The following is a 652,281-nucleotide window of genomic DNA, read 5'->3' on the forward strand; positions in this document are numbered from 1 at the left end:
ACTTCGCCGCCGTCCCCGGCACCGACAAGGCGCCCGGCCGGGGGCGGACGTACACCTACCGGGTGGACGTCGAGAAGGGCCTCGGTCTGGACGCCGGCCTGTTCGCAGAGGCCGCGCAGAAGACGCTCAACGACGACCGGAGCTGGGCCCACGACGGGGCCCTCGCCTTCAAGCGCGTCTCCTCCGGCAAGGCCGACTTCGTGCTCACGCTGGCCAGTTCCGGCACGACGGCGAAGTGGTGCGCCAAGTCGGGCCTCGACACCACCGAGGACAACGTCTCCTGCGACTCGGCCGCCACCGAGCGCGTGATGATCAACGCCTACCGCTGGGCACAGGGCTCGAAGACCTACGGCGACGACCACATCTACGCCTACCGGCAGATGCTGATCAACCACGAGGTCGGTCACCGGCTCGGCCGTGGCCACGTCAACTGTGACGAGGACGGCGCGCTCGCGCCGGTCATGCAGCAGCAGACCAAGTTCCTCGACCACGACGGCATCCACTGCCTGGCCAACCCCTGGCCCTACCCGAAGGGTTGAGCCTGCCCGTGCGGTGAGCGCGCGGTGAGCCCGGGTGAGTGGGGCACTACCGGCGGGGGTGGGCGCGGCGGGAGGAGCGGGGCGACCGGCTGATGTCAGATTGACATGAGCCGGTCGCGCGTTCTAATTTCTGCGCATGTCGTCCCGCCGTCCCGCCTCCCGCGCCGCCATCGAACTGGCGCTCATCGGCGTGACCGCACTCTGCGTGGCCGACATTCACTGTCGCTGACACCCGCCCCGGCGCGCGTCGGCATCTCTCTCCGTCGTAATCGTCCGTTTCCGCCGCCGTGACCCGTCCTGTTCCGGTCACGTCCCTCGGCACGGCCCCTCGACGGCCTCTCCATGACGTGCGACGACCCGTCGCCGGGCAGACGTCTGCTTCTTTTCGTCTCACTCCTCGTGCGACCGTTCCGCGATCCGGGACGGCCCGTGAGAACTCCCCGAGAGGTCGTCAATCCGATGCGTCAACCGTCCCGCACCCGCACTCCACGCCGCCTGGCAGTGGCGTCCCTCGGCCTGGTCGTGGCAGCGGGTGTCGCCGCCTGCGGTCCGGAGGACAACGATGCCAAGAGCGCCGGAGGCGACTCCACGCCCCACAAGGGCGGCACACTCACCGTTCTGAACAGCCAGCCGCAGACGGACTTCGACCCGGCCCGGCTCTACACCTCCGGCGGCGGCAACGTCCCGTCCCTCGTCTTCCGCACCCTCACCACCCGCAACCGCGAGAACGGCGCCGCCGGAGCGAAGGTCGTCCCCGACCTCGCCACCGACCTCGGCCGCCCCAGCAGGCACGCGACCGTGTGGACGTACACGCTGAAGAAGGGCCTGAAGTACGAGGACGGCAGCGCGATCACGGCCGCCGACGTCAAGTACGGCATCGAGCGCTCCTTCGCCGCCGAACTCTCGGGCGGAGCCCCCTACCTGCGGGACTGGCTGGTCGGCGCCGCCGACTACCAGGGGCCGTACAAGGACAACAAGGGGCTCGAGGCGATCGAGACCCCGGACGAGCGGACCCTCGTCTTCCACCTGAACAAGCCCGAGGGCGAGTTCCCCTACCTCGCCACGCAGACCCAGTTCGCGCCCGTCCCGAAGGCCAAGGACACCGGCACCAAGTACGAGCAGCACCCCGTCTCCTCCGGCCCGTACCGGGTCGTGAAGAACGAGAACGACGGCGAGAAGCTCCTGCTGGAGCGCAACAAGTACTGGTCCGCCGCCACCGACGCCGAGCGCAAGGCGTACCCGGACCGGATCGACGTGCGCTCCGGACTCGACTCCTCCGTGATCAACCAGCGGCTCTCCGCCTCCCAGGGAGCGGACGCGGCGGCCGTCACGACGGACACCAACCTCGGCCCCGCCGAACTCGCCAAGGTCAGCGGCGACAGGAAGCTCGCCGCACGGGTCGGCACGGGGCACTTCGGATACACCAACTACCTGGCGATCAACCCCAAGGTGAAGCCGTTCGACGACCCCAAGGTGCGCCAGGCCGTCGCCTACGCCGTCGACCGCTCCTCGGTCGTCAACGCGGCCGGCGGCTCCGCGCTGGCCGAGCCCGCCACCACCTTCCTGCCGAACCAGAAGTCCTTCGGCTACACCCCGCACGATCCCTTCCCGGCGGGCACGTCCGGCAACGCGGCCAAGGCCAGGGAGCTGCTGAAGGAGGCGGGGCACCCGAACGGGCTGACCCTCACCCTCACCCACTCCAACGCCAAGGACTTCGAGACCAGCCCGGAGATCGCCACCGCCCTCCAGGACGCCCTGAAGAAGGCCGGCTTCACCGTCCGGCTGCAGGGCCTGGAGGACAACGACTACAAGGACCGGACCCGCGACACCAAGACGGAGCCCGGCCTCTTCCTCGCCCACTGGGGTGCCGACTGGCCCTCCGGCGGCCCCTTCCTCGCCCCGATCTTCGACGGGCGGCAGATCGTGAAGGACGGCGCCAACTTCAACTCCGGCTTCCTGAACGACAAGGCCGTCAACACCGAGATCGACGCCATCAACAAGCTCACCGACCTCGACGCCGCCGCGAAGCGGTGGGGCGCGCTGGACGAGAAGATCGCCGAGCAGGCGCTCGTCGTGCCGCTGTTCCACCCGGTCTACAAGCGGCTGTACGGCGAGGCCGTGAAGAATGTCGTGATCAGCGACTGGACCGGCGTCCTCGACATCTCCCAGGTTGCGGTGAAGTGACGCCGTGAGTGAGGCACTTCTCGCCTCCGAGGCCTCCGGGACGGGCCCGGCGCAGCACGCGCCGGCCCTCCTGGCGGCCTCGGGGGCACGTCGGTTCTGGCGGCGGCTGCGCACGCAGCGCGCCGCCCTCGTCGCGGGCGGCGTCGTCGCCCTGCTCGTCCTGGTCGCGCTCGCCGCGCCCCTGCTCACCGCGCTGGAGGGCCAGGACCCCACCACCTACCACCCCTCGCTCGTGGACTCCGCGCGCGGCGGCGTCCCGATCGGGCCGCTCGGCGGCATCAGCGGCGAGCACTGGCTCGGCGTCGAACCGCAGACCGGACGCGACCTGTTCGCCCGCCTCGTGCACGGCGCCCGGGTCTCGCTCGGCGTCGCCCTGGCCGCGACCGTCGTCCAGGTCGCCATCGGCGTGCTGGTCGGCGTCGCCGCGGCGCTCGGCAACCGCTGGCTCGACCAGGTGCTGAGCCGTATCACCGACATCATCATCGCCATGCCGCTGATGATCATGGCTCTCGCGCTGCTGGCGGTCGTCCCCGACGACTTCCCCCGGCCCGTGCTCGTCGCCCTGGTCATCGGATTCGTGGCCTGGGGCGGCATCGCCAAGATCGCCCGCGCCCAGACGCTCACCCTGAAACAGCTCGACCACGTCGCGGCCGCCTGGCTGAGCGGCTGGGGCACCTGGCGCGTCGCCCGCCGCGAACTCCTGCCGGGCCTGGCCGCGCCCGTCCTCACCTACGCCGCGCTCATGGTGCCGAACAACATCGCCATCGAGGCCGCGCTGTCCTTCCTCGGCGTCGGCGTACGGCCGCCGACGCCCTCCTGGGGAGAGATGCTGACCTCGGCCAACGTCTGGTACGCGGCGGCACCGCAGTACCTGCTGCTGCCCGCGGCCGCGCTCTTCGTGACCGTCCTGGCGCTCACCGTCCTCGGCGACGGCGTCCGTACCGCCCTCGACCCGCGCGCGGCCTCCCGCCTGCGGGTGGGCACCGGACGCCGACGGGAGAAGCGGGCGGCCAAGGCCTCCCCGGCCGGGGGCGAGGCCGCCACGGCGCCCCGGACCGGCGACGGACCCGGGAGTCCTCGTGAGGACGACGCCGTCAGGGAGACCGGGACGGGCGACGGATCCGGGAGTCCTCGTGAGGACGACGCCGTCAGGGAGATCCGGACCGGCGATGGCCCCCGTGAGCCCCGTGAGCTCCGGAAGCCCGGTAAGGAGGACATCGAATGACGGGCTTCACCGGCTTCGCGTTGCGGCGCGCCCTCGGCGCCCTCGTCACGCTGCTCGCCATCTCGGCGATCATCTACGTCATCTTCTACGCGACCCCCGGCAACGTCGCCCAGATCACCTGCGGCCCGCGCTGCTCGCCCGCCCAGGTCCACCAGGTCGCCGAGCAGCTCCGCCTCGACGACCCGCTCTTCCTGCGCTACTGGCACTTCCTCCAGGGCATCGTCGTGGGCCAGGACTACTCCACCGGCACCTCCGTCGAGCACTGCTCGGCACCCTGCCTCGGACTGTCCTACCGCAGCGACCAGCAGGTCACGCAGCTCATCCTCAGCAAGCTGCCGGTCAGCCTCTCGCTGGTGGCCGGCGCCATGGTGCTCTGGCTGCTGCTCGGCGTCGGCACCGGCGTGCTCTCCGCCTGGCGGCGCGGCCGGTTCACCGAGCGCGCGCTGACCGGCGTCACCCTGGCCGGCATGGCCACGCCCGTCTTCGTCATCGGCCTCGTGCTGATGATCGTCGTCTGCGGGCAGTGGGAACTGCTGCCGTTCCCGCAGTACGTGGCCTTCTCCGAGGACCCCGAACAGTGGGCGTGGAACCTGCTGCTGCCCTGGCTGACCCTCGCCCTCGGCGAGGCGGCCTTCTTCGCGCGGATGACCAGGGCGGCGGTGCTGGAGACCCTCGCCGAGGACCACATCCGCACCTTCCGCGCCTACGGCGTCGGCGAGCGGGCGATCGTCGCCAGGCACGCGCTGCGGGGGGCGCTCGCGCCCGTGATCGCGCTCAACGCCAACGACTTCGGCGCGGCCGTCGGCGGTGCCGTCCTGACCGAGACGCTGTTCGGGCTGCCCGGCATCGGACAGGAACTGGTGCACGCGGTGGACGTCGTCGACCTGCCGGTCGTGGTCGGCATGGTCCTGGTCATCGGCTTCTTCGTGGTGCTGGCCAACGCCGTCGCGGACGTGCTGTACGCGGTGGCCGACCGACGGGTGGTGCTGTCATGAGTCCGCTGGACCCGAGTCGGGTGGACGCGAGCCCGGTGGAGCCGAGCCCGGTGGAGCCGAATGAGGCCGAGCCGAGTGGGGCCGAGCCGAACGGGGCCGAGCCGAGTGGGGCCGAGCCGAGTGGGGTGGCCCCGGGTCCCTCGGCCCCGAGCCCCGAGGCCGCGAAGGCGGCGGACCTGGTGGCCGTGGACGGGCTGACCGTCGACTTCGGCGGGTTGCGGGCCGTCGACGGGCTCTCCTTCTCGCTCGCTCGGGGGGCCGCTCTCGGCCTCGTCGGCGAGTCCGGTTCCGGCAAGTCGACGGTCGCCTCCGCGCTGCTCGGGCTGCACCGCGGCACCGGCGCCGTCGTCGGCGGCGCGGTGCGGGTGGCCGGCCTCGACCTCGCGCGGGCCTCCGAGGAGGAGCTGCGGCGACTGCGCGGCGGCACGGCGGCCATGGTCTTCCAGGACCCGCTGTCCTCCCTCGACCCGTACTACGCGATCGGCGACCAGATCGCCGAGGTCCACCGGGCCCATACCCGAGCCACCCGGCGCACGGCCCGCGCGCGGGCCGTCGAGGTGCTCGACCGGGTCGGCATCCCCGAGGCCGCGCGGCGCTCCCGGGCGCGGCCGCACGAGTTCAGCGGCGGCATGCGGCAGCGGGCGCTCATCGCGATGGCGCTGGCCTGCGAGCCGGAACTGCTGATCGCCGACGAACCGACGACCGCGCTCGACGTCACCGTCCAGGCCCAGATCCTCGACCTGCTGCACGCGCTGCGGCAGGAGACGGGGATGGGGCTGCTGCTGGTCACCCACGACGTGGGCGTCGCCGCCGAGAGCGTCGACGAGGTGCTGGTGATGCGGCACGGACGGGCGGTCGAACACGGGCCGGCCGCCGAGGTGCTCGCGGCGCCCGCGCAGGCGTACACCCGGGAACTGCTCGCGGCGGTGCCGCGGGTGGACGCACCGCGGGTGGGACGGCCCGCCGGGGCCGCGGACGAGGCGGTCGCGGACGAGGCGGTCGCGGAAGGGGTCGGCGCCGGTGAGGTCGTGCTGGAGGCGGTCGGGCTGCGGCGGGAGTTCGGGCGCGGCAGGCGCGCGGTCACCGCGGTCGACGACGTGTCGCTGACGGTGCGCCGGGGCGAGACCCTCGGCGTGGTGGGGGAGAGCGGCAGCGGGAAGACCACGCTCGGCAGGATGCTGGTCGGACTGCTGGAGCCGACGGCCGGCGAGGTGCGGTACGAGGGCCGGCCGCACACGGGTGTGCGTCCCGCAGTCCAGATGGTGTTCCAGGACCCCGTCTCCTCCCTCAACCCCCGTCGCAGTGTGGGCGAGTCGATCGCGGATCCGCTCCGGGCGCGCGCGGCCCGCGACGGGAGCGCGCGGGAGACCCGTGAGGAACGGGAGGCGCGTATCCAGGGGCGCGTGCGCGAGCTGCTGGAGCGCGTGGGGCTCGACCCGGCGCACTACGACCGCTACCCGCACGAGTTCAGCGGCGGCCAGCGGCAGCGCATCGGCATCGCCCGGGCGTTGGCCGCTGACCCCCGGGCCATCGTCTGCGACGAGCCGGTCTCCGCGCTGGACGTCACGACGCAGGCCCAGGTGGTCGCCCTGCTCGGCGAGTTGCAGCGCGAGCTGGGCCTGGCCCTCGTCTTCGTCGCCCACGACCTGGCCGTCGTGCGGCAGGTCAGCGACCGGGTGGCGGTGATGCGCCGCGGCCGGCTCGTCGAGTACGGCCCGGCGGACCAGGTGTACGACGCCCCGGAGGACCCCTACACCAGGCAGTTGCTGGCCGCCGTGCCCGCACTCGACCCGGCGGTCGCGGCCCGCCGGCGCGCGGAACGGAAGGGCGCGGAGGCGCCCGGGACGCCGACCGGGACGGGTGAATCGAGGCACCCCGCGAAATCGGCGGTCGTATGACAAAACCCCATGTCGTGATCCCTTAGCGCGGCTCAACGCGGCCTGTCCGGGAAAGTTACGACGGTTCACCCCTTTCGGTGGCGCGACGGACAACCGTCCGTCGCGCCACCGGCATGTCCGCATACGTTCTTTCCGCTGCGGGCCGCCGGACAACGGCGGCTCCCCATACGGGAGATCGGGGATGCACTCGTGCGCATCGGACTGCTGACGGAGGGTGGCTATCCGTACGTGAGCGGTGACGCCAGGCTCTGGTGCGACCGGCTCGTGCGCGGGCTCGCACGGCACGAGTTCCGCGTCTACGCGCTCAGCCGCAGCCTGCGGCAGGAGGACGAGGGGTGGATGCCGCTGCCGCCTCAGGTGACCCGCGTCCGCACCGCCCCGCTGTGGACCGCCGTCGACGACGGCGCCGCTCACGGTCGCGACCTGCACGGCCGCCGTGCCCGGCGTCGCTTCACCGAGGCGTACGCGGACCTTGCCCGCGCGGTCTGCGAGGGCGGTGCCGCGGAGGGCCGCGCGAGCCGTTCCCGGGGGGCTTGCGCGAACGGCTGTGCGGAGGACGGAGTGAACGGCTGCACGGGCGACTGTGCGAGCGCTCGCCCGAGCGGCCGCACCGGCGACTACGGGGACGACCGCCAGGCGGACCGTTTCGGCAACGCGCTGTACGCCCTCGCCGACCTCGCTCGTGAGGAGGGCGGACTGGGGAGCGCGTTGCGTTCGGAGGGCGCGTTGCGCGTCTGGGAGCGCGCCTGCCGGACGCCCGGAACCGTGCGCACGGCGCACGGGGCGCGGGTGGGCGAACTCCTCGCCGTGGCCCGGCACGTCGAGCGCGCGCTGCGTCCCCTCTCCCTGGACTGGTACGAGGACGCCGAGCTCGGCGCGGTCGACCTGTGCCACGCCACGGCGGGCGGCTCCGCCGCGCTCCCCGCGCTGCTCGCCCGGCACTTCTCCGGGGTTCCCCTGCTGGTCACCGAGTACGGCGTCCCCCTGCGCACGCACTACCTCGCCACCGCCGACGCGCCCCCCGCCGTACGCGCGCTGCTCGCCTCCTTCCACGGCCGGCTCGCCGCCGAGGTGTACCGGCGGGCCGCCCGCATCACCCCCGGCAATGCCCACGTCCGCCGCTGGCAGGAACACTGCGGCGCCGACCGGGCCAAGCTGCGCACGGTCTACCCCGGGATGGAGGCGTCCCGGTTCGCCGAGGTGGTGGCCGACGTGGCCGACGCGGCGGAGTGGGCCGGGAGCGCTGAGCGGGCCGAGAGGGCGGAGCGGGCCGAGAGGGCGGAGCCGGCGGAGACGTCGGCGCCGCGCAGGTCGGAGCCGGGCGGGGCGGCCCGACGGGCGGCCGGGGCGGCGGCGACCACCGGCGGAACCTTCGAGCGTGAAGCCTTCGAGCGTGAGGCTTTTAAGCGTGAGGCCGCCGAGCGTGAGGCCGCCGAGCGTGAAGCCTTCGAGCGTGAGGCTTTCGAGCGTGAGGCCGCCGAGCGTGAGGCCGCCGAGCGTGAGAGCGCCGCCCATGAGAGTGCGAGTGGTGCCGGGGACACGCTCGTCTGGGTGGGGCGTGTCGAGCCCGCCAAGGACCTCGTTTCCCTTCTCCACGCCTTCGCCGAGGTCCGCGCGCACGTGCCGACCGCCCGGCTGCGCATCGTCGGCACCGCCGCGGGCGCCGAGGGGCGGGCCTACCTCGAGCACTGCGAGCACCTGGCCGCCCGGCTCTTCCCGGACGACGGCCATGAAGACACCCGCCCGTGCGGTGACCGCCCGGTCTCCTTCGAGGAGGCCGGCGCACCGGACGCACCCGACCTCGCCGCCGTGTACGCGGCGGGAGCGGTCGTCGTCCTCTCCAGCGTCGTCGAGGGCTTCCCCGTCAGCCTGGTCGAGGCCATGTTCTGCGGACGGGCCACCGTCTCCACCGATGTGGGCGCCGTGGTGGAGGTCATCGGCGGCACGGGCCTCGTCGTCCCGCCGCGCGAACCGGCGGCGCTCGCCCGGGCGTGCGTGGCGCTGCTGCGCGACCCCGCACGGCGTCGGCGCCTCGGCGAGGCCGCCCGCGCACGCGCCCTCGAACTGTTCACCGTGGAGCAGAACGTCATGGCCTTCGACGGCCTCTACCTCGACGTCGTCTCCCACTCCCCGCGCCGCCGGGTGCTCGTCGACGACAGGGGAGCGCCCCTGCCCTTCGGCACCCCCGCCGAGGCCCGCCTCCCCGGCAACTGGACCGGCCCCCGCCGCCCCCTCCGGCGCGCCCCCCTCTGGGCCTCGGACACCACCACCGCGCCCGCCGCCCCCGCGCAGCGGCCGGAACCGGTGGGGAAGGGCGCCGCCCGATGAACGAGCTGCACACCGACCCCGAGGCGACCGGGAACGCGCCCGCCACCCGTGGACGCGGCACCGGCACCAGTAGCGGCATCGGCACCGGCATCGGCACCGAGGCCTCGACCACCGACGGCCGGGAGCCCGCGACCGCATCGCCGGCCTCCGCGCCCGGCCCCCGGCCCGGCACCGCGGACCCCGTGAAAGCCCTGATGAACCGGCACCACGACCTCTGCGCCCGGGCCGTCGACCACCTCGAGATCGCCGCCGGCCTCGAGGCACACGGCGTCACCGACCGCACCGCCGCCCGCTTCCGTCACCGTGACGTCTTCTCGCTCGCCGAGGAGATGTACGCCCGCTTCCCCCGCGACCCCGACGCCCCGCCCCCTCACTCCGCCCCCGCCCACCGCCCCGGGACCGGCCGCCCCGCTCCCGCCCTGCTCGCCCTCCTCCCCGGCCTGCTGTGCGCGGCGACCGTCGTGGCAGCGCGGTCCACCGACGGGCGGTCACGCCTCGCCCTCGCCGTCCTAGGCACCCTGCTCGTAGGGCTGGCCGTGCGCACACTTCTGCGCCGGGGCCCCCTGGCCGGCCCGCACCGCGCCGCCTCCGGCACGCGCGGCTGGACCTTCTGGCTGCTGACCTACGCCTTCCTCGGCGACGGCCTGCTCGGCGAGGGACTGACCGGTGGCCCCGACGGCCCCTGGTCCCCTGCCACGGCCCCCCTCCTCGCCCTCGCTCTCGCCTGCGCCCCGGCCGTGTGGTGCGCCGGACTGTTCACCGCGCTGGCCGGACGCCGCCTCGGCACCAGCCGCGCCCTGGACGACTTCGCCGCCTCCGCCCGTCCCGTCCTCCTCGGTGCCTTCGCCCTCTTCCTGGGCGCCCTCCTCGGCCTCCTCGCACTGTGCGGCACACTCCTCGGCGAACACCCCGCGTACGCCGGCGCCGGCGCCCTCGGCGCGCTCCTCCTGCTCGCCCGGCTGCTCACCGCGCACGGCTTCCCGCACGCCCCGGCGGTCGCGCTCGCCACCGCCGGTGCCGCCGAGGGCCTGTCGCTGGCCACCGTCTTCGCCTCACGCCTCCCCGGCTGCTCCCTCCTCTCCGTCCCGGTCCAGACCGTCACCGACGCCTGGGGAGCCGGCAGCGTGCCCGCACTCGCCTGCGGCACCGCCGCCACCGTCCTGCTGCTGCACGCCACCCGCACGCTGACCCGGGCCTCCGCCCACGCCGTGCCGCACGAACCCCGCTGAGCCCTCGCCCCGGCCGGACCGGCGCACAGCGCCGAGGCCCCTCGCCACCGCACAACCCCCGAAGGAGAAACCCAGATGATCACCTCCCGATCCGGAACACCCGGTGAGTCCGTCCCGGGAGGCGCCCGATGAGGGTCCTGCTGATCGGAGCCAACGGATACATCGGCCGCTTCGTCGCCGACCGTCTGCTCGCCGACCCCGCCGTGCAGCTCACCGCGCTCGGCCGCGGCGACGACGCCGACGTACGGTTCGACCTCGCCACCGGCAGTCCCGGCGCCCTCACCCGGTTCCTGGACGCCGTCCACCCCGGAGTCGTCGTCAACTGCGCCGGTGCCACCCGCGGCGGAGCCCGCGACCTCACGCGCCACAACACCGTCGCCGTCGCCACCGTCTGCGAGGCCCTGCGCCGCAGCGGCTGCGGAGCCCGGCTCGTACAGATCGGCTGCGGTGCCGAGTACGGACCGAGCCAGCCCGGCTCCTCCACCGCCGAGGACTCGGTGCCCCGCCCCGGCGGCCCGTACGGCGTCAGCAAGCTGGCCGCCACCGAACTCGTCCTCGGCTCCGGTCTCGACGCCGTCGTCCTGCGGGTCTTCTCCCCGGCCGGACCGGGCACCCCCGCGGGGTCACCGCTCGGCCGGCTCGCCGAGGCCATGCGCCGCGCCATGCAGTCCGGCGACGGCGAGCTCAAACTCGCCGGGCTCGGCATCCAGCGCGACTTCATCGACGTCCGCGACGTGGCCCGTGCCGTCCACGCGGCCTCCCTCTCCGCCGCCCAGGGTGTGATCAACATCGGCTCCGGGCGCGCCGTGCGGTTGCGCGACGCGGCCGCCGTTCTCGCCCGCGTGGCCGGCTTCGGCGGCGCGCTGCACGAGATCGACACCCCGCCCGGCCCCGTCCGCGCCGTCATCGGCCACCCCCGCGGCGAGTCCGACCACGCCGGCCCCGCGACCCTGCCGTACCCGGACGGCTGCGGGAGCTGGCAGCAGGCGGATGTGCGCACCGCCCGCGACCGGCTCGGCTGGCGCCCCCGCATCAACCTCGAGGAGTCCCTCGCCGACATCTGGATGGAGGCCGCGTGCCGTATCTGACCGCCACGGCCACCGACACCAGACACACCCACGCCGGTCCCGGCGTCGGCGTCCCCGGCTACGCACATCCGCTGCTCGCCTCCGACCAGTGGAACGCACTCGCCCGCCCCGGCGCCCCCGTCCACTGGGCCGTCCTCAACGTGCACGACGGGCCCGGGATCTGTCCCGATCCGCGGTGCCTGGAGGCAGTCGGTCAACTGCGCAACGCGGGCGTCCGCGTCCTCGGCAGGCTTGACGCCGCGTACGGCAGACGCCCCTTTGACGCGCTGATGTCGGACGCCCGGCGCTACCTCGACTGGTACCGCGTCGACGGCTTCCTGCTGCGCCGCTGTCCCACGCACCGCGAGGCCCTTCCCGGCGTCCGGCGCACGAGCGCCGGACTCCGCGACCTCCACGCCGGGTGCCACCTCGTCCTCGGCCACGGCACCCACCCGCATCCCGGCTACGCCGCCCTCGCGGACCAACTGGTCACCTTCAGCGGCCCCTGGAGCGACTACCGCTGGTCCCAGGTGGCCGAGTGGACGGCCGACCATCCGCCGGAGCGCTTCTGCCACTTCGTCCACGGGCTGCCCCGCGGCCACCTCGACGAGGCCCTGCGCATCACCCGCTGGCACGGTGCGGCCACGTTCTACTTCACCGACCGCACGGACCGCGGCGGCACGGTGGACCCCTGGGAGACGATGCCCGGCTACTGGGACGAGATCGTCTCGCGCCTCGGAACGGGTGTCTCGGAATGAAGAAGGGCGTGGCAGTGTTGCAGGGAGAACAACCGTAGTGATTGACCGACCAACGGAGTCCCCGTGTCGCTGCCACCCCTGGTCGAGCCGGCCGCCGAGCTCACCGTAGACGAGGTTCGCAGGTACTCCCGCCACCTGATCATCCCGGACGTCGGGATGGACGGGCAGAAGCGGCTGAAGAACGCCAAGGTGCTCTTTGTGGGTGCCGGTGGCCTGGGCTCGCCGGGGCTGATGTACCTGGCGGCCGCGGGCGTGGGCACGCTCGGCATCGTGGAGTTCGACGAGGTCGACGAGTCGAACCTGCAGCGTCAGGTCATCCACAGCCAGGCCGACATCGGCCGCCCCAAGGCCGAGTCCGCGCGCGACAGCATCAAGGGCATCAACCCCTTCGTGAACGTGGTCCTGCACCAGGAGCGGCTCGAGGCCGACAACGTGATGGACCTGTTCAGCCAGTACGACCTGATCGTCGACGGCACGGACAACTTCGCCACCCGCTACCTGGTCAACGACGCCTGCGTGCTGCTGAACAAGCCGTACGTGTGGGGCTCGATCTACCGGTTCGACGGACAGGCCTCGGTCTTCTGGTCCGAGCACGGTCCCTGCTACCGCTGCCTCTACCCGGAGCCCCCGCCCCCCGGCATGGTCCCCTCCTGCGCCGAGGGCGGCGTCCTGGGCGTGCTCTGCGCGTCCATCGGCTCCATCCAGGCCAACGAGGCCATCAAGCTCCTCGCGGGCATCGGCGAGCCGCTGGTCGGCCGCCTGATGATCTACGACGCCCTGGAGATGCAGTACCGCCAGGTCAAGGTCCGCAAGGACCCCGACTGCGCGGTCTGCGGCGAGAACCCCACCGTCACCGAACTCATCGACTACGAGGCCTTCTGCGGCGTCGTGTCCGAGGAGGCCCAGGCGGCGGCCGCCGACTCCACGATCACTCCGAAGCAGCTCAAGGAGTGGATCGACGACGGTGAGAACCTCGAGCTCATCGACGTGCGCGAGCCGAACGAGTTCGAGATCGTCTCCATCCCGGGTGCCCGGCTGATCCCGAAGAACGAGTTCATCATGGGCAACGCGCTGGAGAACCTGCCGCAGGACAAGAAGATCGTCTTGAACTGCAAGACGGGTGTCCGCAGTGCGGAAGTCCTCGCGATCCTGAAGTCCGCGGGCTTCTCCGACGCCGTGCACGTCGGTGGCGGGGTCGTGGGCTGGGTCAACCAGATCGAGCCGGACAAGCCGATCTACTAGGGCGTGTTTCGAAAGTCCCGCCTGTCCGGCGACGCCTGGCACGCGCGCTCGCGGCGTTGTCGGGATCACCCCGATACATCCAGTATCGGGGCGCCCCTCCGCCTTGCGATCGCACGCACCAGACGCCGCCGGACCCGCCCTCCGGGCGAACGGCGCTACTTTCGAAACACGCCCTAGACCGCGCCACCACCTCCTGCCGCAGCCCTCGCGGGCCGCGTGACCCTTCGGGCGGCGGGGGTGCCGGACACCAGTGGTGTGCGGCGCCCCCTCCGTCCTCATGAACAGACCTTGCCGTCCTTCGGCACCGTGCCGTTCAGCAGGTAGGAGTCCACCGTCGTGTCCACGCAAGTGCTGCCACTGCCGTACGCCCCGTGGCCCTCGCCCTTCCAGGTGAGCAGCACCCCGACACCCTTGCCCAGTTCGTCGGCCATCCGCCGGGCACCCTCGTAGGGCGTGGCCGGGTCCCCGGTGTTGCCCACCAGCAGCACCGGATCGGCTCCCGGCGCGCTGACCTCCGGAGTGTCGAACTGCCCGGCCACCGGCCAGTCGTGACACCAGCCGGCCGTGTCCCAGCCCAGGTAGTCGCCGAACGCGGGGGAGATCTCCTCGAACCGGGCGAGTCGCTTCTTCGCCTCGGCGAGCGTCGGCCGCTGCTTGGCGTCCAGACACGATATGGCCCGTTGTGCGTGGCTCGACGTGCCGTAGTGCCCCGAGGAGTCCCGCTCGTTGTAGTTGTCGGCGAGGGCCAGCAAGGCGGAGCCGTCGCCCTCCTCCGCGGACTCCAGGGCGGTGGTGAGGCCGGGCCAGCTCTCCTTGCTGTACAGCGGGAGGATGATGCCGGTGAGCGCGAGCGTCTCGGTCAGATCGCGGCCGGACGAGGTCGGGAGCGGCTTCGCGTCGAGTCGGTCCAGCAGGTCGGTGATCTTCTCCGTGCCCCCCTTCGGATCCTGGCCGGTGGACTTCAGATAGTTGTTCAGCGCCCGCTGGAAGCCCTGGGCCTGGTTGAGCGCGTGTCCGAAGGTGTCCGCGGTCGGGTCCACGACGGCGTCGAGCACCACGCGCCCCACCCTCTTGGGGAAGAGGTGGGCGTACACCCCGCCCAGTTCGGTGCCGTAGGAGATGCCGAAGTAGTGCATCGCGTCGTCGCCGAGCACCTCGCGCAGCAGGTCCATGTCGCGCGCGGTGTCGGTCGTGGACACGTGGGACAGCAGCGAACCGGCGGCCTTCTCGCAGTCCTTGCCGAAGTCGGCCGCGTCCTCGAAGTACGCCTTCTCCTCGGCCGCGTCGTCCGGGGTGGCGTCGAGCTTCTCGGCCGCCCGGAGCTCCTTGTCGTCCCGGCAGCGCACGCCCTCGCTGGCGCCCGTGCCGCGCGGGTCCCAGCTCACCAGGTCGTAGCGCTCGTGCAGGCGGTCGGCTTTGCTCGCGTACCAGGGCATCGTGGACACCCCGGATCCGCCGGGCCCGCCGAAGTTGAACAGCAGCGAGCCGAGGCGCTCGCCCTTGCCGCCGGTGGCCTGCGAGCGGATCAGCGCGAGCTTCACCGTTTCGCCGTCCGGTTTCGCGTAGTCCAGGGGCGCCTTGATCGTCGCGCACTGCCATTCCTTGCCCGGCGCGGGGGAGTCGGCGGTGCCCTCGCACCGGCCCCAGTCGGGTTTCTGCCCGGTCAGCGAGGTCGGCAGTTTCGAGGTCGAGGAGCCGTCCGACCGGGTGTCACCGGGGTCCTCCCGGCCGCCCGACGTATCGGCGCTGCAGCCTCCCACCAGCAGGGCGGCGGCAGCCCCCAGAGCCGCCCACCGTGCGTGACGCGCCATGTGCCTTCCCCCTCACAAGCCGTCCGCATCGGTTGTACGGACCGCGGTCAGGCCATAGTAGGCGGACCACGCCGACCCTGCCCGCGCCTGTGGATAACCCTCTGACCTGCGATTTCGATGAGGGGAGGCGGCAGGAACCGGGACGACCGCGGCCTTTCTACAGCGCTTCGCGGCGCGTGAGGTGGTTGAAGAAGAGCCAGCCCGGCAGCACCGGCAGCCACAGCGTCAGCAGTCGGTAGAGCAGCACGGCGGGGGCCGCGACCTCCTTCGGCAGCCCGACGGCGATCAGGCCGACCGTCAGGGTCGCCTCCACCGCGCCCACCCCGCCCGGGGTCGGCGCCGCGGACCCCAGCGCGTTGCCGGCGAGGAAGACGACCGCGACGCTGGCGATGCTCAGCGAGGTCGACCCGTCGCCGAAGGCGCGGATCGAGGCGTCCAGGCACATCACGAAGCAGGCGGTCAGCAGCAGCATGCCGCCGATGCCCGTCATCAGCTTCTGCGGCCGCTGGAGCACGTCGAGCATGCGCGGCACGACGCCCGCGAACAGCGAGCGCACCCGGGTCACCACGAATTTCCGCAGGAACGGCACCGAGGTGACCACCAGCACCAGCACCGCGACCGTCAGCAGGCCCGCGATCACGGTCCGGGAGGGCGAGAGCGAGGGCGTCTTCTCGGTGCCGGTCAGATAGCCGAACGACAGCAGCATCAGGATGTGGCAGCCCAGCCCGAACAACTGGGAGGCGCCCACACTGGCCACCGCCAGGCCCGGCCGCACCCCCGCACGCTGCAGGAACCGCGTGTTCAGGGCCACCCCGCCGACCGCGGCCGGTGCGACGATCTTGACGAACGAGCCCGCCACCTGCGCGGCCACGGTCCGTGGGAACGGCACCCGCTCCGGCACGAAGCCCAGCAGGCTCATGGCCGCGGCAACATAGCTGAGCGCCGAGAAGCCCACCGCCGCGGCGACCCAGCCCCACTGCGCGTTCTCGAACAGAGTGTCGAACTCGATGTGGGTGAGCTGGGTGAGCAGGAAGTACGCGCCGATGGCGCCCGCGATGAAGCTGATGAGCGTACGGGGCCGCACCCGTTCGAGACGGACCGGCTCCACCGGGGCCTGCGGGCGGATCAGCAGCACCTGGTGGCGGATCTGGCTGAGCAGATCCTCCTCACGGGCATCCTCCAGCGCCTCGTCGATCGCCCGTTTCTGCGCCCGCTGCTCCGCCCGCACCGTCTTCTTGCCGGACCGGTCGCCCTTGTCCAGCGCCACGGCGGTGCTCCCGGACCGGTCGCTCTTGTCCAGCGCCACGGCGGTGCTCCCCGACCGCTCCTCCGGCTCGCCCGCCGGCTGCGGCTCGGGCGCCTCCTCCCGGCCGGGCCTGGACTGCCGGTACGCCTCGAGGACCGCCTCGCGCTCGCGTTCCGCACGCTCCCGGCCGAGCCTGCGCAGCGTCGCGCGCGTGACCCGTGTCAGCGCGATCGGCTGGAGCATCGGCAGGCAGTCGGCGACCGCGTCAGGCCCGAGGACCTCCACGGCCGAGGCGACCGCGCGCTCCGCGCCCACCCGCAGTCCGAACGTGGTCAGCAACTGGGCGATGTCCATGCGCAGCACCAGGTCGCCGGCGGCGATCTCCCCGCCGCGCAGGTCGGTCAGGATGACCGTGCCCGCACGGTCGACCAGGACGGCGTCCCCGGCCAGCCTGCGGTGCGCGATGCGGCGCGACTGCAGTGACCGCACCTGCTGCCAGGTGTCGTGCATCAGTTCGTCGGTGATGTGGGCGTCGTCCAGCGAGTCCAGGGTGCGGCCGCCGGTGTGCTCGTAGACCAGCATCACGGCGTCGGGGCCCAGCTCGGAGGTGGCGATCAGCTTGGGCGCGTTGGCTCCGGCCGCGATCGCCGCATAGGCCAGCAGGGCCTCCTGCTCCAGCGCCTGGCGCAGTGACTGCAGACTGCTCCGGGTGGTGATGCCGCGCAGCGTCAGTCGTCGCCAGGCCCGGTAGAAGAAGCCCTGCGCCTGCTGTTCCCGGTCGACGACCGTCACGTCCAGCGGCGGGCCGTCCTCCAGGGTGACGAAGTAGCGCCTGCCGCGGTCGCTGTTCTCGGCACTGTCCGGGAACTCCTCGCGGGCCGCCGTCAGCGGGCGGAAGCCGACCGTGCGCAGTCCCGCCATCAGCGTCCGGCCGGTAGGACGTACGTTCGGGGAGCCGACGGCGTAGAGGGTGCCGTAGGCGATGCTCCAGCCGATCAGCACGGTCAGGATGATCGAGAAAGGGGTGGTGTAGCCCGTGACGAGCATCGAGAACGCGTCCAGCATCAGCACCACCCACAGCACGGCCCGCCAGCGGGGTCTGCGGGACATGCCGACGGCCGTCATGTAGGCGATGACCGGGGCCAGATAGCCGTGCACCGGGTCGGTCAGGGCGTGCGTGTCGCCGGGGGAGGGCTGGGTGAGCGCCTCCTGGACGGAATGGGGAGCGGCCTGGGCGACCCACAGGTCGGTGGCGAGTGTCACTCCGTGCGCGAGGACGGCGGCCAGGACGCCGTCGGCGATACGCAGCCCGTCGCGTTTGATCAGCCGCTCGATCGCGAAGGCGACCGGGACCAGCAGGATGGCGATGCTCGACGCCAGTCCGGCGAGCTTGATCAGCAGATCGGGGGCCTGCCCGGTGCCCTTGTTGATGTCCTGTTCGAGCCCCGAGGTGGTGCCGTGGGCGAAGGCCGCGACCATCAGCAGCACGACGACCGCGAGGAGGCCCACCCCCAGCCGCACGAGGTCCGAGGGCCGGTGCACGCGCGCGGGCAGGAGCGGTTCGTCGCCCTCCACCTCGTCGTTGAAGATCTCCTCGGCCGGTTCCTGGCCGGTCCCGGACGCCTCCGCGGCGTCCCCGTCCTTGTCCGGTCCGGCGGTGTTCGGGCGCGACGACGCCTCAGAGGTGCCCTCCGCGCTCTCGGAATGCACACCCTGCTGTCTCATCGTCTCTTCTTGGTCTCGTATCACCTGTCACCGCCCGCACGATGGTGGCATGCCCGTCCGACATACGGGGTCATCAGGGTGCACAAGCGGGACCGCACAGTCTGCCCGACGCTCCCTTCCGGGGCGAGGGACGATCCCGGCCGCCCACGCCTCCCATTGTCGGTGGCGTCGTGCAGGATGGGGCGGATGAGCGAGGAGAGCCGTCCGGCGGACACGGTGCCGGAGCACGGGGACACGGTGCCGGAGTACCCGGAGTACCCGGAGTACCCGGAATACGTGGAACGGGTCCTCGAGGTGGCCGAGCTGATCCCGCCGGGGCGCGTGATGACCTACGGGGACGTCGCCGAGTGGCTCGAGGAGGGTGGGCCCCGGCAGGTGGGCCGGGCGATGGCCCTGTACGGGAGCGCGGTCCCGTGGTGGCGGGTGGTGCGCGCCGACGGCGTGCTGCTGCCGGGGCACGAGCTGAGAGCCCTCGGCCACTACCGGGAGGAGGGCACACCCCTGAAGGGGGCGAGCCGGTCCGCGGAGGGGCACATGCCCCGCCTCGACATGGCGCGGGCGCGCTGGGACGGCGCCGAGCCGGCTCCGGGGCGGGCTAGATGACCCCCGGCGGGCGTCGGGTGCCCCGCTTGCCCCGTACGGGGGACAGAGGGCACGTGTGGGACATGACGTACGTTCGTGCGGTGAGGAACGCATGCGATCCGTGTGCCCGCGGAGACGGCCGGGAACATCCGGACGGCGTCCTTCCGGCGGTGTCACCGGCGTAGCGTCGACGGCACGCGTCGCCCTCGCCCCACGGCCCCCGCCCGCCCCGCGCGGCACCCCGCCCCACCCGTACCAGCACCAGGACCGGCGAACCACGTGAGCTCCTCTTCCTCCACCAGGCGCCTGCCGCACCCCCCGGTGCGGCAGGGGAACCGTGGCGCTTACCGACTGGTGCGTACCCCGCCGCCCCGCCCGGCCCCCCCTCGTCTTGACGCCGCTCAGCGTGCGGTGGTTGACCACCGCACGGGGCCCCTCCTCGTCCTCGCGGGCCCCGGCACCGGCAAGACGACCACGCTGGTCGAGTCCGTGGCCGCACGCATCGCCCGCGGCACCGACCCGGAACGCATTCTGGTGCTGACGTTCAGCCGCAGGGCGGCCGTCGAGCTGCGCGACCGCATGGCGCTGCGGATCGGTGCGGAGCGGGCGCCGCGGGCCACCACCTTCCACAGCTTCGGCTACGCCCTGGTCCGCGCCCACCAGGACAGCGGCCTGTTCGTGGAACCGCTGCGGTTGCTGTCCGGCCCCGAACAGGACGTGACCGTGCGCGGGCTGCTGGCCGGCCAGCCGGAGCTGGAGCGCCTGGGCCTCGCCCATGTGCGCTGGCCCGAGGACCTGCGCGCCTGTCTGACGACCCGTGGCTTCGCCGACGAGGTGCGCGCGGTCCTGGCCCGCAGCCGCGAGCTCGGCCTGGACCCCGCCGCCCTGGAGGCGTTCGCCCGTCGCATCGGCCGCCCCGACTGGCTGGCCGCCTCCGCCTTCCTCGCCGAGTACCTGGACGTCCTCGACCTCCAGGGCGTCGTCGACTACGCGGAACTCGTCCACCGCGCGGTGCTCCTCGCCCGCCGCCCCGAGGTCGCCGCGCGGCTCGCCGCCCAGTACGACGCCGTCTACGTGGACGAGTACCAGGACACCGACCCGGCCCAGGTACGGCTGCTGCACGCGCTCGCCGGCGGCGGCCGCACCCTGGTGGCCTTCGGCGACCCGGACCAGTCGATCTACGCCTTCCGGGGCGCCGACGTCGGCGGCATCCTGGAGTTCCCCGACGCCTTCGCTCGCGCGGACGGCCGCCCGGCCCCGGTCCGCGTCCTGACGGCATCCCGCCGCTCCGGCGCCGCCCTGCTCGCCGCCACCCGCCTGCTCACCCGGCGGATGCCGCTGACCCGGCTCCCGGCCGAGAAGGTGCGGGCCCACCGGGAGCTGACGGCGGCACGCGAGGGCGGCCGAGTGGAGGTGCGCACCTACCCGACGCCCGGCACGGAGCTGGACAACATCGCCGACATCCTGCGCCGCGCCCACCTGGAGGACGGCGTTCCGTGGGGCGAGATGGCCGTCCTGGTGCGCGCCGGCGCCCGCGGCGTCCCGGGCGTCCGCCGCGCCCTCACCGCCGCCGGGGTCCCCCTGGACGTCGACGGCGACGACCTCCCCCTGCGCCACGAACCCGCCGTGGCCCCCCTGCTGACGGCCCTCAGAGCGGTCGCCCGCGCGGAGGTGACGGAGGGCGGTGCCGCCGAGGGGCCGGACGCGGAGGACGCGGCCGAGGAGCACGACGAGCGGAACGAGCACGACGAGCACGACGAGCGGGACGAGCAGGACGAACAGGGCGGAGACGACGCGCACGACGGGGGCGACACGAAGGACGACGCGAACACCGGCACGGCGGACTGCTGGCTCGACATCGAGACGGCGCTCGCGCTGCTCGCCTCCCCGCTGGCCGGCATGGACGCCGCCGACCTGCGCCGCCTCGGCCGTGCGCTGCGCGAGGAGGAGCGCGCCGCCGGCAGCCCCGTGCCGCCGCCGTCCGACGCACTGCTCGCGCGGGCGCTGGCCGAGCCGGAGCGCCTGGTGGCGCACGATCCGTCGTACGCGCGGGGCGCGCAGCGACTGGGCGCGCTGCTGAGGCGGACCAGGGAGTGCCTGGCCGACGGCGGAACCGCCGAGGAGGCCCTCTGGGAGCTGTGGAACGGCACCCCCTGGCCGGCCCGGCTGGAGCGGTCCTCCCGGCGCGGGGGCGCCGCCGGCCGCAATGCCGACCGCGACCTGGACGCCGTCTGCGCCCTGTTCGCGACCGCCGCGCGCGCCGAGGAGCGCGTCGGCGGACGCGGCGCCCTGAACTTCCTGGAGGAGATCGAGGCCCAGGACATCGCCGCGGACACCCTCACCCGCAGGGCCGTGCGTGCCGACGCCGTCCGCCTGATGACCGCGCACCGCTCGAAGGGCCTGGAATGGCACCTGGTGGTCCTCGCGGGCGTCCAGGAGGGGTTGTGGCCCGACCTGCGCCGTCGCGGCTCCCTGCTGGAGGCCGACCGCATCGGCCGCGACGGACTCGCCGAACCGCTCAGCCAGGGAGCGCTCCTCGCGGAGGAACGCCGGCTGTTCTACGTGGCGGCCACCCGTGCGAAGGAGCGCCTGGTCGTCACGGCCGTGAAGGCGCCCGCGGACGACGGTGACCAACCCTCCCGCTTTCTCACCGAACTGGGTGTCGAGCCCAAGGACGTCACCGGCCGCCCCCGCCGCCCGCTGTCGGTCTCCGCGCTCGTCGCCGAACTGCGGGCCACCACCGTCGACCCCGAGGCATCCCCGGCACTGCGGGAGGCCGCCGCCCGGCGCCTCGCCCGGCTGGCGGCGCTCGCCGACGAGGACGGGCGCCCCCTGGTCCCCTCCGCGCACCCCTACCGCTGGTGGGGCATGTTCGAGCCGACCGAGAGCAAGGTGCCGCTGCGCGACCGCGACAAGCCCGTCGCGCTCTCCGGCAGCGCACTCGACCAGCTCGCCCGCACCTGCGCCCTGCAGTGGTTCCTGGGCCGCGAGGTGAAGGCCGACGCGCCCGCCACCGCCGCCCAGGGCTTCGGCAACGTGGTGCACGTCCTCGCCGACGAGGTCGCCTCCGGCCGCACCCCCGCCGATCTGGAGGTGCTCATGGAGCGGCTGGACTCGGTGTGGAACGCGCTCGCCTTCGACGCCCCCTGGAAGTCCGCCCAGGAGAAGGCCCACGCGCGCGCGGCGCTCGAACGCTTCCTGAAGTGGCACGTCGACTCGGGCGGGCAGCGGGCCGGCCGGACGCCGGTGGCCAGCGAGCAGGACTTCGACGTCACCCTGGGGGCCGGTGACTACGAGGTGCGCATCCGCGGCAGCATGGACCGCGTCGAGACAGACGGCGAGGGCCGCGCCTACGTCGTCGACTTCAAGACCGGCAAGCAGGCGCCCAGCGCCGCCGAGGTCGCCCGCCACCCCCAGCTCGCCGTCTACCAGCTCGCCGTTCGCGAGGGGGCGGTCGACGAGGTGTTCGACGGCACCCGGCCCGAGCCCGGCGGCGCCGAACTCGTCCATCTGAGGCAGGGCGCCGCCAGGAGGGACGGTGGCGAGGAACTGCCCAAGGTGCAGGCCCAGGAACCCCTGGAGGGGCAGTGGGTCGGCGAACTCCTCGCCACCGCCGCCGGGAAGGTCCTCGACGAACGGTTCTCGCCGACGGCGGGGCAGCACTGCGCCCACTGCGCGTTCCGGGCGGCGTGCAGCGCCCGCCCGGAGGGACGGCACGTGGTGGAGTGAGCGGCGAGTGGCCCGCCCCTCCGTGCCCGGCCTCCGTCCCTCCGTCCCTCCGTACCCGTCCCTCCGTCCCTCCGCACCCGGCCTCCGCCCCTCCGCACCCGTCCCTCCGTCCCTCCGCACCCGGCCTCCGCCCCTCCGCACCCGGCCTCCGTCACGGCGTGACGTACGGCACCACCCGCCTTGACCTGGGCTTCTTCCGGTCGGGGGGTCGACCGGGGCCCGCGCTGTCAGTGGCCGCCGTTAGCCTCTCCCCATGCCCGCCCGTATCACCGACCCCGAGCAGCTCAAGGAGCTCCTCGGCATCCCGTTCACCCCGGAGCAGACGGCCTGCATCATCGCGCCGCCCGCCCCGCAGGTGATCGTCGCCGGAGCCGGTTCGGGCAAGACGACGGTGATGGCCGCGCGCGTGGTGTGGCTGGTCGGCACCGGCCAGGTCGCGCCCGAACAGGTGCTCGGGCTGACGTTCACCAACAAGGCCGCGGGCGAACTCGCCGAGCGCGTCCGCAAGGCCCTGGTCAGGGCCGGCGTCACGGACCCCGACGCGATCGACCCCGACAACCCGCCCGGCGAACCGCTGATCTCCACCTACCACGCCTTCGCCGGCCGCCTGCTGACCGACCACGGGCTGCGCATCGGCCTGGAGCCCACCTCGCGGCTCCTCGCCGACGCCACCCGCTACCAGCTCGCCGCCCGCGTGCTGCGCGAGGCCCCCGGCCCCTACCCCGCGCTCACCCGGTCCTTCCCCGACCTCGTCAGCGACCTGCTGGCACTGGACTCCGAACTCGCCGAGCACCTGGTGCGCCCCACAGAGGTGCAGGCGTTCGACGCCGAGCTCCTCGACACCCTGGCGGGCGTCCGGCTCGGCAACGCCGACCTGCGCAAGGTCCCCGAGGCGGCCGCCGCCCGCCGCTCCCTGGCCGGGCTGGTGGAGCGCTACCGCGCCGCGAAGCGCGAGCGGGACCTGCTCGACTTCGGCGACCAGATCGCCCTCTCGGCCGCCCTCTCGGGCCTGCCCGAGGTCGGGAGGATCTTGCGCGAGGAGTTCCGTGTGGTGCTGCTCGACGAGTACCAGGACACCTCGGTCGCGCAGCGGGTCCTGCTCTCCGGGCTCTTCGGGGGCGGCAGCGGGCACCCCGTCACCGCCGTCGGCGACCCCTGCCAGGCGATCTACGGCTGGCGCGGCGCCTCCGTCGCCAACCTGGACGACTTCCCCGCACACTTCCCGCACGCCGACGGCCGCCCCGCCGCCCGCCAGGCCCTCAGCGAGAACCGGCGCAGCGGCGGCCGACTCCTGGACCTCGCCAACGGTCTCGCCGCGCCCCTCCGCGCGATGCACGCGGGCGTGGAGGCGCTGCGCCCGGCCCCGGGCGCCGAACGCGAGGGGCAGGTGCGCTGCGCCCTGCTGCGCACCCATGCCGAGGAGATCGGCTGGATCGCCGAGTCGATCGCCCACCTGGTGCGCACCGGCAAGGAGCCCGGCGAGATCGCGGTCCTGTGCCGCACGGCGGGCGACTTCGCCGAGATCCAGGGCGCCCTCGTCGCCCGGGACGTGCCCGTGGAGGTCGTCGGCCTGTCCGGGCTGCTCCACCTGCCCGAGGTGGCGGACCTCGTCGCCGTCTGCGAGGTGCTCCAGGACCCCGGCGCCAACGCCTCCCTGGTCCGTCTGCTCACCGGCCCCCGCTGGCGCATCGGCCCCCGCGACCTGGCGCTGCTCGGACGCCGCGCCCGCCTGCTCGTGTCCCACACCCGCGTGGACGAGGACGACCCCGATGTGCGGCTCGCCGCCGCCGTCGAGGGCGTCGACCCGACGGAGGTCGTCTCGCTCGCGGACGCCCTCGACACCTTCCTCGAACTGCCCATGGAAGCCGGGCACGAGGACGACGGACTGCCGTTCTCCTCCGACGCGCGCGTCCGGTTCGCCCGGCTCGCCGCCGAACTGCGCGACCTGCGCCGCTCGCTGGCCGACCCGCTGATGGACGTGCTGCACCGCGTGCTCGCCGTCACCGGCCTGGAGGTCGAGCTGTCCGCCTCCCCCCACGCCCTGGCCGCCCGCCGCCGGGAGACCCTCGCCAACTTCCTGGACGTCGCCGCCTCCTTCGCGGCCAACGAACCCGAGACGAGCCTGCTCGCCTTCCTCGGTTTCCTGCGCACCGCCGCGCAGTACGAGAAAGGCCTGGACAACGCGCTGCCCGGTGGCGAGAACACCGTCAAGGTGCTCACCGCGCACAAGTCCAAGGGTCTGGAATGGGACGTCGTCGCCGTTCCCGGACTGGTCACCGGCACCTTCCCGAGCACCCAGGGCCGCGAGAAGTGGACCGCCCAGGGCAAGGTGCTGCCGCACCCGCTGCGCGGCGACGCGGCCACGCTCCCCGAGGTGGAGTCCTGGGACTCCCGGGGACTGCGCGGCTTCCACGAGGCGATGAAGGAGCACCAGCTCACCGAGGAGCTGCGCCTCGGGTACGTCACGTTCACCCGCCCGCGTTCGCTGCTGCTCGGCTCCGGCCACTGGTGGGGCCCGTCGCAGAAGAAACCCCGCGGCCCCTCCGACTTCCTCGTGGCCCTGTACGCGCACTGCGCGGCCGGGCACGGCGAGATCGAGGCCTGGGCGGAGCCGCCGGCCGAGGGCGAGGAGAACCCGGCCCTGCTCGCGGCCTCCGCCGACCGTGCCTGGCCGCTGCCGCTGGACGAGGCCGCGCTGGCCCGCCGCCGTGCCGCCGCCGAGACCGTCCTGGCACACCTGGAGCACACGGCCTCCCTCGCGTCCGCGTCCGCCGCGGAGACCGCCGCACCGCGGGCGGCGCACGACCCGTTCACGCACGAGGACCCGGACTGGCCCCCGCCGGACGAGGAGCCGCCGTACGACCCGGACGAGGAGCCCCCGTACGGGCCGCCGGACGACGACCCCCTCGACGGCCTGCCCGAGGAGGAGCCCTTCCCCGGTCCGCCCGAGGAGGGGGACGAGGACGGGTACGTGTACGCCGACCACGAGGAGGAGGAGCCGGGGGGCGGGACCGGCTCCCGGTCCGTCGGCCGCCCGGCGGACCGCCCCGTCGTGCCCCACCAGGCACCACCCCCCGGGACGCAGTCCGGCCCGGAACGGATCCCGCACTCGCGCACCGCGGACGTGCCCGGCGGCACACCGCTCACCCCCGAGGAGGCCCGCACGCTGGCTTCCTGGGACCGCGACCTCGACGCGCTCACCGGAGAGCTGCTGCGGGCCCGCGCGGGCGTCACCGAGGTCGTCCTCCCGGCCTCGCTGACCGCCTCGCAGCTCATGAGGCTGGCCGAGGACCCGGACGGGCTGGCACAGGAGCTTGCCCGCCCGATGCCCCGGCCTCCGCAGCCCGCGGCCCGACGGGGCACCCGGTTCCACGCCTGGGTCGAAAGCAGGTTCGAGGCGCTGCGGCTGCCGATGCTGGAACCCGACGAGCTGCCGGGCACCGAGGCCGAGATCGCCGACGAGCGCGATCTGGAGGCACTCAAGGAGGCCTTCGCCCGCACGCCCTACGCCCACCGCACCCCGTACCGGGTGGAGGCGCCCTTCCAGATCGGCATCGCCGGACGCGTCGTACGGGGCCGCATCGACGCGGTCTACCGCGAGGGCGAGGGCGGGACGGCGCGGTACGAGATCGTCGACTGGAAGACCAACCGGGCGCCCACCGCCGACCCGCTGCAGCTCGCCGTGTACCGGCTGGCCTGGGCCGAGCAGCGGGGTGTGCCCCTGGAGCGGGTCACGGCGGCGTTCGTGTACGTGCGCCGGGGCGAGGTCGTACGGCCGCCGGACCTGCCGGGGCGGGCCGAACTGGAGCGGCTGCTGGGCGCCGGGGAGAGCGGCGTGCCGGCCGCCGGGGAGCCCCGGACGGCGATCCGGGACGGGAGGCGGTACGAGGACGGCACCGAAACGATCACCGGCGTACCCGAAACGCTCACCGACGGTGTCCGGCCGCCCACCGACGAACCGCCGGGAGGGGATGTCGGCGCAGGCCGTTAGGCTCGTGGGTATGAGCACCACCCCGGACAGCGCCGTCCGCACGTACATCGACCGCCATCGTGCCGCCTTCCTCGACGACCTCGTGGAGTGGCTGCGCATCCCGTCGGTGTCCGCGCAGCCCGAGCACGCTCCGGACGTGCGGCGCAGCGCCGAGTGGCTCGCCGCCCGGCTGGCCGGGACCGGCTTCCCGACCGCCGAGGTGTGGCCCACCGCGGGCGCCCCGGCGGTCTTCGCCGAGTGGCCCAGCGAGGACCCGCTGGCGCCCACCGTGCTGGTCTACGGCCACCACGACGTGCAGCCCGCCGCCCGCGAGGACGGCTGGGAGAGCGAGCCCTTCGCACCGGAGATCCGCGAGGGCCGGCTGTACGGGCGCGGGGCAGCCGACGACAAGGGGCAGGTGTTCTTCCACACACTCGGCGTGCGCGCACACCTCGCCGCCACCGGGCGCACCGCCCCCGCCGTCCACCTGAAGCTGCTGATCGAGGGCGAGGAGGAGTCCGGCTCCCCGCACTTCCGCGCCCTCCTCGAGGCGAACGCGCACCGGCTCGCCGCCGACGCCGTGATCGTCTCCGACACCGGCATGTGGTCCGAGGACACCCCCACGGTGTGCACGGGCATGCGCGGGCTCGCCGAGTGCGAGATCGTCCTGCACGGCCCGGAGCAGGACATCCACTCCGGCTCCTTCGGCGGCGCGGTGCCCAATCCGGCGACCGCCCTCGCCCGGCTGGTCGCCGCGCTGCACGACGAGGACGCCCGGGTGGCGGTCCCCGGCTTCTACGACGGCGTGAGCGATCTCGCCGATCGCGAACGGGCCCTCTTCGCCGAACTGCCCTTCGACGAGGAGCGGTGGTTGCGCACCGCCAGATCCACGGCCACCCACGGCGAAGCCGGCTACACCACCCTGGAGCGCGTCTGGGCCCGCCCCACCGCCGAGGTCAACGGCATCGGCGGGGGCTACCAGGGCCCCGGCAGCAAGACCGTCGTGCCGGCCTCGGCCCGGGTCAAACTGTCCTTCCGGCTCGTCGACGGGCAGGAGCCCGACCACATCGAGAAGGTGGTCCGCGCCTGGGCCGCCGAGCAGGTGCCCGCCGGCATCCGGTCCGAGATCACTTTCGGCCCCGCCACCCGCCCGTGCCTGACCCCGCTGGACCACCCGGCGCTGCGCTCGCTCGTACGTGCGATGGGCCGGGCCTTCGAACAGCCGATCCGCTACACCCGGGAAGGCGGCTCGGGGCCCGCCGCCGACCTCCAGGAGGTGCTCGGCGCCCCGGTGCTGTTCCTCGGCATCTCGGTGCCGTCCGACGGCTGGCACGCGCCGAACGAGAAGGTCGAACTGGACCTGCTCCTCAAAGGCGCGGAGGCCGGCGCACACCTGTGGAGCGACCTCGGGGAGAGCTGGCGCCATGAGCGGTGACCGTCCCGCAGGACGGACCGGCCGCCGCGCCCTGCTCCGGGCGCGGCACACTGGGGAGGCCGCCCCGGACGCCCAGATCCCGCCGGACCCGGTCGCCTCCCGCCGTCCGTCCCGCTGAACCGCCCACCGATCCACCGCACCCCTGGGGGAGTTGGAAGCACCTGTGACCACCTGGACCGACCACACCGCCGACCGCGACAGGCCCGTCTCGCTCACCGCCCCGAGCGGCGTCGACCGGGCCGCCCATCACCGTCTCGACGAGGCATGGCTCGCGGCGGCCTGGAGCCACCCCTCGACGCGCTGCTTCGTGGTCTCCGGCGGCCAGGTACTCATCGACGAGACGGAGGACGGCCGGACCGAACTGGTCATGACCCCGTCCTTCGAGGCCCCGCTCACCGAGGCCCACCGCTACTTCCTCGGCACGGACGACGACGGAGTGAGCTACTTCGCCCTCCAGAAGGACACCCTGCCGGGCCGCATCGACCAGTCCGCACGCCCCGCCGGGCTCCGCGAGGCCGGACTGCTGCTGTCCCCGCGGGACGCGGGCCTCATGGTGCACGCGGTCGCCCTGGAGAACTGGCAGCGCCTGCACCGCTACTGCTCCCGCTGCGGCGAACGCACCGTGATCGCGGCGGCCGGCCACATCCGCCGTTGCCCGGCCTGCGGCGCCGAGCACTACCCGCGCACCGACCCCGCCGTGATCATGGCGGTCACCGACGACCAGGACCGCATCCTGCTCGGCCGCCAGGTGCACTGGCCCGAGGGCCGCTTCTCCACGCTCGCCGGCTTCGTCGAGCCGGGGGAGTCCATCGAGCAGTCCGTGCGCCGGGAGGTCTTCGAGGAGGCGGGCATCACCGTCGGCGACGTCCAGTACGTCGCCAGCCAGCCCTGGCCCTTCCCCTCCAGCCTCATGCTCGGCTTCATGGCCCAGGCCACCGACACCGACATCGACGTCGACGGCGACGAGATCCACGAGGCGCGCTGGTTCTCCCGCGAGGACCTGCGGGCCGGTTTCGAGTCCGGCGAGGTCCTTCCGCCCTACGGCATCTCCATCGCGGCCCGCCTGATCGAACTGTGGTACGGCAAGCCGCTCCCCACCAGGGCGGTCTGAGACGGCACGTCCGACGGCGGCGACGTGCGAAGGCCCCCGCGGCTGCTGCGGGGGCCTTCGCACGGAACGGGTCGGACCTCAGGCGGCCATGGCCTGCTTGACCTGGGCCAGGGACGGGTTGGTCATCACCGTCTCGGAACCGGACGGGGAGACGACGAGAACGGTCGGGACCGTCTGGTTGCCCTCGTTCACCTTCTCCACGAACGCCGCCGACTGCGGGTCCTGCTCGATGTTGATCTCGTTGTACGAGATGCCCTCACGGTCCATCTGACTCTTCAGCCGACGGCAGTAGCCGCACCACGTGGTGCTGTACATCGTCACAGTGCCCGACATGTCGGTCCGTGCTCCTTCTCTCGTCAATGAGCGGGATGCGTCATCGCTGCCGTGTTGAACGCATGTGAAGGACGTGTCATTCCCGGCCGGGCCGCCCTTCTCGCCGTGGACACGACAGTGGATCGTATTAGTACGACTACGTATGCCTCCCTGTGGACAACCCGCCGCATCCGTCCCCACCGACCTGGCAGCATGGCGGGGTGACAGCAGCAACGCATTCCACCCTCTTCCCACGGGTACCGGACTCCGCGGACGCCGTGCTCGACGGGCTCGACCCCGAGCAGCGCGCCGTCGCCACGGCCCTGCACGGGCCGGTGTGCGTACTGGCGGGAGCCGGCACGGGCAAGACCCGGGCGATCACCCACCGCATCGCCTACGGGGTGCGCGCGGGCATCCTCCAGCCCTCCAGCGTGCTCGCCGTCACCTTCACCAACCGCGCCGCGGGCGAGATGCGCGGCCGATTGCGGCAACTCGGCGCCGCCGGAGTGCAGGCCCGCACCTTCCACTCCGCCGCGCTGCGCCAGCTCCAGTACTTCTGGCCGAAGGCGGTCGGCGGCTCCCTGCCCCGTCTCGTCGACCGCAAGGTGCAGCTCGTCGCCGACGCGGCCGCCGCCTCCCGCATCCGCCTCGACCGCAACGAGCTGCGGGACGTCACCGGCGAGATCGAGTGGTCCAAGGTCACCCAGACCGTTCCCGGCGACTACGCGGCGGCGGCCGCCAAGGCCGCCCGCGACACCCCCCGCGACCCCGCCGAGATCGCCAAGCTCTACGAGGCCTACGAGGAGATCAAGCGCGACCGCGCCGTCATCGACTTCGAGGACGTGCTGCTGCTCACCGTCGGCATCCTCCAGGACCGGCGCGACGTCGCCGAACAGGTCCGCGCCCAGTACCAGCACTTCGTGGTCGACGAGTACCAGGACGTCAGCCCCCTCCAGCAGCGCCTGCTGGAACTGTGGCTCGGCGACCGCGAGGACCTGTGCGTCGTCGGCGACGCCAGCCAGACCATCTACTCCTTCACCGGCGCCACCCCCGACCACCTGCTCGACTTCCGGGTCCGCCACCCCGGGGCGACGGTCGTGAAACTCGTCCGCGACTACCGCTCCACCCCCCAGGTGGTCCACCTCGCCAACGGACTGCTCTCCCAGGCCCGCGGCCGCGCCGCCGACCACCGCCTGGAACTCGTCTCGCAACGCCCCGCGGGCCCCGAGCCGACCTACGCGGACTACGCCGACGAACCCTCCGAGGCCGAGGGCGCCGCCCGCCACATCCGCGCACTGCTGGACTCCGGGGTTCCCGCGGCGGAGATCGCGATCCTGTTCCGCACCAACTCCCAGTCCGAGACCTACGAGCAGGCACTGGCCGACGCGGGCATTCCCTACCAGCTCCGCGGCGCCGAGCGTTTCTTCGACCGCCCCGAGGTGCGCAGGGCGATCCACGCCCTGCGTGCGGCCGCCCGCTTCGGCGGCAACGACTCCCGGCTCGACGACGTGGTCGACCTGCCCTCCCAGGTACGGGCCGTCCTCTCCGGCGAGGGCTGGACCGGTGAACCGCCGGCCGGCTCCGGCGCGGTCAGGGAACGCTGGGAGTCGCTGGCCGCCCTGGTCCACCTCGCCCAGGACTTCGCCACCGTCAGGGCGGACGTCACCCTCGGCGACCTGATCACGGAACTGGACGAACGCGCGGGCGCCCAGCACGCACCCACGGTGCAGGGCGTCACCCTCGCCTCCCTGCACTCCGCCAAGGGACTGGAGTGGGACGTCGTCTTCCTGGTCGGTGTCGCCGAGGGCATGATGCCGATCAGCTACGCCAGGACGGACGAGCAGATCGAGGAGGAGCGCCGGCTCCTCTACGTCGGAGTCACCCGGGCGAGGGAACGTCTCTTCGTCTCCTGGGCGCTCTCCCGCTCGCCCGGCGGACGCCCTAGCCGCCGCCCCAGCCGCTTCCTCGACGGTCTGCGCCCCGGCTCGACCGCGACGGGGGGCAGAAGCGGCGGACCGGGTGGCTCCGGAGGCGTCGAGCGCGGCTACGGCTCGGCCGGCGGGCGAGGCGGTGCGACGGGTGCGGGTGCCGTGCCCACCGCCCGCCGCACCCAGCGGACGGTGGCCCGCTGCAAGGTCTGCGGACGCACCCTGACGGACGCCGGCGAGATGAAACTGATGCGCTGCGAGGACTGTCCCTCCGACATGGACGAGGGACTGTACGAGCGGCTGCGGGAGTGGCGGGCCGTCCAGGCCGGGCGCAGCGGACAGCCCGCCTTCTGCGTCTTCACCGACCGGACGCTCATGGCCATCGCCGAGACGGTGCCCGAGGAGCCGGAGGAGCTGGCACGGATTCCCGGTGTCGGCATGCGCAAGTACAGACGGTACGGAGCCGAGGTCCTGGCCATCTGCGCAGGCCAGGAGGCCGCGGGCGAGGAGGCGAAAGGTTGAGTGGAACTCGTCGCAAAAATAGTTTGCGCATGCCCCGGGAATCCCCATAGGTTCTAAGCCACGGGGACGGCGGCCTTCTCGAAGGCCCTGATCCCGTGGTCTACTTGCACATCCAGACGGATCGGCTCACCACCGGTCCCCGAGACGCCGAAGGGAGGCGATTTCAGTGATCAGCATCAACAGCAGCTTCGTCAGCACCGCCAAAGTGACCGATCGCTCGGCCGCCTCCGTGTGCCCGCAGGGCGTCTCCTACCTGGGCACCGGTGTGTCCGGCATCCGTGTCGACCGTCCGGCGTCCCTCCTGTCTCTCTCGGGCCTGCCCGTCCGTGAGCGCGATGAGCGACCGACCAAGGCACTGGAAGCGGTAGAGGCACAGGCGCAGGCCCATGCCTTTGCGGCGGCCGGTGCCGGATTCCGGAAGCAGACGAAGCAGCACCACCTGATGTGGGCCTTCCGCGGGCCTGAACCCTGGAGTGATCCAGCCTGATCGCCGATCAGGCAGGCGCCTTCAGGGCCGCGGAACCCAACCGGGATCCGCGGCCCTTCTGTTTGTCCCGCACCGGGACCGACGGACGAAGGACCTCGGAACAAGAACAGCCCCGGTACCAGCCGACTCCCGGCCCCACAGGGCCGGACCGACCAGACGAGGAAGACGAACCGTGCAACTCGAAGCGCACGTCCCGTCCGTACCGCCTTCCGACACGATCCCCAAGCCCGTCCTTCCGGAGGACTCCACCTTGACCCCGCTCACCACGCTCACCGCGCTCGACGACGCCATCGAGAACCTCGGTGTCGCCGTCCCGTGCCGCTCGTACGACCCGGAGGTCTTCTTCGCCGAGTCGCCGGCGGACGTCGAGTACGCGAAGTCGCTCTGCCGCACCTGCCCGCTGGTCGACGCCTGCCTCGCCGGCGCCAAGGAGCGGCGCGAGCCCTGGGGCGTCTGGGGTGGCGAACTGTTCGTCCAGGGCGTCGTCGTCGCCCGGAAGCGGCCGCGTGGCCGCCCGCGCAAGAACCCGGTCACGGCATGAACACCCCCGGCACGATCAACCGTCCCCTCACGCTCGACCCCACGAAGCAGGCCCCGATGAAGCCGTCCACGAACGAGCCGTCCGGCTCCGCGATCGAAGACGTCACCACCACCGGTGCGAGCGACTCGCGCCAGAACAGGACCCGAGAGATGCAACTCATCCCAGAAGCCCTGGCTCGTGCGCATATGCACGACCGACTGCGAGAGGCCGAGCGGGAACGCCAGGCCGTGCGCCTGGCGGTCGCCCGCCGGATGCAGCGCCGGGCCGAGCGCGCGTCGCTGCGCGCCCGCCGCGCGCTGGCCATGGCCGTCATGCAGTGACCCACCGCGGTCATCGACGATGAACCTCACCCGGGGGCCGGTCCACCAGGACCGGCCCCCGGTCGCGTCCCGGGGCCGGGAGCGCGCCGCGCCGGTTGCCGGGACCGCGCCGCGACTGCGCCGGGGCTCAGGCCTGCGAGGCGGACCGCTTCCCGGAGCCGTCACCGCGCCCGTCCCCGAGCCCCTGGCCGGTCCCGTGCGCCGGCTCGTCCCCGGGCTCCCTGCCGGATTCCGCCTCGGCCTTCTGCTGCCCGGGAAGCCGCACCTCCTCGGCCTCCTCGGCCTCCTCGGCCTCCTCGGCCTCCCCGGCTTCCCCGACCTCCTCCGTAAGAGCGAGGTCTGCGGCGTCCGTGTCCTCGGGCTCGACGAGCTCGACGGGCTCGTCCGTCTCCGCCGCCTCGAAGAAGTCGTCCTCCTCCTCGACGAAACCCGGAAGCCACTGCTCCAGTTCCTCCCGCAGCCGCACCGTCGCGCCCAATTGGCACAGCACGCCGATCGTGCTGAGGGTGACCCGGTGGATCAGCAGGTACGACGGGGGCAGATTGAGCTTCTTGCCGAGCTGGTAGGCGGGAGAGCGGACATCGGCGATGCGGGCCGCCTGGCTGCGGATCCAGCCCCGCGTGAAGGTGAACTCCTCGACCCTGGCGGGTTCGATGATCGGCAGGAGGTAGTCCAGGACCGCGTCCGGCTCCAGGTCGATGGACTCCTTGACGAATCCCTCCTCGCGCAGATGCGTGTAGACGAATTCGGCATCGCCTTCGAGCGTCATCCGCAGCGAGCGGCCGATCGGCGCGGGCAGCCCGCCGGGGAGCCGGTCGACGGTACCGAAGTCCAGGACGCCGAGCCTCCAGTCGTCCTCGCCCTGAGGACCGCCGGGCAGCAGCCGGAAGTTGCCGGGGTGCGGGTCGGCGTGGAGCAGGCCGGTGCGGGCCGGTCCGGAGAAGAGGAAGCGGGCCAGCAACTGGCCGGCCCGGTCGCGCTGCTCCTTGGTGCCCGCGGAGATGATCTCCGACAGGGGCGTCCCGTCCATCCATTCGGTCACCAGGACCTGCTCGCACTGATGGACCACCGCCGGGACGACCACGTCCGGGTCCTCCGCGAACTCCTCCGCGTGAGCCTGCTGGGCCTCCGCCTCCAGGCCGTAGTCCAGTTCCTCCGAGACCCGGTCGCGCAGCTCGGTGATCAGCGGCTTGATGTCCATGCCGGGGACGAGCGGACCGAGCAGCCGGGCGAACCGGCTGAGCTGGTTGAGGTCGGAGAGCAGCGCGTCGCCCGCGCCCGGGTACTGGACCTTGACCGCCACCTCGCGGCCGTCGTGCCACACCGCCCGGTGCACCTGGCCGATGGACGCGGCGGCCGAGGGCTTGTCCTCGAACTCCTGGAAAAGCTCCTGCCAGTCCTCGCCCAGCCGTTCCGCCAGTACGGCGTGGACGGTCCGGGTCGGCATCGGAGGAGCCGCCTCCTGGAGCTTCGTGAGCGCGGCTCGGTAGGGCCCGGCGACCTCCTCGGGCAGCGCCGACTCGAAGACGGACAGGGCCTGCCCGAACTTCATGGCACCGCCCTTGAGCTCGCCGAGGACCTTGAACAGCTGGTCCGCGGTGCGCTGCTGGAGCTCACGGCCCACGAGCTCCGCCGACTCGCCGACGATCCGTTTGCCGAGTCCCCAGGTCGCCCGTCCGGCGAAGCCGAGCGGGAGCGCCGCGAGCTTGGCGGTCCGGGTGACCGCCTTGCGGGGAAGATCAGACATGCGCCCTCCAAGTCCTGGACAGCCGTGTCGCCGGGGCCTTGCGGGACACCTCCGCCGACGGCTGCCGCACGGCCATTGTCGCGCGTGACCCGCCGTCCTCCGCGTCCCGTGCCCTGTTACCTTTCTCCACCTCTTCCGCGCGGCCCTCGGCCCCGTCACCGCTGCCGTCCTTCCGCGCCGCGCCGCACGGGCAGCCGGGATGGGCCCACACCGGGCGCGCGTGCCAGTCGAACCGGGGCACGGCGGCCTCCCAGCGGGCGCCGGCGCTCGCCGGGGTCCCGCCGTCGAGGAAGGTGAGCGCGTGCCCGGCGGCGAGCGATGCGACGGCGGAGGCCAGCGCCAGGTCACAGGCCTGTCCCGGGCGGGGGCGTCCCGAGCGCCACTGGGCCACCAGGCGCGGCCAGGTCTCGTCCCGGTCGCGGCGGTGCCGGTCCAGGCAGTCCGCGCAGGCGGTCTCCCCGGGGACCACGAGCGGCCCGACCACCCCCGTGCCCTCGACGACCCCCGCGTACAGATGGGGTGTTCCGGAGGCGAGCAGCGGCTCGACGGCGGCCGGATCGGGGGCGTGGACGGCGAGACCGTCGCGCGGGGCGAGCACCACCAGATCCAGACCGGGATCGGCGCAGCCCTCGCCCGGTGACCCGGCCGCCCGGCGGCCCGGGGGCCGATCGGGCGCTGCCCGGCGCACCGCCCTGCGGGCCGCCTCGTCGCGGCGTTCGCCGACCGACTCCGCCGGGAACCCGCCCGGTGCCACGTCCCACGGCTCGACCCGGCCGATGTCCCGCACGTCGACCTCGCCCACCCCCGCCCCGGCGAGCAGCGAGGCGAGGACGACGCCGACCCGCCCGGCACCCCTGACCCGCACCCGCAGGGAACGGCGGGCGGCGAGCCGGTCGAGTGCGGCGCCCGGCTCGCGGGCGAGGAGCGACAGGGAGGCGAGGTCGGGACGGAGCCGGTCGAGGACCTCCTTTCTCTCCCGGAGATCCGCGGCCTCCGGGCCACCGCCCTTCGCGTCGTCCAGCAGGCCCGAGGCGGACAGCCGCTCCACCAGCGTGTCCACGTGGCCGTCCGGCAGGCCCATCCGGCGACCCTCGTCCCGCAGCAGGGGCAGCCCCCGGGTCCCGTCGAGCAGGCCGAGCAGACTGCCCGTCGCGGTGTCCACCGGTCCCACCACCATGGCGTGTGCGGGCGCCATCCCGAACTGCACGGTGTTCAGATCCCGCCAGCCGCGCCGCAGCGCGGGCTTCACCATCGGATGCATCACATTCCCCCGTAGCCGTGTCCTCGCACCGATCCGTCGACGAGCCGATGAGTGGTCCACCGGGACGTGCTCCGCCGACGAGTGCGAGGGCCAGGATGCCGGGCCGACCGCGCAGCCCGTCCCGAGTTGTCCACAGGCAGAGGCATTCGTCGTACAAGTCATGCGATATGCAGGTCATGCGATTCGTGCGGATTGCGCACGGCGTGGCGCCCGCTACCCGCCGAGCGCGCCCGGAAGGGGGACTTCCCCCGTGCGCAGCGGGTAACGTGCGGGCGTGTCCGCCGATCCACCGCACCGCGCAGCCGAACCGCAGCGCAGCACGACGAACCCGCCGCAGGGCGGCCGGACGACGAGCGCGATCGAGGTCCGCAGGAGCGCGCGACGGCGCAGAACGGTCTCCGCGTACCGCGAGGGCGATCGCACCGTCGTGCTCATCCCCGCCCGGATGTCCGAGGCGGAGGAGCAGCGCTGGGTCACCGTCATGCTCGAGAAACTGGCCGCCCAGGAGAGCAGGCGACGCCTGGGCGACGCCGAGCTGGCCGAGCGCGCCGAGCGGCTGTCGGCGCAGTACTTCGAGGGGCGGGCCCGGCCCGCCACCGTCCGCTGGGTCACCAACCAGAACACCCGCTGGGGCTCCTGCACCCCCGCCGAGGGCAGCATCCGCCTCTCGCACCGCCTGCGGGACATGCCCGAGTACGTCGTCGACTACGTGCTGCTGCACGAACTCGCGCATCTGCTGGTCCCCGGGCACGGCCCCCGCTTCTGGCAGCTCCTGGAGGCCTATCCGCGCACGGAGCGGGCCCGCGGCTACCTCGAAGGGGTAGTGGCCGCCGGGCGGCTGCCGCACCAGCCCGAGTCGTCGGCCGAATAGCGTCGCGGGCGCCGGACGACGGTCCCGCGAGGCACGGCGGGCACTTTCGGACCCGGGCCCTGTTGTGTACCGGGTCTGTACCGGCCTCCTCCGTTGTCGGACTTTGCCGTTAGCCTGGCGCGACGCACTCGCATACGGGATGGGGGACGGTCGTACGCATGGCCAGGGAATTCCAACGCGGCCACAAGGCCAGGATCAGTGACCTCACCGCGGGAACGGATCTGTACGTGGGTGTGCAGATCGCCGGCCCCGGGCTGACGTTCGACATCAGTTGCTTCGGGCTCGACGCCGAGGAGCGGCTCTCGGACGACCGGTACTTCGTCTTCTTCAACCAGCCGAAGACGCCCGAGGAGTCCATTCAGCTGCTCGGCGCCCAGGCGGGCGACACCGAGTCCTTCCGGGTGACGCTGGACCGGATACCGCCTCACATTCAGAAGCTGTCGTTCACCGCGACGCTCGACGGCGCCGGCCAGATGTCCCAGATCGGCCCCGGCTACCTGCGCATCGTCGCGGGCGGCGAGGAGGTCGCCCGCTACCCGTTCAGCGGCTCCGAGTTCAGCACGGAGCGGGCCGTCATGCTCGGTGACTTCTACCTCAAGGACGTCTGGCGGTTCGCGGCCGTGGGCCAGGGCTTCGACGGCGGCCTCGACGCGCTGCTGAAGAACTTCGGCGGCGAGGTGGCCGAGGAGGAGGCGCCGGCGCCGCAGCAGGCCCCGCCGCCGCAGGCGGGCGCCGCCCTCGGGTTCGCCCCGCCCGCCCAGGCCACCGCGCCCCCGGCCTTCGGCGCCCCCGCGGCGCCCGCCGCCCCGGTGCCCCCGCAGCCCCCGGCCCCCGTGCCGCAGCCCGCCCCGCAGGGCTTCGCACCGCCCCAGGGCCCCGGCACGCCCCCGCCCGCGCCCTCGGTGCACGCCGCGCCGACCATCGTCGCGCCGTTGCACGCCCCGCCCACCGGCACCGTGCCCCCGCCCGCCCCCGCCCCGTACGCGCAGCCCCCCGGTCCGCCCGGGCCGCCGCCCGGTCACGGACAGCAGCCGCCCGCCCCGTCGGCCCCGATGCCTCCCGGCTACGGCCAGCAGGGTCCGCCCGCACCCCCCGGCTTCGGGCAGCAGCCCCCACAGGCACCCCCCGGTTACGGCCAGGCCCCCGCAGCGCCCGGTGTGCCGGGTGCGCCCTCGCCCTACGGCGTGCCCCAGGGCGCCCCGCAGGGCGCGGCGGGTGTCGCCGCGGCACTGCAGACCTACCGCGAGGCACCCACCGGTCAGCGCTGGACGCAGCAGAACCACAAGCTCGTCCGCGTCGACCTCGGTCTCGGCGGTCAGCCCGTGCTGGCCCGCCAGGGCAGCATGGTGCTGTACCAGGGCAAGGTGGACTTCGGCTACAAGGGCGCGGGCTTCGCCGGCCGCATCGTCGGCAACGCCACCGGCCAGGAGATGCAGCTGATGCGCTGCACCGGCCAGGGCCAGGTGTTCCTCGCCGAGGGCGCCGCCCATCTGCACCCCGTCGAGCTGCAGGGCGACGCGATCTGCGTCTCCGCGGAGAACGTCCTCGCCTTCGACGAGTCCCTCCAGTACGAGGTCCGGCGCATCGAGGGCCACGGCATCCCCGGCGGGGCGCTGTTCACCATGCAGTTCCAGGGCACCGGCACACTCGTCGTCAAGACGCACGGCACGCCGGTCGTGCTCCCGGTGACACCGACCACGTTCGCCGACTGCAACGCCGTCGTCGCCTGGTCCGCCGCCTCCCAGGTGATCGTCTCCAGCCAGGTGCGGATGCGCCGCAACGCCTATCCGGGGGACACCGGGGAGAGCGTCAACCTGCAGTTCCGAGGCGCGCCCGGCAACTTCATCGTCGTCCAGCCGTACGAGGTCTAGGGGAGCCCGTCATGAACCAGCCGCTCGCGGGCTACGCCCCCGCACCCGTCACCGCCCGCATGGGGAACCACGGCAACCACATGCTCAAGGTCGCCATGCAGAGCGGAAGCGACCTCCTCGCGCGCGTGGGCTCGATGGTCGCCTACGAGGGCTTCATCCAGTACGAGCCCAACCCGCCGGCCGTCCGGCAGATCGCCCGTGACTGGGCCACCGGCGAGGGCGCGCCCCTGATGAAGTGCTCCGGCGACGGACTGCTCTACCTCGCCGACTACGGGGCGGACGTCGTCGTCATCAATCTGGGCGGTGACGCGATCTCCGTCAACGCCACCAACCTGCTCGCCTTCGACGCGCACCTGACGTGGGGCGTCGAACGCGTCAAGGGCCTCGCCAAGTTCGCCGGGCAGGGCCTGTGGAACACCAAGATCTCCGGGCAGGGCTGGGTCGCGCTGACCTCCCGGGGCACCCCGATCGTCGTCGACTGCGGCGGCGGCGAGGACGAGACGTACGTCGACCCCGACGCGCTCGTCGCCTGGTCCCCGAACCTCAAGGTGAAGGGCAAGCGCAGCTTCAAGGCGGGCTCGCTCATCGGGCGGGGCAGCGGCGAGGCCTATCAGATGGCGTTCTCCGGGCAGGGCATCGTCGTGGTGCAGCCCAGCGAGGACAGCACCGACCGCCTCCGGATCCGGGGCTGAGGGGGAGCGACACACCATGCAGAGTTCTCTTTTCGCCCACAACGACCAGCAGACCCAGGAGCGCTACAGCCTGCAGAACCCGCAGCTGCTGCGCGTCGTCCTGGAGGGTCACGACGACCTTCTGGCCCGCAAGGGCAGCATGGTCGCCTACCAGGGGCTGGTCGAGTTCGACGCCGAGTACCAGCAGGGCGGGCAGCGGCGCGCACGGGCGTACACCGGCGAGGGCCTGGACCTGATGCGCTGCCACGGCCAGGGGATCGTCTACCTCGCCAACCTGGCCCAGCACGTGCACCTGGTGGACGTCGAGTCCGAGGGACTCACCGTCGACAGCGCCTATGTCCTCGCCATGGACTCGACGCTGCACCACGAGGTCATCGCCGTCGACAGCCAGTACGGCATCTCCGGCTCGGGCAAGTACCAGCTCAACATCACCGGACACGGCAAGGTCGCCCTGATGACCTCCGGCGCCCCGCTGATGATGCGGGTCACGCCCGACAAGTACGTCAACTGCGACGCCGACGCGATCGTCGCCTGGTCCACCGGGCTGCGCGTGCAGATGCAGGCCCAGACGCACTCCTCGGGGGTGTGGCGCCGCCGGGGCAGCACCGGTGAGGGCTGGGAGCTCAGCTTCATGGGCAACGGCTTCGCGCTGGTCCAGCCCAGCGAGCTGCTGCCGCCGCAGAACGCGGTGATCGGCCAGGGCATCGCCGCCCAGTTCGGCATGGGCCAGCAGGGCGCCCGCGGACAGAACCAGGGCAACGCCTGGAGCTGACCGCCTTCAAGGGCAGCGGTAAGGGGCACGCGCCCGGCGCGTGCCCCTTACCTTTGTGGGCTTGCCCTTATCGGTTCTCGATCACAGCCGGGCGCGGGTCGCCTCCAGCAGCCGCACGACCGAGTCGTCCGCCACGTCCGCCACCTCGGCGTAGGGGAACCAGCGCAGGTCGAGCGACTCCTCGCTGATCGCCTCGACCGCGCCCGCCGGGGCGAGCGCCGCGTACTGCACGTCGAGATGCCACGCGCACGGCGTCAGATGCCGGTCCAGGCGCACCGGACCGCCCGGCAGCAGCGTGAGCCCCGCGATGCCGGACTCCTCCGTCGCCTCGCGCAGCGCCGCGGCGGCCAGGGAGACGTCCCCGGGCTCGCAGTGGCCGCCCATCTGCAGCCACTTGCGGATCTTGCGGTGCAGGGTCAGCAGGACACGTCCGCCCGAGGGGTCGATCACCATGGCGCTCGCCGTGAGGTGGCCGTCCCGGCATGCCTTCCACAGGCCGTCCGGACGGGCGGCGAGATGGTCCAGGTAGACCCGGCGCAGTTCCTCCTGCTCCGGGGCGGCGTCCTCCCGGCGCTCCGCGGGGGTGTACTCCTTGAGGACCGCGACCGCGTCGTCGTGAAGGCTCACTCGGCGTCGTCGCCCTTCCCGCCGTCGCCGTTCTTGTCGTCGTTCCCTTCGGCGGAGGTGTCCCCGTCGGTGGAGGCGTCCTTGCCGTCCTTGCCGTCGTCGCCCGTGTCCTTGCGCAGGTCGGGCTTGTGCGCCGCCTCGCCGAGCATCTTGTCCAGCTCGGAGAAGTCCATCTGCTCGCGGTGCACGAAGCCGTCCGGATCGTCCAGGTCGGAGGCGGTCGGCAGCATGTCCGGGTGCGCCCACAGGGCGTCCCGGCCGTCCACCCCGCGCGCGTCCGTCAGCGAGGCCCACAGCCGGGAGGCGTCGCGCAGCCGGCGCGGACGCAGCTGCAGACCGATCAGCGTGGCGAACGTCTGTTCGGCAGGACCACCCGAGGCGCGGCGCCGGCGCAGCGTCTCGCGTAGCGCGTCCGCCGAGGACAGGCGCGGCTTCGCCGCCGCGTGCACCACCGCGTCCACCCAGCCCTCGACCAGCGCGAGGGCCGTCTCCAGACGGGCCAGGGCGGCCTTCTGCTCGGGGGTGTCCTCCGGCTGGAACATGCCCTGCTGGAGGGCCTGCTGCAGCTCCTCGGGGTTCTGCGGGTCGAACTGGCCGACCACGTCCTCCAGCTTCGCGGTGTCGACCTTGATGCCGCGCGCGTAGCCCTCGACGGCGCCGAACAGGTGCGAGCGCAGCCACGGCACATGGGCGAACAGCCGCTGGTGGGCGGCCTCGCGCAGCGCCAGGTACAGCCGCACCTCCTCCATGGGCACGCCCAGGTCCTTGCCGAAGCCCTCGATGTTGAGCGGCAGCAGCGCGGCCTTGCCGGCCGGGCCGAGCGGCAGACCGATGTCGGTCGAGCCGACGACCTCGCCCGCCAGGACGCCCACGGCCTGCCCGATCTGGCTGCCGAACATGGCACCGCCCATGGAACGCATCATGCCGATGAGGGGGCCGGCCATCGCCTGCATCTCCTCGGGCAGCACATCGCCCATGGCCGCGCCGACCCGCTCGGCGACCGGGTCCACGAGGTCCTTCCACACCGGCAGCGTCGCCTCGACCCACTCCGCGCGGCTCCAGGCCACGGCGGTGCCCGCGCCCGAGGGCAGGGACGTGGCGTCGTCGAGCCACAGGTCGGCCAGGCGGACGGCCTCCTGGACCGCCGCCCGCTCGGCGGGGCCCACGCTGGCGTCCTTGGTGCCGTTCGGCGCGCCCTGGGCCACCGTCTGGCGGGCGATCTGCTGGGCCATGTCCCAGTTCACCGGTCCGCCCTCGTAGGAGAGCATCTGGCCGAGCTGCTGGAAGGCGGCTCCCAGATCGCTGGGGTTCAGGGAACCGAACATTGCTGCGAACGGGTTGTCGGCGCCGGCGCCGCCGGCCCCGGGCGACCCGAAACCGAACGGGTGGGCCGGTCCCTGACCACCACCGCTCTGCTGGTCCTTCTTCTTGCCCTCGTCGCCGTCGTCCGGCTCCTCCGGCGGAAGGCCGAATCCGAATGGGGTGTCACTCACGGGATTCCTCGGCTGGTTGGGCCACCGGCTCTCACTCCGGCGGCTGGCTGCCCGACAACACCACCCAGCGTAGACACCCGGACCGGTTCGGGCCTCGGTGCGTCGCCGACTCCTGGGCTGCGGCAGGATGGATGCCACCCGGTGCGCACGCGTCCACCGCGTGCGTACCGTCGCGCTCGTACTGAAGACAACCGCTGGAGACGCCCGGTGAGTTCCCCAGATCCGCAGGTTCGCGCAGCGCGAAACCACACAACCGGCCCGGCCGGCCGCGGCCCCGTCGTCGCGGTCACCGGCGCCGCGACCGGCGTCGGAGCCCTGCTCACGGAGCGGCTGGCCGCCTCTGACGAGATCGGACGGGTGATCGCGCTCGACGAGCGGCGGGGCGAGTGCGCCGCCGCCGAGTGGCACGTCCTGGACGTCCGCGACCCCGCCATCGCGGAGAAACTGCGCGGCGCGGACGTCGTCGTCCACCTGGCGCTCGATCTGGATCTCGAGTCCGACGCGGCCGCCCGGACGGCCTACAACGTCCGGGGGACGCAGACCGTGCTGACCGCCGCCGCCGCGGCCGGAGTGCACCGGGTGGTGCTGTGCACCTCCGCGATGGTCTACGGGGCGCTGCCGGACAACGAGCTGCCGCTGTCGGAGGACGCCGAACTGCGGGCCACCGCCGAGGCGACCGGCGTCGGCGACCTGCTGGAGATCGAACGCCTCGCGCGGCGGGCCCCGCGCGCCCACCCCGGCCTCAATGTGACCGTCGTGCGCCCCGCCGTGCTGGTCGGCGGCACGGACACCGCGCTGACCAGGTACTTCGAGTCGCCCCGGCTGCTCGTCGTGGCCGGTTCGCGGCCCGCCTGGCAGTTCTGCCACGTCGAGGACCTGTGCGGGGCGCTGGAGTACGCCGTCCTGGAGAAGGCCGAGGGGGAACTCGCCGTCGGCTGCGAGGGCTGGCTGGAGCAGGAGGAGGTCGAGGAGCTCAGCGGGATCCGTCGCATGGAGCTCCCCTCGGCCGTGGCGCTGGGCGCGGCGGCGCGGTTGCACCGCATCGGGCTCACCCCCTCGCCCGCCGGCGACCTCGCCTACACGATGTATCCCTGGGTGGTGAGCGGGAGCCGGCTGCACGACGCGGGCTGGAGGCCGCGCTGGACCAACGAGGAGGTGCTCGCGGCGCTCCTGGAGGAGGTCTCCGGACGGCACACGGTGGCCGGACGGCGGCTGGGCCGCAAGGACGCGACGGCGGCGGGGGCGGCGGGCGCCACGGTGGCGCTGCTGGGTGCGGCGGCGGTGGTCCGCAGGGCCCGCAAGGCACGCCGGCGGTAGACGCCGGGCATCCGGCACCGGACACCGCGGACGGGCCGGCCGGCGCCCGGCCGCCCGGGCCGGGGCTGCCCGGTCGGCCTCACCGGCTCTCCCCGACTGTCCTCGGCCGGTCCCCGGCCGTCCCCGGTTGTCGGTGCCGTGCGGCACGATGGGGGCATGGCTGGTATCCAGGAACACCCCGGGGAGCAGGCGGCCGGGGATCCCATCAAGCTGCTCGGCATACGCGACACACCGCTCTCCGTCGACGAGGTCCTCCGGGCCGCGGGGGACGACGCCGCCGGCGGGACCGCGCTGTTCGTGGGCACGGTGCGCAACCACGACGGCGGGGCCGACGTGGACGCCCTGTCGTACTCGTGCCATCCGACCGCCGAGGCCGAGCTGCGGCGCGTGGCGGAGAAGGTCGTCGCCGACTACCCCGTGCGCGCCCTGGCCGCGGTCCACCGCGTGGGGGACCTGGGCATCGGCGACCTCGCCGTCGTCGTCGCCGTGTCCTGCCCGCACCGGGCCGAGGCCTTCGAGGCGTGCCGCAAGCTGATCGACGACCTCAAGCACGAGGTCCCCATCTGGAAGCACCAGAAGTTCGCGGACGGAACGGAGGAGTGGGTGGGCGCCGGCTCCTGCTGACCCTGCCCCTCCGGCGGCCGCCGCATCCGATCCCTCCGGCGGCCGCGGCTCCCTCCCTCCGGCGTGCGCGACCGTCCCCACCGGAGGACGCACGCCCCCGCTCCCGCGACACGCGCCATGCACCCCACCGGCCGCGTGACCCAGTCCCTGGCGTGCGCGTTAGCATGCGGATGATTAATCTGCTGATCAGTCAGTCGCGGACGCTCTAGGGGTTGGGAGGTCGGCATGGCGGCGCTCGTCTGGTTGCTGATTCCGTTGGTGGCCGCGATCGGTGCCGGACTGTGGGGCGGTTGGGCCGGCCGGAATCGCAAGACCATCGGTGACGGTTCCGAACTCGCCGGATACGCCCGCTTCCGCGAGGCCATGGAGAAGCCCCGCACCGAGGTCTGAGGCCCCCTCGCCGAACGCACGGCCCTGCCGGCACCTCCCGGGGCGCCGGCGGCCGCCGGGCCACGGACGGACGGCCCCGGCAGTGCGCCCACAGGTCTGTCCCGTACTGTCGTTCCATGCCACGCCGCACCGCGACGATGCTCGCCTCCACCTTGATGCTGATCGCGCTCCTGTGCGCGGGAGTGTTCATCAAAGTGCCGTACTCGGAGATGTCCCCGGGGCCCACGGTGAACACGCTGGGCGAGCACGACGGCGAGCCGGTGCTGCAGATCTCCGGGCGCAGGACGTACGGGACGAGCGGTCACCTGAACATGACGACGGTCCGGGTCACCAGCGCCGACTACAAGATGAACCTCGTGGAGGCCGTCTACGGGTGGCTCGCGCACGACGACAAGGTCGTGCCGCACAACACGCTCTATCCGGACGGCAAGACGGAGGAGCAGTCCACCCAGGAGAACGCGGAGGAGTTCAGCCAGTCCCAGGAGAGCGCCAAGGTGGCCGCCCTCAAGGAACTCGGCGTCCCCGTCGACTCCTGGGTGATCGTCTCCACCGTCCTCAAGGACTCCCCGGCCGAGGGCCGGCTGCACGCAGGTGACGTGATCAAGGCCGTCGACGGCACGACGGTGAAGGCCCCCGACGACGTCGCCGACCTGGTCACCAAGCACAAGCCCGGCGAGAAGGTCACCTTCACCATCGTCCCCGCCAAGGAGCAGGCCGCCGCCGAGAAGGAGCGCCGCAGGGCGAGCGCGACGCGGAAGGTGACGATCACCACCGCCGCCTCCGACGACACGGGCGCCCCGCGCGCCATCGTCGGCATCTCCGCCGGGACCGACCACACGTTCCCGTTCTCCATCGACATCAAGCTCGCCGACGTGGGCGGGCCGAGCGCCGGGCTGATGTTCGCCCTCGGCATCTACGACAAGCTCACCCCGGGCAGCCTCACCGGCGGCACGTTCGTCGCGGGCACCGGCACCATCGACGACGCGGGCAAGGTGGGCCCCATCGGCGGTGTGGAGATGAAGACCGTCGGGGCCCGCGACAAGGGCGCCCGCTACTTCCTGACGCCGAAGGACAACTGCGCCGCCGCCGCGAAGGACACCCCCGACGGACTCACCCTCGTCAAGGTGGACACCATCGGCGACGCCCTCGGCGCCCTCGAGGACATCCGGGGCGGGCACACCGACGCCCTGCCGAAGTGCACCACCAAGGGGTAGTTGCCGCAGGAGGGGCCTGACGGCCGGTCCGGGAGCGGGACGGCCGGCACGGGCGTGCCGGCCGTGCGCGCGGGGGGTCAGTCCTCGAACGTCGCCCCCAGCGCCTCCGCCAGACCCGGCACCAGGTCCGCCCCCGTGAGCACCTCCGAGGGCGCGTCCTTCTCGCGCAGCCGCAGCGCGGACTCGCGCGTACCGTCCCGCAGCACGGCGACCGTCATCCGCACCTCCTGCCGGTCCGGGTGCTCGGCGACCCACTGGTTCAGCCGGGCCCCGTCAAGGTCCTCGGGGACCGTGGCCTCCGCGGACGGGGGCAGCATCAGACGCTCCACGGTGAGGGCGCAGCCGGCCACCGCGTCGGGCCAGGCGATGGTGCCGAGGAACTCGTCCAGCGGCCGGTCGGCGGCGATCTCCTCCTGCTCGATGGGGGTGAGACCGACGGTGGTCTCGGCGGCGTCGTCCAGGCCGAGCTGGGCCGCGAGGGAGGGTTCCTGGGCCCGCAGCCGGGCGGTGTCGACGAGGGCGAAAAGGCGAGCGGGCTGGTCCCAGCCGAGGCCGGAGGCGTACTCGTCGATCTCGAGTACGGCCCGGGTGAGCGGGTTCGCTGCCATGGGAGTGTTGGACATGGTCACAATCCTCTCTCGTTAATCCCCGGATCCGGGAACCGCTTAAAGCATGAGTAAGTTGCATAGGTGAGGCCCCACGATCTCGACGGACGCCGGGGCCGGCCGACGAGGGCCCGCGTGCACTGCACGACAGCAGCGGGGGCCGACCGACCAACAGCGACTTCGAGGTGCACACCTTGGCTTTCCAGATGCCGGACCGCGGCGGAGGCCCGACGGGGCCACGGATCAGAGTGGGCCGCCCGTCCCGGCGTGTCCGGACCCTGCTGATGACGCTCGCCGTCCTCGCCGTCCTCGGCATGGCGTTCACCATGTTCGCCGGCTTCTGGACGGACTGGCTGTGGTACCGGTCGGTGAACTACTCCTCCGTGTTCACCACCACACTGTGGACCAAGATCGGGCTGTTCTTCGTCTTCGGCCTGCTGATGGCGCTCGCCGTCGGGGTCAACATCTGGCTCGCGCACCGGCTCCGCCCGCCGCTGAGCGCGATGTCCGCGGAGCAGCAGAGCCTGGACCGCTACCGCATGAGCATCGCCCCGTACAAGAAGTGGCTGCTGCTCGGCATCACCGCGCTGGTCGGGCTGATCGCCGGTGCCTCGGCGGCGGGCCAGTGGCGGACCTGGCTGATGTGGGTCAACGGCGTGCCCTTCCACCAGAAGGACCCCCAGTTCCACCTGGACGTCTCCTTCTACGCCTTCGACCTGCCCTGGTACCGCTTCCTGCTCGGCTTCGGCTTCGCCGCCGCCGTGCTCTCCCTGATCGCCGCCGCGCTCACCCACTACCTGTACGGCGGCCTGCGGGTCACCAGCCCGGGCGCGCGCGCCACGGCCGCCGCGACCGGACACCTGTCGGTCCTGCTCGGCGTCTTCGTGACCCTGAAGGCGGTCGCCTACTGGCTCGACCGGTACGGACTGGCGGTGAAGTCCAGCGACTTCAAGGCCACCGGCAACTGGACCGGTCTGCGCTACGTCGACGCCAACGCCTATCTGCCGGCCAAGACGATCCTGTTCTGCATCGCCGTCATCTGCGCGCTGCTGTTCTTCGCCACCCTGTGGCGGCGCACCTGGCAGCTCCCCGTCATCGGCTTCGGCCTGATGGTGCTCTCCGCCATCCTCATCGGCGGCCTCTACCCGGCGATCGTGCAGAAGTTCCAGGTCCAGCCGAACGAGCAGGCCAAGGAAGCGCCGTACGTCGCCAAGAACATCAAGGCGACCCGCGAGGCGTACGGCATCGACGACGCCGAGGTCTCCGAGTACTCGGGCAAGGGCAAGGAGACCGAGGGCGACCAGCTCCGCAAGGACGCGGACGCCGCGGCGAGCCTGCGAGTGCTCGACCCGAACATCGTCTCGCCGACGTTCCAGCAGATGCAGCAGGTCAAGAACTACTACGCGTTCCCGACCAACCTGGACGTCGACCGCTACACCGACAAGGACGGCAAGGAACAGGACACGGTCATCGGTCTGCGGGAGCTGAACCTCAACGGCATCCCGAAGAACAACTGGATCAACGACCACTTCCGCTACACCCACGGCTACGGCGTGGTCGCCGCCAAGGGCACCTCCGCCGACAAGAACGGCCAGCCGGTCTACACGGAGTCCGGTCTGCCCTCCACCGGTGACCTGCCGACGCACGAGCAGCGGGTCTACTACGGCGAGAAGACCACCACGTACTCGATCGTCGGCGGTCCCCAGAAGGAGATCGACTACTCCGACGACAAGGGCGAGAAGGCCTACACCTACCAGGGCGACAGCGGTGTCAGCCTCTCCAACCCGATCAACCGGGCGGCGTACGCGCTGGCGTTCAGCGAACCGCAGATGCTGTACTCCGGCGCCATCGGCGAGGGCTCGCGCATCCTGTACAACCGCACGCCCAAGGACCGCGTCGAGGCCGTGGCCCCCTGGCTGACGATCGACGGCGACGCCTACCCGGCGGTGGTCGACGGCCGGATCCAGTGGATCGTCGACGCCTACACGACCACCAACGGCTACCCGTACGCCTCCCGCACCACCCTGGGGGACACGACGGCGGACTCGCTCACCGCGGCCAACAACCAGCGCGCGGTGGTGGCCCAGCAGAACCGGGTCAACTACATCCGCAACTCGGTCAAGGCGACGGTCGACGCGTACAGCGGCGAGGTCAAGCTGTACGAGTGGGACACCAAGGACCCCGTCCTGAAGACCTGGATGAAGGCCTTCCCGCACACGGTCAAGGCGAAGAAGGAGATCTCCTCCGACCTGATGGCCCACCTGCGGTACCCGCAGGACCTGTTCAAGGTGCAGCGGGAGCTGCTCACCCGCTACCACGTGACGAACGCCCAGACGTTCCTCAGCGGCAGCGAGGTGTGGCAGGTGCCGGACGACCCGACGAACAAGTCGGGGGACGCGGTGCCGCCGTACTACCTGAGCATGAAGATGCCGGACCAGGACGCGCAGGCCTTCTCGCTGACGACGACGTTCACGCCCAACGGGCGTGACAACCTCAGCGCCTTCATGGCGGTCGACTCCGAGGCCGGGACGAAGGACTACGGCCGCATCAGAATCCTGCGGCTGAAGAGTTCAGCGGCCGACGGGCCCAAACAGGTGCAGAGCCAGTTCAACTCGAACTCCCAGGAGAACATCACCGACTTCATCAGACAGGTGAGGAACGGTGACTCCGAGATCGAGTACGGCAACCTCCTGACGGTCCCGCTGAACGACGGGCTGCTGTACGTGGAGCCGGTCTACGTACGCGGTGGCGGACTGAAGCTGCCTCTGCTGCGCAAGGTGCTGATGACCTACGGCGGCAAGACCGTGTTCGAGAACACGCTGGACGAGGCGCTGAACAAGCTCTTCCCGGGCGACGGTTCGACGACGCCGCCACCGGATTCCGACCAGGACACCACCAAGCCGCCGCCCTCGACGAGCAACCCGACGGTGAAGGAGGCCCTCGGCGACGCCCAGGAAGCCTTCACCACGGGCCAGGACGCCCTCAAGAACGGTGACTGGGAGGCGTACGGCAAGGCGCAGAAGGACCTCCAGAAGGCCCTGCAGCGGGCGGAGGACGCCCAGGCCGCGGCCGGCAAGAACGGCGACAAGGCCGACAAGGCCGATAAGGCTGATAAGGCCGACAAGACCGTCAAGAACACCGACAAGGACGGCGACAAGAACACCGACAAGAGCGACAAGGGCTCCGGCTCCGCCGGCGGCTGAGGCAGAGGCCCCTCCCGCGCCGTGGTACGGTGAACACACAACGGCGCGGGGTGGAGCAGCTCGGTAGCTCGCTGGGCTCATAACCCAGAGGTCGCAGGTTCAAATCCTGTCCCCGCTACTGAAACCGAAGGCCCGGATCCTCAAGGATCCGGGCCTTCGTGCGTGTGTCCTTCCGTCCTCGGTGCGAGCCGTCCCCGGCATGTCCGTGGCCCCGCGCATCCACCGCAGTCGTCATCCATGGCAGTCGTCATCCATGACCTGCGGAGGACCACCTTCCGGTGAGTTCGCTTTCTCCCCTCTGACACCTGCGAACGCATGTGCCGACCTGCGCGACAGCCTTGCCGTGCCGGGGAGTTGGGCGCCCTGTGTTTGACTTGTCTCTCTGTGGGCATGTCGACAAAACGCTGTAGTGACCTCACTGGCTGCGGTATACCAGGTGTACCCGGGTTGCAGGTGGTGCGACGATGGACGTTATGGGGGACAAGGCAACTCTGTTCGAGACGGGGCGGTTTGGGCGGGCTTTTGTGACTTCCGAGGTTTCCGAGGTTCCCGGACAGGACGAAACCACGGAGGTCGCCGAGGAGTTGGCCGAGGAGGCACGCCGGCGCGCGGCCGCAAAGGCCGGCGACGTCGAGGCGATGAGCGTCCTCGGCAGCATGCTGCTGCGCCGCGGTGATCTCGACGGAGCCGAGCCCCATCTGCGTGCCGCCACGGCCGCCGGTGACCGGGCAGCGGCCAACAACCTGGGAGTCCTCCTGCATCAGCGGGGCTATCCCGAGGAGGCCGCCGGCTGGTGGCGCATCGCGGCCGTCGCCGGTTCCACCGCGGCCGCGCACGCGCTCGGCCGGCACCACCGCGAGCGCGGTGACGAGCCGGCGGCCGAGTACTGGCTGCGCCAGTCCGCCGAGCAGGGCCATGTACTGGGCGCCTACGCCCTCGCCGACCTGCTGGAACACCGCGGCGACGCGGGCAGCGAGCACTGGATGCGGGTCGCCGCCGAGCGGGGCCACCGCGAGGCCGCCTACCGACTGGCCCGGGCCCTGGACCGCGAGGCCGACGCCGTGGGCACCGCGCTGGGCGCCGGGGGCAGAGGAGGGGCGAGAGGCGCCCCACCGGGCCTGCTGGACACCGACGCACGCCTGCGCCGGCTCAAGGGCGCCGACGGCACCGGGAACGTGCCCGAGGAGGCCGAACAGTGGTACCGCCAGGCCGCCGCGCGCGGACACCGGCGGGCCGCGCTGCACCTCGGCGCGATCCTGGAGAAGCGCGGCGAGCTGAAGGAGGCGGGCCGCTGGTACCTGACGTCCGCCAAGGACGGCGAGACGCGTGCCGCCTGTGCGCTCGGCTTCCTGCTGCGCGACGCCGGGGACAGTGAAAGCGCCGCCGTGTGGTGGCTGCGGGCGGCCCAGGAGGGCGACGGCAACGCGGCCAACGCGCTCGGCGCGCTGCACGCCGAGCGCGGGGAGACGCAGACCGCCGAGCGCTGGTACCGGGCCGCCATGGACGCCGGCGACGTCAACGGTGCCTACAACCTCGGGCTGCTCTGCGCCGAGCAGGGCCGGACCGGGCCCGCCGAGCAGTGGTACCGGCGGGCCGCTTACGCCGGGCACCGGGAGGCGGCGAACGCACTCGCCGTGCTGCTGCTCCAGGGCGGCGACGCGGCAGGAGCCGAGCCGTGGTTCTCCAAGGCGGCGGAGGCGGGCAGCGTCGACGCCGCGTTCAACCTGGGCATCCTCCACGCGGGGCGCGGCCAGGAGCGGGCCGCGCTCGGCTGGTACGAGCGCGCGGCCGCCGCCGGGCACACCGAGGCCGCCCTGCAGGTCGGCATCGCGCGGCTGCGGGACGGGGAGGAGCAGGAGGCCGAGCGGCACCTGCGCTGTGCCGCGGGGGGCGGCAGCGCGGAGGCGGCGTACCGGCTCGCCACGGTGCTCGACGCGCGGCGTCCGCCCGCGCCCGCGCACGAGCTGGGGGAGCCGGCCCGGGAGAGGTCCGAGTGCGAGGAGTGGTACGAGCGGGCCGCGTCCCAGGGCCACCGCCGGGCGCAGGTCCGGGTCGGCATGCTCGCCGCCGGGCGCGGCGAGGTCGTGGAGGCGGCGCGCTGGTACCGGCTCGCGGCCGAGGCCGGCTCGCGCAACGGCGCCTTCAACCTCGGCCTGCTGCTCGCCCGCGAGGGCAGCGAGCCGGAGGCGGCCCTGTGGTGGACGCGGGCCGCCGACGCGGGGCACGGACGTGCGGCGCTGCGGCTCGCGCTGGTCTACGCCCGGCGGGGGGAGCTGGCGGAGGGGCAGCGGTGGGCGGACCGGGCGGTGGAGCTGGGACCGGCGGAGGTCGCCGAGCGGGCGGCGCGGCTGCGGGACGCGCTGCGGCAGGAGCTGTCGGCGTGAGGGGGCGATTTGCTTCTGCTTCGCGTCTTGACGTAACGTTGCGTTTGTCGACGCGGGGTGGAGCAGCTCGGTAGCTCGCTGGGCTCATAACCCAGAGGTCGCAGGTTCAAATCCTGTCCCCGCTACTGAAGACCGAAGGCCGGAATCCGTAAGGGTTCCGGCCTTCGGCGTGTGCCGTACCGGCCCGGCCGCGCGAGGGCCGGCGTACGGAGGCGGGTGAAGGGAAAAGCCCCGGCGGTTCGCTGCCGGGGCTTTACGTCTGTGACCTGGGAGACGGGCGGGGCGGGCCGGTCAGGCCTTCGCCGCGCAGTTCGGGCACAGGCCCCGGTAGGTGACCTCGACGTCCGAGACCGTGAAGCCGAAGCGCTCCGAGTCCGGGAGGTCGGCCAGCGGATTGCCGGCCGGGTGGACGTCGCGGATCGAGCCGCAGCCCGCGCACACCAGGTGGTGGTGGGGGCGGTGCGCGTTCGGGTCGTACCGCTTGGCGCGCCGGTCCGTGGCGACCTCGAGCACCTCGCCGAGCGAGACCAGTTCGCCGAGCGTGTTGTAGACGGTGGCCCGGGAGATCTCCGGCAGCTTCGCCGCGGCACGCGCGTGCACCTCGTCGGCCGTCAGATGGACGTGCTCGCCGTCGAGGACCTCGGCCACCACACGCCGCTGTGCGGTCATGCGCCATCCGCGTCCACGCAGACGTTCCAGTAGGTCACTCATGGTTTCCAGACTAACAGCAAGGCCCCCCGATTCTGAACGGGTGTGATCCTGGAGCTCAACTTGACTTGGATTGAGTCCAACGTAGGATCGGGTATGGACCTGGCCCCGGGACAACTCGCGGCCGGGGCAATCGAAGTCGCAAGGCATCAAGCAGGAGGCGCACGTGACGCAGGGACCGCTCACCACCGAAGCCGGGGCCCCGGTCGCCGACAACCAGAACAGCGAGACCGCGGGCGCCGGCGGTCCCGTCCTCGTCCAGGACCAGCTCCTCCTGGAGAAGCTGGCCCACTTCAACCGCGAGCGCATCCCGGAGCGGGTGGTGCACGCCCGCGGCGCAGGCGCCTACGGCACCTTCACGGTGACCGGGGACGTCACGCGGTACACGCGCGCCGCTTTCCTCTCCGAGGTCGGCAAGCAGACCGAGACGTTCCTGCGCTTCTCCACCGTGGCCGGCAACCTCGGTGCCGCGGACGCCGTCCGCGACCCGCGCGGCTTCGCGCTGAAGTTCTACACCGAGGAGGGCAATTACGACCTCGTCGGCAACAACACCCCGGTGTTCTTCATCCGGGACGCCATCAAGTTCCCCGACTTCATCCACACCCAGAAGCGCGACCCCTACACGGGTTCGACCGAGATGGACAACGTCTGGGACTTCTGGAGCCTGTCCCCGGAGTCCACGCACCAGGTGACCTGGCTCTTCGGTGACCGCGGCATCCCGGCCTCGTACCGGCACATGGACGGCTTCGGCTCGCACACCTTCCAGTGGAACAACGAGGCCGGCGAGGTCTTCTGGGTCAAGTACCACTTCAAGACCGACCAGGGCATCAAGAGCCTCACGCAGGACGAGGCCAACCGGCTCGCCGGTGAGGACCCCGACTCCCACCAGCGCGACCTGCGCGAGGCGATCGAGCGCGGCGACTTCCCGTCCTGGACCGTCGGCGTGCAGATCATGCCCGTCGCCGAGGCCGCGCACTACCGCTTCAACCCCTTCGACGTGACCAAGGTCTGGCCGCACGCGGACTACCCGGTCATCGAGATCGGCAAGCTGGAGCTCAACCGCAACCCGGAGAACGTGTTCGCCGAGGTCGAGCAGTCGATCTTCAGCCCCTCCCACTTCGTGCCGGGCATCGGCCCCTCGCCGGACAAGATGCTCCAGGGCCGCCTCTTCGCGTACGGCGACGCCCACCGCTACCGCGTCGGCATCAACGCCGACCACCTGCCGGTGAACCGCCCGCACGCCACCGAGGCGCGCACCAACTCCCGCGACGGCCACCTCTACGACGGTCGCCACAAGGGTGCGAAGAACTACGAGCCGAACAGCTTCGGCGGGCCGTTCCAGACGAACCGCCCGCTGTGGCAGCCCCTCCCCGTCGAGGGCGCGACCGGCGACGCCGCGGCGCCCCTGCACGCCGAGGACAACGACTTCGTCCAGGCCGGCAATCTCTACCGGCTCATGACGGAGGAGGAGAAGGGGCGCCTGATCGGCAATCTGTCCGGTGCCCTGTCCCAGGTCACGCGCGAGGACATCGTCGAGCGCGCGATCGGCAACTTCCGCAATGCCGACCCCGAGTTCGGCAAGCGGCTGGAGGCCGCCGTGCAGGCCCTGCGCGGCTGAGCGGGAGGCGTTCGGTGCCTGTGCGGGTCCGCCCGTACAGGCACCGAACGCATGTCAGGAGGGCACCGGCACCGGCTGCGGGGCCGGGGCCCAGCAGCGCAGGATGTCGCGGACCGAGACGATGCCGGCGGGCTCGTCGCGGTCCATGACGATCAGGTGCCGGAAGCCGCCGTGGGTCATGGCGCGGGCCGCCTCCTCCAGGGTCCAGGAGGGCGCGGCGAAGACGACGTCGGTGGTGGTGTGGGCGTGGGCGGGTTCGGCGTCGGGGCTGAGGCCCCGGCCGACGGCGTTGAGGACGTCCCTCTCGGTGAGGATGCCGAGGCCGCCGGCATCCGGGTCGAGGACGACGGCGGCGCCGACGCGCCGGGCGGACATCAGTGCGGCTGCCTGCCGCAGGGTGTGTGCGGGGCCGATGGTCAGGACGACCGTGCTCATGGCGTCGCGGACGAGCATGGAGTGAGCCACCTCCTACGAGTTCCGGATCGGTCCACCCCCGCGCGCCGGGGACGGCGGCGCTCGCCCGTGAAGTGATTCACAAATTCACAAGTGGGGGGATTCTCAGAGTCGCAGGCACAGGGCCGGTCAACAAGAGGGCGCGTGCGGTGTTTTCGGGGGCGCTCGGCGCACCGCCCCGCTTCAGTACCGCTCGTTCAGGTGGTCGAGCAGCTCGTCGTGGAGCAGGCCGTTCGACGCGGCCGCGTTGCCGCTGTGCGGACCCGGGCGGCCGTCGAGACCCGTGAAACTGCCGCCCGCCTCCGTCACGACGATCGCCGTCGCCGCCATGTCCCACAGCGACAACTCGGGCTCCGCGCACAGGTCGACCGAGCCCTCGGCGACCATCATGTACGGCCAGAAGTCGCCGTACGCGCGGGTGCGCCACACCTTGCGGGTCAGGTCCAGGAAGCCGTTCAGGCGGCCGCGCTCCTCCCAGCCGCCGAGCGAGGAGTACGCGAAGGAGGCGTCCGCGAGCCGGGAGACCCCGGAGACCCGCAGCCGGGACGCCTGGGACAGGCTGCGGCCGGTGAAGGCGCCGTGCCCCTTCGCCGCCCACCAGCGGCGGCCGAGCGCCGGGGCGGAGACCAGGCCGACCACCGGCTGGAAAGCCCCACCGTCCGCCTCCGTGAGCGCGATGAGCGTCGCCCAGACCGGCACCCCGCGGACGTAGTTCTTGGTGCCGTCGATCGGGTCGACGACCCAGCGGCGGGGGCCGGTGCCCTCCACGCCGTACTCCTCGCCGAGGACCGCGTCCCGGGGCCGGGCCCGCTGGAGCTGCCCGCGGATCAGCTCCTCGGCCGCCTTGTCGGCCTCGCTCACCGGCGTCATGTCCGGTTTGGTCTCGACCTTGAGGTCGAGCGCCTTGAACCGGGCCATCGTCGCGGCATCGGCGGCATCCGCGAGGACATGGGCGAGACGCAGGTCATCGAGATAGTCGGCCATGACCGCACGCTATCTTCCCCCGGCGCGCCGGGGCCAGCAGGGCGCCGCGGCGGCGGCCCCCCCCGGAAGGCCCGCTTCCCCGCGCCCCGGGGCCTTGACAGTCCGTGTGGGGGCGTCAACTGTGGGCGACAGGAGTGCCGTATCCGGGAGGCGACGATGCCTGCAGCGCGGGAGTCCCTGCTCGACGCAGCCTTCGCGGCGTCGACGAGCCGGCCGTGGTCCGCCGTGCGCATGGTCGACGTGGCCGCCGCCGCGGGCGTCTCCCGGCAGACGCTGTACAACGAGTTCGGCAGCAAAGAGGGGCTCTCCCGCGCCCTGGTGCGGCGCGAGGCCGACGCCTATCTCGTGGGCGTCGAACGTGTCCTCGCCGCGCCCGCCGAGGGCCGCGAACGGCTCGCCGCGCTCGCCGAGTGGACCGTGTCCGTCGCCCGCAACAACCCCCTCGTGCGCGCCCTGCTCACCGGCTGCTGGGGCGAGCGGCTCCCCGCGCCGACGCTGTCGGCGGTGCCCTCGTCCTCCGCGGTGCCCGCGCAGCGCCGGGCCGACGGGCCCCTGCCCTCGCCCTCCGACCTCGTGACGCTGGTGCGCGACCGTGCCGTGGCCGCGCTGTCCGGGCCCGGCACCACGAAACCGGACCTCCTGGAGATCGCGCGGTCCGCCGAACTCGTGGCCCGGCTCTCGCTGTCCTGCGTCGCGGCCCCGCCGGCGGACGGCTCGGTCACCGACCTCGTACGCACCGCGCTGTCGCGCCAGTTGGGCCGGCAGGGCCAGTCGGTGCAGTCGCGATGAGGGTTCGGGAGGACTCCGGGGCCGTCAGTGCGCCGAACCGGAGAGCTGCAGGCCGATCACGCCGATGATGACGAAGGCGATGGACACCAGCTTGAGCGTGGACACCAGGTCGTCGAGGAAGACCATCCCGTAGATCGCCGTGCCCGCCGCGCCGATGCCCGTCCACACCGCGTACGCGGGCCCCACGTCCAGCCGCCGCAGGGACAGGGTGAGCAGACCGAAGCTGCCGAGGGCGAAACAGCAGAAGGCGATGGTGGGCCAGAGCCGGGTGAAGCCGTGGGACAGCTTGAGGCACACGGCGAAACCGGTCTCCAGGATTCCGGCCACTATGACCAGCAGCCACGCCATGAACTGTCCCTCCGTAACGTCGCGTGCGTCCGCCGCCGTCCTCCGCGTCCGCCGCACGCTCTGTGACTGCCTCGTTCGATCCGCCCGGCTGCGTCCGTCCGGTGCGATTATGCATTTACCTGCGCCGTACAGGCGCAAACACGAAGGTGGTCACGCGCCCGCGTACGCCGGGGGAGAAACGGTTGTGCGGCGGATCAGTCGCCCTCCGTGTGTTCCCGGACCGCCAGCAGCCGGCGCAGGGAGTACAGCCGCGCCGGATCGGCGTGGCCCTCGGCCACCCACGCGTCCAGCGCGCAGTCCGGCTCGTCGTGACTGCACGCGCGCGGGCAGCCCTCCGTGCCCCCCTCCAGGTCGGGGAAGGCGTGGATCACGCGCGAGGGATCGACGTGCGCGAGACCGAAGGACCGCACGCCCGGGGTGTCGACCACCCAGCCCCGGCCGCCCTCCAGCGGGAGCGCCAGCGCGGAGGTGGTGGTGTGCCGGCCGCGGCCCGTCACCGCGTTGACGTGGCCGGTGATGCGCCGTCGGCCCTCCGGCACCAGCGCGTTGACCAGCGTGGTCTTGCCCACCCCGGAGTGGCCGACGAACGCCGTCACCTTGCCGTCCAGCTCCGCCCGCACCCGCGCGGCCGCGTCGCCGGTCTCCAGTTCCTCGCGGCTCGTGACGACGTACGGGATGTCCAGGTCGCCGTAGAGCTCCAGCAGCTTCTCCGGCGGGGCCAGGTCGGACTTGGTGAGGACGAGCAGCGGGGTGAGGCCGCCGTCGAAGGCCGCGACCAGGCAGCGGTCGATCAGTCGCGGGCGCGGTTCCGGGTCGGCGAGTGCGGTGACGATGGCGAGCTGGTCGGCATTGGCGACGACCACCCGCTCGTAGGGGTCGTCGTCGTCCGCCGTGCGGCGCAGGACCGAGGTGCGCTCCTCGATGCGGACGATGCGCGCGAGGGTGTCCTTGGCGCCGGACAGGTCCCCGACCAGCGCCACCCGGTCCCCGACGACCGCGGCCTTGCGGCCCAGTTCACGGGCCTTCATCGCCATCACCGTCCGGTCCTCGACCAGACAGGTCAGCCGGCCCCGGTCGACGGTGAGGACCAGGCCCTGGGCCGCGTCCTCGTGCTTGGGCCGGATGTGGGTGCGCGGCCGGTTGCCCCTGCGGTTGGGGCGGCTGCGGATGTCGTCCTCGTCGGTGTGCTTGCCGTAACGGCGCATGATCCAGGTCCGCCCGTCAGTTCCCGAGCATCCCGGCCCACAGTTCGGGGAAGTCCGGCAGCGTCTTGGCCGTCGTCGCCACGTTCTCGATCTGCACGCCGTCCACCGCGAGCCCGAGGATCGCACCGGCCGTGGCCATGCGGTGGTCGTCGTAGGTGTGGAAGATCCCGCCGTGCAGCCTGCGCGGGCGGATGTGCAGCCCGTCGGCGGTCTCGGTGACGTCCCCGCCCAGCTCGTTGATCTCCTTGGTGAGCGCCGCCAGCCGGTCCGTCTCGTGCAGCCGCAGGTGCGCGACGCCGCGCAGGGTCGAGGGGGAGTCGGCGAGGGCGGCGACGGCCGCGATGCCGGGGGTCAGCTCGCCCACCTCGCCGAGGTCGACGTCGATGCCGTGCACGGCACCCGAACCGGTGAACTCCAGACCGCGCTCGGTCAGTTCGCAGGAACCACCCATCTCGGTGAAGATCTCCCGCAGCCGGTCACCGGGCTGGGTGGTGCGCTCCGGCCAGTCGGGGATGACGACCGTGCCCGCGGTGACCAGGGCGGCGGCGAGGAAGGGCTGGGCGTTCGACAGGTCCGGCTCGATCGTCAGGTCCCGGCCGAGCAGCGCGCCCGGCGTCACCCGCCACACGTTGGGCTCGCCGCCCGACTCCGGCGTGTCCACCTGCGCGCCGACCGCCCGCAGCATGTCCACCGTCATCCGGATGTGCGGCATGGAGGGCAGCGAGGAGCCGGTGTGGCGGACCTCGACCCCCTGGTTGAAGCGCGGCGCCGAGAGCAGCAGCGCCGAGACGAACTGGGACGAGGAGGAGGCGTCGATCTCGACCGGGCCGCCGTCCAGGCCGCCACCGCCGTGCACGGTGAGCGGGAGCGCGCCCCGGCCCTCGTCGTCGATGCGGGCGCCGAGGGCGCGCAGCGCGTCGATCACGCCGTGCAGGGGGCGCTCGTAGGCACGGGGGTCGCCGTCGAAGCGGACGGGACCGTCGGCCAGGGTGGCGACGGGCGGGAGGAAGCGCATGACCGTGCCCGCGTTGCCGACGTCCACCGTGGCGGGGCCGTGCAGGGTGGAGGGGATGACGCGCCAGGCCTCACCGGGCCCCGTCGGGGTGCCCGCGCCCGCGGGGGAGGAGCTCGAGGACACCGTCTCCTCGATGCCGACGCCCAGGGCGCGCAGGGCGCCGGCCATCAGCAGGGTGTCGCGGGAGCGGAGGGGGCGGCGCAGCCAGCCGGGCTCGGAGGCGAGGGAGGCGAGCACGAGCGCGCGGTTGGTGACCGACTTGGACCCCGGTACGTGGACCGTCGCGTCGACGGCTCCGCGCGCGTGGGGAGCGGGCCAGAGGGCGGTGTGGGCGGGGGTTGCGGTCATGGCCCGCATTCTAGTGGCCGGGGGATGAGGGCGAATCTTGATCGTGGGCGGCGATTAGCCCGCCCGGGGCTCCGAAAGCGCATCCGGGCTCACCGTTCCGGCCACGGCTCCGCGCGGGAGCCGCGCTCACAGGTCCAGCAGCCAGCGCGTGCCGCCGATCAGGGAGCACAGCGAGACCGCGTGGAAGAGGAACAGCCACAGTGCCGGAGGGACGTTCGTCAGCCGGGAGAGCTGGTCGGCATCGGAATCGCCGGCGTTGCCGCGCCGGCGCTTGGCCTGCAGCTCGAAGGCCGGGCGCACGCCGCCCAGCAGCAGGAACCACACCACCGCGTACGCGAACGCCGCCTGCACCTGCGCGCCGGTCAGCCAGGACACCGCGAGGAACAGACCGCCGGTGACGAGGACCGTCAGCACCCCGTACGCGTTGCGGATCATCACGAGCATCACCAGCAGCAGCGCCGTGGCCAGCCACAGCAGCGCCGTGATGTGCCCGGCCGCGAGCAGCGCCGCGCCGCCGAGCCCCAGCAGCGGCGGCGCGGTGTAGCCCGCGGCGGCGGTGAGGATCATGCCGAGGCCGTGCGGCTTGCCCCGGCTCACGGTGAGGCCGCTGGTGTCCGAGTGCAGACGTATGCCCGTCAGGGTGCGCCCCGTGAGCAGCGCCACCAGACCGTGGCCGCCCTCGTGGGCGATCGTGACGGCGTTGCGGGAGACCCGCCAGACCGCGTGCGGGAGGACGGCCGCGAGCGCGGCGACCAGCGTGGCCAGCACCACCCAGAGATCCGGGTCGGGCTGGGTGCCGAAGAGCCGGTCCCAGAGCTCCGGCAGCGAGGGGGTGGCGAGGGGATTCATGATCGGTGCTGACTCCGGGAGGTCGGGCCGGGCGGGGACGGCGCCCGCCACCGTCGTTGAGGGGCGGCGGGCCGGCCTGGCAGTGTGGCACGTATGTGCGGACGGTATGCGGCGAGTCGTGGACCCGAGGATCTCGCGGGGATCTTCGGGATAGAGGTGGGGGTGCCCTCCGCCCAGGAATCCCAGGAACCCCAGGAACCCAACGCGTCCCGGGAGTCCCAGGAGACCCACGACTCACAGGAGCCGCAGGGCTCCCAGAAGTCCCAGGAGTCCCGGGAGGATCCCGGGCCCCTCGTGCCCGACTACAACGTGGCCCCCACCAAGGAGGTCCTCGTCGTCCTCGACCGCCCCTTGAAGGACGCCTCCTCGCCGCGTCCGGTTCGCCAGCTCCGCCGGCTGCGCTGGGGGCTCGTGCCCTCCTGGTCGAGGTCCCCCGAGGGTGCCGCCCGGATGATCAACGCGCGGGCCGAGACCGTGCACGAGAAGCCCGCCTACCGCCAGGCCTTCGCCACCCGGCGCTGCATCCTCCCCGCCGACGGCTACTACGAGTGGGACACCGGCCGGGAGGAGCGGGAGCTGGAGGTCGAGGGCAGGCGGAAGCGGGCGCGCAAGCAGCCGTACTTCGTGACGCCCGCGGACGGCTCGGTGTTCGCCATGGCCGGTCTGTACGAGTTCTGGCGCGATCCGACGCTGCCGGACGGCCACCCCCGCTCCTGGTGGGTCACGTGCTCGGTGATCACCACGGAGGCAGAGACGGCTCCGCTCGCCGTGCCGCCGCAGGAGGGCCCGCGCTCGCTCGCCGACATCCACCCCCGGATGCCGCTGATGCTGACGCCGGACCGGTGGGACGCGTGGCTCGACCCCCGGCACACCGACACGGTGGAGCTGCGGGAGCTGCTCGCGCCGCCGCCGGAGGGGCTGATGCGGGCGTACCCGGTGGGCACCGCGGTGAGCAACGTCCGCAACAACGGCCCCGAACTGCTGAAGGAACTGTCCGGCCCGGAGGAGGGCACGCTCTTCTGATCCCCGGTTGATCCCCGGCTGACCCCTGCTTTTCCGGCTCCCGGCTCCGGGCTCCCGGCCCCTGGTCTCGGCTCCCCGGCTGCTGACCCCTGGTCCCCGGCCCCTGGTCTCGGCTCCACGGCTCCTGATCCCCGATGTCCGGTTCCCCCGCCCCGCCCCGCCCCGCCCCCCTCCCGCCCTCGCCCGCCCCTCTCCCGTCGGTCCCTCCGCCGCCGTGCCCGAGGCGGCACCATGGCCGCATGACGCCCCCCACGACCCCCATGCCTCCCGCCGACCCCTCGCCCCCCACGGGCCCCGCCACCCCCACCACGGAGACCGTCGCGACCCCGGCGGGCGAGGCCCGCATCACCTGGCACCCCGCCCCCGGACCCCGCCTCGTCCTCGCCGCCGGGCACGGGGCCGGCGGCGGCATCGAGGCGCGTGATCTGCGGGCGCTCGCCGCCGAGCTGCCCCGGCACGGGGTGAGCGTCGCCCTGGTCGAACAGCCCTGGCGGGTCGCCGGGAAGAAGGTGGCGCCGGCCCCGAAGACCCTGGACACCGCCTGGCGCGCCCTGTGGCCCGCGCTCGCCCGCCCCGGACTCCCGGTGATCGCCGCCGGCCGCAGCGCCGGTGCCCGTGTCGCCTGCCGCACCGCCGGGGAACTGGGCGCCCACGCCGTCCTCGCCCTGAGCTTCCCGCTGCACCCCCCGGGCCGCCCCGAGCGGACCCGGGCTCCCGAACTGCTCGGCACCGGCGTCCCGACCCTCGTCGTCCAGGGCGGCAGGGACCCCTTCGGCAGGCCGGAGGAGTTCCCCGAAGGGCCCTACGAGATCGTCGAGGTGCCGCACGCCGACCACGGCTTCGCCGTGCCCAAGCGCGCGGAACCCGGCCAGGAGGAGGCTCTCGCGAGGATCGCCGGGAGCGTCGTGCGGTGGGTCGCGTCACTCGGGTGACGCCCGGGAATGCCGGGCGCGGGACCCGTGTTGTGCGAATCGGACGGCACCCGCGGTGCGCGGTCGGCAGGTGGCAGGGGTCACCGCCGCCGGAACCGGCGGGAGCCACCACGCGGCACGGAGCGTCCCGTGCCACCGTCCGTAGAGAGGAAGTCCGCCGCATGGGTTCGACCATCTGCCCGAACCGTCGCAGCAGCGCCGACCTGGATTGGACGGTTCTGCACGCGACGAAGACCGCCCCTGTTCGGGCGGCGGGCGGGCCGGATCGTCGTCTATCCTCCGATTCGAGTGGGACCGGTCTCGGTTCCGCACGATCACTCGAGGAGGTGGGTCCGGTCACCGGTACCGACGCAGGGACCGAAAACGGCCAGGCGGAGCAGCCCGAGGGCCGGGGGACGAGCGGGGGACCGGCCGTCACGCCGGTCGCCGAGTCGACCGCGGAGCGCAGCGCGCGCTTCGAGCGGGACGCGCTCGAGTTCCTCGACCAGATGTACTCGGCCGCGCTGCGCATGACGCGCAACCCGGCCGACGCCGAGGACCTGGTCCAGGAGACGTACGCGAAGGCGTACGCGTCCTTCCACCAGTTCCGTGAGGGCACCAACCTCAAGGCCTGGCTGTACCGGATCCTCACCAACACGTTCATCAACTCGTACCGCAAGAAGCAGCGCGAACCCCAGCGCAGTGCGGCCGAGGAGATCGAGGACTGGCAGCTCGCCCGCGCCGAGTCGCACATGTCGACGGGTCTGCGCTCCGCGGAGTCGCAGGCGCTCGACCACCTGCCCGACTCCGACGTGAAGTCGGCGCTGCAGGCGATCCCCGAGGAGTTCCGCATCGCCGTGTATCTCGCCGATGTCGAGGGCTTTGCCTACAAGGAGATCGCGGACATCATGGGGACACCCATCGGTACGGTGATGTCCCGGCTGCACCGGGGCCGCCGTCAACTGCGCGGCATGCTCGAGGACTACGCCCGTGAGCGCGGGCTGGTCCCGGCCGGCGCCGGAGAGTCGAACGAAGCGAAAGGCTCGGGCTCATGAGCTGCGGAGAGCCGCACGAGACGGATTGCAGCGAAATCCTCGACCATCTCTACGAGTTCCTCGACCGGGAGATGCCGGATTCCGACTGCACCAAGTTCGAGCACCACTTCGAGGAGTGCTCGCCGTGCCTGGAGAAGTACGGTCTGGAGCAGGCCGTGAAGAAGCTGGTCAAGCGGTGCTGCGGCCATGACGAGGTGCCGACCGACCTGAGGTCCAAGGTCATGGGGCGGATCGATCTGATCCGCTCCGGCCAGACCGTGCCGGAGCACGACGTGGCCACGGGCTCGCCCGCGTCCCCGGGGCCCCAGGAGGCCTGAGCACCGGCCCGCGGGGCCCGGGCCCACGGCCCGCCGGCCCCCGAGGGGTGCGGCCCCCGTCGCGCACGGGGGCCCGCCGCACACGCACGCCCGCGGTGCACACCCGCCCGCGGCGCACGGCGTCCCGGCAGCGTGTTCCGCCTCCTCCGCACCGCCCTCCGTACGACGCGCGCCCGGCGCGCGCACCCTCGCTCCGCTCCCCGCGCCGAGGCCGTACTCCGGCCCGTGACGGGCCTTACCGCGTCCGTCGGTGGGTAACCCATGGGTAATGAGCGCCCGTCCGGCGGTACGTGGTTGGATGCGAGCAGGGCCACGTGCGAAGGGCCGCGGGGGCGGGACAGGACGAAAGGTCCGTGGCCACGCGGACGTCAGGGAAGCGACAGGCGGGAAGCGCAAGGACTGGCAGGCGGGAATCGTGAGGATCTTCGGCAAGGGACGGCACCGGCCCTCCGCCTCCTGGCGGCAGGCCACCGACCGCGCGTTCACGCTGATAGGGGACGGCCGCTACGAGGACGCGGGCGCGCTGCTGACCCGCGCGGCGGACCTGGAACCCTGGCTGTCGGAGTCCTGGTTCAACCTCGCCCTGCTGCACAAGTTCCGGCACGACTGGGAGCAGGCCAGGGCGGCCGGCCTGCGGGCCGTGGCGCTGCTGGACCGCGAGGCGGGCGCTCCCGACTGGTGGAACGTGGGCATCGCCGCCACCGCCCTGCAGGACTGGCCGCTGGCCCGCCGCGCCTGGCAGGCCTACGGGCTGCACGTACCGGGCGGTCCGAGCGTCGCAGGTGAGCCGGCCGGGATGGACCTCGGCAGCGCGGCCGTACGGCTCTCGCCCGAGGGTGAGGCCGAGGTGGTGTGGGGGCGCCGGCTGGACCCCGCGCGCATGGAGGTCCTGTCCATCCCGCTGCCCTCCTCCGGCCGCCGCTGGGGCGAGGTCGTGCTGCACGACGGGGTGCCCCACGGGGAGCGGACCACGGCCGCCGGGCACGCCTTCCCCGTCTTCGACGAGATCGAACTGTGGGCGCCCTCCCCGGTGCCCACCTGGGTGGTGCTCCTGGAGGCGGCCACCGAGGAGGACCGCGACGCCCTGGAGCGGCTCGCGGCCGAGGCCGGTTACGCCGCCGAGGACTGGTCGTCCTCGGTACGCCTGCTGTGCCGCCTGTGCTCCGAGTCCCGGATGCCCTCCGACGAGGGCGAGGGCGAGCACCTCGACCCGCACGACCACAGCGAACCCGGCCATCCCGGGCCGCTCGGCCACCGCACGGACGGCCAGCTCTGGGTGCCCGAGCGCGAGTGCGGTCTCGCGGCGCCCGCGGCGCTGGTGCGCGGACTGCTCGACGGCTGGGTCGCGGACTCCCCGGACTCGCGCGGCTGGCGGGACCTGGAAGAGGTCTGCTGAGGCGGAGTGCGGTTCGCGTACGGCGGGGTCCACCGAGGCGCTCCTCGCGGGGCGGGCGGCGGCTCCCCTTAGGCTATGCGGGAGAACTCGGCGCCCCCGGGAAGACCTCGGCCCCGAGACGACTCGGTCTCAGAAGACACAGTGCAGGAAGGCGTACGTCGGCCATGGCCCAGCAGGACACCGATCAGCAGCAGGCGGGCGTGCTCCCCGTCGACGACGAGGGGTACGTCATCGACACGGAGGACTGCGAGGAGCGCGAGGCCGCCTACCGCGAGCGCGGCACCTCCCGGCCGATCACCGTCGTCGGCAACCCGGTGCTGCACAAGGAGTGCAAGGACGTCACGGAGTTCGACGAGGAACTGGCGAAGCTGGTCGACGACATGTTCGCCAGCCAGCGCACCGCCGAGGGTGTGGGCCTGGCCGCCAACCAGATCGGCGTCGACCGGAAGGTCTTCGTCTACGACTGCCCGGACGACGAGGGCGTGCGGCACGTGGGTGTCGTCTGCAATCCCAAGCTCGTCGAACTGCCCGCCGAGCGGCGCCGGCTGGACGACAACAACGAGGGCTGCCTGTCCGTGCCGACGGCGTACGTGTCGCTGGCCCGCCCCGACTACGCCGAGGTCACCGGGCAGGACGAGAAGGGCAACCCCGTCAGGGTCCGCGGCACCGGCTACTTCGCGCGCTGCCTGCAGCACGAGACGGACCACCTGTACGGGTACCTGTACATCGACCGGCTCTCCAAGCGCGACCGCAAGGACGCGCTGCGGCAGATGGCGGAGAACGAGCCGCGCTATCCGATCGTGCCGAACGACTGATCCGCACGATCGAAGCAGACCGATTCCGATCGAATCTGATCGTATTTCAGTCAAGCCAGACTGATTGAAGGCTGAATAAAACCGCCTCAGAGTGATCGTGGTGATGTTCACGGCGCCCGGCCGGGAGACCCTCTCCCGGCCGGGCGCCGTTCTATGTATGTTCAAGTGCCACGTACGCGAGGAACATGCCAAATCCATTCCCAAAGTGGTCAGTTGTGTAGCTGAATGGAAAGTGCGGGGATACGCAAGGGCGCGCGCCCGGGCACGGGGGGAGCGGTGCGACGCCGACCGGCTGCTGAGAGGGGTTTGTTCGTGCCAGCTTTCCCACACAGCACTTCACCCACCACCACCGCGGTCGCGGTTCCACCGGCGCTCTCGCTGCCGGTGATCGAGGCCGCGTTTCCCCGGCAACGGCATCCGTATTGGCCCCGGCTCCAGGAGAACACCCGTTCCTGGCTGCTGGAAAAGCGGCTGATGCCGGAGGACAAGGTGCGCGAATATGCCGACGGTCTGTGCTACACGGACTTGATGGCCGGCTACTACCTCGGCGCCCCCGACGACGTGCTCCAGGCGATAGCGGATTACAGCGCCTGGTTCTTCGTCTGGGACGACCGGCACGACCGCGACGTGGTCCACCGCAGGCCCGCCGCCTGGCGCCGCCTGCGGGTCCGGCTGCACACGGCCCTGGACTCACCCACGTCCCATCTGCACCACCAGGACCCGCTGGTCGCGGGCTTCGCCGACAGCGTGCTGCGCCTGTACGCCTTCTGCGGACGGGCGTGGAACGCTCGCTTCGCCCGCCACTTCCACGCCGTGATCGAGGCCTACGACCGGGAGTTCCGCAACCGCCTGCGCGGCCGGGTCCCCACGGTCGAGGAATACCTCGAACTGCGCCGGCTCACCTTCGCCCACTGGATCTGGACCGATCTGCTCGAACCGAGCGCGGGACGGGAATTACCGGATACGGTACGGAAACATCCCGCCTACCGAAGGGTCGCACTGCTCAGCCAGGAATTCGCCGCCTGGTACAACGATCTGTGCTCGCTCCCCAAGGAAATCGCGGGAAACGAGGTGCACAATCTCGGTATCAGTCTCGTACGGCACCGGAAGATGACACTTCCGGAAGCCGTCACGGAACTTCGGCGGCGTATCACGGACTGCATAGACGAATTCCTGATCGCCGAGCGTGAGGCCCTGCGCTTCGCCGACACGCTCGACGACGGCACCGTCCCCGGCAAGGAACTCAGCATCGCCGTGAAGTCCTGCGTCATCAATATGCGGAACTGGTTCAGCGCCGTCTACTGGTTCCACCACGAATCCGGCCGGTACCGCGTCGACGCCTGGGAGGACAGCGCCACACCCCCGTACGTCACGAACGAAACGGAAGGTGAGAAATGACCCTGGAACCGAGCATCCAGCCGACGGCACCCGAGCCCCGCACCGCCGCCCCGCTGCCCCAGCCGCCCCTGGCGGGCGGCGCCGTCCCGCTCCTCGGCCACGGCTGGAAACTGGTGCGCGACCCCCTCGGCTTCCTCTCCCGGCTGCGCGCCCACGGGGACGTCGTACGGCTCACCCTGGGCCCGAAGACCGTGTACGCCGTCACCACCCCCGAGCTCACCGGCGCCGTCGCCCTCAGCCCCGACTACAAGATCGGCGGCCCGCTCTGGGAGTCCCTGGAGGGCCTGCTCGGCAAGGAGGGCGTCGCCACCGCCAACGGGCCCACCCACCGGCGGCAGCGGCGCACCATCCAGCCCGCCTTCCGGCTCGACGCGATCCCCGCGTACGGCCCGGTCATGGAGGAGGAGGCGCACGCCCTCACGACGCGCTGGCGCCCCGGCGAGACCGTCGACTGCACCTCCGAGTCCTTCCGGATAGCCGTGCGCATCGCCGCCCGCTGCCTGCTGCGCGGCGGCTTCATGGACGAGCGCGCCGAACGGCTGTGCCTCGCCCTCGCCACCGTCTTCCGCGGCATGTACCGGCGCATGGTGATACCCGCCGGACCGCTCTACCGGCTGCCGCTCCCGGGCAACCGCGCATTCGACCGGGCACTGGCCGATCTGCACCTCCTGGTCGACGAGATCATCGCCGAACGCCGGGCGTCCGGTGAAACGCCGGACGATTTGCTGACCGCATTGCTGGCGGCGAAGGACGGGAATGGCGAGCCCATCGGGGAACAGGAGATCCACGACCAGGTCGTCGCGATACTCACCCCCGGCAGCGAAACCGTCGCCTCCACGGTCATGTGGCTGCTCCAGGTTCTCGCGGCCCACCCGGAACAGGCCGAAAAGGTGAGCGCCGAGGTCGAATCCGTCACCGGCGGGCGGCCCGTCGCATTCGGCGACGTACGCCGCCTGACCCACACCAACAATGTCGTCGTCGAGGCGATGCGGCTGCGGCCCGCGGTATGGATCCTCACCCGCCGGGCGGTCGTCGACACCGAACTCGGCGGCTTCCGCATTCCGGCCGGCGCCGACATCGTGTACAGCCCGTACGCGATCCAGCGCGACCCCGAGTCCTACGAGCGGAACCTGGAGTTCGACCCCGACCGGTGGCTCCCGGAGCGGGCCAAGGCCGTGCCCAGGCACGCCATGAGCCCCTTCAGCACCGGCAACCGCAAGTGTCCCAGCGACCACTTCTCCATGGCCCAGCTCACGCTGATCACGGCCACGGTGGCGCGCACCTGGCGCCTCGAACAGGTGGCGGGTTCGAACGACACGACCCGGGTGGGCATCACCCTGCGCCCGCACCGGCTGCTGCTCAGGCCCGTCCCCCGGTGAGGCCGGGGCCCGCGCGGAGCTGACGCGCCCGAGGGGGCGGGTGCCCGGCACGTCGGGACACCCGCCCCCTCGGCTCAGGCCGCCGTCTCCGGCTCCTCGGCGCCGGGCCCCCGGAACGTGCGCCGGTACGCCTGCGGGGTCGTGCCCAGCGTGCGCACGAACTGGTGCCGCAGCGACGCCGCGTTGCCGAAGCCGGTGCGGCCCGCGATCGCGTCCGTCGTCTCGTCGGTGCCCTCGAGGAGCCGCTGCGCGAGCAGCACCCGCTGGCGCAGGATCCAGCGGTACGGAGTGGTGCCCGTCTCCTGCTGGAAGCGGCGGGCGAAGGTGCGCGGCGACATGTGGGCGCGGGCGGCGAGCTGCTCCACGGTGACCTCCTCGTCGAGGTGCCGCTCCATCCAGACGAGCACCTCGCCGACGGTGTCGCACCGGTTCCTCGGCAGCGGGCGCTCGATGAACTGGGCCTGACCGCCGTCCCGGTGGGGCGGCACCACCATGCGCCGGGCGATCCGGTTGGCGACCTCCGGGCCCTGCTCCTTGCGCACCAGGTGCAGACAGGCGTCGATCCCGGCGGCCGTGCCGGCGGAGGTGATCACCGGGTCCTCGTCCACGTACAGCACGTCCGGCTCGACCCGCGCCCGCGGGTAGCGCCGGGCGAGGTTGTCCGCGTGCCGCCAGTGCGCCGCGCAGCGCCGGTCGTCCAGCAGCCCGGCGGCGCCCAGCGCGAAGACGCCGGAGCAGACACTGAGCACCCGGGTGCCCCGCCCGGCGGCCTCGCGCAGCGCCTGGAGCAGCTCGGGCGGGAAGTCGCGGGTCTCGAAGCCGTCGCCCGCGGGCACGGCGACCAGGTCGGCCTCCGCCAGCCGCTCCAGGCCGTACGGCGTGGAGAAGGTCAGGCCCGGCACATGGGTGCCGAGCCGCGGGCCCTCGGCGGAGACCACCGCGAAGTCGTAGACGGGCAGCCCCTCGTCGCTCCGGTCGATCCCGAAGACCTCGCAGACGACGGCCAGTTCGAAGGGGTGTACGCCGTCCAGCATGACGGCGGCGACATTGCGCAGCATGGGGACAGTGTGCCGCGACGGTGGCAGGAAATCGAGGGTGTGCGGCAGTCCTGCCACTGACGCCGGGCGGCCGGCGGCGCGAAGGTGGAACACATGAACACGACACACGCACAGGCACTCGTCGGAATGCTGGCCGTCCTCGGCCTCCTCGTCCTGATCAGCCTGCCCGCCCTGACCGGCGTGGTCCACGACTGGCGCGTGGACCGGCAGATCAGGGCGGCCCGTCAGGAGCGGGAGGCGCAGGAGCGGGGGGAGCGGAGTGAGGAGCGGAAGGCGGCGGGAAGCGCTCAGAAGTCCTCGTCGAAGCCGACCGAGCCCTCCACCGCCACCTGGTACGCCGAGGCCCGCCGTTCGAAGAAGTTGGTCAGCTCCTGAACACCCTGGAGCTCCATGAAGGAGAACGGGTTCTCCGAGCCGTACACCGGCGCGAAGCCGAGCCGCACCAGCCGCTGGTCGGCGACGCACTGAAGGTACTGCCGCATGGACTCGGTGTTCATCCCCGGGAGGCCGTCGCCGCAGAGATCGCGGGCGAACTGCAGCTCCGCCTCGACGGCCTCCCTCAGCATGTCGGTCACCTGCCGCCCCAGCTCCTCGTCGAAGAGGCCGGGCTCCTCCTTGCGGACGGTGTCGACCACGTCGAACGCGAAGGACATGTGCATCGTCTCGTCCCGGAAGACCCAGTTGGTGCCGGTGGCCAGACCGTGCAGCAGCCCCCGGCCGCGGAACCAGTAGACGTAGGCGAACGCCCCGTAGAAGAACAGCCCCTCGATGCACGCCGCGAAGCAGATCAGGTTCAGCAGGAAGCGCCGGCGGTCGGAGCGCGTCTCCAGTCGGTCGAGCCTCTCCACGGAGTCCATCCACCGGAAGCAGAACTCCGCCTTCTCACGGATCGACGGGATGTTCTCCACCGCCGCGAAGGCCGCCGCCCGGTCGTCCGGATCGGGCAGGTAGGTGTCCAGCAGGGTCAGATAGAACTGGACGTGCACGGCCTCCTCGAACAGCTGCCTGCTCAGGTACAGCCGCGCCTCGGGCGAGTTGATGTGCTTGTAGAGGGTCAGCACCAGGTTGTTGGCCACGATCGAGTCGCCCGTCGCGAAGAACGCGACCAGCCGGCCGATCAGATGCCGTTCGGCGGGCGTGAGCTTCGCGAGGTCGGCGACGTCGGAGTGGAGGTCGACCTCCTCCACGTGCCAGGTGTTCTTGATGGCGTCCCGGTAGCGCTCGTAGAAGTCGGGGTAGCGCATGGGACGCAGGGTGAGCTCGAAGCCGGGGTCGAGCAGGTTCTTGACCGCCCCGACGGCGTCCGTGGTGGTGTCCGGGTGGGTGTTCACTGGCAGGCCTCGCAGTACTCGGGGTTCTCAAGGGAGCAGGCGACCGCCTCGGGGTCCGGCACGGTCGGCGCGGGGGCCTCGGCGGCGGGGCGCTGCGCACGGGCGGCGCGGGCGATCCGGGTGGCCGGGCGGGAGCGCAGGTAGTACGTCGTCTTCAGCCCCGACTTCCACGCGTAGGCGTACATCGAGGAGAGCTTGCCGATGGTCGGCGTCTCCAGGAACAGGTTCAGCGACTGCGCCTGGTCCAGGAACGGGGTGCGGGCGGCCGCCATGTCGATCAGGGCGCGCTGCGGGAGCTCCCACGCCGTGCGGTAGAGCCGCCGCACCTCCTCGGGCAGCCAGGTCAGGCCCTCCACCGAGCCGTTGGCCTCGCGCAGCGCCTCGCGGGTGTCGGCGTCCCAGCGCCCCAGCCGCTTGAGGTCCGCCACCAGGTACGGGTTGACCTGGAGGAACTCGCCCGACAGCGTCTCGCGCTTGAACAGGTTGGAGACCTGCGGCTCGACGCACTCGTGGACGCCCGCGATCGAGGCGATGGTGGCGGTGGGCGCGATCGCGAGCAGCAGGGCGTTGCGCATGCCGGTGACCGCGATCCGCCGGCGCAGCGCCGCCCAGCGCTCGGGCCAGGACAGCTCCACGTCGTAGTGGTCCGGGTGCAGCACTCCCCGGGCGGTGCGGGTGCGTTCCCAGGCGGGCAGCGGGCCGTTGCGCGCGGCGAGTTCGGCGGAGGTCTCGTAGGCGGTGAGCATGAGCCGTTCGGCGATGCGGGCCGAGAGCGCCCGGGCCTCGGGGGAGTCGAAGGGCAGGCGCAGCCGGAAGAGGACGTCCTGGAGGCCCATCACGCCGAGGCCGACGGGGCGCCAGCGCGCGTTGGAGCGCCCGGCCTCCTCGGTCGGATAGAAGTTGAGGTCGATGACGCGGTCGAGGAAGGTGACGGCGGTGCGCACCGTCGCGTCGAGCCGCTCCCAGTCGATGCCCGCGTCGGCGGTGCTCCTGCCGGCGGTGCCCGCGTCGGCGGTGCCCCCGTCGGCGGTGCCCGCGTCTGCGGTGTTCCCCTCCCGCACGAACGCGCCGAGATTGATCGAGCCGAGGTTGCAGACGGCCGTCTCGCCGTCCTCGGTGACCTCCAGGATCTCCGTGCAGAGGTTGGAGGAGTGGATCACGTTCCCGGGCTCCGCGGTCTGGTTGGCGGTGCGGTTCGCGGTGTCCTTGAAGGTCATCCACCCGGTTCCGGTCGACGCCAGGGTGCGCATCATCCGGCCGTACAGCTCACGGGCCGGCAGCGTGCGCACCGCGAGCCCCTCGGCCTCCGCGGCCCGGTAGGCGGCGTCGAACTCCGCGCCCCACAGGTCGGTCAGGCCGGGGACGTCGGAGGGGGAGAACAGGGACCACTGCGCGTCGGCCTCGACCCGGCGCATGAACTCGTCCGGGATCCAGTGGGCCAGGTTGAGGTTGTGGGTGCGGCGGGCGTCCTCGCCCGTGTTGTCGCGCAGTTCGAGGAACTCCTCGATGTCCGCGTGCCAGGTCTCCAGGTAGACGGCGGCCGCCCCCTTGCGCCGGCCGCCCTGGTTCACGGCGGCGACGGAGGCGTCGAGCGTCTTCAGGAACGGCACGATCCCGCCCGAGTGCCCGTTGGTGCCGCGGATGAGGGCGCCGCGGGAGCGGATCCGCGAGTACGCGAGGCCGATGCCCCCGGCGTGCTTGGAGAGACGGGCGACCTGGTGGTAGCGGGAGTAGATCGAGTCCAGTTCGTCCTCGGGGGAGTCGAGGAGGAAGCAGGAGGACATCTGGGGGTGACGGGTGCCGGAATTGAACAGGGTGGGGGAGGAGGGCAGGTACTCCAGACGGCTCATCAGGCCGTGGAGCGCGGCCACTTCCTCGACCGCGCGGTCCGCCCCCGCTCCGGCGAGGTCCGCCTCCTCGGCGAGGCCCGCGGCGACGCGCAGCAGGAAGTGCTGGGGCGTCTCGATCACCTTGCGGGTGACGGGGTGGCGCAGCAGATAGCGGGTGTGCAGCGTGCGCAGGCCGAAGTAGCCGAAGCGGTCGTCGGCGTCGGGGTCGACGAGCGCGTCCAGCCGTGCGGCGTGACGGCGGACGAACGCGGCGGTCCGGTCGGCGACGAGGCCCTCCCGGTGGCCGGCGGCCACGGAGGAGGTGAAGGACGTGACGCCCTGGGAGGCGGCCTCGGCCCGGATGGTGAGCGTCAGCAGGCGGGCCGCCAGCCGGGAGTGGGCGGGGTCCTCGGAGATGAGCCCCGCGGCCGCCTCGGTGGCCAGTTCCCGCAGTTCCTCCTCGCCGGCGTGGCGGGAGCGGCCGCGCAGGGCCGCCGCGGCGACCCGGCCGGGGTCGGCGTCGGGGAGGTCGGCGCTCAGTTCGGTGAGGGTCCGCAGCAGGGCGGCGCCGGGACCGTCGGGTTCCTCGGGCGCCGGGATCGCCGGGGCCGGAGCGGCCGGGGCGGTGGTCATGGGGAGCTCTCCCTCGTTCGGCGCGGGCCATGACGAGGGCAGGGAGCAACGGTGACGCAACGGATGCGCCGGGTCGCGTCCCCGGCCCATTCCACGAGGCCCGGACGTCGGGCGCCCGGACCGGACGGCCGGGCGCACTGCCGGCAGGTCCTCGGACTCAGCCCTACGCGCGGACGCGTGGATTCACCGTTGCGGGACAGTTCCGGATTCGCACCGGATTCCCCTGCGGCGGCAGCGGTGCCGAGCATACATGTAGTGCCGGAGAGCTGGTGACGGGCCCACATGTTGTGTCGGGCGCGATCGCCCCTGCGCATCCGGTGATCCCGAGGCGCACTGGCGGGAGGCCGCCGCACGCGAAAGGCCGCGACCACCCCCGGGGGCGGCCGCGGCCTTCACACGCCGAACGGGAGACCCTAGTGCGAGGTCCCCGCCGTGGCCGCCGGCAGCTCCTGCTCGACTCCGGGGTCGCCCGCGTCCGCCGTGTAGTCGTCCGCCGCCGTCTCGTCGATGCCCTCCGGCGCCTTCGCGGCCCGCAGGACGAACGTCAGGACCACCGTCACCACCACGTTCAGCACGAACGCGGTCAGGCCGATGTAGCCGATCTCCCCGATGCCGGGGATGTCGTCCGAGGAGCCGCCGAAGTGCTTCTGCGTCGGCGAGGCCACCCCGTACGCGGCCACCGTGCCGTAGATCATGCCGACCGCCCAGCCGCCGAGCAGCGCCCACCGGTGGAACCAGCGGGTGAACAGGCCGCCCACCAGCGCGGGGAACGTCTGCAGGATCCAGATGCCGCCCAAAAGCTGGAAGTTGATCGCCACCGTCTTGTCCATCGTCAGGACGAAGACCAGCGCGCCCACCTTCACCAGCAGCGACACGATCTTGGAGACCCGGGTCTCCTCCTTCGGCGTCGCGTCCGGCTTGATGAAGTCCTTGTAGATGTTGCGGGTGAACAGGTTCGCCGCGGCGATCGACATGATCGCCGCCGGCACCAGCGCGCCGATGCCGATCGCCGCGAAGGCCACGCCCGCGAACCAGTCGGGGAACATGTTCTCGAAGAGCTGCGGAATGGCGAGCTGGCCGTTCTTGACGCTGATCCCGTCCGCGATCGCCATGAAGCCGAGCAGCGCCAGGAGGCCCAGCATCAGCGAGTACAGCGGCAGGATCGTGGTGTTGCGCCGGATCACCTCGCGGCTGCGCGAGGACAGCGTCGCCGTGATCGAGTGCGGGTACATGAACAGCGCCAGTGCGGAGCCGAGCGCGAGCGTGGCGTACGTCCACTGCCCGCCCGCGGCCGGGACCACTCCACCCGCGCCCGCCTTGGCGAACTTCTCGCCCGCCGAGGCGAAGATGTCGTCGAAGCCGCCCAGCTTGATCGGGATGTAGATGATCGCCACCGCGATGACGATGTAGATCAGCGCGTCCTTCACGAAGGCGATCAGCGCGGGGGCCCGCAGCCCGGAGGAGTACGTGTACGCGGCCAGGACGCCGAAGGCGATCAGCAGCGGCAGGTCCTTCACGAACCAGTTGGTGTTCTCGCCGCCGCCGACGCCCATCACGTCCAGCACGGCCTGGATGCCGACGAGCTGGAGCGCGATGTACGGCATCGTGGCGAGGATGCCGGTCACGGCCACCGCGAGCGAGAGCCCCTTGGAGCCGAACCGCCCGCGCACGAAGTCGGAGGTGGTGACGTACCCGTGCCGGTGGCTGACGGACCACAGCCGGGGCAGGAAGGTGAAGACCAGCGGGTACACCAGGATCGTGTACGGGACGGCGAAGAAGCCGGAGGCGCCGGCCGCGTAGATCGCGGCGGGCACGGCCACGAAGGTGTACGCCGTGTAGAGGTCGCCGCCGAGCAGGAACCAGGTGATCCAGGTGCCGAACGAACGTCCGCCCAGGCCCCACTCGTCGAGGCTGTGCTCGTTCTCGGCCTTGCGCCAGCGGGCCGCGAGGAACCCGATGGCGGTGACCGCGACGAAGAAGAAGATGAAGACGCCGAGTGCGACGCCGTTCACGCCGTCCTTCATTCCGCCGCACCTCCCTTCGGGTTCGCCGGGGCGTCCGAGGAGGCCGGGGTGCCGAGGGCCCCCGAGGACGCTGCGGACGCCGCGGACGCGTCACGGGAGGCGGCGGCCCGGCCGCGCTGGTCGAGGTGCCACAGCTTGTAGGCGGTCATGGTCAGCGCGGTGGAGATCAGCACCCACAGCATCTGGTACCAGTAGAAGAACGGGATGCCGATGAACACCGGGTCGGTCTTGGCGTACGAACCGACCCACAGCATCGCCACGAACGGCGCGACGAGGCAGAGGCCGATGACCACCCGCAGGGGTGTCACCGCCCCTCTGCCGACTCCTGGGGCATCTGACATGTGCGGCTCCGTCCCCTCGCTGGTCAACCGGCAATGCGGAGGGAAATCTAGGTCACCGCGTCCAGGGAACGGAACCCTTGTCCGCATAACGGTTGGGGAAGGCAACGAAAAGGAGAGGAGCGGTGACGGTGGGTGAACCCCCCTCAGTCCACCGGCCGCTTCAGCCTGGCGACGAACTTGTAGCGGTCCCCCCGGTACACCGATCGCACCCATTCCACCGGCAGTCCCTCGCGGTCCAGGGAGTGACGGGAGAGCATCAGCATCGGCAGGCCCACGTCCGTGCCGAGCAGCCCGGCCTCGCGCGGGGTGGCCAGCGAGGTCTCGATGGTCTCCTCGGCCTCGGCGAGATGGACGCCGTAGACCTCGGCCAGCGCGGTGTAGAGCGAGGTGTACTTCACCAGCGAACGGCGCAGCGCCGGGAAGCGCTTGGCCGACAGGTGGGTCGTCTCTATGGCCATCGGCTCGGCGTTGGCCATGCGCAGCCGCTCGATGCGCAGCACCCGTCCGCCGGAGGTGATGTCGAGGAGCTCGGCGAGCCGCTCGTCGGCGGTGATGTACCCGATGTCCAGCAGCTGGGAGGTGGGTTCCAGCCCCTGGGCGCGCATGTCCTCGGTGTAGGAGGTGAGCTGCAGCGCCTGCGAGACCTTGGGCTTGGCGACGAACGTGCCCTTGCCCTGGATGCGCTCCAGCCGTCCCTCGACGACCAGTTCCTGCAGCGCCTGCCGCACGGTCGTGCGCGAGGTGTCGAACTCCGAGGCGAGGGTGCGCTCGGGCGGGACCGGGGTGCCGGGCGGCAGCGTGCGGGTCATGTCGAGCAGGTGCTTCTTGAGGCGGTAGTACTTCGGCACGCGCGCGGTGCGGACAGGTGCCCCGCCCTCGCTCTCCGCACTGCTGACGTCGGTGCTCATGCTCCGCCTTCCCGGCTCGGTGTGCCGAACGGGCCGACGACTCCCGCCGGTCACGGCTCACATCGTGGCACGGCTCCGCGCGGGAGACTCCGCACGTTCCGTGAGGGGATCCCGCACACGCGTGCCGGGGACCTCCTCTGTATACCGCCACGGGCCCCAGGTGGTCTAGTCCACGGGGTGCCCTGTGGTCCACCCAGTGGTATACCCGCCGGCACCCGCGCCGACCTGGTCTTTTCGCATCCTTCCTACGTAAAGGTTCTTGCATATGTAGGTCGCGTAACGGACGCCTCGTGCGGGGTCCCACGCCCTTGACACTCCTATTGGTCCGGGCCAAGCTCCCCCTACTGGTCTACACCACTGGACCAGGTCCCGGCCCCACGGGCAACGCACGTACGCGGCACTTCGCTTCAGCGCACTGGTCGCGGCACGCCGAGGGGGACAGGGGGGTTCGTGGCATCCCTGAGGAGGGTGGCGTGAAGCGCAAGCTGACAGCCGCGATCGGTATCGCGGGCATGATGATCTCCATCGCGGCGTGCGGGGGCAGTGACGACGGGGACTCGGCCAAGGGCGCGGACGCCAAGGAGCTGACCGTCTGGCTCACGGTGGACGCGCAGAACAACTGGCCGACGCTGGTCAAGGCCGCCGACAAGGCCGTGCAGAAGAAGCACCCGGGCATCAGGATCAAGCACGAGTACTACGGCTGGCCCGACAAGAACACCAAGCTCGACGCCGTCCTCGCCACCGACAAGGTGCCCGACGTGGTCGAGATGGGCAACACCGAGATGCTCGGTTACATGGTCAAGGGCGCCTTCGCCCCCGTCGAGGCCGGGAAGTTCGACAACTCCGGTGCCTGGCTGGACGGCCTGAAGGCCTCCGTGACCTACGAGGGCAAGACGTACGGCGTGCCGTACTACGCCGGCGGACGCGTCGCCAACTGGCGCAAGGACGTCGCCGCCTCGGTCGGCGTCAAGACGCCCCCGAAGACGTACAAGGAGCTGACCGCCGCCCTCGACAAGATCCAGAAGAAGGAGGGCGGGAAGTTCAGCGCCTGGTACCAGCCCACCCGTGACTGGTACGCGGCCATGTCCTTCGTCTACGACGCCGGCGGCTCCATCGCGAAGGAGGACGGCGGCACCTGGAAGGGCAGCCTCTCCTCGCCCGAGTCCCTCAAGGGCCTCACGGAGTTCAAGAAGGTCGTCGACTCCTACATGCACGGCGACAAGACCAAGGACGAGTCCGACCGCTACATCGTGTACGGCCAGGGCAAGTCCGCGATGATCTTCGGTGCCGCCTGGGAGGGCGCGACCTCCGCCGACCCGAAGAACGACAAGACCGGCAAGCTCAAGGACAACCTCGAGAACTTCGTGATGCCGGGTCCCTCCGGCAAGAACATGCCCGTCTTCCTGGGCGGTTCGGACCTCGCGATCCCGGTCAAGTCCAAGGCGCAGGGCGTCGCCGCCGAGTGGATCAACGCGTTCACCGGCAAGGACGGCCAGAAGGGCCTGATCGCCAAGGGCAACCTGCCCAACAACAAGACCGACCTCGCCACCCTGAAGGACGACCCGGCCACCGCCGTCCCGGCCACCGCGGCCGAGTCCAACTGGTTCGTGCCGATGGCGCCCGGCTGGGGCCAGGTCGAGAAGGCCCAGGTGCTGCAGAAGATGCTGCAGAACATCGGCACCGGCAAGAAGTCCGTCGAGGCCGCCGCCAAGGAGGCGGACGCCGCGATCGACAAGGTCATCAACACCAAGTAGCCCGCCCGGGGGCCCCGTCGACGCCGGCGGGGCCCCCGCCCGCCGTGCCACCGGCGGCCCCGCCGGAACGGTGACGGGGGACACGGGGGGACGGCCGTACGGCACGGGGGTCCGTACGGCCGCGGCACGGGCGCGCGCGGGGCGCGGACACGGACGCCGCGCCCGCGCCGCGGACCGGTTCCCGCCCGCACCCCCACCGGGCACCGCCCGCCCGGGCCACACCCCGTACGACCTGAGGGACCACCGAGGAGCGCGCGATGAGTGCCGCCAACACCACCACCCCCGCCAAGGTGCCGCCCCCGCGGCAGGCACCCCCGCCCCCACCGGACACACCGGGCCGCCCCCCGCGCAGGCGGCGCTCCGCCGCCGGGGGCGCCGTGCCCTGGGGACTGCTCGCGCCCTGTCTGCTGGTCCTCGTCGTCGTCCTCGGTTATCCCCTGGTCCGCCTGGTCACGCTCTCCTTCCAGAAGTTCGGCCAGTCGCAGCTCTGGGGCTTCCAGCCCGCCGAGAACGTCGGCTTCGACAACTTCGCCACCGTGCTCGGCGACAGCGAGTTCTGGGTGGTCGTCGTCCGCACCATCGTCTTCGCCGGCGGCAGCGTGCTCTTCACGATGGTCATCGGCATGCTGATCGCCCTGCTGCTGCAGCGGGTCTCCGGCTGGGTGAAGACACTGGTCAACATCGCCCTCGTGGCGAGCTGGGGCATGCCCGTCATCGTGGCCACCACCGTCTTCAAGTGGCTGTTCGACTCCGACTACGGCGTCTTCAACGCCCTGCTCAGCAAGCTCCCCGGCGTCGACGTCGTCGGCCACAACTGGTTCGCCAGCGGACCGCAGGGCCTCGCCGTGATCATGCTGCTCGTGGTGTGGGGCGCCGTGCCCTTCGTCGTCATCACGCTCGGCGCCGGACTCACCCAGGTACCCAAGGAGATGGAGGAGGCGGCCCGCCTCGACGGCGCCGGCGCCTGGGGCGTCTTCCGCTACGTCACGCTGCCGATCCTCAAGCCGATCATCGTGATGCTGACGACCCTCTCCGTCATCTGGGACATGGGCGTCTTCCCCCAGGTGTTCGTCATGCGCAACGGCCATCCCGAGGCCGAGTTCCAGGTCCTCACCACCTACTCGTACGACAAGGCGTTCGTGGTCAACGACTACGGACAGGGGTCCGCGATCGCCCTCGTCACCGTGCTGCTGCTGCTCGGCGTCGTCGCCGTCTACATGCGCCAGATGCTGAAGATCGGAGAGGTCGAATGACCACGACCGCCGCGCCGCCGAGGGCCGCCGACCGGCCCTCCACCCGCCCCTTCGTGCCCGCGCGCAAGCGGCGCGCCAAGGCCGGCTGGAACGTCCTCGGCCTGCTCGTCTTCCTCGTCGTCGGCTTCCCGGTCTACTGGATGCTCAACACGGCGGTGAAGCCCGCCAAGGACGCCATCGACCCCGACCCCAGCCTGCTGCCGACCGGGCTGACCCTGTCCAACTTCCGCCGGGCGCTGGACATCGCCGACTTCTGGGGACCGGTCGGCCGCAGCCTCGTCGTCTCCCTGACCGTGGTGCTCATCGGCATCGCCGTCGGCATGCTGGCCGCGCTCGCCATCTCCCGGTTCGCCTTCCGCGGCCGCAAGGTGGTCATCGTCGCCATCCTGGCGGTCCAGATGATCCCGCTCGTCGCCATGATCATCCCGGTCTTCCTGCTCCTCAACGACCTGGGTCAGTACGACAGGCTGTCCGGCCTGATCCTCACCTACCTGACCTTCATCCTCCCGTTCACGGTCTGGACCCTGCGCGGCTTCATCGTCAACATCCCGCGCGAACTGGAGGAGGCGGCCATGGTCGACGGCTGCTCCCGCACCGGCGCCTTCGTCCGCGTGGTCTTCCCGCTGCTCGCGCCCGGACTGGTCGCCACCTCCGTGTACGGGTTCATCCAGGCGTGGAACGAGTACCTCTACGCCCTGATGCTGATGAGCCAGCAGAAGCAGACCGCCACCGTCTGGCTCGCCAACTTCACCACCAAGCACGGCACGGAATACGCGCCCATGATGGCCGGAGCCACGATGATGGCCGTACCGATCGTCGTGCTCTTCCTCCTCGTCCAGCGCAAGATGGCCGCGGGTCTCACCGCGGGCGCCGTGAAGGGATAACGCCACCCGATGACGACTTTCGCCAGCGGCACCGACACTCTCACGCGCGACGCCCTCACGGTCCTGCAGCCCGGCTTCACCGGGACGACCGCCCCCGACTGGCTGCTGCGCCGGCTCGGCGAGGGACTCGCCTCGGTCGGCCTCTTCGGCCGCAACATCGCCTCCCCGGCCCAACTGGCCGCCCTCACCGCCCAACTGCGCGCCGAACGCGAGGACGTCCTCGTCGCGATCGACGAGGAGGGCGGCGACGTGACCCGGCTGGAGGTCCGCACCGGCTCCTCCTTCCCCGGCAACCACGCCCTCGGCGCCGTCGACGACACCGCACTCACCCGGCAGGTGGCCGCCGAGCTCGGCCGCCGCCTGGCCGCCTGCGGCGTCAACCTCAACTGGGCGCCCTCCGCCGACGTCAACTCCAACCCCGCCAACCCCGTCATCGGCGTCCGGTCCTTCGGCGCCGAACCGGAGCTGGTGGCCCGGCACACCGCCGCCTACGTCGGCGGGCTCCAGTCCGCCGGGGTCGCCGCCTGCACCAAGCACTTCCCCGGACACGGCGACACCGCCGTCGACTCCCACCTCGCGCTGCCGCGCATCGACGCCGACGCGGCCGTCCTGCGCGCACGGGAACTCGCCCCGTTCCGGGCCGCGATCGAGGCCGGCACCAAGGCGGTGATGAGTGCCCACATCCTCGTCCCCGCCCTGGACCCGCAGCGCCCGGCGACCCTGTCCGGCGGCATCCTGACCGACCTGCTGCGCAAGGAACTCGGCTACGAGGGCCTGATCGTCACCGACGGCATGGAGATGCGGGCGATCGCCGCCACGTACGGCATCGAACGCGGCAGCGCCCTCGCGATCGCCGCCGGCGCGGACGCCATCTGCGTGGGCGGCGGGCTCGCCGACGACGAGACGGTACGGCGGCTGCGGGACGCCCTGGTGGACGCGGTGCGCACCGGCGTCCTCGCCGAGTCCCGGCTGGCGGACGCGGCCCGCAGGGTGCGGGAACTGGCGAGGTGGACGGCGGGTGCCGCGGCCTCCGCCGCGGCGGAGGGCCCCGGTTCCGCCTCGGGGACGGACATCGGCCTGGTCGCCGCCCGGCGCGCGGTCACCGTCACCCGCTCCCCGGACTTCGCCCCGCTGACCGGGGCCCCCTACGTGGCCGCGTTCACGCCGGTCGCCAACATCGCGGTGGGCGACGAGACGCCGTGGGGCGTCGCGGCGGAGCTGGCCCGGCTGCTGCCGGGCACCACCACGGGCTCGTTCACCGGCGAGACGGCGGGGGAGCAGGCGCTCGCGGCGGCCGGCGGACGGCGCGTGGTCGCCGTGGTCCGCGACGAGCACCGGTACCCGTGGATGGCCCGGGCGGTACGGACCCTGCTGGCGGCGCGCCCGGACACGGTGGTCGTGGAGATGGGCGTGCCCCAGGCCGCCCCCCGCGCCACCCTGCACGTGGCCACCCACGGCGCGGCGAGGGTCTGCGGCATCGCCGCGGCGGAGGTCATCACGGCGGGGCGGGACTGAGCGCGGCGCCCCGGAAGGGGCGCGGGACGCAACGGGGAGGGGCGGCGGGCGAGAAGGACGGCCCGCCGCCCCTCCCCGTCAGATCCCCTGCCAGGCGGGCTTGTGGGCGAACGTGTGGCGGAAGTAGTCCGCCAGCTTCAGCTTCGACGCCGCCGCCTCGTCCACCACCACCGTCGCGTGCGGGTGGAGCTGCAGCGCCGAGGCGGGGCACAACGCCGCCACCGGCCCCTCCACCGTCGCGGCCACCGCGTCGGCCTTGCCCTCGCCCGTGGCGAGCAGCACCAGGTGCCGGGCCTCCAGGATCGTCCCGATCCCCTGGGTGATGACGTGGTGCGGCACCTGGGCGATGTCCCCGTCGAAGAAGCGCGCGTTGTCCACCCGCGTCTGCTCCGTCAGCGTCTTGATGCGCGTCCGCGAGGCCAGCGAGGAACAGGGCTCGTTGAACCCGATGTGCCCGTCGGTGCCGATCCCCAGCAGTTGCAGGTCCACCCCGCCGGCCGCCGCGAGCGCCGCGTCGTACGCCTCGCACGCCGCCTGCACGTCCTCGGCGGTGCCGTCGGGCCCCATGAACGCGTCCATGGCGATGCCGAGCGGCTGCAGCACCTCGCGCGCGAGCACGGAACGGTAGGACTCGGGGTGTTCGGCCGGCAGTCCCACGTACTCGTCGAGCTGGGCGATGCGCACGCGGGAGGTGTCCACCTCGCCGGCGCGCACCTTCGCGCCGAGCGCCTGATAGACGGGCAGGGGGGTCGAACCGGTCGCCACGCCGAGCAGGGCCTCGGGCTTGTGCCCGACCAGCCGGGCGAGGGCGTTCGCGACGAGCTCGCCGCCCGCCGCGGCGTCGGGGACGATGACAACTTCCACGCTGGCCTGCCGATCTGCCGAAAGGGTCGCTGTGTGGTTTAGACCAATCTAGCAGAGCCGCCCCCGCCCGGGCAGGGCCCGCGCACGCCCCGCGCGGGACCGGAACGGCAGGCCGGAAAAGTCGGAAGAAACATCCCGCCACGCATGGACACACCCGCGTGCGGCCAGCCACAATGGACCGTGGCCAGGCATGGTCTAGTCCACGCTCCGCCCCCTTCGGGAGGACGCGCGGAGGACCGTGCGCCGGCCGGCGTACTTCCGTCCTCCCCGCACAGGAGGGCGGACCGAGGAACCGGCGCTCTCTGCCCTGACTGCTCCGGCTCCTCACCTTCGGCCGAACGGGACCGCACACCCACGGCCGATGCTGCTCCGGGCTGCGGTGCCGGGAGGGTTGAGGGTCCCTCCCAGGCGCCGCGGCCCGCGGGTGCTTCCGGGCCCCGCTTCCGCCCCCTGCCCCCGCCTGCGAATCCGGCGATTCGGGCGGTGTCGGGCCCCCCGGGTACGCTCGCACCGTGCCCTCCATGAACGAACTCGTACGCCAGCACACGACCCTCGGCGACCCCGACCTCGAGTGGCTCCATCTGCTGGTCTCGGAGTGGCAGCTGCTCTCCGACCTGTCCTTCGCCGACCTCGTCCTGTGGGTCCCCACCAGCGACGGCACCAAGTACGTCTCGGTCGCCCAGATGCGCCCCAACACCGGCCCCACCTCGTACCAGGACGACATGGTCGGCCACCTCGTGCCGCGCGGCCGCCGCCCGCTGCTCGACGCCGCCCTGGACGAGGGCCGCATCGTCCGCGAGGGCGACCCCGAGTGGCGCGAGGAGGTCCCGGTCCGGGTCGAGTCCATCCCCGTACGGCGCGAGGGGCGCGTCCTCGGCGTCATCGCGCGCAACACCAACCTGCTCACCGTGCGCACGCCGAGCCGGCTGGAGCTGACCTATCTGCAGAGCGCCTCCGACCTCGCCCAGATGATCGCGGCAGGCTCCTTCCCCTTCCCCGACCAGCAGGTCGACATGGACGCCGCCCCGCGCGTCGGCGACGGCCTGGTCCGGCTCGACGCGGACGGCATCGTCCAGTACGCCTCGCCCAACGCCCTGTCGGCCTACCACCGCATGGGCCTCGCCTCCGACCTCGTCGGTCACCACCTGGGCCGGACCACCGCCGAACTCGCCCCCAGCCGGGGCCCGGTGGACGAGGCGCTCGCCAAGGTGGCCAGCGGCTGGGCGCCGCGCGAGTTCGAGATCGAGGCCCGGGACGGGGTGATCCAGTTCCGCGCCATCCCGCTCAAGCCCAAGGGGGTGCGCATCGGCTCCCTGGTGCTGCTCCGGGACGTCACGGAACTGCGCCGCCGCGAGCGCGAGTTGATCACCAAGGACGCCACCATCCGGGAGATCCACCACCGGGTGAAGAACAACCTCCAGACGGTCGCCGCGCTGCTGCGGCTGCAGGCCCGGCGCATCGGTTCCGAGCGCGGCCGGGAGGCGCTGGAGGAGGCCGTCCGCCGGGTCGGCTCGATCGCCATCGTCCATGAGACGCTGTCTCAGAACCTGGACGAGCGGGTCGAGTTCGACGAGATCGCCGACCGGGTGCTCGCCATGGTGGCCGAGATCTCCCCCGGCAAGGTCACCGGCCGGCGCACCGGGCACTTCGGCATCCTGGACGCGGAGGTCGCCACTCCGCTCTCCATGGTCCTGACCGAAATCCTGCAGAACGCGCTGGAACACGGCTTCGTCCAGGACGAGACCGGCACGGTCGAGGTCTCGGCGTTCCGCGGCGGCACCTCCAAGGAGGCCCGCCTCCTGGTCACCGTGCAGGACGACGGGATCGGCCTGCCCGAGGGTTTCGACCCGCACAGCTCCGGCAACCTCGGTCTGCAGATCGTGCGGACGCTGGTGGAGGGGGAGTTGGGCGGCACCTTCGACATGGTCCCGGCCTCCGGGCGCGGCACCCGCGTCCTCCTCGACCTCCCGGTCCGGGCGCACAAGTAGCCCGGCGGAGCGGACGCGGCTCTCCCGGCCGGGAGGTGCCCCCCCGTACCAGCGCGCCGCACGCACCACATGCATCGAGCCCCGGACCAGGAGGTCCGGGGCTCGAACTGCTGCTTGCTTCAAGCGCATCGGGTCACTGCGCGCTGCGGCTCGGGGGCGGGAGATGCGTGCTCGCTGCACGCGCCGCCGGGCTCGGGCTCGTAAGGGGCGGGTATGTCAGGCGGAGGCCTGACGGGCCCGGTTGCGGGCGGCGCGGCGCTTCATGGCACGGCGCTCGTCCTCGCTGAGACCACCCCAGACGCCGGAGTCCTGACCGGACTCGAGCGCCCACTGCAGACACTGATCCATAACGGGGCAGCGCCGGCAAACGGCCTTGGCTTCCTCGATCTGCAGCAGCGCAGGACCGGTGTTGCCGATGGGGAAGAACAGCTCGGGGTCTTCCTCGCGGCAAACGGCGTTGTGACGCCAGTCCATGGCTGCTACCTCTCCTTGGTATTACGTGCTGTTGCTTGTGAATGTGAACGCTTTCACGAATCCCCCGACAAGTGAAGGGCCGACCGACAGCCACACTGCGGCGGTCCTTGTTGCGAGGAGGGATTCGGGCTCTTAGGGGGGCCGGTGTTGCGCGCCGTCCCGAGCGCCACGTAGAGACTCGCAAACCTCAGCGGCGGATACAACCCCTTCAGGAAAGTTTTTTTTGATTCCTTGGTGTCGACTAGGTCACAGCCGTACTTCCAAGGGGTGGACCCTGGCCTAAACGTTCGAGTGAAAGGACTTTAAGCGCTTCTGCTCACACAATCACACGCAGTGCACGGCGTACGCCTGTGAACGCCACGCTGGTACGCAGTCCGAGGTGGTCGCCGTCCATCTGAAGGGGGAGCGGCACCTTCGAATGCAAGGTGAAGTCGGTCAGGTCGTGCAGGGTGACCGCATGCTTGCCACGGGGTCCGCGCTCGGGGGACGAAGTGAGCAACTGGGTCGCATACCGGGCAACCGCGGCCGTCGACATGCGGCTGAGCCCGAGTATGTCGAGCCCCGTGTCGAACGAGGCCTTAGGTGACGCGTACACCGGGCGATTGCCGAGAAACGTCCACGGCGAGGTGTTGCAGATGATCGACAGCACCAGATCCGTGACCGGGTCCTCGCCGGCCCGCTCCAGGGTGATCGTTCCGTGCCGGCGATGGGGTTCGTCCAAAAACTGACGTACGACCTGGCGCAGATACAGCGCATGGGTGGAGCGCCTGCCCCGCTCGCGCTGCTGTTCGACCCGGCCGACCACTCCCGCGTCGAAACCGAGTCCGGCGCAGAACGTGAACCAGCGGGAGGGCACCGCCTCGTCCTCGGTGCCGGGCACCCCCGAGGCACGGCCCAGACCGACCGTGCGTTCGCTGCCCTCGCGCAGGGCGTCGAGCAGGGCGCCGGTGGCCTCCACGGCGTCGTTGGGCAGGCCCAGGGCGCGGGCGAAGACATTCGTGGAGCCGCCCGGCACCACGGCGAGGCCGGGCAGCCGGTCGGGATCGGGGCCGCGGTGGAGCAGGCCGTTGACGACCTCGTTGACCGTGCCGTCGCCGCCCAGGGCGACGATCAGATCTATGTCCTCGCTGTCCGCGGCCTGCCGCCCGAGGTCGCGGGCGTGGCCGCGGTACTCGGTCATGACCGCCTCGAGCTTCATCTCACTCGCCAGCGCGTGGATCAGGACATCGCGCGTACGTGCGCTTGTGGTGGTTGCCGCCGGATTGACCACGAGAAGTGCACGCATGCGATGCAGGTTACCTACCGGGTGGTACTCGGCCCAGCCCGAGGGTGGGGGTCGGGGCCGGGAAACGGCCCGGGGACGGGCCCCGCGCCGGTGGCCGCAGGGCCCGTGGGGGACCTGTACGCGGCCCTGACGGGCCCGCCGGGCGGGGCTACCCTTTCAAGGGTGAGCACTGAGCAGAAATCCGTTCCGGAGACCGACACCGTCGCCCGGGAGCCCGACGGACCGCGCCCCGCGCGGCTGACCGCCGCCGCGGCGCTGTGCGCGCTGGAGGGCTGCGCCCTGGCCGCCGGCGGGGTGTGGATGCTCGTGCTGGGAGCGACGGGGGACTCCGGCGACCGGCAGCAGGGGGTCACCGGCGGCGTCACCCTGCTCGTGCTCGCGCTGCTGCCGCTGCTGGCGGCGCGCGGCCTGCTGATGCGCCGCGGCTGGAGCCGGGGACCGGCCGTGATCACGCAGATCATGGCGCTGCCGGTGGCCTACAGCCTGCTCCAGGCCGACAGTGTGGCGATCCCCGCGGGCATCGTCCTCGCCGTGGTGGCGGTCGCGGCGCTGGTCCTGCTGGTCAACCAGGCGACGACCAGAGCGCTGGGGATCAAGGGTCCGGGCCGGGCCGAACCGAAGTAGGAGCCGGGCGGCCGAACCGCCCGTGCCGTCGTCCGCTCGCCGGCCGGCCTACTCCTCCACCAGCAGCTTCTCCCGCAGCTGGGCCAGGGTGCGGGCCAGCAGGCGGGAGACGTGCATCTGGGAGATGCCGACCTCCTGGGCGATCTGCGACTGCGTCATGTTCGCGAAGAACCGCAGCAGCAGGATCCGCTTCTCGCGCGGCGGGAGGTCCTCCAGCAGCGGCTTGAGCGATTCCCGGTACTCGACGCCCTCCAGCGCCTCGTCCTCCGCGCCGAGCGTGTCCGCGACCGCCGGGGACTCGTCGTCGGTGTCGGGGACGTCCAGCGACAGCGTGGAGTACGCGTTGGCGGACTCCAGACCCTCCAGGACCTCTTCCTCGGAGATGGCCAGCTTCTCGGCCAGCTCGTGCACCGTGGGGGAGCGGCCGTGCAGCTGGGAGAGTTCCGCGGTGGCCGTGGTGAGCGCCAGGCGCAGCTCCTGCAGCCGGCGCGGGACGCGCACCGCCCAGCCCTTGTCGCGGAAGTGCCGCTTGATCTCGCCGACCACCGTGGGCGTCGCGTACGTGGAGAACTCCACGCCCCGGTCCGGGTCGAACCGGTCGACCGACTTGATCAGCCCGATGGTGGCGACCTGTGTGAGGTCGTCCAGCGGCTCGCCGCGGTTGCGGAACCGGCGGGCGAGGTGCTCCACGAGCGGCAGATGCATCCGGACCAGCCGGTTGCGCAGCTCCGCGTACTCCGGGCTGCCCGCCGCCAGGGAACGCAGTTCGACGAACATCGCCCGCGCGCCGCTGCGGTCCGTGGGGTCGTGCCGCGTGTGCTGCCCGTGCTGCGGGGCGTGCTCCGCGCGCTGCGGGGCCTCCGTGGGCTGCGGGGCCTCCCGCACGCCCTGCTCGGCGTTCCCGTTCCGCTCGTGCTCGCTCATCGTCTGGCCCGTCACCCTTCCCCGAGCTCCCGGTCCCGCTGGGACAGGGAAGACCCCGACCGGGGCCGACGCGGGCGCGCCGCGCGTGACGCCCGCCTGCCCCCGCTGTCCGCCGACCGGGAGACCGACCGCGGACGACTCGTCCTCCGGATGCGGCCGGGCCTGCTCGGGGATGCCGTCGATGCCTTCCGCCGCGCGCGACGGCCCGACCGGGCCGCCGTCGCCCCCGGCGGGCGGTTTCCGTGTGCCGCGCTCTTCGTCCTGCACCGGCCCGTCCCCGTTCGTCACGCCGGCCCGGGTCCCGCGCCGCGCTGTTTGTAGAGGCTGATCGACACGACCTTGTCGTCGGAGACGGCCGAGGAGACCTTGCCCGCGAGGGCCGACAGCACCGTCCAGGCGAACGTGTCGCGCGACGGGGCGTGGCCGTCGGTGGTCGGGGCCGAGACCGTGACCTCGAGAGAGTCGTCGACCAGGCGGAAGACGCAGCTGAGCACCGAGCCGGGCACGGCCTGCTGGAGCAGGATCGCGCAGGCCTCGTCGACTGCGATGCGCAGGTCCTCGATCTCGTCGAGGGTGAAGTCCAAACGGGCCGCGAGACCGGCGGTGGCCGTGCGCAGCACCGACAGGTAGGCCCCGGCAGCCGGCAGCCGGACTTCCACGAAGTCCTGGGTCGCGGGATCGCCTGCGATCTGGGACACCCTCACCTCCAAGGTGGTACAAGCATTCTGGGGGCCGAGGGTCGCCCCTCGGGTGGCGCACCACTGGTGCAGCGGTGACGCTACCGCGCTCGGCGTTCGTTGTCCCCGGGACCCCAGCCCCTTGCTGTCACTCATAGTAAACACGTGAACACGCACAGTGGCTAGGGGGTGGGCGGGCCCAATTGGGAAGAGCGCGCGCCGGATTGACGTACCCAGACGTCAGACCGCCGAACCGTCCGCCTCAGGGTCGCACGCCCGGCGGGCGGAGCGGGACGTTCAGACCAGCACATGGTCGACGAAGCACCAGCGCCAGTCCTCCCCGGGTTCGAACGTCCGCATCACGGGATGACCGCTCTCTTTGTAGTGCGCCGTGGCGTGCCGGTTGGGGGAGGAGTCGCAACAGGCCACATGGCCGCATCCCAGGCACATCCGCAACTGCACCGGGTGGGTGCCCTCCGCCAGGCACTCCTGGCACGTCTCGTGCGACGGCGCGGGTTCGGGGTGCGGCAGCGCGTCGGTGTGCGTGCACTGTTTCATGATTGCCAGGTTACGACGGGCCCGTGGGGGACCGCGCGGAAGAAAAGGGCGGAATCGGGACGATGCACGTATTGCCACTGCTGTTGCTGGTCGCGGGCAGTGCCGCGGTCGCCGGGGCGGCCCGGCGCACCCCCGTCCCCCCGCCCCTGCTCCTGGTCGCGGCGGGCCTCGCCGTCTCCTACGTCCCCGGCGTGCCCGGCTACGAGCTGGACCCGGAGATCGTCCTGCCGCTGCTGCTGCCGCCCCTCCTCCACACGGCGGCCACCGAGAGCTCCTACCTGGACCTGCGGGCCCAGCGGCGGCCGATCATGCTCCTGTCGGTCGGCTACGTGCTCTTCGCGACCCTGGCCGTCGGCTGGGTGGCCTACCTGCTGGTCCCGGGGCTGCCGTTGCCCGCCGCACTGGTGCTGGGCGCGGTGGTGGCGCCCCCGGACGCGGTGGCGGCCACCGCGGTGGCCCGCAGGCTGGGGCTGCCCTCCCGGCTGACGACCATCCTGCAGGGCGAGTCCCTGGTGAACGACGCCACCGCGATCACCGCCTACAAGGTCGCGCTCGCCGCCGCCGTCGGCGCGGGCGCCTCCTGGGCCGACGGCCTGGAGGAGTTCCTGCTCGCCGCCGTCGGCGGAGTCGTCGTCGGACTGGTGCTCATGGCGCCCCTGCACTGGCTGCGCACCCACCTCAGGGAGGCCCTGCTGCAGAACACGCTCTCCCTGCTCATCCCCTTCGTCGCCTACGCCGTCGCCGAGCAGGTGCACGCCTCGGGGGTGCTCGCCGTGGTCGTCGTCGCCCTCTATCTGGGCCACCACAACTGGGAGGTCGACTTCGCCACCCGGCTCCAGGAGGAGGCGGTGTGGAAGATGGTCGCCTTCCTGCTGGAGTCCTCGGTGTTCGCGCTCATCGGGCTGCAGCTCCCCGTCGTCCTGCGGGGCCTCGGCGAGAACGAGGGCACCCGTGCGGCGGTCTACGCGGTCGCCCTCTTCCTCGTGGTCGTCGCGGTCCGCTTCGTCTGGGTGTTCCCCAGCACCTTCCTGCCCCGGGCGCTCTCCGCCCGCGTGCGGCGCAACGAGGAGAACCCCACCTGGAAGAGCCCGCTCATCATCGGCTGGGCCGGCATGCGGGGCGTGGTCTCGCTCGCGGTCGCCTTCTCCGTGCCGCTCACCGTGCATGGCGGCGCCCCCTTCCCCGAACGCAACCTGATCCTCTTCCTGACGTTCACCACCGTGATCGGCACTCTCGTCGTGCAGGGGCTGACCCTGCCCCCGCTGATCCGCCGGCTGCGGCTGCCCCGGCCCGACCCGCAGAGCGTGACACTCGCCGAGGCCAACGCCCAGGCGCAGGCCTCCCGGGCCGCCGAGAACCGCCTGCGGGAGCTCCTGGACGACGAGCGCAACACGCTGCCGCCGCCCCTCGCCGACCGGCTGCGCGAGGTCCTGGAGCGTCGCCGCAACGCCGTCTGGGAGCGCCTCGGCGCGGTGAACCCGGTCACCGGGGAGAGCGTCGACGACACCTACCGCCGGCTGTCCCGGGAGATGATCGGCGCCGAGCGCGCGATGTTCGTCCGTCTGCGCGACGGCCGTTACATCGACGACGAGATGCTCCGCACCCTGCTGCGCCGCCTCGACCTCGAGGAGGCGGCGGCCTTCCGGGAGACCACCTGACGGGTCAGGGGAAGGGGCGGCCGGTGATCACCGCCGCGAGCGTCGTGCCCGGTGGGAAGGCGCCCCGTTCGGTCAGTACGAGGAGGGCGGACAGCATTTTGGCCACATACAGCCGCTCGACGGGCAGCCCGTGCCGCTCCTCGAAATCCTGTGCGAACGCCTCCAGTGCGGGCGTCGTGCGGCCGTAGCCGCCGCAGTGGAAGCCGTCCTCCAGCCACCAGTCACCGCGCCGCCCGCCGAAGGCCCGCTCCTGGAGCGCGGCCGTCTCGGCGGCCAGGAAACCGCCCTTGAGCACCGGTATCCCCAGCGCGCGCTGCCCCGGACCCAGACCGGCCGCCAGTCCGGCGAGCGTGCCCCCGGTGCCGCAGGGCACCGCCACCACGCCCGCACGGCCGCGCAGCTCCTCGCCGAGCGCCCGGCAGCCGCGCACGGCACGCGCGTTGCTGCCGCCCTCGGGCACCACATGGGCGTCCTCGGCCCCGGCGGCCCGCAGCAGCGCGGCCAGCGTCTCCGGCTCGGCCTTGCGCCGGTACGCCGCGCGGTCCGTGAAGTGCAGCCGCATCCCGTCGGCCGCGCAGCGCGCCAGGGAGGCGTTGAGGGGCCGCCCGGCCAGTTCCTGCCCGCGCACCACCCCGACGGTCTCCAGCCCCAGCAGCCGGCCCGCGGCGGCGGTGGCGCGAAGGTGGTTGGAGTAGGCGCCGCCGAAGGTGACCACGGGCCGCCCGGCCGCAGCGGCGAGGTTGGGCACCAGTTTGCGCCACTTGTTGCCGACCAGGTGCGGGTGGATCAGGTCATCCCGCTTCAGTGCGAGCCGCACGCCGTGCCGGCCGAACCGCTCGTCCTCCACGTCCCGCAGGGGCGAGGGCAGCAGGGGGCGCGGGGCGATGCCGCCGAGGGCACCGCGCGCCTCGTGCGCGCCGTCCGCGCCGGGCGTCTCGGGAACGTGGGCGTCGGTCACCCGGCCATTCTCCGCTCGGTCACCGAGGACCGCCCACACGGCCCGTCCCCCCGCCCGCACCCGCCGCGGGCGGGGCTACTTCAGCCGGTCCCGGATGCGCTTGCGCATCGAGGCCATGGTGAATCCCCGCGGGTCCACCTTCCCCGGCTGCCACTCCAGGTGCCCGATCACGGACTTCTCCGTCCATCCGTGGTGCCGGCACACGGCCGCCGAGACCCGCTCGACGGCCTCCAGTTGCGCCTTGGGCCACGGGTCCTCGCCGTCGCCCAGGTTCTCGCACTCGAACCCGTAGAAGTGCCGGTTGCCGTCGGTGTTCGCCTCGTTGTCGTGCGGCAGCGCCTTCTCCGCGACGACCGCGCGGAACACGTCGTCGTCCCCGAGCCCCGCGTGGTTGGCGCGGCCGTAACCGACGAGGTGGACCACGCCGTCCTTGGTGATCACCCCGTGGCACAGCGGGCCCGGCAGGTCCGCGTGGCCCTTGCGGCACAGTTCCACCGTGGCGGCGGCGCCCGAGGTGACCGTGTGATGGATCATCACACCGTTCACCGGCCCCCAGGGGCCCTTGTGGTTGCGGTTGTGGTGCTTCCAGTCGCCGACCTCGACGACGGTGACGCCCTCGTCCCTGAGCGCCTTCAGGAACGCGGCCGCGGACATGGGTGACGCCATGCCGCCTCCTCACGTGCTGTGGGTGGCCGCCTTTCGCGCCGCCCGCCACGAAGCCTTGTACCTGGGACGAGCGTCCCCAATCGCCGTTCGGAACGGCGTACGACGGGTTTCGGCCATTGAGTGGGAATCCGCCGGGGCGCCCCCAGTGCCCACACCCGCAATGATCCATTCCCCCTCTTTCGTGTAATAGCACCGCGACCGTCCGTGATGGAAGGCTTGTCCCCGCAGTTCAGTGCATGATCGGGAGGGCGAAAGTACATGTCGGTAGGCGAAGAGGTCCGCGCGGAGCAGACCCGTCCCCAGCAGAGTCTCGGCACATCCGCCGCGCGGAACCTGGCCACGACCACCAAGTCCGTGCCCCAGATGCAGGAGATCAGCTCGCGCTGGCTGCTGCGGATGCTGCCGTGGGTGGATCTCCAGGGCGGCACGTACCGGGTGAACCGCAGGCTCAGCTATGCGGTCGGCGACGGCCGTGTCACCTTCGTGAAGACAGGTGACCAGGTCAGTGTCATCCCCGCGGAGCTCGGCGAACTGCCGGCCCTGCGGTCCTACGAGGACGAGGAGGTGCTCGGCGAACTCGCCCAGCGCTGCAGGCAGCGCGAGATCGAGGCGGGCCAGATCATCGCCTCCTTCGGCAGCCAGGTCGACGAGGTGTTCCTCATCGCGCACGGCAAGGTCGAGAAGATCGGCAGCGGCCCCTACGGGGGCGACGTGGTCCTCGGAGTCCTCGCCGACGGCGCCTACTTCGGCGACCAGACGCTCCTGGACCCGGAGGCGATCTGGGAGTACACGGCCCGCGCGGCCACCGCGTGCACCGTGCTCACGCTGCCGCGCCGGGACGTGGAACAGATCGCGGAACGCGCCGAGTCGCTGCGCCGGCACCTGGACAGCCGCCGGTCGATCCCCGCGCAGCGCACCAACAAGTACGGCGAGAAGGAGGTCGACCTCGCCGCGGGCCACTCCGGTGAGGCGGACATCCCGCACACGTTCGTCGACTACGAGGCCGCCCCGCGCGAGTACGAACTCAGCATCGCGCAGACCGTGCTGCGCATCCACACACGGGTGGCCGACCTCTACAACCAGCCCATGAACCAGACCGAGCAGCAGCTCCGGCTGACGGTCGAGGCGCTGAAGGAGCGCCAGGAACACGAGCTGATCAACAACCGGGACTTCGGGCTGCTGCACAACTGCGAGTACGACCAGCGGCTCCAGCCGCACGACGGCGTGCCCAGCCCGGACGACATGGACGAACTCCTCAGCCGCCGCCGCGGATCCAAGCTGTTCCTCGCCCACCCCAAGGCCATCGCCGCCTTCGGCCGCGAGTGCAACAAGCGCGGACTGGTCCCGGAGAGCATCGACGTCGCGGGCAACCGCATTCCCACCTGGCGGGGGGTGCCCATCTACCCGTGCAACAAGATCCCGGTCAGCGACACCCGGACCACCTCGATCATCTGCATGCGTACCGGCGAGGAGGAGCAGGGCGTCATCGGGCTGCGGCAGTCGGGCATCCCGGACGAGATCGAGCCGAGCCTGTCGGTGCGCTTCATGGGCATCAACGAACAGGCCATCATCAAGTACCTGGTGACGGCCTACTACTCGGCCGCCGTCCTCGTGCCGGACGCGATCGGCGTCCTGGAGAACGTCGAGATCGGCCGGTGGAGGTGATCTCCGCACCGCGGCACGCCGTGTCCCCGCCCGACGGGGCGGGTACATCCCGGAGGCACGCGCCCGGCACCATTCCGGGCGTCACCGTCCGCCGGACCGCCCGGGGGGAGACCTCCCGGGCGGTCCGGCTCCGGCGAGGGGGAGCCCCATGGGCGAGATCATGACGGACGCCGCACGCAACCCGGCGCAGCCGGCGGACCTGCCGGCCCCGCTGGCTCCGGCGGAGGCCACCGGGGTGAGCACGAGGGCGCCCCGGGCCCGACCGGCCGCCGGCCCCGGACCGGCCGAGGGGCAGGAGGCTGAGGCCATCCTGGACCGGACCCGGGCCGTGGTCGACCCGGAACTGCGGCGGGCGGTGGACTCACTTCCGGAGTCCATGCGCCGCATCGGGCTCTACCACTTCGGCTGGCAGCACGCGGACGGCAGCCCGGCCGCCGGAAACGCGGGCAAGGCCATACGGCCCGCGCTGGTGCTGACCGCGGCCGCCACGCTCGGCGGCCATCGGCAGGCCGCGGTCCGTGCCGCCGCCGCCGTGGAACTGGTGCACAACTTCACCCTGCTCCACGACGACGTGATGGACCGGGACACCACTCGTCGGCACCGCCCCACCGCCTGGACCGTGTTCGGCGATTCCGACGCGATCCTCGCCGGGGACGCGCTGCAGGCGCTCGCCCACCGGCTGCTCGCCGAGGACCCGCACCCGGCGTCCGCGGCGGCGGCCGCGCGGCTGGCCTCCTGCGTCGTCGAACTGTGCGCCGGACAGCACGCCGACACGGCACTGGAGGAACGCCGCCCCGAGGACGTCACCCTCGAGGAGGTGCTCGCCATGGCGGAGGCCAAGACGGGCGCGCTGCTGGGCTGCGCCTGCGCGATGGGAGCGCTGTACGCGGGGGCCCCGCACGGGGAGGTCGAGGCACTCGACGCCTTCGGGCGGCAGGCCGGACTGGCCTTCCAGCTCATCGACGACGTCATCGGCATCTGGGGAGACCCGGGCCGCACCGGCAAGCCGGCCGGGGCGGACCTGATCGCCCGCAAGAAGTCGCTGCCGGTCGTCGCGGCGCTCGCCTCCGGCACCCCGGCCGCGGCCGAACTGGCCGAACTGTACGCGGCCCCGTTCCAGGAGGGGGACCTGGAGCGCACGGTGCTGGCCGTCGAGCGCGCCGGCGGCCGTGACTGGGCGCAGGCCCAGGCCGCCGACCGCATGGCCCGGGCCGTGGACGAACTGTCCCGCGCGGTCCCGGACCCGGAGTCGGCCGGTGGGCTGCTGGCCCTGGCCGAGTTCGTGACCCGCCGCAGCGCCTGAGGAAGCCCGGCGGCAGGCAGAACGGAAGGCCCGAGGGGAAAGGGGTGAGCGGGAAGGGGGAACGGCCGGAGGGGAGGCGCAGAGAGCAGGGGAGGCAGGGGAGGCAGGGGGGACGAGGGGGGAATGAGAAGCCCCGCGGGCGCACGGGCCCTGACCCCGTACGCCCGCGGACGGCGCCGTCGGGGCCGGATCGGCCGCTTCGGCCCGGCACCCGGTGCCGCTAAGGTCAACGCCCGTACGCGTGACCGTGGTTGGCGGCGGAGGGGCGGAGCACATGGACGTGGCGATCCGTAGGGCGGACCGGAACGACCGCGAGCTGGTCGTGCGGGTGCTGGACGAGGCGTTCCAGGGCGATCCGGTCAGTGGCTGGGTCTTCCCCGGGGAGGAGCACCGTCGTGCCACCCATCACCGGCTGATGGCCGCCTTCGCCGACACCGTCCTCGCCGAGGGGCGTATCGACCTCGTCGAGGACGGGACGGCGTGCGCCCTCTGGCTGCCCGTACCGGCGGCCCCGGTGGCTGAGTCCGCCGCGCCCGCCGCGCCCGCCGGAGCGGCCGACGCGGCCGGGGACGAGGCGGAGACGTTGCGGCAGGAGGTCGACCCGGAGAACGGGCGCGTCGAGTTGATCGCCCGGCTGATGGCCGAGGCGCACCCGGCGGATCGCGCCCACGAGTATCTGTGGATGATCGGCGTGGTTCCCGGGCATCAGGGGAGGGGCCTGGGCACCGCGCTGATCCGGCCCGTGCTGGAGCGCTGCGACCGCGAGGGGCTGCCCGCCTACCTGGAGGCGAGCAGCCCGCGCAGCGTCCCGCTGTACGAGCGGCTGGGCTTCGCCGCCCTCGACCGCACCCTCGACCTCCCGGACGGCCCGCGCATGTGGCCGATGTGGCGCGAGCCGCGCGGCTGATCCGGACGCGCGCTCATCGGCCCGCGGTACGGGGCTGGTTGAAGCGCAGCATGTTGCCGGCCGGATCGCGGAAGGCGCAGTCGCGGACGCCGTAGGGCTGGTCCGTGGGTTCCTGCAGCACCTCGGCGCCGGAGGCCTCCACGCGGGCGAAGAGGGCGTCGCAGTCGTCGGTGGAGAAGATGACGCCGCGCAGCAGTCCCTTGGCGAGCAGTTCGGCCATGGCCTGCCGGTCGGCGGGGGAGGCGTCCGGGTTGGCGGCCGGCGGTTCGAGCACGATCTCCACCCCGGGCTGCGCGGGCGAGCCGACGGTCACCCAGCGCATGCCCTCGAACCCGACGTCGTTGCGGACCTCCAGGCCGAGGACGTCGCAGTAGAAGGCGAGTGCCTTGTCGTGGTCGTCGACGGCGATGAAGCACTGCGAGAGTCTGACATCCATGCCCTCACGCTAAGGGACGACCCTCAGGCGCCGCGGCCCGTCCGCGGGAGGCGACCGTCCGTACGGCCGACGGAACCGGGGGCGCCGGACGGCTCCGTGAAGCGCGGCGGTGCGCCCGTGCGCGCGGGGCGGGTCAGGTTCTTGGCCACGCAGGGCGGGATCGGGGCGCTCTCGGTGTGCGGCCGGGCCCGGTAGGCGCTCGGTGTCTCGCCCACGAGTTCGGTGAACCGTGAGCTGAACGACCCGAGCGAGGTGCAGCCGACCGCGAGGCACACCTCGGTCACCGTCAGATCCCCGCGGCGCAGCAGGGCCTTGGCGCGCTCGATGCGCCGTGTCATGAGGTAGCCGTAGGGGGTCTCGCCGTAGGCGGCGCGGAACCGGCGCTGGAAGTGACCGGCCGACATGAACGCGGTCCGGGCCAGCTCCGCCATGTCGAGCGGCTCGGCGTACTCCCGGTCCATCCGGTCCCGGGTCCGCCGCAACCGCACCAGCTCATCGAGGTCCACGCGGCCAGCATCGCACGCCCCCCGGTCCGCCGGGGAGGGGCGAGGACCGCACACGAGAACCGCACCCGGCCCCCCGCGCGCCGGTGCGGCGAGCGGGGGGCCGGGTGCGGTCGGGCCGGGCCTGGGGTCAGGCCTTCTTGGTCTCCCAGAAGATCTTGTCGATCTGGGCGATGTAGTCGAGCGCCTTCTGGCCGGTGGCCGGGTCCTTGGACGCCTTGGTGGCCGAGAGGGCCTTCAGGGTGTCGTTGACCAGCTGGTGCAGCTCCGGGTACTTCTCGAAGTGCGGAGCCTTGAAGTAGTCGCTCCACAGCACCGAGACGTGGTGCTTGGCCAGCTCGGCGCGCTGCTCCTTGATGATGGTGGCACGCGTCTGGAAGTGCGGGTCGTCGTTGCCGGCCATCTTCTCCTGGACGGCCTTGACCGACTCGGCTTCGATCCGGGCCTGGGCAGGGTCGTACACACCGCAGGGAAGGTCGCAGTGCGCGCTGACCGTGACCTTGGGGGCAAACAGGCGGGAGAGCATTGAGCTGTCCTTCCTCGTGATCGTCTTCTCACGTGGGAGATTACTCCGTGGGGGACCGGTTTTCGCGAGTGCCCCCATGGGCTTACGACAAAAGTCCGGGGCCAGACTGGGACTGGTGGACCATAGACCGGGGAGGTGGCCGTGATGCCGGAGCTGTCGCAGGAGACCGAGAGCACCAGAGCCGTACTGCCGTTCGGGGCGGCCGAGGTGTCGGGGCCGTCGATGGTGCCCACGCTGCACCACGGCGACCGGCTCGTCGTCCAGTACGGGGCGCGCATCCGCCCCGGGGACGTCGTGGTCCTGCGGCATCCGTTCCAGCAGGACCTGCTGGTCGTCAAGCGTGCCGTCGAACGGCGCGAGGGCGGTTGGTGGGTGCTCGGTGACAACCCCTACGCCGGTGGTGACAGCACCGACTACGGGGTCGTGCCGCCGGAGCTCGTGCTTGCCAGGGTGCGGCTGCGCTACCGCCCGCTGCCCGAGGGGCGTTCGCCGCTGGCGCTGGTGCGCTGGGCGTTCTCGGTGGTGCGGCCGGTGCGGGCCGACCGGTCGGCCTCCTCGCGCTTGCGGGCGCGGTAGGCGGCCACGTTCGCCCGGGTGGCGCAGCGGTCGGAGCAGTAGCGGCGGGAGCGGTTGGTCGAGGTGTCCAGGTAGGCGTTGCGGCACGGGGCGGCCTGGCACAGGCCGAGACGGTCCACGCCGTACTCGGTCAGGTGGAAGGCGAGTCCCATCGCGGCGATCGCCGCGTAGCCGGCGGTCGCGTTGGACGGGTGGTCGGCCAGGTGCATGTGCCACAGGGGGCGGCCGTCGTCGTCGCGGTGGTCGTGGCCGGAGATCTGCGGGCTGACCGGGAACTCCAGCAGCAGTGAGTTGAGCAGGTCGACGGCGAGCGTCTCGTCCCCCTCGTTCGCCGCCTCGAACACCGCGCGGAGCCTGCCGCGGACCGAGCGGAAGCGCGTGACGTCGGCGTCGGTGGTGCGGCGGGCCGCCGACTGGTTGGCCCCGAACAGGGCGCGCACGGCCTCCACGGAGGTGAGCGCGTCCTTGCCCCGGGCCGGTTCCTCGCTGTTGATGAGCCGGAGAGCATAGTCCGAGTAATAGGCCAGTTCCACTTGTAGTCCTTACGGGCGCGCTCTATGGTCGTGCGTACGGATGAAGTAACAGCCGATCGTGCTCCCAGGGTATTACTCGTGTGCCCCGGGTGGTGCGCGAAGCGGTGGGACCGGGCGAACGACCACGAAGGAACACGAAGGACACGGAGGACGCGGACGACCATGACGACACTCGACACGGCCACGACGACCGGCTGGAACGCCTGGCAGGAGAGCTGGGACCGGCAGCAGGAGTGGTACATGCCGGACCGCGAGGACCGCTTCCGGATCATGCTCGACATGGTGGAGGCCCTGACCGGCACCGCGCCCCGCGTCCTCGACCTCGCCTGCGGCACCGGCACCATCACCGCCCGGCTGCTCGCCCGCTTCCCCGAGGCCACCAGCACCGGCGTCGACCTCGACCCCGCGCTGCTCACCATCGCCCGCGGCACCTTCGAGGGCGATGGGCGGGTGACCTTCGTCGAGGCCGACCTCAAGGACCCCCACTGGCCCGAGCGGCTGCCCCACGACTCCTACGACGCCGTCCTGACCGCCACCGCCCTGCACTGGCTGCACAAGGGCCCCCTCGCGGAACTCTACGGACGTCTCGCGGGACTCGTCCGCGAAGGCGGCGTCCTCATGAACGCCGACCACATGATCGACGAGACCACGCCCCGGATCAACGCGGCCGAGCGCGCCCAGCGCCACGCCCGCATGGACGAGGCCCGGCGGGCCGGCGCCGTCGACTGGGCGGACTGGTGGAAGCGGGCCGCCGAGGACCCGGCCCTCGCCGCGCCCACCGCCCGCCGCTTCGAGATCTACGGCGAGCACGCCGACGGCGACATGCCCTCCCCGGAGTGGCACGCCCGGACGCTGCGCGAGGCCGGGTTCGCCGAGGCACGCCCGGTGTGGTGCTCCCCCTCCGACACGCTGCTGCTCGCCCTCAAGTAGGGCCCGCGGCGGGGCAGGACGCGGTGAGGGGCGGTACGGATCTCCCGTACCGCCCCTCACCGCGTCGGCTCCGCGTGCCGGTGCGTCAGAGCACCTTCGACAGGAACGACTTCGTGCGCTCGTGCTGCGGGTCGCCCAGGACCTGGCGCGGGTGGCCCGCCTCCACGACCACACCGTCGTCCATGAACACCAGCGAGTCGCCGACCTCACGGGCGAAGCCCATCTCGTGGGTGACGACGATCATCGTCATGCCGTCCTCCGCGAGATCCCGCATCACGTCGAGCACCTCGCCGACCAGCTCCGGGTCGAGCGCCGAGGTCGGCTCGTCGAACAGCATCAGCTTCGGCTGCATCGCCAGGGCGCGCGCGATGGCCACGCGCTGCTGCTGGCCGCCGGAGAGCTGGGCCGGGTAGTGGCCCGTGCGGTCGCCGAGGCCGACGCGGTCGAGCAGCCGCTGGGCGCGCTCCCGGGCCACCGCCTTGGTCTCGCGCTTGACCTGGACCGGCGCCTCCATGACGTTCTCCAGCGCCGTCATGTGCGGGAAGAGGTTGAAGCGCTGGAACACCATGCCGATGTCCCGCCGCTGCGCCGCGACCTCCGACTCCTTCAGCTCGTAGAGCTTGTCGCCCTTCTGCCGGTAGCCGACCAGGTCGCCGTCGACGTACAGCCGGCCGGCGCTGATCTTCTCCAGGTGGTTGATGCACCGCAGGAAGGTGGACTTGCCGGAACCGGACGGGCCGATCAGGCAGAACACCTCGCGCGGGTTCACCTCCAGGTCGATGCCCTTGAGGATGTGCGCGAGCCCGAAGGACTTGTGCACGCCCTCGGCCCGCACCATCGGACCGCCGCTGCCGCCGGTGGCGACGTCCTTGCTCAGACTGGTCATCGGGACACCTCCGGGCGGCGGAACGAACCGAACAGGGCGAGGTTCTTCCGCAGCCGCTGCAGGGGGGTCGGCGGCAGCGTGCGGGACGAGCCGCGGGCGTAACGCCGCTCCAGGTAGTACTGGCCCACGCTGAAGACGCTGGTCAGGATCAGGTACCAGATCGAGGCGACGAAGTAGAGCTCCACCACCGCCAGCGAGGTGCTGGAGATGTCCGTGGACCGCTTGATCAGCTCGTTGAACTGCACCGCGTACGCCAGCGAGGAGGTCTTCAGCATGTTGATGAACTCGTTGCCGGTCGGCGGCACGATCACCCGCATCGCCTGCGGCAGCACCACGCGGCGCAGCGTCTTGCCCTGGGTCATGCCGAGCGCGTGCGAGGCCTCGGTCTGGCCCATGTCGACCGACTGGATGCCCGCCCGGACGATCTCCGACATGTACGCGGCCTCGTTGAGGCCCAGGCCCAGCAGCGCCGCCAGGAACGGCGTCATGACCTGGTTCATCTCATCCTTGTAGAACCCGAGGTTCAGGATGGGGAAGATGAGCGCGATGTTGTACCAGAGCAGGAGCTGGACCAGCACCGGAGTGCCGCGGAAGAACCACACGTAGAACCAGGCCACCGTGCTGGTGACCGGATTCGAGGACATCCGCATGACGGCGAGGACCACGCCGAGCACCAGGCCGAGCAGCATGGCCAGGACCGAGATGTAGAGCGTGTGCCAGACGCCCGACAGGATGGTGCCGTCGGTCAGGTAGTCCGGGATGACGTCGTAGTGGATCTTCGCGTTGGAGAACGCGATCCCGATCAGCACCAGGATCGCGAGGACCGCGGCGCCGGCCACCCAGCGGCCGTAGTGGCGCACCGGGATGGCCTTGATCTGCTCCGGCGGCACCGGTGCCGGAACCTTGTCGACAATGTCGGTCACGGTGACTGTCCCTCGCTCTCGTCGGTTCCGCGCCGAGGCTCAGGAGCCACCGTTGATCTTGGCCTCGGTGACGCCGCCGTCCGTGACGTTCCACTTCTCGAGGATCTTCTTGTAGTCGCCGTTCTCGATGATGGCGTTCATGGCCGCCTGGAGGGCGTCCCGCAGCTGGGTGTTCTTCTTGCCGACGCCGATGCCGTAGGGGCCGGCCTCGATCTGCTCGCCGATGACCTCGAAGTCCTTGCCGCCGCCGGAGGTCTTGGCGTTGTAGGCCGCCACGGGGAAGTCGTTGAGGTCGGCGACGGACGCGCCCTGCTTCAGACGGAGCAGCGCCTCGGGGTCGGTGTCGAAGGTCAGCAGCTTGATCGCCTTGCCGCCGTCCTTCGTGCACTTCTTGCTCTGCGCCTTGGCCACGCCCTCGGAGGTGGTGCCGCGCTGCAGGGCGACGACCTTGCCGCACAGGTCGTCCAGGGACTTGATCCCCTTGGGGTTGCCCTTCTGGACGAGGATCGAGGTGCCGGCGGTGAAGTAGTCGACGAAGTCGACGCCGTCGCCGGCCTTCTTGCCGCTGTCGGAGTCGATGCCGTTCTGGCGGTCCTTCGTGTCGTTCATCGCCGACATGATCACCTGGGTGCGGCCGGCCTGCAGACCCACGACGAGCTGGTCGAACTTGCCGTTCTGGAACTCGAACTTCACGCCGAGCTGCTTGCCGAGCGCCTCGGCGATGTCCGGGTCGATGCCGGTGGCCTTGCCGCCCTTCATGAACTCGACCGGCGGGTAGGCGATGTCCGAGCCGACCTTGATGACACCCGCCTTGCGTATGTCGGAGGGCAGCTTGTCGGCGAGCGGGGCGGAGGACGAGGCGCTCGAGTCCGAGCCGCCGTCGCTGCCCTTGTCGGTCTGGTCGCCGCAGCCGGCAAGCAGCAGGGTGCCCGCGACCGCGACGGCGCCGACCGCGGCTGTCCGGGAGCGCGCGGCGGTCGTACGACGGGTGATGCCTGCGGTCATGGTGGGTTCCTCCGGCGGGATGGGTGGTGCTGCCGATGGGTCGACGAGAACACACACCTTTGGGTGTCGCGACCTCGTGTGATGACCGCATCTTGCCATTCGGACTTCGCCAGTCAGGTGACTCTCCATGTCAAAATCGGATAACAGGTGACCCGGATCGTGCGGGCTCGGTCATCAGAGCCGGACCATCTGCCGAAATTCCTCCGGTCGGCCGCAGCATTTCCCGCCCGTCCCGGGATGTGGATACGTCGTGCCTCCGGCTTTGCCTCACCTTGCGTGTTTTACGCACACTTTGACAAGACTTGTCGTGCTGTGGGGCGACTGTCGCCGTCCCCCGCGGGTGACCTTTGCTTGCATGTGATCTTGGCTGTACGGGCTCGTCCGGACTCGTCGCCGACGGCCTCCGTCCGGTAAGAAGGTTCTTTACACCCCTCATCCGGGGCTCAGGGCGCGTGTGCGGCGCGCCCGTCGCGTCCGCGCCCACGCGTATCACTCATCGGGGCCTCACGCGGTGCCCGCCCACCCCTCACCAGGAGTGGTCACCCTCAATCCAAGAAGACCTAAGGGGTATCAAGAAGTGGCAGCCGAGATCGTCAACCCTCGCAGCGACAGCGGTGCGGCGCAGGACGGCGGGGCGGAGCCCCTCGATTCCTTCGACGCCTTCGACCCGGCGTTCGCGCTGCACCGCGGCGGCAAGATGGCCGTCCAGGCCACCGTCCCGGTCCGCGACAAGGACGACCTGTCCCTCGCCTACACCCCCGGTGTCGCGAAGGTGTGCAGCGCCATCGCCGAGCAGCCGGAACTCGTCCACGACTACACCTGGAAGTCCTCCGTCGTCGCCGTCGTCACCGACGGCACGGCCGTCCTCGGCCTCGGAGACATCGGTCCCGAGGCCTCCCTCCCCGTGATGGAGGGCAAGGCGATCCTGTTCAAGCAGTTCGGCGGCGTCGACGCCGTCCCGATCGCGCTCGACTGCACCGGGGTCGACGAGATCGTCGAGACCGTCGCCCGGCTCGCGCCCTCCTTCGGCGGGATCAACCTGGAGGACATCTCCGCGCCGCGCTGCTTCGAGATCGAGCGCCGGCTCCAGGAGCGCCTGGACATCCCCGTCTTCCACGACGACCAGCACGGCACGGCGGTCGTGACGCTGGCCGCGCTGCGCAACGCCGCCCGGCTGACCGGGCGCACCCTCGGGCAGCTCCGCGCGGTGATCTCCGGCGCGGGGGCCGCCGGGGTCGCCATCGCCAAGATGCTCATCGAGGCCGGCATCGGGGACGTCTCCGTCGCCGACCGCAAGGGCGTCGTCTCCCGCGACCGCGAGGACCTGACGCCGGTCAAGCGCGAGCTGGCCGAGCTCAGCAACAAGGCCGGGCTGACCGGTTCGCTGGAGTCCGCCCTGGCCGGCGCCGACGTCTTCATCGGCGTCTCCGGCGGCACGGTGCCGGAGTCCGCGGTGGCCTCGATGGCGGAGGGCGCCTTCGTGTTCGCCATGGCCAACCCGAACCCCGAGGTGCACCCCGAGGTCGCGCACAAGTACGCGGCCGTCGTCGCCACGGGCCGTTCGGACTTCCCCAACCAGATCAACAACGTGCTGGCCTTCCCCGGCATCTTCGCGGGCGCCCTGCAGGTGCGGGCCTCGCGGATCACCGAGGGCATGAAGATCGCGGCGGCGGAGGCGCTGGCGGCGGTCGTCGGGGACGACCTCGCGGCGGACTACGTCATCCCCTCCCCCTTCGACGAGCGGGTCGCCCCCGCCGTGACGGCGGCCGTGGCCGCGGCGGCGCGGGCGGAAGGCGTCGCCCGCCGCTGACGCGTTCGCCGGGTGTCCTCCGAGGAGGGCACCCGGCCCCGCACCGAGGCGGGACGCGTGTCACAGCGCGGGTCGGTTCCTCGCGGTGGCCGCGAAGCCTATCGTCGAGGGCATGTTCGCTGCCTATGCTGCTCGAATCGACCGTGACCAGCCGTTGTCGGGACTTGAGTTGGGGGAGCGTCCGGCCCCCGCGCGCACACCCGGATGGACCACCGTCAACGTCAGGGCCGCCTCCCTGAACCACCACGACCTGTGGTCCCTCAAGGGGGTCGGCCTCCCCGAGGGCGCCCTCCCGATGATTCTCGGCTGCGACGCCGCCGGCGTCGACGAGGACGGGAACGAGGTCGTCGTCCACTCCGTCATCGGGGAGACCGGCCACGGTGTCGGCCCCGAGGAGCGCCGCTCCATCCTCACCGAGCGGTACCAGGGCACCTTCGCGGAGCAGGTCACCGTGCCCACCTGGAACCTCCTTCCCAAGCCGAAGGAACTCTCCTTCGAGCAGGCCGCCTGTCTGCCCACCGCCTGGCTGACCGCCTACCGCATGCTCTTCACCAACGCGGGCGTACGCCCCGGCGACTCCGTCCTCGTGCAGGGCGCCGGCGGCGGGGTGGCGACCGCCGCGATCGTGCTCGGCAAGGCGGCCGGGCTCCGGGTCTTCGCGACCAGCCGCGACGAGGCCAAGCGCAAGCGGGCCCTCGAACTCGGTGCCGTGGAGGCGCTGGAGACCGGGGCCCGGCTGCCCCAGCGCGTCGACGCCGTCCTCGAGACCGTCGGCGCCGCGACATGGTCCCACTCCGTGAAGTCCCTGCGCCCCGGCGGAACCGTCGTCATCTCCGGTGCCACCAGCGGCGACCGTCCCTCCCACGCGGAACTCACCCGCATCTTCTTCCTTGAACTCAAGGTCGTCGGCTCCACCATGGGCAGCAAGGACGAACTGGAGGACCTGCTCTCCTTCTGCGCGGCCACCAAAGTGCGGCCGGTCATCGACGAGGTGTACCCGCTGGACCGGGCGCGCGAGGCCTTCACACGGATGGAGTCCGGCGAGCAGTTCGGCAAGATCGTGCTGACCAACGGCTGAGGCGGTCCGGCGCCCTCTCCCCCCTTCCCCCCCTCCCACCCACCACCCCACCCCTCCTCGTGTGTCAACCACGGTTGACGACCGTCGGGCTGTCAACCTACATTGACAGCATGACGGAAGCGACGGATCTCGCCGAGCGCGCCGGTGACCGTGATCCCCGAGTCGGACTGCGGGCGGTCACCGCGCTGCGCACCCTCCTCGAGCACCTCGAGACGGTCCAGGTGCGCAACGCGCGCGAACAGGGCTGGTCGTGGCAGGAGATCGCCGCGGAACTCGGCGTCAGCAGGCAGGCCGTGCACAAGAAACACGGGAGGCGATGATGTTCGAACGGTTCACCGAGGACGCCCGGGCCGTGGTCGCCGAGGCGGTCGCGCACTGCGCCCGCTCCGGGGAACGACGCGTGGACGAGACGCACCTGCTGCTCGCCCTTCTCGAACGCGAGGGCAGCCGTGGCTCCTTCGCGCTGGCGGCACTCGGACTGCCCGGCCGGCGCGAGGCGGTGGCGCGCGACCTGTCCGAGGCCCGCCGCAGGGGCGGTCTCACCCGCGCGGACGCGGACGCGCTCAACGATCTCGGAATCGACCTCACCGCCCTCGTCTCCCGGGTCGAGGAGACCCACGGACCGGGCGCCCTCGCGGCTGCGGGAAGAAGCATCGGCGGCCACCGGTCCCGGTCCGGCCGCCGGGCCTTCACCCCGGGGGCCAAGCAGGTGCTGGCGGGCGCACTGCGCGTCGCCCTCGCCCATCACGACCGGCGCATCGGCGACGAACACCTCCTGCTGGCCCTGACCGTCCGCCCCGGCGTCCCCGCCGAGGTGCTGGCCGACCACGGAGTGACCCACGCATCCGTGACCCGGGTCCTCTACGGCCCCGACACCGGCGAGGCCCGCGCGAGCTGACCCCGCCGGCCCACCCCGTGAGCCCGCGGCGGACCGGCCCTCCGGCCCTCGGGGCCCTCAGACCTTCGGGCTCCGGAGTATCGCGCCGATATGGGCTGCCGCGGTGGACAGATGGCGGCGGGCGTCACGGAGCTGGTCCTCAGTGACCCCGTGGTCCCGGGCCGCGTCGCGGACCTCGTCGCGGAAGCGGTCCAGGAGCCGGTCGAGGTCCCGGGCCGGTTCCCCCGTGGGGGACTCGTGCGCCCAGGACGGCTCGTAGGAGGCGGGGAAGTCCTCGGGAGTGACCGTGTACTCCGGTCCGGCCCCGCCGGAGGGAGCCTCGGCTCCCTGCTCCGTACGCCCGAAGCCGAAGTCCTTGCCGAAGACCTTCCCGAACTCGCCGAGCTCCTTGGTCAGTTCGGTGAGGCCCTCGCGGACGCCGGTGGGCCAGTCGCCCCGCTCGAAGTGCTCCTGGGCGTGTTCCTGGACCCGCTTGGCGATCCGCTGCATCTCCTGCTGCGCCTGGGCGCGCGCGTGCTCCTGGGCCTCCTTGGCCTGGCGCCGCGCCCGCTCGGCCTCCTCGCGGGCCCGGCGGCTCTCGTCCTTCGCGCGCCTGGCCTGCTCCTTCCACTCCTGCTTGACGCGCCGCATCTCCTCCTTCGCGACACGCCAGGACTCCCGGTCCTCGGCCCAGTCCCGCGCGTCCCAGGGCATCTCCTGCTTCTTGCGGCCACTGCGGGCCTGGCTGACCGCGGCCTGCATCTCCCGGCGCAGATCGCCGGCGGCGCCCCGGACGTCGGCACGGATCTCGGCGGCCAGTTCCGCCACCGACTCCCGGATCTCCAGTTCCAGGTCGGCCAGTTCACCACTGCGTCCGGCCAGCTCCGCGCGGCCGGCGTCGGTGATCGAGTAGACCTTGCGGCCGCCCTCGGTGGTGTGGGTGACGAGCCCCTCGGCCTCCAGCTTGGCCAGGCGGGGGTAGACGGTGCCGGCCGAGGGGGCGTAGAGCCCCTGGAAGCGCTCCTCCAGCAGCCGGATCACCTCGTAGCCGTGGCGCGGGGCCTCGTCCAGCAGCTTGAGGAGGTACAGCCGCAACCGGCCGTGGGCGAAGACGGGGGCCATGTCAGAGCACCTTCTTGTCGGTCGGGCCGTCCGCGGCCGGGGCCTCGGGGTTCTCGGGGGCGTCGGGTGTGTGCTCCTCGGCGGGGCCGGGCGGTGGCGCGTCCCAGGGCTCCTCGTCGCCCGGGCGGCGCAGCAGGGCGATGGAGCCTGAGACGGTGGTCGCCCTCAGCCGGCCGGTGCCGCCGCCGAGCCGGCCCGAGATCCGCTTCGTGCCCCACTGGCCGCTGACCCGCAGGTCCTCGAAGGCGTTGGAGACGGCACCGCCCGCCGTGTTGGCCTCCACCTCGACGTCGGCGGGGTGGGCGAGGCGGACGGCGATCTCGCCCGAGACGTTGGTCAGCCGGGCGTCCGTGGGGCCGCCGGTGGGGTCCAGGTCCAGGATGATCGCCCCGCTGACCGAGTCCGCCTTGACGGCGGACGAGGCGCCCTCGACGACGGTGAGGTCGCCGGAGACGGAGTTGAGGCGCTGTTCGCCGGAGACGGCCTGCGTCTCCACGTTCCCCGACACCGTCGTGGCCCGGAGGGGGCCGGAGATGCCGACCAGCGTCGCGTCCCCGGTGACGCCCTTCACCTCGGTGCGCTCCTCGATGCCCGAGACCATCGCGTGGGCGCCGACCACGCCGACCTCCACGCGGGTGCCGGAGGGCACGGCGAGGGTGACGTCCGCGGAGCGGTGCCAGCCCTTGCGGTCCAGCCACTTCAGGAAGCCCCGCCAGGGGAGGTCGTCGTAGGCGACGGTGAGGGTGCCGTTCTTGTGCGTCACCGTCAGCGGGGGACCCTCTATGCCGGAGACCTCCAGTCGGGCCGTGCTGTCCTCCGTGCCCATGACGTTCACCGTGCCGTTGACGATACGGACGTGCAGGGACGTCAGGGGGTCGTCGAAAGTGAGCTTTCCGGGCTCTGCGACGGACCACTCGGACATGGTGGTGACCTCCTCGGCGTCGGCCGGCTCCGGTTGTGTGCGAGGCGCGGCAGGGATCGCGTCATATCGCGTTCTTGGTTACACACGATATATCGTGCGCTCGCGAAGTCAAGACACCCGTCCAGGTGAACAGCCGGGGAGGAACCGGGAGGAAGCTGCCTACCGTGAGGGCATGTCGACGGATACGGGCTCCTCGCGCGGTGCGGCCGGTGGTGTGTTGCTGCTCTGCCGGGCCGGGCCCGACGCCGTCGCGCCCGTGGTGCCGCTGCTGCGCGAGCGGACGGGGATCGCGGGGGCGGGCGACGGGTGGACGCTGCTGGTGCCGGAGGGGGAGCCGTGGCGGAACGGGGAGACCGTCGAGCGGGTGGCCACGGGGTGGGCGTTCGCGCTGGCGGTGGGGGTCTCCTGGCCGGTGCTCGCGGTGTGGTGGGACGCGGACCGGAGCGGGTGTGTGCTGGCGTCCGGGTTTCGGCGGCCCGTGCCGTACGTGTGGCTGGGCAACGGGACGGCGGTGGGGGAGGACGAGGCGATGCGGACGTTGGGGGAAGGGTTGGGGCTGGGTGCGGGTGCGGGTGCGGGTGCCGGTGCGCTGCTCGCGCTCACGCGGCCGGAGCCCTCGGTGGACGGCATCGGGCGGCTGCGGGGGTTGCTGGCGGCGCTGGCGGGGCTGGGGCTGAGGTTGCCGGACGGGGTGGCGCCGGGGGAGACGGTGGAGGGGTTGCGGGAGGTCGTGCGGGAGGTGGTGCCGGAGGGCGCGGTGCGGGAGCGGGTCGAGGTGGGTGGGGGTGTCCGGGCCGCGGGAGCGGGGGCAGAGGCGGGTGGCTCGGGTGTGTCCGGTGGGACGGGGGCGCGGGTGGTCGCGTGGGTGCAGGTGGGGTTGGGGGTGCCGGTGCTGGTGTGGGGGGTGCGGCGTCGGCGTGCGGGGTGGGTGGTGGCGGGGTTGGTGCTGGTGGGGGACGGGGTGGTGGGGGGTGTGCGAGCGGGGGCCTGGGGGCGCGCGTAAGGGGGAGCGGGGGTTTTCTCGCCCCCGCCGCCCCTACCCTTCCCGTCCCTTCGAGGGGCTCTGCCCCTCGGACCCCGGGGTGGGGCCGACGGGCCGGGGTGGCCGGGTGGGTGGGAGCTCGGGTGGGCGGGGTGGTGGGACAGGTGCGGGTGCGTTCGGGCTGGTCGCGCGGTTCCCCGCGCCCCTGACGGCGCTTCCGCGTCCCTCTAGGGCGCTTCCGCGCCTCCGTCCGGTGCTCCCCGGTCCCTACTCCTCGTCCTCTTCGTCGTCCAGGCGGGCCAGCCAGGTGGCCAGGCGTTCGACGGGGATCTCGAAGTCGGGGTTGAGGTCGACGAACGTGCGGAGTTGTTCGGCGAGCCACTCGAAGGTGACCTCCTCCTCGCCGCGCCGCTTCTCCAGTTCCTCGATCCCACGGTCGGTGAAGTACATGGGTCAAGGATAGGGCGGGAAGGCGGACGGGCCGCACCCCGGGGAAGGGGTGCGGCCCGTCCGTCGAACCGGTGTCGGCCGGTTGCGCGGTTACGCCTCGAACACCTCGCGGACGAGCTGCTCCTGCTCCGCCTGGTGCCGCTTCGCGGAACCCACGGCGGGGGAGGAGGAGTGCGGCCGGGAGATGCGGCGCAGGCGCTCGCTGTGCGGGATGTCCGCGCCGACCGCCAGGTCCAGGTGGTCGATCAGGTTGAGCGCGATGAACGGCCAGGCACCCTGGTTCGCCGGCTCCTCCTGCGTCCACAGGTACTTCTCGGCGTTCGGGTACTTGGCGATCTCCGCCTGGAGCTCGGCACCCGGCAGCGGGTACAGGCGCTCGATGCGGATGATGGCCGTGTCGTTCGCGCCGCGCTTCTTCCGCTCGGCGGCGAGGTCGTAGTAGACCTTGCCCGCGCAGAAGACGACCTTCTTGACGGCGGCCGGGTCGACCGTGTCGTCGCCGATGACCGGGCGGAACTGGCCGGTGGTGAACTCCTCCGCCTTCGAGGCCGCCGCCTTCAGGCGGAGCATCGACTTCGGGGTGAAGACGACCAGCGGCTTGTGGTGCGGGTTGTGCACCTGCCACCGCAGGAGGTGGAAGTAGTTCGACGGCGAGGTCGGCTGGGCGACCGTCATGTTGTTCTGCGCGCAGAGCTGCAGGAACCGCTCGATGCGGGCCGAGGAGTGGTCCGGGCCCTGGCCCTCGTAGCCGTGCGGCAGCAGCAGCGTGACGCCGGAGGTCTGGCCCCACTTCTGCTCGGCGGCCGAGATGTACTCGTCGACCACCGACTGGGCGCCGTTGACGAAGTCGCCGAACTGCGCCTCCCACATCACCAGCGACTCCGGACGGGCGAGCGAGTAGCCGTACTCGAAGCCCATCACCGCGTACTCGGAGAGCAGCGAGTCGTAGACGTTGTAGCGGGCCTGGTCCTGCGACAGGTACAGCAGCGGGGTGTAGTCCTCGCCGGTCTCGCGGTCGATCAGCACCGCGTGGCGCTGGCCGAAGGTGCCGCGGCGGGAGTCCTGTCCGGACAGCCGGACCGGGGTGCCCTCCAGCAGCAGCGAGCCGATGGCCAGGGTCTCGCCCATGCCCCAGTCGATCGTGCCGTCCTCGACCATCGACGCCCGGCGCTGGAGCTGCGGGAGCAGCCGCGGGTGGACGGTGAAGTGGTCGGGGATGTTGACCTGGGACTCGGCGATCCGCTTGACGACCTCCGTGGAGATCGCCGTGTTGACGGCGACCGGGAACTCGGCCTGCGGGTCCGGCGAGTGAGGGGCGGCGGGCTGCGCGGTGGCCTCGCGGACCTCCGTGAAGACCTTCTCCAGCTGGCCCTGGTAGTCCTGCAGCGCCTGCTCGGCCTCTTCCAGGGTGATGTCACCGCGACCGATGAGGGACTCGGTGTAGAGCTTGCGCACCGAGCGCTTCTTGTCGATCAGGTCGTACATCAGCGGCTGGGTGAAGGCCGGGTTGTCCGACTCGTTGTGACCGCGGCGGCGGTAGCAGATGAGGTCGATCACCACGTCCTTGTTGAACGCCTGGCGGAACTCGAAGGCGAGCCGCGCCACGCGCACGACGGCCTCCGGGTCGTCGCCGTTCACATGGAAGATCGGGGCCTCGATCATGCGGGCCACGTCCGTCGCGTACATCGAGGAACGCGAGGACTCCGGGGCGGCGGTGAAGCCGACCTGGTTGTTGATGACGATGTGGACCGTGCCGCCGGTGCGGTAGCCCCGCAGCTGCGACATGTTCAGGGTCTCGGCCACCACGCCCTGGCCCGCGAAGGCCGCGTCGCCGTGGATCGCCACCGGCATGACCGTGAAGTCGGTGCCGCCCTTGTTGATGATGTCCTGCTTGGCGCGGGTGATGCCCTCGATGACCGGGTCGACCGTCTCCAGGTGGGAGGGGTTGGCGGCCAGCGAGACGCGGATCTGCTCGCCGTCGAGACCGGTGAAGGTGCCCTCGGCGCCCAGGTGGTACTTCACGTCGCCGGAGCCGTGCATCGACTTCGGGTCGAGGTTGCCCTCGAACTCGCGGAAGATCTGCGCGTAGGACTTGCCGACGATGTTCGCCAGCACGTTCAGCCGGCCGCGGTGGGCCATGCCGATGACGACCTCGTCCAGGCGCGACTCGGCGGCCGAGTCCAGCACGGCGTCGAGCAGCGGGATGACGGACTCGCCGCCCTCCAGGGAGAACCGCTTCTGGCCGACGTACTTCGTCTGCAGGAAGGTCTCGAAGGCCTCCGCCGCGTTGAGGCGGCGCAGGATGCGGAGCTGCTCCTCGCGCTCGGGCTTGCTGTGCGGGCGCTCGATGCGGTCCTGGATCCACTTGCGCTGCTTGGGGTCCTGGATGTGCATGAACTCGATGCCGGTGGTGCGGCAGTACGAGTCACGCAGCACGCCGAGGATGTCGCGCAGCTTCATCAGGGACTTGCCCGCGAAACCGCCGACCGCGAACTCGCGCTCCAGGTCCCACAGGGTGAGCCCGTGCTCGGTGATGTCCAGGTCGGGGTGCTTGCGCTGCTGGTACTCCAGCGGGTCGGTGTCGGCCATGACGTGGCCGCGGACCCGGTAGGAGTGGATCAGCTCGAAGACGCGGGCGGCCTTGGTGACGTCGTCGTCGTGGCTGGCGTCGATGTCCTTGAGCCAGCGGACCGGCTCGTAGGGGATGCGCAGCGCCTTGAAGATCTCGTCGTAGAACTCGTTCTCGCCGAGCAGCAGGTTGGCGACGATCCGCAGGAACTCGCCGGAGGCGGCGCCCTGGATGACCCGGTGGTCGTACGTGGAGGTGAGGGTCATCACCTTGGAGATGCCCAGCTTGTTCAGGGTGTCCTGGGAGGTGCCCTGGAACTCGGCCGGGTAGTCCATGGAGCCGACGCCCATGATGACCGACTGGCCGGGCATCAGGCGCGGCACGGAGTGGACGGTGCCCAGGCCGCCGGGGTTGGTCAGGGAGACCGTGACGCCGCTGAAGTCCTCCATCGTCAGCTTGCCCTCGCGGGCGCGGCGGACGATGTCCTCGTAGGCCTGCCAGAACTCGAAGAAGTTCAGCGTCTCGGCCTTCTTGATGCCGGCGACGACGAGCTGGCGGTCGCCGTTGGGCTTCACCAGGTCGATGGCCAGGCCGAAGGTGACGTGCTCCGGCTTGACGAGGGTCGGCTTGCCGTCCTTCTCCGCGTAGTGCCAGTTCATCGACGGCATGGCCTTGATGGCCTGCACCATCGCGTAGCCGATGAGGTGGGTGAAGGAGATCTTCCCGCCCCGGGCCCGCTTGAGGTGGTTGTTGATGACGATGCGGTTGTCGAAGAGCAGCTTCACCGGGACCGCGCGCACGGACGTGGCCGTGGGCATCTCCAGCGAGGCGTTCATGTTCTTCGCCACGGCCGCGGAGGGACCGCGCAGCGTCACGTACTCGGGGCCCTGGGGGGCCTCGGTGGCCGGCGTCGCCTTGGCGGCCGCGGGAGCGGCCTTCGGGGCGGCGGCGGGCTTCGCGGCCTGCTCGGCCGGTGCGGCGGCGGGTGCGGCCGCGGGCCGGGCGGGCTGCGCGGGCGCGGCGGCGGCCGGCTGCGCGGCGCGCTGGGCCGGGGCCGCGGGCTGCGCAGGGGCGGCCTGGGTGGGAGCGGTGGTGGTGCGCGCGGCCCCCGCGGCCGCGTCACCCGCCGAAGCCGGGGCGGAGGCCGCTCCGGGCTTGTAGTCCGCGAAGAAGTCCCACCAGGCGCGGTCTACCGAATTCGGGTCCTGGAGGTACTGCTGATAGATCTCGTCGACGAGCCACTCATTGGCCCCGAACGAGGCCGCGGGGTTCTTCCCGGCTTGGTCGGTCTCGGTGGAGATGCTCGAGTTACTGGGGGACTGTGGCGACACGGCGGCAACCGCCCTCTTCCGCTTCACAAGGTGATGGACAGCGGGAATAAAGGCTACGCCTCCGCGCCCGGGAAGGAGAGGTCGGGCCGGTTCATCGTCACGTACATCACATTCAAAACCGTGTTTCGCCGCTGGAATTGGCGGGAAACAAGCGCGGTTACGGTCGAAAAGGGTACGGGAGCCCGAGGGAGCGGCGCGCCGGCGCCGTCCCGCTGGAGCCGCGGTGGCGGCGCCGGGGGCTCCCGGTGCGCGCGCGGGGCCCGTCCGTCCACCGCCGTGGGCGGCGGCCCGGTGGCTCCGGCAGCGGCTCTCCGTACCGTCCTGCGGATTCCCGGAGTGCCGGTGATCATGCGGCTCCGCTGCGCACTTTACGTCAACTTGGTGAAGAGGGGAGCCCTGGAAGGGTGACTTGGATGCGGCAGCCCCGCTCGGATTCGGCCACGCGGATCCGGCCACCGTGCAGATCCACCGCCCAGCGGGCGATCGCCAGCCCGAGCCCCGTGCCGCCGTCGCTGCCGGGACCGTGCGGGGAGCGGACGGCGCCCCGGTTGAACCGCTCGAAGACGTGGTGCCACTCCGAGCGCGGGATGCCGGGGCCCTCGTCCAGGACCTCCAGCTCCAGCGAGTCCGGAAGCTGCCCGTGCCGCGCCTTGACCGTCACCCGGCCGTGCGGCGGACTGTGCTTGACCGCGTTGTCGATGAGGTTGGCCATCACCTGGTGGATGCGCTCGGGGTCGGCGTGCGCGGTCAGCTCCGGCGGATGCACGTCGAGGTGCAGATGGACGTCCTTGCGGGTGTGGCCGCCGGAGCCCGAGGCGATGCCCGCGCGTGCGGAGGCCACCATGTTGGCCTCCTTCAGCATCTCCGCCAGGTACGGCCACACCTCGAAGCGGCGCTTCTTCAGCGGGACGACGCCGTTGTCCAGGCGGGAGAGGTCCAGCAGGGTCTCCACCAGCCGGCCGAGCCGCTCGGTCTGCCGCAGCGCCGTGCGCATCGTCTCCGGATCGGCCTCGGTGACACCGTCCACGATGTTCTCGAGGACCGCGCGCAGCCCCGCGATGGGCGTGCGCAGCTCGTGGGAGACGTTCGCCACCAGTTCCTTGCGCCGGCTGTCCTGCGCCTCCAACTCGTCGGCCATGCGGTTGATCGTCTGCGCGAGGTCGCCCAGCTCGTCACGGCGGTTCTCGCGCACCCGGCGGGTGTAGTCGCCGTGCGAGATGGAGCCGGCCACCGCGTTCATCTCGTCCAGCGGGGCGGTCAGCGAGTGCGCCACGAACTGGGTGATCAGCAGGGTGGCGATGACCGAGAAGACGGTGATGAAGCGCAGCTCCGTCGCGGTCCGCACGGCGATCATCAGCAGACCGGTGGTGATGAAGACGGAGACGACGACCAGCGTGCCGAGCTTCGTCTTGACGGAGAAGGGCCACACGCCGCGCCGGGGGCGGGGATCCGCGCCGTACCCGGCCGTGCCTCCCGCCCTCGGGCCGCGCCCGGCGCTCCGGCCGGCCTGGCCGCGTCCGGGGCGCGTTCCGCGCCCCGCGGCTCTCGCGTTCCGCGCGCCCGCCCTGCGCCCCGCCAGGCGGGCGAGGACCGCGCCCCGGCGCGTGCCACCGGCACCGCTCATCGCTTCCAGCCCCCTTCGGCTGCCCGGCTCCCGCGGGTCCGGCGGCGCCGTCGCCGGGGCCGGGGGTCGGGAGCCGGGTGGGAAAGTCCGCTCAGGGCGTCGGCGTCTCCAGCGCGTAGCCCACACCGTGCACGGTGCGGATCCGCTCCGCACCGATCTTCCGCCGCAGCGCCTTGATGTGGCTGTCCACGGTCCGCGTCCCGGACGCGTCCGCCCAGTCCCAGACCTCGGCGAGCAGCTGCTCGCGCGACAGTACGGCACGCGGGGTGTTGGCCAGGCACACCAGCAGGTCGAACTCGGTGGGCGTGAGGTGGACGTCCTCGCTGCGCACCCGGACCCGCCGCTGCGCGTGGTCGATCTCCAGTTCGCCCAGGCGGAGGATGCCCGAGCGGGGAGTGGTCGCGGCGAGCGCGGCCCGCTCCACCCGGCGCAGCAGCACGTGCACCCGGGCGGCCAGTTCCCGCATGGAGAACGGTTTGGTCATGTAGTCGTCGGCGCCGACGCCGAGCCCGACCAGCATGTCGGTCTCGTCGTCCCGCGCGGTGAGCATGAGCACCGGCACCGGGCGCTGGGCCTGCACGCGGCGGCAGACCTCGAGCCCGTCGAAGCCGGGCAGCATGATGTCGAGGATGAGCAGGTCGGGCTGCCAGGCCTCGGCGGTGTCCACCGCGGACGGGCCGTCGCCCGCCGTTTGCACGAGAAATCCCTCGGCGCGCAGACGGGTCGCGATGGCGTCGACGATCGTCTGGTCGTCCTCGACCACCAGGACCCGGCGCTGAGCGCCGTTCGTCGTCGCCGTGCCGTTGTGGGAGGTGTGTGTCTGCTCCATCGCCCGCCCCTGGGGTTGCTTTCCGGAATCCGTGGGGTGATCCCATGTCTGCGGAGACGCGTCGTTGCTCCTTGAATGATCCGCGTCAGGGGAGCAGCGTACGGGCAGTAACACCGGCTCGGCTATCCAGGGCGGACTGCCAGGTGGACCACGTCGGGAACGCCCCGGGCAACGGGGATCTCTTCGGTACGCACCTGCTGGAACCCGGCATTCCGTAGAGTTCCTTCAAATTCCGGAGAGGGCTGCGCGGACCACACGGCGAGCACCCCGCCGGGCCTCAACACCCTTGCGCAGGCTGCCAGTCCGGAGGGCGAGTAGAGGGTCTCGTTGTCCTCGGTCACGGTCCAGGCGGGGCCGTTGTCGATGTCCAGGCAGAGGGCGTCGTATGTGTCCGATGTCTCATTGACGTAAGCGACGAGGTCCGCCGCGAGGATGCGGGTGCGCGGGTCGGCGAGGGCGTCGGCGGTGAGGGGTGAGAGCGGGCCCGCGCGGTGCCAGTCGATGACGGCCGCCTCGCGTTCGACCACCGTGATCGGTCCCCAGCGGGGGTCGGCGGAGGCGTGTGCGAGGGAGAACCCGACCCCGAGGCCGCCGATCAGGACGGCGGGAGAGGGGCGGCTCCCGCCGGGGGCGGCCGGGGCTTCGAGGGCTTCGAGGGCGGCGTCGACGAGTCGGCGTTCGGAGCGGCCGTCGGAGGTGTCCATGAGGAAGCAGCCGTTGGCGATGATCTGGAGATGGGCGCCGTGCCGGCGCAGGGTGATCTCGCCGTGCGGGCCGGTGCGGTGGTCGAGGGTGACGGGGGCCTCGGTGTCGGGGTGGGACATGGGGCCATTGTGGGCGACGGGCGGGGGCGACCCGGAGGGTTTTCGCCCCGGGCGGGCGCGGAACCGCCGACGTCACGAGGGTGCCGGGGTCTGATCGCTGTGGGCGAACGCGGCCGGCGGAACATTCGGGGGCTCACATGCATTGAGTCGGCATAGCTCAACTTCGATGTCGAGAGGAAGATCATGGCTGCTGAGACTGTGTCCTCCCCGTCGTCTCCGGACGCGCCTTCCGCCCTTCCCGTCCTGCCGCTCGACGACGAGGTCGTGCTGCCCGGCATGGTCGTCCCGCTGGACCTGAGCGATTCCGAGGTGCGCGCCGCCGTGGAGGCCGCCCAGGCCGCCGCCGGCACCACCCCCGGCAAACCCCGGGTGCTGCTGGTCCCGCGCATCGACGGCACCTACGCCGCCACCGGCGTGCTCGGCACCGTCGAGCAGGTCGGCAGGCTGGCGGACGGCGACCCCGGGGCCCTGGTCCGCGCCCGGAGCCGGGTGCGGATCGGCGCCGGCACCACCGGCCCGGGCGCCGCGCTGTGGGTCGAGGGCACCCGCGTGGCCGAGAACGTGCCCGAGCCGCTGCCGGGGCACGTCACCGAGCTGATGAAGGAGTACAAGGCCCTCGCCACCACCTGGCTGAAGAAGCGGGGGGCCTGGCAGGTCGTCGACCGGGTGCAGGCCATCGACGACGTCGCCGCGCTCGCCGACAACTCCGGCTACTCGCCCTTCCTGGCCACCGAGCAGAAGGTGGAGCTCCTGGAGACCGCCGACCCGGTCGCCCGCCTGAAGCTCGCCACCCAGCACCTGCGCGACCACCTCGCCGAGCAGGACGTCGCCGAGACGATCGCCAAGGACGTCCAGGAGGGCGTCGACAAGCAGCAGCGCGAGTTCCTGCTGCGGCGCCAGCTCGAGGCCGTCCGCAAGGAACTGCGCGATCTGGGCGGCGAGAAGGACGGCGAGGAGTCCGACGACTACCGCGCCCGCGTCGAGGCCGCCGACCTGCCCGAGAAGGTCCGCGAGGCCGCGCTCAAGGAGGTCGACAAGCTGGAGCGGTCCAGCGACCAGTCCCCCGAGGGCTCCTGGATCCGCACCTGGCTGGACACCGTCCTCGAACTGCCGTGGAACACGCGGACCGAGGACGCCTACGACATCCAGGGCGCCAAGGCGGTGCTCGACGCCGAGCACTCCGGCCTTGGGGACGTCAAGGAGCGGATCACCGAGTACCTGGCGGTGCGCAAGCGCCGCACCGAGCGGGGGCTCGGCGTGATCGGCGGGCGGCGCGGCGGCGCCGTGCTCGCGCTCGTCGGCCCGCCCGGCGTCGGCAAGACCTCGCTCGGCGAGAGCGTCGCCCACGCGATGGGGCGCGAGTTCGTCCGCGTCGCCCTCGGCGGTGTGCGCGACGAGGCGGAGATCCGCGGCCACCGGCGCACCTACGTCGGCGCGCTGCCCGGCCGCATCGTGCGGGCGATCAAGGAGGCCGGCTCGATGAACCCGGTCGTCCTCCTCGACGAGATCGACAAGGTCGGCTCCGACTTCCGGGGCGACCCGGCCGCCGCCCTCCTCGAAGTCCTCGACCCCGCGCAGAACCACACCTTCCGGGACCACTACCTGGAGGTCGAACTCGACCTGAGCGACGTCGTCTTCCTGGCCACCGCCAACGTCCTGGAGGCCATCCCGGAGGCGCTGCTCGACCGGATGGAACTGGTCCGGCTCGACGGCTACACCGAGGACGAGAAGGTCGTCATCGCCCGCGACCACCTGCTCCCGCGCCAGCTCGAGCGGGCGGGCCTGGCCGCCGAGGAGGTCACGATCGACGAGAGCGCGCTGCGCCGGCTGGCCGGGGAGTACACCCGCGAGGCGGGCGTGCGCACCCTGGAGCGGTCGATCGCCCGGCTGCTGCGCAAGGTCGCGGCCCAGCACGAACTGGGCGACCGCGAGCTGCCGTTCACGGTCGGCGCGGAGGATCTGCGCGCGCTGATCGGACGGCCGCACCACGTGCCCGAGTCCGCCCAGGACCCGGCCGAGCGCCGGACCGCCGTGCCGGGTGTCGCCACCGGGCTCGCGGTCACCGGGGCGGGCGGCGACGTGCTGTTCGTGGAGGCCTCGCTGGCCGACCCGGAGACGGGCGCGGCGGGGCTGACCCTGACCGGTCAGCTCGGCGACGTGATGAAGGAGTCGGCGCAGATCGCGCTGAGCTTCCTGCGCTCGCACGGCGCGGAGCTGGAACTGCCGGTGGGCGATCTGAAGGACCGGGGCGTGCACATCCACTTCCCGGCGGGCGCGGTGCCGAAGGACGGCCCGAGCGCCGGTGTCACGATGACGACGGCGCTGGCCTCGCTGCTGAGCGGGCGGCTGGTCCGCACGGACGTGGCGATGACCGGCGAGGTCTCGCTGACCGGGCGGGTGCTGCCGATCGGCGGCGTGAAGCAGAAGCTGCTCGCGGCGCACCGGGCGGGCGTGACGACGGTGATCATCCCCAAGCGGAACGAGGCCGATCTGGACGACGTGCCGGCCGAGGTGCTGGAGAAGCTGGACGTGCACCCGGTCACGGACGTCCGGCAGGTGCTGGAGCTCGCCCTGGCGCCGGCGGACGTCGCCTCGGACACGGTGCCGGCCGCCGCGTGAGGACGGCCGTCACCTGAGTGACGTGAGGACGGCCCTCACCCGAGCGAGGGGGCGGCGGAGCGGGAACCCCCCGCCCCGCCGCCCCCTTGTCCTGTCGCCCTGTCGTTCGAGGGCCCCCTCTCGGGGCCCTCAGCCGTTCGCCAGCGCCCGCACCCGGTCCAGGGCGCCGTTGAACTTGTCGTGGTCGCCGACCGTGGGCCCCGAGGACGTGTACTGCCACATGGTCTGGAAGGACCATCCGGCCGGGAGGGTGCCGACCGAGGAGGCGTAGCGGGCGATCCACAGGGGGTTGGTGGCGCCGAAGCCGCCGTAGTCGCCGGTGCACTGCGTCCACCAGCTCGTGGCCGTGTAGAGCACGGCGTCCCGGCCGGTGCGCGCCTTGTACCGGTTCAGGAAGTCCCGGATCCAGCTCACCATCCCGTCGGCCGACTTGCCGTAGCAGGCGTCCCCGTACGGGTTCCATTCGATGTCGAGCGTGCCCGGCAGGGTCTTGCCGTCGCGGGACCAGCCGCCGCCGTGGTCGACGAAGTAGTCGGCCTGGGCGGCGCCGGACGTCGTGTCCGGGGTCGCGAAGTGGTAGGCGCCGCGGATCATGCCGACGTCGTAGGAGCCGTTGTACTGCTGGGCGAAGGAGGGGTTGGTGTAGTACGTCCCCTCGGTGGCCTTGGTGTAGGCCCACCGCACGCCGCTGTTCCAGAGAGTGGACCAGGAGACGCTGCCCTGGTGGCCGGAGACGTCCACGCCCTCGGTCTGGGTGGCGGCGGTGGGCGCGGGGGTGCCGCCCCGGCCGTCGTGGGCGAGGACGCCCATGCCCATGTGGGCGGTGCCGCGAGCGGGGGCGGCGGCGTCGGTGGCCCCGGCGGGGTGGGCGGCGAGCAGGGGGAGTGCCGTGAGGGCGAGCGCCGCGGCGACGAGGCGCGGGGCGCGGGATCTCCGCTTGTGCACGGGCATGACTTCCTCCGAGTGGGGTCGGTGGTTCGGTCTGGCGTGCGCATGTCATTTTTCGGTGGAAGGTCCTGGCGGCGGACGACGCTACGCACGTAGACCCGGACAGGGAAGGGGGGCCGGGGGCCGCCGATGGTCTACGCCTGCGAAATACTGGCGGAACTGCGGCGACGGCCACGCGTGGCGGAAACTTTCAGTACGGCGAAACAAGCGGAACCAGCCCGGGAGTGCGGACGTGCACGAGGACGGAACGAGTCAGGACGGAACCGGCGCCGTCCGGACGGCACCGGTCGTGGACGGCGGAGGCCAGGCCCCGCCCGAATTCCTCGCCCTGGAGAGGGAGTTGACCGTTCTCATGCGGCGCGCCCGGTCCCAGCAGGGCGAGATGGCCCGCGAGGTGCACCCCGACCTCGAACCCGCCGCGTACGGACTCCTCGTCCGGCTGGAGGAGTGCGGCCGGCAGCGGGCCACCGACCTCGCCGCCTTCGTCGGGGTGGGCAAGGCCACCATGTCGCGCCAGCTCCGGGCACTGGAGGACCTCGGCCTCGTCGCCCGCGAGCCCGACCCGGCCGACGGCCGCGCCTGGCTCGTCCACCTCACCGAGGAGGGCGGCCGCCGGGTCGCCAGTGTGCGGGTGGCGCGCAGGGCGCGGTACGTGCGCAAGCTCGCGCACTGGGACGCGCGCGAGGTGGCCGAACTGGCGAGGCTGCTGCGCGAGCTCAACCAGGGGATCTCCGGACGGGAGGAGGAGGCCCCGTAGCCCGCCGGACCCGTAGCCCGCCGGACCCGTAGCCCGCCGGCCCCGTTGGCCGGCGCCCGCCCTCACAGCTCCACGAACACCACGGTCGCGTCGTCGTGCGTCTTCGCCCCGCCCAGCCGGACGCGGGCCTCGGCGTCCCCCCGCTCCAGCTCCCGCACCCGCTCCACCAGCGCCGCCGCGCCCCGCCCGCGCACCACCGCGAACAGCTCCGCCCAGTCGCCCTCGCCGAACGTCTCCGTCCACCGCGCCGCCCCGTCCGACAGGGCGGCCACCGCGCGCACGGACCCCCTCGGCACGGCTCCGCTCACCGCCCGTCGCGCCACCGCCGGGTCGGCCGCCGCCGTGAAGAAGCCGCCCTCCTTGTTGCGCAGCGTCCCGTCCACCACCGCCGCCGACCTGAGCGCCGCGCGCGGCAGCCGGGCCAGGCGGTCGTCCAGGACCGGGGTGACCGTGCCGTCCGGCGCCTCCAGCAGCAGTACCGCGTCGCACAGGACCAGGTACTCCACGACCGCCTCGTCCCAGCGCGCCGCGGCGACGGTCGCCTGAGGCGTGCGCGGGTGAGAAAGGTCACAGGTCGCGGCGTGCGCCTCCGCCGTGCGGGAGATCGCCGCGGACAGCACCCCGGGCAGCGTCAGATCCCGTCGGGAAACGGACAGTTCGGTCAGGGCGCCGCCCAGCCGGGCGCAGTACCACGGCACCGAGTGCGCGCACCCCGGCGCGACCGCCGGCGGGGTCACCCCGTCCAGCACCGCCAGCGCGCCGCCCTGTCCCGAGGCGGGCAGGGCGAGGGCGGTGAAGTCCTCGTTGGGGCGGTCGGGACCCGCGGGCTCCGAGATGAGTTCCGTACGCATCCGGCCAGTCTGCACGAGCCCTTCACAGGGTCCGCAAAAGCCCGCCATTCGCCGCCGGACGGGCACGGACACCCGCTCCCACCGCCGGTTTTGGCACCGATTGACAGCATCCGGTGAAACGTGGCGGCGAATATTGCCAAAGCGCGGCGCCGACGTCCAACCGGCCCGCCGCGGACCGTCGTGGCACAGGCCGGAGGAACTTGCCCGCCAACTCCCCGCCGGGGTTCACTCCTTCGGGTGGCGGGCCGGGCGAAGTGGGGCCACTGCCCAGCGTCACTGGGAGGGTCGGGAGCCGTACCGGGACGACCCTCCTCCCGTGACGGGACGTCACCCGGGCCCTTGGTAGACGAGTCAGGAATGCGAGCACCGGTGCAGAAAACGCGGCCTCGGCGCCCAGGCAAGCAGACGCCTCCCGCACAGGACGGCGCCTCCTCCGAGTCCGTGGGAAGGGGACGGCCCACGCACGTCCGCAACCGGCTGATCGTCGCGGTGGCCGTGGTGGCCGCCGCCGTCGCCGGTGCCGGCGCGCCGAGCGTCCTCGCCGCCTCGGGCGACCTCAACGACTCACAGAGCCTCGTCACCCTGGGCGAGCAGACCCGTGACGCGCTCTCCCTCGCCCACGCGCTGGCCGACGAGCGGGACCAGGTCACCGCCTTCGTCGCCGCCGGGCGCCCCCGGTCCGAGGCGCCGGGCGAACAGCGCAGCGCCCGCGTCGACCGGCAGGTCGAGGAACTGCGCGCCGACCCCGACCTGCCCGAGGCGCTGCGCACCGCCCTCCAGGACGTCGCCGCCGCCCGCCGGGCCGCGCTCACCGGGAAGAGCACCGCCCTCGAGACCCACCGCGCCTACACCGAGGTCCTCGGCGAACTGCACGCCCTGGCCGAGGATCTCGCCGAGAAGCTGCCGCCCCGGGCCGGGGGCGGCGACCACGCCCTGGCCTCGCTCGACACCGCCGTCCAGCAGGCCGCCGCCGCCCGCGGGCTGCTGCTCGCCGCGCTCGCCGTCCCGCACGGCACGCACACCGTGATCGACCCGGTCACCGGCCTGCCGAGCACCAGCAGCACCGGGACCCCCGCCGAGGCCAAGCAGCGCGACGCCCTCACCGCCGCCGCCCAGCAGGCCGACGTCCGCTCCGACGCGGCCGTCGCCGACTTCCGCGACACCGCCGGCTCCGCCGCGAAGAACACCTACGACACGACCGTGACCGGGCCCGAGGTGGCGAGCGCGGAGAAGTACCTGACCCGCCTCACCGACCAGCCCACCTTCTCCGACAGCGAGCTCAACACCAGCGCCACCAAGCTGGAGACGGCCCTGTCCGCCCGCGTCGAGGCGATGCGCGGCGCCGAGTCCTCCCTCTACGAGCGCCGCGGCAAGGACCTCGAACACCTCCGCGACGAGGACGTCACCTCGCTGGAGATCCGCGTCGCCGTCCTCGGCGCGCTCGTCCTGCTCGCCGTCGCCATCGCCACCGCGCTCGCCCGCAGCCTCACCCGCCCGCTCGCCGTCCTGCGCAAGGGCTCCGCGCGGCTGGCCGGCGACCCGGCGGGGGAGGAGCCGGTCAAGTTCACCGGCCGCAACGACGAGTTCGCGCAGGTCGTCCGTTCCGTCAACGCCCTGCACGCGCACGCCGTCTCCCTCCAGGAACGCGTCGGCACCCTGGAGTCCGACCGCAAGCACCTCATCGAGAAGCGCCAGAGCGTGGCCGACGAGCGGCAGCGCCTGCGCGAGGAACTCGAGGCGGCCACCGGCCGGCTGGAGGAGGCCCGCGGCACCGTCCACGGCACCTTCGTCAACCTCGCGCTGCGCACCCTCGCCCTCGTGGAACGCCAACTCGGCGTCATCGAGGGGTTGGAGGAGCGCGAGCAGGACCCCGAGCGCCTCGGCACGCTCTTCAAGCTCGACCACCTCGCCACCGTCATGCGCCGGCACAGCGAGAACCTCCTCGTCCTCGCCGGCGCGGAGCACGGGCAGCAGCACGCCGGGCCCGTGCCGCTGGTCGACGTGGTGCGGGCCGCCGTCAGCGAGATCGAGCGGTACGACCGCGTCCGCATCGCCGCCCTGCCGCCGCACGCCCATGTCACCGGCTTCGCCGCGGACGACCTCTCGCACCTGCTCGCCGAACTGCTGGAGAACGCCACCTCGTTCTCGCCGCCGGACGCCTCCGTGGAGATCTCCGGCTGGCTGCTGGAGAACGGCGAGGTCATGCTCTCCGTCCAGGACGAGGGCATAGGCATCACCCCCGACCGGCTGACCCGCCTCAACGCCCGGCTCACCGGCTTCGACCCCGAGCGGCCCTACGGGAGCGAGGACGGCGAGGGGCTCGGGCTCGGCCTGTACGTCGTCGCCCGCCTCGCCCACCGGCACGGGGCGCGGGTGCGGTTGCGCGCGCAGAAGCAGGGCGGCAGCACGGCGGTCACCGTGCTGCCCAAGGCGCTGCTGGCCGGCGCCGAGGCCACGGCGGTGGCGGCCCCCGGCACCCCGGCCGCGCCCGGCACGGAGTCGCTGCGTCTGCCGGGCGCCGGCGCGGAGGCCAACTCCAACGTGCTCCCGACCCGCGCGCGCCCCGCGCCGCCCGGCGAGGAGGACCCGCTGATCGCCGCGGCGGAGGCGACGGTCCGCGCCCACGAGGCGCGGACCGCGGACCCGGCCGCGGACGCCCCCGAGCCCTCGGACGCACCGGGGGCTCCGGACGCCTCCGAGACCCCGGTCGACGGGTCGTCCCCGGCGCCCGCGGAGGAGGCCGCCCGGGACGAGGCGCCCGCACCCCACGGCGACGCCGCCGGGGACGAGGCGCCCGTGCAGCACGGCGCGGCCGCGAGCCCCGAGGGCGGCGCCGGGCGGGACAGCCGCGAGGAGGAGGTCGTCACCTCCGAGACGACCATGGAACTGCTGGCCCCCGCGCCCGCGGCCCCGGAGACCGCCCCCGCCGGTGAGCGCTACTCCATAGGCCCCGACAGCCACGAGCGCAGCGTCGACGAGACCGACACCGACACCGAGACCGGGACCGGGACCGGGACCCCGGCACCCGCGCCGGGTCGCGCGCCCCGGCTCACGGCCAAGGGGCTGCCCAAGCGCACGCCCCGCATCTCCGCACCCGTCGAGGCCCCCCGGGCCAGGGCCGGCGGGGTGGACGCCGAGGCGCTGCGGCGGCGGCTCGGCGGCTTCCACCAGGGGGCGCGGAAGGGGGCCCGGGCCGCGGAGGCGGAACTCGCCGACCGGCCCGGCGAAACGGACCGGCCCGAGGGCACCGGCCGACCCGGGAGGACCGACCTGCCCGAGGGAACCGACCGGTCCCGGGGAACCGACCGGTCCCGGGGAACCGACCGGCCCGAGGGGGCCGTCCCGGCCGCACGGACCGGGCACGGCGCCGCACCTGCCACGGAAGAACACGGCCCGCTTCAGGACCCGGCGGCCGTGGACACATCGGGGGGCACTGTCGAGGAGGCAACCAGTTGACCGCGTCCACCACCTTCGGACTGAGCAGCGAAGCCCGCAATCTGCAGTGGCTGTTGACCAACCTGGTCGAGGAGGTGCCCGGCATCCTCTCGGTGGCGGTGGTCTCCTCCGACGGTCTGCTGCTGCTCTCCTCCGACCCCGGAGCCCTCGCCGCCGCCCGCACCGCCGGCGGTGACACCCCCGCCGGCCCCCGCGGTTCCTCCGCCGACCTCGCGACCGTCGTCTCCGGCATCGGCAGCCTCACGATCGGCGCCGCGAAGCTGGTCGGGTACGGCGAGGTCAAGCACACCATGATCGCGATGGAGGAGGGCAGCCTCTTCGTCATGTCGATCAGCGACGGCTCCCTGCTCGGTGTGCACGGCTCCGCGGACTGCGACATGAGCGTGGTCGCCTACCACATGGCGCTCTTCGTGGGCCGGGCCGGACACGTCCTGACCCCCGAACTCCGCAGCGAGCTGCGCCAGTCCCTGGAGACCGAGCAGCCCGAACCGGCCGGTCCGGGCGATCCGGCCGGGCGGCCGGGGGCCGCGCGATGAACGCGACCGGGAAACCCGCCACCGGGAAGCCGGGCACCGGAGAACCCGCCCCCGAGGAGCCTGCCGGCGGCGGGTCCGCCGCAGGGCGGCCCGGGCGGGGCCGACGGCGGCGGACCGAGGACGGCCCCCGCAGACTTCCCGTGCGCGGCGCCGACCGCGCGCCCGCCCGCGTGCGCCCCTACTCGCTCACCGGCGGACGGACCCGCTTCGGTCACGTCCTGCTCGTCGAGACCTTCGTGGCCGCTCTGGAACCCCCCGAGGAACGCCGCGAACTGACGAATGGTTCACTGGCCACCCGAGTGATGCCCGAGATGCGGGCCATCGTCGAACTGTGCCGCCGCATGCGGACGGTGGCCGAGGTCGCGGCCCTGCTCAGGATGCCGCTCGGGGTGGTCCGGGTGCTGCTGAGCGACCTCGCGGACCAGGGAAAGATCCGTGTGTACGGAACCGGTCACGGCCCCGGACAGCCGGACCGCGCGCTGCTGGAAAGGGTACTGAGTGGACTCCGCCGTCTCTGACGCCGCCTCCCCGGGCGTCGCCCCGCTCCTCGAGGACGAGGAGTCGCTCCAGGCCTGGCAGACGGACCGCAGCCGCGCTCCCGTCGCCACGAAGATCGTCGTCGCGGGCGGCTTCGGCGTCGGCAAGACCACCCTCGTCACCGCCGTCTCGGAGATCACGCCGCTGCAGACCGAGGCGCTGATGACCGAGGCGAGCGCGGGGACCGACGACCTCTCGGACACCCCGGAGAAGCTCACCACCACCGTGGCCATGGACTACGGCCGTCTCACGCTCGACGACGACCTGGTCCTCTACGTCTTCGGCACCCCCGGCCAGCAGCGGTTCTGGTTCATGTGGGACGACCTGGTGCGCGGCGCGATCGGCGCGGTCGTGCTCGCCGACACCCGGCGGCTCGCGGACTGCTTCCCCGCGCTCGACTACTTCGAGAGCTGCGGTCTGCCGTACATCGTGGCGGTCAACCACTTCGACGGCAGCGAGCGGTACGAACCGGAGGACGTGCGCGAGGCATTGACGATCCCGGCGCACATCCCTGTAATGATCATGGACGCGCGGAAGCGGATCTCGGCGATCGAGACCCTGCTGGGCCTCGTGCGGCACGCCCTGGAGATGTCGCCCGAGTAGCCGGCGCCCCGGCCCGCGCGCCGCGATCCCCCACCCCGAGCCGTAGCCGTAGGAGACAGCAGCCGTATGCGGAAGATACTCGTCGTCGGAGCCGGGCAGTCCGGACTCCAGCTCGCCCTCGGTCTCCAGTCGCACGGATACGAGGTCACCCTCATGTCCAACCGGACGGCGGACGAGATACGTTCCGGGCGGGTCATGTCGACGCAGTGCATGTTCCACACCGCGCTCCAGCACGAACGGGACCTCGAACTCGACTTCTGGGAGGCGAAGGCCCCGCGCATCGAGGGGCTCGGCGTCTCGGTCGCCGCCCCCGGCTCCTTCGAGAACGGGCCCGCCCGGCGCGCCGTCGACTGGGTCGGCCGGCTCGACGGGTACGCCCAGTCCGTCGACCAGCGGGTGAAGATGGCCGGCTGGATGGAGACCTTCGTGCAGCGCGGCGGCCAGCTCGTCATCCACGGGGCGGCCGTCGGCGACCTCGACTACTTCTCCCGCACCTACGAGCTCGTCCTCGTCTCGGCCGGCAAGGGCGAACTGGTGTCGATGTTCGGCCGTGACGCCGCCCGCTCCCCGTACCGCGAGCCGCAGCGCGCCCTCGCCGTCGCCTATGTGCACGGGCTCGGCCCGCGCCCGGAGCACCCCGACTACGACGCCGTCCGCTGCAACCTCGTGCCCGGCGTGGGCGAGCTGTTCGTGATGCCGACGTACACGGTGTCCGGCCGCGCCGACATCCTCTTCTGGGAAGGGGTGCCCGGCGGGCCGCTGGACGTCTTCCAGGGTGTCAAGGACCCGGCCGAGCACCTGTCGCTGACGCTGGAGCTGATGGAGCGGTACACCCCGTGGGAGTACGCGCGGGCGACGAAGGTCGAGCTGACGGACGCGGGCGGCACGCTGGCGGGACGGTACGCGCCCACCGTGCGGAACCCGGTCGGGGTGCTGCCGTCCGGGGGCCGGGTGCTGGGGGTCGCCGACGTGGTCGTCGCCAACGACCCGATCACCGGGCAGGGCTCGAACTCGGCGTCCAAGTGCGCGGCCGCCTACCTCGCCTCGATCCTGGAGCACGGCGAGGCGGAGTTCGACGAGGCGTGGATGCGCCGCACCTTCGCGCGGTACTGGGAGACGGCCTCCCACGTCACCAAGTGGACGAACGCCATGCTCGCCCCGCCGCCGGAGCACGTGCTGAACCTGATCGGGGCGGCGCAGGAACTGCCGCCGGTCGCGAACCGCTTCGCCAACGGGTTCGACGACCCGGCGGACTTCGAGGACTTCTTCTACGAGCCCGAGCGCACGGCCGCCTACCTGGCCTCGGTGTCCGGGGAGTGAGGTCCCGGCCGCGGCCCGTTCACCGGGGCGTGGTCACCGCGGTGCGGTGCGGGCGCGGAGGTGCGCGCGTTCGCCCTGGTGCCCCAGGAGGCTGAGGATCTCGACGGGGTGCTCGTCGGCGTTGCCGAACCAGTGCGGGGTGCGGGTGTCGAACTCGGCGGCCTCACCGGGGCCCAGGGTCAGGTCCTGGTCCCCGAGGACCAGGCGCAGACGGCCGTCGAGGACGTAGATCCACTCGTAGCCCTCGTGGCTGGCCTGCTCGGGTTCCGAGGAGCGCATCCGCGGCGAGATGATCAGTTTGTAGGCTTGCAGGCTGCCCGCGCGCCGGGTGAGCGGGAGCATGGTCATGCCGTGCCGGGTGACCGGCCGCAGGTGCACGCGGGGGTCGCCCGTCTGCGGCGCCCCGATGAGCTGCCCGATGTCCACGCGCAGCTCCCGGGCAAGCGGCAGCAGCAGTTCGAGGGTCGGGCGGCGCCCGCCCGATTCCAGGCGCGAGAGCGTGCTGAGGGAGATCCCGGTGGCCTCGGCCAGGGCCGTCAGCGAGAGGCCGCGCCGGGTGCGCAGGCCCCTGAGACGGGGGCCGACCGCCGCCATCGTCGACTGTGTCTCTTCGTCCATCGTTCCACCTTGCCACCGCGGCAAGGATCTTTGCGCATCCGCACGGGGCGCCCGACCGTGGAGACGACCGCCCCGGGCCTCCCCGGCCACCATCCGGAGGGCCGCCGCCCGTACCGTGCCCCGTGCGCGAGGGCGGGCGCCCCCTTTCACCGGGTCCGGCGGCACCCGACACCGCACAGGAACGAGTACGACCATGCCTCACGACCTCGCCGGGCAGACCGCCCTCGTCACCGGCGCCACCGCCGGCATCGGCCGGGCCACCGCCCTGGCCCTGGCCGCCCGCGGCGCCGACCTCATCGTCCACGGCCGTGACGAACGGCGCGCCGCCGACGCCCTCCGGCGCCTCGCGGACCTCGGGGCGAAGGCCCGCTTCGAGCCCGCCGACCTGTCCGACCCGGCGCAGGTGAACGCGCTGGCCGAGCGCGCCGGCCGGGTCGACATCCTGATCAACAACGCGGGCATCTTCCACTTCGCCCGCACCGCCCACACCACCCCGGCCGCCTTCGACGCCCACATCGCCGTCAACCTGCGCGCCCCCTACCTGCTCGTGCAGGCACTCGCCCCCGGCATGGCCGCGCGCGGACACGGCGCCGTGGTCAACGTCAGCAGCGGTGCCGCCCGGACGCCCGGCCTCGGCAGCGGTGTCTACGGGGCCACCAAGGCCGCCCTGGAATCCCTCACCCGCGTCTGGGCCGCCGAGTACGGCCCGGCCGGTGTGCGCGTCAACGCCGTCGCCTCCGGACCCACCCGCACCGAAGGCACCGCCGTCCACGGCGAGGCCTTCGAGTCCGCGGGGCGGGCCGTCGCCCTCCAGCGCCTCGCCGACCCCGAGGAGATCGCGGGGGCCATCGCCTTCATGGCCTCCGCCGACGCGAGTTACGTCAACGGCGCCACCCTCGACGCCATGGGCGGTCTACCCGCCCTCGGATAACGGCCCTGTCCGTCAACTCGCTTGTATACACGCGTAGTTGGTGAGAGCGACCGAGGGCGGCGGGGTGGCCCCGGAAGCGGGCGGGCGGACTCTCCCGCCGCCCGCGCGGCCGAAAACCGGTGCCGTCCGGTCCGGTTTGCCGGACCTGGGCGGGCAGATTCGGCCGTTAACTTGACGGGCCCATGACATCGCGGCCGACGGGGTGTCACTCTGCTGCGCGGATTCACCGTTCCTTCACGGACCCACCATGCGGCGCCGCCGCAGCGACTACCCCTCACCTCCTTCCCGCACGCCGTGCTGCCGGGCCGGCCCATCCCTGCCGGTCCGTTCCGATCGCGGCCCCACCATGGGCCGATGTTTCGAAGGAGAGCTCGTTGCCCCAGCGACACCACACCCCCGTGCGGCGCAGACGCGCCACCGCCCTCGCCCTCGTGGCCCTCGGATCCCTGCTCGTCGTGACCACTCCCCGGATCGCGACCGCCGCCCCGGCGGACGCCACCCCCGCCAAGCACCACGCCGTGCCCCGGGCCGGCGCCGCCCCCACCTTCCTCTCGCCCGCCAAGCACGCCGCCCTGATCAAGGAAGCTCGTTCCGGGGCGGCCGGAACGGCGAAGCGCCTCGGCCTCGGCGCCGAGGAGAAACTCCTCGTCAAGGACGTCGTCAAGGACGCCGACGGCACCGTCCACACCCGCTACGACCGCACCTACGCGGGCCTGCCCGTGCTCGGCGGCGACCTCGTCGTGCACGACAAGGGCAACCGCACGACCGTCACCAAGGCGCACGCGGCACGTCTGACCGTGCCCTCGCTCAGCCCGAAGCTCAGCGCGTCCGGCGCCGCCGACAAAGCCGAGGCCGTCTCGCGCGGCCGCGAGGTCAAGGGCCCGGAGGCCGAGTCCGAGCCCCGCCTGGTGGTCTGGGCGGGCGGCAGCGGCAGGTCCGTACTGGCCTGGGAGAGCGAGGTCCGGGGCGTCCAGGAGGACGGCACCCCGAGCGAACTGCAGGTCGTCGTGGACGCCACCACCGGCAAGCGGCTGCTCGCGGCCGAGAAGGTGCACACCGGCACCGGCACCGGCCAGTTCGTCGGCGAGGTCCCGCTCGGCACCACTCCCTCGGGATCGGGCTACCAGCTCACCGACCCCGACCGCGCCGGGCACAAGACCTACGACCTGAACCAGCGCACCTCGGGAACGGGCACCCTCTTCACCGATGACAACGATGTCTGGGGCGACGGCACCCCGTCCGACCGCCAGACCGCCGGCGTCGACGTGGCCTACGGGGCCGCGGCCACCTGGGACTTCTACAAAGAGGTCTTCGACCGCAACGGCATCCGCAACGACGGCGTCGCCGCCTACAGCCGCGCCCACTACGGCAACAACTACGTCAACGCCTTCTGGCAGGACTCCTGCTTCTGCATGACGTACGGCGACGGCGAGGGCGACAACCACCCGCTGACCGCCCTCGACGTGGCCGCCCACGAGATGAGCCACGGCGTCACCGCCTCGACCGCGGGCCTGATCTACTCGGGCGAGTCCGGCGGCCTGAACGAGGCCACCTCCGACATCTTCGCCGCCGCCGTGGAGTTCCACGAGAACCTCCCGGCCGACCCCGGCGACTACTTCGTCGGCGAGAAGATCGACATCAACGGCGACGGCACCCCGCTGCGCTACATGGACAAGCCCTCCCGGGACGGCGCCTCGCGCGACTACTGGAGCTCCACCCTGGGCAACGTCGACGTCCACTACTCCTCGGGCCCCGCGAACCACTTCTTCTACCTGCTCTCCGAGGGCAGCGGCGCCCGGACCGTCAACGGCGTGGACTACGACAGCCCGACCTCCGACGGCCTGCCCGTCACCGGCGTCGGCATCGAGAACGCCCAGGCGATCTGGTACCGCGCGCTCACCACGTACATGACCTCGACGACCGATTACGCCGGGGCCCGCACCGCGACCCTGTCGGCAGCCGCCGACCTCTTCGGCGCCTACAGCCCGACCTACCTGGCCGTCACCGACGCCTGGGCCGGGATCAACGTCGGCGACCGGGTCGCCCTGGGCGTCAACCTGGCCCCGACCGGCGACCAGATCAGCGGCATCGGCCAGGCCGTCGACCTGCGGCTCGACGCCTTCACCACCAACAACGGCGCGACCCTGAGCTACGAGGCCACCGGCCTGCCCGACGGGCTCACGCTCACCCCCGAGGGCCGGATCACCGGCACGCCGACCACCCTGGGCACCAGCGAGGTCACCGTCACGGTGACCGACAGCACCGGGGCGTCCGCCTCCCAGACCTTCGACTGGCGCATCGCCTACGTCTACGGCAGCAGCACCCGGGTCGACATCCCGGACAACGGGCCCGCCGTGGAATCGGCGGTGACCATCACGGGACGCGAGGGCAACGCCTCCGCCACCACCACCGTCTACGTCAACATCGTCCACACCTACCGCGGTGACCTCACCGTCGACCTGGTCGGTCCCGACGGCACCGTCTACTCGCTGCTCAACCGCAGCGGCGGCTCCGCCGACAACGTCGACCAGACCTTCACGGTCGACGCCTCGGCGCAGCCGCTGGAGGGCACGTGGAAGCTCCGCGTGCGGGACCGGGCGGCCGCCGACGTCGGCTACCTCGCCCGCTGGCAGCTCACCCCCTGAGCCCCGGCCTTCCGCACACCGCCTGAACGCCGCCGCCCGGCCCCCCTTCGCGGGGACCGGGCGGCGGTGCGCCGGTGGAGCGCCCTCACAGGGCGGCGCCGGGGCGGACGGCGCCGAGGACCGGGGCGGTGGCCAGGGGCGTCATGGTCACCGCCGCGCCCGGCCGCGGGGCCTGCACCACCATGCCGTGGCCCGTGTAGAGCGCCACGTGCGTGGCGTCGGGGTGGTAGAGCACCAGGTCGCCGGGGCGCAGCTCGTCCAGCGGGACGTGCGGGAGGCGGTCCCACTGCTCCTGGCTGGTGCGGGGGATCGTCCGGCCGGCCGCCCGCCACGCCTTCGAGGTCAGCCCCGAGCAGTCGTAGGAGGCCGGTCCGGCCGCCCCCCATGCGTAGGGCTTGCCGATCTGTTCGAGGGCGTAGCGCAGCGCGCGGCCGGCCGCCGGGGACGGCGGCCGCTCGTCGTCCCGCACGGCGCCCGAGGCCAGCAGCTCCTCCTGGGCGGCGGCGGTCCGCTCCTGCTCCAGCCGGGTCAGCTCGGCGAGCCGCGCGGGGCTCAGCGAGGCCAGCATCCGCTCGACCTCGCCGAGCCGGGAGCGGACCGTGTCGCGGTCCTTCTTCCGCTGCTCGGTGAGGGACCGCTGCCGGTCCAGCGCGCGCCGGGCGGCGTGCGCGAGGGCGTCGGCGCGGCGTTCCCCGCCGGACAGCCGGGTCACCGCCTCGGCCCGCTCGCGGGCCAGCCGGCCGACGACGTGGCCCTCGTCGAGCATCCGCTGGGGATCGCGGGCGAGCAGCAGCCGTACGTAGGGGGAGATGCCGGAGACGCCCTGGTACTGCTGCCGGGCGAGCCGGCCCGCCGCCCCGCGTCCGTCGTCGAGCGAGCGGCGGGCCTTCGCCAGCCGCTCGTCGAGTCTCCGCGACTCGGCGCGCTGCCGGGTGAGTCTCTCGGCCGTGGCGTTGTACGTCTCGGTGGCCCGCTCGGCGCCGCGGTACAGCTCCGAGAGGTCGGTCAGGAGCTCGGGCAGCGGCCGCTCCCCGGGCGCGGGCTCGGCCGCCGCGCGTCCCGGTGCCAGGACCACCGAGGCGGTCACCGCCACCGTGCAGACCAGACGGAGCAGGCGTCCTGACACGTCATCACCTCCGGGGCGGGCGGCCCCTCCGCCCGCGCACCGGCAGGATCAGATGATCGCGACCCGGGCGCCTCCCGGGTGGTCGCATCGGAGCAGCCGGGTCACCCTTCGGTGCGGTCCCCGCCGCTCCCCGGCGCGGCGTCCGGCCCGGAGTCCTCCGGTGGGGTACGGGGCGCGGTGGACGCGGGCCGGGACCAGGGCCATCGGGGGCCGTGCCCCCCGCTGTCGCCGCCCTCGTCGAACTCGTACCGCCACCCCTGGCTCAGCCCCAGCCGGCCCCCGCGCCCGTAGGAGGCCCTGCGGTAGACGAGCACGGTGACCGGACCGCCCTCGGCATCGGGCACCGGGACCCGGTAGGTCTTCGGCGGGTGCCCGGTCAGGCCCAGCAGGACGGGCAGGACGCGCCCGTCCAGCGGGCCGCCCACGAAGGGGGTGTCTGCGCTCTTCACCCCACCAGTCTCACCCGGTGGCGCCTCGACCGGGGGCGCGGGGCCTCACAGCAGGTGGGCCGCGTCGGCGAGGACCGCCGGCAGCCGGCGGGCCAGCACCCCGGCCGGGCCCTCGGCGCTCTCCATCGCCAGCGCCCGCCGCACCACCGCGGCCGAGGGGGCGTCGCTCCCCGCCGCGGTGACCAGGCAGGTCATGAACTGCTCGACGAGCCAGTCGCGCAGTTCCCCGGCCGAGGGCCGCTTGCCCTCGTCCAGCCAGATCAGGGAGGCCGCCTCCACCGAGGTGATCCACATCCGGACCGTCATCCGCAGCCGGGGGCTGGGCTCGGGGACGTCGAGGTGGTCGAGGATGTGCTCGGCGGCGGCCCGGCGCACCCCGTCGACGATCGCCGTCGTCCGCGAGGTCTCCACCACGCTGCCGCCCTGGAGCAGCGCGCTGAACCCGGCGTCGTGGCCGTCGACGAAGGCCAGGTAGCGGTCCAGGGCGCGGCCGAGGCGCTGGGTGAGCGGGCCCACGGCCGGTTCGGCGAAGCACTGCTCCAGCTCCTCGGCGGCCGAGCGCAGCGCGGCCTCGTAGAGCTGCTGCTTGCCGCCGGGGAAGTAGCGGTAGACCAGCGGCCGGGAGACACCGGCCGCCTCGGCCACGTCGTCGAGGGAGACGTCCTCGGGCACCCGCTGCGCGAAGAGCGAGAGCGCGGCCGTCAGCAGCTGGCGGCGCCGCTCCTCGACGCTGAGCCGGCGGTACGCGCGCGGCGCACGGGTCGTCGGTGCGGCCTCGGAGGTCATGGTGCCGAGCGTAACCCGGGGCGGCCCCGCACCTCCCGGGCGCTCGCGGCCGCACGCGCGTGCGGCCGTGCCTACGCCAGCAGTCCCGAGGACCTCCACAGCCGCCGGCCGACGCCCCGCAGCACGCCGATGTCGTCGAGGAAGTCCGTCAGCCGCTTGGAGCCCGTCTGCATGACCTCCTTGCGGTGGCCGCTCGCCTTCACCTGGGCCATCGCCTCCCGCCGGTCCAGACCGACGTTGGTGTACACCTCGGGGTTGACGAAGGCGACGGAGAAGACGCGGGCGAACTCGCCGGAGGTGACCCGGGTGAACTCCTGCGACCAGCGCGGCGCGGTCATCATCTGCCGGCGCAGCTCCTCACGGGCGTAGCGCACGTGCCGCGCCTCCTCGACCACGTGGATCCGCGTGACGCCCCGGATCAGCGGCTGGACCCGCTCGTCGGGGAAGGTGAGCCGCTGCATCCAGTCGAGGACCTCCTCGCCGAGCAGGGTCGCGGTGAAGGAACCGGGCGTGGTGGAGACCGTCTTGAACAGCCGGCCCAGGTTCTGGTGGATGCGGCTCACCGGGTACCAGGGCGTGCCGCCGCGCGAGATGAGCCGGGCGAACATCTTGGAGTGCCGGCACTCGTCCTCTATCTCGGTGAGCGCGTAGCGCACGTGGGCGCTCGTCGCCGCCTTGTCGTAGATGTGGCGGCACAGCAGCTGCATGAGGATGATCTCGAACCAGATGCCGAGCGAGGCGAGGGCCGCCGCCTCGTGCTGGGAGAGCAGGATGCGCTGCTCCTCGCTCATCCGCTTCCACAGCGGGGTGTCGTACAGCGACACCAGCTCCGGCGGCCAGAACCACTTGCCCTCCTCGAAGGGGGCCTCCCAGTCGAGCTCCTTGTCGGGGTCGAAGGAGTGCTTGGCGGAGGAGTCGAGCAGCCGCTTCGCCACCTGCTCCCGGTCCTTGAGCAGGCCGAGCGCGTCCCGCAGCACCTCGGCCTCCGTCACGGTCGTCATTCCTGTCCCACCTCTGCGTACGTGCGTACCTGCGTACGTGCGTCTGGAGTGCGCCTCGCCGCCCAGCGGGTACCCGGAGAGGGGTTACCGGTGGTTACGTGCGGCCCGACTCTTATGAGACTGCTTGTCAGCAAGGACGTCAATCCCCTGCGGCCACTTCCCTCGCACCCGCACACGGCCCCGGGCGCCGGACCAGGTGCCGCTCAGCGTTCGCGCGCCGCCCGGTCGCCGAGCACCGCCTCCATCACCGCGCGGGCGATCGGCGCCGCGTCCCCGCCCCCGCTGATCTCGCCCCGCCCGGCCCGCGCGTCCTCCACCACCACCGCGACCGCCACCGCCGGGGCCGGCGCGTCCTCGGCCCGCGCCCAGGAGATGAACCACGCGTACGGCGTCCCCGCGTTGCCCACACCGTGCTGCGCGGTGCCCGTCTTGCCGCCCACCACCGCCCCCGGGATCGCCGCGTTGGCGCCGGTGCCCTCCTCCACCACGCCCGTCATCAGCTCCCGCAGCCGCTCGGCCGTCTCCCGGCGCATCGCCCGGTGCAGGGTGCGCGGCCGGGCCGCGGACAGGGTGGTGCCGGCCGCCGTCGTGGTCCGCTCCACCAGGTACGGCACCGGGACCGAGCCGTCGCCCGCCACCGCCGAGGCGACCATCGCCATCTGCAGCGGGGTCGCCCGGGTGTCGAACTGCCCGATCGAGGACAGCGCGAGCTGCGCGCGGTCCCGCTTCGCCGCGGACGCCCCCGATGCCGCGAACGTCGACCGCGCCACCGCGAAGGGCACCCGCGGCCCCGGGGCGTCGAACCCGAAGGCGGCCGCCGTGCGGGACATCGCCTTCCAGCCCGTCTCCACCCCGAGCCGGGCGAACACCGTGTTGCAGGACCAGGTGAAGGCGTAGCGCAGGGAGGCGTCCGTGCAGCCCTCCACCTCGTTGGTCAGCCGGGTCCGGGTGCCCGGCAGGGTGTACGGGTCCGGGGAGTCCGTCGGCGCGTCCAGGTCCCCGGCCACGCCCGCGTCCAGCGCGGCGGCGGCCGTGACCACCTTGAACGTGGAGCCCGGGGGATAGGTCTGCCCGACCGCCCGGTTGAGCATCGGCCGGTCCGGGTCGCCGTCCAGCCGCCGCCAGGCCCGCGCCGAGGCGGCGCCCGTGCCCGACAGCTCGCCCGGGTCGTACGAGGGCGCCGACACGAGCGCCAGGATGCGCCCCGTCACCGGGTCCAGGGCCGCCACCGCCCCGTGCCGCCCGGCCAGCCCCTCGTGGGCCGCGCGCTGGGCCTCCGGGTCGATCGTCGTGACCACCGTGCCGCCGGTGCCGCGGGCGCGGGTGAGGCCGGACAGCAGGGGGAGCGCGGCGAGGCCCGGATCGGTGCCGGCCAGCAGCCCGTCCCGGGCGTGTTCGAGGAGCGTGCTGCCGTACACCTGCGAGGCGAAGCCCGTCACCGGGGCGTACAGCGGCCCGTCGGTGTAGGTCCGCGCGTAACGGAACAGCCCGCCGGTGTCGCGCGAGCCGGTCACCGGGCGGCCGCCGACCAGGATGTCCCCGCGCGGCTGACCCCAACGGGCGATGTCCGTGCGGCGGTTGGCCGGGTTGCCGGAGTACGTCTCGGACCGCACGAGCTGCACCCGCACCACGTTGACGAGCAGCGCCACCAGCAGCAGCGCGCACAGCAGCGCGGCGCGGCGGATGTACCGGGTCATGGTGCCGCCGTTCCGTCGTAGGAGGACGCGGCCGGGCCCGCCCCGGCCGCCGCCGCCTCGCCGCCGGGCGGGCGGGCGAGGTCGTCCTCGCGCTCGGCCGCGTCCCGGCGGGCGCGGTCGCTGAGCCGGACGAGCAGCGCGACGATGACCCAGTTGGTGACCAGCGAGGAGCCGCCCTGCGCCAGGAACGGCATCGCCATCCCGGTCAGCGGGATCAGCCCCGTCACCCCTCCCGCGATCACGAACACCTGCAGCGCGAGGATCGAGGCGAGGCCCACCGCCAGCAGCCGGCCGAAGGGGTCCCGCAGCGCGAGGCCCGCCCGGTAGCCCCGCTCCACCAGCAGCGCGTACAGCGCGAACACCGCGAGGAGCCCGGCGAGGCCCAGCTCCTCCCCGGCCGTGGCCAGGATGAAGTCCGACTTGGCGGCGAAGCCGATGAGGACCGAGTGCCCCTCGCCGAGCCCGGTGCCGAGCACCCCGCCCGCGGCGAAGGCGAACAGCGACTGGGCGAGCTGGCCCGGGCCCTGCCCCGCCTCGATGGAGGCGAAGGGGTGCAGCCAGTCCTCGACCCGCCCGTGCACGTGCGGCTCCAGCCGGCCCACGGCCACCGCGCCGGCCACCGCGAGCAGCAGCCCGGCCGCGACCCAGCCGGTGCGCCCGGTGGCCACGTACAGCAGCACCACGAACAGCCCGAAGAACAGCAGCGAGGTGCCGAGGTCCCGTTCCAGGACGAGCACGCCCACGCTGAGCAGCCAGATCGCCACGACCGGCCCGAGCACCCGCCCGGTGGGCACCCGCAGCAGCCACAGCCGGCGCCCGGAGTGGGCCAGCGCGTGCCCGTTGGCGGCGAGGTACCCGGCGAAGAACACGGCCAGCAGCACCTTGGCGAACTCGCCGGGCTGGAGGGAGAACCCGGCGAGGCGCACCCAGATCCGGGCGCCGTTCACCGCCGGGAAGAGGATCGGCGCGGTGAGCAGGGCGAGCGCCCCGAGGACGCACACGTACCCGTACCGGCGCAGCACCCGGTGGTCGTCCAGCGCCACGACCACCACGAGGAAGAGGGCGACGCCGAGGGCGGACCAGTTGAGCTGGGCGGGCGCGGCGGCCTCGCCCGGGGTCTCCAGGTCGAGCCGGTAGATGAGGACGAGCCCGAGCCCGTTCAGCAGCACGGCGATGGGCAGCAGCACCGGATCGGCGCCCGGCGCCCGGAACCGCACCGCCAGGTGTGCGAGCAGCGCCGGCACCGCGAGGCCCGCCCCGTACCCGGCGGCCCCCGGCGGCAGGGCCCCGTGCCGGGCGAGCCCGACCGCGCAGTACCCGTACACGGACAGCAGCACGGCGAGCCCCACGAGCGAGACCTCGACCCCACGCCTCCCGGTCTGCCTCATGGTCGCAACATACCGGGATCAAAGGTGCACAAGGTGCAAGCGGCCCCGGGAGGGCGGACGTCTTGCCCCCGCCGCGCACCGCCTGTTCCATGGAAGGAGGGGGTGAGCACCGCATGGACCCGCTCCGCGTCACACCGTCCCGCCACCGCACCCGGGACCGCCTCTACGTCCACCGTTCCGACGGCACCACCCTCGCCTGGTACGACCGCGACAGCGGGCACGTGAGCCTGCTGGACAGCGCCTCGCGGGACGCCGTCCTCCACTCGCTCACCCCCTTCCTCGCCGGCCCCGTCACCGTCGGACCGCCCCCCGCGCCCACCCCCGCCGACCTCGCCCGCCTCGCCCTCCACCCCGATGACGACCTCGCCCCCAACCGCCCCGGCGAGGCCCTCCTCGTCGCGCTGGACCGCGCGCCCGACCGTCGTACCGCCGCCCGCCTGCGCCCCGACCCCCGCCGCCGGGCCCTGACCGCCGAGCGGACGGTCGGCGGTCTCCTGGACGCCCTCGACGGCGCCGGCTGGCACGTCCTGCACTCCCTCCCGCTGCCCGGCGGCGACCGCATCCACCACCTGGCCGTCGGCCCCGGCGGCCTTCTGTGCGTGCACGCCCTGTACGCCCGCAAGCGGCGCGTCCTGGTCGCCGACCCGCAGGTCACCACCGGCCGCCACGAGGCCGAGCCGCTGCTGCGCCGGCTGCGCGCCGAGGCCCGCCGCGCCTCCTACGCCCTGACGGCCGAGGTCACCCCGCTGCTCGTGCTCGTCGCCCCCTCGCGTCTGGACGTCACCGCAGCGCCCCGCGACGGTCTGCGCGTCCTGTGCGACACGGAGCTGACCGGCGCCCTCACCCGCCTCGGCGGGGTCCTCAAACCGGCGGACGCCGAGTCCCTGTACGCCCTGGCCCGCGACCGCCACACCTGGACCCGGCTCTGACGCCCTCCCGGCTCAGGGCAGCACCCCCGCCCGCTCCGCGCCGAGCAGCGGCGCCATCAGATCGCCGTGCTCCCGCAGCCGCGGCACCAGGTCCCCGGCCCGGAGGGCGAGCGCCTCCGGCTCCCGGCAGCCGGCGACCTCCTCCCACGTCACCGGCGCCGAGACCATCGGCTCCTGGCGCGCCCGCAGCGTGTACGGGGCGGCCGTGGTCTTCTTCGCCGCGTTCTGGCTCCAGTCCACGAAGACCTTCCCCGGCCGCAGCGCGCGCGTCATGCGGTGCACGACCAGTTCCGGCATCGCCTTCTCCGCCTCCACCGCGAGCCGTTTGGCGTACTCCGTCGCCCGTTCGGACGGTACGGGGGCGAGCGCCGCCAGCAGGTGCAGCCCCTTGGATCCCGAGGTCTTCGCGTACGCCGCGAGACCGTCCGCGGCGAGCCGCTCGCGCAGCCAGAGCGCCACCTCGCAGCACTCCACGACCGTCGCGGGCGCCCCCGGGTCCAGATCGAGGACCAGCCGGTCCGCCTCGCCCGGCGCCCCGGCCCGCCACTGCGGGGTGTGGAACTCGGCCACCTGGTTCGCCGCCCACATCAGTGAGGGCAGGTCCTGCACGAGGACCTGCCGTGCCGGACCCTCGGAGCGGGGCACCTCGGCCGTGACGACCCACTCGGGGGTGCCCGGTGGCACGTTCTTGACGAAGAAGCGCTGGCCGTCCGGCCCGTCCGGATACCGCAGGAAGGACAGCGGGCGGTCGCGCAGATGGGGGAGCAGGACCTCGGCGGCGGTGGCGTAGTAGTGCAGCAGCTCGCCCTTGGTGAAGCCGGTCGCCGGGTACAGCACCTTCTCCAGATTGCTGAGCGCGAGCCGCCGCCCCTCCACCTCTGTCATCGGCGTCATAAGATGACAATCCCATGAAACCGGTACATATCCCCGGCTCGGTCGTCCCGGGCGGCAGTCCCGGGCAGTCGTCCTGAGCCCTCGTCCCGGAAGGAGGCCGTACGTGAGATCCATCTGGAACGGCGCCATATCCTTCGGCCTGGTCAGCATCCCGATCAAGCTGGTGAACGCCACCGAGAGCCACTCGGTCTCCTTCCGGCAGATCCACACGGAGGACGGCGGCCGCATCCGCTACCGCAAGGTCTGCGAGCTGGAGGACCGCGAGGTCACCTCCTCCGAGATCGGCAAGGGGTACGAGGACGCGGACGGCACCATCGTCCCGATCACCGACGAGGACCTGGCCCAGCTCCCGATCCCCACCACCCGCACCATCGAGATCGTCGCCTTCGTCCCGGCCGACCGGATCGACCCGCTCCAGCTCGGCGCCGCCTACTACCTCGGCGCGAACGGCGTCCCCGCCGCCAAGCCGTACACCCTGCTGCGGGAGGCGCTGAAGCGGAGCAACCGCGTGGCCATCGCGAAATACGCCCTCCGGGGCCGCGAGCGGCTCGGCATGCTCCGCGTGGTGGACGACGTCATCGCCATGCACGGCCTGCTGTGGCCGGACGAGATCCGTGCCCCCGAGGGCGTGGCGCCGGACGCGAACGTCACCGTCCGCGACAAGGAACTCGACCTGGCCGACGCCCTCATGGACACGCTGGGCGAGGTGGACCTCGACGACCTTCACGACGACTACCGCGAGGCCGTCGAGGAACTCATCGCGGCCAAGACCTCCGGCGAGGAACCCCGCGAGACGGCGGCCCCCGCCCGCAGCGGCAAGGTCCTCGACCTGATGGCGGCCCTGGAGAGCAGCGTCCGGGCGGCGCAGGAGTCCCGGGCGGGCGGCTCGGGGGGTGCCGGGGACGCCGGGGAGGCCGGTGACGCCGGGGACGCGGGGGACGCCGGGGAGACGGAGGAGGCCGAGCACGCGGAGGTCAGGGACCTCCGGAAGAAGAAGACCCCGGCGAAGAAGGCGGCCGGCGCGAAGAAGCCCGCCGCGGCCGGCGCCGCGAAGAAGACCGCGGCCAAGAAGCAGGCCGCCAAGAAGACGACGGCGAAGAAGTCCACCCCGCGCAGGCGCTCGGCGTGAGCCTCGGCGCGAGCGTCACCGGGCGGGGGGACTCGCCGCCGTTCAGCCCCACCTCCGCAGCGCCAGCACCGCGTTGTGCCCGCCGAAACCGAAGGAGTTGCTGAGCGCCACACCCCCCGGCCCCCCGAGCTCCCGCGGGGCGCCCCGCACCAGGTCCACCTCGATCGCCGCGTCCACGACCTCGCACCCCACGGTCGGCGGGATCAGCCCCTCCCGCAGGGTCAGCGCCGTCACCACCGCCTCCACTCCCCCCGCGGCCCCCTGGAGGTGCCCCACGTTCCCCTTGACCGCGGTCAACGGCACCGAGCCGCCCAGCACCGCCCGCAGCGCCCCGGCCTCGGCGAGGTCCCCCTCCACCGTCCCCGTCGCGTGCGCGTTGACGTGCACGACGTCCACCGCGTGCGCCCCCGCGTCCCGCAGCGCCCGCCGCAGCGCCAGCGCGACCCCGCTGCCGGTGGGGTCGGGCGCGGCGATGTGGTGGGCGTCCGCCGAGAGCCCCCACCCGGCGGCCTCGCAGTAGATCCGCGCGCCCCGGGCCCGCGCGTGCTCCTCCGCCTCCAGGAGCAGCACCCCCGCGCCCTCCCCGTTGACGAACCCGTCGCGGTCCTTGGCGAAGGGCCGCGACGGCGAGGTCCCCTCCTGGAGGCCGTGCGTGGACAGGGCCCGCATCGAGGCGAAGGAGGCCATGATCGCGGGCGTCACCACCGCCTCCGCGCCCCCGGCGAGGACCGCGTCCACGTGCCCGTACCGGATCCGGTCGACGGCCTGCCCGATGGCCTCCGTGCCGGAGGCGCACGCGCTGGTCACCGTGCGCGCCTCGCCGGTGATCCGCAGGTCGAGCGACACCTGGGAGGCGGCCTGCGAGGGCACGCACATCGGCGTGGTCAGCGGCGACACCGCGCGCGGCCCCTTCTCCCGCAGCGCCCGGTCGCCGCCGACGAGGACGGAGGCGTCGCCGAGTATCGCCCCGAGGGACACCCCGACCCGCTCCGGGTCGAGTCCGCTCTCCACGGTGCCGGCCTCGTCGAACCCGGCGTCCCGCCAGGCCTCCCGCGCGGCGAGCACCGCGAACTGGGCGGCGCGGTTCATGCGCCGGGCCCGGGTGCGGGGCAGCAGCGTCGCCGGGTCGAGGGGCACGGTCCCGGCGGTCCGCACCGGCAGCCCCGCGAACTCCTCGCCCTCCAGCTCGCCGATGCCGCAGCGCCCGTCGAGCAGGCCCTGCCACAGCGCGGGCACGCCGAGGCCGAGCGGGGTGATCGCCCCGAGCCCGGTGACCACGACCCGGCGCGGCACCACCGTGCCCGCCGAGCGCCGGGGGCGCGGATGGTGCCGCACGAGGCGGTCGGCGTGCGCGGCGTCCTCGGCCAGCCCTCGCAACTCCTCGTCGGACAACGGCTGTTCGGAGCGGTTCTCCAGGTCCCGGTACCAGCGGTCCCAGCGCCGTACCCAGGTCTCCTCCTCGGCGCGGGGGTCCACGGCCCGCAGGGTGGTGACGCGGTCGCCGTCCCGGAACTCCACGGCACGCAGATCGCTGGAGGTGACGACGGGGATGCGGTCGGCGTCCATGCGGCGGCACGCGACCGTCACCTCGCCGGAACGGGAGAGCGGTGCCTCGCGGTCCGTGCCGCCGAGCGGCGGGCGGAGGGTGACCCGGATCGTCTCCGGCGACTCCGGCACGGTGTGCGTCACCACGAACCAGCGGTCCTCGGCCACGTCCCGCTCGGAGAGGGCGAGCAGATCGCCGGGGACGACCTCGCCGCCGGTCACGGTGTGCGGCCGGAAGTAGGGGACGTGGGGGACGGAGCCGGTCTCGGGAGCGTTCTCGGTTGCGGGGGAGGCGGGGGAGCTGTCGGAGGCGGCGGTGCGGAACGAACGGCGTGGTGCGTCGTGCATGGGGAGGCTGCTTCCTGTGGCGTGGGTGGTGGCCGGCAGGGGGAACCGCCCTGCCGGGTACCCTCCTTCGCAGTGTGCCCGCCCGTCAGGACCGCCCGGTCTTCGGTACGCGGCCGCCACACGCCCAACTTCGGTGCTTTCCGGCCAAGTTCACGTCCGGGTGGCGCGAACGGTGTGCCAGATCTCACAATCCGGGCGAAAGGGATCTTGACGGAGCGTCGGTTTCTGTCGCCTCGGCCCCGCCCCCCCTGCCCGGCCGCCTCCCTCCGGTGGCACCCGGTCCGGCGACGGGTCTCAGCGTTCGCCCGGAGGGCCGGACGCGATGCGCATGCCCGGGCGGCGGCGGTGGACGGTGACGTAGGACAGGCCCTCGGGGCCCGCGGCGAGGCGGCGGGTCGAGCCGTGCGGCAGCCAGCACAGGGCGCCCTCGGTGAGCGGCACGGCGGCGGCGCTCCCGGGCGACTCGAGCCTGCCGTCCCCCGCGACGACGAGCAGCAGCACGTCGAGGTCCGGCTCCGTGTGGGTGTCGACCCCCTGGTCCGGCGGCAGGTGCACGAGGTTGGCGTCGAGTTGGCGTCCGGACTCGGCGAGCCGCCAGAGCGCGCCCGCCGGGGCGGAGGGCTGGGCGGCGAGCGCCCGGACGTCGCACAGCAGGCTCGGAACGGGGGCCGGGGCGGGTTCCTCGGCGGGGGTGGCCGGGTCGGGCTGTGCCTCGGGCATCGGGTTCCTCTCAATCCTCTCGGCGGTGGTCCGCCTTCCGGCGCTGTTCCGCCGCGTTTCTCGTGCGCCTCTGCCGCGCCTCCAGTGCGCCGAATTATTACATGTACGATTAGGAGAAACTCGGGAACCGAGGGCTCGGCGCTGAGGGCGGAGAGCGCAAGGGCGGAGGGAAGGATGGTCGCCGTGGTCACGCATCAGGAGGGTGCCCCGCTCTCCCCGCGCCGTCTTGCCGTGCTCGACGCCGTACGGGACGCGGGCGCCCCCGTAGGCATCGCCGAGGTCGCCGAACGGCTCGGCGTGCACCCCAACACGGTGCGCTTCCACCTCGACGCGCTGGTGACCCAGGGACGCGTGGAGCGCACGGTGGAGCAGCCCTCGGGGCCCGGCCGCCCGCGCACCGTGCACACCGTGCGGCACGGCATGGACCGGGGCGGCGCACGCCACTACCGGCTCCTCGCCCGGATGCTGGTCAGCCGGCTGGCGTCCACCGCTCCGGCCGCCGAGGCGGCGGCCGAGGCCACCGAGGCGGGCCGCGCCTGGGGCCGGCACCTGGTCGAACGGTTCCCCCCGGGGCGCCGCCCCACCGTGCGCGCGTCGGTGGCGCGGCTCACCGCCGTGCTCGACGAACTGGGCTTCGCCCCGCGAGCCGAGGGCGAGACCGACGGCCCCGCCGCGATCCGGCTGCGCCACTGCCCCTTCCTCGAACTCGCCGAGGAGTACCGCGGGGTCGTCTGCCCGCTCCACCTCGGCCTGATGCAGGGCGCCCTTGCCGAACTGGGCGCCCCCGTCGAGGCCACCCGCCTGGAACCGTTCGCGGAACCGGACACCTGCGTGGCACACCTGGCCCCCACCTGACCCGCCCTTCCGCCCCGCACCGCCCACCGTTGACGAAGGACAGCGAACGATGAACCCGACCTCCGCGGCCGTAGCAGGAGCCGTCACCTTCCTCTGGCTCGGCATGGTGCTGGCGATCTCCTTCCTGGAGGCGCCCCTGAAGTTCCGGGCGCCCGGAGTGACCGTCCCGGTCGGGCTCGGCATCGGCCGTATCGTCTTCCGCGCGCTCAACCTGGCCGAGGCCGTCCTGGCGGTCCTCGCGCTCGCGGCCGTGTCCGTGGGCGGCCCCCCGGCGGCGGTCCTCGTGCTCGGCGCCGTCGCCGCGGTGACGCTGGCCGGCCAACTGCTCTTCGTGAGGCCCCGGTTGAACCGGCGCTCCGACGCCGTGCTCGCCGGGGAGGACCCCGCCCTGCGCCGCTCCCGCGCCCACCTGTACTACGTCGCCCTGGAACTCGTGAAGGTGGCGGCGCTGCTCGCGCTGGGGTGCGCGGTCCTCGCGACGACCGCCTGAGCCGCCACGCGGTACCGGTCAGCCGCCGCGCCGGCCGCCCCCGGTGTTCCCGGCGGTCCCGGTGTTCCCGGTGTCCTTGTCGTCCGGGACGTCGTCCCGCACGTCGTCCCGCACGTCGTAGACCAGCAGTCCGTCCTCGCGCAGCCGGGCGCCGGGCGTGGGCCGGTGGGGGGTGAGCCGGCCGTCGTGCATGAGGTGGAACACCTCCACGCCCCGGGCGAGGACCGCGAAGTCCGCGACGATCCGGCGGTGGCAGCGCCACCACACCGACTCCGCGCACATCACGGCGGTGCGGGTCCTCGCGGACTCCCGCAGCAGCTCCTCCATCGCCGCGAGGAACGCCGGGTCCCGGGTGTAGCCGGCGTAACCGCGGAAGGAGGCGTTCTCCCAGAAGGTGTCGGGGGAGTCGGGCGCCGCCCGCCGGAAGCCGCCGAGCCGCTGCTCCCACCGGTAGCCGAGCCCCCTGCCCGGCAGCCACCGCGCGAGCGCGTCCCGCCCGGCGTCCGGATTGCGGCGACTGCCGGGGGCGGTGCGGACGTCCACCACCGCGCCCACCCGGGCACCGCCCAGCAGCCCGGCCAGCTCCTCCTCACCGGCGGTGCCGTGCCCGAAGGTGAGCAGGGGCTCCCGGGTCCCCTCCGCCGCGTCCGCCCGGCCGTCCACGTCCGCCGCGTCAGCCGAGCTTGGCCACGGTGAGCAGCACGGCGGAGTCCTCGACCGCCTCCAGCCCGTGCCGCGCCTGCGGAACGGTGAGCAGGTCCCCGTCCCGGCCCTCCCAGGACGTCTCCCCGCTGGTGAGCCGCACCCGCCCGCGCAGCACGAGCAGCGTCGCCTCGCCCGGGTTCTCGTGCTCGGACAGCGCGGTGCCGGCGGTCAGTGCGAGCAGCGTCTGCCGCAGCACGGTCTCGTGCCCGCCGTGGATGGTGGTGGCACTGCGTCCGGTGGAGGCGGCCGCGGCCTGTTCGAGGTGCTCGCGGACCAGGGCGTCGAGTGAGATCTTCTGCATGCCCCCAGTCTCCGCGCACCCGCCGGGCCTCCGCCAGCGGGGCCCGGCTCCGATGCCACGCCGGGGCCTGGGCGGTCTACCGGCCCAGTGCCTCCAGCACCCGCCCGAGCTGCCGGGCGGGCTCCGCGCCCGCCACCCGCAGGACGACCGTGTCGGCGCCGGCCGCCGCCAGGTCCCGTACGCGGCCGGCGGCCTCCTCCGGGCGGCCGGAGACGGTGAAGACCTCCTCCGCCGGGCGGCCGAGCCAGGCGGCCTGGCCCTCCGCGAGCGGGCGGAGCGCCTCGGCGGCACGGTCGGGGTCCTCGTCCACGCAGGCGAAGGCGAGCACCGTCATCGTGTGCGCCGGACCGGCACCGCCCCCGGCCACCGCCTCCCGGGCGGCCCGCACCTCGGCGGGGCCGTGCCCCTCCGCGATCACCGTGCCGTCGGCGACCCGCCCCGACAGCTCCAGCGAGCGCGGCCGCACCACCCCCGCGACGACCGGCGGCACCTCGGCCGGCGGATGCACCAGCCGGATGCCGTCCAGCCGCACCTCCCGGCCCTCCACCTCGACCCGCTCCCCGCGCAGCAGCGCCCGCACGGAGCCGATCGTCTCCTCGAGCAGCGCGAGCGGGGAGCGCGGGGCGAGGCCGACCGCGGTCATCCACTCCCGCACGCCGTGCCCGATCCCGGCCACCAGCCGGCCCGGGAACACCCGTGCCAGCGTGGCCAGTTCCATCGCGAGCAGCGCCGGGCTGCGCAGCGGCGCCGGGGTGATCCCGATGCCGACCCGCAGCCGCTCGGTCGCCCCCAGCGCGACGGCCGCCGCGGACACGCCCCCGTTCCAGCCGAGGTCCTCCACGACCCACAGGTCGTCCGCGCCGAGCGCCTCCACCTCGCGGGCGAAGGCGGGCAGCCCTTCGGGCGCCCAGTCCCGGTCGTACATCACGCCGATCCGGACGCCGTCCCGGGCAGCCGTCGGAGTCGTCGCAGTGGTCGAAGTCCTCGTCATGGACCGCAATCTATGCGTCGCCCGCACCGGTGATCAACGGTGCGGGCGGGTCGGCACACCGTCGGCGACCGTTTTCGTCCGCGCCATCGTTCCCACGCCGGGCATTCACCGCGACGGATCACTCTCGGCACGACATCCCGGCAGGTCACGGGCACACCACCGATCAGCGGGAGCTGACGACATGGGCAACGGACACCACCACCCCCACCCTCACAGCCACGGACACGGACACACCCACGGGCACGGTCACCAGGCGGCCGCCCCCGAGGCGGTCCCGGCGGCCTTCGACCTGACCGTCCCCGACGGGGAACTGTCGCCCGAACAGCTCTCCCGGCGCTCCCTGGTACGCCGTGCCGGTCTGCTCGGCGCCGGCCTGGCCGCCGGCGGGGCGCTCGGCGGCGTCGGCGCGGGTCAGGCCGCCGCGCAGACCCGGGCGGCCTCGGGCCACGCCCGCCGGGAGTCCCGCGCCGGCCGCTACCTGTGGCTGGCCGGCGACCACCACATCCACACCCAGTACAGCTCCGACGCCAAGTACCGCGTCGTCGACCAGGTCCGCCAGGCCAACGCGCACGGGCTGGACTGGATGGTCGTCACCGACCACGCCAGTGAGCAGCACGCGAAGATCGGCGTCGAGAAGGTCAACCCCGACATCGTCGCCGCCCGCGACGCGATCGAGGACACGCTCGTCTTCCAGGGCCTGGAGTGGAACATCCCGGCCGCCGAGCACGGCACCGTCTTCGTGCACCCCGGCCGCAACGAGGTGTCCGTCCTCAAGCAGTTCGAGGTCTCCTACGACGGCGGCCTGAACAAGGCCACCGGGAGCACCCCCGCCAACGAGGCCCTGGCCATCGCGGGCATCGACTTCCTCGCCGCGCAGGTGCGCCGCCGCACGGTCAAGGACGCCCTGTTCCTCGCCAACCACCCGGCCCGCAAGGGCATCGACTCCCCGCACGAGATCCGCGGCTGGCGCGACGCCCAGCCGCACATCGCGGTCGGCATGGAGGGCGCCCCCGGCCACCAGGCCGGCGGCCTGCCCGCCCCGTACGGCCCCGGCTCCGCGCGCGGCATCTACGACAACAGCCCCGGCGCCGACTCCTTCGCCGGATACCCGCCGGAGAGCTACCGCACCTGGGGCGGCTTCGACTGGATGACCGCCACCGTGGGCGGCCTGTGGGACAGCCTTCTCGCCGAGGGCAAGCCCTGGTGGATCACCGCCAACTCCGACTCCCACAACGTCTACGCCGACACCGCCGTACGCGGCCCGCACGACGACTTCGCGGCGGACGGCCGCCACGCCGACCCCGTCCACGGCGGCGGCCCCAACCTCACCGACACCGACTTCTGGCCCGGCCAGTACTCCCGCACGCACGTCGGCGCCGCCTCCTTCTCCTACCAGGCCGTGATGGACGGCATCCGGGCCGGCCGTGTCTGGGTCGACCACGGCGCCCTCATCAGCGGCCTCGACGCCCGGCTGCGCGGCGGCGGCCGGGAGACCACGCTCGGCGGCACCCTGCACGTGCGCAAGGGCGGCAAGGTCGACCTGGTCGTCGAGATCAGCCTGGCAGGCGGCCCCAACTGGGCGCAGTTCGTGCCGAAGCTGGCCCGCGTGGACGTCGTCCTGGGCGAGGTCACCGGCGCCGTCTCCGACCGGGACGTGTTCGCCACGCCCGACACGAGGGTCGTGAAGTCCTTCGAGGTGAACAAGTCCACCGGGCACGTCCGCCTGACGTACTCCCTCGGCCGCGTCGACCGCCCGGTGTACGTCCGGCTGCGCGGCACGGACGGCAACCGCTCGGCCGTCGGCGTACGGGGCGCGGCCGTCGACCCGGCGGGCCCGGCGATGGACGTCCTCGGCGACGCCGACCCGTGGAAGGACCTGTGGTTCTACTCCAACCCGATGTGGGTCCTGCCCGCATGACCCCCGCACCGGCCCCCGGCGTCCGCACCGTCATCGGCGTGGACGCCGGCTCCGGCCCCCTGCGCGAGGCCGACCACCTGATCCACGACCTGGTGACCGGCCTCGCCCTCCCCCCGGCCGTGATCGCCTGCACCCACCCCGTCCGCACCGGCCCGTGCCCCCACCTCGCCGTCTCCCTCGCCCTGCCGGACGGGGACACGGCGCGGGCGGTGTGGCGGCGCCTGACCGCCCACCTCGCGGCCACCGCCCCGGAGGCAGGGGCGGCCCTCGGGACCCTGCGGCACGGACCGCACGAGCCGGCCCGGGCGGCGGCCCGGGCGGCGGGCGAGCACGCCGAACGCACGTCCGGCCGGGCCGTGGTCTACCCCGGCGCGGACCGGCTCACCGGCACGCTCACCCTGGAACGGCTGCTCGCGGACACGGCCGTGGACGACGTCACCGTCCTCGGCACCCCCGGACCCCCCGCCCCCACCACGCGGATCGACACCCGCGGCCACGTCCGCCCCACCTGGCGGGGCGGCCGCCTCACCCTCGCCCTGAGCCCGGCCCCCGGCGGCCTGCTCGCCCCCTTCGAGGTCCCGAACCCGACGCCGTGCTGCGCGGACCACGGATGAGGCGGGGCGCCGGGTCCGCCGGGAGGCGTTCAGCGCTTGTCGACGGTGAGCCCGCCGTCCAGGAACACCATGCGGAGGGCGCGGAGGGCGCCGATGTCCGCGGTGGGGTCGGCGTCCAGGAGGAGCAGGTCGGCGCGCTTGCCGGGGGCCACCGCGCCGAGGTCCGGGCGGACGCACGCTCGTGCCGCCCCGCTCGTGCCCGCGGCCAGCACCTGCGCGGGGGACAGCCCGGCCGCCACCATGAGCTCGGCCTCCTCCAGGGTGTTGGCCCCGAACAGGCCCCGGCCGCTGAAGGTGTCGCTGCCCAGCGCGAGGCGCACACCGGCCTCGGCCACCTTCCTGAGGTTGGCGCGGGCGTCCGGGTGGGCGTCGTCGACCCAGAGCGTGGGCGTGTAGGTGACGTCGTGCGCGCGCATCAGCTCGAGCAGCGAGTCGTCAGTGAGGGGCTCGACGGTGACCCCGTGCTCCAGACCGTCCGCCCCGGCCTCGACCGCCTCGCGTGCCGCCGCCTGCTGGGCGGTGTGGACGGTGACCCTCAGACCCCGCTCGTGCGCGGCCTCGATGCCCGCCCGCAGGTCGTCGAGGGGAAGCCGCTCCAGCTCGACGGCGTCCGGGAAGGCGGGATTCCGCCAGAGGTACGCCGGCCCGCCGGAGTGCGCGCACGCGCCTTCCGACAGGAGCTTGATCGCGTCCACCCTGCGGTCGGCGAGACGGTGCACCAGGTCGCGGATGTGTCGCACGCCGTCGACCTCCGCCGCCCAGCGGGCGCGCGCCCAGGGGTTGCCCTTGAAGATGGTGGCGGCGGGATGCCCCTCGCGCCCGGTGATGCCGGCCCCGGTCGCCAGCAGCCGTGGGCCCCGCAGGGTGCCGGCGGCGATCCTGTCCCGCGTGTCCAGGATGCCGTCCGTCGGGTCGCCCACCGACTTGACGGTCGTGACCCCGTGGTCGAGGAACAGCCCGAGCCGTCCGGGCCTGTCCCGTTCCTCGAAAACCCGCATCGAGTCCGCGTCGGTGACCGCGTGCACGTCGTAGAAGTGGACGTGCGTGTCGATCAGACCGGGCACGACCCACCCCCCGGCCGCGTCCACCTCCCGCCCGCCCCGCAGCGGTGCGGCCGAGACGGCGGTGATCTCCGTACCGTCGACGCCGATGTCGTACAGGCCGTCGAGCGCCCGGTGACCGTCGAAGACGTGCGCACGACGGATCACGAGGTCGTGGGTCGCGGGGTCGTGGGTCACGGGGGTGTGGGTCGCGCGGTCGCGCGGGCCGGGGTTCACGGTCGCTTCGGACTGCTGGGGCATCGCTGCCGCTCCTGGTGTGCGTGTGCTGGGAAAGTGATACTGCAACCGCCTGGGTGGCAGTTCGGGCGTACGCCGGCACGCGGTGAACCGACGCGTCACCGCGTGCTGAGTGGGTCGGTGAGTTGGGTGGGCCGGTGGGCCGGGGGTCAGCGAGCCTTCGACGCGCTGTCGGCGTCCAGTACCTGCCGCAGCAGCCCGGCGATCGTCGTCCCGCGGAGCTGTTCCTCCAGCGCCCGTTCGGCACTTCGGAACTCGGCGTCGAGCAGATCGCCGATGTTGCGCCCGATCGCGCACGTCCCGTTGGGCGGATGGGCGTGCCGTGAGAAGACCTGCCCGTCCTCGACGGCCGCGTAGGCGTCGTACAGCGTGATGTCTCGCGGGGCCCGGGCGAGGGACCAGCCGCCGCCGCGCCCCTCGGTGGACCACACCAGGCGGGCGTCCCGCAGCCGGCCGAGCACGCGCCGCACGAGGACGGGATTGCTGTCGAGGCTCTCCGCGATCTCCGCGGAGGTCAGCGAACCCCCACGCCGGTTGGCCAGCATCGCGAGCGCGTGCACGGCGACCGCGCTTCTGCCGCTCAGCCCTGCCATGCCCCACCCACTCCCGCCGCCACCCCGATAACTGGAACCAACCTAGTTGCAGTATCCCTGGCGGTCAACCGAGCCGTGGCGGACTTCGGACGGAGCACGGACCACATGGGCGGTGTCAACCGCCGACCCCCGCCACCCGCTTGAGCCGGCGCATCATGTGGTCGCTGAAGAGGTGCCGGCTCCGGTCGAGCAGTTCGCCCACCTCCGGGTCGCCGCGCCGCTCGTCCGGGGAGGGGCGCCAGCGCCGCACGGACTGCGCGGCCCAGGTGCGCAGCTTGGAGTCCGGGTCCTGGAGCAGACCGACCGCCGCCCGCAGCGCCACGACGCCACCGCGCGCGTCGAGCAGCCGGAAGGCGCCGAGGCGGATGTGGCGCTCCCGGTCCGCGCCGGTGCGCGCCTGCAACTCCTCGGTGGGCAGTTCGGCGGACCAGGGCAGCAACGCGGTGACCACCTCGCGGACGACACTGGGGGAGGGGTCGTCGAGCAGTGGCCACACCTGCTTCACCTCGGCACAGTCCAGCGACCTCAGTCCCGCAACCGCCCGCGCGCGTACCCCGGCCGCCGGGTGCGCGAGCAGCGGCCGCAGCAGCCCGGCATCCGCGCGGTCGGCGCATTCCGCCAGCCCGATGACCGCACCCGGCGGCAACGCGGGATCGTCCGGTGCCGTGCACCGCTTCCGGTACCAGGGCACGGGGTCACCCCCCTGCTGTCGTACGACGTACCGGGCGCAGGCGCGCACGACGCCGGAACGGTCGCCGAGGAACGTCCACGCCTCCTCCGACCGCCCGGCCCTCCTCAGCGCGGTGACACCCGCCGAGCGGGTGCGCGGGTTGGCCGCGGACAGCAGGGGAGACAGCACGTCCTCGTAGACGTCCTCGTCCCTCAGTGACGCGAGTGCCGCCGTGGCGCACAGGTCCTGGACCACGGTGTCCTGGTCCCGGGCGGCCACGCGGGCCAGCTCGGCGGGACGCAGCAGCCGGCCCTCGACGGCCAGCCGGTACGCGAACCGCCTGGCCGGCCGGTCGTGAGCGGAGAAGAGCCGGGCGAGCCGCTCGTGGGACGCCCGGCGCAGGACCCGGCCGAGCACCTCGACACCGAAGGCGCCCCGGTCGCGGCGGCCGACGCGCAGGACGAGCGGCGCGATAGCGAGGGCGGTGTCCACGTCCAGCGTCTCGCCCAGCACCTGCCGGGCGTCCTCGCGTACGGGGCGGACCCAGTCGGCACAGCGGATCACGACCAACGACAGCAGCTCGGGATGCCGGACCGAGTGGCGCAGCGCCTCCTGACGGACCCGCCCGTCGCGGTGGCAGAGTGCGAGCGCGAGCCGTGCCTCGTCGAGCCCGGTCGGCTCGTCGGGCAGAGGGGCGGACCTCTCCCACCGTGGCAGGAACCGCGAGCGCTCCCACACCGCCTCACGCACCCCCGCGTCCAGCGCGAGCCAGTCGCCGGGATCGGTGACATCGAGCGTCTCCCGAAGCGGCGCACCTCCCGCCAGCCGCGCCGCCGCTGCCGCCCCGCCCTCAACACCCTCGACCATGCCCGTCCCTCCACCCCGTGTACCGCGTGATCGTAAAGCGCGGGACCCGCGTGGGACGCGTGAATTTCGGCGCGTGAGCGCCACGGCCGCCGCCCGGAATCCGGAGGCCCGCATACGAACCTCAACCCCTCACCCGGCACTCCGCCCACACCGTCTTCCCCGGCCCGTCGACGCGCGGTTCCGCACCCCAGCGGTCGGCGAGGGCCGCGACGAGGAGGAGCCCGCGCCCGGACTCGTGGTCGCCGGGCGGTTCCCGCAGCGACAGCAGGGGGACGCGTTCGCCGCGGGCGTCCGCGACCTCGACCCGCACGAGCGGCCCCGCCGCGAGAAGCCGCACCGCGAAGTCCCTTCCCGGCAACCGCCCGTGCCGCACCGCGTTCGCGGCCAGCTCGGCGGTGACGAGCGTGACGGTCTCGTTGACCTCCGAGCCGTACGGGAACCCCCAGGTGTCGAGCCGGTGCGACACGAGCCGCCGCGCGAGGCGCGCCCCGCGCGGGGTGGAGGTGAAGCGCAGGGCGAACTCGCGCCGCGCGGTGGCCGTTTCCGAGCCGGGGAGGGACTGTTCGTTCATGCCCCCACCGTCGGCGCGGCGGCACCCCCGTGACGAGCCCCGACGCGCCCACACGCACCCCTGTGGGCACCGCCGTGCCGCGTGTGGGCGGATGCGGGCGGCGGCGTCCACTCGATGGAGTGAGCGGGGACGGAACGGGGTGAATCCTGCGGTACGTTCCCCGGCGGGGGTGCGGTCGGGTGGCCGTCGGCGTCCCCCTGGCCCGCACGGACGGAGGCGCCCGCGCATGCGCGACGGACACGAGTGCGACGAGAACGACGAGGAACCTCCGGGTCGTCCGGCACCCGGCGGGTCTCCGGCGGACCAGATCCCCGGCGTCCTCCGCGCGTTCGGCCGCCAGCTCAAACGGTTCCGCCTCCGCGCCGGCCTGGACCGCCCCGCCTTCGGCGCGCTGGTGGGCTACGCCCCGAAGACGATCGCCGCGTACGAGCAGGGCCGCCGGGTGCCCCCGCCCGCGTTCATCGACCTCGCCGACGAGGTCCTGGACGCGGGCGGCGTCCTCGGCGAACTGAAGGAGGAGGTGGCGCAGGCGCAGTACCCGGCGTTCTTCCGGAGCGCCGCGAAACTGGAGGCGGAGGCTGTCGAGTTGCAGTCCTACGACACGCACATGGTGAAGGGCCTGCTCCAGACGGAGAGTCACACCCGGGCTCTGCTCCGTATGCGCAGGCCGCTTCTGGCCGACGAGGTCATCGAGGAACGCGTGGCGGCTCGCCTTGCGCGCCAGCGGGTCCTGGTGCCGGCGAACGGCACGCTGTTCAGCTTCGTGATGGAGGAGTCCGTTCTCCTGCGGCGTCTGGGCGGCGACCAGGTGTGGCGGGGCCAGTTGGAACAGATCCTGTCGGTGGGGCAGCAGCGCAATGTGGAAGTGCAGGTGATGCCGCTCGACCGCGAGGACAACGCGGGTGTCGACGGCAGTTTCACGCTGTACACGCGCGCGTCGGGTGAACAGGTGGGCTATCTCGAGGCCCAGGGTCGTGGCTCACTGGTCACCGACCGCGAGGAGGTACGGGTACTCGCTGTGCGCTATGGGATTATCCGAGCGCAAGCACTCGCTCCGCGTGAGTCGTTGGCCTACATCGAGAAGTTGTTGGGAGCGGCATGACACCTGACCGGGACGCCTCGACGGACCTTCCCCGGACGTGGACCAGGAGCACGTACAGCGGTGCCGAGGGCGGGGACTGCCTGGAGGCGGCCGTCGACCCGAACCGCGTCCACCTCCGCGACTCCAAGGACACCACCCGCCCCGGCCCCGCCGTGGGCCACCGCGCCTGGACGGCGTTCCTCGGCTTCGTCGCGGGCGGGGCGCGCGACTGAGCCGTCGGTACCGCCCTGCCGTCACTCGCCGCCGTAGAGGCGGTCCAGGTCGACGAGTTGGACGGTCGCGTCCCGGTCGGCGAGGGCGCGCAGGTCGCCGGTGAAGCCCGCGCCGCTGAAGCACAGCAGACGGGTCCGCTCGGAGGACCCGGTGCCGCGGGCGGTCAGCAGATCCCGGATGTGGCGGAGCCGTTCCAGGTGGGGGAGCCCCATCGTCTCGTTCCACTTGGCCTCCCCGAGGGCGAGCAACGTTTCGCGGCCGGGTGACTCGGCCTCGTCGAGGGGCTGGCCGAACACGGCGACGTCCACCTCGTGGCTGGTCCTGGCCGAGGGGTCGTTGACGGTTCCGGCGGCGACCCGCGAGGGGTGGCCGCCGTACGTCTCCGGCGCGGCGTGCCAGCGCGCCCATTCGCGGCACAGTCCCTCGAAGTGAGGGCCGAGAACCTTGCTGCGGAAGGTGGACTGTGCGCGGCGCCAGACGGCGGGTGCGCGGCCGGGGCGCTCCAGATCGCCCCAGTGGGGGCGCATGACGGCGTGGTAGAAGGCGATGAGTGGTTCGGCGATCCGGTAGGCGGAGCGGTTCCGCCGGAAGGCGTCGGGTTCGTGGCGGACCAGGCCGACATCCTCCAGCACATGGAGGGGGTGGGCCAGGTCCGTCGACTTGCGGCCCAGGTAGTCGGCGATCCCGCCGCGGGAGGCGTTGCCGGCGGACACGGCGGCCAGTACGGAGTGGTAGAGGGCGGTGTCGTGCAGTTCGGGCTCCTCGGCGAGGAGGTACCGGGCCTCGCGGAACAGGGGGCGGCCCGGGTTGAGGACGGCGCGCACCACCCAGTCGTCGAAGTCCTCCGGGCCGGCCGGGGTGTCGCCCTGCGTGAACTCACGTCGATAGGCCGGGGTGCCTCCGACGATGGCATGGGTGAGAGTGGCGGTGCGCGGATCGGTGACCTCCCAGAACCGCGCCGCCAGTCGGTAGTCGAGGGTGGGAACCACCAGTTCCAGCCCTGCCCGTCCACGCAGGGGCGCGTTGCCGGCGAGGAGCCCGCCCATGAAGGACAGCGCGGAGCCGCAGAGCAGCAGCCGTACGGGGGTGTTCCCGTGCCGTGCGCCGGGGTCGAGGGCGCGCTGGACGATGGACGGCAGGGCGGGCGAGGCCTTGGCGAGGAAGGGGAACTCGTCGATGACCGCGACCTTCGGTCCGTCCGTCGCGATGCTCATCAGGCGGGTGATCGCCTCGTCCCAGTGCGCGAAGCGGAAGGGGGTGCTCTCGCCGCAGTGGGCGGCGAGTGCGTGACCGAACTGGCGCAGCGCGTCGGCTTCCGTGGTCTCGGTGGCGGTGAACATGAAGCCGCCGGTGCTGCGCGTGAGCGCGTCCAGGAGGAACGTCTTGCCCTGGCGCCTGCGCCCGGACACGACGCCAAGGGTCGCCTCGCGGCCCGCGTACCCGGCGTACCTCATCAGCTCGGCCCACTCGAAGTCCCGGTCGAACATCTCAGTGGGTTTGTCCACGACGGATCACCTCCCTCTCACTTATATAGGTGCGGTTATTATAAGTGCAGTTATACATGCTCGCTTGCTGGCGTGAAGGCGGGCCCACCGCCAGCCCCTGGCCCCTTTTGCGCACGCCGCCCTACCGTGGCGTCATGAGTGATCACGCGGAGGTGCCCCTCGGGCCCGTGGGGGCGTTCGAACCCCCTTACTACGTCGCTGTGTTCAGCACCGTGCGGACCGCCGATCAGGACGGTTACCGCGAGACCGACGCACGCATGGAGGAGTTGGTGAGGGACGTCCCCGGGTTCCTGGGGATGGATCACGCGCAGACCCCGGGCGGGCTGGGCATCACCGTCGGGTACTTCCGCGACGCCGACGCGCTCGCCGCGTGGCGGCGCGACGCCGAGCACCGTGCGGCGCAGCGGCGGGGGAGGGAACAGTGGTACGAGCGGTACACGCTGCACGTGGCGAGGGTGGAGCGGAGCCACGCGTTCGTCCGGCCGGAGGGGTGAGGCCCGTGGTCGGCGGGTGAGGGCCGTCCGGCGGGGTGGGTGGGCCGTCCGGCCCATGCGGTGGCGGAAGGGGAGCCGGGATCATGGGTGGTGATCGGCAGGAGACCGCAGGCCGGGGAGGTGTCACTGGGCCCGTGTCCGGGTCCGCTTCCCGGGGTCACCGTCCGTTCCGGTCCGGTCTTCTCGTCTGCGGGGACCGGAACGGACGGGCGGGCTCCGCCGCCGGTCGCCGTCCGGGCCACCCGCCTGCCGCCCCGGACGGCCGTCCGCCCCGTCCCCGGTGCCGGTGCGTCCGTGCGCCGGCTGCCTCTGACGCACCCGGCCGCCCCGGGGGCGCGGCGGACTCACACGGGCCGGTGTCCCCCGGCCGGCCCGGGCGCCGCAAGTGGCGGAGTCCCTGCGGACCTTCCGCCACCGCCGAACCGTTCGCACCCCCGTTGTCAGACCCACCCCCTAGTGTCACGGCAAAGCCGATGCGGCCCCCGGGGCCGCCTGTTGAGGGGGAGTCGAGCCGTGCGCACACTGCCGAGGACCGAGGACGACTGGCCGCCCATCCTGGTGATCCGTACCGACTTCCGGGACGAGGAGGGGTGGCGGGCTGTGCGGGCCGCCCTGGACGTGCCGTGGGTCCTCGACGAGGACGACAGCGTCAAGGAGGAGGTCCTCTTCGTCGAGGATCCCGCGTGGGCGGACGCCGGGCCCGCCGAGATCCTCGACGCGCTCACCGCGCCGGGCGAGGGCGAGGGCGGGGAGCCGGCCGAGTGCGGCTGGAGGGTGGTCTTCCTCGCCGACCGTGCCGGCATGGACCACGAGAAGCCCTCGCTGCTCGCGGTGAGCACCGATCCGGACGAGGAGACGCCCTCTTTCCGCGTACTCGCCCGGGTCACCCCGCACGGGATGCACTGCAACCTGACGCTCGCCAACATGGACTTCTTCGAGTTCGAGGGGTGGGACGCGGAGGAGTTGGCGGAGTCGTCCTGAACCCCGCGCGGGTCACTTCCGGGACGCCGGCGGCCGGTACAGCTCGTACTCCGCGACGGTCTCGAAGCCCATCCGGGCGTACACCGGGGCTCCCAGGCCGCTGGCCTGCAACGTGCCGACGTGCAGTCCGCGCCGTCGGCCCTCCTCCAGCGCGGCGGCGGTGAGGGCCGCGCCGATGCCCCGGCGGCGGTGTTCCTCGGCCGTCGCCACGAGGTAGACGCCGGCCACGCCGTGGGCGTCGAACAGGAGCGAGGTGCCCACGGCCCGTCCGTCCTGGCGCGCGAGGAACCGCACCGCGCGGGGGTCCCGCGCCCACTCCTGCTCGAGGCCCACCACGGTGTCCACCAGCTCGGGCCCGACGCCGAAGGAGGGGCCGTAGGCCCGCACCCACGCGGCGCAGGTCCCGGGGTCGTCGCCCTCCAGCACCTCGATCTCCACTCCCGGCGGCGCCGGCACCTCGCTCACCCGGTCGAGCGACACGGCCATGACCGGCATGGCACCGACCCGTTCGAACCCGTGGCCGAGCAGCCGTTCGCCGGTGCCGGGCGCGCTGTCCGGCGCCACCCACCACATCCAGGGCACACCGGCCAGCTCCCGCCCGGCCCGGGCGAGGGCCTCCTCCGCCCGGTCGGCGTCCCGCAGCCGGATCACCGCGTTGAGCTGGGCGTGCGCGACACCGCTGCGGTAGTACGTGAGGTCGTCCTCGCCGCGGCCCTCGGCCCCCCAAGAGAGCCAGTAGGCGCGGCAGTTCGCGAGCTGGGGGGCGAGTTCGTCGATGCTCTTCACGGTCATGCCGGAAAGCTACCGGCCCGCCCGCGCCGCCTGCCGCCGCCCGCGCCGCGCACCGGCCGGGAGGGCACCGAACGGGATCAACTACCGTTTCGGTGGCGCGGAGGACGGCACCGGCGACGGGGCCGTGCACTCCGGCCCTCGCGGCCCTCCGGGGCCGTCCGACGACTGGACCCGACGACGCACGGAGGACCCATGGCCGCCCCCGCCCCTCGCCCCCGCCTGGACGCCCCGGCCCTCGACCGGGCCGCCGGTGTGCTGCTCGGCGCGGCCGCGGGCGACGCGCTCGGCGTGCCGTACGAGTTCCAGGCCACGCTCACCGAGGAGCAGCGGCCGGAGATGATCGGCGGCGGCCTCGGCCCGTACGAGCCCGGCGAGTACTCCGACGACACCCAGATGCAGGTGTGCATCGCCGAGGTCGCGGCCACCGGTGCCGACCTGCGGTCCCCCGAGGCGCTGGACGGCATCGCGGCGGGCTTCCAGCGGTGGCTGAGCGAGGGCGCCAGCGACGTCGGCGCGCAGACCCGCGCCGTGCTGCACGCCGCCGGCCGCACCCCCGGCACGCCCGGTGCCGCGCTGCGCGAGGCCGCCCGCGCCTTCACCGAGGCGAGGGAACAGAGCGCGGGCAACGGCTCGTTGATGCGCACCGGCGTCGTCGCCCTCGCCCACCTCGGCGACGCGGAGGCGATGGCCGAGGCGGCCACGGCGGTCGGCGCGCTCACCCACCCGGACCCCGACTGCGCCGACGCCTGCGTGCTGTGGTGCTCCGGCATCCGCACCGCCGTCCTGCACGGCACCTTCGACGGCGTGCGCGAGGGCCTCGCCCTGCTCCCCGCCGGGCGCCGGGAACGGTGGGCGGCGCTGCTGGACGAGGCGGAGGCGCATCCGCCGTACCACTTCTCCCACAACGGCTGGGTGGTGCACGCGCTGCAGGCCGCGTGGTCGGCGATCACCCGCACCCCCGTGCCCGGACCGGGCGACGAACAGGGGCGGCAGCCCTCGGCGCACCTGCGCCTCGCCCTGGAGGCGGCGGTACGGGCCGGCACGGACACCGACACGGTCGCGGCGATCGCGGGCGCGCTGCTCGGCGCGCGCTGGGGCCGCTCCGCCGTACCGGCCGAGTGGCGGGCCCTCGTCCACGGCTGGCCCGGCCTCGACGCCGACGCCCTGATCCGGTTGTCGGTGCGCACGGCACTGGGCGGCCGGGACGAGACGGAGGGGGAGGAGGCGCGCCCGGGCACCGCCGGCACGGACACGGGAACCGGCGGGGAGGGCACCGCGAGCCCGAAGGACGGGGCCGCGCGCACCCCCGCCCCCTTCGTGGAGCGCAAGGACGCCCGTTCCCGCGTACGGGGACTGCTCCTCGGGCTCGCCCTCGGCGACACGCTCGGCTCCGCCCGGGGCACGCTGCCGGCGCACGACGTCCTGCGGGCCGGGGTCAGCACACAGCTCGCCTGCTTCACCGCCGAGGGCACGATCCGCGCCCTCGTCCGGGGCGAGCACAAGGGCGTCTGCCACCCGCCCTCGGTGCTGTGGCACGCGTACTGCCGCTGGGCGGCCCTGCAGGGACTGGAGACGGAGCGCATGAGGGAGCGCTGGGCGTCCGCGTCGGCCGGCCAGGCGTGGCCCGACGGCTGGCTGTCCCGGGTGCCCGCCCTGGCGCTGCGGCGCGGCACGGCACCGGCGACGGTGGCCGCGCTGTCCCAGGACCGGCAGGGCAGCACCGACCGGCCGACGACCTCCAGCCGGGGCTGCCACGCCCTCACCCGCACCCTGCCGCTGGCCGCCGTCGCCGCGGGCAAGGACCCGGCGTACTGGACGGAACGCGCGTACGAGGTGGCCGCCCTCACCCACGGCGACCGTGCCGCGTGGTCCGCCACGGCGCAGGCGGTCGTCCTGCTCGGGCACTGCCTGACGAGCACCCCGGCCGAGGGGCTCGCCTTCGGCCCGCACGGCCGGGGCGACCACGACGGCACCCAGGTGCGCGAGGCGCTGCGGGAAGGACTGCGGCTCCTGGAGGCGACCGCCTCCGATCCGACGAGGAGCCCCGACCCGACGAGGGCTCCCGACCCGACGAGCGCCAGGGCCCGCGAGGCCCTCGACGCCGCCTTCCGGGAGGCGGCCGAGCACCCGGCGGACGCGCGCCGCCTCGCCCGGCTGGCCCCGGACGCCACCGCGCCCTCGGCACTGTTCGGAGCGGTGTACGTCGCCGCCTCGTTCCCGGAGCGGGCACGGCTCGGTGAGGCCCTCCGCTTCGCCGCCGGGGCACCGGACGGCGACTCGGTGGCCTGCGTGACCGGCGCCCTGCTGGGAGCCGTCCACGGCGCGGAGGCACTGCCGGTGGACCTGGTCGCCCGGCACGAACTGGCCTGGGTGCTCGACACGCTCGCCCACGACCTCGTCGCCCAGCTCGCCGACTCCCCGAGCGGCAGCGAGTACGTGCAGGGCTGGGACCCGCACTGGTGGGGCCGCTACCCGGGGTGGTGACCGCTGCCCGGGACGAACGGGCGCCGGAACGAGGGCCGTCGGCGGGACGCGCCCCGGGCCGGCGCCGGCCTCACCGCGAGCGGCGCTGCCTGGGGGGCGCCGACGTCACCTGGAGCGGCGGTACCGCGGACGGTGTGCGTCCCGCTCCGGCACGGTCTCCGGCGGGAAGGGCTCCGTCTCCTCGAACCCGAGGTCGGCATCGTCACCGAAATCCGGGGCGTGGAACGGGTCCGTGACCGGGGGCGGCGACGCCGCGGCGGAACCGCGGGGCGCCCCCTCGGGGGCGGAGAACAGCGAGGTCGAGTCGATGAGAGAGCTTCCGTTCATGACCGGGGGAGAGAGCGTGAGGACGCGCGGAAGGAACCCGCGACGACCCGTGCCGCCGCGCGCGAGGAGCGCGCGCGGCAGGCCTAGAGCTTGTTGAGCTTGGCGTAGGGGCTGGGGATCCGCGCCTGCGTGGCGCCGAAGTCGACGAGGGCCGCGATCCCCTCCTCCATGCCGACGACCCGGCCGAGGCCGTACATGTCGTGCGTGACCCTGTCGCCCACGGCGAAGTGCTTGGGCGGCGGGGGGACCGGAGCCTTGAAGGGGCTCGTGGGCAGATGGCGTCTGGGAACCGCTGGCTTTGTCATCCCCTCCAGTATGCGCCCATCCGGGCCCGCCGGGGCGATCCCGGCGGCTCCGGATGCCGGCCGGCCGCCCCGCGGCCGCCTCCCGGCCGCTCCCCGTCCTCAACGAATGGTGGAGACCACCGGGTGGGCCGGGGCAGCCTGGCGTGGAGTGGAGAAATCCATCATTGGATGGATGACAGGAATCGGGACGGCTGAAAAACTCAAGCCAGAGTTTCGCATTCAAACACCTCTGCCACCGGCGAACAGGCAGCGCTCCGGCGGGGGCTTGAACACGGGTCTCCCCAATGGCGCGACACCGCTGACACGCTGGTCCGATTTCCGTTTCGCAGCAGACCGGGGGAGTGGCTTGCGCATCAATATTCTGGGGCCCGTTTTCGTCGACGCCGAGGGACAGACACACGCCATTCGCGCCAACAAGGTGCGGGCCATGCTCGCCACCCTCGCCCTGGAGGCGGGTCGGGCGGTGTCCAGCGAGGATCTCGTCGACGAACTGTGGTCCGGGCACGCCATAGGCAACACCCGCAACGCGTTGCAGGCGACGGCCACCAGGCTGCGCAGGGCGATCGAACCCGCCGCCCGTCGGCGCGGGGGCTCCGTGCTGCGCGGGGTGAACAACGGCTACCTCCTGGAGATGTCCCCGGAGCACGTGGACGGCAACAGGTTCCTCGAACTGGCCGCGCAGGGGGCCGCGCATCTGCCGGCCCGGCCCGAACGCGCCCTGGAACTGCTGCAGTCCGCCCTGGACCTCTGGAGCGGCCCCGCCCTCCTCGACGCGGGCGACGGCCTGCGGGTACGGGGCGCGGCGGCCCTCTTCGACGAACGCCGGCTCACCGTCCGCGAGGACCTGGCCAGCGCCCTGCTGTCGGTGGGCGACGAGGCCCGGGCGATCGCGGAACTGCGCCGGCTCGTCTCCCTCCACCCCCAACGGGAACGCTTCTGCGAACTGCTCATGGTCGCCCTCTACCGCACGGGCCGCCAGGGCGAGGCGCTGGACCTCTTCCGCTGGGCCAGACGGCGGCTCGACGAGGAACTGGGCATCCGGCCGGGCGCCCCGCTGCAGCGTCTGCACGCGGAGATCCTGGCCCAGGACCCGGTGCTGCGGCAGCGCGCGGCGGTCCTGCCGAGCCGGCGCGAACCGGCGGTGGTCCGCTAGTGCGCCGCGAGGAGAACCGCCCGGGGGACGGTCCGGCGGGCGGCCCGGCGGAGGGCGGCCCGGCGGCGCCCGAGGCCGTGGCGATCGTGGGGATCGGCGCGCTGTACCCCGGCGCCCGGGGCCCGGGACAGTTCTGGGAATTGATCGGCCGCGAAAAGCCGGGAAACCGCGGATTCCCGGGCCCGGACCGCACGGCTCGCGATTCCACGGCCGGCGATTTTTCGGCTCGCGCATCGGCGGTTCACGAATTCGCGGTGCGTGAGGGGGCGGGGCGCGACGCGGAAAGTGCCGATCTCCCGGATTCCGCCGAGGCGGAACGGCGTTCCGGGGCGCGCGGTGCGGGGACGCGGAACGCCGCGTCCCCGTCCCGGAACGCGACGGGGCGGGCATCCACTCGCCGTGAATCCACGGGCCGCGAACCCACGGACGGAGGGCTTCCGGGCGGGGGTTCTCCGGGCCCAGGTCTGCCGGACGGGGGTTCTCCGGGCCGGGCGGTCCCGCGCCGGGTCTTCCCGGAGGAGATCTTCCCCGACCGGCCCGGAACGCTGGACGACATCCCCGTCGACGTCGCCCGGTTCGGCATCCCGCCGGCCCAGGCGGGCGCCATGGCCCGCATGCAGCTCCTCATGCTCGAAGCGGCCCACCAGTGCCTCTCGGACGCCGGTCACCCCGAGCGCCCGCTGCCCGCCGCCCGGACGGACGTCGTCACCGGTACCTGCTTCGCGCTGGACCGCCAGCACGCCAACGCGACCCGGATCGAGGCCGGCCGCTACGCCCGCGAGGTCGAAAGGGCCGCCGTGGCACAGGGTGTCGACGCGGCCACGGCACGGGCGGCCGCCGAGGAACTGCGCGCGCGGGTGGCACGGCTCACGGGCGCCTCCCCGCACGACCGGGTGGGCGAGATGGCGAGCACCGTCCCCGCCCGCATCGCCACCGCCTTCCGTCTGCACGGCCGCACGCTCGCCGTCGAGGCGGCGGACGCGACCTCCTTCCTCGCCCTCGACCACGCGGTGCACAACCTGCGCCGGGGCGTGTCCGACGCGGTGCTCGTGGTCGCGGGACAGCAGTGGGAGAGCCCCGTCGTCACCGGGGGTCTGCGGGCCAAGGGGCGGTTCGCCGAGGGGGCGTGGGAGGCGTCGGAGCCCGGCGCCACCGGCACGGGCGAGGTGCCGGGCCGCGCCGGTGAGGGCGTCGGGGCCCTGCTGCTCAAGCGGCTCTCCACCGCCCTGCGGGACGGCGACCGGATCTACGCGGAGATCCTCGACTCACGCCTGCGTCACGACCCCCGCCCCGGAGCCTTCCGTCCCTCGCGCGACGCCGGGCTGCGCCGCTCGCTCGCCCGGGAGTCCCTGCGTGCCGCCGGGGCCGACCCGGCGTCGGTGACGCACGTGGAGTGCGTGGACTCGGCGGAGCGGACCGGGGGCGGGGTGCGGGACCGGCTCGGCGACACCTTCGCCAACGCCGGACTCGCCGCCGTCACCGGGGCCGCCCTCGCCCTGCACCACCGCCGGAACCCGGCCGGCGCCGGACAGCCGTCCGGGGAGGAACCGTCCGGGGAGGAACCGTCCGGGGAGGGCGGCGCGGCGCCGCGCCGGGCGGTGGTGCGCGGGTCCTCGCTCACCGGCACGGTCTGCCACCTCGTCCTCCAGGAGCACAGGAGGAACGAGGAGACGGCGGCACGCGCCCCCGGCGCCCCGCGGCCCGCCCACGCCCCCCGCCAGGGGCACACCCCCCGCGCCCCGTCCTCCCTCCCCGAACCGATCGCCGTCGTCGCGCTGGCCGGCCGCTTCGCCGGGGCGGCCGACGCCGAGACCTTCTGGAAGGTGACCGCCTCAGGCGAGACCCGGATCGGCCCGGTCCCGGAGACCGTGCTCGAACGGGACCTCTACCACGCCCCGGGCGCCCTCAGCCTCACGCACAGCTACACCGACCAGGGCGGTCATGTGCCGGTGCCCGAAGGACCGTACGGCGACGCGCGGATCGTCCCGGTGCGGCGGGCGGCGATGGACGACACCCAGCGCCTCGCGCTCGCGGTGGCCGCCGAACTGTTCCAGGGACGCGGGGGGCCTGCGGCGCGTGCGGCGCGTCCGGCGGGCGGGCTCGCGGGACGCGGGATCGTCGCGATCGGCACCAACCTCGGGCTGACACGGGAGCGCCGCGCCCATGCGCGGGCGGTCCTGCGCGCCTGGGACGGTGCGGTGGCGGACCTGACCGCCCTCGACGGCCTGCCCCCACAACGGAAGGCGGCCCTGCGGACGGCGCTCCGCGACACATGGCCCGCGAACGACGAGCCGACGTCACCCGCCGCCCTCGACGGCTGCCTCGCCGGCGGTGTCGCGGCCCTGCTGGCCAACGAGTACCGGCTCGACGCCGTGCCCCTCGGCGTCGAGGCGGCCTGCGCCTCCTCCCTCGCCGCCCTCGACGTCTGCGTCGGCGCCCTGCGCCAGGGAACCGCGGACTTCGCCGTGACCGGCGGGGTCGAACTGGCCTGCACCACACGTGACATGGTGCTCTGCTCGGCACTCGGACTGCTCTCGCACAGCCGCAACGCGCCCTTCGACCGGGAGGCCGACGGCTTCACCCCCGGCGACGGCTGCGGCCTCTTCCTGCTCAAGCGGTACGAGGACGCCCGCGCCGACGGCGACGAGATCCTCGGCCTCGTCCGCGGCATCGGCGCCTCCAACGACGCCAAGTCGCTGATCGCCCCCGACCTGGAGGGCCAGCTCCTGGCGATGCGAAGGGCGTTCGCGGAGGCGGGCTTCGGACCGGCCGCGGTCGACTACCTGGAGGCCCACGGCACCGGCACCAAGGTCGGCGACCGGATCGAGATCGCCGCGGCGGGCCGGATGTACGGGAGCGAGCGGCGGGCCCGTCCGCTGCGCATCGGATCGGCGAAGTCGTTCTTCGGCCACACCTTCGCCGCCGCCGGGAGCGCCGGGCTGCTGCGCACCCTCCTCGCCATGCGGGCCGGGACCCTGCCGCCCAACGCCAACCTGCGCACCCTCAACCCGGCCCTCGGCCTCGACGCCGTCCCGGCCGTCGTCGACACCCGCCCCTCGCCGTGGACCCGGCAGCCCGGCCGGCCGCGGCGCGCGGCGGTCAGCTCCTTCGGCACCGGCGGCATCAACTACCACGTACTCGTCGAGGAACACCTGGACGGAGCCTCATGAACGGCGAAACGCCCCACCGCGAAGCGACGGGCCCCGACGCCTCCCTTCCCGGCACGCCCCTTCCCGGCACGCCCGTGCCCGACGTTCCCGGCTTCGGCGCCTCCGGCTTCGGCTTCGAGGGCGAGTGCGAGGAGATGTGCGCCACGGTCCTCGCCTTCGCCCGCCGCGAGCTCACCGCCCGGGGCAGGGCGGCGCACCCCGCCTTCGACGCCGGCGACTTCCGTCGGCGCTGGCGGCTGGCGGGCGCACAGGGCCTGGTGGGCGGCACGGTGCCGGTCGACTACGGCGGCAGCGGTCTGGACGCGGTCACCGCCTCCGCCGTCATGGAGGCACTCGGCCGTGGCACCGAGGACACCGGCTTCGCCTTCTCCGTCGCGGCCCATCTGTTCGCCTCGCTGATGCCGATCACCGAGTTCGGCACGGAGGAGCAGAAGCGCGCCTGGCTGCCCGCGCTCTGCTCGGGGGAGCGGATCGCGGCGCACGGCATCACCGAACCCGAGGCCGGGTCCGACGCACTCCGTCTGCGCACCCGCGCCGAACGCAAGGGCGACACGTACGTCCTCAACGGCGCCAAGTGCTTCACGACGAACGCGCCCGTCGCCGACGTCTTCCTCGTCCAGGCGGCGACCGAACCGGGCGGCGGCTTCTTCGGGCTGACGGCGTTCCTGGTCGAGGCCGGCACCCCGGGGCTCCGGGTCGGCGCCCCCTACGACAAGCTCGGCCTGCGCGGATCGCCCACGGCCGACGTCCACTTCGACGGCTGCGAGGTGCCGGCGAGCCAGGTGCTCGGCGCGGAGGGCGCGGGAGCCGCCGTGTTCTCCGCGTCGATGAAGTGGGAGCGCGTCTGCCTGTTCGCGGTCTACCTGGGCGCGATGCGCCGCGTCCTCGACTCCACGACGCGCTACGCCGGGGAGCGGGAGCAGTTCGGCTCGCCCATCGGCGGATTCCAGGCGGTCGGCCATCGGATCGTCGACATGACCCTGCGTCTGGAGGGCGCCCGGTCCCTGCTGTACCGGGCCGCGCGGGAGCTGGCGCGAGGCAGCGAGGACGAGATCGCGCCGGCCCTCGCCAAGCTCGCGGTGAGCGAGGCCGCCGTCCAACTCGGCCTGGACGCCGTGCAGATACGGGGCGGGCTGGGAATGGTCGCCGGGGAGGCGGAGGCCTTCCTGCGGGACGCCCTGCCCTCCCGGGTCTTCTCCGGCACCAACGACATCCAGAGGAACAACATCGCCCGGGCGCTGGGACTGGGCAGGGCGCCGGGCGGACGAGGCCGGCGGCCCGCCCCCTCGGCCTCCTCCCCGGCGTCCACGGCATCCGCCGCCCTCACCGCCCCCACCACCCCCACGAAAGGGAACACGCCTTGACGGTCATCATCCACCGCATCCAGCTCCTCGACTCGGTGGAACCCGAGCGGTTCGAGCGCTGGGTGCGGGAGGTCGACTACGCGGCCTGCCCCGAACTGCCCAGCGTGCTCGCCTTCGGTGTGCACCGGGTGGATGCCACTCCGGACACGGGTGCGGGAGGGCGCCCGCGCCCCGCGCACTACTTCGAGATCATCGAGGTGAGCAGCCCCGAGGACTTCGCACGGGACATGGACAGTGCCCGTTTCCGGCGGCTGGAAGCGGATTTCGGCCGGATGGCGAAGGTCGTCGAGGAAGTGGCCGGGGAGCGGATCGGTGAGGGCTATCGGGCGCACGGGGATCGCGCGTAAGGACACCCGGCGAGGTTTCCGACAGTAAGTTGAAAGGCTTACTGAATTTGCGTCAGGACGCCGCCGGAACTCGCCAGAAGGCCGTCAGGAGGTTTTCCGCACCGGGACCTCCGCGTCCTGTCCAATGACGGAAATGAGGCCCGACTCGTAGGCGAAGGCAACCGCCTGGGCGCGCGTCCCCACCCCGAGCTTTCTCAGCAGATGGTGAACGTGGGACCGTACCGTCGCCGTGGTTATGGACATCTTCTCCGCTATCTCGACATTGGACTTCCCCTGGGCGAGCAGCACAATGACCTCGGATTCCCGGGGGGTCAGCGTGGCCAGCAGTCCCGTGGCGGGCGCGGGGGAGACGATGTCCGGGAGGAGGTGCAGGCTCGGCCGGGCCTCCTCCGGCATGACGATGGCCGCGCCGGCGCTGACCGTCCGCAGGACGTGGATCAGCTCGTCGGGCGAGGCGTCCGGACTCAGCACCGCCCTGACGCCGACCCGCAGGGCCTCGATGGAGCGGGGCGCGAACTCGGCCTTCGCGATGAGCACGACCTTCGTGCCCTCCGACAGCGCGGCGAGCTCCCGTTTGTGCTCCACGGTCAGCGCGGGGGAGACGACCACGAGCACGTCGGGGGTCTGCCGCGCGGCGGCCGCCGCGGACTCGATGCCGGTCGTGTTGCCGACCACGGTGATGTCGGCCTGCTGGTCGAGCAGCGCGCGCATCCCGGCGCCCAGGATCGCATCCTCGCAAGCCACGAGTACGCGAATTGTCACCGACTGCCTCCCGTGAGGTGGGACCGAGTGGGTGCAAGGGTGGTCGACCCGGCTCGGCCCGGAGTGTGCGTTGGTCGCAGATGCCCTCATCGGGCGATGGCAGGTTTTACCGACCAGGTGAACCGGCAGGCGGTCTTTTCCGGTTGTGACGGCTTGCGGTCCTGCAAAGTACGTGCCTCCCCCGAGAGGGCGCCGCAGCGCTCTTCCGACACTCCTTGCTGCCTGGGGCGACTGATTGTGTCAGTCGTCTGTGACCCACGCAATATTCCGTATAGGTCGCCTTCGTTCACGGGGGAGCGAAATCGAGCCACCGCGGATTGTCGAAGTACGTGGAATGGCCGGTGTTCGCGGCCCGGAAATCCTCAGACGCGTCGCAGCGCGTGGGACGGGGAACGCCGGTGGGAGGACGGGAACGCCGTGACCGCGTACCCGAGCCGGCTCAGGAAGAGGGCCCGCCCCGGCAACGCGAGCCGCCGCTCGCACGCGTCCCGTACGTCCTCGTGCTGGAGCAGGACGCTCACCGGATGCAGCACCAGCCCGGCGCGGGTCGCCGCCAGCCAGTAGCCGGCCAGGGCGGCACCGGCGCGCAGGACGGACCCGGCGTCGGGCGTCCGGCCGCCGAAGCCGCCGAAGTCCCCGGGGTCCGACGGGTTCCCGGGGCGCTCGGAGCCGTCTGATCCGTCGGATCCGTCGAAGCACAGGGCGACGGCGGCGGGGGAGCGTCGTACCGCGGCGGCGAGTTGCCGGGCGAGGAACCGGTCGTAGCCCGCGTGACGCAGCAGCCGCATGGTGGCGGGCGTCAGCGCGGCCCGCATGCCCAGCCGGCGCGGTGGCGACAGCTCCCCGAAGAGCTGGCCGAGGGTGAAGCCGTCGCCGGCCCGCGCGGCCTCGGCCTCGTCGCGCCGGATGTACGCGTGTGTCTCCCGCCAGGCGGCGCGGTGGGCGAAGTCGCGTCCGCCGTGCCGGGCGACCAGCTCGGCGAGGGCGGCACGCTCGGGAGCGCCCACCAGGTGGCGTACGGCGACCGGGGCGCCCGGGGCCTGCTGCGCGCGGAGCAGCGCGGACTCGGTCGCGGAGGAGGCGAGTCGCGCCAGGACGCCGGGGTCGATCGCCTCGGGGCGGTACGGGCCCCGGTTGGTGTGCCGGGCGCCCACGGTCTCGCGCAGGGCGGCAAGGTCGCCCGGGGGAGCGGGCGCGGGCGAGAGCCGGAGGAGGCACAGCGGCTCCCAGGCGCGCGGCCACCGGTCGCCGCCGAACGGCGGTGCGCCGCCCGTCGCCCCCGGGCCGAGGAGGCGGACCCCGTCGGCCCGCCAGCCCTGGGCGGCCAGGGCGCGCGCCAGGATCTCCCCGTGGGAGCCGCAGCTCAGCAGCATCTCGGTGGCGTGGGCGGGCAGCGCGGTGAGTTCTCGCGCCCGGTCCAGGGCGAGGACCAGGTACTCGCTCCGGCGCGACGGGACGCGTCCGCTCCCGGCGGGCGTCCCGTCGGGCGCCCCGGCGGCCGTTCCCGCGGACCCCCCGTCCGGTGACACGGCCGCGCGGCCACCGGGTTCCCCCGCCGCGAGCAGTGCCGCCGCCGTGCGCCGGGTCGCCGCGTCGGTCGCCCAGCCGACGCCCCACGGCTGGCAGTTGTGCGAGGAGGGAGCGCGGGCGGCGATCGCGGCGGCCACCTGGAGGGCGTCGTGGAACGCCACCCCGCCCCGGCGCACCGGCAGGGGCGGCAGGGCCGCCGACGAGGCGGGCGAAGGGGAAGGCGAAGGGGAAGGCGAAGGGGAAGGGGAGGAAGAGGATGACGCGGATGCCGATGTCACTGGGCCGAACTCCTATCGCCACACCAACGCGACCGAATAGCCGTCGACTTCACGTGCCCAACTGTCGAACCGTGCCCCGTCGCCCCGGGGCACATGGCGTCCGAGACCCGGCCCCGCCCGCCACACGAAGCGGCCGTCGGCACGCCAGTCGGTCAGCTCGACCTCCCGGGGGTCGACGCGCAGGCCGAAGCCGAAGTGCTTGAGGACCGCCTCCTTGCACGTCCAGCGCAGGGCCGGGGGCATCGCCCGCAGCCCGGGGGACTCCGCGTCCCGCGCCGCGCCGGACGCCGGGGCGAGCAGTTCCGCGAGCGTCGGCGGCATCCGCCGGGTCAGTTCGACGTCGACGCCCACGGCACGCGGGCCGCACACCGCGAGGGCGAAGTCCACCGAGTGCGAGAGCCCGACCTCCACGGTCCCCCCTCCAGGCGCCCCGCCCTCCGCCGACGGCCCGGCGTCCGACCGGAGTTCGACCCTGGGGCGGCCGGCCCGCAGCCCCTCCGCCACGGCCCCGACGCGCACGTCACGCGTCCGGGTGCGCGCGCCGAAGTGCCGTGCGCGGTAGGCGCACACCCCGTGCTTGAGCGCGAGCCGCCCCGCCAGCCACTCCAAACGCCGCTTGGGGAGGGCGAGCCCCGCCGCCCGCGCCGCCTCGCTCGCGTCCAGGTGCCGGGACTCCAGGGCCGTACGGGCCGCTTCGCCGAGCGTGCGCAGCCGGGCGATCGACACGACGGCGAGCGTCAGGGGCCCCCGCACATGGCACACGTACAGGGGCCGTGCCGGATCGAGGACGAGGCCCTCGTCGAGGCCCGCCACCGCGGCGCGGGCCGGGGGCGCCGTCACGCCGGGGCCCATGTCAGCGCTCCACGGGCGGCGGCAGCAGGAACGGGTAGGGGCGGCGCAGCACCTTGAAGTGCCACAGCCGGTCGGCGGTGCGCAGGCGCTGGATCAGCTCCCACATCCGGGCGTCGCCCCGGTAGTAGGCGGCGACCTCCTCCGCCGTGATCGGCTCGGCGAGGCGCCCGTTGGCCTGGTCGAGGAAGGCCGGGACCAGCGCGTCCAGCCGCTCCTTGTGGAGGTTGCCGAGGAAGTCCAGGAGGACACCGCGGGTCGCGTAGAACTTGTCGAAGATCGACCTGCTCATCGACAGCCGTACGGCGTCGCGCAGCACCCACGGCAGGGAGGTGAAGAAGAGCCGCACGTCGAGCTTCTCCCGGCCCCGGGCGTCCCGCATGAGGGGCGTGGTGATGTCCAGGTAGACCAGCTCACCGTCCACGTCGACCCAGTTGGAGGCCTGGGCGTCGAGCCCCAGGGTGGGGGACACGGTGGCGTCCACCTGGTCGAGGAAACGGGAGAAGAAGTCCTTGGCCCAGGTCTCGTCCTCGGTGTGCAGCAGCCGGGAGCACAGCCGACGCTCCGGCAGCTCGCGCTGCACGCAGTACGCCACGATCCGCCCGCCGGGGTGCGGCGCGTGCCACACCTCGGTGTCGGCGACGTTCAGTCCGCTGTCGGTGAGGCGGCGCAGATACTCGTCGAGACCCTCGCGATAGCGCGCGAAGCGCGCCCGGTCGGGGAAGACGGGCAGCCGCTTGCAGGCGTACGTGCCACCCTCGGTCCGCAGCCGGAGCACCAGGGTGACCTCGCCGTGGCCCAGGATGTCCAGGGCGCCGTCGTCGGCGGTGCGCAACGCCTCCCGCACCCGCTGTTCGAGACGGGTGAGCGCGTCGTGGGGAACCGTGAAGGGCATGGGTATCGGACCTTTGCGTCGGGGGACCCGGCGGGCGCGCGGACCCTTACGTCGTCGTGTCCGTCCCGGCGTCGAGAGGGACGGAGGAGGAGCCGGCCGCGGCGCGGCGGTGCACCACGATCAGATAGATGCCGGCGGCGAAGAACGCGGCGTCGAGCACGAGGATCTGCGGCACGCTGCCCACCAGGATCAGCACGAAGCAGACCAGCATGAGGAGTTGGCCGTAGAGCGCGGCGAGGACCAGTTCCCGGTTGCGGAGCAGGACCAGGCCGCTCACCACCATCGCGGCCGCGACGAACACGGTGACGCCCGTCGGGTGGCCGTCGAGCCAGTTCGTGAAGCCGCCGAGCACGGCGACGCCGTCGTTGGCCTCGGCCGCGTCGTCCAGGCGCTGCTCCACCGACTCGATCTCGGGGAAGAACTTGCCGATCCCCGCGACGATGTAGAGGACGCCGACGACGCGCTGCAGTATCAGGATTCTTTTCGTCACCTGTCGGATTCTTCCGGTGTCGGGGCCGGCCGGCCGGGGGGCTTTCCGGACAAGGTCCGGCGGGTGGTCACGCGGCCGTCAGGACCAGCACGGCGTTCTGCCCGCCGAAGCCGAAGGAGTTGCTGACCGCCGCCCGCACCTCCCGCCGGCGCGGGGCCCCGGAGACCACGTCCAGTTCGACGGCGGGGTCGATCCGCTCCAGGTTGGCCGTCGGGGGCACGGTCCCGTGCTCCAGGGTGAGGACGGTCAGCGCGGCCTCGATCGCGCCGGCCGCCCCGAGCGTGTGCCCGAGGACGCCCTTGGCGGAGGTCACGTCCGCGTCCTGGCCCAGGACCTTGCGCACCGCCCGCGCCTCGGCGGCGTCGTTGAGCGGGGTGGACGTGCCGTGCGCGTTGACGTGGTCGATCTCCCCGGGCAGGAGGTCCGCCGCCGCGAGCGCCGTCCGCAGGGCCCGGATCACCCCACCGCCCTCCGGGTCCGGGGCGGTCATGTGGTGGGCGTCGGCCGAGGCCCCGTACCCGGCCACCCGCGCGCGGACCCGCGCGCCCCGGGCCCGGGCGTCCGCCTCCCGCTCCAGCACCAGCATTCCGCTGCCCTCGCCGATGACGAAGCCGTCGCGACCGGCGTCGAAGGGCCGGGAGGCGGTCGCGGGCCGGTCCAGCCGCGCCGTGGACAGCGCGCCCATCTGCGCGAAACCGGTCACCATGAGGGGGCTCACGCCTGCCTCGCCGCCCCCCGCGAGCACGACGTCGCAGCTCCCCTCGCGCAGGAGCTGCATCGCGGTGCCGATCGCGGTGGCGCCGGAGGCGCAGGCCGTCGCCGTGACGAGGTTGGGGCCCGTGGCGCCCAGGTCCATCGCCAGGTGCCCGGCGACCATGTTGGGCACCAGCATCGGGATCAGCAGCGCGGACACCGCGCCGGGCCCCTGCTCCAGCATCCGCCGGTGCTGGGCCTCCCAGGTGGCCACGCCGCCCAGGCCGCAGCCGACGACCACGCCCACCCGGGCGCCGTCCCACGTCGCCGGGTCCAGACCGGAAGCGGCCACGGCCTCGCGCGCCGCGGTGAGCGAGAGCTGGATGAACCGGTCGTGGGTCAGCGAGCTGCGCCGCCCCACGTGCTCGCGCGGCGAGAAGCCCGGGACCGTGCAGGAGATGTCCACGGGCAGCCCGGCCAGCCGCGGGTCACGGGCGGCCGTCGACGCCCCCGCGCACACCCCCTGCCACGTGGCCTCCGCGCCGATACCGGCGGCGGTGACCAGGCCGATCCCGGTGACGGCCACGGCGGGCGCGGTGCCCGCGGGGGGTGCGGTCATGACGAGGCCGTGGGGGCCGCGTGCCGTTCCAGGATCTCGGCGACCCGGCCGATGGTGTCGCCGGGCGAGGCCGCGTCGTCCTCGATCTGCACGCCGAACTCCGACTGGATCACCAGCAGCAGCTCCACCAGGAACAGGGAGTCCATGTCGAGTTCCTCGAACGTGGTGTCCGCGCCGATCTCCGCGCGGTCCACCTCGAAACGGTCGACGAGAAGGCCGACCAGCCTGTCGTACATCGCGCTCATGGGTGCGCCCCACCTTTCCCCAAGGCCCGCCCCGGCGGCCCGCCGGAAGCGGGAGCGGGACGAACGGGCGTTCGCGTGCCGGGTGTTCGCCGTACGAGTCTGTGCCGCCGGGCTGACCGCCCGCTGACCGATGACTGACGGCCCGCTGACCGGCCGGCCCCGCCGCATCCGGAACCGGGGCGTCACGGGCGGTACGCGCACGGCGGCGGCCCCCCGCGTCAGCCATCGGTCAGTGGCCGGTCAGCCATCGGTCAGGCCGCCGGGCGAGACTCGGGCTCGGACAGCGGCCCGGACGGCGGTCCCGGGCGGCGGCCGCGAGGACGGCCGCTGCGACCCGCGGCCCGAGGGGCGAGGGGCGAGGGGCCGCGTGACGGCGGCTCGGGATCCGGCAGACGAGGAGCTCATGTGGTGGCACGTCGTACGGATACGGACAGCAGGCGCGCCGCCGTCGTGGCCGGCGTCGGCAGCTGTCTGCCGGCCCGGACCGTGCCCAACGAGGAGCTGGCCGCGCGGCTGGACACCTCCGACGCGTGGATCCGCTCGCGGACCGGCATCGCCCGGCGCCATGTCGCGGCCCCGGGCACGGCCACGTCCGACCTCGCCGTCGGCGCGGGCGCCCGGGCCCTGAAGTCCTCGGGCGAACCCGCCGTGGACGCCGTCCTCGTGGCGACGACCACCCCGGACCGCCCCTGCCCGGCGACCGCCCCGCTCGTGGCCGCCCGGCTGGGCATGACGGGAGCGGCCGCCCACGACGTCTCCGCCGTCTGCACCGGCTTCGTCTACGCGCTGGCGAGCGCGGCCGGCCTGATCCTCGCGGACGTGGCCGAACGCGTCCTCGTGATCGGCGCGGAGACCTTCTCCACCCTCCTCGACCCCGGCGACCGCTCCACCTCCGTGATCTTCGGGGACGGGGCCGGCGCCGTGGTCCTGCGCTCCGGCACCGCGGGCGAACCCGGCGCGCTCGGCCCCTTCGACCTGGGCAGCGACGGGGAGAGCGAGGCCCTCATCACCGTGCCCGCGGGCGGCTCGCGCCAGCGCCTGTCCGGGGTGCCGCCGCGCCCCGGCGAGGAGTTCTTCACCATGTCGGGCAAGGAGGTGTTCCGGCACGCGGTCCGCCGCATGACCGGCTCCGCGAAGGCGGTGCTCGCCCGGGCCGGCTGGACCGCCGAGGACGTGGACCACATGGTCGGCCACCAGGCCAATTCCCGTATCACCCAGCACGTCGCGGAGGGCATCGGCCTGCCCCCGCAGCGGTGCTTCAGCAACATCGCCGAGGTGGGGAACACGGCCGCCGCCTCCATCCCCCTCGCCCTCGACCAGGCACACGCCAAGGGAGTGCTGCGGCCGGGCCAACGGGTGCTGCTCACCGCGTTCGGCGGCGGGCTGACCTGGGGCTCGACGGTGCTGACCTGGCCGCGCCTCGACCCGTCCTGACGGGCCGCCCACCGAGAACGGGAGAGAGCAGCAGCGCAAGCCCCCACCCGCCCACGCGCCGCCCGAGCCGCAAGGCACCGGCCACGGCCACCGCCCCCGCCGTCGACCCGTGGCAACCCGACCGAGGGCTGCCGGACACACAGCCGAGGACGACCATGAGCACCCAGCAGTCAATCATCGACCACATCGCCGAGGCCTGGCTCGACGGCGACGCCGACGGGCTCGACGCACAGGTCCCCCTCGCCGAACTCAACATCGTCGACTCCGCCGAGATCTTCTCCCTCGTGCACTACCTCCAGGACCGCTTCCGGATCACCGTGCCGCTGCGGGAGATCGCCCCGGCCAACTTCCGCGACGTCGAGGCGATCGCGGCACTCGTCGAACGGCTCCGGGGCGAGAAGGAGGGCGCCCGATGACGAGCGCCACCGAGGACACGCGGGACCGGGAAGCCGTGCACCGGCGGATCGTGGACATCGTCGCCTCCCGCACGCTGTACGAGGAGTCCTACCTCCAGCCCGACAGCCACTTCGAGGCGGACCTCGGGATCGACTCGGTGATCCTCGAGTCCATCCTCGCCTCGGTCAACGAGGACTTCGCCCTGAGCCCGCCGCTCACCGGGGACCCCACGACGATCCGGGAACTCGTCGACGCCGTGCGGCGGGCCCGGGGGGACGGCGAGGAGGACGCGCGGGGGGACGTCCGGGACGAGACCTCGGCCGACGGGGCCGAGACCACGGCCGAGGGCGACGCGGCGGCCGAGGGCGACGCCGTGCTGGAGACGGTGCTCGCCGCCGCGCAACGGCACACCGCCTACGCCCGCCACCAGCTCCCCGTCGACGCCGACCTGGAGAGCGAACTCGGCATCGACTCCGTCCTCCTCGCCTCCGTCCTCGCCGACGCCTCCCGCGACCTCGGCCTCGCCCACGGCCTCGCCGACGGCCTGGCGGACTCCCCCGGCGCGAGCACGCTGCGCGGCCTCGCGGACGGACTGCGCGCGGCCCGGGACGCCGGCGGACCCGCGGCGCCTGCGGCCCCCGCCGCACAGGAGGCACCCTCCCCGCAGGCGGCCCCCGAGTGGGACGGCCGCTCGATGAAGGACTTCGTCGAGAAGCGCGATCCCGACCTGTTCGCCAAGACCCGGAGCTTCGCCCCCTACCTGCGGCGGCGGGAGGCCGAGCACCTCTACTGGTACGGCATGCCGCTGCGCTCCCGGTGCGGCAACAAGGCCGTCATCCTCGACGAACAGACCGGCCGGGAACGCGAGTTCCTCATGTTCGCCTCCAACAACTACCTCGGCCTCGCCAACCACCCCCGGGTGGTCGAGGCCGTCTGCGAGGCCACCCGCTCCTACGGGGCGACCCACACCGGTTCCCGCTTCATCGGCGGCACCAACACCCTGCACAAGGAACTCGAACGCCGGCTGGCCGCCTTCAAGCAGCGCCCGGCCTGCATCGTCTATCCCGGCGGCTACGCGGCCAACCTGGGCACGATCTCCGCGCTGGTCAAGAGCTACGACACCCTCGTGGTCGACCGGCTCAACCACATGAGCATCGCCGACGGGGCCCGTCTCTCCGGCGGCATCCGCAAGATCTACCAGCACAACGACATGGCGGACCTGGAGCGCATCCTCAAGCGCGCCGACGACCGCTCCGGGGGCCGCCTGATCGTCGCCGACGGCGTGTTCAGCATGCACGGCGACCTCTGCGACCTGCCCGAGATCGTCCGCCTGGCCAAGGAGCACGACGCCCGCGTCATGATCGACGACGCCCACGCCACCGGCGTCCTGGGCGAACGCGGCACCGGCACCACCGAGCACTTCGGCCTCAAGGGCGAGGTCGACCTCGAACTCGGCACGATGAGCAAGGCGCTCGCGGGCATGGGCGGCTTCGTCGTCGGCGAGGAGGAGGTGATCGAGTACCTCCGCTACTACGCGAACTCCTACGTCTTCGCCGCCAACATCCCGGCCGGGGTGGCCGCGGGACTCATCGCGGCGATCGACGTCATCGAGGCGGAACCCGGACGGGTCACCCGGCTGTGGGACAACATCCGTTTCCTGCGCGGCCAGTTGGCCGATGCCGGCTTCGACCTGGAGAACACCCGCAGCGCCATCCTGCCCCTCGTCGTCGGCGACGAGCGCAAGGCCATGGAGATGGGCCGCGCCGTGCGGACCCGGGGGCTGTACTGCCAGACCGTGGTCTTCCCCGGGGTACCGCTCGGCGACGCCCGGCTGCGGGTCAGCGTCACCTCGGAGCACACGAGGGAGGACCTGGAGAACGCCGCCGGGATCTTCGTCGAGGCGGCCCGCGAGGTCGGCGTCCTGCCGTCGGCGGCGTGAGGCGGAGGCCACGGTGACACAGGCGGAGACGACGCACGCGGGGACGACGCACGCGCACACCGGGCGGGCCGCGGACGAGGAGGACCTCGCGCTCGTCCGGCTGCCCCGCCCCCTCCCCCCGGGGCGGGCGGCCCGCCCCGCCCTCGTGGGGGAGCGGACCGTGACCTACGGAGAGCTGAGCGGGACGGCCGACGCCGTGGCCGCGGCGCTCCTCGCCCTCGGCGCCGCGACCGGCGACCGCGTGGCCGTCTGGACGGACAAACGGCCCCGCTACGCCGAGGCGATCCTCGGCGCCCTCCGGGCCGGGTGCGCCTACGTCCCCCTGGACGGCGGCCAGCCGGCGAGCCGGGTCGCCACCGTCCTCGCCGACTGCGCACCGGTCGCCCTCCTCACCGACCGCCGGCACTGGGCCCTCCTGTCCGGTCTGCCCCTGCCGGGCTCGCTCCGGACGATCGTCCTCACGGAGGACACGGAGGACACGGAGGACACGGAGGACACGGAGGACACGGAGGCGGGTGTGGGCGCGGAGGCTGGTGTGGGCGCGGGCACGTCCACGGCCCCGGACCCGGGCACGTCCACGGCCCCGGCTCAGGCCCCGGACCCCGCGCAGGAGCCGTCGGCCGCCCCCGCCCCGCCCCCCACGGCCGTCCCCGTCCGCACCTGGGCGGAGTTCACCGCCGGACGGCGCCTCGCGCACGAGCCCACCCCGGGCCGCGACGACCTCGCCGCCCTCCTCTACACCTCCGGCTCGACCGGCACCCCCAAGGGCGTCCGCATCAGCTACCGCAATCTCGCCGCCTTCCTGCGGTGGGCGCGCTCCGAACTGCTCCCCGGCCCGGACGACGTCTTCGCCAACCACGCCTCGTTCAACTTCGACCTGTCCACCTTCGACCTGTTCGCCGCCCTGTCGGCCGGTGCCCGCGTCTGGATCGTCCCCGAGGACCAGGCCCGCGATCCCGGTGCCCTCGCCGCCGGCATCCGCGCGCACGGCGTCACGATCTGGTACTCCGTGCCCTCGGTGCTGCACCTGCTCACCGCCTCCGGCGCGCTCACGCCCGGGGTCGTGCGCACCCTGCGCCACGTCCTGTTCGCCGGGGAGGTCTTCCCGATCGGTCAACTGCGGTCCCTGGCCGCGCTGCTGCCGCCCGGCACGGAGCTGTACAACCTGTACGGCCCCACGGAGACCAACGTCTGCACCTACCACCGTGTCCGCCCCCAGGACCTGAACCGCACCGAACCCGTGCCGATCGGCCGCCCGGTCACCGGCGCCCGCGCGTTCCTCGTCGACGAGGACGGCCGCCCCCTCGACGGCCCGGACGCCCTCGGCGAACTGGTCGTGGAGGGCGACTGCGTCACCCCCGGCTACTGGGGCCGGGAGACCGGACCCGTCGCCGCGGACCACCGGCGGCACCGCCACGCCACCGGCGACCTCGTCGCCCGCGAGGGGGACGAACTGGTCTACCGGGGCCGCAAGGACCGCATGGTCAAGCTGTCCGGGTACCGCGTCGAACTGGGCGAGATCGAGGCCGCCGTGCTCCGGCACCCGGACGTCGCCGACGCGGCCGCCGTCCTCGACACGGCGGGCGGCGACCGCCGCATCGCCCTCTACTACACGCTGCGGACCCCCGGCCGGGGCCCCGGCCTCCTCGCGCTCAAGCGGCACTGCGCGCGGTACCTGCCCCGCTACATGCTCCCGCGGACCGCGACCCGCCTGGACGAACTGCCGCGCAACGCCAACGGCAAGACGGACTACCGCCTGCTGTCCGGGACGGCCGGCGCCGCCCGGCCCGCGCGGGCCCTGCCCGGAAGGTGACGGAGACGCACATGAACCAAGGCCCGACCGGCCCGTACGGGCGGGGCGCGGAACCGGCGACGGTTGCCGGGCTCCTGCGGCACCACCGCGAGCACCGCCCGGACGCCCTCGCCTACCGCTTCCTCACGGCCGCCGACGACGCGGGCCCGGACGGCGGCGAGTCGCTCACCTACCGGCAACTCGACCTGCGCGTCCGCGCGGTGGCCGCCCGCCTCCAGCGCGAGGACCTGACCGGGAAGCCGGTCCTGCTGCTGCACCCGCCGGGGCTCGACTACGTCACCGCCTTCCTCGGCTGCCTGTACGCGGGGGCCGTCGCCGTCCCCGCGTACCCGCCGGACACCCGGCGCTTCGGCCAGACCATGCCCCGCCTCGCCGCGATCGCCCGGGACGCGCGGGCCACACACGCCCTGACCACCCCGGAGATCTCCCGTTTCCTGGACGGCCGTCCCGAGGACCTCGCCGCGCTCGGCCTCGGCGGCCTGCGCCTGCTGGTGACCGGCGGCGCCGACACCACCGGCGCCGAGGAATGGCGGGACCCCGGCCCCGGCCGGCGGGGACCGGCGTTCCTCCAGTACACCTCGGGCTCGACCTCGTCCCCCAAGGGCGTCATGGTCGGCGACGACAACCTGCTGCACAACCTCCGCGCGATCCACCGCAGGCTGGAGCACGACGCCGGCTCCGGCATGGTCTCCTGGCTGCCGCCGTACCACGACATGGGCCTCATCGGAGGCATCCTCACCCCGCTGTACGGCGGTTTCCCGGCCCACCTGATGGCGCCCATGACCTTCGTCCGGCGCCCGCTGCTGTGGCTGGAGACCCTGTCCCGCACCCGCGCCTCCACCAGCGTCGCCCCCAACTTCGGCTTCGAGACCTGCGTCCGCAGGATCACCGAGGAGGAGAGCGAGGGGCTGGACCTCGGCCACTGGCGGCTCGCGCTGAACGGGGCCGAGCCGGTGCGCGCCGACACCCTGCGGCGCTTCACCGACCGCTTCGCCGCCCACGGCTTCCGGCAGGAGGCCCTCCTGCCCTGCTACGGCCTCGCCGAGGCCACCTTGATGGTGACCGGCGTCCGGGCCGACCGGGCCCCCGTCCTCGGCGCCTTCGCCACCCGCGACCTGGGCGCCGGCACCGTCCGGCCCGCCTCCGCCGCGGGGGACGGCCCGGCGACCGAGGTCGTCGGATGCGGTCCGCCGGTGGACGGCGTGGACGTCGCCCTCGTCGACCCGGACACCCGGCGAAGGATCACCGCGGGCGACCGCGTCGGGGAGATCTGGCTCTCCGGGGGCAGCGTCGCCCACGGCTACTGGCGCCGCCCCGACGCCACCGAGGAGACCTTCGGCGCCCGTATCGAGGGGGAGGAGGACACCCCCCGTCTCCGCACGGGCGACCTCGGCTTCCTGCGCGAGGGCGAGCTGTACGTCGTCGGCCGCACCAAGGACGTCGTCATCGTGCAGGGCCGCAACCACTACCCGCACGACATCGAGCTGACGGCGGAACGCACCGACCCCCGGCTGCGCACGGGCAGCGGCGCGGTCTTCTCCGTCGAGGTGGGCGGCGCCGAGCGGATGGTCCTCGCCCACGAGGTCGAGGGCCGGCGCGTCGAGGACGCGCCCGCGCTGCTTGCCCGGCTGCGCACCGCCGTCGCCGAGGCGCACGAGGTCACCCCGCACGCCGTCCTCCTCCTCAGACGCTCGACGGCGCACAAGACGACCAGCGGCAAGATCCAGCGCCGGGCGTGCCGGAGGGACTTCCTCGACCTGGGGCTGACGGTGGTGGCGGCGAGCGTCACCCGGGACGAGGCGGCCCCCGCGGACACGGTGCCGGGCCCGGACGGGCTCGCCGGGCTGCCCGCCGAGCGCCGCAGGCAACGCGTGGTCGAGGCGGTCACCGAGACCCTGACCGGGATCGCCCCGGCGGACGCCCCCCCGGACATCACCGGGTGGACGTTCGCCGAACTGGACCTCGACTACCCGGCGCTGCTGACCGCCGTGCGCGAGCTGGAGCGACGGCTCGGCGTGAGCGTCCCCTGCGGCGAACTGCTCGTCCGGCCACGGGTGGAGACGCTGCTCACCCTGTTCCTCGACGCGCACCGCCCCCCGGACACCCCGCCGGCGCCCGCCCCGGCCCCCACCGTGACGTACGGCCCCGAGGCGGTCGAGGAGTGGCTGGTCCGGCGCATCGGGGACCGTCTGGGGCTGCCGCCGGCGGCGGTCGACCCCACCCGCCCGCTGACCTCGCTCGGCCTGGACTCCCGGCAGGCCGTCGAGCTCGTGACCGAACTCGGCACGCTGACCGGCCGCCCTCTCACCACCGGCACGGTCTTCGAGCACCCGACGGTACGGGCGCTCGCCGGCCACGTCGGCACGGCATCCGAGGACTCCTCGGCCCGCACGGCATCCGAGGGCTCCCCGGCCCGCACGGCATTCGAAGGCTCCCCGGCCCGCACGGCATCCGAGGGCTCCTCGCCCCCCGCGGCCCGCACGGCGGTCGTCCCGGCCCCGCCGCCCGCCGCGCCCGCCCCGCCCGGCGCCGACGAGCCCGTCGCGGTCGTCGGGATCGGCTGCCGCTTCCCCGGCGCCCCCGACGCGGACAGCTTCTGGCGGCTCCTCGTGGACGGCCGCGACGCGATCACCGAGGTGCCCCGGGAGCGCTGGGACGCCACTCGGGTCGACGCCCCCGCGCACGGCGGATTCCTCGACGGCGTCGACGAGTTCGACGCCCGCCTCTTCGGCATGTCGGCACGCGAGGCCGCCCGCACCGACCCGCAGCAGCGGCTGCTCCTCGAAGTGGCCCGCCAGACCCTGGACGACGCCGGACTCGACCCGGCCCGCCTCGCCGGCACCGCCACCGGCGTCTTCGTCGGCATCAGCAGCCACGACTACTCGGCGCTGCAGATGTCCCGCCCCGAGGACATCGACGTGTACGCGGCCACCGGCAACGCCCACTCCGTCGCCGCCAACCGCCTTTCCTACACGCTCGACCTGCGCGGGCCCAGCCTCGCCCTCGACTCGGCCTGCTCCTCCTCCCTCCACGCCGTCCACCTCGCCTGCGAGAGCCTGCGCCGCGGGGAGTGCGACACGGCCCTCGCGGGCGGGGTCAACCTCATGCTCACCCCCGGCCTGTCCGTGGCCTTCGCGGCGGGCGGCATGCTCTCGCCGGACGGCCGCTGCCGCACCTTCGACGACTCGGCGAACGGGTACGTGCGCGGGGAGGGCGCGGGCCTCGTCCTGCTCAAGCCCCTCTCCCGGGCACTGGCCGAGGGCGACCGCGTCCACGCCGTGGTCCGGGGCTCCGCCACCGGCCACGGCGGCCGGAGCAACGGCCTGACGGCGCCGCGCGGTTCGGCCCAGCGGGCGGTCTGCGAACGCGCCCTGGACCGGGCCGGCCTCACCCCCGGCGAGATCCACTACGTGGAGGCGCACGGCACCGGGACCCCGCTCGGCGACCCCGTCGAGTGGGAGGCCCTGGCCGCCGTCTACGGCCGCGACCGGACGGCGGGGGAGCCCTGCCTCGTCGGGTCGGTCAAGACCAACATCGGACACCTGGAGGCGGCCGCGGGCATCGCCGGACTGATCAAGGCGGCCCTCGTCGTACGCCACCGCCAGGTGCCGCCGACCCTGCACCTGCGCACCCCCAACCGCCACCTCGTGCCCGGCGCGGCACTCGACGTCCCCACCCGGCTCACCGCGCTCCCGGAGCCCGCGCGGGCGGGCCTCGCCCGGGCCGCCGTCAGCTCCTTCGGGTTCGGCGGCGCCACCGCGCACCTCGTCCTCGAAAGCGCCCCCGAGCCGCCCCGGGACGACACCACCCCGCCCGAGCGCCCCGTGCACGCCCTGTGCCTCTCCGCCCACACCCCCACCGCCCTCACCACCCTGGCCACCCACTGGCGCACCCACCTCGCCGCCCACCCCGAGGCCGACCTCGCCGCCCTGTGCCGCACCGCCGACACCGGCCGCCCCCGTCTCGCCCACCGGGCCGTCCTCACCGGCGGCTCCGCCGGGGAACTGGACACCGCCCTCGACGCCCTGGTGCGCGGCGACACCTCGGCCGCCCTCGTCCGCGACCGCGTACGCACCGGCCCCGCGCCCAGGGTCGCCTTCCTGTTCAGCGGCCAGGGAACCCAGTACACCGGCATGGGCCGGGGCCTCTACGAGACCCACGGCGGCTTCGCCCGCACCCTCGACCGGGCCGACGCCGTCCTGCGCCCCCACCTCGGTCTGCCCCTGACGGACCTGCTCTTCGCCGACGGGGCCGGCGCGGAGCGGCTCGCCGGCACCCGTCACTGCCAACCCGCCCTGGTGGCCCTCGAACTGGCCCTCGCCGAGCTGTGGACGTCCCTCGGCGTACGGCCGGCCGCGGTGCTCGGCCACAGCATCGGGGCCTACGCCGCCGCCTGCGTGGCCGGGGTCATGCCGCTGGAGGACGCCCTGACCCTGGCGGCGGTCCGCGGCCGGCTCATGGACGAACAACCCGGCGAGGGCGCGATGCTCGCCTGCTCCGGACCCGCCGAGGTGATCCGCGCGGTGGCCGAGGGCTTCCCCACCCTCGCGGTGGCCGCCGTCAACGGCCCCGGCAGGCTCGTCCTGTCCGGCCCCCGGGAGGAGACCGACGCGGCCCGCGCCCTGCTCACCGAACGGGACGTCCTCGTACGGGAGCTGGCCGTCTCGCACGCCTTCCACTCCCCGCTGATGGCCGGCGCGGCCGAGCCGCTGCGCCGGGCGGCCCGCGCCGTGCGCTTCGCCGCCCCGCGCATCCCGTGGATCTCCGACGCCACCGGCGATCCGGTCACCGGACGCATCGGCGGCGGGGAACTGGCGGAGCACCTGCTCGGCACGGTCCGCTTCGCCGAGGGCTTCGCGAGCCTGCTCCGCCTCGGCTGCGACGCGTTCGTCGAGATCGGCCCCCATCCCACCCTGCTCGGCCTGGCCCGCACGGCGACCCCGCCGGACCCCGGGCGCCCGCGACTGTGGCTCCCCTCGCTGCGCCGGGGCGGCCCCGGGCCGGCGGGCACGCGCGACTGGAACACCCTCCTGGGCTCCCTCGGCCGCCTCCACTGCGCCGGCGGCGAGGTGGACTGGGCGGCGCTCGACGAGGGGCACCGGCGCCCGCGCGTGCCCGTGCCGCACACGGTCCTGGAGCGCCGGTCCTACTGGTTCACCTCGCCCACGCAGGAGGCCCCGGCCGTGACACCCGCACCCGCACCCGCACCGCAGCCCACCGCCGAGCCCGCCCCCGCACCGCAGCCCACCGCCGCACCCGCACCCGCCCCCGCTCCCGCCGATGCGGCCCCCGCACCGGACCACCGCCCCGACGTGCTCGCGGACGTCCTCGCCCACGTCGCCCGGGTCTGCTCCTTCCCCGTCGACCAGATCGCCCCCGAGGCCCACCTCGGCCGGGACCTCGGCTTCGACTCCCTCATGCGCACCGAACTGGAACGGGCCCTCACCCGCGCCCACCCCGGGGTCCTGGAACGGCACCGGGAGACCCTGCCGGAGGACCCGACCGTCGGGCAGCTCGCGGACCTGCTCGCCGCGCAGGCCCCGCCACCGCCCCCGCCCTCCCGCACCGCCGCCGCCCCCGCGGCCACCGCACCCGCCGTCCCGCTCCCGGCCGCCCCTCACCCGGCGCCCGCGCCCCCCGTCCGCCAGGAACGGGAGTTCGAGGAGTGGGCCGAGTACGCCGAGCTCCAGGGCCGGCTGCGCCAGGCCCGCTCGGGCGGCGCCAACCCCTACGGCCGCGTCCACGAGGGGCACAACGCGGGCCGCGCCACCGTCGACGGCCGTCCCGTGCTGAACTTCGCCTCCTTCAACTACCTCGCGCTCTCCCACCACCCCCGGGTGCGCCGGGCCGCGCAGGAGGCGATCGACCGTTACGGCACCTCCAGTTCCGCGACGCCCCTGCTGTGCGGGGAGACCCCGCTGCACCACGAACTGGACGCCGAGATCGCCTCCTTCCTCGGCACCGAGGACGCCATCGTCTTCGCCGGGGGCCACGCCACCAACGTGGCCACCGTCGGCCACCTCCTCGGCCCCGACGACCTCGTCCTGCACGACGAGTGGATCCACGACAGCGCCGTGCGCGGCAGCATCCTGTCCGGCGCCCGCCGCCGGCCCTTCCCGCACAACGACTGGCGGGCCCTGGACGCCCTGCTGGACGCCCAGCGGGCCCGGCACCGCCGGGCACTCGTGCTGATCGAGGGCGCCTACAGCCAGGACGGCGACATCCCCGACCTGCGCCGCTTCATCGAGGTCAAGAAGCGGCACGGCGCGATGCTGATGATCGACGAGGCGCACTCGATCGGCGTGCTCGGCCGCACCGGCCGGGGCATCGGCGAGTACTTCGGCGTCGACCGGGGCGAGGTCGACCTGTGGATGGGCACCCTCAGCAAGGCCCTCGGCAGCCTCGGCGGCTACATCGCCGCCCGCCGCCCGCTCGTGGAGTACCTCAGGTTCACCGCCCCGCTGCACATCTTCAGCACCGGCATCTCACCGGCGAACACCGCCGCCGCGCTGGAGGCGATCCGCGTCGTCAAGGACGATCCGCGCCGCGTGGCCCGGCTGCGCCGCCTGGCCGAGCACTTCCGCGACGAGGCACGGGCCCGCGGCTTCGACATCGGAGTCTCCCGCGCCTCCGCCGTGATCCCCGTCGTCATCGGCGACTGGGAACGCACGATGGCGCTCTCCCACACCCTGCTGGAGCGAGGCGTGAACGTCATGCCCATCGGCTATCCGGCCGTCGCCCGCGACCAGTGCCGCCTGCGCTTCTTCGTCAACGCCGACCACACCGAAGAAGACCTGGACCATTCCCTCGACCTCCTGGGACGTGCCATGGCAGACCACACGACCACGACCGGCGCGAGCACCGGGACCTCCGGGGCGGCGGAAGGGGAGGAGACGCCGGCCGACACCGCCTCCGCACCCCAGGCCGCCCCCGCCCCCGTCCACGCCCCCGTCCACGAGGGCGGCCCGGACGTCCTGGTCGCGGGCGCGAGCGGCTTCATCGGCGGGCACCTGACCCGGCGGCTGGCCGAACACGGCCACCGCGTACGGGTCCTGGTGCGGGACGGCAGCGACCGCTCCGCCTTCGACGGGGCCGACGTCGAGATCGTCACCGGCGACCTCGGCGATGCCGACAGCCTGCGCCGCGCCGCGTCCGGCGTCCGCCACGTCTACAACTGCACCGGCATGTCCGCCGACTGGGGCGCCTGGGAGGACTTCCGGAGCGTCAACGTCGACGGCAGCCGCCGGCTCGCCGAGGCCGCCCACCACGCGGGCACCGTCGAACGCTTCCTGCACGTCAGCACCACCGATGTCTACGGCTACCCGGCCGTCCCCTGCGACGAGTCCACCCCGCCCCGGGACATCGGGCTGCCCTACAACCGCAGCAAGCTGCTCGGCGAGCGCGCCGTGCGCGAGACGGCCGAGCGGACCGGGCTCCCGCTCACCGTCGTCCGGCCGGTCTCCGTCTACGGGCCGCGCAGCAAGGACTTCGTCATCGAGATCGCGAGCCTCCTGGTGGCCCGGCAGATGGTGTACATCCGCCGGGGCGACGTCCCCGCCGGGCTCGTCCACGTGGGCAACCTCGTCGACGGCATGATCGCCGCCTGCACCTCGGAGACCGCCGCCGGGCGGACGTACAACCTGCGCGACGCCGACCTGACGACCTGGCGCGAGTACGTCGAGGCACTGGCCCGGGGCCTCGGCGTCAAGGCGCCCGCCCTCAGCCTGCCGACCCCGCTCGCCCGCGGGGTGGCCACGGCCTCCGAGCGGCTCTACGGCGCCCTGCGGGTCAAGGCCCGCCCCGTGCTCACCCGGCACGCCGTCCACCTCTTCGACCGGGACCAGTCGTACCCGATCGACCGCGCCCGCGACGACTTCGGCTTCAAGAGCGAGGTCGGCTTCCAGGAGGGCATGGACCTCACCGTGGCCTGGCTGAACTCGCCCGAGGGCCGCAGGCACGTGCCCCGCTGACCGGCCGCCGTCCGCGCCTCCCCGCAGGCCGCAGGCGTCCAGCAGCCCCCCGCCCCCGCCCCGCCCACGAGAGGACCGACGTGCCCCTCACCCAGCGACCGCCGGGCCCCGCCACCACCCCGCGGCCCCCCGCCGCCGCATGGTTCCCCGGCCCCGGCCCCGGTTCCGGGCCCGGTGCCGCTCCCGCCCCCGCGCGCGGGACCGGGGCGGGGCCCCTGCGGCTGATCTGCGTCCCGTACGCGGGCGGCACCGCCTCCGTCTACCGGGGCTGGGAGACCGCACTGGGCGCGGACGTGCGGGTCGTCCCCGTCGCCCTGCCCGGCCGGGGGCCGCGCCTGCGCGAACGGCCGTACTCCGCCATGCGCCCCCTGGCCCGCGACCTCGCCGAGGCCCTCGTCGACTGCGAACTCGCCCACGACTACGCCCTGTTCGGGCACAGCATGGGTGCCCTGCTCGCCTACGAGGTCGCCTGCGAGCTGCGGGCCCGGGGCCACGAGACCCCCCGGCACCTCTTCGTCTCCGGCAGTGCCGCCCCCCACCTCTACGGCGACCGCCGCGACCGCACCCTGTCCGACGCCGACCTGCGGCAGCTCGTCCAGGACCTCGGCGGCCTCGGTGACGACCCGGCCGTCGCCGGCGCCTACCTGGACCGGCGGCTCCCCGTGCTGCGCGCCGACCTCACCGTCTGCGAGGAGTACCGCTGGACGCCCCGGCCCCCGCTGGACTGCCCCATGACCGCCTTCTCGGCCACCCGCGACCCCCTCGCCACGCGCCCCGCCGTGGAGGCCTGGCGCGCGTACACCGCCGGCTCCCTCCTCCACCACCACCTGGACGGCGACCACTTCTTCCTCAACGGCCCCGCCCGTCCGGCCCTCCTGCGCGCACTCCGCGAGGAACTCGCCCGGCACACCGCACCCACGGCACCCACCGCACCCGCACCCAGGACACCCACCGCACCCGCACCCACGGCCCCTTGTGCCACCTCTCCCACTCCTCCGACCCCCGAGCACGCGAAGAGGGACTCCTCATGGATCTGCTGAGCCTGGCCCGCACCGTCAAGCACCGGGTGGAGGCACCCCTCACCGAGGCACTGTCCCTGGCGAGGATCGCCGCCGACCCGCGCAACCCGGTCCTCCTGACCCTGTCGACCGCGCTGGTCAACCCGCTCTACCGGGCCGCCTTCCTCGCCTCCGCCGCCGGCTCCGGCGTCCTCGGCTGCCTGGCCGTGCGCCCCTGCGACCTGGAGAGCCTCGCCGAGTACCTTGAGGTCCCCCAGGAGGACCGCCCCCGGCTGCGGGCCTGGCTCGACACCGGCGTCGGGCTCGGCGAACTCGGCACCCGCGAGGGCTGCTACCGGCTCAGGAGCCCCGCCGCACGCCTCCTCGCCCTGCCCGGCAACGACGCCGTCGCCGCCACCCTGGAGGAGATCCTCCGCTTCCACGTGCCGGTGCTCCTCGACGCGCCCCGCATGCTCACCACCGGCCGCCGCTACTCCCTCGCGGACCAGGACGGCACCGTCATCGCCCGCTCCTCCCTGGCCCTGCGCGCGATGGTCGAGGCCGCCCTCGACCGCACCCTCGACCGCGAGGGCCCCGTCCGCCTCCTCGAAGTCGGCTGCGGCACCGGCGCCTACGTGCGCCACGCCGCCGAGGCCAACCCCCGGCTCACCGCGCTCGCCGTCGACCTCCAGGAGGACGTCGCCGCGCGGGCCGCCGACAACATGGCGGCCTGGGGCCTCGCCGACCGCGTGGAGACCCGGCAGGGCGACCTGCGCACGCTGGACCTGCAACCGCAGTTCGACCTGGTCACCCTGCACAACAACATCTACTACTTCCCCGAGGAGGAGCGCGTACAGGCGCTGCGCCGGGCCCGCGCCCTGCTCGCCCCCGGCGGCCGCCTGCTGCTCACCACCTCCTGCCGGGAGGGCGGCAACGCCGGCCTCGACGTGCTCAACCTCTGGTTCACCTACGCCGACTTCGGTGGCCCGCTGCCCCGGGCGGAGGAACTGACCGCACAGCTGGAGGAGGCCGGCTTCACCGACGTACGGGCCACCCGCCTCGTCCCCGGCCAGCCCTTCCGCGCCTTCACCGGCACCAGCGACGGCACCCCGGTGACGGACACCCCCGTGACCGAGGCCGCCGCCGGCATCAGCCGCACCACTGCCGCGCGCGCCGCCGCCCCGTCCGCCCAGAGCCTCTGACAGGGCTGATCAGGCCAGGAGACCCCCTGATGGAAACCCGCACCGACAGCTCCCGCACCGACGGCCCCCGGTCCGGCGGTGCCCGGGCCGCCTCCCGCCCCGCCCGGCCGGCCCCGCACGCGGACCTCGTGCTCGCCCTCGGCCAGGGCCGCGCCACCGTCGAGACGGCCGGGGGCAAGGCCGCCCGGCTGGACGAGATGACCGCGGCCGGCCTCCCGGTCCCGCCCGCCTTCTGCCTCACCACCGGCCTGTTCGACCTCTTCCTCCGCGAGACCGGCCTGGCCGCCGAACTCCGCGCCGCCGAGGCCCGCGGGGCCGACAGCGGCACCCTCCGCGACCTCGTCCTCTCCCGCGAGATCCCCGAGGCCCTCGCCCGGACCGTCCTCGCCGCCTACGAGGAACTCGGCCGCCCCCGCGTCGCCGTCCGCTCCTCCGCCTGCCGCGAGGACTCCGCGGCGCAGTCCTTCGCCGGACAGCACGACACCGTCCTCGACGTCTCCGGAGAGGAGGCGCTGCTCGCGGCGGTCAGGACCTGCTGGGCCTCGCTCTGGTCCGACCGCGCGGCCGCCTACCGCGAGAACGGCGCGGCCGGCTCCATCGCGGTGGTCGTGCAGGAGATGGTCCACGCCGACGTCAGCGGCGTGCTGTTCACCGTCGACCCGGTCGGCGGCCGCCCCCACCGCCTCGTCGTCGAGGCCTGCTGCGGCCTGGGGGAGGGGCTGGTCTCCGGACGGGTCTCCAGCGACTTCTTCGCGATCGACGACCGCACCCTCGAGGTCGTCGAGGAACGCGTCCGCTACAAGGTCACCAAGTGCGCCTCCGTCACCCCCGGCACCATCGGCATGACCAAGGTCGACGCCGCCGACCGCGACGCCCCCTGCCTCACCGGCGAGCAGCTCACCGCCCTCGCCCGGCTCGCCCTCGACGTGCGCGCCCACTACGGCACCGAGCAGGACATCGAGTGGGCCCTGCGGGACGGCGTGCTGCACCTGCTCCAGACCCGGCCCATCACCACCCGCCCCCGGGACACCCCCCGCGAGGAGCCCCACAGCCCCTACGTCTCACCCCAGCCGGACCCGGTGCGCAAGGGCACCCTGTGGTCCCGCATGGACATCGGCGAGATCTTCGTCGGCCTGATGTCCCCCCTCGGCCTCAGCTTCGCCCGCTACTACCAGCAGCACGTCCACCGCGACTGCGCCGCCGCCCTCGGCGTCCGCGACACCGGCGACGTCGGCCTGCACATGGGCTACCTCCAGGGCCACGTCTACCTCAACATCTCCTACACCGCCCACCTGCTCGGCCAGTGCCTGCCCACCCGCGACCAGCGGCACTTCACCAGCCGCTTCGTCAGCGAGGAGGCGGACCTCTCCACCTACGAGAACCCCTTCGGCACCTTCCCCGGCGGCCTGGAGGACCTGCTGTCCACCCTGCACTGGGTGCGCTCCACGGCCACCGAGATGCTGACCATGAAGCACCGCGCCGAGGAGATGGTCACCAGCCGCCTCTACGAGTTCGACCGGGCCCGGCGGCTGGACCTCACCCGCATGAGCCGCCGCGAACTGCACGCCGAACTCGCCCGCTACCTCGACTTCTTCCACGACGCCCACGTCGGCTACATGCCGTACTACATCAACGCCTTCGGCTTCTACGGCGTCCTGACCGAACTGTGCGGCAAGTGGCTCGGGGCCGAGGGCGCCAACCTCCAGAACCGCCTGAAGACCGACATGTCCAGCCTGCGGACCGTCGCCTCCGCCCAGGAGATCTGGAAGGTCGCCCAGGCCGCCAAGGCCCGCCCCCGCGTCATGGCGCTCATCGCGGACACCCCGCTGGAGGAGATCGCGGACCGCCTGCGCGCCGACGCCGAGGGCCGCGCCTTCTGGCAGGCCGAGATGGAACCCTTCCTGCGCGCCAACGGCACCCGCAGCCGCCAGGAGATGGAACTCACCCACCCCCGCTGGATCGACGACCCCTCCTACCTCTTCCAGATGATCCGCCGCTACGCCGCCGACGGCCTCACCGCCGAGGACATCATGGGCCGCAGCCGCGCCCGCGCCGAGGGCGACGTCCTGGCCGCCGTACGCGCCCTGCCGCTGCCCCGGCGTCGCACGCTGGAGACGGTCATCTCGCTCTACCAGCTCTGCAGCGAGCTGCGCGAGACCACCCGCATGTCGATGGTCACCTCGATCTGGCTGGTCAGGAACGTGGTCTACGAGGTCGGCCGGCGGCTGGTCGCCGAGGGCGTGCTGCACTCACCGGACGAGGTGGCGTACCTCGACTTCGAGGAGGTCCGCGCCTACCTGGCCGGCACCCGCCCGGCCCGCGATGCCTTCCCCCGCACGGCGCTGGACGAGCGCCGGCGCCTGCACGACTACCACAACCGGCTGCCCGAGCCGCCCCTGACGTTCATCGGCGAGCACGACCCCACGCGCCCGGCCCGGCGCGGAGCGGCCGCGGCCGAGGGCGCCCGCCTGGAGGGGCTGGGCTCCAGCCCGGGCCGGGTCGTCGGCCGGGCCCGCATCGTGGAGGACCTGGTCTGGCAGGCCGACGAGTTCCAGCCCGGCGAGATCCTCGTGACCCGCTACACCGACGCCTCCTGGACCCCGCTGTTCGCCATCGCCGGGGGAGTGGTCACGGACATCGGCTCGATGCTCTCCCACAGCTCCATCGTGTCCCGCGAGTTCAACGTGCCCTCCGTCGTCAACACCAAGGACGCCACCCAGCGCCTGCGCACCGGCGACACGGTGGTGGTCGACGGGGACACGGGCGTCGTCGAGGTCGTCGAGACCGCCGGGGCCGACGAGGTCGCACAGACCACCGAGGCGGCGTCGCAGGACCCGGCCGACTGAGCGCGCGGTGCCCGTCCGTCCACCAGCACACCGCGCCCGGTCCGACCCGGCGCGGTGACGAGAGGAGAACAGCCGGATGATCCCCAACCAGTGGTACCCGATCCTTCAGACCAGCGAGATCCAGCGCGAGAAACCCACCGGCGTCCGCCGCATGGGCGAGGAACTCGTCCTGTGGCGCGACCTCGACGGCACCCTCGTGTGCCAGACCGCCCGCTGCCCCCACAAGGGCGCCAACATCGGCGACGGCCGCCTGAAGGGCAACACCGTCGAATGCCCGTACCACGGCTTCCGCTTCGACGCCGAGGGCACCTGCAAGGTCGTGCCCGCGCTCGGCGCCGGCGCCCGCATCCCCGCCTCGCTCAAGCTGCGCACCTACCCGGTGCGCGAACAGCACGGGCTGGTCTGGCTGTGGTGGGGGGAGGAGCGCGAGCACCTCCCGGCGATCGAACTCCCCGCCGAACTCGTCGGCAACTCCCGTCCGTACGAGACGATCTCGTGGACCCGGCCCCTGCACTACACCCGCTACATCGAAAGCCTGCTCGAGTTCTACCACGTGACCTTCGTCCACCGGGACCACTGGACGAACAACATCGACTACACGTTCATGTACGGCACCGCGCGCAGGTTCTGGACGGACGGCCGCGACCGCTACCTCGCCGCCAACAAGATCGTCAACCACGAGGTCGAGGTGGACGGCACCACCATCCGCTCCACCTTCGACCAGTGCGAGGAGGCCGACCCGGAGAACACCTCCCACTTCCACCTGATCTACCAGGCCCCGGGCCTCACCCACGTCAAGACCGGGCTGCTGGAGATCACCACCTGGCTCACCCCGATCGACGAGGAGAACACCCTCGCCATCATGCGGCTCTACGAGTACCCGATGCTCCGGGCCATGGTCCCCTTCAAGCCGCTGCGCCCCTGGGTGCTGCGGGCCTCGCTGCTCATGGAGCGACTCGTCCAGGACCCGCAGGACGTCGGCATCATGCTCCGACAGGAGCCCAAGGTCAGCGAGCGGGGAGTCAACAAGTTCATCGCGGTCGACGAGATGAACGCCAAGTTCCTCCAGATGCGCGACCGCCTCAAGGCCGAGGCCGCCGCCCACGCGGACGCACCCGAGGAGACCCCGGCCCCGGCCGCGCCCCACGGCAAGGCCGCGGGAGCGGGCGGCAAGAGCACGGGCGCGGGCGGCAAGGGCGCCACGACCGCCCGGGGCAGGCGCACCGCCAAGACCGAGCCCCGCACCGACGACCTGGCCGAGGCCCGCCCGTAGACACCCGCACACCACCCACCGAGAGGAAGGGGAGCGCCCTCATGGCAGAGGCCGAGCCCGAGGACCGGACGAGCCCCCGCGACCTGCTCATGGAGACGGTCGCCCAGGCCATGCTCACCCTCGCCCGGGGCCGCGACGTCCTCGACCGCTGCCTCGACGGGAGCCAGGGCGTCGACGACTTCGGCTACGACCCCGAACTCACCGACGACCTGCTCCTGCCACCCCTGCGAGGGCTCTACGAGAAGTACTTCCGGGTCGACGTCGAGGGCCTGGAGCACGTCCCGGCCGAGGGCGGCGCCCTCGTCGTCGCCAACCACTCCGGCACCCTGCCGCTGGACGCCCTGATGCTCCAGGTCGCCCTGCGCGACCACCACCCCGCCCACCGGGCACTCCGACTGCTCGCCGCCGACCTGGTCTTCCGACTGCCGGTGCTGCGCACCCTGGCCCGCAAGGCCGGCCACACCGCCGCCCGCATGGACGGCGCGCTGCGGCTGCTGGAACGCGGCGAGCTGGTCGGCGTCATGCCCGAGGGCTACAAGGGGCTCGGCAAGCCCTTCGCCGAACGGTACCGGCTGCGCCCCTTCGGCCGCGGCGGCTTCGCCGCGGTGGCGCTGCGCACGGGGAGCCCTCTCGTGCCCTGCTCCATCGTCGGCGCCGAGGAGATCTACCCGATGCTCGCGGACGCCCGCCCGCTCGCCCGGCGCCTGGGCCTGCCGTACTTCCCGATCACCCCGGCGTTCCCGCTGCTGGGGCCGCTGGGCGCGGTGCCGCTGCCGACCAAGTGGACCATCCGCTTCGGCGAACCGATCCCCACCGACCACTACTCGGCGGAGACCCTCCAGGACCCGATGTTCGTCCACAAGCTCTCGGACCAGGTCCGCGACACCATCCAGGAGACGCTGACGGAGATGGTGCGCGGACGGAACGGCCTCTTCGGCTAGGGCGTGTTCCGAAAGTCCCGCCTGTCCGGCGGCGTCTGGCACGCCCGCTCGCCGCGTTGTCGGGATCACCCCGATACATCCAGTATCGGGGCGACCCTCCGCCTTGCGCTCGCACGCACCAGACGCCGCCGGACCCGCCCTTCGTGCGGACGGCGCCACTTTCGAAACACGCCCCAGCGGTTCGTTCGGCCGGCGTTCAGGACACGAGCCGCACGAACGGGGTCGCCTCACCGATCTTCCGGTAGGCGGCCTCGCTGCCGTCCGTGGGGAACCCCATGAGCTGGGCCAGCCGGCGGGCCGCCCGCGGATGCCGGCGGGCGTAGTCGACCATGACGTCCCCGCCCTCGGCGGCGGACAGGAAGTGCGCGGTGACGGCGACCCGCCGCCTCCCGAACTGGATGGCCACGTCCGGCCGCTTCCGCACGTTCCGGTACCAGTCGGACTTCGGCCCGAATCCCGAGGCGACGGTCCAGACGTCCTTCTCCCCGTCGTAGGAGACGACTTCGAGCACCACCTGCCGGGCGAGCCCGGACGTGCGCCCCACGTGGTGCAGCAGCAGGAACCGCTTCCCGAGCAGCGGCCCGAGCCCCGCCCGGTACAGCCGGATGGGCAGACGGAACGCCACCCGCCGCCATCCGGTGGGGGGCTGCGGCCGACGCGGGTTGTCCTCGTGCGACATGGTCACCTTTCCTTGGCAGGACGGGAGGGGACGGAAGAGGAATCGCCGGAGCCGGAGCCGGAGCCGGAGCCGGAGCCGGAGGCGGCAGCGGCAGCGGCAGCGGCAGCGGAGGCAGCGGCGGCCGAGCCGGGGGTGGGGGCGGTGCCGGAGACAGGAGCGGGGGCCGCCGGCCGGACCCGCTCCCGCGTCCGCACCCGGAAGATGACCAACCCCACTACCGTGAACCCGCCCGCCCAGACCAGCCCGAGCCCCAGATGCCCCCACAGGGCGGTGTCCCCGAAGCTGCCGCCGACCGCGAACTGCATGGGTCCGAAGGAGGGGAACCACTGGAGGACGGGCTTGTTGGCGAGCGGATTGCCCAGCGGGTTCTGCAGGAAGGTGTCCATGAGGGCGCCCATGATGATGAGGAAGAACCCCTCCAGGTCCCGCTTGACCAGCACCCCGAGCAGCAGCCCCAGGGCCCCGTAGGTGAGCGCGATGACGGTGAACCCGCCCAGCACGGCGCACCACCCGCCCACCGACGGCCGCCAGAACAGCAGCATCGCGAGCGCGGTGTAGAGGGCGATCGAGGTGGCGACCACCGCCACGGCCAGCGTCTTGGCCCCGATGAGCGTGGACTGCCGGAACCCGGCGAACACCAGCCGCCGGTCGAAGGCGACCGCCTTGCGGACGGCGTCGAAGACGACGAACCCCGCGATCATCGTCACGGAGTTGAGCCCCGCCGAGATGAGGGTGAGGCGGCCGCCCTCGACGTGCAGCACCTCACCGGTGGAGTACAGCCGGAACTCCAGTGTCTCGCCCGAGGCGAGCATGTCCATGAGCAGGTACCAGACCGGCACGAACACGGCGAGCAGCAGCCCGGCGAGCCGATTCCGCGTCTGGTCCCGCACGGAGAACCGCAGGGCCGTGGGGAACTGCCCGAACGCCGGCCGCCCCCCGCTTCCCCCGGACACGTCGGACACATCGGCCCCTTCAGACACGGACATGCCGCTCCCCGCCCTCCGCCGGCGCCGCCTCGCGCGGCGAGAGCCGCCCGTCCACGAGATCGGCCAGCACATCGAACCGGTCCTGCTCGAACACGAGATGGGTGATGACGACGACGGCCTTCCCCCGCCCCCGCAGTTCCTCGACGAGATCCCAGAACCGCAGATAGGTCTCCCAGTCGAAGCCCTGGTAGGGCTCGTCGAGGAGCAGCAGCCCGGGATCGTGCAACAGCGCGAGCGTGAGGTTGAGCTTCTGCCGCGTCCCGCCGGACAGCTCCCCGGCGGCGGTGTCGGCGTACCGCTCGTACCCGAGGAGAGACAGCAACTCCCGGCCCCGGCCCAGGTCGGGCAGCCGGTGGGCGGCGGCGAAGTAGCGCAGGTGCTGCTCGACGGTCAGCGCGGCATTGAGCACGGGCTCCTGCGGGCAGTACCCGAGCGCCCCGGCCAGGGACACCTCCCCGCGGTCGGGCGCGAGGGTCCCCGCGAGGATCTTCAGCAGGGTCGACTTCCCGGCCCCGTTCTCCCCGACGACGCCGACCAGCTCGCCCGGCGCGACGGTGAGCTCGGCCCCGCGCAGCACGGACCGCTTCCCGTACGACTTGTGCACCTCCCGCGCCCGCAGCAGGGGTTCGGAGTCGACAGGCATACGCACCTCTCAGGACGAGCGGACGAGAACCGGGACGGGACGGAAGGCCGGGGGCCGGGGGCAGGGGACCGGGACCGGGGCCGGGGGCCGGGACCGAGGGCCAGGACCGGGGCCGGGACCGAGGGCCAGGACCGGGGTCGGGACCGAGGGCCGGGGCCGAGGGCCGGGATAGGGTCCGGGGGACCGGGGGACCGGTACTAGGACGGACCGGCCGCCGGCCCCTCCGGGGGCGAGGCCCGCAGCCCACCCGCGTACACACTGAGCATCTCGGCCCCCCAGCGGGCCATCCCGTCCCCGGACAGGGGATCGACCCCGAGCGTCTCCGCGATCCGGTCCCGCAGCAGGAAGACGGCGAGGTCGTTGGCGAGCAGGAAGGCCGCCCGCACCTCCGCGTCCCGCCCGGCCACGGCGACCCCACCGGCCACCAGCCCGTCCAGGGCGCCCCGGCTCAGCTCGAACAACCGCTGGAACACCTTGCGCCCGGCCTCGGAGTCGCCGAGCAGCAGCCGCCGCAGATAGCCGGGCAGGGGCGATCCCTCGGGCAGATACCGCCCGAACACCTCGCTCAGCAGTCCCGAGGAGGCCCCGGGCTCGACCAGCCGGGCCCCGTCCTCCCCGGCGAGTTCGCCCAGCATCCCCTCGAACACGTCGAGGACGTACTGGTCGACCTCCTGCCGCAGCCCGTCCTTCGACCCGAAGTGGTGCACGACGAGCGCCGCCGACACCCCCGCGGCCTCGGCGATCTGCCGCACGGTGACCCCTTCGGGCCCCCGCACGGCGAACAACCGCAGGGCCTCGTCCCGAATGACGGCCCGCGCGGTCCGGTCTCCCTCGGCGACTGAACGCATGTACAGCATGCTAAACGGTCGTTCAGTCACCCGTCCAGAAGGGCGGCTGCCACGGGCTAGACTTGAAGAGTTCTTCAATTGACCAATTGCCTCGGCCGTTGTCCCGGTCGCGCGCGGCCCCGTCGCCGGAACGCCGCAGTGGACACACCCGGGCGCACGGAAGGTGAGTGGGATGCCGGTTCCGCTGTACGAGGCGAAGGCCGAGTTCTTCCGCATGCTCGGCCACCCGGTGCGCATCCGGGTCCTGGAACTCCTGCAGGACGGCCCCAGGCCGGTGCGTGAACTGCTGGCCGACATAGAGGTGGAGCCCTCCAGCCTCTCGCAGCAGCTCGCGGTGCTGCGCCGCTCCGGCATCGTCACCGCGACCCGCTCCGGCTCCACCGTCGTCTACGAACTGGCCGGCGGTGACGTGGCCGACCTGCTGGCCGCCGCCCGGCGGATCCTCTCCGTCCTGCTCGCGGGACAGCAGCGACTGCTGGAGGAGCTGCGGACGACGGAGCCCGCGGCGTGACCGCCGCCCGGCCGGACACCGACCCCGAGCCCCACGCCGACAGCACCGACGGAAGGAAGGACGCCCCGATGAGCCAGGAGACCGAAGGGGCCCGCCCCGGGGAGAAGGCCGCCGCGCGACCGGAAGCCGGAGGCGGCGACTCGGAACGCCGCATGGAGCGGGGCATCGCCCTCCGCGCCGGCTTCTACATCTTCGGCACCCACCTCTTCGCCGGCTTCGTCTGGCTGCTCTTCTACGTGGGCGAGCACGCGCACAAGTAGCCCGCCGCCGGCTTCCGGCGGCGGATTGGGCTACGCCCGCCGGTCCCCGCGCGGCGTCCCGGCCTGGAGGGCGGCGAGCAGTTCCTGCTGTTCGGCGAGCAGGCCGGAGAGGATGGAGCGCGCGACCCTGAGCAGCTCGGCGACCTTCGGGCTGGTCAGCGAGTAATAGACGGTCGAGCCCTCCTTGCGGGACACCACGAGGTTCGCCCGGCGCAACACCGCGAGCTGCTGGGACAGATGGGCCGGCTCGATCCCCACCTCGGGCAGCATCTCGGCCACCGCGTGCTCCCGCTCGCTCAGCAGCTCCAGCACGCGGATGCGCGCCGGGTGACCGAGCGTCTTGAAGAACTCCGCCTTCAACTGGTACAGCGGCGTACTCATCATGTCCTCGCTCTCCCCGCCCCTGGACGGGCGTCCCCGCCCCCACGGCCGGGCGTCCTCGGCGTCCGGTCCGCGGCGGAACGTGGCCGTCCCGCCGTCCTCGGCACGGCGTCCATCCTCCCCCGCGTCCCCCGGCACCCCGAAACCACCGGGCGAACGATCCCACACCACGTGCGCTCCGCGACGGACACGGCGGGCACGGCGGGGGCGACGGACACGGCAGGCACGGCGGGCGCGGCGGCGGGCGGTGTGGACGACGCCCTCACCGAGCCTCCGCCCCAGCCTCCGCCCCAGCCCCTGTCCCTGTCCCGGCATCCCCCGCCCGCCCTGTCCCCTGAGCGGGCTCCGAGGGCAGCACGCCGACCCGCTGCAGATGGGCACGCGCCGCCCGGATCGCCGCCGGCGTGCGCGCGTACTCGCACCCCTCCGGACGGAGGAGATCCAGCGCTCCCACGGAGTCGAGGACCTGGCGATGGCCGGCGCGGACCCCGGAGGCCATCACGACGATGCCGCGCCGGTTCAGCTTCTCCACGGCGTCCTTCAGGACCAGGGCGCCGGTGGCGTCGATGGTGGTCACCCTCGACATCCGCAGGATGACGACGCGGGCATCGGCGGCCTCGGCCAGTTCCAGCAGGAAGCGATGGGCCACCGCGAAGAACAGGGGCCCGTCGAACCGGTACGCCACGATGTGCTCGGCGAGCAGAGCGTGCTCCTCGGCGCTGTGGTCCCCGGCGTCCAGCGGCACCTGGTCCATGCGGGCCTGCTTCGCGACCGCCCGCAGAGCGAGCGCACCCGCGACCACGAGGCCGATGACCACCGCCTGCACGAGGTCCAGCGCGAGGGTGGCCACGGCGGTGAGCACCAGGATCACCGCGTCGGAGCGGGTGGCCCCGGCCATGGCCCTGAGCGAGCCGACCTCGACCATGCGGACGGCGGTCGCCAGCAGCACACCGGCCAGCGCGGCGAGCGGAATCCTGGACACCAGGGGCGCGAGCGAGAAGACGATCACGGCGAGGACGAGGGCGTGGGTGAGGGCCGCGAGCCGGGACGTCGCCCCCGACCGCACGTTGACGGCGGTCCGGGCGATGGCCCCGGTGGCGGGCACCCCGCCGAACAGCGGAGCGGCGATGTTCGCCAGCCCCTGCCCGAACAGCTCGCGGTCGGGATCGTGCCGCTGCCCGACCGTCATCCCGTCGGCGACGGAGGCCGACAGCAGCGACTCCAGGGCGGCCAGCGCCATCACCGCCACCGCCGAGGGCAGCAGCGAGCCGAGCGCGTGCACGTCGAGGAAGGCCAACGAGGGCGCGGGCAGCCCGGACGGCAGGTCACCGATCACCCGGGCCCCGGCCAGCCCGGAGAGCTGCGTGACCGCGGTGGCCCCGATCACCGCGAGGATCGAGAAGGGCACCTTGGGCCACCGGCGGGCACCGAGCAGCATGACGGCGGCCACCGCGAGCGCGAGCGTGACCGCGGTCCCGTCCGGGTGCCGCGCGAACTCCCGCACGGCACGCCATGTGACGACGAGCACCCGCTCGCCCTCGGGCTTGTCCACACCCAGCGCGTTCGGCACCTGCTGCAGGGCGATCACGCACGCGATGCCCAGGCTGAACCCCTCCACCACGGGCGCGGGCACGTACCGCATGTACTTCCCGGCCCGCAGCAGCGCCAGCGCGAGGAGCAGCACACCGGCGATCAACCCGACCGTCAGCACCCCGGAGGGCCCGAACTCGGCCACGATGGGCACCAGGACGACCGTCATGGCACCCGTGGGACCGGACACCTGCAGATTCGACCCGCCGAACACCGCGGCCACCGCTCCCGCGATCACCGCGGTCGCGAGGCCCGCCTCGGCCCCGAGCCCGGACGACACCCCGAAGCCCAGCGCGAGCGGCAACGCCACGACCGCCACCGTCAGCCCGGCGAGCAGATCCCGGCGCGGATCCCGCCGCACCTGCGCCACCTCGGCCCGCCCGGGCAGCAACCCCGCCAACCGAGCCCACACGGCACCGCACACCCCGCCCACCGCACCCCACCCTCCGCGCCCGGCCGCTCCAGGCTCCACACCTGACGAAAGCAGCATCTATGGAATTGCTAATTTTAGCAATTCCGCAACCTGCTCCGCCCCGCCCTGCGACGTGGAGGAGCCGACGGGCCCGGGCCCCTACAGGAGGTGGTCGGCCTTGCCCGCCTTGATCTCGACGATGAGGGTGCGCAGGGCGTCGAGCGAGTCGGTGAGATACCGCTCCTCCTGCCCGGCGACGGCTATGTAGGCGTTCCCGTCGTCATCGGTCCCGAGGCGGAAGCAGTTGTTTCCCTCGGCGCAGTACGGGTCTTCCCAGGTGATGCCGGACATGGGGCTCCTCAGAGTTCGCGGGTGACGGCGTGCACGAGCTCCCGGGAGTCCGCCGGACTCAGGGAGTTCGCGTCCATCCAGGCCAGGTGGGCACGGAACTTGGCGAGCTGGGCGTCGGCGTGCAGGAACTCGGGACCGTGCGTGGAGTCCAACTGCACCGTGTCGAGCTGGGGGACGGGCCCCTCCGCGTACAACAGCGCGTGACCTGCCCCGGGGAACCCGTCGGCGCCGACGGGAATGATCCGCAGGGTGATGTTGTCCCGCTCGGACATGTCCAGGAGGTGCGCGAGCTGGACCTGCGTGACCTTGCGCCCGCCGAACCGCATCCGCAGGGCCGCCTCGTGGACGTAACCGACGTACGGGAGTGAGAGTGGCTCCACCAGCACCCGCTGCCGCTGCATGCGGTGCTGCACGCGCAACTCGACCTCGAGGCGCGACAGTCGGGGCAACCCGGCCTCGAACACCGCACGGGCGTAGTCCTCGGTGTGCAGGAGGCCGGGCAGATGAACGATCTGCCCGGTGAGGAGACGGTTGGCATGCCACTCCAGCTCGGCGATGTCGAGCAGCCCGGACGGCAAGGTGCCGCGGTACTGCTCCCACCAGCCCGGCTCCGTCTCCTCGGCCATGCCTGCCAGTGCCTCGACATAAGCGCCGTCGGAGCAGTCGTAGTTGTTGGCCAGCGTCCGTACCCGTTCCGGGCTGGTGATCCGGGTGCCCGCCTCCATGTTGGAGATCTTCGCGCGATCCAGCCCCAGCAGGCCGGCCGCGTACTGCGTGCTCGCCCCCGCCGCGAGTCGGAGTTTCCGCAGTTCGGCCCCAAGCCGCTGCTGACGTTCCGTGGGCGCGCTTCGCATCGACACGCTGTCCTCTCTCTCCGGCCCCGTCAGTCTGCCGCGCCCCCGCATCCCCGGTCCAACCCGATAGTGGCAATTTGCCACCGAACTTGTGGCACCGTGCCGCAGTGGTCGCTAGCTTGAGTAGCGCGCCAGCAACACACCGCAACGCCGGAAGCGCACCGCGCGAGCATGCCCGTCCGCCCTGGGGCGGGTGCGCCCGCGACCAGGGCGGCAGGCCACCGGCGACCCCGAACCCTCACGCACCCGACCGGAGTTCGCCATGCCCGAGATCCCCCGCGTCCCCGCCCACTGGCACTTCCCCGCCGACGCCGCCTCCGTACCCCGCGCCCGCCGCGCGGTCATCGACTCCCTCCCGCACGCCCTCCGCCCCCACCTGGGCGAGGACCTCCGCCTGCTGACCTCCGAACTGGTCACCAACGCGATCAGGCACGGCACCTGCCCGAAGAGCGAGAGCCTCATCGAACTGGTCCTCTGGCCGGCCGACGGCCACTACTGGCTCGCCGTCTCCGACCCCGGCACCGGCAAACCCACCGTCACCCACCCCGACCCCACCTCGGAAACCGGCCGGGGCCTCCTCCTCGTCGACCACCTGGCCGCCACCTGGACGGTCCGCCCCCGCCCCACCCGCGGCACGTCGGTCATCGCGGGCCTGTCCCTGCGCCCCCACCCCTGACCCGCCGAACCGTCCCGGGGTGATCGACTCCGCCGCACTGGTCGGAGAACGCACCGGAATGCACCGTCTGCCCCCGCCCTCCACTCCGTGGGCACTACAGTCACTTGTGTGCGGCGCGTCACACTGTGTCGCTTGTCGGAGGGTCGGGGCTGGGGCACTCCAGTTCCCGACTTGCATTGTTTGGGGGGTAATCGTGCACGAAATGGTCAAGGGCTCGAACGTGGCCCTGTCGGCCCTGAGCGAGAACACCGGTTCCGTCCTCATCGGTCTGGGCTGGGGGAGCCCGACGGGTGAAGGCGACGCGGACGTCTCGGTCCTGCTCCTGGACCCGGACGGCAAGGTCCGCGGGGACACGGACTTCTACTTCTACAACAACCCGGTCGCCGAGGACGGGAGCGTGCAGCTCCTGGGCAAGACGCCGACGGCGGACGGGAACGAGGACAGGATCAGCTTCGACCTGACCGCCGTCCCGGCCCACGTCGACCGCGTCGTCGTGGCCGCCAGCCGGTACAACGGGGCGCGCTTCAAGGAGCTGGAGAACGTCCGGCTGTCGTTGGCCGACGGAGCAGGGGAGAACCTGCTGCGCTTCGCGCTGGACGACATCGACGAGATGAGCGCGGTCATCTTCGGCGAGCTGTACCGACGTGGAGAGGAATGGAAGTTCCGCGCCGTGGGCCAGGGCTACGCGACGGGTCTCGGCGGCCTGGCGACGGACTTCGGCGTCGACATCGAGGACGACGCGGAAGCAGTGGAGGCGGCGGTGGAGGCCGCGGCGCAGGCACAGGACAAGGCCGCGACCGAGGATCACGAGAACCCGCCGCCTCCGCCTCCGGGCGGGGAGCCCGACCGTCGGCCGACGACGACGGCGGCGATCCCGTCTCCCCGCCGGCCGGGGGACGAGACCGAATCGCCGAAGCGGACGGCTCGGCCGCGCACGGCGAAGAAGAAGGTCACCCTGCCCAAGGTGGCCAGGAAGAGCCTGGCGGAGAACGAGGCATGGAGGGAGGCGCGCCTCTTCCCGGTGTCGGCGCTGAAGAGCGACCGGGACCGGGAGATGCGGGCCACCTCGGTGCTGCTGTCGGTCATGGCGCAGGTACCGGAGTTCGGCAGGAGACTGACCGCGGCGTTCGGCGCTCCGGCGGGCCGCATGGAGACCTTCACCGAGGTCACGCTGCCGCACGGCGAGACACCCAGGCGTCCCGACGGGGTGATCCGCGTCGAGCGGGCGGGCAAGCTGTGGACGGCGCTGCTGGAGACCAAGACCAACGGCAACTGCCTCAAGAGCGACCAGGTGCAGGCCTACATGGACATAGCCGCACGCCGTGGCTACGAGGCCGTGATCACCCTGTCCAACGACGTGGCGCTGGAGGGCAGCCCGCTCGTCGACGTCAAGGTCGACGGCCGGCGCAAGCACAAGGTCGGCCTGTGGCACCTGTCCTGGGCCGAGGTCGCGCATCAGGCGCAGATGCTGATCCGCCACGAGGGCGTCGGCAACGCGGCACACGCCTGGCTGCTGCAGGAGCTGCTCCACTACCTGCAGCACGAGAACTCCGGCTGCCACGGCTTCCAGAACATGGGCCCGGCCTGGGTCCCCGTACGCAACGGCATCGACGACGAGACCCTGTGCCAGGGCGACGCACGCGCACTGGAGGTCGTCGAGAGCTGGGAGAGGCTCATCCGGCAGGTGTGCCTCGGACTCGGCGGCGAACTGGGACAGAAGGTGCTGCCGGTGCAACGCGCCAGACGCGGAACCGACCCGGGAGAACGCCGCAGCCGCTGCGCCGACCAACTCTGCCAGGACGGCAGGCTGCAGGCGGAGCTGCGCATCGAGGGAACCCCCGGCATCCTGGCGATCACCGCGGACCTCCGCACAGGAAGGCTGCGCACCTCCATCGAGATCCCGGCCCCGGAGCAGGGCTACCCCCTGTCCTGGGCGAAACGCCTCGTCCGCAGCCTGGCCGAGGCACCGTCCACCCTCCACGTCGAAACCCTCGTCGAAGGAGAGCAGGGCGGACCCCGAGCCACCCTCGAACGACTCCGCCCCGAGCCGGCCGACATGGTCCCGAAGAACAGCGGCGCCAAGATCACCGGCTTCCGTCTGTCCCTGATCAAGAGCATGGGCAGCAGCCGAGGCAACGCCGAGTCCGGCTTCATCCGCAGCGTGGACGACGCGGTGAACCGGTTCCACTCCACCGTGGTGGTCCACGTGAACCGCACGACACCCCGCCGAACCCCGTCCAGGACGGAAGCCCCGACAACCTGAGGAACGCCGAGGACACAAGCCGCCCCACCGAGCGCGGCCACCCCCAGCAGAACAACCACGCGGCCGGGAAGACACCCGGCCACCCTCAGCAGAACAACCACGCGGCCGGGAAGACACCCGGCCACCCTCAGCAGAACAACCACGCGGCCGGGAAGACACCCGGCCACCTTCCCGGCCGCGCACTCTCACTCAGCCCACTGACAACGCCCCGAACAGGCCGGGGCGCGCACATGCGCGGCACGGTGGCGCGCACGAAAACACACATGCGACCCCCGCCCCACCTCTGCGATCATCCGTCGAATGGCACACCCTCTGGAATCGCTGGTCCTCCGGCACACCCACCGCCTCGTGTCCCCGGACGGTCCCGCCGGAGAAGGAGCCGGTGCCGCCCGGCAGTTCGACGCGGCGCTGACGTCCGTGGGCTTCAAGCTCTCGACCGAGCTGCTGGAACGGCTGTCGGGACTGTCCGAGTCCGTGGTCCTCGACACCGCCCGGCAGACACTGAGCACCGTGAGCGAGATGGTCGGCGCTCACGTCCGGCACAACACGTACTTCATCGACTTCCCGGCCAACGTCCCGGACACCGAGGACTTCTGGGCACGATGCGTCGCCGAGGCCCTCGCCGACGACGACTCCCGCGAGAACGTGCTGACGCAGCTGACGCGAGGCGCCCTGAACCTGCTCAGCCTCCCCACCTACGGCCGCTACCAGCACACCTACGAGGAGATGCTCGCGGCCCAGGACGAACTGATCGCCTCGGCGGGCGACCGCGTCACCGTCCTGCACCTCGGCCGGGACCCGGACCACGAACTCACCGACCTCTACCTCTCCCTCGCCGGCAGCACGACCCCGCTGGGCGAGGACGACCTGCGCGACCTCGGGACCCTCGCCGAGTGGTGCGTCCTCGGCCCCCAGCCGGAGACGATCCCGGTCCGGGAGAACCGTGCGGTCGTCAACGAGGCCCGGCTCACCGTCGGCGAGGACCTCCTCCTCGACACCGTGACCGACGTACTGCGCCTCGCCTGCGCCCTGTCGGGCGGCGACGTCACGCTCCAGGAGCCGACCCGCTTCCGTACGCTGCCCCGCCCCCTGCGCCGGGCACTGCTCGCGGGCCTCGACGCCGTGATCGCGGCGAACCCCGCGAAGCTCGCCGACGTGAACCGGCACCGGGAGCCCTTCAAGCGGCTCGGCGAGCGCCTGCACCCGCACGAGTACCCGCGCTGGCCGCACGCCGCCGACGTGTTCGCGGTGGCGCGCGGCGAGAAGCAGGCACGCTCCTTCGACAGCCTGCTCGAGGAGCACCTGAACGCCTACGACGTCCTCGGCGCCGTAGAACTACTGAAATCCGCCCCCGGCAAGCTCTTCCGCGCCCTGGACCTCCTGCTGCGCACCGCCGCCGACCAGAAGGAACGGGACGCGGTGGTCGACGCCGCGGTGCGGGTCGCCCCCGACGTCTCCGGCCGGGTCGTGCTCTCGGTGCGCGAGCACCTCCACAACCGTGCCCGGGAGACCGGCGAACCCCGCATCTTCGTCAACCGCCGGGGCCGCGCCTGGGTCACCCCGGACGCCCGCCGGCCGGTACCGGCCGCCGACCGCGACCGCCTGATCGCCGCCCTCGACACCGAGATACGCCGCCGCCTCCCGGCACCGGACCGCCTGCTGATCGACCCCGAGATCCTCGACGTCGCCCTCCCCCTCACCGGCCGGGCGACGACGGCCGGCCTCGGCGTCCTCCCACGCGGCTCCACCTCCGCGGTCGACGGCAAGCGGCTCCGCTTCTTCGTCTACTGGAAGCAGACCGAGGAAAGAACCGACTACGACCTCTCCGCCCTGCTCCTCCGCGCCGACTACAGCACGGACGGCTGGCTCTCCTACACGAACCTCACAGCCGTGGGCGGCAAGCACTCAGGAGACATCACCGAGGCCCCCGACGGAGCCACCGAGTTCATCGAACTGTCCCTCGACCGTGTACGCGGCACCTTCATCGTCCCGCAGGTCAACATCTTCGCCGGCGAACGCTTCGAGGAGGTCGAGGAGTCCTTCTTCGGCTTCATGCTGCGCGAGCCGGAGCAGAAAGGCCGCCCGTTCGAGCCGCGCACGGTGCGCATGAAGTCGGACCTGCGAGGAGCGGGCCGAGTGGCACTGCCCCTGGTCTTCCAGCGCGGCGAGGACAAGCAGTGGCGCGCGAAATGGCTGCACCTCTACCTCACCGGCACCCCCTCGGCGAACCGGGTCGAGGAGAACCAGGTCTCCGTGTCAAAGCTGGTCCGCGCCCTGGTAGAACGCGACCAACTGACGGTCCGCCACCTACTCGACCTGATGCCCGTCGCCCCCGCGAACGTGACCCTCTGCACCGGCGCCTGGACACCCCCGCCCGACCCCGTGACCTACATCGGCCTGGAACCCCCAGAGGGCCTCCATCCCGACTCCCGCATCATCACCCTCAAAAACCTACGCGACCTGATCCCCGACTGACTGCTACGGTGACCAACGGCGAGGCCATGGAAGGGCTTCCTCCTCAACTCCTCTTCGAAAGCAAGCTCTTCCGCTTCCCTCGCCCTCGACCAAAACCGGGAGCCGCCCACTGGGCGGCTCCCGGTTTCGTCTCAGAGCACAGACACCCGGACACCGCCCTGCGGACGAACGCCGCAGCCCGCCTCGAGCCGGCAAGCCGGCGAGGCGAACAGCTTTCCCCACCGCCACACAGCTCCGGAGGCCGCTTCGGGCCAGCTCAAAGCAGCGGGTGGAGGCCCCTGCACACGGGGGGACGGAGCCGGCTCAGTCCACGAATCATCCACCGCTGTGGCCAAGGGCCCACGGGCCGGGCGGTTCCACAGAACCCGGCGTCCGCCGGTGCGGCTCGCCGTTCTCGGTGGTGGTCGTGAACGTGGGGGAGGCGGCGAACTACCCCGTCATTCCTCGGCTTCTCTCCAGTCGAGGCAGTTGCCGTGTATGTCTTGCAAGATGCAGAGTCGCATCCTCGCCAGAATCGGGTCGTCCCGGTCCACGAAACGTTTGATGATCCGGCCATCCTCGATACGGGAGACCCCGACCTGCCGGTCGTAATCGATCCCCATCTCGTTCTCGAGCGCCAGGTTCGCGATGGCATACCTGCGTTTCGCTTCCGGGTACCGCTCCGAGACCGCCCTCACTTCGTCGAAGAACGCGGCGTCTTCCTTGTGCTGGACTCGCTCGTTTGTGGTCATGCCTAGCTCCTGACATCGTCCTGAGCTGAAGACCCGCCCTCCTTCTATGCTGCCGCAAGGGCCCCAGCCGTGCCATTCGTCCGTTACTGCTACCGCTGCCGGCCAGGAAAGAAACGGGCTCGCCCGTGGCGCACCAAAGGCTGGTGACTCGGGGCTTCGACGACTGGCGAGACGGCCGGCAACTCGACCTCCAGGCACCCCCGGTGACCGTGGCTGATCGCGGCATCTGGCACGACAGCGGCACGAAGCTCAGCCGACGCCAGTCAGCCACGATGGCGGGCGCGTCGGCCGACCAGACGTACCCCACCAGCCTCCACCGCGCTGCCTCCGAAGCCGACCGGAGCAAGCGGCGACGGCCAACGACGATGTCTGAGCCCTCAGCGCGGGAAGCTGCGATCATTTGGCTGGTTCGGGCGCTGACCAGGCGCGAACGGATGAGGTGCGTTGGCTTCGGGCTCGGCCGGACTTCCCGTGGTTGCTGGCTCTTCCCCGCTCGATCTGTGCGGTTGTGGTGCTCTGGTATCCCATCGCAACGGGCCGTGGCCGCCCGGACGCTTAGCCGATGAGTTCGTGAATCGCCGCCACGACGTTGAACACCGCCGGCAGGACGAAGACGCCCCCGACGCCGATCCATACGCACCCGGCGGTTCGGTAGCCGCGGCTTGGCGGCGGCGGTTGGATCAGCCGATCGCCCGCTCTCATCGTCTCGTTCGGAGCGAGCAGGCTGCGTCCGGTGCGGCGTTGCCTCCGCCCCAGCCATATGAAGACGACCGCTGCCATCGCCGTGAAGGCGGCCAGCTGGAGGTGTTCACTCGGTGAATCGGCGCCGGCAAGCGTCACGGCCCTGTACGACACAAGACTCCTTCCCCAAAGGATCACGATGGGTGGATCACCTCACGACGGTTCAACCACGTCAAGCGGGATGAGCGCTGGTGCGTTACTCTCCACATGCTTTCCAACTGTGGTGGCCCCGGGAGCATCGGACGGGTCCGTTCACCTGCGTTCATGAGTGGTCGACTAGTGGGGCAAGCATCGTGAGCGGTCCCCGCTGAACGCCTCGATGGCGTACGGCGCCCAGACTGACGGCCGCTGGCTCAGTGCAGTCTGACTTGCCGGTCTACTGATCATCCCCGTGGCTGACCAGTGGTATTGAGGAAGCCCACGGCTCCGACCAGTTCGGATGCCGTGGGCTCTTCTGTCGTTGTTTGGGCGTCGACTGACCTTGGACGGCCCAGCGGCTGCCCCTAGACCACCCTGCCCTTGCCGAGCGAGTCACCCAGGAACTCGAATACCCGGCTCAGCCGCTCTTCCGCCTCCGCCGGCGGTTCCGGGACGGGGGCGCCAGCAGCGATGTGCTCACCCAACAGCCACAGCACCTCGTACAAGTCCTCGGCGGTAGCCCGGTCCAGGCGCAGGACAACGTCATCAGTCATGGCGGCAAGCTAGCCGACCAACCATGCTGGGAGACCAGGCGCCCAGAAGATGAGGGCACCGCCTTGCGGCGCCCCCCGCTCAGCCGGCGCCGCTGCCGTGGGTGGCCGCCGACGGCTGCTATCGTCCGCTGCCGTTGCCGTCAGTGCTGCCGTCAGTGCTGCCGTCACTGCCGTCGGCGGGCGCGGCCCGAAGACGTCTCCCGGCGCGGTCTATGCCAGCTACTGATGGGCGCCTTCGGCGTGGCCGCTCGAATCTCAGCTGACGATCTGACGACAGCCAGCTGCGACGGTGAGTGGTCGACCGACCGAACTACAGGCCTCACCACTACGGCGGCGTTATTCTCCCGTTCGCGCTCCTGCGGCGCCTCGCCCGCTTGCTCGCCCACCCGGTGAGGGTCCCAAACCGACCCGGTGAGGATGCGGGTAGCGGGGTGCTTCTCCGGGCAACTCGAATAGAATCTTCGATTTTTACTTATAGACAGAAAAGGTTAGTCGTGCGCAGAAGATCAGGTGCGGTCATCGCTTTGATAATCCTGGTGTGTGCCGGGTGTTCAGAGAAGAAGCCGGTGGACCCGTACGCAGCGGACACTGAGCCATTCGTGGCTCTTCCGAAGACTATCGAGTTCCGCAAGTGGCTCGACGATCATGGCGAGTCGTGGAAGGGGGTAACCAAAGTGGACAGTTCGGCGCCGGATGCGGCAACGATCCGCGTGAATTCCCCGTACGACAATGAAGATGGGGCTGAACGGCTAGTCCACCTATGGGGAAAGTACGTGGGCGTCAGTCCATCGCACCTAAACGTCAGCATATTCGACAATGATACCGGCCAAATCTACGTCAATTATGTCGCGAACTAATGTAATCGAGGCGGAACCGCAGAGTGCACTCGAGTCCGGTTCTTGTTGAGTTTTGGGCGTCGTGCTGTCTGGTCCTGCCGGACACCAATGCCATAGCGGATGCCAAAGTCCCCGGACCTTGATCGGTCCGGGGACTCTTGGCGGGTCCCCCCGGCCGGATTCGAACCTGCGACACCCCCTTTAGGGGTTCGGTCCTGGCCTTCCGGCCGTACGACCTCCGTCACGCGGGCGTCTCCCAGTGGCTCAACTCCGACGTACCCGCCCCGGAGGTCGCCGCTCGCGCAGGCCACTCGGTGGACGTCCTCCTTGAAGATCTACGCCAAGTGCGTCGACGGCCAGGAGAACGAGATGAACGACCGGATCATGCGAGGGCTGGGGGGGGGGTAGGCCCACTAACTGACACCCGACCACGACGAACCGAGGGAAGCCCCGGACTGCGAAACGTCCGGGGCTTCGGCCTGTCCGCAGGACTACGCTCAGGGTTCGGCGAAACGCCCGCTGACCTGCTGCGAAGCCTCCCAAGATCAACACGCTATTACAACGTGATCACTGGCAAACGGCTGCTTCCGGCGGCACTCGCCTGCACATATGACAAGACCCCGTTCTCAGCGAACTCGCTGATGGCGGGGTCTTTAGGCACCTAATCAAAGGTGCCCCCGGCAGGATTCGAACCTGCGCACACGGCTCCGGAGCCCAGGTGAGAGCGGGGACCGAGTGACGCTCTGACCTGCGCGAGTGTCGTTCGGCGCTCGACATCCGAGCAAGATCATTACGCCCCTATTACGCGAGCGCCCTGTCGGGCGGTGGGTCCGGCCCGTATCGTCGAAGCATGATCTCGGGCAGCAACGGGCGACCGGACGGCGGCGGCGCGGAGTTCACGGCGGAGGGCCTGGCGCCGGTCCTTCAGGAAGCATGCGCGACAGCCGGACTCGACTCCCGCGGCGTCGAGTTGCTGCGCCTCGGCTCGAACGCGGTTTACCGCCTGCCGTCGTTGCCGATCGTCGTCCGCATCGCCCGTGACCCGTCGCTCCTTGAGGAGATGGACCGTGCGGTGAAGGTCGCCCGGTGGTTGGAGGCGCAGGACTTCCCCGCCAACCGCGTGCCGACGTCGGTCGCTCAGCCGCTCGTGATCGGCGGCCTTGTGGTCACCTTCTGGGAGAGCGTTCAGGACAGCGAGGAGTTCGCCACCGTCGGTGAACTGGCCGATCTGCTGCGCCGCCTGCACTGGCTTGAAGAACCGGAGTCGCTGGGCCTGCCGTACTTCGATCCCCTGGCCAAGCTGACGGCGTCCCTGGAAGGGCTGGACGGCGTCGCGGGGGAGGACCGGGAGTTCCTGGAGCAACGCGCGGCCAAGCTCGCCAAGGACTACGACCGCCTGGACTTCGTGCTCCCCTTCGGCATGATCCACGGTGACGCCAACATCGGGAACGTCCTCCGCCATCGGGAGGGACACGCGGTCCTCATCGACCTGGACGGCCTCGCCCTCGCCCCACGCGAGTGGGACCTGATCCTGACGGCGATCTACTACGACCGCTACGGCTGGCACACGAAGACGGAGTACGCGGAGTTCGTCCATCGCTACGGCTTCGACCTGATGAACTGGCCGGGCTACGAGACACTGGCGGATCTGCGGGAGCTGATGATGGTCGCGTGGGTGGGCCACCAGGTCACGTCGAGCGAGCGGGCTGCCGCCGAATTCGCCCGGCGCATGCGGTCCCTGCGCACGGGCAAGGACCGGGATCAGTGGGGCCCGCTCTGAGGTCGACTGCGTGGGCCCCGGGGCTCAAACGCTGACGTGGGAGTCGGAAGCGATCCACAGCCTGTGTTCTCTGACTTGCTCGGTGAAAGTGCGCGCTTCCGCGCTGCGGCCGGCCGCTGACAGGTTCTGTCGGAACTCGGCGAGGTAGCTGACGCACCGCGCGGACTTGAGTTGTTCGCCGAGGTCGAGCGCATCGAGTGCTACGCGGCATGCTTCCTCGACGTCTCCGGCACGTAGGTGGGCGTCGGCCAGGACCATGGTGACGAAGAAGTCGCTCCGTACGTGGCTGCCGCTCATGGCGTTCTCTGCGTGAGTGACGGCCTGGCGGGCGCTGTCGACATCCCGGAAGCAGTGGGCGGCTTCGGCGGCAAGTTCGACCTCGTCGAAGTAGCTGATCCACTCCGGTTCGTCGTCGTTGTTCCGACTCTCCAGAGCCTTGGTAGCCGCGTGCAAGGCTGCTTCGCAGGCGCGGACATCGCCGGTTCTGGCGAGTGCGCGGGCTTCCATGGCGTGGAACTGAGCGCGGAGCGTCGGCGTGGCCACGGGGGAGATGCCCATGAGCGCGGCGCGGGCAAGCGTGGCTGCCTCCGTGTAGCGGCCGAGGAACGTCGCCTGGTGGCTCATGGCCGAGAGGATGCTTCCGGCGAGCCGGCGGTCGTTGGCGTCCTGAGCCAGGCGCAGAGCCTGGAGGAAGTACCGCTGCGCCAGGCCGTGACGGCAGGCGTCGTACGACATCCAACCGGCGAGGAGTGTTGCTTCCGCCACGGTGGAGAAGAGGGCCCGGCCCACCTGCTCGGTGTACTGCCCGCGCAAGAGTGGCGCCACCTCGGTACTGAGGTACTGGATGGCCGCATGCCGTGCGTGGTCACCGCCGAAGCGGTCGTCGAGTTCGGCGAACATGTCTGCGGTGGTCTTGATGGCGGCCACATCTCCGAGACCGACACGCGTCCCGTTCGTGCGCCGCCTGGGGATCGCCGGCTCGGGCGCCACCAGCCACCGGAGGGACGCCTCATTCCACGCGGGCTCGGACGGCTCGGCCTGTAAGAGAGGCTCGTACCGGTTGAGATCCGCACGCCACAGTTGGCCGACTGCCTCAATCGCGTCATCGGGGCTCGCCGGGTAGGTGACGTCCAGGAGCGATGCGTCCCGTCCACTCTCGTGGTGAAGTCCGAGTTCGGCGGCGCCGAGTCCGAACGCCTCGCACAGCAGCGGGCCGTAGAAGTCGTCCGGGACGCTGTGGCCGTTCTCCCAACTGGCGATGCGCCGTTTCACGCTGGCGTCCGCCGGGAGCTGGTGCCCGCGGTGGCCCGCGACCTGACGTAGCTCACGCACCAACCGCGGCTGACTCCAGCCTCGATCCGTACGGGCCTTCCGTAAGCGAACGTTGGTCGGCTGCATGGAAGTGGTGATCCTTCCTCTCCCCGCCAGAGCACTGGTGCAACTGCTGGGGTCCCTGACTACGTGGCCTCACCCCCGAATGTACGCGTGGACCGTCGTTGAGCGCTGCAGGTAATCGAAGATCGAGCACGGTCGGCCCGCGATGGGGGATGACGCGTTCACGGGTGACGCGTCATCCCCCGTCATCCCTCGTCATCTGCCCTGGTCAGGGGCCTGTGCCGGAGCCTGGACACAGGGCGGCATCGTGACCGCGACTGAGTCTGACTGAGGTGAGAAGACGTGCAGAGGATGACCACGAGGGGTGTCGAATGGCTCTCCGCGGCGGCAGACGATCCGATGGAATGCCGCGCGAAATGGGCGGATGACCCCCGAGCGCCGTTCGCGCTGCCGGTCGGCCGATTCTTCGACGTGGTGACGGTCGAGCAGCGGGTCGGTTTGGAGACCTTCGACCAACTTCTTCGTCATGGACTGCCATTCGGCCCGGTCGTGCTCGATCACAAGGCACGACGCGTGGGCTTCTTCCTCACCTCGCGCAGTAAGGAGACCTTCAAGCGTTGCTTGGCTGAGGCGGAAGGCGCTCCACCTCCGTACCGCTACCTCGGGTGGGGCTCGGTGGTAGTCGTCCCGGGGCCGATGCCTCTGAGCGGTGACCGCTACCAGTGGCTTCGAGCACCGACCCGGCGCCCCGTCGCCAATCCGCTGCGCCCTGTCGCCCTGGCCACCATGTTGGTTGGCGCGGCGGATTTGCTCGCCCGTGTGGACCGGTACAGCGAGCGCTACCCGTCTCCAGCGGCCCTCGCGATCCACCTCGATGAGGGAGCTCCGGCCGATGCGTGATGACGCCACCCACCAACACCCCGATGCGGCCGCCTGGTCCCCCCTAAACAGCGACGACTGGTACGCGGCACGCAACGCCGCAACCGCTCTCCGGGACGCTCTGCTCCGAGCCGGCCTGGAGAAAGACTTCCCGTATCTGCGAGCCGACCTGAACGCCTTCGGCCACGGCCTGGTCGACCTGGGGCGCATCTCGCCGACCACTGCCGAGCGCTTGGCAGAGTTGCTGCGTATGGCGCTGGTTGCGGGCCTGCGGCACCTGGGGGAGAGCAGCGATGGCACTGGTGACCACCACACAGAAGAGGACTGACGTCATGACCGATCGCCGGGGAGTCGTTGCCAAACGAGCGGAGAACTTGTCGCCGGACGTCCCCTACGTCCGCGGCTGGGCACGGGCTTGCCGCGGAGCCGGCGCCTTGGCCACGCAACTGACCGCCCTGGGCCTGGAACCGGACTTTCCTGGTCTCTCGGCAGACGTGAACGTCGCGGGGGACGGCCTGGTACGCCTCAGCGCCGTCCGCCCGGAAGCGGCCTTGTTACTGGCGGAACTGATCGTGTCGGGTCTCGAGGCGGAGATGGCGAACCGCGGCGAAACGCTGGCACAAGAGGCGGAGGAAGGTCGGCACAACTCGTCGGCGGCCTGACCACTGCGCCACGAAGAACGCCGGCCGACTGCGGTACGAGCACGCTCCCGCGGCTGGCCGGCCCGACCCCGTACGTCACCGTTCCCCCGGCGGATGGCGTACGGGGCCCTTTGCCGTCGCGGTGTCTCCCCGGTTGTGGTCTGCCGCTCGGCCGGGACCGGCGCCCCAGCGCCGCAGCCCGGACGAACGGCAGACCAACATGTGCGGGAGAATGCTCGGTTCGTCACGCTTCTTGCGCTGATCAGCCACACCGTGCGGCCAAGCGCTTAGAAGATGCGGGCGGGGGCTTGTGGGGCGCGCTGCCTGGCTGGCGCAGCTGCCGCGGGTGACCGCCGACGTCTACTGCCGTCCGCCGTCGTTGCCGTCACGACTGCCGTCAGTGCCGCTGGCGCGTACGACTCGGAGACGTCTTGTGGCGCGGCCTGAACTCGGCTGACTACGGGTGCCTTCGACGTGGCCCGAACCTCAAACTGGTTGCTGTACTTCGCTGCTGTAGTACAACCGTCAGGAACTGCCGGTGGCTGCCTCAAGCGCAGGCCCACGTTGCGAAAATGACCAGCCTCAAGCCAGCGAGTTCAGGCATACTCATCTGTTCGCCTGCCGGCGGGCCCTGCTGGACCAGGACGGTCCTTGCCTTGAGAGGCCGCTGATGCTCACTGCCCACGAGCCGCTGCACCGTGCTGCCGAAGACTTGGTCATGGCAGTCCTTTCCGAGTTGGCCGAGACGGTATCCGTGCCGCAGTTCGGCCTGCAACGGGACTACCACAGCTGGCGACGCTGCCAGCAGGAGACCTTCTTGGTGGAAGAACACGAACAGTGGCAGTGGCCGATCGAGTTCTCCTCACGGGAGTGGTGGTATAGCTTCCCGGCCTACAAGGCCCTACGTGACGTCATCCGGGATCACGAGGTGCTTCGGAGCCGGGTAGATACCTTGGTCGGCTACCCGTCCAGCCTCCTCCTGCGTCGCCTACAGGATGTCGTGGTTCGGTATCTGCTGACTCCTGTGGTAGAGAAGGTCCGTACCTACCGCTTCGACGGTGCTGCCTTTGAGGCTGCATACGCGACTGTGGAAGCCGGACTGTTCGCCAAGACTGTCCGCTTGGTCGAGTACGTTCCCCTGCTCGGGTTCGACATGTCGCAGGATGTGTCGGGTGCCCCGTTGCGTGACGCTCTCACGATACGGCCGATGACCGACGTAGAGGTTTCCGAAGCGCTGCGGGTGATGGGCCTCCCCATCGCCCAGCTCAGCAGCACTAACTCACTGAGCCTTTCCCGCCTCCATCAGAATGCCCTCGTACTTGAACGCGATCTACCGGTACACAGCGGTTACAACCAGCACCCGGAGGCAGGGGATCCTTCGCCGTTCCACGCCGCCGTCGACCGCATGCTCATCGCCCTGCGCATCGTGTGCGGCGGCTCGGTCACCTATGGTCGTCCGATGTGCATGCAGAGTCGGGAAGATTTTGACGCTCAGCCGCATGCTTCATCCCGCCTCACCGAGGTCCACCATCCGGTTGAGGACCGGCCAACTCTCCTTGTCGACGCTGTCACGTTGGGGAGCTTGTGTGAGGTGTATGACCTGCTGGGTAAGCCGAGTGTCCAGAGCAAGAAGTTTCTGCTCAATGCCCTGCGCCGCTTGACCATGGCGGGTGGCCGCGCCTTGCCTGAGGACAGGCTTATCGACTTGTGCATCACTGCCGAGTCTCTGTTCATCCAACACCCTGGCCTTCCGCGGAGGCGGGATAAGCGTGAGCACCTAGTGGCCGGGGTCATGTCCCCTGTCGTGGTGTAGGCGATCAGTCGTCTGACGTGGCGGGCAGGGCGGTTGGGGTATCGAGGTAGAGGGCGTCCATGCTCTCGTTGGAGAGGTAGCGGCGGGGGAAGGCGATCCACTCGTCGTGGAGTTCGGCGAGGACCGCGGTGGCCAGGCGGAGGACCGCGGGCGGGTTGGGGAAGACCTGGACGACGTCGGTGCGGCGTTTGATCTCCCGGTTCAGCCGCTCCAGCGGGTTCGTGGACTGGATCTTCTTCCAGTGCTGGTGGGGGAAGTCCGCGAACGCGGTCAGGTCTTCTTTCGCCTCCAGCAGCATCTCTCTGACCTTGGGGAACTGCCGGCCGAGCATGTCGGCGACGGTGTCGAGCTGGGTGCGGACCGCATCCGCGGTGGGCTGGGCGAAGACCGTGCGGATCGTCGCGGCGACCATCTCTGCCGAGCCTTTCGGGATCACGGCGAAGACGTTGCGGACGAAGTGGACCCGGCAGCGCTGCCAGGCGGCGCCGAGCATGACCTTGCGGATTGCTTTGACCAGGCCGCTGTGGCTGTCGGAGATGACCAGGCGGACGCCACTCAGGCCGCGTTCGCGCAGGTGACGCAGGAACTGGGTCCAGAAGGCTTCGGTCTCGCTGTCGCCGACCATGACGCCGACGACTTCGCGGCCGCCGTCCTGAGTGACGCCGGTGGCGATGACGATCGCCTGGGAGACGATGCGGTGGTCGACGCGGGCCTTGACGTAGGTGGCGTCGAGGAACAGGTAGGGGAAGCGGATGTGGTCCAGCGGGCGGGTCCGGAAAGCGTCGAGCTGTTCGTCGAGGTCCGCGCAGATCCGGGAGACCTCGCTCTTGGATATCCCGGTGTCGGAGCCGAGGGCTTTGACGAGGTCGTCGACGGAGCGGGTGGAGACGCCGTGAACGTATGCCTCCATGATGACCGCGTAGAGGGCCTGGTCGATGCGCCGCCGGCGCTCGAGGAGGCTGGGGAAGAAGCTTCCGGCCCGCAGTTTCGGGATGGCGAGTTCCAGGTCGCCGGCCTGCGTGGTCATGGTCTTCTCGCGGTGCCCATTGCGCCAGGTGGTGCGGGTGTCGGTGTGTTCGCCCCACTCGGCGCCGATCTTCGTGGTGGCCTCGGCCTCGATCAGTTCCTGCAGCAGCCGCTCGGCGACCTCGCGGACGAGTTCAAGACCATCGGCCGAACGTAGTGACTCAAGCAGGCGAAGTAGGTCATGCTGGGACAAGGCCACCGTGCACCCCCTGGGGTTGAACTGCCCGTTCACTCCGGACAGTTGCACGGTGGCCTGCCAGTTGAGCAGGGAGCAGACACCGGCAGACGGTGCACCCGAGGGAGCAGAACCCGCGCACTCAACCGCAAAGATCCCCTACACCACCAGGCGGGACGCCATCGTGGCCGGTGCGAAGGCTCTCCTGAGTGGTGACTCTTATCTAGGCGCACAGGATCAACACGTTGAGCAGCTGATCAAAGACGTCTATAGACGCCGCAACGCCGAGATGCACGGCGACGTAGGGCAGGCCGGCCCCTTTCGCCTCCTGGATGGAGCTGCGACTACTGATCTTCACGCCCTGGTCGACGATTTCGAGCGTCTTCTACGCCGCGCTGCTCACCTTTTCCTTATCCAAACCGTTGGCGGCGACGGTGGCCGGCCAGCGTAGCCAACCGACCCACGCTACTCACCCAATACTGCTGGCCTGACACCCGCTTTAGGAGTTTGATCGCCCCTCGGCGCTGCCGGGGAACCATCCGTCCACACTGGCCGTGCCGGGCCGCCCAGGACTGCTGGCGTCCGGGGTCGTTGATGTCACGCGTGGATGTCAGAGCGGAGCAACCCGCGCGCGTTCGCTGGCAAGATGATTGCGTGGTTGACCTGGAGCGCATCAAGGCAGAGACCGTGGCGTACTTCCGAGCACTCGAAGTGAGTGCCACCCTGCGGCACCACTTCCGCGCCACTGATGAGGATGGCGCCGTGTGGTACTTCGAGGCCGCGTCCGACGGCGGTGAGTTGATCGCCATCAAGCAGGCCGAGCTGACTCCGGCCGGCCAACTCCACCGATACAGCTGGGAGCATCTGGAGGACGATCACGGCTTCCTGACGGACCAGGCGCTCCACCCTGAGGAGCACCCGCTGGAAGCCATCCCGGCCGAAGAGTTCCAGCGGGTGTGGACTCAGTGACGAGGTTGGACAACCACTTTAGGAGAGAGGCTGGGGGACCTCGGGCCTGAGCTGCGGATTCGTCGGCCGGGGAAGCAGGCGGCTACTCGACCGCAGGGCACCGGCGTTGACCGTGGCTGCCCCCTGCATCTGGCACGGTTGTGGCACGAGCCTCCGACGGTGGACGCGCTGCAGGCAATCACCCCTCCGCGTGTGGCCGCTGTCGGGCATCCTGGTCTCTTTCGGTACCTGCTACTTGGAGCCGCCATGCCCCGCCACGCGATCAACGACGCGCTCACCGAGCACAACGGCATCAGGGCCTTTGCCATGAAATGGATCAAGAAGGAGTTCGACTCGACGTGGGAACGTCTGAGCGAGTCACGATGCCGCGAGTTGGAGGAGTGGCTGAAGTCGCAAGACATCGGCTACCTGTGCCCCGGAGCACATGACGGACATGACCGGAAGGCCTGCCCACTGCCCTCCGTGGAGACAGCCGAAGTCTTGCTTTATCAGAGAAATTCTGCCATCGGCGTGACTATCAGGCTGACATCCTTTGACACCCCACTCCGTCAGCAGCCGGCCGTCGTCGGCGGCATGCTCTCTATAATGGCAGGCGTTCTTGAAAGCACATTTAAGGGCGCTTTCAAGAACGGCCTCGACACGCTCGGCGATGGCTTGGCTGACCAGCGGCAGGTATGACCACGGGTGCCTATTGGTGCGTGGCGCTGCTGTGCGACGTGACTGCGCTTGTCCCCAATGGGCACCAGAGCACGGCTCCGGAGGGCTCTGGCAGATGGAGCGAATTCGCTGGTGGCAGCCTAGGGGGACCGAGAGGGAGACCCCGCTGTCCACGGATAGTCCACTGGGCTGCGTGGATGCTGCGAGCGCGACAGGGAGTGTCGGTGCTTCACCGCTAGCGGCACCTAGAGTCGGTGTCACTAGAGAAGGCTATAGCAGCCTCACAAGAGGCGTGTGTACCAGCGGTTTAGGGCCACTGCTCCTCCGCGAGTGGCGCATTATTCAACTGGTCACGAGTGCTACGCCAGTTCGGCGTGAACCTGTCCATCAACTTGGTGAAACGGTCGTCGTGATGGCGTTCCAGGTAATGCGCCATCTCATGGACGACGATGTACTCGAGGCAGGCTGGGGGTTTCTTGGCGAGCTCGACGTTGAACCAAACGTGCCCGGTCTCGCGGTTACACGAGCCCCACTTGGTCTTCATGCGCTTGATGCTCCAGCGCGGCACCGACACCTCGAGGACTGGTTCCCATTTTGCGATCATGTCCGGGATCACGTGTCGAAGCTGCTCTCGATACCAACGGTCGAGCAGCTCCCGCCGCCGCTCAGCGGTGGTGCCGGCCGGGACGTATAGCAGCAGTCGCTCACCGTCGAGCTCGACGTGGGCGCGTCCGGGGCGCTCAACGACCTTCATCCGGCGGCGAACGCCCCACACGTAGTGAGACTCGCCGGTGACCATCTCTCGCGTGGACTGGCGTGCGGCTGACTGGAGTTGCTCGCGCTGCTCTTTGATCCACGGCAGGCGCTGGATCACGGCTAGCCGCACCTGGTCATCGCCGAGCTGGTGCGGCGCCGCTACCCGAACACGCCCAAGGGGTGGATAGACACCGATGTGCAGGTTCTTGATGTTCTTGTAAATGACGTCGATGCCGATGCCACGGACGGTGATATAGGCGCTAGCGGTACTCATGACGGGCCTTTAGCAGTTCAAGCAGTTCGTCGAGTCGGTTAAAGTCGGCGGGCAACGCCTGAGCAAGCGCGCGCTTGACTTTCTTCTCCTTCATCGCGTTACCCACCCACGAATCGGGCTTGGTATGGAGGATGGTGGTATCCACCACCGCGGCCAGCTCCGGCGCCTGATCGAAGAAGTCGATCAGGGCGCGGCGGGCACCGTTGTTGGCCCACTCCGGGTACTCGGTGTCCGATTCGCCCTTACCGAGGTTCGTCGCGTGCTCCAGGAGCTTTTCGAGGTACTCCTTGTAGTCCAGAGCGCCCTGCCGTCGTTCCTCAAGTATGGCGTCGAGTAGTTCCGACATGTTGTCGTAGTACTTCGGGTTCATCGGGCGCTCATCGATGATCACCTTGCGCATGTTGTTGGTGATCGTCTCCGCCATCGCTTCGGGGTCCTTCTTGATACCCGCGGGAAGCTTGTCGAGCGCGCTAGCCCCCATCTCGACGATCAATTGGATCAGCCCAGTTTCCTGGAAGTCGGATACCACTTCGGAGGGACTGGCGCTGATGTATGTGTCGAGCAGATGCCGCATGCCGGCCTCGTACTGCTTGAAGTCGACATTCTCGCCAGCACCAAGTTTCACCTCGTCGCGCACGTTGGCGTAGTGGGCGATCTCTTTCTTGATCGCTGCCGCCTCGGCGCCTTCCATTTCGTTGGCGAGATTGCCGTACGCGCGGGTCACGGCCGCGACAGCCTTGTAAAGCTCAACCCGCTTGGGCTCGTTGGCCTTGAGCTGCTCAGCGTTGCCCTGCTCGCGGGCGCAGAAGTACTGCTGGTATTGGAGGGTGTCCTTCGGCGGTGCGACCGGCTCACAGAGTGCCCGGATCTTCTCCAAAGCCTCATCGAGGTCCTCACGGGCCTTGTCGATCCGGTCTGACAGCAGCCCCTCGATATCCTTCTTCTCATAGCCTTCGAGCGCGCCACCGGTGTAGTCCGTGATCGCGGACTCAAGGGAGTTGAACAGGTCTCGGTAGTCGACGATGTAGCCGTAGTCCTTGTCCTCGCCATCAAGGCGGTTCACCCGGCAGATCGCCTGGAACAGGCCGTGGTCCCGCATCTTCTTGTCGATGTACAGGTACGTCGCGCTCGGGGCATCGAAGCCAGTCAAGAGCTTATCGACGACGATGAGCAGCCGCATCTGGCCCGGGTCCTTGATAAAACGTTCCTTGACCTCTCCTTCGAACTGCTCGACCTTTCCCATTGCCTTGTCGGCAGGCTCGCTGAAGTGGTCGGCGAGCATCTGCCGGTAGATCTCGTACTGGCGGAGGCGCTCGGTGGCGCCGTGGCCGGAATCCTCCTTGGAGATGTCGCTGGCCTGTGGTGTGTAGGACGTGATGATGGCACACTTGCCCTTGAACCCAGCCTGCGTGAACAGCTCGTAGAACTTGCACGCCTGGTAGATGCTCTGGCTGACGAGAATGGCATTACCGCGGCCGTCCGAGAGGCGCGGCTTGATCTCCATATCGAGCAGAATGTCATTGACTATCTGTCGGGCACGCGGCTCGGAGCTGACAACCTTCTGCATGGTGCCCCAGCGCTTCTTGAGCTCGGCGCGGGACAGGTCCGTCATGCCGCGCGTCTTGGCCTCAAACCACTGGTCGACCTTCGCCGGCGAGGTCAGGTCCTGGTCGATGTTGCGTGCCTCATAGCGCAGGTCCAGGACGACTCCATCAGCCACGCCCTCGTCGAACTGATAGGTGTGGATGAAACTGCCGAACCTTTCTTCGGTAGTGGCTTTGTCCTCCTTGAGTAGCGGCGTCCCGGTGAAGCCGATGAACATGGCCCCCGGCATGAGTGCCTTCATGGCGTCGTGCATCTTGCCCGACTGCGTACGGTGGGCCTCGTCGACAAACACAAAGATGTTGCCCTTGGCGTGGAAGTCCTTGGGGACGGTCGCTTTCAGCTCACGAATGAACTCGCTCTCAGCCTCATGGCGGGCGGCCTCGTCTTCCGAGCCGCGAAACTTATGGACCAGCGAACAGACCAACCACTCCTCGCTCACATTCAATGTGGCGAGGAGGTCACCACCACTCTTGGTGCGATAGATGGACTCATTGACTCCCTGAAAGACCCTCTCAATCTGATCATCCAGTTCGGTCCGGTCAGTGATGAGGAGCACGCGGGCGTCCAGCTGGTTTTCGCGGATCCACTTGGCCAACCACACCATCGTCAGAGACTTGCCGGAGCCCTGGGTGTGCCAGATGATGCCACCCTCGCGCTTGGCGATCCGCTCCTGAGCGGCCTTGACACCGAAGTACTGGTTGTGCCGACACGTCTTCTTCTGCCCCGCATCGAAGACCATAAAGTCATGAACCAGCTCAAGTAGACGTTCCTTCGAGCAGAGCTGGGTCAAGGAGCGGTCGAGAGGATCGGCGATGTCGGATGGCTCCCGCCACGCCAGCCAGTACTTCTCCGCCGTGTCGATAGGGCTGTAGCGCAGCCCCTCCACGTCGTTGCCAGCCATGACGAGCTGCACCGTCGTGAAGAACGACCGAATGAACTCGGGACGCTGGTTCCCGATGCTCTGCCGGATGCCTTCAGAGACAGCGACCTTCGACCGCTTGAGCTCGATCGTCCCGAAGGCGATGCCGTTGACGTACAGCACGATGTCCGGGCGCTTGGCGTGCTGGCCCAGCACCGTCACTTCCTCCGCAAGGGCGAAGTGATTGGCTTCTGGCCGTGCCCAGTCGATGAGCCACACCGTCTTCGTCTGCTCGCCGACCCCCGGCTTGACCTTCACCCCGTACCGCAGCAGACCGTATACGTCACGGTTCGCCTCGTACAGGTCACGTCCACCGCCGAGCGAAGCGTCGCTCTTCAGCTTATCAACCGCCTTGTTGATGAGACTGTCGCTATAGCCGCGGGCACGAAGGTTTTGTGCGAGCAACTTCACCTCAACGTTGAAGTTTCCCTCGCGATGCGCCCAGTTGCCGAGGTACTCGTAGCCCAGCAACTCCTGGAAAAGCTGGACGACACGGTCTTGAGTCTTGCGTTCAGGTTGGCCGACGTTACTCATGCTGCGCCTTCCCTCACGGGTAGGCGTGTACGTCCGGTCAGGAGCTGCTGCATCATGCCAGTCTTAACGGCGCGAACCCGGGTGAGACGAACATTGAGAGCCGCGAGCTCAGACTCTGCATCCCGGAGCACCTCGACAATCGCCCGTTGCTCATCTACAGGTGGCAAAATCGGCTGCACTTCAAGCAGTTTGGTCTTCGCGATATTATATCTCGTGGCGCCTTGGGCCAACGAAGCCACCAATTCGCGCCCATTGCTGGAGCGAAAGAAATAGGCCAAGAATGTCGGATCGATGCGTCTCGTATCCTTTAGGCGATATCCGAAGCAGAAGCTATTCAGGTAGGTCGAGGGAGACGGATTGAATTCGACCACTGATGCGAAGGCGACCTCCTCGGGTGTCTCGGACGAACCATTGAAGAGGACGTCCCCCCGCTGCACTTGGTTTTGACGTTCACCTGGCCGAACGCGCACGCGCTCAAGTCTGTGACCGAGAAGCCTCGCGCTTGCCATCACTTCCATGAAGGTCACGAAGGATGCCGATCCAGCGCCGAAGTCGTTCTTGTCCTTGCCGACGAGGCCGCCGTATGTCGTGCCCTCGTCGCGGAGTTTCACTTCGCGCCATTCGTCAACGAAACCAGGGAGGCGAGTCTTGCCAGTCAGTAGCCGCTGCGTCAGGCCCTGCTTAATCGCCTGCTTCTTTTCCGTCAGCCGCTCGAGATTTGCGATAAGTTGATCTACCTCAGAGAGAGCCTTCCCAATGGACTCTTGCTCGGGAATGGGTGGAATTGGAAGGCAAACTTTTACTAGGTCAGACTTCTTGACGTGAACGAATGACGACTTGAAGCCATGCGCCTGCCTCTCGATCTCTTTCTGTACATTTTGAAGTACGAGAAACGAGTAATAAGGTGCGACCTTTGTCTTATCTGGGGTCACCTTGAAGATGTGTTGATTTAGAACCGCATTTGGGCCAGTCCAGATCCGAGCACCAAACGACGTTCCGGTTGTGCCAGACCACGCGAAGAGGATATCACCTGCCCGAATGCGATACTTCTCGCTGATTGGACCATCGTAGTAATTATAGGGACTATTGTCATCGTTTAGGTTTTGGATCCTAATAATAGGCGTTCCGTGAGTCTTCCACTCGCTCGGCCTAAATGCCAAACCATTGGTAAGCGTTAGTGTTTGGCCAATGGTGTAGTATTGCCAGTCACGTGGAAGCGCATCCATTTTTGCCTGTTCGGAAAGCTGTCCTAGTTCCATTTAGGCTCCAAATTCTGGAAGTGCCGTTGAGTTTGCCAACTCCTTGATGTTGTGTCGAGGCTCACACGACCCCCATGGCTTTTAGGTGAGCACTCACTTGACGGTTCAGTTGCATGATCCGGCTCTCAAGCTCTCCAACAGTCTCGACGTACCGTTCGCCAAGCTGCTGGATGCGACCAACCAACGTCGAAGTCAGGGCGTTTACCTCACCAACGATCCGCTCGCTGATGGTGCTCTTCCACTTGTCGTCTAGCACGAGGGACTTCACGTCAACCTCGGTAAGGTCGCCGTATTTCTTGAGAGTGGCGAGGTTTAGCGCTGCCTCGGCTTCCTTGGCGGTCTTCTTTGCGACAGTTTCATCGTTGTACAACCTGATCAGGTGCTGGAGAGCCCTGACCTCTTCTGGTTCAGCCCTTTCGTGTCGAGCCACCTTGAGCCGAGTCGAAGCGAGAACCTTAGAGATCTTGCCGTCCTCCATCGCTTCAGCAAGCAGGCCGTCTTCGACAGCGTGTTCCTCGACATATTCCTCAACGGCCCGGCCGGCCTCCTCGGCTGCCGCGTTCAGGGTGTCAACCCTGGCCTGCTCGTCCGCAAAGTAACGAGCCACGACGAGCGTCGGCGGGATGAGGTCCATCTTGTACTTGGTGGCACTGCGCCCGGAACCGATAATGAGATCCGGGATCTCGGAGAGCTTGCGCTCCTTGTCCTCGATGGTCTTGCGGGGCTTCGCCGCATCTAGCCATCCATCGTTCATGACAAGGAAGACATCGTCGTGCATCACGCCATGCCAGTAGGTCATGAGCTGCTCATAGACGTCGTACTCATCGAGCAGCGGAGCGTTCTTGAACCGAGCCAGCAGATCATCGCTGATATGAGCGATCAGGTCTTTTGGGACGGTGTCGGCATTGAGGGCCTCGAGGGTGGGTCGATGGACAACGAACCAATCGTCCACCTGGCCGCGTACATCGGTAGCGAACTTCTGGAACTCGTCGGAGTCCAAGATGGTCTGCTGCACCTCAGCAACACCGACCGCAAGATCGCTGTAGCCAGGGCGATTTTCCTTGAACAGTGTGGTGCGAAGACTCGGAAACGCGCTCCAGTACCCGCTGAGTGCGTCTAGATCACCGTTAGGGATCCCACCGTGGACGTGAGCATGAAGATCCTGGATGTCCTCCGGCTCGGAGGAGTCGATGTAGCGCGGAATATTGAGGTTGTAGTCGTTCTTCGCATCGGCGATCTCGTGCAGCGGCACCATACGCGAATAGCGCTCGATCTCGGCCTGCCTGTTGAATACATCGACGATCTTGTGGATATCCTGGCTACGGAGACGGTTCTTGTTGCCGTCCTTGATAAAGCCCTTAGAGGCGTCGATCATGAAGACGCCGGTGCGCGCCTGAGCGTTCTCCTTATCGAGGACGATGACGCAGGCTGGAATTCCTGTGCCATAGAAAAGGTTCGCTGGCAGCCCGATGATCCCCTTGATGTAGCCACGGCGCAGCAGCTCTTTACGAATATTCGCCTCGGCGTGGCTGCGGAATAGTACACCATGCGGCAAAATGACCGCGGCTTTGCCGCTGCTCTTCAGCGACTTGAGGACGTGCAGCAAAAAGGCGTAGTCACCGTTCTTCTCCGGCGGCCGGCCGAACTCGAAGCGACCATAGGCTTTCTCCAGGCCATTGCTCCACGACTTGATTGAGAACGGCGGGTTGGCGACGGCGAAGTCGAAGGTCTGGAGTCGTTCACCCTGGGTGAACTGCGGGTTGGTGATGGTGTCACCTTTGAGGATGTCGGCGTCCTCGTTGCCGTGAAGGATCATGTTCATCTTGGCCAGCGCCCAAGTGGCGTTGTCTTTCTCCTGGCCGTAGATGGTGAGACCGCGTGGGGCCTCGTCAGCTACCTTGAGGAGCAACGAGCCGGACCCGCACGTGGGGTCGTAGACCGTGTGGTCCTGCCGGGTGCCCGGTCCGATGCCGACGACCTTGGCGAGCACCCGCGAGACCTCGGCCGGAGTGTAGAACTGACCCTTTGACTTACCCGACTCCGTGGCGAAGTGCCGCATCAAGTACTCGTAGGCGTCGCCGAGTAGGTCGTCGCCCTCAGCCCGGCTTCCCCGGAAGTCAAGGTTGGCGAAGATGGTCACCAGCTTAGCCTCGCGCTTTCATGAAGCGTGGTGTCCGACGGGTGGTCAGACAAACGAAAAGTGCCTCTGACCAGCAAGAATGAGGATTGTCGAGGTCCTTGTTCCTGCCGCCGCCGGAGGCACTTCCCAGGTGAAGAAGCGTATCGGTTCCTATCCGCGTGTCCGCATCGAGGGCGGTGGCCGGGCGGTGGTCTCGCAGGCGGGTGGCGTCCTGCTGGTGGAGACGGCCCGGAAGACAGGGCTGGACCAGGCGATATCGGCGGCTCTGGCACCGTGGCGCAAAGCGCGGGCGGTGCACGATCCGGGGAAGATCCTGCTGGATGTGGCCCTGGCGGTCGCGTTCGGCGGGGACTGCCTGGCCGATGTGGGCATGCTGCGGTCCGAGCCGGCTGTGTTCGGTCCGGTGGCCTCCGATCCCACCGTCTCCCGCCTCATCGATGCCCTCGCCTCGGGCGGGCCGAAGGCCCTGGCGGCGATCCGCACCGCACGGGCCCATGTCCGCGAACACGTCTGGAATCTGGCCGGGCAGGCGGCACCGGACGCCGGCGGACAGGTGATCGTGGACATCGACGGGGTGCTCGTGCTGGCCCACTCCGAGAAGCAGGACGCCGCCGCGACCTGGAAGAAGACCTTCGGACACCACCCGCTGATGGCCTTCGTCGACCACGGCCGGGGCGGCAGCGGAGAGCCGGCCGCCGCTCTGCTGCGGCCCGGCAACGCGGGAAGCAACACCGCCGCCGACCACATCACCACCGCCCAACTCGCCCTGGCCCAGCTGCCCAAGAAGTACCGGCGTGGACGACAGACACTGATCCGGACCGACTCCGGTGGCGGCACCCACGAGTTCGTGGCCTGGCTCGCGAAGCCGGGCCGGTGGCTGTCGTACTCGGTCGGCATGACCATCACCGACGCCATCCACGCCGCGGTGCTCCGTATCCCGGCCACCGCATGGACGGTCGCCGTCGAGCCGGGCGGCGAGATCCGCGACGGCGCCTGGGTGGCCGAACTCGACGGCGACTGCCTCAAGGGCTGGCCGGCGGGGATGCGGCTGATCGTGCGCAAGGAACGCCCTCATCCGGGCGCCCAGTTGCGCTTCACCGACGCCGACGGAATGCGGCTGACCTGCTTCGCCACCCAACACCAAGGACATGCCGATCGGCGCCCTCGAACTGCGCCACCGCCAGCGCGCCAGAGCCGAGGACCGCATCCGCGCCGCCCGTGCCACCGGCCTGCGCAACCTCCCCCTGCACGACGCCGCACAGAACCAGATCTGGCTGGAGATCGTCCAGATCGCCCTCGACTTGCTCGCCTGGATGCCGATGCTCGCCCTGACCGGCCCCGCCCGGCTGTGGGAACCCCGACGGCTCCGCCTGCGACTGTTCTCCACCGCCGCCCAGCTCGTCACCACCGGACGCCGCCGCATCCTCCGCCTCGCCCGCCACTGGCCCTGGACCCACCTGATCACCGACGCCCTGGCCCGGCTCGACACCCTCCCGAACCCCGGCTGACCAGCACCTTCCCGTCCCTGCGAACAGCACCCCCTGCCGGAGCCGTGGAACCCGGCGCCCACCCGACGCGACAGCCGGGCCACCGGCATGCTCACCACCGCCCCAACACGCCGAAACGGCCCGCCAGTTGGACTGACGAGCCGTCATGAAATGCCGAGGTTAGTTGCTGGCTGCACCTGACGCGTCGTATTTCGTCCCGCTGGCGGACGGGCGTCCCAGGAATTGAGTCCGGTTCGTGCTCTACGCCTGGACTGCCGAGCTGGCGACCCTCACGGTATGGGGGTCTTACAAGAGAGGCCGCGGCGATTAGGTGGCGGGCAGTCTCGCTGCCCGCATTGCGGGCTGTTACAGGACCGGATGGCGACACTCGAACATGACTGGGTGCTGCTGGAGCCAGACATGCAACCGCTGGCTCACACCGTCCCGGCGGAGCATCGGTGGATCGAGCTGCCCGATGGACGCGTGACGGTCTACGGGGTGTGTCCGCCGGATCAGTTCCAGCGGTGTCGGATCGAGCACCGTCTAGCCTGCCCGGCACAGCCGCTGCCGGATCTGTGGCCGTGGTTGACGAGCCTGCGTGGGGAGAACGCGCGGCAGGCCGAGCGCCGGGACGACCCCAAGCCGCCTTCGCCTCCAGAAGAGTGGCCGGACGCCGGCTGAGTGGTCCCTCGGTAACCGCTCTAATCCTTGGCGTAAGCAGAGCGTAGGCTGGCACCATCAGGGTTCTCTTAGAACCACTTACGAGGAGCCCTTTGATGGCCTTCCAGTTCGACGGCTACCTGCTGAGCATCAAGCCCGCCCGACACGTGCTGACACTCATACCGGGCTGGGGTGTGCACCGCCTCACACTGTTTTTCGAGGCCGCCGGGACGGGCGACATCCCCGAGGGGCAGGCGCACCAGCTGTCGGGTGAGCTTTGGGTGAACGACATGGGGAACTCCGGGTGGCTGGGCCCACTAATGCAGCGGTGGCCGATGGAAGCGCACCCCGAGGGTCGAAACATCAGCTTCGATGTGGCGTTGACCGACGCGCAGATACTGGGCTTGGAGAAGGCCCGGAAGGGTCGGGAGTTGGAGTTGCGTGTGGACCTGACCGCAGTGCAACTCGGTGCCATCGCAGGCTGGCCGGCTCGCACGGACCAGCTGACCGTCCGGATTTCGCACGAGGAGTGGGCGAAGACCCTTGCCCAACTCGATGCGGGTGCGTTCGTTGACGTACTGGTTCCAGTTACAGAGGTGGAGAACAGGGCCACTGCCGCGCGGCGTCTGAGGGAAGCCAAAAGCCTGATCGGCGCGGGCAGATTCGAGGAGGCCGTTGGCAAGGCCCGTCTGGCATTGGACGCTGTGAGGGAAGCCTGCGACACCGTGAACGTGGTGAGGAACCTGCCGTCTGCGCAGCAGCGGTCCCAGGAACAGCGGTGGGGGATGCTGATCCAAAGTGCCTACCAGCTATTCAGCGGGGCGCAGCACGACGATTCGGGGACCACAGAGCACTTCACGTGGTCTCGGGCGGATGCGATAGCGGCAGTGGCGACCGCGGCCGGACTCCTGGCCCGTCTGGAAGACCTGCAGTAGCGGGGCTGGCCGCGCGTGGTGCTTCTGCGCGCGGGAGGCCTCTGATCTTCACGAGCCTGCGTGGGGCGAACGCGCGGTAGGCGGAGCGACCGGACGACCGCAAGCCGCCTTAGCCTCCGGCAGGGTGACCGGATGCCGACTGAGCGCTGCCTCGGAAATCCTGGAGCTGACCAGGAAAGATGCCCCAAGATCCTGTCCACGAATAGTCCACAGCCCTCGGCAGACGGCCGCTTTTGGCGGCACACGCCTGCACATACGCGAAGACCCCGGCCTCAGCGTTTCCGCTGGTGACGGGGTCTTTGGGCACCTCATGCTGGGTGCCCCCGGCAGGATTCGAACCTGCGCACACGGCTCCGGAGGCCGTTGCTCTATCCCCTGAGCTACGGGGGCGTGTCGGTCGCGTTCGGTGTTGCTCGCGGCGACGGGTAGAACACTACCAGCTCCTCCGTGGTGGTCATGAACGGGTTTTGATGTTGAGGGGGAGGGAGTGGGCGCCGCTCCCGCTGCTTGGCGGGGGGGGGTGCCTCTGGGAGGGCGGTCCAAGGCGGCGCGTCTACACGGCAAGCACTCCGCCCCCCTCACGGGGCAGAAGTCGGGAAAAGCCGGACGGGGCGGTGTGGCTCGACCTACTCTCGAGTTGTGCCAGGCGCGTCCGGCCGGGTTCTTGTTGTGGACGACAACAAGGTCATCCGGCAGCTGATCAGGGTCAACCTCGAGCTGGAGGGCATCGAGGTCGTGACCGCGGCCGATGGCGTCGAGTGTCTGGATGTCGTGCATCGGGTGCGGCCCGACGTCGTCACCCTCGATGTCGTCATGCCCAGGCTGGACGGGCTGCGGACCGCCGCCCGGCTGCGTGCCGACCCCCGTACCCGTGATCTTCCGCTCGCCGTCATCAGTGCCTGCACCCAGTACGAGGTGGAGAGCGGGCTCGACGTCGGCGTCGATGCCTTCCTCGCCAAGCCGTTTGATCCGGCTGATCTCGTGCGGATCGTGCGAGAGCTGTTGGAGCAAGGGAGGGGACGGGGGAGAGGGACTGGTGTCGGCGGGGGTGCTCCTCGTGGTGCCGGTTCCGGTTCCGGTTCCGGATCCGGGGATGCCGATCGGCCGACGGGTCAGGCCGGCCGGGCCGAGGCGCCGCAGTCGAGTCCCTGACCCGCCCCCCAGCGCACCCGTGCAGAAGCCTCGGCCGCAGTTGAGTCCCTGACCTGCTCCCCAGCACCCGTGCAGAAGCCTCGGCCGCAGTCCAGTCCCTGACCCGCCCCCCGGCGCCCTCCCCGCACAGGCGCCCCCGCCCCGGGACCCCACCCCCGTCCACATCCCGATACCCCCGCCCCCTCGACTCGCCCTCGCACCCCCCTCCTCCCCTACGCTTGTCCCGTGACCCCCGTAGAGCTCTCCCGTACCGTGCTGCGCGCGGTGCGGTCCGCTGTCGAGGACGGGGAGCTGGACGTGGTCGTGCCCTCGCGGGCCGTGGTGACGCCGCCCGGGCCCGGGGGGTCGGGGGACTACGCCACCAACATCGCGCTGCGGCTCGCCCGCGAGGCCGGGCGGCCGCCCCGCGACGTCGCCGAGATACTGCGGGCGCGGCTGTGCCGGGCCGACGGGGTCGCCGATGTGCTCGTCAGCGGGCCCGGGTTTCTCAACGTCCACCTCGCCGACGATCTCGCCACCTCCGCCCTCGTGCGGCGGATCCGGGCGGACGGGGAGCGGTACGGGTACTCCGAGGAGTGCGCGGGGGACGAACCCGTGCTGTTGCGGGTTCCGTTCGACGTGCGCGCCGAGGTCGTCGCCGACTCCCTCGTGCGGATCATCGCCAGTCAGGGCGGGCGTGTCGAGGTCGCGCACGGGGAGCCCGCCACGCTGCGCCCCGTGCCGGCGGCCGAGGATCCGGCGCCGCTCGGCGGGGACGCCTCGCGGTGGGCGCTGCTGCATCCCGCCGGGCACGACCGGCCGCGGATCACCGCCGAGCATCTCGTGCAACGGGAGAGCAATCCGCTGTTCCGGGTGCGGTACGCCCATGCCAGGACCTGCGCCCTCGCCCGCGCGGGCGCCCGCCTCCACCTCGTGCCTGAGCCGGGGGACACGGCCCAGACCGACGTGCGGCCCCTGCTGCGCGCGCTCGCCGAGTATCCGCACGCCCTCGCGCACGCCGCGCGGCACCGGGCGCCCGACCGGCTCGCCCGGCATCTCGTCGGCACCGCCGACGCCTTCCTCGCCGTCCAGCACACCGTGCTGCCCCTCGGCGACGAGAAACCCTCGGCCGCCCACCGTGCCCGGCTCGCCCTCGCCGAAGCCGCCGGGACGGTGCTGGCCGGCGGCCTGTCCCTGCTCGGCATCAGTGCACCCGTCCATCTCTGAGGGCGGTCGCGGGCGTCTTGTCCCCGTCACCGCCCGGTCTCAGAGCACGCAGTCGCAGTCGCAGAGAAGAAGAGTAGAGAGCTCGCCGCCATGAGTCGTTCCGCACATCCCGCCGGGCCCCGGCACGCCGACGTCCTCCCCGAGGGCCACTACGCCGCTCCGCCCGTCGATCTCAACGCCCTCGACCCCAAGGTGTGGGCGCAGACCGTCACCCGCGACGAGGACGGTGTCGTCACCGTCGGCGGGGTCGACGTCAAGACGCTCGCCGAGGAGGTCGGGACGCCGGCGTACGTCCTCGACGAGGAGGACTTCCGGGCGCGTGCGCGCGCCTGGCGCACCGCCTTCGGGCACGACGCCGACGTCTTCTACGCCGGCAAGGCCTTCCTCTCGCGTGCCGTCGTGCGCTGGCTCGACGAGGAGGGGCTGAACCTCGACGTCTGCTCCGGTGGCGAACTCGCCACCGCCCTCTCCGCCGGGCTCGCCCCGGACCGCATCGCCTTCCACGGCAACAACAAGACCCCGGCCGAGATCCGGCGGGCCGTCGAGGCGGGCGTCGGGCGGATCGTGCTCGACTCCTTCCAGGAGATCGTGCGGGTCGCGCACCTCGCCCGTGAGCTGGGCAAGCGGCAGCGGGTGCAGATCCGGGTGACCGTCGGGGTCGAGGCGCACACCCACGAGTTCATCGCGACCGCCCACGAGGACCAGAAGTTCGGCATCCCGCTGGCCGGCGGGCAGGCCGCCGAGGCCGTGCGGCGGGCGCTGCAGCTCGACTCGCTGGACGTCATCGGCATCCACTCCCACATCGGCTCGCAGATCTTCGACATGTCGGGCTTCGAGGTCGCCGCCCACCGCGTGGTCGGGCTGCTCAAGGACATCCGGGACGAGCACGGGGTCGAGCTGCCCGAGATCGACCTCGGCGGCGGGCTCGGCATCGCGTACACCAGCGAGGACGACCCCCGCGAGCCGCACGAGATCGCCAAGGCGCTCACCGAGATCGTCACCCGCGAGTGCGAGGCGGCCCGGCTGCGCACGCCGCGCATCTCCGTCGAGCCGGGGCGCGCCATCGCCGGGCCGACCGCGTTCACGCTGTACGAGGTGGGCACCGTCAAGCCGCTGGAGGGGCTGCGGACGTACGTGTCCGTGGACGGCGGCATGTCGGACAACATCCGCACCGCGCTGTACGACGCGGAGTACAGCGTCGCGCTCGTCTCGCGCACGAGTGACGCGGAGCCGATGCTGGTCCGTGTGGTCGGCAAGCACTGCGAGAGCGGGGACATCGTGGTGAAGGACGCGTTCCTGCCCGCAGACCTGGCGCCCGGTGACCTGATCGCCGTGCCGGCCACCGGCGCCTACTGCCGGTCCATGGCCAGCAACTACAACCACGCGCTGCGGCCGCCGGTGGTGGCCGTGCGCGAGGGCGAGGCGCGGGTGATCGTGCGCCGGGAGACCGAGGAGGACCTGCTGCGGCTCGACGTCGGCTGAGCCCGCACCCGCCCCGGGAGAGGGCGGGGTCGAAGCATGGGCGGCGGCGGGAGATCTTTCGTTCTTCCGCCGTCGCGGCAATGAAATAGATGTCTCACAATCCGGACCAAGGGCAGGAATTCCGGTCCGTTGCGTGAGACTGGTCCAACCTGGACGGTATGAGGAAACGAGGTCGGATGATGCGTACGCGTCCGCTGAAAGTGGCGCTGCTGGGCTGTGGGGTAGTCGGCTCAGAGGTGGCGCGCATCATGACGACGCACGCGGAGGACCTCGCCGCCCGGATCGGCGCCCCCCTCGAACTCGCCGGAGTGGCCGTCCGCCGGCCCGCCAAGGTGCGCGCGGGCATCGACCCCGCCCTGGTCACCACCGACGCCACCGCCCTCGTCAAACGCGGGGACATCGACGTCGTCGTCGAGGTCATCGGCGGCATCGAGCCCGCCCGCTCCCTCATCACCACCGCCCTCGAACACGGCGCCTCCGTCGTCTCCGCCAACAAGGCGCTCCTCGCCCAGGACGGCGCCGCGCTGCACGCCGCCGCGGGCGAGCACGGCCGCGACCTCTACTACGAGGCCGCCGTCGCCGGCGCCATCCCGCTGATCCGGCCGCTGCGCGAGTCCCTCGCCGGCGACAAGGTCGACCGGGTCCTCGGCATCGTCAACGGCACCACCAACTTCATCCTCGACAAGATGGACTCCACGGGCGCCGGCTACCAGGAGGCCCTGGACGAGGCCACCGCGCTCGGCTACGCCGAGGCCGACCCGACCGCCGACGTCGAAGGCTTCGACGCCGCCGCCAAGGCCGCCATCCTCGCCGGGATCGCCTTCCACACCCGGGTGCGCCTGGACGACGTCTACCGCGAGGGCATGACCGAGGTCACCGCGGCCGACTTCGCCTCCGCCAAGGAGATGGGCTGCACCATCAAGCTGCTCGCCATCTGCGAGCGGGCGGCGGACGGGGAGTCGGTCACCGCGCGCGTGCACCCCGCGATGATCCCGCTCAGCCACCCGCTGGCCTCCGTGCGCGGCGCCTACAACGCCGTGTTCGTCGAGTCCGAGGCCGCCGGACAGCTCATGTTCTACGGTCCCGGCGCGGGCGGCGCGCCCACCGCCTCCGCGGTCCTCGGCGACCTCGTCGCCGTCTGCCGCAACCGGCTGAACGGCACCACCGGACCCGGCGAGTCCGCGTACACCCGGCTGCCGGTCTCGCCGATGGGCGAGGTCGTCACGCGGTACCACATCAGCCTGGACGTGGCCGACAAACCGGGCGTACTGGCCCAGGTGGCCACCGTGTTCGCCGAGCACGGCGTCTCGATCGACACGGTCCGCCAGCAGAGCCGACCGGACGGAGACGGCGAGGCCTCCCTCGTCGTCGTCACCCATCGTGCGTCCGACGCCGCCCTCACCGGCGTCGTCGAGGCGCTGCGCAGCCTCGACACCGTACGGGGCGTGGCCAGCATCATGCGGGTTGAAGGAGAGTAACCAGCAATGACCCACCAGTGGCGCGGAATCATCGAGGAGTACCGGGACCGGCTGCCGGTCTCCGACACCACGGAGGTCGTCACACTCCGCGAGGGCGGCACGCCGCTCGTACCCGCGCAGGTGCTCTCCGAGCGCACGGGCTGCGAGGTCCACCTGAAGGTGGAGGGCGCCAACCCCACCGGCTCCTTCAAGGACCGCGGCATGACGATGGCCATCACGCGGGCCAAGGAGGAGGGTGCCAAGGCGGTCATCTGCGCCTCCACCGGCAACACCTCGGCCTCCGCCGCCGCCTACGCGGTGCGTGCCGGAATGGTCTGCGCGGTGCTCGTGCCGCAGGGCAAGATCGCGCTGGGCAAGATGGGCCAGGCCCTCGTCCACGGCGCCAAGATCCTCCAGGTCGACGGCAATTTCGACGACTGCCTCACCCTCGCCCGCTCCCTCTCCGACAACTACCCGGTGGCGCTGGTCAATTCGGTCAACCCGGTACGGATAGAGGGCCAGAAGACCGCCGCCTTCGAGATCGTGGACATGCTGGGCGACGCCCCCGACATCCACGTGCTGCCGGTCGGGAACGCGGGCAACATCACGGCCTACTGGAAGGGCTACACCGAGTACGCCGCCGACGGCATCGCCTCGCGCACCCCGCGCATGTGGGGCTTCCAGGCCTCGGGATCGGCGCCGATCGTGCGCGGCGAGGTCGTCAAGGACCCCTCGACCATCGCGACCGCCATCCGCATCGGCAACCCGGCCTCCTGGCAGTTCGCGCTGGCCGCGCGGGACGAGTCCGGCGGCGCCATCGACGAGGTGACGGACCGCGAGATCCTGCGCGCCTACCGGCTGTTGGCGGCGCAGGAGGGCGTCTTCGTGGAGCCGGCCTCGGCCGCCTCGGTCGCCGGCCTGCTGAAGGCGGCGGAGCAGGGCAAGGTCGACCCGGGCCAGAAGATCGTCTGCACGGTCACCGGCAACGGGCTCAAGGACCCGGACTGGGCCGTCGCGGGTGCGCCGCAGCCCGTCACCGTGCCGGTCGACGCGGCGACGGCCGCCGAGCGGCTGGGCCTGGCCTGACGATGCCGTCCGCGCCGTCGCCCACCCGGGGGCGGCGGCGCGGCGGTGCGGGGGTGCACGGCGGGGAGGCGACACGCATCGTGCGCCTCCCGTGCGCCCTATGTCGCCACTGAACCCACCTTCGATAGGCTGTACCGAACCCGCCCGCCGCATATGCCGCGGTGCCGCGCCCTTCGCGCGACCCCGCGCGGCCGGTTCCGGTGCCCGCCAGGCGCCTGCCGGGTCGTTCCGCGGACGTACGGCCGGAGGGTCCCGTACGTATTGCCCGTACGTACCGGGTACGTACTGCCCGTACGTGCCCGAACCCCGAGCCGTACAGATGTCACCGCATCACTCGCCTCACCGGAGTCACCCCGTCCCGCCGAGTCCCCACGTCCCGCAGCAGATGTCCCGAAACCGGACGCCGGTCGCGCGGCCGCCACGCGTCGCGCCCCGTCCGGAAGTCCCGCAGCTCAAGGAGAGTCATCGAGAGATGGCCGGTCCAGCGTTCCGCGCCGCCGCCGTCCGGGTGCGCGTCCCCGCCACCAGTGCCAACCTCGGCCCGGGCTTCGACGCCCTCGGCCTCGCGCTGGGTCTCTACGACGACGTCGTCGTCCGGGTGGCCGACTCCGGGCTGCACATCGACATCGCGGGCGAGGGCAGCGAGACCCTTCCCCGCGACGAGAGCCACCTCCTCGTCCGCGCCCTGCGCACCGCCTTCGACGTGCTCGGCGGCCAGCCCCGCGGCCTGGAGATCGTCTGCGCCAACCGCATCCCGCACGGCCGCGGCCTCGGCTCCTCCTCCGCCGCCATCTGCGCCGGGATCGTCGCCGCGCGTGCGGTGACCATAGGCGGCGAGTCCCGGCTCGACGACACCGCGCTCCTCGAACTCGCCACCGAGATCGAGGGCCACCCCGACAACGTCGCCGCCTGTCTGCTCGGCGGGTTCACGCTCTCCTGGATGGAGGCCGGCGCCGCCCGGGCCATCAGGACCGAGCCCGCCGATTCCATCGTTCCAGTGGTTTTCGTGCCCGGGAAACCCGTCCTCACCGAGACCGCGCGCGGCCTGCTCCCGCGCACCGTCCCGCACGTCGACGCCGCCGCCAACGCGGGCCGCGCCGCCCTGCTCGTCGAGGCCCTCACCCGGCGCCCCGAGCTGCTGCTGCCCGCCACCGAGGACCGTCTCCACCAGGAGTACCGCGCGCCCGCCATGCCGGAGAGCGCCGCACTGGTGGAACGGCTGCGCGGGGACGGCGTACCGGCGGTCATCTCCGGTGCCGGACCCACGGTTCTGGCCCTCGCGGACGCCGCGAGCGCCGACAAGGTGGCCGATCTGGCGGGCCCCGGCTGGGCCGCCAACCGGCTGGAACTCGACGGCACCGGGGCGAGCGTGCTGCCGCTCACGGCCCCCGGAACGGAAGCCGGCGGCGAGGCCGGTTCCGGGGCCGGCGGCGGGCAATAACCACCGACAGCGTCCGGTTGCCGGATTTCGAGAGGGGGAATGTTTGTTGGATCCGGTAGTGTTAACCTCAAGTCTGCACCCGACCCCGCCATGGCGAGGTGCTTCGTGTCCCCGTTCGGGACAGACATTCTTCCGGGAGCCTCCCAAGCCGCACCGTGTTCGGTACGACGTATGCGGGCAGTACGCCGTACGGCAACACTGAGCTGTTTGCCGGGCACGCTCCGGGACCGGCGTGAGCCAGCCGCGTGACACCGACACCAAGTGCCACCGCTCAGGCAAGCGTCATCACCAGAAATCTCCTCCGCCGCGTTGGCGGACCACCGCCCCGGCGCGATCCGACACCCTCGGACCGAAGCCGGACAGCACAACCGGTCGCCGAGCCAGACAGGCCGACGTCCGCTCCAGGGAAGGACCCTTCGTGAGCGACACCACCGATCTGATGGGCGCACGTGTCGAGGACACCGCTGCCGCGCCCGCCACGGACGCCTCCGCGCCTGCCACCGGTGCCGGCTCCCGGCGGCGCCGTGGCACCGGCCTTGAGGGCATGGTGCTGGCCGAGCTGCAGCAGGTCGCCTCGGGCCTCGGTATCAGGGGCACCGCGCGGATGCGCAAGAGTCAGCTGATCGAGGTCATCAAGGAGGCACAGGCCGGCGGGGGAGCCCCCGCCAAGGCCGCCGCGGACACCGCGGGCGAGACCAAGCCGAAGCGCCGGGCCACCTCCCGCACGCGCACGGGCGAGGAGGCCGCGCCCGCCGCGAAGAAGACCGAGGAGCCCGCCGAGCAGGCCGCCTCCCAGCAGCAGATCGACATCCCCGGTCAGCCTGCGGGTGGCGAAGCCCCCGCCGAGCGCCGTCGGCGCCGGGCGACCGCCGAGGCGGGCAGCCCCGAGACGGTCACCGCCGAGGCGCGCGGCGAGTCGAAGGCCGAGACCTCCGCCCCGCAGCAGAACCAGGCCCAGCAGAACCAGGGCCAGGGCCAGCAGAACCAGGGCGGCGAGGGCGACCAGGGCGGCGAGGGCCGTCAGGGCCGGCAGAGCCGCCGCGAGCGCGGCCGTGACCGCGACCGGGACCGTGACCGCGGCGACCGCGACCGCGGTGACCGGGGCGACCGGGGTGACCGCGACCGCCGCACCAAGGCCGACGACCAGGGCAACCAGCAGCGCGGCCAGCAGAACAACCAGCAGCGCGGTGGTGGCGGCCAGCAGGACGACGGCTACGACGACGACGGCGGGGGCCGCCGCGGCCGCCGCGGCCGGTACCGCGACCGCCGGGGCCGTCGCGGCCGCGACGACGTGCAGGAGCCGCAGATCAACGAGGACGACGTCCTGATCCCCGTCGCGGGCATCCTGGACATCCTCGACAACTACGCGTTCATCCGGACCTCCGGCTACCTGCCCGGCCCGAACGACGTGTACGTCTCCCTCGCCCAGGTCCGCAAGAACGGCCTGCGCAAGGGCGACCACGTCACCGGCGCGGTCCGCCAGCCCAAGGAGGGCGAGCGCCGCGAGAAGTTCAACGCGCTGGTCCGCCTGGACTCCGTCAACGGCATGGCGCCCGAACACGGCCGCGGCCGCCCGGAGTTCAACAAGCTCACCCCGCTCTACCCGCAGGACCGGCTCCGCCTGGAGACCGACCCGGGCGTGCTGACGACCCGGATCATCGACCTGGTCTCGCCCATCGGCAAGGGCCAGCGCGGTCTGATCGTGGCCCCGCCGAAGACCGGCAAGACCATGATCATGCAGGCGGTCGCCAACGCGATCACGCACAACAACCCCGAGTGCCACCTGATGGTCGTCCTGGTCGACGAGCGTCCGGAAGAGGTCACCGACATGCAGCGGTCGGTCAAGGGCGAGGTCATCTCCTCGACCTTCGACCGCCCGGCCGAGGACCACACCACGGTCGCCGAGCTCGCCATCGAGCGCGCCAAGCGCCTGGTGGAGCTGGGTCACGACGTCGTCGTGCTGCTCGACTCGATCACCCGTCTGGGCCGCGCGTACAACCTCGCCGCCCCGGCCTCCGGCCGCATCCTCTCCGGTGGTGTCGACTCCACGGCCCTGTACCCGCCGAAGCGCTTCTTCGGTGCGGCCCGCAACATCGAGGACGGCGGCTCGCTGACCATCCTCGCCACCGCCCTGGTGGACACCGGGTCCCGCATGGACGAGGTGATCTTCGAGGAGTTCAAGGGCACCGGCAACATGGAGCTCAAGCTCGACCGGAAGCTCGCCGACAAGCGCATCTTCCCCGCGGTGGACGTCGACGCGTCCGGCACCCGCAAGGAGGAGATCCTGCTCGGCGGCGACGAGCTGGCCATCGTCTGGAAGCTGCGCCGGGTGCTGCACGCGCTCGACTCGCAGCAGGCGATCGAACTGCTCCTCGACAAGATGAAGCAGACCAAGTCGAACGCCGAGTTCCTGATGCAGATCCAGAAGACGACGCCGGCGCCGGGCAACGGCGACTGAGCGCGTCCGCCGCAGCGTCACAGGCGAACGAAGGGGTGCACGGCCGGCCGGCCGTGCACCCCTTCGGCGTGTCCGGGGCAGCGGAACGGCGGTCGACGCGCACACCGGCGGCGGACCATCGGTGACAAAGCGCACACAGGGGGCACAACAGGGAGTGCAACCACATGTCGGCTTTCGCCGTCTCCCCGATCGGAGTGACCATGGGGGGACGACCCGCCGCCACCCGAGGCGAACAGAGGAGCACATGCCCGCCGACAGCACACCGGACGCCGTGACCCCGGACCACGGCCCCACGGGCCACAGGAGCCCCGAGGGCCCAGGGCGGGGCACGGGAGGCAGAGGCCGCCGCCGCAGGCCGCTCAGCGCGCGGCGCAAGGCCCTGCGCCTCACGTCCTGGGTCGCCTTCGGCGTCCTCGTGCTCGGCGGGAGCAGCCTGGGCTACCTGTACCTCAAGCTCAACGGCAACATCCGCAGCATCGACCTCAACCAGGCGCTGGGCGGCCACCGCCCCTCCGACGTCGACAACGGCTCCGAGGACATCCTGGTCCTGGGCTCCGACACCCGCTCCGGCGGCAACAAGAAGCTGGGCGGCGGCACGGACGACGGCACGGCCCGCTCCGACACCGCGATGATCGTGCACGTGTACGAGGGCCACAAGCGGGCGAGCGTCGTCTCGCTGCCGCGCGACACCCTCGTCGACCGCCCCGCCTGCACCGGCGCCGACGGCACCGCGCACCCCGCCGCCTCCGGCGTCATGTTCAATTCCGCTTACTCCACCGGGGGCGCCGCCTGCGCCGTCAAGACCGTGGAGAGCATGAGCGGCATCCGGATGGACCACTTCCTGGAGGTCGACTTCTCCGGCTTCCAGAAACTCGTCGACGAGCTCGGCGGCGTCAAGGTGACCACGACGAAGCCCATCGACGACCCCGACAGCCATCTCGACCTCCCGGCCGGCACCCACACCCTCGACGGGAAGCAGTCGCTCGGCCTCGTCCGCACCCGGCACGGTGTGGGCGACGGCTCCGACCTCGGCCGCATCCAGCTCCAGCAGGCGTTCATCAGGGCGCTCGTCACCCAGGTGAGGCACATCGGCGTCCTGACCAGCCCGAAGAAGCTCTACGACCTCGCGGACACGGCGACCAAGGCGGTCACCACCGACTCCGGCCTCGGCTCGGTCAAGAACCTGGTGTCCTTCGCGGGCGGCCTCAAGGGGATCGGCGCGGACCGGATGGACATGGTGACGATGCCGGTGCGCTACGACCCCGCGAACGGCAACCGGGTGCTGGTGGACCGGGCCAGGGCCACACAGGTGTGGGCGGCCCTGAAGGCGGACGAGGCGATCCCCGCGAGCGCCACCGAGGGGACCGCGGCGGGGGAGGCCGAGGGGGTCGTGGCGGGGACGGAATAACCGGCCGCTACCCCCCGTTTTGGGGGATGCGGCCAGTTGCTGGCAGACTGGCACGTCGGCTCCGGTTCACGCCTCCGCATCCCGCGGCTGCGACCCGGCGCCCTCCCGAACCTAGGAGACACCTTGAAGCGCGACATCCACCCCGAGTACGTCGAGACGCAGGTCAGCTGCACCTGTGGCGCGTCGTTCACCACTCGCAGCACCATCCAGTCCGGCACCATCCGTGCCGAGGTCTGCTCCGAGTGCCACCCGTTCTACACGGGCAAGCAGAAGATCCTCGACACCGGTGGCCGCGTGGCCCGCTTCGAGGCCCGCTTCGGCAAGGCTGCCGCTGCCAAGAAGTAGCGAGCCCACAGCGCCGGTCCCCGGGTCCCCGCCGATATGGCGGGGGCGCCGGGGCCGGCGCTTTGCGGTGCAGCCATTGTTCGTCATTTCACATGGGAGCCGGAGATGTTCGAGGCGGTCGAGGAACTCGTCGGTGAGCACGCCGACCTGGAGAAGAAGCTCGCCGACCCTGCCGTGCACGCCGACCAGGCCAACGCGCGCAGGCTCAACAAGCGCTACGCCGAGCTGACCCCGATCGTCGCCACCTACCGGTCCTGGAAGCGGACGGGGGACGACCTCGGCACCGCGCGCGAGTTCGCGGCCGACGACCCCGACTTCGTCGCCGAGGTCAAGGAGCTGGAGCAGCAGCGCGAGGAGCTCACCGAGAAGCTGCGGCTGCTGCTCGTCCCGCGCGACCCCAGCGACGACAAGGACGTCATCCTCGAGATCAAGGCCGGCGCCGGCGGCGACGAGTCCGCCCTGTTCGCCGGGGACCTGCTGCGCATGTACCTGCGCTACGCCGAGCGGGTCGGCTGGAAGACCGAGATCATCGACGCCACCGAGTCCGAGCTCGGCGGGTACAAGGACGTCCAGGTCGCCGTGAAGACGAAGCCTCATGGGGTCAGCCAGGGCGCCACCGAGCCCGGCCAGGGCGTGTGGGCCCGGCTGAAGTACGAGGGCGGCGTGCACCGCGTGCAGCGCGTCCCGGCGACCGAGTCCCAGGGCCGCATCCACACCTCCGCCGCCGGCGTGCTCGTCACGCCCGAGGCCGAGGAGGTCGACGTGGAGATCAACCCCAACGACCTGCGGATCGACGTCTACCGGTCCTCCGGGCCCGGCGGGCAGTCGGTCAACACCACCGACTCCGCGGTCCGCATCACGCACCTGCCGACCGGTGTCGTCGCCTCCTGCCAGAACGAGAAGAGCCAGCTCCAGAACAAGGAGCAGGCGCTGCGCATCCTGCGCTCCAGGCTTCTCGCGGCGGCGCAGGAGGAGGCGGAGAAGGAGGCCGCGGACGCCCGCCGCAGCCAGGTCCGCACCGTCGACCGCTCCGAGAAGATCCGCACGTACAACTACCCGGAGAACCGCATCTCGGACCACCGGGTCGGCTTCAAGGCGTACAACCTGGACCAGGTCCTGGACGGCGACCTCGACGCGGTCATCCAGGCCTGCGTCGACGCGGACTCGGCGGCCAAGCTCGCCGCCGCCTAGGCGGGCGCGGGCCGCAGGGCAGGGTCGGACGAACACAGTTACCGGAGGACGAGCGGTGCAGCCTAATCCCGGGGGGCGGACCCCCAGCCCCCGCAGCGTGCTGCTCGCGGAGGTGGCCCAGGCCACCCAGCGGCTGGCCGACGCCGGCGTGCCCTCGCCTCGCACCGACGCCGAGGAACTCGCCGCCTTCGTGCACGGCGTCAAGCGGGGCCAGCTGCACACCGTCAAGGACACCGACTTCGACGCCCGGTACTGGGAGGTCGTCGCCCGCCGCGAGGCCCGCGAACCGCTCCAGCACATCACCGGACGCGCCTTCTTCCGCTACCTGGAGCTCCAGGTCGGCCCCGGCGTCTTCGTGCCCCGCCCGGAGACCGAGTCCGTCGTCGGCTGGGCGATAGACGCGGTGCGGGCCATGGACGTCGTCGAGCCGTGCATCGTCGACCTGTGCACCGGCTCCGGCGCCATCGCGCTCGCCCTCGCCCAGGAGGTCCCGCGCTCGCGCGTGCACGCCGTGGAGCTGTCCGAGGACGCCCACGAGTGGGCGCGCAAGAACATGGAGGGGTCCAGGGTCGAGCTGCGCCAGGGCAACGCCCTGACCGCCTTCCCCGACCTCGACGGACAGGTCGACCTGGTCGTCTCCAACCCGCCGTACATCCCGCTCACCGAGTGGGAGTACGTCGCCCCCGAGGCCCGCGACCACGACCCCGAGCTCGCCCTGTTCTCCGGCGAGGACGGCCTCGACCTCATCCGGGGCCTCGAGCGCACCGCCCACCGGCTGCTGCGGCCCGGTGGTGTCGTCGTCGTCGAGCACGCCGACACCCAGGGCGGACAGGTGCCGTGGATCTTCGCCGAGGAGAAGGGCTGGGCCGACGCGGCCGACCACCCCGACCTCAACAACCGGCCGCGGTTCGCGACCGCCCGCAAGGCGCTGCCGTGAACCGGCCCGCGCCCCTGACAACGATGCAGTACGCGTACGAGGAGGCCCCCTAGATGGCACGGCGATACGACACCAACGACGCCACCGACCGCGCGACCGGGCTGCGCGAGGCCGCCGCCGCCGTGCGCCGGGGCGAACTCGTGGTGCTCCCGACCGACACCGTCTACGGCATCGGCGCCGACGCCTTCTCCGCGGAGGCCGTCGGTGACCTGCTGGAGGCCAAGGGGCGCGGCCGCAACATGCCCACGCCCGTCCTCATCGGCTCCCCGAACACCCTGCACGGCCTGGTCACCGACTTCTCCGAGATGGCCTGGGAGCTGGTCGACGCGTTCTGGCCGGGCGCCCTCACGCTCGTCGCCAAGCACCAGCCGTCCCTGCAGTGGGACCTCGGCGAGACCCGGGGCACGGTCGCCGTGCGCATGCCCCTGCACCCCGTCGCCATCGAGCTGCTCACCGAGTTCGGCCCGATGGCCGTCTCCTCCGCCAACCTCACCGGCCACCCGGCGCCCGAGGACTGCGACGCCGCCCAGGAGATGCTCGGCGACTCCGTCTCCGTCTACCTCGACGGCGGCCCCACCCCCGGCAACGTGCCCTCCTCCATCGTCGACGTCACCGGCAGGGTCCCCGTGCTGCTGCGCCAGGGCGCGCTCTCCCCGGAGGAGCTGCGCAAGGTCGTACCCGACCTCGAGGTGGCGAATTGACGGCCCCCGAAACCCCCGGGCTCCCGGCCGCGCTCGAGCAGGGGGGACCCCCATGCGTGGCATAGGCAACGGGGACGGCACGTGGAGCACGGCGCCCGCCGCTCCCGGTGCCACCTTCCGCATCCTCCACGTCAGCACCGGCAACGTGTGCCGCTCGCCCATCACCGAGCGCCTCACCCGGCACGCCCTGGCCGACCGGCTCGGCGACCCGCTGTGGGGCGGGCTCGTCGTGGAGAGCGCCGGGACCTGGGGGCACGAGGGCGCGCCCATGGAGGCCAACGCGGAGACCGTGCTGGCCGACTTCGGCGCGGACGCCTCCGGGTTCGTGGGCCGGGAACTGCTCGACGAGCACGTCATCGAGGCCGACCTGGTGCTGACCGCCACGCGCGACCACCGGGCCCAGGTGATCTCCATGGGGCACTCCGCGGGGCTGCGGACGTTCACGCTCAAGGAGTTCACCCGGTTGGTCAACGCCATCGACATGGCGACCCTGCCGCCCCTGGAGGACGGCGTGGTGGCCCGTGCCCGCGCGCTCGTCCGGGCGGCCGCGGCACTGCGCGGCTGGCTGCTCGCGCCCACCGCCGAGGCGGACGAGGTCTACGACCCCTACGGCGCGCCCCTGACGTTCTTCCGCTCCATCGGCGAGGAGATAAACGAGGCCCTGGACCCGGTCGTCACCGCCCTGACCGGAGTGCCCGCCCGCGCGTGACCCCCGGGCACGCGCGGGGTGCGCCCCTTGGCGCCGTGCCCCTCGCGGGGCGGCCCGCAGGCGCCTTCCCGCCCCCGGGCTTACCGTGGGAACACGCCGCCGTCGCCGCCCCCGGAGCACCCCATGACGGTCCTCCCGCCCGCGCCCCCCGCCGATCTCCTGCGCCACCAGGACCCCCGGGTCGCCGACCTCCTCCTCGGCGAGCTGACCCGGCAGTCCACCACGCTCCAGCTCATCGCCGCGGAGAACTTCACCTCCCCCGCCGTGCTGGCCGCCCTCGGCTCCCCGCTCGCCAACAAGTACGCCGAGGGCTACCCCGCCGCCCGCCACCACGGCGGCTGCGAGATCGTCGACGCCGCCGAGCGCCTCGCCGTCGACCGCGCCAAGGCCCTCTTCGGCGCCGAGCACGCCAATGTGCAGCCCCACTCGGGCTCCTCCGCCGTCCTCGCCGCCTACGCGGCCCTGCTGCGCCCCGGCGACACCGTCCTCGCGATGGGCCTGCACTTCGGCGGCCACCTCACCCACGGCTCGCCCGCCAACTTCTCCGGCCGCTGGTTCGACTTCGTCGGCTACGGCGTCGACGCCGACAGCGGCCTCGTCGACTACGCCCAGGTCCGCGCCCTCGCCCGCGCCCACCGCCCGAAGGCGATCGTCTGCGGCTCGATCTCCTATCCCCGCCACCTCGACTACGCCGCCTTCCGCGCCATCGCCGACGAGGTGGGCGCCCACCTCATCGCCGACGCCGCCCACCCCATCGGCCTGGTCGCCGGGGGAGCGGCGCCGAGCCCCGTCCCGTACGCCGACGTCGTCTGCGCCACCACCCACAAGGTGCTGCGCGGCCCCCGCGGCGGCATGATCCTGTGCGGCGGCGACCTGGCCGAGCGCATCGACCGCGCCGTCTTCCCGTTCACGCAGGCCGGGGCCCAGATGAACGCGATCGCCGCGAAGGCCGTCGCCTTCGGCGAGGCGGCGACGCCGGACTTCGCGGTCTACGCCCGCCGGGTGGTCGCCAACGCCCGCGCGCTCGCCGCCGCCCTGGCCGCCGAGGGGCTCTCGGTCACCACCGGCGGTACCGACACCCACCTGCTCACCGTCGACCCCGCCCCGCTGGGCGTCGACGCCCGCACCGCCCGCGGCCGGCTCGCCGCCGCCGGCCTCGTGCTGGACACCTGCGCGCTTCCGTACGGGGACGCCCGCGGCCTGCGGCTGGGGACGGCCGCGGTGACCACACAGGGCATGGGGGAGGCCGAGATGGCACGCATCGGGCGGCTGCTCGGGACCGTGCTGAAGCAAACCAACGAGAAGGCCGGGAAGGCGGAGGGCGCGCGGACCCGGCACGTGCGCGAGGCCGTCGTGGAACTCACCGGGAGATTTCCGCCCTACCCGGAGCAACTCGCCCCGTGATCCGGCGGTGACCGGGTAGGCGCGACCAGTGCACCGCCACACGTGCAACCATCGTCGCTACCCGTAAGTCCTCACCCATATGCACGACACAGCTAGGGTGTGGGGCTGAGGATGGCCAGCGAGACCTGTGGGGAAGCCCGTGCGTGAATACCTCCTGACGCTCTGCATCACGGCCGCGGTGACGTATCTGCTGACAGGACCGGTACGGAAGTTCGCGATCGTGGCCGGAGCCATGCCGGAGATCCGCGCCCGGGACGTGCACCGTGAGCCCACACCCCGCCTCGGCGGCATCGCGATGTTCTTCGGACTGTGCGCGGGGCTGCTGGTCGCGGACCACCTGACGAACCTGAACGCGGTGTTCTCCAATTCCAACGAGCCGCGCGCCCTGCTCTCCGGCGCCGCGCTGATCTGGCTGATCGGCGTGCTGGACGACAAGTTCGAGATCGACGCGCTGATCAAGCTCGGCGGCCAGATGATCGCCGCGGGCGTGATGGTGGTGCAGGGTCTGACCATCCTGTGGCTGCCCGTCCCCGGCGTCGGCACCTTCGCGCTCACCCAGTGGCAGGGCACCCTGCTCACGGTGGCGCTCGTCGTCATCACCATCAACGCGGTCAACTTCGTCGACGGCCTCGACGGTCTCGCCGCCGGCATGGTGTGCATCGCCGCCGCCGCGTTCTTCATGTACGCCTACCGCATCTGGTACGGCTACGGACTGGAGGCGGCCGCCCCGGCCACCCTGTTCTCGGCCATCCTGATGGGCATGTGCCTCGGCTTCCTGCCGCACAACATCCACCCGGCGCGCATCTTCATGGGCGACTCGGGCTCGATGCTCATCGGGCTCGTGCTCGCGGCGGGGGCCATCTCCATCACCGGCCAGATCGACCCGGACGCGATGAACCTCTTCTCCGGTTCCGAGCGGGCCACCGTGCACCAGACGGTGCCGGTCTACATCCCGCTGCTGCTGCCGCTCACCATCATCGCGGTGCCGGCGGCCGACCTGGTGCTCGCCATCGTGCGCCGCACCTGGCGCGGGCAGTCGCCCTTCGCGGCGGACCGGGGGCACCTGCACCACCGACTCCTGGAGATCGGGCACTCGCACAGCCGGGCGGTACTGATCATGTACTTCTGGTCGGCGCTGATCGCCTTCGGGACGCTGGCGTACTCGGTGAACTCGGCGTCGATGTGGATCGTGCTGGGCATCGCGGCGCTGAGCGCGGTCGGGCTCGTCCTCCTGCTGCTGCCCCGCTTCCGGCCGCGGGCCCCGAGGTGGGCGCAGCGGATCGTGCCGCCCCGGTACCGGCGGCGGAAGCCGGCACTCGCCACGGCGGAGTGCCCGGAGGCGGCCGGCACCGCGGCCGGGGACGGGGCCGAGTTCGCGGGCGGGGCCGAGGGGGCCGACGTGGAGCCGCGGACGCCGGTGGTGGCCGGGGCAAACGGGGCCAGCGCCTTGGGAGTTCGCGGGCGGAGGTGACCTTCGGCCGGCGTTGTCCGGGGCTCCCGCCGCCCGGTGCAAGACCTCCCCGTGAACTTCGCAAGGTAAGAATCTGACTAATGCGTTGCCAAGTCGTGGGGGTGCGTAGCGGGGCAATACCAGACAAGTGGGCCCCGTTTTTGCGCAGACGCGCAGGTTCACCCTCATGTGTGACAGCTAGCACACCAACCAGGTAAAGACCTCATCAAATAGTTTGTGATACGGTTCACGAGAACCCAGGACAGAGCCAGGAACCGTCAATCGGCGGCCTCTCGCCGGCCTCTCCACCGAGAGGTTCGGCCTCGTCCCGGGACTACGCTCGTCCATGACGACACCTGCCCCCACCAGCAATGCGGAGTAGCCGCCATGCCGTCCAATGACGCCCGGAACCTGTTGCAGACCGCTGTGCCCACAGCGGCTGCCGGTGCGATCGCCGTAGCGGTCAGTGCCGGGGTCGCCGGGGGCAAGGGCGCCATCGGCGCCGCGGTCGGCGCGGTGCTCGCCATCCTCTTCATGGGAATCGGCCTGTACGTCCTGCAATGGACGGCAAAATCGCTTCCGCACCTGTTCCAGGCCATGGGGTTGATGCTCTACGTCGCCCAACTCCTGTTGCTGGTGATCTTCATGGGGCTGTTCAAGGACACGAGTCTGTTCAACCCCAGGGCGTTCGCCGCCGGTCTCGTCGTGTCCACACTCGTGTGGATGGTGGCGCAGGCTCGGGCCCACATGAAGGCCAAGATCTTCTACGTCGAGCCCGACTCGGAGCACGGCGACCGGCCCACGACCACCGGGTCGAGGCCGTGAGGGATAGGGCCGAGATAAAGCCGGGTGGGAGATCCTGCTATCGTCCGGTGCCAACTGCGGCATCGCGGGCGCGGGCACAAGAGCTGACGCCTGCTCAATCGCGAGGCTCGATGCCCCCCGGCCGCCCCCACATCCGAAACACCAGTCCAGTGCCGACCCGCGGCCGCTTGCCGCGCCGACACAACGAGGTTGCCGTACCCATGCGCCACGCTGAAGGAGCCCGCGGTGAGTGCTGACCCGACGCAGGTGCTCGCCTTCGAGACCGACTGCCACATCTTCGACGGCTGTGGCTTCCCCGCTCCGGGCCTGCACTCGTTCCTGTTCGAGCCCCTGTGGGGCGACGGGGACAGCAACTTGTACTTCAACAAGACGATGCTGCTGGCCTTGCTCGGCTCGCTCGTCATCGTCGGCTTCTTCTGGGCCGCCTTCGCCAAGCCGAAGGTCGTCCCGGGCAAGCTGCAGATGGTCGCCGAGGCCGGCTACGACTTCGTCCGCCGCGGCATCGTCTACGAGACGATCGGCAAGCGTGAGGGCGAGAAGTACGTGCCCTTCATGGTCTCGCTGTTCTTCTTCGTCTGGATGATGAACCTCTGGTCCATCGTTCCGCTCGCCGCCTTCCCGGTGACGGCGATCATCTCGTACCCGCTGGTGCTCGCGGTGATCGTCTGGGTGACGTGGATCGCCCTGACGTTCAAGCGGCATGGATTCGTCGGCTTCTTCAAGAACATCACGGGCTACGACCCCTCGATCGGTCCCGTGCTGCCGCTGTCGATGACCATCGAGTTCTTCTCGAACCTGCTGATCCGGCCGTTCACGCACGCGGTGCGACTCTTCGCGAACATGTTCGCGGGCCACACGCTTCTGCTCCTCTTCACCATCGCCAGCTGGTACCTGCTGAACGGCATCGGGATCGCCTACGCCGGCGTCTCGTTCGTCATGGTCCTGGTGATGACGTTGTTCGAGCTCTTCATCCAGGCCGTTCAGGCGTACGTCTTCGTCCTCCTGGCCTGCAGCTACATCCAGGGTGCGCTCGCCGAGCACCACTGAGCACCCCGGCTCCCGCCCCTCCATCGTCCGGTGGCCAACCCCCACCGGTCCGCAAAGAAAAGGAAGAACTGGCATGTCCCAGACCCTTGCCGCTGTTTCCGGCTCGCTCGGCTCCATCGGTTACGGCCTCGCTGCCATTGGTCCCGGTGTCGGTATCGGCATCATCTTCGGCAACGGCACCCAGGCCCTGGCTCGTCAGCCCGAGGCCGCCGGTCTGATCCGCGCCAACCAGATCCTCGGCTTCGCCTTCTGTGAGGCCCTGGCGCTGATCGGTCTGGTCATGCCGTTCGTCTTCGGCAAGTGACCAGCTGATTCAGCCCAGCCGACTAGACGAAAGGCACTGATGTGAGCCCCCTGGTTCAGCTCGCGGCAGAGACCGAGAACCCCCTCGTCCCGCCGATCCCCGAGCTCGTCATCGGCCTGATCGCCTTCGTCATCGTCTTCGGCTTCCTGTACAAGAAGCTCATCCCGAACATCAACAAGGTTCTGGAAGAGCGTCGGGAAGCCATCGAGGGCGGTATCGAGAAGGCCGAGGCCGCGCAGACCGAGGCCCAGAGCGTCCTCGAGCAGTACAAGGCACAGCTCGCCGAGGCACGGCACGAGGCCGCGCGGCTGCGCCAGGAGGCGCAGGAGCAGGGCGCCGCGCTCATCGCCGAGATGCGCGCGGAAGGCCAGCGGCAGCGCGAGGAGATCATCGCCGCCGGTCACGCGCAGATCGAGGCGGACCGCAAGGCCGCCGCGCACACGCTGCGGCAGGACGTCGGGCGGCTCGCCACCGACCTCGCCGGCAAGCTCGTGGGTGAGTCCCTTCAGGACCACGCCCGCCAGAGCCGTGTGATCGACCGCTTCCTCGACGACCTCGAGGACAAGGCCGACGCCCCGTCGAAGGCCGAGGCGGCTCGATGACCACGCACGGAGCGAGCCGTGAGGCGCTGGCCGCCGCACGCGAGCGCCTCGACGCGCTGACCGACTCGACGTCCGCCGACCCCGGCGCGCTCGCCGACGAGCTGGCGGCCGTCACGGCACTGCTGGACCGCGAGGCCGGACTCCGGCGGGCCCTCACCGACCCGGCGCAGCCCGCCGAGGCCAAGGCCCAGCTCGCCCAGCGCCTGCTGGGCGGCCAGATCGGCGGCACCGCGCTGGACCTGGTCGCCGGCACGGTGCGCTCCCGCTGGTCGCGCTCGCGCGACCTGGTGGACGCGCTGGAGGAGCTGGCGAACATCGCCGACCTCACCGCCGCCCAGAAGAACGGCACGCTGGACGAGGTCGAGGACGAGCTGTTCCGGTTCGCCCGGATCGTCGTCTCCAGCGCCGGACTGCGGTCCGCGCTCACGGACAGCGCCGCCCCGGCCTCGTCCAAGAGCGAGCTGCTGCACCGTCTGCTCGGGGGCCGGGCCAAGCCCGTCACCGAGCGCCTGGTGACGCGACTCGTCTCCGCGCCCCGGGGACGTAGCCTGGAGTCGGGACTCGAGTCCCTGTCCAGGCTCGCCGCCGAGCGGCGGGACCGGATGGTCGCGATCGTCACCTCGGCGGTACCGCTGAGCGACCCGCAGAAGCAGCGCCTGGGCGCCGCCCTCGCGAAGCTCTACGGCCGCCCGATGCACCTCAACCTCGACGTCGACCCCGAGGTCGTCGGCGGGATCAGGGTGCAGGTCGGTGACGAGGTCATCAACGGGTCGATCGCGGACCGGCTCGAGGACGCCACCCGCCGCATGGCGAGCTGACCGGCGAGCCGGCGGCACCGCACACGACGTAGTAATACGGCCCACGTTGGGCCGTGCAGAGGATTCACCTCGTTCATGGGGGGAGTCCGGAGTCTTGAGAATCCCCCCAAAGTGAAACTTCGGGCCCAACAAGGAGAGCAGGGAACCCAGATGGCGGAGCTCACGATCCGGCCGGAGGAGATCCGGGACGCGCTGGAGAACTTCGTCCAGTCGTACCAGCCGGACGCGGCCTCGCGCGAGGAGGTCGGTACGGTCACCCTTGCCGGCGACGGCATCGCGAAGGTCGAGGGCCTGCCCTCGGCCATGGCCAACGAACTGCTGAAGTTCGAGGACGGCACCCTCGGTCTCGCCCTCAACCTCGAGGAGCGCGAGATCGGCTGCGTCGTCCTCGGCGAGTTCAGCGGCATCGAGGAGGGCCAGCCGGTCACCCGCACCGGCGAGGTCCTGTCGGTCGCCGTGGGCGAGGGCTACCTCGGCCGCGTGGTCGACCCGCTCGGCAACCCGATCGACGGCCTCGGCGAGATCGAGACGTCCGGCCGCCGTGCCCTGGAGCTGCAGGCTCCGGGCGTCATGGCCCGTAAGTCGGTGCACGAGCCGATGGAGACCGGCTACAAGGCCGTCGACGCCATGACCCCGGTCGGCCGCGGCCAGCGCCAGCTCATCATCGGCGACCGTCAGACCGGCAAGACCGCCCTGGCCGTCGACACGATCATCAACCAGCGCGACAACTGGCGCTCGGGCGACCCGAAGAAGCAGGTCCGCTGCGTCTACGTCGCCATCGGCCAGAAGGGCTCCACCATCGCCTCCGTGCGGAGTGCCCTGGAGGAGTCCGGCGCGCTGGAGTACACGACCATCGTCGCCGCCCCGGCGTCCGACCCGGCCGGCTTCAAGTACCTGGCGCCGTACACCGGTTCCGCCATCGGTCAGCAGTGGATGTACGAGGGCAAGCACGTCCTCATCATCTTCGACGACCTGTCGAAGCAGGCCGACGCCTACCGCGCCGTCTCCCTGCTGCTGCGCCGCCCGCCGGGCCGCGAGGCCTACCCGGGCGACGTCTTCTACCTGCACTCCCGTCTGCTGGAGCGCTGCGCGAAGCTCTCCGACGACCTGGGCGCCGGTTCGATGACGGGTCTGCCGATCGTCGAGACCAAGGCCAACGACGTCTCGGCGTTCATCCCGACCAACGTCATCTCCATCACCGACGGCCAGTGCTTCCTGGAGTCGGACCTGTTCAACGCCGGTCAGCGCCCCGCGCTGAACGTCGGTATCTCCGTCTCCCGAGTCGGTGGTTCCGCGCAGCACAAGGCGATGAAGCAGGTCTCCGGCCGACTGCGCCTCGACCTCGCCCAGTACCGCGAGCTGGAGGCCTTCGCCGCCTTCGGTTCCGACCTGGACGCCGCGTCGAAGTCGCAGCTCGAGCGCGGTCAGCGCCTGGTGGAGCTGCTCAAGCAGCCCCAGTACCAGCCGATGCCGACCGAGGACCAGGTCGTCTCCGTGTGGGCCGGCACCACCGGCAAGATGGACGACGTGCCGGTCGCCGACATCCGCCGCTTCGAGAAGGAGCTCCTGGAGCACCTGCACCGCAAGGAGCAGGGCCTCATGACCTCCATCAAGGAGGGCGGCAAGATGTCCGACGACACCCTGCAGGCCGTCGGTGACGCCATCGCCGAGTTCAAGAAGCAGTTCGAGACGTCGGACGGCAAGCTGCTCGGCGAGGACGCCCCGTCCGCCGCCAAGTGACGTAAGGAAGGGACCTGACTCATGGGAGCCCAGCTCCGGGTCTACAAGCGTCGCATCCGATCCGTCACCGCGACCAAGAAGATCACCAAGGCGATGGAGATGATCGCCGCCTCGCGTGTCGTCAAGGCGCAGCGCAAGGTGGCGGCCTCCACGCCGTACGCGACCGAGCTCACCCGCGCGGTCACGGCGGTGGGTACCGGCTCGAACACCAAGCACCCGCTGACCACGCAGGCCGAGACGGTCACGCGGTCCGCGGTGCTGCTGCTGACCAGCGACCGCGGTCTGGCCGGCGCCTTCAACTCCAACGCCATCAAGGCCGCGGAGCAGCTCACCGAGCGTCTGGAGCGCGGGGGCAAGGAGGTCGACACCTACATCGTCGGCCGCCGCGGCCTCTCGCACTACAACTTCCGTGAGCGCAAGGTCGCGCAGTCGTGGGCCGGGTTCACCGACGAGCCCTCGTACGCGGACGCCAAGCAGGTCGCGGCCCCGCTGATCGAGGCCATCGAGAAGGACACGGCGGAGGGCGGTGTGGACGAGATCCACATCGTGTTCACCGAGTTCGTCTCGATGATGACGCAGACGGCGCTCGGCGACCGGTTGCTGCCGCTCAGCCTCGACGAGGTGGCCGGAGAGTCGAGGGCGAAGGACGAGATCCTTCCGCTCTTCGACTTCGAGCCGTCGGCGGAGGACGTCCTGGACGCCCTGCTGCCGCGCTACGTCGAGAGCCGGATCTACAACGCGCTGCTCCAGTCGGCCGCCTCCAAGCACGCCGCGACGCGGCGCGCGATGAAGTCGGCCACCGACAACGCCGGGGAGCTCATCGAGACGCTGTCCCGGCTTGCCAACGCGGCCCGCCAGGCCGAAATCACCCAGGAAATCAGCGAGATCGTCGGTGGCTCCGCAGCCCTGGCCGACGCGACCGCGGGGAAGTGACAGGTAATGACGACGACAGTTGAGACGGCCGTTGCCACGGGCCGCGTCGCCCGGGTCATCGGCCCGGTCGTCGACGTGGAGTTCCCCGTCGACGCCATGCCGGAGATCTACAACGCGCTCCACGTCGAGATCTCCGACCCGGCCCAGGCCGGCGCGAAGAAGACGCTGACCCTGGAGGTCGCCCAGCACCTGGGTGACGGCCTGGTCCGCACGATCTCGATGCAGCCCACCGACGGTCTGGTCCGCCAGGCCCCGGTCACCGACACCGGCACGGGCATCACCGTCCCGGTCGGCGACTTCACCAAGGGCAAGGTGTTCAACACCCTCGGCGAGGTCCTGAACGTCGACGAGAGCTACGAGGGCGAGCGCTGGTCCATCCACCGCAAGGCGCCGAACTTCGACGCCCTCGAGTCGAAGACCGAGATGTTCGAGACCGGCGTCAAGGTCATCGACCTGCTGACCCCGTACGTCAAGGGCGGCAAGATCGGTCTGTTCGGCGGTGCCGGCGTCGGCAAGACGGTGCTCATCCAGGAGATGATCTACCGCGTCGCCAACAACCACGACGGTGTCTCCGTGTTCGCCGGTGTCGGCGAGCGCACCCGTGAGGGCAACGACCTCATCGAGGAGATGGCGGAGTCCGGCGTCATCGACAAGACCGCCCTGGTCTTCGGTCAGATGGACGAGCCCCCGGGCACCCGTCTGCGGGTGGCGCTGGCGGGTCTGACCATGGCGGAGTACTTCCGCGATGTGCAGAAGCAGGACGTGCTGTTCTTCATCGACAACATCTTCCGCTTCACCCAGGCCGGTTCCGAGGTCTCGACCCTGCTCGGCCGCATGCCCTCCGCGGTGGGCTACCAGCCGAACCTGGCCGACGAGATGGGCCTCCTCCAGGAGCGCATCACCTCGACCCGCGGTCACTCGATCACCTCGATGCAGGCGATCTACGTCCCCGCGGACGACCTGACCGACCCGGCCCCGGCCACCACCTTCGCCCACCTCGACGCGACGACGGTGCTCTCCCGTCCGATCTCGGAGAAGGGCATCTACCCGGCCGTGGACCCGCTGGACTCCACGTCCCGGATCCTGGACCCGCGGTACATCGCCGCGGACCACTACAACACCGCGATGCGCGTCAAGACGGTCCTGCAGAAGTACAAGGACCTTCAGGACATCATCGCGATCCTCGGTATCGACGAGCTCGGCGAGGAGGACAAGCTCACCGTCCACCGTGCCCGTCGTGTGGAGCGCTTCCTGTCCCAGAACACCCACGTCGCCAAGCAGTTCACCGGCGTCGACGGGTCGGACGTGCCGCTGGACGAGTCGATCGCCGCGTTCAACGCGATCATCGACGGTGAGTACGACCACTTCCCGGAGCAGGCGTTCTTCCTCTGCGGTGGTATCGAGGACCTGAAGAACAACGCGAAGGAGCTGGGCGTCTCCTGAGCCGTGTGCTCGCGGAGGAGGGGACGGGGGTCGTCCCCGTCCCCTCCTCCTCGCCCATTAGACTTGTAACCAACACCCGGCATCACCGCCGGGTGGTGACCCGAGGAGCCACCCTTGGCTGCTGAGCTGCACGTCGAGCTGGTCGCCGCCGACCGTCAGGTCTGGTCCGGCGAGGCCACCCTGGTCGTCGCGCGCACCACGTCCGGCGACATCGGCGTCATGCCCGGTCACCAGCCGCTGCTCGGTGTGCTGGAGTCGGGCCCCGTGACCATCCGTACGAGTGAAGGTGGGACGGTCGTCGCCGCGGTGCACGGCGGTTTCCTCTCCTTCGCCGACGACAAGCTGTCGCTGCTGGCCGAGATCGCCGAGCTGTCGGACGAGATCGACGTCCAGCGCGCGGAGCGGGCGCTCGAACGCGCGAAGTCGGAGGCCGACGCCTCCGCCGAGCGTCGCGCGGACGTCCGACTGCGTGCGGTGTCGGCACACTGACCGCCCCGCACATGCCCTGACGCCCTTCAGCCGCGGCCGGCACCGGAGCAATCCGGCGCCCGCCGCGGCTGAGGCGAATCCGGGAGTTTTTTCCGTTCCGTTACCTGATCCGACGGCCTGGGACATGGCCGGGGAGACGAGGAGGTCGGTGCCGATGGTCCTCGCTCTGACTGTGTGCGGGGCGGTGATCGTGCTCCTGGCCCTGGCGCTGTTCGTCTTCGGTCTCAGACGCCGGCTGATCCAGCGCTCGGGCGGCACCTTCGACTGCAGCCTCCGTTGGGACGTCGCCGAGAAGACCGACACCAGCGGCAAGGGGTGGGGCTACGGCATCGCCCGCTACAACGGCGACCGCGTCGAGTGGTTCCGCGTCTTCTCCTACGCGCCCCGCCCGCGCCGCGTCCTGGAGCGCTCGGCCATCGAGGTGGCCGGCCGCCGCGCCCCCGAGGGCGAGGAGGAGCTGGCGCTGCTGTCCGAGGCCGTCATCCTGACTTGTCTGCACCGCGGGGTGCGGCTGGAACTGGCGATGAGCGACGACGCCCTGACCGGCTTCCTGGCCTGGCTGGAGGCGGCACCGCCCGGACAACGGGTGAACGTGGCGTAGCCGCGTTCGACCGTTGGTCGGGGGTCCCCCCGGACGGAGTCTGGGGGAGGGTGAACGTGGCGTAGCCGGGTTCGGCCGTTGGTCGGGGGTCCCCCCGGACGGAGTCTGGGGGAGGGTGAACGTGGCGTAGCCGGGTTCGGCCGTTGGTCGGGGCGAACGTGGCGTGAGGCCGGGGGCTCCCCGGACGCGCATCGGCCCCCTTCCCGTGTGAGCGAGCGGGAAGGGGGCCGACGTGTGCGGTGGTGAGCCGGGGACTACTTGAGTCCGCCGTCGATCGCGCTCACCAGTTCTCCGTTGGTGGTGTCACCGCTGAAGTCCCAGAAGAAGGCGCCCTTCAGACTCTGGCCCTTCGCCCAGGACATCTTGGTGCCGATGGTGGCCGGGGTGTCGTAGGACCACCACTGGGTGCCGCAGTGCGCGTACGCGGTGCCGGCGACGGTGCCGGTGGCGGGGCAGGAGGTCTTGAGGACCTTGTAGTCCTCGATGCCCGCCTCGTACTTGCCCGGCGCCGGGCCGGTGGCCGAGCCGCCGGGGGCGTCCTGGGTGACTCCGGTCCAGCCGCGGCCGTAGAAGCCGATGCCGATGAGCAGCTTGTTCGCGGGCACGCCCTTCGACTTGAACTTGGCTATCGCGTCCGCCGTGGTGAAGCCCTGCTGCGGGATGCCGCTGTAGGAGGTGAGCGGGGAGTGCGGGGCGGTCGGGCCGTCCGCGTCGAAGGCGCCGAAGAAGTCGTACGTCATGACGTTGTACCAGTCGACGTACTGGGCGGCGCCCGCGTAGTCGGCGGCGTCGATCTTGCCGCCGTTGGTGCCGTCGGCCGTGGTGGCCGCGGTGACGAGGTTCTTCGAGCCGAACTTCGCGCGCAGCGCCTGCATCAGGTTCTTGTAGGCCGCCGCTCCGCTGCTGTCGCAGGACAGGCCGCAGGCGTTGGGGTACTCCCAGTCGATGTCGATGCCGTCGAAGACGTCGGCCCAGCGCGGGTCCTCGACCAGGTTGTAGCAGGAGTCGGCGAACGCGGCCGGGTTCTTCGCGGCCTCGCCGAAGCCGCCGGACCAGGTCCAGCCGCCGAAGGACCACAGCACCTTGATGTTCGGGTACTTGGCCTTGAGCTGGCGGAGCTGGTTGAAGTTGCCGCGCAGCGGCTGGTCCCAGTTGTCGGCGACGCCGCTGACGGACTGGTCGGCGGTGAACGCCTTGTCGTAGTCGGCGTAGGAGTCGCCGATGGCGCACTTTCCGCCGGTGACGTTGCCGAAGGCGTAGTTGATGTGGGTGATCTTCGCGGCGGAGCCGGAGGTCACGATGTTCTTGACGTTGTAGTTGCGGTCGTAGGTGCCCCACTCGGTGAAGTACCCGAGCTTGATCCTGTCACCTGTGTTGCCGCCGTCGCCGGGGTCGGTGCTGCCGCCGCCGGTGGTGTGGACCTTGACCGCGCCGCTGGGGGAGCCGGTCTGGTCGGCGGTGTCGCGGGCCTGGACGGTGTACGAGTAGTCGGTGCCGGCGGTGAGGCCGGTGTCCGTGTAGCTGGTGGCGGTGACGGTGGCGACCTTGGCGCCGTCGCGCAGGACGTCGTAGTTCTTGACGCCCTTGTCGTCACCGGCCGCGCTCCAGGAGAGCTTGACCGAGGTGTCGGTGACGGAGGAGGCGGTGGGGGTGCCCGGCGCGGAGGGCGGGTTGTCGCCGGGGACCGAGGGGCCGCCGTCGCAGCTCGCGCCGTTCAGGGTGCAGCCGCTGGGGGAGCCGGAACCGGAGCCGTTGAAGCCGAAGGAGACGGAGGCGCCGGGGGCGAGGGTGCCGTTGTAGGACTTGTTCTTGGCGGTCCAGTGGTTGCCGGAGTGGGTGACGTCGGCGTCCCAGGCGGAGGTCACGGAGGTGCCCGAGGGGAAGTCCCACTCGACCGTCCAGGAGCTGATGCCGCTCGTTCCGGTGTTCTTGACGGTCCACCTGCCTTCGAAACCGGAGCCCCAGTCCTGGGACTTGGCGTAGGTGGCGGTGGCAGATCCGGCGGCGTGTGCCGGGCTCGCGAGGCCGACGAGCCCGGCGAGGGGGAGGAGCAGGGTCGCGAACCCTGCGGCAGCCCGGTGTCTGAAGCGCATCCGCGCCTCCTTGTGTGGGGTTGTCGGGAGCATGACGGTGCACGCTGCCGCGAGAGTAGAAAGGTCTGGACCATCCGTCAATAGGTCTGGACCAGTGAGTGCGGCGGCCGCGCTTCCGACGGGGCGCTCGCTCTTTGCCAACTCAGCGCTTAAGTACGGAAGTTGACGGGTAGCGTGGGCGCAGCGGGCATGACCACAGGGAGGTCGTGAAGGTGCGTCGACGAGTACTGAGCCTGATCTCGGCCCTGGCCTGTGCCGGTGCCGTCGCGCTGGGCACGCCGTCCCCGGCGGGGGCCGCGGCACCGGAGCCCGAGACGGTCCCCATCGATCTGCTCCTGGCCGGTTCCTACGCGGAACCCGTCCGCGAGGCGATGCGGATCTGGAACACGTCCGTTCCCGGGATCAGGTTCGTCGAACAGAGCACTCCCGCGTCACTGCGCGTCAAGGAGTACACGACCGCGACCGGCACCGGCTCGCACGTCTACGTCAACGGCCTTGGCCGGGGCTGGGTGTACCTGGAGACCGGTGACGCACAGGTCTACCGGCCCACCCGGGTCGCCGTGCACGAACTGGGGCACATCCTGTCGCTCCCCGACCTCGGGCCGGGCAGCCCGTGCTCCAAGGTGATGTCGGGGGGATGGGCGGGGCCGGAGTGCGTCAACACCCAGCCCGACGCCGAGGAGATCTCCGAGGTGGCGGCCTTCTTCGCCGCTCACGACGTCGGCGACCCGGTACCGGGATGGCCGCCGCCCTCGGACGACTAGGGCCTGCCCGGAGACCCCGGTGACCCCGGTGGTCGTGGCGGCCTTCGGGGGCCCGCGGGCCGGGGCCCCGAAGGCCGGGACGCCGCCCGGTCCCCGGGCCCCGGTCGGGACGTGAGCCTCAGCGCTCCCCGCCCGGCACCCACAGCACGTCGCCGGTCTCCAGGTTCGCCACCCGGGCCAGGATGAACAGCAGGTCGGAGAGGCGGTTGAGGTACGTCGCGGTCAGCGGGTTCATCACCTCGCCGTGCGTCTCCAGCGCCGCCCACGTCGAGCGTTCGGCCCGCCGCACCACCGTGCACGCCTGGTGCAGCAGGGCCGCGCCCGGGGTGCCGCCTGGCAGGATGAAGGAACGCAGCTTCTCCAGCCGCTCGTTGAACCGGTCGCAGTCCTCCTCCAGCCGGTCGATGTAGAACTGCTCCACCCTCAGCGGCGGGTACTCGGGCTCCGCCACGACGGGCGTCGACAGGTCCGCGCCCACGTCGAACAGGTCGTTCTGCACACGGGTGAGGACCTGGACGACGTCCGCCTCCAGGTTGCCCAGCGCGATCGCGGTGCCCAGTACCGCGTTGGCCTCGTTGGAGTCCGCGTACGCGGAGATGCGCGGATCGGTCTTGGGAACGCGGCTCATGTCACCGAGGTTGGTGGTGCCCTTGTCGCCGGTCCGCGTGTAGATGCGTGTCAGATTGACCATGCGACCAGGGTATGTACGCCGCCACCCCGCGCGACCCGCCTGTGCGCACCGTCACGGCACGATCCGCTCTCCGCGGTCATCGCCGGCGCGTGGGACAGGACAGCGCGGACCGGCGCAGAGAGCGGCCGCGGACGAGAGCCGTGTGGTGGAGAAGCATCCCTGGTTCGTCCTGCGTTCCGGACGGAGAGGGGAGCGGCCTCGTCCAGGCCCGCGCACCCCGGCGGGAGCGCCCGTCAGCGCGTGCCCGGCGACCTGGGCCGCGCCGACGATTCTGCAATGCCGCCAATTTTTGAGCCACACCATCGAGCAGGCGCCGACCTACGATGAGGCCATGGCAGAGGGGCTCAGGGAGCGGAAGAAGCGTGAGACCAGGCAGCGGATCTCGGACATCGCCACCGGGCTGTTCCTCGAACACGGCTTCATGAACGTGACCATCGCGGACGTGGCCGAGGCCGCCGACGTCTCCGTCAACACCGTCTACAACTACTTCCCGGCGAAGGAGGACCTCTTCTTCGACCGCTCCGAGGGCACCGTCGAACAGCTCTCCCGCTGGGTGCGCGACCGGGACGCGGGGGAGTCGGCCGCGCGGGCCGTGCTGCGGGAACTGCGCGCCGAGGTGGAGGCCGTCTCGCCCCGGGTCGGACTCATGGAGGGTTACGACCGCTTCATGCGCTGCGTCCAGGAGGCGCCGCCGCTGCGCTCGCGGCTGTGGAGCATGCGGCAGGAGATCCACGCCCACCTCGAACAGACCCTCAGGGGGGAGACCGGGGCCCCGGCAGGCGACCCCGTACCGGACCTGATGGCGGGACAGATCTGCTGGATCCACCGGACCGTCTTCGAGGCCATCGGCCGGGAGATGGTCGCCGGACGCGCACCGCGGGACGTGTCACGGGAGGCGCTGCTCCTCCTCGACGACATCGAGGAGTTGCTGAGCGACCGCGTGCTCGGCTACGCCGTCCGGGGGACGGAACGACCCGCCCCGGTGTGATGTCCGTCAAGTGAGACGTGACCCGCGTTACTTAGCGGTCACAGGCGGGCGGACGGGCGCTAGGGTCCGCCGAGAGGCAGTGGTGCACGCAAGGACGCGTTAGGGGTCGCACAGTGGCAGGGAAGGTCGCCGTCATCGGAGCCGGGCTCATGGGGTCGGGTATCGCCCAGGTCGCCGCGGCGGCCGGCTGGGACGTCGTCCTGCGGGACGTCACCGACGAGGCGCTCACCCGCGGCACCGACGCGATCAGGGCCTCGTACGACAAGTTCGTGGCCAAGGGGACGATGGAGGCGGCCGAGGCCGAGGCCGCCCTGGGGCGGATCGGCACCACCACCGACCTCGACGCCGCCGCCGAGGCGGACCTCGTCGTGGAGGCGGTGTTCGAGCGGCTCGACGTCAAGCACGAACTCTTCCGCACGCTCGACTCGCTCGTGCGGGAGGACGCGGTGCTCGCCTCGAACACCTCGGCCATCCCGATCACGAAGATCGCGGCGGCCACCTCCCGGCCCGAACGGGTCGTCGGCGTGCACTTCTTCTCACCGGTGCCGATGATGCGGCTCGTCGAGCTCGTGCGCGGATACAAGACGAGCGACGAAACGCTCGCCACCGCGCGGCGGTTCGCCGAGTCCCTCGGCAAGACCTGCATCGTCGTCAACCGGGACGTGGCGGGCTTCGTGACCACGCGGCTCATCTCCGCGCTCGTCGTGGAGGCCACCAAGCTGTACGAGTCGGGTGTCGCCACCGCCGAGGACATCGACCTGGCCTGCAAGCTGGGCTTCGGTCACGCGATGGGGCCGCTGGCCACGGCCGACCTCACCGGCGTCGACATCCTGCTGCACGCCACCGGCAACATCTACACCGAGTCCCAGGACGAGAAGTTCGCCCCGCCGGAGCTGATGCGCCGGATGGTGGACGCCGGTGACATCGGCCGCAAGAGCGGGCAGGGCTTCTACACGTACTGACGCCCCGTCCGCACCCGTCGCCGGCCCGGCGGGTGCCGCTCGTGCGCGGCTCGCACGAACGGCGTACACCGGCACCGTACGCACTCAGGGGGGATCACCCGCAGGAGTGAATTCGGTATCGGTTCGCCAACAACCAGCAACCGGACCGCCGATCGGGCAGTCAGAAGTTGCATCGGAACGTGCATCGAAAGGTGCGTCGGACCGGAACCAGCATCGCACCACCGTGGCACCACCTTCGAACGCCGATCGAACGTCCGACGACGACGGAGTACGACAACCGCACTCTCGGGGAGCGCATATGCACATCAGGGGCGACCACGCCGGGCTGGTCGTCGGGGGCCGCCTCGACGTCCGCAGCGCGGCGGACGCCCGTACGGTCCTGCACTCGGCCGTCGACGACGGGGTCGGCGATCTGGTGCTCGACCTGTCCGGACTCGACTCCTGGGACGCCACCGGACTCGGCGTCATCATGGGGGCCCACCGGCGGGCCGGGCGGTGCGGCAGGCGGCTCGTCCTGCGCGGCGTCCCGCCCCAGATGCAGCGCCTGCTCGTGGCCACCCGGCTGCACCGCATCCTCGCCATCGAGGGCGGCATCGGCGTGGAGTCCCTGCCCCGCGTCTGAACCCCGCGTCCCAGCCCCGTGTCCGGGCCCGGCATCCGAATCCCGTGCCCGACCCCGTGCCCGCCCTCATGTCCGGACCCGTGCCCGACCCCGTGCCCGCCTCCGGGGCCGTGTCCGCCGCGCCGGTCAGGGGCGCACGTCTCGGCGCGAACCGTACGACGCGCCCAATCCTCACGAAGCCGTGATGTCTCGGATACCCCGGCACCCCGCCTGTTCCGCGATACTGCGGGAAGGTTTAGGGTTCGGCTGCCCGCCGCCCGTCAGCCCGGGCGGGTACCGGACCAGGAGCGACAGCGTCGCGGTGTGCGGCAAGGCCGGGAGGGTTTTCGGCACACGACGCTTTGGGGGCTAGGACCAATGGACCCGAACAACGCGGGACCCGAGGAGTACGGCCACGACGGTGACGGCCGTGACGGCCGTGACGGCCGCCGTGACGGTGCCGAGGGTCAGGCCCGCGGCGCCGGCCGGCGCCCGCCCCGGGACTCCCTCGCCGGCGATCTCGGCCAGCACGGACCCGCACCCGTCCGCACCGTCCGGCTCGTCGCGGGCGAGTTCCTGCTCACCGTCAACCCGGTGGACGGCAGCGAGATCGAGAACCGGCCGCCGGGGGAGCACCCGGAACGGCCGCTGAAGCACACCGCAGCCCGCCGCTCCGAGACCGCGCGCGCCGCCCGGCCGCCCGTGCCGCCGGGCCCCACGCTGCCCGACTCCGGACTGCTGCAGCGCGAGGAGGAGCGCGAGCGGCTGGTCGGGCTGCTGGCCCGCGGCCGCTCCGTCCGCCTCGTCGGCGCTCCCGGCTCCGGCCGCACCGTCCTGCTGGAAGCGGTCGCCGCGGACTGCGCCGACCTCGCCCCCGACGGCGTCGTCCGCCTCTCCGGTCACCGGCGCACCGCCGAGGACCTGAAGGACGAGCTCTACCGGGCCGTGTTCGACGCCCCCGAGTACCGCCCGGACCCCGAGGAACAGCGCGAGGCCCTCGCCGAGATCGGTGCCGTCGTCCTCCTGGACGACCTGGAGTTCGGCGGGGCGGCCCTCGACGAACTCCTCGACGCCACCCCCGAGTGCGCCTATCTGTGCGCCGTCACCCCCGAGGTGCCGGCCCCCTCGGCCGAGGCCGCCTTCGAGGACGTCGAACTCGGCGGGCTCGACCGCGCGGGCTGCGTCGAACTCCTGGAGCGGGCCGTCGGACGCGTCCTCACCGAGGAGGAGACCAACTGGGCCGGCGACCTCCTCTTCGAGTCCGAGGGGCTGCCGCTGCGCTTCAAGCAGGCCGGGGCGCTGCTGCGGCAGCGGGACCGGCTGCGCCTGGAGGCCGAGGCCTTCGACGAGTACGGCGTCTTCGAGGACGCCAAGGCGGAGGCCGCCGCCGTCCGCGACACCGTCCCCGAGCCCGTGACCGGCGAGGAGGAGCCGCTGCCCCCGCTCGCCGAGGCCGCGGCGGCCGCCCCGCTGCTCGCCTCCCGGCTGAGCCGCTCGGCCCGCGAGACCCTGCGGTTCGCGGTCGCGCTCGACGGCGAGGTGCCGCACCTCACCCACCTCCCCGCGCTCGTCGACGACACCCACGCGGACGCCGCCCTCGCCGAGCTGGCGGGCTGCGCGCTGGTCACCCCGGTCGGCGCCCGCTACCGGCTCGCCGCCGGGGTGCTCGAACAGCTCGTGGCCGCCGGGTACGGCGCCGCCACCGAGGAGCACCTGCTGACCGCGGCCCGGCACTACGCCTGGTGGGCCGGGCACCCCTCGGTCACCCCCGAGCGGGTCGCGGCCGAGGCCGACGCCGTGCTGGCCGCCCTCACCGCGCTCGTGCCGCTCACCACACCGGCCACCGAGGACGCCGAGGAACTCGAGGCCGGTGAGGAGGCGGAGGGCCCGATCGCCGTCCGGCTCGCCCGGCAGGCCGCGCCCGCGTTCGCCGCGGGGCTGCGCTGGAGCGCCTGGGAGCGGGCGCTGCGGGCCGGTGCGGAGGCCTCCCGGCTCGCCGGGGAGGTGGCCGAGCAGGCGTACTTCCACCACGAGCTGGGCGTCCTCGCGCTCTGCGAGGGCCAGTTGGACCGGGCCCGGGCCGAGCTGGAGACGTCCATCGGGCTGCGTGGAGCGGTCGCCGACCGGCGGGGCACGGTGGCGGGACGGCGGGCGCTGGCACTCGTCGACGACCGGGCCGGCACGGCACCGGGCACGGCGCTGGTCCTGGCCTCCGACGTCGTCTCCGCCGCCGCGCCGGCCGGCGGCACGGGCGGCTCCCCGGACACCGGGGACACAGGGCCGCGGGCGGCGGGCCCGTCCGCCGCATGGCCCCCGCTGACGGACACCGCGACCCTGGTGTCCACCCCCCGGGGTCACGCCCTCGCGGCACTGCCTCCCGGCCGGGGCGCGGGAGCCTCCGCCGCGGCCGGGGCGGGAACCGCCGCCGGTGCCGCCGGGCGCAGACCGGGCGGACTGAGGGGCATCGTGCACGGCACCCGGCGCAATCTGGTGGCCGCCGGGGCGGGCGCCGTTCTCGTGGCCGTGCTCGGCACGGTGGTGACGCTGGGCGCCACCTCCGGCAACCACAACGAGAACGCGCCCTCCGAGCGCGTCGGGGTCGATCCCTCGATCGGCCAGGACGGCGGGGACGACAGCCTCGGCACCGACAGGGCCAAGAAGGACGGCGACGGGGCCGGGGCGGGCGCGCCCGCCGCGACCCCGACGAACCCCGGGCCGGACGGCACCTACGGAACCTCGGACGACCCGTCCCCGACGACCTCGTCCTCGGCATCGGCGAGCCGCTCCTCGTCCTCGGACAAGGACCACGACGGGGGTGGCAAGGACCACGGCGGGGGCCACCAGTCCTCGAAGCCGGCCACGACCCCGAAGACGACGCCCCCCAAGGAGACGCCTTCCTCGTCGAGCCCGTCGAACACGCCGTCCCAGAGCGCCTCGCCCTCCGAGACGGCGGGCGACGACCCGTCGACGACCGACTCGGCGTCCGCGCCGTCGAGCACGACGGTGACGGGCGCGACGGTGACGAGCAGCGCCCCCCGCTCCGGTTCGCCGGCCGGCGCCCCGGTGATCTGAGCCCCGTCCCCGCGAGGGAACCGGGTGACCGCGCGTCCGCCGCGCGGTCACCCGCCGCTCAGAACAGCCGGAGCTTGTCGTCCTCGATGCCGCGCAGGGCGTCGTAGTCGAGGACCTGGCAGCGGATGCCGCGGTCCGTCGCCAGCACCCGCGCCTGCGGCTTGATCTCCTGCGCCGCGAACACGCCCTGCACCGGCGCCAGATGCGGATCGCGGTTCAGCAGGTCCAGGTACCGCGTCAGCTGCTCGACGCCGTCGATCTCGCCCCGGCGCTTGATCTCGACGGCGACGGTCCCGCCGTCGGCGTCCCGGCACAGGATGTCGACCGGTCCGATGGCCGTCATGTACTCGCGCCGGATGAGCGTGTAGCCGTCTCCCAGCGTCTCGATCCGGTCCGCGAGGAGCTCCTGAAGGTGTGCTTCCACGCCGTCCTTGATCAGCCCGGGGTCGACCCCGAGTTCGTGCGAGGAGTCGTGGAGGATCTCCTCCATCGTGATGATGAGCTTCTCCCCCGCCTTGTTGACGACGGTCCACACCCCGTCCTCCTCGCCGCTGCCCTCCTTGAGGGTGCAGGGCGGAGACATCCAGTTCAGAGGCTTGTAGGCCCTGTCGTCGGCGTGGATGGACACACTGCCGTCGGCCTTCACGAGGATCAGACGGGGCGCCGAGGGAAGGTGGGCGGTGAGCCGGCCCGCGTAGTCGACGGAGCACCGGGCGATGACGAGACGCATGGTGCGCAACGCTACTCGACGCGCCGGTCCCCGCGCGATCCGCCCATGCCCGCGGACTATTCGCGCACGTCGGCGGGGTAGTTGTCGTCTTCAACCCCTTTGCTGACCGGGCCTGTTCGCGGGATGGCCGATTGTGTGCCCACAGGGGGGCGGTCGTATCCGCGTTTTCCTGGTGCGGCCCCGTTCGGTTGCCTACCGTAGAAACAGGAGGTCGCGGGTCATGTACGCAGCGTATCGGCGACGCGGCCTCTCCGCCCTGTCCGTCGGCCCCCGCGCACCGGGGGTGTGAGAGGAGAACCCATGTCGCTCGACGTCTCACCGGCCCTACTCGAGAAGGCCGAGCGAGGCGAGGTCGACGAAGCGGAATTCGTCGACTGCGTCCGGACCTCCCTGCCCTTCGCATGGGAGATGATCAGCTCCCTGGTGGCCCAGCTGAAGGTGGACGGCGGCCAGTTCGCCGACAACCAGACGCCGCCGCCGGACGAGCACGCGCGTGGCCAACTGCTCCGCGCGCTCGCCAGCGACGCGATACGTGGCGCGCTGCAGCGGCACTTCGGGGTGCGACTGGCCTTCCAGAACTGCCACCGGGTGGCGGTCTTCCCGCTGGACTCCTCGGTGGACGAACGCCTGGCCCGTTTCACCTCGGTCCGCGCCCAGTTGCTCAACCAGTCCCCGGAACTCCGGGACTGCTGAGCGGTGTGACGCGGTACGGCCCGCCGCTCCGGACGCGGAAGGAACGTGTGTGCGGGGAGCGATCCCCGCTCCTCCCGCGACGGAGCGGCGGGCGCCCGGCCTACGGCACGGCCGGGGACTGCGCCCGCGGCGAGGGCCCCAGTCGGGGAAGCACCTCCGCGCCCAGCCGCCGGACGTTCTCCTCGGTGGCCGCCAGGTCCCCCGAGCCCTCCACGAGCAGCGCGAAGCGGGTGATGCCGGTCCGTTCCGACGTCGCCGCCAGCCGGTCGGCGCAGCGTCCCGGGGTGCCGACCGGGTGCAGTTCGCACAGCAGTTCCGTGTACGCCAGCGGATCGCGCATGGCGCGCACCCGGCCGTCCACCGTGACATGGGCGCCCAGGCCCTGCCGCAGCCAGCCGGGCATCGCCTTGGTGAGTGTCTCCACGGCCTCGCCGTCGCGGTCGGCGAGCTGGCAGACCCCCGCCGAGACGTGGGCGGCGCCCGCGATCACGTCACCGGGGACGCCCGCGGCCCGTGCGTGGCGTTCCCACAGGGACACCATCGCGGCCTTCTCCTCGTCCCCGCAGTGCATCCCGAGCAGCATCGGCAGCCCGCGCTCGGCGGCGAGCCGGACGCCGGCGGGGGAGGTGCAGGCGAGGACGACCTCCGGACCCGGGTCCTCCGTGAGCGACTCCGAGGGGCGGGGCACGACGGGCACCTCACGGAAGGTGAACCGTTCCCCCGAGGCGGAGACGGCGGGTTCCGTCAGCCAGCGCACCAGCAGATCGAGTGATTCCGGGAACCCCTTCTCGTACGCCTCGAGGCCGGCGCCGAAGACCTCCAGATCCACCCAGGGGCCGCCGCGGCCCACTCCCAGGGTGAACCGGCCGCCCGAGGTGAGGTGCAGCAGCGCGGCCTGTTCGCCGAGCGCCACGGGGTGCGCGGTGGGCAGCACGCTCACCGCGGTGCCCACGCGGAGCCGCCGGGTGCGGCCGAGCAGCAGAGCGGCCAGGGTGACGGCCGACGGGCAGGTGCCGTACGGCACGAAGTGGTGCTCGGCCAGCCAGACCGTGTCCAGTCCCGCCTCCTCGGCCACCTCCGCCGACCGCACTGCACGGTGCAGTGCCTCCCCGGGGCCCTGGCCCGGGAACTGGGCCGCGAGTACAAAACTTCCGACATGCATGGCGCTTCCTGCTTCCTTGGCTCCGACGTGGAGCTCCCCCGCAGGGCATAACTGCCTGACATGTGCCGAAGTCACGGCTCGACGGCGCAATTTGCGGATTGTCTTCTCAACGGGCCGTCCGGCGCCGTTCCCGGGCCGGTCAAGGCACCGACGGGCGGCCTTACGCGGCCCCGGGCGCCCGCCCGGCGCCGCGTAACCTGGACGGCACCCCGTACCCGGACCCGTGAGGTGTGCTGTGTCCCCGCGTCGCAACCGACCCAAGGGCGGCGGCTCGTCCGGCCGGAGCGCCGAGGAGGACGCGCCCGGCCGCTACGGCGGCTGGCACTCGGCCGAGAGCTGGCAGGGCGAGGAATGGATCGTGCGCCATGTCGCCGGCGCCTCGGCCCAGGGCAAGACCTACCGCTGCCCCGGCTGCGACCAGCTCATCCCCTCCGGCATGCCGCACGTGGTGGCCTGGCCCGACCACTCGGGCGTGGACGAGCGCCGGCACTGGCACAAGGCGTGCTGGAACGCGCGGGACCGCCGCACCACACGGGTGCAGCGGTCCCGGAACGCGCCCAGATTCTGAGGCGGGCGGCGTACCGCCGCTCCGCCCCCGGGCCTCACACGTCCCGCTTCTCCAGCAGCGCGTACGCGCCGACGAAGACGGCGGCGGTGAGGCCGAGCATGATCCACAGCGGGTCCCAGCCACTGGGGCCGCTCCGGCTCAGCGAGTTGTCGTAGAAGATGCTGAGCTGGTTCGGGATCGAGTACGTGAACAGCCCTTGCTGGACCCTGCGCAGGGACTCCGAGAACAGGAACAGCGCGATCACCAGCGGGGCGAGCAGGACGCCGATCATCAGGGTGATCGCGCCCGCCGAGTGCCGGATGACCGAACCGGCCAGCAGCCCGAGCAGCCCGAGCAGCGCGACGTAGAGCGAGATGCCGACGGTCGCCTTCAGCCACTCACCTCCGGTGGGCTCCCGGCCGCCGTGGTCGGTCAGGACCGACACCTGGAGCAGGGCGACGAGCGAGGTGGCCACCAGCGTCACCACGAACGCCAGGGCGAAGAACACGATCGACTTCGCCATGAGCACCCGGCCGCGGTCCGGGCACGCGGTCATCGTGGTGCGGATCAGGCCGGTGCCGTACTCGGAGGCCGTGGTGAGGACGCCGAGGGTCATCATGCAGATCGAACCGGTCAGCACGCCGGCGAAGCCCAGCTGCAGGGCGGACTCGCCCCCCACCTCGGCGTCCGAGGCGGCCACGACGAAGGTGATCAGCGCGCCCAGACCGATCACCAGGAGCAGGAACACCCCGATCGTCCACATCGTGGAGCGCACCGAGCGGATCTTGGTCCACTCGGAGGTGAGGGCATGCCCGAGATGCGTGCGCACGACGGGGATCGGCGAGGTGTACGAGGCTCCGGGCGCCGGGTGCCAGGAGGGAGCGGGCGCGGCCTGCTGCGGCATCGGGGGCTGGGGCGTACTCATCGGTTGTCCTCGCTGTCGCGCTGGGTGAGGTCGGCGGGGCCCGACGCGGCGGCGACCGCGTCGGCGGACGGGGCGGGCCCGCCGGGCCCGGCGGACGACGGGGCCGGCGGGGCGGACGGGGCGGCGGACGGCGGCTGCGCGGGGGCCGGCTGAGGTGTCGGGGCGGCGTAGGGGTTCGGGGCGCCCTGCGGCGCCGCGGGGCCCGGCTGGGCGTACGGGTTGGCCGGGGCGCCGTGCGGGGCCGCCGCGGGCGCGCCCTGCGGTCCGGGGCCGAACTGCTGGGGCGGCGGCGGGGCGTACCAGCCCGGCTGGCCCTGCCCCGGCACCGGCGTAGGCGGCTGCGCCCCGGGCGCCGGCGGCTGCGCGAACCCGGCCTTCTGGTCGGTGGTCGAGCGGTAGTCGACGGCGCCCTGCGTCATCCGCATGTACGCCTCCTCCAGCGAGGCCTGGTGCGGGGAGAGCTCCCACAGCCGTACGTCGGCGGAGTGCGCGAGCTCGCTGATCCGGGGCAGGGGCAGCCCGGTCACCCGCAGCGCGCCGTCCAGCTCCGGCAGGACGTGTCCGCCCGCCTCGGTCAGCGCCGAGGTCAGCTTCTCCCGCTGCTGCTGCTCGCCCTCGGGGGTGCGGACCCGGGCGAAGTCGGCGGAGTTGGCGGAGATGAAGTCCCGCACGCTCATGTCGGCGAGGAGCTGCCCGCGGCCGATGACGATGAGGTGGTCGGCGGTGAGTGCCATCTCGCTCATCAGGTGGGAGGAGACGAAGACCGTACGGCCCTCCGCCGCGAGGGACTTCATCAGGTTCCGCACCCAGAGGATGCCTTCGGGGTCGAGGCCGTTGACCGGCTCGTCGAAGAGCAGCACCTGGGGGTCGCCGAGGAGCGCGGCGGCGATGCCGAGGCGCTGGCCCATGCCGAGCGAGAAGCCCTTGGAGCGGCGCCTGGCCACGTCCTGCAGGCCGACGACGCCGAGCACCTCGTCGACGCGGCGCTGCGGGATGCCGGAGAGCTGCGCGAGGCTGAGGAGGTGGTTGCGGGCGCTGCGGCCGCCGTGCACGGCCTTGGCGTCCAGCAGGGCGCCGACGTGCCGGGCGGCGCTGGGGAGCCTGCGGTAGGGGTGGCCGCCGATGGTGACGTGGCCCGCGGTGGGGTTGTCCAGACCGAGGATCATGCGCATGGTGGTGGACTTGCCGGAGCCGTTCGGACCGAGGAAGCCGGTCACCATGCCCGGCCGTACCTGGAAGGAAAGGTTGTACACGGCCGTCTTGTCGCCGTAGCGCTTGGTCAGGCCGACTGCCTCGATCATTCTCCGCACCCATCGACAGGATCAGGACGTACGTCGGGGCGGACGCCCCCCGTAAGGGTTAGGAGAATATCGGGCCACTGACAGTTCCCGCCCGGTGACAACGGTTCGGGAACACCTTGCCCCCCGGGGCAACGCGAGGTGCCCCTCACGCGTCCCGGCGGCGCAGCACCGCGTAGCCGCCCACCAGGGCCGCCACGACCCACAGGAGCATGATGCCGAGACCGCCCCACGGACCGTACGGGGTGTCGTCGTCGAGGCGCGGCACCACCTGCATGATGCGGCTGCCCGCCTGGTCGGGCAGGAACTGGCCGACCTTCTTCGTCACCGAGACGTTCCCCAGGATGTTCGAGATCAGGAAGAAGAACGGCATCAGGATGCCCAGCGACAGCATCGGGGAGCGCAGCATCGCGGCCACTCCCATCGAGAACATCGCGATCAGCGTCATGTAGAGCCCGCCGCCGAACACCGCGCGCAGCACCCCCGGTTCGCCCAGCGACGTCCGGTGCGGTCCCAGCATCACCTGGCCGAGGAAGAACGCGAGGAAGCTCGTCACCATCCCGACCAGCAGGGCGAGCGCGGTCGCCACCCCGATCTTGCTGAACAGGAAGGTCGCCCGCCGCGGCACCGCCGCCAGCGAGGTACGGATCATTCCGGTGCTGTACTCGTTGGACACCACGAGCACACCGAACACGATCATCGCGAGCTGGCCGAGCGTCATCCCCGCGAAGCTGACGAACGTGGGGTCGAAGGTGGCCCGGTCGCTGCGGCTCAGATCGCCGAACTCGTGCCGGGACAGCGCCGAGATGAGCATGCCGAGCGCGACGGTGACCACCACCGCCAGCGAGAGCGTCCACACGGTGGACGCCACCGAGCGGATCTTCGTCCACTCGGAACGGATGACCTGGCTCGCCGCCATCGTCAGCCCACCTTCTTCCCGTGCTCCAGGTCCCCGCGCCACTCGCGGTCCGGGGCGGGCCCGGAGTGCGCGTGGTACTCCACGGACTCGGCGGTCAACCGCATGAACGCCTCCTCCAGCGAGGCCTGCCGGGGACTCAGCTCGTGCAGCACGAGATGGTGCCGCGCGGCCAGCTCGCCGATGGGCTCGGCCATGTCCCCGTCGACCTCCAGCGCCCCGCCGCCCGCCTCGACGACGGTGATCCCCGCCTGGTGCAGTGCGTCGCGGAGCTGCTCGTACTGGGGGGAGCGGACCCGTACGAAGGCGCGGGAATTGCGCGCGATGAAGTCCGCCATCGTGGTGTCGGCGAGCAGCCGCCCCTGGCCGATGACCACGAGGTGGTCGGCGGTGAGTGCCATCTCGCTCATCAGGTGGGAGGAGACGAAGACCGTACGGCCCTGTGCGGCGAGGGACTTCATCAGGGTGCGGATCCAGTGGATGCCCTCGGGGTCGAGGCCGTTGACCGGTTCGTCGAACATCAGGATCCGCGGGTCGCCGAGGAGGGCGCCGGCGATGCCCAGCCGCTGTCCCATGCCCAGCGAGAACCCCTTGGCCTTCTTGCGGGCGACGGAGGTGAGCCCGACCGTGTCCAGGACCTCGTGGACGCGGGAGGCGGGGATGCCGTTGCTCTGGGCCAGGCACAGCAGGTGGTTGTGGGCGCTGCGGCCGCCGTGCATGGCCTTGGCGTCGAGGAGGGCGCCGATGTACTTCAGCGGGTCCGTCAGGTCCTCGTAGCGCTGCCCGTCGATGCGGACGTGGCCCTCGGTGGGGCGGTCGAGGCCGAGCATCATCCGCATGGTGGTGGACTTGCCGGCGCCGTTGGGGCCGAGGAAGCCGGTGACCACACCGGGGCGGACCGTGAAGGTGAGGTGGTCCACCGCCAGTTTCTCGCCGTAGCGCTTGGTCAGGCCCTCGAGCTCGATCATGCGTGCCACGCTAGAACGGCGGGAAGCCCTCCGCCACCCGAAGTGACGAAGGACTTCCCGCACCGTGCGAAAGGGGAGACCTTCCGCGCTCTCCCGTGACAGCCGGGGCCGGTGGGCCCGGGCGCCGGAGCCCTACCGGGTCTGCTGGGCGGGCACCCCGCGGGAGATGGACTCGTCCTCGGACGGGGAACCGGCGGCGGCCACCGCGGCACCCGTGAGCGTCGCCAGCATCTCGCGCACGTTGGTGAGCTGCGCGTTGATCGAGTCGCGGCGGTTGGTGAGGGCGGCCAGCTCGCGCTCGGATTCCGAACGGATCCGGTCGGCCTTGGCGTTGGCGTCGGCCACGATGTCCTCGGCCTGGCGCTGAGCCGTCTCCACCGTCTGGCGGGCGCGGCGCTCGGCGTCCGTGCGCAGCTTCTCCGCCTCCAGACGGAGCTGCTCCGCGCGGTGCTCGATCTCCGCGAGGCGCTTCTCGGCCTTGGCCTGACGCGAGGCCAGGTCACGCTCGGACTGCTCGCGGCGCTTGGCCAGGTTCGTCTCGAAGTCGGCGGCGGCCTGCGCGGCCTTGGCGCGCGTCTCCTCGAAGAGGGCGTCCGCCTCCTCGCGCTTGGACTGCGCGTCCTTCTGGGCCTCGGCGCGCAGCTGGGAGGCGTCGCTCTTGGCCTTCTCGACGATCCGGACGCCCTCGTCCTCGGCCTTGGACTTGCGCTCGGCGGCGAACGACTCCGCGTCGTTGCGCACCTGCTGAGCCGCCGACTCGGCGAGCTCGCGGTGCTGCTCGGCGGCGCGCCGGGCCTCCTCGCGCAGGTCCTTCGCCTCTTCCTCGGCGAGACGCAGGATCTTCTCGACGCGCGCACCGAGACCGGCGTACGACGGCTCGGCGTCGGTGACCTGGGCCTGGGCGTTCTGCGTCTCGAGGTGGAGCTCCTCGATGCGCTTTTCCAGTGCGGTGATGCGGGCCAGCGCGCTGTCACGGTCGGAGACGAGCTTGGAGATGCGTTCGTCCACCTGAGCGCGGTCGTACCCACGCCGCACAAGCTCGAAGCCGTAGGGGGAAGTGTCGCTCATGGGGTTCCTGTCGAAAGAGACCGGTGAGGTGATAGAGGGAATCCTAGGCGCCTAAGCGGTGTGTCATCGAGCGGATACGTGTTTGATCTGGAGAATGACACCTCTTTCGGGTGGCTGACCGCCGGATCCCTTGCAGGCCCCGGCACGTTACGCCCCGTCGAGTACGGAATGTGCCGCCCCGGCTACCCCTCTGACGCCTTGCCACCCGAACGAGGACCGACCACCGCGGCCGTCTTGACGCCGTTCTCCTTGCCGCCACCCGGCGCCTCGAAGGACTCCAGCGCCTCCAGCACGTCCTGCACACGGGAGATCTCGGCGTTGATGTCCTGCCGCCTGCGCACCAGGATCTCCAGCTCCCGCTTGCCCTCCTCGACCGCCTGCCGCGCCTCGCGGATCGCCTCGGCCTTGATCGCCTCCGCCTCGGCGACCAGCGAGGTCTTCTTCTGCTCGGCCTCCTTGAGCAGCCCCTCGGCCTTCTTCACGGCGGCGATGCGCACCTTGCTCGCCTCGGAGTTGGCCTCCGACATCAGCTCCTTGGCCTTCTCCCGGGCCTCGGCGAGCTGCTCCTCGGCCGCCTTCACCAGCGCGTCGCACCGCTCGCCGGCCGACTTCATCGCCTCGGCCGACTCGCGCCGCGCCCGCTCGTGCAGCTCCTCGATCTCGGTGGTGATGCGCTCGCGCAGCTCCTCCGCCCGCTCCCTTATGGCCGTCGCGTCCCGGCGCGCGCCCACCAGCAGCTCGTCGGCGTCCGCGCGGGCGCGCTCCACCAGGCCGTTGCCCTCGATGGTCGCCTCCGAGACCAGCCGGTCGGCCTCCGTACGGGCGGCGCCCACCATGCTGTCGGCCTGGCTCTCGGCGTCCGCCGTGGTGCGCTGCGCGTTCCGCTGGGCGTCCGCGAGGAGCTTGTCGGCCTCCGCGGCCGTCTCCGTGATGAGGGTGTCGACCTGCTCGGCCGCCTCCGAACGCCGCTTGTTGGCCTCCTTGCGGGCCTCGTCCAGCGTCCGCTCGGCCTCCTCGCGCGCCTCGGTGGTGACCCGCTCCGCCTCGGCCCGCATCCGCTCCGCGTGCTGCTGGGCCGAGCCGACCGTCTCGGCGGCCTCGGCCCGCAGCCGCTCCGCCTCCTCGGTGGCCTCCCCGACCAGCCGCTCGGCCCGGGCCACGGACTCCGTCCGCACCCGCTCCGCCTCGGCGTTCGTCTCGCCGAGGACCCGCTCGGCCTCGGCGTTGGTCTCCGTGGTGAGCCGCTCGGCCTCCGCGCGCGCCTCGGTGATGAGGGTGTCCGCCTGCGTCGCCGCGTCCGAGCGCATGCGGTTGGCGTCCTCCCGCGCCTCCGCGCGGGTCCGCGAGGCGTCCTGCTCCGCGCCCGCGATGGCGTCCGAGGCCTCGGTCCGCACCCGCTGGGCGTGGTCCGCGGCCTCCGCGCGCACCCGCTCCGACTCGGCGGCCGCCTCGGCGAGCGTGCGCTCGGCCAGCGAGGCGGCCGTCTCGCGCTCCTCCGCCGCCTCCCGGCGCAGCCGGCTCGCGTCCTCGGCGGCCCGCTCCCGCTCGGCGTAGGCGTCGGCGCGGACCCGGTCGGACTCCTCCTCGGCCTCCCGCCGCGTGCGCTCGGCCGCGTGCTCGGCGGCACTGCGCAGCCCGGCGATCTCCTCCTGCGCCTGCTCGTGCAGCCCCGCGACCGCGTCGCGCACCTGCTGGGCGGTCTGCTCGGCGGCGGTGACCATCTCGGTGGCCCGCCGGTCCGCCTCCTCCACCAGGCGCTCGGCCTCGGCCTGCGCCTCCTCGACGCGGGCCCGCGCCACCGCGAGGAGCTCCTCGCTCTGCTCGCCGGCCCGCTCCCGCTCCTGGTCGGCCTCCCGGCGGGCGGAGCCGAGCAGTTCCTCGGCCTCGCGGCGGCGCCGGGCGGCCTCCTCCTGCGCGGCCGCCAGCGTCTCGGTGGCCTCCGTGTTGAGCCGCTCGGCCGCGGCCTGGGCCTCGGCCCGCACCCGGTCGGCGGTGTCCTGCGCCTCCGTCTTGATCCGCTCGGCCTCCGCCGAGGCCTCCGAGCGCAGCCGTACGGCGACGGCCTCGCCCTCCGCGCGGGAGGCGGAGGCGTCGGACGCGGCCTCGTCGCGCAGCCGCTCGGCCTCGGACTCGGCCTGCGCCTGGAGCGTACGGATCCGCTCGGCGGCCTCCGAGCGCAGCCGCTCGGTCTCCTCGACGGCCTCGCGGCGCAGCCGTTCCGCCTCTTGGCGGGCCTCGCCCAGCGCCTGCTCGGCGGCGGTGACCCGCTGCTCGGCCTCCTCCTTGAGTCGCGTCAGCTCCTCGGCGGCCTCCTCGCGGCGGGCCTCGACGCCCCGCTCGGTCTCCTCGCGCAGCTCGCGCGCGGCCCGCTCGGCGTCCTCCTTGAGCGCCTCCGCCTGCTCGGTGGCCTCGGCGCGCTGCCGCTCGGCCTCCTTGCGGGTGCGCTCCAGGGTCTCCTCGGCCTGCCGGCGCAGTGTGGCGGCCCGCTCGATGGCCTCGGTGCGCACCTTCTCGCTGTCCGTGGCCGCCGTGGCCCGCAGCTCGTCCGCGTCCGCCTTGGCCTTGGCCAGCAGCTCCTCGGCGGTCTTGGCCGCCTCCTCGATCTGCTGGACGGCCTCCCGCCGGGCCTCGGCGCGGATCTTCTCGCCCTCGGCGACCGCGTCGGCCCGCAGCTGCTCGGCCTCGCCGCGCAGCCGGCGGGCCTCCTCCTGCAGCTCGACCGTCTTGGCCCGGTACTCCTTGGTGTCGTCCTTCGCCGCGCCCTTGAGCTCCTCGGCGATGTCGTGCGCCTCGGCGCGCAGCCGGTCCGCCTCGGTCTCCGCCTCCCGGCGGATCCGCTCGGCCTCCTCGGCGGCGGCCTTGGTGGTCGCCTTGGCGTCCTCGGACGCCTTGTTCAGCACGTCCTCCGCCGTACGGGCGGTCTTGGCGAGCTGGGAGGCGGTCTCCTCGGCCGTGATGCTGCGGGCCTTCTCCGCCGCCTCCGCGACGATCTTCTCCGCCTCGGTGCGGGCGTCCGCGACGACCTGCTCGGCCTCGGCCCGGGTGGTCTCGGCCTCCTTGGTGGCCTCGCCGACCAGCCGGGCGACCTGCTCCTTCGCCGTGCGGGTCCGCTGCTCATTGGCCGATTCCGCGCTCGCCAGCGCCTTCGCGGCGGCCTCCTTGGCCTCCGCGACGACCTTGTCGGCCTCGGCGCGCGCCTCGCGCAGCGCCGTCTCGGCCTCGCTCATCCGCTGCTCGGCGCCCCGGCTCAGCTCGGCGGCCTGGCGCCGGGCCGCGTCGGACTCGGTCGCGGTGCTGCTGCGGAGCTGCTCGGCGTGGTCGGTGGCCTCCTGCGCCTGCGCGGAGGCGGCGTTCAGCAGCCGCTCGGCCTCGGCGCGGGCCCTGCGCAGGATCTGGTCGGCCTCCGCGCGGGCCGCCTCGGCGTCGCCCTGGAGGCGCTGGCGCGCCTCGGCGGCGATCCGCTCGGCCTCGGCGCGCGCGGCGGCCAGCGACTGCTCGGCCTCGGCGCGGGACTCGTCGAGAAGCCGCCGGGCCTGCGACTCGGTGCGGGCGCGGAGCTGCTCGGCCCAGGCCACGTTCTCGTTGACGTGCGACTCGACGGTCTGCCGGCGCTCGGCCAGCTCCTGGTCGAGCTGCTGGCGGCGGTTGACCGCCTCCTGGTGCAGCTCCGCCTGGAGGCGCGCGGCCTGCTCGGCGTGCTCCTGCAGGATGCGCTGGGTCTGCGCGCGGGCCTGGCTCAGCTCCCGCTCCGCCTCGCTGCGCAGCTGGTCGGCCTGCGCCTGGGCGTTGCGGAGCATCTGCTCGGCCTGATAGCCGATGTCCGTCCCGTCGTAGGCGGGCCGGGACATGAGCGTGCGGCGCGCCTCGTGCAGCTTGGCGCGCAGCACCTCGACCTGGTAGCCGAGGTCCTCGGCGTGCTGGATCGCCTTTTCCCGCTCGGTCTTCAGCCGTTCCATCTCGGCCTCGAACCGAGAGAGGTGGTCGACGTCAGCCGCCGGCTCTCGCTCCTGGCGTTCGTAGCCCCGCACTGCGCGGTCCCATCCGTCCCCTGGTCGCAAGCTTGATCAACCGAGCTCCGTCCATCCGCCGAACGGGGCCCCCGGGGAATGGTGTCAGATTCAACGGCGGAGCACGGGCTGCTGCCCCGACGCTCGTCCCCCGAAACCCGGACCCCGGCAAGCGGCCACGCGCTCCCGCAGATGCGCGGGAGGCACGACCGCCCCCAACCCTACCGGCCCCTATGTACGTCGGTCAGTGCTCCGCCGACTCAACAGCCGCCGAAGTGACCAGTTCTGTCAGTACGCCATGACAGTCCTTCGGGTGCAGGAAGGTGATCCGCGACCCCATGGAGCCGCGTCGTGGCTCCTCGTACAGGACGCGTACGCCCTTGTCCCGGATGTCCGACGCCTCGGTGTCCACGTCCGCCGTCCCGAACGCGATGTGGTGCACCCCCTCGCCATTTTTGGCCAGCCACTTGGCGACGGTGGAGTCCTCGCGGACGGGTTCGAGCAGTTGCAGGTAGGAGGCGCCGCCGTCGTCCGTGCCGTTGATCCGCAGCATGGCCTCGCGGACCCCCTGTTCCTCGTTGACCTCGGTGTGGAACACCTCGAAGCCGTACGTGGCCCGGTAGAACTCGACGGTCGCGTCGAGGTCGTGGCAGGCGATCCCGATGTGGTCGATTCGCGTCAGCATGGTGACAGTGGAGCGCTCCGCGGATGGTTACGCAACGTGCGCGCGATCACACTGGAAGAGCGGTGACGGCACGGAGTGCCACTCAGTACATTCGAAGTGAACCCTCGTTCACTCCCATCCACTCCTCGGCAGTGCAGCCGGTAAGGGGATCGCAGCTCATGAGCGCAACGAACAGCACGACCTCGGTGATCGTCGCGGGCGCGCGGACGCCCATGGGGCGCTTGCTGGGCTCCCTGAAGTCCTTCTCCGGAGCCGAACTCGGCGGCTTCGCGATCAAGGCCGCCCTCGACCGTGCGGGGATCGGCGGCGAGCAGGTGCAGTACGTGATCATGGGCCAGGTGCTGCAGGCCGGGGCGGGCCAGATCCCCGCACGTCAGGCCGCGGTCAAGGCGGGCATCCCCATGAGCGTGCCGGCGCTCACCGTCAACAAGGTGTGCCTCTCCGGCCTCGACGCCATCGCGCTGGCCGACCAGCTCATCCGCGCCGGCGAGTTCGACGTGGTCGTGGCCGGCGGCCAGGAGTCCATGACCAACGCCCCCCACCTGCTGCCGAAGTCCCGCGAGGGCTTCAAGTACGGCGCGGTGCAGATGCTCGACGCGATGGCCCACGACGGCCTCACCGACGCCTTCGAGAACATCGCCATGGGCGAGTCCACGGAGAAGCACAACAGCCGGCTCGGCATCGCCCGGGAGGCGCAGGACGAGATCGCCGCCCTGTCCCACCAGCGGGCCGCGGCCGCGCAGAAGAACGGCCTGTTCGAGGCGGAGATCACCCCCGTGGAGATCCCGCAGCGCAAGGGCGAGCCGGTCGTCTTCAGCAAGGACGAGGGCATCCGGCCCGAGACGACCGCCGAGTCCCTCGGCAAGCTGCGCCCCGCGTTCAGCAAGGACGGCACGATCACCGCGGGCTCCTCCTCGCAGATCTCCGACGGTGCCGCGGCCGTGGTCGTGATGAGCAGGGCAAAGGCCGAGGAGCTGGGCCTGGAGTGGATCGCCGAGATCGGCGCCCACGGCAACGTGGCGGGGCCGGACAACTCGCTGCAGTCCCAGCCGTCGAACGCGATCCGGCACGCGCTCGGCAAGGAGGGACTGGACGTCGCCGACCTCGACCTGATCGAGATCAACGAGGCCTTCGCGGCCGTCGCCGTGCAGTCAATGAAGGACCTGGGGATCTCCTCCGAAAAGGTGAACGTGAACGGCGGGGCGATCGCCCTCGGCCACCCCATCGGCATGTCGGGCGCACGGCTCGTCCTGCACCTGGCGCTGGAGCTGAAGCGGCGCGGCGGCGGGATCGGCGCGGCGGCCCTGTGCGGCGGAGGCGGTCAGGGCGACGCGCTGATCCTGCGGGTGCCGAGCGCCTGAGTCCGGTTGCTCCGTACCGTCTGGTCATCTGTTCTTCTGTACGTCTGTTCTTCGGCAGATCTGATTTTCCGAGTGTCTGCCGGTCTGCTGGTCCGCTTGTCCGAACGGAGCTGTGATGCAGGACGTCGCCACGCTGGTCGCCCAGGCGAGGGAGGGCCGGCCGCGTGCCGTGGCCCGGCTGATCTCGCTGGTGGAGGGGGCGTCCCCGCAGCTCAGGGAGGTCATGGCCGCGCTCGCCCCGCTGACCGGCGGGGCGTACGTGGTGGGCCTCACGGGATCGCCGGGCGTCGGCAAGTCGACATCCACGTCGGCGCTCGTCTCCGCCTACCGGCGGGCCGGGAAGCGGGTCGGCGTGCTCGCCGTCGACCCGTCCTCGCCGTTCTCCGGGGGCGCGCTGCTCGGCGACCGGGTGCGGATGTCGGAGCACGCCTCCGACACCGGCGTGTACATCCGTTCGATGGCGACCCGCGGGCACCTGGGCGGTCTGGCCTGGGCCGCGCCCCAGGCGATCCGGGTGCTCGACGCGGCCGGCTGCGAGGTGATCCTCGTCGAGACGGTCGGCGTCGGGCAGTCGGAGGTCGAGATCGCCTCCCAGGCCGACACCTCGGTGGTGCTCCTCGCGCCGGGGATGGGTGACGGCATCCAGGCCGCCAAGGCGGGCATCCTGGAGATCGGCGACGTCTACGTCGTCAACAAGGCGGACCGCGACGGCGCCGACGCGACCGCCCGGGAGCTGAACCACATGCTGGGCCTCGGCGAGTCGCGGGGCCCTGGCGACTGGCGCCCCCCGATCGTCAAGACCGTCGCCGCGCGGGGCGAGGGCGTCGACGAGGTCGTCGAGGCGCTGGAGAAGCACCGCGCGTGGATGGAGGAGCGGGGTGTCCTCGCCGAGCGCCGCCGGGCGCGGGCGGCCCGCGAGGTCGAGACGATCGCCGTCACGAGCCTGCGCGAACGCATCGGCGACCTCCACGGGGACCGCCGCCTGAGCGCGCTCGCCGACCGCATCGTGGCCGGTGACCTGGACCCCTACCGGGCCGCCGACGAACTGGTGGAGGGCCTCGTCGCGGGCTGAGGGCCAGGCAGCCCCCGGCCGCCCTCACAGACTCGGCAGCAGGTCCCGTACCGCGGCGGGCGCGGAGAGGAACGGGTGGTGGCCGGTGTCGAGTTCGACCACCGTGCCGGCCCGGCGGGCGTACTCGCGCTGCAGAGACGGCGGGGTGCCCCGGTCCCGGGCGCAGACGACGTACGTCGACGGCACCCGCTGCCACGCGGCCGCCCCCACCGGCTGACCGGTCACCCGCACGCTCTGCCGGGCGAGGTGGTCCGCCGCCCGCGCCCGGACCTCGGCGTCGCAGTCCTGCAGGAAGGTGTCCACGAGCAGCTCCGGGCGGACTCCGAAGGTGCCGGTGTCCGGGTCGACGTCGAGGAACGGGGCCGGGCCGCCGTCCCCGAAGTCCGACAGGCTCTGCCCCACCTCGGGCAGATAGCTGGAGACCAGCACGAGGTGGCGCACCGACTCGACGCCCGCGGCGGCCTCCGCCGCGACGATGCCGCCGTAGCTGTGGGCCACCACGACGGTCGGCTCCTCGCCGTCCAGGAGCGCGCGCCGCACCGCGGTGACGTCCTCCGCCAGCCCCGGTCCGCCGGTGCCCGCGGGCAGCTCCGTCTCGCCGCAGCTGGGCAGGGCCGGAGCGGTGCTCGACACGCCCCGCTCCCGCAGCAGCCCGGCGGTCCGGTGCCACCACCACGACCCGTCCCGCACGCACGCGCCATGCACGAACACGACCCTCATCACTGCCTCCGCGTCTGTCCCGGCCGGCCTCGGCCCCTCTGCGACCAACGGTAGACGTACTCGCAATTACGCGAAAAAATGGGCGGCATGGGCAGACGACCGCAGCCGCACCTCAAGGACCGGCTTCTCGACGCCTGCGCCGACCACGCCCTCGCGCACGGCCTCCCCGACCGGCTCGAACCGCTGGCCACCGCCACCGGCGCCTCGGCCCGCATGCTGATCTACCACTTCGGCACCCGCGACGCCCTCCTGCGGGCCGTCCTCGGACGCGCGCGCCAACGGCAGCTCGACACCTGGGGCGACCTCCTGCGGGCGCGGCCCGACGAGCCCTACACCACCACCCTGGAGCGCGCCTGGGCCGCGATCACGAGCGAGGACGGACGCCCGTACCTGCGGATGTTCGGTCAGTTGCGCGAGAGCGCGGAGCAGCGGCTGTGGCCCGACTTCCGGCGCACCGCCACGACCGACTGGCTGGGGCCGCTCGAGGACGGCCTGCGCGGCATGGGCCGGCCGGAACTGGCGACGCTCGTCCTCGCCGTCATCCGCGGTCTCCTCATGGACCTCGACGCCACCGGGGACACCGCCCGCGCCGACCGGGCCTTCCAGGAGTTCCTCGCCACGCTCGGGCACCCGGCCGGCGGTGACCGCCCGCGCGCCCACAGCCCCCGGGGGACCTCCCCCGGGGGGACGGCAGGCGCCGGTGCGGCCACCGGCCCGTAGACCCGGGGCGGTGGCCGCACCGCCCGTCACGGGTGGCCGGCGGTCACGTCCGCCCCGCGCAGGCCCACCGTCCAGTCCCGCTCACCGCCGCCGGAGGTGAGCGTCTCCGCCTCCCAGCCGCGCTCGTCCAGCTCGACGGAGGTCACGGTGCCCTTCGCGGCGGCCGCCCGCGCGGCCTCCTCCGCCGACGTCGACGCCCCCTTCAGGGCCGCCCACGCCTCCGCGAGGTCCTCGGCGTCCTCGTGCTCGGCGCGCACGCCCCGCACCTCGCCCGTGCCCGGGTCCACCCGCACGTCCCGCCAGGAGTCGTCCGAGGACAGCACCTCGACCGACCACACCGCGTCGTCCAGCTCCGCCGACACCACGGAGCCCGGGGTGTGCCGGAGCGCGGCGGCGATCGCCTCGGCGGCGGTCACCTTCGCGGAGGAGGCGGCGGCGGAATCGTCCTCGCGCCCGTCGTCGTCCCGCCCGTCCCGTCCGTCCCGTCCGTCGTCGTACCGCCCGTCGTGGTGGCGGTCGTGGTGGCGGCCGTCCCCGCGGTCGTCGTCGTAGTCGTCGCGGTCGTCGCGGTCGTCGGCGGCGTCGTCCGCGCGGTCCTGCCCGCTCCGCCCGGCCGAGGCGACCCGGTCGTCCGCGCCCGGCCCGTCGTCGTCCGCGACGGCCAGCGCCGTCGCGGTCCCACCGCCCGCCAGGACCGCCGCCGCGACGACCGCCAGTACGATGTTCCGCTTCATGATTCCTCCGTGACGTCCGGTGACCGTGCGACCGTGCGCGGTCGATGACGGGACCACCGTCGCCCACCCACGCTGAGGGCAGCCTGAAGCCACCTGAAGAACCCTTCAGGTTCGCTCTGTCAGTCTTGACGCGTGCGTCTGTTGATCGTGGAGGACGAGAAGCGGCTCGCCCTGTCGCTCGCGAAGGGCCTGACCGCCGAGGGCTATGCCGTGGACGTCGTCCACGACGGCCGCGAGGGCCTGCACCGGGCCACCGAGGGACCGTACGACCTGGTGATCCTCGACATCATGCTCCCCGGCATGAACGGCTACCGGGTCTGCGCCGCCCTGCGCGCCGCCGGCCACGAGGTGCCGATCCTCATGCTCACGGCGAAGGACGGCGAGTACGACGAGGCCGAGGGCCTGGACACCGGCGCCGACGACTACCTCACCAAGCCGTTCTCCTACGTCGTCCTCGTCGCCCGGGTGAAGGCCCTGCTGCGCCGCCGCGCCCGCCCGGGACCCTCGCCGGTGCACGTGCACGGCGGCCTCACGGTCGACACCGCGGCCCGCCGCGTGCTGCGCGAGGGCGTCGAAGTGGCGCTCACCGCGAAGGAGTTCGCCGTCCTGGAACATCTGGTGCTGCGCCCCGGCGAGGTCGTCGCCAAGGCGGAGATCCTCGACCACGTCTGGGACTTCGCCTATGACGGCGACCCCAACATCGTCGAGGTGTACATCAGCGCCCTGCGCCGCAAGCTGGGCGCCGAGCGCATCCGCACCGTGCGGGGCGCCGGGTACCGGCTGGAGGCACGGTGATCCGGCGGCGGCCCTTCGCCTCCGTCCGGGCCAGGGCCACGCTCGCCGCGACCTGCGTCGTGGCCGTCGCCCTGCTCGCCGCCGGGACCGCCCTGGTCCTCTCGCTGCGGGCCAACCTGGTCGGCCAGGCGGACACCCAGGCGGAGTCCGCCGCCCGGCGGGTCGCCTCCCAGCTCGCCGCGGGCATCGGCGGGGACAGGCTCGACTGGCCGGACGAGGAGGACCATCCGGTACGGGTCGAGGACGAGCGCGGCCGGACGGTGGCCGCGAGCGAGGGACTGCGGGCCGTCGACGGCGGCCCCGTGCGGCACCCGCGGACGAGCCCCGCCCCCGCCCCCACCGGCCGGGCCACGTCCGGCCGGGCCTCCGAGGACTCCGCCGACCGGGAGGAGTCCGACGACCGGGACGACTCGGACGACCGGGACGACTCCGAGGACCGCGGTGGCGGGCACGGCGGCCGGCACGGCGGCGAGGACCGTGACGAGGGGAGCGGTGGCGACGGCAAGGACCACGACGACGACGATCCCGCCGTCGGCGAGATCTCCGACGACGTTACGTTCACCGCGGGCACCGCCACCGTCGACGACGAGACCCACGACTACCGGTTCGCCGCCCTGGAGGTCACCACCCCCGCCGACGTCACCCTGACCGTCCGGGCCGGAGCCCCGCTCGCCGCCGAGCACGCCGCGGTGAACACCGCCCTGACGACCCTCTCGGTCGGGCTGCCCCTGCTGCTGCTCACCGTGGCCGGGGTGACCTGGCTGGTGACCCGGCGGGCGCTGCGTCCGGTGGAGGGCATCCGCGCCGAGATGGCCGCGATCACCGCCTCGGAGGACCTGGCCCGGCGGGTCCCCGTGCCCGCCACCCGGGACGAGGTCGCCCGGCTGGCCCGCACCACGAACCAGACCCTCGCCGCGCTGGAGAAGTCGGTGGAGCGGCAGCGGCGGTTCGTCGCGGACGCCTCGCACGAGCTGCGCAGTCCGCTGGCCTCCCTGCGCACCCAGCTCGAGGTGGGTGCCGCGCATCCGGAGCTGCTGGACGTGGACGGCGCCGTCGAGGACACCGTGCGGCTCCAGCATCTGGCCGCCGACCTGCTGCTGCTGGCCCGGCTGGACGCGGGGGAGCGGCCGGGCGAGGCCCTGGTGCCGCTGGACGCGCTGGCCCGTGAGGTGGCCCGGGGCCGGGAGCACGTGGTGGTGGAGTGCGCCGGGGCGGTCGCGGTCGCCGGCTCCCGGGGGCAGCTCGCCCGGGTGCTGGCCAACCTGCTGGACAACGCCGGGCGGCACGCCCACCGGCGGATCACGGTGAGCGTCCGCAGGGAGGGCGAGCGGGCCGTGGTCGCGGTCGGGGACGACGGTCCCGGCATCCCCGCCGAGCAGCGCGAGCGCGTCTTCGAGCGGTTCGTCCGGCTGGACGACGCCCGTGCCCGCGACGACGGCGGCACGGGTCTGGGGCTGGCCATCGCCAGGGACATCGCCCGCCGCCACGGCGGCACCCTGACGGCGGCCGAGGCCCCCGGCGGCGGAGCACTGCTCACCCTGCGCCTCCCGGCGGCGCCCGGCCGCCGGGCTTAGCCCCGGCCGGCGCCGGCCGGCCCCCTCAGCGGCAGGTCACGGCTTGCCGCGCTGGGTCCGCAGGCGCTCCGCGACCGGTCGCAGCGCGCTGTGCACATGCTTCAGGTCCTCCTCCGAGAGCAGGTCGATGAAGTGCCGCCGCACGGAGGCGACGTGGTGCGGCGCCACCTTCTGCATCATGTCCATGCCGTGCTCGGTGAGCACGGCGAACAGCCCGCGGCGGTCGGACTCGCAGTTCTCGCGCCGCACCAGGTCGGCGTTCTCCATGCGGGTGATCTGGTGCGAGAGCCGGCTCTTGGACTGCATGGTCGCGGCCGCCAGGTCGCTCATCCGCATCCGTACGCCCTCCGACTCGGAGAGGTTCACCAGGATCTCGTAGTCGTTCATTGTCAGGCCGAACGGCTGCAGGTCCTTCTCGAGCTGGTACGTCAACAGCCTGTTGACCTCCAGGTGGGTGCGCCAGGCGCACTGCTCCGCATCGGTCAGCCAGCGGGTGGCCGTCTCGGTCTCCATGGATGAAGTCTACCTAAAAGGTTGAATGGCGAACTAGTGAAGGGCGGTGACGTTGCTGACGTGCGCCGACGGGTACGCGCACCCGTTCGACGTCACCCTCCGCAGACTACCGTTCACAGCCCGAAGCGACGCTGGAGGTCGCCGAGCTGTCCGGGAAGGCGCGGTGATCCACCCCCCTGTGCCTGGCCCCCTGGCGCCCCACCCCCGCCGGGCACACCCGGCTCCGCCGGCACCGCCCCCGTGGCCTGCTCCGCCATCAGGCTCTCGGAGGACTGCAGCAGCACCGTGCCCGCCCCGACGAACTCGAACTGGTGCTCCTCGCCGGAGGCCCCGCCGAGGCCCGTCATCGCACGTAGACCGCCCATCACGCCCGTCAGATAACCGTGGTCGTAGTGGTGGCAGGGGGAGGGGCAGTCGGCCCAGCCGACCAGGGCCTGCGGGTCCACCCGGACGGGCGGCTCCATGAACACCACCGGCCCGTTGGAGGCCGCCACGAACTTCCCCGTGCCGATGAGCGTCAGGAACCCCGGAACGATCGACTGCTTGAGCGACAGAGTTGGCTGAAAAGCGAGAAGGTTGCCCGAGCGAATGGTCAGGTTGCCCTCGTCCAGGTCATAGGAATTGACGTCGAAGGCCCGGTCGGCGAGGAGCATCTTGCCCGAGCCCTCCGCCACCACCCAGTCGCTCGCGTGCAAAGGCGAATGGAAGGAGGTGCGCACGAGACGGTCCAGTCGGCCGTGCCCGATGCCGTTGAAGTCGATCGACCCGTAGTAGGCGATCATCTTCCCCTTCTGCAGGAACCACTGGCTCCCCTTGAGCTCCACGCAGAAGGTGTACGCGTCGACGTTGTCGTCGACCGGCAGCGTCAGGGGATCGTGGATCGTCGGTCCGCCGGACCCACCGGGCATTCCGTAGCCGCTCACAGCTTCTCCTCCGAGGCCTGCACGTACACCGAGCCGCTGCCGCTCAGCTCGAGCTGGAAGGCCTCGCCCGAGCCGCGGCCCACCATGTCGCGCCAGCCCAGCGCCGTCGACAGCTTGTTGCGGACGTCGCCGTGATGGGCGACGTAGGCCTGCGGGTCCACGTGGACCGGGCGCTGCGGGGTGATCGGCACCTCGAAGACCCCGCCGTGCGCCATCACCGCGACCGCCCCGTGCCCCTTGAGGCTGGTGGTGAAAAGGCCCTGCCCGCTGACCTGCCCGCGCACCATGCCCATCACGCCGCCCTGCGAGCCCAGGAAGACCGTGCCCTGCTGGAGCGAGCCGTCGAAGGCGAGCAGCCGGTCCGCCTCCACGTAGAGGGTGTCCCCGGCGAGTTCGATCACCTGGACGTGATGGCCGCCGTGCCCGAACAGGACCGTGCCGCTGCCCTCCACCGTCATCAGCGGCGTCGCCTCGTTCGCCACCCGGCGGCCGATCATCGACATCCATCCGCCCTGGCCGCCCCGTAGATCGGGCGTGAAGGACACCTCCCCCTTGTAGGCGAGCATCGCCCCGCGCTGGCTGAACAGCCGCTGCCCGGGCGTCACCGTCGCCTCGACCATCTTCGAGTTGATCTCACGGAACGGCATCTCACACATCCCCCGCGATCGTGTTCCGCTCGCTCGGCTGCACGTACACCAGGCCGTCCCCCTCGAACCGGATCTGGAAGGCCTCGCCGCCGCCCTCGCCCAGGAAGGTGCGGAACGTCACCCCCGACTGGAACGACTGCCGGACGTCGCCCTGATGGGCGATGTACGCCCCCGGGTCCACCGTCAGCGGGTACTGCGCGCTCACCCGGAGCACCACCGCCGGGCCGTCCGAGAGCAGGGCCGCCTGCCCGTGCCCCTCCACGGTGGTGGTGAACAGGCCGTTGCCCTGCGAGGCGCCGCGCAGGCCCGTGAACGTCGTGCCGGTGCGCAGGCCGGCGTCCGTCACGAGCAGATTGCTCGACTCGACGTACAGCTTCTCGCCCCGCAGGGAGACGAGGTTGATCTCGGAGGCGCGGTCGGCGAACCAGCAGGTCCCCTGTCCGCGCGCCTCCATCACGGTCATCTGCTCGCCGGTGAGCCGCCGGGTCACCATCCCCCGCAGTCCCTCACCGCCGCCGCTGAGCTTCTTGAAGGCGATCTGCCCGTCGTACGCGACCATGGAGCCGTGCTTCGCCTTCACGGCGTCGCCGGTAATGTCGACGGCCAGCACCTTGCTGCCCTGGAGTCGGAAGGTAGCCACGCTGCGAAGGTAGCCGTCCCCCGGGTGGAGAGAACAGCACCCGTGGGTGGACTTCGCCCCTGAGCCCACCCCTAGGGCCTCTCGTTCGCGGATCACCCAGGGGGATTCCCGCACCCGGGGGCCGGGCGCCCCGGACCCCGGGGGAGGGTCCCGGAGGGACAGTGCCAGAATGGGGCCGAAGCTTGTGCGTCCGTTCACAAGCCGTGGCGCGCCCGCGCCGCGCCCGCCCCGTCATCCGACGTCTCCCACGAGGTGATCCGTGGACATCAAGACCGCCACCGCCCTGCGCCGGCTCCGCCTGGTCTCCGCCCCCGAGGCCGTCTCCTTCCTGCTCCTCCTCGTCTGCTCGGTCCTCAAGCGGACCACGGACTTCAATGCGGTGCCCGTGATGGGCGCGGTCCACGGACTCCTGTTCGTCCTCTACGTCATCTTCTGGGCCGACGCCTGGAACCGCGCCAAGTGGGGCATCGGCACCGCCGCGCTCTACTTCGTCCTCTCCGTCCTGCCCACCGGCGGCTTCTTCGCCGAGCGTCGGCTGCGCCGCGAGGCCGAGGACGCGATCATCGCCTCCCGCGCCCGCCGCGAAGGGGTGGTCGGCGCATGATCGTCGCCTTCTCCGTGACGCCCCTGGGCGTCGGCGAGGACGTCGGGGAGTACGTCGCCGACGCCGTCCGGGTCGTCCGCGCCTCGGGTCTGCCGCACCGCACGGACGCCATGTTCACCTCGATCGAGGGCGAGTGGGACGAGGTGATGGACGTCGTCAGGCGCGCCGTCGCCGCCGTCGAGGCGCGCGCCCCGCGCGTCTCCCTCGTGCTGAAGGCGGACATCCGCCCCGGCGTCACCGACGGCCTCACCACCAAGGTGGCCACGGTCGAACGTCACCTCGCGGGGGACCCGGTACCTTCGGCGGACTGAGCGGCCCCGCCTCCCGCCGCCAGGGCGATCCCGAGCGGCGTGCGCTCGTAGAGCACCTGGTGGCCGTAGCGGCGGGACACGAGCAGCCCGGCCTCGCGCAGCGTCGTCAGGTGCGCCGAGACCGAGGAGGGCGCGAGCCGCAGCCGGTGGGCGAGAGCGGTGGTGCCGGCCGGCTCGTCCAGCGCGGCGAGCACGGCCGCCCGGCCGCGCCCCAGCAGCCGGGCCAGCGCGTCCGGCGTCCCCTCGGCCGGGTCCGCCCACAGCCCGCCGATGCCGCGCGCCGGGTAGACGAGCGTCGGCTGCCACGGCGGTTCGAAGGTGCTGACGACGTCCGGCCACACGAAGACGCTCGGCATCAGCACCAGGCCCCGCCCGTCCAGCCGGCGCTCGTGCTCACCCCGGTACTCGACGGTCAGCGTCCCCGCGTGCCAGCCGAACCGCCGGTTGATCTCCGGCAGCAGCCCCCCGAGCCCCACCTCGGCCAGCCGCCGCGAATGGAAGGCCACGTCGGCCTCGAGCAGCGCCCGCAGCCGGGGCCAGTCCGGGGCGACGAGCACGTGCCACGCCTCCTCGACGAGGTCGGCCAGCTCCTGGATCATCCGCGCCGGGTCCGCCAGCCAGGCCCGGCCGCGCGCCGACGTGAGCGCCCCCGGTGTGTCCGCCAGCGACGTGGCGGTGTCCTCGCGCGCCGCCTCCGGGTCGGCCGCGCGCACCGCCGCGATCTCCTCCTCGAAGCGGGCCGCGGGCCCGATCGGCGGCGGGGAGAGCCAGTCCGGGGTGTGTCCTGAGCGGGGCATCAGCAGCCACAGCGGCGTCAGGTCCAGCCGTTCCAGGGCCGGCGCGACCCGGCGCAGCCAGCGCGCGTGGTAGGCGTGCCGCTCCGGCCGTCGCAGGGTGCGCACGGCGTCCTGGGTCTCCCACAGGGGTGACACGGCGAACCGGCAGGACAGGAAGTCCTCCTCGGCGAAGTGGAGCCGCGAGGGCACGGGGACCTCCAGGATTCGGTGACAGCCGAAACTCTAGGCCGTGCGGCGCCCGGCGGTCAGGCTGCCGCCATGCCCGAAGACACCACCGCGCCCACCGGGGGACAGGGGAGCACGATCCCCGCGATCCCCCCGCGCACGCACGAACGGCCGCGCCCCGACGGCGACGGCGAACCGACGGCCACGAACGCCGACCGGGCCCCGGGCGGGGACCAGGCCCCGGACGCCGACCGGGCCGCGAGCGGAGACCGGGCCCCGGACGCCGACCGGGCCACGCACGCCGACCGGGCCCCGGGCGGAGACCGGGCCCCGAGCGGGGACCGGGCCACGGACGCCGACCGGGCCCCGAGCGGGGACCGGGCCACGCACGCCGACCGGGCCCCGAGCGGGGACCAGGCCACGGACGCCGACCGGGCCCCGGGCGGGCATCGGGCCCCGGGCGGGCATCGGGCCCCGGGCGGGGACCGGGTGCCCGGCGGGGAGGCGCCGGCCCCGGCGGGCACCGCCGGCGGCTACCTGCGCGTCCTGGGCATTCCCGAGTACCGCGCCGTCTTCCTCGCCCACTCCCTGTCCCTCCTCGGCGTCGTCGTCAGCGAGATCGCCCTCTCCGTCCTCGTCTACGACCTCACCGGCTCGCCCCTGCTCAGCGCGCTGACCTTCGCCGTGGGCTTCCTGCCCTACCTCCTCGGCGGCACCCTGTTCGCCGGGGTCGCCGACCGGTTCCCCGCCCGCCGCGTCCTCGTCGTCTGCGATCTGCTCTGCGCGGCCTGCGTGGCCGTCATGGCCCTGCCCGGCACCCCCATCGGCCTGCTGCTCGCCCTGCGCTGCGCGCTCGCCGTCGTCTCGCCCGTCTTCCAGGGCACCCGCATGGCGACCCTCGCCGACGTCCTCGGGGACGGTGACCTCTTCGTCCTCGGCCGCTCGCTGCTGCGGATCGTCTCCCAGAGTGCCCTCCTGGTCGGCTACGGCTGCGGCGGGCTCCTGCTCACCGTGCTCAGCCCACGCCACGCCCTGTTCATCACCGTCGCCACCTTCCTCGCCTCCGCGCTGCTGCTGCGGCTCGGCACCCGGCGCCGCCCGGCCCGCGCCGGCCGCGGCACCCCGGCCGACGGGCCGCTCACCGGCGCCCGGCGCGTGCTCGCCGACCGCCGGACGCGCCTGCTGCTCCTGCTGTTCTGGGCGCCGCCCCTGTTCTGCGTCGTCCCCGAGGCCCTGGCCGCCCCCTACGCCGACCGGATCGGAGCGGGCTCGACCGGGCTCGGGCTGCTGATGTGCGCGCTGCCCGTGGGCACCATCGCCGGTGAGCTGTTCGCGGGGGCGCGGCTGCGCCCGGCCACCCGGGAGCGCGTCGCGCTGCCGCTGCTCTGCTTCATGCTGCTGCCCTACCTCGGCTTCGCCCTCGCCCCCGGGCTCGGCTGGACCCTGTGCCTGCTGGTGCTCTCCGGCGCCGGGAACGCCTACACGCTGGGGCTCGACCAGTGGTTCGTGGCCGCCGTGCCCGAGGAACTGCGGGGCCGGGCCATGACGCTGAACACGGCCGGGCTGATGACCGTGCAGGGGGTGGGGATGGCGCTGGCGGGGGTGGCCGCCCAGTTCGCCGGGGTGCCCGCCACGGTGGCCGGCGCGGGGCTCCTCGGCACGCTCGTCTGTGTGCTGCTGGCGCTCTCGGCCCGCCGCGGGGCCGCACCGAGCGGTGCCCTCCGAAAGAATGAGCGACCGAAGTGCGAGACGGGGCTGACCACCATGTGACCGGCCGGTAAGGTCTGGTGCCGTGCCAAAGCCCCTCGGTCTCTCCTTCGACCCCATCGCGCGCGCCGACGAACACTGGAAGCAGCGGTGGGGCAGCGTGCCCTCCATGGCGGCGATCACCTCGATCATGCGGGCCCAGCAGATCCTGCTCGCCGAGGTAGACGCGGTCGTCAAACCGTACGGACTGACGTTCGCCCGGTACGAGGCGCTCGTGCTGCTCACGTTCTCGAAGTCGGGCGAACTGCCGATGTCCAAGATCGGCGAGCGGCTCATGGTGCACCCGACCTCCGTCACCAACACCGTCGACCGGCTGGTCACCTCGGGTCTGGTCGCCAAGCGCCCCAACCCCAACGACGGCCGCGGCACGCTGGCCTCCATCACCGACAAGGGCCGCGAGGTGTGCGACGCCGCCACCCGCGAGCTGATGGCGATGGACTTCGGACTGGGCGCGTACGACGAGGAGGAGTGCCGGGAGATCTTCGCGATGCTGCGGCCGCTGCGGGTGGCGGCGCACGACTTCGAGGACGAGTGAGCGCACCCCTCGTGGATGTCGCACGCCACCGGGGGTGCCGGAAGATCGGCCCCCGCCGGTCGTTAGGCTCGTACGCATGAAGAAAAGCGTGCTGACCCGCTACCGGGTGATGGCCTACGTCACCGGTGTGCTCCTGGTCCTGCTGTGCCTCAGCATGATCGCCAAGTACGGGTTCGACGTCGACGGCGCCGCCGACTTCACTCGGGTCGTGGCCATCGCGCACGGCTGGCTCTACGTCGTGTACCTCGTGTTCGCCTTCGACCTGGGCGCCAAGGCGAAGTGGCCGGTCGCCAAGCAGCTCTGGGTGCTGCTCGCGGGCACCGTGCCGACCGCGGCCTTCTTCGTGGAGCGCGGCATCAGCCGCGAGCTGGAGCCGCAGTTCGCGCAGGACGCGGCGCCCGCGCCGGCCAAGGCCTGAGGGTCCCTCCCGCCGAGGCCCGAGGCTCCCCGGGGCCGCCCGCGACGGCCCCGCCACCGCCGTACGGAGACACGTACGGCGGTTCCCCATCGACATTTACTTGGACGTCCTAGTAAATTCGGGGGTATGGACGCTGACGCCATCGAGGAGGGCCGCCGTCGCTGGCAGGCCCGTTACGACGCCTCCCGCACCCGCGACGCCGACTTCACCACGCTCTCCGGCGATCCCGTGGAACCGGTCTACGGGCCCCGGCCCGGCGACACCTACGAGGGGTTCGAGAGGATCGGGTGGCCGGGGGAGTACCCCTACACCCGCGGTCTCCACCCGACCGGCTACCGCGGCCGGACCTGGACGATCCGGCAGTTCGCCGGGTTCGGCAACGCCGAGCAGACCAACGAGCGCTACAAGATGATCCTCGCGGGCGGCGGCGGCGGACTCTCGGTCGCGTTCGACATGCCCACCCTCATGGGCCGCGACTCCGACGACCCGCGCTCCCTCGGCGAGGTCGGGCACTGCGGCGTGGCGATCGACTCGGCCGCCGACATGGAGGTCCTCTTCAAGGACATCCCGCTCGGCGACGTCACGACCTCCATGACCATCAGCGGGCCCGCCGTGCCCGTCTTCTGCATGTACCTGGTGGCCGCCGAGCGCCAGGGCGTCGACCCGGGCGTCCTCAACGGCACGCTCCAGACGGACATCTTCAAGGAGTACATCGCGCAGAAGGAGTGGCTCTTCCAGCCCGAGCCGCACCTGCGCCTCATCGGCGACCTGATGGAGCACTGCGCCGCCCGCATCCCCGCGTACAAGCCGCTGTCCGTCTCCGGCTACCACATCCGCGAGGCCGGCTCCACGGCCGCGCAGGAGCTCGCGTACACCCTCGCGGACGGCTTCGGCTACGTCGAGCTCGGCCTCTCCCGCGGTATGGACGTGAACGTCTTCGCCCCGGGGCTGTCCTTCTTCTTCGACGCGCACGTCGACTTCTTCGAGGAGATCGCCAAGTTCCGGGCCGCCCGGCGGATCTGGGCCCGCTGGATGCGGGACGTCTACGGGGCGACCTCGCAGAAGGCGCAGTGGCTGCGCTTCCACACCCAGACCGCCGGGGTGTCGCTCACCGCGCAGCAGCCCTACAACAACGTGGTCCGCACGGCGGTGGAGGCGCTGGCGGCGGTGCTCGGCGGCACCAACTCGCTGCACACCAACGCCCTCGACGAGACCCTCGCCCTGCCCAGCGAGCAGGCGGCGGAGATCGCGCTGCGCACGCAGCAGGTGCTGATGGAGGAGACCGGCGTCGCCAACGTGGCCGACCCGCTGGGCGGCTCCTGGTACGTCGAGCAGCTCACCGACCGCATCGAACGGGACGCGGAGAAGATCTTCGAGCAGATCAGGGAGCGCGGCCTGCGGGCCCACCCGGACGGGCGGCACCCCATCGGCCCGATCACCTCCGGCATCCTGCGCGGCATCGAGGACGGGTGGTTCACCGGGGAGATCGCGGAGTCCGCGTTCCGCTACCAGCGGGCCCTGGAGAAGGGCGACAAGCGGGTCGTCGGCGTCAACGTCCACACCGGCTCGGTCACCGGCGACCTGGAGATCCTGCGGGTCGGCCACGAGGTCGAGCGCGAGCAGGTGCGGGTGCTCGGCACACGGCGGGCGGCCCGGGACGACGCGGCGGTGCGCGGCGCGCTGGACGCGATGCTGACGGCGGCCCGGGACGGCTCCAACATGGTCGAGCCCATGCTGGAGGCCGTGCGGGCGGAGGCGACACTGGGCGAGATCTGCGGGGCGCTGCGCGAGGAGTGGGGCGTCTACACGGAGCCTCCGGGCTTCTGACCGGCCCGCGGAGGGACACGGGGTGCGGGGCCGCGACTCCGCGCCCCCGCCGCCGTCCCACCCCGCCCGGGACCTCCTCGGACGGCGACGGGAGAAGCCGCCGGGGAACTCACCCGGACCTCGTGGCCCCCTCGCGGGAGGCGTCCGGCGGGGCGTCCGGCGGGCCGCCGGCCTCCGCCGCGAGGGCCCGCCGGAATCCGCGCTCGTTCTCGGCCGGAGGCGCCGGAGTGAGAACGACGATCTTCCGTTCCGCCTCGCCGTCGGTCAGGACGTCGCAGTCCACGTCGATCGGTCCGCTCACCGGATGCCGGACGATCTTGTGTTCCTCCCGGTGCGCGCCGACCGCGCCGGAGGACCACAGTTCGGCGAAGCGCCGGTTCCCGGCCGTGAGGTCCCGGACCAGGGTGGCGAGCCGTTCGCTCCCCGGGAACCGGCCCGTGGCCCGCCGCAGGTCGGACACGACGGAGACTTCGAGGGCGGCCCGGTCGAGCGAGGTCACCGGCCACCGCGAGAGGCCCGGGGCGGCCCCGGCGGCGGGGAAGGTGTCCCGGGCGAAGTTGCGCAGGGCGGGCGGTGTCGCCTCCGGATCGCCCAGCAGAGCCGTCCACGAACGGTTCCACCGGATGAGCTGCCAGTCCGCGGCGAACACGGCGACCGCGGCGTCCCCGAGCCGGTCCAGCATCCGGCGCAGACCGGGCGGGAGGTGGTCGGGGACCTCTGCGTGGGGAGGGGCGAGCCCCGCCAGCCGGTAGAGGTGGTCGCGCTCGGCCGAGGTGAGCCGCAGGGCACGGGCGAGCGCCGCGGTCACCTGCGCCGACGGAGTCTCGTGACGCCCCTGCTCCAGACGCACCACGTAGTCGACCGAGATCCCCGCGAGCTGGGCGAGATCCTCCCGGCGCAGACCCGTGACCCGGCGCCTGCGACCGCCGGGCAGCCCCACCGCCTCCGGCGGAACCCGGTCGCGCCAGATACGCAGCATGGGGCCGAGTTTCGCGAGGTCGGCACTCATGACACCGAGTCTGTCACCCGGCGGCCGCCCGAGGGGGGTAGAGGTTTTCCCACGAAACCCCGTGACTGGTCCCCGGCCCGGCCACCGGCGAGCGTGGACCGCATGACTCTCGGCATCTCCCACGACCACGTGGGCATCACCGTCACGGACGAGGACCTCGAGGCCACGATCGCGTGGTACGCGCGCCACCTCGGGTTCGGCGTCGAGCGGCGCTTCGCCTCCCACGGCACGACCTTCGTCTTCCTCACCGCGGGCGGGGTCAGGATCGAACTCCTCGCCGGCGCCGTACGGCGGGCGGGCGAACCGGTCGACGACGTCCTGAGGAGCATGGACCCCTCCCGGCTGCACCACTTCTGCCTCGCGGTGGAGGACCTCGACGCGGCGGTGTCCGAGCTGCGGGACTCCGGTGTGCCGCTGGTCGGCGGACCCATGGACGTGCCCGCGATCGGCCGGCGCATCGCCTTCGTCACCGACAACGTCGGCACCGTGATCGAACTCTCCGCCCCCTCCGGACCTGCCCCCGGCCGGGAGACCCGCCGCTGACCACGCCCGCCGCCCGCCGCCCTCGGCCCGCCGCCCGCCGCCCTCGGCCCGTCGCCCGCCGCGCGGGGACGGCCGGCGGCGGGACCCGTTGTCAGACGCCCGCCAGGCCGTCCAGCAGCAGGCGGGTGAAGGCGCGGGCCCACTCCGCGTCCGCCGGCTGCCCGCTGACCAGCGTGCGGTGCACCACCGCTCCCGCGACCACGTCGAAGATCAGGTCCGCCGCCCGGCCCGCCGCGCCCGCGTCGGGCTCGTCCGGCAGTTCGCCGCGGGCCGCCGCCCGCGCCCGGCCCTCCACGACCAGCCGCTTCTGCCGCTCCACGATCGAGGTCCGGATCCGCTCCCGCAGCGGGGCGTCCCGGGTGGCCTCCGCCACGACCGCCATCAGGGCCGTCTTCGTCTCCGGCCGGTCGAGGATCGCCGCGAACTGCCGTACGACGCCCTCGACGTCCGCCGCGAGACTGCCCCGGTCCGGCAGTTCCAGCTCGTCGAAGAGGACCGCGACCGCGTCCACGACGAGTTCGTTCTTCCCGGCCCACCGCCGATACAGCGTCGTCTTCGCCACTCCGGCCCGGGTCGCCACGTCGCCGAGCGTCAGCCGGGACCAGCCCAGATCCACCAGTGCCGCCCGTGTCGCCTCGAGGATCGCGGTGTCCGCGGCGGCGCTGCGGGGGCGCCCGGAGGGACGGGACGCGGGAGGACGAGAGGGCATGTCAGTGACCATAACCGGCCGCTCGGCGACGGCAATGCGTCAGTGTTGTGAAGTCGTGAGGGAGATCACCGGGAGAGGGGCCTCCGGCGCCCCAGGCCCCGGTTACGCTACGACCCGTAGCGAAACGCGACGACCACGGCGCCGGGTGGGGACCCGGCGCACTCGTGCTCGATTCTCCCGGATCGGACGCGGGGACCACGCGTGTGCGCGGAAGGGGGAGGATGTACTCATGCAGCCACGGAACATGTCCATGAGCGGAGTCGTCGACCTCGCCGCGGTGAAGGCGGCCCAGGAGGCCAAGGCGAAGGCGGAGCAGGCGCGGGCCGAAGCCGCCCGGCGGGGCGACACGGGAGCGGTGTCCCCCGCGGAGCTGGTGCTCGACGTCGACGAGGCCGGATTCGAACGTGACGTACTGCAGCGCTCCACCGAGGTGCCCGTCGTCATCGACTTCTGGGCCGAATGGTGCGAGCCCTGCAAGCAGTTGAGCCCGGTACTGGAGCGGCTGGCCGTCGAGTACAACGGCCGGTTCCTGCTCGCCAAGGTCGATGTCGACGCCAACCAGATGCTGATGCAGCAGTTCGGCATCCAGGGCATCCCGGCGGTCTTCGCCGTCGTCGCCGGCCAGGCGCTGCCCCTGTTCCAGGGGGCGGCGGGCGAGCAGCAGATCCGGGAGACCCTGGACCAGCTCGTCCAGGTCGCCGAGCAGCGCTTCGGGTTGACGGGACTGACCGTCGACCCGGACGCCGTGCCCGGCGAGCGCCCCGCGGACGCCGAGGTCCCGGCCGGCCCCTACGACGCGATGCTGGAGGCCGCCGTCCGCGCCCTGGACTCGGGCGACCTGGGCGGGGCGGTCACCGCCTACAAGAACGTCCTGAGCGAGGACCCCGGCAACCCGGAGGCCAAGCTGGGCCTGGCGCAGGCCGAGCTCCTGCAGCGGGTGCAGGGTCTCGACGCGCAGAAGGTCCGTCAGGAGGCCGCCGAGAAGCCCGGCGACGTGGCCGCGCAGATCGCCGCCGCCGACCTGGACCTGGTGGGCGGTCATGTCGAGGACGCCTTCGGCCGGCTGACCGACACGGTGCGGCGCACGGCGGGCGAGGACCGGAACAGCGCGCGGCTGCGGCTGCTGGAACTGTTCGAGGTCGTCGGGGCCGAGGACCCCCGGGTCACGGCGGCCCGCAGGGCGCTGGCCCGGGCCCTGTTCTGACCGGTTTACGCGACTTGCTGATGACCTGTCGCTAAACACCGGTCGCTGTGATGCCCCGGTGAAAATTCGCCGACCGAGTGGCACAGGCGGCCGCGTTTTACCAAAACTTGGTAATCGCGGCCGCTGTTACTCCGAGTAAATCAACCGGGTCGGCCTGTCGGGCTCTGTCCGCAGTTCAACCGTTTTTTCGCCCGGTTCCGCGCAACCCTGCGTCGCCGTACGGCCCCGCCGGGCCGTGGCACGGTTACCCGGCCGTTACTAGCCAGTAACGAACCCCCTTGCGGGGGCGGCCGGAATGCACCACGATCGGCGACGCTCGGTCCAATGCCGTACCCCCGCAGCCAGCCGGGTCACGGAGCGTCTTGGGTCCCCACCGGGCAGGGGCCGGCGACAGTGACGCCGGCTCCTGGACAGGGGGGTCTCCGCCGTCCGGTGGAGCCTGTCCGGCAGGTTGTGCGTGATGCGTGTCAGGCGCGACCAGTGGTTGTCGCTCGGGGGTGATCGCCGGTGAACCGGGCGCGGTCCGTGCCCGCCACAGGCGCTCTCCTTACCGAGGACGTAGCACTTCTCCCATCCCTGCCCGGCCCGGCCGCCCACTCGGGGGACCGCCGGGGTCAGGAGATGTACGTCCGAGAAGGAGGAAATATGGAGTCCCAGGTGCGTGGCGGGACCAGATGGAAGCGGTTCGCTGTGGTGATGGTGCCCAGCGTGGCCGCCGCCGCAGCGATCGGAGTGGGTCTGGCCCAGGGCGCGCTGGCCGCGTCGTTCAGTGTGTCCGGCCAGGAGTTCAAGGTGAGTGCCGGCCACCTCGAGGGCACGGGATTCGCTCAGTACGGCGGCATCGACAGCGGTTACACGACGACCGAGGGCAAGGAAAAGACGGTTCACCCCGTCGCGATCTCGTCGTTCAAGAACGCCAAGATCACCAACATGTGCCAGTCGGTCAAGACGGAGATCCCGCTCATCGGGAAGACGTTCTACCTCCGTCTCGAAGCCGGTCCCGACGCCAACCACAAGGTCGAGGCGAAGAACCTCTACATCGACGTCGCCCAGCTCGACGCCGATGCGACGTTCAAGAACATCGACATCGGTGTGGCCGTCAAGGACCAGACCAAGGGTCCGGCCGTCAAGAGCGGCGAGAACGCGCTGCCGGGCGGCTTCGCCCAGCAGGCCGACTCGGCCGACCTGAAGGGCGTCAAGCAGACGGCCTGGGCGACCACGGCCGGCACCTTCAAGCTCAGCGGCCTGAAGATGCGCCTCGGCGCGGACTCCAAGCTCGAGTGCTTCTGACGGCTCCTGCGGCACGGGTGTCTCCGGGCAACTGAGACATCGAGGGGGTGGGGAGGCCACGGGCTTCCCCACCCCGGTTCCCGGCCGGCGCCGCGCGCCGGGCATCCTTGCAGACTTCGACTTCCGGCTTACCGCCCAAGGCCGAGCCGGTACGTACTTCCACCGGACCCAGGGAGCTGTTTTCCATGAGTGCCGAGACCCCGGTCCAGAGCGTCGGGACCTTCACCCGGGCGCGTCTGGGCTTCCGCAAATGGCGGGGCAGCCGGCCTTTCTGGGCGGGCCTTCTCACCGCGCTCGGCGGAGTGCCGATCGCCTATTTCCCGTATGCCACGCTCAAGCTGGGCACCATGTCCGTCACCATGTCCACCACGGCGGGCGCCGGCTCACTGATCATCGGTGTGCTGCTGGTCACGCTCGGCCTGACGATGTGGTTCCAGAAGGCCACGAGGGTCTTCGCCGGAGTCGCGGCGATCATCCTGGGCCTGGTGTCCCTGGTGGTGTCCAACATCGGCGGATTCGTGATCGGCTTCCTGCTGGCGCTGCTCGGCGGTGCCATGGCCGTCTCCTGGGTGCCCACCAAGGCCAAGCCGGAGCGGGCCGAGGCGGCGCCGGGCGCCGGGAAGCAGGACCCGGACGGCGAGAGCGCCGTCCCGCCCGCCGCACCCGCCCAGGGCGAGTCGGGGGCCGCGGACGGGCCGGCCGCGCCGTTCGGCGCGCGGCCGCCGGCCGGGGAGGGCACCGCGGACGCCCGCGCCTTCGAGGACCAGGACGGGGGGTACCGTGTCCGCTGACGAGGTGCGCGACATCGCAGCGCCCCCGAGAACAGGGCCGCGCCACGCGGCCCCGAAGAAGCCGCTGTTCACCCGCTTCCATGTGCCGGCCGGCAAGGCGATAGCGATCGCCGCGATGCCGACGGCGGTCCTCATGGGAATGGGGCTCACACCGACACTCGCCAGCGCCGACGACCACACGTCCTCCAAGCGCCTGACGGCCGAGGAGTACAAGGACTGCGTGGACGCGCTGGCCTCCGCGTCGGCCTCGCCGTCCACGTCCGCCTCGGAGTCCGCGGACGCGAAGGACGCGAAGGAGTCCGAGGAGTCCGCCGAGTCCGGGAAGGACGCGGACAAGGACGCCGGGAAGGACACGGAGTCGGGGAAGGCGGACGAGAAGACGGGCTCGTCCTCCGGCGAATCGGACTCCAAGTCCGGCACCGGCTCCAAGTCCGGCTCGGACACGTCGTCGTCTTCGTCCTCCTCATCCTCTTCGTCTTCGTCGTCCTCTTCGTCGGATTCAGGTTCCGACGACAAGGACGCCGAGGACGAGAAGGAGCCGTCCCCCTCCGCCACCGCGAGCCACGGCGGACTGCTGACCGGCATCGGGGACGCGCTGAAGGACATCTTCACCCCGGGCCACGGCTCCGAGGACGAGGACGCCTCCACCCCCTCGTCGACGGCCTCCCCGGCCCCCTCGGCGACCAAGGGGGCGGACGACGCCGCGACCAAGGCGAAGGAGACCACCAAGAAGGTCACCGGCACGGTCGAGGACACCGTCAAGGACGTCACCGACCCGGCGGCCGAGGCGGCGGGCGACGCGGCGGACAAGGCCGCCGAGAAGGCGAAGGAGGCGGCGGGCGAGGCCTCGCCGTCCCCCTCCGGCTCGCCCGACCCCAGCCCCTCGGCGACGAAGAGCGCCGACACCGACCCGGACGACTGCCCGGTGGCCACCGACGCCGAGGGCGGCGTCGACAACCAGCTGCTGCTGCCCGACGACCCCTGGCACCTCCAGGCCAGCTCGCTCACCCTCAAGGGTGCCGACTACCAGGGCATCGTGAAGGTCAGGACGGCCGACGGCACCGTCAAGAAGGTGCTCAAGTACGTCATCTCCGCGGGCACCGACATCGGCGACCTGCACCAGACGGTCAACGACCCGAAGAGCGGCAAGACGTACCACGTCCAGGCCGCCAAGGGCTCGACGTCCACCATCACCGACGGCGACACCGTCATGTACACCGAGAGCATCTCCGGCAACCTGCTCGGTCTGATCCCGATCACGTTCGACCCGGACAACCCGCCGCCCCTGAACATCCCGCTGATCTACTTCACCAAGGTCAACGTCGTCCAGGCCGGCCAGTTCGGCGGCACCCTGCACATCCCCGGTCTGCGCCAGTACACGACCGACAACTGACCCTCCCGGGAGCCGCGACGGACTGTGGCCCGGTACCCGCCGGTGACGGCGGTACCGGGCCACAGCCCTGCTGTCCTGCTCCTGTGCGCCCGCGGGGCGCGGTCGGGTCGTGGTGCTAGCGCGCCCCCTCGCCCAGGTGCAGCACGCGGACCATGTTGGTGGTGCCGGACACGCCGGGCGGGGAGCCGGCGGTGACGATCACGATGTCGCCCTGGTTGAACCGCTTGAGGCGGGTCATCTCCTGGTCGACCAGGTCGATCATCTCGTCCGTGCTGTTGACGAACGGCGTGACGTGCGGCTCCACGCCCCAGCTCAGCGCGAGCTGATTGCGCGTCGACTCGTCCGTGGTGAAGGCGAGGATCGGCTGGGCCGCGCGGTAGCGGGAGAGCCGGCGGGCGGTGTCGCCGGACTGGGTGAAGGCCACCAGGCCCTTGCCGCCCAGGAAGTCGGCGATCTCGGCGGCGGCGCGGGCCACCGAACCGCCCTGCGTGCGCGGCTTCTTGCCCGGCACCAGCGGCTGCAGCCCCTTGGAGAGCAGCTCCTCCTCGGCCGCGGTGACGATCTTCGACATCGTCTTGACCGTCTCGATCGGGTACGCGCCCACGCTCGACTCGGCCGAGAGCATCACCGCGTCCGCGCCGTCCAGGATCGCGTTGGCCACGTCGGACGCCTCGGCGCGGGTGGGCCGGGAGTTGGTGATCATCGACTCCATCATCTGGGTCGCCACGATCACCGGCTTGGCGTTGCGGCGGCACAGCTCGATGAGCCGCTTCTGCACCATCGGGACCTTCTCCAGCGGGTACTCCACGGCGAGGTCGCCGCGGGCCACCATCACGCCGTCGAAGGCCATCACGACGGCCTCCATGTTCGCCACCGCCTGCGGCTTCTCGACCTTGGCGACGACGGGGACCCGGCGGCCCTCCTCGTCCATGACGCGGTGCACGTCCTTGACGTCACCGGCGTCGCGCACGAAGGAGAGCGCCACCAGGTCGCAGCCCATGCGCAGTGCGAAGCGCAGGTCCTCGATGTCCTTCTCGGACAGGGCCGGGACGTTCACGGCCGCGCCGGGCAGGTTGATGCCCTTGTGGTCGGAGATGACACCGCCCTCGATGACGATGCTCCGCACCCGGGGGCCCTCGACGTCCAGGACCTTGAGCTCGACGTTGCCGTCGTTGATCAGGATCTGGTCGCCCTTGGAGACGTCACCGGGCAGACCCTTGTACGTCGTGCCGCAGATCGACTTGTCGCCCGGCACGTCCTCGGTGGTGATGGTGAACTCGTCGCCGCGCACGAGCTCGACCGGGCCCTCGGCGAAGGTCTCCAGGCGGATCTTCGGGCCCTGCAGGTCGGCGAGGACACCGACGGCCCTGCCCGTCTCCTGGGCGGCGGCACGGACGCGGTCGTAGCGCCCCTGGTGCTCGGCGTGCGAGCCGTGGCTGAAGTTGAAGCGGGCCACGTTCATGCCGGCCTCGATCAGCGCGACGAGCTGCTCGTGGGAGTCGACCGCGGGGCCGAGAGTACAGACGATTTTCGAACGGCGCATGGGGCGATCCTATCGGTTTGTTTCGCTACGGAATATTCCGTCTGGCGGAAGATACAAATGCGCGGGATGCCGCTCAGCTGTGATCCTCCAGGGCGGTCCCGTTCGCGACCAATGCATAGGTCTGGGTGGCGATCTCCATCTCCTCGTCGGTGGGCACGACGGCGACGGCGACCCGCGCGGAGTCCGGCGAGATCAGCCGCGCCTCCCCGGAGCGCACCGCGTTGCGCTCCTCGTCGACCGCCAGGCCGAAGAGTTCCAGGCCCTCGATCGCGGCCCGCCGCACCGCCGCCGCGTTCTCGCCGACGCCCGCGGTGAAGACCACCGCGTCCACCCGCCCGAGCACCGCGCAGTACGCGCCGATGTACTTCCGCAGCCGGTGGACGTAGACGTCGAAGGCGAGCTTCGCCTGCGCGTCGCCCGCGTCGATCCGCCGCTGGATCTCCCGCATGTCGTTGTCGCCGCAGAGACCGAACAGCCCGCTCCTCTTGTTCAGGAGCGTGTCGATCTCGTCCATGGACATCCCGCCGACCCGCCGCAGGTGGAAGATGACCGCCGGGTCCATGTCGCCGGAGCGGGTACCCATCACCAGCCCCTCCAAAGGCGTCAGCCCCATGGAGGTGTCCACGCACACCCCTCCCCGCACGGCCGAGGCCGAGGCCCCGTTGCCCAGGTGCAGCACGATCACGTTGACGTCCTCGGGCGCCCGGCCCAGCAGCTCGGCGGTGGCCCGGGAGACGTAGGCGTGCGAGGTGCCGTGGAAGCCGTAGCGGCGCACCCGGTACCGGTCGGCGATCCTGCCGTCGATCGCGTAGCGGGCGGCGTGCTCCGGCATCGTCGTGTGGAACGCGGTGTCGAACACGGCGACCTGCGGCAGGTCCGGGCGCAGCCCGAGGGCGGTGCGGATGCCGGTGAGGTTGGCCGGGTTGTGCAGCGGCGCCACCGGGATCAGCCGCTCGATCTCGGTGAGCACACTCTCGTCGACCACGGTGGGCTCGGTGAAGAACATCCCGCCGTGCACCACGCGGTGCCCGATCGCGGCCAGGTCGGGGGAGTCCAGGCCGAGGCCGTCGGCGGCGAGCTCCTCGGCGACGGCCTCGAGGGCGGCCCCGTGGTCGGCGATCGGCCCGCCGCGCTCACGGGTGGCGCGCTCCTCGCCGAGGCGGGTGTGCGTGAGGTGGGAGGTCCGCTCGCCGATGCGCTCCACCAGGCCGACGGCCAGCCGGCTGTGGTCGCGCATGTCCAGGAGCTGGTACTTCACCGACGAGGAGCCGGAATTGAGGACGAGGACGCGGGTCGCGGTCACGGTCGCTGATGCTCTCTGTCGAAGGTGACGGGGAAGTGGCGGGCGGAGGGCGGACCGGGGCGGTCCGCCTGTCCGGGCCGGCTCAGTCCGCCGGGGTCTGTGCCTGGATCGCGGTGATGGCGACCGTGTTCACGATGTCGCCGACGAGGGCCCCGCGGGACAGGTCGTTGACCGGCTTGCGCAGCCCCTGCAGCACCGGTCCGACGGCGATCGCGCCGGCCGAGCGCTGCACGGCCTTGTAGGTGTTGTTGCCGGTGTTCAGGTCCGGGAAGATCAGCACGCTCGCCTGCCCGGCCACCTCGGAGCCGGGCAGTTTCGTCGCCGCGACCGAGGGCTCCACCGCGGCGTCGTACTGGATCGGCCCCTCGATCCGCAGATCGGGCCGGCGCGCGCGGACCAGTGCGGTGGCCTCGCGCACCTTGTCCACGTCCGCGCCGGACCCCGAGCTGCCGGTGGAGTACGACAGCATCGCGATCCGCGGCTCCACGCCGAACCGCGCGGCCGTGGCCGCCGACTGGGTCGCGATGTCGGCGAGCTGCTCGGCGTCCGGATCGGGGTTGACCGCGCAGTCGCCGTAGACCAGCACCTTGTCGGCGAGGCACATGAAGAACACCGAGGAGACGATGCGGGCGTCCGCGCGCGTCTTGATGATCTCGAAGGCGGGCCGGATCGTCGCGGCCGTGGAGTGCACGGAACCCGAGACCATCCCGTCCGCGAGCCCTTCCTGCACCATCAGGGTGCCGAAGTAGTTGACGTCCGAGACGACGTCGTACGCCAGCTCGACCGTGACGCCCTTGTGGGCGCGCACGGCCGCGTACCGCTGCGCGAAGGACTCCCGCAGCTCGGACGTGGCCGGGTCGACGAGCTGCGCGTCCGCGAGGTCGACGCCGAGGTCGGCCGCCTTCTTGCGGATCGTGTCCACCGGCCCGAGCAGCGTCAGCTCGCACACGCCCCGGCGCAACAGCACCTCGGCCGCGTGCAGCACGCGCTCCTCGGTGCCCTCGGGGAGGACCACCCTGCGCTTGTCGGAGCGGGCCTGTTCGAGCAGTTCGTGCTCGAACATCATCGGCGTGACCCGGCCGGTGCTCGGGGCCGAGACACGGCCGAGCAGGTCGGCGGTGTCGACATGGCGTTCGAACAGACCGATCGCGGTCTCCGCCTTGCGCGGGGTGGCCGCGTTGAGCTTGCCCTCCAGGGAGAACAGCTCGGCGGCCGTGGGGAAGCTGCCCTCGGCCACCGAGACCACCGGGGTGCCGGGCGCCAGGCGGTCGGCCAGGGTGAGGATCTCCTGGCTCGGCACCTCGTCGAGGGTGAGCAGCACGCCCGCGATCGGCGGGGTGCCGGCGCTGTGCGCGGCGAGCGCCCCGACGACGAGGTCGGCGCGGTCCCCCGGGGTCACCACCAGACAGCCGGGGGTCAGCGCGGGCAGCAGGTTCGGCAGCATCGCGCCGCCGAAGACGAAGTCGAGCGCGTCCCGGGCGAGCCCCGCGTCGTCGCCCAGGACCACCGTGGCGCCCAGCGCGCTCACCACCTGCGCGACGGTCGGCGCGGAGAGCGCGGGCTCCTCGGGCAGCACGTAGCCGGGCACCGGGAGCAGCGGCCCGAGGCGTTCCGCCACGAGGTCGCGGTCGGCCCGCTCCACCCGGTTGGCGACCATCGCGAGCACGTCGCAGCCCAGGCCCTGGTAGGCGCGGTGGGCGTTGCGGGTCTCGGCGAGCACGGACTCGGCGGACTGGCCCCGGCCGCCCACCACGGGGATCACGGCCGCGCCGAACTCGTTGGCGAGCCGGGCGTTGAGCGCGAGCTCGTCGGGGAGCTGGGTGGCGGCGAAGTCGGTGCCGAGGACGAGGACGACGTCGTAGTCGCGGGCCACCCGGTGGAAGCGGTCGACGAGCGTGGAGACCAGCTCGTCGGTGCCGCGCTCGGCCTGGAGCGCGGAGGCCTCGTGGTAGTCCATGCCGTGGACGGTCGTCGCGTCCTGGGAGAGCCGGAAACGGGAGCGCAACAGCTCGAACATGCGGTCGGGGCCGTCGTGGACGAGTGGCCGGAACACGCCCACCCGGTCGACCCGGCGGGTCAGCAGCTCCATGACGCCGAGCTCGACCACCTGGCGTCCGTCGCTGCGGTCGATCCCGGTCACGTACACGCTGCGCGTCACGCGTGCTCTCCCTCTCGCTGGTGCTCGCCGGTACTCGCCGGTGCTGTCGCCGGTGCCGTGGCCGGCACGCGGGCCCGTGCCCCCGCCCGGCCGCCCCGCCGGTCCCGGCCGGTCGCCGGCCGGTGCGCGGAGAAGCCTCTTGACAGTATCCCCGGGCCCGGTCGGGGCGCCCGTCAGTACGGGTGACGGGGCTGCGCGCATCGGGTGAACCGGGCGCGCGCCGCAGCGTGTCGTGAGGCGTGAAAGAATCGGAGTGGCTCACAGGGACCGAAGCGAGCAGGAGACACAGCACGATGCGTATCGGAGTCCTCACCGCCGGCGGCGACTGCCCGGGGCTGAACGCAGTGATCCGGTCGGTCGTGCACCGGGCGGTGGCACAGTACGACGACGAGGTGATCGGCTTCGAGGACGGCTACGCCGGTCTGCTCGACAGCCACTACCGCACCCTCGACCTCAACGCCGTCAGCGGCATCCTCGCCCGCGGCGGCACCATCCTCGGCTCCTCCCGCCTGGAGCGCGACCGGCTCCGCGAGGCCTGCGAGAACGCCTCCGACATGATCCACGAGTTCGGCATCGACGCGCTCATCCCGATCGGCGGCGAGGGCACGCTGACCGCCGCCCGGATGCTGTCGGACGCGGGCCTGCCGGTCGTGGGCGTGCCGAAGACGATCGACAACGACATCTCCTCCACCGACCGCACCTTCGGCTTCGACACGGCCGTCGGCGTCGCCACCGAGGCGATGGACCGCCTGAAGACCACCGCCGAGTCCCACCAGCGGGTCATGGTCGTCGAGGTCATGGGCCGGCACGCGGGCTGGATCGCCCTGGAGTCCGGCATGGCCGCCGGCGCCCACGGCATCTGCCTGCCCGAGCGGGCCTTCGACCCCGCCGACCTGGTCTCGATGGTCGAGGAGCGGTTCGCGCGCGGCAAGAGGTTCGCGGTCATCTGCGTGGCCGAGGGCGCGCACCCGGTGGACGGCTCGATGGACTACGGCCACGGCGAGATCGACAAGTTCGGCCACGAGCGCTTCCAGGGCATCGGCACGGCACTCGCCTACGAGCTGGAACGCCGGCTCGGCAAGGAGGCCAAGCCGGTCATCCTCGGGCACGTCCAGCGCGGCGGCGTCCCGACCGCCTACGACCGCGTCCTCGCGACGCGCTTCGGCTGGCACGCGGTCGAGGCGGCCCACCGGGGCGAGTTCGGCCGCATGACCTCCCTGCGCGGCACGGACATCGTCATGGTCCCGCTGGCGCAGGCGGTCACCGAGCTGAAGACGGTCCCGAAGGACCGGATGGAGGAGGCGGAGTCGGTCTTCTAGGCCGCGGACACCTCTCTCAGGGAGGCGGGGAGGGAAGCGCGGGGCGGCACGGCCGCCCGCCCGCGCCCCTCAGTCCCCCCGCTCTGCGAACCCGCGCCCCACCGTCTCCCAGAAGACCTCCACCACCCGGGCGAGGAACTCCCGCCCCGCGTCCCCGGAGGCCGTGGCCGCGACGCCCCGGAAGCCTCCGGCCACCGGCCTCGGCACCAGTTCCCCCTGGTACGAGGCGTGCAGCTCGGCCAAGGCATCCTCGATCACCCGGCGGTGCAGCGGCACCACCTTCGCCACCTGCCGCACATATCCCTGCCACCGGGTGGTGACGGCCCCGCGCAGCAGTTCCGCGAGCCGCGCCTCCCGCCCCGTCAGTGCGACGAAGTCCGGCAGCGACAGCTCCAGCACCTCGGCCAGCACCGCCGACTGCCGGTCGGTGCCGCTCCACTCGCCCGCCTCCTCCATCCGCACGTAGGCGGAGAGGCCGAGCCCGACCGCGTGCGCGACGTCCTCCGGCGCGAGGCCCCGGGCCACCCGGTGCTCGCGCAGGGTGCGGGGCGCCCCCACGAGATCGCCGGGCGCGCACCACAGGACACCCGCGAGGGCGAGGAGTTCGGAGGAGGTGGGGGCGACGTCCCCGTGCTCCCAGGAGATCACGAGGTCGGGGCTGACGTACGGCATGCCGAAGGAGGCACGCATGCCGTAGGCGACGTGTTCGGGAGCCATGCCGAGGGCCGCGCGCAGACGGCGGGCGGCACGGGCGTCGAACGGGGCAGCGGGGGGCGGCGGCACGTGTGGTCGGTGTGGCACGGGCCACACCGTAGGGCCTCGGTGCTGCGGTGACTACGTTCTGTCCGGCCACAATCACAGATCGTAGGAACATACGGATTCTTGCCGTGGTCCCGCTCCCACGGGGGACGCCCCTGGCCGGGGCGTCCCCTTCAGCCGCTCAGCAGCGCCTCCAGCGCCCTTCCTGTCGCCGGATGACGGTCCGTCAGCACGGCCGCGCCGCCCGCCGGCACCTCGGCCGGTGGCCAGTTCCGCTCGCAGCCCAGCAGCCGCGCCACCGCGTCCGTGCTCGCCCGGTGCGTCCGCAGCAGCACACTGCCGGCCGCACGGGCCGCCGGTGCCGGGGACGGCGCGGCAGGGGCCTCCCGCCACGGCGGTATCCACGCGTCCAGCTCCGCCAGCCGCCCCGGGAAGATCCGGCCCGCCTCGCGGATCAGCAGCGGCAGCGGTCCGGGACCGCCCGCCCGCAGCGAGGTGATCAGCGTCGGCAGCCACGGCAGCAGCACCGCGTCCGGCAGCCGCCCGAAGGCGTTGGACACCGACTCCACGACGAACTCCGCGAGCTGCGGCACCGGCTCCAGCGCGTGCAGGAAACCGCTCAGATAGCGCGGGTAGGACGGCACCACCAGCGGGTTGCCCAGCAACTCGTCGCACCGCCGCCGCAGTTCCTCCCGCGACAGCCGGCCCAGGTGCACCTGCCCGGCCCACAGCAGCGCCACCTTCGCCGCCTCCTCGGGGTGCGACTGGGCCACCGCCAGCTCGAGCTGCGTCCGGTCGCAGCCCAGCGACAGCGCCAGCCCCTCCATGCCGAACAGGAAGCCCAGCGTCGCCGCGACCTGCGGCACCGTCGCCTCCTCGTCGGCGAAGGCCGTCGGCAGCAGCGTGCAGTAGTGGGCGTAGCCGGTGCGGACGAAGGACTCGACCCACCGGGGCAGTTCCGGCGCGGCGGTCCGGTAGTACGCCAGCAGCCGCCGCACCCGGCGCAGCACCTCGGGCGCGCCGTCCACACTGCGCTCGGTCGCCAGGACCTCCAGCGCCCGCGTGCCCAGCTCGTCGGCGAGGCGGTGGCTGCCCAGGTACAGCACCGCGTCCTCGACCGTCCCCAGCACCGCAGCCGTCGTCGCCCGCGGAGCGTGGGCCGTCCGGCGCAGCCGCTGCTCCAGGACCTGCTCGATGCTGACGCCCTCGTAGCCCAGCTCGATCAGGGCCCGCTGGTGGGTGCCGAGCGCCAGGTCCCAGGACTCCTGGAGCGAGCGCTCGCCCAGCGTCCGCTCACCCATGATGGGCCGGGCGGCGCCCTGCGGCAGCAGATACCGCAGCATCCACAGTACGTCGGAGCAGCGCTCCAGCTCCGGCTGCCCGGCGATGTCAAGGAGCGCCCGCTGGACCCCTCGCTGCTGCAGCTTCATGCCGAGCGGCGCGAGCCGGTCGTGCACGTCCCGGGCGAGCGGGGGCAGCGAGTCGTAGCCGACCTGCCCGATCCGGTCGCCGCCCATCATGCTCTCGACGAGCCGGCGCACATCGCGCCGCCCCGGCACCCTGTCCTTCTCGATGCAGGTGACGGCGGCGTCCTGGAAGTCGTACGGCGTCGGCCTGGCCCGGTCGCGCATCCCGGCGAGCAGGATCGACGTCTCGAACACCGCGATGGCGTCCGCCGTGGAGGCGAGGTAGCCGTTGCGGCGTGCGGCCCGCACGATCTCCACCGACCAGCCGAGCAGTTCCGCCTCGTCCACGGCGTCCAGCACGGGCGGGCGCCGCAGGAATCCGGACAGCCGGTCGGGCGCGGCGCCCTCGGCGGAGGGCGCGGCCGACGGGGCCGCCGGTGCCCGCTTCGCGACCGCCTTCTTCTTCGTGCCCGCCTGCCCGGCCAGCCGGTACGGCTTCACCTTGGTGCGCCGGACGTTCTTCGCCCACTCACTCGCCGCGATCGACACCGAACCGGCCGCGAGCCCGAACTGCGCCTCGATCGCCGCGTGGCTGGACGGGATCAGACCGTGCTGCCAGGTGCTGCCGCTGGGCGGGGAGATCGTGAACGTGTCGGCGCCCGCGACACCGAACTCGGCGACCCGGCTGGCCGCGTGGAAGGCCCCGCACACGTACAGGCAGTCCGCCGGATCCGCACCGGTCGCCGCCAGGTGCTCCCGCATCCGGGTCCACATGTACCGCTCGCGGTCCTCGTCCACCCGCACCCGGCCCGGGTCCCCGGGCGCCAGGCGGCGGAACAGGCTGCCGATCAGGAGCATCACCTGACGATAGGTGTCGTGGTCGGCGGCGGCCTCGCCGAGCGGCACCTCCACGTACTGGTGCCACCACTCCGACCAGTGCCGCACCCGTCCGTGCCGCAGCAGGTGCTCCTCCAGCTCGGCGAACCGGGGCCGCAGGTCGCCGATCTCCACGCCGACCGCGTCGCCGTGCAGCGCGGCCTCCTCCGTGGCCGGGGGCGCGTCCGGGTCGGCGGGCTCCCCGGCCCCGCCGGCAGGCGTCTCGCGGACCTGCCACTGGAAGACGTGGTCCGAGGAGCGGTCGACGAGGACCAGCTCCACTCCCGGTGTGTCCAGCGCGTACGCGATCGCCTGGTACTCCGCCGAGGCCTCGGTGATCGGCGCGACCACGGACAGCGGCGCCCACTCGGCGGGCAGCCCCTTCACCTCGCCGGCGAAGGCCTGCACCGCCACCGGCAGACGGCAGTTGCGCAGCTCGGTGAGGAGCGGCGCCATGTCCTCGCACAGCTCCAGGTACACGACCTTCGGCTGCTTCTCCCGCAGCCGCCGCGCCATCGCCAGCGCCGAGGCCGGCGAGTGGTGGCAGACCGGGAAGATCTCCAGCGGCTCGCGCAGCGCCCGGTCCACGTCGTCGACGATGCCGAGCAGGATGCCCTCCAGCGCGTCCGGCCCACCGGCGAAGGCCGTGGCCGCCTCGTGGAGCTGCCCGCGCAGCGCCTCGAACGTGCCCCGCCCCGTTTCGGCGGCGCGCGCGGACTCCGCCCCGGTCACGATCTCCGCCCCGCTCACGACAGGGTCGCGATCGCGTCGCGGCCGCCCTCGAGGAACTCCGGCCAGGAGCCGCCCTCCTCGACGCTGCGCGGCTCGACCACACCGTGCAGGTACTTGTTGAGGATGGCCAGGTCCTCCGGCGCGCGCCGGGCCAGCGAGCCGACGAGCGAGGAGGCGAGCGTACGGGCGTTCAGCGCGCTCTGTCCGAAGAAGTTGCTGTGCAGGATCGCGTCCTCCAGCACACCGATCTGCTCGGCGGTGGACAGTGCCGACTCCAGCTTCTCGTCCTCGCTGCCGGCCGCGGCGGCGGAGGCACGCAGATCGGCGAAGCTCCGCAGCAGCACGTCCAGCAGGGTGGGCGGCACGTCCAGCTCTATCCGGTGCCGGCGCAGCAGTTCCTCGGTGCGGAAGCGGACGATCTCCGTCTCGCTCTTCTTGTTGGTCACCACCGGGATGCGGACGAAGTTGAAGCGTCGCTTGAGCGCGGAGGACAGGTCGTTGACGCCCCGGTCACGGCTGTTGGCGGTGGCGATGACGGAGAAACCGGGCTTGGCGAAGACGATGTTGTCGCTGTCGGCGTCGCTGCCCAGTTCCGGAACGGAGATGTACTTCTCGGAGAGGATCGAGATGAGCGCGTCCTGGACGTCGCTGGTGGACCGGGTCAGTTCCTCGAAGCGGCCGATCGCGCCGGTCTCCATGGCGGTCATGATCGGGGAGGGGATCATCGACTCCCGGGACTGCCCCTTGGCGATCACCATGGAGACGTTCCACGAGTACTTGATGTGGTCCTCCGTGGTGCCGGCCGTGCCCTGCACCACCAGCGTGGAATTGCGGGAGATCGCCGCCGACAGGAGTTCGGCCAGCCAGCTCTTGCCGGTGCCGGGGTCGCCGATCAGCAGCAGACCGCGGTCGGAGGCCAGCGTCACGATGGACCGCTCGACGAAGCTGCGGTCGCCGAACCACTTCTGCGTCACCTCCCGGTCCAGGCCGTCGGCGCGCTCGGAGCCGAGGATGAACAGCCGGACCATCTTGGGCGACAGCCGCCAGGAGAACGGCTTGGGACCGTCGTCGATCGACTCCAGCCAGTCGAGCTCCTCGGCGTACTTGATCTCGGCGGGGGCGCGCAGCAGGTCGGACATGATGAGCCTTTCGGGAGGCGTGTGGGCGGGTGCGCGCACACGCGCGTGAAGAGGAAGGACGAGGAAGCGAAGAGGAACGGGGGGCGGTGGCGCGGGCGCGGCCCGTGCGGACCGGCGCCCTCCCGCTCAGGTCAGGAACGTCTTCAGCTCGTGGACGAGCTTGCGGATGTGACCGGAGAGCACCGGCGCGCCGAGGTCCTTGAACCGTTCCCGGAACCAGGGGTTGACGCTGCCGCGCCCCGAACTGGTCACCGAGCCGACCGGGATGAACTTGGCCCCGGACCGGTGGATCGCGGCCATCGACTCGAACAGCGGCTCGGTCTGCCACTCGTAGAAGTCGGATATCCAGACCACGACGGTGTTGCGCGGCTCGGCGATCTTCGGCTGGGCCAGCGCCATCGCGACCGTGCCGTCCGTGCCGCCGCCGAGGTTGGTGCGCAGCAGGGTCTCGAAGGGGTCGTGCACCCAGGGCGTGAGGTCGAGGGCCTGTGTGTCGTACGCGATCAGGTGGACGTCGACCTTGGGCAGCCCGGCGAAGATCGACGCCAGGATGGTGCAGTTCACCATCGAGTCGACCATCGAACCCGACTGGTCCACCACCACGATCAGCCGCTGCGGCGTCGTCTTGCGGGCGGTGTGCCGGTAGTAGAGGCGGTCGACGTAGAGCCGCTCCTCCTCCGGGTCCCAGTTGGTCAGGTTCTTCCAGATGGTGCGGTCCAGGTCCAGGTTGCGGTAGACCCGCTTCGGCGGGACCGACCGGTCCAGAGCGCCGACCGTGGTCTTCTCCACCTGGGTGCGCAGCACCTCGGCGACCTCGTCGACGAAACGGCGGATCAGCGACTTGGCGTTGGCCAGGGCGAGTCCGGACAGGTTGTTCTTGTCCCGCAGCAACTGCTCGATCAGCGACATGCTCGGGGTCAGCCGCGCGGCGAGCGCCGGGTCGGCGAGGACCTCGCGCAGCCGCATCCGCTTGACCAGGTCCGCCTCGATGGCGCCGAGTTCCGGGCCGATGGCCGGGACGAGGGTGCTCAGGTCGGGTGTGGGACCGCCCATACCGGTCCCGGTCGGGCTCACTCCGCCGGGGCGTCCGCCGCCGCGCAGCCCGCCCGGCCGGCAGCCCAGCGCGCGCTCCAGCCAGCCCGCGTCGGACTGCCAGCGCGCCAACTGCTCCGCGGTGACCGCCCCCGAGCCGGCGGAGAAGACGTTGAGCAGCACCTTCGACACCAGGGCCGCGCGCCGCACCTCGGCGGCCCGGTCGCGCCCCTTCCCGGCGGCGGCGGTGGCGGTGTCGTCGTTGTCGGGTTCGGGCACCATCAGCCGGTCGAACTCCTCGGCGAGTTCGGGGTGGCGCTGCACGATCGAGTCGACGGAGGACTTCGGGTCGAGGAGCGCGGGCGGCAGGCCGATGTCCTTGACGACGGCGAGGCTCGACGACTCCAGCGCCGGCTGCTCCTCCGGGTCGAACAGCCGGGCGAGCAGCCGCCAGTAGAGCACCTGGCGGCGGTTGTCCTCGGGGTGCGCCACGGCCGTTGCCGCGGGAGCCGGGGCGCCCGCGGCGCTCGCGGTGTCCCCGGCGGTTGCGGGGTTCTCGGGGTTCTCGGGGCTCTCGGGGGTTTGGGTGTTTTCGGCGTTCGTCCGGGCGGTCGTGGTCCCGGTCGGCCGGTTCGGTTCGGTCATTTCCGCAGCAGCTTTCCGGCGCGCTCACGCAGGACGGTGACGGCGGTCGTCGCCGCCTTCTCCGCCTTGATCCCGGCCTTGTCGGTGGTGCCCCCCGCCCACGCCCCGGCGTGCACGGCGACGGGCTTCTTCCGTACGGTCGTCTCCACGGCGAGCGGCTGGAGCCGGAACCGTCCGGCGTCCCAGCGCAGCAGCCCTATGCACGCGTGCGAGGAGGCCACCGCCTTCGGGGTGAGCGGTCCGGCGGCCGGCACCCGGTCGGTGTCCACGAGGAGACGGTGACCGGCGACCGTGAACGTGACCGCCCCGCTGTCCGCGTCCTGCTCGATCGCGTAGCCCTCCAGGAAGACCGGTTCCGCGAGGCGGGCGGGATGGCGGTCCAGCGGCGCGGTCGGCGCGGCGCTCGCGGTGGGCAGGACGACGCGGGCGGTGGCGAAGGCCTCGGCGGGCTCCCCGCGGCGGGCGTGCTCCTCGCTCCACACCAGGTCGCCCTCGCCGGTGACCGGCATGCCGGTGACCTCCACCGCGTGGCCCTCGCCGACCGCCCCCAGCAGCGAGAGGTGCGGGCGCAGCAACTGCCAGACGCCGGCTCCCACCACGGTGTCGGGCTTCGGCACCGAGACCCCGGCCCGCACCAGGCGTGGCGCCGAGCCGTCGGCGGGCTCCAGGACGGCGTGCACCTGGGCCTGCGCGGCCGTCGCGTGCTCGTGCAGATCGATCCCGAGCGGCAGCAGGCGTCCGGTGACGGTGCCGGCCGGGGCGCCGCCCGCGGCTCCCGGCACGGTCAGCAGCATCGCCCGTGACCACAGGTCGCCCCAGCGGCGCTCCGGCACGCGCTCCAGGGCGGCGCCCGGGCAGGACGCGGCCAGCTCGGTGGCCAGCCCGTCGAGCAGCGTCGCCAGTCGGCGCAGCGAGGGCTCGGGGAGCATCGCGGAGACCACGGGGGCGGCGCCGGCGACCACGTCGTGGTCGAGGTTGCGCCAGCCCGTGCGGGCCAGGTCGCAGAGCCAGGACCGGGCGGCGAGAAGCAGGTTGGCCGGCTGCTCGGCGCCGGTCTCCGGGTCCGCCTCGGTGTCGGCGTCCGCGTCGGGGGCGCGGCCGGTCAACTCCTGGCTCACGGCCCTCAGCGCGTCATGGACGGAGCCGAGCAGGGCGGTTCGGGCGGCGGCGAGCGCGAGGAGGTGGTCCTCGCCCGCGGTGCCCGCCGCCGCCTTCTCCGCCGCCTCCGAGGCCCGGGCGGCGAGGGGCGAACCCTCCAGGGCCGCGGCGAAGGCCCGCAGGTCGGCGCCCTGGGCCGGGCCCGGACGCAGCAGGCCGCCCGTGAGGACGCGGTCCAGGGCGCCGACCGCGTCCAGGGCCTCCGCAAGCCCGGGCACGGCGTCTCCGAGGGGGACGGAACCGGAATCCGGAGCCGCTTCCTCGGCGTCGTCGCCCGCCGGGGGAGCGCTGGGTTCCGTCGCGGCGGTCGCCGGGAACCAGTGCATCTCCGGGGACGGGGCCGTGGTGGGGGCGAACTCGAGGTAGGACAGGTGGCGAAGGAAGCGGCTGAAGACCGCGGCGGAGGCCTTGCTGTCGTCCGGCTCGGGCCGGCTCAGGCCCATGACCCGCGTGAGGCCGGCCGCGTCCGGCTCCTCGCCGCACTCGGCGGGATCGAGGCGGAGGTAGCGAGCGACGCGTTCGACGCCGTACTGCAGCGAGGCCTGCTCGACGAGATCCCTGATGTGGTTGCAGAAGCCGCCGCGGGCGCCGCCGCAGGGGCGGTTGTTGTTGGTCCGGCAGACGTAGGCGTACGTGCCGGCGGCGACCGACGAGACGTAGACCCGCTCGACCGACGAGCCGCTGGAGACGACGCCCTGCAGGCGGCCGTCGGCCAGCTCGACGAACGGGACACTGGCGAGTTTGCGTGGCCGGGCGGGCGGGGTCACCCGCACCGTGCTTGCCGTTTCCCACTCCGACAACGCGTCATCTCCCTTGTGTGAGCGTGGGGTCGCTGCGGCAGGGGAGGGCACGTCCGGGCATGGCGGGTGGACCCCCCTCGCGGCAGAACCGCGGTATGGGGATCAACGTAGTGGGGGGTACTGACAACGGACTCGCGAGCGGCGCGGGGGTGTGCGGGGCGGCGGTGCCGCCCCGCACACGACGCCCCACGGAGGGCTCAGGCGGGCCCGTTGCCGTCGCGCGCCCGTCCGGTGGCCGGGCGTGCCGCCGGCAGCCGTTCCCGCACCCAGGTCAGTACCTCCGGGGAGTTCAGCGCCGGGGTCCAGGCATCGGCATGCCCGGTGTCCCCGTCGTGCGGCACCCGGCCCACGCCGAGCACGCGCAGGCCCGCACGCCGGGCGGACTCGACCCCGGTGAGGGAGTCCTCGACGGCCAGCGCCGCCTCAGGGGGCACGCCGCACAGTCGCGCGGCCTCGGCGTACACGTCGGGGCACGGTTTGGGCCGTACCACCTGCCGGGGCACGCCGTTGCCCGGCTGCTCCGCCGTGAGGGGTTCCCCCGGCATCACGGTGGGGACGACGACGTGGCGGAAGTGCCGCCGCAGACCGGCACGGTCGAGGCTCTCCTCGACCACTTCCAGCGGGCAGTTGCTCGCCACCGCCAGCGGCAGCCGGCCGGAGAGGAGCCTGACCAGCTCTCCGGCGCCGGGCATGGTCAGCGGATCCTCCGCGACCAGGGACAGGAAGTGGGTGAGCAGCGCGGCGGTCAGGTCGGCCGCCAGGTCCGGCTTGTTGGTCTCGGCGGCCATCAGCCGCCCGCAGTCGAGGTAGTGCACGCCCTTGGCCCGCTCGGCGAACCCCGGGGGAGGCAGGAGTCCGAACTCGCGGAAGGCGCGGTTGCGGGCGTCCTGCCAATGGCGCTCGGTGTCCATGAGGGTGCCGTCGCAGTCGAAGACGACGGCCTGGGGCGACCAGTCGGGCAGGGAGTCTGACATCGGTGTCAAGGAGGGCCTCCTGGAGGTCTGCCGGCGGTCACGCGCGTCCGGGAACCGCGGGGTGGGGTGGGGCGGCCCCGGATGACGGGCCGTGAGGGGAGTCCGCGCCCGCGTCGATGTCGTCGACCGGGGCGGTTCGCATTCCGGGGCATAGGCCGCGAAGCGAAAACATTGCGACGACTACGTTATTTCTGCGGGAATTCATGGGCAATCACCGCTTCGAGTGCTTGCGGCGGGGGTTCCCGGCGAGTAAGCGGCCACGGCGTCACGGCCCGCCGCATCGCGGCGGAGCACCCTCATGTGCCCCCTCGGACGGGAGAGTTGGGGCATATCCACGGGGCATGAATCGCCTGCGGGCGCATGGCGGAAGGCTTCGGCCGAAGAGCCAGGAATGGCCAGCGGAAGGCCAGTTACCACTCCCAGGTGTTCGTATTCGAAAGAGATACGCAATAACCGCGCGCGGGCGATTCCTGATTGCGCCAGGCGTACGCGGGCGCACTACATTCTGCGTGGTTCATTTCCATGTCGATTGATGTCGATCCATGTCGAGCGAAGGTGCGTCGCAGCGTGCAGGAACGGGCCAGAGCAACCCGCAGATCACTCCTGGAGGCGGCCGCCTGCCTCTTCGCGCAGCAGGGCTACGCGGGAACCAGCGTCAACGACATAAGTGTGCGGTCCGGACGGACCAGCGGGTCCGTCTACTTCCATTACGCGAGCAAGGAGGGCATCGCCCTCGCCGTCGTCCGTGACGGCTTCGCCACCTGGCCGAGCCTCCGGGCGCACTACGAGAACCACAGCGTGCCCCCGCTGCACCGCCTGGTGACACTGAGCCACGAGATCGCCCACGCCCTCGCCGAGGACCCCCTCACCCGGGCGGGCGCTCGTCTGTGGGCCGAGCGCGGCACCATCAACGTCCGCCTCCCCGACCCCTTCGGCCTCTGGACGACCGCGACGACACGCCTGCTGGCCCAGGCCAGGAACCGGGGGCACCTGGCTCCCCATCTGCGCCCCGCGCCCACCGCGCGCACCCTGGTGCGCACCTTCTTCGGCTTCTGCACCCTCACGGAGGCGCTCGAAGGCCCTGACGCCCTCGCCGGACGCCTGGCCGACTGGTGGGAACTGACCCTGCCCTCCCTGCGGGGGCACCCGCGACCCGCCGCGGGAGAACCGCCCGAACCACCGCCCGCACCCGAGCCGCCCGCACCCGAACCCACCCTGCCCCAGCAGTCCGGCCGCCGCGGTGCCCCCTACGACGTCCAGCGGTAGATCAGCTCCGGGCGCCCCACCTGCCCGTACAGCGGGCTCCGCGTGGCGCGCCCGCCGGTGACCAGGTGCTCCAGGTACCGCCGCGCCGTGATCCGCGAGATCCCCACCGCCTCCGCGAGCCCCGTCGCGGTCAGCCCCTCGGGCGCGGTGTCGCGCAGCGCCCTGGTGACGCGTTCCAGCGTCGGTCCGCTCAGCCCCTTCGGCAGCGCCGCGGGACCCGGCGCGCGCAGCGCGGCGAGGGCGCGGTCCACCTCGTCCTGGCCGCTTGCCTCCCCCACGGACGCGTGGAACTCCGCGTACCGCACCAGCCGGTCCCGCAGGGTCGCGAAGGTGAACGGTTTCAGCACGTACTGCACGACGCCCAGCGAGACCCCCTCCCGGACCACGGCGAGGTCCCGCGCGGAGGTCACCGCGATGACGTCGGCGTGGTGCCCCGCCGCGCGCAGGGAGCGGGCGAGCTGCAGTCCGTGCACGTCGGGCAGGTGCAGGTCGAGCAGGAGGAGATCGACGGGCATGCGGTCCAGCGCGCGCCGCGCCTCCGCGCCGCTGTGCGCCTTCCCGACCGCGGTGAAGCCGGGCACCCGGCCGACGTACATGACGTGCGCGTCGGCGGCGACGGGATCGTCCTCCACGATCAGCACACGGATCGGCCCGGAGCCGCCCGCCCCGCCCGTCTCCCCGGCGTCCGCCCCCGTCACGCGTCCTCACCCCCGACGACGACCGCCCGCCCGGCCTTCGCACGGGCCGCGGGCAGGGGCAGCCGCACCTCGAACTCGGCCCCGCCCCCGTCCGCCCGGGCCACCGACAGCCGGCCCCCGTGCCGCTGCACGGTCTGCCGCACCAGGGCGAGCCCCAGGCCGCGCCCGCCGGGCCCGGCCGGCTTGGTGGACCAGCCGCGCCGGAACACCGCCTCCGCGTGCGCGGGGTCCACCCCCTCCCCGGTGTCCTGGACCCGCAGCAGCAGCTCCGGCCCGTCGGTGTGGTCGGTGTGGTCGGATTCGTCGGTGGTCGCGGTCACGGTCACCCGCGCGCCCACCGAGCCCTGTGCCGCGTCGACCGCGTTGTCGATCAGGTTCCCCAGGATCGTGACCAGGTCGCGGGCGGGCAGGGACGGCGGGAGCAGTCCGTCGTCGATGCCGCTGTCCTCGCTGACCACGAGTTCCACGCCCCGCTCGTTGGCCAGTGCCGCCTTGCCGAGCAGCAGCGCGGCCAGCACCGGCTCGCTGACGGCGGCGACGACCTGGTCGGTGAGCGTCTGGGCCAGCTCCAGTTCGGCGGTCGCGAACTCGACGGCCTCCTCCGCACGCCCCAGCTCGATGAGCGAGACCACCGTGTGCAGCCGGTTGGCCGCCTCGTGCGCCTGGGAGCGCAGCGCCAGCGTGAAGCCGCGCTCGGAGTCCAGCTCGCCCATCAGCGACTGCAGCTCGGTGACGTCCCGCAGGGTGACGACGGTGCCCCGACGCTCCCCGCCGGAGACGGGGGAGGTGTTGACCGCGAGGACCCGGTCGGCCGTGAGGTGGATCTCGTCCACCCGCGGCCGTGTGGACAGCAGCGCGCCGGTGAGCGGCGCGGGCAGCCCCAGATCGGCCACCGACCGTCCGAGGACCTCGCCGCCCGCCCCGAGCAGCTCCCGTCCGCCGTCGTTGATGAGCGCCACCCGGTACTGCCCGTCCAGCATCAGCAGCCCCTCGCGCACCGCGTGCAGCGCCGCCTGGTGGTAGTCGTGCATCCGGCTCAGTTCGGTGGCGTTCATCCCGTGGGTGGAGCGCCGCAACCGCGCGTTGATCACGTACGTGCCGACGGCGCCCAGCGCCAGGGCCCCGCCGGCCACTCCGGCGAGCGTGGTGACCTGGTCGTGGATGCGCGCGGAGATCGCCTCCACGCGGATGCCCGCGCTGACCAGGCCGACGATCTCGCCGTGGTCCCGGATCGGGGTGACGGCCCGCACGGACAGCCCGAGCGTGCCCTCGTACGTCTCCGTGAAGGTGTGTCCCGCGAGTGCCGGGGCGGTGTTGCCCACGAACTTCTTCCCGATCAGGTCCGGGGTCGGGTGGGTCCAGCGGATGGCCCGGGGATTCATGATCGTCACGAAGTCCACGCCGGTGTGCCGCTGGACGCGGTTCGCGTAGGGCTGGAGGCGCGCGGAGGGGTCCGGGGTGCGGATCGCCGCCCGGACGGAGGGGGAGTCCGCCACCGAGCGGGTCACGGCCAGCGCCTGCCGGGTCGCCGCCTCCTTGGCCTGGTCGCGGTCGCTGAGGTAGGTGAAGACCGCGTAGCCGAGGACCAGCACCGCGAGGAGCACCGCCTGCATGGCGAAGAGCTGTCCCGCCAGGCTGCGGGGTCTGGGCAGCCGGGCGAGCACGCCGGTCAGGGGGGCGGGGAGGCGCATGCCGCCAGTGTGCCTCTCGCCGTAAGCGTGAACTAAATGAACGGAAGCGTGACCGCCCTCACAGGGGCGGGAGATAGTCGCCGCATCCCCCGGACGTGAGCCGCACGCCGGTGATGCCGACGACGTCGTCAAAGGAGGGCAGCAGTGTCCAGCACCCCCGCCACGGCACATGCCGCACCCGCCCGCAAGCGGGACCGCACCCACTACCTGTATCTCGCGGTGATCGCCGCGGTGGTGCTCGGCGTCGCCGTCGGGTTTCTCGCACCGGACTTCGCCAAGGAGCTGAAGCCGATCGGGACCGGCTTCGTCAACCTGATCAAGATGATGATCTCGCCGATCATCTTCTGCACGATCGTGCTGGGCGTGGGCTCCGTCCGGAAGGCGGCCAAGGTCGGCAAGGTCGGCGGGCTGGCGCTCGGCTACTTCATCGTGATGTCCTTCGTCGCGCTCGCGATCGGCCTCGTGGTCGGCAACCTCGTCCACCCGGGCAGCGGCATGCACCTGACCGAGGCGGTCAAGGGCGTCGGCCACGAGCAGGCGGCGGCCGCGGCCGAGGGTCCCGTGGACTTCGTCCTCGGCATCATCCCGACCAGCCTGGTGTCCGCGTTCACCGAGGGCCAGGTGCTCCAGACGCTGCTGGTGGCGCTGCTGGTCGGCTTCGCGCTGCAGGCCCTCGGCGATTCCGGCCGGCCGGTCCTGCGCGGCATCGAACACATCCAGCGGCTGGTCTTCCGCGTCCTGTCGATGATCATGTGGGCCGCGCCCATCGGCGCGTTCGGCGCGATGGCGGCCGTCGTCGGGGAGACCGGCGTGGACGCGCTGAAGGCCCTCGCGACGATCATGTTCGGCTTCTACGCCACCTGTGTGCTGTTCGTGTTCGTCGTCCTCGGCGCGATGGTGCGCCTGGTCGCCGGCGTGAACATCTTCCGGCTCCTGAAGTACCTGGGCCGGGAGTTCCTGCTGATCCTCTCGACCTCCTCCTCGGAGTCCGCGCTGCCCCGGCTCATCGCGAAGATGGAGCACCTGGGCGTGAGCCGGCCGGTCGTCGGCATCACCGTGCCGACCGGCTACTCCTTCAACCTCGACGGCACGATGATCTACCTGACGATGGCCTCGCTGTTCATCGCCGACGCGATGGACCAGCCGCTGGCCCTCGGGCAGCAGATCACCCTCCTGCTGTTCATGATGGTCGCCTCCAAGGGCGCGGCGGGCGTCACCGGGGCGGGCCTGGCCACGCTGGCGGGCGCCCTGCAGTCCCACAAGCCGGCGCTGGTCGACGGCGTCGGGCTGATCGTCGGCATCGACCGCTTCATGAGCGAGGCGCGGGCGCTGACGAACTTCGCGGGCAACGCGGTGGCCACGCTGCTGATCGGCACCTGGACGGGCGAGGTCGACAAGGAGCGGGTGACCCGGGTACTGGCCGGAGACCTGCCCTTCGACGAGCGGATGCTGCTGGACAACGGCGAGGAGGCGCCCGCCGAGAACGCGCCGGAGGCGCCGGAGGCGCGGGAGGACGGTGGCAAGCAGCTCGCCAAGGCGTGACGGTCACGGCCCGATCGCCACGGCGCCCTCGCCACGGTGAGGACACCACCGCGAGAACTGCCCCGAGGCCCCCGAGGCCCCCGAGGCCCCCGAGGCCTCCGAGCCCCGCGAACACGCTCACCTGACGGAGCGGCGATACGGCCCCGTGCCCCCCGAGGGCGCGGGGCCGTACCGCGCCCGCGACTTCGGTGAAGTCCGAAGGGCTGCCGGACAGCCCTCGGGAATTTTCTTGCCTTGACGTCGGCGTCAAGGCTTAGCGTCCTCGTATGCGAATCGGCGAACTGGCGGCGCGGACCGGCACGACCACACGCACGCTGCGCTACTACGAGTCCCGCGGACTGCTTCCCGCACGACGCGGCGACAACGGGTACCGCACCTACGACGAGGCGGACCTCGTCCTCCTGAGGCAGATCAGGACCCTCCAGGACTTCGGGTTCGACCTGGAGGAGACCCGCCCCTTCGTGGAGTGCCTGCGCGCCGGCCATCCGTCCGGCGACGCCTGCCCCGCCTCGCTCGCCGTCTACCGCCGCAAGCTCGCCGAGCTCGACCGGCTCGTCGACGAACTCGGCGCGGTACGGCGGAAGGTCGCCGGGCAGCTGGAGCGGGCGGAGCGGGCCCGCGAGGAGCTGTCGGCCGAGGCGGAGGTTCCGGGCGGTCCGGAACCGGTGTGCGAACTGGGAGGACGGACGTCGTGAACAGAACAGCGGGTGTCACCGAGGTGACGGACGCGGACTTCGAGGAGCAGGTCCTCGGGGCGGACTTGCCGGTGCTGGTGGAGTTCACCGCCGACTGGTGCGCGCCCTGCCGTCAGATGGGACCGGTCCTCGGCGCCCTCGCGGACGAGGAGGGGCACCGCCTGAAGGTGGTGAAGCTCGATGTGGACACCAACCCCGAGACCGCCCGCGCCTACCGGGTGCTGTCCATGCCGACCTTCCTCGTCTTCCGCGAGGGGGAGCCGGTGCGGTCCATGGTGGGCGCGCGTCCGGGCCGCCGGCTGCGTGCGGAACTCGAGGACGCGGACGTGCTCTGAACGGCCCGCACCCCGGACGGGAACAAGAAATCCCCCGAGCAATTGCGCTCGGGGGATTTCTTCGCGTATATTGAACGATTCGCGACTTCGCCAAATGGGGTCGCAGAATTGATCGATGACCTCAGTATATCCGGCCGGGAGCGGAATTGTCAAACACGGGATCGCACACAGAAGCACGAACGGGATCGCACGAGAATGACGCCGATCAGGAATTGCGGCGCGAGCAGGAGTTCATCGACGACCTGTACGTGCGTGTGGACCGGCTGCGGGGCGCCACCGAGACCGCCGTCGAGGACGCGCTCGCCCAGGGCAGCACCCCCATGCAGGCCCGGCTGGAGCGGGACATCACCGTCGCCGAGCGCTCCGGGCTGCTGGCCGCGCTGAACGCCGTCGACGGCTCGCTCTGCTTCGGCCGCATCGACACCTCCTCGGGCACCGCCCACCACATCGGCCGGCTCGGGCTGCGCGCCGACGACGCCGAGCGCACCCCCGTCCTCGTCGACTGGCGGGCCCCCGTCGCCCGCCCCTTCTACCTGGCCACCGGGCACACCCCGATGGGCCTGCGCCGCCGCCGGCACATCGGCACCGACGGGCGCCGCGTCACCGAACTGCACGACGAGATCCTCGACCTCGCCGACACCGAACGCACCGGACACGAGGACCCCACCGGCGACGCCGTCCTGCTCTCCGCGCTCAACTCCGCGCGCACCGGCCGGATGAGCGACATCGTGCAGACCATCCAGGCCGACCAGGACCGCATCATCCGCGCCCCGCACCGCGGCGTCCTCGTCGTGGAGGGCGGCCCCGGCACCGGCAAGACCGCCGTCGCCCTGCACCGGGCCGCCTACCTGCTCTACGAACACCGCGAACTGCTCGCCCGCCGGGCCGTCCTCATCGTCGGCCCCAACCCGGCCTTCCTCGGCTACATCGGCGAGGTGCTGCCCGCGCTCGGCGAGACCGGGGTGCTGCTGGCCACCGTGGGGGAGCTGTTCCCCGGCGTGCGGGCCACGGCAGTGGACGGCCCGCGGGCCGCCGCCGTCAAGGGCGGCCTCGCCATGGCCGAGGCCCTCGCCCGGGCCGTCGCCGACCGGCAGGCGCTGCCCGACCCGGTCCTGACCATCGCGCACGACCGGGAGGTGCTCCTGCTCGACGACGGCCTCGTCCGGGTCGCCCGCGAGCGCACCCGGGCCGCGAAACTGCCGCACAACGCGGCCCGCGAGCACTTCGAGGGGTACATCCTCAACACGCTCACCGACATGGTCGCCGAGCGCATCGGCACCGACCCCTTCGACGGCACCAACCTCCTCGACCCCAGCGACCTCACCCAGATCCGCGACGAGCTGGCCGACAACCCCGAGGTGTGGTCCGCCATCGACCGGCTGTGGCCGGTGCTCACCCCGCAGCGCCTGGTCGCCGACTTCCTCGCCGCGCCCGAGGACCACCTGAGCGCGGAGGACGCCGACGCGGTCCGGCGGCCCGTCACCCGCGCCTGGACCCCCGCCGACGTGCCGCTGCTCGACGAGGCGGCCGAACTGCTCGGCGAGGACGACAGGGTGGTGCGCGCCCGCGCGGAACGCGAGCGCGCGGCGCAGGTGTCGTACGCGCAGGGCGTGCTCGACATGTCCTACGCCTCCCGGACCTACGAGTTCGAGGACAAGGAGGAGGGCGACCCCGAGAGTTCCGAGGTGCTCTCCGCGCACGACATCATCGACGCCGAACGCTTCGCCGAGCGCCAGGAGGAGGACGACCACCGCAGCGCCGCCGAGCGCGCGGCGGCGGACCGGACGTGGGCCTTCGGCCACATCGTCGTCGACGAGGCGCAGGAACTCTCGCCGATGGCCTGGCGATTGCTCATGCGGCGCAGCCCGACGCGCGCGATGACCCTGGTCGGCGACCCCGCGCAGACGGCGGAGGAGGGAGGCGTCGGGTCCTGGTCGGACATCCTCGAGCCGTACGTCGGAGACCGCTGGGAGCACACCCGGCTCGGCGTCAACTACCGCACGCCCGCCGAGATCATGGACCTCGCGGCGGCGGTCGTACGGGCGCAGGACCCGGCCTTCGAGCCGCCGGAGTCGGTCCGCTCGACCGGTGAGCGGCCCTGGATCCGCCGGGTGGCCTCCGGCGAGCTGCCCGGCGCGGTGGAGAAGGCGGTCGCCGAACTGACCCCGTCCGAGGGCCGGCTCGCGGTCATCGCCCCGCGCGGCCTCCACCGGTCGCTGGCCGCCCGCCTGCCCGGCGTCACGGCGGGCGCGGAACCGGACCTCACCCACACCGTCGTCCTCCTCGACCCCCGCCAGGCCAAGGGCCTGGAGTTCGACGCGGTCCTGGTGGTGGAGCCCGGCCACTACGGCACGAGCGACCTGTACGTCGCCCTGACCCGGGCGACCCAGCGGCTGGGCATCCTGCACACCGGGGACCTGCCGGCGGGGCTGAGCACCACCTGACGGGCGGGGCTCACTCCCGGCCGCCCCCTGTGCCCCGGGCGGCCGGGAGCCCGCCGCGCCCCGCCGGGTCGCGCGCCACAATGGCCCCGTGAACGACACGGTCGCGGTTGCCCTGATCACCTCCCTGTCCACGCTCACGGCCGCCGGACTGGCGGGCTGGGTCTCGGCCCGGACGAACGACAGGCAACTGCGGCACCAGGCCGCCCTGGCCCGCGAGGAACGCGCCGAGCGGCGCGCGCTCGACCGCCGCGAGCTGCGCCGCGAGACGTACGAACGGTTCCTGGCCCGCGCGGACGCGGCCTACCGTCTGCTGGACGAGTGGTGGCAGGCCCCGCCGTCCGCGCGGGCGGCGGCCGCGGAGGAGGGCTTCGCCGCGCGCAGGGCGCTGGACGAGGCCCTCGTCCGGGTCCGGCTGGCGGGCCCCGAGGAGGTCGCGGAGCGCGCGCGGGCGGTGGTGCGGGGCGTGGGCGAGGAGTTCCGCACCCACGCGGGGGCGGCGCGCACGCCCCCCGACACGGCGCACCGACCCGCCTCGTCCCCCGCCGGGTCCGCCCCGTCGTCCACCGCCTCGCCCCGCACCCGGGCACTGCGGAGCCGGGAGACCACGACCGACGCCTTCCTGGCGGCCGCCCGTACGGCCCTGCGGGAAGAAACCCCGTGACCCGGGGCCGAGGCCGCGGGTGGCTTGGCCCCCCTCGACCGGGCCGGAGGGCACTGTCACCGGCCGCTGATATCAAGGGCCGCATGAACACGGAACAGGCCTCTCCCGAGGACCTCGCGCTGCTGCGCGCGACCTTCCCGGCCGCGGGCGACCACCGTCCCCCGCTCGGCCGGGAGGCGGTGCGCGCCTTCGAGGCGGCCCACGGCACGGTCCTGCCGGAGCCCTACCGGACCTTCCTCGCGGAGATCGCCGGGGGCTCGCCCTCGGGCCCGCCCGCCTACGGGCTGCTGGGCCCGGCGGAGCTCCCGGCCGACTGGGGGGACGACCGGCCGCGCCGCGAGCCGGGCCTGCCCTTCCCCCTCACCGCCCCCTTCATGTGGGAGGGGCGGGCGTGGGAGGAGGACGACACCGACCTGGAGGAGATCGACGCGCTCATGGACCGCGTCTTCGACCACGGATCGGTCGTCCTCGGGACGGACGGGTGCGGCATGAACTGGCATCTCGTCGTCACCGGCCCGCACCGCGGGCACATATGGCTCGTCACCGGGGAGGGCGCGGACCCGTTCGGCGCGGAGTTCGGCGGCACCACGGCCGGGTCGGGCTTCGCGGGGTGGGTCAGGCACTGGGCCGAGGGGAAGGACTGGTACGACGCCTTGTGACGGGCCTCAGCCGGCCGCCCCCTCGCCGCCCCGGCGCGCGGGCCGTGCGGCGGACCGGCGGCGGGTGGCGTGGAGGGAGCCGAGGAGTTCGAGGGACTCGGCGCTGGGGCCGCCCGGCTCGGCCTGGTAGACGAGGAGTTGTTGCCCGGGTGCCTCGCGCACGTCGAAGGCCTGGTAGGTGAGGGTGAGCGCGCCGACCTCCGGGTGGAGGAGGTGCTTGGCGCCCCGGGTCTTCCCCGACACGGTGTGGGAGTTCCACACGGCGGTGAAGTCCGGACTGTGCGCGAGGAGATTGTCGAGGAGTTCCCGCAGCCTCGGGGCGTCCGGGTCGAATCCGTACGCCTCGCGCAGGTTCGCCACGGTCGCCCGGGCGGTCCGGTCCCAGTCGGCGTAGAACTGCCGTCCCGCGGGGTCGAGGAAGGTCATCCTGGCCAGGTTGTCCGCAGGGGTGAACGGGGCGAAGAGGGCCTCGGCCAGGGCGTTGACGGCGAGGAGGTCAAGGGTCCGGTTGATCACGAACGCCGGGGCGCCCGAGTGGCCGTCCAGGAGCATCCGCAGCGAGGGGCTGACCTGTTCGGTGGAGCCGGGCAGCAGGTCCCCCGGGACCGCCCCGGCCAGCCGGTACAGGTGCGCCCGGGCGTCCGCGTCGAGGCGCAGCGCGCGACTGAGGGCGTCGAGCACCTGGGGCGAGGGGTGGCGTTCGCGGCCCTGCTCCAGGCGGGTGTAGTAGTCGGCGTTCACCCCGGCCAGGACGGCGACCTCCTCGCGACGCAGTCCGGCGACCCGGCGGGCGCCGTGGCTCACCATGCCCACGTCGTCCGGCCGCAGCCCGGCGCGGCGTCCGCGCAGGAAGTCCCCCAGGTGGTTGTCGTCCATGGGTGCAGCGTAGGCGGCGGCCCGGGGCCGTGCCCGGGTGTGTCGCACCCAGGCAGCGGGTGCCCTGCCCGCGCGCGGACGGCCTGCGCAGACTCGGCGGTGGCGGTGGCGGTGGCGGTGGCGGTGGCGGCGGTGGGAGACCCCGCCGCACACACCACCACCCACCGTGCGGGCCGCCCGGAGGTGGTCGCCCCCGTGATCCTCTTCCTCGTCCGCGCCGGCTCCTCCTTCGTCACCGGTTCGGAACCGGTGATCGACGGCGGACTCACCGCCCACTGAGCGGCTCCGCCCCTGTCGTACCGAGGGACCGGGAGCCGTGATCAAGTTGGCCCGAATCGGACCCTGTTGAGCCTTCAACCGTGCATATGCTTCAAAGGTCAAGCAAATTCCGGTGCCGCGTCCGGTCCTCCGGGACCCGCTCGCGCCGTCACGGAGGTGCGGACCGAGCACGGCACGGCAGGCCGGAACTCCTCCACAGGAAGGCAGTCGGATGAAGATCGGCACTCTGGTGAGCGGCGTGGCGGGCACGGCGGCCGTGGCGGTGAGCGCGCTGGTCATGGCGCCCCCGGCCTCGGCCGCCGCTCCCACCACCGCGACCGTCCAGGTGGACTGCGGGGACTGGGGCACGGGCCGGGCCACGGTCACCGCCGAGCAGCGCGGGGGCGCCCCGGCCGTGACGTTCTCCACGCCCGTGGTGTGGGCCCACCACTCCATCCCGGCCGACTCGATCAGCACGACGGCGACGCTGTCCGCCGCCCACGGCCGGACGGCCACCCTGACCGGGAAGGCCAACCCCGCCTGGACGCTGCTCGGCCAGCCCTTCGACTCCGGCGTGCTGACGGGCACCGTCACCCCGGGCGAGGCCTACCGGTTCACGTCGATCACGAGCACCTTCGGCTCCCTGACCATCCACTGCACGGCCGTCTCCGCGCAGACCCCGGGACCGTTCGTCTTCTGACCCGGCCGACGCGCCTGTCCCGGCCCCGCGGGGGAGGGCCGGGACACGGAGGCCGCGGGTGCGGCTAGGCCGGCCGCAGCCACACCGTCGACAGCGGCGGCAGCGTCAGGGTGAGGCTGGCGGGACGGCCGTGCCAGGGGACGGGGTCAGGCTTGACCGGGTCGGCGTTCCGGGCACCGGAGCCGCCGTACCGGTCGGCGTCCGTGTTGAGGGCCTCGTGCCAGGCCGGTATCTCCTCCGGGACACCCAGCCGGTAGTTCTCGCGGGCCACCGGGGAGAAGTGGGAGACCACCAGCAGCGGGCTCCCCTGCGCGTCGTACCGCAGGAACGCGAAGACGTTGTCCTCCGCGGCGTCGCCGACCACCCACGAGAAGCCCTCGGGCGAGGTGTCGAGCTCCCACAGCGCCGGGGTGGCGCGATAGACCGTGTTGAGGTCGCGCACCAGGTCCCGCACGCCGCGGTGGTCCGGCTCCGCGCCGTACGCCGGGTCGAGCAGCCACCAGTCGGGGCCGTGCGCCTCCGACCACTCGGCGCCCTGGGCGAACTCCTGCCCCATGAAGAGGAGTTGCTTGCCGGGGTGGGCCCACATGAAGCCCAGGTACGCCCGCTCGTCGGCCCGTTGACGCCACCAGTCGCCCGGCATCTTGCTCACCAGGGAACCCTTGCCGTGCACGACCTCGTCGTGGGAGATGGGCAGCACGTAGTTCTCGCTGTACGCGTACACCATCGAGAACGTCATCTCGTTGTGGTGGTACTTGCGGTGGACCGGGTCGTGGCTCATGTAGTCGAGCGAGTCGTGCATCCAGCCCATGTTCCACTTCAGCCCGAACCCGAGCCCGCCGAAGCCGCCCGGGCCCTGGTGGTCGGTGGCCCGGGTGACGCCGTCCCAGGCCGTGGACTCCTCGGCGACGGTGACGACGCCGGGGCAGCGCCGGTACACGGTGGCGTTCATCTCCTGCAGGAAGGCCACCGCGTCCAGATTCTCCCGGCCGCCGTGCTCGTTCGGCGTCCACCGGCCCGGCTCGCGGGAGTAGTCGAGGTAGAGCATGGAGGCGACGGCGTCCACGCGCAGGCCGTCGATGTGGAACTCCTCGCACCAGTACACGGCGTTGGCGACCAGGAAATTGCGCACCTCGTTGCGCCCGTAGTCGAACTCCAGCGTGCCCCAGTCGGGGTGGGCGGCCCGCAGCGGGTCGGCCGGCTCGTACAGCGGGCGGCCGTCGAACTCGGCCAGCGCCCACGCGTCGCGCGGGAAGTGGGCCGGCACCCAGTCCATGAGGACGCCTATCCCGGCCCGGTGCAGCGCGTCGATCAAGTACTTGAAGTCGTCCGGAGTGCCCAGGCGGGAGGTGGGGGCGTAGAAGCCGGTGACCTGGTAGCCCCAGGAACCGCCGAAGGGGTGCTCCGCGACGGGCAGCAGCTCGACGTGGGTGAAGCCCAGGTCGGCGACGTAGGCGGGGAGCTGCTCGGCCAGCTGCCGGTAGGTGAGGCCGGGGCGCCAGGACGGCAGGTGGACCTCGTACACCGAGAACGGGGCCTCGTGCGCCGGGCGTTCGCCGCGCGCTGCCACCCACTCCGCGTCGTTCCACTCGTGGTGCGAGGCCGTGACGATCGACGAGGTGGCCGGCGGCACCTCCGTGCGCCGGGCCATCGGGTCGGCCCGCAGCGTGTGGCTCCCGTCGGGCCGGGTGATGTCGAACTTGTACAGCTCGCCCTCGCCGACGCCCGGCACGAACAGCTCCCACACCCCGGAGGAGCCGAGCGAACGCATCGGGAAGGCGGTCGCGTCCCAGAAGTTGAACGTCCCGGCCACGCGCACCCCGCGCGCGTTCGGCGCCCAGACACTGAACCGTGTGCCCCGCACACCCTGGTGCGTCATGGGCTCGGCACCCAGGACCCGCCACAGCTCCTCGTGCCGGCCCTCGCCGATGAGGTGCAGGTCGAACTCGCCGAGCGTGGGCAGGAAGCGGTAGGCGTCCTCGGTCTCGTGCGTGGCCCCCTCGTACGCGACGAGCAGGCGGTACTCCGGCACCTCGCGCAGCGGCAGCAGCCCGGAGAAGAAGCCCTCGCCGTCGTCCTGCAGCTCGGCGCGGAGGTCACCGGTGACCACGGTGACGGACCGCGCGTAGGGGCGCAGCGCGCGGAACACCACCCCGCCGGTGACGGGGTGCGCCCCGAGCACGGAGTGCGGGGCGTGATGCGTGCCCTCGAGCAGCCGCGCCCGGTCCTCGGCGTGCACGGCGGGGGACACGGCCACCTCGCCGACGGCAGGGGACTCCTTCGGCGGGGTCTTCCCGGCAGTGACCTTGTCCGCGAGGGTCTTCCCGGCCGCGGTCCTCTTCGCCGGTGTCTTCTTGGCCGCGGCCTTTTTGGCCGTGGTCTTTCCGGCGGGCGTCGTGTTCTGCTTCGCGCCCGCCTTCTTGAGGGCGGGCGCCCCCGCCGTGGCCGCCTTGGCGGCGGCCGCCCCGGCGGTGGCCTTCTTCGCCACCGCCTTCTTGGCGACGGTCTTCTCGGCCGGGGCCTTCTTCGCCGTGGCCTTCTTCGTGGCCGTCTTCTTCGTGCTCGCCTTCTTCGCCACCGCGGTCTCCTTCCTCACCGGGGCCTGGCGGGCGGCGGACGCCTTCTTCGCGGCGGCAGCCTTCCTGCCGCCGCCGGCCGGGGTTCCGGTGGCGCCGTTTCGGGGGTTGCTGTCGTCGGAGGAAGAGCGGGGGGTCACGGGTGGGGCCTCCTCGGCGGGTACGTCGGCAGGAAGGGCGGGGGCGGTACGGCGGTGCGGGAGCGACCGGTCACGAGGACGCGTCGGCGGCCAGCCGGCGCACCGCCGCCATCGGCACGGCCAGCCAGTCGGGCCGGTGCCGGGCCTCGTACAGGACCTCGTAGACCGCCTTGTCCGTCTCGTAGGCCCGCAGCAGCACCGGCTCGGTGCGCGGGTCCACGCCCGCGACCTCCCCGTACCCGGCGCAGTAGGCCGCCCGGCAGGCGTCCGCCCAGTCGCCGGCGCGCGGGGTGGCGGACGGCACGGAGTGGGCGGCGTAGTCGAAGGAGCGCAGCATCCCGGCGATGTCGCGGACCACCGGCTGCGGCAGCCGCCGCTCGGTGAGCGGCTTGGACGGCTCCCCCTCGAAGTCGATCAGCGACCACTCCCCGGAGGCCGAGCGCAGGCACTGCCCCAGATGCAGATCGCCGTGCACGCGCTGCGCGGTCCAGGTGTGCCCCTCGGCGGCGAGGCCGGCCAGCGCGTCGAAGGCCGAGCGCAGCGCGGGGACGTACGGCCGCAGCGCGGGCACCGCCTGCGCCGTCGCCTCCAGCCGCTCGGTCATGCCCTCGACCAGCGGCCGCACCTGCGGATGGCCCAGGGTGACGGTGGGCAGCGCGCGGGCCAGCGCGGTGTGCACCTCGGCGGTGGCCCGGCCCAGCGCCCGCGCCTCGGCGGCGAAGTCCTCGCTCTTGGCCAGCTCGCGCAGGGCCAGCTCCCAGCCGTCGGAGGCGCCCCGCACGAAGGGCTGGAGCACGCCGAGGACGTACGGCTCCTCGGCGGGGTCCGCCCCGGCCGCGAAGTCGGACCGGTCCGAGGTGTCCGCCCCCTCGGCGAGGTCGGCCAGCAGCCACCCGGTCGGGGCCGGCACCCGCGGGCAGTCCTCGCGGGCCAGCGCGAGCGGCAGTTCCAGATCGGGGTTGACTCCCGGCACGAGGCGCCGGAGCAGCTTCAGGATGAACGTATCTCCATAGATGATCGAGGAGTTCGACTGCTCCGCGGTCGCCACCCGCGGCACGAGTTCCTCGCGTATCTCCTGGCGTCCGTCCCGCTCGAAGCGGAGCGCGCCGATGCGGGCCCGGGTGCGTATCGCCTCCAGGAGCATGTCCGCGCAGCGGGGGTCGTGCAGCGCCTCGAAGACGGTCCGCCCGGCGAGCGGGCCCTGTTCCACGTGGCCGATCAGCGCGGGTGCCAGCCGGGGCGGCAGCACCTCGCGCACGCCTATGAGGAGCTGGTAGCAGTCCCCGGGGTGGGTGGGGGAGCCCTGGGCGTCCGGCTGGTGGGCCCGGACCATGAGGTGGAGCAGCCCGAGGCGGGAGCCGGCGGGCAGCAGCTCGGTCGCGGCGACCAGGGAGAACCCGGTGACGGGGCGGCCCTTGCCCGCGAACCAGCGCTGCCGGGGCAGCCACTCGCGCAGGAGCGGATCGAGGGACGCGAGGAGGCCGGGACTGGTCGTGACGGTGGTGGCACGGGTGACGGCTTCCGGCATGGCGTGCGTCCTTTCCCCGGGGTGGTCGGGGTGTCTCTACTGCGTGCCCCGGGCGGGACGAGGGAAACGCCCCGCCCGGGCCTGCCACATGCGCGTACCGGCTCCCCGGACCCCGTGCGGGGCCCCGGGAACGGCTCCCGGGCCGCAGCGCGGGCCGGGAACGAGGTCCGGCCGAGGATCAGCCGGCCTCCTTGCGGAGCCGGAACCAATAGAACCCGTGCCCCGCGAGCGTCAACAAATACGGAAGTTGCCCGATGGCCGGGAAGCGCACGCCGCCGATGAGTTCGACGGGGTGGCGTCCTTGGAAGGCCTGGAGGTCCAGTTCGGTGGGCTGGGCGAAGCGGGAGAAGTTGTGGACGCACAGGACGAGGTCGTCGCCGTGTTCCCGCAGGAAGGCCAGCACGGCCGGGTTGGAGGAGGACAGTTCGGTGTAGGAGCCGAGGCCGAAGGCGGGGTTCTGCTTGCGGATCTCGATCATCCGCCGGGTCCAGTGCAGCAGCGAGGAGGGCGAGGACATCGAGGCCTCGACGTTGGTGACCTGGTAGCCGTAGACGGGGTCCATGATCGTGGGCAGGAAGAGCCGGCCGGGGTCGCAGGAGGAGAAGCCCGCGTTGCGGTCGGGGGTCCACTGCATGGGGGTGCGCACGGCGTCGCGGTCGCCGAGCCAGATGTTGTCGCCCATGCCGATCTCGTCGCCGTAGTAGAGGATCGGCGAGCCGGGAAGGGACAGCAGCAGCGCGGTGAACAGCTCGATCTGGTTGCGGTCGTTGTCCAGCAGGGGTGCGAGCCGGCGCCGGATGCCGATGTTGGCGCGCATGCGGGGGTCCTTGGCGTACTCGGCCCACATGTAGTCGCGTTCCTCGTCGGTGACCATCTCCAGGGTCAGCTCGTCGTGGTTGCGCAGGAAGATGCCCCACTGGCAGTTGGCGGGAATCGCGGGGGTCTTCGCCAGGATCTCCGAGACGGGGTAGCGCGATTCGCGCCGCACGGCCATGAAGATGCGGGGCATGACCGGGAAGTGGAAGGCCATGTGGCACTCGTCGCCGCCGGTGCTGTAGTCCCCGAAGTAGTCGACCACGTCCTCCGGCCACTGGTTCGCCTCCGCGAGCACCACGGTGTCCGGGTAGTGCGTGTCGATCTCCTTGCGCACCCGCTTCAGGAACTCGTGCGTGGCCGGGAGGTTCTCGCAGTTGGTGCCCTCCTCCTGGTAGAGGTACGGCACCGCGTCGAGCCGGAAGCCGTCGATCCCCAGGTCCAGCCAGAACCGCAGCGCGGAGATCATCTCCTCCTGCACGGCCGGGTTCTCGTAGTTGAGGTCCGGCTGGTGGGAGAAGAAACGATGCCAGTAGTACTGCTTGCGGACCGGATCGAAGGTCCAGTTGGAGGCCTCGGTGTCGACGAAGATGATCCGCGCGTCCTGGTACTGCTTGTCGTCGTCGGCCCAGACGTAGTAGTCGCCGTAGGGGCCGTCGGGGTCCTTGCGGGACTCCTGGAACCACGGGTGCTGGTCACTGGTGTGGTTCATGACGAAGTCGATGATGACCCGCATGCCCCGCTGGTGGGCGGCGTCGACGAACTCGACGAAGTCGGCCAGGTCCCCGAACTCCGGCAGCACGGCCGTGTAGTCGGAGACGTCGTAGCCGCCGTCCCGCAGCGGCGACTTGAAGAAGGGCGGCAGCCACAGGCAGTCGACACCGAGCCACTGCAGGTAGTCGAGTTTGGCGGTCAGTCCCTTGAGATCCCCTACGCCGTCGCCGTCGCTGTCCTGGAAGGAGCGGACCAGGACCTCGTAGAAGACGGCTCGTTTGAACCAGTCCGGGTCCCGGTCCTTGGCGGGGGTGTCCTCGAAGGTGTCCGGGACGGGCTCGTTGACGATCATGGTGTGGGTGACCCTCCGATCTGCGGTGAGGACGGTCGCAGGACGGTCAGCACGTGTGCCGGCCTGTCGCCCGGCTCCAGCCGCACGTAATTGGCCCTGCCCCAGGAATAGGTGTCACCGGTGAGCTCGTCACGCACCGGCACCACCTCGTGCCAGTCGAGGCCGAGGTGCGGCATGTCCAACGACACCGTCGCCTCCTGGGTGTGGAACGGGTCCAGGTTCACGACCACCAGAACAATGTTCGATCCCCGCTGCTTCGAGTAGACGAGGACCTCTTCCTTGTCGGCGTGGTGGAAGTGCAGGTCGCGCAGTTGCCTCAGGGCCGGGCTGCGCCGCCGTATCGCGTTCAGTTCGGTGATCAGCCCGGCGAGGGTCCGGCCCTCGCGTGCGGCGGCGGCCCAGTCGCGGGGGCGCAGCTGGTATTTCTCGCTGTCGAGGTATTCCTCGCTGCCGGGGCGCAGGGGGGTGTTCTCGCACAGTTCGTAGCCGCTGTAGATGCCCCAGGTGGGGGACAGGGTCGCGGCGAGGATCGCGCGGACGGCGAAGGCGGGGCGGCCGCCGTGCTGGAGGTAGGCGTGCAGGATGTCGGGGGTGTTGGCGAAGAAGTTCGGCCGCATGTACGCGGCCGCCTCACCGGAGAGCTCGGTGAGGTACTCCGTCAGCTCCTCCTTCGTCGTCCGCCAGGTGAAATAGGTGTACGACTGCTGGAAACCGACCGCGCCCAGGGTGTGCATCATCGCCGGCCGCGTGAACGCCTCCGCCAGGAAGAGCACGTCCGGGTCCCGGCCGTTGATCTCCCCGATCACCCGCTCCCAGAACACCACCGGCTTGGTGTGCGGATTGTCCACCCGGAAGATCCGCACCCCGTGGTCCATCCAGTGCCGCAGCACCCGCACCGTCTCGGCGACGATCCCGTCCATGTCCGCGTCGAACGCGAGGGGATAGATGTCCTGGTACTTCTTCGGCGGGTTCTCCGCGTACGCGATCGACCCGTCGCTGCGGTGGTGGAACCACTCCGGATGCTTCTCCACCCACGGATGGTCCGGCGAGCACTGCAGGGCGAAATCGAGCGCGATCTCCAGACCCAGCTCCCCGGCCCGGGCGACGAAGGCGTCGAAGTCCTCCAGGGTCCCCAGCGCCGGATGGATCGCGTCGTGCCCGCCCTCCGAGGAGCCGATGGCCCAGGGCACGCCCACGTCCTCCGGGCCCGGCGACAGGGTGTTGTTGGGGCCCTTGCGGAAGGTGGTGCCGATGGGGTGGATGGGCGGCAGGTAGACGACGTCGAAACCCATCTCCGCGATGGCCGGAAGTCGTTCCGCGGCGGTCCGGAAGGTGCCGTGCACCGACGGGTCCAGTTGCCCGCTCTCGCTGCGCGGGAAGAACTCGTACCACGAGCCGAACAACGCCCGCTCCCGCTCCACCCGCAGTTCCAGCTCCTCCGAGGCGCTGACGGGGTCCCGCAGCGGACGGCGGGCCAGGACCCGGTCCACCTCGGGGGTGAGCGCCGCCGCGAGCCGGGAGGTGACGGGGCGGGCGGTGTCGCGCAGGGCGTCCACGGCGGTGCGCAGCACCTCACGGGCCCGCCCGTCCTCCTCCGGTACGCCCCCGGCGGCCCGCTCGTACAGCCGCGCGCCCTCCTCCAGCACCAGCTCGACGTCCTGACCTGCGGGAATCTTGATCCGGGCGTGGTGCCGCCAGGTGGTGACGGGATCGCCCCAGGCGTCCACCCGGAACGTCCAGAGGCCCTCGGTGGGGAGCGACACCCGGGCGCCCCAGCGGTCGGTGCCGGGGGCCAGCTCCCGCATCGGCGTCCAGGGCCCCGGACGGCCCTCCGGATCCGTCAGCACGACATCGGCGGCCACCGCCTCGTGGCCCTCGCGGAACACGGTGGCCGAGATCTCGAACTCCTCCCCGACCACCGCCTTGGCCGGACGGCGGCCGCGCAGGACGACCGGCGCCACGTCCAGCACGGGTATGCGCCCCACGGCCGGGGCGCGGGCCGGAGCCGGAACCGGTGTCGGAACCGGGTCCGGAGCGGACGTCGTGGCGGCGGCGGCCCGGGCGGACCCCGCCGGAGCCGGTTCGGTGCGTGCGGGGGCGGCCCCCGGCCCGGCGGCCGGTGGACGTGCGTCCCGGCCCGGTGGTCCGGCGCTCGCGGCGCCGGCGGGGCCGGTGGTCGGGGTTGCCGACGTGTGGTGCGTGGCGGGCATGACCGCTCCTGTCCGCTGCGAAACGTGGGTGGGCGGCTGGCGGGGGGTGGTGTGTGGTGCGGGGCCTGCGGGACGTACCGGAGGAGCCTGCCCACTCTGTTCGGGTGAGCAATCCGGCACTTTGTTAACTACTCACGCGTATGTCTGAGTTCAAACCCGGTCGAGTCGGCCATGTTCGAGAAGCGGCCGAATTTTTGCCGGGAGCGGACGGAAGCGGTACGGAGAAGGGCGGCACGAAGGAGGGGCCGGAGGGGCCGGAGGGACGAAAGGGGAGGGGAGTGGGGGACGGAGGAGTCGGTGCGGGCACGCGGGGGTGGCGTCGGCGCGGTCGAGAGTAGGCGCGCCAGGTGAAGGGCGGATTACCGGCGCGAGAGGTGCCGGTAAGCGCGCGCCCTCCGCAAGCCGGGCGCCCCCCTCACGGGCCGGGTGCCCGCGGGCCGGGCGCGCCCGGTGGTGAGCCCCGCGTGGTGGGCGTGTCCCCTGTGCCGAAAGGGGTGTTTTCCCCGCCGAGTGCGCGGTACTGACGCAACGCGCCGTCGGGCGCCGTGGTTGCCGGGCCCCCGGCGCCGTTACCGTCGTGAGTGACGAGGACCGTACGCACAGTGCGGTCCGAAGCCGCGTACGCCCCTGGTGAAGGTGGGACTCTTGAAGGCCATCCGCAGGTTCACCGTCCGTCCCGTACTCCCCGACGCCCTCAAGCCGCTGAGCGACCTCGCGCACAATCTGCGCTGGTCCTGGCATGCCGAGACCCGTGACCTCTTCCAGTCCGTGGACCCCGAACGATGGGCCGCCGCGGGCGGCGACCCCGTGCGGCTGCTGGGCAGCGTGCCCTCCGCGCGCCTGACCGAGCTGGCCGGGGACCACCGGTTCCTGCGCCGGCTGACCGCCGCGTCCGAGGATCTCGCCGAGTACACGGGAGGCGAGCGCTGGTACCAGACGCAGTCGGCCGGGCTGCCCGCCGCGATCGCCTACTTCTCGCCGGAATTCGGCATCACCGCCGCCCTGCCGCAGTACTCCGGCGGGCTCGGCATCCTGGCCGGTGACCACCTCAAGGCCGCCAGCGACCTGGGCGTCCCCCTGATCGGCGTCGGCCTGCTCTACCGGCACGGCTACTTCCGCCAGTCCCTCTCCCGCGAGGGCTGGCAGCAGGAGCACTACCCGGTGCTCGACCCGCACGAGCTGGCCCTCGCCCCGCTCACCGAGCAGGACGGCACGCCGTGCCACGTCACCCTCGCCCTGCCCGGCGGGCGGCGGCTGACCGCCCGGATCTGGCTCGCCCGGGTCGGCAGGATCCCGCTGCTCCTGCTCGACTCCGACGTCGAGGAGAACGACCTCGGCGAGCGCGACGTCACCGACCGGCTCTACGGCGGCGGCAGCGAGCACCGGCTGCTGCAGGAGATGCTCCTGGGCATAGGGGGTGTCCGGGCCGTGCGCACCTACTGCCGGCTCACCGGCCACCCCGCACCGGAGGTCTTCCACACCAACGAGGGGCACGCCGGGTTCCTCGGCCTGGAGCGGATCGCCGAGCTGTGCGAGGCCGGGCTCGACTTCGACGCCGCCCTGGAGGCCGTCCGCGCGGGCACGGTGTTCACCACGCACACGCCCGTCCCGGCCGGCATCGACCGCTTCGACCGGGAACTGGTCGCCCGCCACTTCGGCCCCGAGGCCGAACTGCCCGGCATCGACGCGCGGCGCGTCCTCCACCTCGGGAGGGAGACCTACCCCGGCGGCGAGTCCCACCTGTTCAACATGGCCGTGATGGGCCTGCGCCTCGGGCAGCGCGCCAACGGCGTCTCCCTGCTGCACGGCAGGGTCAGCCGGGAGATGTTCTCCGGACTCTGGCCGGGATTCGACGCCGAGGAGGTGCCGATCACCTCCGTCACCAACGGGGTGCACGCCCCGACGTGGGTGGCCCCCGAGGTGATCCGGCTCGGCGCCCGGCAGATCGGTGCGAAGCGCGCCGAGGACGCCCTGACCGTCGGCGACTCCGACCGCTGGGACTCGGTCGCCGACATCGCCGACCAGGACATCTGGGAACTGCGCCGGGTGCTGCGGGAGAAACTGGTGGGGGAGGTGCGGGAGCGGCTGCGCGCCTCCTGGCGGCAGCGCGGGGCCGGCACCGCCGAGCTGGGCTGGATCGACGACGTCCTCGACCCGGACGTGCTGACCATCGGCTTCGCCCGCCGTGTCCCCTCCTACAAGCGGCTCACGCTGATGCTGCGCGACCGGGACCGGCTGACGCGGCTGCTGCTGCACCCCGAGCGACCGGTGCAGATCGTCGTCGCCGGCAAGGCGCACCCCGCGGACGACGGCGGCAAGCGGCTCATCCAGGAGCTGGTCCGGTTCGCCGACGACCCCCGGGTGCGGCACCGCATCGTCTTCCTGCCCGACTACGGCATGGCGATGGCGCAGAAGCTGTACCCGGGCTGCGACGTGTGGCTGAACAATCCGCTGCGGCCGCTGGAGGCCTGCGGCACCAGCGGCATGAAGGCCGCGCTCAACGGCTGCCTCAACCTGTCCGTGCGGGACGGCTGGTGGGACGAGTGGTTCCAGCCCGACTTCGGCTGGTCCATCCCCACGGCGGACGGCGTGGGCACCGACGAGGACCGGCGGGACGAGCTGGAGGCGGCGGCGCTGTACGACCTCCTCGAGCACCGGGTGGCGCCCCGCTTCTACGAGCGCGGCGCGGAGGGGCTGCCCGACCGCTGGATCCAGATGGTCCGCCGCACCCTCACGCACCTGGGCCCGAAGGTGCTGGCCGGGCGGATGGTCCGGGAGTACGTGGAGCGCCTGTACACCCCGGCCGCCCGCGCCCACCGGGCGATGACCCCGCAGGCGGCCCGTGACCTGGCCGGATGGAAGACGCGGGTGCGCGAGGCCTGGCCGCGGGTCACGGTCGAGCACGTGGAGACGTCCTCGGCGGCGGACCGGGCCGAACTCGGCGCCGCGCTGGTCGTACGGGTCCGGGTGGGCCTCGGCGAACTGGCACCGGACGACGTCGAGGTGCAGGTGGTCTCGGGCCGGGTCGACGAGGAGGACCGCATCGCGGACGCGTCGGTGGTCCCGCTGAAACCGGCGGGCGGCGGCGAGGAGGGCCGCTGGGTCTACGAGGGCCCGCTCTCGCTGGACCGCGCGGGCCCCTTCGGCTACACGGTCCGCATCCTCCCCTCCCATCCGCTGCTGGCCGCACCCGCCGAGCTGGGCCTCCTCACCGTCCCCGCGGACGGCACGGGGGAGGGGGCGGGAGTGCTGATGCGGTGACCCGGCGAGGACCCGCCGGGAAGGCGGCCCCGCCCGGGGCCGCACCGGCGGGTCGCGGCGGGCGGCCGGGGCCGCGGGGCCGGGGTCGGGCGGGCCCGTACCGGCCGCCGTCAGGAGGTGAACGCGGCGGTGACCCCGCCGATGTGCGCGAACTCGGCGTGCACCGACATTCCCTCGGTGACCGGAAGGGAGGCGTGGAGCGCGCCGGCGAGCACGAGATCGCCCGGCCGCAGCGCACCTCCGAACTCGGCCAACTTGTCGGCGAGCCGGACGAGCCCGCGAATCGGGTTCCCCAGCACGGCGGCTCCGGCCGCCGTCGACACGACCTCGCCGTCGATCGTGAGGATCATTCCGATGGTGCGGAGATCGATTCCCGTTACGGGTGTCACCACGTCACCGCGAACGACCTTCGCGCACGAGGCGTTGTCGGCGATGGTGTCGGTCAGGCCGATCCTCCACGCGCTGATGCGGCTGTCGATCACCTCGATCACGGGCAGAGCCCCCGCGACCGCTGCGAGCGCGTCGGCTTCCGTGACGCCCGGTCCGCGCAGTTCGCGTGCCATGACGAAGGCCACTTCCGCCTCGACCCGCGGTTGGATCAGACCGGATACCGGGATCGGCCGGCCGTCGCCCACGAGCATGTCGTCGAAAAGGACCCCGTAGTCGGGTTCGTCGACGCCGAGTTGCTCCTGCATGGCCACGGAGGTCAGGCCGACCTTCTGACCGACGACGACACCGCCGTCCCGCAGGCGGCGGGAGACGTTCAGCTGCTGGATCCGGTAGGCGTCCGCGACGCTCAGCCCCGGGACCTGCTCCGACAGCGGTGGGATGGTGGAGCGGGTCAGCTCCGCACGGTGGAGTCGCGCCGCGAGGTCCTCGAGGCTCGGGGACTCCTGGCCCGGGTCCCGCTGTACCGGGGCCCCGAGCGGCGATTCGACCGGCTCGTCCCGCGCGGCGGATTCCGCTGCCCGGCCGGCGTCGACGCTGATGGTCCTCAACTCCCCGAGCACGGACATCGCCTTGCGCCGCACGGCCTGGTGCAGGTCGTCGGCGAGATACGTGTTCCTGCCGTCCACATCGTCGAACGTGAGGACGGCGGCATGGGTGAACGGGGCGGACGTCTCCGGGAAGTCCCGGTTCTCACTGATCGAGAGGCTCCTGACGGCGGGGATGGTGGCGAAACTCCTCATGCCCTCCAGGAGTTCCTCCACCTCTGCTCGCGACGCGTCCTTCCGGAACCAGAAGAACAACAGGTGGTGAATCACTACGCACTCCTTGCACAGGTTGATCGGGCCGAGGACGACGCGTCCGGCCCTCGAGGTCGTCCAGGGCGCGCCGACCCCCGTCGCCCACACCGCCGTCACCGGCTTCAGGCCACCCACCGCAGCTCGGTCGACAACCTCACGGCCGGGTCCCCTCCGACGCGGGAGCCGCGGAGTCGAAACTGGCGCCCAGCCCGACACTGGCGCCTCCGTCGACCGGGGTCACCGTGCCCGTCACGAACCTGGAGCCCGGTGAGACCAGCGTGGCGACGAGGTCCGCGAACTCCCGGGGTGCGCCGATGCGGCCCAGCGGCGCCATGCTCCCCAGCCGCTCCCTGGACAGTTCGGGCTGACGCTCCATGGTCTTGGCGAGCAGCGGCGTGTCGAAGTAGCCGGCCAGCAGTGTGTTGACGTTGATGTTCTGCGGACCGACCTCGAGCGCGAGGGTCTGCGCGTAGCCGATCACCGCCGACCACACCGTCGTCGGCGCGGCCATGCCCACGGCGGGACGCCGGGCGACACCCGACACCACGTTGAGGATGCTGCCGCCCTCGGCCGTCATGTGCGGCAGCGTGGCCCGCACGGACCTGACGACGTAGAAGAAGTGCCGCTCGAAGGCCTGCAGCCAGACCTCGTCGGTGAGTTCGGTGATCCGCCGGATCGGCGGTCCGCCGTCGTTGGTCACCAGCACGTGGACGGCGTCCCCGAACCGCTCCACCGTCGAGGCGGTCACCCTGTCCAGGTCCGCGGCGCTCGAGCAGTCGGCGGCCACGCCGAGGATCCGCTCCTCGCCGTACCTCTCGGCGAGCCGGCTCCGCGCCGCGGCGACCTTCTCCGCGCGCCGTGCGAAGAAGGCGACGTGGGCGCCCTCGGCCAGGAGGCGCTCGGCGATCGCGAAGCCGAGCCCGTCGCTGCCGCCACCGACGACGGCGACCTTGCCCTTCAGTCCCAGGTCCATCACGCCACTCCGATCTCGGCGAGGAACGCCTCGGCATTGTTGGTGAAGACGTCGTCGAGGACGTCGGCGGAGTAGCCCTCCTCGCGCCACTCGGCGACCAGCCGCTCGTGGCTGAGCATCGGGTAGTCGGCGCCGAAGAGGACACGCTTGCGCAGCCGCTTCCCGATCTCACGCTTGAGATCTTCGGGGAAGTAGCGCGGGGACCAGCCGTGGAGCTCCATCCAGACGTTCCCCTTGTGCAGGGCCGTCGCGATCATCTCCGACTGCCAGGGCCAGGCCACCCGGCCCGCGATCACGTTGAGGTCGGGGTGGCGCGCGGCCACCCGGTCGACGTACCGCGGATGGCTGCCCTCCAGGGTGATGCCCATCCCGCCGCGGGTGCCGGCGCCGGTCGCCGACATCCCGACGTGCACCAGGACGGGACGGCGGGCCTCGCGGCACAGGTTCAGGCAGGCCTCCCAGCCCGGCTCGTCCGGCGTGCCGGCCGGTGTGAGCGAGTGCACCGCCAGTCCGATCAGCCCGGGTCCGTCGCTGAGGCAGCGCTCCAGCTCCTTGACGTGGGCCGGCTGCGTCGGATCGATGCCGATCCAGTGGCCGAGGACGACGTCGGGGTGCCGGCGCGCGAAGTCGAAGGCGTAGTCGTGCTGCTCCCGGACGGCGCCGGCCTCCAGCGTGTAGGTGAAAGCGAAGTCCAGCATCACCCGGGCGTTCGCCGTACGGAACTGCTGGGCCTGCTCCTCGTCGCTGACGAAGTCCATGCCCCACTTGAAGTAGCCCCGCAGCGCTTCGCGGTCCGCCGCGGTCTCGTACGGACTGCCTCGCCACCCTCGTTCGGTGCCCCAGTGGGAGTGGAGGTCGATCAGGCGGGGGGTCGTGTCTGTGCTCAAGGCCGAGCGCCTTCCCTCGATGGTGGGGGGTCCGACGGGTCCGCGGGTGCGACGGGTCCGCAGGGCTGCCGGGTCAGTGGACATTGCGCGCCGAGTCGCGCCAGTAGGGAGCCCGCAGTGACTTCTTGTCGACCTTCCCGACAGGCGTCTGGGGCAGCGAGTCGACGACCACGACCTTCTTGGGCGCGTACATCGAGCCCTTGACCCGCTTGACGAAGGCCTGGAGCGCGGGCCCGTCGACCTCCTGCCCCGAGCGGGCCACCACGAATGCGGTGATGATCTCGCCCCACCGCTCGTCGGGGACGCCGATGACCGCCGCCGAGCTCACCGACGGATGGCCGGTCAGGGCCGCCTCGACCTCGCTGGCGTAGATGTTGAAGCCGCCGGAGATGATCATGTCCTTCTTGCGGTCGACGATGTAGAGCAGGCCCTCGTCGTCCTGGCGGGCGAGATCGCCGGTGTGGAGCCAGCCGTCCTTGAGCGCCTCGTCGCTCTGTTCGGGCAGGTTCCGGTAGCCGAGCATGACGCCGCGGTTGCGCATGACGATCTCGCCGACCTCGCCCACGGGCACGTCGTGGCCGTCGTCGTCGACCAGCCGGACGCGGTTGCCGAGAACCGGCCGGCCGCAGGACCCGAGCCGCTCGAGGTCGGTGGTCTCGTGGGCGGCCCTGGGCAGCACGGTCCCGAGGCCGGTCGACTCGGTCTGGCCGTAGAGCTGGGCGAAGACCGGCCCGATGCGCTCGCGCGCCTCGGCCAGCCGCACCGGCGACATCGGGCCGGTGGCGTACCAGAACACCTCGAGGCTCGACAGGTCCCTGGTCTCCGGCCGGGCGTGGTCGAGCAGCGCGTAGATCATCGTCGGGATCCCGATGAGGCAGTTGACGCGCTCCGCCTCGATCACGTCGAGGAAGCGGTCGGGGTCGAAACCCTGCTCGACGACGACCGTCCCACCGCGCAGCAGGGTCGGGACGACGCTGAGCACGGCGGCATGGGTGAGCGGCGCCGCGGCCAGGTAGCGCGGCAGGTGCGGCTGCTCGAAGTCCACCAGATGCGAGAGCGCCAGCTGCGCCATCGCCCGGTGCGGCAGCATCACGCCCTTGGGCCGGCCGGTCGTGCCGCCGGTGTACTGCAGCCACGCGACGTCGGACTCGGTGGCCGGCCCGGCATCGAGCGCTCGTACGGCGTAGGACTCGCCCTCGGGCGGGCCCCCTGCGGCCGGCACCACCAGCAGCCGGCGCAACGAGTCGACCCGGTCGAGGAGCTGCCGGCCGTGCTCCTCGAAGGACGCCGACACCACGAGCACGCTTGCCTCGGCGTCCTCGCAGACCACGGTGTGGTCCCGCACCGAGGCCAGGGCCTGGAGTCCCGTGAAGCGCCCTCCCAGGAGGTACGTCGCCGCCTGCACGATCCAGGACTCGGGCATGTTCGGGCTGATCATGGTGACGCCGACCCCGAGGCCGACGCCGCGCCGGCTGAGCGCGCCCATGTACTGGGAGACCAGGTCCCGCACCTGGGCGTAGGTCAGTCGCCGGTCGCCCGCGACGAACGCCTCCGACGAGCTGTGCCGCGTCAGCGACTGGACGATGAGGTCGCTCAGCGTCGCACCGGCCGAGGCCGTCGATGCCGGCGAGGGGTTCTGGGTGGTGGCCGAGTGAGTCACCCTTCCAGCGTGTTCTCCCGCACCGCCGGCCTGCCACCGAGGTTCCGCCAGGAAATACGGCTACCCCGCCAGCCTCTCACCCCTGGCCGCGGGAGGACCGGGCCGAGGAGCGATAGCGGCCGGGTGTCTGACCGACCAGCTCGGTGAAGGCGTCGATGAAGCTGCTGGGGTTCGCCCAGCCCAGCCGGATCGCCGTGTCGGTGACCGAGGCGCCCTCGCTGAGCTCGATCAGCGCCCGTTGGGTGCGCAGCAGGGTGCGCCACTGGTGGAAGCTCATCGACAGCTCGCTGCCGAACAGCCGGCTCAGGGTGCGTTCGCTGGCGCCGGTGCGGTGGCCCAGCTCGGCCAGGGTCGCCGGGCTCGCCGGGTCCGTGTGGAGCAGGTCGGTGACCGCCTTGAGGCGCCGGTCGCTCGGCTCCGGGAGGCGCAGCGGCTCCTGTGCGGCGCGGGCGAGCTCGGCGAGTACGACGTCGACCAGCAGCCGCGCACGAGGGCTCCGCAGCGGCTCGCCCTCGTTCATCAGCGCCAGATAGGCCTCGCGCAGCAACGCGCTCGCCACGAAGACCGACGGCTCGGCCGGCAGCTGTCCGGTCAGCGTCACGGGCAGCGACAGCACCCGGATGTCCGTCTCGCCGTACGCCGTGCTGCTGTGCACCGCGAAGGGGGGCACCCACATGATCCGACTGGCCGGGGCCACCCAGGTGCCCACCTGGGTCGCCGTGACCAGAGCCCCCCGCGCGGCGTACCGGAGCTGGCCGTGGTCGTGGAAGTGCGCGGCCACGTCGGCGCCGTGCGCCAGGAGCGCCGACAACGGCGCCTCGTCGGTGCAGAAGCTCGGCTCGTCGTTGAGGTCGGGCATGCGACCGAGGTTAACCGCCGCTGGCGGGTTTTCGGAAGAAACTGGCGCGCTATCGGTGGTGCGCCCGGCGCCGCGAACCGCATCGTCGAGGCATGTCACCACAGATCGAACTCAACGACGCCACGCCCGCCTCGTCCTCCCCCCACCGCCCCGGCACGATCGCGGTCTTCGGCGCGACGGGGCGACAGGGCGGGGCGGTGGTCGACGCGCTGCTGGACCACAAGGCGCGGGTGCGGGCCCTGGTCCGCGACCCGCACTCCGACCGGGCCCGGGCACTGGCCGCCCGCGGCGTCGAACTGGCGGCCGTCCGGACCGACGACCCGGCCACGCTGGTCGCCGCACTGACGGCGGTCGAGGCGTTCTCCTTCATGACACCCGAGGCGAACAGCCTCGAAGAGGTCGAGACGGAGATCCGCATCGGTACCGCGCTCGTCGACGCGGCGGTCGAGGCGGGCGTCCCGCACGTCCTGTTCAACTCGGTCCTCGGAGCGGACCGGGAGCGGGGTGTGCCGCACCACGACTCCAAGCACACGATCGAGGAGTACCTGGGGAAGTCCGGCCTGCGGGCCGAGGTGGTCCGCCCGGCCCCCTTCATGGAGGAGATGGCGCCGAAGCTGGAGCACGGGGAGATCGTGGTGCGGCTGCCGATGCCGGAGGACGCGCCCCTGAAGATGATCTCGGTCAGGGATCTCGGCCGGGTCGCCGCCGCGCTCCTGCTCGGCCTCGCGGAGGCGCCCGGCGGAGCCGTCGAGCTCGTCGGCGACGAGCTGACGGGCCCCCGGATCGCCGCGGCGTTCGGTGCGCGCGCCGGGCTCCCGGCACGGTACGAGGCCCTCCCGTTGAGCGTGCTTCCCACCGAGCTCGACAGGGTGATGTTCCGCGAGTTCGCGGAGGCGGGGGAGCACCCTTCGGACCTCGGGGCGGTGCGGGCGATCGAGCCGGACACCCTCGACCTGGCCGAGTGGATCCGAGTCACCGGCTGGACCGCGCCCACACACGTGGCCGGCTCCTGAGTTCCCGGGCCGGGACCGGTCGACGTGCCGGCGCGGCCGGCGCCGGTCACGGCCGAGTCGATCTCTCACCTGGGCGACAGCATTGGAGCAGCACATGAAGGCGATCACCTACACCGAGTTCGGCGGCCCGGAAGTCCTCCGCGTCGCAGAGGTCGACGAGCCGCACGCCGGACCCGGGCAGGTGCGGCTGAAGGTCGTGGCGGCCGGGGTCAACCCGCTCGACTCCAAGATCCGCAACGGGTGGCGGCCGCGGATCACACCGCCGTTCCCGGTGGTCCCCGGCGTGGAGGCGGCCGGCGTCGTCGACGAGGTCGGTGAAGGCGTGACCGGCGTCGCGTTGGGTGACGAGGTTCTGGGCTGGACCGTCACCGGCGCGTACGCCGAGCACGCCCTGGCCGTCGACTTCGGCCCGAAGCCCGCGGACCTCGACTGGGACCTCGCCGCGGCGCTGCCCGTCGCCGTCGAGACCTCGGTCCGCGTGCTCGACGCCCTCGGCGTCGGGGAAGGCGACACGCTCCTGCTGCACGGAGCCGCGGGTGTGTCCGGCGCCGCCGGTGTGCAGCTCGCGGTCGCCCGCGGCGCCACGGTCGTCGGCACCGCCTCCCTGGGCAACCACGACTACCTGCGCTCGCTGGGCGCGATCCCGGTCGCCTACGGTGCCGGCCTCGCCGACCGCGTCCGCGAGGCCGCACCGCAGGGCATCGACGCCGTGTACGACGCCGCGGGGGCGGGCGACCTGGAGGTCTCGATCGACCTGCGCGGCGGCACCGACCGGATCGTCACCATCGCCGATCGGACGGCCGCCGAACACGGCGTCACCTTCTCCGGCCCCGGCCGCCTGTTCGGCTCCCACATCGGTGAGTACGCCCGCCTCGCGGCCGACGGCGGGCTCACGGTGCGCATCGCGCAGAGCCTCCCGCTGGAGGACGCCGCGAAGGCGCAGGAGCTGAGCGCGAGCGGTCACGCCGCCGGGAAGCTCGTCCTGCGGCCGTAGCCCGGCGCCCGGCCGGCATGCAGGGGCAGAAGTGGCCCTAGAGCAGCCCCGCCTCGTTCTCCTCCGCCGTCAGCCGGCGCAGTACCGCTCCGCAGCGGCGGGCGTACGCGTGCTGCAGGCCCCGCACGGCCGGGCCGCCCGCCCGCGCGTACCACTTCGCCGGGCGGCTGAACGCCGTCACCGTCAGCCACACCGTGCCGTCCCCGGTGCGGTCGAGCACGAAGGACTCCTCGCCGGTCTCCGGGTGCCCCTGGAGCGTGCCGTACGCCCAGCCGCGCCGGCGCGGCTCCTCCACCGTCCACACCACCCGGCACGGCGCCTTGATCAGCCCGCCCAGGACGACGGTGACCTCGACGTCCGGGGCCGCCACCGGGGCCTCGGTGTCGACGCCGACGCCCACGGCCCGGTGCATCTCCCACCCGAACAGGGCCTCGGTGGCGCGGCGGAACACCCCCTCGCCCTCGCCCACGCGCGAGCGCACGTGCAGGCGGTGGAACCCCGGCGGGCAGTGCTCCGGATCCCGCGTGGCGCCGACATCCTCGTACGTGAACGACATGGGGCCCAAGGGTAGAGCCGCCCCCGGCGCGCGTCGCGCCGGGGGCGGCTCTACCTTCGGGCGTGCCGGGACACGGACTAGTTCACGTTCACGGCGCTCCAGGCCGCCTTGACCGCGTTGTACTCGGTGCTGCTGGAGCCGTACAGGGCCGAGGCCGCGCTCAGCGTCGCCGTGCGGGCGCCGGAGTACTTGGTGGTCGAGGTCATGTACGAGGAGAGCGCCTTGTACCAGATCTGCAGCGCCTTGGCGCGGCCGATGCCGGTGACCGTGGAGCCGTTGTACGTCGGCGAGTTGTAGCTGACGCCGTTGATCGTCTTCGAGCCGCTGCCCTCGGACAGCAGGTAGAAGAAGTGGTTGGCGACGCCGGACGAGTAGTGCACGTCCTTGTTGCCCACCGAGGAGGACCAGTAGTCGGCGGAGCCGCCGTCCTTGCTGGGCTTGTCCATGTAGCGCAGCGGGCTGCCGTCGCCGTTGATGTCGATCTTCTCGCCGATCAGGTAGTCACCCTTGTCGGACGCGTTGTCGGCGTAGAACTCCACGCCGGTGCCGAAGATGTCCGAGGTCGCCTCGTTGAGACCGCCGGACTCGCCCGAGTAGTTGAGCCCGGCGGTGGCGGCCGTGACGCCGTGGCTCATCTCGTGGCCGGCGACGTCCAGCGCGGTCAGCGGGTGGTTGTTCCCGGAGCCGTCGCCGTACGTCATGCAGAAGCAGCTGTCGTCCCAGAAGGCGTTGACGTAGTTGTTGCCGTAGTGGACCCGGGAGTACGCCCCGACACCGTTGTTCTTGATGCCGTTGCGGTTGAACGTGCTCTTGTAGAAGTCCCAGGTCTCCTGCGCGCCGTACGCGGCGTCGGCGGCCGCGGTCTGGTCGGTGGAGGAGCTGGACGCCGCGCCGGTGCCCCACACGTCGTCGGCGTCGGTGAACAGCGAGCCGGTCCCGGAGGTGCGGTGGGCCAGGTTGTACGTCTTGTGGCCGCCGCGCGTGGTGTCGTAGAGCTGGTACGTCGAGCCGGACTTGGTGGTGCTCAGGGTGACGGAGCCCGAGTACAGGGTCTTGCCGGTGCCGGTCTCGATGCCCTGGTACTCGTAGAGCTTCTTGCCGGTGGCGGCGTCAGTTATGACGTGCAGCTCGTTGGGCGTGCCGTCGTCCTGGAGGCCGCCGACGACCGTCTCGTAGGCGAGCACGGGGGTGCCGCTCGCCGCCCAGATCACCTTGCGGGGGGCGTGGTCGGCCTCGGTCCTGGCGGAGCCGGCGTCCTTCGCGGCGGTCAGCGCCTGCTTCTCGGCCTTGGCGGCGGTGACCTTCGCGGTCACCGAGGCGACCTTGATGTCGGCCTTGGTCGCCTTGGTCACGCTCTTCGTCGCGCCGGCGGCGGACTCGTGCACGACCAGGTCGCCGCCCAGCACCGGCAGGCCGGCGTAGGTGCGCTCGTAACGGGTGTGGACGGTGCCGTCGGCGTCCTTGACGACGTCTCTGGCGACCAGCTTCTCCTTGGCGCCGAGGCCTATCTTCCGCGCCGTCTCGGGGGCGGCGTCCTCGGCCCGCTGGATGAGCTCCGTGCGTGCGCTCGCCGACAGCTTCAGCGGTGCCGCGGCGAGGGTGGCTCCGCCCTGGTCGGCGGGGGTCTGTGCGGCTGCCCCGGTGCTCATCCCGGTGGTCAGCAGGGCTCCGGCCGCGACGGCGGTGGCGATGGCCAGAGTGGTGCGCTTGTGACGCGCGTAGAGGGGAGTCACGCAAGCTCCTTATGTGGGGGTGCCGGTGAGGCGTGGGGGGCCTCGCGGACAGACGAAGTTGCGGTGCGATGTGCCGTCCGTGCGCTGGAAGAGTGACATTGAAGACGTGTGCATGTCAGGACCCCCACGGGACGTTGGCCGAAAATCGTCCGGCCAGTGAACATCGGTGTACGCAATGCGGAAGTGATCTCTCTCCGGGGCGCCCCGAGCGTCGTGCGGGCGCCCGCACGACGCCGCCGACCGGCTCCTCGGGGCTCGTCGGGCGGATCCCGGCGCTCTGACCGTGAGTTGAGCGTCCGTCAGCAATCGGACGGATCACTTCCGTCCGTGCTCAGCCGACCGGCCCCGGCCGTGAGCCGCCGGCGGTCCCCGCCCCGGGCGCCCCTCCCGTCACACCGGCCGATTCGGCCCCCGTGGCCGAAACCTTTCCCTCGCCGTGCCAGGAGTGCCAGAGCGCCGCATACGTCCCGCCCGCCGCCACCAGGCTCTCGTGCGTGCCCAGCTCGGTCACCCGGCCCTCCTCCATCACCGCCACCCGGTCCGCGTCGTGCGCGGTGTGCAGGCGGTGCGCGATCGCGAGGACCGTCCGGCCCGAGAGCACCGCGGCCAGAGCCCGTTCGGTGCTCCTGGCACTCGCCGGATCCAGCAGCGCCGTCGCCTCGTCGAGGATCAGGGTGTGCGGATCGGCCAGCACCACCCGGGCCAGCGCCAGTTGCTGCGCCTGCGAACCGTCGGTGGCGTGCCCGCCCGATCCCAGTAGGCAGTCCAGTCCGCCCGGCAGCGCGGCGACCCAGCCGTCCGCCCCCACCGCGGTCAGCGCCCGCCACAGCTCGCCGTCGGGGGCCGAGGGCTCGGCGATCCGCAGGTTGTCCCGGACCGTGCCGAGGAACACGTGGTGCTCCTGGGTGACCAGTACGACCTGGCGGCGCAGCCGCTCCGGGCCGAGGGAGGAGACCGGCACCCCGCCCACGGTCACCGTGCCCTCGCTCGGCGCGTCGATGCCCGCCAGCAGCCGGCACAGCGTGCTCTTGCCCGCCCCCGAGGGCCCCACCACCGCCAGCCGCTCCCCGGGCCGCACCGTCAGGTCCACGCCGTGCAGCACCTCCTCGCCCCGGTCGTAGGAGAAGCGCACCCCGCGCACGTCGATCCGATCGTCCGCCGGCTCCGCGGCCGGGGCCCGCCCGGCCCCCTCCGTGCGCGGGGCGCCCGCCAGCCCCTCCACGCGCGCGAACGAGGCGCCGCTGCTCTGCAGTTGCTCCACGTGCGTCAGGATGGTGTCCAGCGGCTCGGTGAGCTGCCGCAGATACAGCGCCGCCGCCACCACCTCGCCGACGCTCACCAGCCCGTGGCGGTGCAGCACCCCGCCCGCCGTCAGCACGACGGCCACCGGCACGACGTAGGAGAAGTCCACCGCCGGGAAGAACACACTGCGCAGGAACAGCGTGCGCAGCCGGGCGGCACGGGAGGTGGCCAGCGCCTCACGGCTCGCCGAGATCCTGCGCCGGCCGAGCCCCAGCAGGTCCACCGTGCGCGCGCCCTCGGCGGTCGCGGCGAGGATCTCGGCCACGTCCGAGTTGGCCGCGCCCTCCGCGAGGTACGCGGTACGCGCCCGCCGCAGGTACCAGCGCAGCGCGCACCCGATGCCCACCGTGCCGAGCAGACCACAGACGCCGAGCAGCGGATTGAGCAGCAGCACCGCGCCGAAGAGGAACAGCACCTGCGCCGAGGAGATCAGCAACTGGGGGCCGGCGTCGCGCAGCGCGGTGCCGACCGCGGTCACATCGGCGGTGCCCCGGGCGGTCAGATCACCCGTACCGGCCCGCTCCACCACCGAGGCGGGCAGCGCCAGCACCCGGTCCACGAACTGCTCCCGGATCCGGGCCAGCGTGCGCTCGCCGAAGCGGTGGCCCAGGTAGCGGGCCCAGCGCGAGAGCAGCATCTCCACCAGCGCGGTCAGCAGGAGCCAGGGCGCGAGCCGGTCCACGGCGCCGGTGCCCGCCCCGGCCCGCACCTCGTCGACCATCCGTCCCACCAGCCACGGCCCGGCCAGGCCGACGAGGGCCGTCACCGCGTTGAGCGCGAGCACGGCACCGAACGCCCGGCCGTCGGCCCGCACCAGCCGCACCGCGGCCCGCCGCACCTCGGCGGCCCCGGCCACCGGGAGCCGCCCGGCCTCCCGCTCCCCGGCGCCGCTCTCCCGGGGGGCCGGTGCCGGGTGCGCGGGCGCGGTCACCGTACGGCCTCTTCCGCGTCCGCCTCAGCACCGGCGCCGCCGCAGGTCGCGACGGGCGCTCCGGGGTCATCGGGGTCATCGGGGTCATCGGGGCCATCGTCGTCCCGCGACACCAGCGCCCGGTACTCCGGGCTCCCGGCGAGCAGCCGCTCGTGCGGGCCGTGCGCCGCGACCTTGCCGTCGACGAGGTGGTACACCGTGTCCGCGCGCTCCAGCAGCAGGGGAGAACCGGTGACGAGCAGCGTCGTGCGCCCGCTGCGGACCTCCCGCAGCCGGGCCGCGATCACCGCCTCCGTGTGGGCGTCGAGCGCGGAGGTCGGCTCCACCGCCAGCAGCACCTCCGGATCGGCCAGCAGCGCCCGCGCAAGCCGCACCCGCTGCCGCTGACCGCCCGACAGATTGCGGCCCTGCGCGTCGATCGGCTCGTCCAGCCCCCGCGGCAGCCCCCGTACGACGTCCTCGGCCGCCGCCGCGCGCACCGCGCGGGCGAGTGCCCCCTCGCCCGGTCCGCCGGCCCCCGCCGCGCCGCCGATCACTTCGCGCAGCGGCCCGGCGAACAGGTCGGCCTCGTTGTCGGCGACCAGGATCCGCTCCCGCACCCGGGCCACGGGCACCGCGTCGAGCCGCGCCCCGCCCCACGTCGCCGCCGATTCCACGCACCTGCCCAGCCGGTCCACCACCGCCGCCGTGTCCGCGGGCCGGGCCCCGGCCAGCGCGGTCAGCAGACCCGGCACCAGCCGCACGCCCGAGTCCGGGTCGTACAGCTCGGCCGGTCCGGCGGGCGGCTGCGCCGTGCCGGTGTCCGGCAGCGGGGCGAGCCGCAGGAACGCCACGACCCGGCGGGCCGCGACCAGCCCCCGGCTGATCTGGTAGCCGCATTCCAGGAAGAACGCCACCGGCGCCACCAGCGCCGCCACATACCCGTAGACCGACACCAGTTCGCCCACCGTGATCGACCCCTGCGCCGCCAGCCGGGCCGCCGGCCAGGTCACCGCCGCCAGGAACAGCGTGGGCAGCCCCAGGCCCACCGCCTGCACCCAGCTCGTCACCGCGCCCACCCGGTAGCCCTGCGCGCGCAACCGCTCCGAGTCCGCCCGGAAGGCGTCCGCGAACAGCCCCTTGCCGCCCAGCCCGTTCAGCACCCGCAGCCCGCCCGCCAGGTCCCCGATCCGCGCGGTCAGCAGAGCCTGCCGCTCCCGGTACTCCGCCTCCGCGCCCTGCAGCCGGTTCAGCAGCGGGCCGACGACCAGCACCATCACCGGCACCCCGAGCAGCACCACCGCCGCCAGCAACGGTGAGACGGACAGCAGCAGCGCGGCCACCACGAGATACGCGACGACCGCGCCCACCCCCGGGCCCACCACGGTCAGGGACCCCGCGATCGTCTGGACGTCGCCCACGCCGATCGTGACCACCTCACCGGTCCCGACCCGGCGCGGCAGCACCACGCCCAGCCGCACGGCCTGCCCCATCACCACCTTGACCGTGCGGAAGTTGGCGTCCATCCGGACCCGGGTCATCACCCGGTGCCGCACGGCGCCCACCCACGCGTTGCCCGCCCCGACCCCCAGCAGCACCGCCGACCAGCCGGCCAGCGCCCCGAGGTCGCCGCGCTGCAGCCCGTCGTCGACCGCCCGGGACATCAGGTACGGGGTCACCGCCAGCAGCACCATCCACACCGTGCCGAGGACCGCCCCGGCGGCCGAGCGGCCCGGCTGGCGCGTCACCAGCCACCACAGATAGCGGCCGCCCCCGCGCGCGTCGGGCGTACCCGGGTCGCCCTGGGCGTCGATCATCCACTCCCCCTCGCAGTCGTCCGCCGCCGCTGCCTACGCGAGACTCTCCCGCCATGCCCGGTGCAGGTCCGAGAAGCGGCCGGTGCCCGCGATCAGGTCGGCCGGGGCGCCGTCCTCCACCACCCGGCCGTGCTCCATCACCAACACCCGGTCCGCGATCTCCACCGTCGACAGGCGGTGGGCGATCACCACCGCCGTACGGCCCCGCAGCACCGTCTCCATCGCCCGCTGCACCGCCCGCTCGCCCGGCACGTCCAGCGAGCTGGTCGCCTCGTCGAGGATGAGCACCCCGGGGTTTGCGAGCAGCGCCCGCGCGAACGCGACAAGTTGGCGCTGGCCTGCGGAGATGCGGCCGCCCCGCTTGCGGACGTCCGTGTCGTAGCCGTCCGGCAGCGCGGCGATGAAGTCGTGCGCGCCGATCGCCTTCGCGGCCCGTTCGATCTCCTCCCGCGTCGCCTCCGGGCGCCCCAGGGCGATGTTGTCGGCGACCGAGCCGGAGAACAGGAACGCCTCCTGCGTCACCATGACCACGCCCCGGCGCAGCTCCGCCGTGCTCAGCGTGCGCAGGTCGACGCCGTCCAGGAGGACCCTGCCCTCGGTCGGGTCGTAGAACCGGGCGAGCAGCTTCGCCAGCGTCGACTTGCCGGCGCCCGTGGAGCCGACCACCGCGACCGTCTGCCCGGCGGGCAGCGTCAGCGAGAAGCGGGGCAGCACCTCGCCGCCCGTGCGGTACGCGAACCGAACCTCCTCGAACACGACCTCCCGCCCCGGCAGTTCCGAGGGGGCCGGGGGCAGCGGCAGCGGTTCGGCCGGCTCGGGCACCGTGGGCCGCTGCGCGAGCAGCCCCGCGATCTTCTCCAGCGAGGCCGCCGCCGACTGGTAGGAGTTGAGGAACATGCCGAGCCGGTCGATCGGGTCGTACAGCCGCCGCAGGTACAGCACGGCCGCCGCCAGCACGCCCAGCGCCAGCGTGCCGCCGGCCACCCGGTGGGCGCCCCACAGCACCATCCCGGCCACCGCCGTGTTCGCCACCAGCCGGGAGCCGATGACATAGCGGGCCATCTCCAGCATGCCGTCGCCGTTCGTGCGGGCGTGCCGCTCGTTCAGGACGCGGAAGTCGGCCTCGTTGACCTCCTCGCGGCGGAAGGCGCGGACCGGGCGGATGCCGTTCATCGTCTCCGCGAACTTCACGATCACCGCGGCGATCGCCGTCGAGCGCAGCCGGAACACCCGGCCCGCGCGGCGCCGGTACAGCCGCACCATCCCGTACAGCGGGAGGAACGAGGCCACCGCCACCGCGCCGATGCCGAGGTCGAGCCACAGCAGCATCGCCGAGATGTAGACGAAGGAGAGGATCACCATGACCAGTTCCTGCAGCCCCTCGTTGAGGAGCTCGCGCAGGGACTCGACGTCGGTCGTGGAGCGGGAGATCAGCCGGCCGGAGGTGTAGCGCTCGTGGAAGTCGATGCTCAGCGCCTGGGCGTGCCGGAAGATCCGGCCGCGCAGGTCGAGCAGCACGTCCTGGCTGACCCGGGCGGAGGCGGCGACGAACGCGTACTGCAGGGCGCCGGAGACCGCAGAGGCCAGCAGGTAGCCGACCGCCACCGCGATCAGCGGACCGTGCCGGCCGTCCCGGAACGCCGGGACGGCCCGGTCGATGGCGTACGCGACGAGCAGCGGGCCGACCTGGACGGCGGCCTGCTGCACCAGGAGCAGCACGACGGTGAGGACGACACGGGGGCGCATCGGCGCGAGCAGGGAGCGCAGCAGGGTGCCGGTCGCCCCGGGCGGGGCGGGCAGCGCGTCCCGGTCGAAGGGGTCACCGGCGTCCGGTCCGCCGGGGGCGGCGGACGCGGGCCCCTTCGATCCCGCACCGGTGGCGTCCGCGGCGGTGGGGGCGCCCTGCGGGCTCTCCTCCTCATCGGGGCCGGCGGCCGTCGTGGGCGCCGTCATCGGCGGACCTCCTCTTCCGTGGCCGTCCTCGCGGCAGGGCCGCATCCGGCGCCGGACGCACCGGCGCCCCGGGCGGCCGGGTCCGGGTGCGGGGCCGGGCCCGGGAGGCTCGCCTCCGCTGTTGTGCCGGACATCAGATGGGCGTACTCGGCGTTCTCGCGCAGCAGTTCGTGATGGGTGCCGACGGCGGTGATCCGGCCGCCGGACAGCAGCGCGACCCGGTCGGCGAGCAGCACCGTGGAGGGGCGGTGGGCGACTACCAGTGCCGTCGTCCCGGCCAGCACCCTCCGCAGCGCCGCCTCCACGGCGGCCTCCGTGTGCACGTCGAGCGCGGACAGCGGGTCGTCCAGGACGAGGAAGCGCGGCCGGCCGACGACCGCGCGGGCCAGCGCCAGCCGCTGCCGCTGACCGCCCGAGAGACTCAGGCCCTGCTCGCCGACCTGCGTCCCGGTCCCCTGCGGCAGCGCGTGCACGAAGTCGGCCTGCGCCACCGCGAGCGCCCGCTCCAACTCGGCCTCGCCCGCCGTGTCCGGGGCGCCCATCAGGACGTTCTCGCCGACGGAGGCGGAGAACAGCGTGGGCTCCTCGAACGCCACGGCGACCAGCGTGCGCAGCTCCGCCCTCGGCAGGGAGGTGATGTCCCGCCCGTCCAGCGTGATCCGTCCCGCGCTCACCTCGTGCAGCCGGGGGACGAGCGCGGTCAGCGTGGTCTTGCCGCTGCCGGTCGCCCCGACCAGGGCCATGGTCTCGCCGGGCCGGATGTGCAGGTCGATCCGGTCCAGGACGGGCGGGGAGCCGGCCGGGGCGTCCGGATAACGGAAGCTCACCCCGTCGAACAGCACCCCGCCGACCGGCTCGGCGGCCTCCGCCCCCGCCTTCGCCCCCGCGTCCGGCACCCCACCGGTCCGTTCGGCCCCCGCCGTGACCGTGGCCGCCGCACCGTCCCCGGCGTCCGCGGCGTCCCGGGCGTTCTCCGTGTCCCTCGCGTTCTCTTCCCGCTCCGTCATCACCTCGAAGTACCGCGCCGTCGCCGTCGCCGCCTCCTGGCTCATCGCCAGCAGGAAGCCGATCGAGTCCACCGGCCAGCGCAGCGCCAGCGCCGTCGACAGGAAGGCCACCAGCGTGCCCGCGGACAGGCTGCCGTCCGCCACCCGCATCGTGCCGAGGACGAGCGCGGCACCGATGGCCAGTTCGGGCAGCGTGACCATCACCGCGAAGATCGACGCCAGCAGCCGGGCCTTCGCCAGTTCCGTCCCGCGCAGCGTGCGCGACAGCTCGCGGAAGGCGCGCGCCTGGCTGCGGTGCCGGCCGAAGCCCTTGACGATGCGGATGCCGAGCACGCTCTCCTCGACCACGGTCGTCAGATCGCCCACCTGGTCCTGCGCCCGCCGTGCGACCAGCGAGTACCGCCGCTCGAACATCGCGCACATGAGCACGACCGGCACCGCGGGGCCAAGGATCACCAGCCCGAGCGCCCAGTCCTGCACCAGCATGATGACGACACCCACGAGAATCGTCACGCCGTTGACCAGCAGGAACGTCAGTGGGAAGGCGAGGAACTGACGCAGCAGCATCAGATCCGTCGTCGCCCGGGACAGCAACTGCCCCGACGCCCACCGGTCGTGGAAGGCCACCGGCAGCCGCTGCAGGTGCCGGTACAGGTCGGCCCGCATGTCCGCCTCCACCCGGGTCAGCGGACGCGCCACCAGCCAGCGCCGCAGCCCGAACAGCAGCGCCTCGGCGATCCCGAGCAGCAGCAGGCAGAGCGCGCCCAGCCAGACGCCCCGCTGGTCCTTGTCCGCGACCGGGCCGTCGACCATCCACTTCAGGACGAGCGGGATCACGAGCCCGACGCACGAGGCGACTATCGCCACGAACGCGGCGGTGAACAGCCGCACCCGCACCGGGCGCACATAGGGCCACAGACGCGCGAGGGTGCGCACGGCGGAACGGTCGTCGGCGGGGGCAGGTGTCTCGGACATCACGAGCGACTGTACGGTTCGCCACTGACAGTGCCCACCGAGTTTCGGCCGGACCCGCCCCCGCCGAAGGTCCTACGACCGCAGGTCCGGAGCCCTCCGGGCGCCCGCCGCCCCGCCTGGTCGTAGCCCCGCATCCACCGATCGGACGATGCGGGCCCGAGCGGGACGGGCGATGTGCCGGGGGCCGTCCGCCGCGACCCTGAAGTCATGTCACCCACCTCGGCCGGGCCCGTCGTCGAAGTCAGCGGCCTGTACAAGTCCTACGGCGGCCGGACCGTCGTCGACGGCGTGTCCTTCACCGTCGAGGAGGGCGAGATCTTCGGCGTCCTCGGCCCGAACGGCGCCGGGAAGACCACCACCGTGGAGTGCGTCGAGGGCCTGCGGACGCCCGACGCCGGCCGCGTCCGGGTCGCCGGGCTCGACCCGGTCGCCGAGCACGACCGGGTCACCCGCGTCCTCGGCGTCCAGCTCCAGCAGAGCGAACTCCAGGCCAAGCTCACCGTCCGCGAGGCACTGGAGCTGTACGCCTCCTTCGCCCCGCACCCCGCCGACTGGCGCCCCCTCGCCGAACGCCTCGGCCTCGACAGCCGACTCGGCACCCGGTTCGCGAAGCTGTCCGGCGGCCAGAAACAGCGGCTGTTCATCGCGCTCGCCCTGATCGGCGACCCCCGCGTCGTCGTCCTCGACGAACTCACCACCGGACTCGACCCGCGGGCCCGCCGGGACACCTGGCAGCTCATCGAGGACGTCCGCGCGAGCGGCGTCACCGTCCTCCTCGTCACCCACTTCATGGAGGAGGCACAGCGGCTCTGCGACCGCATCGCCGTGATCGACAAGGGCCGGATCGCCGCCCTGGACACCCCCCAGGGGCTGATCCGCCGCTCCGCGGGCGCCACCGTCCTCAGCTTCACCCCGTCCGCCCCCCTGGACGAGGACGCGCTCGCCGCGCTCCCCGGGCTGGCCTCGGTGACGCACAAGGACGGCCGGCTCACCCTGTCCGGCACCGACGAGACCGTCGACGCCGTCCTCACCCTCCTCGCCCGCCGGCGCGTCACCGCCCACCAGCTCCGCGTCACCGACGCCACCCTCGACGACGCCTTCCTCGACCTCACGGAGACGAGCACGCCATGAGCAGCGCCCCGACGCCCACGACCCCCGCGCGCCGCGCCGGCACCCTGGTGCACCCCGGCGTCCTGCGCACCGAGATCCGGCTGTTCCGCCGCGAACCGGGCGCCCTCTTCTGGATCGTCTGCTTCCCCGCCCTCCTGCTCGCGATCCTCGGCTCGATCCCCTCCTTCCGCGAGCACGACGAGGCGCTCGGCGGCCTGCGCCTCGTCGACACCTACGTCCCCGTCACCGTGCTGCTCGGCATGATCCTCGGCGGGCTGCAGGCCATGCCGCAGGTCCTCACCGGCTACCGCGAGCGCGGCATCCTGCGCCGGATGTCCACCACCCCGGTCCGGCCCGCCGCGCTGCTCCTCGCCCACATGGTCGTCTTCGCGGGGGCGGCCCTCGTCTCCGCACTCCTCGCGCTCCTCCTCGGCCGGCTCGCGTTCGGCGTGCGGCTGCCCGCGCAGGGCTTCGGCTACGCCCTCGCGCTGCTGCTCGCCGTCGCGGCCGCCCTCGCGCTCGGCTCCCTCGTCTCCGCGCTGACGCCCACCTCGAGGATCGCCGGGGCGGTCGGCAGCGCGGTGCTGTTCCCGATGATGTTCTGCGCGGGTCTGTGGGTGCCGGTGCAGAGCATGCCGGACCTGCTCGCCCGGATCGTCGGCTGGACGCCCTTCGGCGCCGCCGCCCAGGCCCTGAACGGGGCCGCGGCGGGACACTGGCCCGGCTGGTCCCACCTCGGCGTGCTCGCCGCCTGGACGGTGCTGCTCACCGCCGGGGCCGCCCGCTGGTTCCGCTGGGAGTGAGGCGGGGGCCGGGCAGGAGTGAGCCGGAGGTGAGGGACGGCGTGGACGGGGGAGCGGGCGGGCCGGCGGACGGACCGGAGCGCGGGGCCGTGCCCGACACTGGGGCGATGACGAGAGCCGAGTGGTGGTCGCGCCGGACCACCTTCGCGGACTGGGGACCCTACGCGCTGCTCGGCGTGGCCGTCCTGACGGCGGCCGGCTCGGCGGGCGTGGTCGGCATGACCCGGGGCGAGCTGTACGCGGCCGCCGGTCTGGTGGCCGCCGCCCTGGTCCTGGAGGTGACCGGGACCCGGGTGACACGCGGGCGGCCGGAGCGCGGCCGGACGGGCGCCTTCCTGTACTTCCTGCGCTGGGCGATCGCCTTCGTCCTCACCTGGCTCAACCCCTTCTGCGCCTTCTACGCGGTGACCGGCTACTACACGGTCGGCAGACAGCTTCCCCGCCGGCTGATGCTGCCCGGCGTGTGCCTGACCGCCGTCACCATGGCGGGCAGCGAGATCGGCGGCATGCCGCCCCGCGGCGCCGTCGCCTGGACCGGCTTCGCCGTGGTCCTCGGCGTCAACATCGGCATGGTCTCCCTCTTCACCCGCTTCGCCGAGCAGGAGCAGGCGCGGGTCACCACCCAGGCCGAGACCATCGCCGAACTGGAGCGCACCAACACGGCGCTGCAGCAGGCCCTGGAGGAGAACGCCGCCCTGCACGCGCAACTGCTGGTGCAGGCCCGCGAGGCCGGCATCGCCGACGAGCGCCGCCGGCTGGCCGCCGAGATCCACGACACCCTCGCCCAGGGCCTGACCGGCATCATCGCCCAGCTCCAGGTGGTCACCGCCGCCCCCGACACCGCCACCGCCCGCGTCCACGTGGAGCGCGCCGCCGCGCTGGCCCGGCACAGCCTCGGCGAGGCCCGCCGCTCCGTGCACAACCTGGCCCCCGTCGCCCTCGCCGCCGACGGGCTGCCCGAGGCGCTGCGGAAGACGGTCGCCGAATGGGGCGAGCGCAACGGCACCCGCGCCGACTTCACCCTCACCGGCACCGCCGAACACCTCCACGACGAGGTCTCCGCGACCCTGCTCCGCATCGCCCAGGAGGCCCTGTCCAACGCGGCCCGGCACGCCCGCGCCGGCCGGGTCGGCGTCACCCTGTCCTTCATGGGCGACGAGGTCAGCCTCGACATCCGCGACGACGGCACCGGCTTCGCCCCGGCCGCCGTCCCCGCCCGCACCCGCGGCGGCGGCTTCGGCCTGGAGGGCATGCGGGCCCGGGCCGAACGCATCGCCGGCTCCGTCGCCGTGGAGTCCGAACCGGGGCAGGGCACGGCGGTGTCGGCTCGCGTACCGTTGGTGCGCCATGACTGACGAAGCGGCCGGGAACCCGGCGATCTCCCTCCTCGTCGTCGACGACCACCCCGTCGTACGGGACGGGCTGCGCGGCATGTTCGAGTCCGCGCCCGGCTTCACCGTGCTGGGGGAGGCGGCGGGCGGCGTCGAGGCGGTGGAACGGGCGCTCGCGCTCGACCCGGACGTGGTCCTGATGGACCTGCGGATGCCGGGCGGATCGGGGGTGGACGCGATCCGGGAGCTGGGCCGGCGGGGCGCACGGGCAAAGATCCTCGTCCTGACCACCTACGACACCGATACCGACACCCTCCAGGCGATCGAGGCCGGGGCCACCGGCTGTCTGCTCAAGGACGCGCCCCGCGAGGAGTTGTTCACGGCGGTACGCGCCGCCGCGCGAGGGCGCACCGTGCTCTCCCCGGCGGTGGCCACGCGCCTGGTCTCCGCGGTGCGGTCGCCGGGCGGCGAGCCGCTGTCCGCCCGCGAGCGGGAGGTCCTGGCGCTGGTCGCCAGGGGCACCCCGAACCGGGAGATCGCGCGGGCGCTGTTCATCAGCGAGGCCACCGTCAAGACGCACCTGACGCACCTCTACGGGAAGCTGGGCGTCAAGGACCGGGCCGCGGCGGTGGCGGCCGCCTACGACCGCGGCATCCTCGGCTGACCTCCCGCCCCCGACCCCTGGCCCCCCGACCCCCGCCCCCCCAACCCCCGGCCCCCCGGCCCCGACTCCGCCCCCCCGCACGCCCCCTTACGCCACCACCCGCAGCAGCAGCACCGTCCGCCCCGGCACCCGCACCCGCGCGCCGCCCTCGTGCATCTCGCCGGGAGCGGTGTCCTGCGGCTCCCGGCCCGTGTCGACGAGCACCTCGTACCGCTCGCCCCAGGGCACCCCCGGCAGCGTGAAGTCCACGTCCTCGCCGCCCGCGTGCAGCACCGCGAGGAAACTGTCGTCCACCACCGGCTCCCCCCGCGCGTCCCGCCCCGGGATGTCCCGGCCCGACAGGTACATCCCCAGCGTCGCCGCCGGCGCGTACCAGTCCTCCTCCGTCATCTCCTCGCCCCGTGCCGTGAACCACGCCAGGTCCCGCAGCCCGTCCGCCGAGTGCGCACGGCCGGAGAAGAACGCCCGCCGCCGCAGCACCGGGTGCGCGTGCCGCAGCGCGATCAGGCGGGACGTGAGGTCGTACAGTGCCCGCCAGCCGGGCTCCCGCAGCAGGCTCCAGTCGACCCAGCCGATCTCGTTGTCCTGGCAGTAGGCGTTGTTGTTGCCGCGCTGGGTGCGCCCCATCTCGTCGCCCGCGACCAGCATCGGCACGCCCGTGGACAGCAGCAGCGTGGTCAGCAGGTTGCGGAGCTGCCGGCGCCGCAGCGCCCGCACCCCCTCGTCCTCCGTCTCGCCCTCCGCCCCGCAGTTCCAGGACCGGTTGTCGTCGTTGCCGTCCCGGTTGCCCTCCCCGTTGGCCTCGTTGTGCTTGCGCTCGTAGGAGACCAGGTCGCGCAGCGTGAAACCGTCGTGCGCGGTGACGAAGTTGACCGAGGCGTACGGGCGGCGCCCGCCCCAGGCGTACAGGTCGCTGGAGCCGGACAGCCGGTAGCCCATCTCCCGCACGTCCGGCAGCGCGTGCCGCCAGAAGTCCCGCACGGTGTCGCGGTAGCGGTCGTTCCACTCCGTCCACAGCGGCGGGAAGGCGCCCACCTGGTAGCCGCCGGAGCCGACGTCCCACGGCTCCGCGATCAGCTTCACCCGGCGCAGCACCGGGTCCTGGGCGATCACCGCGAGGAACGGGGAGAGCATGTCGACGTCGTGCATCGAACGCGCCAGCGCCGCCGCCAGGTCGAAGCGGAAGCCGTCCACCCCCATCTCCGTCACCCAGTAGCGCAGCGAGTCGGTGATCAGCCGCAGCACGTGCGGCTGGACGACGTGCAGGGTGTTGCCGCAGCCGGTGTAGTCGGCGTAGCGGCGGGCGTCGTGCTGGAGGCGGTAGTAGCCGCGGTTGTCGATGCCCTTGAGGGACAGCGTCGGGCCCAGCTCGCCGGCCTCCGCCGTGTGGTTGTAGACCACGTCGAGGATCACCTCGATCCCGGCCGCGTGCAGCGCCCGCACCATCCGCTTGAACTCGCCGACCTGCTGCCCGGCCGTCCCGGAGGCCGCGTACGCCGCGTGCGGGGCGAAGTAGCCGATCGAGTTGTAGCCCCAGTGGTTGCGCAGGCCCCGGCACAGCAGGTGGTCCTCGTGGGCGAACTGGTGCACCGGCAGCAGTTCCACGGCCGTCACGCCCAGCCGCGTCAGATGCGCGAGGGCCGCGGGGTGCGCCAGACCCGCGTAGGTGCCGCGCAGCTCGGGCGGGACGTCCGGGTGCGCTCTGGTGAAGCCCCGCACGTGCAGTTCGTACAGGACGGTGTCGGCCCAGGGGGTCTTCGGCCGCCGGTCCTCGGACCAGTCGTCCTCGTCGTGGACGACGACCCCCTTGGGGACGTGGGGCGCGGAGTCCCGCTCGTCGCGCACGGTGTCGGCGACGTGCTGCTCCGGCCAGTCCCGCACATGCCCGTACACCTCGGGCGGCAGCCCGAACTCGCCGTCCACCGCCCGGGCGTAGGGGTCGAGGAGCAGCTTCGCCGGGTTCCAGCGGGCGCCGGTCCACGGGTCCCAGCGGCCGTGCACCCGGAAGCCGTAGCGCTGCCCGGGGCGGACACCGGGCACGAAGCCGTGCCAGATCCCGTGCGTCAGCTCGGTCAGCGGGGCCCGGGTCTCCGCGGCCCCGGGGCCCGGCCCGTCGAAGAGGCACAGCTCCACGGCCTCCGCGCCCCCGGCCCACAGCGCGAAGTTGGTGCCCGCGGTGCCGTCCGGGCCGGTGCGGAAGCGTGCCCCGAGCGGGGTCGGCGCCCCCGGCCACACCGGCGGCGGGGGCGCCGCGCGCGGGGCGCCGTTCAGCACGGCCTCGCGGCGGCGCGCGTGCCCCGCCGCTTCCTGTACTGCCTCCTGCTCGGCTGCGCTCGACACCGGTAGGCCTCCCGCGGCTCGGTGCGACGGTGCGGAAATGGGCGCACGGCGTCCCGGCCGCGGCACCTCCTCGCGTCGTCCTCCCCAAGGTTCTGCCCAGAGCGTGGCACGCACTCACGTGTCCCGGGGCGGCCGACGCGGCGACACGACAGGTGGGGGCACGCGCGGGGCGCCGGAGCCGCGCGTGCCCCGGCGCACCCGCGCCCGGAGCGGATTGGGACTGAACAGTGACAATCGCGGGGGTCCGGCGGGCCGCGCCGTGTGATTCATTTGCGCTGTACGCGCGTATGACGCGCTGGAGTGCGGGCCTCGACAGGCCGTGCGAGGGGAGAACGACAAGTGAACAGACGACCGATACCGGGGGCGTCGGTTGGCGCACGCATACGCGGCGGCAGGGGGGTGGTCCGCGCGACGCTGCTCGGCTCACTGCTGCTCGCGGTGACCGCGTGCGGCGGGGGCGGATCGGACTCGGGGGCGGCGAGCGGCGGCAAGGACGCGGAGGGCGCGAAGAACGCCTCCCCGCAGGCCGTGGTGACGATCGCGCCGAAGGACGGCGCCGACCGCGTGGCCACGACCGGTGCGCTGAAGGTCGCCGCCGCCAAGGGCAAGCTGACCGAGGTGAGCGTCGAGGACGCCAAGGGCCACGAGGTCGAGGGGAAGATCACCGGCGGGGGGACCGGCTGGGAGCCTTCCGTCCACCTGGCCACCCACACCCGCTACACCGTCCGCGCGGTCGCCAAGGACGCCGGCGGCCGCAGCACGACACAGAAGTCCAGCTTCACCACGCTGACCCCGAAGGCCACCTTCACCGGCAACTTCACGCCGGAGGACGGTACGAAGGTCGGCGTCGGGATGCCCTTCTCGGTCAACTTCACCCGGGGCATCACGCACCCGGAGGACGTCGAGAAGGCGATCACCATCAAGACCGAGCCGGCCGTCGAGGTCCGCGGCCACTGGTTCGGCAACGACCGGCTCGACTTCCGGCCCGAGGAGTACTGGAAGCCCGGCACCAAGGTCAGCGTCACGCTGAACCTGGACGGCGTCGAGGGCCGGCCCGGCGTCTACGGCAAGCAGGCCAAGAAGGTCGACTTCACGATCGGGCGCAGCCAGATCTCCACGGTCGACGTCAAGACCCAGAAGATGACCGTCCGCCGCGACGGCAAGGTCATCAAGACCATCCCGGTCACCACCGGCAAGTCCGGCTACGACACGTGGAACGGCCAGATGGTCATCACCGAGCGCCTCTCGGTGACCCGGATGAACGGCGAGACGGTCGGCTACGGCGGCGAGTACGACATCAAGGACGTGCCGCACGCCATGCGCCTGACCACCTCCGGCACGTTCATCCACGGCAACTACTGGGGCGGCGGCACCTTCGGCAACTACGCCTCCAGCCACGGCTGCGTCGGCCTGCGTGACGTCAAGGGCGGCTACGACGGCAGCGTCTCGGCGGCCTGGTTCTTCAACCGCTCGATGGTCGGCGACGTGGTGGTCGTGAAGCACTCCCACGACAAAACCGTCGCCCCGGACAACGGCCTCAACGGCTGGAACATGTCCTGGAAGGAATGGACGGCCTGACACGCCCGTCGCCCCGACGGCCGCCTCGGCGGCCCCGGGCGGACGGCACCGCGGCCCCGCTCCTCCCTCGGGAGGAGCGGGGCCGCGGTGCCGTCCGGCGAGGGCCCGGCCCGCCTGTCAGAGGAACTTCGCCTTGCCCGGACCCTCCTCCACGAAGCTCCGCATGCCCCGCTCGCGGTCCTCCGTGGCGAACAGGCCCGCGAACCAGTTGCGTTCGACGGTGAGCCCGGTCTCGATGTCGGTCTCCAGGCCCGCGTCCACCGACTCCTTGGCCGCGCGCAGCGCGAGCGCCGGACCGCGCACCAGCCGCGCCGCCCAGGCCCGGGCCTCCTCGTACACCTCGGCGGCCGGGACGACCCGGTCCACCAGGCCGAGGGACAGCGCCTCCTCGGCCCTGACCTGACGGCCGGTGAAGATGAGGTCCTTCGCGCGGGACGGCCCGATCAGCCGGGACAGCCGCTGGGTGCCGCCCGCGCCGGGGATCAGCCCGAGCAGGATCTCCGGCTGGCCCAGCTTCGCGTTGTCCGCGGCGATGCGGTAGTCCGCGCAGAGTGCCAGCTCGCAGCCCCCACCCAGTGCGTACCCGGTGACGGCGGCGACGACCGGCTTGGGGATGCGGGCGACGGCGGTGAAGGACTCCTGCAGGGCACGGGCGCGCACGACCATCGCGGCGTGGTCCATGTCCCGCATCTCCTTGATGTCCGCACCGGCCGCGAACACCTTCTCCCCGCCGTAGAGGATCACCGCGCGCACGTCCTCCCGGCGCCCGGCCTCCTCCGCGAGCTCCTTGATCCGGTCCTGGACGGCCACGTTCAGCGCGTTCATCGGCGGCCGGTCGAGCCGGAGGGTGCCGATGCCTTCGGAGACTTCGAGATGTACGGTCATGCACGCAGGTTAACGCGCGCTAACGGCGGTGCCGCCGGTGCCCGGCCACCTCTTCCCGGGCCCGCCGTGTCCCGGTCGTTATGTCCGCCCCCTTGCAGTTGACACGGTGTCTCATCCGCCGCCGGGGGACGGATTCCGGCCGAACCGGCCCGTAGCTCCCGCCGGGCGGTCATGATGAGGGCATGGCGGGGCTGGAGGGCATCGATCAGCCGCGGGGGCAAGGCCGCGCGACCGCCGCGCGCTGGACGCCCGCGGTCGAGGACGAGCGGGCGCTGAAGGCGCTGGATCTGTTCGGTGACCCCGCGGAAGCGGAGGTTCCGCTCCCCTCGCTCCCGGAGTCCGCCGCGACCGCCCGCCGCCTCGCGCAGGTCGTGCTGCTGCGCCACTGGGGCCTCACGCCCAAGCTGACGGAGGACGCCGTCCTGCTCGTCTCCGAGCTCGTGGGCAACGCCGTACGGCACACCGGCGCGCGCGTGTTCGGGCTCCGGATGCACCGCCGCCGGGGCCGGATCCGCGTGGAGGTGCGGGACCCCTCGCGCGGGCTGCCCTGCCTCATGCCGGTCCAGGACCTGGACGTCAGCGGCCGCGGCCTCTTCCTCGTCGACACGCTCGCCGACCGCTGGGGCGTGGACCTGCTGCCGCTCGGCAAGACGACGTGGTTCGAGATGCGCGCGCCCTGAGCCCGCCCCCTCCCGGCCCCGAGAGGGCCGGACCTCGGCGACCCGCCCCCCTCCGCCGTACGGGCGAATAGGACGATATACGGACGGAGAGTCCTTAAATGGACGGGTGACCACCCCGCCCCCCGCCCGACGGCAGGCCCTGCGCACCGGTGCCGGAATCGCCGCGGCCGCCGCCCTCACCGGCACCGGCGCCTGCGCGCCCCCCGGCCCGCCGGCCGCGAAGGCCGCCCCCGCCACCACACCCGCCCCGCCCCGCACCACCGCGCCCACGCCCACCGGGACGACCCCCGCGTCCCCCCGGGCCCACCCCGGCCTCCCCGCCCAGATCGCCCACGGCCCCCGCACCCGCCCCCGCGTCGCCCTCACCTTCCACGGGCAGGGCGACCCCGCGCTCGCCGAGGCCCTCCTGCGCGCCGCCGAGCGGGGCGGTGCCCGCGTCACCGTCCTCGCCGTCGGCGGCTGGCTCGACGCCCACCCCGCGCTCGCCCGCCGGATCCTTGACGGCGGCCACGAACTCGGCAACCACACCCAGCGCCACCTCGCCGTCAACGACCTGCCCGAAGCGGAGGCGTACGCCGAGATCGAGGAGTGCGCCCGGCGCCTGCGCCGACTCACCGGCTCCATCGGCACCTGGTTCCGCCCCTCGCGCGCCCCCCGCGCCTCCCCGCTCCTCGTCCGTCTGGCCCGCCGCGCGGGCTACCCGCACGTGCTGTCGTACGACGTCGACTCGCTCGACCACACCGACCCGGGCGCGGACGCCGTCACCCGCGCGGTCCTCGACGCGGTCCGCCCCGGTTCCGTGGTGAGCCTGCACCTCGGCCACCCGGACACGGTCGCCGCCCTCCCCGCCCTCCTGACCGGACTCGACCACCGCGGCCTGCACGCGGTGACCACCACGGAGCTGCTGAGCTGATGCCGTCCGCCACCCGCACCCGCACCCGCCTTCCCCTCGCCGCCACCGCCCTCCTCCTCGCCCTCGCCCCGCTCGCCGGCTGCGGCGACGGCTCCTCCGGCACCGGCACCCGCCAGGCCGCCGCCCCCACCGCCCCCAGCCCGTCCGACAAGGCCGCCGCGCACCGAAAGGCCACCCCCGACGGCCTCCCCGGCATGCCGCCGCTCCTCGACCCCGAGGACGTCTACGCCGCCGACCGCCCCGGAATGCTCTCCCCGGTCGTCAAGGACTTCCCCTCCCGCGTGTACGTCCCCAACACCGAGTCGGACACCGTCACGGTCATCGATCCGAAGACGTACGAGGTGATCGAGACGATCCCGGTCGGCCGGCAGCCCCAGCACGTCGTGCCCTCCTGGGACCTGAAGACCCTGTGGGTCAACAACGACAAGGGCAACTCCCTCACCCCGATCGACCCCGCGACCGGCCGCGCGGGCGCGCCGGTCGACGTCCACGACCCCTACAACCTGTACTTCACGCCGAACGGCAGGTACGCCGTCGTCATGGCCTCCCTCGACCGCGAACTCGTCTTCCGCGACGCCCACACCATGAAGACCGTCCGGACCGAACCGGTGAGCTGCTACGGCGTCAACCACGCCGACTTCTCGCCCGACGGCCGCTACTTCATCGTCTCCTGCGAGTTCAGCGGCGAACTCCTCAAGGTCGACACCGAGCGGATGAAGGTGGTCGCCGAGCAGAAGCTCCCGTTCGACGGCGCCATGCCGCAGGACGTGAAGATCGCCCCCGACGGCAGCCGCTTCTACATCGCGGACATGAAGGCGAACGGCATGTGGGTCCTGGACGGCGACACCTTCGCGCGGCCCTCCTTCCTGCCCACCGGCAAGGGCTGCCACGGCCTCTACGTCAGCCGCGACTCCCGCGAGATGTACATCTCCAACCGGGGCGAGGGCACCGTCTCCGTCTTCGACTTCACCAAGGGGAAGCTGACGAAGAAGTGGCACCTCCCCGAGGGCGGCAGCCCCGACATGGGCGGCGTCTCCGCCGACGGCACGGTGCTGTGGCTCTCCGGCCGCTACGACGCCGAGGTCTACGCGATCGACACCCGCACCGGGAAGCAGCTCGCCCGCGTCAAGGTCGGCAAGGGCCCCCACGGCCTCGCCGTCTACCCCCAGCCGGGCCGCTACTCCCTCGGCCACACCGGCGTCTTCCGCTGAACCCCGCGAGACCGCCGGGACCCGCTGCCGGGACCCGCTGCCGGGACTCGCGCTTGAGTCTCCACCCACCGGAGGGTCCAGACTCGCCGACGTGACCGAGAACAGCACCGCACCGTTCACCATCGGCGAGCTGGCCCGGGCCACCGGACTGCCCGTGCGCACCATCCGGCACTGGTCGGACCAGGGCGCCCTGCCCCCGGTGGGCCGCTCCACCGGCGGCTACCGGCTGTACGACGCCGCGAGCGTCGCCCGCCTGGAGCTGATCCGCACGCTGCGCGAACTGGGCCTCGGCCTGGCCGAGGTGCGCCGGGTGCTGTCCGGGGAGAGCAGCGTCGCCGAGGTGGCGGCCGCCCACGTCGCGGCCCTGGACGCGCAGATCCGGGCGCTGCGGGTGACCCGCGCGGTGCTGTCGACGGTCGCGAAACGCGGTTCCACGGCGGAGGAGATGACCCTGATGAACAGACTGGCCCGGCTGTCGGCGGCGGAACGCGGCAGGATCGTCGCGGAGTTCGTGGACGAGACGTTCCGCGGACTCGACACCGCCGACCCCGCGATCCGCGATCGGATGGCCGGCCTGCCCGCCGACCTGCCCGAGGACCCCACCCCCGCCCAGGTCGACGCCTGGGTCGAACTCGCCGAACTGCTCCAGGACCCCGGCTTCCGCGCCGAGATGCGCACGGCGGCCGAACTCAACGCCTCCGACCACGGCGGCTCCGCGCCCGAGGGGGAGTCCCTGTGGTTCGCCCGGCGACTGGTCCGGCAGGGTGCCGAGGCCCGGCGCCGCGGCCTCGACCCCGCCTCCCCCGAGGCCGGCGCCGTCCTCGGCGAACTGATCGGCGACAGCGATCCGGCGGCCGTCCTGAAGCGGCTGGAGCTGATGACGGGCGACCGCGTCGCCCGCTACCGGGAACTGCTGGCCACGGTGAAGGGCGGCGCCCCCGCCGCCGCCCACCGCGAGGAGTTCGGCTGGGTGGTCGCCGCGCTGCGCGCCCGTACGGGCGGATAATCTGGCCTGCGTCAACAGGACGCCCGTACGGCGGCACCGCGGGTGCCGGACGGCGGACGAGGCACCACAGAAGGGGGCCGATCGGTGGCGGACATCGAGGCAGCGCGCAAGGAGTTCCAGCGGATCGACACGGACGGTGACGGCTTCATCACCGCCGCCGAGTTCAAGTCCGCCCTGGCCCAGGGCGGGGACTGGAACGTCACCGACTCGGTGGCCGACTCCATCATCGCCAGCCGTGACCTCAACGGCGACAAGGTCCTGTCCTTCGACGAGTTCTGGACGTTCCTGAACAAGTGACGAGCCGGGTACGCCCGGTACCCGGCCCCGAAACGGGGGCGCCCGCCGCACACCGGCGGGCGCCCCCGCGTCCGTTCAGCGGCGGCGCGCGACGCGCACGCTCCAGCGGCCGCCGTGACGGCCGAGCACCAGCGGCAGGTCGAAGCACTTGCCGACCTGATCGTCCGTGAGCACCGCCCCCACCGGCCCCCGCGCCAGCTCACCCCCCTCGCGCAGCAGCAACGCGTGAGTCGTCCCCGGCGGCAGCTCCTCCAGATGGTGGGTGACCAGGACCGTCGCCAGCCCGGGGTGCTCCTCGCGCAGCGCGTCCAGCGCCTCGATCAGCTGCTCCCGGCCCGGCAGGTCCAGCCCGGTGGCCGGTTCGTCGAGCAGCAGCAGTCGCGGCTCGGGCATCAGCGCCCGGGCGATCAGCACCCGGCCGCGCTCGCCCTGCGACAGCGTCGTCCAGCGGGCCTCCCGCCGGCCGGCCAGCCCCAGCGTGCCCATCAGCCGCTCGGCACGCTCCTCCTGTTCCGGCGTCGGCACCCACCGCGGCTGCGGCTCCACGGAGTTGGTCAGGCCGGTCAGGACCACGTCCCGCACCCGCAGCGCCGAACGCAGCGGATGGCGCGGATCGACGTGCCCGATCAGCGAGCGCAGCTCCCGCAGGTCCACGGTGCCCAGCCGGCGGCCCAGCACCTCCACCGTGCCGTGCGTGGGATGCACCCGGGCACCCAGCAGGCTCAGCAGCGTCGTCTTGCCGGCCCCGTTGGCGCCGAGCAGCGCCCAGTGCTCACCGGGGCGCACGGTCAGCGAGACGTCCCGCAGCAGTGCCCGCCCGTCCCGCAGGACGTGCACGTCCCGCGCGTCGAGCAGCGCCGTACCGCCGCCGTCCCCGTTCCCGTCGTCCCCGCCGCGCATCACGCCTCCGTCGCTTCCCGAGTCCTGGCGGTCCACCGCGCCCCCGCCCGGTTCACCGCCGACAGCACGGCGTGCACGGACGCCGCCGGCACCGAGGTGTCCCGGCCCGCGCCCCACGCGGTGACCCCGTCCACCCGGCACTCCGCGTAGGCGACCGCCTCCGCGTCCGCCCCCGGACCCGCCGCGTGCTCCGCGAAGTTGCGCACCTCCACCGTGATCCCGGCCCCGGCCAGCGCGTCGGCGAAGGCCGCGAGCGGCCCGTTGCCGGTGCCCTCGTGCCCGGTCCGGCGGCCCTCGCGCTCCAGCGCGCACACGAAGCGGTGCGCCCCCGAGGCGTCCCGGCTCGCCGACCAGGAGACGAGCCGCACCGCGCCCTGCCGGCCGGGCACCAGGTACGCCGCCTCGAACAGCGCGTACAGCTCCCGCGCCGTCGCCTCCCGGCCGCTGTCGTCGGTGGCCCGCTGCACCACCCGCGAGAAGTCCGGGCGCATCCGGGCCGGCAGGTTCACCCCGTGCCCGGTCCGCAGCAGGTAGGCCATCCCGCCCTTGCCGGACTGCGAGTTGACCCGGATCACCGCCTCGTAGGAACGGCCCAGGTCCGCCGGGTCGACCGGCAGGTACGGCACCGCCCACGGCGCCTCCCGCTCCGGCACCCCCAGCTCGGCCGCCCGCTTCGCGTGCGCGGCGAAGCCCTTGTCGATGGCGTCCTGGTGGGTGCCGGAGAACGCCGTGTGGACCAGCTCCCCGGCGTACGGATGGCGCGGGTGCACCGGCAGCCGGTTGCAGTGCTCCACCGTCTCCCGCACCGCGTCGATGTCGCTCAGGTCGACCCTCGGGTCGACGCCCTGCGCGAAGAGATTGAGCGCCAGCGTCACCAGGTCCACATTGCCGGTGCGCTCCCCGTTGCCGAAGAGACAGCCCTCCACCCGCTGTGCCCCCGCCAGCACGGCCAGTTCGGCGCAGGCCACGCCCGTGCCCCGGTCGTTGTGCGGGTGGACGGACAGCACGACGCTGTCCCGGCGGGCCAGATGCCGGTGGACGTACTCGATCTGGTCGGCGTAGACGTTGGGCGTGGCGATCTCCACCGTGGCGGGGAGGTTGTGGGTGACCGGACGGTCGGGGCTCGCCTCCCACAGCGCGGTCAGCTCGTCGCACAGTTCGAGGACGAAGTCGGGCTCGGTGAGGTTGAAGGTCTCGGGCGAGAACTGGAACCGCACCCGGCCGCGCAGCCGGTCCGCGCGGCGGGCCATGCGCGTGGCCGCCTCCCGCACGGTCCGCCGCACCTCCTCACGGTCCCGCCCGAGCACCACCTCCCGCCACACCGGCGAGGTCGCGATGTACAGATGGACGACGGCCCGCTCCATCCCCTCGATCGCGTCGAAGGTGGTGTCGATCAGCTCCGGCCGGGCGGGCGTGAACACCACGGGCGTCACGTCCCCGGGCACCGCCCCCTCCGTCACCAGGTGTCGCACGAAGTCGAAGTCGGTGCGGCTCGCGGAGGGGTAGCCGACCTCGATCTCCTTGAAGCCCATGCCGGTCAGCAGGTCGAAGAAGCGGCGCTTGCGCGGGGTGTCCATCGGCTCGGCGAGCGCCTGGTTCCCGTCGCGCAGATCGACCGGCACCCACAGCGGCGCCCGTTCGATCCGGGCCGAGGGCCACCGCCGGTCCTCGGCGGGCACCCTTACGCGTTCCTGGAAGGGACGGTAGCGGTGGAACGGCATGGGTCCGGGCCGCTGCGGATTCCAGGACTCCTGGGCAGGGGCGGACGGGCGAGGGTCCTCGTGCGGGGTGTTCATGCTGGCGTGTCACTGCCTTCGGCTCGGCCGGACGGCGACCGGCGGCACGGCGGGACCCCGCGGCGGGGGTGCCGGTCGTCGTCAGGCCCCGCCGCGGCAGCCGAGGAGAAGCAGACCGCGAAGCGTCATGCCGGTACGCTATCCACACCTCAGCTCCTCAGACAAGTTGTTTCGTTCGCGGGCTCGGCGCGGTGTCGGCGCGCACTCCGGCTCCGACCGCCCCCACCCGGCGACGTAGGGTGCCCCCATGCCGCTAGACGCCGTCCGCCCCAGCCCGCTCGTCGAACAGGCCGCGGACCGGCTGCGTGCGCAGATCACCGGCGGCCAGTGGCCGGTCGGCACCAAGCTCCCGGGGGAGACGACCCTGGCCAAGGAGCTCGGCGTCGGCCGCTCCACGGTCCGCGAGGCGCTGCGCGCCCTCGCCGGCGCCGGACTGGTCCGCCCACGGCACGGCGCCGGGGTCTTCGTCACCGCCACCGAGCCCCTCGAGGACTGGCCCACCCGGCTGCGCCGCGCCGCCGCCACGGACGTCTACGAGGTCCGCCTCGGCCTGGAGGTCCACGCGGCCGCCCTCGCCGCGGCCCGCCGCACCCCCGAGGACACCGCCGCGCTCCGCACCGCCCTGGAGGGCCGCCGCAGGGCCGCGACCGCGGACGACGCCGCCTTCGTCGACGCCGACATCGCCCTGCACGCGGCCGTCGTCGCCGCCGCGCACAACCCCGTGCTCGCCGACCTCTTCACCGAGTTCACCCCGGCCCTGCGCCGCGGCCTGATCGAGATGCTCGACCTCGTCGGCCTGCGCGCCGAGGACCCCGGCACGGGCGACGAGACCCACGAGGCCCTGGTCGAGGCGATCGCCCGGGGCGACTCCGAGGCGGCACCGGCGGTCCTGCGCACCGAACTCGAACAGACCCTGGCCCTGCTGCGCCGGTCCTGAGGGCCCGGACGCGTCCCGCCCGCGCCTCGCCGGGCCGGTCAGGCGTCGTCCGCCCATTTCTTCAGCGCGGCCTTGCTGCCGAAGTCGGCGACGTCCTTGTCGTGCGGGTCGGACGTGTATTGGTGGAAGCGCCACTTGGCCTTGATGCGGGGCTCGCCGGCCGTCACGTAGTCGGCGATCCAGAGACCGTCGCCGGCGTACGAGGTCCTGTCGACGTTGAGCCAGAAGTTCCTGTTGCAGTACAGGAGCACCCGGTTGTTCGGCCTGAGCGCCTTGACCTTGCGGATGAAGCTGTCCTTCTCCGCGTTGCTCGCGTGGCCGCCCTCGCCGTTGGTCTCCCAGTCGACGGCGAGGAGGTCGCCGCCCTTCTCCGGGGCGTGTTTGACGAAGTACTCGGCCTGAGCGGTGAGGTTGCCCGGCCACAGGAAGTGGTAGAAGCCGACGACGAGCCCGGCGTCACGGGCGTGCTTGGTCTGGGCGGTGAGCCTGGGATTGATGTAACTGCGGCCCTCGGTCGCCTTGATGAAGGCGAAGGAGAGACCGTCCGTGCCGAAGGAAGAGGACTGGTAGGCGCTGACGTCGATACCTCGCAGCATGGGGGGACTCCTCGAAGTGCGGTGTGTGGGACGGGAGTTGCCGCCCGTTCACTCTGGCACGATCCGGATGCCCGCTGGGCGTGGCCCGAAAAATATGATCGGACGCGCGGGGGTGCCGCCCACCACGACCGGCGCCCGGCCCGGCCGGGGTTCATGCCCCGGAAGCTGCCCCTCCGTACCTCCTCCGCCCCCTCCCGCCGCCCTACCGTTCGGGGCGTCGACCGGGAGGGGCGAGGCGGGCGTGCGAGAGCATCGGAAAGTCACACGGGCGCGTCCGGCGCCTCCGGCCGCGGCCTTACGCGGGGCGCCGCCCCCGACCGGTCTGGCCGCGCTGCAGCGGCAGGCCGGGAACGCGGCGACGACCCGCTGGGTGCAGCGCACGGAGAACTCCCCGGACAATCCCCTGGCCGGGCACTACTCCCGCACGCCCGTGGCGCACCCGGAGTGGGGCACCTACCAGGAACTGATCCAGGCCGCGGGCATCCCCCAGGACGAGGCGGACGACGCCTGGCAGCTCCTGCTCGGCGGGATCGACTCGCAGGGCGAGATCAACGCCGACGCCGCGGCGCGGACGAGCAACCGCCAGGAGCAGCGCGAGCTCCGGATGAAGAACTCCTGGTACGAGCAGTTCGTCGAGATGATGACCAAGCACATGGAGCTGGAGACGCCCACCATGGCCCTGTGGGCCGGCGGCGACGAGGTCAACGACTACGCGCAGCAGAAGGGCCACACGACGCTGGCGCGCACACGCATCGGCAGGATAATCAACGTCCTGAAGCTGCATCCGGACTGGAAGCTCACGGGGCCGATGTGGAGCATCGTGTCGAAGGCCTTCGTGAACCTCGCGACCGGCCCGGTGCACATCTTCGTGCGCGCCTACAACCCCGACAGCATCCTCATCAGGCTGGAGGTCCCCGAGCTCTGGCTGGTCCAGCGGCTGAACCCGGCCGTCGAGATGATCTGGCACCCCCTGTACACCGGCCCGGACGGGAAGACGAAGGAGATCGACCGGGACTTCCGTCTCGTCGACAACGCGGAGTACAAGGGACGCGACACCTGCGTGCGCGTCCTCGTCCAGTACCTGAGGCACTTCCACGACCGGGACAACAAGAACGCCACCCCGGCCTACAAGAGCACGGAGGAGCTGCTCGCCGGCAACGGCCACAAGGACGGCATCTGAGACGCCGCACCACCGGGCCGCGCGAGGCGGCCCTCAGCACTCGATGATGTTCACCGCCAGACCGCCCCGGGCCGTCTCCTTGTACTTGACCGACATGTCCGCGCCGGTCTCCTTCATCGTCTTGATGACCTTGTCCAGGGACACCTTGTGCGAGCCGTCGCCGCGCATGGCCATGCGGGCGGCGGTGACCGCCTTCACCGCGGCCATGCCGTTGCGCTCGATGCAGGGGATCTGCACCAGGCCGCCCACCGGGTCGCAGGTCAGGCCCAGGTTGTGCTCCATGCCGATCTCCGCCGCGTTCTCCACCTGCTCCGGGGAGCCGCCGAGCACCTCCGCGAGCGCGCCCGCCGCCATCGAGCAGGCCGAGCCGACCTCGCCCTGGCAGCCGACCTCGGCGCCGGAGATGGAGGCGTTCTCCTTGAAGAGCATGCCGATCGCGCCGGCCGCGAGGAGGAAGCGGACGACGCCCTCCTCGTCGGCGCCGGGCACGAAGTCCATGTAGTAGTGGAGGACCGCCGGGATGATGCCGGCCGCGCCGTTGGTGGGCGCGGTCACCACCCGGCCGCCGGCCGCGTTCTCCTCGTTGACGGCCATCGCGTAGAGGGTGATCCACTCCATGGCGAGCGTCGCCGGGTCGCCCTCGGAGCGCAGCTTGCGCGCGGTGGTCGCGGCCCGGCGGCGCACCTTGAGACCGCCGGGCAGGATGCCCTCGCGGGACATGCCGCGGGCCACGCAGGCCTTCATCACCCGCCAGATCTCCAGCAGTCCGGCGCGGATCTCCTCCTCGGTGCGCCAGGAGAGCTCGTTCTCCAGCATCAGCGCGGAGATCGAAAGGCCGGTCTCCTTCGTCAGGCGCAGCAGCTCGTCGCCCGTGCGGAAGGGGTACTTCAGGACGGTGTCGTCCAGCTTGATGCGGTCGGCGCCGACCGCCTCCTCGTCGACCACGAAGCCGCCGCCGACGGAGTAGTACGTCCTGGTCGTCAGCTCGGCGCCGGAGGCGTCGTACGCCCACAGGGTCATGCCGTTGGCGTGGTAGGGGAGGGCCTTGCGGCGGTGCAGGACGAGGTCCTCCTCGAAGGAGAAGGCGATCTCGTGCTCGTCCAGGAGGCGCAGCCGGCCGGACTCCCTGATCGCCGCGACCCGGTCGTCGGCGCCCTCCACGTCCACCGTGCGCGGAGAGGCGCCCTCCAGGCCGAGCAGCACCGCCTTGGGGGTGCCGTGGCCGTGGCCGGTGGCGCCGAGGGAGCCGTAGAGCTCGGCGCGGACGGAGGCGGCGGAGTCCAGCAGCCCCTCGTTGCGCAGCCGGCGCGCGAACATGCGGGCCGCGCGCATCGGGCCGACCGTGTGGGAGCTGGACGGGCCGATGCCGATCGAGAACAGGTCGAAGACCGAGATGGCCACGGGCGGACTCCCTTGTGCGGGGTGGTGCGGGGGCGGGGACGCCACTCCCGCGCGGTGTGGGCGCGGGAGCGGCGGCCGGGGTCCGGGGCGCGCGGGTTGCGGCGCGCCCCGGGGGTGCGGGCGTACGGCGGCGCGTACGCCCGCGAAGGGCGTACGACGGTGCGTAGCCCCGTGGACGTGCTACTTGCGCACGCCCGGGTAGAGCGGGTGCGCCGCGACGAGTGCCGCGACGCGGGCCTTCAGTGCCTCGGCGTCGAAGGAGGGCTTCAGCGCCTCGGCGATGACGTCCGCGACCTCCGCGAAGTCCCGTGCCTCGAAGCCGCGGGTGGCCAGCGCGGGGGTGCCGATGCGCAGGCCGGAGGTGACCATCGGCGGGCGCGGGTCGTTGGGGACGGCGTTGCGGTTGACCGTGATGCCGATCTCGTGCAGCCGGTCCTCCGCCTGCTGCCCGTCCAGCGCGGAGTCGCGCAGGTCGACCAGGACCAGGTGGACGTCGGTCCCGCCGGACAGCACGGACACGCCGTGCTCCCGGACGTCGTCCCGCACCAGCCGTTCGGCCAGGATGCGGGCGCCCTCCAGCGTACGACGCTGGCGCTCGGCGAACTCCTCGGAGGCGGCGACCTTGAAGGCGACGGCCTTGGCGGCGATCACGTGCTCCAGCGGGCCGCCCTGCTGACCGGGGAAGACGGCCGAGTTGATCTTCTTGGCCAGCTCGGCCGTGGAGAGGATCACACCGCCGCGCGGGCCGCCCAGCGTCTTGTGGGTGGTCGTGGTGACGACGTGCGCGTGCGGCACGGGGCTGGGGTGCAGCCCCGCCGCGACCAGCCCGGCGAAGTGGGCCATGTCGACCATCAGGTACGCGCCGACCTCGTCCGCGATCCGCCGGAAGGCGGCGAAGTCGAGCTGCCGGGGGTACGCCGACCAGCCGGCCACGATCAGCTTCGGCCGGGACTCCTTGGCGAGCCGCTCGACCTCGGCCATGTCGACCTGCCCGGTCTCGCCGTCGACGTGGTAGGCGACCACGTCGTAGAGCTTGCCGGAGAAGTTGATCCGCATGCCGTGGGTCAGGTGCCCGCCGTGCGCGAGGTCGAGGCCCATGATCGTGTCGCCGGGCTTGAGCAGCGCGAACATGGCGGCGGCATTGGCCTGCGCGCCGGAGTGCGGCTGCACGTTGGCGTGCTCGGCGCCGAACAGTGCCTTCACCCGGTCGATGGCGATCTGCTCGACCACGTCGACGTGCTCGCAGCCGCCGTAGTAGCGGCGGCCAGGGTAGCCCTCGGCGTACTTGTTGGTGAGGACCGAGCCCTGGGCCTCCATGACCGCGACCGGGGCGAAGTTCTCCGAGGCGATCATCTCGAGGGTGGACTGCTGGCGGTCCAGCTCGGCGTCGACCGCGGCGGCCACGTCGGGGTCCAGCTCGTGCAGCGGGGCGTCGAGCAGGGACATCGAAGACCGGGATGACTGGGGGGACAAGGGTGACATGGGTGGGTTCCTCAGCCGGTGATGAAGGCGGTGTACTCGTCCGCGGAGAGCAGGTCGTCCGGGGTGCCGGAGATCCGCACCTTGAACAGCCAGCCGCCCTCGAAGGGCGCGGAGTTCACCAGCGAGGGGTCGTCGACCACGTCGCCGTTGACCTCGGTGACCTCACCCGTGACCGGGGCGTACAGGTCGCTGACCGACTTGGTCGACTCCAGCTCGCCGCAGGTCTCGCCCGCCGTGACGGTGGCGCCGACCTCGGGGAGCTGCACGTAGACGACGTCGCCGAGCGCGTTGGCCGCGTGCTCGGTGATGCCGACCGTCGCGACGCCGTCCGCGGCGTCCGACAGCCACTCGTGCTCCTTGCTGTACCGCAGGTGCTGGGGGTTGTCGCTCATGGCTGAATTCTCCTGTACGCGGGGGAAGGGCCCGGAAAGGGGTCGGGGAAGGAGGTCGGGAGGGGACGGGTGAGGGACGGCCGGACGGTGACCGGCGGGGCCGGTCCGGCCCCGCGCTGCGCCCAGTCTCCCCTCCCGTCCCATGCGGCGCGCGCGAGACGGCGGCCGCGTCGCGTCGCCCGGGGGGCGGCCCCGCGCGGTGCGGGGAGGGCCGGTGGCCCCGGGCGGCGGGGATGCGGGCGGTTACTTGCGGCGCTTGTAGAAGGGCAGCGCCACGACCTCGAACGGCTCGTGGCCGCCGCGGATGTCCACCGCGACACCGGCGGTGCCCGGGGCGGCGTGCGCGGCGTCGACGTACGCCATGGCGATCGGCTTGCCCAGCGTGGGGGAGGGGGCGCCGGAGGTGACCTCGCCGATCACCGTGCCGTCCGCGAGGACCGGGTAACCGGCGCGCGGCACCCGGCGGCCCTCGGCGACCAGCCCGACGAGCACCCGCGGCGGGTTCTGCTCGGCCCGTTCGGCGGCCTCGGCCAGCGCCTCGCGTCCCACGAAGTCGCCCTCCTTGCCGAACTTCACCACCCGGCCGAGCCCGGCGTCGAAGGGGGTCAGCGCGGTGCTCAGCTCGTTGCCGTACAGCGGCATGCCGGCCTCCAGGCGGAGGGTGTCCCGGCAGGACAGCCCGCAGGGGACGAGCCCGGCCGAGGCCCCGGCCTCGGTGAGCGCCTGCCACAGCTTCTCGGCGTCGGCCGGGTCGACGAACAGCTCGAAGCCGTCCTCGCCGGTGTAGCCGGTACGGGCGATCAGCGCGGGGACACCGGCGACGGTGCCGGGCAGCCCGGCGTAGTACTTCAGGCCGTCGAGGTCGGCGTCGGTGACCGAGGCGAGGATGCCGGGGGAGGCGGGACCCTGGACGGCGAGCAGCGCGTAGGCGTCGCGGTCGTCGCGCACCACGGCGTCGAAGCCGGCGGCCCGCTCGGTGAGCGCGTCGAGGACGGTCCGGGCGTTGGAGGCGTTGGCGACGACCAGGTACACCGGGTGCTCCGCGTCGGCGAGCCGGTAGACGATCAGGTCGTCCAGGATGCCGCCGTCCGCCCGGCAGATCATGGTGTAGCGGGCCCGGCCGGCGGCGAGCGTGGCGAGGTCGCCGACGAGCGCGTGGTTGAGGAGGGCCGGGGCGTCCGGGCCGGTGACGGTGATCTCGCCCATGTGGGAGAGGTCGAACAGGCCGGCCCGGGTGCGGACGGCGAGGTGCTCCTCGCGTTCGGAGCCGTAGCGCAGCGGCATGTCCCAGCCGGCGAAGTCGGTCATCGTGGCACCGAGGGAGCGGTGCAGGGCGTCGAGGGCGGTGCGGCGCGGGGCGCCGGAGGCGGTGCTGCTCATCGGTCGTTCTCCCGGACGAGAGGGCGTGGCGGGGCGGGCGGGAGGAGCGCGCACGGCGCTCCCCGGTCCTCCCCATCTGTCATCGGAACCTGAGAGCTTCACCGTGACCCGGCGAGGGGGTCACGGCTTGCACCTTGGGTGGGACCGCCGTGTGCACGGACGGCCCGCTTTCCAGATGTGCCTCGCCCGCGCGGTAACTGGGCCTGAGAGATTCAAGGGAGTGCTTGCTCCTTCGGCGCCCCGGTCACAGCCCTCGGGCCGGGGACTCTCCCGCGCGGATTCGAACGGCCGGTATGCGGTTGGGGCCACATCATCGCATGCCTCCCCGCCCCCGCCGCCCCGGCCCGTGTCCCCGCGTTCTCCCGCCGGTCCGCGACCCGCGCCCGCCCGCGGCCCGGTCCCGGGGGACGCGATCTTCCCGTGCGTCCCGGACGCACCCCTGATCCCGGCTCAGCCACCCTCTGTAGCAGGCCTGTTGCACGAGAGGGACGCGACGGCGAGACATGGTGCATTACCTTCTCTTTACGCTCGGCGGGGAAGGGGCACTCATGTCCCGGAGGAGGACGATCAGGGTGGACAGGACCACGGCGTACGGCACCACACCGGCCCTCGCCCTGCCCGAGCGGGCGGTCGCGCTGCCCGCGCGGCAGGCCGGGCCCGCCGCGGGCGCCGAACCGGGGTACGGCTCCGCTCCGGCACCGGTCGTGCGCGATCTGCGCGAGCGGGGCGGGCGCAGCCCGCACGGACTGATCTTCGGCCCCCGCGACGTCGTCGTCGTGACCGGCCTGCCCGGCAGCGGCAAGTCCACGCTCATGCGCCGCGCGGTCGGCGCCGGCGGCACCCGGGTCGACTCCCAGGACACCCGGGACCGCTGGGACGCCCGCGCCCCCCGCCTCCTCCCGTACGCCGTCTACCGTCCCCTCGTCCGGCTCGCCCACTACGCGGGTCTGCGGCGCGCGGTCCGCGCCGGCGGCGGCGTCGTCGTGCACGACTGCGGCACGCAGGGCTGGGTCCGTACCTGGCTCGCCCGGGAGGCCCGCCGGCGCGGCGGCGCCCTGCACCTGCTGATCCTCGACGTCGGTGCCGAGCGGGCCCGCGAGGGCCAGCGCGCGCGGGGCCGGGGGGTCTCGGCGTACGCCTTCCTCCGCCACCGCCGGGCCACCCGGGGCCTGCTGCGCGCGGTCGAGCGCGGGACCCTGCCCGAGGGCTGCGCCTCCGCCACCCTCCTGGACCGCCCCGCGGCCGGGGCCCTGCGCAGGATCGAGTTCGGGGGCGCCCACCGGCCCGGCGGGCGATAGGGTTCCGTGCCGGAACGGCACATACCGGCAGGGCAGGGTAGGAGAGGCACATGGACGTCCCGGCACAGGCGCATCCGCACGGCGGCTGGCCCGGCAACGAACTGGAAGAGGTGCTCTCCGCCTCCCTCGGCGTCCCCTCGGCCGGCGCCCGCATCGTCGAGGTGCTCGCCCGCAGCTTCCTCTGGATCCCGCTGCCCAACGGCCGCGGCGCCCAGGGCGGTCCGCTCGACCTGCCGAGCCTGGAGCTGGACGGCCAGGCGTACGTCCCCGTCTTCAGCTCCGAGGAGCAGTTCCGCCAGGTCGTGGGCACGCACATGGGGTTCACCGTCGCGCCCGCCGTGGAGTTCGCCCGGGGGCTGCCCCCGCAGGTCGGCCTCGCCGTGAATCCCGACGGCACCCTCGGCATCCCGTTGCCGCCCGAGGCGGTGGCCGAGCTGTGCCGCGGCGGCCTCGCCCCGCTGGACGGCCCCGCCTCCGGCGGCCGCGTCCGGCTCTTCGAACCCGATTGGCAGGACGACCCGGTCGACCTGCTCGCCGCCGCCTCCGCCGAGTTCGCCGCGAGCGGCGCCGTGCTCTCCGCCCGCCGCTGCCTCGCCGCGATCGAGACCGCCGAGCCCGTCATGTTCGTCGGCGTCGAACTCGCCTCCCTCGACCCCGAGGCGCACACGGTCCCCCTGGAGGCCCTCGGCCGGGCGCTGGCCAAGGCCCCCGTCACCCTCCCCGTCAACATGGTGTTCCTGGACGCCGCCCAGGACCCGGTCTGCGACTGGCTCCGGGAGAACGTCCGGCCCTTCTACCAACTGGGCTACTGACCCCGGGAGCGGGCACCGCCGCGGACTTCGGCGCTCCCCGGCCCATCCCCGGGCCGGGGGCCGACCTTTAAGCTGTCCTCAGTCAATGTCTCGCGAGAGGGCGGTAGAAGGTGAGCGCGTCGGGCACGGCCGCGGCCGGGCAGGTCGAGCACATGCTGCGCCAAGTCACGCCCGGGCGTTACGACGCCTACGAGGCACTGCTCCGCGCACTCGCGGCGCCCTCCTCCGGTCATCTCTGGATGCTGCTCTGGCAGGGGCAGACCGGTTCCTCCGACGCCCAGTACGGAACCATGGAGGTCGGCGGTTTCCCGTACGCCCCCTGCGTGACCTCCGCCCAGGAGCTGTCGGCCAGCGGCTGGAGCCGGTCCTACGAGGTGGTCGACGGCCTGGAGGCGGCCCGCGCCCTCTACCCCGACCACTACGGCCTGTGGCTCAACCCGCACGCCCCCGGCGGCGGCGTCGGCATCCCCTGGCTGGACCTGCGGCGGATCGCCACCGGCCTCGACAGACAGCCGGCCGGACCGCTCCGGCTGAGTGAACCGGCCATCGAGATCCCGCAGTTCTACGCCCTGCTCACGCAGAACGCGCACCGCACCCCCGCCGTGCGCGCGCTGCGCCGCGCCTGGGTGCAGCCCGCGCTGGGCGCGCCGTACCTCGCCATCGGCCTGGACGTGTACGAGGCCTCGCCCCCGGCCGTGGACGCGGTGCGCACGATGATGCGGCAGTCGGTCGTCGCCGTTCCGGACGGGCTGCCCGTCTCGACCGTCGCGCTGTCCGATCCGCACGACCCGGTCGCGATGTGGCTGCGGGCCCGGGCCCGGCCGTTCTACGACCGTGAGGCCCACGCCCCCGCCGCGGCGCCCGCCGCCGGCTACGGCTACCCCCACACGCCCGGATACTGAGACACGCGTACGCTGTCGAGTGAAGGCTGCTCATCGTACCTTCACGTTAACTCCGTGTTTCTGCGCGCGTAGAGGGCAACGGAACGAGTGGTTCCGTCGGGTTATCGGGTCTGGTGTCCCAATTGCCTACCGTCCGGCTCCTGTTACCCACTGTCCGCATAACGGAACACCTCAAAGAGCATCACGGTTACGCATCCATTCCCCGTCAACCCTGGCAACAGATCGCCGGAGCGTTGAAGACTCCCGCACCAGGGGAGCGTTCGCTCCCGTGTACGACGGACTGATCACGCCGCTACGAGCGGCAAGTGCGGGCCGGCTACCGCCGGTTGAGAGGGGTCCCTGCCAGATGACGGCACCATTGCACGAGCCGACCGCGGAAGCGGCTCCGAGTGCGGCCGAAGAAGCGGCGGTTCAAGGCGCCGGGACGAAGGCCGTGCAGGGGCGCTCCCTGGGCCGGATCGCCTGGGAACGCCTGAAGCGGGACAAGCTCGCCCTGACGGGCGGTGTGGTCGTGCTCGTCCTGGTCCTGGTCGCGATCTTCGCCCCGTTCATCGCGGACCTGGCCGGACAGGACCCCGACGCGTACCACGAGAACCTGATCGACCCGCTGTTCGGCACCCCCACCGGGTCCCTCGGCGGCATCAGCGGCGACCACCTCCTCGGCGTCGAGCCCGTCAACGGCCGCGACCTCTTCGCCCGTGTCGTCTACGGCGCCCGGATCTCGCTCCTCGTCGGCTTCCTGTCCGCGATGGTGGCCGTGGTCCTCGGCACCGTGCTGGGCATCCTCGCCGGCTTCTTCGGCGGCTGGGTCGACGCCGTCGTCAGCCGCGTCATGGACGGTCTGCTCGCCTTCCCGCAGCTGCTGTTCATCATCGCCCTGGTCTCGGTCATGCCGAACCACATGCTGGGCCTGACCGGCACCGGCGTGCGCGTCTTCGTGATGATCCTGGTGATCGGCTTCTTCGGCTGGCCCTACATCGGCCGCGTGGTGCGCGGCCAGACGCTGTCCATGCGTGAGCGCGAGTACGTCGAGGCGGCCCGCTCGCTGGGCGCCGGCCGCTTCTACATCCTGTTCAAGGAACTGCTGCCCAACCTCGTCGCGCCCATCATCGTGTACACGACGATGATGATCCCGACCAACATCCTCACCGAGGCCGCGCTCAGCTTCCTCGGCGTGGGCGTCAAGCCGCCCACCTCCTCCTGGGGACAGATGCTGTCCACCGCGATCGACTACTACGAGTCGGACCCCATGTTCATGGTGGTCCCCGGTGTGGCGATCTTCATCACCGTCCTTGCCTTCAACCTCTTCGGCGACGGCGTGCGTGACGCGCTCGACCCGAAGGGCTCCCGCTGAACTGCCGTACCCCCTACTGAGGTTCGCGAATTGTCCGCGGACCGATTGACATCCGGAGGATCCGAGATCGTGACTACCCAACGCACCACAGGGCGGCGCAAGCAGGCGGCGGCCGCCGCGATCGCGGTCGTCGCGCTGCTGAGCACGGCGGCGTGCGGCGGCAACGACGACAGCGACGGCGGTTCGAAGAGCGGCGCGGCCGGTTTCAACGCGGCCAACGACAAGGTCGCCCAGGCCTCGCTGGCCAAGAAGGGCGGCGAGCTGAAGTTCGCCAGCGCCCAGGACGCCGACTCGTGGGACACCACCCGCGGTTACTACGGCTTCATGTGGAACTTCTCCCGCTACTACAGCCGTCAGCTCCTGACCTACAAGACGGAGCCGGGCACCACGGGCGCCGAGCTGACCCCGGACCTGGCCGCCGACATGGGCAAGGTCTCGGACGACGGCAAGACCTACACGTTCACCCTTCGTGACGGTGTCACGTGGGAGGACGGCAAGGCGATCACCGCCCAGGACATCAAGTACGGCATCGAGCGCCAGTGGGCGCAGGACGTGCTGTCCGGCGGCCCCGTCTACCTGCGGGACGTCCTCGACCCCGACAGCGAGTACAAGGGCCCGTACAAGGACAAGGACAAGAAGCACCTCGGCCTGAAGGCCATCGAGACGCCGGACGAGAAGACCATCGTCTTCCACCTGCCGAAGGCCAACTCGGACTTCATGCAGATGCTGGCGCTGACCTCGTCCTCGCCGGTCCGCCAGGACAAGGACACCAAGTCCAAGTACGGTCTGCACCCGTTCTCCTCGGGCCCGTACAAGTTCCAGTCCTACGCGCCCGGCAAGAACATGATGCTGGTGCGCAACACCAACTGGAAGGCCTCCTCCGACCCGGTCCGCAAGGCCTACCCGGACAAGGTCAGCATCAAGTTCTTCACCAACGCCAACGACCTGGACCAGCGTCTGATCAGCGGCGACTACGACATCGACCTGGCCCAGACCGGTCTGTCCCCGCAGGGCCGCAGCACCGCCCTGAAGCAGCACAAGGCCAACCTGGACAACCCGGTCTCCGGCTACATCCGCTACGCGGTCTTCCCGCAGAGCGTCAAGCCCTTCGACAACGAGCACTGCCGCAAGGCCGTGATCTACGGGGCCGACCACGTCTCCCTGCAGACCGCGCGCGGTGGCCCGATGGCCGGCGGTGACATCGGCACCAACATGCTCCCGCCGTCGGTGCCGGGCGCCGAGGGCCAGAAGTACGACCCGTACAAGCTGGCCACGGACAACAAGAACGGCAACGCCGCCAAGGCCAAGGAAGAGCTCAAGGCCTGCGGCAAGCCGAACGGCTTCAAGACCACCATCGCGGTCCGCAACAACAAGCCGGTCGAGGTGGCCACCGCCACGTCGATGCAGGCCTCGCTGAAGAAGGTCGGCATCGACGTCGACATCGACCAGTTCGACGGCTCGCAGACCACCGGCATCATCGGCAGCCCTTCCAACGTGAAGAAGAAGGGCTACGGCATCATCATCATGGGCTGGGGCCCGGACTTCCCGTCCGTCCAGGGCTACGGCGCCCCGCTGTGGGACAGCAAGTACATCCTTGAGAGCGGCAACAACAACTTCGCCCTGATCAAGGACAAGTCGATCGACAAGCTGTTCGACGACTACAACAAGACCCTCGAGGACTCCAAGAAGGCGGAGATCGCCACGGAGATCAACCACAAGGTCATGGAGGGCGGCTACTACCTGCCCTTCGTCTTCGAGAAGTTCATCAACTGGCGCGGCTCGAACGTGGCCAACGTGTACACGACGGGTGCGTACAGCGGCATGTACGACTTCGTCAACATGGGTCTGAAGTCCGCGAAGTAATCACCGGCACACCCGCCGAACGGCACGAAAGGCAGGTGAAGGCCGGCGCGGCGTGACCGCGGGCCGCCGGATGACCTCCGGCGGCCCGCGGTCCGCGGCGGGCCGTAAGCTGTGCTCGCTTACCTCATCAGGCGGCTGCTCGCCGCCGCAGTGATGCTGGTGGTCATCATCGTGGTGGTCTTCAGCATCTTCTTCCTCATCCCCAAGTGGGCCGGGGTCGACATCGCCACGAGCTTCGTGGGCAAGCAGGCGGACCCCGCCTCGGTCGAGGGCGTACGGGAGAAGCTGGGTCTGGCCGACCCGATCTACGCCCAGGTCTGGGAGTTCTTCAAGGGCATCTTCGTCGGCCGCACCTACTCGGGCGGCGGCGACGTCACCCAGTGCGCCGCGCCCTGCTTCGGCTACTCCTTCCGCAGCGAGCAGGCCGTCTGGCCGGTGCTCACCGACCGCTTCCCGGTGACCCTGGGCCTGGCGCTCGGTGCCGCCGTGCTGTGGCTGGTCTTCGGTGTCGCGGCGGGTGTGCTCTCCGCGCTCAAGCGGGGCAGCATCTGGGACCGCGGCGCGATGGTCGTCGCCCTCTCGGGTGTCTCCCTTCCCATCTACTTCACCGGCATGCTCAGCGTGGCCGTCCTCGACATCGGCCTGGGCTGGGTCGACGCCCAGTACGTGCCCCTGGACGAGAGCTTCACCGGCTGGTTCGGCGGCATGCTCCTGCCCTGGGTCACCCTCGCGTTCCTCTACGCGGCGATGTACGCGCGGATCACCCGCGCCACCATGATGGAGATCCTCGGCGAGGACTACATCCGCACCGCCCGCGCGAAGGGCCTGCGCGAGCCGGTCGTCATCCGCAAGCACGCCATGCGCTCCACGATGACCCCCCTGCTCACCATGCTCGGCATGGACCTCGGCGCCCTCATCGGCGGCGCGATCCTGACCGAGACCACGTTCAGCCTGCCGGGCCTCGGCCAGAAGGTGCTGGACGCGATCAAGAACCAGGACCTGCCCTTCATCCTGGGCGTCACCCTGATCACCTCGCTCGCGGTGCTCGTCGCCAACCTCGTCGTGGACATCCTGTACGCCGTCATCGACCCCCGAGTGAGGCTGGCATGACCGACATCGCCAAGAGCGGAGCCGCGCTCGGCGAGCCGCGGGCCGTCAAGGACTCGCCGGCGCCCAGCGCCTTCCTGGAAGTGCGCGACCTCAAGGTGCACTTCCCGACCGACGACGGCCTGGTCAAGTCCGTCGACGGGCTCAGCTTCCAGCTCGAGAAGGGCAAGACCCTCGGCATCGTGGGCGAGTCCGGCTCGGGCAAGTCGGTGACCTCGCTCGGCATCATGGGCCTGCACACCGCCGGCCAGTACGGCAAGCGCAAGGCGCGGATATCCGGCGAGATCTGGCTGGACGGCACCGAGCTGCTGTCCGCCGACCCCGACCATGTGCGCAAGCTGCGCGGCCGGCAGATGTCGATGATCTTCCAGGACCCGCTGTCCGCGCTGCACCCGTATTACACGATCGGGCAGCAGATCGTGGAGGCCTACCGGGTCCACCACGACGTCGACAAGAAGACCGCCAAGCGGCGCGCGGTGGAGATGCTCGACCGCGTCGGCATCCCGCAGCCCGACAAGCGCGTCGACAGCTACCCGCACGAGTTCTCCGGCGGCATGCGCCAGCGCGCGATGATCGCGATGTCGCTGGTCAACAACCCCGAGCTGCTCATCGCGGACGAGCCGACGACCGCCCTGGACGTCACCGTCCAGGCGCAGATCCTGGACCTCATCCGCGATCTGCAGACGGAGTTCGGCTCCGCGGTCATCATCATCACCCACGACCTGGGCGTCGTCGCCGAGCTGGCCGACGACCTGCTGGTGATGTACGGCGGCCGCTGCGTGGAGCGCGGCCCGGCCGAGAAGGTGTTCTACGAGCCCCGCCACCCCTACACCTGGGGCCTGCTCGGCTCGATGCCGCGGCTCGACCGCGACCAGCAGGAACGCCTCATCCCGGTCAAGGGCTCCCCGCCCTCCCTGATCAACGTGCCGTCCGGCTGCGCCTTCAACCCGCGCTGCCCGTACGCGGACGTCCCCAAGGACGACCTGACCCGCACGGTCCGCCCCGAGCTGGCCGAGGTGGGCAGCCGGCACTGGGCCGCCTGCCACATGAGCACGGAGCAGCGGGAGCGCATCTGGACCGAAGAGATCGCCCCGAAGCTGTGAGCGAGGACAAAGCTGTGACCACTCCCGCCAAGAGCGAAGGCGCGACCCTCACCAAGGACGCCGCCGCCGGCGAGACGCTGCTGAAGGTGACCGGCCTGCAGAAGCACTTCCCGATCCGCAAGGGCCTGCTCCAGCGGCAGGTCGGCGCGGTGCGGGCGGTCGACGGAATCGACTTCGAGGTGCGCCGGGGCGAGACCCTCGGCGTCGTCGGCGAGTCCGGCTGCGGCAAGTCGACCATGGGCCGGCTCATCACCCGGCTGCTCGAACCGACCGCCGGGAAGATCGAGTTCGAGGGCAAGGACATCACGCACCTCGGCGTCGGCGGCATGCGCCCGCTGCGCCGCGACGTGCAGATGATCTTCCAGGACCCGTACTCCTCGCTGAACCCGCGCCACACCATCGGCACGATCGTCGGCGCTCCCTTCAAGCTCCAGGGCGTCACGCCCGAGGGCGGTGTCAAGAAGGAGGTGCAGCGGCTGCTGTCGGTCGTGGGCCTGAGCCCCGAGCACTACAACCGCTACCCGCACGAGTTCTCCGGCGGTCAGCGGCAGCGCATCGGCATCGCCCGCGCGCTCGCGCTCAGCCCCAAGCTGGTCGTGGCGGACGAGCCGGTCTCCGCGCTGGACGTGTCGATCCAGGCCCAGGTCGTCAACCTGCTCGACGACCTCCAGCAGGAGCTGGGCCTGACGTACGTGATCATCGCGCACGACCTGTCCGTCGTCCGGCACGTCTCCGACCGCATCGCCGTGATGTACCTCGGCAAGATCGTGGAGCTGGCCGACCGCGACCTGCTCTACAAGTCGCCGATGCACCCGTACACCAAGGCGCTGATGTCGGCGGTGCCGATCCCGGACCCCTCGCGCAAGTCGGCCAGGAGCGAGCGCATCCTGCTCCAGGGCGACGTGCCCTCGCCGATCGCCCCGCCGAGCGGCTGCCGCTTCCACACCCGGTGCTGGAAGGCGACGGAGATCTGCCGCACCACCGAGCCGCCGCTGCTGGAGCTGCGGCCGGGCCAGCAGGTGGCCTGCCACCACCCGGAGAACTTCGCCGACCAGGCCCCGCAGGACACCGTGCTGCTGCGGGACGCCAGGAAGGCGGCCGAGACGGTCTCCGAGGAGGCGCTCGCGGAGTCCGCGGCCACCTCGGCGGCGGTGGCGGCCGAGGTGGGCGAGGCGGCCGAGGGGCTGACGCCGGTGACGAAGCCGGCGGCCGACCGGCCGGAGCCCGTGGCGGCCGAGCCGCTCGTCCCCGCGCAGAAGAACGTCCGCGCCGTGGAGGAGCCGGCCACGAAGGAGCCGGCCGGTTCCGAGGACGCGACCGTGGCCGAGGACGCCGCAGCGGCGGAGTCCGCCGGGGCCGGGGCCGCCGACGGCGAGGCCGGCACCGAGGGTGACGCGGGTACCGAGGGTGACGCAGGTCCCGAGGGTGACGCAGGTCCCGAGGGTGACGCAGGTCCCGACGGAACCGACGGAACCGACGGAACCGACGGAGCCGAGGGTCAGGAGTCAACTCCGAAGTAGCGCATGACGAGTTGGCAAAGTCATGTACATGCCTGAACGGGAGAGCGCAGAGTCGACCCCGCATGCCCGATCGACCACCGATCGGGCCACGCGCGAAAGGGACGACACATGGCACTCTCCCGTTCGGCACGTTTACTGACCCTCGCCACCGCGGCGGCCTCCTTCCTCGTCATCGCCGCCGGATCCGCCCCCACCGCCGGCGCCCCCGGCATCGGCGACGACTACTTCCCCCGGCTCGGCAACGGCGGCTTCGACGCCCGCCACTACGCGCTCGACGTGGCCTACGACCCGGACACCGACCGCCTCGACGGCCGGACCACCCTCACCGCCCGGGCGACCCAGAGCCTGTCCTCCTTCGACCTCGACCTGCAGAAGCTCGAGGTCACGCGCGTCGACGTCAACGGCAGACGGGCGGAGTTCGCCCGTGACGGGGACGAGATCCGCATCACCCCGCGCTCGCCCCTCGCCAAGGGCCGCACCTTCACCGTCTCCGTCACCTACGGCGGCGTGCCGGAGGCGCTGAGCGGGCCCATCGTCTTCGGCTCCTCCTACGGGTGGATGAAGACCGAGGACGGCGTCTTCGTGGCCTGCGAGCCCAACGCCGCCTCCACCTGGTTCCCCTCCAGCGACCACCCCTCCGACAAGGCCACCTACGACATCCGCATCAAGGCGCCGCGCGGCCTGACCGGCGTCTCCAACGGGCGGCTGGTCTCCACGCGGAACCGGGGCGGCTCGACGTACACCCACTGGCGCGAGAGCCGGCCCATGGCCACCTACCTGGCCACCGCCACCATCGGGAAGTTCGACGTGCGGACCGGGCGCACCCCGGCCGGCACACCGATCTACGTCGCCGTCGACCCGGTGCTGAAGAACAGCAACAACGTCGACGTCTACGGGGTCACCGCCGAGGCCACCGACTACTGGTCCGAGGTGTTCGGCCCGTATCCCTTCGAGGAGACCGGTGCGATCGTCGACGACATGCCGGAGGCCGGCTTCTCGCTGGAGGTGCAGTCCAAGCCCGCCTACTCCGCCGTCCGCAACGAGTCGACCATCGTGCACGAGCTGGCCCACCAGTGGTTCGGCGACTCCGTCTCGGTCGCGCACTGGAAGGACATCTGGCTCAACGAGGGCTTCGCCACCTACGCCCAGTGGCTGTGGCTGGAGCACCGGGGCACCCGCTCGGCGCACGACTCCTTCCGCGCCTCCTACGACTCCCGCGCGGCGAGCAGCTCCTTCTGGCAGGTGAAGGTCGCCGACCCGCAGCGCGACACGATGTTCGCCTCCGCCGTCTACGACCGGGGCGCGATGACCCTCCAGGTGCTGCGCGAGCGCATCGGCGACCGCGCCTTTTTCCGGCTGCTGCCCGCCTGGACCCGTCTGCACCGCCACGGCAACGCCTCGACCGCCGAGTTCGTCGCCCTCGCGGAGAAGATCTCCGGGCAGCGGCTCGGCGACCTCTTCGACACCTGGATCGGCTCCACCGGGAAGCCCGCGCTCCCTCAATGAGTCGCCGAGGGGCACTTTGATGCCCACACTGTAAGACACTTCCGGCCGCACGCCTTCTAATGCAAGGCGTGCGGCCGGAAATGGGTAAGAATGGAAAGGTGCTTCCCCAACTGTTCAGTCCCTCCGTCCAGCACACCCTCGACCTCGTCGGCATCTTCGTGTTCGCGATCTCCGGCGCCCTGCTGGCCGTGCGCAAGAACTTCGACGTCTTCGGCATCGCCGTGCTCGCGGAGGTCACCGCGCTCGGCGGCGGTCTCTTCCGCGACCTGATCATCGGGGCCGTGCCGCCGGCCGCCTTCACCGACAAGGGCTACTTCGTCACCCCGCTCTTCGCCGCGCTGCTGGTGTTCTTCCTTCACCCCCAGGTGGAGCGGATCCAGGGCGCGGTCAACGTCTTCGACGCGGCGGGGCTCGGCCTGTTCTGCGTGGCCGGCACGACGAAGGCGTACGCGTACGGACTGAACCTCACCGCCTCGGCCGCCCTGGGGCTGGCCACCGCCGTCGGCGGGGGAGTGCTGCGCGACGTGCTCGCCAACGAGGTGCCCTCGCTGCTGCGCTGGGACCGCGACCTGTACGCGGTGCCCGCGATCGTCGGCGCCTGCATGGTCGCGGTGTTCCTCCACTACGACGTCCTGACCACGTTCACCACGGCCTTCGCGGTGACCGCGGCCTTCGTGCTGCGGCTGCTGGCGCTGCGCTTCCACTGGCGGGCGCCGCGGGCGTGGAACCGGCGTTCGACCGTGCGGGAGGTGCCGGAGGACGGGCTCGGCGGCGGGGTGGCCGAACAGGAGAAAGCTACCGCTTAGTATTTGACTGTTGTACGGTGCTCCCATGGCAGACGCACCCACCGCACCGTCCGTCGCCCCCGGCACCCGGGCCACGATCGGTGACAGCGAGTTCGACCGGGACACCGCGGTCACCCGGCGCGAGTCCGGGGTCCCCGGTGTCTACGACATCGACCTCTCCGCCGACTGGACGATCATGGGTGCCGTCAACGGCGGCTACCTCCTCGCCGTCCTCGGGCGGGCACTCGCGGACACCCTGCCGCACGCCGACCCGTTCAGCGTCTCCGCGCACTACCTCACCGCTTCCCGCCCGGGCCCGGCCGTGATCCGCGCCGAACTCGTGCGCACCGGCCGCACCCTCTCCACCGGCCAGGCCTCCCTCTTCCAGTACGACGAGGAGGGGCGCGAGGTCGAGCGGATCCGCGTCCTCGCCTCCTACGGCGACCTGGACGCGCTGCCCGAGGACGTCCGCACCTCGGCCGAACCGCCCGCGATCCCCCCGATCGAGAAGTGCTTCGGCGCCGAGGACTCACCCACCCCGGTCCTCGGCGGCTCCGGGATCACCGAGCGACTCCTGCTCAAGCTGGACCCGGCGACGCTCGGCTGGGCGCTCGGCTCCCCCTCCGGCAAGGGCGAGATGCGGGGCTGGTTCGGGCTGGCCGACGGCCGCGAGGCCGACCCCTTCTCGCTGCTCCTCGCGGTCGACGCGCTGCCGCCGACCGCCTTCGAACTCGGCCTGTCCGGCTGGGTGCCCACCATCGAACTCACCACCCACGTCCGCGCCCGCCCGGCGCCGGGCCCGCTGCGGGTGTCGGTCACCACGCGCAACCTTGCCGGCGGCTTCCTGGAGGAGGACGCCGAGGTCTGGGACTCGGCGGACCGCCTGGTCGCCCAGTCCCGGCAGCTGGCCAGGGTCCGGCTCGCCGAGGGGGCCTGAGCCCCCTGCCTCTCCCTCGCTGATCCTCACCCCCCCCACGACGCCCCGGGCGCCGCGGGAGGACCGTCAGGAAACCCTCAAGTTCGCCGTGGGCGGGCCGTCAAGTCCGGTCGGAAGTATCGGAGGCGTCAACCACGACGAATGAGGGAGAGGCATGGCTACGCTTCTGTACCGCCTGGGTGCTCTGGGCGCGCGACGATGGCGAACGATGCTGGTCGGGTGGCTCGTGGCCCTGGGCGCGCTGATCGGCCTGGGCTTCTCGGCCGCCGGTGACTTCCAGGACAGCGGTTCCATCCCCGGGTCGCCGGCCCAGACGGCCCTGGCCAGGATGGACCGGCACTTCCCCTCGCCGGACGCCCAGTCCGCGCAGATCGTCTTCCAGGCGCCGGCCGGGCACAGGCTGACCGAACCCGGCCTGAGGAAGGCACTGGCCTCCACCCTCGCGGCGACGCGTGACGTCGGCGGAGTGAGGGAGGTCGGCGACCCCGCCGAGAACGGCACCCTCTCCGAGGACGCGCGCACCGCCGTCGCGGAGGTCACGTTCACCACCAAGGCCGAGGACGACGTGCCCGCGAGCACGCTCGACGCCGTCCAAGCCGCCGGGGACCCGGCCGAACGGGCGGGCCTGAGGACCGTCTACGGCGGTGACGCCTACGCCGAGTCCACTGCTCCGGTCGGACCCACCGAGCTGATCGGCATGGGCGTGGCCCTGGTCATCCTCATGATCACGTTCGGTTCGCTGGTCGCCGCCGGCCTGCCGCTGCTGACCGCAGCCCTGGGGGTCGTCGGCACGATGGCCGCCATGATGGGCGCGGCCTCGGTCCTCGGCGTGAGCGACAACGCGCCCACCCTGGCGATGATGCTGGGGCTCGCCGTCGGCATCGACTACGCCCTGTTCATCGTCCACCGCCACCGGGCCCAGCTCGCCACCGGGATGCCCGTGGTGGAATCCGTCGCCCGGGCCAACGCGACGGCGGGCAGCGCCGTGGTCTTCGCCGGCGCCACCGTCATCATCGCCCTGGCCGGGCTGTCGGTCGCCGGAGTCCCGATGCTCACGTCGATGGGGCTGGCCTCCGCCGGCGCCGTCGCCTCCGCGGTCGTCCTGGCACTGGGGCTGCTCCCCGCCGTCCTCGGCATGGCCGGCCGCGGGCTCACCCCCCGGCCCGGCACGCGCGCCGGCCGTTTCGCCCTGCCGGGCCTGCGCGGCCGCGGCCGGCGCGGGACGGCTTCCGGTGGGCGCACTCCCCTGGGGACGCGCTGGACGCAGGCCGTGATGCGCCGTCCGGTGCGGTCCCTGATCATCGGAGCCGTCGCCCTCCTCGCGCTGGCCCTGCCCGCCCTGCGGCTCGAACTCGCCGTCACCGACGAGGGCAACGCCCCCGCCACCTCCTCCGGCCGTCAGGCCTACGACGTGATCGGTGACGCCTTCGGCCCCGGTGCGAACGGCCCGCTGGTCGTCCTCGTCGAGGACGAGGACCCGAAGGCCGTCGTCTCGGCGGCCGAAGCGGTCGAGGACAGGCTGCGCACCGTCAAGGGCATCGCGGATGTCAGCGGGATCGACGTGGCCAAGGACACGACCGCCGCACGCATCCGGATCATCCCCGAGACCGGCCCCCGCACCGCGGAGACCAGCGCGCTGGTCTCGCGGCTGCGCACCGACCTGCGCCCGCTGGGGACCTCCACCGGCACCTACGTCGCCGTCACCGGCATGACCGCCGTGAGCATCGACGTCTCCGACAAACTCGGCGGCGCGCTCGTCCCCTTCGGGATCGTGGTGGTCGGCTTCTCCCTGCTCCTGCTGATGGTCGCCTTCCGGTCCCTGGCCATCCCCGTCAAGGCCACCGTCGGGTTCCTGCTCTCCCTCGGTGCCGCGTTCGGAGCCACCGTCGCCGTCTTCCAGTGGGGCTGGCTGGCCGGTCCGCTGGGCGTGGACGGCACGGGTCCGGTGGCTGCCTTCATGCCCATCATCGTCATGGCCGTCCTCTTCGGACTCGCCATGGACTACGAGGTGTTCCTCGTCTCCGCCATGCGGGAGGACTACGTCCGCCACCGCGACGCCCGGGCCGCCGTCCTCGCCGGGGCACGCGACGCCGCCCGGGTGGTCACCGCGGCCGCCCTCATCATGGTCTCGGTGTTCCTCAGCTTCCTGTTCTCCCACGACGCGGACACGATGGCGATCGCGTTCGCCCTGGCCTTCGGGGTCCTGGTGGACGCCTTCGTGGTCCGCATGACCCTGGTGCCCGCGGTCATGGCCCTCCTCGGCGACCGGGCCTGGTGGCTGCCGCGAAGGCTCGACCGCGTCCTGCCCCGCCTCGACGTCGAGGGCGAGAGCCTCGGCGCCCACGGCACCGGCCCCCTTCCCGTCGGGCCCTCCGTACCCGCGAACATGTGACGTGACGTGACGAGCAGCCGAGCAGATACCGGGACACGCACCGCCCACCCCGCGCCGGCCGGAGCGGCGGCCGGGGCCGGGCGGTCCACCGAGCCCGCCCAGGGAGCACCGATGAACGACGCAGTGGCACCGCGACCCGCCGACCGTGTCCTCGTGGTCGACGACGATCCCGGCATCCGCCGTCTGCTGATATCGGCCCTCGGGTTCGCGGGCTTCGAGGTCGACGTGGCGGGCGACCTCACCGAGGCACTGGAGCACGTCGACCGCAGGCCCCCCGACGTCGTCGTCCTCGACGTCATGCTGCCCGGGGCCGACGGCTTCGAGATCCTCCAGCTCCTGCGCGCCCGCGCCGTCGACGTCCCGGTGCTCTTCCTGACCGCCCGGGACGCCGTGGAGGACCGGGTGCGGGGCCTGCGCCTGGGCGGTGACGACTACGTCACCAAGCCCTTCAGCGTCGTCGAGGTCGGCGCCCGCCTCCAGGCCCTGCTCCGCCGGGCCCGGGGCGGCGCCCCGGCCCCGGAGGAGACCACCGGACTGCGGTGCGCGGACCTGGAGATCGACGACCCCCGCCACGAGGTCCGCCGGGCGGGCGAACCCGTCGACCTCTCGCCCACCGAGTACCGCCTGCTGCACTACCTGCTCAGCCATCAGGGACAGGTCCTGTCCCGGGCGCAGATCCTGGAGGCGGTCTGGCAGTACGACTTCGGCGGGGACACCGTCGTCGTCGAACGGTTCGTGTCCAACCTCCGACGCAAGATCGACCAGGGCCGGGAGCCGCTGCTGCACACCGTCCGCGGGGTCGGCTACACGCTGCGGGAGCAGGCCGCCAGGTGAACATCGAGCGCCGCGCGGTCTGGTCCCGTTCGAGTGTCCGCCTGCGACTTCTCGCCGGCCTGGCCGTCCTCCTCGTCTTCGGGCTCACGGCCAGCACCGCCATCAGCGCCTTCCTTCTTGAGGACTTCCTCGACAAGCGTGACGACAGGACACTGCGGGACCGGGCCGACGCGGTGGCCCAGGTCGTCGCACACGGTCCGCAGACCGCCGATGCCGACCAGCTCGCGGCCCTCCTCGGGCCGCCGCTGGGTGTCGTCGCCGTCGACAAGGACAACAAGGTCCTGGAGAGCACCGGTTCGGCGACCGCGGCGGCCGACGCGCTCGCCCGACGGAGCACGACCGTGCCCGTCGGCAGCATCCTCACCTACGACGGACACGACGAACGAAACGGCCTCTCGGCCATCCGCGTACCCAGCCCCGGACTCACCCTCGTCGACCGCACCCCCACGAAGCGGGTCATCCGCCCGGCGGCGCTCGTCCTGTGCATCGACACCTCGATCGACGACAGTACGACCGCCGCCCTCATCAAGCGCCAACTCGGCCTCGTCGCCGGTGCCCTGATCGTCCTGCTGGCGCTGGCGGGCCTCGTCCTGCGGCTCGGCATGCGGCCGCTGGCCAGGATGGCCCGCACCGCCGACGCCATCGCCGAGGGGCACCTGGACGAACGGCTGCCCACCCGGAGCGACGGCAGCGAGACCGACCTGCTCGCCGAGGCCGTCAACCGCGCCTTCGACGCCCAGGCCCGCGCGGAGGCGACCGTGCGGTCCATGGCCGCCGACACCTCGCACGAACTGCGCACCCCGCTCGCCACCATCTCCGGCTGGCTCGACCTGCACCGGCAGGGCGGCGTTTCCGGGCCCGGCCTGGAGACGGCGCTCGAACACATCGAGAACGAGGTGGGACGCATGCGCCTGCTCGTGGAGGACCTCTCCCTGCTCGCCCGCCTGGACGCCGGCCGGCCCGTCGAGCAGGACCCCGTGGACCTCACCGAACTGGCCGCCGGCGTCGTCGAGGACGCCCAGATCATCCATCCCGAACGCCGCGTCGCCCTGGCGTCCGCGCCGCCGGCCCTCGTCCTCGGCGATGCCGGCCGGCTGCAGCAGGTGGTGCGCAACCTCGTCGGCAACGCGGTGCAGCACACCCCGGCCCGCACCGGCGTCCTGGTGGAGATCACCCTCGACCGCAAGGACGTGCGGCTGCGCGTCGTCGACGACGGGCCCGGCATCCCCGCCCAGGACCTGCCCCGGATCTTCGAACGCTTCTGGCGGGCCGAGGCCAGCCGCAGCCGGGCCTACGGCGGCTCCGGCCTCGGCCTGGCCATCGTCGAAGCCATCGTCCACGCCCACCACGGTCATGTGGACGTCGAGTCGGAAGTGGGCGTCGGGACCACCGTCACCGTCCTGCTGCCGCGGAGGAAGGGGCAGCCGTGAACACCGTGCTCCTCGCCGGCGGCCCCGCACTGGTGCGGGAGGCCGTGGCACGGGTGATCGAGGGCAGCCGGCTCGTCGACGCGGTGGAACGGGCCACCGAGGAGACCCGGTTCGGTGCGCCGCCGCGGGCTGGCACCCGACCGGACGCCATCCTGCTCGTGCGCACGGCCGACGGGCCCCGGGACCGGGGCGAGGGCCCTGGCGCGGACGGCCGCCGGGCACCGGGCGGGAGTCCCACCGAAGGCGCGGAGGCCGTCGCCGCCGCCTCCGCGATCGCCCCGACGATCGTCCTCGGTGTCGCGGACGCCCCGGAGGCCGACAGATGTCTGCGCGCGGGCGCCACCGGCGTCCTCGCCGCCGACGTCACCGCCGTCCAGCTCCTCGCGGCCCTGGAGACGGTGCTGCGCGGGGGCCTGGTCGTCGTGCTGGGCGCCGCCCCCGCCCCCGCGGTGCCCGGGCCGCGGACGGCCGGCGCGGGGGTGGTCGGGACGCTGTCCCTGCGGGAGCGTCAGGTGCTCACCCTGCTGGCGAGCGGCCGGGGGACACCCGCCATCGCGACCGCGCTGAGGATCAGCCCGCTCACCGTGAAGACCCACATAGCCCACCTGCTGTCCAAGCTCGGGGTCAGCCGGCGGGGTCACGCGATCGCCTTCGCCTACGAACACGGTTTCGTGGTGCCGGGTGCCGGCCCGGCCGGCACGCTGCTGAGTCACCTCCCCGAGGCGTCCTGAGGGGTGCGCGCGCCGGTGCGCGGGCGGGACGGTGCGCGCCGGCCGGTCAGCCGTCCAGCCAGTGCCGGCGGCCGAGGGCGATGAGGCGCATCTGGCGGGTCGCGAGCCGGGTCACGCGCTCGCGCTCCCGTTCCGGCTCCGCCGCCTCGCGGCTCTCCAGGAACAGGGAGGCCGTCACCAGCATCTGGTCGACGTAGAGCTGGGCCAGCATCAGCAGGTCGTCCCCGCTCCAGCCGGCCGACTCCGGCTGCCCGGCGAGTTCGGTGCGCACCTCCTCGGCGAACCGTGCCAGTTCCCGCCGTATCGCCTCGCGCACCGGCGCCACCCCGCCGTGCCGCTCGCGGGCGACGAAGCGCACGTGCGCGGGATGCGCCTCGACGTGACGTGAGATCAGCTCGACGGCGCGGGCGATGCGCTCCTCGCTGTCCCCGGGGACGGACACCGTCGCGCCGATCATCGGGTGCAGGGAGCCGAGTGCCTCCTCGACGAGCGCGGCGCCGAGGTCGGCCGTCGAGCGGAAGTGCCGGTAGAAGGCGGTCGGGGCGACGCCCACCGCCCGGGTGACCTCGCGCAGGCCCAGGCTGCTCAGGCTCTGCTCCTCCAGCAGGACGAGCGCCGCGTCCAGGAGTGCCCGGCGGGTCTTCTGCTTCTGTGCCTGGCGGATGCCGGAGGTGTGACTCATGCCATGCAGTCAACAACTGTTCTCCGAGCTTGCAAAGTCATGAGTGGCCTTAGACTGGGAAGTCAGTAAACAACTGTAACCGCAATATTCGACCGAAGGGGGTCCCGTCCCATGCTGCTCCTCGTCGCCGCGCTCCTGCTGCTGGGCACCGTGCTCGGCACCGTGGCCCACGCCCCGCTGTCCGTCAGCCTCCTCGCCGGGGGCGCCATCGCGCTCTGGCTCGCGATCTTCGCCCTCCGCGAGCGGTACGGACGCCGCCGCACCTCGGCGCACTGACGTCCGCCCGTCCCGTTCCCCCGTCCGACCGACCGTCTGGAGCTGACCGCACCATGGAACTCACCGCCACCTCGACCCGGCCCACCGGCAAGCGGGACACCGACGGCATGGCCGTGGCGTCCTTCGTCCTCGGTCTGCTCGGCCTGCTGGTCCTCAACCTCTTCCTCGGCCCCATCGCCATCGTCCTGGCCTCGGTCTCCCTCTGGCGGGGCACCAGGCGCCCCGGCCGTGCCGCCCTGGGCCTCGCCCTCGGCGTGGCCGACCTGATCGTCCTGGTCACCCTCATGCAGGCCGACCACACGGTCTCCTGGAGCTTCTGACCCGAGGGTGCGCGCGGAGGGGCCGCACCCGCGTAACCCGGCCGACGGCGCCCGTCCGAGGGGCGCGCGGAACCGCGCGAGCGACCATGATCCACCCGCACCCGCCCACGCGCCGGACCCATGCCCACCGCCCGCCGAGGTCGGCACGCCCGCCCCGTAGAATTCGCCTCACCATGGCATACCTCGACCACGCCGCGACCACCCCGATGCTCCCCGAGGCGGCGGCCGCGCTGACCGACCGGCTCGGCGTCACCGGCAACGCGTCCTCACTGCACGCGGCCGGCCGCAGGGCCCGCCGTACGGTCGAGGAGTCCCGCGAGTCCCTCGCCGAGGCCCTCGGCGCCCGCCCCAGCGAGATCGTCTTCACCGCCGGCGGCACCGAGGCCGACAACCTCGCCGTCAAGGGCCTGTACTGGTCCCGCCGGGCCGCCGACCCCCGCCGCACCCGCGTCCTCGCCAGCCCCGTCGAGCACCACGCCGTCCTGGACGCCGTCCACTGGCTCGGCGAGCACGAGGGCGCCACCGTCGAGTACCTCCCCGTGGACAGGTACGGCAGGGTGCATCCCGAGGCGCTGCGCGAGGCCCTCGCCCGCGATCCCGAGGGCGTGGCCCTGGTCACGGTCATGTGGGCCAACAACGAGATCGGGACGCTCTTCCCTGTCCCCGAACTGGCAGCCGTGGCCCGGGAGTTCGGGGTTCCGCTGCACGCGGACGCGGTCCAGGCCTTCGGGCAGGTCCCGGTCGACTTCGCCGCCTCCGGGCTCGCCGCGATGACCGTCTCCGGACACAAGATCGGCGGCCCCTACGGCATCGGCGCGCTGGTCCTCGGCCGCGACCAGGAACCCGTGCCCGTGCTGCACGGCGGCGGCCAGGAGCGGCACGTGCGCTCCGGAACGCTCGACGTCCCCGCCATCGCCTCCTTCGCGGTCGCGGGCCGGCTCGCCGCCGAGCGGCGCGAGCGTTTCGCCCGGGAGGTCGGCGCCCTGCGGGACGACCTCGTCGAGGCCGTCCGTGCTGCCGTCCCCGACGCGATCCTCGGCGGGGACCCCTCCCCGGAGGGACGGCTCCCCGCCAACGCGCACTTCACCTTCCCCGGCTGCGAGGGCGACTCCCTGCTGCTCCTGCTCGACGCCCAGGGCATCGAATGCTCCACCGGCTCCGCGTGCACGGCGGGCGTCGCCCAGCCCAGCCACGTCCTCCTCGCCACCGGCGCCGACCCGGACCTCGCCCGCGGCACCCTCCGCTTCTCCCTCGGCCACACCTCCACCGCCGCCGACGTGGAGGCGGTCGCCAAGGCGATCGGACCGGCGGTGGAACGCGCCCGCACGGCGGGCCTGACCTGACGCCGAGGCCGGCCGGGGGTGGTTCACGGGGCGGTTCACAGGTCGGTGGGCGGGTGCCGGGTGCTCACTGGTGCCGGCGGCCTCAGGTCGCGGCGTGCTTCATCATGTCGCGCAGGTTCGCGGGTGCGTTGTAGCCGAAGGTCCGCTCGAAGGACTGGTAGCCCTCGATCGAGGACTCGGCGCTGCGGGGCAGCATCTGCTTCGCGAAGGTGTCGAACGCCGTGTCGATGTCGGCCGGTGCGGCGACGATGGCCTGTGCGAGCTGGGCGCCGTCGTAGAGGGCCCAGTTGGCGCCGTCGCCGTCGGGCGGGGTGAGGTGGGCGGCGTCGCCGATGAGCATGATGCCCGGGACGCGGTCCCAGGTGTGTTCCAGCGGCAGTCCCCAGATCGGGCGCGCGACCGGCGTGGTCTCGCCCCGGGTGACCAGTTCGAGCAGTTCGGGCGCCCAGCCCTCGCCCAGCTGCTCGGCGACGAGCGCCAGCGCGCGCTCGCGGTCGGAGAAGTCGACCGACCGCGTCCACTCGAGCGGCTTCTTCAGCACGACGTAGGTGTGGATCACGTCGTTCGCCTCGCGGTGTCCGAAGATCCCCCGGCCCGGCTTCATCGCCAGCATCGCACCGCTGCCGACCAGCGCGGCGCTCTTCGGGTGGTTCTTCTCGACGTCGTGGAGGAAGGTCTCGACCCACAGGGTCCCCAGGTACTCGGGCATGGCGCCGTCGAGGGCGGCCCGGACCCGCGACCAGGCCCCGTCGGCGCCGATCAGCACCTCGGCCCCGACCGAGGAGCCGTCGACGAAGTCGATCACGTGCGGCCGGTGGCCGTCCCCGGGGGTGACCGAGGCGATCTTGTGACCCCACCGGATCGTGCCGGGGGGCAGTGACTCGATCAGTATCCTGCGCAGTTCGCCGCGCAGGACCTCGGGGTTGCTCAGTGTCCCGTCGTCGGGGATCTCGCCGACGAGTTCTCCGTCGGGGCCGAGGAACCGCATGGCCTCGGCGCCCATGTTGACGATCGAGTGGAACTCGTCCATGAGCCGGCACTGCTGGAGGGCGACCTGGCCGTTGAAGTCGTGGATGTCGAGCTGGCCGCCCTGGGTGCGTCCGGTGGGCGATTCCTCCGCCTCGTAGACGGTCGAGGCGATGCCGTTGACGTGCAGGACGCGGGCGAGGGTGAGTCCGGCCAGTCCGGCTCCGGCGATGGCGATCGATTCGTTCACTGTGATGACTCCTTGCGTTCCTTCGACGGTCCTCGGGCGACGGCCGGCCCGGACGGGTCCGGTGGCACGGCAGGCCCCGGACCCCAGGTCCTTATGCCGCAAAATTATTATGCCACATAACTATATTGGCTTGCCGTAAGGTACCGGAGGGCGTCGAGAGGTGGGTCATGGCAGAGGCTGAGCCGGGTGAGGAGTACCAGCGGGTGCTGGACAGCCTCACGGCCTTCACCGCCACGCAGAAGGAACTGGCGAGGGCCTTCGCCCGCAGTGCCCGCCTGCACACCACCGACGCCGACGCCATCGTGCTGATCATCGAGGCGGAACAGCGTGGCCGGCCGCTGACGCCGGCGCGCCTCGCCGAACGCGTGGGCCTCTCGCCGGGCGCGACCTCGATCCTTCTCGGACGCCTGGAGAAGGCGGGGCACGTCGAGCGCGTACGGGAGGGCACCGACCGGCGGGTCGTGACCCTGCGCTCGACCACGGCGATCAACGCCGCCGCCGACACCTTCTTCGAGCCGCTGCATCGGCAACTCGGTCAGGCGCTGGGCGAGTTCACCACGGAACAGCTCGCCCTCGTCGTCCGGGCCGCCGGCAATCTGCGCACCGCCATGGAGACCTACCTCCGCGACTGCGAAGCGACCCCGAAGAACTGACCCCTGGGACCGGCCGGCCGGGCGGCCGGGCGCGGCGGGGCCGCCGGCACATGGGGGCCGCCGCGGGGGCTCACGCCAGGGCCGTGCGGGGGCTCACGCCAAGGCCGTGCGCGCCCTGCGCACCAGCTTCATGTAGCGGTCCCAGTCCCAGTGCCGTCCGGGATCGGTGTGGTCCGCCCCCGGCACCTCCGCGTGGCCGATGACGTGCGTCCGGTCGACGGGCATGCCGTAGCGCGCGCAGATCGCGGCCGTCAGCCGCGCCGAGGAGGCGTACATGGCGTCGGTGAACGAGGACGCCTTCTCCACGAAGCCCTCGTGCTCTATCCCGACGCTGCGCTCGTTGTACTGGCGGTTGCCCGCGTGGAACGCCACGTCCAGCTCGCGGATCATCTGCGCGACATGGCCGTCCCGGCGGACGACGTAGTGTGCCGCCGCCCTGTGCGAGGGGTCCTGGAAGACGTTCACCGCGCTGCGGTAGCTGCCCTGGGTGACGTGGACGACGACGCGGTCGATGCGGTAGTCGTCGGGCCGGTCCGCCCGCCGCAGATTGGCGGAGGAGGCGGCTATCCACTGGGCGCCCCGGTAGTCCACCGCGCCGTCCTCGCGCGCGTGGTCCACGCCGGGCAGCCGCCACCACAGGTGCGACAGCTCCTCCCGGGCCAGCAGGACCGTGCCCAGCGCGGCCGCCGCGCCTCCGACGAGCAGCGCGCGGCGCCCGGGACGCCGGTCGGCCTCGCCCTCCGCGGGCGCCCGGGCCTCGTGCCCCGTCTCCTCGGTGAGTTCATCCCCCATGCTCTGATAAACGGATACTCGCGTGTTCCGGTTCCCGCGCCCCCGTACCCTGGAGGGGTTATGACTGACGACACCCCGCAGACCCGCCGCCCCCTCCGTGTCCTCGCCGCCATGTCCGGCGGGGTCGACTCCGCCGTCGCCGCCGCCCGCGCCGCGGAAGCGGGCCACGACGTCACGGGCGTCCACCTCGCGCTCTCCGCGAACCCGCAGTCCTTCCGCACGGGCGCGCGGGGCTGTTGCACCATCGAGGACTCCCGGGACGCCCGCCGTGCCGCGGACGTCATCGGCATCCCCTTCTACGTCTGGGACCTCGCCGAGCGCTTCCGCGAGGACGTGGTGGAGGACTTCGTCGCCGAGTACGAGGCGGGGCGCACGCCCAACCCCTGCCTGCGCTGCAACGAGAAGATCAAGTTCGCCGCGCTGCTCGACAAGGCGCTCGCGCTCGGCTTCGACGCCGTCTGCACCGGCCACTACGCCCAGGTGATCCTGCGCGAGGACGGCACCCGCGAGCTGCACCGCGCCTCCGACATGGCCAAGGACCAGTCGTACGTCCTCGGCGTCCTGGACGAGCGCCAGCTCGCCCACGCGATGTTCCCGCTCGGCGACACGGTGACGACGAAGGAGGAGATCCGCGCGGAGGCCGAGCGCCGGGGCCTCGCCGTCGCCAAGAAGCCCGACTCGCACGACATCTGCTTCATCGCCGACGGCGACACCCAGGGCTTCCTGTCCAAGCGGCTCGGCCGGGCGGAGGGCGACATCGTCGACGAGTCCGGCACCAAGGTCGGCACCCACGAGGGCGCCTTCGGCTTCACCATCGGCCAGCGCAAGGGCCTGCGCATCGGCACCCCGGCCGCCGACGGCAAGCCGCGCTACGTCCTGGACATCTCCCCGGTGACGAACACGGTCACGGTCGGCCCGGCCGCCGCCCTGGACGTCGACGCCCTCACCGCGGTCAAGCCCCGCTGGTGCGGCACGGCCCCCTCCGGCCCCGGCACCTACACGGCCCAGCTCCGCGCCCACGGCGAGGAGACCGAGGTGAGCGCCGAACTCGTGGACGGTGCCCTGGAGGTCACCTTCACCACCCCCGTCCGCGGCGTCGCCCCCGGCCAGGCCGTCGTCCTCTACCAGGGCACCCGCGTGGTCGGCTCGGCCACCATCGCCTCGACGCGGCGGGCGGTCGCGGCGGTCTGACCGCCCGGCTGCCGCCGCTCGGCCCGCGCCCCCGACGCCTTCACGGGGCAGGGGCTGCTGACCCTCGACGCACTCGCCGAGCGCTGGTGCGGCTGCGGCACCGGCGAGGGACCGAACGGGCCCGCCGGCAGGACCGTCTGCTTCGAACCGGCCCTCCCGCCGGGTCCGCCGCCTGCCCTCGCGGCCTGACCCCGTAAGCCGCCGGGGGCCCGTGGCTTGACCGCGCGCGGCCGAAACATGCCTGGTCGGCTCCCCGGAACCGGCAGCGGTCGACGCGTCCAGTGCCGGAACGCCGGTCCATGAGCCGGGACGACGAGGTGGCTCAGCTCAGACGTGGACGGACTGCAGCGACGTATCGCGGAGGCGGAACGCGACCTGTGGTGTGGTGCCGCGGCGCCGGGGATCTCGCCGCCGTGGGACGGGGCCCGTCCTCCCGGGGAGGGCCCTATCGGGGTCCCACGCCGTGCAGGAACACGTCCAGTACGTCCTGGGCCCGGGTGTGTGCGTCCTCGCCGCCGGGGCGGACGGCGGCCTCGTGCATCAGGGCGAAGTAGATCCGCAGGACCCAGTCGGTGTCGAGGTCCGGCCGGATCAGGCCCTCCTCGCGGGCACGTGAGAACGCGGTGGTCAGGCCCGTGAGGACGGCCGGGTCGAGGGTGGAGTCCTCGGTCGTCCCGTCCCCCGTGAGGTCCACCGCGAAGCGCCAGTCCACCTTCAGGGTCAGTGCCACGTCGGTCAGTTGGTGAAGCGCGACCAGCGGAGGCGCGGTCTCGGGCCTCGCCCGGGCGACGACCTCCCGCAGCCGGTCGTTGACGAGGCCGGTCAGGGCGGCCAGCAGGGCGGCGCGGGAGGCGAACCTCCGGTGCACGGTCGACCGTGCCACGCCGGCGGCGTCCGCGATCTGTTCGAGGGTCGCCTCGGGATTCCCGCGCAGCAGCCGATCGGCCGCCTCCAGGATGCGCGCCGTCGAACGCTCGGCGTCCGCCCGCAGGGCTCTAGGCATGTGGACCTCGGTTCACCATGCACAAAATGCTACACGACTGTCCCAGCATTTCCTTAACTGCGACATGCGTGTAGCGTTTCTGGCGTCCGGGCGGATCGGCCCGGCCCCTGGCGAGAGGACTGCCATGACAGTCGACGAAATCGAGTTCCCGTCCTACGAGGGCACCTGCACCCTGCGAGGGCGCGCCTACGTTCCGGGCGGCCACGACGGCCCCGTTCCGGTGGTCGTCGCCAGCCACGGCATGGGCGACTCGGCCGACCGCCTGGTGATCGTGGCGGAGTGGCTGTGCCGTAACGGCTTCGGCGTCGTCCTGTACGACCACCGCAACTTCGGGCCCAGCGACGGCCTGCCGCGTGGAGAGTTCGACCCGGTCACCCAGTGCCGCGACATGCAGATGGCGCTTACGTACGCCCAGTCGCACCCCCGGTTCGACGCCGACAGGGTCGGGCTGTGGGGCACCAGCTTCAGCGGCGGTCACGTGCTCGCCCTGGCCGGGTACGACGACCGCGTGAAGGCGGTCGTCGCCCAGACCCCGTGGATCGCCGGCACGGTCATCGCGGAGCAGGCGATCGGCAAGGAGGGGCTCGCCTCGTTCCGCGGAATGTTCCACGAGGAGCGCCGCCGCACGCTCGAAGGGAAGCGACCCTCACGTCTCAAGCAGGTGCTGATGCCCCACGACCCCCCGGGCACCTTCGCCCTGGTGGACACCAAGGAGGGGTACGACTACGCCATCAACGGCCCCGCCGGGGTCCCCGCGCAGTGGGAGAACTCGTTCACCGCCCGGTCGTTGGAGCACGCGGTCGAGTTCGACGTCCGGTCCTACGCCGAGCGGATCGCCCCGCCGACGCTCATGATCCTCGCGGGCGGGGACCGCATGATCCCCGGTGACATGGCGCGGGCCTTCCTCGAGGAGGTCAGGGCGACCAAGAGCCTGGTGGAGATACCGGGCGCCGAGCACCACTCCCTCTACGTCCCCGGACGCGGCTTCGAGCAGTCCATGGAGGCGGCCACCCGCTGGTTCTCCGAACACCTGGCGTGAGGCTCGCCCCGGCCGCGCCCGGTGTGCGGGTCACCGCGCGGCCGGCTCACACGGTGAGCCGGAGCGCCTGGATCCACTGGTTGTTGTCGTGGGTGCCGGCGTAGGTGAAGTCCAGTCCGGCGCCGGGCTGGTCGCAGACCAGGCCGATCCAGTCGCCGTCATGGACGTAGGTGTCCTGGCAGACGTTGCCCCTGCCCTTGTCGACGTTGACGGCGAAGCCCAGCATGTGCGGGGCGCCCTTCTTCGTGCTGCCCGCGTAGGTGTCGCCACCGTCCGCGGCGACGGACCACGGGTCGAAGTACTTCCCCTCGCCGTTGGTCGACGCGGGGTCGTGGACGTAGGCACGGGTGTCGGTGCCCTGGGCGCCGGCCACGGCGACGTTGACGGCGGTGATCGTGCCCTCTCCGGGCGTGCCGGCGGTCTCGCCGTCGCACTCCGCGTCCGTCCAGCCCTCGCCCGCCACGAACGCCCGGTAGCAGATGTGCCGTCCGTCCGGGTCCTGCGCGGCGAGCTTCCGGACGGCGGTCGCCGCTGTCGCCGCGGGAGCCTTGGGCTTCTTGCTCCCGGCACCGCCGCCCCCGCCGCCCCCGCCGCCCCCCGCGCCGCCGGAGGCCGGAGCGGCGGGGACGGAGGCCGGGGCCTCGGGGCTGCTGGGCGCCTTCAGCGAGGGCGGGGCGGAGGGCGGCAGGGTGCTGACGCCGGCCCCCTGCATCTTCTCGGTGGCCGCGGTGCGGACCTGCGGCTTGTAGGCGATCCACAGCATCACGAAGGTGACGGCCAGGGCCAGGAACAGGCCGAGGCAGGTGGCGAGCCAGCGGGGCAGGAACCCCCGCTGGACGTACGTGCCCTCGACCTTCAGCGGCGTCACGCCGGACCGCTGCACGGACAGCGTGTACGGCCGGTCCTGCTTCGCGCCGAACCAGATGATCCGCCGCGGCTTCAGCACCGCCTGAACGAACGCCGCACGGCCCGGCTCGATCTGCACATTGCCCGGACGGACCTCGTAGGACAACTGGTCGCCGTTGTCGCTGCCGTTCACCGAGGCCGTCAGCCTCGTGTTGCCCAGGTTGTCCACGGCCAGCTTCGGGCGCCCGCGCAGGCGGCCCTTGACCGTCGGCGGCACGAGTTCCGCCCGCACCTCCGTGAACGGGGTCACCGTGACGTTGCCCTCGGGTACGGCCGCCGCCTCCGGGTGCTCGGTCGGCGTGATGCGGACCCCGTACGGGTGGGGGCCCGCCGCCGCGTCCGCCGTGCGCGGGGGAGCGATCCTCAGGTCCACCGTCCCGGTCGTCCCCGGGTACAGGCGCAGCGTCGCCGGTTCCACCACCGTCCACGGCGCGAGGGAACCCACCGGTTCGAAGCGGTACTCGTCCACCACGTCACCGGTGTTGCGCAGACGCAGCCGTACGGTCGTGCTGCCACCCGGGTCCACGGTGGTGGAGGCGGGTTCCAGGGAGGTCCAAAGGCTCACCCGAGGACGTTAGACGTGACGTCCGGCCACGTCAGGAGGCCCAGGGGCAGGGACGCGTGCCCGAAGAGGCGGGAGGCGCTGCCCCGCCCCGCCTCTTCGTGCCGCCGCCGCTGCCGGGGCGTCGGCTCCCCGCCCCTGGTGCCCCGTCGTTCAGAGGGCGCCCACCTCGGCCACCAGGCGCGTGGCCGTCGGTACCGCGATCCCGTGCCGCTCGGCCGCGCGGAGCACGGCTCCGCCGATCGCGTCCAGCTCCAGTGGACGGCCCGCCTCCGCGTCCCGCTGCATCGAGGACCGCATGCCGGCCGGGCACGCGTCGAACATCGCCACGCTGCGGGCCGCGTCGAGCGGGGCCCCCTCCGCCCGGCCGACGGCGGTGGTCTCCTCGATCAGGGCGAGCAGTTCCTCCCGGTGCTCGGTGCGCACCGGGCCGGCGCCGGTGCCGTACCGCGTGGTGAGCAGGGCGAACGGGGCGAGGAAGGCCAGCTTCGCCCACAGGATCGCGGTCTCCGACTCCGCGACCCGGGCCCGGAGGCCGGCGGCTTCGAGCACCGCGGCCACCTCGGTGAGCGGTCGTGCCGTCCCGCCCGCGAGGTCGATGTCGGCGAACGGGCTGCCGTGCTCGATCACCCCGGGCGCGACCCGCGCGGACTCGACCCGGATGACACCGGCCGCCACCCGGTCGTGGCCGTAGCGGCCGCGCAACGCCCCGGTGTGCTCGACGCCGTTGAGGAGGGGCAGGACCAGCGCGTCGGGGCCGAGCACGGCCGCCGGGACCCGCTCCAGGGCCTCGTCCAGGCTGGTGTGCTTGACGGCCACCACGCACAGGTCGACCGGTTCGCGCAGAACGGTGTCGGCCTCCACCTCGGCGGTGAAGTCCCCGAACGGCTCGCTGCGCACCCGGATGCCGTTCTCCCGCAGGGTCTTCGCGGTCGCCTCACCGGCCAGGCAGATCACCCGGTGCCCTGCCCGGGACAGCAGCGCGGCGAGCAGCCCGCCCACGCCGCCCGGGCCGAGTACGGCCACGGTCCAGGGGCGGTGGGCGCCGGCGGCCTCGGCGGCGTTCTCGGGGGCCGGCGTGCGGTGCGGTTCCGGTGCGGTGCTGGGCATGCGGCGGCTGTCCTTCCGGTCGTGGGCCGGCCCGGTGGCCGGAACTGTGCTCCCGCTCAGCGCCAACACGCGCCGGCCCCACCGCATTTCCGCCACCGAGGGGTCAGCCGTCGGCGGCCCGGCTCGGGCGCGCCACGTCATGTCCGTCACCCGCGGCCCGGCTCGGGCGCCACCGCCGCGCCCGTCGCCGGCCGCCCGGCTCAGGCGCCGAGGAACTCCGTGAGCACGGGGGCGAGGGCGTCCGGGTCGACCATGTGGTTCTGGTCCTCCAGACAGCGGTACTCGCCCTCGGGGACCACCTCCGCCACCGCCCTCGCCGCCTCGCGCAGCCACTGCGGGCTCGCCCCGCCGGCCACGGCCAGGACCGGCACGCGGACCGCCGCCAGCCGTTCGCGGGGCACCCGGCCGCCGCCCATCACCGCGTCGTCGTACGCCAGGGTCGGTGCGACCGCCTCCATGCCGGGCCACATGGGGGAGGGGCGGGCGCTCGCGATCATCTCGGGGGCGAGTCCGGTGAGGGAGAGGAACAGCTCCACCGCGTCGCCGCGCGCCCCCCGCCGCAGTGCCTCGGTGAGCCGCTCGGTGTACCGCTCGCGCGCCCTCGCGTCCTCCTCCGAGAGCGCGAACGGGGGCTCGTACACGGCGACCCGGGACACCCCTTCCAGGCCGCTCGCCGCCGCCTCCAGGGCGAGTGCGCCACCCGAGGAGACGCCGTAGAGGGCGGCGCTCCCGCCCACCTCCCCGATCAGCGCCCCGAGGTCCTCCACCTCGCGGGCGACCGCGTACGGCTCGGTGTCCCCGCTGCCGCCGCGGCCCCGGCGGTCGTAGACGACCACCTCGCAGCGCTCCGCCAGCCGCGCGGCCAGCGGAGCCGTCGTCGCGCCCGTCGACATCGCCCCGCTCACCAGCACGATGGCCGGGCCCCTTCCGGAGCGTGTGTACGCGAGGGACGTGCCGTCGCGCGAGGTGACCGTCCTGTCCATGCCTGCCCTGTCTGCCGTCCCTGTGCCTGTCATGTCACCGGAGACTGCCACCGGGCTCGGCGATCCCCGGGTACGACACGGCGGGCGGGGACGGTGGGACGTACGGGCGGGTCAGGCGGCCGGCGTGCCGACCACCTCGACCTCGTAGAAGCACAGGTGGTCCTTGATCGCGGCCACCTCCTCCTTCGGCTCCGGGTAGGCCCACACCAGGTCGGCGGCGTCCGGCAGCGACCAGTAGGAGGCCGTGCCCTTGAACGGGCAGACCGTGTGCGTCGGCGAGGGCGTCAGCAGGTCCGTCCGGACGTCCTCGGGGGGCAGGTAGTACCGCGGGGGACAGCCGGTCTCCCGCAGGACGAGGGGGCGGTCGCTCTCGGCCAGCACCTGCCCGCCGTGCACCACCCGCACGCGCGCGTCGCTCTGTTCGACTGTGATCACGTGTCCTTTGCTCATGCCGGTTCAGCACCGGTGCCCGCCCGGTTCTTCCCGTCCGGCGGCCCGTTCTCGCCGCGTACCGTGGTCGCCATGCGAATCTGCGTCTTCCTCTCCGCCGCCGACCTCGACGAGCGCTACACCCGCCCCGCCCGCGAGTTCGCGGAACTCCTCGGCAAGGGCGGCCACACCCTGGTGTGGGGCGGTTCCGACGCCGGTCTGATGAAGGTCGTGGCCGACGGCGTCCAGGAGGCGGGCGGGCGGCTGTGCGGGGTCTCCGTCGACTTCCTCTCGCACAAGGTGCGGCCCGGCGTCGACGACATGGTCGTCGCCGGGGACCTCGCCGAACGCAAGCGGCTGCTGCTGGAGAAGGGCGACGCCGTCGTCATCATGGTGGGCGGCACGGGCACGCTCGACGAGGCCACCGAGATCCTGGAACTCAAGAAGCACGGCCACACCGACAAGCCCGTCGTCCTGCTCAACACCGCGGGTTTCTACGACGGCCTCAAGCAGCAGTTCCACCGCATGGACGCCGAGGGCTTCCTCCCGCGCCCCCTGGCCGAGCTGGTCTTCTTCGCGGAGGAGCCGGTGGGGGCGCTGGCGTACCTGGAGGAGAGCGTGGGGATCGAGTGAGGGCGGGCGGGGGGAGCCTCCCCGTGCCCCGCACGGGCGGCCGTTCATGATCGGCCAATTCCCGGAGGGCGGACCGCCGCCCTCCGCATGACGGGCACAGAGGCTTCACTCAGTCGTCGCACGTGTTTCCGTCCTGTGCCGGGACGGCCCGGACGTCCGGGCCGTCCCGGCACAGGACGGTTTTCGGACGCGCGCACTTCCGCGCTCGATGATCGCCCCCTTACTGAAGTGTTCACGACACGCATACAGTGACTCCGCCGGCTCGATCCCGAACACATGTTCGACATTCGACGTTCGACGAGAGGACCCCCCCTCCCATGCCCAAGCTCACGGCAGCCCTCCGTACGGCGGCGGTCGCCGCGGCCCTGGCCACGGTCGGCGTGGCCGCGCCGCAGGCGGTGGCCGCGCAGCACCCCGCCCCGTCGGTCTCCGCCGAGGCCGACGCCACCACCCGGGCCATCGCCACGAGCGACCCGCAGGCCGTGTCGGCGGCGGCCACGGTGTGCGGATCCGGCTACACGCTGAACAAGGCCGTCCCGCTGCCCTTGGGCACCGACCCCAACCTGCGGCTGGGCACCCTGTTCTCCTACGGGAACGGCGGCAAGGGGTGCGCCATCCTCGACAACAACGTGGGCAAGTCGCAGTACATGTACCTGCGTGTGTGCAAGATCGACGGAACGGGCTGCGACACCGACTCCGGCAACTTCAGCGAGTACGCGGGCCCCGTCTACGTCTCGAGCTTCGCCTGCGCACCGGTCACCGCCAAGATGGGCAGCAAGTCCAGCAGCCTCTACATCGACTACACGTCCGAGTACGTGTTCCCCTGCGGCTGAGCCGTCCCCCTCGACACCCCTCGCCTCGTCCGTCGACGGCTGCCACCCCGTGGGCCGGCGCGCGACGGCGCCGGCCCAGCGCGGTTCCACCGGAAGGAGCACGAGATGGACGAGAAGGTCCTCGCCGCCCAGAAATGGGTGAACGCCACCTACGGCGGTGTGAGCGGCTACAACAGATGTCCCGAGAACGGCGCCACCGGGTGGGCGACCATGTTCTCGCTCACCCGGGGCCTCCAGGTCGAGTTGGGCATCACCGCCCTCTCCGACAGCTTCGGCCCCACCACCCTGTCCAAACTGGCGGCCCTCGGGGACATCGGCCCGTCGACCTCCAACAAGAACATCATCCGCATCGTGCAGAGCGCCCTGTTCTGCAAGGGGTACTGGGGCGGGAACGAGGACGGGACCTACGACGCCGCCACCACGGCCTCCGTCACCCAGCTCAAACGCAACGCCGGCTTCGCCGTCCCCTCCGACGGGAGGGTGCAGCCGAAGATATTCAAGGCACTGCTGACCATGGACGCCTATTCGCTGCTGTCGGGCGGCACCGAGGAGGTGCGCACGATCCAGCAGTGGCTCAACAGCAGTTATCTGAACAAGTCCACCTTCTTCCTCATCCCCTGCGACGGGCACTACACCCGGGACGTCCAGACCGCCCTCATGAAGGCGCTGCAGTACGAGTTCGGCGTCCCGGAGGACCAGGCGACCGGGAACTTCGGCCCCACGACCCAGGCCGGACTGCGCAACCATCAGGTGGCCGAGGGCGACTCGGGCATCTTCGTCAAACTCTTCAGTGCCGCCTGCGTCTTCAACGGCCGCGTCGGCTCCACCTCGACCGTGTTCAAGACGGCGTTCGACTCGGCCCTGACCACCTACGTGCGCGCCTTCCAGGAGTTCTCCGCGCTCACCGTCAACGGCCGCGGCGACTACCAGACATGGGCCCAGCTACTCGTCTCCATGGGCGACCCCGACCGGGACGCCGGCGCCTGCGACACGCGTTTCCACATCAGCGTCGACCGGGCACGCGCCCTCGTCTCGGGCGGCTACACGGTGGTCGGCCGCTACCTGGACGAGGACCCGGACAGCACCCTCGACAAGGAGATCCAGCCCGGGGAACTGGACGCCATCTTCGACGGCGGCATGCGGGTCTTCCCCATCTCGCAGTACGGCGCCCGCTCGCTGTCCGACTTCACCTTCCCGCAGGGGTACGCGCACGCCCAGAAGGCGCACGACCGCGCCGTCGGATACGGGTTCAACACCGGCACGGTGATCTACTTCGCCGTCGACTACGACGCCACGGACCCGGAGATCACCAGCAACATCGTCCCGTACTTCAACGGTGTCCAGTCGGGCCTGGCCAGCCGCGGGAAACGCTATGTCGCCGGCGTGTACGGCTCCCGGAACGTCTGTTCACGGGTGAGCGCGGAGGCCTACGCGCGCTACTCGTTCGTCTCCGGGATGTCCTGGGGATTCTCCGGCAACCTCGGCTTCCCGATGCCGGAGAACTGGTCCTTCACCCAGATCAAGGAGTTCCGGTTCAGCGCGAGCCAGACCGACTCCTTCGACCTGGACCGCGACGTCCAGCGGCCGCACGCCGACAAGGGAGTCGGACGCGACGGCATCGGCGGCACCGAGTCCCCGGTCTCCAAGTACGTGCAGTACATCGCCGACCTCTACAGCACCGCCGTGCGGTACGACAAGGGCAACCCGAGCCTGCGCGTCATGGAGTACCTGCGCTATCCCCGCTACGTCGACCTCTACAGCGGCTGGCAGACCCTGATCGGTGACGTCGACCGCGACTGGATCGCCTACGCCGAGGACAACGGGCCGAACCGGGTCACCAGTTTCACCGACCCGTCGTACGGAGTGACCGTGCACGCCGACCACTTCGGCGCCACCGCCAACGCCTTCTACCTCAAGGGCAGCGGCTCCGGGACCGGCGCGAACCGGGGGGACTTCGGCGGCTGGGGCGGCGACCTCAGCACCTTCTACGGGGACTGGCGCAACAACGCCGACTCCTATGCCTCCGGTTACGCCTTCTGCATGGACCGGCTCGCCAAACTCAACGTCAGCTCCTCCTTCTCCTTCGGCGACATGGTGGAGGACGTCGACGGCTATCTCGTCGGCACGGCCGTGAAGAACGGGGCCCGCATCGACGAGCAGGTCCAGTCCCTCATCGGTGGGAACGGCCATCTGCGCCGGTTCACGAACTACTTCGCCCAGCGGCACGGCAGCAGCGTCTCGCACGCCGAGGACACCGCGCGGACCATGCTCGTCGACGTCGGGGACGACGACGTCCTGGACGCCATGCGGACCCAGGCGATCCGGCAGGTCTCGGGATGGAACACACTGCTTCCCGGATACCTCACGGACGGGAAACTCGATCCGTACCTCCAGGGCTATGCGGAGACCCTGCAGAAACTGGCCGACCAGGAAGGCTGACCGGCGGCCGGCGACGGGGCTCCCCGGCCGCCGTCCGGCAACCATGGTGGAAACGTGCTGACCTTCTTCGTCGTCTGCCTGTGGACCGTCCTCGGCGCCCTGCTCGTCGGAGCCGTCGTCCGGCTGCTGCCGGGCGGCCCGCCCGCGCGCCGGGCCGCCGCGGCCGCCGGATTCCTGCTCTGCGCGCTGGCGCTGTACCTGTGGGGCGCCTCCCACATGTTCGCCACGGACATCGAGGAGACCTGCACCCTGCAACATCACCAGCCGCTGGAACCGGCCTACGGCCAAACCTCGCTCGTCCCGCTGCACCGCAGGTGCAACGCGCACTTCGACCTCGTCCCGCCCTACGTGAATCCCGGCGTCGTCGCCTACCTCGTGGCCTGTGCCTGCTGTCTGGGGACGGCCGTGCGCGCCCGGCTCGTGGAGCACCGGAGTCCGGCCGGAGGCCGGGAAAGGAACACTGAGGCACAGTGAACGATCACAGCGAGAACCTGGGCCGCCGCGGCTTCCTCACGGCCGTCGGCCTCGTCGGAGCGGCATCCGCCCTCTCCCTCGGATCCGCCTCCACCGCCGGCGCGGCCCCCCGGGCCGCTGCCGCCGCCGACGGCAAGGGCGGGCACTGGTCCGGCAGCCGCTCGGCGAACGGGTGGCCCGTCAAGGAGGGAGCAGGCCGGCCCGCCGGCATCGCGGTCCACCGCGTCGAGGGCTCGAACGCCTCGGTGGCCCTGCTGACGGGCGACGTGGCCACGGTCCTGCTCCACGTCACGCGCCGCTTCCACTACGAGATCCGCACCCTGGGGGCGGGACAGGTGCACGGGCACACGGCGGACCGGACCGTGCGCGCCGACCAGGAGTCGAACTACCTGTCCGGGACGGCCGTCGCCCTCTGCCCCGACCTCTACCCGGCCGGTGCGCGGGGCGGCCTCTTCCCGCACGAGGTGACCGTCGTGCGGGACATCCTCGCCGAGTGCCAGGCCGTGGTGCGCTGGGGCGGCGACGACCCGGTCGCACCGAAGGAGGGCCACTTCCAGATCGACGTGCGGCCCGGCGACGCGGGGCTGCGCAAGCTGGCCGAGAAGATCGAGAAGTGGAACCGGACACCGGGGGAGGGCGCCGGCACGATCGACGCGTTCACCCCGCGACGCCTCCGCGCCGCCGAGGCGATGCGCGCGCGGCAACGCGCCTGAGGGGCGGCGCCGGAGGACGGCCGCGGGGCGTCCGTGGCCGCCCCGGGCAGGGGCGGGGGCGGCGACGGACCGCGCGGGGGAAATGCGAGCATGGCCCCATGGCTACACATGTGATCACCGGGGCCGGCTCCGGCATCGGCGCGGCCGTCGCGCGGCGGCTGCACGCCCGCGGGGACGAGCTCGTGCTGCACGCGCGGGACGCGGCCCGCGCCAAGGAGCTCGCCGCCGAGTTCCCCGGGGCCCGGACCCTCGTCGGCGACCTCGCCGACCCCGACCGGCTGTCCTGGGCCTTCTCCCACCAGTCCCTCCCCGACCGCGTCGACTCCCTGCTGCACATCGCGGGCGTCCTCGAACTCGGCCCGGTCGGCGAACTGACCCCCAAGTCCTGGCGCCACCAGATCGACGTCAATCTGCTGGCCCCCGCCGAGCTGACCCGCCACTTCCTTCCGCAACTGCGCGTCGCCCGCGGCCACGTCGTGTTCGTCAACTCCGGCTCCGGCCTGAACGCCCACGCCGGCTGGGCGGCGTACGCCGCCTCCAAGCACGGGCTGAAGGCCCTCGCGGACGCCCTGCGCGAGGAGGAGCACGCGGCCGGCGTCCGCGTCACCTCCGTCTACCCCGGCCGCACCGCCAGCCCCATGCAGGCCAAGGTCCACCAGCAGGAGGGCAAGAGCTACGACCCGGACCGGTGGATCGACCCCGAGTCCGTCGCCACCACCGTCCTGATGTCCCTCGACCTGCCCCGCGACGCCGAGGTCAACGACCTGACGGTGCGCCCGGGACGGTGACGGGGACGGGGTCCACCGCCGTCGCCCTCGCGTACTCCGTCGGGGTCTGCCCGTAGCGGCGGCGGAAGAGGCGGGCGAAGTGGCCGCCGTCGGCGAACTGCCAGCGGGCGGCGACGTCCGCGACGCTCGCCCGCCGGCCGGTGGCCAGGAGCGCGCGGCGGGCCCCCTCGAGACGGCGCTCGCGGATGTAGGCGCTCAGGGAGTGCTCCTCGCCCGCGAAGGCCCGCTGCAGGGTGCGCACGGAGACGTTCAGTTCCCCGGCGATCACGGTGGGGGTGAGGGCGGGGTCGGTGAGCCGGCGGTCGGCGAGGTCCCGGGCGGCCTGCGCCAGCGCCGGCGACAGCCGGGGCTCCCTGTCGTCGGCCCCGCCCCGCACCACGGCCCGGGCCAGCTCGGCCAGGGTGTCGCGGGCGGCGTCGAGCCCGGCCGGCCCCAGGTCGTCCAGCATCCGGCCCACCGTGGCGGCGTGCGCGGTCAGGAGCCGGGCCTCGGGGGTGTCGCCCGGGCCCGAGGCCGCCCTGTCCGGGCCGTGCCGGATCTCCGCGGCCGGCAGCACCAGAATCCGCACGGCGGACCCCGGCGAGGCCGCGAAGTGGGTCAGCCGTCCCGTCTGCATCAGCAGCCGTCCCGCCGGCACCGTGTGCTCGGTGCCGCCCGGCAGCCCGATCCGCCAGTTCCCCCGGTCGACGATCCACAGCCGTACGTGGTCCTGCGAACCCACCGACCGGCCGTCCGTCCGCAGGGCGGCCGCGTTCTCGAAGCGGTTGAACATCGTGTCCCGCAGCCGGAATCCCCGCGAGCGCGCCCCGAAACCGGCGAGGGTGCCCCGGTCGAACGGCGCCAGCGCGAAGCCCTCGCCCATCCGGGACCGCCACGCGCGGGCGAAGTCGCCGAAGGCGCCGGCCCCTTCCAGGCTCACCGAGAGGCTGCCGTGCATGTTCTGGTGCTTCTTCCTTCCGCGTACCACTGCCGTCGCGGTTGTCGCGCATCTCCGGCCGGAGCTGTCGCATCGGTCCGCGACCCCGCCCCTGGGGCCCTCCTAGGGTTCGGACGACGGCGCGAAGAAGCACGCCGGTGCGCGTCCCCTGGCGCGCGCGAACCGGAACAAGGGTACGAGGTGGCGAGTTGAGCACGATCGCGATCGTCGGCGCGGGGCCGCAACTGGGCCGGGCGATCGGCCGGAGATTCGGCGCCGAGGGCTTCGACGTGGCGCTGATCGCCCGGGGCGCGGAGCGGTTGGGGGAGATCGCGGAGGAGCTGTCCGGCGAGGGCGTCCGGGCCGAGGTGTTCCCCGCCGACATCACCGACCGGCCCGCCCTGCACGAGGCGCTGACCGCCGTCGAGGAGCGCCTAGGACCGGTGGAGGTGCTCGAGTACTCGCCCGCGCCGACCCCGGCCGACCTGCGCCGGGCACCGATCGTCGGGGCCGTCGAGGTCACCGTCGAATCGGTCCTGGCCCAACTGGACCTCTACCTGCTCGGCGGTGTCGCCGCGGTGCAGCACGTCCTGCCCGGCATGCTGGCACGCGGCTCGGGAACGGTCCTGGTCACCAGCGGCGCCGGCTCCGGACCGCTCATCGCCCCGCACGTGGCGAACATCCAGATCGCCACCGGCGGGATGCGCAACTGGATCCTCAACCTGAACGCGGCGCTCGCCGGCACCGGCGTGCACGCCGCGCACATGGCGATCGCCGCCTACATCGGGCAGGGCGGGCACGCCTCCCGGCCGGAGACGATCGCCGGCACGCACTGGCGGATGCACACCGACCGCACCGAGGCCGAAGTGCTCGTCGAGGACCTGCCGGAGGACTACCTGGAACGCGGTCTGGCGGACAAGTTCGGCGACTCCTGACCCGTCCGCCCGCCGCCCCGACCGGTGGGCGGACGCCGAACCCTCCCGCGCCAGGCTCTAGGCTTCCCGCGTGAGTGAGAACAGCCAGTTCAGGTTCGGGCCGGCCACCGGCGTCGGATCGATGCCCGGTGGTGACGCGCGGGAGGCCGCGAAGACCGTCACCGGGTCCTTCGAGGACTTCCCCTTCCTCGCCGAGCTGCCCGCGCGCGGGCCCGGCGCGGACATGATCGGCCGCACCGCCGGGATGCTCGTCGAGCTCTACGCCCGCGTGGAGCCCAGCGGCTGGCGGATCGGGGACCGCCCCGGCCGGGACACCCGGCGGGCCCGCTCCTGGCTCCGCCAGGACCTCGACGCCCTGGAGGAGTTCACCCAGGAGTACCGGGGCCCCCTGAAGGTGCAGGCCGTGGGGCCCTGGACGCTCGCCGCCGCCCTGGAGCTGCGCAACGGCGAGGCCGCCCTCTCCGACCCCGGGGCCTGCCGCGACCTCGCCGGCTCGCTCGCCGAAGGGCTGCGGGCGCACCTGGCCGAGGTGCGCCGCCGGGTGCCGGGCGCCCAGGTCGTCCTCCAGCTCGACGAGCCCTCCCTCACCGCCGTCCTGCGCGGACAGGTCCGCACCGCCAGCGGCTACCGCACCCACCGCGCCCCGGACCGGCAGGTCGTCGAGGCGGCCCTGCGCGAGGTCGTCGGGGTCCACGAGGCGGGGCCCGTCCTCGTGCACTCCTGCGCCCCCGACGTGCCCTTCGCCCTGCTGCGCCGGGCCGGCGCAGCGGCCGTCTCCTTCGACTTCTCCCTGCTCACCGAGCGTGACGACGACACGCTGGGGGAGGCGGTGGAGGCGGGGACGCGGCTCTTCGCCGGTGTCGTCCCCGGCACGGACGGCCCGTTGTCGGACCCTGCCGGTAGCGTCATGGGTGTCAGGACGCTGTGGCGCAGGCTGGGGCTGTCTCCGGGGCTTCTCGCGGACACGGTCACGGTCACCCCCGCGTGCGGGCTCGCGGGCGCGTCCCCCGAGTACGCGCGCCGGGCGCTGGCCCACTGCGCCCGGGCGGCGAGGTCCCTCGCGGACGACCCAGAGTAACGGGAGGACAACACGGTGGCCGGCGACAAGCAAGCCCAGACCACGGCGGTGCCCGCGCAGGCACGGGAGCGGCACGTCCGGCTCGCCGAGCAGATCGAGGAGCACCGCTTCCGGTACTACGTGAAGGACGCCCCGGTCGTCAGCGACGCCGAGTTCGACCGGCTGCTGCGGGAGCTGCAGGAGCTGGAGGAGCGCCACCCGGAGCTGCGCACGCCCGACTCGCCCACCCAGAAGGTCGCGGGCGCCTACGAGACGGAGTTCACCTCCGTCCGGCACCGTGAGCGCATGCTGTCGCTGGACAACACGTTCAACGACGAGGACCTGGCCGCCTGGACCGAGCGCATCGCCAGGGAACTCGGCAGCCAGACCTACCACTTCCTGTGCGAGCTCAAGGTCGACGGCCTCGCCGTCAACCTCACCTACGAGCACGGCCGGCTCACCCGCGCCGCCACCCGCGGCGACGGCCGCACCGGCGAGGACATCACGCCCAACGTGCGCACGATCGCCGAGATCCCCGACCGGCTGCACGGCGAGGAGGTGCCGGACGTCGTGGAGATCCGCGGCGAGGTCTTCTTCCCGATGGAGAAGTTCCAGGAGCTCAACGCCCGCCTCGTCGAGGCCGGTGACAAGCCCTTCGCCAACCCGCGCAACGCGGCGGCCGGTTCACTGCGCCAGAAGGACCCCCGGGTCACCGCGAGCCGCCCCCTGCACATGGTCGTGCACGGCATCGGGGCCCTGGAGGGCTTCGAGGGCATGAGCCGCCTCTCCCAGGCCTACGACCTCCTGGGGAGCTGGGGTCTGCCCACCTCGCCCTACAACCGGGTGGTCGAGGACCTCGCGGGCGTACGGGAGTTCATCGCCCACTACGGCGAGAACCGGCACTCCGTGGCGCACGAGATCGACGGGGCCGTCGTCAAGCTCGACGAGATCCCCCTGCAGGGCCGCCTCGGCTCCACCTCGCGCGCCCCGCGCTGGGCCATCGCGTACAAGTACGCGCCCGAGGAGGTCAACACCAGGCTCGTCAACATCCGCGTCGGCGTGGGCCGCACCGGCCGGGTGACGCCCTACGCGCAGGTGGAGCCGGTGACGGTGGCCGGGTCCGAGGTCGAGTTCGCCACGCTGCACAACCAGGACGTGGTCAAGGCCAAGGGCGTCCTCATCGGCGACATGGTCGTGCTGCGCAAGGCGGGTGACGTCATCCCCGAGATCCTCGGCCCCGTCGCCGACCTGCGCGACGGCAGCGAGCGGGAGTTCGTGATGCCCGCCGACTGCCCCGAGTGCGGCACCCCGCTGCGGCCCATGAAGGAGGGCGACGTCGATCTGCGCTGCCCCAACTCCCGCGCCTGCCCCGCCCAGTTGCGCGAGCGGCTGTTCTACCTCGCGGGCCGCAAGTCCCTGGACATCGAGCACTTCGGCTATGTCGCCGCCGCGGCCCTGACCAGACCGCTGGAGCCCGCCGAGCCGCCGCTGACCGACGAGGGCGACCTGTTCGACCTCACCATGGAGCAGTTGCTGCCCATCAAGGCGTACGTCCTGGACCAGGACAGCGGGCTGCCCAAGCGCGACCCCAGGACCGGCGAGGAGAAGATCGCCACGGTCTTCGCCAACCAGCAGGGCGAGCCGAGGAAGAACGCGGTGTCCATGCTGGAGAACATCGCCGCCGCCAAGGAGCGCCCGCTGGCCCGCGTGCTCACCGGCCTGTCCATCCGTCACGTCGGGCCTGTCGCGGCCGAGGCGCTGGCCCGCGAGTTCCGCTCGGTGGACCGCATCGAGGCGGCGAGCGAGGAGGAACTGGCGGCCACCGAGGGCGTCGGGCCCATCATCGCCGCCTCCCTCAAGCAGTGGTTCGCCGAGGACTGGCACCGCGAGATCCTGCGCAAGTGGAAGGCCGCGGGCGTCCGCATGGAGGAGGAGAGCACCGGCGAGGACGAGGGGCCGCGCCCGCTGGAGGGCCTCACCGTCGTCGTCACCGGCACGCTCGAGCACCACACCCGGGACGGCGCCAAGGAGGCCCTGCAGAGCAGAGGCGCCAAGGTCACGGGCTCCGTCTCCAAGAAGACGTCGTTCGTCGTCGTCGGCGACAGCCCCGGATCGAAGTACGACAAGGCGATGCAGCTCAAGGTGCCGGTGCTGAACGAGGACGGGTTCGCCGTCCTGCTGGAGAGCGGACCGGAAGCCGCGGCCGAAGTCGCGCTTCCGACCGAGGAGTAGCGGTTGAAGGCCACCCGTTCGGCGCATACCAGATGCATACGGGTGGCCGGGTCGCATTCGGGCAACCGTCGTCGACCGCTGCCCGTGGAAGCCTTCAGCGGCCTACTGTTGAGATGTGCGCCTGCCGTGCCCCGCTGCGTGGTGGGTTTTTGGACGAGGTGCCGTCGGCAGTCGTCGCCGGCACCGGGCCGCGAACGCGTGGGCACCGCCGGCTGTGAGAGGGACGGGAATGGAACCGACCGAGAGCGCCGCCCCGGACGCGCGGCTGCGCGTGCGCCGGATCTCCGGCGCGTGGCGCCGCGGAGCCACCCGGACGGCGCGCTCCCGCGGCGCCGGGGCGATACCCGGCGCGGACTCCCCTCAGGCCCCGGGCACGTGGGGCCGCGCGGGCGCCCGGGGTGACGCGCGCGCGCCCGGCGCCACCGGGACCGGCGCCCCCGGAGCCGTGCCCGGGCAGGGCGCCTTCGGCGGTGGAGTGCCGCGCTGGGTGCGCGGCGTCTCCGGCTCCGGCGGGCCGCCGAAGCAGGGCGGGGCGCCCCGGCCGCGCGGCGTCACGCGGGACCGCTCCAGGGACGGGGGCGAGCACCACTCGCTGGAGCGCGGGGAGCGGGGCCCCTCCTGGCCCTCGCTGCCGGCGACCGTCGTCGGAGGCGGCGCAGTCGTCCTCGGCGCCGGCTTCTATCGCGCCTTCGACGGACAGCACGCGCTCTTCCCCTCCGGCACCCTCGGCTGGTCCCTCGCCCTGCTGACCGGCGTCATCGTCGGCCACCTCGTGGCGCTCGGCCGCTCCCGCTGGTCCGGCGGCACGGGCTCCGGCGCCGCCCTCACCCTCGCCGTCCTGCTGCTCCACGGCTGGGTCGCCGCCGGCATGATCAGCCTCACCACCGTCGTCCTGGTCGGCATCGCCCGGCCAGGCCGCTGGCGGCAGGGCGTCCTGCACGGCGCGGTGGACATCCTCGGCATCGGCACCGGCGCCCTGCTGCTGGCCGCCTGCGGCCGCGTCCCCACCGTGGAGAACCCCTGGTACCCGGGCGCCTGGACGCCGGCCACCGCGCCCCAGGTCGCGCTGGTCGCCTGCGCCTACCTCGTCGTCACCCGGGCCCTGCTGTGGTTCCTGCAGGGACCGCGCGGCGGCCATCTGCCCACCGTGGCTCGCACCGCCCTGGTCCGACAGGGACTGCTCGCCGTCGCCCTGCTCGGCATCACCCCGCTGATCTGTGTCGTCGCCGAGGCCCGGCCGCTGCTGCTGCCCCTGTTCGCCATCCCCCTCATCGCGCTCGACTCCACCCTGTGGATCGCCCGGGTCCGCGCCGAGGAGCAGTTGCGCGACCCGCTGACCGGGCTGCCCAACCGGCAGTGGCTGCTGGAGCGCACCTGGGGAGCGCTCGACGACGCCGAACGCATCGGGGCCAGGTCCGCCCTCATGCTGATCGACCTCGACCGTTTCCGTTCGGTCAACGACACCCTGGGGCACCTCGCGGGCGACCGGCTGCTCCTGCAGATCGCCGAGCGGCTCCGCCTGGCGCTGCCCCGCGGCGCCGAGGCCGCACGGCTCGGCGGCGACGAGTTCGCCGTGTTACTGCCGGTCGCGGACTCCACCACCTCCGCCTCCCGCGTCGCCCGCAACCTCGTCGTCGCGCTCAGCTCCCCGCTCGACCTCGACGGGCTCACCCTCGTCCTGGAGGCCAGCGCCGGGCTCGCCGTCTTCCCCGACCACTCCACGGACGCCGAGGGACTGCTGCGCCGCGCCGACGTCGCGATGTACCAGGCCAAGCGGGACCGCACCGGCGTCGAGGTCTACGAGTCCAAGCGGGACTCCAACACCCCCGACCGCCTCGGTCTGCTCGGCGACCTGCGGCGCGCGCTCGACGCGCACGAGGTGCAGCTCCACTACCAGCCCAAGGTCCGCTTCGACGGGGAGGTCGCCGGGCTCGAGGCCCTGGTGCGCTGGGTGCACCCCGAACGCGGCCGGGTCCCGCCGGACGAGTTCATCGCCATCGCCGAGTCCTCCGGTCTGATGCCGCATCTGACCGAGTACGTCCTGGAGACCGCCCTCGAACAGGTGGCCGCCTGGCGGGAGCAGGGGCTGTGCGTCCCGGTCGCCGTCAACGTCTCCCCGCGCGACGTCCACACCCCCGGCTTCGCCGGCTCCGTCGCCGCGCGGCTGGCCCGCCACGGGGTGCCGGCCGGCGCGCTGCAACTGGAGATCACCGAGCACGTGCTGCTGGAGGACCCGCAGCGGGCCGCCGACACGCTGGCCGCGCTCGCCGGGCACGGCGTGAAGATGTCGCTGGACGACTTCGGCACCGGCTACTCCTCGCTGGTCCACCTGCGGCGGCTGCCGGTGAGCGAGCTGAAGATCGACCGGTCCTTCGTGGCCCGGCTGGCGATCGACAACGAGGACGCGGAGATCGTCCGCTGCACCATCGACCTCGCGCACTCCCTCGGCCTGCTCGTCGTCGCGGAGGGCGTCGAGGACGACGAGACCTGGGAGCGGCTGCGCGACCTGCGGTGCGACGCGGTGCAGGGCTGGCTGGTGTCCGCGGCGATGCCGCCGGACGAGACGACGGCGTGGCTGCGGGCCCGGGGCGCGCCCCGTCGCACCCCGCCCGCGCCCGCTCTCCCGGCGGCGGCCGGGGACGAATGACCGACGGCCGCGGGGGCTTTGGGGACCGGCTCCCGCGCCCGCCTCGCGGCCGAGGCCGGGACCGCACAGGGGGTGTACCGGAGCAGGCCGCCGGGTGCCGTCCGGCGGGGCTTCCCGCGCGGTTCCCCGCGCCTTCGGCGGGGTCCCGCGCACGCCCGTGGCAAACCGGTGCGTCCTCACCCCGCCCGGCCCCATAGGATTGGGGCCAAACCGCACGCACTCACTCAGAGGAACGCTGCATGCCTGGCATCACGCGCGAGGAGGTCGCCCACCTCGCCCGGCTGGCGCGTCTGGAGCTGAAGCCCGAAGAGCTCGACCACTTCGCGGGACAGCTGGACGACATCATCGGCGCGGTCGCCCGCGTCGCAGAGGTCGCCGACCAAGACGTACCGCCGACCTCCCACCCGCTGCCGCTGACGAACGTCATGCGCGCGGACGAGGTCCGTCCCTCGCTCACCCCCGCGCAGGCGCTCTCCGGCGCCCCGGCCCAGGAGCAGCAGCGTTTCAAGGTGCCGCAGATCCTGGGGGAGGAGTAACCGCCATGAGCGACATCATCAAGCTCACCGCGGCCGAGACGGCCGCGAAGATCGCCTCGGGCGAGCTCACCGCCGTCGAGGTCACCGAGGCCCACCTCGCCCGGATCGAGGCCGTCGACGAGAAGGTGCACGCCTTCCTGCACGTCGACCGCGAGGGCGCCCTCGCCCAGGCCCGCGCCGTGGACGAGAAGCGCGCCCGGGGGGAGGAGCTCGGCCCGCTGGCCGGCGTGCCCCTCGCGCTCAAGGACATCTTCACCACCGAGGGCATCCCGACCACCGTCGGCTCCAAGATCCTCGAGGGCTGGATCCCGCCGTACGACGCGACGCTCACCAAGCGCCTCAAGGACGCCGACGTCGTCATCCTCGGCAAGACCAACATGGACGAGTTCGCCATGGGGTCCTCCACCGAGAACAGCGCCTACGGGCCCACCGGCAACCCCTGGGACCTCACCCGGATCCCCGGCGGCTCCGGCGGCGGTTCCTCCGCCGCGCTGGCCGCGCACATGGCCCCGCTCGCCATCGGCACCGACACCGGCGGCTCCATCCGCCAGCCGGCCGCCGTCACCGGGACGGTCGGCGTCAAGCCGACCTACGGCGCGGTCTCCCGCTACGGCATGGTCGCCTTCTCCTCCTCCCTCGACCAGGGCGGCCCCTGCGCCCGCACGGTCCTGGACGCGGCCCTGCTGCACGAGGTGATCGCCGGGCACGACCCGCTGGACTCGACCTCCATCGACGCCCCGGTCCCGCCGGTCGTCGAGGCCGCCCGCAACGGCAGCGTCGAGGGCATGCGCGTCGGCGTGGTGAAGCAGTTCCGCGGCGAGGGCTACCAGGCCGGCGTCATCCAGCGGTTCGACGAGTCCGTCGCGCTGCTGAAGGAACTGGGCGCCGAGATCGTCGAGCTGGACTGCCCGTCCTTCGACCTCGCCCTGTCGGCGTACTACCTGATCGCCCCCTCCGAGTGCTCCTCCAACCTCGCCCGCTTCGACGGCCTGCGCTACGGCCGCCGCACCGGCGACGACGGCAGCCACTCGGCAGAGGAGGTCACCTCGCTGACCCGCGAGGCCGGCTTCGGTCCCGAGGTCAAGCGCCGCATCATGCTCGGCACGTACGCCCTGTCCAGCGGCTACTACGACGCCTACTACGGCAGCGCCCAGAAGGTCCGCACGCTGATCAAGCAGGACTTCGAGAAGGCGTTCGAGCAGGTCGACGTGATCGTCTCGCCGACGACCCCGACCACCGCCTTCGCGATCGGCGAGCGCGCCGACGACCCGATGGCGATGTACCTGGCCGACCTGTGCACCATTCCGACCAACCTCGCGGGCAACGCCGCGATGTCGCTGCCCTGCGGCCTCGCCCCCGAGGACAACCTGCCGGTCGGGCTGCAGATCATCGCCCCGGCCCTGAAGGACGACCGCCTGTACAAGGTGGGTGCCGCCGTCGAGGCCGCCTTCGTGGAAAGGTGGGGTCACCCGCTGATCGAGGAGGCACCGTCGCTGTGAGCAACGCACTGTCCAAGGCCAAGGGCTTCAAGAAGTCCCGGACCGGTCTGTACGTCTCGATGGCCACGTCGGCGTTCGGCGCCCTCGGTGCCTACAAGCAGATCAAGAAGGCCCGCGACGACCACGACACGCTGCGACTGATCGACGCCGTTGTGACCGGCGCCGCGGTCGTCACCAACCTCGCCATCCTCTACCGCGAGCTGAAGCGGCTGGGCGACGACGACGTCCTGCTGGGCTGAGAGGGAAGTTACACCGTGACCACCACGACCGACCTGGTGTCGTACGAGGACGCACTCGCGTCCTACGACCCCGTCATGGGCCTCGAGGTCCATGTCGAACTCGGCACCAAGACGAAGATGTTCTGCGGGTGCTCCACGGAGCTGGGCGCCGAGCCCAACTCGCAGACCTGCCCCACCTGCCTCGGCATGCCCGGCGCGCTCCCGGTCGTCAACGCGACCGGCGTCGAGTCGGCCATCCGGATCGGCCTCGCGCTCCACTGCGAGATCGCCGAGTGGTGCCGGTTCGCCCGGAAGAACTACTTCTATCCGGACATGCCGAAGAACTTCCAGACCTCCCAGTACGACGAGCCGATCGCCTTCGACGGGTACCTCGACGTACAGCTGGAGGACGGCGAGGTCTTCCGGGTGCAGATCGAGCGCGCCCACATGGAGGAGGACACCGGCAAGTCGCTGCACGTCGGCGGCGCCACCGGCCGTATCCACGGCGCGTCCCACTCCCTGCTGGACTACAACCGCGCCGGCATCCCGCTCATCGAGATCGTCACCAAACCGATCGAGGGCGCGGGCGAGCGGGCCCCCGAGGTCGCGCGGGCGTACGTCGCCGAACTGCGCGAGCTCATCAAGGCGCTCGGCGTCTCCGACGCCCGCATGGAGATGGGCCAGATGCGTTGCGACGTCAACCTGTCGCTGCGCCCGCACGGCCGGGAGAAGTTCGGCACCCGCTCCGAGACGAAGAACGTCAACTCGCTGCGGTCCGTCGAGCGTGCGGCCCGCTTCGAGATCCAGCGGCACGCCGCGGTGCTCTCCTCGGGCGGCACGATCATCCAGGAGACCCGGCACTTCCACGAGGACACGGGGTCCACGACCTCGGGTCGCGTGAAGGAGGAGGCCGAGGACTACCGGTACTTCCCGGAGCCCGACCTGGTGCCGGTCGCCCCGTCCCGCGAGTGGGTCGAGGAGATCCGCGCCTCCCTGCCCGAGCTGCCGCTGGTGCGCCGCAACCGGCTCCGCGAGGAGTGGGGCATCTCCGGCTTCGACATGCAGGCGATCCTCAACGCCGGCGCGCTGGATCCGATCGTGGCCACGATCGACGCCGGCGCGGACGCCGCCTCCGCCCGCAAGTGGTGGATGGGCGAGCTGGCCCGCAGCGCCAACGAGTCCCAGAAGGCGCTGGACGAGCTGGCGATCACGCCGGAGCAGGTCGCCCGGGTCTCCGAACTGGTGGCCGAGGGCGACCTCAACGACAAGCTGGCCCGCCAGGTCATCGAGGGTGTGCTGGCCGGCGAGGGCACGCCGGACGAGGTCGTCGACAAGCGCGGCCTGAAGGTCGTCTCCGACGAGGGCGCCCTCGGCACCGCCGTCGACGAGGCGATCGCCGGCAACCCGGGCGTCGCCGACAAGATCCGCGGCGGCAAGGTGGCCGCGGCGGGAGCGCTGGTCGGCGCGGTCATGAAGGCCACGCGCGGCCAGGCCGACGCCGCCCGCGTCAAGGAACTCATCCTCGAGAAGCTGGGCGTCGGCGAGGGCTGAGCGGTACGTACGCACGTCCCCGGAGGGGGCGCACCGGTCACGGTGCGCCCCCTCCGGCACGTCCGGGACCGGTGTGCCGCATGTCTCGCCGGGCGGTCCGGGACCACGGGGCGCCACGGCAGCGGCTACGCTCCCGGGCCATGAGCGGACGTATCTCCTCCGAGGCCGGTGTGCACGACGCCCCGCACGAGAGCGCGCACCCCGCCCCGCACCCTGCCCCGTCCGACGCCCCCGGGACCGACGCGCCGGAGGACGCCCACGAGGACGCGTACGTCCACGAGGACGAGGGCGCGTACGAGGACGGGCCCTCCGACGCCCGCCGGGCCCGCTGGACCGCGACCGGCGCCGGCGCGCTGCTGACCACCGCGGGGCTCGCCGCCGCGGTGCTGCGCGCCCTCGACTCCGTCCCCCCGCTCGTCCCCCTCGCCTACGCCTGTGGCGCCTCCGGCTGCGCGCTGGCGGCCGTCCTCGGCTCCCGCGGCCGCACCCGCCGGGCCCTGTGGCTCATGATCGCCGGCACGGCGCTGATGGCGGTCGGCGACCAGTTCGACTGAGACGCCGCGACCGGCGGACGGAGAGCTTCCGCTCATTCCCCCGCGACCCTGTGAGTCATGCCACTATCACGACAAACGATCATTTCCACCTGCAACAGTGAACGAGCAGCGTTCAAGCGTTCTTTGCGGGTCATTCGTTTTATTCCAGGTTGACTTCGGGCAAAGAAGCACACACCCCCCAGGGAGTACGCCCGTGGCAGCCCTCGCACGTTGGTGTGTCCGGCGGCGTCTCGCCGCCCTCCTGCTCTGGCTGACGGTCTTCGCGGGCGTCTTCACGACCGCGACGGTCGTAGGAGCCGCCTACTCCAACGACTACGGAGTCTCCGGCACCGAGTCGAGCCAGGCCGCCCATCTGCTCCGCGAGGGATTCCCCGGAGCCGACGGGGACACCGACACCGTCGTCTGGCACACCACCGACGGCACCGTGCGCGACGCCGACGTCGCCCAGACCATGACCCGCACCCTGGACCGGCTCGCCGATCTGCCCGGCATCGCCTCCGTCACCGGCCCCTACGAGAACGGCCGCGGCGGGCAGATCAGCGGCGACGGCCGCACCGCCTACGCCACCGTCACCTTCGACAGCCCCTCGCAGCGGATATCCGAGGGCGAGGCGCGGGCCTTCGTCGACACCGCCGAGTCCGCCGGGACCGAGGGACTGCGGATCGCCCTCGGCGGCAGCGCCGTCTCCCTCACCCAGTCCGCGGACGGGCACCTCGCCGAGATCGTCGGCGTGGTCGTCGCCGCCGCCGTGCTGCTCCTCGCCTTCGGCTCGCCCGCCGCCGCCCTCCTCCCGATCGCCACCGCGCTCGTCGGCGTCGGCACCGCCTACGCCGGCATCGAACTCCTCGGCCACGTCATGACCGTGGCCGACTTCGCGCCCATGCTCGGCATGCTGGTCGGACTCGGCGTCGGCATCGACTACGCGCTGTTCATCGTCACCCGGCACCGCAGGGGCCTCAAACGCGGGCTGACCGTCGCCGAGGCGGCCCAGGACGCCGTCGCCACCACCGGACGCGCGGTCGTCTTCGCCGGCGCGACGGTGTGCATCGCGCTGCTCGGCATGCTCATCCTGCGGCTCGACTTCCTCAACGGCGTCGCCGTCGCCGCCGCGCTGACCGTGCTCCTCACCGTCGCCGCCTCCGTGACCCTGCTGCCCGCCCTGCTGTCCTTCACCGGCATGCGGGCGCTCAGCCGCCGCGAACGCCGGCGCCTGGCCGAACACGGGCCCGAACCCGAGGTGCCCACCGGGTTCGCCGCCCGCTGGTCCGCCTTCGTCGAACGGCACCCCAGGCTCCTCGGCGCCCTCGCCCTCCTCGTCATGGCGGTCCTCGCCCTGCCCACCCTCTCCCTGCGCCTGGGCACCTCCGACGCCGGCACCGACCCGGCGCGGACCACCACCCGGCAGGCCTACGACCTCCTCGCCGAGGGCTTCGGCCCCGGCGTCAACGGCCCGCTCACCCTCGTCACCCACCTCGACGACGCCGAGGACCGGCTGGTTTTGGACAACCTCGCCGCCACCCTGCGCACCACGCCCGACGTCGCCTCCGTCTCCCCGGTGACCTACAACCCGGCCGGGACCACCGCCCACCTCACCCTGATCCCCGAGTCGGCCCCGCAGTCCGCGCGCACCAGCGACCTCGTCGAGCGGCTGCGCACCGAGGTGCTGCCCCGCGCCGAGTCCGGCACCGGCCTCGACGTGAAGGTCGGCGGGGTCACCGCCGGGTACGACGACTTCGCGGGCGTCGTCGTCGCCAAGCTCCCCCTCTTCGTCGGCGTGGTGATCGGCCTCGGCTGCGTCCTGCTGCTGCTCGCCTTCCGCTCCCTCGCCATCCCGCTCAAGGCCGCCGCGATGAACGTCGCCGCGGTGGCCGCCGCCTTCGGCGTCGTCACCGCCGTCTTCCAGTGGGGCTGGGGCAGCGAACTCCTCGGCCTCGGCGGGGCCGGGCCGATCGAGCCCTTCCTCCCCGTGATCATGGTCTCGGTGCTGTTCGGGCTCTCCATGGACTACCAGGTCTTCCTGGTCAGCCGGATGTACGAGGAGTGGCTGGAGACCGGGGACAACCGGCGCGCGGTCCGCGTGGGCCTCGCCGAGACCGGCCGGGTCATCAACTCCGCCGCCGTCATCATGATCTCCGTCTTCCTCGCCTTCGTCCTCAGCGGCGACCGGACGATCGCCATGTTCGGCATCGCGCTCGCCGCCGCCGTGGCCCTCGACGCGTTCGTCCTGCGCACGCTCCTCGTCCCCGCCCTCATGCACCTGCTCGGCAAGGCCAACTGGTGGCTGCCGCGCGGCCTGGAGTCCCGCCTGCCCCACCTGAGCATCGAGCCCCCCGAGTGCCGTGCGACACTGCCTGCGGTCCCCGGGCGCGGCACGGACGACGCCGCGCTCGCGGAGGCGGTGGACGCACTGGTGAAGGAGCGGCGGGACGATGTACGCGACATCCCTGGGTGAGGACGCCGAGCTGCGCCCCCTGGAGCCCTGGCACGCCGAGGAGTTCCTCGCGCACCTCGACCGCGGGCGCGAGTACATCGGGCAGCACATCCCCTTCGGCACCCGCGAGACGGACGTCGACTCCGCGCGGGAGCTGCTCACGACGTTCGCCCACCGGCGCGCCGAGGACGCCGGCGGCCTGCACGGCATCTGGTACCGGGGGCGGCTCGTGGGCGGTGTGCTGTTCCGCACGTTCGACGCGGTCCAGGGCACCGCCGAGGCGGGCTGCTGGCTGGAACCGGCGGCGGTCGGCCGGGGACTGGTCACCCGGGGCGTACGCGTGCTCCTCGGCTGGGCGTTTGACGAGCGAGGCATCCACCGTGTGGAGTGGCGGGCGTCGTCCGCCAACACCCCCAGCATCAACGTGGCGCGACGGCTGGGCATGCGCCGGGACGGCGTACTGCGCGGAAACAACCTCTACCGGGGCGCGCGGCAGGACCTCGAGGTGTGGTCCCTGCTCGCCCCCGAATGGCGGGCGGCACGTACCGAGGCCGCCGCAAAGGACAGTGGGAGCCCTCGTTAAGAGACCTCTCAGAGAGCGTACGTACGGTGCGGAGATATGGGATCCAAGACAGTTGACGAGGCCGGGGCGACCGTGACCGGCGCCGAGGCGAAGACCGCTGACGGCACTGCCGCGGACGGCACGGCCGAGGACGGGGCGGCGACGCCGCCCGCGCCCTCCGAGGAGACGGCCGCCGCCGAGCAGGGCACGGGGGACGCCGCGACGGACCTCACCGAGGCCGAAGCCGGGCAGCCGGCGGAGTCCGCGGATGCCACGGACTCCACGGACGTCGCCGGGGACCCCGAGGCCGCCGGCACCACCGGGGTCGGCCAGGGCGCCGGGGCCGTGGTCTCCGCCGCCCTCGGCGTGGTCTCGCTCACCGGGGGCTGGGTCGGCACGGTGGCCTCCGCCCGCGAGACGCTCGTCGGGCAGCTCCGGACCTCCTCCTCGGCGAGTGTCGCCACGCAGATCAAGGAGGTCTACGGCGACGCCTGGCACGCCGCCGCGCTGTGGGGCGGCTTCTTCGCGCTGCTCGCGCTGGTCGTGGGCGTCGTCGTCCTCGCCCGCCCCGCCTTCGGCACCCCGGGCCCGCCGCAGGCTGCCTGGATCAAGTCGGTGGCCTGGGGCGGCATCGCCCTCGGCGTCCTCGGCCTGCTGCTCGCGGTCGCCAAGTACACGGACATCCTGCTCGGCCTGCCCTCGGCGGGCTGACCGGGTCCCGGGCGCCGGCGGCCGGACCTCCTCGACGCGCGGGTCCTATGTGACCCGCAGCTCCAGGATCCGGTCGTCGCCCTTGGCGGGGTCACCGCGGCCGTCCGTGTTGCTCGTGGTGACCCAGAGCTTCCCCCCGCCGGCCGCGACCACCGTGCGCAGCCGGCCGTACTCGCCCTTCAGGAAGGGCTGTGGCTCCGCCGAGGCCTTCGTGCCGTCGAGGGGGATCCGCCACAGGCGCTCGCCCCGCAGGCCGGCCATCCAGATCGACCCCTCGGCGTACGCGATGCCGCTGGGGGAGGCCTGGTCGGTGTGCCACTGGGCGAGCGGGTCGCGGTACTTCGGGCCGCCCCCCTTGCCCTCCGCCTCCGGCCAGCCGTAGTTCGCGCCGGGCTCGATCGCGTTCAGCTCGTCCCAGGTGTCCTGGCCGAACTCCGCGGCGAACAGCCGCTGCTCCCCGTCCCAGGCCAGACCCTGGACGTTGCGGTGACCGTAGGTGTACACGACCGAGTCGTCGAAGGGGTTGCCCGGGGCCGGCTCGCCGTCCGGGGTCATCCGCAGGATCTTGCCGCCGAGCGACTTCCGGTCCTGGGCCGGCTGCCGCTCCCCGGACTCGCCGGTGCCCACGTACAGCATCTTGTCCGGCCCGAACGCGATCCGGCCGCCGTTGTGGATGAGGCCCTTGGGGATGCCCTTGAACACCGTGTCGGGGGCGCCGAGCTGCTCCCCGGCCGGCTTCTCCGGGTCGTACAGCATGCGGGCGACGCGGTTGTCGGAATCGGTCGTGAAGTAGGCGTACACCAGGTGGTCGGAGGCGTACGCGGGGGAGAGGGCGAGGCCCAGCAGACCGCCCTCGCCGTCGGCGGCGACGCCGGGGACGGCGCCCAGCGTGGTCTTCTTCCCGGTCTTCTCGTCGACTCGGGTGATCGTGCCCTCGTCCCGGGAGGACACGAGGATTCCGCCGCCCCCGGGCAGCGGGGCCAGCCCCCAGGGCGTGTTCAGGCCCTCGGCGACGGTGCGCAGCACTTTCACCGAGCCCTTGGCGGGCGGCGTGTGCTCCGCACGCGCGGAGGGACCGCCCGTGCGGCTCGCGGAGGCGCTTGTACCGGTGTCCTCCGGTGCGCCGGAGCCGCCGGAGCAGCCCGCCGTCAGCAGGAGGGCGGCGACCGCCAGCGCGGCCGCGGTGGGTCGAGAGCGCACGAGGGGGTCCCTTCGCCGGGGCTTCGCGGCACAGCCGCGCCGTGAGGGGAAGCGTACGTCGCCGGGCGGGGCGCCCGCCGCCGCTCGCAGCCGCCGGGCGGGGTGAACGGACCGCGCGTGAGGGGGTGTTCGCGGGCGCGGACGCCCCCGGGTCCCGTGCTCAGTCCCAGGACCCCTGCGCGGCGGGAAGGGCCGCCACCTCCGCCAGGTCCTCCCCGGTCAGGCGCACCTCGGCCGCCGCCGCGTTCTCCGCCGCCCAGCGGGACCGCTTCGTGCCCGGCACCGGGACCACGTGCGGACCCTGGGCGAGCGTCCAGGCCAGGGCCACCTGCGCGGCGCTCACCTCCTCGCCGTGCCGACGGGCGATCCGCCGCAGACCGGCCACGATCGGCTGGTTCGCCGCCATCATCTCGGCGGTGAAGCGCGGGTGCCGGGCCCGCAGGTCGTCCGGCTCGAAGCCCTCGCCCGGGCGCAGCGTCCCGGTCAGGAAGCCGTTGCCCAGCGGCATCGCCGCCAGGAACCCCACCCCGCGCGCCGCGCACCACGGCAGCAGCGTACGCAGCGCCTCGGGCGACCACACCGACAGCTCCGCCTGGACCGCGGTGACCGGGAACACCTGCTGCACCCGCTCCAGTTGCCGCACCGTCCCCTCGTACAGCCCCGCCCGCGAGCGCCGGCCGCCCCGGACGTCCATCGCGCACAGCCCCAGCGCCCGCACCTTCCCGGCGCGCACCAGGTCGGCCATCGCGCCCCAGGTCTCCTCCACGGGCACCTCGGGGTCCGCGCGGTGCAGCTGGTACAGGTCGATGACGTCCGTCTGCAGCCGCCGCAGCGAGGCGTCGCAGGCCCGCCGCACGTATCCGGGACGGCCGTTGGCCACGATGTGCTGCTCACCGGCCAGCAGCCCCACCTTCGTCGACACGAAGGCGTCCGCGCGCCGCTCCTTGAGCACCCGGCCCACCAGCAGCTCGTTGGTGAACGGCCCGTACATGTCCGCCGTGTCGAGCAGCGTCACCCCGGCGTCCAGCGCCCGGTGGAGCGCCCGCACCGACTCCTCGCCCCGCTGCCGCGAAGTGGTGTACGCCCAGCTCATCGGCATGCACCCGAGCCCGACGGCCCCCACCCGCAGTGCCGCCGCGCCCATCGTCCTGCGCTCCACCTGGCCGTACCCTCCCTGTCCCGGCCCACCAACCTAACCGTTCCCGCGCACACGAGTTCGCATAGCCTCCTGGCATGAGCGACGACGTGTGGCTTCCCATCCGGCCCGAGGAGATCCCGCAGCTCCCCGAGGGGTTCCGCTACCTGTTCTGGGACGGGGGCGAGGACGGCCGGCAGCCGTTCCCCGGCGACCCCGCCGACTGCGTGGCGTACGTCGTGCCGTACATGAAGCCGCACGCCGTGCGCGTGAGGCCGCTGGAGGCGCTGCGCACCGTGCGCCTGGTGCAGACCCTCACCGCCGGCGTCGACGACGTGGCCGGCCCGGTGTCCGCGCTGCCGCCCGGCGTGCGGCTGTGCAACGCCCGCGGCGTGCACGAGGCGAGCACCGCCGAGCTCGCGCTCACCCTGACCCTCGCCTCGCTGCGCGGCGTCCCCGGCTTCGTCCGCGCCCAGGACGAGGGGAACTGGGCGGGCGGCTTCCGCCCCGCGCTCGCCGACCGGTCCGTGCTGATCGTCGGCTACGGGTCCATCGGCAGCGCCATCGAGGACCGGCTCGTACCGTTCGAGGTCGCGCGGGTCGCACGCGTCGCACGCTCCGCGCGCACGACGGCGCGCGGCCCGGTGCATCCGATCGCCGCCCTGCCCGAACTGCTCCCGGAGGCGGACGTGGTGATGCTGGTGACCCCGCTCACCGAGGAGACGAGGGGACTGGCCGACGCCGAGTTCCTGGCCCGCATGAAGGACGGCGCGCTGCTGGTCAACGTGGGGCGCGGGCCCGTCGTCGACACCAAGGCGCTGCTCACGGAGGTGGAGACCGGCCGGATCACCGCCGCGCTCGACGTCACCGACCCCGAACCCCTGCCCCCGGGCCACCCGTTGTGGTCCGCCCCCGGCGTGCTGATCAGCCCGCACGTCGGCGGCCCCACCTCGGCATTCCTGCCCCGTGCGAAGCGGCTGCTGACCGACCAGCTCACCCGGCTGGTGAACCGGGAACCGCTGCGCAACGTGGTCCTTACCACGGGTGACCGACCGGGCCGCGGGTGACGGATCGGGCCGCCGGGCGCGCCGGGTGACCGGCCGTCCGGCCGTTCCGGGGCGCACGACCAGCGCGTTCGGCGCCCGCGGCGCGCGCCGACTCCGCTTCGCGCACGCTCCGCAGCCCTCCGGACGCGGCCCGTGCGCACATCGGCCCTGGTCGTCACGGAGCGTAGAGAGACTATGTCCCTGAGTGACCATCCTGGTGTATCGTCCCGACAGGGGGTGGCGCCGCGCACGTTCGGCGCCCGGGCACGAGGGAACGACCAGGACTTGGGACTCCGAGGGGGGCGACGGACGATGCACGGCCGGACCACCATCACCGATCCGACGCGACGGGCCGAACGCCGACGAACCATGCGCGCGGCGCCACCGGGCCACGCGCGCGGCGGCCCGCACCACCGCGGGCCCGCCTCCCGCAGGCGCCACGTACACCGGCGGAACCGCGGAGCCGCCCCGACCCGGACCGGGTGGGACCGGTGAGCTCGCCCGGAGCCCTGCCGCTCCGCCGCCGGGCGCCCCGCGGCCGCCCGAGTCCGGTCCCGCAGCTCCTCCTCGCCCTGCTCTGCGCGGGATACGCCGTCGGCGCCGCACTCGGCTGGGGCTCGCAGCGGCTCGCCCTGTTCATGGGTGACTTCGGGCTCAGCGTCGCGGCCGGCGCCGCCGCCGTCTCCTGCCTGCTGCGCGCACGCTCCCGCCGCAGCCGCTTTCGACCCGCCTGGCTGCTGTTCTCCCTCTCCTCCACCATGGCCGCCCTCGGCAACGGCGTCTGGGGCTGGTACGAGGTCGTCCTCGACCGCCCGGTGCCCAGCCCGAGTTGGGCGGACCTGTTCTTCCTCTGCTTCGCGCCGCCCGCCATCGTCGGCCTGCTCGTGCTCGCCAAACGGCCTGTGACCAGGGCCGGCTGGGTGTGCCTCGCCCTGGACGCCTGGCTCATCGGCGGCTCGCTGCTCACCCTCTCGTGGAGCCTCGCGCTCGCCCAGGCCGCCCGGTTCGACGGACCGAGCGTCGCCCACACCGCGCTCTCGCTCGCCTACCCGCTGCTCGACATCGCCCTGGTGAGCATGGTGCTCGCGCTGCACTTCCGGCGCTCCGCGGTGAACCGCTCCGCCGTCAACACCGCGATCGGCGCCCTCGGCCTGACCGTCGTGTGCGACGCCCTGTTCACCTCACCACTGCTGCACAGCGCCTACCACTCCGGCCAACTGCTCGACGCGGGCTGGTTCTCCGGCTCCCTGCTCCTCGCCTACGCCCCCTGGGTCGGCAGCCGCACCGACGAGGGGTACGGCGAGCCGCACACCCGGGTGGTGCACGCCCACGTGCCCGCCCTCGGCGGGCAGGCCCACGAACACACCAGGACCGCACTCCCGCCGGAGCACACCAGGACGGCGGCCTCGCGGGACGGCAGGACCGGCTCCCTCCAGGACCGGCTCCCGCCCGCACACCACCGCCCGGCATCCGCACCCCCCGCGCCGCCCCACCCCGCCGGCCCCGGGCATCCGTACCCGCACCCGTTCCCGGCGGAGCCCGTGCCCGGCCGCTACCCGGTCACCCGCCCCCTCACCGGCTCGCTCGCCGCCCTCACGCCCTACCTGGCCGCCGCCGTCTGCACCCTGGGCATCCTCTACAACCTCCTCGACGGCCGCAGCGTCGACCGGGTCGTGCTGCTCACCGCCGGGGCCGTCGTGCTCGCCCTGCTGGTCCGCCAGGGCATCATGCTGCGCGACAACATCACGCTGACCCACGAACTGGCCCAGAAGGAGAACCACTTCCGCTCCCTGGTCCAGGGCTCCAGCGACGTCATCATGATCGCCGCGCCCAGCGGCATCCTGCGCTACGTCTCCCCGGCCGCCGCCGGGGTCTACGGACGCCCCGCGGAGGAACTGGTCGGGACCGAACTCGCCGGGCTCATCCACCCCGAGGACCTCGGCTGCGTCGTCCACGAGGTCCGCCGCTTCCTCGCGGCCAGCCCCCTGGAGGAGCCCACCACCCGCATCGAGTGCCGCTTCCGCTCCGGCGGTGGGGGCACCTCCCGCTCATGGGGGTCCCCACGCTCGAGCGAAGCCGAGAGTGGGGGAGGAGCCGAGAGCGGGGGAGGCTGGCTCAACGTCGAGTCCACCGTCAGCCGCCACCACGGCGGCCTCATCTTCAACAGCCGGGACGTCACCGAGCGGGTCCGCCTCCAGGCCCAGTTGCAGCACAACGCCGAACACGACCCGCTCACCGACCTGCCCAACCGCGCCCTGTTCACCCGGCGTGTGCAGCAGGCGCTCTCCGGGCGCCGCGCCTCCGACCGGGGCCCCGCCCTGCGCGGCACGGCGGTGCTCTTCATCGACCTCGACGGCTTCAAGGCCGTCAACGACACCATCGGCCACCAGGCGGGGGACGAGCTGCTCGTCCAGGCCGCCCGCCGGCTGCAGGACTCCCTCAGACAGGGCGACACCGCCGCCCGGCTCGGCGGGGACGAGTTCGCCGCCCTCATCACCGGCGACGGCACCCGCGAGCACGCCGCGCGGGAGCGCCACATAGAGGAACTCGCCGACCGCCTCCGCGTCGGTCTCTCGCAGCCCTACACCATCGACGGCAACGATGTCCGCGTCGCGGCCTCCATCGGCGTCGCCTTCGCCGAACCCGGGCTCGGCGCGGGCGAGCTGCTGCGCAATGCCGACCTGGCCATGTACCGGGCCAAGGCGGCCGGCAAGAACCGCGTCGAGCTGTACGCGCCCCAGATGCAGCAGGACGTCGTCCGCAAGGCCGAACTGGCCGGCCGGCTGCGGGCCGCGATGCACGACGGCGAGTTCCTGCTGCTGCACCAGCCCGTCGTGGCCCTCGCCGACGGCCGGATCTCCTCGGTCGCCGCCCAGGCCCGCTGGCGCTCCGCCCAGGGCGTGCTGTTCACCCCCGGCGAGTACGTCCGTGTCACCGAGGGGGGCGAAACGGTCGCCGGACTGTGCCGGGACCTGCTCGAACGGGCCGTCACCCAGGCCGCCGAGCGCACCGCGTCCGGAATCCCCGTACCCGTCACCGTCCGCCTCGCCGCCCGGCGGCTCCTCGACCGCACCCTGCCGCCCGGCTCCGTCGAGTCACTGCTCACCCGGCACGGACTCGCCTCCGGCGCCCTGATCCTGGAACTGACCGAGATCGACGCCCGGGTGCCGCTGGAGGAGCTGGAACGCCGTCTCGGCGCCCTGCGCCGGCTCGGGGTCCGGATCGCCCTGGACGGCGTGGGCAGCGGACAGACGACGATCGCGGCGCTGCGCCGCCTCCCCGTCGACATCCTCCGGCTCGACCGTGTGCTGGTCGAGGGGGTCGTGGAGTCGGCCAGACTCCACAAGATCACCAGCGGGCTGCTGCGGATCGCCACCGACCTGGGGCTGCAGACCGTGGCCGACGGGGTGGACCTGCCCGAGCAGGTCGTCACCCTGCGCGCCATGGGCTGCACCCACGGGCAGGGCCTGGTCTTCTCCGGGCCGCTGGACGAGTACCGGCTGCGCCGGGCACTCACCCGCGGCCACTACCCGGTGCCGCACGGCCCGGCCGAGTCCGTCCTCGCGGGCAGCGGCGCGGGCGTGTTCGGGGGCCCGGTCCCGACGGTCCTGCGCGGCCCCGCCACGGCCGCCTCCCGGACCGCCGCGGCCCTCGGCGGCACGACCACCGCGCTCGGCGGCACGACCGCCGGGCTCGGCGGCGGCACCGCGGTCCTCGGCGGCGGTACCGCCCTCCGACCACATGATGAGACGCCCGTCCCACCCACTTGACAGTCGGTGCGCCCCGGAGAGAGGGTCAGTTCCATGCGCACCCGAATTCTCGTACTTGGACAGCGCGTCGGCTGAAGCTGGGCCCGACCGGACCATCATCCGGAATCCCCAGCGACCGTACCCGGCGCGCTCCCCTCGCTTGCCTCCTGGCACGAGGGGTTTTTTGTTGCACGGGCACCTGCCGCACCGCAGTCGCCGTAGCCGCCATAGTCGACGGATCGCACGAACCTCGCAAAAACCCTCAGCATCGAGAAGAGAATGCCGATGACCGAGCAGGCCTCCGGGGCACACCATCCGCAGCCGCGGCCCCGTTCCTCCGGACCGCAGACGTCCGCCCCCGAGCAGGTGACGGGCGCGCAGTCCCTCATCCGCTCGCTCGAGGAGGTCGGCGCCGACACGGTATTCGGCATTCCCGGCGGCACCATCCTGCCGGCGTACGACCCGATGATGGACTCCACCAGGGTCCGGCACGTCCTGGTCCGCCACGAGCAGGGCGCGGGGCACGCCGCCACCGGGTACGCGCAGGCCACCGGCAAGGTCGGCGTCTGCATGGCGACCTCGGGCCCCGGTGCCACCAACCTGGTCACCCCGCTGGCCGACGCCAACCTCGACTCCGTGCCGCTGGTCGCGATCACCGGCCAGGTGGTGTCCTCCGCGATCGGCACGGACGCCTTCCAGGAGGCGGACATCGTCGGCATCAGCATGCCGATCACCAAGCACAGCTGGCTGGTCACCAAGGCCGAGGACATCCCCCGAGTGATCGCCCAGGCCTTCCACGTCGCCTCGACCGGGCGTCCCGGCCCCGTCCTGGTCGACATCCCGAAGGACATCCTCCAGGCGAAGACCACCTTCTCCTGGCCGCCGGTGCTGGACCTGCCCGGCTACCGCCCGGTCACCAAGCCGCACGCCAAGCAGATCCGCGAGGCGGCCAAGCTGCTCGGCGCCGCGAAGCGGCCCGTCCTCTACGTGGGGGGCGGCGTGATCAAGGCGGGCGCCAGCGCCGAGCTGAAGGTCCTCGCCGAACTCACCGGAGCACCCGTCACCACCACCCTGATGGGTCTCGGCGCGTTCCCCGACAGCCACCCGCTGCACGTGGGAATGCCGGGCATGCACGGTGCGGTCACCGCCGTCACCGCGCTGCAGAAGGCCGACCTGATCGTCGCCCTGGGCGCCCGCTTCGACGACCGCGTCACCGGCAGGCTGGACAGCTTCGCCCCGCACGCCAAGATCGTTCACGCCGACATCGACCCCGCCGAGATCGGCAAGAACCGCGCGGCCGACGTGCCGATCGTCGGGGACGCCCGCGAGGTCCTGGCCGACCTGATCCAGGCCGTCCAGAAGGAGCACGCCGAGGGCTCGCAGGGCGAGGCCGCCGCGCACAAGTACGCGGGCTGGTGGAAGGACCTCAACCGCTGGCGCGAGACCTACCCGCTCGGCTACGACCTGCCCGAGGACGGCTCGCTCTCCCCCCAGCAGGTCATCGAGCGCATCGGGCAACTCGCCCCCGAGGGAACGATCTTCACGGCGGGCGTCGGCCAGCACCAGATGTGGTCCGCGCACTTCATCAAGTACGAGAAGCCCGCCACCTGGCTCAACTCCGGCGGCGCCGGAACGATGGGCTACGCGGTCCCGGCCGCGATGGGTGCCAAGGCCGGCCGGCCGGAGCGCACCGTCTGGGCGATCGACGGCGACGGCTGCTTCCAGATGACCAACCAGGAACTCACCACCTGCGCCCTGAACAACATCCCGATCAAGGTGGCCATCATCAACAACGGCGCCCTCGGGATGGTCCGCCAGTGGCAGACCCTGTTCTACAACCAGCGGTACTCCAACACGGTCCTGCACTCCGGCCCGCACGACGTCAACCCGGACGCCAAGGGCACCCGCGTCCCCGACTTCGTGAAGCTGGCCGAGGCGATGGGCTGCTACTCCATCCGCTGCGAGCGCCCCGAGGACCTGGACAAGGCCATCGAGGAGGCCAACTCGATCAACGACCGTCCCGTGGTCGTGGACTTCATCGTCCACGAGGACGCCATGGTGTGGCCGATGGTCGCCGCCGGCACGTCCAACGACGAGATCATGGCCGCCCGGGACGTCCGTCCCGACTTCGGCGACGGCGAGGACGACTGAGGTCCCGCGCGGGCCACCGGACGTCAGGGACTTCAGGAAGGTACGACCGTCATGTCCACCAAGCACACGCTCTCGGTCCTCGTCGAGAACACCCCGGGCATCCTCGCGCGGATCGCCGCGCTCTTCTCCCGCCGCGGGTTCAACATCGACTCGCTCGCCGTGGGCGTCACCGAGCACCCCGACATCTCCCGCATCACCATCGTGGTGAGCGTGGAGGACCTGCCGCTCGAGCAGGTCACCAAGCAGCTCAACAAGCTCGTCAACGTGCTCAAGATCGTCGAGCTGGAGCCCTCCCAGGCCGTGCAGCGCGAACTCGTCCTGGTGAAGGTCCGCGCCGACAACGAGACGCGCTCCCAGATCACCGAGATCGTCCAGCTCTTCCGCGCCAAGACCGTGGACGTCTCCCCGGAGGCCGTCACCATCGAGGCCACCGGCTCCGGCGACAAGCTCACCGCCATGCTGCGGATGCTGGAGCAGTACGGCATCAAGGAGCTGGTCCAGTCCGGGACGATCGCGATCGGCCGCGGCGCCCGCTCGATCACCGACCGCTCCCTGCGCGCGCTGGACCGCTCCGCCTGACGCCCCCTCAGGCGTCCCCGGGCGGCCGGTACCCCCGGCCGCCCGCCCCCGGCGGTACCCGCGCCCGGTGCCCCGGTACCACTTGCCCGGCACGCCGCCCGCATTACGAGACCCCCCGGCTTCCCGCCCCCGCACCGGCATACGGTGGGACGCAACACCCGCACACCAAGGAGTGAACCGAAAGTGGCCGAGCTGTTCTACGACGCTGACGCCGACCTGTCCATCATCCAGGGCCGCAAGGTCGCGGTCATCGGTTACGGCAGCCAGGGCCACGCCCACGCGCTGTCACTGCGTGACTCGGGTGTCGACGTCCGCGTCGGCCTGCACGAGGGCTCGAAGTCCAAGGCGAAGGCCGAGGAGCAGGGCCTGCGCGTGGTGAGCCCCGCCGAGGCGGCCGCCGAGGCCGACGTCATCATGATCCTCGTGCCGGACCCGATCCAGGCCCAGGTCTACGAGGAGCACATCGCCCCGAACCTGAACGACGGCGACGCGCTGTTCTTCGGCCACGGCCTGAACATCCGCTACGGCTTCATCAAGCCCCCGGCCGGCGTCGACGTCTGCATGGTCGCCCCCAAGGGCCCCGGCCACCTGGTGCGCCGCCAGTACGAGGAGGGCCGCGGCGTGCCCTGCATCGTCGCCGTCGAGCAGGACGCCTCCGGCAACGGCTTCGCGCTGGCCCTGTCCTACGCCAAGGGCATCGGCGGCACCCGTGCGGGCGTCATCAAGACGACCTTCACCGAGGAGACCGAGACCGACCTGTTCGGTGAGCAGGCCGTGCTCTGCGGCGGCACCGCGGCGCTGGTCAAGGCGGGCTTCGAGACGCTCACCGAGGCGGGCTACCAGCCGGAGATCGCCTACTTCGAGTGCATGCACGAGCTGAAGCTCATCGTCGACCTCATGTACGAGGGCGGCCTGGAGAAGATGCGCTGGTCGATCTCCGAGACCGCCGAGTGGGGCGACTACGTCACCGGCCCGCGGATCATCACCGACGCCACCAAGGCCGAGATGAAGAAGGTCCTCGCCGAGATCCAGGACGGCTCCTTCGCCAAGAACTGGATGGACGAGTACCACGGCGGCCTGAAGAAGTACAACGAGTACAAGAAGCAGGACTCCGAGCACCTGCTGGAGACCACGGGCAAGGAGCTGCGCAAGCTCATGAGCTGGGTCAACGAGGACGCGTAAGTCCTCGGGGAGCTGCCGGGGCCGAGGCGCTGGTGCCCGGCCTCCGGCGGCTTCGGCCGGGGCCCTCCGCACGGCCCCGGCCCACCCGTTCTCCCACGGACGGGTGATCCCCCGGACAAGACGCATGACGCCCCCGCGGCGCCACTAGACTGCAGCACCAATACGCGTCAGGCCCACAGCGTCGTGCGTCTTCCACGCGGCCCAGCAACACTGAGGAACTGCGGGCACGTTCCCCTTCCTTCCCCGGCGTTGTTCCCCTCCCACCGCCTGCGGCCGTCGGGACGGCCGTCCGCACTGGACATGTGAGGACTCACGTGAGCTCGAAACCTGTCGTACTCATCGCCGAAGAGCTGTCGCCCGCCACGGTGGACGCGCTGGGCCCGGACTTCGAGATCCGGCACTGCAACGGAGCGGACCGGGCCGAGCTGCTCCCGGCCCTCGCCGACGTCGACGCCGTCCTGATCCGCTCCGCGACGAAGGTCGACGCCGAGGCCGTCGCCGCGGCCGGCCGGCTGAAGGTCGTCGCCCGGGCCGGCGTCGGCCTGGACAACGTGGACGTCTCCGCCGCCACCAAGGCCGGCGTGATGGTCGTCAACGCCCCGACCTCCAACATCGTCACCGCCGCCGAGCTCGCCTGCGGTCTCATCGTCGCCACCGCCCGCAACATCCCGCAGGCCAACGCCGCGTTGAAGAACGGCGAGTGGAAGCGCAGCAAGTACACCGGCGTCGAGCTCGCCGAGAAGACCCTCGGCGTCGTCGGCCTCGGCCGCATCGGCGCCCTGGTCGCGCAGCGCATGTCCGCCTTCGGCATGAAGGTCGTCGCCTACGACCCCTATGTGCAGCCCGCGCGCGCCGCCCAGATGGGCGTGAAGGTCGTGAGCCTCGACGAGCTGCTCGAGGTCTCCGACTTCATCACCGTCCACCTCCCCAAGACCCCCGAGACGCTCGGCCTCATCGGTGCCGAGGCGCTGCGCAAGGTCAAGCCCGGCGTGCGCATCGTCAACGCCGCGCGCGGCGGCATCGTCGACGAGGAGGCGCTGTACGCGGCGCTGAAGGAGGGCCGCGTCGCGGGCGCCGGCCTCGACGTGTACGCCAAGGAGCCCTGCACCGACTCCCCGCTGTTCGAGCTCGACCAGGTCGTCTGCACCCCGCACCTGGGCGCCTCCACCGACGAGGCGCAGGAGAAGGCGGGCATCGCGGTCGCCAAGTCGGTGCGCCTCGCGCTGGCCGGCGAGCTGGTCCCCGACGCGGTCAACGTCCAGGGCGGCGTCATCGCCCAGGACGTCAAGCCGGGCCTGCCGCTCGCCGAGAAGCTCGGCCGCATCTTCACCGCCCTCGCGGGCGAGGTCGCGGTCCGGCTCGACGTCGAGGTGTACGGCGAGATCACTCAGCACGACGTGAAGGTGCTCGAACTGTCCGCGCTCAAGGGCGTGTTCGAGGACGTCGTGGACGAGACGGTGTCCTACGTCAACGCGCCGCTGTTCGCCCAGGAGCGCGGGGTCGAGGTCCGTCTGACCACGAGCTCGGAGGCCACCGACCACCGCAACGTGGTCGTGGTGCGCGGCACGCTCACGGACGGCGAGGAGGTCTCGGTCTCCGGCACGCTGGCCGGTCCGAAGCACCACCAGAAGATCGTCGCGGTCGGCGAGTACGACGTCGACCTCGCGCTCGCCGACCACATGGTCGTGCTGCGCTACGCCGACCGTCCGGGCGTCGTCGGCACGCTGGGCCGTGTGCTCGGCGAGGCGGGCATCAACATCGCCGGCATGCAGGTCTCCCGCGCGGTCGCCGGCGGGGAGGCGCTGGCCGTGCTGACGGTCGACGACACGGTTCCGCCGCATGTGGTCGCGGAACTCGCCGAGGAGATCGGCGCGACCTCGGCCCGCTCGATCAACCTGGTCTGACAGACAGCGCGCCCCGTCCGGCCGGAGTTCACTCCGGCCGGACGGGGCGCACAGGGGCGGCGGGGACGGACCCGGATTGGGTTCCTTCCCCGCCGCCCCTTTTCCGTCTCTTTGCCGGCTACGCCGTCCCGCCGGCCGCGGCCACGTCGCCGCCCACCGCGGGCGCCTCCGGGACCGCGGCGGCCGCGTCCTCACCTGCCGTGCCCGTCTCCCGCTCCACCGCGCCGTCGCCCGTGTCACCGTTCGCCGGGCGCGGGGCGATCCGGACCAGGCGGACCGCCAGGACGGCCGCGGCCAGCAGCGGCACGACCCCGGCGAGGGCCGCCCCGCGCATTCCGTCGACGAACGCCCCGCGCGCCGCCGCGCGGAGAGCCGCCCCCGCGGCCTCCGGCATCCCGTCCGCCACCGCGAGCGCCCCGCCCAGCGTCTGCCGTGCGGCCTCCGGGGACCCGGGTCCCATCCCGTGCCGGTAGACCGCCGTCCCGATCGCCCCGAGGAGCGCCATGCCGAGCGCGCCCCCGAGTTCCGTGCTCGTCTCCATCAGCGAGGACGCCGTCCCGGCCCGCTCCACCGGTGCCGCCCCCATGGCCAGGTCGGTCACCTGCGACATCACCGTGACGATCCCCGAGGCGAGCACCCCCGCACCGGCCAGCACCAGCCACAGCGAGTGGGTCCCGGCGAGCGCCAGCAGCCCGTAGCCGGCGGCGGCCACCACGAAGCCGCCGGTCACGACGTGTGCCCTGGCCACCCCGCGCTGCACCAGCGAGGTCGTCGCCGGGGCCGCCGCCCCGATCAGCACCGAGGGCAGCAGCGACCACAGCGCCGCCTCCAGCGCGCTCCTGCCGAGCACCGACTGCAGGTACTGCGTGGTGAAGTAGGCCGAGCCCAGCATCGCGAAGGAGGCGATCAGGTTCAGCAGCAGCGCGGGCGAGAAGCCGCGGGCCCGCAGCAGCGCCGGCGGGACCAGGGGAGAGGCGGCGCGGCGCTGGCGGTGCACGAACAGCGCGGCGAAGAGCAGGCCGACGGTCACCGAGATCACGTACCGCACGTTCCAGCCCTCGGTGGGGATCTCCTTCAGCCCGTAGACCACCGGCAGTACGGCGGCCAGGGACAGCGGCACGCCGAGGAGGTCGAAGCGGCCGGGCCGCGAGCTGCGCGACTCCGGCAGGAGCAGCGGGCCGAGCATCAGAAGCAGCGCCATCGCGGGCAGGTTGACCAGGAACACCGAACCCCACCAGAAGTACTGCACGAGCACCCCGCTGAGCACCGAGCCGAGCGCGATCCCGCCGGTCATCACGCCGGACCACAGTCCGATCGCCTTCGCCCGCTGCCCGGGGTCGGTGAACATCGTCCGCAGCAGCGCCATCGTCGAGGGCATCAGCGTCGCCCCGCCGAGGCCCAGTACCGCGCGGGCCGCGATGAGCATCCCGGCGCTGTCGGCGTAGGCGGCCACGACCGAGGCCGCGCCGAAGGCCGCCGCGCCGGCCAGCAGCAGCCGGCGGCGGCCGAACCGGTCACCGAGGGCGCCCATGGTCATGAGGAGTCCGGCCAGGACGAAGCCGTAGATGTCGAAGATCCAGAGCTGCTGGGTGCCGCTCGGTTCCAGGTCGGCGCTGATCGCGGGGATGGCGAAGTAGAGGACGGAGACGTCCATGGAGACCAGCAGCAGCGGAAGCATCAGGACGCCCAGGGCGGTCCATTCGCGCCGTCCGGCCCGGCCGCCGTCGGCGGGGGAGTCCGCCGCCGGGTCGTGGTGGTGCGTGCTCTTCGGTGTCATGGCAGGGACTGTACGGACGTATTATACAGGCGTCTAGTACTAATGTTTAATACGCCTGTTCATGGCCTCGGTCGTAGACGCGCGTCATAGACGCCCGTTCATGGCCGGGGCTAGGGTGAGCGCATGGGACACCGTGAGGATCTGCTCGAAGGCGCCAAGCGCTGCCTGCTGGCGAAGGGGTTCGCGGCCACGACGGCCCGGGACATCGTCAAGGAGTCGGGGACCAATCTGGCGTCCATCGGCTACCACTACGGTTCCAAGGACGCGCTCCTGGCCCAGGCGTACGTGGCGCTGGTCGGGGAGGTGTCCGACGCCTTCGAGGGCAGCGAGCGGCTGCTCGCCGACACCCCGCCCGGCTCCCTGGAACGCTTCGAGGCGGTGTGGTCGAACATCATCGCCACCATGCGGGAGCCCGGCTCGATGTGGCGCCTGAGCATCGAGATCGTGGCGATGGGCGATCGCCTGCCCGCCGTCCGCGAGCACCTGGCGAAGGCCCAGCGGGAGGCCATGCGGGCCCTCGTGCCGCTCTTCATGGGCGGGCAGGAGGAGCAGGTGCCCGAGGAGACCGTCGACACCCTCGGCGGCTTCTACTACACCCTGATGATGGGGCTGATCACCCACTACAACTTCGACCCCGACAGCGCCCCCGACGCGGAGGCGCTCACCGCGGGGCTGCGCCGGGTCATCGCCGGAACGGGGACGGGGGCGGGGGAGCGGGCGGGCGGGGGCGGGGGCTGAGCTCCCGCCCCGCTCCTCACAGCCGGCGCGACTTCAGGGCCATGTGCAGCAGCAGGCGGTCCTCGCCGTCGTCCAGGTCCAGGCCCGTGAGCCGCTCCACCCGCGACAGCCGGTAGTACAGCGTCTGGCGGTGGATGCCCAGCTCCGCCGCCGCACGTCCCGCCTGCCCGGCGCAGTCGAGGAACACCTCGGCGGTCCGGGCGAGTTCGCGGTGGGCGGGGGAGAGCAGCTCGCGCACCGCCGGGTCGCGCGCCGTCCTCGGGGGCAGCGCGGTGAGCAGCCGGTACGGGCCGATCGAGGTCCAGGACGCGACGGGGCCGAGGCGCGGCTCGGCCAGCGCGGCCCGGGCCGTCGCCGTGGCCTCCTGCCAGGCGGCGCCCAGCTCGGCGAGGGCACGCCGGGCCACGGCGACCCCGGCGACGGCGGCGGCCGGACCGCCGCCGGGCGCCGCGCGTTCCAGCAGCCGGGCCGCCGCGGCCAGGGCCGGGGCCGGGGCGTCCGGCGAACGCAGCCGGACCAGCAGGGCCAGGCTCTGCCCGGTCGCGCCCCAGGGCACCGTGCACCGCGCCACCGCGCCCGGCACCGTGCGCACCGAGGGGGCGTCGTCCGGGTCGGCCGAGGGCCAGGGCGCCACGCACACCACCGTGTGCACCGCCTCCGCCCGCTCGCCCAGCCCCGTCCGCAGCTCCGCGATCGCCATGTCGCGTCGCCAGCCGTCCTCCGCGGTGAGCACCGCCCGCAGCTCGCGGGTCAGGTCCGCGCGGTGCTGCACCTCGTCGACGAGCAGCGCCCCGATCCGCCCGGTCACCTCCATCGCCGCCGCGAGCTGCGGCTCGGTCGGGCCCGGCTCGCCGTCCAGCAGCCACACATAGCCGAGCACGACACTCCGATGGCGCACCGGCAGGCAGATTCTTCCCCGGTACACGCCCGCCTCGGGGGTCGGCGGGATGCGGACCGGGCCGCTCGCCCGGGTGATGCCGAAACCCTCGAACCAGGCCCGCACGGCGGCGGTGGAGCGCCGGGTCAGGATCGAGCGGGTGCGCACCGGGTCCAGCGCGGAGGCGTCCAGTTCCTCGTCGCTGTCGTAGGCGCCGAAGGCGATCAGCTCGAAGTCCCGGTTCTCCAGCGTCGCGGGGGCGCCGAGCAGCGCGGAGATCTCGTCGACGAGGTCCTGGTAGTCCCCCCGGTGGTCACCGCGGTGCTCGGGCCGGTGCTCCTCGCGGCGCCCGGGCGGGTTCTCCCCGCCGGGGACGCCGCCGGGGTCACTCGTGTGCTCACTGCCCTCGTCCGCCGTCACCCGGACATTGTCCCGCGCTCCGGGCGTCCTTCATACATCTGTCTGAGATCCGGGGCACGGATGCGTGACAGCTGTCGATGGCCGGGGAAGTCGGGAATCCCTAGGTTTCACCGTGGTTCCCCGTGCCGTACCCGGACCGTCGGGCGCGGCTCCCGGCGTGTGTTCTTGTGGAGGTGCCCCGTGCTGGGTCCCGTGATTCTCGCCGCCTCGCGCAGCGACCGACTGCGCCGGCTGGTCTCGGCCGCCCCGGTGACCCGGCCGGTCGTCGACCGGTTCATCCCCGGGGAGAACGTCGACGACATCGTGCCGGTCGTCCGCGAGCTCACCGACAAGGGCCTCGAACTCACCATGGACGTCGTGGGCGAGGACATCACGACCCCCGAGCAGGCCGCCGCCGCGCGCGACGCGTACCTGGAGCTCATCGACCGGCTGAAGCCGATGGAGCTGGGCCGGCGCGCCGAGATGTCCGTCAAGCTGTCGATGTTCGGCCAGGCGCTGCCCGGCGGCCACGAGCTGGCGCTGGCCAACGTCCGCCCGGTCGTCGAGGCCGCCGACGCCATCGGCACCACCGTCACGCTGGACGCCGAGGACCACACCACCCTCGACTCGATGTTCGCCGTCCACGAGGAACTGCGGCGGGACTTCCCCCGGACGGGCTGCGTCATCCAGGCGTACCTCTTCCGCACCGAGGCCGACGCCCGCCGTCTCGCCGCGAGCGGCAGCCGGGTGCGGCTGGTCAAGGGCGCGTACAAGGAGCCGGCCTCGGTCGCGTACCAGGACCGGCACGAGATCGACAAGGCGTACGTCCGCGTGCTGCGGACGCTGATGGAGGGCGAGGGCTACCCGATGGTCGGCTCGCACGACCCGCGCCTCGTCGCCATCGCCCAGGAACTCGCCCGGCGCGCGGGCCGCAAGCAGGACGAGTACGAGTTCCAGATGCTCTACGGCATCCGGAGCGAGGAGCACCTGCGGCTCGCCGCGGAGGGCCACCGCATGCGGGTGTACACCGCGTACGGCACGGACTGGTACGGGTACTTCATGAGGCGGCTCGCGGAGAAGCCGGCCAACCTGCGGTTCTTCGCGAGGAGCGTGGTCGGCAGGGGCTGACCCCGCCCCCGCAGGCCACTCCCGCCCCGCCCCTTCCGCAACCACAAACCGCCCACACAAGGAGTTACGGAAACCATGGACGCTGTGACCCGGGTCCCCGCCCCCGTCAACGAGCCGGTGCACGGCTACGCCCCCGGTTCGCCCGAGCGGGCGCGGCTGGAGGTGGCCCTGAAGGACCTCGCCGAGAACCCCAGGGAGCTGCCCTGCACCATCGGCGGGAGCAAGCGGATGGGCGGCGGCGAGAGCTTCGACGTCGTCCAGCCCCATCATCACAAGGCCGTGCTCGGCACCTTCCGGCACGCCTCGCGCCAGGACGCGCAGGACGCCGTCGACGCGGCGCTCGCCGCCGCGCCCGGCTGGCGCGCGCTCTCCTTCGACGACCGCGCCGCGATCTTCCTGCGCGCCGCCGAACTGCTCGCCGGCCCCTGGCGCGAGAAGCTCGCCGCCGCGACGATGCTCGGGCAGTCCAAGACAGCCCAGCAGGCGGAGATCGACAGCCCCTGCGAGCTCGTCGACTTCTGGCGCTTCAACGTGCACTACGCGCGCGGCATCCTGGCCGAGCAGCCGCCGGCCAACTCCCCGGGCGTGTGGAACCGCATGGACCACCGCCCGCTGGAGGGTTTCGTCTACGCGATCACCCCGTTCAACTTCACCGCGATCGCCGGCAACCTGCCGACCGCGCCCGCGCTGATGGGCAACGTGGTGGTGTGGAAGCCCTCCCCGACGCAGACCCTCGCGGCCGTGCTGCTCATGGAACTGCTGGAGGAGGCGGGGCTCCCGGCGGGCGTCATCAACCTGCTCACCGGTGACGGCGTGGAGGTCTCCGAGGTGGCCCTGCACCACCGCGACCTGGCCGGCATCCACTTCACCGGCTCGACCCCGACCTTCCAGTACCTGTGGAAGACGGTCGGCGCCAACATCGAGAAGTACCGCACGTACCCGCGGCTCGTCGGCGAGACCGGCGGCAAGGACTTCGTCGTCGCGCACCCCTCGGCGGACCGCGCGGTGCTCAAGACCGCGCTGACCCGCGGGGCCTTCGAGTACCAGGGGCAGAAGTGCAGCGCGACCTCGCGCGCCTACATCCCCGCCTCGATCTGGAACGCCGGCTTCGAGGAGGAGTTCGCGGCCGAGGTCGACGGGCTCACCATGGGTGACGTCACGGACCTCTCCCACTTCCTCGGCGCGGTCATCGACGAGCGGTCCTTCGCCAAGAACAAGGCGGCGATCGACCGGGCGAAGCAGGACCCCTCCTGCACGATCGTGGCGGGCGGGACCTACGACGACTCCGTCGGGTACTTCGTCCGGCCGACCGTCATCGCGTGCACGGACCCCCAGAACGAGGTCTTCCGCACCGAGTACTTCGGCCCCGTGCTCGCGGTCCACGTGTACGAGGACGAGGCCTACGAGGACATGCTCACCCAGATGGAGTCCGTGTCGGACTACGCGCTGACCGGCTCGGTGATCGCGGGTGACCGCGCGGCGGCCGCCCACGCGATGGAGAAGCTGCGCTACGCGGCCGGCAACTTCTACATCAACGACAAGTCGACGGGCGCGGTCGTCGGCCAGCAGCCGTTCGGCGGCGGGCGCGCCTCCGGCACCAACGACAAGGCGGGCGCCCCGCAGAACCTCATGCGGTGGACCTCGACCCGGGCCATCAAGGAGACCCTGGTCCCGCCGACCGACTACGCGTACCCCCACATGGGCTGACCCCCCTCACCCGTCCGAGGGCGCCCCCACCGGGGCGCCCTCCGGCGTTTCCGCAGGTCGGAGCGGGTGAGGTCGAGGGGCCGTCTCAGATAGTAGGAAGCCCAAGTAATTGTGCAGACACCTGGCTTCCCGTCCCTTACTTTTGTAGGAGCCGAACGTCCCGCTCGACCGAGCGAATGGCGGCTGTGAGCCGTGCCCTAGGCAGGTGACCCCTGCGGCGCGCGTTCCCCGCTCCTTTTGGCGTCTCGTCGTTCTCCAGCTTTCCCACCGCTGGTTTCCCACCACTGGCTGAGGAGTCGATTTCCCATGGCCGAGACGACCGCCCGCCGCCGCGTCCGTCACCCCCGCACGAGTGACACCGACCGCAAGAACGCCGCCGCCGCCCTCCAGCGCGCCCTCGACCGCCGGGACAACGGCGGCCAGACGGGCCACTGAGTCCACACTCCGGACAGACCGTGTCACGCTCTAAGACATGGCGTACCGTGACGCCATGTCTCGCAGCATCAATCTCGCAGTCATTCCCGGTGACGGCATCGGCCAGGAGGTCGTGGCCGAAGGCCTCAAGGTGCTCTCCGCCGTCCTTCCGCAGGATGTGAAGCTGGAGACCAAGGAGTACGACTTCGGTGCCCGGCGCTACCACGCCACCGGTGAGACCCTCACCGACACCGACCTCGAGCAGCTCCAGGCCCACGACGCGATCCTGCTCGGCGCCATCGGCGACCCCTCGGTCCCCTCCGGCGTCCTGGAGCGCGGTTTCCTGCTCAAGCTCCGCTTCGCCTTCGACCACCACGTCAACCTGCGCCCCTCCAAGCTGCTCCCGGGCGTGCAGACCCCGCTCGCCGGCCAGCCGGAGATCGACTTCGTGGTCGTCCGCGAGGGCACCGAGGGCCCCTACACGGGCAACGGCGGCACCATCCGCAAGGGCACCCCCCAGGAGGTCGCCACCGAGGTCTCCGTCAACACGGCCTTCGGTGTCGAGCGGGTCGTGCGCGACGCCTTCGCCCGGGCGCAGGCCCGCCCGCGCAAGAAGCTCGCCCTCGTCCACAAGAACAACGTGCTCACCTTCGCGGGGCACCTGTGGACGAACGTCTTCAACAAGGTGGCCGAGGAGTTCCCCGAGGTCACCACCGAGTACATGCACGTGGACGCGGCGACGATCTACCTCGTCACGCAGCCCGAGCGCTTCGACGTGATCGTCACCGACAACCTCTTCGGCGACATCATCACCGACCTGGCCGCCGCCATCTCCGGCGGTATCGGGGTCGCCGCCTCCGGCAACATCAACCCGGGCGGCACCTACCCCTCCATGTTCGAGCCCGTGCACGGCTCCGCGCCCGACATCGCGGGCCAGGGCAAGGCCGACCCCTCGGCCACCGTGCTGTCCGTCGCCCTCCTGCTGCGCCACCTCGGTCACGAGGCCGAGGCCGCCCGCATCGAGGAGGCCGTCTCCGCCGACCTCGCGGAGCGCGTCGGAGGACCCGCCCGCAGCACCGCCGACATCGGCGACGCCCTCGTCGCCCGAGTAGCGGGCTGACCCCGCGCCGCTCACGCCACCCTGACCACAGGGACGAGAAGGCCGCCGGGTCGCATCCGCACCCGGCGGCTTTTCCATGCCCTCGCCGGGTGTCACCATCTATCCACCCTGGGCACACCCAAGGGCCGCAGTCACATCGTTTCGTCCCTTTCATCCACGGTCCTGCTCTTGCGATAATCGGACGCGGAGCCGCGGTATGAGGGAATGCTCGGACGTCCTACCAACCGCCACGCGCGGTGCGGACGTGAGCGCGGCCCGTCACACACGACCGGTGAAGGACAACCACTCATGACGACGCCCACGATCGAGCTCAAGCCCTCCGCCCACCCGCTGCCCGCCGCGCAGCGGGAGGCGGCCATGGCCAACCCCGGGTTCGGCCGCCACTTCACCGACCACATGGTGACCATCCGCTGGACCGAGGGACGGGGCTGGCACGACGCACAGCTCGTCCCCTACGGGCCGCTCTCGCTCGACCCCTCCACCCACGTGCTCCACTACGGCCAGGAGATCTTCGAGGGCCTCAAGGCCTACCGGCAGCCCGACGGCTCCGTCGCCCTCTTCCGGCCCGAGGCCAACGCCCGCCGGTTCCGCAACTCCGCCCGCCGCATGGCCATGGCCGAACTGCCCGAGGAGCTCTTCCTCGCCTCCCTCGACGCCCTGCTCTCCCAGGACGCGGCCTGGGTCCCGCCGCACGGCGGCGAGGAGTCGCTCTACCTGCGGCCGTTCATGTTCGCCACCGAGACCGGGCTCGGCGTCCACCCGGCCAACGAGTACCTGTACATGCTGATCGCCTCGCCCTCCGGCGCCTACTTCGCCGGCGGCGTCAAGCCGGTCACCATCTGGGTCTCCGAGGACCATGTGCGCGCCGTCCCCGGCGGCACCGGCGACGCCAAGACCGGCGGCAACTACGCCGCCTCGCTGCTGCCCCAGGCCGAGGCCGCCGCGCACGGCTGCGACCAGGTCGTCTACCTCGACGCGGTGACCCGCACCAAGGTCGAGGAGTCCGGCAGCATGAACATCGCCTTCGTCTACGGCGACCGCATCGTCACCCCCGCGCTGACCGGCTCCATCCTGGAGGGCATCACCCGCGACTCCCTCCTGCAGGTGGCCCGGGACCTCGGCTACACCGCCGAGGAGGGCGTCGTCACCCTCCAGCAGTGGCGCGAGGACGCCGCCTCCGGCGCCCTCACCGAGGTCTTCGCCTGCGGCACCGCCGCCGTCGTCACCCCGATCGGCACCGTCCGCACCAAGAGCGGCGAGTGGACCCACGGCGACGGCACCCCCGGCACCGTCACCGCCCGGCTCCGCGAGGCCCTGCTCAGCCTGCAGCGCGGCGTCACCGAGGACGCCCACGGCTGGATGCGCCGCATCGGCTGAACCGGCCCGGCCCCGACGGGTCCCGCCTCCCCGCGGGCGGGACCCGGTCCCACGCGCGCCCGCATCCTGAGACGGCCGTGGGGCCCGGGGCCGGACTGTGCCAAAATGCCCCCGTGCTCTCGTTCGCCATGATTATTGGCAGCAGGCGCGCCGGTCCGCAGTGACCGTCTCGTACGACCAGGTACGGGCGGACACCGTCGTCCTCGACCCGCGCGCAGACCTCTCGCACCCGCGAGGGGTTTTTCGTTTTTCCCGGCCCACCGCATGCCGGGGGGAGAGCGCGAGGGACCCTGGAGGACGGCGGAACCGGTCAATCCGGAACAGACCGAGATCCAGTACAGGAGCCTTGACACCATGACGACGGAACCCAGCGAGCTCGACGACTCCTTCCACGTCTTCGACACCACCCTGCGCGACGGCGCGCAGCGCGAGGGCATCAACCTCACCGTCGCGGACAAGCTGGCCATCGCACGGCACCTGGACGACTTCGGCGTCGGCTTCATCGAGGGCGGCTGGCCCGGCGCCAACCCCCGGGACACCGAGTTCTTCGCCCGCGCCCGGCAGGAGATCGACTTCCGGCACGCCCGGCTCGTCGCCTTCGGCGCCACCCGCCGCGCCGGTGCCAAGGCCGCCGAGGACCCCCAGGTCAAGGCGCTGCTGGACTCCGGCGCCGAGGTCATCACCCTGGTCGCCAAATCGCACGACCGGCACGTCGAACTCGCCCTGCGCACCACCCTCGACGAGAACCTCGCCATGGTGAGCGACACCGTCTCCCACCTGCGTTCCGAGGGCCGCCGCGTCTTCGTCGACTGCGAGCACTTCTTCGACGGGTACCGCGCCAACCCCGAGTACGCCAAGGCCGTCGTACGGGCCGCCGCCGAGGCCGGCGCCGACGTCGTCGTCCTGTGCGACACCAACGGCGGCATGCTCCCCGCGCAGATCCAGGCCGTGGTCACCACCGTCCTCGCCGACACCGGCGCCCGCCTCGGCATCCACGCCCAGGACGACACCGGGTGCGCGGTCGCCAACACCCTCGCCGCCGTCGACGCGGGCGCCACCCACGTCCAGTGCACCGCCAACGGCTACGGCGAGCGCGTCGGCAACGCCAACCTGTTCCCGGTCGTCGCCGCGCTGGAGCTGAAGTACGGCAAGAAGGTCCTGCCCGAGGGCAGGCTGCGCGAGACCACCCGGATCTCCCACGCCATCGCCGAGGTCGTCAACCTCACGCCCTCCACCCACCAGCCCTACGTCGGCGTCTCCGCCTTCGCCCACAAGGCCGGACTGCACGCCTCCGCCATCAAGGTCGACCCCGACCTGTACCAGCACATCGACCCCGAGCAGGTCGGCAACACCATGCGGATGCTGGTCTCGGACATGGCGGGCCGCGCCTCGATCGAGCTCAAGGGCAAGGAGCTCGGCATCGACCTCGGCGGCGACCGCGAACTGGTCGGCCGCGTCGTCGAGCGGGTCAAGGAGCGCGAACTCGAGGGCTACACCTACGAGGCGGCCGACGCCTCCTTCGAACTCCTGCTGCGCGAGGAGGTCGCCGGCAAGCCGCTGCGGTACTTCCGCACCGAGTCCTGGCGGGCCATCGTCGAGGACCGCCCCGACGGCACCCACGCCAACGAGGCCACGGTGAAGATGTGGGCCAAGAGCGAGCGCATCGTCGCCACCGCGGAGGGCAACGGCCCCGTCAACGCGCTGGACCGGGCGCTCAGGGTGGCCCTGGAGCGGTTCTACCCCCAGCTCGCCGCCCTGGAGCTCGTCGACTACAAGGTCCGCATCCTGGAGGGCAAGCACGGCACCAGCTCCACGACGCGCGTGCTGATCTCCACCTCGGACGGGGTGGGCGAGTGGGCGACGGTCGGTGTCGCGGAGAACGTCATCGCCGCGTCCTGGCAGGCCCTGGAGGACGCCTACACCTACGGCCTGCTGCGCGCCGGGGTCACCCCGGCCGAGTAGCGCGAGAACCCCGCGGCGCCCCGCGCGCCCCGCCCGGGCGGCCCCCGGCGGGATGCGCGGGGCGCCGCGCGCCGGGCCCCGCAGAACCCCCAACTCCGCTTTCCCGTAGGCCCCTTGGCTGTGCACCAGTTCCGTCCCGGTGTCTTGACGGGCCGGACGCGCCCCGCTTTTACTCACGCCGTGATCTAAGTCCGCCGTGATCCAAGTCCGAGAGCACACGAGGGACCCCGGGGGCTCACGGAAGGATCCGGGAGCCCGAAGGGCCCTCCCAGAGCCAAGGGGAAGGTCCATGCGAAGAACCGCCCTGCTCGCCTCCGCGACGCTGCTCACCGCACTCCTCCCGCTCGGCGCCGCGCGCGCGGCCGCCGCAGCCGACGATCCCGCCCCGGTCCCCGTCGACCGCTTCGAGGGCGAGGTCCCCTTCGCCGCCCAGCCGGCCGAGGGCATCTTCACCTGGGGCGGCGACGCCGACGACCCGCCCACGCTCGCGCTGACCGCCCGCGCCGACGCCCCGGAGGGCGAGAAGGTCCTCACCGGCAGCTACGACATCTCCGGCTACGGCGGCTTCACCCACGACTTCGCCGCCGACCGGCCGGCCCACGACTGGTCCGCGCACCGGGGCGTCCGCCTGTGGTGGGAGGGCCGGAACACCGGCAAGAAGATCCCCTTCGAGATCAAGGACGGCGGGGCGAACGGCGAGGCCTCCGAACTGTGGACGACCTCCTTCGCCGACGACTTCACCGGCTGGAAGCGGATCGAGCTGCCCTTCACCGACTTCGCCTACCGCACCGACTACCAGCCCGTCGGCGGCATCGACCAGGTCCTGAACCTCACCGCGATGTGGGGCTACTCCCTCACCCTCCCCGTCGGTGTCCGGGGCGAGTTCGCCATGGACCACGTCGAGCTGTACGGGAAGGCCGACCCGTCGCTGCGCGCCTCGGTCACCACCGACGCCGCCGTGTACCCGGTGAAGGAGGGCGGCACGGCCGACGTCAGGGTCACGGTCGCCACCACCGGCGCGGCGCCCCTGGACGCGCCCGTGACCGTCGCGTACACCACCGACCGCTCCGGCAGCGCCACCGCGGGCAAGGACTACGCCCCGGCCGCCGGCACGCTCACCTTCCCGGCGGGCACCGCCTCGGGGACCACCCGCACCGTCCGCGTCCGCACCCTGAAGGACCGTTCCGCCGAGACGGCCGAGACGATCCCGCTGAAGCTCACGGTCACCGGCGCCAAGCCGCCCGCGGACACCCCGCAGGTCGTGCTCGACGCGCACGGACTGCCGTACCTCGACAAACGGCTGCCGGTCCGCAAGCGCGTCGCCGACCTCGTCTCGCGGATGTCCCTCGCCGAGAAGGCCGGCCAGATGACACAGGCCGAGCGCGGCGCGATGACCGCCCCCGGCGACATCGCCTCCTACGCCCTCGGCTCGCTGCTCTCCGGCGGCGGCTCCACCCCCACGCCCAACACCCCCGCGGCCTGGGCGAAGATGATCGACTCCTACCAGCTCCGCGCCCGGGCCACCCGCTTCCAGATCCCGCTGATCTACGGCGTCGACGCGGTCCACGGCCACAACAACCTGGCCGGCGCGACGGTCATGCCGCACAACATCGGCCTCGGCGCCTCCCGCGACCCCGCCCTCGCGGAGCGGACCGGCGAGGTGACCGCCGCCGAGGTCCGCGCCACCGGCGTCCCCTGGGACTTCGCCCCCTGCCTCTGCGTCTCCCGCGACGAACGCTGGGGCCGCGCCTACGAGTCCTTCGGCGAGGACCCCGCCCTGGTGACGTCCATGGAGACGGTGATCCGCGGCCTCCAGGGCCGCGCCGACGGCCGTGACCTCGACCGCGGCGACAAGGTGCTGGCCACCGCCAAGCACTTCGTCGGCGACGGCGGCACCGCCTACGGCTCCTCCACCACCGGCACGTACACCATCGACCAGGGCGTCACCGAGGTGACCCGCGCCGAACTGGAGGCGGTCCACCTCTCCCCGTACCGGACGGCCGTCGACCGCGGCATCGGCACGGTCATGCCCTCCTTCTCCTCGCTCGACGTCGTCGGCGACGGCCGGGGACCGGTGAAGATGCACGCCCGCGCCGACATGATCAACGGCGTGCTCAAGGACCGGATGGGCTTCGAGGGCTTCGTCATCAGCGACTGGGACGGCATCTACCAGCTCCCCGGCGACCGGGCGGCGCAGGTCCGCGCCTCCGTCAACGCGGGCGTGGACATGGCGATGGTGCCGTACTCCTACAAGGAGTTCACCGGCACGCTCCTCGACGAGGTGAAGGCCGGGCGCGTCAGCACGCGCCGCGTCGACGACGCCGTGTCCCGCATCCTCACGCAGAAGTTCAGGCTGGGCCTGTTCGAACACCCTTACGCCGACACGCGCGGAGCCTCCCGCATCGGGTCCGCCGCCCACCGCGCGGTGGCCCGCGAGGCGGCGGCCGAGTCGCAGGTGCTCCTGAAGAACGGCCACGGCCTGCTGCCGCTCTCCCGGCACCAGAAGGTGTACGTGGCCGGTTCCAACGCCGACGACCTCGGCAACCAGACCGGCGGCTGGACGATCACCTGGCAGGGCTCCTCCGGTGACATCACGAAGGGGACCACGATCCTGGAGGGCATGCGCGAGGCCGGCGGACGCGTCACCTACTCCAAGGACGCCTCGGCGTCCACGTCCGGCTACGACGTCGGTGTGGTCGTCGTCGGCGAGACCCCCTACGCCGAGGGCGTGGGCGACGTCGGCAACGGGCACGACCTGGAGCTGACGGCGGCCGACAGAGCGGCGGTCGACACGGTGTGCGGGGCGATGAAGTGCGTCGTCCTGGTCGTCTCCGGACGCCCGCAGCTCCTCGGCGACCTCCTCGGCCGGACCGACGCGCTGGTCGCCTCCTGGCTGCCGGGCACCGAGGGCGAAGGGGTCGCCGACGTCCTCTACGGGCGCCGTCCGTTCACCGGGCAACTGCCCGTGACCTGGCCGAAGTCCATGTCCCAGCTTCCGATCAACGTCGGCGACGCCGCCTACGACCCGCAGTTCCCCTTCGGCTGGGGGCTGAGGACCGGCACGAAGGTGCCGAAGGGCGGCCTCGACACACTGCGGGCGCTCTCGGCCACCGCGAAGGCGGCCGAGAGCGCGGGAGCCGACCGGCAGGGCCGCGAGGCGGTCGGCAAGGCCCGCCTGCTGGTGCAGCAGCGGATCGCCGCCACGCTGAACGAGGCCACCGCGAAGCCCTTCGCGGAGGCGGACCGCGCGCTGCTGCGCGGCCGGTACGGGGAGGCGCTGAGCGCCCTCACCCGCGCCTACCGCGCCGCCGGCAGGTAGCCGGGCCGTCCGGGCCGGCCCGCCGCAGAAGAGGGCGGGCCGGCCCGGACGGGGGCGGGCGGCGAGGGGGCGCCCGGACCGGGGCGCGCGGAAACGGTACGCACCTTTCGCCGCCTCGCGGGTACCCCGCACCCATGACCTCCGCACCGACCCGAGGCTCCCGCGCCCGGCTGGTGGCCGTCCTCGCGGCCGCCCTGGCGGTGCTCTTCACCGCCGCGCCGGGCGCCGGGGCCGCACCCACGGCCTCGCCCGCCAGCGACATCGCCACCGTCGCCGCCGCCCTGCGCGAGAGCCCCGTCTATGTGGATCCCGCCGCCTCCGACCAGCTCTCCGCGGCCCAGGCCCGCGACCTCGCGAACCGGATCGAGGAGGCGGACAAGCCCGTCTTCCTCGCCGTGCTGCCCGCAGGCTTCCCCACCCAGGACCTGTTCACCGACCTGCGCACCGCGACCGGCATCACCGGCCTCTACGGGGTCCGGCTCGGCGACCGCTTCGACGCCCGCGCCGACTCCTCCGTGCTGCCGCGGACCGCCGTGCGCAACCTGGTCGGCAGCGTCCAGGGCGAGGACGCGCCGGTCCAGCTCACCGAGTTCACGGACCGGGCACTGGCGAACATCGGCGGCCGCGCCCCGTCGAGCTGGGACGGCGGGGCCGGCCGCGGCGGCGACGCCTCCCCTACCGCGCTCATCGCCGTCGGCGCGGTGGTCGTGCTCGCGGGGGCGGGCGCCTACGCCGTCAGCCGCCGCAACCGCCGCCGGCGGGAGGAGGAGCAGCGGGCCGCGCTGGAGCGGCTTCGGGTGGTCGTCGACGAGGACATCACGGCCTTCGGCGAGGAACTCGACCGGCTCGACTTCCGGCCGGGCGAACCGGGCGCGGACGACCCGATGCGCGCCGACTACGGACAGGCGCTGGACGCGTACGAGCAGGCGAAGTCGGCGATGGCGGGGGCCCGGCGTCCGGAGGACGTGCGCGGGGTGACCGAGGCCCTGGAGAACGGCCGGTTCTCGCTGGCGCGGCTGGCCGCCCGGCGGGAGGGGCGGCCGCTGCCGGAGCGCCGGCCGCCGTGCTTCTTCGACCCCCGGCACGGGCCCTCCGTGGAGGACGTGGAGTGGGTGCCCGCCGGGGGCACCCCCCGCCGGGTCCCGGTGTGCGCGGCGGACCGGGCGCGCCTCGCGGACGGGCGCGAGCCGGAGGTGCGGGAGGTGGAGACGGACCGGGGCCGCCGCCCGTACTGGGACGCGGGCCCGGCGTACGGGCCCTGGGCGGGCGGCTACTTCGGCGGCGGGCTGCTGCCGGGGCTGCTGGTCGGCACGATGCTCGGCGGCCTGATGTCGGGGCCGGGCTACGGGGCCTTCTACGGCGGCGGGTACGGCTACGCGGACGCCGGCCACGGGGACGGCTTCGGCGGGGGCTACGGGGGAGGTGACGTGTCCGGGTCGGACTTCGACCCGGGCGACTTCGGCGGCGGCTTCGGTGACGGCGGCGGATTCGGCGGGGGAGGGGACTTCGGCGGCGGGGGCGGCGACTTCTGACCTCCCCCCCCGCACGCCAGGGAGCCCGCCCTCCCCGGACGGGGAACGGAGGGCGGGCCCGGTGGAGGCGGGAGTGCGCGGGGCGCGGCTCAGGCCTGCTTGATCGCCGAGATGTCGAAGACCAGCTTGATCTTGTCCGAGACGAGCACGCCGCCGGTCTCCAGCGCCGCGTTCCACGTCAGACCCCACTCCGAGCGCAGGATCTCGGCCTTGCCCTCGAAGCCGACGCGCTCGTTGCCGAAGGGGTCCTTCGCGGCACCGTTGAACTCGAGGTCGATGGTGAGCGGCCGGGTCGTGCCGAGGATGGTGAGGTCACCGGTGATCCGGTAGTCGTCCCCGCCCGTGGCCTCCGCCCCGGTGGAGCGGAACGTCATCGTCGGGAACTCCTCGGTCTTGAAGAAGTCCGCGCTCTTGAGGTGCCCGTCGCGGTCGGCGGACCCGGTGTCGATGCTGTCCATCTTCACGTCGATCGTGGCCGTCGACTTCGTCGGGTCGCCCCCGTCGAGATGCAGCGTGCCCTCGAAGTCCTTGAAGCCGCCCTTGACGTTGGTGACCATCGCGTGCCGGGCCGTGAAGCCGATGGTCGAGTGGGCGGGGTCGATGACGTACTCGCCGGTCAGTGCCGCCAGGTCCGGGCTCACCGCGGTGGTGCCCGCGGCGGAGGCGGTCTCGTCGTTGCTGCGGCCGAAGATGCCCATGGCGCACTCCTCTTGTCGGGGTTTGGTTGAAGGTTTAACTAAGTACGGTCTTCACCGTAGCCCCATTCTGTTAAACCTTCAACATCGCCGGGGCCGTTTCCGCCAAGTCGCCGGGGACTCCGTACGATCGGTCCCGTCCTCGCCGCCCGTGCCTCCGGTCGGGCGTCGCCCGTCACTCCGCCGAGGGCATGCGCGGACACCGAATGTGAGCACCCTCTCCCCGCCTTCCTTTGTGCGCCCCCCACAAGTCCCGACCCCTGTGAGCAGTCGAAACGGCTGCATCCCGGCAGGGTTCTGTTCAGTGGCACCAGGAAAACGCCCCGGAGACTGTACGGAGTCGACGGCTCGCTTTCGCCCGTCGGCTTCGTAAGGTCACTACATGACCGTTTTGGAAGAGACGACGGGCGAACCCACCGGCGAACCTGCGGATGCCCGCGGCCGGGTCGCCGAGCTGCACGAGATCCGTGCGCAGGCGCTGGCGGGCCCCAGCGAGAAGGCGACCGAGGCGCAGCACGCCAAGGGCAAGCTGACCGCACGGGAGCGCATCGAGCTGCTGGTGGACCCCGGTTCCTTCCAGGAGGTCGAGCAGCTCCGCAGGCACCGGGCCACCGGGTTCGGCCTGGAGGCCAAGAAGCCGTACACCGACGGTGTCATCACCGGCTGGGGCACGGTGGAGGGCCGCACGGTCTTCGTCTACGCCCACGACTTCCGCATCTTCGGCGGCGCCCTGGGCGAGGCTCACGCCACGAAGATCCACAAGATCATGGACATGGCCATCGCGGCCGGTGCCCCGCTGGTCTCCCTCAACGACGGCGCCGGCGCACGCATCCAGGAGGGCGTCAGCGCCCTCGCCGGCTACGGCGGCATCTTCCAGCGCAACACCAAGGCCTCCGGCGTCATCCCGCAGATCAGCGTGATGCTCGGCCCCTGCGCGGGCGGCGCGGCCTACAGCCCGGCGCTCACGGACTTCGTGTTCATGGTCCGCGACACCTCGCAGATGTTCATCACGGGACCCGACGTCGTCAAGGCCGTCACCGGCGAGGAGATCACCCAGAACGGCCTCGGCGGCGCCGACGTGCACGCCGAGACCTCCGGCGTCTGCCACTTCGCGTACGACGACGAGGAGACGTGCATCGCCGAGGTGCGCTACCTCCTCTCGCTGCTCCCGCAGAACAACCGCGAGAACCCGCCGCGCACCGAGTGCTCCGACCCGGCCGACCGTCGCTCCGAGGTCCTGCTCGACCTGGTCCCGGCCGACGGCAACCGGCCCTACGACATGACCAAGGTCATCGAGGAGATCGTCGACGACGGCGAGTACCTGGAGGTCCACGAGCGCTGGGCGCGGAACATCATCTGCGCGCTGGCCCGGCTCGACGGCCAGGTCGTCGGCATCATCGCCAACCAGCCGCAGGTGCTGGCGGGCGTGCTGGACATCGAGGCGAGCGAAAAAGCTGCGCGCTTCGTGCAGATGTGTGACGCTTTCAATGTCCCGATCATGACCCTCCTGGACGTCCCGGGCTTCCTGCCCGGCGTCGACCAGGAACACGGCGGCATCATCCGGCACGGGGCGAAGCTGCTGTACGCCTACTGCAACGCCACCGTGCCGCGGATCTCCCTGATCCTGCGCAAGGCGTACGGAGGCGCGTACATCGTCATGGACAGTCAGTCCATCGGTGCCGACCTCACGTACGCGTGGCCGACCAACGAGATCGCGGTGATGGGCGCCGAGGGCGCCGCCAACGTCATCTTCCGCCGGCAGATCGCCGGGGCGGAGGACCCCGACGCCATGCGGGCACGCATGGTGAAGGAGTACAAGTCCGAGCTGATGCACCCCTACTACGCGGCCGAGCGCGGCCTGGTCGACGACGTCATCGACCCGGCCGAGACCCGCGAGGTGCTCATCAAGTCCCTGGCGATGCTGGCGAGCAAGCACGCCGACCTGCCGTCCCGCAAGCACGGCAACCCGCCGCAGTAACACTGCGGACACCTTCCTCACGGAGACTGACACCCATGAACGTTCCTGACATCCGCGTCGAGAAGGGGCACGCCGGGCCCGAGGAAGTCGCGGCGATCACGGCGGTCCTGCTGGCCCGGGCGGCCGCCCGGCAGGAGGCCCCGGCACCCGGTCACCGCGGGCGTGCGCGGGCCGGCTGGCGCCGCCTCGAGCGCGAGAACGGCTTCCGCGCCCCGCACAGCTGGCGCTGAGCGCCGCACCAGACAGCAGAAGGGCCCCTCCGCGTGCTGCGGAGGGGCCCTTCCGTCGTACCCGCGTGGTGCCCGCGCCCCGGAGGGCGCGGGCCACCGCGTGCTACCTCAGCCGTGCCATCAGCGCGTGCTCGACGAGCGTGATGAGCGTCGACTTGGCGTCGGCGCGGTGTCGGGCGTCGGTGGTGATGATGGGGGCGTCGGGGCCGATCTGGAGGGCCTCGCGGACTTCTTCGGGGTTGTAGGGCTGTTGTCCGTCGAAGCCGTTGAGGGCGATGACGAAGGGCAGTCCGGAGTTCTCGAAGTAGTCGACGGCGGGGAAGCAGTCGGCGAGGCGGCGGGTGTCCACGAGCACCACGGCGCCGATCGCGCCGCGCACGAGGTCGTCCCACATGAACCAGAAGCGGTCCTGGCCCGGGGTGCCGAACAGGTACAGGATCAGGTCCTGGTCGAGCGTGATACGGCCGAAGTCCATGGCCACCGTCGTGGTGGTCTTGTCCCCGGTGTGGGTGAGGTCGTCGATGCCGGCCGAAGCGGACGTCATGACGGCCTCTGTGCGCAGCGGGTTGATCTCCGAGACGGCGCCGACGAACGTGGTCTTGCCCACGCCGAAACCGCCCGCCACCACGATCTTCGCGGACGTGGTGGAGCGGGAAGGCCCTCCGCTAGAGCTTGCGAAGTCCACTGAGCACCCTTTCGAGCAAAGTCACGTCTGGCTGTCCGCCGGCGCTCTCGTCGCCGCCGGGCTGATGAATGGCGACCAGGCCCGCTTCCGCCAAGTCGGCGACAAGGATCCTGGCCACACCGAGAGGAATCGTCAGAAGAGCCGAGATCTCGGCGACCGACTTGATTTCCCGGCAGAGCTGGCAGATCCGCTGATGCTCGGGCAACTGGCCCTGCATCTGGTGCGGCTGCGCGGTGGTGTGCACCAGCGCCTCGATGGCGAGCTGGTAACGGGGCCTGGTGCGACCGCCCGTCATGGCGTACGGGCGCACCAGGGGGTTCGACGCCCCCGAGGGCGCCGGCTCGGGAGTGCGCCGCTGCGGCTGCACGGGCTGGATGCGCGGTGCCGAGGGCTGGTCGTACGGCGACGGCCCGGGGCCCTGCGGCGGGTACGGCGAACCGTGCCGGGGGGTGGAGGGAAAGTCGTACCGCTGCCCCGAGCCGTCGCCCCGGCCCTGCGGGGGGCCGTACGACCAGCTGTTGGTAGGCGAATCGCCTGGGGGTGTAGTCACGTTCTCTCCTCCTCCGACTGTGCCGGGCACCCGACCCTGTGGAAGCCGCGTCCCGAAACCTTACGGCGCCGGGACGCCAAGACGCACGGTCCGTTGGTCAGTTGAGAAGGCTCCCCTGGAGCTCCGCACGGAGATCGGGTGTCAGCACCGTACCGGCACGGTCCACCAGAAGGGCCATCTCGTACCCGATGAGGCCGATGTCCGCCTCCGGGTGTGCGAGAACCGCGAGGGAGGAGCCGTCGGAGATGGACATGATGAACAGGAATCCCCGCTCCATCTCCACAACCGTCTGATTCACGCTGCCGCCCTCGAAGATGCGCGAGGCACCCGCGGTCAACGAGGTCAGACCCGATGCGACGGCCGCCAGCTGGTCGGCGCGGTCGCGGGGAAAACCTTCGGACATCGCCAGAAGGAGTCCGTCGGCGGAGACCACCACCGTGTGGGACACCCCCGGGGTGTTGTCCACGAAGTTGGTGATCAACCAGTTCAGGTTCTGTGCCGCCTGGCTCATCGGGCTCACACTAACGCTCCTGGTTGTAGGTGCTGTCAGGACCACTGTGCTCATTCCTTGTGGCCTGGCCGTTCTTGTCACTTCCTGCGCTGCGTCCCCGCTGGACGCCCTGGCGCAGGTTGCTCAGCCTGCCCCGTACGTCCTCGGGGGCGCGGGAGACCTGTGGGCCCCCCTGCTCGGTGGGTTCCGCGGCGCCCTCCATGAGGTTCGCCTTGGGGACCCGGCGCGGCAGACCGGAGGCGGTCACCCCGCCCGCCTTGGGCTTGCGGAGCTGGGAGGCGTGCTGCCAGCGCTCGTCGTTGGCCGAGCGCCATTCGCCGCCCGGTTCCGCCGGCGCCGCCGGAGGTTCGGGTGCCGCCGCCCGCTGCCGTGCCCCGGCGCCGTCGACACCGCCCGCGGTGCTCCCGCGGCGGGGCAGTCCGGCGTCGGTCAGCTGATGGCCGGCGGTGGGGGCCGGCCCCGGACGGTCGAAGCCTACGCGGTCGGACTCGCCCACGTCAGCGGCCTGCGAGGATTCCGTTTCCGGAGCGTACTCGGAGCGATATCCGCCCGGGTACTCCTCCTGCTTCGGCCACTCCTCCTGGTAGGCCCCGCCGGCGGGTCCCGCGTGCGTCTCGGGGGCCCCGGGTCCGGCCGGTGCCTGCGCCTCCTGGGTGGGCTCCGCATACGCCGGCCCGGAGTAGCCCCCGGCGGCCGGGAAGTCCCCGCCTCCCGAGGGTGCCGAGTCCGGCGCGAAGTAGGTCTCGCCGTACGCGGGCTGCTGCGGCTGCTCGTACGCACCCTGGCGGTCGTAGCCCGGCTGCGGCTGCTCGTAGCCCGTGGCCGGGTCGACGTAGCCCTGCCCCGTCCCGTACGCCGCCGGCGTCTCCGGGTAGGCACCGCCCTGCGCGTCCTGGCCGCCCTGACCGTCCTCGTAGGCGGACTGCTGCTGGGCCTCGTACTGCGCGGCGAAGTCGTCCTGGTAGGGCTGCTGCGCCCGGTCGTGCTCGGGGGTCTGTGCCGCGGGCTCGCTCTGGGCCTGCGCCTCCAGCGCGGCACGGCGTTCGCCGCGCGCCAGGGAGCGGCCCACCGGGTCCAGCTCGCGGATGTCGTCCGGCACCGACTCGTAACGGCTGTCGTCGAAGCCCAGCTCGGCCGCGGTGCGCAGCGGCGGGCCCTCGAAGCTCTCGCCCGGGAAGGGCTGCTCGGGGATGAGCTGGGAGACGGTGAAGTCGTCGCCGCCCGGCTGCGCGGTCTCGCCGCCACCGCCGTGCGTGATCGCGTCCGGCAGCATGACCAGCGAGGTGGTGCCGGCCTGCTCGCCGGAGGGGCGGAGCTGGACCCGGATGCCGTGCCGGTCGGCGAGCCGGCCGACCACGAACAGGCCCATGCGCTGGGAGATCGCCACGTCCACGGTCGGCGGGTTGGCCAGCTTGTGGTTGATGTCGGCGAAGTCCTCGGCGGTCAGGCCGATGCCCTTGTCGTGGATCTCGGTCATGATCCGGCCGTCGGGCAGCCGCGTCGCGGTCACCCGGACCTTGGTCTGCGGGGAGGAGAACGTGGTGGCGTTCTCCAGCAGCTCGGCGAGCAGGTGCACCAGGTCGGTCACCGCGCGGCCGTGGATCTCGGCCTCGGGGACACCGGACAGCTCGATGCGCTCGTACTGCTCCACCTCGGAGGAGGCGGCGCGCAGCACGTCGACCAGCGGGACCGGCTGGTCCCAGCGGCGGCCGGGCTCCTCGCCGGCGAGGACGAGGAGGTTCTCGCCGTTGCGCCGCATGCGGGTGGCCAGGTGGTCGAGCCGGAAGAGGGCCTCGAGCTGGTCGGGGTCGGCCTCGTTGTTCTCCAGGTCGGTGATCAGGGTCAGCTGGCCCTCGATCAGCGACTGGTTGCGGCGCGAGAGGTTCGTGAAGATCGCGTTGATGTTGCCCCGCAGCAGGGCCTGCTCGGCGGCGAGCCGCACGGCCTCGCGGTGCACCTGGTCGAAGGCGCGGGCGACCTCGCCGATCTCGTCCGTCGTGGTGATCGGGATGGGCGCGACCCGGGTGTCGACCCGTCCGGGGTCGGTCCGCGAGAGCTGGTCGACCAGCATCGGCAGGCGCTGCTCCGCCACGCTGAACGCGGCGTTGCGCAGTCGGCGCATCGAGCGGCTCATCTGCCGGGCCATGATTCCGGCCAGCAGGAACGCGGCCAGGAGGGCGATGACCACGATGCCGCCGGTGAGGAACGCGTCCTGCTTGGCGTCGTCCGCGATGTCGGAGGCGTCCGAGACCGCGTTGTCCGCGAGGTCCGACTCGATCTTGCGGTAGGCGTCGTACCTGAGGGTGTTGACCCCCCACCAGTTCTGCGCGGTGATGCCCTTGGCGGCGAGTCCGGCGCGGGTGGACTGGTCGGTATCGGGCAGCGTGGCCAGCGCCGAGACCATCTTGTCGGGGTCGGCGGGCGGCGGTACGTAGGTCTCGCCACTGCCCTGGGCCGCCTCGGCGGCCTTCTTGGCCTGCTCCTGCCCGTCCGCCTTCAGCTGCGTCTTCGCGGCGTCGAGCTTGGCGGCGTCCTGCTCGGTGCCGCCGCCTATGTACTCCTCGACGGCGATGTTCTCGAGGTAGGCGTACGAGGACAGGGCCACCCGCTGTTTGCCCAGGCTGTCCTCGGAGGTGCCCGGCTTGAGCAGCAGGTGGGTGCCGATGGAACGCTCCAGCGAGAGCGCCGCCTTGGTCAGCGAGATGGCGTAGACGGTGCGGCCGTAGCTGGTGATGTTGCCGGTGCCGAGCCCGAGTTCGTTGGCGAACTCCATCAGCGGGTGCGCGACCTCGACATAGCCCTCCTCGGTCTGCACGCCGGTGAGCTTGGAGGTGTACGCGGCCTGGCGCAGCGGGACGAGTCCGGCCTCGGACTTGCGGAAAATGGCGAGCCGGCGTTCCAGGCCCGGCTTGTGCGGCATGCCCTTGGCCGCCTGGTCGAAGGCGTCGGCGGCCTTGTCCGTATTGGAGCGCACCTGGACGACGGTCGAGTCCTTGGCGCCCTTGCCCTGCAGCAGGGGAGCGGCGGAGACGTCCCGTTCCTGGTAGAGGGCGTCGGCGTAGCTGAGGGAGGCGCGCACCAGACGTGCGGTGCTCTCGGCGTCCCGGGCCTCGTTCCAGGTGTCGATCGAGCTCTTCACCTGGAAGCCGCCCATGACCAGGCCGACCCCCACGGGTATCAGCAGGATCGCGTTGAGCCTGGTGGGGACGCGCCAGTTCCGGGGGGAGAGACGGCCGCCGGCCTTGGGCGGCGTCGCGGAGTCCGCTCCGGAAGCCTGTGCGGATGCCGCTCCGCGCGGCGGCGGGGTGAAGTTGCCCCGTGCCGACGGCTCGGGACCGTTCTTGCTTCGCCTCACTCGACCAACAACCTCTCGGCGACGGCACCGACGTCGTGCCGCGGTGTCTCCAGAGCCCCGTCGATTCCTGAACCTCGACCTGTACGGACCTGTACGTCCTTGACTACTGGGCAGTTCAGGCATTCCAGCACGCGGAGCTCTGGTCTTCCAAACATCGGTAAGCAACGATTCCGAGTGATGTAAGGCTCAGATAAATCGGTCATAAAGAGCGAGCCCCGTCAAAAGACGGGGCCTTCGTGCGCGCAGTGAGACCGCGCGACCGCGACGCGTGTCGGCGCAGGCCGATTTCTACGTCGAAACGTTATGAACAACGGGGCCGACCGTGTCAAAGACCACAGCCGGCTCCGTCGCTTCTACGTCGACGCCTACGACAGGTGCCGTACGACGTGAGTGACTCACGTGCTCCGTTCGTCCGTGCCGGCTACCTCAGCCGTGCCATCAGCGCGTGCTCGACGAGCGTGATGAGCGTCGACTTGGCGTCGGCGCGGTGTCGGGCGTCGGTGGTGATGATGGGGGCGTCGGGGCCGATCTGGAGGGCCTCGCGGACTTCTTCGGGGTTGTAGGGCTGTTGTCCGTCGAAGCCGTTGAGGGCGATGACGAAGGGCAGTCCGGAGTTCTCGAAGTAGTCGACGGCGGGGAAGCAGTCGGCGAGGCGGCGGGTGTCCACGAGCACCACGGCGCCGATCGCGCCGCGCACGAGGTCGTCCCACATGAACCAGAAGCGGTCCTGGCCCGGGGTGCCGAACAGGTACAGGATCAGGTCCTGGTCGAGCGTGATACGGCCGAAGTCCATGGCCACCGTCGTGGTGGTCTTGTCCCCGGTGTGGGTCAGATCATCGATCCCCGCCGACGCGGAGGTCATGACGGCCTCCGTGCGCAACGGGTTGATCTCGGAGACGGCGCCGACGAACGTGGTCTTGCCCACGCCGAAGCCACCCGCCACCACGATCTTGGCGGAGGTCGTCGCGCGACCCCCGTCAGAGCTTGCGAAGTCCACTGAGCACCCTTTCGAGCAGCGTCACGTCCGGAGCGCCACCGGCGTTCTCGTCGCCACCGGGCTGGTGGATGGCGACAAGACCGGCCTCGGCGAGGTCCGCGACAAGAATCCGAGCAACACCCAGCGGCATGGACAGCAGCGCCGAGACCTCCGCGACCGACTTCACCTCACGGCAGAGGTGGCAGATCCGCTGGTGCTCCGGGAGCAGCCCCATGAGCTGAGCCGGGTCGGCCGTCGTGCTGATGAGCGCCTCGATGGCCAGCTGGTAACGCGGCCGCGTCCGGCCGCCGGTCATCGCGTACGGACGTACCAGCGGCTGGTCGCCCTCGTCCCCGTACGGCTCGGCGTACGGATCATGAGAGGCGGTGGGCGGGGTCATGGATCCTCCGGGCGGGACAGCAGGTCGGTCGGTCTTGCCGTCTGACGGGGCCGGTGGGGGGATTGTGGCGGCCGGACGGTGATTTGGTGAGGTGGGTGGTACCGGGCCGATCAGTGGAGCAGACTGCCTTGGAGTTCGGCGCGCAGATCGGGTGTGAGCACCGCGCCCGCACGGTCGACCAGCAGCGCCATCTCATAGCCGACGAGACCGATGTCGCACTCGGGGTGCGCGAGCACGGCCAGGGACGAGCCGTCGGAGATGGACATCAGGAAGAGGAAACCGCGCTCCATCTCCACGACGGTCTGCGCCACGTTGCCGCCCTCGAAGATCCGGGAGGCCCCGGCCGTCAGCGAGGTGAGGCCGGACGCGACGGCCGCGAGCTGGTCCGCGCGGTCCCGCGGGAAGCCTTCCGACATCGCCAGAAGGAGTCCGTCGGCGGACACGACGACGGTGTGGGACACCCCGGGGGTGTTGTCCACGAAGTTGGTGATCAACCAGTTGAGGTTCTGTGCCGCCTGGCTCATCGGGCTCAACTAACGCTCCTGCTGGTGAGTGGGGCTGGGGAAGCTGCCGGTCTGGCCGCTGCCGGGAGGACCGGCCTGACGACCCTGGGCGATGCCCCGTCGGAGATTGGTCAGCCGGCCGCGTACGTCATCGGGCGCACGCGAGACCTGCGGACCGGTTTGGTGCTGTTGCTGCTGTGCCGTGCCCGGTACCAGATTGGCGCGCGGCACCCGTCGCGGCAGACCGGAGGTGGTGACACCACCGGACGCCGGCTGCCGTACGCGTTCCGCCTGCCGGACCAGGTCGTCATTGGGCGAGCTGCGCCAGGCCGCTTCGGCCGGACGTCGCTCGGGAGCGGACGGGGGAGTGGGGGCGGGCGCCGGAGCCGCCGCCGGCCGGGGGGCCTGGGCGGGTGCCGGGGGCGCCTGCTGCGGTTCCTCGGTGCGACCCGCGCCGTGGAACCAGTTGGTCTCGAGGTTGTCGTACAGCGGGGTGCGCCCGTCGCCGGGGCTGCTGGCCGGGGGCAGCGCCTCCGGCTCGCGGTGTACCGGACGCTGCGGGGCCGGCGGCCGGGGCGCGCCGAAGTCGGCGGCGCCGCCGTTCACCTGCGGCCGCTCGAACTGGCCGGTGGACGAGGGGTCCTGCGCGGCGTACCCCTGCACGGGGAACTGGCCGGTGGAGGAGGGGTCCTGGGCGGCGTAGCCCTGCGGGGCGTACTGGCCGGTGTCCTGGCCCTGGTTCCGGTTCTGGCCCTGGCCCCGGCCGACGGCCGGGAACTGCCCGGTGTCGTGGGCCTGGTGCGGGGCGGCGTACTGGCCGGTGTCCTGGGCGTGGCGCTGGCCCGGGAACTGTCCCGTGTCCTGGCCGCGCTGCGCCGGGAACCGGCCGCTGTCGTCCTGGCCCGGGTAGGAGGCGGGGCCGCCCTGCCGGGGACCGTTCGGACGCGGCGCGTTCGGGTGCCGGCCGTTCTGCGGGGCTCCGCCGAACACGTCCGAGCGGACGAAGGACCCGGTGTTCTGCGGGCCCGCCGCGTCCGGGCCGGGGAAGCCGGCGCCGGGGGCGGAGTAGTCGGCGGAGGCGTTCTGGCCGGTGTACTCGGCCTGGCCGTGGTACTGGCCCTGGCCGCCGGGCCGTCCGGCGTGCGGGCCGGCCGTGTGCGAGGGGTCGTTGTAGCCCTCGTAGGACGGCTCGGCGCCGAGCTGGGGGATCTCCGCGGTGGCGCCGGGACCCTGCCGGTCCTCGACACGCGGCATCCGCGAGGTCGAGGTCAGGGCGTCCGGCTCCTCGTGGCCGCGCGGGGCGTCCAGCGAGGCGCGCGGGGCCGGCTGTGCGTTCTCGTCGCCCCAACTGGGCGTACGGGGCTGCTGGTTGCCGCCGGGCAGTTCCGCGCGGGGGCCGCCGCGGCCGGGCAGCAGCGGCCTGCGCCGGCCACCGGACTCCTTCGGCCGCCGCTCCCGCGGGGCCTGGCCGGACCGGCCGGACTCCTCGAAGCCGCCGGGCGCCTGACGGGCCTCGTCGAAGCCGCCCTGGCGCGGGGTGCCGGAGTCCTGGAAGGCCTGGGCCGCCTGCAGTCCCTGGGGGGCGCCGGGCGCCCCCTGGCCGTAGCCGCCGCCCGCGCCCGCCGGGGCCGGACGGCCCTGCGGGGCACCGGAGGAACCGGGCTCGAAGGCGTTCTGCTCGAACAGCGAGGGGGCACCGCCGCCCTGCGGGCCCCGGGCACCGCCCGGTCCGCCCGGCCGGCCGCCCTGGCCCGCGCCGGGCAGCGCCGCCCGCGGACCCTGGCCCGCGCCGACCTGCCCGCGCTGCGGGGCACCGCCGAGCAGACCGCCGCCCGCGGAGTCGCCGTTGCCGGGACCCTGCTGGCCGTTCTGGCGCCGGGCCGCGGCCGCGCCGGCCGCGGCGGCTGCCGCCGCCGGACCGCCGGTGGGGCCGCCCTGACCGGGCTTGCCCTGCGGCTTCTTGCCGCCCTGGGCGACGTCGACGGGGAGCATGACCAGCGCGGTCGTACCGCCGGAGTCCGAGGGACGGAGCTGGATGCGGATGCCGTGACGCTGGGACAGCCGGCCGACCACGAACAGACCCATGCGGCGGGAGACGGAGACGTCCACGGTGGGCGGCGAGGCGAGCCGCTCGTTGATCGCGGCGAGGTCCTCGGGGGAGAGGCCGATGCCGGTGTCGTGGATCTCGATCAGCACCCGCCCGTCGGGCAGCGCGTGACCGGTGACCTTGACCTTGGTCTGCGGGGAGGAGAACGAGGTCGCGTTCTCCAGCAGCTCGGCGAGCAGGTGGACGAGGTCGTTGACCACGCGGCCGGCGACCTCGGTCGTCGGCACCGCGGCCAGTTCGATGCGCTCGTACTGCTCCACCTCGGAGGCGGCGGCACGCAGGACGTCGACCAGCGGGACCGGGCGGGTCCACCGGCGGCCCGGCTCCTCACCCGCGAGGACCAGGAGGTTCTCGCCGTTCCGGCGCATACGGGTCGCGAGGTGGTCGAGCTTGAACAGCGAGGAGAGCTGGTCCGGGTCGGCCTCGCGGGACTCCAGTTCGGAGATGAGCGAGAGCTGACGCTGGATCAGACCCTGGGACCGGCGCGAGAGGTTGGTGAACATCGCGTTGACGTTGCCCCGCAGCAGGGCCTGCTCGGCGGCGAGCCGGACCGCCTCGCGGTGCACGTGGTCGAAGGCCGCGGCCACCTGGCCGATCTCGTCCCGGGAGTGCACACCGACCGACTCCACGGACGTGTCGACGTCCTGCGGGTCGGACTCGGAGAGCTGCTGCACCAGCTCGGGCAGCCGGTCCTGGGCGACCTTCGTGGCGGTCTCCTGCAGCCGGCGCAGCGAGCGGATCATGGAGCGGGCCACGATGAAGGCGCCGACCAGCGAGACACCGAGGACGAGCAGGATCAGCGCACCGGAGATGATCGCTTCCTGCTGCGACTCGTTGCGCAGCTCACGCGCCTTCTGCTCCATCTCGCTCAGCAGCGAGGTCTCGATCTTCGACATCGACTCGATCTTGTTCGAGTCGTCGTCGATCCAGTCCTTGTACGAGCGCTTGGACTGGGTGCGCATGCCGTCGGTGTTGCGCAGGACGCGGACGGCGTAGTTGTCCGAGGCCTTGATCGTGACGTTGCCGTCGGAGATCGGCTGCAGGAGTTCCGTCGCGTTGCCGGCGTAGATGTCCGAGAAGCTCTTCATCTCGGAGTTCTCGCCCTCGAGCGCCGACTGGCCGTACTGCCGGTCGCTGTCGGTGAGCTTGCCGAACGTGTCGTTCGTGGTGGGCAGCGCCGCGGCGATGATCGCGCGCTGTTCGGAGGCGTACTCCTTGGCGGTGGAGAAGGCCGTCAGCGCACGGGTGCGCTGGATCATCTCCGGGTTGCTGGTCGCCTGCGCCATGTCCTGCGAGAGGTCGAGGAGCTGCGTGATCAGACGGTGGTAGGCCTCGACCGTCTGGGCGGCGTTCCGGTCGTCCTGGTAGGCGCTGTTGCGGATCGAGTTGAGGTTGCCCAGCTCGCCGACGAGACCGACCACGGTCTCGCGCACACCGGAGAGTCCGCCCTCGCCCGAGGCGTCGTTGACCGCCTGGGTGGCGTCGACGAAGCTGACGCGCGCCTGGTCGGTCTTGTCCCGGGCGCCCTTGACGTTGAAGTCGTTCGCCTTGGCGCCGTTGGCCAGCGGGCCGGCCGACTGGTCGCGCTCGTTCTGCAGCGCGGCGGCGAGCTCCGTGGCCTGCTGGGTCATGTCCGTCAGCAGCTTCATGTTGTCGAGCTGCTTGATCTCGTCCATGGAGTCGCTGATGCGCAGGGCACCCAGCGAGGTCGCCGCGACCACGGGGAGCGCGAGCAGCGAGACCAGACGAGTGGAGATGCGCCAGTTGCGCAGGGCTATTCGCGGACCCGGACCGGTGGGACCGTCCGCCTTCGGCTTGATGGGCGGCGGCGTGGCGGCGGGGGACGCACCCTGGCGTCCCGGGGCCGCGGCGGGGCCGCCCGGCCTGCCCGCGGCGGGGGAGTTCCCGCCCGGACGGCCGGAGGAGTCGGGCCCGGCGGCGGTCGGCGCCGAATTCTGGGCGCGCTGGGGGGAGGAACTGCCGGCATTGGGGCCAGTCCCGCCGTGCGGCTCCGGCTCCGCCGAAGCACTGCCATCCCTCTTGAAACGTCCCTGCACTAGCGTCGCAACCTCTGGACCAGGCGCCCCTCCGTGTGAACGGCGGGACGGTGTCGGCGTCGTAGGGGGCGCCCTGAAATACGCCCCCCATGGTGGTCGTGAGTGACCGGCGCTGGTTCCCCCTATCTCGCCGCCACCCGGCGCTGGTGCGCCCCCTGTGCGCCGGCTCGATCCTGCGGCGGTCCGTGAGATTCCAGCACAGTGCAGGATCTCCAACAAGGCCCATGGGCGAGCCCGTCGCCTCGGTGACGCGTCGTGAGGGATGGATCACCGGGCGTAGAGAGGGTGTGCGGACATAGCGGACGTACCCCTACGAGCCGTGGGTGACCGTCCGGTGTCCCAGTCGCCATGATCAGGAGAGGGATGTTCCGTTCGTGAGGTATGCCCTTTTTCGCGCCGGAAGGTAAGAGTCCGATTCGACCTTTTTATGTATGGGTAAGTGAGCAAACTCACATGGAGATCAAGGCGTCTTCACGAGTTCCCCCGGGAATTGGATGTTTAGCCTGACTCTTTACAGAGAAGGCGAATCCGACAACCCGCCCGGAGCGGCCCCCCTTGGAGGAACGCCGCCGGGCGCTCTCACCGACGAGGTTCAGTACAACCGTGAAGACGACGATGATGTTCCGCAACATTGCCAACCCGCGCCGCACCACGCTGGCCCACCTGGCCGACGCCGAGGAACTGCAGGCCCGGCAGACACTCGAACGGCCGGAACACACCGTCGACCTCCCCGCCCAGACCGCCAACCCCCGGCGCACCGTACTGATGGACATCCCCGCCCAGCCCTCCGCGTCCTCCGACGTCTCGCTGTCCTCCGCCGCGGAGTAGTACGCACGGGAGCGGCCCAGCGCTCAGGAGGCACCGGGGGACGCCGAGGGCGCGCGCCACGAGGCGCGCGCCCTCGGCGTCCCCCGGTCACACCCGAGTGCGCGACATGCGCGAGAGCGCCCCATCCCCGCGCGTTAGCCTGGTCACCGGACTCCCGCCGGCCCGCCCACCACGGCCGGCCGGCACACACGATCAGGTAAGGGGCGCGAGCATCCCGTGCGCATCGCCAGGTTCTCCATCGACGGCAACGTCGCCTTCGGCGCGGTCGAGGGCGACCGACCGGACGAACTCGTGCTGGACATCATCAAGGGCATCCCGTTCGCGGACTTCGAGCTCTCCGGCACCAAGGTCCCGCTGAACAAGGTCCGGCTGCTCCCCCCGGTGCTCCCCAACAAGGTCGTCGCCTTCGGCCGCAACTACGCCGACCACGCGCGCGAACTCGGCAACGAGGTGCCGGACGCCCCGTTCGCCTTCTTCAAGCCCTCCACCTCGGTGATCGGCCACGGCGACGAGATCGCCTACCCCTCCTTCTCCGAGGACCTGCACCACGAGGCCGAACTGGCCGTCGTCATCGGCCGCATGTGCCGCGAGGTCCCGCGCGAGCGCGTCAAGGACGTCATCCTCGGCTACACCTGCGCCAACGACCTCACCGCCCGCGACGTCCAGCGCCGCGAGAAGCAGTGGGCCAGGGCCAAGGGCTTCGACACCGCCTGCCCGCTCGGCCCCTGGGTGGAGACGGACCTCGACCTCGCCGCCGCGAACGACCTGACCGTGCAGCTCACCGTCAACGGGCAGCAACGCCAGCTCGGCCGCACCAGCGAGATGATCCACCCCATCGAGGACCTGATCGTCAACATCTCCGAGGCCATGACACTGCTCCCCGGCGACGTCGTCCTCACCGGTACCCCGGCAGGGGTCGGCCCCCTCCACGTCGGCGACGAGGTCGCCGTCACCATCGAAGGCATCGGCACTCTCACCAACAAGGTTGTCAAGCGTGGCTAGCGCACCCTCCCCCAAGCTCTCGGCTCCGCTCGAGCAGGGGGCACCCCCATCCGCAGTCCGTGTCCGTTTCTGCCCCTCGCCCACCGGTAACCCCCACGTGGGCCTGGTCCGCACCGCTCTGTTCAACTGGGCCTTCGCCCGGCACCACCAGGGCACTCTCGTCTTCCGCATCGAGGACACCGACGCGGCCCGCGACTCCGAGGAGTCCTACGAGCAGCTGCTCGACTCCATGCGCTGGCTCGGCTTCGACTGGGACGAGGGCCCCGAGGTCGGCGGCCCGCACGCCCCGTACCGCCAGTCGCAGCGCATGGACCTCTACAAGGACGTCGCCCGGAAGCTCCTCGAGGCCGGTCACGCCTACCACTGCTACTGCACCACCTCCGAGCTGGAGGAGCGCCGCGAGGCGGCCCGCGCCGCCGGCCGGCCCTCCGGCTACGACGGCCACTGCCGCGAGCTGAGCGCCGCCCAGGTCGAGGAGTACACGGCGCAGGGCCGCGAGCCCATCGTCCGCTTCCGGATGCCCGACGAGGCGATCACCTTCACGGACCTCGTCCGCGGCGAGATCACCTACCTCGCGGAGAACGTTCCGGACTACGGCATCGTCCGCGCCAACGGCGCCCCGCTCTACACGCTCGTCAACCCCGTGGACGACGCGCTGATGGAGATCACCCACGTCCTGCGCGGCGAGGACCTGCTCTCCTCCACCCCGCGGCAGATCGCCCTGTACAAGGCGCTCACCGAGCTGGGCATCGCCAAGGAGACCCCGGCCTTCGGCCACCTGCCGTACGTCATGGGCGAGGGCAACAAGAAGCTCTCCAAGCGCGACCCGCAGTCCTCCCTCAACCTCTACCGGGAGCGCGGCTTCCTGCCCGAGGGGCTGCTCAACTACCTCTCCCTGCTGGGCTGGTCCCTCTCCGCCGACCGGGACATCTTCTCGGTCGAGGAGATGGTCGCCGCGTTCGAGATCTCCGACGTCAACCCGAACCCGGCCCGCTTCGACCTGAAGAAGGCCGAGGCGATCAACGCCGACCACATCCGGCTGCTCGACGTGAAGGACTTCGCCGAGCGCTGCGCCCCCTGGCTGAAGGCCCCCTTCGCGCCCTGGGCCCCGGAGGACTTCGACGAGTCCAAGTGGCAGGCCATCGCCCCGCACGCCCAGACCCGTCTCAAGGTGCTCTCCGAGATCACCGACAACGTCGACTTCCTGTTCCTCCCGGAGCCGGTCTTCGACGAGGCGAGCTGGACCAAGGCGATGAAGGAGGGCTCGGACGCCCTCCTCCGCACGGCCCGCGAGAAGCTCGAATCGGCCGACTGGACCTCCCCCGACTCCCTGAAGGAGGCCGTCCTGGCCGCCGGCGAGGCCCACGGCCTCAAGCTCGGCAAGGCGCAGGCCCCGGTCCGCGTCGCCGTCACCGGCCGCACGGTGGGCCTCCCCCTCTTCGAGTCCCTCCAGATCCTCGGCAAGGACACGACCCGCGCCCGCATCGACGCGGCCCTGGCGAAGCTCGCGGCGTAGGACGCGCAACACGTACGGAGGGGGCGGCAGCCGAAAGGCTGCCGCCCCCTCCGTACGCCGTCCGGCCGCGGGGAGACTACGGGGGACGGAGCCCGCCGCGGCACCGGCGGCCGGGGGCCGGTGCCCCGCCGCCGGTCACCGCGCCGTCCGCCCGCGCCGCAGCCACCAGGTCACCCCCGTCACCGCCGCCGTCACCGACAGGCCCACCGCCAGGGACTCCCAGAACTCCTCCGCCCTGCCGCCGTCCTCCGCGAGAACCGTCGACAGCGTCGTCATGACGACCGTGATCACCAGCCCGATGGCCAGGTTCTTCCTCACCCGCGACGGGGGCACCCGCTCCTCCTTCTCCCGCGCCGTGCCCGGCGCGGACCTCGCACGTCACCGACGGTTCGGGCCGGCGCGGTCAGCGCGCGCCGGACCGTGAGGCGCCCACGGCGGGCAGGGACGGCGGCTCGTAGTCGTACAGGTAGCCCTGCGCCCGGTCGAAGAACGGGAGGAGCACGCGCATCTTCGCCAGGTCGATCTGCCGCTTCACGGCGCCGGGCCGCTTCGTCTCACGGGCGTTGTGCCCGTGCTTGAGCAGCTTGTCGATGCGCGGGCGGCGTGCCGTGTCGTAGGTCTTGAGCGCCGCCGGGACGCTCGGGGCCCCGCTCAGCGCCGCCGCGAGCTCCAGCGCGTCCTCGATCGACACGGAGGCGCCGTGTCCGACGCCGACGGGGTGGGCGGCGTCGCCGACCAGGACCATGCGCCCGCTGTGCCACGTCCGGACCGTGTCGCAGACGTTCAGGTAGCCGGACGCGACGATCTCCGTCGCGGCTCCGATGACGGCCCGGGGCATCGCCTCCGGGAACAGCTCGGTGATGCGCCGCAGCCATTCCGCGTCGTCGACGCCTCGCAGGTTCGGCTTGACCGGATCCGCGATCTGAGCCGCCCACCACTGGGTGTTCTCGTCGATGGTGGTGTGCACGAAGGCGCCGCTGCGCGCGTAGGTGAGGTTCCAGACGCCGGTCTCGAGCCCCGTCATGCGGGCGATTCCGGCGACTCCGTAGAGCCCCGCGTATTCCGCGCGCGGCGCGGAGGAGTCGATCAGCCCGCGCACGGTCGACCAGATGCCGTCGGCGCCCACGAGCAGTTCCGCGGTGTCGCGCAGGCCGGAGGCGAACTCGGCCACCACGCTGTCCGCCGACTCCGCCGCGTTCACCAGACGTTCGCCGGTGACGATCCGCGCGCCCGCGTCGAGGGCCGCGCGCCGCAGGATCGCGACGAGCTGTCCGCGGTGCAGCGCGACGCTGCGCATCGAGTCGGTCTCGCGCCGAAGACGTGGCGCGTCGCCCAGGAGGTGGCCGCCCGGCGTGTAGAACCGCATCCGTTCGACGGGGTACCCGGCCGCCTGCGCCTCGCGCAGGAGGCCCAGCTTCTCCAGTGCGCGCAGGCCGTTGACCGCCAGGCCGAGGTGGGCGCCGACCTCCTCGGGCGGAACCTCGTACGCCTCGTAGACGGTCACTTCGTGGCCGATCCGCCGCAGCGCGAGGGCCATGGCGGGCCCGGCTATGCCTCCACCGATCACGATCGTGCGCATGAGAGTCTCCCTGAATTCACGTTCACTGAATACTGGTTCGGTGAAAGTGTGTTCCGATACGCTGGCGCCTGTCAACAGCCGAGGGAGGACGACATGCCGCAGGGCTCCGTCAGTCGAAAGGTCAGGGCGGCCCAGACGCGTGCCGCGCTGCTGGACGCGGCGCGGGGGCTGTTCAGCGAGCGCGGCTACCTCAATACGAAGATCACCGACATCACCGCCGCGGCCGGCCGCTCGACCGGCTCCTTCTACGAGCACTTCGCCGGCAAGGAGGAGCTGCTCCAGGCGCTGCTCGCCGAGATGGAGGGCGCGATCGACACGCGCATGAGGGGCCTGGAACACCCCCGCGACCACGACCTGACCGACCGCGAGCAGTTGCGCGACCACCTCGACGTCGCCTGGACCGTGATGCGGCAGAACCGCCCGGTCGCGCTCGCGCTGTTCCAGGCGATGGTGGCCGACGACCCCGGCACGGGCCGGGCCTGGCGCGACCTGCGCGAGCAGACGTCGACCATCCGGGAGCACCTGGAGTACCTGGTCGAGCGCGGACACCGGCTGCCGGGTGATCCCGAGTTCGTGGCGGCGTCGATGGGCGCGATGCTCGTCACCCTCAACTACGCCCTGCTCACGCCCCCCGGCGGCGAGGACGCCCCGGACGTCGTGGACACCCTCACGGACCTGCTGCTGTACGGACTGACCGGACCGGCGCCACGGGCGGCGGACGGAACCTGAAGGACGGGGCCGGGCCGCTCCCGCGCCGGCCGGGGGAGGGGTGCCGCGGTCTCGCGAACTCGGCGCACGGGAGCGGCCGTTGCCCGCCCGCCGCCACGGACCGCGCCCGGACCGGCCGCGGGACCACCGCTGTCGCCCGCGTCCCCGCTCCCGCCGGTCCTCGGCGGCACCGCCCCCGCGAGGTTCCCGGCCCGGAGACTAGTCTTCGGCATTCCACCGTTCCTCGCCCGCCCCGACCCCGGCCGCACGGGCGACGCACCCCGGAAGGGCCCGTCATGCCGATGACCGCACGCGACTACGCGTGGCTGTTCACCCCCGGTTCCACCTTCACGTACGAGTCGGGAACCGTCGGCACGCTCCATGTGGCCGACGGCGGTGAACTGTGGCTGCCCACCGGGCAGGTCGTGGCCTGCGATCCCTTCGTGTCCCTCGGGCGGGGCGAGAGCGAACCGTTCACCGTCGCCGTCGAGCCCGGCCGCTACCGCGTCGAGGCCGCCGTGGCGACCCTGACCGAGCCCGAGGAGCCCCCGTCCGAGGAGCCGCACCTGCGTGTGGCCGCCGCCCGGCTGGTCGTGCGCGAGGAGCCCACCGTCCGCTGGGAGCCGGCCCTGTGCCCCGGCCAGGACCCCGCCGGGCTGGGCGAGGACGAGTTCTACGGCTACGGCGTGGACGCGGGCGCCGGCTGCTTCTACGACGCGGCCGTCGACGCCTCCTTCCCCGGCTCGGAGGAGGACGAGGGTCCCCTCTGGGACGCCTTCGAGAACAGCGACTGGGCCCCCGGACCCCACCTGATCACCGACCCGGGCACCGGGCACACCCTGGCGGCCTTCAGTTCCGGCTGGGGCGACGGCGCCTACCCCACCTGGATCGGCCGCTCGGCGGCCGGGGAGGTCACCTGCTACCTGACCGACTTCTTCGTGGCACCGGGCCCCGACGGGGGCTGAGCCGTCACAACCCGTTTTGGAGCGCCGTCCACCTTCGGGTAATGTTCTTCCTGCGCCACCGCGGAACGGTCCGAAAGGCACCGGGAACCGGAGGCGCAGAACTAGAACGAGAAGCCCGCAGGGGTCTTGCGTTCCAGTGGCCTATGGTGTAATTGGCAGCACGACTGATTCTGGTTCAGTTAGTCTAGGTTCGAGTCCTGGTAGGCCAGCTCGCAGACGCTTCGGTCTGCACCCGCGGATCTCATCCGCAAAGCCCCCGTTGTGTAGCGGCCTAGCACGCTGCCCTCTCAAGGCAGTAGCGCCGGTTCGAATCCGGTCGGGGGTACGGATCCATCCCGCGAGAGCGGCCGGGGTAGCTCCCCCCGTCCTCACGGTGACAACATCCGGCTCCGGCCGGGTGGGGATCGCTAGGGCCCCCGTTGTGTAGCGGCCTAGCACGCCGCCCTCTCAAGGCGGTAGCGCCGGTTCGAATCCGGTCGGGGGTACGAACTGGTCTAAACCATATTGGTCTATGGTGTAATTGGCAGCACGACTGATTCTGGTTCAGTTAGTCTAGGTTCGAGTCCTGGTAGACCAGCTCGGATCTGCGGCGGTGCAGAAATGAACGCCCGCATGATCCAGGCCCCCGTTGTGTAGCGGCCTAGCACGCCGCCCTCTCAAGGCGGTAGCGCCGGTTCGAATCCGGTCGGGGGTACGCGAAAAGACGAAGGGCCCTCCCTCGGGAGGGCCCTTCGCCGTGTCCGGTGCCTCGCGCCGCCGCCGGGCGCGGTGGCGCGAGACGTGTCTCACACGATGCCGTACCGCCGCGCCGACTCCTCCTCCTGGGCCAGCCGGTGCAGCGCCCGCAGCACCGGTTCGAAGAGCACCGCCGCCGCGACCGCCATCTCGGCCTTCTCCGCGTCCGACTCGTGCGTCTCCAGGAAGTCCAGGTCGCGCGCCGCCACCTCACGCATCAACCGGGCGTAGGGAACCAGCTCTTCGGCGTTCCAGTCGTAGCCGAGCCGGATCAGCGTCGCCACCGTCGTCACCAGCGAGCGGTGCACGGGGGACAGGTCGCCCAGTTCCCGCACCGAGTCCCAGCGGACCTCCGCGAGCAGCCGGTCCACCTCCCGGCGGGCGGCGGTCACGGCCGCGTCGTCCTCCGCCGGCTCCGGGGGCTGCGGCAGGGCCCACAGGGCCGCCCCCAGGCGCATGGTCCGGCCCAGCGACTCGTCGTCGACGTGCCCGAGGACCTCCTTGGCGGTCGCCACCGGGATGCGTCCCACCTGGATCAGGGCCCGCACCAGCCGCAGCCGCCGCAGGTGCTCCTCCTCGTACTCCGCCGTCGTCGCGTTGACCTGCCGGCCCGGCGGCAACAGGCCTTCGCGCAGGTAGTACTTGATCGTCGCGGTGGAGACCCCGCTCCGCTCGCTCAACTCGGCCAGCCGCATCTCTTGCGCTCCTGTTCGGACAACGGCACTATCCAAGCATGCCCACATCGGATAGTGCCGCTAACCAACGCGTCGCGAACCCACGAGGGAACACAGGGGGAGAAGTCATGGGAAGCAGGTCCGTCATCGCCGGCCGCACCACCGCCGACGCCGAGGGTGAGGTCGTCGTCCTGCTCATCGGGATGCGGATCAACCACTTCTGGGCGGTGCACCACTGGCTGCCGGTGCTCGGCGCGATGCCGCGCATGCTGCGCGAACTGGTGCGGGACCCCGGGCGCGGACTGCTCGGACACGTCCTGCTGACGGCCTCGCCGAGGACGTACTACGTCGTCCAGTACTGGCAGTCCAAGGAGAAGCTCTACGCGTACGCGACCTCGCCCGACATGTTCCACCACCGGGCGTGGGCGAGGCTCAACCGCAAGGAGCGGGAGGGGCAGGCGCGGCAGCACGTGGGGCTGTGGCACGAGACGTACGTGGTGCCCGAGGGGAACTACGAGGCGATCTACGCGGACATGCCGGCCTTCGGCCTGGCGGCGGCCCACGGCCGACTGCCGCTGGAGAAGCGGGGACGGCGGGCGAGGGACCGGTTCGCGCACCGGTCCGGCGCACCGGCCGAGTAACCCCCGTGGGGAGGCGGGGAGGGTCTGCCGCGGCGTCGGGGCCGGCCCTCCCCGTCGGACGCGGGGGAGAGGGTGGTTCAGCCGGAGCGGCGCAGGGCCTCGGAGAGGCGTCCGGCGGCGTCGATCACGGCCTGGGCGTGCATGCGGCCCGGGTGGCGGGAGAGGCGCTCGATGGGTCCGGAGACGGAGACGGCGGCCACCACGCGGTTCGAGGGGCCCCGCACCGGCGCGGAGACGGAGGCGACGCCCGGCTCGCGCTCGCCGATCGACTGGGCCCAGCCCCGGCGCCGCACGCCGGACAGCGCCGTCGCCGTGAACCGGGCGCCCTGCAGCCCGCGGTGCAGGCGCTCCGGCTCCTCCCAGGCCATGAGGATCTGCGCGGAGGAGCCCGCCTTCATCGTCAGCGTCGAGCCGACCGGGACCGTGTCCCGCAGACCCGACAGCCGCTCCGCCGCGGCGACGCAGATGCGCATGTCGCCCTGGCGGCGGTAGAGCTGGGCGCTCTCGCCCGTCATGTCCCGCAGGTGCGTGAGGACCGGCCCGGCCGTCGCCAGCAGCCGGTCCTCGCCCGCCGCGGCGGCCAGTTCGGCGAGCCGGGGGCCGAGGATGAACCGCCCCTGCATGTCACGCGCCACCATGCGGTGGTGCTCCAGCGCCACGGCCAGCCGGTGGGCCGTGGGTCGTGCCAGTCCGGTGGCCGCGACCAGCCCTGCGAGGGTGGCCGGTCCGGACTCCAGGGCGCTCAGGACAAGGGCTGCCTTGTCCAGGACGCCGACGCCGCTACTGTTGTCCATGCAACGATACTTGCGTCTCACTCTGTGAAACGCAAGTTCAAATTTCCGTGGAACGCGCCACTCTGGGACACACAGCACCACACACCGGGCCCGGTGACCACGGGTCCGACGGAGGGCGCCCGGAGTTCACCGGAACTCGAGGGGGGCGTGCGCTCCCCCCAGGATCTCTAGTTGGGCCGGCGGACACAGTCGTCGCCGGCCGGAGGGAAAGCGATGGGTAGGACACTCGCGGAGAAGGTCTGGGACGACCACGTCGTCCGGCGCGCCGAGGGCGAGCCCGACCTCCTCTTCATCGATCTGCACCTGCTGCACGAGGTGACCAGCCCGCAGGCCTTCGACGGGCTGCGGCAGAGCGGTCGGCCGGTGCGGCGCCTCGACCTCACCATCGCGACCGAGGACCACAACACCCCGACCCTCGACATCGACAAGCCGATCGCCGACCCGGTCTCCCGCGCCCAGCTGGAGACCCTGCGCAAGAACTGCGCGGACTTCGGCGTCCGGCTGCACCCCCTGGGCGACGTCGAGCAGGGCGTCGTGCACGTCGTCGGCCCGCAGCTCGGTCTGACCCAGCCCGGCACCACCGTCGTCTGCGGCGACTCCCACACCTCCACGCACGGCGCCTTCGGCGCGCTGGCCTTCGGCATCGGCACCTCCCAGGTCGAGCACGTGCTGGCCACCCAGACCCTGCCGATGGCCCGCCCCAAGACCATGGCCATCACGGTCGAGGGCGAGTTGCCCGACGGCGTCACCGCCAAGGACCTGATCCTCGCGATCATCGCGAAGATCGGTACGGGCGGCGGCCAGGGCTACGTCCTGGAGTACCGCGGCTCCGCCATCGAGAAGCTCTCGATGGAGGCCCGCATGACCATCTGCAACATGTCGATCGAGGCCGGCGCCCGCGCGGGCATGATCGCCCCCGACGAGACGACCTTCGCCTACCTCCAGGGGCGCCCGCACGCCCCCGAGGGCGCCGACTGGGACGCCGCCGTCGCGTACTGGAAGACCCTGCGCACCGACGAGGACGCGGTCTTCGACGCCGAGGTCGTCATCGACGCCGCCGCGCTGTCGCCGTTCGTCACCTGGGGCACCAACCCCGGGCAGGGCGCACCGCTGTCCGCAGTCGTCCCCGACCCGGCCTCCTACGAGGACGCCTCGGAGCGGCTCGCCGCCGAAAAGGCCCTGGAGTACATGGGGTTGACGGCCGGACAGCCGCTGCGCGAGATCGCGGTGGACACCGTCTTCGTCGGCTCGTGCACCAACGGCCGCATCGAGGACCTGCGCGCCGCCGCCGAGATCGTCAAGGGCCGCAAAGTGGCCGAGGGCGTACGGATGCTGGTCGTCCCCGGCTCCGCGCGGGTCGGTCTCCAGGCCGTCTCCGAGGGCCTGGACGTCGTCTTCAAGGAGGCCGGCGCCGAATGGCGGCACGCGGGCTGTTCCATGTGCCTGGGCATGAACCCCGACCAGCTCGCCCCCGGTGAGCGCTCGGCGTCCACCTCCAACCGCAACTTCGAGGGCCGGCAGGGCAAGGGCGGGCGCACCCACCTGGTCTCCCCGCAGGTCGCCGCCGCGACCGCGGTCACCGGGCACCTCGCGTCCCCCGCCGACCTGTCCGACGCCCCCGTGCCCGCTGGAGTCTGATCAGTCATGGAAGCATTCACCACCCACACCGGCCGGGCCGTTCCGCTGCGCCGCAGCAACGTCGACACCGACCAGATCATCCCCGCCCACTGGCTCAAGAAGGTGACGCGGGACGGGTTCGAGGACGGGCTGTTCGAGGCCTGGCGCAAGGACCCCTCGTTCATCCTCAACCAGCCCGAGCGGCAGGGTGCCACGGTCCTGGTGGCGGGCCCCGACTTCGGCACCGGCTCCTCCCGCGAGCACGCCGTGTGGGCCCTGCAGAACTACGGCTTCAAGGCCGTGATCTCCGCCCGGTTCGCCGACATCTTCCGCGGCAACTCGCTGAAGAACGGCCTGCTCACCGTCGTCCTGGACCAGGAGACCGTGAACGCGCTGCAGGAACTCACCGAGAAGGACCCGCAGACGGAGATCACGGTCGACCTCGAGGCCCGCGAGGTGCGCGCCGAGGGCATCACCGCCGCCTTCGAGCTGGACGAGAACGCCCGCTGGCGGCTCCTGAACGGCCTCGACGACATCTCCATCACGCTGCAGAACGAGGCGGACATCGCCTCCTACGAGGCGAAGCGCCCCTCCTTCAAGCCGCGCACGCTCCCGGTCTGACCGGCCGCACGGCCTCGCCGGCCCCGCGGCCGGCACCCGCTCGGCGAACGCCCGCCGTCCTCAGGGACGGCGGGCGTTCGCCTTTTCGGCGTGCGGAGGAGTGCCGGCCGGCCCCCGGGCGCCCCGCCCGGTGGTGTCTTCCGGCCGGTCGGCCGGAAGCGGCCCGTCGGGTTTCGGCCACCGCCCGGGGACACGTACCCCCAATCGGGGGCGGTCGGGCGCACGGCGGCGCCGACCCCGCGATGACCCGGCCCGCCACCGCGTCCGGAGTCAACTCCCCAGGTTGAAACGGTGTTTGCCTGGGTACGCGACCCCCGACGGGGTGATCGCCGCGCGCGCCCGGACGATTGTCCGAGACGGCAGTTGCCCCCTGCGGGGGCGACAACTCGCCCCAGATGGCACAATCTGTGCATGGAACACGACGGCCAACTCGAGCTCTATACGGCGGTCGCGAACCAGCTCAAGGAAGCGCACTCCCGAGTGCGCGCACTGCAAGTCCCGGAGGGCGTACGGATGGCGCTGACCCGGAAGCTGCTGGTCATTACGGCCGCGGCCAAACACGATCTCGCCGGTGCCGCGCGGCGCCTGGAGCGGTTCTCGGAGGACCTCGACGAGGGCCGCCTTCCCGGGGCCGACGGCTGAGGGGCCTTCCCCGCAGCCGAGTTCCGTTGCGGCACAAGGGTGATTAGCCCGTTTCGTGTTTGATTTGCGGTATATATCTGCCTAACGTGCGAAAAGGCTTGAACAGTTTCGTTCGGGCAATGTCTCCGAAGGGGAAGACGTGAACAAGGCGCAGCTCGTAGAAGCGATTGCCGACAAGATGGGCGGGCGTCAGCAGGCCGCCGACGCGGTCGACGCCGTACTGGACGCCATCGTCCGAGCGGTCGTCGCCGGAGACCGGGTCTCCGTCACCGGCTTCGGATCCTTCGAGAAGGTGGACCGCCCGGCCCGCTACGCCCGGAACCCGCAGACCGGGGAGCGGGTGCGGGTCAAGAAGACCTCCGTGCCGCGCTTCCGCGCCGGTCAGGGGTTCAAGGACCTGGTGAGCGGGTCCAAGAAGCTGCCCAAGGGTGGCGAGGTCGCGGTCAAGAAGGCGCCCAAGGGCAGCCTTTCGGGTCCGCCGCCCACCATCGCCAAGGCCGCGGGCAAGAAGGCCGCCGCCAAGAAGGCGACCGGCGCGCGGAAGACCGCCGCGGCGGCGACGAAGAAGGCGGCCGCCAAGAAGACCACGGCGACGGCGAAGAAGACCGCCGCCAAGAAGACGACCGGCACCGCCAAGACGGCCGCCGCCAAGAAGACGGCCACGAAGGCCGCCGCCAAGAAGACCGCCACGAAGGCCACGGCCAAGAAGGCCCCGGCGAAGAAGGCCACCACGAAGAAGGCCCCCGCTCGCAAGTCGCCGGCACGCAAGACGACCACCGCGAAGCGGGCGAGCAGCGCGCGGCAGTGAGCCGTGCACCGCGAGTAATTGACACGTGCCGGGACGGGCCGGACCCTCATGGGTCCGGCCCGCGGTGTGCCCGGGAACTCCGGGAGCGGAGGGGAGGCCCGGGGCGGGCTTCCGGCCTCAGAACGTCTGCAGCGTCACCAGGGTGATGCGCAGGGCCCCGCCCTCGCCGTCCCCCTCCACGCGGACCCGCTGGCCCGGCCGCAGCAGCCGCAGGCCGCCCGCGTCGAACGCCGCCGCGTCGAACGCCACCGGCGTCCCGTCGTCCAGCAGCACCTGGCCGCTGCGGGTCTCGGAGTCGTAGGTGTACGCGGTCGCCTGCATACCCGCAGCCTAGTACCCGCATCCCGAGGACAACGCCCGCAGGGGCAGCGCCCCCACGGCGGCCACCGTCCGCGCGCCCGCCCCCAGCGCCAGTGCCGCCCGCAGATCCGCGCCGGTGTCGACGTCCTGGCGCACCGAGTCCACCGCGCCCGGCGCAAGTTCCACCGCCCCCGAGGCCAGATGGCGCCGCCGGGAATCCACCCCGAACGCAGGGCCCAATTCCCTTCCGGGGCCCGCGGCCAGCAGCGTCGTGCCGATTCCGGCCGCGTCCGCGAGGAAGGACCGCGGGAATTCCCCGGCCGCCCGCAGCACCCGTTCCAATTCGGCGGGCCGCAGCGCCGGGAGATCGGCGTTGAGGGCGGCGACCGCCGCGCCCGGCCGCCGGAACCGTACGGCCGCGGCCCCGTGCGCCAGCGCCGCGTTCAGTCCGCCCGCCGGTTCGTCGGCGAGGATCAGCGCGCCGAGCGCGGACAGCTCGCGCCCGGCGAGCGGGTCGTCCGTGACGACCGCCACATCGCGCACCTCGGGGCAGTCCAGCGCCGCCGCCACCGTGTCCTGGGCGAAGGCCAGGGCGAGCCCCGGGCGCACCGCGTCCCCGGCGGCGTCCGTCAGGCGGCTCTTGGCCCGCGCCAGGGCTTTCACCGGAATGACCAAGGACCACTGCACGCCCGCTCCGTCCGCCGACCCGTCGCGGCCCATTGTCACCCCCACCGTGCGTCGCCCGCCCGCGTCCCACCTCGCCCCCGCGCCCGGTCAGGGCGGTGGGGGAGTGCGTTCCGGGCACCGCGACGCCGGGATGATCCGAGGGAGGGGCCCTCACACGCCGGGGCGTACGGTGTTCTCGACAGACAGGCAACCCGGGGCCAGACTTGTGCGGCTCCCCGGGCCCGGGTCCCGAACCCGTGAGTCCTTCAGCCCTAGAGGAAGGTGTCCGTGTGCCCCGCCGGAGAATCGGCTTCTGGTACCGCTTCGCCGCGGTGCTCTGCAAACCTCCGCTGGTGGTTCTGCTGAAGCGGGATTGGCGCGGAATGGAGAACATGCCGGCCGACGGCGGATTCATCACCGCGGTGAACCACAATTCGCATGTGGACCCCTTCGCGTACGCGCACTACCAGTACAACACCGGGCGTGTTCCGCGTTTTCTCGCGAAGAGCGGACTTTTCCGGAAGGGATTCGTCGGCGCCGCCATGCGCGGCACCGGACAGATCCCCGTCTACCGCGAGACGACGGACGCGCTCAGCGCCTTCCGGGCCGCGATCCACGCCGTCGAGAGCGGCGAGTGCGTCGCGTTCTACCCCGAGGGAACCCTGACCCGCGACCCGGACCAGTGGCCCATGACCGGCAAGACGGGCGCCGCGCGCGTCGCGCTGCAGACCCGGTGCCCGGTGATCCCGGTCGCCCAGTGGGGCGCCAACGAACTGCTGCCGCCCTACGCGAAGAAGCCCGTCCTCTTCCCGCGCAAGACGAGCCGTGTCCTCGCCGGCCCGCCGGTGGACCTCAGCGCCTTCTACGGCCGCGAGATGACTCCCGAGCTGCTCAAGGAGGCGACGGAGGTCATCATGGCCGCCATCACCCGCCTGCTCGAGGAGATCCGCGGCGAGAAGGCGCCCGAGAAGCGCTACGACCCGCGCGAGGTCCGTCTCGAGCAGCGCCGCCGCACCGCCACGGCCACCGCGAGGAGGCAGACCGCGCGTCAGGAGCCCGGGCAGCCGGACGCATCGCGCCCGGAGCAGGCAGAGCAGGCACAGCAAGAGGGGCAGGGCACGTGAGCGAGCCGGTCAGGGCCGCCGTCTTCGGAACGGGATCGTGGGGCACGGCCTTCGGCATGGTGCTCGCCGACGCCGGCTGCGAGGTCACCCTGTGGGCGCGGCGCCCGGAGCTGGCCGAGGCGGTCAACTCCACCCGCACCAACCCCGACTACCTGCCGGGCATCGAACTCCCGGCCCGCCTGCGGGCGACCGCCGACCCCGCCGAGGCCGCCCGCGGGGCCGACTTCACGGTGCTGGCGGTGCCGTCCCAGACGCTGCGCGCCAACCTCGCGCGGTGGGTACCGCTGCTCGCCCCGGACACCGTGCTGGTCTCCCTGATGAAGGGCGTCGAACTCGGCTCCGCGATGCGGATGAGCGAGGTGATCGAGGACGTCGCCAAGGTGGGCCCCGAGCGCATCGCCGTGGTCACCGGCCCCAACCTGGCGCGGGAGATCGCCGCCCGGATGCCGGCCGCCGCCGTGGTCGCCTGCACCGACGAGGGTGTCGCCCGCCGGCTCCAGGCCGCTTGCCACACGCCGTACTTCCGCCCGTACACCAACACCGACGTGGTGGGCTGCGAACTCGGCGGCGCGATCAAGAACGTCATCGGGCTGGCGGTCGGCATCGCCGACGGCATGGGCCTCGGCGACAACGCCAAGGGCTCGCTCATCACCCGGGGGCTCGCCGAGACCACCCGGCTCGGCCTCGCGATGGGCGCCGACCCGCTGACCTTCTCCGGTCTCGCGGGCCTCGGCGACCTCGTCGCGACCTGCTCCTCGCCGCTCTCGCGCAACCACACCTTCGGCACCAACCTCGGCAAGGGCATGACCCTGGAGGAGACCATCGCGGTCACCCGGCAGACCGCCGAGGGTGTCAAGTCCTGCGAGTCCGTGCTCGATCTGGGCCGCCGGCACGGCGTCGAGATGCCGCTGACCGAGACGGTCGTCGGCATCGTCCACGAGGGCAAGTCGCCGGTGACCGCCGTCAAGGAGCTGATGGGGCGCAGCGCCAAGGCCGAACGCCACTGATCCCGGCCGCCGCCGCCCGGCCCGCGGAGGACGTCGGCACCACGCTCAGCGACCGGTCGCACGACGCTGAGCGACCGTCCGTGCGACGCGCCGCGACGGCCGGTGGCGGGCGCTGACGCCGGGCAGGCGGGCGGGTACTCTCATCGCGATATGAGCACCGAGAACCTCCCCCAGACTCCCGGGCAGCCGTCCCGCAAGCCGCGCGTGGCCGTCGTGTTCGGCGGCCGCAGCTCCGAACACGGGATCTCCGTGGTCACCGCCGGCGCCGTACTGAACGCCATCGACCGGACCAGGTACGACGTCCTGCCGATCGGCATCACGCGGGAGGGCCGCTGGGCGCTCACGGCCGACGAGCCGGCCCGCATGGCGATCGTCGACCGCAGGCCGCCGGACGTCGAGGAACTCGCCGAGGCCGCCGAGGGCGGCGTGGTGCTCCCCGTCGACCCCGCCAACCGCGAGGTCGTCTACAGCGAACCCGGTTCCGTGCCCAAGGCGCTCGGCGAGGTCGACGTCGTCTTCCCGGTGCTGCACGGCCCCTACGGCGAGGACGGCACCCTCCAGGGGCTGCTGGAGCTGTCCGGTGTGCCCTACGTCGGCTCGGGCGTGCTCGCCTCGGCCGTCGGCCAGGACAAGGACTACATGAAGCGGGTGTTCACCTCGTTCGGGCTGAAGGTCGGCCCCTACGTGGTGATCCGGCCGCGCGAGTGGGAGCGCGACCGCTCCGCCGCCCGCAAGAGGATCGTCGACTTCGCCGGCGAGCACGGCTGGCCGCTGTTCGTGAAGCCCGCCCGCGCGGGCTCCTCCATCGGCATCACCAAGGTCGACGGGCTCGCCGGCCTGGACGAGGCGATCGAGGAGGCGCGGCGGCACGACCCGAAGATCCTCGTCGAGGCCGAACTGCGGGGCCGCGAGATCGAGTGCGGGGTGCTGGAGTTCGAGGAGGGGCCCCGGGCCTCGGTGCCGGCCGAGATCCCCCCGCCCGACACCCACGCGTACTACGACTTCGAGGCCAAGTACATCGACTCCACCCCCGGCCTCGTCCCCGCCCCGCTGACCGCCGAGGAGACCGCCGAGGTGCGGCGCCTGGCCGTCGAGGCCTTCGAGGCGGCCTCCTGCGAGGGGCTGGTGCGGGCGGACTTCTTCCTCACCGAGGAGGGCGAGTTCGTCATCAACGAGATCAACACGATGCCGGGCTTCACGCCGATCTCGATGTTCCCGCAGATGTGGCAGGCGACCGGCGTCTCCTACGGTGAACTGGTGGACCGGCTCATCGAGTCCGCGCTGAGGCGGTCGACCGGACTGCGGTGACCGCGGGGCGCCGGACCGGACGGGCTCAGGTCATGGAGGCGATTCCCTCGGGAACCGCCTTCTTGACCGCGGAGGCCAGCCCGGTGAGGACACCGGCGCCCTCCTCCTGTCCGGACATCCCCTCGGGCAGGCTCACCTGCACATAGGCCACGCGGTTGGCCGTGGTGAATCGCCAGGTGCCGTCGCCCTGCTTCTCCATGAGCCAGTCGACGCCGTTCACGGTGCCGGGAAGGGCGTTCGGATCGCCGCCCTCGCCGACCTCGGGGTCGACCATCTTCGGCGGCCGTACGACTCCGCAGCGCAGTATGATCGCTGGGCTTCCCCAGCCCGCCGTGTAGGCGGACCGGGGCCCGGGGTCGTTGCGGCTCCGCCCGTCCAGCTTCCCGGGCAGCACCCGGTGCAGCGCCCGGCACACCTTCGCCGTCTTCGCGTCGGGGGAGGGAACCGCGAGGGCGGTGTCGCCGTCTGCCGAGGAACAGCCCGTCGCCGCCAGCAGCAGCGCGGCGGCGGGAGCGACGGGCAGGCCGAGGAGCCGGTGACGGAAGAAGTTCACCGGCCAAGGGTAGACGGGGGCTACAGGTGCACCACCGGGCAGGTCAGCGTGCGGGTGATGCCGTCCACTTGCTGGACTCTGGCGACCACCATGCGACCGAGTTCGTCCACCGTGTCGGCCTGCGCGCGCACGATGACGTCATAGGGGCCCGTCACGTCCTCGGCCTGGATGATCCCAGGGAGCTTGCCGATCGTCTCGGCGACGGTCGACGCCTTGCCGACCTCGGTCTGGATCAGGATGTACGCCTGTACCACGGAACCTCCAGGGCGGCCACGAGGATCATGGGGGGAGAAGGGACGCCACGGTATCGCGTCGCCCTCGGCCGCGGGGAGACCCGCGCACGCCGTGGTGCGGCGCGGGAGGGGACCGCGGCGGGCACGGGGCGGGGAGCGACGGTCGTGAGCGAGGACCGGCAAAGTGCCGGGCACGTGGCGCGGACAGGTACAGAAGGGGCGATACGACGATGAAGGGCACCGTTGGCGAGTTGGGGGAGTTCGGGCTCATCAGGGAGCTCACCTCCCGGCTCACCACCACCCCGGCGGTCCGGATCGGCCCCGGCGACGACGCCGCGGTGGTCTCCGCGCCCGACCGCAGGGTGGTGGCGAGCACCGATCTGCTGCTCGAGGGGCGGCACTTCCGCCGTGACTGGTCCACGGCCTACGACGTCGGCCGCAAGGCCGCCGCGCAGAACCTCGCGGACATCGCCGCGATGGGGGCGGTGCCGACCGCGCTGCTGCTCGGCCTCGTCGTCCCGGCCGAACTGCCGGTCACCTGGCCGACGGAGCTCATGGACGGACTGCGCGACGAGTGCCAGGTCGCCGGGGCGGCCGTGGTGGGCGGCGACGTGGTGCGGGGCGACACCATCACCGTGGCCATCACGGCGCTCGGGGACCTGCGCAACCACGAGCCGGTGACCCGGGGCGGGGCACAGCCCGGCGACGTGGTCGCCGTCACCGGATGGCTCGGCTGGTCGGCGGCCGGGCACGCGGTGCTCTCCCGCGGCTTCCGCTCACCGCGGGCTTTCGTCGAGGCGCACCGGCGGCCCGAACCGCCCTACCACGCGGGCCCGGCCGCGGCCGGACTCGGCGCCACCGCGATGTGCGACGTGAGCGACGGACTCATCGCCGACCTCGGGCACATCGCCGAGGCCAGCAAGGTGCGGATCGACGTACGGTCCGGGGCGCTGGACGTCCCCTCCCAGATGAACGACATCGGACAGGCGGTGGGCGTCGACCCGCTGCAGTGGGTGCTGACCGGCGGCGAGGACCACGCGATCGTCGCCACCTTCCCGCCCGACGTGAAGCTCCCGGCACGGTGGAAGGTGATCGGCGAGGTGCTCAACCCCTCGGCCCTGCCCCAGGTCACGGTCGACGGGGCGCCGTGGACCAGCAAGGGCGGCTGGGACCACTTCGGGGACATCGAGTCGTGAGCGCCGCTCCGCCCCGGGTGCTGACCGTGGCCGGCTCCGACTCCGGCGGGGGCGCGGGCATCCAGGCCGACCTGAAGACGATGCTCGCGCTGGGCGTGCACGGGATGAGCGTGCTCACCGCGGTGACCGCGCAGAACTCCGTGGGCGTGCAGGGCGCCTGGCCGCTCCCGGTGGAGGCGGTGCGGGCGCAGTACCGCAGTGTCGTCGACGACATCGGGGTGCAGGCGGTCAAGACGGGCATGCTCGCCTCGGCCGAACTGGTGCGCACGGTGGCGGACCTGCTGGCCGGGACCGGGGCGCCGATCGTCGTCGACCCGGTGGGCGTCTCCAAGCACGGGGACGCGCTGCTCGCCGAGTCCGCGCTGGACTCACTGCGCACCCGGCTGCTGCCGGTCGCGACGGTGGCCACCCCGAACCTCGACGAGGTGGCGCAGCTCACGGGTCTGCGCGTCGAGTCGGAGGAGCAACTGCGGCCGGCCGCGGAGGCGGTCCTGGAGTTCGGGCCGCGCTGGGTGCTGATCAAGGGCGGGCACCTGGCCGGGGACGCGGTGGACCTGCTGACCGACGGCGCCGAGGAGCACTGGCTGCGCGCCCCGCGCCACGACAACCGGCACACCCACGGCACCGGCTGCACCCTGGCCTCCGCCCTCGCGGCGCGCCTGGCCCTGGGCGACGCGGTCCCGGAGGCGGCACGGGCGGCGAAGACCTATGTGACGGGCGCCATCGAGGCGGGATTCCCGCTGGGTGCGGGCATCGGCCCGGTGGACCACGCCTGGCGGCTACGGAACGCGACCGACTGACGGGCGGGGGACACCGCGCGGGCGGCCGCCGCGCACGCGTGCACGCGTCCGGGAACGACAAAGGCCGGCCCACCCGGAGGTGGACCGGCTTTCGCGGCGGATCCGGCGTGGCCGCGCGCTCGAAACGTCAGCGCGAGACCTTGCCGGCCTTGATGCACGAGGTGCAAGCGTTCACGCGCTTCGGCGTCCCACCGACCACGGTACGCACGCGCTGGATGTTGGGGTTCCAACGGCGCGGCGTACGGCGGTGCGAGTGGGAGATGTTGTTGCCGAAGCCCGGGCCCTTGCCGCAGACGTCGCAGTTGGCAGCCACGGGTCACTCCAAAGACTTCAGATGCACGTACATTAGGAATCCCGGCACGCCGGGAATCTGTGAGGATCCGGGTGGCTCTGCCAGGGGAAGGCCCGATTGGATCGGGCAACCGGAGCAGCATACAACGGCTGCGTCGGTACAACGAAACTACCATGACCCCCACCGGTTCCTCACCGGCCTCCGAGCGGCCCCCGCCGCGGTCTACCCTGCCTGGCAGGGAAGCGACAGGGCCCAGGGAGGCGCAGGTGCCGCAGGTGCCGCAGACGTTCGATGCTCTCGCGGTGCGCACGTGGTGCGGTCTCGCGCTCGAGGCGCTCGGGAGGGCGCGCGAGGAGATCGACGCGATCAACGTCTACCCGGTGGCGGACGGGGACACCGGGACCAACCTCTACCTGACCATGGAGTCGGCGGCGACGGCCGTCGAGGCGGTGTTCGCCGGATACGACGAGGCCGGCCGGCGGCCGGGGCTCGCCGAGGCGGCGGGGGCCATGGCCCACGGCGCGCTGCTCGGCGCGCGCGGCAACTCCGGGACGATCCTCGCCCAGCTCCTGCGCGGCCTGGCCCAGCGGCTGGACGGCGCCCGGGTCGACGGGCCGGAGCTGCGGCAGGCGCTGCGGCGGGCCGCCGACCTGGCGCGGGAGGCCGTCGCGCACCCGGTGGAGGGCACGGTGCTGACGGTGGCCGCCGCGGCCGCCGACGCGGTGGAGGCCCTGGAGGGCGACTGCGCGGCCGTCGCCCTGGCCGCCTACGAGAGCGCGCGCACCGCCCTCGCCTCGACGCCGGGGCAGCTCCCGGTGCTGCGGCGGGCGGGAGTCGTGGACGCCGGCGGACGCGGACTGGTCGCGGTGCTCGGCGCACTCGCCCAGACGCTGACGGGGCAGTCGCCGGCCGGGGAGGAACCGCACGCCCCCTTCGAGGGCGGATTCGAGGAGGCATCGGAGGCCGGATGCGCGGAGCCGGGGCCCGCCTTCGAGGTGATCTATCTGCTGGAGGCGGAGGACGCGGCCGTCGCCCGGCTGCGGGAGCGCCTCGACGCGCTCGGCGACTCCCTGGTCGTGGTCGGCGGGGACGGCCTGTGGAACGTCCATGTGCACGTCGACGACGCCGGGGCCGCCGTCGAGGCCGGGGTCGAGGCAGGACGGCCGTACCGCATCCGCATCACGCACTTCGGGACCGCCCGACCGGTCGGGGAGCGCGCCCAGCGGGCCGTGGTCGCCGTGGTGCCGGGGGAGGGGCTGGCCGCGCTGTGCCAGGGGGCGGGGGCGACGACGGTCCTGGCGAGGGCCGGGGAGCCGCCCGCCAGCGGGGAACTCGTGGACGCGGTGCGGCGGGCGCACGCCCGGGAGGTGGTGCTGCTGCCGAACGACGCGGACCTGCGGCACACGGCCGCCGCGGCGGCCGAGCAGGCGCGCGCGGAGGGCGTACGGGTCGCGCTGATCCCGACGCGGGCCGCGGTGCAGGGCATCGCCGCGCTCGCCGTGCACCAGCCGGAGCGGCGGTTCGACGAGGACGTGGTCGCGATGACCTCGGCGGCCGGCGCCACCCGCTACGCCGAGGTGGCCGTGGCCGAACGGCAGTCCTGGACGACGGCCGGGATCTGCCAGGCCGGCGACGTCCTCGGGCTCATCGAGGGCGACGTGGCGGTGATCGGGGCGGACGTCGCCGGGACCGCCGAGGGCGTGCTCGCGCGGATGCTCTCGGCGGGCGGCGAGCTGGTCACCCTGGTGGTGGGCGCCGGGGTGCCCGAGGGCCTCGTTCACCGCCTGGAGAGTTACGTACGGGAGTCGTACCTCGCGGTGGACACCGTCGTGCACGACGGCGGCGGGCAGGGCCCTCTGCTGCTGATCGGCGTCGAGTAGCCCGCGCCCGGCGGGAGGAGGCTCAGCCCTTGTCCAGGTAGCGCTCCCGGTCCTCGTCGAGGAGCGCGTCCAGCGCCGTGCGCAGGGCCGGGACGCTCTCCAGCGTCGGATCCGCCGCCACCAGCTCCGTCGCCTCCTGCCGCGCCTCGGCGATGATCTCCTCGTCCTCGATGACGGCGAGCACCCGCAGGCTGGAGCGGGCCCCGGACTGCGCCTGGCCCAGCACATCGCCCTCACGGCGCTGTTCGAGGTCGATGCGGGAGAGTTCGAAGCCGTCCAGGGTGGCGGCGACCGCGCCGAGCCGCTGCCGGGCCGCGCTCGCCTCCGGCATCTCGGTGACCAGCAGGCACAGTCCGGGTGCCGCACCGCGGCCCACCCGGCCGCGCAACTGGTGGAGCTGGGAGACGCCGAACCGGTCGGCGTCCATGATCACCATCGCGGTGGCGTTGGGGACGTTGACCCCGACCTCGATGACGGTGGTGGCGACCAGCACGTCCGTCTCGCCCGCGGCGAAGCGCCGCATCACGGCGTCCTTGTCCTCGGGAGGCATACGGCCGTGCAGCACCTCGACCCGCAGACCCCGCAGCGGCCCCGCGACGAGCTGCTCCGCGACGTCCAGCACCGCGAGCGGGGGACGCCGCTCGCCCTCGGCGGCCGCCTTCTTCCTGACCTCGTCCGCCTCGTCGCCGATGCGCGGGCACACCACGTACGCCTGGTGGCCGTTCTCCACCTCCTCCCGCACCCGTTCCCAGGCGCGGGCCAGGAAGTGGGGCTTGTCGGCGGCCGGGACGACATGGCTGGCGATCGGCGAGCGGCCCGCCGGGAGCTGGTCCAGGACGGACGTCTCCAGATCGCCGAAGACCGTCATGGCGACCGTGCGGGGGATCGGCGTGGCGGTCATCACCAGCAGGTGCGGCGGCTGTTCGCCCTTGCCGCGCAGGGCGTCCCGCTGCTCCACCCCGAACCGGTGCTGCTCGTCGACGACGACCAGGCCCAGGTCGTGGAAGCGCACCGCGTCCTCGATGAGGGCGTGCGTGCCGATGACGATGCCGGCCTCGCCCGTGACCAGGTCGAGCAGGGCCTGCCGGCGGGCCGCCGTCCCCATCGAACCGGTGAGCAGGACCACCTTGGTGGCGTGCTCGGCGCCGCCCAGCATGCCGCCCTGGGCGAGGTCGCCCATCATCTCGGTGACCGACCGGTGGTGCTGCTGGGCGAGCACCTCGGTGGGCGCCAGCATGGCGGCCTGCCCGCCACAGTCCACGACGGCGAGCATCGCGCGCAGCGCGACCATCGTGTTGTGGGTGACCGTGAAGTGGTCGGTCACATAGGCGTGCTCGGGGTGGGCGACGCTGAGGCACTGCACGGGCCCCCGGCCCACGTACTCCACGGCCAGGATCGCGCGGTGGAAGGTGCCGGGCCCGGCGGCGGGGTCGAGCTCGGGCGGCAGGGCGAGCGACACCCCCTCGGGGGTCACCCTGGCCAGACCGCCCAGGGAACGCGTCAGCCAGGCCACGTCCTCCGTGAGCCGGTGGGAGGGAAGGCGTAGCTCCCCGCGCGGGGCGGCGCCGCCGGACGTGTCCAGCAGGCCCCTCAGCAGCGCCAGGCGGTTCTCGACCGTGGTGTGCTTGTAGGCGTCCGCCAGGTGCGGTGGGGCGTCGGGGCCGGTCAGGGCGGCCCCCAGGGCGTAGGGGTCCTCGGGCAGGGGGACGTCCGGGCCGAGGTCGGCCGGGGTCACCGGGGGGATGTGCCATTTCGGGGCGCCCTCCCCGGTGCGGACGTCCAGGCGGATGTCCCGGGCGGTCCTGACCCGCAGCGGCGCCAAGGGACCGGTGGAGACGATCCACAGGTGCTCCTCGTCGCACTCGACCGAGGTGCCGTCGCTCAGCACCAGCCGCCACACGTCCCGTTCGCCCTGCGGGAAGACGCCGTCGACCGGGGCGACCTCGCCACCGGGCACCACGACCTCGTCACCGACCCGGATCCCGCCCATCGGGCGGAAACCCGTGGGCGTGAGCACGAGCGCGTCCAGCGGCTGCGCCTTGCCGGAGCCGACCTCGCCCTGGAGCAGCCGGTGCATGGGGTGCGCGGTGGCGAGGTCGTCGAAGATCTCCCGGGAGACCGTGCGCTGCCCCTCGGTGAGGGTGAAGGGGAGACGCGCGTCGAACGCCGTGAGGAGACCCTCCGCCTTCGGCTTCCGCGGGACCGCGCGCAGTTGGGCGTCGTCGTGCCGGCGGCGGGCCAGGGCGACCTGGAGGACGAAGGCCTCGTCCCACTTCAGCCGGGCCCGGGCGTCCTCCACGTCGGCCCGTGTACGCGGGCGGTGGATCTTCACCAGGGCCTCGGGCAGGGTGGCGAGGCCGCGGCCCGCGCGCAGGCTCTCCGGCAGCGGGTCCAGCGCCTCCTGGGCGCTGGGCAGGACCGTCTGGACCGCCTTGGCCAGCTTCCACGACTCCATCTTCGCCGTGGCCGGGTACAGCGGGATGAGCGCGCCCGCCCAGCTGTCCACCGCCTCCTCCGCACCCTCGCCCCGCAGCAACTCGTACGCCGGGTGCGCGAGTTGCAGACGGCGGTTGAAGACGGACACCTTGCCGGAGAACATCGCGCGGGTGCCCGGCAGCAGTTCCTTGTGCGGCTTGTGCACCCCGTTGCCGAAGAAGACGAGCTGCAGACGGCCGCTGCCGTCCGTGATCGTCACCTCCAGGCGCTGGCCCTTGCCCCGGGGCGCCCGGGAGGAGGCGAAGGTGTGCAGCCGGGCGTCGGCCACCTGCGCCACCACCGTGACGTGCTCGTCCATCGGCAGGTCGGCGAGGTGTGTGAGCTGGCCGCGCTCCTCGTACCTGCGCGGATAGTGGTGCAGGAGATCGCCGACGGTGTGCAGACCGAGGTGCTCGGCCATCACCTTCGCGGTGGCGGGGCCGAGCACTGACCTCAACGGCTGCTTCAGGGGTTCGTCCAGTGCGGGCACGAGATCCATTGCACACCACCGCACTGACAACGGCGCACCCGGCATGCGGGACCCTCCCGCAAAGCTTCCCGGAAACCGCTGGTCAGACGGGTCGTCCGAGGCATAGCATGACGCGCTCCGGCTGCCCGCCCCGCGGTCACCGCCTCACCGGGACCGCCCTACCCCGCGCCGTCGCCCGCATCCCCACACCTCGGCACCCTCGGCGCTGCGACGATGGATTCACAGATCTCACAGCCTTCCCAGCCCTCCCGGCCCGGGCCGGTGTCCCCGGCCGCCTCCGCGCCCCACACCTTCCAGGTCGACCTGCGCGGTCTCGTCGACCTGCTCTCCCACCACCTCTACTCCAGCCCCAAGGTGTACCTGCGCGAACTGCTGCAGAACGCCGTGGACGCGATCACCGCCCGGCGCGCCGAGCAGCCGGACGCCCCGGCGACCGTGCGGCTGCACACCGGGGACGGCGAACTGCGCGTGACGGACTCCGGCATCGGGCTCACCGAACCGGAGGTGCACCAACTCCTGGCCACCATCGGCCGCAGCTCCAAGCGCGAGGACGGACTGCAGGCCGCGCGCGCCGACTTCCTCGGCCAGTTCGGCATCGGACTGCTGGCCTGCTTCGTGGTCGCCGGCCGCATCCGCGTGGTCAGCCGCAGCGCCCGCACCCCCGACGCGGACCCCGTGGAGTGGATGGCCACCGACGACGGGTCCTACACCGTGCGCACCCTCCCCGCCGAGGCGCACCCCGAGCCGGGCACCACCGTGCACCTGGTGGCACGTGCCGGTGCCGCCGACTGGCTCACCGGGGAACGGGTGCTGTCCCTGGCCCGCGACTTCGGCACGCTGCTGCCCTACGACGTCCGCGTGGACGGCGAGGCGGTCACCGAACTGCCCGCCCCCTGGGACCGCCCCCACTCCTCGCCCGCCGCCCGCCGGGTCGCCCTGGCCCGGCACTGCCACGACCTGTTCGGCTTCACCCCGCTCGACTCCATCGTCCTCGACGTGCCGCTGGCCGGCGTCCGGGGCGTGGCCTACGTCCTGCCCACCGCCGTCAGCCCCGCCCAGCGGGCGAGCCACCGCGTGCACCTGAAGGGCATGCTGCTCACCGAGCGCGCCGAGCAACTCCTCCCCGACTGGGCGTTCTTCGTGCGCTGCGTGCTCGACACGGACAGCCTGCGCCCCACCGCCTCCCGCGAGTCCCTCTACGAGGACGACACCCTGGCCGGAGTGCGCGAGGCCCTCGGGGAACGCATCCGCTCCTGGCTGACCGGCCTCGCCGCCCAGGACCCCGAACGGCTCGCCGCCTTCCTCTCCGTGCACCACCTCGGCGTCAAGTCCCTCGCACGGCACGACACCGAGATGCTGCGCACGATGCTGCCGTGGCTGCCCTTCGAGACGACCGACGGCCGGCTCTCCCTGGAGGAGTTCGCCCAGCGCCACCCGGTCGTGCACTTCACCCGCACGGTCGAGGAGTACCGCCAGGTCGCGCCCATCGCCTCCGCCCAGGGCATCGGCGTCGTCAACGGCGGCTACACCTACGACAGCGACCTGGTCGAGGCGCTGCCCTCGGTGCGACCCGGCACAGCGGTCGCCGAACTCGACTCCGACACGGTCACCGCGCACCTGGACGCCGTCGACCCGGCCGAGGAACTCGCCCTGTCCGGCTTCCTCACCGCCGCGCGCGCCGCCCTGGACCCGCTGGACTGCGACGTCGCCCTGCGCGCCTTCCACCCCCTCTCCGTGCCCGCGCTGCACCTCGACGACCGCACCGCCCGCCACGAACAGGCCCGCGCCGAGGCCGAGGAACAGGCCGACGACCTGTGGGCCGGCATCCTCGGCTCCCTGCGCGGCAGCGCGCCCCGGGCCCGCCTCGTGCTCAACCACCTCAACCCGCTGGTCCGCCGCATCGCCACCCTCGGCGAGGCCGAGCTCATCGGCACCGCCGTCGAATCCCTGTACGGACAGGCGCTGCTGCGCGCCCAGCGCCCCCTGCGGCCCGCCGACTCCGCCCTGCTCAACCGCGCGTTCCTCGGCCTGCTGGAGTGGGCCACCCACACCGACACCCCGGAGGGCGGCGCCCGATGAACGACCCCACCTCCCAGGTCATGGACTTCGACACGCTCCGCCGGGCGATGGCGGACAACTACGAACAGCCCGAGGGACCCGCCCGCAACGCGCGCGCCGAGACACTGCTCGCCGAGGCGGAGAAGCTGGGCATCCCGCTCGCCCTGATCGAGGCGCTCGGACACCAGCTGAAGGTCTACAACTACAGCTCCGAGAAGGACAAGATGTTCGTCCCCTTCGCGCGCCTGCTGCGCATGTGGGACGAACACCCCGAGGACTTCGACGAGTACGAGACCCACACCCTGCACTGGGTCTTCAAGTGGATGACCGCCGGCATGCTCGGCCAGCCGCACATCCCGCTGGCCTCCGTCGAGAAGTGGCTCGGCGAGATGGAACACCGCTACCGGCTCGCCGGGCACTCCGAACGGGCCGTGCGCCACTGCGAGTTCAGCGTCGCCTCGCACATCGGTGACGAAGCCCGCGCCGAGCGCGCCTTCACCGCCTGGCTGGCCGCCGACCGGGACACGATGGCCGACTGCCACGCCTGCGAACTGCACGACCAGGGCTGGTGGCAGGCATGGCGGGAGAACGACGAGGAGGCCCTCTCCCTCTGGGCGCCCGTCCTGGACGGCACCCACGCCTGCGCCCACGAACCGCACGCCGTACTCGCCTCCTCCCTCCTGCCGCTGCTGCGCCTCGGCCGCGTCGACGAGGCCCGGGCCCACCACCTGCGCGGCCTGCGCCTGGTGCGCCCCATGGAGAGCATGCGCGGCTCCTACGCCGACCACGTCGAGTTCTGCGCCCTCACCGGCAACGAGGCCCGCGGCCTGGAACTCCTCGCCGAACGCCCCGCCTACTTCACCGACACCGGCGAGCCGCGCAGCCACATGGACTTCCTCGCCGTCGTCGCCCTGCTGACCGACCGCCTCGTCGCGCTCGGACACGGCGGCCGGACCGTGCCCGGACCGGCCGGGCGGGACTGGACGGCCGAGGACCTCGCCCGCCACGCCCGCGCCGAGGCGCTCGCCCTGGCCGAACGCTTCGACGCCCGCAACGGCACCCCCCACATCGGCCGCCACGTCCGCGCGCGGATGGACCGGCGGCCCCTGCTGGACCGCCTCCCGCTCGGCGTGCGCGCCCCGCGCCCCGCACACCCGGTGCCCGCACCCCGGCCCGCCGAGGCCCGCCCCGCGGACACCCCGCGGGCGGAGCCGGACCTCGCTGACCTGCTCGCCGAGGCCCGCCGGACGTCGGAGGCGATGCACCCGGACTCCCTGCGGGCCTGGGCGGCGGCCGCCCGGGCCGCCGAGGGCAGGGAACTGCCCGCCCGCGACCGCGCCGAGATAGCCGACCACGAGGCGATGGGCAGCGGCCCCGAGGGCGCCGGCCTGTTCGAACGCGCCGCCGACCTCTACGAGGAGGCCGGCGAGAAGGGCGAGGCCCTGGCCGCACGCGCGCGGGCCGCCTTCGTGCGCGCGCTGACCACCGGCGGCGAGGAACCCCCGGCCACCGTGGAGGAACTGCGCCGCACCGTCCTCGCCCTGCACGCCGAGGGCGGCACCGGGGCGTGGGAGGTGGCCTCCGTGCTCGTCTGCCGGGTCCGCGTCCTGACACACCTGGCCCTCGCGGACCACGCCCCGCACGAGCACGACCACACCGGCGGGGCCGGCGACCCGGAGCACCCGGACGGTCCCGCCGACGCGGAGGAGGCCCTGCGGGCCGCCCGCGAGGCCGCCGAGGAACTGCTGGAGTTCACCGGCCCGCACACCGCCCAGCCACGCCTCGCCTCCCGGGCCGCCGAGGCCCGGGCGACCCTCGGTGAACTCGCCGCCCACGCCGGGGACCTGGAGGCCGCCGGCGCACTGCTCACCCGGGCGGTCGAGGAGTACCTGGCGGCGGGACAGCCGTGGTTCGCGGTGGACCACGAGACGAGGCTGGCCGCGCTCGCCCGCGCCCTCGGCGACACCGAGGCCGCCGAACGGGCCGTCCGCGCCGCCCTCGAACACGGCGCCGGCCACCTGGACGCCCTGGGACAGGCCCAGTCGCGCCTCCGGCTCGCCGAGATCCTGGGCGAGAAGGGCGAGTTCCCCGAAGCCGCCGAACACGCACTGGAGGCGGCCCACTGGGCCGACGAGGCGGGCGAGGCACGCACCCTGGGCGCCTGGGCACGCCACCTGCTGGGCGGCTTCCTGCTCCGCCGGGGGCGCGCCGCCGAGGCCGCCGAGGTACTGGAGTCCGCACTGCCCGACCTCGACGCCGGGACGCACGGCGACGGGGCCGTCGTACAGACCCTGTGGTGGCTCGGCGACTGCCACACCGAACTCGGCGAGCACCGGCAGGCCGCCGAGCGGTGGCTGCGGGCCGCCGAGACCGCGCGGCACTGGCCCGAGCAGCGCGACCACGCGATGCTCGCGCACCTGGCCGCCGAGGCACTGGGCCGGGCCGGACTGCCCGAGGAGGCCGAGCGGGCCTACGTACGGGCCGCGGAACTGTGGCGGACCGAGGGCAACCCCCACGGCGTGGTCCGCGCGCTGCGCGCCCGCGCCTGGCTCGCGGCCGACGGGGAGGGCGCCGACGGGGGACCGGCGCGGGCGCGGGACCTGATGGACGAGGCGCTCCGGGAATGCCGCGAGGCCGCCGCGGCGGCGGACGACGAGGACGGGGCGCGCGAGCGGCTGATCGCCGAACGGGGCCACACCCACCGCCAGTTCGGGGACCTCCTCGCCCGCACCGGCGATCCCGACGACGCCGGCGACCCCGTGCTGGAGGAGGCGCTCGGACATCTGGACGAGGCCGTCGCCGTCTACGCCTCCCTCGGCGAGGACGCCGCCGACATGCGGACCGGCGCGGAACTCGCGGCCGCCTGGCTGGAGCTCGACCTCGGCCGCCGCGAGGCTGCCGGGGCGCGCGCCGGGCGGGTGCTCGCGGTGTACGGGGAGACCGCGCCGGAGGACGCCGCGCCCGGCCCCGCCTCCCACAGGCGCGCCGAGGCCCGGCGGATACGGGAGTTGGCGGAGCGGACCGAAGCCTGAGGCGCGCCCCCGCCCGGCCGGACGCGGGCCCGTGCGGCCTCGCCGCCCCGGCCGGGCGCCGACCCTTCACGGCCCCGCCGCGTCCGGCCGGGCGGGCCCCGAACCCCTCGGGGCGCGCCCCGGGACCCCGGGCTGAGACACTGGGCGCAGACCCTGCGGCCGTCCACCCCGAGGAAGCGCACCAGACATGACCCGCGTGATCGCCGGCCGGGCAAAGGGACGGCGGCTGTCCGTCCCCCCGGGCAACGGCACCCGGCCCACCTCCGACCGGGCCAGGGAAGGGCTGTTCTCCACCTGGCAGTCCCTCCTCGGCGGCCCCCTGGACGGCGAACGCGTCCTCGACCTGTACGCCGGCTCCGGCGCCGTCGGCCTGGAGGCGCTCTCGCGCGGCGCCGGGCACGTCCTCCTCGTCGAGGCCGACGCCCGTGCCGCCCGCACCGTCCGGGAGAACGCCCGCGCCCTCGGGCTGCCCGGTGCCGAGGTCCGGGCCGGCAAGGCCGAGCAGACCGTCCGCACCGCACCCCCGCCCGACCCCTACGACCTGGTCTTCCTCGATCCGCCGTACGCCGTCCGCGACGACGCTCTCAGGGAGATCCTCCTCACACTCCGCACCGGGGGCTGGCTCGCGTCCGAGGCCCTCGTCACCGTGGAGCGCGGCACCAGGGGCGGCGAGTTCCGGTGGCCGGACGGCTTCGACGCGCTCCGGTCCCGTCGCTACGGCGAGGGAACGTTTTGGTACGGTCGCGCCGCCTCTACGTGCGAAGACGCACGATGACCGGACCGGAGAGCGAGGGATCACAGTTGCGCCGCGCAGTCTGTCCCGGGTCGTTCGACCCGATCACCAACGGACACCTCGACATCATCGCCCGGGCCTCCCGGCTCTATGACGAGGTCTACGTCGCGGTGATGATCAACAAGTCCAAGAAGGGCCTCTTCGAGGTCGAGGAACGCATCGACCTCATCCGCGGGGAGACCGCCGACTTCGGCAACGTCCGGGTGGAGGCCTTCCACGGCCTCCTCGTCGACTTCTGCAAGCAGCGCGAGATCCCCGCCATCGTCAAAGGGCTGCGCGCCGTCAGCGACTTCGACTACGAGCTGCAGATGGCCCAGATGAACAACGGCCTCTCGGGCGTGGAGACCCTCTTCGTGCCCACCAACCCCACCTACAGCTTCCTGTCCTCCTCGCTGGTCAAGGAGGTCGCGGCCTGGGGCGGCGACGTCTCCCACCTGGTGCCGCCGGCCGTCCTGGCCGCCCTCGGCGAACGGCTGCGCAAGGCCTGACCGGCAGCCCGCCGAATGCGTGCGTCTCACCCGCTGTCCGGCGTCCGCCCGGGGGCCGTACAGTCGGACCGTCCGTCTCCAACACCCCTGTAGAGAGTGGCGAGCACACGGTGGACGTGCAGAAGAAGCTCGACGAGATCGTCGCCTCGGTCTCCGGCGCCCGGTCGATGCCCATGTCGGCCTCGTGCGTGGTCAACCGCGCGGAACTGCTCTCCCAGCTCGAGGAGGTGCGCGCGGCGCTGCCCGGCTCCCTCGCCCAGGCCGAGGAACTCATCGGCGACCGCGAGCACCTGGTGGAACGGGCCCGCCAGGAGGCCGACCGGATCATCGAGACCGCGCACGCCGAACGCGGCTCCCTGATCTCCGACACCGAGATCGCCCGCCGCGCCCAGGCCGAGGCCGACCGCATCCTCGACGAGGCCCGCAGGGAGGCCGCGGAGGTCCGCGCCGAGGCCGACGACTACGTCGACTCCCAGCTCGCCAACTTCGAGGTCGTCCTCACCAAGACCCTCGGCTCCGTCGGCCGCGGCCGCGAGAAGCTGCTCGGCACCGGCCCCGGCCTCGACGAGAACGGCTACGAGGACGAGGACTCCCCCGAGCGCAGCCACGACCCCGAGACCCTGCGCCGGGACGCCGACGCGTACGTGGACGTCAAGCTGGGCGCCTTCGAGGCCGTCCTCGCCAAGACCCTGGACGCGGTCGGCCGCGGCCGGCAGAAGCTGCAGGGCCGCATCGCCACCGACGAACTCGGCGCCCTCGCCCTGGGCGAGGACGGCGCCCCCGCGCAGCACACCAGCGACGCCGACTACCTCGCCGACCTCGCGGACCCCTCCGCCGCGCCCCCGCGGCAGCGCAGCGCGCCGCCCGCCCCGGCCGAGCAGCCGGCCGCCGCCGTCCACCAGCAGGACCCGTACGGCTACGGACAGGGCGCCGACGTCTACGCCGAATCCCGGGGCACGGACGTCTACGCCGACTCCCGGGGCACCGACGGCTACCCCGATTCCCAGGGCACCGACGGCTACGGCTACCCGCAGCAGGCGTACGCCCCGCAGGACCCGTACGGCTACGGCCAGGCCGATCCGTACGCGGCCGCCTACCCGCAGCAGGGATACGACGCGCAGGCCGCCTACGAGCAGCAGGCCCAGGCGCAGCCCTACGGGCAGGTGCCGGCCCAGGCGCCCGTCCTGGACGAGACCAGCCTCTTCGACACCAGCATGATCAGCGCCGAGCAGCTGCGCGCCTACGAGGAGGGCCGCGGCGGCCAGTAGACCGCGGGGCCGCGGCGTGAGCGCGGGCCGGGGCCGGGGCGCCCGGGTGCGCGGACGAGGACGCGGTTTGGGCCGTCGCGCGCGGTCCAGTATCCTGGCACTTCGGTCGCGCGTGCATCCGCGATCCACGCTGCCCGGAACACGTTTCCGGCGGGGGCTCCCCCGGCAGCACCACCCGAAGACCCGAGTTCGAAGACCGAAAGCAGGAATGGCCCTGAACGCCCGCCTCGACCACCGCAACCCCCTCGTGATCGACACGCACGAGCTGGGGAGGCGTCCTGGCGCGCTGCGAAGGCTGACCCGCACGGTCGACGCCCCCAAGGACTTCGGTGTCCGCGGGGTGATCGGAGTGCCCGAGGGCGCCCCCGTCGCACTCGACCTCCGCATGGAGTCGGTCATGGAGGGCGTACTCGTCACGGGTACCGCCGGTGCCACGGCCGAGGGGGAGTGCGTAAGGTGTCTGGAGCCGCTTCGGCAGGAGATCGAGGCGGAGTTCCAGGAACTGTTCTCGTACCCTGACGCCGACGACCGGGGCCGCGCCAGCGCGGAACCGGGCGACGACGCCGAGGACGACGAGGACAGGTATTTCGTCGAGGACGATCTGATCGGCCTCGAACCCGTGCTGCGCGATGCGGTGGTGCTCGCACTGCCGATGCAGCCGGTGTGCCAGGACGACTGCCCGGGCCTGTGCTCCGAATGCGGAGTGCGGCTCGCGGACGACCCGGACCACCACCACGACGCCGTCGACATCCGTTGGGCGGCACTGCAGGGAATCGCCGGTTCACTCGAATCCGGCGACAAGGACGACACGAGCGGCACCGATTCGGGCGCCGACGAGAAGCAGGAGAAGTAGCCGTGGCTGTTCCGAAGCGGAAGATGTCGCGCAGCAACACGCGCCACCGCCGGTCGCAGTGGAAGGCTGCGGTCCCCACCCTGGTCGCGTGCGAGCGCTGCCACGAGCCCAAGCTGCAGCACATCGCGTGCCCGGCCTGCGGCACGTACAACAAGCGTCAGGTCCTCGAGGTCTGATCGGCTGGTGACAGGTCTGATGTCTGACGCCAAAAGTGGTTCCCGCCGCGGCGGGACCGGCTCGGCGGAGAACGCGGCCTCGTCCCACACGCTTCTGGAAGGGCGGCTCGGCTACCGGCTCGAGACCGCCCTTCTGGTGCGCGCGCTGACCCACCGTTCCTACGCGTACGAGAACGGCGGTCTGCCGACGAACGAGCGGCTGGAGTTCCTCGGGGACTCCGTGCTCGGTCTCGTCGTCACCGACACGCTGTACCGCACCCACCCCGACCTGCCCGAGGGCCAGCTGGCCAAGCTGCGGGCCGCGGTGGTCAATTCTCGTGCGTTGGCGGAGGTCGGCCGCGGGCTGGAACTCGGCTCCTTCGTCCGGCTCGGCCGGGGCGAAGAGGGCACGGGCGGCCGGGACAAGGCGTCCATCCTCGCCGACACCCTCGAAGCGGTGATCGGCGCGGTCTACCTCGACCAGGGCCTCGACGCGGCCTCCGAACTGGTGCACCGCCTGTTCGACCCGCTGATCGAGAAGTCCTCCAACCTCGGTGCCGGCCTGGACTGGAAGACCAGCCTCCAGGAGCTCACCGCGACCGAAGGGCTCGGCGTCCCCGAGTACCTGGTCTCGGAGACCGGCCCCGACCACGAGAAGACCTTCACTGCTGCCGCCCGCGTCGGAGGCGTCTCGTACGGCACCGGCACCGGCCGCAGCAAGAAGGAGGCGGAGCAGCAGGCGGCAGAATCGGCCTGGCGCTCCATCCGTGCCGCCGCGGACGAACGCGCCGAGGCGGCCGAGGCCGCCGCGGACACCGCGACCACCGGCGAGGCGGCCGCCTCCGCCTGAGGCACCCCCTTCACGACACCCCGAGCGCTCGTCCCGTCCCCGGGGCGGGCGCTCGGAGCGTCGCAGCGGTCACCCGACACAACGGAAGCCACCGATGCCCGAACTGCCCGAGGTCGAAGTAGTCCGGCGCGGACTGACGCGGTGGGTCGCCCACCGCACCGTCGCCGCCGTCGAGGTGCTGCACCCGCGCGCGGTACGGCGGCACCTGGCCGGCGGCGAGAACTTCGCGCAGCGGCTGACCGGCCACCGCCTCGGCGCACCCGCCCGCCGCGGCAAGTACCTGTGGCTCCCCCTGGAGGACACCGACGAGGCGGTCCTCGCCCACCTCGGCATGAGCGGCCAGCTCCTGGTCCAGCCGCACGAGGCGCCCACCGAGAAGCACCTGCGGATCCGGGTCCGCTTCGAGGACGCCCTCGGCACCGAACTGCGCTTCGTCGACCAGCGCACCTTCGGCGGACTGTCCCTGCACGACACCACCCCCGACGGACTGCCCGACGTCATCGCGCACATCGCCCGCGACCCCCTCGACCCGCTCTTCGACGAGGAGGCATTCCACCGGGCCCTGCGCCGCAAGCGCACCACCGTCAAACGGGCGCTCCTCGACCAGTCGCTGATCAGCGGCGTCGGCAACATCTACGCCGACGAGGCGCTGTGGCGCTCCCGGCTGCACTACGAGCGCCCCACTGCGACCCTCACCCGCCCGCGCACGACCGAACTCCTCGGCCATGTCAGGGACGTGATGAACGCGGCCCTCGCGGTGGGCGGCACCAGCTTCGACAGCCTGTACGTCAACGTCAACGGGGAGTCCGGCTACTTCGACCGCTCCCTCGACGCCTACGGCCGCGAGGACCTGCCGTGCCGGCGCTGCGGCACGCCGATGCGCCGGCGCCCGTGGATGAACAGGTCGAGCTACTTCTGCCCGAAGTGCCAGCCGGCGCCGCGGGTGACGGGGGCCCCGGCGCCGAAGTCGCCCTGAGGCGCCCTTCCCGAGGCGCCCCTCACGCGGACGCGCGTGCGTCGTAGCGCTCCCGCGCGGCCATGACCTCGTCCATGCCGGATTCGAGGCACGAGATCAGGGCCCTCAGCCGCTCGGCCACCTCGCGGCCCAGGGGGGTGAGCGAGTAGTCGACCCGGGGCGGGTTGGTCGGCCGGGCGTCCCTGAGGACGAGCCCGTCCCGCTCCAGCGCGTGCAGGGTCTGCGAGAGCATCTTCTCGCTGACCCCGTCCACCCGCCGCCGCAGCTCGTTGAACCGGAGCGTGCCCTCGTAGAGCGCCCCGAGCGTCAGCGCGCCCCAGCGGCCCGTCACGTGTTCGAGCGTGCTCCGGGAGGGGCAGCCCCGCGCGAACACGTCGAAGGCGGGGTGGGGGGAGGAGGCCGTACCGGCAGAAAGCGTCGCCATGGCAGCACTGTACTGCGCCACAGCGCCCACTCCCAGACAGCGCTCACTCAGAGAAAGCGCACCGGCGGCCCGGGCGGAGGAGCGTCCTCGCGGTTCACTTCCCGCTGTCCTCGCCGAGGGTGTGGGCGACGAGGGCGTTCGCGTGGCCGTGACCGAGTCCGTGCTCTGCCTTGAGCCAGGAGACGAGCTCCATGTGCTTCCTCAGGGGCGAGGACCGGATGAGGTCCTTCCACTCCGGGACGGGCCGTCCGTACTTCTTCTCGATCGAGGGGAAGTAGCTCGCGGGCCCCTTCGCGCTGGTGGTCATGGCGTGCCTCTCCTGTCGTCGTGCGCCGTCGACATGCACGCGATACGACCGCCCGGACACCGCGGAATGATCGGTCACGGACATGTGATCCGCACCACTCCCGCGCGAGAGGGCCTCCTTCGGCCTCAGTAGCCGAAGTCCTGCGTCCACCAGGGCCCGCCCTCCGCGAAGTGCACCCCCACGCCGAGCGTCTTGAAGTCGCAGTTGAGGATGTTGGCCCGGTGGCCGGGGCTGTTCATCCAGGAGTCCATGACGGCCTGGGCGGTCGCCTGGCCGCGGGCTATGTTCTCGCCGCCGAGACCGGAGACGCCGGCCGCCTCGGCCCGGTCCCAGGGGTCGTTGCCGCTGGGGTCGGTGTGGTCGAAGAAGCTCCGCGCGGCCATGTCCTCGCTGAAGTCCGCGGCCAGATCGCGCAGCGCGCTGTTCGCCGCCACCGGCCGGCAGCCCGCGTTCGCGCGCTCCTCGTTGACGAGCGCGAGCACCTGCGCCTCGGCGGTGGCCTGGGCCGAGGTGGCGACCGAGGAGTTGCCCTCCGGCTGCGGGGTGGCCTTGCGCTGCGGGGGGACCTTCGTGCCGGAGCCGGTCCCGGGAGCGGTGGAGGCCTCGGAGCCGGCCGAGGGGGAGGCGGGCTTCTTCTTCGCCGGGTCCTTGGTCTTCTGCGAGGGCTTCGTGGAGGACTTCCCCGCCTTCCCCGCCCTGTCCGACTTCTCGGGGGCGGAGGGCGAGGCCGAGCCGTCCGTCGCCCCGCCCGGCAGGGTGCCCCCGGGGCCGTCCTCGACGGTGCTGCCCGCACCGCCCTGCTGGGACTCGAAGCCCGTCGGGGTGCCGCCGGCCTGCACGTTGTCCGAGCCGCCGCCGATCGTGAACTGACCGCTGCCGGGCAGTACGCCGGTGGCGACGGCGGCGGTGCCCAGCGCCACGGCGGCCGAGACACCGAGCAGCCCGGTGCGCACCGGGGTGGCGGCCTTCTTCCTGCGGTGCGAGCGGGTCGCCCGCTCCTCCGCCTCCAGTACGGCGGCGAAACCGTAGAGGTTCTCCGGCCCGTAGTGCTCGGCCGGCGTCTGCTGCGCCTGGCTCACCCGGCCCGCGTGGCCGACCGGGCCGGTGGCGGCGCGGCCGGCGTCGGAGCGTCGGTGGCGTCCCATCTTCTGGCCTCTTCCTCCGTGCGCGTGCGGTCGTGTGCACCCGGCGCACACCCGCTCAGCCTCTTTACGTGATCAGCACACGATCGGTTCACACGATCGTGTGGGTTTCACACGGGATTCATTGGGTGGGGACGGTACCCCATGGTGTGGAAGAGGGAAGTGCCCGGACGCACATTGACCGGCTAGCGTGCGCGTATGAACGACGAAGCACGGCTCGTGGCCTGGGTGCGGGGACGGGTGCAAGGGGTGGGTTTCCGCTGGTTCACCCGGGCCAGGGCGCTCGAACTCGGCGGCCTGAGTGGTTTCGCTCTCAATCTGGAGGACGGGCGGGTCCAGGTGGTCGCCGAAGGGCCCCGGGAGCGCTGCGAAGGACTGCTGCGGTGGCTGCGCGGCGAGGACACGCCCGGGCGGGTGGACGGCGTCACCGAGATGTGGGACACACCCCGCGGCGGCTACGAGGGCTTCGCCATCCGCTGACTCCCGCCGCGACCGAATCCGCCCCGGGCCGGCCGGGAGGGCGCGCGGGCGCCCGTCACTCACGGAAAACACCTGGTGGTTGCCAAGGAGCCGCCGCCGTGGCAGGCTCCGCATCTGACACCGACCTATGCGTTCGAGGACCCCGCGAGACACCGCGGCGCCGCCCCCGCCGGGCCGTGCGCCCCCGCGCCGTCCGCCGCCACGGCGTGATCGTGTTGACCGTCAAACTTTTTGGTGAGACGCTGAAAGCCCCGCGCACCCCAGCTGTTTGGCATGGCGGAAAAGGCAGCACCGCAGCACTCGTGCCAGGCACCGCGGATCCAGAATCCAGAATCCCTCACGACCCACACCGCTTCGGTCGGTCACTCATTGTGGAGGACCATCCATCATGGCAAAGGCGCTTCTCGGTTACGTCGGTGGCTCCGACCCTCGACTCCTCGCCGAGATGCGACGGCTTCAGCAGCGCGTACAGGACCTGGAGACCGAACTCGTTCGCATCCAGGCCGAGAACGACGCGCTCGCGGCTGCCGCCTCTCACGACAGGATCATGGAGCACGTAGACGCACACCAGGCGGAGCCTGCGCTCACCTGATCACCGCCTCGCTCCCGGCGACACGGCAGTGACGGGGCCTGCCCCTCACCGTCCGGTCGCCGCACCGAAACACTCGCAGAAGACTCGCACCAGAGTGGCAAGGGACGCCTCCTAGGCGTCCCTTCTTTCTTTTCCTGCTCGGTTGTTGCCCCCGCACCCTTTCACTTCCTTCACGGATGATGTGCCCTGCACGTTCCTGTGCGAAACCGCGAGCCGTCCCGCGTTCATGGAGAGCCGCAAGGGCGGCGGGTAGAGTCCGACGGCGTGCACCTCAAGGCCCTGACCCTCCGCGGGTTCAAATCGTTCGCCTCGGCGACCACGCTCCGGTTCGAACCGGGTATCACGTGCGTCGTCGGACCGAACGGTTCGGGCAAGTCCAACGTCGTCGACGCGCTCAGCTGGGTGATGGGCGAACAGGGCGCCAAATCCCTGCGCGGCGGCAAGATGGAGGACGTCATCTTCGCCGGCACCACCGGCCGGCCCCCGCTCGGCCGCGCCGAGGTGTCCCTGACCATCGACAACTCCGACGGCGCCCTGCCCATCGAGTACGCCGAGGTCACCATCACGCGGATCATGTTCCGCAACGGCGGCAGCGAGTACCAGATCAACGGCGACACCTGCCGGCTGCTCGACATCCAGGAACTCCTCTCCGACTCCGGCATCGGCCGCGAGATGCACGTCATCGTCGGCCAGGGCCAGCTCGACTCCGTCCTGCACGCCGACCCCATGGGCCGCCGCGCCTTCATCGAGGAGGCCGCCGGCGTCCTCAAGCACCGCAAGCGCAAGGAGAAGGCGCTCCGCAAGCTCGACGCGATGCAGGCCAACCTCGCCCGCGTCCAGGACCTCACCGACGAACTGCGCCGACAGCTCAAACCGCTCGGCCGGCAGGCCGCCGTCGCCCGCCGCGCCGCCGTCATCCAGGCCGACCTGCGCGACGCCCGGCTCCGCCTCCTCGCCGACGACCTCGTACGGCTGCGGGAGGCCCTCGACGCCGAGATCGCCGACGAGGCCGCCCTCAAGGAACGCAAGGAGACCGCCGAAAGCGCCCTGCGCGAGGCCCTGCGCCGCGAGGCCGCCCTCGAGGAGGAGGTGCGCCGGCTCACCCCGCGGCTGCAGCGCGCCCAGCAGACCTGGTACGAGCTCTCCCAGCTCGCCGAACGCGTACGCGGCACCGTCTCCCTCGCCGACGCCCGCGTGCAGAGCGCCACCTCCGCGCCCGAGGAGGAACGGCGCGGACGCGAGGGTGAGGACCCTGAAAGCATGGAGCGCGAGGCCGCCCGCATCCGCGAACAGGAGGCCGAGCTCGAAGCCTCCCTGGAGGCCGCCCAGCGCGCGCTGGAGGACACCGTCGCCCACCGCGCCGAGCTCGAACGCGCGCTCGCACAGGAGGAACGCCGCCTCAAGGACCTCGCCCGCGCCCTCTCCGACCGCCGCGAGGGACTGGCCCGGCTCGGCGGCCAGGTCAACGCCGCCCGCTCCCGCGCCGCCTCCGCCCAGGCCGAGATCGAACGCCTGGACGCCGCCCGCGACGAGGCACAGGAACGCGCCGTCGCCGCCCAGGAGGAGTACGAGGCACTCAAGGCCGAGGTCGACGGCCTGGACGCCGACGACGCCGGCCTCGCCGCACACCACGAGGATGCCCGGCACGCCCTCGCCGAGGCGGAGGCCGCCCTCACCGACGCCCGCGAGGCCGCCACCACCGCCGAACGCGAACGCGCCGCCACCCGCGCCCGTCACGACGCCCTCGCCACCGGACTGCGCCGCAAGGACGGCACCGGCGCCCTCCTCGCCGCCCGCGAACGCCTCACCGGACTGCTCGGCCCCGCCGCCGAACTGCTCACCCCCGCCCCCGGCCACGAGATCGCCGTCGCCGCCGCCCTCGGCACCGCCGCCGACGCCCTCGCCGTCACCGGACCGGCCGCCGCGGCCGAGGCCCTGCGCCTGCTGCGCAAGCAGGACGCGGGCCGCGCCGCCCTCCTCCTCACCGGCGCCCCCGAGGAGCTGCCGCCCGGGGACGCGGAGGAGACCGGCGGGGCGAGCCCCGTCGCCGGGCTGGTCCGCGGACCCGAGGACCTCATGCCCGCCGTGCGCAGGCTGCTGCGCGGCTACGTCCTCGTCGACACCCTCCAGGACGCCGAGGAACTGATCCGCGCCCGGCCCGCGCTGACCGCCGTCACCGCCGAGGGCGACGTCCTCGGCGCCCACTTCGCGTACGGCGGCTCCGCCGGGGCGCCCAGCCTGCTGGAGGTGCAGGCCGCCGTCGACGAGGCCGCCGCCGAGCTGGAACGGCTGGACGTCCGCTGCGCCGAGCTGGCCGAGGCCCAGCGGGCGGCCGCCGCCCGACGCACCGAGTGCGCCGGACTCGTCGAGGAACTGGGGGAGCGGCGCCGGGCGGCCGAGCGGGAGAAGTCCGGCGTCGCCCAGCAGCTCGGCCGGCTCGCCGGACAGGCGCGCGCCGCCGCCGGGGAGGCCGAGCGCTCCACCGCCGCGGCCGCCCGGGCCCAGGAGGCGCTCGACGCGGCCCGTGAGGAGGCCGAGGAACTCGCCGAGCGGCTCGCCGTCGCCGAGGAACTGCCCGTCGAGGAGGAGCCCGACACCGCCATGCGCGACCGGCTGGCCGCCGACGGCGCCAACGCCCGGCAGACCGAGATGGAGGCCCGGCTCCAGGCTCGCACGCACGAGGAGCGGGTGAAGGCGCTGGCCGGACGGGCCGACGCCCTGGACCGGGCCGCCCGTGCGGAACGCGAGGCACGCGCGCGTGCCGAACGCCGGCGGGCCCGGCTGCGGCACGAGGCCGCCGTCGCCGGGGCCGTCGCCTCCGCCGCCCGGCAGCTCCTCGCCCATGTGGAGGTCTCCGTCGGCCGGGCCGAGGCGGAGCGCGCCGCCGCCGAGGCCGCACGGGTCCGGCGGGAGCAGGAACTGGCCCGCGCCCGCACCGAGGGACGCGATCTGAAGGCGGAACTCGACAAGCTCACTGATTCAGTTCACCGCGGCGAGGTACTAGGAGCTGAGAAGCGGCTGCGCATCGAGCAGCTGGAGACCAAGGCCCTGGAGGAGTTCGGTGTCGAACCGGAAGGTCTGGTGGCCGAGTACGGCCCGGGCCAACTGGTGCCGCCCTCGCCCCCCGCCCAGGGCGAGCAGCTGCCCGACGACCCCGACGACCCCCGCAACCTGCCCCGGCCCTTCGTCCGCGCCGAGCAGGAGAAACGGCTCAAGGCGGCGGAGCGGGCCTACCAGCAGCTCGGCAAGGTCAACCCGCTGGCCCTGGAGGAGTTCGCGGCGCTCGAGGAACGGCACCAGTTCCTCAGCGAACAGCTCGAGGACCTCAAGAAGACCCGGGCCGATCTGCTGCAGGTCGTCAAGGAGGTCGACGAGCGCGTCGAACAGGTCTTCACCGACGCCTACCGGGACACCGCCCGCGAGTTCGAGGGCGTGTTCGGCCGGCTCTTCCCCGGCGGGGAGGGGCGGCTGGTCCTCACCGACCCCGACCACATGCTCACCACGGGCTTGGACGTCGAGGCGCGGCCCCCGGGCAAGAAGGTGAAGCGGCTCTCCCTGCTCTCCGGCGGCGAACGGTCGCTGACGGCGGTGGCGCTGCTGGTGTCGATCTTCAAGGCCCGGCCGAGTCCGTTCTACGTGATGGACGAGGTGGAGGCGGCGCTCGACGACACCAACCTCCAGCGGCTCATCCGGATCATGCAGGAGCTGCAGGAGGCGTCGCAGCTGATCGTGATCACGCACCAGAAGCGGACCATGGAGGTCGCGGACGCGCTGTACGGCGTGTCGATGCAGGGCGACGGCGTGTCCAAGGTCATCAGTCAGCGGCTGCGCTGACCGCTCCTGGCAGACCCCCCGGGGGCCTTGTTCAAGAAGTGAACGAACAGTGAGGGCTCTCGCCCCGGTACCTCGAAAATCTCACATCTGCACCCCCATTGACTTCAGGGTTTGAACGCATACTCTCTTCCATGTTGTTTTTACCTTCAGGTGTCGCCGCGAGCGGCATCCGCGAGGGCTGACCCCACACCGGCAGCGAGGCCGGTGGCCCGAGGAGTTGTACACGTGACCAGCACAACGCAGGCACCCCGACCCGGAGCCGGATCGGCTCATCCCGAACATCTCGGGCACGTCATCTTCATCGCGGCCGCGGCCGCGATGGGCGGTTTCCTCTTCGGCTACGACAGCTCCGTCATCAACGGTGCCGTCGAAGCCATCCGCGACCGCTACGACATCGGCTCCGCCGCGCTGGCCCAGGTCATCGCGATCGCGCTGATCGGCTGCGCCATCGGCGCCGCCACCGCCGGCCGGATAGCCGACCGCATCGGCCGCATCCGCTGCATGCAGATCGCCGCGGTCCTCTTCACCATCAGCGCCGTCGGCTCCGCCCTGCCCTTCGCCCTGTGGGACCTCGCCCTCTGGCGCATCATCGGCGGCTTCGCCATCGGCATGGCCTCCGTGATCGGCCCCGCCTACATCGCCGAGGTCGCCCCGCCCGCCTACCGCGGCCGTCTCGGGTCCTTCCAGCAGGCCGCGATCGTCATCGGCATCGCCGTCTCCCAGCTCGTCAACTGGGGCATTCTCAACGCCGCCGACGGCGACCAGCGCGGGCACCTCATGGGCATCGAGGCCTGGCAGGTCATGCTCGGCGTCATGGTCGTCCCGGCCGTCCTCTACGGCCTGCTCTCCTTCGCGATCCCCGAGTCGCCCCGCTTCCTGGTCTCCGTCGGCCGCCGCGACCGCGCCCGCGAGATCCTCGCCGAGGTCGAGGGCAGCGACGTCGACTTCGACGCCCGCATCGACGAGATCGAGCACGCCATGAAGCGCGAGGAGAAGTCCAGCTTCCGCGACCTGCTCGGCGGCGGCTTCCTCTTCAAGAAGATCGTCTGGATCGGCATCGGACTGTCGGTGTTCCAGCAGTTCGTCGGCATCAACGTCGCCTTCTACTACTCCTCCACCCTGTGGCAGTCGGTCGGCATCGACCCCTCGGCCTCGTTCTTCTACTCGTTCACCACGTCGATCATCAACATCATCGGCACCGTGATCGCGATGATCTTCGTGGACCGGATCGGCCGGAAGCCGCTCGCGCTCATCGGCTCGGTCGGCATGGTCGTCGGCCTCGCCCTGGAGGCATGGGCCTTCTCCGCCCACCTCGTCGACGGCAAGCTGCCCGCCACCCAGGGCTGGGTCGCCCTGGTCGCCGCCCACGTGTTCGTCCTCTTCTTCGCCCTGTCCTGGGGCGTGGTCGTCTGGGTCTTCCTCGGCGAGATGTTCCCGAACCGGATCCGCGCCGCCGCCCTCGGCGTCGCCGCCTCTGCGCAGTGGATCGCCAACTGGGCCATCACCGCGAGCTTCCCCTCGCTGGCCGACTGGAACCTGTCCGGGACGTACATCATCTACACGGTCTTCGCCGCGCTCTCCATCCCGTTCGTGCTGCGGTACGTCAAGGAGACCAAGGGCAAGACCCTGGAGGAGATGGGCTGAGGCGGCCCGGCCGCCACCACAGGACCGAGGAGACGGGCCACACCCCCGCTGCCCCTCTCCTCACCCGGGAGGATCCGCACCAGGATCCCCCCGAGGACGTGCGGTTCCCCGCGCCCGACGAAGGCGCGGGGAACCGCACGCGCAGCCACGCACGCCCCCGCGTCGGACGCCCCCGGGTCACGCCCCGCGAAGCCGGGGGAAGCGCCCCGCCAAGCCCGGGGAAGGGCGGGAACGGCGGGAGGCGACACCCCTCTCCCGCGCACCCCTTCGCGCATACTGGACGCGTTATGGAAATCGTCATCCTTGCTGTAGTCATCGCCGTGGTCGTGATCGGCGCGCTCGGCGGGCTCGTGGTCGGCAGCCGCCGCAAGAAGCCGCTGCCCCCGGCGCCCCCCACGACGCCCGACATCACCGCCCCCCCGGCCGAGCCGCACGTCGGCGACGAGGCCGAGACGCCGCGCGAGGAACCGCGCCGGACCATCGAGGAGGTCGACCTACCCGGCGGCGCCACCGTCGTCGAGGAAGCGCCCGCCCCGCCCGCCCCCGCGATCGAGGTCCCGGAGCCCACCGCCGGCCGGCTGGTCCGCCTGCGCGCCCGCCTCTCCCGTTCGCAGAACGCGCTCGGCAAGGGCCTGCTCACCCTCCTCTCCCGCGAGCACCTCGACGAGGACACCTGGGAGGAGATCGAGGACACCCTCCTCACCGCCGACGTCGGCGTCCAGCCCACCCAGGAACTGGTCGAACGGCTGCGCGAGCGCGTGCGAGTCCTCGGTACCCGCACCCCGCAGGAGCTGCGCACCCTGCTGCGCGAGGAACTGCTGACGATCCTGGTCCCCGAGTTCGACCGCACGGTCAAGACCGACTCGAACCTCGACACCCCCGGCATCGTGATGGTCGTCGGCGTGAACGGCACCGGCAAGACCACCACCACCGGCAAGCTCGCCAGGGTGCTCGTCGCCGACGGCCGCAGCGTCGTGCTCGGCGCCGCCGACACCTTCCGCGCGGCCGCCGCCGACCAGCTCCAGACCTGGGGGGAGCGGGTCGGTGCCCGCACCGTGCGCGGCCCCGAGGGCGGCGACCCGGCCTCCATCGCCTTCGACGCGGTCAAGGAGGGCATCGAGGCCGGCGCCGACGTCGTCCTCATCGACACGGCCGGCCGGCTGCACACCAAGACCGGCCTCATGGACGAGCTGGGCAAGGTCAAGCGGGTCGTGGAGAAGCACGCCCCGCTCGACGAGGTACTGCTCGTCCTCGACGCCACGACCGGCCAGAACGGCCTCGTCCAGGCCCGCGTCTTCGCCGAGGTCGTGGACATCAGCGGCATCGTCCTGACCAAGCTGGACGGCACCGCCAAGGGCGGCATCGTCATCGCCGTCCAGCGCGAACTGGGCGTCCCGGTCAAGCTCATCGGTCTCGGCGAGGGCGCCGACGACCTGGCCCCCTTCGAACCGGAGGCCTTCGTCGACGCGCTCATCGGCGACTGACCCGGCACAGGAGCCCCCGCACCCCTCACGGAGAGGGGCGCGGGGGCTCCTGTCACCCGGTCCGCCGGACGGCCCCCGCACGGCCGACGACACCGCGGGCGGTACCAGGCGAGTGTGTGTGCGGGGCGTCGCCCGGCAGGCGGGAATCCTCGGACCGGCCCTACGCCCGTGAGGACCGGCCCTACGCCCGTGACCGGTGCGCCACGTACGCCAGCGTGCCGATCAGCAGCCGCACCGCGGGCAGCTCGCCCCCCGCCTCCCACTTCGGCGCCCGCAGCCACCGCACCGTGCCCCGGCCCGCCCGGTCCGACGGCGGAGCCGTGATGCACGCCCCCGCGCCCAGCCCGCGCAGATCGAGCGCGGTGTCCTCCCAGGCCATCCGGTACAGCAGCCGCGGCAGTTCCGCCGCACCGCCCGGCGCCACGAAGAACTGCGCGCGCCCCTCGGGCGTCACCGCCACCGGGCCCACCGGCAGCCCCATCCGCTCCATGCGCACCAGGGCCCGCCGCCCGGCCGCCTCGCCGAGCTCGATCACGTCGAACGCCCGCCCGACCGGAAGCATCACCGCGGCCCCCGGGTACTCGGACCAGGCCCGGTAGGCCTCGTCGAGCGTGGCCCCGGCCCGCACCGGTGCGGCGAAGTCCAGTGGATGCGCCCCCGGCTCGGGGCAGCCGGCCCGGCCGCACGAGCAGATCCCCGCCGCGGTCCGCGCCCCGGGCACGACGTCCCAGCCCCACAGGCCGGTGTACTCGGCGACGGCGGTGCACTCGGGCGAGCGGCCACGGCGCCGGGCGGCGGACCTGAGGTCGCGGATGGTCCTGGTCCGTGTGGAGCCGATCGTGAAGCCCATACCCCCTCCAACGGGTCCGGCGCGCGGCTGGTTACGCACCGCAACGGAGCGTGACCGTGTGTTCCGGGTGTGCCGGGCGGGTGACCCCGGAAACCCGGGAGTTCCCGCCCGGCGCGAGCGGGAGAGAGGGGTGGTGCGGTGCCCGCCGCGCGCTCCCCGGTGCCTCCGTCCGCCCGTTCCCGTTCGTCATGTGTCAAGTGAATCGCGCGCCCGGCACCGTGAGTTCATTCGAAGGGGTGGCGAATGGTGGCGTTTCTGAAACGGCCGTGGTTGGAAGGGTGATCGGGAGACTACTGTGAGTGCACACGTCCTGGGATGCGTGCACGCGTGGGTATGCCGGAGGCAAGGCGGGTTTCCGTTCGATCGGTGGGAACCGGCGGACGACGGTGACGCGGACCGGCATCCTGGTAGGGCGTTCGGCGCATCGGCGCACACGTGGTGTGAGGAATGGGGGCGTTCCAGTGGGCGGCAACGGCGGAAGCGGGACCAACGCTGAGAAGCGCCCGAACGAGTTGCTGACGTCATGGTTCGTGCGCAGCGGATGGTCCAAGGGAGAACTCGCCCGCCAGGTCAACCGCCGGGCCCGTCAGCTCGGCGCCAACCACATCTCCACCGACACCTCCCGGGTGCGCCGCTGGCTCGACGGCGAGAACCCGCGCGAACCGATCCCGCGCATCCTGTCCGACCTGTTCTCCGAACGCTTCGGCTGTGTCGTCGCCGTGGAGGACCTGGGGCTGCGCGCCGCCCACCGCACCCCCTCCGTGTCCGGTGTCGACCTGCCGTGGACGGGCCCCGGAACCGTCGCCCTGATCAGCGAGTTCTCGCGCAGCGACCTGATGCTGGCGCGGCGCGGCTTCCTCGGGACCTCGCTGGGCCTGGCCGCGGGTCCCTCCCTCATCGAGCCCATGCAGCGCTGGCTGGTCCCGGGACCGCCCGCGCCGCCGCGCGAGGACTCCGCCGGGGCCGCCTCCCGCGGTCGGGGCCGGCTCTCCAGGCCCGAACTGGAACTGCTGGAGGCCACCACGGTCATGTTCCGGCAGTGGGACGCGAGTTGTGGCGGCGGCCTGCGCCGCAAGGCCGTCGTCGGCCAGTTGCACGAGGTCACCGACCTCCTCCAGGAGCCCCAGCCCGCCGCCACCGCGCGGCGCCTGTTCAAGGTCGCCGCCGAACTGGCCGAGCTGGCCGGCTGGATGAGCTACGACGTGGGGCTCCAGCCCACCGCGCAGAAGTACTTCGTCCTCGCGCTGCACGCCGCCAAGGAGGCGGGCGACCGCCCGCTCGGCTCGTACGTGCTCTCCAGCATGAGCCGCCAGATGATCCATCTCGGCCGCCCCGAGGACGCGCTCGAACTCGTCCACCTCGCCCAGTACGGCAGCCGCGACTGCGCGAGCCCGCGCACCCAGGCCATGCTGTATGCGATGGAGGCCCGCGCCTACGCCAACATGGGCCAGCCCGGCAGGTGCAAGCGGGCGGTCCGGATGGCCGAGGACACCTTCGCCGACGCCGAGGACTGGGACGAGCCGGATCCCGACTGGATCCGTTTCTTCTCCGCCGCAGAACTCCACGGCGAGAACTCCCACTCCTACCGGGACCTCGCCTACGTCGCCGGCCGCAGCCCCGCCTACGCCGGGCTCGCCGAACCCGTGATGCGCGAGGCCGTCGACCTCTTCGCCAAGGACGGCGAACACCAGCGGTCCTACGCCCTCAACCTCATCGGCCTGGCCACCGTGCACCTCCTCCAGCGCGAGCCCGAGGAGGGCGTCGTCCGCGCCCGCCAGGCTCTGGAGGTGGCCCGCAAGGTCCGCTCGGAACGCGTCAACACCCGCATCCGCAAGACGGTCGACGCGGCCGTACGCGATTTCGGCGACCTCGCCGACGTCGTCGACCTCACCGAGCAACTCGCCACCCATCTGCCGGAGACCGCCGAGGCGGTCTGAGGGCGGCGGCGGGGGACCCCGGCAACGCCGGGCAGTTCACCGACGCGTAACACACAGGGTGCCTTCGTCACTGCGGCGAAACATCGAGGGGCGCCGACCGAAACCGCGCTGCGCGACGCTCATGGCGCATAACCGGCCACCCCCTCCCATCCCGGCTCAGGCTTCGCCCGCACGGGGCCGCACCCACACGACGAGGAGATGCCGATGGCACCAGCCATCACGCTTGCGGCGGACGCACCGCAGTTGTCGTCCGCCAACACAGGCTTCATGCTGATCTGTTCCGCCCTGGTGATGCTCATGACACCGGGCCTGGCCTTCTTCTACGGAGGCATGGTCCGGGTCAAGAGCACCCTGAACATGCTGATGATGAGCTTCATCAGCCTGGGCATCGTCACCCTCCTCTGGGTGCTCTACGGCTTCTCCCTCGCCTTCGGCACCGACAAGGGCTCCCTCCTCGGCTGGTCCTCCGACTTCGTCGGATTCTCCGGCATCGGCAAGATGGAACTGTGGGACGGCACCACGATCCCGGTGTACGTCTTCGCCGTCTTCCAGCTGATGTTCGCGATCATCACCCCCGCCCTGATCAGCGGCGCCCTCGCCGACCGCGTCAAGTTCACCGCCTGGGCGCTCTTCCTCACCCTGTGGGCCACGATCGTGTACTTCCCGGTCGCCCACTGGGTCTGGGGCTCCGGCGGCTGGGCCTTCGACCTCGGCGTGATCGACTTCGCCGGCGGTACCGCCGTGCACATCAACGCCGGTGCGGCGGCCCTCGGCGTGATCCTCGTCATCGGCAAGCGCGTCGGCTTCAAGCGGGACCCCATGCGCCCGCACAGCCTCCCGCTCGTCATGCTCGGCGCGGGCCTCCTGTGGTTCGGCTGGTTCGGCTTCAACGCCGGCTCCTGGCTCGGCAACGACGACGGCGTCGGCGCGCTGATGTTCGTCAACACCCAGGTCGCCACCGCCGCCGCCATGCTCGCCTGGCTCGCCTACGAGAAGATCCGCCACGGCGCCTTCACCACGCTGGGCGCCGCCTCCGGCGCCGTCGCCGGCCTGGTCGCCATCACCCCCTCCGGCGGCGCGGTCTCCCCGCTCGGCGCGATCGCCGTCGGCGCCATCGCCGGTGTGCTGTGCGCCATGGCCGTCGGCCTGAAGTACCGCTTCGGCTACGACGACTCCCTCGACGTCGTCGGCGTCCACATGGTCGGCGGCATCATCGGCTCGCTGCTCATCGGCTTCTTCGCCAGCGGCGGCGGCCAGTCCGACGTCAAGGGCCTCTTCTACGGGGGTGGCCTCGACCAGTTCTGGAAGCAGTGCGCCGGTGTCTTCGGCGTCCTCGCCTACTCCCTGGTCGTCTCCGCGATCCTCGCCTTCCTCATCGACAAGACGCTCGGCATGCGCGTCACCGAGGACGAGGAGATGTCCGGCATCGACCAGATCGAACACGCCGAGACCGCCTACGACTACACCGGAGCCGGCGGCGGCACCATCGGTTCCTCCGCCTCGACCCCGCTCGCCGCGGCCTCCGCCCCGTCCAAGAAGGTGGACGCATGAAGCTCATCACCGCCGTCGTGAAGCCACACCGGCTCGACGAGATCAAGGAAGCACTGCAGGCCTTCGGTGTCCACGGCCTCACCGTCACCGAGGCCAGCGGCTACGGCCGCCAGCGCGGCCACACCGAGGTCTACCGGGGCGCCGAGTACACCGTCGACCTCGTCCCCAAGATCCGCATCGAGGTCCTCGTCGAGGACGACGAGGCCGAACAGCTGATCGACGTCGTCGTCAAGGCCGCCCGCACCGGGAAGATCGGCGACGGCAAGGTCTGGTCCGTCCCGATCGACACGGCGGTACGCGTCCGCACCGGCGAACGCGGACCGGACGCGCTGTAGTCACGCACCCCGTGCCCCTCGCCGCCCGCGAGGGGCACGGGACCGCGCGGCCCAGGCGCCGCAGCAGACAGGGAACACCGCACCGAAAGGGACCCGGGCGCGGCCCCGGATCCCCCCTCCGCCGCACCACGCCGCACGAAGGAGCGTCCGTGCACCACCCCCACGTGGAGAACACCCCGGACGACCCCGGCGGCTACGCGGCCGCCCGCCTGCGTCTCCTCACCGAGGACCCGCACCCGGGCCCCCCGCGCCGCACCGCACTCTCCCGCCTCACCGACACCTGGCTCGCCGACCTCTTCGCCGGCGCGGCCACCGTGGCCGGCACCGACGGCGACCCGGCCGGCACCCGCGGCATCTCCCTGGTCGCCGTCGGCGGCTACGGACGCGGCGAACTCTCCCCGCGCAGCGACCTCGACCTGGTCCTCCTCCACGACGGCAGCGACCCCGCACGCGTCGCCGCCCTCGCCGACCGCCTCTGGTACCCCGTCTGGGACCTCGGCCTCGCCCTCGACCACTCCGTGCGCACCCCCGCCGAGGCCCGCAAGACCGCCGCCGAGGACCTCAAGGTCCAGCTCGGCCTCCTCGACGCCCGCCACCTCGCCGGCGACCTCGGACTCACCACCGCCACCCGCACCACCGTCCTCGCCGACTGGCGCAACCAGGCACCCAAACGCCTCCCGCAGCTCCAGGAACTGTGCGCCGAACGCGCCACCCGCCACGGCGAACTGCGCTACCTCCTCGAACCCGACCTCAAGGAGGCCCGCGGCGGACTGCGCGACGCCACCGTCCTGCGCGCCGTCGCCGCCTCCTGGCTCGCCGACGCCCCCCGCGAGGGACTCGACGACGCCCGCCGCCGCCTCCTCGACGTCCGCGACGCCCTCCACCTCACCACCGGCCGCGCCACCGACCGCCTCGCCCTCCAGGAACAGGACCAGGTCGCCTCCGCGCTCGGCATGCTCGACGCCGACGCCCTGCTGCGCCAGGTCTACGAGGCCGCACGCGTCATCGCCTACGCCGCCGACGTCACCTGGCGCGAGGTAGGGCGCGTCCTGCGCTCCCGCTCGATGCGCCCGCGCCTGCGCGCCATGCTCGGCGGCGGGAAGCAGCCCGCCGAGCGCTCCCCGCTCGCCGAGGGCGTCGTGGAACAGGACGGCGAGGTGGTGCTCGCCCGCACCGCACGCCCCGAACGCGACCCCGTGCTCCCCCTGCGCGCCGCGGCCGCCGCCGCACAGGCCGGACTCCCGCTCTCCCCGCACGCCGTACGGCGCCTCGCCGCCACCACACGCCCCCTGCCCGCACCCTGGCCCGCCGAGGCCCGCGAACAGCTCGTCACCCTGCTCGGGGCCGGCCGCCCCACGGTCGACGTCTGGGAGGCGCTGGAGGCCGAGGAGCTGATCACCCGGCTGCTGCCCGACTGGGAACGCGTCCGCTGCCGCCCCCAGCGCAACGCCGTCCACCTGTGGACCGTCGACCGGCACCTGATCGAGACCGCCGTCCGCGCCTCCGCCCTCACCCGCCGCGTCGGCCGCCCCGACCTCCTCCTCGTCGCCGCCCTCCTGCACGACATCGGCAAGGGCTGGCCCGGCGACCACAGCCTCGCCGGCGAGACCATCGCCCGCGACGTCGCCGCCCGCATCGGTTTCGACCGTGCCGACTCCGCCGTCCTCGCCACCCTCGTACGCCACCACCTGCTCCTCGTCGAGACCGCCACCCGGCGCGACCTCGACGACCCCGCCACCGTCCGCGCGGTCGCCGACGCCGTCGGTTCCCAGAGCACCCTCGAACTGCTGCACGCCCTCACCGAGGCCGACGCCCTCGCCACCGGCCCCGCCGCCTGGTCCGCCTGGCGCGGCTCCCTCGTCGCCGACCTGGTCGCCCGCGTCGCCGCCCGGCTCGCCGGTGACACCCCCGCCGAACCCGGCACCACCGCGCCCACCGCCGAACAGGAACGCCTCGCCGTCGAGGCCCTGCGCACCGGCGGCCCGGTCCTCGCCCTGCGCGCCCGCGCCGAGACCCCGGCCGGAGACGAGGGCCGGGGCCAGGACGACGCCGGTCGGGACGGCCCCGAACCGCTCGGCGTCGAACTGCTCATCGCCCTCCCCGAGCAGACCGGAGTCCTGCCCGCCGTCGCCGGCGTCCTCGCCCTGCACCGGCTGACTGTCCGCACCGCCGAACTGCGCGCCCTCGACCCGCCCGAGGGCGTCGAGGGCTCGGTCCTGCTGCTCGACTGGCGGGTCGCCGCCGAATACGGCTCCCTGCCGCAGGGCACCCGGCTGCGCGCCGACCTCGTACGCGCCCTGGACGGCACCCTGGACATCGCCTCCCGGCTCGCCGAACGCGACGCCGCCTACCCGCGCCGCCGCGGCGTGCCCGCCCCGCCGCCCCGCGTGACGGTCGCCCCGGCCGCCTCCCGGCACGCCACGGTCATCGAGGTCCGCGCCCAGGACGCCCCCGGCCTGCTGCACCGTATCGGCAGGGCCCTGGAGAAGGCGGGCGTACGGGTGCGCAGCGCCCACGCCTCCACCCTCGGCGCGAACGCCGTGGACACGGTCTACGTCACCGGCCCCACCGGGAGCCCCCTGCCCCCGCAGGAGGCGACCTCGGTGGCCCGGGCGCTGGAGGAGGCGCTCGGCGGGTGAGCCGACGGGCCGTCGCCCGTTCCCACGAGTGCGCTCCCCGCCGATGCGGGGATGTTCCGAACCTGCGCGGCAAGGGGCGCCTCTGCGCCGCGTGCTCCCCGCCGATGCGGGGGCCCGGCCCCTGTTCGCCCTCTGCGGCGGGCAGGGGCGATTTGCTTGCCGGGGCGGATACCCTGGAGGGCGACCCAGACAGCCGCCGACGCGAGGACCTACACCGCCGTGTTCGATACTCTCTCCGACCGCCTCTCAGCCACCTTCAAATCCCTGCGGGGCAAAGGCAGGCTGTCCGAGGCGGACATCGACGCCACGGCCCGCGAGATCCGCATCGCGCTCCTCGAGGCGGACGTGGCCCTGCCGGTCGTCCGTACGTTCATCAAGAACGTCAAGGAACGGGCCCTCGGCTCCGAGGTCTCCCGCGCGCTGAACCCCGCGCAGCAGGTCCTCAAGATCGTCAACGAGGAACTCGTCACCATCCTCGGCGGCGAGACCCGCCGGCTGCGGTTCGCCAAGCAGCCCCCCACCGTGATCATGCTCGCGGGTCTGCAGGGTGCCGGTAAGACCACCCTCGCGGGCAAGCTCGGCCGGTGGCTCAAGGAGCAGGGCCACTCGCCCCTCCTCGTCGCCTGCGACCTCCAGCGCCCCAACGCCGTCAACCAGCTCAGCGTCGTCGCCGAGCGCGCCGGCGTCGCGGTCTACGCGCCCGAGCCGGGCAACGGCGTCGGCGACCCGGTCAAGGTCGCCAAGGACTCCATCGAGTTCGCGAAGACCAAGGTCCACGACATCGTGATCGTGGACACCGCCGGCCGCCTCGGCATCGACCAGGAGCTGATGCGGCAGGCCGCGGACATCCGCGACGCCGTCAGCCCCGACGAGATCCTCTTCGTCGTCGACGCGATGATCGGCCAGGACGCGGTCAACACCGCGGAGGCCTTCCGCGACGGCGTCGGCTTCGACGGTGTCGTCCTCTCCAAGCTCGACGGTGACGCCCGCGGTGGCGCGGCCCTGTCGATCGCCTCGGTGACCGGCAAGCCGATCATGTTCGCCTCCAACGGCGAGAAGCTCGACGAGTTCGACGCCTTCCACCCCGACCGGATGGCCTCCCGCATCCTCGACATGGGTGACCTGCTCACCCTGATCGAGCAGGCGGAGAAGACCTTCAGTCAGGCCGAGGCCGAGAAGATGGCCTCCAAGCTGGCCTCCAAGAAGGGCCAGGACTTCACGCTCGACGACTTCCTGGCCCAGATGGAGCAGGTCAGGAAGATGGGGTCGATCTCCAAGCTGCTCGGGATGCTGCCGGGCATGGGGCAGATCAAGGACCAGATCAACAACATCGACGAGCGGGACGTGGACCGCACGGCGGCGATCATCAAGTCGATGACCCCGGCCGAGCGCGCGGAGCCGACGATCATCAACGGCTCGCGCCGCGCCCGCATCGCACGCGGTTCCGGCGTCGAGGTCAGCGCCGTGAAGAACCTGGTCGAACGGTTCTTCGAGGCACGGAAGATGATGTCCCGCATGGCACAGGGCGGCGGCATGCCCGGCATGCCGGGGATGCCCGGCATGGGCGGCGGCCCCGGCCGGCAGAAGAAGCAGCAGAAGAAGGCCAAGGGCAAGCAGCGCTCGGGCAACCCCATGAAGCGCAAGCAGCAGGAGCAGGAAGCCGCGGCCCGCCGCGCGGCCGCCGCCGCCCAGGGCGGCCAGGACGGCGACGCGTTCGGACTGCCCCAGCAGGGTGCCGGCCAGGACTTCGAACTGCCGGACGAGTTCAAGAAGTTCATGGGCTGAGCGAACGCCTCCACGGGCCGGACGGCGGCGTCGGCGACCGGCCGGGCGGGGCCGGGGCCGGACGGTGGCATCGGCCCCCGACCAGCCGGCCGGGGGCCGCCGGACCCGTACGGCCCTGCGGCACCCGGCCCGCTCACCCCCTCCGGGCGACCAGATAACGGAAGACGTTCGGCATCCACACCGTGCCGTCCTCCCGCACATGCGGATGCAGCGCCTCCGTCAGCTCCTTCTTCACCTGCTCCTCGTCCGTCACCGCGAGGGCGGTGTCGAACACCCCGGTGGACAGCAGCCCCCGCACCGCGCTCCCCGTGTCCGCGTAACCGAACGGGCAGGCCACCCGCCCCGACCCGTCGGGCCGCAGGCCCGCCCGCTGCGCCGCCTCCTCCAGCTCGTCCCGGGAGGCCGGACGCGGGCCGCCCTCGTGACGCGGGGGAGTGGCCTGAGGGCAGGCGTCGGCGCCGCGCACCGGGTCCGCCAGCTTCGCGGCCACCCGCAGGACCGAGGCCGTCGCGCACCGCTCCTCGGGGCCCCATCCGGCGAGCACCACCGCGCCGCCGCGCTCCGCGAGCGGCACCGCCTTCCCGAGCGCCCCCGCGAGCCCCTCCGCGCCCCCGTTCGGAGCGGGACCCAGGGAATCGAACGCGGTGACGACGTCATACCCGGGCCGCCCGGAGGCCGTGGGCGCCTCGCCCGGCGCCCCGTCCAGCAGCCGCACGCACCCCGGCGCGGGCTCCCGCGCGGGTGCTTCCTCTCGCGCGCCCCGCGCGCCCGCTCCCGGCAGCAGCCGCTCCCGCGCGAGTGCCAGCAGCTCCCCGTGCCCCGAGTCCACCCCCGTCACCGCCGCACCCCGCGAGGCGGCCAGCAGCAGTGCCAGCCCGGAACCGCAGCCGAGGCCGAGCAGCCGCGTGCCGGGGCCCACGCCCAGGCGCTCGTACACCGCTTCGTAGAGCGGCACCAGCATCCGCTCCTGGATCTCGGCCCAGTCCCGCGCGCGGGCGCGCGGTGCGGCCGGGTGCGGGGAGGCGGCCTGTGACGGCTGCTGTCGCACGAGCGTAGGTGTCATCAAAAGCGCCCCAATCCGCCGAGAGTTGCCCCTGTGCCCGAATTCCGTGGCCCCCGTGACGTGCGCTCGCTCTCCCCCTCCGTATGCCAGGTAACTCCGCACTCGTCGCGGCGTCCAGTGCTGGCGGCACACTCTTTGTCACTCCCCGGTTACTCAGGGGGGCGCACGCGCGACGGAACACGCCGTCGGCGCCACGCCCCACCGGGGCTCCGTGCGCCCCCCGTGCGACCGTGCGGCAGGCGGTGGCCGAGTAGCGGCGGACCAGGAAGCGGTGACCGGGAGGCGGGTCCGGACGGGGGCCGGTGCCGCGGGGGAGTGGGGCACCCGGTAGCCTCGGGGCGCCGGGGTCCCGAACCCCGTTGCACCCCGGTCCGACAGCGAGCCGCCCCGGCGGACCCGGTCCACCGGCTACGCGTCCGTCCGTACGGGCGGCTACGCACCGGCTTGGTACGAGCTGTGAGGCTTCTCCGCACATCGACGCACCCGCCCTCGTCGCGACGCATCAACCGCAACTGACGGGTACGTGCAAATTATTTGGGATGCCCCGGAATAGGAACACGGGAGTACTCCGGCTCGTTGTCATTACGTGAGCACGACACCAACTGTTCTCGCCGCAGAGCTGGCACAGGCGTGGGCCGACATTCAACGGCACCACCCCGAGCTGCCCGACCTTGCCGCACCCGAATCCCTGATCGGAGAGTCCTCGTCCGCATGCGGACACGAACTCTCCTTCGAGCGACTGCTGCACGAGGCTGTCCACGGCATCGCCGCCGCCCGCGGCATCCGTGACACCTCACGCGCAGGCCGCTACCACAACCGCCGATTCCTTGCGATCGCCGAGGAGCTGGGCCTCGACCACCCCGAGGAGCCGCATCCCAGCAGCGGCTTCTCGCTGGTCACGCTCAACCCCGAGGCCAAGCGGAGGTACCGCCCGACGATCGAGCGACTCCAGCGCGCGCTGAAGGCCCACTCGGCGGCGACAGCCGGCGACACGGCCCGCTCGTTCCGCGGTCCCGCCGCCCGCCACGGTTCCTCCGGCGGAGGCGTCCGCGTCAAGGCCGTGTGCGACTGCGGGCGCAACGTCCGCGTCGTCCCCTCGGTCCTGGCACAGGCGCCCATCATGTGCGGCGGATGCGGAAAGCCGTTCCGCATCCCGGAGGTCGTGGGCGCGGGCGTGGGCTGACGCCTTCCGGCATCTCGTGGATGCCGGAGGGCCGGCCCCTCGCCGACCGCCGTCTGTGACCCGCCCCGGGCACGCACCCCGGGGCCCGGGACCCGTCCGGGGAGGGCAGGTCCCGGCCGCGCCCCGTGCGGGCCGCTCACCGGCGGCCCGCGCCGGGTGCCGCTGAGCGCTGCCCGGAAACGGGCCGCGACGGGCGGCTTCCCCCGAGGGCGGAGAGGTCCCGCGGCGTGTGGCACAATGGCTAGCTGTACTCGACAGCCGCACAGGACCCCTCTCTCCTCCGGCTGACGCGTCCATCGGGCACTCGGGTACCGCAACCCCACGCGGCTCTCTCGCCGTGCCCAAACACGTCAAATTCAGGAGAACCCACTCCCGTGGCAGTCAAGATCAAGCTGAAGCGTCTGGGCAAGATCCGTTCGCCTCACTACCGCATCGTCGTTGCCGACTCCCGTACCCGCCGTGACGGCCGGGCCATCGAGGAGATCGGTCTGTACCACCCGGTGCAGAACCCCTCGCGCATCGAGGTCAACGCCGACCGTGTCGCGTACTGGCTCTCCGTCGGCGCCCAGCCGACCGAGCCCGTGCTCGCCATCCTGAAGAAGACCGGCGACTGGCAGAAGTTCAAGGGCGAGCCCGCCCCCGCGCCGCTGCTGCAGCCCGAGGAGAAGAGCGCCCGCCCGGTGTTCGAGTCCCTCGGCGGTGACGACGAGGGCAAGGGTGAGGCGATCACCCCGAAGAAGAAGGCCGAGAAGAAGGACGAGGCCGCCGCCGAGTCCTCTTCGACCGAGTCGACCGAGGCCTGAGCACCATGCTCGAAGAGGCGCTCGAGCACCTCGTGAAGGGCATCGTCGACAACCCTGACGATGTGCAGGTGGCCTCGCGCAACCTGCGCCGCGGTCGTGTGCTCGAGGTCCGGGTCCACCCCGACGACCTCGGCAAGGTGATCGGCCGCAACGGCCGCACCGCGCGCGCACTGCGCACCGTCGTGGGTGCCATCGGCGGCCGCGGTGTCCGCGTCGACCTCGTCGACGTGGACCACGTCCGCTGACGCGTCATCGCAACCGGCTCGGGCCGGGGAGGGCCACTGGCCCTTCCCGGCCCGCAGTCTTTTCCCCGCGCCCGGGACACCCCGCAGGTCCCGGCCGCGCCTCCCCGACGTTTCCGACGTTCCCGACAGGAGATCTTCCACAGTGCAGCTGGTAGTCGCACGGATCGGCCGCGCCCACGGCATCAAGGGCGAGGTCACCGTCGAGGTCCGTACCGACGAGCCGGAACTCCGACTCGCCCCCGGCGCCGTACTCGCCACCGACCCGGCCTCCGCCGGCCCGCTCACCATCGAGACCGGCCGGGTGCACAGCGGCCGGCTGCTCCTGCGCTTCGAGGGCGTGCGCGACCGCACCGCCGCCGAGGCCCTGCGCAACACCGTTCTCATCGCCGACGTCGACCCCGAGGAAATGCCCGAAGGCGAGGACGAGTACTACGACCACCAGCTCATGGACCTCGACGTGGTCACCGTCGACGGCACGGAGGTCGGCCGGATCACCGAGGTCTCCCACCTGCCCTCGCAGGACCTGTTCGTGGTGGAACGCCCGGACGGCACCGAGGTGATGATCCCCTTCGTCGAGGAGATCGTCACCGAGATCGACCTGGCCGAGCAGAAGGCGGTCATCGACCCGCCCCCCGGCCTGATCGACGACCGCGCCGAGATCGCCTCCGCCCGCGAGGACGCCGCCGAGGACCGTCCCGCCCCGGCCCCCGGCCAGGACGAGGACGCCGCCGGCGAGGACGACGGCACCACCGGCGAGGACCCGGGAGCACGGGCGTGATGCGGCTCGACGTCGTCACGATCTTCCCCGAGTACCTCGACCCCCTGAACGTCTCCCTCGTCGGCAAGGCCCGCGCGCACGGCCGGCTCGACGTGCACGTCCACGACCTGCGGGCCTGGACCCACGACCGGCACAACACCGTCGACGACACCCCCTACGGCGGCGGCCCCGGCATGGTCATGAAGACCGAACCCTGGGGCGAGGCCCTGGACACCGTCCTCGCCGACGGCTACGAGGACGGCGCCCACGGGCCCGTCCTCGTCGTCCCCACCCCCAGCGGCCGGCCCTTCACCCAGGAACTCGCCGCCGAACTGTCCACGCACCCCTGGCTGCTCTTCACACCCGCCCGCTACGAGGGCATCGACCGCCGGGTCACCGAGGAGTACGCGCGGCGCCTGCCCGTGTACGAGGTGTCGATCGGCGACTACGTCCTGGCCGGCGGCGAGGCCGCCGTCCTGGTGATCACCGAGGCCGTGGCCCGGCTGCTGCCCGGCGTCCTCGGCAACGCCGAGTCCCACCGCGACGACTCCTTCGCCCCCGGCGCCATGGCGAACCTCCTCGAAGGCCCCGTCTACACCAAGCCGCCCCGGTGGCGCGGCCACGGCATCCCCGAGGTGCTGCTCAGCGGCCACCACGGGAAGATCGCCCGCTGGCGCCGCGACGAGGCCCTCAGGCGCACCACCGCCCACCGCCCCGACCTCATCGAACGCTGCGCGCCCGCCGCCTTCGACAAGAAGGACCGCGAGATGCTCTCGATCCTCGGCTGGGCCCCCGACCCCGAGGGCGAGCCCCACGGCCGATTTTGGCGCAGGCCGCACGACGTGGAAGAATAGGCCGCTGTTGTCCGGAGCCCGGCGCGCGCCCCTGCCACAGGGGGAGACGACGCCCGCCCCGGCCCCGGTGGCAACCATCCTTCGTAGCACTCGTTCCCGTTGATGACCTGTGGCATCAGCGAAGAAAGCAGACTGACATGTCCCACCTGCTCGACACCGTCGACGCCGCGTCGCTGCGCAGCGACGTCCCGAACTTCCGCCCGGGCGACACCGTCAACGTCCACGTGCGCGTCATCGAGGGCAACCGCTCCCGTGTGCAGCAGTTCAAGGGCGTCGTCATCCGCCGCCAGGGCTCCGGCGTCCGCGAGACCTTCACGGTCCGCAAGGTCTCCTTCTCCGTCGGCGTCGAGCGCACGTTCCCGGTGCACACCCCGATCGTCGAGAAGATCGAACTCGTCACCCGCGGTGACGTGCGCCGCGCGAAGCTGTACTACCTCCGTGAGCTGCGCGGCAAGGCCGCGAAGATCAAGGAGAAGCGCGACAACTGAGCGCGCTGCCCAGTGCGCCTCCGGGTGCGCCGAAGGGCGCGCTGACGGGGTCCACATCGCGGGCCGGATAGCATCTGACCCGCGATGGACACCGAAACGCATGCCGAGGAACGCGACCGTTCCTCCCGCCTCCCCGACTCCGAGCACTCCTCGGACGCGGAGGGGCCGGAGGAGCGGTCGCGTTTCTCGTGGATCACCCGGGCCGCCCGGTGGCTCCCCGGCGGACGCCTCACCCTGGGCGCGCTGTTCTGCCTGACCGCACTGCTCCTCTTCAGCACTTTTGTCGCCCAGCCGTTCGAAATTCCCAGCGGTTCCATGGAGAACGGATTGAGGATCGGGGACCGCGTTCTCGTAAATAAGTTGGCGTACCGTTTCGGGGCGTCGCCGCGGCGCGGCGACGTCGTCGTGTTCGACGGTGCGGGGAACTTCGGAGACGGGGACTTCGTCAAACGCGTAGCCGCGGTGGCCGGCGACCACGTGGTCTGCTGCGGTGAGGAGGGGAGGCTCGAGGTGAACGGCCGGCCGGTCGACGAGTCGTCGTTTCTGCATCCAGGCGATGCTCCGTCCGACGTCCCCTTCGACGTCGTCGTGCCCCCGGACAGGCTCTTCGTCCTCGGGGACCACCGGGCGGACTCCAGCGACTCCCGCAACCGCCTGGGCGCGCCGGGCGGCGGCATGGTGCCGGTCGGCGACGTGATCGGGCGGGCCGACTGGGTCGTGTGGCCCACGCGTCACTGGACCCACCTGGAACGGCCCTCCGCCTACGCGCGCGTGCCCGCCGCGGACGGTGCCCATGGGTAACCGGGGCCGACCACGCGGAACGGGCCCCAGCGGTTCCGCCGCCGACAACCTGCTGCCCACCGGCTCCCGCCGGGCCGGCGCGGCCCCGTCGGGCGGACCGACGGGGCGCACCCGGGCCGAGCGGCGCAAGCTGCAGCGCAAGGTCAAGCGCAAGCGCCGGCGCAGCGCCGTCCGGGAGATACCGCTCCTCGTCGGCGTCGCCGTCCTGATCGCACTGGTCCTCAAGACTTTCCTCGTACAGGCGTTCGTCATCCCCTCGGGGTCCATGGAGAACACCATCCAGATCGGGGACCGGGTCGTCGTCGACAAGCTCACCCCCTGGTTCGGCTCCGAACCGGAGCGCGGTGACGTGGTCGTCTTCCGCGACCCCGGGAACTGGCTCGCGGGCGAGAAGACCACCAAGAAGGACGACCCCATCGTCGTCAAGCAGGTCAAGCAGGGGCTCGTCGCCATCGGCCTGCTGCCCTCCGAGAACGACCGGGACCTGATCAAGCGGGTCGTCGCGGTCGGCGGCGACACCGTCAAGTGCTGCGACACCGACGGCCGGGTCACCGTGAACGGCACGCCCCTGGACGAGCCGTACATCCACCCCGGGGACAAGCCCTCGGAACTGTCCTTCTCCCTCACCGTCCCGCAGGGCCGGCTCTGGGTGATGGGCGACCACCGCGGCAATTCGGCCGACTCCCGCTACCACCGCTCGGAGAAGTACGGCGGCACGGTCTCCGAGAAGTCCGTCGTCGGCCGCGCGGTCGGCATCGTCTGGCCCTTCGGGCACATGACGCGCCTACGAGAACCGAACACCTATGCGTCGGTGCCGAGCGGGACGCCGCCGGTGTCCGCCGCGTCGCATAGGGTGGCGTCCTCGGATCGAAACGGAATGATCCCTCTCCCGAGCCCTGCGGAACTCCCGCTCGTTATGGGAGTGGTGGGCCTGCGCCGGCGATGGCGTGGGCGGCGGCACAAGGTGAGGAGTGGATGTGGGGGATTTGGCGGTCGGCGCACGGTCCGGACAGGATGGTCCGGAAGACCAGCCCGAGCGATCCGACGGAACGGCGTCCCCGACAATGAAAGACACCGCGTACCCCGGGAATGACCCAGGGGACGGCGACCAGAACGGCCCCACCGAAGCGGCGGACGACCCCGGGGACGGCGTCGGCGGCGGCTCGGGGGACAGCGGCAGCCCCACCACGAGGAGCGGCGGCTCCCGCGCGGGCGGCCCGAAGAAACCGCGCTCCTTCTGGAAGGAGCTCCCGCTCCTCGTCGGCATCGCGCTGGTACTCGCACTGCTGATCAAGACGTTCCTGGTCCAGGCGTTCTCGATCCCCTCCGCCTCGATGGAGAACACCCTCCAGATCGGCGACCGGGTCCTCGTCGACAAGCTCACCCCCTGGTTCGGATCGGAGCCCGAACGCGGCGAGGTCGTCGTCTTCCACGACCCCGCCGACTGGCTCGAGGGCGAACCCACGCCCACCCCGAACCCGGTGCAGCGCGTCCTGGGCTGGATCGGCCTGATGCCCTCCTCCACCGAGAAGGACCTCATCAAGCGGGTCGTCGGCGTGGCCGGCGACACCGTCGAGTGCAACGGCACCGGGCCCCTGAAGGTCAACGGCAAGCCCCTCGACGAGACGTCGTACGTCTACGCCGGGAACACGCCCTGCAGCGTCGACGACGAGGGCGGAAAGTTCAAGGTCACGGTACCCGCGGGCAAAATCTGGGTCATGGGCGACCACCGGCAGAACTCGCTGGACTCCCGCTACCACCGCTCCGACAAGAACGGCGGCTTCGTCCCCGTCGGCAACGTCGTGGGCCGCGCCATCGTCATCGCCTGGCCCCCCGGCCGCTGGGACACCCTGCCCGTTCCCGACACCTTCGACCAGAAACTGAGCGCCGCCGTGGCACCCGACGCGCTGGCCCTCGCGGGCGTCGCCCCGCTGGTCCTGTGGCGCCGACGCCGCCGCTCCGAGCGGGTTACCGGCGGAAAGACCCGGGTTCCCGGCGGCGGTACCGCCGGGTAGGGTGCCGTCCCGTACCTCCGATCCCCCGCGCCCCCACCCGGATCGCGGGGGTCGATCTCCGACATGGGGGAGCACTGGGATGAGCGGGACAGGTCGTACCGGCAAGGGCCGCGGCCGGCTCGGCAGCGTGCTGTCGAACATCGCCGTGGCCCTCGGCTGTGTCCTCTTCCTCGGCGGCTTCGCCTGGGGCGCCGTCGTCTACAAGCCGTACACCGTGCCGACCTCCTCCATGACACCCACCATCGACGCCGGCGACCGCGTCCTCGCCCAGCGCGTCGACGGGGACGACGTCGAACGCGGCGACGTCGTGGTCTTCCGGCAGGAGAGCTGGGGCAACGCCCCCATGGTCAAGCGGGTCGTGGCCGTCGGCGGCGACACCGTCGGCTGCTGCACCGACGGCAAGCTGACCGTCAACGGCAAGAAGATCGACGAGCCCTACCTGCCCGCGGGCCAGGCCGCCGAGTCCAAGAAGATCCCCACCCTCACCGTCCCGAAGGGCCGGCTCTTCCTCCTCGGCGACGAACGCAGCGGCTCCCTCGACTCCACCGCCCACCTCACCGAGGCCGGCAGCGGCACGGTGCCGCGCAGCGCGGTGGACTCGCGCGTGGACGCCGTCGCGTGGCCGATGAACGGCATGCTGACCCGGCCCACCGGCTTCGAGACCCTCGGGCCGCTCTCCTCGCCCGGACCGTTGCGCCTCATCCTCGCCGCGATCGTCGCCGGGGTGGTTCTGATCCTGGGAGGAGCGGCCTACGGGCCCCTCGCCAAGCGTCTGGGCCGCAGCCGGACGGTATCGCGCAGGGAGCCGGCCGGTGTCCACTGAGGGGGCTGCCGCGGCGGTCTCGGCGGTGGAGGGACCACCGGGGTCCGCGGGTGCCGAGCCGGGGCTGCGCAAGGTGGCCCGCGTGGTGCTGCTCGACCCGCGGGACCGCATCCTGCTCCTGCACGGACACGAACCGGACGACCCGACCGACGACTGGTGGTTCACTCCCGGCGGCGGACTGGAGGGCGAGGAGACCCGCGAGGAGGCCGCCCTGCGCGAACTCGCGGAGGAGACCGGCATCACCGAGGTCGAACTGGGGCCCGTGCTGTGGCGGCGCCACTGCTCCTTCCCGTTCGCGGGGCGCCGCTGGAACCAGGACGAGTGGTACTACCTGGCCCGCACCCGGCGGACCGAGACGGCACCGACGGCCCTCACGGAGCTGGAGCGGCGCAGCGTCGCCGGTGCGCGGTGGTGGACGTGCCGGGAACTGGCCGCCACCCGTGAGACGGTGTACCCGACCAGACTCGCCGGGCTGCTGCGCAGGCTGCTCGACGACGGTCCCCCGGCCGGACCCGTGACCCTCGACACCGAAATCGTCTAGCGGTGCACGGGGCTGGCGCACAATAGGGGGACGCACGGCTGAAGGGGAACATGCCATGAGCGCCGAGGACCTCGAGAAGTACGAGACCGAGATGGAGCTGAAGCTCTACCGGGAGTACCGCGATGTCGTCGGTCTGTTCAAATACGTGATCGAGACCGAGCGGCGTTTCTACCTCACCAACGACTATGAGATGCAGGTGCACTCGGTTCAGGGCGAGGTGTTCTTCGAAGTGACGATGGCGGACGCCTGGGTGTGGGACATGTATCGGCCCGCCCGCTTCGTCAAGCAGGTGCGGGTGCTCACGTTCAAGGACGTGAACATCGAGGAGCTGAACAAGAGCGACCTGGAACTGCCGGGAAGCTGAAGGGCCGCGGGGGTTCCGTAAATGAGGGGCGGCCGGGGCGGCTGGAAGGCAGAGCGCGGAGGGCGCACGTAATACGTGAGCCGTGCGTCAATACGTGAACCGTGGATCACTCGTGTGGGTGTCGGAGTTGTCCACAATCCGCCCGTCGTCCACCAAGATCCACACGTCTGCCGTTCCCCCTCCACTGTGGGTGCCGAGGAGGTGCCCACATGGCAGAGGTACACCGGCACACGCACCGGAACGACGACAACCACGGCAACGACGCCACGGCCAAGCACCCGACGAAACGCGCCGCGACTGCCGAACGGACCGGCGGCACGGCACAGGGCGCGGGGACGGCTCGCGATGCCAGGACGGCGCGCGGCGCGCTCGGACGGTACGGAGAGGCACTCGCCGCGCGACGGCTGACGGAAGCCGGCATGACCGTCCTGCGGCGCAACTGGCGCTGCGGACGCAACGGCGAGATCGACATCGTCGCCCGCGACGGCGACGCACTCGTGATCTGCGAGGTCAAGACGCGCAGGGCCGGTGCCTTCGAACACCCCATGGCCGCCCTCACTCCGGCCAAGGCCCGGCGCCTGCGCGACCTCGCCGAACGCTGGCTCCACGAACACGGCGGAGCACCACCCGGCGGTGTCCGCGTCGACCTGGTGGGCGTCGTCCTCCCACGACGCGGCGCACCCGTCGTCGAACACGTACGGGGTGCGGCCTGATGGGATTCGCCCGCACCTGCTCCGTGGCACTCGTCGGCGTCGAAGGCGTCGTCGTCGAGGTCCAGGCCGACCTCGAACCCGGAGTCGCCGCCTTCACCCTCGTCGGACTGCCCGACAAGAGCCTCACCGAAAGCAAGGACCGCGTCCGCGCGGCCGTCGTCAACTCCGGCTCCGCCTGGCCCCAGAAAAAACTCACCGTCGGCCTCAGCCCCGCCTCCGTGCCCAAGAGCGGCAGCGGCTTCGACCTCGCCGTCGCCGCAGCGGTCCTCGGCGCCTGCGAACGCATCGACCCCCGCGTCCTCGCGGACATCGTCATGATCGGCGAACTCGGCCTCGACGGCCGCGTCCGCCCCGTCCGCGGCGTCCTGCCCGCGGTCCTCGCCGCCGCCGACGCCGGCTACGAACAGGTCGTCGTCCCCGAGAGCGCGGCCGCCGAAGCCTCACTGGTGCCCGGCGTCTCCGTCCTCGGCGTCCGCAGCCTCCGTCAGCTCATCGCCGTCCTGGCCGACGAACCCGTACCCGAGGAGGAACCCGACACCACCGGCCGGCCCGACCCGGCCCTCGCCGGACTCCGCCTCCCCGGCGCCGGAGCCGCCACCGGCATGCACACCGTCGGCGCAGGCCACGACAGCGGCCACGACCTCGCCGACGTCGTAGGCCAGCACGCGGCCCGCACCGCCGTCGAGGTCGCCGCCGCCGGCGGACACCACCTCTTCCTCGAAGGACCACCCGGCGCGGGCAAGACCATGCTCGCCGAACGGCTGCCCGCCGTCCTGCCCCCGCTCACCCGGCAGCAATCACTCGAGGTCACCGCCGTCCACTCCGTCGCCGGCCTCCTCCCCGCCGGCAAACCCCTCGTCGACACCGCCCCCTACTGCGCACCCCACCACTCCGCCACCATGCAGGCCCTCGTCGGCGGCGGCCAGGTCATCGCCCGCCCCGGCGCCGTCTCCCTCGCCCACCAAGGGATTCTCTTCCTGGACGAGGCACCGGAATTCAACAGCCACGCACTCGACGCCCTGCGGCAACCTCTCGAATCGGGCCACGTGGTCATCGCCCGCAGCGCCGGCGTCGTACGGTTCCCGGCGAAGTTCCTCATGGTCCTCGCCGCCAACCCCTGCCCCTGCGGACGCTACACACAGCGCGACACCCCCTGCGAATGCCCGCCCTCCGCGATCCGCCGCTACCAGGCCCGGCTCTCCGGCCCCCTCCTCGACCGCGTCGACCTGCGCGTCGAGGTCGACCCCGTCAGCCGCGCCCAGCTCACCGGCCCCGGCGCCCGCGGCGAACCCACCGCGGCCGTCGCCGACCGCGTGCGCGCAGCCCGGGAACGCGCCGCCGCCCGCCTCGCCGACACTCCGTGGAACACCAACAGCGAGATCCCCGGGCGCGAACTCCGCAACAGGTGGCACGCCGTACCCGGCGCCATGGAAGAAGCCGAGTACCAGCTCGAACGCGGTGCCCTCACCGCCCGCGGCATCGATCGCGTCCTCCGCGTCGCCTGGACCGTCGCCGACCTCACCGGCCACGACCGCCCCGACGTCGCAGACGTCAGCCTCGCACTCCAACTGCGCACCGGCGTCCCCCGCGGCGTACCGACGACCATCGGAGCCGACGCATGAACACCCGACCCCTCACCCCGGGAAACCCGGACACCGGCGGCGACGACCCCGGCAACCCCCGCACCACGAGCGGACACGCGAGCACCGGCGGCACGAACACCACCGACCCGGCCACCACCGACCCGAACACCACCGACCCGAACACCACCGACCCGGACCTCCTCGCCCACGTCCTCCTCAGCCGCGTCGTCGAACCCGGCGACGAGACCGCCGGACGCTGGCTCCGCGAACGCGGCGCCGTCCACCTCGCCACACACCTGAGAGAAGGCGGCCCACCACTGCCCGGCGCCTCCGACAAACGGTGGGCCGGACTGCTCGCCCGGGCCCGGCGAGCCACACCCGAGGACGACCTCGCCGCCGCCCACCAGGCCGGCATGCGCTTCCTCCACCCCGGCGACCTCGAATGGCCCGCCCAACTCGACGACCTCGGTGACGCACGACCCGTCGGCCTCTGGGTCCGCGGCACACCCAGCCTCCGCATGTGGGCCCTGCGCTCCGTCGCCCTCGTCGGAGCCCGCGCCTGCACCGAGTACGGCGCCCACATGGCCACCACCCTCGCCGCCCAACTCGCCGAACACGGATGGGTCGTCGTCTCCGGCGGCGCCTACGGCATCGACGGCGCCGCCCACCGCGGCGCCCTCGCCGCCGGCGGAGCCACCGTCGCCGTCCTCGCCTGCGGCGTCGACCGGACCTACCCCAAAGGACACACCGCACTGCTCGGCAGAATCGCCCGCCAAGGGCTCCTCGTCGGCGAACTCGCACCGGGCGAACACCCCACCCCCAGCAGATTCATCCAACGCAACCGGGTCATCGCCGCCCTCACCCGCGGCACCGTCGTCGTAGAAGCCGCCCACCGCAGCGGCGCCCTCGTCACCGCCCGCGCCGCCACCCGGCTCGGCCGCCACACCATGGGCGTGCCCGGCCCCGCGACCAGCGCACTCTCCGCCGGAGTGCACGAACTCCTGCGCCGCGAGGCCGTCCTCGTCACCGAGGCCGCCGAGATCACCGAACTCGTCGGCGCCATGGGAGAACTCGCACCCGAAAGACACGGCCCCGTCCTCCCGCGCGACCTGCTCGACGCGGAAACCGCCCACGTCCTTGCCGCGCTGCCCGCCCGCGCCAGTGCCACCGCCGAGGACGTCGCCCGCGAGGCACGCACGACACCCGACGACGCCGTCGGGAAACTGTACGAACTCCGCTCACTTGGCTACGTCGAACGACACGGCAACGGCTGGAAGTTGACACGCCAAGGCCTCGCGACGGGCCGACCCCGAACCCACCCGACCTGACCGAGCGTGTCCGGCCACCCGCGGCACCCCCGGCGACCTCGGCACTTCCCGTCACCACACCCCCCGGGAGGTCACACAGGGTGAACAGTCGACGCGCGCCCCGAGAACGGCACGACACCTTCGCGCAGGGGTGATCCACGGACCTTCGCGCACTGCGACCGCCCAGTCACGCTACGCTCACAAGGATCCACAAGGATCCACAGGGATCCAGCAACCACGGAACACCACAAGACAGCACTCGGCGACCAACGACAGCACACCCCGGCACGGGACCGGCGGCACCCAGGCCGCACGGTCCACGGCAGAACGGCACAAGGCGACGAATGCCCCAGCACACCTCCGGGTCCGACCGGGCGGCCATCCCCCCAGCCGCCCGCGACGGCGGCACCGTGCGCCCGCCCGCTCCCTCGACACTCGAAGAGTTGTGGCGGACGTACAAGGCGACGGGGGACGAGCGGCTGCGGGAACAACTGATCCTCCACTACTCACCGCTCGTGAAATACGTGGCCGGCCGGGTCAGCGTCGGCCTGCCGCCCAACGTCGAACAGGCCGACTTCGTCTCCTCCGGAGTGTTCGGCCTGATCGACGCCATCGAGAAGTACGACATCGGCCGCGAGATCAAGTTCGAGACATACGCCATCACCCGCATCCGCGGCGCCATGATCGACGAACTGCGCGCACTCGACTGGATCCCGCGCTCCGTACGGCAGAAGGCACGCAACGTCGAACGGGCCTACACCACGCTGGAAGCACGACTCAGACGCACCCCCACCGAGAGCGAGGTCGCCGCCGAACTCGGCATCCGGGTGGACGACCTCCACGCCGTCTTCAGCCAGCTCTCCCTGGCCAACGTCGTCGCACTGGAGGAGATCCTCCACATCGGCGGCGAGGGCGGCGGCCTCAGCCTGATGGACACCCTGGAGGACACCAGCGCCGACAACCCGGTCGAGGTGGCCGAGGACCGCGAACTGCGCCGCTTCCTCGCCCGGGCCATCAACACCCTGCCCGAACGCGAGAAGACCGTCGTCACCCTGTACTACTTCGAAGGGCTCACCCTCGCCGAGATCGGCAACGTGCTCGGCGTCACCGAAAGCCGCGTCAGCCAGATCCACACCAAGTCGGTCCTTCAGCTCCGCGCCAAACTGGCCGGTTTCGGCCGGTGAACCGGCCGGCGGCCCCTCACGACGCCGCCACCGCGTGTGACCCGGACGGCTGCCGTCCGCCGCCCCCGCTCCGTACAGTGGGTGCGTGCCAAGGATTCGAGCGGCCTCCGTGGCCGAGCACCGGTCGATGCAGCGAGCCGCCCTGCTGGACGCGGCACGCACCCTGCTGTCCGAAGGCGGAACGGAGGCCCTCACCTTCCCCGCCCTCGCCCGGCACACCGGACTCGCCCGCTCCTCCGTCTACGAGTACTTCCGCTCCCGCGCCGCCGTCGTCGAAGAACTGTGCGAGGTCGACTTCCCCGTCTGGGCGGCCGACGTCCAGGCCGCGATGGAACACGCCGACACCCCCGAGGACAAGATCGAGGCCTACGTACGCCGACAGCTCGCACTCGCCGGTGACCGGCGCCACCGTGCCGTCGTCGCCATCTCCGCCGGCGAACTCGACGCCGGCGCCCGGGAGAAGATCCGCGCCGCCCACGGCGGACTCGTCACGCTCGTCGTCCAGGCACTCTCCACCCTCGGGCACACCCAGCCCCGCATGGCGGCCATGCTGCTCCAGGGCATCGTCGACGCGGCCGTGCGCCGGCTCGAGTTCGGCGCGGCGGCCGAGGACCCCGAGACGATCACCGACGCCGCCGTCGCCCTCGCCCTGCGAGGCGTCCGGGGCTGACCCGGAGCACCTCCGGCCGCACCGGCCGCCCGGCCGGGAGCCGACCGTCGTCGTTCACGGAACGTCCGGCACCGGCAGCAGCCGGGACGACCCCCGGCGCAGCAGCCAGGGCGGCAACAGGGAGAGCGGGTCCAGATAGCTCTCGCCCCGGCGCAGCCCCCAGTGCAGGCAGCCGGAGGCGCAGTGCCGCGGACCCGGCTCCGCCAGGAACCCCACCACGTCACCCGGCGCCACCTCGTCACCCTTGCGCACGGACGCCCGCACGGACTCGTAGGTGGTGCGCAGCGGCGGGGCGCCGGTCCCCGTCAGCTCCACCGAGACGACCCCCAGCCCGCCGACCGGCCCCGCGAAGGAGACCCGCCCCGCCGCGACCGCCCGCACCGGGTCGCCCGGCGCCGCCGCCAGATCCACCCCCCGGTGCCCCGGCCCGTAGGCCGAGGCCGGAGGCTCCCAGCCACGCAACACGACCGGCCGCACCCCGACCGGCCACAGGCGGGCCAGGGCGGGGACGGGAGTGGTGGGGGTGGAGGGGGTGGAGGGGGTGGAGGGGGTGGCCGGGGCGGGAGTGGCGGGCGGTGGTGCGGAAACGGGGGGTGGGGCCCCCTCCCCCCCACCCCCCACCCCACCCCCCACCCCACCCCTCCCCACACCCCCCGCCCGAGCCCCCGCCGGCACCGCCGCGGTCAGGGTGGCGAGCAGCAGTGCTGCCCACAGCGCCGTCCGGCGGACACCCGCTCGCCGTGACTTTCGCCGTCGCGTCCGGGCGCCGTCTGCCGCAGCTCTGGAGGCCGTTCCGTTCCCCGCCTCGTGCTTGGTTCGCATGGGGCAAGCCTGGTGGGCGGTGCGGAATCCTGCTGGGGCCTGTGGACAACTCACCGGTTGTGGACATCGGCGTCACCCGGCGCTCCGCGGGTCCCGTACACTTCAGGTGGCGACCCGGGCCACCGGGTCGACTTCGCACGCCCCGGCACGCGATCCGGCAACGGTCCGTGTCCGCGCCCCTCGGTCCTTCGTGGCAGGGCGCACCGCGGGCGTCAGGCGCGGGTGCTGTCCGGCATCCGCGGCACAACCGAGAGTTCGAGGAGAGCGGCCATGGCCGTCGTCACGATGCGGGAGCTGCTGGAGAGCGGCGTCCACTTCGGTCACCAGACCCGTCGTTGGAACCCGAAGATGAAGCGGTTCATCTTCACGGAGCGCAACGGCATCTACATCATCGACCTGCTCCAGTCGCTGTCGTACATCGACCGCGCCTACGAGTTCGTCAAGGAGACCGTCGCCCACGGCGGCACGGTCATGTTCGTCGGCACGAAGAAGCAGGCGCAGGAGGCCATCGCGGAGCAGGCCACCCGCGTCGGCATGCCCTACGTGAACCAGCGCTGGCTGGGCGGCATGCTCACCAACTTCTCGACCGTCTACAAGCGGCTGCAGCGCCTCAAGGAGCTGGAGCAGATCGACTTCGAGGACGTGGCCGCCTCCGGCCTCACCAAGAAGGAGCTCCTGGTCCTCTCCCGCGAGAAGGCGAAGCTGGAGAAGACCCTCGGCGGTATCCGCGAGATGCAGAAGGTGCCCAGCGCCGTCTGGATCGTGGACACCAAGAAGGAGCACATCGCGGTCGGTGAGGCCCGGAAGCTCAACATCCCGGTCGTCGCCATCCTGGACACCAACTGCGACCCCGACGAGGTCGACTACAAGATCCCGGGCAACGACGACGCGATCCGCTCCGTCACCCTGCTCACCCGCGTGATCGCGGACGCCGTGGCCGAGGGTCTCATCGCCCGGTCCGGTGCCGCCGAGAACAAGGGCGAGAAGGCCGCCGGCGAGCCGCTCGCCGAGTGGGAGCGCGACCTGCTCGAGGGTGGCGAGAAGAAGGCGGACTCCGAGGCCGCCGCCCCGGCCGCCGAGGCCGAGAAGCCCGCCGAGGCGCCGGCCGCCGAGGCGGAGAAGCCCGCCGAGGAGGCCCCCGCCGCCGAGGCTGCGGCCGCTGAGGCTCCGGCCGCCGAGGCCGAGCAGGCCTGACGCGGCGACCCGGGCGCCTCCGGCACCAGCCGGTGCGCGTCCGGTCGTCCAGGCGTTGACGGCGGGAGCGGTGACATGATCTCCGCTCCCGCCGTTCACCCGTAGGCCGGTGGCGCCCACGCGGCACGCCCCGGGGTGTGGACCGCGGACCCGCCGACCGTCGATCTTCCAGACTTCGAGAAAGATTCACAGACTGATGGCGAACTACACCGCCGCCGACGTCAAGAAGCTCCGTGAGCTCACCGGCGCCGGCATGATGGACTGCAAGAAGGCGCTCGACGAGGCCGAGGGCAACGTCGACAAGGCCGTCGAGGCCCTGCGCATCAAGGGCCAGAAGGGCGTCGCCAAGCGCGAGGGCCGCTCCGCCGAGAACGGCGCGGTGGTCTCGATCCTCGCCGACGACCAGACCTCCGGCGTCCTCGTCGAGCTGAAGTGCGAGACGGACTTCGTCGCCAAGGGCGAGAAGTTCCAGTCGGTCGCCAAGGCGATCGCCGAGCACGTCGCGAAGAGCTCCCCGGCGGACCTCGAGGCGCTGCTCGCCTCCGAGATCGAGGCCGGCAAGACCGTCCAGGCGTACGTGGACGAGGCCAACGCCACCCTGGGCGAGAAGATCGTCCTGGACCGTTTCGCCCAGTTCTCCGGCGGTTACGTGACGGCGTACATGCACCGCACGATGCCGGACCTGCCGCCGCAGATCGGTGTCCTGGTCGAGCTCGACAAGGAGAATGCCGAGGTCGCGAAGGGCGTCGCGCAGCACATCGCCGCGTTCGCGCCGAAGTACCTCTCGCGTGAGGACGTTCCGGCCGAGGTCGTCGAGGCCGAGCGCCGGATCGCCGAGGAGACCACGCGCGCCGAGGGCAAGCCCGAGGCGGCCCTGCCGAAGATCGTCGAGGGTCGTGTCAACGGCTTCTTCAAGGACGCCACGCTGCTCGGCCAGCCGTACGCGCTGGACAACAAGAAGTCGGTCCAGAAGGTCCTGGACGAGGCCGGTGTCACCCTGAAGCGCTTCACGCGCATCAAGGTCGGCATCTGAGTCCGTACCGCGACGGGGGCGCGAGCCCTATAGGGTCGAGAGCGGCCGTCCGTGCTCGTGCCGTGCGTGGTGTCGGCGCCCCCGGTGTCCCGAGAGGCTCGGGACGTCCGGCCGGTGCCGCCCCGCACGGGCGCGTCACGGGCGACAGCACATCTGACTGACGAGGAGGCCATTGCCGCGCATGGGAAGCGAACCCGCCCCCACCGGCAATGGCCTTCTTCGCATGTGTGACACGTAAAAGAGGCGAGATCTCCATGACCACCAAGGCCGAGAAGAGCGACGACGGCGGCAAAGTGCCCGGCCGGTATCTGCTGAAGCTGTCCGGGGAGGCGTTCTCCGGCGGCGGCGGGCTCGGCGTCGATCCGGACGTGGTGCACGCCATCGCCCGCGAGATCGCGGCCGTGGTGCGGGACGGCGCGCAGATCGCCGTCGTCATCGGGGGCGGCAACTTCTTCCGCGGGGCGGAGCTGCAGCAGCGCGGGATGGACCGGGCGCGCTCGGACTACATGGGCATGCTCGGCACGGTCATGAACTGCCTCGCTCTCCAGGACTTCCTGGAGAAGGAGGGCATCCAGTGCCGGGTGCAGACCGCCATCACCATGGGGCAGGTCGCCGAGCCGTACATTCCGCTGCGCGCGGTGCGGCACCTGGAGAAGGGCCGTGTGGTGATCTTCGGCGCCGGTATGGGCATGCCGTACTTCTCCACCGACACCACCGCCGCCCAGCGTGCCCTGGAGATCGACGCCGAGGCGCTGCTGATGGGCAAGAACGGCGTGGACGGGGTGTACGACTCCGACCCGAAGACCAACCCCGGGGCGGTCAAGTTCGACGCGCTCAGCTACGGCGAGGTCATCACCCGGGAGCTGCGGGTCGCCGACGCCACCGCGATCACGCTGTGCCGGGACAACAAGCTGCCCATCCTGGTCTTCGAGCTGCTGACGGAGGGCAACATCGCGCGTGCCGTCAAGGGTGAGAAGATCGGCACTCTCGTGGGCGAGCAGGACAGCCGGAGCTGACGAAGGGGTCCCGGGCCGGGGGATGGACAATGTCCCGCCGGTCGGGAACCGTGCAGGAACAGGTAGAAGACGCGACGCAGCCGGCCGCCGTCCCGACCAGGATCAGATGCCGGGCCCACTCAAGACACGCAGGAGCAAGTGGTGATCGAAGAGACCCTCCTCGAGGCCGAGGAGAAGATGGAGAAGGCCGTCGTGGTCGCCAAGGAGGACTTCGCCGCGATCCGCACCGGCCGTGCGCACCCGGCGATGTTCAACAAGATCGTGGCCGACTACTACGGCGCGCCGACGCCGATCAACCAGCTGGCCTCGTTCTCCGTGCCGGAGCCGCGCATGGCCGTGGTGACCCCGTTCGACAAGACCGCGCTGCGGAACATCGAGCAGGCGATCCGTGACTCCGACCTCGGCGTCAACCCGAGCAACGACGGCAACATCATCCGCGTGGTGTTCCCGGAGCTGACCGAGGAGCGCCGGCGGGAGTACATCAAGGTCGCCAAGACCAAGGGCGAGGACGCCAAGATCTCGATCCGTTCGGTGCGCCGCAAGGCCAAGGACGCCATCGACAAGCTGATCAAGGACGGCGAGATCGGCGAGGACGAGGGCCGCCGTGCGGAGAAGGAGCTCGACGACACCACCGCCAAGTACGTCGCCCAGGTGGACGAGCTGCTGAAGCACAAGGAAGCCGAGCTGCTCGAGGTCTGATGAACGACTCATCCTGGGGGGCGCCGCCGCAGGCCGGGTACGGGGGGCGGTCCGACCGGGGCCCCTTCCAGGGAGCCGGCCCGGCGGGTCCCGCCTACGACGCGCGGGACGCCCACGGTCCGTCGCAGACTCGGCCCATGCCCATCGTGCCCGACGTACCCGCACACGGCGGGGAGCAGGACGGCCGGGGGTCCGCCGCAGCGGGCGGCCCCCCGTTCCACCGCCCGGCCCCGCCGCAGACGCCCTACGGGACCCCGCCGCCCCCCGGTGCCCACCAGTACCCGGGGGCCCAGCCGCAGAAGCCGGAGCCCATGCCCGAGCCAGCCGCCGCGCAGCCGGCGCCCGCGCCCTCGTCCGGTCCGCCGCCGAAGAAGAGCGCGGGCCGTGACCTGGGCGCCGCCATAGGGGTCGGCGTCGGGCTGGGTGTGGTGATCGTCGCCTCGCTGTTCTTCGTCAAGGCCGCGTTCGTCGGCGTGATAGCGGTCGCCGTGGTGGTCGGGCTGTGGGAGCTGACCAGCAGGCTGCAGGAGCGCAAGGGCATCCGTGCCCCCCTGGTGCCGCTGGCGCTCGGCGGGGCGGCGATGGTCGTCGCCGGCTATCTGCGGGGCACGCAGGGCGCCTGGGTGGCGATGGCGCTGACCGCGCTGGCGGTGCTGGTGTGGCGGATGACGCAGCCGCCGGAGAACTATCTGAAGGACGTCACCGCGGGTGTGTTCGCCGCGTTCTACGTCCCCTTCCTCGCCACGTTCGTCGCCCTCATGCTGGCCGCGGACGACGGCCCCTGGCGGGTGCTGACGTTCCTGATACTGACGGTGGTCAGCGACACCGGGGCCTACGCCGTCGGCTGGCGCTTCGGCCGGCACAAGCTGGCCCCGCGCATCAGCCCCGGCAAGACCCGCGAGGGCCTGGTCGGAGCGGTGGGCTTCGCGATGGTGGCGGGCGCGCTGTGCATGCACTTCCTCGTCGACGACGGGAAGTGGTGGCAGGGTCTGCTGCTCGGTCTCGCGGTCGCGGCCACGGCCACGCTGGGCGACCTCGGCGAGTCGATGATCAAGCGCGACCTCGGCATCAAGGACATGGGCACGCTGCTCCCGGGGCACGGGGGCATCATGGACCGGCTCGACTCGCTGCTGCCGACGGCCCCGGTGGTGTGGTTGCTGCTGGTGGCCTTCGTCGGTTCGGGTTGACGGCGAGCAGGTACGCTGGAAGGGCCCGTGGCGTGTGCCGCGGGCCCTTCCGTTGTGTCGATCTGTCCCCGGCCCTCGTGAGGGCCGCCCCCCGAGGGTTCCCGCGCCGGCATCGTCGTGCCGTCCTCCCCGCGCAGACGGGGGCCGGAAACCCTGTCGTCCTGAGGAGTCACCCGACCGTGGCACGTCCAGCCCCCGGCGAACTCACCTTCGCCGCCCCGCGCGGAGCGAAGCGGCCGCCGCGGCATCTCGCCGACCTGTCGCCCGCCGAGCGCAAGGAGGCCGTCTCCGCGATCGGCGAGAAGCCCTTCCGCGCCAAGCAGCTCTCGCAGCACTACTTCGCGCGGTACGCGCACGACCCGCAGGAGTGGACGGACATCCCCGCCGCCTCGCGCGGCCGGCTGCGGGAGGCACTGCTGCCGGAACTGATGACGGTCGTCCGGCATCTGTCGACCGACGCTGACACCACCCGCAAGACGCTGTGGCGGCTGTTCGACGGGACGCTCGTCGAGTCGGTCCTCATGCGCTACCCGGACCGGGTGACCATGTGCATCAGCTCCCAGGCGGGCTGCGGCATGAACTGCCCGTTCTGCGCCACCGGGCAGGCGGGCCTGGACCGGAACCTGTCGACCGCCGAGATCGTGCACCAGATCGTCGACGGCATGCGGGCCCTGCGGGACGGCGAGATCCCCGGCGGCCCGGCCCGGCTGTCGAACATCGTCTTCATGGGCATGGGCGAGCCGCTCGCCAACTACAACCGGGTGGTCGCCGCGATCCGCCGGCTGACCGACCCCGAGCCGGACGGGCTGGGGCTCTCCCAGCGCGGCATCACCGTCTCCACGGTGGGTCTCGTCCCGGCCATCCACCGGTTCACCGACGAGGGCTTCAAGTGCCGGCTGGCGATCTCCCTGCACGCCCCCGACGACGAGCTGCGCGACACCCTCGTGCCCGTCAACACGCGGTGGAAGGTGCGCGAGGTCCTCGACGCCGGCTTCGAGTACGCGGCCCGGTCCGGGCGGCGGCTGTCCATCGAGTACGCCCTCATCCGTGACATCAACGACCAGGCGTGGCGCGGCGACCGGCTCGGCCGGCTCCTCAAGGGCCGCCCGGTCCACGTCAACCTGATCCCGCTCAATCCGACGCCCGGCTCCAAGTGGACCGCCTCGCGCCCCGAGGACGAGAAGGCCTTCGTCGAGGCGATCGCCGCGCACGGGGTGCCGGTGACGGTCAGGGACACCCGGGGCCAGGAGATCGACGGCGCCTGCGGTCAGCTCGCAGCCACCGAACGGTAGGCTTACGGACAGACGGTAGTCTTTTCAGCCATACACATCTTCATATTCCGACAGGGGAGCGCCACAGCGCTGAGAGTGCGGCAACCGGGCCGCAGACCCTCTGAACCTCGCCCAGGTCATTCTGGGTAGGGAGATCGGTCGTCACTCGAGCTGTTGCGCCCTGTCCGGGCCGCCGCCCCCACGGGCGGGGGCCCGGACAGGGCCGCGTCTTCTCCTGGTCACCCCAGGAGGAATCCAGTGCACACCAAGAGCATGGTGGCCGTCGCCGCGGGCCTCGGCCTCCTCACGCTGTCCGCGTGCGGCTCCTCGTCCGGATCCGGCGACTCCGGCTCCGGCAAGGACGCGAAGACCGTCACCCTCGTCAGCCACGACTCGTGGGCCGTCTCCAAGAGCGTGCTCAAGGACTTCGAGAAGAAGTCCGGCTACACGGTCAAGGTCCTCAAGGACGGCGACGCCGGGCAGGCCGTCAACAAGGCGATCCTCACCAAGGACAACCCGCAGGGCGACGTCCTCTTCGGCGTCGACAACACCCTGCTCTCCCGCGCCCTCGACAACGGCCTCTTCCAGCCCTACGAGGCCAAGGGGCTCGACGGGGTCGACGCCGCCTACCGCATCGACGACAGACACCGCGTCACCCCCGTCGACCACGGCGACATCTGCGTCAACTACGACAAGGCGTACTTCAGCGCGCACAAGCTGAGCCCGCCCTCCTCCTTCGCCGACCTCGCCGACCCCCGGTACAGGAACCTCCTCGTCACCGAGAACGCCGCCACCTCCTCGCCCGGCCTCGGCTTCCTCCTCGGCACCGCCGCCCAGTACGGCGACGGCTGGGAGAACTACTGGAAGAAGCTCAAGGCCAACGGCGTCAAGGTGGTCGACGGCTGGGAGCAGGCCTACAACGAGGAGTTCTCCGGCTCGGCCGGCGGAAAGAAGGCGAAGGGGGACCGCCCCCTCGTCGTCTCCTACGCCTCCTCCCCGCCCGCCGAGGTCGTCTACGCCGACCCGCAGCCCAAGACCGCGCCCACCGGCGTCGCCGAGAACACCTGCTTCCGGCAGATCGAGTTCGCCGGACTGCTCAGCGGCGCCCACAACACCAAGGGCGGCGAGGCGCTCCTGGACTTCCTGCTCACCAAGGAGTTCCAGCAGGACATGCCGCTCAACATGTTCGTCTACCCGGTGACCGACGACGCCAAGGTCCCCGCCGCGTTCACCGCGTACGGGCCCGCCGCCAAGAACCCGAGGACCATGGCCCCCGGCCGGATCGCCGAGCACCGCGACGAGTGGGTCAAGACGTGGACCTCGCTCGTACTGAAGTGACCGGAGCGAGCGGGGCGGCCGGGACGGCGAAGGCGCCCGGGGAGGGGGGCACGGCACCCGCCCGGGACCGCCGCCGGCGCAACGCGGCACGGCTCGGCCTGATGGCCCTGCCGGTCGCGTTCTTCGCGGTGTTCTTCGCCTACCCGGTCGCCGCCATCGTCGCCCGTGGCCTCCACGCGGACGGAAGCTGGCGGTTCGGCCGGATCGCGGACGTCCTCGGGGAGTCCGGCATCCGGCACGTGCTGTGGTTCACCACCTGGCAGGCCCTCGCCTCCACCGCCCTCACCCTCGCGATCGCGCTCCCCGGCGCCTACGTCTTCGCACGCTTCGACTTCCCCGGCCGCAGCGTGCTGCGCGCGGTGGTCACCGTGCCGTTCGTGCTGCCGACCGTCGTCGTCGGCACCGCCTTCCTCGCCCTCCTCGGCCGCGGCGGACTCCTCGACGACCTGTGGGGGGTGCGCCTGGACACCACGGTGTGGGCGATCCTGCTCGCGCACGTCTTCTTCAACTACGCCGTCGTCGTCCGCACCGTGGGCGGCCTGTGGGGGCAGCTCGACCCCCGCCAGGAGGAGGCCGCCCGCATGCTCGGCGCCTCACGCCTGACCGCCTGGCGCACGGTCACCCTGCCCGCGCTCGGCCCCGCCGTGGCCGCCGCCGCCCTCATGGTCTTCCTGTTCACCTTCACCTCCTTCGGCATCGTGCAGATCCTCGGCGGCCCCACCTTCGCTACCCTGGAGGTCGAGATCTACCGGCAGACCTCCGAGATCTTCGACCTGTCCGCGGCGGCCGTCCTCACCCTCGTCCAGTTCGCCGCCGTCGGCGCGATCCTCGCCGTGCACGCCTGGACCGTGCGCCGCCGGGAGACCGCGCTGCGGCTCGTCGACGCCTCCCTGACCGCCCGCCGCCCGCGCGGCGCCGGACAGTGGGCCCTGCTCGCCGGCGTGCTCACCACCGTCGCCCTGTTGCTGGTGCTGCCGCTCGCCGTACTCGTGCAGCGCTCCCTGGACGCGCCCGGCTTCGCCTACTACAAGGCCCTCACCCGCGAGGACGGCGGCACCTTCCTCGTCCCGCCCCTCGACGCCGTCGGCATCTCCCTGCGCTACGCCCTCGCCGCCACCCTCGTCGCCCTGGTCATCGGCGGGCTCGCCGCCGCCGCGCTGGCCCGCCGCGACGCCGGACGCCTCGTCCGGGGCTTCGACGCGCTGCTGATGCTGCCGCTCGGCGTGTCCGCCGTCACCGTCGGCTTCGGCTTCCTCATCGCCCTCGACGAACCCCCGCTGGACCTGCGCTCCTCCTGGCTGCTCGTGCCGCTCGCCCAGGCCCTGGTCGGCGTGCCCTTCGTGGTGCGCACCATGCTGCCCGTGCTGCGCGCCGTCGACGACCGGCTCCGGCAGGCCGCCGCCGTGCTCGGCGCGGGCCCCTGGCGGGTGTGGCGGGAGGTCGACCTGCCCCTGGTGCGGCGCGCACTGCTGGTCGCCGCCGGATTCGCCTTCGCCGTCTCCCTCGGGGAGTTCGGGGCGACCGTGTTCATCGCCCGGCCCGACAACCCCACCCTGCCCGTCGCCGTCGCCCGGCTCCTCGGGCGGGCAGGCGAACTCAACTACGGGCAGGCGATGGCCCTGTCCACGATCCTGATGGTGGTGTGCGCCCTCGCCCTGCTCGTCCTGGAGCGGCTGCGCATCGACCGGAGCGGGGAGTTCTGATGCTGCTCAGCCTCACCGGCGCGCACGTCCGCTTCGGCCGACGGCCCGCCCTCGACGCCGTCGACCTGGACGTCGCCGAACACGAGACCGTGTGCGTCCTGGGCCCCAGCGGCAGCGGCAAGTCCACCCTGCTGCGCGCCGTCGCCGGACTCCAGCCGCTGGACGGCGGCCGCGTGCTCCTCGACGGACGTGACCAGGCCGCCGTGCCCGCGCACCGGCGCGAGGTCGGCCTCATGTTCCAGGACCACCAGCTCTTCCCGCAGCACGACGTCGGCGGCAACGTCGCCTTCGGCCCGCGCATGCACGGCATGCCGAAGCATGAACGGGCCGCTCGCGTCGCGGAACTGCTCGACCTGGTCGGACTGCCCGGCGCCGAGCGGCGGGCGGTGGCCGCCCTGTCCGGCGGCGAGCAGCAGCGCGTCGCCCTCGCCCGCGCCCTGGCCGCCCGCCCCCGGCTGCTCATGCTCGACGAACCGCTCGGACAGCTCGACCGCTCGCTGCGCGAACGCCTCGTCGTCGAACTGCGCGAACTCTTCGCCCGGCTGGGCACCACCGTGCTCGCCGTCACCCACGACCAGGGCGAGGCCTTCGCGCTCGCCGACCGGGTCGTCGTCATGCGCGAGGGCCGCATCGCCCAGTCCGGCACCCCGCTGGAGGTCTGGCAGCGGCCCGCCGACGCCTTCGTCGCACGCTTCCTCGGCTTCGACAACGTCGTCCCCGCGACCGTCACCGGGCAGGCCGCCGACACGCCCTGGGGCAAGCTCCCGGTCCCGGAGGGCTCCCCGCAGGGCCCCGGCACGCTGCTCGTCCGGCCCGCCGGAGTACGGCTCGTCACCGGCGCCGAGGGACTGCCCTGCACCGTCACCGCCCGCACCTTCCGCGGCACCCACGTCTCCGTCCACCTCCGCCCCGAGGGGGCGCCCCGCCTGGAGGCCGCCTGCGCGCTGCGGGACGCCCCCGAGGTGGGCAGCGAGGTCGGCGTCGCCTTCGACGCCGCCGAGACCGTCCTGCTCGGCTGAACACCCCCTCCTGCGCGGGGCACGCCACGCGCACGACGACGGCCCGCCCCCGCGAGGGGACGGGCCGTCTGGTGCCTACGGGTGTCGCGAGGGCGTCAGCCGGACTTCGAGGCGCCGCGGCGGCGCATGCCGAAGAACACCGCGCCACCACCGACGAGGACCAGCGCGGCGGCGATGCCGGCGATCATCGGGGTGTTCGAACTGGCGCCGGTCTCGGCCAGGTTGGACTCGCCGACGGCCGCGGGCGAGGGACCGTTGTCGCTGTCCGAGGCGGCCGGGGCGGCCTCGGACTCCGTGGCGGTGTCCGAGGGCGTGCTCTCGGGGGTGGACTCCTCGCCGGAGGGCTTGTCCGCCGTCTGTGAGGGCTTCGGCGAGGCGGGCTTCGAGGGCGTGGTGCTGTCGCCGGAGGAGCAGGCCGTCTCCGGGGCCGTCACATTGCCCTTGACGTCGTCGTCGACGGCGTTGTTGTTCGCCTTGACGTGGACCCGGTAGACGGCGCCCGGCTTCCAGTCCTCCTCGAAGGTGACGGTGACACCCTCGCGGGAACCCCGGACGTCGGTCTTCTCGCCGACCTTCTTCTCGTCGGCGCCGTTGTTCTCCAGGAACACGGAGATGGTCACCGGGGTGCGGGAGGCGTCGACGTTGGTGACGGCGATGACGCCCTTGTCGCCGTCGCACTTGGCCACGGCGGAGAACTCGTTGATGTTGCAGGCCGACGCGGTGCCGGCGACGCCGAGCGCGAGGGCCGCCGAGGCGGACGCGACGCCGAGGACGCGGGCGGCGCGCGCGGTGGTGCGCCGGGATATGAACGAGGCGGATGAGGTGGACGACTTGGACAAGGTGGCCACTGTGCCCTTCACGGGATGCGCAACTGCGGGGGGTGAACGGAGACTTGAGGGCGCCACAGGAGCGGTCGCCACAGAATCCCCGAGTGGCTCACAGGTCTATAAGCGTCACGTAAGAGCTGTCAACGCATATGCCTCGTCAACTCCCGGACTTTACCCGCTTATTAACCGCTCGGACGTTTGAGTGTCACCCCGTGGGACGGCGCCCGCCCAGGCGGGGACGGGCGCGAGCACCCCACGGCCCCCCAACTCTGCCCGCACCGGCCGGGTTCAGCCCTCGACGGCCGCCGGGTCCATCCACACGACCTCCCAGGAGTGGCCGTCCGGGTCGTCGAAGGAACGGCCGTACATGAAACCGTGGTCCTGGGTGTCGTCGTTGTCGGTGCCCCCGGCGGCGAGCGCCCGCTCGACCAGCTCGTCCACCTTCTCCCGGCTCTCCGCGCTCAGACACAGCAGGACCTCGCTGGTGCGGGCGGAGTCCGCGATCTCCTTCTTGGTGAAGTCGGCGTAGCGCTTCCTGCTGAGCATCATCGCGATGATCGTGTCGCTGATCACCACGCAGGCGCAGTCCTCGTTGCTGAACTGCGGGTTGATCGAGTAGCCGAGCTCGGTGAAGAACTTCCTCGAGGTCTCGACGTTCTCGACGGGCAGGTTCACGAAGATCATCTGCTGGTACACGGCGGGGCTCCCGGTGGGGTTGCGGTGCTGCGTCTTCCTTACGGAGGGACAGACCCGGAGCGCTCACCGAACTCATCGGCACGCCGGGAAGGAATTTCCCGCGGCCACCGGGCCCCGCCGCTCAGCGAAGGAGCGGCAGGGCGGCCAGCTCGGCGACCAGCCAGGTCAGCGGGGCGAGGACGAGGACCAGAGCGCCGGCGCGCAGCAGCGCGGCGGACCGCAGCAGAGTGGCCGGGGCACCGATGCGCAGCAGGGCGGCGGTGGTGTCGGCCCGGTCGCCGCGGGCCTCGACGGCCGCCGTCAGCAGCGTCGCGAGGGCGCAGCCGGCCACCACGAGCGCGCCGAGGGCGCTCAGCGGCCCGAACGCGGGGGGCGCGTCGTGCGCCTCGGCGTACACCCGGGCGATGGCGTACGCGCCGGAGGCGACCGCGCACACCACGCCGAGGGGACGGCCGATGCGCCCCGCCTCCTCCTGGAGGCCCCGGCCGGACAGCAGCCGCAGGACGCCCGGGCGGGCCGCCTGCAGCAGGCGCCCGCACAGGTGGGTGAGCGCGGGCCCGGCCAGGGCGAGGCCGAGGGCGGTGAGCGCCCAGCCGGCCAGCACACCGGCGGTGCCGGCCACGAGGTCGCCGGGGAGGTCGAGGCGCGCGCCGCGCGGGTCGCGGGCGGCGTAGGTCTCGGTGGTCAGGCCGGCGGCGACGACGGCGATGCCCCACGGCAGTCCGGACGGGGCGGGTACGGCGTGGGTCTCGGTGTCCGCCGGGAGGGTGCCCTGCCGTCCGGTCGCCGCGCGAGGCTTCCCCACCCGGCGGTTCCCGGCCGCCGTGCCCGCGCCCGGCGTGCCCGGCTCCGCACCGGGCTCGGCGCCCGGCCTGCCGGCCGGCCCCGCGCCCGGGTCCGTCGGTGCGTCGCGGCGGGCGTCCTCGCGGGGACGCAGGCTCAGGGCGCCGGCCACCGAGGCCGCGAGGGGGACCACCGCCAGCAGGGTCACCGTCGCCGGGAGCGGCAGCGGCAGGCCCGCCGCGAGCGCGTCGGCGAGGGAGTTGCGGGGCGGGGTGCCGGGCAGGTCGCCGCGCAGGTGCAGGAAGAGGAGGAGCGCGGCGGCGGAGCCGAGCGCGCAGGACAGGGCGGTGGTGAGGACGGAGAACACCATCAGGCGGCCGGGGCCCAGGCCGACCGCCGACAGCCCGGGGCGCGGCCGCGTGGCCGGGTCGGCGCGGGCGACGGCGACGGCGAGGTGCACGGTGGCCGCGAGCGGGACCGCGCACCACGCGAGCCGCAGCGCGGCCCCGGGGGAGGCCCCCGGGTGCGCGAGGGCGTACCCGAAGGCGCACAGCAGCAGGAAGCCGGTGCCCGCCGAGGCGGCGGCGACCAGCAGTCTGCGGACCTGGACCAGTACGTGTGCCCGGCGGGCTAGACGGAGAGCGAGCACGCGGCCCGGCCTTCCGACTCCGCGGCGGGCGGCAGATGGACGGTCTGCACGCAGCGGCCGTCCAGGAGCGCCACCGAGCGGTCGGCGAGCGTCGCCGTCTCGGGTTCGGTCGTGGCCAGGACGACCGTGATGCCGTGCGAGCGGGCCGCCGTGGTGAGGGTGCGCAGCACGTGGGCGCGGTCGGCCCGGTGCAGCGAGGCGGTCGGCTCGTCGGCGAAGAGCACGGTGGGCGCCGCGGCCAGGGCGCGGGCGATGGCCACCCGCTGCCGCGCGGCGGCCGGCAGGCCGCGCGGGCGTTTGCGCGCGCAGTCCCCGATGTCGAGCCGTTCGAGCCATTCGCGGGCGGTGGTCCGGGCGGCACGGCGCCCGGTGCCGCGCAGCATCAGCGGCAGGGCGGCGTTCTCCCAGACGGTGAGCTCGGGGACCAGGTGGGGCACCGGGTCGATCCAGCCGAACCGCTCCCGGCGCAGCCGTTCGCGCCGCATCGGGCGCATGGTGTGCATCGGCTTGCTGTTGAACCAGATCTCGCCGCTCTGCGCCGGCAGCAGTCCGGACAGACAGCTCAGCAGGGTCGTCTTGCCGCTGCCGCGCGGGCCGGTGACGGCCAGGATCTCGCCGTCGCGCACGCCGAGCGAGACACCGGTCAGGGCCGGCGAGCCGTTGTGCTGGAAGTGCAGGGCGCGTGCCCAGAGCACGTCGTTGTCCGGCGGTGCCACCATCGCGTACACCTCGCTTCAGATCCGCTGTCCCGGCCGGGTCTTCGGGCAGGTCCCGCTGCCGCGTCCCCCGTCCGGGCCCCTCCTGGGGGTCCCTCTTCCGGGGGAACGAAGACAGGGCCGATCGGTCACTGGCACGCTAGGCGGCCCCGAGGCGGGAGGCCGGACGGCACACGGCCCCGGGTCACCGTTTCCCACTCGAACGGGTGACCCGAGGCCGTTGTTGATCATTCAGGACGACGATATGCCCGGCGTGTGGAGCGTCCTGTGCGCGAGGCTCACAGCTTCGTCCACGCCTCCGTCAGCACGCCCCGCAGTATCTGTTCGATCTCGTCGAACGTGGACTGGTCGGAGATCAGCGGCGGGGCGAGCTGGACGACGGGGTCGCCGCGGTCGTCGGCCCGGCAGTACAGGCCGTTGTCGTACAGGGCCTTGGAGAGGAAGCCGTAGAGGACCCGCTCGGTCTCCTCCGCGTCGAAGCTCTCCTTGGTCGCCTTGTCCTTCACTAGCTCGATGCCGTAGAAGAAGCCGTTGCCGCGGACGTCGCCGACGATCGGCAGGTCGTGCAGCTTCTCCAGGGTGGCGCGGAAGGCGCCCTCGTTGTCCAGCACGTGCTGGTTGAGGCCCTCGCGCTCGAACAGGTCGAGGTTGGCGAGGCCGACGGCCGCGGAGACCGGGTGGCCGCCGAAGGTGTAGCCGTGCAGGAAGGTGTTGTCGCCCTTGTAGAACGGCTCGGCCAGGCGGTCGGAGATGACACAGGCGCCGATGGGGGAGTAGCCCGAGGTCATCCCCTTGGCGCAGGTGATCATGTCGGGGACGTAGCCGAACTTGTCGCAGGCGAACATCGTGCCGAGCCGGCCGAAGGCGCAGATGACCTCGTCGGAGACGAGCAGCACGTCGTAGGTGTCGCAGATCTCGCGGACCCGCTGGAAGTAGCCGGGCGGCGGCGGGAAGCAGCCACCGGCGTTCTGCACCGGCTCCAGGAAGACGGCGGCGACGGTGTCCGGGCCCTCGAAGAGGATCTGCTGCTCGATCTGGTCGGCGGCCCAGCGGCCGAAGGCCTCGGGGTCGTCGCCGAAGAGCGGGGCGCGGTAGATGTTGGTGTTGGGCACCTTGTGCGCGCCCGGCACGAGCGGCTCGAAGGGCGCCTTCAGGGCGGGCAGGCCGGTGATGGACAGGGCGCCCTGGGGGGTGCCGTGGTAGGCCACGGCGCGGGATATCACCTTGTGCTTGGTGGGCTTGCCGGTCAGCTTGAAGTACTGCTTGGCCAGCTTCCAGGCGGTCTCCACCGCCTCGCCGCCGCCGGTGGTGAAGAAGACCTTGTTCAGATCGCCCGGCGCGTACCCGGCGAGCCGCTCGGCGAGTTCGACGGCCTTGGGGTGGGCGTAGGACCACACCGGGAAGAACGCCAGCTCCTGCGCCTGCTTGAACGCGGTCTCGGCGAGCTCCGTGCGGCCGTGGCCCGCCTGGACGACGAACAGGCCCGCGAGGCCGTCCAGGTAGCGCCTGCCCTTGTCGTCGTAGATGTAGGTGCCCTCGCCGCGCACGATCGTCGGCACGGGGGCGTTCTCGTACGAGGACATGCGGGTGAAGTGCATCCACAGGTGGTCGTACGCGGCCTTGCTGAGGTCCTTGGCGCTGTCGGTGCTCACGGCTATCGGGTTCCCCACATGTAGGTCTGCTTCTTGAGCTTGAGGTAGACGAAACTCTCGGTGGAGCGCACGCCGGGGACGGCCCGGATGCGTTTGTTGATGACCTCCAGGAGGTGGTCGTCGTCCTCGCAGACGATCTCCACCATCAGGTCGAAGGACCCGGCGGTCATCACGACGTACTCGCACTCGTCCATGGCCGCCAGCGCGTCCGCGACGGCGGCCACGTCCCCCTCCACGTTGACGCCGACCATCGCCTGCCGCCGGAAGCCCACCGTGAGCGGGTCCGTCACGGCGACGATCTGCATGACGCCCTGGTCGAGGAGTTTCTGCACGCGCTGGCGCACGGCCGCCTCGGAGAGGCCCACCGCCTTGCCGATCGCGGCGTACGGTCGCCGGCCGTCCTCCTGGAGCTGTTCGACGATGGCGAGGGAGACGGCGTCCAGGTGGGGGACGCCGTTGCCGTTCCGGTGCTCCCGGGAGGAGTCCCTGTGCTCTGCGCTTCGACTGGCCACGGGGTCACTGTGCACGAGGTATCGACAGTTCCGCAAGGCATTCTCGATGAAATTCGTTGTCTGAGGTGAGTGAAGATGCGGATTTCGCAGCGCGCGGGGGAGTGGGGGTATTGAAAACGCGAGGGCACCGACTAGGGTGGATGTCTCAGCAAATGGACACGTGGCGAAGCCGGACACGTGACGTTTGCCGCCCGCAACCGAAACCCCCGGGAGGACCGGCAGTGAGCACCGAGCTGCGTCGTCTGCGCAATCACATCGACGGCGAATTCCGCGACGCCGCCGACGGACGGACCACCGAGGTGGTCAACCCCGTGACCGGTGCGGCGTACGCGACGGCACCGCTGTCCGGGCAGGCGGACGTCGACGCCGCCATGGCCGCCGCCGCCGCGGCCTTCCCCGCCTGGCGCGACACCACCCCCGCCGAGCGCCAGAAGGCATTGCTGAAGATCGCCGACGCCTTCGAGGAGCGCGCCGAGGAACTCATCGCCGCCGAGGTGGAGAACACGGGCAAGCCGGTCGGGCTGACCCGCACCGAGGAGATCCCGCCGATGATCGACCAGATCCGCTTCTTCGCGGGCGCGGCGCGGATGCTGGAGGGCCGCTCGGCGGGCGAGTACATGGAGGGACTGACCTCCTTCGTACGCCGCGAGCCGATCGGCGTCTGCGCCCAGGTGGCGCCCTGGAACTACCCGATGATGATGGCCGTCTGGAAGTTCGCCCCCGCGCTCGCGGCCGGCAACACGGTCGTGCTCAAGCCCTCCGACACCACCCCCGCCTCCACGGTCCTGATCGCCGACATCATCGGCTCGATCCTGCCCAAGGGCGTCTTCAACGTGATCTGCGGCGACCGCGACACCGGCCGGCTGATGGTCGAGCACCCGACCCCGGCGATGGCCTCCATCACCGGCTCCGTGCGGGCCGGCATGTCGGTCGCCGAGTCCGCCTCCCGGGACCTCAAGCGGGTCCACCTCGAACTCGGCGGCAAGGCACCCGTCGTCGTCTTCGAGGACACCGACATCGCCAAGGCCGTCGAGGACATCTCGGTCGCCGGGTACTTCAACGCCGGACAGGACTGCACGGCCGCCACGCGCGTCCTCGTCCACGAGGACATCCACGACGAGTTCGTCGCCGCGCTCGCCAAGGCCGCCGCCGAGACGAAGACCGGGCAGCCCGACGACGAGGACGTGCTGTACGGGCCGCTGAACAACCCCAGCCAGCTCGAGCAGGTCGCCGGATTCATCGAGCGGCTCCCCGCGCACGCCAAGGTCGAGGCCGGCGGCCACCGGGTGGGCGAGACGGGGTACTTCTACGCCCCCACCGTCGTCTCCGGCCTGAAGCAGGACGACGAGATCATCCAGCAGGAGGTCTTCGGCCCGGTCATCACCGTGCAGTCCTTCCGGGACGAGGACCAGGCCGTGGAGTGGGCCAACGGCGTCGACTACGCGCTGGCCTCGTCCGTGTGGACGAAGGACCACGGCCGGGCGATGCGGATGTCCCGGAAGCTGGACTTCGGGTGCGTGTGGATCAACACCCACATCCCGCTGGTCGCGGAGATGCCGCACGGCGGCTTCAAGAAGTCCGGCTACGGCAAGGACCTGTCGGGCTACGGACTCGAGGACTACACGCGGATCAAGCACGTGATGACGTCGCTCGACGTGTGACACCCGCCGCTCGACGTGGGACACCCGCCGTGAGCGGGGGCGTGCGGGCCCCCGCTCACGGCTGCGTCCGCCCGCGCCCTCAGAGGCGTTCCCGCAGCGCGTGCAGGGCGTCGACGCGGTTGGTGGTGAGCGAGTCGGCGCCCGCGGCCAGCAGACGGCGCATGGTCCGATGAGTGTCGGGGGTCCACGCCGAGAGCAGCCGCCCGCCGCGGTGCACATGGGCCGCCAGCTCGCGGGTGACCAGGCCGAACCGGTAGTTCAGCCAGCGCGGCCGCACCGCCTCGAGGAGCACCGGGCGCGGCGGGGCCAGGGAGGTCCAGGTCAGCGCGATCTCGGCGGCCGGGTCGGCGGAGCGCACCGCGAGCATCGCGGGGGCGCCGGCGCAGTAGTACGCGCGCTCCTGCGCCTCGCACTCCCTCACGACGTCCAGGATGCGTCGTACCGACCGGGGGCCGGGTGTGCCGGGCAGGTCGATCAGCACGCGGCTGCCGTCCGTCGCCACCAGCGCCTCGGCCAGCGTCGGCACCCCGCCGTCCGTCAGGTCGCGCACCTCCGCCGCGGACAGTGAGGCCAGCGGCCGGTCGTGCCCCCACAACCGCTTCAGTGTGCCGTCGTGCAGTAGGACGGGGACCCCGTCCCGGGTGAGCCGCACGTCGAACTCCACCGCGTCCGCGCCCCGCAGGAGCGCGGACCGCAGCGAGTCGAGCGTGTTCTCACGGAAGCGGTAGGGATCGCCGCGGTGGGCGACGGCGGTGAAGGTCTGCATGCCGGCCATTGTGACCGGCCGCCCCCGCGCACGCCCCGCTGCCCGGCCTCAGACCGCGGCGTCCCACGCGCCGAGGTACGCGTCGATCTCCGTCGCGATGCGCGCCTTGCCGGCCGGGTCCAGGAAGGACGCCTCCACCGCGTTCTTCGCGAGCGCCGCCACGCCCCGCTCGTCCAGGTCCAGCAGACGGGCGGCCACCGCGTACTCCGTGTTGAGGTCGGTGCCGAACATCGGCGGGTCGTCCGAGTTGACGGTGACCAGTACACCGGCGTCCGCGAAGGCCCGGAGCGGGTGCTCCTCCAGCGTGGCCACCGCGCGGGTCGCGATGTTCGAGGTCGGGCAGACCTCCAGCGGAATCCGGTGCTCGGCCAGGTGCGCCAGCAGCTTCGGGTCGCGGGCCGAACTCGTGCCGTGCCCGATGCGCTCGGCGCGCAGCTCGCGCAGCGCGTCCCACACCGTCTCCGGGCCGGTCGTCTCGCCGGCGTGCGGCACGGAGCGCAGACCGGCCGCGATCGCCCGGTCGAAGTAGGGCTTGAACTGCGGGCGCGGCACGCCGATCTCCGGCCCGCCGAGGCCGAAGGAGACGAGCCCCTCCGGGCGGATCCGGTCGTCGGTCGCCAGCCGGGCCGTCTCCTCCGCCGACTCCAGCCCCGCCTCACCGGGAATGTCGAAGCACCAGCGCAGCACCGTGCCGAACTCCGCCTCCGCGGACTTGCGGGCGTCCTCGATCGCGTCCATGAACGCCCGCTCGTCGATCCCCCGGCGCACGGTCGAGGAGAACGGGGTGAGGGTCAGCTCGGCGTAGCGGACCTGCTGACGGGCGAGGTCGCGGGCCACCTCGTAGGTCAGCAGCCGCACGTCCTCCGGGGTGCGGATCAGGTCGACGACGGACAGGTACACCTGGATGAAGTGGGCGAAGTCCGTGAACGTGAAGTAGTCGGCCAGGGCCTCGGGATCGCTGGGCACCTTCGAATCGGGGTGACGGGCGGCCAGCTCCGAGACGATACGGGGGGAGGCGGACCCGACGTGGTGCACGTGCAGTTCCGCCTTGGGGAGGCCGGCGATGAAGGCACGCAGATCGCGGGCGCCGGACATACTGCGAAGGTCGGTGGACAAGGTCCCTCCCCGGGGAACGGCGCACCGCCTGCGCCGCTCGCGGAGCGAAGGCCGCGGTGGGGCACGGGGGTGCGGGTGATCGGCTGATCGATGACTCGACGGTCATCGTAGGCGGCGGGCGGGGGAGAGGCGGGAGCGCCCCCGGCGGCCACGAGGGACGGTTGCCCTGGCCGTAGCATGACGGAACGTTCAACAGAGGGGACCCAGCATGTCCGACGACGCGCGGGCGTCGCACACGCCCGAGGACGCCGCCGCCCCGGACCCGTGGGCGCCGCCGGACTCCGCCGGGTCCCCCGCGCCCGGAGCGGCGCCGCGGCTGAGCAAGGCCGGCGAGGCACCCGGCGCGCACGCCTGGGCGCCCCCTGCGGGAACCGCGCCGGGGAGCGTGGACGCCCCGGGCGCCCTGATACCCGGCTCCAGCGTGCCGCCGGCTCCGCAGGACACCGTGATCGGGCTGCCGCCGGACACGGCCGCTCCGACGCTGCCCGGAGGCACGGCCCCGGCCGGCTCGGTGCACGACCAGGCCACGGTGGCGGGCATGCCGCCGGTCCCCGCGCCGCACCCCTCCGCCACGCCCTCGGTGCCGCCGCCGGCCCCCGCGCCGATGCCGATGCCCGGGCCGATGCCCGGGCCGGCGGTGCCGTCGGCGGCCGGATACACGGCGCCGCCGTACGCCGGTGCGGGCGGCGGAGCCGGTTACGGCGGGTACGTTCCGCCGCCACCGGTGGGGCCCGAGGGCCCCGGCCAGGTCCCGTACGGATACCCGCAGTACCCGGGCGCGGCCGGCGGCTACGGCGGCCCCGGCTACGGACCGCAGGCAGGTCCCCGCGCCTACCCGTGGGGCGGGATGCCGCTGGCCCCCCAGAACGGGGTGAGCACCGCGTCCCTGGTGCTCGGCATCATCACCGTGGTCATCTTCTGCCTGTGGCCCGTCTCGATCCTCCTCGGCGTGCTCGCCGTGATCCTCGGGATCGTGGGGCGCCGCCGGGCGGGCCGGGGCGAGTCCACGAATACCGGACAGGCACTGGCGGGGATCATCTGCGGCGCGGTGGGCGCGCTGCTGGGCGTGGCCCTGATGCTGTACATCTTCCTCGCGCCGGACAACACGGACGAGGACCCCTGGCCCCCCGACGAGGGCTACAACACCACCCTGACCCTCCCCGCCGCACGCTGACCACGGGCCTCTCAGGGGCGCGGGGACTGCGCAATTCCCGGCGGACCCGCACCGCCGCACGCTGACCACGGACCTCTCAAAAACGTGGGGAACTGCGCAACACCCCGGCGGGCCCGCACCGCACCCACCCACGTACGGTGCTCACCCACTCCCGGAGCGCACCGCCCTCGTCACCCCCGCAGCCGCTCCCTCGCCACCATCAGGGCGAAGCCCAACTCGTTGTCCCCCCGCCACCGCTCCGGATCCCCCGCCGCCTCGTCGTCCGCCGCGAGGCCGATGCCCCAGACGCGGTCCAGCGGGCTCGCCTCCACCAGCACACGCTCCCCGGTGCCGAGGAGGAACTCCCGCAGCTCCTCGTCCGCCCCGAACTTGTGCACACTGCCCTCGACCACGATCCGGAACCGCTCGCGCCGCCACACGGCCTCGTCGAAGCCCCGCACCTGCCGGCCGGCCTTCTTCGCCTGCGCGGGGTGCGGGGCCGCGAGGGCCAGCCGCTCCGCGTCGGCGTCGCCGAACAGGCGGGCCTTCCCGGCCATCATCCAGTGCTCCGCCGTCGCGTACTCGACGCCGTCCACGATGAACGGAGAGGGCCACCACTGGCTCAGACAGCTCGCGCCAAGGCGCCCGCCGGGCCGCTCCTGGTGGCCCCAGAAGTACAGGTACTTCACCCGCGCCCCCGCGCGGACCGCCGTCAGCAGGGCGTCCCGGGAGGCGATCGTCCTCGTCATGCGGGCGAGTCTGGCACGGCCCGGGGAATATCGGAACGGAGTTTGTCGGTGCCGGGACGATCTTGTTTCCGGTTCGGTGCCGTCCCTGTTCTGCCTGGTCAGCGGGTTCCGCTGTCCGCATGAGCCACCGCGTCGGTCTGCTGCGTGCCCGCCTGGGTGAGGAAGACCCACGTCCCGTAGACGCCCCACGTGAGGCCCAGCAGCGCACTCGCGGCGTAGAAGCCCAGCCCCTTGGTGGAGCCGGCGATGGCGAACAGTCCGGCGGCGGCGATACCTGCCGCGAACACGACGAGCGCGACGACGAGGACGGGCCGCGCGTGCTGGGACGTGCCCCGGCGGGCCGCGTGGTCGAGCACCGAGAGCAGACTCGCGCTCGCTGCCGCGGCGACCAGCAGTTCGACGCCGAGCGCCCAGGTCGGCTGCGGCAGGGTGACCAGCGATGCGGTGACCGTGGTCGTCAGGAACAGGGAGACGGTCTGCGCGGCCCGGTTGCGGTATTCCTGGGAGGTGGCGACGACGTCGAAGCGGAAGGCGACGACGATGAAGGTGAGGCCGGTGAGGCCGGCGGCGCTTCCGCCGACGGTCGCGGCGAACGTGGTCCACATGGCGGTTGCTCCTGTGCGATCTGTGCTGGGTCGGTAGGCCCTGGTGCGATGAAGTGCGGTGGGCGGCGGCTTTCGCGCCGCCGCCCCACCTCGCGGAACTACCTCGTTTCGACCATGGCCATCGGGTCCTCACCGTTTTCCAGGGCGTTCACCGCGTTCTTCCAGGACGAGTCGCCCGAGTAGAGCTGACTGCGGAGGTAGGCCCACACGAGAGCCCGCAGAGTCGCCACGCGCTCGGGGTTCTCGTCGTCCGTCTCCGCCGCGTCGTATCCGGAGATGCCACCGAAGATGTGACCGGCGCCGTACATGGTCACCATGGTCTTGTTGCCGCCGGGGCTGGCCGAGTAGGCGTCGGCGCGGTAGCTGAGCCGATTGGAGAAGTTGGGGTTGAGGTCCTGATCGCCCACGATGATCAGCCCGGTGCCCGTCATCTGCTCGAAGTCGGTGTAGTACAGCACCGGGTAGTTCGTCTTGGCCCACTCGGCGAAGTGCTCGTCGTTGCCGATGCCCGGAGCTCCGATGAGCACTCCCGCCTTGACACGGGAGTCGGACAGGTCCTTCGGCCGGTCGTCGTCCGGGTCCAGCATCCGGGCTCCGAGGAGGAGGGAGACGGTGTTGCCGCCCAGGGAGTGCCCCACGGCGCCGACACGGTCCCTGTCGATCCGCCGTTCGGCGAGACCGGGGACGGCGGCCTCGATCTCGTCGAGGCGGTCGAGGATGGTGTGCATGTCGGTGGCGCGGTCACGCCAGAACAGGGGCGCGTCCTTGAGGTCGGCATCGCGCAGACCGAGGGCCGTCGAGTCCAGGTGGGTCGGCTGGACGACGGCGAACCCGTGGGCGGCGAAGAAGTTGGCCAGCGGCCCGTAACCGTTGTAGGAGGACAGGAAGTTCGCCAGCCCGTGCCCGTGGGACAGGAGGATGAGCGGCAGGTCGGTGCCGTTCGCGGGGATCGACACCTTGACCTCCAGCGGCACGGGCCGGCCGGGGACGTCGAGGGTGACCGGGTGGTAGGTGAGGACGGGTTGCGACGCGTTGACCGGGATGTTGGCGGCGTCGCTGTACGGCTTGCTCATGGGAGCCCCTTAGCTGTCGGTGTCGACATGGCGCTTGTCGTGACTGGCGGTAGGCATGGGATCGGCGGCCGTGGCCGCGAAGCCGAGTGGTCAGGGCCGGTGGCCGGGTCGGTGGGGACGGGGATCTCCGCAGTGGTGCACGGGTCCCGTCAGGTGTTCGTCCCGCGGTCCGACGGCAGGGGAAGGGCGAGTGGCCCGACCCTCGCCTGTCATGCCTTCCTGGCCCGACGGATGCGCTTGTCCTGCCCGAAACTGTAAGATCAATCGAACAACCGAACTAGGGCGAAAATGACATGGTCGAATCCGCGATCGATGGGCGCCGAAGAGCACGGTTCGGAGTCGAGAGCCTGGTCGTGCGCGCTGCCGACGGTGACTTCCCGACCGCTGTGAACAGCGGGTACACCGTCAAGATCACGCACGGCGGCTCCGCACCCCCTTTTCAGTACCTCGGGCGAACCCAGGGGCCCCCTGTTCCCGGCGCGGTGACGGTGATCGAGCCCCATGAGGTCGTGAGCTGCCTCGAACAGGACAAGGCCGCCGCCGACGGCCAGGCCGTCGTGCAACTGATGTTCCTCGACGCCGATCTCATGCCGGTCGGCACGGACCGGCCACGCTTCCACCAGGTGACCTATCCGGATCGCGGCCTCTTCGACGGCATCGCCACGCTGCACAGGGATCTGGCGCAGGGCGAGGACGAGCTGGATGTCGAGTCCTCGCTGATCCGCCTGGTGGACGTCCTGCTCACCAGGCACGCGGATGCTCCCGGCGCGGCGAGTCCGACACTTCGTCCTCGCGCGCTTCGTCACGTACGGGAGATGCTCCACAGCCACCTGAACACCAACATCACGCTCGACGACCTCGCGGCCGTCGCCGGTTGCAGCAAACGCCATCTGATCAGGAGTTTCCGGCAGGCCTACGGGGTTCCCCCGCACCAGTACCGGACCCTGCTGCGCCTGGCCGGCGCCAAGTCCATGCTGATCGCGGGACTGTCCGTGGCGGAGACCGCCGCCGAGCTCGGCTACTGCGACCAGAGCCAGCTCAACCGGCACTTCAGGCGACGGTTCGGCATGAGCGCGGGCGGCTACGCCAGGGCCGTGCGGTAGATCTGCGACACCCTGGCTCGACAGCCGGCTCGCCCGCCTCCGTGGGAACGCGCCGGCCGGCTCGGGCCGCCTCTGACGTTCGCTCCCGCCATGACGGTGGGGAACGACCACGGCACCTCCATGGGGCGGTAGCCCGGCGACAGATTTCGTCGCTTAACCAAAAGGCAACAACGGAATCACTTGTTGACGACCGCTTGCTCTGCCAGGATCGGCACCCACATCGAGATTCGGCCACGTCGTTCCGTCGCGGGGACTCGGAGGAGAGCGGTATGCGGCATCCCGACCTGCACCCCGAAGCACACCCTGCCGGTCCGCGCGCCCACGCCCTCCGCGCGGTGCGGGAACGTTTCCCTGACGGCGCCCAGTACCTCGCCGGCGCCCCCGCGCACGGCACCTCCGGCCGCGAGCACGCGGTGGTCGACCCCGCGACCGGCGAGGAGGTCCACCGCTTCGCGCTCGCCGGCCCCGCCGACGTGGACCGCGCCGTGGCCGCCGCCCGCGCCGCCCTCCCGGGGTGGGCCGGCGCGACCCCGGGCGCGCGCTCCGAGGCCCTGCACCGCTTCGCCGCCGTGCTCGCCGAGCGCGCCGAGGAGCTGGCCCTGGTCGAGTCGCTGCAGTGCGGCAAGCCCCTCAAACTGACCCGCGAGTTCGACGTCCCCGGCACCGTCGACAACGCCGCCTTCTTCGCGGGCGCCGCCCGCCACCCGCAGGGCCTGGCCGCGGGGGAGTACTCCGGCGACCACACCTCCTACGTGCGCCGCGAACCCGTCGGCGTGATCGGCTCGGTCGCGCCCTGGAACTACCCGCTGCAGATGGCCGCCTGGAAGATCCTCCCGGCCGTCGCCGCGGGCAACACCATCGTCCTCAAGCCCGCCGAACTCACCCCGCTGACCTCGCTCCTCTTCGCCCGGGCCGCCACCGACGCCGGCCTCCCCGACGGCGTGATCAACGTCGTCACCGGCACCGGCAAGGAGGCCGGGGAGCACCTCGTGTCCCACCCGGACGTGGCGATGGTCTCGTTCACCGGCTCCACGGCCGTCGGGAGACGCGTCGCGGAACTCGCCACCGCCGGGGTCAAGCGGCTGCACCTGGAACTCGGCGGCAAGGCACCCTTCCTCGTCTTCGACGACGCCGACCTCGAGGCCGCCGTGCACGGCGCGGTCGCGGGCGCGCTCATCAACACCGGCCAGGACTGCACCGCCGCCACCCGCGCCTATGTGCAGCGGCCGCTGTACGAGGAGTTCACGGCCCGCACCGCCGCCCTGATGGAGACCGTCCGCCTCGGCGACCCCTTCGCCCCGGACACCGACCTCGGTCCGCTGATCTCCACCGCCCAGCGCGACCGCGTGGCCGGCTTCGTCGACCGTGCCCGGGCGAGCGCGCACGTGGTGACCGGCGGCGAGGCACCGGGCGGCGCGCTCGCGCGGGGCGCCTACTACCGGCCCACCCTCGTGACCGGCGCGGCCCAGGACAGCGAGATCGTGCAGCGGGAACTGTTCGGCCCCGTCCTGGTCGCTCTGCCCTTCGACTCCGACGACGAGGGCCTGCGGCTCGCCAACGACACCCCCTACGGGCTGGCCGCCTCCGCCTGGACGCGGGACGTGCACCGGGCGCACCGCGCCACCCGCGAACTGCGGGCGGGCTGCGTCTGGGTCAACGACCACATCCCGATCATCAGCGAGATGCCGCACGGCGGCTATGCCGCCTCCGGCTTCGGCAAGGACATGTCCTCGTACTCCTTCGAGGAGTACACGCAGGTCAAGCACGTCATGTTCGACAACACCGCGGTGGCCAGGAAGGACTGGCACCGCACGATCTTCGGAGACCGGCTCTAGATCCACCGGACGCAGGAAGGCCACCACGCGCATGGAGCAGTACGAGCCCGACCGCCTGTCCCCGGCCCAGGTGGCCGCCGTGCGGCGCAGTTTCACGAGCGGCAGGGCCGCCCTGACCCGCCGCACGCTGCTGCGGGCCTCCGCGGGCGGCGCGCTCGCGGCCGGTGGCCTCGCGGCGCTGACCGGATGCGGCATCCCCGCCGCAGGCAAGACACAGGGCGCGGTCACCTCGGACGACCACTCGGCCGAGGAGAGGACCGTCAGCTTCTCCAACTGGCCCGAGTACGTCGACGTCGACGACAGCGGCAAGCACCGGCCCACCCTGGAGGCGTTCACCAAGCGCACCGGCATCGCCGTCAAGTACACCGAGGACGTCAACGACAACAACGAGTTCTTCGGCAAGATCAAGCCGCAGCTCGCCGCGGGCCAGAGCACCGGCCGCGACCTGATCGTCCTCACCGACTGGCTGGCCGCCCGGCTGATCCGCCTCGGCTGGGTGCAGAAACTCGACCCCTCCCACCTGCCGCACGCCTACGCGAACCTGTCGGCGCAGTTCCGCGCCCCCGACTGGGACCCCGGCCGCGCCTACTCCTACCCCTGGCAGGGCGTCTTCACGGTGCTCGCCTACAACAAGAAGGCACTCGACGGCATCGAGGTGACCTCGGTCTCCGACCTGCTGGACAACGGCAGGCTCAAGGGCCGCGTCGGCTTCCTCTCCGAGATGCGCGACTCCATCGGGATGACCCTCCTCGACATGGGCAAGGACCCCGCCAAGGTCACCGCCGACGCCTACGACGCGGCCACCGCCCGCCTCCAGAAGGCCGTCGACAGGGGGCAGATCCGCCGCTTCACCGGCAACGACTACACCTCCGACCTCGCCAAGGGCGACCTGGCGGCCTGCGTCGCCTGGGGCGGCGACATCGTGCAGCTCCAGGCGGACAACCCCGACATCGACTACGTCATCCCCGACAGCGGCTACATGATGTCGACCGACAACCTCCTGGTCCCCAACAAGGCCCGCCACAGGACCAACGCGGAGCGACTCATCGACTACTACTACGAGCTGGAGCCGGCCGCCGAACTCGCCGCCTACGTCAACTACGTCACGCCCGTCGACGGCGTGAAGCCCTATCTGGCGAAGATCGACAAGGACGCGGCGAACAACCCCCTGATCGTCCCGGACAAGGCCACGGCCGCCCGGGCGCACGCCTTCCGCGCCCTGTCGCAGAAGGAAGAGACCGCCTACGAGGGCAAGTTCGCGAAGCTGACGGGGGCGTGAGGACCACCATGACCACCACGACGACCACGGCGGCCACCAGGAGGACCGGCGAGCGCGGCGACGTCCGGCTGACCGGCATAGGCAAGACCTACGGGTCCTTCACCGCCGTCCACCCGCTCGACCTGACCGTCCCCGAGGGCTCCTTCTTCGCCCTCCTCGGCGCCTCCGGCTGCGGCAAGACCACCACCCTGCGGATGATCGCGGGCCTGGAGGAGCCGAGCAGCGGCACCGTGCACCTCGGCGAGCAGGAGGTCACGCATCTGCCGCCGTACAAGCGGCCGGTCAACACCGTCTTCCAGTCCTACGCCCTCTTCCCGCACCTCGACATCTTCGAGAACGTGGCCTTCGGCCTGCGCCGCCGCGGCATCAGAAGCGTGAAGAAGCAGGTGGGGGAGATGCTGGACCTCGTCCAGCTCGGCGAGCAGGCGCGCAAGAAGCCGCACCAGCTCTCCGGCGGCCAGCAGCAGCGCGTCGCCGTCGCCCGCGCGCTCATCAACCACCCCAAGGTGCTCCTCCTCGACGAACCCCTCGGCGCCCTCGACCTCAAGCTGCGCCGTCAGATGCAGCTCGAACTCAAGCGCATCCAGACCGAGGTCGGCATCACCTTCGTGCACGTCACGCACGACCAGGAGGAGGCCATGACGATGGCCGACACGGTCGCCGTGATGAACGCCGGACGGGTCGAACAGCTCGGCCCGCCCACCGACCTCTACGAGAACCCGCGCACCACCTTCGTCGCCAACTTCCTCGGCACCTCCAACCTCCTCACCGCGCGCACCGACTCCGTCACCGGCGAGGACCTCGTGGTCGAGGCCGGTGCCTGCACACTCGTCCTGCCCCGCGCCCGCTGCTCCGCGCCCACCACGACCGGCGGCGAGGTGCTCGTAGGGGTCCGCCCGGAGAAGATCTCCCTGACCCACGCCGAGGACGCGGACACGATCCCGGACGGCCGCAACCGCGTCACCGGCCGCATCACGAGCGCCGGGTTCATCGGCGTCTCCACCCAGTACGTCGTGGACAGCCCCGTCTGCCCCGACTTCGAGGTCTACGCCCAGAACATCGACCGCGACCCCCGCCTCGTGCCCGGCGCCGAGGTCGTCCTGCACTGGAACCCCGCGCACACCTTCGGGCTCGACGCCGCCCAGTCCCCGCTCGCCGGAACGGCCGAGGACGCGGCGGCCGGCGGCGAAGGGACGGGCGCCCGATGAGCACCCTCACCGAGGCGCCGCCGCCGCTCGCCCCGGCGCCGGCCGCCGAACGGCCCCCGCGCCGCCGGGGCCGCCGGACGCCCTACTGGCTGCTGCTCCCCGGCATCCTGTGGCTGCTGGTCTTCTTCGCGCTGCCGCTGGTCTACCAGGCCTCCACCTCCGTGCAGACCGGCTCGCTGGAGGAGGGCTACAAGGTCACCTGGCACTTCGCGGCCTACTGGGACGCGCTCCACGCGTACTGGCCGCAGTTCCTGCGCTCGGTGCTCTACGCCGGGTCCGCCACCGTGCTCTGCCTGGTGCTCGGCTACCCCCTCGCCTACCTCATCGCCTTCCGGGCGGGCCGCTGGCGCAACCTGGTGATGATCCTCGTCGTCGCCCCCTTCTTCACCAGCTTCCTGATCCGCACCCTCGCCTGGAAGACGATCCTCGCCGACGGCGGCCCCGTCGTCGGCGCCCTCGACTCGCTGCACGTGCTGTCCGTCACCAACTGGCTCGGCATGACCGACGGCCACCGGGTGCTGGCCACCCCGCTGGCCGTGGTGTGCGGACTGACGTACAACTTCCTGCCGTTCATGATCCTGCCGCTGTACACCTCGCTGGAGCGGATCGACGGACGGCTGCACGAGGCGGCCGGCGACCTGTACGCCACCCCCCTCACCACCTTCCGCAGGGTGACGTTCCCACTGTCCATGCCCGGGGTCGTCTCCGGCACCCTGCTCACGTTCATCCCGGCCAGCGGCGACTACGTCAACTCCGAACTGCTCGGCTCCACCAACACCCAGATGATCGGCAACGTCATCCAGAGCCAGTTCCTGCGCATCCTGGACTACCCGACGGCGGCCGCCCTGTCGTTCCTGCTGATGGCCGCCATCCTGATCATGGTCACCCTCTACATCCGACGGTCCGGGACGGAGGATCTGGTCTAGATGCCCCTCAAGACCCCCCTGCGCTGGCTCAGGCGCAACCTCGTCGTCCTCGCCGGACTGTTCACCCTCGGCTACCTGCTGCTGCCCAACGTCGTCGTCACCGTCTTCTCCTTCAACCGGCCGAGGGGCCGCTACAACTACGCCTGGCAGGAGTTCTCCACCGAGGCCTGGCGGCAGCCGTGCGGCGTCGCCGGCATGTGCGGCTCGCTCTCCCTCAGCCTGCAGATCGCCGTGTGGGCCACCCTCGGCGCCACCGTGCTCGGCACGATGATCGCCTTCGCGCTGGTCCGCTACCGGTTCCGGGCGCGCGGCCCCATCAACTCGCTGATCTTCCTGCCGATGGCCATGCCCGAGGTCGTGATGGGCGCCTCGCTGCTCACCCTGTTCCTCAACATGGGCGCCCAGCTCGGCTTCTGGACCGTCCTCATCGCCCACATCATGTTCTGCCTGAGCTTCGTCGTCACCGCCGTCAAGGCCCGCGTGATGTCGATGGACCCCCGGCTGGAACAGGCCGCGCAGGACCTCTACGCCGGGCCCGCGCAGACCTTCCTGCGGGTCACCCTGCCCATCGCCGCCCCCGGCATCGCCGCCGGCGCGCTGCTCGCCTTCGCGCTCTCCTTCGACGACTTCATCATCACCAACTTCAACGCGGGCTCCACCGTCACGTTCCCCATGTTCGTCTGGGGCTCCGCCCAGCGCGGCACACCCGTACAGATCAACGTCATCGGCACCGCCATGTTCCTCCTCGCCGTGGTGTGCGTGCTGGGCGCGATGGCCGTGGGCAACCGACGCAGGCGCCGCACCGGCTGACCCGCGCCCCGACGACGACCCCGCCCCCCGCAGGAAGGTGACGCCATGGCCCCCGGCACCACGCACCGGAACGCCGAGCCCCCCGGCGCCACCGGCCCCTGGACCCGGTCCCTCGCCGGTGCCCGGCCCCTCCCGTACTGGCTCGACGACCCGGACCGCCCGGACCCCGAACCCGCGCTCACCGCCGCGGAGAGCTGCGACCTGCTCGTGGTCGGCGGAGGCTACAGCGGACTGTGGACCGCGCTGCTCGCCAAGGAACGCGACCCCGGCCGGGACGTCGTCCTGCTGGAGGGCCGCGAGACCGGCTGGGCCGCCTCCGGGCGCAACGGCGGCTTCTGCGCCGCCTCCCTCACCCACGGCACCGCCAACGGCCTGGCCCGCTGGCCGCGCGAGATCCGCACGCTGGAAAAACTGGGGGCACGCAACCTCGACGAGATCGAGGAGGCCGTCACCCGGTACGGCCTCGACTGCGACTTCGCGCGCACCGGCGAGATCGACGTCGCCACCGCCCCGCACCAGACCGCCGAACTGCGCGCCCGGCACGAGGAGGCCCGCCGCCACGGCCTGGACGAGGGCGTCGAGTACCTGGACGCGGACCGGGTGCGGGCCCGGGTCGACTCACCGACCTTCCTCGGCGGCCTGTACGACCCGCGCGGGGTCGCCCTCCTCGACCCGGCCCGACTGGCCTGGGGGCTGAAGCGGGCCTGCCTCGCCGCGGGCGTCCGCGTGTACGAGCACACGCCCGCGCTCACCCTGCGCCGGTACGGCGCGGGGATGGCCGTGCGCACCCCCTACGGGTCGGTGCGCGCCCGGCGGGTGGCGCTCGGCACCAACGTCTTCCCCAGCCTGGTGCGCCGGGTGCGGCCGTACACCGTGCCCGTCTACGACTACGCCCTGACGACCGAACCGCTCGATCCCGGCCGGCTCGCCTCCGTCGGCTGGGCCGGGCGGGAAGGGCTCGGGGACAGCGCCAACCAGTTCCACTACTTCCGGCTCACCGCCGACAACCGGATCCTGTGGGGCGGCTACGACGCCGTCTACCCCTACGGGGGCCGGGTGCGCGCCGAGTACGAGCACCGCCCCGAGACGTACGCCCGGCTGGCCCGGCACTTCTTCACCTGCTTCCCGCAGCTCGAAGGGCTCCGCTTCACCCACGCCTGGGGCGGCGCCATCGACACCTGCTCCCGCTTCTCGGCGTTCTTCGGCACGGCCCACGGGGGCCGGGTCGCGTACGCCGCCGGCTACACCGGGCTCGGCGTGGGCGCGACCCGGTTCGGGGCGCAGGTGATGCTGGACCTGCTGGCGGGGGAGCGCACCGAGCGGACCTCGCTGGAGATGGTGCGCAGCCGGCCGGTGCCGTTCCCGCCCGAGCCGTTCGCCTGGGCGGGCATCACGCTGACGAAGTGGTCGCTGGCGCGGGCGGACGAGGAGGGGGGACGGCGCAACGCGTGGCTGCGCGCGATGGACCGGCTGGGGCTGGGCTTCGACAGCTGAGGCGGCGAAGCCTCAGCGGCACGGGGTCACCGAGGGGTCCCGCCCTCCGGACGCCGGAGGCGGCGTACGACCCGCGCGAACACCATCAGCAGCACCGCCCCCAGGCACCAGCTCGCCACCACGTCCACCGGCCAGTGGTACCCCCGCCGCACCAGCCCGAAGGAGACGCCCAGCGTCAGGGCGAGCCACCCGGTGAGGACCGCGGCGCGGGCCCACCGCGCGGTGAGCAGCGGGAGCAGCAGCAGCGCCGCCGCCCCGTACGCGACGAGCGCCGTCGCCGTGTGCCCCGAGGGGTAGTAGCCCGTCCCCGGCGGCACCGCCGGTGTGCCGGGCCGGGCCGTCCAGTTCTTCAGCGGGACGACGACCGCCGGCACCAGCGCGATCAGGAACAGCGCCGCCCCGGGCGGTCCCCACCACCGGTCTGTACCAGTGGCGCGGTACCGCCACGCGGCCCATCCCGCGCAGAGCGCCAGCACCGGGACGGCGACCTGGACGTTGCCGAGATCGGAGAGGAGTTCGGCGGGACGACCGGGCCGCACCAGCGCCCGGCTGAGCCTGGCGTCGACGCGCAGCAGGGGGCCGTCGGCGAGAACCTGCCAGGTCAGGAGGGTGAGGAGGGCCACCGGGACGGCGAGCAGCGCGAGGAAACGCGCCCTGGACGGGGCCGGGGAGGGGGGAAGGAGAGAGGCCGGCCCGGAACAGGGGGGGGAGGTTCCGGGCCGGCCGTCCGGACCGGTGTGCCGCCCGTCCCGGGGGGTGTGGGACGAGCGGCCATCCGATCGGTGAGGAGATCCGGAGCCGGGGGCCCCGGGTGTGTGCGCGAGGGCACGACCAGGTCGAAGCCGGGAGGGCCACGGCCGGGACTCGCCCACAGTGCCCTGTGGACGGGGTGTTTCCTTCATCTGGGGAGAACCTACGGCAGCCGGGGGCCTCGCGGCACCCGGAACGCGGGGACGCCATCCACCTTGCACACGTTCTTCACGGACGTCGACGCGGGCTCGACAGACGTGCGCATCGTGGATCAGATGCGCGCGAACGCCTGCTCGATGATGTCGAGGCCCTCGTTCAGCAGTTCCTCGCCGATGACGAGCGGCGGCAGGAAGCGCAGCACGTTGCCGTAAGTGCCACAGGTCAGGACCAGTAGACCCTCGGCGTGGCAGGCCTTGGCCAGCGCGGCGGTCGTCGCGGCGTCCGGCTCCTTGGTGGCGCGATCCTTGACCAGCTCGATCGCGATCATCGCGCCCCGGCCGCGGACATCGCCGATGACCTCGTACTTCTCGGCCATCGCGGTGAGACGGGCCTTCATGACCGCCTCGATCTCCTTGGCCCGCGCGTTGAGGTCGAGCTCCTTCATCGTCTCGATCGCGCCGAGCGCGCCCGCGCAGGCGACCGGGTTGCCGCCGTAGGTGCCGCCGAGGCCGCCCGCGTGCGCGGCGTCCATGATCTCGGCGCGGCCGGTGACGGCGGCGAGCGGCAGGCCGCCCGCGATGCCCTTGGCGGTGGTGATCAGGTCCGGGACGATGCCCTCGTCCTCGCAGGCGAACCACTGGCCGGTGCGGCAGAAGCCGGACTGGATCTCGTCGGCGACGAAGACGATGCCGTTGTCCGCGGCGAACTGCCGGATCGCGGGCAGGAAGCCCTTGGCGGGCTCGATGAAGCCGCCCTCGCCCAGCACCGGCTCGATGATGATCGCGGCCACGTTGTCCGCGCCCACCTGCTTGCTGATCTCGTCGATGGCCTGCGCGGCCGCCTCGGGGCCCGCGTTCTCCGGGCCGGTCGGCCAGCGGTAGCCGTAGGCCACCGGCACCCGGTACACCTCGGGGGCGAAGGGGCCGAAGCCGTGCTTGTACGGCATGTTCTTCGCGGTCAGCGCCATCGTGAGGTTGGTGCGGCCGTGGTAGCCGTGGTCGAAGACGACGACGGCCTGCCGCCTGGTGTGGGCCCGCGCGATCTTGACGGCGTTCTCCACGGCCTCGGCACCGGAGTTGAACAGCGCCGACTTCTTGGCGTGCTCGCCCGGGGTCAGCTCGGCGAGCGCCTCGGCGACGGCGACGTACCCCTCGTAGGGCGTGACCATGAAGCAGGTGTGGGTGAAGTCGGCGAGCTGCGCGGACGCCCTGCGCACCACGGCCTCGGCGGAGGCGCCGACGCTCGTGACGGCGATGCCGGAACCGAAGTCGATCAGACGGTTGCCGTCGACGTCCTCGATGATGCCGCCGCCGGCCCGGGTGACGAAGACGGGCAGGGTGGAGCCCACGCCCCGGGCCACCGCGGCCGTGCGGCGGGCCTGCAGCTCCTGCGACTTCGGGCCGGGGACGGCCGTGGCGAGGTGGCGTTCCTGCGGAAGTGCGGTCATGGGGGGCTCCCGGATGGTCTTGCTCCGACGGGCGGGGTGCGGACGCGTGGCGCGTCCTCCCGCAGGCTAGGTCCGGGGCGGAAAGGTGGGCATGCTCCATGTGGGCGTTTTCCGCGCGGACCGTTGTCCGTGGTGGACATGGCCGCGGGCCCGGCGGTGTGAGCGGTGGCCCGCACCTGTCGGGGCGTTAGATTGACGTGCTGATGGTGGATGGAGCGGCTACCCAGGGGGCAAGGGTCATGGACAGCGACGGTACCCAGGACGCGCGGGGCACTCATGCCCATCCCGTACCGCGCCCGGCGGGGCCGCCGGGCGTGCCCCCGCCGCCGGGCCGGGCACCGGGTGCGCCCCCGTACTCCGGCACCGCGCCGGGTGTGCCCCCGCGGCCCGGCACCGCGCCGGGCGTGCCGCCCGTCCCCGCGCAGGCCCCCGGCGGCGCCCCCTCCGCCGTCGCCGCCTGGCTCGACGAGGACCGGCCGGCCGCGCGTCCCGGCGTCTGGCGCCTCGGCCACCGCCCGAAGGAGGCCCCGGAGAAGATCACCCCGGTGACGATCGCGGGCCTGCTGATCCCGCTGGTGCTGGCCCTCGGCGTCTGGTCGCTGTGGGAGCGCGGCTACCTGCCGTACAAGGGCACCATCCTGCGGATGTTCTCCCCGAACGACTGGTGGTGGCCGCTCACGGTGTCCTCGCCCCGGCCGGTCGAGGGCTGGAGCCCGGGGGTCCTCCCCGGCGAGCACTACCTGGTGGTCGCCGACGGCGTCTTCTTCGGCCTGCTCGTGTGCGCGGTGGCCATGCTCGGGAGCTGGCGCGCCATCCTGCGCCACTACATGGACCGCCTGTCCCCGCCGGTACGCGTCCTGGCCTCCGCCGGTCTCGCCCTCTTCGCCCTCAGCCTCGTCTTCCCGGAGGCCTTCCCCGTCGTCGGCTGGTCCGCCGTGCCGGTCGTCGACCCGCTGCTCTCCCTGTTCGTGCTGTTCACCGACAGCTACGACCTGATGGCCTCCACCCTGTTCACCTACACGCTCTACACGGTCGTCACCCTGCTCGTCGTGTGGCCCTTCGCCCGCCTCGGGAACTGGCGTGCCTACGCGCGCGAGCTGCTCGACCGGCAGGGACCCGAGGCCGCCGCCCCCGGCGCCGGGCCGGCCGAGCGCCCCCGCTCCCACTGGCCCCTGCTGCGGGAGGCGGGCCAGCACGACCTCGCCGACCTGCTCACCGCCGAGGTCACCGGCGGCCGGATGAACGACGTCGACTGCGTCCGCGTCGAGCGCGCCTTCGAGAGCGCCCGGCGCGAGGCCGCACTGGGCGGTTTCCGCGACGGCGTGCTGCGCCGGGGCGGCGCGGCCGCCACGCACCCGTCCGGCGCCCGGGACCTGCCCCGCCGCACCGCCCGGCACGACCTGCTCACCGGCCAGGTGCGGATCGGCCGCTGGGCGGAGTCCGAGCGCACCCCGCACTCCTACCGGGAGGCCGGGGCCGCCCTCGGCCCGGACGTGCTCGGCACCTCGCTGCTCGCCGTCGGCCCCTCCGGCGCCGGCAAGACCCGCACCCTGGTCGAACCGGTCACCGAGGCGCTCGCGCTGCAGGCGCTCACCGGGTCCTGCGCCGTCGTCGCCGTCTCCGCGGCGGGGAACCCGCTCGGCGCCGACGACTCCTTCGACGTGATCGTCCGCGTCGGCGACCCCTCCTCGGTGCACGACCTCGACCCCTACGCCGAGACCGAGGACCCCGACGAGGCGGCCGAATTCCTCGCCGAGGCACTGGTGGGCGACCTGGAGACGGTGAGCGCGCAGAGCGCCGGCACCGCGCTGGCCCAGCTCCTCGGCCCCTTCCACGCGGTGCACGGCCGCTTCCCCACCCTGCCCGAGCTGCGCGAACTGCTGGAGGGGGAGGAGAGCGCGCTGAACTCGCTGCGGGAGGCGCTCGCCGCGAGCGGCAACGAGCTCATGCGCCGCGAACTCGAGGCACGCCTGCGGCAGACGGGTCGGCACGGCGACCCGGGCCGGGCGCTGGCCGACCGCCTCTCGCTGCTGAACCGTCCGCTGTTCGCCGACTTCTTCGGCGGCGGCGGGCCCGGCCGCCCGTTCTCCCTGCGCGCGCTGGCGCACCACCCCCTGCGGGTGCGGATCGACCTGCCCGAGCGCGGCCACGAGGAGGCCTGCCGGCTGATCACCCGGCTCGTCCTCGCCCAGTTCCACGCCGTCGTCCGGACCCGGCGCGCGCACTTCGCCTGCCTGGTCCTGGACGACGCCACGGGGACGATCACCACCGAGTCGGTGCGCCGCATCCAGCGGCTGCGCTCGCAGAACGCGGGCGTCCTGCTCACCCTGCGCACCATCGGCGACGTCCCCGAGGCCCTGCACGGTCCGCTGTACGGGGCGGTCGGCTGCCGCATGGCCTTCTGCGGGGTCACCACCTGGGACGGCAGCCGGTTCGCGCAGACCTGGGGCACCGAATGGGTGGAGACGACGGAGGTCGCCAAGCACACCGTCTTCGCCGACCAGCCGATGACCCGGGCGATCCACAAACTGCGCAAGCTGATGACGGGCCGGGCGGTCACCACGGACGCGGTCACCGTGCGCCAGGTCGAGCGCGAGCGGTGGTCGGCCTCGGAACTGACGCAGGCGGTGCCGCCCGGGCACGCGGTGCTCTCGCTGATCGACGTCGAGGGCCGGCACACGCCGCCCCTGCTGGTCGACCTGCGGGCCTGAGCACGCCGTCCGCCGTGCGCAGGGACCACCGGCCGGTGGAACGTACGTTCGGCCGCCCGGCACCCCTACGGTGAGGCAGAATCGAAGGTGGCCGTTCATACAGTGCGGCCACCTTCGCGCACCGCGCACCGCGGCACCCCCGCGTCCCGCGCCCGCCGTCCGCAGACCCGACGGAAGGCCCCATGCCGCCCACGCTCGCCTCGCTCGTCCATCACTCCGCGCTCAAGCTGACCGTGCGCGCGGGGGAGGACCGGCTCGACGCCCCCGTGCGATGGGCGCACGCCAGCGAGCTCGCCGACCCCGTCCCCTACATGGAGGGCGGGGAACTGCTGCTGATCACCGCCCTCAAACTGGACGCCGAGGACCCCGAGGTCATGCGCCGGTACGTCGGACGGCTGGTCGGCGCCGGCGTCGTGGGACTCGGCTTCGCGGTCGGGGTCAACTACGAGGACATACCCGAGGCCCTGGTCGACGCCGCCCGGGAGGCGGGACTGCCGCTCCTCGAGGTGCCCCGCCGCACCCCCTTCCTCGCCATCAGCAAGGCCGTCTCCGCGGCCATAGCCGCCGACCAGTACCGCGCCGTCACCGCCGGCTTCGCCGCCCAGCGCGAGCTGACCCGGCAGGCGCTCGGCACCGGCCCCGAGGGACTGCTCGCCGCGCTCGCCGGCCAGGTCGACGGGTGGGCCGCCCTGTACGACGCCTCCGGGGCCGTCGTCGCCGCCGCGCCCGAGTGGGCCGGACGGCGCGCGGCCCGGCTCACCACCGACGTCGAACGGCTGCGGGAGCGGCCCGCGCCCGCCAGCTCCGTCGTCACCGGCGGCCAGGGCAACGGCGAGGACCGCGTCGAGCTGCACAGCCTCGGCACCGGACGCCGCCCGCGCGCCGCCCTCGCCGTGGGCACCGCCGCCGCGCCCGGCACCGCCGAGCGCTACGCCGTGCATTCGGCCGTCGCCCTGCTCACCCTCCTCACCGAGCGCTCCGGCTCACTGCACCTCGCGGAGCAGCGCATCGGCGCGGCCGTGCTGCGCATGCTGCTCGCCGGGGAGCCCGACCACGCCCGGGCGGTCGCCGGGGACCTCTACGGCGCCCTGCTCGACGCCCCCTTCCGGCTGCTCCTCGCCGAGACGCCCGGGGACACCGCCGAGGGCGAGGGCGATCCGCTGGGCGGCCTCGCCGAGGCCGCCGAATCGGCCGCCGCGCGGGCCGGCGAACCGGTGCTCGTGGTGCCGGAGGGCACCGGGGGCCGACGGCTCGTCGTCCTCACCGTGGACGACGGGGCGGCCGGCCGGGCCTGCGCGGAGTACGCGGCGGCCCGGGAACCGGCCGCCGGCACGGGGAGCGGTGAGGACCTGGTGATGGGGCTGTCCGGCCCGGCCGGACCGACCGCCGCGGGGGGTGCCTACCGGCAGGCCGAACAGGCCCTGTCGGTGGCACGCCGGCGCGGGCGGGTGCTCGTGGAGCACGACCGGATGGCCACCGGATCCGTCCTGCCGCTCCTCGCCGACGAGGCCGTGCGTGCCTTCGCCGACGGGCTCCTGCGGGCGTTGCGCGAGCACGACGCGACGGGGCGCGGTGACCTGGTGGCCTCGCTCCGGGCGTGGCTCTCCCGGCACGGCCAGTGGGACGCCGCGGCGGCGGACCTCGGGGTGCACCGGCACACCCTGCGCTACCGGATGCGCAGGGTGGAGGAGATCCTCGGCCGCTCCCTGGACGACCCGGACGTCCGCATGGAGCTGTGGCTCGCGCTCAAGGCGACCTCCGCGGCCGAGGACTGAGAACCCCTCCCCGCCCCCTCCCCGGACCCCTCCGCACGGACCGGACGGTCGAAGGGCCGTGCGCCCGCGCCGATCCGGCCTGTCGCGCGCCCCGACCCCGCCACCGTGGACAAACGACCCCCGGCCCGCCGCGCCCTACCGTGGAGCCCCGACGACAGGCCCCGAAAGGGCCCGCATCCCCGACCCGGAAGGCAGGCGCCCCGCCCCATGACCTCCACCCACGCCTTCTGGCTCGCCGGCCGCCAGGCCACCGGCGAGCAGACCCTCGACGTCACCTCCCCCTGGGACGGCCGGCTCGTCGGCACCGTCTCCCTGCCGACCGGGGCCCAGGTCGAGGAGGCCGTCGCCGCCGCCCACGCCGTCCGGGACGAGTTCGCCGCCACCCCCGCCCACGTGCGCGCCGCCGCCCTCGACCACGTCGCCCGACGGCTCGCCGAGCGGACCGAGGAGATCGCCCGGCTGATCACCGCCGAGAACGGCAAGCCGGTCAAGTGGGCCCGCGGCGAGGTCGGCCGCGCCGTCTCCGTGTTCCGGTTCGCCGCCGAGGAGGCCCGCCGCTTCAACGGCGGCGAGGCCCAGCGCCTGGACACCGACGCCGGCGGCCAGGGCCGGCTCGCCCTGACCCGCCGCTTCCCCAAGGGCGCCGTCCTCGGCATCGCCCCCTTCAACTTCCCGCTCAACCTGTGCGCCCACAAGGTCGCCCCGGCCCTCGCCGCCGGCGCCCCGATCATCCTCAAGCCGGCCCCCGCCACCCCGCTGTCCGCGCTGGTCCTCGGCGAGCTGCTCGCCGAGACCGAGCTGCCCGCCGGCTCCTGGAGCGTCCTGCCGGTGCCCAACGACCGCATGCCCGCCCTCGTCCAGGACGAGCGGCTGCCGGTCATCTCCTTCACCGGCTCCGACAAGGTCGGCTACGCGATCATGGACTCGGTGCCGCGCAAGCACTGCACCCTGGAACTCGGCGGCAACGGCGCGGCCGTCGTCCTCGCCGACTGGGCGAGCGAGGAGGACCTCGACCGGGCCGCGCAGCGCATCGCCACCTTCTCCAACTACCAGGGCGGCCAGTCCTGCATCTCCGTGCAGCGCGTGATCGCCGACGCCGCCGTGTACGATCGGCTGCTGCCGCGCCTCGTCGCCGCCGTGGAGGCCCAGGCCACCGGCGACCCCTCGCAGGACGCGACCGACGTCGGCCCGCTGGTCAGCGAGGACGCCGCCCGGCGCGTCGAGGCGTGGGTCCAGGAGGCCGTCGAGGGCGGGGCCACCCTGCACACCGGCGGCAAGCGCGAGGGCGCCTCCTACGCCCCGACCGTCCTCACCGGCGTACCCGCCGACGCCACGCTCGCCCGGGAGGAGGTCTTCGGGCCGGTCCTCACCGTGCGGCGGGTGGAGGGCGAGGCCGAGGCCTTCGCCGCCGTCAACGACTCCGAGTACGGCCTCCAGGCAGGCGTGTTCACCCACGACCTTCAGACCGCCTTCCGCGCCCACCGCGCCCTGGAGGTCGGCGGCGTGGTCATCGGCGACGTGCCCTCCTACCGCGCCGACCAGATGCCCTACGGCGGCGTCAAGCAGTCCGGCGTCGGGCGCGAGGGCGTGCGCTTCGCGATGGAGGACTACACCTACGAGCGGGTCCTGGTCCTCACCGGCCTCGCCCTCTGAGCCCACTCCCGCACACCGCGAGGGCCCGGCGGCCGCCCGCCGGGCCCTCGCGGCGCGCCGGTGCGCCGCCGGGCCGCGCTCAGTGCCGGGCGGCGGAGGGCGCCGGACCGGTGCTGGCCCGCACCGACAACTCGGGCGCGAGCAGCACCACCTCGTCCTCGCCGCGCCCCTCCAACTTGGCGACCAGGCGGTCCACCGCCCTGCGGCCCATCTCCTGCGCCGGTACGGCGACGGCCGTCAGCCGCACCGAGGCCTGCACGGCGACCTGGTCCGGGCAGACGGCGACGACCGAGACGTCCTCCGGGACGGCCAGACCGCGCTGCCGCAGCAGGGCCAGCAGCGGCTCCACCGCGGACTCGTTCTGCACCACGAAGCCCGTGGTGTCCGGCCGTTCGTCGAAGATCCGCGCCAGCGTCACGGCCATCGCGTCGTAGCCGCCCTCGCACGGCCGGTGCAGCAGCCGCATCCCCAGCTCGCCCGCGCGGGTGCGCAGCCCCTCCAGGGTGCGCTCCGCGAAGCCGGTGTGCCGTTCGTAGACGGCCGCCGCCTCGCCGACGACCGCGATGTCGCGGTGCCCGAGCATCGCGAGGTGCTCCACGCACAGCGCGCCCGTGGCGGTGAAGTCTAGGTCGACGCAGGTCAGCCCGGTCGCGTCGGCGGGGAGCCCGATGAGCACCGAGGGCTGACCGGAGGCGCGCAGCAGGGGCAGCCGCTCGTCGTCCAGTTCGACGTCCATGAGGATCATGGCGTCCGCGAGCCCGCTGCCGGTGACCCGCCGCACCGCGTCCGGACCCTCCTCGCCGGTCAGCAGCAGCACGTCGTAGCCGTGGGCGCGGGCGGTGGTGGCGACCGCGATGGCGATCTCCATCATCACCGGCACGTACATGTCGGTGCGCAGCGGGACCATCAGCGCGATGATGTTCGACCGGCTGCTCGCCAGGGCCCGCGCCCCGGCGTTCGGGTGGTAGCCCAGCTCGCGGATGGACTCCTCGACCCGCTGCCGGGTCGCGGCGGAGATCGACCGCTTGCCGCTCAGGACGTAGCTCACCGTGCTCGCCGAGACTCCGGCATGCTGGGCGACCTCGGCGAGGGTGACCATCCGGTCCTCCAGTGAGGTGAAGCGCTTCGACCAAGCGAAACGGGGGAGCGATGCGGTTGACCTGCCACGACCATAACCGCCTGGATCAAGCAAGTCCATAAGCGCGCAAACACGTCGAAGCGCTTCGACGGGCCCTGACGCGACCCTCCACCGGCCCACCCCGCTGGTGCCCACCCGACAAACCGGGTACATACGATCGAGTAGCCCCGCACCACCGATTCCGGACCCCACGTCCCGGTTCGACGTCCCGGCGGTACGTCCCCTCGGGACGCCCCGTCCCGACGGACCCCGTACCCACCCCCACTTCGCGGCGAGGTGCCCCTCATGTCCGCAGCACCCACCACCTCCACCCCCACGCCGTCCCCCACCGTCACCGAGGCCGAGGCCCGCCGCGTGGCGGAGGCCGCCCGGGAGAAGGACTGGCACAAACCGAGCTTCGCCAAGGAACTCTTCCTCGGCCGCTTCCGCCTCGACCTCATCCACCCGCACCCCACCCCCACGCCCGAGGCCACCGCCCGGGGCGAGGAGTTCCTCGCCCGCCTCCGCGCGTTCTGCGAGAGCGAGGTCGACTCCGCCCGCATCGAACGCGAGGCGCGCATCCCCGACGAGACCGTGCGCGGCCTCAAGGAACTCGGCGCCCTCGGCATGAAGATCGACACCAAGTACGGCGGCCTGGGCCTCACCCAGGTGTACTACAACAAGGCGCTCGCGCTGGCCGGTTCGGCGAGCCCGGCGATCGGCGCGCTGCTCTCCGCGCACCAGTCGATCGGCGTGCCCCAGCCGCTGAAGATGTTCGGCACCGAGGAGCAGAAGGAACGCTTCCTCCCGCGCTGCGCCCGCACCGACATCTCCGCCTTCCTGCTGACCGAGCCCGACGTCGGCTCCGACCCGGCCCGCCTGGCCACCCGGGCGGTCCCGGACGGCGAGGACTACGTGCTCGACGGCGTGAAGCTGTGGACCACCAACGGGGTCGTCGCCGACCTGCTCGTGGTGATGGCCCGGGTGCCCGCCTCCGAGGGGCACAAGGGCGGCATCACCGCCTTCGTCGTGGAGGCCGACTCCGAGGGCATCACCGTCGAGAACCGCAACGCCTTCATGGGCCTGCGCGGACTGGAGAACGGCGTCACCCGCTTCCACCGGGTCAGGGTGCCCGCCGCCCACCGCATCGGCCCCGAGGGCGCCGGCCTGAAGATCGCGCTGACCACCCTCAACACCGGCCGGCTCTCGCTGCCCGCCATGTGCGCGGGCGCCGGCAAGTGGTGTCTGAAGATCGCCCGCGAATGGTCCTCCGTCCGCGAGCAGTGGGGGCGCCCGGTGGCGTACCACGAGGCGGTCGGCGCGAAGATCTCCTTCATCGCCGCGACGAGCTTCGCCCTGGAGGCCGTCGTCGACCTCGCCAGCCAGATGGCCGACGAGGACCGCAACGACATCCGCATCGAGGCCGCTCTCGCCAAGCTGTACGGCTCCGAGATGGCCTGCCTGATGGCCGACGAGCTCGTCCAGATCCGCGGCGGCCGGGGCTTCGAGACCGCCGACTCGCTGCGCGCCCGCGGCGAACGCGGCGTGCCCGCCGAGCAGATGCTGCGCGACCTGCGCATCAACCGCATCTTCGAGGGCTCGACCGAGATCATGCACCTGCTGATCGCCCGGGAGGCCGTGGACGCGCACCTCTCGGTCGCCGGCGACCTCATCGATCCGGACAAGTCCCTGTCCGACAAGGCGAGGGCGGGCGCGAACGCCGGTGTCTTCTACGCCAAGTGGCTGCCCAAACTGGTCGCGGGCCCAGGCCAACTGCCGCGCTCCTACGCCGAGTTCCACCCGGCGGGGCACCTGGACCTGTCACCGCACCTGCGGTACGTCGAGCGCGGCGCGCGCAAGCTCGCCCGCTCCACGTTCTACGCGATGTCCCGCTGGCAGGGCCGCATGGAGACCAAGCAGGGCTTCCTCGGGCGCATCGTGGACATCGGCGCGGAACTCTTCGCGATGAGCGCCGCGTGTGTCCGCGCCGAACGGCTGCGCGCGGAGGGCGAGCACGGCAGGGAGGCCTACCAGCTCGCCGACGCCTTCTGCCGGCAGGCCCGGCTGCGCGTCGAGGAGCTCTTCGGCCGCCTGTGGACCAACACCGACGAACTGGACCGGCGCGTGGTCAAGCAGGTGCTCTCCGGGGCGTACGAGTGGCTGGAGGAGGGCGTCGTCGACCCCTCGGGAGAAGGCCCCTGGATCGCGGACGCCACACCGGGGCCCTCGAACAGGGAGAACGTGCGCAGGCCGCTGCGCTGACCGGCCCCCGTGCCGCGGGGCACCGCGCGCCCCGCGGCGCGGCCGCCCGCGGCACGGCCCGCGCCCTCGCGGGGCGCGGTGTCCTGCCGGGCGGCCGGTGCGGCCACAATGGGGGGATGAGCGACAGTCCAGCCCCCCTCGCCGATCCGCATCTCGTCTTCGACCCCGTCGACGGAGTACGGGATGTCGTGATCCTCGGCTCCACCGGCTCGATCGGCACCCAGGCCATCGACCTCGTGCTGCGCCACCCCGACCGGTTCCGGGTGACCGGCCTGTCCGCCGCCGGCGGACGGGTCGCACTGCTCGCCGAGCAGGCCCACCGCCTCAGGGTGCGCACCGTCGCCGTCGCCCGCGAGGACGCCGTACCGGCGCTGCGCGAGGCCCTGGCCGAGCGGTACGGGGCCGGGGAGCCGCTGCCCGAGCTGCTCGCCGGGGCGGAGGCGGCCACCGAGCTGGCCCGCTCCGCCTGCCACACCGTGCTCAACGGCATCACCGGGTCCATCGGCCTCGCCCCGACCCTCGCCGCCCTCGAGGCGGGCCGCACCCTCGCGCTCGCCAACAAGGAGTCGCTCATCGTGGGCGGGCCGCTGGTGAAGGCGCTCGCCAGGCCGGGTCAGATCATCCCGGTCGACTCGGAGCACGCGGCGCTCTTCCAGGCGCTCGCCTCCGGCACGCGCGCCGACGTGCGCAAGCTCGTCGTCACGGCCTCCGGAGGGCCCTTCCGGGGCCGCAGCAGGGCGGAGCTGGCCCACGTCACCCCGGCGGAGGCGCTCGCCCACCCCACGTGGGCGATGGGCCCGGTCATCACCGTCAACTCGGCGACGCTCGTCAACAAGGGGCTGGAGGTGATCGAGGCGCACCTCCTCTACGACATTCCCTTCGCTCGGATTGAGGTGGTCGTGCATCCCCAGTCGTATGTTCACTCGATGGTTGAGTTCACGGACGGGTCCACGCTCGCGCAGGCGACTCCCCCCGACATGCGGGGGCCGATCGCCGTGGGTCTCGGCTGGCCCGAACGGGTGCCGGACGCGGCGCCCGCATTCGACTGGAGCAAGGCCTCGACCTGGGAGTTCTTTCCTCTGGACACCGAGGCCTTCCCCTCCGTCGGCCTCGCCCGGCACGTCGGCGAACTCGCGGGCACGGCCCCGGCGGTGTTCAATGCCGCGAACGAGGAGTGCGTCGACGCGTTCCTCGCCGGCACCCTGCCGTTCAACGCCATCATGGAGACGGTCACGAGGGTGGTCGAGGAACACGGCACGCCGCGCACGGGAACTTCCCTGACCGTCGCGGACGTCCTCGAGGCGGAGACCTGGGCGCGCGCCCGGGCCAGGGAACTGACAGCACAGACGGCGACCGCGGAGGCCCGTGCATGACGACACTGATGATGATCCTCGGCATAGTCGTCTTCGCGGTCGGGCTGCTGATCTCCATCGCCTGGCACGAGCTCGGCCACCTCTCGACGGCCAAGATGTTCGGCATCCGCGTCCCGCAGTACATGGTCGGCTTCGGCCCGACCGTGTGGTCGCGGAAGAAGGGCGAGACCGAGTACGGCATCAAGGCGGTCCCGCTCGGCGGCTACATCCGCATGATCGGCATGTTCCCGCCCGGGCCCGACGGCCGGGTCGAGGCCCGCTCCACCTCCCCGTGGCGCGGCATGATCGAGGACGCCCGCGAGCAGTCCTTCGAGGAACTCCAGCCCGGCGACGAGAAGCGGCTGTTCTACACCCGCGCCCCGTGGAAGCGGGTCATCGTGATGTTCGCCGGCCCCTTCATGAACCTCATCCTCGCGGTCGCGGTGTTCCTCGGCGTGATGATGACCTTCGGCGTCCAGGACCAGACGACCACCGTCAGCAAGATCTCCGACTGCGTCATCCAGCAGAGCGAGAACCGCACCAAGTGCGCGAAGGACGACCCCGCCGCGCCCGCGAAGGCCGCCGGTCTCCAGCCCGGCGACAGAATCGTCGGCTTCAACGGCACCAGGATCACCGACTGGTCGGTCCTGCAGAACGACATCCGCGACCACCCCGGCGAGGACGTCGCCCTCACGGTCGAGCGCGAGGGCCGGCAGATCGACCTCAAGGCCCACCTCATCAGGAACCAGGTCAGCAAGACCGACTCGGACGGCGCCTACGTCCAGGGCGAGTACGTGTACGCCGGCTTCCTCGGCTTCACCCCCGCCACCGGCATCGTCCAGCAGTCCTTCGGCCAGTCCGTCGACCGCATGGGCGACATGATGGAGAACGGCGTCGAGTCGCTCATCGCCCTGCCCGGCAAGATCCCCGCCCTGTGGGACGCCGCCTTCGGCGACGGACCGCGCGACGCGGACTCCCCGATGGGCGTGGTCGGCGCGGCCCGGGTCGGCGGCGAGGTGTTCACCCTGGACATCCCGCCCTCCCAGCAGATCGCGATGATGCTGCTCCTCGTGGCCGGGTTCAACCTCTCGCTGTTCCTGTTCAACATGCTCCCGCTGCTCCCGCTCGACGGCGGGCACATCGCGGGCGCCCTGTGGGAGTCGCTGCGCCGCAACCTGGCCCGCGTCCTGCGCCGCCCCGACCCGGGCCCGTTCGACGTGGCCAAGCTGATGCCGGTGGCGTACGTGGTGGCGGGGATCTTCCTCTGCTTCACCGCGCTGGTGCTGGTCGCGGACGTCGTCAACCCGGTCAAGATCTCTTAGCCGTCACGCGTCCGCGAGGGCCGGTGGACCGGACGGCGGAACGGCCGGGCACTCCTGGTGCCCGGCCGCCATCCGAAGGGTGGGTTTACCGACGCTGATGTGCTCGCGCGCCCGGGCGTGCCGTAATCTCGGGGTCTGGATCCCGTCGCTCCGGGACCGGAACGGACCGTACCGGATCGGATGTGACCGGCCCGGCACGGACAGGACCGGCCCCGCCCCGACGCGGATCCGCACCTTGGTGATCCACGACTTGGGGTTGCACAGCAGATGACTGCGATTTCTCTCGGCATGCCGTCCGTTCCGACCAAACTCGCCGAACGCCGCAAGAGCCGGCAGATCCAGGTCGGAACCGTGCCGGTCGGCGGGGACGCGCCCGTCTCCGTGCAGTCGATGACGACGACCCGGACGTCCGACATCGGTGCCACGTTGCAGCAGATCGCGGAGTTGACGGCGTCGGGCTGTCAGATCGTGCGGGTGGCGTGTCCGACGCAGGACGACGCGGACGCGCTGGCGACGATCGCGCGGAAGTCGCAGATCCCGGTGATCGCGGACATCCACTTCCAGCCCAAGTACGTGTTCGCCGCGATCGAGGCGGGTTGTGCGGCGGTGCGGGTGAATCCGGGCAACATCAAGCAGTTCGACGACAAGGTGAAGGAGATCGCGCGGGCGGCGAAGGACCACGGGACGCCGATCCGTATCGGGGTGAACGCGGGTTCGCTGGACCGCCGGCTGCTGCAGAAGTACGGCAGGGCGACGCCGGAGGCCCTGGTGGAGTCGGCGTTGTGGGAGGCGTCGCTGTTCGAGGAGCACGGTTTCCGGGACATCAAGATCTCGGTGAAGCACAACGACCCGGTGGTGATGATCGAGGCGTACCGGCAGTTGGCGGAGGCGTGCGAGTATCCGCTGCACCTGGGGGTGACGGAGGCGGGTCCGGCGTTCCAGGGGACGATCAAGTCGGCGGTGGCGTTCGGTGCGCTGCTGTCGCAGGGCATCGGTGACACGATCCGGGTCTCGCTGTCGGCTCCGCCGGCGGAGGAGGTCAAGGTCGGGTTGCAGATCCTGGAGTCCCTCGGTCTGAAGGAGCGCGGTCTGGAGATCGTGTCCTGTCCGTCCTGCGGTCGTGCGCAGGTGGATGTGTACAAGCTGGCGGAGGAGGTCACCGCCGGGCTGGAGGGCATGGAGGTGCCTTTGCGGGTGGCGGTCATGGGCTGTGTCGTGAACGGTCCCGGTGAGGCCCGTGAGGCGGACCTCGGCGTGGCCTCGGGCAACGGCAAGGGGCAGATCTTCGTCAAGGGCGAGGTCATCAAGACCGTGCCGGAGTCGAAGATCGTGGAGACCCTCATCGACGAGGCCATGAAGCTGGCCGAGCAGATGGAGAAGGACGGCACCGCCTCCGGCGAGCCCGCCGTCACCGTCGCCGGCTGACCGGCGCCGGACAGCGGCCGACCGCACGCCGCCCGGGGGCGAGCACCACCGGGCGGCGTCGCACATACCCGCCAGGTACAGTGCGAAAATCAGCAGATCCAAGGGTGAGGCATCCGCACGTGTTGACGCAGACGACCACCCGCGTCCTCGAACCGAAGGACCTGGAGGCCGCGCTCGCCGTCCTGGACCGCGAGCCGGTCGCGAACGCCTTCGTGACCTCCCGCGTCCACGTCGCCGGGCTCGACCCCTGGCGGCTCGGCGGCGAGATGTGGGGCTGGTACGAGGACGGGATGCTCACCTCACTCTGCTACGCGGGCGCCAACCTGGTGCCCCTGTGCGCCACCCCCCGGGCCGTCCGCGCCTTCGCCGACCGCGCCCGCCGCAGCGGCCGCCGCTGCTCCTCCGTCGTGGGCCCCGCCGAGGCCACCGCCCAGCTCTGGCGGCTGCTCGAACCGAGCTGGGGCCCGGCCCGCGAGGTCCGCGCCCACCAGCCCCTCATGGTCACCGACCGGCTCCCCGCGGACGTCACCCCCGACCCCTACGTCCGCCGCGTCCGCAAGGACGAGATGGAAACGATTCTCCCGGCGTGCGTGGCGATGTTCACCGAGGAGGTCGGCGTCTCCCCGCTGGCCGGCGACGGCGGACTCCTCTACCAGGCCCGGGTCGCCGAACTCGTCGGCGCGGGCCGCTCCTTCGCCCGCCTCGACCAGGACGGCAAGGTCGTCTTCAAGGCCGAGATCGGCGCCGCCACCCCGCAGGCCTGCCAGATCCAGGGCGTCTGGGTGGCCCCCGAGTACCGGGGCCGGGGCCTCGCCGCCCCCGGCATGGCCGCGGTACTGCGCTACGCGCTCGCCGACGTCGCCCCCGTGGCCAGCCTCTACGTCAACGACTTCAACACCGCGGCCCGGGCGACCTACCGCAAGGTGGGCTTCCACGAGGTCGGCGAGTTCATGAGCGTGCTGTTCTGAGGAGCCGGCGGGAGTCTTCCGCCTAAGCGCTGTCCCGCAATCCCCGGCGGGCGTGCGACGACAGCTACGGCACTCCCCCAGCCTCCGGCCGGGGGTACCCCCACGCCGCGTTGTCGGAACGTCCGCATACATCCAGTATGCGGACGCCCCTCCGCCTTGCGATGCACCGCATCTGACGCCGCACGCTGATCCACCAGGCATTACGGGACAGCCCTCAGAGCCGCCCGGGTACGCTCCGGGGCATGCTCCGCTTTCCCGGTCAGGGCCACCGCCGCCCCGACGACGTCGTCATCGGCCCGCTGGACCTCGCCGCCCGCGTGGACGAGGCCCTCGCCGTGCAGGCCGTCGCCTTCGGGCTCGACCCCGACGAGATCGCCGTGCGCCGGCAGATCGTGCTGCGGCACATGACCAGCCCCGGAGCCCGCGCCCTCGGCGCCACCCTCCGCGGCCGCCTCGTCGGCTTCGTCTACGGCATGCCCAACGACCGCGCCCACTGGTGGTCCACCGTCGTCGAGCCGTATCTGCACCGCGAGGGCAACGAGGGCTGGCTCGACGACTCCTTCGTCATCACCGAGCTGCACGTCCACCCCGACCACCAGAACCGGGGGATCGGCCGCCGCCTCATCACCACGATCACCGACAGTGCCGAACAGCCGCGGTCCATCCTCTCGGCGATCGACATCGACAGCCCCGCCCGCGGGCTGTACCGGTCCCTGGGCTACCAGGACCTGGCCCGGCGCGTCCTCTTCCCCAGCGCCCCCAAGCCGTACGCGGTGATGGGAGCCCCCCTGCCGCTGCGCCGCCGTTAACCGATTACCGCCCGCACAGGGCTCCCGGCTAACCTCGTGGCCATCGCCCTCCCCCATTCCCGGGCCCCGTCCGGGCGGGGGATCCCCTTCAGCAGGAGTCGAGAACCATGGCCCAGGTCCAGCGCATGTCACGTTTGTTGGTCAAGACACTGCGTGACGACCCGGCGGACGCGGAGACGCTCAGCCACAAGCTCCTCGTCCGTGCCGGCTACGTCCGCCGCAACTCGGCCGGCATCTGGAGCTGGCTGCCGCTCGGCAAGAAGGTGCTCGACAACGTCTCCCGCGTGGTGCGCGAGGAGATGGACGCCATCGGCGCCCAGGAGGTGCTGCTCCCGGCCCTGCTGCCCAAGGAGCCGTACGAGGCCTCCGCGCGCTGGGAGGAGTACGGCGACCTGCTGTTCCGCCTGAAGGACCGCAAGGGCGGCGAGTACCTGCTCGGCCCGACGCACGAGGAGATCTTCACCCTCGTGGTCAAGGACCAGGTCTCCTCGTACAAGGACCTGCCGGTGATGCTCTACCAGATCCAGACCAAGTACCGGGACGAGGCGCGTCCCCGGTCCGGCGTGCTGCGCGGCCGCGAGTTCCAGATGAAGGACTCCTACTCCTTCGACACCACCGACGAGGGGCTCGCCGAGTCCTACCGGCTGCACCGCGAGGCGTACCAGAAGATCTTCGCGCGCCTCGGCCTCGACTACCGGATCGTCTCCGCCGTCTCCGGCGCGATGGGCGGCTCCGCCTCCGAGGAGTTCCTGGCCCCGGCCGCGGCCGGCGAGGACACCTTCGTGGACTGCCCGAACTGCGACTACGCCGCCAACACCGAGGCCGTCACCTTCGCGCTGACGCCGGTCGAGGGCGCCGCGCACCCGGCCGCCGAGGAACTCGACACCCCCGACACCCCGACCATCGAGTCCCTCGCCGAGCTGCTCGGCGTGCCGGCCTCGGCCACCCTGAAGAACCTGCTGGTGAAGGTGGACGGCGAGATCGTCGCCGTGGGCGTGCCCGGGAACCGGGAGGTGGACCTCGGCAAGCTCGGCGAGCACCTGGCCCCGGCAGTCGTCGAACTGGTCACCGCCGAGGACTTCGAGGGCCGCCCCGACCTCGTCCGCGGGTACGTCGGCCCGCAGGGCCTGGAGAAGGTGCGCTACCTCGCCGACCCCCGCGTCGCCCCCGGCACCTCGTGGATCACCGGCGCCAACAAGCAGGACACGCACGCGCGGAACGTCGTCTGCGGGCGGGACTTCGAGGTCGACCAGTACCTCGACGTGGTCGTCGTCGAGGAGGGCGACCCCTGCCCGAAGTGCGGCACCGGACTGAAGCTGGACCGTGCCATCGAGATCGGCCACATCTTCCAGCTCGGCCGCAAGTACGCGGACACCTTCCAGCTCGACGTGCTGGGGCAGAACGGCAAGCCGGTCCGCGTGACGATGGGCTCCTACGGCATCGGCGTCTCCCGCGCGGTCGCGGCGCTGGCCGAGCAGCACGCGGACGAGCAGGGGCTGTACTGGCCCAAGGAGATCGCCCCGGCCGACGTGCACGTCGTGGCGGCCGGCAAGGCCCTGCAGACCGAACTCGCCCTCGACGTGTCCGAGAAGCTGGCGGCGGCCGGGGTGCGCGTGCTGGTGGACGAGCGTCCCGGGGTCTCGCCCGGCGTGAAGTTCACGGACGCGGAACTGATCGGCGTGCCGCAGATCCTGGTGGCCGGCCGGCGCTCGGGCGAGGGCGTGGTCGAGCTCAAGGACCGCCGCACCGGTGAGCGCGAGGAACTGACGGTGGAAGAGGCGATCGCCCGCCTGACCGCGTAGCGCGGCGAAGGGGGCGGAGGGCGTACGACGTGCCCTCCGCCCCCTCGTGCGTTTCCGCGACCGCTTCCCGGCGGGTTCCGCCGCGCCCGGGGCCCCGCGCGTCACAGCCAGCCGGCGAACTCCAGCAGTACCTCCGCGTCGCGGGGCCGGCCCACGCGGAAGGCCCGCACACCCGACTCCACGGCCCGGAACAGCGTCCACCCCCGCACCCGCTCCCGGTCCAGATCCAGCGACTCCGCGAGCCGCTTCACCCGCCGGCGCGTCGTGGACGCCCCCGAGGGCGTCGCGACCAGGTCCTCGACCCGGTCCCGTACCAGACGCGCCAGATCGAAGGCGCACTCGCCCACCACCGGGTCCGGTCCCACCGCCAGCCACGGCATCCGCTCCCCGGCGAGCACCTTGCTCTGCCGGAACGTGCCGTGCAGCAACCGGCCCTCGGGCGCCGAGGCGACCAACTCCTCCCGCGCCGCGAGCGCCGACTCCACGAGCGGCCGTACGTCGGGCTCGGCCTCGGCCGCCGCCCGCATCGCCTCCGCCTGCCGACCCGTCCGCCCGGCCACCGTCTCGAAGGCGTGCCCGGCCGGCGGTTCGACCCACAGCCGGCGCAGCGTCCCGGCCGCCTCCAGCAGCGCCTTCGCCTCCGGCAGCGAGCGCACCGACATCTCGGGATGCAGCCGCTCCAGCAGCAGGACACCCTCGTCACCGGCGGCGGCCCCGGACGTGTCACCGGCCCCGTCCGCGTCGAGCAGCCGGACCGCCCCGAACCCGTCCCACCGCACCAGCGCGGCACGCTCGGCGCCGGGCCGCGCGGCGGCCGGGGCGAGCTTCAGCACCGCGGGGCTGCCGTCCGCCCGCCGCACCAGCACGATGAGGCCGCTGCGCCCGCCGGGCCGGTGCACCCGCTCCACCGTCAACCCGCGTAGAGCGACGGCCCGCCGCAGCAGTTCGGGAAGGTCGTGGAGCCACGCGTCGGCCCCGTCACGCCGGGTCTCGGCGAGCGCCCGCACAAGCCGCGGCGGCGGTTCGAAAGCCATGCGCGAGTCGTTCCCTTCGAGGTCTGTTCCCTGACCGTTCCCCCCGCGGGGCTACTCCCGCGGCGTCGCCGAGGCGCCCGGACCGGCCGCCGCCCGTTCGGCGAGACCAGGGAAGGCTACGCTCTCCCCGCTCCAGCGCACCGCGCGTACCGCCGCCTCCCGCAGCGCCTCGGCGGCGTCCCCGCGCCGCGCACCCGTCGCGGCCCGGACGAGGTCGGAGTAGACAGCGGCGATCCGTCGCTCGAGCTCGGCGGCGAGCCGCACGGCGGCTGCCGAGTCCGCCACGGCGAAGGGGAGCGCGTACCCGGCGGCCGCGGCGCGCGGGGTGGCGCCGAGGTCGCTCACGGCGCGCACGAGCCGGTCCCGCCGCGCCCGGTGCCCGTCGTACGCCTCCTGTGCCTCGACGCGCCGGCCGTGCCCTATCCGGCCGCCGACCACCCCGTACCCGTAGACGGCCGCGTGTTCGGCGGCCAGGGCGGCCTGCAGCGCCTCGAGCTCGGCGGCGTTCGCGCCACTGCCCTTTCCGCCGGTCTTTCCCGCCGACGGCGTGGGCGTACCTCCGCTGTGCACGGTCATCCCCTCTCCTCCCCACCGGACGCGCCGGAGTCCGATCCCGTGTCCGGCTTCGGCTTCCACGTCGTCAGCAGATACGCGTGGGCGGCGCCGGCCGCCGCCACGGAGGCCAGCAGCCGGGCCGTCTCGCCGGGAAGCCCGGCGAGGGCCGCGGTCCGCCGGTCGGCCAGCGTCTTCTCGGCGTCGGCCAGCGCGGCCAGCGCAGCGGCGGGATCGGCGGGCACGGTGCCGCGGGCGGCGGGGGCCCCGGAGGACGAGCCGGAGGGCGCGTCGGTCGCGGAGGGCGGGGACGTGGCGGAGTCCGGGGCGGAGGGGGAGCCCGTGGCCGGCACCGAACCGCCGAACGCCTTCGCGTGCCGCACCGCTTCGGCCCGCAGCGGACGCAGCCGCGCCACCAGCCCCGGGTGGGCGGCGCCCACCGCGTCGTACCGCGCCACGAGCCGTTCGCTGTCGCGGGCGGCACCCGCGCGCGCCCGTTCCTCGGCGGAGGCTCCGCGGCCCCCGGAACCGCCGGGGTCGCCGGAACACCCCGCGAGCAGCACGGCACCGGCGGCCGAGGCGAACAGGGTCCTTCGGCGCGGCCCCGGGGCGGCGCGCGACGGCAGGGGGAACGGCACGGCAGACGTCCTCGGTGGCCTCGTACGGGCTCGTACGACGGGTGACGACGGTACGAGCGGGGGAACGAACAGGCGTCCGCCCGCCGAACGCGCGGGCCCGCCCGCGCTCACCGTACCCGGGGGCGCACGTGACCCGCGCCACCGGTTGCGCCGCACGCGCGTCACCGCGTGCCGGGGACGTCCCGGCGGGCCCGCCCGGGCGGTCGGCCCGAGGGTCCGGGTGGACGGCAACACCCCTTGGGACCCGATACGCTTTGCCCTGACACACGCCCTTCCACAACAGCACACGCGGCCGAGGAGTCACCCGGATGAGCACCACCCAGAGCGAGAGGCTGCGAGAGCTTCTGGAACCGCTCGTGACCTCTCAGGGACTCGATCTCGAGGAGATCGACGTGGCGTCCGTGGGCCGCCGCCGTGTGCTGCGCGTCGTGGTGGACTCCGACACCGGCGCGGACCTGGACCGGGTCGCCGACGTGAGCCGCGCGCTCTCGGCGAAGCTGGACGAGACCGACGCGATGGGCGCGGGGGAGTACACCCTCGAGGTCGGCACCCCGGGCGCGGAGCGCGCCCTCACCGAGCACCGGCACTACGTGCGTGCCCTCGACCGCCTCGTCCGCTTCCAGCTCCGGGAGGGCGGCGAGCTGGTCGCCCGCATCCTCGGGGTCGACGAGGAGGGCCTGGACCTGGAGGTCCCCGGAGTGAAGGGCCGCAGGCCCACCACCCGCAGACTCGCCTTCCCTGACGTCGACAAGGCGCGGGTCCAGGTCGAGTTCAACCGCAAGAACAAGAACGACGACGCCGTGAACGCTGACAACGCCGCGAACGCTGAGAACGAGGAGGAGGCGTAGCCATGGACATCGACATGAGTGCCCTGCGGGGCCTGGTGCGGGAGAAGGAGATCTCCTTCGACCTGCTGGTCGAGGCGATCGAGTCGGCCCTCCTCATCGCCTACCACCGCACCGACGGGAGCCGCCGCCACGCGCGCGTGGAGCTCGACCGGGACAGCGGTCACGTGACCGTGTGGGCGAAGGAGGACCCCGAGGACCTCGAGGAGGGCCAGGAGCCCCGCGAGTTCGACGACACCCCGTCCGGGTTCGGCCGCATCGCCGCGACCACCGCCAAGCAGGTGATCCTGCAGCGGCTGCGGGACGCCGAGGACGACGCCACGCTCGGCGAGTACGCCGGCCGCGAGGGCGACATCGTGACGGGTGTGGTGCAGCAGGGCCGCGACCCGAAGAACGTACTGGTCGACATCGGCAAGCTGGAGGCCATCCTGCCGGTGCAGGAGCAGGTGCCGGGGGAGAGCTACCAGCACGGCATGCGGCTGCGCTCGTACGTCGTGCGGGTGGCCAAGGGGGTGCGCGGGCCCTCGGTGACGCTGTCCCGCACACATCCCAATCTGGTGAAGAAGCTGTTCGCCCTGGAGGTGCCGGAGATCGCCGACGGCTCGGTCGAGATCGCGGCCATCGCCCGTGAGGCGGGCCACCGCACCAAGATCGCCGTGCGCTCCACCCGTTCCGGCCTCAACGCCAAGGGCGCGTGCATCGGGCCGATGGGCGGCCGGGTGCGCAACGTCATGGGCGAGCTGAACGGTGAGAAGATCGACATCGTCGACTGGTCGGACGACCCCGCGGAGATGGTGGCCAACGCGCTGTCGCCCGCCCGGGTGTCCGCGGTCGACGTCGTGGACCTCGCGGCCCGCTCGGCGCGCGTGACGGTGCCGGACTACCAGCTCTCCCTGGCCATCGGCAAGGAGGGCCAGAACGCGCGGCTCGCGGCGCGGCTGACGGGCTGGCGCATCGACATCCGTCCCGACACGGAGCCGGCGGAGCCCCGGGACTGAGGCGGGCGCCGGGGCCGGGCCGGCGGGGGACGCCGCGCCCCCGTACGCGGGCGCGGAACCCCTGGTGGCCGCTCCGCGGACGGTGGGCCGGGAATACATCCCGGCCCACCGCCGCTCAGATCACGTCATGTTGCAACGCGGCAAGTGTTCGATTCTTGCCCCAAAGGGGTGAGGTCGCCGCGGGGAGGTAGACTTCATAGTGTCTGGCCGGACGCCTGTCCGCGCATGCCCTGAGCGCACCTGTGTGGGGTGCCGGGAGCGAGCGGCCAAGATCGAACTGCTGCGCACCGTGGCGGTCGAGGGCGAATGCGTCCCCGATCCGCGCGGTACGCTGCCCGGCCGGGGCGCATACGTGCACCCCGCACCGGCCTGTCTCGATCTGGCGGTCCGCCGCCGGGTCCTCCCGCGGGCGCTGCGCGCCCCGGGGCCGCTCGACACAAAGGCGTTGCGCCGATACGTCGAGCAGGCGGACAGTTGCTGAGCAGGCAACACGGTAGGACGTGCCGTACGGAACCCCGTACGGCCAGGTACCTCGCGAGTCGAAAGCAGGTCGAGATTGCGATGAGCACTCGATGAGTACGCGATGAGTACGCCCATGAACTAGCGACGGTCCGGACGCAACCCGGACCTCAAAGGAGCGAAGTGGCTAAGGTCCGGGTATACGAACTCGCCAAGGAGTTCGGTGTGGAGAGCAAGGTCGTCATGGCCAAGCTCCAGGAACTCGGTGAGTTCGTCCGATCGGCGTCTTCGACGATCGAGGCGCCCGTAGTGCGCAAATTGACAGATGCCTTCCAGCAGGGCGGTGGCAACGGCAAGTCCGGCGCCCGCCCGGCACCCCGTAAGGCGGCCCCCAGGCCCGCCGCGCCGTCCCCGGCGCAGTCCGGGAGCACCTCCCCCGGCCCCAGGCCGACGGGGGAGCGTCCGGCTGCCCCGAAGCCGGGGGCCCCCAGGCCGGCCGCGGCCGAGCGCCCCGCAGCCCCGGCGGCGTCCGCGCCGACCCCGGGCCCGCGTCCGGCGCCCGCCCCCAAGCCGGCCCCGGCGCCCGCGCCGCGTCCGGCCCCCGCCGCCCCGGCGGCACCGGAATTCCAGGCTCCGCCGTCGGCCCCCACGGGCCCGCGTCCCGGTGCCCGCCCCGCGCCCAAGCCCGGCTCCCGTCCGGCCGCGCCCGGTCAGGGCCAGGGTCAGGGTCAGGGACGTCCGGCCGGCCAGGGCCAGCGCCCCGGTGGCGCCGCACCGCGTCCGGGCGGTCGCGCGGCAGGTCCGCGCCCCGGCAACAACCCGTTCACCTCCGGCGGTTCCACCGGCATGGGGCGCCCCGCGCCCCGTCCGCAGGGTGGTCCGCGTCCCGGCGGCCCGGGTGCGCCCGGTGCCGGTCCGCGCCCGCAGGCCCCCGGCGGCCAGGGCGGTCCCCGTCCGCAGTCTCCGGGCGGCTCCCGTCCGACCCCGGGCGGCATGCCCCGTCCGCAGGGCGGCGCCCCCCGTCCGGGCGGTCCCCGTCCGAACCCCGGCATGATGCCGCAGCGTCCCGCTGCCGGCCCGCGTCCCGGTGGTGGCGGCGGCGGTCGCGGCCCCGGTGGCGGCGGTCGTCCCGGTGGTGGCGGCGGTCGTCCGGGTGGCGGCGGTTTCGCCGGTCGTCCCGGTGGCGGTGGCGGCGGCGGCTTCGCAGGCCGTCCCGGTGGTCCCGGTGGTGGCGGTGGCGGCTTCGCAGGCCGTCCCGGTGGCGGCGGTGGCCGTCCCGGCTTCGGTGGTCGTCCGGGTGGTCCCGGTGGCCGTGGTGGCACGCAGGGCGCCTTCGGCCGTCCCGGCGGTCCCGCGCGTCGTGGCCGCAAGTCGAAGCGGCAGAGGCGCCAGGAGTACGAGGCCATGCAGGCCCCGTCGGTCGGCGGCGTGATGCTGCCTCGCGGCAACGGACAGACCGTCCGCCTGTCGCGTGGTGCGTCCCTCACCGACTTCGCGGAGAAGATCAACGCCAACCCGGCGTCGCTCGTCGCCGTGATGATGAACCTCGGCGAGATGGTCACTGCCACGCAGTCCGTCTCCGACGAGACCCTCCAACTGCTCGCCGACGAGATGAACTACGTCGTCGAGATCGTCAGCCCGGAGGAGGAGGACCGCGAGCTGCTCGAGTCCTTCGACATCGAGTTCGGCGAGGACGAGGGCGGCGAGGAAGCACTCGTCGCGCGTCCGCCGGTCGTGACCGTCATGGGTCACGTCGACCACGGCAAGACCCGACTGCTGGACACCATCCGCAAGACGAACGTCGTCGCGGGCGAGGCCGGCGGTATCACGCAGCACATCGGTGCGTACCAGGTCACCACCCAGGTCAACGAGGAAGAGCGTCGGATCACCTTCATCGACACCCCGGGTCACGAGGCGTTCACCGCCATGCGTGCCCGTGGTGCGAAGTCGACCGACATCGCGATCCTGGTCGTCGCGGCCAACGACGGCGTCATGCCGCAGACGGTCGAGGCGCTGAACCACGCCAAGGCCGCCGATGTGCCGATCGTCGTCGCGGTCAACAAGATCGACGTCGAGGGTGCCGACCCGACCAAGGTGCGCGGTCAGCTCACCGAGTACGGGCTGGTGGCCGAGGAGTACGGCGGCGACACCATGTTCGTCGACATCTCCGCCAAGCAGGGCCTCAACATCGAGAGCCTGCTGGAGGCCGTGGTCCTCACCGCGGACGCCTCGCTCGACCTGCGGGCCAACCCGGAGCAGGACGCGCAGGGCATCGCGATCGAGTCCCACCTGGACCGTGGCCGCGGCGCCGTCGCGACCGTCCTGGTCCAGCGCGGCACCCTGCGGGTCGGCGACACGATGGTGGTCGGCGACGCGTACGGCCGTGTCCGCGCGATGCTCGACGACAAGGGCGAGAACGTGGAGGAGGCGGGTCCCTCGACCCCGGTCCTCGTCCTCGGTCTCACCAACGTCCCGGGCGCCGGCGACAACTTCCTCGTCGTCGACGAGGACCGCACGGCCCGGCAGATCGCCGAGAAGCGGGCGGCGCGCGAGCGCAACGCCAACTTCGCCCGCCGTGGTGTCCGGTTCTCCCTGGAGAACCTGGACGAGGCCCTCAAGGCCGGCCTGGTGCAGGAACTCAACCTCATCATCAAGGGCGACGCGTCCGGTTCGGTGGAGGCCCTCGAGTCCTCGCTGCTCCAGCTCGACGTCGGCGAAGAGGTCGACATCCGCGTCCTGCACCGCGGTGTGGGTGCGGTCACCGAGTCGGACATCGACCTGGCGACCGGTTCCGACGCCATCGTCATCGGCTTCAACGTCCGGGCGGCCGGCCGTGCCGCCCAGATGGCGGAGCGCGAGGGCGTGGACGTCCGGTACTACTCGGTCATCTACCAGGCGATCGAAGAGGTCGAGGCGGCCCTGAAGGGCATGCTGAAGCCGGAGTACGAGGAGGTCGAGCTCGGCACGGCGGAGATCCGCGAGGTCTTCAAGTCGTCCAAGCTGGGCAACATCGCCGGTGTCCTGGTCCGCTCCGGAGAGGTCAAGCGCAACACCAAGGCGCGCCTCCTCCGCGACGGCAAGGTCATCGCGGAGAACCTCAACATCTCCGGGCTGCGTCGCTTCAAGGACGACGTCACCGAGATCCGCGAAGGGTTCGAGGGCGGTATCAACCTCGGAAACTACAACGACATCAAGGTCGACGACGTCATCGCGACGTACGAGATGCGCGAGAAGCCGCGCGCGTAGCACGATCGGCGGCTCACCGGTTCCCCGCGTCCCCGAAAGGGGCGCGGGGAACCGCGTGAGCGGCCACCGCGACTTCGCGGGGGATTCCGGGCGCCCCGGTGCCCGAACCGTCCGCCGGGAGCCGGTGCCCTCGCCTGCGGGCGCGGGCGCGGGCCGACGTGGGCCGGGCCGGGGCGGCGGGCGGAAAATCACCGGCCGTCCCCGTCCCGGACGGGTACCGTGCTGGGGTCCGGCCGATCACCGGCCCGACCCTCCGATCCCGCGCCGGCGGGTCATCCGGCAGCACACATGTATGTGGGGACCCTGTCCTTCGACCTCCTCCTCGGCGACGTCCACTCGCTGAAGGAGAAGCGCGCCCTCGTCCGCCCCATCGTGGCCGAACTCCAGCGCAAGTACGCCGTGAGCGCCGCCGAGGTCGAGCACCTCGACCTGCACCGCCGGGCCGGCATCGGCCTCGCGGCGGTCTCCGGCGACGCCGCCCACCTCACCGACGTCCTCGACCGGTGCGAACGGCTCGTCGCCGCCCGCCCGGAAGTGGAACTGCTGTCCGTGCGCCGGCGCTTCCACGGCGAGGACGACGACTGAACCGGTCATCCGCGTTCACTCGCACAAGAACACGAAGAAACACGAAGAACGGGAGACGGACCAGTGGCCGACAACGCGCGGGCTAAAAGGCTGGCGGACCTCATCCGAGAGGTGGTGGCCCAGAAGCTGCAGCGCGGGATCAAGGACCCGCGGCTCGGCTCGCACGTCACCATCACGGACACCCGGGTCACCGGGGACCTGCGGGAGGCGACCGTCTTCTACACGGTGTACGGCGACGAGGAGGAGCGCCAGGCCGCCGCGGCGGGCCTGGAGAGCGCCAAGGGCATCCTGCGCTCCGAGGTCGGCAAGGCGGCCGGCGTGAAGTTCACGCCCACCCTGGCCTTCGTCGCGGACGCACTCCCCGACACCGCCCGGAACATCGAGGACCTCCTCGACAAGGCCCGGGCCTCCGACGAGGCGGTGCGCGAGACGGCCACCGGCGCCCAGTACGCCGGTGAGGCCGACCCCTACCGCAAGCCCGGCTCCGAGGACACCGACGAGACGGACGACAGCACCGAATGACCCAGCAGCACACCACGCCCGACGGCCTCGTCATCGTCGACAAGCCGTCGGGCTTCACCTCGCACGACGTCGTCGCCAAGATGCGCGGCATCGCCAGGACCCGCCGCGTCGGCCACGCGGGCACCCTCGACCCCATGGCGACGGGCGTGCTCGTCCTCGGTGTCGAGCGGGCCACCAAGCTCCTCGGCCACCTCGCGCTGACCGAGAAGGAGTACCTGGGCACCGTCCGGCTCGGCCAGAGCACCCTCACCGACGACGCCGAGGGCGAGATCACGGCGTCCGCGGACGCCTCCGCGATCACCCGGGAGGCCGTCGAGGCCGGTGTCGCCGCGCTGACCGGCGACATCATGCAGGTCCCCTCCAAGGTGAGCGCCATCAAGATCAACGGCGTGCGCTCCTACAAGCGGGCCCGTGACGGCGAGGAGTTCGACATCCCGGCCCGCCCGGTGACGGTCTCCTCCTTCGCCCTGCACGACGTACGGGACGCGGTCGCCGAGAACGGCACGCCGGTGCTCGACCTGGTCGTCTCCGTCGTCTGCTCCTCCGGCACCTACATCCGGGCCCTCGCCCGGGACCTGGGCGCCGGACTGGGCGTCGGCGGCCACCTCACCGCGTTGCGCAGGACGCGCGTGGGGCCGTACCGGATCGACGGTGCCCGCACGCTGGAGCAGCTCCAGAAGGAGCTGACCGTGCTGCCGGTCGCCGAGGCCGCCGCGGCCGCGTTCCCCCGCTGGGACCTCGACGAGCGGCGCACGCGGCTCGCGCTCAACGGCGTGCGCCTGGAGATGCCCGGTGAGTACGCCGGGGCCGGTCCCGTGGCGGTCTTCGACCCGACGGGGCGCTTCGTGGCGCTCGTGGAGGAGCAGAAGGGCAAGGCGAAGAGTCTGGCCGTGTTCGGCTGACGGCTCGAGGGCTCGAGGGCTCGAGGGCTCGGCGGTTCGGGGCCCCAGGGACTGTGCGGTTCGGGGCCCCCGGGGCCTTGACGGCTTTACGGCTTGGGGGCCTGGTTGTTTGCGGGCTCGGCGGCTTTTCCGTCCGCGACACGCCCGTGGAGCGGCGATCAGGTCGTCGTGATTTCTGATCACCGCTCCACGGTCCCCCTCGGTTCCCCCCTCACCAAGATGTATCCGTCCGTGCGCGATCCGTCACCCCTTCGGGCGGGCGCTCGGAGTGAACCGAGGGTGTGGAAGGGGGCGCGTTCGCCCTGAACGCTGTTCCGCCGATCACCACCCGCCTACCGTCGGGGGCGAACGCACGGCGGGAGGTACGGGAAACATGGCGGCACGGGACGGCGCCCTCACGGGGCTCCACGACCCGGCGCCCACCGCGGATCTCCTCGTACAGATCTTCGATCCGGTCGGGCGGCCGCGAGGCACCGGCTTCGCCGCGGACCCCGAGGGCACCCTCGTCACGAGTCACGAGGCGGTCGACGGCGCCGCCCGACTGCTCGTCCGGGCCGGCGACGCCGTCACGGAGGTCACCGGCGCGGCCATCACCCCGCTGCCACGACTCGGCCTCGCCCTTCTGCACACCCGGGGCCTGGGCGGCCCGCGCCCCCTGCCGGTCGCCGCACACAGGGCGGTCGGCCGGGGCGCCTACGTCCGGATCGCCGCCGGCGGCTGGCGCGAGGCACGCGTCCTCGGCACGACCACCGTCACGTACACCGCGTCGGACGGACCCCGGCTTCTCGACGGAGCCCTGGAACTCGCCCTCGGCACGGCCGGCACCGACGCGCTGCGCCCCGGCGGGGGAGCGGCGGGCGGCCCCGTGCTCGACGCGGAGACCGGCGCCGTCCTCGGCGTCCTCGGCACCACCCTGCACACCGCGCACCGGACGGCCGGGTTCGCGCTCCCGCTGACGGGGGCGGACGGCCCGCTCGCCGCACTCCTCGCCCGCAACGCGGCGACCGTACCGGCCTACGGGGCGGATCTGAACCTCGCGGGCGCGGCACGGCTGACGGCGGCCGCGTCGGCGCCGCGGGTGCCAGCGGCGCGCCCGGAGCGGGTGCCGCGCGCGGAGGTCACCCGGCACCTCGAGACCTTCGCGGCCCGCGGGACGCACCGGCCCCACGGGGCCGCCGAGGCGCCGGAGTGGGCGGAGGCGGCAGAGGGGACGAAGGCGGCAGAGGGGACGGAGGCCGGGGGAGCGGCCGTCCTGGCGCTGGTCGGGCCGCCGGGCAGCGGGCGCACCACCGAACTCGCCGCCCTGGCCGCCCATCGTGCCGCCGGGGCGGAGGCCTCGCCCACCCTGTGGCTGCGCGGCTCCGACCTGCTCGCCGCCGACCCCTCGCTCTCCGCCGCGGCCTCCCGCGCACTGGCCCGCGCCGCCGTACCCGGGGGGTGCGGCGCGAGGACCCCGGTGGCTTCCGGGATGCCTGGGACGCCGTGTGCCGAGGACCTGCGGCCGGAGCGGCTGGCCAGGGTCGCCCGCGAGGGTGGCCGCCCCCTGCTGCTCCTGCTCGACGCACCGGAGGAGATGCCGGACGCGTCGGCCGAGCGGCTGCCGGAATGGGCGGCGGCGACGGCCGCGTGGCTGCGGACCACCGGCGCCCGCCTGATCCTGGCCTGCCGCCCCGAGTACTGGGAACGGCTGGGGGCCGCGTTCCCCCGGGCGCTGCTGTACGGGCCGGGGACGCCCGCGGGACGCTCCCTCCCGCCCTGCGTGGCCCTCGGCGACCTCAGCTTCGACGAGGCCCGTCTCGTCCGTGCGCGCCACGGCATCCCGGACACCGCCCTGGCCCCCGCCGACGCCCGGCACCCGCTCACGCTGCGGCTCCTCGCCGAGGCGCGCGCGGAGTGCCCGGAGCCCGGTGGCCGCCCCGACCGGCACGAGATCCTCTCCGCCCACCTCGACCTCGTCTGCCTCCGCGTCGCCGCCCGCCTCACCGGCCCCGCCCACCCGCGCGGCACGGCCGTACGCCGGCTCGCCGCCCACGTGGCCGGGCAGGTGCACGCGGCGGCGCGGCGGTGCCTGGGGCCCGGCCAGGGCGCGCTGGACGAGGCCTCCTTCGCGCTGCTGTTCTCCGGAGGGGCCACCGCACGACCGGGCGCCGGGCCCGGAGCCCCGGCCCGCGCCGGAATCCAGGTGGGGGGCGACTGGGTCCCCGCCGTCCTGGCCGAGGGGCTCTTCGTCCGCACGGGCGACAGCCACCGTTTCGCCCACGAGGAACTCGGCGACTGGCTCCAGGGCATGCACCTGGACGTGGAGGCCGCGCTGGACGCCCTCGTGCTCCGCGGGGCCTCGTACTCGGCGGCCTCCAGGACCGAGTGGTACGGGGCGGCGCGCCCGGCGGACGGGCCGGCGGGCTCACCGCCCGTGCCGCCCGCTCCCTCCGTGCCGCCCCACCGCATCGGCCCGGTCGTGGAGGCGCTGCTGCTGCTCGCCCGGGACCGCGGCACCGCCGAACTCACCTACCAGCTCGGCCGGTTGGTCGACGCACTGGAGGTGCTGATGCCCGCGGAACCGCCCGCGGCCGACCTCCGCCCCCCACCCGGCACCCCGCTGTGGTGGGCCCTCCGCCTGCTCGCCGAGACCCTGCTCCGGGTGCCCGACGCCACCCCGTACACCGCAGTCCTCGACCGGCTCGCCCGGCGGATCCTCGCCCGTTACGCCCAAGCACGGCCCGTACCGGCCGAGTTGGGACCACCGTTGTGGGAGGCCGTCCGCCTGCGCGCCGCCGAGCGGTTCGACCTGCTGCGTCGGCTGGTCGTCACCGACCCGGCCCCGGGGGCGCCGGGGGACCCCGCGTGCCCCCGCTTCCTGGACGCCGCCGCCCGGCTGCTGACGGCCGACCCCGCCGCCGTGCAACCGCAGCTCACCCGCTGGTTCGAGGACGACCGCCCGCTGCCCGCGACCCCGCACGCGACCGTGGCCACGGCCGCGCAGGCCCTCCTCTACACCCACCGCCACGGCGCCCTCGACCACCTGACCGAGGCCCTGGCCGACAGCGCGCACCCGCGCGGCGAGGAACTCCTCGCCGTACTCGCCGAGGAGGAACCGTCCGCCATGCGACGCGCCGTCGAGCGGTGGGAGCGTGACGAACGCCCGGCGCGCCGCGCGGCCGCCGTGCGGTACGCGCCGCGTGCCCGCGCCCGGGAGGCCGGCCGCGCCCTGCCGCACCGCACGTCCCCCGCCCTCCCCGCCGGGGCGGCCACCCGGTGACCGTGCCCGCGCTCCCGGCATGGCACCCTTGGACCTGCGCAGGAGGCAACCTCCGTGCGAGCTCCGTGCGAGGCGGAGCAGGACAGACGAACACAGGTTCGACGAGGAGCGGTCACAGTGCAGCGCTGGCGTGGCTTGGAGGACATCCCCCAGGACTGGGGGCGCAGCGTCGTCACCATCGGCTCCTACGACGGAGTCCACCGCGGGCATCAGCTCATCATCCGGCACGCCGTGGAACGCGCCCGAGAGCTGGGGGTGCCCACGGTCGTCGTCACCTTCGACCCGCATCCCAGCGAGGTCGTGCGCCCGGGTAGCCACCCGCCGCTGCTCGCCCCGCACCACCGGCGCGCCGAACTCATGGCGGAGCTGGGCGTCGACGCGGTGCTGGTGCTCCCGTTCACCAAGGAGTTCTCGAAGCTCTCCCCGGCCGACTTCGTCGTCAAGGTGCTCGTCGACAAGCTGCACGCCAAGGCGGTCGTGGAGGGCCCGAACTTCCGCTTCGGGCACAAGGCGGCGGGCAACGTGGCCTTCCTGACCGAGCAGGGCAGGACGTACGACTTCGAGGTCGAGGTCGTGGACCTGTACGTGCGCGGTGAGGCGGGCGGCGGCGAACCGTTCTCCTCCACGCTCACCCGACGGCTGGTCGCCGAGGGCGACATGACCGGCGCGCGGGAGATCCTCGGCCGCCCGCACCGCGTGGAGGGCGTCGTCGTCCGCGGGGCCCAGCGGGGCCGGGAGCTCGGCTTCCCCACGGCCAACGTGGAGACGCTCCCGCACACCGCGATCCCCGCCGACGGCGTCTACGCCGGCTGGCTGCACGTCGGCGAGGAGGCGATGCCGGCGGCGATCTCGGTGGGCACCAACCCTCAGTTCGACGGCACGGAACGCACGGTGGAGGCCTACGCGATCGACCGCGTCGGCCTCGACCTGTACGGCCTGCACGTCGCCGTCGACTTCCAGTCCTACGTGCGCGGCCAGGCCACGTTCGACTCCCTGGAAGCGCTGATGGCCCAGATGGCTCAGGACGTCGACCACTGCCGCCGGCTGCTGCTGGAGCAGACCGAGTCCTGAGGTCCGGGAGCTTCGGGGGGCGGGGGCGGAGCCCCCGTCGGCGCTGCGGAACCCGGGGAGGGGGGCGGCGGGGGGTGAGAACCCCCACGCGCACCCCCGGCCGACTCCTACTGCTGAGCCGGCGGATACGGCGGCTGCTGCCCACCCGGCGGCACGGCCCCCGGCTGCTGCTGCGGGGGCTGAACCCCCGGCTGCCCGTACGGCGCCTGCGGCGGCACCCCCGGATACCCGGCCCCGGCTCCGCCGTAGTACCCCGGCGTCGGAGGCGACGCCGGCAACGGCTGCCCCGGCATCGGCGGCGCGGCCACCGGCGGCGGATTTCCGTCCGACGTCCACAGCCCGTGCGACTGCTGATGCCGCGACATGTCCTCGGCCACCATCGCCGCCAGCGTGAAGTAGGCCTCCCGCACCTTCGGCCGCATCATGTCGAGGTCGAGCTCGGCCCCCGCCGCGAGGTGCTCGTCGAAGGGCACGACGACGACTCCTCGGCACCGCGTCTCGAAGTGCGACACGATGTCCTCCACCTTGATCGTCTTTCCGGTCTCGCGCACCCCGGAGATGACGGTGATGGACCGCGACACCAGGTCCGCGTACCCGTGCGCGGACAGCCAGTCCAACGTCGTGCTCGCGCTGCTCGCCCCGTCCACGGACGGCGTGGAGATGATGATGAGCTGGTCGGCGAGGTCGAGCACGCCCCGCATGGCGCTGTACAGCAGCCCCGTGCCCGAGTCGGTCAGGATGATCGGGTACTGCCTGCCGAGCACGTCGATCGCGCGCCGGTAGTCCTCGTCGTTGAACGTCGTGGACACCGCCGGGTCGACGTCGTTGGCGATGATCTCCAGCCCGGAGGGCGACTGGGAGGTGAACCGCCGGATGTCCATGTACGAGTTGAGGTACGGGATCGCCTGGACGAGGTCCCGGATGGTCGCCCCCGTCTCCCGGCGCACCCGGCGTCCGAGCGTGCCGGCGTCCGGGTTGGCGTCGATCGCGAGGATCTTGTCCTGCCGCTCGGTGGCGAGGGTCGACCCGAGCGCGGTCGTGGTGGTCGTCTTGCCGACGCCGCCCTTGAGACTGATGACCGCGATGCGGTAGCAGGACAGGACGGGCGTGCGGATGAGCTCCAACTTCCGCTGCCGCTCGGCCTCTTCCTTCTTGCCGCCCAGCTTGAAGCGGCCACCGCCCCCGGCGGGGCGACTGCTCTTGGCCTTCTGCTTCTTGTTGTTGAGCAGGCGGTCCGAGGACAGTTCGACAGCGGCCGTGTAACCGAGCGGTGCCGCACCGGGGTTGGTGGGCTGACGCTGGTCGTGCCGCACGGGCTGCGGCCAAGCGGCACCGGCGCGCGGGTCGACGGGCGGCTGCGGCTGCGGCTGCTGCACGGGCTGCGGCTGCGCCTGCTGCGGGGGCTGCGGCGGCTGCCCCTGAGCGCCGGGCTCGCCGGGAGACTGCGGGAAGCCGTACCCGCCGGGCTGGGGGTGCGGCTGGGGGCCCGCAGGGGGGAAGCCGGGCGGCGGAGCCGCGGGGCCCTGCTCGAACTGGGCGTGCGGTGCGGGAGGAGTGGGCTGGGCGGGCGGCGCACCGGCCGGCCCGGCCTGCGGCGCGGGGGGCTGCGGGAAGCCGTAACCACCCGGCGTGGGCACCGGCGCGCCCTGCTGCGGGAACCCGTAGCCGGCCTGCGGAGCGGCAGGGCCGGGCGACTGCGCTCCCGGCTGTGCTGCCGGCTCCGCCCCGGGCTGCGGTCCCGGCTGTGCCGGAGGCTGTGGGAAGCCGTACCCCGGCTGGGCCGGGGGCTGCCCCTGGGGGCCGGGCTGTGCGGGGGGCTGCGGGAAGCCGTACCCCTGCTGCGGGCCGGACGCTGCGGGCGGCGCCGCCTGGTGCCAGCCGGCGGGCGGCTGCTGCGGTGCCGACGGTGCCTGCGGTGGCTGAGCCGGTTGAGCCGGTTGAGCCGACTGCGGTGCCTGCGGTGGCTGAGCCGGGTGAGCCGACTGCGGTGCCTGCGGTGGCTGAGCCGGTTGAGTCGCCTGCGGTGCCTGCGGTGGCTGTTGCGGGGGCACGGCCTGCTGTCGCGGACCGGCGGGAGCCTGCTCCGGACCCGGTCCGCCCTGCGGCTGCGCGGGCGAGGCCGCGGGCGGCACGGGAGCGCCGGGCTGCGGCGCACCGGTCCAGTGAGCCGTCGGCGCGGGCGCCGCCGGTTGGTAGGCGGGCGGCAGCGGGGGCAGCGCGGTACCGGGTACCGGCGGAGGCATCCACCCCGGTTCTGAGGCGGCCTCACCGGGAGCGGCCTGTGCCTCGTCGTTCCGGGAGTCCGCACTGACGGAAGGCGGGCCGGAAGGCGCACTCGCGCTGCCGGAACCGCCGGACCGCTCGGGCCTCGTGGCCGCCTCGGCTTCCGCCGGTTCTGGGGCGGCACCCTCGTTCGGCGCACTGAGCTGGAAGTCACCCGATCCGGGGGTCCCGGCGGAGTCGTGGGTCGCCGAAGCGGGGCTCTCCGCCGCCTCGTTCCCGGCCTGACCGTCCTCCTCGGACCCCCTCGAGGACGCAGAAGCAGAAGCAGGAGCCGAAACCGGAGCCGGGCTCGGGACCGGGGCCGGGGCCGAAGGCGAGGCAGCACCGTCACCGGCCTCCTCCGCCCGCGTGGCCGCTTCGGCGGGTGCACGCTCCTCCAGTGCGTGCTTGAGCGCGGCCGAGGAGAACCTCATGGTCGCGCCGCCCCCGAGACCTCCACCGGGCTCGGCCTCGCCGGCCTCGGCGACGGCGCTTCCGGCGTCCGTACCGCCGGTGTGCGTGCTTCCGGTGTGCGTGCTTCCGGCGTCTGTGTTCCCGGCCTCCTCCGCCTGTGGCGGCGCGGTCGGCGGCGTCCACACGGGGAAACCGTCCCCGGAGGAGACGTTCGAGGCCTCGGCGGTGTCACCGGCGGGCGGCACCGGGGGAGCGGCCTGAGCGGGGGGCGCGGGCGGCGCGGGCGCGGCGGCGGGCACCGGAGCCACGGGAGGACCCGGCACGGGAGCCGTCGTCGGCGCGGGCGCCGGGGCGGGCGGAGGCACGGGAGCCGAGGGCGGGACCGGCATCGGCGCGGGCGAGGGCGGCGGCGCGGCCGCCACCCCGGCACCGGCGGAGGGCACAGCGGAGGGCACAGCGGATCCCGCTCCCGCTCCCGCGTCCGCGCCCTCGGCCGCAGGGCTCACCGCCGCACCGGAGTCGTCCCCGTCGGCCTCCGCGGTCTCCTCCGATCCGCCCGAGGCGTTCTGCGTGTACCAGGCGGGCGCCGCGTAGTCGATGGTGAACTCGCCCGTCATCTCGATGGCGGACTCGGCGTCGGACTGGTCGTCGTCGGGTGTGGCCCAGCCCCCGCCGAACCCGTTCCGATCGCTGTTCACAATTCCTCCTGGTGTGGTCGAGCATCCTCGTGCGTGCCGTGCTGGGGGCAACCGCTCTCGCTGTGTGAGTTGTGTGAACTCGTCCGACTCCGCCCGACCCTGTCCGACGTCGTCCGAATCCGCCCGGTTCACCCCCTGGCGGGCCGACGGCCCGCCACACTTCCGGTGTCGCGCCCTGTCCCAGCCTAATCACCACAAGCGTCCCCGGGGCAGGGCCGCCCACCCCTCCACTCCTCCCCACTCCCTCGTCACATGCCCGAAGGGTTCCCGCCCGCCGTCGACCTCACCGAACGAAACGGACGAAAAGCGCTCACAATCACTCAGCTCCCGTCCCCGGCCCCGCGCCCCCTCTCCTCCGGCACGGGTGACAGCCCGGCTCAGCGGTCCTGCTTCTTCGGCATCTTCAGCGACTCCGCACGCCGGGTGACGCTCTCCACCCCGACGACCAGCCACTGCCACGTCTTCTCCTTCGGGCCGGTCGCCAACCTGGAACCGAAGAAGACGCGCCCGTCCTCGACGCGGACGTCGTTCATCGTCTGCGACGTCAACGTCCAGGCCTCGGACGGCAGGTCGAAGTAGAGATACGGCGTCACCCTGCCGGTCGCCGGATCCAGACTCATCAGCGCCATGGGGGAGATGTGGTCACTGCTCTCGCGCAGTGCCAGCAGGCGGTCGCCGCTCATCCGCAGCGGGTACAGCAGCGCGTCACGCCCGGAGTCGAACTTCTTGACCGTCTTGCCGGTCTTCAGGTCGAACCCCACGATCCAGTTGGCGTTGTTGACCAGGTCGCCCTGCTCCGCGCTCCGCAGGAAGACCTGCCCGTCGCCGACGACGATGCTCGGGCAGTCCTCCACGGAGACGTAGTCCGCCTCGTCGACGCACTCGGCGACGTACTTGCCCTTCTGCACCCGGATGGTGGCCAGGTACTTCCCGTGCTCGTCGAGCGAGAGGAGGTCGGTGATGCCGACGTCCCCGGCGGACACCGCGAGGACCGCCGGGTCGCTGGAGACCAGGTGGATGTCGCTGACGTTCTTCGCCACCGAGTACGTCCACACGGTGTGCCCCGTACGGGCGTCGACCTTCCGTACCCGGGACGTCGCCGGGGCCGCGGGATCGGAGCCCTGGCACGCGAGCCGTATCAGCAGGCCCTTCCCGCCGCCGGCGCCCATGTGCAGGCACTTGTCCGTGCTCTCGTTCCGCCACAGACGCTTGCCGCCGTCCATGGCGTACGCGTCCGTCCCGCCGCCCCAGGTCACGACCACCGTGCCGTGCGTCAGCGTGACGGTGGGCGGCTGGAGGGCGGACGTGTCCTCGGTACCCGACGTGCCGCCCGACTTCTCAGGGGAGAACTTCTTGCTCCACAGGGTCTTGCCGTCGTCGAGGTCCACGAAGGCCACCCGGTCGCAGGGGGCGCCCCGTTCGGCCGTGCCCGCGAAGAGGATCGCGGTGCGGTGCTCGACACTCATCCGTGCCGTCGTCCCGCAGATCGGTCCGTCGAAGCGGATGCTCCAGGTCTCGTCGCCCGCGGCCGCGTCCGCGCCCATCTCGAAGCCGAGCAGGGTCCGGTTGATGCCCTTGGCGACGATCTTGTCGGTCGCCCACAGGCCCGGCATGTCGTGCTCCTCGCCCGGGGCCAGGTCGTCGGCGGAGAAGCGGAACGCCAGTGCCCCCGTGGCACTGGCGGGCCGCTTCTCGACCGTCTCCCTGACGTCGAGCCGGTCCGGGGCGTCGGCCGCGTTCCGCTCGTCCTTCCCGGAGGACGAGCCGTTCATGGCCCAGACGACCACGGACCCCAGCGCGAGGACGCCGGCCAGCACGGCGGCGATCACACCGAACGTCTTCCTTCGCCGCTTCCTGCGGCGGTCGTCCGCCGACACGGCGGACTGTGTGTACATCGAGGGAGGCGGGCCGAAACTCACGCCGAGTCCTTCCGTTCGTTCTTCCGGGGCATGCGTTCCGCGCATGCCCTCCTCGTCGTGCCGTCCGCATCCGCATCGCCACGCGCCGTGACGTACCGCCTCGCCGGTGCCCGAGCGGGGGAACCGGGCGGGGGCGGGGGGAGGAGCAGCCCGGCACGACCTCCGCAGCGCCGCCCGCCGCAGCGGACGACGGCCCCGACCGCCCGACGGCCCCCGACAGCGCCTGTCGTCCCGCCGGCCCGAGCCGTGCGCCGGACCGAGCCGTCCGTCGCCGCGGCGCCCTCAGTCCATGCGGCGCGGTGTCCCCAGCAGACCGATCTCGGCGTCCGTGGGCTGCGTCATCACGTACTGCCGGTCGCGCTCGGCGCACCAGAGCGTGAGGCCGTCGTGCAGCGTGGGCAGCGCGTCGGTCTCGGACCGGGGGAGCGCCATGGTGCGGCCCAGCTCGGCCGCCTCGTCGGGCGAGACCCGCTGCACCCCCACCAGCCGCGCCTGCCGTATGAGCCTGGGGGCGACCGGGCTCAGGTACGGCAGCAGCGTCAGCACCGCCTGCCACGGTCCGGACACCACCCGCCCGCGCGGCGGCCGCATCCCGCAGTCCCGCACCACCAGCACCGGAGTACCGGCCGAGGCGCCCTGCGGCGGCACCCGCCCCACGTCGTACACGGCGAGGCCGTTCTGCCCGCCGCCCATGGCGTGGACCATCTGCGCCCAGGCCTGCGGCCGTCCGGTCTCCACGGCGACCCGCGCGCCCGTCGCCGCCGTGCGCAGCGCCAGCACCTGCGCGGTCCACAGTCCGCCGATCAGGACGACGTCGTAGGGGGTGGGTCTGTTGATGCCGAGCACGGCCGGCCTGCCCTGGGCGTCGACCCCGGCCACCACCCCGTCGTCCCCCAGGGGAAGGCAGAGCGCGTCCAGGTCCTGGGCGGGCAGCGAGTGCCGCCCGGTCCGGGGCCCGGCCGGCCCGCGCCCGAGGCCGAGTCCGTGCCGCAACCATCCGCCGGCCCCGGCCCGCCGGGGCGGGTGCGCCCCGGCGGTCACGCCGGCGTCCGGGGCCGGGGCCGGGGGAGCGTTCCCCGGTCCGGGCCCCGGTCCTGGGCCGGTCACGGTTCCGGTTCCGGGTGCGGGTGCGAAGGGCTGGGGTCCCGGACCGGACGGGAAGGGTGCGGGAGCGGCCGGGGGAGGCGTCGGAGCCGTCGTCATCGTGCGCCTCCCAGGGGGAGCGTGGCCAGCATGCCGGGCACCTGCTCACGATCCAGCCGGACGAGCCCGGCCCCGGACCGCCGTGCCGTGTCCTGCAGGGCGCGGCGGGCGGCGATCAGTTCCTCTTCACTGCGCCCCGTCACCCGCAGATGCCCGCGCAGCGACACCTCCTGCCGCTCACCCCGCGCGAGGGTGAGGCTGAACGTCGTCGCCAGGGCCGGTATCGCCGTCACCCCGGTGAGGAAGCGTGGCAGCGACTCGGCACCGCCGAGCTGGGGCCACCGCCCGATCCAGTACGTGGTGTGCCGGCGGTTGTCGCACCGCCAGTTCCGCCCGGACTCCTGCGTCCGCCGCTCCCGTGCCGAGCCGCGTGCCGCCTCGGCGGTCACCAGCGGATCGGCGCAGGCGGAGGTGGCGAGCGCGGCGACCAGCCCCTCCTCGTCGAGCACCGTCACCCGGAACCCGGCACCGGTCAGCCGGCTCGCCAGGTGGTCGGCCACGCGCACGACGCACTTCCGCGCCCCTGTCGCACCGCCCCCGCGCGCGGCCACCGCCTCCGCGCACAACTCCGGGTCGAGCTTCAGCGCGACCCAGGTGATGCGCACCGCCGGGGTCCCCGTCTGCTGCTGCAGCGGCAGGTAGTTGGCGACGGCCACGGACTGCCGCGGCAGGTGCAGCGCGGGCGCCGGCTGCGTGTGCAGCACGATCTGCGCCGACTCCAGCCGTATCCCGTCCACCTCCAGCGCGTCCCGCACCAGGCCCAGCGGCAACGGCTGCCGGCTCACCTCGGCCCGCAGTGCCGTCGCGTCGGCCTCCACCTGCAGCACGGCGGTGACGAACGTCCCGTCCCCGACGATCCCCACCGGCCGCCGGTCCCGCACCCCGTAGGAGTACGTGCGCAGACTCGGCTCGCACTCCAGGGCGGGCACCAGGGCGGCTTCCGCGTCGGCGGGTATCACCAGGGCCGCCGCCCGACGCTGCCGGGCCCTCAACTCGCGTGCGGTGAGCAGCCATTCGGGCAGCGAACGGCCCCTGCGGCGGACCAGGGCCAGCGACACCAGCAGCACCGCGACGACCACGGCCGGCACCATGAGGAGCGGCCCGGCCACCCAGCCGACGACCAGCGCGGCGACCGCCAGTTCGAGCAACACGAGTCGTTGCACCCGGAACGATCCGGCCTGACCGAGCCGCATCCTGAACCGCGGCGCCACCGCGCCCCGCACGCCGTCCCGCGGCCCCGGCGGCTGCTGCCCGACGGCATCCCCCGCCGGTGGCCGGACCCCCTCCGGACCCGTGCGTCCGAGCGGTCGCGACCGCGTACCGGAAGCCCTCACCGTTTCCCCCCGTCCTGCCCCTGTCCTGCTCACAACCGACCGGTGCGGACACCGCACTTGAGCCCCGGAAGGGCCCGGGTACCCTACCCGCTCCACGGGTTCCCACGGACACCATGCATAGTAGGGGGCGGGTCGGACATCGCAGGGCGGGGGCGGGTCCCCGCGGGTGCGACAACGGGGGAGAAGCAGGCACTCATGGCATCACGGCGGGACGAACTCAACGCCTACACGTTCGCGAAGAGGCGCACCCTCGCCGCCTTCCTGCAGCCCTCGCCGTCCGGCTCGGAGGAAGGCGCGCCCAAGCCGTTGCGCGCGGTCGTGCCCGGCCTGATCGCCGGCGCGCTGACGCTGGCCGTCTTCGGTGCCTGGGGCATGTTCCAGCCCACCGCGCCCCCCGGCTGGGACGAGCCCGGCACCCGGGTCATCGTCGGCAAGCAGTCGACGACCCGTTACGTCGTCCTGAAGACGGGGAAGTCCGCCCGGTTGCACCCGGTCCTCAACCTTGCCTCCGCACGCCTGCTCATGAACGGCGCCGACTACGAGGTCATCCAGGTCGGCGACAAGATCCTCGACTCCGGCAAGCTGCCCCGCGGCCCCATCCTCGGCATCCCCTACGCCCCGGACCGGCTGCCCTCGGCCGAGGAGGCGGGCCGCGCCAAGCGCTGGGCCGTCTGCGAACAGCCCGGCGGCAAGGGCGAGACCGTGCAGCAGGCGACCTTCGTCCTGGCACGGCGCGACGCGGACACGATGGACGACTCGCACCGCCTCTCCGGCGGCGACGTCCTCTACGTCCGCACCCGCGCCGGAGCGCGCCACCTGGTCGACGCGCACGGCACCTCGTACGCCGTCACCGGCAAGGAGTCCGACGCGCTGACGACCGCGCTCGTCGGGACCCGCGCGCCGCAACCCGTCAGCAAGGAGTGGCTGGCCACCCTCCATCAGGGGGACGACATCCGGTTCCCGCGGTTGCCGGCGGGCGTCGGCACACCGGCACACGTGCCGGGCGGGCTCTCGGACGACGAGAACCGGGTCGGCATGGTCCTGCGGGCCGAGACCGGCGAGGGCACCAGGTACTACGTCGTCCTGCCCGGCAAGGTGCGGCCGGTCAGCGAGTTCACCGCCTGGCTGCTCATCTCCTCGCCGCAGACGACCGCGCTGAACATGAACGGCCGGGCCCGCACGGTGGGCCTGCAGGACTTCACCGCCGACGCCGAGCCCTTCGCCGGCCAGGCCGCCCACTGGCCCCTCCGGCGCACCCGGCAGGTCAACTCGGCGCCCACGGCGTCCCCCATGGACTCGGCGGCCGGCGGCGGCTCGGCCCGCGACACCGTGTGCAGCGTGCTGCGCGACGTCGGCGAGGACGACGCCACCACGCTCAGCACCTGGGCGGGCACCGGATACCCGCTCGAGAACACCGCCGAGGGCACCAGCACCTACGTCACCCCGGGCACCGGGCTGCTCTACACCCAGTTCCAGGGCACCGAGACCGGCGCCGGCGCCCTCTTCCTCGTCACCGACACCGGGCTGCGGTACGCCGTCCAGGCCAACGGGGACAGCGACAGCCGCACCTCGAAGATCGGCGCGAGCCGCGGGAAGAACGCCGAGGGCACCCCCGAACCCAGCGAGGCCCAGGTCAAGCTCGGCTACGAGAACGTCCGGCCCGCCAAGGTGCCCGCCGTCTGGTCGGAACTCCTCGCCAAGGGGCCCCGGCTGGACACCAACAGCGCGCGGCAGCCGCAGGGTTCGTGATCCGGCCCGGATCGGGGGCGGGGCGCGAGGTACGGACACGAGGACGCACGAAGAAGGGGGCGAGCGCCGTGGGAGCGCTGCCGACGAGGGCATGCCTGCTGACCGCCGCCGTGCTGCTGACCGGACTGGGCACCGGCGTCCACGCCGCGACCACCCCACGGACGGCCACCGCCCCCCAGCCGGACACGGCCCACCCGGCGGGAACGGCAACCGTCCGCCTGGACGGGAGCGGCGAATGCACCTTCCCCGCACGGCAGATCAAGGGAACCCCCTGGTCCCTGCAGCGCGTCCAGCTCGACCGGCTCTGGCAGGGCACCGACAAGGGCAAGGGGGTGCGGGTCGCGGTCGTCGACACCGGCGTCGACGACAGGAATCCCCAACTCGCCTCCGCCGTCGACAAGGCGTCCGGCCATGACTACCTGGCCGGGAAGAAGGGCGGTGGCGACCCGACAGACGACCAGGTGGGCCACGGCACGAAGGTCGCCGGCATCATCGCCGCCCGCCCCCGCGCGGGCACCGGCTTCGTGGGCCTCGCCCCCGAGGCCACCGTCATCCCGATCCGGCAGAACGACGCCGACAGCACCGGCGACTCGGACACCATGGCCCAGGCCATCACCTACGCCGTCTCGCGCGGCGCCCAGGTCATCAACATCTCGCAGGACACCACCAAGCCCCTCTCGGCCACCTCCGCCCTCGCCCAGGCGGTGCGGCGGGCGATCGACAAGGGGGTCGTCGTGGTCGCCTCCGCCGGCAACGACGGCCTGGACGGCAAGGCCAAGGCCACCTACCCGGCCGCCTTCGACGGCGTCCTCGCCGTGGCCTCCTCCGACCGCAACAACGAACGCGCGTCCTTCTCGCAGGCGGGCCCCTTCGTCGGGGTGGCCGCACCCGGCGTGGACATCGTCTCGACCGTCCCCGGCGGCGGCCAGTGCGCCGACAACGGCACCAGCTTCTCCGCCCCGTTCGTCGCGGGCGTGGCCGTCCTCCTCAAGGAGAAGCACCCCGACTGGACGCCGGCCCAGATCATCACCCAGATCGAGCAGACGGCCGAGCGGGTCGTCAACGGCCACGACGACTTCGTCGGCTGGGGCGTCGTCGACCCGGTGCGCGCCGTCCAGCAGTCCGACCTCGCCGACCCGCCCTCCACCCCGTCGCCCGACCCCGGCCCCACCGGCCTGCCCGCCCCCGACGTGGCGCCCTTCTCCCTCGCGGAGACCCCCGAGGAGCGCGACCGGCGCTACGCCGTCTACGTCGCCGGCGCGACCGTCGTCCTGGCGACCCTCATCACCGGATCGGCGATCGTCGCCCGCGACCTGCGCCGACGCCGGAGGAACGCGACAGGCTGAGACGGCACGTCCGAGGCGTGGCGGCGGAGGTCGCTGCCACCGAGACGTGTACGTGCCGGGGCGCGTCGGCGGAGGCACGTCGGCGGAGGCCGAGGCCTCAGCGAGCCGCCGGTCCGTCCCACCCGGCCGGTCCGTCCCACCCGGCCGGTCTGTCGCCTACGCGGCCGGGGGCTCGTCGTCCTGCCCCACCGGAGGCTCCAGGTCGAACTCGCCGTCCCGCGCGCCGAGGACGAACGCCCGCCACTCGGCCTCCGTGTACCGCAGCACCGTCTCGGGCTCCAGGGAGGACCGCATGGCGACGGCGCCGTCGGGCAGATGGGCGATCTCCACGCGCTCCTCGTGCTCCTCGGTGCCGGGCGCGCACTGCCACTCGACGCCGGAGATGTCGAGGGCGTACAACTCGTCCCGCTCCCGCTCCTTGCGCGCCTTGATCTCCTCAGCCGTCTCAGCCATGCCGCAGCGACCCCTTTCGCGATGTCCGAGCTGTGCCCGCGGTGCCGGTCACAGTACTGGTCACGGTACTGGCCGAAGGAACTCCCCTGTCCGGTCTTTGCAGTTGGAAGGACCATGTCCAGTGACTAGAGTGGCTGCGGATACCACGCGTGTGGTATCGCACGGGGGCGGAGCGGCGCTGCGACCGCGCGTCGCGCGGGATGTGGCATGTCTTGCCCGCCAGGAGAGCCGGACCATCGGTTCCGGCAAACCCGTCGCGGTGGCGAAGGACGCCGCCGCTGCAAGAGGGAGGGCAAGAACGTATGGCTTCGGGCGTTGATCTCAGCGCACACGCGCTCACGGGTCTGGCCAACGACATCCGCGACTTCCACCACGAGGTGAGCGACCGGGTCACCTCGCTCAACCGCGTGGTGGACATGATCCAGGCCGGCTGGAAGGGAGCGGCGGGCAAGGAGTTCGACACCGTCCAGCAGGGTGTGAACAAGAACCTCAAGAAGCTCCAGGACGACCTCGTCGACCTCGAAGAGGCGATGCGGGCGAGCGTCGGCGGCTTCACCGACCAGGAGCAGGAGCGCATCTCCCACATTCGGAAGGTGGACAACTCCTACCAGGTCACCAGCCGCATCACGGACCTCGCCTGACCCGCCCGCCCCTTCACGAGGAGAGAGACGCATCATGAGCTTCGATCCCGACCGGACAGCGGTCAACTACGACACGGTCACCCAGGCCGCCGTCGACGTCCGCAACACGGCCAAGAACCTGGCCGAAGAGCTCGAGGGCCTCATGCGCCGGGTCAAGGCGGTCGCCGAGACCTGGGAGGGCGAGGCGAAGACCGCCTACATCGACATCCAGCGCGACAGCGGCGAGCAGATGGACCAGATGTCCCAGAAGCTCGCCCGCATCGCCCAGCTGCTCGACGAGTCGGTCACCGGCTACCAGGACACGGACAAGGGCAACGCGGCCCGCTTCCGCATGCTGATGGGCTGACGCGCTTACGGAACAGGGGGAGGGGAGCCGGCCAACGAGCCCGGCTCCCCTCCTTCGGCCGCAGCACAGCCACCTCACGGCAGTACCGGCGACCCACAACCGTGCCGCGCCACGGACCGCCCGGAGAAGTCCCTCAGATCCGCACGCTCCCGCCCCGTCAGCGGCCGGCTGACGGACCCGGGCACGGGCTCGACGGCGTACAGCGTGGTGCCCCCTGCCCCCGATCACGCTGCCATCCCCCAGCCGACCAGCCCCACCACCCCAGCCGTCTCCTCGAAACCGGCGTAAGCACCACGCCCGTTGACATGCTCGACGTCGCCGAACGGCCCGTACTCGGCCGCCAGTCGCAGAGAGCGCCCGAGCCCGCACTACTCAACGGGTGAGGTACCCGCCGGCGTGTCGCTCACCGAACCCTGGAACCGGGACCGCACACCGGCACAGGTGCCCCGTGCCGCGCCGCTACTGGCCCGTGAGACGGCCGCCGCTCGTCTTCGCCTGCTCCACGCGGCGCCCCGTGGTGGCGTCACACGCGGCCTTCTCGGTGGCATTCGCAGCGGTCCCCGTGGCGATTCGCACGAATCGAGCCCGCTCGGCCCCGCTCATGCCGCCCAGGGGAGCGCTGGTTCCGATCTGTCGTAATCCGGCACGCTGGTTCGTGACTTCGGCGGGGAAACTGCCAGCTTCTTCACGCAAGGAGTCGCATAGATGGAGGCGACCAGTCCGTCCCCGTGGCTGAAGTGCCGGTATTGCAGAACGTAGACGAAACCTCACTCTCCGTCTCTGCTCTACTTGCGGTTGCAGTCTCCCGAAAGGAGATGGACCTACTTCGGTTCTACCGGTGAGCCAAGTTCAAGACGCACAGGGGCGAACCCTGAAATTCCTGCGCACTGAGTGGCTCATGAACAGTATCGCGAGAGATTGCCGGGCGGCAGGGTGTGCCTGCTCAATGACCGCTAGACTGACCAGAAATCAGAATGGACATTGGGGTCGGGCAATTCCTGGTTGTAGTAGCTCTTTCCGTTCTGGTTATCATCAGGAGGAGACACATCGGAGCGCTCGACGCAGGGTGTGGTGATTTCGAAGAATGCTTGCCCGGCTTTCCCGAACTTGATGCTGGCCTGAAAACCGTCGGCGCTCACGTAATAAGCTGCGGACTTATCCGGTGTAGTAGCGCGTAGTGTGTACCCCTTCCCTTTCCATACCCGTTCCACGATCCCGAGGAAACTCCCTCGACGCTCCTTGGAGATAACCGTCATGACTGCCCGCATGCGATCGGTGGAGCAGTCCCGAGGCTTGGTTGCCATATGAGTCCACTCGACCGGAGGCTTGACTGCGGACAGGGTCGAATCAAGGAGGGCGTCCGCCTGGTCTGCTGCCTGTTGCATGTTCATTTTATCGTCCTGCCCGTCGCTTGATGAATTGGCGAGGCCGCACCCGGTGAGGAGCGAAGTGAGCAGTGCAGAGACGAGGATCCCGCGCTTCATCGACTGTCCTCCCGAATGACCCTCTGATAATCGCCGGCCACAATCGCTCCAATGTTGGCTGTAGAGACCTGGTCTTTTTCTGGGTTAAAATACTGTGAGTGAGCACCGAAGTCGATGCCAGAGTTCCGGACATCGGGGAACTCGGGATTCAAGATGAAAGGGCCGTCGCCGGCCTGGAATCTGTTCGCACCGAAGTCACTGCTCGCGGGGTCCTTACCGAACCACACGTCGTCCCCGTCCGGATCGCCCAGCCAAGAGCCCACTACGGCGCCGGGAATCCCCGCTACTGCCCCGCCGAAGACGCCACCTGCCACTTCGCTCTTGGATGGAAGGTGAGTCACTACATCATTGTCGGCTGCGCCGACCCAAACGTGGTCCTTGGCCACGCCCAAATCCTCGGCGGAATTCACACCAACGCCTGGGCTGCCCACGAGCACGATGTCGTCTACGCCGGGAATCCCACCGGGCTCTTGGGTTGCTTTTCCAACGGTCAGCGAACCGTAGGAGTGGCCAATAGCAGTGATATGCGGATCCGCATTTTCATTGGTGGCGGAGATGCCGGACATGAAGCCGTCGTAGGCAGAAGCGCCTCGCTCCGCGTTCTCCTCCGACATCACTTCCGTCGCCGATTGCGGAGCATCGTATCCCAGCCAGACGATGGAAGCGCTGGACGGGTCATTTTGCCGTGCTGCTACGGCTGTGTCGTAGGCTCGGCGCATCGTACTGTGCGGGTCGGTGGCGAATTCCGCATCAAGTTTTGTATTCAGGCCGGGTACGTAGGATGAGACATTTTTGGCGGCGTCAGGATTCCCGTAGGAAACAATTGCTCTTCCGTTCCCTTCGTCGCCGACGCCCAATAGATACATAGGAGGCTCGCCGGCCGTCTGCAGCTGCGCATCGATCTCTTTGAGTCCAGCAAGCTTGGTCATCGAATCTTCGTCGCCCTTAGCCGCCAATTCTCCCATGAGCTGCGGAAGGTACAGACGGTTAGCTTCATCGCGGGCTACGGCGGGAATGCCGTCCAAGTTGCCGATGACGTCCGGATAGACGGCAAGGTACTCCACGCGCTCTGCGTCACTGAGATTGTCCCACCACTCCTTGCGTTCGGCCTGTGGACGATCGGTCGGAATGTTCTCCTTGAGCACGTCATCAGCTGCGCTGTGTACGGCCGTCGCGTCCCCACTGACATCCGCCCAGGTCGATTCGGTGACGTCCAGCCCCTCCTCTGCTTTGAGCCGACGCAAAGCCTGGGCATATTGTTCGTCGATTTCCGTTGCCTGGGACAGAGCACCCGCTATTGCGTCAGCGATCCCCTGCGCTCTGAGCGCGTTCGGATTTTGAGTCGCCAGTGCTGTTGCACTGCCCATCGCCTGGCTGAAAAACCCAGAGTTGCCAGAGACGGTGTCGCCAAGCAACTCCGTGTCACCGGCTTTTGCGGCTGGATAGCGGACGGATCCGTCATCGAAGACCTCGAAGCCGGCTTGTTTGGCGTCATCCAGTGCGTTGAGCAGTGTTCGTTGCAGCGGTGCCAGTTCCTCCGCCAAGCCGTTGAGTGACGCGGCGACGAGCCCACACTCGGTGTGGATGTATTGGTAGTTATTTGCCAATCGACCGAGCCGTACCACAGCGAAGAAGGAAGCCTCACTCTTCTGTGTTTCTGACAAGTCGGAGACGATCTCTTTGGTGACCCTTTCACGGGAAGCGTAGGCTCGGTTGCTGATGTCGGCCCACTCGCGAGCTTGCTCCGTAAGCTGAGACAGCTTGAGGTCTCGTAGTTGGTCGAGGGAGAGCACGCTTATCGACCCTTCTCGAAGGGCTCGGCCACGGTGCGTTCGGCTGCCATGGCCGCCTTGATCCGTGCCTCGTTCTCACCGTGATCCTTCGCGGCCTGCCGCATCGGCCCTTCCAAGTCCTCGCACTCGTCACGCACGGCCTTGAGCCGACGATGCCAGCTGTCCCGCACCGCATCCATCGCGAGAGCGGAAGCGAGCCCTTTTGTTCCTGCGGCACCCCCCTTTTTCCCCTCTGTGAGCTGCGACACCGACGTGTTCGTGGTGGTCCTCAACTCGCCCAGGATGCGCGCGCCATCGGTCCACGGATACTTCAGGTAGACGAGTCGCCCTCCGCCTCCTGACCCGTTTCCGTCAGCGGATGCCAAGGTCATCCCGGCGGATCCGTCGGGGTCGGTTCTGATAGCGGCTTGAGTGCGTGCGGATGCCCACTGCTCTTCGAAGGACACGACGACCTTTCTCGTCAAGGCTGTAACTCGGCACCGGACAGCGATGCATGAGCCGGCTCGGTCACACGGCCGATCCGGGCCCTCCGGGGGGCTGCTGGTAGGGAGCCTGTGGAACTGACGGCTGGTGAGGCTGCCCCTGGGGTGGATAGAGCTGATGAGGGCTCTGCGGTGGGAACGGCGGATACATGGGAGGGACTGGTGGGGCGGCTGCTGACGGGGTGCGAGTGGTACGGCGGCGGGTGCGCAGCACTGGGACGGCAACGGCCGCTCCAACGAGGGCCGCCGCGGCGATGCCCAGACCGACCCACAGGGAGGTGCGCTTCGTCTGACCGGTCTTCGTCCCGGCGACTTCAGGATCGTCTTCCACGGCGCCGGCTGTGTCGGACTCCGAGGACCAGGGTGTCTCAGGAGATGCGGACCGGGACGCCGCCGCCAGGTCGGGGAGTGGGTATTCGTCAGCGGGCCCCGGGTCGCCCGGACGTGTCAGAGCCACACGGGGCCGGACCCCGCCGTATCCGACGTAGTCGCTGTGCTTCTCGCCCCCCGAGGGTTTGCTGGCGGTATTCAGCATGACGCGCAGAACCTGGTTGTTGGTCCAGTCGGGATGCTTCGACCAGATGAGCGCCGCCGAGGCAGAGGCGATGGCGGTCGCGTCACTTGTGCCTGCGGTTTTGCAGATCTGGCTCCCACCGGTACAGGCATGGACCATGTCCACACCTGGGGCAACGAGGTCGACCTGGGCCCCTCGCTGGGAGAATGACGCTACTTTTGCCTTCTTGTCAGCTGCTCCGATGCCCACCACGCCGGGTGTAGCGGCCGGGTACTTAGGAAGATTAGCTTTGTCTCCGTCGTTGCCCACACCGGCGAAGAGCAGCTTGCCTTTGCTCAATGCGTACTTGACCGCTTCCTCAAGCTGTGGAGTGCTGACATTTTCTCGGCCGGGCGAATTACTTGCGGCCAAGGACAGGTTGATGATCTGTGCATCCGAATCCGCTGCGTACCGGATAGCTTTCGAGAGGGTTTCGGAGAAAGCAGAACCGGCGTCGGCCTGGCCGTAGTCCTCGGTCAAATAACGCATTCGGATGGGAATGATCTTCGCTCCCGGTGCGAGGCCGTACGAACCGTTCAGTGCACCGCGGGCACCAGTGCCAGCGATCAAGGCGGCCATGTCAGTGCCATGTCCGTCAATATCGGTATGTTCGTCGCCACGCTGACTCGAGAAGTCCTTGCCGTCGAGTACCTGTCCTCTCAGATCGGTCAGAGACGTGTCGACGCCGGAGTCGATTACGGCCACTGTGACACCGCGGCCTGTGCTCTCCTCCCACATCTCGTCCGCGTGCATGGCCTCAAGGTGCCACTGCTGCTCGCGGACGGATGCTGCGCGGGATGGAGCGGCAGCGACGCCGACGAGCATCAGACCTAGGGCAGCCGTTGCGGTGGCGGACTGCAGGATTCCCTTGCTTTTGGTACGCATATGCCTTCCTGCGGGATGACGGGCTCGGCTTCAGTCGACCACTGGAGGAAGGCTCGCGCGATTGCCCCGAGTCCAGGTCTCTTCGTCCTCGACGAGGTAATCAGGGCGCTGGCCGTCCCGCTGTTGGACCTTGCGTGTGCCAGAAGGTGTTCCCGGTCCCACCGCTCGACCAGTCGTCACACCATGCGCAGCGTCGGAGGCGTTAGCCGGTGACCGAAGGAGGCCGGAACCTCCCGAGGTGAAGGGGCGGCTACCGGTTCGGCCAGGTTGGCCGGGACGAGCGCCGACGATTCCACCGGCCTCCGAAGCGAGGCGACGTCCGTTTCCCTGAATGGTCCCAGGCGAGTTGGGTCTGCTGATGCTCGAGCTTGATGACACGGCCCGGCCCATCGAGGTGCGGCCCTGGAGATTGTCCTTTCCAACGACAGTGCCCCGCGGGATGCCGCCCGTTGGCCGCCCGGCGTTCGCGACCGGGCGCCCTCCGACGATGCCGGTCCCACGGGACCCGCGGGGCGTGCTCCCCGTCTGCCCCGCGTTGCCCTGAGGTTGGGGGAGGCGGGGGGCCGCATGTCCTTGCGCCGAAGGGTTTTGCGGGAAGGCGCGTCCGCCGCTGGCGACGGTTGGGGGCACAGGGGCGGATTGCTGCGGCAGCGACACCTCACGATGCGACTGGCCCGTACCAGGTGAGGTTGGCACACCGATGGTCGGCGTCTCGCGGGAGAGAGTGCCTGTGCTGTCGATGTCCATGGAAACAGGGGGCGTCTGACCTCTGTCTCTGCTGCCTGACTCGGAGGAGAGTCCATCAGCGGACTTGGTCGAACCACCGGGTGAGACGGTGTGGCTGTGGCTTCCGCCACCCTGGCGTGATGAGAGCGTCGCGCCTACGGAGCCGTTACCCGTGTGAGTCGGAGGGCTCGGCAAGTGCTCCTTGCTTTCGCCTACCCACCAATTGTCGTTTCCGGCTTGTCCCACCGGCGGCGAGAACGTGGGCGGTGCCACGCTGTTCACCTGCTGTGCCGAGTACTCGTACGTCTGCGCCAGTTTCCGCAACTGTTGGATGGCCTCGCCTCGGGCCGCTTCCATGCGGTGTTCGGCGGCTGTGGCGTCCGTCCTCGCGGTGGCCGCCAGTTTCTGGGCGTCGGGGTCGTTGTGCCCGCCGGGCTGGTTCGCCGCGGTGATCGTCTTGTGGGCGTCTGCGAGGTCCGTCTTGGCGCGGGTGGTCTCGGAGACGTCGGGCATGGCGGCCTTCGCCTCGGCGATGGCCTGTGACACCGTGCCCATCCAGCGGGCCGCCACCTCGGCGTACTGTCCCAGGCGAAGCGTCGAACTCGCCGTCTGGCCGCCCCAGTCGCGGAAGGCGTCGCCGCCCTCGCCCTGCCACTCCAGCCCCTTGACGTAGGTCATCAGGTCGTCGCCGATCTTCGTGATCGTCGACGCGGCCTTGGACAGCTTGCTGGACAGGTGCGAGGCACCTGCCGTGTTGGCGGAGGCGAGCAGCGCGGCGAGTTGCTCGTGCGTCATGGACTCGAAGTCGGTGCGGGCGAGTTTGGGTTCCCGGTTGTGCCGCTGTTCGCCCATCACCACTGCTCCTTCGTGCCCTCGGAGCCGGACTCGGAGTTGGACGTGGCCGACCCGTCGGGCTGATGTACGGACGGATCCCTCCCCGCCACGTAGTACTTCTCCGCCTCCGCGTTGACCGCCTTCATCCGGGCCTTGATGTCCTCGTCGAGGTTGGCGTAGCCGACACGCGAGGCGTGGACCGCGAGGCCCATGCCCTCGATCTGCGCGCTGAGGGCCTTGGAGAGGTTCTCCAACTCGTCGTGGACGAGGGCGTACGAGTCGTAGAGGAACTGTGCTTCCCTGAATGCGCCGGAGCCGAGATGTGCGCGCGGCAGGCGGTCGTCGCCGACCTTGCCGGGGGCCGCCTCCGACGAGTCGAGCTCGACGAGCAGTTCGTCGACCCGTTTCTTGAAGTCCTTCATCGCCCGGTGCTGGATGTCCAACGCCATCTGCGGATTCACCCCGGCAAGGGTGTCGAAGGACGTGCCCGTGTCCGGGATGTCCTCCGTGGTGCCGCCCCCGTGCGAAGTCACCTCTACTGCCTCCCCGTTCACCCCGTTCGCCGCGCCCACTCGCACAGTGCGACGACTCGGTCGTTCACTCTAGTGGCGTTGCTGGAGCAACCCCACCTGTATCAGCGACGTACCGCGCTTGCGCGACACGAACACGCCGCGTCCCGGCGGCATCGGGCGGGCCCGGACGGTGCCGAGGATGTCGCCCTCGCTCGGGTCGCCCGAAAGGACCACGCCCTGCGCGCCCAGCTCCTTCACCCGCTGCATGAACGTCTCGTACATGGCGCGGGAGGCGCCCGCGGCGCTGCGGGCGATGATGAACTTCACGCCCACGTCGCGGGCGAAGGGCAGGTGCTCCACCAGCTGTGCCAGTGGATTGCCCGAGCTCGTGGCCACCAGTTCGTAGTCGTCGACGATGACGAACAGCTGCGGCCCGTTCCACCAGCTCCGGTCGCGCAGTTGCTGCGGGGTGATGTCTGGCTTCGGCGCCCGCATCTCCATGAACTGGTTGATGGCGTCCATGTGGACCTGCATCGCCGAGGCCATGGGCGCGTACTCCAGCAGGTGTTCCTCGGAGACCGCCTCCAGCATCGTGCGCCGGTAGTCGCCGACGACGATGCGCGCCTCGGCCGGTGTGTACCGCTCGGCGATCTGCTTCGCGATCAGGCGCAGCAGATTGGTCTTGCCCGATTCGCTCTCCCCGAAGACGAGGAAGAACGGATCGGTGTCGAGGTCGACGAAGACCGGTTCGAGGCTCGCCTCGTCGATGCCGATGGCGATGCCGTGCTGCGGGAACTCGAAGCCCTTGGGCAGCTGGTCGGCGGGGAGCTTGCGGGGCAGCAGCCTGACCGCCGGGGCGGCGGGGCCCTGCCAGGCGCCCCGTACCGTCCCGACGAGGTGTGCCGTCGCCTCGGACAGGTCGTCCGCCGAGGGCGTGGAGTCGATGCGTGGCAGCGCCGACATGAAGTGCAGCTTCTCCGGCACCTGTCCGCGCCCGGGTACGCCCGCGGGCACGTTCATGGCGACCTTGCGGTCGAACTCGGAGTCCATCGCGTCGCCCAGGCGCAGTTCGAGGCGGCCGAGCATCTGGTCCTTGAGGGCCGCCCGGACCTCCATGTAGCGGGAGGCCGAGACGACGACGTGGATCCCGTAACCGAGTCCCCGCCCGGCGATGTCGTTGACGACGCCTTCGAGGCCCTCGTAGTCGGTCTTGAAGTTGCCCCAGCCGTCGATGACGAGGAAGACGTCGCCCCAGGCCTCACCGGGCAGGTCGCCGGCGGCGCGGCGTCTGCGGTAGGTCGTGGCGGAGTCGATGCCGTGGGCGCGGAAGAACTGCTCGCGGTGGTTGAGGACGCCGGCCACCTCGGCGACCGTGCGGCGCACCCGTTCGGGATCGAGGCGCGAGGCGACCCCGCCCACGTGCGGGAGGTCCGCCAGCGTCGCCAGTCCGCCGCCGCCGAAGTCCAGGCAGTAGAACTGCACCTCGTGCGGGGTGTGGGTGAGCGCGAACGAGGCCACCAGCGTGCGCAGCAGGGTGGACTTGCCGGACTGCGGGCCGCCGACCACCATCATGTGGCCGGCCGCTCCCGAGAAGTCCCGGTAAAGCACCTCGCGCTTCTGCTCGAACGGCTTGTCGATCAGGCCCAGCGGCACGGCCAGTCCACCCGGGCGCGAGTACTCCGCCGCCTGCAGACCGCGCTCCGGGGTCGTCGACAGCGGCGGCAACAACTGGTCGAGGGTGGGTGCCCGGTCCAGCGGAGGCAGCCACACCTGGTGCGCGGGCACGCCCTGGCCCTCCAGCCGCCGTACGACGACGTCCAGCACCGTGTCGGCCAGCGCGTCGTCCTCCGCGCGTGCGGTCCGCGCCCCGTCCCGCTCGGGGTCGGGTGCCACGGGGGCCATCGGCACCGGGGACGCCGTGAAGAGCACCGGGCGGCGCTCGACGGGCGCGCTGCCCCGAGCGGTCTCGGGTCCGCCCGAGCGGTAGGTCCCCGACACGTAGGCCGCCTTGAAGCGCACCATCTCGTCGGTGCCGAACTTCAGGTACCCCGAACCCGGCACGGACGGCAGGTGGTAGGCGTCGGGCACGCCGAGGGCCGCGCGGGACTCGGCTGCGGAGAAGGTCCGCAGACCGATCCGGTACGACAGATAGGTGTCCAGACCGCGCAGCCGGCCCTCCTCCAGACGCTGCGAGGCGAGCAGCAGGTGCACACCCAGGGAGCGGCCGATGCGGCCGATCTGGATGAACATGTCGATGAAGTCGGGCTTCGCGGTGAGGAGTTCGCTGAACTCGTCGATCACCAGGACGAGCGAGGCGAGCGGTTCCAGGGGCGCACCGGCGGCCCGCGCCTTCTCGTAGTCGTGGATGTTGGCGTAGTTGCCGGCCGCGCGCAGCAGCTCCTGGCGCCGCTGGAGTTCCCCCCGGATGGCGTCCCCCATGCGGTCGACCTGGGTGAGGTCGTCCGCGAGGTTGGTGATGACCGCAGCGACGTGCGGCATCTGGGACATGCCGGCGAACGTGGCGCCGCCCTTGAAGTCGGCGAGGACGAAGTTGAGCGTCTCCGAGGAGTGCGTGACCGCGAGGCCGAGCACCAGCGTGCGCAGCAGCTCCGACTTGCCGGAACCGGTCGCGCCCACGCACAGGCCGTGCGGGCCCATGCCGTCCTGCGCGGCCTCCTTGAGGTCCAGCATCACGGGCCGGCCGTTCTCGCCCACGCCGATCGGCACCCGCAGCCGCTCCGGCAGCGAACGCGGCCGCCAGGTGCGCGTGACGTCCACCGCGGCGGCGTCGCCGAGACCCAGCAGGTCGGTGAAGTCCAGGTTGGCCAGCAACGGTTCGTCCTCGTCCCTGCCGCCCATGCGCAGCGGCGCGAGCTGGCGGGCCAGGGCCTCCGCGGCGGGCAGCGAGAGACCGTCGGGCACACCCTCGAAGGCGACACCGCCTCCGGAGTCCAGCCACAGCCGGTCGGGGCGTACGACGACGGACAGATCACCGCGCGGCTGATCGAGCTCGCCGGAGACGACCTCGACGATCGTCACGCCCTGCAGGCCCTCGACCGCGGCGAACGCCGAGGTGGGGGGCACCATGCCGCCGTCGAGGACGACCAGGATGTGCGGCTGGTCCAGGAGTGGTCCGCCCTCGCGGGCGAAGCGCGGCCGGTCGGTCAGGCGGTCGGCGAGCAACTGCTCCAGCTCGCCGAGGTCGTCGCCGAACAGACGGCGCGTTCCGGCGCCGTCGAACCGGCCCGTCAGCTGGCAGTGCGGCAGCCACTTCGCCCAGTCCCAGCGGGCGGCGGCACCGGGTGAGGTGACGACGGCCACGACCAGGTCCTCGGGGGAGTGCAGGGTGGTCGCCTGCGCCACCAGCGCGCGGGCCGCGGAGCGGGCGCACTCCGGGTCCCCGGAGACCGTCACGTGGTAGAAGGACCGCAGCGACACCGCCACCGGCAGCTCGTCCAACTGGCCGTGCACCGCGAGGAAGCGCTGCATCGCACCGGCGCACAGCGGCTCCAGTTCGTCCACCGGCGCGGTCTGCGGGGCTACCAGGGGAGTGGCCAGCTGCTGCGGCCCCAGGCCGAGGCGCACCTGGCCGAAGTCCTCGTCCCGGACGCGCCGTTCCCACACCCGGCCGCCCTCGGCCACCACCGCCCACAACTGCTCGGGCGCGGGGTGCAGATAGAGCTGCGCGTCCCGCTGCCGCAGCGCCGTCCGGCGCACCGTGCGCCGGGTCTGGGCCAGATAACGGAGGTAGTCCCGGCGCACATCGGCCATTTGCCCTTGCGTACCGCGACGGTGGCGGACGATCTGCGAGATCACCATCGCGGCGGTCGACACGAGCATCAGCACACCCATGATCCGCATGAACGGATGGGCGTTGGGCGAGGCGAAGTAGAACACCACCGACGACCCCATGCCGAGTGTCGGCAGCACCTGCATGAGCATGCCCTCGTGCTGCCCTCGCGGCAGCTCCGGAGGCGCCTCCAATTGCAGGTCGTCCGCGGGCACTTCGGGCGGCAGGGTACGCGGCGGGCGCTTGACGACGATCTGGCTCACCGCGGCATCAATCCCCCTTTGCGGACGAACCGTGGATCCCCCGGCACCCCCGTGGCGACGGTCGTCCTCCGCTGCGGGCGATCCTACGTGGCGGTACTGACACAGCGTGCCGATAGGGTGACGCCCGCAGCGTGCGCATCCGCGAACAGGGGGCAAGTGAAGGTGAGTACGACGACGAGCACGGGCTTCTGCAGAGTCACCGTCGTGGCGCCCGACAGCCGGATCGACGTGGCGCTGCCGGTGGACATCCCGATCGCCGACATCTACCCGGAGATCCTCCGGCTGACCGGCCAGACCCAGCCCGTCGGTGCCCCCACCGGCTACCACCTGGTGCGGCGTGACGGCCGGGTCCTCGACGGCGCCCGCACCCTCACCGACGAACGGGTGCTCGACGGGGAGGTGCTCGGACTGCGCCCCTTCGCCGAGTCCCTCCCGCCCGCCGTCCACGACGACGTCTCCGACGCCGTCGCCTCCGCCGTCGTCCGCGACCGGCACCTGTGGAGCGAGGACCTGCTGCGCATCGCGGGCCTGACCGGCGGCGCCGTGCTGTCGCTGCTGTGCGGCCTCCTGCTGTGGCAGGCCGACCCGGTGCACCACGACACGCACGGCCTGCCCGGTGTCCTCGCCGGCGGCCTCGGCGTGCTGCTGACGGCGTTCGCGGGCGTCCGGGCCCGGGTCTACGCCGACCGGGCCGCCGCCGTCGCCGTGGGACTGGGCGCGCTGCCCCTGCTGATGCTCGCGGGCTCCGGCATCGTCGCGCCCCCCGCCGGACAGGGCCCGGGCAGGCTGCAGTTCCTGCTCGGCTGTGCGGCCCTCCTGCTCGCCTCGCTCGTCCTGGTCGTCCTCACCCCCGGCGGGGACGCACCCTTCGTCGCCGCCTGCCTCCTCGCGACGGTGGGCGCCCTGGCCTCCTTCGTCGCCCTGCTCGCCGACGCCTCCGCCACCGAGGCCGCCTCGGTCTGCGCCCCGGCCGCCCTCGGCCTCGTCGCCTTCCTTCCCGGGCTCTCCGCCCGCTTCGCCCGGCTGCCCATCGGCTACGCCGCTCCGCGCTCCGCGAGCCAGGACGCCTTCGACCCCGACGCGCCGCCGGCCCCGGAGGCCGTGCCGCTGGACGCCGAGCGCATCGCCGCCCAGGCCCGCCGCGGGCACGAGATGCTCCTCGGCCTGGTCGCCGGCACCTCGGCGGTGGTGATCGCCGCCGCGGCCGTCCTCGGTTTCTCCGACAACGTGTGGGCGCAGCTCCTCGCCCTGGCCGCCGGGCTGGCCATGCTGATCCGCGCCCGGCTGTTCCGCTACACCTCCCAGGTGACCTGCGTCCTGGTCGCCGGCCTCGCCTCGCTCGCGCTGCTGCTGCTCGGCCTCGCCCTGAACCCGCCCCCGGGCGCGCTCACCGAGCTGGTGCTGCACGGCGAGAGCGGCGCCCTGGACCTGCGTGCCGCCTGGCTGACCGCGGCGGTCGCCGCCGGCGCGGTGCTGCTCACGGCCATCGGCCTGATCGTCCCGCGCAAGGGCCTGTCACCCTTCTGGGGCCGCTTCCTCGACCTCACCGAGGGCGCCGTGCTGCTCGTCCTGGTGCCGCTCTGCCTCGCCGTCCTGGGCGTCCTGTCGGACGTACGCTCGATGCTCGGCTAGGGCCTCTCGTTCGGATCATTTTGGCGCCGGTGCGAAGACGTACCGCGCCTCCCAGCCGGCCGGATCCAAACAAGCCGGATTCAAACAAGAGGCCCTGGGCGATCCCGCCCCGGAGCTCTCCGCGCCGGGCCGGAACGCACCCGGCCCACCCGCGACGGAGCGGTCCGTGCGCACTGGTACCCTGGCAAACAGCCGTATGCGCCCACACCCCCCGAAGCCCCTCAGGGTTCGGGACGGTCGCGCCGTCGGCCCCGCCTCCCGAGTAACGGAAGCTCCCCCGAGATGCAGACCGGGGGCGCTCGGAGGCATTTCGAAGACCTACGAGGAGTACGCGTGTCGCTCGACGCCGCCGTGAAGAAGCAGATCATCACCGAGTTCGGTACCAAGGAGGGCGACACCGGCTCCCCCGAGGTCCAGGTCGCTCTGCTCTCGCGCCGCATCTCGGACCTGACCGAGCACCTGAAGACCCACAAGCACGACCACCACTCCCGTCGTGGTCTGCTCATCCTGGTCGGTCAGCGCCGCCGGCTGCTGCAGTACCTGGCCAAGAAGGACATCGCGCGCTTCCGTACGCTGGTCGACCGCCTCGGCATCCGCCGCGGTGCGGCGGGCGCCCGGTAGTACGCCGTGGAGGGAGCGGTTCCCGAACCGATCGGGGACCGCTCCCTTTGCCGTACGTGCGGAAACGTGCGCGGTGTCAGTGCCGCTTTGTAATGTGGTGGCACAACGCAATACGCACGGCACGAAAACAGCAGGACCGGGAACACGCAGGGCACAGCGGTGCGTACCGCTCGGCCCCTGGGTGACCCGCCCACGAGGAGAAGCGCGGCCGAGCCGCCGCCGGTCCTCGGTAGTGGCCCCCGGGCGTCACGCCCCGGGTGCTTCGATCGAAGACCGGCCCGCACCGCAGGATGCGCTTCTCCGCCCCCTGTCCCCCCGCCACACGGGCGGCCGGGACGAAAGACGATACGTAGGAGAAAACGCTGGTGGAGAACGAGACCCACTACGCCGAGGCCGTCATCGACAACGGCTCCTTCGGCACCCGCACCATCCGCTTCGAGACCGGCCGCCTCGCCAAGCAGGCCGCCGGCTCCGCCGTGGCGTACCTGGACGACGACACCATGGTGCTCTCGGCCACGACCGCCTCGAAGAACCCCAAGGACCAGCTCGACTTCTTCCCCCTCACGGTGGACGTCGAGGAGCGGATGTACGCCGCCGGCAAGATCCCCGGCAGCTTCTTCCGCCGTGAGGGCCGCCCCTCCGAGGACGCCATCCTCACCTGCCGCCTCATCGACCGTCCGCTGCGCCCGTCCTTCGCGAAGGGCCTGCGCAACGAGATCCAGGTCGTCGAGACGATCATGGCGCTCAATCCCGACCACCTGTACGACGTCGTGGCGATCAACGCCGCGTCCGCGTCGACGCAGCTGGCCGGTCTGCCCTTCTCCGGCCCGATCGGCGGCACCCGTGTCGCGCTGATCAACGGCCAGTGGGTCGCCTTCCCGACGCACACCGAGCTCGAGGACGCCGTCTTCGACATGGTGGTCGCCGGTCGCGTCCTGGAGGACGGCGACGTCGCCATCATGATGGTCGAGGCCGAGGCCACCGAGAAGACCATCCAGCTGATCAAGGGTGGTGCCGAGGCGCCGACCGAGGAGGTCGTCGCCGCCGGTCTCGAGGCCGCGAAGCCCTTCATCAAGGTGCTGTGCAAGGCCCAGTCGGACCTCGCCGCCAAGGCCGCCAAGCCGACCGGCGAGTTCCCGATCTTCCTGGACTACCAGGACGACGTCCTGGAGGCGCTCACCGGCGCCGTCCGCCCCGAGCTCGCCCAGGCGCTCACCATCGCCGGCAAGCAGGAGCGCGAGGCCGAGCTGGACCGCGTCAAGGGTCTGGCCGCCGAGAAGCTGCTGCCCGAGTTCGAGGGCCGCGAGAAGGAGATCTCCGCCGCGTACCGCGCGCTGACCAAGTCCCTGGTGCGCGAGCGCGTCATCAAGGAGAAGAAGCGCATCGACGGCCGCGGTGTCACCGACATCCGCACGCTGGCCGCCGAGGTCGAGGCCATCCCGCGGGTGCACGGCTCCGCGCTGTTCGAGCGTGGCGAGACCCAGATCCTGGGCGTCACCACCCTCAACATGCTCCGCATGGAGCAGCAGCTCGACACCCTCTCGCCGGTGACGCGCAAGCGGTACATGCACAACTACAACTTCCCGCCGTTCTCCGTCGGTGAGACCGGCCGCGTCGGCTCCCCCAAGCGCCGCGAGATCGGCCACGGCGCGCTCGCCGAGCGCGCCCTGGTGCCGGTGCTCCCGGCCCGCGAGGAGTTCCCCTACGCGATCCGCCAGGTCTCCGAGGCCCTCGGCTCCAACGGGTCGACGTCCATGGGCTCGGTCTGCGCCTCCACGATGTCGCTGCTGAACGCCGGTGTGCCCCTCAAGGCCCCCGTCGCCGGTATCGCCATGGGCCTCATCTCCCAGGAGATCGAGGGCGAGACGCACTACGTGACGCTGACCGACATCCTCGGCGCCGAGGACGCCTTCGGCGACATGGACTTCAAGGTCGCCGGCACCAAGGAGTTCGTCACCGCCCTCCAGCTCGACACCAAGCTGAACGGCATCCCGGCCTCCGTGCTGGCCGCGGCCCTCAAGCAGGCCCGTGACGCCCGCCTCCACATCCTCGACGTGATGATGGAGGCCATCGACCGGCCCGACGAGATGTCCCCGAACGCCCCGCGGATCATCACCGTCAAGATCCCGGTCGACAAGATCGGTGAGGTCATCGGCCCCAAGGGCAAGATGATCAACCAGATCCAGGAGGACACCGGCGCCGAGATCACGATCGAGGACGACGGCACCATCTACATCGGTGCCGCCGACGGCCCCTCCGCCGAGGCCGCCCGCACCACGATCAACGGCATCGCCAACCCGACGATGCCCGAGGTCGGCGAGCGCTACCTGGGCACCGTCGTGAAGACGACGACCTTCGGCGCGTTCGTCTCCCTGCTGCCGGGCAAGGACGGTCTGCTGCACATCTCGCAGATCCGCAAGCTCGCCGGCGGCAAGCGCGTGGAGAACGTCGAGGACGTCCTCGGCGTGGGCCAGAAGGTCCAGGTCGAGATCGCCGAGATCGACTCCCGCGGCAAGCTCTCCCTCATCCCCGTGCTCGAGGAAGAGGAGTCCACCGACGACGCGAAGAAGGACGACGGCGACAAGTGACGTCCCGTGGCTCCAAGGCGACGGCCCGCACCTCCTCGGAGGCGCGGGCCGTCGCCCGTACCCAAACCCTCATCAAGGGCAGCAACGGCATCGGCACCGTCCGCAGGACCACCCTCCCGGGCGGCCTGCGCATCGTCACCGAGACCCTGCCCTCCGTGCGCTCCGCGACCTTCGGCATCTGGGCCCACGTCGGCTCCCGTGACGAGACGCCCGCGCTGAACGGCGCCACCCACTACCTCGAGCACCTGCTCTTCAAGGGCACCGCCCGGCGCAGTGCCCTGGACATCTCCGCCGCGATCGACGAGGTCGGCGGCGAGATGAACGCGTTCACCGCCAAGGAGTACACGTGCTACTACGCACGCGTGCTCGACAGCGACCTCCCCCTCGCCATCGACGTCGTCTGCGACATGCTCACCGGATCCCTGATCCGCGAGGAGGACGTCGACGTCGAACGCGGCGCGATCCTCGAGGAGATCGCGATGACGGAGGACGACCCGGGCGACTGCGTGCACGACCTGTTCGCGCACACCATGTTCGGCGACAACGCCCTCGGCCGCCCCGTCCTCGGCACGGTCGACACCGTCAACGCACTCACCGCCGACCGCATAAGGCGCTTCTACAAGAAGCACTACGACCCCACCCACCTGGTCGTCGCCTGCGCGGGCAACGTCGACCATGCCAAGGTCGTACGCCAGGTCCGCGCCGCCTTCGAACGCGCGGACGCCTTCCGCCGACCCGCCGCCCTCCCGGTCGAACCCCGCTCGGGCCGGCGCGCCCTGCGTGCCGCGGGACGCGTGGAAGTGCTCGGCCGCAAGACCGAACAGGCGCACGTCGTACTCGGCATGCCCGGCCTGGCCCGTACCGACGACCGCCGCTGGGCACTCGGCGTCCTCAACACCGCCCTCGGCGGCGGCATGTCCTCCCGCCTCTTCCAGGAGGTCCGCGAGAAGCGCGGGCTGGCCTACAGCGTGTACTCGTACACCTCGGGCTTCGCCGACTGCGGCCTGTTCGGCGTCTACGCCGGCTGCCGGCCCAGCCAGGTGCACGACGTGCTCAAGATCTGCCGCGACGAACTCGACCACGTCGCCGAGCACGGACTGTCCGACGAGGAGGTGGGCCGGGCCATCGGCCAGCTCCGGGGCTCCACGGTGCTCGGCCTGGAGGACACCGGCGCGCTGATGAACCGTATCGGCAAGAGCGAACTGTGCTGGGGCGACCAGATGTCCGTCGACGACATGCTCGCCCGGATCACCGAGGTCACCCCGGACGACGTCCGCGCGGTGGCCCGCGAGATCCTGGGACGGCGCCCCTCGCTGTCGGTCATAGGACCGCTCAAGGACAAGCAGGCCTCCCGGCTGCACGACGCGGTCGCGTGACACCCGCCGGCCGGGAGGCCCCGGCCGGGGACGTTCCAGTCAAGGAAGCGAGAAGATGAGCAAGCTGCGCGTGGCGGTGCTGGGTGCCAAGGGCCGTATCGGCTCCGAGGCGGTACGGGCCGTCGAGGCCGCCGATGACCTCGAACTGGTGGCCGCCCTCGGCCGCGGTGACGGTCTCGAGGCGCTCACCGAGGCCGGGGCACAGGTGGTGGTCGAGCTGACCACCCCGGACTCGGTCATGGACAACCTCGACTTCTGCGTGCGCCACGGCATCCACGCGGTGGTCGGCACCACCGGCTGGACCGAGGACCGCCTCGCGCGGCTGCGGGGATGGCTCGACGCCGCCCCCGCGACCGGTGTGCTCATCGCGCCCAACTTCTCCATCGGCGCCGTACTCACCATGAAGTTCGCCCAGCTCGCGGCGCCGTACTTCGAGTCCGTCGAGGTCGTGGAGCTGCACCACCCGAAGAAGGTCGACGCCCCCAGCGGCACGGCCACCCGCACCGCCCAGCTCATCGCCGCGGCCCGCGCCAAGGCGGGCACCGCCCCCGCCCCGGACGCCACGACGACGGCCTTGGACGGAGCGCGCGGCGCCGACGTCGACGGGGTCCCCGTGCACGCCGTACGGCTGCGCGGGCTGCTCGCCCACCAGGAGGTGCTGCTCGGCGCCGAGGGCGAGACCCTCACCGTGCGGCACGACTCCCTGCACCACAGCAGCTTCATGCCCGGCATCCTGCTGGGCGTCCGCCGGGTGGTGACCACGCCGGGACTCACCTTCGGCCTGGAGCACTTCCTGGACCTGGACTGACCCGGCCCGTCCGAGCAACCGAAAGTCCGCGAACCCGAGAAAAGCAGCCTGCCTCATGCGTGCGAAGGTCACTTATTTCGTCACGGCCGCCGTCCTGGTCGTCTACTTCGTCCTGGTCGGCAGCCGCGGGGTACTGCTGATCGAGAACGGCAGCGCGGTCACCATCACCTTTGGCGTCGCCGTCCTGGTGCTGCCGGTGATCGGGCTGTGGTTCCTGTGGAAGAACACCCAGTTCGTGCGGCGGGCCAACCGGCTCGCCGCCGAGCTCGACGCCGAGGGCGGCCTGCCGGTCGACGAGCTGAAGCGCACGCCCGGCGGGCGCATCGACCGCGACTCGGCCGACGAGGTCTTCGCCCGGCGCCGGGCCGAGACGGAGGAGGCCCCGGAGGACTGGCGCAGCTGGTTCCGCCTCGCCGTCGCCTACCACGACGCCCGTGACGTCGCCCGCGCCCGCAAGGCCATGCAGCGTGCGATCACGCTGCACGTCACGCACGGCACGCAGGCCACCCGCGCCACGAACAACGAGAACGGCCGGGCCCGGGACGCACGGACCCCGTAGCGTCCCCGGCCCGGGCGGACGTCACACGTCCAGCCGGTGCTCCTCGGCCCAGGCCTCGACCGTGTCCGCCGCCCGGTCGAAGGCCTCCGGACGGGCCAGGAAGTCCGCGTCGTGCGTGGTCAGCAGCGGTACGGGACCCTCCGCCGTACGGCCCCTGCGGACCAGCGTCAGCGCCTGTCCCTGAACCGTGCGCGGCAGACCGAACCAGCGCACCGGCTGCTGAGCCGTCCGCACCGCCACGACCTGCTCCCACGGCACGGTGGTCGTGCGCAGGAAGGCCACCCGGCGCAGCCCGCGCCCGCTCACCCAGACGCCGACGCGCAGCAGTCGCAGCGCGCACAGGATGACCAGCAGACCCGCCCCGAAGAAGCCCGTGGCGCTCGACGGCTTCCCGGTGAACGCGATGATGACCGCGGCGAAGAGGACGTACGAGGCGAGCAGCAGCAACAACGCGGCTGCGGCGACGCGCCAGGGACCGGGCCGGTACGGACGCCGCCAGCGGTCGGGGTCGTCATGGGGAAGAGCACGGTCGTCCGCCGCCTCGTCGAACACCCGGTCGGCCGTCAGGAAGGGCAGGGGCACGTCTGATCCTCACTCGGTCCTCGCACGAAGATGCGGTGAGGCTATCGAGCACCGACGCCTGTCACCACCCCGGGGCGACCGGGGGAGTGCCGGGGCAGCACAGGGGACGCACCGGCCGGAGGAAGGGCCTCAGCGGCCGTCGGAGGCCACGGGCTGCTGCGTCTTCGTGGTGGCGTGGTCCAGCGAGAGCGCGGGCATGCCGATCAGCAGGGCGCCGACGAGCGCGGCGACGATGGTGAGCCCCATCAGCCAGCGCCCGGCCAGTTCCCCGGCGGACGGACGCCGCCGGGGCGGGGGAGCGACATTGCTGCGGAACCTGTCGGCTTCGGAGAGGAAGGCGAACGGGACGGGTTCGCGCCGGCGGAACATGGGGGTGCCGGTCCTTTCGGGGCGTAGGTGCGGGAGCGAGGGTGACGGTGATCGAACGGAACCCCGTCACCGACACAGACGAACGAATGCCACGATTGGTGCCCTCCAGCGCCCCTTTCGCAGGGATTCACAGGAATTCCCAGGGATTCACAGGGGTCGACGCGGTTCCGTGGGACTCGGTCCGCTTCGGGCGCTCGGGCCGCCCGGAACGCACGTGCGAGCAGCCTCTGGAGGTGTCCGGATTGCGGCACTTCGAGAGGTTCACTTAGCCTGAGCGAACGGGCCCGGCACTGCTTGAACCCCCGAGCAGGCAGTGCCGGACCCCACCTCCGTCACGACTTGTCGCCTCCCCCGAGGGCAGACCACGTCCTGAGCAACGAGTAGCGTGTTACCCATGGCTCCGACCTCGACTCCGCAGACCCCCTTCGGGCGGGTCCTCACCGCCATGGTCACGCCCTTCACGGCGGACGGCGCACTTGACCTCGACGGCGCGCAGCGCCTGGCCACCCACCTGGTGGACGCGGGCAACGACGGCCTGGTCGTCAACGGCACCACCGGCGAGTCGCCGACCACGAGCGACGCGGAGAAAAGGGATCTCGTACGGGCCGTCGTGGAGGCCGTGGGGGACCGCGCCCACGTCGTCGCGGGTGTCGGTACCAACGACACCCACCACAGCATCGAACTCGCCCGCGCGGCCGAGCAGGCCGGCGCGCACGGCCTGCTCACCGTGACGCCGTACTACAACAAGCCTCCTCAGGAAGGCCTGTACCGTCACTTCGCGGCCATCGCGGACTCCACCGGCCTGCCGGTCATGCTGTACGACATCCCCGGCCGCAGTGGCGTCCCGATCAGCACCGAGACGATCGTGCGCCTGGCCGAGCACCCCCGCATCGTCGCCAACAAGGACGCCAAGGGCGACCTCGGACGGGCCGGCTGGGCCATCGCCCGCTCGGGACTCGCCTGGTACTCCGGCGACGACATGCTCAACCTCCCCCTGCTCGCCGTCGGCGCGGTCGGCTTCGTCTCGGTCGTCGGCCATGTGGTCACGCCCGAGCTGCGCAGCCTCGTCGACGCGTACACCGCCGGTGACGTCCAGAAGGCGCTCGAGATTCATCAGAAGCTGCTTCCGGTCTTCACCGGCATGTTCCGTACTCAGGGAGTGATGACCACCAAGGCCGCGCTCGCCCTCCAGGGCCTGCCCGCAGGCCCGCTGCGTGCCCCCATGGTCGAGCTCACCCCCGAGGAGACCGCCCAGCTCAAGATCGATCTTGCTGCCGGCGGGGTACAGCTCTGACAACGGACTTCACAACTGAAGAGGCAGGACCGCCGGAAACCGGTGCGTGCCTGCGCGTCCGAACGACAACTGCTTTTGCACGAACGTCATGCGCGCCACGTGCCTCCAGGTACGTGGCGCGCATGGTGAGGAGAGTCTTTTGAGTCATCCGCACCCTGAACTCGGCCCACCGTCGCCCCTCCCCGAGGGCGGCCTGCGGGTCACCCCGCTCGGTGGTCTCGGCGAAATCGGCCGGAACATGACCGTTTTCGAATACGACGGCCGCCTGTTGATCGTCGACTGCGGTGTGCTCTTCCCCGAGGAGGAGCAGCCCGGAATCGATCTGATCCTGCCGGACTTCTCGTCCATCCGGGACCGCCTCGACGACATCGAGGGCATCGTCCTCACCCACGGGCACGAGGACCACATCGGCGGCGTGCCCTTCCTGCTGCGCGAGAAGCCGGACATCCCGCTGATCGGCTCCAAGCTGACCCTCGCCCTGATCGAGGCCAAGCTCCAGGAGCATCGCATCCGCCCCTACACCCTCGAGGTGGCCGAGGGGCACCGGGAGCGCATCGGCCCCTTCGACTGCGAGTTCGTCGCGGTCAACCACTCCATCCCGGACGCCCTCGCGGTCGCCATCCGCACACCGGCCGGCATGGTGGTCCACACCGGCGACTTCAAGATG

The 652,281-nt window shown here is 72.3% G+C and carries 547 protein-coding genes, 8 tRNA genes, 7 pseudogenes and 3 riboswitches (2 of these 565 only partly in view); of the genes and pseudogenes, 345 read left to right on the forward strand and 217 right to left on the reverse strand.

What is annotated here, in order from left to right:
* The 11 genes from OHB09_RS21785 to moeZ form a co-directional block, all read left to right on the forward strand.
* Positions 1 to 539, forward strand: partial view of a DUF3152 domain-containing protein gene (locus OHB09_RS21785; RefSeq protein ID WP_328922398.1) — the end only. The gene continues 586 nt to the left of window position 1, outside the view; the window shows 539 of its 1,125 coding nt (coding positions 587-1,125); its start codon lies beyond the left edge, outside the window; its stop codon occupies positions 537 to 539.
* Between the two features lie 136 nt (positions 540 to 675).
* Positions 676 to 768: an Ms4533A family Cys-rich leader peptide gene (locus tag OHB09_RS21790; RefSeq protein ID WP_309486343.1), complete on the forward strand. Its 93-nt coding sequence runs from the start codon at positions 676 to 678 to the stop codon at positions 766 to 768.
* A 230-nt stretch (positions 769 to 998) separates the two neighbouring features.
* On the forward strand, positions 999 to 2,723 hold the full coding sequence (locus OHB09_RS21795) for an ABC transporter substrate-binding protein (RefSeq protein WP_167794829.1): 1,725 nt from the start codon (positions 999 to 1,001) through the stop codon (positions 2,721 to 2,723).
* A gap of 4 nt (positions 2,724 to 2,727) precedes the next feature.
* Positions 2,728 to 3,948, forward strand: coding sequence for an ABC transporter permease (locus OHB09_RS21800; RefSeq protein ID WP_328922399.1), 1,221 nt, complete (start codon positions 2,728 to 2,730; stop codon positions 3,946 to 3,948).
* Entirely contained in the window at positions 3,945 to 4,943 is a 999-nt protein-coding gene (locus tag OHB09_RS21805; RefSeq protein ID WP_191852209.1) for an ABC transporter permease, read from the forward strand. Before OHB09_RS21800 ends, OHB09_RS21805 begins: the two co-directional genes overlap by 4 nt.
* Positions 4,944 to 5,122: 179 nt before the next feature.
* Complete coding sequence (locus tag OHB09_RS21810) at positions 5,123 to 6,841, forward strand: ABC transporter ATP-binding protein (RefSeq protein ID WP_328923046.1); 1,719 nt, start codon at positions 5,123 to 5,125, stop codon at positions 6,839 to 6,841.
* 189 nt (positions 6,842 to 7,030) lie between these two features.
* Positions 7,031 to 9,169, forward strand: a complete 2,139-nt coding sequence (locus tag OHB09_RS21815) for a DUF3492 domain-containing protein (RefSeq protein ID WP_328922400.1) — start codon at positions 7,031 to 7,033, stop codon at positions 9,167 to 9,169.
* Positions 9,166 to 10,398, forward strand: a complete 1,233-nt coding sequence (locus OHB09_RS21820) for a hypothetical protein (protein ID WP_328922401.1) — start codon at positions 9,166 to 9,168, stop codon at positions 10,396 to 10,398. The genes OHB09_RS21815 and OHB09_RS21820 overlap by 4 nt, the downstream gene beginning before the upstream one ends.
* A gap of 128 nt (positions 10,399 to 10,526) precedes the next feature.
* Positions 10,527 to 11,486: an NAD-dependent epimerase/dehydratase family protein gene (locus OHB09_RS21825; protein ID WP_006142251.1), complete on the forward strand. Its 960-nt coding sequence runs from the start codon at positions 10,527 to 10,529 to the stop codon at positions 11,484 to 11,486.
* The gene (locus tag OHB09_RS21830) at positions 11,474 to 12,223 is read left to right on the forward strand and encodes a spherulation-specific family 4 protein (RefSeq protein WP_234527642.1); all 750 of its coding nucleotides are present in this window, start codon (positions 11,474 to 11,476) and stop codon (positions 12,221 to 12,223) included. Before OHB09_RS21825 ends, OHB09_RS21830 begins: the two co-directional genes overlap by 13 nt.
* A gap of 63 nt (positions 12,224 to 12,286) precedes the next feature.
* Positions 12,287 to 13,465, forward strand: coding sequence for an adenylyltransferase/sulfurtransferase MoeZ (gene moeZ, locus OHB09_RS21835; protein WP_006142253.1), 1,179 nt, complete (start codon positions 12,287 to 12,289; stop codon positions 13,463 to 13,465).
* A 275-nt stretch (positions 13,466 to 13,740) separates the two neighbouring features.
* Here the strand turns inward: moeZ and OHB09_RS21840 are convergent, their stop codons facing one another.
* Positions 13,741 to 15,276 carry an alpha/beta hydrolase gene (locus OHB09_RS21840; protein ID WP_328922402.1) on the reverse strand — a complete coding sequence of 512 codons (1,536 nt, stop codon included), beginning with the start codon at positions 15,274 to 15,276 and terminating at the stop codon, positions 13,741 to 13,743.
* Positions 15,277 to 15,433: 157 nt separating this feature from the next.
* Positions 15,434 to 18,247 carry a lysylphosphatidylglycerol synthase transmembrane domain-containing protein gene (locus OHB09_RS21845; protein ID WP_328922403.1) on the reverse strand — a complete coding sequence of 938 codons (2,814 nt, stop codon included), beginning with the start codon at positions 18,245 to 18,247 and terminating at the stop codon, positions 15,434 to 15,436.
* Between the two features lie 186 nt (positions 18,248 to 18,433).
* Here OHB09_RS21845 and OHB09_RS21850 point away from each other — a divergent pair, with 186 nt between their 5' ends.
* The 5 genes from OHB09_RS21850 (at position 18,434) to nudC (ending at position 29,074) form a co-directional block, all read left to right on the forward strand.
* Positions 18,434 to 18,850, forward strand: coding sequence for an MGMT family protein (locus OHB09_RS21850; protein ID WP_328922404.1), 417 nt, complete (start codon positions 18,434 to 18,436; stop codon positions 18,848 to 18,850).
* A 258-nt stretch (positions 18,851 to 19,108) separates the two neighbouring features.
* Positions 19,109 to 22,558, forward strand: coding sequence for an ATP-dependent helicase (locus OHB09_RS21855; protein WP_191852215.1), 3,450 nt, complete (start codon positions 19,109 to 19,111; stop codon positions 22,556 to 22,558).
* Positions 22,559 to 22,811: 253 nt separating this feature from the next.
* A complete protein-coding gene (locus OHB09_RS21860) occupies positions 22,812 to 26,549 on the forward strand; it encodes an ATP-dependent DNA helicase (RefSeq protein ID WP_319118720.1) in 3,738 nt (1,245 codons plus the stop codon).
* A gap of 10 nt (positions 26,550 to 26,559) precedes the next feature.
* On the forward strand, positions 26,560 to 27,963 hold the full coding sequence (locus tag OHB09_RS21865; protein ID WP_234527637.1) for a dipeptidase: 1,404 nt from the start codon (positions 26,560 to 26,562) through the stop codon (positions 27,961 to 27,963).
* A 163-nt stretch (positions 27,964 to 28,126) separates the two neighbouring features.
* The gene (gene nudC / locus OHB09_RS21870; RefSeq protein ID WP_006142261.1) at positions 28,127 to 29,074 is read left to right on the forward strand and encodes an NAD(+) diphosphatase; all 948 of its coding nucleotides are present in this window, start codon (positions 28,127 to 28,129) and stop codon (positions 29,072 to 29,074) included.
* 78 nt (positions 29,075 to 29,152) lie between these two features.
* Here the strand turns inward: nudC and OHB09_RS21875 are convergent, their stop codons facing one another.
* Positions 29,153 to 29,407, reverse strand: coding sequence for a mycoredoxin (locus OHB09_RS21875; protein ID WP_006142262.1), 255 nt, complete (start codon positions 29,405 to 29,407; stop codon positions 29,153 to 29,155).
* 142 nt (positions 29,408 to 29,549) lie between these two features.
* On the opposite strand from OHB09_RS21875, the pseudogene OHB09_RS21880 reads away from it, so the two are divergent.
* The 4 genes and pseudogenes from OHB09_RS21880 (at position 29,550) to OHB09_RS21895 (ending at position 33,184) form a co-directional block, all read left to right on the forward strand.
* Positions 29,550 to 31,836, forward strand: a pseudogene (locus tag OHB09_RS21880) (ATP-dependent DNA helicase UvrD2).
* A 166-nt stretch (positions 31,837 to 32,002) separates the two neighbouring features.
* Positions 32,003 to 32,323: a hypothetical protein gene (locus OHB09_RS21885; RefSeq protein ID WP_006142265.1), complete on the forward strand. Its 321-nt coding sequence runs from the start codon at positions 32,003 to 32,005 to the stop codon at positions 32,321 to 32,323.
* A gap of 172 nt (positions 32,324 to 32,495) precedes the next feature.
* A complete protein-coding gene (locus OHB09_RS21890; protein ID WP_093592030.1) occupies positions 32,496 to 32,864 on the forward strand; it encodes a WhiB family transcriptional regulator in 369 nt (122 codons plus the stop codon).
* Positions 32,861 to 33,184, forward strand: a complete 324-nt coding sequence (locus OHB09_RS21895) for a hypothetical protein (RefSeq protein WP_328922405.1) — start codon at positions 32,861 to 32,863, stop codon at positions 33,182 to 33,184. The genes OHB09_RS21890 and OHB09_RS21895 overlap by 4 nt, the downstream gene beginning before the upstream one ends.
* Before the next feature lie 127 nt (positions 33,185 to 33,311).
* On the opposite strand, the gene OHB09_RS21900 is transcribed toward OHB09_RS21895, so the two are convergent.
* Positions 33,312 to 34,931, reverse strand: a complete 1,620-nt coding sequence (locus OHB09_RS21900; protein WP_328922406.1) for an ABC1 kinase family protein — start codon at positions 34,929 to 34,931, stop codon at positions 33,312 to 33,314.
* Positions 34,924 to 36,192: a TOMM precursor leader peptide-binding protein gene (locus OHB09_RS21905; RefSeq protein WP_328922407.1), complete on the reverse strand. Its 1,269-nt coding sequence runs from the start codon at positions 36,190 to 36,192 to the stop codon at positions 34,924 to 34,926. Before OHB09_RS21905 ends, OHB09_RS21900 begins: the two co-directional genes overlap by 8 nt.
* Positions 36,193 to 36,466: 274 nt before the next feature.
* Between OHB09_RS21905 and OHB09_RS21910 the strand changes: the two genes are divergently transcribed.
* The 4 genes from OHB09_RS21910 to OHB09_RS21925 all read left to right on the forward strand — a co-directional run bounded on the left by OHB09_RS21910 (position 36,467) and on the right by OHB09_RS21925 (position 40,398).
* Entirely contained in the window at positions 36,467 to 37,063 is a 597-nt protein-coding gene (locus tag OHB09_RS21910) for a M48 metallopeptidase family protein (protein ID WP_006142270.1), read from the forward strand.
* A gap of 158 nt (positions 37,064 to 37,221) precedes the next feature.
* Positions 37,222 to 38,934, forward strand: a complete 1,713-nt coding sequence (locus OHB09_RS21915; protein ID WP_328922408.1) for a TerD family protein — start codon at positions 37,222 to 37,224, stop codon at positions 38,932 to 38,934.
* 11 nt (positions 38,935 to 38,945) lie between these two features.
* A complete protein-coding gene (locus OHB09_RS21920; RefSeq protein ID WP_006142272.1) occupies positions 38,946 to 39,626 on the forward strand; it encodes an AIM24 family protein in 681 nt (226 codons plus the stop codon).
* A 16-nt stretch (positions 39,627 to 39,642) separates the two neighbouring features.
* The gene (locus OHB09_RS21925) at positions 39,643 to 40,398 is read left to right on the forward strand and encodes an AIM24 family protein (RefSeq protein WP_006142273.1); all 756 of its coding nucleotides are present in this window, start codon (positions 39,643 to 39,645) and stop codon (positions 40,396 to 40,398) included.
* Between the two features lie 81 nt (positions 40,399 to 40,479).
* On the opposite strand, the gene OHB09_RS21930 is transcribed toward OHB09_RS21925, so the two are convergent.
* Positions 40,480 to 41,025: an NUDIX hydrolase gene (locus OHB09_RS21930; protein ID WP_167794348.1), complete on the reverse strand. Its 546-nt coding sequence runs from the start codon at positions 41,023 to 41,025 to the stop codon at positions 40,480 to 40,482.
* Positions 41,022 to 42,518 (reverse strand): zinc-dependent metalloprotease, encoded by a 1,497-nt coding sequence (locus tag OHB09_RS21935; protein WP_006142275.1) that lies wholly within the window; start codon positions 42,516 to 42,518, stop codon positions 41,022 to 41,024. The genes OHB09_RS21930 and OHB09_RS21935 overlap by 4 nt, the downstream gene beginning before the upstream one ends.
* 207 nt (positions 42,519 to 42,725) lie before the next feature.
* On the opposite strand from OHB09_RS21935, the gene OHB09_RS21940 reads away from it, so the two are divergent.
* The 4 genes from OHB09_RS21940 to OHB09_RS21955 all read left to right on the forward strand — a co-directional run bounded on the left by OHB09_RS21940 (position 42,726) and on the right by OHB09_RS21955 (position 46,063).
* The gene (locus tag OHB09_RS21940) at positions 42,726 to 43,835 is read left to right on the forward strand and encodes an SDR family oxidoreductase (RefSeq protein ID WP_006142276.1); all 1,110 of its coding nucleotides are present in this window, start codon (positions 42,726 to 42,728) and stop codon (positions 43,833 to 43,835) included.
* Positions 43,836 to 43,991: 156 nt separating this feature from the next.
* The gene (locus OHB09_RS21945) at positions 43,992 to 44,459 is read left to right on the forward strand and encodes a molybdenum cofactor biosynthesis protein MoaE (RefSeq protein ID WP_006142277.1); all 468 of its coding nucleotides are present in this window, start codon (positions 43,992 to 43,994) and stop codon (positions 44,457 to 44,459) included.
* A 225-nt stretch (positions 44,460 to 44,684) separates the two neighbouring features.
* Positions 44,685 to 44,849 carry a hypothetical protein gene (locus OHB09_RS21950; protein WP_006142278.1) on the forward strand — a complete coding sequence of 55 codons (165 nt, stop codon included), beginning with the start codon at positions 44,685 to 44,687 and terminating at the stop codon, positions 44,847 to 44,849.
* Between the two features lie 116 nt (positions 44,850 to 44,965).
* Entirely contained in the window at positions 44,966 to 46,063 is a 1,098-nt protein-coding gene (locus tag OHB09_RS21955; RefSeq protein ID WP_006142279.1) for a YlbL family protein, read from the forward strand.
* A 77-nt stretch (positions 46,064 to 46,140) separates the two neighbouring features.
* On the opposite strand, the gene OHB09_RS21960 is transcribed toward OHB09_RS21955, so the two are convergent.
* The gene (locus tag OHB09_RS21960; RefSeq protein WP_093592266.1) at positions 46,141 to 46,686 is read right to left on the reverse strand and encodes a PPA1309 family protein; all 546 of its coding nucleotides are present in this window, start codon (positions 46,684 to 46,686) and stop codon (positions 46,141 to 46,143) included.
* Positions 46,687 to 46,874: 188 nt separating this feature from the next.
* Between OHB09_RS21960 and OHB09_RS21965 the strand changes: the two genes are divergently transcribed.
* The 4 genes from OHB09_RS21965 (at position 46,875) to OHB09_RS21980 (ending at position 52,380) form a co-directional block, all read left to right on the forward strand.
* The gene (locus OHB09_RS21965) at positions 46,875 to 49,871 is read left to right on the forward strand and encodes a UPF0182 family membrane protein (protein WP_328923047.1); all 2,997 of its coding nucleotides are present in this window, start codon (positions 46,875 to 46,877) and stop codon (positions 49,869 to 49,871) included.
* Between the two features lie 44 nt (positions 49,872 to 49,915).
* Positions 49,916 to 49,989: transfer RNA gene (locus OHB09_RS21970), tRNA-Met, on the forward strand.
* Between the two features lie 346 nt (positions 49,990 to 50,335).
* Entirely contained in the window at positions 50,336 to 52,255 is a 1,920-nt protein-coding gene (locus OHB09_RS21975; protein WP_176944966.1) for a tetratricopeptide repeat protein, read from the forward strand.
* 51 nt (positions 52,256 to 52,306) lie between these two features.
* Positions 52,307 to 52,380 (forward strand) — tRNA-Met (locus OHB09_RS21980).
* Between the two features lie 166 nt (positions 52,381 to 52,546).
* Here the strand turns inward: OHB09_RS21980 and OHB09_RS21985 are convergent.
* Positions 52,547 to 52,966, reverse strand: a complete 420-nt coding sequence (locus OHB09_RS21985) for a Fur family transcriptional regulator (protein WP_006142288.1) — start codon at positions 52,964 to 52,966, stop codon at positions 52,547 to 52,549.
* A gap of 163 nt (positions 52,967 to 53,129) precedes the next feature.
* Here OHB09_RS21985 and OHB09_RS21990 point away from each other — a divergent pair, with 163 nt between their 5' ends.
* On the forward strand, positions 53,130 to 54,581 hold the full coding sequence (locus OHB09_RS21990; RefSeq protein ID WP_167794414.1) for a catalase: 1,452 nt from the start codon (positions 53,130 to 53,132) through the stop codon (positions 54,579 to 54,581).
* 54 nt (positions 54,582 to 54,635) lie between these two features.
* On the opposite strand, the gene OHB09_RS21995 is transcribed toward OHB09_RS21990, so the two are convergent.
* Positions 54,636 to 55,034, reverse strand: coding sequence for a CBS domain-containing protein (locus tag OHB09_RS21995; protein WP_006142290.1), 399 nt, complete (start codon positions 55,032 to 55,034; stop codon positions 54,636 to 54,638).
* A gap of 183 nt (positions 55,035 to 55,217) precedes the next feature.
* The gene (hisN, locus tag OHB09_RS22000; protein ID WP_006142292.1) at positions 55,218 to 56,018 is read right to left on the reverse strand and encodes a histidinol-phosphatase; all 801 of its coding nucleotides are present in this window, start codon (positions 56,016 to 56,018) and stop codon (positions 55,218 to 55,220) included.
* 156 nt (positions 56,019 to 56,174) lie between these two features.
* Between hisN and OHB09_RS22005 the strand changes: the two genes are divergently transcribed.
* Positions 56,175 to 56,807, forward strand: coding sequence for a TetR/AcrR family transcriptional regulator (locus OHB09_RS22005; protein ID WP_328922409.1), 633 nt, complete (start codon positions 56,175 to 56,177; stop codon positions 56,805 to 56,807).
* Between the two features lie 24 nt (positions 56,808 to 56,831).
* Here OHB09_RS22005 and OHB09_RS22010 read toward each other — a convergent pair whose 3' ends face one another.
* The 4 genes from OHB09_RS22010 to OHB09_RS22025 form a co-directional block, all read right to left on the reverse strand.
* On the reverse strand, positions 56,832 to 57,155 hold the full coding sequence (locus OHB09_RS22010; RefSeq protein WP_006142294.1) for a DMT family transporter: 324 nt from the start codon (positions 57,153 to 57,155) through the stop codon (positions 56,832 to 56,834).
* A gap of 194 nt (positions 57,156 to 57,349) precedes the next feature.
* Positions 57,350 to 58,360, reverse strand: a complete 1,011-nt coding sequence (rsgA, locus tag OHB09_RS22015) for a ribosome small subunit-dependent GTPase A (RefSeq protein ID WP_006142295.1) — start codon at positions 58,358 to 58,360, stop codon at positions 57,350 to 57,352.
* Between the two features lie 16 nt (positions 58,361 to 58,376).
* On the reverse strand, positions 58,377 to 59,723 hold the full coding sequence (aroA, locus tag OHB09_RS22020; RefSeq protein WP_093591994.1) for a 3-phosphoshikimate 1-carboxyvinyltransferase: 1,347 nt from the start codon (positions 59,721 to 59,723) through the stop codon (positions 58,377 to 58,379).
* A 126-nt stretch (positions 59,724 to 59,849) separates the two neighbouring features.
* On the reverse strand, positions 59,850 to 60,572 hold the full coding sequence (locus OHB09_RS22025; RefSeq protein ID WP_040896375.1) for a M50 family metallopeptidase: 723 nt from the start codon (positions 60,570 to 60,572) through the stop codon (positions 59,850 to 59,852).
* Positions 60,573 to 60,665: 93 nt separating this feature from the next.
* On the opposite strand from OHB09_RS22025, the gene OHB09_RS22030 reads away from it, so the two are divergent.
* The 8 genes from OHB09_RS22030 to OHB09_RS22065 all read left to right on the forward strand — a co-directional run bounded on the left by OHB09_RS22030 (position 60,666) and on the right by OHB09_RS22065 (position 68,866).
* On the forward strand, positions 60,666 to 61,595 hold the full coding sequence (locus OHB09_RS22030; protein WP_328922410.1) for an SOS response-associated peptidase: 930 nt from the start codon (positions 60,666 to 60,668) through the stop codon (positions 61,593 to 61,595).
* A 239-nt stretch (positions 61,596 to 61,834) separates the two neighbouring features.
* The gene (locus OHB09_RS22035) at positions 61,835 to 62,527 is read left to right on the forward strand and encodes an alpha/beta hydrolase family protein (RefSeq protein WP_407077341.1); all 693 of its coding nucleotides are present in this window, start codon (positions 61,835 to 61,837) and stop codon (positions 62,525 to 62,527) included.
* A 326-nt stretch (positions 62,528 to 62,853) separates the two neighbouring features.
* Positions 62,854 to 63,561, forward strand: a complete 708-nt coding sequence (sigR, locus tag OHB09_RS22040) for an RNA polymerase sigma factor SigR (RefSeq protein WP_040896285.1) — start codon at positions 62,854 to 62,856, stop codon at positions 63,559 to 63,561.
* Positions 63,558 to 63,878: a mycothiol system anti-sigma-R factor gene (gene rsrA / locus OHB09_RS22045; protein WP_006142301.1), complete on the forward strand. Its 321-nt coding sequence runs from the start codon at positions 63,558 to 63,560 to the stop codon at positions 63,876 to 63,878. Before sigR ends, rsrA begins: the two co-directional genes overlap by 4 nt.
* Before the next feature lie 415 nt (positions 63,879 to 64,293).
* Positions 64,294 to 65,274: a tetratricopeptide repeat protein gene (locus OHB09_RS22050; RefSeq protein WP_040896287.1), complete on the forward strand. Its 981-nt coding sequence runs from the start codon at positions 64,294 to 64,296 to the stop codon at positions 65,272 to 65,274.
* A gap of 164 nt (positions 65,275 to 65,438) precedes the next feature.
* A complete protein-coding gene (gene def / locus OHB09_RS22055; RefSeq protein ID WP_006142303.1) occupies positions 65,439 to 66,089 on the forward strand; it encodes a peptide deformylase in 651 nt (216 codons plus the stop codon).
* A gap of 312 nt (positions 66,090 to 66,401) precedes the next feature.
* A complete protein-coding gene (gene cyc1, locus OHB09_RS22060; protein ID WP_328922411.1) occupies positions 66,402 to 67,487 on the forward strand; it encodes an epi-isozizaene synthase in 1,086 nt (361 codons plus the stop codon).
* Complete coding sequence (locus OHB09_RS22065) at positions 67,484 to 68,866, forward strand: bifunctional albaflavenone monooxygenase/terpene synthase (protein ID WP_328922412.1); 1,383 nt, start codon at positions 67,484 to 67,486, stop codon at positions 68,864 to 68,866. Before cyc1 ends, OHB09_RS22065 begins: the two co-directional genes overlap by 4 nt.
* A gap of 74 nt (positions 68,867 to 68,940) precedes the next feature.
* Here the strand turns inward: OHB09_RS22065 and OHB09_RS22070 are convergent, their stop codons facing one another.
* A complete protein-coding gene (locus OHB09_RS22070; protein ID WP_006142308.1) occupies positions 68,941 to 69,924 on the reverse strand; it encodes a GlxA family transcriptional regulator in 984 nt (327 codons plus the stop codon).
* 93 nt (positions 69,925 to 70,017) lie between these two features.
* Here OHB09_RS22070 and OHB09_RS22075 point away from each other — a divergent pair, with 93 nt between their 5' ends.
* Complete coding sequence (locus OHB09_RS22075) at positions 70,018 to 70,299, forward strand: hypothetical protein (RefSeq protein WP_319118973.1); 282 nt, start codon at positions 70,018 to 70,020, stop codon at positions 70,297 to 70,299.
* Here OHB09_RS22075 and OHB09_RS22080 read toward each other — a convergent pair.
* The 5 genes and pseudogenes from OHB09_RS22080 to OHB09_RS22100 form a co-directional block, all read right to left on the reverse strand.
* Positions 70,212 to 71,270, reverse strand: a complete 1,059-nt coding sequence (locus OHB09_RS22080) for a ribonucleotide-diphosphate reductase subunit beta (RefSeq protein WP_371788926.1) — start codon at positions 71,268 to 71,270, stop codon at positions 70,212 to 70,214. The genes OHB09_RS22075 and OHB09_RS22080 overlap by 88 nt on opposite strands.
* The gene (locus tag OHB09_RS22085) at positions 71,252 to 73,717 is read right to left on the reverse strand and encodes a ribonucleoside-diphosphate reductase subunit alpha (protein WP_234527961.1); all 2,466 of its coding nucleotides are present in this window, start codon (positions 73,715 to 73,717) and stop codon (positions 71,252 to 71,254) included. The genes OHB09_RS22080 and OHB09_RS22085 overlap by 19 nt, the downstream gene beginning before the upstream one ends.
* A gap of 125 nt (positions 73,718 to 73,842) precedes the next feature.
* Positions 73,843 to 73,971, reverse strand: a riboswitch (cobalamin riboswitch).
* 159 nt (positions 73,972 to 74,130) lie between these two features.
* Positions 74,131 to 75,741 carry a monocarboxylate uptake permease MctP gene (mctP, locus tag OHB09_RS22090; protein ID WP_167793005.1) on the reverse strand — a complete coding sequence of 537 codons (1,611 nt, stop codon included), beginning with the start codon at positions 75,739 to 75,741 and terminating at the stop codon, positions 74,131 to 74,133.
* A gap of 83 nt (positions 75,742 to 75,824) precedes the next feature.
* Positions 75,825 to 76,082: pseudogene (locus OHB09_RS22095) on the reverse strand (DUF3311 domain-containing protein); the annotation flags it as partial.
* Between the two features lie 143 nt (positions 76,083 to 76,225).
* Complete coding sequence (locus OHB09_RS22100) at positions 76,226 to 76,990, reverse strand: GntR family transcriptional regulator (protein WP_006142313.1); 765 nt, start codon at positions 76,988 to 76,990, stop codon at positions 76,226 to 76,228.
* A 473-nt stretch (positions 76,991 to 77,463) separates the two neighbouring features.
* On the opposite strand from OHB09_RS22100, the gene OHB09_RS22105 reads away from it, so the two are divergent.
* The 4 genes from OHB09_RS22105 to OHB09_RS22120 all read left to right on the forward strand — a co-directional run bounded on the left by OHB09_RS22105 (position 77,464) and on the right by OHB09_RS22120 (position 82,396).
* Positions 77,464 to 78,744 (forward strand): extracellular solute-binding protein, encoded by a 1,281-nt coding sequence (locus tag OHB09_RS22105; protein ID WP_006142314.1) that lies wholly within the window; start codon positions 77,464 to 77,466, stop codon positions 78,742 to 78,744.
* 257 nt (positions 78,745 to 79,001) lie between these two features.
* Positions 79,002 to 79,997, forward strand: coding sequence for a carbohydrate ABC transporter permease (locus tag OHB09_RS22110; RefSeq protein ID WP_167793002.1), 996 nt, complete (start codon positions 79,002 to 79,004; stop codon positions 79,995 to 79,997).
* The gene (locus OHB09_RS22115) at positions 79,994 to 80,881 is read left to right on the forward strand and encodes a carbohydrate ABC transporter permease (protein WP_006142316.1); all 888 of its coding nucleotides are present in this window, start codon (positions 79,994 to 79,996) and stop codon (positions 80,879 to 80,881) included. Before OHB09_RS22110 ends, OHB09_RS22115 begins: the two co-directional genes overlap by 4 nt.
* 9 nt (positions 80,882 to 80,890) lie before the next feature.
* Positions 80,891 to 82,396 (forward strand): glycoside hydrolase family 3 protein, encoded by a 1,506-nt coding sequence (locus OHB09_RS22120; RefSeq protein WP_328922413.1) that lies wholly within the window; start codon positions 80,891 to 80,893, stop codon positions 82,394 to 82,396.
* 78 nt (positions 82,397 to 82,474) lie between these two features.
* Here OHB09_RS22120 and nagB read toward each other — a convergent pair whose 3' ends face one another.
* The gene (gene nagB, locus OHB09_RS22125; RefSeq protein WP_328922414.1) at positions 82,475 to 83,260 is read right to left on the reverse strand and encodes a glucosamine-6-phosphate deaminase; all 786 of its coding nucleotides are present in this window, start codon (positions 83,258 to 83,260) and stop codon (positions 82,475 to 82,477) included.
* A gap of 521 nt (positions 83,261 to 83,781) precedes the next feature.
* Between nagB and OHB09_RS22130 the strand changes: the two genes are divergently transcribed.
* Entirely contained in the window at positions 83,782 to 85,248 is a 1,467-nt protein-coding gene (locus OHB09_RS22130) for a sensor histidine kinase (RefSeq protein WP_040896292.1), read from the forward strand.
* 216 nt (positions 85,249 to 85,464) lie between these two features.
* Here OHB09_RS22130 and OHB09_RS22135 read toward each other — a convergent pair whose 3' ends face one another.
* Positions 85,465 to 85,722 carry a WhiB family transcriptional regulator gene (locus OHB09_RS22135; protein WP_006142322.1) on the reverse strand — a complete coding sequence of 86 codons (258 nt, stop codon included), beginning with the start codon at positions 85,720 to 85,722 and terminating at the stop codon, positions 85,465 to 85,467.
* Between the two features lie 316 nt (positions 85,723 to 86,038).
* A complete protein-coding gene (locus OHB09_RS22140) occupies positions 86,039 to 87,007 on the reverse strand; it encodes a diacylglycerol/lipid kinase family protein (protein ID WP_328922415.1) in 969 nt (322 codons plus the stop codon).
* 162 nt (positions 87,008 to 87,169) lie between these two features.
* Between OHB09_RS22140 and OHB09_RS22145 the strand changes: the two genes are divergently transcribed.
* On the forward strand, positions 87,170 to 87,631 hold the full coding sequence (locus tag OHB09_RS22145; protein WP_006142324.1) for a hypothetical protein: 462 nt from the start codon (positions 87,170 to 87,172) through the stop codon (positions 87,629 to 87,631).
* A gap of 48 nt (positions 87,632 to 87,679) precedes the next feature.
* Here the strand turns inward: OHB09_RS22145 and OHB09_RS22150 are convergent, their stop codons facing one another.
* From OHB09_RS22150 to OHB09_RS22160, 3 genes are all read right to left on the reverse strand, one after another.
* Complete coding sequence (locus OHB09_RS22150; protein WP_328922416.1) at positions 87,680 to 88,843, reverse strand: RNA polymerase sigma factor SigF; 1,164 nt, start codon at positions 88,841 to 88,843, stop codon at positions 87,680 to 87,682.
* Positions 88,840 to 89,253: an ATP-binding protein gene (locus OHB09_RS22155; protein WP_006142326.1), complete on the reverse strand. Its 414-nt coding sequence runs from the start codon at positions 89,251 to 89,253 to the stop codon at positions 88,840 to 88,842. Before OHB09_RS22155 ends, OHB09_RS22150 begins: the two co-directional genes overlap by 4 nt.
* Positions 89,254 to 89,529: 276 nt before the next feature.
* Positions 89,530 to 89,790, reverse strand: a complete 261-nt coding sequence (locus OHB09_RS22160; RefSeq protein ID WP_006142327.1) for a UBP-type zinc finger domain-containing protein — start codon at positions 89,788 to 89,790, stop codon at positions 89,530 to 89,532.
* A 62-nt stretch (positions 89,791 to 89,852) separates the two neighbouring features.
* Here OHB09_RS22160 and OHB09_RS22165 point away from each other — a divergent pair, with 62 nt between their 5' ends.
* Positions 89,853 to 91,448 carry a Na+/H+ antiporter gene (locus tag OHB09_RS22165; protein WP_167792999.1) on the forward strand — a complete coding sequence of 532 codons (1,596 nt, stop codon included), beginning with the start codon at positions 89,853 to 89,855 and terminating at the stop codon, positions 91,446 to 91,448.
* A gap of 4 nt (positions 91,449 to 91,452) precedes the next feature.
* Here OHB09_RS22165 and OHB09_RS22170 read toward each other — a convergent pair whose 3' ends face one another.
* Both OHB09_RS22170 and OHB09_RS22175 read right to left on the reverse strand, forming a co-directional pair.
* Positions 91,453 to 92,334: a 1-aminocyclopropane-1-carboxylate deaminase/D-cysteine desulfhydrase gene (locus OHB09_RS22170; protein WP_191852296.1), complete on the reverse strand. Its 882-nt coding sequence runs from the start codon at positions 92,332 to 92,334 to the stop codon at positions 91,453 to 91,455.
* A gap of 147 nt (positions 92,335 to 92,481) precedes the next feature.
* A complete protein-coding gene (locus tag OHB09_RS22175; protein ID WP_167792998.1) occupies positions 92,482 to 93,072 on the reverse strand; it encodes an N-acetylmuramoyl-L-alanine amidase in 591 nt (196 codons plus the stop codon).
* A gap of 258 nt (positions 93,073 to 93,330) precedes the next feature.
* On the opposite strand from OHB09_RS22175, the gene OHB09_RS22180 reads away from it, so the two are divergent.
* The 3 genes from OHB09_RS22180 to OHB09_RS22190 all read left to right on the forward strand — a co-directional run bounded on the left by OHB09_RS22180 (position 93,331) and on the right by OHB09_RS22190 (position 96,947).
* Positions 93,331 to 94,737 carry a family 2B encapsulin nanocompartment shell protein gene (locus OHB09_RS22180; RefSeq protein ID WP_006142331.1) on the forward strand — a complete coding sequence of 469 codons (1,407 nt, stop codon included), beginning with the start codon at positions 93,331 to 93,333 and terminating at the stop codon, positions 94,735 to 94,737.
* A gap of 148 nt (positions 94,738 to 94,885) precedes the next feature.
* Positions 94,886 to 96,040, forward strand: coding sequence for a family 2 encapsulin nanocompartment cargo protein polyprenyl transferase (locus OHB09_RS22185; protein ID WP_191852239.1), 1,155 nt, complete (start codon positions 94,886 to 94,888; stop codon positions 96,038 to 96,040).
* Between the two features lie 274 nt (positions 96,041 to 96,314).
* The gene (locus OHB09_RS22190; protein WP_328922417.1) at positions 96,315 to 96,947 is read left to right on the forward strand and encodes a GNAT family N-acetyltransferase; all 633 of its coding nucleotides are present in this window, start codon (positions 96,315 to 96,317) and stop codon (positions 96,945 to 96,947) included.
* Between the two features lie 13 nt (positions 96,948 to 96,960).
* On the opposite strand, the gene OHB09_RS22195 is transcribed toward OHB09_RS22190, so the two are convergent.
* The 3 genes from OHB09_RS22195 to sodN all read right to left on the reverse strand — a co-directional run bounded on the left by OHB09_RS22195 (position 96,961) and on the right by sodN (position 98,412).
* Positions 96,961 to 97,383: a VOC family protein gene (locus tag OHB09_RS22195; protein ID WP_006142334.1), complete on the reverse strand. Its 423-nt coding sequence runs from the start codon at positions 97,381 to 97,383 to the stop codon at positions 96,961 to 96,963.
* A 23-nt stretch (positions 97,384 to 97,406) separates the two neighbouring features.
* Complete coding sequence (locus OHB09_RS22200) at positions 97,407 to 97,844, reverse strand: helix-turn-helix transcriptional regulator (RefSeq protein WP_078631127.1); 438 nt, start codon at positions 97,842 to 97,844, stop codon at positions 97,407 to 97,409.
* A 172-nt stretch (positions 97,845 to 98,016) separates the two neighbouring features.
* Positions 98,017 to 98,412, reverse strand: a complete 396-nt coding sequence (gene sodN / locus OHB09_RS22205) for a superoxide dismutase, Ni (RefSeq protein WP_191891080.1) — start codon at positions 98,410 to 98,412, stop codon at positions 98,017 to 98,019.
* 144 nt (positions 98,413 to 98,556) lie between these two features.
* On the opposite strand from sodN, the gene sodX reads away from it, so the two are divergent.
* Complete coding sequence (gene sodX / locus OHB09_RS22210; RefSeq protein ID WP_078631106.1) at positions 98,557 to 98,988, forward strand: nickel-type superoxide dismutase maturation protease; 432 nt, start codon at positions 98,557 to 98,559, stop codon at positions 98,986 to 98,988.
* Here sodX and OHB09_RS22215 read toward each other — a convergent pair.
* Positions 98,874 to 99,521: a CGNR zinc finger domain-containing protein gene (locus OHB09_RS22215; RefSeq protein WP_006142337.1), complete on the reverse strand. Its 648-nt coding sequence runs from the start codon at positions 99,519 to 99,521 to the stop codon at positions 98,874 to 98,876. The genes sodX and OHB09_RS22215 overlap by 115 nt on opposite strands.
* 162 nt (positions 99,522 to 99,683) lie before the next feature.
* Here OHB09_RS22215 and OHB09_RS22220 point away from each other — a divergent pair, with 162 nt between their 5' ends.
* Positions 99,684 to 100,451, forward strand: a complete 768-nt coding sequence (locus OHB09_RS22220) for a class I SAM-dependent methyltransferase (RefSeq protein ID WP_167792994.1) — start codon at positions 99,684 to 99,686, stop codon at positions 100,449 to 100,451.
* An 85-nt stretch (positions 100,452 to 100,536) separates the two neighbouring features.
* Here the strand turns inward: OHB09_RS22220 and OHB09_RS22225 are convergent, their stop codons facing one another.
* Genes OHB09_RS22225 through OHB09_RS22235 form a run of 3 tightly spaced genes read right to left on the reverse strand, consistent with a single transcriptional unit; the run spans position 100,537 to position 103,265 of the window.
* Positions 100,537 to 101,337 carry an amino acid ABC transporter ATP-binding protein gene (locus OHB09_RS22225; protein WP_093591942.1) on the reverse strand — a complete coding sequence of 267 codons (801 nt, stop codon included), beginning with the start codon at positions 101,335 to 101,337 and terminating at the stop codon, positions 100,537 to 100,539.
* Positions 101,334 to 102,260 carry an amino acid ABC transporter permease gene (locus OHB09_RS22230; RefSeq protein WP_006142340.1) on the reverse strand — a complete coding sequence of 309 codons (927 nt, stop codon included), beginning with the start codon at positions 102,258 to 102,260 and terminating at the stop codon, positions 101,334 to 101,336. Before OHB09_RS22230 ends, OHB09_RS22225 begins: the two co-directional genes overlap by 4 nt.
* A gap of 39 nt (positions 102,261 to 102,299) precedes the next feature.
* Entirely contained in the window at positions 102,300 to 103,265 is a 966-nt protein-coding gene (locus tag OHB09_RS22235; RefSeq protein ID WP_006142341.1) for an ABC transporter substrate-binding protein, read from the reverse strand.
* Between the two features lie 577 nt (positions 103,266 to 103,842).
* On the opposite strand from OHB09_RS22235, the gene OHB09_RS22240 reads away from it, so the two are divergent.
* From OHB09_RS22240 to OHB09_RS22255, 4 genes are all read left to right on the forward strand, one after another.
* Positions 103,843 to 105,075, forward strand: a complete 1,233-nt coding sequence (locus OHB09_RS22240) for an NAD(P)-dependent malic enzyme (protein ID WP_328922418.1) — start codon at positions 103,843 to 103,845, stop codon at positions 105,073 to 105,075.
* Positions 105,076 to 105,187: 112 nt separating this feature from the next.
* Positions 105,188 to 106,153 (forward strand): zinc-binding dehydrogenase, encoded by a 966-nt coding sequence (locus OHB09_RS22245; RefSeq protein ID WP_191852243.1) that lies wholly within the window; start codon positions 105,188 to 105,190, stop codon positions 106,151 to 106,153.
* A 110-nt stretch (positions 106,154 to 106,263) separates the two neighbouring features.
* Complete coding sequence (locus OHB09_RS22250; protein WP_040896296.1) at positions 106,264 to 106,473, forward strand: helix-turn-helix domain-containing protein; 210 nt, start codon at positions 106,264 to 106,266, stop codon at positions 106,471 to 106,473.
* Entirely contained in the window at positions 106,473 to 107,051 is a 579-nt protein-coding gene (locus OHB09_RS22255) for a Clp protease N-terminal domain-containing protein (protein ID WP_191891087.1), read from the forward strand. The genes OHB09_RS22250 and OHB09_RS22255 overlap by 1 nt, the downstream gene beginning before the upstream one ends.
* Before the next feature lie 57 nt (positions 107,052 to 107,108).
* Here the strand turns inward: OHB09_RS22255 and OHB09_RS22260 are convergent, their stop codons facing one another.
* Both OHB09_RS22260 and OHB09_RS22265 read right to left on the reverse strand, forming a co-directional pair.
* Positions 107,109 to 108,152, reverse strand: a complete 1,044-nt coding sequence (locus OHB09_RS22260; RefSeq protein WP_328922419.1) for a PadR family transcriptional regulator — start codon at positions 108,150 to 108,152, stop codon at positions 107,109 to 107,111.
* A 1-nt stretch (position 108,153) separates the two neighbouring features.
* Complete coding sequence (locus OHB09_RS22265; protein ID WP_328922420.1) at positions 108,154 to 109,074, reverse strand: DUF4097 family beta strand repeat-containing protein; 921 nt, start codon at positions 109,072 to 109,074, stop codon at positions 108,154 to 108,156.
* 172 nt (positions 109,075 to 109,246) lie between these two features.
* Between OHB09_RS22265 and OHB09_RS22270 the strand changes: the two genes are divergently transcribed.
* Positions 109,247 to 110,077 (forward strand): hypothetical protein, encoded by an 831-nt coding sequence (locus OHB09_RS22270; RefSeq protein WP_328922421.1) that lies wholly within the window; start codon positions 109,247 to 109,249, stop codon positions 110,075 to 110,077.
* A 246-nt stretch (positions 110,078 to 110,323) separates the two neighbouring features.
* Here OHB09_RS22270 and OHB09_RS22275 read toward each other — a convergent pair whose 3' ends face one another.
* The 5 genes from OHB09_RS22275 to OHB09_RS22295 all read right to left on the reverse strand — a co-directional run bounded on the left by OHB09_RS22275 (position 110,324) and on the right by OHB09_RS22295 (position 117,683).
* The gene (locus OHB09_RS22275) at positions 110,324 to 110,506 is read right to left on the reverse strand and encodes a DUF6104 family protein (RefSeq protein WP_006142349.1); all 183 of its coding nucleotides are present in this window, start codon (positions 110,504 to 110,506) and stop codon (positions 110,324 to 110,326) included.
* 90 nt (positions 110,507 to 110,596) lie between these two features.
* Positions 110,597 to 114,406 carry a multifunctional oxoglutarate decarboxylase/oxoglutarate dehydrogenase thiamine pyrophosphate-binding subunit/dihydrolipoyllysine-residue succinyltransferase subunit gene (locus OHB09_RS22280; RefSeq protein ID WP_328728494.1) on the reverse strand — a complete coding sequence of 1,270 codons (3,810 nt, stop codon included), beginning with the start codon at positions 114,404 to 114,406 and terminating at the stop codon, positions 110,597 to 110,599.
* A gap of 373 nt (positions 114,407 to 114,779) precedes the next feature.
* On the reverse strand, positions 114,780 to 115,835 hold the full coding sequence (locus OHB09_RS22285; protein WP_006142352.1) for a HAMP domain-containing sensor histidine kinase: 1,056 nt from the start codon (positions 115,833 to 115,835) through the stop codon (positions 114,780 to 114,782).
* Between the two features lie 286 nt (positions 115,836 to 116,121).
* Entirely contained in the window at positions 116,122 to 116,859 is a 738-nt protein-coding gene (locus OHB09_RS22290; RefSeq protein WP_006142353.1) for a response regulator transcription factor, read from the reverse strand.
* Positions 116,860 to 116,981: 122 nt separating this feature from the next.
* Complete coding sequence (locus OHB09_RS22295) at positions 116,982 to 117,683, reverse strand: spermine/spermidine synthase domain-containing protein (RefSeq protein WP_191852248.1); 702 nt, start codon at positions 117,681 to 117,683, stop codon at positions 116,982 to 116,984.
* Positions 117,684 to 117,866: 183 nt separating this feature from the next.
* Between OHB09_RS22295 and lon the strand changes: the two genes are divergently transcribed.
* Positions 117,867 to 120,302, forward strand: a complete 2,436-nt coding sequence (lon, locus tag OHB09_RS22300; RefSeq protein ID WP_328922423.1) for an endopeptidase La — start codon at positions 117,867 to 117,869, stop codon at positions 120,300 to 120,302.
* A gap of 129 nt (positions 120,303 to 120,431) precedes the next feature.
* Here lon and OHB09_RS22305 read toward each other — a convergent pair whose 3' ends face one another.
* The gene (locus OHB09_RS22305; RefSeq protein ID WP_006142356.1) at positions 120,432 to 121,253 is read right to left on the reverse strand and encodes a lysozyme; all 822 of its coding nucleotides are present in this window, start codon (positions 121,251 to 121,253) and stop codon (positions 120,432 to 120,434) included.
* A gap of 229 nt (positions 121,254 to 121,482) precedes the next feature.
* Here OHB09_RS22305 and OHB09_RS22310 point away from each other — a divergent pair, with 229 nt between their 5' ends.
* Complete coding sequence (locus OHB09_RS22310) at positions 121,483 to 122,007, forward strand: MarR family winged helix-turn-helix transcriptional regulator (protein WP_006142357.1); 525 nt, start codon at positions 121,483 to 121,485, stop codon at positions 122,005 to 122,007.
* Between the two features lie 62 nt (positions 122,008 to 122,069).
* Here the strand turns inward: OHB09_RS22310 and OHB09_RS22315 are convergent, their stop codons facing one another.
* Positions 122,070 to 122,858 carry a hypothetical protein gene (locus OHB09_RS22315; protein ID WP_328922424.1) on the reverse strand — a complete coding sequence of 263 codons (789 nt, stop codon included), beginning with the start codon at positions 122,856 to 122,858 and terminating at the stop codon, positions 122,070 to 122,072.
* 357 nt (positions 122,859 to 123,215) lie between these two features.
* On the opposite strand from OHB09_RS22315, the gene OHB09_RS22320 reads away from it, so the two are divergent.
* The 5 genes from OHB09_RS22320 to OHB09_RS22340 all read left to right on the forward strand — a co-directional run bounded on the left by OHB09_RS22320 (position 123,216) and on the right by OHB09_RS22340 (position 129,310).
* Complete coding sequence (locus OHB09_RS22320) at positions 123,216 to 126,314, forward strand: sensor histidine kinase (RefSeq protein ID WP_328922425.1); 3,099 nt, start codon at positions 123,216 to 123,218, stop codon at positions 126,312 to 126,314.
* Positions 126,311 to 126,850 (forward strand): roadblock/LC7 domain-containing protein, encoded by a 540-nt coding sequence (locus tag OHB09_RS22325; RefSeq protein ID WP_093591909.1) that lies wholly within the window; start codon positions 126,311 to 126,313, stop codon positions 126,848 to 126,850. Before OHB09_RS22320 ends, OHB09_RS22325 begins: the two co-directional genes overlap by 4 nt.
* Positions 126,847 to 127,368 (forward strand): DUF742 domain-containing protein, encoded by a 522-nt coding sequence (locus OHB09_RS22330; RefSeq protein WP_328922426.1) that lies wholly within the window; start codon positions 126,847 to 126,849, stop codon positions 127,366 to 127,368. Before OHB09_RS22325 ends, OHB09_RS22330 begins: the two co-directional genes overlap by 4 nt.
* Positions 127,349 to 127,990: a GTP-binding protein gene (locus OHB09_RS22335; RefSeq protein ID WP_006142362.1), complete on the forward strand. Its 642-nt coding sequence runs from the start codon at positions 127,349 to 127,351 to the stop codon at positions 127,988 to 127,990. The genes OHB09_RS22330 and OHB09_RS22335 overlap by 20 nt, the downstream gene beginning before the upstream one ends.
* A 66-nt stretch (positions 127,991 to 128,056) precedes the next feature.
* Complete coding sequence (locus tag OHB09_RS22340; RefSeq protein WP_328922427.1) at positions 128,057 to 129,310, forward strand: styrene monooxygenase/indole monooxygenase family protein; 1,254 nt, start codon at positions 128,057 to 128,059, stop codon at positions 129,308 to 129,310.
* A 33-nt stretch (positions 129,311 to 129,343) separates the two neighbouring features.
* Here the strand turns inward: OHB09_RS22340 and OHB09_RS22345 are convergent, their stop codons facing one another.
* Positions 129,344 to 129,928: a helix-turn-helix domain-containing protein gene (locus OHB09_RS22345; protein WP_006142364.1), complete on the reverse strand. Its 585-nt coding sequence runs from the start codon at positions 129,926 to 129,928 to the stop codon at positions 129,344 to 129,346.
* Between the two features lie 193 nt (positions 129,929 to 130,121).
* Between OHB09_RS22345 and OHB09_RS22350 the strand changes: the two genes are divergently transcribed.
* Both OHB09_RS22350 and OHB09_RS22355 read left to right on the forward strand, forming a co-directional pair.
* Positions 130,122 to 130,859: an SDR family NAD(P)-dependent oxidoreductase gene (locus OHB09_RS22350; RefSeq protein WP_234525197.1), complete on the forward strand. Its 738-nt coding sequence runs from the start codon at positions 130,122 to 130,124 to the stop codon at positions 130,857 to 130,859.
* 374 nt (positions 130,860 to 131,233) lie between these two features.
* A complete protein-coding gene (locus OHB09_RS22355; RefSeq protein WP_328922428.1) occupies positions 131,234 to 133,504 on the forward strand; it encodes a M4 family metallopeptidase in 2,271 nt (756 codons plus the stop codon).
* Positions 133,505 to 133,589: 85 nt separating this feature from the next.
* Here OHB09_RS22355 and OHB09_RS22360 read toward each other — a convergent pair whose 3' ends face one another.
* The 6 genes from OHB09_RS22360 to OHB09_RS22385 form a co-directional block, all read right to left on the reverse strand.
* Complete coding sequence (locus OHB09_RS22360; RefSeq protein WP_093591897.1) at positions 133,590 to 134,630, reverse strand: C40 family peptidase; 1,041 nt, start codon at positions 134,628 to 134,630, stop codon at positions 133,590 to 133,592.
* 101 nt (positions 134,631 to 134,731) lie between these two features.
* Positions 134,732 to 135,079 (reverse strand): hypothetical protein, encoded by a 348-nt coding sequence (locus OHB09_RS22365; protein WP_328922429.1) that lies wholly within the window; start codon positions 135,077 to 135,079, stop codon positions 134,732 to 134,734.
* Between the two features lie 45 nt (positions 135,080 to 135,124).
* Positions 135,125 to 135,865, reverse strand: a complete 741-nt coding sequence (locus tag OHB09_RS22370) for a TetR/AcrR family transcriptional regulator (protein WP_328922430.1) — start codon at positions 135,863 to 135,865, stop codon at positions 135,125 to 135,127.
* A gap of 71 nt (positions 135,866 to 135,936) precedes the next feature.
* Complete coding sequence (locus OHB09_RS22375) at positions 135,937 to 136,866, reverse strand: AurF N-oxygenase family protein (RefSeq protein ID WP_191852258.1); 930 nt, start codon at positions 136,864 to 136,866, stop codon at positions 135,937 to 135,939.
* 203 nt (positions 136,867 to 137,069) lie between these two features.
* Positions 137,070 to 138,563, reverse strand: coding sequence for a penicillin-binding transpeptidase domain-containing protein (locus OHB09_RS22380; RefSeq protein WP_328728486.1), 1,494 nt, complete (start codon positions 138,561 to 138,563; stop codon positions 137,070 to 137,072).
* Positions 138,560 to 139,951 carry an FtsW/RodA/SpoVE family cell cycle protein gene (locus tag OHB09_RS22385; RefSeq protein WP_050811281.1) on the reverse strand — a complete coding sequence of 464 codons (1,392 nt, stop codon included), beginning with the start codon at positions 139,949 to 139,951 and terminating at the stop codon, positions 138,560 to 138,562. The genes OHB09_RS22380 and OHB09_RS22385 overlap by 4 nt, the downstream gene beginning before the upstream one ends.
* Positions 139,952 to 140,064: 113 nt before the next feature.
* Between OHB09_RS22385 and OHB09_RS22390 the strand changes: the two genes are divergently transcribed.
* Entirely contained in the window at positions 140,065 to 140,880 is an 816-nt protein-coding gene (locus tag OHB09_RS22390; protein ID WP_328922431.1) for a nuclease-related domain-containing protein, read from the forward strand.
* Positions 140,881 to 140,892: 12 nt separating this feature from the next.
* Here the strand turns inward: OHB09_RS22390 and ligD are convergent, their stop codons facing one another.
* Complete coding sequence (ligD, locus tag OHB09_RS22395) at positions 140,893 to 141,774, reverse strand: non-homologous end-joining DNA ligase (RefSeq protein WP_040896305.1); 882 nt, start codon at positions 141,772 to 141,774, stop codon at positions 140,893 to 140,895.
* A gap of 103 nt (positions 141,775 to 141,877) precedes the next feature.
* Between ligD and ku the strand changes: the two genes are divergently transcribed.
* Positions 141,878 to 142,903: a non-homologous end joining protein Ku gene (gene ku / locus OHB09_RS22400; protein ID WP_328918531.1), complete on the forward strand. Its 1,026-nt coding sequence runs from the start codon at positions 141,878 to 141,880 to the stop codon at positions 142,901 to 142,903.
* 42 nt (positions 142,904 to 142,945) lie between these two features.
* On the opposite strand, the gene OHB09_RS22405 is transcribed toward ku, so the two are convergent.
* Positions 142,946 to 144,796 (reverse strand): beta-ketoacyl-[acyl-carrier-protein] synthase family protein, encoded by a 1,851-nt coding sequence (locus tag OHB09_RS22405; RefSeq protein ID WP_234525221.1) that lies wholly within the window; start codon positions 144,794 to 144,796, stop codon positions 142,946 to 142,948.
* Between the two features lie 294 nt (positions 144,797 to 145,090).
* Complete coding sequence (locus OHB09_RS22410; protein WP_319117936.1) at positions 145,091 to 145,516, reverse strand: cupin domain-containing protein; 426 nt, start codon at positions 145,514 to 145,516, stop codon at positions 145,091 to 145,093.
* A gap of 174 nt (positions 145,517 to 145,690) precedes the next feature.
* On the opposite strand from OHB09_RS22410, the gene OHB09_RS22415 reads away from it, so the two are divergent.
* Together OHB09_RS22415 and OHB09_RS22420 are read left to right on the forward strand one after the other, a co-directional pair.
* On the forward strand, positions 145,691 to 146,371 hold the full coding sequence (locus OHB09_RS22415; RefSeq protein ID WP_191852264.1) for a helix-turn-helix transcriptional regulator: 681 nt from the start codon (positions 145,691 to 145,693) through the stop codon (positions 146,369 to 146,371).
* A gap of 49 nt (positions 146,372 to 146,420) precedes the next feature.
* Entirely contained in the window at positions 146,421 to 146,861 is a 441-nt protein-coding gene (locus tag OHB09_RS22420) for a hypothetical protein (protein WP_006142379.1), read from the forward strand.
* 18 nt (positions 146,862 to 146,879) lie between these two features.
* On the opposite strand, the gene OHB09_RS22425 is transcribed toward OHB09_RS22420, so the two are convergent.
* From OHB09_RS22425 to OHB09_RS22435, 3 genes are all read right to left on the reverse strand, one after another.
* Positions 146,880 to 147,524 (reverse strand): DUF488 domain-containing protein, encoded by a 645-nt coding sequence (locus OHB09_RS22425; protein WP_006142380.1) that lies wholly within the window; start codon positions 147,522 to 147,524, stop codon positions 146,880 to 146,882.
* A gap of 10 nt (positions 147,525 to 147,534) precedes the next feature.
* Positions 147,535 to 147,867, reverse strand: a complete 333-nt coding sequence (locus tag OHB09_RS22430) for a cupin domain-containing protein (protein WP_328922432.1) — start codon at positions 147,865 to 147,867, stop codon at positions 147,535 to 147,537.
* A 76-nt stretch (positions 147,868 to 147,943) separates the two neighbouring features.
* Entirely contained in the window at positions 147,944 to 148,858 is a 915-nt protein-coding gene (locus tag OHB09_RS22435) for an LLM class flavin-dependent oxidoreductase (protein ID WP_191852267.1), read from the reverse strand.
* Positions 148,859 to 149,039: 181 nt separating this feature from the next.
* Between OHB09_RS22435 and OHB09_RS22440 the strand changes: the two genes are divergently transcribed.
* Positions 149,040 to 150,776: a PHP domain-containing protein gene (locus OHB09_RS22440; protein WP_319117940.1), complete on the forward strand. Its 1,737-nt coding sequence runs from the start codon at positions 149,040 to 149,042 to the stop codon at positions 150,774 to 150,776.
* Positions 150,773 to 151,390, forward strand: a complete 618-nt coding sequence (locus tag OHB09_RS22445; protein WP_328922433.1) for a hypothetical protein — start codon at positions 150,773 to 150,775, stop codon at positions 151,388 to 151,390. Before OHB09_RS22440 ends, OHB09_RS22445 begins: the two co-directional genes overlap by 4 nt.
* A gap of 29 nt (positions 151,391 to 151,419) precedes the next feature.
* Here the strand turns inward: OHB09_RS22445 and OHB09_RS22450 are convergent, their stop codons facing one another.
* From OHB09_RS22450 to OHB09_RS22465, 4 genes are all read right to left on the reverse strand, one after another.
* Positions 151,420 to 152,691 carry an amidohydrolase family protein gene (locus tag OHB09_RS22450; RefSeq protein ID WP_328922434.1) on the reverse strand — a complete coding sequence of 424 codons (1,272 nt, stop codon included), beginning with the start codon at positions 152,689 to 152,691 and terminating at the stop codon, positions 151,420 to 151,422.
* A 146-nt stretch (positions 152,692 to 152,837) separates the two neighbouring features.
* Positions 152,838 to 153,281, reverse strand: coding sequence for an Rrf2 family transcriptional regulator (locus OHB09_RS22455; RefSeq protein WP_040896311.1), 444 nt, complete (start codon positions 153,279 to 153,281; stop codon positions 152,838 to 152,840).
* Between the two features lie 115 nt (positions 153,282 to 153,396).
* Positions 153,397 to 154,818, reverse strand: coding sequence for a hypothetical protein (locus OHB09_RS22460; protein WP_328922435.1), 1,422 nt, complete (start codon positions 154,816 to 154,818; stop codon positions 153,397 to 153,399).
* A gap of 121 nt (positions 154,819 to 154,939) precedes the next feature.
* On the reverse strand, positions 154,940 to 155,389 hold the full coding sequence (locus OHB09_RS22465) for an ATP-binding protein (RefSeq protein WP_328922436.1): 450 nt from the start codon (positions 155,387 to 155,389) through the stop codon (positions 154,940 to 154,942).
* 226 nt (positions 155,390 to 155,615) lie between these two features.
* On the opposite strand from OHB09_RS22465, the gene OHB09_RS22470 reads away from it, so the two are divergent.
* Entirely contained in the window at positions 155,616 to 156,491 is an 876-nt protein-coding gene (locus OHB09_RS22470; RefSeq protein ID WP_328922437.1) for a helix-turn-helix domain-containing protein, read from the forward strand.
* Positions 156,488 to 156,703: a DUF397 domain-containing protein gene (locus OHB09_RS22475; RefSeq protein ID WP_234525235.1), complete on the forward strand. Its 216-nt coding sequence runs from the start codon at positions 156,488 to 156,490 to the stop codon at positions 156,701 to 156,703. The genes OHB09_RS22470 and OHB09_RS22475 overlap by 4 nt, the downstream gene beginning before the upstream one ends.
* A 21-nt stretch (positions 156,704 to 156,724) precedes the next feature.
* On the opposite strand, the gene OHB09_RS22480 is transcribed toward OHB09_RS22475, so the two are convergent.
* Complete coding sequence (locus OHB09_RS22480) at positions 156,725 to 158,209, reverse strand: AAA family ATPase (RefSeq protein ID WP_328922438.1); 1,485 nt, start codon at positions 158,207 to 158,209, stop codon at positions 156,725 to 156,727.
* A 134-nt stretch (positions 158,210 to 158,343) separates the two neighbouring features.
* On the opposite strand from OHB09_RS22480, the gene OHB09_RS22485 reads away from it, so the two are divergent.
* Positions 158,344 to 158,703 carry an antibiotic biosynthesis monooxygenase family protein gene (locus tag OHB09_RS22485; protein WP_167793314.1) on the forward strand — a complete coding sequence of 120 codons (360 nt, stop codon included), beginning with the start codon at positions 158,344 to 158,346 and terminating at the stop codon, positions 158,701 to 158,703.
* 513 nt (positions 158,704 to 159,216) lie between these two features.
* On the forward strand, positions 159,217 to 159,684 hold the full coding sequence (locus tag OHB09_RS22490) for a DUF6924 domain-containing protein (RefSeq protein ID WP_328922439.1): 468 nt from the start codon (positions 159,217 to 159,219) through the stop codon (positions 159,682 to 159,684).
* Between the two features lie 12 nt (positions 159,685 to 159,696).
* Here OHB09_RS22490 and OHB09_RS22495 read toward each other — a convergent pair whose 3' ends face one another.
* On the reverse strand, positions 159,697 to 160,476 hold the full coding sequence (locus OHB09_RS22495) for a GNAT family N-acetyltransferase (protein ID WP_191852274.1): 780 nt from the start codon (positions 160,474 to 160,476) through the stop codon (positions 159,697 to 159,699).
* 192 nt (positions 160,477 to 160,668) lie between these two features.
* Between OHB09_RS22495 and OHB09_RS22500 the strand changes: the two genes are divergently transcribed.
* Positions 160,669 to 162,960: an ADP-ribosylglycohydrolase family protein gene (locus tag OHB09_RS22500; RefSeq protein ID WP_328922440.1), complete on the forward strand. Its 2,292-nt coding sequence runs from the start codon at positions 160,669 to 160,671 to the stop codon at positions 162,958 to 162,960.
* A 105-nt stretch (positions 162,961 to 163,065) separates the two neighbouring features.
* Here OHB09_RS22500 and OHB09_RS22505 read toward each other — a convergent pair whose 3' ends face one another.
* Complete coding sequence (locus OHB09_RS22505; protein ID WP_093591841.1) at positions 163,066 to 163,287, reverse strand: hypothetical protein; 222 nt, start codon at positions 163,285 to 163,287, stop codon at positions 163,066 to 163,068.
* 83 nt (positions 163,288 to 163,370) lie between these two features.
* A complete protein-coding gene (locus tag OHB09_RS22510; RefSeq protein WP_040896317.1) occupies positions 163,371 to 163,592 on the reverse strand; it encodes a hypothetical protein in 222 nt (73 codons plus the stop codon).
* Between the two features lie 346 nt (positions 163,593 to 163,938).
* Between OHB09_RS22510 and OHB09_RS22515 the strand changes: the two genes are divergently transcribed.
* From OHB09_RS22515 to OHB09_RS22530, 4 genes are all read left to right on the forward strand, one after another.
* Positions 163,939 to 164,745 carry an AfsR/SARP family transcriptional regulator gene (locus OHB09_RS22515; RefSeq protein WP_328922441.1) on the forward strand — a complete coding sequence of 269 codons (807 nt, stop codon included), beginning with the start codon at positions 163,939 to 163,941 and terminating at the stop codon, positions 164,743 to 164,745.
* Positions 164,745 to 167,915, forward strand: a complete 3,171-nt coding sequence (locus OHB09_RS22520) for a polyketide synthase (protein WP_328922442.1) — start codon at positions 164,745 to 164,747, stop codon at positions 167,913 to 167,915. The genes OHB09_RS22515 and OHB09_RS22520 overlap by 1 nt, the downstream gene beginning before the upstream one ends.
* 134 nt (positions 167,916 to 168,049) lie before the next feature.
* Complete coding sequence (gene redW, locus OHB09_RS22525; RefSeq protein ID WP_397898523.1) at positions 168,050 to 169,279, forward strand: L-prolyl-[peptidyl-carrier protein] dehydrogenase; 1,230 nt, start codon at positions 168,050 to 168,052, stop codon at positions 169,277 to 169,279.
* Complete coding sequence (locus OHB09_RS22530) at positions 169,276 to 169,626, forward strand: RedY protein (protein WP_093591829.1); 351 nt, start codon at positions 169,276 to 169,278, stop codon at positions 169,624 to 169,626. The genes redW and OHB09_RS22530 overlap by 4 nt, the downstream gene beginning before the upstream one ends.
* Positions 169,627 to 169,710: 84 nt before the next feature.
* Here OHB09_RS22530 and OHB09_RS22535 read toward each other — a convergent pair whose 3' ends face one another.
* The 7 genes from OHB09_RS22535 to OHB09_RS22565 all read right to left on the reverse strand — a co-directional run bounded on the left by OHB09_RS22535 (position 169,711) and on the right by OHB09_RS22565 (position 175,987).
* Positions 169,711 to 170,370, reverse strand: a complete 660-nt coding sequence (locus OHB09_RS22535) for a response regulator transcription factor (protein WP_234525246.1) — start codon at positions 170,368 to 170,370, stop codon at positions 169,711 to 169,713.
* 380 nt (positions 170,371 to 170,750) lie between these two features.
* Complete coding sequence (locus tag OHB09_RS22540; RefSeq protein ID WP_328922444.1) at positions 170,751 to 172,079, reverse strand: nitroreductase family protein; 1,329 nt, start codon at positions 172,077 to 172,079, stop codon at positions 170,751 to 170,753.
* Positions 172,080 to 172,208: 129 nt separating this feature from the next.
* Positions 172,209 to 173,048 (reverse strand): 4'-phosphopantetheinyl transferase family protein, encoded by an 840-nt coding sequence (locus tag OHB09_RS22545; RefSeq protein ID WP_191891472.1) that lies wholly within the window; start codon positions 173,046 to 173,048, stop codon positions 172,209 to 172,211.
* A gap of 1 nt (position 173,049) precedes the next feature.
* Entirely contained in the window at positions 173,050 to 173,940 is an 891-nt protein-coding gene (locus OHB09_RS22550) for a DUF6206 family protein (RefSeq protein WP_006142403.1), read from the reverse strand.
* A gap of 46 nt (positions 173,941 to 173,986) precedes the next feature.
* Complete coding sequence (locus OHB09_RS22555; RefSeq protein WP_006142404.1) at positions 173,987 to 174,430, reverse strand: DUF6041 domain-containing protein; 444 nt, start codon at positions 174,428 to 174,430, stop codon at positions 173,987 to 173,989.
* A 67-nt stretch (positions 174,431 to 174,497) separates the two neighbouring features.
* Positions 174,498 to 175,742, reverse strand: a complete 1,245-nt coding sequence (locus OHB09_RS22560) for a beta-ketoacyl-[acyl-carrier-protein] synthase family protein (protein ID WP_191891473.1) — start codon at positions 175,740 to 175,742, stop codon at positions 174,498 to 174,500.
* Positions 175,739 to 175,987 (reverse strand): acyl carrier protein, encoded by a 249-nt coding sequence (locus OHB09_RS22565; RefSeq protein ID WP_006142406.1) that lies wholly within the window; start codon positions 175,985 to 175,987, stop codon positions 175,739 to 175,741. Before OHB09_RS22565 ends, OHB09_RS22560 begins: the two co-directional genes overlap by 4 nt.
* A gap of 405 nt (positions 175,988 to 176,392) precedes the next feature.
* Here OHB09_RS22565 and OHB09_RS22570 point away from each other — a divergent pair, with 405 nt between their 5' ends.
* From OHB09_RS22570 to OHB09_RS22615, 10 genes are all read left to right on the forward strand, one after another.
* Positions 176,393 to 177,421, forward strand: a complete 1,029-nt coding sequence (locus tag OHB09_RS22570) for a beta-ketoacyl-ACP synthase III (RefSeq protein WP_006142407.1) — start codon at positions 176,393 to 176,395, stop codon at positions 177,419 to 177,421.
* A gap of 155 nt (positions 177,422 to 177,576) precedes the next feature.
* Complete coding sequence (locus OHB09_RS22575) at positions 177,577 to 177,837, forward strand: acyl carrier protein (RefSeq protein ID WP_006142408.1); 261 nt, start codon at positions 177,577 to 177,579, stop codon at positions 177,835 to 177,837.
* Entirely contained in the window at positions 177,834 to 179,756 is a 1,923-nt protein-coding gene (locus OHB09_RS22580) for an aminotransferase class I/II-fold pyridoxal phosphate-dependent enzyme (protein ID WP_328922445.1), read from the forward strand. Before OHB09_RS22575 ends, OHB09_RS22580 begins: the two co-directional genes overlap by 4 nt.
* Positions 179,757 to 179,769: 13 nt before the next feature.
* A complete protein-coding gene (locus tag OHB09_RS22585; RefSeq protein ID WP_328922446.1) occupies positions 179,770 to 181,569 on the forward strand; it encodes an AMP-binding protein in 1,800 nt (599 codons plus the stop codon).
* An 11-nt stretch (positions 181,570 to 181,580) separates the two neighbouring features.
* Entirely contained in the window at positions 181,581 to 189,539 is a 7,959-nt protein-coding gene (locus OHB09_RS22590; RefSeq protein WP_328922447.1) for an aminotransferase class I/II-fold pyridoxal phosphate-dependent enzyme, read from the forward strand.
* 80 nt (positions 189,540 to 189,619) lie between these two features.
* Positions 189,620 to 190,579: a thioesterase II family protein gene (locus OHB09_RS22595; protein ID WP_328922448.1), complete on the forward strand. Its 960-nt coding sequence runs from the start codon at positions 189,620 to 189,622 to the stop codon at positions 190,577 to 190,579.
* Positions 190,567 to 191,739, forward strand: a complete 1,173-nt coding sequence (locus OHB09_RS22600) for an SAM-dependent methyltransferase (RefSeq protein WP_328922449.1) — start codon at positions 190,567 to 190,569, stop codon at positions 191,737 to 191,739. The genes OHB09_RS22595 and OHB09_RS22600 overlap by 13 nt, the downstream gene beginning before the upstream one ends.
* Before the next feature lie 29 nt (positions 191,740 to 191,768).
* Entirely contained in the window at positions 191,769 to 194,585 is a 2,817-nt protein-coding gene (locus tag OHB09_RS22605; RefSeq protein ID WP_167794800.1) for a PEP/pyruvate-binding domain-containing protein, read from the forward strand.
* Between the two features lie 76 nt (positions 194,586 to 194,661).
* Positions 194,662 to 195,858: an aromatic ring-hydroxylating oxygenase subunit alpha gene (locus OHB09_RS22610; protein WP_286676713.1), complete on the forward strand. Its 1,197-nt coding sequence runs from the start codon at positions 194,662 to 194,664 to the stop codon at positions 195,856 to 195,858.
* Between the two features lie 41 nt (positions 195,859 to 195,899).
* A complete protein-coding gene (locus OHB09_RS22615) occupies positions 195,900 to 196,799 on the forward strand; it encodes a lysophospholipid acyltransferase family protein (protein ID WP_006142416.1) in 900 nt (299 codons plus the stop codon).
* A gap of 196 nt (positions 196,800 to 196,995) precedes the next feature.
* Here OHB09_RS22615 and OHB09_RS22620 read toward each other — a convergent pair whose 3' ends face one another.
* From OHB09_RS22620 to OHB09_RS22635, 4 genes are all read right to left on the reverse strand, one after another.
* Positions 196,996 to 197,478, reverse strand: a complete 483-nt coding sequence (locus OHB09_RS22620; RefSeq protein WP_006142417.1) for a nitroreductase family deazaflavin-dependent oxidoreductase — start codon at positions 197,476 to 197,478, stop codon at positions 196,996 to 196,998.
* A 2-nt stretch (positions 197,479 to 197,480) separates the two neighbouring features.
* Positions 197,481 to 198,464, reverse strand: coding sequence for a hypothetical protein (locus tag OHB09_RS22625; RefSeq protein ID WP_328922450.1), 984 nt, complete (start codon positions 198,462 to 198,464; stop codon positions 197,481 to 197,483).
* Complete coding sequence (locus OHB09_RS22630) at positions 198,451 to 199,107, reverse strand: ATP-binding cassette domain-containing protein (RefSeq protein ID WP_093591787.1); 657 nt, start codon at positions 199,105 to 199,107, stop codon at positions 198,451 to 198,453. The genes OHB09_RS22625 and OHB09_RS22630 overlap by 14 nt, the downstream gene beginning before the upstream one ends.
* 197 nt (positions 199,108 to 199,304) lie before the next feature.
* The gene (locus tag OHB09_RS22635; protein WP_006142420.1) at positions 199,305 to 199,955 is read right to left on the reverse strand and encodes a TetR/AcrR family transcriptional regulator; all 651 of its coding nucleotides are present in this window, start codon (positions 199,953 to 199,955) and stop codon (positions 199,305 to 199,307) included.
* A 172-nt stretch (positions 199,956 to 200,127) separates the two neighbouring features.
* Here OHB09_RS22635 and OHB09_RS22640 point away from each other — a divergent pair, with 172 nt between their 5' ends.
* Both OHB09_RS22640 and OHB09_RS22645 read left to right on the forward strand, forming a co-directional pair.
* The gene (locus tag OHB09_RS22640; RefSeq protein ID WP_006142421.1) at positions 200,128 to 200,466 is read left to right on the forward strand and encodes an ArsR/SmtB family transcription factor; all 339 of its coding nucleotides are present in this window, start codon (positions 200,128 to 200,130) and stop codon (positions 200,464 to 200,466) included.
* Positions 200,463 to 200,726, forward strand: a complete 264-nt coding sequence (locus tag OHB09_RS22645) for a DUF6126 family protein (RefSeq protein WP_167795331.1) — start codon at positions 200,463 to 200,465, stop codon at positions 200,724 to 200,726. The genes OHB09_RS22640 and OHB09_RS22645 overlap by 4 nt, the downstream gene beginning before the upstream one ends.
* 30 nt (positions 200,727 to 200,756) lie before the next feature.
* On the opposite strand, the gene OHB09_RS22650 is transcribed toward OHB09_RS22645, so the two are convergent.
* The 4 genes from OHB09_RS22650 to OHB09_RS22665 all read right to left on the reverse strand — a co-directional run bounded on the left by OHB09_RS22650 (position 200,757) and on the right by OHB09_RS22665 (position 204,314).
* A complete protein-coding gene (locus tag OHB09_RS22650; RefSeq protein WP_040896413.1) occupies positions 200,757 to 201,107 on the reverse strand; it encodes an ArsR/SmtB family transcription factor in 351 nt (116 codons plus the stop codon).
* A 262-nt stretch (positions 201,108 to 201,369) separates the two neighbouring features.
* Positions 201,370 to 203,187, reverse strand: coding sequence for a SulP family inorganic anion transporter (locus tag OHB09_RS22655; RefSeq protein ID WP_328922451.1), 1,818 nt, complete (start codon positions 203,185 to 203,187; stop codon positions 201,370 to 201,372).
* Positions 203,188 to 203,268: 81 nt separating this feature from the next.
* On the reverse strand, positions 203,269 to 203,460 hold the full coding sequence (locus tag OHB09_RS22660; RefSeq protein ID WP_006142425.1) for a hypothetical protein: 192 nt from the start codon (positions 203,458 to 203,460) through the stop codon (positions 203,269 to 203,271).
* 8 nt (positions 203,461 to 203,468) lie between these two features.
* Positions 203,469 to 204,314: a helix-turn-helix domain-containing protein gene (locus OHB09_RS22665; RefSeq protein ID WP_006142426.1), complete on the reverse strand. Its 846-nt coding sequence runs from the start codon at positions 204,312 to 204,314 to the stop codon at positions 203,469 to 203,471.
* Between the two features lie 262 nt (positions 204,315 to 204,576).
* Between OHB09_RS22665 and OHB09_RS22670 the strand changes: the two genes are divergently transcribed.
* The 3 genes from OHB09_RS22670 (at position 204,577) to OHB09_RS22680 (ending at position 209,728) form a co-directional block, all read left to right on the forward strand.
* Positions 204,577 to 204,990: an ATP-binding protein gene (locus OHB09_RS22670; RefSeq protein ID WP_328922452.1), complete on the forward strand. Its 414-nt coding sequence runs from the start codon at positions 204,577 to 204,579 to the stop codon at positions 204,988 to 204,990.
* 202 nt (positions 204,991 to 205,192) lie between these two features.
* Entirely contained in the window at positions 205,193 to 207,253 is a 2,061-nt protein-coding gene (locus tag OHB09_RS22675) for a TerD family protein (protein WP_191852315.1), read from the forward strand.
* A 300-nt stretch (positions 207,254 to 207,553) separates the two neighbouring features.
* Positions 207,554 to 209,728 carry a TerD family protein gene (locus tag OHB09_RS22680; RefSeq protein WP_328922453.1) on the forward strand — a complete coding sequence of 725 codons (2,175 nt, stop codon included), beginning with the start codon at positions 207,554 to 207,556 and terminating at the stop codon, positions 209,726 to 209,728.
* A gap of 437 nt (positions 209,729 to 210,165) precedes the next feature.
* Here the strand turns inward: OHB09_RS22680 and OHB09_RS22685 are convergent, their stop codons facing one another.
* The 3 genes from OHB09_RS22685 to OHB09_RS22695 form a co-directional block, all read right to left on the reverse strand.
* The gene (locus tag OHB09_RS22685; protein WP_328922454.1) at positions 210,166 to 210,459 is read right to left on the reverse strand and encodes a hypothetical protein; all 294 of its coding nucleotides are present in this window, start codon (positions 210,457 to 210,459) and stop codon (positions 210,166 to 210,168) included.
* 555 nt (positions 210,460 to 211,014) lie between these two features.
* On the reverse strand, positions 211,015 to 211,314 hold the full coding sequence (locus tag OHB09_RS22690) for a hypothetical protein (RefSeq protein ID WP_328922455.1): 300 nt from the start codon (positions 211,312 to 211,314) through the stop codon (positions 211,015 to 211,017).
* A gap of 389 nt (positions 211,315 to 211,703) precedes the next feature.
* Positions 211,704 to 211,892, reverse strand: a complete 189-nt coding sequence (locus tag OHB09_RS22695) for a hypothetical protein (RefSeq protein WP_328922456.1) — start codon at positions 211,890 to 211,892, stop codon at positions 211,704 to 211,706.
* Between the two features lie 1,045 nt (positions 211,893 to 212,937).
* On the opposite strand from OHB09_RS22695, the pseudogene OHB09_RS22700 reads away from it, so the two are divergent.
* A pseudogene (locus OHB09_RS22700) lies at positions 212,938 to 213,136 on the forward strand (tyrosine-type recombinase/integrase); the annotation flags it as partial.
* 442 nt (positions 213,137 to 213,578) lie between these two features.
* Positions 213,579 to 214,508 (forward strand): phosphotransferase enzyme family protein, encoded by a 930-nt coding sequence (locus OHB09_RS22705; protein WP_191852307.1) that lies wholly within the window; start codon positions 213,579 to 213,581, stop codon positions 214,506 to 214,508.
* Between the two features lie 24 nt (positions 214,509 to 214,532).
* Here the strand turns inward: OHB09_RS22705 and OHB09_RS22710 are convergent, their stop codons facing one another.
* Positions 214,533 to 215,780, reverse strand: coding sequence for a hypothetical protein (locus OHB09_RS22710; RefSeq protein WP_191852317.1), 1,248 nt, complete (start codon positions 215,778 to 215,780; stop codon positions 214,533 to 214,535).
* A gap of 414 nt (positions 215,781 to 216,194) precedes the next feature.
* Here OHB09_RS22710 and OHB09_RS22715 point away from each other — a divergent pair, with 414 nt between their 5' ends.
* From OHB09_RS22715 to OHB09_RS22730, 4 genes are all read left to right on the forward strand, one after another.
* Complete coding sequence (locus tag OHB09_RS22715; RefSeq protein WP_191852318.1) at positions 216,195 to 216,743, forward strand: bifunctional DNA primase/polymerase; 549 nt, start codon at positions 216,195 to 216,197, stop codon at positions 216,741 to 216,743.
* Positions 216,736 to 217,050, forward strand: coding sequence for a hypothetical protein (locus OHB09_RS22720; RefSeq protein WP_191852308.1), 315 nt, complete (start codon positions 216,736 to 216,738; stop codon positions 217,048 to 217,050). Before OHB09_RS22715 ends, OHB09_RS22720 begins: the two co-directional genes overlap by 8 nt.
* On the forward strand, positions 217,016 to 217,384 hold the full coding sequence (locus tag OHB09_RS22725; RefSeq protein WP_252306758.1) for a hypothetical protein: 369 nt from the start codon (positions 217,016 to 217,018) through the stop codon (positions 217,382 to 217,384). The genes OHB09_RS22720 and OHB09_RS22725 overlap by 35 nt, the downstream gene beginning before the upstream one ends.
* Positions 217,385 to 218,033: 649 nt before the next feature.
* The gene (locus tag OHB09_RS22730) at positions 218,034 to 219,176 is read left to right on the forward strand and encodes a hypothetical protein (protein ID WP_328922457.1); all 1,143 of its coding nucleotides are present in this window, start codon (positions 218,034 to 218,036) and stop codon (positions 219,174 to 219,176) included.
* Positions 219,177 to 219,180: 4 nt separating this feature from the next.
* Here OHB09_RS22730 and OHB09_RS22735 read toward each other — a convergent pair whose 3' ends face one another.
* A complete protein-coding gene (locus tag OHB09_RS22735) occupies positions 219,181 to 220,401 on the reverse strand; it encodes an IS256 family transposase (RefSeq protein WP_328922225.1) in 1,221 nt (406 codons plus the stop codon).
* A 630-nt stretch (positions 220,402 to 221,031) separates the two neighbouring features.
* Between OHB09_RS22735 and OHB09_RS22740 the strand changes: the two genes are divergently transcribed.
* Both OHB09_RS22740 and OHB09_RS22745 read left to right on the forward strand, forming a co-directional pair.
* The gene (locus OHB09_RS22740) at positions 221,032 to 221,346 is read left to right on the forward strand and encodes a hypothetical protein (protein WP_191852310.1); all 315 of its coding nucleotides are present in this window, start codon (positions 221,032 to 221,034) and stop codon (positions 221,344 to 221,346) included.
* Positions 221,347 to 221,505: 159 nt separating this feature from the next.
* The gene (locus OHB09_RS22745) at positions 221,506 to 222,024 is read left to right on the forward strand and encodes a hypothetical protein (protein ID WP_191852311.1); all 519 of its coding nucleotides are present in this window, start codon (positions 221,506 to 221,508) and stop codon (positions 222,022 to 222,024) included.
* A 286-nt stretch (positions 222,025 to 222,310) separates the two neighbouring features.
* Here OHB09_RS22745 and OHB09_RS22750 read toward each other — a convergent pair whose 3' ends face one another.
* From OHB09_RS22750 to OHB09_RS22765, 4 genes are all read right to left on the reverse strand, one after another.
* Positions 222,311 to 223,033, reverse strand: coding sequence for a M48 family metallopeptidase (locus OHB09_RS22750; RefSeq protein WP_328922458.1), 723 nt, complete (start codon positions 223,031 to 223,033; stop codon positions 222,311 to 222,313).
* Positions 223,020 to 226,091, reverse strand: a complete 3,072-nt coding sequence (locus tag OHB09_RS22755) for a type I restriction endonuclease subunit R (RefSeq protein WP_328922459.1) — start codon at positions 226,089 to 226,091, stop codon at positions 223,020 to 223,022. Before OHB09_RS22755 ends, OHB09_RS22750 begins: the two co-directional genes overlap by 14 nt.
* Positions 226,088 to 227,350 carry a restriction endonuclease subunit S gene (locus tag OHB09_RS22760; protein WP_328922460.1) on the reverse strand — a complete coding sequence of 421 codons (1,263 nt, stop codon included), beginning with the start codon at positions 227,348 to 227,350 and terminating at the stop codon, positions 226,088 to 226,090. The genes OHB09_RS22755 and OHB09_RS22760 overlap by 4 nt, the downstream gene beginning before the upstream one ends.
* 61 nt (positions 227,351 to 227,411) lie before the next feature.
* Positions 227,412 to 229,490, reverse strand: coding sequence for an N-6 DNA methylase (locus OHB09_RS22765; protein WP_328922461.1), 2,079 nt, complete (start codon positions 229,488 to 229,490; stop codon positions 227,412 to 227,414).
* 130 nt (positions 229,491 to 229,620) lie between these two features.
* On the opposite strand from OHB09_RS22765, the pseudogene OHB09_RS22770 reads away from it, so the two are divergent.
* From OHB09_RS22770 to OHB09_RS22780, 3 genes and pseudogenes are all read left to right on the forward strand, one after another.
* Positions 229,621 to 230,998 (forward strand): annotated as a pseudogene (locus tag OHB09_RS22770) (IS1380 family transposase).
* 276 nt (positions 230,999 to 231,274) lie between these two features.
* The gene (locus OHB09_RS22775; RefSeq protein ID WP_328922462.1) at positions 231,275 to 231,658 is read left to right on the forward strand and encodes a DUF6083 domain-containing protein; all 384 of its coding nucleotides are present in this window, start codon (positions 231,275 to 231,277) and stop codon (positions 231,656 to 231,658) included.
* A 95-nt stretch (positions 231,659 to 231,753) separates the two neighbouring features.
* Positions 231,754 to 232,572: a hypothetical protein gene (locus OHB09_RS22780; protein ID WP_328922463.1), complete on the forward strand. Its 819-nt coding sequence runs from the start codon at positions 231,754 to 231,756 to the stop codon at positions 232,570 to 232,572.
* A 318-nt stretch (positions 232,573 to 232,890) separates the two neighbouring features.
* Here the strand turns inward: OHB09_RS22780 and OHB09_RS22785 are convergent.
* Positions 232,891 to 232,962 (reverse strand) — tRNA-Arg (locus tag OHB09_RS22785).
* A gap of 249 nt (positions 232,963 to 233,211) precedes the next feature.
* Here OHB09_RS22785 and OHB09_RS22790 point away from each other — a divergent pair.
* The 25 genes from OHB09_RS22790 (at position 233,212) to OHB09_RS22910 (ending at position 259,801) form a co-directional block, all read left to right on the forward strand.
* Complete coding sequence (locus tag OHB09_RS22790; protein ID WP_328922464.1) at positions 233,212 to 233,724, forward strand: response regulator; 513 nt, start codon at positions 233,212 to 233,214, stop codon at positions 233,722 to 233,724.
* Positions 233,725 to 233,949: 225 nt separating this feature from the next.
* Positions 233,950 to 234,930, forward strand: coding sequence for an ArgS-related anticodon-binding protein NrtL (gene nrtL / locus OHB09_RS22795; RefSeq protein WP_328922465.1), 981 nt, complete (start codon positions 233,950 to 233,952; stop codon positions 234,928 to 234,930).
* A 90-nt stretch (positions 234,931 to 235,020) separates the two neighbouring features.
* Entirely contained in the window at positions 235,021 to 236,412 is a 1,392-nt protein-coding gene (gene lysA, locus OHB09_RS22800; protein ID WP_006142436.1) for a diaminopimelate decarboxylase, read from the forward strand.
* Between the two features lie 176 nt (positions 236,413 to 236,588).
* Positions 236,589 to 237,890, forward strand: a complete 1,302-nt coding sequence (locus OHB09_RS22805; RefSeq protein WP_006142437.1) for a homoserine dehydrogenase — start codon at positions 236,589 to 236,591, stop codon at positions 237,888 to 237,890.
* Between the two features lie 6 nt (positions 237,891 to 237,896).
* Complete coding sequence (gene thrC / locus OHB09_RS22810; protein ID WP_319117993.1) at positions 237,897 to 238,955, forward strand: threonine synthase; 1,059 nt, start codon at positions 237,897 to 237,899, stop codon at positions 238,953 to 238,955.
* A 472-nt stretch (positions 238,956 to 239,427) separates the two neighbouring features.
* Positions 239,428 to 240,396, forward strand: coding sequence for a homoserine kinase (gene thrB / locus OHB09_RS22815; RefSeq protein ID WP_167795176.1), 969 nt, complete (start codon positions 239,428 to 239,430; stop codon positions 240,394 to 240,396).
* Between the two features lie 418 nt (positions 240,397 to 240,814).
* Positions 240,815 to 242,854, forward strand: coding sequence for a transcription termination factor Rho (rho, locus tag OHB09_RS22820; protein ID WP_006142440.1), 2,040 nt, complete (start codon positions 240,815 to 240,817; stop codon positions 242,852 to 242,854).
* A 244-nt stretch (positions 242,855 to 243,098) separates the two neighbouring features.
* A complete protein-coding gene (locus OHB09_RS22825) occupies positions 243,099 to 244,262 on the forward strand; it encodes an LCP family protein (protein WP_006142441.1) in 1,164 nt (387 codons plus the stop codon).
* Positions 244,263 to 244,385: 123 nt separating this feature from the next.
* Positions 244,386 to 244,607, forward strand: coding sequence for a 50S ribosomal protein L31 (gene rpmE / locus OHB09_RS22830; RefSeq protein WP_006142443.1), 222 nt, complete (start codon positions 244,386 to 244,388; stop codon positions 244,605 to 244,607).
* 105 nt (positions 244,608 to 244,712) lie between these two features.
* Positions 244,713 to 245,798, forward strand: a complete 1,086-nt coding sequence (gene prfA / locus OHB09_RS22835; protein ID WP_093591708.1) for a peptide chain release factor 1 — start codon at positions 244,713 to 244,715, stop codon at positions 245,796 to 245,798.
* A gap of 97 nt (positions 245,799 to 245,895) precedes the next feature.
* On the forward strand, positions 245,896 to 246,735 hold the full coding sequence (prmC, locus tag OHB09_RS22840) for a peptide chain release factor N(5)-glutamine methyltransferase (protein ID WP_006142446.1): 840 nt from the start codon (positions 245,896 to 245,898) through the stop codon (positions 246,733 to 246,735).
* Positions 246,736 to 246,788: 53 nt separating this feature from the next.
* Positions 246,789 to 247,436 (forward strand): L-threonylcarbamoyladenylate synthase, encoded by a 648-nt coding sequence (locus OHB09_RS22845; protein ID WP_006142447.1) that lies wholly within the window; start codon positions 246,789 to 246,791, stop codon positions 247,434 to 247,436.
* A gap of 52 nt (positions 247,437 to 247,488) precedes the next feature.
* Positions 247,489 to 248,145 (forward strand): arsenate reductase/protein-tyrosine-phosphatase family protein, encoded by a 657-nt coding sequence (locus tag OHB09_RS22850; protein WP_093591705.1) that lies wholly within the window; start codon positions 247,489 to 247,491, stop codon positions 248,143 to 248,145.
* 123 nt (positions 248,146 to 248,268) lie between these two features.
* A complete protein-coding gene (locus OHB09_RS22855; RefSeq protein ID WP_191891365.1) occupies positions 248,269 to 249,549 on the forward strand; it encodes a serine hydroxymethyltransferase in 1,281 nt (426 codons plus the stop codon).
* 139 nt (positions 249,550 to 249,688) lie between these two features.
* On the forward strand, positions 249,689 to 251,020 hold the full coding sequence (locus OHB09_RS22860; protein ID WP_006142451.1) for an MraY family glycosyltransferase: 1,332 nt from the start codon (positions 249,689 to 249,691) through the stop codon (positions 251,018 to 251,020).
* Between the two features lie 366 nt (positions 251,021 to 251,386).
* Positions 251,387 to 251,824 carry a hypothetical protein gene (locus OHB09_RS22865; RefSeq protein ID WP_093591699.1) on the forward strand — a complete coding sequence of 146 codons (438 nt, stop codon included), beginning with the start codon at positions 251,387 to 251,389 and terminating at the stop codon, positions 251,822 to 251,824.
* A 225-nt stretch (positions 251,825 to 252,049) separates the two neighbouring features.
* Entirely contained in the window at positions 252,050 to 252,871 is an 822-nt protein-coding gene (gene atpB / locus OHB09_RS22870; RefSeq protein ID WP_006142453.1) for a F0F1 ATP synthase subunit A, read from the forward strand.
* A gap of 73 nt (positions 252,872 to 252,944) precedes the next feature.
* A complete protein-coding gene (atpE, locus tag OHB09_RS22875) occupies positions 252,945 to 253,175 on the forward strand; it encodes an ATP synthase F0 subunit C (RefSeq protein WP_006142454.1) in 231 nt (76 codons plus the stop codon).
* A 41-nt stretch (positions 253,176 to 253,216) separates the two neighbouring features.
* The gene (locus OHB09_RS22880; protein ID WP_006142455.1) at positions 253,217 to 253,777 is read left to right on the forward strand and encodes a F0F1 ATP synthase subunit B; all 561 of its coding nucleotides are present in this window, start codon (positions 253,217 to 253,219) and stop codon (positions 253,775 to 253,777) included.
* Complete coding sequence (locus OHB09_RS22885; RefSeq protein ID WP_167794203.1) at positions 253,774 to 254,595, forward strand: F0F1 ATP synthase subunit delta; 822 nt, start codon at positions 253,774 to 253,776, stop codon at positions 254,593 to 254,595. Before OHB09_RS22880 ends, OHB09_RS22885 begins: the two co-directional genes overlap by 4 nt.
* Before the next feature lie 150 nt (positions 254,596 to 254,745).
* Positions 254,746 to 256,335 (forward strand): F0F1 ATP synthase subunit alpha, encoded by a 1,590-nt coding sequence (gene atpA, locus OHB09_RS22890; RefSeq protein WP_093591686.1) that lies wholly within the window; start codon positions 254,746 to 254,748, stop codon positions 256,333 to 256,335.
* 21 nt (positions 256,336 to 256,356) lie between these two features.
* Positions 256,357 to 257,268 (forward strand): F0F1 ATP synthase subunit gamma, encoded by a 912-nt coding sequence (locus OHB09_RS22895; RefSeq protein WP_328922466.1) that lies wholly within the window; start codon positions 256,357 to 256,359, stop codon positions 257,266 to 257,268.
* Between the two features lie 6 nt (positions 257,269 to 257,274).
* A complete protein-coding gene (atpD, locus tag OHB09_RS22900) occupies positions 257,275 to 258,711 on the forward strand; it encodes a F0F1 ATP synthase subunit beta (RefSeq protein WP_006142459.1) in 1,437 nt (478 codons plus the stop codon).
* Between the two features lie 114 nt (positions 258,712 to 258,825).
* Entirely contained in the window at positions 258,826 to 259,200 is a 375-nt protein-coding gene (locus tag OHB09_RS22905) for a F0F1 ATP synthase subunit epsilon (protein WP_006142460.1), read from the forward strand.
* 154 nt (positions 259,201 to 259,354) lie between these two features.
* The gene (locus OHB09_RS22910; protein WP_040896329.1) at positions 259,355 to 259,801 is read left to right on the forward strand and encodes a DUF2550 domain-containing protein; all 447 of its coding nucleotides are present in this window, start codon (positions 259,355 to 259,357) and stop codon (positions 259,799 to 259,801) included.
* Between the two features lie 254 nt (positions 259,802 to 260,055).
* On the opposite strand, the gene OHB09_RS22915 is transcribed toward OHB09_RS22910, so the two are convergent.
* Positions 260,056 to 261,894: a glycoside hydrolase family 18 chitinase gene (locus tag OHB09_RS22915; RefSeq protein ID WP_093591683.1), complete on the reverse strand. Its 1,839-nt coding sequence runs from the start codon at positions 261,892 to 261,894 to the stop codon at positions 260,056 to 260,058.
* 212 nt (positions 261,895 to 262,106) lie between these two features.
* On the opposite strand from OHB09_RS22915, the gene OHB09_RS22920 reads away from it, so the two are divergent.
* Positions 262,107 to 262,658 carry a snapalysin family zinc-dependent metalloprotease gene (locus OHB09_RS22920; protein WP_006142463.1) on the forward strand — a complete coding sequence of 184 codons (552 nt, stop codon included), beginning with the start codon at positions 262,107 to 262,109 and terminating at the stop codon, positions 262,656 to 262,658.
* 118 nt (positions 262,659 to 262,776) lie between these two features.
* On the opposite strand, the gene OHB09_RS22925 is transcribed toward OHB09_RS22920, so the two are convergent.
* Positions 262,777 to 263,349, reverse strand: coding sequence for a cob(I)yrinic acid a,c-diamide adenosyltransferase (locus OHB09_RS22925; protein WP_006142464.1), 573 nt, complete (start codon positions 263,347 to 263,349; stop codon positions 262,777 to 262,779).
* 331 nt (positions 263,350 to 263,680) lie between these two features.
* Between OHB09_RS22925 and OHB09_RS22930 the strand changes: the two genes are divergently transcribed.
* From OHB09_RS22930 to OHB09_RS22945, 4 genes are all read left to right on the forward strand, one after another.
* Positions 263,681 to 264,337 carry a TetR/AcrR family transcriptional regulator gene (locus tag OHB09_RS22930; protein WP_006142465.1) on the forward strand — a complete coding sequence of 219 codons (657 nt, stop codon included), beginning with the start codon at positions 263,681 to 263,683 and terminating at the stop codon, positions 264,335 to 264,337.
* 113 nt (positions 264,338 to 264,450) lie between these two features.
* The gene (locus OHB09_RS22935) at positions 264,451 to 265,299 is read left to right on the forward strand and encodes a 3-hydroxyacyl-CoA dehydrogenase family protein (protein WP_040896330.1); all 849 of its coding nucleotides are present in this window, start codon (positions 264,451 to 264,453) and stop codon (positions 265,297 to 265,299) included.
* A gap of 298 nt (positions 265,300 to 265,597) precedes the next feature.
* On the forward strand, positions 265,598 to 265,921 hold the full coding sequence (locus OHB09_RS22940) for an STAS domain-containing protein (RefSeq protein WP_006142467.1): 324 nt from the start codon (positions 265,598 to 265,600) through the stop codon (positions 265,919 to 265,921).
* Positions 265,922 to 266,278: 357 nt separating this feature from the next.
* Positions 266,279 to 268,972, forward strand: a complete 2,694-nt coding sequence (locus OHB09_RS22945) for an ATP-binding protein (RefSeq protein ID WP_191891363.1) — start codon at positions 266,279 to 266,281, stop codon at positions 268,970 to 268,972.
* Between the two features lie 58 nt (positions 268,973 to 269,030).
* Here OHB09_RS22945 and nucS read toward each other — a convergent pair whose 3' ends face one another.
* The gene (gene nucS, locus OHB09_RS22950) at positions 269,031 to 269,702 is read right to left on the reverse strand and encodes an endonuclease NucS (RefSeq protein WP_006142469.1); all 672 of its coding nucleotides are present in this window, start codon (positions 269,700 to 269,702) and stop codon (positions 269,031 to 269,033) included.
* A gap of 300 nt (positions 269,703 to 270,002) precedes the next feature.
* On the opposite strand from nucS, the gene OHB09_RS22955 reads away from it, so the two are divergent.
* Positions 270,003 to 270,395 carry an SCO5389 family protein gene (locus tag OHB09_RS22955; RefSeq protein ID WP_006142470.1) on the forward strand — a complete coding sequence of 131 codons (393 nt, stop codon included), beginning with the start codon at positions 270,003 to 270,005 and terminating at the stop codon, positions 270,393 to 270,395.
* Positions 270,396 to 270,495: 100 nt separating this feature from the next.
* On the opposite strand, the gene OHB09_RS22960 is transcribed toward OHB09_RS22955, so the two are convergent.
* Positions 270,496 to 271,557 carry an LLM class flavin-dependent oxidoreductase gene (locus tag OHB09_RS22960; protein WP_167796083.1) on the reverse strand — a complete coding sequence of 354 codons (1,062 nt, stop codon included), beginning with the start codon at positions 271,555 to 271,557 and terminating at the stop codon, positions 270,496 to 270,498.
* Between the two features lie 235 nt (positions 271,558 to 271,792).
* Here OHB09_RS22960 and OHB09_RS22965 point away from each other — a divergent pair, with 235 nt between their 5' ends.
* Positions 271,793 to 272,125: a hypothetical protein gene (locus OHB09_RS22965; RefSeq protein WP_006142473.1), complete on the forward strand. Its 333-nt coding sequence runs from the start codon at positions 271,793 to 271,795 to the stop codon at positions 272,123 to 272,125.
* Positions 272,126 to 272,159: 34 nt separating this feature from the next.
* On the opposite strand, the gene OHB09_RS22970 is transcribed toward OHB09_RS22965, so the two are convergent.
* The 7 genes from OHB09_RS22970 to mce all read right to left on the reverse strand — a co-directional run bounded on the left by OHB09_RS22970 (position 272,160) and on the right by mce (position 281,971).
* Complete coding sequence (locus tag OHB09_RS22970; protein WP_006142474.1) at positions 272,160 to 273,029, reverse strand: ABC transporter permease subunit; 870 nt, start codon at positions 273,027 to 273,029, stop codon at positions 272,160 to 272,162.
* Entirely contained in the window at positions 273,026 to 274,330 is a 1,305-nt protein-coding gene (locus tag OHB09_RS22975; protein WP_093591671.1) for an ABC transporter ATP-binding protein, read from the reverse strand. Before OHB09_RS22975 ends, OHB09_RS22970 begins: the two co-directional genes overlap by 4 nt.
* Positions 274,331 to 274,475: 145 nt before the next feature.
* Positions 274,476 to 275,246, reverse strand: coding sequence for an ABC transporter permease (locus OHB09_RS22980; protein WP_006142476.1), 771 nt, complete (start codon positions 275,244 to 275,246; stop codon positions 274,476 to 274,478).
* 2 nt (positions 275,247 to 275,248) lie between these two features.
* Positions 275,249 to 276,211 carry an ABC transporter ATP-binding protein gene (locus tag OHB09_RS22985; protein WP_328922467.1) on the reverse strand — a complete coding sequence of 321 codons (963 nt, stop codon included), beginning with the start codon at positions 276,209 to 276,211 and terminating at the stop codon, positions 275,249 to 275,251.
* A gap of 132 nt (positions 276,212 to 276,343) precedes the next feature.
* Positions 276,344 to 277,279 (reverse strand): coiled-coil domain-containing protein, encoded by a 936-nt coding sequence (locus tag OHB09_RS22990; protein WP_006142478.1) that lies wholly within the window; start codon positions 277,277 to 277,279, stop codon positions 276,344 to 276,346.
* A gap of 182 nt (positions 277,280 to 277,461) precedes the next feature.
* Complete coding sequence (scy, locus tag OHB09_RS22995) at positions 277,462 to 281,307, reverse strand: polarized growth protein Scy (protein WP_328922468.1); 3,846 nt, start codon at positions 281,305 to 281,307, stop codon at positions 277,462 to 277,464.
* A 223-nt stretch (positions 281,308 to 281,530) separates the two neighbouring features.
* The gene (gene mce / locus OHB09_RS23000) at positions 281,531 to 281,971 is read right to left on the reverse strand and encodes a methylmalonyl-CoA epimerase (RefSeq protein ID WP_006142480.1); all 441 of its coding nucleotides are present in this window, start codon (positions 281,969 to 281,971) and stop codon (positions 281,531 to 281,533) included.
* Between the two features lie 158 nt (positions 281,972 to 282,129).
* Here mce and OHB09_RS23005 point away from each other — a divergent pair, with 158 nt between their 5' ends.
* Both OHB09_RS23005 and meaB read left to right on the forward strand, forming a co-directional pair.
* Entirely contained in the window at positions 282,130 to 283,332 is a 1,203-nt protein-coding gene (locus OHB09_RS23005; protein WP_328922469.1) for an acetyl-CoA C-acetyltransferase, read from the forward strand.
* Between the two features lie 115 nt (positions 283,333 to 283,447).
* A complete protein-coding gene (gene meaB, locus OHB09_RS23010; RefSeq protein WP_093591662.1) occupies positions 283,448 to 284,404 on the forward strand; it encodes a methylmalonyl Co-A mutase-associated GTPase MeaB in 957 nt (318 codons plus the stop codon).
* Positions 284,405 to 284,428: 24 nt separating this feature from the next.
* On the opposite strand, the gene OHB09_RS23015 is transcribed toward meaB, so the two are convergent.
* On the reverse strand, positions 284,429 to 285,124 hold the full coding sequence (locus tag OHB09_RS23015) for an alpha/beta fold hydrolase (RefSeq protein ID WP_191853391.1): 696 nt from the start codon (positions 285,122 to 285,124) through the stop codon (positions 284,429 to 284,431).
* Between the two features lie 87 nt (positions 285,125 to 285,211).
* Between OHB09_RS23015 and OHB09_RS23020 the strand changes: the two genes are divergently transcribed.
* Complete coding sequence (locus OHB09_RS23020; protein WP_328922470.1) at positions 285,212 to 285,844, forward strand: TetR/AcrR family transcriptional regulator; 633 nt, start codon at positions 285,212 to 285,214, stop codon at positions 285,842 to 285,844.
* Positions 285,845 to 285,870: 26 nt separating this feature from the next.
* On the opposite strand, the gene OHB09_RS23025 is transcribed toward OHB09_RS23020, so the two are convergent.
* Positions 285,871 to 286,578 (reverse strand): PepSY domain-containing protein, encoded by a 708-nt coding sequence (locus OHB09_RS23025; protein WP_328922471.1) that lies wholly within the window; start codon positions 286,576 to 286,578, stop codon positions 285,871 to 285,873.
* A 132-nt stretch (positions 286,579 to 286,710) separates the two neighbouring features.
* Between OHB09_RS23025 and OHB09_RS23030 the strand changes: the two genes are divergently transcribed.
* Entirely contained in the window at positions 286,711 to 287,373 is a 663-nt protein-coding gene (locus OHB09_RS23030) for a response regulator transcription factor (RefSeq protein ID WP_006142487.1), read from the forward strand.
* On the forward strand, positions 287,370 to 288,947 hold the full coding sequence (locus tag OHB09_RS23035; protein ID WP_328922472.1) for a sensor histidine kinase: 1,578 nt from the start codon (positions 287,370 to 287,372) through the stop codon (positions 288,945 to 288,947). The genes OHB09_RS23030 and OHB09_RS23035 overlap by 4 nt, the downstream gene beginning before the upstream one ends.
* A gap of 36 nt (positions 288,948 to 288,983) precedes the next feature.
* On the opposite strand, the gene OHB09_RS23040 is transcribed toward OHB09_RS23035, so the two are convergent.
* The 4 genes from OHB09_RS23040 to OHB09_RS23055 form a co-directional block, all read right to left on the reverse strand.
* On the reverse strand, positions 288,984 to 289,460 hold the full coding sequence (locus tag OHB09_RS23040) for a MarR family winged helix-turn-helix transcriptional regulator (protein ID WP_006142489.1): 477 nt from the start codon (positions 289,458 to 289,460) through the stop codon (positions 288,984 to 288,986).
* A gap of 113 nt (positions 289,461 to 289,573) precedes the next feature.
* On the reverse strand, positions 289,574 to 290,383 hold the full coding sequence (locus OHB09_RS23045; RefSeq protein WP_006142490.1) for an AIM24 family protein: 810 nt from the start codon (positions 290,381 to 290,383) through the stop codon (positions 289,574 to 289,576).
* Positions 290,380 to 291,030 carry an AIM24 family protein gene (locus tag OHB09_RS23050; RefSeq protein WP_006142491.1) on the reverse strand — a complete coding sequence of 217 codons (651 nt, stop codon included), beginning with the start codon at positions 291,028 to 291,030 and terminating at the stop codon, positions 290,380 to 290,382. Before OHB09_RS23050 ends, OHB09_RS23045 begins: the two co-directional genes overlap by 4 nt.
* 1 nt (position 291,031) lies before the next feature.
* A complete protein-coding gene (locus tag OHB09_RS23055) occupies positions 291,032 to 291,670 on the reverse strand; it encodes an AIM24 family protein (protein ID WP_328922473.1) in 639 nt (212 codons plus the stop codon).
* Positions 291,671 to 291,929: 259 nt separating this feature from the next.
* Here OHB09_RS23055 and OHB09_RS23060 point away from each other — a divergent pair, with 259 nt between their 5' ends.
* Positions 291,930 to 292,274 (forward strand): DUF3817 domain-containing protein, encoded by a 345-nt coding sequence (locus OHB09_RS23060; RefSeq protein ID WP_006142493.1) that lies wholly within the window; start codon positions 291,930 to 291,932, stop codon positions 292,272 to 292,274.
* Entirely contained in the window at positions 292,271 to 292,585 is a 315-nt protein-coding gene (locus OHB09_RS23065; protein WP_328922474.1) for an MTH1187 family thiamine-binding protein, read from the forward strand. Before OHB09_RS23060 ends, OHB09_RS23065 begins: the two co-directional genes overlap by 4 nt.
* Here the strand turns inward: OHB09_RS23065 and OHB09_RS23070 are convergent.
* On the reverse strand, positions 292,549 to 293,571 hold the full coding sequence (locus tag OHB09_RS23070) for an ArsR/SmtB family transcription factor (RefSeq protein ID WP_328922475.1): 1,023 nt from the start codon (positions 293,569 to 293,571) through the stop codon (positions 292,549 to 292,551). The genes OHB09_RS23065 and OHB09_RS23070 overlap by 37 nt on opposite strands.
* A gap of 522 nt (positions 293,572 to 294,093) precedes the next feature.
* Here OHB09_RS23070 and OHB09_RS23075 point away from each other — a divergent pair.
* The 4 genes from OHB09_RS23075 (at position 294,094) to OHB09_RS23090 (ending at position 298,094) form a co-directional block, all read left to right on the forward strand.
* Positions 294,094 to 295,317, forward strand: a complete 1,224-nt coding sequence (locus OHB09_RS23075) for an MFS transporter (RefSeq protein ID WP_397891318.1) — start codon at positions 294,094 to 294,096, stop codon at positions 295,315 to 295,317.
* A gap of 22 nt (positions 295,318 to 295,339) precedes the next feature.
* Positions 295,340 to 295,849, forward strand: coding sequence for a MarR family winged helix-turn-helix transcriptional regulator (locus OHB09_RS23080; RefSeq protein ID WP_006142497.1), 510 nt, complete (start codon positions 295,340 to 295,342; stop codon positions 295,847 to 295,849).
* Between the two features lie 76 nt (positions 295,850 to 295,925).
* A complete protein-coding gene (locus OHB09_RS23085; RefSeq protein ID WP_040896334.1) occupies positions 295,926 to 296,267 on the forward strand; it encodes a DUF3817 domain-containing protein in 342 nt (113 codons plus the stop codon).
* A 126-nt stretch (positions 296,268 to 296,393) separates the two neighbouring features.
* Positions 296,394 to 298,094 (forward strand): acyl-CoA mutase large subunit family protein, encoded by a 1,701-nt coding sequence (locus tag OHB09_RS23090; protein ID WP_093591647.1) that lies wholly within the window; start codon positions 296,394 to 296,396, stop codon positions 298,092 to 298,094.
* 109 nt (positions 298,095 to 298,203) lie between these two features.
* Here OHB09_RS23090 and OHB09_RS23095 read toward each other — a convergent pair whose 3' ends face one another.
* Positions 298,204 to 299,103: a helix-turn-helix transcriptional regulator gene (locus tag OHB09_RS23095; protein WP_318295285.1), complete on the reverse strand. Its 900-nt coding sequence runs from the start codon at positions 299,101 to 299,103 to the stop codon at positions 298,204 to 298,206.
* A 102-nt stretch (positions 299,104 to 299,205) separates the two neighbouring features.
* Here OHB09_RS23095 and OHB09_RS23100 point away from each other — a divergent pair, with 102 nt between their 5' ends.
* Positions 299,206 to 299,646: a VOC family protein gene (locus OHB09_RS23100; protein ID WP_050811285.1), complete on the forward strand. Its 441-nt coding sequence runs from the start codon at positions 299,206 to 299,208 to the stop codon at positions 299,644 to 299,646.
* 91 nt (positions 299,647 to 299,737) lie between these two features.
* On the opposite strand, the gene OHB09_RS23105 is transcribed toward OHB09_RS23100, so the two are convergent.
* A complete protein-coding gene (locus tag OHB09_RS23105; protein WP_006142502.1) occupies positions 299,738 to 300,355 on the reverse strand; it encodes a TetR/AcrR family transcriptional regulator in 618 nt (205 codons plus the stop codon).
* Positions 300,356 to 300,584: 229 nt separating this feature from the next.
* Between OHB09_RS23105 and OHB09_RS23110 the strand changes: the two genes are divergently transcribed.
* The 4 genes from OHB09_RS23110 (at position 300,585) to OHB09_RS23125 (ending at position 305,033) form a co-directional block, all read left to right on the forward strand.
* Complete coding sequence (locus OHB09_RS23110) at positions 300,585 to 301,559, forward strand: tetratricopeptide repeat protein (RefSeq protein WP_167792625.1); 975 nt, start codon at positions 300,585 to 300,587, stop codon at positions 301,557 to 301,559.
* 645 nt (positions 301,560 to 302,204) lie between these two features.
* Entirely contained in the window at positions 302,205 to 302,849 is a 645-nt protein-coding gene (locus OHB09_RS23115; RefSeq protein ID WP_191853384.1) for a DUF6230 family protein, read from the forward strand.
* Positions 302,850 to 303,034: 185 nt separating this feature from the next.
* On the forward strand, positions 303,035 to 303,640 hold the full coding sequence (locus tag OHB09_RS23120) for a DUF6114 domain-containing protein (protein WP_093591644.1): 606 nt from the start codon (positions 303,035 to 303,037) through the stop codon (positions 303,638 to 303,640).
* Positions 303,630 to 305,033, forward strand: coding sequence for a hypothetical protein (locus tag OHB09_RS23125; protein ID WP_328922476.1), 1,404 nt, complete (start codon positions 303,630 to 303,632; stop codon positions 305,031 to 305,033). The genes OHB09_RS23120 and OHB09_RS23125 overlap by 11 nt, the downstream gene beginning before the upstream one ends.
* A 115-nt stretch (positions 305,034 to 305,148) precedes the next feature.
* Here OHB09_RS23125 and pyk read toward each other — a convergent pair whose 3' ends face one another.
* The 3 genes from pyk to pta form a co-directional block, all read right to left on the reverse strand.
* The gene (gene pyk, locus OHB09_RS23130; protein ID WP_328922477.1) at positions 305,149 to 306,576 is read right to left on the reverse strand and encodes a pyruvate kinase; all 1,428 of its coding nucleotides are present in this window, start codon (positions 306,574 to 306,576) and stop codon (positions 305,149 to 305,151) included.
* A gap of 73 nt (positions 306,577 to 306,649) precedes the next feature.
* Entirely contained in the window at positions 306,650 to 307,879 is a 1,230-nt protein-coding gene (locus tag OHB09_RS23135; RefSeq protein ID WP_006142508.1) for an acetate kinase, read from the reverse strand.
* Positions 307,880 to 307,961: 82 nt separating this feature from the next.
* Positions 307,962 to 310,037: a phosphate acetyltransferase gene (pta, locus tag OHB09_RS23140; RefSeq protein WP_328922478.1), complete on the reverse strand. Its 2,076-nt coding sequence runs from the start codon at positions 310,035 to 310,037 to the stop codon at positions 307,962 to 307,964.
* Between the two features lie 293 nt (positions 310,038 to 310,330).
* On the opposite strand from pta, the gene OHB09_RS23145 reads away from it, so the two are divergent.
* A complete protein-coding gene (locus tag OHB09_RS23145) occupies positions 310,331 to 311,356 on the forward strand; it encodes an ATP-dependent 6-phosphofructokinase (protein WP_006142511.1) in 1,026 nt (341 codons plus the stop codon).
* A 69-nt stretch (positions 311,357 to 311,425) separates the two neighbouring features.
* Here the strand turns inward: OHB09_RS23145 and OHB09_RS23150 are convergent, their stop codons facing one another.
* The 7 genes and pseudogenes from OHB09_RS23150 to OHB09_RS23180 form a co-directional block, all read right to left on the reverse strand.
* On the reverse strand, positions 311,426 to 312,157 hold the full coding sequence (locus OHB09_RS23150) for a helix-turn-helix domain-containing protein (protein ID WP_328922479.1): 732 nt from the start codon (positions 312,155 to 312,157) through the stop codon (positions 311,426 to 311,428).
* A 131-nt stretch (positions 312,158 to 312,288) separates the two neighbouring features.
* Positions 312,289 to 315,147, reverse strand: coding sequence for a DUF5682 family protein (locus tag OHB09_RS23155; protein WP_407077342.1), 2,859 nt, complete (start codon positions 315,145 to 315,147; stop codon positions 312,289 to 312,291).
* Complete coding sequence (locus OHB09_RS23160) at positions 315,144 to 316,268, reverse strand: ATP-binding protein (protein WP_006142515.1); 1,125 nt, start codon at positions 316,266 to 316,268, stop codon at positions 315,144 to 315,146. The genes OHB09_RS23155 and OHB09_RS23160 overlap by 4 nt, the downstream gene beginning before the upstream one ends.
* Positions 316,269 to 316,394: 126 nt before the next feature.
* A complete protein-coding gene (locus OHB09_RS23165) occupies positions 316,395 to 317,945 on the reverse strand; it encodes a VWA domain-containing protein (RefSeq protein WP_328922480.1) in 1,551 nt (516 codons plus the stop codon).
* A complete protein-coding gene (locus OHB09_RS23170) occupies positions 317,942 to 319,321 on the reverse strand; it encodes a hypothetical protein (protein WP_328923051.1) in 1,380 nt (459 codons plus the stop codon). Before OHB09_RS23170 ends, OHB09_RS23165 begins: the two co-directional genes overlap by 4 nt.
* 81 nt (positions 319,322 to 319,402) lie before the next feature.
* Positions 319,403 to 319,903: pseudogene (locus OHB09_RS23175) on the reverse strand (hypothetical protein); the annotation flags it as partial.
* A gap of 197 nt (positions 319,904 to 320,100) precedes the next feature.
* On the reverse strand, positions 320,101 to 320,886 hold the full coding sequence (locus OHB09_RS23180) for an HAD family hydrolase (RefSeq protein ID WP_006142518.1): 786 nt from the start codon (positions 320,884 to 320,886) through the stop codon (positions 320,101 to 320,103).
* A gap of 558 nt (positions 320,887 to 321,444) precedes the next feature.
* On the opposite strand from OHB09_RS23180, the gene OHB09_RS23185 reads away from it, so the two are divergent.
* Complete coding sequence (locus OHB09_RS23185; RefSeq protein WP_191891310.1) at positions 321,445 to 322,143, forward strand: ScbR family autoregulator-binding transcription factor; 699 nt, start codon at positions 321,445 to 321,447, stop codon at positions 322,141 to 322,143.
* On the opposite strand, the gene OHB09_RS23190 is transcribed toward OHB09_RS23185, so the two are convergent.
* Positions 322,125 to 322,841 (reverse strand): response regulator, encoded by a 717-nt coding sequence (locus OHB09_RS23190; RefSeq protein WP_093591630.1) that lies wholly within the window; start codon positions 322,839 to 322,841, stop codon positions 322,125 to 322,127. The two genes, OHB09_RS23185 and OHB09_RS23190, sit on opposite strands and share 19 nt — an antisense overlap.
* The gene (locus OHB09_RS23195) at positions 322,838 to 324,532 is read right to left on the reverse strand and encodes a sensor histidine kinase (RefSeq protein ID WP_328922481.1); all 1,695 of its coding nucleotides are present in this window, start codon (positions 324,530 to 324,532) and stop codon (positions 322,838 to 322,840) included. The genes OHB09_RS23190 and OHB09_RS23195 overlap by 4 nt, the downstream gene beginning before the upstream one ends.
* A gap of 144 nt (positions 324,533 to 324,676) precedes the next feature.
* Between OHB09_RS23195 and OHB09_RS23200 the strand changes: the two genes are divergently transcribed.
* The 6 genes from OHB09_RS23200 (at position 324,677) to OHB09_RS23225 (ending at position 330,868) form a co-directional block, all read left to right on the forward strand.
* On the forward strand, positions 324,677 to 326,074 hold the full coding sequence (locus OHB09_RS23200; protein ID WP_167792632.1) for a cation:dicarboxylate symporter family transporter: 1,398 nt from the start codon (positions 324,677 to 324,679) through the stop codon (positions 326,072 to 326,074).
* A gap of 266 nt (positions 326,075 to 326,340) precedes the next feature.
* On the forward strand, positions 326,341 to 326,769 hold the full coding sequence (locus tag OHB09_RS23205; RefSeq protein WP_006142523.1) for a MerR family transcriptional regulator: 429 nt from the start codon (positions 326,341 to 326,343) through the stop codon (positions 326,767 to 326,769).
* The gene (gene trxA / locus OHB09_RS23210) at positions 326,766 to 327,104 is read left to right on the forward strand and encodes a thioredoxin (RefSeq protein WP_040896340.1); all 339 of its coding nucleotides are present in this window, start codon (positions 326,766 to 326,768) and stop codon (positions 327,102 to 327,104) included. Before OHB09_RS23205 ends, trxA begins: the two co-directional genes overlap by 4 nt.
* A 212-nt stretch (positions 327,105 to 327,316) precedes the next feature.
* Positions 327,317 to 329,548, forward strand: coding sequence for a HelD family protein (locus OHB09_RS23215; RefSeq protein WP_234527768.1), 2,232 nt, complete (start codon positions 327,317 to 327,319; stop codon positions 329,546 to 329,548).
* An 88-nt stretch (positions 329,549 to 329,636) separates the two neighbouring features.
* Positions 329,637 to 330,209, forward strand: coding sequence for a hypothetical protein (locus OHB09_RS23220; protein ID WP_328922482.1), 573 nt, complete (start codon positions 329,637 to 329,639; stop codon positions 330,207 to 330,209).
* Positions 330,210 to 330,292: 83 nt separating this feature from the next.
* Positions 330,293 to 330,868: an SMI1/KNR4 family protein gene (locus tag OHB09_RS23225; protein WP_167792635.1), complete on the forward strand. Its 576-nt coding sequence runs from the start codon at positions 330,293 to 330,295 to the stop codon at positions 330,866 to 330,868.
* A gap of 6 nt (positions 330,869 to 330,874) precedes the next feature.
* Here the strand turns inward: OHB09_RS23225 and OHB09_RS23230 are convergent, their stop codons facing one another.
* A complete protein-coding gene (locus tag OHB09_RS23230) occupies positions 330,875 to 331,744 on the reverse strand; it encodes a helix-turn-helix transcriptional regulator (protein ID WP_234527766.1) in 870 nt (289 codons plus the stop codon).
* A 99-nt stretch (positions 331,745 to 331,843) separates the two neighbouring features.
* On the opposite strand from OHB09_RS23230, the gene OHB09_RS33330 reads away from it, so the two are divergent.
* Complete coding sequence (locus OHB09_RS33330) at positions 331,844 to 332,023, forward strand: SDR family oxidoreductase (RefSeq protein WP_407077343.1); 180 nt, start codon at positions 331,844 to 331,846, stop codon at positions 332,021 to 332,023.
* A gap of 211 nt (positions 332,024 to 332,234) precedes the next feature.
* Entirely contained in the window at positions 332,235 to 332,702 is a 468-nt protein-coding gene (locus tag OHB09_RS23240; protein WP_006142531.1) for a hypothetical protein, read from the forward strand.
* 64 nt (positions 332,703 to 332,766) lie between these two features.
* On the opposite strand, the gene glgB is transcribed toward OHB09_RS23240, so the two are convergent.
* From glgB to OHB09_RS23260, 4 genes are all read right to left on the reverse strand, one after another.
* Entirely contained in the window at positions 332,767 to 335,418 is a 2,652-nt protein-coding gene (gene glgB, locus OHB09_RS23245) for a 1,4-alpha-glucan branching enzyme (protein ID WP_328922483.1), read from the reverse strand.
* A gap of 70 nt (positions 335,419 to 335,488) precedes the next feature.
* A complete protein-coding gene (locus OHB09_RS23250; protein WP_167792638.1) occupies positions 335,489 to 336,946 on the reverse strand; it encodes a maltokinase N-terminal cap-like domain-containing protein in 1,458 nt (485 codons plus the stop codon).
* Between the two features lie 178 nt (positions 336,947 to 337,124).
* Positions 337,125 to 338,825 carry a maltose alpha-D-glucosyltransferase gene (gene treS, locus OHB09_RS23255; RefSeq protein WP_328922484.1) on the reverse strand — a complete coding sequence of 567 codons (1,701 nt, stop codon included), beginning with the start codon at positions 338,823 to 338,825 and terminating at the stop codon, positions 337,125 to 337,127.
* Positions 338,822 to 341,035: an alpha-1,4-glucan--maltose-1-phosphate maltosyltransferase gene (locus tag OHB09_RS23260; RefSeq protein WP_328922485.1), complete on the reverse strand. Its 2,214-nt coding sequence runs from the start codon at positions 341,033 to 341,035 to the stop codon at positions 338,822 to 338,824. The genes treS and OHB09_RS23260 overlap by 4 nt, the downstream gene beginning before the upstream one ends.
* A gap of 645 nt (positions 341,036 to 341,680) precedes the next feature.
* On the opposite strand from OHB09_RS23260, the gene OHB09_RS23265 reads away from it, so the two are divergent.
* Positions 341,681 to 344,296, forward strand: coding sequence for a glycosyltransferase family 1 protein (locus OHB09_RS23265; RefSeq protein ID WP_167794396.1), 2,616 nt, complete (start codon positions 341,681 to 341,683; stop codon positions 344,294 to 344,296).
* Positions 344,297 to 344,406: 110 nt separating this feature from the next.
* Here OHB09_RS23265 and OHB09_RS23270 read toward each other — a convergent pair whose 3' ends face one another.
* From OHB09_RS23270 to OHB09_RS23290, 5 genes are all read right to left on the reverse strand, one after another.
* Complete coding sequence (locus OHB09_RS23270) at positions 344,407 to 345,678, reverse strand: Dabb family protein (protein WP_234552050.1); 1,272 nt, start codon at positions 345,676 to 345,678, stop codon at positions 344,407 to 344,409.
* A gap of 19 nt (positions 345,679 to 345,697) precedes the next feature.
* Positions 345,698 to 346,516: an SDR family NAD(P)-dependent oxidoreductase gene (locus tag OHB09_RS23275; protein ID WP_234527849.1), complete on the reverse strand. Its 819-nt coding sequence runs from the start codon at positions 346,514 to 346,516 to the stop codon at positions 345,698 to 345,700.
* Entirely contained in the window at positions 346,516 to 347,403 is an 888-nt protein-coding gene (locus OHB09_RS23280) for an amidohydrolase family protein (RefSeq protein ID WP_234527850.1), read from the reverse strand. The genes OHB09_RS23275 and OHB09_RS23280 overlap by 1 nt, the downstream gene beginning before the upstream one ends.
* 73 nt (positions 347,404 to 347,476) lie before the next feature.
* A complete protein-coding gene (locus tag OHB09_RS23285; protein WP_319351441.1) occupies positions 347,477 to 349,063 on the reverse strand; it encodes an AMP-binding protein in 1,587 nt (528 codons plus the stop codon).
* A gap of 76 nt (positions 349,064 to 349,139) precedes the next feature.
* Positions 349,140 to 349,922, reverse strand: a complete 783-nt coding sequence (locus tag OHB09_RS23290; protein ID WP_234527852.1) for a helix-turn-helix transcriptional regulator — start codon at positions 349,920 to 349,922, stop codon at positions 349,140 to 349,142.
* A gap of 92 nt (positions 349,923 to 350,014) precedes the next feature.
* Here OHB09_RS23290 and OHB09_RS23295 point away from each other — a divergent pair, with 92 nt between their 5' ends.
* Both OHB09_RS23295 and OHB09_RS23300 read left to right on the forward strand, forming a co-directional pair.
* Complete coding sequence (locus OHB09_RS23295) at positions 350,015 to 350,935, forward strand: NmrA/HSCARG family protein (RefSeq protein WP_234527853.1); 921 nt, start codon at positions 350,015 to 350,017, stop codon at positions 350,933 to 350,935.
* A gap of 94 nt (positions 350,936 to 351,029) precedes the next feature.
* Positions 351,030 to 351,929, forward strand: a complete 900-nt coding sequence (locus OHB09_RS23300; RefSeq protein ID WP_234527854.1) for an NADP-dependent oxidoreductase — start codon at positions 351,030 to 351,032, stop codon at positions 351,927 to 351,929.
* Between the two features lie 37 nt (positions 351,930 to 351,966).
* On the opposite strand, the gene OHB09_RS23305 is transcribed toward OHB09_RS23300, so the two are convergent.
* The 6 genes from OHB09_RS23305 to OHB09_RS23330 form a co-directional block, all read right to left on the reverse strand.
* The gene (locus tag OHB09_RS23305; RefSeq protein ID WP_006139737.1) at positions 351,967 to 352,485 is read right to left on the reverse strand and encodes a DUF1990 domain-containing protein; all 519 of its coding nucleotides are present in this window, start codon (positions 352,483 to 352,485) and stop codon (positions 351,967 to 351,969) included.
* 77 nt (positions 352,486 to 352,562) lie between these two features.
* Positions 352,563 to 354,218, reverse strand: coding sequence for a M4 family metallopeptidase (locus OHB09_RS23310; RefSeq protein WP_328728411.1), 1,656 nt, complete (start codon positions 354,216 to 354,218; stop codon positions 352,563 to 352,565).
* Between the two features lie 331 nt (positions 354,219 to 354,549).
* Positions 354,550 to 356,376, reverse strand: a complete 1,827-nt coding sequence (locus tag OHB09_RS23315) for an ABC transporter ATP-binding protein (RefSeq protein ID WP_407077367.1) — start codon at positions 356,374 to 356,376, stop codon at positions 354,550 to 354,552.
* A gap of 71 nt (positions 356,377 to 356,447) precedes the next feature.
* On the reverse strand, positions 356,448 to 358,247 hold the full coding sequence (locus tag OHB09_RS23320) for an ABC transporter ATP-binding protein (RefSeq protein ID WP_328922487.1): 1,800 nt from the start codon (positions 358,245 to 358,247) through the stop codon (positions 356,448 to 356,450).
* Between the two features lie 33 nt (positions 358,248 to 358,280).
* Positions 358,281 to 360,200 carry an ABC transporter ATP-binding protein gene (locus tag OHB09_RS23325; RefSeq protein ID WP_234528488.1) on the reverse strand — a complete coding sequence of 640 codons (1,920 nt, stop codon included), beginning with the start codon at positions 360,198 to 360,200 and terminating at the stop codon, positions 358,281 to 358,283.
* On the reverse strand, positions 360,197 to 362,182 hold the full coding sequence (locus tag OHB09_RS23330; protein WP_328922488.1) for an ABC transporter ATP-binding protein: 1,986 nt from the start codon (positions 362,180 to 362,182) through the stop codon (positions 360,197 to 360,199). The genes OHB09_RS23325 and OHB09_RS23330 overlap by 4 nt, the downstream gene beginning before the upstream one ends.
* Before the next feature lie 207 nt (positions 362,183 to 362,389).
* Between OHB09_RS23330 and OHB09_RS23335 the strand changes: the two genes are divergently transcribed.
* From OHB09_RS23335 to OHB09_RS23350, 4 genes are all read left to right on the forward strand, one after another.
* Positions 362,390 to 363,313, forward strand: a complete 924-nt coding sequence (locus tag OHB09_RS23335; protein WP_006139731.1) for an ABC transporter ATP-binding protein — start codon at positions 362,390 to 362,392, stop codon at positions 363,311 to 363,313.
* On the forward strand, positions 363,310 to 364,095 hold the full coding sequence (locus OHB09_RS23340; RefSeq protein WP_006139730.1) for an ABC transporter permease: 786 nt from the start codon (positions 363,310 to 363,312) through the stop codon (positions 364,093 to 364,095). The genes OHB09_RS23335 and OHB09_RS23340 overlap by 4 nt, the downstream gene beginning before the upstream one ends.
* A 107-nt stretch (positions 364,096 to 364,202) precedes the next feature.
* Positions 364,203 to 365,450 carry a sensor histidine kinase gene (locus tag OHB09_RS23345; protein ID WP_050811154.1) on the forward strand — a complete coding sequence of 416 codons (1,248 nt, stop codon included), beginning with the start codon at positions 364,203 to 364,205 and terminating at the stop codon, positions 365,448 to 365,450.
* Positions 365,443 to 366,090 (forward strand): response regulator, encoded by a 648-nt coding sequence (locus OHB09_RS23350; RefSeq protein WP_191892186.1) that lies wholly within the window; start codon positions 365,443 to 365,445, stop codon positions 366,088 to 366,090. Before OHB09_RS23345 ends, OHB09_RS23350 begins: the two co-directional genes overlap by 8 nt.
* Before the next feature lie 87 nt (positions 366,091 to 366,177).
* Here the strand turns inward: OHB09_RS23350 and glgX are convergent, their stop codons facing one another.
* On the reverse strand, positions 366,178 to 368,430 hold the full coding sequence (gene glgX, locus OHB09_RS23355) for a glycogen debranching protein GlgX (RefSeq protein WP_328922489.1): 2,253 nt from the start codon (positions 368,428 to 368,430) through the stop codon (positions 366,178 to 366,180).
* 339 nt (positions 368,431 to 368,769) lie between these two features.
* On the opposite strand from glgX, the gene OHB09_RS23360 reads away from it, so the two are divergent.
* A complete protein-coding gene (locus OHB09_RS23360) occupies positions 368,770 to 370,008 on the forward strand; it encodes a L,D-transpeptidase (RefSeq protein ID WP_191892188.1) in 1,239 nt (412 codons plus the stop codon).
* Between the two features lie 117 nt (positions 370,009 to 370,125).
* On the opposite strand, the gene OHB09_RS23365 is transcribed toward OHB09_RS23360, so the two are convergent.
* The gene (locus OHB09_RS23365) at positions 370,126 to 370,893 is read right to left on the reverse strand and encodes an enoyl-CoA hydratase/isomerase family protein (protein WP_006139725.1); all 768 of its coding nucleotides are present in this window, start codon (positions 370,891 to 370,893) and stop codon (positions 370,126 to 370,128) included.
* 158 nt (positions 370,894 to 371,051) lie between these two features.
* Here OHB09_RS23365 and OHB09_RS23370 point away from each other — a divergent pair.
* From OHB09_RS23370 to OHB09_RS23390, 5 genes and pseudogenes are all read left to right on the forward strand, one after another.
* A pseudogene (locus tag OHB09_RS23370) lies at positions 371,052 to 371,573 on the forward strand (ATP-binding protein); the annotation flags it as partial.
* A 106-nt stretch (positions 371,574 to 371,679) separates the two neighbouring features.
* Positions 371,680 to 372,486 carry a polysaccharide deacetylase family protein gene (locus OHB09_RS23375; RefSeq protein ID WP_328922490.1) on the forward strand — a complete coding sequence of 269 codons (807 nt, stop codon included), beginning with the start codon at positions 371,680 to 371,682 and terminating at the stop codon, positions 372,484 to 372,486.
* Entirely contained in the window at positions 372,486 to 373,697 is a 1,212-nt protein-coding gene (locus tag OHB09_RS23380) for a YncE family protein (protein ID WP_328922491.1), read from the forward strand. Before OHB09_RS23375 ends, OHB09_RS23380 begins: the two co-directional genes overlap by 1 nt.
* A gap of 91 nt (positions 373,698 to 373,788) precedes the next feature.
* Positions 373,789 to 374,703, forward strand: a complete 915-nt coding sequence (locus tag OHB09_RS23385) for a MerR family transcriptional regulator (RefSeq protein ID WP_328922492.1) — start codon at positions 373,789 to 373,791, stop codon at positions 374,701 to 374,703.
* An 84-nt stretch (positions 374,704 to 374,787) separates the two neighbouring features.
* On the forward strand, positions 374,788 to 375,000 hold the full coding sequence (locus tag OHB09_RS23390) for an EF-hand domain-containing protein (protein ID WP_006139720.1): 213 nt from the start codon (positions 374,788 to 374,790) through the stop codon (positions 374,998 to 375,000).
* 75 nt (positions 375,001 to 375,075) lie between these two features.
* Here the strand turns inward: OHB09_RS23390 and OHB09_RS23395 are convergent, their stop codons facing one another.
* Positions 375,076 to 375,900, reverse strand: a complete 825-nt coding sequence (locus OHB09_RS23395) for an ABC transporter ATP-binding protein (RefSeq protein ID WP_328922493.1) — start codon at positions 375,898 to 375,900, stop codon at positions 375,076 to 375,078.
* Positions 375,900 to 377,696, reverse strand: a complete 1,797-nt coding sequence (gene leuA / locus OHB09_RS23400) for a 2-isopropylmalate synthase (protein WP_328922494.1) — start codon at positions 377,694 to 377,696, stop codon at positions 375,900 to 375,902. Before leuA ends, OHB09_RS23395 begins: the two co-directional genes overlap by 1 nt.
* A gap of 247 nt (positions 377,697 to 377,943) precedes the next feature.
* On the opposite strand from leuA, the gene OHB09_RS23405 reads away from it, so the two are divergent.
* Positions 377,944 to 378,633, forward strand: coding sequence for a FadR/GntR family transcriptional regulator (locus OHB09_RS23405; RefSeq protein WP_006139717.1), 690 nt, complete (start codon positions 377,944 to 377,946; stop codon positions 378,631 to 378,633).
* Between the two features lie 38 nt (positions 378,634 to 378,671).
* Here OHB09_RS23405 and OHB09_RS23410 read toward each other — a convergent pair whose 3' ends face one another.
* Positions 378,672 to 379,229 carry a glycoside hydrolase family 25 protein gene (locus tag OHB09_RS23410; RefSeq protein ID WP_006139716.1) on the reverse strand — a complete coding sequence of 186 codons (558 nt, stop codon included), beginning with the start codon at positions 379,227 to 379,229 and terminating at the stop codon, positions 378,672 to 378,674.
* Positions 379,230 to 379,599: 370 nt separating this feature from the next.
* Between OHB09_RS23410 and OHB09_RS23415 the strand changes: the two genes are divergently transcribed.
* A complete protein-coding gene (locus tag OHB09_RS23415) occupies positions 379,600 to 380,409 on the forward strand; it encodes a hypothetical protein (RefSeq protein ID WP_328922495.1) in 810 nt (269 codons plus the stop codon).
* 33 nt (positions 380,410 to 380,442) lie between these two features.
* Here the strand turns inward: OHB09_RS23415 and OHB09_RS23420 are convergent, their stop codons facing one another.
* The 4 genes from OHB09_RS23420 to gcvT all read right to left on the reverse strand — a co-directional run bounded on the left by OHB09_RS23420 (position 380,443) and on the right by gcvT (position 385,064).
* Positions 380,443 to 381,810, reverse strand: coding sequence for an L-serine ammonia-lyase (locus OHB09_RS23420; protein WP_328922496.1), 1,368 nt, complete (start codon positions 381,808 to 381,810; stop codon positions 380,443 to 380,445).
* A 180-nt stretch (positions 381,811 to 381,990) separates the two neighbouring features.
* Entirely contained in the window at positions 381,991 to 383,256 is a 1,266-nt protein-coding gene (gene glyA / locus OHB09_RS23425; protein ID WP_328922497.1) for a serine hydroxymethyltransferase, read from the reverse strand.
* A gap of 47 nt (positions 383,257 to 383,303) precedes the next feature.
* Positions 383,304 to 383,684 carry a glycine cleavage system protein GcvH gene (gcvH, locus tag OHB09_RS23430; protein WP_006139712.1) on the reverse strand — a complete coding sequence of 127 codons (381 nt, stop codon included), beginning with the start codon at positions 383,682 to 383,684 and terminating at the stop codon, positions 383,304 to 383,306.
* 243 nt (positions 383,685 to 383,927) lie between these two features.
* On the reverse strand, positions 383,928 to 385,064 hold the full coding sequence (gene gcvT, locus OHB09_RS23435; RefSeq protein ID WP_093598332.1) for a glycine cleavage system aminomethyltransferase GcvT: 1,137 nt from the start codon (positions 385,062 to 385,064) through the stop codon (positions 383,928 to 383,930).
* A gap of 66 nt (positions 385,065 to 385,130) precedes the next feature.
* Positions 385,131 to 385,245: riboswitch (glycine riboswitch) on the reverse strand.
* Positions 385,246 to 385,347: riboswitch (glycine riboswitch) on the reverse strand.
* Positions 385,348 to 385,636: 289 nt separating this feature from the next.
* Here gcvT and OHB09_RS23440 point away from each other — a divergent pair.
* The 15 genes from OHB09_RS23440 (at position 385,637) to OHB09_RS23510 (ending at position 403,638) form a co-directional block, all read left to right on the forward strand.
* Positions 385,637 to 386,362 (forward strand): AAA family ATPase, encoded by a 726-nt coding sequence (locus OHB09_RS23440; RefSeq protein ID WP_040894765.1) that lies wholly within the window; start codon positions 385,637 to 385,639, stop codon positions 386,360 to 386,362.
* Between the two features lie 50 nt (positions 386,363 to 386,412).
* On the forward strand, positions 386,413 to 387,174 hold the full coding sequence (locus tag OHB09_RS23445) for an enhanced serine sensitivity protein SseB (protein ID WP_006139709.1): 762 nt from the start codon (positions 386,413 to 386,415) through the stop codon (positions 387,172 to 387,174).
* A 110-nt stretch (positions 387,175 to 387,284) separates the two neighbouring features.
* Positions 387,285 to 388,076 (forward strand): enhanced serine sensitivity protein SseB C-terminal domain-containing protein, encoded by a 792-nt coding sequence (locus tag OHB09_RS23450; protein ID WP_006139708.1) that lies wholly within the window; start codon positions 387,285 to 387,287, stop codon positions 388,074 to 388,076.
* 346 nt (positions 388,077 to 388,422) lie between these two features.
* Positions 388,423 to 389,430: an ABC transporter permease gene (locus OHB09_RS23455; protein ID WP_093598335.1), complete on the forward strand. Its 1,008-nt coding sequence runs from the start codon at positions 388,423 to 388,425 to the stop codon at positions 389,428 to 389,430.
* Between the two features lie 69 nt (positions 389,431 to 389,499).
* A complete protein-coding gene (locus tag OHB09_RS23460) occupies positions 389,500 to 391,293 on the forward strand; it encodes an ABC transporter substrate-binding protein (protein ID WP_006139706.1) in 1,794 nt (597 codons plus the stop codon).
* Positions 391,294 to 391,404: 111 nt separating this feature from the next.
* Complete coding sequence (locus OHB09_RS23465; RefSeq protein ID WP_093598338.1) at positions 391,405 to 392,403, forward strand: ABC transporter permease; 999 nt, start codon at positions 391,405 to 391,407, stop codon at positions 392,401 to 392,403.
* The gene (locus OHB09_RS23470) at positions 392,400 to 393,503 is read left to right on the forward strand and encodes an ABC transporter ATP-binding protein (RefSeq protein ID WP_093598341.1); all 1,104 of its coding nucleotides are present in this window, start codon (positions 392,400 to 392,402) and stop codon (positions 393,501 to 393,503) included. The genes OHB09_RS23465 and OHB09_RS23470 overlap by 4 nt, the downstream gene beginning before the upstream one ends.
* A 14-nt stretch (positions 393,504 to 393,517) precedes the next feature.
* Positions 393,518 to 395,023, forward strand: coding sequence for an ABC transporter ATP-binding protein (locus OHB09_RS23475; protein WP_328922498.1), 1,506 nt, complete (start codon positions 393,518 to 393,520; stop codon positions 395,021 to 395,023).
* A 108-nt stretch (positions 395,024 to 395,131) separates the two neighbouring features.
* Positions 395,132 to 396,529, forward strand: a complete 1,398-nt coding sequence (locus OHB09_RS23480) for a M1 family metallopeptidase (RefSeq protein ID WP_234527526.1) — start codon at positions 395,132 to 395,134, stop codon at positions 396,527 to 396,529.
* Positions 396,530 to 396,609: 80 nt separating this feature from the next.
* A complete protein-coding gene (locus OHB09_RS23485) occupies positions 396,610 to 397,335 on the forward strand; it encodes a trimeric intracellular cation channel family protein (RefSeq protein ID WP_206315540.1) in 726 nt (241 codons plus the stop codon).
* 25 nt (positions 397,336 to 397,360) lie between these two features.
* Positions 397,361 to 398,251, forward strand: coding sequence for a thioesterase family protein (locus tag OHB09_RS23490; protein WP_093598351.1), 891 nt, complete (start codon positions 397,361 to 397,363; stop codon positions 398,249 to 398,251).
* Between the two features lie 154 nt (positions 398,252 to 398,405).
* On the forward strand, positions 398,406 to 400,643 hold the full coding sequence (locus OHB09_RS23495; protein ID WP_328922499.1) for an MMPL family transporter: 2,238 nt from the start codon (positions 398,406 to 398,408) through the stop codon (positions 400,641 to 400,643).
* 111 nt (positions 400,644 to 400,754) lie between these two features.
* Positions 400,755 to 401,477, forward strand: a complete 723-nt coding sequence (locus tag OHB09_RS23500) for a response regulator transcription factor (protein WP_040894755.1) — start codon at positions 400,755 to 400,757, stop codon at positions 401,475 to 401,477.
* Positions 401,474 to 402,907: a sensor histidine kinase gene (locus OHB09_RS23505; RefSeq protein ID WP_328922500.1), complete on the forward strand. Its 1,434-nt coding sequence runs from the start codon at positions 401,474 to 401,476 to the stop codon at positions 402,905 to 402,907. The genes OHB09_RS23500 and OHB09_RS23505 overlap by 4 nt, the downstream gene beginning before the upstream one ends.
* The gene (locus OHB09_RS23510) at positions 402,904 to 403,638 is read left to right on the forward strand and encodes a response regulator transcription factor (protein WP_191853353.1); all 735 of its coding nucleotides are present in this window, start codon (positions 402,904 to 402,906) and stop codon (positions 403,636 to 403,638) included. The genes OHB09_RS23505 and OHB09_RS23510 overlap by 4 nt, the downstream gene beginning before the upstream one ends.
* 46 nt (positions 403,639 to 403,684) lie before the next feature.
* Here OHB09_RS23510 and OHB09_RS23515 read toward each other — a convergent pair whose 3' ends face one another.
* Positions 403,685 to 404,320 carry a TetR family transcriptional regulator gene (locus OHB09_RS23515; RefSeq protein ID WP_006139695.1) on the reverse strand — a complete coding sequence of 212 codons (636 nt, stop codon included), beginning with the start codon at positions 404,318 to 404,320 and terminating at the stop codon, positions 403,685 to 403,687.
* Between the two features lie 111 nt (positions 404,321 to 404,431).
* On the opposite strand from OHB09_RS23515, the gene OHB09_RS23520 reads away from it, so the two are divergent.
* From OHB09_RS23520 to OHB09_RS23530, 3 genes are all read left to right on the forward strand, one after another.
* A complete protein-coding gene (locus OHB09_RS23520; RefSeq protein WP_191853352.1) occupies positions 404,432 to 404,596 on the forward strand; it encodes a hypothetical protein in 165 nt (54 codons plus the stop codon).
* Positions 404,597 to 404,649: 53 nt separating this feature from the next.
* The gene (locus tag OHB09_RS23525; protein WP_006139693.1) at positions 404,650 to 404,916 is read left to right on the forward strand and encodes a hypothetical protein; all 267 of its coding nucleotides are present in this window, start codon (positions 404,650 to 404,652) and stop codon (positions 404,914 to 404,916) included.
* Positions 404,917 to 405,089: 173 nt separating this feature from the next.
* The gene (locus tag OHB09_RS23530) at positions 405,090 to 406,259 is read left to right on the forward strand and encodes a cysteine desulfurase family protein (protein WP_006139691.1); all 1,170 of its coding nucleotides are present in this window, start codon (positions 405,090 to 405,092) and stop codon (positions 406,257 to 406,259) included.
* 82 nt (positions 406,260 to 406,341) lie between these two features.
* Here the strand turns inward: OHB09_RS23530 and OHB09_RS23535 are convergent, their stop codons facing one another.
* Positions 406,342 to 407,475: an FAD-dependent oxidoreductase gene (locus OHB09_RS23535; protein WP_328922501.1), complete on the reverse strand. Its 1,134-nt coding sequence runs from the start codon at positions 407,473 to 407,475 to the stop codon at positions 406,342 to 406,344.
* Between the two features lie 167 nt (positions 407,476 to 407,642).
* Here OHB09_RS23535 and OHB09_RS23540 point away from each other — a divergent pair, with 167 nt between their 5' ends.
* Positions 407,643 to 408,128, forward strand: coding sequence for a MarR family winged helix-turn-helix transcriptional regulator (locus OHB09_RS23540; RefSeq protein ID WP_191853351.1), 486 nt, complete (start codon positions 407,643 to 407,645; stop codon positions 408,126 to 408,128).
* Positions 408,129 to 408,221: 93 nt separating this feature from the next.
* Here OHB09_RS23540 and OHB09_RS23545 read toward each other — a convergent pair whose 3' ends face one another.
* Complete coding sequence (locus OHB09_RS23545; RefSeq protein ID WP_006139688.1) at positions 408,222 to 408,920, reverse strand: N-acetylmuramoyl-L-alanine amidase; 699 nt, start codon at positions 408,918 to 408,920, stop codon at positions 408,222 to 408,224.
* A gap of 60 nt (positions 408,921 to 408,980) precedes the next feature.
* Between OHB09_RS23545 and mnmA the strand changes: the two genes are divergently transcribed.
* A complete protein-coding gene (gene mnmA / locus OHB09_RS23550; RefSeq protein WP_006139687.1) occupies positions 408,981 to 410,111 on the forward strand; it encodes a tRNA 2-thiouridine(34) synthase MnmA in 1,131 nt (376 codons plus the stop codon).
* Positions 410,112 to 410,556: 445 nt separating this feature from the next.
* Here mnmA and OHB09_RS23555 read toward each other — a convergent pair whose 3' ends face one another.
* Positions 410,557 to 411,114 carry a TetR/AcrR family transcriptional regulator gene (locus tag OHB09_RS23555; protein WP_191853349.1) on the reverse strand — a complete coding sequence of 186 codons (558 nt, stop codon included), beginning with the start codon at positions 411,112 to 411,114 and terminating at the stop codon, positions 410,557 to 410,559.
* Between the two features lie 124 nt (positions 411,115 to 411,238).
* On the opposite strand from OHB09_RS23555, the gene OHB09_RS23560 reads away from it, so the two are divergent.
* Entirely contained in the window at positions 411,239 to 412,153 is a 915-nt protein-coding gene (locus OHB09_RS23560) for an alpha/beta hydrolase (protein ID WP_191853348.1), read from the forward strand.
* Between the two features lie 46 nt (positions 412,154 to 412,199).
* Here OHB09_RS23560 and OHB09_RS23565 read toward each other — a convergent pair whose 3' ends face one another.
* From OHB09_RS23565 to OHB09_RS23580, 4 genes are all read right to left on the reverse strand, one after another.
* A complete protein-coding gene (locus tag OHB09_RS23565) occupies positions 412,200 to 413,624 on the reverse strand; it encodes a hydrolase (RefSeq protein ID WP_191853347.1) in 1,425 nt (474 codons plus the stop codon).
* A 150-nt stretch (positions 413,625 to 413,774) separates the two neighbouring features.
* Positions 413,775 to 414,731 carry a ketopantoate reductase family protein gene (locus OHB09_RS23570; RefSeq protein WP_318295298.1) on the reverse strand — a complete coding sequence of 319 codons (957 nt, stop codon included), beginning with the start codon at positions 414,729 to 414,731 and terminating at the stop codon, positions 413,775 to 413,777.
* A gap of 200 nt (positions 414,732 to 414,931) precedes the next feature.
* Positions 414,932 to 415,714, reverse strand: coding sequence for an alpha/beta fold hydrolase (locus OHB09_RS23575; RefSeq protein WP_328922502.1), 783 nt, complete (start codon positions 415,712 to 415,714; stop codon positions 414,932 to 414,934).
* A 111-nt stretch (positions 415,715 to 415,825) separates the two neighbouring features.
* Positions 415,826 to 416,164 carry a DUF427 domain-containing protein gene (locus OHB09_RS23580; RefSeq protein WP_040894744.1) on the reverse strand — a complete coding sequence of 113 codons (339 nt, stop codon included), beginning with the start codon at positions 416,162 to 416,164 and terminating at the stop codon, positions 415,826 to 415,828.
* Between the two features lie 72 nt (positions 416,165 to 416,236).
* Between OHB09_RS23580 and OHB09_RS23585 the strand changes: the two genes are divergently transcribed.
* The 6 genes from OHB09_RS23585 (at position 416,237) to OHB09_RS23610 (ending at position 422,023) form a co-directional block, all read left to right on the forward strand.
* A complete protein-coding gene (locus OHB09_RS23585) occupies positions 416,237 to 416,776 on the forward strand; it encodes an LOG family protein (protein WP_040894778.1) in 540 nt (179 codons plus the stop codon).
* A gap of 317 nt (positions 416,777 to 417,093) precedes the next feature.
* The gene (locus OHB09_RS23590) at positions 417,094 to 417,609 is read left to right on the forward strand and encodes a hypothetical protein (protein WP_167793847.1); all 516 of its coding nucleotides are present in this window, start codon (positions 417,094 to 417,096) and stop codon (positions 417,607 to 417,609) included.
* A gap of 105 nt (positions 417,610 to 417,714) precedes the next feature.
* Positions 417,715 to 420,048: a glycoside hydrolase domain-containing protein gene (locus OHB09_RS23595; RefSeq protein ID WP_191853345.1), complete on the forward strand. Its 2,334-nt coding sequence runs from the start codon at positions 417,715 to 417,717 to the stop codon at positions 420,046 to 420,048.
* A 54-nt stretch (positions 420,049 to 420,102) separates the two neighbouring features.
* Positions 420,103 to 420,522 (forward strand): hypothetical protein, encoded by a 420-nt coding sequence (locus tag OHB09_RS23600; protein ID WP_006139679.1) that lies wholly within the window; start codon positions 420,103 to 420,105, stop codon positions 420,520 to 420,522.
* Positions 420,519 to 421,235, forward strand: a complete 717-nt coding sequence (locus OHB09_RS23605; protein WP_328922503.1) for a hypothetical protein — start codon at positions 420,519 to 420,521, stop codon at positions 421,233 to 421,235. The genes OHB09_RS23600 and OHB09_RS23605 overlap by 4 nt, the downstream gene beginning before the upstream one ends.
* A gap of 98 nt (positions 421,236 to 421,333) precedes the next feature.
* Complete coding sequence (locus tag OHB09_RS23610; protein WP_093598384.1) at positions 421,334 to 422,023, forward strand: SDR family oxidoreductase; 690 nt, start codon at positions 421,334 to 421,336, stop codon at positions 422,021 to 422,023.
* On the opposite strand, the gene OHB09_RS23615 is transcribed toward OHB09_RS23610, so the two are convergent.
* Positions 421,992 to 422,960, reverse strand: coding sequence for a helix-turn-helix domain-containing protein (locus OHB09_RS23615; RefSeq protein ID WP_191853343.1), 969 nt, complete (start codon positions 422,958 to 422,960; stop codon positions 421,992 to 421,994). The genes OHB09_RS23610 and OHB09_RS23615 overlap by 32 nt on opposite strands.
* A gap of 188 nt (positions 422,961 to 423,148) precedes the next feature.
* Here OHB09_RS23615 and OHB09_RS23620 point away from each other — a divergent pair, with 188 nt between their 5' ends.
* The 12 genes from OHB09_RS23620 to OHB09_RS23675 all read left to right on the forward strand — a co-directional run bounded on the left by OHB09_RS23620 (position 423,149) and on the right by OHB09_RS23675 (position 437,872).
* A complete protein-coding gene (locus tag OHB09_RS23620; RefSeq protein WP_167793792.1) occupies positions 423,149 to 423,874 on the forward strand; it encodes an SDR family NAD(P)-dependent oxidoreductase in 726 nt (241 codons plus the stop codon).
* 70 nt (positions 423,875 to 423,944) lie between these two features.
* The gene (locus OHB09_RS23625; protein WP_167793791.1) at positions 423,945 to 424,952 is read left to right on the forward strand and encodes a methionine synthase; all 1,008 of its coding nucleotides are present in this window, start codon (positions 423,945 to 423,947) and stop codon (positions 424,950 to 424,952) included.
* A 15-nt stretch (positions 424,953 to 424,967) separates the two neighbouring features.
* A complete protein-coding gene (gene ligA, locus OHB09_RS23630) occupies positions 424,968 to 427,163 on the forward strand; it encodes an NAD-dependent DNA ligase LigA (protein ID WP_006139673.1) in 2,196 nt (731 codons plus the stop codon).
* A 229-nt stretch (positions 427,164 to 427,392) separates the two neighbouring features.
* A complete protein-coding gene (locus OHB09_RS23635; protein WP_191853342.1) occupies positions 427,393 to 429,810 on the forward strand; it encodes a bifunctional diguanylate cyclase/phosphodiesterase in 2,418 nt (805 codons plus the stop codon).
* Between the two features lie 239 nt (positions 429,811 to 430,049).
* A complete protein-coding gene (gatC, locus tag OHB09_RS23640; protein WP_006139670.1) occupies positions 430,050 to 430,346 on the forward strand; it encodes an Asp-tRNA(Asn)/Glu-tRNA(Gln) amidotransferase subunit GatC in 297 nt (98 codons plus the stop codon).
* Positions 430,347 to 430,351: 5 nt separating this feature from the next.
* On the forward strand, positions 430,352 to 431,845 hold the full coding sequence (gene gatA, locus OHB09_RS23645; RefSeq protein WP_006139669.1) for an Asp-tRNA(Asn)/Glu-tRNA(Gln) amidotransferase subunit GatA: 1,494 nt from the start codon (positions 430,352 to 430,354) through the stop codon (positions 431,843 to 431,845).
* Positions 431,842 to 432,084 (forward strand): hypothetical protein, encoded by a 243-nt coding sequence (locus OHB09_RS23650; RefSeq protein WP_006139668.1) that lies wholly within the window; start codon positions 431,842 to 431,844, stop codon positions 432,082 to 432,084. The genes gatA and OHB09_RS23650 overlap by 4 nt, the downstream gene beginning before the upstream one ends.
* A gap of 15 nt (positions 432,085 to 432,099) precedes the next feature.
* On the forward strand, positions 432,100 to 433,614 hold the full coding sequence (gene gatB / locus OHB09_RS23655) for an Asp-tRNA(Asn)/Glu-tRNA(Gln) amidotransferase subunit GatB (RefSeq protein ID WP_093598399.1): 1,515 nt from the start codon (positions 432,100 to 432,102) through the stop codon (positions 433,612 to 433,614).
* A gap of 140 nt (positions 433,615 to 433,754) precedes the next feature.
* Positions 433,755 to 434,168: a hypothetical protein gene (locus OHB09_RS23660; protein WP_404829080.1), complete on the forward strand. Its 414-nt coding sequence runs from the start codon at positions 433,755 to 433,757 to the stop codon at positions 434,166 to 434,168.
* A 193-nt stretch (positions 434,169 to 434,361) separates the two neighbouring features.
* Positions 434,362 to 436,620, forward strand: a complete 2,259-nt coding sequence (locus OHB09_RS23665; protein ID WP_319118545.1) for an MMPL family transporter — start codon at positions 434,362 to 434,364, stop codon at positions 436,618 to 436,620.
* Entirely contained in the window at positions 436,598 to 437,182 is a 585-nt protein-coding gene (locus OHB09_RS23670) for a GNAT family N-acetyltransferase (RefSeq protein WP_093598405.1), read from the forward strand. The genes OHB09_RS23665 and OHB09_RS23670 overlap by 23 nt, the downstream gene beginning before the upstream one ends.
* Before the next feature lie 36 nt (positions 437,183 to 437,218).
* Positions 437,219 to 437,872 (forward strand): hypothetical protein, encoded by a 654-nt coding sequence (locus tag OHB09_RS23675; RefSeq protein WP_191853341.1) that lies wholly within the window; start codon positions 437,219 to 437,221, stop codon positions 437,870 to 437,872.
* A gap of 45 nt (positions 437,873 to 437,917) precedes the next feature.
* On the opposite strand, the gene OHB09_RS23680 is transcribed toward OHB09_RS23675, so the two are convergent.
* Positions 437,918 to 439,072, reverse strand: a complete 1,155-nt coding sequence (locus tag OHB09_RS23680) for a PQQ-dependent sugar dehydrogenase (RefSeq protein WP_093598408.1) — start codon at positions 439,070 to 439,072, stop codon at positions 437,918 to 437,920.
* Positions 439,073 to 439,232: 160 nt separating this feature from the next.
* Positions 439,233 to 440,231: an aldo/keto reductase gene (locus OHB09_RS23685; protein ID WP_006139661.1), complete on the reverse strand. Its 999-nt coding sequence runs from the start codon at positions 440,229 to 440,231 to the stop codon at positions 439,233 to 439,235.
* 74 nt (positions 440,232 to 440,305) lie between these two features.
* Here OHB09_RS23685 and OHB09_RS23690 point away from each other — a divergent pair, with 74 nt between their 5' ends.
* From OHB09_RS23690 to serA, 6 genes are all read left to right on the forward strand, one after another.
* Complete coding sequence (locus OHB09_RS23690) at positions 440,306 to 441,274, forward strand: 2-hydroxyacid dehydrogenase (RefSeq protein ID WP_234527985.1); 969 nt, start codon at positions 440,306 to 440,308, stop codon at positions 441,272 to 441,274.
* 461 nt (positions 441,275 to 441,735) lie between these two features.
* A complete protein-coding gene (locus OHB09_RS23695; protein ID WP_407077344.1) occupies positions 441,736 to 445,023 on the forward strand; it encodes a putative bifunctional diguanylate cyclase/phosphodiesterase in 3,288 nt (1,095 codons plus the stop codon).
* A 264-nt stretch (positions 445,024 to 445,287) separates the two neighbouring features.
* Entirely contained in the window at positions 445,288 to 447,153 is a 1,866-nt protein-coding gene (locus OHB09_RS23700) for an acetolactate synthase large subunit (RefSeq protein ID WP_086010938.1), read from the forward strand.
* Between the two features lie 51 nt (positions 447,154 to 447,204).
* Positions 447,205 to 447,732: an acetolactate synthase small subunit gene (ilvN, locus tag OHB09_RS23705; RefSeq protein ID WP_006139657.1), complete on the forward strand. Its 528-nt coding sequence runs from the start codon at positions 447,205 to 447,207 to the stop codon at positions 447,730 to 447,732.
* A gap of 183 nt (positions 447,733 to 447,915) precedes the next feature.
* A complete protein-coding gene (gene ilvC / locus OHB09_RS23710; protein ID WP_006139656.1) occupies positions 447,916 to 448,914 on the forward strand; it encodes a ketol-acid reductoisomerase in 999 nt (332 codons plus the stop codon).
* 314 nt (positions 448,915 to 449,228) lie between these two features.
* Complete coding sequence (gene serA / locus OHB09_RS23715; protein ID WP_006139654.1) at positions 449,229 to 450,818, forward strand: phosphoglycerate dehydrogenase; 1,590 nt, start codon at positions 449,229 to 449,231, stop codon at positions 450,816 to 450,818.
* A 118-nt stretch (positions 450,819 to 450,936) separates the two neighbouring features.
* On the opposite strand, the gene OHB09_RS23720 is transcribed toward serA, so the two are convergent.
* Entirely contained in the window at positions 450,937 to 452,595 is a 1,659-nt protein-coding gene (locus tag OHB09_RS23720) for an MFS transporter (protein ID WP_328922505.1), read from the reverse strand.
* Between the two features lie 123 nt (positions 452,596 to 452,718).
* On the opposite strand from OHB09_RS23720, the gene OHB09_RS23725 reads away from it, so the two are divergent.
* Complete coding sequence (locus OHB09_RS23725; RefSeq protein WP_234527996.1) at positions 452,719 to 453,333, forward strand: TetR/AcrR family transcriptional regulator; 615 nt, start codon at positions 452,719 to 452,721, stop codon at positions 453,331 to 453,333.
* A gap of 16 nt (positions 453,334 to 453,349) precedes the next feature.
* Here the strand turns inward: OHB09_RS23725 and OHB09_RS23730 are convergent, their stop codons facing one another.
* On the reverse strand, positions 453,350 to 454,489 hold the full coding sequence (locus OHB09_RS23730) for a PucR family transcriptional regulator (protein WP_328923052.1): 1,140 nt from the start codon (positions 454,487 to 454,489) through the stop codon (positions 453,350 to 453,352).
* Positions 454,490 to 454,810: 321 nt separating this feature from the next.
* Here OHB09_RS23730 and OHB09_RS23735 point away from each other — a divergent pair, with 321 nt between their 5' ends.
* From OHB09_RS23735 to OHB09_RS23770, 8 genes are all read left to right on the forward strand, one after another.
* Positions 454,811 to 455,737, forward strand: coding sequence for a proline dehydrogenase family protein (locus OHB09_RS23735; protein ID WP_006139649.1), 927 nt, complete (start codon positions 454,811 to 454,813; stop codon positions 455,735 to 455,737).
* Between the two features lie 75 nt (positions 455,738 to 455,812).
* The gene (pruA, locus tag OHB09_RS23740) at positions 455,813 to 457,444 is read left to right on the forward strand and encodes an L-glutamate gamma-semialdehyde dehydrogenase (RefSeq protein ID WP_328922506.1); all 1,632 of its coding nucleotides are present in this window, start codon (positions 455,813 to 455,815) and stop codon (positions 457,442 to 457,444) included.
* A 306-nt stretch (positions 457,445 to 457,750) separates the two neighbouring features.
* Complete coding sequence (locus tag OHB09_RS23745; RefSeq protein WP_006139646.1) at positions 457,751 to 457,879, forward strand: hypothetical protein; 129 nt, start codon at positions 457,751 to 457,753, stop codon at positions 457,877 to 457,879.
* Between the two features lie 55 nt (positions 457,880 to 457,934).
* Positions 457,935 to 458,978: a 3-isopropylmalate dehydrogenase gene (locus OHB09_RS23750; protein ID WP_093598448.1), complete on the forward strand. Its 1,044-nt coding sequence runs from the start codon at positions 457,935 to 457,937 to the stop codon at positions 458,976 to 458,978.
* A 288-nt stretch (positions 458,979 to 459,266) separates the two neighbouring features.
* Positions 459,267 to 460,355, forward strand: coding sequence for a branched-chain amino acid aminotransferase (locus tag OHB09_RS23755; RefSeq protein WP_006139643.1), 1,089 nt, complete (start codon positions 459,267 to 459,269; stop codon positions 460,353 to 460,355).
* A gap of 354 nt (positions 460,356 to 460,709) precedes the next feature.
* Positions 460,710 to 462,317 (forward strand): citramalate synthase, encoded by a 1,608-nt coding sequence (cimA, locus tag OHB09_RS23760; RefSeq protein ID WP_093598423.1) that lies wholly within the window; start codon positions 460,710 to 460,712, stop codon positions 462,315 to 462,317.
* A gap of 289 nt (positions 462,318 to 462,606) precedes the next feature.
* Positions 462,607 to 465,636 (forward strand): glycoside hydrolase family 3 protein, encoded by a 3,030-nt coding sequence (locus tag OHB09_RS23765; RefSeq protein WP_328922507.1) that lies wholly within the window; start codon positions 462,607 to 462,609, stop codon positions 465,634 to 465,636.
* A 134-nt stretch (positions 465,637 to 465,770) separates the two neighbouring features.
* Entirely contained in the window at positions 465,771 to 467,168 is a 1,398-nt protein-coding gene (locus OHB09_RS23770) for a hypothetical protein (RefSeq protein WP_328728387.1), read from the forward strand.
* A gap of 89 nt (positions 467,169 to 467,257) precedes the next feature.
* Here the strand turns inward: OHB09_RS23770 and OHB09_RS23775 are convergent, their stop codons facing one another.
* A complete protein-coding gene (locus OHB09_RS23775) occupies positions 467,258 to 467,866 on the reverse strand; it encodes a YceI family protein (RefSeq protein WP_319352220.1) in 609 nt (202 codons plus the stop codon).
* Positions 467,867 to 468,245: 379 nt separating this feature from the next.
* Between OHB09_RS23775 and OHB09_RS23780 the strand changes: the two genes are divergently transcribed.
* Together OHB09_RS23780 and OHB09_RS23785 are read left to right on the forward strand one after the other, a co-directional pair.
* Positions 468,246 to 469,841: an acyl-CoA carboxylase subunit beta gene (locus OHB09_RS23780; protein ID WP_006139636.1), complete on the forward strand. Its 1,596-nt coding sequence runs from the start codon at positions 468,246 to 468,248 to the stop codon at positions 469,839 to 469,841.
* A gap of 35 nt (positions 469,842 to 469,876) precedes the next feature.
* The gene (locus tag OHB09_RS23785; RefSeq protein WP_006139635.1) at positions 469,877 to 470,071 is read left to right on the forward strand and encodes an acyl-CoA carboxylase subunit epsilon; all 195 of its coding nucleotides are present in this window, start codon (positions 469,877 to 469,879) and stop codon (positions 470,069 to 470,071) included.
* 103 nt (positions 470,072 to 470,174) lie between these two features.
* Here the strand turns inward: OHB09_RS23785 and OHB09_RS23790 are convergent, their stop codons facing one another.
* The 8 genes from OHB09_RS23790 to OHB09_RS23825 form a co-directional block, all read right to left on the reverse strand.
* Positions 470,175 to 470,756, reverse strand: coding sequence for a GTP-binding protein (locus OHB09_RS23790; protein ID WP_040894731.1), 582 nt, complete (start codon positions 470,754 to 470,756; stop codon positions 470,175 to 470,177).
* The gene (locus OHB09_RS23795; RefSeq protein ID WP_006139633.1) at positions 470,737 to 471,306 is read right to left on the reverse strand and encodes a DUF742 domain-containing protein; all 570 of its coding nucleotides are present in this window, start codon (positions 471,304 to 471,306) and stop codon (positions 470,737 to 470,739) included. The genes OHB09_RS23790 and OHB09_RS23795 overlap by 20 nt, the downstream gene beginning before the upstream one ends.
* A 97-nt stretch (positions 471,307 to 471,403) precedes the next feature.
* Positions 471,404 to 471,817 (reverse strand): roadblock/LC7 domain-containing protein, encoded by a 414-nt coding sequence (locus tag OHB09_RS23800; RefSeq protein ID WP_004983065.1) that lies wholly within the window; start codon positions 471,815 to 471,817, stop codon positions 471,404 to 471,406.
* Between the two features lie 10 nt (positions 471,818 to 471,827).
* Positions 471,828 to 475,172, reverse strand: coding sequence for a sensor histidine kinase (locus OHB09_RS23805; protein WP_328922508.1), 3,345 nt, complete (start codon positions 475,170 to 475,172; stop codon positions 471,828 to 471,830).
* A gap of 421 nt (positions 475,173 to 475,593) precedes the next feature.
* Complete coding sequence (locus OHB09_RS23810; RefSeq protein ID WP_006139629.1) at positions 475,594 to 476,169, reverse strand: GTP-binding protein; 576 nt, start codon at positions 476,167 to 476,169, stop codon at positions 475,594 to 475,596.
* Positions 476,150 to 476,548, reverse strand: a complete 399-nt coding sequence (locus tag OHB09_RS23815) for a DUF742 domain-containing protein (RefSeq protein WP_006139628.1) — start codon at positions 476,546 to 476,548, stop codon at positions 476,150 to 476,152. Before OHB09_RS23815 ends, OHB09_RS23810 begins: the two co-directional genes overlap by 20 nt.
* 110 nt (positions 476,549 to 476,658) lie before the next feature.
* Entirely contained in the window at positions 476,659 to 477,072 is a 414-nt protein-coding gene (locus tag OHB09_RS23820; RefSeq protein WP_030382516.1) for a roadblock/LC7 domain-containing protein, read from the reverse strand.
* 9 nt (positions 477,073 to 477,081) lie between these two features.
* The gene (locus tag OHB09_RS23825) at positions 477,082 to 481,215 is read right to left on the reverse strand and encodes a sensor histidine kinase (protein ID WP_328728384.1); all 4,134 of its coding nucleotides are present in this window, start codon (positions 481,213 to 481,215) and stop codon (positions 477,082 to 477,084) included.
* A gap of 603 nt (positions 481,216 to 481,818) precedes the next feature.
* Here OHB09_RS23825 and OHB09_RS23830 point away from each other — a divergent pair.
* From OHB09_RS23830 to gltX, 3 genes are all read left to right on the forward strand, one after another.
* Positions 481,819 to 482,043, forward strand: a complete 225-nt coding sequence (locus OHB09_RS23830) for a hypothetical protein (RefSeq protein WP_328728383.1) — start codon at positions 481,819 to 481,821, stop codon at positions 482,041 to 482,043.
* Between the two features lie 216 nt (positions 482,044 to 482,259).
* Complete coding sequence (locus tag OHB09_RS23835) at positions 482,260 to 483,045, forward strand: fumarylacetoacetate hydrolase family protein (RefSeq protein ID WP_006139621.1); 786 nt, start codon at positions 482,260 to 482,262, stop codon at positions 483,043 to 483,045.
* On the forward strand, positions 483,038 to 484,561 hold the full coding sequence (gene gltX, locus OHB09_RS23840; protein WP_328922509.1) for a glutamate--tRNA ligase: 1,524 nt from the start codon (positions 483,038 to 483,040) through the stop codon (positions 484,559 to 484,561). Before OHB09_RS23835 ends, gltX begins: the two co-directional genes overlap by 8 nt.
* A gap of 135 nt (positions 484,562 to 484,696) precedes the next feature.
* Here the strand turns inward: gltX and OHB09_RS23845 are convergent, their stop codons facing one another.
* A complete protein-coding gene (locus OHB09_RS23845) occupies positions 484,697 to 484,894 on the reverse strand; it encodes a hypothetical protein (RefSeq protein WP_006139618.1) in 198 nt (65 codons plus the stop codon).
* Positions 484,895 to 484,964: 70 nt separating this feature from the next.
* On the reverse strand, positions 484,965 to 486,140 hold the full coding sequence (locus OHB09_RS23850; protein WP_328922510.1) for an FAD-dependent oxidoreductase: 1,176 nt from the start codon (positions 486,138 to 486,140) through the stop codon (positions 484,965 to 484,967).
* Between the two features lie 93 nt (positions 486,141 to 486,233).
* Between OHB09_RS23850 and OHB09_RS23855 the strand changes: the two genes are divergently transcribed.
* From OHB09_RS23855 to OHB09_RS23885, 7 genes are all read left to right on the forward strand, one after another.
* Complete coding sequence (locus tag OHB09_RS23855; protein WP_093598586.1) at positions 486,234 to 486,869, forward strand: TetR/AcrR family transcriptional regulator; 636 nt, start codon at positions 486,234 to 486,236, stop codon at positions 486,867 to 486,869.
* A gap of 275 nt (positions 486,870 to 487,144) precedes the next feature.
* Entirely contained in the window at positions 487,145 to 487,813 is a 669-nt protein-coding gene (locus OHB09_RS23860) for a DUF4241 domain-containing protein (protein WP_006139615.1), read from the forward strand.
* A gap of 137 nt (positions 487,814 to 487,950) precedes the next feature.
* A tRNA-Gln gene (locus OHB09_RS23865) sits at positions 487,951 to 488,022 on the forward strand.
* 43 nt (positions 488,023 to 488,065) lie between these two features.
* Positions 488,066 to 488,138, forward strand: a tRNA-Glu gene (locus OHB09_RS23870).
* Between the two features lie 87 nt (positions 488,139 to 488,225).
* Positions 488,226 to 488,298, forward strand: a tRNA-Glu gene (locus OHB09_RS23875).
* A gap of 20 nt (positions 488,299 to 488,318) precedes the next feature.
* Positions 488,319 to 488,390: transfer RNA gene (locus OHB09_RS23880), tRNA-Gln, on the forward strand.
* A 44-nt stretch (positions 488,391 to 488,434) separates the two neighbouring features.
* Positions 488,435 to 488,507, forward strand: a tRNA-Glu gene (locus tag OHB09_RS23885).
* Between the two features lie 91 nt (positions 488,508 to 488,598).
* On the opposite strand, the gene OHB09_RS23890 is transcribed toward OHB09_RS23885, so the two are convergent.
* Positions 488,599 to 489,243 carry a MerR family transcriptional regulator gene (locus tag OHB09_RS23890; protein WP_006139613.1) on the reverse strand — a complete coding sequence of 215 codons (645 nt, stop codon included), beginning with the start codon at positions 489,241 to 489,243 and terminating at the stop codon, positions 488,599 to 488,601.
* Between the two features lie 107 nt (positions 489,244 to 489,350).
* On the opposite strand from OHB09_RS23890, the gene OHB09_RS23895 reads away from it, so the two are divergent.
* The gene (locus OHB09_RS23895; protein WP_191890443.1) at positions 489,351 to 489,863 is read left to right on the forward strand and encodes a DUF4188 domain-containing protein; all 513 of its coding nucleotides are present in this window, start codon (positions 489,351 to 489,353) and stop codon (positions 489,861 to 489,863) included.
* Positions 489,864 to 489,940: 77 nt separating this feature from the next.
* Here the strand turns inward: OHB09_RS23895 and ndgR are convergent, their stop codons facing one another.
* Positions 489,941 to 490,657: an IclR family transcriptional regulator NdgR gene (gene ndgR / locus OHB09_RS23900; protein WP_006139611.1), complete on the reverse strand. Its 717-nt coding sequence runs from the start codon at positions 490,655 to 490,657 to the stop codon at positions 489,941 to 489,943.
* Between the two features lie 213 nt (positions 490,658 to 490,870).
* Between ndgR and leuC the strand changes: the two genes are divergently transcribed.
* From leuC to OHB09_RS23920, 4 genes are all read left to right on the forward strand, one after another.
* Complete coding sequence (gene leuC, locus OHB09_RS23905) at positions 490,871 to 492,295, forward strand: 3-isopropylmalate dehydratase large subunit (protein ID WP_006139609.1); 1,425 nt, start codon at positions 490,871 to 490,873, stop codon at positions 492,293 to 492,295.
* A gap of 6 nt (positions 492,296 to 492,301) precedes the next feature.
* Entirely contained in the window at positions 492,302 to 492,895 is a 594-nt protein-coding gene (gene leuD, locus OHB09_RS23910) for a 3-isopropylmalate dehydratase small subunit (protein ID WP_006139608.1), read from the forward strand.
* Between the two features lie 411 nt (positions 492,896 to 493,306).
* Positions 493,307 to 493,537 carry an SCO5555 family protein gene (locus OHB09_RS23915; protein WP_030382536.1) on the forward strand — a complete coding sequence of 77 codons (231 nt, stop codon included), beginning with the start codon at positions 493,307 to 493,309 and terminating at the stop codon, positions 493,535 to 493,537.
* A gap of 139 nt (positions 493,538 to 493,676) precedes the next feature.
* Entirely contained in the window at positions 493,677 to 494,345 is a 669-nt protein-coding gene (locus OHB09_RS23920) for an HU family DNA-binding protein (RefSeq protein WP_006139606.1), read from the forward strand.
* A 117-nt stretch (positions 494,346 to 494,462) separates the two neighbouring features.
* Here the strand turns inward: OHB09_RS23920 and OHB09_RS23925 are convergent, their stop codons facing one another.
* Together OHB09_RS23925 and cofC are read right to left on the reverse strand one after the other, a co-directional pair.
* Positions 494,463 to 494,666 carry a hypothetical protein gene (locus tag OHB09_RS23925; protein WP_006139605.1) on the reverse strand — a complete coding sequence of 68 codons (204 nt, stop codon included), beginning with the start codon at positions 494,664 to 494,666 and terminating at the stop codon, positions 494,463 to 494,465.
* Between the two features lie 9 nt (positions 494,667 to 494,675).
* Positions 494,676 to 495,332 (reverse strand): 2-phospho-L-lactate guanylyltransferase, encoded by a 657-nt coding sequence (cofC, locus tag OHB09_RS23930; protein ID WP_006139604.1) that lies wholly within the window; start codon positions 495,330 to 495,332, stop codon positions 494,676 to 494,678.
* Between the two features lie 269 nt (positions 495,333 to 495,601).
* On the opposite strand from cofC, the gene OHB09_RS23935 reads away from it, so the two are divergent.
* From OHB09_RS23935 to OHB09_RS23945, 3 genes are all read left to right on the forward strand, one after another.
* The gene (locus OHB09_RS23935; protein WP_328728378.1) at positions 495,602 to 496,435 is read left to right on the forward strand and encodes a lysophospholipid acyltransferase family protein; all 834 of its coding nucleotides are present in this window, start codon (positions 495,602 to 495,604) and stop codon (positions 496,433 to 496,435) included.
* Positions 496,432 to 497,442: an NAD(P)H-dependent glycerol-3-phosphate dehydrogenase gene (locus tag OHB09_RS23940; protein WP_006139602.1), complete on the forward strand. Its 1,011-nt coding sequence runs from the start codon at positions 496,432 to 496,434 to the stop codon at positions 497,440 to 497,442. Before OHB09_RS23935 ends, OHB09_RS23940 begins: the two co-directional genes overlap by 4 nt.
* Before the next feature lie 150 nt (positions 497,443 to 497,592).
* Complete coding sequence (locus tag OHB09_RS23945) at positions 497,593 to 498,750, forward strand: D-alanine--D-alanine ligase family protein (protein WP_006139601.1); 1,158 nt, start codon at positions 497,593 to 497,595, stop codon at positions 498,748 to 498,750.
* A 25-nt stretch (positions 498,751 to 498,775) separates the two neighbouring features.
* Here the strand turns inward: OHB09_RS23945 and OHB09_RS23950 are convergent, their stop codons facing one another.
* Positions 498,776 to 499,303: a DUF3515 domain-containing protein gene (locus OHB09_RS23950; RefSeq protein ID WP_093598583.1), complete on the reverse strand. Its 528-nt coding sequence runs from the start codon at positions 499,301 to 499,303 to the stop codon at positions 498,776 to 498,778.
* A gap of 20 nt (positions 499,304 to 499,323) precedes the next feature.
* The gene (locus OHB09_RS23955; RefSeq protein ID WP_006139599.1) at positions 499,324 to 499,557 is read right to left on the reverse strand and encodes an Lrp/AsnC family transcriptional regulator; all 234 of its coding nucleotides are present in this window, start codon (positions 499,555 to 499,557) and stop codon (positions 499,324 to 499,326) included.
* Between the two features lie 209 nt (positions 499,558 to 499,766).
* On the opposite strand from OHB09_RS23955, the gene OHB09_RS23960 reads away from it, so the two are divergent.
* Both OHB09_RS23960 and thiD read left to right on the forward strand, forming a co-directional pair.
* Entirely contained in the window at positions 499,767 to 500,732 is a 966-nt protein-coding gene (locus OHB09_RS23960; protein ID WP_006139598.1) for a thiamine-phosphate kinase, read from the forward strand.
* On the forward strand, positions 500,729 to 501,532 hold the full coding sequence (gene thiD / locus OHB09_RS23965; protein ID WP_328922511.1) for a bifunctional hydroxymethylpyrimidine kinase/phosphomethylpyrimidine kinase: 804 nt from the start codon (positions 500,729 to 500,731) through the stop codon (positions 501,530 to 501,532). Before OHB09_RS23960 ends, thiD begins: the two co-directional genes overlap by 4 nt.
* 127 nt (positions 501,533 to 501,659) lie before the next feature.
* Here thiD and rpmB read toward each other — a convergent pair whose 3' ends face one another.
* Positions 501,660 to 501,845, reverse strand: a complete 186-nt coding sequence (gene rpmB, locus OHB09_RS23970) for a 50S ribosomal protein L28 (RefSeq protein ID WP_004924906.1) — start codon at positions 501,843 to 501,845, stop codon at positions 501,660 to 501,662.
* Positions 501,846 to 502,090: 245 nt separating this feature from the next.
* Between rpmB and OHB09_RS23975 the strand changes: the two genes are divergently transcribed.
* Positions 502,091 to 503,704, forward strand: coding sequence for a DAK2 domain-containing protein (locus OHB09_RS23975; protein WP_167793853.1), 1,614 nt, complete (start codon positions 502,091 to 502,093; stop codon positions 503,702 to 503,704).
* Between the two features lie 22 nt (positions 503,705 to 503,726).
* On the opposite strand, the gene OHB09_RS23980 is transcribed toward OHB09_RS23975, so the two are convergent.
* Entirely contained in the window at positions 503,727 to 506,678 is a 2,952-nt protein-coding gene (locus OHB09_RS23980; RefSeq protein WP_328922512.1) for a helicase-related protein, read from the reverse strand.
* 204 nt (positions 506,679 to 506,882) lie between these two features.
* Here OHB09_RS23980 and OHB09_RS23985 point away from each other — a divergent pair, with 204 nt between their 5' ends.
* From OHB09_RS23985 to mutM, 9 genes are all read left to right on the forward strand, one after another.
* Positions 506,883 to 508,748, forward strand: a complete 1,866-nt coding sequence (locus OHB09_RS23985; RefSeq protein ID WP_328728376.1) for an HSP90 family protein — start codon at positions 506,883 to 506,885, stop codon at positions 508,746 to 508,748.
* Positions 508,745 to 511,759 (forward strand): tetratricopeptide repeat protein, encoded by a 3,015-nt coding sequence (locus tag OHB09_RS23990; RefSeq protein WP_191890449.1) that lies wholly within the window; start codon positions 508,745 to 508,747, stop codon positions 511,757 to 511,759. Before OHB09_RS23985 ends, OHB09_RS23990 begins: the two co-directional genes overlap by 4 nt.
* Before the next feature lie 187 nt (positions 511,760 to 511,946).
* A complete protein-coding gene (gene rsmD / locus OHB09_RS23995) occupies positions 511,947 to 512,534 on the forward strand; it encodes a 16S rRNA (guanine(966)-N(2))-methyltransferase RsmD (RefSeq protein ID WP_191890450.1) in 588 nt (195 codons plus the stop codon).
* Positions 512,531 to 513,040, forward strand: coding sequence for a pantetheine-phosphate adenylyltransferase (coaD, locus tag OHB09_RS24000; protein WP_078630843.1), 510 nt, complete (start codon positions 512,531 to 512,533; stop codon positions 513,038 to 513,040). The genes rsmD and coaD overlap by 4 nt, the downstream gene beginning before the upstream one ends.
* Before the next feature lie 110 nt (positions 513,041 to 513,150).
* The gene (locus OHB09_RS24005; RefSeq protein WP_191853316.1) at positions 513,151 to 514,308 is read left to right on the forward strand and encodes an ATP synthase F0 subunit B; all 1,158 of its coding nucleotides are present in this window, start codon (positions 513,151 to 513,153) and stop codon (positions 514,306 to 514,308) included.
* A gap of 208 nt (positions 514,309 to 514,516) precedes the next feature.
* Positions 514,517 to 515,161 carry a YceD family protein gene (locus OHB09_RS24010; RefSeq protein ID WP_006139589.1) on the forward strand — a complete coding sequence of 215 codons (645 nt, stop codon included), beginning with the start codon at positions 514,517 to 514,519 and terminating at the stop codon, positions 515,159 to 515,161.
* A gap of 2 nt (positions 515,162 to 515,163) precedes the next feature.
* Complete coding sequence (gene rpmF / locus OHB09_RS24015; protein ID WP_006139588.1) at positions 515,164 to 515,337, forward strand: 50S ribosomal protein L32; 174 nt, start codon at positions 515,164 to 515,166, stop codon at positions 515,335 to 515,337.
* A 19-nt stretch (positions 515,338 to 515,356) separates the two neighbouring features.
* Positions 515,357 to 516,166 carry a ribonuclease III gene (gene rnc, locus OHB09_RS24020; protein WP_040894669.1) on the forward strand — a complete coding sequence of 270 codons (810 nt, stop codon included), beginning with the start codon at positions 515,357 to 515,359 and terminating at the stop codon, positions 516,164 to 516,166.
* 94 nt (positions 516,167 to 516,260) lie between these two features.
* Entirely contained in the window at positions 516,261 to 517,142 is an 882-nt protein-coding gene (mutM, locus tag OHB09_RS24025; protein WP_006139586.1) for a bifunctional DNA-formamidopyrimidine glycosylase/DNA-(apurinic or apyrimidinic site) lyase, read from the forward strand.
* Between the two features lie 22 nt (positions 517,143 to 517,164).
* On the opposite strand, the gene OHB09_RS24030 is transcribed toward mutM, so the two are convergent.
* The 3 genes from OHB09_RS24030 to OHB09_RS24040 all read right to left on the reverse strand — a co-directional run bounded on the left by OHB09_RS24030 (position 517,165) and on the right by OHB09_RS24040 (position 519,018).
* Entirely contained in the window at positions 517,165 to 517,566 is a 402-nt protein-coding gene (locus OHB09_RS24030) for a winged helix-turn-helix transcriptional regulator (protein WP_093598559.1), read from the reverse strand.
* 94 nt (positions 517,567 to 517,660) lie between these two features.
* A complete protein-coding gene (locus tag OHB09_RS24035) occupies positions 517,661 to 517,873 on the reverse strand; it encodes a DUF4287 domain-containing protein (RefSeq protein ID WP_234528674.1) in 213 nt (70 codons plus the stop codon).
* Positions 517,874 to 517,998: 125 nt separating this feature from the next.
* Positions 517,999 to 519,018, reverse strand: coding sequence for a CAP domain-containing protein (locus OHB09_RS24040; RefSeq protein ID WP_328728373.1), 1,020 nt, complete (start codon positions 519,016 to 519,018; stop codon positions 517,999 to 518,001).
* 195 nt (positions 519,019 to 519,213) lie between these two features.
* On the opposite strand from OHB09_RS24040, the gene OHB09_RS24045 reads away from it, so the two are divergent.
* The 5 genes from OHB09_RS24045 to ftsY all read left to right on the forward strand — a co-directional run bounded on the left by OHB09_RS24045 (position 519,214) and on the right by ftsY (position 527,049).
* Positions 519,214 to 519,495: an acylphosphatase gene (locus tag OHB09_RS24045; RefSeq protein WP_191853313.1), complete on the forward strand. Its 282-nt coding sequence runs from the start codon at positions 519,214 to 519,216 to the stop codon at positions 519,493 to 519,495.
* Between the two features lie 388 nt (positions 519,496 to 519,883).
* Entirely contained in the window at positions 519,884 to 520,087 is a 204-nt protein-coding gene (locus OHB09_RS24050) for a hypothetical protein (RefSeq protein WP_006139578.1), read from the forward strand.
* A gap of 264 nt (positions 520,088 to 520,351) precedes the next feature.
* Complete coding sequence (smc, locus tag OHB09_RS24055) at positions 520,352 to 523,921, forward strand: chromosome segregation protein SMC (RefSeq protein ID WP_319118931.1); 3,570 nt, start codon at positions 520,352 to 520,354, stop codon at positions 523,919 to 523,921.
* 225 nt (positions 523,922 to 524,146) lie between these two features.
* A complete protein-coding gene (locus OHB09_RS24060; protein WP_191853311.1) occupies positions 524,147 to 525,565 on the forward strand; it encodes a sugar porter family MFS transporter in 1,419 nt (472 codons plus the stop codon).
* Between the two features lie 287 nt (positions 525,566 to 525,852).
* Entirely contained in the window at positions 525,853 to 527,049 is a 1,197-nt protein-coding gene (gene ftsY, locus OHB09_RS24065; protein ID WP_006139574.1) for a signal recognition particle-docking protein FtsY, read from the forward strand.
* Positions 527,050 to 527,230: 181 nt separating this feature from the next.
* Here the strand turns inward: ftsY and OHB09_RS24070 are convergent, their stop codons facing one another.
* Positions 527,231 to 527,899 carry a bifunctional DNA primase/polymerase gene (locus tag OHB09_RS24070; RefSeq protein WP_319118930.1) on the reverse strand — a complete coding sequence of 223 codons (669 nt, stop codon included), beginning with the start codon at positions 527,897 to 527,899 and terminating at the stop codon, positions 527,231 to 527,233.
* 461 nt (positions 527,900 to 528,360) lie between these two features.
* Between OHB09_RS24070 and nsdA the strand changes: the two genes are divergently transcribed.
* From nsdA to ffh, 5 genes are all read left to right on the forward strand, one after another.
* A complete protein-coding gene (gene nsdA / locus OHB09_RS24075; protein ID WP_093598542.1) occupies positions 528,361 to 529,836 on the forward strand; it encodes a transcriptional repressor NsdA in 1,476 nt (491 codons plus the stop codon).
* Between the two features lie 204 nt (positions 529,837 to 530,040).
* Entirely contained in the window at positions 530,041 to 531,387 is a 1,347-nt protein-coding gene (locus OHB09_RS24080; protein ID WP_093598539.1) for an ammonium transporter, read from the forward strand.
* The gene (locus tag OHB09_RS24085) at positions 531,384 to 531,722 is read left to right on the forward strand and encodes a P-II family nitrogen regulator (RefSeq protein WP_006139570.1); all 339 of its coding nucleotides are present in this window, start codon (positions 531,384 to 531,386) and stop codon (positions 531,720 to 531,722) included. Before OHB09_RS24080 ends, OHB09_RS24085 begins: the two co-directional genes overlap by 4 nt.
* A gap of 149 nt (positions 531,723 to 531,871) precedes the next feature.
* Positions 531,872 to 534,361, forward strand: coding sequence for a [protein-PII] uridylyltransferase (locus OHB09_RS24090; protein ID WP_328922513.1), 2,490 nt, complete (start codon positions 531,872 to 531,874; stop codon positions 534,359 to 534,361).
* 219 nt (positions 534,362 to 534,580) lie between these two features.
* Positions 534,581 to 536,146: a signal recognition particle protein gene (gene ffh / locus OHB09_RS24095; RefSeq protein ID WP_006139567.1), complete on the forward strand. Its 1,566-nt coding sequence runs from the start codon at positions 534,581 to 534,583 to the stop codon at positions 536,144 to 536,146.
* A gap of 133 nt (positions 536,147 to 536,279) precedes the next feature.
* Here the strand turns inward: ffh and OHB09_RS24100 are convergent, their stop codons facing one another.
* Positions 536,280 to 537,209: an SAM-dependent methyltransferase gene (locus OHB09_RS24100; RefSeq protein ID WP_328922514.1), complete on the reverse strand. Its 930-nt coding sequence runs from the start codon at positions 537,207 to 537,209 to the stop codon at positions 536,280 to 536,282.
* A 586-nt stretch (positions 537,210 to 537,795) separates the two neighbouring features.
* On the opposite strand from OHB09_RS24100, the gene OHB09_RS24105 reads away from it, so the two are divergent.
* The 17 genes and pseudogenes from OHB09_RS24105 (at position 537,796) to OHB09_RS24185 (ending at position 551,540) form a co-directional block, all read left to right on the forward strand.
* Entirely contained in the window at positions 537,796 to 538,392 is a 597-nt protein-coding gene (locus tag OHB09_RS24105) for a hypothetical protein (RefSeq protein WP_006139565.1), read from the forward strand.
* A 374-nt stretch (positions 538,393 to 538,766) separates the two neighbouring features.
* Positions 538,767 to 539,195, forward strand: coding sequence for a 30S ribosomal protein S16 (rpsP, locus tag OHB09_RS24110; RefSeq protein WP_093598527.1), 429 nt, complete (start codon positions 538,767 to 538,769; stop codon positions 539,193 to 539,195).
* 5 nt (positions 539,196 to 539,200) lie between these two features.
* Positions 539,201 to 539,440: an RNA-binding protein gene (locus OHB09_RS24115; protein WP_003973401.1), complete on the forward strand. Its 240-nt coding sequence runs from the start codon at positions 539,201 to 539,203 to the stop codon at positions 539,438 to 539,440.
* 142 nt (positions 539,441 to 539,582) lie between these two features.
* Entirely contained in the window at positions 539,583 to 540,218 is a 636-nt protein-coding gene (gene rimM, locus OHB09_RS24120; protein ID WP_167793648.1) for a ribosome maturation factor RimM, read from the forward strand.
* Positions 540,218 to 541,051 carry a tRNA (guanosine(37)-N1)-methyltransferase TrmD gene (gene trmD, locus OHB09_RS24125; protein ID WP_006139562.1) on the forward strand — a complete coding sequence of 278 codons (834 nt, stop codon included), beginning with the start codon at positions 540,218 to 540,220 and terminating at the stop codon, positions 541,049 to 541,051. Before rimM ends, trmD begins: the two co-directional genes overlap by 1 nt.
* A 137-nt stretch (positions 541,052 to 541,188) precedes the next feature.
* The gene (gene rplS, locus OHB09_RS24130) at positions 541,189 to 541,539 is read left to right on the forward strand and encodes a 50S ribosomal protein L19 (protein ID WP_006139561.1); all 351 of its coding nucleotides are present in this window, start codon (positions 541,189 to 541,191) and stop codon (positions 541,537 to 541,539) included.
* Positions 541,540 to 541,623: 84 nt separating this feature from the next.
* On the forward strand, positions 541,624 to 542,340 hold the full coding sequence (lepB, locus tag OHB09_RS24135; protein WP_093598518.1) for a signal peptidase I: 717 nt from the start codon (positions 541,624 to 541,626) through the stop codon (positions 542,338 to 542,340).
* A complete protein-coding gene (lepB, locus tag OHB09_RS24140) occupies positions 542,333 to 543,433 on the forward strand; it encodes a signal peptidase I (RefSeq protein WP_006139559.1) in 1,101 nt (366 codons plus the stop codon). The genes lepB (OHB09_RS24135) and lepB (OHB09_RS24140) overlap by 8 nt, the downstream gene beginning before the upstream one ends.
* The gene (lepB, locus tag OHB09_RS24145) at positions 543,318 to 544,355 is read left to right on the forward strand and encodes a signal peptidase I (protein ID WP_191853306.1); all 1,038 of its coding nucleotides are present in this window, start codon (positions 543,318 to 543,320) and stop codon (positions 544,353 to 544,355) included. The genes lepB (OHB09_RS24140) and lepB (OHB09_RS24145) overlap by 116 nt, the downstream gene beginning before the upstream one ends.
* A 79-nt stretch (positions 544,356 to 544,434) precedes the next feature.
* Complete coding sequence (gene lepB / locus OHB09_RS24150) at positions 544,435 to 545,178, forward strand: signal peptidase I (protein ID WP_191853305.1); 744 nt, start codon at positions 544,435 to 544,437, stop codon at positions 545,176 to 545,178.
* Positions 545,179 to 545,203: 25 nt separating this feature from the next.
* Positions 545,204 to 545,719 (forward strand): NUDIX hydrolase, encoded by a 516-nt coding sequence (locus OHB09_RS24155; RefSeq protein ID WP_328923053.1) that lies wholly within the window; start codon positions 545,204 to 545,206, stop codon positions 545,717 to 545,719.
* Positions 545,720 to 545,774: 55 nt separating this feature from the next.
* Positions 545,775 to 546,083: a DUF2469 domain-containing protein gene (locus OHB09_RS24160; RefSeq protein WP_006139554.1), complete on the forward strand. Its 309-nt coding sequence runs from the start codon at positions 545,775 to 545,777 to the stop codon at positions 546,081 to 546,083.
* Between the two features lie 344 nt (positions 546,084 to 546,427).
* Positions 546,428 to 546,796: pseudogene (locus tag OHB09_RS24165) on the forward strand (YraN family protein); the annotation flags it as partial.
* A complete protein-coding gene (locus OHB09_RS24170; RefSeq protein ID WP_328922515.1) occupies positions 546,796 to 548,418 on the forward strand; it encodes a YifB family Mg chelatase-like AAA ATPase in 1,623 nt (540 codons plus the stop codon). The pseudogene OHB09_RS24165 and the gene OHB09_RS24170, both read left to right, overlap by 1 nt.
* Positions 548,415 to 549,707, forward strand: a complete 1,293-nt coding sequence (gene dprA, locus OHB09_RS24175) for a DNA-processing protein DprA (RefSeq protein ID WP_191853303.1) — start codon at positions 548,415 to 548,417, stop codon at positions 549,705 to 549,707. Before OHB09_RS24170 ends, dprA begins: the two co-directional genes overlap by 4 nt.
* Before the next feature lie 323 nt (positions 549,708 to 550,030).
* Complete coding sequence (gene whiG / locus OHB09_RS24180; protein WP_006139550.1) at positions 550,031 to 550,870, forward strand: RNA polymerase sigma factor WhiG; 840 nt, start codon at positions 550,031 to 550,033, stop codon at positions 550,868 to 550,870.
* Positions 550,871 to 550,979: 109 nt separating this feature from the next.
* Positions 550,980 to 551,540 carry a TetR/AcrR family transcriptional regulator gene (locus tag OHB09_RS24185; RefSeq protein WP_006139549.1) on the forward strand — a complete coding sequence of 187 codons (561 nt, stop codon included), beginning with the start codon at positions 550,980 to 550,982 and terminating at the stop codon, positions 551,538 to 551,540.
* Positions 551,541 to 551,594: 54 nt separating this feature from the next.
* Here the strand turns inward: OHB09_RS24185 and OHB09_RS24190 are convergent, their stop codons facing one another.
* On the reverse strand, positions 551,595 to 552,005 hold the full coding sequence (locus OHB09_RS24190) for a peptidoglycan DD-metalloendopeptidase family protein (protein WP_407077345.1): 411 nt from the start codon (positions 552,003 to 552,005) through the stop codon (positions 551,595 to 551,597).
* A 627-nt stretch (positions 552,006 to 552,632) separates the two neighbouring features.
* Between OHB09_RS24190 and rpsB the strand changes: the two genes are divergently transcribed.
* The 9 genes from rpsB (at position 552,633) to OHB09_RS24235 (ending at position 562,822) form a co-directional block, all read left to right on the forward strand.
* Positions 552,633 to 553,556 carry a 30S ribosomal protein S2 gene (rpsB, locus tag OHB09_RS24195; protein WP_006139547.1) on the forward strand — a complete coding sequence of 308 codons (924 nt, stop codon included), beginning with the start codon at positions 552,633 to 552,635 and terminating at the stop codon, positions 553,554 to 553,556.
* A 196-nt stretch (positions 553,557 to 553,752) separates the two neighbouring features.
* Positions 553,753 to 554,589 (forward strand): translation elongation factor Ts, encoded by an 837-nt coding sequence (gene tsf, locus OHB09_RS24200; protein WP_006139546.1) that lies wholly within the window; start codon positions 553,753 to 553,755, stop codon positions 554,587 to 554,589.
* A gap of 254 nt (positions 554,590 to 554,843) precedes the next feature.
* Positions 554,844 to 555,605 carry a UMP kinase gene (pyrH, locus tag OHB09_RS24205; RefSeq protein WP_040894664.1) on the forward strand — a complete coding sequence of 254 codons (762 nt, stop codon included), beginning with the start codon at positions 554,844 to 554,846 and terminating at the stop codon, positions 555,603 to 555,605.
* Positions 555,606 to 555,746: 141 nt separating this feature from the next.
* Positions 555,747 to 556,304, forward strand: a complete 558-nt coding sequence (gene frr, locus OHB09_RS24210; protein ID WP_006139544.1) for a ribosome recycling factor — start codon at positions 555,747 to 555,749, stop codon at positions 556,302 to 556,304.
* Complete coding sequence (locus OHB09_RS24215) at positions 556,304 to 557,491, forward strand: phosphatidate cytidylyltransferase (protein WP_040894663.1); 1,188 nt, start codon at positions 556,304 to 556,306, stop codon at positions 557,489 to 557,491. Before frr ends, OHB09_RS24215 begins: the two co-directional genes overlap by 1 nt.
* A gap of 179 nt (positions 557,492 to 557,670) precedes the next feature.
* Positions 557,671 to 558,783: a 23S rRNA (adenine(2503)-C(2))-methyltransferase RlmN gene (gene rlmN, locus OHB09_RS24220; protein ID WP_093598506.1), complete on the forward strand. Its 1,113-nt coding sequence runs from the start codon at positions 557,671 to 557,673 to the stop codon at positions 558,781 to 558,783.
* A gap of 252 nt (positions 558,784 to 559,035) precedes the next feature.
* Positions 559,036 to 560,100, forward strand: a complete 1,065-nt coding sequence (locus OHB09_RS24225; protein ID WP_381019396.1) for a thiamine ABC transporter substrate-binding protein — start codon at positions 559,036 to 559,038, stop codon at positions 560,098 to 560,100.
* A 101-nt stretch (positions 560,101 to 560,201) separates the two neighbouring features.
* A complete protein-coding gene (locus OHB09_RS24230) occupies positions 560,202 to 561,803 on the forward strand; it encodes an ABC transporter permease (protein ID WP_040894662.1) in 1,602 nt (533 codons plus the stop codon).
* Complete coding sequence (locus tag OHB09_RS24235) at positions 561,803 to 562,822, forward strand: ABC transporter ATP-binding protein (RefSeq protein ID WP_319118925.1); 1,020 nt, start codon at positions 561,803 to 561,805, stop codon at positions 562,820 to 562,822. The genes OHB09_RS24230 and OHB09_RS24235 overlap by 1 nt, the downstream gene beginning before the upstream one ends.
* 95 nt (positions 562,823 to 562,917) lie before the next feature.
* Here OHB09_RS24235 and OHB09_RS24240 read toward each other — a convergent pair whose 3' ends face one another.
* The 6 genes from OHB09_RS24240 to OHB09_RS24265 all read right to left on the reverse strand — a co-directional run bounded on the left by OHB09_RS24240 (position 562,918) and on the right by OHB09_RS24265 (position 568,672).
* The gene (locus OHB09_RS24240; RefSeq protein ID WP_006139533.1) at positions 562,918 to 563,670 is read right to left on the reverse strand and encodes an LAETG motif-containing sortase-dependent surface protein; all 753 of its coding nucleotides are present in this window, start codon (positions 563,668 to 563,670) and stop codon (positions 562,918 to 562,920) included.
* A gap of 267 nt (positions 563,671 to 563,937) precedes the next feature.
* Positions 563,938 to 564,345, reverse strand: coding sequence for a VOC family protein (locus OHB09_RS24245; protein WP_006139532.1), 408 nt, complete (start codon positions 564,343 to 564,345; stop codon positions 563,938 to 563,940).
* Positions 564,346 to 564,466: 121 nt separating this feature from the next.
* Positions 564,467 to 565,777 (reverse strand): hypothetical protein, encoded by a 1,311-nt coding sequence (locus tag OHB09_RS24250; RefSeq protein ID WP_191853298.1) that lies wholly within the window; start codon positions 565,775 to 565,777, stop codon positions 564,467 to 564,469.
* Complete coding sequence (locus tag OHB09_RS24255; protein WP_040894661.1) at positions 565,759 to 566,496, reverse strand: ABC transporter ATP-binding protein; 738 nt, start codon at positions 566,494 to 566,496, stop codon at positions 565,759 to 565,761. The genes OHB09_RS24250 and OHB09_RS24255 overlap by 19 nt, the downstream gene beginning before the upstream one ends.
* 275 nt (positions 566,497 to 566,771) lie before the next feature.
* Entirely contained in the window at positions 566,772 to 568,163 is a 1,392-nt protein-coding gene (locus OHB09_RS24260; protein ID WP_078630840.1) for an aspartate aminotransferase family protein, read from the reverse strand.
* Positions 568,148 to 568,672, reverse strand: coding sequence for an Lrp/AsnC family transcriptional regulator (locus OHB09_RS24265; protein WP_040894660.1), 525 nt, complete (start codon positions 568,670 to 568,672; stop codon positions 568,148 to 568,150). Before OHB09_RS24265 ends, OHB09_RS24260 begins: the two co-directional genes overlap by 16 nt.
* Positions 568,673 to 568,878: 206 nt before the next feature.
* Between OHB09_RS24265 and OHB09_RS24270 the strand changes: the two genes are divergently transcribed.
* A complete protein-coding gene (locus OHB09_RS24270) occupies positions 568,879 to 570,318 on the forward strand; it encodes a gamma-aminobutyraldehyde dehydrogenase (RefSeq protein WP_328922517.1) in 1,440 nt (479 codons plus the stop codon).
* A 79-nt stretch (positions 570,319 to 570,397) separates the two neighbouring features.
* Here the strand turns inward: OHB09_RS24270 and OHB09_RS24275 are convergent, their stop codons facing one another.
* Entirely contained in the window at positions 570,398 to 571,084 is a 687-nt protein-coding gene (locus OHB09_RS24275; RefSeq protein WP_328922518.1) for a glycerophosphodiester phosphodiesterase, read from the reverse strand.
* A 48-nt stretch (positions 571,085 to 571,132) separates the two neighbouring features.
* The gene (locus OHB09_RS24280; protein ID WP_371788083.1) at positions 571,133 to 572,179 is read right to left on the reverse strand and encodes an adenosine deaminase; all 1,047 of its coding nucleotides are present in this window, start codon (positions 572,177 to 572,179) and stop codon (positions 571,133 to 571,135) included.
* Positions 572,180 to 572,408: 229 nt separating this feature from the next.
* Between OHB09_RS24280 and OHB09_RS24285 the strand changes: the two genes are divergently transcribed.
* Positions 572,409 to 573,374, forward strand: coding sequence for a DUF4190 domain-containing protein (locus OHB09_RS24285; RefSeq protein ID WP_328922519.1), 966 nt, complete (start codon positions 572,409 to 572,411; stop codon positions 573,372 to 573,374).
* Between the two features lie 170 nt (positions 573,375 to 573,544).
* On the opposite strand, the gene OHB09_RS24290 is transcribed toward OHB09_RS24285, so the two are convergent.
* The 3 genes from OHB09_RS24290 to OHB09_RS24300 all read right to left on the reverse strand — a co-directional run bounded on the left by OHB09_RS24290 (position 573,545) and on the right by OHB09_RS24300 (position 575,780).
* Positions 573,545 to 574,102, reverse strand: a complete 558-nt coding sequence (locus OHB09_RS24290; RefSeq protein WP_234528851.1) for an NADAR family protein — start codon at positions 574,100 to 574,102, stop codon at positions 573,545 to 573,547.
* 98 nt (positions 574,103 to 574,200) lie between these two features.
* Positions 574,201 to 574,707 carry a hypothetical protein gene (locus tag OHB09_RS24295; RefSeq protein WP_328922520.1) on the reverse strand — a complete coding sequence of 169 codons (507 nt, stop codon included), beginning with the start codon at positions 574,705 to 574,707 and terminating at the stop codon, positions 574,201 to 574,203.
* Positions 574,708 to 574,805: 98 nt separating this feature from the next.
* Positions 574,806 to 575,780, reverse strand: coding sequence for an alpha/beta hydrolase family protein (locus OHB09_RS24300; RefSeq protein ID WP_006139521.1), 975 nt, complete (start codon positions 575,778 to 575,780; stop codon positions 574,806 to 574,808).
* 488 nt (positions 575,781 to 576,268) lie between these two features.
* On the opposite strand from OHB09_RS24300, the gene OHB09_RS24305 reads away from it, so the two are divergent.
* From OHB09_RS24305 to OHB09_RS24335, 7 genes are all read left to right on the forward strand, one after another.
* Positions 576,269 to 576,883: a helix-turn-helix transcriptional regulator gene (locus tag OHB09_RS24305; RefSeq protein WP_259297160.1), complete on the forward strand. Its 615-nt coding sequence runs from the start codon at positions 576,269 to 576,271 to the stop codon at positions 576,881 to 576,883.
* Positions 576,884 to 577,152: 269 nt separating this feature from the next.
* A complete protein-coding gene (locus OHB09_RS24310; RefSeq protein ID WP_093598482.1) occupies positions 577,153 to 578,718 on the forward strand; it encodes a gamma-aminobutyraldehyde dehydrogenase in 1,566 nt (521 codons plus the stop codon).
* A 31-nt stretch (positions 578,719 to 578,749) separates the two neighbouring features.
* Entirely contained in the window at positions 578,750 to 579,997 is a 1,248-nt protein-coding gene (locus OHB09_RS24315) for a polyamine ABC transporter substrate-binding protein (protein WP_319351994.1), read from the forward strand.
* An 8-nt stretch (positions 579,998 to 580,005) separates the two neighbouring features.
* Entirely contained in the window at positions 580,006 to 581,205 is a 1,200-nt protein-coding gene (locus OHB09_RS24320) for an ABC transporter ATP-binding protein (protein WP_167793626.1), read from the forward strand.
* On the forward strand, positions 581,202 to 582,131 hold the full coding sequence (locus tag OHB09_RS24325) for an ABC transporter permease (RefSeq protein ID WP_093598473.1): 930 nt from the start codon (positions 581,202 to 581,204) through the stop codon (positions 582,129 to 582,131). Before OHB09_RS24320 ends, OHB09_RS24325 begins: the two co-directional genes overlap by 4 nt.
* A complete protein-coding gene (locus OHB09_RS24330) occupies positions 582,132 to 582,941 on the forward strand; it encodes an ABC transporter permease (protein ID WP_006139514.1) in 810 nt (269 codons plus the stop codon). It abuts the gene before it with no gap.
* A 45-nt stretch (positions 582,942 to 582,986) separates the two neighbouring features.
* Positions 582,987 to 584,435: an NAD(P)/FAD-dependent oxidoreductase gene (locus OHB09_RS24335; RefSeq protein ID WP_328728322.1), complete on the forward strand. Its 1,449-nt coding sequence runs from the start codon at positions 582,987 to 582,989 to the stop codon at positions 584,433 to 584,435.
* 26 nt (positions 584,436 to 584,461) lie between these two features.
* Here the strand turns inward: OHB09_RS24335 and OHB09_RS24340 are convergent, their stop codons facing one another.
* On the reverse strand, positions 584,462 to 585,058 hold the full coding sequence (locus tag OHB09_RS24340) for a phosphatase PAP2 family protein (RefSeq protein ID WP_328728320.1): 597 nt from the start codon (positions 585,056 to 585,058) through the stop codon (positions 584,462 to 584,464).
* 398 nt (positions 585,059 to 585,456) lie between these two features.
* Positions 585,457 to 586,791: a 4-aminobutyrate--2-oxoglutarate transaminase gene (gene gabT, locus OHB09_RS24345; RefSeq protein WP_093598464.1), complete on the reverse strand. Its 1,335-nt coding sequence runs from the start codon at positions 586,789 to 586,791 to the stop codon at positions 585,457 to 585,459.
* A gap of 239 nt (positions 586,792 to 587,030) precedes the next feature.
* On the opposite strand from gabT, the gene OHB09_RS24350 reads away from it, so the two are divergent.
* The 3 genes from OHB09_RS24350 (at position 587,031) to OHB09_RS24360 (ending at position 592,930) form a co-directional block, all read left to right on the forward strand.
* Positions 587,031 to 589,502, forward strand: a complete 2,472-nt coding sequence (locus tag OHB09_RS24350) for an ATP/GTP-binding protein (protein WP_328922521.1) — start codon at positions 587,031 to 587,033, stop codon at positions 589,500 to 589,502.
* Between the two features lie 182 nt (positions 589,503 to 589,684).
* Complete coding sequence (locus OHB09_RS24355) at positions 589,685 to 591,277, forward strand: PucR family transcriptional regulator (protein ID WP_328922522.1); 1,593 nt, start codon at positions 589,685 to 589,687, stop codon at positions 591,275 to 591,277.
* A gap of 207 nt (positions 591,278 to 591,484) precedes the next feature.
* Positions 591,485 to 592,930: an aldehyde dehydrogenase family protein gene (locus tag OHB09_RS24360; RefSeq protein WP_006139507.1), complete on the forward strand. Its 1,446-nt coding sequence runs from the start codon at positions 591,485 to 591,487 to the stop codon at positions 592,928 to 592,930.
* Between the two features lie 79 nt (positions 592,931 to 593,009).
* On the opposite strand, the gene OHB09_RS24365 is transcribed toward OHB09_RS24360, so the two are convergent.
* Complete coding sequence (locus OHB09_RS24365) at positions 593,010 to 594,029, reverse strand: LacI family DNA-binding transcriptional regulator (protein WP_006139506.1); 1,020 nt, start codon at positions 594,027 to 594,029, stop codon at positions 593,010 to 593,012.
* 324 nt (positions 594,030 to 594,353) lie between these two features.
* On the opposite strand from OHB09_RS24365, the gene OHB09_RS24370 reads away from it, so the two are divergent.
* The 7 genes from OHB09_RS24370 (at position 594,354) to OHB09_RS24400 (ending at position 603,987) form a co-directional block, all read left to right on the forward strand.
* On the forward strand, positions 594,354 to 596,309 hold the full coding sequence (locus OHB09_RS24370) for an acyl-CoA dehydrogenase family protein (protein ID WP_006139504.1): 1,956 nt from the start codon (positions 594,354 to 594,356) through the stop codon (positions 596,307 to 596,309).
* 116 nt (positions 596,310 to 596,425) lie between these two features.
* The gene (gene dxr / locus OHB09_RS24375) at positions 596,426 to 597,682 is read left to right on the forward strand and encodes a 1-deoxy-D-xylulose-5-phosphate reductoisomerase (RefSeq protein ID WP_167793631.1); all 1,257 of its coding nucleotides are present in this window, start codon (positions 596,426 to 596,428) and stop codon (positions 597,680 to 597,682) included.
* A complete protein-coding gene (locus OHB09_RS24380; RefSeq protein ID WP_328728317.1) occupies positions 597,679 to 598,983 on the forward strand; it encodes a M50 family metallopeptidase in 1,305 nt (434 codons plus the stop codon). Before dxr ends, OHB09_RS24380 begins: the two co-directional genes overlap by 4 nt.
* A gap of 267 nt (positions 598,984 to 599,250) precedes the next feature.
* Positions 599,251 to 600,408 (forward strand): flavodoxin-dependent (E)-4-hydroxy-3-methylbut-2-enyl-diphosphate synthase, encoded by a 1,158-nt coding sequence (ispG, locus tag OHB09_RS24385; protein WP_006139500.1) that lies wholly within the window; start codon positions 599,251 to 599,253, stop codon positions 600,406 to 600,408.
* A gap of 119 nt (positions 600,409 to 600,527) precedes the next feature.
* On the forward strand, positions 600,528 to 601,376 hold the full coding sequence (locus tag OHB09_RS24390) for a GNAT family N-acetyltransferase (RefSeq protein ID WP_167796228.1): 849 nt from the start codon (positions 600,528 to 600,530) through the stop codon (positions 601,374 to 601,376).
* A gap of 242 nt (positions 601,377 to 601,618) precedes the next feature.
* Positions 601,619 to 602,185 carry a GNAT family N-acetyltransferase gene (locus OHB09_RS24395; RefSeq protein ID WP_006139498.1) on the forward strand — a complete coding sequence of 189 codons (567 nt, stop codon included), beginning with the start codon at positions 601,619 to 601,621 and terminating at the stop codon, positions 602,183 to 602,185.
* A gap of 107 nt (positions 602,186 to 602,292) precedes the next feature.
* A complete protein-coding gene (locus tag OHB09_RS24400; protein ID WP_093600271.1) occupies positions 602,293 to 603,987 on the forward strand; it encodes a proline--tRNA ligase in 1,695 nt (564 codons plus the stop codon).
* 101 nt (positions 603,988 to 604,088) lie between these two features.
* Here OHB09_RS24400 and OHB09_RS24405 read toward each other — a convergent pair whose 3' ends face one another.
* The 3 genes from OHB09_RS24405 to OHB09_RS24415 are packed head-to-tail and all read right to left on the reverse strand — an operon-like array spanning position 604,089 to position 606,211.
* Positions 604,089 to 605,021, reverse strand: a complete 933-nt coding sequence (locus OHB09_RS24405) for an aminoglycoside phosphotransferase family protein (protein ID WP_191853288.1) — start codon at positions 605,019 to 605,021, stop codon at positions 604,089 to 604,091.
* Between the two features lie 51 nt (positions 605,022 to 605,072).
* On the reverse strand, positions 605,073 to 605,597 hold the full coding sequence (locus OHB09_RS24410; protein WP_328922523.1) for a ferritin-like domain-containing protein: 525 nt from the start codon (positions 605,595 to 605,597) through the stop codon (positions 605,073 to 605,075).
* Positions 605,594 to 606,211: a hypothetical protein gene (locus OHB09_RS24415; protein ID WP_328922524.1), complete on the reverse strand. Its 618-nt coding sequence runs from the start codon at positions 606,209 to 606,211 to the stop codon at positions 605,594 to 605,596. Before OHB09_RS24415 ends, OHB09_RS24410 begins: the two co-directional genes overlap by 4 nt.
* 308 nt (positions 606,212 to 606,519) lie before the next feature.
* On the opposite strand from OHB09_RS24415, the gene rimP reads away from it, so the two are divergent.
* The 9 genes from rimP to OHB09_RS24460 all read left to right on the forward strand — a co-directional run bounded on the left by rimP (position 606,520) and on the right by OHB09_RS24460 (position 618,098).
* The gene (rimP, locus tag OHB09_RS24420; RefSeq protein ID WP_006139490.1) at positions 606,520 to 607,059 is read left to right on the forward strand and encodes a ribosome maturation factor RimP; all 540 of its coding nucleotides are present in this window, start codon (positions 606,520 to 606,522) and stop codon (positions 607,057 to 607,059) included.
* A 2-nt stretch (positions 607,060 to 607,061) separates the two neighbouring features.
* Positions 607,062 to 608,054 (forward strand): transcription termination factor NusA, encoded by a 993-nt coding sequence (nusA, locus tag OHB09_RS24425; protein WP_006139489.1) that lies wholly within the window; start codon positions 607,062 to 607,064, stop codon positions 608,052 to 608,054.
* A gap of 199 nt (positions 608,055 to 608,253) precedes the next feature.
* Positions 608,254 to 608,535 (forward strand): YlxR family protein, encoded by a 282-nt coding sequence (locus OHB09_RS24430; protein WP_078630838.1) that lies wholly within the window; start codon positions 608,254 to 608,256, stop codon positions 608,533 to 608,535.
* A 161-nt stretch (positions 608,536 to 608,696) separates the two neighbouring features.
* On the forward strand, positions 608,697 to 611,759 hold the full coding sequence (infB, locus tag OHB09_RS24435) for a translation initiation factor IF-2 (RefSeq protein WP_093600262.1): 3,063 nt from the start codon (positions 608,697 to 608,699) through the stop codon (positions 611,757 to 611,759).
* 288 nt (positions 611,760 to 612,047) lie between these two features.
* Positions 612,048 to 612,344, forward strand: a complete 297-nt coding sequence (locus tag OHB09_RS24440; protein WP_040894654.1) for a DUF503 domain-containing protein — start codon at positions 612,048 to 612,050, stop codon at positions 612,342 to 612,344.
* Between the two features lie 63 nt (positions 612,345 to 612,407).
* On the forward strand, positions 612,408 to 612,866 hold the full coding sequence (gene rbfA / locus OHB09_RS24445) for a 30S ribosome-binding factor RbfA (RefSeq protein WP_006139485.1): 459 nt from the start codon (positions 612,408 to 612,410) through the stop codon (positions 612,864 to 612,866).
* Complete coding sequence (gene truB / locus OHB09_RS24450) at positions 612,863 to 613,768, forward strand: tRNA pseudouridine(55) synthase TruB (protein WP_093600259.1); 906 nt, start codon at positions 612,863 to 612,865, stop codon at positions 613,766 to 613,768. Before rbfA ends, truB begins: the two co-directional genes overlap by 4 nt.
* Before the next feature lie 373 nt (positions 613,769 to 614,141).
* The gene (locus tag OHB09_RS24455) at positions 614,142 to 617,027 is read left to right on the forward strand and encodes a trypsin-like peptidase domain-containing protein (RefSeq protein ID WP_407077346.1); all 2,886 of its coding nucleotides are present in this window, start codon (positions 614,142 to 614,144) and stop codon (positions 617,025 to 617,027) included.
* 117 nt (positions 617,028 to 617,144) lie between these two features.
* Positions 617,145 to 618,098 (forward strand): bifunctional riboflavin kinase/FAD synthetase, encoded by a 954-nt coding sequence (locus OHB09_RS24460; RefSeq protein WP_093600253.1) that lies wholly within the window; start codon positions 617,145 to 617,147, stop codon positions 618,096 to 618,098.
* Positions 618,099 to 618,205: 107 nt separating this feature from the next.
* Here the strand turns inward: OHB09_RS24460 and OHB09_RS33335 are convergent, their stop codons facing one another.
* The 4 genes from OHB09_RS33335 to eccE form a co-directional block, all read right to left on the reverse strand.
* The gene (locus OHB09_RS33335) at positions 618,206 to 621,472 is read right to left on the reverse strand and encodes an SCO5717 family growth-regulating ATPase (RefSeq protein WP_407077347.1); all 3,267 of its coding nucleotides are present in this window, start codon (positions 621,470 to 621,472) and stop codon (positions 618,206 to 618,208) included.
* A 377-nt stretch (positions 621,473 to 621,849) separates the two neighbouring features.
* Positions 621,850 to 623,367 carry an outer membrane protein assembly factor BamB family protein gene (locus OHB09_RS24480; RefSeq protein WP_234527630.1) on the reverse strand — a complete coding sequence of 506 codons (1,518 nt, stop codon included), beginning with the start codon at positions 623,365 to 623,367 and terminating at the stop codon, positions 621,850 to 621,852.
* Between the two features lie 306 nt (positions 623,368 to 623,673).
* On the reverse strand, positions 623,674 to 624,432 hold the full coding sequence (locus tag OHB09_RS24485) for a hypothetical protein (protein ID WP_006139473.1): 759 nt from the start codon (positions 624,430 to 624,432) through the stop codon (positions 623,674 to 623,676).
* A gap of 158 nt (positions 624,433 to 624,590) precedes the next feature.
* Positions 624,591 to 625,787, reverse strand: coding sequence for a type VII secretion protein EccE (eccE, locus tag OHB09_RS24490; RefSeq protein ID WP_328922525.1), 1,197 nt, complete (start codon positions 625,785 to 625,787; stop codon positions 624,591 to 624,593).
* A 336-nt stretch (positions 625,788 to 626,123) separates the two neighbouring features.
* Here eccE and eccB point away from each other — a divergent pair, with 336 nt between their 5' ends.
* Both eccB and mycP (OHB09_RS24500) read left to right on the forward strand, forming a co-directional pair.
* Positions 626,124 to 627,677: a type VII secretion protein EccB gene (gene eccB, locus OHB09_RS24495; protein ID WP_328922526.1), complete on the forward strand. Its 1,554-nt coding sequence runs from the start codon at positions 626,124 to 626,126 to the stop codon at positions 627,675 to 627,677.
* A gap of 68 nt (positions 627,678 to 627,745) precedes the next feature.
* Positions 627,746 to 629,023: a type VII secretion-associated serine protease mycosin gene (mycP, locus tag OHB09_RS24500; protein ID WP_328922527.1), complete on the forward strand. Its 1,278-nt coding sequence runs from the start codon at positions 627,746 to 627,748 to the stop codon at positions 629,021 to 629,023.
* Positions 629,024 to 629,179: 156 nt separating this feature from the next.
* Here mycP (OHB09_RS24500) and OHB09_RS24505 read toward each other — a convergent pair whose 3' ends face one another.
* Positions 629,180 to 629,476 carry a DUF397 domain-containing protein gene (locus OHB09_RS24505; RefSeq protein WP_006139469.1) on the reverse strand — a complete coding sequence of 99 codons (297 nt, stop codon included), beginning with the start codon at positions 629,474 to 629,476 and terminating at the stop codon, positions 629,180 to 629,182.
* A 302-nt stretch (positions 629,477 to 629,778) separates the two neighbouring features.
* Here OHB09_RS24505 and OHB09_RS24510 point away from each other — a divergent pair, with 302 nt between their 5' ends.
* Complete coding sequence (locus OHB09_RS24510; RefSeq protein ID WP_006139467.1) at positions 629,779 to 630,117, forward strand: WXG100 family type VII secretion target; 339 nt, start codon at positions 629,779 to 629,781, stop codon at positions 630,115 to 630,117.
* A gap of 34 nt (positions 630,118 to 630,151) precedes the next feature.
* Positions 630,152 to 630,463: a WXG100 family type VII secretion target gene (locus OHB09_RS24515; protein WP_006139465.1), complete on the forward strand. Its 312-nt coding sequence runs from the start codon at positions 630,152 to 630,154 to the stop codon at positions 630,461 to 630,463.
* 953 nt (positions 630,464 to 631,416) lie between these two features.
* Here the strand turns inward: OHB09_RS24515 and OHB09_RS24520 are convergent.
* The 7 genes from OHB09_RS24520 to eccCa all read right to left on the reverse strand — a co-directional run bounded on the left by OHB09_RS24520 (position 631,417) and on the right by eccCa (position 641,785).
* Complete coding sequence (locus OHB09_RS24520; protein WP_319119369.1) at positions 631,417 to 631,947, reverse strand: hypothetical protein; 531 nt, start codon at positions 631,945 to 631,947, stop codon at positions 631,417 to 631,419.
* On the reverse strand, positions 631,944 to 633,740 hold the full coding sequence (locus OHB09_RS24525) for an alpha/beta hydrolase (protein WP_328922528.1): 1,797 nt from the start codon (positions 633,738 to 633,740) through the stop codon (positions 631,944 to 631,946). Before OHB09_RS24525 ends, OHB09_RS24520 begins: the two co-directional genes overlap by 4 nt.
* Before the next feature lie 2 nt (positions 633,741 to 633,742).
* Entirely contained in the window at positions 633,743 to 634,186 is a 444-nt protein-coding gene (locus OHB09_RS24530) for a hypothetical protein (RefSeq protein ID WP_234527625.1), read from the reverse strand.
* Between the two features lie 61 nt (positions 634,187 to 634,247).
* Complete coding sequence (gene mycP, locus OHB09_RS24535; protein WP_328922529.1) at positions 634,248 to 635,660, reverse strand: type VII secretion-associated serine protease mycosin; 1,413 nt, start codon at positions 635,658 to 635,660, stop codon at positions 634,248 to 634,250.
* A 30-nt stretch (positions 635,661 to 635,690) separates the two neighbouring features.
* Entirely contained in the window at positions 635,691 to 637,238 is a 1,548-nt protein-coding gene (locus OHB09_RS24540; protein ID WP_328922530.1) for a WXG100 family type VII secretion target, read from the reverse strand.
* Complete coding sequence (locus OHB09_RS24545) at positions 637,238 to 637,753, reverse strand: hypothetical protein (protein ID WP_328922531.1); 516 nt, start codon at positions 637,751 to 637,753, stop codon at positions 637,238 to 637,240. Before OHB09_RS24545 ends, OHB09_RS24540 begins: the two co-directional genes overlap by 1 nt.
* A gap of 69 nt (positions 637,754 to 637,822) precedes the next feature.
* The gene (gene eccCa, locus OHB09_RS24550) at positions 637,823 to 641,785 is read right to left on the reverse strand and encodes a type VII secretion protein EccCa (protein WP_328918452.1); all 3,963 of its coding nucleotides are present in this window, start codon (positions 641,783 to 641,785) and stop codon (positions 637,823 to 637,825) included.
* 162 nt (positions 641,786 to 641,947) lie between these two features.
* Between eccCa and eccD the strand changes: the two genes are divergently transcribed.
* The 6 genes from eccD (at position 641,948) to OHB09_RS24580 (ending at position 649,369) form a co-directional block, all read left to right on the forward strand.
* The gene (gene eccD / locus OHB09_RS24555) at positions 641,948 to 643,417 is read left to right on the forward strand and encodes a type VII secretion integral membrane protein EccD (RefSeq protein ID WP_328922532.1); all 1,470 of its coding nucleotides are present in this window, start codon (positions 641,948 to 641,950) and stop codon (positions 643,415 to 643,417) included.
* Between the two features lie 333 nt (positions 643,418 to 643,750).
* Complete coding sequence (gene rpsO, locus OHB09_RS24560) at positions 643,751 to 644,038, forward strand: 30S ribosomal protein S15 (RefSeq protein ID WP_006139458.1); 288 nt, start codon at positions 643,751 to 643,753, stop codon at positions 644,036 to 644,038.
* 365 nt (positions 644,039 to 644,403) lie between these two features.
* A complete protein-coding gene (locus OHB09_RS24565; RefSeq protein ID WP_006139457.1) occupies positions 644,404 to 646,626 on the forward strand; it encodes a polyribonucleotide nucleotidyltransferase in 2,223 nt (740 codons plus the stop codon).
* Complete coding sequence (locus OHB09_RS24570) at positions 646,623 to 648,002, forward strand: M16 family metallopeptidase (RefSeq protein WP_006139456.1); 1,380 nt, start codon at positions 646,623 to 646,625, stop codon at positions 648,000 to 648,002. Before OHB09_RS24565 ends, OHB09_RS24570 begins: the two co-directional genes overlap by 4 nt.
* Before the next feature lie 55 nt (positions 648,003 to 648,057).
* The gene (gene dapB / locus OHB09_RS24575; protein ID WP_093600214.1) at positions 648,058 to 648,810 is read left to right on the forward strand and encodes a 4-hydroxy-tetrahydrodipicolinate reductase; all 753 of its coding nucleotides are present in this window, start codon (positions 648,058 to 648,060) and stop codon (positions 648,808 to 648,810) included.
* Between the two features lie 55 nt (positions 648,811 to 648,865).
* Positions 648,866 to 649,369, forward strand: a complete 504-nt coding sequence (locus tag OHB09_RS24580) for a tetratricopeptide repeat protein (protein ID WP_191853271.1) — start codon at positions 648,866 to 648,868, stop codon at positions 649,367 to 649,369.
* A 21-nt stretch (positions 649,370 to 649,390) separates the two neighbouring features.
* On the opposite strand, the gene OHB09_RS24585 is transcribed toward OHB09_RS24580, so the two are convergent.
* Both OHB09_RS24585 and OHB09_RS24590 read right to left on the reverse strand, forming a co-directional pair.
* On the reverse strand, positions 649,391 to 649,951 hold the full coding sequence (locus tag OHB09_RS24585; protein ID WP_006139453.1) for a hypothetical protein: 561 nt from the start codon (positions 649,949 to 649,951) through the stop codon (positions 649,391 to 649,393).
* 129 nt (positions 649,952 to 650,080) lie between these two features.
* The gene (locus OHB09_RS24590) at positions 650,081 to 650,320 is read right to left on the reverse strand and encodes a hypothetical protein (RefSeq protein ID WP_006139452.1); all 240 of its coding nucleotides are present in this window, start codon (positions 650,318 to 650,320) and stop codon (positions 650,081 to 650,083) included.
* Positions 650,321 to 650,714: 394 nt separating this feature from the next.
* Here OHB09_RS24590 and dapA point away from each other — a divergent pair, with 394 nt between their 5' ends.
* Together dapA and OHB09_RS24600 are read left to right on the forward strand one after the other, a co-directional pair.
* On the forward strand, positions 650,715 to 651,614 hold the full coding sequence (gene dapA / locus OHB09_RS24595; RefSeq protein WP_040894649.1) for a 4-hydroxy-tetrahydrodipicolinate synthase: 900 nt from the start codon (positions 650,715 to 650,717) through the stop codon (positions 651,612 to 651,614).
* 139 nt (positions 651,615 to 651,753) lie between these two features.
* Positions 651,754 to 652,281, forward strand: the beginning of a protein-coding gene (locus OHB09_RS24600; protein ID WP_006139448.1) for a ribonuclease J. 1,158 nt of this gene lie beyond the right edge of the window; 528 of the gene's 1,686 nt are visible here — the first part of the coding sequence; it begins with the start codon at positions 651,754 to 651,756; its stop codon lies off the right edge, out of view.

Source organism: Streptomyces griseoaurantiacus, assembly GCF_036189845.1.
Lineage (GTDB): Bacteria > Actinomycetota > Actinomycetes > Streptomycetales > Streptomycetaceae > Streptomyces > Streptomyces griseoaurantiacus.

Bases quoted from the DNA above. Each gene is read 5' to 3' on its own strand.
- OHB09_RS21790 (WP_309486343.1), top strand. From the start codon at position 676: ATGTCGTCCCGCCGTCCCGCCTCCCGCGCCGCCATCGAACTGGCGCTC.
- OHB09_RS21795 (WP_167794829.1), top strand. From the start codon at position 999: ATGCGTCAACCGTCCCGCACCCGCACTCCACGCCGCCTGGCAGTGGCG.
- OHB09_RS21805 (WP_191852209.1), top strand. From the start codon at position 3,945: ATGACGGGCTTCACCGGCTTCGCGTTGCGGCGCGCCCTCGGCGCCCTC.
- OHB09_RS21820 (WP_328922401.1), top strand. From the start codon at position 9,166: ATGAACGAGCTGCACACCGACCCCGAGGCGACCGGGAACGCGCCCGCC.
- OHB09_RS21825 (WP_006142251.1), top strand. From the start codon at position 10,527: ATGAGGGTCCTGCTGATCGGAGCCAACGGATACATCGGCCGCTTCGTC.
- OHB09_RS21840 (WP_328922402.1), bottom strand. From the start codon at position 15,276: ATGGCGCGTCACGCACGGTGGGCGGCTCTGGGGGCTGCCGCCGCCCTG.
- OHB09_RS21845 (WP_328922403.1), bottom strand. From the start codon at position 18,247: ATGAGACAGCAGGGTGTGCATTCCGAGAGCGCGGAGGGCACCTCTGAG.
- OHB09_RS21850 (WP_328922404.1), top strand. From the start codon at position 18,434: ATGAGCGAGGAGAGCCGTCCGGCGGACACGGTGCCGGAGCACGGGGAC.
- OHB09_RS21860 (WP_319118720.1), top strand. From the start codon at position 22,812: ATGCCCGCCCGTATCACCGACCCCGAGCAGCTCAAGGAGCTCCTCGGC.
- OHB09_RS21865 (WP_234527637.1), top strand. From the start codon at position 26,560: ATGAGCACCACCCCGGACAGCGCCGTCCGCACGTACATCGACCGCCAT.
- OHB09_RS21875 (WP_006142262.1), bottom strand. From the start codon at position 29,407: ATGTCGGGCACTGTGACGATGTACAGCACCACGTGGTGCGGCTACTGC.
- OHB09_RS21895 (WP_328922405.1), top strand. From the start codon at position 32,861: ATGAACACCCCCGGCACGATCAACCGTCCCCTCACGCTCGACCCCACG.
- OHB09_RS21900 (WP_328922406.1), bottom strand. From the start codon at position 34,931: ATGTCTGATCTTCCCCGCAAGGCGGTCACCCGGACCGCCAAGCTCGCG.
- OHB09_RS21905 (WP_328922407.1), bottom strand. From the start codon at position 36,192: ATGCATCCGATGGTGAAGCCCGCGCTGCGGCGCGGCTGGCGGGATCTG.
- OHB09_RS21915 (WP_328922408.1), top strand. From the start codon at position 37,222: ATGGCCAGGGAATTCCAACGCGGCCACAAGGCCAGGATCAGTGACCTC.
- OHB09_RS21920 (WP_006142272.1), top strand. From the start codon at position 38,946: ATGAACCAGCCGCTCGCGGGCTACGCCCCCGCACCCGTCACCGCCCGC.
- OHB09_RS21925 (WP_006142273.1), top strand. From the start codon at position 39,643: ATGCAGAGTTCTCTTTTCGCCCACAACGACCAGCAGACCCAGGAGCGC.
- OHB09_RS21945 (WP_006142277.1), top strand. From the start codon at position 43,992: ATGGCTGGTATCCAGGAACACCCCGGGGAGCAGGCGGCCGGGGATCCC.
- OHB09_RS21950 (WP_006142278.1), top strand. From the start codon at position 44,685: ATGGCGGCGCTCGTCTGGTTGCTGATTCCGTTGGTGGCCGCGATCGGT.
- OHB09_RS21955 (WP_006142279.1), top strand. From the start codon at position 44,966: ATGCCACGCCGCACCGCGACGATGCTCGCCTCCACCTTGATGCTGATC.
- OHB09_RS21960 (WP_093592266.1), bottom strand. From the start codon at position 46,686: ATGTCCAACACTCCCATGGCAGCGAACCCGCTCACCCGGGCCGTACTC.
- OHB09_RS21965 (WP_328923047.1), top strand. From the start codon at position 46,875: ATGCCGGACCGCGGCGGAGGCCCGACGGGGCCACGGATCAGAGTGGGC.
- OHB09_RS21975 (WP_176944966.1), top strand. From the start codon at position 50,336: ATGGACGTTATGGGGGACAAGGCAACTCTGTTCGAGACGGGGCGGTTT.
- OHB09_RS21985 (WP_006142288.1), bottom strand. From the start codon at position 52,966: ATGAGTGACCTACTGGAACGTCTGCGTGGACGCGGATGGCGCATGACC.
- OHB09_RS21995 (WP_006142290.1), bottom strand. From the start codon at position 55,034: ATGCTCGTCCGCGACGCCATGAGCACGGTCGTCCTGACCATCGGCCCC.
- hisN (WP_006142292.1), bottom strand. From the start codon at position 56,018: ATGGCCGACTATCTCGATGACCTGCGTCTCGCCCATGTCCTCGCGGAT.
- OHB09_RS22005 (WP_328922409.1), top strand. From the start codon at position 56,175: ATGCCTGCAGCGCGGGAGTCCCTGCTCGACGCAGCCTTCGCGGCGTCG.
- OHB09_RS22010 (WP_006142294.1), bottom strand. From the start codon at position 57,155: ATGGCGTGGCTGCTGGTCATAGTGGCCGGAATCCTGGAGACCGGTTTC.
- rsgA (WP_006142295.1), bottom strand. From the start codon at position 58,360: ATGCGCCGTTACGGCAAGCACACCGACGAGGACGACATCCGCAGCCGC.
- aroA (WP_093591994.1), bottom strand. From the start codon at position 59,723: ATGACCGCAACCCCCGCCCACACCGCCCTCTGGCCCGCTCCCCACGCG.
- OHB09_RS22025 (WP_040896375.1), bottom strand. From the start codon at position 60,572: ATGAATCCCCTCGCCACCCCCTCGCTGCCGGAGCTCTGGGACCGGCTC.
- OHB09_RS22030 (WP_328922410.1), top strand. From the start codon at position 60,666: ATGTGCGGACGGTATGCGGCGAGTCGTGGACCCGAGGATCTCGCGGGG.
- OHB09_RS22035 (WP_407077341.1), top strand. From the start codon at position 61,835: ATGACGCCCCCCACGACCCCCATGCCTCCCGCCGACCCCTCGCCCCCC.
- rsrA (WP_006142301.1), top strand. From the start codon at position 63,558: ATGAGCTGCGGAGAGCCGCACGAGACGGATTGCAGCGAAATCCTCGAC.
- def (WP_006142303.1), top strand. From the start codon at position 65,439: ATGGCCCAGCAGGACACCGATCAGCAGCAGGCGGGCGTGCTCCCCGTC.
- OHB09_RS22065 (WP_328922412.1), top strand. From the start codon at position 67,484: ATGACCCTGGAACCGAGCATCCAGCCGACGGCACCCGAGCCCCGCACC.
- OHB09_RS22070 (WP_006142308.1), bottom strand. From the start codon at position 69,924: ATGCTGCGCAATGTCGCCGCCGTCATGCTGGACGGCGTACACCCCTTC.
- OHB09_RS22075 (WP_319118973.1), top strand. From the start codon at position 70,018: ATGAACACGACACACGCACAGGCACTCGTCGGAATGCTGGCCGTCCTC.
- OHB09_RS22085 (WP_234527961.1), bottom strand. From the start codon at position 73,717: ATGACCACCGCCCCGGCCGCTCCGGCCCCGGCGATCCCGGCGCCCGAG.
- mctP (WP_167793005.1), bottom strand. From the start codon at position 75,741: ATGAAGGACGGCGTGAACGGCGTCGCACTCGGCGTCTTCATCTTCTTC.
- OHB09_RS22100 (WP_006142313.1), bottom strand. From the start codon at position 76,990: ATGAGCACCGACGTCAGCAGTGCGGAGAGCGAGGGCGGGGCACCTGTC.
- OHB09_RS22110 (WP_167793002.1), top strand. From the start codon at position 79,002: ATGAGTGCCGCCAACACCACCACCCCCGCCAAGGTGCCGCCCCCGCGG.
- OHB09_RS22115 (WP_006142316.1), top strand. From the start codon at position 79,994: ATGACCACGACCGCCGCGCCGCCGAGGGCCGCCGACCGGCCCTCCACC.
- OHB09_RS22120 (WP_328922413.1), top strand. From the start codon at position 80,891: ATGACGACTTTCGCCAGCGGCACCGACACTCTCACGCGCGACGCCCTC.
- OHB09_RS22130 (WP_040896292.1), top strand. From the start codon at position 83,782: ATGAACGAACTCGTACGCCAGCACACGACCCTCGGCGACCCCGACCTC.
- OHB09_RS22135 (WP_006142322.1), bottom strand. From the start codon at position 85,722: ATGGACTGGCGTCACAACGCCGTTTGCCGCGAGGAAGACCCCGAGCTG.
- OHB09_RS22140 (WP_328922415.1), bottom strand. From the start codon at position 87,007: ATGCGTGCACTTCTCGTGGTCAATCCGGCGGCAACCACCACAAGCGCA.
- OHB09_RS22160 (WP_006142327.1), bottom strand. From the start codon at position 89,790: ATGAAACAGTGCACGCACACCGACGCGCTGCCGCACCCCGAACCCGCG.
- OHB09_RS22165 (WP_167792999.1), top strand. From the start codon at position 89,853: ATGCACGTATTGCCACTGCTGTTGCTGGTCGCGGGCAGTGCCGCGGTC.
- OHB09_RS22175 (WP_167792998.1), bottom strand. From the start codon at position 93,072: ATGGCGTCACCCATGTCCGCGGCCGCGTTCCTGAAGGCGCTCAGGGAC.
- OHB09_RS22180 (WP_006142331.1), top strand. From the start codon at position 93,331: ATGTCGGTAGGCGAAGAGGTCCGCGCGGAGCAGACCCGTCCCCAGCAG.
- OHB09_RS22185 (WP_191852239.1), top strand. From the start codon at position 94,886: ATGGGCGAGATCATGACGGACGCCGCACGCAACCCGGCGCAGCCGGCG.
- OHB09_RS22190 (WP_328922417.1), top strand. From the start codon at position 96,315: ATGGACGTGGCGATCCGTAGGGCGGACCGGAACGACCGCGAGCTGGTC.
- OHB09_RS22195 (WP_006142334.1), bottom strand. From the start codon at position 97,383: ATGGATGTCAGACTCTCGCAGTGCTTCATCGCCGTCGACGACCACGAC.
- OHB09_RS22200 (WP_078631127.1), bottom strand. From the start codon at position 97,844: ATGGACCGGGAGTACGCCGAGCCGCTCGACATGGCGGAGCTGGCCCGG.
- sodN (WP_191891080.1), bottom strand. From the start codon at position 98,412: ATGCTCTCCCGCCTGTTTGCCCCCAAGGTCACGGTCAGCGCGCACTGC.
- sodX (WP_078631106.1), top strand. From the start codon at position 98,557: ATGCCGGAGCTGTCGCAGGAGACCGAGAGCACCAGAGCCGTACTGCCG.
- OHB09_RS22220 (WP_167792994.1), top strand. From the start codon at position 99,684: ATGACGACACTCGACACGGCCACGACGACCGGCTGGAACGCCTGGCAG.
- OHB09_RS22225 (WP_093591942.1), bottom strand. From the start codon at position 101,337: ATGACCAGTCTGAGCAAGGACGTCGCCACCGGCGGCAGCGGCGGTCCG.
- OHB09_RS22235 (WP_006142341.1), bottom strand. From the start codon at position 103,265: ATGACCGCAGGCATCACCCGTCGTACGACCGCCGCGCGCTCCCGGACA.
- OHB09_RS22245 (WP_191852243.1), top strand. From the start codon at position 105,188: ATGTTCGCTGCCTATGCTGCTCGAATCGACCGTGACCAGCCGTTGTCG.
- OHB09_RS22250 (WP_040896296.1), top strand. From the start codon at position 106,264: ATGACGGAAGCGACGGATCTCGCCGAGCGCGCCGGTGACCGTGATCCC.
- OHB09_RS22255 (WP_191891087.1), top strand. From the start codon at position 106,473: ATGTTCGAACGGTTCACCGAGGACGCCCGGGCCGTGGTCGCCGAGGCG.
- OHB09_RS22260 (WP_328922419.1), bottom strand. From the start codon at position 108,152: ATGGCCCCCGTCTTCGCCCACGGCCGGTTGCGGCTGTACCTCCTCAAG.
- OHB09_RS22265 (WP_328922420.1), bottom strand. From the start codon at position 109,074: ATGTCCGAGTGGTCCGTCGCAGAGCCCGGAAAGCTCACTTTCGACGAC.
- OHB09_RS22270 (WP_328922421.1), top strand. From the start codon at position 109,247: ATGTCGACGGATACGGGCTCCTCGCGCGGTGCGGCCGGTGGTGTGTTG.
- OHB09_RS22275 (WP_006142349.1), bottom strand. From the start codon at position 110,506: ATGTACTTCACCGACCGTGGGATCGAGGAACTGGAGAAGCGGCGCGGC.
- OHB09_RS22290 (WP_006142353.1), bottom strand. From the start codon at position 116,859: ATGGAGCAGACACACACCTCCCACAACGGCACGGCGACGACGAACGGC.
- OHB09_RS22295 (WP_191852248.1), bottom strand. From the start codon at position 117,683: ATGTCCCACCCCGACACCGAGGCCCCCGTCACCCTCGACCACCGCACC.
- lon (WP_328922423.1), top strand. From the start codon at position 117,867: ATGGCTGCTGAGACTGTGTCCTCCCCGTCGTCTCCGGACGCGCCTTCC.
- OHB09_RS22305 (WP_006142356.1), bottom strand. From the start codon at position 121,253: ATGCCCGTGCACAAGCGGAGATCCCGCGCCCCGCGCCTCGTCGCCGCG.
- OHB09_RS22315 (WP_328922424.1), bottom strand. From the start codon at position 122,858: ATGCGTACGGAACTCATCTCGGAGCCCGCGGGTCCCGACCGCCCCAAC.
- OHB09_RS22320 (WP_328922425.1), top strand. From the start codon at position 123,216: ATGCGAGCACCGGTGCAGAAAACGCGGCCTCGGCGCCCAGGCAAGCAG.
- OHB09_RS22330 (WP_328922426.1), top strand. From the start codon at position 126,847: ATGAACGCGACCGGGAAACCCGCCACCGGGAAGCCGGGCACCGGAGAA.
- OHB09_RS22340 (WP_328922427.1), top strand. From the start codon at position 128,057: ATGCGGAAGATACTCGTCGTCGGAGCCGGGCAGTCCGGACTCCAGCTC.
- OHB09_RS22345 (WP_006142364.1), bottom strand. From the start codon at position 129,928: ATGGACGAAGAGACACAGTCGACGATGGCGGCGGTCGGCCCCCGTCTC.
- OHB09_RS22350 (WP_234525197.1), top strand. From the start codon at position 130,122: ATGCCTCACGACCTCGCCGGGCAGACCGCCCTCGTCACCGGCGCCACC.
- OHB09_RS22370 (WP_328922430.1), bottom strand. From the start codon at position 135,865: ATGACCTCCGAGGCCGCACCGACGACCCGTGCGCCGCGCGCGTACCGC.
- OHB09_RS22375 (WP_191852258.1), bottom strand. From the start codon at position 136,866: ATGACGACCGTGACGGAGGCCGAGGTGCTGCGGGACGCGCTCGGCCTG.
- OHB09_RS22380 (WP_328728486.1), bottom strand. From the start codon at position 138,563: ATGACCCGGTACATCCGCCGCGCCGCGCTGCTGTGCGCGCTGCTGCTG.
- OHB09_RS22385 (WP_050811281.1), bottom strand. From the start codon at position 139,951: ATGAGGCAGACCGGGAGGCGTGGGGTCGAGGTCTCGCTCGTGGGGCTC.
- OHB09_RS22390 (WP_328922431.1), top strand. From the start codon at position 140,065: ATGGACCCGCTCCGCGTCACACCGTCCCGCCACCGCACCCGGGACCGC.
- ligD (WP_040896305.1), bottom strand. From the start codon at position 141,774: ATGACGCCGATGACAGAGGTGGAGGGGCGGCGGCTCGCGCTCAGCAAT.
- OHB09_RS22405 (WP_234525221.1), bottom strand. From the start codon at position 144,796: ATGCACGACGCACCACGCCGTTCGTTCCGCACCGCCGCCTCCGACAGC.
- OHB09_RS22410 (WP_319117936.1), bottom strand. From the start codon at position 145,516: ATGCCCGAGGCACAGCCCGACCCGGCCACCCCCGCCGAGGAACCCGCC.
- OHB09_RS22415 (WP_191852264.1), top strand. From the start codon at position 145,691: ATGGTCGCCGTGGTCACGCATCAGGAGGGTGCCCCGCTCTCCCCGCGC.
- OHB09_RS22420 (WP_006142379.1), top strand. From the start codon at position 146,421: ATGAACCCGACCTCCGCGGCCGTAGCAGGAGCCGTCACCTTCCTCTGG.
- OHB09_RS22430 (WP_328922432.1), bottom strand. From the start codon at position 147,867: ATGCAGAAGATCTCACTCGACGCCCTGGTCCGCGAGCACCTCGAACAG.
- OHB09_RS22435 (WP_191852267.1), bottom strand. From the start codon at position 148,858: ATGACGAGGACTTCGACCACTGCGACGACTCCGACGGCTGCCCGGGAC.
- OHB09_RS22440 (WP_319117940.1), top strand. From the start codon at position 149,040: ATGGGCAACGGACACCACCACCCCCACCCTCACAGCCACGGACACGGA.
- OHB09_RS22445 (WP_328922433.1), top strand. From the start codon at position 150,773: ATGACCCCCGCACCGGCCCCCGGCGTCCGCACCGTCATCGGCGTGGAC.
- OHB09_RS22450 (WP_328922434.1), bottom strand. From the start codon at position 152,691: ATGCCCCAGCAGTCCGAAGCGACCGTGAACCCCGGCCCGCGCGACCGC.
- OHB09_RS22455 (WP_040896311.1), bottom strand. From the start codon at position 153,281: ATGGCAGGGCTGAGCGGCAGAAGCGCGGTCGCCGTGCACGCGCTCGCG.
- OHB09_RS22460 (WP_328922435.1), bottom strand. From the start codon at position 154,818: ATGGTCGAGGGTGTTGAGGGCGGGGCGGCAGCGGCGGCGCGGCTGGCG.
- OHB09_RS22465 (WP_328922436.1), bottom strand. From the start codon at position 155,389: ATGAACGAACAGTCCCTCCCCGGCTCGGAAACGGCCACCGCGCGGCGC.
- OHB09_RS22470 (WP_328922437.1), top strand. From the start codon at position 155,616: ATGCGCGACGGACACGAGTGCGACGAGAACGACGAGGAACCTCCGGGT.
- OHB09_RS22475 (WP_234525235.1), top strand. From the start codon at position 156,488: ATGACACCTGACCGGGACGCCTCGACGGACCTTCCCCGGACGTGGACC.
- OHB09_RS22485 (WP_167793314.1), top strand. From the start codon at position 158,344: ATGAGTGATCACGCGGAGGTGCCCCTCGGGCCCGTGGGGGCGTTCGAA.
- OHB09_RS22495 (WP_191852274.1), bottom strand. From the start codon at position 160,476: ATGACCGTGAAGAGCATCGACGAACTCGCCCCCCAGCTCGCGAACTGC.
- OHB09_RS22500 (WP_328922440.1), top strand. From the start codon at position 160,669: ATGGCCGCCCCCGCCCCTCGCCCCCGCCTGGACGCCCCGGCCCTCGAC.
- OHB09_RS22505 (WP_093591841.1), bottom strand. From the start codon at position 163,287: ATGAACGGAAGCTCTCTCATCGACTCGACCTCGCTGTTCTCCGCCCCC.
- OHB09_RS22510 (WP_040896317.1), bottom strand. From the start codon at position 163,592: ATGACAAAGCCAGCGGTTCCCAGACGCCATCTGCCCACGAGCCCCTTC.
- redW (WP_397898523.1), top strand. From the start codon at position 168,050: ATGTGCGCCACGGTCCTCGCCTTCGCCCGCCGCGAGCTCACCGCCCGG.
- OHB09_RS22545 (WP_191891472.1), bottom strand. From the start codon at position 173,048: ATGGGCCCCGGCGTGACGGCGCCCCCGGCCCGCGCCGCGGTGGCGGGC.
- OHB09_RS22550 (WP_006142403.1), bottom strand. From the start codon at position 173,940: ATGCCCTTCACGGTTCCCCACGACGCGCTCACCCGTCTCGAACAGCGG.
- OHB09_RS22560 (WP_191891473.1), bottom strand. From the start codon at position 175,742: ATGACCGCACCCCCCGCGGGCACCGCGCCCGCCGTGGCCGTCACCGGG.
- OHB09_RS22565 (WP_006142406.1), bottom strand. From the start codon at position 175,987: ATGAGCGCGATGTACGACAGGCTGGTCGGCCTTCTCGTCGACCGTTTC.
- OHB09_RS22575 (WP_006142408.1), top strand. From the start codon at position 177,577: ATGAGCACCCAGCAGTCAATCATCGACCACATCGCCGAGGCCTGGCTC.
- OHB09_RS22580 (WP_328922445.1), top strand. From the start codon at position 177,834: ATGACGAGCGCCACCGAGGACACGCGGGACCGGGAAGCCGTGCACCGG.
- OHB09_RS22590 (WP_328922447.1), top strand. From the start codon at position 181,581: ATGAACCAAGGCCCGACCGGCCCGTACGGGCGGGGCGCGGAACCGGCG.
- OHB09_RS22600 (WP_328922449.1), top strand. From the start codon at position 190,567: ATGGATCTGCTGAGCCTGGCCCGCACCGTCAAGCACCGGGTGGAGGCA.
- OHB09_RS22605 (WP_167794800.1), top strand. From the start codon at position 191,769: ATGGAAACCCGCACCGACAGCTCCCGCACCGACGGCCCCCGGTCCGGC.
- OHB09_RS22610 (WP_286676713.1), top strand. From the start codon at position 194,662: ATGATCCCCAACCAGTGGTACCCGATCCTTCAGACCAGCGAGATCCAG.
- OHB09_RS22615 (WP_006142416.1), top strand. From the start codon at position 195,900: ATGGCAGAGGCCGAGCCCGAGGACCGGACGAGCCCCCGCGACCTGCTC.
- OHB09_RS22620 (WP_006142417.1), bottom strand. From the start codon at position 197,478: ATGTCGCACGAGGACAACCCGCGTCGGCCGCAGCCCCCCACCGGATGG.
- OHB09_RS22625 (WP_328922450.1), bottom strand. From the start codon at position 198,464: ATGTCCGTGTCTGAAGGGGCCGATGTGTCCGACGTGTCCGGGGGAAGC.
- OHB09_RS22630 (WP_093591787.1), bottom strand. From the start codon at position 199,107: ATGCCTGTCGACTCCGAACCCCTGCTGCGGGCGCGGGAGGTGCACAAG.
- OHB09_RS22635 (WP_006142420.1), bottom strand. From the start codon at position 199,955: ATGCGTTCAGTCGCCGAGGGAGACCGGACCGCGCGGGCCGTCATTCGG.
- OHB09_RS22640 (WP_006142421.1), top strand. From the start codon at position 200,128: ATGCCGGTTCCGCTGTACGAGGCGAAGGCCGAGTTCTTCCGCATGCTC.
- OHB09_RS22650 (WP_040896413.1), bottom strand. From the start codon at position 201,107: ATGAGTACGCCGCTGTACCAGTTGAAGGCGGAGTTCTTCAAGACGCTC.
- OHB09_RS22655 (WP_328922451.1), bottom strand. From the start codon at position 203,187: ATGCTGCTTTCGTCAGGTGTGGAGCCTGGAGCGGCCGGGCGCGGAGGG.
- OHB09_RS22660 (WP_006142425.1), bottom strand. From the start codon at position 203,460: ATGTCCGGCATCACCTGGGAAGACCCGTACTGCGCCGAGGGAAACAAC.
- OHB09_RS22665 (WP_006142426.1), bottom strand. From the start codon at position 204,314: ATGCGAAGCGCGCCCACGGAACGTCAGCAGCGGCTTGGGGCCGAACTG.
- OHB09_RS22670 (WP_328922452.1), top strand. From the start codon at position 204,577: ATGCCCGAGATCCCCCGCGTCCCCGCCCACTGGCACTTCCCCGCCGAC.
- OHB09_RS22675 (WP_191852315.1), top strand. From the start codon at position 205,193: ATGGTCAAGGGCTCGAACGTGGCCCTGTCGGCCCTGAGCGAGAACACC.
- OHB09_RS22680 (WP_328922453.1), top strand. From the start codon at position 207,554: ATGGCACACCCTCTGGAATCGCTGGTCCTCCGGCACACCCACCGCCTC.
- OHB09_RS22685 (WP_328922454.1), bottom strand. From the start codon at position 210,459: ATGACCACAAACGAGCGAGTCCAGCACAAGGAAGACGCCGCGTTCTTC.
- OHB09_RS22695 (WP_328922456.1), bottom strand. From the start codon at position 211,892: ATGACTGATGACGTTGTCCTGCGCCTGGACCGGGCTACCGCCGAGGAC.
- OHB09_RS22705 (WP_191852307.1), top strand. From the start codon at position 213,579: ATGATCTCGGGCAGCAACGGGCGACCGGACGGCGGCGGCGCGGAGTTC.
- OHB09_RS22715 (WP_191852318.1), top strand. From the start codon at position 216,195: ATGACCACGAGGGGTGTCGAATGGCTCTCCGCGGCGGCAGACGATCCG.
- OHB09_RS22720 (WP_191852308.1), top strand. From the start codon at position 216,736: ATGCGTGATGACGCCACCCACCAACACCCCGATGCGGCCGCCTGGTCC.
- OHB09_RS22725 (WP_252306758.1), top strand. From the start codon at position 217,016: ATGGCACTGGTGACCACCACACAGAAGAGGACTGACGTCATGACCGAT.
- OHB09_RS22730 (WP_328922457.1), top strand. From the start codon at position 218,034: ATGCTCACTGCCCACGAGCCGCTGCACCGTGCTGCCGAAGACTTGGTC.
- OHB09_RS22750 (WP_328922458.1), bottom strand. From the start codon at position 223,033: ATGAGTACCGCTAGCGCCTATATCACCGTCCGTGGCATCGGCATCGAC.
- OHB09_RS22755 (WP_328922459.1), bottom strand. From the start codon at position 226,091: ATGAGTAACGTCGGCCAACCTGAACGCAAGACTCAAGACCGTGTCGTC.
- OHB09_RS22760 (WP_328922460.1), bottom strand. From the start codon at position 227,350: ATGGAACTAGGACAGCTTTCCGAACAGGCAAAAATGGATGCGCTTCCA.
- OHB09_RS22775 (WP_328922462.1), top strand. From the start codon at position 231,275: ATGGGGGTCTTACAAGAGAGGCCGCGGCGATTAGGTGGCGGGCAGTCT.
- OHB09_RS22780 (WP_328922463.1), top strand. From the start codon at position 231,754: ATGGCCTTCCAGTTCGACGGCTACCTGCTGAGCATCAAGCCCGCCCGA.
- lysA (WP_006142436.1), top strand. From the start codon at position 235,021: ATGAGTCGTTCCGCACATCCCGCCGGGCCCCGGCACGCCGACGTCCTC.
- OHB09_RS22805 (WP_006142437.1), top strand. From the start codon at position 236,589: ATGATGCGTACGCGTCCGCTGAAAGTGGCGCTGCTGGGCTGTGGGGTA.
- thrC (WP_319117993.1), top strand. From the start codon at position 237,897: ATGACCCACCAGTGGCGCGGAATCATCGAGGAGTACCGGGACCGGCTG.
- thrB (WP_167795176.1), top strand. From the start codon at position 239,428: ATGGCCGGTCCAGCGTTCCGCGCCGCCGCCGTCCGGGTGCGCGTCCCC.
- OHB09_RS22825 (WP_006142441.1), top strand. From the start codon at position 243,099: ATGCCCGCCGACAGCACACCGGACGCCGTGACCCCGGACCACGGCCCC.
- prfA (WP_093591708.1), top strand. From the start codon at position 244,713: ATGTTCGAGGCGGTCGAGGAACTCGTCGGTGAGCACGCCGACCTGGAG.
- OHB09_RS22845 (WP_006142447.1), top strand. From the start codon at position 246,789: ATGGCACGGCGATACGACACCAACGACGCCACCGACCGCGCGACCGGG.
- OHB09_RS22850 (WP_093591705.1), top strand. From the start codon at position 247,489: ATGCGTGGCATAGGCAACGGGGACGGCACGTGGAGCACGGCGCCCGCC.
- OHB09_RS22855 (WP_191891365.1), top strand. From the start codon at position 248,269: ATGACGGTCCTCCCGCCCGCGCCCCCCGCCGATCTCCTGCGCCACCAG.
- OHB09_RS22865 (WP_093591699.1), top strand. From the start codon at position 251,387: ATGCCGTCCAATGACGCCCGGAACCTGTTGCAGACCGCTGTGCCCACA.
- atpE (WP_006142454.1), top strand. From the start codon at position 252,945: ATGTCCCAGACCCTTGCCGCTGTTTCCGGCTCGCTCGGCTCCATCGGT.
- OHB09_RS22885 (WP_167794203.1), top strand. From the start codon at position 253,774: ATGACCACGCACGGAGCGAGCCGTGAGGCGCTGGCCGCCGCACGCGAG.
- atpA (WP_093591686.1), top strand. From the start codon at position 254,746: ATGGCGGAGCTCACGATCCGGCCGGAGGAGATCCGGGACGCGCTGGAG.
- OHB09_RS22895 (WP_328922466.1), top strand. From the start codon at position 256,357: ATGGGAGCCCAGCTCCGGGTCTACAAGCGTCGCATCCGATCCGTCACC.
- atpD (WP_006142459.1), top strand. From the start codon at position 257,275: ATGACGACGACAGTTGAGACGGCCGTTGCCACGGGCCGCGTCGCCCGG.
- OHB09_RS22910 (WP_040896329.1), top strand. From the start codon at position 259,355: ATGGTCCTCGCTCTGACTGTGTGCGGGGCGGTGATCGTGCTCCTGGCC.
- OHB09_RS22915 (WP_093591683.1), bottom strand. From the start codon at position 261,894: ATGCGCTTCAGACACCGGGCTGCCGCAGGGTTCGCGACCCTGCTCCTC.
- OHB09_RS22925 (WP_006142464.1), bottom strand. From the start codon at position 263,349: ATGGTCAATCTGACACGCATCTACACGCGGACCGGCGACAAGGGCACC.
- OHB09_RS22930 (WP_006142465.1), top strand. From the start codon at position 263,681: ATGGCAGAGGGGCTCAGGGAGCGGAAGAAGCGTGAGACCAGGCAGCGG.
- OHB09_RS22940 (WP_006142467.1), top strand. From the start codon at position 265,598: ATGCACATCAGGGGCGACCACGCCGGGCTGGTCGTCGGGGGCCGCCTC.
- OHB09_RS22945 (WP_191891363.1), top strand. From the start codon at position 266,279: ATGGACCCGAACAACGCGGGACCCGAGGAGTACGGCCACGACGGTGAC.
- nucS (WP_006142469.1), bottom strand. From the start codon at position 269,702: ATGCGTCTCGTCATCGCCCGGTGCTCCGTCGACTACGCGGGCCGGCTC.
- OHB09_RS22955 (WP_006142470.1), top strand. From the start codon at position 270,003: ATGTCGCTCGACGTCTCACCGGCCCTACTCGAGAAGGCCGAGCGAGGC.
- OHB09_RS22960 (WP_167796083.1), bottom strand. From the start codon at position 271,557: ATGCATGTCGGAAGTTTTGTACTCGCGGCCCAGTTCCCGGGCCAGGGC.
- OHB09_RS22970 (WP_006142474.1), bottom strand. From the start codon at position 273,029: ATGAGTACGCCCCAGCCCCCGATGCCGCAGCAGGCCGCGCCCGCTCCC.
- OHB09_RS22975 (WP_093591671.1), bottom strand. From the start codon at position 274,330: ATGATCGAGGCAGTCGGCCTGACCAAGCGCTACGGCGACAAGACGGCC.
- OHB09_RS22980 (WP_006142476.1), bottom strand. From the start codon at position 275,246: ATGGCGGCGAGCCAGGTCATCCGTTCCGAGTGGACGAAGATCCGCTCG.
- OHB09_RS22985 (WP_328922467.1), bottom strand. From the start codon at position 276,211: ATGATCGAGCTCGAGGGCCTGACCAAGCGCTACGGCGAGAAACTGGCG.
- OHB09_RS22990 (WP_006142478.1), bottom strand. From the start codon at position 277,279: ATGAGCGACACTTCCCCCTACGGCTTCGAGCTTGTGCGGCGTGGGTAC.
- mce (WP_006142480.1), bottom strand. From the start codon at position 281,971: ATGCTGACGCGAATCGACCACATCGGGATCGCCTGCCACGACCTCGAC.
- OHB09_RS23005 (WP_328922469.1), top strand. From the start codon at position 282,130: ATGAGCGCAACGAACAGCACGACCTCGGTGATCGTCGCGGGCGCGCGG.
- meaB (WP_093591662.1), top strand. From the start codon at position 283,448: ATGCAGGACGTCGCCACGCTGGTCGCCCAGGCGAGGGAGGGCCGGCCG.
- OHB09_RS23015 (WP_191853391.1), bottom strand. From the start codon at position 285,124: ATGAGGGTCGTGTTCGTGCATGGCGCGTGCGTGCGGGACGGGTCGTGG.
- OHB09_RS23020 (WP_328922470.1), top strand. From the start codon at position 285,212: ATGGGCAGACGACCGCAGCCGCACCTCAAGGACCGGCTTCTCGACGCC.
- OHB09_RS23025 (WP_328922471.1), bottom strand. From the start codon at position 286,578: ATGAAGCGGAACATCGTACTGGCGGTCGTCGCGGCGGCGGTCCTGGCG.
- OHB09_RS23040 (WP_006142489.1), bottom strand. From the start codon at position 289,460: ATGGAGACCGAGACGGCCACCCGCTGGCTGACCGATGCGGAGCAGTGC.
- OHB09_RS23050 (WP_006142491.1), bottom strand. From the start codon at position 291,030: ATGCCGTTCCGTGAGATCAACTCGAAGATGGTCGAGGCGACGGTGACG.
- OHB09_RS23065 (WP_328922474.1), top strand. From the start codon at position 292,271: ATGATCGTCGCCTTCTCCGTGACGCCCCTGGGCGTCGGCGAGGACGTC.
- OHB09_RS23085 (WP_040896334.1), top strand. From the start codon at position 295,926: ATGAAGAAAAGCGTGCTGACCCGCTACCGGGTGATGGCCTACGTCACC.
- OHB09_RS23090 (WP_093591647.1), top strand. From the start codon at position 296,394: ATGGACGCTGACGCCATCGAGGAGGGCCGCCGTCGCTGGCAGGCCCGT.
- OHB09_RS23095 (WP_318295285.1), bottom strand. From the start codon at position 299,103: ATGAGTGCCGACCTCGCGAAACTCGGCCCCATGCTGCGTATCTGGCGC.
- OHB09_RS23100 (WP_050811285.1), top strand. From the start codon at position 299,206: ATGACTCTCGGCATCTCCCACGACCACGTGGGCATCACCGTCACGGAC.
- OHB09_RS23105 (WP_006142502.1), bottom strand. From the start codon at position 300,355: ATGCCCTCTCGTCCTCCCGCGTCCCGTCCCTCCGGGCGCCCCCGCAGC.
- OHB09_RS23110 (WP_167792625.1), top strand. From the start codon at position 300,585: ATGCAGCCACGGAACATGTCCATGAGCGGAGTCGTCGACCTCGCCGCG.
- OHB09_RS23115 (WP_191853384.1), top strand. From the start codon at position 302,205: ATGGAGTCCCAGGTGCGTGGCGGGACCAGATGGAAGCGGTTCGCTGTG.
- OHB09_RS23120 (WP_093591644.1), top strand. From the start codon at position 303,035: ATGAGTGCCGAGACCCCGGTCCAGAGCGTCGGGACCTTCACCCGGGCG.
- pyk (WP_328922477.1), bottom strand. From the start codon at position 306,576: ATGCGCCGTTCGAAAATCGTCTGTACTCTCGGCCCCGCGGTCGACTCC.
- OHB09_RS23145 (WP_006142511.1), top strand. From the start codon at position 310,331: ATGCGTATCGGAGTCCTCACCGCCGGCGGCGACTGCCCGGGGCTGAAC.
- OHB09_RS23160 (WP_006142515.1), bottom strand. From the start codon at position 316,268: ATGTCCGACCTGCTGCGCGCCCCCGCCGAGATCAAGTACGCCGAGGAG.
- OHB09_RS23165 (WP_328922480.1), bottom strand. From the start codon at position 317,945: ATGACCGAACCGAACCGGCCGACCGGGACCACGACCGCCCGGACGAAC.
- OHB09_RS23195 (WP_328922481.1), bottom strand. From the start codon at position 324,532: ATGCGCCTCCCCGCCCCCCTGACCGGCGTGCTCGCCCGGCTGCCCAGA.
- OHB09_RS23205 (WP_006142523.1), top strand. From the start codon at position 326,341: ATGCGAATCGGCGAACTGGCGGCGCGGACCGGCACGACCACACGCACG.
- OHB09_RS23225 (WP_167792635.1), top strand. From the start codon at position 330,293: ATGAACACGGAACAGGCCTCTCCCGAGGACCTCGCGCTGCTGCGCGCG.
- OHB09_RS23230 (WP_234527766.1), bottom strand. From the start codon at position 331,744: ATGGACGACAACCACCTGGGGGACTTCCTGCGCGGACGCCGCGCCGGG.
- OHB09_RS23240 (WP_006142531.1), top strand. From the start codon at position 332,235: ATGAAGATCGGCACTCTGGTGAGCGGCGTGGCGGGCACGGCGGCCGTG.
- OHB09_RS23250 (WP_167792638.1), bottom strand. From the start codon at position 336,946: ATGCCGGAAGCCGTCACCCGTGCCACCACCGTCACGACCAGTCCCGGC.
- treS (WP_328922484.1), bottom strand. From the start codon at position 338,825: ATGATCGTCAACGAGCCCGTCCCGGACACCTTCGAGGACACCCCCGCC.
- OHB09_RS23260 (WP_328922485.1), bottom strand. From the start codon at position 341,035: ATGCCCGCCACGCACCACACGTCGGCAACCCCGACCACCGGCCCCGCC.
- OHB09_RS23275 (WP_234527849.1), bottom strand. From the start codon at position 346,516: ATGGACCTGGGACTGAAGGGCAAGGTCGCCGTCGTCGGTGGCGGCAGC.
- OHB09_RS23290 (WP_234527852.1), bottom strand. From the start codon at position 349,922: ATGCCCGACCTCAACGACGAGCCGAGCTTCTGCACCGACGAGGCGCCG.
- OHB09_RS23295 (WP_234527853.1), top strand. From the start codon at position 350,015: ATGTCACCACAGATCGAACTCAACGACGCCACGCCCGCCTCGTCCTCC.
- OHB09_RS23300 (WP_234527854.1), top strand. From the start codon at position 351,030: ATGAAGGCGATCACCTACACCGAGTTCGGCGGCCCGGAAGTCCTCCGC.
- OHB09_RS23305 (WP_006139737.1), bottom strand. From the start codon at position 352,485: ATGTCGTTCACGTACGAGGATGTCGGCGCCACGCGGGATCCGGAGCAC.
- OHB09_RS23320 (WP_328922487.1), bottom strand. From the start codon at position 358,247: ATGATCGACGCCCAGGGCGACCCGGGTACGCCCGACGCGCGCGGGGGC.
- OHB09_RS23325 (WP_234528488.1), bottom strand. From the start codon at position 360,200: ATGACGGCGCCCACGACGGCCGCCGGCCCCGATGAGGAGGAGAGCCCG.
- OHB09_RS23330 (WP_328922488.1), bottom strand. From the start codon at position 362,182: ATGTCCGAGACACCTGCCCCCGCCGACGACCGTTCCGCCGTGCGCACC.
- OHB09_RS23335 (WP_006139731.1), top strand. From the start codon at position 362,390: ATGTCACCCACCTCGGCCGGGCCCGTCGTCGAAGTCAGCGGCCTGTAC.
- OHB09_RS23340 (WP_006139730.1), top strand. From the start codon at position 363,310: ATGAGCAGCGCCCCGACGCCCACGACCCCCGCGCGCCGCGCCGGCACC.
- OHB09_RS23345 (WP_050811154.1), top strand. From the start codon at position 364,203: ATGACGAGAGCCGAGTGGTGGTCGCGCCGGACCACCTTCGCGGACTGG.
- OHB09_RS23350 (WP_191892186.1), top strand. From the start codon at position 365,443: ATGACTGACGAAGCGGCCGGGAACCCGGCGATCTCCCTCCTCGTCGTC.
- OHB09_RS23365 (WP_006139725.1), bottom strand. From the start codon at position 370,893: ATGACCGTACATCTCGAAGTCTCCGAAGGCATCGGCACCCTCCGGCTC.
- OHB09_RS23380 (WP_328922491.1), top strand. From the start codon at position 372,486: ATGCCGTCCGCCACCCGCACCCGCACCCGCCTTCCCCTCGCCGCCACC.
- OHB09_RS23395 (WP_328922493.1), bottom strand. From the start codon at position 375,900: ATGCGCGGCGGGGACGACGGGAACGGGGACGGCGGCGGTACGGCGCTG.
- leuA (WP_328922494.1), bottom strand. From the start codon at position 377,696: ATGAACACCCCGCACGAGGACCCTCGCCCGTCCGCCCCTGCCCAGGAG.
- OHB09_RS23405 (WP_006139717.1), top strand. From the start codon at position 377,944: ATGCCGCTAGACGCCGTCCGCCCCAGCCCGCTCGTCGAACAGGCCGCG.
- OHB09_RS23410 (WP_006139716.1), bottom strand. From the start codon at position 379,229: ATGCTGCGAGGTATCGACGTCAGCGCCTACCAGTCCTCTTCCTTCGGC.
- glyA (WP_328922497.1), bottom strand. From the start codon at position 383,256: ATGTCCCTGCTCGACGCCCCGCTGCACGAGCTGGACCCCGACGTGGCC.
- gcvH (WP_006139712.1), bottom strand. From the start codon at position 383,684: ATGAGCGACAACCCCCAGCACCTGCGGTACAGCAAGGAGCACGAGTGG.
- gcvT (WP_093598332.1), bottom strand. From the start codon at position 385,064: ATGAGCAGCACCGCCTCCGGCGCCCCGCGCCGCACCGCCCTCGACGCC.
- OHB09_RS23445 (WP_006139709.1), top strand. From the start codon at position 386,413: ATGGACGTCCCGGCACAGGCGCATCCGCACGGCGGCTGGCCCGGCAAC.
- OHB09_RS23455 (WP_093598335.1), top strand. From the start codon at position 388,423: ATGACGGCACCATTGCACGAGCCGACCGCGGAAGCGGCTCCGAGTGCG.
- OHB09_RS23470 (WP_093598341.1), top strand. From the start codon at position 392,400: ATGACCGACATCGCCAAGAGCGGAGCCGCGCTCGGCGAGCCGCGGGCC.
- OHB09_RS23480 (WP_234527526.1), top strand. From the start codon at position 395,132: ATGGCACTCTCCCGTTCGGCACGTTTACTGACCCTCGCCACCGCGGCG.
- OHB09_RS23485 (WP_206315540.1), top strand. From the start codon at position 396,610: ATGGGTAAGAATGGAAAGGTGCTTCCCCAACTGTTCAGTCCCTCCGTC.
- OHB09_RS23490 (WP_093598351.1), top strand. From the start codon at position 397,361: ATGGCAGACGCACCCACCGCACCGTCCGTCGCCCCCGGCACCCGGGCC.
- OHB09_RS23495 (WP_328922499.1), top strand. From the start codon at position 398,406: ATGGCTACGCTTCTGTACCGCCTGGGTGCTCTGGGCGCGCGACGATGG.
- OHB09_RS23500 (WP_040894755.1), top strand. From the start codon at position 400,755: ATGAACGACGCAGTGGCACCGCGACCCGCCGACCGTGTCCTCGTGGTC.
- OHB09_RS23515 (WP_006139695.1), bottom strand. From the start codon at position 404,320: ATGAGTCACACCTCCGGCATCCGCCAGGCACAGAAGCAGAAGACCCGC.
- OHB09_RS23520 (WP_191853352.1), top strand. From the start codon at position 404,432: ATGCTGCTCCTCGTCGCCGCGCTCCTGCTGCTGGGCACCGTGCTCGGC.
- OHB09_RS23525 (WP_006139693.1), top strand. From the start codon at position 404,650: ATGGAACTCACCGCCACCTCGACCCGGCCCACCGGCAAGCGGGACACC.
- OHB09_RS23530 (WP_006139691.1), top strand. From the start codon at position 405,090: ATGGCATACCTCGACCACGCCGCGACCACCCCGATGCTCCCCGAGGCG.
- OHB09_RS23540 (WP_191853351.1), top strand. From the start codon at position 407,643: ATGGCAGAGGCTGAGCCGGGTGAGGAGTACCAGCGGGTGCTGGACAGC.
- OHB09_RS23545 (WP_006139688.1), bottom strand. From the start codon at position 408,920: ATGGGGGATGAACTCACCGAGGAGACGGGGCACGAGGCCCGGGCGCCC.
- mnmA (WP_006139687.1), top strand. From the start codon at position 408,981: ATGACTGACGACACCCCGCAGACCCGCCGCCCCCTCCGTGTCCTCGCC.
- OHB09_RS23555 (WP_191853349.1), bottom strand. From the start codon at position 411,114: ATGCCTAGAGCCCTGCGGGCGGACGCCGAGCGTTCGACGGCGCGCATC.
- OHB09_RS23560 (WP_191853348.1), top strand. From the start codon at position 411,239: ATGACAGTCGACGAAATCGAGTTCCCGTCCTACGAGGGCACCTGCACC.
- OHB09_RS23570 (WP_318295298.1), bottom strand. From the start codon at position 414,731: ATGCCCAGCACCGCACCGGAACCGCACCGCACGCCGGCCCCCGAGAAC.
- OHB09_RS23575 (WP_328922502.1), bottom strand. From the start codon at position 415,714: ATGGACAGGACGGTCACCTCGCGCGACGGCACGTCCCTCGCGTACACA.
- OHB09_RS23580 (WP_040894744.1), bottom strand. From the start codon at position 416,164: ATGAGCAAAGGACACGTGATCACAGTCGAACAGAGCGACGCGCGCGTG.
- OHB09_RS23585 (WP_040894778.1), top strand. From the start codon at position 416,237: ATGCGAATCTGCGTCTTCCTCTCCGCCGCCGACCTCGACGAGCGCTAC.
- OHB09_RS23590 (WP_167793847.1), top strand. From the start codon at position 417,094: ATGCCCAAGCTCACGGCAGCCCTCCGTACGGCGGCGGTCGCCGCGGCC.
- OHB09_RS23595 (WP_191853345.1), top strand. From the start codon at position 417,715: ATGGACGAGAAGGTCCTCGCCGCCCAGAAATGGGTGAACGCCACCTAC.
- OHB09_RS23610 (WP_093598384.1), top strand. From the start codon at position 421,334: ATGGCTACACATGTGATCACCGGGGCCGGCTCCGGCATCGGCGCGGCC.
- OHB09_RS23615 (WP_191853343.1), bottom strand. From the start codon at position 422,960: ATGCACGGCAGCCTCTCGGTGAGCCTGGAAGGGGCCGGCGCCTTCGGC.
- OHB09_RS23635 (WP_191853342.1), top strand. From the start codon at position 427,393: ATGGAACCGACCGAGAGCGCCGCCCCGGACGCGCGGCTGCGCGTGCGC.
- gatC (WP_006139670.1), top strand. From the start codon at position 430,050: ATGCCTGGCATCACGCGCGAGGAGGTCGCCCACCTCGCCCGGCTGGCG.
- gatA (WP_006139669.1), top strand. From the start codon at position 430,352: ATGAGCGACATCATCAAGCTCACCGCGGCCGAGACGGCCGCGAAGATC.
- OHB09_RS23660 (WP_404829080.1), top strand. From the start codon at position 433,755: ATGAGCGGACGTATCTCCTCCGAGGCCGGTGTGCACGACGCCCCGCAC.
- OHB09_RS23670 (WP_093598405.1), top strand. From the start codon at position 436,598: ATGTACGCGACATCCCTGGGTGAGGACGCCGAGCTGCGCCCCCTGGAG.
- OHB09_RS23675 (WP_191853341.1), top strand. From the start codon at position 437,219: ATGGGATCCAAGACAGTTGACGAGGCCGGGGCGACCGTGACCGGCGCC.
- OHB09_RS23690 (WP_234527985.1), top strand. From the start codon at position 440,306: ATGAGCGACGACGTGTGGCTTCCCATCCGGCCCGAGGAGATCCCGCAG.
- OHB09_RS23700 (WP_086010938.1), top strand. From the start codon at position 445,288: ATGACCGAGCAGGCCTCCGGGGCACACCATCCGCAGCCGCGGCCCCGT.
- ilvN (WP_006139657.1), top strand. From the start codon at position 447,205: ATGTCCACCAAGCACACGCTCTCGGTCCTCGTCGAGAACACCCCGGGC.
- OHB09_RS23720 (WP_328922505.1), bottom strand. From the start codon at position 452,595: ATGACACCGAAGAGCACGCACCACCACGACCCGGCGGCGGACTCCCCC.
- OHB09_RS23725 (WP_234527996.1), top strand. From the start codon at position 452,719: ATGGGACACCGTGAGGATCTGCTCGAAGGCGCCAAGCGCTGCCTGCTG.
- pruA (WP_328922506.1), top strand. From the start codon at position 455,813: ATGGACGCTGTGACCCGGGTCCCCGCCCCCGTCAACGAGCCGGTGCAC.
- OHB09_RS23745 (WP_006139646.1), top strand. From the start codon at position 457,751: ATGGCCGAGACGACCGCCCGCCGCCGCGTCCGTCACCCCCGCACGAGT.
- OHB09_RS23750 (WP_093598448.1), top strand. From the start codon at position 457,935: ATGTCTCGCAGCATCAATCTCGCAGTCATTCCCGGTGACGGCATCGGC.
- OHB09_RS23755 (WP_006139643.1), top strand. From the start codon at position 459,267: ATGACGACGCCCACGATCGAGCTCAAGCCCTCCGCCCACCCGCTGCCC.
- cimA (WP_093598423.1), top strand. From the start codon at position 460,710: ATGACGACGGAACCCAGCGAGCTCGACGACTCCTTCCACGTCTTCGAC.
- OHB09_RS23765 (WP_328922507.1), top strand. From the start codon at position 462,607: ATGCGAAGAACCGCCCTGCTCGCCTCCGCGACGCTGCTCACCGCACTC.
- OHB09_RS23770 (WP_328728387.1), top strand. From the start codon at position 465,771: ATGACCTCCGCACCGACCCGAGGCTCCCGCGCCCGGCTGGTGGCCGTC.
- OHB09_RS23775 (WP_319352220.1), bottom strand. From the start codon at position 467,866: ATGGGCATCTTCGGCCGCAGCAACGACGAGACCGCCTCCGCCGCGGGC.
- OHB09_RS23780 (WP_006139636.1), top strand. From the start codon at position 468,246: ATGACCGTTTTGGAAGAGACGACGGGCGAACCCACCGGCGAACCTGCG.
- OHB09_RS23785 (WP_006139635.1), top strand. From the start codon at position 469,877: ATGAACGTTCCTGACATCCGCGTCGAGAAGGGGCACGCCGGGCCCGAG.
- OHB09_RS23800 (WP_004983065.1), bottom strand. From the start codon at position 471,817: ATGAGCCAGGCGGCACAGAACCTGAACTGGTTGATCACCAACTTCGTG.
- OHB09_RS23815 (WP_006139628.1), bottom strand. From the start codon at position 476,548: ATGACCCCGCCCACCGCCTCTCATGATCCGTACGCCGAGCCGTACGGG.
- OHB09_RS23820 (WP_030382516.1), bottom strand. From the start codon at position 477,072: ATGAGCCAGGCGGCACAGAACCTCAACTGGTTGATCACCAACTTCGTG.
- OHB09_RS23850 (WP_328922510.1), bottom strand. From the start codon at position 486,140: ATGCGCACGATCGTGATCGGTGGAGGCATAGCCGGGCCCGCCATGGCC.
- OHB09_RS23855 (WP_093598586.1), top strand. From the start codon at position 486,234: ATGCCGCAGGGCTCCGTCAGTCGAAAGGTCAGGGCGGCCCAGACGCGT.
- OHB09_RS23860 (WP_006139615.1), top strand. From the start codon at position 487,145: ATGCCGATGACCGCACGCGACTACGCGTGGCTGTTCACCCCCGGTTCC.
- OHB09_RS23890 (WP_006139613.1), bottom strand. From the start codon at position 489,243: ATGCGGCTGGCCGAGTTGAGCGAGCGGAGCGGGGTCTCCACCGCGACG.
- OHB09_RS23895 (WP_191890443.1), top strand. From the start codon at position 489,351: ATGGGAAGCAGGTCCGTCATCGCCGGCCGCACCACCGCCGACGCCGAG.
- ndgR (WP_006139611.1), bottom strand. From the start codon at position 490,657: ATGGACAACAGTAGCGGCGTCGGCGTCCTGGACAAGGCAGCCCTTGTC.
- leuC (WP_006139609.1), top strand. From the start codon at position 490,871: ATGGGTAGGACACTCGCGGAGAAGGTCTGGGACGACCACGTCGTCCGG.
- leuD (WP_006139608.1), top strand. From the start codon at position 492,302: ATGGAAGCATTCACCACCCACACCGGCCGGGCCGTTCCGCTGCGCCGC.
- OHB09_RS23915 (WP_030382536.1), top strand. From the start codon at position 493,307: ATGGAACACGACGGCCAACTCGAGCTCTATACGGCGGTCGCGAACCAG.
- OHB09_RS23925 (WP_006139605.1), bottom strand. From the start codon at position 494,666: ATGCAGGCGACCGCGTACACCTACGACTCCGAGACCCGCAGCGGCCAG.
- OHB09_RS23945 (WP_006139601.1), top strand. From the start codon at position 497,593: ATGAGCACCGAGAACCTCCCCCAGACTCCCGGGCAGCCGTCCCGCAAG.
- OHB09_RS23960 (WP_006139598.1), top strand. From the start codon at position 499,767: ATGAAGGGCACCGTTGGCGAGTTGGGGGAGTTCGGGCTCATCAGGGAG.
- OHB09_RS23980 (WP_328922512.1), bottom strand. From the start codon at position 506,678: ATGGATCTCGTGCCCGCACTGGACGAACCCCTGAAGCAGCCGTTGAGG.
- OHB09_RS23985 (WP_328728376.1), top strand. From the start codon at position 506,883: ATGGATTCACAGATCTCACAGCCTTCCCAGCCCTCCCGGCCCGGGCCG.
- OHB09_RS23990 (WP_191890449.1), top strand. From the start codon at position 508,745: ATGAACGACCCCACCTCCCAGGTCATGGACTTCGACACGCTCCGCCGG.
- rsmD (WP_191890450.1), top strand. From the start codon at position 511,947: ATGACCCGCGTGATCGCCGGCCGGGCAAAGGGACGGCGGCTGTCCGTC.
- coaD (WP_078630843.1), top strand. From the start codon at position 512,531: ATGACCGGACCGGAGAGCGAGGGATCACAGTTGCGCCGCGCAGTCTGT.
- OHB09_RS24010 (WP_006139589.1), top strand. From the start codon at position 514,517: ATGGCCCTGAACGCCCGCCTCGACCACCGCAACCCCCTCGTGATCGAC.
- rnc (WP_040894669.1), top strand. From the start codon at position 515,357: ATGTCTGACGCCAAAAGTGGTTCCCGCCGCGGCGGGACCGGCTCGGCG.
- mutM (WP_006139586.1), top strand. From the start codon at position 516,261: ATGCCCGAACTGCCCGAGGTCGAAGTAGTCCGGCGCGGACTGACGCGG.
- OHB09_RS24030 (WP_093598559.1), bottom strand. From the start codon at position 517,566: ATGGCGACGCTTTCTGCCGGTACGGCCTCCTCCCCCCACCCCGCCTTC.
- OHB09_RS24035 (WP_234528674.1), bottom strand. From the start codon at position 517,873: ATGACCACCAGCGCGAAGGGGCCCGCGAGCTACTTCCCCTCGATCGAG.
- OHB09_RS24040 (WP_328728373.1), bottom strand. From the start codon at position 519,018: ATGGGACGCCACCGACGCTCCGACGCCGGCCGCGCCGCCACCGGCCCG.
- OHB09_RS24045 (WP_191853313.1), top strand. From the start codon at position 519,214: ATGAACGACGAAGCACGGCTCGTGGCCTGGGTGCGGGGACGGGTGCAA.
- OHB09_RS24050 (WP_006139578.1), top strand. From the start codon at position 519,884: ATGGCAAAGGCGCTTCTCGGTTACGTCGGTGGCTCCGACCCTCGACTC.
- ftsY (WP_006139574.1), top strand. From the start codon at position 525,853: ATGGAAATCGTCATCCTTGCTGTAGTCATCGCCGTGGTCGTGATCGGC.
- OHB09_RS24070 (WP_319118930.1), bottom strand. From the start codon at position 527,899: ATGGGCTTCACGATCGGCTCCACACGGACCAGGACCATCCGCGACCTC.
- OHB09_RS24080 (WP_093598539.1), top strand. From the start codon at position 530,041: ATGGCACCAGCCATCACGCTTGCGGCGGACGCACCGCAGTTGTCGTCC.
- OHB09_RS24085 (WP_006139570.1), top strand. From the start codon at position 531,384: ATGAAGCTCATCACCGCCGTCGTGAAGCCACACCGGCTCGACGAGATC.
- OHB09_RS24100 (WP_328922514.1), bottom strand. From the start codon at position 537,209: ATGACACCTACGCTCGTGCGACAGCAGCCGTCACAGGCCGCCTCCCCG.
- OHB09_RS24115 (WP_003973401.1), top strand. From the start codon at position 539,201: ATGCTCGAAGAGGCGCTCGAGCACCTCGTGAAGGGCATCGTCGACAAC.
- trmD (WP_006139562.1), top strand. From the start codon at position 540,218: ATGCGGCTCGACGTCGTCACGATCTTCCCCGAGTACCTCGACCCCCTG.
- rplS (WP_006139561.1), top strand. From the start codon at position 541,189: ATGTCCCACCTGCTCGACACCGTCGACGCCGCGTCGCTGCGCAGCGAC.
- lepB (WP_093598518.1), top strand. From the start codon at position 541,624: ATGGACACCGAAACGCATGCCGAGGAACGCGACCGTTCCTCCCGCCTC.
- lepB (WP_006139559.1), top strand. From the start codon at position 542,333: ATGGGTAACCGGGGCCGACCACGCGGAACGGGCCCCAGCGGTTCCGCC.
- lepB (WP_191853305.1), top strand. From the start codon at position 544,435: ATGAGCGGGACAGGTCGTACCGGCAAGGGCCGCGGCCGGCTCGGCAGC.
- OHB09_RS24160 (WP_006139554.1), top strand. From the start codon at position 545,775: ATGAGCGCCGAGGACCTCGAGAAGTACGAGACCGAGATGGAGCTGAAG.
- OHB09_RS24170 (WP_328922515.1), top strand. From the start codon at position 546,796: ATGGGATTCGCCCGCACCTGCTCCGTGGCACTCGTCGGCGTCGAAGGC.
- dprA (WP_191853303.1), top strand. From the start codon at position 548,415: ATGAACACCCGACCCCTCACCCCGGGAAACCCGGACACCGGCGGCGAC.
- whiG (WP_006139550.1), top strand. From the start codon at position 550,031: ATGCCCCAGCACACCTCCGGGTCCGACCGGGCGGCCATCCCCCCAGCC.
- rpsB (WP_006139547.1), top strand. From the start codon at position 552,633: ATGGCCGTCGTCACGATGCGGGAGCTGCTGGAGAGCGGCGTCCACTTC.
- tsf (WP_006139546.1), top strand. From the start codon at position 553,753: ATGGCGAACTACACCGCCGCCGACGTCAAGAAGCTCCGTGAGCTCACC.
- pyrH (WP_040894664.1), top strand. From the start codon at position 554,844: ATGACCACCAAGGCCGAGAAGAGCGACGACGGCGGCAAAGTGCCCGGC.
- OHB09_RS24215 (WP_040894663.1), top strand. From the start codon at position 556,304: ATGAACGACTCATCCTGGGGGGCGCCGCCGCAGGCCGGGTACGGGGGG.
- OHB09_RS24225 (WP_381019396.1), top strand. From the start codon at position 559,036: ATGGTGGCCGTCGCCGCGGGCCTCGGCCTCCTCACGCTGTCCGCGTGC.
- OHB09_RS24230 (WP_040894662.1), top strand. From the start codon at position 560,202: ATGGCCCTGCCGGTCGCGTTCTTCGCGGTGTTCTTCGCCTACCCGGTC.
- OHB09_RS24235 (WP_319118925.1), top strand. From the start codon at position 561,803: ATGCTGCTCAGCCTCACCGGCGCGCACGTCCGCTTCGGCCGACGGCCC.
- OHB09_RS24255 (WP_040894661.1), bottom strand. From the start codon at position 566,496: ATGGTGGCACCGCCGGACAACGACGTGCTCTGGGCACGCGCCCTGCAC.
- OHB09_RS24275 (WP_328922518.1), bottom strand. From the start codon at position 571,084: ATGCAGACCTTCACCGCCGTCGCCCACCGCGGCGATCCCTACCGCTTC.
- OHB09_RS24280 (WP_371788083.1), bottom strand. From the start codon at position 572,179: ATGTCCGGCGCCCGCGATCTGCGTGCCTTCATCGCCGGCCTCCCCAAG.
- OHB09_RS24285 (WP_328922519.1), top strand. From the start codon at position 572,409: ATGTCCGACGACGCGCGGGCGTCGCACACGCCCGAGGACGCCGCCGCC.
- OHB09_RS24290 (WP_234528851.1), bottom strand. From the start codon at position 574,102: ATGACGAGGACGATCGCCTCCCGGGACGCCCTGCTGACGGCGGTCCGC.
- OHB09_RS24295 (WP_328922520.1), bottom strand. From the start codon at position 574,707: ATGTGGACCACGTTCGCCGCGACCGTCGGCGGAAGCGCCGCCGGCCTC.
- OHB09_RS24300 (WP_006139521.1), bottom strand. From the start codon at position 575,780: ATGAGCAAGCCGTACAGCGACGCCGCCAACATCCCGGTCAACGCGTCG.
- OHB09_RS24310 (WP_093598482.1), top strand. From the start codon at position 577,153: ATGCGGCATCCCGACCTGCACCCCGAAGCACACCCTGCCGGTCCGCGC.
- OHB09_RS24315 (WP_319351994.1), top strand. From the start codon at position 578,750: ATGGAGCAGTACGAGCCCGACCGCCTGTCCCCGGCCCAGGTGGCCGCC.
- OHB09_RS24320 (WP_167793626.1), top strand. From the start codon at position 580,006: ATGACCACCACGACGACCACGGCGGCCACCAGGAGGACCGGCGAGCGC.
- OHB09_RS24325 (WP_093598473.1), top strand. From the start codon at position 581,202: ATGAGCACCCTCACCGAGGCGCCGCCGCCGCTCGCCCCGGCGCCGGCC.
- OHB09_RS24330 (WP_006139514.1), top strand. From the start codon at position 582,132: ATGCCCCTCAAGACCCCCCTGCGCTGGCTCAGGCGCAACCTCGTCGTC.
- OHB09_RS24335 (WP_328728322.1), top strand. From the start codon at position 582,987: ATGGCCCCCGGCACCACGCACCGGAACGCCGAGCCCCCCGGCGCCACC.
- gabT (WP_093598464.1), bottom strand. From the start codon at position 586,791: ATGACCGCACTTCCGCAGGAACGCCACCTCGCCACGGCCGTCCCCGGC.
- OHB09_RS24350 (WP_328922521.1), top strand. From the start codon at position 587,031: ATGGACAGCGACGGTACCCAGGACGCGCGGGGCACTCATGCCCATCCC.
- OHB09_RS24355 (WP_328922522.1), top strand. From the start codon at position 589,685: ATGCCGCCCACGCTCGCCTCGCTCGTCCATCACTCCGCGCTCAAGCTG.
- OHB09_RS24360 (WP_006139507.1), top strand. From the start codon at position 591,485: ATGACCTCCACCCACGCCTTCTGGCTCGCCGGCCGCCAGGCCACCGGC.
- OHB09_RS24365 (WP_006139506.1), bottom strand. From the start codon at position 594,029: ATGGTCACCCTCGCCGAGGTCGCCCAGCATGCCGGAGTCTCGGCGAGC.
- OHB09_RS24370 (WP_006139504.1), top strand. From the start codon at position 594,354: ATGTCCGCAGCACCCACCACCTCCACCCCCACGCCGTCCCCCACCGTC.
- dxr (WP_167793631.1), top strand. From the start codon at position 596,426: ATGAGCGACAGTCCAGCCCCCCTCGCCGATCCGCATCTCGTCTTCGAC.
- OHB09_RS24380 (WP_328728317.1), top strand. From the start codon at position 597,679: ATGACGACACTGATGATGATCCTCGGCATAGTCGTCTTCGCGGTCGGG.
- ispG (WP_006139500.1), top strand. From the start codon at position 599,251: ATGACTGCGATTTCTCTCGGCATGCCGTCCGTTCCGACCAAACTCGCC.
- OHB09_RS24395 (WP_006139498.1), top strand. From the start codon at position 601,619: ATGCTCCGCTTTCCCGGTCAGGGCCACCGCCGCCCCGACGACGTCGTC.
- OHB09_RS24400 (WP_093600271.1), top strand. From the start codon at position 602,293: ATGGCCCAGGTCCAGCGCATGTCACGTTTGTTGGTCAAGACACTGCGT.
- OHB09_RS24405 (WP_191853288.1), bottom strand. From the start codon at position 605,021: ATGGCTTTCGAACCGCCGCCGCGGCTTGTGCGGGCGCTCGCCGAGACC.
- OHB09_RS24410 (WP_328922523.1), bottom strand. From the start codon at position 605,597: ATGACCGTGCACAGCGGAGGTACGCCCACGCCGTCGGCGGGAAAGACC.
- rimP (WP_006139490.1), top strand. From the start codon at position 606,520: ATGAGCACCACCCAGAGCGAGAGGCTGCGAGAGCTTCTGGAACCGCTC.
- nusA (WP_006139489.1), top strand. From the start codon at position 607,062: ATGGACATCGACATGAGTGCCCTGCGGGGCCTGGTGCGGGAGAAGGAG.
- OHB09_RS24440 (WP_040894654.1), top strand. From the start codon at position 612,048: ATGTATGTGGGGACCCTGTCCTTCGACCTCCTCCTCGGCGACGTCCAC.
- truB (WP_093600259.1), top strand. From the start codon at position 612,863: ATGACCCAGCAGCACACCACGCCCGACGGCCTCGTCATCGTCGACAAG.
- OHB09_RS24455 (WP_407077346.1), top strand. From the start codon at position 614,142: ATGGCGGCACGGGACGGCGCCCTCACGGGGCTCCACGACCCGGCGCCC.
- OHB09_RS24480 (WP_234527630.1), bottom strand. From the start codon at position 623,367: ATGTACACACAGTCCGCCGTGTCGGCGGACGACCGCCGCAGGAAGCGG.
- eccE (WP_328922525.1), bottom strand. From the start codon at position 625,787: ATGCGGCTCGGTCAGGCCGGATCGTTCCGGGTGCAACGACTCGTGTTG.
- eccB (WP_328922526.1), top strand. From the start codon at position 626,124: ATGGCATCACGGCGGGACGAACTCAACGCCTACACGTTCGCGAAGAGG.
- OHB09_RS24505 (WP_006139469.1), bottom strand. From the start codon at position 629,476: ATGGCTGAGACGGCTGAGGAGATCAAGGCGCGCAAGGAGCGGGAGCGG.
- OHB09_RS24510 (WP_006139467.1), top strand. From the start codon at position 629,779: ATGGCTTCGGGCGTTGATCTCAGCGCACACGCGCTCACGGGTCTGGCC.
- OHB09_RS24515 (WP_006139465.1), top strand. From the start codon at position 630,152: ATGAGCTTCGATCCCGACCGGACAGCGGTCAACTACGACACGGTCACC.
- OHB09_RS24520 (WP_319119369.1), bottom strand. From the start codon at position 631,947: ATGAAGCGCGGGATCCTCGTCTCTGCACTGCTCACTTCGCTCCTCACC.
- mycP (WP_328922529.1), bottom strand. From the start codon at position 635,660: ATGCGTACCAAAAGCAAGGGAATCCTGCAGTCCGCCACCGCAACGGCT.
- OHB09_RS24540 (WP_328922530.1), bottom strand. From the start codon at position 637,238: ATGGGCGAACAGCGGCACAACCGGGAACCCAAACTCGCCCGCACCGAC.
- dapB (WP_093600214.1), top strand. From the start codon at position 648,058: ATGAGCAAGCTGCGCGTGGCGGTGCTGGGTGCCAAGGGCCGTATCGGC.
- OHB09_RS24580 (WP_191853271.1), top strand. From the start codon at position 648,866: ATGCGTGCGAAGGTCACTTATTTCGTCACGGCCGCCGTCCTGGTCGTC.
- OHB09_RS24590 (WP_006139452.1), bottom strand. From the start codon at position 650,320: ATGTTCCGCCGGCGCGAACCCGTCCCGTTCGCCTTCCTCTCCGAAGCC.
- dapA (WP_040894649.1), top strand. From the start codon at position 650,715: ATGGCTCCGACCTCGACTCCGCAGACCCCCTTCGGGCGGGTCCTCACC.